General features: G+C 68.2%; 884 protein-coding genes, 13 tRNA genes, 1 other RNA gene and 2 pseudogenes (1 of these 900 cut by a window edge). 428 read left to right on the forward strand and 472 right to left on the reverse strand.

Annotated features, from left to right (window positions below):
• Together Q0833_RS05670 and Q0833_RS05675 are read right to left on the reverse strand one after the other, a co-directional pair.
• Positions 1-494, reverse strand: partial view of an MBL fold metallo-hydrolase gene (locus Q0833_RS05670; RefSeq protein ID WP_298431125.1) — the 5' portion only. The gene continues 367 nt to the left of window position 1, outside the view; only the first 494 of its 861 coding nucleotides appear in the window; the start codon lies at positions 492-494; its stop codon lies off the left edge, out of view.
• A 49-nt stretch (positions 495-543) separates the two neighbouring features.
• On the reverse strand, positions 544-1,899 hold the full coding sequence (locus tag Q0833_RS05675) for a TrkH family potassium uptake protein (protein WP_298431127.1): 1,356 nt from the start codon (positions 1,897-1,899) through the stop codon (positions 544-546).
• Positions 1,900-2,015: 116 nt separating this feature from the next.
• Here Q0833_RS05675 and Q0833_RS05680 point away from each other — a divergent pair, with 116 nt between their 5' ends.
• On the forward strand, positions 2,016-3,902 hold the full coding sequence (locus tag Q0833_RS05680) for an AMP-binding protein (RefSeq protein ID WP_298431129.1): 1,887 nt from the start codon (positions 2,016-2,018) through the stop codon (positions 3,900-3,902).
• The gene (locus tag Q0833_RS05685; RefSeq protein WP_298431131.1) at positions 3,899-5,371 is read left to right on the forward strand and encodes an ATP-binding protein; all 1,473 of its coding nucleotides are present in this window, start codon (positions 3,899-3,901) and stop codon (positions 5,369-5,371) included. The genes Q0833_RS05680 and Q0833_RS05685 overlap by 4 nt, the downstream gene beginning before the upstream one ends.
• A gap of 9 nt (positions 5,372-5,380) precedes the next feature.
• Here Q0833_RS05685 and Q0833_RS05690 read toward each other — a convergent pair whose 3' ends face one another.
• Positions 5,381-6,616: a bifunctional alpha/beta hydrolase/OsmC family protein gene (locus tag Q0833_RS05690; protein ID WP_298431134.1), complete on the reverse strand. Its 1,236-nt coding sequence runs from the start codon at positions 6,614-6,616 to the stop codon at positions 5,381-5,383.
• A 202-nt stretch (positions 6,617-6,818) separates the two neighbouring features.
• Positions 6,819-8,150: a glutamate--tRNA ligase gene (gene gltX / locus Q0833_RS05695; RefSeq protein WP_298431136.1), complete on the reverse strand. Its 1,332-nt coding sequence runs from the start codon at positions 8,148-8,150 to the stop codon at positions 6,819-6,821.
• Positions 8,151-8,267: 117 nt separating this feature from the next.
• Here gltX (Q0833_RS05695) and Q0833_RS05700 point away from each other — a divergent pair, with 117 nt between their 5' ends.
• Positions 8,268-9,191: an MBL fold metallo-hydrolase gene (locus Q0833_RS05700; protein ID WP_298431138.1), complete on the forward strand. Its 924-nt coding sequence runs from the start codon at positions 8,268-8,270 to the stop codon at positions 9,189-9,191.
• A 97-nt stretch (positions 9,192-9,288) separates the two neighbouring features.
• On the opposite strand, the gene Q0833_RS05705 is transcribed toward Q0833_RS05700, so the two are convergent.
• On the reverse strand, positions 9,289-9,711 hold the full coding sequence (locus Q0833_RS05705; protein ID WP_298431140.1) for a DUF1801 domain-containing protein: 423 nt from the start codon (positions 9,709-9,711) through the stop codon (positions 9,289-9,291).
• Positions 9,712-9,735: 24 nt separating this feature from the next.
• Positions 9,736-10,215, reverse strand: a complete 480-nt coding sequence (locus Q0833_RS05710; protein WP_298431142.1) for a YHS domain-containing (seleno)protein — start codon at positions 10,213-10,215, stop codon at positions 9,736-9,738.
• Between the two features lie 168 nt (positions 10,216-10,383).
• On the opposite strand from Q0833_RS05710, the gene Q0833_RS05715 reads away from it, so the two are divergent.
• From Q0833_RS05715 to Q0833_RS05740, 6 genes are all read left to right on the forward strand, one after another.
• Positions 10,384-10,773, forward strand: a complete 390-nt coding sequence (locus Q0833_RS05715; RefSeq protein WP_298431144.1) for a cytidine deaminase — start codon at positions 10,384-10,386, stop codon at positions 10,771-10,773.
• Positions 10,770-12,086 (forward strand): thymidine phosphorylase, encoded by a 1,317-nt coding sequence (locus tag Q0833_RS05720; protein ID WP_367274936.1) that lies wholly within the window; start codon positions 10,770-10,772, stop codon positions 12,084-12,086. The genes Q0833_RS05715 and Q0833_RS05720 overlap by 4 nt, the downstream gene beginning before the upstream one ends.
• A complete protein-coding gene (locus Q0833_RS05725) occupies positions 12,083-13,273 on the forward strand; it encodes a phosphopentomutase (protein WP_298431145.1) in 1,191 nt (396 codons plus the stop codon). The genes Q0833_RS05720 and Q0833_RS05725 overlap by 4 nt, the downstream gene beginning before the upstream one ends.
• The gene (locus Q0833_RS05730) at positions 13,270-14,235 is read left to right on the forward strand and encodes an adenosine deaminase (protein ID WP_298431147.1); all 966 of its coding nucleotides are present in this window, start codon (positions 13,270-13,272) and stop codon (positions 14,233-14,235) included. The genes Q0833_RS05725 and Q0833_RS05730 overlap by 4 nt, the downstream gene beginning before the upstream one ends.
• Positions 14,236-14,239: 4 nt before the next feature.
• A complete protein-coding gene (upp, locus tag Q0833_RS05735; RefSeq protein WP_298431149.1) occupies positions 14,240-14,869 on the forward strand; it encodes a uracil phosphoribosyltransferase in 630 nt (209 codons plus the stop codon).
• A gap of 82 nt (positions 14,870-14,951) precedes the next feature.
• The gene (locus Q0833_RS05740; protein WP_298431151.1) at positions 14,952-16,103 is read left to right on the forward strand and encodes a hypothetical protein; all 1,152 of its coding nucleotides are present in this window, start codon (positions 14,952-14,954) and stop codon (positions 16,101-16,103) included.
• A gap of 15 nt (positions 16,104-16,118) precedes the next feature.
• Here Q0833_RS05740 and Q0833_RS05745 read toward each other — a convergent pair whose 3' ends face one another.
• The 7 genes from Q0833_RS05745 to Q0833_RS05775 all read right to left on the reverse strand — a co-directional run bounded on the left by Q0833_RS05745 (position 16,119) and on the right by Q0833_RS05775 (position 25,521).
• On the reverse strand, positions 16,119-16,475 hold the full coding sequence (locus tag Q0833_RS05745; protein WP_298435005.1) for a TfoX/Sxy family DNA transformation protein: 357 nt from the start codon (positions 16,473-16,475) through the stop codon (positions 16,119-16,121).
• A 335-nt stretch (positions 16,476-16,810) separates the two neighbouring features.
• A complete protein-coding gene (locus Q0833_RS05750) occupies positions 16,811-17,656 on the reverse strand; it encodes an iron chelate uptake ABC transporter family permease subunit (RefSeq protein WP_298431153.1) in 846 nt (281 codons plus the stop codon).
• The gene (locus Q0833_RS05755) at positions 17,653-18,492 is read right to left on the reverse strand and encodes a metal ABC transporter permease (protein ID WP_298431155.1); all 840 of its coding nucleotides are present in this window, start codon (positions 18,490-18,492) and stop codon (positions 17,653-17,655) included. Before Q0833_RS05755 ends, Q0833_RS05750 begins: the two co-directional genes overlap by 4 nt.
• 111 nt (positions 18,493-18,603) lie before the next feature.
• The gene (locus Q0833_RS05760; protein ID WP_298431157.1) at positions 18,604-19,458 is read right to left on the reverse strand and encodes a manganese/iron ABC transporter ATP-binding protein; all 855 of its coding nucleotides are present in this window, start codon (positions 19,456-19,458) and stop codon (positions 18,604-18,606) included.
• Complete coding sequence (locus Q0833_RS05765; protein WP_298431159.1) at positions 19,455-20,330, reverse strand: metal ABC transporter substrate-binding protein; 876 nt, start codon at positions 20,328-20,330, stop codon at positions 19,455-19,457. Before Q0833_RS05765 ends, Q0833_RS05760 begins: the two co-directional genes overlap by 4 nt.
• A gap of 110 nt (positions 20,331-20,440) precedes the next feature.
• Complete coding sequence (locus Q0833_RS05770) at positions 20,441-24,202, reverse strand: efflux RND transporter permease subunit (protein ID WP_298431160.1); 3,762 nt, start codon at positions 24,200-24,202, stop codon at positions 20,441-20,443.
• Positions 24,199-25,521 (reverse strand): efflux RND transporter periplasmic adaptor subunit, encoded by a 1,323-nt coding sequence (locus Q0833_RS05775; RefSeq protein WP_298431162.1) that lies wholly within the window; start codon positions 25,519-25,521, stop codon positions 24,199-24,201. The genes Q0833_RS05770 and Q0833_RS05775 overlap by 4 nt, the downstream gene beginning before the upstream one ends.
• A gap of 205 nt (positions 25,522-25,726) precedes the next feature.
• On the opposite strand from Q0833_RS05775, the gene Q0833_RS05780 reads away from it, so the two are divergent.
• From Q0833_RS05780 to Q0833_RS05795, 4 genes are all read left to right on the forward strand, one after another.
• The gene (locus Q0833_RS05780; protein WP_298431164.1) at positions 25,727-26,377 is read left to right on the forward strand and encodes a hypothetical protein; all 651 of its coding nucleotides are present in this window, start codon (positions 25,727-25,729) and stop codon (positions 26,375-26,377) included.
• A 43-nt stretch (positions 26,378-26,420) separates the two neighbouring features.
• Positions 26,421-27,740 (forward strand): PQQ-binding-like beta-propeller repeat protein, encoded by a 1,320-nt coding sequence (locus tag Q0833_RS05785; protein WP_298431166.1) that lies wholly within the window; start codon positions 26,421-26,423, stop codon positions 27,738-27,740.
• A gap of 79 nt (positions 27,741-27,819) precedes the next feature.
• Positions 27,820-29,274 carry a ribosome biogenesis GTPase Der gene (gene der, locus Q0833_RS05790; protein ID WP_298431169.1) on the forward strand — a complete coding sequence of 485 codons (1,455 nt, stop codon included), beginning with the start codon at positions 27,820-27,822 and terminating at the stop codon, positions 29,272-29,274.
• A 97-nt stretch (positions 29,275-29,371) separates the two neighbouring features.
• Positions 29,372-29,575 carry a pilus assembly protein gene (locus Q0833_RS05795; protein ID WP_298431171.1) on the forward strand — a complete coding sequence of 68 codons (204 nt, stop codon included), beginning with the start codon at positions 29,372-29,374 and terminating at the stop codon, positions 29,573-29,575.
• Between the two features lie 49 nt (positions 29,576-29,624).
• On the opposite strand, the gene grxD is transcribed toward Q0833_RS05795, so the two are convergent.
• The 3 genes from grxD to Q0833_RS05810 are packed head-to-tail and all read right to left on the reverse strand — an operon-like array spanning position 29,625 to position 30,496.
• The gene (gene grxD, locus Q0833_RS05800; RefSeq protein WP_298431173.1) at positions 29,625-29,987 is read right to left on the reverse strand and encodes a Grx4 family monothiol glutaredoxin; all 363 of its coding nucleotides are present in this window, start codon (positions 29,985-29,987) and stop codon (positions 29,625-29,627) included.
• A 3-nt stretch (positions 29,988-29,990) separates the two neighbouring features.
• The gene (locus Q0833_RS05805) at positions 29,991-30,257 is read right to left on the reverse strand and encodes a hypothetical protein (RefSeq protein WP_298431175.1); all 267 of its coding nucleotides are present in this window, start codon (positions 30,255-30,257) and stop codon (positions 29,991-29,993) included.
• Positions 30,254-30,496 carry a BolA family transcriptional regulator gene (locus Q0833_RS05810; RefSeq protein ID WP_298431177.1) on the reverse strand — a complete coding sequence of 81 codons (243 nt, stop codon included), beginning with the start codon at positions 30,494-30,496 and terminating at the stop codon, positions 30,254-30,256. Before Q0833_RS05810 ends, Q0833_RS05805 begins: the two co-directional genes overlap by 4 nt.
• A gap of 126 nt (positions 30,497-30,622) precedes the next feature.
• On the opposite strand from Q0833_RS05810, the gene Q0833_RS05815 reads away from it, so the two are divergent.
• Genes Q0833_RS05815 through Q0833_RS05825 form a run of 3 tightly spaced genes read left to right on the forward strand, consistent with a single transcriptional unit; the run spans position 30,623 to position 33,702 of the window.
• Positions 30,623-31,432, forward strand: a complete 810-nt coding sequence (locus Q0833_RS05815; RefSeq protein WP_298431179.1) for a TIGR00282 family metallophosphoesterase — start codon at positions 30,623-30,625, stop codon at positions 31,430-31,432.
• 43 nt (positions 31,433-31,475) lie between these two features.
• Positions 31,476-33,254 (forward strand): SLC13 family permease, encoded by a 1,779-nt coding sequence (locus Q0833_RS05820; protein WP_298431181.1) that lies wholly within the window; start codon positions 31,476-31,478, stop codon positions 33,252-33,254.
• Between the two features lie 22 nt (positions 33,255-33,276).
• Positions 33,277-33,702: a hypothetical protein gene (locus Q0833_RS05825; RefSeq protein ID WP_298431183.1), complete on the forward strand. Its 426-nt coding sequence runs from the start codon at positions 33,277-33,279 to the stop codon at positions 33,700-33,702.
• 80 nt (positions 33,703-33,782) lie between these two features.
• Here the strand turns inward: Q0833_RS05825 and Q0833_RS05830 are convergent, their stop codons facing one another.
• Positions 33,783-34,784 carry a phosphoadenosine phosphosulfate reductase gene (locus Q0833_RS05830; RefSeq protein ID WP_298431185.1) on the reverse strand — a complete coding sequence of 334 codons (1,002 nt, stop codon included), beginning with the start codon at positions 34,782-34,784 and terminating at the stop codon, positions 33,783-33,785.
• A 170-nt stretch (positions 34,785-34,954) separates the two neighbouring features.
• Here Q0833_RS05830 and Q0833_RS05835 point away from each other — a divergent pair, with 170 nt between their 5' ends.
• Together Q0833_RS05835 and Q0833_RS05840 are read left to right on the forward strand one after the other, a co-directional pair.
• Complete coding sequence (locus tag Q0833_RS05835; protein WP_298431187.1) at positions 34,955-36,004, forward strand: glycosyltransferase family 2 protein; 1,050 nt, start codon at positions 34,955-34,957, stop codon at positions 36,002-36,004.
• Complete coding sequence (locus Q0833_RS05840; RefSeq protein WP_298431189.1) at positions 36,001-38,217, forward strand: glycosyltransferase family 2 protein; 2,217 nt, start codon at positions 36,001-36,003, stop codon at positions 38,215-38,217. The genes Q0833_RS05835 and Q0833_RS05840 overlap by 4 nt, the downstream gene beginning before the upstream one ends.
• Before the next feature lie 9 nt (positions 38,218-38,226).
• On the opposite strand, the gene Q0833_RS05845 is transcribed toward Q0833_RS05840, so the two are convergent.
• Both Q0833_RS05845 and Q0833_RS05850 read right to left on the reverse strand, forming a co-directional pair.
• Positions 38,227-39,216, reverse strand: a complete 990-nt coding sequence (locus Q0833_RS05845) for a hypothetical protein (protein ID WP_298431191.1) — start codon at positions 39,214-39,216, stop codon at positions 38,227-38,229.
• A complete protein-coding gene (locus Q0833_RS05850) occupies positions 39,213-40,850 on the reverse strand; it encodes an AMP-binding protein (RefSeq protein WP_298431193.1) in 1,638 nt (545 codons plus the stop codon). The genes Q0833_RS05845 and Q0833_RS05850 overlap by 4 nt, the downstream gene beginning before the upstream one ends.
• Positions 40,851-40,922: 72 nt before the next feature.
• Here Q0833_RS05850 and Q0833_RS05855 point away from each other — a divergent pair, with 72 nt between their 5' ends.
• Together Q0833_RS05855 and Q0833_RS05860 are read left to right on the forward strand one after the other, a co-directional pair.
• Positions 40,923-41,822 (forward strand): DMT family transporter, encoded by a 900-nt coding sequence (locus tag Q0833_RS05855; protein WP_298431196.1) that lies wholly within the window; start codon positions 40,923-40,925, stop codon positions 41,820-41,822.
• Complete coding sequence (locus tag Q0833_RS05860; protein ID WP_298431198.1) at positions 41,819-42,457, forward strand: Type II secretory pathway, pullulanase PulA; 639 nt, start codon at positions 41,819-41,821, stop codon at positions 42,455-42,457. The genes Q0833_RS05855 and Q0833_RS05860 overlap by 4 nt, the downstream gene beginning before the upstream one ends.
• 10 nt (positions 42,458-42,467) lie before the next feature.
• Here the strand turns inward: Q0833_RS05860 and Q0833_RS05865 are convergent, their stop codons facing one another.
• The 10 genes from Q0833_RS05865 to Q0833_RS05910 all read right to left on the reverse strand — a co-directional run bounded on the left by Q0833_RS05865 (position 42,468) and on the right by Q0833_RS05910 (position 51,265).
• Entirely contained in the window at positions 42,468-42,836 is a 369-nt protein-coding gene (locus Q0833_RS05865) for a hypothetical protein (protein WP_298431200.1), read from the reverse strand.
• Positions 42,837-43,078: 242 nt separating this feature from the next.
• Positions 43,079-45,268 carry a 3-hydroxyacyl-CoA dehydrogenase NAD-binding domain-containing protein gene (locus Q0833_RS05870; protein ID WP_298431201.1) on the reverse strand — a complete coding sequence of 730 codons (2,190 nt, stop codon included), beginning with the start codon at positions 45,266-45,268 and terminating at the stop codon, positions 43,079-43,081.
• Positions 45,269-45,288: 20 nt separating this feature from the next.
• On the reverse strand, positions 45,289-45,762 hold the full coding sequence (locus tag Q0833_RS05875) for a hypothetical protein (protein WP_298431203.1): 474 nt from the start codon (positions 45,760-45,762) through the stop codon (positions 45,289-45,291).
• A complete protein-coding gene (locus Q0833_RS05880; protein ID WP_298431205.1) occupies positions 45,752-46,207 on the reverse strand; it encodes a hypothetical protein in 456 nt (151 codons plus the stop codon). The genes Q0833_RS05875 and Q0833_RS05880 overlap by 11 nt, the downstream gene beginning before the upstream one ends.
• Positions 46,207-47,418 carry an acetyl-CoA C-acetyltransferase gene (locus Q0833_RS05885; RefSeq protein WP_298431207.1) on the reverse strand — a complete coding sequence of 404 codons (1,212 nt, stop codon included), beginning with the start codon at positions 47,416-47,418 and terminating at the stop codon, positions 46,207-46,209. The genes Q0833_RS05880 and Q0833_RS05885 overlap by 1 nt, the downstream gene beginning before the upstream one ends.
• Positions 47,415-48,062: a glutathione S-transferase family protein gene (locus Q0833_RS05890; RefSeq protein WP_298431209.1), complete on the reverse strand. Its 648-nt coding sequence runs from the start codon at positions 48,060-48,062 to the stop codon at positions 47,415-47,417. The genes Q0833_RS05885 and Q0833_RS05890 overlap by 4 nt, the downstream gene beginning before the upstream one ends.
• Positions 48,063-48,196: 134 nt before the next feature.
• The gene (locus Q0833_RS05895) at positions 48,197-48,424 is read right to left on the reverse strand and encodes a hypothetical protein (protein ID WP_298431211.1); all 228 of its coding nucleotides are present in this window, start codon (positions 48,422-48,424) and stop codon (positions 48,197-48,199) included.
• Between the two features lie 55 nt (positions 48,425-48,479).
• Positions 48,480-50,255 carry an acyl-CoA dehydrogenase C-terminal domain-containing protein gene (locus Q0833_RS05900; protein ID WP_298431213.1) on the reverse strand — a complete coding sequence of 592 codons (1,776 nt, stop codon included), beginning with the start codon at positions 50,253-50,255 and terminating at the stop codon, positions 48,480-48,482.
• A gap of 64 nt (positions 50,256-50,319) precedes the next feature.
• The gene (locus Q0833_RS05905; protein ID WP_298431216.1) at positions 50,320-50,715 is read right to left on the reverse strand and encodes a MerR family DNA-binding transcriptional regulator; all 396 of its coding nucleotides are present in this window, start codon (positions 50,713-50,715) and stop codon (positions 50,320-50,322) included.
• 175 nt (positions 50,716-50,890) lie between these two features.
• The gene (locus tag Q0833_RS05910; protein WP_298431218.1) at positions 50,891-51,265 is read right to left on the reverse strand and encodes a MerR family DNA-binding transcriptional regulator; all 375 of its coding nucleotides are present in this window, start codon (positions 51,263-51,265) and stop codon (positions 50,891-50,893) included.
• Positions 51,266-51,361: 96 nt separating this feature from the next.
• Here Q0833_RS05910 and Q0833_RS05915 point away from each other — a divergent pair, with 96 nt between their 5' ends.
• The 3 genes from Q0833_RS05915 to Q0833_RS05925 are packed head-to-tail and all read left to right on the forward strand — an operon-like array spanning position 51,362 to position 53,668.
• Entirely contained in the window at positions 51,362-51,820 is a 459-nt protein-coding gene (locus tag Q0833_RS05915; protein ID WP_298431220.1) for a PaaI family thioesterase, read from the forward strand.
• A complete protein-coding gene (locus Q0833_RS05920; protein ID WP_298431222.1) occupies positions 51,817-52,320 on the forward strand; it encodes a PaaI family thioesterase in 504 nt (167 codons plus the stop codon). Before Q0833_RS05915 ends, Q0833_RS05920 begins: the two co-directional genes overlap by 4 nt.
• Positions 52,313-53,668, forward strand: a complete 1,356-nt coding sequence (locus tag Q0833_RS05925; RefSeq protein WP_298431224.1) for an MATE family efflux transporter — start codon at positions 52,313-52,315, stop codon at positions 53,666-53,668. Before Q0833_RS05920 ends, Q0833_RS05925 begins: the two co-directional genes overlap by 8 nt.
• Positions 53,669-53,690: 22 nt before the next feature.
• Here Q0833_RS05925 and purL read toward each other — a convergent pair whose 3' ends face one another.
• Genes purL through Q0833_RS05945 form a run of 4 tightly spaced genes read right to left on the reverse strand, consistent with a single transcriptional unit; the run spans position 53,691 to position 57,135 of the window.
• Positions 53,691-55,850 carry a phosphoribosylformylglycinamidine synthase subunit PurL gene (gene purL / locus Q0833_RS05930; protein ID WP_298431226.1) on the reverse strand — a complete coding sequence of 720 codons (2,160 nt, stop codon included), beginning with the start codon at positions 55,848-55,850 and terminating at the stop codon, positions 53,691-53,693.
• 39 nt (positions 55,851-55,889) lie between these two features.
• The gene (locus tag Q0833_RS05935; protein WP_298431228.1) at positions 55,890-56,600 is read right to left on the reverse strand and encodes a DUF1638 domain-containing protein; all 711 of its coding nucleotides are present in this window, start codon (positions 56,598-56,600) and stop codon (positions 55,890-55,892) included.
• A complete protein-coding gene (locus tag Q0833_RS05940) occupies positions 56,597-56,920 on the reverse strand; it encodes a YbjQ family protein (protein WP_298431230.1) in 324 nt (107 codons plus the stop codon). The genes Q0833_RS05935 and Q0833_RS05940 overlap by 4 nt, the downstream gene beginning before the upstream one ends.
• Positions 56,921-56,922: 2 nt before the next feature.
• A complete protein-coding gene (locus Q0833_RS05945; protein ID WP_298431232.1) occupies positions 56,923-57,135 on the reverse strand; it encodes a hypothetical protein in 213 nt (70 codons plus the stop codon).
• Between the two features lie 139 nt (positions 57,136-57,274).
• Here Q0833_RS05945 and Q0833_RS05950 point away from each other — a divergent pair, with 139 nt between their 5' ends.
• Positions 57,275-57,775, forward strand: coding sequence for a gluconokinase (locus Q0833_RS05950; RefSeq protein WP_298431234.1), 501 nt, complete (start codon positions 57,275-57,277; stop codon positions 57,773-57,775).
• Positions 57,776-57,791: 16 nt separating this feature from the next.
• On the opposite strand, the gene Q0833_RS05955 is transcribed toward Q0833_RS05950, so the two are convergent.
• Positions 57,792-58,406: a glutathione S-transferase family protein gene (locus Q0833_RS05955; RefSeq protein ID WP_367274937.1), complete on the reverse strand. Its 615-nt coding sequence runs from the start codon at positions 58,404-58,406 to the stop codon at positions 57,792-57,794.
• Between the two features lie 253 nt (positions 58,407-58,659).
• Positions 58,660-59,361 carry a B12-binding domain-containing protein gene (locus tag Q0833_RS05960; protein ID WP_298431235.1) on the reverse strand — a complete coding sequence of 234 codons (702 nt, stop codon included), beginning with the start codon at positions 59,359-59,361 and terminating at the stop codon, positions 58,660-58,662.
• Positions 59,362-59,520: 159 nt separating this feature from the next.
• On the opposite strand from Q0833_RS05960, the gene Q0833_RS05965 reads away from it, so the two are divergent.
• Positions 59,521-60,585: a PA0069 family radical SAM protein gene (locus Q0833_RS05965; protein ID WP_298431237.1), complete on the forward strand. Its 1,065-nt coding sequence runs from the start codon at positions 59,521-59,523 to the stop codon at positions 60,583-60,585.
• 57 nt (positions 60,586-60,642) lie between these two features.
• On the opposite strand, the gene bmt is transcribed toward Q0833_RS05965, so the two are convergent.
• Positions 60,643-61,659, reverse strand: coding sequence for a betaine--homocysteine S-methyltransferase (bmt, locus tag Q0833_RS05970; RefSeq protein ID WP_298431239.1), 1,017 nt, complete (start codon positions 61,657-61,659; stop codon positions 60,643-60,645).
• A 189-nt stretch (positions 61,660-61,848) separates the two neighbouring features.
• On the opposite strand from bmt, the gene Q0833_RS05975 reads away from it, so the two are divergent.
• Together Q0833_RS05975 and Q0833_RS05980 are read left to right on the forward strand one after the other, a co-directional pair.
• Positions 61,849-62,319, forward strand: coding sequence for a tellurite resistance TerB family protein (locus tag Q0833_RS05975; protein ID WP_298431241.1), 471 nt, complete (start codon positions 61,849-61,851; stop codon positions 62,317-62,319).
• The gene (locus Q0833_RS05980; RefSeq protein WP_298431243.1) at positions 62,319-63,332 is read left to right on the forward strand and encodes a hypothetical protein; all 1,014 of its coding nucleotides are present in this window, start codon (positions 62,319-62,321) and stop codon (positions 63,330-63,332) included. Before Q0833_RS05975 ends, Q0833_RS05980 begins: the two co-directional genes overlap by 1 nt.
• Positions 63,333-63,348: 16 nt before the next feature.
• Here the strand turns inward: Q0833_RS05980 and Q0833_RS05985 are convergent, their stop codons facing one another.
• A complete protein-coding gene (locus Q0833_RS05985) occupies positions 63,349-63,669 on the reverse strand; it encodes a DUF1476 domain-containing protein (protein ID WP_298431245.1) in 321 nt (106 codons plus the stop codon).
• Positions 63,670-63,806: 137 nt separating this feature from the next.
• On the opposite strand from Q0833_RS05985, the gene purC reads away from it, so the two are divergent.
• The 4 genes from purC to Q0833_RS06005 all read left to right on the forward strand — a co-directional run bounded on the left by purC (position 63,807) and on the right by Q0833_RS06005 (position 66,537).
• On the forward strand, positions 63,807-64,568 hold the full coding sequence (gene purC, locus Q0833_RS05990; RefSeq protein ID WP_298431247.1) for a phosphoribosylaminoimidazolesuccinocarboxamide synthase: 762 nt from the start codon (positions 63,807-63,809) through the stop codon (positions 64,566-64,568).
• An 11-nt stretch (positions 64,569-64,579) separates the two neighbouring features.
• Entirely contained in the window at positions 64,580-64,807 is a 228-nt protein-coding gene (gene purS / locus Q0833_RS05995; RefSeq protein ID WP_298431249.1) for a phosphoribosylformylglycinamidine synthase subunit PurS, read from the forward strand.
• Positions 64,808-64,920: 113 nt separating this feature from the next.
• Entirely contained in the window at positions 64,921-65,439 is a 519-nt protein-coding gene (locus Q0833_RS06000) for a hypothetical protein (protein WP_298431251.1), read from the forward strand.
• A 63-nt stretch (positions 65,440-65,502) separates the two neighbouring features.
• Positions 65,503-66,537, forward strand: coding sequence for an alcohol dehydrogenase catalytic domain-containing protein (locus Q0833_RS06005; protein ID WP_298431253.1), 1,035 nt, complete (start codon positions 65,503-65,505; stop codon positions 66,535-66,537).
• Here the strand turns inward: Q0833_RS06005 and Q0833_RS06010 are convergent.
• Positions 66,527-67,117, reverse strand: a complete 591-nt coding sequence (locus Q0833_RS06010; RefSeq protein WP_298431255.1) for a ferric reductase-like transmembrane domain-containing protein — start codon at positions 67,115-67,117, stop codon at positions 66,527-66,529. The genes Q0833_RS06005 and Q0833_RS06010 overlap by 11 nt on opposite strands.
• Before the next feature lie 13 nt (positions 67,118-67,130).
• The gene (locus Q0833_RS06015) at positions 67,131-67,622 is read right to left on the reverse strand and encodes a twin-arginine translocation pathway signal (RefSeq protein WP_298431257.1); all 492 of its coding nucleotides are present in this window, start codon (positions 67,620-67,622) and stop codon (positions 67,131-67,133) included.
• A gap of 188 nt (positions 67,623-67,810) precedes the next feature.
• Between Q0833_RS06015 and purQ the strand changes: the two genes are divergently transcribed.
• The 5 genes from purQ (at position 67,811) to Q0833_RS06040 (ending at position 75,939) form a co-directional block, all read left to right on the forward strand.
• On the forward strand, positions 67,811-68,479 hold the full coding sequence (gene purQ, locus Q0833_RS06020) for a phosphoribosylformylglycinamidine synthase subunit PurQ (protein WP_298431259.1): 669 nt from the start codon (positions 67,811-67,813) through the stop codon (positions 68,477-68,479).
• A 175-nt stretch (positions 68,480-68,654) separates the two neighbouring features.
• Positions 68,655-70,340, forward strand: coding sequence for an ATP-binding protein (locus Q0833_RS06025; RefSeq protein WP_298435013.1), 1,686 nt, complete (start codon positions 68,655-68,657; stop codon positions 70,338-70,340).
• 124 nt (positions 70,341-70,464) lie between these two features.
• Positions 70,465-71,799, forward strand: a complete 1,335-nt coding sequence (locus Q0833_RS06030; protein ID WP_298431262.1) for a sigma-54 dependent transcriptional regulator — start codon at positions 70,465-70,467, stop codon at positions 71,797-71,799.
• Between the two features lie 65 nt (positions 71,800-71,864).
• Complete coding sequence (locus Q0833_RS06035) at positions 71,865-72,578, forward strand: alpha/beta fold hydrolase (protein ID WP_298435016.1); 714 nt, start codon at positions 71,865-71,867, stop codon at positions 72,576-72,578.
• A gap of 406 nt (positions 72,579-72,984) precedes the next feature.
• Entirely contained in the window at positions 72,985-75,939 is a 2,955-nt protein-coding gene (locus Q0833_RS06040) for a ribonuclease E/G (protein WP_298431264.1), read from the forward strand.
• Positions 75,940-75,993: 54 nt separating this feature from the next.
• On the opposite strand, the gene Q0833_RS06045 is transcribed toward Q0833_RS06040, so the two are convergent.
• Positions 75,994-77,232, reverse strand: coding sequence for a M48 family metalloprotease (locus Q0833_RS06045; RefSeq protein WP_298431266.1), 1,239 nt, complete (start codon positions 77,230-77,232; stop codon positions 75,994-75,996).
• A gap of 79 nt (positions 77,233-77,311) precedes the next feature.
• Between Q0833_RS06045 and Q0833_RS06050 the strand changes: the two genes are divergently transcribed.
• Positions 77,312-78,463 carry an aminotransferase class I/II-fold pyridoxal phosphate-dependent enzyme gene (locus tag Q0833_RS06050; RefSeq protein WP_298431268.1) on the forward strand — a complete coding sequence of 384 codons (1,152 nt, stop codon included), beginning with the start codon at positions 77,312-77,314 and terminating at the stop codon, positions 78,461-78,463.
• Entirely contained in the window at positions 78,460-79,617 is a 1,158-nt protein-coding gene (locus Q0833_RS06055) for an N-acetylmuramoyl-L-alanine amidase (protein ID WP_298431270.1), read from the forward strand. The genes Q0833_RS06050 and Q0833_RS06055 overlap by 4 nt, the downstream gene beginning before the upstream one ends.
• Here Q0833_RS06055 and msrB read toward each other — a convergent pair.
• Complete coding sequence (gene msrB / locus Q0833_RS06060) at positions 79,614-80,018, reverse strand: peptide-methionine (R)-S-oxide reductase MsrB (RefSeq protein WP_298431272.1); 405 nt, start codon at positions 80,016-80,018, stop codon at positions 79,614-79,616. The two genes, Q0833_RS06055 and msrB, sit on opposite strands and share 4 nt — an antisense overlap.
• Positions 80,019-80,096: 78 nt before the next feature.
• Between msrB and Q0833_RS06065 the strand changes: the two genes are divergently transcribed.
• On the forward strand, positions 80,097-80,756 hold the full coding sequence (locus Q0833_RS06065; protein WP_298431274.1) for a GNAT family N-acyltransferase: 660 nt from the start codon (positions 80,097-80,099) through the stop codon (positions 80,754-80,756).
• 48 nt (positions 80,757-80,804) lie between these two features.
• The gene (locus Q0833_RS06070) at positions 80,805-82,631 is read left to right on the forward strand and encodes an ABC-F family ATP-binding cassette domain-containing protein (RefSeq protein WP_298431276.1); all 1,827 of its coding nucleotides are present in this window, start codon (positions 80,805-80,807) and stop codon (positions 82,629-82,631) included.
• A 9-nt stretch (positions 82,632-82,640) separates the two neighbouring features.
• Here the strand turns inward: Q0833_RS06070 and Q0833_RS06075 are convergent, their stop codons facing one another.
• On the reverse strand, positions 82,641-83,303 hold the full coding sequence (locus Q0833_RS06075) for a hypothetical protein (RefSeq protein WP_298431278.1): 663 nt from the start codon (positions 83,301-83,303) through the stop codon (positions 82,641-82,643).
• 95 nt (positions 83,304-83,398) lie between these two features.
• Here Q0833_RS06075 and Q0833_RS06080 point away from each other — a divergent pair, with 95 nt between their 5' ends.
• A complete protein-coding gene (locus Q0833_RS06080; protein WP_298431280.1) occupies positions 83,399-84,412 on the forward strand; it encodes an exov-like protein in 1,014 nt (337 codons plus the stop codon).
• A gap of 40 nt (positions 84,413-84,452) precedes the next feature.
• Here the strand turns inward: Q0833_RS06080 and Q0833_RS06085 are convergent, their stop codons facing one another.
• From Q0833_RS06085 to Q0833_RS06105, 5 genes are all read right to left on the reverse strand, one after another.
• Positions 84,453-85,001, reverse strand: coding sequence for a hypothetical protein (locus tag Q0833_RS06085; RefSeq protein WP_298431282.1), 549 nt, complete (start codon positions 84,999-85,001; stop codon positions 84,453-84,455).
• On the reverse strand, positions 84,998-86,959 hold the full coding sequence (parE, locus tag Q0833_RS06090) for a DNA topoisomerase IV subunit B (RefSeq protein ID WP_298431284.1): 1,962 nt from the start codon (positions 86,957-86,959) through the stop codon (positions 84,998-85,000). The genes Q0833_RS06085 and parE overlap by 4 nt, the downstream gene beginning before the upstream one ends.
• Before the next feature lie 77 nt (positions 86,960-87,036).
• Positions 87,037-87,822 (reverse strand): hypothetical protein, encoded by a 786-nt coding sequence (locus Q0833_RS06095; RefSeq protein ID WP_298431286.1) that lies wholly within the window; start codon positions 87,820-87,822, stop codon positions 87,037-87,039.
• On the reverse strand, positions 87,819-88,454 hold the full coding sequence (locus tag Q0833_RS06100) for a hypothetical protein (protein WP_298431287.1): 636 nt from the start codon (positions 88,452-88,454) through the stop codon (positions 87,819-87,821). Before Q0833_RS06100 ends, Q0833_RS06095 begins: the two co-directional genes overlap by 4 nt.
• A 214-nt stretch (positions 88,455-88,668) precedes the next feature.
• Positions 88,669-89,358, reverse strand: a complete 690-nt coding sequence (locus tag Q0833_RS06105) for a hypothetical protein (RefSeq protein ID WP_298431290.1) — start codon at positions 89,356-89,358, stop codon at positions 88,669-88,671.
• Between the two features lie 135 nt (positions 89,359-89,493).
• Between Q0833_RS06105 and galE the strand changes: the two genes are divergently transcribed.
• A complete protein-coding gene (gene galE / locus Q0833_RS06110; RefSeq protein ID WP_298431292.1) occupies positions 89,494-90,510 on the forward strand; it encodes a UDP-glucose 4-epimerase GalE in 1,017 nt (338 codons plus the stop codon).
• A 71-nt stretch (positions 90,511-90,581) separates the two neighbouring features.
• Here the strand turns inward: galE and Q0833_RS06115 are convergent, their stop codons facing one another.
• The 6 genes from Q0833_RS06115 to ccmA form a co-directional block, all read right to left on the reverse strand.
• The gene (locus Q0833_RS06115; RefSeq protein WP_298431294.1) at positions 90,582-91,118 is read right to left on the reverse strand and encodes a DsbE family thiol:disulfide interchange protein; all 537 of its coding nucleotides are present in this window, start codon (positions 91,116-91,118) and stop codon (positions 90,582-90,584) included.
• Positions 91,115-91,255 (reverse strand): heme exporter protein CcmD, encoded by a 141-nt coding sequence (gene ccmD, locus Q0833_RS06120; RefSeq protein WP_298431295.1) that lies wholly within the window; start codon positions 91,253-91,255, stop codon positions 91,115-91,117. Before ccmD ends, Q0833_RS06115 begins: the two co-directional genes overlap by 4 nt.
• Entirely contained in the window at positions 91,252-91,980 is a 729-nt protein-coding gene (gene ccmC, locus Q0833_RS06125) for a heme ABC transporter permease CcmC (RefSeq protein ID WP_298431297.1), read from the reverse strand. Before ccmC ends, ccmD begins: the two co-directional genes overlap by 4 nt.
• Before the next feature lie 97 nt (positions 91,981-92,077).
• Positions 92,078-92,719 (reverse strand): LysE family transporter, encoded by a 642-nt coding sequence (locus Q0833_RS06130; RefSeq protein WP_298431299.1) that lies wholly within the window; start codon positions 92,717-92,719, stop codon positions 92,078-92,080.
• A 78-nt stretch (positions 92,720-92,797) separates the two neighbouring features.
• Positions 92,798-93,454, reverse strand: coding sequence for a heme exporter protein CcmB (gene ccmB / locus Q0833_RS06135; protein ID WP_298431301.1), 657 nt, complete (start codon positions 93,452-93,454; stop codon positions 92,798-92,800).
• A gap of 58 nt (positions 93,455-93,512) precedes the next feature.
• Positions 93,513-94,148 (reverse strand): heme ABC exporter ATP-binding protein CcmA, encoded by a 636-nt coding sequence (ccmA, locus tag Q0833_RS06140; protein WP_298431303.1) that lies wholly within the window; start codon positions 94,146-94,148, stop codon positions 93,513-93,515.
• 157 nt (positions 94,149-94,305) lie between these two features.
• Here ccmA and acnA point away from each other — a divergent pair, with 157 nt between their 5' ends.
• The 6 genes from acnA to Q0833_RS06170 all read left to right on the forward strand — a co-directional run bounded on the left by acnA (position 94,306) and on the right by Q0833_RS06170 (position 101,977).
• A complete protein-coding gene (gene acnA, locus Q0833_RS06145; protein ID WP_298431305.1) occupies positions 94,306-97,098 on the forward strand; it encodes an aconitate hydratase AcnA in 2,793 nt (930 codons plus the stop codon).
• A gap of 139 nt (positions 97,099-97,237) precedes the next feature.
• Positions 97,238-97,924, forward strand: coding sequence for a thioredoxin family protein (locus Q0833_RS06150; RefSeq protein ID WP_298431307.1), 687 nt, complete (start codon positions 97,238-97,240; stop codon positions 97,922-97,924).
• A 41-nt stretch (positions 97,925-97,965) separates the two neighbouring features.
• A complete protein-coding gene (locus Q0833_RS06155; protein ID WP_298431309.1) occupies positions 97,966-98,655 on the forward strand; it encodes an HAD family hydrolase in 690 nt (229 codons plus the stop codon).
• An 89-nt stretch (positions 98,656-98,744) separates the two neighbouring features.
• Positions 98,745-100,310 (forward strand): trimethylamine methyltransferase family protein, encoded by a 1,566-nt coding sequence (locus Q0833_RS06160; protein WP_298431311.1) that lies wholly within the window; start codon positions 98,745-98,747, stop codon positions 100,308-100,310.
• Between the two features lie 69 nt (positions 100,311-100,379).
• Positions 100,380-100,976, forward strand: a complete 597-nt coding sequence (locus Q0833_RS06165; protein WP_298431313.1) for a heme NO-binding domain-containing protein — start codon at positions 100,380-100,382, stop codon at positions 100,974-100,976.
• Entirely contained in the window at positions 100,973-101,977 is a 1,005-nt protein-coding gene (locus tag Q0833_RS06170; protein WP_298431315.1) for a GGDEF domain-containing protein, read from the forward strand. The genes Q0833_RS06165 and Q0833_RS06170 overlap by 4 nt, the downstream gene beginning before the upstream one ends.
• Before the next feature lie 119 nt (positions 101,978-102,096).
• On the opposite strand, the gene Q0833_RS06175 is transcribed toward Q0833_RS06170, so the two are convergent.
• The 6 genes from Q0833_RS06175 to Q0833_RS06200 form a co-directional block, all read right to left on the reverse strand.
• Positions 102,097-102,171, reverse strand: a tRNA-Glu gene (locus Q0833_RS06175).
• A 72-nt stretch (positions 102,172-102,243) separates the two neighbouring features.
• Positions 102,244-104,004, reverse strand: coding sequence for a single-stranded-DNA-specific exonuclease RecJ (recJ, locus tag Q0833_RS06180; RefSeq protein WP_298431317.1), 1,761 nt, complete (start codon positions 104,002-104,004; stop codon positions 102,244-102,246).
• Positions 104,004-104,963, reverse strand: coding sequence for a class II fructose-bisphosphatase (gene glpX / locus Q0833_RS06185; protein WP_298431319.1), 960 nt, complete (start codon positions 104,961-104,963; stop codon positions 104,004-104,006). The genes recJ and glpX overlap by 1 nt, the downstream gene beginning before the upstream one ends.
• 66 nt (positions 104,964-105,029) lie before the next feature.
• Positions 105,030-106,088 carry an L-glyceraldehyde 3-phosphate reductase gene (mgrA, locus tag Q0833_RS06190; RefSeq protein WP_298431321.1) on the reverse strand — a complete coding sequence of 353 codons (1,059 nt, stop codon included), beginning with the start codon at positions 106,086-106,088 and terminating at the stop codon, positions 105,030-105,032.
• A 14-nt stretch (positions 106,089-106,102) separates the two neighbouring features.
• Positions 106,103-107,389 carry a homoserine dehydrogenase gene (locus tag Q0833_RS06195; protein ID WP_298431323.1) on the reverse strand — a complete coding sequence of 429 codons (1,287 nt, stop codon included), beginning with the start codon at positions 107,387-107,389 and terminating at the stop codon, positions 106,103-106,105.
• Between the two features lie 72 nt (positions 107,390-107,461).
• A complete protein-coding gene (locus tag Q0833_RS06200) occupies positions 107,462-107,761 on the reverse strand; it encodes a hypothetical protein (protein WP_298431325.1) in 300 nt (99 codons plus the stop codon).
• Positions 107,762-107,838: 77 nt separating this feature from the next.
• On the opposite strand from Q0833_RS06200, the gene Q0833_RS06205 reads away from it, so the two are divergent.
• On the forward strand, positions 107,839-108,426 hold the full coding sequence (locus Q0833_RS06205) for a TetR/AcrR family transcriptional regulator (protein WP_298431328.1): 588 nt from the start codon (positions 107,839-107,841) through the stop codon (positions 108,424-108,426).
• Positions 108,427-108,433: 7 nt separating this feature from the next.
• On the opposite strand, the gene efp is transcribed toward Q0833_RS06205, so the two are convergent.
• Positions 108,434-108,997: an elongation factor P gene (gene efp / locus Q0833_RS06210; protein ID WP_298431330.1), complete on the reverse strand. Its 564-nt coding sequence runs from the start codon at positions 108,995-108,997 to the stop codon at positions 108,434-108,436.
• A gap of 283 nt (positions 108,998-109,280) precedes the next feature.
• On the opposite strand from efp, the gene Q0833_RS06215 reads away from it, so the two are divergent.
• Positions 109,281-109,610 carry a DUF6280 family protein gene (locus Q0833_RS06215; protein WP_298431332.1) on the forward strand — a complete coding sequence of 110 codons (330 nt, stop codon included), beginning with the start codon at positions 109,281-109,283 and terminating at the stop codon, positions 109,608-109,610.
• Between the two features lie 89 nt (positions 109,611-109,699).
• Here the strand turns inward: Q0833_RS06215 and Q0833_RS06220 are convergent, their stop codons facing one another.
• From Q0833_RS06220 to Q0833_RS06230, 3 genes are all read right to left on the reverse strand, one after another.
• On the reverse strand, positions 109,700-110,374 hold the full coding sequence (locus tag Q0833_RS06220) for a hypothetical protein (protein ID WP_298431335.1): 675 nt from the start codon (positions 110,372-110,374) through the stop codon (positions 109,700-109,702).
• Positions 110,375-110,469: 95 nt separating this feature from the next.
• Positions 110,470-111,852 carry a TolC family outer membrane protein gene (locus tag Q0833_RS06225; protein ID WP_298431337.1) on the reverse strand — a complete coding sequence of 461 codons (1,383 nt, stop codon included), beginning with the start codon at positions 111,850-111,852 and terminating at the stop codon, positions 110,470-110,472.
• On the reverse strand, positions 111,849-112,475 hold the full coding sequence (locus Q0833_RS06230) for a protein-L-isoaspartate O-methyltransferase (protein ID WP_298431339.1): 627 nt from the start codon (positions 112,473-112,475) through the stop codon (positions 111,849-111,851). Before Q0833_RS06230 ends, Q0833_RS06225 begins: the two co-directional genes overlap by 4 nt.
• Before the next feature lie 162 nt (positions 112,476-112,637).
• Here Q0833_RS06230 and Q0833_RS06235 point away from each other — a divergent pair.
• From Q0833_RS06235 to Q0833_RS06245, 3 genes are all read left to right on the forward strand, one after another.
• A tRNA-Cys gene (locus Q0833_RS06235) sits at positions 112,638-112,708 on the forward strand.
• A gap of 70 nt (positions 112,709-112,778) precedes the next feature.
• Positions 112,779-113,927, forward strand: coding sequence for an acyl-CoA dehydrogenase family protein (locus Q0833_RS06240; RefSeq protein WP_298431341.1), 1,149 nt, complete (start codon positions 112,779-112,781; stop codon positions 113,925-113,927).
• On the forward strand, positions 113,927-115,069 hold the full coding sequence (locus Q0833_RS06245) for a CaiB/BaiF CoA-transferase family protein (protein WP_298431343.1): 1,143 nt from the start codon (positions 113,927-113,929) through the stop codon (positions 115,067-115,069). The genes Q0833_RS06240 and Q0833_RS06245 overlap by 1 nt, the downstream gene beginning before the upstream one ends.
• On the opposite strand, the gene Q0833_RS06250 is transcribed toward Q0833_RS06245, so the two are convergent.
• The 10 genes from Q0833_RS06250 to Q0833_RS06295 all read right to left on the reverse strand — a co-directional run bounded on the left by Q0833_RS06250 (position 115,066) and on the right by Q0833_RS06295 (position 125,556).
• Positions 115,066-115,656, reverse strand: coding sequence for a LysE family translocator (locus Q0833_RS06250; protein WP_298431345.1), 591 nt, complete (start codon positions 115,654-115,656; stop codon positions 115,066-115,068). The two genes, Q0833_RS06245 and Q0833_RS06250, sit on opposite strands and share 4 nt — an antisense overlap.
• Positions 115,657-115,663: 7 nt before the next feature.
• Positions 115,664-116,596 (reverse strand): DMT family transporter, encoded by a 933-nt coding sequence (locus Q0833_RS06255; RefSeq protein WP_298431348.1) that lies wholly within the window; start codon positions 116,594-116,596, stop codon positions 115,664-115,666.
• Positions 116,597-116,602: 6 nt separating this feature from the next.
• Complete coding sequence (locus Q0833_RS06260) at positions 116,603-117,490, reverse strand: NAD(P)-dependent oxidoreductase (RefSeq protein WP_298431349.1); 888 nt, start codon at positions 117,488-117,490, stop codon at positions 116,603-116,605.
• Positions 117,491-117,509: 19 nt separating this feature from the next.
• On the reverse strand, positions 117,510-118,334 hold the full coding sequence (locus Q0833_RS06265) for a hypothetical protein (protein ID WP_298431351.1): 825 nt from the start codon (positions 118,332-118,334) through the stop codon (positions 117,510-117,512).
• Positions 118,331-119,833 carry a UxaA family hydrolase gene (locus Q0833_RS06270; RefSeq protein WP_298431353.1) on the reverse strand — a complete coding sequence of 501 codons (1,503 nt, stop codon included), beginning with the start codon at positions 119,831-119,833 and terminating at the stop codon, positions 118,331-118,333. The genes Q0833_RS06265 and Q0833_RS06270 overlap by 4 nt, the downstream gene beginning before the upstream one ends.
• Before the next feature lie 4 nt (positions 119,834-119,837).
• Complete coding sequence (locus Q0833_RS06275; protein WP_298431355.1) at positions 119,838-120,749, reverse strand: phytanoyl-CoA dioxygenase family protein; 912 nt, start codon at positions 120,747-120,749, stop codon at positions 119,838-119,840.
• 4 nt (positions 120,750-120,753) lie between these two features.
• Entirely contained in the window at positions 120,754-122,382 is a 1,629-nt protein-coding gene (locus Q0833_RS06280) for a TRAP transporter large permease subunit (RefSeq protein WP_298431357.1), read from the reverse strand.
• A 40-nt stretch (positions 122,383-122,422) separates the two neighbouring features.
• Positions 122,423-123,271: a TRAP transporter small permease subunit gene (locus Q0833_RS06285; RefSeq protein ID WP_298431359.1), complete on the reverse strand. Its 849-nt coding sequence runs from the start codon at positions 123,269-123,271 to the stop codon at positions 122,423-122,425.
• Between the two features lie 9 nt (positions 123,272-123,280).
• On the reverse strand, positions 123,281-124,450 hold the full coding sequence (locus Q0833_RS06290; protein ID WP_298431361.1) for a mandelate racemase/muconate lactonizing enzyme family protein: 1,170 nt from the start codon (positions 124,448-124,450) through the stop codon (positions 123,281-123,283).
• A gap of 92 nt (positions 124,451-124,542) precedes the next feature.
• Positions 124,543-125,556, reverse strand: a complete 1,014-nt coding sequence (locus Q0833_RS06295) for a TRAP transporter substrate-binding protein (RefSeq protein WP_298431363.1) — start codon at positions 125,554-125,556, stop codon at positions 124,543-124,545.
• Positions 125,557-125,727: 171 nt separating this feature from the next.
• On the opposite strand from Q0833_RS06295, the gene Q0833_RS06300 reads away from it, so the two are divergent.
• Positions 125,728-126,384 carry a GntR family transcriptional regulator gene (locus tag Q0833_RS06300; protein WP_298431365.1) on the forward strand — a complete coding sequence of 219 codons (657 nt, stop codon included), beginning with the start codon at positions 125,728-125,730 and terminating at the stop codon, positions 126,382-126,384.
• Positions 126,385-126,401: 17 nt separating this feature from the next.
• Here Q0833_RS06300 and Q0833_RS06305 read toward each other — a convergent pair whose 3' ends face one another.
• Complete coding sequence (locus tag Q0833_RS06305; RefSeq protein ID WP_298431367.1) at positions 126,402-127,262, reverse strand: NAD(P)-dependent oxidoreductase; 861 nt, start codon at positions 127,260-127,262, stop codon at positions 126,402-126,404.
• Positions 127,263-127,327: 65 nt separating this feature from the next.
• Between Q0833_RS06305 and Q0833_RS06310 the strand changes: the two genes are divergently transcribed.
• From Q0833_RS06310 to Q0833_RS06330, 5 genes are read left to right on the forward strand one after another with little or no spacing between them, the layout of a single operon-like run.
• On the forward strand, positions 127,328-128,068 hold the full coding sequence (locus Q0833_RS06310) for an SDR family oxidoreductase (RefSeq protein WP_298431369.1): 741 nt from the start codon (positions 127,328-127,330) through the stop codon (positions 128,066-128,068).
• Between the two features lie 48 nt (positions 128,069-128,116).
• Positions 128,117-129,892 (forward strand): IlvD/Edd family dehydratase, encoded by a 1,776-nt coding sequence (locus tag Q0833_RS06315; RefSeq protein WP_298431371.1) that lies wholly within the window; start codon positions 128,117-128,119, stop codon positions 129,890-129,892.
• A 31-nt stretch (positions 129,893-129,923) separates the two neighbouring features.
• Positions 129,924-130,772: a fumarylacetoacetate hydrolase family protein gene (locus Q0833_RS06320; protein WP_298431373.1), complete on the forward strand. Its 849-nt coding sequence runs from the start codon at positions 129,924-129,926 to the stop codon at positions 130,770-130,772.
• Positions 130,765-131,721 (forward strand): 2-hydroxyacid dehydrogenase, encoded by a 957-nt coding sequence (locus tag Q0833_RS06325; RefSeq protein ID WP_298431375.1) that lies wholly within the window; start codon positions 130,765-130,767, stop codon positions 131,719-131,721. The genes Q0833_RS06320 and Q0833_RS06325 overlap by 8 nt, the downstream gene beginning before the upstream one ends.
• 1 nt (position 131,722) lies before the next feature.
• A complete protein-coding gene (locus Q0833_RS06330; RefSeq protein WP_298431377.1) occupies positions 131,723-132,808 on the forward strand; it encodes a mandelate racemase/muconate lactonizing enzyme family protein in 1,086 nt (361 codons plus the stop codon).
• Between the two features lie 38 nt (positions 132,809-132,846).
• Here the strand turns inward: Q0833_RS06330 and Q0833_RS06335 are convergent, their stop codons facing one another.
• Together Q0833_RS06335 and Q0833_RS06340 are read right to left on the reverse strand one after the other, a co-directional pair.
• Positions 132,847-133,974: an acetoin utilization protein AcuC gene (locus Q0833_RS06335; RefSeq protein ID WP_298435019.1), complete on the reverse strand. Its 1,128-nt coding sequence runs from the start codon at positions 133,972-133,974 to the stop codon at positions 132,847-132,849.
• Positions 133,971-134,474, reverse strand: a complete 504-nt coding sequence (locus Q0833_RS06340) for a glutathione peroxidase (protein ID WP_298431379.1) — start codon at positions 134,472-134,474, stop codon at positions 133,971-133,973. Before Q0833_RS06340 ends, Q0833_RS06335 begins: the two co-directional genes overlap by 4 nt.
• Before the next feature lie 119 nt (positions 134,475-134,593).
• On the opposite strand from Q0833_RS06340, the gene Q0833_RS06345 reads away from it, so the two are divergent.
• The 5 genes from Q0833_RS06345 to modC are packed head-to-tail and all read left to right on the forward strand — an operon-like array spanning position 134,594 to position 138,092.
• Complete coding sequence (locus Q0833_RS06345; RefSeq protein WP_298431381.1) at positions 134,594-135,001, forward strand: DUF1178 family protein; 408 nt, start codon at positions 134,594-134,596, stop codon at positions 134,999-135,001.
• A complete protein-coding gene (locus Q0833_RS06350) occupies positions 135,001-135,633 on the forward strand; it encodes an SDR family NAD(P)-dependent oxidoreductase (protein ID WP_298431383.1) in 633 nt (210 codons plus the stop codon). Before Q0833_RS06345 ends, Q0833_RS06350 begins: the two co-directional genes overlap by 1 nt.
• Positions 135,608-136,372: a molybdate ABC transporter substrate-binding protein gene (modA, locus tag Q0833_RS06355; protein WP_298431385.1), complete on the forward strand. Its 765-nt coding sequence runs from the start codon at positions 135,608-135,610 to the stop codon at positions 136,370-136,372. Before Q0833_RS06350 ends, modA begins: the two co-directional genes overlap by 26 nt.
• Positions 136,369-137,061, forward strand: a complete 693-nt coding sequence (gene modB / locus Q0833_RS06360) for a molybdate ABC transporter permease subunit (protein ID WP_298431388.1) — start codon at positions 136,369-136,371, stop codon at positions 137,059-137,061. Before modA ends, modB begins: the two co-directional genes overlap by 4 nt.
• Complete coding sequence (modC, locus tag Q0833_RS06365) at positions 137,058-138,092, forward strand: molybdenum ABC transporter ATP-binding protein (protein WP_298431390.1); 1,035 nt, start codon at positions 137,058-137,060, stop codon at positions 138,090-138,092. The genes modB and modC overlap by 4 nt, the downstream gene beginning before the upstream one ends.
• Here modC and Q0833_RS06370 read toward each other — a convergent pair.
• The 4 genes from Q0833_RS06370 to lipB form a co-directional block, all read right to left on the reverse strand.
• A complete protein-coding gene (locus tag Q0833_RS06370) occupies positions 138,089-138,601 on the reverse strand; it encodes a DUF2244 domain-containing protein (RefSeq protein WP_298431392.1) in 513 nt (170 codons plus the stop codon). The two genes, modC and Q0833_RS06370, sit on opposite strands and share 4 nt — an antisense overlap.
• Entirely contained in the window at positions 138,601-140,274 is a 1,674-nt protein-coding gene (gene ctaD / locus Q0833_RS06375; RefSeq protein ID WP_298431394.1) for a cytochrome c oxidase subunit I, read from the reverse strand. The genes Q0833_RS06370 and ctaD overlap by 1 nt, the downstream gene beginning before the upstream one ends.
• 297 nt (positions 140,275-140,571) lie before the next feature.
• Positions 140,572-141,240, reverse strand: a complete 669-nt coding sequence (locus Q0833_RS06380) for a hypothetical protein (protein WP_298431396.1) — start codon at positions 141,238-141,240, stop codon at positions 140,572-140,574.
• 90 nt (positions 141,241-141,330) lie between these two features.
• Positions 141,331-142,002: a lipoyl(octanoyl) transferase LipB gene (lipB, locus tag Q0833_RS06385; RefSeq protein WP_298435022.1), complete on the reverse strand. Its 672-nt coding sequence runs from the start codon at positions 142,000-142,002 to the stop codon at positions 141,331-141,333.
• Between the two features lie 110 nt (positions 142,003-142,112).
• Between lipB and Q0833_RS06390 the strand changes: the two genes are divergently transcribed.
• A tRNA-Leu gene (locus Q0833_RS06390) sits at positions 142,113-142,199 on the forward strand.
• A 78-nt stretch (positions 142,200-142,277) separates the two neighbouring features.
• Here the strand turns inward: Q0833_RS06390 and Q0833_RS06395 are convergent.
• The 3 genes from Q0833_RS06395 to pepN all read right to left on the reverse strand — a co-directional run bounded on the left by Q0833_RS06395 (position 142,278) and on the right by pepN (position 146,598).
• Positions 142,278-143,150 carry a 1-acyl-sn-glycerol-3-phosphate acyltransferase gene (locus tag Q0833_RS06395; protein WP_298431398.1) on the reverse strand — a complete coding sequence of 291 codons (873 nt, stop codon included), beginning with the start codon at positions 143,148-143,150 and terminating at the stop codon, positions 142,278-142,280.
• 135 nt (positions 143,151-143,285) lie between these two features.
• Positions 143,286-144,017 carry an SDR family oxidoreductase gene (locus Q0833_RS06400; protein ID WP_298431400.1) on the reverse strand — a complete coding sequence of 244 codons (732 nt, stop codon included), beginning with the start codon at positions 144,015-144,017 and terminating at the stop codon, positions 143,286-143,288.
• Positions 144,018-144,048: 31 nt separating this feature from the next.
• Positions 144,049-146,598, reverse strand: a complete 2,550-nt coding sequence (pepN, locus tag Q0833_RS06405) for an aminopeptidase N (RefSeq protein WP_298431402.1) — start codon at positions 146,596-146,598, stop codon at positions 144,049-144,051.
• Positions 146,599-146,787: 189 nt separating this feature from the next.
• Here pepN and Q0833_RS06410 point away from each other — a divergent pair, with 189 nt between their 5' ends.
• From Q0833_RS06410 to Q0833_RS06435, 6 genes are all read left to right on the forward strand, one after another.
• On the forward strand, positions 146,788-146,940 hold the full coding sequence (locus Q0833_RS06410; protein WP_298431404.1) for a DUF2256 domain-containing protein: 153 nt from the start codon (positions 146,788-146,790) through the stop codon (positions 146,938-146,940).
• A gap of 131 nt (positions 146,941-147,071) precedes the next feature.
• A complete protein-coding gene (locus tag Q0833_RS06415; protein WP_298431406.1) occupies positions 147,072-149,219 on the forward strand; it encodes a malate synthase G in 2,148 nt (715 codons plus the stop codon).
• Positions 149,220-149,227: 8 nt separating this feature from the next.
• Entirely contained in the window at positions 149,228-149,617 is a 390-nt protein-coding gene (locus tag Q0833_RS06420; protein WP_298431408.1) for a VOC family protein, read from the forward strand.
• 10 nt (positions 149,618-149,627) lie between these two features.
• On the forward strand, positions 149,628-150,077 hold the full coding sequence (locus Q0833_RS06425; protein ID WP_298431410.1) for an isoprenylcysteine carboxylmethyltransferase family protein: 450 nt from the start codon (positions 149,628-149,630) through the stop codon (positions 150,075-150,077).
• Between the two features lie 22 nt (positions 150,078-150,099).
• A complete protein-coding gene (locus Q0833_RS06430; RefSeq protein WP_298431412.1) occupies positions 150,100-150,528 on the forward strand; it encodes a heme-binding protein in 429 nt (142 codons plus the stop codon).
• A 95-nt stretch (positions 150,529-150,623) separates the two neighbouring features.
• On the forward strand, positions 150,624-151,397 hold the full coding sequence (locus Q0833_RS06435; RefSeq protein ID WP_298431414.1) for a gamma-glutamyl-gamma-aminobutyrate hydrolase family protein: 774 nt from the start codon (positions 150,624-150,626) through the stop codon (positions 151,395-151,397).
• 7 nt (positions 151,398-151,404) lie between these two features.
• Here the strand turns inward: Q0833_RS06435 and Q0833_RS06440 are convergent, their stop codons facing one another.
• From Q0833_RS06440 to Q0833_RS06485, 10 genes are all read right to left on the reverse strand, one after another.
• On the reverse strand, positions 151,405-151,884 hold the full coding sequence (locus Q0833_RS06440; protein WP_298431416.1) for a GNAT family N-acetyltransferase: 480 nt from the start codon (positions 151,882-151,884) through the stop codon (positions 151,405-151,407).
• The gene (locus Q0833_RS06445) at positions 151,874-152,665 is read right to left on the reverse strand and encodes an amidohydrolase (RefSeq protein ID WP_298431418.1); all 792 of its coding nucleotides are present in this window, start codon (positions 152,663-152,665) and stop codon (positions 151,874-151,876) included. Before Q0833_RS06445 ends, Q0833_RS06440 begins: the two co-directional genes overlap by 11 nt.
• Positions 152,666-152,796: 131 nt before the next feature.
• Positions 152,797-152,982 (reverse strand): hypothetical protein, encoded by a 186-nt coding sequence (locus Q0833_RS06450; RefSeq protein WP_298431420.1) that lies wholly within the window; start codon positions 152,980-152,982, stop codon positions 152,797-152,799.
• A gap of 73 nt (positions 152,983-153,055) precedes the next feature.
• Positions 153,056-154,672, reverse strand: a complete 1,617-nt coding sequence (locus tag Q0833_RS06455) for an ATP-dependent DNA ligase (RefSeq protein WP_298431422.1) — start codon at positions 154,670-154,672, stop codon at positions 153,056-153,058.
• Positions 154,669-155,523: an alpha/beta hydrolase gene (locus Q0833_RS06460; RefSeq protein ID WP_298431424.1), complete on the reverse strand. Its 855-nt coding sequence runs from the start codon at positions 155,521-155,523 to the stop codon at positions 154,669-154,671. Before Q0833_RS06460 ends, Q0833_RS06455 begins: the two co-directional genes overlap by 4 nt.
• Complete coding sequence (locus tag Q0833_RS06465; RefSeq protein WP_298431426.1) at positions 155,520-156,524, reverse strand: ligase-associated DNA damage response exonuclease; 1,005 nt, start codon at positions 156,522-156,524, stop codon at positions 155,520-155,522. Before Q0833_RS06465 ends, Q0833_RS06460 begins: the two co-directional genes overlap by 4 nt.
• A gap of 541 nt (positions 156,525-157,065) precedes the next feature.
• Positions 157,066-158,106, reverse strand: a complete 1,041-nt coding sequence (locus tag Q0833_RS06470; protein ID WP_298431428.1) for a FliG C-terminal domain-containing protein — start codon at positions 158,104-158,106, stop codon at positions 157,066-157,068.
• Positions 158,107-158,185: 79 nt separating this feature from the next.
• Positions 158,186-158,710, reverse strand: a complete 525-nt coding sequence (locus Q0833_RS06475; RefSeq protein WP_298431430.1) for a tetratricopeptide repeat protein — start codon at positions 158,708-158,710, stop codon at positions 158,186-158,188.
• Positions 158,711-158,768: 58 nt separating this feature from the next.
• Positions 158,769-159,686: an N-acetyl-gamma-glutamyl-phosphate reductase gene (argC, locus tag Q0833_RS06480; RefSeq protein ID WP_298431432.1), complete on the reverse strand. Its 918-nt coding sequence runs from the start codon at positions 159,684-159,686 to the stop codon at positions 158,769-158,771.
• A 70-nt stretch (positions 159,687-159,756) separates the two neighbouring features.
• On the reverse strand, positions 159,757-160,881 hold the full coding sequence (locus tag Q0833_RS06485) for an aminotransferase class I/II-fold pyridoxal phosphate-dependent enzyme (RefSeq protein WP_298431434.1): 1,125 nt from the start codon (positions 160,879-160,881) through the stop codon (positions 159,757-159,759).
• 385 nt (positions 160,882-161,266) lie between these two features.
• Between Q0833_RS06485 and Q0833_RS06490 the strand changes: the two genes are divergently transcribed.
• Both Q0833_RS06490 and Q0833_RS06495 read left to right on the forward strand, forming a co-directional pair.
• The gene (locus Q0833_RS06490) at positions 161,267-163,843 is read left to right on the forward strand and encodes an HWE histidine kinase domain-containing protein (protein ID WP_298431435.1); all 2,577 of its coding nucleotides are present in this window, start codon (positions 161,267-161,269) and stop codon (positions 163,841-163,843) included.
• 23 nt (positions 163,844-163,866) lie between these two features.
• On the forward strand, positions 163,867-164,475 hold the full coding sequence (locus tag Q0833_RS06495; protein WP_298431436.1) for a biliverdin-producing heme oxygenase: 609 nt from the start codon (positions 163,867-163,869) through the stop codon (positions 164,473-164,475).
• On the opposite strand, the gene Q0833_RS06500 is transcribed toward Q0833_RS06495, so the two are convergent.
• On the reverse strand, positions 164,472-165,440 hold the full coding sequence (locus Q0833_RS06500; protein WP_298431438.1) for an ester cyclase: 969 nt from the start codon (positions 165,438-165,440) through the stop codon (positions 164,472-164,474). The genes Q0833_RS06495 and Q0833_RS06500 overlap by 4 nt on opposite strands.
• Positions 165,441-165,644: 204 nt before the next feature.
• Between Q0833_RS06500 and Q0833_RS06505 the strand changes: the two genes are divergently transcribed.
• Positions 165,645-166,865, forward strand: coding sequence for an ABC transporter substrate-binding protein (locus Q0833_RS06505; protein ID WP_298431440.1), 1,221 nt, complete (start codon positions 165,645-165,647; stop codon positions 166,863-166,865).
• 101 nt (positions 166,866-166,966) lie between these two features.
• Here Q0833_RS06505 and Q0833_RS06510 read toward each other — a convergent pair whose 3' ends face one another.
• Positions 166,967-167,590: a methyltransferase gene (locus tag Q0833_RS06510; RefSeq protein ID WP_298431442.1), complete on the reverse strand. Its 624-nt coding sequence runs from the start codon at positions 167,588-167,590 to the stop codon at positions 166,967-166,969.
• Between the two features lie 237 nt (positions 167,591-167,827).
• Here Q0833_RS06510 and Q0833_RS06515 point away from each other — a divergent pair, with 237 nt between their 5' ends.
• Both Q0833_RS06515 and Q0833_RS06520 read left to right on the forward strand, forming a co-directional pair.
• Positions 167,828-168,847, forward strand: coding sequence for a carbohydrate ABC transporter permease (locus Q0833_RS06515; RefSeq protein WP_298431444.1), 1,020 nt, complete (start codon positions 167,828-167,830; stop codon positions 168,845-168,847).
• A 33-nt stretch (positions 168,848-168,880) separates the two neighbouring features.
• Positions 168,881-170,044 carry a carbohydrate ABC transporter permease gene (locus Q0833_RS06520; protein WP_298431446.1) on the forward strand — a complete coding sequence of 388 codons (1,164 nt, stop codon included), beginning with the start codon at positions 168,881-168,883 and terminating at the stop codon, positions 170,042-170,044.
• On the opposite strand, the gene Q0833_RS06525 is transcribed toward Q0833_RS06520, so the two are convergent.
• Both Q0833_RS06525 and Q0833_RS06530 read right to left on the reverse strand, forming a co-directional pair.
• Positions 170,041-171,087, reverse strand: a complete 1,047-nt coding sequence (locus Q0833_RS06525; protein ID WP_298431448.1) for a quinone-dependent dihydroorotate dehydrogenase — start codon at positions 171,085-171,087, stop codon at positions 170,041-170,043. The two genes, Q0833_RS06520 and Q0833_RS06525, sit on opposite strands and share 4 nt — an antisense overlap.
• The gene (locus tag Q0833_RS06530) at positions 171,084-171,419 is read right to left on the reverse strand and encodes a DUF952 domain-containing protein (protein WP_298431450.1); all 336 of its coding nucleotides are present in this window, start codon (positions 171,417-171,419) and stop codon (positions 171,084-171,086) included. Before Q0833_RS06530 ends, Q0833_RS06525 begins: the two co-directional genes overlap by 4 nt.
• 119 nt (positions 171,420-171,538) lie before the next feature.
• On the opposite strand from Q0833_RS06530, the gene Q0833_RS06535 reads away from it, so the two are divergent.
• From Q0833_RS06535 to Q0833_RS06545, 3 genes are all read left to right on the forward strand, one after another.
• A complete protein-coding gene (locus tag Q0833_RS06535) occupies positions 171,539-173,116 on the forward strand; it encodes a bifunctional UDP-sugar hydrolase/5'-nucleotidase (protein WP_298431452.1) in 1,578 nt (525 codons plus the stop codon).
• A 162-nt stretch (positions 173,117-173,278) separates the two neighbouring features.
• Positions 173,279-174,382, forward strand: a complete 1,104-nt coding sequence (locus tag Q0833_RS06540) for a histidine kinase dimerization/phosphoacceptor domain -containing protein (protein WP_298431454.1) — start codon at positions 173,279-173,281, stop codon at positions 174,380-174,382.
• Positions 174,383-174,386: 4 nt separating this feature from the next.
• Positions 174,387-175,040, forward strand: coding sequence for an SOS response-associated peptidase (locus Q0833_RS06545; RefSeq protein ID WP_298431456.1), 654 nt, complete (start codon positions 174,387-174,389; stop codon positions 175,038-175,040).
• On the opposite strand, the gene Q0833_RS06550 is transcribed toward Q0833_RS06545, so the two are convergent.
• Both Q0833_RS06550 and thrS read right to left on the reverse strand, forming a co-directional pair.
• Positions 175,037-175,651, reverse strand: coding sequence for a heme-binding protein (locus Q0833_RS06550; protein WP_298431458.1), 615 nt, complete (start codon positions 175,649-175,651; stop codon positions 175,037-175,039). The genes Q0833_RS06545 and Q0833_RS06550 overlap by 4 nt on opposite strands.
• Positions 175,652-175,956: 305 nt before the next feature.
• A complete protein-coding gene (thrS, locus tag Q0833_RS06555; protein ID WP_298431460.1) occupies positions 175,957-177,903 on the reverse strand; it encodes a threonine--tRNA ligase in 1,947 nt (648 codons plus the stop codon).
• A gap of 150 nt (positions 177,904-178,053) precedes the next feature.
• Between thrS and Q0833_RS06560 the strand changes: the two genes are divergently transcribed.
• The 4 genes from Q0833_RS06560 to Q0833_RS06575 all read left to right on the forward strand — a co-directional run bounded on the left by Q0833_RS06560 (position 178,054) and on the right by Q0833_RS06575 (position 184,521).
• The gene (locus tag Q0833_RS06560; protein ID WP_298431463.1) at positions 178,054-178,887 is read left to right on the forward strand and encodes a universal stress protein; all 834 of its coding nucleotides are present in this window, start codon (positions 178,054-178,056) and stop codon (positions 178,885-178,887) included.
• Between the two features lie 81 nt (positions 178,888-178,968).
• Positions 178,969-180,417 carry an IMP dehydrogenase gene (gene guaB, locus Q0833_RS06565; protein ID WP_298431465.1) on the forward strand — a complete coding sequence of 483 codons (1,449 nt, stop codon included), beginning with the start codon at positions 178,969-178,971 and terminating at the stop codon, positions 180,415-180,417.
• A 3-nt stretch (positions 180,418-180,420) separates the two neighbouring features.
• Positions 180,421-181,590 carry an RsmB/NOP family class I SAM-dependent RNA methyltransferase gene (locus Q0833_RS06570; protein WP_298431467.1) on the forward strand — a complete coding sequence of 390 codons (1,170 nt, stop codon included), beginning with the start codon at positions 180,421-180,423 and terminating at the stop codon, positions 181,588-181,590.
• 177 nt (positions 181,591-181,767) lie between these two features.
• Positions 181,768-184,521, forward strand: a complete 2,754-nt coding sequence (locus Q0833_RS06575) for an ATP-binding protein (RefSeq protein ID WP_298431470.1) — start codon at positions 181,768-181,770, stop codon at positions 184,519-184,521.
• Positions 184,522-184,603: 82 nt separating this feature from the next.
• Here the strand turns inward: Q0833_RS06575 and Q0833_RS06580 are convergent, their stop codons facing one another.
• Positions 184,604-185,215 carry a gamma-glutamyl kinase gene (locus Q0833_RS06580; protein WP_367274938.1) on the reverse strand — a complete coding sequence of 204 codons (612 nt, stop codon included), beginning with the start codon at positions 185,213-185,215 and terminating at the stop codon, positions 184,604-184,606.
• Between the two features lie 153 nt (positions 185,216-185,368).
• On the opposite strand from Q0833_RS06580, the gene recA reads away from it, so the two are divergent.
• Together recA and alaS are read left to right on the forward strand one after the other, a co-directional pair.
• A complete protein-coding gene (recA, locus tag Q0833_RS06585) occupies positions 185,369-186,442 on the forward strand; it encodes a recombinase RecA (protein WP_298431472.1) in 1,074 nt (357 codons plus the stop codon).
• A gap of 150 nt (positions 186,443-186,592) precedes the next feature.
• A complete protein-coding gene (gene alaS, locus Q0833_RS06590; RefSeq protein ID WP_298431474.1) occupies positions 186,593-189,238 on the forward strand; it encodes an alanine--tRNA ligase in 2,646 nt (881 codons plus the stop codon).
• On the opposite strand, the gene Q0833_RS06595 is transcribed toward alaS, so the two are convergent.
• The 3 genes from Q0833_RS06595 to Q0833_RS06605 all read right to left on the reverse strand — a co-directional run bounded on the left by Q0833_RS06595 (position 189,235) and on the right by Q0833_RS06605 (position 191,579).
• On the reverse strand, positions 189,235-189,564 hold the full coding sequence (locus Q0833_RS06595) for a multidrug efflux SMR transporter (protein WP_298431476.1): 330 nt from the start codon (positions 189,562-189,564) through the stop codon (positions 189,235-189,237). The two genes, alaS and Q0833_RS06595, sit on opposite strands and share 4 nt — an antisense overlap.
• A gap of 4 nt (positions 189,565-189,568) precedes the next feature.
• Positions 189,569-190,210, reverse strand: a complete 642-nt coding sequence (locus tag Q0833_RS06600) for a YitT family protein (RefSeq protein ID WP_298431478.1) — start codon at positions 190,208-190,210, stop codon at positions 189,569-189,571.
• Positions 190,211-190,370: 160 nt separating this feature from the next.
• Positions 190,371-191,579 carry an NADP-dependent isocitrate dehydrogenase gene (locus tag Q0833_RS06605; RefSeq protein ID WP_298431480.1) on the reverse strand — a complete coding sequence of 403 codons (1,209 nt, stop codon included), beginning with the start codon at positions 191,577-191,579 and terminating at the stop codon, positions 190,371-190,373.
• A 164-nt stretch (positions 191,580-191,743) separates the two neighbouring features.
• On the opposite strand from Q0833_RS06605, the gene Q0833_RS06610 reads away from it, so the two are divergent.
• On the forward strand, positions 191,744-192,226 hold the full coding sequence (locus Q0833_RS06610; RefSeq protein ID WP_298431482.1) for a VOC family protein: 483 nt from the start codon (positions 191,744-191,746) through the stop codon (positions 192,224-192,226).
• Positions 192,227-192,232: 6 nt separating this feature from the next.
• Here Q0833_RS06610 and Q0833_RS06615 read toward each other — a convergent pair whose 3' ends face one another.
• From Q0833_RS06615 to Q0833_RS06625, 3 genes are read right to left on the reverse strand one after another with little or no spacing between them, the layout of a single operon-like run.
• Entirely contained in the window at positions 192,233-192,814 is a 582-nt protein-coding gene (locus Q0833_RS06615) for an HD family hydrolase (protein ID WP_298431484.1), read from the reverse strand.
• Positions 192,807-193,043: a hypothetical protein gene (locus tag Q0833_RS06620; RefSeq protein ID WP_298431488.1), complete on the reverse strand. Its 237-nt coding sequence runs from the start codon at positions 193,041-193,043 to the stop codon at positions 192,807-192,809. Before Q0833_RS06620 ends, Q0833_RS06615 begins: the two co-directional genes overlap by 8 nt.
• 22 nt (positions 193,044-193,065) lie before the next feature.
• Positions 193,066-193,719 (reverse strand): alpha/beta hydrolase, encoded by a 654-nt coding sequence (locus Q0833_RS06625; RefSeq protein ID WP_298431490.1) that lies wholly within the window; start codon positions 193,717-193,719, stop codon positions 193,066-193,068.
• Between the two features lie 121 nt (positions 193,720-193,840).
• Here Q0833_RS06625 and Q0833_RS06630 point away from each other — a divergent pair, with 121 nt between their 5' ends.
• From Q0833_RS06630 to Q0833_RS06670, 9 genes are all read left to right on the forward strand, one after another.
• Positions 193,841-194,299: an Rrf2 family transcriptional regulator gene (locus tag Q0833_RS06630; RefSeq protein ID WP_298431491.1), complete on the forward strand. Its 459-nt coding sequence runs from the start codon at positions 193,841-193,843 to the stop codon at positions 194,297-194,299.
• Between the two features lie 64 nt (positions 194,300-194,363).
• The gene (locus Q0833_RS06635) at positions 194,364-195,401 is read left to right on the forward strand and encodes an aminotransferase class V-fold PLP-dependent enzyme (protein ID WP_298431493.1); all 1,038 of its coding nucleotides are present in this window, start codon (positions 194,364-194,366) and stop codon (positions 195,399-195,401) included.
• The gene (gene sufB, locus Q0833_RS06640) at positions 195,398-196,909 is read left to right on the forward strand and encodes a Fe-S cluster assembly protein SufB (protein WP_298431495.1); all 1,512 of its coding nucleotides are present in this window, start codon (positions 195,398-195,400) and stop codon (positions 196,907-196,909) included. Before Q0833_RS06635 ends, sufB begins: the two co-directional genes overlap by 4 nt.
• 5 nt (positions 196,910-196,914) lie before the next feature.
• Positions 196,915-197,823, forward strand: a complete 909-nt coding sequence (locus tag Q0833_RS06645; RefSeq protein ID WP_298431497.1) for an FkbM family methyltransferase — start codon at positions 196,915-196,917, stop codon at positions 197,821-197,823.
• Between the two features lie 37 nt (positions 197,824-197,860).
• Entirely contained in the window at positions 197,861-198,616 is a 756-nt protein-coding gene (sufC, locus tag Q0833_RS06650) for a Fe-S cluster assembly ATPase SufC (protein ID WP_298431499.1), read from the forward strand.
• A complete protein-coding gene (locus tag Q0833_RS06655) occupies positions 198,616-199,860 on the forward strand; it encodes a SufD family Fe-S cluster assembly protein (RefSeq protein ID WP_298431500.1) in 1,245 nt (414 codons plus the stop codon). The genes sufC and Q0833_RS06655 overlap by 1 nt, the downstream gene beginning before the upstream one ends.
• Positions 199,860-200,342 carry a YIP1 family protein gene (locus Q0833_RS06660; RefSeq protein WP_298431502.1) on the forward strand — a complete coding sequence of 161 codons (483 nt, stop codon included), beginning with the start codon at positions 199,860-199,862 and terminating at the stop codon, positions 200,340-200,342. Before Q0833_RS06655 ends, Q0833_RS06660 begins: the two co-directional genes overlap by 1 nt.
• Entirely contained in the window at positions 200,339-200,941 is a 603-nt protein-coding gene (locus tag Q0833_RS06665) for a hypothetical protein (RefSeq protein ID WP_298431504.1), read from the forward strand. Before Q0833_RS06660 ends, Q0833_RS06665 begins: the two co-directional genes overlap by 4 nt.
• On the forward strand, positions 200,938-202,158 hold the full coding sequence (locus Q0833_RS06670) for a cysteine desulfurase (protein WP_298431506.1): 1,221 nt from the start codon (positions 200,938-200,940) through the stop codon (positions 202,156-202,158). The genes Q0833_RS06665 and Q0833_RS06670 overlap by 4 nt, the downstream gene beginning before the upstream one ends.
• On the opposite strand, the gene Q0833_RS06675 is transcribed toward Q0833_RS06670, so the two are convergent.
• The gene (locus Q0833_RS06675; RefSeq protein ID WP_298431508.1) at positions 202,147-202,620 is read right to left on the reverse strand and encodes a YbaK/EbsC family protein; all 474 of its coding nucleotides are present in this window, start codon (positions 202,618-202,620) and stop codon (positions 202,147-202,149) included. The genes Q0833_RS06670 and Q0833_RS06675 overlap by 12 nt on opposite strands.
• Before the next feature lie 52 nt (positions 202,621-202,672).
• Between Q0833_RS06675 and Q0833_RS06680 the strand changes: the two genes are divergently transcribed.
• Together Q0833_RS06680 and Q0833_RS06685 are read left to right on the forward strand one after the other, a co-directional pair.
• Entirely contained in the window at positions 202,673-205,399 is a 2,727-nt protein-coding gene (locus Q0833_RS06680) for a glutamine-synthetase adenylyltransferase (protein WP_298431510.1), read from the forward strand.
• A 29-nt stretch (positions 205,400-205,428) separates the two neighbouring features.
• Positions 205,429-205,689: a hypothetical protein gene (locus tag Q0833_RS06685; protein ID WP_298431513.1), complete on the forward strand. Its 261-nt coding sequence runs from the start codon at positions 205,429-205,431 to the stop codon at positions 205,687-205,689.
• Here Q0833_RS06685 and Q0833_RS06690 read toward each other — a convergent pair.
• Positions 205,686-206,717, reverse strand: coding sequence for a GlxA family transcriptional regulator (locus Q0833_RS06690; RefSeq protein WP_298431515.1), 1,032 nt, complete (start codon positions 206,715-206,717; stop codon positions 205,686-205,688). The two genes, Q0833_RS06685 and Q0833_RS06690, sit on opposite strands and share 4 nt — an antisense overlap.
• Before the next feature lie 163 nt (positions 206,718-206,880).
• Here Q0833_RS06690 and Q0833_RS06695 point away from each other — a divergent pair, with 163 nt between their 5' ends.
• On the forward strand, positions 206,881-208,242 hold the full coding sequence (locus Q0833_RS06695) for a class II 3-deoxy-7-phosphoheptulonate synthase (RefSeq protein WP_298431517.1): 1,362 nt from the start codon (positions 206,881-206,883) through the stop codon (positions 208,240-208,242).
• A gap of 19 nt (positions 208,243-208,261) precedes the next feature.
• On the opposite strand, the gene Q0833_RS06700 is transcribed toward Q0833_RS06695, so the two are convergent.
• Complete coding sequence (locus Q0833_RS06700; RefSeq protein ID WP_298431519.1) at positions 208,262-208,648, reverse strand: STAS/SEC14 domain-containing protein; 387 nt, start codon at positions 208,646-208,648, stop codon at positions 208,262-208,264.
• Positions 208,649-208,704: 56 nt separating this feature from the next.
• Positions 208,705-209,397, reverse strand: a complete 693-nt coding sequence (locus Q0833_RS06705) for a PAS domain-containing protein (RefSeq protein ID WP_298431521.1) — start codon at positions 209,395-209,397, stop codon at positions 208,705-208,707.
• A gap of 180 nt (positions 209,398-209,577) precedes the next feature.
• Between Q0833_RS06705 and Q0833_RS06710 the strand changes: the two genes are divergently transcribed.
• From Q0833_RS06710 to Q0833_RS06720, 3 genes are read left to right on the forward strand one after another with little or no spacing between them, the layout of a single operon-like run.
• The gene (locus tag Q0833_RS06710; RefSeq protein ID WP_367274939.1) at positions 209,578-210,423 is read left to right on the forward strand and encodes a YicC/YloC family endoribonuclease; all 846 of its coding nucleotides are present in this window, start codon (positions 209,578-209,580) and stop codon (positions 210,421-210,423) included.
• Positions 210,424-210,448: 25 nt separating this feature from the next.
• Complete coding sequence (gene gmk, locus Q0833_RS06715; protein WP_298435031.1) at positions 210,449-211,102, forward strand: guanylate kinase; 654 nt, start codon at positions 210,449-210,451, stop codon at positions 211,100-211,102.
• Positions 211,099-211,620, forward strand: coding sequence for a gamma carbonic anhydrase family protein (locus tag Q0833_RS06720; protein WP_298431523.1), 522 nt, complete (start codon positions 211,099-211,101; stop codon positions 211,618-211,620). The genes gmk and Q0833_RS06720 overlap by 4 nt, the downstream gene beginning before the upstream one ends.
• A gap of 3 nt (positions 211,621-211,623) precedes the next feature.
• Here the strand turns inward: Q0833_RS06720 and Q0833_RS06725 are convergent, their stop codons facing one another.
• Complete coding sequence (locus Q0833_RS06725; protein WP_298431525.1) at positions 211,624-212,256, reverse strand: histidine phosphotransferase family protein; 633 nt, start codon at positions 212,254-212,256, stop codon at positions 211,624-211,626.
• Positions 212,257-212,304: 48 nt separating this feature from the next.
• On the opposite strand from Q0833_RS06725, the gene Q0833_RS06730 reads away from it, so the two are divergent.
• The 3 genes from Q0833_RS06730 to Q0833_RS06740 all read left to right on the forward strand — a co-directional run bounded on the left by Q0833_RS06730 (position 212,305) and on the right by Q0833_RS06740 (position 214,070).
• Entirely contained in the window at positions 212,305-212,451 is a 147-nt protein-coding gene (locus tag Q0833_RS06730; RefSeq protein ID WP_298435034.1) for a DUF3553 domain-containing protein, read from the forward strand.
• A gap of 117 nt (positions 212,452-212,568) precedes the next feature.
• Complete coding sequence (locus tag Q0833_RS06735; protein ID WP_298431527.1) at positions 212,569-213,249, forward strand: GNAT family N-acetyltransferase; 681 nt, start codon at positions 212,569-212,571, stop codon at positions 213,247-213,249.
• Positions 213,246-214,070 (forward strand): 1-acyl-sn-glycerol-3-phosphate acyltransferase, encoded by an 825-nt coding sequence (locus tag Q0833_RS06740; protein WP_298431529.1) that lies wholly within the window; start codon positions 213,246-213,248, stop codon positions 214,068-214,070. The genes Q0833_RS06735 and Q0833_RS06740 overlap by 4 nt, the downstream gene beginning before the upstream one ends.
• Before the next feature lie 3 nt (positions 214,071-214,073).
• On the opposite strand, the gene Q0833_RS06745 is transcribed toward Q0833_RS06740, so the two are convergent.
• The gene (locus Q0833_RS06745) at positions 214,074-214,682 is read right to left on the reverse strand and encodes a thiamine phosphate synthase (RefSeq protein WP_298431531.1); all 609 of its coding nucleotides are present in this window, start codon (positions 214,680-214,682) and stop codon (positions 214,074-214,076) included.
• A 45-nt stretch (positions 214,683-214,727) separates the two neighbouring features.
• Positions 214,728-215,111 carry a DUF1761 domain-containing protein gene (locus tag Q0833_RS06750; protein ID WP_298431533.1) on the reverse strand — a complete coding sequence of 128 codons (384 nt, stop codon included), beginning with the start codon at positions 215,109-215,111 and terminating at the stop codon, positions 214,728-214,730.
• Between the two features lie 103 nt (positions 215,112-215,214).
• Between Q0833_RS06750 and Q0833_RS06755 the strand changes: the two genes are divergently transcribed.
• The 3 genes from Q0833_RS06755 to Q0833_RS06765 all read left to right on the forward strand — a co-directional run bounded on the left by Q0833_RS06755 (position 215,215) and on the right by Q0833_RS06765 (position 218,632).
• Positions 215,215-215,952 (forward strand): RNA methyltransferase, encoded by a 738-nt coding sequence (locus Q0833_RS06755; protein WP_298431535.1) that lies wholly within the window; start codon positions 215,215-215,217, stop codon positions 215,950-215,952.
• Between the two features lie 81 nt (positions 215,953-216,033).
• Positions 216,034-217,164 carry a heme A synthase gene (gene ctaA, locus Q0833_RS06760; protein ID WP_298431537.1) on the forward strand — a complete coding sequence of 377 codons (1,131 nt, stop codon included), beginning with the start codon at positions 216,034-216,036 and terminating at the stop codon, positions 217,162-217,164.
• Between the two features lies 1 nt (position 217,165).
• Positions 217,166-218,632 carry a carboxypeptidase M32 gene (locus tag Q0833_RS06765; protein WP_298431539.1) on the forward strand — a complete coding sequence of 489 codons (1,467 nt, stop codon included), beginning with the start codon at positions 217,166-217,168 and terminating at the stop codon, positions 218,630-218,632.
• Here the strand turns inward: Q0833_RS06765 and Q0833_RS06770 are convergent.
• From Q0833_RS06770 to Q0833_RS06805, 8 genes are all read right to left on the reverse strand, one after another.
• Positions 218,629-219,525, reverse strand: coding sequence for a DmsC/YnfH family molybdoenzyme membrane anchor subunit (locus Q0833_RS06770; protein WP_298431542.1), 897 nt, complete (start codon positions 219,523-219,525; stop codon positions 218,629-218,631). The two genes, Q0833_RS06765 and Q0833_RS06770, sit on opposite strands and share 4 nt — an antisense overlap.
• Positions 219,525-220,310 (reverse strand): 4Fe-4S dicluster domain-containing protein, encoded by a 786-nt coding sequence (locus Q0833_RS06775; protein ID WP_298431544.1) that lies wholly within the window; start codon positions 220,308-220,310, stop codon positions 219,525-219,527. The genes Q0833_RS06770 and Q0833_RS06775 overlap by 1 nt, the downstream gene beginning before the upstream one ends.
• A gap of 97 nt (positions 220,311-220,407) precedes the next feature.
• Positions 220,408-223,230, reverse strand: a complete 2,823-nt coding sequence (locus Q0833_RS06780) for a molybdopterin oxidoreductase family protein (protein WP_298431546.1) — start codon at positions 223,228-223,230, stop codon at positions 220,408-220,410.
• Positions 223,227-224,300, reverse strand: coding sequence for an acetate kinase (locus tag Q0833_RS06785; protein ID WP_298431548.1), 1,074 nt, complete (start codon positions 224,298-224,300; stop codon positions 223,227-223,229). The genes Q0833_RS06780 and Q0833_RS06785 overlap by 4 nt, the downstream gene beginning before the upstream one ends.
• Complete coding sequence (locus Q0833_RS06790) at positions 224,297-225,229, reverse strand: phosphate acyltransferase (protein ID WP_298431550.1); 933 nt, start codon at positions 225,227-225,229, stop codon at positions 224,297-224,299. The genes Q0833_RS06785 and Q0833_RS06790 overlap by 4 nt, the downstream gene beginning before the upstream one ends.
• Positions 225,230-225,308: 79 nt before the next feature.
• Positions 225,309-227,081, reverse strand: a complete 1,773-nt coding sequence (xsc, locus tag Q0833_RS06795; protein WP_298431552.1) for a sulfoacetaldehyde acetyltransferase — start codon at positions 227,079-227,081, stop codon at positions 225,309-225,311.
• Positions 227,082-227,189: 108 nt separating this feature from the next.
• A complete protein-coding gene (locus Q0833_RS06800) occupies positions 227,190-228,656 on the reverse strand; it encodes a PLP-dependent aminotransferase family protein (RefSeq protein ID WP_298431554.1) in 1,467 nt (488 codons plus the stop codon).
• A gap of 80 nt (positions 228,657-228,736) precedes the next feature.
• Entirely contained in the window at positions 228,737-230,131 is a 1,395-nt protein-coding gene (locus Q0833_RS06805; RefSeq protein WP_298431556.1) for an aminotransferase class III-fold pyridoxal phosphate-dependent enzyme, read from the reverse strand.
• A 260-nt stretch (positions 230,132-230,391) separates the two neighbouring features.
• On the opposite strand from Q0833_RS06805, the gene Q0833_RS06810 reads away from it, so the two are divergent.
• The 3 genes from Q0833_RS06810 to Q0833_RS06820 all read left to right on the forward strand — a co-directional run bounded on the left by Q0833_RS06810 (position 230,392) and on the right by Q0833_RS06820 (position 233,559).
• Positions 230,392-231,405: an ABC transporter substrate-binding protein gene (locus tag Q0833_RS06810; protein WP_298431558.1), complete on the forward strand. Its 1,014-nt coding sequence runs from the start codon at positions 230,392-230,394 to the stop codon at positions 231,403-231,405.
• A gap of 89 nt (positions 231,406-231,494) precedes the next feature.
• Entirely contained in the window at positions 231,495-232,298 is an 804-nt protein-coding gene (locus Q0833_RS06815) for a taurine ABC transporter ATP-binding protein (protein WP_298431562.1), read from the forward strand.
• A gap of 1 nt (position 232,299) precedes the next feature.
• Positions 232,300-233,559: an ABC transporter permease gene (locus Q0833_RS06820; protein ID WP_298431565.1), complete on the forward strand. Its 1,260-nt coding sequence runs from the start codon at positions 232,300-232,302 to the stop codon at positions 233,557-233,559.
• 7 nt (positions 233,560-233,566) lie between these two features.
• Here the strand turns inward: Q0833_RS06820 and Q0833_RS06825 are convergent, their stop codons facing one another.
• The 4 genes from Q0833_RS06825 to cobA are packed head-to-tail and all read right to left on the reverse strand — an operon-like array spanning position 233,567 to position 237,661.
• Positions 233,567-234,262, reverse strand: a complete 696-nt coding sequence (locus tag Q0833_RS06825; protein WP_298431568.1) for a hypothetical protein — start codon at positions 234,260-234,262, stop codon at positions 233,567-233,569.
• Between the two features lie 35 nt (positions 234,263-234,297).
• Entirely contained in the window at positions 234,298-235,512 is a 1,215-nt protein-coding gene (locus Q0833_RS06830; protein WP_298431571.1) for an MFS transporter, read from the reverse strand.
• 51 nt (positions 235,513-235,563) lie between these two features.
• The gene (locus tag Q0833_RS06835) at positions 235,564-236,808 is read right to left on the reverse strand and encodes a cobyrinate a,c-diamide synthase (RefSeq protein WP_298431574.1); all 1,245 of its coding nucleotides are present in this window, start codon (positions 236,806-236,808) and stop codon (positions 235,564-235,566) included.
• A gap of 7 nt (positions 236,809-236,815) precedes the next feature.
• Positions 236,816-237,661 carry a uroporphyrinogen-III C-methyltransferase gene (gene cobA / locus Q0833_RS06840; RefSeq protein ID WP_298431577.1) on the reverse strand — a complete coding sequence of 282 codons (846 nt, stop codon included), beginning with the start codon at positions 237,659-237,661 and terminating at the stop codon, positions 236,816-236,818.
• 86 nt (positions 237,662-237,747) lie between these two features.
• Between cobA and Q0833_RS06845 the strand changes: the two genes are divergently transcribed.
• The 5 genes from Q0833_RS06845 to Q0833_RS06865 all read left to right on the forward strand — a co-directional run bounded on the left by Q0833_RS06845 (position 237,748) and on the right by Q0833_RS06865 (position 241,486).
• The gene (locus Q0833_RS06845; RefSeq protein ID WP_298431580.1) at positions 237,748-238,773 is read left to right on the forward strand and encodes a cobalt-precorrin-5B (C(1))-methyltransferase; all 1,026 of its coding nucleotides are present in this window, start codon (positions 237,748-237,750) and stop codon (positions 238,771-238,773) included.
• On the forward strand, positions 238,763-239,482 hold the full coding sequence (locus Q0833_RS06850; RefSeq protein WP_298431583.1) for a precorrin-6A/cobalt-precorrin-6A reductase: 720 nt from the start codon (positions 238,763-238,765) through the stop codon (positions 239,480-239,482). Before Q0833_RS06845 ends, Q0833_RS06850 begins: the two co-directional genes overlap by 11 nt.
• Positions 239,457-240,080, forward strand: coding sequence for a DNA-3-methyladenine glycosylase 2 family protein (locus Q0833_RS06855; protein ID WP_298431585.1), 624 nt, complete (start codon positions 239,457-239,459; stop codon positions 240,078-240,080). Before Q0833_RS06850 ends, Q0833_RS06855 begins: the two co-directional genes overlap by 26 nt.
• Positions 240,077-240,739, forward strand: coding sequence for a prolyl oligopeptidase family serine peptidase (locus Q0833_RS06860; protein ID WP_298431590.1), 663 nt, complete (start codon positions 240,077-240,079; stop codon positions 240,737-240,739). The genes Q0833_RS06855 and Q0833_RS06860 overlap by 4 nt, the downstream gene beginning before the upstream one ends.
• A 162-nt stretch (positions 240,740-240,901) precedes the next feature.
• Positions 240,902-241,486 carry an HNH endonuclease gene (locus Q0833_RS06865; protein ID WP_298435037.1) on the forward strand — a complete coding sequence of 195 codons (585 nt, stop codon included), beginning with the start codon at positions 240,902-240,904 and terminating at the stop codon, positions 241,484-241,486.
• Positions 241,487-241,504: 18 nt separating this feature from the next.
• Here the strand turns inward: Q0833_RS06865 and Q0833_RS06870 are convergent, their stop codons facing one another.
• The 11 genes from Q0833_RS06870 to mazG all read right to left on the reverse strand — a co-directional run bounded on the left by Q0833_RS06870 (position 241,505) and on the right by mazG (position 251,821).
• Positions 241,505-241,915: a VOC family protein gene (locus Q0833_RS06870; RefSeq protein WP_298435040.1), complete on the reverse strand. Its 411-nt coding sequence runs from the start codon at positions 241,913-241,915 to the stop codon at positions 241,505-241,507.
• Positions 241,916-242,022: 107 nt separating this feature from the next.
• The gene (locus tag Q0833_RS06875; RefSeq protein ID WP_298431593.1) at positions 242,023-243,273 is read right to left on the reverse strand and encodes a sodium:proton antiporter; all 1,251 of its coding nucleotides are present in this window, start codon (positions 243,271-243,273) and stop codon (positions 242,023-242,025) included.
• Between the two features lie 3 nt (positions 243,274-243,276).
• Positions 243,277-243,711, reverse strand: coding sequence for a cupin domain-containing protein (locus Q0833_RS06880; RefSeq protein ID WP_298431596.1), 435 nt, complete (start codon positions 243,709-243,711; stop codon positions 243,277-243,279).
• The gene (locus Q0833_RS06885; RefSeq protein WP_298431599.1) at positions 243,708-244,601 is read right to left on the reverse strand and encodes a DMT family transporter; all 894 of its coding nucleotides are present in this window, start codon (positions 244,599-244,601) and stop codon (positions 243,708-243,710) included. The genes Q0833_RS06880 and Q0833_RS06885 overlap by 4 nt, the downstream gene beginning before the upstream one ends.
• A 53-nt stretch (positions 244,602-244,654) precedes the next feature.
• Positions 244,655-245,932, reverse strand: coding sequence for a phosphopyruvate hydratase (gene eno / locus Q0833_RS06890; RefSeq protein ID WP_298431602.1), 1,278 nt, complete (start codon positions 245,930-245,932; stop codon positions 244,655-244,657).
• 46 nt (positions 245,933-245,978) lie between these two features.
• The gene (locus Q0833_RS06895) at positions 245,979-246,860 is read right to left on the reverse strand and encodes a DMT family transporter (RefSeq protein WP_298431605.1); all 882 of its coding nucleotides are present in this window, start codon (positions 246,858-246,860) and stop codon (positions 245,979-245,981) included.
• Between the two features lie 190 nt (positions 246,861-247,050).
• Positions 247,051-247,461, reverse strand: a complete 411-nt coding sequence (locus tag Q0833_RS06900; RefSeq protein ID WP_298431609.1) for a Fur family transcriptional regulator — start codon at positions 247,459-247,461, stop codon at positions 247,051-247,053.
• A 33-nt stretch (positions 247,462-247,494) separates the two neighbouring features.
• Positions 247,495-248,883: a YdiU family protein gene (locus tag Q0833_RS06905; protein ID WP_298431612.1), complete on the reverse strand. Its 1,389-nt coding sequence runs from the start codon at positions 248,881-248,883 to the stop codon at positions 247,495-247,497.
• Positions 248,884-248,941: 58 nt separating this feature from the next.
• The gene (locus Q0833_RS06910) at positions 248,942-249,877 is read right to left on the reverse strand and encodes a nucleoside hydrolase (RefSeq protein WP_298431614.1); all 936 of its coding nucleotides are present in this window, start codon (positions 249,875-249,877) and stop codon (positions 248,942-248,944) included.
• 59 nt (positions 249,878-249,936) lie between these two features.
• Positions 249,937-250,944 carry an extracellular solute-binding protein gene (locus Q0833_RS06915; protein ID WP_298431617.1) on the reverse strand — a complete coding sequence of 336 codons (1,008 nt, stop codon included), beginning with the start codon at positions 250,942-250,944 and terminating at the stop codon, positions 249,937-249,939.
• 52 nt (positions 250,945-250,996) lie between these two features.
• On the reverse strand, positions 250,997-251,821 hold the full coding sequence (gene mazG, locus Q0833_RS06920; protein WP_298431620.1) for a nucleoside triphosphate pyrophosphohydrolase: 825 nt from the start codon (positions 251,819-251,821) through the stop codon (positions 250,997-250,999).
• Positions 251,822-251,878: 57 nt separating this feature from the next.
• Here mazG and Q0833_RS06925 point away from each other — a divergent pair, with 57 nt between their 5' ends.
• The gene (locus tag Q0833_RS06925; protein WP_298431623.1) at positions 251,879-253,042 is read left to right on the forward strand and encodes a M20 aminoacylase family protein; all 1,164 of its coding nucleotides are present in this window, start codon (positions 251,879-251,881) and stop codon (positions 253,040-253,042) included.
• A 65-nt stretch (positions 253,043-253,107) separates the two neighbouring features.
• Positions 253,108-253,437: an SH3 domain-containing protein gene (locus Q0833_RS06930; RefSeq protein WP_298431626.1), complete on the forward strand. Its 330-nt coding sequence runs from the start codon at positions 253,108-253,110 to the stop codon at positions 253,435-253,437.
• 4 nt (positions 253,438-253,441) lie between these two features.
• Here the strand turns inward: Q0833_RS06930 and gluQRS are convergent, their stop codons facing one another.
• The 5 genes from gluQRS to gyrA all read right to left on the reverse strand — a co-directional run bounded on the left by gluQRS (position 253,442) and on the right by gyrA (position 260,016).
• The gene (gene gluQRS / locus Q0833_RS06935; RefSeq protein WP_298431629.1) at positions 253,442-254,266 is read right to left on the reverse strand and encodes a tRNA glutamyl-Q(34) synthetase GluQRS; all 825 of its coding nucleotides are present in this window, start codon (positions 254,264-254,266) and stop codon (positions 253,442-253,444) included.
• Complete coding sequence (locus Q0833_RS06940) at positions 254,263-254,883, reverse strand: methyltransferase domain-containing protein (protein ID WP_298431632.1); 621 nt, start codon at positions 254,881-254,883, stop codon at positions 254,263-254,265. The genes gluQRS and Q0833_RS06940 overlap by 4 nt, the downstream gene beginning before the upstream one ends.
• Positions 254,884-254,932: 49 nt before the next feature.
• A complete protein-coding gene (trmFO, locus tag Q0833_RS06945) occupies positions 254,933-256,282 on the reverse strand; it encodes a methylenetetrahydrofolate--tRNA-(uracil(54)-C(5))-methyltransferase (FADH(2)-oxidizing) TrmFO (RefSeq protein WP_298431636.1) in 1,350 nt (449 codons plus the stop codon).
• A gap of 41 nt (positions 256,283-256,323) precedes the next feature.
• Positions 256,324-257,145 (reverse strand): LysR family transcriptional regulator, encoded by an 822-nt coding sequence (locus Q0833_RS06950; protein ID WP_298431638.1) that lies wholly within the window; start codon positions 257,143-257,145, stop codon positions 256,324-256,326.
• Between the two features lie 84 nt (positions 257,146-257,229).
• On the reverse strand, positions 257,230-260,016 hold the full coding sequence (gene gyrA, locus Q0833_RS06955; RefSeq protein ID WP_298431642.1) for a DNA gyrase subunit A: 2,787 nt from the start codon (positions 260,014-260,016) through the stop codon (positions 257,230-257,232).
• A 184-nt stretch (positions 260,017-260,200) separates the two neighbouring features.
• On the opposite strand from gyrA, the gene Q0833_RS06960 reads away from it, so the two are divergent.
• Complete coding sequence (locus Q0833_RS06960; RefSeq protein ID WP_298431645.1) at positions 260,201-260,491, forward strand: usg protein; 291 nt, start codon at positions 260,201-260,203, stop codon at positions 260,489-260,491.
• A 21-nt stretch (positions 260,492-260,512) separates the two neighbouring features.
• On the opposite strand, the gene Q0833_RS06965 is transcribed toward Q0833_RS06960, so the two are convergent.
• Entirely contained in the window at positions 260,513-260,977 is a 465-nt protein-coding gene (locus Q0833_RS06965) for a disulfide bond formation protein B (protein ID WP_298431648.1), read from the reverse strand.
• On the reverse strand, positions 260,974-261,552 hold the full coding sequence (locus Q0833_RS06970; RefSeq protein ID WP_298431651.1) for a YqaA family protein: 579 nt from the start codon (positions 261,550-261,552) through the stop codon (positions 260,974-260,976). Before Q0833_RS06970 ends, Q0833_RS06965 begins: the two co-directional genes overlap by 4 nt.
• 75 nt (positions 261,553-261,627) lie before the next feature.
• Between Q0833_RS06970 and Q0833_RS06975 the strand changes: the two genes are divergently transcribed.
• The 5 genes from Q0833_RS06975 (at position 261,628) to Q0833_RS06995 (ending at position 269,122) form a co-directional block, all read left to right on the forward strand.
• Entirely contained in the window at positions 261,628-262,497 is an 870-nt protein-coding gene (locus Q0833_RS06975; protein WP_298431655.1) for a neutral zinc metallopeptidase, read from the forward strand.
• A 39-nt stretch (positions 262,498-262,536) separates the two neighbouring features.
• A tRNA-Leu gene (locus Q0833_RS06980) sits at positions 262,537-262,621 on the forward strand.
• A 797-nt stretch (positions 262,622-263,418) separates the two neighbouring features.
• Entirely contained in the window at positions 263,419-267,420 is a 4,002-nt protein-coding gene (locus tag Q0833_RS06985) for a Hint domain-containing protein (RefSeq protein WP_298431658.1), read from the forward strand.
• A gap of 116 nt (positions 267,421-267,536) precedes the next feature.
• Entirely contained in the window at positions 267,537-267,983 is a 447-nt protein-coding gene (locus Q0833_RS06990; protein ID WP_298431661.1) for a hypothetical protein, read from the forward strand.
• Positions 267,984-268,045: 62 nt separating this feature from the next.
• On the forward strand, positions 268,046-269,122 hold the full coding sequence (locus Q0833_RS06995; RefSeq protein WP_298431664.1) for an ABC transporter ATP-binding protein: 1,077 nt from the start codon (positions 268,046-268,048) through the stop codon (positions 269,120-269,122).
• A gap of 72 nt (positions 269,123-269,194) precedes the next feature.
• On the opposite strand, the gene Q0833_RS07000 is transcribed toward Q0833_RS06995, so the two are convergent.
• Positions 269,195-269,770, reverse strand: a complete 576-nt coding sequence (locus tag Q0833_RS07000) for a DUF882 domain-containing protein (protein WP_298431667.1) — start codon at positions 269,768-269,770, stop codon at positions 269,195-269,197.
• 272 nt (positions 269,771-270,042) lie between these two features.
• On the opposite strand from Q0833_RS07000, the gene Q0833_RS07005 reads away from it, so the two are divergent.
• The 4 genes from Q0833_RS07005 to Q0833_RS07020 are packed head-to-tail and all read left to right on the forward strand — an operon-like array spanning position 270,043 to position 274,202.
• Positions 270,043-271,614 (forward strand): L,D-transpeptidase family protein, encoded by a 1,572-nt coding sequence (locus Q0833_RS07005; RefSeq protein WP_298431670.1) that lies wholly within the window; start codon positions 270,043-270,045, stop codon positions 271,612-271,614.
• A 35-nt stretch (positions 271,615-271,649) separates the two neighbouring features.
• A complete protein-coding gene (lpxD, locus tag Q0833_RS07010; RefSeq protein ID WP_298431673.1) occupies positions 271,650-272,747 on the forward strand; it encodes a UDP-3-O-(3-hydroxymyristoyl)glucosamine N-acyltransferase in 1,098 nt (365 codons plus the stop codon).
• The gene (locus Q0833_RS07015) at positions 272,740-273,003 is read left to right on the forward strand and encodes an acyl carrier protein (RefSeq protein ID WP_298431676.1); all 264 of its coding nucleotides are present in this window, start codon (positions 272,740-272,742) and stop codon (positions 273,001-273,003) included. The genes lpxD and Q0833_RS07015 overlap by 8 nt, the downstream gene beginning before the upstream one ends.
• Positions 273,000-274,202, forward strand: a complete 1,203-nt coding sequence (locus tag Q0833_RS07020; protein ID WP_298431679.1) for a beta-ketoacyl synthase — start codon at positions 273,000-273,002, stop codon at positions 274,200-274,202. The genes Q0833_RS07015 and Q0833_RS07020 overlap by 4 nt, the downstream gene beginning before the upstream one ends.
• Before the next feature lie 55 nt (positions 274,203-274,257).
• Here the strand turns inward: Q0833_RS07020 and Q0833_RS07025 are convergent, their stop codons facing one another.
• The gene (locus tag Q0833_RS07025) at positions 274,258-274,944 is read right to left on the reverse strand and encodes an invasion associated locus B family protein (RefSeq protein WP_298431682.1); all 687 of its coding nucleotides are present in this window, start codon (positions 274,942-274,944) and stop codon (positions 274,258-274,260) included.
• Between the two features lie 398 nt (positions 274,945-275,342).
• Here Q0833_RS07025 and Q0833_RS07030 point away from each other — a divergent pair, with 398 nt between their 5' ends.
• Positions 275,343-276,887 (forward strand): helicase HerA-like domain-containing protein, encoded by a 1,545-nt coding sequence (locus tag Q0833_RS07030; RefSeq protein WP_298431685.1) that lies wholly within the window; start codon positions 275,343-275,345, stop codon positions 276,885-276,887.
• 1 nt (position 276,888) lies between these two features.
• Complete coding sequence (locus Q0833_RS07035) at positions 276,889-277,386, forward strand: GNAT family N-acetyltransferase (RefSeq protein WP_298431688.1); 498 nt, start codon at positions 276,889-276,891, stop codon at positions 277,384-277,386.
• Positions 277,387-277,499: 113 nt separating this feature from the next.
• Here the strand turns inward: Q0833_RS07035 and guaA are convergent, their stop codons facing one another.
• The gene (gene guaA, locus Q0833_RS07040) at positions 277,500-279,074 is read right to left on the reverse strand and encodes a glutamine-hydrolyzing GMP synthase (protein ID WP_298431691.1); all 1,575 of its coding nucleotides are present in this window, start codon (positions 279,072-279,074) and stop codon (positions 277,500-277,502) included.
• Between the two features lie 144 nt (positions 279,075-279,218).
• Here guaA and Q0833_RS07045 point away from each other — a divergent pair, with 144 nt between their 5' ends.
• Positions 279,219-280,763, forward strand: a complete 1,545-nt coding sequence (locus Q0833_RS07045; RefSeq protein WP_298431694.1) for a trimethylamine methyltransferase family protein — start codon at positions 279,219-279,221, stop codon at positions 280,761-280,763.
• A gap of 4 nt (positions 280,764-280,767) precedes the next feature.
• Here the strand turns inward: Q0833_RS07045 and Q0833_RS07050 are convergent, their stop codons facing one another.
• Positions 280,768-281,055 carry a DUF6477 family protein gene (locus tag Q0833_RS07050; RefSeq protein WP_298431697.1) on the reverse strand — a complete coding sequence of 96 codons (288 nt, stop codon included), beginning with the start codon at positions 281,053-281,055 and terminating at the stop codon, positions 280,768-280,770.
• Positions 281,056-281,283: 228 nt separating this feature from the next.
• Here Q0833_RS07050 and Q0833_RS07055 point away from each other — a divergent pair, with 228 nt between their 5' ends.
• The gene (locus tag Q0833_RS07055) at positions 281,284-282,372 is read left to right on the forward strand and encodes a DUF6456 domain-containing protein (RefSeq protein ID WP_298431700.1); all 1,089 of its coding nucleotides are present in this window, start codon (positions 281,284-281,286) and stop codon (positions 282,370-282,372) included.
• A gap of 75 nt (positions 282,373-282,447) precedes the next feature.
• Here the strand turns inward: Q0833_RS07055 and gltA are convergent, their stop codons facing one another.
• Both gltA and gltX (Q0833_RS07065) read right to left on the reverse strand, forming a co-directional pair.
• Positions 282,448-283,743: a citrate synthase gene (gltA, locus tag Q0833_RS07060; protein ID WP_298431703.1), complete on the reverse strand. Its 1,296-nt coding sequence runs from the start codon at positions 283,741-283,743 to the stop codon at positions 282,448-282,450.
• An 84-nt stretch (positions 283,744-283,827) separates the two neighbouring features.
• Entirely contained in the window at positions 283,828-285,231 is a 1,404-nt protein-coding gene (gltX, locus tag Q0833_RS07065; protein WP_298431706.1) for a glutamate--tRNA ligase, read from the reverse strand.
• A 110-nt stretch (positions 285,232-285,341) separates the two neighbouring features.
• On the opposite strand from gltX (Q0833_RS07065), the gene Q0833_RS07070 reads away from it, so the two are divergent.
• Entirely contained in the window at positions 285,342-287,405 is a 2,064-nt protein-coding gene (locus tag Q0833_RS07070; RefSeq protein WP_298431709.1) for a ComEC/Rec2 family competence protein, read from the forward strand.
• 39 nt (positions 287,406-287,444) lie between these two features.
• On the opposite strand, the gene lexA is transcribed toward Q0833_RS07070, so the two are convergent.
• The 6 genes from lexA to Q0833_RS07100 form a co-directional block, all read right to left on the reverse strand.
• Positions 287,445-288,134 carry a transcriptional repressor LexA gene (lexA, locus tag Q0833_RS07075; protein ID WP_298431712.1) on the reverse strand — a complete coding sequence of 230 codons (690 nt, stop codon included), beginning with the start codon at positions 288,132-288,134 and terminating at the stop codon, positions 287,445-287,447.
• A 99-nt stretch (positions 288,135-288,233) separates the two neighbouring features.
• The gene (locus Q0833_RS07080; protein WP_298431715.1) at positions 288,234-289,409 is read right to left on the reverse strand and encodes a molybdopterin molybdotransferase MoeA; all 1,176 of its coding nucleotides are present in this window, start codon (positions 289,407-289,409) and stop codon (positions 288,234-288,236) included.
• Entirely contained in the window at positions 289,406-289,888 is a 483-nt protein-coding gene (gene moaC / locus Q0833_RS07085) for a cyclic pyranopterin monophosphate synthase MoaC (protein WP_298431718.1), read from the reverse strand. Before moaC ends, Q0833_RS07080 begins: the two co-directional genes overlap by 4 nt.
• Positions 289,885-290,697 carry an indole-3-glycerol phosphate synthase TrpC gene (gene trpC / locus Q0833_RS07090; protein WP_298431721.1) on the reverse strand — a complete coding sequence of 271 codons (813 nt, stop codon included), beginning with the start codon at positions 290,695-290,697 and terminating at the stop codon, positions 289,885-289,887. Before trpC ends, moaC begins: the two co-directional genes overlap by 4 nt.
• Complete coding sequence (gene trpD, locus Q0833_RS07095; RefSeq protein ID WP_298431725.1) at positions 290,694-291,713, reverse strand: anthranilate phosphoribosyltransferase; 1,020 nt, start codon at positions 291,711-291,713, stop codon at positions 290,694-290,696. Before trpD ends, trpC begins: the two co-directional genes overlap by 4 nt.
• A complete protein-coding gene (locus Q0833_RS07100) occupies positions 291,710-292,291 on the reverse strand; it encodes an aminodeoxychorismate/anthranilate synthase component II (RefSeq protein ID WP_298431728.1) in 582 nt (193 codons plus the stop codon). The genes trpD and Q0833_RS07100 overlap by 4 nt, the downstream gene beginning before the upstream one ends.
• Positions 292,292-292,414: 123 nt before the next feature.
• Here Q0833_RS07100 and Q0833_RS07105 point away from each other — a divergent pair, with 123 nt between their 5' ends.
• The gene (locus Q0833_RS07105; protein ID WP_298431733.1) at positions 292,415-293,914 is read left to right on the forward strand and encodes a divergent polysaccharide deacetylase family protein; all 1,500 of its coding nucleotides are present in this window, start codon (positions 292,415-292,417) and stop codon (positions 293,912-293,914) included.
• Positions 293,915-293,917: 3 nt separating this feature from the next.
• Here the strand turns inward: Q0833_RS07105 and Q0833_RS07110 are convergent, their stop codons facing one another.
• From Q0833_RS07110 to mnmA, 4 genes are all read right to left on the reverse strand, one after another.
• Positions 293,918-294,748, reverse strand: a complete 831-nt coding sequence (locus Q0833_RS07110; protein ID WP_298431738.1) for an arginyltransferase — start codon at positions 294,746-294,748, stop codon at positions 293,918-293,920.
• Between the two features lie 118 nt (positions 294,749-294,866).
• Entirely contained in the window at positions 294,867-295,316 is a 450-nt protein-coding gene (locus Q0833_RS07115; protein WP_298431740.1) for an RDD family protein, read from the reverse strand.
• 73 nt (positions 295,317-295,389) lie between these two features.
• Positions 295,390-295,818 (reverse strand): DUF2852 domain-containing protein, encoded by a 429-nt coding sequence (locus Q0833_RS07120; RefSeq protein WP_298431745.1) that lies wholly within the window; start codon positions 295,816-295,818, stop codon positions 295,390-295,392.
• A gap of 204 nt (positions 295,819-296,022) precedes the next feature.
• A complete protein-coding gene (gene mnmA, locus Q0833_RS07125; RefSeq protein ID WP_298431747.1) occupies positions 296,023-297,162 on the reverse strand; it encodes a tRNA 2-thiouridine(34) synthase MnmA in 1,140 nt (379 codons plus the stop codon).
• 126 nt (positions 297,163-297,288) lie between these two features.
• Here mnmA and Q0833_RS07130 point away from each other — a divergent pair, with 126 nt between their 5' ends.
• From Q0833_RS07130 to Q0833_RS07150, 5 genes are all read left to right on the forward strand, one after another.
• Positions 297,289-297,567, forward strand: a complete 279-nt coding sequence (locus tag Q0833_RS07130) for a DUF1153 domain-containing protein (RefSeq protein ID WP_298435043.1) — start codon at positions 297,289-297,291, stop codon at positions 297,565-297,567.
• A 94-nt stretch (positions 297,568-297,661) separates the two neighbouring features.
• Complete coding sequence (gene ctrA, locus Q0833_RS07135; RefSeq protein WP_298431750.1) at positions 297,662-298,369, forward strand: response regulator transcription factor CtrA; 708 nt, start codon at positions 297,662-297,664, stop codon at positions 298,367-298,369.
• 304 nt (positions 298,370-298,673) lie between these two features.
• Positions 298,674-300,887 (forward strand): NAD-dependent DNA ligase LigA, encoded by a 2,214-nt coding sequence (ligA, locus tag Q0833_RS07140; RefSeq protein ID WP_298435046.1) that lies wholly within the window; start codon positions 298,674-298,676, stop codon positions 300,885-300,887.
• Positions 300,884-302,968, forward strand: coding sequence for an ATP-dependent DNA helicase RecG (gene recG / locus Q0833_RS07145; RefSeq protein ID WP_298431753.1), 2,085 nt, complete (start codon positions 300,884-300,886; stop codon positions 302,966-302,968). The genes ligA and recG overlap by 4 nt, the downstream gene beginning before the upstream one ends.
• Positions 302,969-303,083: 115 nt before the next feature.
• Entirely contained in the window at positions 303,084-303,209 is a 126-nt protein-coding gene (locus Q0833_RS07150) for a hypothetical protein (protein WP_298431758.1), read from the forward strand.
• A gap of 217 nt (positions 303,210-303,426) precedes the next feature.
• Here Q0833_RS07150 and Q0833_RS07155 read toward each other — a convergent pair whose 3' ends face one another.
• Positions 303,427-303,882, reverse strand: a complete 456-nt coding sequence (locus Q0833_RS07155) for an iron-sulfur cluster assembly scaffold protein (protein ID WP_298431761.1) — start codon at positions 303,880-303,882, stop codon at positions 303,427-303,429.
• A gap of 65 nt (positions 303,883-303,947) precedes the next feature.
• On the opposite strand from Q0833_RS07155, the gene hisI reads away from it, so the two are divergent.
• The 3 genes from hisI to eda are packed head-to-tail and all read left to right on the forward strand — an operon-like array spanning position 303,948 to position 306,821.
• Positions 303,948-304,316 (forward strand): phosphoribosyl-AMP cyclohydrolase, encoded by a 369-nt coding sequence (hisI, locus tag Q0833_RS07160; protein ID WP_298431764.1) that lies wholly within the window; start codon positions 303,948-303,950, stop codon positions 304,314-304,316.
• Positions 304,317-304,363: 47 nt separating this feature from the next.
• The gene (edd, locus tag Q0833_RS07165) at positions 304,364-306,169 is read left to right on the forward strand and encodes a phosphogluconate dehydratase (protein WP_298431767.1); all 1,806 of its coding nucleotides are present in this window, start codon (positions 304,364-304,366) and stop codon (positions 306,167-306,169) included.
• Positions 306,170-306,188: 19 nt separating this feature from the next.
• Positions 306,189-306,821: a bifunctional 4-hydroxy-2-oxoglutarate aldolase/2-dehydro-3-deoxy-phosphogluconate aldolase gene (eda, locus tag Q0833_RS07170; protein WP_298431770.1), complete on the forward strand. Its 633-nt coding sequence runs from the start codon at positions 306,189-306,191 to the stop codon at positions 306,819-306,821.
• Here eda and Q0833_RS07175 read toward each other — a convergent pair.
• Positions 306,818-307,639, reverse strand: coding sequence for an oxaloacetate decarboxylase (locus Q0833_RS07175; RefSeq protein ID WP_298431772.1), 822 nt, complete (start codon positions 307,637-307,639; stop codon positions 306,818-306,820). The genes eda and Q0833_RS07175 overlap by 4 nt on opposite strands.
• Positions 307,640-307,847: 208 nt before the next feature.
• Between Q0833_RS07175 and cysS the strand changes: the two genes are divergently transcribed.
• From cysS to Q0833_RS07190, 3 genes are read left to right on the forward strand one after another with little or no spacing between them, the layout of a single operon-like run.
• Positions 307,848-309,197 (forward strand): cysteine--tRNA ligase, encoded by a 1,350-nt coding sequence (cysS, locus tag Q0833_RS07180; RefSeq protein WP_298431775.1) that lies wholly within the window; start codon positions 307,848-307,850, stop codon positions 309,195-309,197.
• Positions 309,194-310,789: a citramalate synthase gene (gene cimA / locus Q0833_RS07185; protein ID WP_298431778.1), complete on the forward strand. Its 1,596-nt coding sequence runs from the start codon at positions 309,194-309,196 to the stop codon at positions 310,787-310,789. The genes cysS and cimA overlap by 4 nt, the downstream gene beginning before the upstream one ends.
• On the forward strand, positions 310,786-311,535 hold the full coding sequence (locus Q0833_RS07190; RefSeq protein ID WP_298431783.1) for a squalene/phytoene synthase family protein: 750 nt from the start codon (positions 310,786-310,788) through the stop codon (positions 311,533-311,535). Before cimA ends, Q0833_RS07190 begins: the two co-directional genes overlap by 4 nt.
• Positions 311,536-311,541: 6 nt before the next feature.
• Here Q0833_RS07190 and Q0833_RS07195 read toward each other — a convergent pair whose 3' ends face one another.
• Entirely contained in the window at positions 311,542-312,042 is a 501-nt protein-coding gene (locus Q0833_RS07195; protein ID WP_298431786.1) for a flavin reductase family protein, read from the reverse strand.
• Between the two features lie 88 nt (positions 312,043-312,130).
• On the opposite strand from Q0833_RS07195, the gene speB reads away from it, so the two are divergent.
• Positions 312,131-313,090 carry an agmatinase gene (gene speB, locus Q0833_RS07200; protein ID WP_298431789.1) on the forward strand — a complete coding sequence of 320 codons (960 nt, stop codon included), beginning with the start codon at positions 312,131-312,133 and terminating at the stop codon, positions 313,088-313,090.
• Positions 313,091-313,097: 7 nt separating this feature from the next.
• On the opposite strand, the gene Q0833_RS07205 is transcribed toward speB, so the two are convergent.
• Positions 313,098-313,829 carry a VIT1/CCC1 transporter family protein gene (locus Q0833_RS07205; RefSeq protein WP_298431792.1) on the reverse strand — a complete coding sequence of 244 codons (732 nt, stop codon included), beginning with the start codon at positions 313,827-313,829 and terminating at the stop codon, positions 313,098-313,100.
• A 99-nt stretch (positions 313,830-313,928) separates the two neighbouring features.
• Between Q0833_RS07205 and lipA the strand changes: the two genes are divergently transcribed.
• Positions 313,929-314,885, forward strand: a complete 957-nt coding sequence (gene lipA / locus Q0833_RS07210; protein ID WP_298431795.1) for a lipoyl synthase — start codon at positions 313,929-313,931, stop codon at positions 314,883-314,885.
• Between the two features lie 52 nt (positions 314,886-314,937).
• Complete coding sequence (locus Q0833_RS07215) at positions 314,938-315,165, forward strand: hypothetical protein (protein ID WP_298431798.1); 228 nt, start codon at positions 314,938-314,940, stop codon at positions 315,163-315,165.
• 7 nt (positions 315,166-315,172) lie between these two features.
• Here Q0833_RS07215 and Q0833_RS07220 read toward each other — a convergent pair whose 3' ends face one another.
• The 8 genes from Q0833_RS07220 to Q0833_RS07255 form a co-directional block, all read right to left on the reverse strand.
• Positions 315,173-316,060 carry a cytochrome c gene (locus tag Q0833_RS07220; protein WP_298431801.1) on the reverse strand — a complete coding sequence of 296 codons (888 nt, stop codon included), beginning with the start codon at positions 316,058-316,060 and terminating at the stop codon, positions 315,173-315,175.
• 6 nt (positions 316,061-316,066) lie between these two features.
• Positions 316,067-316,522 (reverse strand): cytochrome c, encoded by a 456-nt coding sequence (locus tag Q0833_RS07225; RefSeq protein WP_298431804.1) that lies wholly within the window; start codon positions 316,520-316,522, stop codon positions 316,067-316,069.
• 85 nt (positions 316,523-316,607) lie between these two features.
• Complete coding sequence (locus Q0833_RS07230; RefSeq protein ID WP_298431807.1) at positions 316,608-317,783, reverse strand: ammonium transporter; 1,176 nt, start codon at positions 317,781-317,783, stop codon at positions 316,608-316,610.
• A 162-nt stretch (positions 317,784-317,945) separates the two neighbouring features.
• Complete coding sequence (locus Q0833_RS07235) at positions 317,946-318,524, reverse strand: nucleotidyltransferase family protein (RefSeq protein ID WP_298431810.1); 579 nt, start codon at positions 318,522-318,524, stop codon at positions 317,946-317,948.
• Between the two features lie 97 nt (positions 318,525-318,621).
• Positions 318,622-321,042 carry an FAD-dependent oxidoreductase gene (locus tag Q0833_RS07240; protein WP_298431813.1) on the reverse strand — a complete coding sequence of 807 codons (2,421 nt, stop codon included), beginning with the start codon at positions 321,040-321,042 and terminating at the stop codon, positions 318,622-318,624.
• A 363-nt stretch (positions 321,043-321,405) separates the two neighbouring features.
• Positions 321,406-322,401 (reverse strand): Ldh family oxidoreductase, encoded by a 996-nt coding sequence (locus Q0833_RS07245; protein WP_298431816.1) that lies wholly within the window; start codon positions 322,399-322,401, stop codon positions 321,406-321,408.
• Positions 322,402-322,501: 100 nt separating this feature from the next.
• Positions 322,502-323,683: a UxaA family hydrolase gene (locus Q0833_RS07250; protein WP_298431819.1), complete on the reverse strand. Its 1,182-nt coding sequence runs from the start codon at positions 323,681-323,683 to the stop codon at positions 322,502-322,504.
• A 1-nt stretch (position 323,684) separates the two neighbouring features.
• Complete coding sequence (locus tag Q0833_RS07255; RefSeq protein ID WP_298431822.1) at positions 323,685-323,972, reverse strand: UxaA family hydrolase; 288 nt, start codon at positions 323,970-323,972, stop codon at positions 323,685-323,687.
• 130 nt (positions 323,973-324,102) lie between these two features.
• Here Q0833_RS07255 and Q0833_RS07260 point away from each other — a divergent pair, with 130 nt between their 5' ends.
• On the forward strand, positions 324,103-324,780 hold the full coding sequence (locus Q0833_RS07260; protein ID WP_298431826.1) for a GntR family transcriptional regulator: 678 nt from the start codon (positions 324,103-324,105) through the stop codon (positions 324,778-324,780).
• A gap of 7 nt (positions 324,781-324,787) precedes the next feature.
• Here Q0833_RS07260 and Q0833_RS07265 read toward each other — a convergent pair whose 3' ends face one another.
• Genes Q0833_RS07265 through Q0833_RS07305 form a run of 9 tightly spaced genes read right to left on the reverse strand, consistent with a single transcriptional unit; the run spans position 324,788 to position 332,101 of the window.
• Complete coding sequence (locus Q0833_RS07265) at positions 324,788-325,375, reverse strand: hypothetical protein (protein ID WP_298431829.1); 588 nt, start codon at positions 325,373-325,375, stop codon at positions 324,788-324,790.
• Between the two features lie 11 nt (positions 325,376-325,386).
• Positions 325,387-325,752, reverse strand: a complete 366-nt coding sequence (locus Q0833_RS07270) for a hypothetical protein (RefSeq protein WP_298431832.1) — start codon at positions 325,750-325,752, stop codon at positions 325,387-325,389.
• Positions 325,749-326,219: a GspH/FimT family pseudopilin gene (locus Q0833_RS07275; protein WP_298431834.1), complete on the reverse strand. Its 471-nt coding sequence runs from the start codon at positions 326,217-326,219 to the stop codon at positions 325,749-325,751. The genes Q0833_RS07270 and Q0833_RS07275 overlap by 4 nt, the downstream gene beginning before the upstream one ends.
• On the reverse strand, positions 326,216-327,445 hold the full coding sequence (locus tag Q0833_RS07280) for a type II secretion system F family protein (RefSeq protein WP_298431837.1): 1,230 nt from the start codon (positions 327,443-327,445) through the stop codon (positions 326,216-326,218). The genes Q0833_RS07275 and Q0833_RS07280 overlap by 4 nt, the downstream gene beginning before the upstream one ends.
• Positions 327,432-329,084 carry a GspE/PulE family protein gene (locus Q0833_RS07285; RefSeq protein WP_298431841.1) on the reverse strand — a complete coding sequence of 551 codons (1,653 nt, stop codon included), beginning with the start codon at positions 329,082-329,084 and terminating at the stop codon, positions 327,432-327,434. The genes Q0833_RS07280 and Q0833_RS07285 overlap by 14 nt, the downstream gene beginning before the upstream one ends.
• Positions 329,081-329,977, reverse strand: a complete 897-nt coding sequence (locus Q0833_RS07290; protein WP_298431843.1) for a hypothetical protein — start codon at positions 329,975-329,977, stop codon at positions 329,081-329,083. Before Q0833_RS07290 ends, Q0833_RS07285 begins: the two co-directional genes overlap by 4 nt.
• Positions 329,978-330,502: a hypothetical protein gene (locus Q0833_RS07295; protein ID WP_298431846.1), complete on the reverse strand. Its 525-nt coding sequence runs from the start codon at positions 330,500-330,502 to the stop codon at positions 329,978-329,980.
• The gene (gene gspM, locus Q0833_RS07300; protein ID WP_298431849.1) at positions 330,499-331,080 is read right to left on the reverse strand and encodes a type II secretion system protein GspM; all 582 of its coding nucleotides are present in this window, start codon (positions 331,078-331,080) and stop codon (positions 330,499-330,501) included. The genes Q0833_RS07295 and gspM overlap by 4 nt, the downstream gene beginning before the upstream one ends.
• Positions 331,073-332,101 carry a PilN domain-containing protein gene (locus Q0833_RS07305; RefSeq protein ID WP_298431852.1) on the reverse strand — a complete coding sequence of 343 codons (1,029 nt, stop codon included), beginning with the start codon at positions 332,099-332,101 and terminating at the stop codon, positions 331,073-331,075. The genes gspM and Q0833_RS07305 overlap by 8 nt, the downstream gene beginning before the upstream one ends.
• A gap of 396 nt (positions 332,102-332,497) precedes the next feature.
• On the opposite strand from Q0833_RS07305, the gene Q0833_RS07310 reads away from it, so the two are divergent.
• The 6 genes from Q0833_RS07310 (at position 332,498) to Q0833_RS07335 (ending at position 340,019) form a co-directional block, all read left to right on the forward strand.
• Positions 332,498-334,573 carry a secretin N-terminal domain-containing protein gene (locus tag Q0833_RS07310; protein ID WP_298431855.1) on the forward strand — a complete coding sequence of 692 codons (2,076 nt, stop codon included), beginning with the start codon at positions 332,498-332,500 and terminating at the stop codon, positions 334,571-334,573.
• A 15-nt stretch (positions 334,574-334,588) separates the two neighbouring features.
• Entirely contained in the window at positions 334,589-335,083 is a 495-nt protein-coding gene (locus tag Q0833_RS07315; RefSeq protein WP_298431858.1) for an A24 family peptidase, read from the forward strand.
• 1 nt (position 335,084) lies between these two features.
• Positions 335,085-335,540: a type II secretion system major pseudopilin GspG gene (gene gspG / locus Q0833_RS07320; RefSeq protein ID WP_298431861.1), complete on the forward strand. Its 456-nt coding sequence runs from the start codon at positions 335,085-335,087 to the stop codon at positions 335,538-335,540.
• A 217-nt stretch (positions 335,541-335,757) separates the two neighbouring features.
• Positions 335,758-338,076 carry a multicopper oxidase family protein gene (locus tag Q0833_RS07325; protein WP_298431863.1) on the forward strand — a complete coding sequence of 773 codons (2,319 nt, stop codon included), beginning with the start codon at positions 335,758-335,760 and terminating at the stop codon, positions 338,074-338,076.
• On the forward strand, positions 338,073-339,173 hold the full coding sequence (locus Q0833_RS07330; RefSeq protein ID WP_298431866.1) for an SCO family protein: 1,101 nt from the start codon (positions 338,073-338,075) through the stop codon (positions 339,171-339,173). The genes Q0833_RS07325 and Q0833_RS07330 overlap by 4 nt, the downstream gene beginning before the upstream one ends.
• Before the next feature lie 297 nt (positions 339,174-339,470).
• Complete coding sequence (locus Q0833_RS07335) at positions 339,471-340,019, forward strand: response regulator transcription factor (protein WP_298431869.1); 549 nt, start codon at positions 339,471-339,473, stop codon at positions 340,017-340,019.
• Positions 340,020-340,300: 281 nt separating this feature from the next.
• Here Q0833_RS07335 and Q0833_RS07340 read toward each other — a convergent pair.
• Positions 340,301-340,390 (reverse strand) — tRNA-Ser (locus tag Q0833_RS07340).
• Between the two features lie 154 nt (positions 340,391-340,544).
• Between Q0833_RS07340 and Q0833_RS07345 the strand changes: the two genes are divergently transcribed.
• From Q0833_RS07345 to phoB, 15 genes are all read left to right on the forward strand, one after another.
• Positions 340,545-341,414: a hypothetical protein gene (locus Q0833_RS07345; RefSeq protein ID WP_298431872.1), complete on the forward strand. Its 870-nt coding sequence runs from the start codon at positions 340,545-340,547 to the stop codon at positions 341,412-341,414.
• Between the two features lie 186 nt (positions 341,415-341,600).
• The gene (locus Q0833_RS07350) at positions 341,601-342,380 is read left to right on the forward strand and encodes a 50S ribosomal protein L21 (protein ID WP_298431875.1); all 780 of its coding nucleotides are present in this window, start codon (positions 341,601-341,603) and stop codon (positions 342,378-342,380) included.
• Between the two features lie 6 nt (positions 342,381-342,386).
• The gene (gene rpmA, locus Q0833_RS07355; protein ID WP_298431878.1) at positions 342,387-342,656 is read left to right on the forward strand and encodes a 50S ribosomal protein L27; all 270 of its coding nucleotides are present in this window, start codon (positions 342,387-342,389) and stop codon (positions 342,654-342,656) included.
• Between the two features lie 200 nt (positions 342,657-342,856).
• On the forward strand, positions 342,857-343,459 hold the full coding sequence (locus tag Q0833_RS07360) for a LysE family translocator (protein ID WP_298431881.1): 603 nt from the start codon (positions 342,857-342,859) through the stop codon (positions 343,457-343,459).
• A complete protein-coding gene (locus tag Q0833_RS07365) occupies positions 343,456-344,022 on the forward strand; it encodes a GNAT family N-acetyltransferase (protein WP_298431886.1) in 567 nt (188 codons plus the stop codon). Before Q0833_RS07360 ends, Q0833_RS07365 begins: the two co-directional genes overlap by 4 nt.
• Positions 344,023-344,054: 32 nt before the next feature.
• Entirely contained in the window at positions 344,055-345,095 is a 1,041-nt protein-coding gene (gene obgE, locus Q0833_RS07370; protein WP_298431888.1) for a GTPase ObgE, read from the forward strand.
• An 11-nt stretch (positions 345,096-345,106) separates the two neighbouring features.
• Positions 345,107-346,201 carry a glutamate 5-kinase gene (proB, locus tag Q0833_RS07375; protein ID WP_298435049.1) on the forward strand — a complete coding sequence of 365 codons (1,095 nt, stop codon included), beginning with the start codon at positions 345,107-345,109 and terminating at the stop codon, positions 346,199-346,201.
• Between the two features lie 11 nt (positions 346,202-346,212).
• Positions 346,213-347,469 carry a glutamate-5-semialdehyde dehydrogenase gene (locus Q0833_RS07380; protein ID WP_298431893.1) on the forward strand — a complete coding sequence of 419 codons (1,257 nt, stop codon included), beginning with the start codon at positions 346,213-346,215 and terminating at the stop codon, positions 347,467-347,469.
• A gap of 28 nt (positions 347,470-347,497) precedes the next feature.
• Entirely contained in the window at positions 347,498-348,538 is a 1,041-nt protein-coding gene (locus Q0833_RS07385; RefSeq protein ID WP_298431896.1) for an ATP-binding protein, read from the forward strand.
• 103 nt (positions 348,539-348,641) lie between these two features.
• Positions 348,642-349,676 (forward strand): substrate-binding domain-containing protein, encoded by a 1,035-nt coding sequence (locus tag Q0833_RS07390; RefSeq protein WP_298431899.1) that lies wholly within the window; start codon positions 348,642-348,644, stop codon positions 349,674-349,676.
• 60 nt (positions 349,677-349,736) lie between these two features.
• On the forward strand, positions 349,737-351,185 hold the full coding sequence (gene pstC / locus Q0833_RS07395; protein WP_298431901.1) for a phosphate ABC transporter permease subunit PstC: 1,449 nt from the start codon (positions 349,737-349,739) through the stop codon (positions 351,183-351,185).
• A complete protein-coding gene (gene pstA, locus Q0833_RS07400; protein ID WP_298431904.1) occupies positions 351,182-352,525 on the forward strand; it encodes a phosphate ABC transporter permease PstA in 1,344 nt (447 codons plus the stop codon). The genes pstC and pstA overlap by 4 nt, the downstream gene beginning before the upstream one ends.
• 14 nt (positions 352,526-352,539) lie before the next feature.
• Positions 352,540-353,337, forward strand: a complete 798-nt coding sequence (gene pstB, locus Q0833_RS07405) for a phosphate ABC transporter ATP-binding protein PstB (RefSeq protein WP_298431907.1) — start codon at positions 352,540-352,542, stop codon at positions 353,335-353,337.
• Positions 353,338-353,347: 10 nt separating this feature from the next.
• The gene (gene phoU / locus Q0833_RS07410; RefSeq protein ID WP_298431910.1) at positions 353,348-354,067 is read left to right on the forward strand and encodes a phosphate signaling complex protein PhoU; all 720 of its coding nucleotides are present in this window, start codon (positions 353,348-353,350) and stop codon (positions 354,065-354,067) included.
• A complete protein-coding gene (gene phoB / locus Q0833_RS07415; RefSeq protein WP_298431913.1) occupies positions 354,067-354,756 on the forward strand; it encodes a phosphate regulon transcriptional regulator PhoB in 690 nt (229 codons plus the stop codon). The genes phoU and phoB overlap by 1 nt, the downstream gene beginning before the upstream one ends.
• Here the strand turns inward: phoB and choV are convergent.
• The 3 genes from choV to Q0833_RS07430 are packed head-to-tail and all read right to left on the reverse strand — an operon-like array spanning position 354,741 to position 357,534.
• Positions 354,741-355,775, reverse strand: a complete 1,035-nt coding sequence (gene choV / locus Q0833_RS07420; protein WP_298431916.1) for a choline ABC transporter ATP-binding protein — start codon at positions 355,773-355,775, stop codon at positions 354,741-354,743. The genes phoB and choV overlap by 16 nt on opposite strands.
• The gene (gene choW / locus Q0833_RS07425) at positions 355,772-356,608 is read right to left on the reverse strand and encodes a choline ABC transporter permease subunit (RefSeq protein WP_298431919.1); all 837 of its coding nucleotides are present in this window, start codon (positions 356,606-356,608) and stop codon (positions 355,772-355,774) included. Before choW ends, choV begins: the two co-directional genes overlap by 4 nt.
• Before the next feature lie 5 nt (positions 356,609-356,613).
• Positions 356,614-357,534: a choline ABC transporter substrate-binding protein gene (locus tag Q0833_RS07430; protein WP_298431922.1), complete on the reverse strand. Its 921-nt coding sequence runs from the start codon at positions 357,532-357,534 to the stop codon at positions 356,614-356,616.
• Positions 357,535-357,701: 167 nt separating this feature from the next.
• Between Q0833_RS07430 and Q0833_RS07435 the strand changes: the two genes are divergently transcribed.
• Both Q0833_RS07435 and Q0833_RS07440 read left to right on the forward strand, forming a co-directional pair.
• The gene (locus Q0833_RS07435; RefSeq protein WP_298431925.1) at positions 357,702-358,565 is read left to right on the forward strand and encodes an MBL fold metallo-hydrolase; all 864 of its coding nucleotides are present in this window, start codon (positions 357,702-357,704) and stop codon (positions 358,563-358,565) included.
• Positions 358,566-358,643: 78 nt separating this feature from the next.
• A complete protein-coding gene (locus tag Q0833_RS07440) occupies positions 358,644-359,411 on the forward strand; it encodes a LuxR family transcriptional regulator (protein WP_298431928.1) in 768 nt (255 codons plus the stop codon).
• A 260-nt stretch (positions 359,412-359,671) separates the two neighbouring features.
• On the opposite strand, the gene tsf is transcribed toward Q0833_RS07440, so the two are convergent.
• The 7 genes from tsf to trkA form a co-directional block, all read right to left on the reverse strand.
• On the reverse strand, positions 359,672-360,547 hold the full coding sequence (gene tsf / locus Q0833_RS07445) for a translation elongation factor Ts (protein WP_298431931.1): 876 nt from the start codon (positions 360,545-360,547) through the stop codon (positions 359,672-359,674).
• A gap of 78 nt (positions 360,548-360,625) precedes the next feature.
• Entirely contained in the window at positions 360,626-361,450 is an 825-nt protein-coding gene (gene rpsB / locus Q0833_RS07450; RefSeq protein ID WP_298431934.1) for a 30S ribosomal protein S2, read from the reverse strand.
• 223 nt (positions 361,451-361,673) lie between these two features.
• Entirely contained in the window at positions 361,674-362,231 is a 558-nt protein-coding gene (locus tag Q0833_RS07455; protein ID WP_298431937.1) for a YSC84-related protein, read from the reverse strand.
• Positions 362,232-362,332: 101 nt separating this feature from the next.
• Positions 362,333-363,649 (reverse strand): GTPase HflX, encoded by a 1,317-nt coding sequence (hflX, locus tag Q0833_RS07460; protein WP_298431941.1) that lies wholly within the window; start codon positions 363,647-363,649, stop codon positions 362,333-362,335.
• 64 nt (positions 363,650-363,713) lie between these two features.
• Complete coding sequence (gene hfq, locus Q0833_RS07465) at positions 363,714-363,962, reverse strand: RNA chaperone Hfq (protein ID WP_298431944.1); 249 nt, start codon at positions 363,960-363,962, stop codon at positions 363,714-363,716.
• 127 nt (positions 363,963-364,089) lie between these two features.
• Positions 364,090-365,601 carry a TrkH family potassium uptake protein gene (locus Q0833_RS07470; protein WP_298431947.1) on the reverse strand — a complete coding sequence of 504 codons (1,512 nt, stop codon included), beginning with the start codon at positions 365,599-365,601 and terminating at the stop codon, positions 364,090-364,092.
• Complete coding sequence (trkA, locus tag Q0833_RS07475) at positions 365,601-366,986, reverse strand: Trk system potassium transporter TrkA (protein WP_298431950.1); 1,386 nt, start codon at positions 366,984-366,986, stop codon at positions 365,601-365,603. Before trkA ends, Q0833_RS07470 begins: the two co-directional genes overlap by 1 nt.
• A gap of 110 nt (positions 366,987-367,096) precedes the next feature.
• On the opposite strand from trkA, the gene Q0833_RS07480 reads away from it, so the two are divergent.
• Positions 367,097-367,513 carry a hypothetical protein gene (locus tag Q0833_RS07480; protein ID WP_298431953.1) on the forward strand — a complete coding sequence of 139 codons (417 nt, stop codon included), beginning with the start codon at positions 367,097-367,099 and terminating at the stop codon, positions 367,511-367,513.
• On the opposite strand, the gene Q0833_RS07485 is transcribed toward Q0833_RS07480, so the two are convergent.
• From Q0833_RS07485 to dusB, 5 genes are all read right to left on the reverse strand, one after another.
• Positions 367,510-368,904, reverse strand: coding sequence for a sigma-54 dependent transcriptional regulator (locus tag Q0833_RS07485; protein WP_298431956.1), 1,395 nt, complete (start codon positions 368,902-368,904; stop codon positions 367,510-367,512). The genes Q0833_RS07480 and Q0833_RS07485 overlap by 4 nt on opposite strands.
• Before the next feature lie 2 nt (positions 368,905-368,906).
• Entirely contained in the window at positions 368,907-371,105 is a 2,199-nt protein-coding gene (locus tag Q0833_RS07490; protein WP_298431958.1) for a PAS domain-containing sensor histidine kinase, read from the reverse strand.
• 102 nt (positions 371,106-371,207) lie between these two features.
• Positions 371,208-372,569, reverse strand: coding sequence for a response regulator (locus Q0833_RS07495; protein ID WP_298431961.1), 1,362 nt, complete (start codon positions 372,567-372,569; stop codon positions 371,208-371,210).
• 3 nt (positions 372,570-372,572) lie between these two features.
• Positions 372,573-373,646: an ATP-binding protein gene (locus tag Q0833_RS07500; RefSeq protein ID WP_298431964.1), complete on the reverse strand. Its 1,074-nt coding sequence runs from the start codon at positions 373,644-373,646 to the stop codon at positions 372,573-372,575.
• Complete coding sequence (gene dusB, locus Q0833_RS07505) at positions 373,643-374,596, reverse strand: tRNA dihydrouridine synthase DusB (RefSeq protein ID WP_367274940.1); 954 nt, start codon at positions 374,594-374,596, stop codon at positions 373,643-373,645. Before dusB ends, Q0833_RS07500 begins: the two co-directional genes overlap by 4 nt.
• Positions 374,597-374,829: 233 nt before the next feature.
• Between dusB and Q0833_RS07510 the strand changes: the two genes are divergently transcribed.
• The 3 genes from Q0833_RS07510 to Q0833_RS07520 are packed head-to-tail and all read left to right on the forward strand — an operon-like array spanning position 374,830 to position 376,888.
• Positions 374,830-375,948: a bifunctional 2-C-methyl-D-erythritol 4-phosphate cytidylyltransferase/2-C-methyl-D-erythritol 2,4-cyclodiphosphate synthase gene (locus tag Q0833_RS07510; protein WP_298431971.1), complete on the forward strand. Its 1,119-nt coding sequence runs from the start codon at positions 374,830-374,832 to the stop codon at positions 375,946-375,948.
• A complete protein-coding gene (locus Q0833_RS07515; RefSeq protein ID WP_298431975.1) occupies positions 375,945-376,427 on the forward strand; it encodes a phosphatidylglycerophosphatase A in 483 nt (160 codons plus the stop codon). The genes Q0833_RS07510 and Q0833_RS07515 overlap by 4 nt, the downstream gene beginning before the upstream one ends.
• Positions 376,424-376,888 carry a CinA family protein gene (locus Q0833_RS07520; protein ID WP_298431978.1) on the forward strand — a complete coding sequence of 155 codons (465 nt, stop codon included), beginning with the start codon at positions 376,424-376,426 and terminating at the stop codon, positions 376,886-376,888. Before Q0833_RS07515 ends, Q0833_RS07520 begins: the two co-directional genes overlap by 4 nt.
• Before the next feature lie 32 nt (positions 376,889-376,920).
• On the opposite strand, the gene Q0833_RS07525 is transcribed toward Q0833_RS07520, so the two are convergent.
• Complete coding sequence (locus Q0833_RS07525) at positions 376,921-377,376, reverse strand: type II toxin-antitoxin system RatA family toxin (protein WP_298431980.1); 456 nt, start codon at positions 377,374-377,376, stop codon at positions 376,921-376,923.
• Positions 377,377-377,458: 82 nt separating this feature from the next.
• Here Q0833_RS07525 and hpt point away from each other — a divergent pair, with 82 nt between their 5' ends.
• Entirely contained in the window at positions 377,459-377,995 is a 537-nt protein-coding gene (gene hpt, locus Q0833_RS07530; RefSeq protein WP_298431983.1) for a hypoxanthine phosphoribosyltransferase, read from the forward strand.
• Here the strand turns inward: hpt and Q0833_RS07535 are convergent.
• From Q0833_RS07535 to Q0833_RS07560, 6 genes are all read right to left on the reverse strand, one after another.
• Positions 377,992-379,626: a hypothetical protein gene (locus Q0833_RS07535; protein ID WP_298431986.1), complete on the reverse strand. Its 1,635-nt coding sequence runs from the start codon at positions 379,624-379,626 to the stop codon at positions 377,992-377,994. The genes hpt and Q0833_RS07535 overlap by 4 nt on opposite strands.
• Before the next feature lie 64 nt (positions 379,627-379,690).
• Positions 379,691-380,809, reverse strand: coding sequence for an ABC transporter ATP-binding protein (locus Q0833_RS07540; protein ID WP_298431989.1), 1,119 nt, complete (start codon positions 380,807-380,809; stop codon positions 379,691-379,693).
• A gap of 86 nt (positions 380,810-380,895) precedes the next feature.
• Positions 380,896-382,542, reverse strand: a complete 1,647-nt coding sequence (locus Q0833_RS07545; RefSeq protein ID WP_298431991.1) for an alpha-amylase family glycosyl hydrolase — start codon at positions 382,540-382,542, stop codon at positions 380,896-380,898.
• Positions 382,543-382,552: 10 nt separating this feature from the next.
• Positions 382,553-383,698 carry a carbohydrate ABC transporter permease gene (locus Q0833_RS07550; protein WP_298431994.1) on the reverse strand — a complete coding sequence of 382 codons (1,146 nt, stop codon included), beginning with the start codon at positions 383,696-383,698 and terminating at the stop codon, positions 382,553-382,555.
• A 1-nt stretch (position 383,699) separates the two neighbouring features.
• Positions 383,700-384,677, reverse strand: a complete 978-nt coding sequence (locus Q0833_RS07555; protein ID WP_298431997.1) for a carbohydrate ABC transporter permease — start codon at positions 384,675-384,677, stop codon at positions 383,700-383,702.
• A 110-nt stretch (positions 384,678-384,787) separates the two neighbouring features.
• Positions 384,788-386,143: an ABC transporter substrate-binding protein gene (locus Q0833_RS07560; protein ID WP_298432000.1), complete on the reverse strand. Its 1,356-nt coding sequence runs from the start codon at positions 386,141-386,143 to the stop codon at positions 384,788-384,790.
• 215 nt (positions 386,144-386,358) lie between these two features.
• On the opposite strand from Q0833_RS07560, the gene Q0833_RS07565 reads away from it, so the two are divergent.
• From Q0833_RS07565 to Q0833_RS07575, 3 genes are all read left to right on the forward strand, one after another.
• Positions 386,359-387,381 (forward strand): substrate-binding domain-containing protein, encoded by a 1,023-nt coding sequence (locus Q0833_RS07565; RefSeq protein WP_298432003.1) that lies wholly within the window; start codon positions 386,359-386,361, stop codon positions 387,379-387,381.
• A 64-nt stretch (positions 387,382-387,445) separates the two neighbouring features.
• On the forward strand, positions 387,446-388,786 hold the full coding sequence (locus tag Q0833_RS07570) for a GH1 family beta-glucosidase (RefSeq protein WP_298432006.1): 1,341 nt from the start codon (positions 387,446-387,448) through the stop codon (positions 388,784-388,786).
• A gap of 12 nt (positions 388,787-388,798) precedes the next feature.
• Positions 388,799-389,752: a glucokinase gene (locus tag Q0833_RS07575; protein WP_298432009.1), complete on the forward strand. Its 954-nt coding sequence runs from the start codon at positions 388,799-388,801 to the stop codon at positions 389,750-389,752.
• A gap of 16 nt (positions 389,753-389,768) precedes the next feature.
• On the opposite strand, the gene Q0833_RS07580 is transcribed toward Q0833_RS07575, so the two are convergent.
• Complete coding sequence (locus Q0833_RS07580; protein WP_298432013.1) at positions 389,769-391,586, reverse strand: ABC transporter ATP-binding protein/permease; 1,818 nt, start codon at positions 391,584-391,586, stop codon at positions 389,769-389,771.
• 64 nt (positions 391,587-391,650) lie between these two features.
• On the reverse strand, positions 391,651-393,537 hold the full coding sequence (locus Q0833_RS07585; RefSeq protein WP_298432016.1) for a LysM peptidoglycan-binding domain-containing protein: 1,887 nt from the start codon (positions 393,535-393,537) through the stop codon (positions 391,651-391,653).
• Positions 393,538-393,604: 67 nt separating this feature from the next.
• Here Q0833_RS07585 and Q0833_RS07590 point away from each other — a divergent pair, with 67 nt between their 5' ends.
• Positions 393,605-394,141: a TIGR00730 family Rossman fold protein gene (locus Q0833_RS07590; RefSeq protein WP_298432019.1), complete on the forward strand. Its 537-nt coding sequence runs from the start codon at positions 393,605-393,607 to the stop codon at positions 394,139-394,141.
• 4 nt (positions 394,142-394,145) lie between these two features.
• Here Q0833_RS07590 and Q0833_RS07595 read toward each other — a convergent pair whose 3' ends face one another.
• The 8 genes from Q0833_RS07595 to Q0833_RS07630 all read right to left on the reverse strand — a co-directional run bounded on the left by Q0833_RS07595 (position 394,146) and on the right by Q0833_RS07630 (position 400,912).
• Entirely contained in the window at positions 394,146-394,613 is a 468-nt protein-coding gene (locus Q0833_RS07595; protein WP_298432022.1) for a host attachment family protein, read from the reverse strand.
• Positions 394,610-394,846 carry a hypothetical protein gene (locus Q0833_RS07600; RefSeq protein WP_298432025.1) on the reverse strand — a complete coding sequence of 79 codons (237 nt, stop codon included), beginning with the start codon at positions 394,844-394,846 and terminating at the stop codon, positions 394,610-394,612. The genes Q0833_RS07595 and Q0833_RS07600 overlap by 4 nt, the downstream gene beginning before the upstream one ends.
• A gap of 113 nt (positions 394,847-394,959) precedes the next feature.
• Complete coding sequence (locus tag Q0833_RS07605) at positions 394,960-395,559, reverse strand: superoxide dismutase (protein WP_298432028.1); 600 nt, start codon at positions 395,557-395,559, stop codon at positions 394,960-394,962.
• A 57-nt stretch (positions 395,560-395,616) separates the two neighbouring features.
• Positions 395,617-396,114, reverse strand: a complete 498-nt coding sequence (locus Q0833_RS07610; protein WP_298432031.1) for a sarcosine oxidase subunit gamma — start codon at positions 396,112-396,114, stop codon at positions 395,617-395,619.
• The gene (locus Q0833_RS07615) at positions 396,107-399,067 is read right to left on the reverse strand and encodes a sarcosine oxidase subunit alpha family protein (RefSeq protein WP_298432034.1); all 2,961 of its coding nucleotides are present in this window, start codon (positions 399,065-399,067) and stop codon (positions 396,107-396,109) included. The genes Q0833_RS07610 and Q0833_RS07615 overlap by 8 nt, the downstream gene beginning before the upstream one ends.
• A complete protein-coding gene (locus Q0833_RS07620) occupies positions 399,064-399,369 on the reverse strand; it encodes a sarcosine oxidase subunit delta (RefSeq protein ID WP_298432037.1) in 306 nt (101 codons plus the stop codon). Before Q0833_RS07620 ends, Q0833_RS07615 begins: the two co-directional genes overlap by 4 nt.
• Before the next feature lie 27 nt (positions 399,370-399,396).
• Positions 399,397-399,561, reverse strand: coding sequence for a hypothetical protein (locus Q0833_RS07625; protein ID WP_298432039.1), 165 nt, complete (start codon positions 399,559-399,561; stop codon positions 399,397-399,399).
• 106 nt (positions 399,562-399,667) lie between these two features.
• A complete protein-coding gene (locus Q0833_RS07630; RefSeq protein ID WP_298432042.1) occupies positions 399,668-400,912 on the reverse strand; it encodes a sarcosine oxidase subunit beta family protein in 1,245 nt (414 codons plus the stop codon).
• A gap of 210 nt (positions 400,913-401,122) precedes the next feature.
• Here Q0833_RS07630 and ccmI (Q0833_RS07635) point away from each other — a divergent pair, with 210 nt between their 5' ends.
• Genes ccmI (Q0833_RS07635) through Q0833_RS07645 form a run of 3 tightly spaced genes read left to right on the forward strand, consistent with a single transcriptional unit; the run spans position 401,123 to position 403,058 of the window.
• On the forward strand, positions 401,123-402,331 hold the full coding sequence (gene ccmI, locus Q0833_RS07635) for a c-type cytochrome biogenesis protein CcmI (RefSeq protein WP_298432045.1): 1,209 nt from the start codon (positions 401,123-401,125) through the stop codon (positions 402,329-402,331).
• Complete coding sequence (gene ruvX / locus Q0833_RS07640; protein ID WP_298432048.1) at positions 402,328-402,804, forward strand: Holliday junction resolvase RuvX; 477 nt, start codon at positions 402,328-402,330, stop codon at positions 402,802-402,804. The genes ccmI (Q0833_RS07635) and ruvX overlap by 4 nt, the downstream gene beginning before the upstream one ends.
• The gene (locus Q0833_RS07645; RefSeq protein ID WP_298432051.1) at positions 402,801-403,058 is read left to right on the forward strand and encodes a DUF1289 domain-containing protein; all 258 of its coding nucleotides are present in this window, start codon (positions 402,801-402,803) and stop codon (positions 403,056-403,058) included. The genes ruvX and Q0833_RS07645 overlap by 4 nt, the downstream gene beginning before the upstream one ends.
• A gap of 57 nt (positions 403,059-403,115) precedes the next feature.
• Here the strand turns inward: Q0833_RS07645 and Q0833_RS07650 are convergent, their stop codons facing one another.
• From Q0833_RS07650 to Q0833_RS07705, 12 genes are all read right to left on the reverse strand, one after another.
• Positions 403,116-403,934 (reverse strand): sulfite exporter TauE/SafE family protein, encoded by an 819-nt coding sequence (locus Q0833_RS07650; RefSeq protein ID WP_298432054.1) that lies wholly within the window; start codon positions 403,932-403,934, stop codon positions 403,116-403,118.
• A gap of 10 nt (positions 403,935-403,944) precedes the next feature.
• The gene (gene dusA, locus Q0833_RS07655; RefSeq protein ID WP_298432059.1) at positions 403,945-404,934 is read right to left on the reverse strand and encodes a tRNA dihydrouridine(20/20a) synthase DusA; all 990 of its coding nucleotides are present in this window, start codon (positions 404,932-404,934) and stop codon (positions 403,945-403,947) included.
• Between the two features lie 129 nt (positions 404,935-405,063).
• Entirely contained in the window at positions 405,064-405,540 is a 477-nt protein-coding gene (locus Q0833_RS07660; protein ID WP_298432062.1) for a nuclear transport factor 2 family protein, read from the reverse strand.
• Positions 405,541-405,549: 9 nt separating this feature from the next.
• Positions 405,550-406,041, reverse strand: coding sequence for a nuclear transport factor 2 family protein (locus Q0833_RS07665; RefSeq protein WP_298432065.1), 492 nt, complete (start codon positions 406,039-406,041; stop codon positions 405,550-405,552).
• Positions 406,038-407,075 carry a proline racemase family protein gene (locus Q0833_RS07670; RefSeq protein WP_298432068.1) on the reverse strand — a complete coding sequence of 346 codons (1,038 nt, stop codon included), beginning with the start codon at positions 407,073-407,075 and terminating at the stop codon, positions 406,038-406,040. The genes Q0833_RS07665 and Q0833_RS07670 overlap by 4 nt, the downstream gene beginning before the upstream one ends.
• 30 nt (positions 407,076-407,105) lie before the next feature.
• Complete coding sequence (locus Q0833_RS07675) at positions 407,106-407,861, reverse strand: SDR family NAD(P)-dependent oxidoreductase (protein ID WP_298432071.1); 756 nt, start codon at positions 407,859-407,861, stop codon at positions 407,106-407,108.
• Positions 407,858-408,550, reverse strand: a complete 693-nt coding sequence (locus Q0833_RS07680; protein ID WP_298432074.1) for a glutathione S-transferase N-terminal domain-containing protein — start codon at positions 408,548-408,550, stop codon at positions 407,858-407,860. The genes Q0833_RS07675 and Q0833_RS07680 overlap by 4 nt, the downstream gene beginning before the upstream one ends.
• The gene (locus Q0833_RS07685) at positions 408,550-409,287 is read right to left on the reverse strand and encodes an amino acid ABC transporter ATP-binding protein (protein WP_298432077.1); all 738 of its coding nucleotides are present in this window, start codon (positions 409,285-409,287) and stop codon (positions 408,550-408,552) included. Before Q0833_RS07685 ends, Q0833_RS07680 begins: the two co-directional genes overlap by 1 nt.
• A complete protein-coding gene (locus Q0833_RS07690) occupies positions 409,238-409,951 on the reverse strand; it encodes an amino acid ABC transporter permease (RefSeq protein ID WP_298432080.1) in 714 nt (237 codons plus the stop codon). The genes Q0833_RS07685 and Q0833_RS07690 overlap by 50 nt, the downstream gene beginning before the upstream one ends.
• On the reverse strand, positions 409,951-410,628 hold the full coding sequence (locus Q0833_RS07695; RefSeq protein ID WP_298432083.1) for an amino acid ABC transporter permease: 678 nt from the start codon (positions 410,626-410,628) through the stop codon (positions 409,951-409,953). The genes Q0833_RS07690 and Q0833_RS07695 overlap by 1 nt, the downstream gene beginning before the upstream one ends.
• A gap of 54 nt (positions 410,629-410,682) precedes the next feature.
• Positions 410,683-411,492: a transporter substrate-binding domain-containing protein gene (locus Q0833_RS07700; protein ID WP_298432087.1), complete on the reverse strand. Its 810-nt coding sequence runs from the start codon at positions 411,490-411,492 to the stop codon at positions 410,683-410,685.
• Between the two features lie 124 nt (positions 411,493-411,616).
• Positions 411,617-413,116, reverse strand: a complete 1,500-nt coding sequence (locus Q0833_RS07705; RefSeq protein WP_298432090.1) for an aldo/keto reductase — start codon at positions 413,114-413,116, stop codon at positions 411,617-411,619.
• 50 nt (positions 413,117-413,166) lie between these two features.
• Here Q0833_RS07705 and Q0833_RS07710 point away from each other — a divergent pair, with 50 nt between their 5' ends.
• From Q0833_RS07710 to gcvPB, 3 genes are all read left to right on the forward strand, one after another.
• The gene (locus Q0833_RS07710) at positions 413,167-414,279 is read left to right on the forward strand and encodes an NAD(+)/NADH kinase (protein ID WP_298432092.1); all 1,113 of its coding nucleotides are present in this window, start codon (positions 413,167-413,169) and stop codon (positions 414,277-414,279) included.
• Positions 414,280-414,354: 75 nt separating this feature from the next.
• Positions 414,355-415,761 carry an aminomethyl-transferring glycine dehydrogenase subunit GcvPA gene (gcvPA, locus tag Q0833_RS07715; RefSeq protein ID WP_298432094.1) on the forward strand — a complete coding sequence of 469 codons (1,407 nt, stop codon included), beginning with the start codon at positions 414,355-414,357 and terminating at the stop codon, positions 415,759-415,761.
• Positions 415,758-417,317, forward strand: coding sequence for an aminomethyl-transferring glycine dehydrogenase subunit GcvPB (gcvPB, locus tag Q0833_RS07720; protein WP_298432096.1), 1,560 nt, complete (start codon positions 415,758-415,760; stop codon positions 417,315-417,317). The genes gcvPA and gcvPB overlap by 4 nt, the downstream gene beginning before the upstream one ends.
• Positions 417,318-417,337: 20 nt before the next feature.
• Here gcvPB and Q0833_RS07725 read toward each other — a convergent pair whose 3' ends face one another.
• Complete coding sequence (locus Q0833_RS07725) at positions 417,338-418,477, reverse strand: FAD-binding oxidoreductase (protein ID WP_298432099.1); 1,140 nt, start codon at positions 418,475-418,477, stop codon at positions 417,338-417,340.
• A gap of 29 nt (positions 418,478-418,506) precedes the next feature.
• Here Q0833_RS07725 and Q0833_RS07730 point away from each other — a divergent pair, with 29 nt between their 5' ends.
• Entirely contained in the window at positions 418,507-419,463 is a 957-nt protein-coding gene (locus Q0833_RS07730) for a dihydrodipicolinate synthase family protein (RefSeq protein WP_298432102.1), read from the forward strand.
• Positions 419,464-419,465: 2 nt separating this feature from the next.
• Here Q0833_RS07730 and Q0833_RS07735 read toward each other — a convergent pair whose 3' ends face one another.
• Entirely contained in the window at positions 419,466-420,239 is a 774-nt protein-coding gene (locus Q0833_RS07735; protein WP_298432105.1) for an SDR family oxidoreductase, read from the reverse strand.
• Entirely contained in the window at positions 420,236-421,342 is a 1,107-nt protein-coding gene (locus Q0833_RS07740; RefSeq protein ID WP_298432107.1) for an NADH:flavin oxidoreductase/NADH oxidase, read from the reverse strand. The genes Q0833_RS07735 and Q0833_RS07740 overlap by 4 nt, the downstream gene beginning before the upstream one ends.
• A 119-nt stretch (positions 421,343-421,461) precedes the next feature.
• On the opposite strand from Q0833_RS07740, the gene Q0833_RS07745 reads away from it, so the two are divergent.
• Positions 421,462-422,307, forward strand: coding sequence for a sugar phosphate isomerase/epimerase (locus Q0833_RS07745; RefSeq protein ID WP_298432110.1), 846 nt, complete (start codon positions 421,462-421,464; stop codon positions 422,305-422,307).
• Here the strand turns inward: Q0833_RS07745 and Q0833_RS07750 are convergent.
• Positions 422,304-423,044, reverse strand: a complete 741-nt coding sequence (locus Q0833_RS07750) for an SDR family NAD(P)-dependent oxidoreductase (RefSeq protein WP_298432113.1) — start codon at positions 423,042-423,044, stop codon at positions 422,304-422,306. The genes Q0833_RS07745 and Q0833_RS07750 overlap by 4 nt on opposite strands.
• A 95-nt stretch (positions 423,045-423,139) precedes the next feature.
• Between Q0833_RS07750 and Q0833_RS07755 the strand changes: the two genes are divergently transcribed.
• From Q0833_RS07755 to Q0833_RS07765, 3 genes are read left to right on the forward strand one after another with little or no spacing between them, the layout of a single operon-like run.
• A complete protein-coding gene (locus Q0833_RS07755) occupies positions 423,140-424,084 on the forward strand; it encodes a 3-hydroxyacyl-CoA dehydrogenase NAD-binding domain-containing protein (RefSeq protein WP_298432116.1) in 945 nt (314 codons plus the stop codon).
• Positions 424,074-425,741: an FAD-dependent oxidoreductase gene (locus Q0833_RS07760; protein WP_298432119.1), complete on the forward strand. Its 1,668-nt coding sequence runs from the start codon at positions 424,074-424,076 to the stop codon at positions 425,739-425,741. Before Q0833_RS07755 ends, Q0833_RS07760 begins: the two co-directional genes overlap by 11 nt.
• Complete coding sequence (locus Q0833_RS07765; protein WP_298432122.1) at positions 425,728-426,852, forward strand: FAD-binding oxidoreductase; 1,125 nt, start codon at positions 425,728-425,730, stop codon at positions 426,850-426,852. The genes Q0833_RS07760 and Q0833_RS07765 overlap by 14 nt, the downstream gene beginning before the upstream one ends.
• Here the strand turns inward: Q0833_RS07765 and Q0833_RS07770 are convergent.
• Positions 426,849-427,727: an IclR family transcriptional regulator C-terminal domain-containing protein gene (locus Q0833_RS07770; RefSeq protein ID WP_298432125.1), complete on the reverse strand. Its 879-nt coding sequence runs from the start codon at positions 427,725-427,727 to the stop codon at positions 426,849-426,851. The two genes, Q0833_RS07765 and Q0833_RS07770, sit on opposite strands and share 4 nt — an antisense overlap.
• Positions 427,728-427,896: 169 nt before the next feature.
• Between Q0833_RS07770 and Q0833_RS07775 the strand changes: the two genes are divergently transcribed.
• The 9 genes from Q0833_RS07775 to Q0833_RS07815 are packed head-to-tail and all read left to right on the forward strand — an operon-like array spanning position 427,897 to position 436,825.
• Positions 427,897-429,216: an ABC transporter substrate-binding protein gene (locus Q0833_RS07775; RefSeq protein WP_298432129.1), complete on the forward strand. Its 1,320-nt coding sequence runs from the start codon at positions 427,897-427,899 to the stop codon at positions 429,214-429,216.
• Between the two features lie 59 nt (positions 429,217-429,275).
• Positions 429,276-430,175 carry a carbohydrate ABC transporter permease gene (locus tag Q0833_RS07780; protein ID WP_298432132.1) on the forward strand — a complete coding sequence of 300 codons (900 nt, stop codon included), beginning with the start codon at positions 429,276-429,278 and terminating at the stop codon, positions 430,173-430,175.
• Positions 430,172-430,993: a carbohydrate ABC transporter permease gene (locus tag Q0833_RS07785; RefSeq protein ID WP_298432135.1), complete on the forward strand. Its 822-nt coding sequence runs from the start codon at positions 430,172-430,174 to the stop codon at positions 430,991-430,993. Before Q0833_RS07780 ends, Q0833_RS07785 begins: the two co-directional genes overlap by 4 nt.
• Before the next feature lie 3 nt (positions 430,994-430,996).
• On the forward strand, positions 430,997-432,130 hold the full coding sequence (locus tag Q0833_RS07790; protein WP_298432138.1) for an ABC transporter ATP-binding protein: 1,134 nt from the start codon (positions 430,997-430,999) through the stop codon (positions 432,128-432,130).
• Positions 432,127-433,047 carry a dihydrodipicolinate synthase family protein gene (locus Q0833_RS07795; RefSeq protein ID WP_298432141.1) on the forward strand — a complete coding sequence of 307 codons (921 nt, stop codon included), beginning with the start codon at positions 432,127-432,129 and terminating at the stop codon, positions 433,045-433,047. The genes Q0833_RS07790 and Q0833_RS07795 overlap by 4 nt, the downstream gene beginning before the upstream one ends.
• Positions 433,048-433,072: 25 nt before the next feature.
• Entirely contained in the window at positions 433,073-433,855 is a 783-nt protein-coding gene (locus tag Q0833_RS07800; protein WP_298432144.1) for an SDR family NAD(P)-dependent oxidoreductase, read from the forward strand.
• The gene (locus Q0833_RS07805) at positions 433,855-434,556 is read left to right on the forward strand and encodes an SDR family NAD(P)-dependent oxidoreductase (protein ID WP_298432147.1); all 702 of its coding nucleotides are present in this window, start codon (positions 433,855-433,857) and stop codon (positions 434,554-434,556) included. The genes Q0833_RS07800 and Q0833_RS07805 overlap by 1 nt, the downstream gene beginning before the upstream one ends.
• Positions 434,553-435,932, forward strand: a complete 1,380-nt coding sequence (locus tag Q0833_RS07810; RefSeq protein WP_298432150.1) for an aminotransferase class III-fold pyridoxal phosphate-dependent enzyme — start codon at positions 434,553-434,555, stop codon at positions 435,930-435,932. Before Q0833_RS07805 ends, Q0833_RS07810 begins: the two co-directional genes overlap by 4 nt.
• Complete coding sequence (locus Q0833_RS07815; RefSeq protein ID WP_298432153.1) at positions 435,914-436,825, forward strand: polysaccharide deacetylase; 912 nt, start codon at positions 435,914-435,916, stop codon at positions 436,823-436,825. Before Q0833_RS07810 ends, Q0833_RS07815 begins: the two co-directional genes overlap by 19 nt.
• Here Q0833_RS07815 and Q0833_RS07820 read toward each other — a convergent pair.
• From Q0833_RS07820 to Q0833_RS07840, 5 genes are read right to left on the reverse strand one after another with little or no spacing between them, the layout of a single operon-like run.
• Positions 436,816-437,298: a GAF domain-containing protein gene (locus Q0833_RS07820; RefSeq protein WP_298432158.1), complete on the reverse strand. Its 483-nt coding sequence runs from the start codon at positions 437,296-437,298 to the stop codon at positions 436,816-436,818. The two genes, Q0833_RS07815 and Q0833_RS07820, sit on opposite strands and share 10 nt — an antisense overlap.
• On the reverse strand, positions 437,288-438,040 hold the full coding sequence (locus tag Q0833_RS07825) for an ABC transporter ATP-binding protein (protein ID WP_298432160.1): 753 nt from the start codon (positions 438,038-438,040) through the stop codon (positions 437,288-437,290). The genes Q0833_RS07820 and Q0833_RS07825 overlap by 11 nt, the downstream gene beginning before the upstream one ends.
• Positions 438,037-438,876 carry an ABC transporter ATP-binding protein gene (locus Q0833_RS07830; RefSeq protein WP_298432163.1) on the reverse strand — a complete coding sequence of 280 codons (840 nt, stop codon included), beginning with the start codon at positions 438,874-438,876 and terminating at the stop codon, positions 438,037-438,039. Before Q0833_RS07830 ends, Q0833_RS07825 begins: the two co-directional genes overlap by 4 nt.
• A complete protein-coding gene (locus tag Q0833_RS07835; RefSeq protein ID WP_298432166.1) occupies positions 438,873-439,781 on the reverse strand; it encodes an ABC transporter permease in 909 nt (302 codons plus the stop codon). The genes Q0833_RS07830 and Q0833_RS07835 overlap by 4 nt, the downstream gene beginning before the upstream one ends.
• 9 nt (positions 439,782-439,790) lie before the next feature.
• Positions 439,791-440,789, reverse strand: coding sequence for an ABC transporter permease (locus Q0833_RS07840; RefSeq protein WP_298435052.1), 999 nt, complete (start codon positions 440,787-440,789; stop codon positions 439,791-439,793).
• Positions 440,790-441,029: 240 nt separating this feature from the next.
• Between Q0833_RS07840 and Q0833_RS07845 the strand changes: the two genes are divergently transcribed.
• Entirely contained in the window at positions 441,030-442,616 is a 1,587-nt protein-coding gene (locus Q0833_RS07845; RefSeq protein WP_298432169.1) for an ABC transporter substrate-binding protein, read from the forward strand.
• A 248-nt stretch (positions 442,617-442,864) separates the two neighbouring features.
• Positions 442,865-444,157, forward strand: coding sequence for an MFS transporter (locus Q0833_RS07850; RefSeq protein ID WP_298432172.1), 1,293 nt, complete (start codon positions 442,865-442,867; stop codon positions 444,155-444,157).
• A gap of 96 nt (positions 444,158-444,253) precedes the next feature.
• Here Q0833_RS07850 and Q0833_RS07855 read toward each other — a convergent pair whose 3' ends face one another.
• The 15 genes from Q0833_RS07855 to Q0833_RS07925 all read right to left on the reverse strand — a co-directional run bounded on the left by Q0833_RS07855 (position 444,254) and on the right by Q0833_RS07925 (position 460,491).
• A complete protein-coding gene (locus tag Q0833_RS07855; RefSeq protein ID WP_298432176.1) occupies positions 444,254-445,402 on the reverse strand; it encodes a Xaa-Pro peptidase family protein in 1,149 nt (382 codons plus the stop codon).
• 1 nt (position 445,403) lies between these two features.
• A complete protein-coding gene (locus Q0833_RS07860) occupies positions 445,404-446,402 on the reverse strand; it encodes an ABC transporter ATP-binding protein (RefSeq protein ID WP_298432179.1) in 999 nt (332 codons plus the stop codon).
• Entirely contained in the window at positions 446,399-447,373 is a 975-nt protein-coding gene (locus Q0833_RS07865; protein WP_298432183.1) for an ABC transporter ATP-binding protein, read from the reverse strand. Before Q0833_RS07865 ends, Q0833_RS07860 begins: the two co-directional genes overlap by 4 nt.
• A complete protein-coding gene (locus Q0833_RS07870; RefSeq protein ID WP_298432186.1) occupies positions 447,374-448,267 on the reverse strand; it encodes an ABC transporter permease in 894 nt (297 codons plus the stop codon).
• On the reverse strand, positions 448,264-449,238 hold the full coding sequence (locus Q0833_RS07875; RefSeq protein ID WP_298432189.1) for an ABC transporter permease: 975 nt from the start codon (positions 449,236-449,238) through the stop codon (positions 448,264-448,266). The genes Q0833_RS07870 and Q0833_RS07875 overlap by 4 nt, the downstream gene beginning before the upstream one ends.
• A gap of 29 nt (positions 449,239-449,267) precedes the next feature.
• Positions 449,268-450,875, reverse strand: coding sequence for an ABC transporter substrate-binding protein (locus Q0833_RS07880; RefSeq protein WP_298432192.1), 1,608 nt, complete (start codon positions 450,873-450,875; stop codon positions 449,268-449,270).
• 241 nt (positions 450,876-451,116) lie between these two features.
• Positions 451,117-451,944: a 3-keto-5-aminohexanoate cleavage protein gene (locus tag Q0833_RS07885; protein WP_298432195.1), complete on the reverse strand. Its 828-nt coding sequence runs from the start codon at positions 451,942-451,944 to the stop codon at positions 451,117-451,119.
• Positions 451,941-452,822 carry an intradiol ring-cleavage dioxygenase gene (locus Q0833_RS07890; RefSeq protein WP_298432198.1) on the reverse strand — a complete coding sequence of 294 codons (882 nt, stop codon included), beginning with the start codon at positions 452,820-452,822 and terminating at the stop codon, positions 451,941-451,943. Before Q0833_RS07890 ends, Q0833_RS07885 begins: the two co-directional genes overlap by 4 nt.
• A 10-nt stretch (positions 452,823-452,832) precedes the next feature.
• Positions 452,833-454,587, reverse strand: a complete 1,755-nt coding sequence (locus Q0833_RS07895; RefSeq protein WP_298432201.1) for an FAD-dependent monooxygenase — start codon at positions 454,585-454,587, stop codon at positions 452,833-452,835.
• 74 nt (positions 454,588-454,661) lie between these two features.
• Complete coding sequence (locus tag Q0833_RS07900) at positions 454,662-455,726, reverse strand: branched-chain amino acid ABC transporter permease (RefSeq protein WP_298432204.1); 1,065 nt, start codon at positions 455,724-455,726, stop codon at positions 454,662-454,664.
• A complete protein-coding gene (locus tag Q0833_RS07905) occupies positions 455,726-456,589 on the reverse strand; it encodes a branched-chain amino acid ABC transporter permease (RefSeq protein ID WP_298432207.1) in 864 nt (287 codons plus the stop codon). Before Q0833_RS07905 ends, Q0833_RS07900 begins: the two co-directional genes overlap by 1 nt.
• Positions 456,586-457,308 carry an ABC transporter ATP-binding protein gene (locus Q0833_RS07910; RefSeq protein ID WP_298432210.1) on the reverse strand — a complete coding sequence of 241 codons (723 nt, stop codon included), beginning with the start codon at positions 457,306-457,308 and terminating at the stop codon, positions 456,586-456,588. Before Q0833_RS07910 ends, Q0833_RS07905 begins: the two co-directional genes overlap by 4 nt.
• Positions 457,308-458,027, reverse strand: coding sequence for an ABC transporter ATP-binding protein (locus tag Q0833_RS07915; protein ID WP_298432213.1), 720 nt, complete (start codon positions 458,025-458,027; stop codon positions 457,308-457,310). The genes Q0833_RS07910 and Q0833_RS07915 overlap by 1 nt, the downstream gene beginning before the upstream one ends.
• Positions 458,028-458,082: 55 nt before the next feature.
• Positions 458,083-459,357, reverse strand: a complete 1,275-nt coding sequence (locus tag Q0833_RS07920; RefSeq protein ID WP_298432216.1) for an ABC transporter substrate-binding protein — start codon at positions 459,355-459,357, stop codon at positions 458,083-458,085.
• Positions 459,358-459,387: 30 nt separating this feature from the next.
• Entirely contained in the window at positions 459,388-460,491 is a 1,104-nt protein-coding gene (locus tag Q0833_RS07925) for a maleylacetate reductase (RefSeq protein ID WP_298432219.1), read from the reverse strand.
• Positions 460,492-460,558: 67 nt separating this feature from the next.
• Between Q0833_RS07925 and Q0833_RS07930 the strand changes: the two genes are divergently transcribed.
• The 3 genes from Q0833_RS07930 (at position 460,559) to Q0833_RS07940 (ending at position 462,853) form a co-directional block, all read left to right on the forward strand.
• Positions 460,559-461,509, forward strand: a complete 951-nt coding sequence (locus Q0833_RS07930) for a LysR family transcriptional regulator (protein WP_298432222.1) — start codon at positions 460,559-460,561, stop codon at positions 461,507-461,509.
• 76 nt (positions 461,510-461,585) lie between these two features.
• Positions 461,586-462,041 (forward strand): rhodanese-like domain-containing protein, encoded by a 456-nt coding sequence (locus tag Q0833_RS07935; RefSeq protein WP_298432225.1) that lies wholly within the window; start codon positions 461,586-461,588, stop codon positions 462,039-462,041.
• On the forward strand, positions 462,038-462,853 hold the full coding sequence (locus Q0833_RS07940; RefSeq protein ID WP_298432227.1) for an alpha/beta fold hydrolase: 816 nt from the start codon (positions 462,038-462,040) through the stop codon (positions 462,851-462,853). Before Q0833_RS07935 ends, Q0833_RS07940 begins: the two co-directional genes overlap by 4 nt.
• Before the next feature lie 3 nt (positions 462,854-462,856).
• On the opposite strand, the gene mdoH is transcribed toward Q0833_RS07940, so the two are convergent.
• From mdoH to Q0833_RS07975, 7 genes are all read right to left on the reverse strand, one after another.
• Positions 462,857-464,695 (reverse strand): glucans biosynthesis glucosyltransferase MdoH, encoded by a 1,839-nt coding sequence (gene mdoH, locus Q0833_RS07945; protein ID WP_298432230.1) that lies wholly within the window; start codon positions 464,693-464,695, stop codon positions 462,857-462,859.
• Positions 464,692-466,242: a glucan biosynthesis protein gene (locus Q0833_RS07950; protein WP_298432235.1), complete on the reverse strand. Its 1,551-nt coding sequence runs from the start codon at positions 466,240-466,242 to the stop codon at positions 464,692-464,694. The genes mdoH and Q0833_RS07950 overlap by 4 nt, the downstream gene beginning before the upstream one ends.
• Positions 466,206-467,531 carry an OpgC family protein gene (locus Q0833_RS07955; RefSeq protein ID WP_298432238.1) on the reverse strand — a complete coding sequence of 442 codons (1,326 nt, stop codon included), beginning with the start codon at positions 467,529-467,531 and terminating at the stop codon, positions 466,206-466,208. The genes Q0833_RS07950 and Q0833_RS07955 overlap by 37 nt, the downstream gene beginning before the upstream one ends.
• Entirely contained in the window at positions 467,532-468,887 is a 1,356-nt protein-coding gene (locus Q0833_RS07960; RefSeq protein ID WP_298432241.1) for a tetratricopeptide repeat protein, read from the reverse strand. It abuts the gene before it with no gap.
• A 134-nt stretch (positions 468,888-469,021) separates the two neighbouring features.
• On the reverse strand, positions 469,022-470,212 hold the full coding sequence (locus Q0833_RS07965) for a CaiB/BaiF CoA-transferase family protein (protein ID WP_298432244.1): 1,191 nt from the start codon (positions 470,210-470,212) through the stop codon (positions 469,022-469,024).
• The gene (locus Q0833_RS07970) at positions 470,196-471,803 is read right to left on the reverse strand and encodes a thiamine pyrophosphate-binding protein (RefSeq protein ID WP_298432247.1); all 1,608 of its coding nucleotides are present in this window, start codon (positions 471,801-471,803) and stop codon (positions 470,196-470,198) included. Before Q0833_RS07970 ends, Q0833_RS07965 begins: the two co-directional genes overlap by 17 nt.
• A complete protein-coding gene (locus Q0833_RS07975) occupies positions 471,800-472,957 on the reverse strand; it encodes an acyl-CoA dehydrogenase family protein (RefSeq protein ID WP_298432250.1) in 1,158 nt (385 codons plus the stop codon). The genes Q0833_RS07970 and Q0833_RS07975 overlap by 4 nt, the downstream gene beginning before the upstream one ends.
• Before the next feature lie 87 nt (positions 472,958-473,044).
• On the opposite strand from Q0833_RS07975, the gene Q0833_RS07980 reads away from it, so the two are divergent.
• Positions 473,045-473,854 (forward strand): LysR family transcriptional regulator, encoded by an 810-nt coding sequence (locus Q0833_RS07980; protein ID WP_298432253.1) that lies wholly within the window; start codon positions 473,045-473,047, stop codon positions 473,852-473,854.
• A gap of 6 nt (positions 473,855-473,860) precedes the next feature.
• On the opposite strand, the gene Q0833_RS07985 is transcribed toward Q0833_RS07980, so the two are convergent.
• Positions 473,861-474,340, reverse strand: coding sequence for a DUF302 domain-containing protein (locus Q0833_RS07985; RefSeq protein WP_298432256.1), 480 nt, complete (start codon positions 474,338-474,340; stop codon positions 473,861-473,863).
• A gap of 130 nt (positions 474,341-474,470) precedes the next feature.
• On the opposite strand from Q0833_RS07985, the gene Q0833_RS07990 reads away from it, so the two are divergent.
• From Q0833_RS07990 to Q0833_RS08010, 6 genes are all read left to right on the forward strand, one after another.
• Positions 474,471-474,560: transfer RNA gene (locus tag Q0833_RS07990), tRNA-Ser, on the forward strand.
• Positions 474,561-474,710: 150 nt separating this feature from the next.
• Complete coding sequence (locus Q0833_RS07995; RefSeq protein WP_298432258.1) at positions 474,711-475,880, forward strand: site-specific integrase; 1,170 nt, start codon at positions 474,711-474,713, stop codon at positions 475,878-475,880.
• Between the two features lie 4 nt (positions 475,881-475,884).
• Positions 475,885-476,766: a hypothetical protein gene (locus Q0833_RS08000; RefSeq protein WP_298432260.1), complete on the forward strand. Its 882-nt coding sequence runs from the start codon at positions 475,885-475,887 to the stop codon at positions 476,764-476,766.
• Positions 476,767-476,881: 115 nt separating this feature from the next.
• Positions 476,882-478,120 (forward strand): tyrosine-type recombinase/integrase, encoded by a 1,239-nt coding sequence (locus tag Q0833_RS08005; protein WP_298432262.1) that lies wholly within the window; start codon positions 476,882-476,884, stop codon positions 478,118-478,120.
• Positions 478,121-478,624: 504 nt separating this feature from the next.
• Positions 478,625-478,801, forward strand: coding sequence for a transposase (locus Q0833_RS17870; protein WP_367274941.1), 177 nt, complete (start codon positions 478,625-478,627; stop codon positions 478,799-478,801).
• Positions 478,802-479,050: 249 nt separating this feature from the next.
• Positions 479,051-479,374, forward strand: coding sequence for a transposase (locus Q0833_RS08010; protein ID WP_298435055.1), 324 nt, complete (start codon positions 479,051-479,053; stop codon positions 479,372-479,374).
• A gap of 344 nt (positions 479,375-479,718) precedes the next feature.
• Here the strand turns inward: Q0833_RS08010 and Q0833_RS08015 are convergent, their stop codons facing one another.
• On the reverse strand, positions 479,719-480,249 hold the full coding sequence (locus Q0833_RS08015; RefSeq protein WP_298432264.1) for a Crp/Fnr family transcriptional regulator: 531 nt from the start codon (positions 480,247-480,249) through the stop codon (positions 479,719-479,721).
• Positions 480,250-480,303: 54 nt separating this feature from the next.
• Here Q0833_RS08015 and Q0833_RS08020 point away from each other — a divergent pair, with 54 nt between their 5' ends.
• From Q0833_RS08020 to Q0833_RS08050, 7 genes are all read left to right on the forward strand, one after another.
• The gene (locus tag Q0833_RS08020) at positions 480,304-480,882 is read left to right on the forward strand and encodes a hypothetical protein (protein ID WP_298432266.1); all 579 of its coding nucleotides are present in this window, start codon (positions 480,304-480,306) and stop codon (positions 480,880-480,882) included.
• Between the two features lie 48 nt (positions 480,883-480,930).
• Positions 480,931-481,254: a hypothetical protein gene (locus Q0833_RS08025; RefSeq protein ID WP_298432268.1), complete on the forward strand. Its 324-nt coding sequence runs from the start codon at positions 480,931-480,933 to the stop codon at positions 481,252-481,254.
• Between the two features lie 64 nt (positions 481,255-481,318).
• Positions 481,319-481,798 (forward strand): DUF411 domain-containing protein, encoded by a 480-nt coding sequence (locus tag Q0833_RS08030; RefSeq protein WP_298432269.1) that lies wholly within the window; start codon positions 481,319-481,321, stop codon positions 481,796-481,798.
• Positions 481,799-481,802: 4 nt separating this feature from the next.
• Positions 481,803-482,270, forward strand: coding sequence for a cytochrome c (locus Q0833_RS08035; protein ID WP_298432271.1), 468 nt, complete (start codon positions 481,803-481,805; stop codon positions 482,268-482,270).
• The gene (locus Q0833_RS08040) at positions 482,267-482,614 is read left to right on the forward strand and encodes a copper resistance protein CopC (protein WP_298432273.1); all 348 of its coding nucleotides are present in this window, start codon (positions 482,267-482,269) and stop codon (positions 482,612-482,614) included. The genes Q0833_RS08035 and Q0833_RS08040 overlap by 4 nt, the downstream gene beginning before the upstream one ends.
• Before the next feature lie 2 nt (positions 482,615-482,616).
• On the forward strand, positions 482,617-483,495 hold the full coding sequence (locus Q0833_RS08045; RefSeq protein ID WP_298432275.1) for a CopD family protein: 879 nt from the start codon (positions 482,617-482,619) through the stop codon (positions 483,493-483,495).
• Positions 483,492-483,932: a hypothetical protein gene (locus Q0833_RS08050; protein WP_298432277.1), complete on the forward strand. Its 441-nt coding sequence runs from the start codon at positions 483,492-483,494 to the stop codon at positions 483,930-483,932. Before Q0833_RS08045 ends, Q0833_RS08050 begins: the two co-directional genes overlap by 4 nt.
• Here Q0833_RS08050 and Q0833_RS08055 read toward each other — a convergent pair.
• The gene (locus Q0833_RS08055) at positions 483,892-484,164 is read right to left on the reverse strand and encodes a metal-sensitive transcriptional regulator (protein ID WP_298432279.1); all 273 of its coding nucleotides are present in this window, start codon (positions 484,162-484,164) and stop codon (positions 483,892-483,894) included. The genes Q0833_RS08050 and Q0833_RS08055 overlap by 41 nt on opposite strands.
• Before the next feature lie 116 nt (positions 484,165-484,280).
• Here Q0833_RS08055 and Q0833_RS08060 point away from each other — a divergent pair, with 116 nt between their 5' ends.
• The 10 genes and pseudogenes from Q0833_RS08060 to Q0833_RS08105 all read left to right on the forward strand — a co-directional run bounded on the left by Q0833_RS08060 (position 484,281) and on the right by Q0833_RS08105 (position 492,354).
• A complete protein-coding gene (locus Q0833_RS08060) occupies positions 484,281-484,793 on the forward strand; it encodes a DUF305 domain-containing protein (protein ID WP_298432281.1) in 513 nt (170 codons plus the stop codon).
• A 37-nt stretch (positions 484,794-484,830) separates the two neighbouring features.
• Positions 484,831-485,610: a glutaredoxin gene (locus Q0833_RS08065; RefSeq protein WP_298432283.1), complete on the forward strand. Its 780-nt coding sequence runs from the start codon at positions 484,831-484,833 to the stop codon at positions 485,608-485,610.
• 31 nt (positions 485,611-485,641) lie between these two features.
• Positions 485,642-486,412 (forward strand): DsbA family protein, encoded by a 771-nt coding sequence (locus Q0833_RS08070; RefSeq protein WP_298432285.1) that lies wholly within the window; start codon positions 485,642-485,644, stop codon positions 486,410-486,412.
• A 94-nt stretch (positions 486,413-486,506) separates the two neighbouring features.
• The gene (locus tag Q0833_RS08075; protein WP_298432287.1) at positions 486,507-486,881 is read left to right on the forward strand and encodes a hypothetical protein; all 375 of its coding nucleotides are present in this window, start codon (positions 486,507-486,509) and stop codon (positions 486,879-486,881) included.
• A 78-nt stretch (positions 486,882-486,959) separates the two neighbouring features.
• Positions 486,960-487,181 carry a hypothetical protein gene (locus Q0833_RS08080; protein WP_298432289.1) on the forward strand — a complete coding sequence of 74 codons (222 nt, stop codon included), beginning with the start codon at positions 486,960-486,962 and terminating at the stop codon, positions 487,179-487,181.
• The gene (locus Q0833_RS08085) at positions 487,181-488,641 is read left to right on the forward strand and encodes a TolC family protein (protein WP_298432291.1); all 1,461 of its coding nucleotides are present in this window, start codon (positions 487,181-487,183) and stop codon (positions 488,639-488,641) included. Before Q0833_RS08080 ends, Q0833_RS08085 begins: the two co-directional genes overlap by 1 nt.
• 31 nt (positions 488,642-488,672) lie before the next feature.
• Entirely contained in the window at positions 488,673-490,031 is a 1,359-nt protein-coding gene (locus tag Q0833_RS08090; RefSeq protein ID WP_298432293.1) for a copper oxidase, read from the forward strand.
• Between the two features lie 33 nt (positions 490,032-490,064).
• Positions 490,065-490,559, forward strand: a complete 495-nt coding sequence (locus tag Q0833_RS08095) for a cupredoxin family protein (protein ID WP_298432295.1) — start codon at positions 490,065-490,067, stop codon at positions 490,557-490,559.
• 37 nt (positions 490,560-490,596) lie between these two features.
• Positions 490,597-491,423: pseudogene (locus Q0833_RS08100) on the forward strand (copper-binding protein).
• Positions 491,424-491,562: 139 nt separating this feature from the next.
• Positions 491,563-492,354, forward strand: coding sequence for a hypothetical protein (locus Q0833_RS08105; protein ID WP_298432297.1), 792 nt, complete (start codon positions 491,563-491,565; stop codon positions 492,352-492,354).
• Positions 492,355-494,249: 1,895 nt separating this feature from the next.
• Here the strand turns inward: Q0833_RS08105 and Q0833_RS08110 are convergent.
• On the reverse strand, positions 494,250-496,394 hold the full coding sequence (locus tag Q0833_RS08110; RefSeq protein WP_298432299.1) for a calcium-binding protein: 2,145 nt from the start codon (positions 496,392-496,394) through the stop codon (positions 494,250-494,252).
• A 642-nt stretch (positions 496,395-497,036) separates the two neighbouring features.
• Here Q0833_RS08110 and Q0833_RS08115 point away from each other — a divergent pair.
• Positions 497,037-497,573: a hypothetical protein gene (locus Q0833_RS08115; RefSeq protein WP_298432302.1), complete on the forward strand. Its 537-nt coding sequence runs from the start codon at positions 497,037-497,039 to the stop codon at positions 497,571-497,573.
• 55 nt (positions 497,574-497,628) lie between these two features.
• Here Q0833_RS08115 and Q0833_RS08120 read toward each other — a convergent pair whose 3' ends face one another.
• From Q0833_RS08120 to Q0833_RS08145, 6 genes are read right to left on the reverse strand one after another with little or no spacing between them, the layout of a single operon-like run.
• Positions 497,629-498,975 (reverse strand): NAD(P)/FAD-dependent oxidoreductase, encoded by a 1,347-nt coding sequence (locus tag Q0833_RS08120; RefSeq protein ID WP_298432305.1) that lies wholly within the window; start codon positions 498,973-498,975, stop codon positions 497,629-497,631.
• Between the two features lie 48 nt (positions 498,976-499,023).
• A complete protein-coding gene (locus Q0833_RS08125; protein ID WP_298432308.1) occupies positions 499,024-499,386 on the reverse strand; it encodes a hypothetical protein in 363 nt (120 codons plus the stop codon).
• A 3-nt stretch (positions 499,387-499,389) separates the two neighbouring features.
• Positions 499,390-500,805 carry a mercury(II) reductase gene (gene merA / locus Q0833_RS08130; protein ID WP_298432311.1) on the reverse strand — a complete coding sequence of 472 codons (1,416 nt, stop codon included), beginning with the start codon at positions 500,803-500,805 and terminating at the stop codon, positions 499,390-499,392.
• A gap of 10 nt (positions 500,806-500,815) precedes the next feature.
• Positions 500,816-501,046 carry a mercury resistance system transport protein MerF gene (gene merF, locus Q0833_RS08135; protein ID WP_298432314.1) on the reverse strand — a complete coding sequence of 77 codons (231 nt, stop codon included), beginning with the start codon at positions 501,044-501,046 and terminating at the stop codon, positions 500,816-500,818.
• Entirely contained in the window at positions 501,043-501,339 is a 297-nt protein-coding gene (locus tag Q0833_RS08140; RefSeq protein WP_298432317.1) for a hypothetical protein, read from the reverse strand. The genes merF and Q0833_RS08140 overlap by 4 nt, the downstream gene beginning before the upstream one ends.
• A 13-nt stretch (positions 501,340-501,352) precedes the next feature.
• Entirely contained in the window at positions 501,353-501,748 is a 396-nt protein-coding gene (locus Q0833_RS08145) for a mercuric transporter MerT family protein (RefSeq protein ID WP_298432320.1), read from the reverse strand.
• A gap of 74 nt (positions 501,749-501,822) precedes the next feature.
• On the opposite strand from Q0833_RS08145, the gene Q0833_RS08150 reads away from it, so the two are divergent.
• A complete protein-coding gene (locus Q0833_RS08150) occupies positions 501,823-502,278 on the forward strand; it encodes a helix-turn-helix domain-containing protein (protein ID WP_298432323.1) in 456 nt (151 codons plus the stop codon).
• A 481-nt stretch (positions 502,279-502,759) separates the two neighbouring features.
• Here Q0833_RS08150 and Q0833_RS08155 read toward each other — a convergent pair whose 3' ends face one another.
• From Q0833_RS08155 to Q0833_RS08170, 4 genes are all read right to left on the reverse strand, one after another.
• A complete protein-coding gene (locus Q0833_RS08155; RefSeq protein WP_298432326.1) occupies positions 502,760-503,194 on the reverse strand; it encodes a universal stress protein in 435 nt (144 codons plus the stop codon).
• Complete coding sequence (locus Q0833_RS08160) at positions 503,191-505,794, reverse strand: TRAP transporter permease (protein ID WP_298432329.1); 2,604 nt, start codon at positions 505,792-505,794, stop codon at positions 503,191-503,193. The genes Q0833_RS08155 and Q0833_RS08160 overlap by 4 nt, the downstream gene beginning before the upstream one ends.
• 83 nt (positions 505,795-505,877) lie before the next feature.
• Positions 505,878-506,849, reverse strand: a complete 972-nt coding sequence (locus Q0833_RS08165) for a TAXI family TRAP transporter solute-binding subunit (RefSeq protein ID WP_298432334.1) — start codon at positions 506,847-506,849, stop codon at positions 505,878-505,880.
• A 106-nt stretch (positions 506,850-506,955) separates the two neighbouring features.
• Complete coding sequence (locus Q0833_RS08170) at positions 506,956-507,837, reverse strand: MurR/RpiR family transcriptional regulator (protein ID WP_298432337.1); 882 nt, start codon at positions 507,835-507,837, stop codon at positions 506,956-506,958.
• A 119-nt stretch (positions 507,838-507,956) separates the two neighbouring features.
• Between Q0833_RS08170 and Q0833_RS08175 the strand changes: the two genes are divergently transcribed.
• From Q0833_RS08175 to Q0833_RS08195, 5 genes are all read left to right on the forward strand, one after another.
• A complete protein-coding gene (locus Q0833_RS08175; protein ID WP_298432340.1) occupies positions 507,957-510,368 on the forward strand; it encodes an FAD-dependent oxidoreductase in 2,412 nt (803 codons plus the stop codon).
• A gap of 3 nt (positions 510,369-510,371) precedes the next feature.
• On the forward strand, positions 510,372-511,130 hold the full coding sequence (locus Q0833_RS08180; RefSeq protein ID WP_298432345.1) for a 3-keto-5-aminohexanoate cleavage protein: 759 nt from the start codon (positions 510,372-510,374) through the stop codon (positions 511,128-511,130).
• Complete coding sequence (locus Q0833_RS08185) at positions 511,127-511,552, forward strand: GNAT family N-acetyltransferase (protein ID WP_298432348.1); 426 nt, start codon at positions 511,127-511,129, stop codon at positions 511,550-511,552. Before Q0833_RS08180 ends, Q0833_RS08185 begins: the two co-directional genes overlap by 4 nt.
• A gap of 5 nt (positions 511,553-511,557) precedes the next feature.
• Positions 511,558-512,880 carry an aspartate aminotransferase family protein gene (locus Q0833_RS08190; RefSeq protein WP_298432350.1) on the forward strand — a complete coding sequence of 441 codons (1,323 nt, stop codon included), beginning with the start codon at positions 511,558-511,560 and terminating at the stop codon, positions 512,878-512,880.
• 346 nt (positions 512,881-513,226) lie between these two features.
• Positions 513,227-513,742: a DUF1697 domain-containing protein gene (locus Q0833_RS08195; RefSeq protein ID WP_298432353.1), complete on the forward strand. Its 516-nt coding sequence runs from the start codon at positions 513,227-513,229 to the stop codon at positions 513,740-513,742.
• A gap of 347 nt (positions 513,743-514,089) precedes the next feature.
• Here Q0833_RS08195 and Q0833_RS08200 read toward each other — a convergent pair whose 3' ends face one another.
• The 4 genes from Q0833_RS08200 to Q0833_RS08215 all read right to left on the reverse strand — a co-directional run bounded on the left by Q0833_RS08200 (position 514,090) and on the right by Q0833_RS08215 (position 517,350).
• The gene (locus tag Q0833_RS08200; RefSeq protein ID WP_298432356.1) at positions 514,090-514,284 is read right to left on the reverse strand and encodes a hypothetical protein; all 195 of its coding nucleotides are present in this window, start codon (positions 514,282-514,284) and stop codon (positions 514,090-514,092) included.
• A complete protein-coding gene (locus Q0833_RS08205; protein WP_298432359.1) occupies positions 514,281-515,366 on the reverse strand; it encodes an alanine racemase in 1,086 nt (361 codons plus the stop codon). The genes Q0833_RS08200 and Q0833_RS08205 overlap by 4 nt, the downstream gene beginning before the upstream one ends.
• Complete coding sequence (locus tag Q0833_RS08210; protein ID WP_298432364.1) at positions 515,363-516,487, reverse strand: DUF1611 domain-containing protein; 1,125 nt, start codon at positions 516,485-516,487, stop codon at positions 515,363-515,365. The genes Q0833_RS08205 and Q0833_RS08210 overlap by 4 nt, the downstream gene beginning before the upstream one ends.
• A 173-nt stretch (positions 516,488-516,660) precedes the next feature.
• Positions 516,661-517,350, reverse strand: coding sequence for a hypothetical protein (locus Q0833_RS08215; RefSeq protein WP_298432367.1), 690 nt, complete (start codon positions 517,348-517,350; stop codon positions 516,661-516,663).
• A gap of 668 nt (positions 517,351-518,018) precedes the next feature.
• Here Q0833_RS08215 and Q0833_RS08220 point away from each other — a divergent pair.
• Complete coding sequence (locus Q0833_RS08220) at positions 518,019-518,219, forward strand: hypothetical protein (protein WP_298432369.1); 201 nt, start codon at positions 518,019-518,021, stop codon at positions 518,217-518,219.
• A gap of 57 nt (positions 518,220-518,276) precedes the next feature.
• On the opposite strand, the gene Q0833_RS08225 is transcribed toward Q0833_RS08220, so the two are convergent.
• Positions 518,277-519,011 carry a Crp/Fnr family transcriptional regulator gene (locus Q0833_RS08225; RefSeq protein ID WP_298432372.1) on the reverse strand — a complete coding sequence of 245 codons (735 nt, stop codon included), beginning with the start codon at positions 519,009-519,011 and terminating at the stop codon, positions 518,277-518,279.
• 415 nt (positions 519,012-519,426) lie between these two features.
• Positions 519,427-520,344: a LysR substrate-binding domain-containing protein gene (locus Q0833_RS08230; protein WP_298432376.1), complete on the reverse strand. Its 918-nt coding sequence runs from the start codon at positions 520,342-520,344 to the stop codon at positions 519,427-519,429.
• A gap of 106 nt (positions 520,345-520,450) precedes the next feature.
• On the opposite strand from Q0833_RS08230, the gene Q0833_RS08235 reads away from it, so the two are divergent.
• The 4 genes from Q0833_RS08235 to Q0833_RS08250 all read left to right on the forward strand — a co-directional run bounded on the left by Q0833_RS08235 (position 520,451) and on the right by Q0833_RS08250 (position 523,876).
• Positions 520,451-521,581, forward strand: coding sequence for a TauD/TfdA family dioxygenase (locus tag Q0833_RS08235; RefSeq protein WP_298432379.1), 1,131 nt, complete (start codon positions 520,451-520,453; stop codon positions 521,579-521,581).
• A complete protein-coding gene (locus Q0833_RS08240) occupies positions 521,578-522,324 on the forward strand; it encodes a class II aldolase/adducin family protein (RefSeq protein ID WP_298432382.1) in 747 nt (248 codons plus the stop codon). The genes Q0833_RS08235 and Q0833_RS08240 overlap by 4 nt, the downstream gene beginning before the upstream one ends.
• A 63-nt stretch (positions 522,325-522,387) precedes the next feature.
• Entirely contained in the window at positions 522,388-523,353 is a 966-nt protein-coding gene (locus Q0833_RS08245) for an NAD(P)-dependent oxidoreductase (protein ID WP_298432385.1), read from the forward strand.
• 127 nt (positions 523,354-523,480) lie between these two features.
• Complete coding sequence (locus tag Q0833_RS08250; protein ID WP_298432388.1) at positions 523,481-523,876, forward strand: hypothetical protein; 396 nt, start codon at positions 523,481-523,483, stop codon at positions 523,874-523,876.
• A gap of 65 nt (positions 523,877-523,941) precedes the next feature.
• Here the strand turns inward: Q0833_RS08250 and Q0833_RS08255 are convergent, their stop codons facing one another.
• Genes Q0833_RS08255 through Q0833_RS08265 form a run of 3 tightly spaced genes read right to left on the reverse strand, consistent with a single transcriptional unit; the run spans position 523,942 to position 526,384 of the window.
• Positions 523,942-524,925 (reverse strand): succinylglutamate desuccinylase/aspartoacylase family protein, encoded by a 984-nt coding sequence (locus tag Q0833_RS08255; protein ID WP_298432390.1) that lies wholly within the window; start codon positions 524,923-524,925, stop codon positions 523,942-523,944.
• A 56-nt stretch (positions 524,926-524,981) separates the two neighbouring features.
• Positions 524,982-525,887, reverse strand: coding sequence for a 30S ribosomal protein S6--L-glutamate ligase (rimK, locus tag Q0833_RS08260; RefSeq protein WP_298432393.1), 906 nt, complete (start codon positions 525,885-525,887; stop codon positions 524,982-524,984).
• Positions 525,884-526,384, reverse strand: a complete 501-nt coding sequence (locus tag Q0833_RS08265) for a RimK/LysX family protein (RefSeq protein ID WP_298432396.1) — start codon at positions 526,382-526,384, stop codon at positions 525,884-525,886. Before Q0833_RS08265 ends, rimK begins: the two co-directional genes overlap by 4 nt.
• Before the next feature lie 379 nt (positions 526,385-526,763).
• Here Q0833_RS08265 and Q0833_RS08270 point away from each other — a divergent pair, with 379 nt between their 5' ends.
• The 3 genes from Q0833_RS08270 (at position 526,764) to Q0833_RS08280 (ending at position 529,686) form a co-directional block, all read left to right on the forward strand.
• A complete protein-coding gene (locus Q0833_RS08270; RefSeq protein ID WP_298432399.1) occupies positions 526,764-527,636 on the forward strand; it encodes a LysR substrate-binding domain-containing protein in 873 nt (290 codons plus the stop codon).
• 64 nt (positions 527,637-527,700) lie between these two features.
• Entirely contained in the window at positions 527,701-528,606 is a 906-nt protein-coding gene (locus tag Q0833_RS08275) for an alpha/beta hydrolase (RefSeq protein ID WP_298432402.1), read from the forward strand.
• On the forward strand, positions 528,607-529,686 hold the full coding sequence (locus Q0833_RS08280; RefSeq protein WP_298432405.1) for a tartrate dehydrogenase: 1,080 nt from the start codon (positions 528,607-528,609) through the stop codon (positions 529,684-529,686). It abuts the gene before it with no gap.
• A gap of 94 nt (positions 529,687-529,780) precedes the next feature.
• On the opposite strand, the gene Q0833_RS08285 is transcribed toward Q0833_RS08280, so the two are convergent.
• Both Q0833_RS08285 and adhP read right to left on the reverse strand, forming a co-directional pair.
• Positions 529,781-530,392, reverse strand: a complete 612-nt coding sequence (locus Q0833_RS08285; protein WP_298432408.1) for an exopolysaccharide biosynthesis protein — start codon at positions 530,390-530,392, stop codon at positions 529,781-529,783.
• Positions 530,393-530,448: 56 nt separating this feature from the next.
• Complete coding sequence (gene adhP, locus Q0833_RS08290) at positions 530,449-531,471, reverse strand: alcohol dehydrogenase AdhP (RefSeq protein WP_298432411.1); 1,023 nt, start codon at positions 531,469-531,471, stop codon at positions 530,449-530,451.
• Between the two features lie 125 nt (positions 531,472-531,596).
• On the opposite strand from adhP, the gene Q0833_RS08295 reads away from it, so the two are divergent.
• A complete protein-coding gene (locus tag Q0833_RS08295; RefSeq protein WP_298432414.1) occupies positions 531,597-534,125 on the forward strand; it encodes a cation-transporting P-type ATPase in 2,529 nt (842 codons plus the stop codon).
• On the opposite strand, the gene Q0833_RS08300 is transcribed toward Q0833_RS08295, so the two are convergent.
• The 3 genes from Q0833_RS08300 to Q0833_RS08310 are packed head-to-tail and all read right to left on the reverse strand — an operon-like array spanning position 534,086 to position 536,651.
• Positions 534,086-535,111 carry a hypothetical protein gene (locus Q0833_RS08300; protein ID WP_298432417.1) on the reverse strand — a complete coding sequence of 342 codons (1,026 nt, stop codon included), beginning with the start codon at positions 535,109-535,111 and terminating at the stop codon, positions 534,086-534,088. The two genes, Q0833_RS08295 and Q0833_RS08300, sit on opposite strands and share 40 nt — an antisense overlap.
• Positions 535,112-535,116: 5 nt before the next feature.
• The gene (locus tag Q0833_RS08305) at positions 535,117-535,473 is read right to left on the reverse strand and encodes a DUF3775 domain-containing protein (RefSeq protein ID WP_298432420.1); all 357 of its coding nucleotides are present in this window, start codon (positions 535,471-535,473) and stop codon (positions 535,117-535,119) included.
• On the reverse strand, positions 535,470-536,651 hold the full coding sequence (locus Q0833_RS08310) for a polymer-forming cytoskeletal protein (protein WP_298432423.1): 1,182 nt from the start codon (positions 536,649-536,651) through the stop codon (positions 535,470-535,472). Before Q0833_RS08310 ends, Q0833_RS08305 begins: the two co-directional genes overlap by 4 nt.
• A gap of 130 nt (positions 536,652-536,781) precedes the next feature.
• On the opposite strand from Q0833_RS08310, the gene Q0833_RS08315 reads away from it, so the two are divergent.
• Positions 536,782-537,618, forward strand: coding sequence for a universal stress protein (locus tag Q0833_RS08315; protein WP_298432426.1), 837 nt, complete (start codon positions 536,782-536,784; stop codon positions 537,616-537,618).
• Here Q0833_RS08315 and Q0833_RS08320 read toward each other — a convergent pair.
• On the reverse strand, positions 537,543-538,262 hold the full coding sequence (locus tag Q0833_RS08320) for an endonuclease/exonuclease/phosphatase family protein (protein WP_298432429.1): 720 nt from the start codon (positions 538,260-538,262) through the stop codon (positions 537,543-537,545). The genes Q0833_RS08315 and Q0833_RS08320 overlap by 76 nt on opposite strands.
• Here Q0833_RS08320 and Q0833_RS08325 point away from each other — a divergent pair.
• A complete protein-coding gene (locus Q0833_RS08325; RefSeq protein ID WP_298435119.1) occupies positions 538,152-538,994 on the forward strand; it encodes a hypothetical protein in 843 nt (280 codons plus the stop codon). The two genes, Q0833_RS08320 and Q0833_RS08325, sit on opposite strands and share 111 nt — an antisense overlap.
• On the opposite strand, the gene Q0833_RS08330 is transcribed toward Q0833_RS08325, so the two are convergent.
• Together Q0833_RS08330 and Q0833_RS08335 are read right to left on the reverse strand one after the other, a co-directional pair.
• Positions 538,940-539,815 carry a DUF6544 family protein gene (locus Q0833_RS08330; protein ID WP_298432432.1) on the reverse strand — a complete coding sequence of 292 codons (876 nt, stop codon included), beginning with the start codon at positions 539,813-539,815 and terminating at the stop codon, positions 538,940-538,942. The two genes, Q0833_RS08325 and Q0833_RS08330, sit on opposite strands and share 55 nt — an antisense overlap.
• Positions 539,812-540,273: an Hsp20/alpha crystallin family protein gene (locus Q0833_RS08335; RefSeq protein ID WP_298432435.1), complete on the reverse strand. Its 462-nt coding sequence runs from the start codon at positions 540,271-540,273 to the stop codon at positions 539,812-539,814. The genes Q0833_RS08330 and Q0833_RS08335 overlap by 4 nt, the downstream gene beginning before the upstream one ends.
• 146 nt (positions 540,274-540,419) lie before the next feature.
• On the opposite strand from Q0833_RS08335, the gene Q0833_RS08340 reads away from it, so the two are divergent.
• Complete coding sequence (locus Q0833_RS08340; RefSeq protein WP_298432438.1) at positions 540,420-540,869, forward strand: DUF2267 domain-containing protein; 450 nt, start codon at positions 540,420-540,422, stop codon at positions 540,867-540,869.
• A 12-nt stretch (positions 540,870-540,881) separates the two neighbouring features.
• Here Q0833_RS08340 and Q0833_RS08345 read toward each other — a convergent pair whose 3' ends face one another.
• The gene (locus Q0833_RS08345; RefSeq protein ID WP_298432443.1) at positions 540,882-541,532 is read right to left on the reverse strand and encodes a helix-turn-helix domain-containing protein; all 651 of its coding nucleotides are present in this window, start codon (positions 541,530-541,532) and stop codon (positions 540,882-540,884) included.
• Positions 541,533-541,721: 189 nt separating this feature from the next.
• Here Q0833_RS08345 and Q0833_RS08350 point away from each other — a divergent pair, with 189 nt between their 5' ends.
• Entirely contained in the window at positions 541,722-542,438 is a 717-nt protein-coding gene (locus Q0833_RS08350; protein WP_298432447.1) for a response regulator, read from the forward strand.
• On the opposite strand, the gene Q0833_RS08355 is transcribed toward Q0833_RS08350, so the two are convergent.
• Positions 542,435-543,973 carry an ATP-binding protein gene (locus tag Q0833_RS08355; protein WP_298432450.1) on the reverse strand — a complete coding sequence of 513 codons (1,539 nt, stop codon included), beginning with the start codon at positions 543,971-543,973 and terminating at the stop codon, positions 542,435-542,437. The genes Q0833_RS08350 and Q0833_RS08355 overlap by 4 nt on opposite strands.
• A gap of 294 nt (positions 543,974-544,267) precedes the next feature.
• Between Q0833_RS08355 and Q0833_RS08360 the strand changes: the two genes are divergently transcribed.
• The 15 genes from Q0833_RS08360 (at position 544,268) to Q0833_RS08430 (ending at position 559,614) form a co-directional block, all read left to right on the forward strand.
• Positions 544,268-544,633 (forward strand): hypothetical protein, encoded by a 366-nt coding sequence (locus Q0833_RS08360; protein ID WP_298432453.1) that lies wholly within the window; start codon positions 544,268-544,270, stop codon positions 544,631-544,633.
• Complete coding sequence (locus Q0833_RS08365) at positions 544,624-544,836, forward strand: DUF2892 domain-containing protein (RefSeq protein WP_298432457.1); 213 nt, start codon at positions 544,624-544,626, stop codon at positions 544,834-544,836. The genes Q0833_RS08360 and Q0833_RS08365 overlap by 10 nt, the downstream gene beginning before the upstream one ends.
• Before the next feature lie 260 nt (positions 544,837-545,096).
• Positions 545,097-546,176, forward strand: a complete 1,080-nt coding sequence (locus tag Q0833_RS08370) for an ABC transporter permease (RefSeq protein WP_298432459.1) — start codon at positions 545,097-545,099, stop codon at positions 546,174-546,176.
• Positions 546,173-546,940 (forward strand): ABC transporter ATP-binding protein, encoded by a 768-nt coding sequence (locus Q0833_RS08375; RefSeq protein WP_298432462.1) that lies wholly within the window; start codon positions 546,173-546,175, stop codon positions 546,938-546,940. The genes Q0833_RS08370 and Q0833_RS08375 overlap by 4 nt, the downstream gene beginning before the upstream one ends.
• Entirely contained in the window at positions 546,940-548,454 is a 1,515-nt protein-coding gene (locus Q0833_RS08380; RefSeq protein WP_298432465.1) for an MlaD family protein, read from the forward strand. The genes Q0833_RS08375 and Q0833_RS08380 overlap by 1 nt, the downstream gene beginning before the upstream one ends.
• Before the next feature lie 4 nt (positions 548,455-548,458).
• Positions 548,459-549,070, forward strand: coding sequence for an ABC-type transport auxiliary lipoprotein family protein (locus Q0833_RS08385; RefSeq protein ID WP_298432468.1), 612 nt, complete (start codon positions 548,459-548,461; stop codon positions 549,068-549,070).
• Positions 549,067-549,741 carry a Crp/Fnr family transcriptional regulator gene (locus tag Q0833_RS08390; protein WP_298432471.1) on the forward strand — a complete coding sequence of 225 codons (675 nt, stop codon included), beginning with the start codon at positions 549,067-549,069 and terminating at the stop codon, positions 549,739-549,741. The genes Q0833_RS08385 and Q0833_RS08390 overlap by 4 nt, the downstream gene beginning before the upstream one ends.
• Positions 549,742-549,827: 86 nt before the next feature.
• A complete protein-coding gene (locus Q0833_RS08395; protein ID WP_298432475.1) occupies positions 549,828-550,007 on the forward strand; it encodes a hypothetical protein in 180 nt (59 codons plus the stop codon).
• Between the two features lie 23 nt (positions 550,008-550,030).
• Entirely contained in the window at positions 550,031-550,441 is a 411-nt protein-coding gene (locus Q0833_RS08400) for a YeeE/YedE family protein (RefSeq protein ID WP_298432478.1), read from the forward strand.
• A gap of 3 nt (positions 550,442-550,444) precedes the next feature.
• Positions 550,445-550,879, forward strand: coding sequence for a DUF6691 family protein (locus tag Q0833_RS08405; RefSeq protein ID WP_298432481.1), 435 nt, complete (start codon positions 550,445-550,447; stop codon positions 550,877-550,879).
• A gap of 9 nt (positions 550,880-550,888) precedes the next feature.
• Positions 550,889-551,773: an MBL fold metallo-hydrolase gene (locus tag Q0833_RS08410; RefSeq protein WP_298432484.1), complete on the forward strand. Its 885-nt coding sequence runs from the start codon at positions 550,889-550,891 to the stop codon at positions 551,771-551,773.
• Positions 551,774-551,784: 11 nt separating this feature from the next.
• Positions 551,785-553,458 carry a bifunctional protein tyrosine phosphatase family protein/NAD(P)/FAD-dependent oxidoreductase gene (locus Q0833_RS08415; RefSeq protein ID WP_298432487.1) on the forward strand — a complete coding sequence of 558 codons (1,674 nt, stop codon included), beginning with the start codon at positions 551,785-551,787 and terminating at the stop codon, positions 553,456-553,458.
• A gap of 4 nt (positions 553,459-553,462) precedes the next feature.
• The gene (locus Q0833_RS08420) at positions 553,463-555,172 is read left to right on the forward strand and encodes a SulP family inorganic anion transporter (RefSeq protein WP_298432490.1); all 1,710 of its coding nucleotides are present in this window, start codon (positions 553,463-553,465) and stop codon (positions 555,170-555,172) included.
• A gap of 565 nt (positions 555,173-555,737) precedes the next feature.
• Positions 555,738-557,294, forward strand: a complete 1,557-nt coding sequence (locus Q0833_RS08425) for a hypothetical protein (protein ID WP_298432493.1) — start codon at positions 555,738-555,740, stop codon at positions 557,292-557,294.
• Between the two features lie 28 nt (positions 557,295-557,322).
• Positions 557,323-559,614, forward strand: coding sequence for a hypothetical protein (locus tag Q0833_RS08430; protein ID WP_298432496.1), 2,292 nt, complete (start codon positions 557,323-557,325; stop codon positions 559,612-559,614).
• A 7-nt stretch (positions 559,615-559,621) separates the two neighbouring features.
• On the opposite strand, the gene Q0833_RS08435 is transcribed toward Q0833_RS08430, so the two are convergent.
• The 6 genes from Q0833_RS08435 to Q0833_RS08460 are packed head-to-tail and all read right to left on the reverse strand — an operon-like array spanning position 559,622 to position 566,643.
• The gene (locus Q0833_RS08435; protein WP_298432499.1) at positions 559,622-561,100 is read right to left on the reverse strand and encodes an ankyrin repeat domain-containing protein; all 1,479 of its coding nucleotides are present in this window, start codon (positions 561,098-561,100) and stop codon (positions 559,622-559,624) included.
• The gene (locus tag Q0833_RS08440; RefSeq protein ID WP_298432503.1) at positions 561,087-562,358 is read right to left on the reverse strand and encodes an NAD(P)-binding domain-containing protein; all 1,272 of its coding nucleotides are present in this window, start codon (positions 562,356-562,358) and stop codon (positions 561,087-561,089) included. Before Q0833_RS08440 ends, Q0833_RS08435 begins: the two co-directional genes overlap by 14 nt.
• A gap of 46 nt (positions 562,359-562,404) precedes the next feature.
• The gene (gene ccmI / locus Q0833_RS08445) at positions 562,405-563,637 is read right to left on the reverse strand and encodes a c-type cytochrome biogenesis protein CcmI (RefSeq protein WP_298432507.1); all 1,233 of its coding nucleotides are present in this window, start codon (positions 563,635-563,637) and stop codon (positions 562,405-562,407) included.
• A complete protein-coding gene (locus Q0833_RS08450; RefSeq protein ID WP_298432510.1) occupies positions 563,634-564,125 on the reverse strand; it encodes a cytochrome c-type biogenesis protein in 492 nt (163 codons plus the stop codon). The genes ccmI (Q0833_RS08445) and Q0833_RS08450 overlap by 4 nt, the downstream gene beginning before the upstream one ends.
• Entirely contained in the window at positions 564,122-564,667 is a 546-nt protein-coding gene (locus Q0833_RS08455) for a DsbE family thiol:disulfide interchange protein (protein ID WP_298432513.1), read from the reverse strand. The genes Q0833_RS08450 and Q0833_RS08455 overlap by 4 nt, the downstream gene beginning before the upstream one ends.
• Positions 564,667-566,643, reverse strand: coding sequence for a heme lyase CcmF/NrfE family subunit (locus Q0833_RS08460; RefSeq protein ID WP_298432517.1), 1,977 nt, complete (start codon positions 566,641-566,643; stop codon positions 564,667-564,669). Before Q0833_RS08460 ends, Q0833_RS08455 begins: the two co-directional genes overlap by 1 nt.
• Before the next feature lie 312 nt (positions 566,644-566,955).
• On the opposite strand from Q0833_RS08460, the gene Q0833_RS08465 reads away from it, so the two are divergent.
• Positions 566,956-567,864 (forward strand): hypothetical protein, encoded by a 909-nt coding sequence (locus tag Q0833_RS08465; protein WP_298432520.1) that lies wholly within the window; start codon positions 566,956-566,958, stop codon positions 567,862-567,864.
• A complete protein-coding gene (locus Q0833_RS08470; RefSeq protein ID WP_298432523.1) occupies positions 567,865-569,241 on the forward strand; it encodes a cytochrome c3 family protein in 1,377 nt (458 codons plus the stop codon).
• A gap of 42 nt (positions 569,242-569,283) precedes the next feature.
• Here the strand turns inward: Q0833_RS08470 and Q0833_RS08475 are convergent, their stop codons facing one another.
• From Q0833_RS08475 to Q0833_RS17875, 3 genes and pseudogenes are all read right to left on the reverse strand, one after another.
• On the reverse strand, positions 569,284-569,922 hold the full coding sequence (locus tag Q0833_RS08475) for an alpha/beta fold hydrolase (RefSeq protein WP_298432527.1): 639 nt from the start codon (positions 569,920-569,922) through the stop codon (positions 569,284-569,286).
• Positions 569,923-570,114: 192 nt separating this feature from the next.
• Positions 570,115-570,348 (reverse strand): hypothetical protein, encoded by a 234-nt coding sequence (locus Q0833_RS08480; RefSeq protein WP_298432529.1) that lies wholly within the window; start codon positions 570,346-570,348, stop codon positions 570,115-570,117.
• Positions 570,349-570,547: 199 nt separating this feature from the next.
• A pseudogene (locus tag Q0833_RS17875) lies at positions 570,548-570,763 on the reverse strand (TetR/AcrR family transcriptional regulator); the annotation flags it as partial.
• 168 nt (positions 570,764-570,931) lie between these two features.
• On the opposite strand from Q0833_RS17875, the gene Q0833_RS08485 reads away from it, so the two are divergent.
• The 11 genes from Q0833_RS08485 (at position 570,932) to Q0833_RS08535 (ending at position 585,540) form a co-directional block, all read left to right on the forward strand.
• Complete coding sequence (locus Q0833_RS08485) at positions 570,932-571,873, forward strand: LysR substrate-binding domain-containing protein (protein ID WP_298432532.1); 942 nt, start codon at positions 570,932-570,934, stop codon at positions 571,871-571,873.
• A 148-nt stretch (positions 571,874-572,021) separates the two neighbouring features.
• Positions 572,022-572,570: a helix-turn-helix domain-containing protein gene (locus Q0833_RS08490; RefSeq protein ID WP_298432535.1), complete on the forward strand. Its 549-nt coding sequence runs from the start codon at positions 572,022-572,024 to the stop codon at positions 572,568-572,570.
• Positions 572,567-574,945, forward strand: coding sequence for an FAD-dependent oxidoreductase (locus tag Q0833_RS08495; protein ID WP_298432538.1), 2,379 nt, complete (start codon positions 572,567-572,569; stop codon positions 574,943-574,945). The genes Q0833_RS08490 and Q0833_RS08495 overlap by 4 nt, the downstream gene beginning before the upstream one ends.
• On the forward strand, positions 574,942-577,368 hold the full coding sequence (locus Q0833_RS08500) for an FAD-dependent oxidoreductase (RefSeq protein WP_298432541.1): 2,427 nt from the start codon (positions 574,942-574,944) through the stop codon (positions 577,366-577,368). Before Q0833_RS08495 ends, Q0833_RS08500 begins: the two co-directional genes overlap by 4 nt.
• A 100-nt stretch (positions 577,369-577,468) precedes the next feature.
• Positions 577,469-578,104, forward strand: coding sequence for a hypothetical protein (locus Q0833_RS08505; RefSeq protein ID WP_298432544.1), 636 nt, complete (start codon positions 577,469-577,471; stop codon positions 578,102-578,104).
• On the forward strand, positions 578,101-578,760 hold the full coding sequence (locus tag Q0833_RS08510; protein WP_298432547.1) for an ABC transporter ATP-binding protein: 660 nt from the start codon (positions 578,101-578,103) through the stop codon (positions 578,758-578,760). The genes Q0833_RS08505 and Q0833_RS08510 overlap by 4 nt, the downstream gene beginning before the upstream one ends.
• Entirely contained in the window at positions 578,757-579,914 is a 1,158-nt protein-coding gene (locus tag Q0833_RS08515) for an ABC transporter permease (protein WP_298432551.1), read from the forward strand. Before Q0833_RS08510 ends, Q0833_RS08515 begins: the two co-directional genes overlap by 4 nt.
• Before the next feature lie 10 nt (positions 579,915-579,924).
• Positions 579,925-580,683, forward strand: a complete 759-nt coding sequence (locus Q0833_RS08520; RefSeq protein ID WP_298432554.1) for a DUF4198 domain-containing protein — start codon at positions 579,925-579,927, stop codon at positions 580,681-580,683.
• Positions 580,680-581,021 (forward strand): hypothetical protein, encoded by a 342-nt coding sequence (locus tag Q0833_RS08525; RefSeq protein ID WP_298432557.1) that lies wholly within the window; start codon positions 580,680-580,682, stop codon positions 581,019-581,021. The genes Q0833_RS08520 and Q0833_RS08525 overlap by 4 nt, the downstream gene beginning before the upstream one ends.
• Positions 581,018-581,890, forward strand: coding sequence for a zinc ABC transporter substrate-binding protein (locus tag Q0833_RS08530; RefSeq protein WP_298432560.1), 873 nt, complete (start codon positions 581,018-581,020; stop codon positions 581,888-581,890). The genes Q0833_RS08525 and Q0833_RS08530 overlap by 4 nt, the downstream gene beginning before the upstream one ends.
• Before the next feature lie 188 nt (positions 581,891-582,078).
• Positions 582,079-585,540, forward strand: coding sequence for a chemotaxis protein CheB (locus Q0833_RS08535; RefSeq protein ID WP_298432563.1), 3,462 nt, complete (start codon positions 582,079-582,081; stop codon positions 585,538-585,540).
• A 46-nt stretch (positions 585,541-585,586) separates the two neighbouring features.
• Here Q0833_RS08535 and Q0833_RS08540 read toward each other — a convergent pair whose 3' ends face one another.
• The 5 genes from Q0833_RS08540 to Q0833_RS08560 form a co-directional block, all read right to left on the reverse strand.
• Positions 585,587-585,757 (reverse strand): DUF1772 domain-containing protein, encoded by a 171-nt coding sequence (locus Q0833_RS08540; RefSeq protein ID WP_298432567.1) that lies wholly within the window; start codon positions 585,755-585,757, stop codon positions 585,587-585,589.
• Complete coding sequence (locus Q0833_RS08545; RefSeq protein ID WP_298432569.1) at positions 585,748-586,065, reverse strand: hypothetical protein; 318 nt, start codon at positions 586,063-586,065, stop codon at positions 585,748-585,750. The genes Q0833_RS08540 and Q0833_RS08545 overlap by 10 nt, the downstream gene beginning before the upstream one ends.
• Positions 586,066-586,087: 22 nt before the next feature.
• The gene (locus Q0833_RS08550; RefSeq protein ID WP_298432572.1) at positions 586,088-586,483 is read right to left on the reverse strand and encodes a DUF4345 domain-containing protein; all 396 of its coding nucleotides are present in this window, start codon (positions 586,481-586,483) and stop codon (positions 586,088-586,090) included.
• 52 nt (positions 586,484-586,535) lie between these two features.
• Positions 586,536-587,369: an NmrA family transcriptional regulator gene (locus tag Q0833_RS08555; protein ID WP_298432575.1), complete on the reverse strand. Its 834-nt coding sequence runs from the start codon at positions 587,367-587,369 to the stop codon at positions 586,536-586,538.
• A 98-nt stretch (positions 587,370-587,467) separates the two neighbouring features.
• Positions 587,468-588,475 (reverse strand): AraC family transcriptional regulator, encoded by a 1,008-nt coding sequence (locus Q0833_RS08560; RefSeq protein ID WP_298432578.1) that lies wholly within the window; start codon positions 588,473-588,475, stop codon positions 587,468-587,470.
• Positions 588,476-588,605: 130 nt separating this feature from the next.
• Here Q0833_RS08560 and Q0833_RS08565 point away from each other — a divergent pair, with 130 nt between their 5' ends.
• On the forward strand, positions 588,606-589,106 hold the full coding sequence (locus Q0833_RS08565; protein WP_298432581.1) for an ATP-binding protein: 501 nt from the start codon (positions 588,606-588,608) through the stop codon (positions 589,104-589,106).
• Positions 589,107-589,268: 162 nt separating this feature from the next.
• Positions 589,269-590,333 (forward strand): alpha/beta fold hydrolase, encoded by a 1,065-nt coding sequence (locus tag Q0833_RS08570; protein ID WP_298432584.1) that lies wholly within the window; start codon positions 589,269-589,271, stop codon positions 590,331-590,333.
• A 54-nt stretch (positions 590,334-590,387) separates the two neighbouring features.
• Here Q0833_RS08570 and Q0833_RS08575 read toward each other — a convergent pair whose 3' ends face one another.
• Positions 590,388-591,143: a FadR/GntR family transcriptional regulator gene (locus tag Q0833_RS08575; protein ID WP_298432587.1), complete on the reverse strand. Its 756-nt coding sequence runs from the start codon at positions 591,141-591,143 to the stop codon at positions 590,388-590,390.
• Positions 591,144-591,348: 205 nt separating this feature from the next.
• On the opposite strand from Q0833_RS08575, the gene Q0833_RS08580 reads away from it, so the two are divergent.
• The 7 genes from Q0833_RS08580 to egtD all read left to right on the forward strand — a co-directional run bounded on the left by Q0833_RS08580 (position 591,349) and on the right by egtD (position 600,440).
• Positions 591,349-592,116: a FadR/GntR family transcriptional regulator gene (locus Q0833_RS08580; protein ID WP_298432590.1), complete on the forward strand. Its 768-nt coding sequence runs from the start codon at positions 591,349-591,351 to the stop codon at positions 592,114-592,116.
• Positions 592,113-593,096: a substrate-binding domain-containing protein gene (locus tag Q0833_RS08585; RefSeq protein WP_298432593.1), complete on the forward strand. Its 984-nt coding sequence runs from the start codon at positions 592,113-592,115 to the stop codon at positions 593,094-593,096. The genes Q0833_RS08580 and Q0833_RS08585 overlap by 4 nt, the downstream gene beginning before the upstream one ends.
• A 51-nt stretch (positions 593,097-593,147) precedes the next feature.
• A complete protein-coding gene (locus tag Q0833_RS08590) occupies positions 593,148-595,052 on the forward strand; it encodes a sugar ABC transporter ATP-binding protein (protein ID WP_298432596.1) in 1,905 nt (634 codons plus the stop codon).
• Complete coding sequence (locus tag Q0833_RS08595) at positions 595,049-596,038, forward strand: ABC transporter permease (RefSeq protein ID WP_298432599.1); 990 nt, start codon at positions 595,049-595,051, stop codon at positions 596,036-596,038. The genes Q0833_RS08590 and Q0833_RS08595 overlap by 4 nt, the downstream gene beginning before the upstream one ends.
• Positions 596,039-596,047: 9 nt before the next feature.
• Positions 596,048-597,991 carry a hypothetical protein gene (locus Q0833_RS08600; RefSeq protein ID WP_298432602.1) on the forward strand — a complete coding sequence of 648 codons (1,944 nt, stop codon included), beginning with the start codon at positions 596,048-596,050 and terminating at the stop codon, positions 597,989-597,991.
• Between the two features lie 218 nt (positions 597,992-598,209).
• Entirely contained in the window at positions 598,210-599,493 is a 1,284-nt protein-coding gene (egtB, locus tag Q0833_RS08605) for an ergothioneine biosynthesis protein EgtB (protein ID WP_298432605.1), read from the forward strand.
• Positions 599,490-600,440, forward strand: coding sequence for an L-histidine N(alpha)-methyltransferase (gene egtD, locus Q0833_RS08610; protein ID WP_298432608.1), 951 nt, complete (start codon positions 599,490-599,492; stop codon positions 600,438-600,440). The genes egtB and egtD overlap by 4 nt, the downstream gene beginning before the upstream one ends.
• A gap of 13 nt (positions 600,441-600,453) precedes the next feature.
• Here egtD and Q0833_RS08615 read toward each other — a convergent pair whose 3' ends face one another.
• The 17 genes from Q0833_RS08615 to frr form a co-directional block, all read right to left on the reverse strand.
• Positions 600,454-601,632: an ester cyclase gene (locus Q0833_RS08615; RefSeq protein WP_298432611.1), complete on the reverse strand. Its 1,179-nt coding sequence runs from the start codon at positions 601,630-601,632 to the stop codon at positions 600,454-600,456.
• Positions 601,633-601,831: 199 nt separating this feature from the next.
• Positions 601,832-602,035, reverse strand: a complete 204-nt coding sequence (locus tag Q0833_RS17880) for a hypothetical protein (protein WP_367274942.1) — start codon at positions 602,033-602,035, stop codon at positions 601,832-601,834.
• 422 nt (positions 602,036-602,457) lie between these two features.
• Positions 602,458-603,060: an Isoquinoline 1-oxidoreductase subunit gene (locus Q0833_RS08625; protein WP_298432614.1), complete on the reverse strand. Its 603-nt coding sequence runs from the start codon at positions 603,058-603,060 to the stop codon at positions 602,458-602,460.
• Positions 603,061-603,072: 12 nt separating this feature from the next.
• Positions 603,073-605,253 (reverse strand): xanthine dehydrogenase family protein molybdopterin-binding subunit, encoded by a 2,181-nt coding sequence (locus tag Q0833_RS08630; RefSeq protein WP_298432617.1) that lies wholly within the window; start codon positions 605,251-605,253, stop codon positions 603,073-603,075.
• A 3-nt stretch (positions 605,254-605,256) separates the two neighbouring features.
• Complete coding sequence (locus tag Q0833_RS08635; protein ID WP_298432620.1) at positions 605,257-605,718, reverse strand: (2Fe-2S)-binding protein; 462 nt, start codon at positions 605,716-605,718, stop codon at positions 605,257-605,259.
• Positions 605,719-606,177: 459 nt separating this feature from the next.
• A tRNA-Arg gene (locus Q0833_RS08640) sits at positions 606,178-606,254 on the reverse strand.
• A 39-nt stretch (positions 606,255-606,293) separates the two neighbouring features.
• Positions 606,294-607,433, reverse strand: coding sequence for a lipid-A-disaccharide synthase (lpxB, locus tag Q0833_RS08645; RefSeq protein ID WP_298432623.1), 1,140 nt, complete (start codon positions 607,431-607,433; stop codon positions 606,294-606,296).
• The gene (locus Q0833_RS08650) at positions 607,430-608,329 is read right to left on the reverse strand and encodes an LpxI family protein (protein ID WP_298432626.1); all 900 of its coding nucleotides are present in this window, start codon (positions 608,327-608,329) and stop codon (positions 607,430-607,432) included. Before Q0833_RS08650 ends, lpxB begins: the two co-directional genes overlap by 4 nt.
• On the reverse strand, positions 608,326-609,120 hold the full coding sequence (lpxA, locus tag Q0833_RS08655) for an acyl-ACP--UDP-N-acetylglucosamine O-acyltransferase (RefSeq protein ID WP_298432629.1): 795 nt from the start codon (positions 609,118-609,120) through the stop codon (positions 608,326-608,328). The genes Q0833_RS08650 and lpxA overlap by 4 nt, the downstream gene beginning before the upstream one ends.
• Positions 609,117-609,578: a 3-hydroxyacyl-ACP dehydratase FabZ gene (fabZ, locus tag Q0833_RS08660; RefSeq protein ID WP_298432632.1), complete on the reverse strand. Its 462-nt coding sequence runs from the start codon at positions 609,576-609,578 to the stop codon at positions 609,117-609,119. Before fabZ ends, lpxA begins: the two co-directional genes overlap by 4 nt.
• A gap of 64 nt (positions 609,579-609,642) precedes the next feature.
• On the reverse strand, positions 609,643-610,284 hold the full coding sequence (locus Q0833_RS08665; protein WP_298432635.1) for an OmpH family outer membrane protein: 642 nt from the start codon (positions 610,282-610,284) through the stop codon (positions 609,643-609,645).
• Complete coding sequence (bamA, locus tag Q0833_RS08670; RefSeq protein ID WP_298432639.1) at positions 610,284-612,647, reverse strand: outer membrane protein assembly factor BamA; 2,364 nt, start codon at positions 612,645-612,647, stop codon at positions 610,284-610,286. Before bamA ends, Q0833_RS08665 begins: the two co-directional genes overlap by 1 nt.
• Before the next feature lie 382 nt (positions 612,648-613,029).
• Positions 613,030-614,364, reverse strand: coding sequence for an RIP metalloprotease RseP (gene rseP, locus Q0833_RS08675; RefSeq protein ID WP_298432641.1), 1,335 nt, complete (start codon positions 614,362-614,364; stop codon positions 613,030-613,032).
• A gap of 18 nt (positions 614,365-614,382) precedes the next feature.
• On the reverse strand, positions 614,383-615,546 hold the full coding sequence (dxr, locus tag Q0833_RS08680; protein ID WP_298432644.1) for a 1-deoxy-D-xylulose-5-phosphate reductoisomerase: 1,164 nt from the start codon (positions 615,544-615,546) through the stop codon (positions 614,383-614,385).
• Positions 615,546-616,430 (reverse strand): phosphatidate cytidylyltransferase, encoded by an 885-nt coding sequence (locus tag Q0833_RS08685; RefSeq protein ID WP_298432647.1) that lies wholly within the window; start codon positions 616,428-616,430, stop codon positions 615,546-615,548. The genes dxr and Q0833_RS08685 overlap by 1 nt, the downstream gene beginning before the upstream one ends.
• Entirely contained in the window at positions 616,427-617,143 is a 717-nt protein-coding gene (uppS, locus tag Q0833_RS08690) for a polyprenyl diphosphate synthase (protein WP_298432650.1), read from the reverse strand. Before uppS ends, Q0833_RS08685 begins: the two co-directional genes overlap by 4 nt.
• A 96-nt stretch (positions 617,144-617,239) precedes the next feature.
• A complete protein-coding gene (gene frr, locus Q0833_RS08695) occupies positions 617,240-617,794 on the reverse strand; it encodes a ribosome recycling factor (protein ID WP_298432711.1) in 555 nt (184 codons plus the stop codon).
• Positions 617,795-617,920: 126 nt separating this feature from the next.
• On the opposite strand from frr, the gene Q0833_RS08700 reads away from it, so the two are divergent.
• Positions 617,921-618,940 carry a Hint domain-containing protein gene (locus Q0833_RS08700; RefSeq protein WP_298432713.1) on the forward strand — a complete coding sequence of 340 codons (1,020 nt, stop codon included), beginning with the start codon at positions 617,921-617,923 and terminating at the stop codon, positions 618,938-618,940.
• Positions 618,941-619,204: 264 nt separating this feature from the next.
• Here Q0833_RS08700 and pyrH read toward each other — a convergent pair whose 3' ends face one another.
• Entirely contained in the window at positions 619,205-619,948 is a 744-nt protein-coding gene (gene pyrH / locus Q0833_RS08705) for a UMP kinase (protein ID WP_298432718.1), read from the reverse strand.
• A 103-nt stretch (positions 619,949-620,051) separates the two neighbouring features.
• On the opposite strand from pyrH, the gene miaA reads away from it, so the two are divergent.
• The 7 genes from miaA to Q0833_RS08740 all read left to right on the forward strand — a co-directional run bounded on the left by miaA (position 620,052) and on the right by Q0833_RS08740 (position 629,358).
• Positions 620,052-620,927 carry a tRNA (adenosine(37)-N6)-dimethylallyltransferase MiaA gene (gene miaA / locus Q0833_RS08710; RefSeq protein WP_298432721.1) on the forward strand — a complete coding sequence of 292 codons (876 nt, stop codon included), beginning with the start codon at positions 620,052-620,054 and terminating at the stop codon, positions 620,925-620,927.
• Between the two features lie 33 nt (positions 620,928-620,960).
• Entirely contained in the window at positions 620,961-621,800 is an 840-nt protein-coding gene (locus Q0833_RS08715) for an AraC family transcriptional regulator (protein WP_298432724.1), read from the forward strand.
• A 209-nt stretch (positions 621,801-622,009) separates the two neighbouring features.
• The gene (locus Q0833_RS08720) at positions 622,010-623,680 is read left to right on the forward strand and encodes an ABC transporter substrate-binding protein (RefSeq protein ID WP_298432727.1); all 1,671 of its coding nucleotides are present in this window, start codon (positions 622,010-622,012) and stop codon (positions 623,678-623,680) included.
• A gap of 101 nt (positions 623,681-623,781) precedes the next feature.
• Positions 623,782-624,828 (forward strand): ABC transporter permease, encoded by a 1,047-nt coding sequence (locus Q0833_RS08725; RefSeq protein WP_298432730.1) that lies wholly within the window; start codon positions 623,782-623,784, stop codon positions 624,826-624,828.
• A gap of 10 nt (positions 624,829-624,838) precedes the next feature.
• A complete protein-coding gene (locus Q0833_RS08730) occupies positions 624,839-626,299 on the forward strand; it encodes an ABC transporter permease (protein WP_298432733.1) in 1,461 nt (486 codons plus the stop codon).
• Positions 626,300-626,375: 76 nt separating this feature from the next.
• The gene (locus Q0833_RS08735) at positions 626,376-628,463 is read left to right on the forward strand and encodes an ABC transporter ATP-binding protein (RefSeq protein ID WP_298432736.1); all 2,088 of its coding nucleotides are present in this window, start codon (positions 626,376-626,378) and stop codon (positions 628,461-628,463) included.
• A gap of 52 nt (positions 628,464-628,515) precedes the next feature.
• On the forward strand, positions 628,516-629,358 hold the full coding sequence (locus tag Q0833_RS08740) for a DUF1206 domain-containing protein (RefSeq protein ID WP_298432739.1): 843 nt from the start codon (positions 628,516-628,518) through the stop codon (positions 629,356-629,358).
• Between the two features lie 431 nt (positions 629,359-629,789).
• On the opposite strand, the gene Q0833_RS08745 is transcribed toward Q0833_RS08740, so the two are convergent.
• The 5 genes from Q0833_RS08745 to pdxH all read right to left on the reverse strand — a co-directional run bounded on the left by Q0833_RS08745 (position 629,790) and on the right by pdxH (position 636,028).
• On the reverse strand, positions 629,790-633,470 hold the full coding sequence (locus tag Q0833_RS08745) for a vitamin B12-dependent ribonucleotide reductase (protein WP_298432742.1): 3,681 nt from the start codon (positions 633,468-633,470) through the stop codon (positions 629,790-629,792).
• Between the two features lie 568 nt (positions 633,471-634,038).
• Positions 634,039-634,115 (reverse strand) — tRNA-Pro (locus Q0833_RS08750).
• 66 nt (positions 634,116-634,181) lie between these two features.
• Positions 634,182-634,658, reverse strand: a complete 477-nt coding sequence (locus tag Q0833_RS08755; protein ID WP_298432745.1) for a DUF192 domain-containing protein — start codon at positions 634,656-634,658, stop codon at positions 634,182-634,184.
• Positions 634,637-635,122 carry a cold-shock protein gene (locus Q0833_RS08760; RefSeq protein WP_298432748.1) on the reverse strand — a complete coding sequence of 162 codons (486 nt, stop codon included), beginning with the start codon at positions 635,120-635,122 and terminating at the stop codon, positions 634,637-634,639. The genes Q0833_RS08755 and Q0833_RS08760 overlap by 22 nt, the downstream gene beginning before the upstream one ends.
• Before the next feature lie 297 nt (positions 635,123-635,419).
• A complete protein-coding gene (gene pdxH / locus Q0833_RS08765) occupies positions 635,420-636,028 on the reverse strand; it encodes a pyridoxamine 5'-phosphate oxidase (protein ID WP_298432750.1) in 609 nt (202 codons plus the stop codon).
• 76 nt (positions 636,029-636,104) lie between these two features.
• Between pdxH and fabI the strand changes: the two genes are divergently transcribed.
• The 4 genes from fabI to gpt are packed head-to-tail and all read left to right on the forward strand — an operon-like array spanning position 636,105 to position 638,683.
• Positions 636,105-636,920: an enoyl-ACP reductase FabI gene (gene fabI / locus Q0833_RS08770; protein ID WP_298432753.1), complete on the forward strand. Its 816-nt coding sequence runs from the start codon at positions 636,105-636,107 to the stop codon at positions 636,918-636,920.
• Between the two features lie 4 nt (positions 636,921-636,924).
• Positions 636,925-637,539, forward strand: a complete 615-nt coding sequence (locus Q0833_RS08775; protein ID WP_298432756.1) for a LysE family transporter — start codon at positions 636,925-636,927, stop codon at positions 637,537-637,539.
• The gene (locus tag Q0833_RS08780; RefSeq protein ID WP_298432759.1) at positions 637,536-638,147 is read left to right on the forward strand and encodes a LysE family transporter; all 612 of its coding nucleotides are present in this window, start codon (positions 637,536-637,538) and stop codon (positions 638,145-638,147) included. The genes Q0833_RS08775 and Q0833_RS08780 overlap by 4 nt, the downstream gene beginning before the upstream one ends.
• A 32-nt stretch (positions 638,148-638,179) precedes the next feature.
• Positions 638,180-638,683 (forward strand): xanthine phosphoribosyltransferase, encoded by a 504-nt coding sequence (gene gpt / locus Q0833_RS08785; protein ID WP_298432762.1) that lies wholly within the window; start codon positions 638,180-638,182, stop codon positions 638,681-638,683.
• Here gpt and Q0833_RS08790 read toward each other — a convergent pair.
• Positions 638,665-640,026: a cytochrome P450 gene (locus Q0833_RS08790; RefSeq protein ID WP_298432765.1), complete on the reverse strand. Its 1,362-nt coding sequence runs from the start codon at positions 640,024-640,026 to the stop codon at positions 638,665-638,667. The two genes, gpt and Q0833_RS08790, sit on opposite strands and share 19 nt — an antisense overlap.
• Positions 640,023-641,243: a hypothetical protein gene (locus Q0833_RS08795; RefSeq protein ID WP_298432769.1), complete on the reverse strand. Its 1,221-nt coding sequence runs from the start codon at positions 641,241-641,243 to the stop codon at positions 640,023-640,025. Before Q0833_RS08795 ends, Q0833_RS08790 begins: the two co-directional genes overlap by 4 nt.
• A gap of 33 nt (positions 641,244-641,276) precedes the next feature.
• Here Q0833_RS08795 and Q0833_RS08800 point away from each other — a divergent pair, with 33 nt between their 5' ends.
• Positions 641,277-641,525: a sulfurtransferase TusA family protein gene (locus Q0833_RS08800; protein WP_298432772.1), complete on the forward strand. Its 249-nt coding sequence runs from the start codon at positions 641,277-641,279 to the stop codon at positions 641,523-641,525.
• 57 nt (positions 641,526-641,582) lie between these two features.
• On the opposite strand, the gene Q0833_RS08805 is transcribed toward Q0833_RS08800, so the two are convergent.
• On the reverse strand, positions 641,583-644,984 hold the full coding sequence (locus Q0833_RS08805; protein ID WP_298432775.1) for an indolepyruvate ferredoxin oxidoreductase family protein: 3,402 nt from the start codon (positions 644,982-644,984) through the stop codon (positions 641,583-641,585).
• 128 nt (positions 644,985-645,112) lie between these two features.
• Between Q0833_RS08805 and Q0833_RS08810 the strand changes: the two genes are divergently transcribed.
• On the forward strand, positions 645,113-646,018 hold the full coding sequence (locus Q0833_RS08810) for a LysR family transcriptional regulator (RefSeq protein ID WP_298432778.1): 906 nt from the start codon (positions 645,113-645,115) through the stop codon (positions 646,016-646,018).
• A 179-nt stretch (positions 646,019-646,197) separates the two neighbouring features.
• Here the strand turns inward: Q0833_RS08810 and Q0833_RS08815 are convergent, their stop codons facing one another.
• Positions 646,198-646,611: a SufE family protein gene (locus Q0833_RS08815; protein ID WP_298432781.1), complete on the reverse strand. Its 414-nt coding sequence runs from the start codon at positions 646,609-646,611 to the stop codon at positions 646,198-646,200.
• A 127-nt stretch (positions 646,612-646,738) separates the two neighbouring features.
• On the opposite strand from Q0833_RS08815, the gene Q0833_RS08820 reads away from it, so the two are divergent.
• The gene (locus Q0833_RS08820; RefSeq protein ID WP_298432784.1) at positions 646,739-647,188 is read left to right on the forward strand and encodes a hypothetical protein; all 450 of its coding nucleotides are present in this window, start codon (positions 646,739-646,741) and stop codon (positions 647,186-647,188) included.
• 7 nt (positions 647,189-647,195) lie between these two features.
• On the opposite strand, the gene Q0833_RS08825 is transcribed toward Q0833_RS08820, so the two are convergent.
• A complete protein-coding gene (locus Q0833_RS08825; RefSeq protein WP_298432786.1) occupies positions 647,196-648,326 on the reverse strand; it encodes a cobalamin-independent methionine synthase II family protein in 1,131 nt (376 codons plus the stop codon).
• A 162-nt stretch (positions 648,327-648,488) separates the two neighbouring features.
• Here Q0833_RS08825 and Q0833_RS08830 point away from each other — a divergent pair, with 162 nt between their 5' ends.
• Positions 648,489-649,952, forward strand: a complete 1,464-nt coding sequence (locus tag Q0833_RS08830) for a hypothetical protein (RefSeq protein ID WP_298432788.1) — start codon at positions 648,489-648,491, stop codon at positions 649,950-649,952.
• A gap of 66 nt (positions 649,953-650,018) precedes the next feature.
• Here Q0833_RS08830 and Q0833_RS08835 read toward each other — a convergent pair whose 3' ends face one another.
• From Q0833_RS08835 to Q0833_RS08855, 5 genes are read right to left on the reverse strand one after another with little or no spacing between them, the layout of a single operon-like run.
• The gene (locus Q0833_RS08835; RefSeq protein WP_298432791.1) at positions 650,019-650,999 is read right to left on the reverse strand and encodes a cupin domain-containing protein; all 981 of its coding nucleotides are present in this window, start codon (positions 650,997-650,999) and stop codon (positions 650,019-650,021) included.
• Positions 650,996-651,445: an SRPBCC domain-containing protein gene (locus tag Q0833_RS08840; RefSeq protein WP_298432794.1), complete on the reverse strand. Its 450-nt coding sequence runs from the start codon at positions 651,443-651,445 to the stop codon at positions 650,996-650,998. Before Q0833_RS08840 ends, Q0833_RS08835 begins: the two co-directional genes overlap by 4 nt.
• A 30-nt stretch (positions 651,446-651,475) precedes the next feature.
• The gene (locus Q0833_RS08845; RefSeq protein WP_298432799.1) at positions 651,476-652,444 is read right to left on the reverse strand and encodes a nuclear transport factor 2 family protein; all 969 of its coding nucleotides are present in this window, start codon (positions 652,442-652,444) and stop codon (positions 651,476-651,478) included.
• A complete protein-coding gene (locus Q0833_RS08850) occupies positions 652,441-653,487 on the reverse strand; it encodes a LacI family DNA-binding transcriptional regulator (protein WP_298435061.1) in 1,047 nt (348 codons plus the stop codon). The genes Q0833_RS08845 and Q0833_RS08850 overlap by 4 nt, the downstream gene beginning before the upstream one ends.
• A complete protein-coding gene (locus tag Q0833_RS08855) occupies positions 653,484-654,242 on the reverse strand; it encodes an SDR family oxidoreductase (protein WP_298432802.1) in 759 nt (252 codons plus the stop codon). The genes Q0833_RS08850 and Q0833_RS08855 overlap by 4 nt, the downstream gene beginning before the upstream one ends.
• A 128-nt stretch (positions 654,243-654,370) precedes the next feature.
• On the opposite strand from Q0833_RS08855, the gene Q0833_RS08860 reads away from it, so the two are divergent.
• A complete protein-coding gene (locus tag Q0833_RS08860; RefSeq protein ID WP_298432805.1) occupies positions 654,371-654,943 on the forward strand; it encodes an exopolysaccharide biosynthesis protein in 573 nt (190 codons plus the stop codon).
• On the opposite strand, the gene Q0833_RS08865 is transcribed toward Q0833_RS08860, so the two are convergent.
• The 4 genes from Q0833_RS08865 to Q0833_RS08880 all read right to left on the reverse strand — a co-directional run bounded on the left by Q0833_RS08865 (position 654,940) and on the right by Q0833_RS08880 (position 659,171).
• Positions 654,940-655,878, reverse strand: coding sequence for an ester cyclase (locus tag Q0833_RS08865; protein WP_298432808.1), 939 nt, complete (start codon positions 655,876-655,878; stop codon positions 654,940-654,942). The genes Q0833_RS08860 and Q0833_RS08865 overlap by 4 nt on opposite strands.
• A gap of 90 nt (positions 655,879-655,968) precedes the next feature.
• The gene (gene hisD / locus Q0833_RS08870) at positions 655,969-657,294 is read right to left on the reverse strand and encodes a histidinol dehydrogenase (RefSeq protein ID WP_298432811.1); all 1,326 of its coding nucleotides are present in this window, start codon (positions 657,292-657,294) and stop codon (positions 655,969-655,971) included.
• 88 nt (positions 657,295-657,382) lie between these two features.
• Positions 657,383-658,372: an alpha/beta hydrolase gene (locus Q0833_RS08875; RefSeq protein ID WP_298432814.1), complete on the reverse strand. Its 990-nt coding sequence runs from the start codon at positions 658,370-658,372 to the stop codon at positions 657,383-657,385.
• 46 nt (positions 658,373-658,418) lie between these two features.
• Positions 658,419-659,171 carry an alpha/beta fold hydrolase gene (locus Q0833_RS08880; RefSeq protein WP_298432817.1) on the reverse strand — a complete coding sequence of 251 codons (753 nt, stop codon included), beginning with the start codon at positions 659,169-659,171 and terminating at the stop codon, positions 658,419-658,421.
• Positions 659,172-659,284: 113 nt separating this feature from the next.
• Here Q0833_RS08880 and Q0833_RS08885 point away from each other — a divergent pair, with 113 nt between their 5' ends.
• The 4 genes from Q0833_RS08885 (at position 659,285) to Q0833_RS08900 (ending at position 661,171) form a co-directional block, all read left to right on the forward strand.
• Positions 659,285-659,965 carry a helix-turn-helix domain-containing protein gene (locus tag Q0833_RS08885; protein WP_298432820.1) on the forward strand — a complete coding sequence of 227 codons (681 nt, stop codon included), beginning with the start codon at positions 659,285-659,287 and terminating at the stop codon, positions 659,963-659,965.
• 86 nt (positions 659,966-660,051) lie between these two features.
• The gene (locus Q0833_RS08890; RefSeq protein ID WP_298432822.1) at positions 660,052-660,480 is read left to right on the forward strand and encodes an SRPBCC domain-containing protein; all 429 of its coding nucleotides are present in this window, start codon (positions 660,052-660,054) and stop codon (positions 660,478-660,480) included.
• Positions 660,477-660,893, forward strand: coding sequence for an MAPEG family protein (locus tag Q0833_RS08895; RefSeq protein WP_298432825.1), 417 nt, complete (start codon positions 660,477-660,479; stop codon positions 660,891-660,893). The genes Q0833_RS08890 and Q0833_RS08895 overlap by 4 nt, the downstream gene beginning before the upstream one ends.
• Before the next feature lie 50 nt (positions 660,894-660,943).
• A complete protein-coding gene (locus Q0833_RS08900) occupies positions 660,944-661,171 on the forward strand; it encodes a hypothetical protein (RefSeq protein ID WP_298432828.1) in 228 nt (75 codons plus the stop codon).
• 109 nt (positions 661,172-661,280) lie between these two features.
• On the opposite strand, the gene Q0833_RS08905 is transcribed toward Q0833_RS08900, so the two are convergent.
• Together Q0833_RS08905 and Q0833_RS08910 are read right to left on the reverse strand one after the other, a co-directional pair.
• Positions 661,281-662,000 carry an RlmE family RNA methyltransferase gene (locus Q0833_RS08905; RefSeq protein ID WP_298432831.1) on the reverse strand — a complete coding sequence of 240 codons (720 nt, stop codon included), beginning with the start codon at positions 661,998-662,000 and terminating at the stop codon, positions 661,281-661,283.
• A gap of 47 nt (positions 662,001-662,047) precedes the next feature.
• On the reverse strand, positions 662,048-663,217 hold the full coding sequence (locus Q0833_RS08910; protein ID WP_298432834.1) for a Ppx/GppA phosphatase family protein: 1,170 nt from the start codon (positions 663,215-663,217) through the stop codon (positions 662,048-662,050).
• A gap of 228 nt (positions 663,218-663,445) precedes the next feature.
• Between Q0833_RS08910 and Q0833_RS08915 the strand changes: the two genes are divergently transcribed.
• The 5 genes from Q0833_RS08915 (at position 663,446) to Q0833_RS08935 (ending at position 667,998) form a co-directional block, all read left to right on the forward strand.
• The gene (locus tag Q0833_RS08915) at positions 663,446-663,751 is read left to right on the forward strand and encodes a virulence factor (protein ID WP_298432836.1); all 306 of its coding nucleotides are present in this window, start codon (positions 663,446-663,448) and stop codon (positions 663,749-663,751) included.
• On the forward strand, positions 663,751-664,653 hold the full coding sequence (locus Q0833_RS08920) for a methylenetetrahydrofolate reductase (protein ID WP_298432839.1): 903 nt from the start codon (positions 663,751-663,753) through the stop codon (positions 664,651-664,653). The genes Q0833_RS08915 and Q0833_RS08920 overlap by 1 nt, the downstream gene beginning before the upstream one ends.
• Positions 664,650-665,636 carry a methyltetrahydrofolate cobalamin methyltransferase gene (locus tag Q0833_RS08925; protein WP_298432843.1) on the forward strand — a complete coding sequence of 329 codons (987 nt, stop codon included), beginning with the start codon at positions 664,650-664,652 and terminating at the stop codon, positions 665,634-665,636. The genes Q0833_RS08920 and Q0833_RS08925 overlap by 4 nt, the downstream gene beginning before the upstream one ends.
• A gap of 54 nt (positions 665,637-665,690) precedes the next feature.
• Complete coding sequence (locus Q0833_RS08930; RefSeq protein ID WP_298432846.1) at positions 665,691-665,942, forward strand: N-(5'-phosphoribosyl)anthranilate isomerase; 252 nt, start codon at positions 665,691-665,693, stop codon at positions 665,940-665,942.
• Positions 665,943-666,033: 91 nt separating this feature from the next.
• On the forward strand, positions 666,034-667,998 hold the full coding sequence (locus Q0833_RS08935; RefSeq protein WP_298435063.1) for an ASKHA domain-containing protein: 1,965 nt from the start codon (positions 666,034-666,036) through the stop codon (positions 667,996-667,998).
• 6 nt (positions 667,999-668,004) lie between these two features.
• On the opposite strand, the gene Q0833_RS08940 is transcribed toward Q0833_RS08935, so the two are convergent.
• Genes Q0833_RS08940 through Q0833_RS08965 form a run of 6 tightly spaced genes read right to left on the reverse strand, consistent with a single transcriptional unit; the run spans position 668,005 to position 674,361 of the window.
• Positions 668,005-668,637, reverse strand: a complete 633-nt coding sequence (locus Q0833_RS08940) for an ATP-binding cassette domain-containing protein (RefSeq protein ID WP_298432849.1) — start codon at positions 668,635-668,637, stop codon at positions 668,005-668,007.
• On the reverse strand, positions 668,630-670,291 hold the full coding sequence (locus Q0833_RS08945; RefSeq protein ID WP_298432852.1) for an ABC transporter permease: 1,662 nt from the start codon (positions 670,289-670,291) through the stop codon (positions 668,630-668,632). The genes Q0833_RS08940 and Q0833_RS08945 overlap by 8 nt, the downstream gene beginning before the upstream one ends.
• A 25-nt stretch (positions 670,292-670,316) precedes the next feature.
• Positions 670,317-671,507, reverse strand: a complete 1,191-nt coding sequence (locus Q0833_RS08950) for an ABC transporter substrate-binding protein (protein WP_298432855.1) — start codon at positions 671,505-671,507, stop codon at positions 670,317-670,319.
• 12 nt (positions 671,508-671,519) lie between these two features.
• A complete protein-coding gene (locus Q0833_RS08955; protein WP_298432858.1) occupies positions 671,520-672,125 on the reverse strand; it encodes a CDP-alcohol phosphatidyltransferase family protein in 606 nt (201 codons plus the stop codon).
• Positions 672,126-672,178: 53 nt separating this feature from the next.
• Positions 672,179-673,375, reverse strand: a complete 1,197-nt coding sequence (arsJ, locus tag Q0833_RS08960) for an organoarsenical effux MFS transporter ArsJ (protein WP_298432861.1) — start codon at positions 673,373-673,375, stop codon at positions 672,179-672,181.
• On the reverse strand, positions 673,372-674,361 hold the full coding sequence (locus tag Q0833_RS08965) for an ArsJ-associated glyceraldehyde-3-phosphate dehydrogenase (RefSeq protein WP_298432864.1): 990 nt from the start codon (positions 674,359-674,361) through the stop codon (positions 673,372-673,374). Before Q0833_RS08965 ends, arsJ begins: the two co-directional genes overlap by 4 nt.
• Positions 674,362-674,463: 102 nt before the next feature.
• Here Q0833_RS08965 and Q0833_RS08970 point away from each other — a divergent pair.
• Together Q0833_RS08970 and Q0833_RS08975 are read left to right on the forward strand one after the other, a co-directional pair.
• Positions 674,464-674,553, forward strand: a tRNA-Ser gene (locus tag Q0833_RS08970).
• A gap of 96 nt (positions 674,554-674,649) precedes the next feature.
• A complete protein-coding gene (locus Q0833_RS08975; RefSeq protein ID WP_298432866.1) occupies positions 674,650-675,759 on the forward strand; it encodes a DegT/DnrJ/EryC1/StrS aminotransferase family protein in 1,110 nt (369 codons plus the stop codon).
• On the opposite strand, the gene Q0833_RS08980 is transcribed toward Q0833_RS08975, so the two are convergent.
• The 24 genes from Q0833_RS08980 to Q0833_RS09095 all read right to left on the reverse strand — a co-directional run bounded on the left by Q0833_RS08980 (position 675,756) and on the right by Q0833_RS09095 (position 699,836).
• Positions 675,756-676,877, reverse strand: a complete 1,122-nt coding sequence (locus Q0833_RS08980; RefSeq protein ID WP_298432869.1) for a methyltransferase domain-containing protein — start codon at positions 676,875-676,877, stop codon at positions 675,756-675,758. The two genes, Q0833_RS08975 and Q0833_RS08980, sit on opposite strands and share 4 nt — an antisense overlap.
• On the reverse strand, positions 676,874-677,683 hold the full coding sequence (locus Q0833_RS08985) for a phytanoyl-CoA dioxygenase family protein (protein WP_298432872.1): 810 nt from the start codon (positions 677,681-677,683) through the stop codon (positions 676,874-676,876). Before Q0833_RS08985 ends, Q0833_RS08980 begins: the two co-directional genes overlap by 4 nt.
• Before the next feature lie 10 nt (positions 677,684-677,693).
• Entirely contained in the window at positions 677,694-678,410 is a 717-nt protein-coding gene (locus tag Q0833_RS08990; protein ID WP_298432875.1) for a WbqC family protein, read from the reverse strand.
• A complete protein-coding gene (locus Q0833_RS08995) occupies positions 678,407-679,087 on the reverse strand; it encodes a formyltransferase family protein (protein ID WP_298432878.1) in 681 nt (226 codons plus the stop codon). Before Q0833_RS08995 ends, Q0833_RS08990 begins: the two co-directional genes overlap by 4 nt.
• Positions 679,084-679,848 (reverse strand): cephalosporin hydroxylase family protein, encoded by a 765-nt coding sequence (locus tag Q0833_RS09000; protein WP_298432881.1) that lies wholly within the window; start codon positions 679,846-679,848, stop codon positions 679,084-679,086. Before Q0833_RS09000 ends, Q0833_RS08995 begins: the two co-directional genes overlap by 4 nt.
• Complete coding sequence (locus Q0833_RS09005) at positions 679,845-681,125, reverse strand: glycosyltransferase family 2 protein (protein WP_298432884.1); 1,281 nt, start codon at positions 681,123-681,125, stop codon at positions 679,845-679,847. Before Q0833_RS09005 ends, Q0833_RS09000 begins: the two co-directional genes overlap by 4 nt.
• Before the next feature lie 145 nt (positions 681,126-681,270).
• Complete coding sequence (locus tag Q0833_RS09010) at positions 681,271-682,491, reverse strand: class I SAM-dependent methyltransferase (RefSeq protein WP_298432887.1); 1,221 nt, start codon at positions 682,489-682,491, stop codon at positions 681,271-681,273.
• A complete protein-coding gene (locus tag Q0833_RS09015; RefSeq protein WP_298432890.1) occupies positions 682,488-683,030 on the reverse strand; it encodes a dTDP-4-dehydrorhamnose 3,5-epimerase family protein in 543 nt (180 codons plus the stop codon). Before Q0833_RS09015 ends, Q0833_RS09010 begins: the two co-directional genes overlap by 4 nt.
• Entirely contained in the window at positions 683,027-684,091 is a 1,065-nt protein-coding gene (gene rfbG / locus Q0833_RS09020) for a CDP-glucose 4,6-dehydratase (protein ID WP_298432893.1), read from the reverse strand. The genes Q0833_RS09015 and rfbG overlap by 4 nt, the downstream gene beginning before the upstream one ends.
• Positions 684,073-684,840 carry a glucose-1-phosphate cytidylyltransferase gene (rfbF, locus tag Q0833_RS09025; protein WP_298432896.1) on the reverse strand — a complete coding sequence of 256 codons (768 nt, stop codon included), beginning with the start codon at positions 684,838-684,840 and terminating at the stop codon, positions 684,073-684,075. The genes rfbG and rfbF overlap by 19 nt, the downstream gene beginning before the upstream one ends.
• A gap of 143 nt (positions 684,841-684,983) precedes the next feature.
• Complete coding sequence (locus Q0833_RS09030; RefSeq protein WP_298432899.1) at positions 684,984-685,703, reverse strand: alanyl-tRNA editing protein; 720 nt, start codon at positions 685,701-685,703, stop codon at positions 684,984-684,986.
• Positions 685,700-688,006: a DUF3772 domain-containing protein gene (locus Q0833_RS09035; protein WP_298432902.1), complete on the reverse strand. Its 2,307-nt coding sequence runs from the start codon at positions 688,004-688,006 to the stop codon at positions 685,700-685,702. Before Q0833_RS09035 ends, Q0833_RS09030 begins: the two co-directional genes overlap by 4 nt.
• Positions 688,003-689,031: a cysteine synthase A gene (locus tag Q0833_RS09040; RefSeq protein ID WP_298432905.1), complete on the reverse strand. Its 1,029-nt coding sequence runs from the start codon at positions 689,029-689,031 to the stop codon at positions 688,003-688,005. Before Q0833_RS09040 ends, Q0833_RS09035 begins: the two co-directional genes overlap by 4 nt.
• Before the next feature lie 52 nt (positions 689,032-689,083).
• A complete protein-coding gene (locus Q0833_RS09045) occupies positions 689,084-690,190 on the reverse strand; it encodes an NUDIX domain-containing protein (RefSeq protein ID WP_298432907.1) in 1,107 nt (368 codons plus the stop codon).
• Positions 690,187-690,648 carry a TrgA family protein gene (locus tag Q0833_RS09050; protein ID WP_298432909.1) on the reverse strand — a complete coding sequence of 154 codons (462 nt, stop codon included), beginning with the start codon at positions 690,646-690,648 and terminating at the stop codon, positions 690,187-690,189. Before Q0833_RS09050 ends, Q0833_RS09045 begins: the two co-directional genes overlap by 4 nt.
• A complete protein-coding gene (locus Q0833_RS09055) occupies positions 690,648-691,859 on the reverse strand; it encodes a cyclopropane-fatty-acyl-phospholipid synthase family protein (protein WP_298432912.1) in 1,212 nt (403 codons plus the stop codon). The genes Q0833_RS09050 and Q0833_RS09055 overlap by 1 nt, the downstream gene beginning before the upstream one ends.
• A gap of 97 nt (positions 691,860-691,956) precedes the next feature.
• Positions 691,957-693,357: a deoxyribodipyrimidine photo-lyase gene (locus Q0833_RS09060; RefSeq protein ID WP_298432915.1), complete on the reverse strand. Its 1,401-nt coding sequence runs from the start codon at positions 693,355-693,357 to the stop codon at positions 691,957-691,959.
• A gap of 83 nt (positions 693,358-693,440) precedes the next feature.
• Positions 693,441-695,201, reverse strand: a complete 1,761-nt coding sequence (locus Q0833_RS09065) for a BCCT family transporter (RefSeq protein ID WP_298432918.1) — start codon at positions 695,199-695,201, stop codon at positions 693,441-693,443.
• Between the two features lie 126 nt (positions 695,202-695,327).
• Positions 695,328-695,747 carry a universal stress protein gene (locus Q0833_RS09070; protein ID WP_298432921.1) on the reverse strand — a complete coding sequence of 140 codons (420 nt, stop codon included), beginning with the start codon at positions 695,745-695,747 and terminating at the stop codon, positions 695,328-695,330.
• Positions 695,748-695,858: 111 nt separating this feature from the next.
• On the reverse strand, positions 695,859-696,845 hold the full coding sequence (gene acuI / locus Q0833_RS09075; RefSeq protein WP_298432924.1) for an acryloyl-CoA reductase: 987 nt from the start codon (positions 696,843-696,845) through the stop codon (positions 695,859-695,861).
• 24 nt (positions 696,846-696,869) lie between these two features.
• Positions 696,870-697,949: a dimethylsulfoniopropionate demethylase gene (locus Q0833_RS09080; protein ID WP_298432927.1), complete on the reverse strand. Its 1,080-nt coding sequence runs from the start codon at positions 697,947-697,949 to the stop codon at positions 696,870-696,872.
• Positions 697,946-698,446, reverse strand: coding sequence for a DinB family protein (locus Q0833_RS09085; RefSeq protein WP_298432930.1), 501 nt, complete (start codon positions 698,444-698,446; stop codon positions 697,946-697,948). Before Q0833_RS09085 ends, Q0833_RS09080 begins: the two co-directional genes overlap by 4 nt.
• 10 nt (positions 698,447-698,456) lie before the next feature.
• Entirely contained in the window at positions 698,457-699,101 is a 645-nt protein-coding gene (locus tag Q0833_RS09090) for a DUF1326 domain-containing protein (protein ID WP_298435065.1), read from the reverse strand.
• Positions 699,102-699,149: 48 nt separating this feature from the next.
• Complete coding sequence (locus tag Q0833_RS09095) at positions 699,150-699,836, reverse strand: DUF2182 domain-containing protein (RefSeq protein WP_298432933.1); 687 nt, start codon at positions 699,834-699,836, stop codon at positions 699,150-699,152.
• Between the two features lie 102 nt (positions 699,837-699,938).
• Here Q0833_RS09095 and Q0833_RS09100 point away from each other — a divergent pair, with 102 nt between their 5' ends.
• Both Q0833_RS09100 and Q0833_RS09105 read left to right on the forward strand, forming a co-directional pair.
• The gene (locus tag Q0833_RS09100) at positions 699,939-700,655 is read left to right on the forward strand and encodes a GntR family transcriptional regulator (protein WP_298432936.1); all 717 of its coding nucleotides are present in this window, start codon (positions 699,939-699,941) and stop codon (positions 700,653-700,655) included.
• A gap of 75 nt (positions 700,656-700,730) precedes the next feature.
• Positions 700,731-701,762, forward strand: coding sequence for an ABC transporter substrate-binding protein (locus Q0833_RS09105; protein WP_298432939.1), 1,032 nt, complete (start codon positions 700,731-700,733; stop codon positions 701,760-701,762).
• Between the two features lie 88 nt (positions 701,763-701,850).
• Here the strand turns inward: Q0833_RS09105 and Q0833_RS09110 are convergent, their stop codons facing one another.
• Together Q0833_RS09110 and Q0833_RS09115 are read right to left on the reverse strand one after the other, a co-directional pair.
• Positions 701,851-703,260, reverse strand: a complete 1,410-nt coding sequence (locus tag Q0833_RS09110; protein ID WP_298432942.1) for a pilus assembly protein TadG-related protein — start codon at positions 703,258-703,260, stop codon at positions 701,851-701,853.
• A 3-nt stretch (positions 703,261-703,263) separates the two neighbouring features.
• Positions 703,264-703,599 (reverse strand): TadE/TadG family type IV pilus assembly protein, encoded by a 336-nt coding sequence (locus tag Q0833_RS09115; RefSeq protein WP_298432946.1) that lies wholly within the window; start codon positions 703,597-703,599, stop codon positions 703,264-703,266.
• A gap of 181 nt (positions 703,600-703,780) precedes the next feature.
• Between Q0833_RS09115 and Q0833_RS09120 the strand changes: the two genes are divergently transcribed.
• From Q0833_RS09120 to Q0833_RS09130, 3 genes are all read left to right on the forward strand, one after another.
• A complete protein-coding gene (locus Q0833_RS09120) occupies positions 703,781-704,134 on the forward strand; it encodes a DUF4345 family protein (RefSeq protein WP_298432949.1) in 354 nt (117 codons plus the stop codon).
• Positions 704,135-704,138: 4 nt separating this feature from the next.
• Positions 704,139-704,492, forward strand: a transfer-messenger RNA (tmRNA) gene (gene ssrA, locus Q0833_RS09125).
• A 164-nt stretch (positions 704,493-704,656) separates the two neighbouring features.
• Positions 704,657-705,148, forward strand: a complete 492-nt coding sequence (locus Q0833_RS09130; RefSeq protein WP_298432952.1) for an SspB family protein — start codon at positions 704,657-704,659, stop codon at positions 705,146-705,148.
• Here the strand turns inward: Q0833_RS09130 and Q0833_RS09135 are convergent.
• Complete coding sequence (locus tag Q0833_RS09135; RefSeq protein ID WP_298432955.1) at positions 705,138-705,719, reverse strand: VPLPA-CTERM sorting domain-containing protein; 582 nt, start codon at positions 705,717-705,719, stop codon at positions 705,138-705,140. The genes Q0833_RS09130 and Q0833_RS09135 overlap by 11 nt on opposite strands.
• Before the next feature lie 161 nt (positions 705,720-705,880).
• Between Q0833_RS09135 and fumC the strand changes: the two genes are divergently transcribed.
• The 4 genes from fumC to Q0833_RS09155 are packed head-to-tail and all read left to right on the forward strand — an operon-like array spanning position 705,881 to position 707,923.
• The gene (gene fumC / locus Q0833_RS09140) at positions 705,881-707,272 is read left to right on the forward strand and encodes a class II fumarate hydratase (protein ID WP_298432958.1); all 1,392 of its coding nucleotides are present in this window, start codon (positions 705,881-705,883) and stop codon (positions 707,270-707,272) included.
• A complete protein-coding gene (locus tag Q0833_RS09145) occupies positions 707,272-707,445 on the forward strand; it encodes a DUF4169 family protein (RefSeq protein ID WP_298432961.1) in 174 nt (57 codons plus the stop codon). Before fumC ends, Q0833_RS09145 begins: the two co-directional genes overlap by 1 nt.
• Positions 707,442-707,672, forward strand: a complete 231-nt coding sequence (locus tag Q0833_RS09150; RefSeq protein WP_298432964.1) for a ribbon-helix-helix domain-containing protein — start codon at positions 707,442-707,444, stop codon at positions 707,670-707,672. Before Q0833_RS09145 ends, Q0833_RS09150 begins: the two co-directional genes overlap by 4 nt.
• A gap of 23 nt (positions 707,673-707,695) precedes the next feature.
• Positions 707,696-707,923 carry a hypothetical protein gene (locus Q0833_RS09155; RefSeq protein ID WP_298432969.1) on the forward strand — a complete coding sequence of 76 codons (228 nt, stop codon included), beginning with the start codon at positions 707,696-707,698 and terminating at the stop codon, positions 707,921-707,923.
• A 72-nt stretch (positions 707,924-707,995) separates the two neighbouring features.
• Here the strand turns inward: Q0833_RS09155 and aroB are convergent, their stop codons facing one another.
• Together aroB and Q0833_RS09165 are read right to left on the reverse strand one after the other, a co-directional pair.
• Entirely contained in the window at positions 707,996-709,084 is a 1,089-nt protein-coding gene (gene aroB, locus Q0833_RS09160) for a 3-dehydroquinate synthase (RefSeq protein WP_298432972.1), read from the reverse strand.
• The gene (locus Q0833_RS09165; protein ID WP_298432974.1) at positions 709,081-709,641 is read right to left on the reverse strand and encodes a shikimate kinase; all 561 of its coding nucleotides are present in this window, start codon (positions 709,639-709,641) and stop codon (positions 709,081-709,083) included. The genes aroB and Q0833_RS09165 overlap by 4 nt, the downstream gene beginning before the upstream one ends.
• A 94-nt stretch (positions 709,642-709,735) precedes the next feature.
• Here Q0833_RS09165 and Q0833_RS09170 point away from each other — a divergent pair, with 94 nt between their 5' ends.
• The 6 genes from Q0833_RS09170 (at position 709,736) to Q0833_RS09195 (ending at position 715,015) form a co-directional block, all read left to right on the forward strand.
• Positions 709,736-709,864, forward strand: coding sequence for a hypothetical protein (locus Q0833_RS09170; RefSeq protein ID WP_298432976.1), 129 nt, complete (start codon positions 709,736-709,738; stop codon positions 709,862-709,864).
• Complete coding sequence (locus Q0833_RS09175) at positions 709,854-711,347, forward strand: hypothetical protein (RefSeq protein WP_298432979.1); 1,494 nt, start codon at positions 709,854-709,856, stop codon at positions 711,345-711,347. Before Q0833_RS09170 ends, Q0833_RS09175 begins: the two co-directional genes overlap by 11 nt.
• Entirely contained in the window at positions 711,344-712,267 is a 924-nt protein-coding gene (locus tag Q0833_RS09180; protein WP_298432983.1) for a site-specific tyrosine recombinase XerD, read from the forward strand. The genes Q0833_RS09175 and Q0833_RS09180 overlap by 4 nt, the downstream gene beginning before the upstream one ends.
• 57 nt (positions 712,268-712,324) lie before the next feature.
• Positions 712,325-713,638 carry an HlyC/CorC family transporter gene (locus Q0833_RS09185; RefSeq protein WP_298432988.1) on the forward strand — a complete coding sequence of 438 codons (1,314 nt, stop codon included), beginning with the start codon at positions 712,325-712,327 and terminating at the stop codon, positions 713,636-713,638.
• A gap of 110 nt (positions 713,639-713,748) precedes the next feature.
• Complete coding sequence (locus Q0833_RS09190; RefSeq protein ID WP_298432991.1) at positions 713,749-714,462, forward strand: hypothetical protein; 714 nt, start codon at positions 713,749-713,751, stop codon at positions 714,460-714,462.
• A complete protein-coding gene (locus tag Q0833_RS09195; RefSeq protein WP_298432995.1) occupies positions 714,455-715,015 on the forward strand; it encodes a hypothetical protein in 561 nt (186 codons plus the stop codon). The genes Q0833_RS09190 and Q0833_RS09195 overlap by 8 nt, the downstream gene beginning before the upstream one ends.
• On the opposite strand, the gene Q0833_RS09200 is transcribed toward Q0833_RS09195, so the two are convergent.
• A complete protein-coding gene (locus Q0833_RS09200; RefSeq protein WP_298432998.1) occupies positions 715,002-716,114 on the reverse strand; it encodes a DUF2235 domain-containing protein in 1,113 nt (370 codons plus the stop codon). The genes Q0833_RS09195 and Q0833_RS09200 overlap by 14 nt on opposite strands.
• Positions 716,101-718,398, reverse strand: coding sequence for a xanthine dehydrogenase family protein molybdopterin-binding subunit (locus Q0833_RS09205; RefSeq protein WP_298433001.1), 2,298 nt, complete (start codon positions 718,396-718,398; stop codon positions 716,101-716,103). The genes Q0833_RS09200 and Q0833_RS09205 overlap by 14 nt, the downstream gene beginning before the upstream one ends.
• Before the next feature lie 152 nt (positions 718,399-718,550).
• Here Q0833_RS09205 and Q0833_RS09210 point away from each other — a divergent pair, with 152 nt between their 5' ends.
• A complete protein-coding gene (locus Q0833_RS09210) occupies positions 718,551-721,781 on the forward strand; it encodes a valine--tRNA ligase (RefSeq protein WP_298433004.1) in 3,231 nt (1,076 codons plus the stop codon).
• Between the two features lie 9 nt (positions 721,782-721,790).
• Positions 721,791-722,792, forward strand: coding sequence for a hypothetical protein (locus tag Q0833_RS09215; RefSeq protein ID WP_298433006.1), 1,002 nt, complete (start codon positions 721,791-721,793; stop codon positions 722,790-722,792).
• Between the two features lie 55 nt (positions 722,793-722,847).
• Here Q0833_RS09215 and Q0833_RS09220 read toward each other — a convergent pair whose 3' ends face one another.
• The gene (locus Q0833_RS09220; protein ID WP_298433009.1) at positions 722,848-723,528 is read right to left on the reverse strand and encodes a metalloregulator ArsR/SmtB family transcription factor; all 681 of its coding nucleotides are present in this window, start codon (positions 723,526-723,528) and stop codon (positions 722,848-722,850) included.
• Between the two features lie 206 nt (positions 723,529-723,734).
• On the opposite strand from Q0833_RS09220, the gene Q0833_RS09225 reads away from it, so the two are divergent.
• The 9 genes from Q0833_RS09225 to Q0833_RS09265 all read left to right on the forward strand — a co-directional run bounded on the left by Q0833_RS09225 (position 723,735) and on the right by Q0833_RS09265 (position 733,304).
• Positions 723,735-724,373, forward strand: coding sequence for an ATP-dependent Clp protease proteolytic subunit (locus Q0833_RS09225; RefSeq protein ID WP_298433012.1), 639 nt, complete (start codon positions 723,735-723,737; stop codon positions 724,371-724,373).
• A gap of 202 nt (positions 724,374-724,575) precedes the next feature.
• Positions 724,576-725,847, forward strand: a complete 1,272-nt coding sequence (gene clpX, locus Q0833_RS09230) for an ATP-dependent Clp protease ATP-binding subunit ClpX (RefSeq protein ID WP_298433015.1) — start codon at positions 724,576-724,578, stop codon at positions 725,845-725,847.
• A gap of 268 nt (positions 725,848-726,115) precedes the next feature.
• Entirely contained in the window at positions 726,116-727,045 is a 930-nt protein-coding gene (locus Q0833_RS09235; protein ID WP_298433018.1) for a PAS domain-containing protein, read from the forward strand.
• A 45-nt stretch (positions 727,046-727,090) separates the two neighbouring features.
• Positions 727,091-728,287 (forward strand): FAD-binding domain-containing protein, encoded by a 1,197-nt coding sequence (locus Q0833_RS09240; protein WP_298433021.1) that lies wholly within the window; start codon positions 727,091-727,093, stop codon positions 728,285-728,287.
• A gap of 103 nt (positions 728,288-728,390) precedes the next feature.
• On the forward strand, positions 728,391-729,515 hold the full coding sequence (locus tag Q0833_RS09245; RefSeq protein WP_298433025.1) for an SPOR domain-containing protein: 1,125 nt from the start codon (positions 728,391-728,393) through the stop codon (positions 729,513-729,515).
• Positions 729,516-729,582: 67 nt separating this feature from the next.
• Positions 729,583-730,743, forward strand: coding sequence for a D-alanyl-D-alanine carboxypeptidase family protein (locus Q0833_RS09250; protein ID WP_298433028.1), 1,161 nt, complete (start codon positions 729,583-729,585; stop codon positions 730,741-730,743).
• Between the two features lie 63 nt (positions 730,744-730,806).
• Entirely contained in the window at positions 730,807-731,403 is a 597-nt protein-coding gene (gene tmk / locus Q0833_RS09255) for a dTMP kinase (protein ID WP_298433032.1), read from the forward strand.
• On the forward strand, positions 731,400-732,461 hold the full coding sequence (locus Q0833_RS09260; RefSeq protein ID WP_298433035.1) for a DNA polymerase III subunit delta': 1,062 nt from the start codon (positions 731,400-731,402) through the stop codon (positions 732,459-732,461). Before tmk ends, Q0833_RS09260 begins: the two co-directional genes overlap by 4 nt.
• Positions 732,462-732,503: 42 nt before the next feature.
• The gene (locus Q0833_RS09265; protein WP_298433038.1) at positions 732,504-733,304 is read left to right on the forward strand and encodes a TatD family hydrolase; all 801 of its coding nucleotides are present in this window, start codon (positions 732,504-732,506) and stop codon (positions 733,302-733,304) included.
• Here the strand turns inward: Q0833_RS09265 and Q0833_RS09270 are convergent.
• The 3 genes from Q0833_RS09270 to Q0833_RS09280 all read right to left on the reverse strand — a co-directional run bounded on the left by Q0833_RS09270 (position 733,286) and on the right by Q0833_RS09280 (position 734,328).
• Entirely contained in the window at positions 733,286-733,684 is a 399-nt protein-coding gene (locus Q0833_RS09270; protein WP_298433041.1) for a lysozyme inhibitor LprI family protein, read from the reverse strand. The two genes, Q0833_RS09265 and Q0833_RS09270, sit on opposite strands and share 19 nt — an antisense overlap.
• Positions 733,681-733,968 carry an antifreeze protein gene (locus Q0833_RS09275; protein ID WP_298433044.1) on the reverse strand — a complete coding sequence of 96 codons (288 nt, stop codon included), beginning with the start codon at positions 733,966-733,968 and terminating at the stop codon, positions 733,681-733,683. The genes Q0833_RS09270 and Q0833_RS09275 overlap by 4 nt, the downstream gene beginning before the upstream one ends.
• Before the next feature lie 81 nt (positions 733,969-734,049).
• Positions 734,050-734,328: a hypothetical protein gene (locus Q0833_RS09280; protein WP_298433047.1), complete on the reverse strand. Its 279-nt coding sequence runs from the start codon at positions 734,326-734,328 to the stop codon at positions 734,050-734,052.
• A 111-nt stretch (positions 734,329-734,439) separates the two neighbouring features.
• Between Q0833_RS09280 and pyrC the strand changes: the two genes are divergently transcribed.
• The 6 genes from pyrC (at position 734,440) to Q0833_RS09310 (ending at position 740,550) form a co-directional block, all read left to right on the forward strand.
• Positions 734,440-735,456: a dihydroorotase gene (pyrC, locus tag Q0833_RS09285; RefSeq protein ID WP_298433050.1), complete on the forward strand. Its 1,017-nt coding sequence runs from the start codon at positions 734,440-734,442 to the stop codon at positions 735,454-735,456.
• A gap of 48 nt (positions 735,457-735,504) precedes the next feature.
• On the forward strand, positions 735,505-736,191 hold the full coding sequence (locus Q0833_RS09290; RefSeq protein ID WP_298433053.1) for an orotate phosphoribosyltransferase: 687 nt from the start codon (positions 735,505-735,507) through the stop codon (positions 736,189-736,191).
• Positions 736,192-736,266: 75 nt separating this feature from the next.
• Positions 736,267-736,725, forward strand: coding sequence for a hypothetical protein (locus tag Q0833_RS09295; RefSeq protein ID WP_298433056.1), 459 nt, complete (start codon positions 736,267-736,269; stop codon positions 736,723-736,725).
• Positions 736,726-736,898: 173 nt separating this feature from the next.
• Positions 736,899-738,380: a replicative DNA helicase gene (locus Q0833_RS09300; RefSeq protein WP_298433059.1), complete on the forward strand. Its 1,482-nt coding sequence runs from the start codon at positions 736,899-736,901 to the stop codon at positions 738,378-738,380.
• A gap of 160 nt (positions 738,381-738,540) precedes the next feature.
• Positions 738,541-739,581, forward strand: coding sequence for an alanine racemase (alr, locus tag Q0833_RS09305; protein WP_298433062.1), 1,041 nt, complete (start codon positions 738,541-738,543; stop codon positions 739,579-739,581).
• Positions 739,582-739,752: 171 nt separating this feature from the next.
• Positions 739,753-740,550: a DNA repair protein gene (locus tag Q0833_RS09310; protein WP_298433065.1), complete on the forward strand. Its 798-nt coding sequence runs from the start codon at positions 739,753-739,755 to the stop codon at positions 740,548-740,550.
• A gap of 75 nt (positions 740,551-740,625) precedes the next feature.
• Here Q0833_RS09310 and Q0833_RS09315 read toward each other — a convergent pair whose 3' ends face one another.
• Positions 740,626-741,981, reverse strand: coding sequence for a hypothetical protein (locus Q0833_RS09315; RefSeq protein ID WP_298433068.1), 1,356 nt, complete (start codon positions 741,979-741,981; stop codon positions 740,626-740,628).
• A 182-nt stretch (positions 741,982-742,163) separates the two neighbouring features.
• Here Q0833_RS09315 and radA point away from each other — a divergent pair, with 182 nt between their 5' ends.
• The 4 genes from radA to Q0833_RS09335 all read left to right on the forward strand — a co-directional run bounded on the left by radA (position 742,164) and on the right by Q0833_RS09335 (position 746,926).
• Positions 742,164-743,531: a DNA repair protein RadA gene (gene radA / locus Q0833_RS09320; protein WP_298433071.1), complete on the forward strand. Its 1,368-nt coding sequence runs from the start codon at positions 742,164-742,166 to the stop codon at positions 743,529-743,531.
• 23 nt (positions 743,532-743,554) lie between these two features.
• The gene (locus tag Q0833_RS09325; protein ID WP_298433074.1) at positions 743,555-744,145 is read left to right on the forward strand and encodes a CvpA family protein; all 591 of its coding nucleotides are present in this window, start codon (positions 743,555-743,557) and stop codon (positions 744,143-744,145) included.
• A gap of 86 nt (positions 744,146-744,231) precedes the next feature.
• Entirely contained in the window at positions 744,232-745,716 is a 1,485-nt protein-coding gene (gene purF / locus Q0833_RS09330) for an amidophosphoribosyltransferase (RefSeq protein ID WP_298433077.1), read from the forward strand.
• 106 nt (positions 745,717-745,822) lie between these two features.
• The gene (locus Q0833_RS09335) at positions 745,823-746,926 is read left to right on the forward strand and encodes a hypothetical protein (protein WP_298433080.1); all 1,104 of its coding nucleotides are present in this window, start codon (positions 745,823-745,825) and stop codon (positions 746,924-746,926) included.
• Positions 746,927-746,995: 69 nt separating this feature from the next.
• Here the strand turns inward: Q0833_RS09335 and Q0833_RS09340 are convergent, their stop codons facing one another.
• Entirely contained in the window at positions 746,996-747,592 is a 597-nt protein-coding gene (locus tag Q0833_RS09340; protein ID WP_298433083.1) for a biotin transporter BioY, read from the reverse strand.
• A 105-nt stretch (positions 747,593-747,697) separates the two neighbouring features.
• Here Q0833_RS09340 and Q0833_RS09345 point away from each other — a divergent pair, with 105 nt between their 5' ends.
• A complete protein-coding gene (locus Q0833_RS09345) occupies positions 747,698-748,360 on the forward strand; it encodes an SDR family oxidoreductase (RefSeq protein WP_298433086.1) in 663 nt (220 codons plus the stop codon).
• A 6-nt stretch (positions 748,361-748,366) separates the two neighbouring features.
• Here Q0833_RS09345 and Q0833_RS09350 read toward each other — a convergent pair whose 3' ends face one another.
• Positions 748,367-748,777: a cell division protein ZapA gene (locus Q0833_RS09350; protein ID WP_298433089.1), complete on the reverse strand. Its 411-nt coding sequence runs from the start codon at positions 748,775-748,777 to the stop codon at positions 748,367-748,369.
• On the reverse strand, positions 748,770-749,189 hold the full coding sequence (locus Q0833_RS09355) for a hypothetical protein (RefSeq protein ID WP_298433092.1): 420 nt from the start codon (positions 749,187-749,189) through the stop codon (positions 748,770-748,772). The genes Q0833_RS09350 and Q0833_RS09355 overlap by 8 nt, the downstream gene beginning before the upstream one ends.
• Before the next feature lie 135 nt (positions 749,190-749,324).
• On the opposite strand from Q0833_RS09355, the gene tkt reads away from it, so the two are divergent.
• Positions 749,325-751,361, forward strand: coding sequence for a transketolase (tkt, locus tag Q0833_RS09360; RefSeq protein WP_298433095.1), 2,037 nt, complete (start codon positions 749,325-749,327; stop codon positions 751,359-751,361).
• Positions 751,362-751,410: 49 nt separating this feature from the next.
• Positions 751,411-752,046, forward strand: coding sequence for an NYN domain-containing protein (locus Q0833_RS09365; protein ID WP_298433097.1), 636 nt, complete (start codon positions 751,411-751,413; stop codon positions 752,044-752,046).
• On the opposite strand, the gene Q0833_RS09370 is transcribed toward Q0833_RS09365, so the two are convergent.
• Complete coding sequence (locus Q0833_RS09370; protein WP_298433101.1) at positions 752,043-752,999, reverse strand: DUF808 domain-containing protein; 957 nt, start codon at positions 752,997-752,999, stop codon at positions 752,043-752,045. The two genes, Q0833_RS09365 and Q0833_RS09370, sit on opposite strands and share 4 nt — an antisense overlap.
• Before the next feature lie 214 nt (positions 753,000-753,213).
• Here Q0833_RS09370 and gap (Q0833_RS09375) point away from each other — a divergent pair, with 214 nt between their 5' ends.
• The 9 genes from gap (Q0833_RS09375) (at position 753,214) to Q0833_RS09415 (ending at position 762,127) form a co-directional block, all read left to right on the forward strand.
• On the forward strand, positions 753,214-754,212 hold the full coding sequence (gene gap / locus Q0833_RS09375) for a type I glyceraldehyde-3-phosphate dehydrogenase (protein ID WP_298433104.1): 999 nt from the start codon (positions 753,214-753,216) through the stop codon (positions 754,210-754,212).
• A gap of 91 nt (positions 754,213-754,303) precedes the next feature.
• Positions 754,304-754,447, forward strand: coding sequence for a glyceraldehyde-3-phosphate dehydrogenase (locus Q0833_RS09380; protein ID WP_298433107.1), 144 nt, complete (start codon positions 754,304-754,306; stop codon positions 754,445-754,447).
• A 110-nt stretch (positions 754,448-754,557) separates the two neighbouring features.
• Positions 754,558-755,562 carry a type I glyceraldehyde-3-phosphate dehydrogenase gene (gene gap, locus Q0833_RS09385; RefSeq protein ID WP_298435069.1) on the forward strand — a complete coding sequence of 335 codons (1,005 nt, stop codon included), beginning with the start codon at positions 754,558-754,560 and terminating at the stop codon, positions 755,560-755,562.
• A 155-nt stretch (positions 755,563-755,717) separates the two neighbouring features.
• On the forward strand, positions 755,718-756,896 hold the full coding sequence (gene pgk, locus Q0833_RS09390; RefSeq protein ID WP_298433110.1) for a phosphoglycerate kinase: 1,179 nt from the start codon (positions 755,718-755,720) through the stop codon (positions 756,894-756,896).
• Positions 756,897-756,975: 79 nt separating this feature from the next.
• Positions 756,976-757,869, forward strand: coding sequence for a fructose bisphosphate aldolase (locus Q0833_RS09395; protein WP_298433113.1), 894 nt, complete (start codon positions 756,976-756,978; stop codon positions 757,867-757,869).
• Positions 757,870-757,983: 114 nt separating this feature from the next.
• The gene (locus tag Q0833_RS09400) at positions 757,984-758,283 is read left to right on the forward strand and encodes a septum formation initiator family protein (RefSeq protein ID WP_298433116.1); all 300 of its coding nucleotides are present in this window, start codon (positions 757,984-757,986) and stop codon (positions 758,281-758,283) included.
• A gap of 104 nt (positions 758,284-758,387) precedes the next feature.
• Positions 758,388-759,401, forward strand: coding sequence for a pyruvate dehydrogenase (acetyl-transferring) E1 component subunit alpha (gene pdhA, locus Q0833_RS09405; RefSeq protein WP_298433119.1), 1,014 nt, complete (start codon positions 758,388-758,390; stop codon positions 759,399-759,401).
• The gene (locus tag Q0833_RS09410; RefSeq protein WP_298433122.1) at positions 759,401-760,777 is read left to right on the forward strand and encodes a pyruvate dehydrogenase complex E1 component subunit beta; all 1,377 of its coding nucleotides are present in this window, start codon (positions 759,401-759,403) and stop codon (positions 760,775-760,777) included. The genes pdhA and Q0833_RS09410 overlap by 1 nt, the downstream gene beginning before the upstream one ends.
• A 12-nt stretch (positions 760,778-760,789) precedes the next feature.
• The gene (locus Q0833_RS09415; RefSeq protein ID WP_298433125.1) at positions 760,790-762,127 is read left to right on the forward strand and encodes a pyruvate dehydrogenase complex dihydrolipoamide acetyltransferase; all 1,338 of its coding nucleotides are present in this window, start codon (positions 760,790-760,792) and stop codon (positions 762,125-762,127) included.
• A 70-nt stretch (positions 762,128-762,197) separates the two neighbouring features.
• Here Q0833_RS09415 and cysE read toward each other — a convergent pair whose 3' ends face one another.
• From cysE to fabF, 20 genes are all read right to left on the reverse strand, one after another.
• Positions 762,198-763,019, reverse strand: a complete 822-nt coding sequence (gene cysE, locus Q0833_RS09420) for a serine O-acetyltransferase (protein ID WP_298433128.1) — start codon at positions 763,017-763,019, stop codon at positions 762,198-762,200.
• Positions 763,020-763,084: 65 nt separating this feature from the next.
• Entirely contained in the window at positions 763,085-766,984 is a 3,900-nt protein-coding gene (locus tag Q0833_RS09425) for a glycoside hydrolase/phage tail family protein (protein ID WP_298433130.1), read from the reverse strand.
• Positions 766,985-767,002: 18 nt separating this feature from the next.
• Entirely contained in the window at positions 767,003-767,437 is a 435-nt protein-coding gene (locus Q0833_RS09430; protein WP_298433133.1) for an NlpC/P60 family protein, read from the reverse strand.
• The gene (locus Q0833_RS09435) at positions 767,434-768,309 is read right to left on the reverse strand and encodes a DUF2163 domain-containing protein (protein ID WP_298433136.1); all 876 of its coding nucleotides are present in this window, start codon (positions 768,307-768,309) and stop codon (positions 767,434-767,436) included. The genes Q0833_RS09430 and Q0833_RS09435 overlap by 4 nt, the downstream gene beginning before the upstream one ends.
• Positions 768,306-768,938, reverse strand: coding sequence for a DUF2460 domain-containing protein (locus tag Q0833_RS09440; RefSeq protein ID WP_298433139.1), 633 nt, complete (start codon positions 768,936-768,938; stop codon positions 768,306-768,308). The genes Q0833_RS09435 and Q0833_RS09440 overlap by 4 nt, the downstream gene beginning before the upstream one ends.
• A 12-nt stretch (positions 768,939-768,950) precedes the next feature.
• A complete protein-coding gene (locus Q0833_RS09445) occupies positions 768,951-769,589 on the reverse strand; it encodes a phage tail tape measure protein (protein WP_298433142.1) in 639 nt (212 codons plus the stop codon).
• Positions 769,582-769,782 (reverse strand): rcc01693 family protein, encoded by a 201-nt coding sequence (locus Q0833_RS09450; RefSeq protein WP_298433144.1) that lies wholly within the window; start codon positions 769,780-769,782, stop codon positions 769,582-769,584. Before Q0833_RS09450 ends, Q0833_RS09445 begins: the two co-directional genes overlap by 8 nt.
• The gene (locus Q0833_RS09455; RefSeq protein ID WP_298433147.1) at positions 769,779-770,102 is read right to left on the reverse strand and encodes a gene transfer agent family protein; all 324 of its coding nucleotides are present in this window, start codon (positions 770,100-770,102) and stop codon (positions 769,779-769,781) included. Before Q0833_RS09455 ends, Q0833_RS09450 begins: the two co-directional genes overlap by 4 nt.
• Complete coding sequence (locus Q0833_RS09460; protein ID WP_298433152.1) at positions 770,102-770,515, reverse strand: phage major tail protein, TP901-1 family; 414 nt, start codon at positions 770,513-770,515, stop codon at positions 770,102-770,104. The genes Q0833_RS09455 and Q0833_RS09460 overlap by 1 nt, the downstream gene beginning before the upstream one ends.
• Before the next feature lie 28 nt (positions 770,516-770,543).
• The gene (locus Q0833_RS09465; RefSeq protein ID WP_298433155.1) at positions 770,544-770,957 is read right to left on the reverse strand and encodes a DUF3168 domain-containing protein; all 414 of its coding nucleotides are present in this window, start codon (positions 770,955-770,957) and stop codon (positions 770,544-770,546) included.
• The gene (locus tag Q0833_RS09470; protein ID WP_298433158.1) at positions 770,954-771,295 is read right to left on the reverse strand and encodes a head-tail adaptor protein; all 342 of its coding nucleotides are present in this window, start codon (positions 771,293-771,295) and stop codon (positions 770,954-770,956) included. Before Q0833_RS09470 ends, Q0833_RS09465 begins: the two co-directional genes overlap by 4 nt.
• Positions 771,292-771,846: a hypothetical protein gene (locus Q0833_RS09475; protein WP_298433161.1), complete on the reverse strand. Its 555-nt coding sequence runs from the start codon at positions 771,844-771,846 to the stop codon at positions 771,292-771,294. The genes Q0833_RS09470 and Q0833_RS09475 overlap by 4 nt, the downstream gene beginning before the upstream one ends.
• Positions 771,847-772,007: 161 nt before the next feature.
• On the reverse strand, positions 772,008-773,153 hold the full coding sequence (locus Q0833_RS09480; RefSeq protein ID WP_298433164.1) for a phage major capsid protein: 1,146 nt from the start codon (positions 773,151-773,153) through the stop codon (positions 772,008-772,010).
• A gap of 33 nt (positions 773,154-773,186) precedes the next feature.
• The gene (locus tag Q0833_RS09485; RefSeq protein WP_298433168.1) at positions 773,187-773,714 is read right to left on the reverse strand and encodes an HK97 family phage prohead protease; all 528 of its coding nucleotides are present in this window, start codon (positions 773,712-773,714) and stop codon (positions 773,187-773,189) included.
• 11 nt (positions 773,715-773,725) lie between these two features.
• Complete coding sequence (locus Q0833_RS09490; RefSeq protein ID WP_298433170.1) at positions 773,726-773,959, reverse strand: hypothetical protein; 234 nt, start codon at positions 773,957-773,959, stop codon at positions 773,726-773,728.
• Complete coding sequence (locus Q0833_RS09495) at positions 773,956-775,104, reverse strand: phage portal protein (protein WP_298433173.1); 1,149 nt, start codon at positions 775,102-775,104, stop codon at positions 773,956-773,958. The genes Q0833_RS09490 and Q0833_RS09495 overlap by 4 nt, the downstream gene beginning before the upstream one ends.
• 81 nt (positions 775,105-775,185) lie before the next feature.
• Positions 775,186-776,529, reverse strand: coding sequence for a terminase family protein (locus Q0833_RS09500; protein WP_298435072.1), 1,344 nt, complete (start codon positions 776,527-776,529; stop codon positions 775,186-775,188).
• Positions 776,459-776,818 carry a hypothetical protein gene (locus Q0833_RS09505; RefSeq protein WP_298433176.1) on the reverse strand — a complete coding sequence of 120 codons (360 nt, stop codon included), beginning with the start codon at positions 776,816-776,818 and terminating at the stop codon, positions 776,459-776,461. The genes Q0833_RS09500 and Q0833_RS09505 overlap by 71 nt, the downstream gene beginning before the upstream one ends.
• 221 nt (positions 776,819-777,039) lie before the next feature.
• Entirely contained in the window at positions 777,040-778,200 is a 1,161-nt protein-coding gene (gene mltG, locus Q0833_RS09510) for an endolytic transglycosylase MltG (RefSeq protein ID WP_298433179.1), read from the reverse strand.
• A gap of 20 nt (positions 778,201-778,220) precedes the next feature.
• Positions 778,221-779,477: a beta-ketoacyl-ACP synthase II gene (gene fabF, locus Q0833_RS09515; RefSeq protein ID WP_298435075.1), complete on the reverse strand. Its 1,257-nt coding sequence runs from the start codon at positions 779,475-779,477 to the stop codon at positions 778,221-778,223.
• Positions 779,478-779,621: 144 nt separating this feature from the next.
• Here fabF and Q0833_RS09520 point away from each other — a divergent pair, with 144 nt between their 5' ends.
• Positions 779,622-780,020 carry a hypothetical protein gene (locus tag Q0833_RS09520; protein WP_298433182.1) on the forward strand — a complete coding sequence of 133 codons (399 nt, stop codon included), beginning with the start codon at positions 779,622-779,624 and terminating at the stop codon, positions 780,018-780,020.
• A 6-nt stretch (positions 780,021-780,026) separates the two neighbouring features.
• On the opposite strand, the gene Q0833_RS09525 is transcribed toward Q0833_RS09520, so the two are convergent.
• The 7 genes from Q0833_RS09525 to Q0833_RS09555 all read right to left on the reverse strand — a co-directional run bounded on the left by Q0833_RS09525 (position 780,027) and on the right by Q0833_RS09555 (position 786,688).
• Entirely contained in the window at positions 780,027-780,803 is a 777-nt protein-coding gene (locus tag Q0833_RS09525) for an enoyl-CoA hydratase-related protein (RefSeq protein WP_298433185.1), read from the reverse strand.
• A 62-nt stretch (positions 780,804-780,865) separates the two neighbouring features.
• On the reverse strand, positions 780,866-781,375 hold the full coding sequence (locus Q0833_RS09530; protein WP_298433189.1) for a DUF2087 domain-containing protein: 510 nt from the start codon (positions 781,373-781,375) through the stop codon (positions 780,866-780,868).
• Between the two features lie 197 nt (positions 781,376-781,572).
• Positions 781,573-782,034 carry a cytochrome c-type biogenesis protein gene (locus Q0833_RS09535; RefSeq protein ID WP_298433191.1) on the reverse strand — a complete coding sequence of 154 codons (462 nt, stop codon included), beginning with the start codon at positions 782,032-782,034 and terminating at the stop codon, positions 781,573-781,575.
• Entirely contained in the window at positions 782,031-784,010 is a 1,980-nt protein-coding gene (locus Q0833_RS09540; protein WP_298433194.1) for a heme lyase CcmF/NrfE family subunit, read from the reverse strand. The genes Q0833_RS09535 and Q0833_RS09540 overlap by 4 nt, the downstream gene beginning before the upstream one ends.
• Before the next feature lie 234 nt (positions 784,011-784,244).
• On the reverse strand, positions 784,245-784,745 hold the full coding sequence (locus Q0833_RS09545) for a holin family protein (RefSeq protein ID WP_298433198.1): 501 nt from the start codon (positions 784,743-784,745) through the stop codon (positions 784,245-784,247).
• Complete coding sequence (locus Q0833_RS09550; protein WP_298433201.1) at positions 784,736-785,347, reverse strand: holin-associated N-acetylmuramidase; 612 nt, start codon at positions 785,345-785,347, stop codon at positions 784,736-784,738. The genes Q0833_RS09545 and Q0833_RS09550 overlap by 10 nt, the downstream gene beginning before the upstream one ends.
• Before the next feature lie 132 nt (positions 785,348-785,479).
• Positions 785,480-786,688, reverse strand: a complete 1,209-nt coding sequence (locus Q0833_RS09555; RefSeq protein ID WP_298433204.1) for a cytochrome b/b6 domain-containing protein — start codon at positions 786,686-786,688, stop codon at positions 785,480-785,482.
• Positions 786,689-786,830: 142 nt separating this feature from the next.
• Here Q0833_RS09555 and fabD point away from each other — a divergent pair, with 142 nt between their 5' ends.
• The 18 genes from fabD (at position 786,831) to Q0833_RS09645 (ending at position 805,328) form a co-directional block, all read left to right on the forward strand.
• Entirely contained in the window at positions 786,831-787,769 is a 939-nt protein-coding gene (gene fabD / locus Q0833_RS09560; protein ID WP_298433208.1) for an ACP S-malonyltransferase, read from the forward strand.
• A 13-nt stretch (positions 787,770-787,782) separates the two neighbouring features.
• The gene (gene fabG / locus Q0833_RS09565; RefSeq protein ID WP_298433211.1) at positions 787,783-788,520 is read left to right on the forward strand and encodes a 3-oxoacyl-[acyl-carrier-protein] reductase; all 738 of its coding nucleotides are present in this window, start codon (positions 787,783-787,785) and stop codon (positions 788,518-788,520) included.
• A 237-nt stretch (positions 788,521-788,757) separates the two neighbouring features.
• A complete protein-coding gene (locus Q0833_RS09570) occupies positions 788,758-788,994 on the forward strand; it encodes an acyl carrier protein (protein ID WP_298433214.1) in 237 nt (78 codons plus the stop codon).
• 165 nt (positions 788,995-789,159) lie between these two features.
• The gene (locus tag Q0833_RS09575; RefSeq protein WP_298433217.1) at positions 789,160-789,966 is read left to right on the forward strand and encodes a glutamate racemase; all 807 of its coding nucleotides are present in this window, start codon (positions 789,160-789,162) and stop codon (positions 789,964-789,966) included.
• Positions 789,966-790,409 (forward strand): cytochrome c maturation protein CcmE, encoded by a 444-nt coding sequence (gene ccmE, locus Q0833_RS09580; protein WP_298433219.1) that lies wholly within the window; start codon positions 789,966-789,968, stop codon positions 790,407-790,409. The genes Q0833_RS09575 and ccmE overlap by 1 nt, the downstream gene beginning before the upstream one ends.
• A gap of 1 nt (position 790,410) precedes the next feature.
• The gene (locus tag Q0833_RS09585; RefSeq protein WP_298433222.1) at positions 790,411-791,295 is read left to right on the forward strand and encodes a DMT family transporter; all 885 of its coding nucleotides are present in this window, start codon (positions 790,411-790,413) and stop codon (positions 791,293-791,295) included.
• 238 nt (positions 791,296-791,533) lie between these two features.
• Positions 791,534-792,568 (forward strand): outer membrane protein transport protein, encoded by a 1,035-nt coding sequence (locus Q0833_RS09590; protein ID WP_298433225.1) that lies wholly within the window; start codon positions 791,534-791,536, stop codon positions 792,566-792,568.
• A 115-nt stretch (positions 792,569-792,683) separates the two neighbouring features.
• Positions 792,684-793,601, forward strand: a complete 918-nt coding sequence (locus tag Q0833_RS09595) for a DMT family transporter (RefSeq protein ID WP_298433228.1) — start codon at positions 792,684-792,686, stop codon at positions 793,599-793,601.
• The gene (locus tag Q0833_RS09600) at positions 793,598-794,449 is read left to right on the forward strand and encodes an ATPase (protein ID WP_298433231.1); all 852 of its coding nucleotides are present in this window, start codon (positions 793,598-793,600) and stop codon (positions 794,447-794,449) included. Before Q0833_RS09595 ends, Q0833_RS09600 begins: the two co-directional genes overlap by 4 nt.
• A 30-nt stretch (positions 794,450-794,479) precedes the next feature.
• Positions 794,480-795,430 carry a homoserine O-succinyltransferase gene (gene metA, locus Q0833_RS09605; RefSeq protein WP_298433234.1) on the forward strand — a complete coding sequence of 317 codons (951 nt, stop codon included), beginning with the start codon at positions 794,480-794,482 and terminating at the stop codon, positions 795,428-795,430.
• A 46-nt stretch (positions 795,431-795,476) separates the two neighbouring features.
• Entirely contained in the window at positions 795,477-796,469 is a 993-nt protein-coding gene (locus Q0833_RS09610) for an alpha/beta hydrolase (RefSeq protein WP_298433237.1), read from the forward strand.
• A gap of 63 nt (positions 796,470-796,532) precedes the next feature.
• Complete coding sequence (gene ppk2 / locus Q0833_RS09615) at positions 796,533-797,405, forward strand: polyphosphate kinase 2 (protein WP_298433240.1); 873 nt, start codon at positions 796,533-796,535, stop codon at positions 797,403-797,405.
• Positions 797,398-798,015: a TetR/AcrR family transcriptional regulator gene (locus Q0833_RS09620; RefSeq protein WP_298433243.1), complete on the forward strand. Its 618-nt coding sequence runs from the start codon at positions 797,398-797,400 to the stop codon at positions 798,013-798,015. Before ppk2 ends, Q0833_RS09620 begins: the two co-directional genes overlap by 8 nt.
• Positions 798,016-798,333: 318 nt before the next feature.
• On the forward strand, positions 798,334-798,669 hold the full coding sequence (locus Q0833_RS09625; RefSeq protein WP_298433246.1) for a hypothetical protein: 336 nt from the start codon (positions 798,334-798,336) through the stop codon (positions 798,667-798,669).
• A gap of 249 nt (positions 798,670-798,918) precedes the next feature.
• The gene (gene hemA, locus Q0833_RS09630; protein WP_298433249.1) at positions 798,919-800,145 is read left to right on the forward strand and encodes a 5-aminolevulinate synthase; all 1,227 of its coding nucleotides are present in this window, start codon (positions 798,919-798,921) and stop codon (positions 800,143-800,145) included.
• 134 nt (positions 800,146-800,279) lie between these two features.
• A complete protein-coding gene (locus Q0833_RS09635; RefSeq protein ID WP_298433253.1) occupies positions 800,280-801,584 on the forward strand; it encodes a helix-turn-helix domain-containing protein in 1,305 nt (434 codons plus the stop codon).
• A gap of 74 nt (positions 801,585-801,658) precedes the next feature.
• Positions 801,659-802,792 (forward strand): flavodoxin-dependent (E)-4-hydroxy-3-methylbut-2-enyl-diphosphate synthase, encoded by a 1,134-nt coding sequence (ispG, locus tag Q0833_RS09640; protein ID WP_298433257.1) that lies wholly within the window; start codon positions 801,659-801,661, stop codon positions 802,790-802,792.
• A gap of 100 nt (positions 802,793-802,892) precedes the next feature.
• The gene (locus Q0833_RS09645; protein ID WP_298433260.1) at positions 802,893-805,328 is read left to right on the forward strand and encodes an FAD-dependent oxidoreductase; all 2,436 of its coding nucleotides are present in this window, start codon (positions 802,893-802,895) and stop codon (positions 805,326-805,328) included.
• On the opposite strand, the gene Q0833_RS09650 is transcribed toward Q0833_RS09645, so the two are convergent.
• The 14 genes from Q0833_RS09650 to Q0833_RS09715 form a co-directional block, all read right to left on the reverse strand.
• Positions 805,325-806,617, reverse strand: a complete 1,293-nt coding sequence (locus Q0833_RS09650; protein WP_298435079.1) for a branched-chain amino acid ABC transporter permease — start codon at positions 806,615-806,617, stop codon at positions 805,325-805,327. The genes Q0833_RS09645 and Q0833_RS09650 overlap by 4 nt on opposite strands.
• A gap of 8 nt (positions 806,618-806,625) precedes the next feature.
• On the reverse strand, positions 806,626-807,636 hold the full coding sequence (locus Q0833_RS09655; protein WP_298433263.1) for a branched-chain amino acid ABC transporter permease: 1,011 nt from the start codon (positions 807,634-807,636) through the stop codon (positions 806,626-806,628).
• Positions 807,636-808,064 carry a hypothetical protein gene (locus tag Q0833_RS09660; RefSeq protein ID WP_298433266.1) on the reverse strand — a complete coding sequence of 143 codons (429 nt, stop codon included), beginning with the start codon at positions 808,062-808,064 and terminating at the stop codon, positions 807,636-807,638. The genes Q0833_RS09655 and Q0833_RS09660 overlap by 1 nt, the downstream gene beginning before the upstream one ends.
• Before the next feature lie 2 nt (positions 808,065-808,066).
• Positions 808,067-808,888 carry an ABC transporter ATP-binding protein gene (locus Q0833_RS09665; protein WP_298433268.1) on the reverse strand — a complete coding sequence of 274 codons (822 nt, stop codon included), beginning with the start codon at positions 808,886-808,888 and terminating at the stop codon, positions 808,067-808,069.
• A complete protein-coding gene (locus tag Q0833_RS09670) occupies positions 808,885-809,676 on the reverse strand; it encodes an ABC transporter ATP-binding protein (protein WP_298433271.1) in 792 nt (263 codons plus the stop codon). The genes Q0833_RS09665 and Q0833_RS09670 overlap by 4 nt, the downstream gene beginning before the upstream one ends.
• Positions 809,677-809,760: 84 nt before the next feature.
• A complete protein-coding gene (locus Q0833_RS09675; protein WP_298433274.1) occupies positions 809,761-810,951 on the reverse strand; it encodes an ABC transporter substrate-binding protein in 1,191 nt (396 codons plus the stop codon).
• Between the two features lie 107 nt (positions 810,952-811,058).
• Positions 811,059-811,886, reverse strand: coding sequence for an ATP-binding protein (locus Q0833_RS09680; RefSeq protein WP_298433277.1), 828 nt, complete (start codon positions 811,884-811,886; stop codon positions 811,059-811,061).
• The gene (gene tatC / locus Q0833_RS09685) at positions 811,883-812,752 is read right to left on the reverse strand and encodes a twin-arginine translocase subunit TatC (RefSeq protein ID WP_298433280.1); all 870 of its coding nucleotides are present in this window, start codon (positions 812,750-812,752) and stop codon (positions 811,883-811,885) included. The genes Q0833_RS09680 and tatC overlap by 4 nt, the downstream gene beginning before the upstream one ends.
• The gene (tatB, locus tag Q0833_RS09690; RefSeq protein WP_298433283.1) at positions 812,749-813,435 is read right to left on the reverse strand and encodes a Sec-independent protein translocase protein TatB; all 687 of its coding nucleotides are present in this window, start codon (positions 813,433-813,435) and stop codon (positions 812,749-812,751) included. The genes tatC and tatB overlap by 4 nt, the downstream gene beginning before the upstream one ends.
• Before the next feature lie 32 nt (positions 813,436-813,467).
• Positions 813,468-813,704, reverse strand: coding sequence for a twin-arginine translocase TatA/TatE family subunit (locus Q0833_RS09695; RefSeq protein WP_298433286.1), 237 nt, complete (start codon positions 813,702-813,704; stop codon positions 813,468-813,470).
• Positions 813,705-813,836: 132 nt separating this feature from the next.
• Positions 813,837-814,988, reverse strand: a complete 1,152-nt coding sequence (locus Q0833_RS09700; RefSeq protein WP_298433289.1) for a peptidoglycan DD-metalloendopeptidase family protein — start codon at positions 814,986-814,988, stop codon at positions 813,837-813,839.
• Positions 814,989-815,052: 64 nt separating this feature from the next.
• Positions 815,053-815,688, reverse strand: coding sequence for a protein-L-isoaspartate(D-aspartate) O-methyltransferase (locus Q0833_RS09705; RefSeq protein ID WP_298433291.1), 636 nt, complete (start codon positions 815,686-815,688; stop codon positions 815,053-815,055).
• A gap of 6 nt (positions 815,689-815,694) precedes the next feature.
• Positions 815,695-816,489 carry a 5'/3'-nucleotidase SurE gene (gene surE / locus Q0833_RS09710; protein ID WP_298433294.1) on the reverse strand — a complete coding sequence of 265 codons (795 nt, stop codon included), beginning with the start codon at positions 816,487-816,489 and terminating at the stop codon, positions 815,695-815,697.
• A 43-nt stretch (positions 816,490-816,532) separates the two neighbouring features.
• Positions 816,533-817,318 (reverse strand): enoyl-CoA hydratase, encoded by a 786-nt coding sequence (locus Q0833_RS09715; protein WP_298433296.1) that lies wholly within the window; start codon positions 817,316-817,318, stop codon positions 816,533-816,535.
• Between the two features lie 55 nt (positions 817,319-817,373).
• Between Q0833_RS09715 and Q0833_RS09720 the strand changes: the two genes are divergently transcribed.
• Positions 817,374-817,796: a PaaI family thioesterase gene (locus tag Q0833_RS09720; protein ID WP_298433299.1), complete on the forward strand. Its 423-nt coding sequence runs from the start codon at positions 817,374-817,376 to the stop codon at positions 817,794-817,796.
• On the opposite strand, the gene Q0833_RS09725 is transcribed toward Q0833_RS09720, so the two are convergent.
• Both Q0833_RS09725 and Q0833_RS09730 read right to left on the reverse strand, forming a co-directional pair.
• Positions 817,793-818,065: a hypothetical protein gene (locus Q0833_RS09725; protein WP_298433302.1), complete on the reverse strand. Its 273-nt coding sequence runs from the start codon at positions 818,063-818,065 to the stop codon at positions 817,793-817,795. The genes Q0833_RS09720 and Q0833_RS09725 overlap by 4 nt on opposite strands.
• 125 nt (positions 818,066-818,190) lie before the next feature.
• Positions 818,191-818,409 (reverse strand): DUF1127 domain-containing protein, encoded by a 219-nt coding sequence (locus Q0833_RS09730; RefSeq protein WP_298433305.1) that lies wholly within the window; start codon positions 818,407-818,409, stop codon positions 818,191-818,193.
• Between the two features lie 113 nt (positions 818,410-818,522).
• On the opposite strand from Q0833_RS09730, the gene Q0833_RS09735 reads away from it, so the two are divergent.
• The 3 genes from Q0833_RS09735 (at position 818,523) to rpsI (ending at position 821,083) form a co-directional block, all read left to right on the forward strand.
• On the forward strand, positions 818,523-819,956 hold the full coding sequence (locus Q0833_RS09735; protein ID WP_298433308.1) for a PLP-dependent aminotransferase family protein: 1,434 nt from the start codon (positions 818,523-818,525) through the stop codon (positions 819,954-819,956).
• 153 nt (positions 819,957-820,109) lie between these two features.
• A complete protein-coding gene (rplM, locus tag Q0833_RS09740) occupies positions 820,110-820,571 on the forward strand; it encodes a 50S ribosomal protein L13 (protein WP_298433311.1) in 462 nt (153 codons plus the stop codon).
• 2 nt (positions 820,572-820,573) lie between these two features.
• Positions 820,574-821,083 (forward strand): 30S ribosomal protein S9, encoded by a 510-nt coding sequence (gene rpsI / locus Q0833_RS09745; protein ID WP_298433314.1) that lies wholly within the window; start codon positions 820,574-820,576, stop codon positions 821,081-821,083.
• 130 nt (positions 821,084-821,213) lie between these two features.
• Here the strand turns inward: rpsI and Q0833_RS09750 are convergent, their stop codons facing one another.
• Positions 821,214-823,067, reverse strand: coding sequence for an acyltransferase family protein (locus tag Q0833_RS09750; protein WP_298433317.1), 1,854 nt, complete (start codon positions 823,065-823,067; stop codon positions 821,214-821,216).
• 551 nt (positions 823,068-823,618) lie between these two features.
• On the opposite strand from Q0833_RS09750, the gene Q0833_RS09755 reads away from it, so the two are divergent.
• The 5 genes from Q0833_RS09755 to Q0833_RS09775 are packed head-to-tail and all read left to right on the forward strand — an operon-like array spanning position 823,619 to position 827,139.
• On the forward strand, positions 823,619-823,888 hold the full coding sequence (locus Q0833_RS09755; RefSeq protein ID WP_298433319.1) for a hypothetical protein: 270 nt from the start codon (positions 823,619-823,621) through the stop codon (positions 823,886-823,888).
• A gap of 57 nt (positions 823,889-823,945) precedes the next feature.
• A complete protein-coding gene (locus Q0833_RS09760) occupies positions 823,946-824,803 on the forward strand; it encodes an ABC transporter permease (RefSeq protein WP_298433322.1) in 858 nt (285 codons plus the stop codon).
• Positions 824,803-825,600: an ABC transporter permease gene (locus tag Q0833_RS09765; RefSeq protein ID WP_298433325.1), complete on the forward strand. Its 798-nt coding sequence runs from the start codon at positions 824,803-824,805 to the stop codon at positions 825,598-825,600. The genes Q0833_RS09760 and Q0833_RS09765 overlap by 1 nt, the downstream gene beginning before the upstream one ends.
• Complete coding sequence (locus Q0833_RS09770; protein ID WP_298433328.1) at positions 825,597-826,667, forward strand: ABC transporter ATP-binding protein; 1,071 nt, start codon at positions 825,597-825,599, stop codon at positions 826,665-826,667. The genes Q0833_RS09765 and Q0833_RS09770 overlap by 4 nt, the downstream gene beginning before the upstream one ends.
• A gap of 10 nt (positions 826,668-826,677) precedes the next feature.
• Positions 826,678-827,139, forward strand: a complete 462-nt coding sequence (locus Q0833_RS09775; RefSeq protein ID WP_298433331.1) for an SH3 domain-containing protein — start codon at positions 826,678-826,680, stop codon at positions 827,137-827,139.
• A 165-nt stretch (positions 827,140-827,304) separates the two neighbouring features.
• On the opposite strand, the gene rnd is transcribed toward Q0833_RS09775, so the two are convergent.
• From rnd to purM, 3 genes are read right to left on the reverse strand one after another with little or no spacing between them, the layout of a single operon-like run.
• Positions 827,305-828,465, reverse strand: a complete 1,161-nt coding sequence (gene rnd / locus Q0833_RS09780) for a ribonuclease D (protein WP_298435082.1) — start codon at positions 828,463-828,465, stop codon at positions 827,305-827,307.
• 45 nt (positions 828,466-828,510) lie between these two features.
• Positions 828,511-829,116 carry a phosphoribosylglycinamide formyltransferase gene (gene purN, locus Q0833_RS09785; RefSeq protein WP_298433334.1) on the reverse strand — a complete coding sequence of 202 codons (606 nt, stop codon included), beginning with the start codon at positions 829,114-829,116 and terminating at the stop codon, positions 828,511-828,513.
• Positions 829,113-830,162, reverse strand: coding sequence for a phosphoribosylformylglycinamidine cyclo-ligase (gene purM / locus Q0833_RS09790; RefSeq protein WP_298433337.1), 1,050 nt, complete (start codon positions 830,160-830,162; stop codon positions 829,113-829,115). The genes purN and purM overlap by 4 nt, the downstream gene beginning before the upstream one ends.
• Before the next feature lie 119 nt (positions 830,163-830,281).
• Here purM and Q0833_RS09795 point away from each other — a divergent pair, with 119 nt between their 5' ends.
• Positions 830,282-831,181, forward strand: coding sequence for a sterol desaturase family protein (locus Q0833_RS09795; RefSeq protein ID WP_298433340.1), 900 nt, complete (start codon positions 830,282-830,284; stop codon positions 831,179-831,181).
• Positions 831,182-831,185: 4 nt separating this feature from the next.
• Here the strand turns inward: Q0833_RS09795 and Q0833_RS09800 are convergent, their stop codons facing one another.
• Positions 831,186-831,383, reverse strand: coding sequence for a hypothetical protein (locus Q0833_RS09800; protein WP_298433343.1), 198 nt, complete (start codon positions 831,381-831,383; stop codon positions 831,186-831,188).
• Positions 831,384-831,503: 120 nt separating this feature from the next.
• On the opposite strand from Q0833_RS09800, the gene Q0833_RS09805 reads away from it, so the two are divergent.
• Both Q0833_RS09805 and Q0833_RS09810 read left to right on the forward strand, forming a co-directional pair.
• Positions 831,504-831,580, forward strand: a tRNA-Ile gene (locus tag Q0833_RS09805).
• A 51-nt stretch (positions 831,581-831,631) separates the two neighbouring features.
• Positions 831,632-832,012, forward strand: a complete 381-nt coding sequence (locus Q0833_RS09810; RefSeq protein WP_298433346.1) for a hypothetical protein — start codon at positions 831,632-831,634, stop codon at positions 832,010-832,012.
• A 7-nt stretch (positions 832,013-832,019) separates the two neighbouring features.
• Here the strand turns inward: Q0833_RS09810 and Q0833_RS09815 are convergent, their stop codons facing one another.
• Positions 832,020-833,282, reverse strand: coding sequence for an ATP-binding protein (locus Q0833_RS09815; RefSeq protein ID WP_298433349.1), 1,263 nt, complete (start codon positions 833,280-833,282; stop codon positions 832,020-832,022).
• Between Q0833_RS09815 and Q0833_RS09820 the strand changes: the two genes are divergently transcribed.
• The 3 genes from Q0833_RS09820 (at position 833,281) to Q0833_RS09830 (ending at position 835,708) form a co-directional block, all read left to right on the forward strand.
• Positions 833,281-834,165, forward strand: coding sequence for an MBL fold metallo-hydrolase (locus Q0833_RS09820; protein ID WP_298433354.1), 885 nt, complete (start codon positions 833,281-833,283; stop codon positions 834,163-834,165). The genes Q0833_RS09815 and Q0833_RS09820 overlap by 2 nt on opposite strands.
• Before the next feature lie 58 nt (positions 834,166-834,223).
• Positions 834,224-834,298, forward strand: a tRNA-Asn gene (locus Q0833_RS09825).
• A gap of 90 nt (positions 834,299-834,388) precedes the next feature.
• Positions 834,389-835,708 carry a tyrosine-type recombinase/integrase gene (locus Q0833_RS09830; protein ID WP_298433357.1) on the forward strand — a complete coding sequence of 440 codons (1,320 nt, stop codon included), beginning with the start codon at positions 834,389-834,391 and terminating at the stop codon, positions 835,706-835,708.
• 198 nt (positions 835,709-835,906) lie between these two features.
• Here Q0833_RS09830 and Q0833_RS09835 read toward each other — a convergent pair whose 3' ends face one another.
• Both Q0833_RS09835 and Q0833_RS09840 read right to left on the reverse strand, forming a co-directional pair.
• The gene (locus Q0833_RS09835) at positions 835,907-836,383 is read right to left on the reverse strand and encodes a hypothetical protein (RefSeq protein ID WP_298433360.1); all 477 of its coding nucleotides are present in this window, start codon (positions 836,381-836,383) and stop codon (positions 835,907-835,909) included.
• Positions 836,384-837,185: 802 nt separating this feature from the next.
• The gene (locus tag Q0833_RS09840; protein WP_298433363.1) at positions 837,186-837,821 is read right to left on the reverse strand and encodes a recombinase family protein; all 636 of its coding nucleotides are present in this window, start codon (positions 837,819-837,821) and stop codon (positions 837,186-837,188) included.
• 231 nt (positions 837,822-838,052) lie between these two features.
• On the opposite strand from Q0833_RS09840, the gene Q0833_RS09845 reads away from it, so the two are divergent.
• The 8 genes from Q0833_RS09845 (at position 838,053) to Q0833_RS09880 (ending at position 846,793) form a co-directional block, all read left to right on the forward strand.
• The gene (locus tag Q0833_RS09845) at positions 838,053-838,376 is read left to right on the forward strand and encodes a hypothetical protein (protein WP_298433366.1); all 324 of its coding nucleotides are present in this window, start codon (positions 838,053-838,055) and stop codon (positions 838,374-838,376) included.
• Positions 838,377-838,582: 206 nt separating this feature from the next.
• Positions 838,583-840,148 carry a class I SAM-dependent DNA methyltransferase gene (locus Q0833_RS09850; protein WP_298433369.1) on the forward strand — a complete coding sequence of 522 codons (1,566 nt, stop codon included), beginning with the start codon at positions 838,583-838,585 and terminating at the stop codon, positions 840,146-840,148.
• On the forward strand, positions 840,145-841,392 hold the full coding sequence (locus Q0833_RS09855) for a restriction endonuclease subunit S (RefSeq protein ID WP_298433373.1): 1,248 nt from the start codon (positions 840,145-840,147) through the stop codon (positions 841,390-841,392). The genes Q0833_RS09850 and Q0833_RS09855 overlap by 4 nt, the downstream gene beginning before the upstream one ends.
• Positions 841,389-841,964: a hypothetical protein gene (locus Q0833_RS09860; RefSeq protein WP_298433376.1), complete on the forward strand. Its 576-nt coding sequence runs from the start codon at positions 841,389-841,391 to the stop codon at positions 841,962-841,964. The genes Q0833_RS09855 and Q0833_RS09860 overlap by 4 nt, the downstream gene beginning before the upstream one ends.
• On the forward strand, positions 841,961-845,125 hold the full coding sequence (locus tag Q0833_RS09865) for a type I restriction endonuclease subunit R (RefSeq protein WP_298433379.1): 3,165 nt from the start codon (positions 841,961-841,963) through the stop codon (positions 845,123-845,125). The genes Q0833_RS09860 and Q0833_RS09865 overlap by 4 nt, the downstream gene beginning before the upstream one ends.
• Positions 845,126-845,239: 114 nt before the next feature.
• Positions 845,240-845,911: a DUF4145 domain-containing protein gene (locus Q0833_RS09870; RefSeq protein ID WP_298433382.1), complete on the forward strand. Its 672-nt coding sequence runs from the start codon at positions 845,240-845,242 to the stop codon at positions 845,909-845,911.
• Between the two features lie 278 nt (positions 845,912-846,189).
• Positions 846,190-846,263 (forward strand) — tRNA-Gly (locus Q0833_RS09875).
• A gap of 47 nt (positions 846,264-846,310) precedes the next feature.
• A complete protein-coding gene (locus Q0833_RS09880) occupies positions 846,311-846,793 on the forward strand; it encodes a thioesterase family protein (RefSeq protein WP_298433385.1) in 483 nt (160 codons plus the stop codon).
• Position 846,794: 1 nt separating this feature from the next.
• Here Q0833_RS09880 and pgi read toward each other — a convergent pair whose 3' ends face one another.
• The 4 genes from pgi to Q0833_RS09900 are packed head-to-tail and all read right to left on the reverse strand — an operon-like array spanning position 846,795 to position 851,715.
• Positions 846,795-848,384 carry a glucose-6-phosphate isomerase gene (gene pgi, locus Q0833_RS09885; RefSeq protein ID WP_298433388.1) on the reverse strand — a complete coding sequence of 530 codons (1,590 nt, stop codon included), beginning with the start codon at positions 848,382-848,384 and terminating at the stop codon, positions 846,795-846,797.
• Positions 848,385-848,396: 12 nt separating this feature from the next.
• Positions 848,397-849,068 (reverse strand): 6-phosphogluconolactonase, encoded by a 672-nt coding sequence (gene pgl, locus Q0833_RS09890; RefSeq protein WP_298433393.1) that lies wholly within the window; start codon positions 849,066-849,068, stop codon positions 848,397-848,399.
• A complete protein-coding gene (zwf, locus tag Q0833_RS09895) occupies positions 849,065-850,522 on the reverse strand; it encodes a glucose-6-phosphate dehydrogenase (protein ID WP_298433396.1) in 1,458 nt (485 codons plus the stop codon). The genes pgl and zwf overlap by 4 nt, the downstream gene beginning before the upstream one ends.
• 41 nt (positions 850,523-850,563) lie before the next feature.
• Entirely contained in the window at positions 850,564-851,715 is a 1,152-nt protein-coding gene (locus Q0833_RS09900; protein WP_298433401.1) for an anhydro-N-acetylmuramic acid kinase, read from the reverse strand.
• Positions 851,716-851,778: 63 nt separating this feature from the next.
• On the opposite strand from Q0833_RS09900, the gene tyrS reads away from it, so the two are divergent.
• The gene (gene tyrS, locus Q0833_RS09905) at positions 851,779-853,029 is read left to right on the forward strand and encodes a tyrosine--tRNA ligase (protein WP_298433404.1); all 1,251 of its coding nucleotides are present in this window, start codon (positions 851,779-851,781) and stop codon (positions 853,027-853,029) included.
• A 93-nt stretch (positions 853,030-853,122) separates the two neighbouring features.
• Positions 853,123-853,311 (forward strand): hypothetical protein, encoded by a 189-nt coding sequence (locus Q0833_RS09910; RefSeq protein ID WP_298433407.1) that lies wholly within the window; start codon positions 853,123-853,125, stop codon positions 853,309-853,311.
• A 71-nt stretch (positions 853,312-853,382) separates the two neighbouring features.
• On the opposite strand, the gene Q0833_RS09915 is transcribed toward Q0833_RS09910, so the two are convergent.
• The 9 genes from Q0833_RS09915 to Q0833_RS09955 all read right to left on the reverse strand — a co-directional run bounded on the left by Q0833_RS09915 (position 853,383) and on the right by Q0833_RS09955 (position 862,770).
• Complete coding sequence (locus Q0833_RS09915; RefSeq protein WP_298433410.1) at positions 853,383-853,934, reverse strand: peptidylprolyl isomerase; 552 nt, start codon at positions 853,932-853,934, stop codon at positions 853,383-853,385.
• Positions 853,927-854,427 (reverse strand): peptidylprolyl isomerase, encoded by a 501-nt coding sequence (locus Q0833_RS09920; protein ID WP_298433413.1) that lies wholly within the window; start codon positions 854,425-854,427, stop codon positions 853,927-853,929. The genes Q0833_RS09915 and Q0833_RS09920 overlap by 8 nt, the downstream gene beginning before the upstream one ends.
• A gap of 112 nt (positions 854,428-854,539) precedes the next feature.
• Positions 854,540-854,896, reverse strand: a complete 357-nt coding sequence (locus Q0833_RS09925; protein WP_298433416.1) for a hypothetical protein — start codon at positions 854,894-854,896, stop codon at positions 854,540-854,542.
• Positions 854,897-855,031: 135 nt separating this feature from the next.
• On the reverse strand, positions 855,032-855,706 hold the full coding sequence (locus Q0833_RS09930) for a DUF533 domain-containing protein (RefSeq protein ID WP_298433419.1): 675 nt from the start codon (positions 855,704-855,706) through the stop codon (positions 855,032-855,034).
• Positions 855,707-855,779: 73 nt separating this feature from the next.
• The gene (locus Q0833_RS09935; protein ID WP_298433422.1) at positions 855,780-856,898 is read right to left on the reverse strand and encodes a PAS domain-containing protein; all 1,119 of its coding nucleotides are present in this window, start codon (positions 856,896-856,898) and stop codon (positions 855,780-855,782) included.
• Positions 856,899-856,952: 54 nt separating this feature from the next.
• Positions 856,953-859,310 carry a TRAP transporter large permease subunit gene (locus Q0833_RS09940; RefSeq protein ID WP_298433425.1) on the reverse strand — a complete coding sequence of 786 codons (2,358 nt, stop codon included), beginning with the start codon at positions 859,308-859,310 and terminating at the stop codon, positions 856,953-856,955.
• A 99-nt stretch (positions 859,311-859,409) separates the two neighbouring features.
• A complete protein-coding gene (locus tag Q0833_RS09945) occupies positions 859,410-860,306 on the reverse strand; it encodes a TRAP transporter small permease subunit (protein ID WP_298433428.1) in 897 nt (298 codons plus the stop codon).
• Positions 860,307-860,436: 130 nt separating this feature from the next.
• A complete protein-coding gene (locus tag Q0833_RS09950) occupies positions 860,437-861,522 on the reverse strand; it encodes a TRAP transporter substrate-binding protein (protein ID WP_298433431.1) in 1,086 nt (361 codons plus the stop codon).
• Between the two features lie 174 nt (positions 861,523-861,696).
• Positions 861,697-862,770: a TRAP transporter substrate-binding protein gene (locus tag Q0833_RS09955; protein ID WP_298433434.1), complete on the reverse strand. Its 1,074-nt coding sequence runs from the start codon at positions 862,768-862,770 to the stop codon at positions 861,697-861,699.
• A gap of 184 nt (positions 862,771-862,954) precedes the next feature.
• On the opposite strand from Q0833_RS09955, the gene Q0833_RS09960 reads away from it, so the two are divergent.
• Positions 862,955-864,358 carry a cache domain-containing protein gene (locus tag Q0833_RS09960; RefSeq protein ID WP_298433437.1) on the forward strand — a complete coding sequence of 468 codons (1,404 nt, stop codon included), beginning with the start codon at positions 862,955-862,957 and terminating at the stop codon, positions 864,356-864,358.
• A gap of 46 nt (positions 864,359-864,404) precedes the next feature.
• The gene (locus Q0833_RS09965; RefSeq protein ID WP_298433440.1) at positions 864,405-865,049 is read left to right on the forward strand and encodes a response regulator transcription factor; all 645 of its coding nucleotides are present in this window, start codon (positions 864,405-864,407) and stop codon (positions 865,047-865,049) included.
• On the opposite strand, the gene Q0833_RS09970 is transcribed toward Q0833_RS09965, so the two are convergent.
• Positions 865,046-865,648 carry a lytic transglycosylase domain-containing protein gene (locus tag Q0833_RS09970; protein ID WP_298433443.1) on the reverse strand — a complete coding sequence of 201 codons (603 nt, stop codon included), beginning with the start codon at positions 865,646-865,648 and terminating at the stop codon, positions 865,046-865,048. The two genes, Q0833_RS09965 and Q0833_RS09970, sit on opposite strands and share 4 nt — an antisense overlap.
• Positions 865,649-865,826: 178 nt before the next feature.
• On the opposite strand from Q0833_RS09970, the gene ssb reads away from it, so the two are divergent.
• From ssb to trpE, 4 genes are all read left to right on the forward strand, one after another.
• A complete protein-coding gene (gene ssb / locus Q0833_RS09975; RefSeq protein ID WP_298433446.1) occupies positions 865,827-866,315 on the forward strand; it encodes a single-stranded DNA-binding protein in 489 nt (162 codons plus the stop codon).
• A gap of 102 nt (positions 866,316-866,417) precedes the next feature.
• Complete coding sequence (locus Q0833_RS09980; RefSeq protein ID WP_298433450.1) at positions 866,418-867,605, forward strand: aminotransferase; 1,188 nt, start codon at positions 866,418-866,420, stop codon at positions 867,603-867,605.
• Positions 867,606-867,698: 93 nt separating this feature from the next.
• The gene (locus Q0833_RS09985) at positions 867,699-869,546 is read left to right on the forward strand and encodes a peptidylprolyl isomerase (RefSeq protein ID WP_298433453.1); all 1,848 of its coding nucleotides are present in this window, start codon (positions 867,699-867,701) and stop codon (positions 869,544-869,546) included.
• A gap of 16 nt (positions 869,547-869,562) precedes the next feature.
• The gene (trpE, locus tag Q0833_RS09990; RefSeq protein WP_298433456.1) at positions 869,563-871,062 is read left to right on the forward strand and encodes an anthranilate synthase component I; all 1,500 of its coding nucleotides are present in this window, start codon (positions 869,563-869,565) and stop codon (positions 871,060-871,062) included.
• A gap of 119 nt (positions 871,063-871,181) precedes the next feature.
• Here trpE and Q0833_RS09995 read toward each other — a convergent pair whose 3' ends face one another.
• From Q0833_RS09995 to Q0833_RS10005, 3 genes are read right to left on the reverse strand one after another with little or no spacing between them, the layout of a single operon-like run.
• Positions 871,182-871,634, reverse strand: coding sequence for a DUF188 domain-containing protein (locus Q0833_RS09995; RefSeq protein WP_298433459.1), 453 nt, complete (start codon positions 871,632-871,634; stop codon positions 871,182-871,184).
• Positions 871,631-872,596: a hypothetical protein gene (locus Q0833_RS10000; protein WP_298433462.1), complete on the reverse strand. Its 966-nt coding sequence runs from the start codon at positions 872,594-872,596 to the stop codon at positions 871,631-871,633. Before Q0833_RS10000 ends, Q0833_RS09995 begins: the two co-directional genes overlap by 4 nt.
• Positions 872,593-873,306, reverse strand: a complete 714-nt coding sequence (locus Q0833_RS10005; RefSeq protein WP_298433465.1) for an aldolase/citrate lyase family protein — start codon at positions 873,304-873,306, stop codon at positions 872,593-872,595. The genes Q0833_RS10000 and Q0833_RS10005 overlap by 4 nt, the downstream gene beginning before the upstream one ends.
• A gap of 118 nt (positions 873,307-873,424) precedes the next feature.
• Between Q0833_RS10005 and Q0833_RS10010 the strand changes: the two genes are divergently transcribed.
• From Q0833_RS10010 to Q0833_RS10030, 5 genes are all read left to right on the forward strand, one after another.
• Positions 873,425-874,432 (forward strand): C4-dicarboxylate TRAP transporter substrate-binding protein, encoded by a 1,008-nt coding sequence (locus Q0833_RS10010; protein ID WP_298433468.1) that lies wholly within the window; start codon positions 873,425-873,427, stop codon positions 874,430-874,432.
• Between the two features lie 111 nt (positions 874,433-874,543).
• A complete protein-coding gene (locus Q0833_RS10015; RefSeq protein WP_298433471.1) occupies positions 874,544-875,209 on the forward strand; it encodes a TRAP transporter small permease subunit in 666 nt (221 codons plus the stop codon).
• Positions 875,202-876,620 carry a TRAP transporter large permease gene (locus Q0833_RS10020; protein ID WP_298433474.1) on the forward strand — a complete coding sequence of 473 codons (1,419 nt, stop codon included), beginning with the start codon at positions 875,202-875,204 and terminating at the stop codon, positions 876,618-876,620. Before Q0833_RS10015 ends, Q0833_RS10020 begins: the two co-directional genes overlap by 8 nt.
• A gap of 316 nt (positions 876,621-876,936) precedes the next feature.
• Entirely contained in the window at positions 876,937-877,167 is a 231-nt protein-coding gene (locus tag Q0833_RS10025; RefSeq protein WP_298433477.1) for an EF-hand domain-containing protein, read from the forward strand.
• Between the two features lie 290 nt (positions 877,168-877,457).
• A complete protein-coding gene (locus Q0833_RS10030; protein ID WP_298433480.1) occupies positions 877,458-879,227 on the forward strand; it encodes an acetolactate synthase 3 large subunit in 1,770 nt (589 codons plus the stop codon).
• Positions 879,228-879,284: 57 nt separating this feature from the next.
• On the opposite strand, the gene Q0833_RS10035 is transcribed toward Q0833_RS10030, so the two are convergent.
• The 5 genes from Q0833_RS10035 to Q0833_RS10055 form a co-directional block, all read right to left on the reverse strand.
• Positions 879,285-879,629: a hypothetical protein gene (locus tag Q0833_RS10035; protein ID WP_298433483.1), complete on the reverse strand. Its 345-nt coding sequence runs from the start codon at positions 879,627-879,629 to the stop codon at positions 879,285-879,287.
• 4 nt (positions 879,630-879,633) lie between these two features.
• Positions 879,634-879,963, reverse strand: a complete 330-nt coding sequence (locus Q0833_RS10040) for a hypothetical protein (protein WP_298433487.1) — start codon at positions 879,961-879,963, stop codon at positions 879,634-879,636.
• Positions 879,964-880,000: 37 nt separating this feature from the next.
• The gene (locus Q0833_RS10045) at positions 880,001-880,378 is read right to left on the reverse strand and encodes a hypothetical protein (RefSeq protein WP_298433490.1); all 378 of its coding nucleotides are present in this window, start codon (positions 880,376-880,378) and stop codon (positions 880,001-880,003) included.
• 228 nt (positions 880,379-880,606) lie between these two features.
• The gene (locus Q0833_RS10050) at positions 880,607-881,029 is read right to left on the reverse strand and encodes a hypothetical protein (RefSeq protein WP_298433493.1); all 423 of its coding nucleotides are present in this window, start codon (positions 881,027-881,029) and stop codon (positions 880,607-880,609) included.
• Between the two features lie 128 nt (positions 881,030-881,157).
• Positions 881,158-881,583 (reverse strand): hypothetical protein, encoded by a 426-nt coding sequence (locus Q0833_RS10055; RefSeq protein ID WP_298433496.1) that lies wholly within the window; start codon positions 881,581-881,583, stop codon positions 881,158-881,160.
• Positions 881,584-881,747: 164 nt separating this feature from the next.
• Between Q0833_RS10055 and ilvN the strand changes: the two genes are divergently transcribed.
• The 3 genes from ilvN to Q0833_RS10070 all read left to right on the forward strand — a co-directional run bounded on the left by ilvN (position 881,748) and on the right by Q0833_RS10070 (position 883,739).
• On the forward strand, positions 881,748-882,308 hold the full coding sequence (ilvN, locus tag Q0833_RS10060) for an acetolactate synthase small subunit (protein WP_298433499.1): 561 nt from the start codon (positions 881,748-881,750) through the stop codon (positions 882,306-882,308).
• Positions 882,309-882,403: 95 nt separating this feature from the next.
• Positions 882,404-883,534 (forward strand): aromatic ring-hydroxylating dioxygenase subunit alpha, encoded by a 1,131-nt coding sequence (locus Q0833_RS10065; RefSeq protein ID WP_298433502.1) that lies wholly within the window; start codon positions 882,404-882,406, stop codon positions 883,532-883,534.
• On the forward strand, positions 883,527-883,739 hold the full coding sequence (locus Q0833_RS10070; protein WP_298433505.1) for a hypothetical protein: 213 nt from the start codon (positions 883,527-883,529) through the stop codon (positions 883,737-883,739). The genes Q0833_RS10065 and Q0833_RS10070 overlap by 8 nt, the downstream gene beginning before the upstream one ends.
• 21 nt (positions 883,740-883,760) lie before the next feature.
• On the opposite strand, the gene coaD is transcribed toward Q0833_RS10070, so the two are convergent.
• The 4 genes from coaD to Q0833_RS10090 are packed head-to-tail and all read right to left on the reverse strand — an operon-like array spanning position 883,761 to position 886,085.
• The gene (coaD, locus tag Q0833_RS10075; RefSeq protein ID WP_298433508.1) at positions 883,761-884,273 is read right to left on the reverse strand and encodes a pantetheine-phosphate adenylyltransferase; all 513 of its coding nucleotides are present in this window, start codon (positions 884,271-884,273) and stop codon (positions 883,761-883,763) included.
• 53 nt (positions 884,274-884,326) lie between these two features.
• Entirely contained in the window at positions 884,327-884,638 is a 312-nt protein-coding gene (locus Q0833_RS10080; RefSeq protein ID WP_298433511.1) for a hypothetical protein, read from the reverse strand.
• Between the two features lie 45 nt (positions 884,639-884,683).
• Positions 884,684-885,121: a CBS domain-containing protein gene (locus Q0833_RS10085; RefSeq protein WP_298433514.1), complete on the reverse strand. Its 438-nt coding sequence runs from the start codon at positions 885,119-885,121 to the stop codon at positions 884,684-884,686.
• A gap of 55 nt (positions 885,122-885,176) precedes the next feature.
• Positions 885,177-886,085, reverse strand: a complete 909-nt coding sequence (locus tag Q0833_RS10090) for a LysR family transcriptional regulator (RefSeq protein ID WP_298433517.1) — start codon at positions 886,083-886,085, stop codon at positions 885,177-885,179.
• A gap of 102 nt (positions 886,086-886,187) precedes the next feature.
• Between Q0833_RS10090 and Q0833_RS10095 the strand changes: the two genes are divergently transcribed.
• From Q0833_RS10095 to mmsB, 6 genes are all read left to right on the forward strand, one after another.
• A complete protein-coding gene (locus tag Q0833_RS10095; RefSeq protein WP_298433521.1) occupies positions 886,188-887,684 on the forward strand; it encodes a CoA-acylating methylmalonate-semialdehyde dehydrogenase in 1,497 nt (498 codons plus the stop codon).
• A 169-nt stretch (positions 887,685-887,853) separates the two neighbouring features.
• Positions 887,854-888,435 (forward strand): L,D-transpeptidase, encoded by a 582-nt coding sequence (locus Q0833_RS10100; protein ID WP_298433524.1) that lies wholly within the window; start codon positions 887,854-887,856, stop codon positions 888,433-888,435.
• Between the two features lie 103 nt (positions 888,436-888,538).
• Entirely contained in the window at positions 888,539-889,666 is a 1,128-nt protein-coding gene (locus tag Q0833_RS10105; protein WP_298435085.1) for a carboxylate-amine ligase, read from the forward strand.
• A 55-nt stretch (positions 889,667-889,721) separates the two neighbouring features.
• Positions 889,722-890,861 carry an acyl-CoA dehydrogenase family protein gene (locus tag Q0833_RS10110; protein ID WP_298433527.1) on the forward strand — a complete coding sequence of 380 codons (1,140 nt, stop codon included), beginning with the start codon at positions 889,722-889,724 and terminating at the stop codon, positions 890,859-890,861.
• Between the two features lie 130 nt (positions 890,862-890,991).
• Entirely contained in the window at positions 890,992-892,032 is a 1,041-nt protein-coding gene (locus tag Q0833_RS10115) for an enoyl-CoA hydratase/isomerase family protein (RefSeq protein WP_298433530.1), read from the forward strand.
• Positions 892,029-892,901: a 3-hydroxyisobutyrate dehydrogenase gene (gene mmsB / locus Q0833_RS10120; RefSeq protein WP_298433533.1), complete on the forward strand. Its 873-nt coding sequence runs from the start codon at positions 892,029-892,031 to the stop codon at positions 892,899-892,901. Before Q0833_RS10115 ends, mmsB begins: the two co-directional genes overlap by 4 nt.
• A 64-nt stretch (positions 892,902-892,965) precedes the next feature.
• On the opposite strand, the gene Q0833_RS10125 is transcribed toward mmsB, so the two are convergent.
• Both Q0833_RS10125 and Q0833_RS10130 read right to left on the reverse strand, forming a co-directional pair.
• A tRNA-Asp gene (locus Q0833_RS10125) sits at positions 892,966-893,042 on the reverse strand.
• A gap of 56 nt (positions 893,043-893,098) precedes the next feature.
• On the reverse strand, positions 893,099-894,016 hold the full coding sequence (locus Q0833_RS10130) for a LysR family transcriptional regulator (protein WP_298433536.1): 918 nt from the start codon (positions 894,014-894,016) through the stop codon (positions 893,099-893,101).
• Positions 894,017-894,101: 85 nt separating this feature from the next.
• On the opposite strand from Q0833_RS10130, the gene Q0833_RS10135 reads away from it, so the two are divergent.
• Positions 894,102-894,731, forward strand: coding sequence for a bifunctional 2-polyprenyl-6-hydroxyphenol methylase/3-demethylubiquinol 3-O-methyltransferase UbiG (locus tag Q0833_RS10135; RefSeq protein ID WP_298433539.1), 630 nt, complete (start codon positions 894,102-894,104; stop codon positions 894,729-894,731).
• Between the two features lies 1 nt (position 894,732).
• Here the strand turns inward: Q0833_RS10135 and Q0833_RS10140 are convergent, their stop codons facing one another.
• Positions 894,733-895,671, reverse strand: coding sequence for a pirin family protein (locus Q0833_RS10140; RefSeq protein ID WP_298433545.1), 939 nt, complete (start codon positions 895,669-895,671; stop codon positions 894,733-894,735).
• Between the two features lie 129 nt (positions 895,672-895,800).
• Between Q0833_RS10140 and Q0833_RS10145 the strand changes: the two genes are divergently transcribed.
• Positions 895,801-896,544, forward strand: coding sequence for an SDR family NAD(P)-dependent oxidoreductase (locus tag Q0833_RS10145; protein ID WP_298433548.1), 744 nt, complete (start codon positions 895,801-895,803; stop codon positions 896,542-896,544).
• A 138-nt stretch (positions 896,545-896,682) separates the two neighbouring features.
• On the opposite strand, the gene Q0833_RS10150 is transcribed toward Q0833_RS10145, so the two are convergent.
• Positions 896,683-896,925: a hypothetical protein gene (locus Q0833_RS10150; RefSeq protein ID WP_298433550.1), complete on the reverse strand. Its 243-nt coding sequence runs from the start codon at positions 896,923-896,925 to the stop codon at positions 896,683-896,685.
• Between the two features lie 55 nt (positions 896,926-896,980).
• The gene (locus Q0833_RS10155) at positions 896,981-897,739 is read right to left on the reverse strand and encodes a LuxR family transcriptional regulator (RefSeq protein WP_298433555.1); all 759 of its coding nucleotides are present in this window, start codon (positions 897,737-897,739) and stop codon (positions 896,981-896,983) included.
• Positions 897,740-898,022: the final 283 nt, after the last annotated feature.

Below are 898,022 nucleotides of genomic sequence, written 5' to 3' on the forward strand. Positions count from 1 at the left end.
GTGTCGCCGACGAAGGCCGACGCGGCATCCTCGGGCCCGACCACATAGGTAAGGCAGGCGGGCGTGTGGCCCGGCGTGTGCAGCACGCGGACGGGCAGGGTGCCGATCTCGAAGCGGTCGCCCTCGCGGAAGAGCGCGTCGAACTGGCTGCCGTCGCGTTGGAACCGCGTGCCCTCATTGAAGATCTTGCCGAAGGTGTCCTGAACGGTAACGATCTCGGCGCCGATGCCGATCTTCCCGCCCAGTTTCTCCTGGATGTAGGGCGCGGCCGAAAGGTGGTCGGCATGGACATGGGTTTCCAGCAGCCACTCCAGCGTCAAGCCCCGGTCGCGGATCGCGGCGATCAGGCGGTCGGCGCTGGTGGTGGAGGTCCGGCCCGCAGCCATGTCGAAATCGAGCACCGGGTCGATGACGGCGCAGGTCGTGCCGTCATCCACCAGATAGCTGACGGTGTTGGTTCCGGGGTCGAAGAACCCCTCGACATTGGCGGTCATGGCGTGTCCTCCCGCACGTACTGTCAGGGTGAGGGGGCGGGGGGTCAAGTCAGACGACCAGCTCGTTGTCGGCTTCCTCGTCGCGGCTTTCATCGTGGCTGGCCAGCGCCATGCCGAAGGTCAGGATGCCGACGCGCCCTGCGGTCATCAGGATGATGATGATGAGCTTGCCCAGCCCCGTCAGATCGCCCGTGATCCCCATCGAGAGGCCGACCGTCCCCATGGCCGAGATCGCCTCGAACATCACCGCGTCGAAGGGCAGGCCGGGATCGGCGAGTAGCAGGCAGAAGGTCGCGGCGAAGAGCAGGCCCGCGTAGTAGGTCAGCGACGCGGTGGCCGTCTGAAGCCGTTCGAGCGGGATCTCGCGCTTGGCGTAGCGGATGCGGTCGCGGCCCTTCAGGGTCGAGCGGACGAGGCCCACCAAGGCCGCGAAGGACGTCGTCTTGAGCCCGCCACCCGTGCCCGCCGGCGAGGCTCCGACGATCATCAAAAAGAACATCACCACGATGATCGCGGGCGCCAGCGCGCCGATGGGCGTAGTGTTGAAGCCGACCGTGGTCGATGCGGTCATGACCTGGAAGAAGCTCGCCAGCAGGCGATCTTCGGGCGCCATGGCCTGATAGGTCGGCTCGGCCACGAAGAGGATCGCGGTCCCGACCACCAGGAAGCCTAGCGTCATGCGCCAAATGACCTTGGAGGTGAACCCGAGGTAGCGCGCGCGCCCCGTCAGCGTCCGGAAGAAGTCGACGAAGATCAAAAAGCCCATGGCGCCCAAGAGCGACAGTGCCGAGATGGTCAGAACGACGCCGGAATGGTCGTAGAACCCCTCGAACGAGTTCGAGTTGAGCGAGAAGCCGGCGGTCGCGAAGGCCGAGACCGAGTGGAAGATCGCCGACCAGACCGCGTCCTCGACCCCGGAGGCGTCGAACACCACCCAGAGGGCCACCGCGCCGATCGCCTCGCAGGCCAGCGCGAAGAAGACCACGGCCTTGACGAAGCCGCGCGGATCCACATCCTCGGGGAGGTTGAAGGCTGTCCGCGTGGCATGCGCGCGCAGCCGGTCGAAGCGGTCGGCCAGGTGCAGGGCCACGAACGATCCGATGGTCATGTAGCCGAGGCCGCCCATCTGGATCAGCGCGAGGATCACGATTTCGCCGAAGAAGGTGAAGGTCGAGCCCGGATCGACGGTGACGAGCCCTGTCGTCGAGACCGCCGAGGTCGCGATGAAGAGCGTATCGAGCGCGCCGGTCGGCACCTCCTGCGCCACGGGGAGCGACAGGAGCGCCCATCCGAGCACCATATAGCTCAGATAGCCCATAAGCAGAAGTTTGGGGGGCGAGGTATGAGCGAGGATGGAGCGCCAGCGGGCCCATCCCTTGAGAAGCGTCATTTGCACGCTGGACATGAATGTCGTCCGCCGGTTGTACGGTCGCAAACGCCGGGTCGGGCCCGTTGTTCCGGTGATCCTTGCATCGGGCGGGTCGAAATCTCTAGATGCGTTCGACGGATCGGGAGGGATGTATGGGCTGGAAGGCGGAGTGGGAGCGGGCCAGGACCGACCCCGAAGGGTTCTGGATGGAGCAGGCCCGCGCGATCGACTGGGAGCGGATGCCCTCTCGGGCGCTGCACGACCAGGGCGGCCCGGTGCCCGAATGGTTCGCGGACGGGATGGTCAACACCTGCCACAACGCCGTCGACCGGCATGTCGCGGCCGGGCATGGCGACCGCCTGGCGCTGATCCATGACAGCCCCGTCACCGGACGCGTCACCCGCATCACCTATACCGAGCTTCAGGACCGTTGCGCGCGCCTCGCCGGGGCGCTGGGCGAACGGGGCGTGGGCGCGGGCGACCGGGTCGTGATCTACATGCCGATGGTGCCCGAGGCGATCGTCGCGATGCTCGCCTGTACGCGCATCGGGGCGATCCATTCGGTCGTGTTCGGCGGCTTCGCGGCCTCCGAGCTGGCGGTGCGGATCGACGACGCCAAGCCCCGTGCGATCATCGCGGGCTCCTGCGGGATCGAGCCCGGACGGATCGTCGCCTACAAGCCGCTTCTGGACGAGGCGCTGCGCCTTGCCGACCATGCGCCCAACTTCACCATCCTGCTGCAACGCCCCGAGGGGCCGGGCGAGATGGGGGCGTCGGATGTCGACTGGGCCGACGCGATGGAGGCCGAGCCGGTGCCCTGCGTGCCCGTGCGCGGCGACCACCCGGCCTATATCCTCTATACCTCGGGCACGACCGGCGCGCCGAAAGGCGTCGTGCGCGCGACCGGCGGGCATCTCGTGGCGCTCGACTGGACGATGGAGAACATCTACGACACCCGGCCGGGCGAAGTCTTCTGGGCCGCGTCCGACGTGGGCTGGGTCGTGGGACACAGCTACATCTGCTACGCGCCGCTGATCCACGGCTGCACCAGCGTCGTCTTCGAGGGCAAGCCCGTGGGAACGCCTGACGCCTCGACCTTCTGGCGGGTGATGGCGGATCACGGCGTGGTCAACTTCTTCACGGCGCCCACGGCCTTCCGCGCCGTCAAACGCGACGATCCGACCGGGGCGCTGATGGCGGGGCACGACCTCTCGAAGCTGCGGCACATCTACCTTGCGGGCGAGCGGGCAGATCCCGACACGATCGACTGGATCGCGGCGCGCACCGGCCTGCCGGTGATCGACCATTGGTGGCAGACCGAAACGGGCTGGGCCATCGCGGCGAACCCCGTGGGTCTCGAGGCGCTGCCGGTCAAGATCGGCTCGCCTTCGGTGCCCATGCCCGGCTACGACGTGACCGTGCTGGACGATGCGGGGCAGGCGGTCGAACCCGGCACGCTGGGCGCCATTGCCGTGCGCCTGCCGCTGCCGCCGGGGACGCTGCCGACGCTTTGGCACGCGGAGGACAGGTTCCGGTCGAGCTATCTCTCGACCTTCCCGGGCTTCTACGAGACCGGTGACGCGGGAATGATCGACGAGGACGGATACCTCTGGATCATGGCGCGCACCGACGACGTCATCAACGTGGCCGGCCATCGCCTGTCGACGGGGGCGATGGAGGAGGTGCTGGCCGCCCATCCCGACGTCGCAGAATGCGCCGTGATCGGCGTGGCCGACCCGCTCAAGGGCCAGCTGCCGCTGGGTTTCCTCTGCCTGACCTCGGGCGTCACGCGTGACCACGGCGACGTGGCGCGCGAATGCGTGGCCCTCGTGCGCGAGAAGATCGGGCCCGTCGCGGCCTTCAAGCTGGCCGTGGTGGTGGACCGGCTGCCGAAGACGCGGTCGGGCAAGATCCTGCGCGCGACGATGGCGCGGATCGCGGACGGGCAAGAGTTCAAGATGCCCGCGACCATCGACGACCCGGCGATACTCGACGAGATCGGCACGGCCCTGAAGCCGCTGGGGTATCCGGCCTCGTGACCGCAGCGCCCGGCGACCGCGACGGCGCCGCGGCGCCCGATCCGCTCGACCTTCTGGGGCATGATATCCGCGCCGCCGTGTCGGATGTCATCGGCGGGCTGCGCCTGATCGACGGCGACCCGCTGCCGGAAGATGTGCGCGGGCAGCTGGCCCGCATCCAGGCGTCCTCCGAACTCCTCGCGCGGCTGGTCGAGGAGCTCTTGTCGGGCGGCGGCAACGAGGGCGAGGACGAGGTCGGAAATCTCAACCTGCCGCGCTTTCTCGACGAGGAGTTGCGCCGCTGGCACGGCGCGGCCATGCCGCTGGCCACTCGCGTCAGCCTCGACCGATCCGCCGACCTGCCCGAAGTCGTCCGCCTCTCGCGCCTGTCGCTCCGCCGCGTCGTGGCGAACCTGATGGGGAACGCGCTGCGTCACGCACCGGGCGGCACGATCACCCTGAGCGCGGACGTGCTGGCCGATGGCACGCTCTCGATCGGGGTCGGCGATCAGGGGCCGGGCTTCCCGGACGCGATGCTGGAGGGTGCGGTCGGCACCACCCGCGGCACCGGGCCGACCGCGGGGTCGGGCATGGGCCTTCAGATCGCGAGGGCGCGGGCCGAAGCTCTGGGCGGCACGCTGGTGATGCGCAACCGGCCCGGCGGCGGGGCCGAGGTGACCGTCCGCCTGCCATCCGGGATCTGGCAGCGCGAAGAGGTCTCCGAGACCGGCCTGCCGGACCTGACCGGACACCGCATTCTCGTGGCCGAGGACAGCGTCACGAGCCAGACGCTCGTCCGCGCGATGCTGACGCGGATGGGCGCGGAGTGCGAAGTGGCGGCCGATGGGATCGAGGCGCTGAACTGGCTTTCGCGCGAACGGTTCGATCTGGCACTTATCGATATCGAGATGCCCGCGCTGGGCGGCATCGACGTGATCCGGTCGGAACGGCTGCGCCAGGCGCGCGGCATCGCGCCGCCGACCGCCATGGTCGCGATGACGGCATACGATCTTCGGGACAACCGCGACGCCATCCTGGAGGCGGGCGCGGATGGCGTCCTTCCCAAGCCCTTGCCCGAGATCGCGCCCTTCGGCCGCAGCGTCGCGCATTACCTGCGGTCCACGCCCGCGGCGGCGGATTGGCGCCCCGAGGCCGCGCCTGCGCTGTCGGTGGCGACATTGGCCGAGTTGATGATGGCGGCGGGACCGGAGTTTCAGACCGACCTTCTCGACGGGCTGCGCGCCGATCTCGCGGATGTCGAGGCGGGTCTGGCCGGGGCCATTGCGGCGGGCAACATGGCCGAGATCCGGATCCGGACGCATATCCTGCTGTCGCTGGCCGGGGCCGTCGGGGCGCTCCCGACGCAGCAGGCCGCCCGTCGGCTCAACGATCTTGCGCGCGAGGGGGATGCCGAGGCCGTCGCGATCGCAGGCCGGCTCTGCCTCGGGCGGCTGGCCGACCTGCGGGAGGAACTGGCTGGCGCGGTCTGAGCGGGGGGCTCAGGCCGGCTCGCGCGCCGCCTCGGCGCGCAGCACGGTTTCGACTTGCGCGCCCGCCTCGATGGTGCGGTGCACGGGGCACTTGTCGGCGATCTCCAGAAGGCGCGCGCGCTGATCGTCGTCGAGCGGTCCCTTCAATTCGATTTCGCGGCGGAACCGGTCGATCCGCTCCGACCCGTTCGACGGCGCGTCCTGCGCGTGCATCCGGTCATGGGTGACGTCGACGGCGACATGCTCCAGCGGCCACTTCTTGCGCCGCGCATACATCCGGATCGTCATCGAGGTACAGGCCCCGAGCCCGGCGGCCAGAAGCTGGTAGGGCGTCAGACCGCGATCGGTGCCGCCATAGCTGGTCGGCTCGTCGGCCATGATATGGTGGCGTCCGCCGGCATAGACGTCCTGCGCGAACCCGCCCGCATCGGCCTCGGATACGCGGGTCACCCCCTCGGGCGCGCCGATCGGCGGCGCGGGGCGCTTCAACTCGACATAGCGCGAGGCCCAGGCCCCGATGACGTCGGCGGCATATTCGGCGTCGCTGGCGCGGGTCACGAGGTGGTCGGCCTCGTCCAGCGTCACGAAGCTCTTGGGGTGGCGGGCGGCGGTGAAGATGCGGGTGGCATTCTCGATCCCGACGATCTCGTCCTTCGGGGCGTGCATCACCAGAAGCGCGGGTTTCAACGCGCCGATGGCAGGCGCCAGATTGGCGCCGGCGACGTCCGTGACGAAGCCCTGTCCGATCCGCAGCTTGCGCCCGCCCAGCGTGACCTCGCCCGCGCCGTCGCGCTCGATCGCGTCCAGCGCGCCCGCGAAGTTGTGCGTGACATGCCCCGGATCGAAGGGCGCGCCGATGGTGGCAACCGCGCGTGTGGTGGGAATGTCGGAGGCCGCACGAAGCACCGCTGCGCCGCCGAGCGAATGACCGATCAGCAAGGACGGCGCCATGTCACGGGCCGCGAGCGCCTGGGCCGCCGCGGCGAGGTCGGCGGCGTTCGACGTGAAGGACGTGTTCTCGAACTCGCCGCCGGAATGGCCAAGGCCGGTGAAGTCGAAGCGCAGGACGGCCATGCCCATGCCGGCCAGCCGGGCGGCGATCCGGCGTGCGGCGGGGATGTCCTTGCCGCAGGTAAAGCAATGGGCAAAGAGCGCGGTCGCAAGGACGGGGCCGTCCGGCAGGTCGAGCCGCGCAGCAAGGTCGTGGCCATCATGGCCGGGGAAGGTGAAGCGTTCGGTGGGCATGGGGGAATCCTCTGGTTGCCCATAGGATGGGCGCGCGGACCCCGCTGGGGCAAGCGCCGCGCGCCCTGCGTCACGCAAGGGTGAAGCGACGGGAGGATTGCGTCGCCGCCCCGTGAAGTGCCTTTCGGCGGCCGTTCCGACGGCGTCGGGCGCGCAGCGGACAGTCCGATGACACCGTCCGGCCCCCGGCCAAGCGGCAGTGTCAGATCCGGGGCTTGGCCCGCATCAGCGGCATGAGGTCGCCCATATCAGGGCCATTCGCCCGCCCCGTCACGGCATGCCGGAGCGGCTTGAAGAGCGTCTTGCCCTTCCGCCCCGTTCTGTCCTTCACGGCCGCAGTCCAGTCGGACCAGGTCGACGCGGTCCAGGGGGCCTCGGGCAGCATCGCCAGCGCCTCGGCGACGAAGCCGCGGTCTTCCTCGGGGATGTCGGGCGTCGCACCTTCGGTCATCAACTGCCACCAGCCCGCGATATCCGAGCGGCGGTCGACATTCTCGTGGATCACGGCCCAGACGGCGTCGCGCGCGTCCTCGGGGACACCGGCGGCCTCGAATTCCGCATCGACGGCGGACCGGGGGAGGGCGGCCAGCCGCGCGGCGGTCAGCGGGCGAAGGTCGGCCACGTCGAACTTGGTGGGTGCCACGCCAAATTGCGACAGGTCGAAATGTTCGGCCAGCTCGGCGGGACTGTCCCGCAGCGTGATCGGCTGGTTGGACCCGAGACGCGCCATCAGCGACAGGAGTGCCATCGGCTCGATCCCGTCCTCGCGCAGGTCGCGCAGCGCCAGCGTGCCGAGGCGCTTCGACAGCGCCTCGCCTTGCGGGCCGGTCAGCAGCGAGTGATGCGCGAAGGCGGGGTGGTCGTGGCCGAGGGCCGCCATGATCTGGATCTGCGTCGCGGTGTTGGTGACGTGGTCGGAGCCGCGCACGACATGGGTGACGCCCATGTCGGTGTCGTCGACGACCGAGGCGATGGTGTAGAGCACCTGCCCGTCGCCGCGGATCAGGACCGGGTCCGACACGCTCGCCGCGTCGATGCTGAGATCGCCGAGAATGCCGTCGGTCCATTCGATGCGGCTCTGGTCGAGCTTGAAACGCCAGTGGCCACCCCGCTCGGCGCGCAGGCGGTCGCGGTCTTCGTCCGAGAGCGCAAGCGCGGCGCGGTCGTAGACCGGCGGCTTGCCCATGTTGAGCTGCTTCTTGCGCTTGAGGTCGAGCTCGGTCGGCGTCTCGAAGGCCTCGTAGAGCCGACCCGCGGCGCGCATCTCGTCGGCCGCGGCGGCGTATCGGTCGAGCCGCGCGGATTGCGTCTCCTCGCGGTCCCAGTCGAGGCCCAGCCATTCGAGATCGCGTCGGATCGCGTCCGCATACTCGGTCTTCGACCGCTCGGGATCGGTATCGTCGAGCCGCAGGATGAATGTGCCCCCCGCCTTCCGCGCGATCATCCAATTCAGAAGCGCCGTCCGCAGGTTGCCGACATGCAGAAGCCCCGTGGGCGAGGGCGCGAAGCGGGTGACGGTCCGGGTGTCGGGCATGGGCGGGGCTCCTTCGCGCCCGCATCTGTCACCCGCTCCGCGCCTTGTCCAGTCTGGCCCGACCCCTGCGCCGCGCTATCTGGACCGGTGATATCAACCCGATCCGGAGATCACGCCATGACCCTGCTGACCCGTCGCGCCGCGTTGGCCGCCGCCGCCGCGCTGCCTGCCGCTACGCTCATCCCGGCCACCGTCGCCCGCGCCGACGCCCATGCGTCGGGGCCGGCCCAGCCGAAGGCCCGCGGTGCCGCGCTGGGCGACATGACGGTGACCGCGCTCCTGGCCGGGACCGCCACCCGCGAGGGCAACATGCAGGAGACGTTCGGCATGAACGTCGATGCCGAGACCTTCGCCGCCGCCAGCCGAGATGCGTTCATCCCGACGGACGCGGCCCAGTTCTTCTTCACGCCCACGGTCGTCCAGTCGGGCGAGAACGTGATCCTCTTCGACACGGGCCTCAACGCCGCGGGCATCACCGGCGCGCTGGAGCAGGCGGGGATCGCGGCCGGCGATGTCACCCACGTGGTGCTGACCCACATGCACGGAGACCATATCGGCGGGTTGATGAACGAGGGCGCGCCGACCTTCGCCAACGCCGCTTACATCACCGGTCAGGCCGAGTTCGATCATTGGTCGGGCACCGACAACGAAGGCTTCGCCAACAACGTGGCCCCGCTGGCCGAGAACATGACCTTCCTCGGCGACGGCGACGAGGTGGCGCCGGGCATCACCGCGATGGCCATGTTCGGCCATACGCCGGGGCACATGGGCTATATGCTGTCGTCCGGCGACGAGAGCCTTCAGATCACGGCGGACATGACCAACCACTACGTCTGGTCGCTGGCGCATCCCGACTGGGAGGTGCGGTTCGACATGGACAAGGAGGCCGCCGCCGCGACGCGCCGGAGCGTTCTGAGCATGGTCGCGTCCGACCGCATCCCGATGCTGGGCTATCACATGCCCTTCCCGGCCATGGGCTATGTCGAGGCCGCGGGCGACGGCTTCCGCTGGGTGCCCGAGAGCTACCAGCTGATGCTCTGAAAGGCGGGGGGGGGGCGGCTGCCCCCCGCACCCCCCCCCGCCAGGGGGTCGCTGGCCCCCTTGGCGATCCCCCGAGGTAGTTCCGGCCAGCGGAGGATCAGGCGTGGACGGGCCAGCGGGCCGCGAGATCGTCGAGACCGGCGCGAACGAGTTCTTCCAGAACGTCAAGATCGATGCGCGCCAGCCGCGTCACGTAGAGGCACGATTTCCCCATGCGGTGCGGTCCGAGTCGGTCCAGGATAAACCCGAATTCAGCATACCCGGGCATGATGTAGATGCTGAGCGCGGCTTTTCGCGGGCTGAACCCGGTCGCGAAATACGTGCCCGACCGGCCCGACGCATAGGTGTAGTCGTAGCGCCCGTATCCCACGAGGTTGCCGCGCCAGAGCTCGGGCGCAAAGCCCGACACCCGTCGAAACATCGCGTCCAGCACGAGGCATTCCGCGTCGCGGGGCGGGGGCTGGGCCGCGAAGAACGCGGCGGGATCGGCATCCGTCGGCTGGGTCAGGTTCTCGGCCATGCGCCGATCCTACCACATCGCGGGTCAGGCGTCGGAGGTGATCTCGGGCCAGCGGCGGTCGCCCTCGGCGATGAAGCCCGGGCGATCGGTGTTCCACGTCTCCTGAACGTCGTCGTTGAAGTTGAGATAGAGCTTGCCGTCCACCACGGCCCAGTTCTCGGGCCGGGTCGAGAAGAGCTGGCCCTTCGCGGCGACCGCCCAGGCGCAGAAGCCGCCATATTGCGGCGCGTAGGCCCTAGGGTCCGCCGCGAAAGTATCGCGGTTCGCCGCACTGGCAAAGCGCCAGGTCGCCCCCGCCCAGTCATGGGTGATCTCCGGGTCGCCGGGCACGGGGGCCGCGTCGGTGAAATAGGCGACCGCATCGGTGCCGTCGATGGCGATGCCGTCCTCGGCATAGACGCGGGCGTAGGGCAGGGTACGCGGCAGGAGCGCATAAGCCCCGGCGGCGCCCGCGGCCAGAAGGGCGGCTCCGGAGGCGAGGAGGGTGCGGCGGGAGATCGGCATCTGACATGCTCCTTCGGCGGCGACGCGGGACGTGACGCGGCCTCATCTACCGCCAACCCGCGGGCCCGTCCAATGACGCCGGTTCACACGCGCGCGAGGGGTTTGCCTTGCATCCCCCCGCGGGCCGGGACTAGCACGGGCCGACCCCATCTGGCCGGAGACGAACCGATGTCCGATCTGCGCGACGCCGCCCTCGCCGTGCGCGAGAACGCCCATGCGCCCTATAGCGGCTTCAAGGTCGGCGCGGCGATCCGTGCGGAATCGGGCGTCGTCTATCGCGGCTGCAACGTCGAGAACGTCGCCTATCCCGAGGGCACCTGCGCCGAGGCGGGGGCCATCGCCGCGATGGTCGCCGCGGGCGAGACGCGCCTGACCGAAGCCTATGTCGTCGCCGGATCGCCCGCGCCCGTGCCGCCTTGCGGCGGCTGCCGTCAGAAGCTCGCCGAGTTCGGTGCGGGCGAGGTGACGGTGACGCTCGCGACCGTGGACGGGACCGAGCGGGCCACGACCATCGCCGATCTTCTGCCGGGTGCATTCGACGCGGGCTTCATGGCGTGACCGGTCCACGCGACACCCTTTCGCGCCTGCGCCGCGACGTGGCCCCCGGCCCCGAGGCGCTGGTCGCCTTCGCCGCCGGGCTCGCCGATGGCAGCGTGTCGGACGCGCAGGCCGGGGCCTTCGCCATGGGGATCTGCCGCACGCCGCTGACGCCCGAGGGTCGCGCGGCCCTGACCCGTGCCATGCGCGACGGGGGCGAGACGCTGCAGTGGGATCTCGACGGGCCGGTGGTCGACAAACACTCGACCGGGGGGGTGGGCGACTGCGTGTCGCTGATCCTGGCCCCCGCGCTCGCGGCCTGCGGGGCCTACGTGCCGATGATCTCGGGGCGGGGGCTCGGACATACGGGCGGCACGCTCGACAAGCTCGCCTCGATTCCCGGCTTCCGGATCGAGATGCAGACCGACGAGCTGCAATCCATCGTGGCTCGCGTCGGCTGTGCCATCGTCGGCGCGACGGGCGAGATCGCGCCCGCCGACCGCAGGCTCTATGCCGTCCGCGATGTCACCGGCACGGTCGAAAGCCTCGACCTGATCGTGGCGTCGATCCTGTCGAAGAAGCTGGCCGAGGGGCCCGAGGCGCTGGTCCTCGACGTCAAGACCGGCGACGGCGCGATCGTCGCGGATGCGGATGCGGCTCGTGCATTGGCGCGCGCCTTGGTCGAGACGGGGCAGGCCGCGGGCGTGATGACGAGCGCGATCCTGACCGACATGAGCCAGCCCGCGGCGACCAGCGCGGGCAATGCGCTTGAGGTGATTGCCGCGATGGAGGCGCTGACCGAACCGGGCGGACGCGGCTCGGAGCGGCTGGTGACGCTGACCCGCGCGCTGGGCGGCGAGCTTCTGGCGCTGGGCGGGCTGGCCCGCGATGCCGAGGACGGCGCGGCGCGGATCGGCGCGGCGCTGACCTCGGGCGCGGCCGCCGAAATCTTCGGCCGGATGGTCGCAGCCCAGGGCGGGCCCACAGACTTTCCTGAACGCTGGCGCGACCGTCTGCCGGCAGCCCCCGTGGTGGCCGAGCTTCATGCCGACCGACCCGGCGTGATCGGTGGCATCGACACCCGTGCGCTGGGCGAGATCGTGGTCGGCCTCGGCGGCGGGCGACGGCGCGAGGATGACCGCATCGATCCGGCGGTGGGCATCAGCCATATCGCGCAGATCGGCGCCATCGTGACCCAGGGCCAGCCGCTGGCGCGGGTCCACGCCGCCGATGGCGATGCCGCCGAGGCCGCGGCGATCCGGGTGGCCGAGGCGATCACCTTCTCGGACAACGCGGTCACGCCGCCGCAACTGGTTCAGGAGACGATCCGATGAGCGTGCCTGCCAATCGCGCCTTCCTCGTCGTGCTCGATTCCGTTGGCTGCGGCGGCGCGCCGGATGCCGCCGAGTTCGGCGATGCGGGTGCCAATACCCTGGCCCATATCGCGCAGTTTTGTGCCGACCGACGGCCCGAGGGGCCGCTCCGCCTGCCGGTGCTCGACCGGCTGGGTCTCGGGGCGGCGATCGCGCTGGCTTCGGGCGATGCGGCCCTCGGCCTCGGGGCCGAGCCACAGGCGCTCTGGGGTGCGGCGACCGAAATCAGCCCCGGCAAGGACACGCCCTCGGGCCATTGGGAGCTGGCGGGCCTGCCGGTGCCGTGGGACTGGACCTATTTCCCTGACACCCAGCCCTGTTTTCCGCCGACCCTGGTCGATGCGGTCTGCGCGGCGGCGGGCACCGGGGGCATCCTCGGGAATCGCCACGCCAGCGGCACGCTCATCATCGAGGAGGAGGCGGAGGCCCATCTGCGGACCGGCTGGCCGATCTGCTACACCTCGGTCGACAGCGTCTTCCAGATCGCCGCCCACGAAGAGGCATTCGGCCTCGACCGGCTGCTGGACCTTTGCGCGGCCGTCGCGCCGATCCTGCACGACATGCGCGTCGGACGGGTTATCGCGCGGCCCTTCGTGGGCGCGGACGGGGTATGGACGCGCACCGCGAACCGCCGCGATTTCGCGATCCTGCCGCCCGCGCCGACGCTCTGCGATGCGGTGCAGGGGGCGGGCCGAGCGGTCCACGCCATCGGCAAGATCGGCGACATCTTCTCGATGCGGGGGATCGACACCGTCGCCAAGGGCCCCGACGCGGCCCTGATGCGGCACCTGGCCGATGCCGTGCACGACATGCCGGACGGAAGCCTGACTTTCGCCAATTTCGTCGAGTTCGATAGCAATTTCGGTCATCGCCGCGATCCGGAGGGCTATGCGGGCCATCTGGAGTGGTTCGACGGCGAGATCGGTCCGATCCTCGACGCGCTGCGACCCGGAGACCGGATGATCTTCACCGCCGATCACGGCAACGACCCGACCTGGCGCGGCAACGACCACACGCGCGAACGGGTGCCCGTGCTGGTGGCCGGGGCCGAGGGCGCGGCCGGCCAGATCGCCTTCGCCGATGTCGCGGCCTCGATCTGTGCCCATCTCGGCGTTCCCCCCATCGGCCCCGGACGGAGCTTCATGTGACCTTTTCGCCCAAGATCGAACTGCACCTGCATCTCGAAGGCGCCGCCCCGCCGGCCTTCATCCGGGGACTGGCCCGCGAGAAGGATATCGATCTCTCGGGCATCTTCCGGACCGACGGCAGCTATGACACCGGCGATTTCAAGCGCTTCCTCGACGTCTACGAGGCGGCGGCCTCGGTCCTGACTACCCCCGAGGATTATGCCCGGCTTACGGTCGCCGTGCTGGAGGACCTGTCGGCGCGGGGCGTGATCTATGCCGAGGTCTTCACCGCGCCGCAGATCGCCGCGAAAAACGACCTGCCGCTCTGGCGCGACCACGTGGCCGCCATGACGGAGGCGGCGGACACCGTGCCCGGGATCGAGTTGCGCCAGATCGCCACCTGCGTGCGTCATTTCGGCCCCGAGGGCGCGCGCGGCGCGGCCCGCTGTGCGGCCGAGACGACGGGCGGGCAGGTCACCGGCTTCGGGATGGGCGGAGATGAGCGTGTGCTGAGCCCCGAAGATTTTACCTGGGCCTTTGACTGCGCGCGCGAGGCGGGGTTGGGCCTGACCTCGCATGCTGGCGAGTTCGGCGGGCCGGAGAGCGTCCGTGACACGCTCGACCACCTGAAGGTCGCCCGGATCGGACACGGCGTCCGCGCGATCGAGGATCTCGCGCTGGTGGACCGGCTGGCCGAGGACGGTATCGTGCTCGAGGTCAATCCCGGCTCCAACGTCGCCTTGGGCGTCTACGCGAAGATTGACGCGCATCCCATTGAGAGGCTGAGAAATCGAGGCGTGAAGGTCACCGTCTCGACCGACGATCCGCCGTTCTTTCACACCGACATGGATGCGGAATACGAGGCGCTGCACCGCGCCTTCGGTTGGGATGACGACATATTTCGCCAGATCAACCGCACCGCGGCCGAGGCCGCGTTCTGCGACGCCGACACCCGCACAACCCTCCTCAAGGCACTGGAGTGACCCCATGGACCATCTGACCGTCGTCACGCACCCGCTGGTGCAGCACAAGCTGACCCTGATGCGCGAGACCACGACCTCCACGGCCGTGTTCCGGCAGCTCCTGCGCGAGATCAGCCAGCTTCTCGCCTACGAGGTCACGCGCGAGCTGCCGATGACCACCAAGCGGATCGAGACGCCGATCCAGGCGATGGATGCGCCGGTCCTGGACGGCCGCAAGATGGCGCTGGTGTCGATCCTGCGGGCCGGCAACGGCCTGTTGGACGGCATCCTGGAACTGGTGCCCTCGGCGCGGGTGGGCTTCGTCGGGCTCTACCGCGACGAGGAAACGCTCCAACCCGTGCAGTATTATTTCAAGGCCCCCGACCATCTCGACGAACGTCTCGTGATCGCGGTCGACCCGATGCTGGCGACGGGCAATTCCTCGGCCGCGGCGATCGACCTTCTGAAGGCGCAGGGGGCCAAGGATATCCGCTTCCTCTGCCTGCTCGCGGCACCCGAGGGGATCGCCCGCATGAAGGACGCGCATCCCGACGTGCCGATCGTGACGGCGGCACTGGACGAAAAGCTCAACGAACAGGGCTATATCGTGCCCGGTCTGGGCGATGCCGGGGACCGGATGTTCGGCACCAAATAGGGCTGCGCGGGCCCGCCTTGCGCTGGACTCGGGCGCGCGGCGGGGGCAGGCTCGGGCCGGATAACCGATGGGAGACGGTGACATGCGGCTGCTGCGCGTTCTGACGATGGGCCTTTCGGGGACGCTCTGCGCCGCGCTTCTGCTGGGGGCGGGTGCCGCCGATGCGCAGACGCGCATGCTGCGCAACACCCAGGCCCCCGCCGAAGTGCCGCCTGCCAGCTTCGATGCCCCGCAATATGTCGACAGCCGGGGCTGCGTCTTCATCCGCGTGGGTGTCGGCGGCGCGACCCGCTGGGTGCCGCGCGTCAATCGCGACCGATCGGTGGTCTGCGGACAGGCGCCGTCGGCGCGGCCCTCCGAGGTCGCTACGGCCCCCGTGGCCGAGCCTGCCCCGGCACCCGTCGCAACAGCAGCCGAGCCCGTACCGACGCCGACGGTGACCGCCGCCGAGCCCGTCATTCCCCGTACCCCCGCCGTCGCCGCCCCACGTGAGATCGCGGCGCCCGCGCCCGCCCGCACCGCCCCGGCGCCCGCTCCGGCGCGGGTCGCGGCCCCCGTCCGGCCCCGCACCGCGCCCCGCCCGGCTCCGCCGGCGGTCGTCGCACCCCGCGCGACGGCGCTGGCCATACCGCCGGGCTGCGGCGCGACCGAGCTGTCGGCCCGCTACCTGCGCAACACGCCGGCCTGTGCGGCGGCACTTGCCGGACGCGCCGGATCGGCTCCGGCCGCGCGCGCCGTCGCCGCACCGACGGTCGCGACCCAACCCGCGCAGCCGCGGCGCACCGTCCGACGCGCGGGCGCGCCCGTCCCGGTGGTCTTGACGCCGCCCGCCTCGGCCGTTCGCGTGAATCCCGCCGCCCCGAGCCCGCGCCGCGCGCGTGGGCAAGTCGTCGTGCCCGCTACCGCTGGCTGCACCGGCGCGACGGAGCTCTCGACCCGCTATCTGAGGGGCGCCACGCGGTGCGGCAGCGGTGCCCGCGACAGCTCGTCGCGCGTGGTCGCACCCGGCGTGACCACGGCGTCGACGCGCGGCCAGCGGGTCGTGATCGTGCCCGCCGCGCGCACCACCTTCGACGTGTCGCATCCGCCCGCGGGCTACCGCGCCGCCTTCGATGACGGGCGGCTGAACCCCGCGCGCGGGCCCCGCACGCTCGAAGGGGACTACCAGTCGCAGGCCATCTGGACGAACGAGACGCCGCGCCGTCTCCGGGGCGTGATCTACGTCACACGCTGAGCCGGGCCGCTTGGCTCAGGTGTCGGGATCGATGATCCCGAGCGCGTCCATCGCCGCCTCGAACGCATCGCGATCGGTGTCGCGGGATGCGGGTCGCCGCGACACGATGGCGTCGAACCGAGCACGCAGTGCGACCTTTTCGTCGCCTTGAGCATCGTTCCAAGGGCGGCCCTGAAGGCCCATCTCGAGCGCATAGAACCCGATGAAGTGGGGTGGGGTGCCCGCCGCGATCAGCGCGGCATAGGCGGCGTCGGCACCCATCGCGCGCAACTGGCCGACGGTCGTGATGCCGGCGCGGGCGAAGGTCGCCTCGGATTTCGGTCCGAGATTGCGAAGCGCCGAGACCGGCGCATCGTCATTCGCGTCGTTCAGATCGAGGCCCAGTCCGTGAAGCGGATCGGGACGGGACGCGGATTGCGCGGCGCGGGCGCGGGGCGCGCGGGCGTTGTGGGAGTGGGAATCGACTGCATCATTACGGTCACCATGGGGTTGGATGACTGTAGCCTGAAGCGAAACATTGATCGGAGAATGTCTGGATTGGGGCGAAACTGCGACCCCGCTCGGGAGGGAGGATTGAGCGGGGCCGCGGCTTCCGTGCGATACACCGACCCAGGGAGGAGGAGGAGGGCGGCGCGTCGATGTCTTCAAGATTACGCTGCAATGCGGCGAGGTCAACTTCGCGGGCGCAGAAAAATTCGTGATGCCCGCTATTCGTGCAGCCTGCCCGACAGGCGAGCGTTGCGTTGACGCACGCTGCGAATGCCAAGCGCGATCAGGAACATAAGGGTCAGGACGACCACGATGGACGCTCCGGGTGCCGTGTCGAGCGCGATCGAGATGTAGATGCCCGCGACGGCGGCGGCGCAGGCGATCGCGCCCGACGCCAGAAGCATCCGCCCGAAGCTGCGCACCAGGAGGAAGGCCGTGGCGCCCGGCGTGACGAGAAGTGCGACGACGAGGATGATGCCGACCGCGCCCAGGGCCGCGACGACGGCGGCGGAGATCATCGCCAGAAGGCCCATCTGCATCGCGCGCACCGGAAGGCCCGCCGCCATGGCCTGCGTCGCGTCGAAGGCGTGCAACAGGTAGTCGCGCCAACGAAACGCCATGACCGCGCAGACGATCGCGGCGACGACGGCCGCCGTCCAGAGCTCGGCCCGATCGACGCCGAGCAGGTTGCCGAAAAGGATATGATCGAGATGCACGCCCGCCTCGACCCAGGTGATGAGCACGAGCCCGACCGCGAACATGCCCGCGAAGACGACGCCCATCAGGGTGTCGCGCTTGATCCGGGAGCGGGTGTCGAGCCATCCGGTCAGGAGTGCGGCGCCCATGCCGGCGACGAAGGCCCCGACGATCAGGGGAAGCCCGAGGATGTAGGCGATCACGACGCCGGGCAGGACCGCGTGGCTGATGGCGTCGCCGATCAGGCTCCAGCCCTTGAGGACGAGGAAGGCCGAGAGGAGGCCGCAGGGCAGCGCCACCAAGAGGGCGGCCAGCATGGCGTCGCGCAAAAACGGCAGCTGGAACGGGAGGGCAATGGTCTCGATCATGCGCGCATCCGACGGCGGGCGGCGAGCTGTCCGTGGACCGGCGCGAAGACGAAGGCGGCGGCGAAGACGAGCGTCTGGAGCACGACGATCACGCCCCCGGTCGCGCCGTCGATGAAATAGCTCAGATAGGCCCCCAGCGCGCAGGAGAGCGTTCCGAGCGCCACCGCGATCACCAGCAGGAGGCCGAACCGGTCGGTCAGCAGGTAGGCCGTCGCCCCCGGCGTGACGACCATGGCGATCACGAGGAAGGCGCCCACGGTCTGCATCGCCGCGACCGCGCAGGCCGAGAGCAGCGTGAACAGCACGGCCTTCCAGAACCGTGGGTTGAGGCCGATGGCGCGGGCGTGGGCCTCGTCGAAGAAGACGACCAGCAGATCGCGCCATTTCAGCAGGAGCACCGCGAGCGTCACCAGAGAGATGAGAACGACCTGCAGCCGGTCGCCCGGCGTGATGGCGAGGATGTTGCCCAGCACGATCGTCTGGAGGTCCACGGATGCAGGCGAGAGCGACGCCATGAAGAGGCCGATCCCGAAGAACCCGGTGAAGATCACGCCGATCACGGTGTCGGTCTTGAGGCCCGACCGTTCCGTCAGCAAGAGCATCGCCGCCGCTGCCAGCCCCCCCGAAAGGAAGGCGCCCAGCGCGAAGGGCAGGCCCAGCATGTAGGCCCCCGCGACGCCCGGCACGACCGAATGCGACAGCGCGTCGCCGATGAGGCTCCAGCCCTTGAGCATCAGGAAGCACGACAGGAACGCACAGGTCGCGCCGACCAGGGCGCTGACCCAGATCGCGTTCACCATGTAGTCGTAGGCGAAGGGTTCGAGCAGTGCGCTCATGGGCGCGGGTCCACATGTGCCGGGCCGGGGGGGCAGCCCCCCGGACCCCCTGGCATATTTGCGGAACATCGACGGGCGCCGCCTGCGTGCCGTGCAGGCGTGGCGGAGCGGTCAGTCATGCTGGTCGCCATAGATGACGAACGGTCGCTCGTCATCGGTCAGAACGGTGACCTTGCGCGCGTCGTCGTCGTCATGGAGCTCGTCCCCGCCGAGATCGTAGCGGCGCAGAACGCCGCCGAAGGCGCGCTGGAGGTTGGCCTGCGTGAAGATCTCGTCCGTCGGCCCATAGGCCAGGACGGTGCCCTTCACGAAGACGGTGCGGTCGCAGAATTGCGGCACCGAGCCGAGATTGTGGGTCGAAACCAGCATGACACGGCCCTCGTCGCGCATTTCGCGCAGAAGGGCGACGATGGCGTCCTCGGTCTGGACATCCACTCCGGTGAAGGGCTCGTCGAGGAGGATCACCCGCCCGTCCTGCGCGAGCGCGCGGGCGAGGAAGACGCGCTTCTTCTGGCCGCCCGACAGCGCGCCGATCTGGCGGTCGGCGTAGTCGGACATCGCAACGCGGTAGAGGGCAGAGGCCACGGCCGCGTGGTCGGCGGCGGAGGGGCGGCGCAGGAAGCCCATATGGCCAAAGCGCCCCATCATGACGACATCGCGGACGAGGACGGGAAAGGTCCAGTCGACCTCCTCGGCCTGCGGAACGTAGGCCACGAGGTTCTCGCGCAGCGCCTGCGCGACGGGGCGACCGAGCAGCGTGACCGATCCCGACCGGACCGGCAGAAAGCCCATCAGCGCCTTGAAGAGCGTCGACTTGCCCGCCCCGTTGACGCCCACGAGCCCCGCGATGGTGCCCGTCGGAAGCTCGAAGCTCGCATCGCGGAGCGCGACGACACCGCCGGGATAGCTGACGGTCAGACCGCGGGCCGCGATCCCCCCGGCGGCGGCGGTGGACGTGTCCTTCATCGCGAGAGACCCTGAAGGATCGTCTCGGAGGTCACGCGCAGCAGGTCGAGATAGGTCGGCACGGGGCCGTCCGCATCGGACAGGCTATCGACATAGAGGACGCCGCCATAGTCGATGCCCGTCTCGCGCGCGACCTGTTGGGCCGGGTCGGGGGAGACGGTGGATTCCGAGAAGATCGCAGGCACGCCCTCGGCGCGGACGGTGTCGATGACGTTTCGGACCTGCTGGGGCGTGCCCTGCGCGTCGGCATTGATGGGCCAGAGGAACAACTCCCGCAGGCCGTAATCGCGCGCCAGATAGCTGAACGCGCCCTCGGAGGTGGCCAGCCAGCGGTCGGTCTCGGGCAGGGCGCGGATCGCCTCGCGCAGCGGCGCGATGGTCGCGGTGATCTCGGCCTTGTAGGCTTCGGCGTTGGCCGCGTAGGTCGCGGCATTCGCGGGATCGGCCTCGGACAGGGCGGCGGCGATGTTGTCGACATAGAGCAGCGCCGGCTCAAGCCCCATCCAGCCATGGGGGTTCGGCTTGCCGTCATATTCGCCGCCTCGGATCGAGAGCGGTTCCAAACCCTCGGAGACGACGGCCTGCGGGATGTCACCCATGTTGCGGAAAAACTGCTCGAACCAGAGTTCGAGATTGAGGCCGTTCCAGAGGATGAGGTCGGCGTCGCGCGCGCCGATGATGTCGCCCGGTGTGGGTTGGTAGCCATGGATCTCGGCGCCGGGCTTGGTGATCGAGACCACCTCGGCGGCGTCGCCCGCGACGTTGCGGGCCATGTCGGCGATGATCGTGAAGGTCGTGGCGACCTTGATCTTCTCGTCGGCCCACGCGGGAAGCGCGAGGACGGTGGCCAGGATGCAGAAAAGCGCGCGCATGACATCTTCCAGACGAAGCAAAGATTGGAATGAGAATTATTCGCAACTGGCGCGAGGTCAAGGTGGCGTCCCGAAAAAAGGCCCCCGTCTCCGGGGGCCTTCGTGGCAAATCACTCTGCAGCGCGGAGGGGCGGGTGGGGGCCCTTGGACACCTCGGGATCGTCCCCGTCGGCTTCCACCTCGGCGACCACCACCGCGGTCGGCTCCTCGGTCGGCGGCTCAAGGTCGGCCGGGGCCGTCTCTGGGCCGACGTCATCATCCTCGGCCCAGAGCAGCTCGGGCTGGCGCACCCGCTTGGCGTCGCGGCGAAGCGCCCAGTCTTCGGCGGCTCGGGTGCCGCTGCTGAAGCCGATGCGGCCGAGGATACGGCCGATCCCGCGGGCATAGGTCCCAACCCAGACACGGCCTGCCAGCATCGACGGCGTGAAGAGCAGGGTCAGGATCGTCGCGACGCCCAGGCCCCAGACCACCGCCGTCGCCAGCTGGATCCACCAGAGTGCCGTGGGCGAGCCGATGGAATAGCCCCCGCCGATGAAGTTCAGTGACAGGCCGAACATCATGGGCGCCAGACCCGCCATCGTCGTCAGCGTGGTCAACAGGACGGGGCGGATGCGGTCTTCGGCGGTGCGGACGATCGCCTCGAGCCGCGGCATGTAGCGCGAGTAGTCCTGATAGGTGTCGATCAGGACAATGTTGTTGTTCACCACGATCCCCGCCAACGCGACAATTCCCGTACCGGTCATGATAATCGAGAAGGGTTGGTCCATGACGAGCATCCCGATCAGCACGCCCGTGGTCGACAGGACGACCGCCAGCAGGACGAGCACGGAGTTGTAGATCGAGTTGAACTGCGCCAGCAGGATCACGAACATCAGGCCCAGCGCGCCGATGAAGGCCTGACCGAGGAACGCCTGGCTCTCAGCCTGCTCCTCCTGGTCGCCGGTCCATTCCCACGACACGCTCTCGGGCAGGATCTCGCCCGCCTCGAACATCTCGGTCAGCAGGCCGATCCGTTCGGTCGCGGTCACGGGAATGGCGGCCAGGTTGCTGCCCTCGGCCTCGGCCGCGGTCACGATATCGACGGTCTCGCCGCTGCCATCGACCAGTTTCACGAGGCCGGGAGCCACGTCCGCCTTGACGTCGAAGGCGCGCTCGCCGTCGAAGCGGTCGATCTTGGCGAGCTGCGGGACTGGCGTGCGGGTGATGAAATTCGCCAGCGGGACGAGGCCGTCCTGCGTGCGAACCTTGAGGCTGTCGAGGGTCGAAAGGACGCGGTCTTCCTCGGGGAGGCGGACGCGAATGTCGATTTCCTCGTCCGAGGACGGCACGCGCATCGTGTCGAGGAGGATGCCGCGGGTCACAAGCTGGACCATCGCGCCCACGGTGGCCACGTTGGCGCCGAAGCGGCCCGCCTTTTCGACATCGACGTCGATCTCCCAGTCGATGCCGGGCAGGGGAAGCGTGTCCTCGACATCGATCAGGCCCGGCGTTCCCGAAAAGAGCGCGACGGTGTCACGGGTCGCGGCCTGAAGCTCGTCCCAGTTCTCGCCCTTGAGGCGCAGATGCACGGGCTTGCCCTGTGCGGGCCCGCGATCCTGCGCCGAGAGGTCGACCTTGACCCCCGGCAGCTCGCGCAGCTCGGCCAGCAGCTCGTCGGCGATCCGGTCGCCGTCGAAAGCCGGGTCGACGACCTGGGTGTTCACGGTGAAGCCGAAGATATCGAACCACGGCTCGGGCACGGTGGGACGGTCTTCCCAGGGGACCATCTCGATCTGGATCTGGCCGATGGTGTCGGACGCGCCGCCCGCGGCACCCGGCCCGCCGGAGCTGAGCCCGCCATCGCCCGCGAACGAGAAGGCTGACTGGATGCCGGGCGTGGCCAGCACGATGGCTTCGGCACGGCGCAGCAGTTCGTCCTTTTCGTCGAGCGACAGGTTGCCGCGTGCGCGGACGTAGACGTTCGCGTTCTCCAGCTCGCTTTCGACGAAGAACTCGACGCCGTTATTGTTGGCGCCGAAATAGATGAAGGTGTTCACGACCGCGAAGCCGACAGCGACGACGGCGAGGATCGGCCCTAGCGGATTGCCGACGATCAGGTTCACGAAATGCCCGAAGGGCGTGCGCCGGTAGCCCGCGCGGACGCGGCGGGTCTTCCGGTGCCACGTGACGGAGCCGAGCGTGGTCGACAGAAGCATCGCCGAGACGATGAACATCAGCGCACCGGGCAGCATCGCCATGAGACCGGCGGGCGCATCGGGCAGGAGGTAGGCGGGGTTCAGCGTCTGGAGGATGGCGACGACCATCAGCCAGGCCGAACCCGCGGCAAGAACCGCGCGCACCACCCACGGCAGGCGGCGGCGCAGCCAGTCGGACCCGCGCTCGAAGGTGCGGGACATGCGGCCCGCGACCCCGCCGAGGACCGGCAGGTACACGAGCGCCACGATCAGAGATGCCGAGAGCACGAAGATCAGCGTCACAGGCAGCATGCCCATGAACTCGCCCGGCACGCCCGGCCAGAACAGCATCGGCAGGAAGGCGCAGAGCGTCGTCGCCGTCGAGGACACGACCGGCCAGAACATGCGCTTTGCGGCTTCGGTATAGGCCTGCATCGGGCCGGTGCCCTCGGTGATGCGCTTGTCGGCGTATTCGACCACCACGATCGCGCCATCGACCAGCATCCCCACGGCGAGGATCAGGCCGAACATGACGATGTTCGAAATGGTGATGCCGAGGACGGCCATCAGCGCGAAGGACAGAAGGAACGAGGTCGGGATGGCGAAGCCCACGAGAAGGGCCGAGCGTGTCCCCAGCGCGGCCAGCACAACGATCATCACCAGCGCGATAGCGGTCAGGACCGAGCCCTCGAGCTGCTGGACCATCGAACGGACGGTGCGCGACTGGTCCATGGTGATGCGGACCTCGACGGCCTGCTGCAGCTCCTCGGGCCAGGACGCGACCTCGGCCTCGACCTCGGTGCGGACTTCGGCCGCGGTGTCGATGATGTTGAAGCCCTTCCGCTTGACGACCTGAAGGGCGACCGTCGTGTCGCCGTTGTAGCGCGCCGTGCCCTGCCGATCCTGGAAGGTGAGGTTGATGGTCGCGAGGTCGCCCAGCGTGATGATGCGGTCGCCATCGGTTTTCACGGGCAGGTCATAGACGTCCTGCGGGCTCTCGAAGCTGCCGGGGATCTTGACGGGGAAGGCGCCGGACGCGGTCTCGACCGACCCGGTGGCGACCAGCAGGTTGTTCTGGCTGACCACGTCGATCAATTCGCCCGCGGTGACGTTGTAGGCCTCGAGCGCCAAGGGATCGATCAGCACCTCGAGCATCTCGTCGCGATGACCGGCGAGACCGGCCTCGAGGATGGCGGGCATCCCTTCGAGACGGCTTTGCAGGTCGTTGGCGAGCCGGAGGAGTGTCCGCTCCGGCGCATCACCCGAGAGCGAGACGATCTGGATCGGGAATTCCGAGAAGTTGATCTCCTCGATGACGTATTGCTCGGCACCGGCGGGGAAGTCGGCCTCGGCATTGTTCATGCTGTCGCGCACGTCGGCGATCGTCGCGGACTTGTCCCAGCCGAACTCGAATTCGAGGAAGATGCCCGCGAAACCCTCGTTGGCCGAGGCGGACATGGATTTCAGGCCGTCGAGCTCCTTGAGCTCGGTCTCCATCGGCTTGACCAGGAGCTTCTCGGCGTCCGACGCGCTGATGCCAGGGAAGGGGACCGAGACGAAGACGCCGGGGATGTCGATGTCGGGCTCGCCTTCCTTGGGAAGCGAGACATAGGCGACCGTGCCCGCGACGACGGACAGGATCACGAAGGTGATGACCATCCGCGCGCGGTTGGCGGCCCAGTCGATCAGGCCCGTCATTGGGTGACCTCCGCCATTTCGTCGACATAGGTGACGCGAACGGGCACGCCGTCGGTGACGTATTCCTGGCCCACCGTGATCACGTCGAGCGTGTCGGGCATGTCGGTCAGGAGAACACCGTCCACCGTGTCACGCACCAGCGTGACGTCCTGGAACGACACGATCCCGTCCTCGACGACGCGCAGGCCCAGCGTGCCTTCGTCGTTCAATGTCATGGCCGAGGCGGGCACGAGATGGGCGCGGGTCGTCGGCGTCTCGATCAGGATTTCGGCGGTCTGGCCGTCGCGGATGCGCAGGTCGTCATTGGGCACGGTGACCTCCACGCGGAAGGTGCGCGTCAGGTCATCGGCCGAACGGCTGAGGAAGGTGACCTCGCCCGCGACCTCGCCGCCCGAGGCCAGGCGCGCACCGGCGCGGGCGCCCACGGCCACGCGATCGACCTGCGCTTCGGGAAGGAAGCCGACAAGCTTCATCGGGTTGAGCTGGACGATCGTGGCACAGGGCGCGCCGCCGGGCTGCAGGAACAGGCCCAGCTCGGCGGTGTCGGTCTCCAGCAGGCCGGCAAACGGTGCCTCGACGGTGAGGTTGGCGATCTCGAGCTCGGCACGCTGGACGCCGGCTTCGGCAGACTGGATCGCGGCGCGCGCCGACTCGATCCCGGCCTGCGTGGTCTCGAGACCCGTCTTGGCGGTGATGACGCCCGCCTCGGCCGACCGCAGGCCCGCATCGGCATTGGCGACCCGCGTGTCGGAGGCGAAGCCGCCCTGCGACAGCCGGTCGGCGGCGTTCTGGTTGATCCGGGCTTCCTCCAACCGGGCTTCCGCCTCGATCAGGCGCGCTTCGGCCTCGGGGACGCGCGCTTCGGCTTCGGGCAGGCGGGCGGCGGCCTCGGCCACGCGGGCCTGCGCCTCGGAGAGGGTGGCGACGCGCGTGCCGGGATCCAGCTCGCACAGAAGCTGGCCCGCCTCGACGAACTCGCCCTTGCGGATCGGCTCAGAGATCACGGTGCCCGCGGTCTCGGCCTGCACGATGACTTCGCGCGCAGCCTCGGACTGCCCGCGCACCAGCACGGCGTCGGCCACGTCCTCGGCCTCGGAGCGCAGAACGACGACATGCACGTCGTCGCGCGCGTTTGTCGCCTCGTCTGTGGCGATGGCGACGGGCACTTCGGCCTCGGCGGGGGCGGCGACCTCGGACGGCGCGGCATCATCGCCGCCGGTCAGCCCGCGCGCGAAGGACAGCAGTTGCTCGCGCTGGAGCACCACGAAAAAGAGCGCCGCGCAAACAAGGACGGCCGTGACAATCGGGAAGAAACGCATGCTGTGCCTTTCGGGCGGCGGAACGACTGAACGATTTGGTTCAGTTCTAGGGTTTGCGCGGGTGTGCGACAAGGGTGGGGCGTTCGTAAAGACCAATCTGCGACCTCAATGTGAAGATTCGCACATTTTCGCGCCGACACCATATGCCCTTGGCCCCTGAACGGTGCTGCGCTAGGAGAGCGCTCGACACGCGAGGGGGACGTCCATGTCCAATCCGGAGAGCTTCATCGACGAGGTCACCGAGGAGGTGCGCCGCGATCGGCTATACGCGATTCTCAAGCGTTGGGGCTGGGTTGCGGTGCTGGCGATCCTCGTGCTGGTCGGCGGTGCGGCCTGGAACGAATGGCGCAATGCCCAAGCTCGCAGCAGTGCCGAGGCATTCGGCACGGAAATCCTGTCGGCGCTGGGATCCGAGAGCGAGGCCGCGCGGGTCGAGGCCCTGGGCGCGATCACGCCGGCCACTCCCGAACAAACGGCGATCCTCGGGATGCTCGAAGCTGTCGCCACTGCCGAAACGGACGATGCCGCCGCACGGACGCGCCTCCTGAATCTCGCCGACGCGCCCGAGATGCCGGCCACGTACCGTCACCTCGCGCTGACGAAGGCGATGCTCGCGGGGGGCTCCGGCGACGTGGCGCGCGACGCGCTGATCCTCGAGGAGCTGGCCGCTCCCGGCGCCCCGTTCCGGCCCCTCGCGCTGGAGCTTCAGGCCGTGGCCGCGCTCAACGCGGGCGACGAGGCGACGGCAATTACGCTACTACGTCTGCTTTCCGAAGACGCCGAGGCGACGGAAGCCTTGCGTCGTCGCGCCCTGCAGTTGATTGTCGCGCTGGGCGCCTCGCCCGAACCGGCGTGACCGGCGGTTGTCGGGGCATACGGGTGAATTGGGAGCTCCACGCATGAAATCCTTGGCCGGGCTGCTCGTGATCGGAGCCTTCGTCCTGTCCGCTTGCGGCGAGAGGGAAATCATCCTGCCCGGCGAACGTCTGCCGGTGCGCGAGGACGGCGGCATCGGTGTGATCGCAGCCGCTTCCGATGCGCCCGCGCCCGAAGCACTCGCAATTTCGATTCCCGGACCGCAGCGTCTCGCCGCCTGGCCGATGCGCGTCGGCAATGTCCTGAACGACCCCGCCCATGCGACGCTCTCGGCGGCGCCGCAGCTCTTCTGGTCGGCCAATATCGGGGCGGGCGACAGCCGTCGGCAACGCATCAGCGCCGATCCCGTCTCGGACGGCACCCGCATCTTCACGCTCGACGCCAAGGCCCGGATCACCGCGACGGCCGCCAATGGCGGCGCCGTCTGGGCCCGCAGCCTCGTGCCCGGCTTCGAGCGGGACAGCGACGCGTCCGGCGGCGGCATCGCCGTCGCGGGCGGCATCGTCTACGTCTCGACCGGCTTCGGCGAATTGCATGCGCTCGACGCCGCCACGGGCGCCGAGCGCTGGGTCCAGCGTCTCGACGCGCCGATCACGACGCCGAAGGTCGCGGGCGGGATGGTCTATCTGGTCAGTCGCGACAGCCGCGCCTGGGCGCTCGACGCGGAGAACGGCCGCATCCGCTGGGAGTTGCCCGCCGCCCCGTCGCTGCAGGTCATGGCCACCGCGCCGGCGCCCGCGGTCACGGACCGCGCGGTCATCTTCCCGTTCGGCTCGGGCGAGATCCTCGCGGCGTTGCGGCAGTCGGGCCTGCGCGTCTGGGGCTCCAGCGTCTCGGGCGAGCGGCGTGGCGTCGCCTATAACGATGTCGGCGACATCACCGGCGACCCGGTCGTCTCGGGCGGCCGGATCTACGCGGGCACCTCGGCGGGCCGGATGGTCGCGCTGTCCTCGTCCTCGGGTGAGCGGCTCTGGACGGCGAGCGAGGGGACCGTGTCCCCGGTGGCCGTCGCGGGCGGGTCGGTCTTCGCCATCTCGGATCGCGCGCAGCTGTTGCGGATGGATGCGGAGACCGGACAGGTGCTCTGGCGGCAGGACCTGCCGTTCTATCGCAACGCCCGGCTGTCGCGGCGGCAGGGGATCTATGCGCATTTCGGCCCCGTTCTCGCGGGCGGCCGTCTTTGGGTCGCATCCTCGGACGGTATCCTGCGTGGCTTCGATCCGGCCTCAGGCGCGCTCGCCGCGCAGGCCCCGGTTCCCGGCGGCGCCGCATCGCGCCCGATTGCATTCGGAGACGCCCTCTTCGTCGTGGGCCGCAAGGGGCAGCTCCACGCCTTCCGCTGAGACGCGCGCGACGGCGGCACTGGCCCCCCGGACAGGATTGCGCTAACCCCCGCGCCTGATCCGAAGGACCTGCGCGCCCATGTTCACCCTCGCCATCGTCGGACGCCCCAATGTGGGCAAGTCCACCCTGTTCAACCGGCTGGTCGGCAAGCGGCTGGCGCTGGTCGACGACCAGCCCGGCGTCACGCGCGACCTGCGCGAGGGGGCCGCGCGGCTGGGTGACCTGAAATTCACCGTCATCGACACGGCCGGACTGGAAGAAGCGACGGACGACTCGCTCCAAGGCCGGATGCGGCGTCTGACCGAGCGTGCGGTCGACATGGCCGACGCGGCGCTCTTCGTGGTCGATGCGCGGGTCGGCGTCACCCCTGCCGACGAGGTCTTCGCCGACATCCTGCGCCGAAAGGGTCATCCCGTCCTCCTGGCCGCCAACAAGGCCGAGGGTCGGCTGGGCGAGGCCGGTATGTTCGAGGCTTACGGCCTGGGCCTCGGCGAGCCGATCGGCCTGAGCGCCGAGCATGGCGAGGGCATGGCCGATCTCGCCGCCGCGCTGCGTCCCTATATCGAAGCCAAGGCGGAGGCTCCGTCCGAGGAGGCCGAGGCGGAGATCGAGATCGACGAGGACGACGTCGGCGATGAGGCCGATTGGGCCCCGACGGCCAAGCGTCCATTGAAGATCGCCGTGGTCGGACGTCCGAACGCGGGCAAGTCCACCCTCATCAACCGCATCATCGGCGAAGAGCGCCTGCTGACCGGCCCCGAGGCCGGGATCACGCGCGACAGCATCGCGCTGGGTTTCGATTGGGACGGGGTGCCGACCCGGCTGTTTGATACGGCGGGGATGCGCAAGAAGGCCAAGGTGCAGGAGAAGCTCGAGAAGCTGTCGGTCTCCGACGGCCTGCGCGCGGTCAAGTTCGCCGAAGTTGTCGTCGTACTTCTGGACGCGGAGATTCCCTTCGAACAGCAGGACCTGCGCATCGCCGACCTCGCTTCGCGCGAGGGGCGCGCGGTGGTCGTCGCGGTCAACAAGTGGGACCTCGAGGAGAACAGGCAGGAGAAGCTGGCCGAGCTGAAGGAGTCGTTCGAGCGCCTTCTGCCGCAGCTTCGCGGTGCGCCGCTGGTCACGGTCTCGGCCAAGACGGGACGCGGGCTCGACCGGCTGCATGGCGCGATCCTGAAGGCCCACGCGGTCTGGAACCGGCGCGTGCCCACCGCGGCTCTGAACCGCTGGCTCACCGGCATGCTGGAGCAGCATCCGCCCCCCGCGCCGCAAGGCCGCCGCATCAAGATGCGCTACGCCACGCAGGTGAAGACCCGGCCGCCGGGCTTCGTCGTGATGTGCTCGCATCCCGAGGCCATCCCCGACAGCTACACGCGCTATCTCATCAATGGTCTGCGCGAGGATTTCGACATGCCGGGCACGCCGATCCGCCTGCACATGCGCGGACAAGGCGATGCGAACCCCTACAAGGGCAAGAAGCGGGTGCAGGCCTCGCGGCTCCGCAAGCATGTCGAGGGTCGCCGAAAGGATTGAATTCGAACGGTTCGCCCAACTTCCGACACCGCGCGGCCGGGTTGGAACCGCGCACCGGATCGAGACGGGTCCTTGTCAACTCACAAGGATATTCCCGATGACCTGCAACGCGATCCCTTCGTCCCTATCAACCTTCGCCCGCGCCGAGGAGGGCGCCGTCACCGTCGACTGGGTGGTGCTCACCGCCGCGCTGGTCGGCCTCGGGCTCGCCGTGCTGGGCGTGGTGTCGAGCGGGGTGCAGGACATCTCGAGCGATCTAGACACGCAGCTTCAAGCGACGTCGGTCGAACCCGCCTTCTGACGCCCGGGACGGGACGCGGGGCCGGTCGGTCCCGCGTCCCGGATCCCGATCAGGCGTTGGCTTCGCGGATCTTGTCGGCGGCGTCCTTGTCGAACGCGATGCCCTTGTCGGCCAGCATCGTGTCCAGTTCGCCGGAAAGCGTCATCTCGGTGATGATGTCGCAGCCGCCGACGAACTCGCCCTTCACGTAGAGCTGCGGGATCGTCGGCCAGTCGGAATAGTCCTTGATGCCCTGCCGGATGCCGTCATCGGCCAGCACGTTCACGTCGGCGTATTCCACGCCCATGTAATTCAGCACGCCCGCCACCTTGGACGAGAACCCGCATTGCGGCATCGCCTTGGTGCCCTTCATGAACAGCACGACATCGTTGGCCTTCACGGTCTCGTCGATCTGGGTCTTCGCATCCGACATGGATCAGCTCCTGTGTGTTCCGTTGCGGCGCGGCACGAAGGCGCGCGCGTATTCCTGGGGGTCCTGCGGCACCCGCGTCACGAGGCGGTTTCCGCCGCCGCCGGCCCCCGAGCAGTATTCGCTGACGATCTCGGTATAGCCGTCGCCGGGCGGGATGCCGCGCGGGCGTCCGCCATCGTCCTGCCGCGCCTCGGCGCGCATGATCCAGAGCGCCCGCAGCGCCAGCACGAGGATGATCCCGCCCCCGATGATTGCCGACAGAAGGCTCATTCCGGCACCCGCGTCGTCAGGGCGAGGGCGTGCAGCTCGCCATGCGCGCCGTCCATCTTGCCCTTGAGCGCCGCATAGACCGCGCGCTGCTGGGCGACGCGGGACTGGCCGCGAAAGCTCTCGTCGACGACCTCGGCGGCATAGTGATTGCCGTCCCCCGCGAGGTCCGTGATCGTGATCCGCGCATCCGGAAAGCCTTCGCGGATGAGATCCTCGATTTCGCGTGCCTGCATCGCCATGGCCGTCTCCGTTGCCGTCCCCTCCTAGCTAGGCAAGGGGCGCGGCGGGGGCAAGGTCATGCGGCGCGTCGCCGGGACGGCGGGTCAGCCGTTGCAAGGCGCGGGGCGCGCGCGTAACCCGATGGAATGCGTATTCTCTTCCTCGGCGACGTCATGGGTCGCGCCGGGCGCCAAGCCGTCACCGATCGTCTGCCCGGACTGCGCACCGACTGGCAGCTGGATGCGGTCGTCGTCAACGGCGAGAACGCGTCCTCGGGGCGGGGCCTGAACGCGGCACAGGCGGCGGGTCTCTTCGACGCGGGCGCCGATGTCGTGACGCTGGGCGACCATGCCTTCGACCAGAAGGACATGGCCCGCGCCATCGAGGACGACCCGCGCATCCTGCGGCCCGTGAACTACGCCAAATCCGCGCCCGGCCGCGGCGCGCGCATCTACGAGATCGGGGGCCGCAAGCTCCTGGTGGCGCAGGTCTTGGGCCGGGTCTTCATGTCGCGGCAATACGACGATCCCTTCGCGCCGGTCGATACGATCCTCAAGGCCCAGACGCTGGGCCGCACGGTCGATGCGATCCTGATCGACATGCATTGCGAGGCCACGTCCGAGAAGATGGCGATGGGGCACTTCTGCGACGGGCGCGCCAGCATCGTCGTCGGCACGCATACCCATGTGCCCACGGCCGATGCCTGCATCCTGCCCGGCGGAACGGCGTATCAGACCGATGCGGGCATGTGCGGCGACTACGACAGCGTGATCGGCATGCAGAAGGCCGAACCGCTGCGCCGCTTCGTCGTCGGAATGCCCAAGGACCGGTTCGAGCCCGCGACCGGCGAGGCGACGCTCTGCGGCCTCTTCGTGGAAACGGACGATACGACGGGGCTGGCGTCACGCGTCGCGCAGGTCCGGGTCGGCGGACGGCTGGGGCAGGCGGCGCCATGACGCGCCGGTCGGCGGGGCGGCCCAGGCGGCACGGGGCGCGCGCGTGACCTGGCTCGACCTGCCGCAACCGGCCGAGGCGTGGGTGACGCTGGGCGTGCTGGTGGCGATGCTGGCGCTCTTCATGCGCGAGACCTATCCGACCGAGGTGGTCGCCATGGGCGGCGCGGTCCTGCTGCTCGCGCTCGGCATCCTGCCCTACGAGGCGGGGGTGGCCGCGCTGTCGAACCCGGCGCCTTGGACGATCGCGGCGATGTTCCTCCTGATGGGGGCGCTGGTCCGGACCGGCGCGCTCGACTGGTTCACCCGCTTCGCCGAGGGGCAGGTAGGCGCGCGCCCCCGGCTGGGCATCGCGGTGCTTCTGGCCTTCGTTCTGGTGGCCTCCGCCTTCGTGGCCAACACGCCCGTCGTCGTCGTGATGATCCCGGTCTTCGTGCAACTGGCGCGCTCGATGGGGCTGGCGCCCTCGAAGCTCCTGATCCCGCTCAGCTACGCGTCGATCCTCGGGGGCACGATCACGCTGATCGGCACCTCGACGAACCTCCTGGTCGACGGCGTGGCGCGCGCGCGGGGGCTCGAGCCGTTCTCGATCTTCGAAGTCTCGCCGCTTGCCATCCCGCTGGCACTGATCGGGATGGCCTATCTCTACCTCGTCGGCCGCCACCTTCTGCCCGAGCGCACGTCGATGGCCGCGATGCTGGGCCCCCGGAAGGCGGCCAAGTTCTTCGCCGAAGCGGTCATCCCGCCCGAATCGAACCTGATCGGGCGCGAGGTGCTGGATGTGAAGCTCTTCCAGCGCGAGGGCGTGCGCCTGATCGACGTGGTCCGGGGCGACGCGTCGCTCAGGCGCGCTTTGAAGGATGTGACGCTGCGCGTCGGCGATCGCGTGATCCTGCGCACCGAGATCGCGGAGCTTCTGACGCTGCAGCGCAATCCCGATCTCAAGCGCATCGACCAGGTCGGCGCGGTCGAGACGGCGACGGTCGAGATCCTGATCACGCCGGATGCCAAGATGGTCGGGCGGCGGCTGGGGGCGTTGCGCCTCCGGCGGCGCTACGGCGTCTACGTGCTCGCGCTCCATCGCCGCGACCGGAACGTACAGGGTCAGCTCGACGACGTGACCGTGCGCGTGGGCGACACGCTTCTCCTCGAAGGCGCGGCCGAGGATATCCACCGCATGGCGGCCGACCTGAACCTGGTCGAGGTGAACGCCCCGTCGGACCGTGCCTTCAGGCGCGAGCGGGCTTGGATCCCCGTCGCGGCCGTGACGGGGATCGTCATTCTCTCGGCCTTCGATCTGGCCCCGATCTTCGCGCTGGCGGTCATGGGGGCCGTCATCGTGCTGATGACCCGCTCGGTCGATGCCGACGAGGCGTTCGGTTTCGTCGATGGGCGTCTCTTGGCGATGATCTTCGCGATGCTGGCCGTGGGCGCGGCGCTCGAGGCGTCGGGCGCGGTCGAGATGATCGTGAACGCGGTCGCGCCGTGGCTTCGGGGCCTGCCGGACCCGCTTCTGGTGCTGGCGGTGTTCACGCTGACGACGGTGCTGACGGAAACGGTGTCCAACAATGCCGTCGCGGTGGTCGTCACCCCCATCGCGATCGCGCTGGCTTCGGCGCTCGGGGTCGATCCGCGCCCGCTGGTCGTCGCGGTGATGGTGGGGGCGAGTTGTGCCTTTTCCACACCCATCGGGTACCAGACGAACATGCTGGTCTATGGCCCCGGCGGGTATCGGTTTACGGACTTCCTCAAAGTCGGTATCGGCATGAACGTCATCGTCGCGCTGGTCTCGGCCGTCCTGATCCCGGTCATCTGGCCGCTCTGAGAATACGCTTGCGGAGGTTTCCATGCGCCCTGTCCTGTTCGTCCTGCCGCTGGCGCTCTGCGCCTGTGTGCCGATCACAACGACCGGCGACGGGGCCGAAGCGGTCGCGGGGCCGCCGCGCGTGGCCGGAGCGGTGGCGACCGGAAGCCGGGTCAACATCCGGATGACCGACGGCGCGCGTTGCGTCGGCATCCGCCCCGAAGGACAGCAGTCGGGCTGGTCCGGCGTGACCGGCGACTGCGCCTACCAGTTGCCCTACACGGTCAGCTACAAGCAGGGCGGCAGCACCGCGCGCTTCACCATCGAGGACCCGCAGGGGATCGACGTCTCGGGTGGCCAACTGGGCGCGCGCGCCGAGATCTTCGTGACGGATGTGGACGGCACGCGCCGCCTCTTCGTGTCGCCGCTGGGCTCGAACGTCCGCCTCAGCACCGCGCCCGCGAGCTGAACGACGGGCGGGCCTGAGGCGGTACGGTCCGAGATTTCAGGAAGGTCCCGATCGGCGTGTCCTGCGTCGGCCCGAGCCGTCTATTCGCCTGCGAGCAGCATCGCGGTGCCGCCATCCGGTCGCGTGGGCGACAGACCCGGCGGCGCATCGCGTCCGCGTTCGGCCAGGCGCGCCAACGCGTCGTTCAGGCGGCGGCGTGCCGCGGGGTTGTCGCCTTGGTGGTGCAGGATATGCCCGGCCAACAGGGCCTGGAGCCACGGCCGATCGGTTCGGTCGAGCTTGCGCATCAGCCCCGCGAGATAGTCGGCATCGTTGCGCCGCCGCCGCCAGAGTTCCGCGAAGCCATTGGTGTCGAGCGCATCGTTCCCCGCCATCGCCACCAGACGGTCGAGAATGCCGATCCGGGCCAGTGCCCCCCAGATGTCGCCGCCCGCATGGGCCGCGGGCAGACGGATAACGTGATCGCCGCGAAAGAGGCTGGCATGCATGGCATCGGTCGCACGGGTCGGGTCGGTCACGACGAAGACCTTGGCCGCCGCGTCGATCAGGTCGGCGGCGTTGCCATAGCGCGGCCCGAAGGACATCGCGCGGCTGGACCGGAAGCGATGTTCCCAAGGGGTGACGTCGCGGTCGAGCGTGGCATAGGGCTGCGCGAGGAAGACCAACGCGCCGGGCGACGCGACGCTGAAGGCCCCGGCGGCATAGGCGCCGATCCCGCCCCCGGCGAAGACCACCGTATCGAATTCGTCGAAGAAGCCGTCATCCGTCAACTCGTCGAAGAAATCGAAGAGCTTGCGGTCGCGGAACCACGTCCGGCCGTCGGCCATGATCGTCAGGGTCGAGTAGTTGCGCTTCCGGGCGGGTCCCGCACTCCAGGGAAGGCCGCCGGGCGAGGACCGCACGGCGTCGAGATCCTCGAACGAGACCAGAAGGTTCGGCCCGCTGCGCCGCATCAGCGCCAGATGCGATTCGCCCACGTCCCGCAGGAAACCGCCCGCACCCGCCGAGGCGTCGAGCGCCTGGCGGTGCGCCGCCCGAGAGAGGGTCTCGGGCGCGTCGACTGGATCGTCGGCATCGGCCATCGGGCGATTCCCTCCGGAACAGTTCGGAACGCGTTCGATGCTCAGGCTAGCGCGAAAAACCTTAACGTTCAGGCACAAAAACGCCCGGTTTGCTTGATATTCCCGGCGCATTGTCCCCGTATCGCGATCAGTGACCGTCTTTTGACCCTGCCGTCCGGGAATTCACCCCAATGACCGACCCCGCCCGTCCCCGCATCACGGTGGTGACCTGTCTGCGCGATGAAGGCCCCTTCGTGGTCGAATGGCTGGCCCATCTGCGCGCGCTCGGGGTGGACCGCGTGCTGGCTTATTCGAACGATTGCCGCGACGGGACCGAGGCGCTGCTAGACGCGCTCGCACCCGCGGGCGTCGTTCATGTGTCTCAGGGCGATATTCGCGACACGCCGGGGCCGGCGCCGCAGTGGCGCGCATTGTCCGAGGCCTGGGACCACGAAACCTGCGCCGGTGCTGACTGGCTGCTGCATCTCGATCCCGACGAATGGATCGCGCTTGACGGGCCAGGCGACCTCGTGTCGCTGATCGCCGAGGCGGGTTCGGTCGACGCTATCGTGATGCCGTGGCGGCTTTTCGGGTCGGCTGGGCGGCTAACCCCCGGCACCGGCCTGACGCCCGAGCGGTTTCGGCGGGCGGCCCCGGTCGGGCTGGCCTATCCGGCGCTGGCGAGCTTCGTGAAGACGCTGTTCCGTCGCGACGGCCCGTTCGAGGGCTTCGGCATCCACCGGCCCCGGCAGGGGGGCGTGCCGCGCCTCGTGGACGACACGCTGGCCCCGCTCGACGAATTCGCCGCCGCGCCGTCGCGCATCCTGCTCTGGCGTGGAGGCGCCGCGCCCGCGGGCCGCCGCGTCCAGCTCAACCACTATTCCGTCCGCTCGATCCACGAGTTCCTCGTCAAGCGCGGGCGCGGGCTGCCGAACCACGTGGGCAAGCCCATCGACCTCACCTACTGGGTGGAGCGCAACTTCAACCAGGACGAATGCACCATGATCGATCCGCAGCTCGACGCGGTGCGGGCCGAATGCGCCGCGCTGCGGGCGCGGCCCGGCGTGTCCGAGGCCGAAGCGGCCTGCCGCGACGCCCATCGTGCGGCGCTGGAGGCCGTGCTCGCCACCGAAGAGGGCGCGGTCCTCTGCGGCCGCCTCGCGCTTGCCGGTGGATCGGTCGCGCCCGATGCACGGCTGGGGCGCGCTCTGGTGGGGCTGCGTCAGAGGGCGTCGCGATGATCGAGACCCGCCGGCTGCACGGCCGCGTCGTCGACGGCATCCGCGTGCTCGATGCGCTGGATGCAGGGGACGGGGCGATCCGGGTCTTCCTTGGCGCGGGCACGGACCCGAAGGCTGTCCGCGCGGTCGAGGGCTTCGCGCCGAGCGGCGTTCTCGTTCACGGCGGTGCGCTGATGGTGCGCGGCACGGGCGCGGCGCATCTGCCGATGGGCGAGGGGGCGGCGCTGCCGTCGGCCCCCGCCGAGCCGGAGCTGTTCGACGGCCTGCGCGTCATCATGGGCGCGCGCAATGGCGAGACCCCGGCGCTGGTCGCCCAATGGCTGCGCCATCACGCGGCCCTGGGGGTCGAAGCGGCGCTGATCCTCGACCGCACCCGACCGCATGAGACGCCGCTGGCCGAGGGGCTGGCGGAGTTCGAGGGCGACCTTCCCGACATGGCGCGCGTGGTGGTCGTCACCTCCCCCCTGCCACTGGGCGAAGGGCCGTCCGAGCGCCATCCGGTCAGCGCGCCGGACGCGCCCGGCAAGGATCGCATGGACGTCCCCGCCGACGATCCCTGGACCGCCGTGATGCGCGAGAACGTCATCTGGGAGGCATTTCGCTGGCGGTTCCTGACCCGGGCCCGCGCGGTGGCATTTCTCGACGTCTCCGACCTCTTGCTGCCGGACGGACCCAGCCCGTTCGACAGGCTCGAGGCGTCCGAGCTCGGGGTGATCCCGCTTCTGGGTCGGCGCATTTATCCGTGGCGCATCCGGCCCGGTCGCGCGCCGACCTTCGGGGACCATGTCTGCACGCTTTTCGACAGCACCGGGGGCAACCGCCGCTGGATGGCCGATCCGCGCCGCATCCCCGAGGATCAACCGTTCCGACTGGTGCGCGTCGGCGGCCTGAAGCCCGACCCCGAGACCGCCGCTTCGTTCCAGAGGGCGATGGGCGCGCGGACGTCCGAGGATGCCGGCCTGCCGCTCGCCCCGAAAAGCGGGCTGATCCTCGACGAGGACCTGCTCGCGCGGGCCCGCGGCCAGTTCGGCGCCGACCCGATCCTGCCGCCGGTCTCGCGCGATGCGGGCGGGACGGACCTGCCCGCGGACTTGCCGGGTCGCACCGCGATCGTGACGTGCATGAAGAACGAAGGGCCGTTCATCCTTGAATGGCTGGCCTATCATCGGGCCATCGGCGTCGACGATGTGCTGGTCTATACCAATGACTGCACGGACGGGACCGACAGGCTCCTCGACCTGCTTCAAGGCCACGGGATCGTCCAGCATCGCGACAACCCGTTCCGCGACACCGACATGAAGCCGCAGCACGCCGCACTGGCCGCCGCCGAGGAGGAGCCGGTCATGGCGCGCGCCGGCTGGGCGGTCTGCATGGATGTGGACGAGTTCATCTGCGTCCACGCCGGCGACGGCCATTTGCGCGACCTCTACGCGGCCGTGGGCAACGCCAACATGATCTCGATGACGTGGCGGCTCTTCGGGAACGCGGACCTGACGGCATTCGAGGACGCGAGTACCTTGGAGCGCTTCACCCGCTGCGCGCCCGAGCTGATCCGCAAGCCGCACCAGGCCTGGGGGTTCAAGACCCTGTTTCGCAACGTGAACGTCTACAAGAAGATGGGCGTGCACCGGCCCAAGGGCCTCAAGCCCGACCTGCGTGAACAGATCACTTGGGTGAACGGCTCCGGCGACCCGATGCCCGATACGATGCTGCGCACGGGCTGGCGGTCGAAGATCGACACCTATGGCTACGACCTGGTGACCCTGAACCACTACGCCGTGCGCGACGCCGAGAGCTTCCTCGTCAAGCGCGACCGGGGTCGTGTGAACCATGTCGAGCGCGATCAGGGGCTGGGCTACTGGTTTCGGATGAACAACAACGCCGAGGAGGACCAGTCGATCCAGCGGATGCTGCCCGCGATGCGCGCCGAGATGGACCGTCTGATGGCGCTGCCGGGTGTGGCCGAGCAGCACGCCGCCTGCGTGGCGGCCCACCGCGCGCGGATCGCCGAGCTGAAGGGCGGCGATGCCTTCGCGGAGTTCTACGCCGAGATCACGGGCGGGCGGATGCAGCGGCTCAGCCGGATGCACGCGCATTTCGGGGCGAATGTCTTCCTGGCGGGCCCTGACGTCGTACCCGACGACGTGGTCGCCGGTGACCACCCGCCCGACTTCTTTTTCACCGTCGACGGTGTGGCCGAGACCCAGCATTAGCGGGCCGTTCTAGCCGTCGCAGATCTCGCGCAGGCTCTGCCATGTCGTGTCGTCGATGATGGGCGGAAGCTCGGTCAGCGGGGCCTCGCCGCGTTCCAGACCGGCATGGTCGGCAAAGGCGGGCCAGGGGAGGCGGGCGGCGGCGAAGCCCGCGCGGAGCGTCTCGGTCGTGGCAAGCGGGGCCTCGGAGAGGAGGAGCGACTCGACATGCGCATCGACCGCGTCGTCGGGTACCGTGCCCGACCCCAGGAGCCGCGTCAGGTCGATCGGCCCGAGATCCGCGAGGAAGCGCTGGATCGGCGGAGCGAAGCGTGCGGTCACGATCGCCGCAAGAAGGTGCCCGGCCGCGACCGCGGGGTCGTCCTGGGTCACCAGCACCGTGTCCGACAGCGCGATCAGCCCGCCCGGCAGCGCAAGCGCGGGCTGCGGCAGGTCGCGCAGTACAGCGACGCGGACATTCGCGGTCGGCGACAGCCGGGTGGCGAGATTGGCCAGCGCCTCGTCCCCGAGGATGGTGCCGCAGGGCGGGCCGGTCAGCTGCGTCAGCCCTGCCAGCATTTGCTCACCGATCTTCGCCCGCTGCGGGGCGGGCATGACGTTGGCCGCATGGTCGCGCAGCGCGCCGGGCAGCCACATCAGGAGTGTTCCGACCACCAGCCCCGCCACGAGGCCCACGGTCACGCGCCGCAGCGCACCGGGCCGCCGCCGCCCCATCTCGACCGCGTCGGACACGCGATCCAACGCGGCGATCATCTCGGGCTCGGCGATCTCCAGCTCCTCCTCGGCGCCGGGTGCGGGCCGGTAGCGGGCCGGCACCTCGCCGGGATTGATGCGGTCGAGCGCGGGCAGCGACCAATGGCTGAGTGCCACCCCGGCGCGGTCCTGGACCACCAGTTCGGCCTCGCCGATGGCGACATAGACCTCGCGGCGCTGGGCGCCGGCGGTCTCGCGCCAGAGCGCGGTCGTCTCGAACCGGTCGAGGCCGTCGAGCGCGGTCACGCGGCGCCGGCCTCGGCACGTACGCGGTCGCGGAGGACGAATTTCTGGATCTTGCCGGTCGAGGTCTTCGGCAGAGTCCCGAAGGTCACCGATTTGGGCGTCTTGAACCCGGCGAGGCGGGCGCGGACGAAGGCGATCAACTCGTCCTCGGTGGCCTCGGCGCCGTCCTTCAGCTCGACGAAGGCCGCGGGCACCTCGCCCCACTTCTTGTCCGGTCGCGCGACCACTGCGCAGAGCGACACCGCGTCGTGATGCATCAACGCGCCCTCGACCTCGACCGACGAGACGTTCTCGCCGCCCGAGATGATGATGTCCTTGGCGCGGTCCGCGATCTGGATATAGCCGTCTGGATGCTTGACCGCGATGTCGCCCGAGCGGAACCAGCCGCCCGCGAAGGCCTCGGCGGTGGCCTCGGGATTGCGGTAGTACCCTTTCATCACCGCATTGCCGCGCATCGCGATCTCGCCTTGCGTCTTGGCGTCGGCAGGGACGGGGGTTCCGTCTTCGGCAAAAACGTCCACGCCCTCCATCATCGGATATGCGACGCCCTGCCGGGCGCGGAGCGCGGCCTTCTCGGCCTCGGGGGCCGATGACCAGCGCTCGGGCTGCCAGACGTTCTCGACGACATGGCCGTAGGTTTCGGTCAGGCCGTAGACATGGGTCACCTCGAACCCCGCCTCGGCCATACGCGCCAGCGTCGCGGCGGGGGGCGGCGCGCCCGCGGTATAGACCTGCACGGTGTGGTCGAAGTCGCGTCGGTCGGCGGCGGGCGCGTTGACCAGGGCGTTGAGGACAATGGGCGCACCGCCGAAATGCGTGACGTCGCGCTCGGCGATCTCGGTGTAGATCGCGGCGGCCGTCACGTCGCGCAGGCAGACGACGGTGCCGCCGAGCACGGGCATCATCCAAGTGTGACACCAGCCGTTGCAGTGAAACAGCGGCACGACCACGAGGACGCGCGGATGCAGGACCATCCGCCACGAGATCACGGTGCCCATCGTCATCAGGTAGGCGCCGCGATGGTGGTAGACGACGCCCTTCGGCCGTCCCGTCGTCCCCGACGTGTAGTTGAGCGCAAGACTCTCCCATTCGTCCTCGGGCATGATCCAGGGCATGTTCGGGTCGGCCTTGGCCAGAAGATCCTCGTAGACCGGGTGGCGCCCGCTGGCCGGATGCCCGGCCGCGTCATCGGGCACTTCGATCAGGGTCGGTGCGGCTTCGAGCGTGGCGCAGGCGTCTTCCACCAGATCGAGGAACTGCGTGTCGGCCAGCACCACCTTCGCGCCGCCATGCCCGAGGATATAGGCCACCGTATCGACATCAAGCCGGGTGTTGATCGTGTTCAGGATCGCGCCGCAGGCGGGCACCCCGAAGCTCGCCTCCACCTGTGCGGGCACGTTGGGCAGCACCGTCGCCACGACGTCGCCGGGCCGGACCCCGAGCCCCGCCAGCATCGCGGCCTGCCGGGTCACGCGCTCGCGGTACTCGGCATAGGTCCAGGAGCGGTCGCCATAGACCATCGCCTCGCGCTCGGGCCAGATTGCCGCCGCGCGGTTGAGATGCGACAGCGGCGTCAGCGCCACGTGGTTGGCGGGTCCGCGCTCCAGCCCGGTCTCGTCCTCCATCCAGCCCATGCCGTTCCCCCGTTGCGCGACGCCTGCCCGGCAGGGATAGTGGCGCGACCGAGGGGGCGGAGACAAGGGCACATGCAGGACAGACCGCTGGCCGCTGCCGGCTCGATCCTTCTCGCTATGGTGATCATCGGCTTCATCGACCAGTTCGTCTCCGTCATCGCCGAGACGTCGAGCGTCTGGACGTTCCATTTCTTGCGTTCGCTGATGATGCTGGCGCTGGCGGGCGGATGGCTCACGCTGCGCGGCGACTGGCCGGTCGTGCGCGCGTGGCGCGGCGTCGCGGCGCGCGCGGCCTTCGTCGCCACCGCGATGATCATCTATTTCGGCTCGCTCGGGTTCCTTCCCGTGGCCCAGGCGGCGGCGGGTCTCTTCACCGCGCCGATCTGGATCCTGATCTTCTCGGTCGCGGTCTTCGGGCTGCGGATCGGACCGGCGCGGATCGCGGCCATATTCCTCGGCTTCGCGGGCGTGATGGCGGTCCTGTCGCCCGATCTGTCGGACCTGACGCTCGGGACCTTCGTGCCAGTTGTCGCGGGCGCCTGCTACGCCATGGCGGCGATCGCCACGCGCGAATGGTGCGCGGGCGAGGCGACGGTGACGCTCGCCATGGCGGTGTTCGCCATGCTGGGGCTCTACGGCCTCGTGGGGATCGGGATTGTGGCCGTCATCGGGGCAGGGGACGACTTCGTCACACGGGGCTGGGTCACGCCGGATGCGGCGACGCTCGGGATACTTCTCCTTCAGGCCGTGTGCAGCCTTGTCTCGGTCCTTCTCCTGACGCGGGGCTACCAATTGACCGAGGCGTCGAAGGCGTCGGTCTTCGAATACAGCGTGCTCGCGACCTCGGCATTCTTCGGCTGGCTGGTCTGGGGGGACGTGCTGACGCCGACGGGGTATCTCGGCCTCGTGGCCATCGCGGTGGCGGGTGCGATCATCGCGTATCGCGGGCGAACGCGCGAGGTCGCGGCATGATCCTGTCGCCCGGGCGCGGCTATGCCTTCGTCCACGTCCCGAAGACGGGTGGCACGGCCATGGCGCTGGCGCTGGAGGCGCGGGCGCAGGCGGATGACATCCTGATCGGTGACACGCCCAAGGCCGTGCGGCGGCGCGGGCGATTGAAGGGCGCGAAGACGGCCGGGCGGCTTTGGAAGCACTCGACGCTGCGGGATGTGCGGGGCCTCCTGCCGGACGCGGTGCTGGACGGGCTGGTGCCGGTCACGCTGGTGCGCAACCCGTGGGATCGGATGGTCAGCTACTACCACTGGCTCCGGGCGCAGGATTTCGATCATGCCAGCGTCGATCTGGCCAAGGCGAAGCCGTTCGATGCGTTTCTCGCCGATCCGCTGACGGAGGTGCAGATGCGGACGCAGCCCTACGGGTCCTACGTCGCGGGCGGGCGCGATCCGATCTTCATCCGGCTGGAACATCTCAAAACCGACCTGCCGCCCTTCGAGGCGCTGCTCGGCTTCGCGATCGACATGCCCCGCGCCAACCGCTCGACCCGCGAGGCGGATTGGCGCGGCTATTACGATGCAGAGGGCCGGGCGCGGGTCGCGGCGGCCTGCGCCGAGGACATCGCGCGCTTCGGCTACGCCTTCGAAGACTGAGAGGCTCGCGTCAGCGGAGGGTCCAGCTTTCCTCGGTCGAGTGGCCGCGCTTGGCCTGCATCACGATCAGCGTCTCGCGGATATAGAGGTGCTTGCAGTCCTGCTCGACCTCGATCCCGTCGATCCGCGTCCGGTGACACAGCGCGCCGCGGTTCCAGACCCAGCCGCCCGACACCGTCGAGCGATCTTTGCGCCCGCCGATCCCACCATTGCCGGCAAAGATCAGCGTGCCGCCGAATTCGTCGACCAGCGTGCGGTCGGCGACCAGCATGCGGAACGCCCGTTCGGAGTTGATGCGGGTGAAGTCCAGCGCTTGCGCCGTGGTGGCGCAGGCGAGGGTGGCAAGGATCGTGGCCGTGATCAGCGTCTTAAGGTTCATGTCCCGTCTCCCGTTCTGTGGGGGCTTCGGGAGCATGTCTGACCGTGGATTGGGGCTGCGTCGTGAAACGGATCAGGCGCGTTCTGGAAACAATGTGGGCAGGGCCGCGCGTGCGCGGATGCGATCCGGGGACCGCTCCGAGCCGTCATCGGTTGAAGCCTCGCCATGGACGGCAGAGGGGGGATGCGCGGCTCTGGGACCGGTCCGGGGCGTGACGTCCCCCGGACCGGAGCCATCCGTCGTCAGGCCGCCTTGGCCGCCTGCGCGCCGTAGAATGTCGCGCCGTCCTCGGCCATCCGACGCAGGAGCGCGGGCGTCTCGAACCGGGCGCCATGCGATGCGGTCAGGGCCTCGGTCGTCTCGACCGCCCAGTCGGCGCCGACGATGTCGAGCCACGAGAAGGGGCCACCCGACCAAGGCGCGAAGCCCCAACCGAGGATCGCGCCGACATCGCCTTCGCGGATGTCGAGGAGCACGTCCTCTTCCAGCGCCCGCACGGCCTCCAGCACCTGCGCGAAGAGCAGACGGTTCTGGACCTCGTGGAGATCGGGCTGCGCATCCGCGACCGGGAACTTCTCCGACAGTCCGTCCCAGAGGCCTTGGCGCTTACCCTTCTCGTCATAGGCATAGAAGCCCGCGTTGGACTTGCGGCCCAGACGGCCCTCGGCCTCCATGAAGAACAGCACCTCGTCGGTGGTGTCGTCGTAATCCGCACCCATCGCGGCCTTCGTGGCCTTGGCGATCTTCACGCCCAGATCGACGCTCGTCTCGTCCGTCAGCTGAAGCGGGCCCAGCGGCATCCCCAGAAGCTTCGCGGCGTTCTCGATCAGGGCGGGCTCGACGCCCTCCTTCACCATCCGGATGCCCTCGTTGATGTAGGGAATGATGCAGCGGTTGGCGTAGAAGAACCGCGCGTCGTTGACCACGATCGGCGTCTTGCGGATCTGGCGCACGAAATCGAGCGCCTTGGCCACGGCGACGTCGCCCGTCTCCTTGCCCCTGATGATCTCGACCAGCAGCATCTTGTCGACGGGCGAGAAGAAGTGGATGCCGATGAATTGCTCGGGGTGCGCGCTGGCCTTTGCCAACTCTGTGATGGGCAGGGTCGAGGTGTTGGTGGCGAAGATCGCGTCCTCGCCGATCACGGCCTCGACCTTCTTGGTCATTTCGGCCTTCACGCCGACGTCTTCGAACACGGCCTCGACGATGAGGTCGCAGCCCTTCAGCGCGTCCAGATCGGTCGTCGCGGTGATGCGCCCGAGAACCGTGTCCTTCTTCTCCTGCGTGACGCGTTTGCGGGCCATCCCCTTGTCGAGAATGCCCTCGGAGTAGGACTTGCCCTTGTCGGCGGCGGCCTGCTCGCGGTCGATCAGCACGACCTCGATTCCGGCCTGCGCGCTGACATAGGCGATGCCCGCGCCCATCATGCCCGCACCAAGGATGCCGACCTTGGAGACCCGCTGATCGGGGACGGAGGGTCGGTTCGCGCCCTTTTCCAGCGCTTCCTTGTTGATGAAGAGCGATCGGATCATCGCCTCCGAGGACGGGTTCATCAGGACATGCGTGAACCAGCGCGCCTCGATCTTCAGCGCCGTGTCGAAGGGCACGAGCGCACCTTCATAGACCGCCGAGAGCAGCGCCTTGGCCGCCGGATAGACGCCTTGCGTCTTGCCGTTCACCATCGCGCTGGCGCCGACGAAGGTCATGAAGCCCGCGGGGTGGTAGGGCGCGCCGCCGGGCATCTTGTAGCCCTTCGCGTCCCACGGCTTGACGATATCGGCATCGGTCGCCGACAGGACCCATTCGCGCGCGGCGGCCAGCGGGTCGGCCACGACCTCGTCGATCAGGCCGGCGGATTTCGCCTTCTGCGGGTCGCTGAGCTTGCCTTCGAGGAGGAACGGCGAGGCCGCCATGGCGCCCATCTTGCGCGCCAGCCGCGTCGTGCCGCCCATGCCGGGGAAGATGCCGACGAGGATCTCGGGCAGGCCGATCTTGGCCTTGGGGTTGTCGGCGCAGAAGATGCGGTGACAGGCGAGCGGGATCTCGAGGCCGATGCCCAGCGCGGTGCCGGGCAGGGCGCAGGCGACGGGCTTGCCGCCCTTGAGGGTCTTCGGGTCCATGCCCGCGCGCTCGATCCGGCGCAGGATGCCGTGGCTCTTCATCAGGCCGTCGAACAGGCCCTTGGCCGGGTCGTCGCCCGCGCTTTCCTTCATCTTGGCAATGACGTTGAGGTCCATGCCGCCGGCGAAGCTGTCCTTCTTGCCCGACGTGATGACGATGCCCTTCACGGCATCGTCGGCCAGCGCTTGCGTGACGCAGGCGTCCAGATCGTCCCAGCCCTGAAGGCTGAGGACGTTCATGGACTTGTCCTTCACGTCCCAGGTGATCACGGCGACGCCGTCGGCATCGGTCTGCAGGGTGAAATCGGTCATGGGAATCTCCCGGTTCGGGTTCAAAGGTCGCTCCCGTCGCCCTCGGGGGCGCGGGGCAGGAGGATGGGCCAGCGGGTGTCGGCGACGACCTCGGAGGTGGAGGCCACCTGCCAGATGTCGCCCGCGGCCTTGAGGGTCAGGCGGTTGAGATAGGGCGGAACGAGGCGGACCCCGTTGCGCAGGATGTGGCTTTCATGGGTGCCCTCGATCGTCGTGCCTTCGGCATCGAGGAACACCGCGTCCTTGGCGATGCGGATGTAGTCGGTGGCGCCGTTGCCGCGCAGCGACGCGCACATGCCCTCGACGGTCGAGACCATCTCGTCTTCGGTCTCGATGCGGATCGTGCCGCTCATGGTGCGCACGAGGTGCGGCAGCGGAATATGGGTCAGTACCGTCGTCGCGTCCCCCGCAAGGATGGCGGGGGACAGGATGTCGAGAACAGCCTGGTAGATCTCCCGCGCCGCGCCGGGATCGGGGTTCGCATCAGCTGGCATATCGATCTCCGTAACGTACATCCGAGGGGCGGAAGGACCGCAGCGTCGTGGTCGCGCAGAACGGCACGACGATGCGCCCCGACAGCCACTGTCCGTCGATGCGCCGCAGCGCCATCCGGCATTCGAACGGCGGTGCCACATAGTTCCCGCCGCGCAGCACGTAAGTGACGTGCCGTCCCTCGATCAGGTCGTCGTCGTCCGGGGCAAACTCGGCCAGAAGGCAGACACGATGATAGGCCGAGGCCCCGATTTCGCCCAGGCTGCGCCGGAACGCCTCCGTCGTCGCAAGGAGGGCCTCCCGGTCCAGGCTTTCGACTTGGCCGGTCTCGATCTCGATGACGTGCGGGTACACCTTCAGGTCCGCGACCGCTGCGAAGTCGCCGTTCCACAGCGCCTCGCTCACCCGGTCGAGATGCGCCTGATAGATGTCCCGCGCGTCGCGCATCAGATGCGCTCGATGATCGTCGCAGCACCCATGCCCGACGCGACGCAGAGCGTGGCAAGGCCGGTGCCCTGACCGGTCCGTTCGAGCTCGTCTAGGAGCGTCCCGATGATGATCGCGCCGGACGCGCCGAGCGGGTGGCCCATGGCGATGGCGCCACCGTTCACGTTCAGCTTGGAATGATCGACGTTGAAGGCCTGCATGAAGCGCAGCACGACCGACGAGAACGCCTCGTTCACTTCGAAGAGGTCGATGTCGGAGATCGACATGCCGCTATCGGCAAGGATCTTCTCGGTCACGGGCACGGGGCCGGTCAGCATGATCGTCGGATCGGTGCCGATCTTGGCGGTGGCCTTGATGCGGGCCCGGGGCGTCAGACCCCATTTTTCGCCGAAGGCCTTGTTGCCGATCAGGACGCCCGCGGCGCCGTCGACGATGCCGGACGAGTTCCCGGCGGTGTGGATGTGGTTGATCGCCTCGAGATGCGGGTACTTCATCAGCGCGATCTTGTCGAAGCCGGGCATCACCTCGCCCATCGCCTGGAAGGCGGGGTTCAGGCTGCCGAGCGACTGCATGTCGGTGCCGGGGCGGATGTACTCGTCATGGTCGAGGATCGTCAGGCCGTTGACGTCGCGGACGGGCACGACCGAGCCGTCGAAGCGCTTGGCCTCCCAGGCGGCGACGGCCCGATTCTGGCTCTCGACGGCGAGCGCGTCGGCATCGTCGCGGCTGAAGCCGTACTCGGTGGCGATGATATCGGCCGAGATGCCCTGGGGCACGAAATAGCTGTCCATTGCGATGGACGGATCGACCGCGATGGCCGCGCCGTCCGAACCCATGGCGACCCGGCTCATGCATTCGACGCCGCCCGCGATGTAGCCGTCGCCGGCGCCGCCCGCGACCTGGTTCGCGGCAAGGTTCACGGCTTCCATGCCCGAGGCACAGAAGCGGTTGATCGAAAGGCCGGGAATGCGCTCGTCGAGACCCGAGGCCAGCACGGCGGTCCGGGCGAGGCAGCCGCCCTGTTCGGCCACCTGGGTGGCGTTGCCCCAGATCACGTCCTCGACGGCGTGACCCTCGAAGCCGTTGCGCTGGGCGAGGTTGTCGAGCACCTGCGCCGAGAGGCGCGCGGCGGTCACCTCGTGCAGGCTGCCGTCCTTGCGGCCCTTGCCGCGCGGCGTGCGGATGGCGTCGTAGATATAGGCTTCGGTCATGTCGGGACTCCGTCTTGGCGATCCGAGGGATTGCCGGGCATCAGATCATAAGGGTGTTTCCAGCCCGGCCGCGCCGCGATGCGGTCGAGCCAGGCGTCGATTGCGGGCCATTCGGCGCGGTCGAAGCCGAAGGGTTCGGGATAGTAGAGGTAGCCGCAGCAGGAGATGTCGGCATTGGTGATGCCGTCGCCCACGATCCAGTCGCGGCCCGTCAGATGCGCGTCGAGCGTGCCGTAGGCGGCGCGCAGGCGGCCGAGGTTGAAGTCGATCACGGGCTGCGGGCGCTTGGCCTCGGGCAGGAAGTTCATCAGAAAGCGGGTCATGCCGGCGACCGAGCTGAGCTTGTGATTGTCCCACAGGACCCAGCGCAGCACCTCGTATTTCTCGTCACCATGCCCGCCATGAAGACCGCTGCGGTCGCTGACCCATTGCTGGATCGCGCCCGACTGGCTGAGTCGGACATCGCCATGCACCAAAAGCGGTGCCTCGCCCATCGGGGCCCCGTCGCGCCATTCGGCGGTCCGGGTCTGGCCGCCGAAGAAATCGACGAAGACCGGCGCCCACTCCAGCCCCGCGAGTTGCAGGGCGAGTGCGGCCTTGTAGCTGTTTCCACTCTCGCCGAAGCAGTGGAGCTGGATCGTCATGTCGGCGCGTCCTCCCTGGGCGGCGTCACTCTAAGGCCCTCGTCGCCGGGGGCCAGCCCCCGGACCCCCGGCATATTTCGGGAACATCGAGGGCGGTCTTCGGGCGGCCGCACATGGCGCGGCCACCCCTGCGGTCAGTCGGCGCCCCCCCGCGCCGCGCGTTTCTCCAGCATCGCTTTGTGCAGACCCAGCCGATGGGGCAGGTTTTCGCGGTGGGCGATGCTGTCGAGGTTCTCGAAGACGAAGCTCAGCGCCTCGCCTTCGCCCAGACCCGTCTCCTCGGCAAAGGCCCGGAGGCGGCGGTAGCCGGCCTCGGACATCTGCACGGGAAAGCGGCGGGTCAGGCGTTGGGCGCGTGGCATGGCATCTCCGGTTAGCGATCGGCCCGCGCAGGGTGCGCGGGCCGATCGGTGGTCATCAGAACGCGGTGGCTTCGAGGCCCATGATCGTGTCCGGGCCGGTCTGGATCCGCGCGAGATGCATCGACGTCGCCGGAAGCTGGCGCGCCATGTAATAGCGCCCCGTTGCGATCTTGGCTTCGAGGAAGTCGCGATCGGCGCCCGGCTCGTCGAGCTTGAGCTGCGCGGCCTTGGCCATCCGGGCCCACATCAGGCCGAGGCAGACATGACCCATCATGTGCATGAAGTCATACGATCCGGCCAGCGCGGCATTGGGGTTCTTCATGCCCTGCTGCATGAAGTACATGCCCGCCTCCTGCAGGTCCTTCGAGGCGGCCTTGAGCGGATCGATGAAGCCCTTCATGGCCTCGTCATCCTTGTGCTCGGCGCAGAACGACTTGACCATCTCGAAGAAGGCCATGACGTGCTTGCCGCCGTCCTGCGCGAGCTTGCGGCCCACGAGGTCCAGCGCCTGCACGCCGTTGGCGCCTTCGTAGATCATGGCGATCCGGGCGTCGCGCGCGAACTGGGACATGCCCCATTCCTCGATATAGCCGTGGCCGCCATAGACCTGCTGCGCGGCAGTGGCGTATTCGAAGCCCTTGTCGGTCAAAAAGCCCTTGATGACCGGGGTCAGCAGCGAGATCAGGCCGTCGGCATCCGCGTCCTCGTTCCGATGCGCGCGGTCGATCATCGTCGCACCCCAGAAGGTGAAGGCGCGGGCACCCTCGACGAAGGACTTCTGGTCCATGAGGTTCCGGCGAATGTCCGGGTGGACGATCAGCGGATCGGCCGGGCCGTCGGGGTTCTTGGTGCCGGTCACGTCACGGCCCTGCAGCCGGTCGAGCGCATAGGCCAGCGCGTTCTGATAGGCGATCTCGGCCTGGGCATAGCCCTGAAGACCGACGCCCAGCCGGGCCTCGTTCATCATGGTGAACATGGCGCGCATGCCCTTGTGCTCGGTCCCGAGCAGGTAGCCGGTCGCCTCGTCGTAATTCATGACGCAGGTCGAGTTGCCGTGGATGCCCATCTTCTCCTCGATCTTGCCGACCGAGACGCCGTTGCGGGCACCGATATTGCCGTCGTCATCGACGAGGAACTTCGGCACGATGAAGAGCGACACGCCCTTGATGCCCTCGGGGCCGTCCTTGATCTTGGCCAGCACGAGGTGGACGATATTGTCGGCCATGTCGTGGTCGCCGGCCGAGATGAAGATCTTCTGGCCGGTGATCTTGTACGAGCCGTCGGCCTGCGGATCGGCCTTGGTGCGCATCATGCCCAGATCCGTACCCGCGTGGGGCTCGGTCAGGTTCATGGTACCGGTCCACTCGCAGGAGACCATCTTCGGCAGCCACTTGGCCTTCTGGTCCTCGGTCCCGTGCACGTAGATCGCCGAATAGGCGCCGTGGGTCAGGCCCTGGTACATGTTGAAGGCCATATTGGCCGCCGACATGATTTCGCCGACTGCCGTATGCGCGACGTAGGGCAGGCCCTGGCCGCCATAGGCTTCGTCGGCGTCGAGCGCGGTCCAGCCGCCGTCGCGCACCTGGTCGAACGCGTCCTTGAAGCCCGTGGGCGTGCGTACGATGCCGTTCTCCAGCGTACAGCCCTCGGTGTCGCCCACCGCGTTCAGGGGATGCAGCACCTCGGTCGCGAGCTGGCCCGCCGCATCAAGGATCGCACCGGTGAAGTCGCGGTCGAGATCCTCGTAGCCGGGCACGTCCTGCTCGGAGATCCGGAGCGTGTCGTGCAGAACGAACTGCATGTCCTTGGTGGGGGCGGTGTAGCTGGGCATCGTCGTGTCTCCCTGGGTCGTTTGGTCGTCGGGGCGGCACCGGGTCGCCCGAGGTTCGTTTCGGTCAGCCCGCCTTGCGAGGCTGCATATCGGCCATCATGCGCTGGCCCCAGCGCAGCTGCTCTTCCAGCTCGGCGATGGCGGCATTCAGCTCGTCGCGCTGCACGATCATGCTGTCGAGACGCTCGCGCCCTATTTCGTAGCTGCGGCTGAGCTGGGTGAACTGGCCGTCGCCCAGATCGTAGAGATCCAGAAGCTGGCGAATCTCCTCGAGCGAGAAGCCGAAGCGCTTGCCGCGGAGGATCAGCTTGAGGCGGGCGCGGTCGCGACGGGTGAACCAGCGACGCTGGCCTTCGCGCTGCGGAAACAGCAGTTCCTTGGCCTCGTAGAAGCGCAGCGTGCGCGGCGTGACGTCGAACGCGTCGCACATCTGTCTGATGGTCATCAGGTCGTCTGACATACCGGGTCCTCGTTATCCGTTCGTTCGCCGTGCGACATGCGAATTTCGGCCCGGTTCTACAAGCATGGCTGACGTTGACGTAACCCATACGTCACGTCACTTTCAGCTTTACGTCAGAATTGCCAACGTCAACCGCGCATCGGAGCAATAATGCTGCGTTTCGGAGGGCGGGCCCTCAGGCGTCGGGCATATTGGCGGCCACGTGCTCGCGCAGGCCGCGCAGCTCGGCGATGGCCTCGTCGAGATGACGCCGACGCTCCGCCAGCTCGTCGAGCTGTCCGTCGGCGAGCGTGATCCAGGCCTTCATCTGGGTGCGCCCCTCGGGGTCGGCATCGTAGAGCTCCAGCCATTGCCGGATCTCCTCGAGCGAAAAGCCGAACTTCCGACCCCGGAGGATCAGCGTCATCCGCGCGATGTCACGCGCACCGTAGAACCGGGCGCGGCCTTCGCGATCGGGCGATAGCAGTTCGATGTATTCGTAGTGGCGCAGAGTCCGGGGCGTCACGTCGAAACGCGCGCACATCTGCTTGAAGTCCAGTCTTTCGGACATCGGCCATCCTCCACTGCGTCATTCTGGCACGGTTGGGACGGTGCTGTCCATCGGAGGGCCTTGCCCGTCCGGCCCCCGCACGGCAAGGCTGGGCCCATGACCGACAATGCCGAGACCGCCCAAGCGAACCGCAACCGTGCGGCACAGCAGTTCATCGCGGCCCTGCCGCATTCGCGCGCGCTTTCGATGGAGGTCGAGGCCGTCGCGGCGGGGCAGGCCACCGTTTCGATGCCCTGGTCCGAGCACTTGGTCGGCGATCCCGCGACCGGCGTGATCCATGGCGGCGCCGTCTCGGCGCTGATGGACACCTGCGGGGGTGCCGCCGTGCTGAGCCATCCGTCCCAGCCGACGACCACCGCGACGCTGGATCTGCGTATCGACTACATGCGGGGCGCACGTCCCGGTCAGCGCATCGTCGCGCGGGCGGTCTGCCACCACGTCACGCGGTCGGTCGCCTTCGTGCGCGCCGAGGCGTTCGACGAGGAGGACGGCGCGGGCCCGGTCGCCGTGGCCAACGGCGCCTTCAGCGTCTCGCTGCCGGAGGAGGGCGCGTGAATCGCCCCGAACCCATACAAGTCGTCAAGCAGCGCCGCGATGCGGCCCTTCGCGCGCTGGTCGGCGGCGTGCCCTATATCCGCTTCCTCGGCATCACCTTCGACCGCCGCGGCGACGAGCTGACGGGTGTTCTGCCCTTCGACGAGAAGCTGATCGGCAATCCGGGCCTGCCCGCGCTACATGGTGGCGTGACGGCGGCCTTTCTCGAGGTGACGGCCATCGTCACGCTGTCCTGGGCGATGCTCTGGGACGATCTGGAGAACGGACGACTGGACGCCGACGCCCTTACCCCCGAGACGCTGCCGCGCCTGCCGAAAACGATCGACTTCACGATCGACTACCTGCGCTCGGGTCTGCCGCGTGATGCCTATGCGCGCGCGCGCCTCAACCGCTCCGGGCGCCGCTATGCCAGCGTCCATGTCGAGGGCTGGCAGGACAACCGCGACCGTCTCTTCGCGCAAGGGACCGGCCATTTCCTGATGCCGCGCCGGGATGGCTGACGGCGGCGCGCTGTCGCATCGCCGCGTCCTGAAGATCGCCCTGCCGGTGGTGCTGTCGAACGCGACGGTGCCGATCCTCGGCGCGGTCGACACCGGCGTCGTGGGCCAGATGGGCGAGGCGGCCCCAATCGGCGCGGTGGGAATCGGCGCGGTGATCCTCTCGGCGTTCTACTGGCTCTTCGGGTTCCTGCGGATGGGCACGACCGGACTTGCGGCGCAGGCGGTGGGCGCCGAGGACGAGGCCGAACTGGCGGCGATCCTGTCGCGCGCCCTGCTGATCGCGGGGGCGGCTGGATTGGCGCTGATCGCGTTGCAGGCGGGGCTGTTCGCGGCAGCCTTCCGCGTCTCGCCCGCCGAGTCCGCGGTCGAGGATATGGCCCGCGACTACATGGCGATCCGCATCTGGTCGGCGCCTGCGGCCATCGCAGTCTACGGCATCACCGGCTGGCTCATCGCGCAGGAGCGGACGGGCGCGGTGCTGGCGGTGCAACTGGCGATGAACGGCGCCAACATCCTGCTGGACCTGTGGTTCGTACTGGGGCTCGGATGGGGCGTGCCCGGCGTGGCCTGGGCCACGTTCATCGCCGAATGGTCCGGCGCCGCCCTCGGCCTCTGGCTCTGCCGGAGGGCCTTCGCGGGCGCGGCGTGGCGAAGCGTCGAGCGGGTCTTCGACGGCGCGCGCGTTCGCCGCATGGCCAGCGTCAGCGGCGACATCCTGATCCGCTCGATCCTGTTGCAGGCGACCTTCGTGTCCTTCCTGTTCTTCGGCGCGGACCTGGGAACCGTGACGCTGGCGGCCAACCAGGTGCTGCTCCAGTTCCTCTCGATCACGGCCTTCGCGCTCGACGGCTTCGCCTTCGCAGCCGAAGCGCTGGTGGGTCGGTTCTTCGGGGCGGGGGACCGGGCCCGATTGCGTCGCGCGGTGGTGCTGAGCGGCGTCTGGGGCCTCGGGATGGCTGCGGCACTGGCATTGGCGTTCGGGCTGGGCGGAGCGTCGCTGGTGGCGCTGATGACCACCTCCCCGGAGGTCCGGGGCGCGGCGGCGGATTACCTGCCCTGGACGGCGCTGGCCCCGCTCCTCGGGGTCTGGCCCTTCATGCTCGACGGGGTGTTCATCGGGGCGACGCGCTCGCGCGACATGCGCAACATGATGATCGTCAGTTTCGCGATCTATCTGGGCGCCGTGGCGGTGCTTCTCCCGGCCTTCGCCAATCACGGGCTCTGGGCGGCGCTGATGGTCAGCTTCGTCGCGCGCGGGATCACGCTGGGCGCGCGCTACCCAGCGCTGGAGCGGGCGGCGGAGGGCGAGGCCGGGGGACGCCCCCCGGACCCCCGACACGCAGCGTGATCGCGACGCGGCCGGGTCGGCCTCAGGCGAAGAGGGTCTCGAACCGGCCACGATAGAGGTCCGAAAGTGCCTCGAGCGGGGCTTCCGCGGCGCCGAAGCGCACCATGCCGCCGCCAAACTGCCCGACCATCGTCAGGGGCACGTCGGCCTGTCCGGCGGCCACCATCAGGGCCTCGGCGCTGTCGAAGGTGCAGGCGAGGAGGTAGCGGCCCTGATCCTCGCCGAAGAGCTCGGCCGTATCGGCGGGGTCGAGGGTCACCCCGAGCCCGTTCGCCTCGGCCAGCGTGAACGCCGCGAGGGCCAGTCCGCCATCCGAGAGATCGGTGCAGGCAGTAATCCAGCCCGCATTGGCGAGGATGAATTCGCCATGGGCGCGCTCGGCCGCGAGATCGATCTCGGGCGCGTCGCCGTCCTCGCGATCCAGATGCTCGGCCAGCAGCGCCGATCGTCCGAGATGCGTACCCGCCCCGCCGAGGAGAAGCGCGATCATCCCGTTCGTCACCCGGCCCTGGATGCGGCGGCCGAGGTTCTCGATCAGGCCGACGGCCCCGATGGTCGGCGTGGGGTCGATGCCCGCGCCGTCGGTTTCGTTGTAGAGCGACACGTTGCCAGACACGATCGGCATGTCGAGTGCGGTGCAGGCCGCGCCGATGCCCCGGATCGCACCGACGAACTGGCCCATGATCTCGGGCTTCTCGGGGTTGCCGAAGTTGAGGTTGTCGGTCGTCGCCAGCGGCCGCGCGCCCTTGGCGACGAGGTTGCGATAGGCTTCGGCCACCGCCTGCGCGCCGCCGCGTTCGGGATTGGCGCGGACATAGCGGGGGGTGACGTCCGAGGTGAAAGCAAGCCCCTTGTCGGTGCCGTGAACGCGGATCACGCCTGCATCGAGGCCCGGCGTGATGACCGTGTCGGCCATGACCTGCGTGTCGTATTGCGCGACGACCCAGTCGCGGGCGCAATAATTGGCGCTGCCGATCAGCGCGCGCAGGCCTTCCATCGGCTCGACGGGGGGAACATGGGCGAGGGGGGGCGCCTCGGGTGTCGGGACCCAGGGCCTGTCGTATTCCGGTGCCGAGGAGGCGAGGGTCGAGAGCGGCAGGTCGGCCTTCGTCTCGCCGCCATGGACGATCAGGAAGCGGTCCTCGGCGATGGTCTCGCCCACGATGGCGAAATCGAGGTCCCATTTCTCGAACACGGCGCGGGCCTCGGCTTCCTTGGCGGGGTCGAGCACCATGAGCATCCGCTCCTGGCTTTCGGACAGCATCATCTCGTAGGCGGTCATCGCGGTTTCGCGGACCGGCACGGCATCGAGGTCGAGCCGGATGCCGAGGCCGCCCTTGTCGCCCATCTCGACCGCCGAACAGGTCAGGCCCGCGGCCCCCATATCCTGGATCGAGACGACCGCGCCGGTGGCCATCAGCTCGAGCGTGGCTTCCATCAGCCGCTTTTCCGTGAAGGGGTCGCCGACCTGCACGGTCGGGCGCTTCTCCTCGATGGTGTCGTCGAACTCGGCGCTGGCCATGGTGGCCCCGCCGACGCCGTCGCGGCCCGTCTTGGCGCCGAGATAGACCACCGGCCGCCCGACGCCCGAGGCCGCCGAGTAGAAGATCGCGTCCGCATCCGCGATGCCCGCCGCGAAGGCGTTGACGAGGCAGTTGCCGTTGTAGCTAGCATGGAAGCGGACCTCGCCGCCAACCGTCGGCACGCCGAAGCAGTTGCCGTAGCCGCCGACGCCCTCGACGACGCCGTGGACCAGTTGCCGCGTCTTGGGATGCGACGGCTCGCCGAAGCTGAGCGCGTTCATCGCCGCCACGGGCCGCGCGCCCATGGTGAACACGTCCCGGAGGATGCCGCCCACACCGGTCGCCGCACCCTGGTACGGTTCGATGTACGAAGGGTGGTTGTGGCTCTCCATCTTGAAGACCACGGCCTGTCCGTCGCCGATATCCACGACGCCCGCGTTCTCGCCCGGTCCGCAGATAACCTGCGGTCCGGTGGTCGGCAGGGTCTTCAGATGGATCTTCGAAGACTTGTAGGAGCAGTGCTCGTTCCACATCGCCGAGAAGATGCCGAGTTCGGTAAAGCTCGGCTCGCGCCCCATGATCTCGAGGATGCGGTCGTATTCGGCGGGCGACAGGCCGTGGGCCGCGATCAGGTCGGGGGTGATGGCGGGGTCGGACATGCGCGGCGGAACTCGGGCTGGGGCAGGATCGCGCCCCTCTTACGGCAGGTCCACGGGGGGGTCTAGCGGGCGGGGGATCGCGCCGAGCACCGGGGTCAGGTCGCCATAGCCCGTGTGCCGCCGCTCAAAGGACAGCCCGAGCGACACGGCCGCCGCGCGCGCCCGCGCATCGAGGGCGGGATCGTCGGTCTGGGCGAGGTAGACGAGGCGTCGGTAGTGCCCGAAATACATGTCCCGCAGCTCGGGGTGACGGTCGAGGCCAAGAGGTCGGGTCACGAAGGCGTCGAAGGACCGCGCGAGGAAATCCGTCAGGTAGAAGGCGTCGATCTCGCCCCGCGCGGCGAAGGCCTCGACGCCCTCGTAGAACGCGTAGCAATGCGCGCCGGGCAGCATCGCGATGCCGCGCGCATCGGCCAGCCGGGCCAGCGCGCCGCCGGTGCCGCAATCGGCATAGGCGAGGAAGGTCGCGCCGTAGCCGGTGGCCGCGTCGAGCGCGGCGGTCACGGCACCGGGAATGCGGTCGGGATGGTTGTGGAGGATCGCCGGCAGGCAATGGAGGTCGACATGGTCGAGCCCGGCCTGTCGGGTGATGGCCGTGATTTCGTGGGCGAGCGCGCCGCAGGCGAGGACGAGGACGCGGGCCGCGCGGTCGGCGGGGGCGCGGGGTGTCAGACCCTCGCGGATCAGCGGATCGTCGGCAGGCGGGACGGCCCCGAGGCGCGCCGCGCGGCCGCCGCGTCGCGCGGTCATGGCGCGAGCTTGACCGCCGTGCCGTAGGCCACGACCTCGGAGGCGGCCTGCGTGATGGTCGAGGTTTCCAGCCGCATCCCCACGACCGCGTCGGCCCCCAGGAGCCGCGCCTCCGCCAGCATCCGGTCAATCGCCTGTTCGCGCGCGCCGGTCAGCAGGGCCGCGTATTCCTTGACCTCGCCGCCCACGAGGTTGCGCAGGCCCGCGACGATGTCCGACCCGATATGCTTGGCGCGCACGGTCGAGCCCTTCACGAGCCCGAGGCAATGCGTGACCTCGCGCCCGGGCACGCCGTCGACGGTGGTGATGATCGGGTCCATGGTCACTCCATCCGGTCGTAATGGTCGTCCTCGGCATTGCCCAGCCGGTCGCCGACGATGCGGACGGCGATATAGGCGACGAGTGCTGCGGGAATGGCCAGAAGCCAGCCGCCGGGCCACGCAAAGGCCGAGGCGACGACGGCCCCGAGCCAGAGCGTCGCGCCGCCGGCGGCGATCACGATGACGATGAGCAGGACAAGACGGTCGAGGGGCATGGGCGGGCCTCCGCAGGTCGGGTTCCATATCTAGATACGCATGGCCTGCGACGAATCCAATCCGCGCGGGGCTCGCTGCCCGTCGGCATTGACACGGGCGGGGCGGCTGTCAGCTTGGCCGCCGGGCAGGGAGGCGCGCATGGCGGAGGATCTCAAGGTCGTGGTGATGGGCGTCACCTCGACGGGCAAGACGGAGACCGGGCAGCGGCTGGCCGCGGCCCTGGACGGGGCCTTCGTCGATGGCGACGACCTGCACCCGGCGGCCAATGTCGAGAAGATGGCGCAGGGCACGCCGCTGGAAGATGCGGATCGCTGGCCCTGGCTGGACCGGATCGGCGACGTGCTCGCCGCCGCGGACGGCACCATCGTCGTGGCCTGCTCGGCCCTGAAGCGCAGCTATCGCGAGCGTATCCGCGCGCGGGGCGGCGACGTGCGCTTCGTGCATCTGACCGGGCCGCGGGACCTGATCGCCGCGCGCATGGCCGAGCGGACGGGGCATTTCATGCCGGTCTCGCTGCTCGACAGCCAGTTGGCCACGCTTGAGGTTCCGGGCGCGGAGGAAGGGGTGGTGACCGCCGACATCACGCGCCCCCTCGACGTCGTTGCGGCCGAGGCGGCCGGGGCGCTGCGCCGGGGCTGACGGGGGCGTGGCCGTCCTAGCGGGCGTGCTGGGGCAGGATGCGGGCCACGGCGGGCCGCGCCTCGATCCGTGCCTTCAGGGCCGAAAGCTTCGGGAATTCCGCCAGCGGTACGCCATCGCCGTCCAGCCAGCGCAGGACCACGAAGAGATGCAGGTCGGCGACCGAGAACTCGCCCGCCAGCCAATCGCCGTCGAGCCCCGCCTCCAGATAGTTTGCGCAGTCCCGCATCGTGCGCGGCACTTCGGCGGTCATCGCGGCCTGGGCTGCGGCATCCCCGGTCCAGCGATGGCCGCGCATCTTGTGGGCATGATTCACATGCACGGTCGAGGCGAGGTAGGACATCGCCTCGCGCACCTTCGCGGCTTGCCACGGATCGGACGGCATCAGCGCCGCATCCGGGTGGGTCGCCGCGATCCATTCGAGCGTTGCGGGCGTCTCGGTCAGCACGCCCTGCGGCGTGACAAGTGCGGGCACGCGCGCCTTCGGGTTCACCGCGAGGAAGGCCGGTGCGGTCTGTTCGCCGGCCTTGAAGTCCAGCCATGCGACCTCGTAATCGGCGCCCGCTTCCTCGAGCGCGGCATGGACGGCGAGCGCGACCGTACCCGGCGCGGCGTGAAGGGTCAGGGTCATCTCGATCTCCGGGCTCTGCGACGCCGCAGTCTGGACGTGCGGGCGGGGGAGTTCAACGCGTTCGGTGCCGGGTCGTCTTGCCGCAACCCCAGAGGGCGCATGGCCCGGTATCGCCCAGGATCGTGGCGGTCGCGCCGAGCGTGTACGGCTTACGGAGCGCCGGTGACGGCGACCCGTTTCAAATCATGGATATCGGGCGGGGAACGGCTCGTGCCAGCGCCAGAAGATCCGCCACGCGCCTCGCGAGCCCCGACTAGCTGGCGGCCATCTGGTTGTGCTTGCGGGCCATGAAATCCTTGGCCGTCTCGACCGCCACGGCCGCGTCACGGCAATAGGCGTCGGCCCCGATGGCGCGCCCGAACTCCTCGTTGAGCGGCGCACCGCCCACGAGGACCGTGTAGTCGTCGCGGATGCCCTTCTCGACCAGCGTGTCGATCACGACCTTCATGTAAGGCATCGTCGTCGTCAGCAGGGCCGACATCCCGAGGATATCCGGCCCCTCGCTTTCGAGCGCCGCGAGATAGGCGTCGACCGAGTTGTTGATGCCCAGATCTACGACCTCGAATCCGGCGCCCTCCATCATCATCGAGACGAGGTTCTTGCCGATGTCGTGGATGTCGCCCTTCACCGTTCCGATCACCATCTTGCCGACGCGCGGCGCGCCCGTCTCGGCCAGAAGCGGCTTCAGGATGGCCATGCCGCCCTTCATCGCGTTCGCCGCCAACAGAACCTCGGGCACGAAGAGGATGCCGTCGCGGAAATCGTGGCCGACGATCGTCATGCCGCCGACCAGCGCCTTGGTCAGGATGTCATAGGGCTGCCAGCCGCGTTCCAGCAGAATGCCGACGGCTTCCTCGATCTCTTCGCGGAGGCCGTCATACAGGTCGTCGAACATCTGCTGGACGAGTTCATCGTCGTCCAACTCGCTCAGGACGATGTCGTCTTCGTCGGACATGGGCACGGCCTCCGGGCTGATCTTGTTCCCATGTGGAGCGCCGGGCGCCGTTTGACCAAGCGAAATACGACAACAGGATGTTGCGGCGCGACTCATGTTGTCGTCGGGGTGCCAATGTTCTACATATGTTCTTCTCGCTGCCGCGCCGGAGGACCCGTCATGGATCACGAAATGCCACGCCTGATGGATGGATCGACCCCCGTTGCCGCGCGGGGCGCCTTGTCGAACCGGGCGGGACGCTATGAAGGCCACGCGCGGGACACCGTGTTCGAGGGCGCGGTGCCGACCACGGTGCGCGACGAGACGGTACGGAAGGTGATCTCGACCAATCGTTCGCCGGATCTCGGGTTCGACCGGTCGGTGAACCCCTATCGCGGCTGCGAGCATGGATGCATCTATTGCTACGCCCGCCCGACCCATGCGTGGCTGGGCCTGTCGCCGGGCCTCGATTTCGAAACCAAGCTCATCGCACGCCCCAACGCCCCCGAGGCGCTAGCCGCCGAACTGGGGGCGCGGGGCTATGTGCCGAAGACGATGGCGCTCGGCACGAACACCGATCCCTACCAACCGATCGAGGCGAAGCGGCGCATCATGCGAGGCCTGCTCGAGGTTCTTCGCGATCACGCCCACCCGACCGCGATCACGACGAAGGGCACGCTGGTCGAACGCGACATCGACATCCTGTCGGAGATGGGCCCCGAGCTGTGCCGCGTCGGGCTTTCGGTGACCACGCTGGACGATGCCCTGGCCCGCAAGCTGGAGCCTCGGGTGCCGGTGCCGTCGCGCCGGTTGAAGGCGATCGAACGGCTCGCTTCGGCGGGCGTGACGGTGCGGGTGATGGTATCGCCGACCATTCCCGGCCTGACCGATCACGAGGTCGAGGCGATCCTTCACGCGGCGCGCGACGCCGGCGCCCAGGCCGCCAGCATGATCCCCCTGCGCCTGCCGCTCGAGGTGGCGCCGCTCTTCGAGGAGTGGCTCGCGACCCATGTGCCCGACCGGGCGCGGAAAGTGCTGAACCGCGTGCGGGAGTTCCACGGCGGCAAGCTCTACGATGGCGGGTTCGGGCATCGGATGCGGGGCAGGGGCGTCCATGCCGACCTGCTGCAGCGCCGGTTCGACCGGGCTTGCGCGTCGCTGGGGCTGGCCTACCGCCTGCCGCTGCTGCGCTGCGATCTCTTCCACGTGCCGGCGCGGGCGGGCGATCAGCTGGCGCTTCTATAGCGCGCCGCTTGTAACCGTTTCTGCGGGATGCTCGCGTGCCGACCCTTCCTGTCCCGGTCAGGCCCGTGCGCGACGCCGCCGGTTGCCCGACCGGTCACGGGTCGGGGCATTGCCGTCCGTGCCGTCGCTGTCCGACGAGAACCCGCCCAGCGTCTCGGCGATGACCGACAGCTCGGGCGTGTCGCCGCGCGGCCGGGTCTCCAGCGCAGTCCGCATCGCCCGAAGGTGGTCCGGCGTCGTGCCGCAGCAGCCGCCGATGATGGTGGCGCCCGCGTCGCGCGCCAGCACGGCATAGTCGGCCATCAACTCGGGCGTGCCGTCGTAGTGGATGTGGCCGTCGTGATACTTGGGGATGCCCGCGTTGCCCTTGGCGATCAGCGGACGGTCGGTCGCGCCGAAGCCCATCACGGTGCGCAAGAGATCCGACGCGCCGACCCCGCAATTCGCACCGTACGCGACCGGCTTGTGCGCCAGCTTGCCAATCAGCCGCGTCATCGCGTCCGAGGTCGTGCCCATCATCGTGCGCCCGGCGGTGTCGAAGCTCATCGTGACGCACCACGGCATGTCGGCGAGTGCCGCGGCCTCGGCGGCGGCACGCAGCTCCTCGGGGGCGCTGATCGTCTCGACCCAGAGCACGTCCGCCCCGCCCGCCTTCAGGCCCTCGGCCTGCTCGTGGAAGATCTCGACGGCGGTGGCGTGGGTCAGGGGGCCCATCGGCTCCATGATCTCGCCCGTCGGCCCCATCGAGCCCGCGACGATGACGGGCCGCCCGGCCGCATCCGCGATCTCGCGCCCGATCTCTGCGCCCTTGCAAGACAGCTCGTGCGCCCGCGCCTGGCCGTCATGCAATTTAAGTCGCGCGGCGTTCGACCCGAACGTGTTGGTCAGGAACAGGTCCGATCCCGCATCGACGGCACCCGAATAGAGCCGCTTCACGTCCGCCACGCGCGTGTCGTTCCAGAACTCCGGCGCGTCGCCGGATTCGAGGCCCATGTTGAACAGGTTCGTCCCCGTGGCCCCGTCGGCCAGAAGCCAATCGCGATCACGCAGGAGGGTGGTCAGGGCATCGGGCATGGGGCGGCCTCCGGCACAGGGGATTCGGTCGGGCCTTTTCGCGCGCGCGCGGTGCGGACGCAAATTCATACTCCGCATGTTAGACATGAGCGCGGCGCCGCTGACATGACTTCGCCCCATACGGCCCACTGTTTCGCCACGCGCACACCCGAGGCTGGCCCCGACAGGCAGCAGCGCGGGACGAGGCGGATGGCGGATTTCACGGATCTTCGGGCAGAGGCCCGGCACGGTGCGGCATATGGCCGGGCGAAGGCCCTCCTGAGCATCGCGATGATCGCCGCGGATGGGGATGGCGAACTCGACCCGGCAGAGATGCAGGCCATTTCCGGCGCCGCGGCCACGCTGCCGGGCATGAAGGACCTCGGGGGGCGCGTGCTGCGCGCCGCCGCGACCGCCATCCTGACGCGTATCCGGAGCGACGGCGTCGAGGCGGTATTCGAAGACGCCGTGGAGACCATGGGCGAGGCCGACCGGGTTGCCGCGATGCTGTTGGCGCTCCGGGTGGCGATGGCCGATGGCCGGGTCTGCGACGACGAATGGGCCATCCTGAAGCCGATGGCGACGCGTTTCGGGATGAACGAGGCGCGGCTGACGGCGATCCGGATCATGGCCGAGCGGCAGGACAACGCCGACGCGACCGGCAAGGGAAGGCTCCACTGATGTTCGGACGCAAGCGACAGGCCCCGACCCCTGGCACCGCGGGCGCCGACCGCGCTGAGGCGCCGTTCTCCATCTACGTCCTCCTGTCCGAGAGGCTAAGCTACGCGTCCCACGACGTGGAGGCCGCGCTGGCGGAGGACTTCCCCGATCTCGACTGGGAATCCGGCGTGCTGCCGGACTTGCCGTTCGACACCGCCACCTCGCCCTTCTCGATGCTGTCCTGCGGCGCGAAGCTCAGCGTGGCGTCGATCACCGGTGGCGGGCCCTTGCCCTTCGCTTGGGACGACCTGCTGCCCCGCAACCAGCTCGACCCGGCGGTGCCCGAGGTGCAGGCGATCATGGCGAGCGAGGCGCATCTCGTCATCAACGTCACGGCGACCGGCGCGGATATCGTCGACCGGGTCGCAGCCGCGCGCCATGCCACGGCCATCGCCGCCACCTTCGCCGCGCTGCCCATCGCGACCGGTGTCGTCACCGGGTGGTCGAACCGCGTGATCCCGGCCGCGCGGCTCGCCCGGACGGCCCAGACCATCCGCGACGGGGGCATCCCGCTCCTCGACTGGATCTTGCCGATTTGGTTCACCGATCCGGACGCGCCCGAAGGCCACGTCTCGGGCGCGACGATTGGTCTTGCCGCCTTCACAGGCCACGAGGTCGAGGTGCGTCAGTCGCCCCTGCCGCTGGTCGAATCGCTGACCCCGCTGCTCATGGCATCGACCCAGATCCTCGAGCGGGGCCACGTCTATGCCGACGGCGACACGCTGGGCCATGACGGGCCCGACGCGGTCGCCTGGCGGATCCGGCACATGAAGGCGGGCAAGCTCGGGAACGATACCGACCGCTGGGTGCTGCTACATCCCGACAGCCCGTTCCCGGATCGCAAGCTCCTGGGCCGGCCCGGGGGCCGTCGGACGCCCCCGGGCCTGATCAAGCGGCAGTCGAGCGGCGAGACGGGCTGGCTGCGCCGCCGCCTCGTCGCGTTCGCGCGCGCGGGTGCGGCGCCGCTCCAGTAGGCGGGCGCCGTCCGGATCACTGCGTCTCGGACATCACCTGTTCCTTGGCGGTCACCATAAGCGCGTCCATCTTGGCGCGGATCTCGGCGGCGGGGACCTTCTCGCCCAGGTCGCCCTCGACCTTGCGGAAGACGTCGTCGTCGCCGGCTTCCTCGAAATCCGACTTCACGACCTCCTTGGCGTAGGCGGCCAGCTCGTCGCCTTCCTTGCCGAGGATGCCGCCGGCCCACTCGCCCAGCAGGCGGTTGCGGCGGGCGTCGACCTTGAACTGGAGCTCGGCATCATGGGCGAACTTCGATTCGAAGCTCTTCTTGCGGTCGTCGAATGAGTTGGACATCGCGGGGTCTCCGGCAGGTGTGGCGGTCCCTACCCATATGCGGCCCGCGGTCCCGCCCCGCAACCCGGCGCCTCGCTTGCGGGACCTTCTATACTCGCCTATGTGCAGCCCAACCGCACCCCACCCCCGAGGACATCATGGCCAGGCGCACCAAGGTCTACGAAGGCAAGGCCAAGATACTCTATGAAGGCCCCGAACCGGGCACGTTCGTGCAGTATTTCAAGGACGACGCGACCGCGTTCAACGCCGAGAAGAAGGCGGTGATCGACGGCAAGGGCGTGCTGAACAACCGCCTGTCGGAGTTCTTCATGACCGGGCTGGGGAATGTCGGCGTGCCGACGCATTTCATCAAGCGGCTGAACATGCGCGAGCAGTTGATCCGCGCCTGCGAGATCATCCCGCTGGAAGTCGTGGTCCGCAACGTCGCCGCCGGCTCGCTGTCGAAGCGCCTCGGGATCGAGGAGGGCACGCCGCTGCCGCGTCCGATCATCGAGTTCTGCTACAAGGACGACAAGCTGGGCGACCCGCTGGTGGCCGAGGAGCATATCCTCGCCTTCGGCTGGGCCACGCAGCAGGATCTCGACGACATCATCAGCCTCGCGCTGCGGGTGAACGACTTCCTGTCGGGCTGCATGATGGCCGTCGGTATCAAGCTGGTGGACTTCAAGATCGAGGTCGGGCGCGTCTGGGACGGTGATTTCCAGCGCCTGATCCTGGCCGACGAGATCAGCCCGGATTCCTGCCGGCTCTGGGATATCGAGACGGGCAAGAAGCTCGACAAGGACGTGTTCCGCCGCGATCTGGGCTCGCTCGCCGACGCCTATACCGAGGTCGCCCGTCGTCTCGGCGTGCTGCCGACGAATTCGGCGCCCCTGACCAAGCCCACGCTGATCAACTGAAGGCCCCCGCGATGAAGGTAAACGTGACCGTGATGCTGAAAGACGGCGTGCTCGACCCCCAGGGCGAGGCCGTCCGCCACGCGCTGGGGGCGCTGGGCTTCGACGGGGTCGAGGGCGTGCGGCAAGGCAAGCTGATCGAGCTGGACGTGGCCGAGGGCACCGACCGCGCGACGGTCGAGGCGATGTGCCAGAAGCTGCTGGCGAACACGGTGATCGAGAGCTACCGCATCGAGATGTGAGGTGGCCGGGTCACGGTCCGGCACCGCTTTGACGCGACTGCGCCGATCGGCGCTTCGCAGCCGGCGTGCGCCTGCGCTAACCCTGACCCCGAACGCAGACGAGGGGCGGTTGCATGTCCGACCGTGAGACCGACTATTTCGGCGAGGAGATCGAGGTCGCCCCGGCTCCCCGAACCGTGCCGTCTGAACCGGACGCCCCGCCGTCCCGCGTGGTCCGCGCCGCTCCCGCTACGCCCGCCCCCGACCCGGCACCCGCACCGCTCCGGCCGGCGGCCCCGATGCGCAGGTGGTCGCCCAACGCAATCGCCATCGCCGCAAGCCTTCTGCTGGCCATCGGCTTCGGCCTATATGCCGGGCTCTTCGTGCGGGCCTTCGGCGACCCGGAGGTCCACGGGATCTGGGTCTCCATCGGATCGGTGCTCTTCACGCTCTGGGTCATCGCGGTCACGATCTGGGCGGTGCTACGCGTCTCGGCCTGGGCCAGCGCAATCCTGCTGCGCACGACGGCGCGCGTCTCGATCGTGGCCTACCGCATCCTCAAGACGCCGATCCGCATCGCCAGCATCCTCGCCTTCTTCGGGCTCGCCATCTACGGCGCGGTCGTCCTGCTGTCGCGGCTTTCGGCGGGCTGACGGGGGTTCCAAGCGCGGGGCGCGCCTGCCACGCTGGCCGTGCCGAATCCCGAAAGGTCCCCCATGCGCGCCGCCGTCCTTCGCGAATACAACGCCCCCCTGTCCATTGAAGACGTGCCGGACCCCGGTTGTCCTGCCGACGGCGTCGTCCTCAAGACCATCGCCTGCGGGGTGTGCCGGTCCGACTGGCACGGCTGGGTGGGCGAACATCCCCGCGTGAAGCCGGGCCAGATCGGCGGCCATGAATATTGCGGCGAGGTGGTCGCGGCGGGGCCGGACGCCCAGTTCGCCGTGGGCGACCGGCTGGTCGCGCCGTTCATCCTGTCCTGCGGGACCTGCCCGCAATGCCGCTCGGGCGCGTCGAATACCTGTCTCGATCAGCGCCTGCCGGGCTTCATCGAGCCGGGGGCCTTCGCGGAATACGTGGCGGTCCCGCGCGACTTCAATCTCGCACGCCTGCCCGAAGAGATCAGCCCCACGGTCGCCGCGGGCCTCGGCTGCCGGGTGACGACCGCGTGGCACGCGCTGACGGGGCGGGCGGCGCTCGAGGCGGGCGAATGGCTGGCGGTGCATGGGACCGGGGGCATCGGGCTCTCGGCGGCGCTTCTGGGGCGGGCGATGGGGGCGCATGTGGTCGTCGTCGATATCGTGCAGGAGAAGCTCGACCACGCGCTATCGCTGGGGATGGACGCCGCCGTGATGGCCGGAGAGGACACCCCCGAGCGCATCCGCGAGATCACCGGCGGCGGTGCCCATGTCTCGGTCGAGGCGCTGGGCATCCCGGCGACGGTCAACAACTCGATCCGCTGTCTGCGCCCGCTCGGGCGGCATGTGCAGGTCGGGATGCCGGTGGGTCACACGGCCCGGATGGATGTCGACATGTCCGCCGTTTACCAGGGGAACCTCGCGCTTTACGGCACCCGGGGGATGCCCGGCTGGCGGTATCCGTCGCTCCTGGGGCTGATTGTCTCGGGCCAGGTGGACATGGCGCCGCTGATCGCGCGCGAGGTCGCTCTGTCGGACGTGTCGGACGAACTGGCCGCCTTCAACGGCCCGACGCCACCCGGCGTCGCCGTGGTCACGGATTTCAGCCGCTAGGCCGCCCGAACGCCCGAAGGCGGACGAGCGCGCGCATAAGCGCCGCGACCACCAGCGTGCAGAGCGCAGTCTTCGTGGCGACCCCCATCGTCCCCTCGATCAAGAGGGCGTGCAGTACGGTTCCCGCGACGATCACGACGGCCAGGCCGCTATGCGCCTTTCGCCAGGTGCGCAGCGCCATCCCGCGTCGAAGCACCGCGAGGATTGCCGCGCCGAACACCGCCCACATCGCGATCACGCCCCAGGCAGAGAAGGGCGTGGGAGAGGTGAAGGTCAGCGCGTCGATGACGTCGGGCGGCGAGGTGATCCAGAGCCCCGCGACATGCAGCACGACCGCGGCGACCAGCGCCGCGCCGATGACCCGGTGCAGCCGACGCCCGGCCCGAAGCGACAGGCCCGGGAGCGCGCCGCTCGCCAGAAGCGGTTGCACGAGCATCAGCGCAAGGCCGACGACGCCCGCGAACCCGGCAGCGATGTAGATCGGCTCGCGCCACGCCAGAAGCGGGCTCTGCGCGGCGACGATCAGCGGCAGGGCGATCGCGAGGCCGAGGGCGCACCAGATCAGGATCGTGCGCGCCACGTGCCGGGGCGGATCAGGCGGGCTGCAGCACGAAATGCGCCGCGAGCGTGGTGTCGCCAGCGCTGGACATGATGGGACGCAGGAACACCGTCTCGAACGCGCCGTCGCCTTCATCGGCATCGTAGGCGAGGTGGCCATGCGGCTGGCCGAAGGCGGGCACGATCTGCGGCATTTCCAGCCGGAACTCGCCGGCGGCATTAGTGAGGGTCGCGCCGTGGCTCCGCGCGTCGCGCTCGTGCCCTTCGGTCGTATGGGCCCAGATCTGGATGCGCTGACCGGGCAGGGGGGCGCCGTCGCCCGCGCGCCGGACGGTGCCGGTCATCCAGAAGCCGCCCCCGCCGATCCGCTCGACGATCGGCGCGCCGGGGCGGTAGTTGTTCGCGCCGCCGCGCATGGTCGGCGTAGGGGCAAGCCCCTGGGCGCGGGCCGGGACGACGAGGCCCGTGGCAAGGGCGGCGCCGGTCGCGGCGATCAGGGCACGGCGGTTCGGTCGGGCGAGGGTCATGGCCGATCTCTCCGGTCGAAGAATGGGGCGGATACGGCTCAAGATAGCCCCCGTCGCCGGGACACAGAACGCCGTGCACGGTTTCGTGATCGCCGGGGCGCACGATCCCGCCGAGCCATCGCGGGCTGGAACATCGCCGCGATCTGTGAAATCCGGCCCAGGCAACTGCATGCTGCGTGAGGGCCGCCATGAAAGCCGCAATCCTCGTTTTCCCGGGCTCCAATTGCGACCGCGATCTTGCCGTCGCGTTCCGCGCCGCGGGCTTCGACACCACGATGGTCTGGCACAAGGAAACGGCGCTGCCGGACGGCATCGATGTCATCGGCGTGCCGGGCGGGTTTTCGTATGGCGACTACCTGCGATGCGGCGCCATCGCCGCGCGCTCGCCGATCGCGGCCGCACTGAAGGCCCATGCGGATCGCGGCGGCTACGTCTTTGCGCCCTGCAACGGCTTCCAGATCCTGACCGAGGCGGGGATGCTGCCGGGTGCGCTTTTGCGGAATGCCGGGCTGAAATACCTCTGCAAGACCGTTGGTCTCCGGGTGGAGGAGACCGAGAGCGCCTTCACCTCGGCCTATACGCCCGGAGAGGTGATCGACATTCCCATCGCCCATCACGAAGGCAACTACACCGCCGATCCCGATACGATCGCGCGGCTCAGGGGCGAGGGGCTGGTTGCGTTCCGCTATGTCGATACCCCCAACGGCGCCACCGACGACATCGCGGGTATCCTCAGCCCGAACCGGCGCGTTCTCGGCATGATGCCTCACCCCGAGCGGGCCGCCGACCTGCTCCATGGCAATACCCAAGGCGCGAGCCTCTTCCGGGGCCTGGCCGACGCGCTTGTTTCCGCGTGACCGGTTCGCGGCAACCCGCCCATCGCGGGGGCCACGCTTGAGGCCGCGACCCCGCGCGGTGTAGGCAGGGCCAATGTTCTGGCGCAACGGACCTCAGGGGGCGGACCCGGCGGCGACAGGCCCGGATGCGGTGCGTCCGCGGCTGTCCTGGACGGTTCGGATCCTGATTGTGTTTATGATCGTCGCGGCGCTGGCCGCGATCGCCGTCGCCAACAGCCTCCTGACCCAGCGATTCGTCGAGACCACCAAGCAGCGCGCCGAGTTGCGCCAATCGCTCTATGCCGGTGCGATCCTGTCGGAGTTGCAGCGAAACTCGGTCGTGCCGCTCCTTTTGGCGCGCGACCCGACGCTGATCCAGGCGCTGAATGCCGAGGATTTCTCGACCTCATCGCAGAGGCTGATCTCCTACGTGGACGAAATCGGGGCCGCCTCGATCCGGCTTCTCGACATGGACGGGCGCACCGTGGCGGCCACCGACCGCGAGGAGTTGGGCTCGGTTCACGGCTCATCGCCGTTCTTCACCGAGGCAACGGACACCACGGACACGGTCTTCACCCTCGTCCCGAACGAAGCGGGGCTCTACGAGGCAAGCTTCAGCCGCGTGGTGCAGGACGGGCCGCGCCAACTGGGCGTTCTGCAGGTGCAGGTCGACCTCGCGCAGTTCGAAATTCGCTGGCGGGGCACGACGGCCGCCGTCGCCGTCACCGACGCGGCAGGCACCGTGATCCTCTCGACCGAGCCGCGCTGGCGCGGCAAGCCGCTGGCCGAGGCGCTGGCCGTCACCTCGGTGCCCTCGGCGCTCGATCGCGCACTGGCCTCGGCCACCAGCTTCGGCGGCCGCGACGACCCCGACGAGGTGTCCTCGGCCTCGCTGATGCAGATGGAGGCGCGGGTGCCGTTCCGCGGCTGGCGCCTCGTAAGCTTCACCAGCTACGAGAGCGTGCGCGAGCGGGTGAATGGGGTGCTGGCCCTCATCATCATGGGCTTCGCGCTGCTTTTGGCGCTGGGCTTCTACTTGCTCAACCGCCGTGCGCAGTTGCGCTCGCTGCTGTTCCAGCGGGAATCGGTTCAACTTCGCCGCCTAAACGACCGTCTGACAAAGGAAATTGCCGAACGAAAGCGCGTGCAGGAGGAGTTGAAGGAGACCGAGCAGTCGCTGGCGCAATCCTCGAAACTGGCCGCCCTGGGCGAGATGTCGGCTGCGGTCAGCCACGAGCTGAACCAGCCGCTGGCGGCGATGAAGACATATCTCGCAGGGGCGCGCCTCCTGCTGCAGCGGCGGCGCTCCGACGAGGCGCTCTCGAGCTTCCAACGGATCGACGACCTGATCGAGCGGATGGGCGCCATCACCCGGCAGCTCAAGTCCTATGCCCGCAAGGGCGGAGAGGCGTTCGAGCAGGTCGATGTCCGCCAGGCCGTGTCCTCGGCGCTGACGCTGATGGAGCCGCAGCTTCGCCAGCAGACCGTCAAGCTGAGCCAGCACCTGCCCGAAGGGCCGGCCTGGGTGATGGCCGATCGGCTGCGGCTGGAACAGGTGATCATCAACCTCGTGCGCAACGCGCTCGATGCGATGCAGGGCGCCGATGAGCGGGAGCTCGATATTTTGCTGACCGTCGGCGACGAGGTCGTTCTGGCCGTCCGCGACAGCGGCGCCGGGATCGAAGCGCCCGATCAGCTCTTCGAGCCGTTCTACACCACCAAGAAGCCGGGCGAGGGGGTGGGGCTCGGCCTCGCCATCTCCTCGGGGATCGTCGGCGATCTGGGTGGGCGGCTGACCGCGCGCAATGGCTCGTCGGGGGGCGCGGTGTTCGAGGTCCGCCTGCCCGCCGTGGGCCAGGCTGCGCTGGACGCCGCCGAATGAACGGGAGATCGGCGTGGCTCCGCCCGTGACCGCGAGCCGCGACGACATGGTTTGAACTGCGACAATCCGACATAGATAGGATTCACGGACGGGCGAAAGCCCTGACTGACCAACAGGAGCCGCAATGGCCGAGCAGACCAAGATCGCCATCGTCGACGACGAACAGGACATGCGTCAATCCATCAGCCAGTGGCTGGCCCTGTCGGGGTTCGCGACCGAGACCTACGCCTCGGCCGAGGAGGCGTTGAAGTCCATCGGGGCCGACTTTCCCGGCGTCGTCATCAGCGATATCCGGATGCCCGGCATGGACGGGATGGCCTTCCTCAAGCGGTTGATGAGCACCGACAGCTCGCTTCCCGTCATCATGATCACCGGCCATGGCGACGTACCCATGGCGGTCGAGGCGATGCAGCTCGGGGCGTACGACTTCATGGAGAAGCCGTTCAATCCCGATCGGCTGACCGATCTGGCGCGGCGGGCCTGCCAGGCGCGCAAGCTGACGCTCGACAACCGGGCTCTGCGGCGGGAGCTTTCGGACGGCACGGTCCTGATGCGCAAGCTGATCGGCACGTCGCCCGCGATGGAGCGGCTGCGCGAGGATATCCTCGATCTCGGGCAGGCCGACACCCACGTCCTGATCGACGGCGAGACGGGGACGGGCAAGACGCTGGTGGCGCATGCGCTGCATGCCGTGGGCCCGCGGCAAGGCAAGACGTTCGCCCTGACCTCCTGCGCCGCACTGGGCGAGGAGGAGCTTGGCTCGAAGCTCTTCGGCCCGGTGACCGAGGGCGGCCTGCCGCTGGTCGAGGAAGCGCGGGGCGGCACGCTCGTGCTGGAAGACATCGAGGCGCTGCCGCTGGCGCTGCAGGCTCGGCTTCTGACCTTCATCAACGATCAGGGCACGCCCGCCGAGACGCGGATTGTGGCCATCCACAACGGCTCGGACCCCGAGAAGACACTCGAGGATTCGCTGCGGCCCGACCTGTTCTTCCGGCTGGCCGCGATGAAGCTGGTTCTGCCCCCGCTGCGCAACCGCGGCGAGGACGTGCTGACGCTCTTCACCCATTTCGCCGAGTCCTTCGGCGAGGAATACGGCGCCACGCCGCCCCAGCTCAGCGCGCAGGAGGCCGCGCAACTCCTGCAGGCGCCGTGGCCGGGCAATGTCCGCCAGCTTATCAATCTCGGAGAACGGGCCGTGCTGCAGCAGCGTCGCGGCACGGGTTCGATCTCCTCTCTCCTGATGTCCGACACGCAGGAGCAGGGCGAGACGGTGCAGGTCACGACCGAGGGCAAGCCCTTGAAGGAATATGTCGAGGCGTTCGAGCGGATGCTGATCGACAACACCATGCGCCGGCATCGCGGCTCGATCGCGGGCGTGATGGAGGAGCTGTCGCTGCCCCGCCGGACGCTGAACGAGAAGATGGCGAAATACGGCCTGAGCCGCTCGAACTACCTCTGACGGGCGGTCGCATAGGTCTGCATCTACGCAAGATCGGTGCGCCCGACGGGCGCCGCGTCCTGTTCCTGCATCCCGGTAATGCGACCGGTGCGGCCTGGGCCGACGTGGTCGCCGACCTGCCAGGCGTGCGCGCGCTCTGCCCGGATCTGCCGGGCTTCGGTGAGAGCGCCGCCATCCCGCTCGAGGATTTCGCGCGAAGCGCCGATCACGTCGCGGCGCTCCTGCGCGCGCAGCCTGATGCCGCGCCGTTGCCGGTCGTGGGCTATTCGCTTGGCGGCTATACCGGGTTGATGCTGGCCGCGCGGCATCCCGATCTCGTGTCGCGCGCGCTTTTGACGGGGTTCCAGATCATGCCGGTGACGGGTCGTTGGTGGCTCGGGCCGCTCAGTGTGGCCATCTCCCCCCTGATGACGCGACCGTTCTTTCGTAGGCGCGCCTTTGCTGCACTCGGCCTGTCGGGTGAGACGTCGTGGTCGCCGGGGCCTTGGTCGCCTTGCGACGCGCGAACGCTCCGGCGGATCGCCGATCTCGCACTCTCCTTCGAAGCACGGGACGAGGTCGAACGGATAGCGGTGCCGCTGACCGTTCTCGCCGGACGAAAGGAGATGCGCGACATCCGTGAAACGGTGAAGCTGATCGCCGAAGGGTCCAAGTTGGCCAACGGCGGATACGCGCCCGGCGGTCACGGCTGGCCCGCGGTGTCGCATGACCTCTTCGTGGCGACGGTGCGCGCGTGGCTCGACGACGCGTCTCTGCCCGCGGGGATCGAACCCGTCTGAGCCGGACGGCGTGCGCGCGCGCGGGTGGAACCACTCACGCATTGCCAATGCGGCGCTTTTGGCACAGATAGGGACTACGGCTGTGCCGCGGAATGGACCGCGGTTGGAGCCGGTGAGATTCTTTCCCGTTCGCGTCGGGCCCCGGATCGAGGGCCGTGCCTCGGGGGAAGTTTGCGAGGGCGCTGGCCGCCTTCGGAGAGACGCCCGCCCCACACCGGCGGGTCATGCATGACCCCGCCACCGTGCGCGGGTCGAGGTAGAAGCGCGATGACGCAGGACTTGAAAGCGACGGACGGATTGCGGCTTCGCCGCGCCGCGCCCCTTTCGCCTGCGTTCGCCCCATCAAGACGATTCTCCACGCTCGCGCCCCCCGGGATGCGAAGGCGTGCGGGTCGCGGAAAGACACATGGCGAAGAAAATGCTGATCGACGCCACCCACCCGGAGGAAATCCGGGTCGTGGTGGCAGACGGAAACAAGGTCGAAGAATTTGATTTCGAGAACCTGAACAAGCGTCAGCTTGCGGGGAACATCTATCTGGCCAAAGTGACGCGCGTCGAGCCGTCGCTGCAGGCGGCGTTCATCGACTACGGCGGGAACCGGCACGGCTTCCTGGCCTTCTCGGAAATCCACCCCGACTATTACCAGATCCCCAAGGCCGACCGCGAAGCGATCCTGGCCGAGGAGCGGGAGGCCGCGCGCGCCCAGGCAGAGGCCGACGAGGCCGCCGATGCCCGGCACGCCGCGAAGGTCGAGGCCGAATCCGACGACGCCCCCGAGGCCGAGGATGGCGAGGAGAAGCCGAAGAAGTCGCGCTCGCGCAGCCGGTCGCGCTCGCGGTCGCGCAAGAAATCCGACGCGCCCGAGGGCGAGATGGCCGACGCGACGGACGCGGATGCGGATGCCACCGATGCGGATGCGCCTGCGCCCGAAATCGTCGCCGTGGACGAGGCGACGGATGAGCCAACCGTTGTCAGCGGCGAGGGCGCCGACCTGGCGGAAGCCGCCGATGCGACGGACAGCTCTGACGATGACACCGTGACCTCCATCGCCGAGGATTCGGGCCTTGAGGACGAGAGCGTCAGTGAAGGCGCGGCGCCCGAGCCCGCCGAGGGTGCGTCTGCCGTCGAAGCCACGCCGGATGCCGACCCCGCCGCCGAGACGCCCGAGGCCGGCGCCAGCGCAGCCGCGGCCCAGCCCGACGCGGATGACGCCGAGGCCGCGCAGGCCGAGGGCGATGCGGAGACCCAGCCCGAAGAGAAGCCCAAGCGCTCCCGCTCGCGCTCGCGGTCGCGCAAGAAGGCGGTGGATGCCGATGCGGATGCCCCGGAGGGCGACGCCATCGAGACCGTCGCGGACGAAGAGCTCGCCGAGATCCGCCCCCAGCGGAAGGCGCGCGCCCGCAAGTACAAGATCCAGGAGGTCGTGAAGGTCCGCCAGATCATGCTGGTGCAGGTCGTCAAGGAGGAGCGCGGCAACAAGGGCGCGGCCCTGACGACCTATCTCAGCCTTGCGGGTCGCTACTGCGTCCTGATGCCGAACACGGCCCGGGGCGGCGGCATCAGTCGCAAGATCACCAATGCCGCCGACCGCAAGAAGCTCAAGGAGATCGCCTCCGAGATCGACGTGCCCCAGGGCGCCGGCCTGATCGTGCGGACGGCCGGGGCCAAGCGCACCAAGACCGAGATCAAGCGCGACTACGAATACCTCCAGCGCCAGTGGGAGCAGGTGCGAGAGCTGACGCTCAAGTCCATCGCGCCCGCGCCGATCTACGAGGAGGGCAACCTCATCCACCGCTCGATCCGCGACTATTACAGCCGCGATATCGACGAGGTGATCGTCGATGGCGAAGGCGGCTATCGCGAAGCCAAGGACTACATGAAGCTCATCATGCCGTCCCACGCCAAGAACGTGAAACTGCATGACGGGGGCGGCTTGCCGCTCTTCGCCCGGCACGGGGTCGAGACGTATCTCGCGGGCATGTTCAACCCGACCGTGCAGCTCAAGTCGGGCGGCTACATCGTGATCGGCATCACCGAGGCGCTGGTCGCGGTCGACGTCAACTCGGGCAAGTCGACCAAGGAGGGGTCCATCGAGGACACCGCCGTCAAGACGAACCTCGAAGCCGCCGAGGAGGTCGCGCGTCAGGCCAAGCTGCGCGATCTGGCCGGTCTGATCGTCATCGACTTCATCGACATGGACGAGCGCAAGAACAACCTCGCCGTCGAGAAGCGTTTGAAAGATGCGTTGAAACACGACCGGGCCCGCATCCAGGTCGGGCGCATCTCGGGCTTCGGCCTTCTGGAGATGTCGCGCCAGCGTCTGCGTCCCGGCATGCTCGAGGCGACGACCCAGGCATGCCCGCATTGCCAAGGCACGGGCCTGATCCGGTCGGACGATTCGGTCGCGCTGGGCGTGTTGCGCGCACTGGAGGAGGAGGGGACGCGGAAGCGCTCGCGCGAGGTGCTGCTGAAGCTGCCCGTCGACGTCTGCAACTACCTCATGAACGAGAAGCGCGAGCATCTCGCCTCCATCGAAACGCGCTACGGCATGGCCGTGCGGGTGACGGCGGACCCGAGCCTCGTGGCGCCGGACTTCCACATGGAGAAGTTCAAGACCGCGACGCGTGTCGTCCCGAAGCCTGTCGCCAACGTGGTCGGCATGGACACCTCCTGGGTGTCCGAGGAGGACGAGGTGATCGAGGCGGAGGCCGAGGAGGTCGATGCCGCCGAGGCCACGTCAGCCGAAGATCGCGCGCCGCGCCCCGCCCGCGACGAGGATGGCGAGGAGCAGCCGAAGAAGAAGCGCCGTCGCCGGTCGCGCCGCAAGAAGGGCGGTGACGGGGACGGGTCGGGCGAGGACACCCGCGCCGGCGACGCTGAGACCGAGGGCGACGACGCGCCAGCCGGGGCGTCCCAGCCGGACGTGCCGCCGCAGGAGGGTGCGCCCGAGACCACGACCGAGGCGGATGCCCCGGCACCCGAGGAGGCCGAGGCGGCGCCGAAGAGCCGCTCGCGCTCGCGCAGCCGGTCGCGCAAGAAGGCCGATGCGCCTGCCGCGGAGGCCGGGGGCGATGAGCCCGCCGCGGAGGCTGCGGCCGATTCGCCTGAGGCCCCTGCGCCCGAGGCGGCGCCCGAGGCCGAAGCGCCGCCTGCGAAGCCTGCAGCCAAGCGCCGCACACGCGCCAAGGCGCCCGCGCCCATGGCCAAGCCCTCCGAGGAGGTGGCCGAGGTCGCGGAGATCGTCGAGGCCGCCGAGGCCGATGCGCCCGAGGCAGAGCCGGTTGTGGAGACCAAGTCCGCCGACGCGCCCGAGCCTGCTGCCAAGCCGAAGAAGCGCGGCTGGTGGAATTTCGGCGGCTGATCCGGCCCACACAATTGCTAGAAGGGCGTCCCTCGGGGCGCCCTTTTTTCTTGGCTAGTGGGGCTGCGTGATGGCGCGGACGTCCCGCGCACGTCGCCACCCTTCCGTGTTGCGCTGGAGCAGGCCCTCGGCCCGGCGCGCATCGCGATCGGCCTCGCCGAACCGGCCCAATAGGGCGGCGCGCTCGGCCAAGGCCACGAGCGCCAAGGCCGGTTCGCCATTCTGCGCCAGCGCGGTCGCGAGGTCCTGCAGGAGGCCGGGGTCGTAGGGATCGGCCGCCCGCGCCGCCTCCAGAAGGACGAGCGCGTCGCGCGGACGTCCGGTCGCGAGGATCGCGCGCCCGAGCCGCGCACGGATCAACGGATCGCCGGGCGCGAGGCGTTCGGCCCGACGATAGCTCTCGACGGCAGATGCGGCGCGCCCGCTTTCCAGCAGGAACCGTCCCTTGAGCGCATGGAGATAAGCATCGGACGGATTCTGGGCGAGGAGGCGTCCGATCCCGGCCAGCGCGCGGCTGGGGTCCATCTGCCGATGCCGCGCGATGGCCGCGCGGAGGGTCGAGAGGGCGTCCCTCCGCCCGCCCACGTCCCGCAAGGTCTCGCGCGGCGCATCAGTCAGGGCCGAGGCCGTGGCCCGCGCGCGGGCGAGCCAATCGGCACCGTCGCCGTCGTCGGGCTTTCCGGTCTGCGGCGTGGTCTCGCGCGCCGGCAGGCCGCCCGGATCGGGATGGAGGCTGGCGTAGAGGTCGCCTTGGCCCGTCCGGAACAGGTCGCGGCTGATCCCGGCCATGATGCGGCGCGCCGAGAGCGCGGGTGCGCCGATCGCCGCTATGTCGCGCAAGGCGCGCGCATCGGCGCTGCGTTCGGCGTCGCGGTCATGGGCGAGGATCTTCGCCCGGACGCGGTCCGACGACGCGGTGGCCGCACCAAGCACCACTCCGAACCCGGCCGGCGTGGCGGCATGGCCCGAGACCCCGACGCGGATCGGCGCGTGACCCTCCGCGATATGGGCGATCTCGTGGGCGATCACGGCCCGTGCCTGATCCACCGTTTGCAGCCGCCGCAGGAGGCCCGCGTGGAGCACGATCACGCGGTCATTGGCGGCGAAGATATTCGGGCGCGCGTCGTCGATCACCAGGATGCGGACCGGGTCCTGCAGGCCCGCCACAGCGAGCAGCGGGCGGGCCAGTTCGGATAGCGCATGTTCGAGCCCCGCATCGCGCAGCACGGTCTGGGCCGATATAGGCGGAGCCGTCAGGCCGAGGAGCAGGAGGACGGCGAGGATGCGGTGCATGGACGGGCCTCGACTGGCGGGGCGTTGACCCACCCTCCGGGCCGGGTCATCAGGGGCGCGGGCAGTATCGGAGGCGGGCATGGGACGCGCAAGCGGGGTGTCGCGACGCAGCGACGTCGATCCCTTCATCGTGATGGACGTGATGGAGCGCGCGCGCGCCGCCGAGGCCGCGGGCCGTTCGATCATCCATATGGAGGTCGGCCAACCGGGCACGCCCGCGCCGCAGGCCGCGCGCGACGGGCTGACCCGCGCCATGGCCGAGGGGCCGCTGGGCTACACCGTGGCTCTGGGCCTGCCGGAGCTGCGCGCCCGGATCGCGCGGCTCTACGCGGAGTGGTACGGCGTGGACCTGAACCCCGAGCGCGTCGTCGTCACCGCCGGGTCGTCGGCCGCGTTCCTTCTGGCCTTCACGGCGCTCTTCGATGCGGGCGACCGCGTGGGGCTTGGGCTGCCGGGCTATCCGTCCTACCGCCAGATCCTCAAGGCGCTGTCGCTCGAGGCCGTCGGGTTCGAGACCACGCCCGAGAACCGCTTCCAGCCCGTCGCGGGCGACTTGCCGCCGGACCTCGCGGGTCTCATCGTCGCCTCGCCGTCGAACCCGACGGGCACGATGCTGGACCGGGATGCGATGGCCGACCTGATCGGCGCCTGCCACGCGCGCGGATGCGCATTCGTCAGCGACGAGATCTACCACGGCGTGCAATACGGCGCGCGAGCCGTCAGTGCGCTCGAAATTTCGGACGACGTCTACGTCATCAATTCCTTCAGCAAGTATTTCAGCATGACGGGCTGGCGGATCGGCTGGATGGTCGTCCCCGAGGCGCATATCCGCACGCTCGAGCGGCTGGCCCAAAACATGTTCATCTGCGCCCCGCATGCCAGCCAGATCGCAGCCCTTCACGCCATGGATGCCGAGGACGAGCTGCGTGCCAATCTGGACGTCTACGCCGCCAATCGCCGCCTGATGCTCGACCGGCTGCCAGGTGCGGGGTTCGATCGGATCGCGCCGCCGGACGGGGCGTTCTACGTCTATGCCGACATCTCAGGGCTGACCGATGACAGCCTCGCCTTCGCGGGGGAGGTGCTGGACGGCGCGGGCGTGGCAGTGACGCCGGGGCTGGATTTCGATCCGGGCCGGGGCGGGGGGACGTTGCGGTTCAGCTATGCGCGGGCGACGGCCGATATCGCCGAGGGGCTCGACCGCCTGACCGATTGGATGGGGCGGCGGTGATCCGGCTGGCGCTCCTCCTGCTGGCGCTCGCCTGGCCGGTCGCGGCGCAGGAATTCACCGCGCGCGCCACCGTGACCGGCGCCGAGGTTGAGACCGGTCGAAGCGGCGCGGAGCTGTCCTTCGACATCAGCCAGCCGGTGCCGTGGCGCGTCTTCGTCCGCGCCGACCCGTGGCGCCTGATCCTCGACACATCCGAGGTTGACTGGAGCACGTTCGACCTGCCGGGCGAGCCCCTGACGGGCCGCGTCGCGCCGGGATGGTCGCGCCTCGTGCTGCCGCTGGAGGAACCCGCCTCGATCGCGCGGGCCTGGATGGACACGGGCGAGAGCGGCGCGCGCATCCGCATCGTGACCGAAGCGGGCGAAGGCGCCGTCGGGCCCCTCGTGTCGCAGGGCTGGGACGCGGTGCCGGACGCGGTCGGCATGACCGCCCGCCCGCGCCAGACGGGGGATCGGCCGCTGGTCGTGGCGCTCGACCCCGGCCATGGCGGCGTCGATCCGGGGGCCGAACGCGCGGGCACGAACGAAGCCGCGCTGATGCTGTCCTTCGCGCGCGAATTGGCGGGCGTCCTCCGGCGCGAGGGGCACGAGGTCGTGCTGACGCGCGAGACGGACGAGTTTCTCGGGCTCAGGGGGCGGGCCGCCGTGGCGCGGGCCGCGGGTGCGGACCTGATGATCTCGCTTCACGCGGATGCGCTGGACGGGGGCGGGGCCGCCGGGGCGACCGTCTACACGCTCGATCCCGGCGAACGCGATGGGATCACCGAAGAACTGGCCGCGCGGCAGGGATACGGCGAGCTGCTGCTCGGGGTCGAGATCGAGGCGCGCGAGGACGAGATCGCCGAGATCCTCATCGACCTCGCCCGCGCCGAAACGGCGCCGCGCGCGGATGCGTTGGCCGACGCGCTGATCGCGGGGATCGGTGATGCGGGCCTGAAGCTGCACAAGCGACCGCGGCTGGGCGCGGAATTCACCGTCCTGAAGGCGCCCGACATCCCGTCCGTCCTTCTGGAGTTGGGGTTCATGTCAGACGCTGACGATCTCGAGAACCTGCTCTCCGCCGATTGGCGGTCACGGATGGCGACGGCGATCGCGCGCGGCCTCGAGGCCTGGGCGGTCGAGGATGCCGCCGAGGCGCTGCGCCTGCGCCGCTAGCCCGCCTCGGGTTCAAATTCCAACGCCACGCCGTTGATGCAGTAGCGCAGGCCGGTCGGCTGCGGCCCGTCGGGGAAGACATGGCCCAGATGCCCGTCGCAGCGGGCGCAATGGACCTCGGTGCGTTTCATGAACCACGAATTGTCGACGCTCTCGTCGACGCGTGTTCCGTCGACGCCGTCGACCGGCTGGTAGAAGCTGGGCCAGCCCGTCCCGCTGTCGAACTTCGCGCCCTGATCGAAGAGCGGCGCGCCGCACCCCTTGCACATGTAGGTGCCTGGCGCCTTGGGGAAGTCTTCGTGGGTGCCCGCGCGCTCGGTGCCGTGCTTGCGCAGGACCTTGTAGGCCTCGGGGCCGAGCTGGGCCTTCCACTCGTCATCGGACTTGACGATCTTCTCCATCGGGCGTTCCTCTCGCAGCGGGTCTTGGCGTCATGCAGATAGGCCGGGCGGCCGGGTCCGCCAAGGGCGAGGTGCGGGATGGATCGGCAGGCGGGACGCTGGCGCGTGCGGCTCGGGGAGGATGCGGAGGCGGCGCTGACGCTCCGCTCGGTGGCATTCCGGGCCGGTGGTTGCGATCGCGACCGCTTCGACGACGCGGCCCGGCACCTGACCATCGCGGGGCCCGACGGCGTCGCCGCCTGCGCCCGCTTGACGGTGCAGAGCGATGCGACCGAGGGCTACAGCGCGCAATTCTACGATCTGGGCGCGTTCGCCGCGGCCTTCCCCCGCGCGCTGGAGGTGGGACGCGTGGCCCTGGCCGCGACGGTGACAGACCCGGACGTGCCTCGGCTCCTCCTCGCGGCGATGGCGCAGGTCGTGATCGCCGAGCGGATCGGGGCACTCTATGGCTGCTCGTCCTTTCCGCCGGATGGCGCGGGCATGGCGCGGCTCCGCGGTCGGAAGGCCCCGGCCGCGTGGCGACCGCGCCCGACCGCGCTCGAGACCGTGGCGCTTCCCGACCGGCCCGGGCCCGTGCCGCCGCTCCTCAGGGGCTGGCTGGCACTCGGGGCCGGGGTGTCGGATCGGGCCGTGATCGACCGCGATCTCGATACGCTGCACGTCTTCACCGCGCTGCCCGTCGCGTCGATTCCGCCCGCGCGGGCCGCGGCGCTGACCGGCCTTCTCGACGCGGCCTGATCGGGCATCCGATTGACGCCACGCCGGGGCGGGGCTAGCTCCGCCGCAATGGCGCGCGCACCCCTCCTGCAACTGACCGACATCTCGCTGACCTTCGGCGGCGCCCCGGTGTTTTCCGAGCTGGGCCTCGTTGTCCAGCCGGGCGACCGCGTGGCGCTGGTGGGGCGGAACGGGTCGGGGAAATCGACGCTGATGAAGGTGATGGCCGGGTTGGTCGAGGCCGATACCGGTGCCCGCACGCTCAGCCCCGGCACATCGGTCGGCTACATGGAGCAGGACCCGGACCTGTCGGGCTTCACGACCTTGGGCGATTATGCCGTGTCGGGCCTCGATCCGTCCGAGGCCTGGCGCGTCGAGGCCGCCGCCGAGGGCCTGAAGCTGCGGCTCGATGCCAGCCCGGATGCGGCGTCGGGCGGCGAGCGGCGGCGCGCAGCGCTGGCGAAGCTTCTGGGCGAGGCGCCCGAACTGATGCTCCTCGACGAGCCGACGAACCATCTCGACATCGAGGCCATCGCATGGCTGGAGGCCGAGCTTCTGGCGACCCGCGCGGCCTATGTCCTGATCTCTCACGACCGCGCCTTCCTGCGTGCGTTGACCCGCGCCACGCTCTGGATCGATCGCGGGGCCGTTCGGCGGCAGGAGAAGGGCTTCGACGCCTTCGAGGCCTGGCGGGATACCGTCTGGGCGGAGGAAGACCAGAAGCGGCACAAGCTCGATCGCAAGATCAAGGCGGAGGCGCGCTGGGCTGTCGAAGGAATCTCGGCCCGCCGCAAGCGCAACCAGGGCCGCGTTCGCGCGCTGGCCGATCTCAGGGCTGAGCGCTCCGCGCAAGTGCGCCGCGCCGGGACCGCCGCGCTGGACCTCGATTCGGGACAGGCGAGCGGCAAGCGGGTGATCGAGGCGACGGGCCTGACCAAGGCCTACGGGGACACGCCGATCGTGCGGGATCTCGACCTGCGCGTGCTGCGCGGTGACCGCATTGCCTTTGTCGGGCCGAACGGCGTCGGCAAGACGACCCTTCTGAAGATCCTTTTGGGCGAGGTCGCGCCCGATTCGGGCACCGTCAAGCACGGCACCAATCTCGAGATCGCCGTCTTCGACCAGGCGCGCGCCAAGCTCGACCCGAAGGCCACGCTCTGGGATTCGCTGACGCTCGATCCGCTGCTCGGCGTCTCGGGCGCGTCCGACCAGGTGATGGTGCGCGGCACGCCGCGGCACGTCGCGGGCTACCTCAAGGATTTCCTCTTCGACGACCGGCAGTTGAAGGCCCCCGTCCGCTCGCTCTCGGGGGGCGAGAAGGCCCGGCTTCTGCTGGCGCGGATCATGGCGCTGCCGAGCAACCTTCTCGTGCTGGACGAACCGACGAACGATCTCGACGTCGAGACGCTGGATCTCCTGCAGGACGTGTTGGGCGATTATGACGGGACCATCCTCTTGGTCAGTCACGACCGCGACTTCCTCGACCGGATCGCCACCCAGACCGTTGCGATGGAAGGCGGTGGCGCGGTGCAGGTCTATCCCGGCGGCTGGAGCGACTATATCGACCAGCGCGGCGCGCGGGCGACCGTGTTCGCGGGTGAAACGAAAAGCAGATCAAGGGGTTCGGACACGGGCCTCACCTACGCACCGGCGCGTCCGGCGCCCGCCGGGCTCAGCTACACCGAACGGCACCGGCTCGACGCGCTTCCCGGCGAGATCGCGCGGCTCGAGGCCGAGATCGCCAAGCTCGAGACGTTCCTCTCGGACCCGACGCTTTTTACCACCGCACCCGCCAAGTTCGCGAAGGCGACGGACGGTCTCGTGGAGCGGCAGGCGAAGCTCGCGGCCGCCGAGGCGGAGTGGCTGTCACTCGAGGAACGTGCCGAGGAGGCGTAGCGCCGCGCCTCAGGAACAGATGCCGTCGAGATCTTCGGCCCAGGGCACTGTGACCCGGCGGGGGAAGGTCGCGGGATCGGCCACCGGCATCACGTCGCGCAGGAGCGCGTGAAGCCGCGCGGTGCGCCCGCCGGCGGGATCGAGCGTCGCGCAGCACAGATACTCCTCCACGAGGCTGGCCTGCTGCTCGTAGCCATGGGCGAGGAATCCCCGCGTCGGATCGGGATCGAGGAGGTAGGGATCGTCGATCGTCACTTGCTCGGTGAACGCCTTGATCGGGTGGTAGCCCGTCCGCGCGCGGTTCTGCCATTGCCAGACATGGGTCATCTCGTGGGCAAGGAACATCGCCAGCGACAGGTCCAGCGGTGCGCCTGCGAAGTCGCTCCGGGCCAGGTCGGGTCGGAGCAGCAGCGTCTCGAAGAGGACGAGGCCGCCGGTCCGCGCGGTGATGCGGGCGCGGGCCGGGGGCGGGCCGATCCGCTCGCGGCAGGTGGTGCGGGGCCGCGCGTCGTAGGTGATCGGGAACGCGCCGAGACCGGGCGCCCGCACGATCCGCACCGCACCGGTATCGAGCGTCGCGCCGTGGAGCGGTTGCAGGAGCGCCACTTCGGCCGGCGTCAGGCCGCGCCCGCAGGCGGCCAGGAGGAGCGTCAGGAGAAGCGCGCGCAGCATGGTGCGAGAGTGCCACGACCGGGGCCGGGGATACCAGTGCGACTGGCCCGACGCGCGATCACGGGCTAGCGAAGGGCACGCCTCCGGAGCAACCCATGCGCCTGTTCTACAACGCCACCTCGACCAATTTCGGCGATCACATCAATTCGTGGCTCTGGCCGCGGCTGATCCCCGAATTGCTCGCGCGCGAGGATGATGAGGTGCTGGTGGGCGTGGGCTCGCTACTTAAGTCCGATCTCGACCGGGTGCCGGGCGAAAAACACATCTTCGGCACGGGCTCCGGCTACGGCCCGCCGCCGCCGCCCGAGACGGCGCGCGGCTGGAATGTCCACTGCGTGCGCGGGCCCCTGACGGCGCGGCATTACGGGCTGGAGCCGCAGGCCGCGGTGACCGATGGCGCGTGGCTGATTGGGCAGCTGCCGGAATGGCAGGGCACGTTCGACACCGGCGGCGAGGTGCTGTTCATCCCGCACTGGACCTCGGCCGCCTATGGCAACTGGGCGCCGGTCTGCGCGATGGCGGGCCTCACTTACGTGGATCCGCTGGATGACGGCCCATCGATCCTGCGCCGTATCGCCGCCGCGCGCCTTGTCGTGACCGAGAGCCTGCACGGCGCGATCTTCGCCGACTACTTCCGCACGCCCTGGGCGCCGGTCGCCTCGGCGAACCGGGTGCTGCACTTTAAATGGGTCGACTGGTGCATGTCGATCGGCGTCCCTTACGAGACCCGCGCCCTGCCGCCGTCGGACCTCGTGGACGCCCTGATCCAGAGGGTTCGACCCAGCCGCGAAATGCCGTCTCCCGACCCGCGCGCCTACACCGCCGACGACTTCCCCTACGCCCCCGCCGCCGCCGTCAGCGACGCAGGCGCGGCGTATCGGTTGAAGACGCGCGCCAAGGGGGTGGCGCGGGGCGTCCGGGGCAGGGTGCTCGACGGGTTGCGCGCAAGGCGCGACGGGCTGGGGATGGGCGCGTGGAACCGGGGGTATCGCGAGGAGGTCGCCGGGTATCTCGGGACACTGGCGGGGTGCGACGGGATGTTGAGCGAGGACGCGGTGTGGGACCGGCTGGTAGGGGAGTTGGGGGAAAGATTGAAGGGGATGATTTAGCTACGAAGAAGCTGCCGTCGTTCGTAATGCGCCTTGTCGATCAGAAGAGTAGATATCCGAACGCCCACTGCATCGTACCAGTTAAGAGAAGAATGACCTCTGCAAGGGTCATTCTGACCCTTTTCGAACTCTCAGATCTTAGGGCAATCGAATACTGTTGAAAGCGATGAATCGTCTCTGATGTCTCCCGAAAGGCCTCGTTAATCTTCTCAAATTCATTTGCCAATCTATCGCGCGGCCCAGATATCCTTGGTATCGTCTGAAGGCTATTCGGATAGAATGCTTTCTGTACCGCGTGATTTGCGACAATGTCGATGCCGTATGCAAACTCCATCACTGTGGCAGTAAATGCTCGCAGGCCATCGATATTGGCCTGAAGCGAACTGGAATGCTTTCCCAAGAGATCTTGAACCTTAATCGTTTCGATCTCGCGCCAAAGAACGAATGCAATGATTGCCGTGCAAATCGGGTAGGCGCCGGCTGCTTGGAAAAGTGCGCCATCCCCCGCACGGAATGCAGAGAACGAGAACCCAAGCCAAAATCCGCTACCGATCCAGATACTCCACGACGGATGCGCCCATCGGGTCAAACATCCAACTCCCCCGCAAACCGCGCGTTCTCGCTGATGTACTGGAACCGCATCTCCGGTTTCTTCCCCATCAGGCGCTCCACGAGGTCGCCGGTCTCGCCCGGGGCATCTTCGTCCACGTTCACGCGGATGAGCTTGCGGGAGGCGGGGTCCATGGTGGTGTCCTTGAGGTCCTTGGCGTCCATCTCGCCCAGACCCTTGAAGCGCGAGACGTCGATCTTGCCCTTGCCGCCGAGGCCCTTCTCCAGCCAGGCGTCGCGTTCGGCCTCGTCGATGCAATAGACGCGCTTGGCCCCTTGGGTCAGGCGGAAGAGGGGCGGGCAGGCGAGGTAGAGATGGCCCGCGTCGATCATGGGCCGCATCTGGGTGAAGAAGAACGTCATCAGGAGCGCCGCGATATGCGCCCCGTCCACGTCGGCGTCGGTCATGATGACGACCTTGTCGTAGCGCAGGTCGTCGAGGACGAATTTCGTGCCGAGGCCGACGCCGAGCGCCTGCGTCAGATCGCTGATCTCGGTGTTCGACCCGAGCTTGGAGGAGGCCGCGCCCAGCACGTTCAGGATCTTGCCCCGGAGCGGCAGGAGGGCCTGGGTCTTGCGGTCGCGGGCCATCTTGGCGGAGCCGCCGGCCGAATCCCCCTCGACGATGAAGAGCTCGGTGCCGTCGCGCGTCGAGGCGGAGCAATCGACCAGCTTGCCGGGCAGGCGCAGCCGCTTGGTCGCGGATTTGCGTGCGGTTTCCTTCTCCTGCCGGCGCTTCAGCCGCTCCTCGGCGCGCAGCACGAGGAAGTCGAGGATCGCGCCCGCCGATTTCGTGTCGCCCGCCAGCCAGTTGTCGAAGCGGTCGCGCACGGCGCCCTCGGTCATCTTGGCGGCGGCCTCGGTGGAAAGGCGGTCCTTGGTCTGGCCCACGAAGGCCGGCTCGGCGATGAAGCACGACACCAGCGCGCAGCCGCCCGAGATCAGGTCCTCGCGCGTGATCTGCGCCGCCTTCTTGTTGTTCGCAAGCTCGCCATAGGCCTTGATCCCCTTGAGGATCGCGGCCCAGAAACCCACGACATGGGTGCCACCCTCGGGCGTGGGGACCGTGTTGCAGTAGGACTGGATGAAGCCGTCGCGCGCGGGCGTCCAGTTGATCGCCCATTCGACCTTGCCCGGCTCGCCGAACTTCTCCTGGAAGTCGACCGTGCCCGCGAAGGCCGCGTCCGCATACGTCGTGGCCCCGCCCAGCGTCTCGGAGAGGTAATCGGACAGGCCGCCGGGGAAGTGGAAGCTGGCCTCGGTCGGGGTCTCGCCGTCGTCGCTCTCGGAGGTCCAGCGGATCTCGACCCCCGAGAAGAGATAGGCTTTCGAGCGGATCGACTTGAAAAGGCGGGCGGGCTTGAGGCGGTGATGGCCGAAGATCTGCTCGTCGGCATGGAAGGTGACGGTGGTGCCGCGCCGGTTGGGGGCCGCGCCGATCTTCTCGACCGGACCGAGCGGCAGGCCGCGCGAGAAACGCTGTTCGTGGAGTTCGCGGTCGCGGGCCACCTGCACGACCATGCTGTCCGACAGCGCGTTGACCACCGACGCGCCGACGCCGTGCAGCCCGCCCGAGGTCTGGTAGGCCTTGCCCGAGAACTTGCCGCCCGCGTGCAGCGTGCAGAGGATGACCTCGAGCGCGGACTTGTCGGGAAACTTAGGATGGGGATCGACCGGAATGCCGCGCCCGTTGTCGCGCACCGTGACGGAATTGTCGGCGTGGAGCGTCACCTCGATGCGGTTGGCGTGGCCCGCGACGGCCTCGTCCATCGAGTTGTCGAGCACCTCGGCGACCATGTGGTGCAGCGCCCGCTCGTCGGTGCCGCCGATATACATGCCGGGCCGTTTGCGCACCGGCTCCAGCCCTTCGAGCACCTCGATGGACGAGGCGTCGTAGGTCTCGGTCGGGGCGGCGCCCTTGAGGAGGTCGTCGGGCATGTCGGCTGCTCTATCTTGTGTGATTGGGCCCAAGATAGGCGATATGGTGGGGTGGGGGAAGGGTGGAGCAGTGCCTTCTAGTTGCCCGTATGGAAGACCGGAACGGCGAGCGTCGGCAGGCCTCCTGCCTGTCCGAAAGGGACGTATTCCATGGCCTGCAGCGGAGCCGCCTCGGCGTCCGCTTCACAGCCACCGGGTGCGACTGTGGCCACCCATTTACCTTCCTCGACACCCAGGCGTACCGCCTCGGTCGGTAGACGGACGTCGACCGCGGTCGGCGCTCCATCGATTCCGAACATGGAGCGGGCCTCGGTGCCGAGCACAACGGCATAGCCCCTTAATGCTTCGGGCCCATCCGGGATCGTGCCGTCTATGTACCCGCCGACCAAGGTGCCTGTCATGCGATCCGTATCCGCAGCGTTGTGAAGAACGGTCGCCCAGCCGTCTACGAAACAGTCTTCGGCAACCGATCCGGCGGCGAAAGTTACGACGAGGTCTTGCACCTCGGTCCAGTTATAGAGAATTGCCTCTTCGGCCTGCGCGAAGGTGCCGACGGCAGCGGATGTTACGCAGCGCGATGACTGGAGATCCTCTTTATAGTGCGCGGCCGGCAAGTTGCGCACGCGGAGGGACGGCTCGCATTCTACAAAGTTGTAGACTCGGCCATCCGCCGTTTCGTCGCGGGCTACGAACCGACCGCGGACGTATGAAAGCTCGGCTGCGATGTAGACTTGGTAGATTGTGTCAGCATCTTTTGCTTTTGTGGGATCGACCATATCGGATCGGTTGGCCATACCTTGAGTCATCGCAATTCCAGGCGCGGCGCAAAGCGCAGCGATGAAGGTAAAGCCGTTCAGTTTCATTGGTCGAATCCCCTCACTCGTGTCAGCATGGCCGGACCCGTCACCGCTGAAATCCTGAGAACCTGCCGTGCTCCACCCGACGATGACCGTCCCATTAAGAAGACTGTCTGGCCGTCCGCGAAGATAAGGCGCCACGTTCCGGGCATCTCGAATAGCCGCTGAGCCATGCCGTCAATTGTATCGATTCCGGCATCCTTCGCTCCCCTGTAGTTTAGATCGTACAACGTGACGACCGGCATTCCTTCTGCCCCGCTCAAGAACGTTTCCGCTTTCGCCCGTCCTTCCCGGAGCCCGACTAGCGAGACCAAACAGATTAGTACCAGCAAGCCAAAGAAAACGACGGCGCTGCCCCAGCGGCGGAGCCGCGATCCCGGTGGATTTGCGGCCCGCAGAACAATTCCGCCGAAACCGTATGCAAGGATGAGTATGAGTAGGAACATCCCCCACGGAACCGCGCCCGACAGCGCCGGCGATCGCGCAATGTTCACCGCTTCCAGAAAGAAATCGCCTTGCGAGAGATCCACTTCGGAGAATGCGATTCCGAACGTAGAGAAATAGCCTGCGAAGAATGAGAAGCCGGTACTGTAAGGGGCCGCGACGAGTATCGCAAATAGGCCGGCGATGTCCGCCATACTCAACGCGTGGGCTGGCAATCCGGCGTGGGAGGCAACGGATCTCGGGAGTTCACTGCACATAACAAGCCTGAACCATACGAACTCTAGCGGATCATATAACGAGATATCGTGTCATAGCGCGGCCCAGCCGCGCAACCCCGGTGGCACAGATGATGGCGCTCATCTTGAGCGCGGACTGGATTGCCCGGCCTCGCCGTCCCTGACACCGAGGTCAGCGGGTGTTCGAGCCGCTGACCGTGACGTTGTCGACGCCGAAGAACTCGTCCTGGTAGCCCGAGTTCAGGGTCGTGCTGGCGCCGAGGGTGAGATCGCGGCCATCGTTGGCGGCGACGACCTGCACGCGGTAGGTGTAGTCCTGGCTGGAGCCACCGGTGCGGAACGTGCCCGAGCCCCGCGACGAGCGCGTCAGGGTCACGGTCGTGTCGTTCGCGCCCTCGATAACCTTCACGTCGGGCTCGCCCTCGCGCCAGGAATGGGTGCCGACGATCACCTCCTCGCCCGCGATCGAGATGGTGCCGGTCTCGTTGTCCCAGCTGTCCCCGAAGATCATGTCGAACTCGACCACCGCGTAGGCGTCGCTGTCGCGGACCTCGATGGGAAGCGTGGCCAGCGCGCCGCCGCGCGGGATGACGAGAATCTCACCGAAGCCCGCGATGTCCTGGATCTCCCCGGCGGTCCAGCCGCCCAGGTCTCCATCGGTGAAGTCGATCGTCTTGAGGACGCCCGAGAAGGCCGAGATGATGCTGACGCCGCGCAACGTCTCGTCGATATCGTTGCTGGTCGACTGCACCCCCGTGCTGATCACGCCTGCAACCGCGAGGCCGAGGCCGACGAGGCCTGCGGTCAGGACGGTCCAATCGACGGTAACGGCACCGGATTCGTCGGAAATGAAGTAGGGCATGAGACTATGGGTCCTCGGTAGCAGATGCCGATGACCTAGCCCGCCAATGCGGCGCATTTTGGCTAAGACTCGACCATTTTGGCATCCAGAATGGAAACGCTTGCAAAGATCGCGCCCGTTGCGCACGACCGGGGCATGGCACGCATCCTCCTGACCGGGGGGGCCGGGTATATCGGCTCCCATACCTATGTCGCGCTCTGCGAGGCGGGGCACGAGGTGACGATCCTCGATGATTTCTCCAACAGTGATCCGAGCGTGATCGACCGACTGACGCGGCTGACGGGGGGGGCGGTAGACCTCGTGCGCGGTTCGGTTCTGGACCGGGCGGCGCTGGATGGGGTCTTCGCGGGGCGCGGCATCGACGGCGTGGTGCATTTTGCGGCGCTGAAGGCGGTGGGCGAAAGCGTGGCGCGGCCCCTCGACTATTTCGAGACGAATATCGGCGGGCTGATGACGCTGATGCAGGCGATGAAGGCCGCGGGCGTCTGGCGGATCGTCTTCTCGTCGACGGCCACGGTTTACGGCGCGCCCGCGGTGTTTCCCATACCTGAGACGGCGCCGCTTTCGCACACGTCACCCTACGCCTTCACCAAGCTGACCTGCGAGCGCATCTTGGCGCAGGCCGAGGAGGCCGATCCCTGGGTCACCGGGGTTCTGCGCTATTTCAATCCGGTGGGCGCCCATGAGAGCGCGCTGATCGGCGAAGACCCGCGCGGCGTGCCCGACAACCTCATGCCCTACATGGCGAAGGTCGCGCTGGGCGAGCTGCCGGAGCTGCAGGTCTTCGGCGACGACTACGACACGCCCGACGGCACGGCCTGGCGGGATTACATCCACGTCATGGACCTCGCGCGGGCGCATGTGCAGTCGATGGGCGCGCTGATCGAGGGGCGGTCCCATATCCTCAATATCGGGACGGGCAGTCCGGTCTCCGTGCTGGAGATGCACGCTGCTTACGAGCGCGCCACTGGTCGCGCCCTGCCGCATCGCGTGGTCGGGCGGCGCGCGGGCGACGTGCCGAAGCTTTATGCCGATCCGACGCGGGCGCGCGACGAGCTGGGCTTCGAGGCGCGCTACGGTCTCGACGAGATGTGCGCCTCGAGCTGGGCCTGGGTGCAGGCACAGGCCAAGGGCTGGCGCTTCAATTCCTGATGCCTCGGAGCGGGGGTGCCAGGGGATCAGGATCTTCGCTGAAGATCCTGTCCAAAATCCTTGAAAGGATTTTACCCGCCCGACCGGGCGCGCGCCGCAGCGAGCGCGGGCGCGATCGTCTGGGTGATGACGTCGGACGTGACCGGCCCCGCGAAGCGGAGCATCACCGTGCCGTCGCCCGCGATCACGAAGGTTTCCGGCACGCCGTAGAGCCCCCAGTCGATGCCCGTGCGCGCCGTGCCGTCGACCCCGATCGCCGCGTAGGGATCACCCAACTCTTCGAGAAAGGCGAGCGCGTCCGCCGGCTGGTCCTTGTAGTTGATCCCGTAGACCGGAACCTCCTCGGCCAGCGCCTCGAGATGCGGGTGCTCGACGCGGCAGGGGACGCACCAGCTGGCCCAGAAATTGACGATCTTCACCGCGCCATCGCTCAGGATCGCGTCGGTCAGAGCGGCCTTCCCCGGCAACTCGGTCAGCGTCATGGCGGGGGCGGGCGCCCCGATCAGGGCCGACGGCAACGCATCCGGGTCGTCGCGGAACAGGCCCGAAAGAAAGAACCCCGCCAGCGCCGCGAAGATCGCGATCGGGACAAGGGCGATCCATCTCATTCGCCCCGCTCCTTCAGCGCCCGCTTGACGGCGCGGGATCGGGCGATGGACTGGATCACGAGGCCGAGGATCAGCGCGATCGAGAGGCCGTAAGCCAAGAGGATGTCGAAGGCGTATTTGCCCAACCACTCGGTCATGCCATCCGCTCCCGCGTGGCGAGGGCGTGAAGGCGGCGGCGGCGGATTTCGGTCCGCGTTCGCAGGAGCACCAGCGCCACGAAGAGCGCGACGAAGCCCGCCAGCGTCACCACCAGCGGCAACCAGAAGACGTCGGCCACATTCTCCTCGGCGTCGAGCGAGAGGGATGCGCCCTGATGCAGGCCCTGGTTCCAGAACTGCGCGGCGTAGCGCGACAGCACCGCGAAGACCGAGCCCACGAGGCAGAGGATCGCGGTCAGATCCGCGGCCTGGTCCTGGTCCTCGATCGCCGACCAGAGGGCGATGTAGCCGATGTAGAACAGCCCGAGGATCAGGAACGAGGTCAGGCGCGGATCCCATTCCCAATAGGTGCCCCACATGGGCTTGCCCCAGATGGCACCCGTCAGCAGGGCGACGACCGTCATGATGAGGCCGATGGGCGCCGCCGCGCGTGCGGCCAGCGCCGAGACGTGGTGGCGGCGGATCAGCCAGATCAGCGAGGTCACCAGCATCATGAACCACGCGTTGATCGCGAGAAACGCAGAGGGCACGTGGATGTAGATGATCTTGACCGAGTGCCCCATGCGGAAATCTTCCGGGGTGAAGAAGAACCCCCAGATCAGACCCGTCCCCGACAGCGCGATGGCAAGCGCCCAGGCCCAGGGCTGGACGGTCGCGGTCCAGGCCATGAAGCGGCGGGGGTTGGCGTATTCCCAGATCGACATGGCGCGGAACCTAGGGGCGCGGGCGGGCGGTCACAAGCGGCGTTCTGCGATGGAGCCGCGGATCAGCCGCGCTCTCGCCCGATCGTGATCCGGCGGGTCACGACCGGTCCGTCAGAAGGCGCAGGCCGGCGACGGCAAAGAAGGTGCCCAGCGTCGCCTGGATCACCCGACGCGCCCGGCCATAGGCGGCGACCATCAGGGGCGTCGAGAAGGCCACCGCATAGAGGAGGTGGACCACGATCGAGAGGGCAAAGGTGCCCAGAACGATCACGGCCCCGACCCAGAGCGGCGCACCGGGGGCGAGGCCCAGCGAGATGATCGCGATCCAGGCCAGCGCCGCCTTCGGGTTTGTCATCTGGATGATGTAGCCGCGCCGCGCGTAGCCCCAGAGCGTCCGCCGCCCGCCGGCGAGGGCCTTGGCGTCGACATCCTGATGCGCGGCCGCGGCGCGAAACGCCTTGTAGGCGAGCCAGAGCAGATAGAGTCCGCCGACGATCTTGATGGCCAGAAGGGCGGAGGCATAGGTCGCCAGCACCGCCGAGAGCCCGAGCGCGGTCAGCATCGCCCAGGTGAAGGAGCCGGTCGCCACGCCCAAGGCCAGCGCCATGCCCGACGGACGGCCCACCGCCATCGACGTGCCGATTACCGCGAGCACGTTCGGTCCGGGACTGGAGATCGCAAGGAAGAAGGCCGCGTAGGCCATCAGTATACCGGGCAGGTAAAGCGCGAGTTCGGACATCGGAGCCTCCGGGGCGGGACAAAGATGTTGCCACTATGTTCCATTTGCGCCAATCCGGCAAGGATCGCGTCGCGGCCGTCAGCGCAGGTTGACGCGCAGGGCGGCCGCTGTGGCGAAGGGCAGGAGGGCCATGCAGCCCAGCGTGATGCCCGCCAGCAGAGCCAGCGGCGTGGCGAGCGGCAAGCCCTCGACACCGCGTCGGGTGACTTCGGCCCCGAAGACCAGGGTCGGGATGTAGAGCGGCAGGACCAAGAGCGACAGGAGAAGCGAGCCGCGCTTGAGACCGACGGTCAGCGCGGCGGCGAAGGTGCCCAGCCACGACAATGCGGGCGTCCCGATCAGAAGCGAGAGGGACAGCCAGGCCAACCCCTCGGGTGGCAGGAACAGAAGGAGCGACAGGACCGGCGCCGCGACCGTGATGGGCAGGCCCGTGGTGAGCCAGTGCGCGGCGGATTTGACGGACGCGACACCTTCGAGGGGCAGGGGCGCGGTCGCGAGGAGGTCGAGCGAGCCGTCCTCGGCATCGAGCGCGAAGAGCCGGTCGAGCGACAGAAGACACGCGAGGAGTGCGCCGAGCCAGAGGATGCCGGGCGCGATCGGGGCGAGACGCTCCGACTGTGGCCCGACGGCGAGCGGCACGAGCGTGGCGAGGATCAGGAAGAACCCAAGCCCGAGGCCGAAGCCGCCGCCCGCCCTGAGCGACAGGCGCAGGTCGCGAAGGAGCAGCGCTAGCATCGGCGGGAACGCACGGGGTGGGCCCACGCGGGGGCGGGGCAGGGCGGCAGCATCGACGTCACTCCACCGCCTCCGCGAAGGGATCGGCGCCGACGGACCCGTCGCGCCCGTCGGCCGCGAACGACCTAAGGTCGAGATCGGCCGCGTCGCCCAGCCCGAGGTCGATATGGGTGGCGACGATGGCGCTCCCGCCCCCGGCCAGATGCGCGCGGACCGCCGCCCCGAAGAGCGCGACATTCGCCGCGTCGAGCGAGACGGTCGGCTCGTCCAGAAGCCAGATCGGACGACCCGTCAGGATCATCCGGGCAAGCCCCGCCCGCCGCTTCTGCCCGGCCGAGAGATCGGCCACCTTGCGGTCCCGGAGCGTGTCGAGGTCGAACGCCGCCACCGCCCGCGCGATTCCGTCGCGCCCGGTGCCGAAGATCGCCGCCCAGAGTGCCAGGTTCTCGGCCACGCTGAGCTGCGCCTTCAACCCGTCGGCATGGGCGCCGTAGGCAAGGTGGTCGGCATCCGCCGAGATCGTCCCCGCGACCGGTGGGGTCAGACCCGCGAGCGTGCGCAGGAGCGTCGTCTTCCCCGAGCCGTTCGGCCCCCGCAGGATCAGGGCGCGGCCCGCGGGCAGCGCGAAGGTCACGTCGCGCAGCACGATCGCCGCGCCCCGGCGGCAGGTCAGGTGTTCGACGCGCAAGTCCATCGCGCCCGTGATGGCCCATCGCGGCGAGCGAGGGAAGGCCCGGCGCGGGGCGATTTCTCGCATTGTATGCGACGGTATGCCGTTTTCGCTTGATGTGGGCGTCCGCATCGGGCATTGCACGGCCAAGCCCCAACACCCCCAAACCGGAGATGCCAGGATGACCGTCCAAGTCGGAACCGATACCGCCAAGACCCGCCGCGAGCTGACCGTCGGCGACCAGACCGTCAGCTACTATTCCATCGCCGCCGCGACCGAGGCGGGGCTGGGGGATTTCTCGAAGCTGCCCGCCGCGCTGAAGGTCGTGCTGGAGAACATGCTCCGCTTCGAGGATGGCGGGCGCACGGTCTCGGTGGACGACGTTAAGGCCTTCGCTGAGTGGGCGTCGAATGGCGGCCGCAACCCGCGCGAGATCGCGTATCGACCCGCGCGCGTGCTGATGCAGGACTTTACCGGCGTGCCCGCCGTGGTCGACCTGGCCGCGATGCGCGACGGCATCAAGGCGCTGGGTGGCGACGCGCAGAAGATCAACCCGCTCAACCCCGTCGACCTTGTGATTGACCACTCGGTCATGATCGATGAGTTCGGCAATCCGCGCGCGTTCCAGCACAACGTGGAGCGCGAATACGAGCGCAACATGGAGCGCTACCAGTTCCTCAAGTGGGGCCAGACCGCGTTCAACAACTTCCGCGTCGTCCCGCCGGGCACCGGCATCTGTCACCAGGTGAACCTCGAATACCTCGCGCAGACCGTCTGGACCGACGAGGACCAGACCGGCGCGACGGTCGCCTACCCCGACACGCTCGTCGGTACCGACAGCCACACGACGATGGTGAACGGTGCGTCCGTCCTCGGGTGGGGTGTCGGCGGCATCGAGGCCGAGGCCGCGATGCTGGGCCAGCCGATCTCGATGCTGATCCCCGAGGTTGTGGGCTTCGAACTGACCGGTGAGATGACCGAAGGGACGACGGGCACCGACCTCGTCCTCAAGGTCGTCGAGATGCTGCGCGAGAAGGGTGTCGTCGGCAAGTTCGTCGAGTTCTACGGCAAGGGGCTCGACACCCTGCCGCTGGCCGATCGCGCGACCATCGCCAACATGGCGCCTGAATACGGCGCGACCTGCGGCTTCTTCCCCATCGACGGCGAGACGCTGCGCTATCTCGAGAATACGGGCCGCGCCAAGGACCGCATCGCGCTGGTCGAGGCCTATGCCAAGGAGAACGGCTTCTGGCGGGATGCGGATTATGCGCCCGTCTACACCGACACGCTTTCGCTCGACATGGGCACGATCGTGCCGGCGATCTCGGGCCCGAAGCGGCCGCAGGACTTCATCGCGCTGACCGATGCCGCCAAGGCATTCGGCCAGTACGTCAAGGGCGTCCGGTCGGGCAAGGACGCATCCCCGCGGGCCGAGGTCCGCTGGGAGGGCGAGGGCGGCGCGCCCGAGCCGGTCGATATTCCCGGCGACGAGGGCCACCACGCGCGCGGCTACGTCCATGGCGGCGAGGCGGATCGCGCCGACCTGCATGACGGCTCCATCGTCATCGCGTCGATCACGTCCTGCACCAACACGTCGAACCCCTATGTCATGATCGGGGCGGGCCTCGTGGCGCGGAAGGCGCGCGCGCTGGGCCTGAACCGCAAGCCCTGGGTGAAGACGTCGCTTGCCCCCGGCAGCCAGGTGGTGTCGCATTACCTCGAGGCGGCCGGATTGCAAGAGGATCTGGACGCCATCGGCTTCAACCTCGTGGGTTACGGTTGCACGACCTGCATCGGCAACTCGGGCCCGCTCGCGCCCGAGATCTCCAAGACGATCAACGATCACGACCTGATCGCCACCTCGGTCCTCTCGGGGAACCGCAACTTTGAGGGTCGCATCTCGCCCGACGTGCGCGCCAATTATCTCGCGTCGCCGCCGCTGGTGGTGGCCTATGCGCTGGTCGGCGACATGAATGTCGATATCGCGACCCAGCCCCTGGGCCAGGACCGCGACGGCAACGACATCTACCTCAAGGACATCTGGCCGTCGCAGCAGGAGGTCGCCGAACTGGTCGAGGCCACCGTCACCCGCGCCGCGTTCCAGGAGAAATATGCCGACGTCTTCAAGGGCGACGAGAAGTGGCAGGCGGTCGAGGTCCCCCAGCAGGAGACCTATGACTGGCCGCCGACCAGCACCTACGTCCAGAATCCGCCCTACTTCCAGAACATGGACCCCAACCCCGGTGCCATCGAGGATGTTGTCGGCGCGCGCGTGCTGGCCGTGCTCGGCGACATGATCACGACTGACCACATCTCGCCCGCCGGATCGTTCAAGGAAAGCTCACCCGCGGGCCAGTATCTCAAGGACCGTCAGGTCCCGGTGCGGGAGTTCAACTCCTACGGCTCGCGGCGCGGCAATCACGAGGTGATGATGCGCGGCACCTTCGCCAACATCCGCATCCGCAACGAGATGCTGGACGGGGTCGAGGGCGGCTACACCAAGGGCCCGGACGGCCAGCAGACCTCGATCTACGACGCCGCCATGGCGTGGCAGGCGCAGGGCGTGCCGCTGGTGGTCTTCGGCGGCGAGCAATATGGCGCCGGCTCCAGCCGCGACTGGGCGGCCAAGGGCACGGCGCTGCTGGGCGTGAAGGCGGTCATCGCTGAGAGCTTCGAGCGCATCCACCGCTCGAACCTCGTGGGCATGGGCGTGATCCCGTTCGAGTTCACCGGCGGTGACAGCCGCGACAGCCTGGGGCTGACCGGCGAGGAGGAGGTGACGATCCTCGGCCTCGCGGACGTCAAGCCGCTGCAGGAGGTCGAGGCCACGATCAAGATGGCAGACGGCACCGAGAAGACGGTGACGCTCAAGTGCCGGATCGATACCGAGGTCGAGATCGATTACATCAAGAATGGCGGCGTGCTACACTACGTGCTCCGCAATCTCGCGCAGGCGCCCGTCGCCGCCGAGTGACGCGCACTCCGTCGACAAGCTAGCAGGCGGGCCCTTCGGGGCCCGTCACGCGTTTCGGGGACGCCGTCACCAAGCGGTGATTTGTAAGCGAGGCGTGGTGTCGCTAGATCGGACGGGAACGATCCCGGACCCTGACATCATGCGCCTTGCTCCCCTTGCCTTCGCCGCCCTTGCCGCGCTGCCCGCCGCGGCCGACCCGGTGGTGATCGAGCTCTATACCTCGCAGGGCTGCTCCTCCTGCCCACCGGCCGACGAGATGCTGGGCCAACTGGCCGAGAACGACGAGGTCATCGCGCTGTCGTTCCATGTCGACTACTGGGACTGGATCGGCTGGAAGGACACCTTCGCCGATCCCGCCCACACCGCGCGCCAGCGGGCCTATGCCGCGGCAGAGGGCGCGAACACGGTCTATACGCCGCAATTCATCGTCGGCGGCACCGACGGCATCGCGGGGGCCGACGGCATGACGCTTGCGGGCACGATCCGCGCGCATGAGGGGTCGACGGGCGACGTGTTGCGGATGGCCTCGACCGGCGAGGGCCGCAAGGTGATGGCCGCGGAGACGGCGCTGACCGGGCCCGCGCGTCTCGTCCTGCTGACCGTCCTTCCCGAAGCCGAGGTCCGCATCCTCCACGGCGAGAACGCGGGCAAGGACGTGACCTATCACAGCATCGTCCGCGCCATCGACGACCTCGGGACATGGGATGGCGCCGAGACCTCGGTCCCCATTCCCGACGCGCCCGACGGCATGCGCCAGGTCGTCGTCGCGCAGGCGCTGGACGGCGCGTATCCGGGGGCCATCATCGGCGCGGTCCGCGCCGACTGACCCCGCTGGACGCTCGGAGGCGGACGCGGCACCGTCCGGCGATGATCCGGGCGATTCTCTTCGACAAGGACGGCACCTTCACCGACTTCCGCGCGACGTGGGAGGGTTGGGTGCCGGACGCGGTGCGTCGCCTGGCCCGCGACACCGATGTGTCCCCCGCGGCCGTGGCTGACATCTTCGGCGTCGATCTCTCGGCGGACCGAATCCTGCCCCAGGGCCGCTTTGTCACCGCCTCTCATGACCAGACTGTCGCGCTGCTGGAGCCGCTGACGGGATGGTCCGCCCATCGGCTGGCTGACTGGTGGGACGCCGAGGTGGAGACCGTGCAGCAGGTGACGGTGACTGACCTGCCGCCCTATCTGGGAGCGCTGCGGCGCAGGGGCCTGACATTGGGAGTCGTCACCAATGCCCACCGCGCCGAGGCGCTGCATCACCTGACAGATATGGGTGCGATGCCGCATCTCGCCCGCATCGTCGCCGCCGATGACGGCTTCGGGCCGAAGCCCGCGCCCGACGGGGCCCGCGACTTCGCGCGCGCGCTGGGGCTCGACGCCGCCGAGGTGGCGCTGGTGGGCGATGGCCTGACGGACATGCACGCGGCGCGCGGGGCGGGGATGATCGGGGTCGGCGTGACGACCGGCACGCTGGATGCCGCGATGCTGGCGCCCCATGCGGATCACGTCCTGCCGGACATCACGGCGCTGCCGGGATGGCTCGACGGGCGGACCTGATCGCCGAAAGCGACATTCCCGGTCGCAACGCGCCATCCCATAACTAGGTCCGCCGCCCATCCTGATCGCGACGGACGAAAGGACTGGGCATGGACGACCAGATCGCAGAAGCCCCGAAGCGCAAACGTTCCGGTGGACGGCGCGGCCATCAGGACCGCGCGGGCACCGCGATCATCGAACAGATGCCCTTTCGCCAACCGCGCAATCCCGACCGCCCGACCGAGCCGCTGGACGAGGACGGCATCGCCGCGATCCATGCGGGCGTGCTTCGCATCCTCTCGGAGATCGGGATCGAGTTCCTCAATCCCGAGGCGGTCGCCCACCTGAAGCGGGCGGGCTGCAAGGTCGAGGGCACGAACGTCAGGATGGACGCGGATTTCGTGACCGAGATGGTCGCCCGCGCCCCGTCGGAATTCACGATCACGCCGCGCAATCCCGACCGCATGTTGCGCATCGGCGGCAACTGGATGGCGTTCGGCAATGTCTCGAGCCCGCCGAACTACTGGGATCTGACGACCGGCAAGGTGTCGGGCACGATGGACCGCTATGTCGAGCTCATCAAGCTGACGCAGTATTTCAACTGCATCCATTTCGCCGGCGGCTACCCGGTCGAGGCGATCGACGTTCATGCGAGCGTGCGCCATCTCGACTGCCTCTATGAAAAGCTCGTGCTGACCGACAAGGTCGTCCACGCCTATTCGCTGGGCCGCGAGCGGGTCGAGGACGTGATGGAGATGACCAGGATCGCGGGCGGTCTCACCCACGAGGAGTTCGAGGCGACCCCGCGGATGTACACCAACATCAACTCGGTCAGCCCGCTGAAGCACGATTTTCCGATGCTCGAAGGCGCGATGATGCACGCGATGCGCGGCCAACCGGTCATCGTCACACCCTTCACGTTGGCCGGTGCGATGGCCCCGGTGACCATGTCGGGTGCGGTTGCGCTCAGTCTCGCCGAGGGGCTCGCCGCCATCGCGCTCCTCCAGTTCATCGCCCCCGGCGCGCCCGTCGCGATCGGCACGTTTACCTCGAATGTCGACATGAAGAGCGGGGCGCCCGCCTTCGGCACGCCCGAATACATCCGCGCCACCCAGATGACGGGCCAGATGGCGCGGTTCTACGATCTTCCGATGCGGGCGTCAGGCTCCTGCGCGGCCAACGTGCCCGACGGTCAGGCCATGTGGGAGACGACCGCCGCGCTCTGGTCCGCGGTCCAGTCGGGGACGAACATCATCTACCACGCCGCGGGCTGGCTTGAGGGCGGCCTGATCGCCAGCCCCGAGAAATTCGTCATGGATTGCGAGGTTCTCCAGCAGATCCAGCGGTACTTCGACCCGGCCATCACCGCGACCACGCCCGAGGATATCGGTGTCGATGCGATCCGCGAGGTCGGGCCGGACGGGCATTTCTTCGGCTGCCAGCACACCCAGGACCGCTACCAGACGGCCTTCTACCAGCCGTTTCTGTCGGACTGGCGCAACTACGAGGCATGGGACGCCGCGGGGGCGGTCTGGACGCCGCAACGCGCTTACGACCTGTCGCGCCGCATCATTGACGAGTTCGAGGCCCCGGCCATGGACGCGGCCATCCGCGAGGAATTGCAGGACTTCGTTGCCCGCCGGAAGGCCGAGGGCGGCGCACCGACGGATTTCTGATCGCCCGTTGAACCCGTCTTAACGGATGGCGTGGCAGGCATCTGCCATGATCTCTCGGGACGACCCCTGATGCATGGCCTGATGTTCAAGGCGGCCGAAGGCTACGTGACGGCCAATCACGGGGCCGAGCTGTGGACGCGGGTCACGCAGGCGGTGGGGATACCGTTCGACCGGTTTCATTCCATGCGATCCTACGACCCTGATCTGATGGTCGCGCTGATGGACGCGATCTCGCACGAACTGGGCCGTAGCCCGCCCGCCGTGATGGAGGATATCGGCCATTGGATCTGCGTCCATCCGCCGCTCGACGGGGTGCGCCGCCTGATCCGGTTCGGCGGTCCCAGCTTTGAGGATCTGATCCTGTCGCTCGACGACATGCGCGGCCGGGTCCGCATGGCCCTTCCCGATCTGGAGCTGCCGACGCACCGCGTGCGCGAGCTGGGAAATGGCGAATACGAGATCGACTCCGAGTACTGGATGCTGGGCGTGTCCGCCGTCACGACGGGTATGCTCCGGGCGATGGCCGACGATTACGGCACGCTCGCCGTGATCCGGGTCAAGAACTATGGCTGTATCGACGGCGTCTGGCACGAAACGGTGTCGGTCAGCGTCGTCGATCCGGATTTCCAGGCGCCGCGCGACTTCCGGCTGAGCGGGGCCGCATGACCGAGATGCAGATCTCCGTGGATGCGCTGGACGCCTTGTTGCCCCTTGCCATCGCCTTCGATGCGGAAGGTCGTGTCGACCATGTCGGGCCAACGATCGAGAAGATGGCGCCGGGCGGGCTGGGCCGACCGCTGGCCGAAATCATCCGCCTCAGGCGCCCGGACCGTCCGGTCACGGTGCCGTGCCTTCTGGCCGATACGCGGCGCCGCCATGTTCTCGAACTCCGACTTGAACGGAGCGGCGCGCCGGATCTGGCGCCGACGCGGCTGCGCGGGCTGGTGGTCGGGCGCGGGGACGGCGGCGGCGTGATCCGCCTCGGACTCGGGACGACGGTGGCCGAGACGGTCGCGCGCCATGACCTGACGGTGCACGACTTCGCCACGACCGACCCCACGATCGAGTTGCTCTTCGTGATGGAAGCGCAGCGCGCGATCCTGACCGAGTTCCGCAGGCTCGACCGCCGGATCGAGGAGGCGCGCCAACGCGCCGCCCGCCAGGCCGAGACCGATCGCCTGACGGGGCTACGCAATCGCCGCGCCATGGACAGCCATCTCGAACGACTGATCCAGAATCCGGGGGCGGGCTTCGGGCTGATGCAGCTCGACCTCGATCACTTCAAGGCCGTGAACGACACGCTCGGACATGCGGCGGGCGACCGCGTCCTCGAGGAGGTGGCGCGCATTTTGGGCGAGGAGACCCGGAAGGCCGACATGGTCGCGCGGATCGGCGGCGACGAGTTCATCCTGCTGATCGCCGATTGTGCAGACCCGGACCTGCTGCGCACCATCGCCGAACGGATCATCGCCCGGCTGGGCGAACCGATCGATTGGCACGGAACGCTCTGCCACATTTCGGGCAGCATCGGCGTCACGCTGTCGCGCGACTATGACGCCCCGGCGCCCGCGCGCATGATGGCCGATGCAGATGCCGCACTCTATGCCTCGAAAAACGCCGGTCGCGCCCGCGTGTCCTTCGCCGCCCCGTCGGCCACACCGAACTGACCGGCGGCAGGCGGAGAGGGCGAGGGCGCGGCCTGCGACCACTCGTCGAGGATCAAGCGACGTACCGATCCAGCCGGTCTGCCGGGCGAAAACGAGTCTAAACCTTGGGGAATAACCAGTGGCAGCCCGTAGGGGAATCGAACCCCTCTTTCCAGGTTGAAAACCTGGCGTCCTAACCGATAGACGAACGGGCCACGCTGGCGTGAGCGGTTCTTAGGCGACGGTCCCAAACGCTGCAAGCGGTTTTTCCGTCGCCGTCGCGTGGCTCATCCGCCCTCGGTTTCCGAGGCCAGCGCGACGTCTTCGACCTTCAATTGCGCGGTTTCGCGGCCCTGCCAGCGATTGAGTTCGACGCGCCCCGCGACATGGATCGGAGCACCCGCGGCCCGGTCGATCGCGGCGGCGATCCCGCTTGTGCCGGCGCGAAACGCGATCGCGTCGAGACGGGTCGGGCCGCCATCGCCGAGGGTGAGCTTGAGGTGGTCCTCGCCCACGGGATGTGCATGGGCGACGCGCAGGTCCGGGAACGCGAAGCGCGGCGCCGATGCCGCCTGTCCGAAGGGCCCGGCGGCGTTGAGCGCGCGCACCAGCTCGGGCGTCACCGCCCCCGGCATCAGCGTCCCGTCGATCCGCAGATCGCCGGGCCGCCCCAGCGCCGCGTCCTGCCGCGCGATCAATTCGCCCAGGCGCGCCATGGCGCCGTCGATGCGCGCCGCCTCGACGGTCAGGCCTGCGGCCATCCGGTGCCCGCCGCCCTTTACGAGCCACCCCTCGGCGGCGAGCCGCTGGATCGCCGCACCCAGATCGACGCCCGAGACGGAACGCGCGGAACCCTGGCCCAGGCCATCCTCGCGCAGGCCGATCACCACGGCCGGCCGGTGGGTGGCCTCCTTCAGGCGCGCGGCGGCGATGCCGACGACGCCCGGGTGCCAGCCCTCGCCTGCCGCCCATGCGACCGTGCCGTCGCGGGTGGCGGCCTGCGCCTTGGCGGCTTCGGTCACGCGGGCCTCGATGGCGCGGCGCTCGCCATTGAGCGCATCGAGCCGTTCGGCCAGGGCGGCGGCCTCGGACGGGTCGCGCGTCGACAGCAGCCGCGCGCCCAGATCGGCCGCCCCGATCCGTCCGCCCGCATTGATGCGGGGCCCGAGCAGGAAGCCCAGATGATAGCTCGACGGCGGCCCGTCCAGCCGCGCCAGGTCGCCCAACGCCACGAGACCGGGCCGCGCACGCCGCGCCAGCACCGTCAGACCCTGCTGCACCAGCGCGCGGTTCACGCCCACGAGCGGTGCGACATCGGCCACGGTTGCAAGCGCCACGAGGTCCAGCATCGCCATCAGATCCGGGCCTGACCGGCCGTCCGCGCGCAACCGGCGATTGGCTTCGACGAGCACGAGGAACACGACCGCCGCCGCGCAAAGATGGGCAAGGGTGCCGTCCTCGTCCTGCCGGTTCGGGTTCACCACGGCCAGCACGTCGGGCAGCGTTTCCGCGCCGAGATGGTGGTCGAGGACCATCACGTCGGTCGGCCCCGCGGCGGCCAGCGCCTCGTGCGAGAGCGTGCCGCAATCCACGCAGATGATCAGGTCGTGATCCGCCGCCAGGGCTGCGATGGCGGGCGCGTTGGGGCCATAACCCTCGTCGATGCGGTCGGGGACATAGAGCGTCGCGGTCCTGTCGAGCGCGCGGAGCCACCAGACGAGAAGGGCGGCCGAAGACGCCCCGTCGACGTCGTAATCCGCGAAGATCGCGATCCGCTGGCGCCCGGCAACCGCCGCCAGCAGCCGATCGGTCGCGACGCCCATGTCGCGCAGGGTCATCGGATCCGGGAGCAGGTCGCGCAGCTTCGGCGCAAGAAAGCCCGGCACCTCGTCGGGGAGAACGCCGCGCCGCGCGAGGTGCCGGGCGAGCGCGTGGGGCTGCCCGGTCTGTGCGATCGCTTGCGCCAACCGGTCCTGCTCGGGATCGAGCCCGGTCCAGCGGCGACCGGTGGCCGAGGCGGCGACGCCCAGCCAGGGCGCGTCGCCCATCAGACCGGGTTGCGGTAGGTCATGCGTCGGACCGACCCGGTCTTCGAGCGCATCAGGATCGTCTCGGCCGTTAGGTAGCCGACCTCGCGCCGTATACCCGCCAGGATCGAGCCGTCGGTGACACCGGTCGCGGCGAAGATCACGTCTTCGGTCACCATGTCGTCGCGGGTATAGACCCGGTCGAAATTGGTGATCCCGGCCTTCTTCGCGCGCCCCCGCTCGTCGTCGTTGCGGAAGGTCAGGCGTCCGAACATCTGGCCCCCCATGCATTTCAGCGCAGCGGCCGCGAGCACGCCCTCGGGCGCGCCGCCCGAGCCCATATACATGTCGATGCCGGTCTTCTGCGCCTCGGCGGTGTGGATGATGCCCGCGACATCGCCATCGGTGATCAGGCGGATCGCAGCGTCGGTGCTGCGGATCTCCTCGATCAGGTGCTGGTGGCGCGGCCGCTCGAGGACGCAGACGGTGATATCTTCGGTCGAACAGCCCTTGGCCGCGGCCAGCGCGTTCACCCGCTCGGACGGGGTCATGTCCATGGTGACGACTCCGGTGCGATAACCGGGCCCGACGGCCAGCTTGTCCATGTAGACGTCGGGCGCGTGCAGCATCGATCCGCGCGGCCCCATCGCGATGACGGTCAGGGCGTTCGGCATGTCCTTGGCGGTCAGCGTGGTCCCTTCCAGCGGGTCCAGCGCGATATCGACCTGGGGGCCGTTGCCGGTGCCGACCTCCTCGCCGATGAAGAGCATCGGGGCCTCGTCCCGCTCGCCTTCGCCGATGACGACGGTGCCCGCGATGTCGAGCAGGTTGAGCTGGTCGCGCATGGCGTTGACCGCGGCCTGGTCGGCGGCCTTCTCGTCGCCGCGCCCGATCAGGCGGGCGGAGGCGAGGGCTGCGGCCTCGGACACGCGGGCCAGGCCCAGGGACAGCATCCGGTCGTTGAAATCGGGTTTGGTCATGTCGTGTCGCGTCCTTCGGTCGGGCTCGGCTCGGGGTTACGGGTGCGGCGGCGAGGGGGCAAGCGGTCAGACATCCTCGGAGGAGGCGGCCCAGAGATTGAGGCCCTTTTCGCCGGCGAGCGCGTCGATCCGGGCCAATTCGTCTTCCGAGAATTCGAGATTGCCGACGGCGCCGGCGCAATCCATGACCTGTTCGGGGCGCGAGGCGCCGATCAGCGCGGTCGTCACGCGGCCGCCCCGCAGCACCCAGGCCAGCGCCATCTGTGCGAGCGTCTGGCCGCGCGCGGCGGCGATTTCGTTCAGCCCGGTCAGCGCTTCGATCATCTCGGGCGTGACCGTGTCGGGGTCGAGCGACTTGCCCTGAGAGGCACGGCTGCCCTCGGGGATGCCGCCGAGATATTTCTTCGTAAGAAGGCCCTGCGCCAGCGGCGTGAAGGCGATCGACCCGATGCCTTCATCCTCCAGCGTGTCGAGGAGGCCGTCGCGTTCGACCCAGCGGTTGAGCATGTTGTAGCTCGGCTGGTGGATCACGCAGGGCGTCCCCAAATCGCGCAGGATCGCTGCCGCTTCGCGCGTGCGCTCGGAGTTGTAGGACGAAATCCCCACGTAAAGCGCGCGCCCCGACCGGACGATATGGTCGAGCGCGCCCATCGTTTCGTCCAGCGGCGTGTCGGGGTCGAAGCGATGGCTGTAGAAAATGTCGACATAGTCGAGGCCGAGGCGCTTGAGCGACTGGTCGCAGGAGGCGACCAGATACTTCCGGCTGCCCCATTCACCATAGGGGCCGGGCCACATGTCGTAGCCTGCCTTGGACGACACGATGAGTTGGTCGCGCAATCCGTGGAACTCTTCGCGCAGGATCTGCCCGAAGGCGGTCTCGGCCGAACCCGGTTCGGGGCCGTAATTGTTGGCGAGGTCGAAATGCGTGATGCCATGGTCGAAGGCCGTCGTGCAGATCTCGCGCTTGAGCGCGTGGGGCGTGTCGTCCCCGAAATTGTGCCAGAGTCCCAGCGAGATCGCGGGCAGGCGGAGACCCGACCGACCCGACCTGCGATAGACCATCCGGTCGTAGCGGTCCGCGGCAGGGCGGTAGGCGGGCCTGAAGACTTTGGGTTTGCGGGCCATGGTGCCTCCGGTTGTCAGGTGTTCTGGATCTGGAGTGCGACGGGCTCGCCCGACACGACGCCGGTGTCCATGACGCCGCCCAATGCGCCGGCGAGATCCGAGGGCGGGCAGGGATGGGTCACGATCAGGACGGGCGCGTCGCCTGCCGCATGGTCGTATTGGCGCATCCGGTCGATCGAGACGCCGTGCTGTCCGAGGACGGTCGCAACGCGCGCCAGCGCGCCGGGCTCGTCCTTCAGTGTCAGGCGCAGGTAATGGGCGCAGGCCGTGGCCGCGTTGGCGCGGACCGCGCGGGCCAGCGTCGCGGCGGGCCGTCCGAAGGGCAGGGGGACCAGCCCCCGCGCGATGTCGGCCACATCGGCCATCACGGCGCTGGCGGTCGGGCCTTCGCCCGCGCCTGGGCCCTGCAGAACGATCTGGCCCACCGCGTCGCCTTCGATCACCACCATGTTGGCGCCGCCCTCGAGCTGGCCCAGCGGACTGTTCTCGGGAACGAGGGTGGGGCGCATGGATTGCTCGATACCGCTTTCGGTGCGCGCGGCCACGCCCAGGAGCTTGATGCGGTAGCCCATGTCGCGGGCACGGCGGATGTCGTCGATCGAGACGCGCTCGATCCCCTGAAGCTGGACGCCGTCGAAATCGACCTGCGTCCCGAAGGCGATGGCCGAGAGGATCGCCAGCTTGTGACCCGCGTCGATACCGCCCACGTCGAGCGTCGGATCGGCTTCGAGATAGCCGAGTCCGTTCGCCTCCTCGAAAATGTCCGCATAGGGCAGACCCGACGATTCCATCCGCGTCAGGATATAGTTGCAGGTGCCGTTCATCACGCCCATCACGCGGGTGACCTCGTTGCCGGCAAGCCCTTCGGTCAGCGCCTTGACGCAGGGGATGCCGCCCGCGACCGCCGCCTCGAAGCGGAGCGCCGCGCCGCTGGCCTCGGCCCTCTCGGCGAGGTCCTGGCCATGCAGGGCCAGCATCGCCTTGTTCGCCGTCACGACAGGTTTGCCTGCGTCCAGTGCCGCCTCGACCGCCGCCTTGGCCGGTCCGTCCGACCCGCCGACCAGCTCGACGAAGAGGTCCACGTCGTCGCGGCGGGCCAGCGCGACTGGATCGTCCTCCCACGCGTAGTCCGACAGGTCGACGCCGCGATCCTTGTTGCGGGTCCGGGCCGAGACGGCGGCGATCTCGATCCGGCGCCCGGTGCGCGCGGCCAGAAGGTCGCCGTGGCCCTGGACGATCTTGACGACGCCCGCACCGACGGTGCCGAGACCCGCAATCCCGAGGCGAAGGGGGGTGGTCATGGCATGGGCTCCGTCGTGAATTGTCTTTGGCCGACGGGGTATCGGGTCGCGCGCCGGGGCGCAACGCGACGCTCAGACCTCGGCGGCGCGCAGTTCCGCGGCGCGGGCGCGCAAACGGCGACCCCGTTCGGCCAGATCGCCCGTGGCGGGTCCGATGATGCGCCGTCCCGACAGGCGCGCCCCCCGCGCCAGCAGCGCGTCCTGCGCGACCGCGGCGCGCGACGGACGGGCCGCCTCGGCCAGAAGCGGCGTCAGCGGCACCAGCTCGGGGAAGGCGCTGACCTGTGCTGCGGCCGAGATCGTGCCGTCCGCCGGTGGCAGGTCCGGGGCGCAGGCAGCGAGGCACGGGATCAGAAGAAGGACGCGGATCATCGCGCCGACGTTAGGCGGCGCCTCGAAGGGCGACAAGGGCGCTGGAATTGAACGCTCGTTCGGTTTATCCCCGAGGGATGGCCCGACCCAGCGGATCCGATGCCGGCGTGACCGGCCCGCGCGTGCGGCAGGCGGCGGAACGGCTCTTTGCGCGGTATGGCTATGCCGCCGTCTCGATGCGGCAGATCGCGGCCGAAGTCGGGATCGGGGCCGGGGCGCTCTACCATTACACGCCCGACAAGCAGGCGCTTCTGGCCGACATGATGCGCGCCCATCTCGAAGGCCTGCTCGACGCCTGGCACGCGGCCGATCCGGGCGGCGACCCCATCCGGCGGCTGGACGCCTTCGCGCGGTTCCACATCCGGTTCAACCTCGACCGGTCCGACGCCGTCTTCGTGGCCAACATGGAGCTTCGCGCGCTGGAGCCGGGGAATTTCGAGGAGATCGAGACCCTGCGCCGCCGATACGAGTCCGTGCCCGAAGAAATCGTGAGTGCGGGCGCCGCCGCCGGCGTGATGTCCGCGCCCGACGTCAAACTGGCCGGGATGGCGCTGATCGCGATGCTGACTGGCGTGAACACGTGGTTCCGCGATGGCGGGCGACTGGATCGCGCCGCCGTCGAGGCGATCTATGCCGACATGGCGCGCGGCATGGTGGGCGCGTGACCGGCGATCAGGCGCGTTCGGAATATTCCATCGTCTCGGTGTTGACGACGATATCCTCGTCCTGACCGACGAAGGGGGGCACCATCACGCGCACGCCGTTGTCGAGAAGCGCAGGCTTGAAGCTGTTGGCCGCCGTCTGACCCTTCACGACTGGCTCGGTCTCGACGATCTTGCAGGTGACCTTCTGCGGTAGCGTCGCGTTCAGGGCCTCTTCGTCGTAATATTCGACCACGACCATCATCCCGTCCTGCAGGAAGGGCCGTCGCTCGCCTAGGATGTCGGCATCGAGCTCGACCTGATCGTAGGTCGTCGTATCCATGAACACGAGCTTGCCGTCGCTTTCATAAAGGAACTGCTGGTCCTTCTGCTCCAGCCGGACGCGTTCGACCTTGTCGGCCGAGCGGAAGCGTTCATTGAGCTTCGAGCCATTGCGCAGGTTCTTCATCTCGACCTGCGCGAAGGCGCCGCCCTTGCCGGGCTTGACGTGATCGACCTTCACGGCCGACCACAGATGGCCGTCATGCTCGAGGACGTTACCGGGACGGATTTCGTTGCCGTTGATCTTGGGCATGGGCTCGCTCGCAAATCTGTGTCGCGGGCTTCTATCGCTCCGCGTCCGCGCGAACAAGCGAGGTCGAACCTTGTCAAAAATATGACGAAAACTTGAAAGATTTTCGGGCGGTCCCATATCTAGTCCCAGAACCGGGGCGTTGAGGCCCTCATTTGGTATGCCAACCGGATCGGCATTCCGCTGCTGCAAGTGAGGTATTCCGAAAACGCATAGCCCGAATCGTGGCGAAGCGTGTTAGGACGGCGCACCGGGGAAGATGCAAGAGCAAATGGAGAGTGCGCGAATGACCGATTTCGTCGATGCCACGGCGTTCAATTTCGAACAGGGGCAGCGTGCGCGCAAGCTCTTCGCTGCCGTCGTTCTTGCCGCGCTGGACGACGCGATCTCCGATGACAAGAAATACGGCAATGGCCCCGAGCAGATCGCCCGCTGGGCGCGCTCGCGCGATGGCCGCGAAGTTCTGTCCTGCGCAGGCATCGACCCGAACGAGCGGGTCGTCTCAGGCCTGATGGAATTCGTCAGCCGCGGTGTCCGGACCTCGGTCGCCCTCTCCCGCGAGGAGAGCGAGCGCCGCCAGGCCGCCGAGATGGCCGAGGCCGCCGAAGCCGCCTGATCGCGCGCGACATACCTCTTCGCTGAAAGCGCCGCGTCCGAGATCGGATGCGGCGCTTTTTTCGTCAGGCCATCGGCGTCAGCGCGGCGTCAGTCGAACTCGTCGGAGTTGAGCAGCTGGCGCAATTCGCGCCGAACCAGCTTTCGCACGTTGCGTGTGATCCGCTCGCCCAACTCGCCCGCAAGTTCCTGCCGCACGATTTCGGCGATGAGGTCGCGCAGGGCGTCGTCCCCCGGAATTGCGTCGACCACGTCGGAAAGGTCGGTCGCATCCTCCTCCGCCGCAGTTTTCTCTGCCTCGCGGACCTTGCTGGCGCCGGCCATCTCGGGCTGCATCACCTCTTCGATAGGCGCGATCTCGGGGCCCATGGCCTCCGCTTCACCTTGGTAGTCGGTATCTTCGGCATAGTCCTCGGGCACGGGCGAGGCGGCGGCTTCGGCGACGTCGCTGGCCAGTTCGGCATCGTCCCAGTTGGCCATCGGTTCGGCCTCGAGATCGGTCGAGATGGCCGAGATCTCGTCGGGCACGGCATCCGTGAAGCTGCCCGCGTCGCGGCCATCCCGCTCTTCCTGGGCGAGGGCGCGGATCATCTGGAACGGGTCTTCAGGTTCGGTGACGCGCTGCTTCGGATCGAGCACCAGCGCGGTCTCGGACGTCCCGGTCGTCGCATCATCGGTCGGCGCAATCGCCTCCTTGGCCGCATCGGTGGCCACGAGCCTGCGAATGGAGGAGAGGACGTCTTCGATGTCCTGTGGCTGGGCCATGCTCTGTCTCCAAATCGTCCGCACGTCTGTCGCCACGGTAGCCAGATCGAACCGGGCGCGTCCACCGCCCGCAGGCGGCCTTCGCCCGGAACCGTTCAGTTGCGACCGAAACGCCGCAGCACGCTGTCGAGGCGACCGCCCTGCTCAGAAGGCGAGATCGCCGGGGCGTTCGACACGAGGTTGTAATAGGCCTCGGGGGCGTAGCGCTCGACCGACAGGCCGAGGTGATCGGTCGTCATCAATCCCATCGCCGTCAAGACGCGGTAGACCGCGACCTGCGCATCGCTTTCGGCCTGCAGAAGCGCCGTGCGGGCATCGAGCAGTTCCTGCTCGGCGTCGAGCACGTCCAGCGTCGTACGCGCCCCGAGCGATGCTTCCTCGCGGAAGCCTTCGAAGGCCAGCTGGGCGGATGTCACGCCTTGGCGCGTGGCGGTGATCTGGGCCTGCGCGATCTGCAACCCGGCCCAGGCCCGGCCGACATTCTCGGTCACGGCGCGTCCCGTCTGGGCGAGTTCGGACCGCGTGGCCTGCGCCCGCGCGATGGCCTGCCGGTTCAGCGCGGACAGGCGTCCGCCCGAATAGATCGGGACGTTCCCCGTGACCGTGGCCCCGAGCGACGTCGTATCGGGGCGGGCATAGGTCAGATTGCTGCGCAGCGAGATGGAGGGCAGTCGGTCGGCCTCGGCGGCTTCGGCCAGAAGGCGCCCGGCGGTCACTTCGTGCTGACCGGCGAGGATCAGCGGATGGACCTGCAGGGCCAGCGTCTGCGCGCGCTCGACATTCGCGGGCAGGGCGGGCGGCGGCGGCGGGGCGGCAAGGGTGCCGGTCGGAAGCTCGCCCACGGCCAGGCGATAGACCTCGCGCGCGATGTCGACCTGTCCGCGCGCGGCAGCGAGCTGCGACTGCGACGTGGCGAGGCGCGACTGCGCGATGGCGACGTCGGTCCGCGTGACCTCGCCTACCTCGAACCGGTCGCGCGCGGCGGCGAGCTGCTGGTTGATGACGCGGACGTTGTTGGCGCGCACGTCCACCGTGCGCACCGCGAGGCGCAGATCGAGATAGGCTTCGGCCGCGGCCAGCAGCACCGACTGTTCCTGCTGGACGAGACCGTAGCGCGCGGCGAGCACCGCTTCCTTGGCCGCGCCGATGCGCAGGTGGCGCTGTCCGCCGTCGAGGATCGTGTAGTTCAGCACCAGCCCGAGCGATGCCCCGGTGGTGGTCGCGGCACCGAACCCGGTGTCGCGGTAGGTCTTGGAATATTGCGACTGGAAATCGACAGAAGGCCGCAACGCTGAAACGGCCACCGCTACGTCCTCGTCGGTGGCGCGCAACAGGTAGCGCTGCTGCTCGAGCTGGGGCGAGGAGCGGTAGGCGCGGATCAGCGTGTCGGTCAGCGTCTCGGCGGCGGCGGGCAGGGCGAACACCGCGATGGCGCAGGCCCCGGCCAACCGGCGCATGATGCGAAGGGAGGCCGTCATAGCACGAAACTCTTGATGCGGCCGAAGCCGGTTAGCACGGGCGCGCCCGCGTTGAAGGCATATCGCCAGGACAGGCGGCCGTCGATCCTGTGGCCGACCCGGACCGCGCCCAGCGTTCCTTCCGCGAAGATCGCCGCCATGCGGCCGCCTTCGCCCAACTGGTCGGTCAGCGCCTCGGGGATGTCCTCGACACCGCCCTCGATCAGGATCACGTCGAACGGACCGGCCTTCTGGGCGCCCTCGGCCAGCGGCGCGTCGATCACGGCGGCATTCATCACGCCCTGCGCGGCCAGCGCCGCTTCGGCATCCGCGACGCGCTGCGCGTCATCCTCGACCATCACGACTGAATCCGCCATCCGCGCCAGCACGGCCGTCGAGTAGCCGAGGCCCCCGCCCACGATCAGCACCTGATCCGTGGCATCGATATCCAGCGCGTCGAGAATCTTGGCGAAGACCCGCGCGTCGGGCATCTCGCGGCCATCGGCGAAGGGCACCGGCGCGTCCATATACGCGACGGGCTGGGCCGCTGCGGGCACGAAGGCTTCACGCGGGACGTCGAGCATCGCCGCGATGATCGGGAACTTCGTGACATCCGACGGGCGCACCTGCGTGTCGACCATCATCGTTCGGAGGGGCTGCGTAGACGGCATCTCTTTGTCTAAACCTGACGGTTCAATTTCACTCCCTACTCTGAAAGCATGTCTCCCTTATCCACGCAACGCGAAAGGCCGTGCGCGTGGCTTGCGGGCGACGGTGCGAGGTTGTAATGCACCGCCACCACCTGGGGCGAGTTGGCGGAGTGGTTACGCAGCGGATTGCAAATCCGTGCACACCGGTTCGATTCCGGTACTCGCCTCGGTCGGAATCCCCTTGTTTTGCGGACGCATCCCCTTGCGGCCACCGGCTTGCGGCGGCACCGTCGCGCGATGGAAACCCATTCCGACATCCGCGATGCCGTCCGCGCGCTCTGTGCCCAATTTTCGCCCGAATATCACCGCCGCATCGACCGCGAGCGGGGCTATCCCGAGGCCTTCGTCGACGCATTGACGCAGGCCGGCTGGCTGGCCGCGATGATTCCCGAACGCTACGGCGGCTCGGGCCTCGGTCTGTCGCAGGCCTGCGCGATCATGGAAGAGATCAATCGCTCGGGCGCGAATGCGGGCGCGTGCCATGGCCAGATGTACAATATGGGGACCCTGCTCCGGCATGGCTCGGAGGCACAGAAGGCCCGCTGGCTGCCGCAGATCGCGGACGGGTCGCTCCGGCTTCAGTCGATGGCCGTGACCGAGCCGGGGGCAGGCACCGACACCACCCGGATCCGCACCACCGCGCGGCGCGAGGGCGACCGCTGGATCGTCGACGGCCAGAAGGTCTGGACCAGCCGAGTTCAGCATTCGGACCTGATGATCCTGCTGGCCCGGACCGCGCCGCGCGACGCGGGTCCGAAACCCTCGGCGGGAATGACGGTCTTCCTCGTGGACCTTCGCGATGCAATCGGGCGCGGTCTGACGGTCAAACCGATCGAGAACATGGTCAATCACGAGACGAACGAGCTGTTCTTCGACGGGCTTGAGGTGCCGCATGAGAACCTGATCGGCACCGAGGGGCAGGGGTTTCGCCACATCCTCGACGGATTGAACGCCGAACGCACGCTGATCGCCGCCGAATGCATCGGCGACGGGCGCTGGTTCGTCGATCGGGCCACGGAATACGCGACGGATCGCGAGGTGTTCGGTCGCCCGATCGGTCAGAACCAGGGTGTCGCGTTCCCGCTGGCCGAAGCACATATCGAGGTCGAGGTTGCGGACCTGATGACACGCCGCGCGGCCGCCCTGTTCGACGCCGGAGATCCCTGCGGCCCCGAAGCCAATATGGCCAAGTACCTCGCCGCGAAAGCCTCTTGGGAGGCGGCGAATGCCTGCGTCCAGACCTTCGGCGGCTACGGCTTCGCCACCGACTACGATGTCGAGCGGAAGTTCCGCGAAACAAGGCTCTACCAAGTGGCGCCGATCTCTACGAACCTGATCCTCTCCTACATGGCCGAGCACGTGCTCGGCTTGCCCCGGTCGTTCTGATGCGCCCCCTCGAAGGCATCACCGTCGTCGCGTTCGAACACGCCATCGCGGCGCCCTTCGCCACGCGCCAGATGGCCGATATGGGCGCACGGGTCATCAAGATCGAGCGGCCCGGCGCGGGCGATTTCGCGCGCGGCTACGACACGCGGGCCCGCGGTCTCAGCAGTCATTTCGTCTGGACCAACCGCTCGAAGGAAAGCCTTGCGCTCGATCTGAAGCACCCCGAGGCCGCAGCGGTCCTCGACGCGCTGGTGGAGCGGGCCGATGTCGTGGTCCAGAACCTCGCGCCGGGTGCCGCGGCGCGGCTGGGCCTCGGCTGGGACGCGGTCAATGCGCGCAACGGATCGGCCATCCTCTGCGATATCTCGGGCTACGGGCCGGGGTCGTCGCGCAAGGCTTACGACCTGCTGATCCAGGCGGAAGCGGGACTCCTGTCGGTGACCGGCACGCCCGAGGTGCCGTCCAAGGCGGGGATTTCGGCCGCGGACATTGCCGCCGGGATGTACGCGCTGACCGGCGTGCTGGGCGCGCTCATCCAGCGGGGGCGAACGGGGCAGGGCACCCATGTCGAGATTTCGATGATGGGCGCGTTGGCCGAATGGATGGGCTACCCGATGTACTACGCGATGGACGGCGCCACCGCGCCGCCGCGCGCGGGTGCCGCGCATCCGACGATCTATCCCTACGGGCCGTTTCGCGCCTCCGACGGGCACGTGATCCTCGGGCTTCAGAACCCGCGCGAATGGCGGGCGTTCTGCGAGGGTGTGCTCGGCGAGGCCGCGCTGGCTGATGACCCCGATTTCGCCACCAACAGCGCCCGCGCCACGCGATCGGACGAGCTGCGCGCGCGGATCGAGACGTGTTTCGCGGATGTCACCTGCGCCGAGGTGATGGCGCGGCTGGACGCGGTCGGCATCGGCAACGCCCGGCTGCGCGACGTGGGCGATCTCTGGTCGCATCCTGCCCTTGCGGAGCATTGGCACCAGGTCGACACGCCAGCGGGCCCGATGCCCGCGCTCGCACCGCCGGGCCAGAGCGATCCGCGCATGGATCCGGTGCCGGAGGTCGGGGCGCATAGCCGCGCGATCCTGGAGGAGTTGGGCTTCGACGCGGACAGTCTCGCGGCGTCCGGCGCGATCTAGCGCATCCCGACGAGGGCCAGGCCGACAACGATCAGCATCGACGCCGCCATGGCGATGTTGATCGCACGCTGCGTTCCGGGCGCGAGGTCCAGCCGCCGGAGTGCGACCCCGGCCCAGAGCCAGCCGAGATGGATCGGTATCCAGATGGCGTTGAGAATGACGATCTTGATGAGCGCCTCGGCCAGCGGCGCGTCCGTCATGAAGGGAAACCCCGAAAAGAGCGCCGTGTTCACCGCGTAGGCCTTCGGGTTGATCGCCTGCAGCGCCAGCCCGTCGCGTAGGCCGGGGGGCCGCGCGGCTTCGATGAAGGCCAGCTTCGAGCCCGCCGTCGCGATGCGCAGCGCGAGATAGAGCAGGTAGCCCGTCGAGGCGAGCATCAGGACCGTGCGGATCGCGGGCTCGGCCAGAACCAGCGCCGCGAGGCCGGTCACCACCGCGAGGCCCACGGCGAAGTTTCCGAGGAACAATCCGGTGACGTAGCGCAGGCCCGCCGGGGCACCGAACGCGCTGCCGACCCCTGCCGTCGACAGGACGCCGGGGCCGGGCGTCACGATCAGGAAGAACACCGCGGCGGCGAAGGTCAGCATAAGCGAGTCATTTCGTATCAGAGGGTTGTGGCGCGACCTTGATGTCGGGACGCTCGCGCCACCAGATCACGAGGCCCGCGGCCGCGATCACGCAGGCCCCGATCACGGTCTGCGCGTCGGGGACCGTGCCGAAGACCAGAAACCCCGCCACCGCGAGGTAGATGATGAAGGAATAGCTGAACGGCATCAGCACGCTCGACGGTGCGTAGCCATGGGCGATGCCGAAGAAATGGTGCCCGAGCCACGCGAAGGCCCCCAATCCGATCATCAGCCCCCAGTCGAGCGTCGTCGCGGGCGGTGTCCAGAGCCACCATGCCGCGGGCAGGAGCGCCACCGCGCCCACCAGACCGGCGTAGAGCTGCATCGTGCGCGGTGCCGCGACCCCGGAAAGCTTGCGCGTGACGATCGAGTAGAGCGCGAATGACGTGGCCGCCGTCAGGATCGACAGCGCCGCCCAGTGGAAGTCGCCGGACCAGGGACGCACCACGATCAGCACGCCCGCGAACCCCATCAGGATCGCGGACCAGCGCCAGCGCCCGACCCGTTCGCCCAGAAGCGGCACCGACAGCGCGCAGACGATGATCGGCGAAGAGAACATGATCGCCGCCGTGACCGTCAGGTCGAGATAGGCGAGGCCGATGAAGTTGCAGACCGTCGAGATCGCCAGCAGTGCCCCGCGGCCCAGCATCGCCAGCGCCAGCGGCATCGGCGCGGTGAAGCCCGAATGATCGCGCCCCATCATCGGCCCGGTCGAAAGCGCGAGATGCGTCGCGTAGCGCATGAAGGCCAGTTGCAGCGCCGGAAGGCCGGCGAGGGAGAGCCATTTCACCGACGTATCCGTCAGCGAGAACAGCAGATACGCGAGGAGCATGAGGGCGATCCCCCGCCGTGCATCATCGATCCGCGGGCGGGCCAGATGCGAGACGGGGGCGTTTGCCATGGCGCGTCAGGCCTTGAAGCGGTCGGCGTAGAAATCGACCATCTGCGAGACCATGCCCTCGCCGCGACCGTCCTCGATCGCGGCCGACATCGCGCGATGCGCGCCGTCGGACATGATCGTCTCGGCGCCCAGTCCGGCGGCCATTTCGCGGTAGTAGCCGACATCCTTGTGGCCGTTGCGGATCGAGAAGGCGAGCTTCGTCGCATCGCCCTCGACGGCGTAGGCCTTCACGAACTCCATCATCCCCGACCGGAGCGGTCCGGCGGCCATCACGTCGAACAGCGCCTGCCGGTCGACGCCGGCGCGGTCCGCCATCGCAAACGCCTCGGCCATGGCGTTGGCGACGGTCATGCCGAAGAAGTTGTTGATGAGCTTGATCGTGTGCCCGGACCCGACCTCGCCCAGGTGGAAGACGTTCTCGCCCAGATCGTCCAGGATTGGGCGCACGGACGCGAAGGCGGCCTCGCTGCCGGCGCACATGATGTTGAGCTGCCCCTCGCGCCCGTGGCTCGGCGTCCGGCCCAGCGGCGCATCGAGATAGGTGCCGCCCGCCTTGGCGACTTCCGAGGCGAGGCTCCGGGTCGAGCCGGGCAGGGAGGTGCCGAAATCGATCACGGTCGCCCCGTCCCGCAGGCCCGCGATCACGCCATCGGGTCCGTGCATCCGCGCCTCGACCTGTTCGGAGGTGCCCATGCAGAGCATCACGATGTCGGACGCCTCGGCGACGTCGCGGGCGGTGTCGGCCTCCGTCGCGCCGCGCCCCAGAGCGGCCTCGACGCCGGTGCGGTCGCGATTGCCGAGCACGGTGAGCGTATGGCCCTTGTCGAGCAGACGCTGGACCATGGCCGAGCCCATGAGGCCGAGGCCGATGAATCCGATCTTGGGTTGGGTCATGATCTGTCTCCTGCAGGGGTCAATCGGGGCGCAGCGCGTCGAGCGCGGCCAGCGTGGGCGCGGGGTCGGGGCGGTGGCCGGTATAGGCGGTGAAGCTGTCCATCGCCATGTGACGGAAGAGGTCGAAGCCGGTCATCACCGAAAGCCCCGCACGCCGCGCGTCGGTCAGGAACGGCGTGTTCGTTGGCGTATAGACCGCGTCGAACGCCCAGGCTTGCCGGCCGAAGAGGGCGGCGGGAATCGCCGTGCCCGGATGGCCGTGCATTCCCAGCGGTGTTGCGTTCACGAGCCCCTCGGCCGCGCGGACGGCATCGGCGGCCGCCGCGGCGGGGATTGCGCTTGCGCCCGTCAGGACCGCCAGCGCCGATGCGGCCGCGGCGTTGTGGTCCCAGATCGTGACAGGCCCAGCACCGAGCGCGATCAGCGCGGGCACGACGGCGCGCGCGACACCCCCCGCGCCGGCCACGGCGACCGACCCCGGCGGTCGGTCCATGACGGCGCGCCACGCGGCCAGAAAGCCCGTGAAATCGGTGTTGTGCCCCCGGATCGGCGAGAATGTCAGCGTGTTCGCCGCGCCCAGCGTCTCCGTCCCCGAGACCATCCGGTCCCCCGCCCAATCGGCGGCATGCGGTTTCCAGGGATGGGTCACCGTGACGCCGTCCCAGCCGTCGAGGCGCAGCATCTCGACCGTATCGTCGAAGTCGAACTCCGGGTCGGCATCGCTGTCGATGGCGGTGAACGCGAGCGTCATTCCGTGGGCCACGCACATGATCTCGAGCGCCGCCGAAAGACGCGACGCACCGATGCCCGCCCCGATCAATCCGCAGCGGAGGGTTCGGCTCACATCACGGCCCCGATCTGCCAGGGGACGAACTCGTAGTCTCCGAGGCCCTGCGCCTCGGATTTCGACATCTCGCCGGAGGCGACGCGCAGGAACATCTCGTAGATCTCGCGCCCCTTCGCCTCGACCGTGGAACCACCCGTCAGGATGTCGCCGGCGTTGACGTCCATGTCCTCGGGCATCCGGTCGAACAGGGCCTGGTTGGTCGCCACCTTGATCGTCGGCGCGGGCTTCGAGCCGAAGGCCGAGCCGCGGCCCGTGGTGAAGCACACGAGATTGCAGCCGCCCGCGATCTGGCCGGTGACGCTGGCGGGGTCGTAGCCGGGGCTGTCCATGAAGGTGAAGCCCTTCGCGCGCACGGGCTCGGCGTATTTGTAGACGCCGGTCAGCGGCGTCGTGCCGCCCTTGGCCGCGGCGCCGAGCGATTTCTCGAGGATCGTCGTCAGGCCGCCCTTCTTGTTGCCGGGGCTGGGATTGTTGTCCATCGAGCCGCGATTGCGGGAGGTGTAATCCTCCCACCAGTGGATCAGGCCGACGAGCCGATCTCCAACCTCCCGGCTGGCGGCACGGCGGGTCAGCAGATGCTCGGCGCCGTAGATCTCGGGCGTCTCGGCCAGCACGCCGGTCCCGCCCTGCGCCACCAGGAGGTCGCAGGCATGGCCCAGCGCCGGGTTGGCGGTGATGCCCGACCAGGCGTCCGAGCCGCCGCATTGCAACGCGACCGTGAGGGCGGAGGCGGGGCAGCGTTCGCGCACTGCCTTGTTGGCGATGGGCAGCATCGCGCGGACCTTCTCGATCCCGACCTCGATGGTGCGGCGCAGGCCCGCGACGTTCTGGATGTTCATGGTCTGGAAGGTCGGTCCCTGCTTCAGGCCATATGCCTCGAGCAGCCAGTCGATCTGGTTCATCTCGCAGCCGAGCCCGACCATCAGGACGGCGGCGTGGTTGGGATGCTTGGCATATCCCCACATGACGCGCTGCAACGCCTCGAACCCGTCGCCGTCGCCCGCCATGCCGCAGCCGGTGCCGTGGACGAAGGCGACCACGCCGTCGACATTCGGATAGGCCGCCAGCTCCTCGGGGCCGAAGGCGTCCGCGATCCGACGCGCGGCCGTGGCCGAGCAGTTCACGCTCGTGACGACGGCCACGTAATTGCGCGTGCCGACGGCGCCGCCGTCGCGCCGATAGCCCATGAAGGTGTCGCCGGTCGCCGGGGGAACGGGGCGCAGATCGGTCCCGAATTCGTAGGCATGATCGGTCGCTGCGAAGGCGCAATTCTGCGTGTGGACATGCGCGCCCGGCGCGATCTCCTCGCTCGCGTAGCCGATGATCTGACCGTACTTTCGGATCGCGTCCCCGGTCGCAATCGCCGCCGTCGCGACCTTGTGGCCCGAGGGGATCAGGGCGGCGGCGGTCGTGGTCTCGACCGTCGTGCCGACCTCCAGCGCGCGGGTGGCGGTGACGACATTGTCGTCGGGCGAGAGGCGGATCACATCGGCCATGACATCAGGCGCAATGCGGGCTGGTCGAATCCCAGCGGTGGAGCGGAATATGGGCGCGCGCGGCGGCATCCGCGCGGGCCGCGCGCCAGGCGTCACGCTGCGTCTTCCAGTCGGGCGCGGGCGCGCCGCGCACGGGGAAGGCCGGAAAGTGGGCGCGTCCGGTCGGCTGTCCGGTCCGCTGGTAGCGCAGATCGAAGCTCCAGCGAAAGCCGTCGGTGACGTTGTCGCGGGCGGCATGCGGGATCATCGGGTCGAGGAGGACGATGCCCCCCGCGCGCACCGGCAGGGGCAGGGCGCGCGCCTCGTCCAGAAGCTCCGGCGGGATCGAGGTCTGCTCGAGCGGGCAATGCGGCAGCATGTCCTGATCGGGGTCGAGCGGCAAGGCGACCATGCAGCCGTTCTCGGGCGTTGCATCGGTCATCGCGACCCAGATCGTGACCATCTTCGTGTCGTCCGCATCCGCACGGGCCACCGCGCGATCCTGATGCCAGAGCGTGTGGGTGATGTGGGCCGGGGCGCCCTCGGCCACGGTGACGGCCGGGGGTTTTATGCGCAGGTGCTGGATCGGGTTCGATGTGACCTCGGGGCCGACGATCTGCGCCGCGATCTCGACCAGTGCGGGCGCGGTCAGGAGCGCGTGGACTGCCGGGCCGTAATGGAACGGCGTGTCGGCCGCGATCCGGTCGCCCGGCAGGGTGATGTCGAGATGCTGGAACCAGTCGACGCCTGCCTCGTGAACCGCGCGCAACGTCGGAAGGAATCCCCCCCGCCACGCGATCCCTTGGGCCTGCGCGAACTTGCGCAGGACGGTCGCGTATTCGTCCTCGACCGCATCGCGGAGGTCCTGCGGCACGACATCCTCGACCGCGAGGCATCCGCGGCGTCGGAAGGTGGCGATCTGGGACTTGGTCAGCATCGGGTCACTCCAGCAGAAGCGTGACGATCGGCGGCCAGAGCAGCAGCACCGTGAGCGCCAAAAGTTGCAGGCAGATGAACGGCAGGAACCCCTTGAAGATATCGGTCAGCGATATGTGCGGCGGGGCCACGGACTTGAGGTAGAACGCGGCCGGGCCGAAGGGCGGCGACAGGAAACTCACCTGCATGTTCATACAGAAGAGCACCCCGAACCACACGGCCAGATAGCGCGGCTCGACATGGCCGAGAAAGCCGATCTCCTCGATCGGGAGGCGCTGCACGATGGGTAGGAAGACCGGGATGATCAGGAGCACGATCCCGACCCAGTCCATGAACGCGCCCATGATCAGCAGGATCAACATCATTACGAGGATGATGCCCATCGTCGGAAGGTCGGCGGCAAGGATCAGGTTCGCCACGTAGGTCGGACCGCCCGCGATGGTGTACGCACCCGCGAGCGTCGCCGCGCCGATCGTCACCCAGATGATCGTGCCCGTCGATTTCAGCGTTCGCAGCAGGCTGTCCCAGACCAGCTCCACGCTCGCCTCACCCCGAAAGACCGAGATCACGAAGACCGCAACGACGCCCATTCCGGCCGCCTCGGTGATCCCCGAGATGCCGCCGTAGATCGAGCCCATGACGACGCCGATGACCACGACCGGCGCCACGAGGCCCTTGCCCATCTGCCAGCTTGTCTTTGCGCGGGCGGTGCCGAAGACGAGGAAGATCAGCGCCAGCGCGGCGGCGACGATGACGCCGAGCCAGATGACATGATGCGGCTGGCCCAGCGCGATCGGGTCGACGCCCTCGAGGACGGCGTTCTGGCCGGTGACGGTGAAGAACGCGGCGCGCAGGAACAGCGCCGTGCCGAAGCCCGCCACGAGGATCGTCAGGAACGACAGGAACAGGAGGCGCTTCTCGCCCTTGGGCGGATCGTTGGGGTCCTCGGGCGGCAGGGGCGCCAGCTCGGGGTTCATCCGGGTGCGGACGAAGATGTAGATCATGATGAACGCGGCCAACATGAAGCCCGGAACGAAGGCCGCCGTGAAGAGCGCCTTGATCGAGGTCTCGGTGATCAGCCCGAAGATGATGAGCACGATCGAGGGCGGGATCATCGTCCCGAGGCACCCGCTGGCGCAGATCGTGCCGATGGCGAGGTTCTGGTCATAGCCCAGCCGCAGCATCTGGGGCAGCGCGATCAGGCCCAGCAGGACGACCTCGCCGCCGATGATGCCCGACATCGCGGCCATGACGACCGCCATGATCGAGGTGACGATGGCGATGCCGCCCCGCGTCCGACTGAGCCAGACGTTGAGCGACGAGTACATGTCCTTGGCGATGCCCGAGCGCTCCAGAAGCGCGGCCATCAGGATGAAGAGCGGGATCGAGATCAGGACGTAATCGGTCAGCAGGCCGTATATTCGCTGGGCCAGAATATTGAGCGGCCCGGACCCGAATCGGCCGGTCAGCATGCCCTCGCCGAACTCCCATGGTGCGGTCAGCAGCGCAGGCTCGAACCGCATCACGAGGACGAGCACGGCCAGCACGGCCGAAGCCAGCCCCAGCGGCATCCCGATCGCCAGAAGCAGCATCAGCGCTACCAGCAAGACCAGGGAAATCGTTCCGACGTCCATTCCGTTTCTCCCTCAAGGATGCCCCGTTCGGGGTCTGTCGTTATTCGCCGCCGACCTGACGGCGCAGCCGCTCGATCTCGTCCGGGTCGATGTCGTCCGCCGCGGTGTGGATCACCGGTTCCTTGTTCCAGTCGCGGATCAGGTTCGCGATGGCCTGCAGCGCCACGAAGGTGACAACCAGCAGGATCATCGGCTTGAGCGTCGCGGGGATCGGCGGGTCGAAGGCGGTGCCGAACGTCTCCCAGCGGGCGAATTTCTGCGTCGCCTCGCCGTAGCCGCCCCAGAACAGGAAGAAGGCGAAGACCACGATCAGAATCGTCGAGATCACGTCGCAGGTCCGCTGGAGCCAGCGCGGCAGGATGTCGTAGAGCAGGAAGATCCGGATATGGGACCGCTGTTGCATCGCGTAGAGGCCCGACAGGATGAACACGAACCCCGCCATCCAGAGCGTCATCTCGTTGGCCCAGAGCGTCGGCTTCTCGAAGACGTAGCGAAGCACGACCTCGTAGACCATGACGCAGACCATCGCGGCGATGATGATCATGGTGATGCGACCGACGAAGACCGACAGGCGGTCCGCGATGCCCCATTCCTCGTATTCGTTATGCGCCCGTCGCACGGTCATGACGCCCAGCACGAAGAAGGCGGCGGCCGCGACGGCGGCCAGCCAATCGATCGCCGAGGCCGCATCATAGCGACGCGCCAACGCGTCCACGGTCGGGCCGGGATCGGAGAAGATCATCAGGAAGGCCGGCATCCGCCACATCGCCCAACCTGCCGCGAGGCAGAAGAGGATCGGCATGAGCACCTGCAGCGGCCCCGGCACGACCTGCGGCGCGGCGCCCCCGGTCTCGTAGAATGTCGCGTCCTGTGCGGCGTCCTTGGTCATCGGGGCCTCCTAGCGGTCGATGCGGTGGCGGTTGAGGAAATCGGGGTCGGGCACCACGCCCAGCCCCGGTCGATCCGGGAGCGCGACCGTCCCGTTATTGGCGGCGACCTGGCCCTGGATGTCCAGCGCTTCGGTCAGCATCTCGTCGCGAAACCAGTTCTCGGTCGTGTCGAATTCCAGCCACGGCTCTCGCGGGTGCAGGCCGCCGGGCAGGGGTGGCATCGCGGCCAGAAGCTGCATGTTGGTCGCGACGGCGATGGCGCTGCCCCAGACATGGTTCACGACGGGCACGTGATGCGCGTGGCAGAGCGCCAAGACGCGAAGGTATTCGCTGATCCCGCCCAGCGCGCAGACCTCGGGTTGCGCGATCGAGAGCCCGCCCGAGGCCAGTAGGTCGCGCCAGCCCCAGCGCGTGTATTCCGCCTCGCCCCCGGCGATCCGCGTCCGCAGCGTCCGGCGGAGCGTGGCATAGCCTTCGCGGTCCTCGGGGGCGACCGGCTCCTCGAACCAGTAGGCGCCGAGGTCGTCCAGCGCCCGCCCGACTTCCAGCGCGTCGTTCACGTCGTAGGCGTGGTTGGCGTCGACCATGACGTCGAACCCGTCGCCCACGCCGCGGCGCACGGCCTCGGCCAGCCGGATGTCGTCTCGGACGCCGAGCCCCACCTTCATCTTGGTCGCACGGAAGCCCGTGTCCCGGATCGCCGCCGCCTCGTCCGCGAAGCGCTCGGCCAGCTCCCCGACGGGCTCGGGGCGCAGCATCATGCCGTAGCCGTAGACGCCCACGCGGTCGCGGTGCCGTCCACCGATCAGCCGTGAGATCGACAGCCCCGCCGCCTGTCCGGTGATGTCCCAGAGCGCGATATCGACGCCGGACAGGGCCTGGATCGGCATCCCCTTCTGCCCGTGGTCGCGCAGGAGGTTGTAGACCCTATGCCAGCACACGTCCCGGTCGCGCGGGTCCATGCCCATGATCATCGGCGCGATGACGCCCTCGACGATGCCTGCGTTGGCTGTCGCGACCGCGCCCGGCCCGAAGCACTCGCCCCAGCCAGTCAGGCCCTCGTCGGTCGAGACCTCGACCAGATGGGCCGTGCGTTTGGAATAATACTGCTGCGAATAGCCCAGCGTCTCGGGCATGTCGCAGGACAGGACGTGGGACCGGACGCCGGTGATCTTCATGATCCGCGCGCCCCCCGTCGCCCTTGGATCGTCTGGAGTGGCGCGGCCCCGGATGGCCGGGACCGCGCCGATGTTCTAAGCTGTGCGGCGGATCACTCCTGCACGAGACCCAGCTGGCGCAGGTAGCCCATGTGGCTCTCGACCAGCGCCTCGGCCTCGGGGGTCGTGGCGTATTCGGGCCAGGTTTCCTGCGCGGCCTTGCGGAACGCGGTCAGGTCCTCGTCCGACCAGGTGTGCAGCGTGATGCCGTTGGCCTCCAGCTCGGCGGCGGCCTCGGCATTGGCGCGCTCGAACTTCATCGCGGTGCGCAGGCTCAGCGCTTCCATGGCCGTGTTCATGATCGCCTTGTGATGCTCGGGCATCGCGTCATAGACGGCCTTGTTGCACGCCAGGTGGTCCGACGGCATCGAGTGGAAGCCGGGGAAGGTCGCGTGGCTTGCGATGTCGTAGAGGCCCAGTCCGACGTTGTTGGCCAGCGCCGATGCGTCGGCCCCGTCGATGATCCCGGTTTCGAGCGCGGTGAAGATCTCGGTGAAGTCCATCACGATGGGCGAGGCGCCGAGCTTGGCGAAGATGTCCGTCTCCATCCCCGGAGGCGAGCGGAACTTCCAGTCCTGCAGGTCGGCGAGACCGGCGAGTGGCTTCGTCGAGCTGAGCGATTCCTGGCCGGGAACCCACCAGCCGATCAGCTGCATGTCGTAGCTGTTGTAGAGGTTCTGCGCGGCTTCCATGCCGCCGCCCTCATAAAGCCAGGTCAGCTGCTGGATGGGCGTGTCGTAGCCGCCCATGATGTCACCGACGAACTGGAACGCGGGGTTCTTGCCGGTCTGGTAGCCGCCGCCCGTCATGTCGCAATCGAGGATGCCCGTCGCCGCCGCGTCGAAGGTCTCGACCGACTTGACGACCGACGAGCTGTAGAACGGCTCGACCACGATCTCGCCGTTGGACATGGCCTGGATCGTCTCGAAATAGCCGGTCGCCAGCTCGCCCATCGGCGTCTCGGGGGCGTGGTGCGTCTGGATGCGCAGCGTCGTGGTCTGGGCCATTGCCGCGCCGGTCAGCGCCGTGGTGGCGGCCGCGAGCGCGGCCAGCGTAAGGGTTTTCATCGTGATCCTCCCATTGATCGGTCGCCCCTGCCGGCCCCTTCGGGGCTCCCTTCGGAGGGGTGCGGGTCCGACCCTAACAAGCCCGCCCGTCAGCGCAAACAAAAAATGAAAATCCGTGGACAAGCGAGATTTTGGAGAATATCAAAATTATGGAAGGGGGATGTCAGGCCGATGCCCGACACGAAATCACGAACCGATACGCCCGCGATCTATGCGGAATTGCAGCATCGCCTGCTGACGGGTGGATTCGTCCCCGGCGACAAGATCATGTCCGGTCCGCTGGCGCAGGAGTTCGGCTGTTCGGCCAACACCGTGCGCGACGTGCTCCTGCAACTCTCCAAGGTCGGGCTCGTGGATTTCGCGATCCAGCGCGGGTTCCGCGCCCGCCAGGTCAGCCGCGAGCGGCGCTCCGACATCGCGCGCTTCCGCGTCCTGCTGGAGCAGGAGGGGGCCGTCCGTTCGATGCGCAACGGCGGCCTGACCTGGGAGGCGAGCCTGACCGCGGCCCATCACAGCCTCGTCCACATCGAGAACCAGATCGCACGCGCGGGTGACGGTGCGCCCATCGTCGGCATCTGGTCGGATGCCGAGCTGACCTTCCACCGCACGCTGATCTCGGAATGCGCGCTGCCACCGCTGATCGAGACCTTCGAGAGCGTCTACATGCAGTTCCGCCAGCAGATGGTGGGGCTCGAGAACAATTGCGTGCCCGACTACTTCCACCAGATCATCGCGCATCATCAGCTTATCATGGACGCGGCACTCTCGGGAGACGAGGCGCGTCTGCGCCGCGAGATCGAGCATCACCAGGCGCGGCATTTCCTGTGACTGCCGCGCGGCCCGGCTCAGATCCCGTTGCGACGCCGAAGCTCGAGGTAAAGCGCCGAGTGATCCATGTCGGCGCCGTCCATCTCGTCGCGCAGCACCTTGAACCGGTCGTTGACCGCGGTCACCGCTGGCAATTCAAGGCCGAGCGTCCCGGCCTCGCCCAGCACGTTGTTGAGGTCCTTGATCTGGAACTTGGTCAGCCCGCCGGGGACGAAATTGCCCTCGGTCATGCGCGCGCCATGCTGTTGCAGGATGACGCTGTCGGCGAATCCGCCCTTGAGGGCCTGACGCACGGCCGCCGGGTCGGCGCCACCGCGCTCCAGCAGAAGCATCGCCTCGGCCACCGCGCCGATGGTGCAGGCGACGATGGCCTGATTGGCGAGCTTGGCCAGCTGCCCCGCGCCCACGGGCCCGACATGAACCGGCGTTCCGAGATCGGCCAGCACCGCCTTCACCGCGTCGAAATGCGCCGCGTCGCCGCCCGCCATGATCGCCAGCGTCGCGCCCTCGGCGCCCTTGGTGCCGCCGGAGACCGGCGCGTCAACATAGCCCATGCCTCGCTCGGCGAAGCGCGCGCCGTGATCCCGTGCTTCCTCGGGCTTGATCGACCCCATTTCGACCCAGATTGCACCCACGGCGAAGGCGTCCATCGCATCCGACTGTACCCGGTCCGAGGTCGCGCCGTCCGACAGCATCGAGATCACGATCGCCTTCCCCGCCACGGCCACGGCCGGGCTTTCGGCGACGGTCGCACCTTCGATTGCGCGGGCCTTTTCGGGCGAGCGGTTCCAGACGGTGACGTCATGGCCCGCGGCGATAAGGTTGCGGGCCATCGGAGCGCCCATCAGGCCGGTTCCGAGCAATGCGAGCGGGATCATGGGTCTCTCCGTGTTTGCGCTCACGGTAGAAACGAAATAGCCCCAGATACAACCGGGAGAGTGACATGACGGACCGCCTGAAGGGGAAACGCGCCCTGATCACCGCCGCCGGGCAGGGGATCGGGCGCGCCACCGCAGAGATGTGGGTTGCCGAAGGGGCCGAGGTCTTCGCAACCGACCGCGACGCGGCACTTCTGGACGGGCTCGACTGCGAGACCTTCGCCCTTGATGTGCGCGATCCGGCCTCGATCCGGGACGGCGTCGCGAAGGCGCGCCCGACGGTCCTCTTCAATTGCGCGGGGTTCGTGCATCACGGCGACGTGCAGGCCGCGACCGAGGACGAGTGGGAAATGGGGTTCGACCTGAACGTCCGCTCGATGTTCCGAACGATCCAGGCGTCGCTGCCCCACATGCTCGAGGCCGGCACGGGGTCCATCGTCAACATGTCGTCCGCCGCATCATCCGTCCTCGGCGCGCCGAACCGCTTCATCTACGGCGCCACCAAGGCCGCCGTGATCGGGCTGACGAAATCGGTCGCGGTCGACTACATCAAGCGCGGAATCCGCTGCAACGCGATCTGCCCCGGCACCGTGGAAAGCCCGTCCTGGCATGAGCGGGTGAAGGCGCTGGGCGAGGAGATGGGCAGCTACGACGCCGCCCTCGAAGCCTTCGTCTCGCGGCAGCCGATGGGTCGCGTGGCCCAGGCGACCGAGATCGCCGCGCTCGCCACGTATCTCGCCTCGGACGAGAGCGCGTTCACCACCGGCCATCCGCATGTGATCGACGGTGGCTGGTCGGGTCAGTGATCCAACTTGAACGACATGCCGTAACGAACTGATACCGAACGGAATCCCATGACCAAGCTTCGCTCCCGCCTTTGGTTCGACAACCCCGACAACCGAGAGATGACGGCGCTCTATCTCGAACGCTATCTGAACTACGGTCTGACCCGCGAGGAGTTGCAGGGCTCGAAGCCTATCATCGCCATTGCCCAGACGGGCAGCGATCTGAGCCCCTGCAACCGGCATCACCTGGAACTGGAAAAGCGGGTCCACGACGGCATCATCGCCGCCGGTGGCGTACCCCTCCAGGTGCCGGTCCATCCGATCCAGGAGACGGGCAAGCGCCCGACCGCCTCGCTCGACCGCAACCTCGCCTATCTCAGCCTCAGCGAGACGCTGAATGGCTATCCCCTGGACGGCGTTGTCCTGATGATCGGGTGCGACAAGACCACGCCGGCCCTGCTCATGGCGGCCGCGACGGTCAACATTCCCGCCATCGCGCTGAGTGTCGGGCCGATGCTCAACGGCTGGTTCAAGGGCGAGCGGACGGGGTCGGGTACAATCGTCTGGAAGGCGCGCGAGATGCATGCCGCCGGCGAGATCGACGACGCGGGCTTCATGGAGATCGTGGCCTCCAGCACGCCGTCGGTCGGTTATTGCAACACGATGGGCACGGCCACGACGATGAACTCGCTGGCCGAGGCGCTGGGAATGCAGCTTCCGGGTGCGGCTGCGATCCCCGCGCCCTATCGGCAGCGGGGGCATATCAGCTACCAGACCGGTCAGCGCATCGTCGAGATGGTGCACGAGGATCTGAAACCCTCGGACATCATGACGCGCGCAGCGTTCGAGAACGCCATCGTCACCAACTCCGCCATCGGGGGGAGCACGAACGCGCCCATCCATCTGAACGCTGTCGCGCGCCATCTGGGCGTCCCGCTCGACAACGACGACTGGCAGGCGCTGGGCCATCACATCCCGCTGGTGGTGAACCTTCAGCCCGCCGGCGCATATCTGGGCGAGGATTACTACCACGCGGGCGGCGTGCCTGCGGTGATGGGGCAGTTGATGGCCGCCGACCTTCTGCCGCATCCGGGCGCGATGACGGTCAACGGACGCACGATGGGCGAGAACGTCGAGGGCCTTGCCACCCAACTGCCGGATGTCATCAAGCCGATCGACGCGCCGATGAAGGACGCGGCGGGATTCCTCAACCTCAAGGGCAACCTCTTCGACTCGGCGATCATGAAGACCAGCGTGATCTCCGAGGCGTTTCGATCCCGTTACCTCTCGAATGCGGACGATCCCGAAGCCTTCGAGGGACGCGCCATCGTCTTCGACGGCCCCGAGGACTTCCACGCGAAGATCGACGACGAAGCGCTTGGAATCACGGAGGATTGCATCCTCATCATGCGTGGCGCGGGGCCCATCGGCTATCCCGGCGCGGCCGAGGTCGTGAACATGCGGCCTCCGGCTTACCTCATCAAGCGCGGCATCCACGAACTGCCCTGCATCGGCGACGGGCGGCAGTCCGGCACCTCTGGCAGCCCCTCGATCCTGAACGCCTCGCCCGAGGCGGCGGCAGGCGGCGGGCTCGCCCTCGTGGCAACAGGCGACCGGGTGCGGATCGACCTCGGCCGCGGCACGGCGAACATGCTCGTCCCCGACGACGAGCTGACCGCTCGCCGACAAGCCTTGCCGCCGCAGCCCTTCACCCCGCCCAGCGAGACGCCGTGGCAGGAGATCTTCCGCGAGCGGGTCGGACCGCTCTCGGAGGGGATGATCCTGCGTGGCGCGGATGCCTATCGTGGGACCGCCCAGAAGGGCGTCGCGCGCGACAACCACTGACACGAAGACAAAGAATACAGGGAGATACCAGATGAAGCTGTGCCGTTTCGGGGCGCCGGGCGCCGAGAAGCCCGGACTGATCGATCACAATGGCGACCTGCGCGACCTGAGCGCCGAAGTGGCCGATATCGCCGCCGAAACCCTGTCGGACAAAAGCCTCGAGATCCTCTCGAAGCTCGATCCGATGGCGCTGCCGAAGGTGGACGGGCCGGTGCGCTACGGCCCCTGCGTCGCGGGCATCGGCAAGTTCATGTGCATCGGCCTGAACTACTCCGACCACGCCGCCGAGACGGGCGCCGACATCCCCGAGCATCCGATCCTCTTCATGAAGGCCACCAGCGCCGTGGTCGGTCCCGACGACGATGTGGTGATGCCGCGCGGCTCGACCCATACCGACTGGGAGGTCGAGCTGGGCGTCGTGATCGGATCGGAGTGCAAATACGTCTCCGAGGAAGACGCGCTGAACCATGTCGCCGGCTACTGCGTCATCAACGACGTGTCCGAGCGGCATTTCCAGACCAAGCTCACCGGCCAGTGGACCAAGGGAAAGTCCTGCGACACATTCGGCCCCACCGGCCCGTGGCTCGTGACCCGCGACGAAGTCGGCGACGTCCAGAACCTCGCCATGCATTGCGACGTGAACGGCAAGCGCATGCAGACCGGAAACACCAACACGATGATCTTCACCGTGGCCCAGTGCATCAGCCATCTGAGCCAGATGTTCACCCTGCATCCCGGCGACGTCATCTCGACCGGCACGCCGCCCGGCGTCGGCATGGGGATCAAGCCCGAGCCGGTCTACCTGAAGGCGGGCGACGTCATGGAGCTGTCGATCGAGAAGCTCGGCTCCCAGCGCCAGACGGTGCGCGCCGATGACTAAGGTCAAGCTGCTCCAGATCGGAGAGATTACCGACCGGATGCGCGACGCGCTGTCGCCCCATTTCGAGATCGACATCCTGTTCGACCAGGATGACCGCGCGGGCTTCCTGCGCGACCATGGCGCGGACTACCTGGCGATCCTGACGAATGGCCATTGGGGCGTCCCCGAGGATGTCGCCGCAGCCACGCCGAACCTCAAGGTCGTCTCGTCCTACGGCGTGGGCTACGACGCGATCGATGCCGATGACTACGCCGCGCGCGGCATCCTCGTGGCCCATACGCCCGACGTCCTGAACGACGAGGTGGCGAACACCTTCGTGATGCTCTGGCTCGCCGTCTCGCGGGAGCTCATTCCGTCGGACCGCCACGCCCGGTCGGGTGAATGGGAGACGGGGGGCAACTATCCCCTGACGCGCTCGGTGATGCACCGGAGGGTCGGCATCCTCGGGCTGGGCCGGATCGGTCAGACCATCGCCGATCGCTGTGCGGCCTTCGACGCCGAGATCCACTACCATTCCCGCTCGCCCAAGGACGTGCCCTACACCTATCACGACAGCGCGGAGGCCTGCGCCGCCGCCGTCGAGGTCCTCGTCGCGATCACGCCGGGCGGCCCGTCGACGCAGCACATGGTCAATGCTGATGTGCTGCGCGCCCTCGGCCCCGACGGGCTGTTCTTCAACGTCGCGCGCGGCTCGGTCGTCGACGAAGACGCCCTCGTGGCGGCCTTGCGGGACGGCACGATCGCGGGCGCGGGGCTCGACGTGTTCGAGGCCGAGCCGAAGATTCCCGACGCGCTCAAGGACATGGATAACGTCGTGCTGACGCCCCATGTTGCCTCGGGCACGCACGAGACGCGGCAGGCGATGGGGGACCTCGTGGTCGAGAACCTGACCCAGTGGCTCGCGGACGGCACCGTGAGCACGCCGGTCCCGGAATGCCGCGACCTGTGACATGACGGCCGTGATCGACCGGGTCACGGCCCGTCTGTTCGACGTGCCGCTGGACGAGGTGCTGGTGGATGCCAAGCATGGCGATCATACGCATTTCCAGCTGGTGACCTGCACCATCGGCACCTCGGACGGGGCCGAGGGGACGGGCTACACCTACACGGGCGGCAAGGGCGGCACGGCCATCCTCGCCATGATCCGCGACGACCTCGCGCCCTTCCTGATGGGCCGCGCGCCTGCGCCCGAGGCACTGCACGACGCGATGCAGTGGCACATGCATTACGTCGCGCGGGGCGGCGTCGCGAGCTTCGCGATCTCGGCGGTGGATATCGCGCTCTGGGACATCCGCGGCCTCGGGACGGGAAGCAGTCTCGTCGAGATGGCGGGGGGCCATTCCGACCGGTGCGGTGCCTATTGCGGCGGGATCGATCTCGGCTTCGATCTGCCGAAGCTGCTCGCCTCGGTCGAGGGCTACCTGGAGCAGGGCGTCGACGGGGTGAAGATCAAGGTCGGTCGCTCCGACGACCAGCAGCGCGCCGAAGCCGTCCGCAGCCTGATCGGGCCGGACCGGGCCCTGATGGTGGACGCGAATTACGCGCTCGACCGTGCCACCGCGATCGAGGCGGCGCGCGGCTTCATGGATCTCGAGATCCGTTGGTTCGAGGAGCCGATCGAGCCCGATGACTATGCGGGCTATGCCGCCATCGCCGACGCGACGGGCTGCCCGCTTGCGATGGGGGAGAACCTCCATACGCTGCACGAGTTCGGCTATGCCGTGGCGCAGGCGAAGCTCTCGTACCTGCAACCCGACGCCAGCAATTGCGGCGGCATTACGGGCTGGCTCCGGGTCGCGGCGCTGGCCGCCGAAGCCGGTCTTCCGATCTCGAGCCACGGGATGCAGGAGCTGCACGTCTCGCTCGTGTCGGCCCAGCCCCATGCCGACCGGATCGAGATCCACAGCTTCCCCATCGACCGCTACACGACCCGTCCGCTCGTGCTGGACGGCGCCCAGGCCGTGGCCCCGTCGCAACCGGGGATCGGGGTCACCTTCGACTGGGGCCGGCTGGCCCCTCACGAGCGACACGGATAGGGACCGGCGCGCACCGAACGCCACGGGCGCGAAGAATCTTAGGCTAAGATTTTTGGCACCCGGGCGATCCGGGCGCGCAGGGTGGCGACCCGATCGGCGACGTCGGATCGGACCGGCCCGCCGCGCGGCGGATCGACCAGTGTCGTGTACCAGTGTGTCGGCGGCGCCTTGCCGCGCCGGTTTCCGCGCCATTCCAGTCCGCGCAGCACCGCCTCCGCCGCCGCGGGCAGGCGGTCCGGCAGGTCGCGGCCCGAGAGCGTGCCCCAGGCGGCCGTCCAGAGGCGCCCCACCGACCAAGGATTGTAGCCGCCACCGCCCAGAAGGAGTAAGCGCGGGGCCAGCGGCATCAGGCCGCGCAGCACTGCGAGATGCGCGCGGTTCGAGAGGGCGAGTCGCGAGAGCGGGTCCTCCTCGACCGCGTCCGCGCCGCATTGCATCACGATGGCTTCCGGACGGAAGGCCTCGACCGCGGGCAGGATGAGGCGGTCTCGGGCCAGCGCCATCTCGTCGTCGTTGGTCCCGCGCGGCAGCGGCAGATTGAAGACTTGACCCAGCCCCGCATCATCCAGCGCGCCGGTCCAGGGCCAGCGCCGTTCCTCGTGCGTCGAGATCAGGAGGATGTCGGGATCGTCCGCGAAGGCGGCCTCGACCCCGTCCATGTGATGCGCGTCGATGTCGATATAGGCGATCCGCCGGATGCCGCTCGCGCGCAGCGACAGGATGCCGAAGACGCAATCGTTGAGATAGCAGAACCCGTTCGCGCGGTCGGGCATTCCGTGATGCGTGCCGCCGCCGGGCACGTGGACGCGCCCGCCCTGCGCCAGGAGTTCGCCCGCGAGGATCACGCCGCCGACGCCTGTGGCCGGGCGGCGGAACATCTCGGGGAAGACCGGGTTCGACACCGTCCCGAGCCCGTGGCGCGCCGTGGTCGCCTCGTCGACCCGTCCCTCGGTCTCGGCGCGCATCAGCGCCTCGACATAGGCGGCGCTGTGCCAGACGCGGAGTGCTGCGGGACGCGCGCGAGGCGAGGTGCGGAAGTGGCCCGGCGGCAGCCAGCCCAGCGCGCGCGAAAGGTCCATGACCGTCGAGACACGCGGCACCCGGAGGGGATGCCAGTCGCCATAGCTCGACCCGCGATAGATCTCGTGCCCGAGCAGCAGCGTCAGGGCAGGGCGCTTTCGACGAGGTCGATCATGCGGGGCGAGAGCGGCTTGGTCGAGGACGGCTCGAAGGCCAGAAGGTCCCCGCCGGGTGCCAGAAGCGCCTTGTAGAAGTTCCACCGCGGCGCTGCACCGTGGGTTTCGGCCAGCCAGCGGTAGAACGGGTGCGCATCGGCGCCGGTGACATCGGTGATTGTCGTCATAGGTAGGGTCAGGCCGTAATTCACCTCGCAGAATTCGGCGACGGACTCCGCATCGGCCAGTTCCTGCCGGAACGCGTCCGACGGCACCGCGAGGACGGTCAGGCCCTGCTCGCCGTATCGCTCGTGCAAGGCCTGGAGCCCCGCATACTGGTCGGTGAAGCCGCAGAGCGACGCGGTATTCACCACCAGCACCGGCCCGTCCGAAAGCGCGGCGAGGTCGATCGTCCCACCCTCCAGCGCCTCGAATTCGAAGGCGCGCGCGGGCAGCGCGGCGAGGAGGAGAAGGGCGAGGATGAGGCGCATATCCCCGAGGTAGCCGGGCGCGCCGTCAGTTCAACCGGCGGCATCTCCGCGGGCCTTGGCATTGCGCAGGGACGGGAAACCCCTAGATTGCAAAGCCAGACGAAGGACACGCACCGCCCATGATCCGCTACGCCCTCCGCTGTGCCGCCGGCCACGATTTCGAGAGCTGGTTCGCCTCCGCCGACGCCTATGACGCGCTGGCGGCGAAGGGTCTGGTGAGCTGTGGCTGCGGCTCGACCGATGTGACAAAGGCGTTGATGGCGCCCAAGGTCGCGGCGAAGGGTAACCGTTTGTCGACGCCGACCACGCCGATCGAGACCAGGATCGCCGAGCTGCGCGCCAAGGTCGAGGCGGAGGCGAGCTATGTCGGCCCGCGTTTCGCCGAAGAGGCCCGGCGCATTCACGCCTCCGAGACGCCCGAGACCCCGATCTACGGCGAGGCCAATCTCGCCGAGGCGAAGGCCCTGATCGATGACGGGATTGCGGTCGCGCCGCTCCCGTTCCGCCCAAGGGCGAAGGCCAACTGATGCGCGCCCTCGTGACCGGTGCGAATCGCGGCATCGGCGCTGCGCTGATGACGGAAGGCGCCGCGCGCGGTCATGCGATGGTCGGCACCTCGCGGGCGGGTGCGGACGGGCTGATGCGGCTCGATGTGACCGATACCTGTCTCCAGACCGCCTGCGCCTCGGCCACGGGACCTCTCGACGCGGTGATCTGCAACGCGGGCGTCTATCTCGACAAGAACCGCGATCTGATGTCTCTCAACGCCGCCACCCTGAATGCGACTTTCCAGGCCAACGTGACGGGCGTGTTCCTGACCGTGCAGGCGCAACTGGCCAACCTGTCCGAAGGGGGGCGGATCGCCATCATTGCCTCCCAGATGGGGTCGAGCGCGCGGGCCGGGGGCAACGCCTTCGCATATCGCGCCTCGAAGGCGGCGGCTCTCAATCTCGGCCGCAGCCTCGCGGTGGCGCTGGCCCCGAAGGGCATCGCCGTGGGCATTTACCACCCCGGCTGGGTCCGCACCGAGATGGGGGGCGACAACGCGGATATCGATGTCGCGACCTCCGCGCGGGGCCTCTGGGACCGCATCGAAGCCCTGACCCTCGACGACAGCGGAGCGTTCCTCTCCTATGACGGCACCGCGCTTGCGTTCTAGGCCCACGCGCCGCGCGCTGCTCGGGGCGGCGGGGGCCGTTCTGGCCGCGCCCCGGCTCGCGCGGGCGGGCGCGGATCTCGTGACCCTTGCCGCCGCCAGCCTGAAGCCGGCGCTCGACGCGGTGCTCGACCGCTGGGACGGGTCGGTGCGGGTCAGCTATCTCGGCTCAGGCGCGGCCGCGCGGCAGGTGGCGGCCGGCGCGCCGGTGGACCTCGTGATCCTCGCGGCCGTCGATTGGATGGACTGGCTGGCGGGGCAGGGCGTGCTGGCCGGACCGCCGGTACCGGTCGCGGGCAACCGCCTGATCCTCGTTGGGCCGCCGGGATCGCCGCCGCTCGCATTGGACCGGGCCGCCGTGCTCGACCGTCTGGGCGACGGGCGCTTCGCGATCGGCGACCCGATGTCGGTGCCCGCCGGGCGCTATGGCCAGCAGGCGCTCGAGACGCTGGGCCTCTGGGACGCGATCCGCCCGCGCGCCGTGCTGACCGAGAATGTGCGTGCTGCACTCGCCCATGTCGTGCGGGGCGATCTGGCGATGGGTGTGGTCTATGGATCGGATGCAGAGGGCAGCGCGGTCGCGACGCTCGCGACCTTTCCGCCCGCGTCGCATGCGCCGATCACCTATCCGGCGGCGATCCCGGTCGGCGCAGGGCCGGACGCGGCGGCGCTCCGCACGCATATCGTCGGAGCCTCGGACATCTTCGCGGCCAAGGGCTTCGCGCCCGCGCCCATCGCGTGATCGATCTGCCGCCCGAGGCATGGGAGGCACTGGCGCTTTCGCTCCGCGTGTCGATGGTGGCGACGCTGGCCGCGCTGCCGCCCGCGATCTGGGTCGCGCATCTGCTGGCGCGGGGACGCTTCGGGGGCCGAGGGCTGCTGGATGCGGTGGTTCACCTGCCGCTGGTCCTGCCGCCGGTCGTCACGGGCTATGCGCTTCTTCTCCTCTTCTCCCGCGCCGGGCCCATCGGCGGCCTGCTCGAGCCGCTGGGCCTCGGGATCGCTTTTCGCTGGACGGGGGCCGCGCTGGCCGCCGGGATCATGGCCTTCCCGCTCATCGTCCGCGCCATCCGGCTGGCGATCGAGGCGGTCGATCCCGCGTTGGAGGAGGCGGCGGCGACGCTTGGGGCCTCGCGCTGGCGCATCTGGTGGACGATCACCCTGCCGCTCGCCGCGCCGGGCCTTCTCGCGGGGGCCACGCTCGGGTTCGCCAAGGCGTTCGGCGAGTTCGGTGCGACCATCACCTTCGTCGCCTCCATCCCCGGCGAGACGCGGACGCTCCCGGCGGCGATCTACGCGTTCCTGCAGGTGCCTGACGGCGATGCGGGGTTGCGCGGACTGGTCCTGATCGCGGTGGGCGTTTCGGTCGCGGCGGTCCTCGTGTCGAACTGGCTGGCCCCGCGCGTCGCGGCCCGGATTGCCGGTCGATGACGCTCTCGGTCGACATTCGCCACCGGATCGAGGGCTTCACGCTCGACGCGGCCTTCGACGCGCCAGGCGGCGTGACGGCGCTGTTCGGCCCGTCAGGCGCGGGCAAGACGACGCTCGCCCGCGCGGTGGCGGGTCTGTTGCCGATCGACGCGGCGCGGATCGCGGTGGGGGACAGGGTACTGTCCGATGCACGGACCACTCTGCCGCCGCAGGCGCGACGCATCGGCTACGTCTTTCAGGAGCCGCGTCTCTTTCCCCATCTGAGCGTGCGCGCCAACCTGCTCTATGGCGCGCCTGCCGGGGCCGATCCGGCCGCCATGGCCGCGATGCTGGATATCGCGAACCTGCTCGACCGGCGTCCCGGCGGCCTTTCGGGGGGCGAGGCGGCGCGGGTCGCCATCGGTCGGGCGCTGCTCCGCGACCCGGACCTCCTGATCCTTGACGAGCCGCTCGCCGCGCTCGATGCCACCCGGCGCGCGGCGATCCTGCCCTATCTCGAGCGCATGCGCGGTCGGGGCACGCCCATCCTCTATATCAGCCACGCGATGGACGAGGTCGTGCGGCTGGCCGACACGCTTGTCCTGCTCGACGGTGGGCGCGTCGTGCGCGCCGGGCCGGTGGCCGAGGTGCTGGCCGATCCGGGCGCGACCGCGGCGCTGGGTCCGGGCCAGGTGGGAACGCTGCTCGACGGGCGCGTCACCGCGCGGGGCGGGGGGCTGGCGACGGTCGAGACTGCCATCGGCGCGTTGCGCATCGCGGCCGATCTGCCGGGCGACCGCCTGCGCTTCCGCATCCGGGCCGAGGACGTGACGGTCGCGATCACCGAGCCCACGGGCCTGTCCGCGCGGAACGTCATGGCCGGGCGCGTGGCGTCGGTGGAGCCGCTGGGCGAGGCGATCCTCCTCGGGCTGTCCGTCGGGCAGGGTCGGCTCTTGGCGCAGGTGACGCCGGAGGCGGTGGCCGTTCTGGACCTGGCACCCGGTCGCGAGATCTGGGCGATCGTGAAGGCCAGCGGCGTCGGCTCGGCCTAGCCCTTCACGCGACCCAGAGCGCGCAGGATGCGCCGTTCCAAGCCCCGACGCTCCGCCGGGGTCAGGAAGGCGCCGATCTCGACCGCACGGGGTCCGCCTTCGAGCGTGAGGTAATCCTCGACCGTGCCGACCTTCTCGTGCCGCTCGACGCGGATCCAGTAGGGATTGGCCTGCCAGTCGCGGGTGCTGCCGTCGGGGTCGCGCCGCTCCAGCCGCGCGGCTTCGGGCGTCAGGACGAGATGTTCGAGGATGTCGCGGTCGCGCCATGACCGTGTGAGCCCCAGCCAGAGCAGGCCCAGCGCCGCGAGGCAGAAGGGGAGCACACCCCAGAGCACGGCCGTCCCGATCAGCCCGACCATCGGAATGCAGAGCATCGCGAAGGTCGCTCCGATCATCCAGACGAAGCCAGTGCCCGTCATCGACTGGTGCGGCCAGAGCTCCAGCTCAAGCACGGAGGCCCCGGAGTGATCCGGGGCCTCGGCGCTGTCATGGATGACGTGGATGGGCATCAGTGATGCGGCTGGCGATCCCACATCTCGCGCGTCGGAAGCTCCTCGAAGGTGTGCTCCGGCGGCGGATTGGGCAGCGTCCATTCCAGCGTGTCCGCATGCTCGCCCCAATAGGCGTTCTCGGTCACCTTCCGTCCGGCCATGATCGTGTAGAACACGACGCCGATGAAGAAGAGGAACGAGGCGAAGGACAGGAACGCCCCCCAGCTCGACACCGCGTTCCAGAGCGCGAAGGCGTCCGGGTAGTCGATATAGCGGCGCGGCATGCCCTGACGGCCAAGGAAGTGCTGCGGGAAGAACGTCAGGTTCGCGCCGATGAAGAACGTCCAGAAGTGCAGCCTGCCCGCCCATTCCGGGTATTGCCGGCCCGACATCTTGCCGATCCAGTAATAGATTCCCGCGAAGATGCCGAACACGGCCCCGAGGCTCATCACGTAGTGGAAGTGCGCCACGACGTAATAGGTGTCGTGATAGGCCCGGTCGATGCCCGCCTGGGACAGGACGATGCCGGTCACGCCGCCCACGGTGAAGAGGAAGATGAACCCGATCGCAAAGAGCATCGGCGTCTTGAAGCTGATCGAGCCGCCCCACATCGTCGCGATCCACGAGAAGATCTTCACGCCCGTGGGCACCGCGATGATCATCGTGGCCACCATGAAGTAGGCCTGCTGCGTCAGCGACATGCCCACGGTGTACATGTGGTGCGCCCAGACGACGAAGCCCAGGCCGCCGATGGCGATCATGGCGTAAACCATCGGCAGGTAGCCGAAGATCGGCTTCTTCGAGAAGGTGCTGACGATGTGGCTGACGATGCCGAAGGCCGGCAGGACCACGATGTAGACCTCGGGGTGACCGAAGAACCACAGGATGTGCTGGTAGAGCACGGGGTCGCCGCCACCCGCCGGGTCGAAGAACGTCGTCCCGAAGTTTCGGTCCGTCAGCAGCATGGTGATGGCACCGGCGAGGACCGGCAGCGCCAGAAGGATCAGCCACGCGGTCACGAAGATCGACCAGGCGAAGAGCGGCACCTTGTGCAGCGTCATGCCCGGTGCGCGCATGTTGAGGAACGTGGTGATGATGTTGATCGCCCCGAGGATGGACGATGCGCCCGAGACGTGGACCGCGAAGATCGCGATGTCCGTGGACATGCCGGCCTCGGTCGTCGACAGCGGCGGGTAGAGCACCCAGCCGATGCCAGAACCCGACTGGCCGTTGCCGCCCGGCACCAGGACCGACAGCACGGCCAGCGACGTGCCCGCCACGAAGAGCCAGAAGCTGAGGTTGTTAAGCCGCGGGAACGCCATGTCCGGCGCGCCGATATGCAGCGGCATGAAGTAGTTGCCGAAGCCCCCGAAGAGCGCGGGGATCACCACGAAGAACATCATCAGGATGCCGTGGCCGGTGATCAGGACGTTCCAGAGATGTCCGTTCGGGGTGCAGTCCCCGGCAGCGGCGGCCGTCAGGCGCGCGCCTTCCATGCACATGTACTGCACGCCCGGATCCATGAGCTCCATGCGCATGTAGACCGTGAAGGCGACCGAGATGAACCCGGCGAGGCCCGACACGAAGAGATACAGGATCCCGATGTCCTTGTGGTTCGTGGACATGAACCAGCGCGTGAAGAAGCCGGGCTTCTCGTGATTGTCCTGGCCCGAGATGGCGGCGTCAGCCATGCGGATGCTCCTGTGGTCTGGTCTGTCGAATCCCCGAATGGCGTCCAGCGCCGGTCGTTCGGGTTGCGTTCTAGAGGGCCTGCCCCGGCAGGGCAACGACACATTGGGTCGCGGGGGGCGGCGTCCTGTCGCTGGGGCCGGCACGCACCGCGTGGCGGCGGGCAAGGCCGCCGCTAGGCAGTGCGCGTGTCGCTCAGGGCCCGCCGGTAACCGGGATCGCGGTTCCGGACAAAAGAACTCCGCCGACCGTGGGGGGAGCGGTCGGCGGAGCGGGGTCGTCTCGGAATTTCGGTGCGGTCAGCGGGTCTTATAGAAACCCACGGAGTCGATATAGGTGCCGACATTGTCGACGGCCCCGGTCTCGCGCAGCTCGAGCGTATTGGTGCCGTCGCCGGTGCCGCCGGTGACGTCGAATTCATAGGTCTGCCAGACGTTCTCGCCCGGTGCGGCCACGCCGACGAACTCGCCGCCCCAATAGACCTCGACGGCGTTGTTGCCGATTATGTCGGTGGCGGCGAAGGCGATGCGGTAGGGCTCGTCGGCCTCTGCGTTGTCGAACGTCTGTGTGATCTGGAGGTTGCCGGGCGACTCGCCCATGTCGAGGAACCAGCTTCCGTCATGGACATCGGCGCCGCGGTAGCCGTCCCACTTGATCTCGAAGTTGAGGCCGTTCGCTTCGGTCCAGCCTTCGATCGACTCGGCATCGAAGCCCCAGCTCGCGGTTGGCAGGCCGAGCACGGTCTCGAAGGAGCCGTTGTTGATGTCGACGGTCAGATAATCCTCGTCGCTTTCGCCGGTTACGGCTTCGGAGACGGTCGAGGCGAAGACCTGCGTGCCGCCGTTGACGAGGCCGCTGGACGCGATGGCGAGGGCTGCGCCGAGCGCGGTCAGAAGCACCCACTCGACGGTGACGGTGCCGTCTTCGCGGCGCAGGAAGCGGCGGATGGCAAGAGGCGTGGCAGACATAAGGATCGTCCGATTCGGGTCAGGTGGCAGGGCGTTAACCGTCTCTTTGCCAGCCGACCGGGGCGAAGCTTCGCAGGAATCGTGACGTTCCTAAGGCAAGGCGTCGCCACCCATCCGCGCCAGCGCGACCGGCATGCTCCGCCGCAACGCGTCGTCGAGGTCGCCCATCGTCACCGGCAGGCCCAGATCGACCAGCGACGTCACACCGTGCCCGCTGATGCCGCAGGGGACGATTCCGTCGAAATGGCCGAGATCGGGCTCCACGTTGATCGAGAGCCCATGAAAGCTGACCCATTTGCGCAGCCGGATACCGATGGCCGCGATCTTGTCCTCGCGCGGGGTGCCATCGGGCAGGGGCGGCTTGTCGGGCCGCGGGACCCAGACGCCGACCCGGCCCGCGCGAATCTCCCCCCGGATGCCAAATTCGGCCAGCGTGTCGATCACCCAGGCTTCCAGCGCGGCCACGAAGGCCCGCACGTCATGCCCGCGCGCGCCCACGTCGAGCATCGTGTAGACGACGCGCTGGCCCGGCCCGTGATAGGTGTACTGCCCGCCGCGCCGCGCCTCGTGGACGGGAAAGCGGTCGGGATCGACGAGATCCTCGATCCGCGCGCTGGTCCCGGCGGTGTAGAGCGGCGGATGCTCCAGAAGCCACAGCGCCTCGGCCGCCGTCCCGGCACGGATACCCGCGACGCGCGTCTCCATCTCGGCCAGCGCGGTCTCGTAGGGCACGGGGGCCGGGGAGGTGATCCATTCGGGCAGCATCGGGTGCGGTCTAGGCGGCGCGGGCCGTCGGGGGAAGGGGGGCGAGATTTCCACTTTCCTTCCTCCTGCGGCTTCGCTAATCCCCCGCCACGGCCCAAGGGCGTCACGCGGTCGTGGCGGAATTGGTAGACGCGCAGCGTTGAGGTCGCTGTGGGGTAACACCCGTGGAAGTTCGAGTCTTCTCGACCGCACCACCGCCCTCGAGGTCCATGACACGCCGCCCCATCGGGGCGGCGTTCGTCGTTCTGGGGGACGGTCGGGGACGAATCCGATCAGGCCGTGCGCGGCTTGAAGAGGCGGAACGCCGGTCGCGTCTCGGTCAGCTTGATCTCGCCATGACGCTGGTTGCCCAGGGCGAGCGTCGCCTCGCGCAGGACCTCGATGCCGTCATGGGCGTCCTTCGGGAGCGCGGCACCGTCGATCGGGCGTCCGACGGTGACGTGGTAGGGTTGCACGTCCTTGTTGAGCGTCTCGTGGAAGAGCGTGATGTCCCGCAGCGTCGGGTGGATCGCGTCGAAGCCGTAGAACATCGCCGAATTGCGCGCACGGATGTGGACGGGGATCACCGGCAGCTCGAACTTGCGGGCGATCATCGCCGCACTCGCCATCCATTCGCGCTCGTGCAGGCGCAGGCCGCGGCGCTTTGCCAGGCGGCCGGCGGGGAAGATCACACCCAGACGCCCGGCCTCGAGCGCGCGACGGGTCGCGGCCATCGTCTCGCGGGTCTTCGAGACGCTCCGCTTCTCCTCGCGCCACTCGACCGGGACGATGATGTCCTCGAATTGCGGCAGCACGCGCAGAATGTCGCTGTTGGCGTAGTAGAACGCGTCCGCGCGACGCCGCATCAGAAGGTCTTGAAGGATGATGCCGTCGGCGATGCCGGTCGGATGGTTCGCCACGATCAGCGCGGGGCCGGACCGCGGCACGTGATCCAGCCCGTCCGAGGTCACCCGGCGGGCGATGCGGCGGGCGAGGTCCGCCATGATCGCATCGACCGGCAGGTCGAGGTAATGCGTCCCGATCTCGACCGACCGCTCATACGCCAGAAGACGCCCCAGCACGGTCCACGCGGCCCGCGACGTCAGGCTGCGATCGAACAGCCAGGGCGCGCGTTCGGCGATCAGCGGGTCGAGTCGGTCCTTCATGGTGCACCTTGGATCGGGCAGACGTGACGGGATCGTGACGCTTCGTCCTTCATGTGCTGAAATAGGGGGCAGGTCCCCCCGTTTCTACCGCAAATTGAGTCGCTCGCACCCGCAGGCCGCCCATTGCCGACGGGTTCACCGTCCGCCCGAGACGTCTAGCACGGTGTCCGTGACGTAGCCGGCATGATCCGAGAGAAGCCAGAGAATGGCGCGCGCGACCTCCTCGGCGGTGCCCGCGCGGCCCATCGGTACGGTGGGGCCCAGCCGGTCGACGCGATCCGCCTGACCGCCCTTGCCGTGGATCGGGGTCGCGATGATGCCGGGGCGGACGGCCGTCACGCGGATACCCTCGGGCGCGAGTTCCTGCGCAAGGCCCTTGGAGAACACCTCGAGCCCGCCCTTGGTGGCCGCGTAATCTGCGTACTGCCCGGGCGATCCGAACCGTACGGCGGCCGACGAGACGTTTACGATGGCCGCCCCAGACTTCATGCGCCGGACCGCGCCCCCCGCCACGAGGATCGGCGAGGTCAGGTTGATCGCCACCATCCGGGCCACGCGGGCTGGGGTGAACTCCGTGGCGCGGGCGGCTGCATCCACGATGCCCGCGTTGTTCACGAGGCCGTCCAGGCGGTCGAATTCCGCATCGAATGCCTCGAAGAGCGGTGCGACGTTCTCGGGATCGCCCAGATCGGCTTGCAGGATTGCGACGCGCGCACCGGCCGCGCGGCAGGCTTCGGTCGTGTCCTTCACCCCCTGGACGTTGGCATTGTAGTGCAGCGCAAGGTCGTGATCCGTCGCGGCCAGGCGCGCTGTCGCGGCCCCGATGCCCGAGGATGCGCCGGTGATGAGCAGGGTCTTCCGGGTCATGTCGTCTCCGTTTCCATCCGGGCCGTGCGCGTCAGTCGCCCAGCATCCGCGTCGTCATCTCGATCAGGTCGCGGCTGGTCGCATCATCGCGCATCCGCTCGAGCGCGGCACGCATCAGGTCCTGGCGGTCCGCGTCCCAGCGGCGCCATGTCTCGAAGGCCGTGGACATGCGCGCGGCCGTCTGCGGGTTGGCGCGATCGAGCTCGATCAAGCGGTCGGCGACGAAGGCGTAGCCCCGCCCGTCGGGCGTGTGGAACCCGGCGGGATTACCGGCCGAGAGGCCGCCGACCACGGCGCGGAAGCGGTTGGGATTGCCCGCGTCGTAGTCGGGATGGGTCGTCAGCCGCTCGGCGGTGCCGACCGCATCGCGGGGTGCCGCATGTGCGATCTGCGCCATGAACCACTTGTCCATCACCAGGCGGTCGTCCTTCCAATCGGCCTCGAACCGGCCCGCGACGGCCTCGTCCCCGGCTTCGAGCAGGCAGGTGAACGCGGCCATCCGGTCGGTCATGTTGTCCGCCGCGTCATAGGCAGCCCGCGCAGCGGTCCCGCCGTCGGTCATTGTCCGGAGGCGGAGGAGCGTCGCGGCGAAGGCGCGTTTGCCGGCATCCTCGGCCTTGGGGTCGTAGGCGCCGGGCACGCGCATCGCGTCGCGCAGGGCGTCCAGATCCGGGCCCAACCGTTCGGCGATGGCAAGCTGTGCGCGCCGCCGGATGGCGTAGATCGAGTCGGGATCGGGCACCACGCCCACCGCGTGGAGCGATCCCGCGAGATCGTCTTCGGACGGGAGCGCCAGCGCCAGCGCGCGGAACGCTGGATCGGCCGCAATGTCGGTCGCGAGAGCGGCGATCGCGTCGAGCCAGGCCGCGTCGAACGCCCGGTCGTCGGACACGGCGCGCATCAGGCGATCCTTGGCGAGCGCGCGCCCCGCCTCCCACCGCGCGAAGGGATCGGTGTCATGTGCCAGGAGCACCAGACGATCGGTGTCGGACTGGTCGTGCTCGAGGATCACGGGCGCCGAGAACCCGCGCAGCATCGACAGGACCGGCCGCGCGTCCATCTCGAATTCCAGCACTTCGGTCGGCATCTCGAGGACATGGACGCGCGTCTCAAGCACCTCGGCCCCCTCGGCATCCAGCGCCCCGAAGGCCAGCGGGATCGCCATCGGCGCCTTGTCGGGCTGACCGGGTGTGGGCGGCACGTCCTGTGTCAGTTCCAGCCGCCAGACGCCATCAGCGTAGCGTTCGGACACACCGATCCGCGGCGTGCCCGCCTGCGCGTACCAGAGTTTGAACTGCGCGAGGTCGACCTTGCACGCCTCCTCGAAACAGGCGAGCCAGTCCTCGATCGTCGCCGCGTCCCCGTCATGCCGCTCGAAATAAAGCGCGCAGCCCTTGGCATAGCCTTCGTTCCCCACGATCCGGCGCAGCATCCCGATCACCTCGGCGCCCTTTTCGTAGATCGTCGAGGTGTAGAAATTGTTGATCTCGACAAAGCTTGTCGGTCGCACCGGATGGGCCAGCGGACCCGCATCCTCGCGGAACTGTCGCGCGCGGAGCGTCAGCACGTCGCCGATCCGCTGGACGGCGGCCGAACGGGCGTCCGCCATGAACTGCTGGTCGCGGAAGACGGTCAGCCCTTCCTTCAGGCAGAGCTGGAACCAGTCGCGGCAGGTGATGCGGTTGCCGGTCCAGTTGTGGAAGTATTCATGCGCCACGATCCGCTCGATATTGGCGTAATCGGCATCGGTCGCCGTCTCGGGCGAGGCGAGAACGTAGCGCGAGTTGAAGATGTTGAGGCCCTTGTTCTCCATCGCGCCCATGTTGAAGTCGTCGACGGCCACGATGTTGAACACCGAGAGGTCATAGGCCCGGCCATAGACCTTCTCGTCCCAGGCCATGCTGCGCTCCAGCGCGTCGAGCGCGTAAGCCGTGCGCCCCTCGTCGCCGGGGCGCACCCAGACGTTCAGCTCGACCTCGCGGTCCTCCATGGTGGTGAACCGGTGCGTCGTCGGCACAAGATGGCCCGCGACCAGCGCGAAGAGATAGGTCGGCTTGGGCCAGGGATCGTGCCAGACGGCGTGGCCTTCGGTGATCTCTCCCACGGGATCGCCGTTCGACAGGAGCACCGGCAGGTCCGCGTCGATCTCCACGTCGTAGGTCGCCATCACGTCGGGGCGGTCCAGCATCCAGGTGATGCGCCGGAAGCCCTCGGCCTCGCATTGGGTGCAATACATCCCGTTCGACATGTAGAGGCCCGAGAGCGCGAGGTTCCGCTCGGGCGCGATCTCGACCTCGGTCTCGAGGAGGAACGCGTCTGGGGCATCGGAGATCGTCATGCGGTCACCGTCGATCACGGGGCTGATCTCGGCCCCGTCGAGCGTAACGCGAAGCGTCTTCAGGCCCTCGCCGTCGAGCACCATGTCGCCCGGTCCCCGCCGTTCGCAGGTCAGGCGAGCGTGAACCCGCGTCGCCAGCGGATCGAGCCGGAACGACAGGTCGACATGGGTCACCGTGACCGGGACGGGCGCGTAGTCGCCAAGATGGATCGTCTGCGGGGCGGGGGTGTCGGTGTCGCGCATTCGGAGCTCCGGGGCCTAGGGGTTCGCCAGAGGTAGGCGGTGGCGCGCGTGCTGCCAATGCGAAAGGCTTCTGGGCCAACGGCGCATCGCGAACTATCTGACGAGCATGCGCGCCCTGCGTATCCTGACCACCGGAGGTCCGATGTCCGTCCTCTCCGCATCTTTCGCCGCCCCTCGGCGGTTCGCCTGATGGCGCGGATGCTGCGCAAGGGCGACCTGCCGCAGAAGACCTGCGCGACCTGCGGCAAGCCCTTCGCGTGGCGCAAGAAATGGGCCAAGGTCTGGGACGAGGTGCGCTATTGCTCGCAGCGGTGCCGACAGGCGCGATCCATCCAGGAATGACGCATGTCCAAGGGGGTGAGACGCCCGCGTCATGGGCCGATCCGCTGGGCGGTCAAAGAACCTGACCAATTTCGGTTGCCGCCGGAAAACCGACGCTCTAGCTAAGCCGCATCGCAGCCGAGGAGGGACGCATGCGCACGGAGAAGTACGGCCTGGATGTTGCCACGGAGCTCGTCCGCTTCATCGAGGACGAGGCTCTGGCCGGCACCGGCGTCGCGGCTGACGATTTCTGGTCCGGGCTGGCCACGCTGGCCATCGATCTTGCGCCGAAGAATGCCGCCTTCCTCGCCGAGCGGGCCGAACTCCAGCGCAAGATCGACGACTGGCACATCGCGCGGCGGGGCCAGCCGCATGACGCGGCGGCCTACACCGAATTCCTCTCCGAGATCGGCTACCTCGTGCCCGAAGGCGTGCCCTTCACGATCGAGACCTCCAATGTCGATCCCGAGATCGCGTCGACGCCCGGCCCGCAACTCGTGGTGCCGATCACCAATGCCCGGTATGCCCTGAACGCCGCGAACGCGCGGTGGGGGAACCTCTTCGATGCGCTCTACGGCACAGATGCGCTGGGCGACCTGCCCGACGGTCCGGGCTACGACCCCGCGCGCGGGGCCCGCGTGATCGCCCGCGCCAAGGCGTTTCTAGACGAAGCCGTCCCGCTGGACGGGGCGTCCTGGGCGGACGTGACCCTGCTCGACGAGGTGGACGGCGCGCTGGTCCTGAAGGCCGGCGACCGCGACCTGACGCTGGCGCGGCCGGACGCCTACGAAGGCTGGGTGCGCGACGGCGCCACGCTGCGCATCCTTCTGCGCAACAACGGGCTGGGCATCGTGCCCGTCATCACCCGGAGCGGCGATATCGGGCGCGACGACGCCATGGGCCTCGACGCGCTGCATCTGGAATCCGCCGTCTCGGCGATCATGGATTGCGAGGATTCCGTCGCCTGCGTCGATGCCGAGGACAAGGTCGTCGCCTATCGCAACTGGCTCGGGCTGATGCGCGGCGACCTGACCGAGGAGGTGGCCAAGGGCGGTACGACCTTCACGCGCGTCCTGAACCCCGACATGGAGTTCAACACGCCGGACGGCGGGCGGCTGACCGTAAAGGGCCGCGCCCTGATGCTGATCCGGAATGTCGGGCACCTGATGACGAACCCGGCGATCCGCCTGCCGGATGGCAGCGAGATCCCCGAGGGTCTGATGGATGCGGCGGTCACCACGCTGATCGCGATGCACGATCTGGCCAAGCAAAACGGTCCGCGCAACTCGGTCGAAGCCTCCGTCTATGTCGTGAAGCCCAAGATGCACGGACCCGCCGAAGTCGCCTTCGCCAACGAGATCTTCACGCGGGTCGAGGCGCTGCTGGGCCTGCCGATCCATACCGTGAAGCTGGGAATCATGGACGAGGAACGCCGCACCTCGGCCAATCTCGCGGAATGCATCCGGGCCGCGCGCAACCGCGTCGCCTTCATCAATACGGGCTTCCTCGACCGCACGGGCGACGAGATCCACACCTCGATGGAAGCGGGGCCGATGCTGCCCAAGGGCGAGATGAAGTCCACGCCGTGGATCGCCGCCTACGAGGATCGCAACGTCGATATCGGGCTGGCCTGTGGCCTCAAGGGGCGGGCGCAGATCGGCAAGGGCATGTGGGCGATGCCCGACCGGATGGCCGAGATGCTGGAGCAGAAGATCGGCCATCTGGAGGCCGGGGCCACCTGTGCCTGGGTGCCGTCGCCCACCGCCGCGACGCTTCATGCGACGCATTATCACCGCATCGACGTGCTGGCCCGACAGGACGAGATCGCGGCGGGCGGGCCGCGCGGAACGCTGGCGGATCTGCTGACGATCCCGGTCATGGAAGGGCGCAACCTGTCCGAAGGCGAGGTCACCGCCGAAATCGAGAACAATGCGCAAGGCATCCTCGGCTACGTCGTGCGCTGGGTCGATGCGGGCATCGGATGCTCGAAGGTGCCGGATATCAACGATGTCGGGCTGATGGAGGATCGCGCGACCTGCCGCATCTCCAGCCAGGCGCTGGCGAACTGGCTGCATCACGGCGTCGTCTCCGAGGACCAGGTCGAGACCGGGATGCGCAAGATGGCCGCCAAGGTCGACGCCCAGAATGCGGAAGACCCGACCTATACGCCCATGGCGCCGGGCTTCGACGGAATCGCGTGGAAGGCGGCAAACGACCTCGTGTTTCAGGGCCGCGACCAACCGTCGGGCTATACCGAGCCGGTGCTGCATCGTCGTCGGCTCGAATTGAAGGCGGGCTGAGCGCAGTGGTGGACCGGCTGATGGTGAACCGGCTCTGTGCCGATGTGGCCGGGGCCGCCGCCTTCTACGAACGCCTTCTCGGGCTCGAGCGGCGGTTCACTTCGGACTGGTTCGTCCTTCTGGGATGCGAGCGGGTCGCAGGGATGGAGCTGGGTCTACTGGACCGCGATCACGACACGGTGCCCGACGGCACGCGCGGTGCGGCTGCGGGCACCGTGCTCACCTTCGTCGTCGCCGATTGCGACGCGATCCACGCCCGCGCCCGCGACATGGGCGCCGAGATCGTGCAGCCGCCCGCGGATACCGCGTACGGCCAGCGCCGGATGCTGCTCCGCGACCCGGACGGGGCCATCATCGACGTCAGCGCGCCGACCGCGCCCGCACCGCGGGGGGCCTGAGCGCGTGTCCGTGCGCCGCGATTTCCCCGATATTCCGCCGGTCTGGTGGGCCGCGACGGCGCTTCTGCAACTGGGCGCATCGCTGCTGTGGCCGAGCGCGATCCTGTCCGGACCTGCGGTGGCGACCGTTGGCATCCTCATCGGCGTTGCAGGGTTGGCACTCATCGGGTGGGCGGCGCTCTGGTTCCTGCGCCGACGCACCACGATCGAGCCGCGCGACACGCCGACGACACTGATCGTCGAGGGGCCGTTCCGGCTCAACCGCAACCCGATCTATACCGGCCTTGCCGCGATGCTGATCGGTTGGGGGCTTTGGCTCGGGAGCCTGCCTGCGCTGGCCCTCGCGCTCATCTTCCCCCTCGTCATCACCCGCCGCTTCATCCGCGAGGAAGAGGCCACGCTCCGGCGCATCTTCGGTGCCGAAGCCGACCACTACATCGCCACGACCCGGCGGTGGTAATCCCGACCCGCAAGGACCTGACATGCCAGAACTTTCGCTCGCCCGTGCCCGCAAGATCATCAAGGCGACCCTCACCCGAGGCCATGAAATGGGGCTGAAGCCCCTCTCGGTCGTCGTCCTCGACAGCGGCGGGCACGTGACGGCCTTCGAGCGCGAGGACGGGGCCGCTCCCGGTCGTTTCCCCATCGCCCACGGCAAGGCGTACGGCTCGATCATGCTGGGCATGGCGGGCCGGGCGCAGATGGCGCGGGCCGAAGCGCAGGCCTATTTCATGGCCGCCGTGAACGGCGCCTATGGCGGTCAGGTCGTGCCCGTTCCGGGCGGCATCCTCGTGCGCGACAAGAAGGGGACGGTGATCGGCGCGATCGGCGTCACGGGCGACACGTCGGATAACGACGCCGAGGCGGGGCTCGCAGGGATCGAGGCCGCGAACCTCGTGGGCGAAGCCTGAACGGACTGTGCGAACGGGCCGAGACGTCCCTGCGTCAGCGGGACTAGGCCCACGCCGCCGCTCGGGCTAGAACCGTTCCAATTCCGGAGGACCGCATGCGCCCGATCGTCGGCATTATCTCGAACGCCTTTCTCATCAACGACCAGTATCCCGCCCATGCCAACGGGTCGATGAACACGGATGCCATCGCCCACGTCTCGGACGCGATCGCGCTGACCTTTCCGGCCGATCCCGCCGTGTCGCGGACCGAGGAGCTGCTGGAGCTGTTCGACGGATTTCTTTTTACCGGGGGGCGACCCAACGTGCACCCCGAGGAGTATGGCCACGCCGAAACCGAGGCCCATGGCGCCTTCGACCGCGACCGCGACCGGGTGGCCTTGCCGCTGATCCGGGCGGCGGTCGAGCGGGGGCAGCCGGTGCTTGGCATCTGTCGCGGCTTTCAGGAGGTGGCGGTCGCCTTCGGCTCGACGCTCCATCCCGAGATCCGCGAATTGCCGGGCCGTGACAATCACCGGATGCCACCCGACGGCACGCTCGAGGAGAAGTTCGAGCTGCGCCACGACGTGAGTTTCACGCCGGGCGGGCCCTATGCGCGGCTGATGGGGGCGGACACGGTGCGGACGAACACGCTGCACGGGCAGGGGATCGACCAGCCGGGTTCGCGCGTGGTGATCGACGGGCGGGCGCCCGACGGCACGCCCGAGGCGATCCTGATCGACGGCGCGCCGGGCTTCTGCCTCGCCGTACAGTGGCACCCGGAATACAAGGCCGCGGAGGACCCCGCGTCCCGCCCGCTCTTCGAAGCGTTCGGCGATGCGTGCCGGGCTTGGCGCGCCGGTCGCGCGGCGCCTCTGCGCGCGGTGGGCTAGCCGCGCCTCAGGACCAGAGCGCGGGATCGCGCCACGGCGCCGGCACCGTCAGGACGCCCGCCACCGGGCGGCCCGTCCCCTGCCATGCCGCGCGCCACGCGGCGGGAAGCGGGTAGGGCGGCGCAACCGCGCGATCTTCCGAGAACCCGAACTTTGTGTAGAACGCCGGATCGCCCAGCACCATGACGCGGGCGCCATTCGCCTCGGCGATGGCCGCCTCGATCAACGCGCGGCCATGGCCTTGGCCCTGCGCGTCTGGTGCGACGGCCACAGGTCCCAGCAGATAGCCGGTGTCGTCCCCGATCTCGCAGCGCGTGAGCGCGGCATGAGCCACGATCGGCGTGCCGCGTGTGAGGTGGATGGTTGCAGGCTCGGACGCGAGAGCGGTGACGAGCGGGGCGAGATCCTCGTCGGGAAAGGCAGCATGGTAGAGCCCTTGCAACGCACTGGGATCGACGGGACCGATCCGGGGTCGATCAGAAGCCAAAGAGCCGCTCCGGGTTCGCGACCAGAACGCGGTGGCGGACCCCGTCGTCCGGGCAGACGCGGTCGAAGGCGTCGAGGGCCACGCCCGCCGGGGCCACCTTCGCCCCGCCCAGCATGATATGCGGCCAGTCTGAACCCCAGAGGCACTGATCGGAGTTCGCCGCCAGAAGGGCCGCGACATGCGCGTCGGCGGCATCATAGGGCGGCGCGCAATGGCGGTAGAGCGCCGAGAGCTTCACCCAGACCGCACCGTCGGCCACGAGGTCGCGCAGCACCCGGAAGCCGGGCGCGTCGATCCCGGCGGCGAGATCGGGCCAGGCGATATGGTCGAGCACGATGGGCACTGGCATCGCGCGGATGCGGGGCGCGAGATCGACGAGATGATCTTCGGCCCGGAGCAGCATCTGGACCTGAAGGTTTCGATCCGCGAGGCGGGGGGCCATCGCCTCGACGCCCTCCCAGCTCAGCACGCCGCCATGAACGTAGTTCAGCCGCACGCCCACGATCCCGGCGGGACGCAGCGCGTCCAGCTCGGCATCCGTCGCGGTATCCGTCACGAGGGCTATTCCGCGCGTCCGTTCAGACCCGAGTGCCGCGATGCCCCGCGCCATCAGGCTGTTGTCGGTGCCGTATAGGATCGACTGGACGATCACGGTCCGCGCGATCCCCAGCGTGTCCATCTGCGCGCGGTAGGCGGCGAGATAGGCGTCGAAATCCCACCCCTCGGCCGGATCCTCGACGCGCCCGTCCCAAAGCGGCGCGTCCTTCGGGCCGCCGAGCATGTGAATATGCGCGTCGCAGGCGCCTTCGGGCGCCCGGCGGGCCGGCGAAACGGGAGGTGGCGGCGGGTCGGATGGTTTAAGGCTCATTGCCCCCGGTGTGCCCCGAGCGGCAGCGCCCGTCCAGCCTCGCCTCAGCTTTCGTTCGGGCCGCGCCGCATCCGGATGACGCGGCGGATCATCTCCCAGCCGCGCGCGGCCTCGCGGTCGCCCGCATCGCGCTCGGATCGGGCCCGCTCGGCCGCGTGGGCCTCGGACCGGTCGCCCATCAGGTCGTAAAGACGGTGGGCCTGACGCACGGCTTCGCTTTGTTGCAGCATGATGTCCTCCCTCCATGGTTGACGCCGTCAGCATAGCACATTCCAGGCCCGTGGGGCAGGGCGGCCGGTCCGGTCAGCCGTATTGCGCCAGCATCTCCAGAAGGTCGTCATGGGTATTCGCCTCCTGCACGGGCTTGTCGGTGCGCCAGCGCAGCATTCTGGGAAAGCGCAGCGCCACGCCGGACTTGTGGCGCGTGCTCTCCTGAATGCCCTCGAAGCCGATCTCAAAGACCTGCTCGGCGGGAACCTGACGCACGGGACCGAACCGGGCCAGCGTGTTGCGCCGCACCCAGTGGGTGATCTTGCGGAACTCGGCATCCGTCAGGCCGGAATAGGCCTTGGTGAAGGGCACCAAATCGTTGCCCTTCCAGACGGCGAAGGTGAAATCGGTATAGAGGTTCGCGCGCCGTCCGTGCCCGGCCTGCGCATAGACCATCACCGCGTCGATGGTCAGCGGATCGAGCTTCCATTTCCACCAGTCGCCCTTCTTGCGGCCAACATGGTAGGGCGCGCTCCGCCGTTTCAGCATCATGCCCTCGGACTGGCGGTCGCGCGCCTCGGCGCGGGTCGCGGCGAGATCGTCCCACGTCTCGAACGGGGCGATGGGCGACAGCTTGACCGGCGCGTCGGGCGGCAGGTCCGCGCAGAGCGCTTCGAGCCGGGCGCGACGCGCGGCGAAGGGGGTCGTGCGAATGTCGCGGCCCCCGTCCTCGAGGAGATCGTAGGCATAGAGCATCGCGGGCGCCTCGGTCAGGAGCGATTTCGGCACCGTCTTGCGCCCGATCCGCTTCTGGAGGGCGGCGAAGGACATCGGCTGATCCGCCGCGCCATCCCAGGCGAGGATTTCGCCGTCGAGAACGGTCCCGTCGGGCAGGAAGTCGCCCGCGCGCGCGAATTCCGGGAAGCGGTGGGTGATCAACTCCTCGCCCCGGCTCCAGAGGTGATGCGTCCCGCCCCTGAGGATCAGCTGGCCGCGAATTCCGTCCCATTTCCATTCGGCCAGCCAGTCGACGGGATCGCCCAGAACCTCCGGCCCGTCGCCACTCCCCGCCGCATCGGCCACACCGTGGGCAAGGCAGAACGGGTAGGGGCGCGACAGGTCCGCCTCGGGGTCGGGCGCGACGATCAGTGCCGCGTAGCTGGTGGTTTCGGGCGTCCAGTTGCCCATGATCCGATGGGCCAGCTCGGCTTCTTCGATGCCCGTCGCCTGCGCCAGTGCACGGGTCATCAGCTTCTGGCTGACGCCGACGCGGAAGCCCCCGGTGATGAGCTTGTTGAAGACGAAGCGTTCGGCCCCGGCCAGCCCGTCCCACGCCGCCTCGATCATCGCCCGCTTCTCGGACTCCTCGGCCTTCGACAGCGCCCGGATATCGGCGATCCAGTCCGACAGGCTGCGGTCGGCAGTGTGTTTCGGATCCGGCAGCACGAGGTGGATCGTCTCGGCCAGGTCGCCCACGACGTCGTAGCTGGACCGAAAGAGCCACATCGGCAGGCCCGCGATCTCCGCCGCCCATTCCGCGAGACGGGTCGCTGTCACGGTCCGCTTCGGCCGCCGCCCCGACAGGAGCGCGATGGTCCAGAGACGGTCGGCATCGGGTGCGTCGCGGAAGTAGTCGGCCAGGGCCGCGGTCTTGACGCTGGTCTTCGTCGTCTGGTCCAGCGCGGTGAAGAGGCGGGCGAAGCGCTTCATTGCCGGATATGTCCCGCGATCCGGACCAGCGCGCGGTCAGCGGCGGCCGAGCGGCCCGCGAAGATGTGGTAGTCATGGGGCACGCCGGGCTGGGCGTGCAGCGCGACCGCGACGCCGTCCGCCCGCATCCCCTGCGCGAGGCGGCGGGCGTCGGATTCGAGGAATTCGCCCTTGGCGATCTCGATCAGGGTGCGGGGCGCGCCCCGATAGGACCCGAAGACCGGCGATACGGTGGGATCGGTTGCATCGGCCCCGGCGACATAGGCGCGCTGGAAGCGGCGAAGCGTGTCTTCGCTGAAAAGCAGTTCGCGATGCGGCGCGGGTTCGCGGTCGGGGCGCAGATCGGTGCCGGGCGAGATCAGCGTGACGGATTGTGGCGCCGTCCCCCGCGCCAGCATGTCCTGCAGCACCACGAGCGCCAGCGTCCCGCCTGCGCTGTCCCCGGCCAAGTGGAACGGGCCGGGCATCGCGCGGGCGGCGCGGCGGGTGTCGTCGGGGGCGGCGGGCCAGGGATGCTCGGGCGCCAGCCGGTAGCGGGGCACCCAGACCTCCATCCCCGTCGCGCGCGCAAGGTGACCGGCAAAGCCCGCATAGCCTTCGGGCGAGCCCATCACGAAGCCGCCGCCATGGAGATACAGCATCCGCCCCGACGCCGCCTCGGGCAGTGTCACGCGGGCCGGGATGCCGTCCAGATCGCGCCATTGTGCACGCAGCCCCAGCCGCTCCGTGATGATCGGCAGCGTCAGGGCGAAGGCCCGGCGCTGGACCGTCCATGGCACCGGCAGCGCCAGCAGCGGGCGCTCGATCCAGGGTGCGGTGACCCGGCGAAGGGCGTCGAAGGCCGCGCTCATGCCTCGGCGCCTTCCGCTTCGAGCAGCTCGTCACCGAACTCGGTCTGCACGATCTCGGCATCGAAGCCCTGCTCCTCCAGCCATCGCCGGAAGACCGTGGTGTAGCCATGCGTCGCGAAGATGCGGGTCGCGCCGGTCTCGGCGATGGCGGCATTCAGGCCCTTCCAGTCGGCATGGTCGCTGATGACGAAGCCCCGGTCGGCGGCTCGCCTGCGCCGCACGCCGCGAAGCGCCATCCAGCCAGAAGCGATCCCCTGGCTCTGGGCGCCGAAGCGCCGGGCCCAAGGCTGCGCCAGCGCGCCCGGCGGCGCGATGACCAGCGCGCCGGGATGGGCCTTGAGGTCGGTCTCGGGAGTCACGCGGATCGTATCGGGCAGGGACACCCCTTGGCCGCGGAGCACCGCGTTGGTATTCTCGACCGCGCCATGGGTCAGGATCGGACCGATCTCCGTGTCGGCCATCGTCATGACGCGCTGCGCCTTGCCCAGCGAATAGGCCCCGATCAGGCTGGTCCGCCCGGCCTCGCGATTGGCGCGCCACCAACCGTTCAACTGATTGGTCAGGACGTCCTCCGGTTCCCAGTCGAAGACCGGCAGGCCGAAGGTGCATTCGGTGATGAACGCGTCGCAGCGCACCGGCTCCCACGGCTCGGACAGTGCGTCGGGCGCGGTCTTGTAGTCGCCGGAGACGCACCAGACCTCGCCCTTGTGCTCGATCCGGATCTGCGCGCTGCCGGGAACGTGACCGGCCGGATGGAAGCTGACCGTGACCCCGTGAATGTCGCGCCGTTCGCCATAGGCGATGCCCTCGGCGGTGATGTCGCCCAGCCGATGCCGGATCACGGGCAGCGCCGCGTGGGTCGCGAGGTAGCGGCCGTGGCCGGGATAGGAATGGTCGGCATGGCCATGCGTGATCAGCGCCCGATCGACCGGATGCCACGGGTCGATATGGAAGCGCCCGGCGGGGCAGTAGATTCCGCTTTCGGTGAATTCGAGGACCATGCCGGACTAGCTAGGGCGCGACCGGGCCTACGACAGGGCGGGATCGGCATGACGGTTGCGGCGGTGCCTTGAAGGCAGCCGACCGAGCACGCGGTGCGAAAGGCGGACGATAGATACAGCGGTGGGGCGGCGAGGTGCGGTCGGGCCGGATTGGCCCAGCGTCCATTGCTGAGTGTTGGCGTGCGCGCCACATTTGCCTCAGGCGTGCCTCGTCAGCGATCGGTTGGTGCGTTGAGGGCCCGGGAGCAGTGACCGAGTGCCGCGTCGAGACATTTTCACGGGTGCCCGACCGCTGTGCTGCGACCGATGCGTCAACCGACTCGCACGATCCGATCGCCTGCGGTCATCTTCCTGAAGAACCACTCTGCGTCCGCCGGATTTCCATCAAGCTGGCTCGCACACTGCCCCTTCACGCACCTCTTGCGCTCTGTCATGGCATCCCGGAGCGGCATTCCCTCGCGCCCTGACAGCTGCCCGACCCGACATCGCGGCCCCGCGCATCATACCTGTCTCGGCCGAAGACACCCCGATCCCCGCGCCATTACCCATCGGCCGGCTTCAGCTCCAGATCGCCCGCGGCCTCCGCCTCGCGGATCGCGGCGACGATTGCGAGCATTCCGGCTTCCGCCTCTTCGGGCTGGACGTCGTCCCTGTCGGCGGCGTCTTCGCGGATCTGGGAGGCCAGGCGCGTCGAGATGTTCGACAGAAGGAAGTCGACGACCTGCGCCTGGCTTTCGGGCGCACCGGCGACCACGGCCGCCAGCTTGTCGGGCGCCACGGCGCGGAGCGCGCGCGGCACGTCGCGGGGATCGAGCCGCTGGGGCACATTCTCGAACGAAAAAACGCTGGCGCGGACCTGTCCTGCGAAGGTCGCGTCGCTTTCGTCGAGGGCGTCGAGCAGCCCCCGGCGCAGGTCGGAGCGAGCGGCGTTCAGGATCTCACCGATCCGCGCCTCGGGCGTCGTGGTGAAGGCCCGCGCGGGTGCGGCGCAGGTCTGGCGTCCAAGCGCGAGGCCGATCCGGGCGAGGGCTGCGGGCCCGATCTCGCGGGTGCGCGAGAAGGCGGCGGTGACGCCATTGGCGCGCGTCTCGTCCATCTGGCCCAGCAGCCGGGCGGCGCGCTCGGGGACGAGCTTCGACAGGATGATGGCGCAGATCTCGTCGCTTTCCTCGGTCATCATCTCGGAGATGTCGGCGTCGGGCTGTGCGGCAAGCTTCGCCCAGGTCGCGTCGCCCACCACGAGATTGTCGCCCAGCTCGGCCGTCATCGCCTCGACCACCTCGAGGGAGAGCGCGCCGTCGAACCCGGCGATGATCCGGGCGGGATCGCGCGGGAAGTGGAGGCCGATCGAGTCAAGCTCGCCCGCGAATTCGCGCACCACCGCGGCCAGCGTCCGGCGGTCCACGAAGCGCAGATCCGCGAGATCGGAGACGAGGCGACGCTGCTGATGCGCGGGCAATTCGCGGATTCCGGGGTCGACGCCGCCCGAGACGAGTAGGTGGATGACCACGGCCGCCTTCTGGCGCGGCGACAGCCGCCGGATGGGCGCGTCGGCGCCAAGGGTCGGGGTCAGGTCGGACATCGGCGCAGGCAGCCTTCGGGTCGCGGGGGGGTGCCCGGATCTCTAGCGGCCGCGCCTTAACGTTCCGTTGCCGCCGTCCTCAATATCCAACGGTTTCGCCCGCGATGGCGGCGGCGAGTGCGATCTCGGGCCAGGTGCCCCGCGCCCCGTGCGCGCGCAGATGCGCCAGTTGCAGACGCGCCTCATCCATGCGGCCCGCTTCGGCGAGGCCCTGACCCATATAGCTTCGCGCGAGGACGTGGCCCGGATCGAGCGCCAGCGCAGCCTCGTAGAGCACCATCGCGCCGGCGAAATCGCCGCTCTTGCGGGTTGCGAAGCCGCGAACGGTCAGCGCATCCGCCGCCTCGGGGTGGTCGAGCGTGGCAAGGACGGCCAACGCGTCATCGGCGCGCCCGAAGGCGGCCAGCTCGCGTGCACCATCGAGGCGGGTGGCATCGTCGAGGCGGCTGTCGCGCGCATCGACGCAGGTCTTGGTCCTAGCGTCGAAGACCTGCGCGCCGGTGCAGCTCTCGGAGGTCTGGGTCGGCGTGGAGGGCTCACCGCCGGCCGCAAAAGCGAGGCCGGGCAGGGCGGTCAGGATGGCGGCGAGGGCGAGGGGGCGCATGGCATTCTCCGGGTGCGGGTTCGCCACGAAGCCTAGCACGTCCCCCTGCCAAGTCGCATCACATCGTGGCGAGCCCGGCATCCTCGGGCGCGCCGACCATCAGGTTGAGGTTCTGCACCGCCGTCCCGGAGGCCCCCTTGCCGAGATTGTCGAGCACCGCGATCACGGTCACGCGGCCCGCACCATCCCCCTGCACCGTCAGGACCATGCGGTTGGTGCCGTTGAGCGACTGCGGGTCGATGCGCTCGCCCGGAAGCTCGACGGACACGAAGGGATCGCCCGCGTAGAAATCACGCAGCGCGGCCTCGATCCGGGCATGCCCCGCGATTTCGCCCGGCAGGTGGTCGGCATGGAGATGGAGCTGAACGGCCATGCCCTGCGCGAACGCGCCGACCGAGGGCTGGAAGAGCGGCATGCGGTCGAGCCCGCCATAGGCGACGATCTCGGGCAGGTGCTTGTGGGATTGACCGATCGCGTAGAGGAAATAGTCCGGCAGCGTACCGCCGTCGTATTCCTCAATCAGCGCCTTGCCGCCCCCGGTATAGCCCGAGATGCCCGTCAGGGTGACGGGATGGTCGGCGGGCAGGATGCCGGCTCCCGTCAGGGGGCGGATCATCGCGATCGACCCCGTGGCGTAGCATCCGACATTCGCGACCCGCGCGGCCGACCGGATGCGGTCCCGCTGGCCAGGGAGTTCGGGCATACCGTAGACCCAGCCCGCGGCGGTCCGATGGGCCGTCGAGGCGTCGATGATCCGGGTGTCGCCCGCAAGGTCGATCGCCGCCCGCGCGGCGGCGTCGGGCAGGCAGAGGATCGCCACGTCGGCGGCGGCGAAGGCGTCACGGCGGGCGGCGTCATCCTTGCGGCGCGCGGGCTCGACCTGGACGAGGCGGACATCGTCGCGCCCCTCCAGCCGCTCGCGGATCTGAAGGCCGGTGGTTCCGGCCTCGCCGTCGATGAACACCGATGTGGTCATGGCTCGCCTCCAAATTGTGCCGCGGGGATACGCCGCGCCGCGCGCCGTCGCAATGGGCGCGGGCCAGGCCCTATTGCGCGGCCCGTCGCCGTAGGAAGGCCGACAGCTTCGGCAGTGCCGCCCGGAGCGTCTCTGCGGGGTTGCCGAAGCCGATCCGCAGGTAGCCTTCGGCTCCCATGACGGCGCCGGGGGTCAGGAGCACGCCTTGCTCGTCGAGGAGGTCGAGGCAGAGCCGCTCGGAGGGCAGGTCGAGGTCGTAGCGCAGAAGGCCGACGGTCCCGGCGCGGGGCCGCACCCAATCGACCAGCGGCTCGGTCGCCAGCCAGTCGTCCACGATGGCGAGGTTGTCGCGGGTGATGGCGCGCGACCGCGCGAGGATCCGGTCCGCCTGTTCGAGCGCGATGGTCGCCAGATGGTCGTCGATCCGCCCGACCGAGATGGTGGTGTAGTCGCGGTGATGCGAGACGGCCTCGAGGACGTCGGGCGGGCCGACGACCCAGCCGAGCCGCAGTCCCGCCATCGAGAACGCCTTCGACATTCCGCCCGTCGCGATGCCACGCTCGTAGAGATCGACGACCGAAGGTGTCGCGCCGGGTCCCGTCTGCGCCGTGCCGCGATAGACCTCGTCCACGAGCAGATCGGCACCCGCCGCCCGCGCGATTCGGACGATCTCGGCCAGAAGGTCGCCGTCGATCAGGCTTCCTGTCGGGTTGTTGGGGTTCGTCAGCGCGATCATCTTCGTGCCCGGCCGTGCCGCCGCCTGCAGCGCATCGAGATCGGGCAGCCAGTCCTCGGGGCGGAGCGGAACCTCGACCACCTCCGCGCCGAGCGCCTTCGGGATCGAAACGTGCTGCTGATAGGTCGGCACGAGTGTTACGACCCGGTCGCCCGCACCCACCATGGCCTGCCAGACGAGTGCGTTGGCCCCGGCGGTCCCGTGGCAAATCATGACATCCGCAGCCGCCCGATCGGCATAGAGCGCGGCGATGGCCCCCCGGAGGGCGTCCGAGCCGGGGATGGCGCCATACGTCATCTTCATCGCCAGGAGTGCCGACAGATCGTCGTCGTTTCGCCCTGCCAGCCGCAGCAGTTCGCCAACCGTCAGGCTGTCGACGCAGGTCTCGGCGATGTTATGGCGGCATCGCGTCTCATGGGCGTTCATCCACATCTCAACGCCGAATGGATCGATCTGCATCGCGGTCTCCCTGTTCCGCCTTCGGACGGCTCGCGATGGGTTTGGTCGAGGCGGCAGCGATGGGCAAGCGGCGGGGCGTGCCCCAACGTCAGGTGGCCCGATCCCTCGTGGCGTGTCTGCGGACTGGCGCGGTCGATCTTTTGGCAAGCGATCTCGCCGCGTCCGACCGCGCGCGACGTCAATTCACACAGGCTGCGGCGCTTCATATACGCGTGGTGCGCCCCGGTATTCGGCGCGACCGCGCCCTCCGGCGGGCGGCGTTCAAAAGGGTTCGAGATCGACAAATGTTGCGCTAGATGGGAAGAAAATCACCCGGTTAGCCCTTCCGTTGCATACCGCGGAAGGGCTATGAAGCCGCACCCAACCGGTTGCATGAGGCAGGCCCGTGAACGAATGGATCGACCCGAGCGACCTCGCGCTCGACAATTGCGACCGCGAGCCGATCCACCGGCCGGGCCGCATCCAGCCCTTCGGCGCGATGCTGATCGGGCCGCTCGATCTGTCGCGGATCGACTTCGCCAGTACCAATCTCGCCGAGGTGCTCGACCACGACGCCAAGTCCGTTCTGGGTCAGTCCTTCCACACCGTGCTTGACCCGAAGGTCCTGCACGACATCCGCAACATGCTGACCCTCCCGACCGCCAAGACCCAGCGCGAGCGCGTCGGCGTGGCCGAGGTCGCGGGGCGTCGCATCGAGGTTTTCGCCCATCGCAGCCCGGACGACCGCGCCGTCGTCGAGCTCGAACCGGTGCAAGCCCCAAGCGTTGGCGATCGGGAACACCCGATCGACCGGATGCGCCTGTTCCTGGCGCACGCGTCGCGGCAGGACACGCTGAACCGCTTCCTGCAGTCCTGTGTCCACGGCCTGCGCGATCTCCTGGGCTACGACCGGGTCCTCGCCTACCGCTACTCCGCGAACGGCGATGGCGAGGTTGTGGCCGAGGCGCGCATGCATGACATCGAGAGCCTGCTTGGCCTGCGCTACCCGGCCTGGGATGTGCCGACGCAGGCGCGGACGATGCAGATCAAAGCCCCGCTCCGGATGTTGAGCGATGTCCACCAGACGCCGGTCGGCCTGCTGGGGCACACCGAAGATCCCGAATCCGTCGACATCTCGCTGGCGCATCTCCGCGGCGTGTCGCCGATCCATGTCGAATACCTCGCGAATATGGGTGTCCACGCGACGCTGACGATCGGCTTGATCGTCGAGGGACGGCTCTGGGGCATGTTTGCGTGCCATCACCGGCAGCCACGCACCACGCGTTCGGATGTCCGCATCGCGGCCGAACTCTTCGGCCAGATGGTGTCACTACTTATCCAGCAGCGGACCGAGGTCGAGATGCTGGACGCGCGCAACAAGGCCGAAGCGGCGCGGCGCCGGATCCTCGCCGAGACCGATGCCGCGACGGACCTGCTGCACTCGTTCCCCGAAATGGAGAAGATCCTCGCGAAGGTGATCGCCTGCGACGGACTTGCGATCATCCGCGACGACAAGCTCCAGACCTCGGGCTCCGTGCCATCGGCCGAGGCGATCCGGGCCATCGGCAACCGGCGCCCCAGCAGCTTCGACCTCGTCGAAGGGACCACCACGCTGGCCGCCGAGGGCTGGGCGGGGTCGCATGACCTCGGCGCAAGTGCCGGGTGCCTGATTATCCGCTGCGCGGCCGTGGCCCCGCTGCAATTGCTGTTCTTCCGGGACGAGAAGCTTCTGCAGGTCACATGGGCCGGCAAGCCGCAGAAGGACGTGTCGATCGGGCCGCACGGCGCACGGCTCAGCCCGCGGGGCTCGTTCGAGGCCTATTCGGAGGAGCAGAAGGGCCGGTCGGTGGACTGGACGGGGTTCGATCTGGAAGCCGCGAGCGAGTTGCAGCGCCTTCTGACCCAGATCACCGCGCGCGGCGAGCGGGCCGAGATGAACCGGCACAAGGACCTGATGAACTATCAGCGTCAGCAGGACCTTATGATCGCCGAGCTGAACCACCGGGTGAAGAACATCCTCGCGCTCATCCGGTCGCTGTCACGGCAGGCCAAGGCGTCGTCGGCGTCGCTGGAAAGTTACGCGCAGGCACTGGAGCAACGGATCGCGGCGCTGGCCGCGGCGCATGACCTCGCGGTATCCAACAGCATGAGCGGTGTGTCGCTGCGCGGCATCCTCGAGACCGAACTGGCGCCCTTCCTCTCCGAGGACAGTGCCCAGGTCCTGATGAGCGGACCCCTCATCGGGCTCAGGCCCGACGTCGCCCCGATGATCGCGCTCGTCTTCCACGAGGTGGTCACCAATGCCACGAAATACGGCGCACTCAGCACGTCCGAGGGTCTCGTCCGCACGAAGTGGACGATCGAGGGCGGCGAGCTGCAATTCTCATGGAAGGAACTCGGCGGACCCGAGGTCAAAGAGCCCGAACGGCACGGCTTCGGCCGCACCCTGATCGAGAAGGCGATCCCCTACGAATTCGACGGCACGGTCGAGATGGATTACGCACCAAGCGGCGTCACCATGTCGTTCCGTCTGCCGGCCGATACGCTGATCCAGATGACGGAAGAGACGCCGTCCAAGGTGGTGGGCAAGATCACCGAGATCCGGCAGGTCGCGTCGGGGGCGCGCATCCTTCTGGTCGAGGACAATATCGTCCTTTCGATGGATATGGTCGAAAGCCTGACCCGGCGCGGGGCCGACGTGGTCGAGACGGCCGCCACCGTCGAGGAGGCGCTGCGCCTGATCCGCAAGGAGAAATTCGACGCGGCTATTCTCGACATGAACCTGCGCGGTGTCGTCAGCTTCGCGGTCGGCGACGAACTGATGGCCAAGGGCGTGCCCTTCATGTTCGTGACGGGCTACGGCTCGACGGTTGACGTGCCGCCATCGTTCAAGGACGTGCCCATCCTCACCAAGCCGGTGGATGACGGAACGCTCGCCGCGAGTCTGGCCGAGCTTTTGCCATCCGACCTGTCCCAGCCTTGACCGCGGCCGCCGATGGCGGGCGCATGCCGCCGGATGGGCCTGCGGGTGCGACGGTCGCGGCGGGCGCCCATTCGGCGCTGCGCGCGGCGACGGATGCGGCCCATGTCGAACTCGACACGAGCATGTCCGCCTTCGATCTGGCCACGCGCGAAGGCTACCGCCGATTTCTCGGCGTCCATGCGGCGGCACTTCCGCCACTGGAGGCGGCCCTGACGGCGGGCGGCTTTGCGGCCATCTGTCCCGGCTGGGCGCCACGCATGGCCCCACTGACCCAAGCGCTCGACCGCATGGCCATCCCGATGCCGCAGGCGCCTTCGCCCGAGCCGTTGGGGGCGGCGATGCTGTGGGGCGTGGCCTACGTACTCGAAGGTTCGCGACTGGGCGGCCGGATGCTGGCGCAGACGGTTCGGGGCGGCGAGGTGGGAGAGGACGCCGATGCGACGGCGTTCCTGACCGATCGCCCGCACCTCTCGTGGCCCGCGTTCAAAACGGCGCTCGGCGCGGCCCTGCCGGATCGGGCCGAGGTCGACGCGGCCATAGACGGGGCGCGGCTTGCGTTCGACCAGTATCTCGATGCCGTCCGTGTCGAGACCGCCGCCGGGTCCGTCACCGCCGCGGGGCCGCACCGCTAGCGCAGGATGTCGCGGCCCATCTGGCGGAAGAGGTCGACGTAATCCAGAAGCACCCAGTTCTCGGCGATCCGCGCATCAGCGACCCTATAGATATCCATGACCCGCAGCGTCAGTTTCGCATCCTGGGCCAGCACCCCGAGATAGGGCGCGCGCATCGTCATGGTCATCGACGGCCAGCCCGAGACGGCGGCGTAATCTCCGTCTCCGATCCGGCAGTAGTGGTTGCCGCCCTTGCGGTCGGGGAAGGCCGTCAGGAACGCGTCGCGATGATCCTTTACGAAGCCGTCCCAGCGAAAGTTCGACCCGATGCCGCAGGGCCCGTACCAGAGCATGTCGTCGGCCCAAGTGCCGCCCTCTCCGGTCTGGCCGGCGGAGCCCTTGGTCTCGGGGTCGTAGACATGCAGCGCGCCCAGCATCCGTTCGACCACGTCGAGGCTGGCCGTCCCTCCGGCACGGGGCGGGCAGAGGCCGTCCTGCGTGGCGGGGGCGGGGAAGGCGATCTCGGTCCCGAGGCCATGGCCGTCCCAGGGATCGCGCCCGGCCTGCCGCATGAGGTCGGGCAGATCGAGGATGATGCGGCTCTCGACGATGTGGCGGCCGTCATCGGACAGCCGGTGGAACTCGCCCGCGCGCAGGAAGGCGAGCTTGCCGGATGGCGCGACACCCCAGAGGGCGCCGTCATGCGTGCCGACGTAATGCGAGACGCAGACCAGCCACTCGCCCCCGGTGTCCCGCCGGTTCGGGCCGCCGATCACGATCAGGTCGCGACGGTGCAGACCCGTCAGCGCCGCGCGCAGCGGGGCCACCACATCGGCCATGATCGCGTCGCGCCCCGCTACGTGGTCGACCGGCGCCATCATGTCCCACGCCGCCTCGGGCGCGAGGATCGACGGGTCGCCGTCGCGGAACAGGCGGGCGAGGCCTTCGGCAAGGGCAGGGCGGGGGTCGGTGGCGGTCATCGTCATGTCGGGTCCCGTGATTTGCGCTTGCCACGGCGGGGAAGGCGCGGCTAGCGTCCTTGCAAACGTATGCACGGGAGGGTGTGGCACGTTCGGATCGGCGTTTGAAGCGTCGATGCGTTGAAACCCGGACCACGCCCCGGCAGGGTGCCCGGGACGATAACCCGGCCCGAACCGGGAGCATGTAATGACATCGACAGGGAGACTACGATGCTGATGAGAAAACTGGCCCTTGCGGGCGCGTTCGCCCTGATGGGCTCCACCGCGATGGCGGCTTGTGCTTTCGAAAACGATGTCGAGGTCAAGTCGCTCTCGGCCGGGTTCGAGGCTTGGAAGGCCGTCACCGATGCGATGGCCGAATGCGGCAATGTCGAAGCCGAGCTCGACCAGGAGTTCCGCACCAAGCAGCCCGCGGCCTTCGCCGCCGATCCGTCGCTCTATGCGCTGGGCGGCGTGTCCAACGGCACGATCACGCCCCTTCTGAACGAGGGCACGATCCGCCCGCTCGACGATCTGGTCGAGCAGTACGGCGCCAATCTCGCGGACAACCAGCTGATCCGCGTCAACGGCGAGATCATGGCCATCGCCATGATGGTGAACACCCAGCACCTGATGTATCGCAAGGACATCTTCGAGGATCTGGGGCTCGAGGTTCCGACCACCTATGACGAGGTTCTCGAGGTGGCGGCCGCCATCCGCGAGGCCGGTGTCGTGGAATACCCGCTGGGTGCCACGATGATGTCGGGCTGGAACCTGGCGCAGGACTTCAACAATATGTTCGTCGGCTACGGCGGCACCTTCTACAACGACGACTCGACCCCGGCGGTGAATTCCGAGGCGGGCGTGCAGGCGCTGGAAATGATGAAGGCCCTGACCGAGTATATGGACCCCGAGTACCTCGTGTCCGACTCGACCTACGTCCAGCAGCAGTTCCAGCAGGGCAAGATCGCCATGGCGAACCTCTGGGCCTCGCGCGGCGGGGCGATGGACGACGAAGCCGAAAGCGACGTCGTGGGCCTTGTCGGGTCCGCCGCCGCACCGATTGCGGTCGAGGGCGGCGTGCCCGCGACGACGCTCTGGTGGGACGGCCTCGTGGTCGCGCGCAACATCGACGACGCCACGGCGGAAGCCGCGTTCCGCGTCGCGATGGAAGGTCTCGACGAGACGATGGTGACGGCCAACAACGACGACGCCATCTGGCTCGTCGGTGGTTACCAGCCTTCGGAAATGGCCTCGGGCGCCATCGCCACGGCCACCGCGCAGCCGGCCCCGCCGAGCTATCCCTCGACCAGCCAGATGGGCCTGATGCACACCGCGTTGGGCAACGAGCTGCCCTCCTTCTTCACGGGCGAACGCTCGGCCGAAGAGGCGCTGGCCGCCGTCGAGGAGGCCTATACCTCGGCCGCGCAGGAAGCCGGTCTTCTGGAGTAGGACCTTCCGCAGATCGCGGGGCGGGCGCGAACCCGCCCCGGCTGGACGCCCGGCCCTCGCGAAGGGGCCGGGCGTTCTTCATTCGGGCCCGAGCGGTGGCGTCAGTCCACGCGGCGGGCGACGATGCCCCGGCTCGTCCGCGAGGGCGGCCCCGAGGGGAAGGCGTAGGTCCGCAGGACCTCGAACCCGGCTTCGCTCAAGAGCCCCAGAATCTCGTCGCGACCGAAGGTGCGATGGCGCCACTGGAGCCAGATGATCGCGTTGCACCAATGGGGCTTGGACACCACGAGATGCAGCCGCCCGCCGGGCCGGAGGATGTCGCGCATCTGCCGCAGCGCCTCGAGCGGGTCGGGGCAATGCTCGATGACGTGGGCGGCCAGCGCCTCGTCTGCCGGTGCGACGGCCGCTTCGCCGAGCAATCCATGGACGAGGCGCGGCGTCACGCCCCGAGCGCGAAGCGCGGCCTCGCCCCGTTCCAGCATCGCCGCACTCGGGTCGAGCAGGGTCAGAGCGCCGGGGGCACCGTTGATCGCGACCCAGGCATCCGCGAGCGCCGCCGTCCCCGCCCCGATATCGACCACATGCGCGGCGGGGGACGCTTCAGCCTGCGGCGTCGACAGGAACCCGAGATAGGCGTCGTAATATCCCAGCGCCCGCATCTTGTCGCCCCAGCGGGGCGCGGCGCTGTCATAACCATGGGTGAGGGAGGGGGCGGTCTGCGTCATCGTGCGACCCTGCCCGACCGGGCGCGAGAGTTCCAGTTCCGGCGCGCGATCCGAGACTGCGGGGGGGGTTGGTCGACGCACGGCCTGGCCATGCTCGACAAGGCTTCGGACCTATCCGATCGCGGCTTGCTATCCGAGACGGGCCCGCCGCGATCCCGGCACCGCGCGAAAAGCCGTGACAGGATTGACTACGTATGCAACGCTTCCCTCGAGGGACAGCGGCCGGGGGGCGGTGCCATGAAGTTCAAGACCTTCGCGATGTTCGTCGGACCGTCCGTCGTGCTGATGCTGCTCTTCATCGCGTTCCCGCTGGTCTCGGTCTTCATCAACTCGTTCCAGGTGACCAATCCGGTATTCCAGACGCAGGAGGTCGAGACCTGCACGCCCGGCTTCCTGACGCAGACCTGTACGACCGAGGTCAAGACGATCCCCGTTCTCGACGAGGACGGCGACCCGATCCGCGTGACGGAATGGGTCGGGTTCGGAAGCTATGCCAACGTGCTGGGCGGCCAGCGGGCGATCGATGCGATCACGTCCTTCGATTTCGGCGCATTGCTGCGGATCGATTTCTGGAAGGCCCTCCGCTTCACGCTGACCTTCACGCTGATCACCCTGCCGCTCGTGCTGGGCCTCGGCCTCGCGATCGCTGTCGTGGTCAACAACGCGACGCGGACCGTGAAAGGCCCGGTCATCTTCGTCTCGCTCCTGCCGTTCATCATCACGCCCGTGATCGGCGCGCTGTCGATCCGCTGGCTGTTCTACGGCGACGGGATCGTGACGATCTGGCTGGAAGCGCTCTTCAACACCAATCTCAGCGTCGCGGCCAATGGCTGGGCGATCGAGTTCCTGATGATGTTCTACCGCGTCTGGCACGTGGCACCCTTCGCCTTCGTGATCTTCTACGCGGGCCTTCAGACCGTGAACCAGGACACGCTGGAAAGCGCGATCATCGACGGCGCCTCGCGTTGGGAGCGGCTGCGCTACGTGGTCATCCCGCACCTGATGCCGCTGATCGTGTTCATCACGCTGATCCACCTGATGGACGCCTATCGCGCCTTCGAAGAGGTGATCGGCTTCTCGTCCGAAAGCTACCGCATCACGCTGCAATACCTGACCTACGATTACCTGACGCCGGACGATGCGGGGAACCGCGCGGTGTCCTCGGCCAGCGCTTCGGCCATGCTGACGATGATCGGGGTGGTCGTGCTGCTCGCCGCGCCGCTGCGGCGCACGTGGCGCGATCACAAGGGCGGATGATGTCGACACCCACCAGAGAGAAAGTCTGAGCCCATGTCGGACGCAAGCATCCCCCGCGCCATGCGGCAGCCGTTCTCGCTCAAGCTGGCGTCGAACCTGTTCCTTCTGTTCTGGCTCTTCCTCGCGGCCTTCCCGCTGGTCTGGGTGCTGGCGATGTCGTTCAAATCGCCGGTCGATGCATTCTCCTCCTCGGCGTGGAACGTCATTCAGGGGCCGCGCACGATGTCGGATGGCAACGGCCTGTCGATCGTGGACATCGTGCTGGGGATCGGGGTCGCGTGGCTGGCGATCAAGGCCGCGACCAAGTGGCTGATGCCGATGGCGGCGGGCGAGGGGACGCTGCAGAAGATCTTCAGCTGGGCGGTCATCGCCCTGGGCTTCGCGGTCCTCTTCATCCTCGGGTTCTTCGTGGTGATGCCGTGGATCGCCGAACCGATCGAAAGCCTGCTCGGCCCGATCGGCCAGCCGATCCTCGGGCTGACGACCGAGCATTACCAAGCCGTCTGGGTCGAGAACGCCTTCTACGAGAACTTCCGCAACTCGATGATCGTCACGCTGGGTGTCGTCACCGTCTCGCTGACCGTGGGCACGCTCGCGGGTTACGGCCTCGCCCGGTCGGGCAGCACCTTCGCCTTCTGGATCCTGATCATCGCCCTGATCTTCCGCGCGCTGCCCCACTCGGTGCTGGTTGCGGGCTATCTGCCGGTCTTCATCAACTCGGCCGAGATCCTGTCACCGATCCTGGGCGAGAACGCGCCCACCCTCTACGGCCAGCCGCTGGCGGTGATCGCCGTGCTCGTCTCAATCAACCAGCCCTTCACGATCTGGATGCTGCGCAGCTTCTTTCAAAACATTCCCGTCGATCTGGACGAAAGCGCCCGCGTCGACGGCTGCACCCATTTCCAGGCATTCCGCTGGGTCATCATGCCGGTGATGTGGCCGGGGGTCATCACGACCGGGCTCTTCAGCTTCCTTCTGGCGTATAACGACTTCCTCGTGACCTCGCTTCTGCTCGACGCGTCGAACCAGACCATGGTTCCGGCCATCGCGGGGTATTTCAACCGCGAGACGACGACCACCGATCAGGTCGAGGCGATCGCGGCGGCGGTGTCGATCACCGCACCGCTCTTCCTCTTGGTAATGATCTTCCAGCGGCAGATCGTGTCGGGCCTGACGGCGGGCGCGGTAAAAGGCTAGGTCCAGTCACCGCGGCCCGTGCCGACGGCCGCGGCGACGTTGTCGAAGCCGTCCCGCGCGAGCAGGCGATCGAGCCCCGTCGCGATCTCTGCGGCGAGGCGCGGGCCTTCGTAAACCAACGCCGTATAAAGCTGCACCGCCGAGGCCCCGGCGCGGATCTTGTCGTAGGCCTGCCGCGCCGATCCGACCCCGCCGACCCCGATCAGCGGCATCTCCGGCAGGAGGGTCGAGAGCTGCGCCAGCACCCGCGTCGAGCGCTCGAAGAGCGGCTGACCCGAGAGACCGCCCGCCTCGGTCGCATGGCCCGCGGACAGACCCGACCGGTCCAGCGTGGTGTTCGTGGCGATGACGGCATCAACGCCCGCGCAGGCCTCCGCCAGCTCGGCCAGCTCCGCCTGCGACAGATCGGGCGAGATCTTGAGAAAGAGCGGCACCCGCCGCGGCAGCGCATCGCGCGCGGCCCTCACCCCGTCCAGCAGCGCGCGCAACGCCGCAGCACCCTGCAGGTCGCGCAACCGCTCGGTGTTGGGGCTCGAGACGTTGACGGTCGCGAAATCGACATGCGCGCCGCAGGTCGCGAGGACGCGGGCGAAGTCCTCGGCGCGGTCCGCGCTGTCCTTGTTGGCCCCGAGGTTGAGACCGATCACCGCGTCGCGCGGCCGTTCGGCCAGGCGGACGGCGATGGCGTCCATGCCGTCATTGTTGAACCCGAAGCGGTTGATCGCTGCGCGGTCCTCCGTCAGCCGGAAGAGGCGGGGGCGGGGATTGCCCGGCTGCGGGCGCGGCGTGGCGGCGCCGACTTCGATGAACCCGAACGCGGACCCGGCCAGACCCGCCAGCGCGGTGGCGTTCTTGTCGAACCCCGCCGCAAGGCCGATCGGGTTCGGCAGCTCCAACCCGGCCACGGTCGTGCGCAACCGCTCGGAGGTGAGCGGACCGCCGCGCGGCCCCAGCCCGGCGCGGAGCGCGGCGAGCGCCAGCCCGTGCGCCCGCTCGGGGTCGAGCCGGTGCAGAAGGGCGAGGGCGACGCGCTCCGGCGTCATTCCATCCCGGCGGGAAAGTCGTGGGTGCCGTCCACCAGGGGCAGGGGCTGGGCCCACGCGACCTGGTCGCGGCGGAGCGGCGCATAGAGATGCGGGAAGTCCTCGCCGCCCCGCGACGGCTCCCAGCGCAGGTTCGGGCCAAGCGCGGTCTCGTCGACGGCGACGAGCCAGAGCCCCTCGACCCCGGCGAAGTGCTTCGCGGCCGTCTCGGCGACCTGCGCGGCGGTCGAGAAGTGGATATAGCCGTCGGCCAGGTCCACGGGCGCCCCGAGCGTCGTCTCGTCGGCCTTGAGCGCCTCCCATTCGGGCGTGCGAAAGAGCTTGTAGATCATGGATCGGGCAGATGCCCGCGCGTCGACGCGGCGTCAAGCGCGGGCTGCCGCATATCGCTTTGACAGACCCCCGCCTTGCGCGCACCATCGCGCCATCCAACCTGAGGGGGTTTCTTTCGATGAACCGTTATCTGACCGCCGTTGCCACCCTGGCCATCACCGCGGGCACCGCCGCCGCCGACGGGCATGCGGCCTACACGCTGAACATCCTGCATATCAACGATCTGCACAGCCGGATCGAGCCGATCAACCGCTTCGACAGCACCTGTTCGGCCGAGGACGACGCGGCGGGTGAATGCTTCGGCGGCGTGGCCCGGATCAAGACCTTCATGGACGGCAAGCGCGCCGAGCTGGAGGGCGAGAACGTCATCGTGCTTGATGCGGGCGACCAATTCCAGGGTTCGTTGATGTACACGACCTACAAGGGTGACGTGGAAGCCGAGATGATGAACGCCATCGGATTCGATGCGATGGCCGTGGGCAATCACGAGTTCGACGACGGCCCCGAGCAGCTGGCCGAGTTTGCCGGCGAAGTGGATGTGCCGATCATCTCGGGCAACCTCGATCTCAGCCAGTCGAACGTGCTGGGCGAAGATCAGGTCGCTGACCACATCGTCCTCGAGGTCGGCGGCGAGCGGATCGGGATCATCTCGGCGCTGGCGACCGACACGGTGGAGACCTCGAGCCCCGGGCCGAGCGTCATCTTCCAGGATGAGATCGAGGCGTTGCAGGCCGATGTCGACGCGCTGACCGCCGATGGCGTCACCAAGATCATCGCGCTGACCCATGTCGGCCTGCCGATGGATCGCCGGATCGCCGAGAACGTCACCGGCCTCGACGCGATCGTCGGCGGCCACAGCCACACGCTCTTCTCGAACACCGAGGAGGGGGCCGAGGCCTATCCCACGATGGTCAACGACGTGCCCATCGTGCAGGCCTATGCCTATTCCAAGTATGTCGGCCACCTCGTGCTGGCGTTCGATGCCGAAGGCAATGTGATCTCGGCGGAAGGCGACACCAACCTGATCGACGCATCGGTCGAGGCGGACGAGGCCATCGCGGCCCGGATCGCCGAACTCGCCGGTCCCATCGAGGAGCTGAAGTCGCGCGTCATCGGTGAGGCGACGGATGTGATCGAAGGCTCGCGCGAGGTCTGCCGGGCGATGGAATGCGCCATGGGCAACCTCGTGGCCGACGCCATGCTCGACCGCGTGGCCGATCAGGGCATCGTCGTGGCGATCGCCAATGGTGGCGGTCTGCGCGCATCCATCGACGCGGGCGAGATCACCATGGGCGAAGTCCTGACGGTGCTGCCGTTCCAGAACACGCTGGCCACCTTTACCGCGACCGGCGAGACGATCCTCGCCGCGCTCGAGAACGGGGTCAGCGAAGTCGCTGACGGTGCCGGCCGCTTCCCGCAGGTCGCGGGCATGTCATATGCCTTCGACGCGGCCGCCGAACCCGGCAGCCGGATCAGCGACGTGATGATCGGCGGCGAGCCCCTCGATCCGGCGGCGACCTACGGCGTGGCGACGAACAACTACGTTCGCAACGGTGGCGACGGCTACGGGATGTTCTCGGATGCCGAGGATGCCTATGATTTCGGGCCGGGCCTCGAGGTCGTGGTTGCCGACTACATCGCGGCACAGGGCGGAAGCTACACGCCGGCCACCGATGGGCGCATCGTGGCCAAGTGACCGCAATGCCCTGATTTAAAGGGTATTTGAAGAACCGCATGCCGGGCCATTGGTCCGGCATGCGGCTTTCCAGCTTGCTGATTGGAGTTGACCCTGTTACGTCTGCAAAGGCGGCGTTGCGTAACTGGCAGGGTCGCGGCGCATTACGATCAGGATCGTGACATGCTGGCTGCCACCCCATTCAATCAGATCGAGCGGCTGGCCGCGATCCGGCGCTATGACCTGGGGACCCAGCATCATTCCGGCGTGTTCGACGGGATGGTCGAACTGGCCGCCCAGATTTGCGATTGCCCCATCGCACTCGTCTCCATCGTGCACGAGGCCGATCAGCGGTTCGAGGCGCGCTGCGGCGTCGATCTCGACAGCACGGCGCTCGACAGTTCGATCTGCAGCCACGCGATCCTCCAGGAAGACCTTCTGGAAATCCCCGACACCCGGCTCGACCCGCGCACACGCGACAACCCCTTGGTGACGAACCCCGACGATCCGCTTCGCTTTTACGCGGGGGCCCAGATCGTGACGAATACGGGCATCGTGCTGGGTACGCTCTGCGTTCTCGACCGCGTGCCGCGCACGCTGTCGAAGCGGCAACGGCGGGGGCTCGAAGTTCTGGCCGGCCAGATCATGCGGCGGCTCGAACTGCACGAGGCGATGCGCCAGCAGGACGTCCTCCGGCGCGAGGTCGATCACCGCGTCAAGAACAGCCTCGCCAACGTCACCGTGCTGACACGCATGGCCGCCCGCCAGGCCGTCAGCGAGGAGACGCGGACCGCGCTGGCCTCGGTCGAGCGGCGTATCCAGGTGATGGTCGAGCTGCATGCCGATCTCTACCAGACCGACGAGCCCGAAAAGCCGATCGCTCTGGACGGCTATCTCGGCCGCATCACGCGGCACCTACAGGCCGCCGCGCCGTCGCAGGTCGAGCTGATCGCCGAATTCGAGCCGCTTTCGCTGGTCTCCCGCCAGGCCTCCGCTCTGGGCGTGCTGGTCAACGAACTGGCGAGCAATTCGTGCAAGCACGCCTTTCCCGACGGACGCGCGGGACAGGTCCATCTGCGCGGCGCGATCGAGGGTGGCAACCGCTACATCATTATCTGCGAGGATGACGGCATCGGCCAGGCCGCCCAGCCACCCTTGGGCGAGCGGTCGGGCCTCGGGCTTCGGATCATGCAGGCCTCGGCCACCCAGCTTGGCGGCGAGTTGAAGCTGAGCGCCGGGCCGACCGGCTATCGCGGCGTGCTGGAGTTTCCGCTCTCCGGGCTGTGACGCGATGTGCGGCCGCTACGCCCTGACCTTGCCCCATGACGCGATGGCGCAGGCCTTCGCGGCGAAACCGGCGAACGATCTGCCGGACATCCCCAACTACAACGTCTGCCCGACCGTGCAGGTGCCGGTCGTCGTCGCGGGCCGCCGCCTCGTCTCGATGCGCTGGGGGTTCCTGCCGCATTGGTACGACACGCCCACCGACGGGCCACTCATCATAAACGCGCGGGCCGAGACGATCGCCGAGAAGCCGGCCTTCCGCGCGGCGGTGCGCGAGCGGCGATGCCTCGTGCCCGCGACGGGGTTCTACGAATGGACCAAGGGACCGGACGGCGCGCGGCTGCCGTGGTATTTCCACCCGGTCGAGGCGGAGATGATGGTCTTCGCGGGCATCTGGCAGGACTGGGGCGCGGATCGCATGCCGACCTGCGCCATCGTGAGCTGCGCCGCCGGGCCGACCATGGCCGAGATCCATCACCGCGAGCCGGTCACGCTGGACCCGGCCGACTGGGGCCTCTGGCTGGGCGAGCAAGGGACGGGCGCCGCGCCCCTGATGCGGGCCGCGCCCGAGGGTCGGATCGCACGCTACCGCGTGGCGCCGACGGTCAACTCGAACCGCGCGACGGGCCCCGAGCTGATCGACCCGCTGATCGAGGATTAGTCCGCCACCGCGATCCGAACCTCGTGCAGCTTGAAGGGCGCGGGCGTCACCGGCGGATCGTAGGAGGCGAACTCCACCGCGCCGTCGGCGGTCCAACCCTGCGCGGCCACATGCGCGCGCAGCGCCGCGGCCTTGCTTCGCAGCACCTCGTCGGTCGCGGCCCCCTTGAATGACAGCACTGCGACAGTGCGGGCCGGCACCTCGCGGATCGAGACGCGGGGGTCACGGGGGCGGGGCAGGGTGTCGATCGTCCACTCGGCCGGCATGACGAAGCGCATCGTGTAGGCCTCCGCGCCCGTTGGATCGTCCGTGACCGAAAGGCCCTCGGGTGCCAGCTGGACGGGCGTGGTCATGTCGATCTCGGGGCCATCGCGCTCGGAGGCGAAGATATACGCGGCCAGCCGCGGGAAGAGGTCGTCGTCGACCTCGGACTTGGTGCCGGTCGCGGTCGTCTCGGCGACGATCTGGGCCGCGTAGCGCCGCAACTCGACCTCGCCCTCGGAGGACAGCACCTCGTAGGCCGGGCTTTCGGTTCGGTCCCGCGCGGTGGCGGGCGCCACGATATGCAGGCCGAGATCGAGCATCTGCTCGAGCGCCGTGGAGATCTTCATGCCGTGGTCCTCGCGCGGGTCAGGGGTCTCGAGCACAAGCCGCGGGCCCCCGGCGCGGTTCCAACCGATAGCACTAGCCGGATGTGGAGCGACCCGCGCGTGACGCGCGGGCCGACCAGTCTTCAGGGAGAGAGGGTTCGGTTCAGCCGGGGGACCGTCAAAGGGGGAGGATGCTGATCAACCCCGGCCCGAACCGTTGCCTTGGTTAATAAACTGCTACTGCAATGTGGCGCGATTGCGGCGCATGTGGGGTCAATCCGCGACAATGCGCCGTTCTCTGCGCATTGTCCCGATAAGCGCAACATTCAGGCGAGGTCCGGCGGCGTCGCCTCGCGGCCCAGCATCGCCACCACCTCGTCCAGCCCCAGAACCTCGGTCCGCTTCTCGCCCAAGCGACGCAGGGTGACGGTCCGGTCCTCGACCTCCTGCCGCCCGATGGCGAGGATCGCGGGGACCTTGCCCAACGAGTGCTCGCGCACCTTGTAGTTGATCTTCTCGTTGCGGATGTCCGCTTCGGCCCGCACGCCCGCCTTCGTCAGCGCGGCGACCACCTCGGCCACGTAATCGTCTGCCTCCGACACGATCGACGCCACCACGACCTGCCGTGGGGCCAGCCAGAACGGCAGACGGCCCGAGGAGTTCTCGATCAGGATGCCGATGAACCGCTCGAACGAGCCGAGGCACGCGCGGTGCAGCATATAGGGCCGGTGCTTGTCGCCATCCTCGCCCACATAGGTGGCGCCCAGCCGCTCGGGCAGGTTGGGATCGACCTGGAAGGTGCCGCATTGCCAGACGCGGCCGATGGCGTCGGTCAGGTAGAAATCGAGCTTCGGGCCATAGAACGCGCCATCGCCCTCCTCGACGCGGTAAGGCGCGCCGACCGACTTGATCGCCGATTCAAGTGCGCCCTCGACATGGTCCCAGGCCTCGTCCGTGCCGACACGCTTCTCGGGCCGGGTCGCGAAGGCGATGTCGAACGTCTCGAAGCCCAGATCCTTGTAGACCGACGCGAGGAACGTGATGAACTTGGCGCATTCCGCCTCGATCTGGTCCTCGGTGCAGAAGATATGCGCGTCATCCTGCGTAAAGCCGCGGACGCGCATGATGCCGTGCAGCGCACCCGACGGCTCGTAGCGCGAACAGGACCCGAACTCGGCCATTCGGAGCGGCAGGTCGCGATAGGATTTCAGGCCCTGGTTGTAGACCTGCACGTGGCACGGGCAGTTCATGGGCTTGAGCGCATTGATCGCCTTTTCGCGCGCGTGCTCCTCGTCCACCTCGACGATGAACATGTGGTCCTGGTACTTGTCCCAGTGGCCCGACGCCTCCCAGAGCTTGCGGTCCACAACCTGCGGCGTGTTCACTTCGACATAGCCATCAGCACGCTGCTTGCGGCGCATGTAGTCCTGCAGCGTCGTGTAGATCGTCCAGCCGTTCGGGTGCCAGAAGACCTGGCCCGGCGCCTCCTCCTGCATGTGGTAGAGGTCCATCTCACGGCCCAGGCGGCGGTGATCGCGCGCCTCGGCCTCCTCGAGAAACTTCTGATGCGCCTTGAGGTCGTCGCGGTTGCGGAACGCGATGCCGTAGATGCGCTGAAGCTGCGGCCGGTCGCTGTCGCCCAGCCAATAGGCCGAGGATACGCGGGTCAGCTTGAAGGCGTCCGACGGGATCTGGCCCGTGTGCTGCAGATGCGGCCCGCGGCAGAGATCCTGCCAGTCGCCGTGCCAATACATCCGGATCGGCTCGTCGCCCGGAATGCGGTCCAGAAGCTCGACCTTGAAGGGCTCGTTCGCCGCCTCGTAATGGGCGCGGGCGCGGTCGCGCGGCCAGACCTCGGTGCGGACGGGGTCGCGGGCGGCGATGATGCGCCTCATTTCGGCCTCGATCTGGCCGAGATCCTCGGGCGTGAAGGGTTCGGCGCGGTCGAAATCGTAGAACCAGCCGAAGTCGCGGACCGGGCCGATCGTGACCTTCACGTCGGGCCAGATCGCCTGCACGGCGCGCGCCATGACATGTGCCAGGTCGTGGCGGATCAGCTCGAGCGCCGGGGCCTCGTCCTGCATCGTGTTGATGGCGATCTTCGCATCCGTCTCGATGGGCCAGGCCAGGTCCCAATGCAAGCCGTTCACCTGCGCAGAGATGGCCTTCTTCGACAGGGATTTCGAGATGTCGGCTGCCACTTCGCCGGGCGTGATGCCGGCGGGCACATCGCGCGAATTGCCATCGGGAAAGGTGAGGGTGATCTGGGACATGTCTGTCCTCCTCGTCGGTTCGGCGCCCACGGAACGCCCGGTTGCGGGTATGTCGTGGGGGCGTTCTGGCGGCGAGGTTGATCCGCGTCAAGGCGGGTGGGCGCGGGCGCGTGGCAGATGTGGCGCCCCGACCCGAGAAGGAGCCCTGCCATGGGACCGATCATCGCCGCCACGGACCTCAGCGCCAGGTCCGACCTCGCGCTTCGGCGCGCCGCCGTCCTCGCCGAACGGCTGGGGGCCGCGCTCCATATCGTGCACGTAATCGATGACGACCTGCCCGCCGCCATCCTGCAGCGCCGCTCCGAGGAGGCCGAGGCAGAGCTGCGCGCGCGGGTGCAGGGCGACGCGATCCTGAAGGCCGAGGCGCCGCGGATCGACGTCGAGGCGGGCCAGGTTGCCAAGCTTCTGGGCCGGATCGCCGCCGATCGTGGCGCGTCGCTGGTGGTGGTCGGCTCGCATCGCGACCGGGGCCTTGCCGAGCTGGTCGGCTCGCCCGCGCTGTCGCGTCTGATGCGCGCGGTCGCGGTCCCGATCCTCGTGGCGGTGGAGCCGGCGACGCGGCTCTATACCCGCGCCGTGGCGGGCTGGGATTTCTCGCCCGCGAGCACGAGCGCCATGAAGCTGGCAAAGGCGCTGGCTCCGCTCGAACATGTCACGCTGCTCCATGCCTGGGCCGACATGGTGACAGGCGCGCCCTATGCGGTCGACCTTGCCAGCCCCGGCCAGCAACAGCGGCTGGAGGAGGCGCTGGATCAGGCGGTGGCCGGGCTCAAGGCCGACGCACCGGATCTCGAAGTCGCGCGCGAGGCGCTGATCGCGGCCCCCGCGCAGGCGCTGATCGAGGCGGCCGCGTCGAGCGGCGCCGACCTCATCGTCGTGGGCCGCCATGCACGCGCGGGGCTGGCGCGTTTTCTTCTGGGCGAGACGGCCGAACGGGTGGCGCTCCATGCGCCCTGCGATGTGCTGATCGCGCCACCGGACTGACGTCGCACGCGCGGGGTTTCCATCGCGGGCGGGGGGTGAAATAGGAAGGTGCCAACCGATCCCCTCCCACGGAGTTCTGCCATGGAGATTCGCGAGGCCCTCACCTTCGACGACGTGCTGCTCGTGCCCGGTCCGAGCCAGGTCCTGCCCGGCACCGCCGACACCCGCACGCGCGTCACGAAATCAATCGCGCTCAACATCCCGGTTCTGTCCTCGGCGATGGACACCGTGACCGAAGCGCGAATGGCAATCGCCATGGCCCAGGCCGGTGGGATGGGGGTGATCCATCGCAATCTCGACCTCGACGCGCAGCAAAAGGAAGTGCGCCGCGTCAAACGCTTCGAGAGCGGGATCGTCTACAATCCGGTCACGCTGCGCCCCGATCAGACGCTTGCCGACGCCAAGGCCCTGCAGGAGCGATACCGCGTCACGGGCTTTCCCGTGACCGACGATGCGGGCCGCGTCCTGGGGATCGTCACAAACCGCGACATGCGCTTCGCCAGTGACGACGCGACGCCCGTGGCCACCATGATGACCAGCGACAACCTCGCCATCCTGCGCGAACCCGTCGACCTCGCCGAGGCGAAGTCGGTGATGCATGCGCGCCGGATCGAAAAGCTGCTGGTCCTCAACGACAAGGGCCACCTGACGGGCCTCCTGACGATCAAGGATATCGAGCAGGCGGTGCTGAACCCCCATGCCTGCAAGGACGAGCTGGGCCGCCTGCGCGTCGCGGCCGCCACGACCGTCGGCGATGCGGGCTTCGAGCGCTCCGAGGCGCTGATCGACGCGGGCTGCGACCTGATCGTGGTCGACACGGCCCATGGCCATTCCGAGGGCGTGGGCCAGGCGGTTGACCGCATCAAGCGGCTGTCGAACACGGTGCAGGTCGTCGCGGGCAACGTCGCCACGGGCGAGGGCACGCGCGCCCTGATCGACGCGGGTGCGGACGCGGTGAAGGTCGGCATCGGCCCCGGATCCATCTGCACCACTCGCATCGTCGCGGGCGTCGGCGTGCCGCAGCTGACCGCGATCATGGACGCGGCGGGGGCCGCGGGCGACGTGCCGGTCATCGCCGATGGCGGCATCAAGTTCTCGGGCGATTTTGCGAAGGCCATCGCCGCGGGCGCGTCCTGCGCCATGGTCGGCAGCATGATCGCGGGCACCGACGAAAGCCCGGGCGAGGTGATCCTCTACCAGGGCCGGTCATTCAAATCCTATCGCGGCATGGGCTCGCTTGGTGCTATGGCGCGGGGTTCGGCGGACCGGTATTTCCAGAAGGACGCCGCCTCCGACAAGCTCGTCCCCGAGGGGATCGAGGGGCAGGTGCCCTACAAGGGCTCGGCGGGCGCGGTGGTCCACCAGCTCGTCGGCGGCCTGCGGGCCGCGATGGGCTATACCGGCTGCGCGACGGTCGATGAGATGCGGACGGGGTGCCGTTTCGTGAAGATCACGGGCGCGGGGCTGACCGAAAGCCATGTCCACGACGTTCAGATCACGCGCGAAAGCCCGAACTATCGGGGCGCCTGACCCATGCGTCCGGGGGCCCGCGTTCAGGCGGCGATCGAGGTGCTGGATGCCGTCTTCGCCGGTGCGGCCGCCGAACGCGCGCTGACCGGCTGGGCCCGCGGCGCGCGCTATGCCGGGTCGAAGGACCGCGCGGCGGTGCGCGACCACGTCTTCGACGCGCTGCGACGCCTGCGGTCGTCGGCCTGGGCCGGTGGGCTCGGAGATGTCGCGCCCGAGGCGATGAACGGCAGGCAGGTCATGGCGGGCCTTCTCGCGGGGCAGGGGGCCGATCTCGCGACTCTGTTCGACGGCAGCGGACATGCGCCCGCGCCGCTGGATCGGATGCCAGACCCCGGCCCGGCACCCGAGGCGGTGGCCCTCGATCTGCCCGACTGGCTGCTCGACCGGCTGCGCGCCACGCTGGGGGCCGATGCCGATCCCGTCGCGGCCGCCCTGCGCGACCGCGCCCCCGTAATCCTTCGCGTCAACACCGGCAAGACGACGCGCCCGGTGCTGATCGATCGGTTGGTCGCGGTCGGTCACGCCGCCGATGCGCACTCCCTCTCGCCGACCGCGGTCACGGTCGAGGGCGCGCCCCGTGGCCTGACTGCGCTGCCGGAATTCGAGATGGGCCATTTCGAGCTGCAGGATGCCGGCAGCCAGGCCGTGATCGACCGTCTGCCGGAGGCTGCGCGGGTCCTCGACCTCTGCGCAGGGGGCGGCGGCAAGGCGCTGGCCTACGCGGCCCGCACTGGCGCCGAGATCATCGCGCACGACGCCGATCCCGCCCGGATGCGCGATCTGCCGGTCCGGGCCGCCCGCGCCGGGGCCGGCATCGAGACCACGACCACGCCCGAGGCGCTGGCGCCCTTCGATGGCATCATCGCCGACGTCCCCTGTAGCGGATCGGGAAGCTGGCGTCGCGCGCCCGAGGCCAAGTGGCGCCTGACGCCGGAGCGGCTTTCCGAGCTGACATCCCTGCAGGACACGATCATTGACCGCGCGGTCACGATGCTGGCGCCGGGCGGGTGGCTCGCCTACGTGACCTGCTCGCTCCTGCGCGAGGAGAATGACGCCCGCATCGAGGCCGCGCAGGACCGCCATCCGGGCCTCGTGCGCGGGTTGCGGTGGGAAACGACGCCGCTCGACGGCGCCGACGGCTTCCATCTGAGCCTTCTGGGGCGCCCCGCCTGACCTCAGCGGCCGGATCGCGCCGCTGCCGGATTCACGGACGTTAATGCGACTTTAACGATTTTCGGCCCTATATTATGGAGCGATTCTTTCTTGGAGGGGTGGGCCGACGGCCATCCTGCGGGCACGCCATTGGGCGAGACGGCCATCTTATTGCGACGGTTGCAGGCCGGATCCGCAGTGTTTCTCGTGGTTGCGCTGGGGGCGCTCGGTGTATCGCTGGCCACGGCCTCCGACGCGTCCCGTGACCTGTTGATCGCCGCCGCCGCAGCACTCGGCGCGATCTTCGTGACGCTCCACCTGATCTCCTGGGGCATGGCGCGCGCATCGCATCGGCGCCTCGACATCGTGATGGAGTTTCTCGAACACGACGCGGCGCCGGGTTTCTGCACCGACGAACAAGGCGCCATCTTCGCCCAGAACCGCGCGGCACTCGACCGGTTCGGGGGCCATGACGGCTCGACCATGACCCGCGCGCTCGAACCCCTTTTCGCCAATCCGGACGCCGTCATCCACCGCCTGCGCCTCGCCGCCGCCGATACCACCTCTGCGCGCGAGGATGTGGTGACCCGGCGCGGCCAGGTCAGGGTCGCCGTGCATCGCATTCCCGGCGGCTATCTCTGGCGGCTCGAGGATCTCGTGGACCGGCCCGTCCGCGCCGCCGACGGCATCGGCCTTCCGATCCTGACCTTCGGGCCATCCGGCACGATCCTCTACATGAACGAGATCCTGCGCTCCGTCGTCGGTCGCCGTGCCAAGCGTGTGCGTGATCTGTTCGACGATGTGCCGCTCCAGAACGGCGGTTTGAACACCTTGCGCACCAAGGACGGGCCCGAACAGGTGCGGGTCGTACTCTCGGATCCGGTGAATGGACGGCAGGAGGTGTTCGTCCTGCCCGGCGGCGAGGATGCGGACGGTCGTATCCCGCTGGATGCGCTGCCGGTCGCACTCCTGAAACTGGACGCCGGGGGCTCCGTGACCTCCGCAAACCGCGCCGCGCGCGACCTGCTGCCTCCCTCGGGCGAAGGGGCCGAACGGCGCCTGGCCGCGATGGTCGAAGGGCTTGGGCGCTCGGTGCGCGAATGGGTCAGCGAGGCGGCGGCGGGCCGTGGTCTCAACCATGCCGAGATCGTGCGCGTCACCGGGGCGTCGCCCGAGCGGTTCCTCCAGATCACGCTCGGACGACCCGTCGGCGGTGGCGGCGAGGGGCTGATCGCGGTTCTCAACGACGCGACGGCGCTGAAGACGATGGAAGCACAGTTCGTGCAGAGCCAGAAGATGCAAGCCATCGGCCAGCTCGCGGGTGGGATCGCACATGATTTCAACAACCTGCTGACCGCGATTTCGGGGCATTGCGACCTCTTGATGCTGCGTCATGGCGAAGGGGACGAGGATTATGCCGACCTCGCGCAGATCACGCAGAACGCCAATCGGGCGGCGGCGCTGGTGGGACAGCTGCTGGCCTTCTCGCGCAAGCAGACGCTCGAGATGGCCGATATCGATCTGCGCGACACGCTGGGCGACCTGACGCATCTGCTCAACCGGCTGGTGGGCGAGCGGGTCGCGCTGACGCTGTCGCATGATCCCGCACTCGTCCCGATCCGCGGCGACCGGCGCCAGCTCGAACAGGTGTTGATGAACCTCGTCGTGAACGCGCGCGACGCCATGCCCGACGGCGGCGAGATCGTGCTCGAGACGCAGTGCCGCTATCTCGACCGTCCGATGGCCCGCGACCAGGTCACCGTGCCGGCGGGCCAGTATGTCGTCATCACGGTCAGCGACCAGGGTTCGGGCATCCCGCCCGATGCGGTCGGCCGCATCTTCGAGCCGTTCTTTACCACCAAGCGTCCGGGCGAGGGGACCGGGCTCGGGCTTTCGATGGCCTATGGGATCGTCAAGCAATGCGGCGGCTACATCTTCGTCGACAGCACACCGGGTGTCGGCACGCAGTTCAGCCTCTATTTTCCAGGTGAGCGGGCCCGGGCGGAGGACGCTCCTGCGGCGATCTCTGCCCCGGTCTTCCAACCGATCGAAGCCGACCAAAGGCCAGCGTCGGACGCGCCCATCGCGGCGCGGCAGGCGGACGAGCCGGGATCGATCGCGGTGGCCTCGGAAGGCGACAAAGCTGACCCGGCCGTCAGTGTGTCCGATGGGGCAGACGATACGCAGATCGCGGACTTTGAGATGTCGGCTGGCGTAGCTTTCGAGGCGCTCGCTTCGGATATCCCGCCGGCATCGGATGCGGTTGCGCGCGTAGAGAACGAGACTGACGTCAGTGCAAGCCATGCCGATGAGGAGGCCGACGATCACTCTGGTGCAACACCTCATGACGACCCTTCCGACGATGATGTCGCAGACGCAGTGGTGCAGGCCGTCGAGGCCGCCAGCGATGACGACGAGGGGGCCGTGAAACGGGCGGCCGTATTGGAGCAATCGGACGGCGGGCCGGAGATCGACCCAATCGATCTGGATGCGACGTCCGTCGAGGAGGCGGACCAGCCCGAGGTCGCGGTCGCGCAGGATATCAAGGCCGCTCTGGGCGACATGCCGCGCAGCGCTCCAGAAGATCGTCAGCCGATCGTTCTTCTGGTGGAGGACGAGGCACCGGTTCGCGCATTCGCGTCGCGCGCCCTAAGGCTGCGCGGCTATCACGTGCTCGAGGCGGCTTGCGCCGAGGATGCGCTGCAGACGCTGGAGGATCGTTCGATCGAAGTGGATCTTTTCGTCACCGACGTCATGATGCCCGGCCTCGACGGGCCGACATGGGTGCGCGAGGCGCTGCTCCGCCGCCCCGATGTGCGAACGATCTTCATTTCCGGCTACACCCAGGACGCCATGACCGAAACCAGCGCGCCCGTTCCGAACGCGGTCTTCCTGCCCAAGCCCTTTTCCCTCAATGATCTGACGCGGACGGTCGAGCGGGCATTGGTCTAGCGCGCGGCTGATCGGCGGGGTAGTGCGCACCGAACGCGGCGCGGTGGCCGGTCCGGCCCCCGCGCGCCGATACGTGTCGGGCCTACCCGCGCCCGGCCGTGTCCCAGACCTCGAACTCCTCGGGCCGCTCGCGGCGAAGGCGGGCTTCGGTCTCGGGCGAGAGGTCGAGCGCGCCCGCGGGTGAGACGTTCATCCGAGGCACGTCAATTTCAAGTTCGAGCCGCTCGGCCAGGAACGGAACCAGCCCACCGTCATCATGGCGAAACAGGTGATCGACGCCCCCCCCGAGGAACTGGGCCTGCGCGCCGACGCGGGCGAAATCGGGTTGCGGATCGGCGAGATAGGCCTTCACGAAGCCGTCGAAATCCACATGCGCCGTCGAGTTCGGCTGCCCGTCCAGCGCAGGCCGCCGCCGATATCGGTACCAGCTGCCCAGCCAGTCGACGGGCTCGCGCACCGTCGCGACCAGCTCCATCGGCCGCCGTCCCTTCTGCTCGAAGAAGTCCGCCAGCTCCCGGCGATACTTGCGGACGGTACAGTGCTTGAGCCCCGGAGGATTGACGATCGCGGCATCGGCATGGGGCGCCAGCGTCGCCTCGAGCGCGGTCGTGCCGGTTTTCGGCACCGCCAGCAGAACGAGCCGCGCCTTCCAGAACACCAGCATCGCGAGCCTCCGCGCCGCCTTCGCGGCCATTAAGCGCATCTTAAGCAAAGACGCGGATCATCGAACCACCACGGCGGGGCTTGATTGTGTTCCGCATCTGTTCCATATCAAGCGCAAGGAACAGGACGTGAACGGAAACCGAGATTGCCGCCTCTGCGGCAGCGTGCAACAAGGGCCGATACCATGGCAACGGCGAACCTACTCGACATGACCGACAAACGCGGCGGCGACAAGCAGAAGGCGCTGGATTCGGCGCTGGCACAGATCGAACGGCAGTTCGGCAAGGGCTCCATCATGAAGCTCGGCGGCGACAACGTGCTGCATGACATCGAGGCGACCTCGACCGGATCGCTGGGCCTCGACATCGCGCTCGGGATCGGCGGCCTGCCGAAGGGCCGCGTGATCGAGATCTACGGCCCTGAAAGCTCGGGCAAGACGACCCTGACGCTCCACGCGATCGCCGAGGAGCAAAAGAAAGGCGGTGTCTGCGCCTTCGTCGACGCCGAGCACGCGCTCGACCCGCAATACGCGCGCAAGCTGGGCGTCGATCTGGACGAGCTTCTGATCTCGCAGCCCGACACGGGCGAGCAGGCGCTGGAAATCGTCGATACGCTGGTGCGCTCGGGCGCGGTCAGCATGGTGGTGGTCGACTCGGTCGCGGCCCTGACGCCGAAATCCGAGCTCGAAGGCGACATGGGCGACAGCTCGGTCGGCGTGCATGCCCGCCTGATGAGCCAGGCGATGCGCAAGCTGACCGGCTCCATCAACCGCTCGGGTTGCATGGTGATCTTCATCAACCAGATCCGGATGAAGATCGGCGTCATGTTCGGCTCGCCCGAGACGACGACCGGCGGCAACGCGCTGAAGTTCTACTCCTCCGTCCGCCTCGACATCCGCCGCATCGGGTCCATCAAGGATCGCGACGAGGTGGTCGGCAACCAGACCAAGGTGAAGATCGTCAAGAACAAGGTCGCGCCGCCCTTCAAGGTGGTCGAGTTCGACATCATGTTCGGCGAGGGCATCTCGAAGACGGGCGAATTGCTGGATCTCGGGGTCAAGGCCGGTGTCGTCGACAAGTCGGGCGCATGGTTCAGCTACGGCGACGAGCGGATCGGCCAAGGGCGCGAGAACTCCAAGCAGTTCCTCAAGGATAATCCGGCCGTGGCCGAGGAGATCGAGGACAAGATCCGCGCGGCGCACGGGTTGGATTTCCAGATGGCCAAGTCGGACCATGACGAGGTGCTCGACGACGACTGATCGCGGGCCGGACGAGCTGCGCGCCGGCATCAGGCAAGAGACAGGAACGGGGTCGCCGAAGGGCGGCCCCGTTTCGCCTTCCGGGCCCCGGACACTGGACGGCATCGGAGGCCCCGGCTAGGACGGGCGCGCACCGATACGGGGACCGACATGGCCAGCCTGAACGACATCCGCTCGACCTTCCTCGACTATTTCGCGCGTCAGGATCATGCCGTGGTCGACAGCTCGCCGCTGGTGCCGCGCAACGACCCGACGCTGATGTTCGTCAATTCCGGCATGGTGCAGTTCAAGAATGTCTTCACCGGCGTCGAGCATCGCGACTACAGCCGCGCGACGACCGCGCAGAAATGCGTGCGGGCCGGTGGCAAGCACAACGATCTCGACAATGTCGGCTATACGGCGCGGCACCATACCTTTTTCGAGATGCTGGGAAATTTCAGCTTCGGGGATTACTTCAAATCCGACGCGATCCCCTTCGCATGGGAGTTGATCACCAAGGATTTCGGGATCGATGCCTCGCGGCTCCTGACGACTGTTTATCACACCGACGACGAGGCGTTCGAGATCTGGCGCAAGGTCGGCGTGCCCGAGGACCGGATCATCCGGATCGCCACGGATGACAACTTCTGGCGCATGGGACCGACCGGACCCTGCGGGCCCTGCACAGAGATCTTCTACGATCATGGCGACCATATCCCCGGCGGACCCCCCGGCAGCCCGGACGAGGATGGCGACCGGTTCATCGAGATCTGGAACGTCGTCTTCATGCAGAATGAGCAGTTCGAGGACGGGACGTTGCGCCCGCTCGAAATGCAGTCGATCGACACGGGCATGGGTCTGGAACGGATCGGCGCGCTGCTGCAGGGCCATCACGACAATTACGATACCGACCTGATGCGCGCGCTGATCGAGGCGTCGGCGCATGCCACCTCGACCGATGCGGACGGACCGGAGAACATCCACCACCGGGTGATCGCCGACCACCTGCGGTCGACCTCGTTCCTGATTGCCGACGGCGTGATGCCGTCGAACGAGGGGCGCGGCTATGTCTTGCGCCGGATCATGCGCCGAGCGATGCGGCATGCGCATCAGGCGGGCGCGAAAGATCCGGTGATGCACCGGCTGGTGCCAGAGCTCGTGCGCCAGATGGGCGATCACTACCCCGAGCTGGTGCGCGGCAAATCGGTCATCGAGGAGACGCTGCGCGGCGAGGAGGAGCGGTTCCGCTCGACGCTCGACCGCGGGCTGCGGCTTCTCGAGGACGAGGTGGGGCGGCTGCCCGAGGGCGGCACGCTGGGCGGAGCTGCGGCCTTCAAGCTCTACGACACCTACGGGTTCCCGCTCGACCTGACTCAAGACGCGCTCCGCGAGAAGGGGATGGCTGTCGATGTCGCGGGCTTCGATGCCGAGATGGCCGAGCAGAAGGCAAGGGCGCGCGCGGCCTGGTCCGGCTCGGGCGAGCAGGCCGATGCGGCGATCTGGTTCGATCTGGCCGAAGAGCATGGGTCGACGGAGTTCCTCGGCTACGACACCGAGACGGCCGAGGGGCAGGTGCTGGCCCTCGTGCGCGACGGCGATGCGATCGACGCTGTCGAGGCGGGCGAGACCGCGGCGATGGTCCTTAACCAGACGCCCTTCTACGGCGAAAGCGGGGGCCAGGTCGGCGACACCGGCACGGTGCGAACCGAGGGTGGTCGCGGGACGATCACCGACACCAAGCGGATCGGCGGGGTCTTCCTGCATATGGTCAAGGTCGAGGAGGGTCGGATCGCGCCGGGTCAAACGGCGGAGCTGGTCGTAGATCACGCGCGTCGTTCGGCGATCCGCGCGAACCATTCGGCGACACATCTTCTGCATGAGGCGCTGCGCGCGGCCTTGGGCGATCACGTCGCGCAGCGCGGCTCGCTCAACGCGCCCGACCGGCTGCGCTTCGATTTCAGCCATGGGCAAGCGGTGACGCGCGAGCAGCTGACCGGGATCGAGGCCGAGGTGAACGCCTTCATCCGCCAGAACTCCGCCGTCGCGACCCGGATCATGGCGCCCGACGACGCACGCGCGCTCGGGGCGCAGGCGCTGTTCGGCGAAAAATACGGCGACGAGGTTCGCGTGGTGTCGATGGGGCGAAGCGACGGTTCTGGCAAGGGCGGCGACGGTGCGACCTACTCGATCGAGCTGTGTGGCGGCACCCATGTCGGCCGCACCGGCGAGATCGGGGCCTTCGTGACGTTGGGCGACCAGGCGAGCAGCGCGGGCGTGCGCCGGATCGAGGCGCTGACCGGACAGGCGGCGATGGACCATCTCCGGGCGCAGGACGCGCGGGTGTCCGAACTGGCCAACCTCTTCAAGGCCCAGGCCGACGAGGTTCCCGACCGGGTGCGCGCGTTGATGGACGAGCGGAAGGCCCTGCAATCGGAAATCGCGCAGCTTCGTCGTGACGCGGCGATGGGCGCCGGGGCGGAGGCTAGCGAGATCAACGGGATGCAGGCCGTTCTTCAGGTTGTTTCGGGCGTCTCTGGCAAGGACCTCGGCGCGATGATCGACGCGCAGAAGCAGGCGCTCGGCTCGGGTATCGTGGTGCTGATCGCCGATACCGGCGCCAAGCCTGCCGTGGCGGCGGGCGTGACCAAGGATTTGGCCGAGCGGGTCTCGGCGGTCGATCTCGTCAAGGCCGCGGTCGAGGCGCTTGGTGGGCGTGGCGGCGGCGGTCGGCCCGAGATGGCGCAGGGCGGCGGCGCCGATATCGCGCAGGCCGACACGGCGCTGGCGGCGGTTCGCGGAGTGATCGAGGGGGCCTAGTGCCCCGTCGTGTTCGAGAAGAGCTGCATCACGACGATCCCGGCCACGATCAGCGCCATGCCAATCAGGGCGGGCGCATCGAGGCGTTGGCCGAAGGCGACCCAGCCGATCGCGGCGATCAGGACGATGCCCAGACCCGACCAGATCGCATAGGCGATCCCGACCGGGATGGTCTTGAGAACGATCGCGAGGAACCAGAAGGATAGCGCATAGGCCGCCACCGTCAGGAGCGAGGGCCAGAGCCGGCTGAAGCCGTCCGACGCCTTCAGGGCCGTGGTGCCGATGGTTTCGGTCGCGATGGCAAGGACGAGGTAGAGCCAGGGCATGGGGTCACCGTCCGATATAGCGGTCGCGGCGGTGGTTCACCGCGACGATGAGGTTCACGATGACCGCGCCCAGGAGCGACGCGGTGACGAGCCAGGGGTCGAGGACGGCGAAGGCCGCCGCGAAGAGCAGTGCGTCGAAGCCGAGCTGGACAAGGCCCGCGCGCAGGCCAAACCGCTCCTGCAGCCAGAGCGCGAGGATGCCGATGCCGCCGAGCGACGCGCCGTGGCGGAAGATCACCATCAGTCCCATTCCGATCACAGCGCCGGACAGGGCCGACGCCGTCCACGGATCGAGGCGATCGAAGCTGAGGACCTCGGGGAGGCCGCGGCTGAAGAGCGAGACGAGGGTGACGGCGATCACCGTCTTGGCCACGAAGCGGGGACCGAGACGGATCCAGCCCAGCACGTAGAAGGGCAGGTTGAGAAGGAAGAACCAGAGCCCGAAGGACCAGCCGGTGACGTAGGACAGCAGAACGCCCAGACCCGCAGTCTGGCCGGTGACAAGGCCGGCGGCGGTCAGGAACTGGACGCCAAGGGCGCAGAGCGCCGTCCCGAGGAGAAGCGCCTGCGCGTCCTCGAGGAGGCTGTGCGACAGGGCGGGGCGATGCGGCTCCTGCGCATCGTCGGGGGTCTGGGTGCGGGCCATGCTCCCGGCCTATCGCGGCTTTCCGGTCGGGGGAAGCGACCGTGAGGGCCTCCGTGGCGCGCGCCATGTTGCGCGGGTCCGAACGGCAAGCGATGCGCAGGAAAAAGGCACCCCGCCGGGGGTGCCTTCATTGGTTCGTCCGTACGGGGCGGCGAGTGACCTAAAGCGCCGCCTGCAGGTTCTCGTCGATCTTTTCGAGGAAACCCATCGTGGTCAGCCACTTCTGGTCGGGTCCGACCAGCAGGGCGAGGTCCTTGGTCATGTGGCCCGATTCCACAGTGTCGACGATCACCTTCTCGAGCGTCTCGGCAAATTTCATGAGCTGGTCGTTGCCGTCGAGCTTGGCACGGTGCTTGAGGCCGCCGGTCCAAGCGAAGATTGACGCGATGGAGTTGGTCGAGGTCTCCTTGCCGGCCTGGTGCTGGCGGTAGTGGCGCGTGACGGTGCCGTGGGCGGCCTCGGCCTCGACGATCTTGCCGTCGGGGGTCATGAGCTGCGAGGTCATCAGGCCCAGAGAGCCGAAGCCCTGCGCTACCGTGTCCGATTGCACGTCGCCGTCGTAGTTCTTGCAGGCCCAGACATACCCGCCGGACCACTTCATCGCCGAGGCCACCATGTCGTCGATCAGGCGGTGCTCGTAGGTGATGCCAGCGTCCTTGAACTTGTCGGCATACTCGGCGTCGAAGATGCGCTGGAAGATCAGCATGAACTGGCCGTCATACTGCTTCAGGATCGTGTTCTTGGTCGACAGATAGACCGGGTAGTTGCGCTTGAGGCCATACTCGAAGCTGGCGCGGGCGAAATCCTCGATCGACTTGTCGAGGTTGTACATCGACATGAACACGCCCGACGACGGCGCGTCGAAGACCTCGTGTTCCTCGACCGTGCCGTCCTCGCCGACGAACTTCATCGACAGCTTGCCCGGGCCGGGGAACTTCATGTCGGTGGCGCGGTACTGGTCGCCGAAGGCGTGGCGGCCGATGACGATGGGCTGGGTCCATCCGGGCACGAGGCGCGGCACGTTCTGGCAGATGATCGGCTCGCGGAAGACGACGCCGCCCAGGATGTTGCGGATCGTGCCATTGGGCGAGCGCCACATCTTCTTGAGGCCGAACTCCTCCACACGCGCTTCGTCGGGGGTGATCGTGGCGCATTTCACGCCGACGCCGACTTCCTTGATCTTCTCGGCGGCGTCGATGGTGATCTGGTCGTCGGTCTCGTCGCGGCTCTCCATCCCGAGGTCGTAGTAGAGCAGGTCGATGTCCAGATAGGGCAGGATCAGCTTGTCCTTGATGAACTGCCAGATGATGCGGGTCATCTCGTCGCCGTCGAGTTCGACGACGGGGTTCTCTACCTTGATCTTGGACATGGGTGCCTCGCGGTGATTGGTGTTCGCCCGTCCGATAGCGCATCTCGAGACCGCTGGCCAGATGGTATGCAATCGCATACCGGAACGCGCACGATGGGCGTGCGGCGATGAGGAATAGCTCGTCGCCAAGGCGTGGCGCAGAGTGCCGGGCAAAGGAGAGCGGCATGGCGGAACGCAAGGGCCCACAGGTCGGACATATCCACCTCCGGGTGGCGGATCTGGAACGTGCAGTCGCGTTCTACGCGCTGCTCGGATTCGAGGTGCAGGCCCGGATCGGGAAGACGGCGGCGTTTCTGGGGGCCGACGGATATCATCACCACATCGGGCTGAACGTCTGGGGCTCGCGCGGCGGGACGCCGCCGCCGCCTGGGCATACGGGGCTGTTTCATGGCGCGTATCTCTATCCCGATCGCGCAGCACTCGGACGGGTCGTGCGGCGCGTCACGGAGGCCGGCTTCGCGCTGACCGGCGCCTCGGATCACGGTGTGTCCGAGGCGGTCTATCTCGATGATCCCGACGGCAATGGGGTGGAGCTCTACCGCGACCGGCCCGCGGAAGACTGGCCTCGCGGGTTGGATGGTGCGCTCGTGATGACGAACGGGCCACTGGATGTTGCGGGGCTGATCGCGGCGGGCGACGCCGCCTGACGGCCGTCAGGACCGGGCGAAGAAGCGCGCGATCAGTGGCGACAGCCACATCCAGAGGGCGGGCGCACCCCGTTCGACCTGGATGCCAACGCGGCTCCGGACCTGGTCTTCGGTCACGTCGTATTCGGCCCAGGAGCCGCCGCCGTTCTCGAGGTTCAGAAGCGGCGTCTGCATCCGGTCGAGCGCTTTGGCGAAGCGGGCATCGACTGTCTCGACCGCCTCGAACTCCTCCCAGAGCGCGCGGAAGTCGCGGCCCTGATCGGGCGGCAGTAGGCCGAAGAGGCGGTCGGCCGCGGCCGCCTCTTCGGCGGCCTGAGCGGCGGTATCGACGGTGCCGAAAATCGGGTGGTCGCCCGCGTCGATCTCCACGAGGTCGTGCAGGATCAGCATCCGGATCACGCGGTCGATGGACACGCCAGCGGGCGCGTGCGGTGCCATCACCAGCGCGAAGAGCGTCAGGTGCCACGAATGCTCTGCCGAGTTCTCATAGCGGCTGTCATCGGCGAGGCGGGTCGCGCGGATCACGGATTTGAGGCGATCCGCCTCCATCAGGAAGGCTGCGCGGGCGTCGAGATCCGGGTCAGTCATCGACCTTGGCGGATGCGTGCTCGGCGATGCGGCGGCGGAGGAGTTCCTGCGCCCGGATCGCGGCGCGCTGGACCCGCACGGAGGTGATGAACGCCTCCTGCAGGGTCTGGGACGAGTCGCCGAGCGCGGTGCCCATGATCTTGATCATGTCCTCGTCGCCGGTCGCCTCGACATGCGCGATCACGTCGGCCGCCAGCTTGTCGGCCAGCTTTTCGGCGAGCGCGCTCACCGGGTCGCTCCGGCGATGTGTCTCACCGCGTGGTCTCGGTCAGGCGGCGCGAGACATAGGATTTCACGCTGTCGATCATCGGGTCCATATGCGGATCCTCGAAGAAGTGACCGGCGCCCTCCATCTCCTCGTGGGTGATGGTGATGCCCTTCTGCTCATGAAGCTTGTTGACCAGCGTCACAGTGTCGGTCGGCGGCGCGACGCGGTCGGCGCCTCCGTTGATGATCAGGCCCGAGGAGGGGCAGGGCGCGAGGAAGCTGAAATCGTAGCGATCTGCGGGCGGCGAGACCGAGATGAAGCCCGTGATCTCGGGGCGGCGCATCAGAAGCTGCATCCCGATCCACGCGCCGAACGAGAAGCCCGCGACCCAGCAATGCTTGGAATTGGGGTTCATCGACTGGAGGTAGTCGAGCGCGGAGGCGGCATCCGACAGCTCGCCGATGCCCTGGTCGTACTCGCCCTGGCTCCGCCCGACACCGCGGAAGTTGAACCGCAGCACCGTGAAGCCCAGCGAATGGAACGCGTAATGCAGGTTGTAGACGACCTTGTTGTTCATCGTACCGCCGAATTGCGGATGCGGATGCAGGACGATCGCAATGGGCGCGTCCTTGACCTTCTGGGGATGGTAGCGGCCCTCGAGGCGGCCCTCGGGGCCGGGGAAGATCACTTCGGGCATGAAAGCTCCTGCATTGACGGCGCGGGTGGCGGGTCGATATGTCGCTCGCTCACCGGTGGGCACAGGTAAGCCGCGTCCGCGCCGGGGTCAACGCACAGGGTCTTCGCCACGGGAGGGCGCCATGAAGCTGAGCACCAAGGGTCGTTACGCGATGGTCGCCCTCACGGATCTGGCGATGCAGCCCGAAGACGCGCTGACATCGCTGGGCGACATCTCGCGGCGGCAGGATATCTCGCTGCCCTATCTCGAACAGCTATTCGTCAAGCTTCGGCGCGCAGGTCTGGTCTCGTCGGTGCGCGGGCCGGGCGGTGGTTACCGGCTGGCGCGCGCGCCGGACGCGATCCGGGTGTCGGATATCCTCGGGGCCGTTGACGAGACGGTCTCCGCGATGGAGACGGGGGCCGGGGCCAAGGGCGGCTCGTCGGGCAGCCGGGCGCAGTCGATGACGAACCGTCTCTGGGAATCGCTCTCGGCCAATGTCTACGTGTTCCTGCACCAGACGCGGCTGTCGGACGTGGTGCAGAACGAATTGACCCCCTGTCCCGCGGTGCCCTCGCTCTTCGAAGTGGTGGACGAGTGACCGCGCCGGGGGGCCAGCCCCCCGGACCCCCCGAGGTATTTGAGGCCAGAGGAAGGAACCCCCGGTGACCGAGCGGGTCTATCTCGACTGGAATGCCACCGCGCCGCTACGGCCCGAGGCACGGGCAGCGATGGTCGCGGCGATGGATGTCGCGGGCAATCCGTCGAGCGTCCATGGCGAGGGGCGCGCGGCCAAGGCCGTGGTCGAGCGGGCGCGCGCGGAGCTGGCCGAGGCGTTCGGCGCGCAGGCGGCGGACATCGTCTTCGTGTCGGGCGCGACCGAGGCGGCGGCGCTGGCGATGGCGGGGCGCGAGCTGGCCACCGCGCCCATCGAGCACGAGGCGGTCGCGGCCTGGGGCGACGGCGCGCTTGCCGTCGATGCGCGGGGGCAAGTCGCAGTCGTGGACCCGGCCCGGAGCGCGGTGCAACTGGCCAACAGCGAGACCGGCGTGATGCAGGACCTGGCCGCCGGGCTGGCCGTCAGCGACATGACGCAAGCCTTTGGTAAGGTCCCGGTTGCCTTCGATTGGTCGGGCGTCGAGATGGCGCTGATCTCGGCCCACAAGCTGGGCGGCCCGAAGGGAATCGGCGCGTTGGTCTTGCGGCGCGGGCTGGACGTGACCTCGCAGATCCGGGGCGGCGGGCAGGAGATGGGGCGCCGGTCGGGCACCGAGAACATCGTCGGGATCGCGGGTTTCGGGGCCGCGGCCACGGCGGCGGCCTGCGATCTGGCAGACGGGACCTGGGACCGGGTTGCGGAACTTAGAACTTTTCTAGAAACAAGTCTTGAGGGTGGCGCCAATCCGACTATTTTAGTCGGGAAGGAGTCGCGGCGCCTGCCGAACACCTCTAATCTCATCACGCCGGGATGGCGCGGCGAGACGCAGGTGATGGCGCTCGATCTTGCGGGGTTCGCCGTGTCGGCGGGCTCGGCTTGCTCGTCGGGGAAGGTGCGCTCCAGCGCGGTCCTCGGGGCGATGGGCTACGGGCCGGGCGAAGCCGATTGCGCGATCCGCGTGTCGCTCGGGCCCGACGTGACGATGGAACAGGTGGAACGCTTCGTCGCGACCTTCCGCCGCTTGAGGGACAGGAGACGGATATGACGGCTCTCGACGATGTGCAGGTCAAGGACGGCGTCGACGCCGAAACCGTCGAGGCGGTGAAGTCGCTCTCGGGCACCTACAAGCACGGCTGGAACACCGAGATCGAGATGGAGTATGCGCCCAAGGGCCTCTCCGAGGACATCGTGCGCCTGATCTCCGAGAAGAACGAAGAGCCCGAGTGGATGCTGGAATGGCGCCTTCAGGCTTATCGCCGCTGGGTGCAGATGACCGAGCCGAAATGGGCGATGGTCCAGTATCCGGAGATCGATTTCCAGGACCAGTACTACTATGCGCGCCCGGCGAGCATGACCGAGAAGCCCAAGTCGCTGGATGACGTGGATCCGAAGCTGCTGGAGACCTACAAGAAGCTGGGCATCCCCCTGAAGGAACAGGCGCTTCTGGCCGGCGTCGAGCCCGCGCCCGAGGATCGCCGCGTCGCCGTGGATGCCGTGTTCGACAGTGTATCGGTCGGCACGACCTTCAAGGACGAGCTGGCCAAGGCGGGCGTGATCTTCTGCTCCATCTCCGAGGCCATCAAGGATCACCCTGAACTGGTGAAGAAGTATCTCGGCTCGGTCGTGCCGCAGTCGGACAACTACTACGCGACGCTGAATTCGGCGGTCTTCTCGGACGGGTCCTTCGTCTACATCCCCAAGGGCACGCGCTGCCCGATGGAGCTGTCGACCTACTTCCGCATCAATGCCGAGAATACCGGCCAGTTCGAGCGCACGCTCATCATCGCCGACGAGGGGTCCTACGTGTCCTATCTCGAGGGCTGCACGGCGCCGCAGCGCGACGTGGCGCAGCTTCATGCCGCCGTGGTCGAGCTGGTTCTGCTGGACGACGCGGAGATCAAGTATTCGACCGTCCAGAACTGGTTCCCCGGCGACGAGAACGGCAAGGGCGGCATCTACAACTTCGTCACCAAGCGTGCCGATTGCCGCGGCGCGCGCTCCAAGGTGATGTGGACGCAGGTCGAGACCGGCTCGGCGGTGACGTGGAAGTACCCGTCCTGCATCCTGCGGGGCGACGACAGCCAGGGCGAGTTTTATTCCATCGCCATCGCCAACAACTTCCAGCAGGCCGACACGGGCACCAAGATGGTGCATCTGGGCAAGAACACCAAAAGCCGGATCGTCTCGAAGGGGATCTCGGCGGGGAAGGCCCAGAACACCTATCGGGGCCTCGTCTCGATGCATCCGAAGGCGAAGAACTCGCGCAATTACACGCAATGCGACTCGCTCTTGATCGGGTCGGAATGCGGTGCGCACACGGTCCCGTATATCGAGGTGAAGAACAACTCGAGCCGGGTGGAGCACGAGGCGACGACCTCGAAGGTCGACGACGACCAGCTCTTCTATTGCCGCTCGCGCGGGATGGACGAGGAGGAGGCCGTGGCACTCGTGGTCAATGGGTTCTGCAAGGAGGTGCTGCAGGCCCTGCCGATGGAATTCGCCATGGAAGCGCAGCAGCTCGTCGCGATCTCGCTCGAAGGCTCGGTGGGGTGAACGCCGTGGCCGAGGCGACCCCGCGCGTTCGGCGGCGCGACCGCGTGCTGTTGCGCGAGGTGGCCGAGGGCGTGGCGCTCGGGCGGCGCGTGCGCGTCACCGATATCGGCGCCCGGCAGACCAAGGAGGCGCCGCCCTACGGCGCGCTCCTCGCGGCCGGCATGGCGCATGTGACCGCCTTCGAGCCCGAGCCCGAGGCTTACGCGGCGCTCGTGGCCGACGCGCGCGAGGACATGACTGTCCACCGACTCGCCATCGGCGCGCCGGGGCCTGCCACGCTCTATGCGCACAAGATCGCCTCGCTGACCTCGATCTTCCCGTTCAGCGCGCCCGCCGCGCGCTTTCTCGGCAAGGGGTTCTGGGTCAACCGGCCGGTAACCGAGATTCCCGTCGAGCTCGTGGCGCTGGACGATGTGCCGGGGCTCGCCGACGGGATCGACATCCTCAAGATGGATATCCAGGGGGCCGAGCGCGACGTGATCGAGGGCGGGCGCCGCGCCCTGTCCGAATGCATGGTCGTGATCCCCGAAGTCCGGTTCTACCGGATGTATGACGGCGAGCCGATGCTGGCCGAACTGGACCAGAGCCTGCGCGCGCAGGGTTTCGTGCTGCACAAGTTCCTGCACCAGAAGTCGGTGATTTCACCCAGCCCGCAGGCCAAGCGGCTGGAGAAGGCGGGCGTGCGCAACCAGCTTCTGGACGGCGACGCGGTGTATATCCGGTTGATCGAGGATCCGGACGCGGTCACGACCGATCAGCTCAAGGTGCTGGCACTCGCGGCGGCGTCGGTCTTCGACAGCCCGGATCTCTGCTGCCACTGCCTGCACCTGCTGACCCTGCGCGGCGCCGTCGCGCCCGACCTTGCCGAAACCTTTGCCCGCCGGGCCGTGCCCGCGATGGACGAACTGACCTGAAGACTGCCCCGACGGGCGGCGTTGAGAGGATGCCGAGATGCTGAAGATCGAGAACCTGCACGTGAAGCTGGAGGACGAGGACAAGCGGATCCTCAAGGGCGTCGACCTGGAGGTCGAGGCCGGCAAGGTGCACGCCATCATGGGCCCGAACGGGTCGGGCAAGTCGACGCTGTCCTACGTCCTGTCGGGTCGCGGCGGCTACGAGGTGACCGAGGGGACCGCGACGCTGAACGACGCGGATATTCTCGAGATGGAGCCGGAGGAGCGCGCGGCGGCGGGCCTCTTCCTTGCGTTCCAGTACCCCGTCGAGATCCCCGGCGTCGGCAACATGACCTTCCTGCGGACGGCGGTGAACGCCCAGCGCAAGGCGCGCGGCGAAGACGAGCTGTCGGCGGGCGAGTTCCTCAAGGTGATCCGCGCCAAGGCCAAGACCCTCAAGATCGACGCTGATATGCTGAAGCGCCCCGTGAATGTCGGCTTCTCGGGCGGCGAGAAGAAGCGCAACGAGATCCTGCAGATGGCGATGCTCGAGCCGAAGATGTGCATTCTCGACGAAACCGACAGCGGCCTCGACGTGGACGCGATGAAGCTGGTCGCCGAGGGCGTGAACGCTCTGCGCGACGCCGGCCGCGGGTTCCTCGTCATCACGCATTACCAGCGGCTGCTCGATCACATCAAACCGGACGTGGTCCACATCATGGCCGAAGGTCGTATCGTGAAGACCGGCGGCCCGGAGCTGGCGCTGGAGGTCGAGACCAACGGCTATGGCGATATCCTGGGCGAGGTGGCCTGATGGCGGAGCGAGCGACCTCCGACACGCTGGACCGGCGCCTGAACCTGCCTGCGGGTGGCGGCTGGCTGGGCCGGGCGCGACGCGACGCGGCCGACCGGCTGCGCGCGGTGGGCCTGCCCGGTCGGCGCGACGAATACTGGCGCTACACCGATCCCGCGCCGCTGACCGACCCCGCCCCGCAGATCGAAGCCAGCGCCGATGGGGGCGACCCGTTCGCCGGGTTCGAGACATACACGATCACGATTGATGCGGATGGCGTCACGCTGCCGGGTGACCTGCCCGACGGGGTCGAGGTCGCGACGCTCGCGCAGGCCGGCGAGGCTGATATCCATTGGGCGCGCGACCTCTACGGCACGCTCGAGGCGGCGGGCTCGCGGCCTGTGTCGCGGCCGCTCGCCATGCTGAACACGGCGATGGCGACCGACGGGTTGGTGATCCGTGCGACCGGCATAGTCACCCGTCCGATCCACATCCGCACGACCGGCAACGGCGATGCGATGCATCACCATGTCGTCCGCGTCGAAAGCGGGGCGGAGCTGACGCTCCTGAAATCCGGCACGGGTGGCGCACGCGTCAATACCGTGACCGAGGTGGATGTGGCCGATGGCGGCACCTGCCACCACCTGCGCATCCAGGGCCCCGATGCGGACCGCCACGTCAACACCCACCTGTTCGCGCGGCTGGGCGCGGGGTCGATCCTCAAGTCCTTCACCCTCAGCGCGAATGGCCGGCTGACCCGCAATGAGGCGGTGATCGACATGGCCGGCGATGACGGCGGGGCGACCATTGCAGGCGCGACCTTCGGGCGGGGTGACTTCCATCACGACGATACGGTCTGGGTCACCCATGGCGCGCTGAACGGCGAAAGCCGGCAGGTCTTCAAGAAGGTCCTGCGCGACGGGGCCGTGGGCGTGTTCCAGGGCAAGATTCTCGTCAAGGACGGCGCGCAGAAGACCGATGGCTACCAGATCAGCCAGTCGCTCCTGCTGGACGATGACAGCCAGTTCCTCGCCAAGCCCGAGCTCGAGATCTACGCCGACGACGTGGCCTGCTCGCACGGGTCAACGACTGGCGCGATCGACGAGACGGCGCTCTTCTACCTGCGCTCGCGCGGGGTGCCCGAGCGGGTGGCGACCGACCTTCTGGTTCTGTCGTTCCTCGCCGAGGCGACCGAAGAGATCGAGGATCCGGCCCTGCGCGAGCATGTGATGGACCGCATGGCGGATTGGCTCGCCCGCGACTGATGTCGGTCACGCGCGACATCCCGAGGGCCTGGATCCGGCCGCGTCAGGTCATGGCCGAGCACATGGCGCGCGGCACGGGCGACAGCGCGGCGTTCATCTTCCTGATGGCCGGGTGCTTCCTTCTGTTCGTCTCACGCCTGCCGGTCCTGTCGCGGCAATCCTTCCTGACGGGCGAGGATTTCATGGTCCAGATGGGCGGCACGCTGATGGCGCTGGTCTTCGTGCTGCCCTTGATCATCATCGCGCTGGCCTTTGTGGCGCATCTTCTGGCCAAACTCGCGGGCGCACTGGGCACCGCCGAGGGCGCGCGGGTCGCGACGGCCTGGTCGCTCCTGGCGGCGTCGCCCGCGATGCTGCTCAACGGCTTGACCGAAGGGTTCCTCGGGGCGGGCCCGGCCCTGCAACTCGTCGGCCTCGTGGCATTGGGCGGGTTCATCTGGATCTGGGTCAACTCGCTCTACGCGGCGGAGTGGGCCCGGTGATCGCCATCCTCCAATCCGGCCTGCGGCGCTTCCTGCGTAACCCTATGGGCGCGCTCGAAGACATGCGGGATATCGCCCCGGCCGCATCCGTCGCGGTGATGGCGCTGGTTGCCGCGGGCCTGGTCCACGTGGTGCTGGACCATCTGCTCGGGGCCTGGGCCTTTCCCTACTCCTTCGAGCCGGGAGGCAAGCGCGCGGGAGGGCCGTTCGTCGGCACGTTCGTGGTGCTGGCGCGCCTCTTCGGCACGGCAGCAGGCCTGTGGCTGGTCGCGCGCGTGCTCGGGCAGCCTCTCAGCTGGGCGCTGGCGATGTGGATGATCGTTCCCTTCGCATTAGCCGAGATCGGGCTCGATTTGCTGGAGCTGTCGACGGCGGCGATCCACGAATTGACGATGCTCGACCTGTATGGCCGCCTGTTCCTGATCGGGTTCACCGGCACGCTGCTGGTCCTGATCGCGTCGGTGAAGGCCGCGCTGCCGGGGCGTGACTGGCTCGGCGCACTTGGCGCCAGTGTGGTCATCTGGGGCGGCGGCACCTACATCCCCTACCTTGTCCTGCCGATTGCGGGCATCCTCCATCTGACGGAACGCGCGAAATGATCGACGTCGAGGCCATCCGCGCGCAATTCCCGATCCTGTCCCGGCAGGTGAACGGCAAGCCGCTGACCTATCTCGACAACGGCGCGTCCGCGCAGAAACCGCAGGTCGTGCTCGACACGATCCAGCGCGCCTATGCCGAGGAATATTCCAACGTCCACCGCGGCTTGCACACGCTCTCGACCATCTCGACCGAGAATTACGAGGGCGTGCGCGGCACGGTCGCGCGCTTCATCGGCGCCCCGTCCGAGGATCACGTCGTCTTCACCTCCGGCACGACAGAAGGCATCAACCTCGTCGCCTATGGCTGGGCCATGCCCCGGATGGAGGCGGGCGACGAGATCGTCCTGTCGATCATGGAGCACCACGCCAACATCGTGCCGTGGCATTTCCTGCGCGAGCGGATGGGCGTCAAGATCGTCTGGGTCGACGTGGACGTGAACGGCGACCTCGACCCGCAAGCGGTGCTCGATGCCGTGACCGACCGCACGAAGCTGATTGCGGTCACGCATATGTCGAACGTCCTGGGCACCGTGGTCGACGTCGCCGCGATCTGCGAGGGCGCGCGGGCGCGGGGCGTGCCGGTGCTGGTCGATGGCAGTCAGGCGGCCGTGCATATGCCGGTCGACGTGGCCGCGCTCGGCTGCGACTTCTATGCGATCACCGGACATAAGCTATACGGACCAAGCGGTTCCGGGGCGATCTTCATCCATCCTGACCGCATGTCCGAGATGCGCCCCTTCATGGGCGGCGGCGACATGATCCGCGACGTCCATCGCGACGAGGTCGTCTATAACGACCCACCGATGAAGTTCGAGGCGGGCACGCCCGGGATCGTTCAGACCATCGGGATGGGCGCCGCGCTCGAATGGATGATGGGCGTCGGGATGTCCGAGATCGCCGACCACGAGCGGACCTTGCGCGACTACGCGCGCGAGCGGCTCGACGGGCTGAACTGGTTGAACGTGCAGGGGCGCTCGGCGGGCAAGGGCGCGATCTTCTCGTTCACGCTCGATGGTGCGGCCCATGCGCATGACATCTCCACCGTGCTCGACAAGAAGGGTGTCGCGGTGCGCGCGGGCCAGCACTGCGCCCAGCCGCTGATGGAGCATATGGGCCTGACCGCGACCTGCCGGGCGAGCTTCGGGATCTACAACACGCGCGCCGAGGTCGACGTTCTCGTCGACGCGCTCGAGCTCTGCCACGACCTATTCGCCTGAGGTCGTGAACTCCGCGACTTGGGCGCCGGTGATCCGCTGAAGCTCCGCCGGGGCGACCGGGAAGACGTGGCGCGGGGTGCCCGCAGCGGCCCAGACCGTCCCGAAGGCCAGAAGGCGCGCGTCCATCCAGATCGGCACATCCGAGATCAGCCCGACCGGCGACACGCCCCCGATCGCAAAGCCGGTGACCCGGCGCACCGTCGCCGCATCCGCCCGAGTCAGCGGTCCGCCGGCAAGGGACGCGGCGCGGTCCGGGTCGACCTGATTGCCGCCCGCGGTCAGGAACAGTGCGCAGCCGTCGCCCTGACCGAACAGGATCGATTTCGCGATCTGGTCCAGCTCACAGCTGACGGCGGCCGCGGCTTCGGCGGCGGTGCGGGTCTGATCGGACATCTCGACGGGGCGGGCATCGAGGCCCGCGGCATCGAGCGCGGCGGTCACGCGGCGAAGGCTCTTGCTCATGGGGCTGGTTCTGCCCGTTGACGCCGGAGGCCGCAACGGGCCTGATCGGGCGATGTTCCGCTCCCGCATCACGCAGGCTCCGATCCCCTTCGATCCCGCGGCGGGCGCCGATGCGGTCGGGGCCCTCGCGCCGCCCTCGGACGTGGCCCCGCTGATCGCAGGCGCCGCCGGGTGCAGCCCGTTCCTCGCCATGGGCATGGCCCGGGAACGGGACTGGCTCTCCGGTCTCTGGGACGCGGCGCCCAAGGACATTCTCGATGGTCTACTGGCCGAAACGGCACGGATCGACGGTGACCGGAAGCCGGCCTTGCGCGTTCTCAAGCGCCGGATCGGCCTGCTGGTCTCGCTTTGCGACCTCGGCGGTGTCTGGCCGGTGATGGAGGCGACGGCGGCGCTCACACGATTTGCCGACGCTGCCACCAATGCCGCGTTGGCTCACGCGCTCGGGCGCCACGCCAAGGGGCCGGTCGAGGGAGATGGCGGCCTCGTTGCCATCGCGATGGGCAAGATGGGCGCGTTCGAACTCAATTATTCCAGCGATATCGACCTCGTCCTGCTGTTCGACGAAAGCCGCTACGATCCGGCCGATTACGGGACGGCGCGCGCGATCCTGCTGAAGGCCGCGCGGACGGCGATGGCCACGCTCTCGGATGTCACGGCGGACGGCTACGTCTTCCGCACCGACCTGCGCCTGCGCCCCGACCCCGGCTCCACCCCGATCGTTCTCTCGATGGAGGCGGCGGAGCGCTACTATGAGGCCATGGGCCGCGCGTGGGAGCGGGCGGCCTGGATCAAGGCGCGGGCCTGCGCGGGGGCCGTCGAGGCGGGGGCAGGGTTCGTCGAGCGGCTCGCGCCCTTCGTCTGGCGGCGGCACCTCGATTTCGCCGCCGTGCAGGACGCGCATGACATGCGGCTCCGGATTCGCGACCACAAGGGGCTGGGCGGACCGCTGGACCTCGCCGGGCATCACATCAAGCTGGGGCGCGGCGGCATCCGCGAGATCGAGTTCTACGCCCAGACCCAGCAGATCATCGCGGGCGGGCGTGATCGCTCGCTCCGGGTCCGCCCGACGCTCGAGGCGCTGGACCGTCTGGTCGAGGCCCGGTGGGTCGGAGCCGAGACCCGCGACGTGCTGGCCCCGAGCTACGTCCACCTGCGCCGGGTCGAGCACGCGCTCCAGATGGTGCAGGATGCGCAGACCCATGTCATGCCGCGCGATGCGGACGGGATGCGCCGGATCGCCAACCTGATGGGCGTGAGCGACACCGACGCGTTCCTCGCCGACCTGCGCGACCGGATCGGCGCCGTCGAGCGGATCGTGGACCCGAGCTTCCGGCCCGACGCGCCCGCGTCGGATGCGCCCGACGCGATCGAGGGCGCGGCGGCGGTGACCGACCGCTGGCCGACATATCCTGCGCTCCGCTCCGAGCGCGCGCGGACGATCTTCGCGCGGCTCCGGCCGCGGCTCCTGCGTGAACTGGGCGGCGCGGCGCGCCCGGCCGAGGCGCTGTCGGCCTTCGACGACTTCTTGCGCGGGCTTCCGGCGGGGGTGCAGATCTTCTCGCTCTTCGAGGCCAAGGACGAGCTCGTCTCGCTCATCGCTGATATCTGTGCGACCGCCCCCGATCTCGCGCGCTACCTGTCGCGCAACGCGGACGTGCTCGATGCGGTGATCGACGGGCGCTTCTTTGCGGACCTGCCCGAGCGGTGGGAGCCGCCCGCGCCCGCCGAAGATTACGAGGCGACGCTGATCGCGCTCCGTCGCTGGCACCGGGAACGGCATTTCCGCATCGGCGTCCACCTGCTGCGCCGTCTCGCCCCGCCCGAGATCGCGTCCCGGCGCTATGCCGCGCTGGCCGACGCGACGCTGGCCGGGGCCTGGGCCGCCGCCGAAGCCGAGACCGCGCGGCGCTACGGGCGCGTGCCGGGTCAGGCGCTCGCGGGGATCGGGATGGGATCGCTCGGCGCCGGGCGGCTGAACGCGCGCTCGGACCTCGATCTCGTGGTGCTGCACGATGGCGGCGAGGGGGTGTCCGATGGCGCCCGCGCGTTGCCGCCGGCCCAATGGGCCGCGCGGTTCACCCAGACGCTGATCACCGCGCTTTCGGCGCCGATGGGGGACGGACGGCTCTACGAGGTGGATATGCGCCTGCGCCCCTCGGGGCGGCAGGGGCCTGTGGCGACGGCGCTGTCGGGCTTCCGCACCTACCAGGCGAGCGAGGCTTGGGTCTGGGAGCACATGGCCCTGACGCAGGCACGGCCGGTGGCGGGCTCGCCCGAGGTCGGCACGGCGGCGATGGCGGCGCGGGCCGAGGTGCTGGCGTCCTCGCGTTTCGCACCCGACGAGATCCTACGCGGCCTCGCCGAGATGCGCGCGCGGGTCCGCGCGGCGGAACGGGTCGGAGGCGGACTTTCGGTCAAGGTCGGGCCGGGCCGGTTGCAGGACATCGCGCTAGTGGCGCAGGCCCACACGCTGATCGCGGCCGCGACCGGCGGCGAGATCGCCCGCACGGTCGACGCGCAGCTCGCCGCGGACGGGTGGCTGCCGCCGGAGGCCCGCGCGACGCTGGCCGAGACCCATGCCCGCCTGTCGGACGTCCAGCAGACGCTGCGCCTGATTACAGCCGACGATCCGCCCGGCGATCTGGGGACGGGGGGGTTGGCCCTCCTCGCTGCGATCACCGGCAGCGATGATGTCGCAACGTCCTGCGATGTCGCCGCTGGGCGCGCCGAGGCCGCGATCGACGCGGCGCTGGACCGGGCCGGTCTGGCAGGATAGCGCGGGCGGCAGCATCGGGAGTGCACGACATGGTGGCAAAGGACGGGCAGGGGCCGGACGACCCGAAAGGGCTGATCCACGAGGCGTATCGCATCGACGGCATCACGGGATCGGAATGCCGGACGATCTTCCTCGATTGGGCGCTGACGATCGAGGATGCGGCAGCGGCGATCCCGCGCCTGCTGGACGGGCGGCCCGACGAACATCCCATGAGCCAGGTCCTGCGCGACGGCCTTGGCGCGTCGCCCCAGGGACGGCGCGGCGGTCGCGCCGCACGGGTGCGCGACTAGCCCCGGACCGGTGTCCCGTGGGTGCCCCGCTCGCGGTAGGGGGTGGTGCCGTAATGCGCGCGGTAGCATTTCGAGAAATGCGAGGGCGAGGTGAAGCCGCAGGCCAGTGCCACGTTGATGATCGACATATCCGTCTGCATCAGCAGGTTGCGCGCCTTCCCCAGCCGCAGCTCCATGTAGTATTTCTTGGGGCTTCGGCTCAGGTAACGACGAAAGAGCCGCTCCAGTTGCCGCGTCGACATCCCAACATCGGCGGCGAGGATCGACGGGCTGATCGGCTCCTCGATGTTCTGCTCCATTTCGCGGATGACCTGGCTCAGGCGCGGGTGGCGGACGCCGATCCGTGTGGGGATCGACAGCCGTTGCGTGTCCTGATCGGTGCGAATGGACGAATAGATCAGCTGGTCCGCGACAAGCGCCGCCAGCCCTTCGCCATGGTCCTGCGCGATGATGTGCAGCATCAGGTCGACCGAGGCCGTGCCGCCGGCGGTCGTGATGCGCTTGCCGTCGGCGGTGAAGATCGACTTGGTCAGCTCGATCTCGGGAAATTCCTCGGCGAAGCTGTCCTGGTTCTCCCAGTGGATGGTCGCGCGCTTGCCGTCGAGCAGGCCCGCGACGGCCATCGTCCAGGATGCCGTGCAGAGGCCGCCGATCGTGACACCGCGACGCGCCTCGCGGCGAAGCCAGCTGACGAGGCGCTTGGTCGTGGCCGAGGCCACGTCGATGCCGCCGACAAGAAGCAGCGAGTCGTCGCGCGAGATCTCCTCGAGGTCGCGGTCCAGCATGAAGCTCGTGCCGGCCGAGCAGGTGATCGTGCCGCCGCCTTCGCCCAGCAGCTCCCATGTATAGAGTTCGGCCCCTGCCATCCGGTTGGCGATGCGAAGCGCATCCACGGCACTGGCGAAGCACATCAGCGTGAACCGGTCGAGCAAAACGAAGATGAATTTTCGAGGCTTCGCCGGAGCCGTGATTTCGATCGCGGCGGGGCGGGCCGGGGCCACTTCGACGGGGTAAGTGCTGTCACCCATGGCGGGCGTCCTCGTTCACGGAAACAGACGCGTCACACGCGATCCTGTGACCGCAAAAGCCCAAACCGGCGTCGGGATCAAGCGAATTGGCGCATCGGGTTCTGGTGGCCGACCGTGGTTTGCGGTAGGGCCGGGCTCCAGACAGACAGACGAGGTGCCGAGCATGGCCTGGACCAAGAGCGACTGGAGAGCGAAACCGCGGGTTCAGATGCCCGATTACCTCGATGCGGGCGCGCTGGGCGCTGTCGAGGCACGGCTGGGTCAGTACCCGCCGCTGGTCTTCGCGGGCGAGGCGCGGACGCTGAAATCCGAGCTTGCGGCCGCCGGCCGGGGCGAGGCGTTCCTCCTGCAGGGCGGCGACTGCGCCGAGAGCTTCGCCGAGTTCTCCGCCGACACGATCCGCGACACGTTCAAGGTCATGCTGCAGATGGCGATGGTCCTGACCTTCGGGGCCAAGGTGCCCGTTGTGAAGGTCGGCCGCATGGCCGGTCAGTTCGCCAAGCCCCGATCGGCCCCGACCGAGGTGAAGGACGGCGTGGAGCTGCCCAGCTACCGCGGCGACATCATCAACGAGCTGGACTTCACCGAGGCCGCGCGCATCCCGAACCCGGCCAAGATGCTCGAGGCCTACACGCAGGCGGCGGCGACGCTGAACCTGCTGCGCGCCTTCTCGAAGGGCGGGTTCGCCGATGCGCACAAGGTGCATCAATGGACGCTTGGCTTCGTCGAGGGCGAGCGAGCCGCGCAGTATCGCGACATGGCGGGCCGCATCCAGGACACGCTGGATTTCATGACCGCCGCCGGTGTGACGGGCAATAATGACGAGCTGACGACGGTCGACTTCTACACCTCGCACGAAGCGCTTCTGCTCGAATACGAAGAGGCACTCTGCCGCCAGGACAGCCTGACGGGCAACTGGCTGGCCGGGTCGGGGCACATGATCTGGATCGGCGACCGCACGCGACAGCCCGATGGGGCCCATGTCGAGTTCTGCCGTGGCGTGTTGAACCCGATCGGTCTGAAATGCGGGCCGACGACCACCGAGGAGGACCTCAAGGTCCTGATCGACACGCTGAACCCCGAGAACGAAATGGGGCGCCTGACCCTGATCGCGCGCTTCGGGGCCGGCAAGGTCGGCGACCACCTGCCGCGTCTTATCAAGACCGTGAAGGAGATGGGCGCGAACGTCGTATGGACCTGCGACGCGATGCACGGGAACACGATCAAGTCGTCCACCGGCTACAAGACGCGCCCCTTCGAAAGCGTGCTGCGCGAGGTGCAGGAGTTCTTTGCGATCCACCGCGCCGAGGGCACCGTGCCAGGCGGCGTGCATTTCGAGATGACGGGCCAGGACGTGACCGAATGCACCGGCGGCGTGCGCGCCGTCACCGACGAGGACCTGTCGGATCGCTACCACACCGCCTGCGACCCGCGCCTCAACGCGTCGCAATCGCTGGAGCTGGCCTTCCTCGTGGCCGACGAGCTTTCGGGGTTGCGGGCCGAGCGGCAGCGCGCCGCGTCCTGATCCTGTCCCTGTGCGCGCCTCAGGGCGCGGGCTGGGCCTTCAGCCATGTCAGCGCCGCGTCTTCGGTTTCGAAGGCGCGCGCTTCGACCGGAATCACCTTGCCCATCGCCTCGACCAGACCGCCCGCCGCGCCGGGGGCGTTCGAGACGACGTAGTTCCGGACCTTAGCCAGCGACGCCACCCTGGCCTTGAGACTGTCGAGCGACAGGCCCGCGCCGGCCTCCGCGGTCGCGTTGGTGTCGAACTGCAGAAGCATGTCGACCTTCGTCGGGGCGGCATCGAACACCTCGAGCATATGCTCGGACATGGCGGTCATATCGTCGCGCGTGACCTCGGCGACGATCCGGAACGCATGAAGGTGGGGCAGGTCGGTCGGGATTTCCCGAATGGTGGGCGTGGCGAACATCTGGGCCTCCAGGACCGTTGAATGCCACCTGAACGCGCCCCCGCGGTCGCCGTTCCTTACTTCACGACCCGAAGCCACGGGACGGCGGATGGCCCCGGTGCATAGGGCGTCGCAGCCTCGGCCAATTCTATCGGCAACGGCGCCGCGCGATCCGTCGCGCGCCGCATCGGATGGTGTTCGGACCGGGCAGTCGCGCGCAGGCGGTGGCCGGTCACGGCGAAGCGGCGGGGGGCGTCCCCGGCGACCACGCGGTCGGTCACCACGACGACCTGTGCCTTGGTGACCGCGAAGGCCGCGTCGAGCAGCGGCAGGATCAGCATCTTCGCGCCCACCGTGCCGTCGGGCCCTTCGCAGGCCAGGTCCAGCTCGGCGGCGAGCCCCGTCTCGAACACCTCTTCGACCAGAGCCGCGGCGCGATCGCGGTCGGGGAGCGCGAAGAACGCCTTGATCGGCAACCCGCGCACGTCCATGCCCATCAGATCGCGCATCATGCGACCGCCCAGACGCACCCGCACCGTGCCCGCGCGCACGCGATCGATGATCATCGAATGCCCGACCGTGACGCGCATCGCGTTCGGATCCAGCGCATCGCGACGCGGCAGCGCGGTGCCCGTGCGCAGCGACGACCAGTAGCGCCACGCCTCGTCGAGGATCGGCGACGACCGCATCGTGGCGAACCCCCGCGCCGCGTCGCCCGTCGAAATGCGCGTGATCACCACGTCCCGCGTCGTGTCGTCATAGCCCGTCATCTATCGTCCCTCGTGTGCCGCGCCCCGATCCCGCCATCCATGTGGCGCAAACGGGGCGTATGCCCGCCACCCGGCGGCATAATTATGGCAAGCCGTCACGAAATGCTCGCATTTCCTTCACCAACGGTTAACGGCTTGGGCCGCTGGACGGGCGCGCGGGCAGCCGCTAGGCCGGGGCCCATGAAGTCGATGACGGGATACGCGGCGCTGGATCGCGACGGGCGCCGCTGGGAGATCCGATCCGTCAATGCGCGCGGGCTGGACCTGCGGCTGCGCCTGCCTGACGTGGCAGGGCTCGAGCCGCCGGTCCGCGCGGCGGTGGCGGGCGTCGCGGTACGCGGCAACATCACGCTGGCCTTGCGCCTGTCGGATAGCGGCGCGGGGGCGGCCCGACTGGATCCGGCGGGGCTGGACCGCGCGCTGGCCGCCCTGGCCGAGGTCGAGGCGCGGGCCGACCTGCCGCTCGCCCCGGTGACGGCGGCCGACATCTTGTCCCTTCGCGGCGTCTGGGAGGCGGGCGAGACCGCGCCGCCCGCGCTCGCGGTCCTGACCGCCGACCTTGCCGATCTGGTCGCGGCCTTCGCCGCCGACCGTGCCCGCGAAGGGGCCGCCCTTCACGCGCTGCTGGCGGCCCGCGTGGACGAGATCGAGTCCTTGACGGATGCCGCAGCGGGCCTCGCACCTGCCCGTGCCGCCCATCAGGCCGAGGCCCTGCACGCGGCTCTGGGGCGCCTGACCGGCGCGGCGATGGACGATGCGCGCATCGCCTCCGAGATCGCGGCACTGGCGATCAAATCCGACATCACCGAGGAGGTCGAGCGCCTGCGCACCCATGTCGCCGCGGCCCGCGCGCTGCTGGGCGAGGACGCGCCCGTGGGGCGTCGGCTGGACTTCCTGACGCAGGAGTTCAATCGCGAGGCCAACACGCTCTGCTCGAAGTCCGGCATGCCGGAGCTGACCACCATCGGCCTAGATCTCAAGGCCGCCATCGACCGCCTGCGCGAGCAGGTCCAGAACGTGGAATGACGATATGAGCCTGCGCCGCGCCGACATGATCCAGGGCATCCGCCGCGGCCTCGCGGTCATCCTGTCCAGCCCGTCGGGGGCGGGGAAATCGACGCTCGCGCGGCGGCTGATGGTTTGGGACGAGAGCCTGAGCTTCTCGGTCTCGGCCACGACCCGTCCCCCGCGCGAGGGCGAGGCCGAGGGCGTCGACTACTATTTCCGGTCGCGCGAGGCATTCGGGAAGATGATCCTCGACGGCGAGATGCTGGAGCACGCCGAGGTCTTCGGAAACCACTACGGCAGCCCCCGCGCGCCGGTCGAGGCGGCGCTGTCGGCAGGGCGCGACGTGATTTTCGACATCGATTGGCAGGGCGGGCAGCAGATCCGCAACTCCTCGCTCGGTCGGGACGTCGTCTCGATCTTCATCCTGCCGCCTTCCATCGCCGAACTGGAGCGGCGTCTCCGCGAGCGGGGCCAGGACAGCGACGACGTGATCGCGGGCCGGATGGCCAAGTCCGAGGCCGAGATCAGCCATTGGGCCGAGTATGACTACGTGCTGGTCAATGACGACGTGGATGCCTGCGAGGCGCGGCTGCGCACGATCCTGACGGCCGAGCGCTTGCGCCGCGATCGCCAGCCCTGGCTCACCGATTTCACCCGCGCGCTCGGCACGGAATTCCGCGAAAGGGAACGGCGATGATCTATGCGCTGGACGACATCCGCCCCGAGATCGGCGCGGAGGCCTGGGTCGCCCCCGATGCCAACGTCATCGGACGCGTCATCCTGCGGGACCGCGCGAATATCTGGTTCGGCGCGACGCTTCGGGGTGACAACGAGCCCATCGTCGTGGGCGAGGGGTCGAACGTGCAGGAGGCCTGCGTCCTCCATACCGATCCCGGCTGCCCGCTGACAATCGGCGCCGACTGTACCATCGGCCACAAGGCGATCCTGCATGGCTGTACCATCGGGGACGGCTCGCTCGTGGGGATGGGGGCGACGGTGCTGAACGGTGCCGTCATCGGGAAGGGCTGCCTGATCGGTGCGGGGGCGCTGGTGACCGAGGGCAAGGTGATCCCCGACGGATCCCTCGTCGTCGGCGCGCCCGGAAAACCGGTGCGGGAGCTGGACGAGGACGCGCGCGCGGGGCTGATCGCCTCGGCGCGGCACTACGTGGCGAACGCCGCGCGCTTCCGGGCCGGATTGCGCCCGCTGGGCTGAGGATCAGACGATCAGGCTCAGGTGCCGGGCGTCGGCGCTGACCGATACGGGACGGCGGAGCGCACGCGAGAGCTTCGATAGGATGCCGAACTGCACCTCCGAGCCCTTGAGATCCGACGGCACGCCCGCCTTGCCCAGCGACTGCCAGAGCGGCTCGTCGATCTTGAGGCGCTCGGCATCGACATGCAGCACCCAGGCGGCCTCGTTGCGGATCACCTCGACCTTGGCGCCCCAGGGAGTCGCCACCTCGATGCAATTGAGCGCGAGACAGGCGAGCCGCATCTCGTCGCGCGACCGCTCGGCTTCGTCGCGCCAGAGGACGGTCGTGCGCGTCTCGGCATACATGGCACCCACGATCTCGCGCATCTCGCGGGCGGAGATGGGCTTGGCGCCGGGTGCTGCGGCCCCGAAGGCCAGGCGGAAGAACCGGATGCGCGCGACCGCGGCGTCAAGGGCGGACCGGATCAAACCGATCTCGTCGCCGCCCGCGGCGCCCGACATCTCGAGCAGTTCGAGCCCGTTGCCGATCGCGCCGATCGGGCTGACGAGGTCGTGGCAGAGCCGCGACCCCAGGAGCGCGACGAGATCGGGTTCGTCGGCCGCGTCGCTCGCGCTAGGCTCCTTGGTGTCCTTCATCGGAGAGCCTCCTTGAGCCACGACGCCAATTCGATTTTCGAGCCGGGCATGCTGGTCCGGCATCCCGACCGGCCGGATTGGGGGCTGGGGCAGGTGCAGTCGGCCATCGACGATCGCATCACCGTCAATTTCGAGCACGCCGGCAAGCAGCTGATCGACGGTCGTCGCATCGGTCTCGTCCCCGTCTTCGCATGACAGAGCCTTGCCATGGCGATGGTTAACGGAACCTTAAGGATGAGATGGACCGGCGCAATCCCGCAGGGCGGCAGCCCGACATTGCGCCGCATCCCGCCGGGCGGTAACCCCGCCCGCGTGTCGTCCCAACTTTCCCTTGTCACGACGCGCGACCCCGACGCGGTCGCGGACGCGCTGGCGCTGCGGCGCGCGGTCTTCGTCGATGCCGGCGGCGCGGTCTCGGATGCGGATGCGTTCGACGACGGCGCCGAACACCTGATCCTGCGCGACCCCGCCCGCCCCGAGATCGGCGTGGTGGGCACGCTGCGGATCGGAACCGGCTGCGCCTATACCGCGCGCGAGTTCGACCTGTCGCGCCTCGTGGCCTCGGGCCGGGCGATGGTCGAGATCGGGCGGACCTGCCTCCATCCCGACTATCGTGGCGGGCTGGCCGGGCTGACGCTGCTGCAGGGCGCGCTCGATGCCGCGACCGCGCGTGGGGCCGAGTTGCTGGTCGGCACGGCCTCGTTCCCCGGAAGCGATCCGACCGCGCATCTCGACGCGCTGCGACGTCTCGCCATCGACGCGCTGGCCCCCGAGGCCATCCGGCCCACGGCCCATGGCCCCGGCGCCATCACCATATCCGGCGCCGCGCCGCGCGCGGCGATGCGCACGGTGCCCCCGCTCATCAAGACCTATCTGCGGGCAGGCGCGCAGGTCGGATCGGGGGCCTATTGCGACGCGGCCTTCGGGACGACCGATATCTGCATGGTGCTCGACCTCGCCGATCTGCGCCTGCCGCGCGGGCTGCGCGGATGATCTGGGACGACGCGCCGCAACCGGCGCCCGCGCGACTGGCCGTCGCCGACTGGCTGCGTGTCGCCATTCGGGGGCCGATCCTCGCCGCGGTGGTGTTCGGACCGCTTCTGGTGCTGCTGGCGCTGCGCCTGGTCGAGCGTCCGATCCACGGGGTGCAGCGGCCCTGGACACCGTGGATCACGCAGGGCGTCTGCAAGACCGCGTTCCGCGTCCTCGGGATGCGGCGCGTGGTGCGGGGCGCGCCGATGCGGGGGACCGGCGCGGTCGTGGCGAACCATTCGTCCTGGCTCGATATCTTCGCGCTCAACGCGTCGAAACGGGTGTATTTCGTCTCCAAGTCCGAAGTGGCGGGCTGGCCCGGCATCGGCTGGCTGGCGCGGGCGACGGGGACGGTCTTCATTCGCCGCGACCGGCGCGATGCCCGCGCCCAGCAGGCCCTGTTCGAGGACCGGCTTCGCGCGGGCCATCGGCTGCTGTTCTTCCCCGAGGGCACCTCGACCGACGGACGTCGGGTGCTGGCCTTCAAGCCGACGCTCTTCGAGGCGTTCTTCTCGGCCGGGCTGCCGGGGATGCAGGTCCAGCCGGTCACGGTCGCCTATCACGCGCCGCCGGGTGCCGATGCGGCGTTCTATGGCTGGTGGGGCGATATGGGCTTCGCCGAACACATGCTGCGCATGCTGGCCGCGCCGCGTCATGGCCGGGTCGAGATCGTCTATCACCCCCCGATGCCGGTGGCGGACACAGACGGGCGGAAGGCACTGGCGCGCGCGGTCGAGACCACGATAAGGGCCGAACTGGAGGCGCAGGGCATCGCGCCCTGAAGCTCAGCCCATCGCGTCGATGAGGCGGGCCAGCGCGGCGGCGGGTTCGTCGGTGGCCCAGATCTCCTCGCCCAGCGCGATGAAATCCGCGACCGGGGCCAGCGCCGCGATCGTCGCGGGGTCGAGTGCGCCCTCGGCCACGACCGGCAGCTCGATCATCTGCGACCACCAGGCAAAGAGCTCGGCATCGGCCCGCTCGCCATGACCCAGCGTCGTGGCCCCGGCCGGACCGAAGGCCACGTAATCCGCGCCCGCCTCGCCAGCGCCCATGCCGTCGTGCCGCGAGGCGCCGCAGAAGGCGCCGATGATCGGGTCGCCGCCCCAATCGGTGCGCAGTTTTCGAAGGCCGCGCGGGTCGGTCAGGTGGACGCCGTCGAGGCCGAGCCGTTCGACCAGCCCCGCGTGATCGGTCACCACGAGGGGCACGTCGCGGGCATGGGCCACCTCGCGCAGCGCATCGGCGGCGCGGATCACACGGTCTTCGTCGCGGGTGGCGAGGTCCAGGCGCAGGCAGGCAATGTCGTGGGTGTCGAGGATCGCGGCGAGGGTGTCGGCGAACCCCGCATCGATCTCGGGCGGGGTCACGAGGTAGATCTGCGGCTGGTCGGTCATATGCGGTCCCCGTCTCTGCTGCCGGGGCCTAGCGGGCCGCTCGCGTCAGAACAAGCCCAGCACGAGTCCCATCAGCGCCATGCCGACCGTGGGATAGACACCATCCATCCAGATCAGGCCGCGCGGGCGCTGCGAGAAGAGGACGTTGGTGGCCACCCAGGGCGCGACCGCGAAGAGTCCCAGCCCGAGCCCGAGCATCAGGCCGCCCGAGGGATCGGCGATCCCGGTCAGGCCGAGCACATAGGCCAGCGTCGCGGCGACGACCACGGTGCAGAGGAAGCTGCCGACATAGGGGACGGGGTCCTTGCGGTTGACCGTCTCCTCGGTCAGGCCCGACGCGGCCATCCACCCTTTGCCGATGATGCCGTACCAGACGGCCCCGAAGACCCAGGCCGCGACGGCGGCGGCGATGATGGAGAGAATGGTCACGGCATGTTCCCTTCGGTTCGCTTCGGGTTCGATCCTGCACCCTTCCTTCAAATCCGCCAAGCGTCGCGTTGCGCGGCCCGCGCGCGCGGGGTAGGGCGCGGCCATGACTGACCATCAGCCCGCCTTCGTGCTCGTGCGCCCCCAGATGGGCGAGAATATCGGCGCCAGCGCGCGCTCCATGCTCAATTTCGGGCTGGAGCGGATGCGCGTCGTCGCCCCGCGCGACGGCTGGCCGAACGAGCGGGCGGTCGCGCTGGCCAGCGGGGCGGGACGGCTGCTGGACGCGGCGACGCTGCATGACGACACCGCGGGCGCGGTGGCCGATTGCAGCTTCGTCTTCGCGACGACCGCGCGCGACCGCGACCTCACCAAGCCCGTCTTCACGCCCGAGGCCGCCATGGCTGAGGCGCGCAGCCGCCTGAAGGACGGCCAGCGCATCGCGATACTGTTCGGCCCCGAACGCACGGGGCTCGAGAACGACGACATTGCGCGGGCCAATGCCATCGTCTCGGTGCCCACGAACCCGGTCTTCCCGTCGCTCAACCTCGCGCAATGCGTCCTCCTGATGGGCTACGAATGGGTGCGGGGCGCGCATGACGGCCCCGCGACCCGGACGGACATGGCGGGCACGGACTGGGCCAACCAGGCCGAACTGGACGCGCTGGCCGCGCATTACGAAGACCGTCTCGATGCCGCGGGGTTCTTCTTTCCCGAGGGCAAGGCGCCCGCGATGAAGCGCCATCTTCGCAACCTCTGGTCGCGAATGCCGCTGACGCGGGCGGACGTGCAGACCTTCCACGGCATGATGCGCCAGATGGTCCGCTGGAAGGAGCGCGGCTGACATCCGCGCCGCGCGGTCCCATGGGGGTCGCGCTCGGTCGCCGGACGCCTTAGATCGGGGCCGACAGGGGTCGGAGGCGATATGGCGAAGCGCGCGATTTTCGAGGATGTGGACACGGCCGCGCGGCCCGAGACGACGGGCGGCGTGATCGACGCGGCGCGCCGCGGCAACCGCGCGCTGGTGCGGATCTGGCTCTGGATGCTCTTCGCGCTGCTAGTGGTGATGATCGCGGTGGGCGGACTGACGCGGCTGACCGATTCGGGCCTCTCGATCACGGAATGGGCGCCGCTCTCGGGGGCGATTCCGCCGCTGTCCGACGCGGATTGGCAGGCGGAGTTCGACGCCTATCGCGCGATCCCGGAATACGAGCTTCAGAACAAGGGCATGACCCTGTCGGAGTTCCAGTTCATCTACTGGTGGGAATGGGGCCATCGCCAGCTCGGCCGCGTCATCGGCCTCGTCTGGGCGATCGGTTTCTTCGGTCTGCTCTTCACCCGCAGCATCCCGACCGGATGGACCGGACGGCTGGCGACCCTCGGTGTCCTTGGCGGGTTACAGGGCGCCATCGGCTGGTGGATGGTGTCGAGCGGCCTGACCGGCACGATGCTCGACGTCGCTTCCTACAGGCTGGCGACGCATCTGGGGCTGGCCTTCGTGATCCTGTCTCTGATCGCGTGGTACATCCTGTCGATGTCGCGCCCCGAGGCGGCGCTGCTGCAGGCGCGGCGCGCGGGCGACGCACGGCTGACACGGTGGGGCACGGTGCTGGTGGCCGGCATCTTCCTCCAGGTCGTCATCGGCGCGCTGGTCGCCGGGATCGACGCGGGGCGCGGCTATACCGACTGGCCGCTGATGGCGGGCGGGTTGACGCCGCCGGACATGTGGCGGCTCGAGCCATGGTGGCGCAACCTCTTCGAGAATGACGGCACGGTGCAGTTCCTCCACCGCGTCACGGGCTATGTCCTCTTCGCCGTGATCGTCGCCGCCTGGCTGGTTGCGCGAAAGGGCGCGAACCGGGCGACGGGCGTGGCCTTCATGGGCGTGATGCACATGGCCGTCCTCCAGATGATCCTCGGGATCGTGACGGTGACGTATTCCGCGCCCTGGCACCTCGCGATCCTGCACCAGTTCGGGGCCGTCCTCCTGATCTGCCTCGCGGTGCGCGCTCGGCACCGCGCCAAGTATCCGCTCCCCCAATCCGTGAGGACCTGAGATGCCCGCATATGACGATCTGATGGCCTTCCAGCGCGTGACCGAGGCCTTGGGACAGGTCGCGGGCCGCACGGGCTGGGATCAGGAGACGCTGATGCCGCGCGGCGCCGCGCCCCAGCGCGCCGAGGAGATGGCCGCGCTGGAGGAGGTGCTGCACGCGCGCCGCACCGATCCGCGCCTGGGCGACTGGCTGGACGAAGCGCATGCCAGGGACGACGTGGCCGACGCCAACCTGCGCGAGATGCGCCGTGCCTACGACCGCAACCGCAAGGTGCCCGCCAAGCTCGCCGCCGAGATCGCGCGCGTCACCTCGCTGGCGCAGGGCCAATGGGCCGAAGCGCGGGCGGCGGACGATGCGGCGGCCTTTGTGCCGGTGCTGGCCGAGGTCGTGAGCCTGCGCCGCGAGGAGGGCGCAGCACTGGCCGAGGGCGGCGACGTCTACGACGCGCTGATGCAGGATTACGAGCCGGGTGCCGTCGCCGCCGACATGGCCGCGATGTTCGACACGATGCGGCCCCGGCTGGTCGCGTTGCGCGAACGGGCCTTGGCGGGCGAGGCCGCGCCGACGCTCTCGGGGCACTTCCCCGAAGGCACGCAGCTTCTGCTGGCGCACGAGATCGCGACCGCCTTTGGCTACGACTTCGCCCATGGCCGCATCGACCGGGCGGTCCATCCGTTCTCGTCGGGCTCGGGGCTGGACGTGCGGATCACCACGCGCATCGACGAGGCCGATCCGTTCAACTGCCTCTACTCCACGATCCACGAGGTCGGGCATGCTTGCTACGAGCAGAATATCGACGGCGACCACCTCCTGACGCCACTTGGCCGGGGCGTGTCGATGGGCGTCCACGAAAGCCAATCGCGCAGCTACGAGAACCAGATGGGTCGGTCGGAGGCCTATTGCGGCTGGCTCTACGGACGGATGCGGGACCTCTTCGGAGAGATCGGGGTCACCTCGGAGCGCGACTTCTACCGGGCCGTCAATTCCGTCGGCACAGGCTTCATCCGCACCGAGGCGGACGAGTTGAACTACAACCTCCACGTCATGCTGCGCTTCGACATCGAGCGCGCGATGCTGGGCGGCGATCTGCCCCCCGCGGATGTCGAGGCGGCGTGGAACGACCGCTTCCGGGCGGATTTCGGGGTCGCGGTCGACAAGCCCTCGAACGGATTCCTGCAGGACGTGCACTGGTCCGTGGGCCTGATGGGGTATTTCCCGACCTATTCGCTGGGCAACCTCTATGCAGGGTGCCTGATGGCGAAGGCGCGCGCGGACCTGCCGGGCATCGACGGCGCGCTCGCGGCCGGCGACCCGTCCCCCGCGACCGGCTGGATGGCCGCGAACCTGCAACGGTGCGGCGGGCTGCGGACGCCGGTGGACACGATCCGCCACGCGACCGGAACAGAGCCCTCGGCCGAGCCGCTCCTGACCTATCTCGAAGCGAAGTTCGGCGACCTTTACCCCTAGGCGGCCGCGGGCGCCGTCCGGTCGGCATGGGCGCCGTAATAGAGGCCCACGACATGCTCGGCCTCGGCGAAGAAGAGCCATCGCGAGGTCAGCACGCCCGCGAGGTGCACGACGACCGCGATCACCGCGTTCCAGTGGTGCATCGCGAAGATCAGGACCATCGCCGCGGGGATCAGCGACATCGCCAGCAGCGCGATGACCCGCAGCTTGACGGCGTGCTTCCGGGCCACCTGATAGACCATCTCGCGGGTCAGGTAGTTGTCGCCGGTATGTGGCTTTTCCCAGAGCGTGACGGTGCCATCCAGCCGCGTCGCGGTCCGCGCGGTACTGCCCGCCTCGGCGAAGCGGCGGTCGCCCTTCCACCAGTGCCAGACCTGCAGCGCACCGGCGAGGAGAAGGAGGACGCCCGCGACCTCGGTGTTGGCTGAAAGGAGCGCGCCGCCTGCCAGCGACACGGTGAGAAACAGCGCGGGCGTGGCCCACTGGTTCCAGCGCGGCACGGTGCGAAGCTGGGTGTAGATCATCGAGGTCGTGAAGACCGTCGCCATCCCGAGGATCGCGCCGATCCAGCCGAGCGGCGCCCAATGCGCATCGAGGAACACGAGGCCAGCCGCGTAGATCGCGAGGATCACGAGCGCCGACACCGCCGCCCACGCCTCGCGCGAGAGCCAGGAGGAGCGCCATTCGCGGTAGCTGCGCCAGGCGTTCTTGCGGTTCTTGAGGTGAAAGGTCGCTGCCAGCAGCCCCCCCACGGCGAGCGCATAGGCGATTGCGAAGAACACGAAGGCGACCGAGCCGGTGGGCGCCGGAAAGCCGAATCCGAGAAAGAACAGAAGGCCGAAGCCCGCGCCAGAGAGCGACGAGAAGATGATGACGGACGGTGCGGGATGCATCAGACCTTCTCCAGCGCGCGGTCGACCCAGGCGAGAAAGCCCGTCGGCTCCTCGGCGACGGGGGCGAGGAACGGGGCGAGGATGTCCTCGTCGCCGCCCATCACCGGCGGCTGGATCGTGTCCTTGGGACGCGGCGGCAGATACTTGTTGACCGGCGCGGTGCCCTGTTCCGGCATCAGGTCGACGCCGCCCCGCGCGGCCACCAGCTTCGAGACGGCACTGTCGGGGTCCGAGAGATCGCCGAAGTGTCGCGCGCCCGCCGGGCAGGTTCGCACGCAGGCCGGCTGGCGATCCACTTCGGGCAGGGTCTCGTTGTAGATCCGGTCGACGCAGAGTGTGCATTTCTTCATGACGCCCGCGGCCTCGTCGGCCTCGCGGGCGCCGTAGGGGCAAGCCCAGGCGCAGAGGCCGCAGCCCATGCAGGCGTCTTCGTTGACCAGCACGATCCCGTCCTCGGCCCGCTTGTAGCTGGCGCCGGTGGGGCAGACCGTGACGCAGGGCGCGTCGTCGCAGTGCAGGCAGGATTTCGGGAAATGCACCGTCTGCGCCAGCCGGGGCGGCACGTGGTCCGCCAGCATCGGGTCGGGCGCCACCTGGAAGGCGTGAATGCGATTGAGGAAGGTTCCCGACGCGTCACCGTAGGGATCCTGATCGCTGAGCGGCGCGCCGTAGTTCTGGGTGTTCCAGCCCTTGCAGGCCGTGACGCAGGCGTGACAGCCGACACAGGTGTCGAGGTCGATCACGAGGCCCAGCTTCTTCTGGACCGTATCGGGCAAGGTGGTCATCGGGTCGATCCTCGGGTCGGATTGGCGGCGGCGGCGGGGCGAGGGGCCGGCCCTTCGCGCGCCTCGCCATCTCTGCGGGACATCGACGGGCGCGGCATCAGACCGTCCACCGCAGCTCGTCCGGGCCCTTGCCCACCGGACTGGCCTGACGCCCGGTATCGGGCTTCGAACGGAGGTCGGCGGGCGGCGGGACCTTCTCGATCGCGACCTTGAGGTCGAACCACGCGGCCTGCCCGGTGATGGGGTCGGAATTGCTCCACCGCATCCCGTCCTTCTTCGGCGGAAGCAGTTCGTGGATCAGGTGATTCAGCAGGAACCCCTTGTTGGCCTCCGGCGCGTCGTCGTGGAGCGCCCATGCACCCTTGCGCTTGCCGATGGCGTTCCAGGTCCAGACCGTGTTCTCGTTCAGCGCCGGCATATGCGCCACAGGCACCGTGATCTCGCCATGGGGCGAGGTGACACGCGCCCAGTCGTCCTCCGCGAAGCCATGCGCCTCCCAGAGCTTCGTCGGCAGGTAGAGAGGGTTGCGGCCGTGGATCTGGCGGAGCCAGGCGTTCTGTGTGCCCCAGGAGTGGTACATCGCCATCGGCCGCTGGGTCAGGGCCGTGATGGTATACTTGCCGTCTCCGCCGTGGTCGGCGGTCGGATCCCACCAGATCGGCAGCGGATCCATCGTCGCCTTGATCCGCGTGCGGAGGTGGTCGGGCGGCTGGCGATCGCCATGCCCTTCGGCGGCGAGCTGGAAGCGGCGCAGGGGTTCGCACCAGAGGGTGAACAGATAGGGCGACGCCTTGTCGTAGAGGCCGATCTCGACCGCCCAATCCTGGTAGGCGCGGTTCCACGGCTTGTAGAATTGCGCCTCCTCGGGGATGTGCGCGACGCAGAAGCCGCCGTTCTCGATATAGGCGTCGAGCTGGGCGGGGTTCGGCGCGCCGCGCCCGGTCTCGTCGCCATTGCCGCGCCAGCCCATCAGGGGGCCGACGCCCGGACGCCGCTCGTGACGGACGATGTAGTCGGCGTAATCGGCGAATTTCTGGCCGCCGTCATCGGTCACGAAACCCGGCAGGCCCAGCTTTGCCCCAAGGTCGATCAGCGCCGACTGGAAGCCCTTCACATCGCGATCCGGCTCGACCACGGGCCAGCGGATTGCATCGGCCGCGGCCTCGGCCTCGCAGATGGGCCGGTCGAGCAGCGAAATGCAGTCGTGGCGTTCGAGATAGGTCGTGTCGGGCAGGATCAGATCGGCATAGGCCACCATCTCGGAGGAATAGGCGTCCGAGTAGATGATATGCGGGATGACGTAGGACCCGTCCTCGCGCGTGTCCGAGAGCATCGCCATCGTGCCCGACGTGTTCATGGACGAGTTCCACGCCATGTTCGCCATGTAGAGGAACAGCGTGTCGATCTCGTAGGGGTCGCCCGCATGGGCGTTCGAGATGACCATGTGCATCATCCCGTGCGCCGACATGGGGTTCTCCCACGTGAACGCCTTGTCGATGCGAGCGGGGGTGCCGTCGCCCTTCAGCGCCAGGTCCTGCGGTCCGTGGACGAAGCCCAGATGCGGGCCGTCGAGCGGCGCGCCGGGCGTGACCTTGCAATGGGGCTTCGGGTGGGCCGTCGCGGGCTTGGGGTAGGGTGGCTTGAAGCGGAAACCGCCTGGCGTCTCGACCGAGCCGATCAGGATCTGGAGGAGGTGCAACGCGCGGCAGGTCTGGAAGCCGTTGGCATGGGCCGAGATGCCGCGCATGGCGTGAAAGCTGACCGGGCGGCCCGTCATGGTCTTGTGCGTCCGGCCCCGGAAATCGGTCCATTCGCGATCCAGCTCGATCGCCTCGTCGAAGGCCACCCGCGCGATCTCGGAGGCCAGCGCGCGGATGCGGGGGGCGGGAATGCCGGTGCGCTCGGCCACGGCCTCGGGCGCGTAGTCGTCGGTGAGGTACTTGTGCGCGAGATGGTGGAAGACGGTGCGATGGGTGACGCCGTCCACCTCCCACGCGCCGGTCAGGTCGGGCTCGACCCCGTCCGCATCGTAGCAACGGGGGCGGTTCTCGCGGCGGCACCAGACCAGCGCGTGGCCGTCATCGTCCTTCAGCGGCAGGCCCTCGCCCGCGCCCTCGGCCGCGTCGATCAGGACCGGCGCGTCGGTGAACTGTGCGAGGTAGTCGAGGTCGATCTTGCCCGCCTTCAGGAGACAATGCACGAGGCTGAGGATCAGGAGGCCATCGGTGCCCGGCGTGACCCCGAACCAGTCGTCGGCCACGGCGTTGTAGCCCGAGCGAACGGGGTTCACGCCGACGACGCGCCCGCCATGGCCCTTCATGCGTCCGATGCCCATCTTGATGGGGTTCGAGTCGTGATCCTCCGCCACGCCGAAGAGGATGAAAAGCTTCGTACGCTCCCAATCGGGCTGCCCGAACTCCCAGAAGGCGCCGCCCATCGTGTAGATGCCGCCCGCCGCCATGTTGACCGAGCAGAAGCCGCCATGGGCCGCGTAATTGGGCGTGCCGAAGGCCTGCGCCCACCAGCTCGTGAAGCTCTGGGACTGGTCGCGGCCGGTGAAGAAGGCGAGCTTTGACGGATCGGTCTCGCGAATGGGTTTCAGCCAGCCGGCGGCGATGTCGTAGGCCTCGTCCCAGGAAATCTCCTCGAACTCGCCCGAGCCGCGCGGCCCGGTCCGTTTCATCGGCGCGCGCAGCCGCGAGGGCGCGTTGTGCTGCATGATGCCCGCCGAGCCCTTGGCGCAGAGCACACCGCGATTGACCGGGTGGTCGCGGTTGCCCTCGATATAGGCGACCTTCTCGCCCTGATCGGTGTGCTTGATATGCACGTCGATACCGCAGCGACAGGCGCACATGTAGCAGGTCGTCTTGCGGATTTCGTCGCCCACCTTCGGATGCAGGTCGATCTTCGGCGTGTTCATCTCGGCTCCCCGTCCAGCAGCCGCTGCGCATCCCGCGCAAGCGTCCGCTCTTCCTCCGCGACCACGACGTGAACCGGCACCTCGCCCGCCCAGGCGAGTCGCGCCGCGATCTCGTCCCGGACCCCTACGTCATTCTGGCCGATCCCGCCGGTGAAGGCGAGGGCGTCGAGCCCGCCCATCGCCGCAATGGCCGAGCCCGCGTGGCGGACGGCCCAGTAGATGAAATGGGCACGGGCGAAGCGCGCGGCCTCGGATCCGTCGGCCAGCAGCGCGCGCATGTCGCTGTGGCCGCCCAGCCCCAGAAGCCCCGACGCGCGGTTGAGCCGGTCGGCGGCACCGTCGATGCCGTGCCGCCGCGCCATGTCGAGCACGGCCATCGGGTCGATATCGCCGGACCGCGTGCCCATCGTCAGGCCCGCCGTGGGCGAGTAGCCCATCGACGTCGCCACCGACCGGCCGTCGCGGATCGCGCAGAGCGACGCGCCGTTCCCGAGATGCAGCGCCAGGAGGCGCGGGGGCAGGTCGCCGCTTTCGCGCAAGGTCTCCGTCAGGCCCGCATAGCTGATCCCGTGAAATCCGTATCGGCGGAGGCCCTGCGCGCGGTCGTCTTCGGGGAGCGCATAGGCCCGCGCGACCTCCGGAACGGTCGCGTGGAAGGCGGTGTCGAACCCGGCCACCTGCACGAGGTCTGGTGCGCGGGCCGCCAGAGCGCGGATGGGCGCGAGGTTGTGGGGATTGTGGAGCGGGGCGAGGGGCGTCTGCACCTCGATCCCGGCGATGACCTCCGGCGTGATGCGCACGGTCCCGTCGAAGGCCGAGCCGCCATGAACGACCCGGTGGACCGCCGCGTCGAGACAATCCACCGGATGGCCGCGGTCGCGCAGCGCATCGAGCATGAGGTCCGTCGCGGCGTCATGGTCCGCGATCGCGCGCGTCTGCGCCACGCCGCCGAGCTCGATCCGGGCATCGCCGCCGATCTCGGACACGACGCCGTCGAAGATCTCGGTCAATGCCGCATCGAACAGCGCGAATTTCAACGACGAGCTGCCTGCGTTGACGACGAGCATCATGGCCGCGCCGCCGCGACGATCATCCCGAGCGCGGCGCTGGCCAGCCGTGCCGGCGTCTTCTGAGCCCGCGAGGTCAACAGGATCGGGACCCGCGCGCCCATCACCACGCCGCCCGCACATGCGCCGAGCGCGAAGACCAGCGTCTTGAAAAGCACGTTGCCCGTCGTGATCGCGGGCGCGACCATGATGTCGGCGGCCCCGGCCACCGGGTCATCGTAGCCCTTGATCGCCGCCGCCTCGGATGACAGCGCGAGGTCCATCGCGATGGGTCCCGCCACGTCCGCCTCGGGGATGGCATGGCGGGCCCATGCCGCGATCTCCTGCGATTCCAGCGTGTTGGGGATCGACGCGATGGGGTCCTCGGTCGCGGCCAGCAGGGCGGCGCGGGGCCGCTCGATCCCGAGGATGCGGGCCAAGGCCACGGCGTGGCCGAGGCAGGCCTTCCGCGTCTCGACATCAGGCGCCACGTTCAGCGCCGCGTCCGTCAGCAGGAGCGGTCGGTCGTCGCCGGGCCGGGTGATGTGAAAGACATGGCCGCAACGCACCCCATCGTCGCGAAGGCCCGCCGCGCGGGGCAGCAGACCGCGCAGGAAGGTCGACGTGTGGACCTGACCCTTCATGATCGCGTCCGCATCTCCGGTCCGCGCCAGTGCCGCGGCGGCGGGCGAGGCCGCGGCGGCCGGCGCGTCGACCAGGCGCAGACCCGAGATGTCCCATTCGATCCCGTCCGCGGCGGCGGCGATCTTGGCCGGATCGCCCACGAGGATCGGCTCCGCCAGCCCGTTCTCCGCCATCTCGCGCAATCCCGCCAGCGCGGTCACGGAGCCCGCATTCACCAGTGCGACACGAGGCACGGGCAGGCCGCGTGCGCGGGTCAGGAGACCCTCGGGTGCGACGGGTTCGGTGGGCGACAGGAAGGTATGCGTCATGCAGGTGGTCCTTGGGCTATGGTGCGGCGTCGCCGAACCATAGCCCACCCGGTGCGTCGCGGGCGTGACCGTGTGGCGATCACTCCGCCGCCATGTCCGATGCGTCGATCCCGGCCACGCGCACCGGCTTCTTCATCGCGTCGCGACGGAAGGGTTCGCCCAGTTCCTGGTTGAGCATGACCTCGATCAGCGTGGTCGTGCTGGCCTTCATCTGCTCGTCGATCGCTGTCCGCAGGGCGTCCGTCAGCTCGTCCATCGAGCGGACCGCGACGCCCTTGAGGCCGCAGGCCTGCGCGATTCCGGCATAGCTGACCTGCGTGTCGAGTTCCGTGCCCACGAAGTTGTCGTCGAACCAGAGCGTCGAGTTCCGCTTCTCTGCGCCCCACTGGTAGTTGCGGAAGACGATCTGGGTGATCGCGGGCCATTCGCCGCGCCCGATAGCCGTCAATTCGTTGACCGCGATCCCGAAGGCGCCGTCGCCCGCGAAGCCCACCACGGGCACGTCCGGGCGGCCGATCTTGGCGCCCACGATGGAGGGCAGGCCGTAGCCGCAGGGCCCGAAGAGCCCGGGGGCGAGGTATTTCCGCCCTTCGTCGAAATCGGGATAGGCGTTGCCGATGGCGCAGTTGTTGCCGATATCGCTCGAGATGATCGCCTCGCGCGGCAGGGCGGACTGGATCGCGCGCCATGCCATGCGGGGGCTCATCCAGTCGGGCTTGTCGGCGCGGGCACGCTCGTTCCACGTCGTGCCGGGATCGTCCTCCTCGTGATCCATCGAGGAGAGCTGCTGCTTCCAGGCCGATTTCGTCTGCGCGATCCGGTCGCGGCGGGCCTGACGATCATGGTCGCCCGCGCTGTCGGAGAGGTTCGCGAGGATCCCGCGCGCGACCTTGGCCGCGTCTCCGACGATGCCGACGGTCACCTTCTTCGTCAGGCCGATGCGGTCGGGGTTGATGTCGACCTGGATGATCTTGGCGTCCGTGGGCCAGTAGTCCATGCCGTAGCCGGGCAGGGTCGAGAACGGGTTGAGCCGCGTGCCCAGCGCCAGCACGACATCTGCGTCGCGGATCAGCTCCATCGCCGCCTTCGAGCCGTTGTAGCCCAGCGGCCCGGCAAAGAGCGGATGCGTGCCGGGGAAGGCGTCGTTGTGCTGGTAGCCGACGCAGACCGGCGCATCGAGCCGCTCGGCCAGCGCCATAGAGGCCGCGATCCCGCCCTCGGACAGGACCACGCCGGCGCCGTTCAGGATCACGGGGTTCTTCGCTCCATCAAGGAGTTGCGCGGCGTTCTTCACACTGTTCTCGCCGCCGGGCGACACCTCGAACTCGACCGGCTCGGGGATCTCGATATCGACGACCTGCGTCCAGAAATCGCGCGGAATGTTGATCTGTGCGGGTCCCGACAGACGCTTGGCCTTCGAGATCACGCGGGCCAGAACCTCGGCGATGCGGGACGGGTCGCGCACCTCCTCCTGGTAGGCAACCATGTCCTCGAAGAGCTTCATCTGCTCGACTTCCTGGAAGCCGCCCTGGCCGATGGTCTTGTTCGCGGCTTGCGGCGTCACCAGCAGCAGCGGCGTGTGGTTCCAGTAAGCGGTTTTGACGGCCGTGACGAAGTTGGTGATGCCCGGCCCGTTCTGCGCGATCATCATCGACATCTCGCCGGTGGCGCGGGTGTAGCCGTCAGCCATGAAACCCGCGGACCCTTCGTGCGCAGCGTCCCAGAAGGTGATCCCGGCGCTGGGGAAAATATCCGAAATCGGCATCATGGCCGAGCCAATGATCCCGAAGGCGTGGCGGATGCCATGGGCCTGCAGGGTTTTGACGAAAGCCTCTTCGGTGGTCATCTTCATGGCGTCTCTCCCCGTTCTGCCGTCCCGGCGGTTGTGGCAGGGCTACGGCGGCGGTCAAGGCCCGCGTAGGGCCAGTCGACGCCTCACCTTATGTCCAGATGCCGCGCCTCAGCGGATCGAGGCCCCGACTGCGGCGAGCCGGCGGATGCCTTCGGGGATATCCTCGGACGAGATCGACGAATAGGCGAGTCGGTAATGGGTGCCGGGGTCGCGTTCGGGGCCGAAGAACGCACCCGCGGGCTCGATCAGGACCTGCTGTGCGCGGGCGGCATGGGCGAGGTCGTCGGAGCGCACGCCGTCCGGCGCGCGCATCCAGAAGGACGACCCGCCGAAGGTGCTGGCCCCGGCCAGCAACAGCCCGTGCTCGGCGATCGCGGCTTCGGCCACGCTGCGTCGGTCGCGATAGGCGCGCGCCATCTTCTGAACCTGCGCGTCGTAATGGCCTTGGGCGAGGTAGTAGGCCGCCGCCCGCTGGGTGTGGCCTGGAACGTGGCGCAAGATCAGCGACCGCAGCGTCCGCGCCTCGCGGATCAGCGGTTCGGGCGCGACCATGTAGCCGAGGCGCAGGCCGGGAAAGAGCGACTTGGCGAAGCTGCCGATATAGACGACGCGGCCCGACGCATCGAGCGATTTGAGGGCGGGCGCGGGGGCCGAGGCGAAGGCCAGCTCGAACTCGTAATCGTCCTCGACCACGACGAAATCGCAGGCTTCGGCGCGCTCGAGCAGCGCGCGGCGCCGGGGCAGGGGCATGGTCGCCGAGGTCGGGCAATGGTGCGACGGCGTCACGAACAGCACGTCCGCCTCGGGGGGCACGTCGGCGGGCAGCAGGCCGTCGCCGTCGACAGGCACTTCGACCGTGTTGCAGCGCGAGAGGTTCAGGATCTCGCGCAGCGCGGGATAGCAGGGATGCTCCATCACCGCCGTGCGCCGCTGGGTCAGCAGGATCTGCGCCACGATCCAGAGCGCGTTTTGCGCGCCCAAGGTGACCAGAACCTCCTCGGGGCGGGCGGTGATGCCGCGCCGGGGCAGGATCTGGCGCACGATCTGTTCGATGAGCTGAGGATCGTCGCGACCGTAGCTGTCGGCGGTCAGCACCTCGAAATCGCGGGCGCCAAGGGCTTGGAGCGCGCAGCGGCGCCAGGAGGCATGGTCGAAGAGGCGCGGATCGGTCTGGCCGTAGATGAACGGGTAGCGATAGCGGCGCCAGTCCTCGGGACGGCTGAGGACGGGGGCCGCGGGGAAGCGCTGGCCGATAGCGCGCGACCAGTCGACGCGGCTGTCGCTCGGGGCGGGAGGTTCGGGAAAGCGGGGCGGCTGGGGTGCTGTGTCGGACACGAAATAGCCCGAGCGTCCCTTGGCCGTCAGGTAATCGCCCGCGACGAGTTCGGTATAGGCGAGCGTCACGGTGATGCGGCTGATCCCGAGATGACGGGCCAGCCCGCGCGAGGACGGCATTCGGTCTCCGGGGCGAAAGCGGCCGGCGAGGATGCCGCCGGTCACCATCTCCTGCAACTGCCGCTGGAGGGTGCCGGGGTGGTCGCGGCGCAGCTGGAAGATCTCGACAGGAACGGCCATGTCTGGACAGATAGCCGATCCGATCTGGACTTAGAAGCCGCGGGCCGGGACGGGGGCGGGCGTGCCGCCCCCGGCGGGCGTCAGCCGAAGACGCGCCCCATGGCCTCGTCGACCGAGGCGGTGATTGCGTCGATATCGTCTGCGGTCGCGATCAGCGCGGGGCTGAACAGAAGGCAGTTGTTGCGACCCGGCACGGACCGGTTCGACGCACCGATGACGATGCCCTGCGCCATGCAGTCGGCGGCGACAGCCTTGACCTGCGCCTCGGGCACGGGTTCGCGGCTGTGGCGGTCGGTGACCAGCTCGACGCCGCAGAAGAGCCCCTTGCCGCGCACCTCGCCGATCACGCCGTGCCGCTCGGCCAACTCGTGGAGGTTGCCCATCAGGCGCTCGCCCATCTTCCGGGTGTTCTCGATCAGGCCCTCGCGCTCGATGATGGCCATGTTCTCGAGCGCGGCGACCGGACCCGCCGCACAACCGCCGAAGGTCGACACCGCGCGGAACCAGTTCATCGGATCGTCGGGCTTCGACTTGAACGTGTCGAACACGTCCTCGGTCGTCACGACGCAGGAGATGGCCGCGTAGCCCGAGGCGACGCCCTTCGCCATGGTGACGATGTCGGGGCGGATGCCGTAATGCTGATATCCGAACCATTCGCCGGTGCGCCCGACACCGCAGACGACCTCGTCGATATGGAGGATGAGGTCGTATTTATCGACGATCTCCTGCACCCGCTCCCAGTAACCGGGCGGGGGCACGATGACGCCACCGCCCGCGGTGATCGGTTCGAGGCAGATCGCACCCACCGTGTCCGGGCCTTCGGCGATGATGACCTCCTCGATGGCGTTGGCCGCGACACGGCCGTAATCCTCACCCGAAAGATCGCCCCAGCCCTGCTCGGCGGCGCGGTATTCGAGGCAATGCGGCACGCGGACGAAGCCCGGCGCGAAGGGACCGTACTGCTCGTTGCGCTCGTCCTGGCCGCCCGCGGACATGCAGCCGATCGTGGTGCCGTGGTAATCGCGGTCGCGGTAGAGGATCTTCCACTTCTTGCCGCCGTGCCGGGTATGGGCGATTTGGCGGATCATCTTGAACGCCTGCTCGTTCGCCTCGGACCCCGAATTGGTGTAGAAGACGCGGGACATGCCGGGCATCTTCGCGATCAGCCGCTCGGCAAAGCGCGAGCCGGGGATCGAGCCCAGCGTCTGCGCGAAATAGTTCATCTTCACGAGTTGGTCGCGGACCGCATCGGCGATCTCGGCCCGGCCGTAGCCCACGTTCACCGTCCAGACGCCGCCGGAGACGGCGTCGAGATGCTCCTTGCCGTGCTGGTCCCAGACCCGCATTCCGCGGCCTTTGACGATGATGCGCGGATCGGTCGTCTCAAGCGCCTTGTGGGGCATCAGGTGATGCCAGATATGCGCGCGGTCCGCCTCGACGACGGCGGAGAGATCGTTGGGGTTGATGTGGTCCATGACGAACTCCTGAAAGGGGGTAGGGGCGAGGATCGCGCGCCGCTGACATGATAATCGATACGCGCGACAAGCGCATCTAAATATCGCGCGCGATAGGGCCAGAGCCACCGTTATCCTAGGTCCAGATAGCCCCCGCCGTTGCCACATGGCCGGGGCCGTGCCTAGGCTTCGGCAAGCGTCGGGGCCCGTGCGGGTCCTGCGCCGAAACGAGGGGGCCGCGAAGATGCCCCCCGCACGCACACCAACCGGGAGACCGAGACATGAGCCTGAAATCGAACCTGCTCGGCGCGACTGCCGCGCTGACTGCCCTGACCGGCGCGCAGGCCGCGCTGGCCGACGCGCATCTGAGCGAGATCACCGTCGCCTACTTCCTCGAATGGCCGATGCCGTTCCAGGCCGCCAAGGTCGCCGGCACCTACGAAGAGGCGCTCGGCCTCGACATCAACTGGGTGGCCTTCGACACCGGCACCGCGATGTCGGCCGCCATGGCCTCGGGCGACGTGCAGATCTCCGTAAGCCAGGGCGTGCCGCCCTTCGTCGTCGCCGCCTCGGCCGGGCAGGACATCAAGATCGTCGACGTGGCGGTCAGCTATTCGGACAATGACAACTGCGTCGTCTCCACCGCGCTCGAGATCGACGCCGACACGGCGGGTGACCTGAACGGCAAGCGCGTGGCCGTGCCGATCGGCACCGCGGCGCATTACGGCTTCCTCAGCCAGATGGGTCATTTCGGCGTCGACGTCGAAAGCATGGAAGTGGTCGACATGGCCCCGGCGGAAGGTGCAGCTGCGCTGGCGCAGGGCGATATCGACATGGCCTGCGGCTGGGGCGGTGCGCTGCGCCGCATGAAAGAGCACGGCAACGTGCTGCTGACCGGCGCCGAGAAGGAAGAGCTGGGCATCCTGGTGTTCGACGTGACCTCGGCGCCCGCCGACTTCGTCGCCGAGGAGCCCGAAATCCTGGCCAAGTTCCTGAAGGTGACCGCCGACGCGAACGCCACCTGGAATGCCGGTGGCGCCGATGCCGAGGCCATGATCCCCGTGATCGCGCAGGATGCCGGCATGGACGAGGACGCGACCCGCGAGACGATGGCGACCTTCGTGTTCCCGTCGGTCGATGACCAGCTGGGCGACCGCTGGCTCGGCGGCGGCGCGCAGTCGTTCATGGATGGCGTCGCGGGCGTCTTCAAGGACGCAGGCTCCATCCCCGAGGCGCTCGATACTTATGCCGACGCCGTGGACACCGGTCCGCTGGAGGCCGCGCAGGGCATGTGAGCCCCTACGCATGAATTCGACCGGGGGCGCCGCCGCGCGCCCCTTGTCACCCGAGGGACGACGGTCAACGACATAGAAGGGCCCGCGACATGACGGGACTGACGATCGAGAACATCTCGATGCGCTTCGATCTTCCGAATGGCAGCTTCGTGCAGGCGCTTCAGGACGTATCGCTGAACATCAAGGCCGGCGAATTGATGAGCGTTCTGGGCCCGTCGGGCTGCGGGAAGACGACGCTTCTGAACATCGTGGCGGGGTTCCTCGCGCCGACCGAGGGGCGCATCGTCCTCAACGGTCACGAGGTTCACGGGCCCGATGCCGAGCGTGGTATGGTCTTCCAGCAAGGCGCGCTCTTCGAATGGATGAGCGTGCGCGACAACGTCGAATTCGGGCCGCGCATGAAGGGCATGGCCGTGGCGGAGCGGCGCGAGAAGGCCGATCACCTGCTCGAGGTGACGGGCCTGCGCGATTTCAAGGACAAGGCGATCTACGAACTTTCGGGTGGCATGCAGCAGCGCGTGGCGTTGGCCCGCTGTCTCGCCAACGACCCGGACGTGATCCTGATGGACGAGCCTTTGGGCGCGCTCGACGCGCTGACCCGCGAGAAGATGCAGGGCCTCGTGCTGCAACTCTGGAAGGAGACCGGCAAGACGGTCATCCTCATCACCCATTCGGTCGAGGAGGCGCTCCTTCTGGGCGAGCGGCTTCTGGTCATGGCGCCGCGTCCCGGTCGCATCCACCGCGAGTACCGGCTGCCTTTCGCGGAGGCCGGGGTGAATGCGGACCTGCGCGAGGTCAAGAAAGACCCCAAATTCGGCGAGACCCGAGACGAGATCCTGTCGATGATCTGGGAAATGGAAGAAGAGATTATGGGCCGGACGGAGAGCGCATGACATGACCGGCCTTGTTCTCCTCATCCTCTATGTGGCGCTGTTCGTCGGCTCCATGGTCGCCGTCGCCTTCTTTACCCGCAATCGGACGCGGAAGGACTTCACCGCGCTCAAGACCGTGACCTTCGGCGACGAGAGCGCCGTGCGTCCGAACCGTGCGGCCAGCATCATCTCGGTTCTGGTGATCTTCCTGCTCTGGGGCGCGTTCACCGGCTCGAAATGGGCGCCGTTTCACGTGCCGGGACCGTTCGTCGGCGAAAGCGGCTTCACCTATACCGCGCAGGATGCCGCCGGACAGACCGACGACGCGCAGGTCTCCTTCATCGTTCATCCCGTCGGCGAGGATGTCGCCGCCCCCGAGCCGGGCGCGGCGGACGGCTTCGCCGAGGACGATACCGGCACCATCGGCGCCTACCGGACCGAGCTGTTCCGCGTCACCAGCAACGATGGCGAGGGCGCGACCGTCATCGCCGTCGACGGGCAGGAGATCGCGCCGGGCCAGACGGTCGACATCGCCAACGGCACCGTCACGATGACGCCCCGCGGCTCGCTGAATGTGCGGCCCGATACCGGCTTCCAGATGGAATCAATCTGGCTGCCCGCCCCCGAGGAGGTCGTCGGCGCCTTCGTCGACATCTGGCAGAACGGCTACCAGAACTTCACCCTGATCGAGCATCTGGGCTGGTCGCTGATCCGCGTCCTCGTGGGCTTCGTCCTCGGCGCGCTGGTCGGCATCCCGCTGGGCTACGCGATGGGTCTCTCGGGCTGGTTCCGCGGCTGGTTCGATCCGATCGTCGAATTCATGCGGCCCGTCCCGCCTCTGGCGCTCATCCCGCTGGTCATCATCTGGTTCGGCATCTGGGAGACGGGGAAGATCGTGCTCCTGTTCCTCGCGGCACTCTGGATCATGGCCATCGCGGCGCGCGCAGGCGTCTCTGGCGTGAACATCACCAAGGTCCACGCGGCCTATTCGCTGGGTGCGTCCAAGTGGCAGATCCTGCGCCACGTCATCATCCCCAACTCGCTGCCCGAGATCTTCACCGGCGCGCGGGTCGCGATGGGGGTGTGCTGGGGCACGGTCGTCGCGGCCGAACTTGTCGCCGCCCAGAAGGGTGCGGGCATGATGATCATTGCGGCGTCGAAGTTCCAGCAGACCTATATCGTCCTGATGGGCATCATCCTGATCGGCCTGATCGGCTACGGGATCGACATCCTGATGCGCAAGGCCGAGGACATTCTGGTGCCGTGGAAGGGTCGCTCCTGACGCGGCTCTAGCCGTCCAGCCAGACGAGGACCGCGAAGACGATGACGCCCGCGACCAGCGCGGCGAAGCGGCTCTCGCGTTCCTCGGGCAGCTCTTCCTTCAGGACGTTCAGGATCACCCCGCCGCCGAGCACCGCGAGGACGTACATGATCCAGGTTTCGGGCACTTCGATGGCCGTGCCCACGGCCCAGCCGACGAGCAGGGCCACGGACAGAAGCCAGCGCGCGATGCGCATGTAGCCCGCGCGGAACGCCTCGAGCAGGCCGAAATCCGTGACCAGCAGATGCAGCGCCATCGCCGCCACGAAGAGCCAGAGCTCGGCGCGGTCGGCCAGAAGGTAGCCGGTCACCAGGTTGTAGACCACGAAGCTGGCGAGGTGGACGCCGAAGGTCCCCGGCTCCTCCTCGTGCCCGGCGGTGCGGCGGCGCAGGGCGTCCGACTGGACCATCCGCTCGATCCCGTAGAAGCCGACCAATGCGGCCAGCGCCACGCCCCAGATGCCGAAACCCAGCGCCGTGTCCTCGCCGACCAGTTCCGCGCCATGGGCCAGCTCGGGCAGCAGGTGCAGGAAGACGTAGCCGATCGACGCGCCGCCCGCGAAGGACAACCAGCGCGAGCGGGGCGTGTTCGACAGGAAGGTCAGGCGCGGCGTCAGCCAATGGACGGCGACGAGGAGGAGCGCGGCGGCGAGGGAAGCGATCATGCCCGGTCAACGGATCGCGGACGGGGCGGTTCCCCTCAGGCGTCCCGCGGGCGCAGCCGCAGCCAGACCAGCGCGACCGCGGCCAGCGTCAGGAACGGCACCATCGCATAGTTCACCTTGGCCCAGCCCGCGACGGCGTCCACCGCCGACCCCATCAGGCCGCCCGACGAGAGCGAGGCCAGCGTCACCATCCCGAAGACCAGAAGGTCGTTCAGACCCTGTACCGTGCCCCGCTCATGCGCGGCGTGGTTCGCGGTCAGCATCGCGGTCGCCCCGATGAAGCCGAAGTTCCAACCGATGCCCAGAAGGATAAGTGCTCCGAAGAAGTTGAAGAGCGTGACCCCTGCCAATGCCATGATCCCGGCCGCGGCGAGGCAGGCGAGCCCGGCCGAGATGATCCGCGTCGTCCCGAACCGTGCGATGAGGTGGCCGGTGAAGAAGCTGGGCGCATACATCGCGATGACATGGGCCGAGACGATATCGGCCGCGTTCCCGGTCGAGAAGCCGCAGCCCACGACCGCCAGCGGTGTCGAGGTCATCACGAGGTTCATGAGCGCGTAGGTGACCATCCCGCAGACCACGGCGACGACGATCGCGGGCTCGCGCAGAAGCTGGCCGCGGCTGCGCCCGCGCGGCGCGTCGGCGGCGGGCTTGGCGGGGGTGGGGATGTCGAGAAGGAAGAAGAGCCACAACCCGACGAGGTTCAGGACGATGACCGCGCCGTAGGTATAGAGGAACGGGATCACCGTCGCGTCCGACGTCAGCTTGACCAGTTGCGGCCCGATCAGCGCCGAGATCAGGCCCCCCGCCATGACGTAGCTGATGGCCTTGGGGCGGAAGGCCTCGGACGCGGTGTCGGTGGCGGCGAAGCGGTAGAAGCCCAGCGTCGACATGAAGATGCCGGTCAGGTACGCGCCCGCGAGGAAGATCGCGAAACTGGACGTGATCAGTCCCGTCAGCGACAGCGCCGCCCCGCAGGCCCCGGCGACGGCCCCTAGGACGAAGCCGAAGCGTCGGCCCTTCGCCTGCATCAGCGGGCTGATCCACGGCGCGGTCGTCATCGAGCCGAAGACGATGAGGCTGATGGGCAGCGTCGCCAGAAGCGGCGTCGGCGCGAGGCTCATCCCCGCCAGCCCGCCGACCACGAAATTCATCGGAAGCTGCGCCCCGAGGATCGCCTGCGCCGCCACGAGGACGAGGACGTTGCGCCGTGCGCGGGAATCGTCGGGGATATCGGTGATGGCCGTCATGGCCGAAGACTACGCCGCGCCACCAAGGGCCACCAGCGCGTCATTGTATCGCTACGCGCGGGGCGCGATCAGATGTGCGAAGGACCCGCTGGCCGCCCCGTGCCGCAGGCCCATGGGGGCAAGCGTTGTGCCCTCGGCATCGCTGGCCGCGAACACCGGCTCCCCCTCTGCGCGCAGGGTCGTGGCATAGTGGAACTCGTGCCCCGCCCAGCGCCCCGCGAATGGCCCATGGCCCGCCTCGAGCTCGCGGTAGCCGAGATGCAGCCGGCGCGTCTCGAAGCTCGTTTCCAGCCGCAGAAGGCCCGCCATGGCGTGTTGAGTGCCGTCCGCGTCCACCAGCCCGTCGCCCATCACCATGTAGCCGCCGCATTCGCCGAAGACCTGCCGGTCGGCCAGCGATCCGAGGAAGCGCCCGGCGGCGGCGAGTCGCCCGGCGTGGAGTTCGGGATAGCCGCCCGGCAGGTAGACGAGATCGGCAGGCGGCGCGGCCTCGTCGGCCAGCGGCGAGAAGATCCGCAGTTCCGCGCCCGCCGCCCGCCAGCCGTCGAGGAGGTGCGGGTATGCGAAGGCAAAGGCCGCGTCCTGCGCGACCGCGATCCGTTGGGCCGGAGGTGGCACGGCAACGAGCGGTGTGTCGGGCAGGGGGGCGGCGCATGCGACGAGGGCGTCGAGATCGACATGGGCCGCGACGATCTGAGCGGCGCGGGCAAGAAAGGCGTCGAGGTCGGGATGCTCCTCGGCCTGGACGAGGCCGAGATGCCGGGCGGGCAGGGCGAGCGTCGCGTCGCGCGGAATCACGCCCAGCACCGGGATCGGACAGGCATGTCGCAGCATGGTCCCGTGTCGGTCCGATCCGACCCGATTCAGGATCACGCCCGCAACCCGTACGGCCGGATCATGCGCGGCGAAGCCCGAGACCAGCGGGGCCACCGACTGCGCCATGCGCGCCGCATCGACCACCAGCACGACGGGCAGCGCCATCTGCCGCGCGAGATCGGCCACGGCGCCGCGCCCGTCCGGCGGGGCCCCGTCGAAGAGGCCCATCGCGCCCTCGATCAGAAGAAGGCCCGGTCCTGCGGCGAGGCCCGCGATCATCGCGGGGGCCATCGCCCAGGCATCGAGATTGGGGCAGGGCGCGCCGGTCGCCGCGGCATGGAAGCGCGGGTCGATATAGTCGGGGCCGGATTTCGCCCCGCGCACCGCGTGGCCTGCCTGCCGCAGCGCGCCCAGCAGGCCCAGCGTCACGGTCGTCTTGCCCGCGCCCGAAGACGGCGCGGCGAGGATCAGGCCGGGCATGGGAGCGTCACGCGCTTTCGGCGGGCCGTCGCCGGTCGAGCGGGTCGAGATCGCGTGGCGCCTCGCCCGCCGCCTGCGCCTGCCAGTCGAGCGCCTGGCGCAGCGCCACGGCCATGCCGATGCAGATGATGGCCGGTGGCTCGAGCCCGGCGGCGGCGATATCGGCCTCGCAGTTGGCGAGCGTCGTCTCGATCGTGCGCTGGCCGTCCAGCGTGGCGGTGGTCGTGACGGCCACCGGCTCGGACGGGCGGCGACCGGCGGCGATGAGCTGGGCCGCGATCTGGCCGATATGCTTCATCCCCATGTAAAGCACGATCACCTGGCTGCCGCGCGCGATCCCGGCCCAGTCGACCGCCGTAGGGGCGGCCCCGCTGGCGTCGTGGCCGGTGACGAAGGTGACCGATTGGTTCACGTCGCGGTGGGTGACCGGGATGCCGGCATAGGCCAGCCCCGCGATCCCCGCCGTGATGCCCGGCACGATGCGGATGGGCACGCCGTGCTGGACCAGCGTCTGCGCCTCCTCTCCGCCGCGTCCGAAGACGAAAGGATCGCCGCCCTTGAGCCGCAGCACGCGTTTGCCCGCGCGGGCCAGTTCGACCAGCCGCAGCGATATGTCGCGCTGCTTGGCCGAGGGTTTACCGCCGCGCTTGCCGGCATAGATGCGCTCGGCCTGCGGGGCCCAGTCGAGGATCGCCTCGCCCACGAGCGCGTCGTAGACGATCACGTCGGCTTGCCGCAGAGCGTTCAACCCGTGCAGCGTCAGAAGGCCGGGGTCGCCCGGACCGGCACCACACAGCCAGACCCAGCCGCGTTGCAGCTCGGGCCAGTCGTTCGGAGGGAGTTCGGGCGTCATGATTCCTTCCTGCCGTGGCCCGCGCGATTTGGAAAGACGGCGCGCGACCATTGGCGGCCCGCGGGCGGCGTGGCATGGGTTGGCGCATGAACGACGCGCCGAAGCTGCGCCGGGGCTGGACCACCGGTGCCTGTGCCACCGCCGCGGCCAAGGCCGCGCTAGCAGGGCTGTGGGGCGGGGCCGTGCCGCGCGAGGTCGAGATCGTGCTGCCGCGCGGGGAACGTCCGGTCTTCGCGGTCGCAGAGGGTCGGATCGGCGACGGCTGGGCCGAGGCGGCGGTGATCAAGGATGCGGGCGATGACCCCGACGTCACCCATGGCGCGACCATTGTGGTGCGCGTTGCTGCCTCGGACGGCGGGGTCGTGTTCCGCGCGGGCGAGGGCGTCGGCACCGTGACCAAGCCCGGCCTGCCCATCGCGGTGGGTGAGCCCGCGATCAACCCGGTCCCCCGCGCGATGCTGGACGAAGTCGTGGCCGAGGCGGCGGCGCAGTACGGGCAACGGCCCGATATCGAGATCACCGTGTCGGTGCCCGGCGGTGCGGTATTGGCGGCGAAGACATGGAATCCGCGCCTTGGGATCGAGGGCGGGCTTTCGATCCTCGGCACCACGGGGATCGTGCGGCCCTTCAGTTGCGCGGCCTGGATCGCGTCCATCCATCGCGGGATCGACGTGGCTGCGGCGTCCGGCCTGACCCATGTGGCGGGCTGCACCGGGGCCACGTCCGAGCGGGTGGTGCAGGCGCTGCACGGTCTGCCAGATCACGCGATGCTCGACATGGGCGATTTCGCGGGCGGGATGCTGAAATATCTCCGCCGTCATCCGATCGCACGGGTCACGATCGGCGGCGGCGTCGGAAAACTCGCGAAGTTGGGGCAGGGGGCAATGGACCTTCATTCCGGGCGCTCGCAGGCGGATTTCGCGAGGCTGAGCGACTGGGCGGGCACCGATCTGACCGATTGCAACACGGTGCTCGAGGCGGTGACGCGGGTGCCCGCGCTTGCGGAGAAGGTCGGGACCGAGGCCCGGCGCGCGGCCCTGGGCATAATCGACGCCGAGGTCGACGTGGTCGTCATCGATCGCGCGGGCGACGTGATGGCCCATGCGCGGTGACGTTCTGGTGCTGGCGGGCACGGCCGAGGCGCGGGCCCTGCTTGCGCGCTGCGGCGGGTTGCGCGTGACGGCTTCGCTGGCCGGGGCGACGGACTCGCCCCGCGATCTCGGGGTGCCGACGCGCCGCGGCGGCTTCGGCGGCGCGGAGGGCTTTCGCGCGGCGCTCGCGTTGCATTCCGCGGTCCTCGATGCCACGCATCCCTTCGCGTCCACCATCAGCACCCGCACCGCGACGATCTGCGCCGCGCGCGCCGTCCCCTATCTGCGTCTCACCCGCGCGCCTTGGCCGACCGAGCCGGGCTGGATCCGCCACGCGGACGCCACCGCCTGCGCCGAGGCGTTGCCTGCGGGCGCGCGCGTTCTTCTGACCGCCGGGCCGGGAGCGCTCGACCCGTTTCTCGGGCGAGGTCTGGATCTGACCTGCCGCCGCGTCGATCCCGCCCCGGCCCGCGCAGGGGTCGATTGGGTCATCGGGACGCCGCCCTTTACCGAACGCGACGAAGCGGCCTTGATGCGGGACCGCGCGATCACCCATCTGGTCACCAAGAACAGCGGCGGGTCGCGGGCCAAGCTCGATGCGGCGCGCCGCTTGGGCGTGTCCGTCCACGTCATTGACCGACCGCCCCCACCGCCCGGAGACGAGACCCATGACATCGACCGCGCCTATGCCTTCATCCTCGCCCATGCGGATCATCGCAGGGCCGGATGACGTCGCCGAGGGAGTCGCATGGCTTCGTTCGGAATGCCCGAAGATGGCCGCGGCCCTCGACCGGGTCGGACCCCTGCCGCTGCGGCGCCGCGACGACGGGTTCGGGGCGCTTCTCTCGGCGATCGTGGGACAGCAGGTCAGCATCGCTTCGGCGGCCGCGATCAACGCGCGGCTCGCCGAGGCCGGGCTGGTGACCGAGGCCGCGATCCGCGCTTCTGCCGAGACGGATCTGAAGGCCTGCGGTCTTTCGCGGCAGAAGATGCGCTACGCCCGCGCGCTGGCCGAGGCCGGCATCGACTGGACCGCCCTGCGTGCGATGCCCACCGACGAGGTCGTGGCCACCCTGACCGCCGTGCCGGGCATCGGGGCCTGGACGGCGGAAATCTACGCGATGTTCAGCCTCGGCCACGCCGACGTCTTCGCGCCGGGCGACCTGGCGCTGCAGGAGGGCGCGCGTATGGTCTACGGCCTTGACGATCGCCCGAAGGAACGGGCCCTGCGCGACTGGTCGGCGGATTGGTCACCATGGCGATCGGTTGCGGCACGGCTCTTCTGGGCCTACTACGCGCGGGAGAAGCGTCGGGAGGGCATCGCGTGACACTCAGGCATGAGCGCCGGGGGCCGGAAGCGCCCGACCGGCTGGTGATCTTCCTGCATGGCTACGGCGCGAATGCCGCCGACCTGATCGGGCTGGCCGATCCGCTGGGCCCACATCTGCCCGGCACCGCCTTCCTCGCCCCCGACGCGCCGGAAGAACTGCCGGGCATGCCCGGCGGCTTTCAGTGGTTTCCGATCCCGTGGCTTGACGGGTCCAGCGAAGAGGCCGCGCAGGCCGGGATGGCGCGCGCCATCGAGGACCTGAACGCATGGCTTGACGAGGTGATCGCGGCCGAGGGCGTGCCGATCTCGAATGTCGCGCTTTTCGGGTTCAGCCAGGGCACCATGATGGCGCTGCATGTCGGCCCCCGTCGCGACCCCGGATTGGCCGGTATCGTGGGATTCTCGGGGCGGCTTTTGTCGCCCGAGACGCTGGCCGACGAGGTGGCGACCCGGCCCCCGGTCCTGCTGGTCCATGGCGATGCCGACGAGGTCGTACCGGTCCAGTCGCTTCCGCAGGCCGCCGAAGCGCTGGAAGGGGCGGGGTTCGACCGCGTTTACGCCCATATCATGAAGGGCACCGGCCACGGGATCGCGCCTGACGGGCTGTCGGTCGCGCTGGCCTTCCTGCGGGACATCTGGAGCATCGAGAGCGACTGAACGGACACGTCGGAAAACCGTCATCCAACCCCGCTATCTGGGCCCTTGTCAGTCCTCGGCACCCATATATAGTCCGAGCTGACGGGGGCCACGCGCCCGACGACCGGGCGCGCCGCCCCCACGCCAGGGGATGCGAGCGCAATGGTTCCTGCGACCGACACGATCGACCCGGATTTCCGAACCGCATTCACCCGCGATCCTGCCGGCCTGCGTCATTTCCCGGCACTTGTGCTGAACGCCGATTATCGCCCGCTGAGCTATTATCCCCTCTCGCTCTGGCCGTGGCAGGATGCGGTCAAGGCCGCCTTCCTCGACCGCGTCACCATCGTCAGCGAATACGAGGAGGTGGTCCGTTCGCCGACCACCGTGATCCGCATCCCGTCTGTCGTGGTCCTCAAGGACTACGTCAAGCCGCAGCGGCAGGTCGCCTTCACGCGCTTCAACCTGTTCCTGCGCGACGAATTCTGCTGCCAGTATTGCGGCGCGCGCGGTGACCTGACCTTCGATCACGTGGTGCCCCGGGCGCGGGGCGGAATCACCTCGTGGGAAAACGTGGTCGCGGCCTGCGGGCGGTGCAACCTGCGCAAGGGCTCTCGCTCGCTCAAGCAGGTCGGGTTCACGCTGCGCAAGCCGCCCCGGCAACCGGCCTCGGGCGAGCTGATGAATCTCGGGCGCAAGTTCCCACCGAACCACCTGCACGACAGCTGGATGGACTTCCTCTACTGGGATGCCGAACTGGAAGCCTGAGGCCGCCGGCGACGCCGCCTAGCCGTCACGTCCCGGCTCGCCAGGATCGTTCGAGTAGAGGGCGATCTTGTTGCCCTGGGGGTCGCGAAGATAGCCGACATAGAACGCCGCCCCGTAGTCCGCGCGGAACCCGGGCGCCCCCTCGTCCCGGCCCCCGGCCGCGATCGCCGCGGCATGAAGGGCGCGGACGTCCCGTTGGCTCCGGGCCTCGAAGGCGATCATCGACCCGTTTCCGGTCGAGGCCGGGCCGCCGTCGAAGGGCGGTTTGACGTAGAACTCCGTCAGACTGGCCGGGTGGTCCGGCCCCAAGGCGTAGCTCAGGCCCTCGGGCCCTTCCGTCACGCCGTAGCCAAGCGCGGGCAGGATCGCCGCGTAAAACCGCTTGGCGCGCGGAATGTCGTCGGCCCCGACGGTGACGTAGCCGATCATTGTGCGGGGCCGCATGGGTTGCGGCATGGTTCGGGCGGGCAGGACATCATCCGCCATCCATAGGCCGGAACGTGCCGCGCCTCCAGCGCCCGGCTGCCGTCCCGCTCTCAGACCAGCCCCGGCGCGCCCCCGAGCCGCTTGGCCAAGGGCGCGACCGTCAGCCCCTGCACGATGATCGAGAAGAGCACCACGATATAGGTCGCCGTGAGCATCACGGGCGTCCATTCGCCGTCGGGCAAAGACAGGACCAGTGCGACCGAGATGCCGCCCTTCAATCCGCCCCAGGTCATGATGCGCGTGAGCCCCGTCTCCATGCTCTCGGCAAAGGGGCGGAGCAGCGTGACCGGCACCACGACGGCGGCAAACCGCGCCACGAGGTGCAGGACGATCGCGGCCAGCCCGGCGAGGAGGTAGGACGCCTCGAAAGCGACCGCGAAGACCTCGACCCCGATCAGAAGGAACAGGACCGCGTTCAGGATTTCGTCGATCAGGGTCCAGAACGTGTCGACATGGGCGCGCGTCTCGTCCGACATCCCGTATTTCGAGCCGACATCGCCGATCAGAAGCCCGGCGACCACCGCCATGATCGGAGCCGAGACATGGAGGAGGAGGCTGAGCTGGTAGCCGCCGAATGCGAGCGCCAGCGTGATGAGGACCTCGAGCGGCGGATCGTCGATGCGGCGCATGACGCGGAAGGCCAGGTACCCGAGGGCCGCACCGAGGGCCGCGCCGCCGAACGCCTCCTGCACGAAGAGGATCGCCGCCGCCTCGAGGCCCGAGCCATGCGCGTCGCCCGCCGGATAGGCGAGCCCGACGAGGACGAGGAAGACGACATAGCCGACGCCGTCATTGAAAAGGCTTTCGCCCGCGATCTTTGTTTCCAGCGATTTGGGCAGGTCGGCGGCGCGCAGAACGCCCAGCACCGCGACCGGATCGGTGGGCGAGATCAGCGCGCCGAAGACCAGCGCGATCAGGAGCGGTGCTCCGGTGATCCAACTGAACCCGATCCCGGCGATGGCGGTCGAGAGGCCGACGCCGATGGTGGCCATCAGAAGCACGAGGACCCATTCGCGCTTGAGGTCGGCGACCTTGACGTGCAGCGCGCCGGCAAAGAGCAGAAGGCCCAGCATTCCTTCAAGCAGCGCGTCCGAGAATTCGATGTCGAGGACGACGGTCCGGATCTCGGCCGCCAGGCCCCAGGACGGCACGGCGAGGTCCACCATCATCAGCGTCAGCGATGCGGCCAGTGCCACGATCAGGATGCCGATCGCCGAAGGCAGCTTGAGGAACAGGTGGTTCACGGCCCCGAACGCCCCTGCCATGACGAGGAGGAGCGAGGCGATCTGGAGAAGGTCCATGGATCAGGATCCGATCGTGCGGGGGATGTCGAACGTGGGCGGCGCGAGGGTGAAACCCTCGAAGCGAAAGCCGGGCGAGACGGTACAGCTGACGAGTGTCCAGTCGCCGGTGGTGCGCGCGGCCTGCCAGTGTTCCTTCGGCACGCAGCCCTGCATCGACTGGCGCAGGATGTCGGGGCCGAGCACCGTGTCGGTCGCGGGACCGGCATCGTCCGGCGAAATGCTCAGCACGAGCGGCTCGCCCGCGTGCCAGAACCAGAGCTCGTCGGCATCGACGCGGTGCCAGTGACTGCCGCCGCCGTCGCGGAGCAGGAACAGGATCGCAGTACCCGCGGGCCGCACGCCCGGCCCAGCCTCGGACACGAAGGTCTGGCGGTAGAATCCGCCCTCTGGATGGGGTGCGAGGTCGAGCGCCGCGATGATCTCGTCGGCCGTCATGCGAGGCGCCCCCGCCAGAGCGTATAGAGCCCCGCCGCCACGATCACCGCGATCCCGGCCAGGGCCAGACCGTCGGGCCAGTCGCCGAAGATCGCCAACCCGATCACGGCCGCGACGGGGATCTCGAGATATTGCATCGGTGCGAGCGTGGCCGAGGGCGCATGGCGCAGGGACCACGTCATCAGGAGGTGCCCGAAGGTACCGAGCAGACCCATCGCCAGAAGGACCGGCAGGTGCCCCGTGATCGGCAGGAGTGCCACGGGTCCGACATTCGGCAGCGCGAGGTAGAGCGCACCGAGGCCGACCACCGCCATCACCCCCGATGCGGCCTGCATCGGGATCGGGTCTGCTTCGGACGCGACGCGCCGGGTGACCAGCATGAAGGCCGCGAAGACGAAGGCGACCCCGAGGGGGTAGAGCACGGCCCAGCCGACCTCGACGAAGCTCGGCTGCATCACCATGAGGGTGCCCGCGAAGCCGACCGCGCAGGCGGCGAGGCGGCGCGGCCCGACCTCCTCGCCCAGGATCATGTGCCCCATCAGCAGGAGGATGAACGGCATGACGAAGGCGATGGCCAGCGCGTCGGCCAACGGCAGGTAGGTCAGTCCCTTGGTCATCAGCCAGATGCCCGTCACCTGCAGCACCGTGCGCAGTCCCGTCAGCCGCCAGCCCAGCGGCGAAATGCGCCAGCTCTGCCCCGAAAGCCGGACGAGCGGGATCAGGATCACGGCCTGCACCACGAAACGGATGAAGACGAGCTGCAGGACCGGGAAGGTGCCCGCCGCGATCTTGGCCATCGCGTCCGACAGCGGGGCGGTGACGCAAAAGCCCAGCATCAGCGCCATGCCCAGCGCGGGGCGGTCGATCCGGGGGGCGGCGGCGGCATCCATGGGCGCGACGCTAGGCCCGGGCGGTCGGGGCGGCAAGCGCCCCGGCCCTTGGATCAGCCGCGCAGGATGCTGCGCCCGGCGTAGCGCGCCGTCTCGCCCAGCATCTCCTCGATGCGGATCAGCTGATTGTACTTGGCCAGCCGGTCCGATCGGGCGAGGCTGCCGGTCTTGATCTGCCCGCAATTCGTGGCGACCGCGAGGTCGGCGATGGTCGCGTCCTCGGTCTCGCCCGATCGGTGCGACATGACGCAGGTCATGCGGTTGCGATGCGCGATCTCGACCGCCTCCAGCGTCTCCGAAAGAGTGCCGATCTGGTTGACCTTCACGAGAAGCGAATTCGCGGCACCCTTCTCGATGCCATCGGCGAGACGCGCGGGATTGGTCACGAAAAGGTCGTCGCCAACGAGTTGGACCTTGTCGCCCAGCGCCTCGGTCAAGGCGACCCAGCCGTCCCAATCGTCCTCACCCATTCCGTCCTCGATGGACAGGATCGGGTAGTCACGCACCAGCGCCGCGAGGTAGTCGACATTCTCGTCGGACGAGAGGACTTTGTCTTCCCCGGCAAGGTGATACGCGCCGTCCTTGAAGTATTCCGTAGCCGCGCAATCCAGCGCCAGCCAGATGTCGTCGCCGGGGCGGTAGCCCGCCTTTTCCACCGCCTTCAGCACGAAATCGAGCGCATCGCGGGTGGAGCTGAGGTCCGGCGCGAAGCCGCCCTCGTCGCCGATCCCGGTCGAGAGGCCTGCGGCCGAGAGCTCGCCCTTGAGCGTGTGGAAGATCTCCGAGCCCATGCGCACCGCGTCGGCGATGCTTTCGGCTGCGACCGGCATGATCATGAATTCCTGGATATCGATCGGGTTGTCGGCATGCTCGCCACCATTGACGATGTTCATCATCGGCACGGGCAGCATCCGCGCGGAGGTGCCGCCGACATAGCGGTAGAGCGGCATGCCCGAGGCTTCGGCGGCGGCCTTGGCGACGGCCATGGACACGCCGAGGATCGCGTTGGCACCCAGCCGCGACTTGTTCGGCGTGCCGTCGAGCTCGATCATGATGGCGTCGATGGCTTCCTGCTCGGTGGCGTCGAAGCCCGTGATCGCGTCCATGATCTCGCCATTGACGGCCTCGATCGCTCCGAGCACGCCCTTGCCCTTGTAGCGGCCCTTGTCGCCGTCGCGCTTCTCGACCGCCTCGTAGGCGCCGGTCGACGCACCCGAGGGCACTGCGGCCCGGCCCAGGGCACCGTCTTCGAGGATGACGTCGACCTCGACCGTGGGGTTGCCCCGGCTGTCCAGGATCTCGCGCGCGTGGATGTCGGTGATGGTGAACATGGGGGTGTGCCTCCGGCTTCGCTCGGCGTCCCCTTAGCGCGGGGGCTCAGGTTTGGGAAGCCAGCCGCGCAAGCCGCGCCTCCCGCAGGAGGGTGTAGAGCCCCGACAGAATGATGATGGCGACCCCCAGAAGCGTCGCCGCGTCAGGCCGTTCGGAGAAGGCCACCATGCCGATGATCAGTGCGAAGACCATCCGGCTGTAGCGCAGCGACGAGACGACGGCGATGTCGCCCAGCCGGGTCGCAGCCACGATCGCGACGTAGGCCGCGACGCCGATGATGACGCAGAGCGCGAGGATCGTCGCCTGGCCCTGTTCCGGCAGGACGACGGGCTGGCCCTGCACGGCCTGAAGCAGCAGCCCCGCGGGGACCAGCGCCGCGAAGGCGTGGAGCGACAGACGCGGGCCGCTGATCTCGGGCGGCATGGTGCGCGTGGCGAGGTCGCGCGCCGAGAGCGCGATGGTCGCCCCGACCGCGAGGAGGACGGCCGGATCGAAGCTGTCTGCGCCGGGGCGCAGGATGACCAGAACGCCCGCGAAGCCGACACCGATCGCGGCCCAGCGCCGCCATCCGACCCGCGCCCCGAGCACGAGTGCCGCCCCCATCGCCACGACGAGCGGTGTCGCCTGGATCACCGCCGACGCGGTGGCCAGCGGGATGGTGGTGATGGCCGAGACGAAGAAGAGCGTGCCGATCACCTCGAACCCGGAGCGGACGAGGACGCGCCGGTCGAGATAGAGCGGCGACCGCACCCCGCCGCCGCGCAGCCCGAGCCAGAATGCGAAGACGAGGGCCCCGCCGAGGCCCAGCATCCAGATGATCTGGCCCGGCGGGATGTGGTTGGCAAGGGCCTTGATGAGCCCGTCCTCGACCGCGAAACAGGCCATGGCCGCGACCATCAGCGCGCAGCCCTTCAGCGTATCGCTCACCGTGTCGCGGCCTGTCGCCCGGTCGGCGGCCCGAGTCGGCGCAGGCAAACGCCGTCTGTTCGGACGGGCTCGTGATCTCTTTCGAGGCCCGGCGCAAATGAACGTCGGGTCTGGGGCGTCCGACCGTGGTGGATCATATCGAGACGTGGCCCGACCCTTGGCGCGCTGGTTGGCAAAGCCGAATGTATCCTCACCGACGCCGGGTCCCGAACAGCTCCAGCCGATGCCCCTTCAGGTCGTAGCCCAGCCGGTCCGCGATCCGCTCCTGCAGGGCCTCGATCTCGGGGTCGACGAACTCGATCACCTCGCCGGTCTGCATGTCGATCAGGTGGTCGTGATGGTCGCGCTCGGCATCCTCCCAGCGGGCCCGGCCGTCGCCGAATTCGCGCCGCTCGACGATGCCCGCCTCCTCGAAGAGCGCGACCGTCCGGTAGACGGTCGCCACCGAGATGCTCGGGTCGACGGCCGCGGCACGGGCGTGGATCGTTTCGACATCAGGGTGGTCGTCGGCGGCCTCGAGCACGCGGGCGATGACGCGGCGCGGCCCGGTCAGCCGCAGGTTGGCCGCCTCGCAGCGCTGGATGATCGTCGGCGTCGTCATGGGGGCCTCCCTAGTGCGCGGCCGGGCGGGGGTCTAGGTGCCGCAGAAGGTGCGGGTCACGCGTTCGTCCGCGCTGGCGGGGTGGCGGTAGGGGGCGTTGGCCTCGGTCTCGACCCAAGGATCGGCGAGGACGGCATGGAGCGCGTGGAACGGCGCGTCGTCGCCCCGTTGCGCCGCGCGGATCGCCGCTTCCACCTGGTGGTTGCGCGGGATGATCGCGGGGTTGGCGCGCGCCATGGCGGCGGAATCGGGGTCCGTCGCCTGCCAGCGGACGAACCAGTCGTCGAAGGCGTCCCGGTCGGTGAACTGATCGCGGGCGGTCTCCGGCGCCACGGCCAGCGCGCGGAAGGTGTTCGTGAAATCGGCCTGACCCGTGGCCATGATCGCCAGCAGTTCCATCGCGAGGCTCATGTCCGGGGTGCCGACCTTCGCCGTCATCACCTGCGTCCATGCGTCGGCATAGAGGTCATGAAACCCCTCCAGCGCCGAGGTCGCCTCGGCCACCGCCGCCGTCCGCTCGCCCATCAGGGGCAGGAGCGCGGTCGCCAGCTGCGCGAGGTTCCACAGCGCGATGTCGGGCTGCTTCGACCAGGCATATCGGCCGAACTGGTCGATGCTGCTGAAGACGGTATCGGGGTGATAGGCTTCCATGAACGCGCAGGGGCCGTAGTCGATGGTCTCGCCAGAGATCGTCATGTTGTCCGTATTCATGACGCCATGCACGAAGCCGAGGCCCATCCATTGCGCGATGAGTTTGGCCTGGACGTCCATCACGTGCCGCAGAAGGCCCATCGGGCCGTCGGCATCCGGGGCATGGCGCGCAATCGCATAGTCCAGCAGGCGCTTGAGGGCATCGGTGTCGTCGCGCGCCGCGAAGACCTGGAAGGTGCCGACGCGAATATGGCTCGCCGCGACGCGGGTCAGGACGGCGCCGGGCAGCGGGCCTTCCTGGCGCAGGACCGTCTCGCCGGTCCGGACGGCGGCCAACGCGCGGGTCGTCGGCACGCCCAGCGCATGCATCGCCTCGGACAGGAGGTATTCACGGATCACCGGGCCGATCGCCGCGCGGCCATCCCCCATGCGGCTATAGGGCGTGGGCCCGCTGCCCTTGAGCTGGATATCGACCCGCCGCCCGTCCGCGACATGCTCGCCCAGAAGGATCGCGCGCCCGTCACCCAGCTGCGGCGACCAGCCGCCGAACTGGTGTCCGGCATAGAGCTGGGCCAGCGGATCGGCGCCCTCGGGGACACGGTTGCCGGCAAAGATCTCGGGGGCCGCACGCAGGGCCGAGACGTCGAGCCCCAGCTCGCCCGCCAGTCCCTCGTTCAGCGCGATCCAGGACGGGGCCGCGACCGGCGTCGGCGCCATCTTTGTGTGGAACCGGTCGGGGAGGCGGGCGTAGCTGTTGTCGAACGCGAACATCTCTTCATCCTCTGGCCACAAATACCTCGGGGGGTGCGGGGGGCTGGCCCCCCGCCGCTCAGAGCCGGGCGAGCCGGGTGGTCAACAAATCGTAGAACCCGTCCGCGTCGATGCCGCCGATGAAAGTCGCATTCGGCGCGCGGTCGGTGACCCGCCACCAGTCGGCCACCGTCATGCCGCGCGTCAGCGGGCTGTCGACCTCGATCTCGACATTGATCTCGCGCCCCGAGAAGAGGTCGGGCCGCAAAAGCCACGCGATCACACAAGGATCGTGGAGCGGCGCGCCCTCCGAGCCGTATTTCTCCTTGTCGAACCGCTCGAAGAAATCGGTCCAGGCGGCGACCATGTCGCCCACCCTGGTGCCCAGATCGCGGAACGCCTGCACCCGCGCCGCCGTGGTCAGCGCCTTGTGCGTCACGTCGAGCGGCAGGACCGTGATCGGGATGCCCGATGCGAACACGTCGCGGGCGGCCTCGGGGTCGACATAGATGTTGAACTCGGCGGCGGGCGTGATGTTGCCCACCTCGAAATAGGCCCCGCCCATCAGGACGATCCGCGCGATCCGGTCGGCGATATCGGGCGCGCGGGCGAGGGCGGTGGCGATATTCGTCAGCGGCCCGAGGGGGCAGAGCGTGACGCTGCCCGCGGGCTCGGCGCGGAGCGTCTCGATGATGAAGCCGACCCCGTCCTCGGACGTCAGCGGCATCTCGGGCTCGGGCAGATGCGGGCCGTCGAGGCCAGTCTTGCCGTGGACATGCTCGGCGGTCACGAGGTCGCGCGCCAGCGGTCGGTCGCATCCGGCATGGACGGGAATATCGCGGCGCCCGGCCAACTCGCAGACGATCCGCGCGTTCTTGGCGGTCAGCGCCAGCGGCACGTTGCCCGCGACGGCGGTGATTCCGAGCACGTGGAGTTCGGGCGAGGCGAGGGCCAGCAGGATGGCGACGGCGTCGTCCTGTCCGGGATCGGTGTCGATGATGATCTTCTGGGTCATGGCCTCAGGTAGAGGACGGCGCGCGCCGGTTGTCCAGCGCGCGCCGCCCGCCTGTCCGATCAGCCGTCGAAATCGACCTCCTCGACCAGGCGCAGGGCTTCGGCCCGGTGGCTGGCAATCGCGGTCAGATCGGTCGTGTCGGCCTCGAGCGCGCCCCAGCCCGCGACGAGGTCCGAGGGCGACGCGTCGGGCGATGCGGGGTATTCATGGACCACGTTGGCATAGATCTCCTGCGCTTCGGGCGACGAGAGATATTCCATGAAGGCCAGCGCCTCGGCCTCGTTGGCGGCTCCGTTGACCATGGCCACGCCCGAGATGTTCACATGCGATCCCTGACCGTCGGCGAAAGACGGAAAGTCGATGCGCACGGCATTCGCCCATTCTGACTGTTCCTCGTCCGCCAGCATCGCACCCATGTAGTAGGTGTTGCCCAGCGAGATGTCGCATTCGCCGGCCCAGATCGACTTGACCTGCGCGCGGTCGTTGCCTTCGGGCGATTTCGCGAGGTTCGCTTTCAGCCCTTCAAGCCAGGTCTTCGTGGCCTCGGCGCCGTTATGCTCGATCATCGCCGAGACGAGGCCGATCGTGTAGACATGCGTCCCCGAGCGGGTGCAGATGCGGCCCGACCAGATCGGATCGGCGAGCTGTTCGTAGGTCGTGATCTCGCCCGGTGCGACGCGGTCCTTCGAGGCATAGACGATCCGCGCCCGCGTGGTCAGGCCGAACCAGTGGCCCTCGTCGTCGCGCAGCGCATCGGGGATGTTGGCCTCGAGCACGTCCGAGGACACGGCCTGGGTGACGCCCGCCTCCTTGGCCTCGGCCAGCCGCGAGATGTCGACCGTGAAGAGAAGGTCCGCCGGCGAGCGCGGGCCCTCGGCCACCAGTCGCTCGGTGATGCCCTTATCGATGAAGACCACGTTGGCGGTGTGCCCCGTCGCCGCCTCGAAGCCGTCGACCAGCGGCTGGATCAGCTCGGGCTGACGATAGGAATAGACGTTGACCTCCCCCGCGAAGACCGGCGCGGCGACGGTCAGGGCAGTGGTGGCGAGAATGGCGTGGCGCAGCATCGCGGCCTCCTTGGTTGCATGGCCGCGACTATTTCCGACTAAATCTGTCGGGTCAATCCCGACTCTTCTTGTCGGATACTTTTTCCCGCGCTTTCGCCGCATCCCAAAGCGCGTCCATTTCGGCCAGATCGGACTGGGCCGGACTGCGCCCGTCGGCGGCCAACGCATCCTCGAGCGCCTCGAAACGCCGGATGAATTTGGCGTTCGCGGCGCGGAGGGCAGATTCGGGATCAACCTCAAGGTGGCGCGCGAGGTTCGCAACAACGAAGAGGAGGTCGCCCATCTCCTCCTCGATCTCGGCCGCCGTCGCCGTCTCGCGGGCCTCGACCAATTCCGCCGCCTCCTCGCGCAGCTTGTCGAGAACGGCGACCGTCTCGGGCCAGTCGAATCCGACCCGCGCCGCGCGGTTCTGTAGCTTCACCGCCCGCATCAGCGCGGGCAGGCCCATCGCCACGCCGTCCAGCGTGCGGCCCGACCGCTCGGCGGCCTTCGACGCCTCCCAATCCGCGACCTGCTGGGCGGCGGACTTGTCACGTTCGCCGTCGCCCCAGATATGCGGGTGCCGGTCGACCATCTTCTGCGCCACCCGCTCGGCGATGGAATGGAAGTCGAACCGGCCCGCCTCGGACCCCATCTCGGCGTGGTAGACGACCTGCAAGAGCAGATCGCCCAGCTCGCCCTCCAGCTCGTCCCACGCGCCCCGCTCGATCGCGTCCGCGACCTCGTAGGCTTCCTCGATGGTGTAGGACGCGATGGACGCGAAATCCTGCTCGATGTCCCACGGGCAACCGGTTTCGGGATCGCGCAGTCGAGTCATGATCGCCAGCAGGCGCGGCAGACCCCCGCCGGGCGTCGTGCAAAGGGTGTCGTCGGCCATTGGCATTCTCCGCTGTCGGGTGTTTCCTGCCCCGAGCCCCAGTCGGAGGACAAGCCCATGCCCGTCATCAACTCCATCGCCGCCCTGCAGCCCGAAATGCAGGAATGGCGCCGCTGGCTGCACCGCAATCCCGAGCTGCAGTTCGATCTCGAGAAGACGAGCGGGTTCGTGGCCGAGAAGTTGCGCGCCTTCGGCATCACCGAGATCCACGAGGGCATTGCGCAGACCGGCATCGTCGCGATCATCGAAGGTCAGGGGCCGGGGCCGACCATCGGGCTGCGCGCCGACATGGACGCGCTGCCGATCCCCGAGGCGACGGGCGTCGACCACGCCTCCGAGACGCCGGGCAAGATGCACGCCTGTGGCCATGACGGCCACACGACGATGCTGTTGGGCGCGGCGAAGTACCTCGCCGAGACGCGCAACTTCGCGGGGCGCGTCGCGCTGATCTTCCAGCCCGCAGAAGAAGGCGGCGGCGGCGGCGAGGTGATGGTGCAGGAGGGGATCATGGACCGCTTCGAGATCGAGCAGGTCTACGGCATCCACAACGCGCCGAACTTCGCCGAGGGCCAGTTCTTCACCACGCCGGGGCCGATCATGGCCGCTGTGGACACCTTCCATATCGACATCACCGGCAAGGGCGGTCACGGCGCCATGCCGCACGAGACGAAGGATCCGATCGTCGCGGCCCTCGGGATCGGCAACGCCATCCAGACCATCGTGTCGCGCAACCATTACGCGCTGGACGAGCTGGTCGTCTCGATCACCCAGATCCACACGGGCACGGCGGACAACATCGTGCCGGGCACCGCGTTCCTCGGTGGGACGGTGCGGACCTTCGATCCGGTCGTTCAGGACATGGTCGAGCGGCGGCTAGGCCAGATCGTGGCAGGACATGCCGAGGCCTATGACGTAGAGGCGACGCTCCGCTACGAGCGCGGCTATCCGGCGACCGTCAACGATGCCGAGCGCGCGGCCTTCGCCGCGAAGGTCGCCGCCGATGTCGTGGGCGAGGATGCCGTCACCGCGGACAATCCGCGCGAGATGGGGGCCGAGGATTTCAGCTACATGCTTGAGGCGCGGCCCGGCGCATACCTGTTCCTCGGGGCGGGCGACGGGCCGGTGCTCCACCACCCGGAATACGACTTCAACGACGAGATTTCGCCCATCGGCGCCAGCTTCTTCGCCCGCATGGTCGAGATCGCCCAGCCGGTCGGCTGACCGCGGCGCGCAGATCTGTTAACCTTCGGGGGGGGGGAGACCGCGATCCCCGGAGGAGTATCCGTATGCGTTTCCTAGCCATGTTCATGTTCTCGCTGGCCGTCGGATCGGCGGCGCAGGCCCAGCAACTCGACGTGCCGATCGTCCCCTATTGCGATCAGGCGACGAGCGAGGCGGCCTGTTCGGGCGTCTGCACGGTTCTCGGGCTCGATCCCAACGGCGACGGGTTTCTCGCGGTGCGCACCGGGCCGGGCACCCATTACCGGATGATCGACAAGCTGGTGAACAACCAGCGCGTCACGACGATCAACGGTCAGAACGGCTGGATCGGGATCGAGTATCCGGGCGGGCGCGGCTGGGCGCACGGCAACTGGCTGCGCAACTGCATCCCCTGATCCATCAATCGGGTGCGATCCGGCTCTCGCGCAGGCGGGCTTTCAGGCGGTCTGCGCTCCAGCCCGCGGCACGGTAGCTGGCCAGCGCGCGCGCGTCGTCGCGCTTGGCGAGGCGCCGGCCCTCCGCATCGCGCACGAGGTCGTGGTGGAGGTAGGCGGGCGTCGGCAGCCCGAGCAAGCCCTGGAGCGCGACGTGGATCGGCGTCGCCTCTTCGAGATCGGCACCGCGGGTGACGAGGTCGATGCCCTGTGCCGCGTCGTCCACGACAACGGCGAGGTGATAGCTCGTCCCGAAGTCGCGCCGCGCGAGGACGACGTCGCCGATGCCCGTGCGAAACGCGTCTGCCTCCACGGTCCGAAGCGCGCCCCGCTCGGTCCAGCAGAGGTCGCCCACCACCGCCGCGTCGAGCCTGAGCGCTACCCCTTGGGGGCGCGGTCCCGTCCGCGAGGCCCCCCGGCAGGTGCCCGGATAGACGATGCCGTCGGGCCCGGTCAGCGGCGCGCCCTCCTGCGGGGCGCTGGCCGCCGCCTGGATGTCGCGCCGATTGCAGGTGCAGGGATAAAGCAGGCCTCGCGACCAGAGAACGTCCAGCGCGGCCCCGTACGCCGCCATCCGGTCGGATTGCCGCATCACGGGCTCGGGCCAGTCGAGGCCCAGCCAGCGCAGGTCGTCGTAGATCGCCGCCTCCCATTCGGGGCGGGACCGCTGGCGGTCGATATCCTCGATGCGAAGCAGCATGTCGCCCGTATCGTCGGCCACCATCGCGGCCCAGGCATGGCCCAGATGCAGCGGTCCGGTGGGCGAAGGGGCGAAGCGGGTGCGTGTCACCCCAGCCTGCGCAGCAAATGCACGGTCGAGCCCTCGACGCCCGCCTGTCCGGGCAGATGCGGCCCGTGTTCCGCCGCGATCAGGCGGGCGCGTCCCTCGGCCTGCACATCGGCCAGGGCGTCGAGATAGGGCCGGGCCTGTAGCGTGGCGTCGTTATACGAGAACGCGAGGAGGGTGCCGGTGGTCATCGCCGCGACCAGCGCGCCCAGCGTCTCGGGCGGCGCGGCCCCGAGCGAGATGACGCCGGCCGCCCCGATCGCGGCATAGTCCGACAGGTCCGGGATCTCGCCCGGCGTGGCGGGGAAGAGGCGGCGATATATCCGCTTGGACTCGGCCTGCGCGCGCATTTCGGGCGTGATGTCGGTGCCGTCAATCGCGGCGAAGCCCTCGGCGGCCAGCGCCTCGCCCGAAAGACCCGTGCCGCAGCCGAAATCGAGGATCGGGGCGTCCCGCGCGGGCAGATGCGCCGCCAGCATCGCGGCCAGCCTGCGGGGCGTGGCATAGCCCGCTTCGGTCAGGTCCGCGTCATACCTGTCGGCCCATTGGGCATAGAGCGCGCGCGCTTCGTCGGGCGGGCGCGCGGTCCAAAGGCCGTGTCGGAGCTTGGCGTCGGTCATCCGCTCGAGCCTAGTGGCAGGACGATGCGCTGTCACCGCCGCCGTCGGTTCATTCCGCCGCTTCGCGCAGCCCCAGCCAAGCCGTCCAATTCGCCTTGGCGCGGTCGGTATAGAGCTTGTAGCGCGTGGCGCGGTTGCGCCGTCCGCCCCGCGCGTCCACCGGCGGGAAGAGCCCGAAATTGACGTTCATCGGCTGGAACGTCTTGGCATCCGCCCCGCCCGTGATGTGCCGGACCAGTGCGCCCATGGCGGTCGTGCCGGGCGCGGGGGGCAGCGTCTCGCCGCGCATCTCGGCCGCCGCCATCCGACCGGCCAGAAGGCCCATCGCGGCGCTCTCGACATAGCCCTCGACGCCGGTGATCTGGCCCGCGAAGCGAATATGCGGCTTCGAGCGGAGCCGCATCTCGGAATCGAGCAAGGTCGGCGAGTTGATGAACGTGTTGCGATGAATGCCGCCCAACCGCGCAAAGCTCGCATCCTGCAAGCCTGGAATCATAGCGAAAACAGACTTCTGCGCGCCGTACTTCATCTTGGTCTGAAATCCGACGATATTGTAGAGCGTGCCCAGCGCGTTGTCGCGACGCAGCTGGACGACGGCGTAGGCCTTGGTCTGCGGATCGTGCGGATTGGTCAGGCCGACGGGCTTCATCGGGCCGAAGCGCAGCGTCTCGCGGCCGCGCTCGGCCATCACCTCGATGGGAAGGCAGCCATCGAAATATCCGGCCGTCTCGCCCGGCTTGAACTCGGTCTTCTCTGCGGCGAGCAGCGCGTCGATGAACGCCTCGTAGGTGTCGCGGTCCATCGGACAGTTGATATAGGCCGTCCGCTCATCCTCGGTCTCGCCCTTGTCGTAGCGCGACTGGCGCCAGGCTTGTCCCATGTCGATCGTGTCGGCATGGACGATGGGCGCGATGGCATCGAAGAAGGCGAGGCTCTCCTGTCCGGCCTCGTCGGCGATGGACTGCGCCAGCGCGCTGCCGGTCAGGGGGCCGGTGGCGATGATCCAGTGGCCCGACGCGGGCAGGGCGGTCATCTCCTCGTCCACGATCTCGATCAGCGGGTGGGCCCTGAGGCGCGCGGTCACGGCCTCGGCGAACGGGTCGCGGTCGACGGCTAGCGCGCCACCGGCGGGCAGGCGGTGGGCGTCCGCCATCTCCATGATCAGGCCGCCCGCCGCCCGCATTTCCCAATGAAGAAGGCCCACGGCGTTCTGCTCGTCATCGTCCGAGCGGAACGAGTTCGAGCAAACCATCTCGGCCAGCGAACCGGTGCGATGTGCGAAGGTGCCGACCGTCGGCCGCATCTCGTGGATGGTGACGGGCACGCCCGCGGTCGCGGCCTGCCAAGCGGCCTCGGATCCGGCCATCCCGCCGCCGACGATGTGCAATCTGTCTGTCATGGCGCCCCGGATAGACCCTTCGGCCCGCGGGTGGAAGGCCGTCAGGCGCCGCAGAACCATTCGACCACGGACCGCAAGGTGGCGTCGCCGTGCCGCGTCTCGTGATAGGCGATCCAGAGTTCGCCGGAGATGGCGTTGTCCGGAAGGTCGGCCAGCACGATCTCGTCCGTTTCCTCGGCCATGAAATCGGGCAAGACGCCCGGCAGGCCCGTCGCCTGAATCATGTCGAGCATCATCGGCATCTCGTCGACCCGGTAGGTCGGCGAGGTGTTCGCATCCTTGTAGATCTCGCGCACCAGATCGGCGTCCGGATACCGCTGCGACAGGCCGATCCACTGACCGTCGAGCACGTGGTCGCGCCCGTGATAGACGGATAGGTTGTAGTCGCGGAACTTGCGCGCTTTCAGCCGTCCGCCCTCGGGCCGTCCGATGCGGACCTGGATGTCGGCTTCGCCCAGTCCTTGCGAATAGACCTTGTCGGTCAGCGTGAGGCGCACGTTCGGCAGGTCATGGGCCATCGTCCTGGTGCGGGGCAGGACGTAATGGTGATGCACCGCGGGGGGTGCCGCGATCTCGATCCCGACCGGTGTGTTGCCGTCGCCCGCCTTCATCTTCGCCATCGCGCCGCGCAGCTTCTGCTCGATCTCCTCGCCGATCTCGGCCAGCCGCTTGGCGGATTCAGTCGCGACGAAGGCCTGACCCCGCTTCTCGAAAAGCGGCACGCCCAACTCCTGGCTAACCCGTTCGATCCGGCGCGACACGGTGGCGACGTTGGTGTCGAGAAAGCGAGCCGCGGCAGACATGGTCCCGTGCCGCGTCATGGAGAGAACGAATTTGAGATCGTCCCAGTTGTCCAAGCTCATGCCGATCTCCCGCTAGTGCTGAATTCTAGCGGGTCAAGGAAACGCTTTCCATTGCAATTGCGGCGTTGCGCGCCCGATGCGGCGTCAGGCCGCACCGCCGTCGCCATCCTCCACGACGGGGCCGTCGACCACGTCGACCTCGGGCGCATCCTCGTCACCCTGGTCGGCGATCCGCGCGACCGAGACGACCTTCTCGCCCTTGCGGGTGTCGAAGACCTTCACGCCGCCCGCGCTGCGCGAGCGGAAGCTGATGCCGTCGATCGGGGTGCGGATGGATTGCCCGGTCGAGGTCGCGAGCATGAGCTGGTCGTCCATCTCGACGGGGAAGGCCGCGACGATGGGGCCGCCGCGCGCCGCCTTGTCCTGCGCGCTGACGCCCATGCCGCCGCGCCCGCGCACGGGGTAGTCGTGGCTGGACGACAGCTTGCCCGCGCCGCCTTCGGTGATCGTCACGATCAGGTCCTCGGCCGCCGACATCTCGGCGTAGCGCTCGGTGGAGAAGTTGGGATCGGCCGGGGCCTCCTCCTCCTCGGCATCGGCATCGTCGCCGAGGCCCGCCATCGCGCGGCGCATCTTGAGGTATGCCGTCCGTTCCTCGGAGGTCGCGTCGAAATGCCGGATGACGGCCATCGAGACGACCGCGTCATCCTCGCCCAGACGGATGCCGCGCACGCCGGTCGAGGCGCGCGAATTGAAGACCCGCACATCCGTCGACGAGAAGCGGATCGCGCGGCCCGAGCGGGTCACGAGCATCACGTCGTCATCGGCGGACGCGATGCGCGCGTTGATCATGCGCCAGCCCTCGGTTTCGCCCTCGAACTTCATGGCGATTTTGCCGTTGCGCATGACGTTGGCGAAATCCGAAAGGCGGTTGCGCCGCACGGTGCCCCGGTCGGTGGCAAAGACGACCTGCAACTCGTCCCAGTGGTCCTCGTCGCGGTCGATGGGCAGGATCGCGGCGATGCCGGTTCCCGTCTCGATGGGCAACAGGTTCACGAGCGCCTTGCCCTTGGCCGTGCGACCGCCCTGCGGCAGGCGCCAGGTCTTGAGCTTGTAGACCATCCCGTCGGTCGTGAAGAACAGAAGCGGCGTGTGCGTGTTGGCCACGAAGAGCGTCGTGACGACGTCGTCTTCCTTGGTGGCCATCCCGCCCAGACCCTTGCCGCCGCGTCGTTGGGCGCGGAAATCGGCCAGCGGGGTGCGCTTGGCGTATCCGCTCGCGGTGATGGTGACGACCATGTCCTCGCGCTCGATGAGGTCCTCGTCCTCCATGTCGCCGGACCAGTCGGTGATCTCGGTGCGGCGATCGACGGCGAACTGCGTGCGAACCTCGCGCAATTCGTCCGAGATGATCGTCAGGATGCGGGCCCGGCTGCCGAGGATGTCGAGGTAATCCTTGATCTTCTCGGCCAGCGCCTCGAGCTCGTCGGTGACTTCCTTGACGCCAAGTTGGGTGAGGCGTTGCAGCCGCAATTCGAGGATCGCGCGGGCCTGACGTTCGGACAGGTTATAGGTGCCGTCGTCGTTCGCCTTGTGGGTCGGGTCGTCGATCAGCTCGATATAGGGCAGGATGTCGCCCGCGGGCCACCGGCGCTCCATCAGCTTCTGGCGCGCATCGGCCGCATCGGCCGACGCCCGGATGGTCGCGACCACCTCGTCCACGTTGCTGACCGCCACGGCGAGACCGCAAAGCACGTGCGACCGGTCCCGCGCCTCGTTCAGAAGATAGGCCGTGCGGCGGGCGATCACCTCTTCGCGGAAGTCGAGGAACGAGGTCAGGAACCGGCGCAGGGTGAGCTGTTCGGGGCGGCCGCCGTTCAGCGCCAGCATGTTGCAGGCAAAGGACGTCTGCATCGGTGTGAAGCGGAAAAGCTGGTTCAGTACGACCTCGGCCGTCGCGTCGCGCTTCAGCTCGACCACCACGCGGACGCCGACCCGGTCACTTTCGTCCTGCACATGGGCGATGCCCTCGATCCGCTTGTCCTTGGCGGCCTCGGCGATCTTCTCGATCATCGTGGCCTTGTTCACCTGGTACGGAATCTCGTCGAGAACGATGGCGTAGCGGTCCTTGCGGATCTCCTCGACCCGCGTCTTGGCGCGGACGATGACGCTGCCGCGCCCTTCGAGATAGGCCTTCCGGATGCCCGTGCGCCCGAGGATGATGCCACCGGTGGGGAAGTCCGGCCCCGGCACGATCTCCATCAACGCTTCATCCGAGGCGTCCGGCGTTTCGATCAGATGCAGACAGGCGTCGATCACCTCGCCCAGGTTGTGGGGCGGGATGTTGGTCGCCATGCCGACCGCGATGCCGCCCGCGCCGTTGACCAGCATGTTCGGGAAGCGCGCCGGCAGGACCGACGGCTCCATGTCCTTGCCGTCGTAGTTCGGGACGAAATCGACCGTGTCCTTGTCGATATCGGCCAGCAGCGCGGCTGCCGGTTTGTCCATACGGACCTCGGTATAGCGCATGGCGGCCGCGTTATCGCCGTCCATCGAGCCGAAATTTCCCTGTCCATCGAGCAGCGGCAGCGACATCGAGAAGTCCTGCGCCATCCGCACCAGCGCCTCGTAGATCGCGCTATCGCCATGCGGGTGGTACTTGCCCATGACATCGCCCACCGGGCGCGCGGACTTGCGGTAGGACTTGTCGTGCGTGTTCCCTGTCTCGTGCATCGCGTAGAGGATGCGGCGGTGCACCGGCTTCAGACCGTCGCGCAAATCGGGGATCGCGCGGCTGACGATGACCGACATCGCGTAGTCGAGGAACGAGGTCCGCATCTCGTCGATGATCGACACCTGCGGGCCGTCATGATGCATCGGCACGCGGGGGGTCTCGTCTTCGCCGTTGGGCGGGGTCGTCTCGTCGCTCATGCAGGTCTCCGACGGGGCGCGCCCCGGTCAATATCTAGTCTGCGATCTCTGTATCACCCCCTCGATATGGGCTCAACGACCTGTTGCGCCAAGTCCTTGCAGCCGTCCGTTGCGAGTGCCAACGCCCCGTTTTCATTGATCGTCAGCCTTTGCGTGGCAGGCTCGGTCGCAGGAGGTGACGCCCATGGCCGCCAGACCCGCGCCCGAGACCCGTTCCGAGACCGAACTGATGCTTGCCGGCTACGGCCTCACAACGGCCGAGATGTATTACCACATGCCCGACCATCCGCATGTGCTGAACACCTTCATCTGGCAGGACTACGACCTCGCGCCGGATCATCCCCGCCTTTTCCGGTTCATCGAATTCTGGGGGCAGGAGATCGAGGGCCCGCTCCATTCGGTCCGCTTCGCGCATCGCAAGATGATCGCGCCGGGCGAATGGCGGAACGTGACCGGGGAATTCACGCTTCACTGACCCCGACGGCGCGGTTGACGCTCAGCGCAGGGAGCGCGCCCGCGCGGCCATCAGCCAGACCACCACGAGGCCCGCCGACAGGACGAAATTCCAGCCCGCCATCGTCAGCCCCAGTTGCCAGACGATATCGTCGCACATCACCAACGTCTCGGGGATGTCGGTGCTCAGGAGGTCGCCGCCGCTGAGCCCGCCCAGCGCATCGCCGCCGCCGGTGCAGGAGGACGGACCCTCCCACCAGCCCTGCTCGACGCCCGCGTGATAGGCCCCGATCCCCGAGGTGACCGCCGCTGCCGCCGCCCCGACGAGGGCCATCGCGCGGGGCATCACCCCCGCGAGCGCCACGAGGCCGATCAGGATCGCCGCCGCGTGGGGCCAGCGTTGCCACAGGCACATCGCGCAGGGCGCGTAGCCCAGCGCCTGAAACACGAAGGCCCCGCCGAGGAGCCCGACATGACCCAGCATGGCATAGGCGATGAGACGTCTCACAGAACCCTCAGCAGCAGGAAGCCCCCGAGGAGGAGGGCGATGGCAAGTGTGAACATAAGGCCGAGGCGGCGCTCGATGAAGTCCCGCACCGGCGGCCCGAACTTCCACAGAAGGCCGGCGACGATGAAGAACCGCAGGCCCCGCGCCACGATGGACGAGACGATGAAGACCGGGATCGACAGGCCCGTCGCGCCCGAAAGGATCGTGATGACCTTGAACGGAAAGGGCGTGATACCCGCGATCAGAACGGCCCATGCGCCCCAGTCGTTGTAGCGCGCGGTGAAGCCGTCGAAGCTGTCGGCCTTGCCCAGCGCGGTCAGCACCGGCTCGCCGATCGTCTCGAAGGCCAGCGCCCCGATCGCGTAACCCAGAAGCGCGCCCAGGACGCTGGCGATGGTGCAGACGGCGGCGATGCGGAAGGCGCGATGGGGGGCCGCGATCACCATCGGAATCAGCAGCACGTCGGGCGGGATCGGGAAGACCGAGCTTTCGATGAAGCTGACCGCCGCGAGCACCCAGAGCGCGTGGCGATGGGCGGCCCAGTGCAGGGTCCAGTCATAGAGGGCGCGCAGCATGTCGGGGCGGTCCCATGGAACCCCGGCGGGGTCAAGTTAGATTGTCTTCTGCACAACCGACACGGGAGTCCGATCATGCGGTGGAGAGGCCGGCGCGGAAGCGCCAATATCGAGGACCGTCGGGGACGGCGTGGGGGCGGCCGGGCCGCGGTCGGTGGCATCGGCGGATTCGGACTGATCGCCGTCCTCCTGATCGGCTGGTTCTTCGGCATCGACGTCACGCCGTTCCTGTCGGGCGGGGGCGGCGGCTTCCAGACCTCGGCCCCCGCGGGCGAAAGCCGTCCGCTGACCGAAGCCGAGCAGCAGGAGGGGCAGTTCGTGTCCGTCGTGCTGGCCGATACCGAGGAGGTCTGGGCCGAGATTTTCCGCGATCAGGTCGGCCAACCCTACGATCCCGCGACGCTGGTGCTCTTCAGCCAGGTGACGCAATCGCCCTGCGGCGGTGCGTCGGGCGCGACCGGCCCGTTCTATTGCCCGGCGGACGAGAAGGCATATCTCGACACAGCCTTCTTCACCACGCTGGAGCGGCAACTCGGGGCGCGGGGCGACTTCGCCGCCGCTTATGTCGTCGCCCATGAGATCGCGCATCACGTCCAGAACGAGCTGGGGATCCTGAGCCAGGCCAATGCGATCCGGGCGCAGTCCTCGACCGAGCAATCGAACGCCATCTCGGTCCGGATCGAGCTTCAGGCCGATTGCTACAGCGGGATCTGGGCGCGCTATGCGCAGGCCCGCTTCGGCGCGATCGAGCCGGGTGACCTCGAGGAGGCGGTGAACGCCGCGCGCGAGATCGGGGACGACACGCTCCAACGCGAGGCGGGCCGCGTGCCGCGGCCCCACACCTTCACCCACGGCACCTCCGAGCAGCGCGCGCGCTGGTTCATGACCGGCTACCAGACCGGGGACATGACGGCCTGCGATACGTTCTCGGCCGACCGGCTGTGATTGACGGCGCCGGGCCGCAGGCGTAAGCGCGGCCCGGCTGCCCGTGTGGCGGAATTGGTAGACGCAGGGGATTCAAAATCCCCCGCCGCGAGGCTTGTCGGTTCGAGTCCGACCACGGGTACCAAAGGCAGCAGCGCGACAGGCGCAGTGAACGATTCGTCCAAACATGGTTAATCGTCGCCGTTCCGGAGACAGCGTTCATGACGTTGCGTCGCGCATTCCGAAACAGAGCAGTTCCGGGGCGCCATTATTTTGACACATTCCGTCACAAATCGGGAAACGAGGCGCTTACCGAGCCTCGCGGTGGAAGATCGCCAACCGGGGCGCTCCGACCCTTGACAGGAGGCGTTCGAGCCTTGTGGCGCAGGGTCGGCCGACCCCGCGGCGCAAATGTTAACGTTTCCGCTCGGGCAACTCGATCGCGGCACAATCAGGGCCCCTCCGACATTTTCGTTTCGTGATAAAGGTTAACGCCAACGGGCTTGCCCGGATTGTGCCCTATTGCCTTGGAGTGCGGCGAACGATCCGTTAAGACAAAGGAACGCCCGACTGGGGGGCGATGTCTGCTGACCGTTGGGGCGGTCACACGAGCTGAGGGTCCGGGGTACGGATTCGGCACGAATGCGCGGATGTGTGCCGATCGGTGCACATCGCAGGTCCGATCGGGCCCGCGCTCTGTGCCGCCGTGTCGCTCTCGACACCCGCTCGTGTGCCGTCGCCGCCGTTTCCGTCAGCGCATCGTTCCTCCGAGGGCCGGTAACGTAACCGACCACGGAGATGCCGTCGTGACATTCGATCTGCCCGTCGCCCGCCATCGCGGCCTCAGTCGCCCGCGCTCCGTGTCCGTCCGCCATCCGTTTATTGTTTGCCGAAATGCCGCGCGGCGTCCGCGCCACGGCGCGGCATAGGGGAGTCAATGCCATGACCACGACAATCGATTTCAATTCCTTCTCGGCCGGCACGATCATCAACGATCAGCTCGATGGCGTCACCGTCACCTCGGGCAACGGGCACAACCCGCCGATGATCTTCGACACGGCCCACCCGACCGGCGGCGATTACGACCTGGCGACCAGCAACCTGGGCAAGGTCCTGATCCTGTCCGAGGACGGCGACAGCCACGATCCCGACGACGAGGCCCATGGCGGCATGCTGACCTTCGACTTCGACGGCGAGGTCGACATGCATTCGATCACCGTGCTCGACGCCGACGAGCCGATTTGGATCAAGCTCTACGACGAACATGGCAACTTCATCCGCCAATATGACGTGACCACCGCCAATGGCGGCCAGAAGGTCGTGCATCTCGACACCGCGGGCGTCGGCAAGATGGTCGTCAAGTTCGACGGCTCGGGCGCGGTGGACAATATCGTCTATGACGCCGGGCAGGGCGATGGCGTGGTCAACGGCACCGCGGCGGGCGAACTGATCGACACGACATATGTGGATGCGCAGGGCGACCGCGTCGACGCCAACGACGCGATCGGCGTGGCCGGCACGACCGGAAACGAGGACCTGATCCTGGCGGGCGGCGGACACGACACCGTCTACGCGGGCGAGGCGGACGACATCGTCTTCGGCGGGACCGGCAACGACAAGATTTTCGGCGAGGCCGGGGATGACACGCTGAACGGCGAAGACGGCTGCGACACGATCGAAGGCGGTGCGGGCGACGACCTGATCGACGGCGGTGCACATGGTGATGCGCTCCATGGCGGCGATGGTGCGGACACGATCCTCGGCGGGTCGGGCAACGACCAGCTGAGCGGTGGCGCGGGCCATAACGTGCTCGACGGCGGGTCCGGCCGGGACACGATCTTCGGCGGCGACGATGCCGATACCATCGACGGCGGCACCGGCGACGACAAGATCGAGGGCCGCGGCGGCGCCGACAGCATCGAGGGCGGCGCGGGCGACGACCTGATCACGGGCTACGACGCCACGTCGATCAAGACCGGCGACACCTCGGTTGCCAGCGACGACGGCGCGGCCGACACGATCGACGGCGGTGCCGGAAACGACACCATCCTCGGCGGCAAGGGCGACGATGTCCTGTCGGGCGGCGCGGGCGATGACGTCATCGACGGCGGCAAGGATGACGACCTGATCTTCGGCGATACCGGCGGCACCAAGGGCGCGCCGATCTGCGGTGCGCGCGAAAGCTTCAACTGGTCCCACGCGCATGGCTACGGCGACGAGGTGGCGCGCGACAGCCTCACCCAGGACACGGGCGAGGTCACCGTCTCGTTCACGACCACCAAGGAGGTCGGAACGGTCCGCAACCAGTTCGAGACCGACGACCAGAACGTCGCCGGCATCGACAGCGGCAGCGAGACGATCAACGACAATTCGTCCTTCGGGTCGATCATCCGGGACGACGAGTTCGCGGCGCAATACGCCTTCGACTATTCCGGTCCCGTCTGCGATGTATCTTTCAACATCAATGACATCGATGGTGACGGCAAGGTCACGGTCGTGGCCTACGACGCCGACGGCAAGCCCGTGCCCGTCACCCTGACGGGCGGCTCGAACCTGACCGTCGCGGGCGGCATGGCCAGCTCGAACGGCGGCTACCAGCCCGACAGCTCGGACGACTACTCGGTCACGGTCGACATCGCGGGCCCGGTCAGCCGGATCGAGATCCTGCACGAGATGACCGGTGACGCCGATTCCGGCATCAACATCACCGACGTGTTCCACGCACCCGTCATCGGCTTCGAGGACCCGACCGGCATCGCGGGCGACGACCTTCTGACGGGCGGCGACGGCGCCGACACGATCTTCGGCGAGGCCGGGGACGACACCATCATCGGCGGCGCGGGGCAGGACGAGCTCTTCGGCGGCGACGACCGCGACACGTTCATCTCGGTGACCCCCGGCGACGTCATCGACGGCAACGAGGGCGGCGACGACTTCGACACGCTGGACCTGACCGGCGTGGACGCGATCGTCGAGTTCGACCCCGACAATGCCGAGAATGGCACGATCTTCTTCACGGGCCCCGACGGCAAGCCGACCGGCGAGACCGCCAGCTTCGTCAATATCGAGAACGTCATAGGCGGCGTCGTCCGCGACGGTATCGTCGAGGGCACCGAGGATGGCGACCTGATCGACGTCGATTACACCGGCGACCCCGATGGCGATCTCGTCGACAATGACGATGCGCTGCTTCCGGGCGAGGTCGGCGATGACGACATCATCCTGGCCGGCGGTGGCAACGACACCATCCTCGCCGGAGACGGCGATGACGAAATCGACGCGGGCGACGGCGACGACAGCGTCGAGGCCGGGATCGGCGACGACCTGATCGAAGGCGGCGCGGGCAACGACACGATCCTGGGCGAAGAGGGCGACGACACGCTGCTCGGCGGTCTCGGCGATGACAGCCTTTCGGGCGGTGACGGCAACGACTCGATCCGCGGCCTGAGCGGCGAGGACACGCTGGACGGCGGCGACGGCGACGACACGCTGCGCTCCGGCGCGGACGGCGACTCGGTCATCGGCGGGCTCGGCAACGATCTCATCACCGGCAATGGCGGCGCGGACACGATCGACGCGGGCGTCATCGGCTCGCCCGATCTGGGCTATCCCGGCCTCTTCCCGTCGGATGACGACCCGAACGACGATCGCGACAACGTCGAAGGGCGTGGCGGCGACGACTGGATCTCGACCGGCGACGATGACGACACGATCAATGGCGGCTCGGGCCGCGACACGATCGACGGTGGCTTCGACCGCGACCTGATCGACGGCGACGACGGCAATGACTTCATCATCGGCGGCGAGGGGTCGGATACGATCCTCGGCGGGTCTGGCAATGACACGATCTACGCGGGCTTCGGACCCGGCGCGCCGGACGCGCTGAACATCCCCGATGACCGGGATCTGGTGCAGGACAACGGTCGCGACGTGGTCGATGGCGGGATCGGGGACGACCTGATCTTCGGCGCCGACGACGATGACAGCCTGTCGGGCGGCGAGGGCAACGATACGCTCTTCGGCGAGATCGACGAGGACACGCTCGACGGCGGTGCCGGCGATGACAGCCTCGACGGCGGTGACGGGGACGACTCGATCATCGGCGGCACCGGCAACGACACGATCGTCGGCGGCGACGGGCTCGACTCGCTCTCGGGCGGGGATGATCGCGACGTGTTCCTCGGCGGCAATGGCGGCGACACGGTCGATGGCGGCGCCGGTGGCGACGACTTCGACACGCTGGACCTGACCGGCGCGGGGGTCGACCGGGTGGAATACACCTCGGCCGACCGCGAGGACGGCACCGTCTTCTTCGACGACGGCACCACGCTCGGCTTCACCGAGATCGAGAACGTCGTGCCCTGCTTCACGCCCGGCACCCTGATCGCCACGCCGCGGGGCGAGGTTCCGGTCGAATCGCTGAGCGTCGGCGACCGGATCATCACCCGCGACAACGGCATTCAGGTCGTGCGCTGGATCGGGTCGCGCACCATGGAGGCGGCCGAGCTGAAGACCGATGGCACGCTGCGCCCGGTCCTGATCCGTGCGGGGGCCTTGGGTCACGGTCTGCCCGAGCGGGACATGAAGGTCTCGCCGCAGCACCGGATGCTGATCGCGAATGACGAGACGATGCTCTATTTCGACGAGCGCGAAGTCCTGATCGCGGCCAAGCACCTGGTCGGCCGACCCGGCATCGAGCGCGCCGAACCCGAGGACACGACCTACATCCACGTGATGTTCGACAATCACGAGGTCATCCTTTCCGACGGCGCCTGGACCGAGAGCTTCCAGCCCGGCGACCAGACGCTCAAGGGCCTGGGCGAACCGCAGCGCGAGGAGATCTTCGCGATCTTCCCGGAATTGCGCGGCCACGAGGGCCGGGTCGCCTATGTGGCGGCCCGTCGGATGCTCAAGCGCAAGGAAGCGGAGCTTCTGGTCCGCTGATTCACGATCGTATCGACCGGGGCCACGGCCCGCGGATCGAGGCCAAGGGGCGCGGGTGACTGCGCCCCTTCGCGTTTGTATCGCCCGGCATCCGTGATATCCGCTGCTGGATCACAATGATGGGGGCCCGGATGCGGCGCTGGCATTTCTACGTCATGGGGGCGATCGCCCTCGTCTACGGCCTCCTCGCGATGGCGGAATACGTCTTCGTGGCCTACGGGATGCGCATGGGCTGGATGGCGCTCTACTCGGACGCGCAGATCGCGTGGCTCAGCTCGATTCCCGGCTGGGTCCACGGGGTGTGGGGCGCGCATGTCACGCTGGCACTCGTGGGCGCGCTCTGCCTGCTCGCGCATCTGCGCCCGGCGGTCTGGATGCTGGCCTTCGCCTTCCTCACGCTGGTCGTGCTCTATGTCTGGATGCTGGTCATGGCCGAGCCGTCGGTCATCGCGATGGCGGGCGGCGGCACGACGGCTTGGCTGGCACTCGGCGGCGTCCTGCTCCTGTCCTTCCTGATCTACCTCTATGCGCGGCAGGAAAAGCAGGTCGGCGAAGTCCTCTGATCGGGTGGACCGCCACCGGCCCGGCTGCTAGTCCAACCCGACTGTAACGCTCGGGTATTTGGGTGACGACGCAACTCCGCCTTGAGGCCAAGGGCCTGACCCGCACCCTTGGGGGTCGGAACGTCGTCGACGGGATCGATCTGTCGGTCGCGGCCGGGCGCGTCACATGTCTGCTGGGACCGTCGGGCTGCGGCAAGTCGACGACGCTGCGTATCATCGCGGGCGTCGATCGACAGGATGCGGGCACCGTCACGCTGAACGGACGCCTGGTGGCCGACGATCACGTCCATGTCCCGCCCGAGCGGCGCGGCGTCGGCCTGATGTTCCAGGATTTCGCGCTCTTCCCGCATCTCAACGTCACCGACAACATCGCCTTCGGCCTGCCGCGCGGCGCCGCCACCGGCCAGCGTGTGACCGAGCTTCTGCGGCGCATCGATCTTGCGGGCTATGGCGATCTGCATCCGCACCAGCTTTCGGGCGGCGAGCAACAGCGCGTCGCGCTGGCCCGTGCTCTGGCGCCCCGGCCCGACATCATGCTGATGGACGAGCCGTTCTCGGGGCTCGACAACCGGTTGCGCGACGAGATCCGCGATGCGACCCTCGCGATGCTCAAGGAGGAGGGGACGGCCGTCCTCTTGGTGACGCATGAGCCGGACGAGGCCATGCGCATGGCCGATGAGATCGCGTTGATGCGCCATGGGCGCATCGTGCAGCGCGCCGCGCCGTACAACCTCTACAACACGCCCGCCGACCGGGATGCGGCAGCGTTCTTCAGCGATATCAACATCCTGCACGGCGAAGTGAACGGGGCACTGACGCAGACGCCCTTCGGTCAGTTCCTGGCACCCGGCCTGCCGGATGGCACGGCGGTCGAGATCGTCTTCCGCCCGCAGCATGTCCGGCTGGATTTCGACCGGGGCGGTCGCGGACCCGCGCCTACGTCGACCGAAGGCGTGCCCGCGCGCGGCCTCGTGCAGCGGGCGCGGTTCATGGGCAAGGAAAGCCTGATCGAATTCCTGATGGATGACGGCAGCACGGTGGTGACCGCGACGGTACCGGCGGTGTTCCTGCCAAAGCCGGGGACCGTGCTCTGGCTATCCATCCGCCGGGATCGGTGTTTCGTCTTCCCGGAGACCTGAGGTCCCGACGCGCGAAAGCCGCCCCCGGGGCGGGGGGCGGCGCGGATCGCGAGAGGCAGAGGGGAGTGGCGGTCAGCCGCCCCAGGTGCGGACAACGCCGCAATCGACATGGGTGAAATTTGAGCCCGAATACTTGCCGACGCCTCCGGCACCGCAGCTCGCCGCCGCGCGGGCGACCTGGCGCACGGAGCGCGAGGACAGGCGAAGATCGGCGGCCTGGCCCTGCAGGTGCAGCGAGTTCCGCGCCACGCCACGCGACCGCGCGCGCAGGGCCCGGTTCGTCGCCGGCGAGCGATAGCCCGACAAAAGAAGGAACGGCTCGGACGCGTCCACGAGGTTGTGGGTTGCCGCGATGATGTCGAGGGTGCGGTTGTCGATCTGCTTCACTTCGTTCCGACGCCAGTCGCGGAAGAAGAAGTTGATCTCGTTCATGGCGTCGCGGACGTAATTGCCCTCGATCCAGTAGATCGTGTCCATGCTCTCGCCCGTCCGGGCGTTGTGCATCTTGATGCGTCGGATATCGCCGCCGCCGCGCAGGAAGCCTGCGGCATTCGAGTAGGTGGGTGCTGCGGTGATCGCCGTTGCGGCGAAAGCCCCGAGCAGCCCACGACGAGAAATCGTGGAAGTCCGGCCCGATAGATCGGTCATGTGTGTCTTGCCCCGTTCACTGTTCGCGATCGACGTTGCGATCACTTCTGCCTCATCCCCATGTGACGAGACGGATGTGGCATAAGTTTGGCGATTCCCCGAATCGCGCACCGCGGCCGGAGACAATTGCGCGGAAATCCGCCAATTCGCGAACGTGATGGAACTCGTCCGCATCTGTTGCACCCGAGCCTACACGCCAAGAATTGGCAAAACGTGAATGGACTCGCAATTCCTTGACGTTAGGGTCGTCGGGACTGCCGAAGGACCGCATCATGATACCGAAAATCTCCGCCCTGGCCGCGGCGCTGATCCTCGCGGCGTCGCCCGTCGTCGCGAAGCCGCTGGTGACGCCGCTGCAGCAGGCGGTGGCGCAGGCCGCGTCCGAGGACGACGCCATCGCGGCCTTTTACCGGTCGCGGAACTTCACGCCGATCTGGATGGGCGAAGGGGCCGAGACGCGTCGCGCCGCCTTCCTCTGGGCATTGGACGCCGCGGGCGATCACGGTCTGCCGACCGGTCGCTACGATGCGGCCACGATCCGCAGCGATTTCGCCGCCGCCCGCACCGGGGCCGATCGCGGCGCGCTCGAGGTCGAGATGACGCGCCGCTTCCTGCGCTACGCCCAGGATGTCAGCTCGGGGATCCTCGATCCCCGCCAGGTCGACCGCTCGATCGTGGTCGAGGTGCCCAAGCGCGACTGGCTCGAACAGATCACCGCCTTCACCGAGGGCGATCCCTTCGCCTTCGTCCAGAGCCTCTGGCCGACCTCGCCCGCCTATACGCGCCTCCTCCGCGAGAAGCTGCGTCTGGAAGAGGCGCGTCGCGCGGGCGGATGGGGCGCCACTGTGCCGGGCGGCACGCTGGCGCTCGGCGCGCAGGGGCCCGCCGTCGTGGCGCTCCGCAACCGCCTGATCCGCATGGGCTACCTGCGGCGCTCGGCCGTGTCCGGTTTCGACGAGGCCATGGCCTCCGCCATCCGCGCCTTCCAGGTCGATCATGGCCTGACCCCGGACGGCGAAGCGGGGGGCGCGACGCTGGCGGCGATCAACGTGCCGCTCGAAGACCGGATGGCGCAGATCGTCGTCGGGCTGGAGCGGCAGCGCTGGATGAACAAGCCGCTGGAGCAGCGCCACATCCTCGTGAACCTCGCTGAACAGCATGCCTACGTTGTCGATGACGGCAAGGTCACCTTCGACACGGTCGTCGTCGTGGGTGCCGACACGCCCGACCGCCGCACCCCCGAATTCAGCCATACGATGACTCATATGGTCATCAATCCGTACTGGCATGTCCCGCGTTCGATCACGGTGAACGAGTACCTGCCGGCCCTGCGCCGGGGCGGAGCCCGTCACCTGGAGGTCTATTCGCGCAACGGCCGCGTCAATCGGAACGCGATCAACTTCAGCCGCTACACCGCACAGAACTTCCCCTACAGCCTCAAGCAGCCGCCGGGGCCGCGCAACGCGCTCGGGCGGGTGAAGTTCATGTTCCCCAACAAGTACAACATCTACCTGCACGACACTCCGTCGCGCAGCCTCTTCGCCCGCGACGTGCGGACCTTCAGCCATGGCTGCGTCCGCGTCGGTCGCCCGCTCGAGCTGGCCTACCACCTGCTCACCCCGCAGGAGGCGGATCCCCGCGGCCATTTCAACGGCATCCTCGCCAGCGGGCGCGAACGGAGGGTCAACCTCGAGGAGCCGATCGGCGTCCACCTCGTCTACTGGTCCGCCTGGGTCACGCCGACCGGGCGCGCCAACTATCGCGGCGATCCCTACGGACGTGACGTAGGGGTGCTGCGCGCGCTGCGCGAGGCCGGGGTGGAACTGAGCGCCGGGCGGAGTTAAGTCCCCGCCGGGGCACGCCGCTCCGAGGGCCGAAGATGTTCACCCTGCAAGAGATCGCGGACACGCTGGGCCGCCCCGTCCTCGGTGACGGGACGCTCCGTCTGCGGCGCGCGTCCGAACCCTCGGCGGCCGGGCCGGACGATCTCGCGCTGGCGATGTCGCCCGCCTATGTGGACGCGCTGACCGCCGGGGCCGCCCGCGCCGCCATCCTCTGGGACGGGGCGGACTGGGTCGCGATGGGCCTCGACGGCGCAGTGACCGTCCCGCGCGCGCGGCTGGCGATGGCCGGCATCACCGCCGCGCTCGACCCCGGACCGCAGATGACCGAAGGAATCCATCCCTCGGCCGTCATCGACCCCGCGGCGGAGATCGGGGCCGATGCCGCCATCGGCCCCTTCGTCGCGATCGGGCCGGGCGTCCGCATCGGCGCGCGGGCCAGCCTCGGGGCCGGCACCGTGATCGGCGCGGAGGCCACTATCGGCGATGATGCCCTGATCCATCCGCGCGTGGTCGTGGGATCCCGCGTGACCATAGGCCAGCGCATCGTGATCCAGCCCGGCGCGGTAATCGGCGGCGACGGCTTCAGCTTCGTGACCGAGCACGAGAACGGCGTCGAGCGCGCGCGTCGCAGCCTGGGCGACCAGGGCGAGATCGTGCCGCAGCCGTGGATCCGCATCCATTCGCTGGGTGCCGTGACCATCGGTGACGACGTCGAAATCGGGTCGAACGCCACCATCGACAAAGGTACCGTGGCCGACACGACCATCGGGTCCGGCACCAAGATCGATAATCTCGTGCATATCGGGCACAACAACCTCATCGGGCGCGACTGCCTGATCTGCGGGCAGGTCGGCATGGCCGGGGGCAGCACCGTGGGCGACCGCGTCGTGCTCGCCGGGCAGGTCGGCGTGAACGACAACATCGAGATCGGCGACGACGTGGTCGCCGGCGGGGCCACCAAGATCTTCACGCGGGTCAAGGCCGGCAACGTGATCCTCGGCTATCCGGGCACCGCGATGGAGACGAACATGGCGATGTACAAGGCGCTGCGTCGTCTGCCGAGGCTCGGCGAACAGGTGGCCGAGCTTCGCAAGACCGTCACCGCACTTGTCCAGAAGGGTCGCGATGACTGACCTACGGTCCCGCATCCACGCCATCCTCGCCGAACAGGCGATGATTGATGTCGCCGACGTCTCCGACGACCAGTCGCTTGCCGATCTCGGGATCGACTCCATGGGTGTGGTCGAGGCGATCTTCGCTATCGAGGAGGCGTTCGACATCCAAGTGCCGTTCAATGCCAACGCGCCAGAGGCGAGCGCATTCGACGTCTCGTCCGTCGGGGCCGTCGTCGCGGCGGTCGCCCGGCTGGTGGAAACGCAACACGCATGAGGCGCGTCGTCATCACCGGCGCGGGCACGGTGAATGCGCTCGGCTCGGATGTGGATGCGACGCTGGCGGCGATGCGGGACGGGCGCTCGGCCATCGGTCCGCTCGACATCCGAGACGTCGCGCGCCTGTCGGTGACCGTCGGCGCGCAGGTCCGCGACCACGACGAGACGGCGCTCTTCGATCGCAGCGAATTGGCACTCTATGACCGCTACACCCAGTTCGCGCTCCGCGCCGGAGCCGAGGCCGTGGCGCAGGCCGGGCTTCAGCTGACCGAAGCCGAGAGCTTGCGCGCGGGGGTCGTGCTCGGGACCTCGGGCGGCGGGCTGAACACGCAGGATGACAATTACCGCGCGGTCTACGAGGGCGGCAAGAACCGCGTCCATCCCTTCGTCGTGCCGCGCCTGATGAACAACGCCGCCGCCGCGCATCTTTCGATGCGGCACGGATTGCGCGGGCCGTCCTTCACGGTCTCGACCGCCTGCGCGTCGTCGAACCATGCCATCGGGCAGGCCGCCCAGATGATCCGGAGCGGCGGCGCGGACGTAATGCTCGCAGGCGGCGCCGAGGCGATGCTCTGCTTTGGTGGCATCAAGGCGTGGGAGGGCTTGCGCGTTCTCGCGCGCGACACCTGCCGCCCCTTCTGTGCCACGCGCACCGGTATGGTGCAGGGTGAGGGGGCAGGGGTCTTCGTCCTCGAGGAACGCGACAGGGCCATGGCGCGCGGCGCGTTGATCCTGGCCGAGATCGCGGGCTTCGCGATGACCTCGGACGCGGCCGACATCGTGCAACCCTCTCAGGACGGGGCCGAGCGGGCGATGCGCGGCGCGTTGGCGGATGCGCGGCTGGAACCTGATACCGTCGGCTATATCAATGCGCATGGCACCGGGACGGCAGCCAACGACCGCATCGAGAGTGCCGCGATCGGCGCGGTCTTCGCGGGCGCGCCGCCACCGATCTCCTCGACCAAGGCAATGCACGGCCACTGCATCGGCGCGACGGGGGCGATCGAATTGCTGGCCTGCATCATGGCGCTGCGCGACGGCGTGCTGGCACCCACGGCCAACTGGTCGACACGCGACCCGGATTGCCCCTGGGATTACATCCCCGGCGAGGCCCGGGACGCGCGCGTGACCGCCTGCCTCTCGAACGCGTTCGCCTTCGGCGGAATGAACGCCACACTGGCGCTGACGGCCCCCTGAACGAAACCGGGCGGCCCCTTGGGACCGCCCGGCTGTCTTCATCCTCGCGTGTGCGTCACTCGGCGTTCGGCACCTCGACGGCGGCATAGCCCGCGGTGAAGCCCGTCAGCGACATCGTCAGCTGCGCCGCCTGGTCAGGGGCCAGTGCCGGGACCACGACCAGCGTCGCGGCATTGCCCGCACGGAACGACGCGATGTCGGCGGCGCTGAATCCCATCCGGGCATAGCAACCGGAGGCGTCGCAAAAGCTGAACGGGTAGCGGCGCGGCTGGCCGCCATCGACCGTCAGCGTGACCTGCGCGGTGAGCAGCGTCTGGAGCGGCGTCAGGACGGTCGCGCCCGCGACGATCTCGCCCCCATCGGGCACGTCGAAGAAGTTCACATCGGCCGTCGGATTGCCGTTCTGATCGCTCATCCGCTGGTAGAGCTGGCAGGGATCGTCCTGCCCCTCGGGCGCGCGAAGGCACCGAACCTCCCAGTCGCCATGCTCCTCGCGGACATAGATCTCGGGGCCACCACCTGCCGCGGCGCCGACGGCGGTGCCCGTCGAAAGCGCACCACCCGGCGGCGGGGTCTGGGTCTCGCCTTCGGCGGGTGCGTCGGTCGCGGCCTCAGCGGGGGCTTCGGTCTCGGTCGTCGTCGCGGGGGCCTCGGCCTCCTGCGCGTGGAGCGGCGCGGCGAGGATCAGGCCCAGCGCGATCAGCGCGGCGGCCCGGCGCGAAGCGGTTCGGATGGGGGTCATGTACGGGTCTCCTGCAGGGTCGGTTTTGCCCGCCTTAGCATGGCCGTTCCGCGGGGTGCAGGGGGATTGTGGCGCGGCCCGATCCCCAAGGGTCAGGACGCCGATCCCCAGACGCAGAAAAGGGCCCGTGAGCAGGACCCTTTTCCGTCTTTTTTTCTCTCCCTGTCGGACTGGCCGACTAGATATGGAGCGGACCCTAGGCCGCGATTCCCCAGCCGTCAACGCGGTTTTTCGTGACGTGCAGGTCACGGGAAACGCACGTAAAAAAGGGCCGCACGACGAAGATGCCGCGCGGCCAGTCGACAGGGAGGGTGGGCACGGCGCATGGTGACGCCCCGCCCCCGTCTGGTATGGCAGGGCGGGATTAACATGCCGTGAACGGCACCGGGGGGAACGATATGGACGCATCGAACGGGATCTTCGTGGGTGGTGGCGGCGCGGACTACGCGACGCCCCAGCATCTGCGGCTGGACTACGCCAATCGGCACGGCCTGATCGCGGGGGCGACCGGCACGGGCAAGACCGTCACGCTCCAGATCCTCGCGCAGGGATTCTCGGACGCAGGCGTCCCGGTGATCCTGTCGGACGTGAAGGGCGACCTCTCGGGCCTCGCCATGGCGGGCAGCGCCGACCACAAGCTGCACGGGCCGTTCATGGAGCGGGCCGCGAAGATCGGCCTCGACCTCGGCTACGAGGCCACGCCGGTGACGTTCTGGGACCTCTACGGCGAACAGGGCCATCCCGTGCGCACGACCGTCTCCGAGATGGGGCCGCTTCTGCTGGCGCGGCTGATGGAGTTGACGGATGCGCAGGAAGGCGTGCTCAACATCGCGTTCCGGGTCGCCGACGAGGAGGGGCTTGCGCTTCTCGATCTCAAGGACCTGCAGGCGCTGCTGGTCTGGGTGGGCGAGCATCGCAAGGACCTGTCGCTGCGCTACGGCAACGTCTCGACGGCCAGCGTCGGTGCGATCCAGCGGCGGCTCCTGCAACTCGAAGGGCAGGGCGGCGCGAACCTCTTCGGCGAGCCCGCGCTGGAGCTGGACGACCTTATCCGCCTGGCGTCGGACGGGCGCGGAATGGTGAACATCCTGGCCGCCGACAAACTGATGGCCGCGCCGCGCCTCTACGCGACCTTCCTACTCTGGCTCCTCTCCGAGCTCTTCGAGCAACTCCCCGAGGTGGGCGATCCCGAGAAGCCGAAGCTCGTCTTCTTCTTCGATGAGGCGCATCTCCTGTTCGACGGGGCGCCCAAGGCTCTGGTCGACAAGGTCGAGCAGGTCGCGCGCCTCATCCGATCGAAGGGCGTGGGTGTGTTCTTCGTGACCCAGAACCCCGAGGACGTGCCCGAGGACATTCTGGGTCAGCTCGGCAACCGCGTGCAGCACGCGCTTCGCGCTTTCACCGCCAAGGACCGGCAGGCCCTGCGGCAGGCCGCGCAGAACTACCGCGAGAACCCGCGCTTCGACATCGAGGACGCCATCCGCGAGGTCGGGGTGGGCGAGGCCGTGACCTCGCTTCTTGAGCGAAAGGGCATCCCCGGAGTCGCCGAGCGGACGCTGATCCGCCCGCCCGCCTCGCAACTCGGCCCGATCACTTCGGCGGAACGGCGGCAGGTGATCTCGGGCACGGGCCTGATGGGCAAATACGAGGCGGAGGTCGACCGCGAGAGCGCGTTTGAAATTCTCGGGGCGCGAGCCGAAAAGGCCGCCGCCGACGCAGCCCGCGCCGAGGCCGAGGAGGAGGCCGCCGAGGCGCGCGAGCGCGAGTACAAGGCCGGCCGCCGCTATTCCGGCGAGCGCGTCAGCCGTTCGACCTCGCGTCCGCGCAGCCGCGGCGATTCCGTCGGCACGACCTTCGCGAAGTCGGTCGCGCGCCAGCTCGGGACGCGGGCGGGCAAGGCACTGGTGCGCGGCGTCCTCGGCGGGCTCTTCCGCGGACGCTGAAGTGATCCTGCGCCCGCCGCGCCCCGCCGACGCCGCCGAGATCATTGCGATCCACGCCGAAGGGCTGGCCACCGGCCACGCGTCGTTCCGGGACGATCCGACCGACTGGTCGGCGTTCCACGACGCCCATGCGCTCGCCCTGGTCGCCGAGCGGGACGGGATCGTCCTTGGCTGGACCGGACTTTCGGCAATGTCGTCGCGCTGCACCTATTCGGGGGTGGGCGAGGTCAGCACCTATATCGGTGCGGCCGCGGCGGGGCAGGGGATCGGACGCGCACTCCTCGGCCGCCTCGTTGCCGAGAGCGAGGCCGCGGGCTGGTGGACGCTCGTCGCGCAGATTTTCCCCGAGAACCGTGCCAGCATCGCGCTCCACGCGGCCTGCGGCTTCGCGGTGCTCGGCACGCGGACGCGGCTCGGGCGCATGACCTACGGGCCGATGGCGGGCACGTGGCGCGACGTGGTGTTGATGGAGCGGCGGAGCGACGTCGCGGGGGGATAGGCCCTACGCGTCAGCGCCTTCTTAGGGCCCGGGTGCTCGATTCTGGACTGTGCGGCTGTGACAGTCTGCGACTGTCACCTTGCCGCCGACCGCGTTCACCTTCGTGAACGCGGTCACTCCCATTCGATCGTGCCAGGGGGCTTCGACGTGACGTCGTAGGTCACGCGGTTGATGCCTGGCACCTCGTTGATGATACGGGTCGCGGTCTCGCCCAGGAACTCGTGGCTGAATGGATAGTAATCCGCCGTCATGCCGTCGACGCTGGTGACCGCGCGGAGCGCGCAGGCGAAATCGTAGGTCCGTCCGTCGCCCATGACGCCGACCGTGCGGACCGGCAGGATCGCGACGAAGGCTTGCCAGATGTCATCATAGAGCCCGTGGCGCCGGATCTGGTCGATATAGACCGCGTCCGCCTTCCGCAGGATCTCCAGCTTCTCGCGGGTGATCTCACCGGGGCAGCGGATGGCGAGGCCGGGGCCGGGGAAGGGGTGGCGAGCGATGAAGCTGGGTGGCAGGCCCAACTCCCGACCCAGCGCCCGGACCTCGTCCTTGAAAAGCTCGCGCAGCGGTTCGACCAGCTTCAGGCCCATCTTCTCGGGCAGGCCGCCGACATTGTGGTGGCTCTTGATCGTGACCGACGGCCCGCCCGAGAAGCTGACGCTTTCGATCACGTCCGGGTAGAGCGTCCCCTGCGCGAGGAAGGCCGCGCCCTCGATCTCGTCGGCATACTTCTGGAACACGTCGATAAAGAGGCCGCCGATGATCTTGCGCTTCGTCTCGGGGTCGCTGACGCCGTCGAGCTTGCCCAGGAACAGCTCCTGCTCGTCGGCATGGATCAGCGGCATGTTGTAGTGGTCGCGGAACATGGTCACGACCTCCTCGGCCTCGCCCTGCCGCAGCAGGCCGTGGTCGACGAAGACGCAGGTGAGCTGGTCGCCGATCGCCTCGTGGATCAGGACCGCGGCGACCGAACTGTCGACCCCGCCTGACAGTCCGCAGATCACCTTGGCATCGCCCACCCGCGCGCGGATCGCGGCGATCGCCTGCTCGCGGTAGCCGGCCATGGTCCAGTCGCCGTCGAACCCGGCGAGCCGCACGAAATTCTCGTAGAGCTGGGCGCCTTTGGGGGTGTGATGCACCTCGGGGTGAAACTGCACGGCGTAGAAGTGCCGCGCGGGATCGGCGGTGATCGCGTAGGGCGCATTGGGCGATGTGCCGAACACCTCGAAGCCCGGCGCCAACCGGCTGACATGGTCGCCATGGGACATCCAGACCTGCTCGCGGCCCGTGGCCTCCAGCCCGTCGAACCAGCCGTCCAGAAGGTCGAGCTTGCCCTCGGGCGACACGTAGGCGCGCCCGAACTCGGCCGTGCCCTCACCGCGCTTCACCTCGCCGCCGAGCATCTGCTGCATCACCTGCTGGCCGTAGCAAATCCCAAGGATCGGCACGCCCAGCTCGAAGATCTCGGACGGCGGGCGGGGCGAGCCTTCATCGGGCACCGAGGCCGGGCCGCCCGACAGGATCACCGCACGCGGCGCGAAGTCGGCCAGGAACGCAGGGGTCACCGATTGGAACGGATGGATCTCGCAATAGACGTTCAACTCGCGCAGGCGGCGGGCGATGAGTTGCGTCACCTGGCTGCCGAAATCGACGATGAGGAGGCGCTGGTGATCGGGCTGTTTGTCCATGGGCGCGGGCTTACGCCGCGGCCTCGGGGCTGGCAAGCCGCCACACGGAGTGTCGCCTTTCGCCCTTGCGGGCCGCAAATGCGCGGCGGCCGCGGCGGGACGCGCTGTATCTCCGGATCAGAGGCGCAGCGAAGGGGTCCGAACATGGTCGAGATGGCACGCAGGAAGCGCGGCGGCGGCGGGGCGGCTCGGCGGGCCGAGCGGACCAGCAGCAAGGTCGTGACCGCGCCGACGATCACCCGGAATATCCCCGACTATGAGCCGCTCACGGTCGAGGCGCTGGAGATCATCGAGCGCAACGCCGAGACCGTCCTCGAAGAGATTGGCGTCGCCTTTGTCGAGAACCCCGCCGCGCTCGAACGCTGGCGTGCCGCCGGGGCCGAGATTGACGGCGAGATCGTCCGCATCCCGCGCGGCCTGGCGCGAACGCTCTGTGGAACGGCGCCCTCGAGCTTCACCCAGATCGCGCGCAACCCCGAGAAGAACGTCGAGATCGGCGGCCGGAACCTCGTCCTCGCCCCCGTCTACGGACCGCCTTTCGTGCGCGACGAGTCCGGGCGGCGCTATGCGACGATGGCCGATTTCGAGAAATTCGTGAAGCTGGGGCACATGTCGCAATGGCTCCAGCATTCGGGCGGCACCGTCTGCGAGCCCACCGACATCGACGTCGACCGGCGGCATTTCGACATGCTGATGGCGCATATGACGCTGACCGACAAACCGTTCATGGGGTCGGTGACCGAGCCCAGCCGCGCGCGCGATTCCGTCGAGATGTGCGACATCCTCTTCGACGAGGGCGACGGCAAGGGCCTGAACGGGCGCACGGCGCTGGTCAGCCTGATCAACATCAACTCGCCCCTGACCTTCGACGGGATCATGATGGGCGCGCTCGAGGAATACGCCGCCGCCAACCAGGCTTGCATCATCTCGCCCTTCATCGTCGGCGGGGCCATGGCGCCCGTTTCGGTTGTCGGCACGCTGACGCAGGTGCTGGCCGAGGTGATGGCCGGCGTCGCCTACGGCCAATTGGTGCGGCCCGGCTCGCCCGCGATCTTCGGGGCATTCGTGACCTCGATCGACATGAACTCCGGCGCGCCGACCTTCGGCACCCCCGAAGCGGCGCAGATCACCTATGGCGCGGGTCAGCTCGCGCGGCGGATGGGGCTGCCATACCGGTCGGCCGGGTCCTTCTGCACCTCGAAGCTGCCCGATGCGCAGGCCGCCTACGAGACGGCGAACTCCCTCAACGCAGGTCTGCTCTCGGGTGTGAACTTCATGCTCCACGCCTGCGGCTGGCTGGAGGGCGGGCTGGTCGCCGATTTCGAGAAATTCGTGATGGATGCGGACCTTCTGGGCACGCTCCACAAGATGGCGCAGGGCATCGCCCATGACGAGGACGCGCAGGCGATGGATGCGATCCGCGAGGTCGGGCCCGGCGGGCACTACCTTGGATGCGCGCACACGCAGGCGCATTTCAAGACGGCGTTTTGGCGGTCGAATCTCTTCGACTACAAGCCGTTCGAGACCTGGGCCGAGGAGGGTGGGCGCGACACCCGCGCCTTGGCGACGGCTCGCATCGAAAAGCTTCTGGCGGATTACGAGACGCCCGCGCTCGACCCGGAGAAACGCGACGCGCTCCGGGCCTATGTCGCGCGGCGCCACGCAGAGCTCGACGCCGAGAGGGGCTGACCCCTCAGACGGGGGCGCGGCGGAAGACGCGCGCTTCGGCCAGCAGTGCCGACAGGATGTCGACATGGCGTGCGACGCTGTAATTCTTGTCCCGCGTCCGTCTGCGGCCTTCGAGCGCGGCTTCCAGCGGCAGCAGTTTTTCCAGCGCCGCGCGGGCATCGACCGGGATCGCCGCCCGCAGCATCCGCCGCAGATCGCGACGCCGCCGATAGCGGTTCGTTCCGTGCGCGGCCGCCTGAACGAGCAGTTCGGGGCGTCGGAGGTTATTGAGATCGTTGGTAATCTTGCACATGGGTTCGCCCTGTCCACCTGAGGTTCGGTAGCGATCACCATGACCCGGTGGCCGGCGCTGTTGCGTGGCCGAGGGGGGGTGCGAACGGTGCTTTCGCGCTGTTTACAGTTTGGAAACATTCGCGACAGGCGGTGTCGCGATTAACGCCTTGGTAACCAATCGGGGCCAGTCCTGACGCCGTTCTCCACAGACCTTCCGGACCCCGAAATGACCGCGCCCACCGCCCCGATGACTGCTTCGTCGCATCTGCCCGAATGGGTGCCCCCGGCCGTGCATGCCTATGTCGAGCATGCCTGCCAGGGGCGCCCGCTGCGCGATGTGGCGGCCGAGCGGGGCTGCGCGGCATCGACCATCCTCAGACAAGTGCGTCGAATCGAGATCCGCCGGGATGACCCTCTCGTGGATGACATCATGGACCGCCTCGCCGACCTGCGGCGGTCTTGTTCCGAGCAGACCAAAGACCCAACGAAGGACGCCCCCACCATGTCAGCCATGCCCGATCCCGCGACCCTGATCGACGACGTGACCCTTCAGCGCGAGGCGAAACGCGTCTTGCGCCGGCTGACCGAGGCGGACGCATTTCTCGTGGTCGGCCAGGGCATGCCGCAGGCCGTCGTCCTGCGCGAGACGGGCGATGTGCCGACCCGGACGGCGACGGTGCCGCGCGGCGTGGCGCAGGCCTTCGTGCTCAAGGACTGGATCGCCTGTTTCAAGGCGGGGCGCGTGACGCGCTACCGCATCACCGAGACCGGGCGCGCGGCGCTCAAGCGGATGCTGTCGGACGGGCTGGCGGCCCGTCAGGCCGCACGCGGCATGGCCGAGGCCCCGAGCCCGTTCCTCACCCAGCACATGGAAATGGGCGAACGCGTCATCTCCGACGGGGATGGCACGCAGCCGGTTCGCGTGAACCTTGCTGAATCGCCGCTGGGGTCGCTCGCGCGGAAACGCGACCGCGACGGCAAGCCGTTCCTCGGTCTCGATCTCGTCATCGCGGGCGAGCGGCTGCGCGCCGATTTCGAGCGCGCGCAGATGGGTCCGCGCGTCGGCCAGAACTGGGAGCGGTTCCTGACCGCTTGCGGGCGCGGCCAGTTGGGGGCCGGCGATCCCGCCTCGGGGCCCGAGGATGCACGCGCGCGGGTCTCGGAGGCGCTCCGCGCGCTCGGGCCGGGGCTGGCCGATGTCGTCCTGCGGGTCTGCTGCTTTCTGGAAGGCATGGAGGCCGCGGAGAAGCGCATGGGCTGGGCCGCGCGCTCGGGGAAGATCGTCCTGCGCATCGCGCTCCAGCGGCTGAAGTCGCATTACGACGGCCTTCGCTAGGGCCTTGCGCGACGCACCACAAACGAAAGGCGCCCCGGTTTGGACCGGGGCGCCTTGCATCGTCATCTCGGGGCGTCAGCGCTGTTCGACGTCGACATAGTCGCGCTGCGTCGGACCGGTATAGAGCTGGCGCGGACGCCCGATCTTCAGGGCCGGATCGCTCAGCTGTTCCTTCCACTGCGAGATCCAGCCGACCGTGCGCGACAGAGCGAAGATCGGCGTGAACATCGAGGTCGGGAACCCCATCGCCTCGAGGATGATCCCCGAGTAGAAGTCGACGTTCGGGAAAAGCTTCTTCTCGGCGAAATACGGGTCCGCCAGCGCCTGCTTCTCCAGCTCCTTGGCGACCTGCAGGGTCGGATTGTTGTCGATCCCCAGAAGCTCGAGCACCTCGTCGGCGCTCTCCTTCATCACGGTCGCCCGCGGGTCGAAGTTCTTGTAGACCCGGTGCCCGAAGCCCATCAGGCGGAACGGGTCGTCCCGATCCTTGGCACGCGCGATGTATTCGGGAATGCGGTCGACCGTCCCGATCTCGCGCAACATCTCGAGACAGGCCTGGTTGGCGCCGCCATGGGCCGGACCCCAGAGGCAGGCGATGCCGGCCGCGATGCAGGCGAACGGGTTCGCGCCCGACGAGGAGGCAAGGCGCACGGTCGAGGTCGAGGCGTTCTGCTCGTGATCGGCGTGGAGCGTGAAGATCCGGTCCATCGCGCGCGACAGGATCGGATCGACCTGGAAATCTTCCGCCGGCACGGAGAAGCACATGTTGAGGAAGTTCGACGCGTAATCGAGGTTGTTGCGCGGATACACGAAAGGCTGGCCGATCGAATACTTGTACGCCATCGCCGCGATCGTGGGCATCTTGGCGATCAGCCGGATCGACGCGACCTCGCGCTGCCAGCTGTCGGTGATGTCGGTGCTGTCGTGATAGAACGCGGACATCGCGCCGACGACGCCAACCATCGTGGCCATCGGATGCGCGTCGCGGCGGAACCCGCGGAAGAAGTTGTGCATCTGCTCGTGGATCATCGTGTGCTGCGTGACACGCGTCTCGAAATCCTCGAGCTGCGCGGCCGAGGGCAGATCCCCGTAGAGCAGAAGGTAGCAGACCTCGAGGTAATGGGACTTCTCGGCAAGCTGACCGATCGGATAGCCGCGGTGCAGCAAGACGCCTTCGTCGCCGTCGATGAAGGTAATCGCGCTTTCGCAAGCGGCGGTCGACGTGAAGCCCGGATCGTAGGTGAACACCCCCGACTGACCGTAGAGTTTGCCGATATCGACCACGTCGGGGCCGGTCGTCCCGCTGTGGATGGGCAGGTCGTAGCTCGTGCCATCGATGTCGAGCGTCGCGGTCTTGGAGGTGTCTGCCATGTCTGTCCTTCCGGGTCGGCCGCATGAACGATGCCATGCAACCTGTTGTTCAAGCGGCGCTTTCGGTGTCGCCGTGGCCTCGGTTCAGGATGGGTCGCTTTCGACCACGTCCGCCAGCCGTGCCAGCGTCTCGTCCCGTCCGAGGACGAGCATCATGTCGAAGACGCTGGGGGTGGCGGTGCGCCCGGCAAGGGCGGCGCGCAGCGGCGCGGCGATCTTCCCGAGACCGAGCCCGTGGGCCTGGGCCACGTCGCCCACGACACCCTCCAGCGCGTCGCGGGTCCAGCTAGCAGTTTGCAGGTGCGGCGTCAATTCCGACAGTATGCCACGGGATACCGTATCGAGCGCCTTCGTGGCCTTGTCCTCGATCTCGATGGGTCGCGCGACCAGTGCGAAATGCGCCTTCTCCAGAAGCTGGGGCAGGGTGCGCGCGCCGGTCTGGGCCACGGGCACCGCGCGCCGCAGCGCATCGCCATCGACTGGCGCGCCCCCCGTCCGCGCGAGCCAGTCCTCGGCCGCGACCGCCACCGCCTCGGGTTCCATCGCCGCGATATGCTGGCCGGACAGGTTCTCGAGCTTCTTGAGATCCAGTCGTGCGGGGGCCTTGCCGATTCCGCCCAGGTCGAACCAGTCGCGCGCCTGCCCATCGGTGAAGAACTCGTCATCCCCGTGGCTCCAGCCTAGCCGCGCGAGGTAGTTGCGCATCGCCGCGGCCGGGTAGCCCATCTCGGCGAACTCGGTCACGCCGGTTGCACCGTGCCGCTTCGACAGCTTCTTGCCATCCGCGCCGTGGATCAGGGGGATATGCGCCCAGACCGGCTCCTCCCAGCCCATCGCGTCGTAAATCTGGATCTGGCGCGCGGCGTTGTTCAGGTGATCGTCGCCCCGGATGACATGGGTAATGCCCATATCGTGGTCGTCCACGACGACGGCGAGCATGTAGGTCGGTGTTCCGTCCGAGCGCAGCAGCACCATGTCGTCGAGCTGGTCGTTGCGGATCGTAACGTCGCCCTGCACGGCGTCCGCGATCACCGTCGCCCCGTCGCGCGGCGCCTTCAGGCGGATCACCGATGGCGCGTCGGGGTGGTCGGCGGCGGGCACGTCGCGCCAAGGGCTCTGGAACAGGGTCGACCGACCCTCGGAGCGCGCCGCTTCGCGGAAGGCCTCGATCTCGTCTTGCGTCGAGAAGCAGCGATAGGCGCGCTCGGCCTCCAGCATCGCCTGCGCCACCTCGGCATGGCGTGCGGCCTGACCCGCCTGGCTGACGGCCTCGCCATCCCAGTCGAGCCCCAGCCAGGTCAGCCCGTCGAGGATCGCCTGTGTGGCCTCGGGCGTGGACCGCGCGGCATCGGTATCCTCGATCCGGAGGAGGAACCGCCCATCGCGCCCCCGCGCATAGAGCCAGTTGAAGAGCGCGGTCCGCGCCGTCCCGATATGCATCATGCCGGTGGGTGAGGGCGCGATGCGCGTGACGACGGGTCGATCCATGGGCGTGCCTCTGTTCGGAAAGGGTCGCGGGGCGCGGCGGTTAACGAATTGTAAACCCGGCGCGGGCGAGGGTTGGCACGTTCTAGGCAGCCCGTCGGAGGAGGGCAAGGATGCAGCCCTCGGGCACCATCGGTGGCGTCACGCGACCGGGTGCGGTCGATCGCGCCGTGCTGGCCCTGCACGACCTTCGGGGTCGCAGGCTGCCGTGGCTCGCGCTCGCGTTCGGGACGGGCATCGGCGCCTATTTCGCCTTGCCGGTCGAACCCGGTGCCGCGGCGGCCCTTGCCCTGAGCGCGGCCACCGCGATGCTCCTCGTCGTCGCGTACCTCACCCGCCACGGGATCGGGTTCCTCGCACTCTGGACCGCCGTGGCGCTCGGCGGGGTGCTGGCGGGCCAGGCGCGCACGGCCCTCGTCGCAGCACCGGTGCTGGACTTCCGCTACTACGGCGCGGTCGAGGGCCGGATCCGGATCGTCGACCGCTCGGCTTCGGGCGCCGTTCGCCTGACGCTCGACCGCGTGCGCCTCGACGGGGTGCCCCGGCACGAGACGCCCGCGCGGGTCCGCGTGTCCCTCCATGGCGAAGGCGGCGCTGTCCCCGCCCTCGGCACATGGGTGATGACGACGGCGCATCTGTCACCCCCGGCCGGGCCGACCGAACCCGGCGGCTTCGACTTCCAGCGGCACGCGTTCTTTCAAGGGCTCGGGGCGCTCGGCTACACGCGCCTTCCGCTCCTGCGGATCGCCCCGCCCGAGGGTGGGGCGGCCCTTGCCGTCTTGCGCGCGCGGATGGCCATCGGGACTGCCCTGCGCAATCGCCTGCCAGGCCAGCAGGGGGCCGTCGCGGCGGCGATCACCACCGGCGACCGCTCGCATCTATCCGACGAGGTGGTCGCGGACCTGCGCGCCTCGAACCTCGCGCATCTGCTCGCCATCTCGGGTTTGCATATGGGCCTCCTCGTCGGGTTCGTCTTCTGGGCCGTGCGCGGCGGGCTGGCGCTGATCCCCCGGATCGCCCTGACCCGACCGACCAAGCAATGGGCCGCGGCCACCGCCTTGCCGTTCGCGCTGGCCTATCTGTTCCTCTCGGGCGGCACGGTCGCGACTCAGCGCGCCTTCGTGATGGCCGCCGTCATGCTGGGCGCGGTCCTCGTGGGCCAGCGCGTCCTCTCGATCCGGAGCGTGGCCATCGCGGCGCTGCTGATCCTCGCCTGGCATCCCGAAAGCCTGATCGGCCCCGGCTTCCAGATGTCCTTCGCCGCGACCGGCGCGCTGGTCCTCGCCTTCCGCGCGCTGTCGGGCCCGGAGCGGTCGAAATGGATGACCGGCTGGCGCGGCGTCTTCGTTTCGCTGCTCCTCTCCTCCATCGTGGCGGGGGCCGCGACCGCGCCCTTCGCCGCCTATCACTTCAACCGCATCGGACAGTTCGGCGTGTTGGCCAACCTCCTCGCCGTGCCCGCGATGGGGTTCGCGGTAATGCCGATGCTCCTTCTCGCGCTCCTCCTCTGGCCCATCGGGCTAGAGGGGCCGCCGCTGGCCATCGCGGGGGCGGGCATCGGCTGGATTCTCGAGGTGGCGGCGCGGGTGGCGGACATGCCCGGCGCGGTGCGCACCATCGCGGCGCCCGACCCGTGGGTCCTTCCGCTTCTCGGGGTGGGCATGACGGTGATCGGATGCGCGATCGGCCGGACGCGCCTCGTGGGCGTCGCGGTCCTGATGGTCGCGGGCGCGCTCTGGCTGCAAGGGGGGCGGGCGGAGGTGCTGATCGCCGAAACCGGGCGCCTGGTGGGCATCACGGGGCCCGAGGGACGCTGGCTCGACCGCGAGAAGGGGGCCGGCTTCACCGCCGAGGCGTGGCTCGAGAATGACGGCGATCCGACGGGTCAGGCGGCGGCGGCGACGCGCGAGCGGCCCGATCTCGAACCGCTCCCGGCGATCCATATCGCGCGCGGCAAGCGGGACCTTCCGGCCGAGCTGGATGCCTGTCGGCGGAGCAATGGGTGGCTGGTAACGCCGCTTCCCTTCGAGGGCGCGGCCGAGACCTGCCGCGTGATCGACAGCCGCCTGTTGCGGCGCACGGGGTCGATTGCGTTGACCGTCAAGGACGGGGTCGTGGTCGAAACCCATGCACGGGCCGTCCAGGGGCGTCGCCCCTGGGTGCCCGGGACGCGATAGCGCCGCCGGGGCGAACCCCGACGGCGCATCGCCAAGTCCTCAGTAGCTGCGGATCAGGCCGACCAGCCGTCCCTGGATGCGCACCTGATCTTCGCGCAGAAGGCGCGTCTCGTAGGCCGGGTTCGCCGCTTCGAGCGCGATCATGCCCTTCTGGCGGCGGTAGCGCTTGAGCGTCGCCTCGTGGCCATCGACCAGCGCGACCACGATCTCGCCGTTGTCGGCCGAGGACTGCTCGCGGATCACGACGACGTCGCCGTCGTTGATGCCCGCGTCGATCATCGAGTCGCCCTTGACCTCCAGCGCGTAATGGTCCCCGCCCCGGTCGAGCATCTGGCCCGGCACGGCGACGTGGTGCGACACCTCGCTGATCGCCTCGATCGGGACACCGGCGGCGATCCGGCCCATCACCGGCACATCAGAGGCATCGACTTGCACGGGGCGGGCGGCGGGGGGCGTGGACTGCGGACGGTCGCCTTCGATCACACGGGGCACGAAGCCAGACGCCGCGGCCAGATCGTCCGGCAGGCGCGTGATCTCGATCGCACGGGCGCGGTGGGCGAGGCGGCGGATGAAGCCCCGCTCCTCGAGTGCGGTGATGAGGCGGTGAATCCCCGATTTCGATCGCAGGTCCAGCGCATCCTTCATCTCGTCGAAGGAGGGCGGTACGCCATCGCGCTGCACGCGCTTGTGGATGAAGGCCAGGAGGTCGCGCTGTTTCCGCGTGAGCATGGTTCGATCCTGTGTTGTGAACTCGGTCAATCCCCATTCGTTCTAGAAAGGTTCCGGTTTTGTGTCAACGCCGCGTTCCCGTTCCGTCCACAGGTGCGGTCAATGGGGGAAGGGGATCGCGGTCACGACATCGCCCGCAGCCCGTGCCGGGTCGCCGGGCGGGCGCAGCACGAGGATGTCGCTTCGGGCGAGGACGCCGAGGAGGGAGCTGTCTTGGCGCAGATCGACGGCGCATGTGCCGTCGCCGAGATCGCGCGCACGCATGTAGTGTTGGCGCGGACCGTTCTCCTGAATCGGGCCCGCGAGACGCCGCTCGATCGTTCGCATGGTCGGATCGAGGCCCAGCATCAGGCGGATCGTCGGGAGGATGAAGATCACGCCGCAAACCATTGCCGATACGGGATTTCCCGGCAGACCGATCAGGGTCGAATTGTTCAGGCGCCCGGCCAGGAGCGGCTTTCCCGGCCGCATCGCCACCTTGTGGAACGCGAGGTCGAGGCCGGCCGTCCCGGCGGTCTGCGCGATCAGGTCGTGATCGCCGACCGACGCGCCGCCGATGGTCACGATGAGGTCGGCCCCGCGCGCGAGGTCGAAGGCCGTCGCGAGGCTCTCGGGCGTGTCGCGGGCGAAGGGCAGGATGCGCGGGATTGCGCCGTGCGCGCCAAGCATCGCGGCCAATCCATATCCATTGCTGGCCACGATCTCGCCCGGCGCAAGGTCCCGACCCGGTGCGCTGAGTTCGTCGCCCGTCATGAGGATTGTCACGTCGGGCCGCTTGGCGCATGGCAGAACGCCGTGGCCCATCGATGCCGCAAGCGCGATATCCCGGCTTCCGAGGCGGCGCGGCTCGAGTATGAACCCGGCCTCGAAATCGCCGCCCGCCGGTCGGATATACCGACTGGGGTCCGGCGCATCGCCGAGCGTGATCCGGTCGCCGTCGCGGGTCACGTCTTCCTGGATGATGACGCGGGACGCGCCCTCGGGCACGACAGCGCCGGTGAAGATGCGCACCGCTTCGCCGGCGCGGACAGCCCCCGTGAAGGGTCGTCCCGCCGCGGCCTCGCCGATGACCCGGAAGCTGTCGCCGGGCGCGGAATCGGGTTGGGTCACGGCGTAGCCATCCATGGCGGAGGCGGCGAAGGGGGGCTGTGCGTGCCGGGCAGCGATCGGACGCGCCAGCACGCGGCCCATCGCATCGGCGAGGGCGACCTCCTCGACCGGCATCGGCGTTACGAGCGACAGCAGGCGCGCGGTCGCGTCCTCGACGCGGATCACGAAGCGGGGGCCGTCCAGGGCCCGGACTTGCCGCCGGTCTTCGACAACAGGCGAATGCCTCCGATGGTCATGTCCTTCTGGATCGCCTTGGCCATGTCGTAGATCGTGAGGCACGCCGTCGAGACCGCCGTCAGCGCCTCCATCTCGACGCCGGTGGGCCCGCGCGTCGCGACCGTGGCGGTCACCACGAGGCCGGGCAGCGCCTCGTCCGGTACGATCTCGATCGCCACCCGCGCGATGGACAGGGGATGGCAGAGCGGGATCAGATCCGACGTGCGCTTGGCTCCCATGATTCCGGCCAGCCGGGCGGTCCCGATCACGTCGCCCTTGTCGGCGGTGCCGGACAGGATCATCGCCAGCGTCGCGTCGGACATGGTGACCCGGCCCTCGGCCACGGCGACGCGATCGGTGTCGGCCTTGCCCGAGACGTCGACCATATGCGCGGCCCCCGACTCGTCGAAATGGGTGAGCCCGGTCATCGCTGCGCCGTCAGAGGGTTCGCCAATAACGTGGCCGTCGCCTGGGCGACATCCTCGTGACGCATCAGGCTTTCGCCGATCAGGAAGCATCGCGCGCCGTGACGGGCCATGTCCTCGAGATCCGAGGGATTGGACAGCCCGGATTCCGAAACGAGGAGGCAGTCCTCCGGAGCCCGCCGCGCGAGGTCGCGGGTCGTGGCGAGATCGGTCTCGAAGGTATTGAGATTGCGGTTGTTCACGCCCAGCAATCGCGAGGTCAGACGGTCCGCGCGCTCGAGCTCGGCGCGGTCATGCACCTCGATCAGCGCGTCCATGCCCCATTCGGTCGCGGCCGCTTCCAGCTCGGCCGCTTGCGCGTCCGAGACCGAGGCCATGATGATCAGGATGCAGTCGGCCCCGAGCGCGCGGCTTTCGGGCACCTGCCACGGGTCGTAGAGGAAATCCTTGCGCAGCACCGGAAGGTCCACCGCCTCGCGCGCGGCCACCAGATAGGCCTCGTCGCCCTGGAAAGACGGCGCATCGGTCAGCACCGAGAGGCAGGTCGCCCCGCCCGCGGCATAGGCCGCGGCCAGGGCCGGCGGATCGAAATCGGCGCGGATCAGGCCCTTGGACGGGCTGGCCTTCTTGATCTCGGCGATGAGACCGTAGCCCTGGATGGACGCCTGCTGCAGGGCCGCGGCGAAGGGTCGGACGGCCGGGGCGGCGCGAGCGGCGTCCTCGATGTCGGACTGGTCGCGCTCGGCCTTGCGGGCGGCGATCTCCTCGAGCTTGTAGGCCTTGATGCGGTCGAGGATCGTGGGCGTGCTCATCGCGCGGCCTCCGTGGTGAAGGCGGCCAGCGCGTCGATCTTCGCGCGCGCGGCCCCGCTGTCGATAGACGTCGCGGCGAGCGCCGCGCCCTCGGGCAGGTCGGCGGCACGTCCCGCGACGACGAGGGCCGCCGCGGCGTTCAGAAGGACCGCGTCGCGATAGGCCGAGGCGTCGCCATCCATCAGGCCGCGGAAGGCGCGCGCGTTCTCGGCCGGGTCGCCCCCCTCGATGGCCGAGAAGGGGTGCGTCGGCAGCCCCGCGTCATCGGGCGTGATCTCGTATTCGGTCACGGTTCCGTCTTTCAGCGCGGCGACGGATGTGGGCCCCGCGATGGAGATCTCGTCCGTGCCGTCAGAGCCGTGGACGAGCCACGCCGCCTCGGATCCGAGCGCGCCCAGCACCTCGGCCATCGGGCGGATAAGGTGGGGGGCGTAGGCGCCGGTCAGCTGGCGGCGCACCCCTGCGGGGTTCGTGAGCGGCCCGAGGATGTTGAACACGGTGCGGGTGCCCAGCTCACCGCGCACGGGCATGACGTGGCGCGTCGCGGGATGGTGCATCGGCGCCATCATGAAACAGATGCCGCAGGATTCCAGTGCCTTTTCAGCCACCTGCGCGCCGACGTTCACCTCGACCCCCATCTGGGTCAGAACGTCGGCGGCCCCGGATTTCGAGCTGAGGTTGCGGTTGCCGTGTTTGGCCACGGGCACGCCCGCGCCGGCGACGACGAAGGCCGTGGCGGTCGAGATGTTGAGCGTGCCCTTGCCGTCGCCGCCGGTGCCGACGATGTCCATCGCGCCCTCGGGGGCGGCGACACGGTTCATGCGGGCGCGCATGGCGGCGGCGGCGGCGGCAATCTCGTCCACGGTCTCGCCGCGGGTGCGCAGCGCCATGAGGAAGCCGCCGATCTGCGCCGGCGTGGCCGCGCCGTCGAAGAAGGTGGCGAAGGCGCGCTCGGCCTCCTCGCGGGTCAGGGCGCGATCGGGCGCCGCGTCGAGCAGGGGCTTCAGGTCGCTCATGCCGGGACCGGCAGCAGGTCGAGGAAATTCCGCAGGAGCGCGTGGCCGTGTTCGGAGGCGATGCTCTCGGGGTGGAACTGCACCCCGTGGATCGGCTGGTCGCGGTGGCGCAGGCCCATGATCGTGCCCGAGGTCAGCTCGGCATTGACGACGAGCGTGTCGGGCAGCGTGTCGCGATCGACCACCAGCGAATGGTAGCGCGTGGCGTCGAATGCGTCCGAGAGGCCCGCGAAGACCCCCGTGCCGTCGTTGTGCATCCGGCCCGTCTTCCCGTGCACGATCTCGGGGGCGCGGACGACGCGTCCGCCGAAGGCCTGCCCGATGGCCTGATGCCCGAGGCAGACGCCCATCAGCGGGGTGCGCGTCTCGGCGCAGGCGGAGACCATGGCGAGGCAGATGCCCGCCTGGTCGGGATCGCAGGGTCCGGGCGACAGGAGCACGCCCGCGGGGTTCAGCGCCATCGCGGCCTGGACGTCCATCGCGTCGTTGCGCACGACACGCACCTCGGTGCCCATCTCGGCGACGTAATGCACGAGGTTCCAGGTGAAACTGTCGTAATTGTCGATGAGCAGAAGCAAGCCGTTCCCCTATTCCCGGTCGCCCTTGGGGGGTGTAACGCCCGTGGCCCGGCGCTATACATGCCCAAGGCCCGGGGGCAGGGTCAAGGCGCGTTCCAGCGCCGATCGGGCAAAGGACAGGCAATGTTGAAGGGTGTGCTGCTGGGATCGGTATCGGCTCTCGTCCTCTGGGGCGCGGTGCTGGCCGGGGTCTCGCTTCTGGTGACCGGATCGCCGACGGGACTGGCGGGAACGCCGCCGCAGGCGCCGGTGCTGCGCGACCAGGCCGAGACGGTGCCGGTGACGCCCGAGCCGCTGCCCGAGCGCGCGCCGTCCGCCCCCGCCGTCGAGACGGCCGATGCGGTCACGGACCAGACGTCTACCGCCCGCGAGAGCGTGGCCGAGGATGTCGATCTGCCCGCCGGAAGCCAGTTCAACCGCCCGCGCGAGGATGGCGTCGTGGTGACGCCCGACGCGGCCCGGCCCGCGCGCCCCGATCCGGTGGCGGTCCAGCTGGGGCGGGGCGATGCCGCGACGGTCGCCCAGCCCCAGCTGGACACGGGCACCGCGGCCCAGCCCGAGACGTCGGGCATCGCGGCCATGACCGCGCCGCCGGTCGCAGGCGAGGCGCCGGTGCTGCCCGGCTCGCCCTCCGAGACGCCGCCCCGAACCTTCCGCGAGGTGCCGATCGAGACCTCCGAGGGCGACGCGCCCGCGACCAATGACAGCATCCTGATCGAGATCGAGCCGGCGGCGGCCGAACCCGCCCCCGCCGTGGTGGAAACCGCCCCCACGAACCCCATTACCGTCGTGCCCGAGGACGAGGTGGTCGACGCGCCCCGCGCCGAGACGCCCGAACCCGAGCCCGAGCCTGCCACCGACCCGATCGAGCCGCGCCGGATCGTGCTCGACAGCGAGCGCGCGGCGACCGAGCCCGTGGCCGAGCCCGAGGCGGAGGACGCCGCCCCGCGCCCCAACCTCGTCGTCCATGCCGCCGAGTTCGACAATCCCGAAGGCCTGCCGCTCTTCGGGGTGGTGATCGCGGTCGGACCGGACGATCCCGTGTCACAGGCCGACCTGATGGGCTTCGACTTCCCGGTGACCTTCGCGATCGACCCGGTGCGCCCCGACGCGGCCGACGTGGTTCGGCGGTTCCGGGCGCAGGGGTTCGAGGTGGTGATGCTGGCCGACGCGCTTCGACCCGGCGGCGCGGCGCAGGACATCGCGGTCGCGGTCGAGGGCGCGCTCGCCGTGATGCCCGAGGCAGTCGCGATCCTCGATCCGGCGACCGACGGGTTCGTGCGGGACCAGGCGGCGCTCTCGTCGATCCTGCCGGTTCTGGCCGAGGAGGGGATGGGGCTTCTGACCTATCCGGGCGGCCTGAATTCGGGCGTGGCTACCGCCGAGCGGGCCGGTGTGCCCGCGGCGATGTTCTACCGCGCGCTTGATGCCGAGGGGGAGCGGGCGACGGTCATCACCCGCTATCTCGACCGCGCGACCTTCGAGGCGACGCGCGACGGGGCGGCGATCGTCATCGGACGCGCGCAGCAGGAGACCATCACGGCGCTTTACTCCTGGCGATTGGGCAGCCGGTCCGACCAGGTGGCCATCGCGCCGGTCAGCGCGATCCTCAGCGCCGAGTAAGGCTCAGAGGTCGGCTTCGGGCAGGTCGATCCGCGCGACCTGCTGGGCGATGGGCTCGACCGACAGGGGATGCGTCTCGTGGATGTGGTCCGAAGGTGCGCCCAGCGCCTCCCAACGGCGGTTCTTGAAGATCTCGACCGCCGAGAAGCCGGCCTTGTAGCCCATCTTCGGCGATCCCGGCACCCAGTAGCCAAGATAGACGTAGGGCAACCCCGCCTCGCGGGCGACGTCGATATGGTCGAGGATGATCTGGGTGCCCAGGCTGTCGGCGGCGCAGGTCGGATCGTAGAAAGAATAGACCATCGACAGCCCGTCATCGAGCACATCGGTCAGGCAGACGGCGCGCAGTTCGGGCGAACCGCCCGTATCGACGGCGCGGTCGTCCCAGTATTCGATGACGCGCGTGCGGATCGGCGTCTCCTCGATCATGGCGGCGAACTCGAAGATATCCATGTCCGCCATGCCGCCATCGGCATGGCGCGCCTCGAGATAGGTGCGGAAGAGGGCGTATTGCGCCTCGGTCGCCCAGGGCGAGGTGATCTCGCGGCGCAGATGAGCGTTGCGGCCCAAGGTCTTGCGCTGCGACCGGGACGGCTTGAACCGCTCGATCGCGATCCGCGCCGAGAGGCAGGCGGTGCAATCGGCGCAGCTCGGACGGTAGAGCACGTTCTGGGAGCGCCGAAAGCCCTGCTTGGACAGCTTGTCGTTGAGGTCGGCCGCGTTCGAGCCCTGCAGGGCGGTGAACAGCTTCCGCTCGCGCCGCCCGTCGAGATAGGGGCACGCCTGAGGCGCCGTCACGTAGAACTGCGGCGTCAGCGGAAGGCTGTGGCGCATGGGTCGAAAATTAGCCGTCTGGTGAATGGGTCCGTCGCGAGCCTAGACGCACATGGGTGCAGGTCAACGGAAAAAAGGCCCCGCGGGCGGGGCCTTGCCGGTCAAATGCCGTGCCGGATCAGGACGGGCGATTGATCGCGGCGCTTCCGAGGACGAGATCGGTCAGGCCCTGGCGACGCCCGGTCACAAACATCGCCGCGATGCTGGCGAGGGCCGGTAGCACGAAGCTCATCGACGCGTAATAGCCCAGCACGTGGAGCATCGACTGCATTCCGTCGAACCGGTCGCCCGAGGGGCCGCGCAGCTCGATCCCCATGAGGCGCATGCCCCAGGTCGCCGATCCCGAGGCGAGCGTTCCGATCCGGTAGAGCGCGCCGATGGCGATGAAGGCGACGGGCCAGAGAAAGAACGCCAGCGTCAGCGTCAGGATGCCCGCCACGATCGTGAAGCCCGTGATGAGGGCGACGTCCACGATCCACGCGAGCGCCCGCTTCGCGAGCACGCCGTTGTAGAACTCGGGCTGATCGACGGGGTCGGGAAGGGCCGTTGTTGCGGTCAGATAGGTCATCGGTCGTCTCGGTCTCCGGTTGCGGGCGGGAAGGCGGGGCGCGCCGCCCCCGGGCGGGGGCGACGCGGTTGGTTCAGGCTTCGGTCGGCGCCGCGTCCGAGCTGTCGCGCTTGGAGCGCTCGTCCATGAACTGGTCGAACTCGGCCTTGTCCTTGGCCTCGCGCAGCCGCTGCAGAAACTCCTCGAAGGCGCTCTGCTCGTCTTCAAGGCGACGCAGCATGTCGGCCTTGTAGGTATCGAAGGCGGCGTTGCCGGTGGACCGGGTCGCCATCATGCCGCGGGCGGCGCGACGGGCGTTGCAGGTCATCGAATTGCGGCCGGAAAACATGCGCTTGCTCCAGATCATGTAGGCGAGGAAGGCGAGGCCCACGGGCCAGAAGAAGATGAAGCCGAGGATCATGGCGGCGATCCAGGCCCCCTTTCCACGGGCGTCGAGCCAACCTTCGGTGCGGGAAAGCCAGGAACCGGAAGCGGGGCCGGCATAGGCGGGGGCGGGGGTCATCAGCATCTCCTGTTCAAGTCATGTGAATGTGTTTCACATTACAGGATGTGGGGTGGGGGTCGCCGGGCTGCAAGAGTTCACGAGCAAAAAAGTTAAGCCGGTTTACATGGTTTTTGGAAAACGTAATGATTTTATAGGTTTGACTGGGCGATTACTCATTCGAGAACGGGAAAATCGGCGCAAATCCTCACCGGCGGACCAGCCTCAATAGCCGCGCCAGATCCACCCACCGCCGAAGATTCGGGGTCCATCGAGGTCGTAGAACACGCAGGCCTGTCCGGGCGATACCCCCTGTTCCGGCGCGAAGAGTTCGACTTCGGCCCGGTCTGGCCCCAGCGGCCGCAGCACCGCCTCGACCGGGGGTTTGGTCGAGCGCACCTTCACGCCGACATGCCACTCCGCCCGGCTCTCGAACGGCGCATCGCCCAACCAGTTGATCTCGCGCAGCGGCACGAGGCGGGTGGCCAGCGCGGATTTCGGGCCGACGACCACCTGACGCGTTTCGGGATCGAGGCGCACCACGTAGAGCGGCTCGGCCAACCCGCCGAGGCCCAGACCTTTCCGCTGACCGATGGTGTAGCGGATGACCCCGTCATGCCGCCCGAGCTCGGTGCCCGCCATGTCGACGATGGCGCCCGGCTCGGCACTGCCGGGCCGCAGCTTCTCGATCACTGCGGCGTAGTCGCCATCGGGCACGAAGCAGATATCCTGGCTGTCGGGCTTGTCGGCGACGGGCAGGCCGTACCGCTGCGCCAGCGCGCGGGTCGCCGCCTTGTCGGGCAGGTGGCCGAGCGGGAAGCGCAGGTAGTCGAGCTGCTCCTGCGTCGTCGAAAAGAGAAAATACGACTGATCGCGCACCGGATCGGCGGCGCGGTGCAATTCCGCGCCGTTGGGACCTGCGTGGCGTTGAATATAGTGACCCGTGGCCATGCAGTCGGCATCGAGATCCTTGGCTGTCTCGAGGAGGTCGCGGAATTTCACCCTCTCGTTGCAGCGGATGCACGGTACGGGGGTCGCGCCGCCGAGATAGGCGTCGGCGAACTCGTCGATCACGGCTTCACGGAACGTGTTCTCGTAATCGAGCACGTAGTGCGGAAACCCCATGGTTTCCGCGACGCGGCGCGCGTCATGGATGTCGCGCCCCGCACAGCAAGCCCCCTGTTTGGCCAGCGCCGCGCCATGGTCGTAGAGCTGCAGCGTCACGCCCACGACGTCGTAGCCTTCCTCGGCCAGTTGCGCGGCCACGACCGAGCTGTCGACGCCGCCGGACATGGCGACGACCACGCGGGTGTCGGCGGGTGCCTTGGCGATCCCGAGGGAATTGAGTGCGGCGTCGAGGGGCATGTCGAACCTCGCTGGGGCGGAGATACGCCGCCGATATAGGAAAATGCGAGATATTCACAACCCGGCGGTTCACATCCGCTTAAGGCCCGCACGGGCACTAACGAGGCGTTCACGATGGAGGACGCCATGTATTTAAGGAAAGGGCAGGGGCCACATGTGGTCACGCTGCCGAACGGGACGCAGATGTCGCGCGCCGACCTGCCGCCCGCGGGTACGACCCGATGGGTGGCCCGCCGGAAGGAGGCCGTGGTGCGCGGCGTGCAGGCGGGCCTGCTCACGCTCGACGAGGCGATCGGCCGCTACGAGCTGTCCGAGGAGGAGTTCGCGGGCTGGGAGGCGGCCATGTCGAACCACGGCACCGACGGGCTCAAGACCACTTTGACGCAACGGTACCGCCAGGGGTGATCGGAGCGTCTGTGGATTCTTGACGCGGGTAACGATAAGTTAACCCTTTGGACGCAGGCTTAAGGTCATATACTGCATCCTCCCGGAGAGAGCCATGCGAATCCTGCTCGTCGAAGACGACCCCACCACCTCGAAAAGCATCGAGATGATGCTCGGGTCCGCGAACCTGAACGTCTATTGCACGGACATGGGCGAGGAGGGAATCGATCTCGCCAAGCTTTACGATTACGACCTGATCCTGCTCGATCTGAACTTGCCCGACATCAACGGGCACGAGGTCCTCAAGCAGCTGCGGCTCAGCCGGATCGAGACGCCGATCCTGATCCTCTCCGGCTCCGACGACACTGAGAACAAGATCAAGGGCTTCGGCTTCGGCGCCGACGACTACATGACGAAGCCGTTCCACCGCGACGAGCTGGTCGCGCGCATCCACGCCATTGTCCGCCGCTCCAAGGGCCATTCGCAATCGGTCATCCGCACGGGCACCGTGGCGGTGAACCTCGATGCGAAATCGGTCGAGGTCGATGGCCGCTCCGTGCATCTCACCGGCAAGGAATACCAGATGCTCGAGCTTCTGAGCCTCCGGAAGGGCACGACCCTGACCAAGGAGATGTTTCTTAACCACCTCTATGGCGGCATGGACGAGCCGGAGCTGAAGATCATCGACGTGTTCATCTGCAAGCTGCGCAAGAAGCTGACCGAGGCGACCGGCGGCGAGAATCACATCGAGACGGTCTGGGGGCGGGGCTATGTTCTGCGCGACCCCGAAACCTCCGCCGAAAGCCAGCTCATCAGCGCCTGACCGGGCGCGGGGCGCCCGCTTCGGCGCCGATCCGCCGGGCATCGGCCCTGCGTCAGCGCCGCCTGTCGGTTGGGGGCCGGGGCCTCCGGCGCGGTCGCCTGCCGCAACTCACAACCATCCGGACGGACGGGCCGCCGCCACAGCGCGCGGCCCGATTCCATCGGGCGGCCGGCCCACGGGATAGCACCGCCCGGCCGGACCATATGCGCGAATCGCTGGCGAGCCGGCGGCTGGGGTTCTAGGTCTCGTAGCGTCGCAACGGGGGCTTCGGGTGGCGGGACGTCGGGATATCGAGATCGCGGACATGACGACGGCGGAGGCCGAGGCCGAACTTGCCCGCCTGGCCGAGATGCTCGGTCGCGCCAACGCGGCCTATCACGCCGAGGACGCGCCCGATATCGACGACGCGACCTATGACGAACTCAAGCGGCGGAACGCGGCGATCGAGGAGCGCTTTCCCGATCTCAAGCGTGCCGACAGCCCGACCGACCTGGTCGGAGCCGCCCCGTCGGACGGGTTCGGCAAGATCCGGCACAGCGTCCGGATGCTGTCGCTCTCGAATGCCTTCACGCCCGAGGATGTCGCCGAATTCGACGCTCGGATCCGGCGCTTCCTCGGGCTCGGTACCGAGGACAGGCTGGCTTACACCGCCGAGCCGAAGATCGACGGGCTAAGCCTTTCGATCCGCTACGAGGACGGCGCGCTGATCCACGCCGCGACCCGTGGCGACGGACAGATCGGCGAGGACGTGACCGCGAATGTACGGACTATCGGGGACATCCCCGCGCGGCTGGACGGTGCGCCCGCCATCCTCGAGGTGCGGGGCGAGGTCTATATGAGCCACGCCGATTTCGCCGCCCTCAATGCGCGGCAGGCCGAGGCCGGGGCCAAGTCTTTCGCCAACCCGAGGAATGCCGCGGCCGGCAGCCTTCGCCAGCTCGACGCCGAGATCACGCGCGCCCGACCGCTGCGGTTCTTCGCCTATGCCTGGGGCGAGGTGTCGGATCCGCTGGCCGACACGCAGACCGGCGCATTGGACCGGCTGGCCCGACTGGGCTTCTCGGTGAACCCCGAGACCGCGACCTGCGACGGGCCCGCCGCGTTGATGGCGGTCTATGACGGCATCGCCGCGCGCCGGGCCGAGCTCGGCTACGATATCGACGGGGTGGTCTACAAGGTCGACGACCTGGCGCTTCAGGCGCGGCTGGGGTTCCGTTCGACCACGCCACGCTGGGCGACGGCCCACAAGTTCCCCGCCGAGACGGCATGGACCCGGCTGGAAGGCATCGACATCCAGGTCGGGCGCACCGGCGCGCTCTCGCCCGTGGCGCGACTGACGCCGGTGACGGTGGGCGGCGTGGTCGTCTCGAACGCGACGCTCCACAACGAGGACTATATCGCCGGTCGCGACAATTCCGGAAACCCGATCCGGGGCGGCGCCGATCTGCGGGTGGGCGACCGTGTCGAGGTCTTCCGCGCAGGCGACGTCATTCCCAAGCTGCGCGACGTGGACATGTCCGCGCGTCCGGCGGACGCCGTGCCCTACACCTTCCCCGACACCTGTCCCGAATGCGGCAGCCCGGCCACGCGCGAACCCGGCGAGAGCGTGCGCCGCTGCACCGGCGGGCTGATCTGTCCCGCGCAGGTGGTCGCACGGCTCAAGCATATGGTCGGGCGCGCGGCGCTGGATATCGACGGGCTGGGCGACAAGGAGGTCGAGCGGTTCCACGACCTCGGCTGGATCCGGCGACCTGCGGATATCTATACTCTGCAGGGCCGCTACGGCTCCGGGATGAAGAGCGTGGCGGCGCTCGACGGCTGGGGCGAGACGTCGGCGGCCAAGCTATTCGCGGCGATCGAGGCGGCGCGGGTGCAACCGCTGGCGCGCGTCCTCTTCGGGCTGGGCATCCGCCATCTGGGCGAGGTCGCGGGGCGTGACTTGGCCCGGCATTACGGATCGTGGGATGCGTTCGCGGCGGGTGTCGACGCGGCCGAGCCTGCGGCCGAGGCGCATCGGCGGGCCGAGGCCGCCGTTGAGGCCGAGCGGGCCGAGGCCGCCGCCGAGGGGCGGCGCGCCAGGCCGACGGACATCCGCACGACTCTGTGGGTCGACGTCGAACCTGAAGCCCGCGCGGCCTGGGACGACATGGTCGGCATCGACGGGATCGGCGCGACGCTGGCGCTGGCGATCTCCGACGCGCTCCACGCCCCGGAGGAGCGGGCGGCGATCGACGCGCTTCTCGCCGAACTCGAGATCGAGGCGCCCGAGGCCGTAGCCGAGGCGAGCCCGGTCGCGGGGCTCACCGTCGTCTTCACGGGCACCTTGGAGAAGATGACGCGGGCCGAGGCCAAGGCGCGGGCAGAGGCGCTGGGCGCGAAGGTGTCGGGCTCGGTCTCGGCCAAGACGGATCTGCTGGTCGCGGGGCCGGGTGCGGGGTCAAAGGCCGAAAAGGCGGCAACCCTCGGGGTGCGGACGCTGGACGAGGACGGCTGGCTCGACCTGATCGGCGACGCATGAGCGGGCGGCCCGAGCGCCTGTTCCCGCTCTTTGCCGGGCTGGAGACCCTGCCGGGGATCGGCCCGAAGTCCGCCAAGGCGCTGGCGAACCTGCATGTCGCGACGCCGAAGGACCTCGTCCTGACCTTGCCGACGGGGGGCGTGGACCGCAGCCCGGTCGAGAGCATTCGCAACGCGGTGCTGCCCGGCGTGGTGACGGTTCAGGTGACGGTCGGGCGGCACATCCCGCCGGCCACGCGGGGACGCCCCTACCGCATCGAGGTCGAGGACGCGAAGACCAGCTTTCAGGTTGTTTTCTTCCGGGGTGCCGCGGAACTGCACGAGAGGCTTTTGCCGACGGGACAGGCGCGCGTGATCTCGGGCAAGGCGGAGCTTTATGACGGGGTCGCGCAGATGCCGCATCCCGATCACGTTCTGATGCCGGGCGAGGCGCTGCCCGCCTACGAGCCGGTCTATCCGCTGACCGCGGGCGTCACGGCGAAGGCGATGGCGAAGGCCGTTGCCGGGGCGCTGACCCGTGTGCCGGACCTGCCCGAATGGATCGATCCGGGGCAGGTCGCGCAAGCCGGGTGGCCCGGCTTCGCCGACGCGTTGCGAGCGGTTCACGCGCCCGAGGGAGCCGCTGACCTGTCGCCCGGAACGGTGGCGCGGCAACGGTTGGCCTATGACGAACTCTTCGCGCATCAGCTGACGCTGGCGCTCGCGCGGGCGACGGAGCGGGCGCGCAAGGGACGCGCGACCGAGGGAGACGGGCGGATGCGGCGCAAGGTACTGGCCTCGCTGCCGTTCCAGCCGACGGGCGCGCAGATGCGCGCCATCGATGAGATCGCAGGTGATCTGGCCGGGACGCGACGGATGAACCGGCTGCTGCAGGGCGATGTCGGTGCGGGCAAGACGCTGGTCGCACTGATGGCGCTGCTCGCAGCGGTCGAGGCGGGCGGGCAGGGGGTGCTGATGGCCCCGACCGAGATCCTGGCGCGGCAGCATTACAAGGGTCTGCAACCGTTGGCCGAGGCGGCGGGCGTCGTGCTCGAGGTGCTGACGGGCCGCGACAAGGGTCGGGAGCGGCAAGGCAAGCTCGACGCGCTGGCCCGCGGCGACATCCACATCCTCGTGGGCACCCATGCCGTGTTCCAGCGCGACGTGGCCTTCGCCGACCTGCGCCTCGCCGTGATTGACGAGCAGCACCGCTTCGGCGTCCGCCAGCGGATGCTTCTGGGCGAGAAGAATGTGGGCGTGGACGTGCTGGTGATGACCGCGACGCCGATCCCCCGCTCACTGGCGCTGACGCAATACGGCGACATGGACCTGAGCGTGCTGGACGAGAAGCCGCCGGGCCGCACGCCCGTGGCGACCGCGACGATGCCCGTCAGCCGGATGGACGACGTGGTGGCCAAGCTGCGCGCGGCAGTGGCCGAGGGGCGGCAGGCCTACTGGGTCTGTCCGCTGGTCGAGGAATCCGAAACGGTCGACACCACCTCGGCCGAGGAGCGGTTCCGCGCGCTCCGCGCGGCCTTCGGCGAGGGCGTGGTCGGCATGGTCCACGGCCAGATGCCGCCCGCCGAGAAGGACGCCGCCATGGCGCGCTTCGTCGCGGGCGAGACGAAGGTCCTCGTGGCGACGACGGTGATCGAGGTGGGCGTCGACGTGCCCAATGCCTCGATCATGGTCATCGAGCGGGCCGAAACCTTCGGGCTGTCGCAGCTGCACCAGCTGCGGGGCCGGGTGGGGCGCGGGGCGGCGGCCTCGACCTGCTTGCTGATGTACAAGGCGCCGCTGGGAGAGACGGCCGAAGCGCGGCTGCGCATCCTGCGCGAGAGCGAGGACGGCTTCCGCATCTCGGAGGAAGACCTGCGGCTGCGCGGGGCGGGCGACGTGATCGGGACGGCGCAATCCGGCCTGCCACGGTTCCGCATCGCCGACCTTGAACGGCAGGCGGGGTTGATGGAGATCGCGCAGTCGGATGCGCGCACACTCCTGAGCGCCGACCCCAAGCTCGAAGGCGAGCGCGGACGCGCCGCGCGCCTTCTTTTGTGGCTCATGGAGCAGGACAGGGCGCTGAAGCTGCTGTCCGTCGGCTAGGCTGTAGGGCGGAACAAACGCGGTTTGTTCACCTATGTTCTAAAAAAGTTCTTTACAGAACGTGAACAGATATGAGAACAAAGGGTCAACAAGAGCAGCCGAGGAGGTCCAGCAAATGGCCCGGAAGATCATCCGCACCGTCACCCGCATCGAACGCGAACCGGTGACCGACATCCTCGGCGGCATCTGGCTCGTGACCCTCGTGATGGGTCTGCTTCACCTGCCCAGCCTGCTCGCCTGATACCCGGTTTCTGCCCGCGTCCCGTTCATTTCCCGGTTCGTTCGATCCCCGTCGTCCGACCCTGGCCCGTCCGCCTGTCCCCGCGTGACGCCGCCGCCGATCCTCCGCCTTTCCCGTGCGGAACATGATCATTGCCCGATGAACGGGATGCCACTTCACCCGCCGCCTCCGCCCCACGGAGTGCGGCGGTTTTTTTTTGGCGGAGCGTATGGGCGGGTCAGGAGGCCGTGTGCCGCGCGTCGGAGAGCTGATCGAGGGCGGCTAGCGTGGAATCGAGCGCCAGGAGGATCGACGCGTGCCGATTGCGGTAGTCGCGGGCAGGCTCCAGCACCTCGTAGCCATCGAAGGGCGCATCGGGGACGGGGCCACCGGCGGTCAGCATGGCGTGCAGCCCGTCGCGCGCGGCCTGCACCTCGTCGCGCGTACGCCCGATCATCACGGCACCCGAGATCGCGGCAGAGGCTTGGCCCAACGCACAGGCCTTCACGTCCTGCGCGTAGCGGGTGATGCGGCCGTCCTCGGCGTCGAGCGACACCGTCACCGTCGAGCCGCAGAGCGGCGAGCGCGTCCGCGCGGTCGCCATCGCGCCGTCGAGCGTGCCCGCATGGGGCATGTCGGCGGCAAGTGCTAGGATGCGGCCCGAGTAGAGCTTGATCAGATCGGCGTCGGACATGCGGGTTCCTTTCGCGCAGCCTGCGCCTTAGGTAGCGTCGCGACCCGGCGATGCAAAGGTGCCCCATGAGCTTCGACCCTGCGACATTGCGCTACGACGACCGCGGCCTGATCCCGGCCATAGCGCAGGACCATGCCACGGGCGAGGTGCTGATGATGGCGTGGATGAACGCCGATGCCGTCGCGAAGACCATCGCGACCGGTCGCGTCACCTACTGGAGCCGGTCGCGCCAGGCGCTCTGGATCAAGGGCGAGACGTCGGGCCATGTCCAGACGCTCGTGGATCTGCGCGTCGATTGCGACCGCGACGCGCTCCTGCTTCGGGTCGAGCAGGTCGGCCCAGCCTGCCATACGAACCGCAGGTCCTGCTTCTATACGGCGGTCCGCGACGGGGAAGAGATCGAACTGATGGCGCCCGAGACCGCCGGGGGTTGAACCGTTAGCGGTAACAGTGCATTTCGAACGGAACAGGAGGGACGCTCATGCCGCTCGATTCCCGCATCGACGAGATCACCGACCGTATCCGCGAACGCTCCCGCGACCGCCGCGATGCCTATCTCAAACGCATGCGGAAGCAGGCCGAGCAGGGACCTCGGCGCGGTCACCTCGATTGCGGCAACCAGGCCCATGCCTACGCGGCGATGGGCGAGATGAAGGACGACCTCGTCGCCGACCGCGTTCCGAACATCGGGATCGTCACCGCCTATAACGACATGCTGAGCGCGCATCAGCCGTTCAAGGATTATCCCGACCGCATCAAGGCCGCCGCGCGCGCCGCGGGTGCTACCGCACAGGTCGCGGGCGGCGTGCCCGCCATGTGCGACGGCGTCACCCAAGGCCAGGCGGGAATGGAGCTTTCGCTTTTCAGCCGCGATGTAATCGCGCTCGCGACCGGCGTCGCGCTCAGCCACAACACCTTCGACAGCGCGCTCTATCTGGGGATCTGCGACAAGATCGTGCCGGGCCTCGTCATCGCGGCGGCGACCTATGGCTACCTTCCGGGGATCTTCGTGCCTGCCGGCCCGATGCCCAGCGGACTGCCCAACGAGGAGAAGGCTGCCACCCGTCGGGCCTTCGCCGAAGGCAAGGTGGGGCGCGCCGAATTGATGGCCGCCGAGATGGCGTCTTACCATGGCCCCGGCACCTGCACCTTCTATGGCACCGCGAATTCCAACCAGATGCTGATGGAGTTCATGGGCCTACACCTGCCGGGTGCGAGCTTCGTCAACCCCGGCACACCGCTGCGCGACGCGCTGACGGACGCCGCCGCGACCCGTGCGGCCGCGATCACGGGCCTCGGGAACGCCTACACGCCGGTCTGCGACGTGCTGGATGAGAAGGCGTGGGTGAACGGGCTGGTCGGGCTGATGGCGACGGGCGGGTCGACGAACCTCGTCCTCCACCTGATCGCGATGGCGCGGGCCGCCGGGGTCGAACTGACCTGTGCCGATTTCGACGCGATCTCGGGCGTCACACCCCTGATGGCGCGGGTCTATCCCAACGGCCTTGCGGACGTGAACCATTTCCACGCGGCGGGCGGGCTGCCCTATATGATCGGTCAGCTTCTCGACGCGGGTCTCCTACACGAAGACGTGCAGACTGCGGCGGGGCAGGGGCTTTCGGCCTATGCGAGCGAGCCGAAGCTCGGACCCGACGGCCTGCACTGGGCGCCCGGCCCCCGCGAAAGCCAGAACGACAAGATCCTGAAGCCGCCGCATGATGCCTTCGCCACCACCGGGGGCCTGCGGCAGATGCGCGGCAATCTGGGGCTGGGCGTCACCAAGATCAGCGCCGTCGCCGAGGATCATCAGGTGGTCGAAGCGCCCTGCGCCGTGTTCCACGACCAGGACGCGGTCAAGGCGGCGTTCAAGGCCGGCACGCTCGACCGCGACGTGATCGTGGTGCTGCGCTACCAGGGTCCGAAGGCCAATGGCATGCCGGAGCTGCACGCGCTGACCCCGTCGCTGTCGGTGCTTCTGCAACGCGGGTTCAAGGTCGCGCTGGTCACCGACGGGCGCATGTCGGGCGCGTCAGGCAAGGTGCCCTCGGCCATCCATGTGGCGCCCGAAGCGCTGGATGGCGGCCTGATCGCCAAGCTGCGGGACGGCGATATCCTGCGTTACGACGCCAAGGCGGGACGGCTCGAATGCCTCACGGAAGGCGTCGAGGGGCGAGAGATCGAGGTCCCCGACCTCAGCGCCAACGAGGAGGGGCTCGGCCGCGAGCTTTTCGCGCTTTTCCGTGCCAATGCCGGTCCCGCCGACCAGGGCGCCGGCATCGTCATCTGAACCACCCGGAGCCTTGCCCATGACCCCCGCCGACCAGTCCCGCGCCGCCCGTGATATCGCTGCCGCGGCCCCCGTGATCCCCGTGCTCGTGCTCGACGACGCCGCTCAGGCGCGCCCCTTGGCCGAGGCATTGGTGGCTGGCGGCCTGCCCGCGCTCGAAGTCACGCTGCGCACGCCCGCGGCCCTCGACTGCATCCGCGCGATGGCCGACGTGCCGGGAGGGATGGTCGGCGCGGGCACGCTTCTGACGCCTGCCGACGTGCGGGCGGCCAAGGCAGCGGGCGCGACCTTCGGGGTGTCGCCCGGTGCGACCGACACGCTCCTGCAGGCTTGCGTGGACGAGGATCTGCCGCTTCTGGCGGGGGCCGCGACCGCGACCGAAGCGATGGCCCTTCTGGAAAAGGGCTACGACATGCTGAAGTTCTTCCCGGCCGAAGCCTCCGGCGGGGCGCCCGCGCTCAAGGCCATCGGCGCGCCGATCCCGCAGATCGCGTGGTGCCCCACGGGCGGCGTCAGCCCGTCCAACAAGGGCGACTACCTGTCGCTGTCGAACGTGGTCTGTGTCGGCGGATCCTGGGTCGCCCCGAAGGACGCTATGGCGGCGGGCGACTGGGCCGCGATCGAGGCGCTGGCCCGTGCGGCGCGGGCCTAGGACAGACCGGCCGTCGAGCCCGCGCCGGTCTGGAGATAGCCGTCGACCTCGCCCGACCCGATTCCGCCGAGCTTGGTGAAGTCGCCGCCGATGAACATCGCCTGGCCCGCGTCGCGGATCACCTGATGCGTCGCGCGCGCGAGCGCCGAGCCGAGCGAGATGCGCGCGGCCCCGGCCTCGGCGAAGTCCGTCCGCGAGGATTGCGTCCACGGCCCGGCGGCCAGTGCGTTGACCGGCTTGGAGACGCTGGCGGTGATCCGTCTGAGGTCGTTCATTTCGCCTGGCATCGGGCAGTAGAGGACGTCCGCCCCCGCCGCTTCGAACGCCTGCAGCCGCCGGATCGCCTCGTCCAGATCGTAGGCGCCGGTCATCACGCCATCCGCCCGCGCGCAGAACACGAAGTCGCGGGTGGCCTGCCGCGCGGCCAGCGCCGCCGTCTCGATCCGCGCTACCGCCGCGGCAAACTCATAGGCCGTGCCGTCGGGCGCGATATCTTCGATGCAGCACCCGGCCAGCCCCGCCAGTGCCGATTGCTGCACCGTCTCGGCGCAGTCGATGGGATCGGGCCCGTAGCCATCCTCGAGATCGGCCGAAATGGGCACGTCCACATGTTTCGCGAGGTCGGCGGCATGGGCGATCGCCTCGTCGCGCCCGACGCGCCCGCCATCGGGCAGGCCGCGCGTGAAGGCGAACCCGGCCGAGGAGGTCGCGATCGCCTGCGCGCCGAGGGCCACGAGCATTCGCGCCGAGCCGACATCCCACGCATTCGCAAGGATGAAGGGGTCGCCGGGGACGTGCATCGCGCGGAAATCGGTCATGTCGGGCCTCCTGTTCGCGACGAAGGGGACACGCCGCGCGCGGGTGTGTCAAACGGTTGCGGCGCGGCGCGCCGCCATGTTACGCCACCGGCCATGGACCGCGCGCGCTGCATCATCTGCATCTGACGCGTCCGCCAGTGCAAACGGCGGGCGACGGGTGTCCGCGACCGCGCTCCGGCCCCATCCCCGCGAACACGGAAAGGCCGGCATGGACCGTCCCACCATTCGCCTGCGCGACAGCCTCCGCCGCGAGGTCGTGCCCTTCACGCCGCTCGAACCGGACCACGTGCGGATGTATCTCTGCGGGCCGACCGTTTACGACCGTGCGCATCTCGGCAACGCGCGGAACGTGATCCTGTTCGACGTACTGGCGCGGTTGATGCGGCACGACTACGCCCGCGTGACCTACGTGCGGAACGTCACGGACGTGGACGACAAGATCAACGCCCGCGCCGCCGAGACGGGGCGCGACATCCGCGACATCACCGAGGAAACGCTTGGCTGGTTTCATGACGACATGGCCGCGCTCGGAAACCTGGCCCCCGATGTCGAGCCCCGGGCGACCGAGTACATCCCGCAGATGATCGAGATGATCGAGGGGTTGATCGCGTCCGGCAACGCCTATGAAGCAGAGGGGCACGTCCTTTTTGCGGTGGGCAGCTATGACGGGTACGGCAAGCTTTCGGGCCGCTCGCTCGACGACATGATCGCGGGCGCGCGGGTCGAGGTCGCGCCCTACAAGCGCGACTCGATGGATTTTGTGCTGTGGAAGCCGTCGGATGACGGCACGCCCGGCTGGGACAGCCCGTGGGGCCGGGGGCGACCCGGCTGGCATATCGAGTGCTCGGCCATGTCGAAGGCGCTGTTGGGGACGTCGTTCGACATTCACGGCGGCGGCAACGACCTGCTGTTCCCGCATCACGAGAACGAGCGCGCGCAGAGTTGCTGCGCCGATCCCGGCGCGGGCTTCGCGCAGATCTGGCTGCACAACGAGATGCTGCTGGTCGAGGGCCGCAAGATGTCCAAGTCGCTGGGCAATTTCTTCACCGTCCGCGACCTGCTGGACCAGGGCGTGCCGGGCGAGGTGATCCGCTTCGTGTTCCTGTCCACGCATTATTCCAAGCCGATGGACTGGACCGAGGCGAAGGCGCGCGAGGCCGAGGGCATCCTGCGGAAATGGCGGGAACTTGCCACGGAGGGCGGCACGCCCGATTCTAGCGTTCTCAAGATGTTGCGCGACGACGTTAACACACCGGGTGTGATCGCGGAGCTGCACCGCATCGCCAAGACGGGCGACGGCGCGACGCTGGCGGCATCGGCGGGGCTGCTGGGGCTGTTGGTTCCCGAGATGGGCGCATGGGCCGAGGCGCAGCCCGGCGGGATCGTCGAGGCGGTGCTGGAAGCGCGAACGACTGCGCGAGCCGAGAAGGACTGGGCGCGGGCCGATGCCCTGCGCGATGCGCTGGTCGCGGCGGGGGTCGTGGTGACCGACGGCAAGGGCGCGGGCTGGGAGGCGGGGCCAGGCTTCGATCCGTCGAAGCTGGAGGGCGTGGTGTGACCGAACGCCTCTACCTCTACGACACCACGCTGCGCGACGGGCAGCAGACGCAGGGCGTGCAGTTCGCGGCCGCCGAGAAGCGCGAGATCGCGGGGATGCTCGATGCGCTCGGGATCGACCATATTGAGGGCGGCTGGCCGGGTGCGAACCCGACTGACAGCGAGTTCTTCGACGATGCGCCGAAGACGCGCGCGACGCTGACCGCTTTCGGTATGACCAAGCGCGTCGGGCGCTCGGCGGCGAATGACGACGTGCTGGCCGCGGTGTTGAACGCGCGCACGCCCGCCGTCTGCCTCGTCGGCAAGACGCATCCGTTCCATGTCCGCACGGCGCTCGGCTGCACCTTGGAGGAAAATCTCGACGCGATCCGCGATTCCGTGGCCCATCTTGTTGCGGAAGGGCGCGAAGCCCTGTTCGACGCCGAACACTTCTTCGACGGCCACGCCGAGGACGCGGAATATGCCATCGCCTGCGTCCGAACCGCGCTGGATGCCGGGGCGCGGTGGGTCGTGCTCTGCGACACCAATGGCGGCACGATGCCCGCGCGGATCGGCGCGGTCGTGGCCGAAGTCATCGCGGCGGGCATTCCCGGCGACCGGCTGGGCATCCACACCCATAACGACACCGAACAGGCCGTGGCCGGCACGCTGGCGGCGGTCGATGCGGGCGCGCGGCAGATCCAGGGCACGCTGAACGGTCTGGGCGAGCGCTGCGGCAACGCCAACCTGACCTCGCTCATTCCGACGCTGGTCCTGAAATCCGAATATGCCGACCGGTTCGAGACCGGCGTGACCGCCGAGGCGCTGCCCCGGCTGATGCGCGCCTCGCGGCGACTGGACGACATCCTCAACCGCGTACCCCGGCGCGAGGCCCCCTATGTCGGCGCCTCGGCCTTCGCGCATAAGGCGGGCCTGCACGCGAGCGCGATCCTCAAGGATCCGACGACCTACGAGCACGTGCCGCCGGAATCGGTGGGCAACCAGCGGATCGTGCCGATGTCGAACCAGGCGGGCCTGTCGAACCTGCGCCGCCGGCTGGCCGAGGCCGGGCTCGACGGAGACGAGGATCAGCTTCGCCGCATCCTGACCCGCGTGAAGGAGGCCGAGGATCGCGGCTATTCCTACGACGTGGCGCAGGCGAGCTTCGAGATTATGGCGCGCGAGGAGCTGGGGCTGATGCCCGAGCTGTTCGAGGTGAAGCGCTACCGCGTCACGGTCGAGCGGCGGAAGAACAAGTACGACCGGATGGTAACGCTCTCCGAGGCGGTGGTCGTGGTGAAGGTCGATGGCGAGAAGAAGCTGAGCGTGTCCGAAAGCCTCGACGAGAGTGGCAGCGACCGGGGTCCGGTCAACGCGCTCTCGAAGGCGCTGGCCAAGGATCTGGGGCGCTATCAGGACGGCATCGCGGATATGCGGCTGACCGATTTCCGCGTGCGCATCATGCAGGGCGGGACCGAGGCCGTCACCCGCGTCATCATCGACCACGAGGACGATGCCGGGCGCCGCTGGTCGACCGTGGGCGTTAGCCCGAACATCGTGGATGCATCCTTCGAAGCACTGCTCGACGCGGTGCGCTGGAAGCTGGTGCAGTGACCGTCGCCGCCTGCGCGGGTCTCGTGCAGCGGGGCGACCCGGCGCGGTTCCGGGCGGTGATGGCCGCACCGGTGGGGCTGCGGGCGATGCTCTTTCCGCTCTATGCCTTCAACCTCGAGGTGGCGCGCGCGCCCTGGGTCACGCAGGAGCCGCTGATCGCGCAGATGCGCCTTCAGTGGTGGCGCGACGCGCTGGACGAGATCGCGGGCGGCGGCCAGGTCCGACGGCACGAGGTGGTCACGCCGCTGGCCGAAGTGCTGGACGGCGAAGGCGCGCGGGCGCTGGACGACGCGGTCGCGGCGCGCATGTGGGACGTCGAGGGGACGCGCCCCGAGGATGCGGCCGCGCTCCTGCGCCATCTCGACCGGACATCGGGCACCCTCCTCTGGACGGCGGCGCGGCTTGCGGGGGCGGACGATGCGCCGGCGGCGCGGGATGCGGGGCTGGCGCACGGGATCGCGTCCTGGCTGACGGCGATGCCGAACCTCGAGGCGCGGGGCCGCGCGCCCTTGCCGCCCGGCGACCGGGCGGCGGAGGTGCGGGGCTTGGCCGAGGCCGGGCTCGCCGCGCTCGGACGGTTTCGCGACGCGACGATTCCCAAGGCGGCGCGGCCCGTCTTCTTCGTGCTGTCCGACGTGGCGGCGGTTCTGACTGCGTTCCGCGATGCGCCGGACGTCCAGCCTGAGCTGTCGGACGCGGGCAGCCGGTGGCGCCTCGTCCGTGCGTCGATCACGGGGCGGGTCTAGGAGGGCTCAGGCCCGCTCGGTCCGAAGGTAGCTGCGCATCCCGTAGAGCAGTGGCGCGCCATCCTCGTCCACCCGCACGGCGCGAACGCGGCCGATGATGACGTGATGCGTCCCGATCTTCTCGGCCGATTGCAGCTCGCAATCGAAGCCGGCCAGCGCGTCGAGCATGGGGGCGCCCGTGGTCTCGACCGACCAGTCGATGGTGGCGAACTTGTCGCCGCCCGGCGCGGGCGCGCGGCTGGCGAAGGTGTCGGCGATGTCCGACTGGTCGTCATGCATGACGTTGATCGCGAAGCACCCGTTGGCGAGGATCGGTTCGGCCGCAGAGGAGCCACCGTTGATGCAGACCAGCATCGAGGGCGCTTCGCCATCCGCCGACACGCTGGTCCAGGCCGAGACGGTGACGCCGGCGCGCCCGCCCGGCCCGTCGGTCGTGACGATGCTGACCGTGGCGGCGGCCCGGCTCATGGCGTGGACGAAATCGGCGCGTAGTTGGCTGTCGGGCATGGGCAGGCACCTAACGCATGGGGGGGCGGTGTCGAGAGGCTTTCCCTCGGGCGCCGGGCGTGATTGCGTCGGCGTCGGAGGTGACGGTATGGCATTGCAGGACGCACGGGATCAGGTCGACGGGGCATTCACGCGCGATCGTGACCGGGGGCTGAACTTCGAGAACGCGTTCGGGGGCGCGACGTCGATCTTCCGGCGGCGCTACACGAAGGACCTCGCGGGGTTCGACCTGGCGGTGACCGGCGTGCCCTTCGATCAGGCCGTCACGCATCGCCCCGGCACGCGCTTCGGCCCTCGCGCCATCCGCGAGGCGAGCGCGCTCCAGCCCTTCGATCCGCCTTATTACTGGGACTACTCGCCGCTCGATGAGTTCGCCATCGCGGATTACGGCGATGTCGGCTTCGATTACGCCAAGGTGGCCGATTTCCCGCAGGCGCTGCGCGATCACGTCGCGGGCATCCTTGGGCAGGGCGCATGCTGCATCGCGATGGGGGGCGACCATTATGTCAGCTTCCCGATCCTGCAGGCCCATGCCGAGGCGCATGGCCCCCTGAGCCTGATCCAGTTCGATGCCCATTCCGACACCTGGCCCGATGACGACATGAGTCGGATCGACCACGGGACGATGTTCTACAAGGCGGTGAAGACCGGCGTGATCGACCCCGCGACCAGCGTGCAGGTCGGCATCCGGACCGTGAACCCCGATACGCTGGGTGTGACGACCATTGATGCCCGCGCCGTCCACGAGGCGCCGCCGGGCGAAGTGGCCGAGCGGATCAAGGCCGTCGTCGGCGACCGCCCCTGCTACGTGACCTTCGACATCGACTGCCTCGATCCGGCCTTCGCGCCCGGAACGGGAACGCCGGTCTGGGGCGGGCTGTCGAGCGCGCAGGCAGCGGCGATCCTGCGGGATCTGGCGGGCATCAACATGGTTGGCGGCGACGTGGTCGAGGTCTCGCCGCCCTATGACACGACGGGCGCGACAGCCATCGCGGGGGCGCATGTCGTGATGGAGTTGATCTGCCTTTGGGGCTGGACGCGCCGCTGATACGGGGTCAGCGGAACGCCAGCCCGACGCCGAAGGCCACGACGGCGCAAGCGCCCCCGACCAACAGCGTCTCGCCGACCGAGCGCCAGATGGACTCGGTCGAAACGCGCCAGCGCAGAAAGCCCAGCACCATCAGCGCCACCACCGAGCCCACGCAGCTGAGCGTGAAGCTCGTCGTGCCCGACCCGCCGGCGATGTAGGGCAGGAGCGGGACGGCCCCGAAGACGACGAAGCTGCCGAAGGTCACCAGCCCGTTTAGCCAAGGCACATCGTCGGTCGGGTCGGCCAGCCCGATCTCGTATTGCATCATGAAATCGGCCATCATCTCGGGGTTTCTCGCCAGGATCGCGGCCATGTCGCGGGCATCGGCGGGTTCCACGCCCCGCTCTTCCAGAAGCTCGACCGTCTCGGCGATTTCGGCCTCGGGGTTCACGTCGATCTCGCGGCGTTCCTTGGCGCGGATCGCGTGGTAGACGTCCTGTTCCGAGCGCGACGACAGGAACTCGCCCAGACCCATCGAGGTCGCATCGGCAAAGAGGTTGGCCAACCCGAAGAGCAGAACCGCCACGACGCCCACCTCGGCCGTGCCGTCGGTCGCGAGCCCCGCGAAGCCCGCCACCACGGCGAAGGTCGTGACGATGCCGTCATTGCCGCCATAGACGATCTGCCGGATGAAATCCTGCAGCGGCGTGATGCGGTGTTCGTCGGCCTTGTGGCGGGCAAGCGCGCTGTCGGTCATCCGTTGAGCATCGGGACCTGTTCGGGTGCGGTCAAGGCGGTCTGGCAATGCGACCCCGTCCGGCTTAGATGAAACGGGAGACGGCCCTGAGGAGGCATCATGCCCCGCGACCTGAAGATCCCCGCCGAGCGGCATCCCGAGAAGCAGCGCGGCCCCGACAACCCGCAGCCGAAGAAGCCTGCGTGGATCCGGGTGAAGGCGCCCGTGGGCGAGGGTTACAAGCAGACCGCGAAGATCATGCGCGAGCACAAGCTGGTCACGGTCTGCGAGGAGGCTGGCTGCCCGAATGTGGGCGAGTGCTGGTCGCAGGGCCACGCGACCATGATGATCATGGGCGAGGTCTGCACCCGCGCCTGCACCTTCTGCAACATCGCGACTGGCAAGCCGCCCGAGGCGCTCGACGTGTTCGAGCCGGGACGCGTAGCGGACGCGGTGCAGAAGCTGGGTCTCAACCACGTGGTCGTTACCTCGGTCGATCGCGACGACGTCGAGGATGGCGGGGCCGAGCATTTCGCCCAGACGATCCGCGCGATCCGCAAGCGCGCGCCCGACACCACGATCGAGATCCTTACGCCCGACTTCATCAAATGCGCCCCCGAGGCGCTGGAGGTCGTGGTCGCGGCCCGGCCGGACGTGTTCAACCACAACCTCGAAACCGTGCCCGGCCTCTATCCCGAGGTGCGGCCCGGTGCGCGCTACTTCCACTCGCTGCGCTTGCTTCAGCGCGTGAAAGAGCTGGATCCGTCGATGTTCACCAAGTCCGGCATCATGGTCGGCTTGGGCGAAGACCGTCAGGCGGTCTTGCAGGTCATGGACGACATGCGCGCCGCCGACATCGATTTCCTGACGATCGGCCAATACCTCCAGCCAACGCCCAAGCATCACGCGGTCGACCGCTTCGTCACGCCCGAGGAGTTCGCGGGCTACGAAAAGGCCGCCTGGGGCAAGGGATTCGGAATGGTGTCGGCCACGCCGCTGACGCGGTCGAGCTATCATGCGGGCGACGATTTCGCGCGCCTTCGGGCAGAGCGCGAGAAGCGCCTCGGCCGGGGCTGATCCGCGCGGGCCCGATTTCGTCGCAATTTCCCGTTAGACCGGCGGCATGATGATGCGGAGACGCCCTCTCAACCCGCATGTCGCCGGCGCGCTGATCTTCTTTCTCGGGACGGCACTCGGGGCGCTGCTCTTGTTCAACACCGACGGTTGGGTCTGGTGGATCGCGGCCTTCGCGATCTGGATCGTCTTCGGCACTCTGGGTGAGCGCGTGTTCAGACGGCTCGCCACGCCCGAGGAAATCCGCGAGGACCTCGCGAACCGCGCCGACAGCATCGATTGAGGCCGAGCTATTCGCGGGGCGGTAGCGCCTTGAGATAGGCCGCGATGGCCGCCCGGTCGCCATCCGGCAGACGGGCGAGGTTCTCGACCACATGCCTCATATGTCCGGCAGCCACATCGAATTCCGGCGTGAACCCGTCGGTGAGGTAGGCCTCGATCTCGTCTTCGGACCACGTCAGTTCGGCAGGCGTGATGTTCGGAATGCGCCCCGGCCCCGACGGGTTCGGCGCGCCCGCCATCCAGCGCGACCGGTCGAGACCGCCCAGCGCGGTGCGCGGTGTGTGGCATTCGGCGCAGTGGGACAGCGCCTCGGCGAGATAGCGGCCCCGCTCGACATCCGCCTCGGGGCCCGGCCCCGTGAAGTCCGCCGAGCCGTAAAGCTGTTTCCAGACGCCGACGCCGCGCCGGATCGAGAAGGGGAAGGCGATGTCATGCGCGGGCCTCGCGCCTTCGGCCGCGGGGAGCGTCTGCCAGAACGCCCAGAGATCAACGATGTCCTGCGGGTTTGCGAGCCGGTAGGCCGCATAGGGAAAGACCGGGAAGTAATGCGCGCCCTCGGGCGAGACACCCCGCTGCACGGCGCTGGCGAACTCGTCCGCCGTCCATGCGCCGATGCCATCCTCGGGGTGCATCGAGACGTTTGGCGCGTAGAAGGTGCCGAAATCCGACGGAAAGGCCTGACCGCCGGTCAGGACGAGCTGCGCATCGCCCTCGGCTTCGGGGGCCATATGGCAGGACGCGCAGCCCCCGGCCCAGAAGACCGCCTCGCCGCGTGCCGCGTCCCCGGCGAGGTCGTCATAGATGCCCGCGGGCAGCGGGTCGGCGCGCGTGATCCAGAGACCCAGCGAGAGGCAGGCCGCGCCCAGAAGCGCGGCCCCGGCGATCAGGCGCCGCATCCCGGCTCAGTTCTTGACGCGGAAGTCGTCGTGGCAGCCGCCGCAGGACTTGCCGACATCGCCCATCGCGGCCTGCACGCCTTCCAGCCCGTCGCCGGCCACGGCCTGCAGCGCGGTCACGGCGGTGCCGTAAGCCTCCCAGTCCTCCTGGAAGCCCGCCCAATTCTCGGCGATGGCGGGCAGCGCCCGGGTGCCCTCGATGCCTAGCGTGTCGGCCGGGAACAGCGGCTCGAGATGCAACATCGACATCGCCACGAGGTTGTCGGCGGCGACCTGTGCCGTGGCTGCGTCATACTCGGCATCGCCGCGCGCCATGCCGCCTACGAGACCCAGATTGTAGCCCACGACCTGCATGGCGCCCTGGCGCGCCTTGATCTGCGGCGGCGCCTCGTGCGACGCGGCGAGGGCGATGGTTCCGACGGTGCACAGCCCGGCGACGAACGCGATGGTCGAACGATTCATGACGTAACTCCCATAAGACAACGGGCCGAGCTTGCGCCCGGCCCGATGCCAAATCAACCAATGATTTACCTAAGGTAAGCGCGGCTCACCCCGGATGGTACGCCTGCTCGCCGTGGATCGCGAGGTCGAGGCCCTCCTGTTCGATGTCCTTGGAAACGCGGATCGGAAAGACCAGCTTGACTGCGAACACGATCAGCAGGGTGACAACGATCGTGTAGATCCCGACCACCGCGATGCCGCCCAGTTGGGCCCCCCAGGTGCCCGCGCCGAAGACCGCGATCATGATCGTGCCGAACACACCGCCGACCCCGTGGACGGCGAAGACGTCGAGCGTGTCGTCGATCTTCAGGAGGTTGCGGATGACGTTCACGGCCTCCTGGCAGAGGACGCCCGCGACCGCGCCGATCACCAAGGCCTCGACCGGGCCGACGAAGCCCGAGGCGGGCGTGATCGAGGCGAGGCCCGCGATGGTGCCCGTCACGATGCCCACCAGCGAGGCCTTGCCGTACTTGATCCGCTCCCACATGGCCCAGCTCAGCGACGCGGTCGCCGCCGAGATATGGGTGACCGTCAGCGCCATGGCGGCACCGCCGTCGGCGGCCAGCTGCGAGCCGCCATTGAAGCCGAACCAGCCGACCCAGAGCATCGACGCGCCGATCATCACGTAGCCGGGATTGTGCGGCGGCTTGGTCTTGTCGCCGCGCGGCCCGAGGAAGACCGACACCACGATCGCCGCGAGCCCTGCCGTCTCGTGCACCACGAGGCCACCGGCGAAGTCGCGCACGCCGATCTCGCCGAAGATCCCGCCATCCGACAGCATCCCGCCGCCCCAGATCCAGTGGACCACGGGCGCGTAGCAGAGCAGCATCCACGCCCCCGAGAACGCGAGGACGAAGCCGAAGCCCACCCGCTCGACATAGGCGCCGACGATGAGGGCGGGGGTGATGATCGCGAAGGTCATCTGGAAGGCGAAGAACAGCACCTCCGGCAGCGTGCCTGCCAGGTCGTCGGCGGTCACGCCGAGAAGGAACGCCTTCTCCAGCCCACCCCAAAGCGCATTGCCCTCGCCGAAGGCGATCGAATAGCCCACGGCAAGCCACAGGACGCTCATCAGGCAGGCGATGGCGTAGCAGTGCATGAAGACGCTCAGCACGTTCCGCGCGCGGACGAGCCCGCCGTAGAACAGCGCAAGGCCCGGCAATGTCATGAACAGGACCAGCGCGGTTGCGACGATGATCCAGGCGGTGTCGGCTCCGACCATTTCGGTATTCTCCCCCTTCTGTGTCCCGGCCGTGTGGCGAGAGGCGGGTGCCGTTGAAAGAGGCAGGGCTGCGGCCGGGTGCTGAAAATTGTCGCGATGCGTGATGTGCGCGCCGTTTGTGCGCTCAGACGGCACGATGCCCGCGAATTGGGCGCCGGTGAATCAGCGCGCGCTGCGCCACGCGGCCCAGTCCTCGGGCGTGTCGAGATCGGTCAGCGCCGCGCGCCCTGGCAGGGCCACGGTCGAGACTCCGGCACCCGACAGCAGAGATCGTGCGCCGTGATCGCCGGTCAGGCGGGCCAGTGCGGCGAAGTGATCGCGGCCGAAGACGACCGGCTGACCCGGCGTCCCGTCCGCGGCGGTCGCCCGGAGGATCGAGCCTTCGCCTCGACGCCATGTGTCCACGACGGCCTGCAACGCGGCCGCATCGATCTCGGGCATGTCGGCGAGGTGGATCAGGAGCGCGTCGGCCGTCACCTCGGCCACGCCCGCCCGGATCGACGCGGACATGGCCCGGTCCGCCACATCCACCAGCCGCGCCGGCGTATCGCCCAGCCAGGCCCGTCGCCGGGTATCCCCGGCCGGCAGCGCGACGATCACCTCGGGAGAGACGGCGCAGGCAGCCCGCACGGCGCGCAGGATCAGCGGGGTGCCATCCACCTCCTCCAGAAGCTTGTCGGCGCCCTGCATCCGCGACGACGCGCCCGCGGCGAGGACGAGGATGGCGGGGATGGGGCGCATGGCGGTTTCCGAGGCTGCGGTCACGTCCCGTTAACCATCCCCGCCTCCTCTGGCCAGAAATACCTCGGGGGTCCGGGGGCAGCGCCCCCGGCGTCGCTCACCCGCGCTGGCGTTCGCCGTTCGCATCGAAGATCGGGGCATGCTGCAACCGCGCGGGCAGCCGCTTGCCCAGAACCTCGATCGACCACGGCCCCTCGGCATCCGCGTCGGTGCGGGGCACATATCCCAGCGCCATCGACGCCGCCGCGTTGTGCGCGAACCCGCCCGACGTGACCCAGCCGACGCAATCGTCGCCAAGATAGATCGGCTCGTCCCCGATCACGTCCGAATCCTCGGCCTCGACCACGAAGCTGCGCAGCCGCAACGCGCCGCCCGCGTCCCGTTCCGCCACCGCGCCCGCCTTGCCGATGAACTCCGCCTCCTTGCCGTAGGCCACGAAGCGGTCCAGCCCGGCCTCGAGCGGGCCGTAGAGCGGGCGATATTCGCTGCCCCAACCGCCGTAATTCTTCTCCAGCCGCATGGCGTTGAGCGCGCGCAGACCGAACGGCCTGATCCCCAGGGGCTCGCCTGCCTGCATCAGAAGCTCGAATACGCTGCGCTGGTATTCCGGCTTCATCCAGATCTCGTAGCCGAGATCGCCGGTGAAGCTGACGCGGCCCATGATGCAGGGCGCCATGCCGACATCCATGCGCCGAACGCGCATGAAACGCATGCCGTCGTTCGAGACATCCTCGCCCGTAACCGCCTGCATCAACTCGCGCGACTTCGGTCCCGCGATCGAGAGGCCGAGCAGTCCAAGACCGTGATTGACGATCTCGATCTCCTCGTCCCCGCGATGGGTCTCGAACCAGCGCATGTAGAACACCTCGGCCATGCCGGAGCCGGCGAGGAAGAATTCATCCTCGGCCAGGCACGAGATGGTCAGGTCCCCCTGCAACTTGCCGTCTTCCTTGAGAAGGGGCGCGAGGGCCATGCGGCCTGGCGCGGGGATCTTGCAGGCGAACAGGCGGTCGAGCCACGCACGCGCGCCCGTGCCCCGGACCGTGAACTTCGAGAAGCCCGAGATTTCCATGATCCCGACGCCCTCGCGGCAGGCGCGGACCTCAGCGGCGACATGGTCGAAATCGGTCGAGCGGCGCCACGAGAACACGTCACGCGTCTCGTCGGGCGAGAACCAGAGCGGCGCCTCGAGGCCCCAGCTGTCGCCCATCTGCGCGCCGAGCCCCAGAAGGCGGTCGTAGATCGGCGTCGTCTTGTGGGGGCGCGCGGCGGGCAGCTCCTCGTTGGGGAACTTGATCGAGAAGCGGCGGGCGTAATTCTCCTGCACCTTGGGGTTGGTGTAGCTGAGCGTGGCCCAGTCGCCGTAGCGGGCGACATCCATCGCCCAGACGTCGAAGCCCGGATCTCCGTCGGTCATCCAGTTGGCCAGCGCCAGCCCCACGCCGCCGCCCTGGCTGAACCCCGCCATAACGCCGCAGGCCGACCAGAAGCCCGGTAGGCCCCGCACGGGGCCGACCAGCGGGTTGCCATCGGGCGCGAAGGTGAAGGGGCCATTGATGATCTGCTTGATGCCCGCGGTCTGGAAGGCCGGGAAATGGTCGAAGCCCACCTCCAGCGACGGCGCGATGCGGTCGATGTCGGGCTGCAGCAGCTCGTGCCCGAACTCCCACGGGGTATCGCGGGGCGACCACGGTACGCAGGCCTTCTCGTAGGTGCCCATCAGCATCCCGCCCCGTTCCTGCCGGAGGTAGAGCTCACCGTCGAAATCGACCGCGTGGATCACTTCCTTGCCCGTCGTGGCATTGATCTCGGCCACTTCCGGCATGTCCTCGGTCAGAAGATACATGTGCTCCATGGCCAGCACCGGAAGCTCGATCCCCACCATGCGCCCGACCTCGCGCGCCCAGAGACCGCCGGCGTTCACGACATGCTCGGCGCGGACGTCGCCCTTGTCGGTATGCACCAGCCAGCCGTCGGCGGTCTGCGTCAGCGCGGTGACGCGGGTGTGCGTCTCGATGGTGGCGCCGAGCTTGCGGGCGGATTTCGCGTAGGCGTAGGTCGTGCCCGAGGGGTCGAGATGGCCATCGACCTGCGTGCGCGCCGCGCCGATGAACTTCGAGGGATCCATCAGCGGGAAAGCGGCATGGGCCTCCTCGGGGGTGATGATCTCGATCTCGATGCCTTGATACGCGGCGCGCGAGGCGGTGGATTTCAACCAGTCCATCCGGTCGGGCGTCGAGGCCAGCAGCACGCCGCCAGTCTGGTGCACGCCCGTGGCCTGTCCCGACAGATCTTCGATCTCCTTGTAGAGCTCGATCGTGTATTGTTGGAGCTTGGCCACGTTCGGGTCGCCGTTGATGGTGTGGAATCCGCCCGCCGCGTGCCATGTGCTGCCGGACGTCAGCTCCGAGCGCTCGAGGAGCAGCGCGTCCGTCCAGCCCGCGCGGGCCAAATGGTAGAGGACCGACGCGCCGACGACGCCGCCCCCGATGATGACTACGCGCGCGCTGTCCTGCATGTCCCGGTCCCCTTGCTCCCGTTTGCCCGAGGCTAGGGCAGGGGGCGGGCGCGCGGATAGGGATTATGCGACCTGCGAGGTCGGATTCGAGCGGAGCGGCGGGATCGCATGCGGCGTCGCAACGGCGCGGGTCCGATCCGTCACGTGACGCGACCGGCATCGGGACCCTGCCGCGGGCGCCGGGGTCGATCTGTCCGGGCGCACCGGGTGCAGTCGAGAATATTCTTACGAATATTCTCGACCGTTCCGCGTTGAAGCGACGTAAACGCTCGAATTCGCCGGATGGCGAGGGCTCGGTCGCATTCAGCGCGCGTCCTTTGGCCGGGCCCTCTCGCAGCGCGGAGAGCGGACAACACCGGTGCCCTACTCGCGCGCCAGCTCCCGCAGATCCGACAGCGCGGTGTCGCCGACTTCGATCTCGGTCCGCGCGCGGCGGGTCATCCGGGTGGAGCCGGGCAGGCGGGCGTCGCCATCCGCTTCGATCGCCGTCGCCAGCCGCTCGAGCGTCGCCGCGAATGCCCCGCCCGAGGCCGCGCCGGGGTCGATGGCAATGATCGTCTGGCCGAGGCCCGGCGGGTCGCCTTTGTCGTCAAAGAGGCTCGACGCCTCGCCCGCGAGTTTCGCACCCGAGAGCGCGGCGGCCATCACCTCGACCATCAGGGCCAGCGCCGCACCCTTCGCGCCGCCCGCGGGGACCATCGTTCCGGCCAGCGCGGCCTCGGCATCGGTCGTCGGGTGGCCGTCGCGGTCGAGCGCGATGCCTTCGGGGATCGCGGCACCCGTGCGGCGGGCTGCCAGCACCTTGCCACGGGCCACCGTCGAGAGGCTGAGGTCGATCACCAGCGGGATCGCATCCGCGCGCGGTGCGCCGAATGCGATGGGGTTGGTGCCCAGGAGCCCGGTCTTGCCGCCCCAGGGCGCCATCGCGGCGGGCGTGTTCACCATCATCAGCGCGACGAGACCGGCATCGGCCAGCCGTTCGACATGCGGGCCGAGCTGGCCCGCGTGGTGCGAGCGGTGGATGGTGGCACAGGCGATGCCTTGGGCGGGTGCCGTCTCGATCAGCGCGGCGAGTGCCGCATCGACCGCCGGGAAAGCGAAGCCATTCCGCGCATCGACGCGGATCAGTCCGGGCGCGGGGCGCGCGACCTGTGGCGTGGCCATGCCGTCGACCTTGCCCGCGCGGACCTGGCCCACATAGCTGGGCATCCGGCTGAGCCCGTGGCCGGCCTGACCGTCGCGCTCGGCGAAGACGAGCGCGCCGCCGACGCGGGCGGCGGTGTCGGGCGCGGTCCCGGCGCGGACGAAGGCCGCGGTGGCGAGCCGTTCGAGTTCGGTGACGGCGACGGTCTCGGGCATGGGGGCGCTCCGCGTAATCTGCATGCATGAATCGGGCCGCCCCGGTGGGGACGGCCCGTGTCGTGTATCGCGCCGCCCCGTGCGGGGCGACCCGGCGGAATCAGGCCGAGCGGTAGAGCTTGGTCATCGAGAACTCGACATGGCCCAGCGCCTCGGCGGCGGTCATGCGACCGTTCGCGGTCCGCTCGATCATCTCGATCAGCGCGTCGCCGGCCTGGTCGATGGTCTGTTCGCGGGTCAGCACGCCGGTCACGTCCACGTCGATATGTTCGGACATGGTGCGCAGGGTGCGCGGGTTGCCCGAGATCTTGATGACGGGGACGATCGGGTTGCCGACCACGTTGCCCTGGCCCGTCGGGAAGGTGTGGATCACGTATCCCGCGGCGGCCATCAGGGTCACGCATTCGGCCGCGGCCGAGGAGGTGTCCATGAAGTAGAGGCCGGGGCCCTTGGTCGGTGCCACGGCCGGGCCCATCGCGTCGAGATAGGTGCACTCGCGCCCGATCTTCTCGAGATTGCCCAAGGCCTTCTCCTCGATCGTCGTCAGACCGCCCAGGATGTTGCCCTTGGTGGGCTGGCTGTCCGACAGGTCGTCGGTCTGGTGCGCGAAGATCACGTCGTCGGCGTAGGCCTTGAAGATCCGCATGAAGTTCTCGGCGGCCTCGGGCGAGGCGGCGCGCTTTTCGCAGATATGTTCGGCTCCGGTGATCTCGGAGGTTTCGCCGAAGCAGCCGTAGAGACCGTGCGGGATCAGCTTGTCGTACATGTTGCCGACGGTCGGGCAGGACGACAGACCGGTGGTCGTGTCGCTCTCGCCGCACTTGGTCGAAACCCAGAGCTCGGTCAGCGGGCAGGGCTCCTTCTGGAGCTCCGAGGCCCAGTGGACGAACTCCTTGGCCTTCCACGACGCGGCGCGGATCGTCTCGAAATCGCCGTTCTGCTCGATCGAGAACTCGGCGACGGGCTTGCCGGTCTCGCGGATGCCGTCGGCGATGATCTTGGTCCAGCCGGGCTCGATCCCGATGACCACGACGGCGGCGACGTTCGGGTTGGACCCGGTGCCGATCATCGTGCGGAAGTGCAGCTCGAGATCTTCGCCGAACTGGAGACGGCCATAGGCGTGCGGGATCGCCATGGTGCCCTTGACGTTATTCGCCACCGCCTCGCAGGCGGCGTTCGAGATGTCGTCGACGGGCAGGATGACGACGTGGTTGCGGACGCCTACGCGGCCATTCTCACGGCGCCAGGCATTGACCATGCGGTTTGTTGCGTCGAACGGCATCTTACCACCTCTTCGTTTTGCAGTTGTGGGTATGGACGTGGCCGCCCGTCTCGGCGGGTCCGACCATCTTGCCGATGTCTTCGCCGTATTTGATGACCGTGTCGCCTTCGGACAGGTCCTTCAGCGCGACCTTGTGACCGATGGGGATGTCGGCCTTGGCCGTCAGGCGGAAGTCGGAATTGTCGTGGGTGACGACGCAGAGCATGTCGGTGCCCGCGGTCAGACCCTCGACCACGACGACGCCGACATTGTCGGCCTGATCGTGGACCAGAAGCTGGGGTTTGCTCATCTCATCCTCCCTGGGTGCTGTGAGTCGTGGCTCGACCTACGCCCATCCGAAGTCTTATACAAGACCAATGATACAGGACTTGAGTGAGCGGCGGAGTCGCGATAGGGCAGGGGTCATGCAGGCCGAACCTTTGTATCAACGAATTCTGAGCGATCTGACGGGACGTATCGCGCGCGGCGACCTTTCGCCGGGCCAGATGCTGCCGTCCGAAACGGTAATCGGCGCGGAATACGGTGCCAGCCAAGGCACGGCGCGCAAGGCGCTGTCGCTTCTCGAGGCGCGGGGCATCCTCGAGCGCCGGCAGGGGCGTGGGACCTTCGTCGCGGTTTCGACCGACGAAAGCGCGCTCTTTCACTTCTTCCGGCTGCGGGATGCGCAGGGCGATCTGGTCACCCCGATCCTCGAACGGCAATCGGTGACACGCCGCGCGGCCACGGCCGCGGAGGCGGCCCTCGAGGCGGGCGAGGTCTACGAGATCGACCGGCTCCGCCGGATCGGCGGCCGCCTCGCCGCGCGCGAGATCGTCACGGTGGCCGCACCGCGCTTTCCGGGCTTGGGCGAACGCGAGACGCCGGCCAACGCGCTCTACCCGTTCTACCAGCGGGCCTACGGTGTCGCGATCCTGACGGCGTCGGAGACGCTGGCGCCAGCCGTGTCGACGGCGGGGCAGGCGGGGCTCGACGTTGCGGCCGGCGATCCGCTTCTGGTCATCCGGCGAACGGCAGCGGACGTGGCGGGCGTCGTGACCGAGCTGCGTCACTGCACCTATGCGATGGACGGGCTGAGCTACGCCGTCGATCTGCGCTGAGCCGGGCTTAGTCGAACCCGGCGAAGCCCGTGACCTCGACCGGCCGTGCCGGTGTCCCGCCCGAAAGGGCAATGCGCACGCCCAACGGCAGGTCCGTGCCGGACCACGTCTCGACGGGCGTGCCATCGGAGTCGAGATAGACGAAGCGCCCCGCCGTCAGCCCGTCGATTACCGTGACGTCGGCCACCTGCGACCCGGTCGTCGCTCGCAGCGTCTGGACCAGGGCGAGCCCGTCCCCGCCACGTCGCAGCGCAAGCGTCACTTCGCTCAGGCCCAACGTCCCGAAGCCGCGCCGTGTCACCGCGACGAAGCGGAGCGCGTCCTCGGTGCCGAGCAAGACGGGCGCGTTGGACGCCGCCGCGGCCTCGCCTGCAACGCGCAGGGGGATGGGGCGGGCGCCTGTGACGGTCCGCGCCACGTGATCGACCGCTGCCGCCATCTGGCCCCGCGTCGCCACCGCGTCGCCCATGCCCGCGACCGTCCGCATCTGCCCGAGGATGCCGGCCATCATCGCCGACATGATCGCCACGATCGACAGCGCGGCGAGCAGTTCGACCAACACGATCCCGCTGTCGCGCGGAGCCGCGCCCGACATGCCCTTTGGCCTCATGGGGCGGCCCCGAGCGCGAAACTCTCGAACCGGTAGGCACGGCTGGCGCCCGCGGGGCGGATCTCGATCGTGACGGCCAGAAGCGGGATCGCGCCGCCATCGGGCAATTCGCGCGCCACCAGACGCCACGCGCCCCGGTCCTCGAATTCGCCCGTCGTCGCACCCAACCCGGTCAGCGCCTGCATCTCGACCGTCGCCACCTCGCGGGCGAGGTCGGCGGCGCGGCTTGCCTCGCTCGCGCCCCGAACGGCGAGCGTCGCCTGCGAGACCGCGCCGATCGCCGCCGTCAGCCCGACCGCCAGCACGAGGAACGCCACCAGCGTCTCGAGAAGGACGAAGCCCTCGTCGCGCGCATTCGTCACGGCGCGTCACCGCTCAGAAGGCGCGGCAGGCCGGTCAGCCAATCGACCTCGAGCCGCGCCACGGATCCATCCGCAACGAAGGCCAGCTCGGCCCCAGAGGAACTGCCGTCCGGGCGAAAGACCAGTGCTGCGGTGCCGCCCTCGACGAAGGGCCGTGCGAGCACGCCGTCGAGCCGCATCCCCGGCGGCAGGCCGATGGGGTCTGCATCTGGCGGATAGGCGAAGCGGCGCTCCGACAGGTCGATCGCGACCAGCGTGTCCCGGCCGGTCCGCATGGCATCGGCGCGTGCATCGAGGACCACCGTCTGCAGCCGTTCGGCCATCTGAACGGGCGAGGGGGCCGGGTCACGCCGTGCCAGTGCCCCCGCGCCCAGGCCCGCGAGGATGCCGAGGATGGCCAGCGCCACAAGCATCTCGACCAGCGTGAACCCCGCATTGCGGTCGAGACTTGGCGCGGGGGCGGTCATCGGATCGCGATCTCGTTGATGCTCAGGAGGGCGGACATCACCGATACGACCAGCCCGCCGACCAGCGCGCCCAGCGCGAGCGTGATCGCCGGGGTGAGGAAGGTCAGGAGGCGCGTCATCCGGCGTTGCAGGAGGCCGTCGATGGTCGAACCCGCGCGGCCCATCATCGCGGCCAGCATGTTCGATTCCTCGCCTAGCCGGAGGAGGGCCGTGACGGGGCCGGGGAACTGGCCCGTGGCGTCGACGGCCCGCCAGAATGGGGCGCCTTCGGACACCTCCGTCCGGGCGGCCAGAAGGCCCGCGCGCTGCGCCGTCGTGACCGCCGTGGCCGCCGCCAGGCGCATCGCTTCGAGCATCGGCACGCCGTTCCCGAGAAGGAGCGACATCGTCGTGAGATAGCGCGCGTTGACGCCCGCGCGGATCGCCGCCGCGATGCCGGGGACGCGGGCGAGTGCGGCCATCGCGGCATCGCGCCCGCGCGGCGTCCGCATCCACAGCAGGAGCGGCACCGTCAGGGCGAGCGCGCCGACGAGGATCAGCAGCCCCGGCCCGGCAACGAAGGCGCCGAAGCCCAGAAGGACGCGGATCACGAGGGGCGATGCGATCCCTGCATTCGCAAAAACAGGCTGGAGCGCGGGCGCGAGATAGAGGGACAGGAGAAGGAACGCGAAGACCATCACGAGCAGGAGGAAGGCCGGGTAGAGCAGCGCCTCGGTCACCTCACGGCGGCGTGCGGCACGTCGCGTGTAGCTGTCGGCCAACGTCCGCGTCACGACATCGAGGCGGCCGCTCGTCTCGCCGCTGGCCAGAAGGGCGACGACATCGTCGGTGATCTCGGGCACCACAGAGAATGCCTCGGCGACCGACTGGCCTTCGGTCAGCCGGGCGTGGACCCCGGCGGCGCGGGCGCGGGGCAGACGTTCGGTTTCGGCATCGGCGATGGCGCGGATGGCGACGTCGATCGTGAAGCCCGCGTCGAGCATGACCGAGAGCTCCGCGAAGAACCGCGCGAGATCGAGTCGGCCGCCGAGCCCGCCGCCCGCGCGCTCGGGTCGGACCGGCCCGGCGGCGGCGGCGCCCGACACGCGGCGCAGCTCGAATGGGGTGCGTCCCGTCAGGCGAAGCTGGCGCGTCGCGTCGGCCTCGTCGACGGCGTCGAGCGTGCCCGTCTCGACCTCGCCATCCGGGCGGTAGGCCTTGAAGTGGATGCGCTCAATCGCCGACATCGCCACCGCTCCGCGCGCGGTCGAGGACGCGGCGTACCTCTTCGAGGGCCGTCACGCCGCGCCGCGCGAGCCCTTCGGCATGTGCCGCCATCGGCGTGACACCCCGTGCGGCGGCCAACGCCTCGAGATCGGCTTCGGTGGCGCCCGTCCCGATCCGGGCGGCGATCTCGCGCGTGACCTCCATCACCTCGTAGGTGACCGTCCGTCCGGCGAACCCGGTGTCGTGGCAGCGCGCGCAGCCGTCGCCGCCGCACGCGTCGCAGGTCTTCCGAAGCAGGCGCTGGGCCACGACCGCCCGGATCGTCGCGCCGATCAGGTAGTCGTCGATGCCCATATCGACCAGCCGGGTCAGCGCACCCGCCGCGCTGTTGGTGTGCAGCGTCGAGAACACCAGGTGCCCCGTCAGCGCCGCCTGGATCGCGATCTGCGCGGTGTCCCGGTCCCGGATCTCGCCCACGAGGATGATGTCGGGGTCATGGCGCAGCACCGAGCGGAGCGCGCGCGCGAAGGTCAGGTCGATCGCGGGCTCGACCTGAAGCTGGGTGATGCCATCGAGGCGGTATTCGACGGGATCCTCGACAGTGAAGATCTTCACGTCGTCCGACTGCCGCTCGCGCAGGACCGAGTAGAGCGTTGTCGTCTTGCCGCTGCCGGTCGGGCCGGTCACGAGGATGATCCCGTTGGGCACGCGCGCCAACTGGCGCAGGTGCGCGGCGGCCTCGGGCGCGTAGCCCAGCGCATCGAGGGTCAGCGCCACGCCGGACCGGTCGAGTATGCGGAGAACGAAGGACTCCCCATGCACCGACGGCAGGATCGAAACACGCAGGTCGATCTCCTGCCCGCGCACGGTGGCGCGCATCCGGCCGTCCTGCGGCATCCGGCGCTCGGCGATGTTCAATCGCGCGAGGATCTTGATGCGGGTGGCAATGCCCGGAAGCATCGCGCGGGGCACGGTCTCGACCACGTCGAGCATCCCGTCGCAGCGCATCCGGATGCAGACGTGATCCGCGCGCGGCTCGATATGGAGGTCGGTCGCGCCCCGGTCGACGGCCGTCTGGATGACCTGCGTGACGAAGCGGATCACGGGCGCCTCGCGGGCGATGTCCTGCAGGCGTTCGAGGTCCTCGCCGTCGCCGTCCTCGGGAGTGGCGGCGCGCGGGGTCGGCGGAGGTGCGGTGTCCTGACCCGAGAGCATGCGGAGGGCATCGAGAATGCGGCTCCGGGGACAGACGCGCAGCTCGACCGGCCGGTCGAAGCTGTAGCCGAGGATCTCGGCGCCGTCGGTCGCGAACGGATCCGCGACGGCGACGACGAGCGCGTCGTCGGTCATCTCCAGCGGAAGGATCTGGTGGGTGTCGAGGAAGGACAGCCCCGCGCGATCGATCAGCGCGGGGTCGAGTGCGCCCGTGTCGATCCGCGCCTCGGCAAGGCCGAGAAACGCCGCCATGTGCCGCGCAAGGTCGCTCTCGCGGGCCAGCCCCAGTTCGATCAGCACCGTGTCGGCCGGATGGTCGGTCGAAGCGCGGCCGTTGCGGGCACGCTGGCTCGCCTCGGGCCGCAGGACACCCTGGCCTTCCAGATGGGTGAGGAAGCGTTCGAACCCGTCGCGCGGGGTGTCCGTGCCGGGTCGGATATTCATGCCGTCCCCTCCCTGAGATGGACCGTGACGCCCGGACCGAACAGCGCCGCACATCCGGGGATCACGGCGTCAGGCGGGGCTGCGATCGCGCGTCCGGGGGCGACGCTTCGCTCCAGCGTGATCGCCGCGCCCCGACGCTCCTCGACGATGCGGCCCGAGTAGCCCAGCGTGTCGTCGCCCGCCCGTACGAAGATGTCGATGCGGACAGGCGTGCCGGAGGATGGCTCGTCCTCCAGAAGGTTGCTGCGGCCCAGCACGGCGGCCAACGGGGCCGGCAGGCGCGCGGCGGTCGCGCGCGGCTGGTCGGAATGGACGGTGAAGGTGCCCGTCAGGCGGTCGATGGGAAGCTCGGCCAGGACGGGAAAGGCGTGCAACTCCTCGACCGCCGCGAAGGGGGCCTGCTTGAGGCCGTCGCGCAGTTGATGGTCGGCGAGGGGCGGCGCGTCGTCGTCCGGCGGCGTGCGGTAGGCGAGGATCGCGTCCGCTTGCTCGGCCGCCGCCGCCGCCGACAGCCCGAGCGACCGGAGCGCCAGCACCAGAAGCTCGCGCCCGGCGGCGTTGAGATCGACGAGACCCTGCTGGTCCTGCACCCGGAGGAGGATCGTCAGGTCGCCTTCGCGGCATGCGGCGGGGTTGGCATTGAGCGCAAAGGGCGGGGCGGTCTCGGTGGCTTCTGCGATGAAGACCGCCCGCGCCGCCACGCGCCCCAGCCCCTCGGCCAAGAGGTCGAGCCGGGCTTCGGCGACGCCGTCGCGCGCCTGATCGAGCCCCGCGCGTGCGGCGAGGACGAAGCCCGTCATCATGGTCGTGACCACCAGAAGGAACACGACGACCGCCAAGAGGGCGAAGCCGTCCTCGGCGGGCCGGGATGCGGGGGGCGCGACCGGCGCCATCTAGGGCCGCGCCCCGTCGCCATGAAGGCCGAGCGGCACGACATGATCGTCCTGACGCACGGTGACGGAGCCCGCGTCGATCTCGCTGACCGTCCAGTTCCACGCGACCTCGCCCTCGCGGAGCCAGATGGTCTCGAACCCCTCGGGCGCGCCCAGCAGGACGCGCGACTGCCCGTCCGACCGTGCCACACCGATGAGGCGGGGTGCGATCGGATCGGGTTCGGGCGGCGGGGGCGGTGGGGGCGCCGGCGCGGCGACCACCGGCGGCGGAGGCGGCGGCGGTGCGGGCGGCGGCTGCCACGGACGGCGCGTCTCGGTGAAGAGCGGGCGGGACAGGACCTGGTTGCGGTCGAGGGCCGCCACGTCCAGCGGACCCGCATCCTGCGGCGCGGTCTCGGGGCCCGCGTCGGGTCGGGCAGGCGCGTATGGCGAGACGTCGAGGGGCGTCATCGCCACCTCGTGGACCTTCGCCCCGATGGCCAGCGCGGCGGCAAGCGCCAGGAGGATGAGGACCACCATCCTCATTGCGCGACCTCGAGATCGGGCGGCAGCGCGCCCTCGATCAGAAGCTCCATCGACAGAATCGTCGGATCGGCCGCGTCGGGGTCGCCCGGCGCGGTCGCAGCGTCGATGCGGGCGGTGCGGATCGTCTGGTAGGGCACCGCGCTCTCGATGGCGAAGACGGTCTCGACGATCTCGGCATTGGTGCCGCTCATGCGGGCCCGGAGGCCCGCGAACCGGGTTCCGTCGCGTTCCGTGACAGGCGCGTTGCCGACGGCCAGAAGGTCGACGCCGCTGGCGGCCGCGATCTCGCCCAGCCGGCCCTGGAACGCGGCTTGGATCAGCGCGGGGCTGGCGCCCGGCAGGAATTCGGGGGCGTCAGCCGGGCGCGGCGCCGTCGCGCCGGGTGTCGCGGCGATGAGGCGCTGGAGGTTGCCGAGATTGGCCCGTTCCGCCGCGATGCGGTCGGCGGTCGCGTCGAGCCGGTCGCGCGCCAGCCCCACGGCCCCGGCGACCAGCGCGATCGCCAACACCGGGGCCATGGCGGCCACGGCCAGTCGCAGGGCGCGAGGGGCGTTGAGAAGGGAGGTGCGGCTATCCATCGGCGCTCGCCGTCTCGAGGGTGATGGTAAAGCGCTCGTCGAGGCTGCCCGCATCGCGGAGCACGGGCTGGGTAAAGGTCGGCGCGCGAAAGAGGTCCGAGTCCTCGAGAAGGGGGATCAGCCGCGCCGCGCCCGAGGTCTGGCCCGTCAGCGTGACGGTGCCATCATCGACGTCGATCCGGGTCAGCCAGGTGCCGTCGGGCAGGGCGAGGGCCAGTTCCTCGAGGATGCGGACGAGCGGGACGGCCTGGCTCTTGGCCTCGCGCACCGAGGCGATGCGGCCGATCTCTTCGGTGCGGGCGCGCATATCGGCGCGAACCTTCGACGCCTCGGCCTCGGCCGCGGCGATCTCGACACCGAGCGCGTCCAGCGCCCTGTTCTGCTGCCACGCTGTGACGCCGCCGAGCGCGATCAGCCCGAAAATTGAGGCGGCGACGGCGCCCCAGAAGAGGCGATGCGCCATGCGGCGCATTCGGGCGGGGCGGCGCAACGCGGCGAGGCTTGGGGCGTCGGCCACGAATACGCCATCGGGCGTCGCCATGGCGAGCCGTCCGATCTCGATACGCGCGGCGGCAAGACTTGCGCGGATCGGCTCGAACTGGTCGCGCCGCAACAGGAAATAGACGCTGGCTGCGTGGTCCCGACGGTACTCGGGCAGTACGAGGATGCAGTCTTCCTCGCGCAGCGGCGTCGCGCCCGCGCAATCGATGCGCGCCATCGCGCGCATCCGGCTGCGGGGCAGGCGCAGGGGCGAGAGCTTGCGTTGCAGGTGGCGGTCCGGCTCGACCACGACATCGACGACGGGCGAGCGCAGCCGCCGCGGCAGCCGCCGGAGCGCGGCACCGATCTCAGCTGGCTTAACCACTTCGGGCGGGCGGCGCTGTGTCTCGATGGACACACCGGCGCGCGAGACGCGGAGCAGGGGGCGCGCCCCCGCCGCGGCAACCGATCGACGGCGCGACACGAGGGAGGACAGCTCCCACGACCACCAGCGGCCGATGTCCGCCACATAGTCGATCACACCTGTAACCATTACCCTTTTCGCCCTCTCGGCAGCAGTTCCGTCCCCACGGTGGAGGCCGAGTATAGCCGATTTTCCCGCGACGGGCAGGCCGTCCGTTCGGCGGGGTTCGGACGGAACACATTCGGGCCCGGATGCATCACTCCGGGGCCCGTTCCGCGCGAAATGTGCAAAAAACGTGACAGACCGGATGCATCTGTTAACCTCGCTCGCAAAACAACCGGCGAAAATGTCGGAAAGGCGAGGGCGACGTACGGCCAGAGAATCGGCGCGCCCAAGAGGTTGGCAGCACGTTCAGGCGAGTACAGGCATGTATCACGATGCACCGTTCGGAGGTGGCGACCCGCGGGTTGCCGATATGACCGCTATGGAACCGGCCCGATACGGGCCGCGACCATGAGCGCCCGAACCTGGAAGCGCACCCTCATTGTTGCCACGCTGGCGACGGTTCTGGCCAGTTGTGCGGGCGACGAGGCCGGCGTCAGCCGTCTCGATACGCTGCTGGGCGGCTTGGGCGCAGGCGATGGCGCCACGCGCACCGCCAACGCCGCGGGCGGCTGGAGCGGCGTGCCGGGGGCCACGTCGGGCACGGGCCGCACCGGCTCGGGCGTCTTTCTGGGCGCCGGCAATCCACCGATCCGGCGCGAGCCGACCTTCGGCGGCGACGAGGGGTTCCAGCTCAACCTCGTGGACGCGCCGATCCCGGCGGCGGCGCAGTTCATCCTCGGCGATACGCTCGACCTAAACTATGTCGTGGACCCGGACCTGCCGGGCACGATTACCCTCCAGACCAGCTCGCCCGTCAGTCGCGAGGCCCTGATCGACATCTTCGAGATCACCCTCGCCGCCAACGGCTACGCCATCGTCGAAAACGCCGACATCTACCGCATCGTGCAGTCGAACGCGGCCATCGCGAACACCCCGCCCGTCAGCGTGCCCGCGCTTCAGGCCAGCGCGCCGGGCATGCGCGTCCTCGCCGTGCCGCTGGCCTATATCGCGGCCGAGGAGATGCGCGACATCCTCACCCCGATCAGCCAGCCGGGTTCGATCCTGCGCTTCGACAGCGTGCGCAACTACCTTCTCCTCGCCGGATCGCAGGCGGAACTGTCGTCGATGCTCGATGCCATCTCGGTCTTCGATGTCGACTGGATGCGCGGCAAGTCCGTGGCGCTCCATCCGCTAAAGGACGCAGCACCCCAGGCGGTCGCCTCGCAGCTTGAGGAGATCTTCCGCAGCTCCGACGGGGCCACGGCTGACGTGATCCGCTTCGTGCCCAACGAGCAGTTGGGTTCGATCCTCGTCGTGACCTCGCAGCCGCATTACCTGCCGCGTGCGAGCGAATGGATCCGGAAGCTCGACACGATCGGCGGCGCGGGGTCGGACCGGCTCTTCGTCTATCCGGTGCAGAACCGCCCGGCCGAGGAGTTGGCCCGCGTGCTGCAATCGGTACTGGGCGGCGGGTCGGACGGCGCGGTCTCGCCCGGTCTGGGCGAGGTCGAGGTGGCCAGCGCCGACGGCGTTGACCCGACCTTCGTGGGCCTGACGGCCGATCCCGATCTGGGTGCAAGCGTGTCCTCCAGTGTGGTCGCCGATACCGAGAACAACTCCCTTCTCATCAGCGCCACCGCCGAGGAATACCGGCGGCTGGAGCCCGTCCTGCGGCGGCTCGACACGGTGGCCACGCAGGTCATGCTCGAGGCCGTCATCGTCGAGGTCTCGCTCAACGACACGCTGCGCTTCGGCGTTCGCTGGTTCCTCGAGAACGGGTCCGCCACACGCGGATTCGACAGCGCGCTCGAGCCGAACTTCCCCGGCTTCTCATGGAACAGCGCGCTGGGCGATTTCCGCTCCACCATCAATGCGTTGTCGAGCGTGACGGATGTGAACGTGATCTCGACGCCGACGCTGATGGCGCTGAACAATCAAGAGGCGATCCTCCAGATCGGCGATCAGGTGCCCGTCGTCACGCGCACCGCCGAGAGCGCCGACGATCCCGACGCGCGTATCGTCAGTGCGGTCGAGCTGCGTGACACGGGCATCATCCTGAACGTCGTGCCGCGCGTGAACGCCCATGGCGGCGTGCTTCTCGACATCGACCAAGAGGCGAGCCGCGTCGTCGCGACGACGTCGTCCGGGATCGATTCCCCCACGATCCAGCAGCGACGCCTGCGGACGCGAGTGTCGGTCATGGACGGGGAATCGGTCGTCCTCGGCGGTCTGATCCAGGAGGGGACGCAGCGCACCAAGAACGGCGTGCCGGTCCTCAGCGACGTGCCGGTGGTCGGCAATCTCTTCCGCGACCGCCGCGACCGTCGCGAGCGGACGGAGCTTCTGATCTTCGTGCGGCCCCAGATCATCCGCGACGCCCATGCCGCACGGCGGGTCAGCGACGAGTTCCGCCAGCGGCTCGACTTCGGCCGCAGCGAGACGCCGCAGCAGCGCCGTCAGCGCGATCTTCGCCGCCTGCGCTGACGGGCGCGCGGGCGGATGACGGTCGGGATTGTCGTCGCCGGCGGGGCGCTTCTGGCGATCCTCGGCGCGATCGCGGTCATCGACCTGCGGACCCGGCGCATTCCCGACCCGCTGAACGTGGCGCTCGCGCTTTCGGGGCTGGCGGCGGCACTGGTGCTCGACGGGCAGGTGCCGTGGCCGTCGCTGCTTGCGGCGACGGTGGTGGGCGCGGCACTCTGGATCATCGCCGAGATCTTCCGCCGCCGCCGTGGACTGACGGGCCTCGGGCTGGGCGACATCAAGATGATCGCCGCTGCCGCACTCTGGGTCAGCCCGTGGAACCTGCCGCTCGTGCTCGTGGTCGCGACCGTCGGCGCGCTTGTCGCCGTTGGGGTCGGAGCGGTCGCGGGGCGCCGGACGGACCGGTTGACGCGCATCCCGTTTGGGCCGTTCATCGGGCTGGGCCTGATGCTGACATGGATCCTCGAACGGTCGGGGCTGCCAATGCTGGCGCCCGCGGGGGTATGGTAAGATGGATCGCAAGCTATCGAAGACGCGACGGTGTCGGGACGCGGACGCGGAGCGCGATGCGGGCTTCACGCTGATCGAGCTGCTGGTCGTCCTGTCGATCATCGTCCTCCTTGGCGGCATCGTCGCGCCGCAGGTGCTGCGCTATCTCGGCTCGGCGCGCAGCGAGGCCGCCCAGACCCAGATCCGCAATATCGAGAGCGCGCTTGAATTGTTCCTGATCGACAACTTCCGCTACCCGACCACCGAGGAGGGGCTCGATGTCCTCGCCGAACCGACGCCCGCGCTGGCGGCGCGGTGGAAGGGTCCGTATCTCCAGAATGCCGACGCGCTGGTCGATCCATGGGGAGCCGCGTATATCTACGAAAGCGACGATGGCGCGGTCCGAATCACCTCGTTCGGTCGCGACGGCAGCCCCGGTGGAGAGGGCGAAGATCGCGACATTTCGAACAGCAGATAGGCATTCGGGACCTTAGTCCCGCCCGTCTCTTGGACCTTCGTCGTGTGGCGTTCGAGACCTTCGACCTCCCCGCAAGTGATTAATCCACCTGTAGGATTGAGACACTCCCGCTGTCAGGTAGGATTGACGTAGCGTTCGGGGGAACGCCGCGATCCGGCCCTGCCAACCGCCTCGAGACGGTTCGTTCCCTGCGTCCGCGAGTAGTGGGGTATTGGGTATGTATCTTCCGAAAGACGCGTCACGCACGCAGATCCGCGAAGCCGAAAACGCACGTCGCAATCGCGCAGAAATCGTTCAGGCCCTGTCCATCGGGGACGTCACCCGGCGCGAGCTCTTCAAGTGGGGCACGTTCACGGGGCTGGGCCTCCTGGCCGAGGTCAACGGCCTGAGCCCCTTCGCCCGCAGCGCCAGCGCGCAGAACATCCCGACCGGGACGCCGCTCAGCCCGCTCTTCGGGGCGCAGCCCTACACGCAGGAGATGCCGCGGCTGAGCCTTCAGACTCCGCACGACATGACGCCGATCAAGCGCGAGAACGAGGTCGATGTCTACGCGCGGGGCCGGTGGTGGCCGCCCGCACGGCGCCTGTCATATCATACTGAGTTCACGGATAGCGGCGGCACCGAGAACGTGAATCCCTATTACCATTACGGCCCGCAGGAGGGCCGCCCGCCGGGTGAGTATTTCGCCCATCAGCGGTGGGAGGAGTACCTTCCGCAGAAGGGCTTCATGCTCACGCTGGGCCGCGCCGCCTCGGGTGTGCGCTTCCATCCAAGCATGCCAGACCAGGAGCCGGACAAGGTCTGGACCTTCGGCAGCAATCGCAACACGCGCTCGCGCCTTCCGCCGCCGCTCATGAAGCTGCGCTACGGCGAGCCTGTGGTGCTTCGGAACTACAACCGGCTCCTGCCGAACCCGACCCGCAACGGTGGCTTCGGCAGCAACAGCCAGTCGACCCACAATCACAATGCCCACAATGCGTCGGGCAGCGATGGCGCGTCGAACGCGCATTTCTATCCGGGTCAGTTCTACGACTACCACTGGTCGACCACGCTTGCGCGGGCCGACATGATCAACACCGACGCGTCCGATCGCCGGGCCTCGGGTCCCGATGGCGCCGGCGGGCTGACCCTTGTTCCGGGCGACTACCGCGAGCTTCAGGGCTCGCTCTGGTTCCACGATCACCGGTTCTTCTACACGGCCGAGAACGTCTACAAGGGCCATCTCGGGATGCTGAACTACTACAGCGGACCCGACCGGGGCCACGAGGGAATGGACGACGGCGTCAACCTGCGCCTGCCTTCGGGCACGACGCTGGACTGGGGGAATATCGACTTCGACGTGAACCTGATCGTGTCGGACGCCGCCACCGACCAGGAAGGCCAGTACTTCTTCGACATCTTCAACACCGATGGCTTCTGCGGTGACATGATGATGGTGAATTTCGCCTACAAGCCGTATTTCGACGTGCTGCCGCGGAAGTACCGGTTCCGTATCCTCTCGGCGGGCATGTCGCGCTTCGTCGAGCTGGGGCTCGTCAACGAGCAGGGCAATCCGGTTCCGATGAAGGTGATCTCGACCGACGGAAACTTCCTCGTGAACCCCGTGACGGTCAATCGCCTCGACCCGCAAGGGCCGGGCGAGCGCTTCGACGTCGTGGTCGACTTCTCGGTCTTCCAGCCAGGCAACCGGATCTACATGCTCAACTCGATGGAGCATGACGACGGACGCGGGCCGAAGGGATCGCTCCGCCTGCGCGATGTCATGCGGATGAAGACGGACGATCCGGCCGTCGGCGGGATCATGGAATTCCGCGTCGTCGACGAGGTTGAAAGCGCCGATGCGCCGGGGACGGTCATACGGGCGGCCAACCACACCGATTACAGCCACGTGCCGGGTCGCCTGACCGATCCGATCCCGATCGTGGCCCCGGTCCGGACCCGGCACATCGAATGGAAGGGTGCCGACGGTCGCGATGACGAGCTGGAAGGACCGTGCTTCCCCGATTGCGGGGACAAGGAATCCTTCGGCTGGACGATCAAGATCAACGGCGAGGCGAACCACTTCTTCAACGCCAACCGGTCGTCGCTCATCATCCCTGAGCCGGGCGAGGTCGAGCATTGGATCCTCGAGAATGGCGGCGGCGGCTGGGATCATCCCGCGCATCTCCACCTTGAGGAGGGCGTCACGCTGGATCGCGGCGGCCGGCCGCTCAGCCCGATCGAGCGGCAGAATCCGCGCAAGGACGTCTGGCGTCTGGGCGAGAAAGGGACTGTCAACATCCAGGTGCGGTTCGGCGAGTTCGGCGGGGCCTACGTCACGCATTGCCACAACACCGTCCACGAGGACTGGGCGATGCTCTTCCGCTACGACGTGATGACGGACCCGGATAATCCGGACAACTCGCAGACCCATGTCGAGATGATCCCGACGCCGAAGCCATCGCCCTACGGCGTCACCTATGTCACGCCGGAGGTGCTGCCCGAGGGAAATCCCTTCGACGAGGATTTCGACCCGTTCCCGTCGGGGGACGCATGACGGGCCTGCAGCGCGTGGCGCGCTGGCTGGGGGTCGCGGCGCTCTGCGCCGTGGCCACCGCGATCCCGAGCGGAGAGGCTGAGGCCGATCTCTGGGACCGCGACTACTTCACCAACGCCCCGCTGGTCACGCAGGACGGCGAGACGGTGCGGTTCTATGACGATCTGATCGCCGACAAGATCGTCGTCGTCAGCTTCATCTATACCGACTGCCCCGATATCTGCGGGCTCTCGACGGCGCGGCTGGCGCAGATCGTCGACTGGCTGGGCGCGCGGGTTGGGCAGGACATCTTCGTCTACTCGATCAGCATCGACCCCGAGACCGACACGCCCGAGCGGCTGAAGTCCTATGCGGCCGCGTTCGGCGCGGAGAACCGCGAGGGATGGACGTTCCTGACCGGCACGCGTGCCGATATCGACGTCGTGCGTCACAAGCTGGGCGAGCGCAGCCGCTTCCTTGGTGAGCATCGCAGCGACATGGTGATCGGCAACGGATCGACCGGCCAGTGGCGTCGGACGTCCCTGATGGGCAGCCTCGTGGTCGCGACGACCGAGATCCTCGAACTCGACCCCACCTACATCCCGCCGAAGCCCGTGCTCGCGTCTCTGTCAGACGCGCCCGAAGAGCCGCTGGTCATTCGCAACACGCGGGGGGAGGGGATGTTCATCACCGCCTGCGCCGCCTGCCATACGATCGGCGACGGCGTGCGCGTCGGACCCGATCTTGCAGGGGTGACACTCCGACGCGACCGCGACTGGCTCAAGCGCTACCTTCAGGATCCCGACCAGATGCTGGCAACCCACGATCCCGTGGCCATGGCTCTCGACGCCGAATTCCCGGACGTGATCATGCCCGATCTCGGCCTCGAAGCGGCAGACGCCTCCGACCTGATCCACTACCTCGAGGCGAGGACCGTGGCACTCGGCGCGCCGATGACCGAAATGCCGTCGCATGACGACCATGACCACGACCATGATCACGGCGCGGCCCATGACGATCATGCGGATCACGGCGATCACGCGGCCTTGGACGACCACGCCGCGCATGCCGACCACGCGGATCATTCCGAACACGATACGCACGCCGACCATCACTGAGGTCAGCCGGTCGAGCTTTCGCCGGTTCCGAAGCCACACGGCGCTTCGGGGCTGGTCTTTCGTGCATTCCGTATGACGCCGCCATGGTGACCCGCGTAGAAGGTTCCAGTGGGGGCTTCCGACGCCGATCATCGGCGTGCTTGACCCGGATCAAGGTGCGGCTGGCTTTGCATATGGTATCGTTGCGGCAGACGGCCCGTTCTGCGGTGCCAATGGGCTGCCCGAACGTCGCTGATGGACACGGGTCTGCCCGCGTCGGCGCGGGCGGCGAAGAAAATCGATTCGGGGGACGATGACTTGACGCGTGCGGATCGCACAAGGGCGACCCAGGAGGTCTCGCGCATCCTCGAGACGCTGCTCCACCGCGAGCGGTCGTCGCCCCCGCCCGACGCGGCGGGGCCGCGGCCCACCTCGGACCTCGTGCGCCTCGTGATCGCCGACCTTCCGGATCCCCGGATCTCACCCGAAGATGTCATTGCCGAGATCCGGGCCCGGTTCCCCAGCGCGCAGGTCCTGTTCGTCGCGCCGCAGGACGGCGCACCCGTCGCCGACGCGGTCCCTGTCCATCCGGTGCCGTCCGACACCACCCGAAATCCGCGTCCCGCCCGGACTGCCGCCAAGGCCGACACCTTCCCGCGCCAGTTCTCGGCCCGCCAGACGCAGGTGCTGCGGGGACTGGTGCGCGGTCTTTCAAACAAGGCGATCGCGCGCGACCTCGATCTGGCCGAGTCGACGGTGAAGGTGCACGTCACGACCATCTACCGCGCCCTCGGGGTGAACAGCCGCGCCGCGGCGATCGCACTGGTGATGACGTCCGACGCGCTTCGGGCCGAGCTCGACATCTGACCGCTGTGTCATTTCACCAAGCTGCGCCCCTTATCCCGTTCTGCGACTGCACATTTTTCGACCGCCTCGCCTCGTGGGTGGAAGGGGGCCGTGGCATCGAAGTCACAGGGGAGACGGGATGTCGCAGGCTATCCGCCGCCTGTCGTCTGCCCGTCACGAACCTGCCGCAGCGCAGCACGAACGCGTCTTGGACGCCACGGATCGGGCCCGGACCGGAGCCGCGGCAACGGCGCGCGCCGACAGCCGGTTGACCAGCGATTCATCCAGAGAAGTGAGGGGGTTGGCGGAGAGACAGGGATTCGAACCCTGGGTAGACGTTAATCCACAACGGTTTTCGAAACCGTCCCGTTCGACCACTCCGGCACCTCTCCGCGACCTGGTGGTGGCGCGTCCTTAGTCGGGCCGCGCGGGCCGCGCAAGGGGGTCGATTCCCCGTGACGGGCCGCAAAAATCGAACCGCGCCCCGCTTCCCTCGCGCGGTTGCGGCGTGTTCACTCGATGGCAGGGGACTGAGGGAGCAGAGCGATGAAAACATCGACCCGTATTCTTGCGACACTTGCCTGCGGCATGGGCCTTATGGTGGCCGCCGCGCGCGCCGACACTCCACCGACGGAACCACAGCTCGAGGCCTTCGAGGCGGACGCATTCGCGCAGCTGATGGTCGCGGCGCAAGCCGAACCGCTGATGCAGATCGTGGCCACCGAAGGCGCGCGGCACGGGCTGGGCCTCGAAGCCTCGCTCTTTCCGGGGCGTGGTGGTGCGGCATGGCGACAGGTCGTGTCGACCATCCAGGCGCCGGACCGCCTCGTGCCGCTTCTGGCCAAGGCGCTCCGCAGCGAATTGGCACCCGAGGATGCCGCCGCCGCCGCTCGCTTCCTCAATGACGGGGCGGGTGCCCGCGTGGTCGAGCGCGAGATCGTCGCGCGTCGCCAGATGCTCGACAGCGATGTCGAGGCCGAGGCGCGACAGGCCTCCGCCGCCGCATTCGAGAACGGGACGGCCCGTGCCGAGCTGATCGGCGAGATGATCCAGGCGCTCGACCTGGTGACGGTCAACGTCTCGGGCGGGCTCAACGCCAACTATGCCTTCTACCGGGGGCTCGGCGACGGCGGAGCGCTCAAATCGCGCCTGACCGAGAGCGAGATGATCGCGATGGTCTGGGCGCAGGAAACCCAGGTCCGTCGCTCGATCCGCGGCTGGTTGCAGGGCTATCTCTCGTTGGCCTACGCGCCGCTGAGCGATGACGAGTTGCGCGACTATCTCGCCTTCACCAAGACCGCGCCCGGTCGCCGCTACATGTCGGCGATGTTCCAGGGCTTCGGCTCTGTCTTCGAGACGACGTCCTACGAGCTGGGTCTCGCGGCGGCGAAGTTCATCGCGCAACAGGACGCCTGACCGTCGGTTGACAGGCCCGCGGGGCCATGGAATAGGCACGACCGGGGCTGTGGATCGATTCCGCGGCCCCGTTTCATTCGACTTGTCCCTGACGGGGCACGCTGTCCGAGGTGGACCCGCCGCAGGTGGGGCCGCAAAGACCCGCAAGGGCACCACAGGGCGCGAGAGATACATAGGAGAGAGCGGATGTTTGCCGTTCTGAAGACCGGTGGCAAGCAGTACCGGGTCGCCTCGGGCGACGTGCTGCGTGTCGAACGCCTGGCCGCCGAGGCGGGCGAGACCATCCAGTTCAACGATGTCCTGATGCTCGGGGGCGACACCGTGACCGTCGGTGCGCCAACGATCGAGGGCGCGGCCGTGCAGGCCGATGTGATCGACCAGATCAAGGGCGAGAAGCTGATCCACTTCGTCAAGCGTCGCCGGAAGCACTCGTCCAAGCGCACCAAGGGCCACCGTCAGAAGCTGACGCTGATCCGCGTGACGGACATCCTGTCGTCGGGTGGCGACAAGACCGGCGTGAAGGCCGCGATCGGGACCGGTTCGGTCTCCGCCGCCGCGCTGGCCGCCATGGCGCCCGCGTCGAACAAGCCCAAGCGCGCCGAGGCCGCCAAGCCCGCCGCGAAGGCCAAGGCCGCCACGAAGCCGAAGGCCGCCGCCAAGCCCAAGTCGACCGAGACCGCGACGGATGCCGAGAAGATCGTCGAGGCCGCGGCTTCGGGCACGAAGCCCTCGAACCTCCTCAAAGAGGCGCGTGGCGGCAAGGCGGACGATCTCAAGAAGATCTCCGGCGTCGGCCCCAAGCTTGAGGGCCTGCTGCACGAGAACGGCGTGTTCCACTTCGACCAGATCGCCGCTTGGGGATCGGACGAGATCGCCTATATGGATGACCGACTGTCGTTCAAGGGTCGCATCGAGCGCGACAACTGGATCGACCAGGCGACCACGTTCGCCGCAGAACAGGAGTAAGGACAGATGGCACACAAGAAAGCCGGTGGCTCCTCCCGCAACGGCCGCGACTCCGCGGGCCGTCGCCTTGGCGTCAAGCTCTTCGGGGGCCAGGCCGCCATTCCGGGCAACATCATCGTCCGCCAGCGCGGCACCAAGTGGTGGCCGGGCGCGGGCGTCGGCATGGGTCGTGACCACACGATCTTCGCCACCGAGGAAGGCGCCGTGACGTTCCGCAAGGGCTTCAAGGGCCGCACCTATATTTCGGTTCTCCCCGTGGCGGAGGCCGCCGAGTAAGCCGAACCTCACATACGTGATGACAGGGGGATCGGCGCCAGCCGGTCCCCTTTTTCTTTCCAGGGGGTCTCCATGACCCAGATTTGTCTTGTCCTGACCGCGGCCAAGGTCGCGATCCGCCCGTTTCGGCCGGCGGGGACGACGGTGCGCCGCGATGGGCGGGCCCGGTGCGTCCGGCAATCGACGTCGTACGGGCGGACGTGAGCGTCGCGGTCGCAAGCTTCGCGGTCTTCGCCGCCAGCCAGGTCGGCACGCCCGGTCCGGCCAACATGGCGCTGATGGCCACCGGCGCGCGCTACGGCCTGCGCCGGGCGCTGCCCTTCGTGGCGGGCGTCGTCCTCGGAAAGCAGCTCATCATTTGGCCCATCGGCTTCGGTCTCATGCAGTTGGCCGAAACCGCACCTTGGGCGTTCGAGGCGCTGAAATGGGCCTCGGCTGCCTATATCGTTTGGCTCGCCTGGAAGGTCGCGAACCTGCGACTGGGCGAGGGGGGCGATGCCGCGGCACCCGGCTTAGCGGCCGGCCTGATCGTGCATCCGCTGAACCCCAAGGCCTGGGCGATGATCACCGGTGGGTTCACCGCCTTCGTCGCCCCCGGCACGCCCGCGCTCGAGGCGACGGCCTGGATCGCGCTCGTCCTGCTCGGCTGCCAACTTGCGCTTCACCCGCTCTGGACGCTCGGGGGCAGCCTGATCGCGGCGCGCCTGCGGGGCCGTCCCGCCGAGCGGTACCTGATGTGGACCCTTGCGGCGCTGACCGTCGCCAGCGTCCTGTTCGTCCTGTTCTCCGGAGGACCGGCATGACCCCCCAACGCTCCCCCGTCCGCATCGACCGGATCGCGACCCAGGATCAGCCCGTGATCTCGACCGCGCGGCTGTCGCTGCGCCCGCTGCGTCGCGCCGACATGGGGCTGATCGAGCTCTATGCGGGCGACGAGCGGGTCGCGCGCAACACCTCCTCCATCCCGCATCCGCTGCCGCCGGGCGCGGTCGATGCCTTCGTCACGCGCATCATGGCGGGCGAAGGGGACGACACCGTCTGGGCGATGGACGCGACCGAGGCCGGCATGGACGAGCTGGTGGGCGTTGTCAGCCTCAGGGCGATGGACCGCGACCAGGCCGAGATCGGCTATTGGGTCGCGCCGGGTGTGTGGAACACCGGCCTCGCCTCCGAGGCCGTCGGCGCGCTTATGGCGGCGAACCCCGATCGCAGCGCGCAGGTCTTCGGCACCATCATGCAGGACAACCCGGCCTCGGCCCGTGTGCTGACCAATGCGGGCTTCGACTACATTGGCGACGCCGAGACGTTCTGCGTGGCGCGCGGCGCCGTGGTCCCGACCTGGACCTACATCCGCCAGATGGCTTGAGGCCGCCCGATGGCGCGCATAAGGACTGAGACATGAAGTTTCTCGACCTCGCCCGCGTCTATATTCGGTCCGGTGGAGGCGGCAACGGTGCCGTCTCGTTCCGGCGCGAGAAGTATATCGAATACGGCGGCCCCGATGGCGGCAATGGCGGACGCGGTGGCGATGTCATCGTCGAGACGGTCGACGGGCTGAACACGCTGATCGATTTTCGCTACCAGCAGCATTTCTTCGCCAAGTCGGGGCAGGGCGGCATGGGCCGCCAGCGCACCGGCAAGGACGGTGACGACATCGTCCTTCGCGTGCCTGTCGGCACAGAGATCCTCGACGAGGATCAGGAGACGGTGATCGCGGACCTGACCGAGCTGGGCCAGCGGGTCGTGCTGGCCAAGGGCGGCAATGGCGGCTTCGGCAATCAGCATTTCAAATCCGCCACCAACCAGGCGCCGCGCCGCGCCAATCCCGGCCAGCCGGGGGTCGAGCGGACGATCTGGCTGCGCCTGAAGCTGATCGCGGATGTGGGCCTTCTGGGTCTGCCCAATGCCGGCAAGTCGACCTTCCTGTCGGTGACGTCGAATGCGCGGCCCAAGATCGCGGACTACCCCTTCACCACGCTGGTGCCCAATCTTGGCGTCGTCGGCGTGGACGGTGTCGAATTCGTCGTGGCCGACATCCCCGGCCTGATCGAGGGTGCCCATGAGGGCCGGGGCATCGGCGACCGTTTCCTGGGACATGTCGAACGCTCGGGCGCGCTGCTGCATCTGGTCGACGGGACCAGTGCGGACGTGGCCGAGGATTACCGCATCATCGTCGGCGAGCTTGAGGAATATGGTGGCGGCCTCGTCGAGAAGCCGCGCCTGACCGTGCTTAACAAGGTGGATGCGCTGGACGAGGACGAACTGGCCGAGCGGCGAGCTGCGCTTGAAGCCGCGTCCGGCGGCGAGGTCATGACGATGTCCGGCGTGGCGGGCACCGGCGTAACGGAGGTGCTGCGCGCGCTTCGCGTCCTCATCAACCGCGAGGCGGCGGCGTCCGAGCCCGATGCCGCCGATGACGAGCCGTGGACGCCGGTCTGAGCGCGCGGCGCCTGGCGGGCGCCAGGCGGATCGTCGTCAAGGTCGGATCGGCCCTGCTGGTCGATCGCGACACGGGACGGCTGCGCGCCGACTGGCTGGCCGGTCTGGCCGCAGACGTGGCCGCGCTCCGGGCACAGGGTCAGGACGTCATCCTCGTCTCTTCGGGGTCGATCGCCCTCGGGCGGCGCGTGCTCGGGCTTGCCGCTCCGCTCAGCCTCGAACAGTCGCAGGCCGCAGCCGCCGTGGGCCAGATCCGTCTGGCCGGGGCCTATGCCGATGCGCTCGGCCCGCTGGGCGTCACCTCGGCGCAGATCCTCCTGACCCTCGACGACAGCGAGGACCGGCGGCGATACCTGAACATGCGCTCGACCTTCGAGACGCTTCTGGCGCTCGGCGTCGTGCCCATCGTCAACGAGAACGACACCGTCGCCACCGACGAGATCCGCTTCGGCGACAACGACCGACTGGCCGCACAGGTTGCCGCAATGGCGGGCGCGGATGTCTGCATCCTGCTGTCGGACGTGGACGGGCTCTATACCGCGAACCCCAATCTCGACCCGGACGCGACCCACCTGGCCGACGTGCCCGAGATCACGCCCGAGATCGTCGCCATGGCGGGCGAGGGGGTGTCGGGCGTGTCGAAGGGAGGGATGATTACCAAGGTCATCGCAGCGCGGACGGCGACAGATGCGGGCTGCGCGCTGGTGATCGCTGCGGGGGGTGCCCTGCATCCGCTCCGCGCGCTGTCGGACGGCGCGCGCGCGACGTGGTTTGCCGCCCGTGACGATCCGCGCACGGCACGCAAGCGCTGGATCGCGTCGATGAAGCCGCGCGGCACCATCGCGGTCGATGCGGGCGCGGCCCGCGCGTTGGCCGAGGGGCGCAGCCTGTTGCCGGCGGGTGTAACCTTCGTCGGCGGGCCGTTCGGACGCGGCGATCCGGTGACCATCGAGGGGCCCGACGGTCGCGCGATGGGGCAGGGGCTCGTGCGCTATACCGGCGACGAGGCGCGGCGTATCAAGGGCCTCCGCTCGGGTGACATCGCGGATGTGCTGGGCTATCCCGGCCGCGCGGCACTGGTCCACCGCGACGACATGGCGATCTGAGGAGACGCGACATGAAGGACATCGCCGACGACATTCCCGCCCTGCTCCACCAGATGGGCGAGGCCGCGCGGAAAGCGGCCGTGACCCTCGCGCAGGCCAGCGCCGGGCAGAAGACCGCCGCGCTCGAGGCCGCCGCCGATACGCTCTGGTCCCGCCGCGCCGAAATCGTCGAGGCCAACGCCCGCGACATGGAATTCGGACGCGAGAAGGGGCTGACCGACGCCATGCTCGACCGGCTTTCGCTGGATGAGGACCGGATCGCCGGCATCGTGGCCAGCCTGCGCGCCATCGCGGCGCAGGACGATCCCGTCGGGCGCGTGCTGGCCGAATGGGACCGGCCGAATGGCCTCAACATCCGTCGCGTCGCCACGCCGCTGGGCGTCGTCGGTGTCATCTATGAAAGCCGCCCGAACGTCACGGCCGATGCCGGCGCGCTCTGTCTCAAGGCCGGGAACGCGGTCATCCTGCGCGGCGGATCCGAAAGCTTTCATTCCTCCGGCGCGATCCACGCCGCCATGGTCGAAGGCCTGCGCGCGGCGGGCCTGCCCGAGGACGCGATCCAGCTCGTGCCGACCCGCGATCGCGCCGCCGTGCAGGCGATGCTGACCGCGGTCGAGCATATCGACGTGATCGTCCCGCGGGGCGGCAAGGGCCTCGTCAGCCTCGTCCAGCGCGAGGCGCGGGTGCCGGTCTTCGCCCATCTCGAAGGCATCGTGCACATCTATGTCGATGCGTCGGCCGATCCCGAGATGGCGAAGACGGTCGTCCTGAACGCCAAGACCCGCCGCACCGGTATCTGCGGATCGGCTGAGTGTCTGCTGGTGCATCGCGACATCGCGGACACGCTGGGGCAGGACCTCTGCGACATGCTCATGGACGCCGGGGTCGAGGTCCGCGCCCAAGGGATGCGGGGCACCGTCGCCGCCACCGAGGAGGATTGGGGCACCGAATTCCTCGACATGAAGATCGCCGCGAAACCCGTTGATAACGTTGCAGATGCCATCACGCATATCCGGCGCTACGGGTCGAACCATACCGATTGCATCCTCGCCGACGATCCCGCGCCGGTCCAGGCGTTCTTCGACGGGCTCGACAGCGCCATCCTGATGCACAACGCCTCGACCCAGTTCGCCGACGGGGGCGAATTCGGGATGGGGGCCGAGATCGGAATCGCCACGGGCAAGATGCACGCGCGCGGCCCCGTCGGCGCCGAGCAGCTCTGCAGCTTCAAGTATCTCGTGACGGCCGACGGCGCGACGCGGGCCTGAGGCGGCGGGCATGGCCGGGCCGCCCGACATGACCCTGCTCCGCCGGATGCTCGAGGCCCTGCCGGAGCCCGCGATCCTGCTGGACGGCAACGGGCGCATCGCCATCGCCAACGACGCTGCCTGCGACCGTCTCGGCGTATGGGTCCTGGGCAAGTCCTATGTCAGCGCGCTGCGCCAACCGGGGCTGCTGGGACCGGTCGAGGACGCGCTGTCGGACGGTCAGGCGGGGCGCGCGCGCTTCACCCATTCGTCGGGCGCGGTCGAGTCGCTCTTCGACGTCCACGTGACACCCCTTGGGGACGGGCCGCGCGGCATGGTGATGCTGGTCTTCCGCGACCTGTCCGAGGCCCGCGCGGGCGAATCCATGCGCCGCGATTTCGTCGCCAATGTCAGCCACGAGCTGAAGACGCCGCTGACCGCCGTGATGGGCTTCATCGAAACACTGCAAGGACCGGCGCGCAGCGATCCCGCCGCGCAGCAGCGATTCCTCGCCCTGATGGAGCAGGAAACGGCGCGGATGAACCGGCTGGTGTCCGACCTTCTGTCGCTCAGCCGTCTCGAGGGGCAGGCGCGGCGACGTCCCACGGACGAAATCGACCTGTCGCGCCTCGTGGGAGAGGTGATCGAGATGTTGCGGCCCGGCGCGGGGGGCGTGACATTCGTCTCCGACGGGCCGGACTCAGCACCGGCACCGGGGGATCGCGACCAGTTGATTCAGGTGATGTCGAACCTAGTCGAGAACGCCGTAAAGTACGGCGCCGATGCGGGCACGGTGCGCGTCGCGCTCGCGCCCATCGCACGCGAGCCGGTGCTGAAAGGCCCCGCGTGGCGCATCACCGTTGTCGATGACGGCCCCGGCATCGCGCCCGAACACCTCCCGCGCCTGACCGAACGGTTCTACCGCGTTGACACGGGCCGCAGCCGCCAGCAGGGGGGCACGGGGCTCGGGCTGGCGATCGTCAAGCATATCGTGAACCGCCATCGCGGACGGCTCAGGATCGACAGCCGCGAGGGGCGCGGCACCACGGTCGAGGTGGTTCTTCCGGCTCTTTCTCCGGGGCCGTCATAAAACTGTTACCCAACCTTCACAAAAGCCCCAAGTGGGAGGCCTAGGTCGCGCCCAACGGATGCCAGGGGGGTGTCCGTCAGATAGATCCACACAGGAGACATCCATGTCCGTCACCAAGACCGCGATCTCGGCCCTGGCCATCGCCGCCGTGTCCGCCACCGCCGCCGTAGCCCGCGACCAGGTGCAGGTCGCAGGCTCGTCCACCGTCCTGCCGTACGCGTCCATCGTGGCCGAGGCCTTCGGCGAGAATTTCGACTTCCCGACGCCCGTCGTTGAATCGGGCGGCTCGTCTGCCGGTCTGAAGCGCTTCTGCGAAGGGGTCGGCGAGAACACGATCGACATCGCCAACGCCTCCCGCGCCATCCGCGACGGCGAGCGCGAGGCCTGCGCCGCCGCCGGCGTGACGGACATCATCGAGGTCCGGATCGGCTATGACGGCATCGTCTTCGCCAGCCAGCAGTCGGGCCCCGCCTTCGACGCCTTCACGCCCTCGCAGTGGTACCTCGCGATGGCCAAGGAGATCCCCGGCGAGGATGGCGCGCTCGCCGCGAACCCGAACACCACCTGGTCCGAGATCGATCCGGCCCTTCCCGACGCCGAGATCCTCGCCTTCATTCCCGGCACCAAGCACGGCACGCGTGAGGTCTTCGAGGAGAAGGTCGTCCTGCAGGGCTGCGAGGATACCGGCGCGATGCAGCGCATGATGGACGGCGGCATGGACGAGGACGGTGCCGAAGGGGCCTGCATGTCGATCCGTGACGATGGCCGCGCGATCGATATCGACGGCGACTACACCGAGACGCTGGCCCGCATTGAGAGCGACCCGAACGGCGTCGGCGTGTTCGGTCTCTCGTTTTACGAGAACAACACCGACAAGCTGAAGGTCGCGACGATGGGCGGTGTGGTGCCTTCGACCGAGACCATCTCGACCGGCGAATACCCGGTGTCGCGCCCGCTCTACTTCTACATCAAGAAGGCGCATATCGGCGCGATCCCCGGCCTGAAGGAATTCGCCGAGTTCTTCGTCTCGAACGACATCGCCGGTCCCTACGGTCCGCTGGCCGAATACGGCCTCGTCTCCGATCCGGAACTGGGCGCGGTGCAGGCGACCGTGACCGACGAAACGGTCATGAACTGATGCGATCGGACCGGGGCGGCGACGCCCCGGTCCACCACGTAAGGCCTGGGGGCAGCTGACATGTCGCTGACGACGATCCTACTGATCCTCGCCATTCTCGGGGCCGCGTCCTTCGTCCTGGCCCGCAGCCGCGCGCTCGGCTCGGTCGACGGCGACGCCCGGCGGCTCCACTCCCTCCCGACCTATTACGGCATGAACGGCCTCCTGACCGCGGTGCTGCCCGCACTCGGTCTGCTCGTGCTCTGGCTGATCGTGCAGCCCCTCGTGCTGGAGCGGTCTATTGCCGCCGATTTCCCGACCGCCGCCATCCCCGAAGGCAGCACCATCGGGCTCGTGATGTCCGACATACGTCGCGTGGCCGACGGGCTCGACGCGGTGCCCGATCAGGGCGCGCTCGCGGGCCAGGATCTCGACGCGCTTGCGGCCACGATCCAGGACGGCGGCACAGCGCTCGGTGCGACACTGACGCCCGAAATCGTGGCGGCGGCCGAGGATTACCGCGGCGCCCGCGCCTGGCTCCGCGGCATCATGATCGTCGCGGTCCTCGCCGTCGCGCTGATCGGCGCGGCCATCGCGTGGCGGATGTCGAACGGGGCGTTCCGCGCGCGCAACGTGGTCGAACGTGGCGTGCTGGTCCTGCTGATCGCCGCCGCCTCCATCGCCGTCCTGACGACCGTGGCGATCGTACTTTCGATGCTCTTCGAGACGATGAACTTCTTCCGGCAGTATCCGGCGTTGGAGTTCTTCTTCTCGACCAACTGGGCGCCCAGCTTCTCGGGCCGGGGCGGCGCGTCCGAGCTGGGCATCCTGCCGCTTCTCTGGGGCACACTCTACATCAGCTTCATCGCGCTCGTCGTCGCAGTGCCCATCGGGCTCTTCGCCGCGATCTACCTGTCGGAATACGCAGGCAAGCGGTTCCGCAGCATCGCCAAGCCCCTGATCGAGATCCTCGCGGGCATCCCGACCATCGTCTACGGCCTCTTCGCGCTGATTACGGTCGGCCCGCTCCTGCGCGACGCCATCGCGTCGCCGCTGGGTCTGGGCAACTCGGCGTCCTCGGTGATGACGGCGGGGCTCGTGATGGGGATCATGTTGATCCCCTTCGTCTCCTCGCTCTCGGACGACATCATCAACGCGGTGCCGCAGACGATGCGAGACGGCTCGCTGGGTCTCGGGGCCACCCCGTCCGAGACGATCCGTCAGGTCATCGTGCCCGCCGCCTTGCCCGGCATCGTCGGCGCGGTGCTTCTGGCCGCATCGCGCGCCATCGGTGAGACGATGATAGTGGTCCTCGGGGCAGGGGCCGCGGCCCGGCTCGATCTCAACCCGTTCGAGGCAATGACAACCGTCACCGTCAAGATCGTCAGCCAGTTGACGGGCGACACCGATTTCGCCTCGCCCGAGACGCTCGTGGCGTTTGCGCTCGGGCTGACGCTCTTCGTCATTACGCTGGGGCTGAACGTCCTCGCGCTCTTCATCGTGCGCCGCTACCGGGAGCAATACGAATGACCGACGCGACCGCGCCCGCCTCCCGCGCCGGGGAGGGCAGCCTCTTGGGGCAGGACAAGCGCACGGCGAAGCGCAACGCCGCCGAGAAGCGGTTCCGGGCCTACGGGCTGACGGCGGTCTGTATCGGCGTGCTGATGCTCATCATGCTGCTGACATCGATCCTGTCGAACGGGCTTTCGGCCTTCCGCCAGACCACGATCGAAATCATGGTCCCGCTGGTGGCCGAACGCCTCGACCCGACCGGCAATCGCGACCCCGAGGAGATGGCCAAGGTCACGACCTTCGGCTATGCGCCGCTGCTGCGCGACGGCTTCGAGTCGACCCTCGCCGCCGCGGGGATCGAGACCGAGCTTGACGCCGGTGAGGCTGCCGACCTCATCTCGGACGAGAGCGTGGCCCAACTTCGCAACTACGTCCTCGCCAATCCCGATCTACTGGGCGAGACGATCCCGGTCGAAGTGCTGGCCAACGGGCGGATCGACGGCTTCTTCAAGGGCCGCGTGACCTATGCGACGGCCGAGCTGGACCAGAACGTGAGCCCCGCGCAGTTGCAACTGGCCGAAGACCTGGTTGCCGCGGACCTGATGGAGACGGGCTTCAACTGGCGCTTCCTGACCGCCCCCGACGCCTCCGTTACGCGCCCCGAAGCCGCGGGCCTCGGCGTCGCAATCATCGGCTCGCTCTACATGATGCTGATCGTCCTCGTACTGGCGCTGCCCATCGGCGTCGCGGCGTCGATCTATCTCGAGGAATTTGCGCCGCAGAACCGCTTCACCGACCTGATCGAAGTGAACATCTCGAACCTTGCCGCCGTGCCGTCGATCGTCTTCGGCATCCTCGGCCTCGCGATCTTCATCAACTTCGCGGGCCTGCCGCAATCGGCGCCCATCGTCGGTGGCCTCGTCCTGACGTTGATGACGCTGCCGACGATCATCATCGCCACGCGCGCGTCGCTGAAATCGGTGCCGCCCTCGATCCGCGACGCCGCCCTGGGGATCGGCGCGTCGAAGATGCAGTCGGTGTTCCACCACGTCCTGCCGCTCGCGATGCCAGGCATCCTGACCGGTACGATCATCGGGTTGGCGCAGGCGTTGGGCGAGACGGCGCCGCTTCTCCTGATCGGGATGGTGGCCTTCGTGCGCGAATACCCGGCCGGCCCGCCCGAGGGCCTGTTCGATCCGGCGACCGCATTGCCGGTCCAGATCTTCAACTTCACCCAGCGGTCGGACCCCGCCTTCGTGGAGCGCGCAAGCGGCGCGATCATCGTGCTGCTCGCATTCCTGCTTCTGATGAACCTGACGGCCATCTTCCTGCGCCGCAAGTTCGAGCGGCGGTGGTAGACGGGAGCGGTATGATGAACGACATGCGACTGACGGAGAGAGCCGTGGACCAGGGCGAAAACAAGATCACGGCGCGCGGCGTGCAGGTGTTCTACGGCGACACGCACGCGATCAAGGATGTCGATGTCGACATTGCGGACAAAACCGTGACGGCGTTCATCGGCCCCTCGGGCTGCGGCAAGTCGACCTTCCTGCGCTGCATCAACCGGATGAACGACACGATCCCCATCGCACGGGTCCAGGGCGACATCCGCATCGATGGCGAGGACATCTACGACAGGCGCGTCGACCCGGTTCAACTGCGCGCCAAGGTCGGCATGGTGTTCCAGAAGCCGAACCCGTTCCCGAAATCGATCTACGACAACGTGGCCTACGGCCCGCGCATCCACGGTCTGTCGTCGAACAAGTCCGACCTCGACGACATCGTCGAGCGTTCGCTCCGCCGCGCGGCCCTCTGGGACGAGGCGAAGGATCGCCTGCAACAGCCCGGCACCGGGCTTTCGGGCGGGCAGCAGCAGCGTCTCTGCATCGCGCGCGCTGTCGCCACCAATCCAGAGATCCTGCTGATGGACGAGCCCTGTTCGGCTCTCGATCCCATCGCCACCGCGCAGGTCGAGGAGTTGATCGACGAGCTGCGCCAGAACTATTCGGTCGTCATCGTGACGCACTCGATGCAGCAGGCCGCGCGGGTCAGCCAGAAGACCGCCTTCTTCCATCTCGGCAGCCTCGTCGAATACGGCGAGACAGGCCAGATCTTCACCTCGCCTGAAGATCCCCGCACCGAGAGCTATATTTCCGGCCGGATCGGCTGAGGAGCATCCCATGATCCAATCGAACCACATCGCCACGGCCTTCGACCGCGACCTCGAAGCCATCCAGGCACTCATCATGAAGATGGGCGGCCAGGTCGAGGACGCCATCGCCAAGGCGACCGATGCGCTGGCCGACGGGGACGCCGAACTGGCCGACCGCGTTCGGCGCGGCGACAAGGCCATCGACGCCATGGAGCAGCATGTCAGCGAGGAGGCCGCGCGCGTCATCGCGCTGCGCCAGCCCATCGCGACCGATCTGCGCACCGTGCTGACCGTGTTCCGCATCTCGGCTGCGCTGGAGCGGATCGGTGACTACGCCAAGAACATGGCCAAACGCACCGAGATCATCATGGAGCTGCACACCGTCGATGGCAGCGAGGCGTCCCTCAAGCGGATGTCCAAGGCCGTGCAGATGATGCTGAAGGACGTGCTGGACGCCTATATCCAGCGCGATGCCGATCTCGCCGCCGACGTGCGCGCCCGCGACGAGGAGGTGGACCAGATGTATAACGGCCTCTTCCGCGAATACCTGACGCACATGATGGAAGATCCGCGCAACATCACGGCCTGCATGCACCTGCATTTCATGGCCAAGAACATCGAGCGGATGGGCGACCTCGTGACCGGCATCGCCGAGCAGGTCATCTACCTCGTGACCGGCGACATGCCCGACGAGGATCGCACCAAGGCCGACATCACGAGCCGTCCCGCGGGCGGCACCGCGGGCTGATGTCGGCCCGCCCCGCCGTCCTGGTGGTCGAGGACGAGGCCCCGCAGCGCGAGGTGCTCGTCTACAACCTCGAGGCCGAGGGCTACGAGGTGCGTCAGGCGACGTCGGGCGATGCGGCCATGGATCTTGCGCGCGAGGACGCGCCGGACCTGATCCTGCTTGACTGGATGCTGCCCGAAGTGTCGGGGATCGAGGTCTGTCGCCGCCTGAAATCCGCCGCCGATACGCGGTCGATTCCCGTCATCATGATCTCGGCCCGCTCCGAGGAGGTGGACCGCGTGCGCGGCCTCGAGACGGGGGCCGACGACTACGTGGTGAAGCCCTATTCCGTGGTTGAGCTGATGGCCCGCATCCGCACCCAGCTTCGCCGCGTCCGCCCCGCTAGCGTGGGCGAGCGGCTGGAGCATGGCGACGTCGCCATCGACACGGTCGAGCATCGCGTCTTCCGGGGCGGCGAGGAGCTGCATCTGGGCCCGACGGAATTCCGGCTGCTGACGACCTTCCTCGAACGGCCCGGCCGCGTCTGGTCCCGCGACCAGCTTCTCGATCGGGTCTGGGGCCGCGACGTCTATGTCGACAGCCGCACCGTCGATGTCCATGTCGGGCGGCTGCGCAAGGCGCTGCGCGTCGCCGAGGGGCAGGCCGATCCGATCCGCACGGTGCGGGGCGCGGGCTACGCGCTCGGCTGAGCCCGTTCGGTCAGGGCGCGCAGCACGTCGTCCGCTGTCACGCGCCCCACGGACGCACCGTCGCGCGTGACCGTGACCGGACCCGTGCGTACGGCGGCCATCACCGCGTCGAGCGAGGTGTCGTGGGGCAGGGCGGTCGTGCCGTCGATGGAGCCGGCAGTGCTCATCACGTCTTCGGCCGTCAGAACCCCGAGCGGGTTCATATGTGCCACGAAATCCGCGACATAGGCGTTGGCGGGGGCGGCGATGATCTCCTGCGGGGTGCCGCACTGGATGATGCGCCCGCCTTCCATGATCGCGATGCGGTTGCCCAGCTTGAACGCCTCGTCGAGGTCGTGGCTGACAAAGAGGATCGTGCGTTGCAGCCGGCTCTGCAGCTCCAACAGTTCGTCCTGCAGTCGCGACCGGATCAAGGGGTCCAGGGCGCTAAAGGGCTCGTCCATCAGGAGGATCGGCGCGTCGGTCACGAAGGCACGGGCCAGCCCGACCCGCTGTTGCATGCCGCCGGAAAGTTCGGCCACCTTGCGGTCGCCCCAGTCGCCGAGGCTCACAAGCTCCAGTTGCCGGTCCACCCGTTTGGTGATCTCCGCCTTGGACATGCCCGCAAGCTCCAGCCCGAGGCCGACATTGTCGCGCACCGTGCGCCACGGAAGAAGGCCGAATTGCTGGAACACCATCGACACGCATTCGCGCCGCACCTGGCGCAGATCGGCGGCGTCGGCCTCGGGCAGGGTGCAGGACCAGTCGCCGTCGCGCACCACGACCCGGCCGCGCACGACGGGGTTCAGCCCGTTCACCGCGCGCAGCAGCGTCGACTTTCCCGACCCCGAGAGGCCCATCAGGACCACGATCTCGCCCGGCGCGATGTCGAGGCTGCAATCATGCACCCCGAGGATCTGGCCGGTGCGCGACTGGATCTCGCTCCGGTCGAGGCCCTCGTCCATCAGGGGGAGCGCCGCCTCGGGCTTGTCCCCGAAGACGATCGACACGTTGTCCAGTCGGACAGCGGGTTCGGTCATTTCGCGGCCCCCCGGTTCAGCATCCGGTCGAGCATGATCGCGACGACGACGATGACGATCCCGCTTTCGAAGCCGAGCGAGGTGTTCACCTGGTTGAGCGCGCGGACCACCGGCACCCCGAGGCCGTCCGCGCCCACCAGTGCCGCGATGACCACCATCGACAGCGAGAGCATGATCGTCTGGGTCAGCCCGGCCATGATCTGCGGCGCGGCATAGGGCAGCTCGACCTTCCAGAGGACCTGCTGCGCCGTCGCCCCGAAGGCGCGCGCGGCTTCAAGCAGGGGCAGGGGGGTGGAGCTGACGCCGAGATAGGTCAGGCGGATCGGCGCGGGCAGGACGAAGATCACCGTGGCGATCAGGCCCGGCACCATGCCGATGCCGAAAAAGACGATGGCCGGGATGAGGTAGACGAAGGTCGGCAGCGTCTGCATCAGATCGAGCACGGGCCGCATCGCCGCATAGAGGCGCGGGCGATGGGCGGCCGCGATACCGATGGGCACGCCCACGGCCATGCAGACGACGCAGGCCGAGAGGACGAGCGTCAGGCTCTCGGTCGTTTCCTCCCAGTAGCCCTGGTTGAGGATGAAGAGGAACCCGAGTGCCACCAGCAGGCACGGCTTCCACGACCGGCGCAGGCCCCAGGTGATCGCCACGAAGACCGCCACCACCAGAAGCGGCGGCGGCGTCTGGAGCACCCAGAGGATCGCGTCGATCATCGCCTCCATGGCGATGGCGAGGCCGTCGAAGAACCAGGCGCCGTTCTCCTGAAGCCAGTCGAAGATCGCGGCGGCGGTCCGGCCGACCGGGATCTTGGTCTCGGTCAGCCAGTCCATGCCGATCAGTTCAGCGCGGCCGTCACGGCCTCGGTCGCATCGCCGCCATCGAGCGTCGTCACCCCGTCGAGCCAGCCCCCGAGCACGTCCATGTTGGCCGAGATCCAGGCGGACGCGGCCTCCTCGGGATCGGCGCCGTCATCGAGGATGGCGCCCATGATCTCGTTCTCCATCGCGAGCGTGAACTCCATGTTCTGGAGGAGCGCGCCGACATTCGGGCATTCCTCGACATACCCGGCGCGGGTGTTGGTATAGACCGTCGCGCCGCCGAGATCAGGGCCGAAGAACTCGTCGCCGCCTTCGAGATAGGTGAGGTCGAAATTCGCGTTCATCGGATGCGGCTCCCACCCGAGGAAGACGATCGGCTCGTCGCGCTTGGTCAGGCGGTCGACCTGCGCCAGCATGCCCTGCTCGGAGCTTTCGACCACCTCGAAGCCGGACAGGCCGAACGCGTCGCCGTCGATCATCGACTGGATCAGGCGATTGCCGTCATTGCCGGGCTCGATCCCGTAGATCTTGCCGTCGAGCGCGTCGGTCTGCGCGGCGATATCGGCAAATGTATTGATACCAAGAGCTTGCGCGGCGGAGTTCACAGCCAGCGTGTACTTGGCGCCCTCGAGGTTGGCGCGCACCGTGTCGACCGTCCCGGCCTCGCGGTAGGGGGCGATGTCGCCTTCCATCGTGGGCATCCAGTTGCCGAGGAACACGTCGATATCGCCTTCGGCCATCGAGGTGTAGGTCACCGGCACCGACAGGACCTTGACGTCGGTCTCATAGCCGAGCGCGTCGAGCACGACAGTCGCGGCGGCGGTCGTGGCCGTGATATCCGTCCAACCGACATCGGAGAAGCGAACCGTGGAGCATTCGGCGGCCGCGCTTGCGGCGGTCAGGGCCAGCGCCGAGGCGCCGAGGGTCAGACGAAGCATGTGAGTTCTCCCGTTGATGCGTTTTGCGGCGACTAGACGCCATCGGGGGGCGGGACGCAACACGGGGCCCTTCGTGCGTGTATAAGTCCGTTAACCGGAATTATGTAAAATACAGATACACCGGTGGAACCGCTTGCCGGGCTGCGGCGCCCTGCTATCCATACGCGATGACCGACGCCAGCGCATCAGATCGTCTCGTGATCCTCGGCTCCAAGGGCGGCCCCGCGATCCGGCGTGGCGGTCCGAACCCGACCGCGTCACTCCTTCAGATCGACGGGCGCGCTTGCGTGGTCGATTGCGGGCTCGGCGCGACGCGCGGACTGGTCGAAGCCGGCCTCGATCTCAAGCGGCTCGACCTGATCTTCATCACCCATCTTCACAGCGACCATGTTCTCGAACTCGGCCCGCTGCTCCACACCGCCTGGACCAGCGGCTGGTCGACACCTGTGGCGATCTACGGGCCGCCGGGCCTCGACGCGCTCTGGCACGGGTTCCTCGCGTCGCTGGCCTACGATATCGACCTGCGCATCGCCGACGAAGGCCGCCCCGACATGCGCGACCTCGTCACGATCCACGAGATCGCCGAAGGCCCGCTCGACGTGCCGGGCCTCGAGGTCGCAGCGCTCCGTGTTCACCATCCGCCCGTCACCGACTGCTTCGCGCTCCGCTTCGACGGCGCGACAAGGCGTGTCGTCTTCAGCGCGGATACCGCGCCATTCCCGCCGCTGGAGGATTTCGCACGCGACGCCGACATCCTGATCCACGAGGCGATGCTGGAGCGCGGGATCGACCGGCTGGTGGCCAAGACCGGCAACGGCAAGCGGTTGAAGGCGCATATCATGGCCAGCCATACCGAGGCCGCCGATGTCGCACGGCTCGCGACCCGCGCGCGCGTGCGCCATCTGGTCCTGCATCACCTGGTGCCGGCGGATGACCCGGAGATCGGACGGGATGATTTCGAGGCCGCCGTCACGCCGCATTACGACGGACGGCTGACGGTCGCCTCGGACGGGCTGTCGATCCCGCTCTGACCACCCTCCCCCGGTTGCGCCTCGACTCCGATGCGGCGTGTTCGTAACTTGGCGCGGCCTGAGCCGTGCGGAGCCCGAATGGACGATCTCGACCGTTATCTTCTGTCGTTGACCCGGCTGACGGAGCTGGAAGAGGTCTGGAACGCCCACGCCGCGCGCATGGCGACCTACGGGTTCGATCGCTGTCTCTACGCCGCGACGCGCTTCCGCACCGATAACGGCATGGGCGACCTGCGCGACGCGCTGATCCTGACCAACCATCCGCGCGAATTCACCCAAGGGTATCTCGAGTCCGATCTCTTCCGCGATGCGCCGCTTGTCCGCTGGGCGATGCAGAACGTCGGCGTGATGAGCTGGTCCGAGATCCTGACCGATGCCAAGGCGGGCAAGCTCTCGCCTGCAGAGCTTCGCGTGATGGAGTTCAATCGTCGCCACGGCGTCAACGCGGGCTACGGGATCAGCTTTCCGCGGGTGTCGCCGCGCACCGGGCACGGGATCGGACTGGCCTCGACGACCATGACCCAAGAGGCGGTCGATGCCCTCTGGCAGGACAAGGGCGACGAGATTGAGCTTCTCAACAACGTCGCGCATCTGGTGATCCTGTCCCTGCCCTATGGCGAGCATGGCCACGCGCTGACCCTGCGCCAGCGCGAGGTGCTGGAGCTGGTGGCTGACGGCAAGACGGCGCAGGACGTGGCACAGGTGCTGGGTCTGACGGCGGCGACGGTCGAGAAACACATGCGTCTCGCGCGCGAAGCCCTCGACGTCGAGACCACGGCGCAGGCCATCCGCAAGGCCACGATCCAGAATCAGGTCTTCCGCTACGAGAATGCCGACGCGGGGTAAGGAATCCCTGACTTGGGCCATCGCTTCCCTAGCGTCATGCTGAACCCGTCCGGTGAGATCGGGGCCGTTCGCCCCGAAGGACACCCCGGCGGGTCGGCGCGCATCGTTACGCGTGGCCACCGTTCGGTCTGACGCGGCGGCGGGCATGGTTTCGTCCGTCGTCGACTGCGGCCCCGCCTCTCCCTCCCCAAGGGGCCAGACGTACGGGCGGCGCCGAGTGTGACCCCGGCGCCGCCAAATCCTCCAACGATATCAGTGGGTCAGGCTCGGCCGACCTTGGCGACCTCGGCGGCGAAATCTTCCTTCACGACCTCGATGCCCTCGCCCACTTCCAGCCGGACGAAGCCGGTGATCGAGACACCGGCCTCGGCCGCGGCCTGTGCGACGGTCAGGTCGGGGTTCACGACGAACTGCTGGTTCAGCAGCGTGACCTCGGACATGTACTTCTTCATCCGGCCCTCGATCATCTTCTCGATGACCTGCTCGGGCTTGCCGCTCTCGCGGGCGATGTCGATCTGGACCTGACGCTCCTTCTCGACGATCGCGGCGTCGAGATCGTCTTCCGACAGCGAGGCCGGGTTCACGGCCGCAACATGCATCGCGACCTGCTTGCCGAAGGCGTCATTGGCCCCCGACAGCGCGACCAGAACGCCGATCTTGCCCATGCCGGGGGCGGCCGCGTTGTGCACATAGGAGGTCACGGCGTCGCCCGAGAGCTTGGCCATGCGGCGCACGGTCATGTTCTCGCCGATGGTCGCGATCTTGTCGGTCACGATGGCCTCGATCGACTTGCCGCCGATCTCGAACGCCGTCAGCGCGCCCAGATCCGGAACGGCCAGCGCGGTCTGCGTGATCTCGGAGACCATCTTCTGGAAATCGGCGTTCTTGGCGACGAAATCGGTTTCGGAATTGACCTCGACCGCGACGCCCGTGCCGTCCTTGACGGCGACGGCCACGAGGCCCTCGGCGGCGGTGCGGCCCGACTTCTTCGCGGCCTTGGCCAGGCCCTTGGTCCGCAGCCAGTCGATGGCCGCTTCCATGTCGCCATCGGTTTCGGTCAGCGCCTTCTTGGCGTCCATCATGCCTGCGCCGGTCGTGTCGCGCAGCTCTTTCACCATGCTCGCGGTGATCGCCATGATTTCGTCTCCTGTGAATGTGGTCATCGGGACGCGGTTACGTGAACCGCGCCCCGCAAGTGTTTGACGTCGAAGCGATCAGGCTTCGGCGGCAGCCTCTTCGGCCGGGGCCGCGTCCGCGGGGGCCTCGGCGGCCTCCTCGGCGGGGGCGGCCTCGACGGCCTCCTCGGTGGCGCCCTCTTCCATGGCACCGATATCGACGCCGGCGGCGCCGAGCTGCGCGCTCATGCCGTCGAGCGCCGCACGGGCCACGAGGTCGCAATAGAGCGCGATGGCGCGCGCCGCGTCATCGTTGCCGGGGATGATGTAGTCCACGCCATCGGGCGAGCAGTTGGTGTCGACGACCGCGACGACCGGGATGCCCAGCTTCTTGGCTTCGGCGATGGCGAGGTCTTCCTTGTTGACGTCGACCACGAAGATCAGGTCAGGCAGACCGCCCATCTCGCGGATGCCGCCGAGGGACGCCTGCAGCTTGCCCTGGTCGCGCTCCATGCCGAGACGCTCTTTCTTGGTCAGCCCCTCGAAGCCCTGCTCCATCGCTTCATCGATGGACTTCAGGCGGTTGATCGAGTTCGAGACCGTCTTCCAGTTGGTGAGCGTGCCGCCCAGCCAACGGTGGTTCATGTAGTACTGCGCGCAGCGCTCGGCAGCGTCGGCGATCGGCTTCTGCGCCTGGCGCTTGGTGCCGACGAAGAGGATGCGGCCGCCGCGGGCCACGGTGTCACGAACGACCGTAAGGGCTTGATCCAGAAGCGGAACCGTCTGGGTCAGGTCCAGGATGTGGATACCGTTCTTGGCGCCGTAGATATACGGGCCCATCCGGGGATTCCAACGCTGGGTCTGGTGGCCGAAGTGCACGCCGGCCTCGAGGAGCTGACGCAGGGAAAATTCAGGCAAAGCCATGTTTCTCGTAACCTTTCCGGTTTGTGCCTCGGCGGGGGTTTCGACCATATGGCCAACCGGTGGACCTGTCGGGGATGTCTCCCCCGGAGGCCCGCCCCCGCCTGTGAAGTGCCGCTCGCTTACGGGATGATTCCGCCCGCCGCAAGGGGATCGGGCGCAAAGGATGCGCCCGGATTCCGTCTCGACCGTATTTCGGCGGGCCGGGGGCGGCCCGCCCATCGGGTCAGGGGATGATGCGGTTGTACTTGGCGCCTTCGAGCGACGCCCCGGCCAGCAGGCCCGCCTGCCCGAATACGACGGCGACGACCGGCGTCAGGAGCGCCGTGGTGTCCGTCGTCAGCGCGCCCGCGCTGTTGGGCGTGACGTATTCGAGGTCGCCGCCCGCGGTCCAGCCGGTCGAGGTGCGGAAGTTCGACAGCGCCGGCTGCGTCATGAAGAAGAGCGCGTGGCTGTACTGCTGTCCGCCGATCTGCAGGCCGACCGACGCCGCCGTGGTCGAGTAATAGTCGACCGTGACGCCGTCGATGCGCAGCGCGCCGCGCCCGTAGGCCCCGCCGAGGAAGAACCCGCCCTCGGTGACGACGGGCATCATCAGGATGCCCGCGGCCTTGCCCGCGAGAACCTGGGTGTCCGGCAGCGTGTCGTACATGAAATTGAAAGCGGCATCGACGCGCTGGTCGATGCGGGTGGCGCCGTTCGAGCCGACGCCGTTGCCGCACGCGGCGAGGGCCACGGGTGCGGAGGCGGCCGCGAGAAAGCGGCGACGCGTGAGTGCGGTCATGGGATCTGTCCTGTCCAAAGTCTGCTCTGCCGAGGTCTTGCTGCCCCGGTCGTGCGCGAAGGATAGCAAAGCCTCACCCTTCTGTCACCACCGATGCGCCCTCAGGGCGTCCAACCGCCGGGGGTCGCTTCGGGGGCGTCCGTCTCGGTGTCCGTCTCGGTTTCCGGCGCGGCGTCCGACAGCGCGGGAAAGCCCGCGGTGAAGCGCGCCGCCTGACGGGCCGTCCAGCGCACGGAGATGTCGGCGCCGGTCTCGTCGCGGGCGACTTCGGATTGCACGACGCCTTCCTCGTGGAGCCAGGCCCGCGCGCGCCCATCGGCATAGGGCACGGACAGCACGTCCTCGGTCAGCGTTTCGGTCAGGTCGGTCTCGACGCGGTCGAGGATTGCGTCCAGCCCCTGCCCCGTTAGCGCCGACGCGAGATAAACGTCGTCCCGTCGCGCCGCGAGGTTCGTGGCGGCCTGCAGGTCGGCGGGATCGAGCTGATCGGCCTTGTTCCAGATCTCGATACGCGGGATCTCGTCGTCGGTCCCGAGCGCCTCGAGGATTGCCTCGACGTCGCGGGCCTGCGCTTCGGATTCGGGATGCGAGATGTCGCGGACATGGACGATGAGGTCGGCGTCGAGCACCTCCTCGAGCGTGGCGCGGAACGCGGCGACGAGCTGCGTCGGCAGGTCCGAGATGAATCCCACCGTGTCCGAGAGGATCACGTCGAGACCGCCCTCCAGCTCGATCGCACGCATCGTCGGGTCGAGCGTCGCGAACAGCATGTCCTTGGCCAGCACGTCCGCCCCGGTCAGCCGGTTGAAGAGCGTGGATTTGCCCGCGTTGGTGTAACCGACCAGCGCCACGACCGGATACGGCACCTTGGCGCGGGCGGCGCGGTGCAGCTCGCGCGTCTTGACGACCTTCTCGAGCTGGCGGCGCAGCTTGACCATCTGTTCGTCGATCGCGCGACGGTCCGCCTCGATCTGTGTCTCGCCGGGGCCGCCGACAAAGCCGAGCCCGCCGCGCTGCCGCTCGAGGTGCGTCCAGGCCCGAACGAGGCGCGTGCGCTGATAGCTGAGCGCGGCGAGTTCGACCTGAAGCACGCCCTCGCGCGTGGCGGCCCGATCGGCGAAGATTTCCAGGATGAGCGACGTGCGGTCCAGCAATTTGACCCGCCATGCCTTTTCCAGATTGCGCTGCTGCACGGGACTGACCGTGCCGTCGATCAGCACGAGCTCGATCTCGTCGGCTTCGATCCGCGCGCGCAACTCCTCGACCTTGCCCGTCCCGAAGAGAAGCCCCGGATGGGGCTTCGGCAGGCGCACCGTCATTGCGTCCACGACGTCGAGCCCAGGCAGCGCATGTGCCAAGGAGACCGCCTCTTCGAGCGCGAGGGCCGGCGCGCGGCCGGATCGGTCGCCGCCGCGCATGTCGGGATGCAGGATCAGCGCGCGGGTCGGGACCGCCTCGGTCGAGAAGCCCGCGCCGCCTTGCTCAGGAGGATTCGCCAGAATCGTCCTCGCCGGAATAAAGGTTGATGGGCTGGGCCGGCATCACGGTCGAGATCGCGTGCTTGTAGACGAGCTGCGACTGGCCGTCGCGGCGCAGAAGCACGCAGAAATTGTCGAACCACGTGATGACGCCCTGCAGCTTGACGCCGTTGATCAGGAAGATCGTGACAGGCACCTTCGTCTTGCGGACGTGATTGAGAAACGCGTCCTGGAGATTCTGTTTGTCGGCCATGAGTTCCTGTCCTCCGTGCCCTTCTCGGGCAACTCTTGATTGGGTCTGGAGGGAGTTATGGGACGGGTTCGGGTAATATTCTACCCCTTCCGGTGGTATTTTGACGTGGACCCCCACCCGTCGGCGGTCAACCGCGCCAGAAATCCGGATTGAAGAGCGCGATGAGCGCCAGTGTCTCAAGACGTCCCACCACCATTGCTGCGGCCCAGACGGCCTTGGTCGCGTCGGGCAGCGCGTTCAGGCCCTGTGGGTCGATCCCGGCGACCTGCGCCAGCGGTCCGGTCGTGGCCAGCCCGGCGGTCGCCATGATGACGGCCGTTCCGAAGTCGAGCCCGGTGAAAGCCAGTGCCAGGGTGACGGCCGCCAGCGTCAGCGCGAAGAGCATGAAGAAGATCCATGCGGCCTCGATCCCGGCGAATGGCAGGTGCCGCTGCGCCCCCCGCCCGCCCGCGATCGAATGGGGATGCACGAGAAGGTTCATCTCGCGGCGGCCGTGGGCATAGAGCGCGTAGATCCGCAGAAGCTTCACGCCGCCCGCCGTGGTGGCGACCCCGCCGCCGAACATCGCGAGCCCGGCCAGAAGGACCGCCGGCGTCTCGAGGCCCGACCACGACTTGGCCGAGTTCCAATCCGCGCTCTCGAACCCCGTCGTCGTCAGGAACGACAGGACCGTGAAGGCCGACCCCCAGAGTGCGCGGAGCGCGGCACCCGTGTCCGAGACGGCATCGACCTCGAAGGCCCCGATCCAGTGGCGCAGGAACAGAAGCGTCGTGATGACCGCGACCACGGCAAGCGCGATGCGCACCTCGCGGTCCTGCGTCAGGCGGACGACCTGGTCGCGGTGAAGGTCGGCGGTAAAGGTCTGGCGCGTGACGGCGAAGGCGAAGAACGCGAAGACCGCCAGTTCCCCCCAACGGCCCGCCGGGCTTTCGGCGACGCCGCCGCCCGCCGTGATCCCCGAGGTCGACAGCGTCGACATCGCGTGGATGACGGCGCGGGTGGGCGCCTCGCCCGCCAGCACGAGCACGGTCCAGAGGACCAGCGTCAGCCCGCCGTAGATCGGGCCCAGCACCGCCAGCGAGCGCGACAGGCGGCGCGACGGCTCGACCGAGGCGACGCGGATGTCGGCCGCCCGCCCACTTGCGGTCTGGGCGCGCGTGACCTCGAACCCGCCGAGACCCAGCGGCGCGAGGATCGCGGCCGCCGACACCCAGATCAGCAGGCCGCCTTGCCACGCCACCATCGCCCGCCAGAGATGCACGCTCTCGGACAGGCGGTCGGGTGCGAAGAGCGTGCCGCCGGTCGTCGTCACCGCGGCGACCATCTCGACATAGACGTTCACGAAGCGGGTATCGCCGACGATCTCGGAGACGGGGAACGCCGCCAGCACCGGCAGCACGGTGTAGGCCGACAGGAGCGCCACGAGCTGGCTGCGCGTCACGTTGCGCGACTGCTCGCGGGCCGTGGCGACGGCGAGACCGATCAGCAGCGCCAGAAGCAGCGTGGCCCAGTAGAAGAAGGCGCGCGATTCCGCGTGGGCGTCTCGGATAACGGCGTGGATCGCCAGCAGGTACATCGACGCCGCAAGGATCATCGCAAGCACCACCAGCGGCGGGACGCGCGCCAGCAGGCGACCCATCAGAAGAAGTCCACCTGCACCTGCAACAGTCGCTCGACCTCGGGGACGTCCGCCGAGAGCGCGAAGATCACGACCACGTCGCCCTCGTCGATCCGGCTGCCGCCTTCGGGGCGCACGACGCGGCCGTCGGCCTTGCGGATCGCGCCGACAAGCGCGCCTTCGGGAAAACCGATGTCGCGGATCTGGCGGCCCGCCATGGGCGAGGTGGACATGACCTGCGCCTCGATCACCTCGGCCTCGCTATCGCCCACGGAATAGACGTTGCGCACGCGCCCGTGCCGGACATGCCGCAGGATCGAGGATACGGTGGTCTGGCGGGGATTCACGTAGGCGTCGATCTGGAGCGGGCCTAGCAGCGGCACCAGCGTCGGATCGTTGACCAGCGCGATCGTCTTGGCGCAGCCCGCGGCGCGCGCGCGGACGGCGGCCAGCATGTTGGTCTTGTCGTCGTCGGTGACGGTCAGGACGGCGTCGGCCCGGTCGATATTGGCCTCGCGCAGAAGCTCGATATCGAGCCCGTCGCCCGAGAGCACGATCGTCCGCTCCAGCGCCTCGGCCGCGCGTTCGGCGCATTTGCGGTTCTTCTCGATCATCTTGGCGCGGATGCGCTCGGGTGCGGCCTCCAGCGCCTCGGCCACGGCGAGGCCGACATTGCCGCCGCCGATGATGACGACGCGCTCCTGCTTGCGGACGGTCTTGCCGAAGATCTCCTGCGTGCGGGTCAGGTCGTCGGTGTGGCACTGGATGTAGACTTGGTCGCCGGCCTGAAGCTGGTCGCCGGGCTCGGGCGCAAACAGGCGGCCGCCCTTGGCGCGCCGGACCCCCACCACCACCGCGCGCAGCGTCGAGAACAGCTCCGAGAGCTGGCGGAGCGGCGTGTCGAGCACCGGGCAGTCGGCGTCGAGATGGAGGCCGATGAACTGGCTCTTGCCGTCCATGAACTCCTCGACGTCGAAGGCTTCGGGCGCGCGCAGGCGACGGAGCGCGGCCTCGGCCACCTCGCGTTCGGGCGAGATGACGACGTCGATCGGCAGGTGGTCGCGCCGGTAGAGATCGGCGCGCATCGCGGTCAGGTAGGATTGCGCCCGGAGCCGCGCGATCTTGCGCGGCACGGTGAAGATCGAATGGGCCACCTGGCAGGTGACCATGTTGACCTCGTCGGAATGGGTCGCCGCGATCAGCATGTCCGCGTCCTCGGCGCCCGCGCGCTCCAGCACGTCGGGATAGGAGGCATGGCCCGTGATCCCTTGTACGTCCAGCGTATCGGTGGCGCGGTGGACGAGGTCGGGGTTGTTGTCGACGACCGTGACGTCGTTGCGCTCGCCCGCGAGATGTCGTGCGATCTGCCAGCCGACCTGGCCCGCGCCGCAGATGATGACCTTCATGGATGCCCTCGGGCGCGGTTTCCTGAGGCTCCGGGTTACGCCTGCCCCGCGGTTCGGTCAATGCGGGCGGGCCTGTTGCCTAAGCGGCAGGCACCGCTAGCTTATCGCGCATGATACGCTTCCTGCTCCCGCTCGCACTGCTCGCCGCCTGTGCCGCCGCCGATCGCCCCGTCTGGCTGAAGCCGGGCGTCGAGGCGGCGACGGCCGAACAGGAGTTCCTGTCCTGCGCCGCCACGGCGCAGGCGCAGTTCCCGGCGGCAACCGGCATCGCGACAGCGCCGCGTATTACGCTGGGCGGCCGCGTCTGCGAGGGCAGCGTCTGTATCGGCGCGGCCGGGCCGGACGTGTTCGACTACGACCGGAACGACAATCTGCGCGACCGCTCGATCGCGGCCTGCATGGGGGCCAAGGGATACGACCTGGCCACGCTGCCCGCCTGCAGCGGCGCGGTGACGCCGCTGACGAGCCATCCGTTCGACGCGCGGGGCGTCTGCGTCACCGGAGACGGGATGCTGGCCGCGCGCTAGTCGTCGACACGCGCGACCCGGGCCCCGCCGCGCGCGCTGGTCACCACGCCCAGCGATTTCAGCTTCCGGTGCAGCGCCGAGCGCTCCATCCCGACGAAATTCGCTGTCCGGCTGATATTGCCGCCGAAGCGGTTGATCTGGGTCATCAGGTATTGCCGCTCGAAGAGCTCGCGCGCCTCCCGCAGCGGCAGCGACGCGAGGCTCCCGGTCAGCGTCATCTCGCCGTCGTCGCCCCCGCCCTCGCCCGGCGTCGGAAGCTCCGACGGCTCGATCGGACCGCTGCCGTCGCCGAGGATCAGCACCCGCTCGATCACGTTGCGCAACTGGCGGACATTGCCCGGCCAGCGCATCGTCTGAAGAAGCGCCTTCGTCTCCTCGGAGATCTCGCGCAGCGGCAGGCCCTGCGACTTGTTGAGCGCCGAGATGAAGTGATCCGCCAGGACGGGGATGTCGTCGCGCCGATCTTCGAGCGCCGGCACGGGCACGGGCACCACGTTCAGGCGGTGGTACAGCTCCTCGCGGAAGCGCCCGGCCCGGATTTCTGCCTCGAGGTCGCGGGTGGTCGAGGAGACGACGCGCAGGTCCACGCGCACCTTCTCGGTGCCGCCGACGCGCTGGAACGCCTGCTCGACCATGACGCGCAGGATCTTCGACTGGGTGCCCAGAGGCATGTCGGCGATCTCGTCGAAATAGATGACGCCCTCGTGGGCCTGTTCCAGCAGCCCCGGCTCGATCCCCTTCTCGGGCGTCTCGCGCCCGAAGAGGACGGTTTCCATCCGCTCGGGCTCGATCGAGGCCGACGAGACGGTCACGAAGGGCGCGTTGGCGCGGTTGGAGTTGGCGTGGATGTAGCGGGCCGCGACCTCCTTGCCCGATCCCGCAGGGCCCGAGAGCATGACGCGCCCGTTCGAATTCATCACCTTCTTGAGCTGCGATTGCAGCGATTTGAACGCGGTCGACTGGCCGATCATCTCGGCCGAGGTGGAATCGCGCCGGCGCAGCTCGGAATTCTCGTGGCGCAGCTTCGAGGCTTCCATCGCGCGGCTGACGACGACCATGAGCTGGTCGATGTTGAACGGCTTCTCGATGTAGTCGTAGGCCCCCTGCTTGATGGCCGCGACCGCGATCTCGATATTCCCGTGGCCCGAGATGATGATGATCGGCACGTCCGGATGGCTGCGGCGCACGGACTTCAGGATGTCGATCCCGTCCATGTCCGAGTCCTTGAGCCAGATGTCGAGGATCATCAGGCTCGGGGCATCCTCCTCTATGGCGGACATGCAGTCCTCGGCGGTTCCGGCCATCCGGCAGGCATAGCCTTCGTCCTCCAGGATGTCCTTGATGAGGCTCCGGATATCGGCCTCGTCGTCGGTGATCAGGATATCGCCCATGTCTACTGTCCCTCTTCGATACGGGGGAGCCTTATGACGGCCTCCGCCCCCTGATGTCCGGTGTCGTCCGGCGGCGCGTCGCGCAACTCCAGCGTGCCGCCATGCTCCTCGATGATCTTCTTGACGATGGGCAGCCCGAGGCCGGTGCCCTTGTCGCGCGTCGTCACATAGGGCTCGAACAGGCGCGTGCGGTCCTGCGGCAGCCCTATCCCCGTGTCGCCGATCACGATGTCGATGCCCGTCTCGCTCTCGTGCAGGGCGACGCGAACCTGCGCGGCGAACGGGGCGTCGCCGCGCTCGATGCGGCTCTCGACCGCCTCGCCCGCGTTCTTGATGAGATTGGTGAAGGCCTGCCCCATCATGGTGGGGTCGAACTCGGCGCGGACGCGGCCTTCGGGAATGTCGGACACCAGCGCCGTCGGCTCAAGCGCGGCCTTCTGCAACGTCACCGTCTCGCGCAGCAGCGCGGCGATGTCGCCCCGCTGGCGCTGGGGTTCGGGCATGCGCGCGAACTGGCTGAACTCGTCGACGATGCGGCGCAGGTCGCCCGCCTGCCGCACGATCACATCGGTCAGCTCGGCCAGCTTTTCCGCGCTCTCGGGGGGCAGCTCCTTGCCGAAGCGCCGCTTGACCCGCTCGGCCGAGAGCTGGATCGGGGTCAGCGGGTTCTTGATCTCGTGGGCGATGCGGCGCGCGACGTCGCCCCATGCGGCCATGCGCTGCGCCGATACGAGCTCGGTCACGTCGTCGAAGGCCACGACATATCCCTCGGGCGCGCCGTCCGCGCCGGGCCGGAGCGCGATGCGCACCAGCAGGCTCTCGAGCTTGCCGCCCCGCGCGATCCGCAGCTCCTCCTCGACGGTGTCGCCGCTCGTGGCCCTGGACCGCTCGAAGAGTTTGGCGAATTCCGGCACGACCTCGTCCAGCGCCTCGCCGTAGCGTGCGCCGTCCAGCCCCAGAAGGCGCTGGCCCGACCGATTCATGAAGTCGATCCGCCCGCTGTCGTCGAGGCCGACGACCCCCGCCGTGACCGATCCCAGCACGCTGTCGAACAGGCGGCGGCGGCGCTCGGTCTGCATGTTCGTTTCCACGAGCGCGTCGCGCTGGCCCTTCAACTGTCGTGTCATCTGGTTGAAGAGACGCCCCAGCACCGCGATCTCGTCATCGCCCGCATCCTCGCGGACCCGGACGTCCAGATCGCCCTGCCCCACGCGCTGCGCTGCGCCCGCAAGCCGGCCCACGGGGCGCGACAGCCGCTCGGCGAACCACAGGCCCGCCCAGGTCGCGGCCAGGATCAGGATCAGCGCGAAGCCCACATAAAGAAGGCCGAATTCGAACAAGAGCCGTCCGCGTTCCCGTTCCAGCTGCTGGTAGAGCTGGGCCGTCGCTTCGGTCTCGTCGAGAAGCTCGAGGATGTCGCCATCGACCTCGCGCGTGACGTAGAGGTAGCGGTCCGGGTACGCCGTCAGCCGCAGCAGCGCGCGGAATTCGTCGAATTCCTCGTCCTCGATCAGGACGACCGACCCGGCCTCGGCCAGCGCGAGTTGCTCGGCGCTCACCGGCTCGAAATCGAAGAGGTAGCTCGCCTCGCCGCGCGCCCGGATCTCTCCGGTGCCGTCGATGACAAACGCCTCCTCCAACCCCCGCTGCACAAGGTCCTGCCCTTGCCCCAGAAGCTGGCGCAGATCGCCGTCGGTCATGAAGAAACTGGCCCGCTTGGCCACGTTGAGATAGCCCGCCAGCCCGCGCGCATCCTCGGTCAGGTCGTCGCGATGCTCCTGCGCATAGGCCTGCGCCGCCTCGACCGAATTGCCCAGCGCACTGCGCACCCGGTCCGAGAACCATCCCTCCAGCCCCATGTTGATCGTGATCGTCGCAAAGACCGCTGTCAGGATCGTCGGGACCAGCGCGATGCCGGTGAAGACGCCCGTCAGCCGCAGGTGCAACTGCGATCCGGCCGACCGCGCGCGCCGGGCCGCGACCATCCGCGTCACCCGCCGGATCACGAGGGCCGCGATCATGATGATATAGACCAGATCGGCGAGCAGAACCGCCCGCAGCCAAGACTGGTCGCCCGTCGGCCCGCGCAGGGTCAGCGTCATGAATGTCAGGAACACGAGGACCGGCCCCAGCACCACCAGGGCCAGGGTCATGATCGTCTGAACCTGCCGACGCCCACTCCAGAGGAATGTGCGCGACATGGCCTCGCCGGTGACAGGAACCCGCAAGATCGCCTCGAAACAATGTCTTACCGCGCGTCGCTCATGCCGGATTGTTCCCGATCTGCAACGCCTGTGGCCAATCTACATCAATTTGCGGCGCCGTGTCACCTGAATATCGAGGTCGGTGATCTTCTTGCGGAGCGTATTGCGGTTGATGCCGAGCAAATCGGCACAGCGGGCCTGGTTGCCTGCGGTCGCATCCAGCGCGATCTCGATCAGCGGAAGCTCCACCTCGCGCAATACGCGCTGATAGAGGCCGGGCGCGGGCAACTCGCCGCCTTGCAGGTCAAAGTACCGCTGCAGATGGGCGCCCACGGCATCCGAAAGGCGATCCGTCGCGGCGACCGCGCGGGGCCCGGCGACCGCGGGACCCAGCACGGCCTCGACCTCGGAGCGGACGATCTCCTCGGCCGGTGACGTGGCCACGAGGCGGCGGACGACGTTCTCCAGCTGGCGGACGTTCCCGGGCCAGGCATGGGCGCGGATGGCGGTGACGGCATCGTCGGAGAACCGCCGGACGGCCCCGCCCTCACGCTCGGCCCGCGCCAGGAAATGGGCGGCCAGGAGCGGGATGTCGTCGACCCGTTCGCGCAGCGCAGGCACGTCGAGCTGCGCGCCGGCCAAGCGGTAATAGAGATCCGAGCGAAAGCCGTCCTCCTCTGCGTCGAGCCGTGGCGTAAGATCCCGCTGCGCCGTGGCGAGAATACGTGGCCCGCCATCCCCCTGCCCGTCCAGCATGCGCACGACTCGCGACTGCGCGGCTGCATCGAGATCGCCCACCTCGTCGAACAGGAGCGTACCGCCCTTGGCCCGCGCCATCAGGTCGCCGGGGCCGTCGAAGCCTTCCAGCTCGGCCGCACCCGCGATGACGAAGGGCGAGGAGCGGCGATCCGAGAAGTCGTGAATGGCCCGCGCGATCAGGGACTTGCCGGTCCCGCTTTCGCCCGCGATGAGCACCGGCAGATCGGTGTTCATCACGCGCGCCACGAGGCGATAGAGCTCCTGCATCCGTGGCGTCCGACCGACCAGCGGCAGGTCGTCCGGCGGCGCGTCGGTCGGGGTCGCGGTGGTCGGTGCGGGCCGCCGGTCGAGCGCCCGCGCCGCCCGCTTCATCAGGTCCGGGAGGTCGAACGGCTTCGGCAGGTAGTCGTAAGCCTCGGCCTCGGCGGCCTGAATGGCCGTCATGATCGTGTTCTGCGCCGATATCACGATGACGGGCAGGTCCGGGCGCTCGGCGGTGATCTTCGGCAACGTCTCGAGCCCGTTGCCGTCCGGCATGACCACGTCCGAGATCACGAGATCGCCCTTCCCCTCCTCGACCCATCGCATCAGCGTCACGAGCGAGGCGGTGGCATGGACCTTGCACCCGGCGCGGGTCAGCGCCTGGGTCAGGACGGTGCGGATCGTACGGTCGTCGTCAGCGACGAGGATGGTGCCGTCCATGTCTTACCTTTCAATATCTTGCAGGTCGTTCTTCATGTCGTTCGGCGCGCGCGGGAGCGAGATGCGGAACACCGTCCGCCCCGGCGCGCTGTCGACACTGATCCAGCCTTCGTGTTCGTCGAGGATCTTGGCCACGAGAGGCAGACCCAGCCCGGTGCCGTTCTCGCGCCCGGACACGAAGGGCTCGAAGAGGTTGGATGCGACGTGGGGCGGGATACCCGGCCCGTCATCGACGATCTCGACCTGAAGCGGCAGGTCGCCATGGGTCCCGTCGGGACGGCGCACCCGGAGGGCCGCCTCGTAGAATGTCCGGATCGTGATCTTTCCATCCTGCGGGGCCACTTGTGCGGCATTCTTCAGGAGGTTCAGGAAGACCTGCTGAAGCTGGTCCGGATCGCCCAGCGTCGGCGGCAGCGACGGGTCGTACTTCTCCTCGATGCTGGTATGGGCTGCGAACCCCACCAACGCCGAACGCCGGGCCCGGTCGAGCACGTCGTGAATGTTGACCGCGCGCCGTCGGGGCGGTTGCAGGTTCCCGAACTGCTCGACCTGTTCGAGGAGTTTCACGATCCGCCGCGTTTCGGCGACGATCAGATCGGTCATTTGGAGGTCTTCGCCCGAGAGGTTCATCCCCAAAAGCTGGGCCGCGCCGGTGATCCCGGCCAGCGGGTTCTTGATCTCGTGCGCCAGCATCTCGGCCATGCCGATGGCCGAGCGGGCCGCGCTCCGTGATGTGCTGGCGCGATCCAGCCGGGCCGCGATATCCTGCGGCGAGATCAGGATCAGCGTCCCCTCGCCCAGCGGCGCGATATGCAACTCGCAGCGCAGCGCGGGGGCCCGCCCGATCCGAAGCGCGGTGTCGTGCAGCGTCAGCGGCGCGCCGTTGCGGCGCACGCGGGAGGTGGCGTTGGCCAAGCCTCCCTCGACGTCGATCAGGTCGGGCAGGTTCCGCTCCGCAAGGACACGGGCGGAACGGTTCAGGAAGCCTTCGCCCGGTCCGTTGATGGCGAGGATGCGATCGTCGGGGTCCAGGGTCAGCGCCGGGATCGGCAGGGCGTGCCAGACTGCATCCGTCATGCGGCCTCGGCCCGGTCGCGTCCGAGCGCGTCCGGCAAAAGGTCCGGCACCGCCTCGGGCGGCGCGGTCAGGACGGCGCGGCGCAGCGCGGCCGGCGTGCCCGCGCGGTCCATGTACCAGCCCAGGTGCTTGCGAGCCACGCGCCCCCCCAGCACGGGTCCGTAGAAGTCGCAGATCGCCGCGAAATGGCGCCCGACCATGTCGATCAACGCCTCTCCGGTCGGAATGTCGGGCCGCCCGCCCTGGCCAAGATCGGCCGCGATCTCGGCCAGCCGCCAGGGGGCGCCCTGCGCGCCGCGTCCGACCATGACCCCCGCCGCACCCGACGCGGCGAGGGCCGCGCGGGCGCTCGCGCTGTCGAGGATGTCGCCATTGGCGATCACGGGGATGGACACGGCCTCGACGATGGGTCGGATCGCGGCCCAGTCGGCGGCGCCCTTGTAAAACTGGCACCGGGTGCGGCCGTGGATGGTCAGCATCCGGATGCCCGCAGCCTCCGCGCGGATGGCCAGCGACGCGGTGTCGCGGCTTTCGTCGTCCCAGCCCAGCCGGGTCTTCAGCGTCACGGGGATCGGCACCGCGTCGACCACCGCTTCGATCAGGCGCAGCGCGTGGTCGTGATCCCGTAGGAGCGCGGAACCCGAGAGGCCGCCCGTCACCTTCTTGGCGGGGCAGCCCATGTTGATGTCGATGATGCGCGCGCCGCGCCAGTAGAGGAGCTTCGCCGCCTCGGCCATCCATGTGGCATCGCGGCCGGCGATCTGGACCGAGGTGCCGTCGCGATCCATGCCCAGTTCGGCCCGGTCGCGGACGGAGGGCTTGGCTTCGACCATCTCGCGCGAGGCGACCATCTCGGAGACCACGAGCCCGGCGCCGAAAGACGCCACGAGGCTCCGGAACGGCAGGTCGGTGATCCCCGCCATGGGGGCCAGCATCACGGGCGACGTCACTCCGAGAGCTGACAGGCGAGGATCGAGATGGGCATGGGGCACGGGGCTGAGTCCTCGGGCGGGTTGCGGTGGATATAGGCGGCGGACGAACCGGGGGGCACCGGCACCGGCCCGGAGCCGCGTGCCGATACGGCATATGCACAAATTTTAGGCGCTGAGCCACCCCCATGCCCGTCCGGTTGTCACCCCCTGCCCCGACGGCTAGGACCGAAGCGACCGTGCTCGAGGCTGCCATGACCCGTCCCACCGCCACAGCGCTGATCGTCGCCGCCGGACGGGGGACGCGCGCGGGGGGCGAGATTCCGAAGCAGTGGCAGATGCTCGACGGCCAGCCCGTCGCGGCGCGCGCCGTCGCCGCGTTCGACGGGCGGGTCGATGCGGTGATCGTGGTGATCCACCGGGATGATCGCGCGCGGGCGGAAGCGGCCCTGCCCGGCGTGACGCTGGTGGACGGCGGCGCGACGCGTGCTGCGTCCGTGGCTGCGGGGCTGGCGCGGGTCGAGACCGAGCGCGTGCTGATCCACGATGCCGCCCGCCCCGGCGTGTCCCACGCGGTCATCGACGCGGTATTGACAGCGCTCGATACCCATGACGGCGCTGCGCCTGCGCTGGCGGTGACCGATGCGCTCTGGCGCGGGGGCGCGACCGTCGAAGGGCTGGCCGATCGCGCGGGGCTTCACCGGGCGCAGACGCCGCAGGGGTTCCGGACGGAGGCCATCCGATCGGCCCACGCCGCGTCGGACGGGCTGGCGGCGGATGACGTCGAGGTGGCGTTGCAAGCGGGCCTGACCGTCGCCATCGTGCCGGGCGACGAGGCCAATATGAAGATCACGGGACCGGACGATCTGGCCCGTGCGGCGAAGGGAACGGGCATGGATATCAGGGTCGGCAACGGGTTCGACGTCCACCGCTTCGGGCCGGGCGACCACGTCATGCTCTGCGGCGTGGCCGTGCCGCACGGTCGCGGATTGCAGGGGCATTCGGATGCCGATGTGGGCCTTCATACGGTGACCGACGCGATCTATGGCGCGCTGGCCGAGGGCGACATCGGCCGCCATTTCCCACCCAGCGATCCGCAATGGAAGGGTGCCGAGAGCCATGTCTTCCTGCGCCACGCGATCGGTCTGGCGGCCGGGCGCGGCTACGCGGTCGGCAATGTCGATGCGACGCTGATCTGCGAGGCGCCGAAGATCGGGCCTCAGGCCGACGCGATGCGGGTGCGGATGGCGGAAATCATGGGCGTCGAGGTCGACCGCGTCTCGGTGAAGGCGACGACGACCGAACGGCTGGGCTTCGCGGGGCGCGGTGAAGGCATCGCCTGCCTCGCCACCGTAACGCTGGTGCGGGCATGATCGCCAAGCTTGTCGCCACGGTCCTTTACTCGGGCCTTCTGAAGCCTGCGCCGGGGACATGGGGCACGTTGGCCGCCCTGCCGCTGGCGTGGTTGGCCGCACAGGGCGGCCCGCTCGTCTTCACCGCGCTGACCGCGTTGATGGTACCGCTGGGCTACTGGGCAACGGTCGAGGTCACGAAAGGTGCCGCGGATCACGATCCGGGCGAAGTGGTGATCGACGAGCTTCTGGGCGTCTGGATCGCGCTTTTGCCGGTGGTCTGGGGCGCCGCACGCGCGGGCGTCGAGGTCGAGCGGCTCTGGCCGGGCTGGATCGCGGCCTTCGTGCTCTTCCGCCTGTTCGACATCTGGAAGCCGGGGCCCGTCGGCTGGATGGACCGCCGCTCGGACGCGTGGGGCGTGATGCTCGACGACGCCGTCGCGGGTGTCATGGCGGCGGTTGGGGTGATCCTGCTGGCCGGTCTGGCGCACGCGCTGTGACCGGCGCGGAGGTTCTGGCGGCGTGTCGTGCGGCAGGCCTGACCGTGGCGACAGCCGAAAGTTGCACGGGCGGACTGGTCGCGGCCGCGCTGACCGATCCGGCGGGCGCATCCGACGTGATGCTCTGGGGTGTCGTGACCTACTCCAACGCGGCGAAGGTCGATCTTCTGGGTGTCTCGGAGGCGACGCTGGACACGAAGGGTGCCGTCTCGGAGGAGGTCGCCCGCGAGATGGCCGAGGGCGCGCGGGCGCGCGCGGGTGCGGATCTCGCCGTGTCGGTGACCGGGATCGCGGGACCGGGCGCGTCGGAATTCAAGCCCGAGGGTCGCGTCTGCTTCGGGCTGGCCACGAGCGACGCGACGCGGGTCGAGACGGTGGAGTTCGGCGCGCTCGGGCGCGACCGGGTCCGGCAGGCGGCGCGGGATCATGCGCTGGCTCTGCTCGGGGCGGCGGCGTCGTGACGGCGCGGAGACCCACGCACCCGACCTGAGGGTCAGGCCGCCGCGGAACCATAGAGCGCGCGGGCGCGGTTCTCGAAGGCGCGCACGACCCGCTGCATCGCTTCGTTGAACACGACACCCACAACGCGGCCGATCAGGGCGTTCTTGAACTCGAAATCGACCCAGAAATGGATGCGGCACCCGCCCTCGATCTCCTCGAAGCGCCACTCGGATTGCAGGTGTTTGAACGGCCCGTCGAGATACTCCGTCTCGATCACGCGGGTCTCGGGATGCAAGACGACACGACTGCCGAACCGTTCGCGGAAGACCTTGAAGCTGATCACGAGGTCCGCGAGCATCACCTCGCCGTCGGGCGTGTCCTCGCGCGAGCGGATGCGTGCGGCGGCGGTCCATGGCAGGAAGTCCGGGTAGCGTTCGACATCCGCCACGAGGTCATACATCTGTTGCGCCGTGTACGGCAGGTCGCGGGTCTCGGAATGGCGGGGCATGGGCGTCCTTCGGTCGGGCCTTGGGTCCGGTGCGGTCGGCGTGTTAACGCCCTTGATGCCGATTGGGTTCGCGGAGGGCAATATGGGCCAGGACTACAGCATCGACCAGATGATCTCGGCCAAGTCGATCGCCGCGCGGATCGAGGCCCTCGCCCGCGAGATCGAGGGCCGCTTCGGGGGGACCGACAAGCTGGTGGTGGTCGGCCTTCTGCGCGGGTCCTTCGTGTTCATCGCCGATCTGGTGCGCGAGCTGGACCTGCCGGTGGAGGTCGATTTCCTCGAGGCGTCGAGCTACGGCGACGCGATGGAATCCTCGCGCGAGGTGCGCATCCTCAAGGATTTGCGGGGCGAGATCGCCGGGCGCGACGTGCTTGTGGTCGAGGATATCGTCGACACCGGCCATACGCTGAGCGCCGTGGTCAAGCTCCTCTCCTCGCGCGAGCCGGCGCGGCTCGAGACGATCGCGCTGCTCGACAAGCCCAGCCGCCGGGAGGTCGATATCCGCGCCACATGGACGGGGTTCGAGATTCCGGATGCCTTCGTCGTGGGTTACGGCATCGACTACGCCCAGCGGAACCGGAACCTGCCCTATATCGGCGAGGTCCGCCTGCCCGACTAGGAGAGCTGGTGCGACTGAAGCGCCATCCGCGCGATGCGCATCTCTCGCATCTCGGCGGCCGACATCTCGATCTTGGGATTGCCCATGCCGTCCACCTTGGGCAGGCCGCCCAGCTGGCGGAAGAACGAGATCAGGAGCGCCGAGGTCACCGCAATGCCGGCCACGGCCTTGAAGACATTAGGCACGGTGAGGTGCAGCGTGGCGTGGTAGATGTCGGGCGTGAAGAGATCGATCGCCAGATGCAGCGCCGGCAGCAGCAGGAAGGCCGAGACGACCAGCAGCACCGCCTTGGCGAGGCCGCCCGCCACGTTGTTCGGCCGCGACAGGAAACCGGGCAACAGGAAGGGCAGCGCCAGAAGCGTGCCGAGGCCGGCATAGGCATAGAGCGCGTGCATTGGCTCCTGCCCGTAGGAAAGCTGGGCCGCGCGGGAGGTGCGCTCGGCCTCGATCATCAGCCAGAGCATGTAGGCCGTCCCGAGAAGGCCCAGCCCGACGAGGCGCAGTACGAGCCAGTCGGCCACGAGGTAGAGCTTCATCGCCGCCCCGATGGCGGGCAGCTGGGCGCGCTTGGCGACGCGTTTCGGGATGGGGGGGAGTTCCTTGGCGACGGCGGGGATGTCGGATGTGCGCTCGGTCGTGGCGGCAACGGGCCGGGCGGACGGTTTTTGGAACAGGAGGCCGATCATGGTGAACCACGCGAGGGTCATGGGGATCGAGATCGCGACGTAGGCCAGGACGCCGGGGCTGGCCATCAACGAGGTCATAACAAGCTCGCCGATCTCGGCTTGGTTGCGCTCGATTCCAGCCGCCGCATCCTCCATGGCCTGGGCGAAGATCGGGCCATATGCGCCCGCGACAAAGGGCATGAGTGCCAGACAGAAGAGAAGCGATTCGAGCAGGTTCCAGCCGAAGAAGTGATACCAGCGCGACGGCCGCGCGAGGACGCGCGGCGTCCAGCGAGGCGACAGGTGCATGACCGCCGCCACGAGGCCGAGTGCGGCAGCGACGATGCCCCAGATCATCGGGTTCGGCTGGGTCGCGGCGCCGTAGGCAACCGATCCGAACATCGCGAGGCCGGTCAGGCGCAGGAAGAAAATGTGCGTGGATTCGAGCTTCGTTGACCGGACCGGCGCCTGTCGCAGGGCGGGCGCAAGATCATCGACCGGAATGCTCTGGACGCCCGAGCCCCCGAGGGGCCCGCGTCGCACGAGGCGGATCGACGTCACGATGGCGGCGATGACCGAGACGATACCGATAACGGCCAGGAACGAGGGATCATAGCGATTGATGACCTCCGTCGGAATTCCCGCTGCGAGGGCGCGAAGGTAGAGGGGATAGGCGCCGATCGCGCTCAGGACCAGAAGCGCGATGATCACGAACGGGACGTGATACCACCGTGACGGCTCGCTGATCGCCTTGGGAAGAAGGCGCGGGACCGCCAGCAGCAACGGCAGCGGCAGCGTCGCGGCCATGGCAAGGAGCGTCGTCAGATGCGCGGCGGGATCGGCCAGCAGCCCGAGGGCTTGCGCGACGGAATAGAAGGTGATCGCCGCCGATAACGCATAGCTCACGCCGACGGCGGTCAGGGCACCTTGGTGCCATTCATTGAGGGAGTAGGTCTTCTTCGCCATGGGTCCGGTCCCGTCCAAAACTGTCGGACAAGGAACCGGACTCTTGCGGCCAAAACGTGACCGATCAGCGGTAAAGCAGCGACACTCCGTTCCGGAACACGTGTACCTTTGCCGGATCGGCGGCCAGTTTGATGGTCTGGCCGCGCAGGTTCGGGTGGATGCCCTGAAGCTTGGCGATGACCGGATCGGCCTCGGGGGTGGCGCGCTCGAAATAGAGAAGCGTCACCTCCCCCAGCCGTTCCTCGACCTCGACGCGGCCCGCGAAGGCGTGGTCCTCGGCGTCGGTCGCAATCGCGTCCTCGGGACGGATGCCGAAGCGCACATGGGCGCCCATGTCCGACGGCTCGGTCGGCACGTTCGACGTGATCGTGCCGCCGCCCTGCATTGGCTTGATGGTGGTGACGGGGCCGGTGCCCACGATCTCGCCCTCCAGAAGGTTCATGGCGGGCGAGCCGATGAAGCGGGCGACGAATTCGCTGTTGGGCGTCTCGTAGAGCTCCAGCGGCGAGCCGACCTGCGCGATCGAGTACTTGTGCCCGTTGTCCTTGAGCGCATCGAGCACCACGATGCGGCTGGCCAGCGTCATCGCCTCGACCTGGTCGTGGGTGACGTAGATCATGGTGGAGTCGGGCATCTGCTCCTTGAGCTGCGCGATCTCGATCCGTGTGGCGACGCGGAGCGCCGCGTCGAGGTTCGAGAGCGGCTCGTCGAAGAGATAGACCTTCGGGTCGCGTACGATGGAGCGGCCGATGGCGACACGCTGGCGCTGACCGCCGGACAGGGCCTTGGGCAGCCGGTCGAGATATTCGGTCAGTTGCAGCTTGGTCGCGGCGGATTCGACGGCCTTGTCGATCTCGGCCTGCGGCATCTTGGCGATCTTGAGGGCGAACTGCATGTTCTCGCGCACGGTCATGTGCGGGTAGAGCGCGTAGGACTGGAACACCATCGCGATGCCCCGCTCGGAGGGGGGGACATCATTGACCACCTGCCCGTCGATCTCGAGCGTGCCGCCCGAGATCTTCTCCAGTCCCGCGATCATCCGCAGAAGCGTGGACTTGCCGCAACCGGACGGTCCCACGAAGACGATCAGCTCGCCGGTCGTGATGTCGAGATCGATATCCTTCAGGACCTCGACCTCGCCGCCATAGACCTTCGATACATCGGTCAACTTCAGGTTTGCCATCGTCTTCTCCTCCCTCGTCGGACCCCCTCCCCCGGCGGTCCTTGTCGTTGTGGTGCGGCGTCCCGATCGGGGCGCCGCGTTGATCGTCAGGCCTCCTCGAGCAGCGTGTACTGCCAGGGGCCAAGATGGATGCCGCCATTGCCGACCTGCGGGTCCTTGCCGCCGATCCCGTCGATGAAGCGCCATTCGCCGTCAGGCGTATGGGTCGTGCAGGGCTCGCCCCCGAGGTTGAACGCGCAGAAGATGCGCCGTCCCTCGTGGACGCGGCAGAAGGTCAGCATGTCGCCATGGGCCTCGGTGCTGCGCTGGATGCCCTTGCGCAGGATGTCCGAGCGGCCGCGCAGGCCGATGATCGCGCGGTAATGGTGTAAAAGCGCGTCAGGACGCCCCTCCTGGCTGCCGACTGAATTGCCCAGATGCTCGTGTGCGACGGGCAGCCACGGCTTCGCGTCGGAGAAGCCGCCATTCTGGTTCGACGGCTCCCAGACCATCGGCGTGCGGCAGCCGTCGCGACCGACGAACTCGGGCCAGAACTCGATGCCGTAGGGGTCCTGCAGGTCCTCGTAGGCGACGCGCGCCTCGGTCAGGCCCAGCTCCTCGCCCTGGTAGAGACAGACCGAGCCGCGCAGCGCGTGGATCAGCGTCGCGTAGCAGCGCGCGCCCTGGTCATCGAGGTTCCAGCGGGTCACATGGCGCGTCACGTCATGGTTCGAGAAGGCCCAGCAGGCCCAGCCGTCGGGCGCCTTCTCCTCGAGGTTGTCGAACACCTCGACGATGCGTGCGGCGGTCAGCGGCTCCCAGGCGAGGAAGTCGAAGGCGTAGCACATGTGCACGCCCTGCCCGTCCTTGGTGTACTGCCCGATCAGCTCCATTCCGAACTGCGCGTCCCCGACCTCGCCCACGGCGGCGGTGCCGGGATACTCGTCCAGAAGCTCGCGGAACCGCTTGAGGAAGCCGAGATTTTCGGGGCGGTTCTTGGAATAGAGATGTTCCTGGTGATTGTAGGGGTTCACCGAGGGCGCGATCTTGGCATTCCGCCGCTCGGGCGGGAGGGCCGGATTGTCGCGCAGATCCTTGTCGGCGAAGTAGAAGTTGATCGTGTCGAGGCGGAAGCCGTCGACGCCCCGGTCAAGCCAGAACCGCGTCACGTCCAGAAGCGCGTCCTGCACCTCGGGATTGTGGAAGTTGAGGTCCGGCTGGCTCTCGAGGAAGCAGTGGTAGAAATACTGCTGCCGCCGCACGTCCCATTGCCAGCCGCCGCCGCCGAAGATCGACAGCCAGTTGTTCGGCGGCGTGCCGTCGGGCTTGGGGTCGGCCCAGACATACCAGTCGGATTTCGGGTTGTCGCGCGAGGCGCGGCTTTCCTGGAACCACGGATGCTCGTCCGAGGAATGGCTGAGCACGAGGTCGATCATCACCCGCACCCCCAGGCGGTGCGCCGTGTCCACCAGCCGGTCGAAATCGGCCAGCGTGCCGAACATCGGGTCGACGTCGCGATAATCGCTGACGTCGTAGCCGAAATCCTTCATCGGCGAGGTGAAGAAGGGCGAGATCCAGATCGCGTCCACCCCGAGCGACGCCACGTAGGGCAGTCGCGCCGTGATGCCGTTCAGATCGCCCACGCCGTCACCGGTCGTGTCCTGATAGGAGCGCGGGTAGATCTGATAGATCACCCCGCCGCGCCACCAGTCGGTATCGGTGGCGGGCGAGATCTGTTCGGCGGTCGCGATCATGCGAGGACCCTTACTTGACGGAGCCGGCCAAGAGGCCGCGCACCAGGTAGCGTTGCATCGTGAAGAACACGATCAGCGGGACGGCGATCGACACGAAGGCCGCAGCCGCGAGGATGCCCCAGTCGCCCCCGCGCGATCCCAGGAGATCGTCGGCGATCTTGACCGTCATCACCCAGCTTTCCGAGTTCGACGGCAGGAATACTTTCGCCACCAGCAGGTCGTTCCAAGTCCACAGGAACTGGAAGATGGCGAAACTCGCGAGTGCCGGGAAACTGAGCGGCAGGACGATCTTGGTGAACACCTGGAAGTCGGTCGCACCATCGACCTTCGCGCTCTCGATGATGTCGCGCGGCAGGCCGACCATGTAGTTCCTGAGCAGGTAGATCGCGAGTGGTAGGCCGAACCCCGTATGGGCGAACCATATCCCGTAGAAGGACTGCCCGATCCCGATCTGATTGTGGAAGGTCAGCATCGGCACGAGGGCGAGCTGAAGTGGAACGACGAGCAGACCGACGATGATCGCGATGATTGTCCCTCGGAACGGGAAGTCCATCCACGCCAGCGCGTAGGCCGCGAAGGCCGCGATGAGGATGGGAATGATCGTCGCCGGGATGGTGACCGTCAGCGTGTTGATGAAGGCCACGTCCATCCCGTTCGAAAAGAGGATCGTGTCGTAGTTTTCGGTCGAGAAGTTCGGTGGCACCTCGGACGCGAAATAGAGCGTCGGGTTTCGCCTTGGCGCCTCCTCGCCGGGGTCGAGATAGACGTAGTCGCCATTGGCCTCGACCGTCAGGGTGCGGCCGCGGACCAGCTCCCCGGTCTCGCCGGGCGCGAAGGCGTTGGGTTCGGCGCGGCGGCCACCGAAGGCCGTGACCTCGCCCGAGCCGTCTTCGCCGAAGACGTTGCCCTCGAGCATCCAGCCCTCGGGCGTCTGCGTGAACTCGCCCTCGGCTCCGACGGCGAAGTTCTGGGCCACCGGGAAGGGTGACTTCCACCACCCCGATCCGGTGATCGCGTCCCGGTCGCGGAAGGACGACACAAGGAGGCCGATCGTCGGGATCAGCCAGAGCACCACGAGGAAGATCACCGATAGATTGGTGACCAGCGAGAGACCGGACTTGGCGCCGGCGATTCCGTCGTCGGTTGCGGCGGCCATGTCAGCGCACCTCCTTGCGGGCTTGGGCGATGTTCCAGATCATCACCGGCAGGACGATAATCATGATGACGAAGGCGACCGCGGTCGCGCGCCCGTCGTCCCGGAACATGTATTCCATCATGTAGCTGGGCAGGATCTGGGTGCCGAAATTGCCCCCGGTCATCGTGTAGACGATGTCGAAGACCTTCAGCACGAGGATCGTGATGGTCGTCCAGACGACGACGATGGTTCCCATGATCTGCGGGATCTTGATCTTGAAGAAGATCTGGGTCGGCGACGCGCCGTCGATGATGGCCGCCTCGATCGTCTCCTCGGGGATGCCGCGCAGCGCGGCCGAGAGGATCACCATCGCGAAGCCGGTCTGGATCCAGACGAGGATGACCATCAGGAAGAAGTTGTTCCAGAACCCGACCTGCAGCGGGTCGAGCGGCGCAAAACCCATCGAGTCGCGGATCGCGTTGATGATCCCGATCTCGGGATCGACGGCGTAGACGAACTTCCAGATCAGCGACGCGCCCACGAACGAGATCGCCATCGGCATGAAGATCAGGGATTTCGCGATGTTCCCCCATGACAGCCGGTCGGTCAGCTGTGCAACCAGCAGCCCAAGGAACGTGGCTGCCGCGGGCACCACGAGAACCCAGAGGAAGTTGTTGAAGAGCGCCGTTCGGAATTCGCCGTCACCGAACATCAGGACGTAGTTGCCCAGGCCGATGAATTCGTCGCCCGAGCGATTGAAGAGCGAGCGCCAGAAGCTGCCGAAAACGGGATAGACGAGGTAGAGCCCGAGCGCCGCCAGCGCCGGCAGCAGGAAGAGCCAGGGACGGACGGCGTTGGCGCGGTTGATGTTGCGCCCCGCGTCGTCGCCCCTGGGCGGGAAGATGTAGCGGTCGAGGACGAAGTTGGACGCCCAGAAATATCCGATGCAGCCGCCGACGCCGATAATGATCGTCAGGATGCCCTGAATGAGCGGTGACATGTGACCGGTTCCCCCCTGCCCTTGGAATGTCGGACCGCGCCTCCCCGCGCGCCCCGTCGTGGTACCCGCCCCCGCTCAGGGGGACGGGCTGTTGTCATCGAGAGCGGGCCTCAGTTGAGGTCGTTCCAGCGGGACTGGATGCCCGCGGCCACGTCTTCGGCGGATGCGCCGGTGACGTAATCGACCATGCCGGTCCAGAAGGCGCCCGCGCCGATCTCGCCCGGCATCAGGTCGGATGCGTCGAAGCGGAAGGTCGTCGCGTCACGCAGGATCTGGCCCTGGGCGCGCAGCGCATCGCTCTCGTAGGCGTCGAGGTTGACGCCACCATGGGCCGTCAGGAAGCCGCCCTGCGCCATCCAGAGCTCATGGGCGATCGGAAGCTTCATGAACTCGACCAGCGCGTTGGCGCCATCCGACGGGTTGGTGATCGAGAAGAGCGTGCCTGCGCCCAGAACCGGCGAGCCGAGATCCTTCTCCGCGTAGGCCGGGAAGTAGAAGAAATCCACGTCCTCGCCCTGCTCGGTGCCTTCGGGGAAGAAGGCCGGGATGAACGAGGCCTGACGGTGCATGTAGCAGGACGGCGGGATCTCGAAGAGACCGGCGGGGCTGTCCCGGAAGTCGGTCGAGGCCACGGCCTGCGCGCCGCCGCTGACATACTCGTCGTTCTTGGCGAAGGCCCCGAACTCCTCGATGGCGGCGATCACCTCGGGGGCGTCGAACGGCATCTCGTTGGAGACCCAGGCGTCGTAGACCTCGGGCGGCTGGGTGCGGAGCATCATCTCCTCGACCCAGTCGGTCGCCGGCCAGCCGGTCGCCGCACCCGAACCGAGGCCAATGCACCAGGGCGTGCCGCCATCCTCGACGATCTGGTCGGTGAGCGCCTTGAGGTCTTCCATCGTCTCGGGGATGTCGTAGCCGGCCTCGTCGAAGGCGGCGGGCGAGTACCAGACGAGCGACTTCAGGTCGACGCGGTAGAACATGCCGAAGAGCTCGTCCTCACCATTCTCGTTGGCATAGGTGCCCAGATCGACCCAGGACTGGCCGGCGGCGAAGTTCTCGGCGACCCAGTCGGCGGTGCCCTCGGGCAGCGGCGTCAGCAGGCCCTGGCTGGCCATGTCGGCCGCGAGACCCGGCTGCGGGAAGACGGCGAGGTTCGGCGCCGAACCCGCGCGCGCCGAGATCACGATGTCCTGCTCGAAGCTGTCCGAGCCGGAATAGTTGACCGATGCACCCGTCGCGTCAGCGAAGAACGCCATGATGATGTCGAACTTGGCCTTCTCGTCGCCGGTCCAGGGGCCCGTCACGGTGACGGTCTCGCCGCTCAGGTCATTGGCTTCGGCAAACGCGTTGTAGCCGTCCCAGTCGAACGGACCCTCGCCCGGCGCGAAGGCGGCGGTGTGGCCGTCGGCCATGGCGGCCCCGGTGGTCAGCAGCGCGATGGCCGTGCCGGTCAAAAACTTGTTCATTTATCCTCCCTATGCGGGGCGTCCCCGCATGTCGTTAATGCACCCATCTCCCGGTGCGGTCTGCGCGCGGCCTGTTGTCCAAACCGCTTTGACATGCAAACCTCGACACCACGTTCGGGACAAAGTCAACGCCGCAGCGCCGCAATTCGACGGCAAAAGCGGACCCGGACGGAGGCGTGCGGGGATGCGGGCCAAACCGGTTTGGGGGGAATGCCGTGAATCTCCGGCAGTTATCCGATCTGCTCGGGCTTTCGCCCACGACGGTCAGCCGTGCGCTCGGCGGCTATCCCGAGGTGAGCGAGGCGACGCGGCGCCGGGTCCGCGCCGCGGCCGACGCCCATGGCTACCGTCCGAACCGCCGCGCCGCATCGCTCGCGACGGGTCGTGCGATGGCCGTGGGCCACGTCATCGCCACCTCGCATTCCCATGAAATGGTGAACCCCGTCTTCTCCGATTTCGTCGCCGGCGCGGGCGAGGTCTATGCCGCGCGGGGCTACGACATGGTGATGTCGGTCGTGGCCGACGGGCAGGAGGTCGCGGCCTATCGCAACATGGCCGAGACCGGCAGCGTCGACGGAATCATCGTCCACGGCCCGCGCCGTGGCGACGTCCGAATCGACGTGCTGCGTGACCTCGGCCTGCCCTTCGTCGTGCATGGCCGCGCCCCGCTCGATCATTCCGATTACAGCTTCGTAGATATCGAGAACGCGCGCGCCTTTCGCCGCGCGACCGATCTCCTGCTCGATCTCGGGCACCGGCGGATCGCGCTCATCAACGGGCGGGCCGAGATGGACTTCGCCCGCCGCCGCCGATCCGGCTGGGCCGAAGCCCTCGCGGCGCGCGGCCTCCCGGTCACGACCGACATGGAGGTCAATGCCGAGATGTCCGAACAGGCCGGACATGCCGCGGCGGTCGCCCTTCTGGCCCGCGCCGACGCGCCGACCGCGTTCCTCGTCTCCTCGATCATCATGGCCATCGGCGTCCGGCGCGCCATCCACGAGGCGGGCCTCGAGATGCCGAAAGACGTCTCCGTCGCGATCCATGACGACATGCTTGGCTATCTCGGCAATGGCGGCGAGACGCCCGTCTTCACAGCGACCCGCTCATCGGTGCGGGCGGCGGGGCGGCGCTGCGCCGAACTCCTGATCGAGCGCATCGCCGATCCGGCGCTGGCCCCGGCACAGGAAGTGTGGGACTGCGAGCTGGTGACAGGCGGCTCGACCGCGCCGCCGCCATGACCGCCCTGCCCCGCAAGACGCGATCCGTGGGCGTCGTGTCGCAAGACATCCGGAGATGCCCGCGATGACCGATTCCCGTCCGGACGCCGCCGCGTTCACGACTGCCCGTAGCGATTTTCCCGAGGGCTTCACCTTCTCGACCGCCACCAGCGCCTATCAGATCGAGGGCCACGCCTTCGGAGGCGCCGGTCGCACCCATTGGGACGTCTTCGCCGAGATCCCGGGCAAGGTCGACCGGGGCGAGACTGGGGCCGTGGCTTGCGACCACTACCACCGCTGGGCCGAGGATCTGGACCTGATCGCCGCCGCCGGTCTCGACGCCTACCGCTTCTCGACCTCCTGGGCGCGGGTCATGCCGGATGGTGTGAACGTCAACCCGGAAGGCTTTGATTTCTATGACAGGCTGGTCGACGGGATGCTCGCGCGCGGCATCAAGCCGATGGCGACACTCTATCACTGGGAACTGCCCGAACCCCTCTCGCAGCGGGGCGGCTGGACCGTCCGCGACACCCCCGAGGCCTTCGCCCGCTTCGCCGAAGTGGTCGCGGACCGCATCGGCGACCGGCTCCATTCGGTGGCGCCCGTGAACGAGCCATGGTGCGTTGCGTGGCTGTCGCATTTCGAGGGGTACCACGCGCCGGGCCTCGCCTCGCTCGATGCCGCGGCCAAGGCGATGCATCATGTCGCCCTCGCCCACGGCCTCGCCGTCGAGGTGCTGCGGGACCGGGGCGTCCGCGGCGTCGGCGCGGCCTGCAACCTCGAATACGCCCTGCCCGCCAGCGAGACCGAGGCCGACCGCACCGCCGCCCGGCTCTATGACGGGATCTACAATCGCTGGTTCCTCGGCGGCATGATGCACGGCGCCTATCCCGACGACATCCTCGACGGATTCGCGCCCCACATGCCCGAGCGCTGGCAGGACGACATGGCACTGATCTCGCAGCCGCTCGACTGGTTCGGGATCAACTACTACACCTGCCGCCGCCTGACGCGAGGTAGCGGCCCGTGGCCCTCCATCGCCACCGTCGAAGGGCCGCTGCCCAAGACGGACATGGGGTGGGAGATCTGCCCCGAGGGGCTGGAGCACCTGCTCAAATGGGTGGCCGAGACCTATACCGGGGACCTGCCTCTCTTCATCACCGAGAACGGGCTGGCGAATGCCGACACGCCCGACCGCCCCGACCGCGAGCGCGTCGCCTATCTCGAGGCGCATTTCCAGGCCGCGCTTCGCGCCATCGCGGCGGGTGTGCCGCTCGAGGGCTTCACCGTCTGGTCGCTGCTCGACAATTACGAATGGACGCTCGGCTATGCCAAGCGCTTCGGCCTCGTCCATATCGACTTCGACACCCAGGCGCGCACGCCCAAGGCCAGCTATCACGCGCTTGCCCGGATGCTGTCGCGTTGATAGTCGCCCGGCATGTCTGATCCCCTGTTCCTCGTGGCCGATGTCGGCGGAACCAACACGCGCGTCGCGATGGCGCACGGCCGCACGGTCCTGCCCGAGACGATCCGCAAATATCGCAACACCGAGTTCGCAAATCTCGCCCCCGTCCTTCGCCGCTACCGCGAAGATCAGGGCGGTCCGGCCCCGGTCGGGGCGTGCGTCGCGGTCGCGGGACCCGTGGCCGACGGCGTGGCCGAGCTGACCAATCTCGACTGGTCGATCGACACGACCCGGCTGATCCAATGCACCGGCGCGCAGGGCGCGGCCATCCTGAACGACCTGCAGGCGCAGGGCCACGCGTTGGGCCACATGGCGCCCGACGCGCAGGAGGCGGTAATCGACCTGCCCGGCCTCGACGGCGCTGCGCGGCTGGTGATCGGGGTCGGCACCGGGTTCAACGCGGCCCCGGTCCACGTCACTCCGACCGGACGGCTGGTGCCCCCCTGCGAGGCCGGCCACGCGAACCTGCCGATCCGCACCGAGGCCGAGCTGCGGCTCTGCACCTTCGTGTCCACCGCGCATGGGTTCCCTGCGGTCGAGGACGTGCTCTCGGGTCGCGGACTGGAGCAGGTCTATCGCTGGCTCGCCACCGAAGCGGGGTCGGACGAGGAATATCTCGCCGCCGAGATCATGGCGCGGATCGATAGCGATCCGCGCGCCGAGGCCGCGGTGCGCCAGTTCATCCGCATCCTCGGGACCGTCGCGGGGAATCTCGCGCTCATTCACCTGCCGCTGGGCGGCGTCTACCTCGTCGGCGGGGTCAGCCGCGCGATGGGGCCGCACCTGGCGCGGATGGGCTTTGCCGAGGCGTTCCGCGACAAGGGTCGCTTCGCGGGTTTCATGGGCAACTTCCCCGTGACGCTTGTGACCGACGACTTCGCGGCGCTCACGGGCTGCGCCGCGCATCTGACCGAACGCGCCACCTGAACCCCAACGACGTGGCTCAGGCCGCGTCCGCCTCCTCGGCCTGCTGGCGGTGCCACATGCGAGCATAGCGTCCGTCGCGGGCCAGAAGCTCGTCGTGGGTGCCCTCCTCGGTGATGGTCCCGGCCTCCAGCACCACGATGCGGTCGGCATCCACCACCGTCGACAACCGATGCGCGATCATGATGACCGAGCGGCCTTCGGACATGGCGCGCAGCTCGTGCTGGATGTCGCGCTCCGTCTCGGTGTCGAGGGCACTCGTCGCCTCGTCGAGCAGCAGGATCGGCGGGTTCTTGAGAAGCGTCCGGGCGATGCCAACCCGCTGCTTCTCGCCGCCCGAAAGCTTCAGGCCCCGCTCGCCCACGGTCGTCTCGTAGCCATCCGGAAGTGCTGCGATGAACGTGTCGATGGAGGCGGCGCGCGCGGCCTCCTCGATTTCGGAATGGCTCGCCTCGGGGCGCCCATAGGCCACGTTGTAGCGCAGGTCGTCGTTGAAGAGGACGGTGTCCTGCGGCACCACCCCGATCTGCGCGTGCAGGCTGTCCTGCGTGACGGACCGGACATCCTGGCCGTCGATGACGACCGCGCCATCGGTCACGTCGTAGAACCGGAAGAGCAGCCGTCCGATGGTCGACTTCCCCGATCCCGAGGGGCCGACCACGGCGACGGTCTCGCCCGCGCCGACGGTCAGCGTCACGCCCTGCAGGATGGGCCGCTCGGCATCGTAGCCGAACCAGACGTCGCGGAATTCGATGCGCCCGCCTTCGATCTTCAGAGGCGCGGCATCCGGCGCGTCGCGCACCTCGGGCGGCTGCTCCAGCAGGCCGAACATCTCGCCCATGTCGACCAGCGCCTGCCGGATCTCGCGGTAGACCGTCCCGAGGAAGTTCAGCGGCATGGTGATCTGGATCATGTAGGCGTTCACCATCACGAAATCGCCCACGGTCAGGTCGCCGCGCTGGACCCCCATCGCCGCCAGCACCATGACGCCGACGAGGCCCGCGGTGATCAGGAGCGACTGGCCGAAATTCAGGAAAGCCAGCGAATAGGAAGTCTTGAGCGCGGCCTTTTCGTAAAGCTGCATCGCGCCGTCGTAGCGATCCGCCTCGCGCGTCTCGGCGCCGAAATACTTGACCGTCTCGAAGTTCAGAAGGCTGTCGATCGCCTTCTGGTTCGCGTCCGTGTCCTGGTCGTTCATCTCCTTGCGGATCTTCACGCGCCACTCGGTCACGGCGAAGGTGAACCAGATATAGAGGCCGATCGTCACGACCACGATGGCGAGGTACCAGACGTCGAAGACGAAGAAGAGGATGGCCGAGATCAGGAGGAGTTCGAGGACCAGCGGCCCGATGGAGAAGAGCAGGAACCGCAGCAGGAAATCGACGCCCTTCACGCCCCGCTCGATGATCCGGCTGAGGCCGCCGGTCTTGCGGGTGATGTGATACCGCATCGAGAGACGATGCATGTGGGTGAAGGTCTCGGACGCGAGCTGCCGCAACGCGCGCTGACCCACCCGCGCGAAGATGGCGTCGCGCAACTGCTGGAAGCCCACGTTCATCAGCCGCGCGAGGCCGTAGATCACCGTGAGGCCGACCGCCCCCGCCCCAAGCGCCCAGGCGGGCGTGATCGTCTCGGGGGCCAGCGCGTCGACGGCGGCCTTGTAGAAAAACGGCGTCGTAACCGCGACGATCTTGGCTACGACCAGCATCGCCAGCGCGATCACCACGCGCCGTTTGACCCAGCCCTGCCCGTCCGGCCAGAGATAGGGGGCGACCCGGCGAACGATGCCCATGGAATCCGCGGGGGCCTCGGTCGTCGTCAGGGTCGTGCGGCGCATGGGGGGATCCGGTCAAATCGCATTCGGATGAACCTAGGGGTGCGCCCCCCGGAAGGCCACCCGCCTACTGCGTGTCCGGCAAGATGAAGATCTGGCCGGGATAGATCAGGTCGGGGTCGCGGATCAGGTCGCGGTTCGCCTCGAAGATCTGCACGTACTGGATGCCGTCCCCGAAATACCCTTCCGAGATGGCCCAGAGGGTGAAGCCCGGCTGCACGGTCACCGCGGTCGTGCCCTCGCCGCGGTTCGCGGCAGCGGCGGCGATGTCGGGGGCGATCCGCTCGAACGGGGTCTCGATGCGGCTCGCGACCGCGCCCGCCGCGTCCAGAGCGTCGATTCGGAGCGTGTAGATGCCCTCGTCGACATCCGGAAGCGGCGAGGCCCAGCTTCCGGGATCGCCAATCGGCACGGTGCGGACGGGCCGGTTGTCGAGATAGATGCGAAGCTCGCCCGAAGGCGCGCCCGTGCCGGCCAACTGCACGTCGCCCAACGCGTCGTAGCGGATGACGTCGATCCCGAGCGATGTGGTCGCATCCGGCGCCTCGGCCGCAGGCAGCACGGCGACGCCATCCGGGCTGACCCGGAAAAGTCGCGGTGCGGCCGGGTCGGCGGTGTCACCGGTCGCGATCTCGGTGGTGGCGGTGTCGGACGGGATGACGGCTCCCGCATCGGGTGCTTCGGCGAACTCGGGGGCCCGCGCGGCGGTCTCGACGTTTACGGCCTCGCCCTCCGGCGTGGCGGGTTCGGCTGCGGCGATCGGCGGCACCTGCGCGTCTGACGCGTCCACCGAGGCGACTTCGGCGCTGTCCCGTGCGGCCACGTCGCTCGCAGCAGCCTCCGCCTGATCGCTCGCCACCTCGACGGCCTCGAGCCGCGCGGTGTCGCGCGCGACGGGCGCGCCGTCGCGCATCATGCGGCCATCGGCGGCAACCACCGTGCCAGCCGGGAACGCCGGGACGCCATCGATCTCGATAGCGCCGTCCGGGCCGATGCGGGTGGTCAGCGGCAGGACGATCTCGCCTGCGACCTCGATTCCGTCAGCCGTAATCCGTGTGCCCGCCGGGAAGGTCGGCACGCCCGCGACCGTGACCGCGCCGTCCGCGCCGAACACGGTGCCCGCCGGAAAACGCGGAACGCCGTCGATGCGGATCGCGCCGTCGGCATCGACCGCCGTGCCCTCCGGGAAGAGCGGGACGCCGTCCACGGTGATCCGCCCCGCGCCGTCGATCTCGGTGCCCGGCGGGAAGCGCGTCGCGCCGACCGACACGGCGCCGTCGTCGGACCGGATGGCGGTGCGCGGCCAGGAGGGCACGCGGGTCACGTCGGGCGTCGTGGCCACCGCAGGCGCGGACGGCACCGTGGGGGCCACGATGATCGAGGTCTGACCGCCGACGCGCTGGCCCGTGACACCCTCGGTCTCGAGCGACAGGACGCGCGGGACGTCCGACGGGGGCAGTTCGAGGAAGGTGACGAAATTCCCTTCGGCATCCGTGCGTGCAGTCGCGACACCGGCCCCGTCGATGTTCAGCACGACATCGCTGTCCGCCTCGCCCCGCCCGGCCACGAGCGCGGAGCCGTCGGGCTCGATCCGCACCACATCGACGCTGGCCACGCCTTCCGTGGAAGACGCAGCGGGGCCCACGGCATCCGCCACGGTCTCGAGCGCAGCGCCGGTCGTGGCGTCGGCGGCGGATTTAGCGGCGACCGTCACGTCGGGCTCGGAGGTTGTCGCAACTTCTGCGGCCGGGTCTTCGACGGGTGCCGCCGTCTCCGAGGCGGCGCGCGCGGTCTCCGTCGCGGCATCCACCCCATTCCCGGCCGTCGGCGCGGGTGTTTCGACCGACGGCACGCGGCCTTGCCAGAGGACAAACCCGCCTATCAGACCGCCCACGATGGCGACCACGGCGATCCCGCCCTTGACCGAATTGCTCACCGCCATCGCCTCATCCATACCCCCGGCTTTGCGGGACGGTATCAACGCGGATAGGCAGGGGCAAATCACGCGGGAGTGTCATGTCATGGCGAAATCCATCTGTGTCTATTGCGGCGCACGGGACGGCGATGCGCCCGCCTTCGCCACCGCGGCCGAAGCCCTGGGCGCGGGCATCGCCGCACGGGGCTGGCGGCTGGTCTATGGGGCGGGCGATGTGGGGCTGATGGGCCGCGTCGCGCGCGCCGTGCAGGACGCAGGCGGCGAGACCTTCGGTGTCATCCCGACGCACCTGATGGAACTCGAGGTCGGCAAGCGCGACCTGACCCGCTTCGTCGTCACCGAGACGATGCACGAGCGCAAGAAGGTGATGTTCATGAATGCCGACGCCGTGGTCGTCCTGCCGGGCGGTGCGGGCACGATGGACGAGTTTTTCGAGGCCCTGACCTGGGCGCAGCTGGGACTGCACGCGAAACCGCTGATCCTCGTCAATGTCGACGGCTATTGGGACGGGCTTCTGGCGATGCTGGAGGGGATCGTCGCACGGGGCTTCGCGGATGCGAGCTTGCTCGACCTGTTGCGCGCGGCCCCGGATGCCGGGACCGCGCTGGAATATCTCGAATGACGGATCAGGCCGCGTCCGACATGCCCGCAAGCTCATCCGAGACAATCTTCTCGATCTCGTTGAGCGGGTGGTTGGTCAGCGTCTTGTCGATCTCGGCCACGATCTTCGACGTCACGGCCTGGTGCATCTCGTCGCGCATCACGCCGAGGACCATGGGCGATGCCACGAGCACCAGCCGCTCGAACTTGCCCGCATGGGCCATCTTGTAGAGCTTGTCGGCGAGGTCGGCCGCGAAGCGTTCCTTCTGAAGCTCGTGGAAATCCGTCTCGTCGTAGGCCGACACGCCCGAGCCATGGCTTTCCTGCACGCGGCCGCGCCGGTTGGCCGTCTGCTCGCGGTCAGGCGGATTGTCCTCCTCTTCCTTCCGGACGATCTCGAGGTTGGGGTTCTCGTCATCGGTGCGGTTGATCATGAACAGCGCCTTCTCGCTGTCGGTCACCACCACCAGCGTGCCGTTGGTCAGCTTGGTCATCGCTTCGGTCCCCCGGCGTCGTTGACGTCGCGGATGTCCTCGTCGTGCTTCTTGGTCACGCGGGTCGTGCCGCGCGCGCCCTGGGTCGTCGCGCGCAGGAGCGCGTCTTCCGTGCCGACGTCGCGGGCGATGTCGCCACCCGACCGGCCCTGGTGGCTCGGGGTCGGGGGCATGTCTTCGATGAACTGGTCCGTCTCGCGGGTGCCGTCGCTGGAGCGGTGTCGCTCGGCCATGATGTCCTCCGTTGGCAGGTTCGCTCCCTCAACGCGAAGCGCAGGCGCGGGTTCCTGAAACGCAACGGGGCGCCCCGATGGGACGCCCCGCAGAGGTTCGGATCGGACGCGGCTCACATGCGCGAGGCGACGTTCTCCCAATCGACGAGATTCTCCATGAAGTTCTGGAGATAGGCGGGCCGCTTGTTGCGGAAATCGATGTAGTAGGAATGCTCCCACACGTCGCAGCCCAAAAGCGCCGTCTGCCCGAAGCAGAGCGGGTTCACGCCGTTCTCGGTCTTGGTGACCTTGAGCGAGCCGTCCTTGTCCTTGACAAGCCAGCACCAGCCCGAACCGAACTGGCCCGCGCCGGCGGCCTTGAACTCGTCGGTGAACTTGGCGATCGAGCCGAAGCTCTCATTCAGGGCATCCGACAGCTCGGAGGGCATGTCGCGGCCTTTGGGGCCCATCATTTCCCAGAACTGGTTGTGGTTCCAGAGCTGGCTGATGTTGTTGAAGATCCCCGACTGGGCGACGGCGTTCGCGTCGTAGGTGCCGGTGATGATCTCTTCGAGGGACTTGCCCTCCCATTCGGTGCCTTCGATCAGCTTGTTGCCGTTATCGACATAGGCCTTGTGGTGGAGGTCGTGGTGATACTCCAGCGTCTCCTTTGACATGCCGCCATCGGCCAGCGCGTCATGGGCATAGGGCAGATCGGGAAGCTCGAAGGCCATGGGGTCTCTCCTCGGGGTTGATGCGTCACAGGACATGTCGGCCGGTATGGCGCCGGGTCAAGCCCCGATCGGCACCGCGTTCCGCAGAAGTCCCTCCGCATAGCCGGCCACGGAGCGGAAGCACACGACCCGCCAGCATTCGCCCTCGCGCCAGAGGGCGGCGGGGATCTGGGCCATGCGGGTGCGGCGCACCTCCGTCGGCGCCATGCGGTCGAAATCGACGGGCATCAGGCGGGCCAGCACGGCCTCGGCCCCCTGCCCCGTCATCGCGAAGACCGCGCGCGCATCGCTGACGACGGCGACGGTCGCGAAGGCGTCGCCGAGTGCGTCGGTCAGACGCGCCGCTATCTCAGGCGCCGCGTCGTATCCGCACGTCACCAGAAGCTCGTCCGGCGACATCCAGAGACAGCCGTGGTCACCCGCCTCCGTCCGCAACCGCTGATCCGGGCGGTCGCAGCCGGTCACATCCGCCACGGCGGCCCCGAGCGTATCGAGATCGCCGCGCAGGGTGATCATGCCCACGGGCGGCAGCGCTTCGACGGTAACGTCAGACATTCTGCTTCTCCCCCTCGCGGTCGAAGAAGACCGGGTCGACGATGCGGGCGGCGACCGGCTCCTGCCCGATGCGCGTGAAGTGCAGGACCTCGCCCATCCGGTCTGGCCCATACGCGACGAGGCCCATTGCGATGCCGTGGCCCAGCGTCGGCGAATGGTAGGTCGAAGTTACGCGGCCTTCGGTGTTGCGCTGGCCATTGGCGTTCTCGCCCTCGGCGATGGCATAGGCGCCGTCCTCCAGCACGCTGCCGTCTTCGGTCCGAAGGCCCACAAGCTTCCAGCGGTCGGGCTTCTGGAACTCCGACCGCGCCTGACCGCGCTTGCCCAAATAGTCGTCCTTCTTCTTGGAGATGGCCCAGTCGAGGCCGAGGTCCTGGGGGATCACCGTCCCGTCGGTCTCGTCCCCGATCATGATGAACCCCTTTTCGGCCCGCATGACATGGAGCGCCTCGGTCCCGTAGGGCGTCGCACCGAACTCCGCGCCCGCCTTGTGCAACGCCTCCCAGAGCGCCAGTCCTTGCGTCGCGGGCACCGCGATCTCGTAGCTGAGCTCGCCCGAGAAGCTGATCCGGTAGGCGCGCACGTCGAACCCGCCCAGCGTGCCGTCGGCCCAGCCCATGAAGGGCAGCGCCTCGGCCGAGACATCCATGCCGCCTAGCGTTTCCAGCACCGCGCGCGCCTTCGGCCCGACCACGGCGATCTGTGCGAACTGCTCGGTCAGGTTGACCGTGTGGACCGCCCAGTCCCACCATTCGCATTGCAGCCAGTCCTCCATCCAGCCGTGGATGCGGTCGGCCCCGCCGGTGGTCGTGTGGCAGAGGAAGGTCTGGTCATCGATCCGCGCCACCACGCCGTCGTCGATCAGGAAGCCGTTCTCGTCGCACATCAGCCCGTAGCGGCAGCGGCCCGGCTTCAGGCTGCTCATCATGTTGGTGTAGAGCATGTCGAGGAAGCGGCCCGCATCCGGCCCGCGCACCAGGATCTTGCCCAGCGTGGACGCGTCCAGCAGCCCGAGCCCCTCGCGCGTGGCGCGCACCTCGCGGTGGACGGCCTCGGCATGACTCTCGCGGCCCTTCGGGTAGCAATACGGCCGCCGCCACTGGCCCACCGGCTCCCAGTAGGCGCCGTGCGCCTCGTGCCACTCATGGAGCGGCGTGCGGCGCAGCGGCTGGAACAGATCACCCCGCGCCTCGCCCGCCAGCGCGCCCAGCGTCACGGGCGTATAGGGCGGGCGGAAGGTCGTGGTGCCGACCTGAGGGATCGCCTCGTCCAGCCGGTCGGCGAGGACCGCCAGACCGTTGATGTTGCTCAGCTTCCCCTGATCCGTTGCCATCCCGAGCGTCGTGTAGCGCTTGGCGTGCTCGACGCTCTCGAACCCCTCCTGCGCGGCGAGGCGGACATCCGAGACTTTCACGTCGTTCTGGTAGTCGAGCCACATCTTTTCGCGAAGCTTCGGGCCGGCGCCCTGTGGCATCATCCAGATCGCCTCGATCGGGGCCTCCGTCTGCGGCAGCGCCTCGGGCGGGTCGAGGTCGAACGCGTCTGCCGCGTCGGACAGCACCTCCGCCGTGGTCAGCGCGCCCGAGGCGGCCCCCACGCAGGACACGAAGCCCCGCCCATCCTGATCGGTGGGCGGGCGGTCGGGATCGGGCCGGAACATCGCCCGCGCGTCGTCCCACCAGAGCTTGCCGCCGCAATGCGAGAAGAGATGCACGACCGGCGACCAGCCACCGGACATCGCGACCGCGTCGCACGCGATCTCCTGGAGCACGGCGCCTTCGCCAGCCTGAAGGCAGACCGCGACGCCGGTGACCCGGTCGTTGCCCATGACCTTCGCAATCCCGCGTCCGACATGAACATTGACGCCCAAGCCCTTGATCTCGCGGATGATCGGGCTGTCGGGTGCCGCGCGCGCGTCGATGATTGCGGGCACCTGAAGCCCCGCGGCCAGCAGAACCTTCGCCGTGCGGTAGGCGTCATCGTTATTGGTGACGATGACCGTCCGATCCCCGAGGCTGACGCCGTGGTTCACCACGTAATCGCGCAGCGCCCCGGCGAGGATCACGCCCGGCACGTCGTTGCCCGCGAAGCTCAGCGGGCGTTCGATCGCGCCGGTGGCGGCGACGACCTGCCCGGTGCGGACACGCCAGACCCGCTCGCGCGGACCGGGGCCGTCCAGGTGCTCGTTCAGGAGGACGTAGCCGTGATCGTAGACCCCGGACGCCTCCGTCCGCAGCTGCAACGTCACGTTCTCCATGCCGTCCAGCCGGGCGACCGTCTCCGCGATCCAATCGGCGGCGTCCATGCCGTCGATCTCATCCCCGTCGACCGGAGCCCGACCGCCCCAGTGGCGGCCGCGCTCGACCAGCATGACACGATGGCCCGCAGCCGCGGCCCCGAGCGCCGCCGTCAGGCCCGCGATCCCCCCACCGGCGATCAGCACGTCGCAAAAGGCATAGCGATGCTCGTAGCGGTCGGCGTCGCCTTCGGTCGGCGCGGCCCCGAGGCCCGCGGCCTTCCGGATCACCGGCTCGAAGATGTGCTTCCAGAAGGGCCGCGGATGGATGAACGTCTTGTAGTAGAAGCCCGCAGGCAGGAACTTTGACGCCCAGTCGTTGACCCGGCCGATATCGAAGGCAAGCGATGGAAAGGCGTTCTGGCTTCGCGCGACCAGACCCTCGACCAGCGGCTGTTCGGTGGCCCGCTGGTTCGGCTCGAACCGGGCCCCCTCTCCGACACCCATCAGGGCATTCGGCTCCTCGGGGCCCGAGGCCACGACCGAGCGGGGGCGGTGGTACTTGAAGCTGCGGCCCTGGACGAGCTGCCCGTTCGCCAGCAACGCCGAGGCCAGCGTGTCGCCCGCATAGCCACGCAGACTTCGCCCGTCGAAGGTGAAGGTGACGGGCCGGTTGCGGTCGATCAGGCGCCCGCCGGACTTCAGACGCGCGCTCATGTCCGGGCCTTTTCGATGGCGGCCAGGATCTCGGGCGGCGGGGCCTTGGTCTGGGCGGAATAGGTCCCGAACACCTCGAGCGTCGCGGTGTCGCGCGCGGCGAGGAACCACTTGCCGCAGCCATAGGCGTGGCGCCAGCGCTCGAAGTGAACGCCCTTCGTGTTCTCGCGCATGAAGAGATATTCCTCGAACGCGTCGTCCGAGGCCTCGGGCCCGCGGCGCACGAGATGTGCGTCGCCACCGGGCGCAAGTTCGGTTTCCTCGACCGAAAGGCCGCAATTCGGACAGGTCAGGAGGAGCATACGAGGCCCTCCCGTCCCGCGGTCAGGTCATCGAGACCCGATCTTCGCGGTGTCGATCCGAACGTCCGGCGCACCCAATCCCACGTCGAGCGATCCGCCCGCGGCGAGGAAAGCCGTGAACGCTGCTGCGACGAGGGTACCGCCGAGGATGAAGTTGATGCCGCGCGTGCGGCGTTTGGCACTAAAGGCCATGGCAGTTGACCAATTAAGTTACGCTTCCCCTCCGTAACCGATAGCACATCGTGACGGTTCCCGTCTTGCGCGAAGACAGACCGTTGCAGGAAAGTGATCGTTTCCATTAATGCGCCACTCCCGCGGCCACGCTCTCGTCGATGAACCGACCTTCGCGAAACCGTTCCATTCCAAAGGCTTCCGTCAGGGGCGAATGCCCCGTGGCGATCAGCTCGGCCATGCCCCACCCAGATCCGGGGATCGCCTTGAACCCGCCCGTGCCCCAGCCGCAATTCATGAACATGCCCTCGACCGGGGTTTTCGACAGGATCGGCGAGCGGTCGCCCGTAACGTCGACGATCCCGCCCCACTGGCGCAGCATCTTGAGCCGCGACAGCATCGGGAAGGTCTCGACCAGCGCGCGCACCGTCTCCTCGATATGGTGGAAGCTGCCCCGCTGGGTGTAGTTGTTGAACCCGTCGGTGCCGCCGCCGATCACCATCTCGCCCTTGTCGGACTGGCTGAGATAGCCGTGGACGGTGTTGGCCATGACGACCACGTCCATGCAGGGCTTGATCGGCTCGGAGACCAGCGCCTGGAGCGCCACCGACTCGAGCGGGAGGCGGAAGCCCGCCATCCCCGCCAGCACGCCCGAATGCCCCGCGACCACGCCGCCGAGCTTGCCGCAGGCGATCTGACCCTGGGTCGTGTCCACGCCGGTCACGCGTCCGCCCTCGGTTCGAACGCCGGTGACCTCGCATTTCTGGATGATGTCCATGCCCATGTCGGTGCAGGCGCGCGCATAGCCCCAGGCGACCGCATCGTGTCGCGCCGTGCCGCCCCGCGACTGCCAGAGCGCGCCCAGAACAGGATAGCGCGGGCCGTCGATATTCATGATCGGGCAGAGGTCCTTGACCTCGGCCGGCTCGATCCACCGCGTGCTGACGCCCTGCAGCGAATTGGCATGGGCCGTGCGCTTATAGCCGCGCACTTCGTGATGGGTCTGGGCCAGCATCATCACGCCGCGCGGGCTGAACATGACGTTGTAATTGAGGTCCTGGCTCAGCGTCTCGTAGAGGCTTCGGGCCTTCTCGTAGATCGCGGCCGACGGGTCCTGCAGGTAGTTCGAGCGGATGATCGTGGTGTTCCGGCCGGTATTGCCGCCACCGAGCCAGCCTTTCTCGAGGATCGCGACATTGGTGATGCCGTGGTTCTTGCCGAGGTAATACGCCGTCGCCAGCCCGTGCCCGCCCGCGCCGACGATCACCACGTCGTATCGTGCGCGCGGCGGTCGCTTGGCCCAGGTTCGGCCCCAGCCCTCGTGGTCGCGCAGGGCTTCGCGGGCGATCGCGAAAGCGGAATGGCGTCTCATGGTCGTCCCCCCTCCGGGCCCCGTCGCAGGCCGTGTCGTTTCGCCCTGCATGCCCCGACCCCCGGCCGATCCACGGCCTTCGGGCGGCGTGTGGGCATCCGTTTGCGACAGGCGCGCGGACCGGCCCCGATTAGACCCGGCCATCACATCCCCGCAAGGGGGCGCGATCGGGGCCTTTTGTCTCGGGTTGGGGGCGGCTAGGTGAGGGCCATGATCCTCTTCGCACTCGCCGCAACCATCCTGACCATCGCCTGCGTGGGCATCATCCTCGCGGCGCTGCGCGTGCGCGCCGCGGCCGACGCGGATGCGCCCGACGTGGCGGTCTATCGCGACCAGCTGGCCGAGCTCGACCGCGACGCCGCACGCGGCACGCTGCCGCTCGAGGAGGTCGAGGCCGCCCGGACCGAGGTCGCGCGCCGCCTCTTGGCCGCCGACCGCACCGCTGCCGCCGGTCACGTCCGTCGGTGTGGCAACACCACGCTGGGCGCCATGCTGGTGGCCGTGCCCGTCATCGCAATCGCGGGGCTGACCTACTGGCTGATCGGTGCGCCGGGCTATCCCGACCTGCCGCTGGCCGACCGCGTCGCGGCCGTGGAAGCCGGGCGCGCCGCCCGCCCCGATCAGGCCTTGGCCGAGGCCGAGGTGCCCAACCGGATCGATGATAGCCGCCCCGAGATCACCCGGATGGCCGAACAGCTTCGCGAGGTGCTCGCCGACCGGCCCGATGACCTGCGTGGCTGGACGCTGGCGGTGCAGACCTACGGCGGCTTGGGCGACCTCGAGGCCGCGTGGCGCGCGCAGGAGCGGGTCATCGCCATCCTCGGCGACCGGGCCGAGGCCACGGACCACACCGCCCTCGCCGACCTCATGATCCAGGCGGCGGGCGGCTACGTCTCGCCCGAGGCCGAGTCCGCGCTGGCCGAGGCGTTGCGGCTCGATCCCGAGAACGGGGCCGCGCGCTACTATGTCGGGTCGATGTACGCCCAAGGCGGGCGTCCCGACCGCGCCTGGCCGATCTGGCGCCGCCTCGTGGCCGATAGCGAGCCGGGCGATCCCTGGCTCGACCCGATCTACCTGCGCATCGAGGAGATCTCGGCACTGGCCGGTGACCCCACCCCGCTCGACCAGTTGCCGCGCCCCCGTGGCCCGAGCGCGGGCGACATCGAGGCGGCGGGCGAGATGACCCTCGACGAGCGGATGGAGATGATCCGCGGCATGGTCGAGGGCCTCGCGATCCGTCTGTCCGAAGACGGCGGCCCGCCCGAGGATTGGGCGCGATTGATCTCGGCCTACGGCGTGCTGGGCCGGACCGATGCCGCCGCCGCGGTCTATGGCGAGGCGAGGCTGGTCTTCGCCGCCGACGATCCTGCCCTCGACACGCTGGCCCGCGCCGCCGAACGGGCGGGCCTGACCCCGTGATCCACGACAGCATCGACGCGTTCGCCGCCGCCCTGCCGCCCCTGGGTGCGCTGGTCGGGCTCGACCTCGGCACCAAAACCATCGGCGTCGCGGCCTCGGACACGATGCGGTCGGTCGCGAGTCCCATCACCACGATCCGCCGCGCCAAGTTCACCGCCGACGCCATCGCGCTCGAAGCGCTGCTGACCGAACGGGCCATCGTCGGCCTCGTCCTCGGCCTGCCGCTCAACATGGATGGCAGCGAAGGCCCCCGCATCCAGTCGACCCGCGCCTTCGCCCGCAATCTCGACCGTCGCATCGACCTGCCCATCGCCTTCTGGGACGAACGACTGTCGACCGTGGCCGCCGAGCGCGCGTTGCTCGAGGCGGATACGACACGCAAACGTCGCGCCGAGGTCATCGATCACGTCGCGGCGGGCTATATCCTGCAAGGGGCGCTCGACCGCCTGCGCCATCTCGGACCGACGCCATGACCGACGACCCGACCTCCGACCGCATCTGGGCGCGCGCCGAGATCGAGAGCCCGTGCATCCGCGTCTGCGTCGTCCACCCCGAGACGCGGCTCTGCGTCGGCTGCGCGCGCTCCATCGACGAAATAGGCGCATGGTCGCGCCTGACGCCGGACGCCCGCGCCGCTATCATGGCCGAGTTGCCCTCCCGCGAGGCCGCGCCGACCCGTCGCCGGGGTGGACGCGCCGCGCGCCGCGGGACGGGCACGCAGGACTGAGCCACCGGGACACCGCGGCGCGTCAGGGCGCGACATCCGCGCCCTACTCGGTCGCCGTCAGAACAGCGCCTTGCGCAGCATGTTCAGCGCCACGAGGAACAGGAACACCGCAAAGGCCCGCTTGAGCGGGGCCGGGTCCATTGCATGCGCCAGCTTCGCGCCCAGCGGCGCGGTCAGCACGGTCATGGCGACGATCACCACGAAGGCCGGCAGGTTCACCAGCCCCACCGTGTAGGGCGGCAGGAGGCCATCCGCCGGCAGGATCAGGAACAGGATCACCGCCGGCACCGCGATCAGCATGCCGAACCCCGCCGCCGTCGCGACGGCGCGGTGGATCGGGACGCCGTGGAGCGTCATCAGAGGGACGCCGAAGCTGCCTCCGCCGATCCCCATCAGGACCGACGCGAAGCCGACGGCGGGCGAATAGGCATAGCGCCGGCCGCCGCGCGGCATTTCGGGCGCGATCCGCCAATGCGGCTTGGAGAGCGCCATGTAGGTCGCCACGATCAGCGCCAGCACCGCGAAGATCGCGGTCAGTGTTTCCGAGCGCAGACGGGTCGCGACGACGACGCCCACGGCTGCGCCGATGGCGATCCCCGGCCCCCAGCCGCGCAGCACGTCCCAGTCGACGGCGCCCTTGGCGGCATGCGCCTTCACCGAGCGCCACGAGGTCACCACGATCGTCGCCAGCGAGGTGGCGACGCAAACCTGCATGATGTTGGCGCCGTCATATCCGAGCACCTGGAAAACGTAGTAGAAGGCCGGGACGAGCACGATGCCGCCGCCCACGCCCAGAAGCCCCGCCAGAACGCCCGCGAAGGCGCCGACGGCCAGAAGAAAGCCGATCAACGGCGCGAGGGTCGCGAGGTCGGGCATCGGTGCTCCTTCAGGCGGCCTGCGCCGTGACGTGGGCCAGCGCTTCGGTCAGGATCTCGGCACCCGCGCCGGGCCGGGCCGCCCCTTCCGAAAGCGTGCGCCGCCATGCCCGCGCGCCCGGCAGGCCCGCGAAGAGGCCGAGCATGTGCCGCGTGACGTGGCCGGGCTTGCCGCCGCCGTCGATATGCCGCTCGAGATGGGGCAGCATCCGCAGCGCCGCCGTGGCCCGGTCGGGACAGGGGTCGGCTGTGCCGAAGATGCGGCTGTCGGCCTCGAGCAGGATCGCGGCGGGGTCGTGATAGGCCGCGCGACCCACCATGACGCCATCCATCGGCTCGAGCTGCGCGCCCACGTCGTCCAGCGACGCGATCCCGCCATTGATCGACAGGTGCATGTCGTCGAAGCGCTCCGCCATGGCGTGGACCAGCGCGTAGTCGAGCGGCGGCACTTCGCGGTTCTCCTTGGGGCTGAGCCCCTGCAGCCACGCCTTGCGGGCATGGATCGTGGCGCGCGAGACACCCGCATCGCGGATGCGCGACAGGAAGTCGGGCAGGACCGTCGCTGGGTCCTGATCGTCCACGCCGATGCGGCACTTCACCGTGACCGGCACGTCGCCCGCCGCCGCGATCATCGCGGCGACGCAGTCGGCCACGAGGCCGGGCCGTTCCATCAGGATCGCCCCGAAGCAGCCCGATTGCACCCGGTCGGACGGACAGCCCACGTTGAGGTTCACCTCGGCATAGCCGCGCGCGACGGCCATCGCGGTCGCCTCGGCCAGCTCCGCCGGGTCGCTGCCGCCCAGCTGCAGCGCGACCGGATGCTCGGCCGCATCGAACTCCAGCAGTTCCACCGCCCCGCCCCGCACCAGCGCGGCCGACGTCACCATCTCGGTGTAGAGCAGCACCTGCCGCGAAAGCACGCGGTGAAACGCCCGGCAATGCCGGTCGGTCCAGTCCATCATCGGCGCGACGGACAATCTGGCGTGGTCGGTGACGGGCATGGATCCTTCGGCGAGCTTGTTCGGGCGGTCGGTCTGGGCGCCCCGATACCACCGGAACGGGCGGGCCGCGATGGCTCATCGCACACGGAGCGGCGTCCGACAACGCGCCCCGCGTCGGGCGCGCGGCCGCTAGGCGTCGTCCCCGACGCGTCCGATCGGGTGCATGGCGTCCCGGTGGAAGTCCTTGGAGCCCGCCGCCCGCAACGTCAGGCGCGCGATCTTCCAGCCCGCATCCGTGCGTCGGAATTCATGATGATACTGCCCCCAGAGTTCGCTGTTGGGTCGCATGTCGCGATACCGGTGCCACGCATAGAGATACGCGACGCTCGTGGCCGCGTTCGGCCCGTCAAAGTCGATCACGATGTTCGAGACGTGGTGGCTGGTGGCGGCGAAGAACGTGGCCAGTCCCCGTCGAACCACCGCGTCGATCTCGGCGGTGCCGGTCATCGTCGGCACGTCGGGGCCGTAATCGACCACGGCGTCCCCGGTGAAGAGCGTCAGCACCGCATCCGCCTCGGCCCGGTCGAAATGGTAGCAATAGGCGTGGATGACATCCGTGATCGCCGCCTTGTCGATCAGGGTCCTCAGGTCGTCGCTCGCATCCATCTCGTCCTCCTATCCATCCAGCCCGTCGGGAGCGCGCCAGCCCTCTGGCGGCGGGGCGCGCTCCACCGGGGGGATCGGCACGTGAAATGCACCCCCTGCCCCGTTCATCTCCATCGCGCGATGGGACAGCCGCCAGCCCTCATCCGTGCGGCGCAAACGGTCGTGGTAAAGGCCGTGCAGAACGGCCGGACGCCCGTTCGACGCCTCGTGCCACGCCAGGACATAGCTCTCAGCCCGCGCATAATCCGGTCCGTCGAACCAGACGCGCACCTGGCCCAGGTGATGCGCCGTCCGCCGCCAGCGCCACATCCGGGCCATCGAACGTTCGAGATCGTCGCGCCCCCGTGCCGTCAGCCGTGGGTCCGGGCCGAACGCCACCTCGCAATCCGAAGTGAAGAGCGCGGCCAGCGCGGCAAGGTCCATCCGGTCCAGCGCGCGACAATAGTCTGCCAGCACGTCGGCGATCGCGGCCCGGTCGGCCAGCGCCCGCAAATCGCTCATGTCCCGCCCCGCACGGGCCAGGTGTCGCCCAGCCGGTAGCCGCGCGGGAACGGGTCGTCCGGATCGAGCAGAAGCTGGCGCGTGTCGGTGATCCATGCGCGCCCCTGGATGGTCGGGCGAATGGCCGGGATGCCGTCGAGGTCGCACTCGGCCGCGATGCCGCAGTCGAACCGCGTCCCGAGGATCGACACGCCCTCGAACCGGTCCCCCACGCGGAGCATCCCCTGGGCGTGGAGGAGTGCCATCCGAGCCGAACACCCTGTCCCGGTCGGCGACCGGTCCAGTTTGCCGGGGTCTATGACGACCGTGTTCCGTCCGGTGACCGTGCCGCGCTCGCGCCGAACGGGATCGGTGAACTGGCAGAACGAGATATGGGACCAGTCCGGCAGGGTCGGATGGCGGAACCCCAGCTGTTCGGTCGCCGCGCGCGCGATCGCGATGCCGTGCGCCACGAGTTCGGCGGCGGCTTCGGGCACCAGCTTCAAGCCCAGATCCCCCGCCTCGACCAGCACGAAGCTGTCGCCGCCCCAAGCCGTATCGACCCGCAGGGACCCGAGGCCGGGCATGTCGAGCTTCGCGTCCCGCCGGCCCACGAAGCTCGGGACATTGGTGATGCGGATTGCCTCGGCGCGGCCGTCCCGGCAGGTGGCCACGACCTCGACCAGACCGCCGGGCGCCTCGATCGCGAAGGTCGTTTCGGGCTCGGTCATCTGCACGAGGCCCGTCTCCAGAAGGACGGTCGCCACGCAGATCGCGTTCGAGCCGGACATCGGCGGCGTATGCGACGGCTCCATGATGATGAACCCGGCCACAGCGTCGGGGTGCTTCGGCGGCACCAGCAGGTTCACATGCCGGAAGACGCCGCCCCGCGGCTCGTTCAGGACAAAATCCCGCAGCGCGCCGTCCGCGGCGATCCAGCGCGACTGGTCCCAGAGCGTGTCGCCCTTCGGAGGCGCCACGCCGCCGACAATGACGTCGCCCACCTCTCCCTCGGCATGGCAGCCGACGATCTGGATCGACCGGCTACTGCGCATGGGCGGCGCGCGGGTTCGGGACGTCGGGCATCATCGCGTCTCCAAGAGGCCGCCATCGACGGGGATCACCTGCCCCGTGATCCAGCCCGCGCGGTCCGAGGCGAGAAAGGCGATCGTCTCGGCGATCTCCCGCGTCGTGCCCCATCGCGACAGGGGATAGCGCGCGATCACGCCATCGAGCAGTTCGTCAAAATGCGCGTCGTCGCGGGCGCGGGCGCGGAACTGATCTTCGGAGAGCGGCGTGCGGACGGCGCCGGGGGCGACCTCGTTGACCCGCACGCGACGGTCCGCGAAATCCGCCGCCAACTGCCGCGTCAGCGCGACGACGGCGCCCTTCGAGGCGGAATAGGCCGCGACGCCCTTCATCCCCGACAGGCCCACCGTCGACGCCGTGAAGACCAGCGCGCCCTCGGTCTCGATCAGATGGGGCAGCGTCGCGCGCGCGGTCAGGAACGCGCCCGTCGCGTTGACCGCCATCACGCGATGCCAGTCTTCGATGGAGACCGACAGCACGTCGCCTTCGACCATGATCCCCGCATTGGCCGCGGCCACGTCGATCCGGCCGGTCCAGCCCATCGCGGCGTCCACCATCGCCGCACAGGACGCCTCGTCCGCGACGTCGACGCGGGCCGCGCGCGCCTCGACCCCCTGCCGGTGCAGCGCCTCCATCGTGGCCTCGCACCCCTCGATATCCGCGCAAAGCACCGCGCAGCCCTCGGCACCGAAGCGCTCTGCCGTCGCGCGCCCGATCCCGGAGGCGGCACCGGTGACGATCGCGGTTCTCACGCCGGGTCGGGCGCGAAGATCTGCGGATAGAGATTGCGCATCGCGGCCTCGTCCATCTCGGTCGCGAAGGCATGCGAGGCCGACAGCGCATGGGCGCGGGCGGCGGCCGGTCGCGCATCGATCTCGTCCATCAGGCGGCGGATATTGGCGAAACGCTCGAACGCATCCGGCTCCTCCAGGACGAAGGGAATGCGCGGGGCCCAGCCCCAGACGGCCATGTCCACGATGGTATAGGTGTCGCCCAGCATGAAGCGCCGCCCCTCCAGCCGATCATCGATGATCTGCCAGTGCCGGTTCGCCTCGTAATGGTAGCGCTTGATCGCATAGGGCAGACGATCGGGCGCCATGTTCCGAAAATGGAAGGCCTGCCCCGAGTAGGGCCCGACGCCGGTGGCGATGAACATCAGCCAGGATAGCATCTCGCCCCGCAGCGCGGGCGTATCCGCGGGCAGGAATTGCCCCGTCTTCTCCGCAAGGTAGAGCAGGATCGCGTTGCTGTCGAAAACGGTGACGTCGCCGTCCCGGATTGCGGGCACCTTGGCGTTCGGATTGATCGCGAGATAGCCGTCGGTGTGCTGGTCTCCGCGCTTGGTGTCGATGGGCACGGCCCGGTATTCGACCCCGCTTTCCTCGAGAAACAGGCTGACCTTCAGGGGGTTCGGCGCGGCGTTGAAGAAGAACTCGATCATCAGTGCCTCAGGATCTTGGAGAAGAAATCGCGGGCGCGCTCGGTCTTGGGCGTGTCGAACAGCTCGGCCGGGGTGCCCGCCTCGATTATCTGGCCCGCATCCATGAAGACGACCTTGTCGGCCACCTCTCGGACGAACGCCATCTCGTGGCTGACGATGATCATGGTCATCCCCTCGTCGGCGAGCTTGCGGATCGCGTCGAGCACCTCGTTGACCAGTTCGGGATCGAGCGCCGAGGTCACCTCGTCGAGAAGCAGGATCTGAGGTTTGAGCGCGAGGCCCCGCGCCAGCGCGACCCGCTGCTGTTGGCCGCCCGAAAGCTGGTCCGAATAGGCATCCGCCTTGTCCGACAGACCCACCAGCCCCAGAAGCCGCCGCGCCTCGGCCTCCACCTCGCGCTTGTCCCATTTCTTGATCTTGAGCGGGGCGAGCGTGAGGTTCTGCATCACGGTCATGTTCTGGAACAGGTTGTAGGCCTGGAAGACGATGGCCATGCGGTCGCGCGCGGCCCGGACCTCGCGGGCCGACGAATAGTTCATCCGCTCGCCCGTGATCTCGACCTCGCCCCCGGTGATCGGGGTCAGCCCCATCAGCGCGCGCAGGACCGTCGACTTGCCCGACCCCGAGGGGCCGACAAGTGCCGCGATCTCGCCCTTCTCGATCGAGAAGCTGATCCCTTTCAGGACCTCAAGGGCGCCGTATTTTGCGCGAACGTCGCTGACCGCGAGGTGTGGCAAGGCGTTTCTCCAGGTATTGGCCCAGAAGGCTCAGGGGAAAGGATAGAAGGAAATAGCACAGCGCGATGGTGCCGAAGACGAGGATACCGGAATAGCCCTGGTTGTTCAGCTCCTTGCCCCGGAAGGTCAGCTCGAATACGCCGACCTGGCTGACCAGCGCCGTGTCCTTGATGAAGGCGACGGCGAAGGCGATGGCGGGCGGCACGATCACCGGCCAGGCCTGCGGCAGCACGATCCGAAGGTTGGTCTGGAGCCGCGAGAGGTTCATCGCCTCGGCCGCCTCGACCTGCGTCCTCGGGACGCTTTCGAGACCGCCGCGGATGATGTCGGCGGTGTAGGCGATGGCATAGAGGCAGATCGCGATCACCGCGATCGTGAAGAGCGAGGCGTCGGGCGTCACCGCCTGGATGAAGAACAGCACAAGGTAGATGACGACGATGAACGGGATGCGGCGGAACACCTCGACATAGGCGATGCAGATCACGCGCAGCGGCAACGCCCAGAGGCCCGGCGTCTGGCGCAGGAATACCAGCACGAAGGCGAAGCCGAACCCGATCAGGCAACCGGCGACTGTCATGCCGAGGGTCAGCATCGCCGACTCCAGCAGGAGCGCCATGTTGGGCCCCGAGAAGAAGCGCGGGATCTGTTCGATGATCCGGTCCATCAGAAGATCCGCGCCTTGACGCGGAACGCCCACCGCCCCAGCAGCGCCAGCCCGATCGAGGCGATGAAGGTCAGCACGACATACATGCCGGCGACGACCGTGAAGTATTCCAGCCAGCGGTAGTTGACGGTCGAGAGGTTGATCGCCTGCCCCGTCAACTCGTCGACGCCGATCAGCGCCCCGACCGAGGTCCCCATCACCAGGACGACGATGAAGAAGTTGGCCAGCGCCGGGTAGATCGACTTGGCGATATGCGGGACGATAATGTAGCGGACCTGCTGGATCAGCGACATGCCGAGCGTCTGGCCCGCCTCGATCTCGGGGAGGCGGACCGACAGGAAGCCCGCGCGCAGGATCAGCGTCAGGTAGGCGCCCGCGTTCATGGTCAGACCGATCAGCAGGCAGGCCTCGTTCGACCAGCGAACGCCGACCTCGGGCAGGCCGAAGTAGAGGAAATAGATCTGGATCAGGGCGGGCGTGTTGGTGATGAAGACCACGTAGCCATCGACCAGCATCCGCAGCGGCCACGGCCCGTAGGTCTTGATCGCGGCCCCCAGAAGTCCGATCACCGCGCCGCCCGCGAAGGCGAAGACGCCCAGCTGGAAGGTGAGCCACGCCCCTTCCAGAAGCTGGGGCATGTTCTCCCAGACGACGCCGAACTGAAACCGGTAATTCATGGGGTCAGGGCCGCGCGCCCCGGCCGCGATGGGCCGGGGCGCGCGCGTCTCAAATCAGAAGAACGGGACGGGTTCGACCGCGCGGAGCATCGGCGCGCCGTAGTACTTCTCCCAGGTCTCGTTGATCATGCCGCCCGAATGCATGTTGTAGAGCGCGATGTTCAGGACCTCGGTGAGGTTGTCGTTGCCCTGCGCCACGCCGATCGCACAGTAGGCCACGAAGATCGGGTTCTCGACCACGCGCCAGTTCACGTCCGGGTAGTTCTCGGTGAAGGCCATGAAGAAGTCGATGTTCTCGACGATGGCGTCGGCCCGTCCCTGCCCCACGAGGCGCACGGTATCGGCCAGCGTGTCGACCAGCTCAAGCTCGACATTCGGCATGTTCTCACCGATCCAGTCGACGGTCCAGTTGCCGCGCATGTTGGCGAGCGTGACGCCCTCGGTGTTGAAATCCTCCCAGCTGTCACCCTCGATCTGGTCGGTGGCGAGGACGGCCAGCACCTCGGTATGGAGCGGAACGGTGTAGTCGATCAGCTTGGCGCGCTCGGTGTTGCGCGTCAGCGCGCCCAGCGAGATGTCGATGCGGTCGGACACGAGGAACGGGACGCGCTGCGGCGTCTCGGTCGGCACCCATTCGACCTCGACGCCGATCGCGTCGGCCAGCGCCTGGCCCACGTCGATGTCGAAGCCTTCCCATTCGCCCGCATCGTTGCGCGTGCTCATGTTCGGGAAGTTCGGATTGATGCCGATGCGGATCACACCGTCGGACAGGATGTCATCGAGGCTCTTGGCGTGAACCCCGGTCACCGCCGTCGCAGCCAGCGCTAGGCCGGTCAGCGCGGAAAGGAACGTTCTCTTCATCATGCTTCAAGATCTCCCATGTCGATCGGCCCATCCCCCGAGCCGTGGGGAACCGGGTGTTCTCCCCGATTTGTGCGCAAAACGAACGTTTGTGCGAGTGAAAGCGTCGGCCAGATGCGGGCGTCTGTCAATGATCTCGTGCGGGGGCGTGGATCGCTTCGACCTCGATCTCCACGTCATAGGGTCCGATCAGATCGATCCCGCCCAGAAGCGTGTTGGCGGGCCGGACATGCCCCAGATAACGCGCATGGACCGCCGAGACGGCCTCCCAATCGTCTGCGTGGCGCAGGTAGACGCGGGTCCGTACGATGTCGTCGACCGTGCCGCCCAGCGCCTCGATGGCCGCGATGATCTTGTCGAACACGTACGTCGCCTGCCCCGCCGCATCGCCCTTGCAGACGGCGTCGCCACCCGGTGCGGTCGCGGTCGTTCCGCTGACGAGGATGCGGTTGCCGTCGCGCACGGCCCGCGCGAAGCCCGCCGCCTCCTCCCAGATCGAGCCGCTATCGGCCAGCCGGCGACCGGGACGCACTTCGCGCGCGGCGAAGACCGGCGGCAGCGCGTCGAGATGGTGGCTGAGATCGCCGGAGGCCGTCAGGAAGGGCGGCTTGCGGTATTCGTCGCCGCAATCGCCGGGAATATCGTCGAGCCCGGCCAGCGCACCCGCCAGAAGCACCCGGTCGGCATCGTCGAAGCGCAACGCCTCGGCATTGAGATTGTCGGCACGGTGCTCGTTCTCGCCGAGGCGCGCGCCGATGATGGTGGCCCCGACCGCCGCGTGCGACAGCACCCAGGCCGTCGCCACGTTCGAGATCGACACGCCGTGTTTCTCGGCGACCGTGCCCGCCGCGTCGAGCAGGCGCTGGTACGGGCCCCAGCCCCCGGCCGCATCGATGAAGCGGCGGTATTTCATGCGGCTCCAATCGGCGATGTCCTCGGGCTCGGGCGCGCCGCGCCAGCGATTCGACAGGAACCCGCCCCCCAGCGTCCCGAAGGCCAGAAGCGTCACGTCGTTCGCGCGGGCGACCCGCGACAGCTCGCCCGCCGCGCGCCGGTCGAGCATGGAGAAGCAGACCTGATTGGACGCCACCTCGATCCCATGCGTGAGCAGGAGGTGCAGGTGCGCGGCGTCGAAATTCGTCAGCCCAATCTCGCGGATCAGCCCCTCCTCGCGTAGGCGCATCAGGCCCTCCATCGCGTCGAGATATTCCGGCATCTCGTAGCGCCACCAATGGAACTGCATGACGTCGACCGCCTCCAGCCCCAGCCGGTCCAGCGCCGTCTCGACGCCCCGCCGCACGACCCCGAGATCCATCGGCCCCGGTGCGGGACACCACTTGGTCAGGATCGTCGGCGGCGTCTCGCCCGCGTCGCGCATCGCCCGCGCGGCCATCCCCGCCACGATCTCGGCGCTACCGTAATGGTCGGCCATGTCGAACGTGTCGAACCCGGCGCGGGCGTAGTCCACAAGCGCCTCGGCGGCCCGGTCGAGATCCAGCGTCTTCCCGTCCCGCTCCTGGTCTGCCATCTGCCAGAGCCCGGTGATCAGCCGCCGAATGGGGACGTCGCGGCCCAGTGTCGTCCGTTCCGGCTCGCGCATCGCGACCTCCTTTGCAGTTGCGAACATCTGTGCGCAATATGGCCTTGGTCTCAACCGCGAAGTTCTGGAGAGGCGCCTTGCGTATCGGTCTGGTGGTCAATCCCGTGGCGGGGCTGGGCGGGGCCGTGGGCCTCAAGGGCACGGACGGGCCGGGCATCGTTGCCGAGGCCCGCGCGCGCGGCGCCGAGGACCGGGCAGGCCCGCGGACGCGCACGGCGCTGGCGCGGCTGGCCGATCGCGCGCCCGGAACGCGGCTGGTCGCGGGGCCCGGTCCGCTCGGGGCCGACTGGGCCGAAGGGCTCGACCTCGAAATCGAAGCGGTCATGATCCCCGACGCGACCGGCACCGCGCGCGACACCAAGGCCGTGATCCGCGCCATCGGGCCCTGCGACCAGATGGTCTTTGCGGGCGGCGACGGCACCGCGCGCGATGTCGCGGCGACGTTGGCGGAGGGCACGCCGATGCTGGGGATCCCGTCGGGCGTGAAGATGCATTCGGGCGTCTTCGCGGTCTCGCCCGGCGCTGCGGGGGCGCTTCTGGCGGACCTCGTGACCGATCCGGCGCGCGTGACCTGGCGCGGCGAGGTAGAGATCATGGATATCGACGAGGTCGCGCTCCGCGCGGGCGTCCTCGCCCCCCGGCTCTACGGGCTGGCCACGACGCCCGGTGCGCGCAGCCTGATGCAGGCCGCGAAGGGCGGCCCGCCCGGGGACGGCGAAGGCGCCGTGCGCGCCGCCGCCGCCGCGATCGCCGCGACGATGGCGCCCGGCATCCTTTATGTCGTGGGGCCCGGCACCAGCGCCGGGGCCGTGACGCGCGCCGCGGGGTTCGAGCCGACCGTGCTGGGCGTCGACGCCCTCCTCGACGGCAAGCGCGTCGCGCGCGACGCCACCGGGGCCGAGCTTTCCGCCCTCGCCCGCGACCGCCCCGTGCGGATCGTCCTGGGCGTGACGGGACAGCAGGGCTTCCTTCTCGGGCGCGGCAACCAGCAGATCGGGACGGACCTGATCCACAAGGCCGGGCGCGAGGGGATGATCGTGATCGCATCGCCCGAAAAGCTCGCGACGCTCGCCGCGCCGCGCCTTCTGGTGGATACCGGCGACGCGGCGCTCGACGACGCGCTTTCGGGATTTCACCGTGTGAGGACCGGTGCGGGACGTGCGACGATGATGCGGATCGGGACGGCCTGAATTCCGTTGTGCGATATGCGAACTCTTGTTTAAGTTGATGCGACTGCCCCCGCGCCCTGATCCGAGGAGTGACCCATGAGCCAAGACACCCAGTCCCATCCGTGGATGGCGAACTCCGCTCCGGGCGCATTGCAGGCGATGCTGGACGAGATCGGAGCCCGCGACGCGCGCGAGGTATTCGCGCAGATCCCCGAGGATCATTTTCGCACGACCCCGCTCGACCTGCCGCCCGCGCTGACGTCCGAGCTGGCGCTCAAGCGCGACCTCGTGGGCAAGCTGAAGAAGAATGCCGATTGCGAGGCCAATCTCAGCTTTCTGGGTGCCGGCGTCTGGCAGCACCATGTCCCCGCCGTCGTCGACGAAATCGTCGGCCGGACCGAGTTCGCGACCAATGTCTGGGGCAGCTACCAGTCCGATCACGGCCGCAACCAGGCGTGGTTCGAATTCTCGTCGCAGCTCGGTGCGCTTTTGAACCTCGATGTGGTGCAGCTCCCGGTCTATTCCTGGGGCTGTGCGACGGGGCACGCGATCCGGATGGCCGCGCGCATCAATGGACGCACGAAGGTCCTGATGCCGCGCCTGAGCGACCCCGAGCGCCTGTCGGTGATCGGCACCTATTGCAAGCCGACCCAGATGGATGGCCATATCGAGATCGTGCTGGTCGATGCCGATCCGACCAGCGGACGGCTGGACCTCGGCGACCTCAAGTCCAAGCTCGGGCCCGACGTGGCCGCCGTCTATTTCGAGAACCCCGCCTATTTGGGCACGATCGAGACCGAGGCGGCCGAGATCGCGCGACTGACCCGTGCTGCGGGCGCCGAGACCATCGTCGGCGTCGATCCCATCAGCCTCGGAGTGATGACCGCGCCGGGGGATTACGGCGCCGACCTCGTGACCGGGCCGGTGCAGCCACTGGGCGTTCACATGCAATGCGGCGGCGGCGCGGGCGGCTTCATCGCCTCGCGCGATGAGGAGACATACGTCCTCGAATACAACGGCTTCCTCGTCTCCATCGCCGAGACGGTCGAGCCGGGGCAGCATGCCTTCGGCCTCGCCTGCCCGCACCAGAACTCCTACGGCTCGCGCGAGCACGGCAAGGACTGGACCGGCAACTCGACCTATCTCTGGGCCATCGCGGGCGCGGTCTACATGAGCCTGCTGGGGCCGCAGGGCTTCCGCGAGGTGGGCACCCTGATCGTGTCGAACGCGCGGTATGCGGCCAAGATGCTGGACCGCGTGCCGGGTGTCCGGGTCGTCTGGCCCGACACGACCTTCAAGGAATTCGTCGTCAATTTCGACGACACCGGCAAGACGGTGGCCGAGATCAACGACGCGCTGCGCGCACGGGGCATCTTCGGCGGCAAGGATGTCTCGGGCGAGGACGGCGCGCTGGGGCAGTCGGCGCTCTACTGCGTGACCGAGGTGCACACGGCGGGCGACATTCACCACTTGGCCGATACCCTCACGGAGGTGCTCGCATGACCCGCATTCCCGACTTTCACGCCGCCAAATGGGACGAGCCCGTCATCTACGAGATCGGCCGCCCCGGTGCGCGCGGACAGATCTTCGACGCGCCCGACGCGCGGGTGACCGAGGCCGTCGGAACCGACCTGATCCCCGCGGCGATGGCCCGCAGCGACGCACCCGCCCTGCCCGAGATCACCGAGTTCGAGGCGCAGCGCCATTTCCTCCATCTCAGCCAGATGACGCTGGGCATGATGGGGATCAGCCTCTTCGGCACCTGCACGATGAAGTACAACTCCAAGGCGGCCGAATACGCCACGCTCCGGCCCGAGCTGGCCGAGGTGCATCCCTTCCAGCATCCCGACACGCTGCAAGGCGTGCTCGAGATCATCCACGATTTCGACGGTATCCTGCAGAGCCTGTCGGGCATGGACCAGTTCATCTTCCAGGCCGGCGGCGGGGCCGATGCGGCCTACACGATGGCGACGGTCGCGCGCGCCTACTGGGCTGACAAGGGGATGCTGGGACAGCGGACCGAGATGGTGACCAGCGTCCAGGCCCATCCCTGCAACCCGGCGACGGCGGCGGCAGCGGGGTTCGACGTCGTGAACCTGCCGCTCGAGGAGAACGGCTATCCTTCGCTCGACGCGCTGAAGGCCGCGATCAGCGAGAAGACCGCGCTCATCATGATCAACAACCCCGACGACATGGGCATCTACAATCCCGAGATAAAGGAATGGACGCGGGTCGCGCGCGAGGCGGGCGCGCTCTGCTTCTACGACCACGCGAATTTCAACGGGGTGATGGGCAAGCTCTCGGCGCGCGAGCTGGGCTTCGACGCCTGCATGTTCATGCTCCACAAGACCTTCGGCGCGCCCAAGGCCGGCGGCGGCCCCGCTGTGGGCGCCTTCGGATGCACCGACGACCTCGCGCCCTACGTCCCCGGCCCCGTCGTCGTGAAGGAGGGCGACCGCTACCGCCTCGACGAGGACCGCCCGAAATCCACGGGCAAGGTCCGCGAATACTGGGGGAACGTCCCGCAGGTGGTGAAGGCCTATGCCTGGAGCCGCGCGATGGGGGCCGAAGGCATCGACCTCGCCTCGGACATCTCGGTCGTCGCGAACAATTACATGGACAAGAAGCTGGGTGAGATCCCGGGACTGGCGATCTCCAATCCGGACATCGACGCGTGGCGGATGGAGATGACGCGCTGGTCGCTAGGGCCGCTGACCGAGGAGACGGGTGTCACGACGGTCGATTTCGCCAACCGGATGGCCGATTACGGGATCGACCCCTACTGGATGAGCCACGAGCCGTGGATCGTGGCCGAGCCCTTCACACCGGAGGCGGGCGAGCTCTGGTCCAAGGAGGATATCGACACCTGGATCGCGGTCATCGCGAAGATCGCCGAGGAGGCGCGGAGCGAGCCCGAACTGGTCAAGACCGCGCCCCACAAGCAGCCGGTCGCGCAGGTCCGCGGCGACGTGTTCGAGGATCCGGCAAAATGGGCGATGACGTGGCGCGCCTACAAGCGCAAGATCGCGGGCGACGATGCCGCGCGCGGCGTCGCCTGACGGCCGTGGCGCATGCGCGCTCAGTCGTAAAGGACCGAGATCCCGTCGAGGGGGACAGTCGGTGCGCGCCCCAGCACGAGATCGGCCACCACGCGCCCCGTCATCGGGGCCGCGCTGAACCCGACCCAAGGAAAGATCGCGAGGAAGAAGCCGGGCACGCCCGGCGCTTCGCCGATGATGGGGCGCCAGTCCGGCGTGCCGTTGACCCAAGCCGTCCAGCTCCGCAGCGCGCGGGCCTGCCCGAGGACGGGCACCACGTCGGCCGCGATGCCCATGTTCGCCGCGAAATTCGCCGGATCGGTGGCGAGGCCGCCATCGCCGTGCACTCGCGCCGCCCAGCCGCCCCCGATCACGCAGCCGCCGTTCGGGGCCTGCTTCAGCGACAGCTTTCCGGCCGCGGAATAGACGAGATGCGGGATCAGGGGTGCCACCGGCTCGGTCACCGTGACCTGCAAGGGGAAGCCGCCCAGATCGATCGGGACCCCGACCATGGCCGCGCAGTCCGCCGCCCGCGCCCCGGCGGCATCGACGACGCGCGCCGCACGGACCGCGCCGCCCGGCGTGGCCAGCGCGAAGCCCTGTGCGTCCCGTGCGATCCCCGTGACCGTGGTGCGGGTGCGAATGTCGACACCCGCCGCCACGGCCGCGCGGGCCAGCGCCGGGGTCGCGCGCAGCGGATCGGCCTTGCCCTCGCCCGCGCAGAAGCCGCCGCCGATGGCCGCATCCGACAGGTATGGTGCGACCGCGCGCAGCTCGTCGCGGCCCAGCACTTCGGTCACGATGCCGACGGACGCCTCGATCCGCGCCTTGGCCGCGATGGCGCGCATCTGCGCGTCCGTGCGCGCGACCACGACCCCGCCCTTGACGCGGACGTTCAGGTCTTCGCCCACGGCCTCCGACATCTCCTGCCAGAGGTCGATCGACGCCGCGAGGAATCGCAGCGTCGGCGCATAGGCCCGCGCCCAGGCCTCGCCGTACTTCACGAATTCCGGGTACTGGATTTGAAGGTGCAGAGACCCGGCATTGGCCCCCGATGCCTCGGCCCCCAGATCGCCCGCCTCGAGCAGGACGACCGACGCGCCGTCCCGCGCCAGATGCCAGGCCGCCGTCAGCCCGACGAGGCCGCCGCCCACCACCGCCACATCATACGCGGCCGTCACGCCGCCATCACTCCCAGAAGGACCGTGCCATGAGACCCCAATATTCCGGCAGCCATACCGTCACCGTCACGCCCTTCACACCCGGCGGGGCCGAGATCGACTACGAGGCGTGGGAAGGATTCCTCGAGTGGCAGGTCGAATGCGGCGTGCCGGGGGTCATCATCCTCGGGACGACGGGTGAGTTCCTGACGATCAGCGACGCCGAGCGCACCGCCTTCGTGCGCCACACGGTGAACTACGTGAACGGGCGCATGGTGGTCTGGGTCGGCACCATGGACGCCTACACCCCCAACGCCGTACGCTATTCCAGGGAGGCGGAGGATCTCGGAGCCGACGGCCTGATGATCATCCCGCCCTATTACATCACGCCGACCGACGACGAAATCTTCGGGTACTACCGCGCCATCTGTGAGGCGCAGGACCTCCAGATCATGCTCTACAACAACCCGTTCACCTCGAACGTGGACATGTCGGCCAAGCTGGTCGGACGCCTGGCCAAGAACTTCGAGCAGATCCGTTACATCAAGGAAGCCAGCCAACGCATTGAACGCATTTACGATATCATCGTCGAGAGCGAGGGCCACATGCACCCCTGGGCCGGTCAGCGCGTGCTCGAAAGCTACAAGATGGGGGCCGAGGGCTACGTGAACCCTTATGGCAACTACATCCCACGCGCGTCCGTGAAGTTCGTCGAATGGGCCGAACAAGGCCGCTGGGACGATGTGCAGCGCGTGCAGGACGTCATCTCGCAATTCGACACGATCATCGTCGAGGGGCACCCGCTCTATGGGCACCAATGCTACTCCAAGGCGCTGGCGGCGGCGGCAGGGCATTCCGTGGGCGACGTGCGCGCACCGCTGACCACCTACGAGAGCCTCGGGGACGAGGGACGCGCGCGGGTCGCGAAGATGGTGCCGCTGATGGCCGAGCTCGACCGCATCGTGGACGAGATCGAGGCCCGTCCGGCGGCGGCCGCGGCCGAGTAGGCTCATCGGATATAGGCCGCGCCGTTGAGGTCGATCGTCGCGCCCGTCAGGTGGCGCGCGCGACCACCGGCAAGGAACACGGCCAGCTCGGCGATATCCGAGGGCGGCACCCATTCCCCCATCGGCAGGCCCGCCGTCACCGCGGCCGCCCCGCCGGTCTTATCGGCGCTCGCGACCGACATCTGCGTGTCGACCACGCCGGGCGCGATGACATAGGCGAGGATGCCGCGACCCGCATAGTTGCGCGCGACGGTCTTGGTGGCGGCCGCGATCGCCGCCTTCGACGCGGCATAGGCGATGGCGCCGGGGTTCGACGTGCCCCGCGTCGTGACCCAGCTTCCGATGGCGATCACGGCCCCCGTCCGCTCCGCCGCCAGCCAGTCGCGCACCGCCAGCCGCATCAGCATCGCGGGCGCCTCGACATTGATCGCCATCGAACGCGACCACGCCGTGTCCCAAGCCGCCGCGTCGTCCTCGATCCCGCCCGCCTGCGCCATGATACCGGCGTTGTTGACCAGCACGTCAACCGGCCCGCCGGCGGCCTCGCACGCCTCCTGCCAGAGCCGTGCCACGGCGTCGCGGTCCGACAGGTCCGCCTGCACGAGCACCGCCTGCCCCTCCGCCGCATCCGCGACGGCCGCCTCGGCCCCGGCGCGGTCGCCACCATAATGCGCCACGACCCGCGCGCCCGCGGCGACCATCGCCGTCGCGATGGCCGCGCCGATCCCCTTCGACGCGCCGGTCACGAGGACCGATCTGCCGGCCAGATGGCTCATCGCGCGTCCCGCTTCACGAAGGGTGTCGATGCGAGCTTGGGGTTGCAGCGCGCATAAGGCGCCGGCATCGCAATTTCGGCGCCCAGCGTCTCGGCCGCCTTCCAGGTCCAGTTCGGGTCCCAGAGCATGCCCCGCGCCAGCGCTACCATATCCGCCTGCCCGGTCCGCACGATCGTCTCGGCCTGAACCGGGTCGGTGATCTGGCCCACTGCCATGGTGGGGATGTCCGCCTCGGCCCGGATCTGGGCCGAGAAGTCGAGCTGGTAGCCGGGGCCGGTCTCGATCTTCTGCGACTGGTCGATGCCGCCCGAGGTCACGTCGATCATGTCGCAGCCGCGCGCCTTCAGCTCCCGGCAGAAGGCCACGGACCCGTCGATGTCCCAGCCGCCCTCGATCCAGTCCGAGGCCGAAAGGCGCACCATCACGGGCTTGTCGTCGGGAAAGGCGTCGCGCACCGCGTCGAACACCTCGAGCGGAAAGCGCATCCGGTTCTCCAGCGCGCCGCCATAGGCGTCGTCCCGGCGGTTGGTCACGGGCGAGAGGAACTGGTGCAGCAGGTATCCGTGGGCGGCGTGAAGCTGCACGGTATCGAAGCCCGCGCGATCCGCCCGCCGCGCGGCGTCGGCGAAGGCGTTCCGCACGCGGTCCAGATCGTCCGGGCCCATCGCTTCGGGCTCCGGCCAGCCGGGCAGGTACGCGACCGCCGAGGCCGATTGCGGCTGCCATGCGCCCTCGCCCTCCAGAAGGCCGCCGCCCTCCCACGGGGGCACCGTATTCCCCTTCCGGCCCGAATGCCCGAGCTGCATGCCCACCCGGCTGTCGCCCACCGACTTGATGAAGCCGACGATCCGGGCCCAGGCCGCCTCGGTCGTGTCGTCATACATGCCCGTGCAACCCGGCGTGATGCGCCCGTCGGGCTCGACCCCCGTGGCCTCGGTGAAGATGAGACCCGGTCCCGCCGTGGCGAAGCGACCGAGATTGACGAGATGCCAGTCCTCGGGGACGCCATCCGTCGCGGAATACTGGCACATCGGGGCGACCGCGATCCGGTTGGGAACGGTCAGGGCGCGCAGCTGGATCGGCGCGAAGAGGTGTGGGGGCAAGGATGACCTCCGATGGATACGATTGACGTTGCCCGGCGGCACCCGTGCGGTATAGTAACTTTTGTGCGTAAAATGAACACGCATGCTAGATTTGGACAAGCGGAAAAGGAAGACCCTCCATGACCAAGCTCGACGTCGCGGCCAGCACCTTTCCCTTCTTGTATTCCCATGACGGCCTCGATGCACTGAAGCATCTGCACGGCCTCGGCTACGACATCTTCGAGCTGATGATCTTTCCGCCGCATTGCTGGCCGGGCGAGTTGAGCGCCGAGCAGCGCCGCGCCTACAAGACCTGGCTCGACGGTGAGGGCGTGCGGCTGTCGTCCTTCTGCTACCCGCTGCTCGACAACAATCCGAACTCCACCGACAAGCTGATGCGGGACTACACGCTCGACCGCTACAAGGAGGCCGTGGATTTCGCGGCCGAGCTGTCCTGCCCCTATGTCATCTCGATCCCCGGCCCGGTCGGCACGCTGATCAACCCGCCGAAGGAGTGGATGCTGAACTGGTATGTCGAGGCCATGCAGGAGCTGTTGGGCCATATGAAGGGCACGGGTGTCGAACTTCTGCTGGAGAACGTGCCGTTTACCTACCTGCCCTCGGCGCAGGACATGGTCGACACCGCCAAGCTGATCGGCCCCGAGGTCGGCATCAACTACGACGTCTGCAACGGGGCCTTCATCAACGAGGACCCCGCCGCCGCCATCCGCATGATGGGCGACATGGTCAAGAACGTGCACATTTCCGACAGCGGCCCGACCGAGTTCAAGCACGACCGGCTGGGCACCGGCATCGTCGAGCCCGGCCCCGCGGCCGAGGCGCTCCGCGATATCGGCTATACCGGTGTGACCGTGATGGAGATCATCACCGACGCGAACCAGCCCGGCGCCGATCCCGACGGCGACATCAAGGCGTCCCACGCGATCCTGGCCGAGGCCGGGTGGGAGCCGCTGGCCGCGCGCTAGACCAGCCCCGCCTCGACCGGCAGGACGCAGCCTGTCATCCCGACCGAGGCGTCCGATGCGAGGAAATGCGCCACCCGCGCGACGTCCCCTTCGGTCGCCATCCGCCCGAGCGCGGTCTCGGCATCGAGCGCGGCCAGCGCCTCGTCCAAGGTCGGGCCGCCCGTCTCGTGGCGCGCGGCGATCCGGGCGATCAGCGCGTCGGTGGCGATCGGTCCGGGTGCGACGGCATTCACCCGGATGCCCGATGGCCCGAGGTCGAGCGCGGCGGACCGGACGATGCCGATGACCGCGTGCTTCGACGCCGTATAAAGCGTCTGCGCGGGGTGCGCGCGGTAGCCGTTGATCGAGGCCATGGCGACAACGGACGCATGCTCCGAGCGGGCCAGCGCGTCGGCGCATCCCCCGATCGCAGCCGCGACGCCCCAGGTGTTCACGGCCATGACATGCCGCCATTCCGCGCCATCGATCTCGCGCAGGCCGCGCCAGGGCGGAACGACGCCCGCATTCGCCACGAGGATGTCGAGCCCGCCCAGCCCGTCGGCGATCCGGGCCATCCCGATGCGCGCATCCTCGCCCGAGAGGTCGAGCGCATGGCCCGGATACCGCCCGTCCGCCCGCTCCAGCGCCTCGGCCAGATCGACGATCGTGACCTTGGCCCCTGCCGCAGCCAGCCGGTCCGCGATGGCCCGCCCGAGGCCCGCCGCCCCGCCGGTCACGATGGCCCGGCGTCCGTCCATGTCTTGTGCTACGTCCAAACTGGGGCGATCCTTCTTGCGCTCGGAATTCTTTCGTACTTTTGTGCGACATGCGAACCATTGCAAGGAAAACAGCCGTGGCCCCGACGATCACCACGCTTATCCTCGGGGCCGGCGGCATCGGCACGTCGTTTGCCGCGGTGTTCCGGGACGCGGGCGCGACGGTCCACCTGGTGGACCCCGATGCAGGCGCGCGGGATGTGGCCCTGGGCCGGATCGCCGCCCACGCCGAGGCGATCTCGCTGTCGGGGCAGTCGAGAGGCGGCGCAGGTGCCGTGCATCTTCAGTCCGACATGGCGGAGGGGTTGGCCGCCGCCGATCTGGTCCTCGAATGCGGGCCCGAAGACCTTGCGTTCAAGCAAGTGGTCTTTCGCAAGATGCTGGACGGGGCGCGCGCGGATGCCGTGCTCGCGACCGCCTCCTCGGCGATCCCGATGTCGCGGATCGTGCCCGACACGGCCGATCAGCGCCGGTGCCTCGTGGCGCATCCGGTCAATCCGCCCGCCGTACTCCGGGTGGTCGAACTCTGCCCCGCGCCCGGCACCGATCCCGCCACGATGACCCGCGCGACCGACCTGCTGACGGCTGTCCGGTTCGTGCCGGTCGCGATGCAACGCGAGGTCGAGGGCTTCCTCCTCAACCGCCTGCAAAGCGCCGTGCTCCGCGAGGCCTATCGGCTGGTGGACGAAGGCGTGGCGGATGTGGACGCGCTCGACACCGTGATGCGGCTGGGGCTGGGGCCCCGCTGGGCGCTGTCGGGACCGTTCGAGACCGCCGAGCTGAACACGCCCGGCGGGATCGCCGCCCATGCCGCGCGGATGGGTCCGGCCTATGCGCGGATCGGGGCCGCGCGGGGCGAGACGGTGGACTGGCACCCTGACCTCGTGGCGCGCGTCGCGGCCGAGCGCACCGCCCTCCGCGCTGGACAGTCGCGGGGCGCGCGTCGCGCCTGGCGCACCCGCGCCGTCGCACGGTTGGTCGCGGCCCGCGACGCGCTGATGGACGATCCCGATGGAGGGTGAGTTCGTCTTCGAGGGCCGATCCGTGCCCTTCCGCCCCGGCCAGACGCTGGCCGCCGCGCTCACGGCGGCGGGCGCGCGGGCATTCCGCGAGACGGCGAGCGGCGGCACACGGGGCGTCTTCTGCGGAATGGGCGTCTGCCAGGATTGCCTGCTGAGCGTCGACGGCGCGCCGAACCATCGGGCCTGCATGACGCCGGCGACGGCGGGGGCCGTGGTCGCGCGCCAACCCGCCCATCCCGCGCTGGACCCGAAGGCGGAGGTTGCGACCCCGCCCGATGCGCTCATCCTCGCGCCCGACGTGGCGATCCTCGGTGGCGGGGCGGCGGGCCTCTCGGCCGCGATCGCCGCCGCCGAAGCCGGGGCGGACGTGGTCCTTCTGGACGAGCGGAAGGTCGGCGGCGGGCAGTATTACAAGCAACCCGCCGAGCAGCCGATGCTTGATGCCCAGCAGGCCGAGGGCGCGGCCCTTCTGCGTGCGGCGTCGCAATCGGGTGCGCGTATCCTCACCGGTGTCGAGACCTGGGGCGCCTTCGATGGCCCCGTTCTGATGGCGCAGGCGGACGGGCGCGCCGTGATCCTCCGCCCGAAGGCCGTGATCATGGCGACCGGCGCCTATGAACGGCCGATCATGGTGCCGGGCTGGACGCATCCGGGCGTGATGACGACGGGCGCCGCACAGACGCTCTGGCGCAGCTACCGCGCCCTGCCCGGCGCCCGCGTGCTGGTCTGCGGCTCGGGGCCGCTCAACGTGCAGGTGGCGGTCGAACTGGCCGAGGGGGGCGCCGATATCGCGGCCGTGGCCGAGACGGCGCCCGCGCCCTGGGCGCGCCCCGGCGCGGCGCTGGCCATGATGCGTGCGGACCCGGCACTGGCGCGCAAGGGGCTGGGCCTGATGGCCCGGCTGCGGAAGGCTGGCGCAGCGGTGCGATACGGCACGCGGCTGACGCGGGTCGACGCGGTGGATGGCGGGCTGCGCGCCACGCTGGCCGAGAAAGGCGGCGGGACGCATCAGGTCGAGGTCGACGCCATCTGCATGAATGACGGCTTCCTGCCGCAAAACGAAGTCCTGCGCCTTCTCGGGGCCGAGATGCGCTTCGATGCGGCGTACGGACATCTGCGCTGCGCGCGCGGGCCGGACATGGCCACCAGCGTGGCGGGCATCTTCGCTGCCGGGGATTGCGCCGGTCTGGGCGGTGCCCCCGCCGCGCGGGTCGAGGGCCGGATCGCGGGACGGGCGGCCGCGCGCTTCGCGGGACATGGCGGGGCAGACACCACGGGCGCGTCCGAGACCGCCGAACTGGCGAAGCACCGCCGCTTTCAGGACGCGCTCTGGCGGCTCTACGATCCGGGGCCGCAGGCGCTGGACGACATGCCCGGCGAGACGATCATCTGCCGCTGCGAGGAGATCACGCTCGACCGGGCACGCGCCTCGATCGGGACGGATGCGGGCCACGCCGGCACCCTGAAGCGCGCGACGCGGATCGGGATGGGCCGCTGCCAGGGGCGGTATTGCGGCCCCGTGGCCGCCCGCCTGGTGGCCGAGGCGAACGGCACCCCGCTGGACGACCGCAGCTTCTATGCACCGCGCGTGCCGGTGAAGCCGGTGGCCATCTCGGCCATCCTCGCGGCCCAAGAGGCGCTGGATGGAGACGCCTGACGTCATCGTCATCGGCGGCGGTATCGTGGGCCAGGTCGCGGCGATCGAGATCGCGGCCACGGGGGCGTCCGTCACGCTGATCGACGCCGGGACGAACGCGGGCTCGACCGCCAATGCCGGGAGCCTGCACGTCCAGATGCAGAGCCGGATCATGCGGCTCAACCCCGAACAGGTGCCCGCGATCGAGGCGTCGTTGCCGCTCTACCGCGCGGCGGTCGCCGAATGGGAGCGGTTGGACCGCGCGCACGGGCCCTTCGGGTTGGTGCGCAAGGGCGGGCTGATGGTGGCCGAGAGCGCGGAGCAACTGGCGTTTCTCGAAGGCAAGGCGGAGCGCGAGGCGCGGCAGGGTCTCGACGTCGACATCCTCGATCGGGACGCGCTCGACCGGATTGCGCCGTGGCTGGGGCCGCATGTGGTGGGTGCCGAGCTGTGTCGCGACGAGGGCAAGCTCGACCCGCTGGCCGCCAACCTCGCGCTCCGGGCCGAGGCGCGTCGGCTGGGGGTTCGCATCGTGGCCGACGATATCGCGGCGCTCGAGCCGGGGCCGCGGGTCACCGTCCGGGGGGGCCGCGAGACCTATGCCGCCGACCGCGTGGTCGTCGCCGCGAGCTGGGGCAGCGGGCCGCTTCTGGCGTCGCTGGGGCTTGCGATGCCGACCGTGGCCGAGCCTTTGCACATGAACATCACCGAGCCCTGCGCCGTCGCGGTCGCCCATCTCGTGCAGCATGCCGAGCGGATGATCACCCTCAAGCAAATGGCGTCGGGCCAGATCGTCATCGGGGGCGGCTGGCCCGCGCGGGGCCGCGGGCGTGCCGATCCCCCGCAGGTCGATCCCGCGTCGATGCTGGCCAACGTGGCATTGGCCGGCCGGCTGGTCCCTGCCATCGGGCACATGCGGATCCTGCGGACCTGGGCGGGCATGAACACGACGATCGACGGGATCTCGACGGCAGGCCCGGTGCCCGGTCACCCGCGCGTCGTCGTCGCGGTACCGGGGGATGCGGGCTATACGCTGGGGCCGTTGGTGGCGCGCATGGCGGCAAGCTTCGTCACCGGGGCCGCGCCGCCGGTCGATCCCGGGCCCTACACGCCGGCGCGCTTCGCGGCCTAGTGGCCGGTCTTGAGCGCGTCGCTGATGTTCTGCGTCGTCGCGAAGAGCTTCGGCAGGATCGTCTCGATCATCTGCTCGACCGGCATCCGCATGCTGGGGACGCCGACATTGATCGCACCGACGAGTTCGCCCGAGCTCATCCGGACGGGCACCGAGATCGAGATGAGGCCGAGCTCCAGTTCCTGGTCGACGAGCGACCAACCCTTCTGGCGCACTTCTTTGAGGACGCGGCGGAACCTGGATTTCTGGGTGATCGTATGCTCGGTCATCTTCTTGAGCTCGATCTCCTCGATCATCGCGTCCCAGTGCTCCGGCGCCGTGTTGGCCAGCAGCACGCGGCCGTTCGCCGTGCAATGCGCCGGGAAGCGCGCACCGACCGAGATGCCGACGGAGATGATGCGGTGATACTGGGTGCCGCCGACATAGACGACGTCGAACTTGTCGAGGATCGCGGCCGAGACGCTTTCCTGGATGTCGTCGGAGAGGTGGGCGATGAAGGGGCGCGCGATATCCCAGACGCCCTTCGACGACAGGATCGAATAGCCCAGCTCCAGCACCTGCGGCGTCAGGTCGAAGAGCTTGCCGTCGGTGACGGCATAGCCCTCGTGGACCAGCGTCAGAAGGATGCGGCGCGCGCCTGCGCGGGTGTTGCCGGTCTCGGTTGCGACCTGGCTCAGCGTCATCTTGCGGCCGGTCCGGTTGAACGCGCGCAGCACCTCGAGCCCACGGGCCAGCGAGTTGACGTAGTCGCGCGGATTGACCGACGGGTCGTCCTCGGTCGCGTCGCTGCGCCCGCCGGACATCAGCCCCGCGGAGGGGAACGTCTTCTCGCCAACGTCCTGCGCGACATCGTCCTTCCCGAATTCCTGTCCCATAAAATTCTTCCCGTCCCGAAGATTTAGCGGTCTCATAGCGATGCGTGGGCGTCCCTACCAGATCGGAGCCGGGTTCGCCGCCCGAAAATCCTCCTTGCCAGACGCCGCTCTGCAGGTGTTATATCGAACATCGGTGCGCTATGTGAACTTTGATCCAGGGAGCAAACGAATGAAGAACATGATGATCGGTCGCCGTACGGCGCTGAAGGGACTGGCGGCAACGACCGCGATGACGGCCTTGCCGCGTGCGGCGATGGCGCAGGACACCACGCTGCGGTGGTGGTCGCCGCAATCGGCACCCGCGCAGGTCGCGGCCTACGAATCCCAGATCGCGGCCTTCGAGGCGGCCAATCCGGGTGTGAAGGTGCTGTTCGAGACGACTTCGGACGAAGGCTACGCGCCGCAGCTCGCCGCCGCCTTCTCGTCGGGCGAGGTGCCGGACATCGTCACGCACCTGCCGTCCTTCGCGGTGCAGTCCTACTACTCCAACGGCCTCGTCGCGCCCTTCAACGACGTGATCGAGATGATCGGACCCGACGACTATTACGACGGTGCCAACGAGGTCTTCAAAGCCGCCGACGGCAACTATGTCGGCACGGGCATCGGCAATTCGGCGGCCAACATGCTGTGGCTGCGCACCGACCTGATGGAAGAGGCGGGTGTCGACGGCGCGCCCGAGACCTGGGACGAGCTGCGCGCAGCCTGCCAGGCGATGCAGAAGAACGGCATCTACGGCGCCCCCCTGCCCTACGGCGCGAATTCGATGACGACGCTGATCTTCTCGGGCGTCATCCACCAGGCGGGCGGCCAGATCTTCGACACCGACCTCAACGTCGCCATCGACAGCCAGGCCACGCGCGACGCGCTGGAATGGTACGCCTCCATGCGCGAACTCTGCCCGCCGGGTGCGACGAACTATTCCTGGGGCGAGGCGATCACCGCCTTCGTGTCGGGCGCCACGGCGACGGGCATCTATACCGGCCGCGTCCTCGGCAACGTCAACGCGCAGAACCCGCCGATCGCGGATCACATCACCTGCGTGCGCTACCCGACCAAGTCGGCCGATATCGCGCCCTGGACGTTCAACGACTTCCCGTCGGTCTTCATCCCGGCGCAGTCGGCCAATATCGACCTCGCCAAGCAGTTCGCGGCGTCGCTGTTCAATCCCGACGGCTATATCCAGCAGCTTCACGCCGCGCCGGGCCACGTCCTGCCGGTCCTGAAGTCCATCAACGAGAACCCGCAATATCAGGCCAACGAGATCATTCAGAAGTACCCCGAAGAGGTCGATCTGATGTCGCAGGCCGCCGCGGGCGGGTTCAACCTGGGTTACGAATCGCCCGCACATCCGTCGAACGACAAGGCCGGCGAAGTGGTCGGCTCGGGCGTCATCGCGCAGATGGTCCAGCGGGTCGTGCTCAACGACGAGAACGCCGATCAGGTCATCGGCGAGACGGCGCAAGCCATCGAAGCCATCATGAACGGCTGATACGCTCACGTCGGGGCCGCCCAATCGCGGGCGGCCCCGCAAGCCCGCGCTGGAATTCCATGGCACGCACCCAACAGACCCTGCTCGAGCGGCGCTACGCGCTTCTCGGTCTCGCGCTCATCGCGCCGACGGTGCTCGTGTTCTGCGCGGTCATCGTCTACCCGCTGATCTCGGCAGTCTATCTGTCGCTCTTCTCGATCTTTACGCCGACGCTCGAAGGGGCGTGGGTCGGGCTGGACAACTACCGCGCGCTTCTGGCGGGCGGTGAGTTCTGGTCCGCACTGCGGGTCAACCTGATCTGGACGGTCGGCACGCTGACGCTCCAGATCGTAGCGGGCGTGGGCATGGCCCTGATCCTGCATCAGAACATCTGGTTCCGCAGCCTCGCGCGGTCGCTGATCCTCTTTCCCTATTTCATCTCGACGGTCGTCGCCGTGCTCGTGTGGAAATGGCTCTTCAACGACCTCTACGGCATTCTCAACCACCTGATGATGACCGCGGGGCTGATCGACTTTCCGATCGACTACCTCGGCACGATGCCCAATGCGCTGGTCTCGGTGATCCTGGTCGGCGCGTGGAAATACTTCCCCTTCGTCGTGATCGCCGTGCTCGCCCGGCTCCAGAGCATTCCCGACGCGCTCTATGAAGCGGCGCGGATTGACGGCGCGGGGCCGATCGCGCGGTTCTTCGACGTCACGCTGCCGCAGCTGCGCGAGGTGCTGGTCGTCATCGTGATGCTGCGTGCGATCTGGGACTTCAAGGAATTCGACCTGATCTTCCTGCTGACCGGCGGCGGTCCCGTCACCTCGACCGAGACGCTGCCGCTCCTCGTCTACAAGGAGGCGTTTGCGCTCAACCAGATGGGTATGGCCTCGGCCTACGCGGTCGTCATGATGATGATCATGCTGGTCTTCATGATCGTCTACATCCGGCGCACCCGGTCGGAGGACGCGGCATGATCCGCCGGGTCGCCTTCAACCTCTTCGCATGGTCGATCGTGCTGGCCGTGGCCTTCCCGCTCTTCTGGATGCTGGTCACGTCGGTGAAGCCCCAGTTCGAGCTCTTCCGTCGTCCGCCGACGATCCTGCCCGAGACATGGACCTTCGAGCATTACGTCAACCTACTGACCGAGACGCGCTTCCTGAACTACTTCTGGAATTCGGTGATCCTGTCGACGATGACGACCTTTGTCGTCGTGGCCATCGCGACCGTCGGCGCCTACAGCCTCGTGCGGTTCCGCTACCGGGGACGCGAGACGCTCGCGTTCCTCGTGCTCTTCACCTACCTGTTGCCGTCGGTCGTGCTGATCCTGCCGCTCTACCTGATGCTCGTGAAGCTGGGGCTGTCGAACACGATCACGTCCCTCGTGATCGCCTATACGACCTTCGCCCTGCCCTACGCGCTCTGGCTCTTGCGGTCCTTCATGGCGGGCATCCCCGAGGACCTGGAATCCGCCGCCCTCGTCGACGGCGCGACCCGTATGGGCGCTTTCCGGGACGTGATCCTGCCGCAGCTCCTGCCGGGGATCATCTCGACCGCGCTCTTCACCTTCATCCTGTCGTGGAACGAGTATCTCTACGCGCTGGTGCTGGTGAACTCCGACGAGGCGCGGCCGCTCACGACCGGCGTGATGAACATGCTCATCTCGTCCTTCAACATCGAATGGTCGCTGCTCATGGCGGCATCCGTGATGATGAGCGTGCCGCTCATCATCGTCTTCGCCTTCCTCCAGAGTTACCTGACCCGCGGCTTCGGCGCGGGCGGGGTCAAGGGATAAGCCATGGCCGACGTCACCTTCACGAAGGTCCAGAAGAAATTCGGAACCTTCACCGCCGTCCCCGGCCTCGACCTCGACATCCGGCAGGGCGAGTTCGTCTCGCTGCTGGGGCCGTCGGGCTGCGGCAAGACGACGACGTTGAGGATGCTGGCGGGGCTCGAGTTTCCGACCTCGGGCGAGATCCGGATCGGGGACCGCGTCGTCAATGACGTGGCACCCGGCCAGCGCGACATCGCGATGGTCTTCCAGTCCTACGCGCTTTATCCCCACATGACCGTGGCCGAGAACATCGCCTACCCCCTGAAGAAGCGCGGCGTGGCCAAGGCCGAGCGCCGCGAGATGGTCGCGCGCACCGCCGAGATGCTGCAGATTACGCCGCTGCTGGGGCGCAAGCCCAAGGAGCTGTCGGGTGGCCAGCAGCAGCGCGTGGCGCTCGGCCGGGCACTGGTGCGCGACCCGAAGGTGTTCCTTCTCGACGAACCCCTGTCGAACCTCGACGCGAAGCTGCGCGGCTACATGCGTGGCGAGCTGATCGAGCTGCACCAGCGGCTCGGGCGGACCATGGTCTACGTCACCCACGACCAACTGGAAGCGATGACAATGTCCGACCGGATCGCGGTGATGGAGGGCGGCAAGCTCCAGCAATTCGCGCCGCCGCAGGATGTCTACCGCGAGCCGGCGAACCGCTTCGTCGCGGGCTTCATCGGGACGCCGGGCATGACGCTGATCGACGGCGAGCTGTCCCGCAGCGGCGCCGACTGGCGCTTCGATGCGCCTGGTATCTCGGTGCCCGCACTCGGGCTGGGCGACCTGGCCGAACCCGGTCCCGCCGCGATGGGCCTGCGCCCCGAGGCGCTGACCATCGGGACGGGCGACATCGCCGCCGAGATCCAGCTGGTCGAGCAGACCGGCCACGAGAACATCGTGATCGTCCGCGTGGGCGAGATCCGACTGACAGGACGCACCCAGCCGCATAAGGTCTGGTCCCCCGGCGACCGAGTCGGCATGGCCATCGATCCCGGCATGACCCATTTCTTCGCCGCCGGTCCGACCGGCGCCCGCCTTAATGCCCCCCTTCCGCCGCGCGTCGACCCGGCGGCGGCCTTCGCCCCCATGCTGAAAGAGATGACATCGTGAACCGCGACTCCATCGACTGGGCCGGCCCGATGCCGGCCGTCACGACGCCCTTCAAGGCCGATCTGAGCATCGATGAGGCCGGTTTCATCGCCAATATCGAACGGCTTTACGACGCGGGCGCCACCGGCATGGTCGTCGCGGGCTGTACCGGCGAGTTCTGGGCGCTGAGCTTCGAGGAGCGCGCGCATCTGGCCAAGCTGGCTGTCGCCGCCAGCGCCGGGCGGGGGCCCGTCATTCTCGGGACGGGCGCGGTGCGCGAAGACGAGGTGATCGACCAGATCCACGCCGCCAAGGCCGTCGGCGCGGACGGCGTCCTCGTGCTGCCGCCCTATTTCGCGATGGTCACCGATGACGAGATCGTCGCCCATTTCGCCGCCGTCGACGCGCAATCCGTGCTGCCGATCGTGCTCTACAACATCCCGGCCTGCGCCGTGAACGCGATCACGCCCGAGGTGGCGGACCGCGCCGCCGACCTCGACAACGTGGTGGCGATCAAGGAGTCGAGCGGCGACTGGAACAATTTCCACGCCACGCTGACCCGTGTGCGCGACCGCATCCGTGTGTTCTGCGGCCCGTCCTCGGTCTTCGGTGTGCCCGCGACGCTGGCCGGGGCGGACGGGCTGATCGACTGCTTCCCGAACGTCTGGGCGCCGGGATGCCTCGATCTCTGGCACGCCACCAAAGCCGGGCGGCTGGACGAGGCCTGGGCATTGCAACGCCATGGCGAGCGGATGACGGATGTCTTCACCTCCGAAGGGCTGACGCTCTACCCGGCGACGAAGGCGATCATGAACCATATGGGCGTCCCCGGCGGCGGCCATATGCGACCACCCTACCGCGATCTTTCGGGTGCGCTGCTCGATCGGCTGATCGACGATGTCACGACGCTGTCGTTGCCGCGCGCCAAGAGCGCCTGAACCACCGCACGAGGAGAGGACCGAGATGGATCTGGGATTGAAGGGCAAGCGCGCCGTCGTGACCGCCGCGAGCCGGGGGCTGGGCCTGGCCACGGCCCGCTCGCTCGCCGCCGAGGGCGTCGACGTCGTGATGAACGCGCGCGGCGAGGAGGCGCTGACCGAGGCCGCCGCCGAGATCCGCGATACCTTCGGGACCGACGCGATCCCGGTCGCCGCTGATTTCAACACCGACGAGGGCCGCGCGGCCCTGTTGGACGCGGCAGGCGAGGTCGACATCCTCGTGAACAACCCCGGTGTTCGCCAGGTCCCCACCCCGTGGGAGGAAATCACGCCCGACGACTGGCGCTACTGGCTGGAAGTCCACTTCCTGTCGTCGATGCAGATGATCCAGGCCGTGGCGCCCGGCATGAAGGCTCGCAAGTTCGGGCGGATCGTCAACATGTCGGTCAGCTTCATCAAGTTCCCGCAGGTCGGCTTCGCCCACAGCCACGCGGCGCGGCTGGCGCTGTCGGGTGCGACGGCGGCGATGACGCGCGACCTGATCGGGCACAACGTCACGATCAACACCGTCTGCCCCGGTCTCTTCGACACCGACGCGCTGCACACCAACCTGCATGGCCATGCCAAACGGGGCAACACGACCTACGAGGCGATCGTGCAGGACCGCAAGGACACCTGCCCCGCCGGCCGCTTCGCCGATCCGTCCGAATGCGGCGACCTGATCGCCTATCTCTGCTCGGCGCAGGCGGGCTTCATGTCGGGCCAGAACATCGTCAACGACGGCGGCGTCTACCAGGGCCTTTTCTGATGGCGAAGGTCGCGCTCGTGTCGGGGGGCGGGCGCGGACTCGGGGCGGCGATTACGCGCGCCCTGCTCGACGCGGGCTGGTCGCTGTCGCTAGGCCTGCGGGACGAAGGACAGGCCGCGCAGTTCGGCGCGGACCCCCACCGCCTCCACGTCGCGCGCTTCGATGCCACGGATACCACGAGCGTTGCCCCCTGGGTCGATGACGCCCATGCGCGGTTCGGCCGGATCGACGCGTTGGTCAACAATGTCGGCATCATGCGGATGGTCGATTTCGAGACCGGCTCCGAAGACGATCTCGACGCCATGTGGGACGTCAACGCCAAGGCCCCCTTCCGCCTGATCCGCGCCGCCCTGCCCCATTTGCGGGCCTCGGGCGAAGGCCGCGTGATCAACATCGCCTCGACCGACGCCAAGCGCTACCGCGGCGGCACCTCGGTCGGATACGCGATGACCAAGCACGCGCTGCTCGCGATGACGCAGGCCGTGCGTCATGCCGGCTGGGACGACGGCGTACGCGCGACCGCGATCTGCCCCGGTGCCATCGACACCGAGATGGTTGCCGACCTGCCCGGCACCACGCCGAAGCCCGACCGCTTGCAGCCCGAGACGGTGGCGTCGATGGTGGCGTTCATCCTGTCGCTGCCCAATCAGGCGAGCGTGCCGGAGTTCATTTCCAACACCCGACTGGAGACCGTCATATGACCGACGATCCGCGCATCAACGACGAGCTGGCCGCTTGGGATCGCGACAACCTGCTGCACCCGGCGACCCACACCGCGATGCATGCGCGCGGCGAGAGCCCGACGCGGATCGTCACGCGCGGCGAAGGGTCCTGGATCGAGGATCGCGACGGCAACCGGATGCTGGACGCCTTCGCAGGTCTCTACTGCGTCAATGTCGGCTATGGGCGTACGAAGATCGCCGACGCCATCGCCAAGCAGGCCCACGAGATGGCCTATTACCACGCCTATGCCGGCACCGCGTCCGAGCCCGCGATCCGGCTGGCGAAGATGGTGATGGACCGCGCGCCCGACCACATGGCCCGGGTCTATTTCGGCCTGTCTGGGTCGGATGCGAACGAGACGAACATCAAGCTCGCCTGGCATTACCAGATCCTGCGCGGCAAGCCCGAGAAGACCAAGATCATCAGCCGCTGGCGGGGCTATCACGGCTCGGGTCTGGTCTCGGGCTCGCTGACGGGGCTGAAGGGCTATCACGAGCGGTTCAACCTGCCGCTCCAAGGATTCCTGCACACCGAGACGCCGCATTACCTGCGCCGTCCCGATGCGGACATGAACGCGGCGGATCACGTCGACTGGCTGATCGGCGAGCTGGAGGCGCTGATCGCGCGCGAGGGGCCCGACACCATCGCGGCCTTCGTCGGTGAGCCGATCATGGGCACGGGCGGGATCATTCCGCCGCCCGAGGGCTACTGGGCGCGCGTGCAGGAGGTGCTGGCGCGCCACGACATTCTGCTGATCGCCGACGAGGTGGTCACGGGCTTCGGTCGCATGGGAACGATGTTCGGCTCGGACCACTACGGCCTGAAGCCCGATTTCATGACGATCGCCAAGGGCCTGACCTCCGCCTATGCGCCGCTTTCGGGATCGATCATCGGGGATCGCGTCTTCAAGGTGCTGATGGATGGCAGCGACGAATTCGGGCCGCTCTATCATGGCTGGACCTATTCGGCGCACCCGGTCTCGGCGGCGGCGGGCATCGCCACGCTGGAGCTGGTGGACGAGATGGACCTCGTGGCCAACGCGGGACGGATGGGCCCTTACCTCCTGGAGCGGCTGACCGAGGCCGCGGCGGACCATCCGAACGTGGCCGAAGTGCGCGGCGACGGCCTGCTGGTCGCGGTCGAGTTGATGGAGGACGTGGGCGCGCGGACTTGGTTCCCGACCGCCAGCGTGGCCCCGAAGGTCTCGGCGGCGATGCTGTCGCGCGGTGTGATCGGGCGGGCGATGCCGCAATCGGACATTCTTGGCTTCTCACCACCCCTCTCGGTCACGCGCGAGGAGATCGACATCATCGCGGACACGCTGCGGGCGGCCTTGTGGGAGGTGCTGCCCTGAACCCCGACGCGCCCTGGACCACGCCCGAAGCCGAGTGGCGCCGCGATGTCGAGCGCGTCCGCGCGGGTCGGCGGTTGGCCCCGGATCGCTGGCCCGACGGCGCGCGCTGCGCCTTTGCGCTGTCCTTCGATTGCGATCACGAGACGTTCGAGCTGGGCGCCGGGCGCGCGGCCATCGGGCGACTGGCCTGGGGCGAGTTCGGGCGACGGGCGGGCCTGCCTCGTGTGCTGGCCACTCTTACCCGCCACGACGTGCGCGCGACGATGTTCCTGCCCGCCGTCGCCGGCCTGATCGACCCGGGCGCCGTCGCCGCGCTGACCGGTCCCGGCCACGAGGTCGGCGTCCACGGCTGGATCCACGAGAACAATTCGAAGCTCGATCGCGACACCGAACGCGAGCTGATGATCCGCGCCCGCGATGCCCTGCGCGAGATGACGGGGACGGAGCCGGTCGGCCACCGCGCCGCGAATTGGGACCTGAGCGCGAACACGGTGGAGTTGGTGGCGGAGCTGGGATTTGCCTATGACAGCTCGCTCATGGCCGACGACACCTGCTACGAGCTGCTGTCCGACGGCACGCCCACCGGCGTGGTTGAGATCCCCGTCGACTGGGTGCGCGACGATGCAGTTTACCTTCTGTTCAACCGCGACCCGCCGACCCGGCCCTGGACGCCGCCCGAGGCCGTCTTCGACATCTTCCGCCGCGAATTCGACGCGGCCTTCGACGAGGGCGGGCTCTGCCAGCTTGTCATGCATCCCTTCGTGATCGGCTACCGCTCGAGGATCTGGATCCTCGACGAGTTGATTGCCCACGCGAAATCGCGCGGCGCGGTCTGGTTCCCGACCCATGCGGAGCTGGCCGCCTGGGTCACGTCGGACGCCGCCTACGCCTGAAGCGCCGCGATCCGGTCGAGGGCACGCGCGGCGAAGGAGATCAGGGCCTCGGCCTCGGCCACGACCTCCGGCGGGTAGCTGCCCTCGGCATCGAGGATGTTCACCGTCGCTCCGACCGTCCCGCCCCGGACGACCGGCAGGTTGACCACCGCGCCGCAGCCCAGCGACCCGATCAGCGCGTGGTCGGGAAAGACTTGCGCGATCTCCGCCAATGTCTGCGCCACGAAGACTTCGCCATCGGTCACGACGCGGGCGAACCAGTCATTCATCTCAATCGGCTTGGTCCCCGAGGTCGGATAGGCCTCCGGATGGCTGGTGAAGGCGCGTCGCGCCTCCATCGCATCGAGGTCCACCGTCATGATCGTGAAGAGCCGGGCCGGCACGCGGGCGCGGGTCAAGGCCATCAGCGCGGCATAGGCGTCGTCGGGCGTGGTCGCCTTGGACAAGGCGGTGTCGAAGGCGTCAGGCTGCATCGAACCCCTCCGCTCCGCCGGACGCGGAATAGAGCTCACGGGCATAGGGATCGGTGAAGGCGCCGTCGTGCAGGGCCGATGACAGCGCCACCTCGACCACGCGGCCATGGCGCATCACGGCCAGCCGGTCGCACATGAACCCCACCACGTGCAGGTTATGCGTCACCATCAGGTAGGTCAGGTTACGTTCGCGCCGCAACCGCTTCAGAAGGTTCAGGATTTCCGCCTGGACTGAGACGTCCAGCGCCGAGGTCGGCTCGTCCAGCAGCAGCACCTTCGGCTCCAGCATCAGGGCGCGGGCGATGGCCACGCGCTGGCGCTGCCCGCCCGAAAGCTGGTGCGGGAAGCGGAACCGAAAGCGCGCGTCGAGGCCGACGGATTCCAGCACCTCCACCACCCGCGCGCCGCCCCCCGGGGCGCCGTGGATCACCAAGGGTTCGGCCAGCGTCGCGTCGATGGTCTTGCGCGGGTGGAGCGAGGCATAGGGATCCTGGAACACCATCTGACAGACACGCGAAAACGCCCGGTCCGGGCCATGGCTGCGGGGTTTGCCCAGCACGTCGATGCCGCCCTCCCATTCGGGCGCGATGCCCGCAATGGCCTTCAGGATGGTCGACTTTCCCGACCCGGACTCGCCAACCAGCGCGAAGCTTTCCCCCTCGGGGATGGTGAGCGACACGTCGTGCACAACGGGCACGCCGCCATAGCCGATGGTCAGGTCGCGGAGTTCGATCGCGGTCATGTTCCCTCCCACGCGCTGCGGTCGAGCACGGGCAGGAACTCGCGCGTCTCGTTCATCCGGGGTGCGGCGGCGAGCAGACCCTTGGTGTAGGGATGCTGCGCCGCGGCCATGTTGACCGCATCGAAGCTCTCGACCACCTCGCCCGCGTTCATCACCAGCACGTGGTCGCAATAACGCGCCACGAGGTCGAGGTCGTGGCTGATGAGGATAAGGCCCATCCCGTTCTGCACGATCAGGTCGTTGATAAGGTCCATCACCTGCGCTTCGACCGAGACATCGAGCGCCGAGGTCGGCTCGTCCGCGATCAGCAGGTCCGGCTCGGGGATCAGCATCATCGCGATCATCACGCGCTGGCCCATGCCGCCCGACACCTCGTGGGGATACATCTGCATCACCCGCTCGGGGTCATTGATGCGCACCTTCTCGAGCATCTCGAGGACGCGGGCGCGCAGCTGCGCGCGGCTCATGCGCGCGCCGTGGACGGTCAGCGCCTCGGCGATCTGGTCGCCCATGGTCATCACGGGGTTGAGCGAGAACTTCGGGTCCTGCATCACCATCGAGATGCGCGCGCCCCGGATCGCGCGCATCTTTCGGCCCGAAAGACCGGTCAGTTCCGTCCCGTCGAAGGCGATGCGATCCGCCGTCACGCGGCCCGGCGGCCGGATCAGGCGCAGGATCGCGCGCCCGGTCAGGGACTTGCCCGACCCGCTTTCGCCCACGATCCCGAGGCGTTCGCGACCCATGGCGAAGGACACGCCCTTGACGACCTCGGCCGGGCCGTCGGGCGACGGAAAGGACACACGGAGGTTGTCGACCTTGAGGAGCGGGCCGGTCATCGGTCGGTGCTGTGCTTGGGGTCGAGCACGTCGCGCAGCCCGTCGCCGAGAAAGCAGAAGCCCAGCGAGACGATGATGATCGCGAAGCCAGGCATGGTCGCGACCCACCACTGGTCGAGGATGTAGCTGCGCCCGCGCGAGATCATCGCCCCCCATTCCGGCAGCGGCGGCTGCGCCCCGAGCCCCAGGAAGCCGAGCCCCGCCGCGATCAGGATGATGCCCGCCATGTCGAGCGTGACGCGGATGATCATCGACGAATAGCAGAGCGGCAGGACGTGGTTGAAGATTACCCGCGCCGAGGACGCGCCCTGAATCTGGACGGCCGAGATGAACTCGGCCCCCCGGAAGGTCAGGACCTCGGATCGGGCGATGCGGGCATAGGGCGGCCAGGCGGTGATGGCGATGGCGATGACGGCGTTTTCGATCCCCGGCCCGAGTGCCGCGACGAAGGCGAGTGCCAGGATCAGCTTCGGCATCGACAGGAACATGTCGGTGATCCCCATCAGCACCCGGTCGATCCAGCCGCCGAAATAACCCGAGACGGCGCCGATGATCAGGCCCAGCGGCGCGGTGATGACCGCCACGAGGACCACGATCAGGAGCGTGATGCGCGCGCCGTAGACGACGCGGCTGTAGATGTCGCGCCCGAGTTCGTCCGTGCCCATCCAGTGCGCGCCCGAGGGCGGCAGGAGGCGGTCGCCCAGCTCCTGCGCGTTGGGCGGGTAATGCGCGACCCACGGCGCGAAGAGCGCCGTCAGGACGAGCGCGATGATGATGAAGAGGCCAAGGGCCGCCAAAGGGTTGCGGAGCAGCGCCCGCGTCAGCGCATAGGCGCGCCCGGCATTCGCCTGCAGCCGCGAGGCGGGCGTCGTGTCGGTCAGCCATCGGGCAGCGGAGAAGGCCATGACGCGTCCCTAGCGGCTTCGGGCGTCGAGCACGCGGTAGAGCATGTCCGACCCCTTGTTGATGACGATGAACACGGTCCCGATCACCAGCGTCGCGCCGAGGACGGCGGCCATGTCGGCATTGAGGAGCGCGTTCGTCAGGTAGTTGCCGATGCCCGGCCAGGAAAACACGATCTCGATCAGGACCGAGCCTTCGAGCAGCGACGCGTAGCTGAGCCCTACGACCGTGATGATCGGGATGCGGATCGGGCGGAAGGCGTGAACCCAGATGACGCGCCACTCGCTCATGCCCTTGACGCGGGCGGTGGTCAGGTACTCTTGCCCCAGCTGGTCCAGCATCAGCGACCGCGTCATCCGCGAGATGTAGGCAAGGCTGTAGAAGCCGAGGATCAGCGCGGGCAGCACCATGTGATGCGCCGCGTTGCGGAACACGTCCCACTGGCCGTCGAAGGCTGCGTCGATCAGCATCACGCCCGTCACCGTCGGCACGAGCCCCTCGAAGAAGATCGAGAGCCGCCCCGGCGGCGCCGCCCAGCCGAGCCCTGCGTAGAACACCGCAAGCGCCACCAGCCCCAGCCAGAACGCCGGAACCGCGTAGCCCACGAGGCCGAGGACGCGGATCACCTGATCGACCCACGAGCCCTGCCGGTAGGCCGCCAGCACCCCCATCGGCAGCCCGAGCGCCACGCCCACGATCAGGCCGATCGTCGCCAGCTCGAAGGTCGCCGGCACGACACGGCCCAGATCCTCGATCACCGGGCGGCCCGTGGTGATCGACATGCCCAGGTCGCCGCGCAACACGTCGCCCACATAGGTCGCGAACTGCACCAGCAGCGGATCGTCGAGCCCCATCTCGGCCCGGACCTGGTTGTAGGTCTCGATCGTCGCACGCTCGCCCACCACGGCCAGCACCGGGTCGATCGGCATGACGCGCCCGATGAAGAACGTGATCGCCATCAGCCCGAGGAAGGTCAACACGATCACCAGCGTCATCGCCCCCGCCCGCATCGCACGGTCGGCGCCGCGGGATCGCGACGTGCCCATCCGCGCGGATGGCGAGCTCGTGACGGCGGTCTCGGCGCTCATGACGGTCCTCTTGTTCGCTATAAGAACGAAAGTTCAGATAATTCTTGGATTGCGCAAGCGCTTTTGGTTTAGTCGGACGAATTAAGTCGGACCGGATACGCGAGGGGCGGATCGCCCGCCCGGCCGCGTCTCCGGCATCCCCCTGACAGGAGAGAGAACCCCATGCGTTTCATCCGATCAACCATTCTGGCCAGTGCGCTGGTCTTGCCGATGGGTACGCCGGCCCTGCTGGCCGAGACGCCGGACAACATGCTGGTGGTCGCGCAGAACATTGACGACATCGTCGCGCTCGACCCCGCGCAGGCCTATGAGTTCACCGCGGGCGAGCTTCTGACCAACATCTATGACCGCCTCGTGCAGTACGATGCCGAAGACCCGACGGTCCTCGCCGCCGGTCTGGCCGAAAGCTGGGAGACGGATCCCGAGAACAAGACGATCACGTTCCAACTGCGCGACGCGACCTTCCATTCCGGCAACCCGGTGCGCGGCGAGGACGTGGTGTTCTCGTTCAAGCGCGTGGTCGACCTGAACCTGAACCCGGCCTTCATCCTGACCCAGCTCGGCTGGACGCCCGAGAATGTCGAGGAGATGGTCGCCGCCGACGGCAACACGGTGACCGTGCAATATGCCGGGGACTATTCACCCGCCTTCGTCCTGAACGTGCTGGCCGCCCGCCCCGCCTCCATCGTCGACAAGGCCCTCGTGATGGCCAACGAGGTGGACGGCGATCAGGGGAACGCCTGGCTGAACCAGAACTCCGCCGGGACCGGGCCGTTCATGCTGGCCGGGTATCGGCCGTCCGAACTGGTTCGGATGACGGCCTATGACAACTACTTCAAGGAAGGCCCCAAGATCGAGCAGGTGGTGATCCGCCACACGGTCGAGCCCGCGACCCAGCAACTCCTGCTGGAGCAGGGTGACGTGGACATGGCCCGCAACCTGACGCCCGACCAGGTGAATTCCATGAGCGGCGACGGCGCACGGGTCGAGGTCTTCCCGCAGGCCGCGATCCACTTCCTCGTCTTCAACCAGAATGTCCCGGAACTGACGAGCGAGGCGCTCTGGGAGGCGTCGCGCTACCTGATCGACTACGAGGGCATGACCGACACTTTCCTCAAGGGCCAGATGGAGATCCACCAGTCCTGGTGGCCCAAGGGCTTTCCGGGTGCGGTGACCGACACGCCCTACAGCTACGACCCCGAGAAGGCGCGTCAGATACTCGAGGACGGCGGCGTCGAGCTGCCGATCAACGTGACGCTGGACACCATCGCGGCGCAGCCCTTCACGGACATGGCGCAGGCGATCCAGAACACCTTCGCCGAGGTCGGGATCAACTTCGAGATCACCAGTGCGACGACCGCGCAGATGATCACCAAGTACCGCGAGCGCAAGCACCAGGCGGCGATGCTCTACTGGGGTCCGGACTTCATGGACCCGCATTCCAACGCCAAGGCGTTCTCGTACAACTCCAACAACGATCAGGACGCCTATGCCGCGACGACCACGTGGCGGAACTCCTGGGCCGTGCCCGAGGAGCTCAACGAGATGACGCGCGCCGCGCTGGAGGAGAGTGACCCCGCCAAGCGCGAGGCGATGTACACCGACCTGCAGCTCCGCATCCAGGAGACATCACCGATCATGATCATGTTCCAGGCGTCCTACCAGGTCGGCATGGCCGAGAACGTGTCGGGCTACGTCAATGGTGCCACCTCGGACTTCGTGTTCTACCGGCTGGTCGAGAAGAACTGATCTCCTCGACATGAAACTGCGAAGGGCGGCCCCGGTGGCCGCCCTTTCCTATGTCCGGCCGTGGTCTCGTGGGCGTGCCGACGTATCCGGCCGTAAACGACTTCGGCCACCACAGGGCGCGGACGCCGGATCTGAGGGACTGACCGGAGCTTCGCACCGCGTCCGCGAGCATTCGCGATGCAGCGCACCCGCGGGTCCAGCCCGCTAAACCTGTTGTGCAAGTCGGCGCCAACGGCGATGCAGCATAGATGGCCACCGAGATCGAGTTTTCTTCCGCGGCACTGAACGCGACGGCGCGACGGCACATTCGCGTGTTTCAGCTCCACCAGTTCCTAGACCGTCTGGCGATGGGACTGACCGTCGCCGTCGTCGCCCTGGCCTTGACCGACCGGGGCATGGACCTTTTTCAGATCTCACTTCTCTTCGGTATCTACTCGCTCACCACGATGGCGATGGAACTGCCGTTCGGCGGCCTTGCCGACAGCATCGGGCGCAAGCCGGTCTTCCTGACGGCGGTCGTCGCCAGCCTGATCTCGCTCGCCCTGTTCCTCTCTACGAGCGACTTCCATGTTCTCGCGCTGTCGTTCGCTTTCATCGGGTTCGGACGGGCGCTCAGGTCGGGGACGCTGGATGCCTGGTTCGTCGAGACCTTCAAGGCCGACGCGCCCGATGTGGACGTCCAGCCCGCACTGGCCAAGGCGCAATGGGCCAATGCCATAGGTTTGGCCATCGGTGCCGTCCTGGGCGGGCTCCTGCCCGACATTCTGGGCGAGGTCGCGACAGACCTTGGGTTCAGCATCTACGATGTGTCCTACGTGGCGAGCTTCTGCGTCATGCTCGGCGTGTTCGTCTTCACGATGTGGGCCATCGTCGAAGCCCCGAGTCCGATGAACGCCACGGCTCTGGTGCGCGGCTTCGCCAATGTCCCGACGGTGATACGCGACGCGAGCCTCCTTGCGCTGAAGCACCCCGCCCTGTCGCTGCTTCTGGCGGCGTTGGCCTTCTTCCTGATGGCGACCAACCCGGTCGAGGTGATCTGGCCGACCCATGCAAAGCCGATGCTGGACGGGGGGCTTGCCAACACCGTCATCGGCGTCGTGACCGCGACCTATTTCTTCTCGATCGCGTTCGGCGCGTTTCTGTCTCCGCATATCAGCCGGATCTTCAGACGGCGGCACGCCGTGACGCTGGCCGCGACCTTTGCGTGCCTGGCGGCGGCTCAGATCGCCTTGGCGCTGCAAGGCGGTATCGTCGGATTTGTGGCGGTCTTCGTCCTATACTCCGTGATCCTTGGTGTCAGCGAGACGCCCGCCAGCAGCATTCTGCACCGCTGCGTGGAAGACCGTCAGCGATCAACCATGCTATCCCTGCGATCGCTGATACAGCAGTTGGGGGCCGCGCTCGGCCTGCTTCTGGCCGGAGCCGTCGCCGAGATCTACTCGACGCCCATCGCGTGGATGGTCGGTGCGGCGTTCCTGATCGTTGCGGTGATGCTGATCCTCGTGCTGGCCAGCCGGCTGGCCACGGATGCGGATAGCTGAGGGCGACATCGCTCGGATCGGGCCGGACTGGGCACCGCACCACGACGCCCAGGGAGCGGCCACCGCGACCGCCCCTCGCTGTTCAATCGCCGCGCGTCACTCCACGACGGTCAGGTCCTGCCAGCCGCTCGTCAGCGCCTCGCCGCCGCCGGGACGAGCCACGATGCAATCCTCGACGCGGGCCGAGAAGTTACCCTCCTGGAAGATCGAGGGCTCGATGGTGAAGATCATGCCCTCTTCGACCGGAGTCTCGTCGCCCGCCGTCAGGAAGGGCGGCTCGTGGACGTCCCAGCCGATCGCGTGGCCCAGGCGGTGGCGGAACCTGTCGCCGTAGCCCGCATCCGCGATCACGTCGCGGGCGACCTTGTCGACCGCCTCGCAGGTGGTGGCCCCCGCCTTCAATGCGGCGATGCCCGCGTGCTGGCTCTCCATGATGAGCTTGTGGACCTTGATCTGCTCGGCATTGGGCGCGCCGAAGGACACCGTGCGCCCGAAATCGTAGCACATCCCGTCATGGATCGCGCCGAAGTCGAAGAGAACCGATACCGGCGCCGTCAGCACGCGCGGCCAGCTTTGCAGCTTGCGCCCGAAGAGGATCGGATGGTTCGGCCCGGTGTTGTAGAGCGACGTCGTGAAGGACGGCCCGAGCGAGCCCTGCTTTTTGAGCTGGTAATCCACCTCGGAGGACACATCGAGCTCGGTCATTCCGATCTTGAGGTTCTTGACCACCTCGGCGAAGGCCGCCTCGGTCATGGCGCCGGCCTGGCGCATCTTCTCGATCTCGTCGGCATCCTTGATGACGCGGAGCTTGCGGAGCATGTCGGTCGCCGACACGAAGCGCGCGCCGGGCACCAGCTTCTGCAGCTCCATCAGGCTCTCGGCCTCGGCATCGTCGGAGGTCGCGATGGTCGCGTCGTCCTTGATCCCAAGCTCCTTGAGGATGCCGCGCACCATGTCGACCGGGTCGTCCCAGTCGCCGAGGACGCGAACGTCATGGCCCTCGATGCCGCACGCCGAACCGAACTCGACCGTCATGCGCGGCAGAGTCAAAATGGGGTCGTGATCGGGCGACAGCCACGCGCCTTCCAACCACATGCCGGGATGCAGGTTGCGGCCGTAATTCGGGATGTCGCGGTGAAGCCCGGTCAGATAGTCGAGATCGGTGCCGATCGGCACGAAGACGAGATCCGCCTTGCCCGCAATGATCTCGCGGTATTTCGCCATGCGTTCCTGATAGCTCGCCATGTCAGGCCTCCTTCAAAAGCTGAGTGGGTTCGTCGTTGAGGTGGCAGGCCGACCGTCGGTCGCCCTCCAGATCGCGCAGCGCGGGCGCCTCGACCCGGCAGCGGTCCATCGCGAAGGGACAGCGCGGGTGGAAATGGCAACCCGACGGCGGGTCCATGGGCGACGGGATGTCGCCCTCGATCGGGGCGTAGGTCATGCGGCGGCGGTCGAGCCGGGGCACGCCCTCGATCAGCGCGCGGGTATAGGGATGGTTCGGCGCGTCGAACAGCGCCTCGGCCGGGCCGCTTTCGACGATGCGGCCCAGATACATGACGATGACGCGGTCCGAGACATATCGCACGACCCCGAGATCGTGGCTGATGAACAGATAAGTCAGATCAAGTTCGTCGCGCAGGTCCATGAAAAGGTTGACGATCTGTGCCTGGATCGAGACGTCGAGCGCGGAGACCGCCTCGTCGCAGACGATGAGATCGGGCTTGACGGCCAACGCGCGGGCGATGCCGACGCGCTGGCGCTGACCGCCCGAGAACTGGTGCGCGAAGCGTTCACGGAACGCGGGGTCGACGCCGCAGCGCTCCATCAGGGCCTCGACATAGGAGGTCAGCTCATCGGGGCCGACGACGCGGTGGACGCGGGGCGCTTCCGCGATCAGCTCGCCCAGCCGCTTGCGGGGGTTGAGCGACGAGAACGGGTCCTGGAAGATCATCTGCCGGTCGAGCCCGGCGCCGCGATCCGGGTGGCCGTCGTGGATGATCTCGCCGGTCGTGGGCTGGATGAGCCCGGCCACCATGCGCCCCAGCGTGGACTTGCCGCATCCGCTCTCCCCGACGACGCCGACAACCTCGCCCCGGCGCATGGCAAAGGTTACGCCGTCCACGGCGCGCACCCCGGCCCGGCGCCTGGCCAGCCCCAACCGCGCAAGCACGCGACCGATCAGGCCCGTGCCGCCGTCGAAGACCTTGGTCAGATCGCGAACCTCGAGAATGGGCGCGTCGGTCACGTCGTGCCCTCCGTCAGCGGATGGACGCAGCGCACCATCCGGCCTGGCGCGATCTCGACGGCCGGGGGTGGCGCGGCACAGGCGGCGGTGGCGCGGGCACAGCGGGGCGCAAAGGCGCAGCCCTCGGGAAGTTCGGTCAGCGACGGCATTCGGCCGGGGATCTGCGGCAGGCGCACGCCCTTGGGATGCGAGGCCGGCACGCTATCGATCAGGCCGCGCGTGTAGGGATGGGCGGGCGCGTCGATCAGGTCGTCGACCGGCCCGCTCTCGACGATGCGGCCCGCATACATCACGGCGATCCGGTCGGCGATGCCCGCGATGACGGCGAGGTCGTGGGTGATCCAGATCAGCGCCGTGCCGCGATCGGTGCAAAGCTTCTGGACGACCGACAGGATCTGGCCCTGGATCGTGACGTCGAGCGCGGTGGTCGGCTCATCCGCGATGATGACCTCGGGGTCGTGGAGGAGTGCCGTCGCGATGGCCACGCGCTGCCGCATCCCGCCCGAAAGCTGGTGGGGATAGGCGCGCAGCCGGGCCTCGGGCGCGGCGATCCCGACCTCCTGCAACGCGGCGAGGCAGCGGGCGCGGGCCGCGCGGCGACCGATGGTCTCGTGGGCGCGGAGCGCGTCGATCATCTGCGTCTCGATCCGAAGAACCGGGTTGAGCGTCATCATCGGGTCCTGGAAAATCATCGCGATCCGCTTGCCCCGCATCGCGCGCAGCCCCTCGGGCGAGAGCGCGGTGAGATCGGTGCCGGTCAGGTCCACACTCCCGCCGACGACGCGACCGGGCGGCGAGAGGAGCCCCGTGATCGAGAAGCCGGTGATGGACTTGCCGGAACCGCTTTCGCCGACCAGCGCGAGGATCTCGCCGCGCGCGACGGCGAGGTCGATCTCGCGGAGCGCGCGCACCTCCTCACCCCCGAAGAAGAACGAGGTCGAGAGGCCGCGGACATCGAGGACGGTCTCCATTCAGCGGTCCAGATGTGGGTTGAGGACGTCGCGCATCCGGTCGCCGAGGACATTGACGCTGACGATGAGGACGAGGAGCACAAGGCCCGGCAGGACGCTGATCCACCAGCGGCCCGATTGCAGATAGTCGAAGCCGTTGGCGATCAGCAGGCCGAGCGAGGGCCGCGTCGGCGGCAGGCCGAGCCCGAGAAAGGAGAGCGTCGCCTCGAGCGAGATCGCCTGCGCCATCTGGATCGTGGCGACCACGAGGATCGTCGGCAGGCAGTTGGGCAGAACGTGGAGGAACAGAATGCGCCACGGTCCAAGCCGCAGGCCGCGCGCCGCCTCGACATAGTCGCGGGCGTTCTCGACCAGTGCGACACCCCGCACCGTTCGGGCGAAATAGGCCCATTGGACCACGACGAGGGCGAAGATGATCTTGTCGACCCCGCGCCCGAGGATGACGAGCAGGACGAGTGCCACGAGGATGGTCGGAAAGCTGAGCTGCAGGTCCACAATCCGCATCAGGAGCGCGTCGACCCAGCCGCCCCGGAACGCCGCGACGAGGCCCACCAATGTGCCGACGGTCAGCGCGATCAGCCCCGAGGCGAGACCCACCAACAGCGAGATGCGCAGCCCGTAGAGCATCGCCGAGAGCATGTCGCGCCCCTGCCCGTCCGTCCCGAGCCAGTGCGTCATGCCCGAGAAGGCCTGCTCGCCCGGTCGAAGAAGGTTGTCGAGGATCGAGACCGACGCGAGGTCGTACGGGTCTTGCGGGGCGATCCACGGCGCCAGAAGTGCCAGCCCCGCCATGAGAACGAACACGAAGAGCGCGATTGCGGCCGAGGGAACGGCGAGGAATGCGCTGGTGAAGAGGCGCAGGCGGGAGGGGCGCTCGACGGCCGTGGCGGTCACGCGTCACCGCCGACGCGCACGCGCGGATCGAGGATCGAATAGACGATATCCACGAGGAGGTTCAGGCCGACGAACATCACGACGACGAAGATGAGGTAGGCCACGATCAGCGGACGGTCGAGCACCGCGATCGCGTCGATCAGCATCTTGCCGACGCCGGGCCAGGAGAAGATCGTCTCTGTCACGACGGCGAAGGCGATGACGCCGCCGAACTCCATCCCGAGGACGGTCACGATCGGGATGAGGATGTTCTTGAGGACGTGGACCCCGATGATGCGACGCTCGGCGATGCCATTGGCGCGGGCGAAGCGGATGTAGTCGGCATGCAGCACCTCGCGCATGCCCGCGCGGGTCAGGCGGATGACCATCGCCGTCATCACGAGCGACAGCGTGAAGGCGGGCATCAGGAGGTGGCGGAGGCCGTCGAGTGTCAGGAAGCTGACCTCGACGCCGAAGACGTCGGTGAGCTCGCCGCGGCCGATCGAGGGCAGCCAGCCGAGGCAGACCGAGAAGACGAGGATGAGGATGAGGCCGATCCAGAAAACCGGGACCGAGAAGCTGACCATCGAAAAGCCCATGATGGTCTTCGAGATCCAGCTGTCGGGCTTCAGGCCGGCATACATGCCCATCGGCAGCCCGAGGACGACGGCCATGACGAGGGCCACGACGGCCAGTTCCAGCGTGGCGGGAAAGCGTCCCCAGATGAGGGTCATGGCCGGTATGCCGTGGGTGAAGGAGCGGCCGAGATCGCCTTGCAGAAGGTTCGTCAGGAACAGCCAGTACTGCTCCCAGATCGGCTTATCGAGGCCGAGATTGGCGATGATGTCGTTGAGGCAGGCTTGCGTGCATTCCGACGAGGCGAAGATGTAGACGGGGTTGCCGACCACGTTGACGCCGAAGAACACCAGCATCGTCATCACGATCAGGACCAGAAGGGCCTGAAGGATGCGCTTGATGATGAACTCCAGCATCGTCTCTTCGCCTCGCGGGTTGGTTCAGGTCACTCGACGCGCTTGATCTCGGTCGCGAGTGTCCGCTCGTTGGTGCGCGGCGTGTGCTCGAGACCCGAGCGCATGGCCCACTTGTTGACCTGGAAGTGCAGCGGGATCAGCGCGTAGTCGGCCATCGCGATCCGCGTGGCGTCCTGCAGAAGCTCCAGCCGCGCCTCGCGGTCGATGGTCTGCTTGGCGAGGATCGACTTGGCGTCGATATCCGTGTTCGAATACCGGCCGAAATTGCCGTTCCCACCGCCCGTGGCCGCATTGTAGGTCTCGAGGATGCCCGAGACGGTGTAGGTCGCCTCGCCCGCCACGGTGCCCCAACCGGTCAGCGACATCGAGAATTTCGGGCTATCGAAGCCGGGGAAGCTGTCCTCGCCGCCCCGGATCAGGTCCGAGAAGAAGATGTTGCGCGGCATGGTGTCCACGGCCGTCTCGATACCGATGCGGGACCAGAACTGCGCGACCGCCTCGATGACGCGGGCGTCATTGATGTAGCGATCGTTCGGCCCGTGGATCGTCATCTTGAAGCCGTCGCCATAACCCGCCTCGGCCAGCAGCCGCTGTGCCTCCTCGGGGTCGTAGGCATCGGGCTCGAGCTCGTCGACATGGCCGAAGAAACCCGGCGGCACGATGTTCGCGGCCGGGAGCGACGCGCCGCCCATGATGCGGTCGCGGATCGCCTCGCGGTCGATGGCGAGGCTGAGCGCCTTGCGCACGCGCATGTCGCGCAGCGGGTTGGGCGTCAGCGGGTTGCCGTCCATGTCGGTGACGTAATCCTCGACGTGGCGATAGGCGGGCATCATGTAGATCAGCCGGTCCGACGAGACGGTCGAGACGGTGAAGTCCGGGTTCGCCTCGAGCTGCGGCAGATCGACGGTCGGCGGATAATCGATGATGTCCACGTCGCCGTTCAGGAGCGCCGCGAGCCGCGAGCTGTCTTCGCCCACGGGACGGAACACGACCTGGTCCCAGCCGGGATCGCCGCCCCACCAGTTCGGGTTCTTGACCACGCTGATGCGGTTGCCGGGGCTGTATTCCTCGAACATGAACGGGCCGGTGCCGGTGGCCGCCTCGCCCGAGTTGAAATCGACCGACGCGGTGGCTCCGGACGCCGCATGCTCGGCCACGATCGGCAGCATGGCGAGGTCCTCGGCCATCGTCGGATAGGGCCCCTGCGTCGAGATATGGACGGTGTAGTCGTCGATCTTCTCCCACGACTTGCCACCCTTATCGAGCTGGAAGGCGGGGGATGCGGGCGCGCCGTCGATGCCGGCCTTCAGGCGGTCGAAGGTAAAGATCACGTCGTCGGCGTTGAACGTCTCGCCGTCATGCCACTGCACGCCCTCGCGCAGCTTGAACTCCCACTTCTCCTCTTCGATCGGCTCCCACGAGACGGCGAGGCCGGGCACGGGCTGCGACGCGCTGTCGAGATCGACGAGATGCTCGAACATGTGCTCCTGCACCTGGAGGTCGGCCGAGAGCTGCGTCCAGTGGGGATCGAGCGAGCTCGCCTCGGATCGCGCGCCGATGGTCAGCACATCCTGTGCGTAGACCGGCATCGCCAGCGTCACGGCGAAGGCCGTGATCGTCAGATTTATCTTCGACATAGACGAATTCTCCTCTCTGCAATCGAGCCGACACGCGGGCTCACGTCGTGGCTTAATGCGAGGAAGTTCGCACCGCGCACAGTTGTTCTTGAATGCACTGTGCGGGGTTCCCGCCGACCTGTCCACATTTTTTGCGCGGTATCCGACGATTGGCCGCGCCGCCGGCGGGACCGGGCGCGGACATGGTCGGTCTGGAATGGGTCGAGGGTCTGCCGGGCCGGGGCCGACGCCCCCTGCCCGCTCAGCCGAGGCCGAGGATGCGCTTGGCTTCGGCCGGGGTCGCGACGGGGCGGTCGTGTTCGGCGCAGATCGCCGCCGTCCGCGCGACCAGCGCGGCATTCGACGGGGCGAGCACCTCGCGCGAGAGGCGCAGGTTGTCTTCGAGCCCCGTCCGCGCGTGCCCGCCCGCCGCGATGCTCCAGCGGTTAAGCACGTCCTGCTGCGCGCCGATTCCCGCGGCGCACCACGGCGCGTCGTCGCCAAAAAGACGTTTCACCGTGCGGACGTAGAAGTCGAACACCTCGCGGTCGGCGGGCATCGCGTTTTTCACGCCCATCACGAACTGGACGTAGGGCGTGTCCGCGATCTGGCCCGCCGCGTGCATCTCGGCGGCCCGCAGGATGTGGCTGAGGTCGAAGGCCTCGATCTCGGGCTTCACGCCATGTTCGATCATCTGGGCGGCCAGCCAGTCGACGAGATCGGGCGGGTTCTCGTAGACGAGCGTGGGGAAGTTGTTCGACCCGACCGAGAGCGACGCCATATGCGGCCGCAGCGGCAGCATCCCGCCACGCGCCTGCCCCGCCCCCGAACGCCCGCCGGTCGAGAACTGAATGATGATGTCGGGGCAGTGTGTCTCCAACCCCTCCTTCAGCGCGGCGAAGCGATCGGGATCGCTGGACGGGGTCTCGTCGTCGTTGCGGACATGGGCGTGGACGATGGCGGCCCCGGCCTCGTGCGCGGCATGGGTGCTCTCGACCTGCTCGGACACGCTGATCGGCACGGCGGGGTTATGGGCCTTCCGCGGCAGGCTCCCGGTGATCGCGACACAGATGATGCAAGGCGTCGTCATGCGCTCGGCGCCAGCACGAAATCGTGGATGACCTCGTGGAACGGCCCCGCGGCGCCTTCGGCGGCGATGCGGACGGGATCGTCGATCAACTCGAACTTGGCGAGCAGGCTCTGCTTCACGCCGAACACCGCGTCCGAGTTGATGTATGTGTCATCGGGATCGAAGATGTGGGTAATCAGCGTCTCGAAGCCCGGCGCTTCAAGGATGTAGTGCAGATGCGCCGGGCGGTAGGGATGCCGGCCGAGCTGCGCCAGGAGCTTTCCCACCGGCCCGTCATCAGGGATCGGGTAGAAGCGCGGTCGCGCGCCCCAGAAATGATAGCGCCCATCCGCGCCCGTGCGGAACACGCCGCGCAGATTGAAGTCGGGTTGGATGCCCTTCTGCTGGACGTCGTAGAAGCCGTCATCGTTCGTCTGCCAGACGTCGAGCGTCGCGCCCTCGATCGGCCGGCCGCCGGTGTCGAGGATGCGCCCCTTGATCAGCATCGGCTCGCCCTTGCCGTCGAGGCAGATGTTTGCCCCCATCGGCAGCTCGGGCGCGTCCGGCACGTGAAACGGCCCCAGCACGGTGCTTTCGGAGGCCCCGCTGGGCTTTCGGTTGTTGATCGCGTCGACCAGCATCGACACGCCCAGCACGTCGCTCAGCAGGATGAACTCCTGCCGCCAGTCGTCGGACATGTGCCCCGTCTCGGTCAGGAACTTGATCGCCTCGAGCCATTCGGCCTGCGTCGGCTCCATTTCCTTGATGGCCTCGTGCAGATGCCGGATGATCGTCGCCATCAGCGCGGCCAGCCTTGGATTGGCCGTGTCGGCCATCCGCGCGATCACCACGTCGGCCGAGGTCTCTTCGGTGAAGTAGCCGAGATTGTCTTCTCGCATCGTCACTCTCCTATCGGGCCAGCACCGTGCCGAGCACCCGGCCGAGTTCGGCCTCGGGGTCGGCCGCCAGCGTGTCATGCCGCCAGCAGACATGCTGGTCGGGTCGCGTCAGGATGCAGCCGGTGTCGCCGACCTCGCGGGCGCGGGCCCAGTCGCCGGTATGATCGACATAAGGCTGGCGCGGTCCGATCACGTGGGTGTGGATCGTCACCCCCAGGTCTCGGGCAACCGCCTCGGCCGCCGCGACCCAAGGCTCGCCGCCGAGCCCGGTGAACAGCGTGAATGCCCCGCCCCCCGCCAGGTCGAGAGTCGAGACCTTGGCCCCGTCGCCGTCGAAGAGCCATGCATGCGGGATGCGCGCGCCGGGCCACGTGGTCGGCTGGTAATGAAGGTCCGCGTCGAGCGCGAAGTCGGGCTCCATCTGGCCGTCGGTGACGATGGCATCCGAGCTGTAGCGCTGGTTCATCTCGACCCCGTGGGCGTCGAATTCGTATTTCTTGAACGCGATCGCCTCGCGGAGCGCCGCCCGCTGGGCCTGCGCCGCCTCGGTCGTGTCGCAGCGGGCATCCATGTTGGCCTGCATCGTCTCGGGATCGTTGCTCTCGGTCAGGCCGAGCGCCTCGAAGATGGGACCGAACTCGCCGATGGACTGGTTGGCGCGGGTCACGATCTGCTTGGCCACGGGCGCGCGTTCGACCGAGTAGGTCACCAAGAGTGCCTCACCCGCCTGCCCCTTCAGGACCGCCGCGATCTTCCAGGCGAGGTTGAACGCGTCTTGGATCGAGGTGTTCGACCCCAGCCCGTTCGACGGCGGATGCCGGTGGATCGCGTCACCCATGCAGAACACCCGGTCCTTCTGGAGATGGGTGGCGTAGTAGTTGTTGACGGTCCAGGTTGACCAGCTCGTGATGTCCACCTCGAGCTGGGGATCGCCGACGAGGTCGCGGACGACCTTGGTGGCGAAGGCGTCATCGACATCCGGCGGCGGCTGGTTGATGTCGTAGCCCCAGACGATCAGCCACTCGTTCCACGGCCGCACCATCCGCACGAGGCCCATGCCGATGCCGCCCACATCCGCGCCCGGCTGGACGACCCAGTAGAGGACCGACGGCCGGTGGGCGACGTATCTGGACAGGTCCGCCTTGAAGAGGATGTTCATCGAGCCGCCGACGCCCATCCTGCCCTCGAAGGGCAGATCGATCTGGTCGGCCACCAGCGAATTTCCCCCGTCGGCGCCGATCAGGTATTTCGACCGGATCGTCACCTCCTTGCCGGTCAGCCGGTCGAGGCAGGTCGTGGTCACGCCCTCCGCGTCCTGGTCGTGGCGGAGGTATTCCGTGCTCATTCGGGCCTGCGTGCCGCGCTTGCAGGCGGTCTTGAAAAGAAGCGGCTCCATGAAGGTCTGCGGCAGGTCGTTCATGAAGGTGGGCGAGCTGAGCAGATGCTCGGCCTTCGACATCGGGTGGGTGCCCCAGCTCTTCATGCGGCCGATCTCCTCGCCCACGAGGCTTTCGCAGAAGACGTTCTCGCCCATCAGCTCCTGGTCGGCGGCGAACATGTAGGCCTCGTCCTCGACGTCGCGCCCCAGATCGCGAAGCACCTCCATCGTGCGCTGGTTGGTGATGTGCGCGCGGGGCGTGTTGGCCAGCCAGCGATAGCGGTTGATGGCCATGTTCTCGATCCCGTAGGTCGAGAGCAGCGCCGCCGAGGCCGACCCGGCGGGGCCCGTTCCGATGATGAGAACGTCCGTGGTGATATCTGCCATGCTGGCCTCCCTCTTGGCGGTGGATCAGGCGCCGGTGGCGCGGATCGCGTCGATGTGGTGTCGGGGCGCGCGGGTCATCTGACGGGGTCGCGCGACGTGGGGATGTTCGGGCCGGAGAGCCGGCGCTGGATCGGGAAGAGTTGCAGGCCCGTCCGTTCGCTCAGCAGTCCCCAGAGGCCGCGGGGTGCCACGAGCATCACGGCAATCGCGAGGACGCCCAGCGTCATCAGGTACCAGCTTCCGAAATCCGCGAGCAGTGATTGGAGTGCGAAGAAGATCAGCACGCCGAGGATCGGGCCCTCGATCGTGCCGATCCCGCCGATGACGACAATGAAGATCACGTAGGCCGTCCAGTCGGTGAGGCTGAAGGCCGCGTCGGGACTGATGCGCGCCTTCTGCATGTAGATGAGCCCGCCCGCGAGGCCGGTTCCCAGCGCCGAGGTCAGGAACACGATCCACTTCATGCGGCCGGCGTCGACGCCCACCGATTGGGCGGCCTGCGTGTTGTCTCGCACCGCGGCCAGCGCCAGCCCGCGCCGCGTCCGCAAGAGCCAGTAGATGCCGCCGATGGTCACGAGTGCCAGTGCCAGCGCCAGCCAGTAGGCGAGGATGTCGCGTGCCGCCGGGGCGCGGATGTCGAGAAGCGTCTGAATGCCCTCGACGAACCACATGTCGCGCGTCGCGTCGCGCGGCAGCGACGTGCCCGTCCCGCCGCCCAGCGCCTTCCACTGGGCGACCAGCAGGCGCACGACCTCGGCCAGCACCCAGGTGCCGATGGCGAAATATGCGCCGTTGAGGCGGAAGGCGAAGAAGGCGAAGGGCACGGCCAGAACGAGGCCTGCCAGCCCGGCCGCGAGGATCGCCGGGACCGGGTCCATCCCGGCCAGGATCACGGCCGCGAACATCGCGTAGGCGCCGATCCCGACGAAAGCCTGCTGGCCCACGCTGACGAGGCCGCCATAGCCCGCGAGCAGATTCCAGAACTGCGCCAGAACCAGCATCGTCAGGATGAAGAACATGTCCTGTATCGTACCCCGCCCGGCAAAGAGCGGCAGGGCCACGAGCACGGCGACGAGGACGATGGCCAGTGCGCCCGTGACACGGGAGGCGGGCGTGCGGGTGGTGACGGAATAGGCCATCAGTCGTTCGCCCTCGGGAAGAGGCCGCGCGGCCGCACGAGAAGGACGGCGAGGAAGGCGACATGCCCCGCGAGGATCTGCCATTCGGGGTTGATCGCGGCGCCCACGGTTTGCGCGACGCCGATGATGACGCCCCCCGCGAGCGTCCCCCAGAGCGAGCCGAGCCCGCCGATGATGACGGCCTCGAAGGCGTAGATCAGGCGCGCGGGGCCGATGCTCGGGTCGAAATTCGCGCGCAGCCCGAGATAGAGCGCGGCGATGGTGACGATGATCAGCGCGATGCCGGTGGCGGTCGCGAAGATGCGCGCGGGCTTGATCCCCATGAGGCCCGCGGTGGTCGCATCGTCCGAGGTGGCCCGGAAGGCGCGGCCAAGTTCGGTCCGGTAGAAAAGCTGGTTCAAACCGACGATCACGAGGATGGCGGAGGCGAAGGTCAGAAGCGGCATGACGCCCAGCGCGATGGGCCCCACGTCGATCGACGCCGTGGTCAGCGCGTTGGTCGGCAGGCGCTGGCTGTCGGCCGAGAAGGTCTCGAGCAGGACGTTCTGGAGCGCGATGGAGAGACCGAAGGTCACGAGGAGCGGCGGCAGGATGTCGTCGCCCAACGTGCGGTTCAGGAGGAATTTCTGAAGCCCGTATCCCAGCGCGAACATCAACGGCATCGCGATCAGCACGGCGACGAAGGGCGACAGCCCCAGCAGCGTGACCAGCAGCAGGATCAGGTACGCCCCCATCACGATCAGGTCGCCATGGGCGAGATTCACCAGCCGCATGATCCCGAAAACGAGGCTGAGCCCGGCGGCAAAGAGCGTATAGAGCCCGCCGAGCAGGATGCCCTGAAGGATGGTGTCGACCCAGATCATGCGGCGGCTCCGAAATAGGCGGCGTGGATATCGTCGCGGCTGATGGTGTCGGGGGTCCCGGTCAGGGTGATCCGACCCTCCATCATGCAGTAGATGCGGTCGGCCACCGCGAGGGCCTGGCCGATATCCTGCTCGACCACGACGAGCGACGCGCCGGCCGCCTTGATCGCCGGGACGGCCCTGTAGATGTCCTTGATGACCACCGGCGCCAGCCCGAGGCTGATCTCGTCGCAAAGGAGGACGCGCGGATTGCTCATCAGGGCGCGTCCGATCGCGACCATCTGCTGCTGTCCGCCCGAAAGCGCGGTGGCGGGCGATTGCCGCCGCTCGCGCAGGATCGGGAAGAGGTCGTAGACCGTTTCGAGGCTCCAGTGCCCGTCCACCTTGCGCCCGTAGCGCCCGATCAGCAGGTTTTCCTCGACGCTGAGCGACGGAAAGAGCTTGCGGCCCTCGGGCACCATCGCAACGCCCCGTGCCATGATCTCGTCGGCGGGCATGGCGCCGATCGGGTCGCCATCGAAGGCGATGGCGTCGGGCGCGCCGCGCAGCACGCCAGCGATGGCCCGCATCAGCGTCGTCTTGCCCGCGCCATTCGCGCCGATGATCGCGACGGTCTCATTGGGGGCGAGGTCGATATCGACGCCGAACAACGCCTGGAAATCCCCGTAATGCGCCGTCAGGCCACGGGTCTGGAGCAGGGGTGCGCGTGCGTCGGCCATCAGACGTCGATCCCGAGATAGATTTCGCGAACCTCGCGGCTGGCCATGATCTCGGCCGGGTCGCCGATGCCGATGACACGCCCGAAATCGAGCACGAGCAGCCGTTCGACCACAGAGGTCAGCGCATGGAGGACATGCTCGATCCAGATGATCGTCGTGCCCTGCGCATGGATGTCGCGGATGGTGCCGATCAGCGCCTGGCATTCCGCGTCGGTCAGGCCGCCCGCGATCTCGTCGAGAAGCAGAAGCTTCGGCCGGGTCGCCATCGCGCGCGCCAGCTCCAGCCGCTTGCGGCCCAGAAGCGAGAGCTGCCCCGCCGGCGTATTGGCCCGCGCGATCAGCTCGGTCCGCTCGAGGATGTCGGCGCAGTCGTCGCGCACCGCCGCCTCGGACAGGTCGCGCCCGTAGGTCGCCGCGACCACCAGGTTCTCGAAGACGGTGAGGTTCTGGAAGGGCTGCGGGATCTGGAACGACCGCCCGATGCCCGACAGGCACCGGTCCATTGCCGAGACGCGCGTCACGTCGCGCCCCTCGAACCGGATCGTGCCCGCATCGGGCGCGAGGTTCCCGGTGATCAGGTTGAACAGCGTCGACTTCCCCGCCCCGTTGGGTCCGATGATGCCGAGCGCCTGCCCCTCGGGCACGTCGAAGCTGGCATCGTCGGTCACGGTCAGCGCGCCGAAGCTCTTGGACACGGCATCAAGGGCGAGGATGGTCATCGAAGGCTCCTGTGCGGACCCGCGCGGCACGGCGCGGGTCCGGGGGTCGCTGGGGTCAGGACATGGGTTCCATCGTGCCGCCCGTCGGGATGTCCGGGTGGTCCGAATTGTCGACGATCACGAGGTCGTAGCCGCCCCCGCCCTTCAGCCGCCACTGTCCGCCGACCAGCGGCGTCTTGGCGACGTTCTGCGCCGCAAAGGGCGGCAGGCCCGCGCCGTCGAACGCGATCCGCCCGACGATCGAGGACAGCTCGGTCGCGGCGATCGTCTCGGCCACGGCATCCGGGTCGCCGGCATCCGCGGTCCGGCCCATCACGTCGGCGGCCATCTCGAAAAGCGCGTGGGCGAAGCCGATCGGCTGCGTCCACTGGCGGCCCGTCGCCTCGGAGTAGGCGGCAGCCAATTCGCCCGAGGATTGCCCCGTCAGGGTCGAGCTGAAGGGGTGCGACGGCGACCACCAGACCTCGGAGGAGAGGTTGTGCCCTTCATCGCCCAACGCCTCGACAGCCTGCGGGAAGAGGATCGCCTTGCCGATGCTCGCGGCCTTGGGATTGAACCCCTGCTGCTTGGCCTGCGTCCAGAAGGTCGTGAAATCCGGCGGGATCGGAACGCCTGTCACGATCTCGCAATTGGCGGACTTGAAGGCGTTGATCTGGGCGCTGAAATCGTCGGTCAGGTTCTGATAGCGCCCCGTGTCGGTCAGGCTGTAGCCCTGCGCGTCGAGGACGGGCGGGAAGCCCACGGTCTCGTCGCCCCAGGCGTTGCCGTCGCCGTCGTTCGGGAAGAGCGCGCCGACCGACTTGTTGGTGTCGAGCTGGTTCCACATCGCGGTGAAGACGCTGATGACGTCCTCGAGCCCCCAGAAGAAGTGAAAGCTGTAATCGAAGGGCCGCCAGGATCCCGGATCGCCGGGATTGCCCTGCTGGCCGATGAAATAGGGCTGCCACGGGGCCACGGTCGAGATGACGGGTATGCCCTCGGCCTCGCAGGTCGTGGCGACGGGGTTCGTGGTCTCGGGCGTGGACGCCACCAGCATCAGGTCGATCTCGTCATCGACGATCAGCTCGTTGGCGACCTCGGCGGCCCGGTTCGGATTGGACTGGCTGTCCTTGACGATGACCTCGAAATTGGCCCCCGCCTCGGACCCGAGGAAGCCGTCGATGATGAATTGGTCCGCCTCCGAGAACGCCGCGAGCGGCCCCGATTGCGGGCTGACATAGCCCAGCCGGATGCGCGCGCCCTGCGCGATCGCGGGTGCGGCGAGCCCGCCCGCTGCGAGGGTCAGCCCCGTGGCGGCACTGGTCTTCATAAGGGTCCGGCGTGTGATCATGGTGTCCTCCCTGACGTCATGTCTCGTGCGTTATCGTATCGGTTCGTCCCCGGCCCAGGCGGCCTGAAGCAAGGCGCGGATGTCGCCCCGCGTGACCGGATGTGGGTTCGGATAGGGCTTCGTGGTGGCCAGATCGGCCGCGCGGTCGAGATCGGCCTCCGCCAGTCCCAGATCGCGCAGCGCCAAGGGCGCGCCGAGCCCGGCGGCGAAGCGGTGCAGTGCCGGGCCCGCCGCCTCGCCGCCCAAGAGCCTGCTGATCGGCCGGAGTTCGGCCTCGGCGCTGCGGGCGTTGTAGGCGATGGCATGGGGCAGGATGACCGCATGCGTTTCGGCATGGGGCAGACCGAAGGCGCCGCCGAGCGTGTGGCAAATCTTGTGATGCAGCGCCATGCCGACCCGTCCCAGCACCGTGCCGCAGGCCCAAGCGCCGCGCTGCGTGGCGGCACGCGCGGTGACGTCGCCGGGCGCGGCGACAACCGCGGGGAGCCCGTTCACGAAGGCCTGCAGGCCCTCCACCGCCAGCCGGTCGCTCGCGTCGGTGCGATCGGGTGAATAGAGCGCCTCGGCGGCATGGGCCATCGCGTTCAGCCCCGACGTGACCGTCATCGCCACGGGCAAGGTCAGCACCAGCTCCGGATCGTAGAGGATGGTTTCCGGCAGCACCTTGGGGTCGCTCAGCGTGGTCTTCACCCCGTCTTCGGTCTGGCCGAGGATCGGGGTCGCCTCGCTGCCGGCATAGGTCGTGGGGATCACGATCTGCGGCAGGTCGGTGCGGTAGGCCAGCGCCTTGCCGAGACCCGTGGTCGATCCGCCCCCGATCGCGACGAGGCAATCCGCCCGGAGCGTGCGCAGGAGGTCCAGCGCGGTCTCAGTCACTTCGACCGGGGTATGCATCGCGGCCCCGGTGAAAAGCCCTGCGGCCCGCCCGCCGAGCCGATCCGCGATGTCGCGGCCCTCGGCCTCTTGCTGAGGGGTGGTGAGGATCAACGCCCGCGTCGCGCCAAGGCGCCGCATCTCGGCATCGACGGTCCCACGGACGCCGGGTCCGAACACCACGCGCACCGGACCGTCGGCCGCGACGTGGAAACCATCGGCTTCGACGGGGTTCGTGGTATCGCTCTGTCCTGCATCCATGGACCGAGGATATCATCCGCTATCGTTGGCTTGATCGAAAACGAGTGGCGCAATATCACTTCGCGTTATGCAACTTGATCCAAGCCATCTCCGTATGCTGGCCGCCATCGTCGATGCGGGCGGTCTGGTCGAGGGCGCGCAGAAACTGGGAAAGTCGCAGCCCAGCGTGTCGCGCACGCTCTCGATGCTCGAGGCGCGGCTGGGCTCGCGGCTCTTCGAGAAGGGCAAGCGTCCGCTCCGGCCCACGGAACTGGGCCTCAGCCTCGCCGTCCAGGGCCGTCTGATCGCCGAGGCCGCCGAGGCCGCCGCCCGAGCCGTCGCGCTCTATTCCGGCGGCAAGTCCGGCACGGCGCGGATCGCGGGTACGCCGGTCTTCATGGACGGGGTCGTCTCGAACATGATCGCCGCCTTCCAGACCGCGTTCCCGGACGTCACGATCAACCAGAGCTACGGCTATCTCGCGGATCTGACCGAACAGCTGGCCGTCGGCACCATCGACCTCGCGATCTGCCCGGTGCATCCCGACCGCGTGCCCGACGGGCTTTCGTTCAAGTCGATCCTGCCGGGACGGAATGTCATCGCCTGCGCGCCGTCGCACCCCCTCGCCCGTCGTGCGACGCCGCGGCTCGCCGATATTGCGGCCTATCCATGGATCGCGCCCCCGGTCGACAGCCCGCTTTACGAGGACCTGCGCCTGGCGCTGTCGGGGATCGGCGTGACCGAGTTCAATGTCAGCTTCACGGGCGGCTCGCTCGCGTCGATCCTCAACGTGCTGGCCGGATCGGACGCGTTAACGGTGATGCCTTATTCGGTCGTGTTCATGCAGCAGCACCTCAAGGCGGTCACCGCGCTGCCGATCCGCATCGACCATCCCGAGCGCAAGCTGGGCCTGCTCTGGCGCGCCGACCGGCAGATGCGTCCGGCTGTCCACCGCTTCATGGGCTTCGTCGAGCTGGAATTCCGCGAGATGGCCCGGCGCATCGTCGAGAAGGAGAAGGCCGCGCTTTGGCGGCGCTGAGGCGGCGCAAGGCGCACGCAATCGTGTGTTCGCGCGACGCCTTCGCTAGGCTAGGTCCGACCGAGGAGACCGCGCCATGCTCGACAGACCGACCCGACCCAGCCGCCGCACCCTGATCCTCGGGGGTGGCGCCCTCGTCCTCGGGGGCGCGACAGTCGCCGCCTGGGCGACCCGCGACCGCTTCGAGGGCGATGCGATGACGCCCGGCGACGCACTGGCCGCCGCGCGGTCGGGCGACGTGCTTCTGGTCGATATCCGGCGCCCCGACGAGTGGAATGCGACCGGCATCCCCGAAGGCGCGGCCCCGCTCGACATGCGACGCGATGATTTCGCGGCGGCGCTGACCGAACTTGCGGGCGCGTCGGACCGGCCCATCGCCCTGATCTGCGCGCGGGGCGTGCGGTCCGACCGGCTGTCCGCCCGGCTGACCGAGGCCGGCTTCACCCGGATCATCGACGTTCCCGAGGGGATGCTGGGCTCGAGCGCGGGACCCGGATGGCTCGCCCGCGAGCTGCCGGTGGTGCGCCCGTGATCCGCGCCGCGGCCCTCGCCCTCGCGCTGACCCTGCCCGCCGCCGCGCAGGCCTGCGGCCCCGAGAGCCCCTGCGACATCGCGAATGGCGTCTATCGCATCGCCCTGCCCGACGCGCCGGACGGCCCTGTCCCCGCCGTCATTTTCCTGCACGGCTTCGGCGGCTCGGGCGAAGGGACGATGCGCCAGCGGGGCACCATCGCGGCCTTCACCGCGCGCGGCTACGCCTTTATCGCGCCCGACGGCCAGCCTCGCGAGGGGCGTGGGGGGCTGCGCTGGAACTTCCGCGACGACGGGCGGGCCCAGACCCGCGATGAGGATGATTTCCTGATGGCCGTCGCCGACGATGCCGCCGTCCGCCACGGCGTCGATCGCGACCGGATCGTGCTGGCCGGGTTCTCGAACGGCGCGTTTCAGGTCACCTATCTCGCCTGCCGGCACCCCGAGGCCTTTGCGGCCTATGCGCCGGTCTCGGGCGGGTTCTGGCGCCCGCATCCCGAGGGTTGCGCCGGACCGGTGCGCCTTCTCCAGACCCATGGCTGGTCGGATTCAACCGTGCCGCTGGAGGGCCGCCCGCTGCGCAACGGGGCCTTCGTGCAGGGCGACATCTTCGCGGGACTGGGCCTCTGGCGACGGGCGAACGGCTGCGCGTGGGATGACCCGGACGGATACACCGAAACGGGGCAGTTTCAGCGGCGCTTCTGGGAATGCGACGAGGGCTCGGCGCTGGAGATGGCGCTGTTTCCCGGCGGGCATGGCGTGCCGCAGGGCTGGGCGGACATGGCCGCCGACTGGTTCGAAGCCCTACCCTGAGGGCTATTCGGCGGGCGTCGGCGCCAGCGCGGCGCGCAGCTCGGATCGCCAGTGCCGCGCACGGGTCGCGACCAGCGGGGCGCGCACCTCCTGAGGGGTAGCGAGCCAGCCCGCGAAGGGGCGCCCCGACAGATGCGAGAGCGGCACGGCGAGGACGAGGCTCGCCATGATCGGCAGGAGCCAGAGCGATACGTAGCCCGTCGCCATGCCCGCGAGCAGGAGCGCGCCCAGCACCGTTTCGACCGCGTGGAACCGCGCCAGCGTGCCCCAGCCGTGTCGTCCACCGGATCGGTCCTGCGGTGTCCAGTCGATGCGCCGCCCAGTCAGGGCCGCGACCACGGCCATGGTCTGCTGCACCATCAGGATCGGCGCGTATGCGACCGAGATCGCGATCTCGACCAGAAGCGAGCCACCGAAGCGCCCGGCGCCGCCGACCTGCGCCAAGGGCGTCCCCGCCGCCAGCAGTGCCACCGCGCCTACGAGCTTGGGCGCGAGCAACAGGCCGTAGAGCGCGGCCATCAGCCAGACATGGTTGACGGGCGACATCTCGGGCCAGCTCGGCATGGTCGGGTTGGCGGGGGAGAAGTAGTTGATGACGGACCGCTCGGCGCTGACCCCGATCATCGCCCAGAGCGTCAGCAGCAGGAACCAAAGCGGCGACAGAAGGTAGCCGATCGCCCCGTGGAAGAGATGGAACCGCGACAGCGCATGGAGGCCGCGTGTGCCCAGAAGACCGAGATGCTGGAGATTGCCCTTGCACCAGCGCCGGTCCCGCAGGACGTGGTCGATCAGCGTCGGCGGCGTTTCCTCGTAGGAGCCACGCAGCCGCGGCAGGAAGCGCACCGACCAGCCCGCGCGCCGCAAGAGCCCCGCCTCGACGAAATCATGGCTGAGGATGAGCTGGTCGCGACCCCGCAGGCCGCGCATATGCGGCAGACCCGCGCTGGCCGCGAAGGCCTGCACGCGCAGGATGGCGTTGTGGCCCCAGTAATTGCCCTCGCGTCCCGTCCAGCGGGCCAGCCCCTCGGCGAGGGCCGCGCCGTAGACGGCGTTGGCGAATTGCTGGCTGCGCGCGAAAACCGTGTCGGCACCGATCAATTGCGGGAAGGACTGGATCAGGCCGGCGGACGGATCGCGCCCGAGCGCGTCGGCCAGCGCGCCGATGGCCGACGCGCTCATCAGGCTGTCGGCATCGAGGATCAGCATCGCATCATGCGCCCCGCCCCACCGGGTCAGCCATTCGGCGAGGTTGCCGACCTTGCGATCCGTGTTCCGTTCGCGGCGACGGTAGTAGAGCGGCGCGTCGGGCATACGGGTGCGCAGGGCCGCGAAGGCATGGGCTTCCTGCGCGGCCCGGCCCGGATCGCGGGTGTCCGACAGGATGTAGAGCGCGAAGCGGTGCGCCCCCGGCTTCCGCGCCAGCCGCTCGAGCATGGCAGCGGCGTTGCCGAAGACGTCCCACGGCGCCTCTTCATGGACGGGCACCAGAAGCGCCACGTCGAGCGCCGTGACCGGCCCCGTCTCGGGGGCCGCGCGGCGCTGCATGGCGGCGGCCCCGGCAAGCACGGTCACGAAGGTCAGCGCGATCCAGAAGAACCCGACCGCGATCAGCGTGGCCAGAAGCCCCTCGGCCCAAGTCGTCCCGTCGGTCGCAAACCAAGCGAGAAACGCCCAGAGCAGGCCGCCCGTCGCGATGGCCGCCGGCAGGAACGTTCCCATCCGCCAGCGCGCGGCGACGGGGTCGGGCGTGGCACCGGGGGCGAGGTCATCGCGGAACGCGCGGCCGAGATCCTGTCTCGGATGGGCCAACGGCGCCTCGGGGGGCATGCCGGCGCGCGTCATGCGGCCGTCCAACGATAGAGCCAGACTTCCGAGGCGGCCTGTCCGCCCCGCATGAGCTGCGCGCGGAGTTCCGCTGCCTCGCGTTCGCCCGGATCGAAGGTGAAGGCGAGGCGCGCGCCGCCGGTCTCGGGATTGCGCTGCAGGATGCCGCCCGAGGTGTCCGCCTGGTTCGAGGAGACATGCAGCGTGACGTCCGACAGGTCGCCCGAGAGCGCGGGGTGGTCGGCGAAGTCGATCGCGGCCAGCCACCGGTCGCCCTCAAAATTGCGCCCCATATGGGTGTCGCGAACAGGGGCCACGTCGGGGCGGCCGGGCGCATCGGCATTGCCATGCCACGACATCCGGTAGGCGAAGCGATGCTCCTCGCCGGCGGCCAGCGGCACGCGCGGGCGCCAATAGGCGACGATATTGTCGTAGATTTCGCGGTCCGACGGGATCTCGACCAGCCGGACGACGCCCGCGCCCCAATCGCCCATGGGCTCGATCCAGAGGCTCGGCCGCTCGTGGTAATGCGCCTCCAGATCGGCGAAATCCGAGAGCTTGTCGGCGCGCTGGCGCAGCCCGAAGCCACGCGGGTTCTCATCGACGAAGCTCGACACCTGAAGCTCCACCGGGTTGGCCAGTTGCCGCCACAGCATCTCGCCCGCGCCGTTCCAGATCGAGAGGCCGTCGCTGTCATGGATCGCGGGGCGGAAATCGTCGAAGCGGGGGCGGTTCGTCTGGTCGTAGAGGAACATCGAGGTCAGCGGCGCGATACCCGCATGGTCCAGATCGACGCGCGGGTAGAGCGTCGCCTCGACCTCCATCACGCAGGCGGGGCCGGGCTGGACGACGAAGCGGTAGGCGCCCGCGACCGACGGGCTGTCGAGCAGCGCGTGCAGGACGACGCGGTCATCGCCGGGCACAGGCGTCTCGACCCACATGCGGGTGAAATCGGGAAACTCTTCACCCTGCGGATCGCCCGTCCGGAGCGCCAGACCCCGCGCGGACAGCCCGTATTGCTGCGCCGCCCCGATGGCGCGGAAATAGCTGGCGCCCTGGAAGACGGCGAACTCGCGGGCATTCGTCTCGCCCGGAAACACGTGGCGCAGGCGCAGACCCGAAAACCCCATCGTCGCATCCACCGGCAGCTCGGGCGCGCGATCCGTCCAGTCGAACAGGTCCATGTCGAAGGCGAGCCTGTGCGCGGTTGCGTTCTCGACCACCGCGACCTCGACGGCGCGCGGGAAGTAGAGGCCGGGATGGAAGAGATCCATCTCGAAGCCCCGCGCCTCGCCCGCCCAGACGGCGCGGCGCGTGTCGAACCAGAACTTGCGGTACTGGTCGTAGGTCAGGTCGCGCCACGGCGCGGGGATCAGCGGGCGCGGCGCGAAGGGACGCGACGCGAGATCGCGGGCCATCGCGCGCACGGTCTCCGCGTCGAACGGCATGGCCGAGACATATTGCGGCATCGCGGCCAGCGGCCGGGCCAGGGCCAGCGCCGAGACGCCCGCGAGGAAGACGCGCCGCTTCATCGTCGGGCCCGCCACGGCTGCGACTTGAACCATCCGGCGGTGTACGCGCAGAGGATCAGAAGCGCGAAGCCGGTCAGGTTCACGAAGGCCCAGGTCGCCGCGTTGCGCCCGATCACGTCGAGGACGAAGCCGCTGAGCCGCGCGAGGACCATCGAGAAGACGAAGACCGCGAGGCTCTGTTGCCCGACCTTGGTCACGAGGCGGATGAGACCGTTCCAGAGCCGTGCGCCCGCGCCCTGCCCGGCCGCCACGAGCCGCTGACCGCCCGTGCCCGCCGCCGCCCAGAAGAGATAGGCGAGGCTGAGGAAGTGGATGTAGTGCAGCGGTCCGAAATCGGACTTGTCGAACCACGCGCCGTTCGCCTGCCGCCAGTCGAAGATCGGATTGCAGGACCCGAAGCCCGTCTCGGTGCAAGCGGTGAGCGCAGTCCATGCGTCCTTGACCGGCTCGGTCTGGAAAAAGCGAAAGCCGATCGACGAGAGCAGCATCGACACCAACACGACCGCGAGTGCGAGGCCCAGCAGCCACGCCTTGACCGGCGGCGCGGGGATCCAGCCACGCATGAAGGCGAAGCCGGTGAAAAAGATGAGTTGCCACCCGAAGGGGTTGAAGAACCAGTTGCGGTCCGACCACGGCTCGGCCGGAAGGGCCAGATGCAGGTGCCCAAGGCCGAGCCATTCGAGAAACGCGCCCTGCGCGAAGACCCAGACCGTCAGCGAGACCGCCGCCAGGAGCGGCAGCGACACGCGGGCCAGGGCCACCACGGCCGGCATCATCACCAGGACGACCATGTACATGGGCAGGATGTCGAAATAGTTCGGCACGTAGGTCAGCGTCAGCAGGCCGATCATCTGTGGTGCCGGCTCGGCGAAGAACTTCCACAGGTTAAGCGTGCCGATATATTCCTTCTCGAACGCGCCCGAGGCATCGATCGTCGCGAGGATCGTCGCGATGGCCACGAACATCGCGATATGCGCCCAGTAGATCTGCCAGACGCGGTAGCCGACGCGCGCGGTCCCCATGAGCCAGCCCAGCCGGTCGAAGGTGCGCCCGAAGGCGATGGCCGAGGCCATGCCAGAGCAGAAGACGAAGATCTCGGTCGCGTCCGAAAAGCCGAACCGCGCGGGGATCCAGAGCGTCCAGGCGTTTCCGGGCGTGTGGGCCAAGAGGATGATGAACATCGCCAGCCCGCGAAACACGTCGAGGCGCGGGTCGCGGATCGCCGCGCCCGCCGTCGCGGTCGTGGCGCCCGGCGTGGCGGCGAAGCCGGTCGCGGGTGCGGTCGTCGTCATGTCGGACAGGCCCTTGGCATCCCTCGGCATCTAGCCCGTCGCCGCACCGCGGAAAACGTGTTTCTGCGCCGCCGCGATCTTTTGGCGGCGGCTTGCCGCGTAGTTGTCCTCGGTCCCGCCGCGCCGGGCCGTGCGGTCGGCGATCAGCGCTTCGGTCTCGCCCAACCGTCCGGCGCGCAGCCCCGCGTCGATGCACAGCCGCTCGAAGACGTCGCGCTGCGCGTGGCTGCCGCCCGCGTCGGGCATGTAAGGGCGGGCGCGCGACAGGGCGGCGAAGGCGGTGTCGTAATCGCCCTCGCCGAAGGCCGCGACACCGCGCGCGGCGTCCATCCCCGGCGCGGCCATCCGTGCGGCGACCCCATCCTGCCGACCCGCATCCGACGCGATCCGCGCGGCCAGCCGATCGGCGGCATCGGGGCGGTGATCGCCCGCGAGCGCCAGCATGTAGTGCAGGTCGGCAAAGATCAGGCAGCCATCCTCGGTCCGCCGTTCGGACAGATCGGCCAGCTCGACCCAGCGTTCGCCGACATCGACGCCCTCCAGCTCCAGCCGGGACAGAAGGGACGTCGCATTGGCGATGTCGCGGTAGTCGTCGGTCTGTTCGGCCCGGACCTGCGCGTCATAAGTGGCCAGAGCTTCGTCGAGGCGCCCGAGATCGAGCAGCATCAGCGCGCGGTGCCACCAGACGTGGAAGCGGAAGTTGTTGCAATGCGCCCAGACCGCCTCGCGCCCGTCGAGCCACCCGAGGCCCCCTGCCGCGTCGCCGGTCATGTCGTGGACATGGGCGACCGCGTGCAAGCCCCAGGCATCGTCGGGGGCGATCTCCAGCGCCCGGTGCCCGGCGCGCGTCGCTGCACCGTGCTCGCCCGTCTCCTCCAGCGCGAAGGCGTGGCACCCGAGAAGATATCCACGCCCCGCATGGTCCTCGCCATGGGCGGGCAGACATCGCTCGACCGAAGCGCGCATCCCCACCGCATCGCCGATCACGAAGCGGATCGCATGGCAGAGCTTCATCAGGAGCGTATCGCCCGGCGCCTCGGCCAGCACGGCCTCGAGCGCGCCGATGGCCCCGTCGTAATCCCCTGCCAACAGCCGTTCGAGCGATGCGGTCAGCGCCCGCTCCCGGCCGTTGCCCTCGCCCCGCTTGGCGGCGGCCAGCGCCTCCTCGGCGACGGCCATCCCCTCGCGCCGCCCGAGAAGCGCCATGAAGAGCCCCTTGAGTGCATGGCCCGAGGCGTGGTCGGGCGCCGCGTCCAGAAGGCGTCCCAGATGCACGGGCGTCGCCGCGCCATGCGAGAGGAAGGCGCGCGCCGTGTCGTTCCAATGACCGAGGGCCGCCGCGGGCAGCGTCACCGGCTGGTCGAAGATGTCGTGCAGGACGGGCATGGGGCGGCTCCGGGGCAAGTGTCCCCACGGGCTTAGCCGGGGTGCCCGCGTCATCCTATAGCCGCAGGTCCCGTGTCACGGACACGTTACGAAACGCGAGCGGGGCGGCGCCCCGCCGCCGAAGGGAGGCGGCCTTATTCCGCGAAGGGATCGTCGCGCTCCAACCGGTCGGTGTGGGCCCCGAAGCGCGGCGGCGGGCGGCGATAGGTGACGGGCGTGCGCGATAGCTTCAGCGGGTTGCCGACCAGCGGCAGGGTCGCGTCTCCCGGCCCCTCCATGTCCAGCGCCATGCCGCGTGCCGCGACCTGCTCGGTCTCGAACACTTCGGGCAATGTTTTGACAGGCCCCACCGGCACGCCCGCAGCCTCGAGCCCGGCGGTCAGGTCGGCCGACCGCATCGCCGCCATCGCGGGCTCCAGGATGGCCGCCAGCGCGGCGCGGTTCGCGATCCGGGCGGGGTTGGTCGCGAACCGCCCGTCCGTCGCGAGGTCTCCCAGCCCCAGCACGCCGCAGAACCGCCGGAACTGCCCATCATTGCCGACCGCGACGATGACGTGGCCGTCCGATGTCGCATAGACGCCGTAAGGCACGATGTTCGGGTGGTCGTTGCCGCGCCGTTTGGGTGCCTCGCCGGTCAATCGCGTGTTGACCGCCTCGTTGATCGTCCAGGCGATCTGGCTGTCGACGAGGGCGACGTCCACATGCTGGCCCTCGCCCGTCGCCTCGGCATGGCGCAGCGCGGCCAGAAGGCCCACGCATGCATACATGCCGCACATCACGTCCGCGATGCCGACCCCGACCTTCATCGGTTGGCCCTCCGGGTCGCCCGTCAGGGACATGATGCCGCCGTAGCCCTGCGCCATCAGGTCGTAGCCCGGCTTCGACGCATTTGGCCCCGTCTGACCGAAGCCGGAGATCGAGCCGTAGACGAGCCGTGGGTTGACCGCCGACAGCGCCGCATAGTCGAGCCCGTATTTCGCCAGCCCGCCCGGCTTGAAGTTCTCGATCACGATATCGGCCATCGCGGCGAGGCGCTTGATCTCGGCCTGTCCGGCCTCGGAGGCGATATCGATCCCGACCGACAGCTTGTTGCGGTTGGCGCACATGAAATAGGCCGACAAATCCGTGTCTTCCGCGCCGTCCTTCACGTAAGGAGGACCCCATTGGCGCGTGTCGTCGCCGCCCGATGCGGGATTCTCGACCTTGAGAACCGTGGCCCCCAGATCGCCCAGAAGCTGCGTGCAGGTCGGCCCGGCCAGGATGCGGCTGAGATCGAGGACGCGGACACCCGCGAGCGGGCCCGCCGGTTCAGATGCGTCCGTCATAGGCTCTCCGATCGATATGGGCCGCGATCAGCGTGAAGCTGTCGGCCACCAGCGCAGTGTCCATCGCGGCGCGCAGGGCCTCGCGGTCATGGACATCGACGCCGTGGCCGCCGAAGCCCCGCGCGACGGCGGCGTGGTCGGTGCCGTCGAAATCGACGCCTGCATTCCGCATCTGGCGCTGGCGCTGTTTCAGTTCGATCAGGGCGAGCGAGCGATCGACGAAAACCACGATCACCACCGGGAGACCCAGCGAGGCGGCCGAGGCCAACTCGCCCGCCACCATCAGGAAGCCCGCGTCGCCCGTGAAGGCCACGACGGGTCGCTCGGGCGCCGCGCGCTTGGCCCCAAGCGCCAGCGGCAAGGCGCAGCCCATGGTGCAGAGGCCCGAGGATTGCAGGAGCATGCGCGGCGCCGGGCAGTCCCACATCTGGCTCAGAAGGATACGATGCGCGCCACTATCGACCGTCGCGATGGTATCGGGCGGACAGACGGCGCGGCAGGTCTCGATCACGGCGCCCGGACCCCAGTCTTCGGCGGCGAAGGCGTCCTTCAGGGCTGCGTGGGTCGAGGACACGTCCCAGACCGACCCGGCTTCGATCTCATCGCCGAGATAGTCCAGCGTCTCGCCCACCGGGGCCACGGCCTCCAGCGTCGCGCCGTGCATGCCGTGGGTGTTGGCCGCGTGGCAGATATCGAGGACGTTCTGCGTCTCGGGATCCCAGACCTCGCGCCAGCCGGTCCGCATCTCGATCGGGTCATAACCCGCGAGGATCACGAGATCCGCCTCGCGGAAAAGCGGCAAGAGATGGGTGTCGGCCTTCGGCGACAGGCCCGCGCCGCCGAGGCAAAGAGGGTGGTCCTCGGGCATCAGGCCCTTGCCCTTGTAGGTCGTGACCAGCGGCACGCCATGCGCCTCGCAAAAGCGAAGGATCGCGTCGCCCGCGTCGTCGCGGACGGCGTCGAGCCCGGCCAGCATGATCGGACGCTTCGCCTCGGCCAGCCAGTCTCGCGCCGTCTCCAGCGCGTCGACCCCGATGCTGCCCGGCGCGGTGGCGGGCCGCCGTACGGGCGCATCGGCCACCGCCTGATCTGCGACCGAGATCGGCACGTCGATCAGCACGGGACCGCACCGACCGCCCGCCCCGCCGGTAGCGATCCGCACCGCCTTGTCGGCCTGCACCGCGGCCGCCTCGGGAGTGAGCGTGAAGGTCGCGCGCGTGATCGGGGCCAGCACCGCGCGGTGGTCGAGCACCTGGTGGGTGTAGGTCTCGGCCTCCGCCGCATCGACGCATCCCGTCAGCACGATCATCGGCACCCGATCCTGATCGGCATTGGCGATCACGTTGATGCCGTTCATCAGGCCCGGCCCCACCGTCGCCACGAGGATCGCGGGCGCGCCGTCGACATGATGCCCGCCCTCGGCCATGAACCCGGCCGCGTTCTCGTGGTGGCAGAGATGGAACGCAATGCCCGCCGCTTCCAGCGCGTCGACGAGGGTCAGGACCTCGCCGCCGGGCATCCCGAAGGCGTGCCGGCAGCCGGCATCGTGAAGTCGTCGGGCGAGGGCGTCAGCGGCGCGGATCGTGCTCATTCCGCCGCGATATCACTCCGGTCCGGGGCGTCAAACCCGTCACGCGTCTGCGGCAGCCTCCTCCCGAGAACGTGACCGGCGATCTGGTTGCGCAGCACCTGCGCCGTGCCGCCGCCGATGGTGAACATCCGCACGTCGCGGTACATCCGCTCAAGCGGTGTCTCGTCGCCATAGCCCTTGGCGCCGAACATCTGGAGCGCGCGGTCCACGACCCGCACCGCCATCTCGGAGGTCATCAGCTTGGCGCGCGCGGCCTTCACCCGGTCGGGAAAGCGATCGGTCGTCGCGGCGTCCTGGATCATCAGCCGGGCGGCGTGGATCTCGGTGTCCATGTCGGCCAGCATCCATTGCAGGCCCTGGAATTCGGCCAGCGGACGCCCGAACTGCTCGCGCTCCTGAAGGTACTCCGCCGCAAGGCGCGCCGCGTCCGCCGCCACCCCGAGCGCGATGGTCGCCGCCCCGACCCGCTGGGTGTTGTAGGCGTCCATCAACGCGCCGAAGCCCGCATCCGGGATGACCATGTCGTCGGCCACGAAGAGGTTCTCGATGTGCAGCTCGGCCTCGGGCATCCCGCAGAGACCCATCGTGCGCTCCAGCCGCGCCACCCGCAGCCCCTCGCCCGCTTCTGCCAGGAAGCCACGGATGCCGTGGGGCGTCCGGGCGAAAATCAGGTGCAGCTTCGAGACGCCGCCACCGGTGATCCAGTGCTTGACCCCGTCGAGCCGCCAGCCGCCGGGCACCCGCACGGCACGCGTCGTCATCGAGGTCGCGTCGGACCCGGCCCCCGGCTCCGTGATGCAGATGGCGGGTTTGTCCCCGGCCAGCACCAATCGGGCCGCCCGATGCTTCTGCGCCTCGGTGCCGTAAGCCATCACCGCGCTGAGCGCGCCCATGTTGCCCTCGACCAGCACGCGCCCGGTCAGGGTACATGCCCCCGAAACCGCCTCGACGATGCGCACCACCTCGGTCAGGGGAAGGCCGGGCCCGCCATAGGCCTCGGGAATGGTCATCCCCATCAGCCCCGCGCGGGCAAGGTCCGCGACGTTCTCATGGCAGTAGCGCCGCTCGCGGTCCCAGGTCGCCGCGCGGTCCCGGAAGCCCGGCAGCAGCGCCTCGGCGCGCACAAGGTGATCGGGGGGTGCGGTGTCGAGCATGGCGGGTCTCCTTGCGGGATAATATCGACGCTGGACGTGTTCAAAACCATCGAATTAGATTGGCATCTGCATTCAAGGAACCTGAAGATGCGAAATCGAGATCTCGCCACCCTTCGCATGATCGCCCGTGTCGGATCGTTCCGCGAAGCGGCGGAGCGCCTGAACATGACGATCTCGGCGGTTTCGATGCAGATGAAGGCGCTGGAGGCCGATCTGGGCGGCGCGCTCTTCGACCGGAGCTTGCGGCCGCCCCGCCTGACGGCGCTCGGCCGTTCGGTCGCGGAGACGGCGGGAGATGTGCTGGACGCGGAGACGCGGCTGCGCGCCCTCGCCCGCCCCGATGCGCCGCTGGCCGGACGCTTTCGGCTGGGCCTCGTGGCCAGCGCCGGGCCACGGCTCCTGCCCGGCTTCGTGACCCGCGCGCGCGCCGTGCCCGAGGCCTATTGGACCTTCCATACTGGCTTATCTGAAACGCTCGAGGCCGAGGTCGCGACGGGCGCGCTGGACGCGGCGGTGGTGACGGCCACGGGCGTGCCCCAGGGCGGGATGCGCCACCGCCTTCTGGCGCGCGAGCCCTTGGCGACCGCCCTGCCCGACCGCGCCGCGCCCGACCTGCCCTTCCTCCAGTTCGCGCCCGGCACGGGGATCGGGCGCATCATCGCCGACGAGCGACCGCGTCATCCCGGCCTCGCCGCCCGGCCCGTCCTCGTCCTCGACCATGTCGCGACGATCCTCGCGCTGCTCGATGCGGGCCACGGGGCGACCATGCTGCCGGCCCCCGATTTCGGACGGCGGGCGCACACGCCGCTCGACCGGACGCGCGACCTGGTGCTGGTGACCCGCGCCGGAACCATGCTCGACGCCGAGGTCGAGCGGCTGGCCGCCCTTCTGGTCTGAGGCGCCCTAGCGCGCCGCGTCGGCCACCGCGGCGAAGGCGGCATCGAGTTCGGCGGCGATCGCGGCCAGGCCTGGCGCCTCGTCCATATAGGGCGCGAAGACGACCGAGGGTGGCACGTAGCTGAAGCTGGCCGTGCCGTCGGCGTTCTCGGTGACGTAGATCCGGATCGGAGCCTCGATCATCGCCGCCGTCGAGAGGCGCAGCACCCGCACGGCGAAGTCGTTGTTGTAAAGGCCGATCACCCGATTGCCGGGGATCTCGATGCCCCGTGCGGCGGCGGCCCCGGTCGGACCCGCCATGGTCACCACGGCAAGGCCCGCGGGCTTTGCCGCTGCCCGCAGGTCGTCCACCAGCGTATCGAACGTCTTCGCCGTCCGCTCGACCACCCAGCCGTCGCGCGGCGCGATGTCGGCGACCTCCTGGGCCAGGGTCGGGACCGCGAGGCACAGGGCCATGCAAGGGGCGAGCATCAGGGCGCGGAGCATCTGCGGATCCTTCTTGGGTAGGTCGACGCGATCCTGCCCCCTGCGCCCTCCGCCGCCCAGCCCCGCGCGATCACGTCTGCGCCAGTTCCGCCCTTGCGGATCGCCTCCGGCCTGTTCTAGACCCGCCGGCGGAGCGGTGGCCGAGTGGTCGAAGGCGCACGCCTGGAAAGTGTGTAGGCGGGAAACCGTCTCGAGGGTTCGAATCCCTTCCGCTCCGCCACGCCACCATCTCGATGACTTTAGTTGGGCCTCTTTGGGCGGCCTTTTTTCTTACAGATCAGCGGCATGGCACGTCAGCTAAGCTGCACTGGATTTCGTTGGTTTTACCCTATATTCGTCTGTTGCGTGGTACGGATAGTGGTATGATCGGATGGCGCTGGACGGCAAGTTAACCAAGAAGCTCGTGTCGAATCTTGGCCCCGGCCGGCATGGCGATGGCAACGGTCTCCACCTAGTCGTCGATCCTTCCGGCGCGCGGCGCTGGATCGTGCGGGTGACGGTCAAGGGACAGCGCAATGCCATGGGCAAACCCCTGCGGACGGATTTCGGCCTCGGCAGCGCCGAACTTGTGACGCTGCCTCAGGCACGGGATCGGGCGCTCGAGTACCGCAGGATGGCGCGGGCCGGGCTCAACCCCCGCTTCAACGCGACGCGCGAGGTGCCGTCTTTCGAGGAGATCGCGGGACAGGTACATATCGAGCGTCTGCCGACCTTCAAGAACGCCAAGCATGGCCAGCAGTGGATCAACACGCTGCGGGACTACGCCTTCCCGAAAATCGGCCGCATGCCGGTCGACAGTATCGGCCAGCCGGAGGTCCTGATGTGCCTGTCGCCGATCTGGACCGAGAAGCACGAGACGGCCCGGCGCCTGGCTCAACGGATCAAGATCGTGCTCGATGTGGCCCGCTCGAAGGGGTTCCGCGATGGGGAGAACCCGGTCACGACGATCAAGGACGCGGCCATTCTGCCGAGAGTTCGCGCGAAGCCGCAGCATCACGGCGCAATGCGCTGGCAGGACTTGCCGACCTTTTACGTCGCCTTGCGCGAGCGCAAAGCGATGGCGGCGCACGCGCTGATGTTCACCTGCTTGACCGCGTCGCGCACTAACGAGGTTCTCGGCATGCGCTGGGAGGAAGTCGATCAAGCCGAGCGGCTCTGGACCTGCCCTGCCGAGCGCATGAAGACCGGCGAGGCCCATCGCGTGCCGCTGACGCCGGAGATGCTTCAGATCCTCGACGAGCAGCGAGCCCTCGGGTCGGATGTCGTCTTCGAAGGTCAGAAGCGAAACCGTCCGATGTCGAACATGTCGATGTTGATGCTGCTTCGCCGGATGGGGGTGAAAGACGTGACGGTCCATGGGTTTCGCTCGGCCTTCCGCGACTGGGCGGCGGAGGCGGCGGGCGCGCCCCGCGAGGTCGCGGAGATGTGCCTCGCGCACCGGGTCGGCACAGCCGTGGAACGGGCCTACGCCCGGTCGGATCTGCTGGAGAAGCGGCGGGTACTGCTTGCGCGCTGGGCCAATCACGTATGTGGGGGCTAAGCGGATGTTCGCGCCTTTCGGGTATACATCACTCCATACGCTCTGGAAAGAATTCGTGGCTCGGCACGCCGAGCCTCTTTGTGAAGTCGCTCGAACGAAATATGCCGCGTCTGAGTCGATAGGGGACTTCATTCCGATTTCGGGTTTTGGACAGTTCGGCTCGCCAGCGGATTTCGTCGAACAGGCATTTATCGAAACGTTCGACGGCCAAGCGATTTCATTCGTCACGACGCGCGAGGCGATCGGACGTTTTGCAGCAAGCGATGATAGCGGGCCATTCCGCCTGCTGGATCGCCTGACGGCCTTTGAGGCAACCACCTATATCCTCGAACACGATCCCGAAGTGATGCAATCGTCGGTGCTCCGTTCGGTTGGGTCCGACGAGTTCGATCCATGGCCGCATACGTCAGAAGGCCTCAATGTTTGGCGTGAGTATTACGTCGCAGGACAGCAGGCCAACGCGCCCTTCCGTCAGCTTCGCTTCCATACCCTGCCCTACACCTTCGAGCGCAACCGCTTCATCGTGCCTCGAGAACCGCCTCCCTGGGGGGACGATCTGATCGACGAGCTGTTCGCCCCACGCCTCAGGGAGCATGGAGGCCAATCCTTCGCCCTGACCGACGACGAGGCGCGCGACTGGCGGCGGCGTGTTCTGTCGCCTCGGTATATCGAGGCCCAGCGTGGCGGTTCCGATGGCACCTCTACTCCAGGGCGGCCGTCGCGCCGCGAAGAAATCCGCTTGGCTTATCGGAACGTCTTTCCAACCGGAGATCAGTTGTCCTGGAAGCGGGCGCAAAAGGCTGTCCAGGATGCAGGGGCTCCGACCGTGAGCTTGGACACCTTCAAGCGCGCCGTTCGTGATCTGAGAAATAAGAGGCAACACTAGGGCAAAACCCCTTGGCAAAAGGCCCATACGGGTTTTGCATCTTTTGCCTCGGTTCCGACATCCATCGAATGCAGGCCAACGAACTCCTCGCAATCCCAGCGAGGAGGATCGAGCGATGCCCAGCCTGTTCGACGACAACCGAACCTACGTCCTCGGGGACCCCGAACTCGAGCTGATCGGCGACCGCAACAAGCTCGCGCAGTGGCGGCACGAAGGGAATCCTATGGTCCCAGTTCGTGTTGTGAAATTCCCGTCCCCCTCCGGTCCGAAGATCCATCTCCGCAATGACCGCATCATCCATCGATGGCAGGGCTATGCGGGCCGCTACGATCCAAAGACCCAGGACCGGCATCTGGCGGCCATCCGATTCATGGAAGAGCTGACGGACGGAAAAGCGTTCGCCTGCCTCGCGTGCGATAACGTCAACGGTGTCCGCGAAGCCTTGCGCTGCTCGCTCGGGGCAGCGGGTGATGCGCGCCGGTCTCGCTCGACGGTTTCGCATATGCTCTCCCATCTGCGCGCCTTCCTCGAATGGCTCCTCAAGCAATCCGAGTTCGAGCGTCTCCCGCGCGACCTGCCAGGCTATCTCGAACTCTCCCGCAAGGAGTATGCCGCCGCCCTGCCCCGGCCTTCCCGCGCCTATCCGGAGATTGCGGAGGCGGAGGGAATGCTGCGAGCGATGCCAAAGGGCACGCGCAAGGAACGCCGCGACCGCGCGCTCTTCGCGCTCGCCTTTCTCGGCGCGCTACGAGCCGATACGGTCGTCTCGCTGCGCAAGAAACACGTTCTTCGCGACCAGCGGAAGATCGTTCAGGATGCCTCCGTCGTCCGCGCCAAGAACGGCAAAAGTCAAACCATCATCTGGTTCCCGATTCCGGACCTGTTCGGCACGGTGGTCACAGCATGGATCGTCGAGCTCACCGAGCTGGGCGCGATCGCCGAGGATGCATTGTTCCCGAGTGACAGCTGGTTAAACGAGCCGAGGCGCATGGCCGCGCCGGATCGCGCCCCGATCGAACCGATGGCGACGAAGCACGCCGTCACCGGGGCCTTCCGCATTGCATGCCGGTCGGCGGGCACGAACTACACGCCACATGCCGCGAAGCATACGATCGCCGCGCTGCGCGACGAACGGCATCTTACCCACGAACAACGCAAAGCTTGGTCGGAGAACATGGGCCACGAGAGCGAAGCGATCACCGAACGGCACTACGGCAAGATGTCAGACGATCGGCGGGCAGCGCTCTTCGAGGAGATAGGAAAAGAGGGTCAGGCAGATTCGACCTTTGATCAGGATCAGAGGCGACGCGTGAGTGAACTGCTCGATGAGCTTAACAAGATAGTCCGGGGCTAGGTACCAGTAATAGGTCGCCTGTGAACGCAGCTAGTGATTTACTACGGTACGGAATGAGTAAATAATCGCGAAAATTTCGGAGCCATGAGGAGAGGCACGGTGCCACGTCCGTATTACGGCTCAATTTTACAACCGAAGCAGACCCGCTTTTTACCCCGCGAATGAATGTCATATTTTCGAGAATGCTGCGTAATGTAGTTCCAGCTAAGGCTTGCGTCGGGGCCTTACTGAATGGCTATGCACCCGAGATATAGAGCAGCCCTGGCGCTGTTGCATGAAGCGTTTGAAGGACGGGTTTATCCTTCCCAGCTATCCACCAAACAAAGCGGCACCTAATCCAAACTCCTGACGCGGCTGGGCCCGCGTGGTGCCGGCAGGATTCGCGCAGCTTCCTCGGCCGGCTTTGCCTCTCGCCGAACCGACCATTCTTCCCGGTTCCCCCAACAACCGGGGAGGTGCGTCGTGACCGACGAGCTCCGTTCCCTTCTGAACGTGTGACACAAGATGCCGCGGGAGCATCACGCCCGCGTCTACCTTGAGGGCCTGATCTGGTCGGCGGACCGCGTCTGCCCGCACTGTGGCTTAGTGCGGTCCATCCGGCTGCGTCGCATGAGCGTCCGACTAAGCCTTTACCAGTGCCGGAAGGCCGAGTGCCGCGGCACAACTCACCGTCACCATTAAGACCCCGCTGCAAGGCATTAAGCTCGACCTGCGAATCTGGATCCGCACAAAGATGCTCGTGCTGATCTCGTCGAAGGGGATCTCGTCGGTCGTCATGGTCCGCCTGCTCGGTGTGAACGAGAAAATGGGACGGAAGATGGGCCACGCGATCCGCGAGTTGATGGACGACCGCCATGGCGAGTATCCGCGCCTCGAAGGCGCGGTCGTTGTGGACAAGGGCTACCGCGGCGGCGCGCCGCGCCGAAGTCGCTGTCGGGCGCTGCGGCCGCACGCGGGCTCAGCACGACCCGGCCGATGGTCTTCGTCGCAGCCGACCGCGAAGGCCGCGCGCGCGCCGCGGTGGTGCCGGACGGCACAGGGGCGACGCTCGGGACGAAGGTTGCCGGGTGGAGCGACCCCGACACGCCTTGGCTGATGACCAACTGCAATTCCGCATACGCCGCGGTGAGCCGGCAGATGCAGGGGCATTCGGCGGTCATCCACCGCCGAGGACAGCATACCGACCCGATTACGGGCGCCCACGCGAACACGCCCGAGGCGTTGATCTCGTCCCTGCGGCGGGCGCTGGTATAGGTCTCCCACCTCCTGCCGCCGCCCCACCACCAGAACTACATCGACGCGGTTTTCTGGCGCTGGAACCTCCGCGAGCCGGCGAGCGAGAAGACCGTTTAGCGGGTTGGTGGCTATGGACGGGTGCGCACCAAGACCACCAAGATCTCGAAGCTCCTGCCGGTGGTCAAGCAGATGCGCGCTGCTACAGGGTGCGTTCGTGCGGCAGGTCCGGCGGCCGCCGTGCTACTGGCTCCGATGGCCGTGATAGAAGAAGGATGCAAGCGGTCGAGGTAGAAGGGGCGAGGGGGCGTTCCGGTGGGGCATGCCCAAACAGTACGTTCTCTAGGAATGATCGTTTCTCTGTTCTAACTGCGTCGCCGCGCGAGTTCCCGGTAGAGCGCTGCGGGCGTAACGCCGATGCCGTCGGCGACCGCTTTCCAGCCGCCTCGCTCCGGCGGGCCGTGAAGTTCGAGCCAGCCGTCGAGGCGGTCCGAGAGACGCTTCAAGCGCATCAGTTCGACGCGGCCCCGTAGCGCCTGAATCTCGAGCGCAGCGCGTTGCAGCATCCTGGCCGTGGTAGTCGGGTCGGCCATCAGCCGGTCCATGAGGACGCCGCGCTCCAACGATAGCACGGTCCCCGCAATGCGCATGACGGCGTCGCAGTGATAGCGCGGCGCGAAGAGCGACGCCTCGGCCAGCAGCGTGCCGGCCGACGCGACATGGAGGGTGAGATGGCCCCCGTCCGCCAAGGGACGCTCCAGCGCCACCGCACCATCCCGCACGAGATGGACCGTCGTCACAGGGTCGTCGCGGCGGAACAGGATCTGCCCGGCAGCCACATCGGACCGCCGGGCGTCCGCGAAGAGATCGATGAGTTCGGACATGATCCGGATCATACGTTCCTGTCCCGCCTCCAGGATAGGGTGCGACGCCATCCAATGGAGGTTCGCATGCGCACCCGTCTGCTTCTCGCCATCCTCGCCGCACCCACCGTCCTCGTGGTCACGTCCCCGCCGGCATCGGCGCAGTCGGCTCATTCCCACACCGCCGGCATGGCGCACGGGGCGGCGAGCGCCGCGGCCTTGACCGAGCCGGGCCAGGGGGCGTTCGCCGCGCTGTCAGAGGTCGTGCGGGTGCTAGAGGCCGATCCGGACACCGACTGGTCGCGGGTCGATCTCGACGGACTGCGCGCGCATCTAGTGGACATGGACCTTCTCGCGACAGGCGCGGTGGTCGAGACGACGGGCCTGCCCGATGGCCTACGCGCTCGGGCTACCGGTCCCGCGGCGGTCCTCGGCGCCCTCCGCCGGATGGTGCCCGCTCATGCGATACAGCTCCGGGCCGATCAATCCTGGACGGTCGAGGCGGTGGTGGGACCCAAAGCCGTCACGCTGAGGGTCACCGCGACCGATCCCGCGACCGTCGCCCGCATACAGGGGCTGGGCTTCTTCGGCCTGATGGCAAGCCAGGACCATCACCGCGCGCATCACCTCGCGATCGCGCGGGGCGACACGCCGCACGGGCACTAGGCGTAGCGGGCTTGCGCCGGCGCGATACCCCCAATAGGTATTGGATCGATGCGAGCCGTCCTTTGCTTTCTTCTAACCTGTGCCGTGCTCATGATGGCGAGCCTGTCGGCGTCGCACGTCTCCGCGCATGTCGGTCATGGTGGAGGGGACGACATTATGCGGATGGACCATTCGGACGATGCGTCCGCCTTGGCGGAATGCTGCGACGCGACGTCGGGGCGGACCGCGCCGGGCTGCGGGTTCGACGCTTCCCTCGAACGTGCTGCATTCGAGGTGGCGCAGACGGCAATGATCCTTGGGCACCGTATCGTGCAGGCGCGCGCGCCGGACGGTCTCGCCCCGGAGACGCCGCTCGATCCTCCGAAAATCTGAAGGCTCGCACGAGACCCTTCCAGGCGCATCGCCGCGCCCGACCTTCGATTGAGGATACGATCCCATGACCACACGCCGCAACCTGCTCGCCCTCCTGGGCGGAACGGCTTTCGCCGCCGCCTTGCCCCTCGCTGTCGGCGCCGAGATGCGCGCACCCCTCCACGTCCTCGCCGCCCCCGGCTGCGGGTGCTGCCATGCATGGGCCGACCTCGCCAGCGCGCGGGGCCACGCCGTCACGGTCGAGGAGATGACCGACCCCGACGCGCAGAAGGCTGCGCTCGGCGTGCCGATAAATCTGGCCTCCTGCCATACGGTCCGGGCTGGGGATTACGTGTTCGAGGGGCACGTGCCCTTCGCCGCGCTCGACGCGGTGCTGCGGGACCGGCCGAACATCGCGGGTCTCGCCGTGCCGGGAATGCCGATGGGCTCGCCGGGCATGGGGGACGATCCGTCCGCGCGCTTCGACGTCATCGCCTTCGGCGGTGCGGCAGGCGCGGGCCGCGTGTTCTACCGCGCCGGGACGCCGGACCCCTTCGCGGGCTGACGGCATGCGCCGGTCCATCGCCATCGGCGGTCTCGCGCTCGCAAGCGCGGCCGCCCTCTCGCTTTTCGTCCTCTCTACTTGGACGGCACGGGCGGAGATCGTGCGCCTGCGGGCGGACGACCCGTCCACCGTCGCCATCGGGGCACAGGTCTACGCCGCCGAATGCGCCGCGTGCCACGGCACCGACCTGGAAGGTCAGCCCGACTGGCGCGTGCGGGGCGCCGACGGCCTGCTGCCCGCCCCGCCCCACGACGAGACGGGACATACGTGGCACCATAGCGGCGACGATCTGTTCCGGATCGTGAAGCTGGGCCTGCCGACGCTGATCGGCGACCCGGACTACGCCACGGCCATGCCGGCCTATGGCGGCGTGCTGACGGACGACGAGATCGTCGCCGTCCTCTCATACATCAAATCCACATGGCCCGCGGAGATCCGCGCGGCCCACGACGCGAAGGTTCCCACCCGATGACCCGATCCCTCCTGCTCGCGGCGATCCTGTCCGCTGCCGCCGCGACCGGCGCGACCGCCCATGAGAAGACCGCCGCCACGACTCCGCAAGTCGGCGCGACCGTGGCCGAAGTGCCGATGCTGCACGTCGTGTTCGGAGGTCCCATGCGCGTGACCTTCGCGGAACTGACTCGCGCGGACGTGCCGGTCGCCATCACCCGTAAGGCGGGCATGGAGCCGGTCACCGAACTTCATGCAACGCCGGACGCCGCGCTGGCGCCAGGCGCCTACCGCTTCGAATGGCGCGGGTTGGCCGAAGACGGGCATCCGATGCAGGGCGAACTGCTCTTCACCGTGGCCGAGTAACGATGACGGGCCTCGCCCCCATGGACGCCTTCGCGGTCGCGAGCGCGCTGCTCAAGGCGGCGGGCTATGCCGCGGCGCTGCTCGCCATGGGGGGCGTGCTCTTCGCCGTGGCCTTCGACGACCGGGCGGAGGCGGACGTCCTGCGCCTCGCCCGCCGCCTTGCCGTCGGCGCGGCGCTGCTCGGCCTCGCGGTCCTCGCGGCGCGGTTCGGCCTGCGCGCGGCGCGCATCTCCGGGATGGGCTGGGATGGCGCAACGGATCCCACGATGCTGGGCTTCGTCTGGCAGAGCCCGCTCGGCACCGCGGCAGCCTGGCGCGGGCTGGGCGAGGCGGCGATCCTCGCGGTCCTGCTGCCGGGCATCGGGCGGTTCGCCGCAATCGGTGGTGCGGTGGCGGTGGCCTATTCCTACACGCAGGTCGGGCACACGCTGGCCGAGCCGCGTTGGATCCTGGCCGTGCTCTTGACCCTGCACCTCCTGGCTGCGGCGTTCTGGATCGGCGCGCTCGCGCCCCTCCATCGCGCCGCCCGAACATCCGACGGCGCGCCGCTGCTCCACGCCTTCGGGGTGGCGGCAGGCGTCGCGGTCGCGTTACTGGCTATGGCCGGGACGGTCCTCGCCTGGCTTCTGGTCGGCTCGCTCGAAGGGTTGTTCGGTACGGCCTATGGCTGGGGCCTGCTCGCCAAGGTCGCGGTCGTCTGCGCGCTGCTCGGCCTCGCCGCCCTGAACAAGTGGCAACTCGTCCCTGCCCTGCGCGAGGACACTCCCGGCGCGGCTGCGACTCTGCGCCGGTCCATCGCCGTCGAAGGCGCGACGGTCGCGCTGATCCTCGTTCTGACGGCGGCGATCACCACTGCGACCACGCCGCCGATCAACCTATGACAGGGGGCGTCGTCATACCGCTTGCCGCCGGCACCGCCTTTGCCGCCGCGACCATCGCTCTGCTGCGCTGGACGGGGATGGACCGGGATCGCGCGACGGGACCGCTGATGCTCGTCGCGATCGCCCTGTTCTATCCGGTCTTCGCCGTGGAGAACGGATCGCGCGCAGAGGTCGCGATCCATGCGGGCATCGCCCTGGCGTTTCTCGGAGCCGCCATCATCGGGCATCGCCGGGGCCTCGCCCTGGTCGGCATCGCCATGATGGCCCACGGCGCGTTCGACCTTGCTGCCCACGTCCTGACCGATGGGCCCGCGCCGCGCTGGTGGGGACCGTTCTGTCTCGGCGTCGATGTCGTCCTCGGCGCGTGGCTCCTGATCGCCCGGCCATGGGCGACGATCAGTCGCGAGCGCGATCGAGAAGCTGGATCAGCTCCATGAACTTCGCCCTCTGGTCCGTCCGGTCGCCCGAGGCGAGCGCATCCTCGATGCAGTGCGACGCATGATCCTCGATCACCAGCTTCTCCACGCCCTTGAGGGCGGCGCGCACGGCCGCGATCTGCGTGAGGATGTCGACGCAGTAGCGGTCCTCCTCGACCATCCGCGCCACACCGCGAACCTGGCCCTCCAGGCGCTTGAGACGTTTCAATGCGGCTTCGCGGTTCTCATGCATGGGCCAGATAAAGGCTTTGCGCCCGTCCATGTCGAGAGCGCGCGTGCCCGGCGGACCGACGGAACCGTTTCCCATAACCATCGTTCAAATACCCATAAGGGGTATAAGGAGGCCCTATGACCCATCACGACAACTCACAATCTGGCGGCTCCGGCTATGGCCGGTTCGCCGCGATGATCGCGGCCTCGACGGTCATCATGTACGGCCTGATGTATCTCAACACCTACGCGCTGGACCACGTGTTCTTCAGCCAGACGCGGATGTGGATGGCGCTCTACATGGGTGCGATGATGGCGATCGTCATGCTTGCCTTCATGCTCGGCATGTACGCGAACCGTACCATCAATATAGCGATCTTCGCAGGTGCCGCCGTGGCATTTGCGGCCTTTCTCTATCTTGTTCGCAGCCAGGATACCGTGGGGGACGTCGCATGGATGAAGGCGATGATCCCGCACCATTCCATCGCCATCATGACGTCCGAGCGGGCCGACATCTCCGACCCTCGCGTCCGCGAACTGGCCGATGCCATCATCGAGGCGCAGCGCGCCGAGATCGCGGAGATGAAGCGATACATCGCTGACATCGAGGCGAACGGCGATGCCGCGCCCGGCACGCCGCGCGCCGAGTGACCCCGCCACCCTGCAACCCGACAGCCCGGAGGCTATCATGCCCAAGGACACCCTGACCGACCCCGCAGCCACAGCGACCGGCAAGAAAGCCGTTCTTTACCGGATGGTAATGGACAAGCACACCTGTCCCTACGGGATCAAATCCAAGTACCTGCTGGAGAAGGAGGGCTTCACGGTCGACGACCGCTGGCTGGAGACCCGCGAGGAGACCGACGCCTTCAAGGCTGAGCATGGCGTGAAGACCACGCCGCAAACGTGGATCGAGGGCGAGCGCGTCGGCGGATACGACGACCTCCAGGTCCGCCTTGGCAAGAAGAATCCGAACGAGAGCGACACCTCCTACGTCCCCGTGATCGCGATCTTCGCCACGGGTCTGGGTCTGGCTCTGGCCTTCGCCACCTTCGCGGGCGTGCCGTGGTTGTCCTGGCAGGTGCTGGGCTGGTTCATCTCGATCAACATGGTCCTGCTGGGGCTTCAGAAGCTTAAGGACCTGGAATCCTTCTCGACCATGTTCCTGAACTACGACCTTCTGGCGAAGCGCTGGCCGCCCTACGGCTATATCTATCCCTTCGTGGAGACGGGTGCCGGCCTCCTGATGACGGCGATGGTCTGGACCTGGCTGTCCGCCCCTGCCGCCTTGATCGTGGCGACCATAGGTGCGGTCAGCGTGTTCAAAGCGGTCTATGTCGACAAGCGCGAACTCAAATGCGCCTGCGTCGGCGGCAACTCCAACGTGCCCCTGGGCTTCGTCAGCCTTACGGAGAACCTCGCCATGATCGGCATGTCGGTCGTCATGCTCGGGCTCCTGGTCCTGTGACCGGCATGCCTTCGACGCACGGGGTCACGGCGTGACGGCGACCCCAAGGCGCAACCTGCTGGTCGGGCTCCTCGCCCTCGGCGGCGGCTACGCCGTCCTGCGGACCGGTACGGCGGCCTATGGGCGACTGACCGGCATGGACCTCGCTTACGAGCCGATGGAATGGCCCGAGGGCTTCCGCAAGCTCGTCGCAGGGTCCACCAGTTCCGGCGGCTTCGACCCCTTCGTGGGGTTGGACGCACCGGCGACGCCAGACCGCGCGGTCGATACCGTCGCCGTGGAGGCCGATCCCTGCGGCGCCCTCTTCGGCGGGCCACTCGATTCCGGCATCGTCCCGATCGCATCGTTCTCCGACTACAATTGCCCCTTCTGCCGCGTCCTCACCCAGCGGCTCGCGGCCTATGAGGCGGCGGAGGACGGGGTGCGGGTCGTCTGGCACGAGCTGCCGATCTTGGGGGACGGCTCGCGCGCCGCCGCGCGCGCCGCGCTCGCGGCCAAGCGGCAGGGCGCCTATGTCGCGTTCCACGAGCGATTGATGCGCTCCCCCTTCGAGCCGACGGACGAATACCTCCGCGTGCTCGCGGCCGATTTGGGCATCGACGCGGACCGGCTCGCCGCGGACATGGCGAGCGATGCGGTCGCGGACGAGATCGCGACGAGCTTGGCACTCGCACGCGGCCTCGCCACGGTCGGCACCCCCGTCCTCGTGATCGGACGGACGGTGATCGAGGGCGCGCCCGACATGGATACGATCAAGCGGATCGTTGCCGAAGAGCGCGAGCAACCACCGATATGCGCATGACGAGTCATCTCACCGGGCGCCGAACGGCCGACGAGGCCACATACCCCTGTGAGGTATGTTGACACGATCCCCTATGTTCTCTAGCGAATGTGTCATGCGTGCTCTCATAGCCATTCTCGTGACGATTCGGACGACGGCCATCTTGGCCGTCATTGCCGTTCTCGCGTTTGGCTCCCTATCGGCATCCGTGTCGGCGGGGACGTATGATCATCATGCATTCGTTTCGATCGACGATCATTCGCTTCAGGGTGAGCGTCAGGCCGCGTCCTGCCCGTCCGGCGACGTTTCGGGCGAACACGGCATGGATGATGGCAACTGCTGCATCGGCACGTGCACCACGATCCTGACCGTCGCCGCACCGGTCGACGTCCCCGAACGGTTGCTTGTCCTGAGCGGTCCAGCATTCCGTCCGTTGTCCGCACGCTCGAGTTTTGTCGAGTTCGTTCGTCCGCCGTCTCTGAGCATCTGATCGCGGCCCGCGCGCGGGCCTGACTTCAGATGACGGTCCCACAGCGCCGGGATCCGCTCGAGACGAGCTGGACAAGACATGACAATCAAGATTTTCGCGGTCGGGGCCTTGCCTCTGATCCTAGCCGCGTGCGGCACCTCGACGCCGTTGCCGGACGTGGTCGGCATCACGGCCCCCGCCAGCCCGACGGTCGCGGCGCGGCGCACCGGCTACGCGAACCCAATTCGTAACTACACGATACGCCCCGTGGTCGATCCGGCCGACTGGCGCGAATCCAATCGTTCGCAGGAGGGCAAGTGATGCGCCTTCTGAAGATGAGCGCGATCGTCCTGCCGTTCGCCTTGGGGGCCTGCGCCACGACATTGCCGGCGGGGATCACTGCCAGTGGAGCAGGGTTCGGCCTCGTCGCAAGCAAGACGCAAGGTGCCACCGGCAAGCGAACCGTCTGGGTGCAGAACGCGGCGCAAGCCCGCGAGGTCGCCGAAAGCGTCCATGCGATGACGCATCGCCGCACGATCTCCGCCGACACGGCCGTTCAGGTCGCCCTCCTCAACAACCGGGGTCTCCAGGCAGCCTATGCCGATATCGGGATTTCCGCAGCCGAGGTTTGGCAGCAGGCGACCCCGGAGAACCCGATCGTGTCCGTCGGACTTCTGGGCATCGGCGCGCCGGAACTCGGCCTCTTCCGAGCCCTCGAATCCGTCGTTGCGGTGAACCTGCTCGATGCCCCGACCCGCAGACGCCGGGTGGCGGTCGCGCAGGCGGATTATCAGCGCGCCCAAATGCAGGCCGTAGTCGATACCCTGACCCTGGCGGCGCAGACCCGCACCGCATGGATCGATGCCGTCGCCGCGTTCGAAACGGTGGCACTCCTGAACCAGGCCGCTTCCGCGGCGGACGCCTCTTCGGAACTGGCGGCACAGCTCGGACGAACCGGGGCGCTGAACCGCGCCGGTCAGGCGCGCGAACAAGTCTTCGACGCCGAACTCGCCGCGCAAGCGGCCGAGGCGCGTCTGGCGGCAGCGGCGGCCAAGGAGCGGTTGACCCGATTGATGGGACTTTGGGGGACGGAGGTCGACTACTTCGTTCCGGATGCACTGCCCGCCCTGCCGGGCGGCCTCAAATCGACCGCGGGGATCGAGGCGCGCGCGCTTCAGAACCGCGTCGATCTTGAAGTGGCCCGCCTGAGCTTGGCGGCCACAGCCGCTGCCTATGGCCTGACCGACGCGACGCGTGTCCTGACCGATCTCGAAGTCATCGCCGGGGCCGAGCTGGAGCGTGAGCGTGAGGACGGTGACATCGAAGAGGAGGTTACGCCGCAGGTCGAGCTGGAGTTCCAAATCCCGATATACGACAGCGGCCGCGCCCGGTTGCGCAAGGCGGAACTCTCCTACCTCCAGGGCGCGAACCTCCTGGCCGAGACGGCCGTCGCGGTCCGCTCCGAAGCGCGCGACGCGGAGACGCAGTACCGCGGCAGCTATGCCGTGGCGCGCCAATACCGCGACGTGATCCTGCCGCTCCGCCGAACGATCAACGAGGAATCGCTGCTGGCGAACAACGGGATGATCACCAGCACGTTCGAGCTTCTCGCCGACGTGCGCGAGGGGCTTGGCAGCCAGCTCGATGCGGCCGAAGCCAAACATCAGTTTTGGCTCGCAGCAGCCAATCTCGATGCCGCGATCTACGGCGGTGGCGGTGCGGGTGGCGGCGGCGGCGAGGGCGGCGGTGTCGATCTCGGCGGCGGCGGCGCGCCTCACTGAATCCCTGAACCCGACAAGAAGGAACGGATAGATGCTCAATCGACGTCAACTCCTGGGAACCGGCGCAGCAGGCGCCGCCCTCGTCTCCACCCAAGCGTGGTCTCAGACCTCGAACCGCAGCTTGCCCGAAGCTGTCCTAACAAACGCCTCGGGAACGCAGGCCCCGATAGTTCCCACCACCGGGCCCGACTACAATCCCGTCGTCACGCTAAACGGTTGGACCTTGCCGTTTCGCATGAAGGACGGCGTGAAGGAGTTCCATCTCGTCGCCGAACCGGTCGAGCGTGAGCTGGCCGAAGGCACGACGGCCTACCTTTGGGGCTACAACGGCACCTCGACGGGGCCGACGATCGAGGCGGTTGAGGGCGATCGCGTCCGCATCTTCGTGACCAACCGCCTGCCGGAGCCGACGAGCGTCCATTGGCACGGACAGATCCTGCCATCGGGCATGGATGGCGTGCATGGGCTGAGCGGGCCCGGCATTCCGACCGGCAAGACCTATGCCTACGAATTCGACCTCAAGAAGTCAGGCACGTTCATGTACCATCCGCACGCCGACGAAATGGTTCAGATGGCCATGGGGATGATGGGCATGTTCGTCGTCCATCCGAAGGACCCGAGCTTTCGCCGCGTCGATCGGGACTTCCTCATCATGTTGAACGCCTTCGATCTCGATCCGGGCACCTACGTGCCGCGGATCATGGAGATGACGGACTTCAACCTGTGGACGTGGAACAGCCGGATCTTTCCGGGCATCGATCCGCTGGTCGTAGGCCGGGGCGACGACGTGCGCGTGCGGGTCGGCAACCTGACGATGACGAACCACCCGATCCACATGCACGGCTACGACTTCAAGGTGTCGTGCACCGATGGCGGTTGGGTCCCGCCGGAGGTCGCCTGGCCAGAGGTCTCCATCGACATCCCCGTCGGCGCGATGCGCGCCTTCGATTTCAAGGCCGACCATCTGGGGGACTGGGCGATCCACTGCCACAAGTCGCACCACACGATGAACGCCATGGGCCACGACATCCCGACCTTCATCGGTGCGAACAAGACCGACGTGACCGAGCGCATCCGTCGGCTGCAGCCCGAATACATGCCGATGGGCACCGCCGGCATGGCCGATATGGGCAAGATGGAGATGCCGATCCCCCGCAACACCGTTCCGATGATGAACGGATGGGGCAAGTACGGCCCGATCGAGATGGGCGGCATGTTCTCCGTCGTGAAAGTCCGGGAGGGCATCGCGTCGGGCGATTACTCCGATCCCGGTTGGTACGACAGCCCACCGCACGAGACCGTGGCCGAATGGACCGGCGACGTGCCTGCCCCCGTCGAGGTGACCGACCCGGCGACCCGCTACACCGATCTGTCCAAGATCAGCGGCTGAACCCCAATCGAGCAGCATTCCAGGAGTCTTACGATGAAGAAGACACTGATGCCGATCGCGGTGTTCGGAGCGCTCGCCGCTCCGGCCCTTGCGGACGGCTACCACCGCGGACCGCATGACGGACCGGTCCTCCATGCCGACGCGATGGCGATCGGCCACCCGGGCAGTCCGGACCTGGTCGACCGGACGATCGACGTGTCCATGCTGGATGCCTCCGATGAGGCGATGGCCTTCGACGTCGAGGCGCTAGAGATCGAGCGCGGCGAGACGATCCGATTCGTCCTGACGAACCGGGGCGGCGAGCCGCACGACTTCGTCATGGCGACGCCCGAGGAGATCGCGGCGCACCGCGCCGAGATGTCCGGCATGCCGGATATGAACCACGAGGCGGTCTATGCCGCGCGCGTGGAACCCGGCGAGACCGCGACCCTCGTCTGGACCTTCGCCAACGAAGGCGCCTTCGCCTTCGCCTGTCTGATTCCAGGCCACTACGAGGCCGGAATGCGCGGTCGCCTGACCGTGAGCTGACCACCCCAAAACCCAACGGAAACCACGAGGAAGACCTATGAGCAGACTATTGATCCTTTCGGCAGCGATGCTGTCGTTCGCCGCGCCTACCTTCGCCGCAGGCACCCACAAGGATGGCCATGGCGATGGTCATGCCGATGAGCACCATGCCGAGATGGCGGTCGGGATGCCCGGCGATGCGCATCACGCCACGCGGACGGTCGAGATCTCCATGCTGGAGACGGATGACGGCGAGATGCTGTTCGAGCCGCGCGACCTGACCTTCGCAGAAGGGGAAACCGTCCGCTTCGTCATCACCAACGACGGTGAGCAGGAGCACGAGTTCGTCCTCGATACGCCAGAAGCCAATCAGGAGCACAAGGACCTGATGGCGCGGTTCCCCGAGATGGAGCACGACGATCCGAACGCGATCCGCCTCCAGCCGGGCGAGGGCGGCGAGATCGTCTGGACCTTCGCCAACGAGGGCGAGTTCGAGTTCGCCTGCCTCATCCTCGGCCACTACGAATCCGGCATGCACGGACCCGTCGTCGTTCGGTGAACCGCCGTCCCTTCCCCATCATCAAGGAACACACGATGAAAACGCTTATCCGATCGATCACCATGGCGATCGCTCTCGCCACCGCGCCGACCGCCATGGTGGCGCAGGAAACGACCTATACCAAGGGCAGCGTCAAAGCGATCGACGCCGAGGCCGGCAAGGTCACCATCATCCACGAGGAACTGCTAAACCTCGACATGCCTGCGATGACGATGGTGTTCCGCGCCGACGAGGAGACGTTGGCCGAACTGACCGAAGGCGAAGAGATCGAGTTCGTCGCCGAGCGCGTCGAAGGCAAGCTGACGGTCGTCGACCTAAAGGAATAATTTCGCCGCATTGCAGCCTATCGTCACGGGGTCGCCGGCATGCCCGGCGGCCCCGATCTCCGGAACGGGGCGTATCTCCTGCCTCCGGACCGATCCCGCCTATCCATGAAAGGTCATCCCTGTGACGGACATTCTCCCGATGCGCGGCGCGCTCGGACTGGTCGTACTGTGCCTGATCGGCGCCGCTTCGTATGCCGACCCCGTCTTCTCCTCGACCGACGTCGGCGATCGGCCGACGGGTCGCATCACCCAGCTTACGGACACGATGGGCGAGATGACGGTCGACTTGCCGGCCTCGACGGCCGAACGCTTGCCAGCTCGGATCGAAGAGGATGGTCCGCAGGAACGCGCGGCCTTGCGCTTCGAGCCATACCAGATGCTGGACGAACTCTTCCGTCCCGACATCGTCTTTCTGATGCGGCACGGTCCGACGGACTGGTCGCAGCGTGACATCAAGGACGTGGCGCCGACCGATTGCGCCAACCAGCGTCTGCTGACCCGAGACGGGACCGATGACATGATCGATCTCGGCCTGCTGCTCGCAGCGAACGACATCCGACCGTCACGGATCGTGACGAGCGAATGGTGCCGCAACCAAGCTACTCGGGACGCTCTTCTCGAAGGCATGTCGGTGATCGATCCTGTCTATGTGGAAGGCATCGATCTGATCACCGACCCGTCACTCAACCTTCTCCTGTCGCTTCGAGGTGCGCCCGACGTGGATGAGCTGCGCGAGCTGATTTCCGCATGGGATGGCGGTGACGGCACCGGTCCGCTTCTCGTGATCTCTCACTTCACCAACATCGAGGAGCTGACGAACTTCACCGTCTTCGAGGGAGAAATGCTGATGATCGATCCCAAGCGAAACAACCGTGTCCTGGGCTATTTGCGATTGAGATCGGCAGGCCCCGATGTGGGGCATTTCGAGTAACGTCAAAAGATGGATGCTCGGTAGGGTGCATCCGTGTACGACGCTGATATGCGACGGTTGCAATGTCGCAAAAGGGTTTGCCTCAGCATTTGGAACACCAGCCGACGAGGGTCTAGATCCAAATGGGACGCTGCGTGGCAACCGTAGCACGGCTCGTCAATGCCCCGGTCGTGGATGACGCAGCGTCCGGCTAATTGAGGTCACAAGCGTTCGTGGAGACGGTCTCAATGAATTTGCCGGTCGGGTCCGGTCCTTACGGATAGGGACCGACCCAATACTGCCATTTGCGCCAGGAAGCTGTGCTGTGGTGCGGAATCCTTAACCCGACCGCTGAGCTCACAATAGCGAGAGCAGAAGCCTAGCCGTTAAGTCCTTTGGATTGGACATCTTTAATGCCTAAACCCAAACCGCTGCAACTGATAAATCCAAAGTCATCCGAGGATTGTGAAGGGCCCCAGCTGAACAAGCCAGTGGGGCCCCATTCTGCAATTCGATAGTAGTGGCTTGATAGGTTTAGTGGACGCCTGCTCACGTCGACGTCTTCACTGACACATCAAGGTTTATAACTAATGAATGATCACCGACTGGAGTCCTCCATAGACTATTTGGTAATGAGAATTCCTATCGCCGTACTTGGATCGAGAGCTTGCCTTCTCTCGCAGATCGAAGGGCTGAGTACTTGCTCTTCCGCCAGGATCAGGCCTGACGTCTCAGACGGCGAAGCTGGGTCCGCTTAGGACTCAGATCCACGAGCCTTCGACGAGTATCATGAACGACAAGCCGGCGCAGCTAAGCTGCCTTGTCCGAGCGACACATTGCACGCTACTGCCGCGCTCTGGCGGCTTTACAGGATGTGGTCCGCATTTTTCGGCCAGCTCGGACGCATGCTGCGGTGGCGACTTCGTTGAGTGACAGTCGAAGGCTCTCGCCCGCACCGTTGACGAAAGATGCGTTCTGGACGCGTTTCTGCCTTAGTTGTGTCGCAATTCCCATGTCGGCAACAATATGCCGAAAGAGAACCGATTCGTTGCCAGCATCCTGAAGACGCCCAACTTCGGCTCTTTTCATCAAACCGATCAAAATAGACCGGCCTACCAATTATGGGCATTTTCTCATTTCGTGCACCAGATCATGTGTGAAATTTGGTATTTGTGCGGGGGCAGTGCACGCTCAAAACACGGTTAACGATCTATTAGGTTATGAGCGAAATATTGCCGGTAACATTTATTTGCCCCAACACGAGCGTCCGCGATGTGTCTCACCTGCTTCTCCATCGGCCTCGTAGACGAAGTCATCGGCTTACCTATCAGATACGCCAGAACGATCTTATGTCCCGAAAACTGCCAGGAGGCTGCGGTCAATCGTAAGTATCTGTCGACCGAGGATAGCGAGTGGCGGGACGTCTGCCCGTGTGACCCAGTGCACGCTCGTGTCGTGGAAGGGTTAAGATATATTCCGCTTACGGCTGTGATAAATCCTGCGCGTCAGGCAAGGACCCGTGGTGCAGGCGTGGTTCGAGCGCCGGCATCTGACGCGTTCAATGTGCAGATACTCGTTCATCCTATTCGGAGCAGAGCTCGGACGAAGCGTTAACGTCTGTGCTTTGGCCGCCGTCTTTACTCCGCTGAACAAAACCTGACGTATATCGAGAACATGTATGGGCTCAGGCCACAAGGCGCCAAATTAGCCAGCACAATTCGCTAGCGACATTCAGGTGCAGTGTCCGGTTCAGCCGCATGTCACCCCTAGATGAAGTGTGATGGCGACCGCCTCTATTGATGCGCCATGTCGGATATTCTGGAGAGCATTGCCAACCTGTTCAAAGAAATATCCAAACAGGAGCGCGCCTCGGCAATTCGCCATCTCTAAAAAGTTGGCAGAAGATACAAGCCGAATTACGCAAAGCAGAAATCAGATGCATCAAGCTGCGATCCATCCGCAATGCCATCCAATACGATGCCACCACTCGCCCAGTCTATTTCGCCCGCGTCGCCCACAAACCGGATCAACGTCGAGGCGCCGTTCTCATAGGAGATGAGGCGTAGATCCTCAAGCCCAGTTACGCCAGGCGAAGAGAAGCAGAGTAGATCGACCCCGAATTCGAAATCTGTAACCCGATCAAACCCAGCGTCGAATTCCGAGAAGACGAACCGGTCTGCACCCCTGCCTCCGGTCAGGCTGTCCGTGCCGGCCCCTCCAGTGAGGATGTCGTCGCCGTCCCCACCTTCAAGCCAATCCGCGCCGCTAGAGCCATTCAGCTCGTCCTGCCCGCTGCCTCCGAATAGGCTGTCATGCCCCAACCCGCCAGACAACGCGTCTGAACCCGCACCCCCTTCGATACGATCATGGCCTGGCCCACCAGAGAGAATGTCGGCCTGATCTCCGCCAAGCAGTATATCGTCCCCGAATCCCCCCATGAGCGTATCGTTTCCCTGCTCGCCGTGAAGGATGTCATCACCAACATTACCCTCCAGCCAGTCTGACCATGTGCCGCCATGAATGACATCATCTCCTGCTCCGCCCTGCAGGGTATCAGCGCCGGTGCCACCGATAAGAAGGTCCGCTCCGTCTCCGCCGCCAAGAAGATCTCCCGCGTCGCCTCCCCAGAGGGTATCGTCCCCTAGACCTCCCGAAAGGGTGTCTGACCAGGTCCCGCCAAAAAGAATGTCGGAACCCTCGCGCCCGACCAGAAGGTCTGCACCGGCTCCGCCCTCGATCCGGTCCGGACCCTCTCCTCCATAGATCGTATCAGCGCCGTCGGATCCGTTCTGCATCACGTAGTCCGGGATCTCCGGAGTCTCGAGCGGCTCCTCGAACCTGAGCTGAACGACTTCGTAAGCGTCGAGCGTGAGTGAGCCGACCCCATCGGCCAGTTCGGTCAGGTCGATTTCGCTTACGATGGCGTTGCGCTGGTCTCCGCCCGAATCCTCGTAGCCCACGCGGATTCCCGACACAGCAAGCCAACCGTCCGTGAATAGCGTAAGATCTATGGTTGTCTCGATCGCGACGTCTGTTCGGGACGACAGGTACACCACACGTTCGCCGGGCGTGGTTTCGTCCAGATCGTCCCGAGACTCCCAAGCCGTCACTTCAATACTGTAGGGCGTCTCGGGGCCTGTCCATTCGATATCAATAAGCTCGTGGTCTGCGACGGTTTGCCGAATGAGGTCGAACATCGCAGCACGGGTCGTGTTTGTGGCTATGGAAAGCCCGTCCAGCTCCAATACCTCTAGCGGCTCATCCTTGTGAAGAAGGGCATTCCGCGTATTGTGCAGCATCGGCCAGACGAACGCTGTATCGACATCCGCTTCGACGAGATTGGTGTAGTGCTCCAAGAACATCGAGGCACCATGCACGCCAAGATCAATGCCATCCTCGCCGAGGGAGAGGTTCAGATTGATGTTGTACTCACCCACCATCCGGTCGATTTCGCGTCCGAGCCACTCATCCCAACCTCCTATGCCGGAACCCGCCAAATTCTCCGAAAGCGCGCGGTCTTCCCTAAATGCGCCGGTATCGTTGTCGAACCCTCCTTCTGCAGGGTCCTTCCAGTAGAAGTTTCGTATAACGCCGTCGAGTTCGTCAACCGCGCCATTCAGCGAGGCAAAAGCGTCTTGAATTGCTACATTGGCAAGCCGCGGGTCATTGTCGTAAGCGCCGCGAAGATTTCCGGAAGCTTGAAGAAAAATATCGGCGTCCGTGCCGGCGAGATCCAAACCCGCTGAGATCGCCTTCGTCGCTTTCGCTGCAGCTTGCCCATAGGCTGCCTCCAGGCTGGCATCGCCGATCGTCCGTCCACCCCAGTATTCATTTCCGAGTTCCCAAGACCGGATCGTGTCAGGGAACTGGTTCGAGGCGGCTGATACGAAATCCTTGAGATCGCTGAGGAACTGCTCCTCTGACTGCCCGGGTGGAGGATCAACCGGTATGACGAAGCTCACCGTGATGCCGAGTGATGTAGCCTGCCCGAGAAAAGTCGCCACGCCCTGGGGAAGTTCTCCCCCGATCAACATGCCGTCTTCGAAGACCTTGTCGGGCATACCGCCCGGATATCGGACATGGCCTACCCCGAAGTGATCCAGCGCGGATTCCGCCGCATCGGTCAGGACTCCATCGGGCCTGTCTGTGGGCGCAGAAAACGTGGGAGAACCCGTGTGGGCCTTCGGAAGAAGATTGCTCCCAAAGTGGTCTACCGAAGAGAAATTACCCGTCGAAGTCGAACTTTGAATCCGCAACATTTTCGCCTCTGGTCCTGTGTTCTCTACGGACAGAAGCCACTCCGGTCCGGTCGACATCCGGACGGCATTGTGTCGAGAGCAAGGCGAAAGATGCAGGTTTTCGGAGACTCAGACTGGACGGGACGTTTATTGTTGCAAGGACCATGCCAAACTAGCGACTACCATTTTCGTGTGTAGGCGCGACGGCGCAGTCATCATGTACCTTTGGAATGCTGGCAATCGGCCCAAAGCTGCCACTGATCAGCTCTGCCCATGCCGCACTGCAGCTTACCCAAAGCCGACATCTATGTCGTGATTTAGATGCGGTTGTTTGGCGAATAGACTTGTAGCCAAGAGAAACAACCTTGCTCCAATCTCGCGATCATGCATGCATACAAGAAAGTAATTGATAGAATTGGATGAGTCTCTTTGGCTGGAAAGATACCAAAGACTGTAGTGTCGTTAGTGGAACCGGCAGTTTGGTCTCTCGCGGCACAGTTACTTATTTTGACGACCGATCGGCCGGGTTCGAAGAAGCATCAGCCAACTGTCAACACATTCTATGAGACCGGTATCGTCACCGCAGTGTACCAGGCGCTACTTATGAGTCCCGTGCTGGCTCATTTAGAAATCAGACATGAAATGCCCTTTCCCACTCCTGGGAAGGGTGCGCCAAAGCGCGTGGATCTGTGGTTGAGACCTTACAATGGCGGCATTCCACAGATGATCGAAGCTGGCGATTTTGGCGTCAAAAAGGTCCATGATGATTTGGAAAAGCTAAGAACCTTGAACCCGAAGGGCATCAATTGGTTCTTGGCCTTTTTTCGTTCAGGGGGACCAGCCTTGAACCCACTGCTAGAACTGAAAAAGAGCTTTGAACGGGCAAACGGCCTGAACGACAAAAAGGTCAAATTGGAGCCGGGTTTGGTGAAGTCGTTCAGCGTCTACCGGCCAAACAAGGAACCTGAACCGTTTGGGATTGCCCTGCTGAAGGCCCAATAGCTCGCGGCCCTTAGCTCCCGTTAAATGATCGCGCAGCGAAAGGTTGCTGCTCGTTTCAGAACATCGAGCCGATGTCGGAGGCCCCCGTCGGGTAGGCCGCGGGCATCGACTTCACCTGCGCCGCCGTCAGCCCCAGCTTGATCGCCAGTGAGAAGACATTGATCAGCTCGGCGTAGTCTGGGCCGAACATGTGCGCGCCGAGAACCTTGCCGTCCATGCCGGTAATGACCTTCGCCCCCGCGTAACTTTCGCCAAGCCGCTTCTGCGAGAACCAGCCAGAGGTGTCGGTGAAGCTAACATCGAATTCGCCCCCTTCTCGCGCCTCCTCCTCGAGGAGACCAACCCGGGCCAACTCGGGGATGGTAAACACGACACTCGGCACGCCGGTGTAGTCAGGCTCGGTGCGCTTCTCCTTCAGCATATTCGAGGCTGCGATCTTGCCCTCGAAGACCGCTACCGGGGTCAGCGGTTTGCCGGGGGATGCGGCGGAGTCGCCTGCTGCGAAGATGCGCGGGTTCGACGATGATTGGAGCCAGGGTGTGACCTCCACGCCGCCATGCTCGGTTTCGATGCCCGCGGCGGCGAGGTCGAGATGGTCGACGGCGGGCACCCTTCCGGCACCGTGGACGACGAGGTCGGCCTCGATGGCATGGTTCTCGCCCCCCTTCCGGTAGACCACGCGGTGGACTCCCTCCGCCTCCTCGATCCGCTCGATCGCGGCTTCGGGGATGATCTCGATCCCGGCCGCGCGGCTGCGCTCGATCAGCATGTCGACGAGATCGGGGTCGAACATCTTCAGCTGCCGCGCGCCTCGGTCGAGGATCGTCACCTCCGCCCCCGCCCGCGCCGCGATATGGGCGAATTCGAATGAGATGTAGCCGCCGCCGACGAAGACGATACGGCGGGGCAGCTCTGCGAGGTTGAGGAAGTCGGTGCTGTCGATCAGCTTTTTGGCGCCGGGGAAGTCCAGCGGCCGCGGCTTTGCTCCTGTAGCGATCAGCGCGTGGCGGAAGCCGATCTCGCCATGAGCTTCGATCCCGATCCGGTCCTCGGCCGTGAAGCGAGCACGACCGTGCAGCGTGCGCACCCCGGCTTCCTTCAGGCCGCTTTCCATGCTCTCCGGCACCGGGTCGGTGAAGCTCTCCTTGTGGTTCATCAGCGCCGGCCAGTCGATACGGGTCTCGCCCGTGATGCCTTTGCCGGTCAGCCGCTGCGCGGCCTCGACCGCCTCGGCCCCGGCGCGGAGCATCTTTTTCGGGTCGCAGCCCCTGAGCGCGCAGGTGCCGCCGTAGGGAAGCTCGTCGACAATGGCGACCGACCAGCCGGCCTTGCTGCATTTCTTCGCGGCGTTGATCCCGGCCATGCCGGCGCCGATGACGATCAGGTCGAGTGTTTCGGTCATACATGCTCCTCGTTTCTCAAGTGTTGGGCTGGGGGTGCTCTGGGCTTTTCAGCGGTATCTGCCCATGAAGCGCTCGCTTCGCCCACAGATCGCCGCGGTGCCCCCGCCGACCGCGAGGCCGAGCCATTGCCATCCCCCGCCGCCCAACGGCACCAGCCCGGTGCCGTGGCCCAGCACTGGACACGTCATTGCCAGCAGATAGGGCCCGGTGTAGCGGCAATGGACACGCCCGCAGCGCCGGGCGTTGAGCAAGCAGGCCCCGCCCATCCAGACCAGCGCCAAAAGCCAGATCACCGTCTTGGGGCAATTGGGCAGCGGGATCGCCAGGAGCATGGCACCGAGGGGCAGCCACCACGCGATGAAAGAGCCGCTGGCCGAGCCAAGGAGATCGCGCGAAGACTTGTCACTCATGGGTCACCCTGCGCAGCAACTAAGCGCGGCCACGTCCTTCTCGAAAGTTTGAGCGGCGAGCTTCAGGCCTTCGACCGTCGTGAGATAGGGCATGATCGTATCGCCCAACTCCTCGTAGGTGAGCCCCGCCTTCAGCGCCATCGCCGCCGTCTGGATGCTGTCTGCGCCCTCCGGGGCGAGGATCTGCGCGCCCAAGAGCCGTTTGCTGCCTGCTTCTGCCACCAGCTTGATCAGCCCGCGCTTGTCACGGGCGGCGAGCGCGCGCGGCACAGCGTCGAGCGGCAGAACCGAGGTCACGACCTCGTGCCCGACAGCCCGTGCCCGCGCTTCGCTCAGCCCCACACCCGCCACCTGCGGGTCGGAGAAGACCACCCAGGGCATCGTGGCGTTGTCGTAGCTACGCGCCTCGTCCGCCACTGCATTCCGCGCGGCGAGTTTTGCGCCATAGGCCGCCATGTAGACGAATTGGTCTCGCCCGGTGACGTCGCCCGCGGCCCAGACCTTTGGGTTGTCGGTGCGCATATGCGCGTCGACGACGATCCCACCCCGCAAGTCGGTCTCGATCCCAGCAGCGCCGAGGTTCAGCCCGTCGCTGTTCGGCAGTCGTCCGGTGGCGAGCAGCAACCGCTCGGCGTCGAAGGTGTCTCCGACCGTGGTGGTCAGACGCACGGTATCGCCGTCGCGGGTCACGCTCTCGTAGCCCGTGACCCGCGCCAGGCGGATGCCTTCCTTGGACAGATAGCCCTCCAGCGCTTGTGATATCTCTGGCTCCGCTTCCGGCAGCACGCCCCGGCGACTGATCAGCGTCACTTCGACACCCGCACGGGCGAAGAGCTGCACCAGTTCCACCCCGATATAGCCCGCACCGAGAACCAGCATCGAGGCTGGCAGTTCGGTCAGCTCCAGTGCCGAGGTGCTGTCGAGGACGTCGACCTCCTCGATGCCCGGGATTGTTGGCGCATGCGGGCGGGAGCCGGTCGCGATGACAATCTTCGTTGCTGAAAAGACCGCGCCGTCCACCATCAGGTGGCCGTCGTCGTCGAACCGGACGGCGCCCTCAATGTAGTCGATGTTCTCGTGCTGCGGCAAAACGTTGGCATACTTCGCCGCTCGTAACTCCTCCACCAGCGCTTGCTTCTGCGCCACCGTCGCGGCCCAATCGGTGACGCGGCCCTCGGCCTCGATGCCGTCGAAGCGGCTCGCGCGGCGGGCATGATGCAAGCTTTCCACGGCGCGGATCAGGGCCTTCGAAGGCACACAGCCCACGTTGACGCATGTGCCGCCGATGGTCCCATTGCCGATCAGGGCCACCCGCGCCCCGGCTTCGGCGGCGGTGATCGCGGCCGAAAATCCCGCCGAGCCGGCGCCGATCACAGCAAGGTCATAGGCGCCGCTTTTGGGCGTGCAGCAATCTTTCATGTCAGCCTCTTCAGTTGATGCGTTGGCGCCGCCAGAGCGCGTAGAGGGTGATGCCGATGAACACCGCGAGCGCTGGCAAAAGCACGAGGTCGAGCCAGCCCAGCACGGCCGACAGCCCGACCGCGCCCAGCAGGATCACGAGAACCGGGGTGAAGCAGCACAACGCCACGACGACAGTGCCGATCAGCCCGTATTTCAGAAGGCGGTCGTTCTTGCCCGAGGGTGTCTCGGGTTGGGTCACGATCCGCCCCCGGCAACGAGTGACGCCCCGTAGCCGACGCCGGTCACGGCAGCGACCAGAGCTTCGGGATCGGTTACGGCGTCGTCATATCGCAGCAGGTAAGTGCCATCTTCGTCCTCGCCCTCGGTAAACTCGGCGATCTGCACGGTTTCCACTTTCTTCAGAGCGGCGGCGACGATGTAACTGCATGAGGGGCAGGTCAGCCCGGTAACATGCAGCCGGGTCTCGGCCTCGTCCGCCAGCGACATCGCAGGGGCCAGCATCAGAGCTGTGGCAAGAAGGGTTTGTTTCATCGGGGTCTCCGTATCAGAAGGTCAGGATGCGCGGGGCGACATAGGGAAAGACCAAGGCCAGCAGCACGACGGCCAGTGCGCTCCAAAGAAGCGCCCGCATCACGCCCCGATCCACTGGACGGGCGCAGGCGCCGGTGCCGCAGTTATCTGCGGGCACCGGGCGATAGGCTTTCCAGAAGCCATAGCCCAGAGCCACTGCCGCAAGGGAGAAGGTAACCCATTTATAGGCGTAAAGTGCCGTGAGCTGGCCGATGAAAACGCCGGTCACGCCGAGGCTGACAAGCACCAGCGGGAGGATGCAACAGGAGGTCATCGCCAGCGCGCCGAGCACCCCGGCACCGGTGGCGGCCCATCCCGACCTGTCCGGATGGTTTTGTGCCTGTCGCTCGGTCTCAGTCATCTCGCTCATCGCTTCGCCGTGGTTGTCGCTTGATGACAGGCAAGATAGGGTCTGTAGCAACTACAGGATCAAGGGGTTTTCTTATGTCCGACGATCACGCTATCGCGAGCGACCTGAAGCGCGCCGACCTCGCGCGCCTGACGGGCTGCAATCTCGAGACGATCCGCTACTACGAGAACGTCGGCCTGATGCCCGATCCGCCGCGCACGGCATCGGGCCATCGCCGCTACGGCACAGCGCATGTGGAGCGGCTGAGTTTCGTGATGCGGGCCCGGGATCTTGGCTTCACCATGGAAGAGATCCGCGGCCTGCTGTCCCTCGTTGATCGCGGAAGCCATACCTGCGCCGAGGTCGAACGGATGGGCCGCCACCATCTCGACGTCGTCCGAACCAAGATCCGCGACCTCCAGATGATTGAAGCCGTTCTCGCCGGAACGATCGCACGCTGCACCGGCACCGACACCCCTGACTGCCCGTTGCTCGATGTTCTCAACGAGGGGCAAGCCAATTCAGAACGGGTAGTAAGGGCGTCCGAATAGCTGCCGTTCATGCGAGGTGCAGCGAAAGGCCGGTATCCGCCCTTGGCGTCTACAGGATCTTCTACGGCATTTCTGCGTCTCGAAACCTTGCCCGCACCGGCCGGTCGCCTAGGAACGGCATCTGCCTCGGCGTGGTAGAGTATGTGGTATGAGGAGTCTATTCGAAAGTGTTTCTTATCTTGTTACAGTATGTTATCAGTATTTTTACGCGGACTTCCGCTCCGCCACCACCCTCATTTCCGACTTAATTGTCGCGCGCCCTCGGCGGCGACCCCTTCTTTCCACGAGATCGCTGGACAGGTGCATCTCGAACGGCCGGCGCCCTTCAAAAACGCCAAGCACGGGCAGCAGACCGTATACGGCTCTTGGAACGGGATCTGGAGATGTATCGCGCCGTGGAAAGCCGCGTCCCTGCGGCACGTCGAGTTATGAGCGGAGGCCGCGACTACGTGGGCCGCTCGCGCGAACGTCGCTGGCGGAGTCAGTGGCGGAGGACGAGCACCGAGCAGGTCGAATGGCGCACCACGCGCGCGGCGTTGGGGCCGAGGAGGTAGTCCTGGAAGTTCGGCCGATGCGCGCCCATCACGATGAGGCGGGCGTCGAGCGACGCGGCGGTCGCAAGGATCTCCTCGTAGGCCACCCCGTGCCGCACGACATGCTTGATCCCGGCCTCCGCGGCCTCGCCGAGGACCGCGGCCACGGAGCGGTGCAACGCCTCGGCCGCATCCGCCAGCGCCTTTTGCTCCGCGCCCTCCTCGAAATACGCGCCGACGATGCTCATCCCGAAGTCGGGGATCGCGGTGACGACGGCCAGGTGGCCGTCATCCTGCTCGGCCCTGCGCCGCGCCTCCGTCAGGATCATCGCGTGGTTTTCGGGATGGGCCAGATCTATGGCGGCGAGGATGGTGCCGATCATGCCGCCACCTCCTCGGGGCGCCGATCCGCCCGGCGCTGCTGCAGGAACGCGACCAGGGCCAGCAGAAGGAATGCCGGCAGGTAGAAGATCTCCTTGGGCATGCGGTCGGCCTCGACCTCGATGCCGGTGACGACCCAGTCGAAGTCGACACCCATCTGCTCGGCCGGTCCGCCGAAGGCGAGAAGGTCCACGATGACTGACCCATCCCGTTCCACGAGGTCGAGCCCGGCGCTCTGCGACAACCGGTCGAAGCCCGAGGGGCCGGCCTCGCCCAGCGGCAGGAGGAACGTGGACGACACGAAGGTTCCGTCGATCGTCTCGCCCTCCAGCCCGATGCGGACTTCGCTGTCCGGCGGCGCCTCCTCGGCCAGGGCGAAGATCTCGGCGGGCGGCATCTGGACGAAGGGATCCTGCACCTGGTCCAGCCAGAAGCCCGGCCTGAACAGCGTCAGAGCCACCAGCACAAGGGCGACCGATTCCCAGATGCGCGAGCGGGTCAGGAACCAGCCCATGGTTCCGGCGGCGAAGACCAGCATCGCGATGAGCGCCACGATGAAGACGAACACCGCCTGCACCGGCCCGACATCTATCAACAGAAGGTCGGTGTTGAAGATGAACAGGAACGGCAGGAGCGCCGTTCGGATCGAGTAGAAGAACGCCTGGAAGCCGGTCTTGATCGTATCCCCGCCCGAGATCGCGGCGGCCGCAAAGCTGGCCAGTCCCACGGGTGGCGTCACGTCGGCCATGATCCCGAAGTAGAAGACGAACATGTGTACCGCGATCAGCGGCACGATCAGCCCGTTCTGCGCGCCCAGTTCGACCACGACGCCCGCCATCAGCGAAGACACGACGATGTAGTTGGCGGTTGTCGGCAGACCCATCCCGAGGATGATCGAGATGATTGCCACGAAAAGCAGCATGAGCATCAGGTTGCCAGCCGACAGAAATTCCACGAACTCGGCCATGACCTGGCCCACGCCGGTCAGCGTGACCGAGCCCACGATGATGCCCGCCACGGCCATGGCGCAGGCCAGGCCGATCATGTTGCGGGCGCCGATGATGAGGCCTTCGACCGCTTCCGCGGCGCCGTCCTTCAGGCGGGCGAAGGCCTGCCCCTCGCCTCGGAAGATCGCCTTGAGCGGCTTCTGCGTCAGCAGCGTCAGCAGCATGAAGCTGGCCGACCAGAAGGCCGCGAAGCCGGGCGACTTCCGCTCGACCATCAGCAGGTACATCAGCAGGAAGATCGGCAGCAGGTAGTAGATGCCCGAACGGAAGATGTCGCGGGTCGGAGGCAGGTTCTGCATCGACTCGACCGACAGCTCCAGGTCCGGCTCGCGCGCGGCATAGGCGACGGCGCCCACATATGCGCCGAGGAAGACCGCCACGAGCACGTAGGTCGCCGCGTCGCCCAGGGCTCCGAAGACCAGCCCGACCAGCAGGCCCGCGACATAGAGCGTGCCGCCGGCCACGATGATGCCGATGCAGATCGCGAGGACCGCGCGCAGGATGAAGATGATGGGGTTCATGCGGCTGGTGCCGGTCATGCCCATCTTCAGCGCCTCGAGATGGACGATATAGACCAGCGCCACGTAGGAGATGGCCGCGGGCACGATGGCCGTCTTGACGACCTCCACGTAGGAGACGCCGACATATTCCGTCATCAGGAAGGCGACCGCACCCATCACCGGCGGCGTCAGCACCCCGTTGATCGAGGACGACACCTCGATGGCGCCGGCCTTGGCGGGCGAGAAGCCAACCTTCTTCATCAGCGGGATAGTGAAGGTGCCGGTGGTGACGACATTGGCGATCGACGAGCCGGAGATAAGCCCCGTTGCGGCCGACGCGATGACCGCAGCCTTGGCCGGACCGCCGCGCAGGTGGCCCAGCGTGGCGAAAGCGAGGCTGAGGAAGTAATTGCCCGCCCCCGCCTGGTTGAGCAGCGCGCCGAAGAGCACGAAGAGGAACACGAAGCCCGAGGACACGCCGAGTGCCACGCCGAATACGCCCTCGGTCGTCAGCCACATGTGACTCATCGCGCGTTCGATGGAGGCGCCGCGCCATCGGATCACGTCCGGCAGGATCTCGGACGAGCCGAAGAAGACATAGGCCAGCATGACCGCGGCCACGATCATCAGCGGCAGGCCCAGCGAGCGGCGCGCGGCCTCCATCAACAGGACGACGCCGATGCAGGCGAAGACAAGATCGGTGGTGGACGGCGCGCCGGACCGCGCGGCCAGCCCGTCCCAGAAAAGGAAGAGGTAGCCCGCCGAGAAGGCCGCCAGCAGCGCCAGGATCCAATCCTGGACGGGGATCGTGTGGCGGGGGCTGGATTTCAGCGTCGGGAAGGCGGTGAAGGCGAGGAAGACCGCGAACGCCAGGTGGATCGAGCGGGCTTGCGCGTTGTTCACGACGCCGAAGCCTATCTCGTAGGGGATCGGCGAGGCGATCCAGAGCTGGAACAGCGACCAGATCAGCGGCACGCCCCAGAGCACGCCGCGCGAGAAGCCCCCGGTGGGCGCGCGCGCCCCAGTATCGGCTTCGGCGATGAAATCGTCGACGTCCGGGCGGTTCGGAGCCTCGATGGGGGCCTTGTCGGTCATGTCGCGTCTCCGCCGCTGGCTCGTCCGAGGCCGTCCGCGCGGCATGCGCGGACGGCCGTCTCGTTGGGCTCAGCCCCGGCGGATCACTTCCACCCGCGCTCCTGGTAGTACTTGAGCGCGCCGGGATGCAGCTCGGCGGTCAGGCCCGAGGAGATCATCTCCTCCTCCGACAGGCGCTCGAAGGCGGGGTGCAGGCGCTTGAAGTCGTCGAAGTTCTCGAAGACGGCGCTGACCACGGTGTAGACCATCTCGTCGGAGGTGTCGGCCGCGGTCACGAAGGTCGCGCGCGGGCCCCAGGACGGAATGTCCGCGTCGTTGCCCGAATACATGCCGCCGGGGATCGTCGCGGCGGCATAGGCCGGATTGTCGGCCAGCAGGCTGTCGATCTCGGCGCCTTCCAGCGGCACGATGGAGACATCGCAGGTCGACGTCGCCTCCTGGGCGGAGCCATTGGGCAGGCCCGCGGCCCAGATCGTGGCGTCGATATTGCCATCGCAGAGCGCGGAGGCCTGCTCGGCCGAGCTCAGCTCGGCGGCAAACGACAGGTCGTCGGCCGACAAGCCGTAATACTCCATCAGCGTCTCGGCCAGCACCCGCGTGCCCGATCCGGGATTGGCGATGTTGACCTTCTTGCCGGCGAAGTCGGCCGGCGTGGCGATGCCAGCACCGGCATTGGCCATCACGTGCAGCGGCTCGGGATGGATCGAGAAGAGCGAGCGCAGCTCGGGATAGGCGCCGTCCTCGGCGAACGACCCGGTGCCTTCGATGGCGGCCGCCTGCACGTCCGACTGCACGACACCGAAATCGAGCTCGCCCTGGCGGATCGTGCGCGTGTTGTAGACCGAACCACCGGTCGATTCGACCGAGCAGCGCAGCCCGTGATCGGCCCGGCCCGCGTTGACCAGCCGGCAGATCGCGCCGCCGGTCGGGTAGTAGACGCCGGTCACGCCGCCGGTCCCGATGGTGAAGAACTGCTGGTCCTGCGCCATGGCGCCCGACGCAGCGGCGATGGCGATCGCGCTCGCGACGCCGAAAAGGGCTCTGTCTGAGATCATGGTAATTCTCCCTGTACGTCCTGTCGGACACCGATCGGGGCATCTCGTTGGCGGAGGCCCCCTGGCGGCGAGGTTTGGGGATTGCCTTGCCCGTGTCACCAGAAAACTACCGTTTTTTTATCTCGGGCCAGTACGCTTTATGTTTCCGGCGGAGGGAATCGTAGCTTCTCACCCGCTCTCGGACGGTCGCGCCTCCAGCATCCACCAGCATCGCCAACAGGATTTCCAGCACGGCCATCGCGCCAGAGGTGCAGGCGATGTGATGCGTCGTGTCGGTTGAGACCAGGATCGTATGATCGGCCCGAAGGCCGGGCGCGACGATCTCACTGTCGGAGATGAGGATCAGCTTCACGCCGCGCGCGATCGCGAAGGCGGCGGCCTCGATCGTCTCTTGGCTATAGGGCGTGAACGTGATCGCAACCAGCACATCCTCGGGACCGGCATCGTTCAGGTCGTCGAGGGCGGACGACATGTGACGCGGCACGATCTCCATGGATTTCAGAGCCATGCGGCCAACGTAGGTGAAGTGATGGGCCAGCCCGAAGCTCGACCGCATCGCCGTGACGTACACTTTGCGGGCAGCGATCATCGTGTCCACGACGGCGCGCAACCGGTCCGGCGACTGACGTTCGATCGAACGCGAGACCACGGCCAACGAGTTGGATGCGGCGCGGACATCCGCCTCCGCCCCATCCGCCCGCCAACGGTCGAGCCAATCGCCGGCTCCTGCGCGCGGACCAATGGAGACGAGGGCATGACGGAACGGCTCCCGCAGGTCGTCGAAGCCACCAAACCCCAAGAGGCGTGAGAGCCGCACAAGGGTATAGGTGCTGACGCCCGATTTACGGGCCGTCTCGCGGATCGGGTCGAGCCCGAAGTCGGCCTCGTTGTCCAAGATGTGTTTCGCCGCGGCGCGGAGCTGGGGCGACAGATCGCCGGCGCGCGCGCGAAGCTCTGAAATCACTCGGGTTTTCAGGGTCGGGTCCAATCGCTCAGGCCTTACCCAATCGGTCTAGTAAAAAACATTTGGTATTTTTTCGCATCGTTGACGCATCTTGCAATTTTAACCAAGGGTCAAGCACGGTTCTCTCAACGGGACGCGGCACCATGGAATCCTCACTCCCCTCTCACGCATCCGTCGTCGTGATCGGCGGCGGCATCATGGGTGCTTCGACGCTCTACCATCTCGCGCAGCTCGGCGTGTCGGACGCCGTCCTGCTGGAGCGGAACAAGCTCACGTCGGGCACGACATGGCATTCGGCCGCGCAGGTTCGGGCGCTCCGCCATTCGCGCAACCTCACCCGGATGATCCGCTACTCGGTCGATCTCTATGCCCGGCTGGAGGCGGAGACCGGTCAGTCTGTCGGCTGGATCCAGAAAGGCTCGCTCTCCATCGCGACCACACCGGATCGGCTGACGCATGTGCGGCGGCAGGCGTCGCTCGCCCATGCCTTCGGGATCGCGGCGACGGAGGTCTCGGCCGCCGAGGCCAAGGATCGCTGGCCGCTGATGAACGCGGACGACGTCCTCGGCGCCGTCTGGTCCCCCGACGACGGCCGCGTCAGCCCCTCGGATGTCTGCGCGGCGCTGGTCAAGGGCGCGCGCGCCCGCGGTGCCAAGCTCTTCGAAGGGACGGGCGTCACCGGCATCCTGACCGAGGGCGGCCGCGTCCGGGGCGTCGAGACGGACCGCGGCACGATCCGCTGCGACGCCGTCGCGCTCTGCGCCGGGCTCTGGTCGCGGGACGTGGGGGCGTTGGCCGGCGCGCGCGTCCCGCTCTGGCCTTGTGAGCATTTCTACCTGCTGACCAAGCCCGTCGACGGAATCGCGGGCAACATGCCCACGCTGAGCGACCATGACGGGCATCTCTACATCCGCGACGATTCCGGCGGCCTGCTGGTCGGCTGCTTCGAGCCCATGGGCAAGGCCATCGCGCCCGGCATCCTGGACGAAAGCTTCGAGTTCGGCCTGCTGCCGGAAGACTGGGACCACTTCGAGCCGATGATGCTGAACGCGCTCCACCGCTTGCCCGCGCTGGAGACCGCGGAGGTCAAGATGCTGCTCAACGGCCCCGAGAGCTTCACGCCCGACGGGAGCTTCATGCTCGGCGAGACGGCGGAGACCCGGGGCCTGTTCCTTGGAACGGGCATGAACTCGGTCGGGATCGCATCGGGTGGCGGCGCGGGCATGAACCTCGCCCATGCCATCGTTCATGGTCACACCGCCTACGACCTGTCGGAGGCGGACGCCAAGCGCTTCGCCCCGGTCTTCGACTCGGTCGACCATCTTATGGCCCGCGTCCCCGAGGTGTTGGGGACGCATTACGAGATCGCCTATCCCGGACGTCAGCCCGCGACGGCGCGCGACCTGCGCCGCCTGCCGGTGGACGCCGCGCATCGGTCGGCGGGCGCGCATATGGGCCAGGTCTACGGCTGGGAGCGCCCGCTCTATTTCGGCAAGACCGCCGAGCCGCGCATGACCTTCGCCACGCCCGACTGGCACGAGAACGTCGCCGCCGAGGTCCGTGCCGCGCATGAGGGCGCGGCGATCTTCGACCTGTCGCCCTTCGGCAAGATCGAGGTCGAGGGCCCGGACGCCGAGCCATTCCTCGCGCATGTCTGCGCGGGCCATGTCCGGCGCGCACCCGGGTCCGTGATCTACACCGCCATGCTCAACCCGCGCGGCACCTTCGAGTCGGACCTGACCGCGCAGCGCCTCTCGCCGGACCGCTACCGCCTCTTCACCGGCACCGCCGCCATCGCCCGCGATCTGGCCTGGCTGCGCGCCCATGCCGACGGCTTCGACGTCGCGCTGACGGACGTCACCGAGCGCTTTGCCACCGTTGGCCTGATGGGCCCCGGGGCGGCGCGGATTGCGGCGGAGTGTGGCGCTTCCGGCCTGTCGGGGATCGGCTTCTTCAAGCACGCCGTGGCCCGGCTCGCGGGCGTCGCGGTGCGCGCCGCACGTCTGTCCTATGTCGGCGAAGCGGGGTGGGAGATCACCTGCAACACCGCCGACGCCCCTGCCCTCTACGCCGCGTTGACCGGTGCCGGGGCGCGGCCCGCCGGCCTCTTCGCGCAAACATCGATGCGGATCGAGAAGGGGTTCTGCGCCATGGGGCACGAGCTCGACGGCGACGTCACCCCGATCGCCGCCGGCCTCGACTTCGCCGTCCGCAAGACCGGTGGCTTCATCGGAGCCGAGGCGCTGGCCGAGGCGCGCGCGGCAGGGGCCGCGTCCCGTGTTGTCACCGTGGTGCTGACCGACACGGCCGCCGTGCCGCTGGGGCACGAGCCGGTGTTCCTGGGCGACGAAATCGTCGGAGAGACCAGCTCCGCCGCCTTCGGCCACCGGCTCGGACGCCCGCTCGCGCTCGCCCATACGCGCCGCGCGCTGGCGGACGGCACGCACGTTGCGGTCGACATCGCGGGCCGCCGCTTCGACGGGCGGATCGTGCGGGGCCCCGCCTTCGACCCCGAGGGCTTGCGGATGCGCGACGCCCACCTGGTCGAGGGCTAGGCCATGGCCCGCCCCCTTGTCATGGTCGCGCCGACCGGTGCGCGGCTGACGCGCTCCGACCACCCTGCCCTTCCCGTCAGCGTGCCCGAGATCGTCGAGACCACGCGGCGCTGCACCACAGTCGGGGCGGACGCGCTGCACCTGCATGTGCGTGACGCCGACGGCGCCCACTCCCTCGACCCGGGCCTCTACCGCGAGGCGCTGGCCGAGTTGGCCCGGGCGCTGCCCGCTCTGCCCGTCCAAGTCACCACCGAGGCCGCCGGTCGCTATGATGTGACCGACCAGCTCGCCTGCCTCGCCGAGCTGCACCCGGCCTGGGCGAGCGTCGCGATCCGCGAAATGGTTCGCGATCCGGACGTGGCGGCCCGCTTCTATGCCACCGCCGAGGCGACAGGGACGCGCCTTCAGCACATCCTCTACGATGCAGCGGACGCGGTGCGGCTGGCCAAGTGGCAGGCGGACGGGCGGGTGCGCCCCGACCAGACGGAGGCGATCCTCGTCCTCGGCCGCTACGGGGACGGCACCCCAAGCGACCCCACCGCCATCGCCGCATTCGTCGCGGCCCTGCCGGGCGGCACGCCCTGGATGCTCTGCGCCTTCGGCCCGTCGGAACACGCCTGCCTGCGGGAAGCCGCGCGCCTGGGGGGCGACGTGCGGGTCGGGTTCGAGAACAGCCGCACCGCCCCGGACGGCACGGCCTGGACCGACAACGCCGCATCGGTGGCGGCGCTGTGCTCGAGCCTCGCGGAGACGGTCGCATGAGTGTCACCGTCCGACCCGCGCGCGACCTCGATCGCGCCGCCGCCGTGTTGCGCACGCTGCGCCATAGCCTGCCGCAGGAGGTGTTCGACCGCCGCCTCGCCGCCGCGCGCGACGACGGCTACGTCGTGCTGGAGGCGCATGACGGCGACCTCATCCTTGGCGTGCTGGGCTACCGGATCGTCGTCGACGTCTGCTGGGGCCGAACGCTATTCGTGGATGACCTCGTCGTCGCCCAGATCGCGCGTGGGCAAGGCATCGGCGGTGCCCTTCTCGGCGAGGCCAAGGCTCGGGCGCAGGCGCTTCGCTGCGACCATCTGCGCCTGTGTTCGGGCCTGGACCGGCGGGACGCCCACCGCTTCTACGAGGCCCACGGCCTCTCCAGGTCCAGTTTCCAATTCGTCCTCGCCCTATCGAAGGTCTGACACCCATGTCCCATATCTTCCCGCGCCACTGCCACGCCGACATCCCCCGCGCGGTCGCCGGCGACGGCTGCTACCTGATCGACGCGGACGGCAAACGATACTTCGACGGCTCCGGCGGGGCCGCAGTATCCTGCCTGGGCCATTCCAACGCGCGCGTCACCCAGGCGATCAAGGACCAGGCCGACGCGCTCGCCTTCGCGCATACCGGCTTCTTCACGACCGATCCGGCCGAGGAGCTGGCCGACATGCTGATCGCCCAAGCGCCCGGCGATCTCGACCGGGTCTATTTCGTCTCCGGCGGATCGGAAGCCGTCGAGGCGGCGATCAAGCTGGCGCGACAGTTCCACATCGAGAACGGCGCGCCCGAGCGGCGGCACCTCATCGCGCGGCGGCAGAGCTATCACGGCAACACGCTGGGCGCGCTGGCCGTGGGCGGCAACGCCTGGCGCCGCCAGCAATTCGCCCCGCTCCTGATCGACGTGAGCCACATCGCGCCCTGTTACGAGTACGCGGAGCGCGCCGAGGACGAGACCTCGGAGGCCTATGCCGCCCGCGCCGCGCAGGAGCTGGAGGACGAGATCCTGCGGCTCGGCCCCGACACCGTCATGGCCTTCCTCGCCGAGTCGGTCGTGGGCGCAACCCTCGGCGCCGTCCCGCCCGTGGCCGACTACTTCACCCGCATCCGCGAGATCTGCGATCGCTACGGCGTTCTTCTGATCCTGGACGAGGTGATGTGCGGCATGGGTCGGACAGGCCATCTCTTCGCGTGCGAGGCCGACGGCATCGCCCCCGATATCCTGTGCATCGCCAAGGGCTTGGGCGCGGGCTATCAGCCCATCGGAGCGATGCTCTGCACCGATGCAATCTACGACCGCATCGCCGCGGGCACCGGGTTCTTCCAGCACGGCCACACCTATCTCGGCCATCCCATCGCGACGGCGGCGGGCCGCGCCGTCCTGCAGGAACTGGCCGAAGAGGACCTCATCCCCCGCGTCCGCGAGATCGGCGACCGGTTCGAGGCCGCCCTGCGCGATCGCTTCGCGCAGAAGCCCCATGTGGGCGACATCCGCGGACGCGGCTTGTTCTGGGGGATCGAGTTCGTCGCCGACCGCGGCGCACGGACGCCATTCGATCCCACCAGGGGGCTTGCCGGAAAGCTCAAGAAGGCGGCCTTCGCCGAAGGTCTGATCTGTTATCCGATGCCGGGCACGCGCGATGGACGCCACGGGGACCACGTCCTGCTCGCCCCACCCTTCATCATGACCGACGATCAGATCGGCGAGGTTGTCGACAAGCTGGATCGGGCGATGACAGCTGTTTTCGATTGAGAGCCGAACGGTTCGGGCCTGCCTTGATCCTCGGAGCGTCCGCGCCGGGGGACGCGGGTTTGATCCAAGCGGAAGACCGGACGAGTGACGAAGACGCCGAGCGTCCTCGCCAGGTCGATAACCCCGACAGGCGGATCAGCTCGAGCAGACCTTCGATAGACGACAGCGTCGATTTTCGGAAACGAAGGGTGACGAAGAGAGGTGCATCGTAGCTCGGAAAGCTCGCCCCAGCCCTGCAGGCCTCACAAAGCTTGGACCGTCACCGTGGCTCGGAGGCATTTCGCAGCCGCCGGGGTCTACCCCGCGTGGCGTTCCTTCCACCAAGGAGGGCGTGTAGGCTCTCGCGATGCACACGCTCATCGCCCTTCTGCGCGCCGTGAACGTCGGAGGCACCAGCAAACTGCCGATGGCCGAGCTGCGCGCGATGGCCGAGGCAGAAGGCTTCGGTGCCGTGCGGACCTACATCCGGTCCGGCAACCTCGTATTCGAGACCGATCGCGGACAGGATCACGTGAAGACGGCGCTGGAGACCCGGCTCGAAGCCTATGCGGGCAGGCCCGTCGGGGTGATCCTGCGAACGGCCGAGGAGATGAGCGCAATCCTCGCCGCCAACCCCTTCCCCGATGCGGAGCGAAGCAAGGTCGGCGTTCTGTTCCTCGATGCCGCCCCGCCGCCCGATACGTGCGACGCCGCCAAGTGGCACGCGGACGAAGAGATTGCCCTCGGCACCCGCGAGGTCTTCGTTCACTATCCCTCGGGCATGGGCCGAACGAAGCTGCGGCTTCCCGCCATGGCTGACGGCACGATGCGCAACGTCAACACGGTCGCCAAGCTCGCGGACATGGTTGGTAGACGCGAATGATGCGCTCAACTCTCGTAGCAGGGTGAAGATGTGCCGATTGCATGCGCGCGCCGGTAACACCGGGCCGGAACGCCATCGTCATCTCGTTCGGGTCAGCTTCGGCCACGGAAGCGCTTCTTCAGGCGTTTCCAGACCCCACCGGAACGGCCCAAGCTGCCAACCCAAATCTGCCATTCATTCTCGACAGGCCTTCTGAGCGGCAGGGTCCGCCACTCGTCCAGGCCAGCCTTGTCTGGCGTTTTGCCGGACAGGCGGTGATCCAATCGGCGTCGCAAGGCTCACTTGCAGCGCAAGGTCGTGCCCAGAAGCGCCGCAAGCGAATTTCTTCGAAACACCTTGTCGAAGGCTCAGTCGGCGGTGGTCGCGACGCCGTTGCGCCAGGCTGCGCTCGCCTTGCATTGGCGGCAGATGCGATCGGTGAAGCCGCTGCTGTCGTGATCGCCCTGGCATCGCAGGCATTTGCGGATCTTGGGGATGTCGCCTCTGGCCGGGTTCTCTGGTCCGATCCCGCGCTCAGGGGCGACCGCAATTTTGCCGTTCACGCGGCGGTCCAGGTCGAGGAGTCACATCGGTGGGGTTGAACGGTCGGCGGGCGTTGAAGACCCTCGCCGGCCACGACGGTCATGTCCGGTGCGGTCATGGCGCGCGCCAGGGCGGCGTAACTCGGTCGGAACCCGATCTCGTCGCCGACGGCGAGCGCCGGCCCCCGTGCCGTGACGACGAGGTGATCGCTCGTCGCGCCGATGCGCGTCAGGCGGTCCGGCATCACCAGGCCGTTGATGTCGACGTCCAGATGTCCGAGCGCGAGAATCGCCTCGCGGCCGCAATCTGGTCGGGGCGTCGCAAGGGGTCCCGGCGCAGCGACTGTCTCGATCACCTCTGCCACGATCGCAAACGCGTCGGTCGCGAGCCCGTCGATCCCCGCGCCTGATACCGGGTCGAGGCCCAGCAGGATCGCCTCGCCCAGTCGAAGGTCGTCGATACGGGAGGGCCCGCGCGATCCGAGCGCCCAGGGCAGGCTGGACGAGCCGCCACCGGAGATCGTCGCCAGCGGGAGGCCGAGCTCGGCCTCCACCGCCATCGCCAGCGACGAGAGCATGGCCATGGCCGCCCGGTCGGGTGGGCGGCCGGACAGGCAGGCGAAATTGGCGCCGAGGCCGTGCAGCACGACGCCATCGGTCGCCGCGACCTTGCGGGCGGCGACCCGGATGGCGGCGGGGCGGATGCCCTCGCGCCCGTCGCCCAACTCCACCATCAGGACGATCCCATGTCGGCGGCCCGTGCGCCGGGCCGCGCGGGCGAGCGCATCGATCACATCGGCCTCGGTATTCAGGCTGACGTCGCAAACCCGGACGACACGGTCCACCTGACTGAGCATCGGCGTGCGGATCAGGGCCATCGGCACGTCGATCCCGGCCGCGCGCATCCGCTCGAGGCCCGACACGCGCGCATCGGCCAGCCGGGTCACGCCGCCCGCCAGCATCGCGCGGGCGATTGCGGGATGGCTGCCGACGCCCTTGGTGACGCCGGTGACGCCGATCCCGCGCGCGGCCAGGCGGGCGACGAGACTGCGTGCATTGCCCGTGACTTTCGCCAGATCGACCTCGACGCGCGGCGTTGTCACGCCATGACCGCGGGAACGGGCTGGCCGAGGCTCGGGAAGGCGGACAGGACCATGTCGACGAGTTCGGCCGCGGGCCGGGTCAACGCATCGGTCGCCGGAAGCGCCAGCGCGCCGGACAGGCGCTCGAGCGCACCGGCGATCTCGGTCGGGGCCAAGCCCTCGTGGTTCAGGGTCAGACCGATGACGCGCGTGGCCCCGAAGGCTTCGATCAGCGCGATCTCGTCCGCCGGATCGGGCATCGGCATCTGCGGGAAGTCGCAGCGATGTGGGCGCGCGGGCGCGTCCTGCAGGATGACGCCGTCGGGCTGGCTGCCGCGCAGGATGAAGGCCGAGGTGCAGAATGCCGGATGGCTCAACGCGCCCTGGCCCTCGATCACGATGACCCGCGGAGCCTCAGCCTCCCAAGCCGCCAGAACCGCGCCCTCGAGTTCGCCCGCGCAGAACTGCGGCGGCACCGCGTCCATGGCCACGCCCCAGCGCGCGCCTTGCATCAGGCCGGTCTGCCCGGTTCCGACCAGTTCGGTCGCGATGCCCGCCGCGCGCAGCGCTTCCGTCAGGATCGTCGCCGTGGTGCGCTTGCCGATGGCGCAGTCGGTCCCCAGCACCGCGATGCGGATCGCGCCGATGCGGCCCACGCTGCCATCGAAGAGCCGCATCTCGCGCGCGGGCTTGGGCCGCCGCATGTCGCGGATCCAGACCTGGCTGGCCTCGGCGGCGGCGGACATCTCGGGATCGTCCCCTAGATATTCATGCAAGCCGCTGACGATGTTTATGCCCTGCCCGATGGCATCGAGGATCACGGCGCGGTCGATGCGCGACAGCCGCCCTGTCGATGGCGCCTTCCCGTAGATCAGAACGTCCGGCGTGACCGCCTCGCAATGGATTGCGGCATCGAGGTCGGCGAGGACGGGAATGTCGTTCGCCACCCCGTCCAGAACCTCGCCGCTGTCCCTACCCGCCTTGGTGCCGTCGATGACGGAGAGGATCCGGTATGCGTCGCAATGGCGGACGAGTCCGTTGGCGGTCTTGCCGTCGATCTGTCCGAACTTGCCCTCGCAATAGACGATGGCGTTGGGCGGCTGACGGCCGGATCCGTGCAGATCGGCCTGCAGCGGCGACATAACGGCGGGAAGCGGCCTTCGACGCGGCAGGGCGCGGCCCGCCGACGTGGCGTGGCGACTCGGCATTTGGCCGTTCTGATTTTTAGACATGCAATGGTTCCTCCGACGGGGAAAGCGCCGCCTCGCTGTAGGAATGTTCGCCGCGGTCATGGGCGCGTCGCCGGACGGGCGCGCTATTCCATGCGGCGGCAGGCGCTCCGGACCCATTGGAAGCCGCGATGGCATTCCCATCCGTTGCCGGACCGGTCGAGATGCGCGTGGGCCGGCAAGTCGATCCGGGCGCAGCGGTCCCTGATCCTCTCGAAGCCGCGCTTGCACGCCCATCTCGGCGCGTAGCTTCGTTCGACGAAGAACGCATGGTCGGGGATCGGGACCAGCTCACAGCCGTCGCCGCGCGCCACGAATGTCCGCGCGCAGGTCCAGGGCTCTCCGAAGCGCGATCCGGTGAGGAAGGCGTTTTCGGGAATGGCGATCTCGGCGCAGCCGTCGCCTGCGACCTCGTAGCCCCGGTCGCACCGCCAGCCGGATATGCCCGTCCCGTCCGCCAGATAGGCGTTCGGCGGAAGGACGACCTCGAGGCAGATATCATCGACTTTTACGTAGCCACGATCACAGCTCCACCGCCGTCCCGAAGGGTCGAGATGGCCGCCTTCCGGAACCGTGATCGCAGCGCAGCCGGTGCGCTCGACCTGTCGGAACCCATGCGCGCATTCCCAACCGGTGCCGTAGGTCCGGTCGGTCGCGTAGGCGTTTGCCGGAACGATCACCGCCTCGCAGTCGGTCCCGACGCGGCGATAGCCGCGGTCGCATTCCCAGCCACCGCCGAAGCTCCGCGCCACCGCGTTCTCGGGGATCGGAGCCATACCCTCCTGCGCCCATCCTGCCGACCCCCAGATGGCGAGGACCATCGCCGCGAGGATTGGACGTAGGCAGGCCCTGAGGATGGCATGACATAGAGCCCTAAGAGACATCGAGGTCCGCCGCGATCAACGAGCGTTGCAAGCCGGGTTTCGGCCAACCGGATATCGTCATGCTGTCTCCTTCAGCGGGGGAAAGCGCCGCTTCGCTCTGGCGCAACGGACATCCAAATCGTCGCCTGACCTGCATCTGCAGCGCGGGGTCGGCGCCGCGGCTCGCGGGTCGTGCCGCAATGATGAAAGTGGCGCCGAGCTCTGGTCCGGCGCGACGTGATCGCCATCCGTCCATTCGCGCCAAGACCTGTCGACCCGAAGCGCCGCACCGCGCCCTGCCGGGTCCAGACCCCTCCATAGGAAGCGTCGAGAACGGCCGCACTGATCCAGGTTAGCACCGTGGAAACCGGGCCCTCCCCCCTGCCGCTCGGAACGTGCGATGCGGGCTAACCTGCGTCAGTGCGGCGGAGACGAAAGACGCGCAGGAGCCATGCGATCGGCCATCCGTTCGGCCGATGTTCCCGTGACGAGTATGGGGGGCGCATGACGCGTCGGCCCGTGAGGGTCCTTCCGTCAGGCGCCCTCGCTTTCCCATGACCCACAAGAGGAAGGACATTCAGATGAGCGACGAGAACCAGAGCCAGGAGAGCCAGGCCGAGAAGCACATGGCCTCGGTCAAGGCCTCTTGGGACAAGGCCCCCGAAGGATCGAAGAAGGATGCGGCGTTGAAGCATTATGAGGCGGCGCAGAAGGCGCAGGAAGCCGATGACGAGGACACGGTCCACCGGGAACTCAAGGAGGCGAGCCGCGTCCTGATGTAGGGCACGCACGGCTGATGCGACGATGGGACCGGCCGCCACGACACGCCGGACGGTCCCTCAGCGCAAGAGCGGGCCCCCATGGTCGAGATAGGCCGGATCGAAGCCCGCGAGTTCGACCAGCCCTGGATAGTCGTGCAAGGTGACGCGCCCGTCCCGGAATGTCGCAAGCCCCCGCTCGCGGAGCTGTCGCAGGACGCGGTTAACGTGGACCGCGCTGAGACCCAGCGCGTCCGCGAGGTGATATTGGGTCAACGGACAGTCGTATCCCTCCCGCGTTCCCAGTCCCACGAGCGTCAGCCGCGAGGCGAGCTCCAGCAGGAAATGGGCCATGCGCGCGTCCGCTCCTCTCCGGCCGATCCCGACCAGGTGCTCGACGACCATCGCCTCGTCACGAGACACGGCCCAGAGAATGGCCGTCGCGAGGCGTGGCGTCCGTGCGAAGGCCTCCAGCAGGTCCTCTGCCAGCACCTCGGCCGCCTCGATGTCGCCAATCGGCTCGAAGCTGTGATCCGACGTGCGCAGCAGCACGCTGCGAACCCCAAGGAAGTCGCCGGGGACCTGGAAATCAACGATTTGCCGCGTTCCGTCGGGCTGGAGCTTGTAGGAACACACCCAGCCCGCCGACAGGATATATGCGGCCTGTCTGGCCTCTCCCTGATAGACCATGTCCCGTCCCGCGACGAAGGACCGGCGACGCCGGTGAAGCTGCTTGAGCACATCAAGCTCGACCTGCGACAGCGCGACGAAGGCGGAGAGCTTCCGGGTAAGCGGGCTCGTCTCGATGAACGCCATGAGCCTCCGAACTGCCCCGGACCCCCGGTGGGGTCCTTCGGGTCCGGACTATGCGGCTTGGGAGAGCATGTCGATCTGCCCGCACCGTTTTGTGGTCGATGGTCTGGCGAAGGTCGCGTGCTGATGCATCCCAAGGCCACCGAACCCGTGCGCGGCCGCATATCCGCGCTCGCCGAGCGAGCGTGGGCCATCCTCGGTGACTGACGCGGGGCACGGGCTGACGCGGCCATTCACCGACCTGCCGGGTTGCTGCGGCGCGGTCCGCCATCCCTGAGACGGTGAACCGTATTGGACGACACCGGGTCGGCTTCTCATCGAGCGTGTCCCCATTTCCCAGGGTCCGCGATTCCGGATGGCTCCCACATGACGCGGGCTGCGGCCGGGGATAATAGCGCCGCAATCGTGCCGCTGCGGCTCAGTCGGAGCCGCCACGTCGCGGACCGTACTCCGCGCGCGCGCTCGAACGCAGCCAGCTGGCGAACCGCTCGGTCGCCTCTCCACCTTTCTTGCGGCGGCGCGCGAGGTAGAAGCCCTGTCCCGGCGACATGACGGGCAGTCCCGCCGAAACCAGCGCCCCCGAGGCGACCAGCGCCCCGGTAATCGACCGCCAGCCCAACAGCATCCCACGCCCCTCGAGCGCGGCCTGTGTGGCCTGGACGTAGTTGGTGAAGGACTGCCCCCCGCCTCTCACCGGAGCCTGGCCGGTCGCCTTGAGATACTCCGCCCATGTGAGCCAGGAGGTCTCGCTGGTCCTGACATGGACGAGCGACACCCCACTCGGCGGAACCGTATCGCCGAAACCGTCGCGCAGGGACGGGGCGCAGACCGGGTCCACCACCTCGTCGAAAAGATGTTGCACGTCGCCGTCGCTCCACCGCCCATGCCCGTAGCGGATCGCCACGTCGTTCCCGTCGGCGAGGGCCGGTACGCCGGATTGCGTGGTGACGACGTTGACCAGGAGGTCGGGATGCGCGCGGTAGAAGAGCGACAGGCGCGGCATCAGCCAGTAGGTCGCGACCCCCACGGAACATGCGACGGTCACGGACCTGTCCTGCTCGGAGCCTGTCTGCCGCAGCTTGTCGAGAAGGTCCGCGATCTTCGACAATCCCTCGGTCGTTGTCGCTGCGACGGCGTAGCCCGCCTCGGTGGGCCGTGCAGGTCGGCTGCCGCGATCCAGCAGCGGCAGGCCGATGTAGTCCTCCAGCTTTTTCACGGCCTGACTGATCGCGGGTTGGGTCACGTTCAACTCCGCCGCGGCCGCCTGGATGGAGCCCGCCCGGATGACCGCCGCGAAGGCGGTCAGCAATCTCAGCGGTGGGAGATCGTGTTCCATAGCATAAGCATTCGCTAATACTTCATTTAGCGCAATCGCCGTTTTCCGCCGCAAGGCCACCGCATAGCCTCGTCCCGAAATCGACCTGACGGGAAGGGGCGGAGCGATGGACGGCGCGCGTATCGAAGCGGTGGTTCTGGAAGACAATGGGCTCACGGTGAACCTGCCAGAGACGGGACCGGCCTATTTCAATGCATGGTGGCTGCGCGACAATTGCCCGACCTCCTTCGATCCCGAGACGCGGGAGCGGAGCTTCGACGTTTTCCACCACGAGGCGACGCCCCGCCCCGCCGAGGCGGGGATCGACGCCGGCGCGCTCGTGATCCGCTGGGCGGGCGAGGATCATGTCTCCCGCTATCCGCTGGACCTTCTGAGGCCATACGCCGCCGGGACACGTCGAGCCGATCCGGCCGACCTTCCGCGGAGGCCGTGGTATGCCGATCACTACGCCGACATCACCCGCGTCTCGCACCCCGCTCTTCTCGAGAATTCGGACGAACGGCAACGCTGGATGGAGGCTCTGCTGGTGGAGGGCGTCGCCATCGTGACGGACATGCCCGACACGGACGAGGGACTGACCCGGACGGCCTCGTTGCTGGGCGCCATCCGGCCGAGTTTCTTCGGGGCCTATTTCGACGTTCGGACTCATATCAAGCCGACGAACCTCGCCTACACGTCCAAGGCGCTGGAGCTGCACACGGATGTCCCGGCGGAGGAACTCTCGCCCGGCATCCAGTACCTGCATTGCCGGCGCAACAGCGTCGAAGGCGGGCGGAACCTGTTCCTCGACGGCACCGCCGTGGCCAACGATCTGCGCGAAAGCGACCCCGAGGCGTTCCGGCTTCTGTCCGAGACCGAGGTGCCGTTCTACAAAGAGCACGACGGCATCGACATGCGCGCGCGCCAGAGGGTCATCGAACTCGACCACAATGGCGAAGTGGCGGGCGTGACGATCAGCCAGCACATGGCCGACATCTTCGACCTGCCTCAGAGGCTGCTCGACAGCTACTATCCCGCGTTCGTCAAGTTCGGGCGACTGCTTCAAAGCGACAAATACGTCATGCGCTTCACGCTCGCCGCCGGGGAATGCATCTCGTTCGACAACCACCGGATCGTACATGGCCGCGCCGCCTATTCCGCCACGAGCGGCGAACGCCATCTGCGCGGGACGTACACGGACCGGGGCGAGTTGCGCGGGCTTTACCGGGCGATGGTCTCAGAAGGCCGGTTCGCGTGAAGGACACCGCACCCGAGGACCAGATCCACTCGCTGCGGGTCGATCTGGCCGCCGCCTTCCGGCTGGCCGTGCGCTTCGACTGGCACGAGTCCGTCGGCAACCATTTCAGCGTCGCCGTCTCGGACGACGGACGCCGGTTCCTGATGAACCCGAAATGGCGACACTTCTCCGCAATCCGCGCAAGCGACCTGCTGCTGCTCGACGCTGACGACCCGTCCGTGATGGATGACCCGGGCGCGCCCGACGCATCCGCCTGGACGATCCACGGAACGCTGCACCGCGCGCGGCCCGATATCCGGGTCGTCCTCCATTGCCACCCCCCCTACGCCACGGCGCTGGCCGCGCTCGCAGACCCGGCCTTGCCGCCGGTCGACATGAACACGGCGCGCTTCTTCGGAGATCTCGCCATTGATCCCGATTGCGGCGGGATTGCCGATGACGCCGCGGAGGGCGAGCGGATCGTCTCGGCCCTCGGGGACAGTTCGGTGCTGCTCATGGCAAACCACGGCCTGACCTGTACGGGGACGACCGTCGCGCAGGCCTTCGAGCAGCTCTATTTCTTCGAGAAGGCCGCCCGGACGATCCTTCTCGCCCACGGATCGGGCGAGCCGCTCGGCGTCATGTCCGATGACGTGGCACGCCGCACGGCGGAGGGCTGGCGGGCCTATGCCGGAATGGCGGATGCGCATTTCGATCACCTCAAATCGGTGCTCGACCGCGAAGAACCGAACTATCGCGACTGAGTATGATCCGGCATTGATCGGGACATGGGAAAAGTGCGCGACGCCGCGGCGAGGGAGAGCATCATGACCACGGGGTTCATCGGATTGGGCAATGTCGGCGGCAAGCTGGCGGGGAGCCTGCTGCGCAACGGCCATTCCTTGCAGGTGCACGATCTCGACGCGACTCTTGTGGCGGACTTCGTCGCGCGGGGCGGGGCCCCCGGCGGCTCTCCCGCCGAAATGGTGCGAACCTGCGACGTGATCATCACGTGCCTGCCCTCGCCTGCCGCCTCGGCTGCCGTCGTGGCCGAGATGCTCCCCGAGATGGGGCCGGGAAAGACCTGGATCGAGATGTCCACGACCGATGCCGACGAGATCCTGCGGCTCGGCGCCGCGGTGCAAGCGACCGGCGCCACGGCGGTGGAATGTCCCGTCTCCGGCGGCTGTCACCGGGCAGATACCGGCAACATCTCGATCTTCGCCGGCGGGCCGCGCCGTGCTGTCGAGGCGGTCATGCCGCTCCTGAAGCATCTCGGGCGGCGCATTCTCCATACCGGCGAGCTCGGCACCGCCTCGAAGCTCAAGGTCATGACGAATTACCTCGCCACCGTGCATCTCGTGGCCTTGTGCGAGGCGCTGACGACGATGAAGGCCGCGGGGCTGGACCTGGCCACGACCTATGAGGCGATCCGGATCAGCTCGGGCACGTCCTTCGTCCACGAGACCGAGAGCCAGCTCATCCTCTCGGGATCACGGGACGTGAACTTCACGATGGACCTGATCATGAAGGATATCGGTCTGTTCCAGAAGCTTGCCGAAGAGGGCGACGTGCCCTTGGAGATCTCGCCGCTGCTGATCGACATCATGGCCGATGGCCAGCGGCGCTACGGCAACCGCGCGCAATCGGACCGGATCATCGAACGGCTCGAAGACGCCACGGGACTGAAGATCCTCGCCGACGGCTTTCCGCAGGCTCTTATCGACGACGAGCCGGAGGAAGAAGGCTATGAAATCCAGCGCCGGCAGGCTGTGGCGGCGGCTCAGGTATGAGGCCCGACAAGCGGAACCTGTAACTCTCAGGCCGCTGGGCCGATGCGTCGGACCGCGACCCCAAGCCGAGCAGCGATCCGTCTGGGAGTGGCGCATTCGCGACCGCGCTCCGGCCCCAGAGGCGAACTTGGCCGATCTGCTGGCTTGGGCATGGCTGCGCCCCGGCGCACGGCGGCGGGGTGCGGCGGCGCTGCGGCCGTGTCGTCAGGTGGACCGCTCGGGCCGCGGCAGCCATGCCGCGCGCTGCAACCTCGCCCCCGCCCGCGTGCATCCGGAGCGGGCGCGCGAGGCCGCCGCGCAAGAGGGGCTTGCCGCGTTGGAGTTGAGCGCGGCGCAGGCGATCGATGACCTGGACCGCAAGGACATGAGGGTCGGTTCCCAGCCCAGTAACGATGCGGCCGCGTGGCGTCATGTTGTTAACCACAAGAGACGCTGCTTCGGCAGAACCTCTCCGCAGCAGAGCGAGGAACGGCGCATGCTCCCTTGGGGTCGATGGCCTCTTAAGCCGAGACATACGATCTGACGCATGGCTCCGGCCGGGCCACGTCACGCTGCGCTCCGTCCGGCGCGCCACATACGACGGCGCGCCTAGATGATCTCGTCCTCGTCGAACATCGGATCGTCCGCGATCTGCGAAGAATGGTCGTCGATTGCCTGCTCGGCTTGAGAAACGGAGCCGATCCGGCCGAGGTGAAACACCGAATCCCCTTCGTTGACGACCGGCATGACCGCGCGTCCGACGATGATGCCGTCGAAGGGTGCAACGATGTCGAGTTCACGTTCGCCGAACGGGTCGGCGACCGAACCCAGCACGTCCCCCGCGGCGACCGAGGCGCCATCCGAGCGGAAGGCGCGGAACAATCCGCCGGAGGGCGCGCGCAGCCACTTGCTCGAACGGCAGAACTGCGACGGCGCGCGCACGGAGGCCACGCCGCGGGCGGGGATCATGTCGAGCGCGTGCAGCACGCGCAGGATGCCCACGAGACCGGAGCGCACCGAGAACTCGTCGAAGCGCAGCCCCTCGCCCGCTTCGTAGAGCAGCACATCGATCCCGAGATCGCGAGCGGCCCCCCGCAGCGAGCCCTCGCGGATGGCGGATTCCATGACGATCGGCGCCCCGAACGTCTCCGCCAGGCGGAGCGCGGCAGGCGCGCCGGGAGAGACCCGCGTCTGGGGGTAATTGGTCCGGTGGATCGCGGCGGAATGGAGGTCGATCCCGAGATCGCTCCGCGCGACCACCTCGGTGAGGAAGATATTCGCGAGGCGGGCCGCCAGCGAACCGCCGCCGGAGCCGGGGAAGGACCGGTTCAGGTCGCGGCGGTCCGGAAGATAGCGCGAGCGGTTGGTGAAGCCGAAGGCATTCACGATCGGCACGGCGACCAGCGTGCCCCGCAGACGTCTGAGACCCGGCGCGCGCAGAAGGCGGCGGATGATCTCGATCCCGATCACCTCGTCGCCGTGGATGCCGCCGCTAACGAAGACGCGCGGGCCATCGGCACGGCCGTGGACGACATGGGCGGCCATCGTGACGGGCGTATGATCGGACAGGATGCTGACCGGCAACTCGACCATTCTACGGGTGCCGGGCGCGACGTGCTCCCCGCCGATCTCGAACGCCTCTCGCGGCACTAGCCCTTCCCGCGGGTCTTCGTGGCGCCGGGTTTGGCGTTCTTCTCGATATGTTCGATCATCTTGCCGGCCACGTCGAGGCCCGTTGCCTTCTCGATCCCTTCGAGACCTGGCGACGAATTGACCTCCATCACGACGGGTCCGTGATTGGCGCGCAGCATGTCGACGCCGCAGGCATTGAGACCCATCGCCTTGGCGGCCCGAACCGCCGTAGACCGCTCCTCCGGCGAGAGTTTGATCACATCGGCCGATCCACCGCGATGGAGGTTCGACCGGAACTCGCCCTCGGCGCCCGTCCGCTTCATGGCAGCCACGACCTTTCCGCCGATGACGAGCGCACGGATATCGGTGCCGCCCGCCTCCTTGATGAACTCCTGCACGAGGATGTTGGTGTTGGTCGCGCGGAAGGCTTCGATTACCGATTTCGCCGACCGGTCGGTGTCCGCCAGCACTACGCCGAGGCCCTGCGTCCCTTCCAGAAGCTTGATGACCACCGGCGTGCCGCCCGCCAACTCCACCACCTCCTCGGCGACCTTCGGGTCGTGGGCGAAGGTCGTGACTGGCAGCCCGATCCCGTCCCGCGCGAGCAGCTGCATCGAGCGCAGCTTGTCGCGGCTCCGGCCGATCCCCACGCTCTCGTTGAGCGGGTAGACCCCCATCATCTCGAACTGGCGCAACACGGCCAGCCCGTAGAACGTCACCGAGGCGCCGATCCGCGGAATGACCGCGTCGAAGCCTTCGAGCCGTTCGCCGTTGTAGTAGATCTCGGGCCGCCGGGAGGCGATATTCATGTAGCAGCGCAGCGTGTTGACGACATGGATCTCGTGGCCACGCGCCTCGGCGGCCTCGACGATGCGCCTGTGGGAGTAGAGGTTCGCGTTGCGGCAGAGCAGTGCTATTTTCATGGGGACGTCCTCTCGTGATGTCCCCGTTCCGCGAGGTCGGTCTTGGGCAGTTCCGTCAGGTTCCGACCGCCGGGATCGACGAGCACCGAGCGGTTTCGCAGCGCCGTGCGGCCCACGATCATCCGGAACGTCATATCCGTCCGTTCTGTCAGGCTGAGGTCGATCCTCCAGGCCCGTCGCGCGATCGCGAAGCGGGTCCTGATGATGTAGCGCATTTCGGGCACGCCGGAGGTGTTCTTGATGTTGCGCTGATCGTGGATGGGACACTCGACGTCGATGTCCCTCGTGTCGTCGTCGAAGCGGCTGTGGAACCGGACCCATGGGATGCCGTCCCGGTCGAAAGGCACGATATCGGTCGCGTGCAGCGCGGATGTCCGAGCCCCGGTGTCGATCTTCGCCTTCAGCCCGGTCAGGCCGAGAAGGGGAAGAGAGACGCGCTCCTCCCAGCCGATTGTCAGCATGTGGATCTTCCGTTCCGGCAGATGGAAGGTATTCATGCCCAAGGGCATCGAGGAACGCCAGCGTGTTTCAGGGCGACGCATTCGAGGCGCTCGGGGAGGTTCCGGCATCATACACGGATCGCAGCCCGTCGCGTCGCGCAATATGGCCTCCGTTCAAGATGGGGTCGAGTTTGCGGAGTGCCCGTCTGTCGCGACCCTGATCCGTTCGGGATGCCGTTGCGCGGTATCCTCGTCCACCGCGAACCTTTGTTTTCGGCCGCTTCATACCCACTTGCCGCCAAGCTAGTCGGACGGATTTCAAGAGTAATGGTCCGAACGGCGGCTGCCGGCGATCTCCTGAACATCCGGCCTGCGACCCCATCGACCGAACCCAAGGACCCTAGCGCCGCCTATCCGTTTCCGAGACGATGCGACCATGGATCTCAAGCAGCTTCGCATCGTCGTCGTTCTTGCCGAAGAGCTGCACTTCGGTCGTGCCGCCGACCGGCTTCACCTGGCGCAGCCTGCCCTGTCGGCACGGCTTCGCGCGTTGGAGGAGGATCTTGGCGTCGATCTCTTCGCGCGCAACTCACGCACGGTCGCGTTGACGCGCGCGGGCGAGGCCATTCTTCCTGAGGCCCTGGCCGCCCTCGCCCACGCGGATGCCGCGGTCCACGCCGCTCGGGATGCATCGAATACGGGCACGCTTCTCAAGATCGCGGGCATCGATTCCGCGACGGCGGGTCTTCTGCCCCAGATCGTCCGGCGGTTCCGCAAGACGCATGATGTCGAGGTCCGCATCGAGGAAATGCTCTCCGCCTCCGCCCTCTACGCGCTCGAGCATCGCGCCGCCGATCTGGCGTTCTCGCGCAACCCCGGCGACGAGGCGGCCTTCATTGCGCGCCTCGTCCTGCGCGAACCGCTGGTCTGCATCCTGCCCACGGACGACCCGCTCGCGGGCCAGGACAGCGTCCGCCTGGAGGAGATCGCGCCGCGCCGCCTCGTGCTGCCCACCCGGGCGCATCGGCCCCTTCTCGCGGCGACGCTCGAGGCGTGGTTCGCCGCGGGCGGGCACACCCTGCGCCTCGCGCAAGCGGCCAACGAGCGGCACATGATCATGGCGATGGTCGCCGCGGGTCTCGGGCTTTCGATCGCGCCGGCCTGGATCGCGAATTTCGGGGGCGCGGACACCGTCGTGCGACCGATCGAGGGCGCGCCTCGCGTGGACACCTACGCGGTCTGGCGTCGCGGGGAGCGGTTCGATCCGCTCGACGCGTTCCTCGCGCATCTGCCGGACGCGGTCGACTGATCGCAATTCCTTCTCGGTTTTCGCGATTGGACGCCAAGCCGTTGCCGCGATAGCCCGTCGAGGCATGTTTTCCGGCTTCCAACCCTTCGCGATCGAGACCGATACCCCCATGGGCGGGGCGACGATCCGCGGGCGTCGCGGCGGCTCGGGGCCCCCGCTCCTTCTGTTGCATGGCTATCCCCAGACCGGGGCGATGTGGCACCTCACCGCCCCGGAACTGGCCGAGAGATACAGCGTGGTGGTTCCGGACCTGCGTGGCTACGGCAGATCCTCCAAACCGCCGACGACGGCGGACCACGCACCCTATTCCAAGCGCGAGATGGCGCTCGACATGGTGCAGGTGATGGCGTCCCTCGGCCACGACCGGTTCCACGTCGGCGCACACGACCGCGGGGCGCGGGTCGCGCACCGGATGGCCGTGGATCACCCCGACGTGGTGCGTTCGCTCGCCCTCCTCGACATCGCGCCCACGCGCGAGATGTATCGCGGGACGACGGAAGGCTTCGCGCGCGCCTATTGGCACTGGTTCTTCCTCACGCTGCCCGCGCCCTATCCCGAGACGATGATCGGGGCCGATCCGAAGAAATTCTGGACGCTGAAATGCGGCTCCGGCTGGGCCAACGGATCGCCGGGGCTGGATCTCTTCGACCCGATGGCCCTCGCCGAATATCTCGACTGCTGGACGCCCGAGACGATCCACGCCTCCTGCGAGGACTACCGCGCGGCGGCAACCATCGACATCGCGCATGACGACGCGGACGCAGGCCGACGGGTCGAGGCGCCGACGCGGGTGCTCTGGGGCGAGAATGGCGCGGTCGGGCGCTTCTTCGATCCGCTCGCCCTCTGGCGGCGCCGTGCCGCACGCGTCGATGGACGCGCCCTGCCCGGCGGCCACTACCTCGCCGAAGAACTGCCGGGCCCCGTGGCGGCGGCCCTGCACGACCACTTTTCCAACTGTGAGGACCTCTGAATGGCCAATTATCGCATCGCGTCCCTACCCGGAGACGGCATTGGCACCGAGGTCATTCCCGAAGGCCGCCGCGCCGCCGACGCCGCGATGGCGCAGGTCGGACGCTCCATCGAATGGGTCGATTACGACTGGTCGTGCGAGACCTATGCCGCCACGGGTTCGATGATGCCGGAGGACGGCGTCGACCGGATGCGCGACCACGACGCGATCTTCCTCGGGGCCGTCGGTTGGCCCGGCGTGCCCGACCACGTCTCGCTCTGGGGGATGCTGATCCCGTTGCGCCGGGAACTCGACCTCTTCGCGAATGTCCGGCCCGTGCGGCTGATGCCGGGTGTGCCGTCGCCGCTTGCGGGGCGGACGCCGGAGGAGGTGGATTTCGTCGTCGTACGCGAGAACGTCGAGGGGGAGTATTCCTCGATCGGCGGCCGGATCTATGACGGCACCGAGCATGAAGCGGCCTATCAGCAGGCCGTGTTCACCCGACGGGGCTGCGACCGGATCATGGAATACGCGTTCGAGGTGGCCGCCAAGCGCAAGGCGATGGGGAAAGGCGGCAAGGTGACGAGCGCCACGAAGTCCAACGGCATCGTCCACACGATGCCGTTCTGGGACGAGCGGTTCGAGGCGGCCAAGGCGCGGCATCCGGGTGTCGATACGGACCAGTTCCACATCGACATCCTCTGCGCGCGCTTCGTGACCAATCCCGACTGGTTCGACGTGGTCGTCGGCTCGAACCTCTTCGGCGACATCCTGAGCGACCTGGGGCCGGCGGTCGCAGGCTCCATCGGCATCGCGCCGGCAGCGAACCTCGATCCCTCCGGTCGGAGCCCTTCGATGTTCGAGCCGGTGCACGGGTCGGCCCCGGACATCGCCGGCAAAGGCATCGCCAACCCGATCGCCGCCGTCTGGACGGCCGCGATGATGCTCGAGCATCTCGGCGAGAGCGAGGCTGCGGGCCTGATCGAGAGCGCGATGGAATCCACGCTGACCGATGACGCGGCCCGCACGCCCGATCTCGGAGGCACGGCCTCCACGCGGGCGGCCGGAGACGCCGTCGTGAAGGCGATCGAAGGATCCTGACGGCGTTTCGCGGTGCTGGACTTGGGTGCTCTCCCCCGAAGCAGGGCTGTCCCCGCGCGAAGCGCTCGTGTCGGCGACGGTCGCGAAGCGCCGCTCACCGGAGATCCACAGCTCCCGCGAGAAGACCGAGCAACGCATCGCCCAGAACCACGCCGGTGACCACGAGGGCCGCGGCCCCGGCCACGCCCGCGATCACGAAAGCCCCATCCCGCTGGACGAGACCCCAGGCGAGCGTCAGCAGAAGCAGCGCGGGCAATGCGTTCATGAACGGGATCGGGAGAAACAGCAGCAGCGACAGCAGAAGGCAAAGCACGCCGACCGGACGTTCGCGACCGGCGATCGCGGCGAGCCGCGGACGGGTAAGGGCTTCGGCACGGCGCAGGACGGGAGCGCCGACACGCGCGGTCGCGTCCAGCAACCTGCCCGGCACCGCCATGCGCAAGAGCCGGTCGGGCAGGCGCCCGTGCTCGCCATAGACCGCGAGGTGACCGGTCACGATGACCAACGGCACGCCGAGGATGGCACCGGCGCTCGGGATAGGAAGCGGCAGCGCCTCCGGCAGGGCAAGCAGCAGGATCGCGATCCCGTGCGCGCGACTGCCCGCAAGGGACAGCACCTCGCCCAGACGAACGTCTTCGCCCGCGCCATTGCGGGCCGCCAGCGCGGCGAGCACGCCGTGCAGGGGAAGCGGATCCGACTGTTCCATGTCCGCGCAGGATAGACGGCGCAGATCCGGCCACAAGGCGACGCGACCGCCGCGGCCTAGATCCGGAGCACGGTCCTGCCCTCGATCTCGCCGCGCCGCATGCGGTCGAAGATCATGTTGATGTCGTCGAGCGCGCCCCAGTCGAACCGGGTCTCGACCTTGCCCTCGCCAGCCAGCGCAAGCGCCTCGGCCAGATCGACGCGCGTGCCCACAATGGAGCCCCGGATGGTCAGCCGCTTGAGGACGACCTCGAAGATCGGCAGCGGAAACGAGCCCGGCGGAATTCCGACGAGCGCCAGCGTCCCGCGCTTGCGCAACATGCCGACGGCCTGCGCGAACGCGGGCTCGGACGGCGCCGTCACGAGCGCCCCGTGCACCCCGCCGAGATGGGTCGCGATTTCGGCGACCGGGTCGACGCGGCTGGCGTCGATGGTCTCGTCCGCCCCGAGATCGCGGGCGAGCGCGAGCTTGTCTTCCGCGATGTCGACCGCGACGACATGCATCCCCATGGCCTTGGCATACTGCACCGCCATGTGCCCCAGCCCGCCGATCCCGCTGATGGCGACCCACTGGCCGGGGCGGACCTCGGTCTCCTTGAGACCCTTGTAGACCGTCACCCCGGCGCAAAGGACGGGTGAGGCCGGCCCCCAGTCCAGTGCCCCCGGGATGATGCCGACATAATCCGCGTCCGCCGCCACGTAGTCGGCATAGGCGCCGTCCACCGTATACCCCGTCATGGTCTGGCTGTCGCAAAGCGTCTCCCAACCGCCGGCGCAATGCTCGCACCGGCCGCAGGCGGTATGGAGCCACGGCACGCCGACCCGGTCGCCTTCCTTGAGATGGGTGACGCCCGGCCCGATGCGGGCGACTTCGCCCACGCCCTCGTGGCCCGGGATGAACGGTACGCCCGGCTTGACCGGCCAGTCCCCCTCGGCCGCGTGCAGGTCCGTATGGCAGACGCCCGACGCACGGACGCGCACGAGCACCTCGCCGGGCCCGATCTCTGGGACGGGCACCTCGCGAATGTCGAGCGGCTGGCCCAGTTCCGTCACAACGGCGGCCTTCATCGTCTTTTCCATCATGTCGCTCCGTCAGAAAGGTTCGACGGCACACTGAACCGCGCGATCGCCCGTCGCCTTGACGGGGGTCAAGGCTCGCCCGCGACGAACGGGTGACACCGGGGCGAAGCTGCGCGGGAACCGAGATGACGACCGACCCCACGTCCCGAACCGGGCTGACCTGCGCCGCCGCCCGCGCGCGCCTCGACGAACATGGTCCGAACGCGCTGCCCCGTGCGTCCGGGCCGCGCCCGTGGACCGTGATGGCTCGCCAGTTTCGCGACCCGCTGGTCGCCCTGCTGCTGGCCGCCATCGCCATCGCGCTTCTTCTGGGTCAGCCGCTGGATGCGGGCGCGATCGCCGTGGTCGTGGTTCTGAACGCGGCGCTGGGCTTCGTGCAGGAGTGGCGGGCAGAGCGGACGCTCGACGCCTTGCGCGATCTTCTGGTGGCCGAGGCGACCGTAGTCCGCGACGGACAGCGCCTCCGCGTGCCCGCGCAGGACATCGTCCCCGGCGATGTCGTCGTGTTGACGGCCGGCGACCGGGTGCCCGCGGATCTGACGGTCCTCGACGCCCGCAGCCTGGCCGTCGACGAAAGCGTCCTCACGGGCGAGAGCCTGCCCGTCGCCAAGGCGGTCGACGCGCCCCTCATGGCCTCCACGACCGTCGTGGCGGGGCGGGCCGAGGGTGTGGTGACACGAACGGGGATCGACACCGAGTTCGGCCAGATCTCGCGTCTGACGGCCAGCGTCGACCGAAGCCAGACGAGCCTTCAGCGAAGCCTCGCCGCCTTGGCGCGCGGGATCGGGATCGCCGCCGTCGCGGTGGCGCTCGCGGTGATGGGGCTCGGCCTCTGGCTCGGTCGGGCGCTCGGAGAGATGGTCATGGTCGCCCTCTCGCTTGCGGTGTCGATCGTGCCGGAGGGGTTGCCGGCGGTGGTGACCGTCACGCTGGCCCTCGGGGCGGGCGCGATGGCGCGGCGCCGGACACTGGTGCGGCGGCTGCAGGCGGTAGAGACCCTGGGCGCCGCCTCGGTGATCTGTACCGACAAGACCGGGACGCTGACCGAGAACGTGATGACGGCGGTGGAGCTCTGGACCCCGCGCGGCACGCATCCCGTTGCCGGGACGGGCTATGCGCCAGAAGGCCGCATCGGCGGGCTCGATGGCGCGCCTGCACTCCTGCGCGTCGCGGGCGGCTGCAACGACGCAGAGCTTCGGCAGACCGCGGACGGCTGGGCCTTGATCGGCGAGCCGACCGAAGGCGCCCTCATGGCGCTTGCGCGCAAAGCCCCCGCGCCCGAAGACTTCCGGCTGGCCGAGCGTCCTTTCGACAGCGACCGCAAGATGATGGCGGTGTTGGTCGACGGGCCCGGCGGCCGTGCGCTTCTGGTGAAGGGCGCGCCCGAGACCGTTCTGGACGCCTGCACCGAAACCGACGGCGGCGCGTCCCTCGCAGAAGCCGCGGCGGCGGCAGAGGCTATGGCCGCGCGCGGATTGCGCGTGCTCGCCTTGGCCTCCCGGCCCGAACCCGGCGAGGATCTGAGCGAGACGGGTCTGACCCTGCACGGCTTTGCCGGTCTGATCGACCCGCCCCGTCCCGAGGTTCGGGGCGCCGTGGCCAAAGCGCTCGCCGCTGGCGTCACGCCGATCATGATCACCGGCGACGGCCCCGTCACGGCCCAGGCGATCGGCGCGCAACTGGGCATCGGCGGCACGGTCGTGACCGGCCCCGCGCTCGACGCGATGGACGAGGCCGCATTGTTCGACGCGCTGCGAATCGGCGCGCTCTTCGCCCGCACGACTCCGTCGCACAAGATGCGCATCATCGGCGCGTTGCAGGCCCAGGGCCGGATCGTGGCGATGACCGGGGACGGGGTGAACGATGCCCCTGCCCTGCGGCAGGCCGATATCGGCGTCGCAATGGGCCAGCGCGGCACAGACGTGGCGCGCGAGGCGGCGGATGTCGTCCTGCTCGATGACAACTTCGCCACCATCGTGGCGGCCATCGAGGAAGGCCGTCGCCAGTTCGCCAACACGACCAAGTTCGTCCGCTACCTTCTGTCGTCGAACGCGGGCGAGGTGATCGCGCTGACCGGCGCGCTGGCGCTCGGTGGCGCGCTGATCTTCCTTCCGATCCAGATCCTCTGGATGAACCTAGTGACGGATGGCGTCACGGCGATGGCACTGGGGCTCGAAAAGGTGGAACCCGACCAGATGCGCCGTGCCCCCCGGCGCCCGGACGCGCCCGTTCTCGATCGTCGCGGGGTTGGTCTCATCGCCGCGTTCGGCCTCTATACCGGGACCGCCGCGCTCGCCATTTTCCTGATCCTCCGGCCGGAGGGAGAGGTGCTCGCCCGGTCCGCGACCTTCACGGCAATGGTCGTCTTCGAGAAGGTGTCCGTCTTCGCCTTTCGCTCGGCGCGAAATCCGAACCGCATCCTAGGCTGGGCATCGAACCGCTGGCTCTGGGCGGCCCTCGCCGTGACGCTCGGCGCGCAGGTCGCCGCGCTGCATGTCCCGCTCTTGCAGGAGGTGCTGCGGACGGTGCCGCTCGGATGGCCGGAATGGGGGCTGATCGGCCTCCTCGCCCTGCCGTTGATCGTGGTGCCGGAGGCGATCAAGGAGGTCCGCCGCTACCGCGCGACCCAGTACACCGCCAGGCTGAGCGCGTAGCATCCGAGCACGGCAAGCGAGTCGATGCCGATCCGTCCCACGCGCGGGCTCGAACGGGTCGTCAGCCCGATGAGGTAGATCGCCGTCACGAGGATGCCGAACCCCACCGACAGGGTCGGCACGACGCCCGCGTCTCGAAGGATCGGGCCGGGTCGGTAGAGCAGGTCCGCCGGAAGCAGAAGCCCGAGCATGATCAGGTTCGAGCCGAAGACGTTCGAGATCGCCAGGCCGTAGGCCCTGAGCCGGACCGCCGCGATGGTCGTCGTCAGCTCGGGAAGCGAGGTCGCGCCCGCCAGAAGCGTCACGCCCAGAAGACCCGTGCCCAGACCGGATCGGTCCGCGAGGGGTCGGGCGACCGCGATCAGGACAAGCCCGAGCACGAGGATGGCCGCCGAGCACAGCGCGATCCGGAAGGCCAGAACGGGCAGTTCGGGCCGGTCGCGGGACAAAAGCGGTTCCGCCTCGCCGGGGTCGGGAATATCCACCGGCACCCAGGCCCGCGCGACATCCGACCGGCGCAGAAGCACGACCGCGCCGACATAGGCCAGCCCGGCCCCGATGGCCCCTGCCCCGACATGCCCCGCCGCCAACGGCTCACCCGATGCGATCGCGACGAGCCCGACGGCGAGCATGCCGATCAGGACCGACGCCTCCAGGACGTGATCCGCCTGCCTGGGATATCCGCTGATGGCGCCCCGCGCCCACACGTCCGCAACGGCAAGGATCGCGGTCTGGAGGGTGACGCCACCGAAGAGGTTGCCGACCACCATCTCCGCCTCGCCCTGTATCGCCCCGCTGAGCGTCGTCGCGATCTCGGGAAGCGATGTCGCGACCGAGAGAAGCAGGAGGCCGACCAGGGCCTGCGTGATCCCCAGCCGCTCCGCCAGATCGTCCGCGGCCTGCGCCAGCGCGGTGCCGCCGATCCAGATCCCCGTCCCTGCGCCCGCAAAGGCGAGCCAGAGCCTGGCATCAGGCCAGTTGGTCATATTCCCTAGTACGAACCGTCGAGCAGAACGTGATCGTGGCCGATCTCCTCCAGCCCCGCGGCGATCTCGTCGCCCGCAAGCGGATGCGCCATCAGGTAGTCGAAGGTCGGGCCGACATGCCGCTCCTCGGCCAGGGCGACGGCCTCGGCCCAGTTATCTTCCCCATAGTCGCCGCGCCCCAGCCAGAGAAGCGCGACAAGCTCATGCTGCTGGTCACGGTCGAGCGCCTCGATCTCCGCGCGAAGCTCCGCCCGGCGCAGGTCGAGATCGCCGTCTTCGGTCATGGCGGTGCTGGAGACGAGCGCGCGCAGCTGCTCGATCAGGGTCCGCATCGCGGCGGGTGGGATCGTCATCTCTTTCATGTGTCTGCCTCCGATCGCAGCATCTCGTCATTCTCGGCCGGACCGACGCCCGGCATGGCCCAGCGCAGCAGGCCCTCGGTGATCGCGCCCAGCCCGAAGAAGACCAGCGCGACGTTCAGGACCCATCCGAGCAGCGGCACGAAATTCAGGAGCGCCGCGACGGCGATGGCCGCCGCAAGCACGCCGAGCCTGACCCAGAGCGACGGCATATCCCCGAGCCCAAGGGCGCGCGCGATTCCCATTGCGAGGACGTAGGCGCCCAAGAGATAGCCAAGAATCCACGCGAGGATCACCGCCAGAAGCGCCATCGGCAAAAGCGGAAGGGCGACGATGCTGAGCGCGGAGACCGGCACCAGCCCGATCAGCGTCGAGAAGCCCAGCCCCCCGACCAGAACCGTGATGCCCGGCCGGTTCAGCGCCATCCGCCGCATCGTCGCGACGCCGTTCGGCGCGAGCGCCAGGAAGGTCCCGCCGACGACGAGCAGGAAGGCGAGCGTCACGAAGAACCCGATGCCGATGGCCGCGGCGGACGGCGCTTCCGGCATGCCCTCCCAAGCCAGCTCGTCGAATTCGCGCCAGCCGCCGGGCTCAAGATACTCGTAGGTTATGCGCGCGGCAGGAGCGACATGCGCGGGGATCGCGACCTCCCTCGGGGCGCTGATGGTGAGTTGCCCGGCCACGGAGGCGTCGGGCCCGAACGTGATCTCATCCCCCACGAGGCGCAGATCGCCCGCAACCACGCCGTCGATCCGGATTTCGGACGCGGATACGATGGCGGCACCGGAAACGGTCCCGCGCAGCGTGGCCGTGCCCGCGAAGAGACGCGCATTGCCCGCGACCTCCGCGCCGCGATCGAGCGTGACGATGAACCCCGACAGCATGGCATCGCCGCCGACCTCGCCGTCGATGCGGACCCGCGCGCCCGCCGCGGTGACGTCACCGCCCGATGCGCCCTCGACATCGACGGAGAACCCGGCGGCGAAGAGGTCGTCGCCGACGTCGCCGCGGGTGACGACCTGCGCACCCGATACGAGCAGGTCGCGCGTCGAGGGCGAGGCGTCGTCGAGGCGGCCGCCCGCGACCAGCCGGTCGCCGCCGACGCGTGTCTCATAGGGTTCGGCCGCGGCCGGAAGGGCCGCCGCGCAAAAGGTCAGGAGGAGGAACGCACGCAAGATCATCTGCAATCTCCGAATGACGGGAACTGCCGGACTTCTGCGCCCCGCGACGGCGCTGCGCCTTGATGGACGTCAAGGGCAGCCGAGCCCCGAGGCGCTAGGCCGGAGGGACAGCAACGAAGGGGAAGCCGCCATGACGATCCGAACCATCCTGACCTGCCTCCTGAACGAAAGCTCGGCGGACCTCTTGTCCGAGGCGTCCACGGCATTGGCCGCCCGCTTCGACGCGCACCTGGTCGGTCAGCACACGGTCGAGGCGATCGTCGTCTATCCGGGGATTGCGATGCATATCTCCGGGCCGACCTTCGACGGCTTCAACGCGGCGCAGGCCAAGCAGTCGAAGGCGATCGAGGCGGTGTTTCGCGCGGCCGTCGACCGGGCCGGCGTGAAGGGCGAATGGCGCAACGTTGATACCGGCTCGGCCATCGCGGCGGATCGCATGATCGAAAGCGCCCGGAGCGCGGATCTCGTGGTCATGACGCGGCCCGACCGGGACTATGATCGACCCGATCAGCGGTTCGCGCTGGACCAGGTGATCCGCGATGGCGGGCGACCTGTCCTTCTGGTGCCCGACACAGGTCTGGGCGACGGCGTCGGACAACGCGCGATCCTCGCCCATGCCGGAACCCGCGAATCCGCCCGGGCGGCATTCGACCTCATCCCCCTGCTGGAGGATGGCGCGGCCATCCACGTCGTGCATGTCGGCAACGAACGCGACGAGATGCGCGACTTCGCCATGACCGAACTCAGCGCCGCGCTCGCCCGCCACGGCTTCGATGTGACGATGACGCATCGGGTGCCCCATGACCGCAGTATCGCAAAGGTGCTTCTGGACGAGGCACGCGAAGTGGGCGCGGATGTCATCGCCGCGGGCGCCTATGGCCATTCTCGGACCTATGCGTTCTTCCTCGGCGACACGACGGGCGATCTGATCCGCGACACGAATGTCCCCGTCCTCTTCTCGTCATGAGGTGGCAGCGCGACGTCCGCCCAGATGGGCAGATGGTCGGAGGCGCGGCGCGCGTCGGGCGTCTCCACCACGCCGCCGCCATGCACCGGCGTTCCACGCGGCACGGCGATACGGTCCAGCCCGGCGACGGGCCGCGCGGCGTGGAAGCTGCGGCCCGGCGCGTGGATGTCGAACCGGGGGTGCAGCGCCTCGAGCCCGCGGGCGTCCGACCACTCGTTGAAATCGCCCGCCAGAACGACCGGTTCGCGATACCCGCGCAGCCGATCGGCCAGATGGGCCAGTTGGGCGCGGCGATGACGGCGGAGGAGGCCTAGATGCACGGCGGCGAGGACCATCCGTCTGCCGCGCAGTTCCACACCGGCCAGAAGCGCGCCGCGCGGCTCGAAGCCGGGCAGGTCGATCCCCTCGGACCAGAGCAATCGGGCGTCGGGCCCCAGGAGAATGGCGTTTCCATGCCACCCGAGATTGGCGCCGGGCCCGACGGGGACGGGTCGCCACCGCGAGGTGTCGAGGAGTTTGGCGGGCAACGCGGAGTGCCGCAGGCCGAGCCGCTTGTCGGCCTCCTGCACGGCGAGGATGTCGGCCCGCGTGTCGTCAGCGACGCGAAGGATGCGGCCGGGATCGCGTCGCCAGTCGAGGCCCACGGCCTTTCGGATGTTGTAACTGGCCAGCCGGACCAGCCCGGCGCCCTCAGGCCGCGACTGCGCCGCCGCGTCATCGCGGGGGTCTGGACCGTGTTCGCCGGGCTGGCGCTGGCCGCCGCCGCCCTGGGCCAGCCGACGCTCAGCGCCGTCGCCATGCTGTCGCTGCTGCTCTCGATCGCGCCGGTCCTTCTCGCTCGCCGATTCCGCATCATCCTGCCCCTGCCCTTCGTGCTGGCGCTTGCCGGGTTTCTCGCAGCCTCGCTCCTGCTGGGAGAGGCGTTCGACATGTACGAGCGGGTCTGGTGGTGGGACATCGCCCTGCATGGGGCGGCCGCGGTCGGATTGGGCATGGCGGGCTTTCTTTTCGTGCTCATGCTTTTCGAAGGCGATCGGTTCGCCGCGCCGGTCTGGGCCCTGACCGCGATCGCGGCCTGCATTGCGGTGACGCTCGGCGTCCTGTGGGAGCTCTTCGAGTTCGGCATGGACCGGACCTTCGGCCTCTCGATGCAGAAGTCCGGTCTGCGCGACACGATGGGCGACCTCGTCGCCGACCTTGTCGGGTCTCTTATCGGCGCGCTCACCGGGGCGCTCTATTTGACGGGACGAAAGCTCGGGATGGCCACCGCGCTCATGGGGCAGTTCGTGCGGATCAACCGGCGTCACTTCCGAGGGCGGCCTCACCGGTCGGGCCAGTGGATCGACGTCACCGATACATCGAAGAACGGAAAGTAATCCGGCGTCCCGAACCCGTTTCCCGCCTCGACCCGCATCGGGACCCGGAAGCCGTCGACCTCCCGGTGATCCGATAGACGGCCGCCGAAGGGCTGCAGGCGGTAGGTGCCGTCGACATTGGCATCCGACCAGCGCTCGAAGGAGACGCGGATCGGGCGGCCCGTCGCGTCGATCGTGACGTCCACGGCCTGAGATTGATCGCCATGGGTCATCGTCACACGCGCAACGTCGGCATCCACCGCGTCCCACGCGACGCCCGGGCCAGGAAGGACAGCTGCGGGCGTCCAGAACACGGCCTCGGCGACATAGCGTCCGAAGGCCGAGCGGCGATGATCCGCGTCGCCACCCCTGCGGGCCACGGGCAGCAGCCCGCCCAGCCAGAACCGGGTCCAGGCGCCGCTGTCCGATCCGGACAGGGTCACATGTCCGTGGCGCGCTTTCATCGCCCAGAGGAACCCGCCCGGCGCGGCGAGCACCTGCGTCGCCACCATCGTGTAATCCGTCGCGCCGTCGAAGCCGCCCAGCGAGAAGCGACCCGCCATTTCGATCTGTGCGACGGGTCGGAGCGGCGTACCGGGGAGTATGGCGTATTCGAAGAACCGGCGCGCGGGCTCGGGCAGGTCAGCCACCATGGCGGGCTCGAAGACGGGCGGGTCCGATGGCTGCAACGCCGTCAGTCGCGCCATCTCGGCCCGGTCCGCCGCACCATCGGCACCGCGCCAGACGACCATGGCACCGACTCCGGCGGCCGCCAGCAGGGCGGCGGCCACCATGGGGCGGCGAAGCCCGATACCCGCGCGGGGTTCGACCGCGTCGGTCACGCCGCGTCGATGGCGATCTTGTGCGCGGTCTCCTTGACCTCCGACGGTTTCGCGATCCGGAGGCGCAACACACCGTTCGAAAGTTTTGCCGTCATGCCGTCCGGCGCGGGCACGAAGCCCAGCGGGATCACGCGCCGGAACGCGCCCGACCGACGCTCGATTGTGTGCCAGTCCTTCCCGGACTCCTCCTTCTCCTCCTCGCGCCCACCCTTCAGCACGAGGCGATCCTGCACGATGGACGCATCGATCTGGTCGGCTGTCAGTCCGGGGACCTCGGCCACGATCTCGACGGCTTCATCGGTCTCGGACATGTCGATCGCGGGGACGAGGCGAGGACCGATCTCGGCGCGCAGCCCGTCGAAGCGATCCATCAGATCGGCGACTTCCGATTGCAGCGAAGGGAGGAAGGGCCAGCTGCTGAACTGGAGTGCTGGCCGGTGTTCAAGGGTCTTGGGCATCTCGAATCTCCTCGGGTCTGGAACATGCCGCTGTCGGCGACGCGATCATCCAATGGCCGAGGCCGCTGCACATTGATGCCCGTCAAGGCGGGTACGGCCTCGGGCGGACAGGATCGACGGCATGTAGGGACGGAAAGGAAACCGCCATGTGTGCGCAACGGCTCGAGGTCCTCGATCACACCATCCAGCTCACCCACGAGTGGATCGACGAGTTGCGGGACCGGCTGGACTGGTCCAGCAGCCGCGACGCGCTGCGCCTGATGCGAACGGTCCTGACCGCCATTCGCGACCGCATTCCGCATGCGGAGGTCGCGCAGCTCTCCGCCCAGATGCCGCTGCTCATCCGGGGCATGTTCTTCGAGGGGTGGACGCCCGCGCGCACGCCAATCAAGGATCGCGATGCCGCAACCTTTCGGAACGCCATCGAGGCGAAACTGGGCGATGTCCAAGGCTACCGCGGCGAGGCGGATATCGCCGCCGTCTTCGCGACGCTGGCGAACCGCGTCTCCGAAGGGGAGCTACGGCAGGTGCGCCATGCCCTGCCCCGCGCAATCCGGGGGTTCTGGCCCCCCGACCTCGTGTGGACGGACGATTGAGCGGCGACGGATTCAATCCGACCCGGCAATCTGCGCAAGACGGTCTCGATCCAGCAGCACCACCCGCTGGATGCCGTCGAGGCGGATCGCGCCCGATCGGCGGAGCTGGGTCAGCGCGCGGCTGACCGTCTCGACGGTCGTGCAGAGGTAATCGGCGATATCCGCGCGCGGCATCGGCAGATCGATGGTCATGTAGCCGTCCCGAAGCGTGCCCTGATTCTCCATCAAATGCAGGAGGAACGAGGCCAGTTTTCCGCGCGCGCCGATCCGCGCCAGGAGCATGAGGTGATCCTGCAGGGCCACGATCTCGGCCAACGCGGCCTCGCGAAGTTCGTCGTGCAGACCGGGATCGGCGCCGGGCCCATCGAGCGCGGCCCGGCGATGCGCCGCCACGGTGGCCGGCGTCAGCGCCTCGCAATCGCTGTGATGCAGCCTGCCCGCGGGAAACCCCACGATGTCACCGGGATAGGCGAAGGCGACGACCTGACGGCGCCCCGTCTCGAGGAACCGCGTCAGCCGCAGGACCCCCGAGCGCAGCTCGAAAAGATGGGTCATCGCATCGGCCTCGCGAAAGAGCGTCTCGCCGGCGTCGAGTGTTCGCAGGGCCGTCGGACGCCCGGCGCGGAGCGTCCCATGTGGCCGGATCGCGTGCATCGCAGTCATGACGTGCCCCCTCTGGCAGTGGATCGGGGGAGCCTGCGCCGCGTACGTCGCTCGATTGCGGTCGCGAACGTATCGGATTGTAACGAGACGTCGTCCGCCCCAACCGGCAGACGGACGCCAAGGACGTGCGCGCGCCTTCCTCCACCCCGGTTCGTATCCATATAAGAGGACGAACCGTCGGGGGCCGCGATGACGCGCAAGACGATACTCATTGTCGATGATGACGAGAAGGTGCGCCGGCTGATCGCCCGGACGCTCGAGGCCGATGGCTTCAACGTCGCGGAAGCTGGTGATATCGCGTCCGCGCGGGCCTCGCTCGCCGCGGCACGGCCCAGCCTGGTGACGCTGGATCTCGATCTCGGCGGCGAGGACGGCCTCGACCTCGCGCGCGACATCCGGAGTGCGGGCAATATCCCCATCGTGATGGTCACCGGAAAGGGTGAGGTCATCGACCGCGTCGTCGGACTGGAGCTGGGCGCCGATGACTACATCGCCAAGCCGTTCCATGTCCGAGAGCTTCTCGCACGCGTCAGGTCCGTCCTGCGGCGATCCGCTTCGAGCGCTCCGACGCCGCCCGCGGATAACGAAATGCTCGACCTCGACGGACTTCGCCTGGATCTCGACCGAATGGAAGTTCTCTGCCGCGACGGGCGGTCATGCGAGATGACGACCGCCGACATTAAACTCATGCGGGCCTTTGTGGCGCACCCTATGCGGGTGCTGTCACGCGATCGCCTGATGGACCTGACGAATGGGGCGGAATGGTCCCCGCTCGACCGGACGATCGACAATCAGGTGGCCCGCCTGCGCCGCAAGATCGAGCGCGACCCGGCGCATCCGGACCTGATCCGTACCGTCCGTGGCGTCGGATACATGTTGTCCCAACGCCCCCGGACCAGCGCCTAGCGCGTCGCCATAAGTTCGGCGAAGGCCGCGGCGAGATCGGCCTGCCGATAGGGTTTTCGCAGCAGACGGGGATGCCCGGCGATCCCTTCCAGATTGGCCATGCCGCCCGAGAAGCCGGATGTCAGAAGGACGCCGATCTCGGGCCGCTCCGCCGCAAGCTTGGCCGCGAGCCCTTCGCCGGTCATGGGACCCGGCATCACGAGGTCGCTGAACACGATGGCGATATCCGATCGCGCATCGAGGACGTCCAAGGCCTCCTGCGCGTCGCTCGCGCCGATCACCTCGAAGCCGAGTGCGGCCACACGGCCCTCCGACAAGCGCCTGACGGCGGGGTCGTCCTCGACCACCAGCACGACGCGCCCGTCTCCGACCGTGCTCACCGGCACGGACTCGTCGGCGGTCGTGATCCCAGAGCCATCCGCCTTCGGGAAATAGAGCGCGACGGTCGTTCCCCGGTCCACCTCGCTGTAGATCATCACCGAGCCGCCGGACTGCCGCACGAAACCATAAACCATCGACAGCCCAAGCCCCGTGCCCTTGCCCGGAGCCTTCGTCGTGTAGAACGGCTCCAGCGCCCGCCGCTGCTGTTCGCGCGTCATGCCGCAGCCGGTATCGGTCACCGACAGCCGAACATACCGACCGGGTGCAATGTCGAAATCGTGCACCGCGAAATCGTCCTCAATCATGACATTCGCCACGTCGAGCCTCAGACGGCCGCCCTTGGGCATCGCGTCCTGGGCGTTGAGCGCCAAGTTGATGATCGCGGTCTGGAGCTGAACGGGATCCGCGTGGACGGGCCACGCGGCCGGGTCGGCGTTCATCTCGACCCGGAGCTGCGCGCTCAGCGTTCGGCGCAACAGGCGCATCGTCTCCTCCACCGCGTCGGCGAGATGGATCTCGACCGGCTTCAACTCGCCCTTGCGCGCAAAGAGAAGCAGCCGCGATGTCAGGTCGGCGCCCGCTTCTGCGGCCGACAGGGCATCGGCCAGCATGTCCCGCCCCCCGGCGTCGGATATCTTGCTTTCGAGCAGCTCCAGATTGCCGACGATCACCGTCAGCAGGTTGTTGAAGTCATGGGCGACGCCGCCCGTCATCTGACCGATCGCGTCCATCCGCTGGGACCGCGTCGCGGCCTCCTCCGCGGCGCGGCGGGCCGTCTGATCGTGCATGATCGCCACGAAGATCGGCCCCGTCGGCGCGTCGGTCCGACCGATCGACAGGTGCAGCGGGAAGGTCGTGCCGTCGCCGCGAAGGCCGGTCACCTCGCGTCCGATATCGATGATGCGCGACTCGCCCGTCTCGAGGTGATGGCTCATGTAGCCGCCATGCCGCGACGCGACATCGTCGGGCATCAGCATGGCGACGTCGCGACCGACCATTCGGTCCGCGCGTTGCCGGAACAGCCGCGAGGCCGCGCCGTTCACCCGAATGATGCGCCCGGACGCATCCGCAACCACGATCGCGTCCATGGACGTATCGAGAAGCGCATTCAGCAGCGCGCCGTCATCGACGTCGGTCCTCACGGTGTGTTCCATGCGCCGACGGCTAGCAGCAAATATGCGGGACGACCAAACCGCGTTGACGGAGAGACGGGTGGCCGGACGCATCGCGCGTCTGACCGCGCCGGGGCCGCGGCGCGCCGGAGCGCGCTCACGTGTCGGCGGCCCCGTGTGACACTGCGGTCGCGTCCTGGCATGGCGAACGATCCTTCTTCTCAACGCCTGAACTGACACGGGCGCGATCCGGGCGACTTGACCGGCGTCAATGCGCGCAGGCGGCCGATACGCGACGGTCGCGATGGAACGAAGGCCGCAATCGGGAGGATCACGATGCCACGCGCTTCAACGTCGGACAAAGCTCCACAGGTGACGGCCCCCGCGGTGCCGGAAGGACTGGCCATGGCGATGGCGCCATGGTTCGTCGCGACGCATGCGACGGCGGCCTGGATCGAAGGGCTCACGCAGATGAACGGCGAATGGGCGCGCTTCATGGGCGAGCGTCTTGGCCGGGATGCCGAGACGCAGCACGCGATCTTCGGGTGCAGCTCGCCCCTCGAAGCACAACAGGTGGCGACGGCGTTCATGCGCAAGACCATGGAAGACTACATGACCGAAGCGGTCCGGTTCTCCGCGATGGGCGCGCGGGTCGTCGATGCGGCGACCATGCGCACGAAGGAGACCACGTCATGCAAGTGAATGTCGGACAAGCGGACCGGATCATCAGGATCGTGCTGGGCTTCGCCCTGATCCTCGCGCCGCTTCTGAACCTGCCAGCGATCTGGTCGAGTGGCGTCTGGAGCTATGCCTCCATCATCATCGGAAGCGTCCTCGTCGTCACGGCCCTCGTCCGCATGTGCCCCCTCTATAGCCTCGCCGGAATTAACACCTGCAAGGCCTGACGGATCATCGACGGGGCCCCGTCAAGCGTGGAGCGACATATGGAAGACGGAACAGCGGGCAATCCGCGCGCGCCCCTCAACGGGACGTGCGGTGCCGCGGGCGCGCGCGGATCGCTGCTCGGTGGTCTGGCGAAAGCTACCGTCGCTCCCAATATCATGTGGCAAACAAAGATCGGGCGTCGTCGCGCTGTCCCGCCCCCGCGTCGCCCTCCGACCACGTTCCGCGAGCCGCATAGCCCATGCGCGCCGGGGCAGTCCGAATGACGCCGCTGCGCCTCGATTGGAGCGGCAACACGCTCCGCATCGCGGGCGGCCTGTCGATCACGAACATTGATGCGATTTCGCTGCCCGCCGACATGCAAACCGACCGCATCACGCTGTCTAACCTGACGCGCCTCGACACGGCGGGGGCCTGGCGTCTCCTCGACCTCGCTGAAACTCTGGGCGTCCCTCTCGAGGGCGCCGCGCCGCACCATGCCGCATTGATCGAAACGGTGCGCCGGAACCTCCCTCCACCCAAGGACCCGCCGGCGCGCCGCGACATGCGGACCGTCCTGGTCGGGATCGGGCGATCGGTCTGGACCCATCTGCGCGATCTGGCCGAGCTGACGGCGTTTCTCGGGGCATTCGTGGTCGAGGTTCTGCGTCTCCTGCGTCGCCCGGCGCGTTTGCGGACGACATCGCTCACCCATCACATGCAGGCCGCGGGGCTCGACGCGGTGCCGATCGTCACGTTGATGGCGTTCCTCATCGGAATCGTCATCGCGTTTCAGGGCGCGTCGCAGCTGCAACGTTTCGGTGCGGAAATCTTCGTGGTGGACCTCATCGCGATCTCGGTTCTCCGCGAGCTCGGGATCCTGCTGACCGCCATCATCGTGGCAGGTCGATCCGCGTCAGCGTTTACAGCGTCCATCGGTTCGATGAAGATGCGCGAGGAGATCGACGCGCTGCGCGCGCTGGGCCTCGACCCCATGACGATCCTTGTGGCGCCGCGCATCCTGGCGCTTGTCCTTACCCTTCCGATCCTTGCAATCCTGGCCGATGCCGCGGGACTGGCCGGGGGTGCGATCATGGCCTGGTTCGACCTCGGCATCCCGCCCGGGGCCTTCGCGGCGCGGGTCGCCGGCGGGATCGGTCCGTGGCACCTTGCCGTCGGGCTGATCAAGGCACCGGTCTTCGCGCTCATCATCGGCGTCGTCGGCTGCCGCAACGGGCTCGATGTCGGCGGCGATGCGGAAAGCCTGGGGCGACTAACCTCCGCCTCGGTCGTCGCAGCGATATTTCTGGTGATCGTCGCCGATGCCGTCTTTTCGGTCTTCTTCGCGGTGATGGGCATATGATGACAGACCCGATCATCCGCGTTCGCGGTCTGACGACCCGCTTCGGCGATCACGTCGTACACGAGGGGCTCGATCTCGACGTCCGGCCCGGAGAGATCCTCGGGGTCGTCGGCGGGTCGGGCACCGGAAAATCCGTTCTCTTGCGTCAGATCATCGGATTGCTGACGCCGGCCGAGGGGCAGATCGAGGTTCTGGGCCAATCGGTCACGGACACGGACCCCGACACGGTCCGCGCCTTGCGGCGACGATGGGGCGTGATGTTCCAGGGCGGCGCGCTCTTCTCCGCCCTGTCGGTGCGCGAGAATGTCGAGGCCCCCATGCGCGAACAGCTCGACCTGCCGGACGACATCCGGGAGACGCTCGCCGGGATCAAGGTTCGCATGGTCGGCCTGCCCGAAGACGCGATGTCGAAGCCCCCGTCGGCCCTGTCGGGCGGCATGCGCAAGCGCGCGGGCTTTGCGCGGGCCATCGCGCTCGACCCTGAGATCGTCTTTCTCGACGAGCCGACGGCCGGGCTCGACCCGATCGGTGCGGCGGCGCTCGACACGCTGATCGCACAACTCAGGGACGCGCTCGGCCTGACGGTGTTCCTGGTGACCCACGATCTCGATACGTTGCACGCCATCTGCGATCGCGTTGCGGTCCTCGCCGACCGTCGCGTCCTTGCGGTGGCGCCGCTGGAGGAGCTCCGGACGCATGAAAACCCTTGGATGCGCGACTACTTCGGCGGCCCGCGCGGCCGTGCCGCGCTTGGAGCCACCTGATGGAAATCAAGGCGAACTTCCTGCTCATCGGTCTCTTCACCCTTGCCGGGATCGGCGCGGTCCTCGCCGCGTTCCTCTGGCTCGGGGCAGTCCGGATCGACCGCGACGTCGCGCGCTACGGCATCCTGTTTCGTGATGTCTCGGGGCTCTCGGCGGCGGGCGAGGTGGTGTTCAACGGATTGCCGGTCGGCCGGGTCGCGTCGCTCGGCCTGCACGGCCCCGATCCCTCGCTGATCTATGTCGAGGTCGAGGTCGACGCCGCCACACCCATCCGCACGGATACGGTTGCGCAACTCACGACCGCAGGGGTCACCGGCGTGTCCTACATCGCGCTGATCGGCGGGACGACGGAGGCGCCCCTGCTCGCGCCCGGAAGCGAGGGGCCACCACTCATCCCGTCGCGGCGCGCGGGCCTCCAATCCCTGATGGCCGACGTACCGGGCCTGGTCGAGGAAGCGGCCTCCCTCGTCGGTGATCTCAGGGCCATGACAGGGCCGGAAACGCAGGCAGGCGTGGCGCGCATCGTCGCCAATCTCGACGGGGCTTCGGAGAAACTCGACGCGACGCTCGACGGCATGGCGGGCCTGACGGAAGGATTGGGTGCGGCGGCAACGCAGATCGCGGGCCTCGGGGACACCATCGCGGCGCTGGAGGGCGATGTGCGCGGCACGTTGGCGCGCGCGGACACCGCGCTCATCGCCGCGACCGAAGGGTTCGACGCGCTGACGCCGGCGGTCGCCGATGCGCGCGATGTCATGGACGGCGCAGAGACGCTACTGGCCGAGGATCTCCCCGCCACGCTCCGCGTCTGGCGAGACAGCGGAGACCGCCTCGAGCTTGTGCTGGCCGAAGCGGAGGCGGGTGTCTCGTCCGTCAGGCGCATGTCGGACGCGGTCGGGGAACTCGCCACCGGGGACGGCGCAGCGCTTCTGGCATCGGCGCGCACGGCGCTCGACACGGCCGGTCCCGCGCTGGGCGAGGAGCTTCCCGCGGCACTCGCCGATCTGCGTGCCGCCGCCGGCGATGCGCGGACGGCGATCGAGCGCGTCTCCGGGGACGTTGCCGCCGCGACGGCGCAACTCGACCCGCTTGCCAGCGAGGCCCGCGCAGCACTGTCGGAGGCGACGTCGCTGATCGCGCGCGCCGAGCCGAGCCTCGACGCCCTCGACGCAGCGCTCGCCTCCGCCGACGGTGCCTTCACCGCCGCCAGCATCGTGATCGAGACCGATATCGGGCCGGCCATGGCCGATCTGCGCGGAGCGGCCACCGCCATCGCCCGCGATCTCCCCGAGGTTACCGCGCGCGCTGACGCGGTGTTGCGAAGCATCGGCGGCGCGGTCGATACGCTGGCCCCGGCGCTGCGAACCTTCGGGACGGCGACCTTGCCCGAGTACGGACAATTGGCGCGCGATGGACGCGCGCTTGTCCGGACCATTTCGGACGAGGTTCGACGACTTTCGCGCGATCCCGCGCGCTTCATCCAGGGTGGACAGGTGCCCGAGTACCGGAGGTGACGACATGACTGCCCTGCCCCGCCGCGCATTCATGGCCGGTCTGGTCGCGACCCTGCCCGGTTGCGCGACCCTCGGTGCGCTGGATGCCGCATCACGCCCGCGTCCGACCTTTGAACTGACGCCAGTTCCGGGCCGGAGTGGGGCCCGGCGCGCGCTGACGCTCGCCGTGGTGCTGCCCGACGCGCCCGCCGCCATCGACACCGACCGCATCCTCGTCAAGCCGGACCCCCTGTCGGTCGCCTACCTGCCCGATGCGCATTGGACCGAGCCGGTGCCCGCGCTGGTCCAATCGCTCGTCATACGGTCCGTCGCCGCGACGGGGCGAGTGGGCCATATCGGAGCGGCCGAGGGCGGTCCCGTGCCCGATGTGGCGTTGATCCTTCGGATCGACGCATTCCAGGCCGAACCGACGGACGGGATCGCCGAGATCGCGGTGCGGATCGCCCTCTCGGCGACACTCATCCGGGACCGGGACCAGCGATTGATCGCGTCGCGCGAGTTCAGCGGCACCGCCGTGGCGCCTTCCGAGGCCCCTGTCGATCTGATTCCGGCGTTCCAACGGGCCATCGACGGCATCCTGCCAGCACTGGCAGACTGGACGGTGGCTGCGATATGACCCGCGCCATGATCGAAGACTGGACCGCCCGCTTTCCGGGTCTCGCGCAACTCGAACGGCCGATCCGGGACCTCCTGCTGGCACGGGGCCGTGTCGTCACCTTGGACGAGGGCACGCTCGTGTTCGGGCCTGGCAAGTCGCCGGAGAACATGCTGTTCCTGCTCGATGGCAGCGTGCGGGTGCAGCAGGTTTCCGAAACCGGCCGCGAGATCGTTCTCTACCGGATCCACGCGGGCGAAAGTTGCGTGCTCACGACCGCCTGCCTCCTCGCCTATGACGACTACTCCGCCGAGGGCGTTGCCGAGACGCCCGTTCGCGCCGCCGCCATCCCGCGGACCCTGTTCGACGAACTGGTCGCGACATCGCCCGCCTTCCGCAGCTTTGTCTTCGCCGCCTTTTCCAAGCGCATCACGGACCTGTTCCTCGTAATCGACGAGGTCGCCTTTCAGCGCATGGACGTCCGCCTGGCCGCGACGCTGATCGAGCTGTCCGAGGGGGCCGAGACGCTGGACACGACGCATCAGAAGCTGTCGGTCGAACTGGGCACGGCGCGCGAAGTCGTCTCGCGGCAGCTTACGGAGTTCCAGCGTCGCGGCTGGGTGCGACAGAGCCGCGGTACGATCCACCTGCTCGACCGCCCGGCGCTGCACCGGCTGGCCGACGAGGGGTGAACGAACCCCGCGCCTTACGGTGACAAAGTCACCGACGCGCAAGGCATGACGACGCAGAATGCGGGAAACGACGAGAGGTTTCCCCGATGGCCCTGCAACTCATCCCCGACACGGTCCTTCAGGTCCTTCCCGGATTGGCCCAAGCCGCCATATCCGCGGACCCCGCCGTCCCCCGCGCCGCCGCCACGCAGGCCGTGGCGCTCGCTCAGGAGGCGTTCGCCTTGATGGCCGTCAACGCGGCCCCGCTCGCGCTGTCTACGGTTTGAGCATGGAGACCGCCTTCACCCCCATGCAATCGCTTCTGGGCGGCGCGTTGATCGGGCTTTCAGCCGTGATGCTCATGGGGCTCATGGGCCGGATCATGGGTGCGACCGGCATCCTGTCGGGGCTCGTGGCGCCGATCGACGGACGTGAATTCGCCTGGCGCGCGGCGATCCTCGCGGGGATGGTCACAGGCCCCGCGATCGTTCTTCTGGCGACCGGCGCGATGCCCGTCATCCAGGTGCCGGTCTCGGCGCCGACGCTGGTCGTGGGCGGCCTGATCGTAGGGATCGGCGCGACCTACGGGTCCGGCTGCACCTCGGGGCACGGCGTCTGCGGAATGGCGCGGCTGTCGCCGCGATCCGTCGCGGCAACGCTCACCTTCATGGCGACCACCGCGGCCACGGTCTTCGTGATCCGCCACGTGATGGGAGGCTGAACGATGCGCCTGATCGCAAGCTATATCGTAGGCCTCGTCTTCGGGGTCGGCATCTCGATTTCGGGGATGGCGAACCCCGCGAAGGTGCTCAACTTCTTCGATATCGCCGGAAGCTGGGACCCCAGCCTTGCCTTCGTCATGGGCGGCGCGCTGTTGGTGACCTTCGTCGGCTACAGATGGGTTCTACGCGCGGACGGACCGCTTCTGGACACGCGGTTCCTGATCCCGACCCGCTCGGATCTCGACCCGCGCCTGATCGGCGGCGCAGCCCTCTTCGGCGTCGGATGGGGCATCGCGGGCTTCTGTCCCGGCGGCGCGCTGCCAGCGCTCGGCACCGGGACGACGGACGTGTTCATCTTCGTCGCCGCCGTCATCGCGGGCATCTGGATCGCCCGTAATCTGGACCGCCTGACCCGAACACCCACACCCCATACCTGAGGAGAGGATATGATGACCTATCCCATCGACATGACGACCCGCCCCAAGGTCGACGGCTTCTTCGACGAGGCCACCAACACGATCAGCTACATTATTCAGGACCCGGCCAGCGACCACTGCGCCATCATCGATAGCGTGATGGACATCGACTACGCCGCCGGGCGCATCACCTACGACCACGCCGACAAGCTGATCGAGGAGGTGCGCCGCCGCGGCCTGACGCTGGACTGGATCATTGAGACCCATGTCCATGCCGACCACCTGTCGGCCGCGCCCTACATCCAGGAGAAACTGGGCGGGAAGATCGGCATCGGCGCTGAGATCGTCACCGTTCAGGACACGTTCGGAAAGGTGTTCAACGAGGGCACCGAGTTCCAGCGCGACGGCTCGCAATTCGACGCCCTGTTCTCCGACGGTGACATCTATGAAATCGGCAGCATGACCGCATTCGCGATCCACACGCCGGGCCATACGCCCGCCTGCATGACCCATGTGATCGGTGACGCCGCCTTTGTGGGCGATACGCTCTTCATGCCCGACGGCGGCTCCGCCCGTGCCGACTTTCCGGGCGGTGATGCGGGCGTGCTCTATGACAGCATCCAGAAGGTGCTGGCCCTGCCGGACGCGATGCGCCTCTTCATGTGCCACGACTATGGACCGAATGGGCGCGACATCGCTTGGGAGACCACGGTCGCGGAGGAAAAGGCGCATAACATCCATGTCGGCGGCGGCACGACCCGCGCCGCCTTCGTCAAGATGCGGGAGGAGCGCGACGCGACGCTTGCCGTTCCGAAGCTCATCCTGCCGTCCCTGCAGGTGAACATGCGGGCGGGCGAAGTGCCCACCGACGCAGAGGGCAATCCGGTGCTGAAGGTGCCGGTCAACGGGATCTGAGGGGCGGGATCATGGATATTCGCACACTCACGCCCCGACTATCTGTCGGACCGCAGATCGACCCCGGCGATCTGAAGACCCTTGCCGCGATGGGCTACCGTGCCGTCATCTGCAATCGGCCCGATGGCGAGGCCGCGGACCAGCCGACCTTCGAGGAGATCGCCGCCGCCGCGCGTGCGGAGGGGCTCGAGGCGCGGCACGTGCCGATCGTCGCCGGTCGGGTCGAAGATGCCGACGTGGTGGCGTTCGAAGCCGCCCTGACGGAGCTTCCGGGACCGGTGCTCGCATATTGCCGCACGGGCACCCGGTCGACCACGCTCTGGTCGCTCAGCCGGGCGGGTGTACTCAAGCTGCCCGACATCCTCGCGATCACGAAGGCGGCCGGATACGACATGGGGGGCGTGGTGCGCCGGATCGCGAATGGCGGGCAGACCCCGACCGACCGGTCCGATGCGCGGTTCGACATCGCGATCGTCGGTGGCGGGGCTGCGGGCATCGCGGTGGCCGCCAGCCTTCGGAAACGCCAGCCCGATCTCGACGTCGCCATCATCGACCCGGCCGACACGCATTACTACCAGCCCGGTTGGACGATGGTCGGCGGCGGCATCTTCGAAGCGGCCGAGACCGTTCGAACGATGGGCTCCATCATTCCCAAGGGCGTGCACTGGATCAAGGCGGCCGTGGCCGCCTTCGAGCCGGAGGCGGATGCCGTCATTCTCGATGGCTGCCGGGTCCTGCGCTACAAGCATCTCATCGTCTGCCCCGGCCTCAAGCTCGACTGGCATGCCGTGGACGGTCTGGTCGAGACGCTCGGGCGGAACGGCGTCACCTCGAACTATCGCTACGACCTGGCCCCTTACACGTGGGACCTTGTGCAGGGCCTCAAATCGGGCCGCGCGATCTTCACGCAGCCGCCCATGCCGATCAAATGCGCGGGCGCGCCGCAAAAGGCGATGTACCTCTCGGCCGATGCCTGGCGCCGGCGTGGGGTTCTGGGGGACATCGAAATCCACTTCGCCAATGCCGGCGGCGTTCTCTTCGGGATCGCGGATTACGTGCCCGCCTTGATGGAATATGTCGAACGCTACGGTGTGGCGCTGGATTTCCACCACAACCTCGTCGCCGTCGACGGACCGAACCGGATCGCCACCTTCGACGTGACACCCCCCGTTGCCGAGACGAGGCGCGTCAAGATGGCGTTCGATATGCTTCACGTATGCCCGCCCCAGGCCGCGCCCGATTTCATCCGCGTCTCGCCCCTTGCCGATGCGGCCGGATGGGTCGATGTCGATCAGGCGAGCCTCAGGCACCGGAGTTGGGACAACATCTGGTCCCTTGGCGACGTGATGAATGCCCCCAACGCCAAGACCGCCGCCGCCGCACGGATGCAGGCGCCGATCGTCGCCGCCAATATCGACGCCGCCATGCGCGGTCGTGGTCCGGTGGCGCGGTACAACGGCTACGGTTCCTGCCCTCTGACCGTGGAGCGAGGGAAGATCGTGCTGGCCGAGTTCGGATATGGCGGCACTCTCCTGCCCAGTTTCCCCGAGGCTCTGATCGACGGCACCCGGCCCAGCCGTGCGGCGTGGCTCCTGAAGGAGAAGATCCTTCCGCCGGTCTACTGGCGCGGCATGCTGAAGGGGCGCGAATGGCTCGTGCGGCCCGAGCCTGTCACGGTCGACTGATCACATGGGCTTTGCGCGATACCTTCCGGTCCTCGACTGGGGTCGGCGTTACGATCGTCGCGATCTGGGCGGAGACGCGCTCGCAGCCGTGATCGTCACGATCATGCTGATCCCCCAATCGCTGGCCTACGCGCTGCTGGCCGGTCTGCCGCCCGAGGCAGGCCTCTACGCCTCGATCGTGCCGATCCTGCTCTACGCCATGTTCGGCACATCCCGCGCCTTGGCCGTCGGCCCCGTCGCGGTCGTATCGCTTATGACGGCGGCCGCGCTGGGCGATGTGGTGGCGCAAGGGACCGCAGGTTACGCGACGGCCGCGCTGACGTTGGCCGGGCTCTCGGGCGTGATGCTGCTGGCCTTCGGCCTGCTCCGGCTGGGTGCGATCGCCAACTACCTGTCGCACCCGGTCATCTCGGGCTTCATCACGGCGAGCGGGCTCCTGATCGCGGCCAGCCAGTTGCGGCATGTGATGGGCATCGAGGCCCATGGCCACACGCTCCCGGTGCTGCTCGGCTCGCTGGCCGAGAATGTCCGTGACACGAACGCCGCCACGTTCGCGCTCGGGCTCGGGACGACGGCGTTCCTGTTCTGGGTCCGCTCGGGTCTCGCGCCGCTGCTGCGCCGGCTCGGCCTGACCTCCGGGGCCGCCGGCACCCTCGCCAAGATCGGGCCCGTCGCCGCCATCGCCGCCACCACTTGGGTCGTCTGGCAGTTCGACCTGCAGGCGATGGGCGTGGCCGTCGTCGGAGAGGTGCCCCGCGCCCTGCCACCCCTCACCCGGCCCGACCTTTCGCTCGACCTCGTCCGGCAGCTTGCCCTGCCCGCCGCGCTCATCTCAATCATCGGGTTCGTCGAGTCGATCTCGGTCGCCCAGACGCTCGCCGCCAAGCGCCGCCAGCGCATCGACCCGGACCAGGAACTGATCGGTCTCGGGGCGGCCAATATCGGCGCGTCGCTGACCGGGGGCTTTCCGGTGACGGGTGGCTTTTCGCGGTCGGTCGTCAATTTCGACGCCGGCGCCCGCACCCCCGCCGCCGGGGCCCTCACCGCGGCCGGACTGGCGCTCGCGGCGGTGACGCTGACGCCGCTCATCCATTACCTGCCGAAGGCGACGCTCGCGGCGACGATCATCGTCGCCGTCCTCAGCCTCGTGGATCTGGATCTCCTTCGCCGTGCCTGGATCTATGCAAAGGCCGATTTCGCCGCCGTCGCCACGACCGTCACGCTCACCCTTCTGCTGGGTGTGGAAGTGGGCGTATCGGCGGGTGTCGCCCTCTCGATCCTGCTGCACCTCCACCGCGCCGCGCGACCCCATATCGCCGAAGTCGGGCGCGTCCCGGGCACCGAGCACTTCCGCAACATCCTCCGCCATGAGGTCCTGACCGACCCACGGATCGTGAGCTTGCGCGTGGATGAAAGCCTCTGGTTCGCGAATGCGCGCTACCTCGAGGACCATATCCAGGCCCGCATCGCCGACGACCCGACGATCCGGCATGTCGTCCTGCAATGCGCGGCGATCAACGAGATCGACCTCAGCGCTCTGGAATCCCTCGAAGCGATCAACGCTCGATTGGACGAGATGGGGGTGGCGCTGCATCTCTCCGAAGTGAAAGGCCCGGTCATGGACCGTCTGCGCCGCGGCGATTTCCTGTCGCATCTGTCGGGACGCATCTTCCTGTCGCAGCACGATGCGGCATCGGAACTGGCGACGGGCTGATCGGTCGCAGAACAAGAATGTCCCGGTGCAATAGACGGGGCTGACGATCCGGGATCGGCCGGGCATCGGATCGACCAAACTTGCGCCCGCCACCGACGCGAATCGAGAGGCTCTCGTAAACCGTTGGCCAAGCCGACATAACGGCACACCCTGCCTGCCAAGCGAAGAACCGCCGTAGCGGATCCGGGGCGGCCCAACCTGTCGGCGCGGGGGTCGGGACGGGCCGGAGCGCCTTTTTTTCCAGACGTCTAGGCCACGACCGGCGCAGCCACGGTCCGGTCAGATCCGCGAGGGCTGGACCCTTCGCGTGCCGCGACTCCGCCGATGGCACGGGGCCGTTCGGGGCCGACATTGCCTGCCTTCGGGGCCGGCGATAGGCTCAAACGATCGAAATGACCGCGTTGTCTGGTGCCTTGTCGCTTCGAATCCGCGCCACCCGTTCAGGACCGCGCGTGCCAGGGCAACCCGGTCCCCGAAGTAGTGTTACGATTATCGCCATGGGGTCCAAATCAACGCAGCTTCAGGTGGCGCCCGAACGAAGCCGGCAAAGCAGCGACGCCTGACCGTGTTCGAATGGCTCCTCCGCTGCGTTCTCGTCACGTTTCTGGTCGTGACCGGCACAGCCGTCCTCGGCCAGGATGCCGCCGAAGCCCCAACGGATTTCTCTGATTTCGATCACAGTGCCACCGGGTTCGACCTGACCGGGGCCCATCGCGGCGCGACCTGCGAAAGCTGCCATATCGACGGCAATCTCGTCGATACGCCGCAAACCTGCGTCGGCTGCCACAACAACCAGATGGTGGCCGGAAAGCCCGCCGCGCACCCGCCCGCATCCGACAGTTGCGCCCAATGCCATACGGCGGAGAACTGGCGACCTTTCGCCTTCGATCACAGCCTCGCGGATCGGGACTGCGTCGCGTGCCACAACGGCGCGAATGCCAGCGGCAAGTCCGCCGATCACCTCGAGACCGCCGATACCTGCGACAGCTGTCACATCACGACCACCTGGACGGATGTGCGCTTCGATCACGCCGCCGTCTCGGGCGCTTGCGCCAGTTGCCACGATGGCGGCGCCGCCATCGGCAAGCCGGGCAACCACATCCCCAGCAGCAATACCTGCGACGACTGCCACGTCACGACCACATGGACCGACGTGCGGTTCGACCATGCCGCCGTCTCGGGGGCCTGTGTCACCTGCCACAACGGCAACACCGCCACGGGTAAGCCAGGCAACCATGTCCCGAGCAGCAATAGCTGCGACGATTGCCACGTAACCACCACATGGACGGATGTCCGCTTCGACCACGCGGCGGTCACCGGGGCCTGTGTCGCCTGCCACAACGGCGGCACGGCCACCGGCAAGCCCGGTAACCATATCCCCAGCAGCAACTCTTGCGACGACTGTCACATCACGACGAACTGGACCGACGTGCGGTTCGACCACGCCTCCGTCACCGGGGCCTGCGTCAGTTGCCACAACGGCAGTACCGCGACCGGCAAACCCGGCAATCACATCCCCAGCAGCAATAGCTGCGACGATTGCCACGTCACGACCACCTGGACCGATGTGCGCTTCGATCATGCCTCGGTCACCGGGGCTTGCGTCACATGCCACAACGGCAGCACCGCGACCGGCAAGCCGGGCAACCATATCCCGAGCAGCAACTCCTGCGACGACTGCCACAGCACGACGACCTGGACCGATGTGCGCTTCGATCACGCCTCTGTCACCGGCGCCTGCGTCACCTGTCACAACGGCAGCACCGCGACGGGCAAGCCGGGCAACCATATCCCCAGCAGCAATACCTGCGACGACTGCCATGTCCCAAGCACCTGGACCGACGTGCGCTTCGACCATGCCGCCGTCACCGGGGCCTGCGTGACCTGTCACAACGGCAGCACGGCCACCGGCAAACCCGGCAACCATATCCCGAGCAGCAACACCTGCGACGATTGCCACCGGCCCACGTCCTGGACCTCGGTCTCGGTCGATCACAGCTCGGTGGTCGGGGCGTGCGTCACCTGTCACAATGGCGGCTTCGCCGAAGGCAAGCCCAGCGATCATCCCCGGTCCTCGAACGCGTGCGACGACTGCCACAACACGTCGGACTGGGATGATTGACGTCACCCCAAATCGGACCGCGGGACGGATGCGTAGGACTGGCGCGCTGGCCGCCCTCTGTGCTGCGTTGGCCTTAACGCCGGCGGCCAAAGCACAGTCCCTGCTGGTCGATGCCGAGGCGAGCTTCGATGCCGCCCGCGTGTGCCCGACCCTCGTCGTGCGCTTCGCTTCGCCGCTGGACCTGCTCGTGCAATCCGGCGGCCAAGGCGCGTCCCGGATCGATCTGATCCTGCGCCCCGACGGGGATGATGCCACCGAGATCCTCGAATTCGACGCACCGGTCACCCTGCCTGCACCGTCGTCGCCCGCATTGGGGGCCACGCGCATCGCGCTGGAGCAATCCGGGGCCGATCTCGTCCTCAACATCACCTTCGCGCGGCCGGTCGTCACCGAGGCGACGATGGCGCCCGATGGTCGGACGGTCTCGGTCGCGGTCGCCGAGGCCGGGGGTGCCAGCGCCTGCCTGAACTCCCTGACCGGGGGCGGGCCGCAGGTGACGTCCGACCCGCCTGCCCCGGACGCCCCGATCAATGACACCGACGACGACCTGGCCGGGATCGAGGCCGATTTCGTCGAGGCCCGCGCGGCCATCACCGCGCAGAACTACAATCGCGCGATCCAGTTGCTGACCCGCATCCTGTCCGCGCCGGAGAATGAGCGCAGCGCCGAGGCGCAGGAGCTGTTGGGCGTCGTCCGGGAGCGCAACGACCAGTTCGCGCAGGCCCGGGCCGAATACGAGATCTACCTGGAGCGCTATCCCGACGGCGACGGCGCGACCCGCGTCCGCCAGCGCCTGACGGCCCTGCTGACCGCGCAGGGCGCGCCGCCCGCACCCCTGCGCACCGCGACGGACGGCACCCCGGCGCGGCCCAACGAAGAGGTGGATTCCACGGACGCCCCCCCTGCCCTCGATCAGGCGGCGGCGCGGCCGCGTCCGCTCACACCGGCCCGCGACACCCGCCGCCCCATCGCCGATCCCGACGAGGCGGAAGAGGAGAGCCTTCCGAAGCTCGAATATTCTGGCAGCTTCACCAGCCGGTACTTCTTCCGGCAGGAGACGGCACGCATCTCGGATTTCGATACGGCCCGCCGGTCGGTGGACGACTTCGTGCTTCAGAACTCGCTCGTGAATGGTGTGAACTTCCGCGGCGTCTACGAGACCGCGGACTACATCCTGTCATGGCGCGTGGACGGCGCGCTCGAGTTCGCGTTCGACGACGAGGAGGAGAATGTCCGCTTCTCGCGCCTCTACGTGGACTACGATCCGAAGCACTCCGATCTTTCCTATCGGTTCGGGCGCCATCTCGTCCGGTCGGGCGGGGTGTTCGACCGATTCGACGGCCTGACCGCAAGCTGGCGCCGCGACGAGGCGTTCAGCGCCCATTTCCAGATCGGCTCGCCGGTAGACAGCGTCCGCGACCCCCTGTTCGAGTTCGACCGCCTGACCTACGGCATCAGCCTGGAGTTCGAGGAGGTCTTCTCGCACACCGACCTCAGCATCTACGCCTTCGAGCAGCGCGCCGGTTCGGTGGTGGATCGCCGCAATATCGGGTTCGAGCTGGAATACGAGGACGACGTCTTCTTCGCGAGCGCCGCCGTGGACTACGACATCTCCCTCGACAAGCTGAACTACGCGCGGATCTCCGCGACGCGCCGGTTCGAGGACCGCTCCACGCTGACCTTCAGTCTCGACTACGTCCAGTCGCCCACGCTCGCGCTGACCAATGCCGAACAGGGCCAGGCGGGCCAGACGCTGGACCAGTTGCTGGAGACCTTCACCCTGGCCGAGGTCCGGCAATTCGCGCTCGACCGCACGACCGCGTCGCGATCTGCCACGCTGTCGTATTTCCGACCCTGGAACGACACGTGGCTGTTCAACGCGGATGCCACGGTGTTCCAGACAGAAGGCAACCCCGCCTCGGGGGGCGTGCCCGCAATCGCCGCGCCGGGAACGGATGTCTACGCGTCGATTGGCGTCTTCGGGTCGGGTGTCTTCTCGGAATCCGACGTACTCAGCGCGTCCCTGCGCTATGCGGACACCTCGTCTGCCACGCTCGGGCTGATCGACGCGTCCTACCGCTTCAGGCCGACAGACCGGCTGCGCGTCCGGCCGCGCCTGCGGCTAGGCCACCGGGACCTGAAGGCGAGCGGCGGGACGGAGATCTTCGCGGTCCCGTCGGTGACGATCGACTACGAGGTCAGGGACAGCACCCAGTTGGAGCTGGAGGTCGGCGGACGCCTGTCCCGGACGCGGACGCCCACGACACTCGACAACCGCACCGAGACCTATGCCTTCTTGGGGATCCGGCAGGAGTTCTGAGGCGAGCCTAGTCCAGCAGCGCCACGACCACCGGATTTCCCGCCGCAAGGGCAAGATCGCGGGCGCGGTGACGGTCCTGGTTGCGCAGCCCCTTGTCGGCCCCCGCTTCGATCAGCAATCCGACGACCTCGCGCGCGTCGGCCTGCGCGGCCAGCATCAGCGCCGAGTTGCGCTTGGCATTGCGCAGGTCGATCTCTGCGCCCGCGCCGATCAGGCTCTGGACGGCATGGGAATTGCCTTGCCGGGCGGCGATCATCAGGGCCGTGTTGCCCGTCTCGGTGGCGGCGTTCACATCCGCCCCGGCCTTCAGAAGCAGGGACATCATCCCGGTCTGCCCGAAGCGCAGCGCTGCGTGCAGCGCCGTCTCGCCCTCGTGATCCGCATGGTCGATCGCCACGCCGGTTTCGATCAGGAACGATGCCGCGGGCCTGTTGCCCGCCGCCGCAGCGTGCCACAGCGCCCCGCGCCCGTCCGCGTCGATCAGATCGAGCGGCAATCCCCGTTGCAGCAGCATGTCCAGGATCTCCGGCCCGCCGTTCTGCGCCGCCGTCGTCAGGAGGTTCATCCGCAGTTGGGGATCTTCGGCCGGGAAGTCGTGCTTGAGCAGGAGAAGGGCGACCCGCGTCTGCCCGGCCCCGAGCGCATGGCCCAGCGGGCGCGTGCCGTCGGCATCGGCCAGATAGCTCCGCGCGCCGTGCTGCAGCAGGTGCCAGACCACCGTGTAGTGCCCCGCCTGCGATGCGAGGGCCAGGGCCGTCCGACCCTCCGCGTCCTGGAAATTGAGATCGGCACCGGCCTCGACCAGCGCCATGGTCGCCTTGATCTGACCCGTCTCGGCCGCGTGCATCAGCGCGGTGCGCCCCTGCTTGTCGGTGCCGTCGATCACTGCGCCGTCGTCCAGCAGCGCTTCGGTCACCTCGTCTTCGCCGCGCCGTGCCGCTTCGATCAGAAGGGTCCAGCCCAGATTATTCGCGATCTCGGATACCTCGCGTTCGGTCTCTTCGACGCTCTCCTCCACCGCCGCATGGTCGGCCTCCTTCTCGGCGACCAGCGCGCGGTCCAGCTTCGACAGCAACCGTGCGGCCAGCGCGTGACCCTCAGCGGCGGCGGTGGCGACCCACGTCCGACCCGCCAAGGCATCCTCCTCGGTGCCGCGTCCATCCAGCAAGAGGTTGCCGAGGCTGTATTGCGCATCGAGATGGCCCGCTTCAGCAGCTTGTTTCGTCAGGTCGAAGGCCATCCGCTCGTCTTGGCGCACGCCGCGCCCGTCGCGGTAGAGCGTGGCGAGAATGAACGAGGCTTCGGCGTGCCCCTCCGCCGACAGGTCCGCCAGGGTCTCGGCCGCCTCGGTATAGTTGCGTTGCCGGACCGCCGTCTCGGCCGCCTGCATCCGCAGCGCGTCGCCGGGACGCTGTTGCACGTTGGCGGCGGCAGGCGCGGCCAGCGCGACGAAGGCGAGGAGAATCGTTGTTCTATGCAGTGCCATGTTTTGTCTCGACCGTGATTCCGATGGATTTGAGAAACGCGGTCGGCAGGATGCCCCCCGCGCAGACGATGACGGCATCGTTGGGCAGACGCGTCATATCGCCCGCCTGTTCGATTTCGACATGCGCCGCGTCGATCTTCTTGACGTTGGAGCCGAGGATGACGTTGAGGCTGCCATCCGCCTCGGCCGCCTCGAGCTTCTTGCGGTTCTTCGGCTTCACGCGTGAGAACGCGGCACTTCGATAGGACAGCGTCACATCGCTCTGCGGTAGCTCGGCGATGCTGGTCGCGGCCTCGATGGCGCTGTCGCCGCCGCCCACCACCAGCACCGACTGCCCCTGATACTGTTCGGGGTCGGTCAAGCGATAGACGACCTTGCTCTGCTCCTCGCCCTCCACGCCGAGCTTCCGGGGCGTCCCGCGCCGACCGATCGTCAGAAGCACGGCACGCCCGCGATGTGTGCCTGCGGTCGTGGTGACCTCGAAGCCGTCGCCATCGGGTTCAATCGCCGTGACGCGCTCCTCGAAATTGATCTGAAGACCCGTGTCGGCGACCACCTTCTCCCAGAATTCCATCAGGGCTTCCTTGGTCGTCTCGCGGAAATTCGCCTTTCCGTAGATCGGCAGCGTGACGGGCGCCGTCATCACCAGCTTGCCGCGCGGGAAGTGCGAGACCGTTCCGCCAAGCGTCTCCTGCTCGACGATGACGTAACTCAGGCCCTTTTCCATGGCACCCAGACCGGCGGCGAACCCGGCCGGACCGGCACCCACGATGACGACGTCGACTGCACCCGGCGCGGCCGGGGCCTTGTGCTTCGCGATCTCGCCGAGCGCCTGCCGCCCCTGTTCGATCGCGTTGCGGATCAGCCCCATACCGCCGAGTTCTCCGGCGATGTAGATGCCCGGCACGTTGGTCTGGAAGTCCGGCCCAACATGCGGAATGTCCATGCCCCGCTCCGCCGTTCCGAACACCAGAGTGATGGCGTCCATCGGGCAGGCCTGCGCGCAGGCACCATGACCGATGCAGTTTGCCGGCTCGACCAGTTCGGCCTTGCCGTTCACGAGGCCGAGGATCCGGCCCTCGGGACAAGCCCGCACGCAGGCCCCGCAGCCGATGCAGGTGGTCGGATCGATCACCGGATGCAGCGAGGCGGGCTGCGTCAGACCGGCGGCGTGCGCCTCCGCCTTCTGGGTCTGCGCCGTGCGTTCGCCGCGTTGCCGCAGAACCACGAACACGACCCACACCAGCACGAGGGGCACGGCATAGATGAGAATTGTCGATACGGGCAGGTCGTCGGTCCTCTGCTCATTCCACCCCCAGCCCCAGCTCCCGGGCCTTGTCGTCGATCCGGGACCGGATCTCCGACGATGCCCCGAAATGCTGCACCGCGCCGAGGTAGGCCTCTTTCGCGGCCTCGGGGTCCCCCAGGACCATCCGCGACTGCATCAGCCTCATCCATCCATCCGGGTCATCCGGATCGCTATCCAGTCGAGCCTCCAGCTGATCGACCATGCCCAGGATCATCGCCTGACGATCCTCGGGCGCCATTCTCTCCGCCGCTTCGACCTCTTCCCGCGAGGGGGCGGGCATGGCCGAACGGGGCGGCAAAAGCGTTTCGGTATCGGGCAGCCGCGCGGCCACATCGATGCCGTTTCGGCTAGCCAGTTCCCGAATTCGCTGCAACACGCCCGGCGCCCAGTCGGCATCCGGCCGCGCATCGTTCAGGAGCGTGATCCAGATCTCGAGCGCGCCTTCGACGTCACCGGCCTGTTCGGCGGCCATTCCGGCAAAGAATCGCGCACGGGCGTCCGAGGGGTTCAACGCAAGCGCCGATGCGAAGGCCGCTTCGGCCGCCTCGGTGACCTGACCGCTCGCGGCGCGCGCCAGTGTCTCGCCATAGAGCGACCAGAGCTCGGGGTCGTCATCGACCAGTGCGACGGCCCGCCCGTAGGCCGCGGAAGCCTCGGAATAACGGCCCACGTTGAAGTAGGACCAGCCCAGCATCCGCCATCCATCGGCATCGTCGGGCGTGGTTTCCAGCCGGGCGGCCAGATTGGCGATGGCCGTGTCGACGGTCCCCACGGGGGGTTGGTTCGCGGTCGCAGCGTCGTCGCGCGCCACCGATTCGAGCCCCCCGGCGGCCGGCAGATTGCCGCCACCGGACGCGAGATGCGGCGCCGCGGGCAAATCGGGTCGGCCGATTACCGCGTAGAGCGCCGTAGCGCCGATCACCACCCATCCGCAGAGGATCGCGACCGCCGACAGGCGCACCTTGTCCGACGACAGACGCAAGGCGGCCTTGGGCGCGCGGGCCAGCGCCACGATTCGCCGCTCGATCTCGAGCCGGGCCGCCTGCCCTTCGCGCGGGTCCAGCACGCCGCGCGCGACATCCGCCTCGATCTCGTCGATCTGGCTGCGGGCCAGCGCGATGGACTGGTCCGTCTCGGCGGACGGGTCCGTCCCCCGGCGTAGAAATGGCATCGCCATGACGACAGCCGCCACGCCGATCATGGCCACAAGAACGATCCAGAGCGTCATGGCGCCCCCTCCCCGTCATAGACGCGGCGCAGCACCGCCCGCTCCTCGTCGGACAGCGCCTCGGGCTCGGTCGGACCAGTGGCCCTGCGCCGCCAGAGGACCGAGAACCCGGCGAATGCCGCGATGAGCATCGCCAGCGGAGCCAGCCAGAGCGCGATCGTATAGGGCTCGAACTGCGGGCGGAGCAGGATGAACGCGCCGTACCGGGCGACGAGGTAGTCGGTCACCTCCCGGTCGCTGTCACCGGCCACCAGCCGCTCGCGGATCAGGACGCGCAGGTCGCGGGCCAGCTCGGCGTTGGAATCGTCGATCGACTGGTTGCGGCAGACCGGACAGCGCATTTCCAGCCCGATCGCCCGCGCCCGCGCCTCGAGCACCGGGTCGGCGAGGATCTCGTCAGGTTGCACCGCATGGGCGGGCGCGGGCGAAAGCACGAATGCCACGGCCAGCAGCGCCACCGCCGCGACGATCTGGCGGAGGGCGTTCACGATTGCGCCTCCAGCTGCCGGACGAGCGGCCCGAGGATGTCGCGCCAGACCTCTTCGGTCAGGGCGCCGACATGGCGGTAGCGGATGCGCCCCTCGGCATCGATCACGTAGGTCTCGGGCACCCCCGTCACCCCGAGCGCCGCACCGGTCCGGCCATCCGTATCCACACCGGTCGCCCGGTAGGGGTCGCCGAGGTCGCCGAGGAACACACCGCCCGCCCCGGGCGCGTCCTTCCAGTTCAGCCCGAAGAGCGCGACCTCGCCCTCGGCTCCCAGCCGCGTCAGCATCGGGTGCTCGCTCCGGCAGATCGTGCACCAGGATGCGAAGACGTTGATCAGCGCCACCTCGCCGCGCAAGTCCTCCGACGTCAGCCCCGGCCCGGTGCCGGCCAGCGGCGGCTGCGCGAAGACCGGAAGCGGACGGTCGAGATAGCCCGCGCCGGCCTGCCTGTCCTCGCCCGTCGACCCGAACACCAGAAGGCCCCCGATCAGCAGGAACGCCGCCGGCGGGATCAGCATGGCCTTGCGGATGCGGCGGGCCATCACGCATCCACCGTCGGCGGGTGGCGGGCGCGCTGCGGCGCCCCGACGCGCATCCGGCGATCCGAGAGCGACACGAACCCGCCAAGTGCCATGGTCATCGGTCCGAGCCAGATCAGCAGCGCGAGCGGGTGATGGTAGAGGCGCGCGACCCATTCGCCGCGGTCGTTGGGCGCGCCGATCGCGACATAGAGGTTCGACAGGAAAACCGCCTTGATCCCCGCCTCGGTCGTGGTGGTGCGGCTGACGGTGTAGAACCGTCGCTCGGAGGTCATGGTGGCGACGGCTTGCCCGTCGCGGGTCACGGTGAACTGGCCTTCGTCCGAGATGAAGTTCTCGCCGCTGACCTGCGCCACGCCCGCAAGCGTGACCTCGTACCCGGCCAGCGCCACGCTGTCGCCCGGCACCATCGACACGATGTGCTCCTCTTGGAACGCCGTGACAGCCGTGATGCCCGCGACCGCGAGGCCCAGCCCGGCATGGGCCAGCACCATGCCATAGACCGAACGCGGGATGTTTCGGGCGAACCGCGCGCTCCGGCCAAGCGAGACGTCGAAGAGGCGCGTCCAGATCACCAGCGTCCAGAGCGATGCCGCCACCAGCCAGGCCGCAAGCCCGAGGCCCGCAGCCGCGAACGGATGCGCCCCGCCGCCCCAGACGAACACCCCGAGTGCCGTGACCAGCGCTATGGCAGCCGGGGGCTGAAGCTGCCCCAGCACGCGGCGCAGGCTGTCGCGTTTCCACCGCAGGATCGGCCCGGCGGCGACCGCGATCAGCAGCGGAATCATCAGCGGCACGAAGGTCTGGTTGAAGTAGGGCGGCCCGACGGACATCTTGTCCGGCCCCATCAGCTCGACGACCAGCGGATAGAAGGTGCCGACGAAGACCGTCCCGGCTGCTACCAGAAGGAAGATGTTGTTCAGGATCAATCCGCCTTCCCGGCTGACCGGCGCGAAGACGGCGGGCTTGTCGAACGTCCCGGCGCGCAGCGCGAACAGGGTCAACCCGCCCCCCGTCGCCGCGAACAGGATGGCCAGCACGCCGACGCCGCGTGACGGGTCGGTCGCGAAGGCATGCACGCTGGTCAGAAGGCCGGAGCGGACGAGGAACGTGCCCACGAGGCTGAGCGAGAAGGTCAGGATGGCCAGCAGGACTGTCCAGACGATCAGCGTCTGTCGCCGCTCGACCACCAGCGCGGAATGCAGCAGCGCGGTCCCGACGATCCACGGCATGAAGCTCGCGTTCTCGACCGGATCCCAGAACCACCAGCCGCCCCAGCCCAGTTCGTAATAGGCCCAGTAGCTGCCCAGTGTGATCCCGATGGTCAGAAAGCACCACGCGGCCAGAACCCAGGGCCGCACGAAGCGGGCCCAGCTCGAATCGATCCGGCCTTCGAGAAGGGCCGCGACGGCAAAGGCGAAGGTCACCGAGAATCCGACATAGCCGAGATAGAGAAACGGCGGGTGGATCGCCAAGCCGATGTCCTGCAGGAGCGGGTTCAACTCCTGACCGTCGGTCGGCGTAGGCGACATGCGTGCGAACGGGTTCGACGTGAAGATCATCAGCGCGAGGAACGCCGCCGAGATCATCCCCTGCACCGCCAGCACGCGCGCCTTCAGCGTCGCGGGCAGGTTGGCCCCGGTCAGCCCGAGTGCCGCGCCGAAGAGCGCGAGGATCAGCACCCAGAGGAGCAACGATCCCTCGTGGTTGCCCCAGACGCCGGTCAGCTTGAAAAGTGTCGGCATCGTCGAATTGGAATGCATGACGACGACCCGCAGCGACAGGTCGGTCACGGCAAAGGCCTGGACCAGCGCGGCGAAGGCCAGCACCACGAAGCCGCACAGCACCACCGATGCCGTGTTGGCGAATGTCATCAGGTGGGTCTCGCCGCGGCTGGCGCCGATCAGGGGCACGACCGCCTGCGCGACCGCGATCAGCAGCGCGATCACCAGCGCGAATTGTCCGATCTCCGCCACCATCGCCGCAACCCCCTGACGTTTTCGACAGCGCCCGGCGATAGACACGTCACCATGTGGCGGATCTTGCGAGCCGCCATAACACTCTGCCTCCGGGGGCGTTCCCCTGTCCCTCCGGCCGGCGCAGACGCCTGCATTGTTGGCACAAGACCCCACCCTGTCCAGCACCACCTTCGCCGCCCGCCTGCGGATTCCTGCCGGGCCCTCGCGTGAATCTGCCGGTTTGACGGATGCGGCGAGACCCGGAGTCGCCCGAGCGGTGCGGAGCGGCTAACGAATGGCGTTCGCCCGATGATACGCCGTCCGAGGTTCAGAATGACGATTGCCACGCCCGAGCAGAGCTTCGCGACATCGACCGCGGCCAAGCCCGCCCCGAAGCCCGCCCCCGACACGTCCCGCGGCCGCAAGTCCGGCGCGCCCGAACTGATCGTCATGCTGAGCCTGGCGGCGGCGGCAATCGGCTATGCCTGGACACGGCGTCTCGAAGGCGATCTCACCGCGGAAACCGGGTGGGGCTACGCGCTCGGGATCGTCGGGGCCCTCGCGATGCTGACCTTGCTGCTCTACCCGCTGCGCAAGCGGATCGTGAAGCTGCGGTTCATCGGCGACGTCCGAAGCTGGTTCCGGATCCACATGATGCTCGGCATCATCGGCCCGACCCTCATCATCCTGCATGCCAATTTCGCGCTCGGCTCGCTCAACAGCTCCGTCGCGCTGTTCGCCATGCTCGTCGTCGCGATCAGCGGCCTGATCGGGCGCCTGTTCTACGCCCGGATCCACCGCGGTCTCTACGGGCGACGCGCATTCGTGCGGGAATATCTCGACGACATGGAGACACTGAAGCACGAGTTCGACACCGACATGCCCGACGCGGAATGGCTGCTGGAGACGCTGCGCGACTACGAATCGCGCCGACTTGCGCCGACCCAGGATCTCTGGACCAATCTCGGACGGACGATGAGCGGTCCCGTCTCGCGGTTCCGCCTGCGCCGTGACGTGATGCGGCGCTACGCCCAGACCGTCGGACAGGCGGGCGGGCCGCGCCACGATCGAAGCCAATTGGTCCGCCGGCATCTCGACAGCTACCTCCACGCGGTCGCGCGGGCCCAGTCCTTCGCGCTCTACGAACGGCTGTTCTCGCTCTGGCACCTCTTTCATCTTCCGCTGTTCGTGATCCTGGTGATTGCTGCTATCGTGCACGTCGTGGGAGTTCACCTGTACTGAATGCACGTCACCGGCCGCACCCGTCTCCACGCCGCACGCCTTCTTCTGGCCGGGGCTCTTCTGCTGATCGCGGCGACCTTCGCACCCGCCCAGACCCTTCTCGAACGGCTGGTGATGCCCGGCGATCTCATCGAGGGTCATGCCGAGCTCGAGAGTGACTGCGCGAACTGCCACGTCTCCTTCTCGGAGGAAGGCGAGACGGCGCTCTGTCTCGATTGCCACACCGCCGTCGACCGCGACATCACCGACCGGCGGGGCTTTCATGGCCGCAGGCCCGAGGTGCTGGATCAGGACTGCCGGGTCTGTCACACCGACCACGAGGGGCGCGACGCCGATATCGTGCAGCTCGACACGGCCGCCTTCGACCACACCGACACCGATTTCGCCCTGGACGGCGCGCATGAAATCCTGCCCTGCGCGTCATGCCATGTCGAAGGCGCCCAGTTCCGCGACGCCCCCACGATGTGCGTCGATTGTCATATCGAGGATCAGCCGCACGAAGGCCGCCTCGGGCGCGACTGCGCCACGTGCCATGCGCCGGCCGATTGGACCGAATTGCGCCCCTTCGACCATGCCGCGACCGATTTCGCCCTGGTCGGCGCGCATCAGAGTATCGACTGCATGTCCTGCCATGTGGGTGAAATCTATGACGGCCTGCCGACGGACTGCATCGACTGCCACCGGATCCAGGACGTGCATGCGGGGGTGTTCGGAGAGGATTGCGCAACCTGCCACATCGTCGAAGCCTGGACCGAAGTGCGGTTCGACCACACGCGAGACACCACGTTCACCCTGGTCGGCGCGCATGACGAGAGCGGCTGCGAATCCTGCCATGCGACCAATGCCTACGAGACCGTCCTTGCGACCGACTGCTACGCCTGCCACGCGGAAGACGATGCCCATGCCGGTCAGTTGGGCGAGGCTTGCGACACCTGCCACAATCCCGACGCCTGGTCCGAAGACGTCGCGTTCGACCACGACATCACCCGGTTCCCGCTCCTCGGATTGCACACGCTCGTCCCCTGCGAGAGCTGTCACCTCGACGCGACGTTCCGGTCCGCCGACGTGGCATGCGCCAGTTGCCACAGCGACGACGACGTTCACGAGGACAGCCTCCCGGACCAGTGCGAGACCTGCCACAACCCGAACGGCTGGGAATTCTGGACCTTCGACCACGACACCCAGACGGATTTCGCGCTGACGGGCGCCCATCTCGGACTGACCTGCGAGGCCTGCCACAGCCCGAATGCGCCTCTTGAGGTGTCGCAGGACTGCGCATCCTGCCATGCCGACGACGACGTCCATGGCGGTCGGTTCGGCCGGACCTGCGACCAATGCCACGCGACGGACAGCTTCGAAGGGGCCCGGCTGCGCTGACCGCGGCGCGGGCCCGAACCGGACCCTACATTATCTCGACAATCATACGCGCCGCTTGGACGGCGCCGCCGGGTGCGATGGGTGCGGGGCGGCGGGGGGCGCGCCGACGGCCGAGCCGCCGACCGCGACGATGCAAACCGGTCGCCCGTCATCATAGCCCAGCTCGGCCCGCAGGTCGTCGCGTTGCCCGAATTCGGACGGATGCCGCCCGAGGATGTAATCGGCGAACTCGCCGTGATCCGGCACCCAGTCGCGCATTCGCGGCAGTCCGTCGCCAAGGCTCAGGTCGGCGATGGCATCCTCGCGCTGCTTGGTGGAATGCGGCTCGTTCTGGACGCGACCCAGGAAGAATTCCGCGAAGTCGCGATAGTCGCGGCGCCAATGCTTGGCGTTGTACTTGTCCCAGCCCCCGGGGGCGGGTCCGGGGTCGGCGTCGAACCCGGCGGCCCGATGATCGTAGGGCGGCACGATTTGGGTCCATGCGCCGGTCGAGACGACGGCCTCGACGCGCTCGGGAAAATGGGCGGCGACCGCAAAGGCGATGGCGCTCGAGAACGACAGGCCGACGAGGGTGGCGCGTTCGATCCCGAGTGCGCCATCACCGCGGGCACGTCCTCGATGATCCGGTCGACCGCGTAGCCCTCGGGAGTGCCGGGGCGGTCCGACTTGCCGTTGCCGCACGGATCGAAGGTGACGACGCGGTGGGTCTGGGCGAAATACGGCACCTGTCCCTTCCAGCAGCGCGAATGGATCAGCGCCCAGGTGGGCCCGAACAGGATGGTGCGCTGCCCCTCTCCGAACACTTCGTAGGCGAGCCGCGTGCCGGTGCGGTCGACCATGCCGGACGTGTGGGGTTCGAGTGCGCGCATGAGCCTAGTCCTTCTCGAAGCTCTCGATGAGGGTGCCGAAGCGGTGGAGGGCGCAGATCGCGGGGAAGCGGTCGGCCGGATAGCCCAGCAGGGTATGGGTTTCCGCGCCCATGAAAGCCGAGGCCACCAGCGCGGCGACATCGTCTGCCGCGAAGGGGCCAAGCGCGCCATGCTCGCGCTCGAACTGGCGGACCAGCTTGAGGATCAGCTCGTACCAGCGCCGGAGCGCCGGACGCACGACATCGCCGACCGCCTCGTCCGATCAGCCCGCGGCGATCAGCTCGTGGATGACGCGGACGAAGCCCGAGGCCAGGTCCGCTTCGAGATAATCGCAGGAGAGCGCCCATTTTTTGCGACGGCGGCAGGTCCGGGTTCTCGAAGGTCTCGGACTGACGCGCGATGAAGTCGTCATTCATGCGCTCGAACAGCGCGAGGATCAGCCCCTCCTTCGACCCGAAATGGGAGCGGATCTGGCTCATTTGCGTGCCCGCCTCTGCGGCCACGCTCCGGGTGGAAAGGCTCGCGTAGCCATGAGTCAGGAGCACGGCCTTGGCGGCATCGAGAAGCGCGCCCCGCGTATCGACCCGCCGCCCCGTCGTCGCAGTCATTCCGCCCACCGAGCGGTGCGTTGCGGGTACGGGGTTTGGAGGCATCTTGAAGCGAACGGGGCTTGAAAGCCGGAGTGCGTGCGTGGCCGCGAGTGGTAACGCGGCTCCTTACGAGATGCTTCGCACGGGCCCACAGATCTCCGACCCTCGGTGATAGACCGGCTGGCCGCACGTTCGGATCGGCCCCCGAAGCACGCGATCACGCGGAGTGCCGTGCCATCGCACGCCCTGCGCCTGCCCTCGCTCAACGCGCTCCGCGCCTTCGAGGCCGCCGCCCGCCATGGCGGCTTCGTCGATGCGGCAGAGGAGCTCCATGTCACCCGTGGCGCGGTCAGCCGCCACGTGAAGGGGCTCGAGGCCGATCTCGGCGTCGCCCTGTTCGTGCGGCAGGCGCAAGGCGTGCGATTGACGGCCACGGGTGCGCGCCTCCTGCCGGTGTTGACCGAAGCATTCGGCCGCGTCGGTCGGGAACTGGACCGCATCCGGGCGGAGGCGCAGGACCTGCGCATCCTCTGCCCGCCGGCCACGTCGGTCCGGTGGCTGATTCCACGGCTCGACGCGTTCCGTCGCATCCATCCCGACCTTTGCGTCCGCCTGACCACCGGGTTCCACAGGCCGGACGGGTTCGACGGAGCGGAATACGACGTCGCCTTCTCGGTCGAGAGTTGGCTGGCGCGATCCGATTCCATCGTCTCGCAAACGCTCTTTCCCGTCCGACTGACACCGGCCTGCGCACCGCAGCTCCTGGCCCGAACGGGTCCGCTCGGCATACCGGCGGATCTGGCGCGCTACGAAATCCTGCACGAAACGCCGCAACGGCACGACTGGACCGCCTGGGCGCAATCCTTCGACCCCGAGGGCGCGCTTGACCTGCGCGGGGGCCTCGACTTTCCCAACCTCGACACGGCGATGCGCGCGGCCGTGGCGGGGGCCGGAGTCGTGATGGCCGATCTGGTCCTTTGCCGGGAGGAGCTGGCCTCGGGCGCATTGGTGACCCCCTTCCCGCAGATGGTCTGCGCCGGACCGTTCGGCGGGGTCTCGCTGCTGGCCGCGCGGGACGCCTGGCACGACCCGAAGGTCGCGCGCTTCCGTGGATGGGCCGTTGCCGCCGCCGAAGACGAGGCGCCGTTCCAGCCACAATCGCCGGGCGGATAACGACCGCGCCACCCGGCGGTGTCCGAGCGGTCGATTATTGGCCGAAGACACTCGAACTTTCCCAGCATCCGTCCTGCCCCGCACGCGCGACTTGCGCGATCGAGGCATGTCGTGAAATATGGCGCGATAATTTCACGGAGCGGGTGTCATGTCAGCCTTGGGTGCCGATCTGCGGGCGTTGCGACAGTCTCGGGGCCTGACCCTCGCGGCACTGGCGGACCGGCTGGACCGGTCCGTCGGATGGATGAGCCAGGTCGAGCGCGATCTTTCGACGCCCGACGACGCCACCCTCGCGCGGATCGCCGAAACGCTGGATGCCCCGCTCTCGATGCTGACCGACCGCGCGGCCGGCGAGGTTGTCCGCGCCGACCGGCGCCGGCCGATCGGCGAGCGCGTGCCCGGCCTGACCGAAACGCTGCTGTCGCCGGACCTGACCGACGGGTTCGAGGTGATCCATTCCACCTTCCGGCCCGGCGCCCGAAGCGAGGGGCGCGTCTCCCGGCATACCACCGAAATCGCGCATCTCCTGTCGGGGCGACTGACGGTCTGGCTGGGATCGTCGCGCCACGATCTTGATGCCGGGGACACCATCCGTCTGCGCGGTCAGCCCTTCCGCTGGAGCAACCCGAATCCCGAGGCCGCCGTGGCGATCTGGATCATCAGCCCCGCCATCTACACCCAAGGAAGCACCGCATGACCGAGACCGCCCGCGTCGTCATCATCGGCGGAGGCGCGGTCGGCGTGTCCTGCCTCTACCATTTGGCGCTGGCGGGCTGGACCGACTGCACGCTTCTTGAGAAGAACGAGCTGACGGCCGGGTCCACCTGGCACGCGGCGGGCAATTGTCCGACCTTCTCGACCTCGCTTGGGATGACAAAGCTCCAGCGCTATTCGATGGCGCTCTATCGCGGGCTGGAGGCGGCGACCGGCACACCTTTCACCTACAACGTCACAGGCTCCGTGCGGCTGGCCCACAGCGCCGACCGGATGCGCGAATTCGAGCATGTCGCCGCCTGGGGCCGGAAGCTCGGGATGCCGACCGAGGTGATGTCCGTCGACGACATACGGGACGCCTATCCCTTCCTCGAGACCCACGACCTCGCCGGCGGGTTCTGGGACGCCCATGACGGCGATGCCGACCCCGCCTCGCTGACGCAGGCGCTCGCGGCGGGGGCACGCCAGCACGGTGCGACGATCCACCGGTTCCGCCCCGCGACGGGCGTCAGTCGCGACCGGGACGAATGGATCGTCCATACCGACAAGGGCGACATCCGCTGTGCCTATGTCGTCAACGCGGGCGGCTACTATGCGCAACGCATCGGTGAGTGGTTCGTACCCCATGGCGGGCGGCGCGTGCCGATGACCGTGCTCCAGCATCAATACCTGCTGACCGAGGAATTCCCCGAGATCGCCGACTGGACGCGAACACATGGCCGCAAGCTGCCGCTTTTGCGCGACCCGGACGTCTCGTACTACCTCAGGCAGGAAAAGACCGGGCTGAACCTCGGCCCCTACGAGCGCGGCGGCCAGCCCTACTGGACCGATGGCTCCATGCCCGAGGACTTCTCGTTCCAGCTCTTCCCCGACGATCTCGATCGGCTTGAGCCCTATATCGAAGACGCGATGGCGCGCGTGCCGCTTCTGGCGACGGCCGGCATCGGAAAGGTCATCAACGGCCCGATCCCCTACGCACCCGACGGGTTGCCACTGATCGGCCCCATGCCGGGCGTGCCGAACGCCTTCGAGGCCTGCGTCTTCACCTTCGGCATCGCGCAGGCGGGTGGTGCGGGCAAGCTTCTGACCGACTGGATCGTCGAGGGCGCGCCCGAATGGGATGCCTGGGCGATGGATCCGCGCCGCTTCACCGGCTGGGCCGATCAGGACGCGGCGGATGCGATGGGGTTGCAGGTGTATCGCCACGAATACGCGCTGCATCACCCGTTCCACGCCTGGCCCGAGGGGCGCGACAAACGCCTCTCGCCGGTCCATGACCGGATCATCGCGGCGGGCGGCCAGATGGGGGCGTTCGGCGGATGGGAGCGGGCGCTCTGGTATGCGCGACCGGGCGACGACACCAGCGAAGCGGCAACCGAGACCTTCGATCGCGAGGGGCCGTGGTGGGGTGCCGTGGCCGAGGAGGTCGCGGCCGTGCGGGACAGGGCGGGCGTGATCGACATCTGCGGCTTCACGCGTTTCGACCTTGAAGGCGATGGCGCCGCGGAGTGGTTGGCGGGCCGTATCGCCGGGCGACTGCCCAAGACGGGACGGATGGGTCTGGCCTATTTCGCCGATGCGCGCGGGCGTTGCCTGACCGAGATGTCGGTGATCCGCCGCGACGCGGACGCCTTCACCCTGATTACCGCCGCCGCGGCGCAGTGGCATGACCGGGACGTCCTTCGGGACGGCCTGCCCGATGGCCTGAACCTGACCGATCGGACCGAGGCAGTCTCGACCCTTCTCGTCACTGGCCCAGAAGCTCGTGCCGTCCTCACGGCCACCGGGACCGATGCCGATCTCGCCCTGCCCTGGCTCTCGCACCAGCGCGCCGAGGTCGCGGGGCGTCCCACCATGCTGGCGCGGGTGTCCTTCGCGGGCGAGCTCGGATGGGAGGTCCATGCCCGGCCCGAACACATGCCCGCCATCTGGGATGCCGTCACAGGCGCGGGCGCGCGGCCGTTCGGCATGATCGCCCTTGATTCGATGCGCATCGAGAAGGGCTGGCTGTCGTGGAAGGGCGACATCTCGACCGACTACACCCTCGAGGAGTTGGGGCTCGAACGGTTCATGACCGATCCGAGCACGCCCGCGCGCCGCCTCGTCCTTCTGGCGCATGAGGGCGAGCGCGAGCCGCTCTATATGACCAACGTCCTTTCGGGCGAGGAGATCCTAGGCGAGGTCACCTCGGCAGCCTTCGGTCACCGCGCGGGCATGCCCCTCGCGCTGGCGATGGTGCCGGTGGCGCAGGCCGTCCCCGGAACGGCGCTGTCGCTGGACATCTTTGGAGAGCGCGTGGCCGCGCGCGTGCTGGACGGCCCCGCCTGGGACGCCGATTTCGCGCGGATCCGGGCATGAACGCCCTGCCCGCCTCGGCCCGCGCGGTCGTCATCGGAGGTGGCGTCATCGGCTGTTCGGTGGCCTACCACCTGGCCAAGCTGGGCTGGAACCCGATCCTTCTGGAGCGCAAGCGCTTGACCTCGGGCACGACCTGGCACGCGGCGGGCCTGATCGCACAGCTCCGCGCGACACCCGCGATGACCCGGCTGTCGCGCTACAGCCAGGAGCTCTATGGCACGCTCGAAGCCGAGACCGGCCTTGCGACCGGCTTCCGCCGCTGCGGGTCGATCACCGTCGCACTGACCGATGACCGCCGCGAGGAGATCGCGCGGCAGGCCGGTATGGCGCGCGCCTTCGGCGTCGAGGTCGAGGATATCGGACCGGCCGAGATCGCCGCGGCCTATCCCCATCTTGCCATGGAGGGCATCCGTTCGGGCGTCCGGCTGCCAAAGGACGGGCAAGGCGATCCGACGGGCATCGCCTTGGCCCTCGCCAAGGGCGCGCGGCAGGGGGGAGCCATCATCGCCGAGCAGACGGAGGTCACGAGCGTCCGCCGCACGGGAGGCCGTGTCACGCATGTCGAATGGCGGCGCGGTGCCGAGACGGGCGTCATCGCCTGCGATCACGTCGTCAATTGCGCGGGCATGTGGGGCCGCGACGTGGGCGCGATGCTGGGCGCGCCGGTCCCGCTTCAGGCCTGCGAGCATTTCTACGTCGTGACCGAGGCGATCGAGGGTCTCGGCACCCTGCCCGTGCTGCGGGTGCCCGACGAATGCGCCTACTACAAGGAGGATGCGGGCAAGATGCTCGTGGGCGCCTTCGAGCCGGTGGCCAAGCCGTGGGGGCCGATCCCGCCCGCGTTCGAGTTCGACCAGCTCCCAGAGGATATCGACCATTTCGAGCCCATCCTCGAACGGGCCATCGCCCGTATGCCGATGCTGGCAGAGGCGGGCATCCACACCTTCTTCAACGGCCCCGAGAGTTTCACGCCCGACGATGCCTACCACCTCGGCCCCTGCCCCGGCACAGACAACGTCTGGGTCGCCGCGGGCTTCAACTCCATCGGCATCCAGTCGGCGGGCGGCGCGGGTCTGGCGCTGTCGCAATGGATGGAGGATGGCGACATGCCGTTCGACCTGATGGATGTCGACATCGCGCGGATGGAACCGTTCCAGTCGAACCGGCGGTATCTGCGGGCCCGCGCGTCCGAAAGCCTCGGGCTTCTCTATGCCGATCACTGGCCCGCGCGGCAGAAGGCCACGGCGCGAGGCGTCCGCCGCTCCCCGCTCCACCGCGAGCTTCTCGACCGAGGCGCGGTGATGGGCGAGCTTGCGGGGTGGGAGCGGGCCAACTGGTTCGGCCCCGAGGGCGCTTCGTATGAGTACGGCTGGGGGCGGCAGACATGGTGGCAGGCGCAGCGCGCCGAACATCTCGCGCTCCGCGCGGGCGTCGGGCTCTATGACATGTCGTCCTTCGGCAAGCTGCGGATCGAGGGGCGCGATGCCGCTCGCCTCATGGCGCAGGCCTGCGGGGCGGATCTCGACGTGCCGCCGGGGCGCGTCGTCTATACCCAGATGCTCAATACCCGCGGCGGGATCGAGGCGGACGTGACCGTGACCCGGCTGGCCGAGGACCGGTTCCTCATGGTCACCCCCGCCGCCACGCGCCTGCGCGACGAGTCGCGGCTGCGGCGCCTCTCGGCGGGAATGGAGGTGACGATCACCGACGTGACCGCGGGCGAGGCCGTGATGGCCGTCATGGGTCCGCGGGCGCGTGACCTTCTGGCCGCCGTGGTGGCCGAGGACATGGACGACGCGGCCCATCCCTTCGGCACCGCCCGCGAGGTCGAGCTCGGCTTCGGCCTCGCCCGGCTGCACCGCCTGTCCTATGTCGGCGAGCTTGGCTGGGAGGTTTATGTCTCGGCGGACATGGCCGTCCATGCCTTCGAAACGATCCTCGAAGCCGGGCGCGATCACGGGCTGACGCTTGCGGGGCTGCACGCGATGGACTCGCTCCGGCTGGAGAAGGGCTTCCGGCATATGGGGCACGACATCACGCCCGCCGATCACGTGATCGAGGCGGGGTTGGGCTTCGCCTGCCGCAAGACCGGGGGCTATGTCGGGGCCGACGCCGTGGACGCGATTCGCGGCACCGGTCCGTCGCGGCGCCTGCTGCAATTCCGTCTGGACGATCCCGAGCCGCTTCTGTTTCACGCCGAGCCGATCCTGCGGGACGGCGAGGTCGTGGGCCATACGACGTCGGGTGCCTACGGCCACAGCATCGACCGGGCGATCGGTCTCGGCTACGTTCCCTGCCCCGGCGAGACGGCGGCCGAGGTGTTGGCCTCGACCTACGAGATCGAGGTGGCGGGCCTCCGCGTCCCGGCCACCGCATCGCTGAAACCGATCTTCGATCCCGAGGGCGACCGGATGCGAGGCTGACGCGCGGATATGCTGCGCGGGCGGGCGGCCGACGCGGCACTTCGGCGCGCAGGCGCGTTGGCCGTTGTAGCCCCCCCAGAGGCTGCTAGAACGGGCCGCGATGTTGTCTGATGATGCCACCCCGGCGCGACGCTGGCTCCCGGTTGCGCTGGCCCTTGCGGTCTGCCTCGCGCTGGCGGCCGGGCTGGCCGCGTGGACGGGACGCTCGGCGGCGTCGGCGCCTCTGCCCGCGCCGGGCCTCGGGACGCCAGTGACGGCGGAGGGCCTGAGCGGGAACGGGTACTATGTGACGGTCGCCGTGCTGGAGGCCGTCTATGCCGCCTTCGCACAGACCGACGAGGCCGCGATCTACGACGGGCTGGCCGAGGTCGCGGCGGACGAGGCGCTGGAGGCGCTCTATCTCGAACGGGCCGGGGCGCTGGCGACCGGGGGGCTGCCTGACCAAGTGGTCCACGAGTTGAGCCTGACCGACGGCACCTGGCGCATCGCCGACGGGGCCATGACGGCCGATGTCCGCTGGGCCGTCCTGGGTGAGGTGGGCCATTCCGAACACACCCATATGCGCGGCAATGCCTATGGCGCCGAACTGACGATCGCTCCGGCGGGCGGCGCGTGGCGGCTGACCGAATTCCGCCTGACCGAGGTAGACCGCACCGGGGCCGGAACGCTCACGACCCTCTCGGAGGCGGGCCAGCCGGCATCCGACGATGCGCCCGCCGTGGCGCCGCCGGGATGATCTCGGTCCGCGACCTGCGGTTCGGCTATTCCGGGGGGTTCGCGCTCGACGTGCCCGAACTCGACGTCGCCGCGGGTGAGCGGGTCGCGATCGTCGGGCCGTCGGGCTCTGGGAAGACGACGCTTCTGAACCTCGTCTCGGGGATCGCCGTGCCGCGCGAGGGCCGGGTGACGCTAAACGGCCAAGAGGTTGGCCCCTTGTCGGATCGGGCCCGCCGGGCGCTGCGCGCCGCCTCCATCGGTTTCGTGTTCCAGGAATTCGCGCTGGTCGATTACCTGACTGCCGAGGGCAACGTCCTCTACCCCTACCGCGTCGGCGCCGGCTTGCGGCTGGATCGCGAGGTTCGCGAGCGCGCCCGCGCGCTGCTGCGTGATTTCGGCCTGGGCGAGAAGATCCGCCGCCGCCCCGCGCAGCTGAGCCAGGGCGAGCGGCAGCGCGTGGCCATCGCCCGGGCCCTCGTGACGCGTCCGAAGGTCATCCTGGCCGACGAGGCGACGGGCAACCTCGACCCCGCCAACAAGGCCGCGGCACTGGACCTTCTCTTCGCGCAGGCCGCCGAGACCGGCGCGGCCCTTCTTTGCGTGACCCATGACCACGAGCTTCTGCCCCGCTTCGACCGGGTGATCGACTTCGCGGATCTGAGGACGGCGGCATGAACGCGGTCTACCTCGCCGCCGCCAACCTGCGGTTCCATTGGGCGCGCACGCTGGTCCTGATCATGGCCGCGGCCCTGGTGCTGGCCGTGCCCGTGCTGACGCGCGCGCTGCTGGCACAGGGCGAGGCCGCGCTGACCGCCCGCGCCGAGGCGACGCCGCTGCTGCTGGGTACGCGCGGCAGCCGGTTGGACCTCGTGATGGCGGGGGCCTATTTCACCGACGACCTGCCGGAGCCGACGACGATGGCCACCGCCGAGGCGGTGTGGGACTCGGATCTCGGCATCCCCGTGCCCCTGCACACCGAATTCACGTCGGACGGGGCGCGCATCGTCGGCACGACGCTCGATTATTTCGACCTGCGCGCGCTCGATCTGGCCGAGGGCCGCCCCTTCGCCCTTCTGGGCGAGGCCGTGCTGGGCTCGGCCACGGCCGCGCGCCTCGGGACAGGCGTGGACGGCACGATCCTGTCGGATCCCGAGAACCTCTTCGATCTTGACGGGGCCTACCCGCTGGAGATGACGGTCGTGGGCGTCCTCGCGCCCACCGGCACGCCGGATGACGACGCGGTCTTCGTGGACATCAAGACGGCCTGGGTGATCGCCGGCATCGGGCACGGCCATGACGACATCATCGCCGAGGGCGAGGACGCCGCCGCGGCCGCCGCCCGCGTGGTGCAATACGCCCGCATCACCGAGGCCAATATCGACAGCTTCCACTTCCACGGAAATCCGGCGGACTATCCGGTCACCGGCGTCATGGTCGCGCCCCATGACGCGCGCGCGGCCACGATCCTCCGGGGCCGCTATCTCGACGCGGACGGCCCGGTGCAGGCGGTCGTGCCCTCGGACGTGATCGACGCGCTGGTCGCTCGACTGCTGCGCATCGCGTCGCTGGTGGACGCGGTCACGGTCGTCGTCGGGGCCGCCGCGGCACTGGCGCTGGGGCTGGCGCTGTTCCTGTCGTGGCGGCTGCGCGCCCCCGAGATGCGCACGGCCTTTGCCTTGGGCGCCGGGCGCGGCATGATCGCGCGGCTGGCGCTGGCCGAGGTGGGGCTGATCCTGCTGGGCGCCGTCTTGCTGGCGCTGCCACTTGTCATTGCACTGCAATCATTTGCGCCTACCATCGCCGCACGCCTCATCGCCCTTGGTTCCTGAAGGAGATCGCATGTTCCGCCTCGCCCTCGTCACCTGTCTCGCCGCCGCTCCCGCTGCCGCGCATTACGGCATGATCATCCCGTCCGATCCGATGCTGTCGCAGGAGGACGGGCGCGCGATCGACCTGACGCTCTCCTTCTCGCATCCGTTCGAGGAGGACGGCATGGTGCTGGAGCGGCCCGAGGCCTTCACCGTGACCCATGACGGCACGACGACCGACCTGCTGGGCGATCTCTCGGAGGCCACGGTCATGGACGAGCCGGGATATACCCTGACCCACGAGCTGGCGCGCCCGGGCACCCATGTCTTCGCCATGACGCCCGTCCCCTATTGGGAGCCCGCGGAGGACGCGTTCATCCAGCATTTCACCAAGACCTACGTCTCGGCCTATGGCGATGACGAAGGCTGGGATGCCGAACTCGGGCTGCGCACCGAGATCGTGCCGCTGACCAAGCCGTTCGGCCTCTGGGCGGGCAACGTTTTCCAGGGGATCGTCCATCTGGAAGGGTCGCCCGTGCCCTATGCCGAGGTCGAGGTCGAATTCTACAACGAGGGCCAGAGCGCCGGCGTCCCCTCGGACCTGATGATCACCCAGACCGTCAAGGCCGATGGCAACGGCGTTTTCACCTATGCCGCCCCGGCCAGCGGCTGGTGGGGCTTTGCCGCGCTCAACACCGCGCCCGAGACCATGGCCTTCGAAGGCGAGGACAAGGCGGTCGAACTGGGCGCCGTGATCTGGGTCCGCTTCGAGGAATGGATGTCCCGGTGATCCGCGGCGCTCTCACGTTCGTATTCCTGCTGGCCCTGGCGGGGCCGGCACTTGCCCACCGCGTGAACGTCTTCGCGTCTGTCGAAGAGGACACCGTGACGGTCGAGGCTCGGTTCTCGACCGGGCGCATTCCGGTCTCCGGGGAGGTGCGCATCGAGGATGCCGACGGCCAGACCGTCGCGACCTACCCACTGGGCGCGGACGGAACGATGCAGTTCCCGCTCGCCGGTCTGCCCTATGAGGACGGTCTCGCCATCAACGTGCGAACCGGCGACGATCACGAGGGGTACTGGCTGCTGACGCCCGCCGACATCACCTCGGGGGGCGAAGGGTCGTGATCCGGGCCCTCGCCGCGCTGGCCGTCCTGAGCGGGCCTGCATTCGCGCAGGATCGTCCCGTCATTGTCGCCGACAGCTATCCCGTGGCGTTCTTCGCCGGCGCGCTGGCAGGCGATGCGGCCGAGGTGCGGCTGGCCGTCCCCGAAGGGCGCGATCCGTCCTCCTGGCGGCCCGGTCTGTCCGAGATCGTGGCCATCCAGGCCGCCGACCTGATCGTTTTGAACGGCTCGGGCCTGTCGGACTGGACGACGCGCGCGGCGCTGCCCCGGTCCCGCACCGTCGACACCGGGCGCGGCGTGGCGGACGACCTGATTGCCACCGACACCATCACGCACAGCCACGGGCAGGAGGGCAGCCACAGCCACGAGGGCGTGGCGACCCATACCTGGCTCGACCTCGACCTCGCGGCGCGGCAGGCCGAGGCGCTGGCCGCCGCGATGGGGCGCGCCCTGCCCGATGCACCGGTCGCGGCCAATCTCGACGCCCTGCTGGCCGATCTGGATGCGCTCGACGCGACCGGCGACGCGCTTGTCGAGGGCGCGCCCGTGCCGGTGATCGCGAGCCATCCTCGCTACGAGTATCTCGGCCGCGCCTACGGCCTCGACATCGCGGCGCTCGACTGGACGGCAGGCGTCGCGCCGGACGCGGCGCAACTGGCCGCCCTGGAGGCCGCGCGGGCCGAGACCGGCGCGCGCATCTTCATCTGGGAGGCCGAACCGCCCGAAGCGGCCCGCGCGGCCGTCGCGGCCCTCGGCCTCGCGCAGGCGGTCATCCCGCCGCTCGCGACCCCTCCGGCCGAGGGCGATTTCCTCTCGGCATTCCGCGACGGGCTGGCCGAGCTGGCCGCCGCGTTGAATTCCCTCGGTTGAGCGATCGGGCGCTCTGGCGGCCCGGCCATCGGCGCGCTCCGTGCGAGGAACTGATCGTGGTCCGCCGACGCATGTTCAGCGTTTGAGCTACCGCACATTCCGACCCGTCGCACGATGTCCCGATCTTCGTCTGCCCCGAACGCGAACACCACTCGCCCCAATCGAAATTTCGTTGTAGCTCATGTGACATGACCATCGTCGAAGATCCCATCGAACTCGAACAGACCAACACGCATGAATGCCCGATCATCGGCATCGGCGCCTCGGCGGGCGGGCTGGAGGCGATCCGCGACATGTTCGCCTCGGTCGGCGCGGCCAGCGACCAGGCCTTCGTGATCGTCCAGCATCTCGACCCGACCCATGTCAGCATGATGGCCGAGTTGATGGACCGGCATACCGGGCTCGAGGTCCGGCAGATCGAGGGCGGCGAGCGGGTGCAGGCGGGCCGCGCCTACGTGATCCCGCCGGGGGCCTCGCTGACGATCGACGATGGCGTTCTGACGCTCAGCCCCTTCGACGAGCCGCGCGGCGTCCGACGTCCGATCGACGACTTCTTCCATTCGCTCGCCCGCGACCAGGGACCGAACGCGGCCTGCATCATCCTCTCGGGCACCGGCTCGGACGGATCGGCGGGCCTGCGCGCCATCAAGGAGCGGGGCGGGATCTGCGCCGTCCAGAAGCCCAGCACGGCGCGGTTCGACGGGATGCCCATGTCGGCCATCGGCACGGGGCTGGTGGATTTCATCCTGCCCGTCGAGGAGCTGTGCCCGCGCCTCGCCGCCTTCTTCGAGAACAAGGAGGAGACCGAGAAGGCCGCCGAGCTGTCCTCCTTCGTCAGCGACCACGTCCAGGAGATCTGCCGCGCCCTGCAAAAGACGGTCGGGCATGACTTCACGGGCTACAAGCCTTCGACGATCATGCGCCGGATCGAGCGGCGGATGCATGTCCTCGAGATCCAGGAGGCGTCGAACTACCTCAAGCGGATCGAGGCCGACGAGCAGGAATGCGAGGCGCTGTTCCGCGACCTTCTGATCAACGTCACCAACTTCTTTCGCGACCCGGACATCTTCGAGAAGGTCCGCGAGGTGGCGATCGCCGACACCGTGCGGCGCGCCGAGGCCTCGCGCACCATCCGCGTCTGGGTGCCCGGCTGCTCGAGCGGCGAGGAAGCCTATACGATCGCCATCCTCTTCGCCGAGGAGATCAAGGCGCAGGACAAGGTCTGCGACGTCCAGATCTTCGCCACCGATATCGACGAGCAGATGCTCGCCCAGGCCCGCGATGGGCGCTATTCGCTGAGCGGTCTCAAGCACATCCCGTCGAGCATCCGCGACGGCTACGTCTACGGCAGCGAGGGGCATTTCGAGATCACTTCCGCGATCCGCGACATGGTCCATTTCTCGACCCACAGCCTGATCAAGGACCCGCCCTTCTCGAAGCTCGACTTCGTGTCCTGCCGCAACCTGCTGATCTATCTCGGGGACGAGATCCAGAAGGCCGTGATCCCCCTCTTTCACTACGCCCTCAAGCCCGACGGCTACCTGCTCCTCGGCTCCTCCGAGAGCATCGGGTCCTTCGACGACCTCTTCGAGGCGGTCGATCAGAAGGCGCGCATCTACAGCCGTCGGCCGGGCAAGCGCGCCTATCCCCGAAACTTCCCCATCAGCACCGGCTATCCCGGCGACGGGACCTCTCAGCGCCGGGCCCGGCGCCCGAGCCACGCGCAGGAGCCGGTGGTCGCCAACGCGGCCAGCGAGAAGCTCCTGTCGGCCTACGCTCCGGCACATATCATCATCGACCGCCACGGGGATATCGTGACCAGCCGGGGCAAGCTGACCAAGTATCTCGACTTTCCGTCGGGCGAGCCCACGCGCCATCTTCTCACGCTCGCCCGCCGCGAGCTGCGCGACGCGCTCTCGCCGCTTCTGCGGCGCGCGACCGAGACCCAGAAACGGCAGGCGCGCCAAAGCGTCGAGATCCGCTCGGAATTCGGCGTCCAGACCGTCGACATCGTCGTCGATCCGATGCCCGACGGCACCGTCCTCGTCGTCCTCCCAGAAGCCGATGCCTTCCGTCAGGAGATCGCCGAGGACGTGGTCGACGCGCCCGAGCCGGTCGATGTCGTCCATGATCTAGAGGAGGAGCTGCGGCTGACGCGCTTCCGGCTGCGCGCGACGGTCGAGGATCTCGAGACTGCGAACGAGGAGCTCAAGAGCTCCAACGAAGAGATGATGTCGATGAACGAGGAGCTGCAATCTTCGAACGAGGAGCTCTCGACCGTCAACGAGGAGATCAAGTCGAAGGCCGACCAGCTCGCCATCCTGAATGCGGATATGCGGCATTTCCTCGAATCCACCGATTTCGCGCTCGTCGTGGTCGACGAGGCGCTGCAGGTCCGCAACTTCACCGCCAGCATCACCGAGATCTTCCCCCTCAACGCCGGCGACCGGGGCCGCAACCTGACCGAAGTCCGGCTCTTCGTGGATGACGACCGCATCTTCGAGGATTGCCGCGCGGTTATGGAGACGGGACGTCCCGTGCAACGTTTGGTGGTCCGAAACGACGGCACCAAGACCTATTCGATGAAGATCCGCCCCTACCGCACGACCACGGACGCGATCGAGGGCGCGACGCTGACCTTCTCGGACGTCTCGAACCTCGAAGAGACCAAGCAGGCGCTCGAGACCCAGTCCGAACGGCTCCGGGTCGCGATCTCGGCGGCCGGGATGGGCGTGTGGAATTTCGAAACCGAGAGCGGCAAGACGACTGTAGACGCCACCATCCGCGCGTTCTTTGACATGCCGCCGACGGGCGAGCCGGTGCTGTCGGATTTCATCGACGCCATCCACGAAGACGACCGCGACGAGGTGGCCCGAACCCTATCCGAGGCCAGCGAGAGCGGCGCGCCCTGGCGGAACTCGTTCCGCGTGCCCAAGCCCGATGGCAAGACCATCTGGCTTCAGGGCGCGGGCCGGGTCGTCGAGGCGACCGGCGTGCGCAAGATGTTCGGCGTCAATTTCGACATCACCGAGCCGAAAGAGGCCATCGAAGCGCACGAGCTCCTCCTGCGAGAGATGAACCACCGGGTGAAGAACCTCTTCGCCGTCATCTCGTCGATGGTCAGCCTCGCGCGTCGCGACACCGACGATCCCGACCGCATCGTCACGCGCGTTCGCGACCAGATCAGCGCGCTGGCCGCCGCGCATGACGTTACCCAACAGCGTCAGAATTCACGAACCATCGCGCTCGACAAGCTCGTGGAAGCAATCCTTTCGCCGTTTCGGAACTCCCATGCGATCCTGATTGAGGGGCCCATGGTCGATGTCTCGACACAGGTCGTCACGCCGCTCGGGCTGATCCTTTTCGAATGGGCGACGAACGCCTCGAAATACGGCGCCCTGTCGGCCCCGGGCGGCGGCGTCACGATCGAATGGTCCGTCCAGCCGCTTTCAGATGATCACAGCGAAATCGTGCTGAGCTGGAACGAAACCGGCGGTCCGACGGTGGAGAAGCCGGCCGAAGCCCGGAATGGCTTCGGCTCTAGACTGATCGAGGGCTCCGCGCGCCAGCTCGACGGCCGGCTGGTCGACACATGGAAGCCGAGTGGCGTGCAACGCACACTGTCCTTCCCGCTCACGGATCCCGACTGACCAGCGGCAAGATCCCGGCGCGCGCCGCGCGAGGTGCGGCGCCCCCTCACTGGCCGGTCTGGGCGAGCGCGCCGAGAAGAAGCCACGCGGCAGCGAGGCACGCGACCGTGCGGACGGTGTTGAGGCGGGTCCAGCGGGGCCCGTAGACGGTCGCCCACCAGTCCCGCGCGTCTGGCCCGGACATGTCCATCCCGGCCAGCCGTTCGTTCAGCGGCACGTTGCCCGCCACGGTGACCGCGAAACAGCCGCCGAAGATCCCGCCGCCGCCGCCATGAGGCGCAGCGGGTCCGCCGCCGCGACCCAGCCGCCGATGAGAAGGACGAGCGACAGAGGCGCCATCCCGAGAAACAGCGCCATGAAGGCGATGCGGAAGACCTCGCGGTTGATCGATTGCATCGCCTCCGCACCGCCCGAGGTTCGCGCGAGGGCGCGCATGATGAAATCCGAAAAGGCGAGGAACACGACGCCGAGCGCGGCATAGGCCAGGATCGCGAACTGCGTCAGGGTGAGAAGCCAGGGCTCCATGTCAAATCTCCTTGGATCGGGGTCAGGCCACGCGGCGCGTGCGGCGAGGCAGGAAGGCCAGGGCTAACCAGAGCGCGATGGCAATCTCGGCGGTCAGGGCGGCGAGGATCTCGGCCGGTGGCAGCCCGTCGATGGCGATGCCGACCAGCCGCCCGAGCGGATAGCCGACATAGACGATGGCGGCCGCGACAAGCGCGGTGGGCCGCATCGCGGCATCCCGCAGGCCCGAAAGCATCACGAGGCCCAGCACGGCGAGGCCCGCACCGGGCGCGCGAAGCTCGCTCAGGAGGGCGGGATCCGGGCCGACGACGATGCCGGAGCCCGCGAGAAAGGCCGCGGGCGCCATCGTCAGCGCCGCACCGATCGCAGTGGCGACGATGCCGGCGGTCCCGAGGGCGAGGGTCTGAAACAGGGTCATGTCATTTCTCCGTGGTTGCGTCGGCGCGGACCGGACGCCCGCGCCGTTGGGGTCAGGCGGCGACGGGCGACCAAGCGCCGGCGCGCGCGGCACGGGCCGCGTAATCGGCGAAGTCGGTGGCGGGTCGCCCCAGCGCGCGCTGCACGCCGTCGCTGACCTGCGCGTTGCGCCCGTCCAGCGTCTCGCGCGCGATGGCCGTGAACACGTCGGCCACGTAGGCGCCCGCGCCTTGGGCCAGCCCCTCGTGGAAGTCTTCGAAGGTGATGGGGACGTGGCGGATCGGCCGACCCGTGGCGCGCGTGAGCGTGTCGGCCATGTCCGCGAAGCTCATGCAGCGCGGGCCGGTCAGCTCGTAGAAGCGACTGTCGGTGCCATCATATCTCAGCGCTTTCGCGGCCACCTCGGCGATGTCCTCGACGTCGAGGATCGGCTCGACCACGTCTCCGCCGGGCATCGGCAGCACGCCCGAAAGGATCGGATCGCGCAGATACCCTTCGGAGAAGTTCTGCGCGAACCACGCACAGCGCAGGCGCGTCGTCGGCACGCCCGCCGCGAGCACGGCCTCTTCGCCCATCCGGGCATGATGCTCACCGCGCCCCGAGAGAAGGACGAGGCGCTCGACACCCGCCCCCCGCGCCGTTTCCGCCAGCGCGCCCACGGCCTCCACGGCGCCGGGAAAGGCGAGATCCGGGAAATAGCTGATATAGGCCGCGCGCGCGCCGTCGAGGGCCGGCGCCCAGGTCGCGCGATCCTCCCAGTCGAACGGGGTCTCGCTGCTGCGCGCGCCACGGCGCACGGACACGCCCGCGGTCTCGAGGCGTTCGGCGATACGACGGCCGGTCTTGCCGGTGGCGCCGATGATCAGGGTGGGTCGGGGATCGGTCATGGTAGTCTCCTGTCCAAGTCGGGGATCGACGGGGACGGGATGCCATGGGAAGCGGGCGCCGGGCTTGACCCGACACGCCCGCTCTTTGACGCGTGGCGTCAGCCTCCCCGCCGTGCCGCGCGAAAGGCCGCAGGGGGTTCACCGCGCCAGCGCCGGAAGGCGCGGGTCAGGGCGCTCTGCTCGGAAAACCCGGCAAGGAAGGCGATCTCGGCCAGCGCGTAGTCCGAATTGACCAGCAACCCCTCGGCCAGATCCTGGCGTACGTGGTCGACCAGCGCGCGGAACGACATGCCTTCGGCGGCCAGCGCACGCTGCAGCGCCCGTTCCGACCGGCCCATCGCGGCGGCGATGCGCGCCAGCTCGGGGACGCCATCGCTCAGCGACCGCTCGACGGCGCGCCGCACGGCAGAAGGAAGGTCGTCGCCCGCGCCGCGCACCCGGTCGAGCGCCGCGTCGAGCTGCGCGTCGAGATAGGCTGAGAGCCCCGCATCCCCCAGCCGGTTGGGTCGGTCGATCAACTCGCCCGAGAGCAGCAGCCCATCGCGATCGCTGTCCCACGTCACCGGGCCGCCGAACCAGCCTGCATGGGGCGCGGACGCCCTTGGCGCGGGATGGCGGAGATGCACCTCGAGCGGTTGCACCGCGCCGGGGGCCACCTCGCGCATGATCGTCAGCGCCGAGGCGAGCGTGGCCTCGTTCGAGAGCCGGAGCCCCAGTCGCCGTGCGCCCGCGCGGTGCAGCATGAACCAGGCGCCCGGACCTTCGGGGCGGACCTCGAACTCAGCGACCGAGGTCAGCACCCGCCAGTAGCGGGCCGCCCGGCGAAAGCTGTCGCGCAGGGTCGGCGCCGTCTTCCAGGCCAGCCCGAACGCACCGTAGTCGTCGCAGCGCATCGTCGCCCCGACGCGCAGCGCCATGTCGGTCGCATCCGGCAGGTCATGGGCGATCCGTTCAAGCAGGTCGTAATAGGCGGTGTCCGCGATCATCGTGGCGACGTCGGCCTGCGCATCGGGATCGAGCCCAACGGCGCGCAGGTAGGCGGGCCCGCCCGTTCCGCCCACGGCGGCGACGACCTTGCGCAGGTAGAGCGACGTCACGGAGCCCATGGATCGCACGCTAGCCGAGCCGGCCTGCACTGTCATCGCCGGGATGCGGCCCCGACCCCCGAGGGCCGTGCCGTCGAACCCATCACGCGCTATGACCTTCGCGTCCCCTCGCCCGCAAAGGAGCTTCGCGATGCCGTCCCCCACCCCGACCCTTCACATGCTCTGCGGCAAGATCGCTTCGGGCAAGTCCACCCTCGCCAACACGCTGGCCGCCCATCCGGATACGGTGCGCCTATCCGAGGACGACTGGCTCCACGCGCTCTATGGCGAGGAGATGCACACCCTCGCCGATTACGTCCGATGCGCGGCCAAGCTGCGCGCCGCGATCGGCCCGCATGTCGCGGACCTGCTTCGCGCGGGACTGTCAGTCGTGCTCGACTTTCAGGCGAACACGGTCGAGGCCCGCAGCTGGATGCGGTCGATCATCGACGCCAGCGGGTCGGCCCACGCGCTCCACGTGATGACCACATCCGACGCGACCTGCCTGGCCCGCCTGCGCGCGCGCAACGAAAGCGGCGACCATCCCTTTGCCGCGACCGAAGCGCAATTCCACCGCACGTCCGCGCGTTATGTTCCGCCCGCGCCGGAGGAAGGGTTCGACATCGTGTTGCACGAGGCCGACGAGGGCTGAGGCGCGGCCCGACAGCCGTGCGTCCCGGGGCACTGGCGGCCGATCGGACCGGCCGCCCCCCGCCCCTCCGATCCATCGACATTGACAAAGCACGGCTCTGCCGCGCCTACTGGTATTCTGGACGGACCAGTATATCAGTTGTCCGGATCAAGGGAGGATCACATGAAAGCCATCCGTTGCGCGGCCCTCGCCGCCAGCCTCGCCGTCTCGCCGGCCTTCGCGCAGGACGCGAGCTACCCCGAGCCCGAACGCGGGACCTACGTCATCGAGAATTTCGAGTTCGAGACCGGCGAGGTGCTGCCGGAGATGAATGTCAGCTATCTGACCATCGGCGACCCGGCGAACCCGCCGGTGCTGATCACCCATGGCACGACCGGTCAGGCCGAGAGCATGTTGGGCGATGCCTTCGCAGGCAATCTTTACGGGCCGGGCCAGCCGCTCGACGCGTCGAAATACTACCTGATCCTCGTCGATGCGATCGGCGCGGGGCAGTCGTCGAAGCCGTCCGACGGCCTGCGCGCGGATTTCCCAGAGCAGACGCTCATGGACATGGTCAACGCCCAGAAGATGCTGCTTGAAGATCACATGGGCATCGACCGGCTGCACGTGAAAATCGGCTTCTCGATGGGCGGCATGCTGACCTGGACCTGGCTGACGGAATACCCCGACTTCATGGATGGCGGCGTGCCCATCGCCTCGCTGCCGGGGCCGATGGCGGGCCGTAACTGGATGATGCGCCGGATGGTGATCGATGCCGTGCGCGACGACCCCGCCTGGATGGAGGGCAATTACGAGGAGCAGCCCCCCATGCTGCGCTACATGTCGGCCTGGTTCGGCATCGCGACCTCGAACGGCAACCTCCGCCTGCAGGAGATCGGGGCCACCCGCGTCGACGCCGATGCCTTCGTGGACGAGCGGAAGGCGCAGCAGAAGGTCGGCGACGCCAATGACGTGATGTACATGTGGAACGCGTCGCGGAACTTCGACCCGACCCCGAAGCTGGGCGAGATCACCGCAGATGTCCTCGTGCTCCTGTCGCAGGACGACGAGCGCAATCCCGTCGAGCTGCCGATGCTCGAGGAGAACATGGCCAAGATCCCCAATGCCGAGGTCTATATCGTGCCCGAGGATGCCGAGACGCGCGGCCACGGCACGACCTACAACGCGAGCTACTACGCGGATGTGCTGGCCGAGTTCATGGCTGGGCTGCCCAACGCGCCCGAGTGACGGCACGCGTGTAAGATCGAACGGGGCGTCGTCCGGCGCCCCGTCATCGCCGCGTCAGTTCGCCCGCGCGCCCCGACCGTCGAGAAAGGCGCGGGTCGTCTCGTAGATGCGGGTCGCGTGGGTCTCGACCGCCGCAACCGCCGCATCGGCATCCCCGGCCACGAGAGCGTCGAGGATCGCGCGGTGATCGGCGATGCTCTGGGCCACGGCTCCCGGGCGCGCAACGATGCGGCGCCGGTGGTCGAGCAGGTGGTTGTAGAGCGACATCGCCATGTCCGCGAAGACCTCATTCCCCGCCGCGCGATAGAGAATCGCGTGGAAATCCCGATCGCACAAAAGGAACCGCACGGGATCGCCGTCGCATTCCGTCTGCGCGTCGATCGAGGCGCGGAGCGCGGTCAGCGTTTCGGGCGCCATGCGCGCGGCGGACAAGGCAGCGATCCGGCGTTCGATCAGCACGCGCGCGGCGTGGACGCTTTCAAGATCGTAGGGCCCGCTCCAATCGATGGTCGACGCCCCGGCGAGGACGGCGGACACGTCGGATTTGGCGACACTGGTCCGCGCGCCATGAGCCACGCGCAGGATGCCATGCGCCGCGAGGATCGCGATGGCGCCGCGGATGGTTTCGCGACTGACCGAGAGCGACGTCGCAAGCTCGCGCTCGCCGGGAAGCTCGTCGCCGACGGCAAGTACGCCCGACGAGATCAACGCCGCCAGCTTTTCGGCAATGGCCTCCCGCACCGACTGGCGCGAGACCTGCCCCATCAGCGCCTTGGTGTTCTCCGGCGGCAAGCGTCGAACCTGACCCATGCGTCGCGTGTCCTTCTCGTGGTGTCGGGGGCCGATAGCAGACTTGGCGCGACGGCGACAGCGCGGCACGCCGGATCGCCGTCCGGGGCCGGTGTCCATGGTCCGGCCGCGACACGGCAGATTGACTCGCGCCCCCGATTGGCCCACTGTTCGGACCAGTAGTCCAAGGCCGCCCCGGCGGTCGTTGTCGGGAGGGAGGCCCCGCATGGATGCCCACCCCCTGCTGGCGGCGGACGGGACCGGTCTGGGCCATCTGCCCCGGCGGTCCATGAAGGATGCCATCGCTGAAAAGCTCGCGACGCTGATCGGGTCGGGCGCGCTTTCGGTGGGCGACCCGCTGCCCGCCGAGCGTGAACTGGCCGCTGCCATGGGCGTCAGCCGCGAGACGATCCGGGGCGCGTTCCTCATCCTGTCGACGCGCGGGATATTGTCGGTGGTTCAGGGCGCGCGCACCACCGTGGCTTCGGACGATGTGGGCGATCTGGGCCTCGCCGCCATGCCGCAGTCGCAGGTGACGGCCTACGGGCTCGACGACGTGCATGACGCCCGGCTCTTGGTCGAGGCGCGCGTCGCCCGGCTGGCGGTCGAGACGATGCAGGCGGACGACCTGGCACGACTGGACGCGCTGATCGACGCGCAGGACGGCGCGCGTGACGACCCGGTCCGCTACCTGATCCTCGACCGCGAGTTCCACACGATCATCTACCGCGCCTGCGGCAACGCCGTCCTCTCGGATATCGCCGCCACGCTCTATTCCTACCTGCTCGGCCATCGTCGCCGGGCCGTCGCCCGACCGGGCGCCATCGATCGCAGCATCGCCGATCATCGCACGATCCTGGACGCCCTCGGCGCCCGCGACGGCGATGCCCTGGCCCACGCATTCGGCGTCCACGAACGCCGGATCTACGAGACGACCCGCCAGCTTCTGGGCGAGACGGGTCGCAACGATCAACACGGAGGAGACACCACATGATCAACCGCAGAACCTTTGCGAGAACCGCATCCGCCGGCCTGACCGCAGCCGTCCTGGCGCTGGCCGCCCCGGCCAGCGCGCAGGACAACGGAGAGCTGGTCTACATGACGCCCGGCCTCGACCTCGCCTTCTGGCGCTACGTGTCCGAGGGCGTGAAATCCGTCGCCGAGGAGAACGGCTACGGCTTCTCGGCGCTCGACAGCACCAACGACCCGCAGACCCAGCTACAGAACGCGCAGGACGCGATCGCGCGCGGGGTCGCGGGCATCGTGCTCTCGCCCACCGACAGCTCGACCGCGCCGGCCGTGCTGCAACTGGCGCAGGACAACGACATCCCCGTCGTCATCGCCGATATCGGCACCGATAGCGGCGAATTCGTCTCGGTCATCGGGTCGAACAACTACGAGGGCGCAAATGGCGTCGGCGAAGCACTCGCCGCGGCCATGACGGAGGCCGGCAAGACCGACGCGACCGTCGGCATTGTCGGCATCAGCCAGGCCCGCCTCAACGGGCAGGCCCGCACGAAGGGCTTCAAGGACGCGCTGACGGCGGCGGGGATCGAGGGCGACGCAGGATTGCAGCAGATGCAAGCCTACACCGCTGACGAGACGTTCAAGTTCACCCAGGACATGATCACCTCCAATCCGGGCATGGGCGCGATGTTCGTCCAGACCGACGGGCCGACGCTGGGCGCGCTGCGCGCGATCAAGGCGGCGCGGATGGACGGCGACGTGCTGGTCGCGGCCTTCGACGGCATCCCGGAATTCGTCCCGCTTCTCCAGTCGGGCGAGCTCGTCGTGTCGGGCATGCAGCAGCCCTACCTGATGGGCGTCCGCTCGGCCGAAGCGATGGTCGAGCATCTGGGCGGCGGCACCCCCGAGAAGGAGATCACCGTGCCGATCCTGATCGTGACCTCGGAGAACATCGAAGAGATGCTTCCGACGATCAAGGAAACGGTCTTCGCCAACGAGATCGAGTGACGCTATCGTCCGGGGCGCGGCACTCTCGCCCCGGACAATCTCGGACCCGCGATGAAAGATGCTCAGACACAGCCGGACCCCGCGGTCCGTGCCGACGCCCTGCTGGTCGCGCGGGGTGTGTCGAAGAATTTCGGCAAGACGCAGGCGCTGACCGACTCCGCCCTGACGCTGCGCCCCGGCGAGGTTGTGGGCCTTCTGGGTGCCAATGGCGCGGGCAAGTCCACCCTATCCCGCATCGTGTCGGGACATATCCAGCCCTCGGGCGGCGAGATCACGTTTGACGGACGCCCCCTCGCGCTGTCGTCGACCCGCGACGCGCTGCGCCAGGGCATCGCTCTTGTGGCGCAGGAAACGTCGCTGGCACCCGATCTCTCGGTGCTCGAGAACATCTTCCTGCCCGATCTCGCGACGCCCGGTCGCCTGTCGTTCCGGGCGATGCGGCGGCGCGCCAACGAACTTCTCTCCGGTCTCGGGCACGAGCATGTCCTGCCGCTCGACGCCGAGGTCCGCACGCTTTCGGCGGCGCAGCGGCAACTGGTCGAGATCGCCAAGGCGCTGGCGCTCGACGCGCGGCTGGTCATCTTCGACGAGCCGACGGCCTCGCTCTCTGCCACGGAAGTCGATCGCCTCTTCGACATCATGGCGCGGCTGCGCGACGGCGGCCACGCGCTCGGCTTCGTGTCGCACCGGCTGGAAGAGGTCTTCGCAATCACCGACCGCGTCACTATCCTGCGCGAGGGCCAGGTCGTGGCCGAGGACGTGGCGACCGGCACGCTGAGCCAGGGCGACATCATCCAGCACATGGTCGGCCGCGACATCGGCGCGATCTACGCCGCGCGCCGGGCTCCGCCCAAGGGCGATGCCGACGCCGTCTTCGAGGTCCGCAACCTGCGCGCCGCCCCCTGGGTGCAGGACATGAGCTTCGCGGTCCGCAGGGGCGAGATCCTCGGCCTCGGCGGGCTGGTCGGCGCCGGGCGCTCCGAGGCGATGGAAGCGATCTGGGGCCTGCGCCCGCGCCAGGGCGGCGAGATCCTCGTCCGGGGCAAGCCCGCGCGCCTGAGAAAGCCCGCCGACGCCGTTCGCGCCGGGCTGGGTTTCGTGGCCGAGGACCGGCGCGCGCAGAACATTGTCCCCGACCTCAGCGTCCGCGAGAACCTGATGATCGCCCAGATGGGCCAGCATCGCGGCTTCGGGCGAGGCTATGGCAAGCGCGCGGACAAGGTCGCCTCGCTCATCACCGATCTCGGTCTGCCGCCCGACCGGCTGGACCAGAGCCTGCTCAACTTCTCCGGCGGGATGCAGCAGAAGATCATCATCGCCCGCTGGCTCCTGACCGAACCGGACATCCTGATTCTCGACGAGCCCACCAAGGGCGTCGATATCGGCACGCGCTCCTCGATCTACCGGCTGTTGCAGGATGCCGCCGACCGGGGCCTCGCCGTCATCGTCATCTCGTCGGATTTCGAGGAGCTGCTCGGCATCTCCGAACGTGTGGTGGTCGTGTCGGACGGCGTCACCATCGCCGACCTTCCCGTCGCGCGGCTGACCGAGGAGAAACTCACCCTGTTGGCCGCACCCCGCACCTCGACCGCGCGAAACCAGGCGCTGCTCCGGGCGCTCGTCGAGGCCCATGGCGGGGACGCCTTCTGGGCGCTGCTCGACGGCGAGGAGACGATCTGTCTCGCGCAGGCGGGCGACCGGCTCGCGGGGATGGTACCGGGCGAAGCCGCCTTGGCCGACGAGACGCGGATCCCCGATGCCATCCGGGCGCGCGGGCCGGATTTCACCGCAGACGGCGAACACCGCACGCTCCTGACCCAGATGACCGACAAGCGCGGCCACGATCTCGGCTGGATCGGCCTGACGCTGCCCAGCGCGTCCGCCTCGCCCGAGCCGGAAGCCATCCGGCGCCGCATCGCTACCCTGACCGACCCTGCCGAAGAGGTATCCACGTGACCGACGCGACCCCCGCCGACACGCAGCAGGGCGGCGGCCCGAGCCTGATCTCGACCATCCTGCGAAGCCTCGAATTCCGCATGCTCTGCCTCGCGCTTCTTCTGGCGGTGGTTCTGTCGCTCTCGTCGGAGTTCTTCCTGACGGAACGCAACATCTTCAACATCCTCGACCAATCGGTCGTCATCGGCATCGTCGCGGTGGGCATGACCTTCGTGATCCTGACCGGCGGCATCGACCTGTCGGTCGGCGCGGTGTTCGGGCTGACGGGCATCGTGTTGGCGCAGGCGTTGCAGGTCATGCCGATCCCGATCGCGATCCCGCTGGCCGTGCTGGCGGGCGCGGGGATCGGGCTCTTCTCGGGCGTGCTGGTCGCCGTCTTCGGCCTGGCGCCCTTCGTCGTGACGCTGGGCGTCATGGCCATCGGGCGCAGCCTCAGCTTCATCTTCTCGGGGCAACGCTCGATCTCGGGCCTGCCGCCCGATCTCGACGCCATCGTCTACAGCACCTTCCTCGGCATCCCGACGAACGTCCTGTTCCTCCTGGCGCTCTACGTGCTCGCCTGGGCCTACCTGACCTACACCAAGGGCGGGCGCACGATCTACGCGATCGGCTCGAATTTCGAGGCGGCGCGCGCGGCGGGCCTCTCGACGATGTTCTACTCGATCCTGCCCTACGTCGTCTCGGGCGCGCTTGCCGCCGTCGCCGTGACCTTCAGCCTGGCACAGGTCATGTCGGCCGACCCGCTCGCCGGCAACGGGCTGGAGCTCGACGCCATTGCTGCCGTCGTCATCGGCGGGGCCAGCCTCTATGGCGGGCGCGGCTCGATCATCGGGACGCTGCTCGGGGTCCTCATCATGGTGATGATCCGCAACGGCCTGAACCTGATGGGCGTGTCGCCCTTCTGGCAGGGCACCGCCATCGGCTCGATCATCATCATCGCCCTCCTGGCCGAGCGTCTCATCAACTGGCGCTCCGCCCGCAGCTAGGAACGTCCCATGTCCGACCCGTCCCGCGCCATCGCCCTCTACGGCACCGAGGAAACCGTCCCGCCGCCCCGTATCCTGCGCGCGGGCAAGCTGTCGGCCGAACTGGAGGCGGGGAACCTGCGCTATATCCGCTGGGACGGGCACGAGGTGCTGCGCGCGGTGTCCTTCATCGTGCGCGACAAGGATTGGGGCACCTACAACCCGGAGATCTCGGGGCTCGAGATTACCGAGGACGACGATGCCTTTACCGTCACGCTGCACGCTGTCGCGGGCGACGGGGACCAGAGCTTCGCCTATGACGCGCGGATCGAGGGACGGGCCGACGGCACGCTGACCTTCCACGGCACGGGCGGGACCGAGGACGGGTTCCTGACCAACCGCACGGGCTTCGTGATCCTGCACCCGATCGACGGCATCGCGGGCGCGCCCGTCACCATCGAACATACCGGCGGCGAGACCGCCGAGAGCCTGTTCCCCGAGATCATCGACCCGGTCCAGCCGATGATGGACCTGCGCGCGCTCAGCCACACCACGCCCGCGGGCCTGAAGGTCCGCGTGCTGATGGAGGGCGACACCTACGAGATGGAGGACCAGCGGAACTGGACCGACGCCTCCTACAAGACCTATGTGCGGCCCCTCGCGCGGCCCTGGCCCTACCGGATCGAGCCGGGCGAGGTCATCGACCAGACGATCACCGTGACCGTCACCGGCATGGCAGCGACCACCGAGACCGGCGGCGCGGTGAAGCTGCGACCGGGCGCGGAGGTCGGCCCCCTGCCGCCGCTCGGCCTCGGGCTCCGGCCCGAAGACGCAGCGACCGCCAAGGCGGCGGCCGAGACGCTCCGCGCTCTCGCGCCCGCCTACATGGTGCTGCACCACGATCCCCGCGCCGGGCATGACCGTGCGACGCTCGAGGCCATGCTCGACGTCAGCCGCACCGTCGGCGCCACGCCGTGGCTGGAAGCCGTGATCGAGGCGACCGACGATGCGGGGGCGGCATCCGAGATCGCGGCGCTGGGCGCTATGTCCAAGGCGCTCGGCCATCCGTTCCACACCGTGCTGGTCTCGCCCGCACCCGATCTCAAATGCACGCTCCCCGGCTCCGTCTGGCCGGACGCGCCCGATGCGGCCACGCTCTACGACGCGACGCGGGCCGCCTTCCCTGAGGCCCGGATCGGCGGCGGCATGTTCTCCTATTTCACCGAACTCAACCGCAAGCGTCCGCCCGTGGACCGGCTGGACCTTCTGTCCTTCACCACCTCGCCCATGGTCCATGCCGGGGACGACCGTTCGGTCATCGAAACCCGCGAAGCGCATCCTGCCATCGTCAAATCCGTCACAGAGATCGCCGGGACGACGCCCTGGGCCGTCGGCCCCTCGGCCATCGGCATCCGCGACAATCCCTACGGCGCGGCGGCCAAGGACAATCCGGGCAATATCCGGCAGGCGATGAACTGGAACGACCCGCGCCAGCGCGGTCTTTTCGGCGCGGCCTGGGCGCTGACCTATTTCGCGCATTTCGCCGAAGGCGGCGCATCGTCCATCGCGCTGGGGGCCGCGACGGGTCCGTTCGGCGCGATCGCGGCGCCGTCCGACTTCCCGAAGCCCTGGTTCGACGAGGCGGGCGGCGTCTATCCCGTGTTCCACGTCCTGCGCGGTCTCGCACGGCTGGAAGGGGCCACGATGCACGCGCTCGATCTTCCGGCGGCGGGGCCCGTGGCCGGGCTGGCGGCCCGGACGGACGGGGGTCTGGAGATCTGGGTCGCGAATGTCGGCCCCGATCCCGTCGAGGTGGCGTTGGCACACGACGCCGAGATGCGGGTCGCCCGCCTCGATGCAGGCGGCTTCGCCGCGGCCGCCGCCAATCCCGCGATCATGGACGACCTCTCGCCCGCGTCCGGCGCGCTCACCCTCGACGCCTTCGCGATCGCGCGGATCGTGACCGGGGCCTAGCGCACACGGCCACGACCCCGACGGCACGCCTCGACACCGGCGTCCGATCCCGGATCGCCGGCGTCTTCCTGCGGCCTTAACCAACCGCACGCGCTTGTTATTCGACCTTCATGTCGCCGTCGCACTAGCGTGGTCGGTGAGCTTTCACACCGTGTTGCCCGGCCCTGCCACAGGTCGACCGCCTGCCCCATCGACCGCGTCCAGATCGAGGATCGCCCATGACCCCCCTTCCCCATCCGTCGTCGCTTGCCCCCTCCGAGGCGCAGACGCTGCTCGAGCGGACCCGCGCGCGCACGACAGCCCTTGCCGCACCGCTGGCGCCCGAGGACACGATGTTGCAATCCATGGAGGACGCGTCGCCCGCGAAATGGCACCTCGCGCATACGACGTGGTTCTTCGAGGAATTCATCCTCAAGCCCCGTGTCGCGAATTACGTCTCGCCGGACGACCGGTTCGCGTTCCTCTTCAACTCCTACTACGTGCAGGCCGGTCCGCGTCATGCCCGCGACAAGCGGGGCCTGATCTCCCGTCCCGGATGCGAGGCGGTCACCGACTACCGTGCGCATGTCGAGGATGCGCTCGCGTCGCTTCTAGCCGCCGCGCGCGACGATGCCGACGAGATTGCCGCGCTGGTCGAGCTGGGCTGTCACCACGAGATGCAGCACCAGGAACTTCTGGTGACCGATCTTCTCCATGGGCTGAGCTTCAATCCCCTCCTGCCCGTCTACCGCGAGCCGAAACCGCTCCCCGTCACCTCCGAAACGCCGTTGACCTGGACCCGGCACGCGGGCGGCCTTTGCGAAATCGGGCATGACGGACGGGGCTTCGCCTATGATTGCGAGGGGCCGCGGCATCGGGTCTTCCTCGAGCCCTACGAGATCGCGGACCGGCCCGTGACGAACCGCGACTGGATCGCCTTCATGGAGGATGGCGGCTACGGCGGTGCCCGGCACTGGCTGATGGAGGGCCATGCCGTCCGCGAGCGCGAGGGTTGGGAGCATCCGCTCTACTGGTGGCGACAGGACGACGCGTGGTGGACCTACACCCTACGCGGCCCGCAGCCCGTCGCGCTCGACGCCCCGGTCGTCCATGTCAGCTACTACGAGGCCGATGCCTTCGCCCGCTGGGCGGGCGCGTCCATGGAACGGGGCGCGCGCCTGCCGACCGAGGCCGAGCACGAGACCGCCTTCGCCGACACCGCCATCGCGGGCAACTTCCTCGACGAGGGCGACGGTCTTGGCATGATGCGACCGATGCCGGGTCCGGGCGTCTGGGGCGGCGTCTGGGAATGGACCGCCTCGCCCTTCACGCCCTATCCCGGCTTTCGCGCCCCCGACGGCGCGCTGGGCGAATACAACGGCAAGTTCATGGTCAACCAGATGGTGCTGCGCGGCGGTTCCTGCGCGACGCCGCGGGACCAGATGCGGCCGAGCTACCGGACGTTCTTCTACCCGCACCAGCGCTGGCAGATGATGGGCCTCCGGCTGGCAAGGGATGCATGATGGACGGCGCACCGCTGCCGCCCCCGAACCCGGACCTGCTGCACGACGCGCTGGCAGGGCTGACGGCGCCGAAGAAGAGCCTGCCGCCGAAATGGCTTTACGATGCGCGGGGTTCGGCGCTCTTCGAGGCGATCACGGACCTGCCGGAATACGACCTGACGCGCACCGAAACCGCGATCCTGCGGGCCGAGGCCGGTCGGCTGGCCCGCCTCGTGCCGCCGGGCGGGGCGCTGGTCGAGTTCGGCTCGGGCGCCAGCACCAAGACGCGGACGCTGCTCGACGCGGGGCCGCATCTCGGGGCCTATGTCCCCGTTGATATCTCGGAGGCGTTCCTTGCCGAGACGGCGACCGCGCTCCGCCGCGACTACCCCCATCTGTCGATCCACCCCGTCGCCGCCGATTTCACCGCCCCCGTGGCGCTGCCCGCCGAACTGGCGGACCGTTCGAAGGTCGGCTTCTTCCCCGGCTCGACCATCGGCAATCTCGACCCCGCCATCGCGGTCCGCCTGCTGGCCCACGCGCGGGGCTGGCCGGACGTCCGGGCCTTCGTGCTCGGCATCGATCTGGTCAAGGACGAGGCCGCGATGGTGGCGGCCTATGACGATGCGGCGGGCGTGACGGCGGCGTTCATCGCCAACATCCTCGTCCGGCTGAATGCCGAGGCAGCGGGCGAGTTCGACCCCGCGACCTTTGCCTATCGCGCAACCTGGAACGTCGAAGCAGCGCGGATCGACATGGAGTTGGTGTCGCGCCGGGCGCAGACGATCCGGCTGGCGGATCACGAAATCCCCTTCGAAGCTGGCGAGCCGATCCACGTGAGCGCCTCGCGGAAATACACATCCGACAGCGTGGCCGCGCTCGTGTGCGATGCGGGCTGGCACCTGGACAAGATGCTCACGGACCCGATGGACCGCTTCGCCGTCGCCATCCTCGCCCCGGAGGTGTGACCGCCGCCGCGCCCTACCGGATCTGTTCGACCAGGGTCAGGCGATCCGGCATCTGCCAGCTTTCGACGATGACGCCATCCTCGATCCGGTGGACCGCGATCGCGCTGAACTCGACCGCGCGGCCGGTCGCCGGATAGCCCAACACCTCCCCCGAATGCGTGCCCCTGAGCGTGCCGATCACCGTGACCACGTCATCGGCGAAATGCAGGCTGTCGATCTCGAACGAGATGTCGGGGATGCCCGCGATGTAACTGTCGATCTCGTCGAGATAGCTGTCGACCGAGCGGTTCGGGCGGGATGGCGACTCGCCGTGAACGAACCAGGCATCCCCGAGCACGCGCTCGAACTGGGCGTCGTCGCGCGCGTTGAGCGCCGCGTAATACCGCTCGATCATGTTGAAGGCCCGCTCCTCGCCCAGAAGCGGCGAGGCCAGCGCATCGGCGAAATGCCCGACATCGGGCGCCGCGGAGCGCAGGCGAAGGTAACCCAGCACGAGGTTGTCGCGCTTGGGATCGATCACCAGAACCTCGCCTTCGAAGACCCGGAACTGCGTCAACTCCTCGATATTGGTGTAATGTGAGACGATCAGAAGCGGACCGGACCGCTCGGGATCGCCCTCCCAGTCCGAGATGCGATCGCGCAGGGGTGTCACGTCGGGCGATCCCTGAAGCGAAAGCAGCAGGTTCAGGTCAGGCGTCGTCTCGACCGGCATGGCCGCCGAAATGGCGGGATCGATCTCGGCCATGCCCTCCAGCAAGCTCTCGACCGTCTGCTGGTTGCGGCACCACTCGCTGACGACGATCCGGGCGGGCACGACACCGTTGGAGGCCAGAAGTGCGCCCATATCCACCATGTTCGCGCGCCCCTCGGCGGCCATCACCCGCTGGTTCGCGCAATCGGTCGGCGCGACATTCGGCTCGTCCAGCTTGGACCAGTCCGTCGGCCCGTGGCGCATCAGGAACACGAGATCGCCGCGCGTGAAGATGTCGACGAGCTGTTGGTACGGCTCGAACCGCAGCCGGTCCTCGACCTCGCGCGGGCCGGCGGCTTCGACGCTCATGGCCATTTCGCCCATATGGGTTGAGATCTGGGTGATGTTCGGACGCGCGGCCTCCTGCGCGGCGCCGAGCCCGGCAACCGTCAGGGCGGTGACCAGGGCCAGCGGCCCGAGCGGCTTCGTGATCCACATCATGTCGGTCAAATCCTTCGATGGTTTCACCAAGGACCGGCACCCCGTTAAGCGGGGCGACGGGGCCGGGGGACGGGGCGGCCCCGCCGCCATCCCGGCATCATGTCCGCAGAATGGCCGCCCGAGGCGCCGATGTCGCGCGCAAATTGCGGGCAGAGCGTCATGGGCCGTGGCTGGCGGCCCACCTCACCGGCGCCAGGGATCAGGCGTCCGGCGCCTCGGCCCCGTTCCACCCGGCCACGACGGCGGGCGCGCGGTCGCCCCGGACCTCGATCGCATCGAGCGCGGCGTTCAGCTCGCCCAGCTCCGCGTCGGTGAACGAGACCTGCGCGGCGGCGATGTTGTCGCAAAGATAGGTGATCTGCGTCGTGCCCGGAATGGAGACGATATCCGGCGCCCGTGTCATCAGCCACGCCAGCGCGATCTGTCCGGGCGCGGCCTCCGTTCGCGCGGCGAGCCAGAGGCGGTCTCCGTGCCCTCGGCCGGAGAGCGGGACGCAGTGGCTCCGCCCATGCGCGTGCGCACCCGGCCGGGGCGCATCGCGTTGACCCTCACGTCGCCCCGCGCGCAGCGAGGACCGTCGCAGTATCCGGTCGGTGGAAGAGGTCTTGGCATCGGTGCTCCCGCCCCGCGGTCATCGCGGGTCGAGCGCGCGCAGGTATTGCTGCGATCCGGCAAGACGCGGGCTCAGGTCGCGCGTGCGGTCGGCTATACGGCTGGACACGCCTTTCGGCGGGCGCTCACGCGGTTCGGCGGCTGACGCGAGGCGGCAGCATCCTACCGCTCCCGGCGCGACGCCCGTCTAGCTCAAATGAGGTCCGACGAGGATCAGGTCGGGCAATGCGCGCCCGCGTCAATCCATGCCTGCGTCAGTTGACCGAACAGCTCCTGCGTGCCCGGCGCCGGAGTGCGGCCGTCGCCCGGCTCCCATGCCCAGCCCACCAGCCCGTCCTCGGCATTGTGCTCGTGGATCTCGGCCAGCGTACGGTCGCCGTTGCGCGCGGGGTCCTTCAGCTGCACGCAGATTTCGGCCACCGACAGCCCCGTCCATCCCATCGACGCGGGCGCGATATGCCAGGGCTCGTGTCCCGGTATCGACCCCTCGCCACTGACATAGGTCAGATTCTCTGACCCGTGGCAGGTCGTGCATTCCATGCCGACCGCGCCGATATCCGCGACGCCGCGCACGACCGGGGGCTGGTGCGGCTCCATCAGGTCACCCTGCAGCGGGGACGCGCCGACCGGGTGACAGTTCATGCACCGGGGATGGGTGATGACCTTGGCCATCTCGCCGAACAACGCGGCTGCCCGCGCCTCGTCCCCCTCGATCCCGGCGAAGCTGTCGGGTCCGGCCAGTTCGGTCGCGAGGTCCTGCGCGAGGGCGGGCGCCCCCGCCAGAAGGAGCGCCGTAAGCCATGTCGTGATCTTCATGGGATCTTCTCCTCAGACGCTGTTGGCGCGGAACGGCAAGCGGGTCGGCATCGTGCCGATGAGCGCGCGCAAGGCATTCGCGACGGCGGGGGCGATGGGCGGCGTGCCCGGCTCGCCCACGCCGGTCGGCAGCTCCGGACTGTCGAGGATGGCGACCTCGATCTGCGGCATCTCGTTCAGCCGCAGAATGCGATAATCGTCGTAGTTCGACTGCTGCACGACACCCCCCTCGCCCAGCGTGATCTCGTCGAAGAGCATCGAGCCGAGACCGTAGCCGATCCCGCCCTCCATCTGCGCGCGCACGACGTCGGGCGTGACGGCGAGGCCGCAATCGATGGCGCACCAGACGCGCGTGACATTCGGGACGCCGGTGCCGCGATCCTCGACCTCGGCGATCTGGGCGACGTAGCTGCCGAAGCTGCGCACGACCGCGACGCCCATCCGGCGATCGCCGCTACCGGGACCGTCCCAGCCGGCCATCTCGGCCACCCGCTCCAGCACGGCGCGGTCACGCGGCCGGTCGCCCTTCATCAGGTCGAGCCGTCCCTGCACCGGGTCCTTGCCACCCGCGACCAGAAGCTGATCGAGGAACGTCTCGACGGCGTAGCCCGTATGCGTATGCCCGACAGACCGCCACCAGAGGACCGGCACGCCCGCCTCGACCTGCTTCCAGCCCATGCGGGTGGCGCCCAGATCGTAAGGCAGATGGTTCGACCCTTCGAAGGCCGTCGGGTCCAACCCGTCCTGCATCATCATCTCGAACGCGCTGCCCGCGATGATGGACTGGTTGGCGATGTTGTTCTCCCAGCCGACGATATTGCCGTCGGCATCGAGGCCGCCGCGCAAGCTGTGGATCGTCAGCGGGCGGTAGTAGCCGCCGCGCATGTCGTTTTCGCGCGTCCAGACCAGCTTGTAGGCACCGGGACCCGCGGCCTTGGCCACATTCGCCAGTTCCGCGGCGAAGTGGTTGTCGGGCGTGGCGCGGCGGCCGAAGCTGCCGCCGGTATACATCGTATTGATCGCCAGCGCCGACTGGTCGAGGCCGAGCACCGCGGCCATGGTCCCCTGGCTGGTCGTCGGGATCTGCATCCCCGACCAGATCTCGGCGCCTGTCTCGGTCAGCTCGATCACGCCGTCGAGCGGCTCCATCGCGGCATGTGCGAGGTAGGGAAAGACGTATTCCGCCTCGAGCACCTGCGCCGCGCCCTCCAGCGCGCCGTCGAGATCGCCCGATTCCTCGAAGGTCAGGGGATCGTCGCGCAGCGCGGCCGAGAAGTCCGCGATCATCTGCTCGGAGGAGCGGATTTCGGCGCCGCTCTCGTCCCATTCGATCACCAGCGCGTCGCGGCCCTTGAAGGCGGCGAAGGTGTTGTCCGCATAGACGGCCACGCCCGACGGCACGGGACGGACCGCGCTGACGCCCGCAACCGCCAGCGCGGACGCATCGTCGACCGACGCGACCGTGGCGCCGAATTTCGGAGGATGCGCCATCGCGACGACCTGCATGCCGTCGCGGAAGACGTCGATCGTGAACTGCGCCGTGCCCTTGGTCTTGGCCTCGGAATCGAGGCGCATGACGCCCTCACCGCCGACCAGAGTGAAGTCCGCGAGGTCCTTCAACGCGACATCGACCGGCACCGGCGCGCGGGCCGCGGCCTCGGCCAACTCGCCGAAGGTGGCGGACCGGCCGCTCCCGGCATGGGCGACGACCCCCTTCTCGACCGTGATGCCTGACGCGGCCACGCCCCAGTCGTCGGCGGCGGCCGAGACCAGCATCGCGCGCGCGGCCGCCCCGGCCTGGCGCATGGTCATGTAGCTGTTGGACAGACCCGTGGAGCCGCCCGTTCCCTGGATGCCGAAGGCGGTGTTGGCATAGATCACCGGGTCCGACGGCGCCTGTTCTGCCCGCATCTGCGACCAGTCGGCGTCCATCTCCTCGGCCACGAGGATCGGCAGGCCCGTATTCGCGCCCTGCCCGATCTCGATATGCTTCACGAGCACGGTGACGGTGTTGTCTGGGGACACCCGGATGAAGGCGTTGGGCGCGAACGAGCCGTCGGCCATCTGGACCGGCGCCGATTGCGCGCGGCCCCGTCCGGCGAGATGCAGGCCGAGGATCAGGCCGGCCGAACCGGTCAGGAAGCTGCGCCGCGAGGGCGTCGGTGCGAAGGCGAGTTTGGTCAGGGGATGCATGGTTCAGGCCTCCAGCGCATCGGAGGCCTGGCGGATCGCCTGGCGGATGCGGACATAGGTGGCGCAGCGGCAGAGATTGCCGGCCATCGCGTGGTCGATCTCCTCGTCGGTCGGCTTGGGGATCTGCTGCAACAGGGCCGTGGCGGTGACGACCTGCCCCGACTGGCAATAGCCGCATTGCGGCACGTTCACCTCCATCCACGCGGCCTGCACGGCCTCGGCCTCGGGGCCGTCAAGCGCCTCGATGGTCTGGACATAGGCGCCGTCCAGCGTGCCGATCGGGGTGACGCAGGCACGCCGCGTCTGGCCGTCCAGCATGACGGTGCAGGCTCCGCATTGCGCGATGCCGCAGCCGAATTTCGTCCCGGTCAGGCGCAGCTCGTCACGAAGCGCCCAGAGAAGCGGCGTGTCCGGATCGAGGTCCAGCGTCACGTCCTTGTCGTTCACGGTGAGGTTGATGCTCATGGAATGCCCTCCGAGGCTTATCGGGTGACGGTAGACCGCGCGGCGACTGCTTCAACCGCAGGCTGCACGTTCGGCACGGACCCGCTCCCCCGCGCGGGCTCCGGCCCGATCCGCCGACTTGCGGCAGGACCGCGTGGACCGCGGCCGGACGATCCTCGTAAAGGCCGGAACGCAAAACCGATCGGGTTCTGAGAGAGCTTTGCAACGGCGGCGTTCGCGCCTGTACCCATTATGCAATCAGGCCAATGCGATAGAAACCTGATCGAGCCGGACCCGAAGATCGGGGTCGGTTGTGCAAGAGACCGGCTCGACGCGGATTCGCTGAGATCGGCGCATGGGTGCGGTATCGACCGGCCCTCGCAACCTCTCCCCAAGACGTCAATGTCCGGCCTCACGGACGGTCGGACGAGGCATCACCACATGAATATCGCCGCGCAACGGTCTGATCTGAAAGGGAATTGGCGCACCCATCAGGATTCGAACCTGAGACCTCTGCCTTCGGAGGGCAGCGCTCTATCCAGCTGAGCTATGGGTGCCTCAGGCGCGAAGTAGCCGAGAGCCCCGTCCCCCGCAAGTCACTTCGCCAGCCGCGCCATCACCGAGCGGGCGGCGCGCAGGCCAGGGGCGTCGCCGCCACGCCCCAGCCGCTCCATGGTCAGGTCCAGCGCCTCGCGCTGCCGCTCGCGCTCGGACGGCAGGCGCATCAGCCGCTCGAGCGCGTCGCCCACCGGACCGGGCCGACAGGCATCGCCGAGGAATTCAGGCACCGCTCGCGTCTCGCTCACGAGATTGACCAGCGTCACCGTGTCGATCCGCAAGAGCCGCGACAGGATGCGGCGGCTGAACCAGTTCATGTCGTAGGCGATCACCATGGGCGTGTCGCTCGCCGCCAGCTCCAGGCTGACCGTCCCCGACGCGGCGAGTGCTGCGCGCGCCGCTCCGAAGGCCGCCCGCTTGGCCGTCGGATCGGAGGTGACGATCGGCGTGCCGCGCAAGCTTCGGGCCGCGTCGCGCAACCCCGCCTCGAGATGCGGCAAGGTCGGGACCACCACACGCGCGCCGTCCGGCAGCTTGGCCAGCGCCTCGCCGAAGACCGGGGCCAGCCGTGCGACCTCACCACGCCGCGACCCCGGCAGCACGAGCGCGACGGGTGCGTCACCCAGGTCATGCTCAGCCCGGAACGCGGCGATCTCGTCCGCCGTGGCCTGCCGTTCGGCCACGACAGGGTGCCCCACGAAGTCGCAGGTCATGCCCGCTGCCTCCATATAGGGCGGCTCGAACGGCAGGAGCGCGAGCACATGGTCCACGACGCGCGCCATCCGCTCGGCCCGCGCGGGGCGCCAAGCCCAGACCGAGGGCGCGACGTAGTGGATCACGGGCAGGTCGGGCCGTGCCGCCTTGGCGCGCGCGGCGACCCGCAGGCAGAAATCGGGGCTGTCGATGGTGATGAGCGCGTCGGGCGCGGCCGTGGCGATGGCGGCGACGGCGTGATCGCGGCGACGCAGCAGGTCCGGCAGGCGCGGCAGAACCTCGGCCAGCCCCATGACCGACAGCACCTCCATCGGAAACAGGCTCTCCAGCCCTTCGGCCGCCATCAGGGGCCCGCCGACCCCGCTGAACCGGATATCGCGGTCGAGCGTCTTGAGCCCGGCCATCAGCGCCGCGCCCAGCTTGTCGCCGGAGGGTTCGCCCGCGATCAGGAAGAGATGGGTCACGGGCTCCACGATGCGAGGAAGAGCCCCGTCGCGCGGAGCTGGGCCGCAACGTCATCACGCTCCAGCACGAGCACGCCACCGCCCTCGACCGCGATGCCGTTCAGCCCCGCCGCCGCCGCCGCGCGCACCGTCTGCGGCCCGATCGCGGGGAGGTCGATGCGGCGGTCCTGCCCGGGCTTCGGGGCCTTGAAGAACACACCACCCTCGGGCCGCGCGAACTCAGGCATTCCCTGCGCGGGGCCGCCGCCCGACAGCCAGTCCGCCGCCCCGCCAAAGAGATCGCCGCCGAAGATCCCGCCGCCGGAGGCCGGGCGCGGCGCGGTGGGACGTCGTGCGAGGCTCGCCAGCATCCAGTCCGTGCCCGGCGCAGCCTCGACGGCCAGCACCTGCCCGCCCGCAACGACGCAGCCCTGCCCGATATCCAACTCGGACAGCCCGCGATGCACCTCGGCCGCGCGTGCGATATCGGCGAGGTCGCGCTCGGACGGATCGCCCGACGTCGGCAGATCGAGCAGGTCGGGGCGCAGATCCTGCGCGCCGACGACCTCCAGCCCCGCCTCCTCGAAGAAGGCGATCACGGTCCGCAGCGCCGCGTCATCCCCCGCCTGCAACGCCTGCATCATGCGCGGCACCAGCGGCAGCGTCGCGGCATCGACCGCGCCCGGGTCCAGCGGCGGCCGCGCGATGCGGCCGGCAAAGCAAACACGCGTCACGCCATCGGCGCGCAGGTCGGCGATGAGGGACCCAAGCGTCTCGATCCTGAAGCCGCGCGACTGACCGACGCCCGTGGGCGCGAACCCGTCGAGATGGCAGGCGAACCAGTCCGTGCCCGCCAGCGCCGAGGCGAGGGTCCGGGGCAGCGCCCCCTGCCCCGCGATCAGCGCCGTCCGCGTCACTTCGGCACCAGGAACGACCGGTCGCTGGCGCCGGTGATGAATTCGACCATGTCCTGAACGTAGGAACTCTCGCTTTCGTCGCCGAGACGGCGTGCGCGTTCAAGAAACGTCCCCTCGCCCTGCTTCAGCGTCAGGAACGCGACCCGCAGCGCCTGGATATCCGCCCGTGCCACACCCCGCCGCTTGAGACCCACGAGGTTCAGCCCGTCGAGTTCGGCCCGCGGCCCGGTGACAAGGCCATGGGGCAGCACATCGTTCGTCACCATCGACAGCGCGCCGATGATGGCGCCGCGGCCGATCCGCACGAACTGATGGATGCCCGAAAGACCGCCGATGATGACATCGTCCTCGACGATGCAGTGTCCGGCCAGCGCCGTCTGGTTCACCACGATCACGCGGTCTCCGACGATCACGTCATGGGCGATGTGACAGCCCGCCATGAAGAGCCCGTCATCGCCCACCTTCGTGACGCCGCCGCCACCCGCCGTGCCGGTGTTCATCGTCACATGCTCGCGGATGCGATTGCGCGCGCCGATCACCAGCTTCGTCTTCTCGCCGCCGAACTTCTTGTCCTGCGGGATCTCACCGATGGACGCGAAGGGGAAGATGACGGTGCCCGCGCCGATCTCCGTGTCGCCTGTGACGACGACATGGGACTTGATCTCGACCCCTTCGGCCAGACGCACCTCCGCGCCAATGATCGAAAACGGGCCGACCATGCAATCCGGCCCGATCACGGCCCCCTCCTCCACGAGGGCGGAGGGATGAACGCGGGCGCTGGCGTCGATCACTTCGGCAGGTCCATCATGGCGGTGAAGTCGGCCTCGGCGGCCATCTCGCCCCCGACGCTGCCGACGCCCCGGAAGCGCCAGACCTTGGCGCCGGGCTTGCCGCGCGTGACCTCGATCTTGAGCTCCAGCACGTCGCCGGGGATAACCTTGCGGCGAAACTTGGCGCCGTCGATCCCCATGAAATAGACGAGGAAGTTCTTGTCGGCGAGATCGTTGGACACCCCCACCATCACCGCCGCCGTCTGCGCCATCGCCTCGATGATCGTGACGCCCGGCATGATCGGCGCGCCGGGAAAATGGCCCTGGAGATGCGGCTCGTTGAAGGTGACGTTCTTGATGCCGACGGCGCTGGTGTTGGCGACGATCTCCTGCACCCGGTCGACCAGCAGGAACGGATAGCGATGCGGAATGATCCGCTGGATCATGTGGATGTCGGCGTCCGTGGCGATCTCGGTCATGCGGGGCTCCCTTGGGTCGCGTCGGATTTACGTGCGGGCGTCGAGGCGCGCAAGCGATGGCGGCTCAGTCGTCGGGGGCCGGGGCGACATCGGGGGCCGGCGACTCCTCCGGCACGGCGGGCGCGTCGGGCACGGGACGCGGCTGCGGCGGCGCGGTCTCGACCTGCTCGCCTTCGCCCAGCACGGCATCGACCCGCTCGGCGGCCAGCGCCGTGATGTCGACCTGGTCGCTGCTGGCCAGCACGAAGCGGCGATCGAGGATCACCAGCGCGCCCGTCTCGCGCGCGAGATCCACCAGCACGGGGTTCGCCTGCTCGAAGAAGATCGCCTGCGCGCGCTCGTTCTGCTGGGTGATCGCGCGGGCCTTGGCGTCCTGCGTGGCACGGATCTCGTTGACGCGCGTGTCGAAGGCCGCGGCCAGCTGGCGAAACGCGTCCGGCGTCTCGTTGGCGCGGCGGGCGGTCAACGCCTGCTCCTCGGCCTCGAGCGCGGCTTCGATCGCGCGGTTCTCCTGCGACAGCTCGTCGGACGCGGCCTCGATGTCGCGGGCGACACGCTGGCCGAACCGGCTGTTCTGGTAGAGCGCGTCGCGATCGAGCACGACAACCGCCGATTGCGGGATGCCGACCTGCGGCTGCGGCATCGCCTGTTGCGCGCTCGCCCCGCTCCCGAGGCCGAGCGCCAGCGCGACCAGGAGGCCGCGCATCAGAACCGCGTCTGGATCGTCAGGTCGAAGGTCTGCTCGCGGTCGTAGGTGCGCTTGTTGATCGCCCGCGTGAAGTTGAAGCGGAGCGGGCCGATCTGCGTGTCCCAGAGGAGGCCGACGCCGACGGCGGAGTTGAGGAAGAAGCTGTCATCCACCGGGTTCGCGCCCGCGGGGCCGCCGTTGACGTTGTCGAGGCCCCAGACCGACGCCATGTCGACGAAGGCCGCGCCCGACAGGCCATATTCCTCGGGAATGAACCCGAGCGGGAACTGCGCCTCGAAGCGGGCGGCGACGAAGTAGTTGCCACCAAGCGCGCCGTTCGACGCGTTGAGGTCGCGCGGGCCGATGCCACCGGATTCGAAGCCCCGGATGATCGACTGGTTGTTGAAGAACCGGTTCCCCTGGGTCGAGTTCGTGCCGCCCCCCGAAACCAGAGCGCCGCCTTCGAGGGTGGCGGCCAGCACGATTTCCTCGTTGCGGACGGCCGCCTGCCCGGTCAGTTCGAAGGTGTTCTTGACGAATTCCGCGTCGCCGCCGAGCCCTGCGAATTCCTGCCCGAACTGGGCGCGGATGCCGCGGGACGGGTCGAGACCGCGCCCGATCGTGCTGTAGGAATAGTTGTAGAGCACCGAGGACGTGGTCGTGCTACCGAGATCCTGCACGAGGATGTCGGACAGGACCGTCGTGCCCGAGCGCGGGCTGAGCTTGTCGTCGGTATAGGTGTAGCCCACGAACAGCCGGCTGAACTCGCCGACCGGGAATTCCAGCCCCGTGCGGAAGCCGGCCGTGCGGGTGTTGAAGGTCAGGCTGGCGCTGTCGGTCTCGGTGTAGAAGATCGAAAAGGACAGCGCGAGATCGCGGTTCAGGAAGAACGGCTCGACGAAGGTCAGGTTGGACGAGGAGCTGGTGGACCCGGTGTCGAACGCGAAGGAGAAGACCTGCCCGCGCCCGAGGAAGTTGGTCTCGGAGAAGCTGAGCGATACGCCCGCGCCGCTCTGCTCGGAATAGTTGAGGCCGAAGCCCAGCGAACCGGTCGGCTGTTCCTCTACATCGACATCGACGATGACCTGCTCGGGACCGGTGCCCTCGCGCGCCGTCACGTCGGCCTGGCTGAAATACCCCAGCGCGCGGATGCGTTCGGCGGTGGCGCGGATTTCGCGCGGGTTGAAGGGGTCGCCTTCGACCGTGTCGAATTGACGGCGGATGACGCGGTCCAGCGTCGTCGCGTTGCCTTCGATGTCGATCCGCTCGACGAACAGGCGATCGCCGCGTTCCAGCACGAAGTCCACGTCCAGCGTCAGGTCGCGGTCGTTTCGGGTGATCTGCGGCACGGCGCGGATGAAGGTCAGGCCCTGCCGCGTCGCCAGAAGCTCGAGCCGTTCGATCGTGCGCTCGATCGCCTGCGGCGAGAAGATGTCGCCCCGGCCGACGCGGATCGCGTCCTGGTATTCGGGCACGTTGATCTGCGGCAGGTCCGAGACGGCGTTGACCTGACCGAACCGGAACTGCTGCCCCTCCTGGATGCGGAAGGTCAGGAAGTAGGCGTCGCGACCCGGTGCCAGCTCGGGCGTGGCCGAGAGAAGCTGGAAGTCGGCATAGCCGCGCGACAGGTAGAAGTCGCGCAGAAGCTGGCTATCGAAGGCGATCCGGTCGGCGACGAAGGTGTCCGACCCGATCAACGCCCGGAAAATACCGGCCTGCGTCGTCTCGAGGACGCGGCGCAGGCGGCGGTCGGAATAGGCGCGGTTGCCCACGAAGCTCAGGCGCTCGACCTCGGAGACGCGGCCTTCGGACACTTCGAAGACGAGATCGACGCGATTGTCGCTGCGGCGGATGATCTTGGGTTGCACCGTGGCCGACAGGCGCCCGGCCTGCGAATAGGCCTCGGTGATGCTCGCGGCGTCACGCTCCGCCACGGCGGGATTGTAGACGCGGCGCGGCTGGCTGGTGACCAGCGTGCGGAGGTCATCGTCGTCGATGCGACGGTTCCCCTCGATCGAGATGCGGTTGATGGTCGGGTATTCCTGCACGATGACCAGCAGGCTCCCGCCCTGCGGCACGATCTCGACCGTCTCGAACAGGCCCGAGGCCTGCAGGCGCTGGAACCCGTCGTTGAGCTGTCCCGCGCTGATGGCGGCCCCGCGCGCGACGCCGAGCTGCTGCAGGATCGTGGCATCCTCGATCCGCTGGTTGCCCTGGATGTCGACCGTGTTGAAGCGGAAGGTCTGCGCTTCGGCGGCAACCGCGCCCAAAAGGACGAGAGCCAGCCCGATCAGAGCGATACGAAGTGTCGAGAGCGTGTTCCGGATCGAAGCCATCTGCCCCCGACCGACCCCGTCGAGGACCTTGCCATCGTCAACCATATCCGTCCCCACCGTCCCAACTCGTCTTGCGTCGAGTCACTACCGAAGGGCCGGTAGGTTGTCAAAGCGCCAAAGGCCCCGCGGAGGGGCCTTTGACACGATGTGCGTTCTCGCGATGTCGGGCCGGGGGGAGCCCTGTCACGCCAGCCTCAGAAGGACTGAACCCAACCTGCCAGGACCATGGCGGCCGCGATCGCGAAGACCGACAGAAAGCGATCGATGTTCAGGCCCATGAAGACCGAGAGACCACGATATCCGTTCTGCATATGCCGCATGTGAATCACCCTTGAGGTTGGTCCTCACGGGATGGCGGCGAAACGGGGCGAGATTGGGGCGACCTTTGGGCCATTTTGTTGCCCGGCGACGTCCCGCCCGTGACCCGTCAGGGACAGGTCAGGTCATTCCACAGCGCGAACACCATCAGCGCGCCCATGATCGCGAGGCCGAGCGTCATCAGCACCTTGACCGCGCCGTCCGAGGGCGGCTTGCCGGTCACCGCCTCATAGGCGTGGAACACGAGGTGCCCGCCGTCGAGCACGGGAATCGGGAAGAGGTTCAGCATCCCCACCGCCGCCGACAGGACCGCGATGAACCAGATGAAGTTCGAGAAGCCCTGACTGGCCGCCGCGCCCGAGATCTCGGCGATCGAGACCGGTCCCGAGAGATTGCAGGTGCTGATCTGGCCGGTGATGATGTGGCTCAGCGCCGAGATCGACCCCGCGAGAATATCCCAGGTCTGCGACACGCCGTAGCTGACCGCCTCGAGCGGGCCGGCGCGTTCGGTCACCGGATCGAAGAACAGCGCGCCCGAGATGCCCATCAGGTAGCGCGTCTCGAACCCGCCCTCGGGCAGCGGCAGGTCCATGCTGCGCGGCGCGATGACGAAGTCCAGCATCTCGCCGTCGCGCCAGACCGACAGGGCCAGCGGCGCGCCCTCGCCCGCCGCGACCGCCGATTGCAGCTCGGCGAAGGAGTGGATTTCGGTGCCGTCCACGGCGCGGATCACGTCGCCGGGCCGCAGGCCGATGTCCCAGGCCGCCGATTTCGGCTGCACCACTTCGACGCGGGCCGGCATCGGCAGGGCGGCATCGACGGTGATGATCTCGCCGTCGCGGCGCACCTCGTAGGGCACGGTCGGCGCCGCCGGCAGGTCACGCGCGGCCTGCGTCAGCTCCGACATGCTGGATACGGGCTGACCCGCGATGGTGACGACTTCGTCGCCCTCCTGCAGGGTGACGACCTCGGTCGGGAGATCCTTCAGCTCGCCGACCACCGCATCTTCGACGGCCTGCCCGGCGAACAGAACGAAGCCCCCGAAGACGAGGATCGAGAGGATGAAGTTGAAGACCGGTCCCGCCGCCACGGTCGCCGCGCGTCGCCAGAGCGACGCACCGGTCATGGTGGTCGCCCGCTCGGCCTCGGACATTTCGGAGACGGTACCGTCCGCACCCACCGAGGCCGCGTTGGCGTCGCCCCGGAACTTGACGTAGCCGCCAAGCGGCAGCGCCGCGAGCTGCCACTTGGTGCCGTGCCGGTCCATCTTCGACCAGATCACCGGGCCGAAACCGATGGAGAACACGTCCGCCTTGATGCCGCACCAGCGCCCGACGATGTAGTGGCCGTACTCGTGGATCGCGACGATGATCGAGAGCGCGACGACGAAGGCCGCAAGCGTTCCGATGACACCACCGAACTGCGGTATGAGGCTGGCTTCCATGGAAATTCGTCTTCCTGCTCAGGTCTGGGCGATGGCGCGGGCGCGCGCCCGGGCATCGCGATCTGTTTGAAGCACCATATCGAGGTTCAATTCGGCAGCATCAAGGCAACCGGCCCGATCCATCGCCTCGAGCACCCGCTCGACGGTGGGCGCCATGTCGGTGAAGCGGATCGCGCGGTCGAGGAAGAGATCGAGCGCCGCCTCCTTGGCCGCGTTGAACGCCGCGCCCGACAGCCCGCCCCGCTTCATCACCCAGCGCGCCAGGTCGAGCGCGGGATAGCGCGCCGCCTCGGGGGCGTGGAAGTCAAGGCAGGCCACGCGCGCCAGGTCCAGACGGTCGACCGGCAGGTGCCGCCGTTCGGGCCAGTTGAGCGCATAGCCGATGGCGTGACGCATGTCGGGCGCGCCCAGATGCGCCATCAGCGCGCCGTCCGCGAATTGCACCAGCGCGTGGACGAGGCTCTGGGGGTGGATCACCGTGTCGATGCGCTCAGCGGGCAGCCCGAAGAACTCCTTCGTCTCGATCAGCTCCATCGCCTTGTTGAACATCGATGCTGAATCGATCGTGATCCGCTGGCCCATGTCCCAGTTCGGATGGGTCCCGGCCTCCTCGGGGGTGGCGTCGGACAGCCGCTCTAGCGGCCAGTCGCGCAGCCCGCCGCCCGATCCGGTGATGATGACCTGCTCGACCGCCGCCCGGTTCTCGCCGACCAGCGCCTGGAAGACGGCGGAATGCTCGCTGTCGACGGGCAGGATGGTCGCGCCGTGGCGCGCCGCCTCGGCCAGCAGAAGCGGCCCCGCGCAGACGAGGCTCTCCTTGTTGGCCAGTGCCAGCGTGGTGCCGTGGCGCAGCGCGCGCAGCCCCGGCACCAGACCGGCCGAACCGACGATGGCACTCATGATCCAGTCGGTGGGGCGGTCGGCGGCCTCGGCCAGCGCGTCCGCCCCGGCCGCCGCCTCGACACCGGAGCCCGCCAGCGCGGCCCGCAAATCGTCCAGACGGTCGGCATCCGCGGTCACCGCCACCTCGGCGCCCAGTCGGATCGCATCCTCCGCCAGACGCGCGATATTGCCCGCCCCCGTCAGCGCCACGACATCGTAAGCCTCCGGGTCGCGCGCGATCAGGTCGATGGTGTTTTGCCCGACGCTGCCCGTCGCGCCGAAGATCGAGATGCGTCGCATCAGACCCCCGGAATGGGCGGGAATTCGGACAGGCTTTCGATCACCAGCAGCATCAGGGCCGCGCCCAGCATCGCGTCGAACCGGTCGAACAGCCCGCCATGCCCCGGCAGGAGGTGCGAGCTGTCCTTGACGCCCATCTTCCGCTTCACCGCGCTTTCCGCGATGTCGCCCATCTGCGCCATCATGGCGAGGGCGACGGAGATGCCGATCGTCTCGGCGCCCGCGTCCTGCCAGATCATCCAGACGACGCCCACGAACCCCGCGCCGATCCATCCGGCGATGGTGCCCGACCAGGTCTTCTTGGGGCTGACGCGCGGCCAGAACTTGGGCCCGCCCAGCATCCGCCCCGCGAAGTACCCCGCCACGTCAGACATCACGACGACCGCGATCAGCCACAGCATCCAGGCCAACCCGAAATTCGTCAGATGCTCCATCAGGCTGAGCCCGGCCAGGACGATTGCCGCCGAGAAGCTGACGACGATGCGGCGATGCGCGCGGATGAAGGCGACGGCCACCATCGGGACCGCCATCAGAAGCGGCAGCGCAAAGCCGATCGGCATGAAATTCGACGCGAAGAGCGCCCCGCCCCCGACCAACGCCATCAGGCGCGCGCGCTTGGGGCCGGTGCGCACCATCGTCGCCAATTCCCAGAGCATGAGGCCGACGCAGATCGAGATCAGCGCCGCGAACCAGACGCCGCCCAGCCAAATCGCGACACCGCCCACCACCAGAAGGAGGACCGCCGTCGTCAGGCGCGGCGCGAGATCCTGGAACCGGCCCGCGACCTGCGGCTCGACCAGGGGCACGTCGCCGAAATCGAGCAGCGGCGGTTCGGCTTCCGGCCGGTCCGGCGGCACCTCGTGCAGGCGGTCCTCGTCGGTCACGCCCGGACACCCCCGAAGCGGCGGTCGCGCCCGCCGTAGCGCGCCAGCACCTCCTCGAAGCGCGCGCGCGTGAAGTCGGGCCAGAGCGTGTCGACGAACTCGTATTCCGCATAGGCCGACTGCCAGAGCAGGAAGTTCGAGATCCGCGCCTCGCCGCTGGTGCGGATCACGAGGTCCGGGTCCGGCAGGACATGGGTGTCGAGATAGCGCGGCAGCGTTTCGTCGCAGACGTCTTCGGGGTCGAGCCGCCCCGCCGCCACGTCGCGGGCCAGCCGCTTGGTCGCACGCGCGACCTCGTCGCGGCCGCCGTAGTTCAGCGCGATCGTCAAATTGACCTTCGCGTTATGCGCCGTCAGCGCCTCGATCCAATGCATTAGGTCGCGCAGCTTCTTGTCGAGCCGCACGCGGTCGCCGATGAAGCGCACGCGCACGCCTTCCTTCAGGAGGTTCTGCGCCTCGCCCTCGATATAGCGCCGGAAGAGCGTCATCAGACCCGAAACCTCGGCCTGCGTCCGCTTCCAGTTCTCCGTCGAGAAGGCGAAGATCGTGACGTACTCGACCCCGAAATCCGGACAGGCCTCGACGATCTCGCGGACCCGGCGGGCGCCGGCGCGGTGCCCCAGCAGACGCGGCCGTCCCCTTTGCTGCGCCCATCGGCCATTGCCGTCCATGATGATCGCGACGTGGCGCGGGCCAGTGGGAGCGTCGGTCATGGGTGGGTCCTCGGGTCGGCGGTCGGTCGGGGCGGCTTAGCATGAATGGCGCGACGGATGGTTAATCCCGTCGGTGAGACGCCGGTCGGCGGCGTCTCAGACCTGCATGATCTCGCCTTGCTTGGCCTCCAGCGCGTCGTCCACCGCCTTGATGTAGCGGTCGGTCATCTCCTGGACCTCCTGCTCCCACATCTTGCGGTCGTCCTCGGGCGGATCGCCCTTCTTGATCTGGTCCATCCCGTCGCGGCGCACGTTGCGCACCGCGACGCGCGCGCCTTCGGCGTACTGACCGGCGACCTTCGTCAGATCGCGTCGCCGCTCCTCGTTGAGCTCGGGGATCGGCAGCATGATGATCGTGCCGTTGAGCTGCGGGTTGATGCCCAGCCCGCTCTCGCGGATCGCCTTCTCGACCTTGCCCACGAGGCTCTTGTCCCAGACGTTCACCGTCACCATCCGCGGCTCGGGCACGTTGACCGTGCCGACCTGGTTGATCGGCGTGGGCGAGCCGTAGGCGTCCACCATCACCGGCTCGAGCATCGAGGCCGAGGCGCGTCCGGTCCGAAGACTTCCGAATTCCTGCCGAAGGTTGGCCATCGCGCCATCCATCCGGCGCTCCAGATCGGCGGTGTCGAGGTCGAAGTCGTCGGCCATTCTCGTGCGCTCCCGGTCGTTTCGGACGCTATAGCCCCCCGCGGCGCGGGTGGGAAGTCGGCAGGCACCGTTCACCGAATGTTCAGGAAGTGCTGCGATCCCTGCCCGACCGCAGCGGAGACCGCCATGACCGTCAACATGATCTTTCTCGGCACCTTCGCCGACGTGGATACCGACGAGTCGAACTTCGTGACGGAAAACGCGCGCTCGCTCGAAGGGCGGTACGACGACCTGACCCTCACGCAGGTGATCGAGAACGATCGCGACGGCGACGGCGCGATCCAGGACAACGAGGCGCAGGCGGGGGACTCCGACCCGGACTTCCTGACCTACGACGTGGGCTTCGGTCAGGAAAGCTACGAGCTCGACTCGACCTCCCGGTTCGAAGCTCTCGTCTTCCTGACCGACGGCACGTCGCGGCTGGTCGAGATCGCGGTCCTCCAGACGACCATCGGCGATGTCTTCGTGCGCGACGTCGACAACGCGCTCGATGGTCTCGACTTCCGGTCCATCGAACTCACCCGGTTTATCCGCTCGGACTTCTCCGGCTCGAGAACCGGCAACTCGATCGACAACACCACCGTCGCCTGTTTCGCCGCGGGCACCGCCATCGCCACACCGACCGGACCCGTCCCGGTCGAGAGATTGCGTCCGGGCGATCACGTTCTGACGCGCGACCACGGGGCGCAGACCCTCCGCTCGGTCTTTCGCCGCAAACTGGTGCGCGCGGGGCGGCACGCCCCTATCGAGTTCGCGCCCGGCAGCCTCGGGCAGGGTCGTCCCTCGGCCACCCTGCGCCTCTCGCCGCAGCACCGCGTGCTGCTCGACTCGCCCATCGTGTCTCGGATGTTCGGCCGGGCCGAGGTGCTGGTCGCGGCCAAGCGCCTCGTCGACGGCATCGCGATCCGGCAGGCCGACGGGGCCGCATCGGTCGCCTATTACCACCTGCTATGCGCGCAGCACGAACTGATCCTCGCCGAAGGCTGCTGGACCGAGACGCTGCTGACCGGGGATCAGGCGGTGGCCGCACTTGGCGCCCTCGCGGCCGCGGGCGACCCGGCCCGGACGATCCCGCCCACCCCCCGCGCGGACCGGCTGATCGCGCGCCACCGCAAGAACGGCCGCGCGCTTCAACCGCCGGCCTAGGCGCGGTGGCGGGGCGAAGGCGTCATCGGGTCCAAGCCCGGACGAAGCGGGTTTATCCGCGTCGGGTCCGGCCGAGCATCGAATGGCATACAATCCGCCGGGCCTTGTCTGTGATGGCGGCACAGGTGGCGAGCCGGCTCCGGAACCGGACGGACGGCGCCTGTCGACCGTGATCCAGGACCGGCGCGAGACCCCGCAATCGGCGACGGAGGGGCGATATGACGCGCGAGACAGAGGGGCGTCGAGCGGTACGCCCTGCCGGACCTAGCCCTCGACGCGCGTATAGGTCCCCTCGCCGGCGAGGATCGAGCGGAAGCCGCCCGGCGCGTCCAGCGAGAAGACGATGATCGGCAGCCCGTTCTCGCGCGCCAGCGCGATGGCCGAGGCATCCATGACCTTCAGATGCTTCGACAGCACCTCGTCATAGGAAATCCGGTCGTAGCGCTTGGCGTCGGGGTTCGTGACCGGGTCGCTGTCATAGACGCCGTCGACCTTGGTGCCCTTGAAGATCGCTTCGCAGGACATCTCGGACGCGCGCAGCGTCGCGGCCGTATCGGTCGTGAAATAGGGGTTGCCGGTGCCCGCCGCGAAGATCACGACGCGCTTCTTCTCGAGGTGCCGCACCGCGCGGCGACGGATATAGGGCTCGCAGACCTGGTCCATCGGGATGGCCGAGATGACCCGCGTGTGCAGGCCCAGCGCCTCGAGCGCGCCCTGCATCGCCAGCGCGTTCATCACCGTCGCCAGCATTCCCATGTAGTCGGCCGTCGTCCGCTCCATCCCCTGCGCCGAGCCCTGAAGCCCGCGGAAGATGTTGCCGCCGCCGATCACCATGCAGACCTCAACGCCCATCTCCTGGACGGACTGGACCTCGCGGGCAATGCGCTCGACGGTGGGGGGATGCAGGCCGAAGCCCTGGTCGCCCATCAGCGCCTCGCCCGAGATCTTGAGCATGACACGGCGCAGGACGGGCGTGGCGGCCTTCCCTTCGGTGACGACATCCGACATCTGAAGACCCCCGCGCAGTTGCGGCGCCACGTATGGCGGAATAGCCAAGGCGGGGCAACCGGCTTGGGGGGCCATCGGATTGACGTGAAGGTCGCCCGGCAAGATGCTGATACCATTCGATATACCCGACGACCGACCGGTGCTGATCGCAGGCCCCACCGGCAGCGGCAAGTCGTCGCTCGCGCTCGCCTTGGCCGAGGCGCGGGGCGGCACGGTCGTCAATGCCGACGCGATGCAGGTCTTCGCCGACTGGCGCGTCCTGTCGGCCCGGCCCGCGCCCGAGGAGACCGCGCGCGCGCCCCACGCGCTCTATGGCCATGTCGGCTGGACGACGGCCTACAACGCGGGCGACTGGCTGCGCGACGTGACCTCCCTGATCGGGCCGGGGTCGGTGATCGTGGGCGGCACGGGCCTCTATTTCCGGGCGCTGACCGAAGGTCTGGCCGACATCCCGGCGACACCGCCCGCGATCCGCGCCGAGGCCGAGGCGCGGTTGGAGGCGATCGGGCTGGAGGCGCTGGCGGCGGAGCTGGACCCCGAGACGCGGGCGGGGATCGACGCGGCCAACCCGAAACGCGTGACGCGCGCATGGGAGGTTGCGCGCGCCACGGGACGGTCGATCCGGGACTGGCAGGCCGACACGCCGCCGCCCCGCCTGCCGCTCGATGCCTGCACGCCGTTGGTGCTCGACGCACCGAAGGATTGGCTGACGCCCCGGCTGGAGCGACGCTTCGACGCGATGCTGGCGGGCGGCGCGCTGGACGAGGTGCGTGCCATCCTGCCCCGCTGGGACCCGACGCTCAACGCCGCGCAAGCCATCGGCGCGCCCGAGCTCGTGGCGTATCTGCAGGGTGAGATCACGCTCGCGGCGGCTCGCGACCGCGCCGTCATCGCCACCCGCCGCTACGCCAAGCGCCAGCGGACATGGTTCCGCGCCCGCATGGCCGGCTGGACCCGGATCGACGCGACCGGGCTTTGACAGACCGGCCCGCGGCGTGGTCCCCTGCCCGCGATGTCGCTCATACGCCTCTTCGAATCTCGCGACCTGACCGAGGCCGAACGCCTCGCGGGGCTGTCGCTCGAAACCGTGTCGCCGCTCGCCCGCCATGGCCGGTGGCGGCGCGAGACGCCTCATGCCGAGGCCCTGCCCGTCCTGATCTGGATCGCGCGGGGTCATGGCCGGATCACCATCGACGCCCGCGCCCACGGCCTCGTCGCCCACACCGCGATCGCGCTTCCGGCGGGCACGCCCTTCGCACTTCAGCCCGGCCAGACGACCGAGGGCGTGCTGATGCGCGTTCCCGAACTCTTCGAGGCGCCCATGCCCGCGAGCCCGCGCCTTCTGCGCCTCGTGGATGCGGGCACCCAGACCGAACTTACGGGCCTATTGGATCACCTTGCGCGGCCCGGCGATTTGGCCGTGCCGGCCGATGGACGCGCAGCCCTTGGGCGGCTCGTGCTCGTCTCGGCGCTGCTGGAGCGCGAGGCCACACGCCACGCCCCGCAGAAGACGAGCGCGGGCACCCGGCTCGCGGCCGCCTTCGCTCGCGCCGTCGAGCGGGATCTCGGGCAATCGAATGTCGAGGCGCTGGCCGCCTCGCTCGGTGTCACGCCCACCCATCTGACGCGCACCGTCAAGGCCGCCTGCGGCATGACCGCGGCGCAATACGCGGGCGAACGCGTGATGCACGAGGCGCGCCGGCGCCTCGTGGATACCGACGCGCCCGCCGCCAACATCGCCGCCGAGCTGGGGTTCGGGTCACCCGCCTACTTCAGCCGGGCCTTCCGGCGCGTCGCCGGCCAGACGCCATCGACCTTTCGTGCGGCGGCGCGGCGAACGCAGCGCGGCTGAGCGATGCCGCAATGCGGCAATCGCGAGAGCAGGAAAACGACGCCAACTGCCGTTCACAATGTCGCTTTTGAACCCTGTCAAGTCGATAAGCCCCGTTGACCGTGGGGGGCGAGTCGTCCCCTATGGGGTCCATCGCGCGGCCTGGACCGGGTTTGCGCAGCCGATCCGCGGAAGACGGATCGGACACGAATAACAGGGAGACGACACACATGACGAAGCACGACACCAAGATGGTGGACGGCATTCACCCCGGCGCCAAGATGTTCGCCGAGGAGCACAAGCGCGGCCTGATGGACCGTCGCGAATTCCTGACCCGCGCAACCGCGCTCGGCGTCTCGATCCCCGCGGCCTACGCCATGATCGGCGCCACGCCCGCCCGCGCCGAAGCCCACGCCCAGCAGGGCGGCACGCTGCGGATGCAGATGGAGGTCCGCGCGCTCAAGGATCCGCGCACCTTCGACTGGACGCAGATGACCTACGTCGCGGCCGGCTGGCTCGAGAGCCTCGTGGAGTACAACTCCGACGGCACGTTCCGCGGCATGCTCCTCGAGAGCTGGGAGACGAATGACGACGCCACGCAGTACACGCTCAAGGTTCGTCCCGGCGTGACCTGGAACAACGGCGACGCCTTCACGGCCGAGCACGTGGCCTTCAACTTCCGCCGCTGGGCCGAGGCCGATGCCGAGGGCAACTCGATGGCCGCCCGCGTCACCTCCATCGTCGATCCCGACACCAACATGGCCGCCGAGGGCGCCATCGAGGTCATCGACGATCTGACGCTGGTGCTGAACCTCAATGCGCCCGACATCACGCTGATTCCGGGCATCGCCGACTATCCGGCGCATGTCCTGCATCCCGATCAGGACGCGTCCGACCTGCTGGGCAACCAGCTCGGCACGGGCCCCTATCTCAACGAGACGCATGAAGTGGGCGTCCGTTCGGTTCTGGTCCGCAACGAGGATCACAACTGGTGGGGCTACGACGCCGGCTGGGGCGCGCATCTCGACCGGATCGAATATATCGACTACGGCACCGACCCCTCCGCGTGGCTTGCCGCCGCCGAATCCGAGGAGATCGACACGATCTACGAGAATGTCGGCGAGTACGTCGACATCTTCGACGGCATCGGCTGGGGCAAGTCCGAGGTCACGACCGGCTCGACCATCGTGATCCGTCCCAACCAGGACGCCGAGGTCAACGGCCAGAAGCCCTATGCCGACAAGCGCGTGCGCCAGGCCCTCGCGATGGCCTGCGACAACAACGTGCTGCTCGAACTGGGCTATGCCGGTCAGGGCACGCCCGCCGACAACTGCCACGTGGGCCCGGTGCACCCAGAATACGACCCGTCGGTCACGCGCATCCCGCATGATCCCGCAGGCGCTAAGGCCCTGATGGAAGAAGCGGGCTTCGGCGATTTCGAGCACGAGCTGTTCTCGATCGACGACGACTGGCGCCGCAACACCACCGACGCCGTCGCGGCCCAGCTGCGCGACGCCGGTATCCCGGTGAAGCGGACGATCCTGCCCGGCTCGACCTTCTGGAACGACTGGACGAAGTACTCCTTCTCCTCGACCAACTGGAACCACCGCCCGCTGGGCACGCAGGTTCTGGGTCTCGCCTACAAGTCGGGCGTCGCCTGGAACGAGTTCGCGTTCTCGAACGCTGAGTTCGACGCCCTGCTGGCCGAAGCCAACGCCATCGCGGATGCCGATGCGCGCCGCGAGGTGATGAGCAAGATCCAGGCCATCGTCATCGACGAGGGCGTCACGATCCAGCCCTACTGGCGCTCGCTCTACCGTCACACGACGGACGGGTTCGTGGGTCTCGATATGCACATCGCGTATCTGCCCCAGCTCTATAAGTGGGGCGTCGCCGCCTGATCACACGACCGGGGCCGCACCGATGGTGCGGCCCCGCTCTTTTGGACGAGGGGCCCACAGAAGGCTCCCGCGACGAATAATACGACCAACCGGGGGACCCTATGGGCCTGTTCATCCTGCGCCGCGTCGGAGTCATGCTCCTGACCGCGCTCTGCCTGACATTCGTGGTCTTCCTGCTGACCAATCTCGAGCCCAATCTCGAGAAGCTGGCCAAGAACCAGGCCAACAACCGCATGACGGACGAACAGGTCGAATCCTGGCTCGGCAATCGCGGCTATCTCGATGCCACCCCGATCAAATACGCACGCTGGCTGGGCCTCGCCCCCGCCTACACGCGCGAGGAAGGCGGCGAAGTCGTCTATTCCCGCTGCGCCCGGCCCGGCGTCGCCGCCGACGAGGCCCCGGCCTTCTGCGGCATCCTGCAAGGCAACTGGGGCTTCTCGACCGTCTTCAAGGCCGACGTGCTCGACATCCTCGCGGAACGCGGCGGCCAGACGGCCAAGCTGATGTTCTTTGTGATGCTAGTGATGGTGCCCGGCGCCCTGATCCTCGGGGTGCTGGCGGGCATGAAGGAAGGCTCGAAGCTCGACCGCTCGCTCTCGACCGTCTCCATCGCCACGACCGCCACGCCCGAATACGTCTCCGGGGTCATCTTCATCGCGGTCTTCGCATCGTCTGCCGTCGGGCTGAGGTGGTTCAAGGGCACCGCGACCTCGGCGATGGAGGACATCACCTTCGCCAACTTCACCCTGCCGGTGCTGACCATTGCGCTCTACGGGATGGGCTACATCGCACGCATGACGCGCGCCTCGATGACCGAGGTGATGACCGCGCAATACATCCGCACCGCGCGTCTGAAGGGGGTCGGCTTCGGCCAGATCGTCATGAAGCACGCGCTCCGCAACGCGCTGATCGCGCCCTTCACGGTCATCATGCTCCAGTTCCCGTGGCTTCTGAACGGCGTCGTCATCGTCGAGACCCTGTTCAACTTCAAGGGCTTCGGCTGGACGCTGGTGCAGGCCGCCGGCAACAACGACATCGACCTGCTTCTGGGCGTGTCGATCATTTCCGTCATCGTGGTTCTCGTCACGCAGCTGATCTCGGATATCGGCTACGTCTTCCTGAACCCCCGCATCCGCATCGCCTGAGGAGAGACGTATGGAACCCCTCACCTGGACAGGCAGCCTCGGCGACGTGCTCGACCCGATCCTCGCCATCTCCGTCATCGCGCTCCTGGTGACGAGTGTGCTCGCCATCGTCACGAGCTTCTTCGTCACCGCCGACCGTGTCGTCATCAACCCCGACGGCACCGCCGCCATGGCCGAGGGCTTTCCGGGCCTGATCGGGCGGGCGCAGACCTACGCGCTCTGGGCGACGCTCGCGACGGTGGTCGCCTATATCGTCGCCGGCGTAGTCGTCGGCCACGAGGGCGCGGGCATCTTCGGCGGCATGTCGCGGGCTTTCACGCCCGTCTGGATCTCGCTCGTCGTGCTCTTCACCGCGAGCTTCGCCTTCAAGCGCAAGCTCGGCCTCTACGGCAAGCTCTTCGACTCCACCATCGGCATGATCGGCTTCGCGCTGGTGATGTTCTGGGTCTTCACCGCCTTCTACGCGGGCGTCATGGACATGATCTTCACCCACGACCCGCTGAGCCAGGTCTCGGGCATGAAGAACGAAGTCCCCGGCACGCCCCTGAACGGGGCCGAGGCGGGCGATTATCCGTTCTACCTTCTGGGTGGCGACAACCTCGCGCGCGACGTCTTCAGCCGCATGGTCCTCGGCTCGACCATCGTGATGCAGATCGCCCCGCTAGCGACGCTCTTCGCCTTCATGGTCGGCATCACGCTGGGCCTGCCGGCCGGGTATTACGGCGGCAAGCTCGACACCGTGCTCAGCTTCCTGGCCAACCTGATCCTCGCCTTTCCGGTGATCCTGCTCTTCTACCTTCTGGTGACCCCCGAGATCGTGGCGACGGGTCTGCCCAACTACATGGCGGCGGTGCTCTTCCTCTTCCCGCTGGCCTTCGTGGCAGTGCTCCTCAACTCGCGCTACCGGACGCAGCCCGCCACGCGGAACCTCTATGTCGGCATTGCGGGCGTGGTGGGGCTGCTGCTCTACTTCTCGCTCATCTCGGACCAGAGCTCGCCCATAGGTCTCTTCCGCGCATGGCCCGGCTTCCTCGACCTCTTCGACATTCCGGGCCAAGTTCTGATCGTCTTCGTTTCGGTCGTCTTCGTGAACTCACCCACCGTATTCCGCATCGTCCGGGGCCTCACCCTCGACATCAAGACGCGCGACTACGTGGCCGCCGGCCAGACCCGCGGCGAGACGCCGTGGTACATCATGCTGTGGGAGATCCTGCCCAACGCGCGCGGCCCGCTGATCGTCGATTTCTGCCTCAGGATCGGCTACACCACGATCCTTCTGGGCACGCTTGGCTTCTTCGGCCTCGGCCTGCCGCCGGAATCGCCCGACTGGGGCTCGACCATCAACGAGGGCCGCAAGCTCCTGTCGGTCTATCCCCACGCCGCGATCGTTCCCGCCCTCGCCCTCCTGTCGCTCGTCCTCGGCCTGAACCTTCTGGCCGACGGTCTGCGCGAAGAGAGCCTGCGGGACTGATACCACCGGCCCAAACCTTTTTCGGGGGGCCGGGGGTATCGCACCCGGCGCGCTCAACCAGAGAGAACGCACAGACATGAAGCAGAGCCCCGACCACACCGGACCCATCCTCGAGATCGACAAGCTTTCGATCTCCTTCTTCACCCGCCTGCGCGAGATCCCGGCGGTGATGGACTTCTCCGTCGACGTGGCCCCCGGCGAGGCCGTGGGCCTTGTCGGCGAGTCCGGTTGCGGCAAGTCGACCGTGGCGCTGGGCGTGATGCAGGACCTCGGCAAGAACGGTCGCGTCGTCGGCGGGTCGATCAAGTTCAAGGGCCGCGATCTGGGCGAGATGTCCGAAGAAGAACTGCGCGACATTCGCGGCAACGAGATCGCGATGATCTACCAGGAGCCGATGGCCTCGCTGAACCCGGCGATGCGGATCGGAAAGCAGCTCATGGAGGTGCCGATCCTGCATGACGACGCCTCCGAGAAGGACGCCTATGACCTCGCGCTTCAGGTCGTCACCGACGTGAAATTGCCGGACCCGGCGCGCATCCTCGACAGCTATCCGCACCAGCTTTCCGGCGGCCAGCAGCAGCGGATCGTCATCGCCATGGCGCTGATGTCGAAGCCCGCCCTCCTCATCCTCGACGAGCCGACGACCGCGCTCGACGTGACGGTCGAGGCGGGCATCGTCCAGCTCGTGAAGGAGCTGGGCACCAAGTACGGCACCTCGATGCTGTTCATCTCGCACAATCTCGGGCTGGTCCTCGAGACCTGCGACCGCGTCTGCGTGATGTATTCCGGCGAGGCGGTCGAGGACGGGCGCATCGCCGAAGTCTTCGACAATATGCAGCACCCCTACACGCAGGCGTTGTTCCGCTCGATCCCACTGCCCGGTGCCAACAAGAACGCGCGCCCGCTGGTGGCCATTCCGGGCAACTTCCCCCTGCCCCACGAACGTCCGCCCGGCTGCAATTTCGGCCCGCGCTGCGACTATTTCGAAGCGGGCCGCTGCGATCAGGGCACGATCCCGATGCGCGACGCGGGCCCCGGCCACCACTCGCGCTGCGTCAAGTTCGAGGAGATCGACTGGAACGCGCCCATCGCGGCGGCCATCGAGACCAAGTCGCGCGAAATCGGCGCACCGGTCCTCAAGGTCGAGAACCTCAAGAAATACTACGAGGTCGCGGCAAACGCCCTCTTCGGCGGGGGCGAGGAGCGGGTGGTCAAGGCCAACGAGACCCTCGATTTCGAAGCGCGCGAATCCGAGACGCTCGCCATCGTCGGTGAATCCGGCTGCGGCAAGTCCACGCTGGCCAAGGTCCTGATGGGCCTCGAGACGGCGACCGACGGCACGATCACCATGGGCAATGCCGAGATCCAGTCGACCCCGATCGAGAACCGCTCAACCAAGCAGGTCGCGGACATCCAGATGGTGTTCCAGAACCCGTTTGACACGCTCAACCCGTCGATGACCGTCGGGCGCCAGATCATCCGGGCGCTCGAAGTGTTCGACTACGGCACGAACGATGCCGAGCGGCGCGAGCGGATGCTCAAGCTACTCGATCTGGTGAAGCTGCCGCGCGAGTTCGCGGACCGGATGCCCCGCCAGCTTTCGGGCGGCCAGAAGCAGCGGGTCGGCATCGCGCGCGCCTTCGCGGGCGACGCGCGGATCGTGGTCGCGGACGAGCCGGTCTCGGCGCTCGACGTGTCGGTGCAGGCCGCCGTGACGGACCTGCTGATGGAGATTCAGCGCGAGCACAAGACGACGCTCCTCTTCATCTCCCACGACCTCTCGATCGTCCGCTATCTCAGCGACCGCGTCATGGTCATGTATCTGGGCCACGTGGTCGAGCTGGGCACGACCGACCAGGTCTTCGCCCCGCCCTATCACCCCTATACCGAGGCGCTGCTCTCGGCCGTGCCCATCGCCGACACCAAGGTGAAGAAGAAGCACATCGTCCTCGAAGGCGATATCCCGTCTGCGATGAACCCGCCGCCCGGCTGTCCCTTCCAGACGCGCTGCCGCTGGAAGTCGGAGGTCCCCGGTGGCCTGTGCGAGAAAGAGGTGCCGCCGATGCGGACCCTCACCGGTGGGCATCAGGTCAAATGCCACCTCGCCGATGACAAGCTCGCCGCGATGGAGCCCGTGATCCAGGTCGACGCCGCCGCCGAATGAACCCTTGGCCCGCTCGGCGCGTTCGTTTCGCGAACCAACCGAAGAGGCGACGATGTCGGATTACAGCTGGGCCATCCCTGTCATGCGCGCGGGCTACGCGGGCCGCGGCGTCACCTACCTGGCCGTCGCGGGCCTGTCGCTCTGGGCGCTGTTCCAGGGCGGCCAGGCGCAGGGCACCGAGGCCGCGCTGGCCAATCTCTCCGACAGCGGATGGGGCGTCGCCGTGCTCTGGCTCATCGCGATCGGCCTCTTCGCCTACGCGATCTGGCGCGGCATCGACGCGGCCGAGGACCTCGAGGATTACGGCACCGACGGCGAAGGCATGATCGCGCGTGCGGGCATGGTCGTCACCGGCCTGATCCACGGTGCGCTGGGCGCGGTGGCCCTGTCGCTGGCGCTGGGGGGCGGCGGCGGATCGGGTGGCGAGGGCGGCGAAGGCGGCGTGTCGTCGATCACGGGCCGGGTGCTGGACTGGCCCGGCGGCCAGTGGATCGTCGGGTTCGCCGCGATCTGCACCATCGGCGCGGGCATTTACTATGTCGTGAAGGGATGGAAGGCCAAGTATCGCGACAAGCTGATGGCCAACCATTTCACCCGCAACTGGGACTGGGCGCTGCGCGCGGGCGTGATCGCGCAGGGCGCGCTGGTCGGGATCATCGGCGTGTTCCTCCTCGCCGCCGCATGGCGCGGCTCCGAGCAGGCGGCCGGCGGCGTCGGCGCGGCCTTCGACTGGGTCGCAGGCCTTCCGGGCGGCAGCATCTTGATCGTGATCCTCTGCCTCGGCCTCTTGGGCTTCGCGTTCTTCTGCTTCGTGAACGCCGCCTACCGGATCGTCCCCAAGGTCTCGGGCGGCGAGCTGACCTCGCTGAAGGACAAGCTGAAGTCGATGGCATAAAAAGTCGGGGCGCCTTAGTTGGCGCCCCGACCCCCAGGCAACTGGCGTCAAGTCGCAGGTTACTTTCTGTTGGGTCGTTGAGTGAGCGCCGAAGCAGCTGCCGTTTTGGCTGCCTTGGTGGACCTAGGGTTTCTAAGTACCTTTGCAGCAGCAGAAGCTGCCTTCGCGCTCGTCACTTCACTGTTCTTCTTTCGTGCCATAGTTATCACCTCCTTTCGAGGTTACTCACAGGTAAATGAAACTGTGAGCATTCGATCCCCACCCTGTGAAGGTCGGGAACATCGCCGGCACGCTATTGCTTGCTAACTCGAAGGTCGCCTAAGCGTCCTACATCGACCGCGAGGTCGCTAGCTTCTCCTGCGCGTGCCGTTAACACATGCAGGAAAGCGGGGACGCAGCGTTGGCGCGCGGCGTCCCCACTCCAAATCTCCTTAGCTACAACCCGACGTCCCCCCGCAGGTGTTGCACTTCATGCAGGTCCCGTTGCGGACCAGCGTGTAGTTGCCGCATTCGCCGCAGGCTTCGCCCTCGTAGCCCTGCATCTTCGCCTTGGTGCGGGCGTCCATGCCGGTGGCCAGCGCGACGGTCGCCGTCTCGGTGACGGCGGCTTCGAACACGGCCTGCCCGCCATCCGAGAAGCCAGTCGAGGCGATCTCGGCGGCGACGCGGTCGGCCCCTTCGCGCAAGGCGACGAGATCCGAGGGCAGACGCTTGCGCAGGTAGCCCGTCGAGGCGACCGACTTGAACATCTCGAGCGATTTCTGCGCCGCCGTCTCGCCCAGCTTGCCGAGGTTGCCGTCCTCGGACTGCGCGGCCTCCGCCTCGCCGATGCTGTCGAAGGTCTGGCCCTGCGGCTTGACGTGAGCGAGATCCTCGCGATCGAGATAGCTGACGGCCAACTCGCGGAAGATGTAGTCGAGCACGCTGGTCGCGTTCTTGATCGAGTCGTTGCCCTGGACCATGCCCGCAGGCTCGAACTTGGTGAACGTGAAGGCGTCCACGAACTCCTCGAGCGGCACGCCGTATTGCAGACCCACCGACACCGCGATGGCGAAGTTGTTCATCATCGCACGGAAGCCGGCCCCTTCCTTGTGCATATCGATGAAGATCTCGCCGAGATTGCCGTCCTTGTACTCGCCGGTCCGCAGATAGACCTTGTGACCGCCGACGACCGCCTTCTGGGTGTAGCCCTTGCGGCGCTCGGGGAGCTTTTCGCGCTGAGCCTTGAGGTACTCCTTGACGACGACCTTCTCGATCACCTTCTCGGCGAGCACCATCGCCTTGTCGTGCGGCGTGCCGCTCTCGAGGATCTCGGCGGCCTCGTCGTCATCCTCGACCAGCGACGCGGCCAGCGGCTGCGACAGCTTCGAGCCGTCGCGGTAGAGCGCGTTGGCCTTGACCCCGAGGGACCACGACAGCTCGTAGGCCTTCTGGCAATCCTCGATGGTCGCGTCGTTGGGCATGTTGATCGTCTTCGAGATCGCGCCCGAGATGAAAGACTGCGCGGCGGCCATCATGGTGATGTGGCTGTCGACGCTGAGGAAGCGCTTGCCCTTCTTGCCGCACGGGTTGGCGCAGTCGAAGACGGTCAGGTGCTCGTCCTTCAGGCCCGGCGCGCCTTCCAGCGTCATCGTCCCGCAGACATGGTCGTTCGCCACCTCGATCTCGGCCTTGGAGAAGCCCAGGTGCCGCAGGAGGTCGAAGGTCGGATCGTTGAGCTTGGCGGCCGGGATGCCGAGGGTCTGGGTGCAGAATTCCTCGCCCAGCGTGTAGTGGTTGAAGACGAAGCGGATGTCGAAGGCCGAGGGCAGCGCGGCCTCGATCTTCTTGATTTCGGCCTGGCCGAAGCCGTGCCCGATCAGCGAGGTGTGGTTGATCCCCGGGGCCTGCCCCAGCGATCCGTGGCCCACGGCATAGGCGGTGATCTCGGCGATCTGCGCCTCGCCGTAGCCGAGCTTGCGGAGCGCGCCCGGCACCGACTGGTTGATGATCTTGAAGTAGCCGCCGCCGGCCAGCTTCTTGAACTTCACCAGCGCGAAGTCCGGCTCGATCCCCGTCGTGTCGCAGTCCATCACGAGGCCGATCGTGCCCGTGGGCGCGATGACGGTCGACTGCGCGTTGCGGAAGCCGTGCTTCTCACCCAGCGAGACGACATCGTCCCAGACTGCCGAGGCGAGCTCGGTCAGGCGGGCGTCGGGGCAGCCGTCGATATCGAGGGCCACCGGCTTGACGGCCAGCTTCTCGTAACCGCTCGTCAGGCCCTTGGCGGCGATGGCGTGGTTGCGCATCACGCGAAGCATGTGGTCCGCATTCTTGCCGTAGCCCGGGAACGCGCCCAGCTCGCCCGCCATCTCGGCCGAGGTCGCGTAGGACACGCCGGTCATCACCGCCGTCAGCGCGCCGCAGAGCGCGCGGCCCTCGCGGCTGTCGTAGCCAAGCCCCATGTTCATCAGGAGGCCGCCGATATTGGCATAGCCGAGGCCCAGCGTGCGGAAGTCGTAGGACCGCTGCGCGATCTCCTTCGAGGGGAACTGCGCCATCGCGACGCTGATCTCGAGCGTAATCGTCCAGAGCCGCGAGGCGTGCATGTAGAGCTCGTGGTCGAAGCTGCCGTCCGCCTTGAGGAACTTTAGCAGGTTCATCGAGGCGAGGTTGCAGGCGGTATCGTCGAGGAACATGTACTCCGAGCATGGGTTCGAGCCGCGGATCGGGCCGTCCTCGGGGCAGGTGTGCCAGTCGTTGACCGTGTCGTGGAACTGGATGCCGGGATCGGCGCAGGCCCAGGCGGCGTGGCCGACCTTCTCCCAGAGCTCGCGGGCCTTGACGGTCTTCGCGACGCCGCCGGTCCGGTTCACCAGCTCCCAGTCGGCGTCCTTCTCGACGGCGTGGAGGAACGCGTTGGTGACGCGCACGGAGTTGTTGGAATTCTGGCCCGCGACGGTGTTGTAGGCCTCGCTGTCCCAGTCGGTGTCGTAGGTGGGGAACTCGATGCTGTCATAGCCCTGGCGCGCGTATTGCAGCACGCGCAGGATATACGCTTCGGGGATCATGTGCTTCTTGGCCGCGCGGATGACGCCCTTGAGGGTGTCGTTGACCGCCGGGTCGCAGGCATCGTCGAGGCTGCCGTCCCAGGCGCGCACGGCTTCCATGACCTTGGTGAGCTGGGCTTGGTGCGCCTTGGAGCCGGCGACGATGGCCGCGACCTTCTGCTCTTCGATCACCTTCCAGTCGATGAACGCCTCGATATCGGGGTGGTCCATGTCGACGATGACCATCTTGGCCGCGCGCCGGGTGGTACCGCCCGACTTGATGGCGCCCGCCGCGCGATCACCAATCTTCAGGAAGCCCATCAGGCCCGACGACTTGCCGCCGCCCGACAGGGGCTCACCCTCGCCGCGCAGGTGGCTGAAGTTCGTGCCCGTGCCCGAGCCGTACTTGAAGAGCCGCGCCTCGCGCACCCAGAGGTCCATGATGCCGCCGTCGTTCACGAGGTCGTCCGAGACCGACTGGATGAAGCAGGCATGGGGCTGCGGGTGCTCATAGGAGGACTTCGAGCGGGTCAGCTTGCCGGTCGCGGGATCGACATAATGGTGGCCCTGCGCGGGGCCGTCGATGCCATAGGCCCAGTGAAGGCCCGTGTTGAACCATTGCGGCGAGTTCGGCGCGCCCATCTGGCGGGCCAGCATCACGCGCATCTCGTCGAAATAGGTCCGCGCATCATCTTCGGTGGTGAAATAGCCGCCCTTCCAGCCCCAGTAGGCCCAGGCGCCTGCAAGCCGGTCGAACACCTGCTTCGAGGAGGTCTCGCCGCCGAAGCGCTCGTCCTCGGGCAGATCGGCCAGCGCCGCTTCGTCGGGGACCGAGCGCCAGAGGAATTCGGGCACGTCCTTCTCGCGCACGGTCTTCAGGCGCGCGGGCACGCCAGCCTTGCGGAAGTACTTCTGGGCGATGACGTCGGACGCGACCTGGCTCCAGCCCTCGGGGATCTCGACGGCATCGAGCTTGAAGACGGTCGTCCCATCGGGATTGCGAATCTCCGATGTGGTCGTCGTGAAGGCCAGTGCCGCGTAGGCATCCTGTCCCGCTTCCGTCAGTTTCCGCTCCAGCCGCATCTCGTGATCCCTTCCCAAAACTCGTTGTCTGCCTGACCGGATTGCAGCCCGGCCGATTCCCGTCATTCCTTGGGGTCCGTCCCGTCCGTCCGACCACACCGAGCGACCTGCGGGTCCATGCCCGCAAGGGCGTTCGGTCTGTCGGAGGCGGCTGCCCGGTCCCCTGCGCGGGGCCACTACATATGGTGGCACCTCTGCGCGTCCATACCAATACTCGCGTCTTTTCCGTCCGGTCAATTCGACAACAGGGGATAAATCCGAAAGAAATTTCTTGACCGGTCTCGGCCCCGCACGACTCAGTTTGCGCCGGCCGTCAGCCCCTCGGCGGACCCTTTTCGGACAGGGGTTTGGGAGGGGGATTTCACGTCATTCGGGGGCGCGCACGGGCCGTGGCACGGAGGACACGATGCGCTGCATACAGGTCTGTCCACAGGTTCTTCAGGAGGTGTTCCGGACGGTCGCCCGAGAATCGGGCGGCGGGCGAACGGAGCGGGTCGAGTGGTCCCGCGATGCGACGCGCACGTCACGACGAACGGCGCCCGGACCCTGCGCGGGATCCGTCTTCACGTGGTCGGGGCGAGAGGATTCGAACCTCCGACCCCCTGTACCCAAAACAGGTGCGCTACCAGGCTGCGCCACACCCCGCCCACGGGCCGCGCAGTAGCAGGGCGCGCGGATGGGCGAAAGCCCCGCTGCACGCAAGCGCGCGTGTCATTCCTCGCAGGGCCAGGCCGCGCCGTCCTGCGGCATCACGGGCGAGCGCAGCTCGTCGCCGGCAGCGATCCCCAGGGTGGCCGCCATGCCGGCATTCAGCTCCAGCACACCGCGCGTGGGCGCGCCCGAGCGGATCACCGTCTCGTCCAAGGGCACGGCGTCGGCATGGACCTTCACGACGCGGCCCGCCTCGTCGACGAAGATCATGTCGAGCGGGATAAGCGTGTTGCGCATCCAGAAGCCGACCTCGCGGGTCTGCGGATAGACGAAGAGCATCCCCGACATGCGGGCCATCTCCTCGCGGAACATCAGGCCGCGCGCCTGGTCCTCGGGCGTCAGCGCCAGTTCGACGGAGAAGCGCACGGTCCCGAATTCGCCGCGGATGTCGACGCGGTCCGGGCGGCACTCGGCCGCGGCGGTCCCGGCCCAGAGGCAGAGCGCCGCGGCAGCGATCAGGCGATGAAAAATTCCCAACGGCGCACCTCGACGGCCAGACGTCCCCGCGCGCCGTCCATGACGCGGATGCAGATTGCCTCGCCCATCTGGAGATCCGCAAGGCCGAAGCGACGCAGCACCTCGATATGGACAAAGACGTCGTCCTCCTGGCCGAAGACGTTCGCGAAGCCGAAGCCCTTGCCCTTGTCGAACCATTTCACGCGCGCCGGCTGATACGGCAGGTCGTCGGGGATCTCGCGCAGGTATTCGGGCGAGTCGGGTCCGGTCTCGGGCGCCGTCAGCGACAGGATCTCGGTGACCTGGAGGCCCCGATCGCCTGCCTGGTGCCGGAAGGTGATCAGGCTGCCATCGGCGACCGAGCTCTGGCCGAAGGCGCGCAGCACGTTGGCATGGAGCAGCACATCACGCTCGAGCTCCTCGGAGACCACGAAGCCGAATCCCCGCACGGGGTCGAACCATTTAACGGAACCTTGATGCGCCACGGCAGTCTCGTCACTCGGCGGCTTTATCTCGTCATGGGCTGTCACGGGGGTCCTGCGGTCACGCTGTACATATCGGTTTAGTGCAAAAAACTAGCTTTTGCCCGGAAACAAGCCGGTGGAAACACGTTGCGCGAGGATTGGCCAGATGACCGCGCGTCACCGGCGTCGGCCCGCGCATTACGCTAGGTCAACTTGCACAATTCGGAGCATGGCCCGAAAAACGCCACATTGTCAAAGCCCTGTCACGCGCCGCAATTCCGGACAGCGCCCGCGCGCCTCGAAATACGGCGATTTTCGTCAGGGATTCAGTCGAACCACGTTCCATTCAGCGGATTCGGAATTGGCTCGCGTCCAACGGAAGCGGTCATGCAGGCGGAACGCGCCATCCGCCCAGAACTCGATTTCGACAGGACGAATGCGAAAACCGCCCCAATGGGGCGGACGGGCGGGATTTGTCCCCTTCGTCGCGGTGACGCGGGCGACCTCGGCCATCAGTGCGCCCCGGCTCTCCAACGGGCGGGATTGCGCCGAGGCCCAGGCCCCGAGCCGCGATTTCAGGCTGCGCGAGGCGTAATAGGCATCGGCCTGGGCCTCCTCCACCCGCTCGACCGGTCCGCGCACACGGATCTGCCGATGGAGACTCTTGTGGTGCATCACAAAGGCGGCCTTGGGCGTAGCGGCCAGCTCCTGCCCCTTCACGCCGTCGAAATTGGTGTAGAAGACGAAGGCGTCGGCCTCGATTTCCTTGAGAAGCACCATCCGCACGTTGGGCAACCCGTTCGCGTCCACGGTGGCCAGCGCGACTGCGTTGGGGTCGTTCGGCTCGGAGACCTCGGCCTCGGCCAGCCAGCTGCGCGCCAGCGCAAAGGGGTCGTCGCCCGCGAAGATGCCGTCCCTGTCGCCCATGCCCGAGCCCTCCCGTGCGCTTGCCGCATATCGGGCAATCGCCTAAAGCCAATGCCAGCACAAGGCGGAGGGCAAGATGTCGGGGATCATGGCAGGCAAGCGGGGGCTCATCATGGGGCTCGCCAATGACAAGTCCATCGCCTGGGGCATCGCACAGGCTTGCGCCGCACAAGGGGCAGAGCTGGCCTTTTCCTACCAGGGCGAGGCGTTGAAGAAGCGGGTCGGTCCGTTGGCCGAAAAGGTCGGCTCTGACATCGTGATCCCCTGCGACGTGGCCGAGGGTGCGTCGATCGACGCCATGTTCGACGAGTTGAAGACCCATTGGGACCGGCTCGACTTCGTGGTCCACGCCATCGGGTTCTCCGACAAGAACGAGCTGCGCGGGCGCTATCTCGATACCTCGCTCGACAACTTCCTGATGACGATGAACATCTCGGTCTATTCCTTCACGGCCGTCATGCAGCGCGCCGAGACGATGATGACCGAAGGCGGCAGCGCCCTGACGCTGACCTATTACGGCGCCGAGAAGGTCATGCCGCATTACAACGTCATGGGCCTCGCCAAGGCCGCGCTGGAATCCTCGGTGCAATACCTCGCCGAAGACCTCGGCCGCGACGGCATCCGCGTGAACGCCATCTCGGCGGGCACGATCAAGACGCTGGCGGCCTCCGGCATCGGCGATTTCCGCTACATCCTGAAGTGGAACGAGAACAACGCGCCGCTGCGCCGCACGGTCACCATCGAGGAGGTGGGCGCCTCGGCGATGTACCTCCTGTCGGACCTGTCCTCGGCGGTCACGGGCACGATCCACCATGTCGACAGCGGCTACCATGTGGTCGGCATGAAGAACCCCGAGGCGCCCGACATGACGCTGGAGAAGAAGGACGGCTGAGGGCGTGGAGACCCTGACCCTCGCCCAGATCGGCGCATTCAACGCGGCCCTCCTGATCGCCGTGCTGGGACCCGGCCCCGCCTTTCTCGTGGCGGTGCAGGCCAGCCTCACGGGCGGGCGCGCGGCGGGGATCGTCACCGGCGCGGGGCTGGCGCTGATGGCCGCGCTCTGGACGTTGGCCGCCCTTCTGGGCCTCGAGGCGCTGTTCGAGCTTTTCCCCTACGCCTACACCGCGCTCCGTATCGGCGGCGCGCTTCTGGTGCTGGTCATCGCGGTACAGGTCTGGCGCGGGGCGCGGCGACCCATCGAGACGGCGACGCCGCCCTCGACGCGGCGGGCCTTCGCGCGGGGCTTCTTTCTGAACCTCGGGAACCCGAAGTCGATCATCTTCTCGGCGGGCGTTCTTCTGGTGATCTTCCCGCCGGACCTGCGCGCCGCCGAGATTGCCTTCATCACGCTCAACCATTTCGTCCTCGAACTCGTGGCCTATGCCGGTGTGGCCACGCTTCTGGCGCGCGATGGCGTCCGGGCGCGCTACCTCGCAGCGAAACCCCTCATCACGCGGGCGATGGCGCTGGTCCTCGGCGGGCTGGGTCTTCGGCTTCTGGTGACGACGTGACGCTCCTTGCCTTCGCCACGGTCGCCTTCGTGCACCTTCTGGCGGCGATCTCGCCGGGGCCCTCCTTCGTGCTGTCGATCAGGACGGCGGCCGCCGAAGGCTTCGCGCCGGCCTTTGGCCTTGCCGTGGGGTTCGGGATCGGGGCGGCGATCTGGGCGGCACTGGCACTTGTGGGGCTCTCGGTCCTCTTCGAACTGGTCCCCGTCCTCTTCACCGTGCTGCGGATCGGCGGCGCGCTGTTCCTCATCGCGCTGGCCGTATTGATGTGGCGGCACGCGGCCGATCCGATACCGCAGGCGGGCGAGATCGCGCCCCGGTCGATGCGCGCCGCAATCCGGCTGGGCGTTGTGACGATGTTCGCCAACCCCAAGCCCGCGATCTTCTTCGGCGCCGTCTTTCTCGGCTTCGTGCCTGCCGAGACCTCGTGGCTGGCCAAGGCGATCATCGTCTTCAACATCTTCTGGGTCGAGGCGGCGTGGTACATCCTCGTCGCGCGCGCCTTCTCGCTGCCGCGGGCCCGCGCCGCCTATATCCGCTTCAAGACCGTCCTCGACCGCAGCCTCGGCGCCGTGCTCGGCGCGCTCGGCATCCGCCTGATCGCGTCCTGACGACGCCCCACCGCCCGCTCTAGGAGATCCCGATGGCCGACACCCTGCCCCATGAAAAAGGCTTCCACATCAGCTGGGACCAGATCCACCGCGACAGCCGCGCGCTGGCCTGGCGCCTCGACGGCAAGGGCCCCGACGACGGCCATTGGCGCGCCATCGTCGCGATCACGCGCGGCGGCATGGCACCCGCGATGATCGTCGCCCGCGAGCTGGACATCCGCCTCGTCGACACGATCTCGATCAAGTCCTACGACCACCAGTCGCAGGGCGAGGCGCAGGTCCTCTCGAAGCCCGATGACGAGATGGTGGGCGACGGCACGGGCGTCCTCGTGGTCGACGACCTCGTGGATTCGGGCAAGACGCTGGAAGTGGTCCGCGCGCTCTATCCCAAGGCGCATTTCGCCACGGTCTATGCCAAGCCCAAGGGCGAGCCGATGGTCGATACCTTCATCACCGGCGTCAGCCAGGACACCTGGATCTTCTTCCCGTGGGACATGGCGCTGCAATACGTGCAGCCCTATCGCGGCACCGACTGAGGCGCTCGCCGCGTCAGACGCAAGCGGATGCCATCGCGCGATCGCACGGTCAGATGCGCGACCGGGACGGGCGGCGGGCCGACCGCCTCGAGCCGAAACGCCCCGGCCAGACGCGCCAGAAGCAGAACGCCCTCGGCCATCGCGAAGCCCGCGCCGGTGCAGACCCGCGGCCCCGCGCTGAACGGCATATAGGCCCGCCGCGACGCCTCGGTCGTCTCGTCGCGGCCCCATCGGTCGGGGTCGAAGGCGTCCGCGTTGGACCAGAGGCGGGTGTGACGATGCAGATGCCACGGCGACAGCACGACCTGCGCGCCCACGGGCGCACCGCGGCCCCGGAACGTCTCGGGGCGCGTCGTCTCGCGCACCATCATCGGGACCGGCGGGTAGAGGCGCAGCACCTCGCGGAAGACGTCCCGCGTGAAGGGAAGACGCGACAGGTCGGCGAGGTTGAACGCGGCCCAGTCGCGATCGGCCTCGACCGCGACCCTGGTCTGGGCGGAGGGATGCGTGGCCAGGAGGTAGAGACCCCAAGCCAGCGCCGAGGCGCTCGTCTCGTGGCCCGCCAGAAAGAAGATCGCGACCTGATCGACCATCTCCTCGGGCGAGAAGCGATGGCCCGTATCGGGGTCCGGACAGGTCATGATCTTCGTCGCGAGATCGTCCGGCGCGGTCCCGGCCGCGATCTCCGCCGCGCGCCGCGCGACCAGTGCCGCGATCGCGCCCCGGATCGACGCGGCCGCCCGGCGCGTGGCGCGCTTGTGCAGCCGCGGCACCCAACGCGGAAGCGGGACAAGCGCCGCGACGTTCAAGAGGGGCTGCGTGCGTTGGTAGGCCCGAAACTCGTGGAAGACCTGGGCGGCCAGGCGATCCTCGATCGGGACCGAGAACAGCGTGCGGAAGATCACGTCGGCCGCCGCGTAGGAGGCGAGCTCCTCCACCTCCACCTCGCCTTCGGGCGCGCGTGCGATCATCGCATCCGCCGCCGCCAGCATCGCCTGGAAGGCGTCCCGAAGGCGGCCGCGGCCGAAGGCCGGATCGATGATGCGCCGCTGTCGCTTCCACTCCTCGCCGTTCGTTACAAAGACCGACCGCCCCAGCAGCGGGGCCAGCCCCTCGCGCACACGGTCGGATTTGGGGAAATCGTCGGGCCGCTCTTTCAGAACGAGATCAATCAGTTCCGGGTCGTTCATCATGTAGCTTCTGAAGAACGGCGTGCGGAACTCGGCCATCCACGCGCCGTAGAGCCGGGCGGGCTGGGCGCTGAGGATGTCCTGACGAAAGGCCCGCGCGTAGCCCAGAAGGCCGATCCGTCCGGGACGTGACGCGGGCTTGGGCGGGATCACGCGGCCATCGCGGTGAAGCGGTTGACCGCCGCGGTCAGGCGCGAGGGGCTGGGCGCGCGCCCGGCAAAACGCGCATCCAACGTCATGGGGCCGGCCGTAATGCGGAAATAGTCGTAATCGCCCGGCCGATCGAAGGCGCAGAGATACTGGAAATGCAGCCGGAAATAGCGCCGCTTCAAGGCTTTCCAGCGCTCGGGGCTCAGCGTCTGGGTGAAGGCGGCAGAAATCACCATCGGCCAGCGCTGCACCGCCGGGGCGACGCCCGACACCGCCACGGGATCGCAGAGCGCGAACGCGCAGCCGTCGCCTGGCGCGGTCACGTCGACCCAAGGGATCAGGTCCTGCCCGCCCATCAGGTTCAGGTCGGCGCGCAGCCGGTGCGCGTCCGGCAGGAAGCTGACCATGGGCACGACCTGTCCGAGGCTGAGAAACGCAACCCGGTCCTTCGGCACGCGGCCCGCGCGGATCAGGTCGGCCAGGACCGAGACGGCCAGATGCGCGCCCGAGGAATGGCCGACCACGAGCACTTCGTCGACATCGCTCGCGGCGGCAGCGGCAATGGTCTCGCCGAAGGCGGCCATCCGCGCCTCCAGCTCGGGCGGGTTGGCGCCGCGCAAGCGGGCCGAAAACGCGTAGTCATGCATCAGGTAGTATGCGAAGACCTTTGCATCCCGCGCCTTGAACCATCGCAGGAGCGCGATGCCGACCCCGATGCCGACGAGCCCGGCGACGATCGCAACGGTCGTCGGAAACCCTGGCAGGACCGGCGCCAAGGCCGCCGTGAGCCCCCATGCGGCAAGCGCGCCCAGAAGCACGGCCGCGACCAGTTGCACCAAGAGAAATACCACCGGGTAGAGCGCCGCGATCACAGGCCCCTGCCGCAGCCGCATCAGCCGGAAGAGCGCGCCGGATCCGATATAGGTCCAGGCCGTTCGGGCCAGCTGGGCATAGGTGGCGGGAATGGAATTCGACATGCTGTCCGAGACGATATCCGACCAGACCAGCACCTCGATCCCAGTCTCGACCGTGACGCCGTCCATCCGGGCGGAGACGTCCCAGGAATAGGGCCCGTCGCCCTTCGCCTGCGACAGCTCGTAGCCCGAGATCGCGGCCTGCGCGGCCCCCTCCTTTCGGTAGAGCTCGCGGTAGCGGCGGGGGTGGAACGGGTCGAAGCCGGGAATATAGAGGACGCGGCGGCGTCGGACGGTCTGGGTCATGGCGGGCTCGGGCTTGCCGGGGTCGCGCGGAGCATGGCAGATGTCCGCGGCGAAAATAAGGAGCACGCGGTGCCCGACCTCGAGATCGACGCCCTCGGCCTGCTCTGTCCCCTGCCTGTCCTGCGGCTGCGCAAGCGGATGCAGCCGCTGGCGTCCGGCGCGGTGATCCTGCTCCACGCCGACGATCCGGCAGCGCATGTTGACGTGCCGCATTTCTGCGCCGAGGCCGGACACGCCTTCCTCGGGGTCGAAGGGCACGCGTTCACCATTCGTAAAGGTTAACGCGCGCCATCGATGTTCCCGAAATATGCCGGGGTCCGGGGCAGCGCCCCGGCGCCCTCATTCGGCGGCCTGCGCCAGGGTCGGCCCCCCCGCGCGGATGCTGGACAGAAGCTCTTCGCGCCGCTTGGCCGCGCGCTGCTCGGCGGCCGCCTTGACCGGGCCGAAGCCGCGGATCTGCAGGGGCAGTTCGGCCAGCGCCGTGATCGCGTCGCGTGTATTCGACCCGAGCAGCGGCAGCACCTCGTCCATGTCGCGCTCGTATTGCGCGATAAGCGCGCGCTCCATCCGGCGCTCGGCGGTGTAGCCGAAGACGTCGAGCGGCGTGCCGCGCAGCCGCTTCATGCGGGCCAGCCACGGATAGGCGGCCTCGATCCACGCCCCGAAGGCGCGCTTCTTCGGGCGGCCGTCCGGCCCCTCGCCCGTCAGCATCGGCGGCGCGAGGTGATAGGTCAGCTTCAGGTCGCCCTCGAAGGCCTCGGCCGCCTTCTCGCGGGTCGAGCGCAGAAGCCGCGCGACCTCGTATTCGTCCTTGTAGGTCAGGAGCTTGTGATAGCCCTTCGCCACCGCCTCGCGCAGCGCGGGATCGGCAACTGCGTCGAGGCGCTTGGTATAGCGCTTGGCGTAGCGGGCGGATTGATAGGCCTTCAGATGCTCCACGCGGGCGGCGATGCGCGCCTCGGGCGTCTCGGGCAATGCGATGACGTTCGGCGCAAGAAGATCCGCCGCCGCATCGGGGTTGAGGACGGCCCAGCGGCCCAGCTCGAACGCCTGCTGGTTCTTCTCGACGGCCGCCTTGTTCAGCTCGACGGCCTTCAGGATCGCCTCGCGCGTCAGGGGCACCATCCCCTGCTGCCACGCCGCGCCGAGGATCATCATGTTGGAAAAGATCGTATCGCCCAGCGTGGCGGCGGCCAGCGCACTGGCGTCGAACATCGTCAACCGGTCGCGCAGCCGCGCCTTGAGCGACAACGCAAGCTGATCGGCGGGCAGCTTGAAATCGGCATTGCCGGTGAAGTCGCCGGTGACGATCTCGTGGCTGTTGACGACCGCGCCCGTGCGCCCGGTGCTCGTGAGCGCCAGTGTCTTGGCGCCCGCGCTGACGACGAGGTCGCCACCGATCAGCGCATCGGCCTCGCCCAGCGCGACGCGGATCGCGCTGATGCCGTCGGGCGTCTCGGCCAGCCGGCAGTGGAGCGCGACCGCCCCGCCCTTCTGCGCCAGGCCCGCCATCTCCATCAGGCCCGCGCCCTTGCCGTCGAGATGCGCGGCCATCGCCATGACGGCGCCGATGGTCATGACACCCGTGCCGCCGACGCCGGTGATGACGGTGTTCCAGGTGCCGTCGATCGCGGGCAGCGCGGGTTCAGGCATGTCGCCGGTGTCGACCGCGACCGTCGCCGCCTTCCGCGGCGTCCCCCCCTCGACCGAGACGAAGCTGGGGCAGAAGCCTTTGACGCAGCTGTAATCCTTGTTGCAGGACGACTGGTCGATGGCGCGCTTGGTGCCGAACTCGGTCTCGACCGGCACGATCGAGACGCAGTTCGACTGGACGCCGCAATCGCCGCAGCCCTCGCAGACATCGGTGTTGATGAAGATGCGGCGGTCGGGATCGGGGAAGAGGCCGCGCTTGCGCCGGCGGCGCTTCTCGGCCGCGCAGGTCTGAATGTAGAGGATCGCCGAGACGCCCTCGACCTCCCTCATGCGGTTCTGGACGTTCATCATCTCGTCGCGCTCGTGCCAGTCGAGGCCCGAGGGGAACTTCGATTTGTCGACGTCCTCCTTCTCGTCATAGACGACCGCGATCTCCTTGACGCCCATGGCCTGAAGCTCGCGCGCGATCTGCTCGGGGGCGAGGTCGCCCTCGTTATGCTGGCCGCCGGTCATGGCGACCGCGTCGTTGTAGAGAATCTTGTAGGTGATGTTCGTCTTCGCGGCCAAGGCAGCGCGGATGGCCAGAATGCCCGAGTGGTTGTAGGTCCCCTCGCCCAGATTCTGGAACACGTGGCGGCGCTTGGAGAACTGGCTCTCGCCGACCCAGTTGACGCCCTCGGCGCCCATATGGGTGTAGCCCTCGGTCGAGCGGTCCATCCAGAGCGCCATGACGTGACAGCCGATGCCCGCGCCCGCGCGCGAGCCTTCGGGCACCTTGGTCGAGGTGTTGTGCGGGCAGCCTGAGCAGAACCACGGCGTGCGGCTTGCGATCTCGGGGGCGTTGTCGGCGCGCTTGGCCTCGGCGATGCGGTCGAGCCCGGCCTGCATCCTGTCGGTGCATCGATCCTCTTCCTTCAGGACGCGACCCAGGCGTTCTGCGATGTCGGTCGGGTCGAGCGCGAAGGCCTGCTTGAAGAGGCGGTTGCCCGCGCCGTCCTTATAGCCGTAGACCCGACGGCCCATCCGGTCGTCGAAGATCGCCTCCTTGACCTGGACCTCCAGGAGCTTGCGCTTCTCCTCGACGCAGACGATCAGGTCCAGCCCTTCGGCCCAGTCGTGCAGGCCCTTCATGTCCATCGGCCAGATCTGCCCGACCTTGTAGGTCGTGATCCCCAGACGCTCGCATTCGGCGCCGTCGAGACCCAGTAGGTTCATCGCGTGGACGAGGTCGAGCCAGTTCTTGCCGTGGCTGACGAAGCCGATCTTGGCGCCGGGCTTTCCGTGCATCCGCTTATCGATCTTGTTTGCGTGGCTGAACGCCTCGGCGGCCCAGCGCTTGTGGCCGAGCAGGCGCTCCTCCTGCGGGATCCAGTGGTCGTTGAGCCGGATATTCAGCCCGTCCTCGGGCAGCGGGTAATCCGGCGTCACGAAGGACATGCGGTCGGGGCGGCCATCGACGACGCTGGTCACCTCGACCGTGTCCTTGATGGTCTTCAGCCCAACCCAGACGCCGGCATAGCGGCTGAGCGCCCAGCCATAGGTGCCGTAGTCGAGGATCTCCTGCACGCCGGCGGGCGACATGACCGGCATGTGCACGTCAATCAGCGCCCAGTCGGACTGGTGGCAGGTGGTCGAGGATTCGCCCGTGTGGTCGTCGCCCATCGCCATGAGGACGCCGCCATGCTTCGACGTCCCGGCCATGTTGACGTGGCGCATCGCATCGCCCGAGCGGTCCACGCCCGGCCCCTTGCCGTACCAGAGGCCGAAGACGCCGTCGTATTTCCCCTCGCCCCGCAGCTCCGCCTGCTGCGAGCCCCAGAGCGCGGTGACGGCGAGGTCCTCGTTCATGCCCGGCTGAAAGGTGATGTCGTTCTCGGTGAGGACCTTCTGCGCCTTGGCCATGTTCAGGTCGACACCGCCCAGCGGCGAGCCGCGGTAGCCGGTGCAATATCCCGCGGTGTTCAATCCCGCGTCACGGTCCCGCTGCTTCTGCATCAACATCAGGCGAACCAGCGCCTGCGTGCCGTTCAACAGCACTTCGTCCTTGTCGAGATCGTAGCGATCGGAGAGCGAAACGTCGTGGCGCATGGAATGATCCTCCCGCCCCCTTTATAGGTCAAAGATGCTGACCCATAAAGGGGCATCTTCGTCACACCACCTTACCATTGGCGCGGTATCGTGCGAAGCACGCGTCACAGGACATACGAGGCACTCCGATGGACTGGGACAAGCTGCGAATCTTTCACGCCGTCGCCGATGCGGGGTCGCTGACCCATGCCGGCGAGGTGCTGCACCTGTCGCAATCGGCGGTGTCGCGTCAGATCCGCGCGCTGGAGGAATCGCTGACGACGACACTGTTCCACCGGCACGCGCGCGGCCTGATCCTGACCGAACAGGGCGAGCTTCTGTTCGATGCCACGCAGCACATGACCAAGCGGCTCGATGCCGCCGCCGCGCGCATCCGCGACAGCGAGGAGGAGGTGTTCGGGAACCTGCGCGTCACGACCACGATCGGCTTCGGCTCGATCTGGCTGGCGCCGCGCCTTCCCAAGCTCTACGCCAAGTATCCCGATCTGAACCTCGACCTGATGCTGGAAGAGCGGGTGCTCGACCTGCCCATGCGCGAGGCCGATGTCGCGATCCGCATGAAGGAGCCGAGCCAGGCCGATCTGGTGCGCAAGCGCCTGATGGACATCCGGATGCAGCTCTTCGCGACGCCCGCCTATATCGAGAGCTGCGGGATGCCCGACAGCCTGCACGACCTGAGCAAACACCGCCTGATCTGCCAGTCGACCGACGCCACGCAGGTCAGCGCCGGGGCCACGCTGGTGCGCGAGATCATGTCCTACGAGATCGGGCGCACGATGACGGTGAACAACTATTTCGGCGTCCTGCAGGGCGTGCTGAGCGACCTCGGCATCGGCGTGCTGCCCGACTACCTCAGCCAAGACTTCCCGCAACTCGTGCGCGTTCTGCCGACGGTCGAGTCGAACGAGGTTCCGGTGTTCCTCGCCTTCCCCGAGGAGCTTCGCGGTTCGCGGCGGATCGAGGCGTTTCGGGATTTCGTCGTCGACGAGGTGGTGGCCTACCGGAAGGCCCGCCAGAGCAGCGCCGCAAGCTAGCCATGCGCCCGGTGCATAGCCGGGTTGCACCGCTCGGTTCAGTTTCCGCCTTGCCCGAAAGCAGGACGCACCATATTTCGGCAGATGAAGAACGGCCCCGTGCCGACTTCACCTCCCTGTTGGACTTGGCCGGGCCTTTGGCTCGGCCTTTTTTTTATGCGGTGCGCCCGATCGCGCGGCTAACCGGCGGCGGCGGCCGCCGTCTCGCGGATGCGCTGGACCATCGCGCGCAACCCGTTGGAGCGCTGCGAGGACAGGTGCTCGTCCAGACCCAGCCGCGCCAGTTCCGCGGGCGCGTCGACCGACGTGATCTCGCCCACAGGTAGCCCGGCATAGAGGTCGTGAAGGACTGCGATCAGGCCGCGCACGATCATCGCATCGCTTTCGCCCGCGAAATCGAACCTGCCGTCCTCGATACGCGGATGCAGCCAGACCTGGCTCGCGCAGCCGTCCACCTTCGTCGCGGGCACCTTCAAGGCATCCGGCAGCGCAGGGAAGGCTTTCCCGAGGTCGATCACGTGCCGATAGCGGTCTTCCCAGTCGTCGAGGAACTCGAAGGTCTCGACCAGTTCCTCGAAGCGTTCCTGTGCCATGCCCGTCCCCTGCGTTCGCCGCCAGAGGTAGGCGCGCGCCCCGCGACAGTCCAGAGCGCGTGCCCACGCTTTCCATGACGATCCGTCTGGGCTAACCCTTGGCGCCAAGACGGGGACGGAGGGGCGCATGGGCCTGACGACACGGATCATCGCGGGCACTGCCCTTCTGGCGCTGGTGGGCTGCGGGGTGGGGCAATCGCGTCTCAATCCGCTGAACTGGTTCGGGCGCGACACCTCCGAGACGATCGAGGTCGCGCGCGCCACCACGAGCCAGCCGGTCGTCGACCAGGTTCTGTCACTCGAAGCCGCGCAGACGCCCGGCGGCGCCATCATCAGCACCGTGGGCCTGCCCCCGACCCAAGGCTTCTGGGAGGCCGAGCTGGTGCAGGTGCCCGCCGACGATCCGGGCGTGCTGCTTCTGGAATTCCGCATCCTGCCGCCGGTCACGCGTCAGCCCGTGGGCACCCAGCCATCGCGCGAGGTGCTGGCGGGCCGGGTCTTCACGACCCAGGACCTCGCGGGCGTGCGCACGATCACCGTGCGCGGTGCGCGCAACCAGCGCTCGATCCGCCGCTGACGCCGCCCTAGCGGCGCGCGCTGGCCAGCGCCGCACCTTCGGACAGGCTGCCGAGCTTCGCATAGGCGATATCCGGGTCGATCGTGCCGAAGCCCGCGAAGGTGCCGAAGCCGCAATCGCTCGACGCCTGCACCCGGTCCGCGCCGACGATATCCGCGAAGCGTCCCAGCCGCTCGGCCACGACCTCCGGGTGTTCGACGAAGTTTGACGTGGTATCGACGACGCCCGGCACGAGGATCTTGTCCTCGGGGATCTCGGACGCGCGGTCGCGAAACACCTGCCATTCATGGGCATGGCGCGGGTTCGACGTCTCGAACAGCAGATGCGAGGCGCGCACCTTCAGGAAGGTCGAGAAGACCGTGTCCATCGGGATGTCGCAGACATGGGGGCCTTCGTAGTTGCCCCAACAGATGTGGACGCGGACGCGGGACGGGTCGATCCCGTCAAGGGCGGCGTTCAGCGCCTCGACATGGGTTTCCGCGATCTTGAGGAATTCGGCATCCGACAGGTCCGCAAACAGCATGTGCCGCGACAGCGCGAGATCGGGGCAGTCGAGTTGCAGAAAGAGGCCGGCATCCACGATGGTGCGGTACTCGTCGCGCATCGCGTCCGACAGGGCCGCGAGGTACTCGTCGCGGCTGGGGTAATGGTCGTTCTGAAGAAAGAGCGAGATCACACCGGGGCTCGCCGCGTTCATGAACCCCTCCGCGGCCCCGTGCGCGGCCATAGCGGCTTTGAGGTTGGCGATGTCGGTCCCAAGCTCGCCCTGCCCCTTCGAGCGGACGTCGCCCGTGCACATCGGTCGCGCGTATTGCGGCGTGCCGCCCTCGTTCTTGAGCCGTTCGAGAAAGCCGGGAAACCGCTTGAGATCGGCGGGCGCGTTCCGGGGGCTGTCGCCGGAAAAGCCCGTGTACCGGTCCTTGACGTAGGTCGCGTAGCTGATCTTCGAGGTCTCGCCGTCCGAGACGATGTCGATCCCGGCGTCGACCTGGCGGCGCACGGTCTCGGCGCAGGCGGCCGTCATCTGGGCATCGAAGGCGGCTGCGTCATAGGGCTCGCCCCGCTCGCGCGCGAAGATGAAGTCGACCGTCTCCTGCGTCCGCGGGAGGCTGCCGACATGGGTGGTGCGAATGGTCATGGATGTCTCCCCCTGCGGTCGCGATCTGGCTCGCATGGGGGCGATGTGGGGGCAAGTATTCGAGATCATTCACAATCCGTCGAATGGGGGTGATTCTCTCCACCGTCGCGCCAATCGGAATGGATCAGCGACGGCCGACCGAGACCCCGCCACAACCTTACGTTGCGTAAGTCACTGATAGCGAATGCGGAATTCGGCGGGTCACATCGGCGGAATTCGGATCATCGCAGCAGGCTGGCCAGAAATTCAGATTTTGTTAAGATTTGGGCCCTGAGGGGGCGCTGGAGGGCGAAAGTTCGGCGATTCCTTGTCACGATTGCGCGCTCGGGCCTGATCCAGTCCGACGCGATTTATTCCGCCGGGATCACCAAGGGGAAATACTCCATGACCAATGCAAAATTCTACGCGACGACTGCCATCGCCGCGAGCTTCCTCGCCAGCGCGGCCTTCGCCGACGGCAACGAGGCGTTCCTCGTCCAGACCGACGACGGCAACATGGCGATGATCGACCAGACGGGTAGCGACAACGACGTCGGCACCGCGGCTCTCGTCGCCTCGCAGAGCGGCAACGGCGCCGGCACGGGCGGCAACGACCTCAAGATCCTGCAGTCCGGTAACGAGAATTCCATCGGTCTGGCCGGTGGTCTGAGCCAGACCAACAACGGCTCGCTGGCGACGCGGAACACCGCGTCGATCACCCAGTCCTCGAACAGCAACGAGATCGGGACCGTCAGCCAGCTGGCCAAGGGTCCGGGAGCCACGCCCGGAAACGAGCTGACCGTCGTGCAGCAGACGGGCGACGACAACGTCATCCAGACGATCAAGCAGGTTCGCGGCACGCCCGCCTCGAACACGATGAACATCACCATGTCCGGGTCCGACAGCAACATCACGCTGGCCCAGCAGGTGATCGGCAACAACAACATCCCCGCCATCACCAAGGCCAACCTGCTGACCATCGACATGACCGGCAGCGACAACGGCAACGGCGTGCTGACGGGTGCTGCCGCGATGACGAGCGCGTCGGCCGCCGAGTTCGTGCAGAACGGCATCGGCATGTTCGCTGACATCGACATCTCGGGAACCGGCAACAATGTTGGGACCTTCCAGGCCGGCTTCGACAACACGGTCGGGACGCTGGGCGTGGGCGGCACCAACAACCAGCTCGGCGCCTCCCAGATCGGCGAAGACAACGTGATCTTCGTGGCGGCCGTGACCGGCGACATGAACAATGTCGGCGTGGCGCAAGTCGGCGATGCCAACGACGCGAGCGTGACCGTCCTGGGCAATAGCAACGGCATCTATCTGGGTCAGATGGGCATGAGCAACGAAGGCACGATCAACGTCACCGGGTCCGACAATGGGATGACGACCGGGTTTACCGCGGCCTCGCTTGCCGGAATGTCCTCGGGTGTGTTCGAGCAGCTCGGCGATGACAACGACCTGATGGTCAACATCGTCGGCGATCTGAATGCCACGGGCACGATGCAGAACGGCAATGACAACGACATCATGGCCACTGTTATGGGCGACGCGAACCAGCTCGGAATCTCGCAGATCGGCGACAACAACGTCGCGTCGGCGGTTCAGAACGGCAACTTCAACGTGGCCGCGATCAACCAGTAATCCGGCCGTCCGGACCTGCGAAGGGCCGCCCCTCGGGGCGGCCCTTTTGCGTGGCGGCGACGGGGCTCAGGCGGACCAGAGCGCCGAGGGGCCCGCCGGGTCGTCCGTGCCGACGACATGGTAGAGCGCCGCCTCGCCTTCCATCGACGGATAGGCCGTGTGCGGCAGCCCCGCCGGGATCGAGGCGGTGTCTCCGGGTGCGAGGCTGGCCTCGCCCGGCGCATCCCCCGCCCATTCGACGCGCCAATGGCCGCGCACGGGCATCAGGACCGACGGGCGGTCGTGTGCGTGGTGGTCCGCGCTCGCGGAGGACCGGGTCACCATCGCCACCTCGAAGCCCGGACGGTCGCGGATGATGCCCGTCTCGCCGATGACGGTGATCGGCGCGTTCCTTGCCAGCGCCACCATGTCCCAGTAGCGCCGCACGCCCCAGCCGACGACCTGCATGGGCGACAGCTCGGGGTAATCCGCCATCTCGGCCTCGGTCAGGACCGGCATCGGGGCGACCCCGTCGGGCAGCGCCTGCCCCGCCTTGGTGTCGTAGAGCTTGCCCGTCTCGGCCAGAACCAGACCGTGATCGGCCGCGTCCTCGATCACCTGCGGCGCCCAGATGACGCCGCCCCCCGCGTCGTCGCCGCCGAGCACGGCCATGATCATCGCGTAATCGGTTCCGATATTCTCGAAGCCGCGGAAGATGCCGGTCGGGATGTTGATGATGTCGCCCGGCTCCAGCACGACCTCGCCCGCGTCGCCATGGCGACCCCAGAAGAAGCGCCAGCGGCCCGACAGCACGAAGAACACCTCGGCCGTGCGGTGCGAGTGGAGCGAGTTGCGGCATTTGGGCGGCTGGCCAGCCGCCCCGATATTGAAGCCGTGGGGCGTGGTGATGTGGACGTGCTGATCTGCGCTCTCGCTGACGCCGCCGCCGATGATCGTGAAGTTCTCCTTGAGGTTCGAGCCGGGCGTGTGGGCGTCGATGAAGGCCGTCTTGCAGGGCTTCAGCTCGCCATAACGGACGATCTCGGGGGTGGAGGCGGCACGGGTCATATCATCTTTCCGGTCGACGGCAGTTTGTTGAGATAGCTGGCGAAGGCATCGAGCATGGCCTCCCACCCGGCGGCGACCTCGCCCTCGGAGGGGTGCTGGCCCAGCACGGCCATCTGGCTGGTGCCGGTCAGGACGCAGCCCGTGCCCTTGGGCGTGATGGCGATGCTGTTCTGCGCGGTCATGGTGGTCGCGCCGTTGAACACGCCGCGCCCCTGGGCGACCATCACGTGGCCGGGGCGCAGGATGCGGATGGTGTCGAACATCCGCCCGATCTCGCGGCCGCCCGGCGCGATGAGGATCTCGCTCTCGACATTCGGATCGGCGTGGCAGGTGACATGCGACAGGCCCGATCCGGGCGGCGTCTCGAACGCGGCGCGCCCGGCCGGGTCGATCCAGGCCCGCATCGTGTAGTCGGCGTCGCGGTCGAAGGCGCGGCTGCGCGACACGGTAAAATGTCGAAGCACATTCGGCATCGGTCAGCTTCCCCCGAGATGGATCTGCTTCCAGATCGCAGTTTCGTCGTAGAGCGTATATTCGCGCCGCAGACCCCAGGGCCCGTATTCGGCGTGGGTGATGCCCAGAACATAGATCATCGCGCCGGTCGGCGCACCGAATCCGCCCCAACCCGAGTGCCGTCCCCAGAGCGACCAGCGCACGGCGGCGCGCGGCGGCATCATCGGGTCTTCGCGGCCGATGACATGCTCGACGCGGAATTCGGCCTTGGGGAAGGACGCACGGAGCTGCATCCAGAAGCGGTCCGCCTCGGCGGGGCCGTGGGTCGTCACGCCGCCGGGATAGTGGAGCGTGGCGGCCCGGTCGTAGGTCTGCGCAATGACGCGCATGTCGGCGCCCATGATGCGGGTCAGCATCTCGGCCAGCTGCGCGCCCCAGGGGTTGTCGTTGCCGCGTCCGGTATAGGGCCCGGCGCGATCGCGGTCGGGTGTCAGCGGCTGGACGCAGTCCTCCGGCCCCCCTTCCCGTGCGATCAGGTCGGCGGCGTAGTCGCGCGGCGTCTGCCCCAATTGGCGGGCGATGGCGCCCTGGTCGCGGATCAGCCACTCGTCATCAATCTGGATGCCGGTGACGTGGCAGTCAGCGAGGATGCGATAGAGCAGCCGCTTGCCCGTCGCGGCCCCATAGACGCCGTCGCCCGCATGGGTCGCCTGGCTCAGCAGGCGGTGCGACGACAGCACGCCGTCTTCGGAGGACTGGCTCCAGATGACGTCCTCGCCCAGAAGCGTGCGGTCGGGAAACTCGGCCAGCGTCGCCATGGTCGCACCGATGACGTCGGCATTGCCCACGACGATCGAGGCGGGCGTGCGCACGACGATATCCTCGGAATAGTAGTCGTGGAGCGTCGCGATGCCGCGATCCTCCCAGATCTCCTTGGTGATGCCGATGATGTAGTCGGGCACGTCCGCCCATCGGTCCATATATCCGGTCATGCGCGTCCTTCCGCCGGCGCCGTCGCGGGCCAGTCATCGGGTATGCGGGCCGAGCCGCGGACCACAAGGGGGCCGTCGATCTCGGTGCGCTGCGGGTGGCGATCGGGCGAGGCGATGAGGGCCAGGATCTCGGCCACGGTCGCCGCGACCATCCGGCGCGCGGGCTGGCGCAGGGTCGTCAGGTCGTAGGTCGGCCAGGCGGCGGGCGCGATGTCGTCATATCCGACGACCGAGACGTCGCCCGGAATCGAGAGACCCAGATCGTGGCGTAGCGTGTCCATCACGGCCAAGGCCATGTAATCGTTGCCGACGAAGATCGCGTCGGGCGGATCGCTGCGCGCCATGAGGTCGCGCGCGGCCTCGGCGGCGGTGTCGCGGCGATACATGCCGTCGGGCGCCGCCAGCAGGTCCTGCCCCGTCTCGGCGAGCCCCGCGCGGAACCCGTCGAGCCGGTCGCGCCCGGTCGACGAGCCCTGCCATCCCGAGATATGCGCGATGCGCGCATGACCGCCCTGGGCGAGAAACCGCGCCACCCGACCCGCGCCCGCACGGTTGTCCGAGGTGATCGCCGAAAGGCCGGAGCCCGCGATGCCCCGGTTGAAGAGGACGACCGGCAGGCCCGCGGCGGCGCAGCGCTCGACCAGCTCGCCCGAAAGGTTGATCGAGGCCGCGACCAGCGCGTCGACCTGGTAGTCCATCAACTCGCCCACGACCCGGTCCAGATCGGCGTCGGAATTGCCGACGGTGAACATCAGGAGGTGGTAGCCCTCGGCCTGAAGCGCGTGGGACAAGCGCTCGACCGCCTCGGCGAAGAACGGGTTGTCGAGATAGGCCACGACGACGCCCACGATCCGGGAGCGCCCCGTGATGAGGCTGCGGGCGAGGACGTTGGGCCGGTAGCCGAGCGCTTCAGCCGCCTTGCGCACGCGGGTCTCCATCGCGGGGCTGACCGACGCGCCTTCCGTGAAGACGCGGCTGACCGCCGACTGGCTGACCCCGGCCGCACGGGCGACGTCGAGCGATGTGACCTTGCGCGCCATCAGGCCGCCGTCCAGCCGCCATCGACCATCAGCGCGGTCCCGGTCACCATCGCGCCCGCATCCGAGGCCAGGTAGACGACCGCACCCATGATGTCCTCGACCCGCCCGACGCGGGCCAGCGCGATCTTCTCCTCGATCCAGGCACGGCGCACGGGGTCGGCGAAGGTCGCCTCGGTCAGCGGGGTGCGGATAAAGGTCGGACAGATCGTGTTGACCCGGATGTCGCGCGGCCCCCATTCCAGCGCCATCGCCTTGGTCATGCCCTCGACCGCGTGCTTGGTGGCGCAGTAGACCGCCCGGTCGGGGCCACCGACATGGCCCATCTGGCTGGAGATCTGGAGGATGACGCCTGGCCCGCTCATCCGGTTGGCGACGCCCTGCGCGAGGAAATACGCGGCCCGGACGTTGATCGCCATGACCGCATCGTAATCGGAGGGCGTCGTCTCGGCGGCGGGGCTATGGCGCGCGAGCCCGGCGGAGTTGCACAGGATGTCGAACGGCGCACGGGCGTCGAGCGCCGCCTCGACGGCATCCCGGTCCGTGACGTCCAGCACCAGCCCGTCCGCATCCCGGCCCGCATCGCGTAAATCCGCCACCGCGGCGTCGACCTGCGCCGCGCTGCGCGCCGCGATCGTCACGTGCGCCCCGGCCCCGGCCAGCGCCGACGCGCAGCCCAGCCCGATCCCGCGCGACCCGCCCGGCACCAGCGCACGCCGACCGTCAAGACGGAAGGACGGCGTGACGGGAAGATCGGACATCGGAGCCTCGGGATGGTGTGCATTCGTATGCAGACACCCTTCCCCGCGCCGGATCAAGGATATTCGGGAAACGGATGCCCTGCTCGCGCGTTCTCCGGCCGATGCCCCAACCCGAGAGCCTGCGCGCCATGAGCCAAGCCGAAGATATCGTCGACGATCTGGACGAGGCCGCCGAGGGCCAGGAGCGCGTCCGCGCGGGCGACATCGCGGATACGATCGGCCATCGCGGCATCGGTGCGCTCCTGATGCTGCCCGCCGCGCTGGAGCTGACGCCCGTGGGCGGCATTCCCGGCGTTCCGACGGTGTTGGCGCTGATCGTGGCAACCTTCGCGGTCCAGATCCTGCTGGGGCGCGACGACATGTGGCTGCCTGACTGGATCGAACGGCGGCGGATCGACAAGTCCAAGCTCGACGCGGCGGTCGACAAGATGCGCCCGGCGGCGGAATGGGCGGACCGGCATCTGGGTCGGCATGCGACGTGGCTCGTGGACGCGCCCGCGCCGCGCGTGGTGGCGGTGGCGATCCTCGCGCTCTGTGCCACGGTGCCGCCGCTCGAGGTCGTGCCCTTCGCCTCCAGCATCCCGATGGGGACAATCGTTCTCTTCGGGCTGGCGCTGACGATGCGCGACGGGCGGGTGATGGCGCTGGCCTGGGTCGCCTTCGCGGCGGCGCTCTGGGGCGTCTGGACGCTCTGGCCCTAGAGAAGCTGCCGCATCCGGGCCAGCACGTCGACGCCCAGCTGGTCCCAGACATGCAGAAGATCGACCGTCACCCAGTTCTCGCGGATGAGATCGCCCTCGATGCGCCAGAAATCGAGTGACCGCATCGTGATCCGCTGCCCCGCGGGCGCGATCCCCAGCCAGCCGTCGCCCGTTACGGTCATCGACATGCCCGGCCAGGCGGTGAAGGCGGCATAGTCGCCTTGGCCGAAGAAATGCCCTTGGTCGAGCTCGGCGCGGCGGTCCGGCATCGCATCGAGGAAGGGGATCTGGTGATGCGCGCGAAAGCCCGCGATACCGCGCAGGTTGCCGATACCGCCCGGTCCATACCAGGTGCAGCGCGGGTGCCAGGCGGCGGGCAGGTCCATCGCCGCCTCGCCCTCGGCGGACCGACCCAGCCGGTCGAGCATGTCGCCCACGACCCGGAGGGCCGCCGCGCCGTCGCCGGTCTGGCGTGTGCCATCCTGCGTCATCGGGCCCGGGACGCGGCCGCTGGCGCCCAGCGCGGGACCCATCGGCCAGACACCGGACGCGATCATCAGGTCGGGCAAGTCCCAGATGACCTGCGCCTCGACCGCGCGATCCGCTTCGATCCGGAAGAACTCGTGGAACCGCAGCGCGGCCAGCCGACCGGTGCCCGGAATGCCGAGGAAAGGACCGTCGAAGCGCCCCGCATATTGCCCCGCCTGCCCCAGCCAGTCCTGCCCATGCGCGTCGCGGCCCCGGATCGAGATATCGACGCGGCGCTCGGCATCCGGTATCGCGGCCCAGAGCGGCCCGAGCGCCGCCTCGACGAACCCCGCACCGCCGGTGACGTCGCCGAACGGATGACAGAGATGCACGACGGCCCCCTCGGCGAGGAACGCGCGCGTCGCGGCCCCCATCTCGGCGCGGTCGTGATCGGTCAGGTCGAGCATTCCGTCCTCTGGCCTCAAATACCTCGGAGAGCGCGAGAGGCGGCGCCTCTCGCCGGCCCCCGCGGGGCTCGATGCCCCGCGGGGGCCGGGCTACTCGGCGGCGTCGCGATAGGGTGCGCCTTCGCCGTAGGGCACGTTGATCCCACCATAGCGCCGCACCCGGACATTGCATTGCTCGGCATGGCCCACGAAGCCCTCGAGCATGCAGAGCCGCGAGCCGTATTCGCCCACCAGCGTCGCGGCCGCGTCGGTCGTGATCTTCTGATAGCTGTGCGTCTTGATGAACTTGCCGACCCACAGCCCGCCGGTATAGCGCCCCGCCTTCTTCGTCGGCAGGGTGTGGTTCGTGCCGATCACCTTGTCGCCGTTCGACACGTTCGTGCGCGGCCCGAGGAACAGCGCGCCGTAGCTGTGCATGTTCTGAAGATACCAGTCGTCGCGATCGGTCATGACCTGAACGTGTTCGGAGGCGATATCGTTGGCCAGCGCCAGCATCTCGTCATGGTCGGCGCAGACGATCATCTCGCCGTAATCGGCCCAGCTGACGCGCGCCGTGTCGGCGGTGGGCAGGATCCCGAGCAGACGGTCGATCTCCGCGAGCGTGGCCTCGGCCAGCATCTTCGAGGTGGTCAGCATCACCGCGGGCGAGTTGTAGCCATGCTCGGCCTGTCCCAGCAGATCCGTCGCGCAAAGCTCGGCATCGACGGTGTCGTCGGCGATCACCATCGTTTCGGTCGGTCCGGCGAAGAGGTCGATCCCCACCCGCCCGTAAAGCTGTCGCTTGGCCTCGGCCACATAGGCATTGCCGGGGCCGACGAGCATGTGGACGGGCTCGATCGTCTCGGTCCCGAGCGCCATGGCACCGACGGCCTGAATGCCGCCCATGACGTAGATCTCGTGCGCGCCGCCAAGATGCATCGCCGCGATCACGGCCGGGTTTGGGCGGCCCTTGAAGGGCGGCGTGCAGGCGATGATGCGGGGCACGCCCGCCACCGATGCCGTCGCGACGGACATATGGGCGGAGGCGACCATGGGAAACTTGCCGCCGGGGACGTAGCAGCCAACGGATTGCACGGGGATGTTGCGATGTCCGAGGATGACACCTGGCATGGTCTCGACCTCGACATCGAGCATCGAGTCGCGCTGGATTCGGGCGAAGTTGCGAACCTGCTCCTGGGCGAAGCGGATATCGGCCAGTTCGCGGTCGCTCAGCTCGGCCATCAGCGCTTCGATCTGGTCCTGAGACAGCCGGAAGTTCTCGGGCGTGTAGGCGTCGAACCTCTCCGAGAGCTCGCGCACGGCCGCGTCGCCCCGCGCCTCGATATCCCTCAGGATCGCCTCGACCGAAGCGCGCACCTTGGCGTCGTCCTCGGCGCGGTCGGCGTCGGATTTCGCGGTTTTCAGATGCTCGGCCATGTCGTGCCCTCCCGGTCCTCGGACCGAGGTTAGCCCTGCCTCCCGACTGGCGAAAGGTCTTTTTGCATACGCTTGCAAAAGCCGTTCGTCACAGCCCGCGCAACCACGCCTCCATTGCCGGAATGGCGGCCTGCGTGCCCTGCGGCGACAGGATGTCGCCCGCAATGACATGGGCGAAGGGGTCGTCGCCATCGGGCACGGTGACCCGCTCGATGGTCACCGGCCCGCCCCAGGCGGAGGCCACGGCTTCGGTCGCGGCGTGGTCGACCACCGCGTCGGCGGGCGCGAACCAGAAGAGCGCCGGCAGGTCGGCGGCCGCGTAGTCGAGCGCGGTGGCGTGGTCGATCGCGGCCTGCATCGGCAGGAGGGCGACGGTCGGATATTCGGTCGTCCAGTGGCGGCCATGGCGGTCGTTCTGCGGCGCGAAGCTGCGGATCTCGCCCGCCACCAGCGGCACCCAGGATCGCGCCGCGGGCCATGACAGCAGCGCGCCCGCCGGGTTCGAGACGCGGAAATTGGGCGAGACGAGGATCAGGCCCGCCAACCCCTCGCGCAGGGCCGCGAGGTCGGGATCGGCGGCCAACGCCGCGGCCAGCGTCGCGCCGGTCGAGGTCGCCATGACGACGACGCGGTCGCCCAGCGCCCGGCCCACGGCCATCGCCTCGGCCAGGTCTTCGAACCAGTCGCCCGCACTCGCTTCGGCCAATGCGGCGCCGTCCTGTCCGTGGCCGGTCAGGCGCGTGATGAAGACGTTCGCGTCCAGCGCCTCGCCCAGCCGGTCGGGCACGGGCCGAAGCTCCCACCCGGTGGCCGAGAAGCCGTGGACATAGACGATGGCGAGGTCGGTGCGCGCGCCCGGAACCCCTGACCAGAGGATGCGCTTGGTGTGCTCGGGGTCCACATCGCCCACCTGCCCTTCGCGGTCAGCGAGCCAGCCCTCGACATCGTCGGGCACAAGCGCCGCGTCGAATGCGATCTCGGTGTCCACCGGCTCGTAGGGGCCGAGGACGAACATCGCCGCGATGACCACCGCCAGCGCCGCCACCACGAGGCCGAGCCCCTTCAGGATCCGTCTCATCTGCCGTCCTCCCGCGCGGGATCAGGCCCCCGGCCGGGACCTTGCGTCAAGCCGCGACGTGGCGTCCGCGGGCCGTGACCTCCTCGACCGCCGCCTCGACCAGCCGCAAGAGATCGTCGGTCGAGAAGCGATGATCGGCCCCGTCGACGAGGGTCAGGCGCATGTCCGGCCCGTCGGCATGTTCCAGCAGTCGGATGGCCGTCGCCACCGACACATCCGCATCCGCCGTGCCCTGCAGGAAGCGGACCGGCATCGGGAGCGGCAGCGGATCGCGCAGCACGAGGCGCGAGCGCCCCTCCTCGATCAGGTGGCGCGTGATGATGTAGGGATCGCCATAGTCCGAGGGCACGGCAACGCGGCCCGCCTCGAACAGCTGGACGCGTTCGGTCTCGGTGAACCCGGCCCAGAAGCCGTCCTCGGTGAAATCGGGGGCCGCCGCGATCGTCACGAGGCCGGCCACGCGATCCGGGTCGTCGCGCGCGATCGTCAGCGCGATCCAGCCGCCCATGGACGACCCTACGAGGATCTGCGGCCCCGTGGTCGCATGCGCGATGACGGCGCGCGCATCCTCCAGCCAGTCGCCGATGGAACCCGCCTCGAAATGTCCGCCCGACTGGCCATGGCCGGAGTAGTCGAGCCGCAGGAACGCGCGGCCATTGGCACGGGCCCAGTTCTCCAGCGCGATGGCCTTTGTCCCGTTCATGTCCGATTTGAAGCCCCCGAGGAACACGAGGCCCGGCCCCCGCCCCTCGGTCGCGTGATAGGCCAGCCTGCGGCCATGTCGGGTGATCGTCTGCATCGGCGGCCCCTCCTGCTCCGCTTCGATATAGGCGGATGGGCCGCGCCGGTCCACAGGTGACCATTTGCTCACACGTCTTGACAGGTGACCTATGGGTCTCATATCAACATCCCATGGATTCGCTCTTCAAAGCCCTCGCCGACCCGTCCCGCCGCGATCTTCTCGACGCGCTTCGGGTCGAGGACGGGCAAACCCTGTCGCAGCTCGAAGCCGCCTCGCCGCTCTCGCGCTTCGGGGTGGCCAAGCATCTGGGCGTGTTGGAAGACGCAGGCCTCGTCACGCGCATCCGGCGCGGCCGGTTCACGCATCACTACCTCAACGCGATCCCCGTGGCCGAGGCGCTCACCCGCTGGATCGAGCCCTTCCGCGTGGCCCCCGCCGCGCGCGGCGTGCTCGACCTCAAGGCCCGGCTCGAGGCCGCGTCCCCCGCGCCCGATCTGACCTTCACCATCTATATCCGCTGCGCCCAGACCGACCTCTGGAGCGCGCTGACCGAACCCGCGCGGGTCGCGGCCTATGCGGCGCTCTCCCCCTCCGGGCGCGACGCGGGCCTGCCCGACACCGCCCGGCTCGAGCCGATGTCGCGGATCGAGGCCACGCTCGCCCCCGAGGGGCACGCCGCCTCTCGCTATGTCGCCCGGATCGCCCCCGAGGGCGCGATCTGCGCGCTGACCATCGAACATTGGGACCTCGCCCCGGCCGACCGCGCCCGCGTCGCCGATGGCTGGGCCCGCACGCTCTCCGGGTTGAAGACCTGGCTCGAAACCGGGGAGGCCCTGGCCTTCGAGCCCTGACTCCCCGTCCCCGCAACCTGCGCCCCGCCCGCCGATCCGATCCCCGGACCGGCGACCGATTCCGGCTGACTTGAAAGGAGATCGCCATGACCAAACCCGACTACGTGATGCGGACGTTCATCCGCACGACTCAGGACGCGCTCTGGTCCGCACTGACCGATGCGGACGCGGCCGCCGCCTACCATCCGTTCACGCCCGAGGCCGACCGGGACGGCGACGCCATCGTCTACAAGCTGCCCGACGGGTCCGACATGCTCGTCTGCCGCGAGACGGAACTGACGCCCAAGACCCGCATCGAGAGCACGTTCGAGCCCCGGTGGCAGCCCGGCATCCCGGTGTCGCGCTTCGTCTGGACTATCGACCCCGAGGGCGAGCACTGCCGCCTGACGCTCGAGCATTACGACATTCCCGAGGGCGGCGAGGGCTATGCCGACGGCTGGGAGCGTCTCGTCGCGGGCCTCAAGACCTGGCTCGAAACCGGCAAGGCCGCGCGCTTCGGGGGAGAAGGCCGATGACCCCTGAGCTCTGGTGGATGACCTGGACCGCGATCCTCGCCGGCTCGCTCTGGGTGCCCTACATCGTCGGCATCAACACGGCGCAACCGAACACCTGGCCCGAGGGGACGGACCCGTTCGTCACGCCGATGGACCCGAACCTGCAACGCCCCTGGGTCCGGCGCGCCTTCCGCGCCCATCTCAACCTGCTCGAGCAGTTCCTGCCGATGCTGGCGCTGGTCCTCATCGCCCATGCGGCGGGGGTGTCGAACACCGTCACGATCTGGGCGACCGGCCTCTTCTTCGGCCTGCGCGTGCTGCACGCCGTAGGGATGATCACGGGCGTGGCCCGGATGCCCGCCCGGCCGCTGATCTTCGTGGCGGGATGGCTCTGCATCCTCGCGGTGGCGGGGGCGATCCTGATGGGGGCGTGAACCCGGCGGGGGGCCAGGACGTTGGCCCCCCGACCACAGGAGATGCGACCATGACCGACCGTTCCGACAAGGCCCCGGGCCAGCAGCCGCTGCCGAAAGGCGACGACGCCCCCGGCCACGACAGGGCCAATCCCTTCGGCGAGAGCGCGGCCGAGCCGCAATCCGACGGCGGCCGGACGAAATACGACAAACCCGCGACGGGCGCCGATGATTTCGCCATCGACGAGCTTCGCCAGAAGCGCATTCGCGGCAACGAAAGCAGTCGCGACGCGGACTGACCCGCTTCGATGTTCCATAAACATGCAGGCGTCCGGGGTCCGCGTTCGAACCACCGCCCCGGTGCGTACCGCCGGTCGCCGGGGGTCCGGGGGGCGTCCCCCGGCCCTCTCAGTCCGGGCGGCCGCGGAACCCCTGCGCCACGACGAACTTCTCCGACGAATCCGACCGGGACGCGCCCGGTTTGACGTTCGCCACCTTCTCAAAGGCGACCTTGAGCCGCTTCTGAAGATCGCCCTCGGCCCCGCCCGCCAGCACCTTGGCCACGAAGGTTCCACCGGGGGCCAGCACGTCGAAGGCCAGCTCCGCCGCCGCTTCGCAGAGCGACATGATCCGCAGGTGATCGGTCTGCTTGTGCCCCGACGATGCTGCGGCCATGTCCGACATCACCACATCCGCATCGCCGCCCAGCCAGTCCTTCACCTTCGCATCGGCCCCGTCGGCCAGAAAGTCGAGCACGTGGATCTCGGCCCCCGGCACGGGGTCGACCTCCTGCAGGTCGAGGCCGATGATCCGGCCCTGCGGTTTCTTCGCCATCTCGCCCAGCGCGTTGATGCGCGGCACCGCGACCTGCAGCCATCCGCCCGGCGCGCAGCCGAGATCGACGACGCGGGCACCGGGGACGAGGAAGCCGTACTTGTCGTCCAGCTCCATGATCTTGAAGGCCGCGCGACCGCGATACCCCTCGGCCCGGGCCCGTGTGACATACGGATCGTTGAGCTGCCGCTCGAGCCAGAGCTTCGAGCTGAGCTTGCGGCCCCGCGCGGTCTTGACCTTTACGGTCAGGTCGCGCCGGCCACGACCGGAGGTGTTCTTGGGTGTCTGTGCCATGGGGGGCAATTAGGCCCTTCGGGCGGCCGTGGGAAGGCCCGCCCCGATCAGAATGGCCCGTCGTCGAGCACGCCGTCCTTCGACATCTGCGCATAGAGCAGCCCTTCGCGCAGGCCCCGGTCCGCGACCGAGAGGCGATCCGTGGGCCAGACGCGCAACAGCGCCTGCAGGATAGCGGCGCCCGACATGATCAAGGCGTGCCGGTCGCGGCCGATCCGGGGGTCGTTGCGCCGCCCGTCGGGGCCGAGCGCCAGATAGCTGCGGATCACGCGGTCGATCTGGTCGGTGGTCATGCGCAGACCGTCGACCTTGTTGCGGTCGTATCGGCGAAGATTCAGGTGCGTTGCGGCGACGGTCGTGACCGTCCCGCTTGTGCCGATGATCTGGAAGCCCGGATCGCTGTCGCCCGCGGCGTCGGCATAGGGCGAGAACTCGGCCAGGCATTCCTCGAAATGCCACGACATCAGAGCGAAGCGTGCGGCGTCATCTGTAACGTCGCGGAACTGGTCCTTCAACGTCGCCACGCCCAGCGGGATCGAGATCCAGTCCACCACCTTGGCGCGCGGGAACGGATCGTCGGCCGTGCCCTGGAACCCGGCATGGAGGCGCATGATCGCCCGCGCCCGGTCATGACGCGGCACGCGGGTCAGGTCGATCCAGACGAGTTCGGTGGACCCGCCGCCGATATCGACCACCAGAAGCTGTTCGGCCTTGGTCGACACCAGCGGCGCACAAGAAACGACGGCGAGGCGCGCTTCCTCCTCGGGCTCGATGATCTCGAGCGGCAGATCGGTCTCGCGCTCGACGAGGCGGATGAATTCCGAGGCGTTGGTCGCGCGGCGGCAGGCCTCGGTCGCGACGAGGCGCATCCGGGTGACGTCATGGGTCTCGAGCTTCCGGCGACAAATCTTGAGCGCCCCGATGGTGCGCGCCATCGAGGCGCGCGACAGGCGGCCCGATTGCTCGAGCCCGTTGCCGAGCTGGACCGATTTCGAGAAGCTGTCCACGACATGGAGCTGGTTGCCTTTGGGCTGCGCGATCAGCATCCGGCACGAATTCGTGCCGAGATCGAGCGCCGCGTAGAGCTCCGCCGAATCGGGGCGGGTCCTGTCTCTCGGTGGCGCGACGGGCGCGGGCCCCTTGCGCGACTGCGCCGCGGGGATGCGGGCGCCGTTCGACAGGGGACCGGGCCGGTCGGCCGGGTCGTCCGGTGGCATCGCCGCCTCCGCATGTCTGGTTGCCCCGACCATAGGGGGGCCGCGGGCCATCGCGCAAGCATCCTTCATGTCCGACATGAGGGATTCGATACCCCGCGCGGCTGGCCCGCGCGCGCCCGCGGGGTTAGGTCGAAGGCGCGTGTCGCCATCGGGCGCATGCAGGTCGAATTGGGGCCGCACGCCCCGCCCCCCGCCGTTATGAGTGGGCAAAACCCGAGGGAGGGCCCGATGCCGCAGATCACTGTCGTCTATTGGCGGGACATCCCCGCCCAGGTCATCGCCGGAAGCGGCCGCAGGGCGGCGAAGGTGCAGTTGAGCGAGCGGTTCGAGCAGGCCATCGACCGCGCCGCGATGCGCTCCGGCGCGTCCGAGACCGATGCGTATCTCGCTGATTGGCGAAAGGTCCCCGAGGGCGATGTCGACGGAGCCGATGCCGAGGTCGCCGCCGCGCGGGCCGCCGAGCTGGAGGCCGACTGGAGCCCCGAGCGTCTGAAGGCCGCGGCCTTGGCCGGTGGCACAGAGGCGGCGGCCTGATGGCGATCCTCGGCTTCCGCAAGCCTGCGCCCGCGCCTGCCACCGCCGATCCGGTGCTGGCCGAATTCCTTGGCGGCAGTTCCCTCGAGGTGATGCCCCGCACCGCCGAGAAGATCGATGATTTCGCCGCGATCCTGCCGCGCGGCACCCGCGTCTATATCGCCCATATCGATGGCACGCCGATCGCCGACATGGTCGCGACCGCCGCGCGCCTGCGCGCCGAAGGCATGGAACCGATGCCCCATTTCCCGGCCCGCATCATCGCCGATCGCGCGACGCTGGACGACTGGATCGCCCGGTATCGCGGCGAAGCGGATGTGCGGCAGGGGCTGATCCTCGCCGGTGGCGTGGCCGAGGCCGCGGGCGCGTATGAGACCTCGATGCAGCTTCTGGGCTCAGGCGCCTTCGACGGGTTCGAGCGGCTGCATGTCGCGGGTCACCCCGAGGGCAATCGCGACATCGACCCCGATGGCAGCGACGCGAACGTGTCCGAGGCGCTGCGGTGGAAAACCGCTTTCGCCGAGCGCACGGATGCGAAGATGGCGATTGCCACGCAGTTCTGCTTCGAGGCCGCGCCCGTGATCGCCTGGGCCGATGCAATCCGCGCCGCCGGGGTCGACCTGCCGGTGCATATCGGCGTCGCCGGGCCCGCGAAGCTTCAGACGCTGATCAAGTTCGCCATCGCCTGCGGCGTGGGTCCCAGCTTGCGGGTCCTGCAACGCCGCGCCGCGGATGTGACCAAGCTCCTCCTGCCTTTCGAGCCGACCGAGATCCTGACCGATCTGGCCCGGCACAAGGCCGCCCATCCCGACTTCAATATCGAAGCGGTCCACATCTTCCCGCTGGGCGGGATCAAGACCTCCGCCGCGTGGCTGCAGGTTCATGTAAAGGATGAAGAATGACCCGTACGGTTCTGGAATCGAAGACAAAAACGGTAACGATCGGCTTCGACGAGCCATTCTGCGTGATCGGCGAGCGGATCAACCCCACGGGCCGCAAGAAACTGGCGGCCGAGCTGGAGATGGACGATTTCTCGACCGTCGAGCGCGATGCGCTGGAACAGGTCGCCTGCGGCGCGATGGTCCTCGACGTCAATTCGGGCGCGGTCTTCACCAACAAGATGGCCGAGGATCCGCGCTACGCCGACAACAACTTCGTCGAGCCGACACTGATGAAGGCGCTGGTCGAGCGGGTGCAGGCGCTGGTCGACGTGCCGCTCTGCATCGACAGCTCGGTGCCCGGCGCGCTGGAGAACGGGCTGGCCGCCGCCGAGGGGCGCCCGCTCCTGAACTCGGTCACGGGCGAAGAGGAGCGGCTGGAGATCGTCCTGCCGCTGGTCAAGAAATACAACGTGCCCGTCGTGGCCATCTCGAACGATGACACGGGCATCTCGGAGGACCCCGATGTCCGCTTCGCCGTCGCCAAGAAGATCGTCGAGCGGGCCGCGGATTTCGGGATCCCCGCCCATGACATCGTGGTCGACCCGCTGGTGATGCCGATCGGCGCGATGGCCACCGCCGGGCACCAGGTCTTCACGCTCGTCCGCCGCCTGCGCGAGGAGCTGGGCGTGAACACCACCTGCGGTGCGTCCAATATCAGCTTCGGCCTGCCGAACCGGCACGGGATCAACGCGGCCTTCCTGCCGATGGCGATCGGGGCTGGCATGACGAGCGCCATCATGAACCCCGTCTGCGCGCAGGAGATGGAGGCCATCAACGCGGCCAACATGCTCATGAATCATGACCCGAACGGGGGCACGTGGATCGGCTTCACACGGGTGCTGGATGCGGTGCGCGAGGGCGCGAGCTTCCCCGAAGCGGCGCGGGCCGCGCAGTCGGCGGGCGCACGGACCGGCGGACGCCGGGGTGGTCGTCGGCGCGCCTGATGTTGGGCATTTACCCGATATTCACGTCCGGCGGGGCATCGTTCCGGCATGGACATGAGACCCGCGATTCCCCCGCCCCGCCCCGCCTTTCCCGCGACGACAGCCGCGCCGTGGCTGGCCAAGCTCTTCGGGTCCCGATCCGCGCAGTCGGGGGGCGTCGTGCGACGGTCGACGGCATGGGTCGAACGGGAAGTGGGACGCGCGGCCTTCGTCGCCGAGGTGCGTCGGCGCGGCTTTCACCTGCTGGAAACCGGCGGGCAGTTCGTGGTGATCTGTCATCGCGGCAGCCTCCGCGTCGTCTGCTGAAACGATTGTTCGTACGAACAATCGCGAAGATTGTTCGTACGAACAATCTCGGACACGGGGCAGCGGCGTGAAGCTCCACAGCGTCGTCTTCATGCCGTCGGGCAAGCGCGGCACCTTCGCCGCTGGAACGCCCGTCCTGACCGCCGCCCGCCAACTCGGGGTCGACCTCGACAGCGTCTGCGGCGGCCGCGGCATCTGCTCAAAATGCCAGGTCCAGCCCGGCACCGGCGCCTTCCCGAAGCTGGGCCTGACGGTCGCGCCGGATGCGCTCTCGGACTTCAACGCGGTCGAACGGCGCTACGACGAGAAACGCGGCCTGAAGCCTGGACGCCGTCTCGGCTGCCAGGCCAAGATCCAAGGCGACGTCGTGATCGACGTGCCCGCCGAAAGCCAGGTCCACCGACAGGTCGTCCGCAAGGCCGCGTCCGATCATCCGATCATCATGGACCCGGCCACGCGCCTCCATTTCGTGACCGTCGAGGAGCCGGACATGGACGCGCCTTCGGGCGATCTCGAGCGGTTGCGCACGGCGCTGCGAACGCAATGGGACCTCGACGATCTCGCTATCCCCCTTTCAGTCCTTCGCGGGCTCCAGACGGCGCTGCGCAAGGGCGAGTGGCAGGTCACCGTCGCCGTCGATCACGACAGCGCAAGCGTCACAGCGATCTGGCCGGGCCTTCGCACCGCCGCTCCGCTCGGGCTCGCGATCGACCTCGGTTCGACGACGATCGCGGCGCATCTCTGCGACCTCGGCGACGGACGGGTGCTGGCGTCGGGCGGCGTCATGAACCCGCAGATCCGCTTCGGCGAGGACCTGATGAGCCGGGTCAGCTATGCGATGATGAACGCCGGCGGCGATGTCGAGATGACGGGCGCCGTGCGGGCGGCGCTGGATGCGCTGGCGCTCGAGCTGGTCGCCGAGGCCGGCGTGGCGGCGGGCGACGTGCTGGAGACGGTGATCGTCTGCAATCCGGTCATGCACCACCTCCTGATCGGCGTCGATCCGGTCGAACTGGGGCAGGCCCCCTTCGCGCTCGCCACGTCCGACGCGCTGCGGCTGGCCGCGTCCGAGGTCGGGCTTGCGTCGATCGGAGCGGGCGCGCGGGCCTATATCCTGCCCTGCATCGCGGGTCATGTCGGTGCGGATGCGGCGGCGGTGGCGCTGGCGCAGGCGCCCGACGAGGCCGAGGCGATGACGCTGATCGTCGATGTCGGCACCAATGCCGAGCTGATCCTGGGCAATCGCGACCGTATCCTCGCCTGCTCCTCGCCCACGGGCCCCGCCTTCGAGGGCGCGCAGATCTCCGCCGGGCAGCGCGCGGCCCCGGGTGCCATCGAACGAGTCGAGATCGATCCCGCGACGAAGGAACCCCGGTTCCGCGTCATCGGGAGCGAGCTCTGGTCCGACGATCCGGCCTTCGAGGGCACCGAGATCACGGGCATCTGCGGCTCGGGCATCATCGAGGCAGTGGCCGAGATGCGAATGGCCGGGCTGGTCGATGCGAAGGGCCTGATCGGCTCGGCGGAACAGACCGGCACGGCCCGCGCCATCCCCGAGGGTCGGACGCATTCCTACCTGCTCTGGGAGGGCGAGGACCGGCGGATCGCGGTGACGCAGGGCGACATCCGCGCGATCCAGCTTGCGAAATCGGCGCTCTATGCGGGCGCGCGGCTTCTGATGGACGTGGCCGAAATCGACAGCGTCGAACGGGTGACGCTGGCGGGGGCGTTCGGCGCGCACATCTCGCCCAAGCACGCGATGGTGCTGGGGATGATCCCCGATGCGGCGCTGGACCACGTGACGAGCGCCGGCAACGCGGCCGGGCACGGGGCGCGCATGGCGCTCTGCAACCGGGGCGCGCGCGCGCATGTCGAGGATCTGGTCCGCCGGATCGAGAAGATCGAGACCGCCGTCGCACCGCGCTTTCAGGAGCATTTCGTCAATGCCAACGCGATCCCGCATGCGACCGATCCGTTCCCGAACCTGATGTCCGAGGTGACGCTGCCGCAGGTCAGCTTCAACGTCGCGACCGAGGGCCGACGCCGCCGCCGATGACCGGCCTCAGCCCAGCGTGACGACCGCGCCGCCCGCCGCTTCGGCATCGGCGGCATCATGGGTCACCATGAGGATGGGAACACCGGCGGCGCGCGCCCGGTCGAACACGAGCGCACGGGTGCGGGCCCTGAGATCGGCATCGAGCTTCCCGAAGGGCTCGTCGAGAAGGAGTGCTGCGGGCCGTGACAGAAGCACCCGCATCAAGGCCACGCGCGCCGCCTGTCCCCCGGAAAGCGTAGCGGGATCGCGGGGGCCGTAGCCCTCGAGTCCGATCTCGGCCAGCGCAGTCGCCACGGTCGCGCGCCGCGTGCTTCGCGTTCCGCCGCGCGGCAGGCCGAAGGCAAGGTTTGCGGCCACGTCGAGATGGGGAAAGAGCAGCGGATCCTGATAGAGAAGACCGACATGCCGACGCTCGGGCGGCAGATCGCCGAGATCGCGCCCGTCGAGGATGGCGCGCCCCGTCGCGGTGAATGGCGCACGCAGATCGCCCATCACGAAAGCGAGGAGCGTCGACTTGCCGACACCCGACGGCCCCATGACGGTCAGCACCTCGCCCGGCGGCACGGCGGCGTCGATGGCCAGAAGCGGGCGTCCGGCGCGGGCGATCCGGACGTCGTCGAGGATCAGGCCGTCAGGCATCGCGCATCCCCCGCCTGTTGCGGAAGACGAGCGCGGGCACCGCGAGCGCCAACGCGAAGGGGGCGAGTGCCGCGAGGCTCTGGCCCAGGCCCCAGACGCCGATGGCGCGGCGGTCGCCGCCCGCCGCGAGGGCCACGGCCTCGGTCGCGAGGGTCGAGACGCGGCCGCCGCCGAGGAGGAGCGTCGGCAGGTATTGCCCGACGCTGACCGCGACACCGACCGCGGCGGCGGTCAGGACGGGTGCCAGCAGCATCGGCATCCGGATGCGCCAGAGGACGCGGTCGCGCGAGGCGCCAAGCCCGCCTGCAACGCGCGCGAGCCGTGCGTCCCACGCGCGAAACGGGCCCGACAGGCTGAGGAAGACGTAAGGGATGACGAAGACGATATGGGCCGCGAGGACCGTCGCGATCGGCGGCTGGCCGAGCCGAGCCGAAAGGACCTGGAGGCCCGGCAGGAAGGCAACCTGCGGGATGAGGAGTGGCAGGTAGAGAAGCCAGATCGCGCGCTGATCCGGGGTCAGGCCGAAGCGATGCTCGGCCTCGAGACAGCCGATGACGAGGATCAGCGAGGCGGCGGTGGCGGCGAGCGCGATCCAGATCGTGGTGCCGGCCGTCGCGGCCATCTCCGGGCCGAAGCGCATCCAGCTCCGCGCTGTCAGGGCGTCCGGTGCGAGGTCGGGAAAGCGCCAGGCCGCAGCGACGGACCAGAGGGCGAGCGCCGCGAGGCCGCCGAGAACGGCAAGGGCCGAGACCGTGCCCAGCGCGAAGCCGGCGGCGCGGGCGGGCGCCTCGGGCAGGCCCCGCCCCGACCAGACCCAGCGCCGACCAAGGGCGGCGACCACCCGTTCCAGCCCCAGCCAGAGCGCGAGGGCCGCGAGCGTGGCCGCGAATTGCAACAGCGCGCCGGCGGCCGCCGTGGCACGGAGCGCCAGATCCGGATCCAGCATCCAGCGCGTGACCTGCACCGAGAGGGTTGGCGGCGTGTTCGGCCCGAGGATGACCGCCACGTCCACGTTGGTCATAGCATAGACCAGCACCACGAGGACCGGCAGGCGGACCTGCGCATAGAGGCCGGGGAAGACCGCCTTGAACCAGCCCGCGACGCGCCCCTGCCCCAGCGCCCGCGCGACCCGCAGGCGCGCGGCGGGGATCTGGGTCTGCGCGGCCAGCATCATCAGGAGGAGGAATGGAAGCTCCTTGGCCACCAGCCCCGCCGTCAGCGACAGGCCCCAGCGGTCCTGAAGGATCAGAAGATCCGGCGGCACCTCCCATCCAAGTGGCAGCGCCACGAGCCGCATCAGCCAGCCCGAGGGCGCCACGAGAAACGCGAGCCCGAGGGCCGCGGCGGCGTGCGGGACGGCCAGAAGCGGCGAGAGCAGACGTTCGAGCCACGCAAAGGCGGGCGTCCCGTGCCACCCCGCGAGGATCAGCGACGCGATGGCCAGCGCGCCGATGGTCGAGAGAAGCCCTGACGACGCGCTGACGGCCAGCGCGCGCGGCAGGCCCGGCCAGTCCAGCACCGCCATCAGCGGACCCGCCGAAAGCCCCTGCCCCGTCGGCCCGTAGCCCAGCGCGGGAAGGATGGTGCCCGCCATGCCCAGAAGGACCGGCCCTGCGAGCACGAGAACCGTCAGGAGGGGAAGCGGGCGCAGCATGGCGGCGCGGACCGGCGGGCGGCCGCTACTGGGCGACGCCGTAGCGGGCGACCCAATCGGCGCTCAGGCGGTCGGCCCAGCTCGGGTGCGGCTCGGGCTGGGCGGGGCCGAGATCGGCGGGCGAAAGCGTCGCGGGGCCGATATCCAGCGCGTCGAACGCCGCGCGGTCGGCCTCGGAGAGTTTGCCCATGTCGAGGACCGTGCCGTAGCCGAGAATGCTCGGATCCTGCGCGCGAAGCTGTGCGGCGGGCGACAGGATGATGTTCGCGACGACCATCGCGCCCTCCTTTGCCGAGGAGTTGTAGGGGATCGCGAGGAAGCTCGCATTGCCCAATGTCCCCTTCCGCAAGACCGCCGTCCGCGCCGTATCCGGCAGCTGGAAATTGGCGATCGCGGTGGACGCCTCGCCCGGCGAGAAGCTGATGGCGAGGTCGATCTCGCCATCGTTCATCAGCTGGAGCTGGCGTGGCCCGGTCTGCGGATAGGCGCGCCCTTCCCGCCAGAGGACCGGGGTCAGCGCATCCATGAAGGCCCAGAAGCTGGCCGTGACCGCCTCGTAATCCTCGCCCACCGGGGCTTGCAGCACCGCCGGATCCGCCACGAGGTCGATCAGCATCTGCTTGAGGAAGGTCGTCCCAAGGAAGTCGGGCGGCTGCGGGAAGGTGAAGCGGCCGGGATTCTGGGTCGCGAAGTTGAGGATCTCCTGCGCGCTGTCGGGCGCGTCGGGCAGGCGCGCGGTATCGTGGATGAAGACGACCTGCGCCATGGCCCAGGGGCTCTCGTAACCTTCGGTCGGGATGGTGAAATCGACGGTCACGGTCTTGCCCTCGACATCGACGAGCGACCAGTTGGGCAGGTCCTCGGCCCAGGGCCCGAAAAGGAGGTCCTGCTCCTTCATGGCGGCGAAGTTCGCGCCGTTGATCCAGATGAGATCGACCGAGCCACCCTCGTCCCGTCCCGCCTGCCGTTCGGTCAGGACCGCGCCGACCGCATCGCCCGTGTCGGCCAGCTTGACGTGTTCCAGCGTCACGCCCTGCTCGGCGGCCCGGTCCCCGATCCAGGAGATGAAGTCGTTCGTCGTCGTCGAGCCGCCCCATGCGTGCCAGTAGACCGTCTGACCGTCGGCCGCGGCGGTCACGGCATCCCAATCGGCGGGATCGGGGTCGGCAAAGGCCGGCAGGGCGGCGAGCGTCAGAGCGGCAGTGAGAAGGCGCATGGAGAGGGTCTTTCAGTCAGGCAGGAGATGGCGGGCATTGAGGACGCGCGCCGTGGCGGTGAAGAGGCACAGCACTCCGAAGGCCCAGGCCAGCGGCGCGAAGTGTTGAGGGAGAAGACAGAGAAGCACGAAGAAGACGATCGTCTCGGTCCCCTCGAGCAGTCCGGCCGAATAATAGAGCGACTTCTGGCCCTGCGCCTCGGTCGAGATGCCGCGCTTGGCGGCCATCGACGCGAGCCCGAGGAACGAGGTGCCGTTGACGTAGAAGGTCAGCAGCAGGAACGCCGCCGGGAGCGCGTTGGCCGGGTCCATCACGGCGAAGGCGAAGGGCACGGCGCCGTAGAAAACGAAGTCGGCCCAGATATCGAGATAGCCGCCGAAATCGGTCTTGCGCGTCGCCCGCGCGACCGCGCCATCCAGCCCGTCGGCGATGCGCGACGCCAGAAGCGGCAGCAGCGCCCAGCCGGGCGAACCGAGCGCGATGGTCAGCGCCGCCAGAAGCCCCAGCCCCAGCCCCGCGAGGGTGACGCCGTTCGCCGTGGCGCCCCGTGCCGCCAAGGCATGGCCAAGCCGGTTCAGCGGCGGGTCGATCAGGCGGCGGGCACGGGCGTCGAGCATGGGCATTGGTGCCGCGAAATTCAGCCCGCGTGCAAGGCACCTTGCCGTGAGGTTCAGGCCGACGCGGGGATGGTGCGCGTGGCCACCGCCGCGAGGATCAAGAGCCCGGCCGAGGCGGCCAGCGCCATCGGCAGGCCGCCCCATTGATAGGTCAACCCCGAAAGGAGCGTGCCCAGAAGCCGTCCGCCCGCATTGGCCATGTAGTAGAAGCCGACATCCATGGTCACGCGCTCGGCCCGCGCGAAGTCGAGGATGAGGAAGGAATGGAGCGACGAGTTGATCGCGAAGACCACGCCGAACACCAGAAGGCCCGCCATGACGATCCACGTGGCGTCGGAGGCTGCGGCGTTGGTCGCGGCCAGTACGGCGGGGATCACGGCGAGCGCGGCGACCCAGGTCAGCGCGTCCGATGGCGTCCCGCCGCGCACGATACGCGGGGCCAGCGCCTGCACGCCGCCATAGCCGATGATCCATATCGCCATGAAGCCGCCGGTCACGAAGAAGGCTGTGCGCGGATCGAGCGTCTGGGCCAGCGTCGCGGCCAGCCAGATCGGGAGGGCGACGACGAACCAGACGTCCCGCGCGGCGAAGAGAAAGAGCCGCGCCGCCGCGAGCCGGTTGATCCGGGGATCGCGGCTGAAGACCTGCGTGAACTTCGCCTTCGCATCCCGCGCCGACATGTCCCGCGGCAGGGCGAGGACCACCGCGACGAGGATCGCGGCGAGCCCCGTCGCCATCAGCCAGAGTGCGGGGCCGAAGCCGACCGTCGCCAGAAGGGCGGCACCGACGAAGAACCCGAGGCCCTTGATCGCGTTCTTCGAGCCGGTCAGCACCGCGACCCAGCGAAAGAGCCCGCCCTCGGGGGCCAGGAGCTTGACCGCCGACTTGCTGGCCGTCTTGGCAAGGTCCTTGGCCACCCCCGACGCCCCCTGCACCAGCATCACGAAGACGACCGATGCCGCGACGGTCCAGGCCGGGTCGAGCTGCGTCAATGCCGCCAGTGCCGCGATCTGGAGCGCCAAACCCGCGATCAGCGTGGCCCCCAGCCCGTAGCGCGCCGCGAGCCAGCCTGCGGTCAGGTTGGTGACCACGCCCGCGACCTCGTAGAGCAGGAAGAGCCACGCGAGTTGCAGCGGCGAGAAGCCGAGGCCATGGAAATGCAGCAGCACCAGCATCCGCAGCGCGCCATCGGTCAGCATGAACGCCCAATACGCCGCCGTGACGGCTGCATAGGCGCGCAGCGAGGTCACGCGGCGATCATCCGGGCGATATCGGCCATGCGGACGGCATAGCCGAATTCGTTGTCGTACCAGACATAGAGTTTCAGATGCGTTCCCTGCACGACGCGGGTCGACAGGGCGTCGACGATCGCCGATCGCCGATCATCGAGGAAGTCGGACGAGACGAGCGGCCGGTCCTCGACCCCGAGGATGCCCGCCATCGGCCCGGCCTCGGCGGCGCGGAATGCGGCGTGAACCGCGTCGACGGTGACCTCGCGCGCCATCTCGAATGCGCAATCGGTCAGCGACGCATTCAGGAGCGGGACACGCACCGCATGGCCCGTCAGCCGGCCTTCGAGATCGGGGAAGATCTGCATGATGGCCTTGGCCGACCCGGTGGTCGTCGGGATCAGGTTCATCAGGGCCGACCGGGCCCGGCGCGGGTCCTTGTGGGGCCGATCGACGATGGTCTGGGTATTGGTCACGTCGTGGATCGTCGTGAAGCTGCCATGGCGGAGGCCGAAGCTCTCGCGCAGGACTTGCACAACGGGAGCGAGGCAGTTGGTGGTGCAGGACGCCGCCGTCACGATGCGCTGGCTGCCGTCCCAACGGTCGTGATTGACGCCGTAGACGAGGTTCAGCGCGTCGCCGTCCTTGACGGGGGCCGAGACCACGACGTGGCGCACCCGGTCAAGATAGGGGGCGAGTGCGGCACCCGTCTTGAAGGCGCCCGTGCAGTCGAGGACCATGTCGATCCCGTCCAGGTCCAGCGCCTCGGGGCGGCGATGCGCCGTCAGCGGCAGCCTGCGGCCGCCCAGCACCAGCGCGCGGCCATCCGCGCGGACGGGTGTGGCCCAGCGGCCGTGGACGCTGTCGAATTCCATCAGGAGCGCGTGCTGCTCGGGGTCGTCCGACGCATCGTTCAGCGCCACCAGCTCGACCCCGTGCGGCCGGTCGATCAGCTCGCGCAGCACGAGCTTCCCGATCCGCCCCAACCCGTTCAGCATCACCCGCATCCGACATCCCCTGCTTTGCCCGCGCGCCCGCCGCTAGCGGGACCATATGACGATCTCATGACACTTTCCCCCGCGCGCCCTTGCGTGTAGCCCAAGCCCGTTGGAAGCGTGGCCGAGCGGTCGAAGGCACCGGTCTTGAAAACCGGCAGGCGTGAAAGCGTCTCGTGGGTTCGAATCCCACCGCTTCTGCCAGACATCCGGCGCTGTCGCGACGATGTGCCGACCGACCCGTGCAACGCGGGAAAGACGGCATACCGACCCTGCCGAACGAGACCGGAGACATGCCCCGTGCCGCCGTCAGCCATCGCCTACACCAAGCCGTCGATCACCGAGCTCGAGGTCGAGTTCGCAACCCACGCCACGCGAACCGGCTGGGGGGCGGACTGCTACGCCTATATCGGGCGGTTCGAGCGAGGGTTCGCAACGCATATCGGCGCCGCCCACGCGATCGCGACGTCCAGCTGCACCGGCGCGATGCAGATGGGGCTGGCGGCGCTCGGGATCGGGCCCGGCGACGAAGTCATCCTCGCGGACACGAACTGGATCGCGACGGCCGCCCCGATCGTCCATCTCGGGGCGACGCCGGTCTTCGTCGATATCCGACCGGACAGCTGGTGCATCGATCCCGCACGCGCTGCCGCCGCGGTCACGCCGCGCACACGCGCCATCGTGGCCACGCATCTCTATGGCAACCTCTGCGATATGGATGCCCTTCTGGAACTCGGAGATCGGCACAACATACCCATCATCGAGGATGCCGCCGAAGCGATCGGCGCGCGGTATCGCGGACGCGCGGCCGGGAGCATGGGCCGCTTTTCGACGTTCTCGTTTCACGGCACGAAGACGCTGACCACCGGCGAGGGCGGCATGTTTCTGACCTCGGACCCGGAGCTTTTCGCGCGCGTGGGCACGCTGGCGAACCACGGGCGCGATCCGGCGCAGACGCGGCAGTTCTGGGCGGATGTCGTCGGCTACAAGTTCAAGATGTCCAACGTTCAGGCCGCGATCGGCTGCGCGCAACTGGACCGCATCGACGAGCTGACGGGGCGGAAGCGTGAGATCCTCGCGGCCTACAAGGCTCGGCTGGACCGTCTTTCCGGTGTTGCGATGAACCCGGAGCCCGATCACGTCGTCAACGGTGCGTGGATGCCGACGGTCGTGTTCGCTCCCGAGACGGGCGTGACCCGCGAGCGGCTTCAAACGGCCTTCGCCGACGCCCGGATCGACGCGCGCGTGTTTTTCTGGCCGCTGTCCGAACAGCCGATGTTCACACCGGTTCCCGAGAACAGGGTCGCGCGGGACATCTGCGCGCGTGCGATCAACCTGCCCAGCTATCACGACATGACCACCGCCGAGATCGACCGCGTCTGTGCCGTGATCGAGGGGCTTCTAACCTAGCCGTCCAGCCAGATCAGTCGCGCGTCCGCGGGCCGCCAGGCGCTCGTATCGGCAAGGATTGTGCGGGCGCGGGCCGGGTTCAGGCCGACCACGATCGAGGCGATATCGGTCGGGCAATCCTCGGGGATCAGGACGGGTGCCCCCATGTGGTCGTGGCCTTGCAGATAGGGGTTCCGGTCCAGGAAGCAGCGCGGCCCGCCCGCAATCCGCGTGGCGATGAGCGTGCCGTAGAACCCGGCGCCGTAGATCGCCACCGGTTCGGTCGGCGCTTCGGTGCGCAACCGGTGCAGGATCGCGGTCCAGTCGGCGAGGACCGAGCGCAGCGCATCCGTCTCGCGCGCCGGCACCGTGCCAGGCGTCCCGCCGGTGGCCACGACGATGAACGCACCCGCGAAGCTCGTCTGGTCGAGGCTGTCGATCCGCAGGCCGGCCTCGGCGAAGGCTCGGGTCAGGCTCGCGGCAGTGAAGTGGTTCAGGTGATCGACCACCAGAAGGTCGCCCGTGTTCGAGCCGCAATCGGGGACCGAGAGGAACAGGCGTCCGCCGGGCGCGAGACAGCGAGACAGCTCGTGCAGGATCGCGACGGGATCCGGCACGTGCTCGAGGACGAAATGCGCCGTGATCAGATCGAAGCGGTCGGTCCAGCCGTCGGGCAAGGCATATGTCGCCTGCTGGTCTTCGGGCACCCAGCCGGCCCAGTGCTCGGTATAGTCGCGGCTCACATCGAAGACATGGGGCTGGATGTCCGGGCGGTTCTCGATCACGCGTTGCAGCGTCGTCGCCTTCCCAGCACCGAAATCGAGTACCTTCGCGCCGTTCGTGATTTCCAGTGCGGCGACCAGTTCCGCCTGATAGGCCGTGCGGAAGACCTGCTCGCCCGCGGCGTTCTCGTAGAGCTGGTCATGCCCGTCGATATCGAGGGAAATGCGGTACTGCGTGTCGTAGAAATCCGAGAGCTCCGGCAGGTCGGGGCTTTGGGCGTGGCCGCAGTTTTCGCAGAGCCACACGCGCGTCGGCAGATCCAGAACGGTCCGGATCGAGGTCAGCGACGGGCCCGGATCGTCGAAATCCGGCGCGTCGAGCTTAGCCGCGCAGACCCGGCAGGACGGCGCGCTCATGCCACCAGCTCCGGCAGGATCGCCTCGAAATCGACGCCTGCGGCAAAGGACCCGGCCCAAGCGATGCGGCGGCCGATGGGATCGTCGAAGTTGAACCAGCGAAATTGCATCGACCAGCGCGGATGCGACGCGCGGTTCACCCCCGATTGGTGCAAGGTCAGGAAATCCATGGCGATCAGGTCTCCGGGTTCGGTCAGAGGCGCGACCTTGTCATAGGCCGCGACGCGTTCGGCTTCGCCGGCAAGACGCAGCGAGTAGGCGCCCGTCTTGCCCACGCCGCCGTCGTCACGCTCGACCGGGATGATCCCTTCGGCATGCGAGCCGGGGCAGAGTTCGACCGGGCCCAGATCGGCGGTGACGGGCAGAAGCGGGCTCCAGTAGACGACGCCGTCGACACTGCGAAGCTGGGCGGGAAATTCCTGATGCCAGAAGGTCTTGAACTTGTCCTCGGAGGGGAAGTCGATCCGGATGCCGTAGCCGCCCGCCGCGATACCCGGGTTGGCGCCGGGGCGCAGATCGCGGAACAGGGCGTCGTTCCTTTCAAGCGCCACGAGCTGCATGAAGGCCGGGATCTGCTTGACTGCATCGTAGACCCGCCCCGCCAGTGCCCGATCCGCCCGCGCGATCGCCATGATACCGTCGGTCATAGCCGCTTCGGGTGTGGCGCAATCGGCATCGATCCCGTTCTGCGTGGCGATCAGCTCGACGATCCGGCGGATGCCCTGCCGGATCGGCTCGATCTCGGAGGCGACGTCGTAGAACCCGCGGCGGATGCAATAGCCGTCCGTCTGGAATTGATCGCTCATCAGGGCCTCCTCAGGATTCACCAAGAAACGTTTGCCAGTCTACGGTCCGGGGCGCCAGATGCGCGGCCCGCTCGACGGCGGGGACATGCGAGATCAGGTCAAGCGCAGTCACATAGGGCGTGAACGGCCCATGGTCCTGCGGCCAGGGCCGGACGGCGTAATCCATGTAGCGGACGGCGATTCCGGCTGCATCGAACGCCGCGTGATCGAGATACTCCCGCGCGCCGTGCCCGGTGATGTACTCGGTACCGCCCGCCGCCCGGACGAGCGCCAGCACGCGATCGGATCCGGTGCCGCCGATCTTCATCTCCGCGCTCCGGCGGGTGACCCGCGCCGGCAGCCCGATTTCGGTCGCAACCGCTTCGGCGCTCGCGATGAGGGTTTCGACCAGCGGGGCGTCCGGCTGCCACGCCCGCCCGAAGGTCTCCAGCGCATCGGCGCAATGGGGCGCGCGACGCCAGGTGTTCGCCACGAGCGCGCGGTGTGCGTGGCGGATCGACGGGTCGCTGGCCTCAAGATCGCGGATCGTCACGCCCGACCCTTTCCCGACCAGCGGGATCGTCATCCATGTCCGTCCCGTCGGCGTCTTGACTTGGATCCGGTTGGTGAAACTGCCCTTCGAGAAGGTTGCGTCATCGAGCCAGATCATCACGTCCGCCAAGGACATTTGCGCCACGAACCCGGCCCACGGGAAATACATCGGCTGGGAGATCACGACCCGCGTCACGCCGAGGGCCGGGGCAGTTCAGCCAGAAGGCTCGTGGCTGCGCGGGCGTGCGCCTCATGGCAAAAGCCCGGCGTGCATAGCGTGTCGCCTGCGGGTGCACGGTCGAGATCGAACGCCGCCCGTCCGATCCGCGCCGGATCGACGAGCCCCGCGTCACACCAGTCGAGAAGCGCGAGCGTCACGACGACCTTCTGGCGATAGGCCAGGGCCTCGCGCCACGCGGTGTCGGCGCGTCGGGGAACCGCCGCAGCCGTCTGCGCAAGGATCGGGCCGGTATCCATACCCGCATCGACGACGTGGAGCGTTGCCCCCTGGATCCGCGTGCCTGCCCGCGCCGCGTCGCCGACGCCGTCGAGGCCGGGAAAGGCCGGCAGGAGGGCGGGATGGACGTTGACGACCGGCATCCGCTCGAAGAGTTCGGAACCTATCAGCCGGGCGTAGTGTAGAATTGCGACGTCGCAGCCCTCCGCGCGGAACCGGTCTGCCGCCGCCGCAGAAAGCGCGGGGCGCGAGGCGCCGTCGATCCGTGCGCGCGCGATCCCCAGACTATCCGCCTTGTCCTCGGCGCCGCAGGCCCGATCGGTGAGCACGAAGAAGCGGGAGACCGGCCACCCGGACAGCTCTGCCGCACGCGCGAACGCCGCCCCGCCCGCCGAGAGCAGGAAGCCGACCTTCACGGGGCCTCCGGCCCCGCGATGCAGCGAAGATACCCGCCCGGCGAAGAGGACAGCACAAGCTTGCCGTTGAGTTCCGCGTCGGGCTCGAACCGGTCCGTCTCGGCGAGATAGTCGTTGAGCGCGGCCAGCGGTTCGTTCCCCTTGGACCAGTGCTTGGAGCGGTTCTCGGGAGCATCCTCGGCTTCGATATGTCCGACGAGCGTGTCGGCGACCACGAGGAAGCACCCTTCGGTGACCAGCGGCCCGTAGGCGCGGCACTCGGCCAGGACGTGATCGCGGCTGTGATCGCTGTCGAGGACGACCATCACGCGCGCGCCCTCGGGGATTTCGGCCCGAACCTTCTCCAGCACGTCGTCATCGGCCGAACCGCCCTCGATCAACGTCACGCGCTTGGCCATCGGATGCGCCTCGATCGACTGACGATTATGGGCGCGGATGTCGATATCGACGCCGATCACCTGCCCCTTGCCGAGCACTTCGAGGATCGAGGCCATGAACAGGACCGATCCGCCCCGCGCGACGCCGGTCTCGATGATGATGTCGGGCTTGGTCTGCCAGATCACCTCCTGCGTGGCGATGACGTCGGCGGGAAGCTGGATGATCGGCACGCCCATCCATGTCCAGAGGTACGAATAATCGTGCTTGTCGAGCGCGTAGACGAACTCGGTCGAGCGCCGGAACAGCGCCTCGTCCGCGCCGAGGGCGCGTGACTTCGTCGCCCGGTTGTCGAGGAACGCCTGCCTGTCGTCGGGATGTGTCATGTCTGGCCTTCCTGTTCTGTCTCGTCTGCGCCGGTCCGTATCGGCGCGTCGTTGCGTCGTCGCGTGTTCGTCCAAGCCGCGCCGCGCGCAAGGTCACCGGACAGGACCGCGCGATAATCCGCTCCCAGCGCCCGATCCAGAGCCGCGACCGCCGTCGCGATGGTGTTGACGCCGCCTGCCGCGCCGTCGACCCGGATGCTGGCGAGCTTGTCGGCATTCTTGTGCCAGAGTGCGCGGGCCTGCACGAGCCAGCTTCTCGGTCGCGCCCTGGCCGCGTCGAGTGCTGCATCGGTACCGGTCGCCTGCGCGTGGGCGGTCATGACGGCCATCACCTCGTTCGCCGTGTCGGCGTCCTTCTTGCGCAAATCGTTGATGACCGTGCGATACCAGTCGACATGCGCGATCCGGACATCCTCGTCGGGAAAATGGTGGCGCAGCGTTTCGAGCGTGCTGAGAAACCCTAAGGGGACCGAGCCAGCCAGCGGAATGACATCCTCGACCGGATCGGCCTGGCTTTCGGTCACGAAGGCCGCGTTGGCCGAAGCGTCGTGGCTGCCCTCCGCGCGGCCGCGTGCCCCGAAGCTGGTGCCCGTGCTGCGCGTTCCGAATCCGTTGAGAGAAAACGGGTGGCGACAATGGAGGAACCGCCCGCCATGCTGGATCGCCCGCATCGACACCCACGTGTCGGGGCTCCGGGCGAGGATCATCGTCCCGTCGGGGGCCGCGAGCGTGTCGCGCAGGAAGCGGCGTGACATGCAGGCATGATAGATGCCCGGCGCGGGATGGAAGCGGTGCAACTGGCCACGCGCGAGCATCGCCCGACGGTCCCGAAGGTCGAGAGGCTCGGGCGCGCCGAAGGTCCGTCCCCGTACCAGCCGAAAGCTGCCCGCCTTCGCGCCCCGCCCGGGTGCCGGCCAGCCATAGACCGGATAGTCCCAGCTCAGCCCGTCCGGGGCGTCCCGTTCGAGGATCGACAGAAGGTTCGAGAATTGCGCGGGCAGGATGCCGTCGTCGTCGCCGAAGACGATCACGTAGTCGCCGCGCGCTTCTTCGAGCGCGAACTCGAAATTCTGGCGCATCGAGACACGGCGCCCGGTCGCGATCGCGCGAAATCTCGGGTCGGTCTGCGCGGCGATGATATCTGGCGTGGCATCGGTCGACGCGTTGTCGCTGACGAGGATCTCGATCTCGCCGTCGGGAATGGCGAGCGCCGTGGCCAAGGAATGCGGCAGGTATTCCGCACGATCCCTGGTGGGGATGATGACTGAAACGCGCATACGCCCCCCTACAAGCCCGCACGACATAGGCGCCGGGCGGGTCCCGAACAACGGGTCGAGCGCGTCGCGTATACCGGCAGAAATGCGCATTGCGAAATGCGATCGAGCGCGGCCCTGACACAGCTCCCTGTCAACACCGCCCGCCTCACCCGAGCACCTGCAACGACGGGATCGCGGTCACGAAGCGGGTGCCGGACGCTTCGAGATCGGCGAGCTGCGCGCGGATTTCGGCCGTCAGGTTCCAGGGCAAGATCAGGACGTAGTCAGGCGGGGCCTCGCGGAGCGCCGAGGGGGCGCGGATGGGGATGTGGCTTCCGGGCAGGAGGCGTCCGATCTTGGATGGGGCGGCGTCGCAGACGAAGGGCAGAAGATCGGGGCGGATGCCCGCGTAGTTCAGAAGCGTGTTGCCCTTGGCCGCCGCGCCGTAGCCCGCGACTCGCGCGCCCTCGGCCCGCGCGTCCAGAAGAAAGCGCAGGACGCCGTCCTTGATCGCGTCGGCGCGGGACTGGAAGGCGGCGTAGAAGGCATCTGTGTCGATGCCCGCCTCGGCCTCTGTCTCGCGCATCTCGGCGACGGACGGCCTGTCGGCATGGGCCGCGCCCGCGTGGCAGGCATAGATGCGCAGGCTTCCGCCATGGGTGTCGAGCGTCTCGATGTCGAAGACCCGCAGACCTGCCGCGCCGAGGATGCGCTCGACCGCGAAGAGCGAGAGATAGGAGAAATGCTCGTGATAGATCGTGTCGAACTGCGCCTCGGCCACGAGGCGCAGGAGGTGCGGAAATTCCAGCGTGACCACGCCGTCTGGCTTCAACGCCGTGCGCAGACCGGCGGTGAAGTCGTTGATGTCGGGGACATGGGCGAAGACGTTGTTGCCCGCGATCAGGTCGGCGGGTTCGAGCGTCTTGGCCAGCGCTTCGCCGAAGAACGCCTGCTCAACGGGGATGCCGAGGACACGGGCGGCGTCGGCCGTCCCCTCGGTCGGCTCGACACCAAGGCACGGGATGCCCGCCGCGACGAAGTTGCGCAGCAGGTACCCGTCATTCGACGCCACCTCGATCACATGGCTGTCGGCCCCAAGCCCGAGACGCCGGGTGATCATCTCCGCGTAGCGCGCCGCATGGTTTAGCCAGCTTTGCGAAGTCGAGGAGAAATAGGCGTAGTCGTCCGCGAAGAGCGCGTCGGCCTCGGCGAAATCCTCGGTCTGCACGAGGCGGCACGTCCCGCAGGCCAGCACGCGCAGGGGATAGGTCACCTCGGGGCGCGAGAGGTCCGCGGGGTCGAGATAGGCGTTCGAGGGCGGCGCGAAGCCGAGGTCGACGAACGGGATTTCGAGCGGCGCGCCGCAATGGCGACAGGGTTGGGTCATAGCGGATCGACCTCGGCGAGCGGTGGCAGGTTACGGTCGCGGTCCGAGCGCATCGCGGGCGGGAGGGGCCAGTCGAGACCGAGCGCGGGGTCGAGCGCGTCGACGCCGCCCTCGTGATCCGGGGCGTAGCGCGCGGAATGGAGGTATTGCAGCTCCACATCCGGGGTGAGCGTCTGGAACCCGTGGGCCACCCCCGGCGGGACGTAGACGGCGTTGCGGTCTTCCGCATCGAGGGTGATCGCCGCATGGCGCCCGTAGGTCGCGGACCCGGCCCGCAGGTCGAGAATGACGTCATGCGCCCGCCCGCTGAGGCAGCGGACCAGCTTGGCCTCGGGGACGGGGCCGGCCTGAAAATGCAGGCCCCGGATGATGCCCTGCCCGATCGTCACCGAGATATTCATCTGGACCCAGTCCGTCACCAGACCCTCGGCCCGAAACTCGTCGTCGCAATAGACCCGCGCGAAGAGACCGCGCGCGTCGCGCCGGGGTTCCAGCCGGACCTCGAAGGCGCTGGCGATGGGAAGGGGATCGAAGATCATGCGGCCTCGAACGCGCTGATCTGCGCGCGGGTCTCGGCGGCGGGGTCCGCGCCCTCGTGGACGGCGCGATACCAGCCGATGGTGCGCGCGATGGTTTCCGCGAAGTCCCAGCGCGGCGCGACCCCGAGGAGGCGGTGCGCCTTCGCCGGATCGAGCGACAGGAGGCCCGCCTCGTGCGGGGCATCGGGATCCGGCGTCTCGGCCCAGTCGCCGGGCCAGTGCCGCAGCGCCTCGGTCACGACATCGCGGACGGGGCGGATCTCGGCGGGATCAGGCCCGAAGTTGAAGGCGCCCGCGATCTCGGGGGCGTCAGTCGTCCAGAGCGCTTCGGCCAATGCGAGATAGCCGGCCAGCGGCTCCAGCACGTGCTGCCACGGTCGCACGGCGGCGGCATTGCGCACCTCGACGGGACGCCCGGCGGCCAGCGCCCGTGCGATATCGGGTACGATCCGGTTGCGCGCCCAATCGCCGCCGCCGACCACGTTGCCCGCCCGCGCCGACGCGATGCGAAGACCGCCCTCGCCCGGAAAAGCCCGCCGCCAGCTTGCGACGGCGATCTCCATCGCGGCCTTGCTGGCACTGTAGGGATCGTGGCCCCCGAGCGGATCGTTCTCGTGGAAGGCGCGCCCGTCCTCGGGGTTCTCGTAGACCTTGTCGGTCGTGACCATCACGGCGGCGCAGCGGTCGTCCAGCCGCCGCAACGCCTCGAGGAGGTGGGCGGTGCCCATGACATTGGTCTGCCACGTCCGGAGCGGGTCGTCATAGCCGTCGAGGACGAGCGACTGCGCGGCAAGGTGGAACACGATCTCGGGGCGCGCGTCGCTGACATGGGCGGTCAGCGCGCCCGCGTCGCGGATGTCGCAGATGCGGTGGTCCACGAGGTCGGCCACGCCGAGCTGATCGAAGAGGTTCGGCGCACCCTCGGGCGGCAGCGCGAGCCCGGTGACGCGCGCGCCGCGCCGCGACAGCCAGAACGCGAGCCACGCGCCCTTGAAGCCCGTATGCCCCGTCACGAGGACGCGGCGATCCTGCCAGATCGGCGTCACGCCCAGGTCTTCCACGGGGCGTTGCCCCGCGCCCAGAGGTCTTCGAGGTGGTTGCGGTCGCGCAGCGTGTCCATGGCCTGCCAGAAGCCCCCGTGACGCCAGACCGAAAGCTCTCCATCCGCGGCGAGCCCCTCGAGCGGGCCCTTCTCGAAGACGCATTGGTCGCCGTCGAGACGCGCGAAAATCGATGGGTTGCAGACGAAGAAGCCTCCGCTGATCCAGCGCCCGTCGCCCTCGGGCTTTTCCTGGAACCGGGCGACGCGCATCCCGTCGAGGACCAGCGCGCCGAACCGGCCGGCGGGCTGCATCGCGGTGACCGTCGCCTCGCAGCCCTCGGCCCGGTGATGCGCGATGAGTGCTGCGATATCGACGTCGCCCACGCCGTCGCCATAGGTCAGGCAGAACGGCTCATCGACATATTCGCGGATCCGCGCGATGCGCCCGCCGGTCTGTGTCAGCTCGCCGGTGTCGACCAGCGTGACCTTCCAGTTCTCGGCCCGCTGGCGATGGACATGGCTCGTGTTCGCTCCCAGATCGAAGGTGACGTCGGACATATGCATGAAGTAATTGGCGAAATACTCCTTGATCGCATAACCCTTGTAGCCGCAGCAGATGACGAAATCATCGATCCCGTACTGGCTGTAGTGCTTCATGATGTGCCACAGGATCGGTCGCCCGCCGATCTCGATCATGGGCTTGGGCTTGAGGTGGGATTCCTCGCTGATCCGCGTGCCGAGACCGCCTGCGAGAATGACTGCCTTCATGTCGCGTGCCCCCTCCCGGGCGGGTTCAGTCGTGCCGCGTCGGCCACCCCGTCCGGCTTCGGGTCTATGCGCATCGACGCGCGGCGGAAAGGGCGGCTGCGGCATTCTGTCCGCCGCCGGCGCGGGTCGGCCGGTCTCTTTGCTCAGGCCTCCAGCGTGATCGAGATGCGCCGGTTGGACTTTCCCTTGTTCTCGATCTTGCCGACATGCACGGATCGGATCTCGCCGGTGCTGCGGACATGGGTGCCGCCGCAGGGCTGCAGATCGACGGGGTCGGCGCCCGTGCCGATGCGGACCAGCCGAATATGTCCCGCGCCGCGCGGTGGCTTGACCGAGAGGGTCTTGACCAGCCCCGGACTGGCGTCGAGCTCGGCCTCGGTGATCCATTCGTCGGTGACGGGGCTGTCGGCGGCGACGAGTTGACCGATACGGGCCTGGATAAATTCGCGGTCGTGGATGATCTCGGGCATGTCGAAGTCGAGGCGCGACTTCTCGGCCCCGATCTGACCGCCGGTCACCGGCAGAGGCACGACGACCGACAGAAGATGCAACGCCGTGTGCATCCGCATGAAGCGGTAGCGGCGGTCCCAGTCGATCCTGGTCTCTACCGTGGCGCCCACGGGCGGCAGCGGGGCCTCTTCGGCGGGGACGAGGACGAGCGTGCCGTCGGGCGCCTTGACCGCGCCCGCGATCTCGGTCCGGCCGCCCGACCAGCGCAGCGCGCCGCTGTCGCCCGGCTGCCCGCCGCCCTTGGGATAGAAGATCGACCGGTCGAGCACGATGCCGCCTTCGGGCGTGACGCCCGTGACCTCGGCCTGGGCGGTCTTGAGATAGGGATCGGTGCGAAAGAGCGGCTCGGTCATGGGGTCTCCGGTCGGGGGGCGTGCAGCGCCTCGGGGTTGCGCAGCCAGACGTCGCGCTGGGCGAAGGGGATCTCGATGCCTTCGGCGGCGAAGCGCTCGGCGATCTGGTGGTTCAACTCGGTGCGGGTGACGACGATCCAGAGGATGTCGCGCAGCACGACGCGCATCTGGAAATCGAGGCTGTCGGCCCCGAACCCCTCGAACGAGATCAGCGGAGGGGGGTTCAGGACGACCATCGGGTGCGCTTCGGCGATCTCGCGCAGGATGGCTTCGACCTTCCGCGTGTCGGTGCCGTAGGCGACGCCGACCGGGACGATGAGGCGGCCCGAGGAGTTGCCGAGCGTATAGTTGGTGACCACGCCCGAGATGAGGTCCGCGTTGGGGATGATGACGTCCTGGCGGTCGAAGGTCTCGATGCGGGTCGAGCGAACCGAGATCTGCCGCACGAAGCCGTTGGTGCCGTTGACGTCGATCCAGTCGCCCAGCTTGATGGGCCGCTCGATCAGCAGGATGATCCCCGAGACGAAGTTCTGCACGATCGTCTGGAGGCCGAAGCCCACCCCGACCGAGAGCGCGCCCGCGACGATGGCGAGCCCGCCGAGGTTGATCCCCGCGGCAGTGATCGCGAGCAGCGCGGCCAGCGTGATCCCGACATAGCCCGTCCCCGACAGGATCGCGTTGGTGCCGCCGGTGTCGAGGCGCGTCTTCGGCAGGACCGAGCGTCCGAGCACCGCCTTGACCGCGCGCGTCACGAGATAGCCGATGGTGAAGACCAGGGCGAAGGTCAGGAAGTTCGCGGGCGAGATCTGGGTGTCGCCCAGCGAGAAGCCCCGAAGGAAGGTCTGCCACCACTCGGTCAGCGTCGAGAAGCGCACGCCCCAGATCAGCGCGAGGATCGGCAGCGCGGCCACGGCGAGGGCGAAGCCCACGAGCGTCGGCAGAAGCGCCTCCTCGCCCGCGTCGGGGCGGCGGCGGACGGCGGCGTAGAGGTCGAAGATCGCGCGCTGCGCGGTGCCGAGCGCGGTCAGCAGGGCCAGAGACAGAACCGTCGACCAGAGGAGCGCGATGCCCAGCTCGACGAAGCCGAGCCCTGCAGCGACGGGCGCGACGACGGCGACGACCAGAAGTCCGCGCGCGAGGAACCGGAGGGGCTTGGCCCAGAAGCCCTCCTCGCTCTCGGTGTCGCTGCGCAGGACGCGCAACTCCGACAGGAGAAGTTGGCCCAGCCGCAGCAGAGTGAGGCCCGCGACGACCAGAAGGGCGAAATGCAGCACGCCCAGATGGTCGGTGAGCGACAGCGACGTCTCGACCGAGACCGACAGCGCGAAGAGGATGCCGAGGACCAAAACGTGAAGTCGCCCCTCGCTCCGGCGCGCGACGGGTATCGGCAGCAACGTGGGGCTCGTTTCGCGCGGGGGGAATGCCTGAAGACCCAGCCAATGCGAGCCGAAGATCACGAGCCCGACGACCGGCAAAAGGAACGAGAAGGTCGCCGCGCCCGGGCCCGCCACACCAAGCAGCATCAGGATGCGCGTGACGACGACAAGGCCGATCACCGGCAGCACGGTGCGCGCCAACGAGATGGCGATGAGGCCGAGGCGGGCGCCGGGGCTCGTGGCTTCGTGGCGGGCGATGCGGTCGCGCAGGTGGCCCAGCCAGACCCGCGAGCGCCAGAGGAGCATCACCGCGATGAAGACGAGGACCCCTAGCTGAACTCCGCGCCCCATCCAGACGGCGCGCTCGGTCGGGGTGACGAAAGGCGCGGCGAGTTCGTCACCGACGCTGCTGATCGCGGCCCCGAGCGCCGCGATGGCGGGCGGCCAACGGGCGGGGTTAATGGGCGGAGAGACTTGCGCCAACAGCTCCTTGGTGCGGCCCGCGTCGATCAGCGTATCGGTTTCGCGCACCAGCCCGTCGGCGCGTGAAAACGCGGCCTGCGCCTCGCGAACGGGGGCCAGAAGCGTGTCGAGACGTCCTTCGAGCTCCGCGCGCTGATCGGCGATTTCGGGCGCCTCGGTTTCGCCCTCGGCCGGCGGTTCGCCCAGCGCGGCGATCTGGGCGCGCAGCGTCTCGATTCGGGTTGCATTCGCGCCGGTGGCGGCGTCGAACCGCGCGCGCCAGTCGACCAGTTCCGCGCGCAGGACGGCCAGCGCCTCTGGGGCAGCGCGGCCCGCTTCGAGGACGGTCTCGGCCCGTTCGGCCAGTTCGATCCACTCGGCATCGAGCGCGATCGGCTCTTCCTGCGCGGCCGCTGCCGTCGAGATGAGAGCGGCCAGAAGGATTCCGGCGAGCGCGCGGATCATTCGAAGACCGTCGGCACCTCGCGCGACGGGCCGTCCAGCCAGTCGGGCACCGGAAGATCCTTGGACCGCAGGAATTCGGGGTTCCAGAGCTTCGACTGGTAGCGCGTGCCGTAGTCGCAGAGGATCGTCACGATCGTGTGCCCCGGCCCCATATCCCGCGCCATCTTGACCGCGCCGCCGATATTCACGCCGGTCGAGCCGCCCATGCAGAGGCCTTCGTCGCGCAGCAGATCGAACACGATGGGCAGCGCCTCCTCGTCCGTGACCTGGCAGACGAAATCGGGCGTGAAGCCCTCGAGATTGGCCGTGATGCGCCCCTGCCCGATCCCCTCGGAAATCGAGCCGCCCTCGGACTTCATCTCGCCATGCGCGTAGAAATTGTAGAGCGCGGCACCCATCGGGTCGGCGAGACCCACCTTCACGCCCTTCGGTTGCAGCACCTCGGCCACGCCCGCGACGGTTCCGCCCGATCCGGCGGCGCAGATGAAGCCGTCCACGCGACCGCCGGTCTGATCCCAGATTTCCGGCGCGGTCGTCTCGACATGGGCCTGCCGGTTGGCCGTGTTGTCGAACTGGTTGGCCCAGATGGCGCCATTGGGCTCGGATTTCGCCAGCGCCTCGGCCAAGCGACCCGAATAGCGGACGTAGTTGTTCGGGTCGCGGTAGGGCTTGGCGGGCACTTCCACCAGCGTCGCACCGGCGAGCCGCAGCATGTCCTTTTTTTCCTGGCTCTGGGTCTCGGGGATGACGATGACCGTCTTGAAGCCCATCGACGCGCCAACGAGGCTGAGGCCGATCCCGGTGTTGCCGGCGGTCCCTTCGACGATCGTGCCGCCGGGCTTCAGGTCGCCTCGCGCGATGGCGTCACGGATGATGAAGAGCGCCGCGCGATCCTTGACGGACTGGCCGGGATTCATGAACTCCGCCTTGCCGAGGATCTCGCAGCCGGTCGCCTCGGAGGCGGCGTTCAGGCGGATGAGCGGCGTGTTCCCGATCGCGTCGGCAAGGTTCTTGTGGATGGTCACGGGCGCGCCCCCTCTGGTTCTCCCAACGGTCTAGACCCGCCCCCCGCCGCCTTCAATGCGCATGCGCCCGCGCATGGGCGCGCCGGAGCGCGATCCACTGCGCCGAGATGACCAGCGGCGCGTTCGCCGCCTCGCCCGACGCCACCATCTCCAAGAGATCATCGACGCGGACGATATGGGTGCGGATATCTTCCTGCTCGGCCTCGAGCCCGTGCAACCCCGCCGCATCCTCCGGCAAGTCGCATCGCGCGACGTAGCTGTAGAGGATCTGCGCCAGACCGCCGGGGCTCGGGTAATAGCGCGACACGAGGTGCAGGTCCTCGGGTCGTGCGACCAGCCCCGCCTCCTCGGTCAGCTCGCGCAGGGCCGAGGCCTCGGGCGTCTCGCCGGCATCGACCAGTCCCGCGACCGGCTCAAGCAGCCAGGGATACGGGTCGCCCTTGGCTAGCGCGCCCATGCGGATCTGCTCGACCACGAGAACGCAGTCGCGCTCCGGGTCCCAAGGCAGAACGGTCGAGGCATCGGTGACGTTCGAGACGACGCGCCCGATCGGGCCGGACCGCCCGCCATCGAAGCGGGGATGGTCGATGGACCATTCCTCGACACGGTGGAAGCCTTCGTAGACGTAGTCGGTCGCCAGCACCTTCACGTCAGCCGCCCGACCCTGCTGTCCGACGGTGCGGGGGCGGCGATCGCGCGAAGCCAGGTCCATCGCATGGGCCCGGGCCTGAATGACGCCGCGCATGGCGGCGATCTCGGCCGGCGTCAGGCGGTCTAGGGCGCGCATGACCTCGGCGGCGGCACGGCGGGTGCGCCCGCCATGCGCCGCACGCCAGCCCTCGAGGTCCCATGCGATCCCGGACCCGGCATCGTCGGTGCGGTAGACACGGGCGTCGGCGCCGTCGATCTCGATCGTCTCGGGGCGGCAATCGAAGGCGGTCTCGTACCAGTCGAGCCGGGCCACCGTCGCGGGATCGAGCGGTTCGGTCAGAAGGGCGTCGGTGCCGTCGCCCAACACGAGGACGGGCCAGTCCCCGGCGGCCGCACGCTCGACCGCGAACCCGGGCAGCGTGACGGGCGTGCAGGCGACAGCGCGGCCCGCGACGACTTCCAGAAGAGACATCCAGCGCAACGTGCCGAACAGCACGTAGCGCTTCATCGGGCCATGCGACCCACGAGACCTGCGATCAGCCCGATCGCGGCCGATCCCGCGAAGGCCACGGCGAGCAGCAGCGGGTTCGCCGCGAGCTTGGCGTCGGCGACCGCGTATTCCATCCACGCTTCGGCGGCGAGACCGACCTCGGTGTATTTCGAGGACAGGCTTTCTTCGAGCGTGGCATAGGCCGAATGCAGCGCGAAGGTCAGAAGGAACATGATGACCGCGCCGCCGATCCCGGCGGTGATGCAGTAGGCGAGCCTGTTGCCACGCCCCATCGGCCCGGTCGCGGTGCGGCCGATATACTTCCACCCGACGACGAGGCCGCCCGCCGCGAGGATCTCGCGGAACCAGCCGATCCGCGCGCCCTCGGGCATCGACTCGGTCCACAGCAGATGCCCGCAATACCAGCAGAGACCGGCAAAGAGCAGAGCGGCGACCAGCTTGGCGGGGGTGGGCATCAGGCGGGCTTTCGGACGGTCATCTGGATCACGTCGCACATTCCGTATTCGAACGCGCCCGCGCAACCCGTCAGATAGAGGTTCCACATCCGGCGGAAGCGTTCATCGAAGCCCAAGGGCGCGACCTCGTCCCAGCGGGCATTGAAGCGGTCGAACCAGCGGCGGAGCGTGATCGAGTAGTCCTTGGCCAGCGTGATCGAGCTGCCTTCCTCGAGCCCGGCGCGCGCCACCTCCTGCGTGAGGCCTGCCGGCGACGGCAGCATGCCACCGGGGAAGATGTACTTCTGGATGAAGTCGACCTGCTTGGAATAGATCGGCCAGCGCCGGTCGGGTACGGTGATGATCTGGAGCGAGGCCTGGCGGCCGGGGTTGAGCCGTTCGCGCAGCGTGTCGAAATAGACGGGCCAATACTTCTGGCCCACGGCCTCGAACATCTCGATGGACGCGATGCCGTCGAAGGTGCCTGTCTCGTCGCGGTAGTCCTGAAGCTTCAGCTCGACCTTGTCGGACAGGCCCGCCCGCGCCATCCGATCGTTGGCATAGGCAAGCTGTTCCTTCGAAAGCGTCAGCCCCGTGACCCGCAGCCCCCGCTCGCGCGCAGCGTATTCGGCGAACCCGCCCCAGCCGCAGCCGATCTCGAGGACATGGTCGCCTGGCGAGACGTCCATCCGGTCCACGATGGAGGCGTATTTCGCGATCTGCGCGGCCTCCAGATCCTCCTGCCCCGTGGCGAAGATGCCCGACGAGTAGGTCATCGTGTCGTCGAGCCAGAGCCCGTAGAACGCGTTGCCCAGATCGTAATGCGCCGCGATGTTGCGCTTGGCCTGGATCTTGGTGTTTCGGCGCAGGAAGGCGCGCAGCTTCTCGAAGGCCTGCACGAGGGCGAGGCCCGGAAACTGCTGGATCAGCGCGTCACCTTCCTTATTGATAAAGTCGAACACGGCCTGCAGGTCGGGCGTGATCCACTGCCCGTCCATGAAGCTCTCCATGAAGCCGATATCGCCATCGCGCACGAGGCGGCCGAACACCTCGGGGTCGCGCACCTCGATCTCGGCCACCGGACCCGGCTCCACGCCCTGATGGCGGAAGCGGCGCCCGTCCGGCAGGATCACGTCGATGCGACCGGACCGTGCCCCCTTGGCCATCTCGAAGACGCGGCGGAAGTAGCGCGGCAGATCGGCCTGCCCCTCTGTCGAATTCAATGCGTCCATACGTCCCCCGGAACCTTGGCCCGATTGAAACCATCCCCGCCCCCCTGTTTACAAGGGAAAAGCCGCCCCCCGGTCGCCCCGGCCGCGTGACGCAGGGTCAGGCGGCGGTGTCGCGCATCTTGTAGGCGTCGAGCGCACGCTGCCGTCCCTCGCCCAGATCGACGATCGGCGCGCCGCGCCCATCCGACCCCGGCGCGAGGTTCCAGGCCCGCGGCACGGCGTCGAACCAGCCCGCGGCCCCCTCGCCCGACAGCCAGCGCGCGCGGTAGGCGCCCTTGGGGTCGAACTTCTCGGCCTGCGTGTCGGGATTGAAGATCCGGAAGAAGGGCGACGCGTCGGGCCCCGACCCGGCCACCCATTGCCATCCCATCGCGTTGGACGCGGGGTCCCAGTCGACGAGGCAGTCGGCGAACCAGTCGCAGCCGACCCGCCAATGGGTCATCAGGTGCTTGGTCAGCAGCGACGCGGTGAGCATCCGGGCGCGGTTATGCATGGTGCCGGTGACGTAAAGCTCACGCATGGCGGCGTCGACGATGTCGATGCCCGTGGCCGCACGCCGCCAGGCCTGCGCGTCGGCGTTGTCGTCGCGCCACGGGAAGGCGACCCAGTCGGGCTTCCAGTTCTCGGTCGTCAGACGGGGCGTGTGGTAGGCGAGGTGATGGGCGAAGTCGCGCCAGACGACCTCCTTGAGAAAGACCTCCGCGTCGCCCACCCCGTCCTGCAAGGCGCGCCAGCCGGCGAACCAACACTCCCGCGCGCTGATCTCGCCATAGGTGAGGTTCTCCGACAGGCCCGAGGTGCCCGCTTCGGCCAGCATGTCGCGGGCGCGGGCGTAGACGTCGAGCCGGGTCTCGATGAAGTCGACGAGGCGGTCGCGCGCGGCCAGTTCGCCCACATGCAGATGCGGGCGCACCACGTCGGCGCCACGCCGCATCGCGCGGGCCATGTCCCACCCCGCGAGGTCCTCGCCCGCGGGCCATGTCTTTGGGGCCGGCAGCGCCTCGACCGGGGCCAGCGGCGGGTCGAGATCGCGGTCGCGGACGTTCTTCCAGAACGGCGTATAGACGCGGTAGTAGCCGCCCGTCCCCGTCTCGACCGTCCACGGCTCGAAGAGGACGTGGCCCTGGAACGATTGGGCCTCCAGCCCGTCCCCGCGCAGCGCCTCCTTGACCTTGGTGTCCCGCGCCCGCTCATCGGCGACGTAGAGCCGGTTCCAGATCACCGTGTCGGCGCCGGTCTCTGCTACGAGCGCGCGCAGCACTTCCAGCGCGAGGCCGCGGCGCAGGATCAGGCGCGACCCGATCCCCTCCAGCCGCTCCGCGAAGCTCTCCAGTCCCAGACCGAGACGCCAGCGCGGCGCGGCGCCCCACGTCTCGACCACCTCGTCATGAATGAAGACCGGGATCACCGGGCGGTTCCGGGACGCGGCCCAGTCCATCGCGGGGTTGTCGGTCAGACGCAGGTCGCGGCGGTGCCACAGGAGGATCGGTTTCGTCATGCCGGTCGATCTGGATCACGGGGGGGCCGCGTCAAACGAAAACGGGGGCCCGAAGGCCCCCGCATCCGAAGATCGTCGCGTGCCTATTCGGCGGCGATGGCTTCCTTCTTCTTGACCATCTGGCGCTCCGAGCGGAGCCCCATGAAGATCGAGACGCACATCACGACCAGCACGGCGCAGAACAGAAGACCGGTCGAGATGACCATGGCCTGAAGGCTCTGCAATCCGGCCGTGCCCGCCGCACCCAGCAGAAGGACGGCCGCGACCGCGCCTTCGAAGATGCACCAGAACACGCGCTGGATTACGGGCGCGTCCACCTTGCCGCCTGCCGTGATCGTGTCGATCACGAGCGAGCCCGAGTCCGACGAGGTCACGAAGAACACGATCACCAGGATGACCGCGAGGGTCGAGGTGATCGCCGCCAGCGGCAGCTCGCCCAGCATCGCATAGAGCGCGATCTCGGGCTTGTAGGACCCGATGACGTTCTGGAACACGCCGCTCTCGGAGGCGCCCGAGACGACCTGGCTGATGGCCGTGCCGCCGAAGGTCGCCATCCAGAGGACGCAGACCAGCGACGGAATCAGCAGCACGCAGACGATGAACTCGCGCACTGTCCGGCCCCGCGAGACGCGGGCGATGAACATGCCGACGAAGGGGGACCAGCTGATCCACCAGGCCCAGTAGAAGGTCGTCCAGCCATGCAGGAAGCCCGTGTCCTCGCGCCCGATCGGGTTCGACAGCGGCACGATATTCGCCGCGTAGGCCGCCAGCCCGCCGAAGAAATCAGCCAGGATGTCGCCGGTCGGCCCGACGAAGAACACGAAGAACAGCAAAATGCCCGCCAGCACCATGTTGATCTCGGAGAGGACCTTCACGCCGCCGTCGAGGCCGCGCACGACCGAGATGAGGGCGAGAACCGTGATGCCCGCGATGATCAGTGCCAGAAGCACCGAGCTGTCATTCGCCGTCTCGACATTGCCCCAGAGGAAGCCCGCGAAGTTGCGCGTGCCATCCTCGGGAACGCCCGAGCCGAACACCTCGGTCAGGCCGGACGCGACCTGCGTGGCGCCGATCCCCAGCGACGTGGCGAGGCCGAACAGCGTCGCGAAGGCCGCGATGGTGTCGATGGCGTTGCCCCAGAAGCCCCAGATCCGCTCGCCCAGAAGCGGGTAGAAGGCCGAACGCAGCGTCAGCGGCAGGCCCTTGTTGTAGGCAAAGAGCGCCAGCGCCAGCGCGACCACGGCATAGATCGCCCAGGGGTGGAGACCCCAGTGGAAGATCGTCGCGGCCATCGCGAGCGAACGGGCGGCCTCGACTGTAGCCGCATCGCCGACCACGCCCTCGGTGATCCCGATCTGGCCGTTCAGCGGCGAGTCGCCCCAGGGCGTGCCGAAGTAATAGACCGGCTCGAGTACGCCGAAAAACATCAGGCCGATACCCATGCCCGCCGCGAAGAGCATCGCGAACCAAGCCGGGTAGCTGTAGTCCGGTGTCGCGTCGGTGCCGCCCAGCCGGACGGAGCCCCACGGCGTCACGATCAGCAGGAGCGCGAAGATCACGAAGAGGTTCGCCGCCGACAGGAAGAACCAGTCGAAAGTGGATTTCACGTAGTTCCGGATCGCGGTGAAGGTCTCGGCGGACCATTCCGGGGCGATCAGCGCCAGAAGCACGAAGCCGACCACCATGACGCCCGAGATCAGGAAGACGGGGTTGTGGATGTCGAGCGCGAAGGGCCCGATCTTCGTCTCGATATTGTCCTGTCCGATCTCGTAATCGGTGTCGATCGGCGCCGCGTGGCCTTCCGGATCCGGTATGCCCGGATCGTCAACCGTATCGGTCGTCATGTCTGTGTCTCCCTCTGGCCGTTTGGCGAGCCGCCCGAGGGTGGCCCGACTCCACCGTGGGGCCACTCTAGGCGAGAGGGGGGCGAATTGCGACGATTCCGTGACAGGGCGCGGCGTCCGGGTGGATTATTCGCCCCGCACCAGCAGGACGGACCGGTCCGAATGGGAGGCGAGCCGTCCGCCGTGGGACGGCCAGACATACTCGGCGATCCCCGGTGCGTGGGTGGCCATCACCACGAGATCTGCGTTCAGATCGGTCGCCGCGCGCGCCAGCAGGTCGTCGATCTCGGCGCGGGGGTCGTGGCTGGTGATCGGATGCGCGCCCGTCGCCATGTCGTGCGCCTTGGCCTGTCGGTCCGCGAAGTCCCGCAGCACCTCGGCGAAGGCTTCGGGGTTGGCGGCCACGTCCGTCGGCTGCGGCGCGGTCACCGAAACGAAGCTGACGGTCGCGCCGCTCGCCTTGGCCAGCGTCGCGGCGGCCGCGACCGCCTTCTCCATCGCCGCCGCGTGATGCAGGTCGACGGGCACCATGATACGTTCGAACATCCTCGGGCCTCCTCTCCGGGGGTGGTCCTGTCCGAAGGATTCGGACGGGCGCCACGGGATGAGGCTAGGCCACCGGACATCCAGCGGCCTTGACCGAAGACAAGTGGCCGATCAGGCGTTCACGTCCACCACGACGCGCCCGCGGACCTGCCCCTTGAGGATGTCGGCCCCGAGCTTCGGCAGATCCTCCAGCGTGGCCTCGACGACCATCGCGTCGAGCTTCTCCATCGGCAGGAGCTCGGCCAGCCGGGTCCAGGCGCGGACGCGGTTCTCGTAGGGCTGCATGACGCTGTCGATGCCCATAAGGTTCACGCCGCGCAGAAGGAACGGGATCACGGTCGCGGGCAGGTTCGCACCGCCGGCAAGGCCCACGGCGGCCACGCTGGCCCCGTATTCCATCTGGCCCAGCAGGCGCGCCAGCATGGCCCCGCCCACCGCGTCAACGCAGCCGCCCCAGCGCTCGCCTTCAAGGGGGCGCTTGACCGTCTCGGCCAGTTCCTCGCGGGCGATGATCTCGGTCGCGCCGAGGCCCTTGAGGTAATCGGCCTGCTCGGGACGCCCGGTGACGGCCGCGACCTGTCGGCCCATCGCCGCCAGGAGCGCCACCGCGACCGAGCCCACGCCGCCCGCGGCCCCCGTCACCAGCACGGGGCCGGCCTTCAGGCCCTGATCCTCCAGCGCCTGTACCGCGAGCATCGAGGTGAAGCCCGCCGTGCCAACCGCCATCGCCTGCCGCGTCGTCAGCCCGTCGGGCAGCGGCACCAGCCAGTCGGCCCGCACGCGCGCCTTCTGGCTATAGCCGCCCCAATGCGCCTCACCCACGCGCCAGCCGGTCAGAACGACCTTGTCGCCCGCCTTGTAGCGCTCGTCCGAGGACGTGTCGACCGTGCCCGCGAAATCGATGCCCGGCACATGCGGATAGTTGCGGACCAACCCGCCGCCCGGCCCGATGCAGAGCCCGTCCTTGTAGTTGACCGTGGAATACTCGACCGCGACCGTCACCTCGGTCTCGGGCAGGCGATCGAGGCCGATCTCCTGCACCGCGGCGGACGTCTTCCCGTCCTCGTCCTTCTCGACCACGAGTGCCTTGAACGTCATCTCACATCCTCCCGTTGGGGCGCGTCACGCCCAGAATTTCTCGCGCAACAGCGCGTCGCGCGGGCCGTCCTGCGTCTCGACGGTCACCTCCGCTCCCGCACCCCAGCGCCGGTCGACCATCCCGATGGCCACACCGCAGTCGTAGTCGTGCGACCACGCCGCCGACGTCACGACCCCGATGCGCCGCCCGTCCAGCATGATCGGCCAGCGCCGGTCGCAGGTCGGCACGGGGGACGAGATCTCGACCGCCATCAGGCGGCGGTCGGAGACATAGGATTTCAGCGCCGGGCCCCCGATGCAGTCGTAGACCTGAACGTATTTGTCGAGGCCCACGTCGAAGGGCGTGTCGAGGTCGGTGATGTCGTTGCCGTAGCTGAGCATCCCGCCCTCGATCCGCTCGACGAGGTTGGGGCAGCCCGCGCGCACGTCGAGATCGGCGCCCGCTTCGAACAGCGCGTCCCAGAGCGGCATCGCGTCCTCTTCGCGCTCGACATAGATCTCGAAGCCGCCCTGCTTGGAGTAACCCGTGCGGCTGACGATCATCTCGGTGCCGTTGAAGGGGAACCGGCCGTGTCGGAAGAACTTCAGGTCGCGCACCGCAGGGCCGAATACGCGCCCCGCCAGCTCGTTGGCGAGCGGGCCCTGCACGGCGAGCGGCTGGACGTCGGCCTCGAACACGCGGACGCCGTAGCCCCCCGCCTCGGCCATGCCCTCGATCCAGAGCCGGAGCTCGCCATCGGCGAGGCTGACCCACCAGGTATCGGGGCGGGGCTTCAACGCCACGGGGTCGTTCAGCATCCCGCCGTCGTGGTTGCAGATCGGGACATAGGCGCATTGGTTCGGCTGAAGCTGCGACAGGTCGCGGGGCGTCAGGCGCTGCATCAGGGTGTCGGCGTCGGGGCCGGTGATCTCGACCTGCCGCTCGACCGCGACGTCCCAGACCTGCACCGCGCGCTTGAGATGCGCCGCGTCGATATCGACCCCGTCGAAACAGGCCGGCAGCATCATGCGATTATACACCGTGTAGGCCGTGCACCCGGCAGCATCGACGGCATCGGTCCACCACGTCCGGCGAACCCGGTTCGAACGGGCGAGCGTCGTCATGTGACGTCCGGCATGAAGCCGAGATCCGTCGTCCCGGTCTCGGCCCCGGCGGCGGTCAGCATCGCGTGGATCTGGCCCCGGTGGTGGGTCTGGTGGTTGAAGAAATGGCTGAAGATCACGGTCTTCGGGCGCGAGACCTCGGCGTTGAATACGGCCGAGTACCAGGTCACTTCTCCCTCGAGATCGTGGAGGCCCATCGCCCAGTCGGAGATCGCGGCATCGACCACCGGGCGGCGCGCGGCCCAGTCGGACACGTCCGACGCCCATTCAAGGGAGTCGGGGATGGTTCCGCCGTCGCGTGGCGCGCCCGTGAAGCGCGAGAGCCAGATCTCGTCGCCCCAGAGGAGATGGGACGCCGTCTTGCGGATCGACCCGAAGAAGGCCCCGCGATCGGCTTCGACCTCGGCCTCGGGCAGCGACATGACGGCGGGGACAAGCCATTCGTTCTGCCACGCGTTGTAGCGGGCCATCATGCGGACCCAGTCGGGGGTGATCATGGCAACCTCCTCAGCGGGGTACGTCGGGGCCGGACCAGTCGATCTGGCAGATCTCGGCCGAGCGGCCGTCGAAATCCCAGACCCGGCCGAAGGCGCGGACGCGACCCTTGGTGGCGGTGGCGACGGTGATGTCGGCCCCCATCCAGTACTCGGTGTTGGTGGCGACGATGTCCTCGTCCTCGCGCTTGCCCTTCACCGGGATCACCTCGCCCTGGATCTTCTTGCCGACCATCAGGCGGCGGGTCTTGCCCTCGGTCTCGTAGGTGATCGTCGCGCGCTCGGCGCCGAGAAACTCGGACACGAGGAGCTTGAAGAGGCCCGTCGTCCCGCGTGCGCGGCCCGAGAAGATCTCGATGAGACCCAGATAGGCAGCCTGGTCGGCGCGGTCGTCGATGAAGGCGGCGGCCTTCCAGTTGCCCCGCGCCATGAGGCCCGGGATTTCCAGCAGGAGACCCACGTTCAGGCCCGACAGGTCGCTGTCGCCGTAATGGCCCTCGTCGATGCGGATGCCCGACCACGCCTGGCAGTAGCCTTCGGTCGGCGCGTGCTTGCCCAAGCTGACGACGCAGGGACAGAAGACGGTGCAGTTGCAGTTGAGGATCAGCTCGCCCTTGATGGCCCAGGGGGTCTGCGCGCCGCCGGTCTTGGGCGACATGCGGCTGGACACGACGGGGGCGGCGATGCGGTCGGGTGCGTTCATGGATCAGGCTCCGATCAGGAAGCCTGCCCCGGCGAGGCAGGCGATTGCGATGGCGACCGGGATCAGCGGACCCCGGCCGAGTTTTTCGAGTGTCATAAGGATCGTCGCCAGCGCCATGAAGGCCAGCGACATGGCACCCCCGATCAGGCCCAGCGCCATCAGCGCCCAGCAGCAACCGAGGCAGGTCGCCCCGAGGCGCAGGCCCATGCGGAACGGCCCCTCGGCCCAGTGCTGCATGAAAAACACGAGCGGGCGGCGGCATTTCGACAGGCAGGCCGCCTTCATCGGCGAGACCTGGTAGGCGGCGGCCGCGATCAGAAGCACGGCGGCGAAGGGCCCCGTGCGCGGCATGTCGACCGTGGCGAGCGCCGTCTGCACAAGCGCCGCGGCCACGGCGAACCCGGCCCAGACCAGCGCGTATCCCGCCACGAGGGCCGCGCCCCCGCCCGTGCCTTGCGTGTCGGCGATGTCGTCATGGGTGGCGAAGGCCGGGATCGCCGTCGGCAGCATCATCGCCGCCGACATCAGGAGCCACATGCCCGTCGTCGCGGCCAGACCCTGCGGCTCGGGCGTCGACAGGCAGAGATCGCGCAGGAGCGTGTCCCAGGAGGTCGGCGCCGACCACGCCCAGAGCGCGACCCACCCGCCGAGCAGCAGCCCGTAGAGCGCCAGCCAGTGCGGTGCGGTCATGCGACCCAGATGCCTCAACGCGCCCTCCCCCGGCTTGCGGCGATGCGCCGTCGCCCGTAGTGCTGACACAGGATCAAATGTCCGACAATTGGAAAAACGCCCATGACGTCCGCCCCCGCCCTGCCGACCCGGATCTCGGATCGGATCGCCGCCCGGATCGCGGCGGGCGACCTGATGGCGGGCGACCGGCTGCCGTCGGAAACCGAGCTTGCGGTGCAGTTCGACTGCTCCCGCGCGACCGTGCGCGAGGCGCTCAAGCGGCTGGCCGCGCGCAATCTGATCCGAACGCGGCGGGGCGCGACCGGCGGCGCCTTCGTGGCCGACCTGACCTATGACGCGGCCGTCGCCCAGCACGTCGCGACCTCGACCCTGCTCCTGTCGATGAATGCCGTCGATTTCGAGACGGCCGCCCGCGCCCGGTTCGCGCTGGAGCGCGCCTGCGCCGATCTGGTGGTCGAAGCGCGCGCGGCCCCCGACCTCGCCGCGATGGAGGATGCGGTCACGCGCCTTGCCGCGCCCTGCTCGGACGAGGATTTCTGCGCCGCCGACACCGCCTTCCACCGCGCCTATGTCGATGCCGCGCACAATCCCGTCCTGTCCTACCAACTGGCCGGCGCGGTCGAGGCGATGCTGCCGCTGATGAACATGGTCACCTATGCCGACCGCGACCGCGCCGCGATCCTCGATCTCTATGCGCGTCTGTCCGACGCGGTGCGTGACCGGGACGCCGAGCGCATCCGCACTGTGCTGAGCGCTCTCGAATCGACCATGCTCGATCTCTTCGCGCGGCGTGACGCGCGAACCCGCGCCGCCCGCTAGACGCCGCCCCGCCCCCGTCCTACCTTTCGGTCCGACGTCGAAAACGACGCGAACGCGATCCAACGGGAGTGATCCATGACACGATATGCCGCCCTTCTGACCGGCGCCGCCATCCTCGCGGCGCCGGCCGCCCAGGCCCAGATGACCGTCTTCGACTATGCGGGCTTCGAGGACCCGGCCTTCCACTCGGCCTATGTCGAGGCCCATGGCGCGTCGCCGGACTTCGCCTTCTTCGGCGACGAGGAGGAGGCGTTCCAGAAGCTGTCCTCCGGCTTCAAATCGGACGTCACCCATATCTGCGCGGGTTCGGTGCCCAAGTTCGTCGAATCCGGCCTCGTCGAGCCGTGGGACCTGTCGCGCATCCCCGAATGGGAGAATCTCGACCGCGATCTGACCGGCCAGGACATCGCGGGCGAAGGCGACGTCTATTTCCTGCCCATCGATTACGGCTCGACCGCGATCGCCTACAATGCCGACGAGGTCCCGGCCGAGGACGTGGCCTCGCTCGACGTGTTTCTGAACCCCAAATACCAAGGCCGCATGGCGATCCCGGACAACGTGGATGACGCCTACGCGCTGGCCTATCTCGCGACCGGCGTGACCGATTGGGCGAACGCCACCGACGCGCAGTTCGGGGCGGCCTCCGACTGGTTGCGTCAGGCCCATGCGAACCTGCGGACCTACTGGGTCGATCCGGGCGAGCTGTCGCAGCTTCTGGCCTCGGGCGAGGTACTGGTGAGCTGGGCGTGGAACGAGACGCTGCCGACGATGGTGGAAGAAGGCTTCCCCATCGGGTTCCAGCGCGAGGCGGCCGAGGGCTCGTCGCTCTGGCTCTGCGGCTACGTCAACATGGCCGAGTCCGACGGGTCCGAGGATCTGGCCTACGACTACGTCAACGCCATGCTCGACGCCTCCTCGACGCAGGCGCTGCTCGATTCCGGCTATGGCCAGTCGAACGCCGTGGCGATGGCCAGTCAGGGCGAGGAGGCGCTGGTCGCCTCGGGCCTGGGCCAGATCGACGCGCCGGTTCTGGCCCAACTTCCGATGGCGGGCGAGCTTCGCCAGAAGCAGGCCGAAGCCTTCGAGCGGATCAAGGCGGGCTTCTGAGCGCTCCCCGACTGCAAGTAAAATAGAAGGCCCCGCCGGAGCGATCCGGCGGGGCCTTTTCTTCGCGTCAGGTCTTCGCGATCGCGGCTCAGCGAATGAGGCGCGCCTTCGTCGTGCCGCTGGTGCCGGCGGTTTCCTCGTCCTCCGACACCGGCTCGGGCTGTGCCATGGGGAAGTCCGATGCCAACGGCGTCGCGCAGGCGGTCATCGTATTCGCACCCCGGATCTTCACGTCGTTGCTCGCCTCGAAATAGAGACCGCCCGTTACCGTCAGCGCGCCGGTCGTGTCCATGACGGGCGCGGCCGTCACGAGGCCGTTCACGGTCGTGCCGCCACGATACTTCACCGAGGTGGGCGAGAAGAGATAGGTGTCGAACTGACCCGTCGAGCAGTAGTTCGCAGCGCCGATCGTGCTGTTGCCGCGAACGTCGATGGCGTCCTGCGCGAAGAAGAAGTTCCGCTCGAGAATGGTGCCGCTGCCGCCGAAGGCCGCCGTGCCGCGCACGATGAAAACCATGTCCCGGATGGTGGCTCCGTTCTGGATCTTCATGCCGTGATTCACGAGGTAGATGCGGTCGGACTCGGGCCGTTTGTTGGCCTTCTTCGAGATCTGCCACCAGCCCTTGTCGACCTTGACGATCTGGAGCGGGCCGTCGGTCAGCGTGCGTGGCACCAGCGGGCCTTGATACATATGCCCGTCCGGTAGGGCCCAGAGCGTGTTCCAAGTGTCCACGAACAGATCCGACAGCGTCGGCAGGATGACCGGATCCATCACGACCTCGGCCTTGATGTCGTCGATGTCGTCGCTGCCCGCGCGCAGCGCGGTGATCTGCACGTCGTCGAGTTCCTCCGACGAGATGCGCGCGCCGTTGGCGACGAGGTTGTTGTTCTCGGCCGAGGCACCGACGGCGCCGTGCACACAGACCGCGCCGTCGAGCTCGGCATTGCCCACGAGATCGGCACGCGCTTCGGTCAGGACCGTGATGTTGCCGCAGGGATGGGCCGTTCCGGTCGCGGGCGGGGCCGCGACGACGATGGCTTCGGCGATGGTGAAGGTGTTCAGGTCGATGCTGTCCTGCGCCACGATGCCCAGAAGCGCCGTGCGGATCGGGTTGCCCCGCTCGAAGCTGCGCTGCCCATCGACCTTCACGGCGGTCGGATTGACCTCGTCGATCGAGAAGAAGCCGGTCGTGGAATCGAAATGCCCGAAGGACACGTCCTCGACGCCGACGGGTGTCCCGTGCATCCGGGTCTCGAGGTTCATGGCCGCGATCTGGACCGCGGCGGCCCGCGCGGCGGCCGGGTTGTCGAGCCGCTGGGCGGCGGCGAGGGCAGCCGCGTCGGTCGCGTTGCGCACCTGCGCCTTGACGCGCCACGAGTTGGCGCCGTCGACGGCGACGGCCCCGATCGTCATCATCGCCAGCAGCCAGTAGAGACCGTGGATCGTGCCGGCGCCGTCTTCGTCGCGCAGGAAGCTGTGGAGGAGGGATATGCTCATAGCTCAGGCCTCCTTAGCCATGATGACGCGACCTTCCAGCGTCCGCCCCGTCAGGAAGGCGTTGCCGAAGATGAGGACGTCGGCAAACTGGACGGTGACGCTCGCGGTCACGTAGGTGCCGTCATCCGTCACGGCGAGGTTGTAGTCGGAGGGGCTGGAGAAGCGGGCCAGAAGCGCGGGCGTCTCGGCCGTCGTCAGCGAGCCCGTGGCCACTGCCCGCGCCGCGTCGCGCGACACGTCATAGAGCTGGGCGTGCTTGTAGAGCAGCATCGAGGTGTCGGTCGACACCATCAGCATGATCGTCATGGCCACCATCCAGATGACGTATTCGACGGTCATGGCCCCGTCTTCGCGGCGGAGGAATCTGCTAAAGTGGCGACGCATTCTGCACCCGTTCGAGATAAGTTTGTTGCGCCTTGTCTGGATCGAAATTGCGACGCGTAGCGGGACGACTTCTGGGCTTTGTCGTGACGCGGGCTAGCTCCGCCCGGACACGAACACGCATTGCCGGAGACCCCGAATGGACCTCGTCACGATCCTCAACGTGCTGATCGCACTTCTTTCCATCGGGTTCGGCGCCGCCGGTTGGCTTGCGCCGGGCTACACGATGAAGACGGTCGATCTGAAGGACGGCGGCTCGACCATGGGCACCTCCGAGGTGCGGGCGGCGTCCGGCGCGCTGTTCGTGGTGGCGGGAATCGGGGCCCTGCTTCTCTGGACTCCCGCCGCCTTCGCGATGCTGGGCTTCATCTGGCTGGGCGGCGGCGTCGGTCGACTGACCTCGCTGGTCCTCGACGGGCGCACCTCGCTCAAGTGGAAATTCTTCGCCGCCGAACTGGTGATCGGCGTCCTCGGGATCTGGATCAACATCTGAGCTTTCGGTTGAAATCCGGGCGGGTCGCACCTAGGTTTCACCTCGTTCGGGCAACCGGACTATGGCGATAAACGCACCTGTAATAAGCGGCTCGGACCCGGGGGCGGTACCCGGCGACTCCACCATACACCCTTCGTTGGGGGATCATGGGGTCGAAATAGGATCGACGGACGTCTAAAGAGGCCAGCTTTCGCTCGGTGAGTTACCACCGTTATCGGTACACTTTGTACAGTTGCCAACGACAACCGTGCTCCGGTCGCGCTGGCTGCGTAAGCAGTCCGCAAGATCGAAACTTAAGCCCTTGCGCCTAGCAGCGTAAGGCGGGGTTCGCAGGCACCTGGCAACAGAAGCCTGCACTTCTCCCCCTCCCCGATGATGCACCATGCGCCCTGCACGGATGATGGGCGCTCCGGGCGCGTCTTCGGCACGGCTGCGCCATCGCGCGGATTTTGGCACAGCACCCGGTTGTCCCGCGCGAAACGCTCTGGTCTATCATTGCGCAGACACGGGCGGGGCCAGGGCATGAGCGACGACACCGACGCGATCGACTACGGCGGGATGATGCACGACGCGATGCGCGGGCTGATCCGTCGCCTTCTGCAACGCGTCTCCGCGCAGGGCCTTCCGGGCGACCACCATTTCTTCATCTCGTTCGACACGACGCATCCCGGCGTGGCGATCGCCGACTGGCTGCGCGAACGCTATCCCGACGACATGACCATCGTGCTCCAGCATTGGTATGACGGGCTGGAGGTGCGCGACGACGGCTTTGCTGTGACGCTGAACTTCGGCGACCAGCCCGAACCGCTGGACATTCCCTGGGCTGCGCTGCGGACCTTCGTCGATCCCTCGGTCGAGTTCGGCCTGCGGTTCGAGACCCGCGACGAGGAGGATGACGGCGGTGATGACGATCCCTCGGGCATCGAGGCGCCCTTCGCCGAGCTCGACAGCGAGCCCGATCCGGCGCCGCGCCCGCCCGCAGAGGTCGTCAGCCTCGATCGGTTCAGGAAGTAACGAGCGCGCCGCGACGCCGCCGCAGACGGCCGAGGCCGACAAGCGCGCCCAGCCCCGTGAGCATCAGCCAGACCCCCGCAGGAAGCGGCACCGGAATCAGCGGGTTGCCCGGCCGCGTCACGAGGCCGCCGATCGTGGCGCGCTGCCCGTTCTGGTCGAACACCAGTGCGCCGGTGCCCTGCCACAGCACCCAGATCGCCGAATTGAGGTTCCAGTTCCGGCGCGGCGTGCTGAACTCGACCGTGTAGGGCGTCAGGTCGGTGAACTCCGGGATCGCATTGTTGGTGACGTCGGCGATACCCGACCCGGCATAGATCCCGAGGATGGTCCCGCTGGAGGTGAAGCTGCTGAAGAGATCGCGGTCGATCTGATCGCCATCGTTGATCTGCCGCATGTCCACGAGGCCGAGCCGGTTGCCGCCGATATCGTAGACCTGGTTGTCACCCCGCTCCGTGGCATCGCGCAGTCGCCCGTCATAGGGCTGCAACAGCGCAGCCTCCGCCAGCCCGGTCCCGAGGGTCAGGACGAGGATCGCGAGAATCGTGGCAATGGGGCCGGACCGGCCGGTCATGATGTCGTCTCCTGCGGGGCCACCCCGCGTTTCACGCGATGTTAACGTCAAAACATGGCCAAACTTCGACCGATGCCCCGGTCCGGCGGATGGACCCGCAGGGGGCCGCGCGCTAGACCCGAACCCGACCGCATCGCGACGAGCCCCGAGGGACCACGACCATGACCGAGACCCGCACCGAAACCGATAGCTTCGGCCCGCTCGAGGTGCCCACCGACAAGTATTGGGGGGCCCAGACCCAGCGCTCGATCATCAACTTCCCCATCGGGTGGGAGCGGCAGCCGGTCGCCATCATCCGTGCGCTCGGTGTCATCAAGAAGGCGGCGGCGGCGGTGAATGCGGGCTTCGGCGACCTCGACGCCGAACGCGCGGCCGCCATCCAGCAGGCCGCGGGCGAGGTGATCGAGGGGAAGTTCGACGACAACTTCCCGCTCGTCGTCTGGCAGACCGGCTCGGGCACGCAGTCGAACATGAACGCCAACGAGGTCATCGCGAACCGTGCGATCGAGATCATGGGCGGCACGATCGGGTCGAAGGACCCGGTCCATCCGAACGACCATTGCAACATGGGCCAGTCGTCCAACGACACCTTCCCGACCGCGATGCATGTCGCGACCGGCATGATGGCGCGCGATACGCTCCTGCCGGGGTTGCGCAAGCTCCATGCCGCGCTCGCCGCCAAGTCCGACGAGTTCGCCGACATCATCAAGATCGGCCGCACCCACACGCAGGACGCCACGCCCCTGACCCTGGGCCAGGAGTTCGGCGGCTACGCCCACCAGGTCGCCAAGGGAATCGAGCGGATCGAGGCCTGCCTTCCCGACATTTACGAGCTTGCGCAGGGCGGAACGGCGGTCGGCACGGGGCTCAACACCCGCAAGGGCTTCGCCGAGAAGGTCGCCGCCGAGATCGCCGAGATCACCAATCTCCCCTTCGTCACCGCCCCCAACAAGTTCGAGGCGCTGGCCGCGCATGACGCCATGGTCATGTTCTCGGGCGCGCTGAAGACCGTCGCCGCCAGCCTTTTCAAGATCGCCAACGACATGCGCCTTCTGGGGTCGGGTCCCCGCTCGGGGCTGGGCGAGCTGATCCTGCCCGAGAACGAGCCCGGCTCCTCGATCATGCCCGGCAAGGTGAATCCCACCCAGGCCGAGGCGCTGACCATGGTCTGCGTGCATGTCATGGGCAACGACGCGGCCATCGGCATGGCCGGGAGCCAGGGCCACTTCGAGTTGAACGTCTACAACCCGATGATGTCCTATAATCTGCTCCAGTCGATGCAGCTCCTCGGCGACGCCGCATCGAGCTTCACGGACAACATGGTCGTCGGCACCCAGGCCAATGTCGACCGGATCGACAAGCTGATGAAGGAGAGCTTGATGCTGGTCACCGCGCTCGCCCCGACCATCGGCTACGACAACGCCACGAAGGTCGCCAAGACCGCGCACAAGAACGGCACGACGCTGCGCGAGGAGGCGATCGGCCTGGGCCTCGTGGATGCCGAGACCTTCGACCGGGTCGTGCGCCCCGAGGACATGATCGGCCCGAAGTGATGGCCAAGCTCGTCAACCTCAAGGCCGCGCGGAAGGCGCGCGACCGCGACGCGGCCCGGGCGGCGGGCGATGCGAATGCCGCCAAGCACGGCCGCACAAAGGCCGAGCGGGAGGCCGAGCGCGCCGCGGCGGCCAAGGCTGCGCGCGACCTCGACGGGCATCGCCGCGAGTGAGCGACGCACGACCCCGCAAACGCTCGCTGACGCTGCATGGGCATCGGACGAGCGTGTCGCTCGAGGACGCGTTCTGGGTCGCCTTCGTCGAGATGGCGCGCGCCGAGGGCGTGTCGGTCAACGCCCTCGCCGCCCGGATCGACCGGGACCGCGGCGTCACCGCCGGGCTCGCCTCCGCGATCCGGGTCGCGGTGCTGAAACACGTCCGGGCCTCCACCGAAAATTAACCTGTCCGGGCAATCCTGGTGCCATGACACCCGTTCTCTCCGACCGCGCGGCCGCGTGGCTCAACTCCGTCTTCTCGGCCAAGGCCGCACAGCGAGGCGGCATCGTCCGGCGCTCGGTCCGCGACGTCGAGGATCTGATCCATCGCGACGTCTTTCTCTCCGAAATCCGTCGGCGCGGGTTCACCGCGGTCGAGAATGGCGGCCAGTTCGTCATCTTCTGCAACGCCGAGCCGCTCTATCGCGTGGTCTAGACGACCGTTCGCGGAACGGTCGTCCGGGAGTTTTCGGCGAAAACTCCGGGAAGGGCCTTCAGCGAAGGCCCTTCACCCCGCCCGCAGCACGGCCAGCACGTCTTCGGCGGGCACCGCGTCCGTCACGAAGGCCGCGCCAATCCCCCGCGCCAGGACGAAGCGCAGCCGCCCGGCCAGAACCTTCTTGTCCTGTCCCATCAGGTCCAGCAGCGCCTCGGCCGAGGGCAGGTCGCCGGGGATCTCGGCGAGGTTGCGGACCATTCCCATGGCTTGGAGGTGAGCACGCACCCGGCTCGGATCCTCCTGAGCGCAGAGCCCCAGCCGTGCCGACAGCGCGAAGGCCAGCGCGCAGCCGACCGCCACACCCTCTCCGTGGAGTAGCCGGTCCGAATAGCCCGTCGCCGCCTCCAGCGCGTGACAGAACGTGTGCCCGAGGTTCAGAAGCGCGCGATCCCCCTGCTCGGTCTCGTCGCGCGCCACGATATCGGCCTTCATCTGCACCGAATGACGCACCGCCTCGACCCGGAGATCGGCGTCGCCGCGAAGCGCGGGCCCGTTCGCCTCCAGCCAGCCAAAGAAGGCCGCGTCGCCCAGAAGCCCGTATTTCACGACCTCGCCGTACCCCGAAAGGAAGTCGCGCGGCGGCATCGTGTCGAGCACGTCCACATCGGCCAGCACGAGGCTCGGCTGGTGGAACGCGCCCACGAGGTTCTTGCCGTGCCGCGTGTTGATCCCGGTCTTGCCGCCGACCGACGAATCCACCTGCGCCAGAAGCGAGGTCGGCACCTGCACGAAGCGGACGCCGCGGCGCAGGATCGCGGCCGCGAACCCGGCGAGATCGCCGATCACGCCCCCGCCGAATGCTACGACGACATCGCCCCGCTCGACCTTCTGGTCGAGCAGCCATTCGACCACGCGGATCACGCTGGCCCAATCCTTCGTGCCCTCGCCCGGCGGCAGCTCCAGCGCGGGCGCCTCGACCCCGAGCCCCGTCCGCAGCGCCGCGAGATGGAGCGCCGCGACACGGCTTTCGGTGACGACGAAGACGCGCGGGCGCGTCAGAAGTGGCCCGACCAGATCACCCGCCTGCGCCATGAGGCCGCGCCCGACATGGACGTCGTAGGCCCGTTCGCCCAGCGGCACATTCACCACCTCGCTCATGCCAGCACTCCCCCATCCGAAAGAACGCGCACCACGCGTTCGACCATCTCTGGGATCGGAACGGGCGGCGCGCTGTCGACCACGAGTTCGGCGGCGGCATAGGACGGCGTGCGCTCGGCTAGCAGCTCTGTCAGCGTGGCCTTCGGATCGTCGGTCAGAAGCAGCGGCCGCGTGGATTTGTGGCGCACCCGGCTCCAGAGCAGCTCCGCATCCGCCTTCAGCCAGACCGAAACACCGGCTTCCGCGATGGCGGCCCGGTTCTCGGGGCGCAGGAAGGCGCCGCCCCCGGTCGACAGAACACCCGGTCCCTCGGCCAGAAGGCGGGCCAGGACCTCGGTCTCGCGGGCGCGGAAGAACGCCTCGCCGTCGCGCGCGAAGATCTCGGGGATGGTCATGCGCGCGGCCTCGGCCATCGCGGCGTCCGTGTCGCGGAACGGCACGCCCAGCCGTTCGGCCAGCGCGGTGCCCACGGCGGTCTTGCCGCAGCCCATCATGCCCACGAGGACGACGGGCCGGTTGAGGCGCAGGGCCCCCTCGTCCGGCATCTTGTCGCCCATCGCTTCCACAACCTCCGTCCGCGCTGTTGCTCGTGCGATTGCCATCTATAGCTCGCCCGGCCAGAATGGAAACAACCACAACAGGCAGGCAGGCATGATCCGGTTTCTCAAATATCTCCTGATCCTCGCGGTGATCGCGTTGGTGGGCCTGTTCGGCTACTCGTTCCTTCTAGAACCCGAAAGCGCCCCCGTGACCGAGCGGATCGAGATCGATGCGGGCTAGCCTCCTCGTGCTGACGGTCCTCGCCGGACCGGCGCTGGCCGACGACGCCCCGCTCTCGGCCATTCCCTGGCTTTCGGACAGCCTATCGGCCCCCGCCCCCCGCACCGACGAGCCGGCGGCGACCCCCCTGACCGACACCGATGTCACCGTCATGGCGCTGGGCGAGACGCGGCGCGACGCGGTGGGCCTTCTGTCGGTGGGCCTGACGGGGCTGCCGCGGGACACATTCGCGGGCTCGGACCCCGCACGTCTCGCGCGACTCATCGCCGATCAGCCCGCCGATGCCCTGCCCGCGATGCAGGACCTGGTGACGATGCTCCTTCTGGCCGAGCTCGACCCGCCCCGCGCCGCGACCGACCCCGACACGCTCTTCTTCGCGCGGATCGACGCATTGCTGCGGCTGGGCGCGCTCGATCAGGCGCAGGCCCTGCTGGAGCGGGCGGGCGCGACCGACCGCGCCGCGTTCCGGCGCTGGTGGGACACGTCGCTGCTGTCGGGCAACGACGTGCGGGCCTGCGACGCGATGACCGCCAATCCGGGCGTCGCCCCCACCCTGCCCGCGCGGATCTTCTGCCTGACGCGGGGCGGCGACTGGGCCGCCGCGGCGCTGACGCTCGACACCGGCCGCGCCATCGGCCTCATCGACCCGCAGGAGGAGGAACTGCTGGGCCGGTTCCTGGACCCCGAACTCTACGAGGGCGAGCCGCCCCCCGTCCCGCCCCGTCCGCTGACGCCGCTGGCCTTCCGCCTGCTGGACGGGATCGGGGAGACGCCATCGACCCGCGACCTGCCGCTGGCCTTCGCAGCCGCCGATCTGCGCCCGACCACCGGCTGGAAGGCGCAGATCGAGGCGGCCGAACGCCTCGTCCGCGCCCGCAGCCTCGACCCCAACCGCCTGCTGGCACTCTATACCGAGAACCGGCCCGCCGCGTCGGGCGGGGTCTGGGACCGGGCCCGCGCGATCCAGCGACTGGACGCGGCCCTACTGGGCGGCGACCCCCAAGCCGTGGCCGACGCGCTTCCGGGGGCGTGGACGCGGATGCGCGACGCCGGTCTCGGCCCGGCCTTCGCGCAGCTCTACGGCGCCGCTTTGGCGCGGATGGACCTGCCGCCCGCCTCGGGCGCGCTGGCGCTTCGCATCGGCCTTCTGTCGCCCGATTACGACCGCGTCGCGCGCGACGCGGAACCGGCGCTGGCCCGCGACGCCTTCGCGGTGGCCATCGCGCGGGGAGACGACCTCCTGCCCCCGGCCGGCCCCCTGCCGCAGGCGATCGCCGACGGCATGTCCGCCGACGCGCCCGCCAACCTGACGCGGCTGGCGACGGATGGGCGGCTGGGCGAGGCGCTGCTCGAAGCCGCGCTCATGCTGACCGAGGGCGCCGAGGCCGATCCGCAGGACATCGTCGACGCACTGGCCTTCCTGCGTTCGGTGGGCATGATCGACGTCGCGCGGCGCACGGCCCTGCAACTCCTGCTGGCGTGAGCTGGATCGACCTCTTCCTCGAGGCCCAGGCCGCCGAACGGGGCGCGGCGCTGAACTCCCTGATGGCCTATCGCCGCGATCTCGAGGATTTCGCCGCCCATCGGGCGGCGCGGGGCGGCGCGCTGGCGGATGCGACGCGCGGCGACATCGAAGCCTACCTCGTCGCATGCGAGGCCGAGGGGCTGGCCGCCTCGACCCGCGCGCGTCGCCTCTCGGCGATCCGGGGTCTCTACCGCTTCGCCCATGAGGAAGGGCTGCGCCGCGACGACCCCGCCATCCGCATCACCGGACCGTCAAAGCCGAAGACGCTGCCGAAGACGTTGTCCGAGGCCGATGTCGACGCGCTGCTGGCCGCCGCCGGAACACTCGGGCGGACCGCCGACGAGCGGCTTCGCGACACGGCGCTGATGCAGCTTCTCTATGCGACGGGGATGCGCGTCACCGAGCTCGTGGGCCTGCCCGTGGCAGCCGCGCGGGGCGATCCCCGGATGCTTCTGGTCCGTGGCAAGGGCGGACGCGAGCGTCTGGTACCGCTCTCGCCCCCGGCGCGGGACGCGTTGGCCGCATGGCTCGCGCATCGCGACGCCGCCGACGACACCGCGCGGGTCGAGGCGGGCACCGCGCCGTCGCCGCATCTCTTTCCGTCGCGCGGCAAGGCGGGTCACCTGACGCGCGTCTGGTTTCACGGCCGCATCAAGACCCTCGCCGCCCATGCCGGATTCGATCCCGCGCGCGTCAGCCCGCATGTCCTGCGCCACGCCTTCGCCACCCACCTCCTGTCGGGCGGCGCGGATCTGCGCGCGATCCAGACGATGCTGGGCCATGCCGATATCTCGACCACCGAGATCTACACCCATGTCCTCGAAACCCGGCTGCGCGAGCTGGTCCTGACGCATCACCCGCTGGCCGGGGATCCTTAGGCCCCCGCACGGCGTCCCCCGCTTGAACGCGACGCGCGCCGGCCCCATAAGCCCGCCATGGAATCCACCGTCACCACCCTGGGTTGGGGCACGGCGCTCGGCATCGCCGCCGCGATCGTCTGCCTTCTGGCCATGTCCGCCTTCTTTTCGGGCTCCGAGACCGCGCTGACCGCCGCGTCGCGCGGCAAGCTGCGCAACCAGGCCGACAAGGGGAATGCCGGGGCCGCCCGCGCCCTCGTCGTCACCGAGGACAACGAACGCCTGATCGGCTCGGTCCTTCTGGGCAACAACATCGTCAACATCCTCGCCGCGTCGCTGGCGACGGCGCTCTTCACCGCGCTCTTCGGCGAGGGCGGCGTGGCCTTGGCGACGCTGGTGATGACGGCGCTCGTGCTCGTCTTCGCCGAAGTGCTGCCCAAGACCTACGCCATCTCGAACCCCGAGACGGCGGCCAGCCGCGTCGCCGCACCGATCGGCGTCGTCGTCCGCGTCTTCGCGCCCATCGTCAGCGTCGTCCGCGCGCTGGTGCGCGGCATCCTCAAGATCTTCGGTGTCGATATCGACCCCGATGCGGATATCATGTCCGCCCACGAAGAGATCGTAGGCGCCATCACGCTGGGCCATACCGAGGGCGGCGTCGAGAAGGAGGATCGCGACCGCCTGCTGGGCGCGCTCGACCTGGGCGAACGCGCTGTCGAGGAGATCATGCTCCATCGCTCGGGGATCGAGATGGTGGATGCCGACGCGCCCGCCACCGCCATCCTCGACCAAGCCCTGCACTCGCGGCACACCCGCCTGCCCGTCTATTGCGGCGAGCCCGAGAACATCATCGGGGTCCTGCATTCCAAGGACCTGCTTCGGGCCATCGACCGCCTCGTGCGGACCGAGGGCGGCGGGATCGAGGCGGTCGAGAAGCTCGACCTCTCGGACGTGATGATGGAGCCCTACTTCATCCCCGAGACGACGACGCTCGACGACCAGATGCGCCAGTTCCTGCGCCGCCACACCCATTTCGCGCTGGTGGTGGACGAGTACGGCGCATTGCAGGGCCTCATCACGCTCGAAGACATCCTCGAGGAGATCGTGGGCGAGATCACCGACGAGTACGACCAGCCCGAGGCGCCCGTGCTCGATGCGGCGGCCGACGGGACGGTGCTGATCGAAGGCGCGATGACGATCCGCGATCTCAACCGCGCGACCGAATGGAACCTGCCCGACGACGAGGCGAACACGGTGGCAGGCCTGGTCATCCACGAGGCGCAGACCATCCCGACCACGGGCCAGGTCTTCAGCTTCCACGGCTTCCGCTTCGAGGTGGCCGCGCGCGACGCGAACCGGATCACCCAGCTCCGCATCCGACCGCTGGGCTGAGGCGGGCGCGGCGCGCGACCGGGGTCGGGAATACCCGACTTCGGGATTCGCGACCCCCATGTTACCGTAGCGTCAACTTCGCCCTCCTCGTCTCGCCTCGGGAGATCGCCATGGCCACGCGTATCGCCGCGACCCTTCTCGCCGTGTTCCTGTCGCTGCCCGCCGCGGCCCAGCAGCCCAGCTTCGACTGCACCCGGGCGCGCCTACCCGCCGAACACGCCATCTGCCGGGATCCCGCGATCGCCGCGCTCGACCGGCGGATGGCGACGGCGTTCCGCACGACGCTCGACGGCGTCACAAGCGCCGAACGGGAACGCCGTCGCCTCGAACAGCGGACGTGGCTTGGCTGGCGCAACACCTGCGCGCGCGACGCCGCCTGCCTCGCCCGCCGCTACGGCGCGCGCATCGAGGAGTTGCTGGCCCATGGAACCCATACGCTGGTCGTCCCGCCGACCGGGATCGTGCCGCCTGCCGGGGTCACGGCCGCCACCTTCCGCCTGCGCGACGGGCGCTACGAGCGGGTCATGCCCGACGGCACCATCCACTGGGTCGCCGTGGGCGGCGGCAGCATGGGCACGGATTATGCCGATGGCCGGCCGTCCGAACTCTTCATGTTCCAGCAGGTCGGCAACGACGACTTCCCCACCCTGCCCGGCGGCGCCGGGCCTTGGAGCACGCAGTTGGAAGCGGCGCTGGACGGGCTGGTGAAACGCCTGATCGCGCCGCAGGATCATGCGCGCTACGACGAGAGCCATGCTGGCTTCTCGCCGTCGCGGCGGATCACGCACCACGTCGACGCGCTGACGTTCTTCCTCGATGATTAGGCGCGCCGCCGTGATCGCGGCCCTGCTCCTTGCGAGCGGGGTGGCCGAAGCCCAGGGGGACGCGCCCGGAGGCGGCGCGGGTGGGACCGTCTCGTCCGAACGCGTGGATCAGTTCCTCGGCGGCACAGGCTCCACGCCCGATACCGAGGGCGCGGCCGGCGCCACCGCCGACGCTCCGGACGGGCGTCCCGAGGCGCCGCGCCCCGACGTGACCGAGCCTGCGACCGCCGCGGCCTACAACGCCGCCATCCGCCGCCACTACGACTACCAGGGCACGCAGCTCGACCACCGTCTCGCGGTGCTCCGCTGGCAGCACCTGTCCTCGCAGATCATCTTCTTCGTGGTCATCTTCGTGGTGGTGCTGGGGCTCTACTTCTCGTGGATCCAGTTCCACCGCACCCCCGAGGACGCCGACCCGCAGATCACGACCATCGAGGCCTCGCATACCGGCTTCAAGATCAGCTCGCCGGTCCTCGGGGTCGTCATCCTCGCGCTGTCGCTGGGGTTCTTCTACCTCTACCTCGCGCATGTCTATCCGATCACCGAGATCTAGCCGCGCGCGCCGCCTCCTCGGACGGGCGCGCCCATGTCCGCAGCTTCCCCGCCGCCCGGTGGCCCAGCGCGGTCGGGTGCAGGCTCTCGGACGGGTCGAGCCCCACCTTCCGCCGCACCCGCGTCAGGAACAGGCCCCCGACACCGCGCCAGCTTCCGGCCGAGGGCGCCGTGCCATCGGTCTCGAACCGGTCGGCCCAGTCCGGCGGCAGGACCAGCCCCACCCGCTCGACCTGCTCCAGCATCCAGACCAGCGGCACGTTGGCGCGCGGCCGCGCCTTCTTCAGCCCCCGGAGCTGCCCGCCGAGATCGCCATGGGTGCCGCGAAACCAGACCTGCTCGATATGGTCGATTCGGTCGCCGTCAGTGCGCCAGCGGTCCAGCGCGTAGGCCCGCCGCGTCTCGTCGAGGGCCATGGCATGGAAGCCGTAATCGACCGACGCCCCCAGCCGGTGCGACCTAAAGGCGTGAACCTCGGGAAAGGCACGCCAGATCAGGGGCGCGCGGACGCCCACCGCCTGCACGGTGTCGAACACGCCGACCGCGCGGATGCGGACCTTCGGATGACAGTATTTCGCGGCGAAGCTGCGCGCCTCGGCGCGGGTGGGGTCGTTGCGGTAATGCTCGTAGGCGCGCAGGACATGCCCGATTGTGGCGTGTTCCGGCGTCAGAAGGCCGACCCGGTCGATCATCCCCGAGAGCGCGCGCACCGCGTAGGCGCCGCGCGAATATCCCAGCAGCCAGATCGTGTCGCCGGGGCGATAGACTTCGACCAGCCAGGCATAGGCCCGCCGGATCTGGCGGTTGATGCCGACGCCCGCCGCGACCTCGGGCGCATTGCGCCAGCCGCGCCATGCGATGCCCGGTTCGTAATGCAGGCCGTGGCGGTCCTGCGCCTCCAGAAGGCGGTAGATCAGCCCGATCGAGGTCTCGAACCCCGGCTCGAGCGAGGAGAGTGTGCCGTCGAGCAGAACGACATGGGCGCGGGGCTGGTCCGCCGGGCTATGGGCCGCGACCTCGCGCGCTCCACCCCGCCAGCCGCCGCGGAGGAAGGCCCCGAGGCGGCCTAGACGGCTCGGGGTTTCGTCATTCGGCGGCAATCGGTTGCTCGGCCTGTTGCAACAGCGCCCAGACGCGGCCCGGCGTGAACGGCATGTCCACCTCGCGCAGGCCCAGGTCCCAGAGCGCGTCGAGTGCCGCGTTCCCCACGGCCGCCATCGCGCCGACGGTGCCCGCCTCGCCGCAGCCCTTCATCCCGAGGACGTTGGCCGTCGACGGCACCGGCTCGGAATGGAAGTCGATCATCGGCAGCGACACCGCGCGGGGCATCCCGTAATCCATGAAGCTCGCCGTCAAAAGCTGGCCGTCCTCGTCGTAGACGACGTATTCCGACACGGCCTGTCCGATGCCCTGGGCCACGCCGCCATGCACCTGCCCCTCGGCCAGCATCGGGTTCATCAGGTTCCCGAAATCGTCGACCACGGTGTATTTCGCCACGTCGAGCTGGCCGGTCGCGCGGTCGATCTCGACCTCGCAGAGATGGCAGCCATTGGGATAGCTGCGCCCCGGAAGCGTCGTCCGCTCCTGCGTCTTCAGAAGCTGCGTCTGGCCCTTGTCACGCGCGGCCTCGGCGGCCTCCATCACCGTCATGACGGTGTTCGATCCGGTCGAGCGGAACTGGCCGTCCTCGAACGAAACCTCCTCGACCTCCAGAAGGGCCGCGACGAAAGGCGAGAACTTCTCGATCACCTTGTTCGCGGTCGCGCGGTTCGCGGTTCCCTGCGTGGTCACCGAACGCGAGCCGCCCGTGCCGCCACCCGTGGCGATCCGGTCGCTGTCGCCCTGCACGATGTCGATCAGCTCCGCGTCGATGCCTAGATCGGTGGCGAGGAACTGGCGATAGACGGTCTCGTGCCCCTGCCCGTTCGATTGCGTGCCGACATAGAGCGTGACGCGCCCATCCTCGGTGAACTCGATCTCGGCGGTCTCGGACGGATTCCCGAGGATCGACTCGATGTAGTAGCACGCACCGAGACCGCGCAGCTTGCCGCGCCCCTCGCTCTCCGCGCGGCGCGCGTCGAAGCCCGCGACATCGCCCTCGGCCAGGGCACGGTCCAGCACCCGGTCGAAATCGCCCACGTCATAGGTCTCGCCCATGGCCGTCAGGTAAGGGAAGGCGTCCACCTTGATGAAGGACTTGCGCCGCAGTTCGAACCGGTCGACGCCCAGCTCCTTGGCGGCATAGTCCATCGCGCGCTCCAGCACGAAGATCGCCTCGGGGCGGCCCGCGCCGCGATAGGCGTCGACTTGCGTGGTATTCGTGAAGACGCCGACCGAGCGCATGAAGCAGGCCTGCACGTCATAGACGCCGGGCATGACCTTCGAGAAGAGCTCCGACTGGATGTTCTGTGCGAAGCCCGAATTGTAGGCGCCCATATTGGCCACGTTTGTCGTCCGGTAGGCCACGAGCTTCAGGTCCGTGTCGAACCCCAGCTCCGCCGTCTGGATCAGATCGCGGCCCGCGTTGTCCGACAGCATCGCCTCGGAGCGGTCGCCCATCCAGCGGACCGGGCGGTCGAGCGTGCGCGCGGCATGGGCCACGAGGAACATCTCGGGATAGCTCATCGCCTTCATGCCGAAGCCGCCGCCGACATCAGGGTTCGTCACCCGGATCGCGTCCTTTTCCAGCCCCAGCACATCGGCGAGCGAGCCCTTCGGCCCCCAGACCCCCTGCCCGTTGACGCAGACATGCAGCCGGCCGTCCTCGACCTCGGCCCAGACGCCGCGCGGCTCGAGCGAGGCGCAGATGATGCGGTTGTCCTCGACCGTCAGCGTCACGACCCGGTCGGCGGCCTTCAGCGCGGCCTCGGTCGCGGCCTCGTCGCCCTTCTCGTAGCGGTAGGCCTCGTTCTCGGGCGCCTCGGGGTGGATCGCCGCGCCGCCCACGGCCACGTCCACTTTGACCGGCAGCTCGTCGATCTCGACCTCGATCAGCTCGGCCGCGTCGCGCGCCTGCTCCAGCGTGTCGGCCACGATCATCGCGATCCCCTCGCCGACGAAGCGCACCCGGCCCTTGGCTAGAAGCGGCCGGTTCGGGTCGGCGCCCTTGGTGCCGTCGGCATTGTCGGCCGGCGTCGTGTCGATGTGGTTGCGCAAGCCCGCCGCCTCGACCGCGTCGCTGGTCAGCACCAGATGCACCCCCGGCGCGGCCTCGGCCTCGGACACGTCCAGCGCCGTGACATCCCCATGCGCCACCGTCGAGCGGAGCATGTAGGCCCGCAGCGCCCCCTCGGGCGCGGTGTCGTCGACATAGCCGCCCTGCCCGGTCAGGAGGCGCGGATCCTCGGCGCGGCGGTTCGATTGGCTCAGGCCGAATTTTTCCATGGGTCTCTCCGGGCGACAGGGGGCGTCCGGCGGACATTAGCCGCGCCGCCCCCCATGTCCAGTGGCCGGACCGTCGCGGCGCGTGTGGCGCGCAGGGTTCCGTTCGCCCGCCCCACGCGCTACGTCGGCCCCAAGCGACGGAGAGCACCGATATGGCGATGGAAAAGACGTTCGACGCGGGCACGGCCGAGGCCCGCATCTCGCAGATGTGGCTGGACGCGAAGGCGTTCGCCGCCGGCGCCAACAGATCGCGCGACGAGACCTTCTCGATCGTGATCCCGCCGCCCAACGTCACCGGCTCGCTGCACATGGGCCACGCGTTCAACAACACGCTACAGGACATCCTCGTGCGCTGGCACCGGATGCGTGGCTTCGACACGCTCTGGCAGCCGGGCACGGATCACGCGGGCATCGCGACGCAGATGGTGACCGAGCGCGAGATGGCAAAGGAGACGAACGAGACCCGCGCCGAGATGGGCCGCGAGCGGTTCCTCGAACGCGTCTGGCAGCAGAAGACCCAGTCCCGTGGCACGATCATCGGCCAGCTCCAGCGCCTCGGCGCGTCCTGCGACTGGGACCGCGAGGCCTTCACCATGGGCGGCGCGCCCGGCGACCCGGACCCGACCCAGCAGAACTTCCACGACGCGGTCATCAAGGTCTTCGTCGAGATGTACGAGCAGGGCCTGATCTACCGCGGCAAGCGGCTGGTGAACTGGGACCCGCATTTCGAGACGGCGATCTCGGATCTCGAGGTCGAGAATGTCGAGACGCCGGGCCACATGTGGCATTTCAAATACCCGCTCGCGGGGGGCGCGACCTACGAATATGTCGAACGCGACGAGGACGGCGCGGTCCTGTTTACCGAAACACGCGACTACATCTCCATCGCCACGACCCGCCCCGAGACGATGCTGGGCGACGGCGCGGTCGCCGTCCATCCCGACGACGCGCGCTATGCCCCCATTGTCGGCCAACTTTGCGAGATCCCGGTCGGGCCGAAGGAGCATCGCCGCCTGATCCCCATCGTCACCGACGAGTATCCCGATGCCAGCTTCGGCTCGGGCGCGGTCAAGATCACCGGCGCCCATGATTTCAACGACTACGAGGTCGCCAAGCGTCAGGGCATCCCGCTCTACCGGCTGATGGATACCAAGGCCGCGATGCGCAACGATGGCGTGCCCTATGCGGAGGCCGCGGGGATCGCGATGGCCGTGGCCAAGGGTCAGCGCGAACTGACCATGGCCGAGGCCGACGCCATCAATCTCGTGCCCGACCACCTGCGCGGGCTCGACCGGTTCGAGGCGCGCGCCCGCGTCGTCAAGGAGATCACGGCCGAGGGCCTCGCCGTGATGGTCCCCGCCACCGATCCGCGCCTGGGCCGCGGTGCGGCCTCCGCCGGCAAGGCTGCGACGGGCGAGCCGCCGCTCAGCCCCGAAGAAGGCGGCGAGATGCGCACCGATGCCGAGGAACTCGTGCCGCTGGTCGAAGCCAAGCCCATCCAGCAGCCGTTCGGCGACCGCTCGAAGGTGGTGATCGAGCCGATGCTGACCGACCAGTGGTTCGTGGACACCGCCAAGATCGTCGGACCCGCCATCGAGGCGGTCGAGGACGGCACCGTGCGCATCCTGCCGGAGGCCGACAAGAAGGTCTATTTCCACTGGCTGCGGAACATCGAGCCCTGGTGCATCTCGCGCCAGGTCTGGTGGGGGCACCGGATCCCGGTGTGGTATGGGCCGTCGGTCGAAATGCTCACAGGTTCCGGGTCGAACGAGAATAAATCGTTCTGCGCACCGACGTTTGAAGCCGCCAGAGAGCAAGCGAAGGCCTTCTACAGCCCCCATCTTGACGAGGCGGTCGTGTTTGATGTGGACGAGCGTGACGCGATCCCCTTCGAGACTTTGGATGAACAGAAGGCGATGATCGAGATGCTCCGCCGCCATGGCCCGGGGGAATTCGATGAAGTCAACTCACATGATGAGCTGCAAGACTTCGACTGTGGCGGTGTATCCTTTAGATATGACCGAGTTCGAGGCGTGCGGAAACATACTGCACTTCTCGCCCGCGACCCCGACGTGCTCGACACCTGGTTCTCGTCGGGCCTCTGGCCACTGGGCACGCTCGGCTGGCCCGAGGAGACCGATGCGCTGGACCGCTACTTCCCCACCTCGGTCCTGATCACCGGCTTCGACATCCTGTTCTTCTGGGTCGCCCGGATGATGATGATGCAGCTCGCCGTCACCGATCAGGCGCGGCCCGTAGCAGAGCGCGTGCCCTTCCGCGACGTCTACGTCCACGCGCTCGTCCGCGACGAGCAGGGCAAGAAGATGTCGAAATCGCTCGGCAACGTGCTCGACCCGCTGGACCTGATCGACGAGTACGGCGCCGACGCCGTCCGCTTCACGCTGGCCTCGATGGCGGCGATGGGCCGCGATCTGAAGCTGTCGACCCAACGCATCGCGGGCTATCGCAACTTCGGCACCAAGCTCTGGAACGCGGTCCGCTTCGCCGAGATGAACGGTGTGAGCTTCGCCCCAGATGGCGTTGATCTTCCAAGGAAACTCGATCTCACGGTCAACCGCTGGATCGTGGGCGAGACGGCGCGCGCCCGCATGGACGTGGACGCCGCCCTCGCCGCCTACCGCTTCGACGATGCGGCCAGCGCGCTCTATCGCTTCGTCTGGAACGTCGTCTGCGACTGGTATGTCGAATTCTCGAAGCCCCTCCTTCAGGACGAGGGGTCCGCCGAGACGCAGGCCACCATGGCCTGGGTGCTCGAGCAATGCATGGTCATGCTCCACCCGTTCATGCCCTTCGTGACCGAGGAGCTCTGGTCGACCACCGGCCATGACGGGATGCTGGTCCATGGCGACTGGCCCGAGGCCCTGACCGACGCGGTTGTCGACCCCGCGTCCGAGGCCGAGATGCGCTGGGTGATCGGCTTCATCGAGGCCGTCCGGTCGGCCCGCGCCCAGATGAACGTGCCCGCAGGCGCCGTCATCCCTGTCGTCGCGGTCGAATGGGACGACGCGGCCCGCGCGGCGGCCGAAACGAACCTCAGCCTGATCCGGCGGCTCGCCCGGATCGAGGGCATTTCCGAAGGCGCCGCACCCAAGGGCGCGATCGCGGTCACAGCCGGCGGCGGGCGCTTCGCGCTGCCCTTGGGCGACGTGATCGACGTCGCCGCCGAACGCGCCCGGCTGGAAAAGCAAGCGCTCAAGCTCGGCAAGGAGATCAAGGGCATGGAGGGCCGGGTGAACAATCCCAACTTCGCCGCCTCTGCCCCGCCCGAGGTCGTCGAGGAGACCCGCGCCAACCTCGCGGCGCGGCGCGACGATGCCGACGCGATCCAGCGCGCGCTGGACAGTCTTGCGGAACTCGGGTGATTCCGGGGGGTGTCCTTCAACATCCTCATCATCGGCCAGCGCGGCCGACTGACCCATGAGGCGGCGCTCTTCGCCGCGACGCTGCGCCACAACGCGCCCGGCTGGTCGGGCCGCCTTCTCGTGGGCGAGCCGCAGCCGGGGCCGCGCTGGCCGGACGACCCGCGCATCCCCTCCGGCCCGCAGCGCGCGCTGCTGGAGGAGTTGGGCGCCGAGATCATGCCTTTCGAGACGCGTCACTTCGGGTCGTATTACCCGCATGGCAACAAGATCGAGGCGCTGGCCGCGATGCCGCCCGGCCCGTTCCTCTTCATGGATACCGACACCGTCATCACCGCCGATCTCTCGGAGCTGCAGATCGACTTCGCCCGCCCGGCCGCGAGCCTGAAGCGCGAGGGGACGTGGCCCACGCCTGAACTTTATGGACCCGGTTTCAACGAGATATGGGGCGATCTTCATGTGCGGCGCGGCGCACGGCTTGCCGACACGATCGACCCCGAGGAGCCGGACGAGCATTGGCGTCGCTATCTCTATTTCAACGCTGGCTGGTTCTTCGGCGACGACCCGCAGGCCTTCCACCGCGCCTTTCTCGACGCGGCGCTCATGATCCGGGACGACCCGCCCGAAAGCCTCGTCTGCCAGGAGCTCGACCCCTGGCTTGACCAGGCCGCGCTGCCGCTGGCGATCCACGAGTTGGGGGGCGGGCGACCGGGGTCGCGCCCGCAGGACAAGGGCGGCATCGCCGACGGCCTGCTCGATGGAAGCCACAGCTTCCACTATCGCTTCCTGCCGCTGATGTACGCGACCGCCCCCGATCACGTCATCGCCGCGACCGAGGCCGCGACCGCACCGAACCGGGTCAAGAAGGTCCTGAAGGAATACGAGCCGTTCCGGCGGTTCCTTTACCAGCCGAAGGGCGCGAAGGCGCGCGCGATGTTCGACCGCGGCGACCTCCCCCGCAAGGAACAGGCGATCCGGAACCGTCTGAAGCGCGAAGGGCTCTGGCTGCGCTGAAAGGTCTTCGGCGAAGACCTTCCCGAGGCTTTTCGCCGAGAAGCCTTGCCCCCGCTCAGAAGTTCGACAGGCTCGCCCGGGCCGCGGTGCCGTAGCGTTCGGCCACCAAGGCCTGCATGTCGCCCGAGACCTTGCCCGCCCCGCCCCAGTCCAGCGTCACGCGGCAGCCATCCGGATCCGAGGCGAAACCCGCGATCAATTCGGTGCGCCCGCCCAACCGCCAGTCGAGTGCGACGCGCGAGGCCGTCCGCGTCGTGATCCGCGCCCAGTCCGCGCCCGAGCCGTCATACATCACCTCGTGCAGCCGGTCGCCGCGCCAACCGATCGAGCGTGGCAATGCGCCCGCCCCCATGGCCGAGAACGACAGCTGCGCCACCGGCCACCAGAGGGCGACGTCATCGATGAAGAGGCGGCGGGCGTCGTCGGGCGAGAGACGCACGACGAGGCCGGGCAGATCGGGTCGACGCTCGGTCAGGTCGCCCAGCCAGACGACCAGCGGCTCGGCCCCGCCGGGCGTCAGGCCGTAGATGTTGCGTGTCCCCTGACGTCGCATCGACACCAGCCCCGCATCGAGCAGGACCTTCAGATGCTGGCTGACCGCGGGCCGGGTGACGGGCATCGGCTCGGCGATCCGCGCGACCGGCAGAGGGCCGTCACGCAGACGGTCCAGCACGGCGCGGCGGGTGGGATCGGCCAGCGCCGTCAGGATGGCGCCATGCGCTGTGTCGTCGTTCATGCGTCGAGGGTATTCACCCCGCGTCGGGGGTGGTCAACGGGCGCCGCCGCTGTGCTCACGCCACGGCACCGTTCCGCCCAGAGCACCGCGGAACGGGTCGTGAACCCCGATGGCCGCCCTGCCTTGAAGCCCATGGCGACGGCGCATAGGTTCGCGTCCAAGCACCGGCGCGACAGTCGCGACCGGTCGAGGCAAAGGGCAGCTCCATGCGCGATCCAGTCGACCACTTCCAGAACAACCTCGTGCCCATGGTGGTCGAGCAGACCAGCCGCGGCGAACGGGCCTACGACATCTTCTCGCGCCTCCTCAAGGAGCGGATCATCTTCGTGAACGGCCCCGTCCATGACGGCATGAGCCAGCTCATCGTGGCGCAACTGCTGCATCTCGAGGCGGAGAACCCGTCGAAGGAGATCAGCATGTACATCAACTCGCCCGGCGGCAGCGTCATCGCGGGGATGAGTATCTACGACACGATGCAGTATATTCGTCCGAAGGTCTCGACGCTGATTTGCGGCCTCGCGGCGTCCATGGGCTCGGTTATCGCGATCGGCGGCGAGAAGGGCATGCGCTTCGCGCTTCCGAATTCCGAGATCCTCGTGCACCAGCCCTCGGGCGGATCGCAAGGCACCGCAGCCGACATCCTGATCTCCGCCCGCCATATCGAACAGACGCGCGAGCGGTTCTACCAGCTCTATATGAAGCACACCGGCCAGGACTACGATACGGTCCAGAAGGCGCTAGATCGTGACTTGTGGATGACCCCGCAGGAGGCCAAGGACTGGGGCCATATCGACGAGATCGTCGAGACCCGCGCCGAGGCCGCCGACGCCGTCAAGGACAGCTGATACGAAGGGTGTCCGGCCCGCGCCGGGCACCCGCACCCCCTGATGCGCTTCCGCCACGGGAGACGTGCAGGCACGGGATTTCTGCATTGTGGCTCCGGGCGATCCTGCCTAGGCTTTCGGCAGAGAAGAGCTTTTTCATCCGCGGCACGGACCGCGCGGCCGATCGTCGGAGCAGGACGGTCAAGGCCAGGGAGGCACGACGATGGCCAATAACCAGGGGTCCGGCGACGGCAAGAACACCCTCTACTGCAGCTTCTGCGGCAAGTCCCAGCACGAGGTCCGCAAGCTGATCGCGGGTCCGACGGTGTTCATCTGCGACGAATGCGTCGAGCTCTGCATGGACATCATCCGCGAGGAGACGAAGGCCGCCGGCCTGAAATCCGCGGAAGGCACCCCCACCCCGCGCGAGATCTGCGGTGTGCTGGACGACTACGTGATCGGGCAGGAGCACGCCAAGCGCGTCCTCTCGGTGGCGGTCCATAACCACTACAAGCGGCTCGACCATTCCGACAAATCCGACATCGAACTGGCCAAGTCGAACATCCTGCTGATCGGCCCCACGGGCTGCGGCAAGACGCTGCTGGCCCAGACGCTGGCCCGCATCCTCGACGTGCCGTTCACGATGGCCGATGCGACGACCCTGACCGAAGCCGGCTATGTGGGCGAGGATGTCGAGAACATCATCCTCAAGCTCTTGCAGGCGTCGGAGTACAACGTCGAGCGGGCGCAGCGCGGCATCGTCTATATCGACGAGGTCGACAAGATCACCCGCAAGTCCGACAACCCGTCGATCACCCGCGACGTGTCGGGCGAAGGCGTGCAGCAAGCGCTTCTGAAGATCATGGAAGGCACTGTCGCCTCCGTGCCGCCGCAGGGCGGGCGCAAGCACCCCCAGCAGGAATTCCTGCAGGTCGACACGACGAACATCCTATTCGTCTGCGGCGGCGCCTTCGCGGGTCTCGACAAGATCATCGCGCAGCGCGGCAAAGGGTCCAGCATGGGCTTCGGTGCCGAGGTTCGCGCGCCCGACGAGAAATCCGTGGGCGAGTTCTTCAAGGAGCTGGAGCCCGAGGACCTGCTGAAGTTCGGCCTGATCCCGGAATTCGTCGGTCGCCTGCCCGTCATCGCGACGCTGACCGATCTCGACGAGGAAGCGCTCGTCATCATCCTGACGCAGCCGAAGAACGCGCTGGTCAAGCAGTACCAGCGCCTGTTCGATCTCGAGGGCGTGACGCTCAGCTTCACCGACGACGCGCTTCAGGCCATCGCCCAGCGCGCCATCGAGCGGAAGACGGGTGCCCGCGGCCTGCGGTCGATCATGGAGGACATCCTGCTCGACACGATGTTCGAATTGCCCGGCCTCGACACCGTGGACGAGGTGGTCGTGAACGAGGAAGCCGTGCGACGCGAGGTCAAGCCGCTGCTGATCCACTCGGAGGACAAGGCCGAGCCCGAGTCGGCCGAAGCCGGCTGACGGCACTCGAAATTGCGACTTTGATCGGCCCGCGCCCGTCGCGGGACGTTTAGTGTCAAAATACACTGGCGCATTTGCATAAACCGTGGCCCACCCGGATGCAGCCAACCCTGTATGCGGGTTTGGCCAGCCACAGCGCCGAATTGCGTCTAAACCTACCTGCGCATTTGCATGAATCGAGATTGAGCCCGATGGCCAAACCCCTATTTGTCAATTCAACTTGACAGATCGGACCCCGGCAGTGCTGGACACATTATCCCTCGAAACCATGGCTGCCGTATTCGACGACAGCACCGACTGCGTGAAGCTCATCGATACCGAGGGGCGCGTGCAGTGGATGAACCTGAACGGCCGCTGCAGCATGGAAATCGACGATTTCGACAAGGTGCGCGGAACCGAGTGGGCACTCTTCTGGCCGCTGGAATACACCACGCAGGTACAGTCGATCTACAGCCGCCCCGACCCGAAGACGACGAACTTCTCGGCCTTCTGCCCGACCGCCAAGGGTTCGCCGCGCTGGTGGGACGTGACCGTCTCGCCGGTCAACGCGTCGGACGGGGCACCGGCCGGGTTCCTCGCGATTTCGCGGGACGTGACCGAGCGCGAGAGGGCGGCCAAGCAGATGGAGCTGATGCTGGCCGAGATGCGGCATCGCCAGAAGAACACCGTCGCGCTGACCGCGACGCTGCTCAATCTGCACAAGCGAAAATATCCCGAGGCCGCGCGCTTCGCCCGCGACATGACCGCGCGCCTTCAGGCGCTTATGGCTGCGCAGGAGACGATCGGCGTGGCCGACCGCGACGGCGCCTATCTCGACAGCGTGCTGCCGCCGCTGTTCTACCCGTTGGCCGACCCCGCGAGCGTGGTGTCGATCCGTATCGAGAGCGGCATGTTCATCCCGCCGCGGCAGGTGGATCTCGTCAGCATCATCTTCGGCGAGTTGGCCATCAACGCCAGCAAGCACGGCGCCTTGAAGGCGGGCGGCACGCTGCGCGTGACCGGCATGCCGTGTGGCGACGGGATCGAACTGATCTGGACCGAGACCCTGCCCGAGGCACGGACCGGGGATATCGGCCTTGGCGACGGGCTCGACCTGATGAACCGGATCGCCGAGATGAACGGCGTGCGGTTCGAGATGGACTGGCTCGAATGCGGCCTGCGCGTGACGCTCGTTCTGCCCACGGGCACGCGGATCTGAACCGGCCCCCTGTCCGGGCCGCGCCGCCGGGCTAACTGGCGGCGCATGAAGGACAATCCCGACCCCCTCTTTCCGCCCACCCGCGACGCGGCGCTCGCACGGCTCGAGGCCTTCGCGCCCAAGGCCGGACGCGACTATGCCGCCGGTCGCAACCACGACCTGCCGGGCCATCCGCATGTCTCGACCCTCTCGCCCTGGATCCGCCACCGCGCGCTGACCGAGGCCGAGGTGGCCGCGGCCACGCTCGACCGCTTCGCCGCATCCACCGCGCAGAAGTTCCTGTCGGAGGTGCTGTGGCGCACCTATTTCAAGGGCTATCTCGAACGCCGCCCCGGTCTCTGGTCCGGCTACCTGCACGGCCTCGACGTGGCGCGGAACAGGCTGGCCACGGAATCGGGCCTCCGCGCCCGCTGGGAGGCGGCCTGCGGCGGCGAGACCGGCATCGATGCGTATGACCACTGGGCGGCCGAGCTGACCGGCACCGGATATCTGCACAATCACGCGCGGATGTGGTTCGCCTCCATCTGGATGCACACGCTCGAATTGCCGTGGGAGCTGGGGGCGGACTTCTTCCTGCGCCACCTGCTCGACGGCGACCCGGCGTCGAACACGCTGTCGTGGCGCTGGGTCGGCGGGCTGCACACGCGCGGCAAGACCTACCGGGCGCGCGCCTCGAATATCGGGAAATATACCGGCGGGCGGTTCGATACCGAGGCGCTGGGCCACCGGCTCGCCACCACGGCCGAGCCACAGGACGGACCGCCGCCGCCCGACCCGATCGACATGCCCGAGGATGCGAGCCTGCCCGGCGGCCGGGTCGGGCTTTTGCTGCACGAGGACGATCTGCATCCCGATTTCCTGATGGCGCGCGGACTCGACCCCGCCGGTGTCGCGGTGCTGATCGCGCCCGCCGGACGCTCGCCCCTGGCCGTCTCGCGCCAGGTCCACGACTTCACCCGCGCACTGGCCGAGGATGCCGCGGTACGCCTTGGCGCGACTGGCCCGGTGACCGAAGACGGCGCGGAAATCGCGCGCTGGGCCAAGGGGTTCGACCATGTCGTGAGCCCCTACGCCCCGGTCGGTCCCGCGCGGATGGCGCTCAACGCGCTGAACATCGCGACCATCCGACCGCTGCGCGCCTGGGACGCCGCAGCCTGGCCCCACGCGACCGCGGGCTTCTTCAAGGTGAAGGGCAAGATGGCCACGATCCTGGAGACAATCCCGCAGGATATGGGCGTCTGACACGCGACGGGTTCACAGGATTCCACTTATGCGCTACCGTCACGCCAAGGCAGGATCGATCAACGGTCCGCCAGAGGCAGTGGCAGAGCACGGGGCGCAGACAGTGCGACAGGCAACCAACGGGGCGTTCGCGCCCAATTCCACCATTCGTTTTCTCACCGGCGTCGCGCTGATCGCGCTGGTTGCGGGCTGTCAGGCCGCCAATACCGGCGGTGACGCGACCCGTGCCGCCCCGGCCTCGTCCAGCGTCCAGCTCATCGAACGGGACGTCGAGGCGCCCGAGGTTTTCCAGGCGAAGGACCGCGCGCTCTGGGACGGGCGTCCGTCGCTCGGCGGTGTCTGGGTCGCGGCCCCCGACGTGACCGACCCCGAGCGGGTCATCATCCGCAACGAGGCGAACGGCAAGTTCGTCATCGGCGCGCTCTTCAAGCGCGAGCGGGCCAATCCCGGCCCCGCGCTGCAGCTTTCGTCGGATGCCGCCGCCGCCCTCGGCGTGCTGGCCGGCGCGCCGACCTCGATCGACGTGGTGGCCCTGCGCCGCGAGGAGGTCTCCGAGCCGAGCCCCGCCCCCGCAGCATCGGCCCCCGTGGCCGTCGCCGAGGCCGAGCCCGCCGCACTCGAGGAAGAAATCGTCCAGACGGCCGAGGCCCCCACGGCCGAGGCCGAGATCGGGGCCGAGGCGCTCGACGCTATCGGGGCCGCCGCCGAGGCCGAGCGTGCCCTGGCCGCCGACGCCGCCGAGCGGACGCCCACAGCCCAGCCGGAGCGCCGCCTCAACTGGTTCCAGCGCATGGCCCGCAGCCGCCAGGATCGTCGCGCCGCCCGTGAGGCCGCCGCCGCCGAACTGACCGCCGAGGCCGTGCCGACCGAGATGAACGCCGGCATCCTCGAGCCGCCGGTCGCCACGGCGGCCGCCGCGCCCGTCACGACCAGCGCCATCGCCGCGACCACCGCGTCCGGCACGCCGACGCGCGCGCCCGCCCCCGTTGCCGGGATCGAGCGGGCCTATGTCCAGATCGGCATCTTCTCGGTCGAGGAAAACGCCCGCAACACCGCCACCGCGCTTTCGGGTGCGGGCGTCGTGCCGACGGTGCTTGAAGAAAGCAGCCGGGGCCGCACGTTCTGGCGGGTGATCGTGGGGCCGTCGACGACCTCCTCGGACCGGGCGGCGGTAATCCGCAAGGCCAAGGGTCTGGGCTTCACCGACGCTTTCGCCGTCCGCGGGTAGCGGCCATATCGGGGCGAAGAACCGTAACCCGCCGCCGACCGCGGCCGCACGACCGGAGAGCCCTGCCATGCTCCGCCCTTTTCTCGCCGCCCTTCTGATCTCCGCCCCCGCCTGGGCCCAGGAATTCGCCACCGAGGCGGGCTCCGCCTTCGTGGTCGATCACAACACGGGCCAGGTGCTTCTGTCGAAGAACGCGCAGGTGCCCCTGCCCCCGGCCTCGATGTCGAAGCTGATGACGCTCAACATGGTGTTCGAGGCGCTGGAAGACGGGCGCCTGACGCTCGACACCGAGCTTCCGGTTTCCGAAGAGGCGGCGGCCTATGGCGGCTCGACCATGTTCCTCGACACCCGCGACCGCGTCCGGGTCGAGGACCTGATCCGCGGCGTCGTCGTCCTGTCGGGCAATGACGCGACCGCCGTCCTCGCCGAGGCGATCTCGCCCGACGGCACCGAAGACGGCTTCGCGCAGATGATGACCGACCGCGCCCGCGAGCTGGGGATGATGAATTCGGTCTTCCGCAACTCCAACGGCTGGCCCGCGCCGGGCCATGTCATGTCGATGGAGGATCTCGCGATCCTGGCCGAGCGGCTGGTGACGGAATTCCCGCAATACTATCCCTATTTCGCCGAGCGGGAGTACGATTTCGACGGCCGCTCGCCCTCGAACCGCTTCAATCGCAACCCGCTCCTGCGGCTCGATATCGGGGCCGACGGCCTCAAGACCGGCCACACGCAGGAGGCGGGCTACGGCCTCGTCGGCAGCGCGGTGCAGGGCGACCGGCGCGTGACCTTCGTGATCTCGGGCCTCGAAACCGAGGCCGCCCGCGCCGCCGAGAGCGAGCGCATTGTGAACTGGGCCTTCCGGCAATTCGCCGAGGCGCGGCTGCTGGACGACACCTCGGACCCGGTCTTCGATGCCGAGGTCTTCATGGGCGAATCCCCCACCGTGGCCCTGGTCCCGACCGATGGCGTGACCCTTCTTCTGCCGGTCACGGGCCGCGAGGCCGTGCAGGGCGAGATCGTCTATGACGGCCCGCTCGAAGCGCCGATTGCCGCCGGGGATCAACTGGCCACGATGACCCTGACCCATCCCGGCGTCGCCGATCACGAGGTCGCGCTGGTCGCCGCCACGGATGTCGGCCGCGCGGGACCGCTGCGCCGCGTCCAGATCGCGGGGGGCCGGGTCATTGGCGAGGTGCTGGGCTCGGCGCTCGAACGCTTCGAATAGGGCGCGATCCGGGGGCCGATCGCCCCTCGCGCCCTGCCCGCGCCCCTGCTAACCCCTCCGCCTATGTTCATCTCGCTCGAAGGCATCGACGGGTCCGGCAAGTCGACCCAGGCCCATCTCCTCGCCGACCATCTCGAGGCGTCGGGCCACACGGTCCTGCGCACCCGCGAGCCCGGCGGCAGCAGCGGCGCCGAGGCGATCCGCGCGCTGCTGGTCGAGGGCGATCCCGGCCGCTGGTCGCCGGTCACGGAACTCCTGCTCTACAACGCCGCGCGGCGTGACAATCTCGAACGCCGCATCGAGCCCGCGCTCGCGGCGGGCCACTGGGTCGTCACCGACCGCTGGACCGACAGCACGCGGGTCTACCAGTCGACGCGCGGCGGCGACCGCGGGATGGTCGACGCGATGCAGGACCTGGTCATCGGGCGCGAGCCGGACCTGACCTTCGTGATCGACATGGACCCGGACACGGCGCTCCGGCGCGGCCTCGCCCGACCGGGCGCCGAGGATCGGTTCGAACAGCTCGGGGCGGACTTCCAACGCACGGTTCGCGACGGCTACGCCGCGCTTGCACGCGACTTCCCCGAGCGGGTCCGCATCGTCGACGGCGACGCCGATCCCGAGACGGTCGCGGCCCGCGTCCGCGCCCTTCTGCCATGAGCGACGACGCCCTCCCCGAGCCGGACCGGCTGGGTGCGTTTCCCCACCCGCGCGAGACCGCGCAGCTTTTCGGTCAAGACGCCGCCGAGGCCGTCTTTCTCGATGCCTGGAACACCGGGCGCCTGCATCACGGCTGGCTTCTGACCGGGCCGCGCGGGGTGGGCAAGGCCACACTCGCCTGGCGGATCGCGCGGTTTCTGCTGACCGATCCGCCGCGCCATGCCGACACGCTCGACGCGCCCGAGGGCCATCCCGCCCTGCCCCGCATCCGTGCGCTCTCCGAGCCGGGCCTGATGCTGCTGCGCCGCCCGTGGGACGAGAAAACCAAGAAATTGCGCGATGTCATCACCGTCGATGCCGCGCGGCGGCTGGGCGGCTTCTTCGCGATGTCGGCGGGCGGGCGGCGTGTCGTCATCGTGGACGCCGCAGACGACCTGAACCCCAACGCCGCGAACGCGATCCTGAAGCTTCTGGAGGAGTCACCCGCCGCGGCCACGCTTCTCCTGGTGGCGCATCAGCCCGCGCGCCTCCTGCCGACGATCCGGTCGCGCTGCCGCGTCCTCCGGCTGGGGCCACTTGCCCCGGATGCGCTGGACGCCGCGATCACGCAGGCCGGAGGCGATCCGGCTTCGGCCGCGCTGGCCGACGGATCGGTGGGTGCCGCGCTGATGCTGGCCGAAGGCGGGACCGAGACCTACGAGGCGCTACTGGATCTCATGTCGCAAAGCCCGATGGACCGGCCCACGGCGCGCAAACTCGCCGATGCCTGCGCGGGTCGCGCGGGCGCGGAGCGGCTGGCCCGCACGCTCGAAGCCATTGACCGGCTCCTGCACCGTGCGGCGCGCGCGGGCCTGCTGGGGCCGCCCGCGGATGCCCCCGAGGCCGAGGCGCGCGTTCTCGCACGCCTTGCACCCCATGACCGCGCCGCCCGCGACTGGGCCGCGCTGGCGCAGCAGGTGGGCGACCGCGCCGCCCACGCGCGCGCCGTGAACGTCGACCCCGCGGCGATCGTCTGGGACGCGCTGGCCGCGATCGATGCGCAGGCGCGCCGCGTCTGACGGGGTTGCGGCGGCGCGGCCCCTCGCCTAGCCCCCTCGCCCATGGAACCGAAGATCACCGACAGCCACTGCCACCTCGACTTCCCGCAATTCGAGGGCGAGTTGCCCGACCTTCTGGCGCGCGCCGCCGAGGCAGGCGTTCACCGCATGGTCACGATCTGCACCAAGCTGCGTCAGGCCGATCAGGTCCGCGCCCTGTCCGACGCGCACGCGCCGATTTTCTGGGCCGCCGGCACGCACCCGATGTCCGCCGCGGGCGAGCCCCTGGCCACGGTGGACGACCTTCTGGCACTGGCGGCGCATCCCAAGATGGTCGGGATCGGCGAGACGGGGCTCGACTACCACTACACCGCGGAGAGCATGGCCGTGCAGCAGGAGAGCCTGCGCATCCATATCGAGGCCGCACGCCGCACCGGCCTGCCGCTCATCATCCACAGCCGCGACGCGGATGACGACATGGCCCGGATCCTGACAGAGGAACATCGCGCCGCGCCCTATACATGCGTCATGCATTGCTTCAGCTCGGGGCCCGCGCTGGCCGAGGCGGCGCTCGACCTCGGGTTCTATCTCAGCATGTCGGGCATCGCGGCCTTCCCGAAATCGCAGCCACTGCGCGACATCTTCGCCGCCGCGCCGCTCGACCGCATCCTTGTCGAGACCGACAGCCCCTATCTCGCCCCCCCGCCCCATCGCGGACGGCGCAACGAGCCGGGATACGTCGCGCACACCGCCCGCGCCGGGGCCGAGGCGTTCGGGATGGATTACGCGGCGTTCGCCGCGGCGACCGAGACGAACTTCGAGCGGCTGTTCACCAAGGTGCGCGACTACTCGATCGCGCCGTAGACCGTCAGGTCCGCGATCCGGCGTTCGGTCAGCCGCGTCAGGCAGAGCGGCCCGGCCAGATCCTCGGCGCGCGTGCCCGCCACCAGAAGCGCCTCGGCCGCGCAGGCCGCATCGCGATAGGTCAGGAACACCTCCTGCGAGGCCCGCAGCGCGTCTTCGGCGGTGACGCCCTCTGGCGCGGCCGCCGCCTCGTCCAGCACTTGGGCCTGCACCAGCGCGAGGCGGTAGGTCTCGTCCATGACGGCATCGGCCTCGGCCCAGCCGTTCTGCGCGCAGACCACCATCTCGCCCGGCATCAGACCGTCCGCGGCGCAGTCGAGCACGTCCTGCGCGGCCACCGGCCCCGCCAGCACCAGCGACAGGAGCAGCGCCGCTCTCACCGCCGCGCCCGCGTCAGACGGCGCGAATTGGCCCGCGTCGTGCGCCCGATCGGCGCCAGCGCGGCCGAATAGACCGCAACCGGCGTCGCCCCGGCCATCATCGCCATGGTCGCGGCACGTCCGGCATCGACGAAGGCGGATTGCTTCTCGGTCACCATCCGCAGGTTCTCGCCCTTGGTCGCAGGCAGGACGCCCGCCATCCCGAGCATGCGCATCCCGATCACGGTCTGCGCCTCGGCCAGCATATGCGCCGTTCGCATCTGCAGTTTGATCAGGTCCCACATTCGAGGATTCGCCTTCGTTGCTCGGGGCCTCCCGACGGGGAAACGCACCATGACTTCAATTGGTTCGCGCAAGGCCGCCGGTCAAGGCTCGCCGCGCTGGATCCGGGCCCAGATGCGCTTGCCGAACAGCCCCAACAGCGCCCCCAGCGCCAGCAGGAAGGCCGAACTGTCGATCCCGAGGATCGCGCAGACCACGGCGGCCAGCATCAGGATCACCAGAAGCGCCGTGAGATCGAACTCGTGCGGCGTGATCGGCATGTCGCCCAGCCAGAGGCTTTCGGACCAGTCCTTGATCCATCGTTCCATGCGAGGCACCGCGAGGCCGGTCAGGATGCCGATGATGAGATTGAGCAGGATCATGGTACGCGCCTCCGGGCAGAACGGGTCGGACAGCCCCTACCATGCGCCAGGGCCCCCGCCTTCGCAACGCGGCGCTGGCCAAGGCGCGCACCGGACGCTAACCCGGCGGCCATGGAGAGCCTCACGATCCGCCGCCCCGACGACTGGCACCTGCACCTGCGCGACGGCGACATGCTGCGCGCCGTCGCCCCCGAAAGCCGCGACATGGGCCGGGCCATCGTGATGCCCAACCTCGTGCCGCCGGTGGTGACCCATGACGACGCGCGCGCCTATCGCGAGCGCATCGTCGCCGCGGGCTTCGCACGTCCCCTGATGACGCTCTACCTGACCGAAGGCACCGACCCGGACGATGTCGTTGCCGCCCACGCGGCCGGCACGATCACGGCGGTGAAGCTCTATCCCGCGGGGGCCACCACGAACTCCGCTTCGGGCGTGCGGTCGATCGAGGCGGTGCGCCCAGTGCTGGCGGCGATGGAAGGGGCGGGCGTGCCGCTCTGCCTGCATGGCGAAGTGACGGATCGCGAGATCGACATTTTCGACCGCGAGGCGCGGTTTCTCGACGACGTGCTGACCCCACTCCGCGCGGCGCATCCCGAGCTGAAGCTGACGCTGGAGCATGTCACCACCTCCGAGGCGGTCGACTGGGTCCGCGGTCATCCGGGCGTGGGTGCCACGATCACGGTCCAGCACCTGATGGCCAACCGCAACGACATGCTGGCCGGGGGCCTGCGCCCGCATTTCTATTGCCTGCCGATCCTCAAGCGGGGCCGCCATCAGGAGGCCCTCCGCGCGGCCGCCACCTCGGGCGACGCGGCGTTCTTCCTCGGGACCGACAGCGCGCCCCATCCGACCCACGCCAAGGAAGCGACCTGCTGTGCGGCGGGCTGCTTCACCGCGCCCATCGCGCTGGCCTGCTACGCCCATGTCTTCGAGGAGGAGGGCGCGCTCGACCAGCTGGAAGCCTTCGCCTCGCTCAACGGACCCGCCCATTACGGCCTGCCGCCCAACGCGGACACCGTGACCCTGACGCGCGGCGCGGCCCTCGATCTGCCACCGCGCATCGACGCCCACGGCCAGTCCGTCACGCTCTTCGATCCCGGCCATCCGCTCCACTGGCACATCCACTAGGCCCGATTATTCGTACAAATAATCGCCCCCCGCGCCCGAGGTATCCGCATGATCCCCACGACCTATCCCCCCGCCACCGAGATCGCCCGCCTGACCGCGCGCGCGCTGCTCGAAGTCGGAGCCGTGCATTTCAATGCCCGCGAGCCCTTCATCCTCGCCTCAGGCAAGCCCAGTCCGACCTATATCGATTGCCGCAAGCTCATCTCCTACCCGCGCATCCGCGCGACGCTGATGGACTTCCTCACCGTCACCGTGATGCGCGACGCGGGGCTCGAGGCATTCGACAACGTGGCCGGTGGCGAGACAGCGGGCATCCCCTTCGCGGCCCTCGTGGCCGAGCGGATGGCGCTGCCGATGACCTATGTGCGCAAGAAACCGAAGGGCTACGGCCGCAATGCCCGGATCGAAGGCGCGATGACCGAGGGCCAGCGCGTCCTGCTGATCGAGGACATGACGACCGATGGCGGCTCGAAGCTGAGCTTCGTCGACGCGATTCGCGAGACCGGTGCGACCTGCGCCCATACCGGCGTCATCTTCAGCTACGGCATCTTCCCCGAGATCGACCGCACGCTGGGCGATCACGGCGTGACGCTGCATGCCTGCGCGACGTGGTGGGACGTGCTGGCCGAAGCCAAGACCGAAGGCCGCTTCGACGCCGAGACGCTGGGCGGGGTCGAAGCATTCCTGAACGATCCCCGTGGGTGGCAGGCCGCCCATGCGACGGACGGGGCTTGACCGACGGCGCGTCGCGGTCTGCAAGTGACGGGCGGGCGGACACGGACCACCCGCGTCGCCGACCCGAGGCCGCCCATGCGCATCGCCATCCTTCTGTTACCGCTTCTCGCCGCTTGTGCGCTCGCCCGGCCCTCGCCCGAGGCAGCGCGGGACGCGGCGCGGCGGATCAACGGGATGTCCACCGCCGCGCTCTGGCAGATACAGGCGACGACGCCGGACATGGTCGAGCTGTCGCAGGTCGAAGCCGAGCTGGGCAGCCGGGACGTTGTCGCCGCAGGCAACACCTATCTCGGTCGTCGCAGCCTCGCGCGGGCGCGTCCGGGCCGCTACCGCCGACCCGCGCAGGACGACCCCTCGCTCGACGGGATCGACTGCTCCGATTTCATCACCGGCGCCGCCGCGCAGGCTGAACTCATGGGCTCCGGCGGGCCCTGGAACGACCGCCACCGCCTGGACGAGGACGGCGACGGCCTCGCCTGTGGCTGGAAAGCGGATCTCGAGCGCATCCGCGCGGACGTGACCCGGCGCGGATAGAACTTTCGCTCCGGGCCAAGGGCTTGCGCTCTTCTCCCCAGCAAAGATCGGCTTGCTCACAGCCTGCCCACAGGGCCCGGATTGCCGGGGCGCGGGCCGGTCTGATAGGTCGGGGCACGGCGACAGCAGTGGAAACAGCCGGGCGGTGAACGTCCGCGGGCGGGGGCAGTGTCATGAACGAGATCGCACGACTGGATCAGCAGGCTTCGGCAGCTCATGACGTCACGCTGCCGCACAATATCGAAGCCGAGCAGCAGCTTCTCGGCGCGCTCCTGACCAATAACGACCTCTACGACCGGGCGTCGTCGATCATCCGGGGCGAGCATTTCTATGACCCGGTCCACGAGCGCATCTACGAGATCTGCGCGGCCCGCATCCAGAAGAACGCGCTGGCCTCGCCGGTGACGCTGAAGCCCTTCCTCGAGGAGGACGAGGGGCTGCGCGCGCTGGGTGGGCCGTCCTACCTCGTGACGCTGGCAGCCTCGGCGGTGGCGGCCTACGCGGTGCGCGACTACGCGCAGATGATCTACGACCTGGCCATCCGGCGCGAGCTGATCGCACTCGGCCGGGACATCGCGGCGCAGGCCAACGACGTCACCGTCGAGACCGAGCCCGCCGACCAGATCGTGGATGCCGAGGCGAAGCTCTACGCGCTGGCCGAGCAGGGCAAATCCGAGAAGGGCTTCCAGTCCTTCCTGTGGGCGATCAAACAGGCGGTGGACGTGGCCAACGCCGCCTACCAGCGCGACGGCGGGCTGGCGGGCATCTCGACCGGCCTCGTAGACATGGACAAGAAGCTGGGCGGTCTGCACCGCTCGGACCTCCTGATCCTCGCCGGCCGGCCGTCGATGGGGAAGACGTCGCTGGCGACCAACATCGCGTTCAACGTCGCCAAGGCGCACCGCCTCGGCAAGACCCATGACGGGCGCGAGGGCGCGGTCTCGGGCGGCGTCGTGGGCTTCTACTCGCTCGAGATGTCGGCCGAACAGCTCGCCGCGCGCGTGCTCTCGGAGGCGTCCGAGGTGCCCTCGGAGCAGATCCGCCGCGGCGACATGACCGAGGCCGAGTTCCGCCGCTTCGTCGAGGCCGCGAAGGAGCTGGAGAACTGCCCGCTCTTCATCGACGACACGCCCGCGCTGCCGATCGCGCAGCTCGCCGCCCGCGCCCGCCGCCAGAAGCGGGTCCACGGGCTCGACCTGCTGATCGTCGACTATCTCCAGCTCGTGACCGCGCCCGGCAAGGGCGACAGCCGCGTCAACGAGGTCTCGGCCATCACGCAGGGCCTCAAGGCCATCGCGAAGGAACTGGATATCCCGGTCATCGCGCTCAGCCAGCTGAGCCGGCAGGTCGAGAACCGCGAGGACAAGCGCCCGCAGCTTTCGGACCTTCGGGAATCGGGCTCGATCGAGCAGGACGCGGATGTCGTGATGTTCGTGTACCGCGAGGAGTACTACAAGGAACGCGAGAAGCCGGGCGACCACCAGCTCGACAAGATGGCCGAATGGCAGGCCGCCATGGAGGCCGTGCATGGCCGCGCCGAGGTCATCATCGGCAAGCAGCGCCACGGCCCCATCGGCACGGTCGAGCTCTCCTTCGAGGGCCGCTTCACCCGCTTCGGAAACCTCGTGAAGCCTTGGCAGGACGGCCGCCGCTGAGCGCGGAATTCTCTTCCGGAAGAGAATTTGCCCCGCGGCATGCGCGGTGCCTGCCGCCGGGGTCGGACCGGCATATTTGAAGAGCAAAGACCCCGGCGGGCAGGCCATGCCGCGCGCGTCGGCGCTTGACCCGGCAGGCGCGGGACGCGACACCGCGCCGATGGGTACGGGTCACCTTCATATCGATCTCGAGGCCGTCGCGGCGAACTGGCGGGCGCTCGATGCGCTGTCGGGCCCCGGCTGCGAGACGGCCGCGACGGTCAAGGCGGATGCCTACGGCCTCGGTGTCACGCAGGTCGCACCCCGTCTCTTCCGCGAAGGCGTGCGCGCCTTCTTCGTGGCCACCGCCGACGAGGGTCTGGAGCTGCGCCGCGTGCTGGGCCCCGAGCCGCGCATCTATCTCTATTACGGCCACATGCCGGGCGACACCGCGACGATCGAGCGGGCCGACCTCGTGCCTCTCATCTGCTCGCTCGACCAGCTCGAGCGCCAGATCGCGCAACTCCCCCGGCGGCCCTTCGGGCTGCAGCTCGACACGGGCATGAGCCGGCTGGGTCTGACCTTCGAGGAATGGGCGGCCGTGGCCGAACTGGCCCTGCGGGCGGGCCCGGTCCTCGTGACCTCGCATCTCGCCGCCGCCGACGATCCGGGCAGCGACCAGAGCGCGCGCCAGCTCGCGCGGTTCCACGAGATGACCGACGGCATCACCGTGCCCCGCAGCTTGGCCGCGACCGGAGGCACGCTCCTCGGGTCGGCCTACCATTTCGACATGGTGCGCCCCGGCATCGGCCTCTATGGCGGCGCGCCCTTCGCACAGGCCGAACCCGTGGCCACCCTCGATCTGCCGGTCGTGGCCTGTTTCGACATCCCGGCGGGCACGCCCGTGGGCTACAACGCCACCTGGACCGCCCCGGCGGCCACCCGCATCGCGACGATCGCGGGCGGCTATGCCGACGGGCTTCACCGCGCGCTGGCCCCCGGGATCGAGGTGATGGCCGGGCCGATCCCCTGCCCCGTCGTCGGGCGCGTCTCGATGGACCTGCTGACGGTCGATATCGGGCATCTCGACCGCGACCCCGACAGCTTGCGAATCCTCGGGCCGCATCACGGCGTCGATGCGATGGCCGCCCACGCCGGTACCATCGGATACGAGGTTCTGACCTCGCTGGGACAGCGATACCGCCGCACCTATCGCGGGTGACGTAACGGCACTTCTAGCGTCAAGACGCAGCCTGGCACCGATATCTGGGCGATTCTTTCTAAGTCTTTCGGAACTCCTAAAGATTCCGTTGCGTTCAATAGGCGGATTTCTGCTATGACTTGATCGAGCAGCCAAGAAACCCGACCGCCGCTGCCACAAAAGGGTTTGGCTATGACTGACACGACACGATCCGTTGCGATCGCCACGAGCCTGTTGCAACAGGTCTGCACCATCCTTCTCGTGCTTCTCGCGCTGGGCGCCGTCGCGGTGACCGCGGGCGCGTTCCTGGGCCTACTGCCCTGGATCGAGCTTCCGGTCGCGCTGGGCGGGGCCGAGGTCGTGAATGCGGGCATGATTGCGCAGATCGGCCTGACGGTGCTTCTCCTGATGCTGGTCGGCTACCTGCCGTCCAACGCCCGCGTCCGCCGCCTCGAGGTGACGAATCGCGACTTCCACCTTTCGATGGCCGATGTCGCGCGGGCCTATGACTACGTCCACCGCGCCGACCGCGAGGGGACCTTCCAGCTCAGCCGCGAATTCGACGCGATGCGCGACCGGATCGAGTGGATGCGCAACCATCCCGACCTCGCCGACCTCGAACATGACGTGCTGCAGATCGCCGCGCAGATGAGTGTCGAGAGCCGCGAATTGGCCGAGGTTTACAACGACGAGAAGGTCGACCGCGCCCGCTCCTTCCTGCGGCAGCGCCAGCAGGAGGTCGAGGATTACCGCCAGCGCATTTCGATGGCGCAGGCCACCGTGCAGGAGATCAAGCGTTGGATGCAGGCCGTCTCGGTCGAGGAAGGGTTGGCCGAAAAGCAGCTCGAGCGCCTTCAGTCCGACCTGGCCGAGGTTACCGACGCGCTCAAGCTGACCGGCCACGACCGCGGCCAGAATGTCGTCGGCCTGGGCCAGCGTCCCCGCCGCGAGGCGAATGGCGGCGACGCGATCGCGACCCCCGCCGAATAGACCCGGCCCACTGATCCAACGAGAAGGGCCCGGAGCATCGCACCGGGCCCTTTCTTCATCCGCGCCCGCGCAGGTTCAGAAGCGGTAGACCAGCTTCAGGCCGCCCGCGATCTCGTCGGTGCCGGTGCCGATCCCGCCGAAATCGGCGTTCATCCGCAGCGACAGTCCGTCGGTCAGGTTCACGTCGGCGCCGAACTCGATCCGGGCGGACAGCTCACCGCCATCCTTGAAGCCCGCGACCAGCGCGGTATCGGCTTCGGCGTAATCGTAATCGGCATGCAGGCCGACGAAGCCCGTCCCCATCTCCATCTGGCTGGTATAGCGGGCCCCGACCGACAGTGTGCCGAAGGTGGTCTTCGAGGTCCCGGCGCCAGCCAGCGTCCCGCCCGTGCCCTCGACCTCTTCGCGGCCGATCGAGAGCGAGGCCATCGGCGACAGGATATCGCCGTCGCCCATCGCCATGTCGTATGCGCCCGAAAAGGTCAGGGCATACAGCTCGGTGTCGCCGGTCCCGACGCCGCCGGCAGTCACCTGGTCGAAGTCACCGCGGCCCCAGATCAGGCTCGCCTCGCCGCGGTAGGCGCCGGAGCGCATCGCGACGTAGGGCTGCACGAAGTGCAGGTCGCCCGAGATGTCGAAGCCCCCCTGCACCGAGGAGAGATCCGTCGTCCCGATCGAAAGGCCCGCGACAATGTTCGCTGCGATCTCGATATCCGCGCCAAGCTGGAAGCCCGTCGCGGATTGGTCGATATCGGAGCCGCGCGCCGCGAAGCCGGTGAACTCGATCCAGCTATGGACCGGCGTGCCGCCGACGCCGCGCGTGGAGGCGAAGGTCAGCGGGGTCGTCCGGTCGAGCCCGACGCCCGCGTTCGAGCGCGCCACGTCACCGGCTTGGACAACAAAGCGCCGCGCGAGCGTCGCGAAGGCTGCATCTGCGGCGGCGAGCTGAACCGGAACCGAGGGGCCCCAGCCTAGGACGGCGCCGGAGCCGGCGAGTGAGAACGTGCCCGTTGCGGCGGAACCCCAGCCAAAGACGACGACGCTGTAATTGCCGTCGGGGACATCGATCGTGAAGATCGACAGCCCTCCGAATCCCAGCCCGTCGTCATCATAGGCCAGCGGCGCCGTGGCGACCGCGGGATCGAACGCGCCAGGGACGAGGTAGATGACGGTATCCGAAGAGCCGAAGGGATTGCTGACGGTGTCAGCCGTCGTCGTCTGCACCGTCAGCGTGCCGGTCCCATCGACGCGGATCGGTACGGCATCGAACGCCCGCGAACCGGAGCCACCGACGCTGGCCGATCCGTTATGATTGGTAGTGTTGGCCGATGTCAGCGCGCCGTCATATGTGAACGTGCTCTGAGCCTGGGCATAACCTGCCGCCAGGATCGTCGTGGCGCCCAGCGCCAGCGTTGCGATCGTCCGTTGCATTCCTGCGGTCCTCGTTACGTGAAACATTAATATTTCGTTAACATTCGTGAGTCGGCGAAGATATGCCGACGCGCCCGCATCGGCCTGTCGCGTGGACCCCTGTATCGCTCGCACCACAGTCGGTCTCACCCGTGGCAACAATCGGGGTTGTGCGTGGGGATTAAACGGACCAAACCGGGAACATGGCCAAGCCTGTCACCCAGTTCGCCTGCACCGATTGCGGCGCCGTCCATAAGAAATGGACCGGTCGCTGCGATGGCTGCGGGGCGTGGAACACCATCCAGGAAGAGGTCCCGCTGAGCCAGGGGCCGTCGAAGAAGGCGCTGGGGACCGCGAAGGGCCGCAAGATGGCGCTGACCGACCTTCAGACCGAGGAGGCGCCACCGCCGCGCACGCTCTCGGGCCTGGACGAGCTCGACCGCGTGCTCGGCGGCGGCCTCGTGCCTGCCTCGGCGACGCTGGTGGGCGGCGATCCGGGGATCGGGAAGTCGACGCTGCTCCTTCAGGCGGCGGCGGCCTTTGCGCGCCGAGGCGAGAGCGTGGTCTACGTCTCCGGCGAGGAGGCGACGGCGCAGGTGCGGATGCGCGCGCAGCGGCTGGGCCTCGACGACAGCCCCGTCAAGCTCGCCGCCGAGACGAACCTGCGCGACGTTCTGACCACACTGGAGGCCGAGCGCCCGGCGCTTGCTATCATCGATTCGATCCAGACCATGTGGGTCGACACCGTCGACAGCGCGCCCGGCTCCGTCAGCCAGGTCCGCGCCTCGGCACAGGAGCTGACCAGCTTCGCCAAGCGCTTCGGGACGGCCGTGATCCTCGTCGGCCATGTCACCAAGGAGGGTCAGATCGCGGGCCCCCGCGTCGTCGAGCACATGGTCGACACGGTCCTCTATTTCGAGGGCGAGCGCGGCCACCAGTTCCGCATCCTGCGCGCGGTCAAGAACCGCTTCGGCCCCGCCGACGAGATCGGCGTGTTCGAGATGACGGGCGCGGGATTGGCCGAGGTCGCGAACCCCTCGGCGCTGTTCCTCGGCGAGCGGGACGCCCCTGCCCCGGGCTCGGTCGTCTTCGCGGGCATCGAAGGCACGCGCCCCCTGCTGGTCGAGATCCAGGCCCTCGTGGCCCCCTCGCAACTCAGCCAGCCGCGGCGCGCGGTGGTCGGATGGGACGGCTCGCGCCTGTCGATGATCCTCGCCGTGCTCGAAGCGCGGACGGGGATCAGCTTCGGAGGGCTCGACGTCTATCTCAACGTGGCCGGCGGTATCCGCATCTCGGAGCCGGCCGCCGACCTCGCCGTGGCCTGCGCGCTCCTCTCGGCCCGCGAGGACGCGGGCATCCCCCCCGAGACGGTCGTCTTCGGCGAGCTCTCGCTCTCGGGCGCGCTCCGCCCCGTGGCACAGGCCGAAAATCGCTTGAAGGAGGCCGCCAAACTTGGTTTTACCGCCGCAATGGCGCCCAAGGGGTGCAAGACGGGGGATGCGGGCGGTATGGCCCTCAGGCTTCTGCCGGACCTGACCACGCTGGTGGGCGAGGTGTTCGGCGCGGGCTGACCCACCCCCGAGCGAGGGACGGAATGGACGGTTTCACCTATGTGGACGGCGCGGTCGCGCTCGTCATCGTCGTCTCGGCCATCCTCGCCTATAGCCGCGGCCTCGTCCGCGAGACCATGGCGATCCTCGGCTGGGTCGCCGCCGCGATCCTCGCCTTCACCTTCGCGGGCGCGGCCGAACCACTGGTCCGCGAGATCCCTTATGTCGGCGACATCCTCGGCGATAGCTGCGAGCTGGCGGTGATCGCGGCCTTCGCCCTGGTCTTCGCGCTCGCGCTCGTCCTCGTGTCGTTCTTCACGCCGCTCCTGTCATCGGCGGTGCGCCATTCGGCGCTCGGGCCCTTCGATCAGGGCCTCGGCTTCGTCTTCGGCGTCCTGCGCGGCATCCTGCTGATCGCGGTCGGTTTCGTGGTCTACGACCGTGTGATCGTGAACGCGGGCATCCCGGCGGTCGAGGAAAGCCGCTCGATCAACATCTTCGGCCGCGCCAAGGGCAATATCGAGGAGAACATCCCCGAGGACGCGCCCGGCTGGATCCTGACCCGCTACGAGTCGCTGGTGGGCGAATGCTTCGAGCCCGCAGCCCCGGTCGAGCCCGTGACACCGACCGAATGACGCACCGCCCGACGGGTGCGTGACTTCGGCCGCGCCGGTCCGTATGTCGGGGCCAGACCGCCCCTAGATTCGCAGGACATGTCCCGATGACCGACTGGCGCAGCTCCCCCTTCGATCCCGTCCTCGACGGCGACAAGTTGAAGGAGGAATGCGGCATCTTCGGCGTCGTCGGCGTGACCGAGGCCGCGAACTTCACCGCGCTTGGCCTCCACGCGCTGCAACATCGCGGGCAGGAGGCGGGCGGCATCGTCGTCCACGACCCCGATCACGGCTTCAACTCGGTCCGCCGCTTCGGCTACGTCCGCGACAATTTCACCGACCGCGCGACCATGGACATGCTGCCCGGCAGCCTTGCGATCGGGCATGTCCGCTATTCCACCTCGGGCTCCAAGGGCGCCACCGCGATCCGCGACGTGCAGCCCTTCTTCGGCGAGTTCGCCATGGGCGGCGCGGCCATCGCGCATAACGGCAACATCACCAATGCCGACGCACTTCGGCGCGAGCTGATCGAGCGCGGCTCGATCTTCCAGTCCTCCTCGGACAGCGAATGCATCATCCACCTGATGGCGCGATCCCTGCAGCAGAACATCCCCGAGCGGATGAAGGACGCGCTCCGCCGGGTCGAAGGCGCGTTCAGCGTCATCGCGATGACGCGGACCAAGCTGATCGGCGTGCGCGACCCGCTGGGCGTGCGCCCGCTCGTGCTGGGCCGCGTCGGCGACGGCCCGGCGCCCGGTTGGGTGCTGGCCTCCGAGACCTGTGCGCTCGACATCATCGGGGCCGAGTTCATCCGCGAGGTCGAGCCGGGCGAGATGGTCGTCATCACGCCCGACAAGCTGACCTCGCATCGCCCGTTCGAGCCGAAACGCCCGCGCTTCTGCATCTTCGAGCATGTCTATTTCAGCCGCCCCGACAGCATCCTGGGCGGCCGCTCGGTCTATTCCACCCGCGAGGCGATCGGGCGTGAACTGGCCAAGGAAGCCCCGGTCGAGGCCGATCTCGTCTGCCCCGTCCCCGATTCCGGCACCCCCGCCGCCATCGGCTACAGCCTCGCCTCGGGCATCCCCTACGCAATGGGCATCATCCGCAACCAGTATATGGGCCGGACCTTCATCGAGCCGACGGAGAGCATCCGCAACATGGGCGTCCGCCTGAAGCTCAACGTCAACCGGGCGCTGGTGAAGGGCAAACGCATCGTGCTCGTGGACGACAGCGTCGTGCGCGGCACCACCTCGCGCAAGATCAAGGAGATGATCCTCGATGCAGGCGCGGCCGAGGTCCATTTCCGCATCGCGAGTCCGCCGACCGCGTGGCCCTGCTTTTACGGCGTCGACACGCCCGAGCGCGAGAAGCTGCTGGCGGCTACGATGACCGAAGACGAGATGTGCGCGCATCTGGGCGTCGACAGCCTCAAGTTCATCTCGCTCGACGGGCTCTACCGCGCGGTGGGCGAGGCGGGCGGGCGCGACCCGGACGCGCCGCAATATTGCGACGCCTGCTTCTCGGGCGAATACCCGGTCGAGCCGTCGGATCAGGTGTCGCGCGGGTTCCAGCTGAAGGCGGCCGAATAGGCCGACGCCCCAGGCATCCGCACGGCGATCGCTGGGACGGCGCGTCCCGCCTCGACAGGCTGCGCCCGCGCCCTACCTCTCGCCTCCCAGAGCGGAGGGCAACATCTTGAAAATCCTGCACATCGCCGGTGCCACCACGACGCGCTTCTACCGCGACCTGTCCCTGACCTATCAGCGCAATTGCGTGACACCCGAGGGCACGACCGCCGCCCTCCTGGTGGTCGAGCCGGATGGCGGGCTCGCGTGGGACGGGCGCCCCGTGACGCTGGCCCGCGCGTTGGATCTGGCGGCGGGATACGACGTGGTCGTCCCGCATCTCTTCTGTCCCGACGGCATGACGACGTGGCGCAGCCTGTTCGAGACGGCGCTGGGCATCCCCGTGGTCGGCCCGCCGCTGGCCGCGACCGTCACCTCGACGTCGAAGCTGGCGACCAAGGCGCTGGCCGAAGCGTCCGGGGTGCGCGTGCCGGCCTCGGTCCGCGTGACGGACGCGGCCGACCTGCCGGACGTCGCTTTGCCCGCCATCGTGAAGCCCGACCGCGAGGACAACTCGCTGGGGCTGACGCTCGTGCGGACCCGCGACGACCTCGCCCCGGCGGTCGAGGCGGCGCTCGAACATGACGCGACCGCGCTGATCGAAGCGTACATTCCCGGCCGCGAGGTGCGCGTCGGCGTGATCGAGGACCCCACGCCGCGCGTCCTGCCGATCCTCGAATACCACGTCACGCCCGACCACCCGATCCGCGAGCGGGCCGACAAGGTCGCGCTCGACGAGACCGGCACTGTGACCATGGGCGCATGGGAACATCCGACGCTGGACACGAGCTGTCCGGCCGCCTTGGCGGCAGACACACACGCCCAGCTTTGCGACGCGGCGCAGACGATGCACGCGGCGCTTGGCGGGCGGGACTACTCTCTCTTCGACTTTCGCATCCATGCCGATACCGGCGTGCCCTACCTGCTCGAAGCCTGCAGCTTCTGGACCTTCACGCCCGTCTCCGTGATCTCGCGGATGCTGGCCGCAGAAGGCTCCGATCTGACCGATGCGGCGCTGGCGATGTGGCGGCGCGCGGCGGCCCGCCGTGCGAGCGCCACCTGTGCCGGAACTCGAGGCATGGTGGACCCGCGGGGCGTTGATGGCCCGACACCGCCATCCCTTGCCGCGATGGCGGGCGCGGGTCCCGTCCACCAGATCCCGCCGATGGTCTGAGCGCGGTTAAAGAACGGAAAAGGGCCGCGCCAGCCCGGCGCGGCCCTCGATTTCGGCGATAGCGCCGGATCAGGCGTCGCGGCGCGCCGCCAGCGCCCGGCGACCGCCGGTCACGATCAACGCGGCCAGCACGGCCTTGACCGCATCACCCAGCAGGAACGGGGCCACCCAGCCCGACCAGAGAGCCGCGGCGGAGGTCGAGGCCCAGCCTGCTTCGATGCCCGCGGCGCTGGCGACGGCATATGGCCAGGCCACGCCCGGAAGGTAGATTGCGGCGGCCGCCAGCAGCGACGCGCCGATCATCACGACGAGCCCGCGCCCGGCGGCGAGCCCGGCAATGTAGGCCATCGCCACGAAGCCCAGGAGGAAGCCGCCCGTCGGCCCGGCCAGATAGGCGAGACCCGCGCCGCCATTGGCGAAGACCGGCAGGCCCATCGCTCCCTCGGCGAGGTAGGCCAGCACGGTGATTGCGCCCAGGCGCGCGCCCAGCGTCAGGCCGATGGTCAGGATCGCGAGACCCTGCAGCGTCAGGGGAACCGGGAAGAACGGGATGCTGACCTGCGCGGCCAGCGCGATGAGCACCGTCCCCGCCGCGACCAGAGCGACCTTGCGGCCCAGGGACCATTGGTTCGGCGTCGACGCGACAGCCTGCATGTTCTGGGTCATCACGGACCTCCTGTTGAATATCTCGCGCATCTTTTCCGCCGCGCGCCGCCCCGTGTCAACGCGCCCCCGCTTGATGCCGCGCCCCGCTCGTGGCACGGGGCGGGCATGACTGATCGTCCCGACCTCGCGCTTGTCACCGGCGCCTCGCGCGGCCTCGGCGCCGCCATCGCCGAACGGCTCGCCGCCGCCGGCACCCATGTCGTCGCCGTCGCCCGCACCCAGGGCGCGCTCGAGGAGCTGGACGATCGCATCCAGGCCGCAGGCGGTGCCGCGACGCTGGCTCCGATGGACATCACCGTCGCCGCCGCGATGCAGCAGCTCTGCCGGGGCATCCACGACCGCTGGGGCAAGCTGCCGCTCTGGGTGCACACGGCGGTCCATGCGACGCCCCTGACGCCCACGACGATGGTCGACGAGCGGGACATGGCGAAGGCGGTGAACGTGAACGTCACGGCGCTGTCGCGCTTGATCCCCTATGTCTCGCCGCTGCTGCAGGCGGCAGGCGGGGGGACGGCGGTGTTCTTCGACGACCCGATGCCCCTGCCCTTTTCGGCCGGCTACACCGCGACGAAGGCCGCCCAGCGCGCGATGATCGAGGCGTGGCAGGCCGAGGCGACGACGCAGACTGCGGCGACAGTCCATCTCCTTACGCCGAAGCCCATGGGCACGGCGGTCCGCGCCCGGTTCCATCCCGGCGAGGACCGCACCAAGCTCGCGACCCCGGCGGACGAGGCCGCGCGGCTTCTGGGTGAGATCGGGCTGGGCTGACGCGCCCTAGCCGGCGAGTTCGGCGGCGTCGGCCGCCATCGCCTCGGCCTGTTCGGCCAGCTTGTCGAGCCGGGCGAGGGCCTCGTCGGGGATCACCTCGGTCGGCACCTCCTTGATGACCTCGACCGTCTTCGGTTCGGGTGCGGGATGGGCCCGCATCTCGTCGAGAAGCTGGGTCTGCTGGGCCAGCCGCCGGTCGAGCGCACGCAATTCCTCGTCGGCCGAGATCGTCTTGTCGGCCAGCATCAGCCCCGCCATCAGCAACAGCCGGTCCTGGTTCAGCCGCGCGCCGCTTTGCGACAGGGCCTTGGCCTCGCGGTCGAGCAGTTCGGCGGCGGCGTTGAGATATCCCTCCTCGCCGTCCTGACAGGCAACGATGAAGGTGCGGTCGCCGATTTCGATGGTCATGTCAGGCATTGGCCGCCTCCAGCATGGGTTCCAGTTCCGCCAGAAGGGCCTGCATCTCGGCGAGGTCCATGGCGCGCGCGGCGCGGAGCGCGTCGTTCTCGGCCTTGAGCGAGGCGTCGATGGCACCGTCGGTCTGGGCGCGCAGGTCGGCGCTCGTGGCCGCCATCGCCTCCAGCGCGGCGCGCAGGCGCACGCCGTCGGCTTCACCCGGCGCATGCGCGGGGTCGGCGGCGGGCGCCCCGGCCTCCAGCTCTGCGATCCGCGCGCGGGCGGCGTCGAGCTCGGCCTGCAGCCCCTTTGCATCGCCATCGGTCGTCTGGGCGGAGGCGCGGTCCTGCGCGGCCTTCAACGCCCGCGCGGTTGCACCCAGCGCCGCCTGTATGCGCGCGATCCGCGCGTCGAGTTCCGCCTGCTCCGCCATCTCGTCCGTCCTCTGAATGGGTCGTGTGGGGCCAATCGACCCCAAACCGTCGCCGGTGTCAAAGCCCGCGCGCCCCTTGGCTTGCACGCCCGCGCGCCCCCGCCTAGGGAGAGGCAAAGCCCGAGGGAGCATCATATGACCGACGAGACCACCGGACCCGACCTCGACGCCCTGCGCGCCGCCAACCCCGGCCATTGGCGCCGCGCCGCCGCGATCCGCACGCTGACGCTCGATGCCGTCGCCGCCGCCAATTCGGGTCATTCGGGCATGCCGATGGGCATGGCCGACGTCGCCACCGTCCTCTTCGAAAAGCACCTCAAGTTCGACGCCGCGCGCCCCGACTGGCCCGATCGCGACCGGTTCATCCTTTCGGCGGGCCACGGATCGATGCTGCTCTACTCGCTGCTGCACCTGACGGGCTATCCCGAGATGACGCTCGACCAGCTCCGCAACTTCCGCCAGCTCGGCGCGATCACGGCCGGCCACCCTGAATACGGCCACGCGCCGGGCATCGAGGTCACGACCGGCCCGCTCGGCCAGGGCATCGCCACCTCGGTCGGCTTCGCCATCGCCGAGGAGATCCAGCGCGCCCGCTTCGGCCGCAAGATCGTCGACCACCACACCTGGGTCATCGCGGGTGACGGCTGCCTGATGGAGGGCGTCAGTCAGGAGGCCATCGCGCTGGCCGGGCACCTACAGCTGAGCCACCTGATCGTCCTCTGGGACGACAACGGCATCACCATCGACGGCAAGGTCTCGATCTCGGACAGCACCGACCAGCGGCAGCGCTTCAAGGCAAGCGGCTGGGACGTGATCGAGGTGGACGGGCACGACCCCGAGGCCATCGACGCCGCCCTGACCGACGCCAAGAAGGGCAAGAAGCCCACGATGGTCGCCTGCAAGACGCATATCGCCATCGGGTCGAGCGCGCAGGACACGTCCAAGGGGCACGGCGCGCTGACCGATCCCGACCTGATCGCGGCCACCAAACGCGCCTATGGCTGGGAGGCCGCGCCGTTCGAGATCGCGCCCGACCTCAAGGCCGAATGGGAGGAGATCGGCGCCCGCGGCTCCGAGGCCCGCGCCGAGTGGGAGGTCCGCTTCGCCGAGCTGGGCCGGGGCAAGCGCGACCAGTTCGAGCGCGCCCTGCGCGGCGAGGCGCCGAAGAAGCTCTCGGCGACCATCAAGGCGATGAAGCGCCAGCTCGTCGAGACGAAGCCCAAGGTCGCCACGCGCCGCTCGTCCGAAATGGTGCTGGAGATCGTGAACCCGATCATGCCCGAGACGATCGGCGGCTCGGCGGACCTCACCGGGTCGAACAACACGCTGACCGACGACATGGGCATCTTCACGGCCGACAACCGCGCCGGACGCTACATCTATTTCGGCATCCGCGAGCACGGTATGGCCGCCTGCATCAATGGCATGGCGCTGCATGGCGGGGCCAAGCCCTATGGCGGCACCTTCTTCGCCTTCACCGACTACGCCCGCCCCGCGATGCGGCTGGCGGCGCTGATGGGCATCCCGTCCACTTTTGTGATGACCCACGATTCCATCGGCCTGGGCGAGGACGGACCGACCCACCAGCCGGTCGAGCATCTCGCCATCTGCCGCGCGACCCCCAATACCAACACCTTCCGCCCCTGCGACACGACCGAGACCGCCGAGGCGTGGGAGCTGGCGCTGACCTCCACGCGCACGCCGTCCGTCCTCGTGCTGACGCGGCAGGGTCTGCCGGCCCAGCGCACAGAGTTCTCGAACAAGAACCTCGTCGCGCAGGGCGCCTACGTAATGGCCGAGGCCGAGGGGAAGCGCATGGCGATCCTCATGGCCACCGGCTCCGAGGTGCATGTCGCCATGGCCGCGCGCGACCTGCTGCAACAGGACGGGATCGGCACCCGGGTCGTCTCGATGCCCTGCTGGGAGCTCTTCGAGGCGCAGGACGAGAAATACCGCAAGAAGATCCTGCCCGCCGGTCCCGTCCGGGTGGCCGTCGAGGCGGCGATCCGCTTCGGCTGGGATCGCTGGCTCTATGGCGAGCGCGGCAAGCGGGAAAAGGGCGCATTCGTCGGAATGCACGACTTCGGGGCCTCGGCTCCGGCGGGCGAGCTGTTCGACCATTTCGGCATCACTGCGGAAGCCGTCGCCAAGGCGGCGCGCGAGCTGCTCTGACGGGTCCGCGACGCCGCGATTTCGCCACATGGCCGTGGCAGGTCGGGGCATGGACCTGTCATCCACCCCGCGCGGCGTCGCCCTTTTCATCGATGCGGACAACCTCTCCGCGAGGCACGCCGGCGCCCTCCGCGCGGTTGCCGGCCGGCTCGGGCCGCTGCGGATCGTCCGGGCCTACGGGAATGCAAGCCACAGCGCGTGGCGGGCGGAACCGGGCATCCGGTTCTGCGACGCCTGGTGCGGCAAGAACGCGGCCGACTTGCTCCTGGCCGTCGAGTCGATGCAGGTCGCGCTGACGACGGATCCGGGCGCCATCGTGATCGCCACGGCGGACGGCGACTTCCGGCATGTCGCTCTGGCGCTGCGCGAAGCGGGCCGCCGGATCATGGGCATCGGGGATGCCAAGGCGCCCGAGACGTTCCGCGCCGCCTGCACCGAGTTCCACGAATTGCCGTCCCCGACCGCAGCCCCGCCGACCATCGAGAGCCGCGTCGTGGACCTTCTGCGCGAGCGCGGCGGCTCGGTCCCGCTGCCCGAGCTGAACGCCCTCGTCCGCCGGTCCGATCCCACGTTCAGGATCACCGCGACGCCGGAGAAGAGCTGGCCCAAGTGGATCGACGCGCGGCCCGAGACGTTCCGTCGCGACAAGAAGGGCCCCGCGGCGCGCGTCACTCTCCCGGCCTAATGCGCCGCCGCGTCGTCCTTCTTGCCGAGCATCCCGAGGACCGCGCCCACCACGGGCATCAGCAGAAGGCCCAGAACGACCCCGATGATGCCGTCCAGCACGGCCGTGGCCAGCCAGTTGAGGAACCCGCCGTCGGACACGGCAGCGGCCAGCGACTTGACCGTGTCGTAGGGCAGATGCCAGCCGATCTCGTGCAAGGCATGGACGACGATGTTGCCGCCGACCCAGAGCATCGCGGCCGTGCCGACGACGGTCAGGCCGGTCATGAAGCCCGGCATCCCCTTGACGATGGCGACCCCGAGGCGGCGGCCGAAGGACGTCCGGCCCTCTTCGGCCAGGTGCAGGCCCACGTCGTCCGCCTTCACGATCAGCGCGACCGCGCCATAGACTGCGACCGTGATGACGACCGCGATGACGCCAAGAACCGCGGCCTTCGTCCAGAGCCCGGCCGTCGGATCGGTCGAGGCCAACGCGATGGTCATGATCTCGGCCGAGAGGATGAAATCCGTCTTGATCGCACCCTTGACGCGCTGCTCCTCGAGATGGGCGGCGTCGAGGGGCGTGTGCTCGGGGTCCTTGATCTTGGCCAGCGTGTCGTGCGGCACGAGCCAGTGCCACACCTTCTCGGCCCCCTCGTAACAGAGGTAGAGCCCGCCGAGGATCAGGAACCACGGGATCAGCCACGGCGCGAAGACCGACAGGATCAGGGCTGCCGGCAGCAGGATCACCAGCTTGTTGAACGCGCTGGCCCGGGCGATCTTCCAGACGATCGGCAATTCGCGGGCGGCGGCGAAGCCGTGGACGTATTTCGGGGTCACCGCGGCGTCGTCGATCACCGCGCCCGCCGCCTTGGTCCCGGCCTTGGCGGCCTGCCCGATGATATCGTCGATGCTGGCCGACGCGACCTTGGCGATGGCCGCCACGTCGTCGAGCAATGCGAGAAGTCCACTCATGGCGCGCGAATCCTTCCTGTCGTCTGACGGGTGATCTAGCGCCCATCCGTCCGCATCAAGGTTCCGCCGCCACGTGACCCGGCGAGGTTTAGCGTTAACCGTTACCGCCACCGGCCCGGTTTAACGCTAACGGGATGCCGCCGCATGCCGATTGTCCGTTGCCCGCCGCGCCGCGCGCCGCCTATCCCGGCCTCGGGGCACAGGGGGGCATGGCATGACCGTCACCATCGGGATCAACGGCTTCGGCCGCATCGGGCGCTGCACGCTGGCCCATATCGCGAGCGCCGGGCGCAATGACGTCAGCGTCGTGGCCCTCAACGCCACCGGCCCGATCGAGACCAACGCCCACCTCCTTCGCTATGACAGCGTCCACGGCCGCTACGGCGGCACGGTCCGGGTCGAGGGCGACGCGATCGACCTCGGGCACGGGCCGATCCGGGTGCAGTCGACCTACGACCCCGAGACGCTGGACTGGGAGGGGGTAGACGTCGTCCTCGAATGCACGGGCAAGTTCAACCGCCGCGACGCCGCCGCGATCCATCTCGCGCGCGGGGCCAAGCGGGTGCTGGTCTCGGCCCCCGCGACCGGCGCCGACCTGACCGTGGTCTACGGCGTGAACCATCGCAGCCTCACCACCGACCACCATGTCGCGTCGAACGCCTCCTGCACGACCAACTGCCTCGCCCCGCTGGCCAAGGTCCTCAACGACGCCATCGGCATCGAGAGCGGAATCATGACCACGATTCACAGCTATACCGGAGACCAGCCGACGCTCGACCGACGCCACGACGACCTCTACCGCGCGCGCGCCGCCGCCATGGCGATGATCCCGACCTCGACCGGCGCGGCGAAGGCCATCGGCGAAGTCGTGCCCGAGCTTGCGGGCAAGCTCGACGGGACGGCGCTCCGGGTGCCGACGCCCAATGTCTCGGCGGTGGACCTCACCTTCCAGGCGGGCCGCGACGTCACCGTGGCCGACGTCAATGCCATCGTCGCCGAGGCGGCGGCGGGCCATATGGGTGCGGTGCTGGCCTACGATCCCGAGCCCAAGGTCTCGATCGACTTCAACCATACGACCCAATCCTGCATCTTTGCGCCCGACCAGACCAAGGTCGTCGGCCGCAGCGTCCGGGTCCTCGCCTGGTACGACAACGAATGGGGGTTCTCGTGCCGCATGGCCGACGTCGCGGGACATATGGGCCGCCTGATCTGAGGCACCCGTCCGTGGCGCAGCGCGCACACCCCGCGCCCGCCCGGCCCCTGCCCTCTGTCCATCGATGCTGCGCCCTGCGAAGCTTCCCGCCATGACGAACCGTCCCGCCTTCGTGACCGGCCTCGCGCTTCTCGCCTGCGCGCTGGCCGACATCCTCCTGAACGACACGGGCGTGATCGTCTTCCTCGGGCGTCAACTGATCCGCCTGTCGGACTACATCTCCTTCTGGCGCTGAGCACCCGACGCATCCTCCGGTTGCACGAATGTCCCACGACATGCTAGCGCCGGAACCGTTAGCGGTAACGTCCGGTTGCCGCTCGAACGTATCGCCCATCCCCGGAGGACATCATGGTCAAGGTTGCAATCAACGGCTTCGGTCGGATCGGTCGGAACGTCCTGCGCGGCATCGTCGAATCGGGCCGGACCGACATCGAGGTGATCGCGATCAACGACCTCGGCCCAGTCGAGACGAACGCCCATCTTCTGCAATATGACAGCGTCCATGGCCGCTTCCCCGCCGAGGTGACGACCGGCGACGACTGGATCGACGTGGGCCGGGGCCAGATGCGCGTCACCGCGATCCGCAACCCCGCCGACCTGCCTTGGTCGGATGTCGACGTGGTGATGGAATGCACCGGGATCTTCACCTCCAAGGAGAAGTGTCAGGCCCATCTCGACAACGGCTCCAGCCGCGTCCTGATCTCCGCGCCTGGAACCGATGCCGACAAGACCATCGTCTACGGCGTCAATCACGACACCCTGACCGCCGACGACCTGATCGTGTCGAACGCGTCCTGCACCACCAACTGCCTGACGCCCGTGGCCCATGTCCTGCACAACGCCATCGGGATCGAGCGCGGCTTCATGACCACGATCCACAGCTATACCGGCGACCAGCCGACGCTGGACACGATGCACAAGGATCTCTACCGCGCCCGCGCCGCCGCGCTCTCGATGATCCCGACCTCCACCGGGGCCGCCAAGGCCGTCGGCCTCGTGATGCCGGAACTCAACGGCAAGCTCGACGGCGTGGCGATCCGGGTGCCGACACCCAACGTCTCGGTGGTCGATTTGACCTTCACCGCCGCCCGCGACACCTCCGTGGACGAGATCAACGACGCGATCCGCGCCGCCGCCGCGGGCGAACTGAAGGGCATCCTCGACGTGACCGACAAGAAGCTGGTCTCGTCGGATTTCAACCACGACCCGCATTCCTCGATCTTCGCCACCGACCAGACGAAGGTGATGGATAGCGGCAAGATGTGCCGCATCCTGACATGGTACGACAACGAGTGGGGCTTCTCGAACCGGATGGCCGACACGGCGGTCAAGATGGGATCCCTGATCTAGCACGGACCGGATCGGGGTCGGCGGCGAAGTGATCGCCCGCCCCGGACCGTCGCAAATGCACAGACCGGAACGATGCCCCCCGCCGCCCATCGATGTTCCGTAAATATGCCGGGGTCCGGGGCGGAGCACCGGCCTCCCTCCACAGGAGCTGCGTCATGCCCTTCAAGACCCTCGACGACATGGAGCTCGACGGGCGCGTCGTCATGACCCGCGTCGACATCAACGTCCCCGTCGAGGACGGCCGCGTCACCGACGCCACGCGCATCGAACGCATCGTGCCCACCGTGCGCGACATCCTCGCCCGTGGCGGAAAGCCGGTCCTCCTGGCGCATTTCGGCCGCCCCAAGGGGACGGTCGTGCCCGAGATGTCGCTTCGCCAGCTCGTGCCAACCCTGTCCAAGCATCTGGGCACCGAGGTGACCTTTGCGGATGGCGACTACGGCGCCGCCGTCGCGGCCATGGGTGCGGGCGATGTCCTCCTCTTCGAGAACGTGCGATTCCACCCCGGTGAGGAAAAGGACGACGAGGCCTTCGCCGCCCGCCTCGCCGCCGTGGGCGACGTCTATTGCAACGATGCCTTCAGCGCGGCGCATCGTGCCCACGCGACGACCCACGCCTTGGCCCGGAAGCTGCCCGCCTGTGCCGGGCGCCTGATGGAAGCGGAGTTGAAGGCGCTGGAACGGGCGCTCGGCGATCCGAAGCCGCCCGTGGCCGCGCTGGTCGGCGGGGCCAAGGTCTCGACCAAGCTGGACCTGCTGGGCAACCTCGTGACCCGAGTGCAGCACCTCATCATCGGCGGCGGCATGGCGAACACCTTTCTCGCCGCGCAAGGCGTCGACGTGAAGAAGAGCCTCTGCGAGCATGACCTCCTCGACACCGCCCGCGAGATCGCCGCCAAGGCCGAGGCCGCGGGCTGCGCAATCCTCCTGCCCCGCGACGTCGTCACCGCCGCCGAGTTCCGCGCCAATCCCCCGACCCGGACCGTTCGGGTCGAAGAGGTCCCCGACGGCCACATGATCCTCGATGCCGGGCCCGACAGCGTGGCCCATATCCGCACCGTCCTCGACGGGTGCGCGACGCTCATCTGGAATGGCCCGCTCGGCGCGTTCGAGATGACGCCCTTCGACAACGCCACCACCGTCGCCGCGCGCCACGCGGCGGATCTGACCCGCAAGGGCCAACTGGTCTCGGTCGCGGGCGGTGGGGACACGGTCGCGGCGCTCAACCACGCGGGCGTGGCCGACGATTTCACCTACATCTCGACCGCCGGGGGCGCGTTCCTCGAATGGATGGAAGGCAAGACCCTGCCGGGCGTCGCGGCCCTCGAAGACTGATAGCGCGAACAGGATGGACGGCGACCGGAGCGCGGCCTAGGTGCCGGAGCATCCCGTCCTGCCAGCCCGGAGCCGCCCCATGTCCCAGACCGATCAAGCCGCCAAGATCCGCGCCGGACAGGGGTTCGTCGCGGCACTCGACCAGTCGGGTGGCTCGACCCCCAAGGCGCTGCGACTCTACGGGATCGACGAGGACCGCTATGCCTCGGACGCGGAAATGTTCGACCTGATCCACGCCATGCGCGAGCGGATCGTGACGTCGCCCGCCTTCTCCGGCGACAAGGTGATCGCCGCGATCCTCTTCGAGCAGACGATGGATCGCGACTTCGACGGCCAGCCCGCCGCGACCTATCTTTGGGAGACGCGCGGCGTCGTCCCCTTCCTCAAGATCGACAAGGGGCTCGAGCCCGAAAACCACGGCGTCCAGCTGATGAAGCCGATCCCCGATCTCGACGCGACGCTGGAGCGCGCGAAGGCCAAGGGCATCTTCGGCACCAAGGAACGCTCGGTGATCGACGCCGCCGACCCTGATGGCATCGGCCGGATCGTCGACCAGCAGTTCGAGATCGGCGCGCAGGTGCTCGGCCACGGCCTCGTCCCGATGCTCGAGCCCGAGGTGACGATCTCCATCGCCGACAAGGCCGACGCGGAGACGATCCTGCGCGACCGGATCCTCCAGGGGCTCGACCATCTGCCCGACGGGGCCGAGGTGATGCTCAAGCTGACCCTGCCCGAAGTCGACAACCACTACGCCCCGCTGGTGGACCACCCGAAGGTACTCCGGGTCGTGGCGCTCTCGGGCGGTTATTCGCGGGCCGAGGCCAATGACCGTCTGGGGCGCAATCGCGGCGTCATCGCCAGCTTCAGCCGCGCCCTGACCGAGGGGCTGTCGGACGACCAGGACGAGGCCGCCTTCGACCGCCAGCTGGCCGAGACCATCGATTCGATCCACGCAGCCTCGATCGCCGGCTAGGCCGCCCGTGGCGCATCCGCCACGGCCCTGTCGCAGGGGGATTCACACGCGCCCCGCCCCATGTCATAACGCCCCCGAGGCGCCCGTCAGAGGCACCCGAGCGAGGCACGGCAGATGACGACCACAGGCAGACGCGCGGGCTACGGCCTGATCCTCCCGATCCTTCTGATCCTGTTCGCCAGCTATTTCGTCTTCGCCGCCGTCCAGGGCGAATACGGCGTGTTTCGCCGGGTCGAGCTGGAGGCCGAGCGCGATCTGCTGCGCGCCGAGCTGGCCAATCTGGACCAGCAGGCCGCGCGGATGCGCGACGCGACGCGGCGGCTCTCGGACGACTACCTCGATCTCGACCTTCTGGACGAACGCGCGCGTCTCGTCCTCGGCATGGCGCGGACGGACGAAATCCTCGTGGAATAACGGCGCGAACGCGTTTGCGGTAACAGGATCTGTCCCTAGCGGAACGGATCGTGTAGCAGATTGTTTAACGTTGAACGATCCTGCGACCGGAGGACTGCCGCCCCATGGCCACACGCAAGAGTTCCGCCAAGCCGAACGTCTCGAAGGACGAGCTGCTTCAATATTACCGCGATATGCTCCTCATTCGACGCTTCGAGGAAAAGGCGGGCCAACTCTACGGGATGGGTCTGATCGGCGGCTTCTGCCACCTCTATATCGGTCAGGAAGCTGTCGTCGTCGGCCTCGAGGCGACGGCCAAGGAAGGCGACAAGCGCATTACCTCCTACCGCGACCACGGCCACATGCTGGCCTGCGGCATGGACCCCAAGGGCGTCATGGCCGAGCTGACGGGCCGCGAGGGCGGCTATTCCAAGGGCAAGGGCGGGAGCATGCACATGTTCTCGAAGGAGAAGCATTTCTACGGTGGTCACGGCATCGTCGCGGCGCAAGTGCCGCTGGGCGCGGGGCTGGCCTTCTCGGACAAGTACAAGGGCAACGACAACGTCACCTTCACCTATTTCGGCGACGGCGCGGCCAACCAGGGCCAGGTCTACGAGGCCTACAACATGGCCGAGCTGTGGAACCTGCCCTGCATCTTCGTGATCGAGAACAACCAGTACGCCATGGGCACCTCGACCAAGCGGTCGACCCATTCGCCCAGCTACTGGGAGCGGGGCGCGGCCTACGGCATCAAGGGCGAGGAAGTGGATGGCATGGACGTCCTCGCGGTCAAGGCCGCGGGCGAGAAGGCCGTCGCCGTCTGCCGCGAGGGCAAGGGTCCGTATATCCTCGAGATCAAGACCTACCGCTACCGGGGCCACTCGATGTCCGACCCCGCGAAATACCGCACCCGCGACGAGGTGCAGGAGATGCGCGAGAAGCGCGACGCTATCGAGATGGTCCGCCAGATGCTGCTGACCGGCAAGCACGCGACCGAAGACGACCTCAAGGCCGTCGACAAGGAGATCAAGGACATCGTCAACGAGAGCGCCGAATTCGCCAAGGAAAGCCCCGAGCCCGCGCTCGAGGAGCTCTGGACCGACATCTACGCCGACGAAATTCCGCAGGAGGCCGTGTGATGGCGACCGAGATCCTCATGCCCGCCCTCTCCCCCACCATGGAGGAGGGTACGCTCGCCAAGTGGCTCGTGAAGGAGGGCGACACCGTCGCCTCCGGTGACATCCTGGCAGAGATCGAGACCGACAAGGCCACGATGGAGTTCGAGGCCGTCGACGAAGGCACGATCGGCAAGATCATCGTCGCCGAGGGCACCGAGGGGGTGAAGGTCAACTCGCCCATCGCCGTGCTCTTGGAAGAAGGTGAAAGCGCCGACGACGTCACCACGACGCCCGCCGCCGAGAGCCAGCCCGCAAAGGAGGAGGCCGCGACGCCCGCGCCCGCCGCCGCCCGCGTCGCCGACGAGACCCCTGCCCCGCAATCCAACGCCTCGCCCGACTGGCCCGAGGGCACCGAGATGGTCCAGCAGACCGTCCGCGAAGCCCTGCGCGACGCCATGTCCGAGGAGATGCGCCGCGACGACACCGTCTTCGTCATGGGCGAGGAGGTGGCCGAATATAACGGCGCCTACAAGATCACCCAGGGCATGCTGGACGAGTTCGGCGACAAGCGCGTCATCGACACGCCGATCACCGAACATGGCTTCACCGGCATCGGCGTCGGCGCGGCCTTCGGGGGTCTGAAGCCCATCGTCGAGTTCATGACCTTCAACTTCGCCATGCAGGCGATCGACCAGATCATCAACTCGGCGGCCAAGACGCTCTACATGTCCGGCGGCCAGATGGGCGCGCCCATGGTGTTCCGCGGCCCCAACGGCGCCGCCGCCCGCGTCGGCGCCCAGCACAGCCAGGACTACGCGGCATGGTATGCCAGCATCCCCGGCCTCAAGGTCGTGATGCCCTACTCCGCGGCCGACGCGAAGGGCCTGATGAAGACCGCGATCCGCGACCCGAACCCGGTCATCTTCCTCGAGAACGAGATCCTCTACGGCAAGTCCTTCGACGTGCCCAAGCTCGACGATTTCACCGTGCCCTTCGGCAAGGCGAAGATCTGGCGCGAGGGCTCCGACGTGACGCTCGTGAGCTGGGGGATCGGCATGACCTACGCGCTCGAGGCCGCCGAGAAGCTGGCCGCCGACGGGATCGAGGCCGAGGTCGTCGATCTCCGGACGCTCCGGCCAGTCGATTACGACACGGTCCTCGCCTCGGTGATGAAGACGAACCGCTGCGTGCTGGTCGAGGAAGGCTTCCCGGTCGCCAGTTTCAGCGACCACATGGCCTCCACGATCATGCAGCGCGCGTTCGACTATCTCGACGCGCCGGTCATCACCTGCACCGGCAAGGACGTGCCCATGCCCTATGCGGCGAACCTCGAAAAGCTGGCGCTCGTGACGACCGACGAAGTCGTCGAGGCCGTCAGCAAAGTGACCTACAAGTAAGGGGCCGCGATCATGGCAACCGAGATCCTGATGCCCGCACTTTCCCCCACGATGGAGGAAGGCACGCTCGCGAAATGGCTGGTCAAGGAGGGGGACACGGTTTCATCCGGCGACCTTCTGGCCGAGATCGAGACCGACAAGGCCACGATGGAGTTCGAGGCCGTCGACGAGGGCACGATCGGCAAGATCATCGTCGCCGAGGGCACCGAAGGCGTGAAGGTCAACTCGCCCATCGCCGTGCTGCTGGAAGAGGGTGAAAGCGCCGACGACGTCGCCTCCGCCTCGACCCCGAAAGCGCCAGAGGCGTCGTCCAACGCCGCGCCCGCCGACGCCACCCCCGCAACCGAGCCGCAGGCCGGCTACGGCCGTGAGGCCGGTGGTGCCGCCGATGCGACGCCCGCCGCGCCCAAGGGCGACCGCATCTTCGCGACCCCGGTCGCGCGCCGGATCGCCAAGGACAAGGGGATCGATCTGGCCCAGGTCAAGGGCTCCGGCCCGCGCGGCCGCATCGTGAAGGCCGATGTCGAGGCGTTCGACCCCGCCAAGGCCCCCGCGACCGCCGCTGCCGATACCGCGCCCGCCGCCAAGACCGAGGGCCAGAAGCCCGCGATGGCCGCTGGCATGGGGGCCGAGACGGTCCTCAAGATGTACGAGGGTCGCGAGTTCGAAGAGGTCAAGCTCGACGGGATGCGCAAGACGATCGCCGCACGCCTCACCGAGGCCAAGCAGACGATCCCGCATTTCTACCTGCGGCGCGACATCCGGCTCGACAACCTGATGAAGTTCCGCAGCCAGCTCAACAAGCAGCTCGAAGACCGGGGCGTGAAGCTTTCGGTCAACGACTTCATCATCAAGGCCAGCGCCCTCGCCCTTCAGGCCGTGCCGGACGCCAACGCCGTCTGGGCGGGCGACCGCATCATCAAGCTGAAGCCTTCGGATGTCGCCGTGGCCGTGGCCATCGAAGGCGGGCTCTTCACCCCCGTCCTCAAGGACGCACACATGAAGTCGCTCAGCGCGCTCAGCGCCGAGATGAAGGATCTCGCCACCCGCGCCCGCGACCGCAAGCTCGCCCCCCACGAGTACCAGGGCGGCAGCTTCGCGATCTCAAATCTGGGGATGTTCGGGATCGACAATTTCGACGCGGTCATCAACCCGCCCCACGGCTCGATCCTCGCGGTCGGCGCGGGCGTCAAGAAGCCGGTAATCGGCGCCGATGGCGAGATCACCGCCGCCATCGTCATGTCGGTCACGCTCAGCGTCGACCACCGGGTCATCGACGGCGCGCTCGGGGCCGAGTTCCTGAAGGCCTTTGCCGACAATCTCGAAAACCCGATGACCATGCTCGCCTGAGCGTCCGGTCGAACAAAAAAGGCGGCGCCGGGATACCCCCGGCGCCGCCTTTCGTTCATTTGCCTGGGGATCAGTCGTCGTCGCTGCCGCGCACGCCGATCAACTGGTCCATCATCACCGACGGCTGCGCACAGCCCGCCTCGCCCACGACCCGCGCCGGCACGCCAGCCACGGTCTTCTTGGGCGGAATGTCCTCCAGCACGACCGACCCGGCCGCGATCCGCGAGCAATGCCCGACCCGGATATTGCCCAGGACCTTCGCACCAGCCCCGATCAGGACCCCGTCCTCGATCTTAGGGTGCCGATCGTCGTCTTCCTTGCCCGTGCCGCCCAGCGTCACCGAGTGCAGCATCGAGACGTTGTTGCCGACCACCGCCGTCTCGCCGATGACGATGGAATGGGCGTGATCGATCATGATGCCGCGCCCGATCCGCGCGCCCGGATGGATGTCCACGCCGAACCGCTCGCTCACCCGCATCTGCACGTAATAGGCTAGGTCCTTGCGCCCCGTCCGCCACAGCCAATGACCGATGCGATAGGCGGTGACCGCCTGGAAGCCCTTGAAATACAACAGCGCCTGAATGAATCGGTGGCAGGCCGGGTCGCGCTCGAAGATGGCCACGACATCGCCGCGCGCCGCCATGGCGATCTCGGGATCGGCGGCCATCGCGCCATCGGCGATCTCGCGCAGCACCTGCTCGCTCATCTCGTTGGACGACAGCTTTTGGGCGAACCGGTAGGCCAGCGCGGCCTCCAGCGACGAATGGTGCAGGATCGACCCATGCACCAACCCGCCCAGCAGCGGCTCATCCCGCAGGAGCGCGCGCGCCTCCTCGACGGTCTGCTCCCAGACGAAATCGACCGAATGGACGGCGTTCGGATTGACGGACATGGCGCGTTCCTCCGCGGTAGGGTCCACTAGCTAACCACCCGCGGACCCCGGCGCAATGACGCGGGTCAGGCAAGGGTCAGCCGCGCGGGATGACCCGGTCCGAATTCCTCCGACACCTGCCGGACCTCCACCACCTGCGCGCTTCCCGGCACGACCGCGCCCATCGGCACCACCCAGCGGGGCGTGTGAACCGTGGCCGTGGCCACGTCTCCGCCGAGGCTGTCGAGAAGTCGGACATCATAGGTCTCGCGCCGCTCGGCCAGCGGCACCCCCGCTTCGCCCCAACCATCCACGAAACTGCGGCTGCGCCGGATCCACGAGACGACATCGGTGCCGTCCTCTTCACCCAGCTGCAGGTGTACCGGCGCGAAGGGACGCAATCCCTCGCCCACAACCGTCACCTGCCGATGGACATAGGATTCATGGTCGTAGGAGAACCGCGACGGCCCGATCCGGTAATGCCGCTCCAGCCCCAGCGCCTCCTGCGGCAGGTCCAGCTGTACCGGGCCGCCATCCAGCATCACCACGCGACTGCCGATCGGCCACGGCTCGCGCATCTGCCGTTCCGTGCCGCGCTGCCCCCGCAGCCGCCCGCTCAAGGCCCAGACCTGCGGGGCCACCAAACGTGCCTCGCGGAACTGGAACACCTCCCAGCCCCCCGCCGCGCCATCGCCGATCGCCGCGGCGTTCGCCCCGGCCAGCACCGCCGCCTCGGACGCCGAGGCCAGCGCCCCCACCGGCAAGCGCAGATGCAGCGCATCGCCCTCGTCCCAGAGCCCCGGTCGCGCAGGCGCCATCACCGTCTCGGTCGTCCCGATGATCGACGGCACGTCGATCATCTCGTCGAGTCGGTAGCCCGCGTCCTCGATCGACGAATGGATTGCCACGCTGCCGGGCCACGGCCGCGCCGCGATCGCGGCATGGGGCGCGTGCGGCGACCCCGCCGAGGTCAGTTGCGGCAAATCGAGGATCAGCGCCTCGACCGGCAACGGCGCCAGCGGACGCGCCCGCCCCGAACCGTCTTCGACCGCGTCGCTCGGCTCGTAGAGACCGCGCTCCGTCCGGATCGCCGTCACCGCGCGCGCCCCGCGATCCTCCAAGCGGTCCACCCGCCACAGATCGCCCGACCCGTCGAGCCGCAGCAGATCGCCTGCCGAGACCTCCCGCCGCGACGGCGGCAGGATCACCGAGAGCTCGTCGCGCGCCACACGACCTTCGGCCAGAAACCGCTCCGCCAGCGCGTGGCCCTCGCCCCGCGTCAGCATCAGCGGAAGCTCGGTCTCGGCCACGGGCACCGGCGCGTCGCCCGGCTGCGCGGCGTCGCCCACCCGCACCTCGAAGGATCCGCCCGCATCGACATGGGTCACCCGCACCCGGCCCGACACCTCGGTCTCGGGCGCACGGTTCAGCCCCACGACCGGCGCATCCGCCTCACGGACCAGAAGGTCCGTCACCACATCATGGACCGGCGCGCGCGCCCGCATGGTGAAGACCAGCCGTCCACCCGCCTCATGCGCCTCGATCCCATGCGCCAGCAGCAGCGGCTGCAGATCCGCGCGACCGGACTGAACCTGGTCGATCGCATAGCCACGCACGACGCCGTGCACCCCCGACACATCCACCGCGCGCACCCCCGCCCGCAGGCAGATCGCCTTGATCACCGTCGCAAGCGGCTGCGCCGCAGACCGGCCCGAAATCCAGTGCCCCCGCGCGTGGTTCGCTCCGTCGCTCCAATAGTCGCTCAGCTCCGGAAAGGCGGGCCAGGGCCGCGTGTCCCAGGCCCAGGCGAAGGAATGCCCGAGATCGACCATCGGCCTCCCGTCCACATCGGACAGGGCGTTCACCCCCGGCGCCGACCAATGCGACAGGAAGGCCCGCAGGTATTGCATCTGCATCGCGTCGTCGCGCCGCCCGTCCGAGTAGTGTGGCAGGCCTGACTCCGAGGACTTCGGATCGACGAAGCGGTTGGGCTGGTTCGCCCCCTTGTCGATCGCCGCACAGCCGTACTCCGTGAATCGGATCGGCTTCGATTGAGGGATCCAGGCCGTGGGCTCGTCCGACCGCAGGCCGTCCACCCGCTCGTGATGCGGCTTTCCCCACCACGATCTGATATCCTTGTAGCGCCAGACCCACGGCTCGCCAAACGCCCCGTCGGTGATCGGATCGCGCCGCTGCGCCGCCCGTGCCTCGGGCGAGCCGTAGTACCAGTCGAAGCCCTCGCCGCCCTCGATGTTCGACCGCAGGTAGCCGAGGTCATGCACCCCGCCCGCCTCCGCATCCGCGTGCCCATCCGACGCGCGCCAGTCCGACATCGGCATGTAGTTGTCGATGCCCACGAAATCGATCGCGTCACTCGCCCAGAGCGGATCGAGATGATAGCGCAGGTCCGCCGTCCCCGTCGGCTGGTAGCCGAAATATTCCGTCCAATCCGCAGCATAGCCGATCTGCGCGTCGGGCAGCAGGAGCCGAACCTCATGCGCAAGGGCGATCATCTGCTCGACCGCCGGAAACCGCCCATCGGCCCCGCGGATCTGCGTAAGTGCCCGCATTTCCGAGCCGATGCAGAATGCCTCGACCCCGCCGGCGGCGGCACAGAGTGCCGCGTAGTGCAGGATGAACCGGCGGTAGGAATTTTCGCTCGGCCCGTCGATCACTCGCTGCCCGCCCCAGAGCGTGCGCACCGAGAATTCCGCAGCCGTCGCCGTCCCGAAGAACGCCGCCACCTCCGCCTCGGCGGCCGCCGTGCCGTCGCTGGATCCGTCGACACCCGGCGCAAGATCCGTCGTGATCCGCCCCCGCCATGGCAGCGCGCCCTGCTCGGTGCCGCCCCAAGGGTCCGGCAATCCGTTCCCCGCCAACTGGTCCATCAGGATGAACGGATAGAAGGTCACGTCCAACCCCTGTGCCGCCGCCCCCTCGATCGCCTCGATCACGGCCGCGTCGGCAGGCGTGCCGCCATAGACGGGCCGCCCCTCCAACTCGGGCACGACCCCCGCCGCCGCCCGATCCAGCCCCGCCACGCGCCAGGTCATCGGCGTGCCCTCGGACAGGTTCTGCTCGGCGCGCGGCCGCACCTTGCACGACCCGCAACGCAGATCGTTCCCGAACCACGACACAACCAGCGAGGCCGACCGCACGCGCGGCAACTCCTCGACCAGGTCGGTCAGCGCGACGTTGAAATCCGCGACACCCTGTTCGGTGTTCACGTTGGCGGAATCCTTCGATCCCCCGCCATGGTCGTAATGTACCGCTGTCGTCGCCAGCGCGTATTCGCCCGTGCCCGGCACAAGGGCCACGCCCTCGATCAGTTCGGCGGGCGACGGGACCTCGCCTTCGGCCTCGACATGGCGCACCACCTCGAAGGACAGGTTCGGGACGCGGTTTCCAAACGGCGTCAGGTCCAGGTCCTCGAACACCACGTAGGCCGTGCCGCGATAGGCCGGGGCGGCGCCCGCGCCCTCGATCGCCTCGATCAGGCTGTCGGGTAATTGGTCTTCGGCGCCCCTGTGGACGCGCATCTGCACGCTGTCTCGCGCCAGCTCGGTGCCATCCGCCCAGATCCGTCCGACCCGCCGGATCTCGCCTTCGCAAAGTGCCATCGCCAGCGACACGGAATAGGTGAAGCTCGTCGATTGCGGGGCCTTCGGCGCACCCTTGCCGCCCCCGCCCCCGGAGGTCGTGCGATGCTCCTTGAACCGCGTCGCCCAGATGACGTGTCCACCGGTCCGCACCCGTCCGATGACCCGCGGGATCGCCGCGCCCTCGGACGCGCCCGTCAGGCGGAACCGGTCGACGCGGCCATGCTCGACCGCCTCCGAGCCCGCGCCCATGATCGACTGGTCGACCAGCCGGCCCACCGTCGCGCCGACCGCACGCCCGATCACGGCGGCGCTGACGCCGAAGACCGATCCGCCGAGGGATCCGCCGATGGCGGCGCCAACGGCGCCGAGTACCAAGGTCGCCATGAACGAACCCCCGTCAGTTCAGGAAATTGGGAAAAGAAAGCGCGCCACGACGCGGCGGCGCCACGGTTGCGACAGCGAGGATTCGACCACGCCGTGCCCCGAATAGGCGTGCACGAACGCCGCCGTCGCACCGACGCGGCTGAGGATGCCCAGATGCTTGGCGACAGACCGGTCCCGCATCCGGAAGAGAAGGACCTGCCCCGGCGCCCAGTCAGACCGGACCGACACCGCTCGCAGGTTCGCCATCCCCGCCGCCCACAACGCCTCGTCGCCCTGCGGCTCTGCCCAATCGGGCGTGTAGGGCGGCACATCCGCGGGCTCCCGGCCCACCACCTCGCGCCAAACGCCGCGGATCAGCCCGAGGCAATCCGCACCGGCCCCCTTCGCCGACGCCTGGTGAAGGTAGGGCGTGCCGATCCAGCCGCGCGCGGCTTCCACCACCGCGCCGGTCATCGACGACCCCCGTCGTTCTGGCCCGCCGCCGTCGGATAGGCCATCAGCCAGTCCTCGCCCGGCACGTCGGGAAAGCCCCGGAAATTCAGAACGTTGTCGAAGATATCGCGGCAGGTCTCGCGTCGCTTGTCGCAGCCCGCCTCGATTCGAACCCGGTCACTCGGCGCCACCGGCAACCGCAGCGACGACCAGAGCGTCAGGACGCGGGCCCCGTTTTCGATCCGGTCGGTCTTGATGCGCTCGGACTGTCCCTCGGCCCCGCCACTCAGCACGATCAAGCGGCCCCGCTCGAACCATTTCGGCGCAAAGTGGCGCAGCTCCGGCAGGCGCAACGCCGCTTCCTCCCGGTCCGCCGCCAGCACCTCCACCTCTTCGCAATAGAGCGGTCCCAGCACCACGCCGCAGCGCGCGTCACCCAGGGTCGCATCGCACCGTGTCTGGAAGACCCGGCCCTGAACCTCGCCCAAGGGCTCGGCCAGACCGCGCAGATCGGCGGTGAACGCGCCATCCGTCCCCCAGCCGATCTCGCCCAACGTGCCGCGAAACGTGATCTCGAACGCCGCCGGATCGCTCCAGTCCACCAGGTAGATCGTCACCTCGGCGGCATCCCACTTTCCCGCCCGAAGGTCGTCGGACCGGATCGCCTCGTGGTTCAGCGCGCCGGACGCCTCGGCGTTGTCCACCGCAAGCCCGGTCGAACGCTGGAGCGCGCCCGCGTTCATCCCCGACGCCGCCTGGCAGAGGACGCCGTTAACCTCGAGATCCCGGTCGTGATCCGTGAACCCGAGGATCAGGCCATCCGCCCGCCGCAGCACCCAGGCCCGGCAGACCGAACTCGCCCCGCCGGCCAGACTGTCGCGCAACCCGCTCATGCCCGCACCTCGATCACCGGCACGTCGGGCACCTCGCCCGCGCGGAACGTCTCGACGGAGGTCAGGATCAGGTCCGTATCGAACCGCACCGGCACGTCGAATTCGAACCCCGCCTGCACGTCCACGCCGATATCGGGCGCCGTTGCGAAGGTGACGATGCCTGTCGTGGTGTCGACCTCGTAATGCACCGTATCCACGAGCTCGTCATCGGCCACCCCGACCCGGACTGTGCCCGGCACCGGCTTGTCGATCGGCCGCCCGTAGGTCTCTTCGCCCGATCGATAGGTCTTCATCAGTGGGAACTGTGTCGTCTCGCCATCGCCGACCCCGATCACCTGGTCGTCATAGGCCACGTCGCCCGAGCACTGGCACGATTTGAAATCCGCCCAATCCTTCCAGCGAAAGCCGTGCAGCCGGCCGCGCCGCGCCTCGAAGAAGGCGATCACCTCGCCCACATCGTCGAGCGAGCGCAGCCCGACGCCCGCATCGTAGCGCCGCCGCGAATGCGCCCAGGGCGTGTTCCGCTCCTCGTGGCCGTTGGCGAGCGTCACCACCTCGGTCAATCGCTCAGGCCCGCCGACCGACCCGAAGGACAGCCGGGCGGGAAACCGGATCTCGTGAAAGGACATCGGGAGTGCTCCTCAGCGGTTGCGATTGCCGCGCGACAGGGCGCGGGACATCTCGGCGGCGATCTGGCCGCGCGAGCGTCGGAAGCCCGCCGCATCGGGCGTCGAGATATTCATGTTGACCGTCACGGCCCCCCCGCCGCCGCTGGCCTGCACGCCGAGCCGCCCGTCGGCGCCGCGGGCCAGCGGCATGATCGCCTCGGGGCCCGCCTCGCCCATCAGGCCCGTGCCACCTCGCATCGGGAAGGCCGTCGCCTGGCTGACCACGCCGCCCCGCGCGAACGGCATGACGCGGCCCTGCGCGAAGGACGCGCCATCCGCGAAGGGCAGCACCGCGTTCAGCCCGCTGGCCAACGCACCGCCCAGCGCCGTCTGGATCGGCTTCATCGCCGTATTGTACGTCGCGTTCAGCATCGACTGCGCCATCGAATTGAGCGCGTCCGACAGCTTCATGCCGTCGAACACCACCCCGTCGAACGCGCTCTTGAGGCTGCCTCCGAAGGACCGCGACAGCCCCTTCACCTCGCGCCCGGTATGGAGCATCTGCCCCTCCAGCGCGCCCAGCTCCGCCGTGAAGCGCGCCACCACCGGCGCCGTCCCCGCGATCTGCGCCTCCAGCGCATCCAGTGCCGCGCCCTGCTCTGCGTCATCCATCGCCGTTCTCCTTCACATCCGGAAAGCGGGCGGCCAACGCGTCCAGCCCCGCCCGGTCCATCGGCAACCGCCCATCCCCGTGGCCCAACAGGAACGCGAGCTCCGCCGGGGTCAGCGCCCAGAACGCCGCGGGGCTCAGGCCCAGGCCGCGCATCCCGGCCCGCATCAGCGCCGGCCAGTCGAACGCGCTCATGTCGTCGGAAGGGCAAAGGCCCGCCGGAGCAGCGCCGCGGCCACCCGCGTCGCCTCGGCGGGCCCGCCCTCGATCTCGGCGGCCAGCAGGGCGTCCGGTCCCGCCCGCCAGCCGCCTGCATGCAACCCCGCAAGCAACAGGCGGGCCACGTCGCGGGCCGTAAAGGCCCCCGTCTCGAAGCGTTCGACCAGGGACACCAGACTGTCGGCCGCCATCGCGTCCTCCAGCTCCGCCAGGGCCCCGAGGGTCAGCTTCAGCACGCGGCGCTCGCCATCGATCACCAGGGCGACCTCGCCCGCATAGGGGTTGCCGCATCCCATCAGATCGCCGTGAAAGTCAGCTCGCCCGCCGATGCCAGCGAGATCTCGTAGGTGGCCTCGCCGTCATGGCTGCCGCCATATTCCAGCGACGTGATCTGAAAGGCCCCCTCGACGATCCCGAAATCGGGGATGATCACCTGGAATTCCGGCACCTCGCCGTCGAAGAACAGCTGCCGCGCCCGCGCATCCGTATCCGCATCGCGGAAGATGCCCGACCCCGACACGGCCGCCGATTTCACGCCGCCGCCCCCCAGAAGCTCGCGCCAGCCGCCCGCGCTCTCGGTCGACGTCACGTCGATCGAACCCGCATTGAAGGTCAGCCGCGTCGCGCGCAGACCCGCCAGCGTGCTGAACACGCCGGTCCCGTCCAGATCGACCTTCAACAGAAGGTCCTTTCCGCTTTGAACGCTCATGTCTCGTCTCCTTGTTGGTTGGCCGCCATCAGGCCGCCGGATCGTCCAGGCGCGCCCGGAACCACAGATCGATGCGCCGCGTGACCTCGCCCTCGTCGCGCCGCGCCCGCGCCAGCCGGAACCGGAGCGAGATCACCCGCCCCCGCGGCAGCGCAAGGTCGGCATTCGACAGCAAATCCGACAGCCGCGCCGCCACCCGCTTGGCGGTCACGTAGCCGGCCGTGCGCGTCACCACGCTCACCTTGAGATCGTGCGTCGTCACCTGGCCCGACGCGTCGCCTGCCGCGCGGGCGTTCTCCTGACCCAGCGCCACGAACAGGTCCGGCGCCGCATCGGGCACCGCGTCATAGATCGACGCGCCCACCAGCGACCCCAGTTCGGCATCCGCCGTCAGGCGCGCATAGATCGCCGCCTGCAATCCCTCGCTCAGCGCGTAGCTCATGCCCCCGCCCCCTCGTGGATCTCGGCGGCCATCACGACCAGCGCATCGTCCGCGCCGTCATGCACCGCCTCCACCTCGTAAAGCCGGGTCCCGTCGCGCAGCCGGTGCCCCATCTCGGGCCGCGCAGGATGTCCCTGTGGCAAATGATGAGTGCGGATCTTCACGCCCAGTCGCGGCGCGCGGCCGAATTCCGTCGCCTTCAGGCCCCCAGACCGCATCTGGATGCGGCCCCAGATCACGCCCCGCGCGTCCCAGCTCCGCAGGATGCCGCCACCGCCATCGGGCACCCGCACCGGCACCAGATGCTCGAGCCGACGCGTATAGCCCCCGCCGCTCATGCGCGCCCCCCGCCCAGACGCCGCTCCCGCATCGGCGCGATCAGCGACGCGACGTGCGCCGCGACCCCCTCGGGCACATCACCATCCGACGCCGCCGCCACCAGGATGACGGCCTGCGCTACCCCCGCCGGCACCGCGTCCCAGTCGCCGTACCCCGCCCGCAGGCGCAGCCGGACGACCGCGCCCTCGGGCACGGGATCGGCCAGCGCGACCACCGACCAATGCGGCTCGGATGCGACCCCGCCGATCGCCACGGGGATCGGACCCTCCGGCCCGTCCCGCTCGGCCTCCAGCACGTCGAGGACCGGCGCCAGCGGCAGCGCGATCCGACCGCCCTCGGCCACACCCGCCACGCGTAACTCGCGCGCGATCAGGATCTTGCCCAGCCGTGCCTCGATCTCGGCGATGGCCGCCAACAGCGACAGCGCCAGCCGCCGCGTGGGATCGGTCTCGACCCCGTAGCCCTCCGGCAATCGCAGATGCGCCGCCAGTTGCGCGATCGGCAGCGCCCCGTCCGCGATGGCCTCGGTTTCCAGTATCGTCATCGCCATGGATGCCTCCGCGAATGTCTGCAATCAGGACGGAACCGCCACGCCGCGCGTGCGGACCAGACCGGTGACCTGACGGCCCCGCCCCCCCGTGCCGTCCTGTACGCGGCCCCGGGGATGTGTGGGCCGCCCCCCGCGCCGGGGGACGGCCCATGACGTCATGTTCAGGTGATCGAGAACTTCAGCAGCTTGATCGCCGCGAAATCGGTCACGTCGCCACCGACCCGCTTGGTGGCATAGAACAGGACGTGCGGCTTGGCGCTGAACGGGTCGCGCAGGACCCGCAGGTCGGGGCGTTCGGCCACGGTGTAGCCCGCGCCGAAATCGCCGAACGCGATCGCCGTGGCATCGACGCCGATATCGGGCATGTCCTCCGAGATCAGCACCGGGTAGCCCATCAGCTGCGCCGGCTGACCGGCAGCGAGGCTGTCGCTCCAGAGGAAGCGGCCATCGGCGTCCTTCATCTTGCGCACAGCACCGGCGGTCTTCGAGTTCATCACGAAGCTCGCATTGGCACGGTACTTCGCACCCAGCGCGTAGACGAGATCGACGATCGCATCCGCCGCGTCGATCGCGGCGAAATCGCCCGCCTCGCCGGTCGCGACATAGCCGAGACCGCCCCAGCTCCAGGACGCCGCATCGACCGCCGGGTAGGTCAGGAACCCCGTCGGCTTGTCGATGCCGTCGCCGCCGACGAAGGCCGCGGCCTCGGCGGTGGCGAACTTGTCGGCGATGCGCCCGGCCAGCCAGCCCTCGATATCGAAGGCGGCGTCATCCAGCAGGCGCTGCGACGCCTTCGGCAGCGCCGAAAGCTCGTGCAACGGGATCGAGATGCGATCGAACAGCGGGCTATCCGTCTCGCCGACGGGACCCGCCTCGCTCGCCCATCCGGCCCCCATCTCGGTGCGGTCGACCAGCACGTCGAAGGACGTTGCCTCGACATTCACGACCGTCGCGATCGAGCGGATCGAGGCCGACGAGGTCAGCACCGACTTCACCGTCTCTGCCGTCTGCGGATCGACGAGATAGCCGCCTTCCGCGCTGACGGCCGTGTTCATCGACTTGCCGTCGAGCACGAGGCCGCGCAGCCCGTCATCGTCGCCCGAGCGCAGATAGGCGTCCATCGCCTTCTGGTGGGGGGCGTCGCCGGCATCGGCGGTTGCAAGCTGGGGACGGTGGGACGTGTGGGACATGGCGTTGCGCTTTTCCTGTAGTTCGATCCGTTGGGTGATATCTTGGCGGAAGCCTTTGAAATCGCTGACCAGACCGGCCAGCGCCTCGGTGACTTCCCCGACGCCGTCATGGCTCATCGGGTGTTCCTTCCTCGGTGTGTCAGGCGGCCATCAGTCGCGCGCCAGTTCCGCGCGGGCGGCTTCGATCGCCCGCGCCACGTCACGCAGCGGATCCGACTTGGACCCGACCCGCGCACTGGGCAGCATCGGAAAGGTCACCAGCGACACCTCCCAAAGCTCCAGTTCCTTCAGGAGCCTGCGCCCCCCCTCGTCCTTGGCGGCGCGCTTGACCGTGTAGCCGATGCTCAGCCCGTCCAGCGCCCCCGCCTCGATCAGCTCGGCCGCCTCGCGCGCCTTCTCGACGCCCGGCAGAAGGCGGCCCTTCACGAACAGGCCCCGCCCGTCCTCGACCACCTCGTCCCAGACCCCGATCACGCAGGCCGGATCGTGCTGCCAGAGCATCTTGACCCGCCGCCCCTCGGCCGACATCCGCGCGAGGCTGTCGCAATAGGCGCCCGGCGCGACCACGTCGCGCCCCATGTCCTCGACGCCGAACCACGAGGCATAGCCCGTGATCCAGACACCGTCCTCCAGCCGCACGGAGCCGTCCCCGTGCGCGAATTTCCGTTCCAGCCCCATGGCGGGCCCTCCTACAATGAGATCAGATACTTGACGCCCTGCGCGAGGATGGTCGCGACCACCCCCATCGCCGCGAGCCACAGCCGCTTCTCCAGCCGCTCCAGCATCACCTCGATGCCCTTCAGCCGGAATTCGAGCCCGTCCCAGCGCTCGGCGAGGACGCGTTCGTTCGCGTCGATCCGCGCGTTCGCGGCGTCGAACGGGTCGTAAAGGAACCGAGACCCGCTGCCGCGCAGCCCGCTCATGTGGTCAGGGGCGCCAACCCCAGCATCCGGCGCTTCTCGTCCGCCGTCAGGAAGTCGGCCGCCGCGATGCGCTGCCATTCCGCATCCCGCTCGCCCTGAAGCGCCGGCACCCGATCGCGATCCGCGCCCAGCGTCACCGGTGTCTCCGCGTGCAGGCCCAGCCAATGCCCCAGCGCCTCGCAGACCTTGCCAACCAGCGGCAGTACCGTCAGGCGATAGAAGGCCCGGTTCGCCTCGACGTAGTTGGCGTAGGTCGCGTCACCGGGAATCCCCAGGATCATCGGCGGCACCCCGAAGGCCGTCGCGATCTCGCGCGCCGCGGCCTCCTTGGTCTTCTGGAACTCCATGTCCGCGGGGCTGAACCCCATCGGTTTCCAGTCCAGCCCGCCATCCAGCAGCATCGGACGCCCCGCGTTGCGCGCGCCCTGGTGATACGCCTCCATCTCGACCGCCAGCCGGTCGAACTGGTCCGGCGTCAGCCCCTCGCCGGTGTTGACGATTGCCCCCGACGGCCGCGCTGCGTTGTCCAGAAGACCCTTCGACCAGCGCGACGCCGCGTTGTGCACGTCCAGCGCGCTCGCCGCCGCCTGCATCGGGCTCAGACCGTAATGGTCGTCCTGCGGGTGGAAGGCCCGGACATGGCAGACCGGGCTGACTTCTCCGACGTGGAACCGATGTTTCCGTCCGCCCACCGTGTAGTCATACGCCACCGGCCAGCCATCAGCACCCGGCACGACCGACATCCGGTCGGATCGCAGCACGTGCAGTTCCAACGGCAGACCGCCGCTCCCCACCGCCTCGACATAAGCGTCGCCGGTCAGGAGAAGCTGCCCGAAGAGGCCCTCCAGCCATTCCGACCGCCCCTGCGCCCCGTTGGGCCGCGACAAGAGGTCCAGCACCGGATGCACGTCGCAACGCCCGTCCGCATCCGCACAGACGATCGGCACCGCCGCCGCGGCCTCCGCGATCAGCTTCACCGCCCGGAACCCCACGGGGTTTCCCGTGAACCCCGTCCGCGTCAGCGAACCGGTGTCCCGCGGCGACCAGACCGCGCGGCCCGCCGATCCCATCGCAGCCAGCCGCCCCGTGGCCGAGGCCTTCACCTGCCGCGCGTCGCCGCCGGCCTTCTTGCCAAATCCGAACATGCCGCCGGTCCTCCACCGTCATCCCAAAGAAAAAGGGGCCACCCGGGCCCCCGCTCATCCATCCGCCCCGCGCCGTCGCCGTCAGAGCGATCGCACCTTCGGGCGCGCCCGCGCCTTCGCCGGGTCCAGGATCGCCTCCCAGAGCGCCCAGACCAGCGCGTCCACCCGGTCCGGTGACCCGGCCCCCGCATGGCCCAGCCGCGACATCCGGCACATCTGGTCCTCCAGCCGCCCCAAGTCGCGCAGATGCTTCACGCGGTTCTGCTCATAGAGCGCCGCGACCGGCTCGGCCCGCGCGCCCTTGGCCTCGCGCGCCGTCACCTTGCGATACGCGATGGTCGGGGCCACCTGCCGCAGCACCGCCTCGATCATGTCTCCGCCCTGGTTGCCCTCGGCGACCACCCGGTCCGCACCCCACCGCTCGTAGGCCGCCGCCACCGCCTCGGCCCATTCCGTCGGCGACGCCGCGGCCACCGTCGCGTCTTCCAGGACCCAGGCCCGCCATTCCGCGGGCGGCCCCTGCGTGATCACCCCGACCACCACGATGCCCGTCTCGTCGGACGCCGCGCCCGAACTCACCGCCGGGTCCACGCCCACGACGATCCGGTCGAACGCCGGACATTCCTCGGTCCGGCACGCGTCCAGCGCCGCCGTCGTCCAGAACGCCCCCTCGACATCGTCCAGCAGCACACCGTCCAGCTCCTGCCGCCCGATCCGCGTGCCGCCGTAGCGCGCCCGCACCTCCTCCAGGAATCCGTTCGCCAGATGCGCCCGGTTCGCTTCGGTCGGCGCATGGGTCACGACCGTGCTGTCACGCCCCAGAAGCCGCTTGAGCACGTCCACGTTGCGCGGCGTCGTCGTCACCACCGCGCGCGGGTCGTCCCCCAGGCGCAAACCGAACTGCAGCATGTCCCACGTGGCCTCCGCACGGCCCCATTTCGCCAGCTCGTCCAGCCAGGCCGCATCGAATTGCGGCCCCCTGAGCGCCTCGTGGTCATAGGCCGAGAACGCCTGCGCCTCCGCCCCGTTGGGCCAGATCAGCTTGCGCTGCCCCGCCTTCCAGACGGGCCGCCGGTCGGGCGGCGAGCAGGCCAGAATGCCGCTTTCGCCCTCGACCATCACGTCGCGGACCTGCTCATAGGTTTCGCCGACCAGCGCCACGCGGCGCGCGACCCCGGCCTGCAACGGACGCGATCCCTCGACCTGCGCGCGCACCCATTCGGACCCGGCCCGTGTCTTGCCGGCGCCGCGCCCGCCCATGATCACCCAGGTGCGCCAGTCACCGCCGGGCGGAAGCTGGTGCTCCATCGCCCAGAAATCGAAAAGCCACGGCAGCGCCGCGGCCTCCCCATCCTCAAGGTCCGCAATCCACGCCGCGCGGTGCTCCGGCGCGAGCGATGCGATCAAGGCGGCCCCGTATCGCAGATCGTGCGGCGTCGAAGTCGATTCCGTCGCCGCCACTGCCAATGCGTCTGATCTCATAGGCCTTGCCTTCCTCTTCCAAAGCGACGCGATGCGATTTGGCCACCTCCTTGGCGGCCGCGATGGCCTCCCTCGGATCGCTCTCGGCCGCGGGCGCCGCCCGCAGCTCCGTCACCTTCGCGTCCAATACGTCGCGGAGCGCCTCCATGCTCCGCCACGCCTGTGTTGAACGTTGCTGCGCGCGGGACAGTGCGTCACGCGCGCCTTGGTCGTCCTCCTCGGTATCCGTCATATCGCCAGCCCCATGCAGGTATCGTCATGGTCCGCACGCTCGGAAACGAGAAAGGCGGGCCGGGTTTCCCCGGTCCGCCTTGCCCATTTCTTCCAGCTTGCCCTCAAAGTGTTTTTGAGCGCGCGGTGGGTCAACACCCTAAATCGCCGGACGCAGCGAATAACGACAACGCACTGAAATCGCGCCGAAATCCGAATGCGCGCGCCGCGCGCCCGACCGCTTCAGTTCCCGCTCGTCGCCTCGCGCGCCGCTTCGATGGCCCGCCATTCGGCCACGTTCGCGTTATGCTCGGCCAGCGTCTCGGCAAAGGCGTGCCCGCCCGTGCCGTCCGCCACGAAGAAGATGTAATCCGTCTCTTCGGGGTCCAGCGCCGCCCGGATCGCCTCCGGGCCCGGATTGGCGATCGGCGTCGGCGGCAACCCGTCGATCACGTAAGTGTTGTAGGGCGTCTCGGCGCGCAACTCGCTCGCCCGGATGCCGCGGCCCAGCGGTCCCTGCCCGCGCGTGATCCCGTAGATCACCGTCGGGTCCGTCTGCAGCCGCATCCCCTGCTCGATCCGGTTCGTGAAGACCGCCGCGACCGTGCGCCGTTCCTCGGGAACGCCTGTCTCCTTCTCGACGATCGACGCGAGGATCAGCGCCTCCTCCGGCGTCGTCACCGCCACATCGGGCGAGCGCGAGGCCCAGGCATCGGCGAGGATGCGCTCCTGCGCCACGCGCATCCGGCCCACCAGATCCGCAACATTCGATCCGCGCGCGACGTCATAGGTGTCGGGCGCGAGCGTCCCTTCCGGCGGCACCGGCACCTCGCCTTCGAGGAAGTCGGCGCCCTTCAGCCCCTCGATCACCTCCCACGAGGTGAGGCCGGGTGCCACCGACACGCGCCAGGTGATCGGCACGCCCCGCTCGACCAGCGCCGTGTAGTCCTCGGGCACCGCGTCACCCGGCGCGAAGGTCGCGATCTCGACCAGCGTCTCCTGACCCGGCACCCGCTCGCGCACCCGGACCTCGGGCCCCTGCGAGCGGAGCAGATACGTCACCGTGTAGGGAAAGACCGACGGCCCGCCCGCGGTCACGATGTCCAGCACCTCCGGCATCGAGGCCCCGGCCGGGATCTCGTAGGTGCCGAACTTCAGGTCGTCGCCCCGCTCGGTATAGCTTGCCCCGATCCGGAACAGCGTCGCCGACGACACGATCCCCGCCTCGGCCAGCCCCTCGCTCACACGGCGCAGCGACGCGCCCCGCGGCACCTCGAAGAACGCGGCCTCGGCCAGCGGCCCCGCATCGGACCAGCGCGCCTGCTGGATGCCGATGATCGCGGCGAGACAGGCGATCCCGACCACGCCCAACGTCAGGACATTGGCGGCAATATGCTTCCACATCAGTCGGTTCTACCCTGAAGTTAATCCAGCTTCGCCATCACGAGCGACGCGTTCGTACCGCCGAACCCGAACGAGTTCGACAGCGCGACCGAGATCGACCGCCGCTCGGCAGCTTTCGGCGCGAGCGACAGCTTCGGCTCGACCGCCGGCTCATCGAGGTTCAACGTCGGCGGCGCCACCTGGTCGCGCATCGCGAGGATGCAGAAGATCGCCTCGACCGCGCCCGCGGCCCCCAGCAGATGCCCGATGGCGGACTTGGTCGAGGACATCGTCGCCTTCGCCGCATGGTCGCCCATCATCCGCTCCACCGCGCCCAGCTCGATCGTGTCGGCCATGGTCGAGGTGCCGTGCGCGTTGATGTAATCCACGTCCCCCGGCTCCATGCCTGCGTTGCGCAGCGCCGCGCGCATCGAGCGTTCGGCCCCGTCGCCGTCCTCAGACGGCGCCGTGATGTGATAGGCATCGCCCGACATCCCGTAGCCCTTGATCTCGGCATAGATCTTCGCGCCCCGTGCCTTAGCGTGCTCGTATTCCTCCAGCACGACGACGCCCGCGCCCTCGCCCATGACGAAGCCGTCGCGATCTGCCGAATAGGGCCGCGACGCCTTGGTCGGATCATCGCCCCATTTCGTTGACAAAGCCTTGCAGGCGTTAAAGCCCGCGATACCGATCTCGCTGATCGGGCTCTCGGCGCCGCCCGCGACCATCACGTCCGCATCGCCCAGCATGATCAGCCGCGACGCGTCGCCGATGGCATGCGCGCCCGTCGAACAGGCCGTCACGACCGCATGGTTCGGCCCCTTGAAGCCGTACCGAATGCTGACCTGTCCGCTAACGAGGTTAATCAAAGCCGACGGAATGAAGAACGGCGACACCCGCCGCGGCCCCCGCTCCTTCAGCGTCACGGCCGTCTCGGCGATCGTCTGGAGCCCGCCGATCCCCGATCCGATCATCACCCCGGTCCGAAGCTTGCCCTCCTCGCCGGGCGTCCACCCGGAATCCTTCACCGCCTGCTCGGCCGCGGCCATCCCGTAGAGGATGAACTCGTCGACCTTGCGCTGCTCCTTCGGCTCCATCCAGTCGTCGGGGTTGAACGTCCCGTCCGACCCGTCGCCGCGCGGCACTTCGCAGGCATAGGTCGTCGCGAGGTGTCCCGCATCGAACCGCGTGATCGGACCCGCACCCGACCGCCCATCGATCAGGCGCCGCCACGTCTCCTCGACCCCGGACGCCAGCGGCGTCACCATTCCCAGTCCGGTCACCACCACACGGCGCATCTGCATGATCCGATCTCCCTGACGATCTGCCGGATCACCTACCCAAACGCGGCGGGCGGGCGCAAGCCGCCGCCGTTCCTCAGCACGGCTCCGAAACTATGCTACCCTCAGACGCACAACCGCTACATGTTCCGAGGATACCCCATGTTCCGATTTATCTTCGTCGCCTTGATCGCCGCCGCCGCACCCGCAACGGCCGAGATCATCGAATCCTACTATGCCGAGATCGGTCCCGAGGATCGCCGCAACTCGCGCGGCGCCGGCCTTTCCGATCCCGGCGCGATCCTCCAGCAGGACCGCGCGAACTACCATCGGTTCGGAATCCGCCATTCTGGAGACGAGGGCGACGTGTTCTTCGCCAACCGCGATCTGCGTGCACAGATTCCCGGCCTCTACGCGCGCGGTCGCCGCGACGCATGGTCGGACGGCGTGCTGACAGGCGATTTCAATGTCGGGATCGTCGTCTTCATCTGCGGCGGCCGCAGCCAGCCGACGCATCTCAACGTCGAGCCGGCGGATGGCGACGGTTATTTCGGCTGCTGAGCGCTCCTACCGCCCCTCGAACTTCGCCGGCCGCTTTTCGAGAAACGCCATCACGCCCTCCTGGAAGTCGCGGCTGTGCCCGGCCTCGCCCTGTAGCTTCGCTTCCAGCGCCAGCTGCTTGTCGAGCGTGTTGTCCATGCTTCCCCGGATGGCGCGCTTGACGTTCCGGTAGGCGACCGACGGCCCCGTCGCGAGGTGGCGCGCCCGCTCGGCCCAATGGGCGGCGAATTCGTCGTCCGGCACCGCCTCCCAGATCATGCCCCACACGCTCGCCTGGTTGGCCGAAACCGGCTCGGCAAACAGCGCGGCACCCATCGCCTTGGCCGTCCCCATCTGCCGCGGCAACCAGTAGGTGCCGCCCGCATCCGGGATCAGTCCGATCCGTGTGAAGGCCTGCAGGAACACCGCGCTCTCGGTCGCGATCACCACGTCCGCGGCCAGCGCGAGGTTCGCCCCCGCCCCCGCCGCCGGGCCGTTCACCGCCGCGATGGTCGGAATCGAACAATCGAAGATCGCGCGCAGCATCGGCTCGTACTCATCCCGCAGCGTCCGCTCGAGGTTGAGGTTCCCGACATTCGCCCGGTCGCCCAGATCCTGACCCGAACAGAACGCCTTGCCCTTGCCCGTCATCACCAGCACCCGCGCCGTCGTCTCGGCCGAGCCCACCGCGTGCAGGATCTCGGCCCGCATCTGGGTGTTCAGCGCGTTCATCTTGTCGGGCCGGTTCAGGGTCAGCACGGCGACCCCGTCGCGTTCGCTCAAGCGGATCGTCTCATAGTCCATGGCGCATCTCCTGTGTCGGCGGCGACCCTAGGCCGGGCCGCCGCCGCAGAAAAGCCGGAACGTCAGGGCAGAACCAGCCGGATCAGCGCCCGTGCGGTCGGGTCCGGCGCGCGGTTGACGCGCCGGTATTCCGACCCGTCCAGCGTCCGGGTCAGCATCCCTTCGCCCACCATCTCGCGCCGGATGCCGGCCGCATCGCGGAAGGTGCAGAGCGCGTGGATGTCGGCGCTGATCGCGCGCTCGTCCTTGACCGTGCCCGCATCCAGCCGCGCCCAGATCGGCCAGAGGCACAAGAGCCGCAGCGACCGCTTGACCGGCCACCCCGTGAAGCGCCCCTCGGCGTCGAACCGCGCGGCGGCCCGCTTGACGCGGTCCATGTCGGGCGGCGGCTCGGGCATGGTTTCGCCCCAGCCCTGCGCGGCCTTCAGGTGCTGGAAGTTGCGAAACCCGGCCGCCTTGGCCACGGCATTCAGCATCGACTGATGCGATGGCGGGTCGGGCAATTGCCCGCGCAGGGTTCGGGCGAAGCTGTTCACGTCCTCGAGGACGAGTGGAAGGGAATCCCTCGGCATGATCTCTCTCCTGCCGTCATCGCTGCCCCGTCGGGGTGGGGGGACCGCCCTTGCCCTCCGGATGCGGCGGAGGGGATCGTGTCGTGCGCGTATCGCGGGGTTCAGCATGACCTCTCGGCCGGCGGTGCCTCGGTTCCCACGGACCGTGCCGGGGCCATAGCGCAGCCGGGCCCGATGCGCCAGACCGCAGCCGCGCCTCAGCCGTCGCGACCGTCGTCCAGGAGAACCTTCAGCCGCGCCTCGTCCGCGTCCGACAGCCCGTCATCCACCACGGCGCGCTGGCGCGTGACATGCGCCGCGGCCAGCCCGCCGCCGAGCAGCAGCAGCGCCAGCGGCGCACCCCAGAGCAAAAGCGTCGACCCGCTCGCGGGCGGGTTCAAGAGGACGTATTCGCCGTAACGATCCACCAGGTAGGCGATGACCTCGGCATCGCTGTCGCCCGCCACCAGCCGTTCGCGCACCAGAAGGCGCAGGTCGCGCGCAAGCTCTGCGTTGCTCTCATCGATCGACTCGTTGCGGCAGACGAGGCAGCGGATGTTTTTCGACAGATCGCGCGCCCGCTCCTCCAGCGCCGTGTCCGCAAGCACCTCGTCGGGCTGCACGGCCAGCGCAGGGGTCGCGGCCAACAGCGCCGCCAGCAAGATCGCCCCGAGCTTCACTCCGCCGGCACTCCGCCGGACGGAACCGGGCGCTTGCGCCGTGCACCCGCCGCGACGCGATACCGCCGATCCGACAGCGACACGAGCCCGCCCAGCGCCATGATGATGGCACCGCCCCAGATCCAGTTGGCGAAGGGCTTGATATAGACCCGCACCGCGTAGCCGCCGCCCTGCTGCGGATCGCCGATCACGGCATAGACGTCGCGCGTGAACCCGTTGTCGATCCCGGCTTCGGTCGTCGGCATCTGCGCCACCGGATAGACCCGTTTCTCGGCCGGAAGGATGCCGATATCGCGGCCATCCTCGTAGACATGCATCTGGGCCAGGGTCGAGATGTAGTTCGGCCCCTGCACGCGCCGCACATCCTCGAGAACGATCTCGTAGCGCCCGAGGGTCATGCGGTCGCCCACATCCATGACCTCGATCTTCTCCTGTTGCCAGGCGGTCAGCGCGGCCACCCCGAAGATCGTGATCCCGAGACCGCCATGGGCCAGCGCCTTGCCCCAGTCCGCACGCGGCAGCCGCGTCAGGCGGCCCAGCCGCGACCCGACGGACCCGCGACCGGTCCGCGACCCGAGGTCCACGCCCGCCGCGACCACGAGCCAGACGCCCAGCGCCACTCCCAGCGGCCCGCCGAGCGAGCGCCCTGTCTGCAGCGCCCAGACCAGCCCGGCCAGTGCCAGCGCCAGCACCGCGACCGGCACCATCCGCCGCAACGTGGCCCCCCGTCCCCGCTTCCACGGCAGGATCGAGCCCAGCGGCAGGATCACGGCGAGCGCGATCACGAAGGGCGTGAAGGCCGCGTTGAAGAAGGGCGGGCCGACCGACAGCTTCCGGTCAAAGGCCATCTCGGCCACCAGCGGCCATATCGTTCCGATGAAGACCACGAAACACGCGACCGCCAGCAGGAGGTTGTTGGCCACAAGCGCCGATTCCCGCGACACGACGCCGAACACGCCCTTGGCCTGCATCGCCGGCGCGCGAATCGCGAAGAGGAGCAGCGCACCGCCGGTGAAGATGCCGAGGATGGCGAGGATGTAGACGCCCCGCTCGGGATCGTTGGCGAAGGCGTGGACGGAGGTCAGCACACCCGATCGCACGATGAACGTGCCGATCAGCGAGAAGCCGAAGGCCAGGATCGCCAGAAGGATCGTCCAGGCCTTCAGCGCCTCGCGCTTCTCGACCACGATGGCCGAGTGCAGCAGCGCCGCCGCGATCAGCCATGGCATGAAGGACGCATTCTCGACCGGGTCCCAGAACCAGAACCCACCCCAGCCCAGCTCGTAATAGGCCCACCAGCTACCCAGCGCGATGCCCACCGTCAGGAAGAGCCAGGCCGCCAGCGTCCAGGGCCGCACCCAGCGCCCCCAGGCGGCGTCGACACGCCCCTCGATCAGGGCCGCGACCGCGAAGCTGAACGCCATCGAAAGGCCGACATAGCCGAGATAGAGAAACGGCGGATGAAAGGCCAAGCCCGGATCCTGCAGCAGCGGGTTCAGGTCCTCGCCGTTGAAGGGCGGCGTCGCCAGCCGGATGAACGGGTTCGAGGTGAAGAGGATGAAGGCGTAGAAGGCCACGCCGACGCTCGCCTGCACGGCAAGGACGCGGGCCCGCAGGGTGTCGGGCAACTGCCCGCCGAACCAGGACGCCGCCGCCCCGAACAGCGCAAGGATCAGCACCCAGAGAAGGAGCGACCCCTCGTGGTTCCCCCAGACTCCCGTGACCTTGTAGAGCATCGGCTTGTCGGTATGCGAATTCAGCACCACCAGCTTCAGCGAGAAATCCGAGGTCACGAAGGCATAGGTCAGCGCCGCGAAGCTGAACCCCACCAGCAAGACCTGCACGGTCGCGGCGGGGTTTCCGACCGCCATCCACCCGGTCCAGCCCTTCCAGGCACCGATCAGGGGGACCGTCATCTGCACGATGGCGACGGCGAAGGCGAGGATGAGGGCGAAATGGCCGAGTTCGATGATCATGCGACCGGTATATGGGTCGGGACCGTCCGGGCCAATGGGGCGTCTGCGCGCATGGCCGGGACGTGATGGAACACGGCCCGCACGCCCTGTCGTCCTCTGGCCCGAAGTACCTCGGGGAGCGCGAGGGGCTGGCCCCTCGCACCCGCCGACGCGATCCGCGCGGCCCCCCGGAGCGACATGCCGCGCCCGCAGCCGGGGGTCCGGGGGGCGTCCCCCGGCCCCCGACGCCGGCGCTCAGCTCCGGCCCGAGCGCCACTCCGCCAGCGCGGGATTGTCGGCATCCTCCCCGGTCTCGGGCGCCGGTCCCGCCTCCCACGCGGAATGCACCGCCGCGGGACGTGGGCGCACAGAGGGGCGGCGAAGGTAGTGCATCTCGCGGGCGCCGAAATAGAACGATACGATCGCCCCCAGCAGCCACCAGAGCGGATCGGGCACATAGGCCAGCCCCTGCATCCGCGCCGCGAACCCGACCGGCGCCGACATCGCGTAGACAAAGAGGCCCAGCGTCCCCAGCGCCAGCAGCGGGCGCGGCAGGCGGTTCAGACCGTCCACGGCGTGGTCGAACCCGCCCCGTCCCGACCGTCCGAACTCTGCCTCGAGCTGGTCGAGCGCGGCGCGCTGCGCCTCGTGATCCAGCGCCTGCGCCGCCGTGCGGTTGGGCACGAAGACCTCGGTCAGCCCCTGCGCCAGGCGCCCGATCTCGGCCACCCCCTTGATGCTGCCCGTCAGGCCCATGTCTTCGTCCTCTCGCGATGCTGCGCGTCCGTCAGGTGGTGGCGCGCCGAGATGAAGTCCTCGGCGCGGCGGATCCAGCCGCCCTTCCCGCCATCCCGCCGCCGTGCGTATTTGCGCGAGGTCGGGCGCCGGTCGGCCAGCGCGTAGTAGTAGTTCCGCCGCGCGATCCCGTAGGCATCCGCCAGATGCGCGGGCGCTTGGCCCGCGACCGCGCGCGCCGCCGCCGCCGTCTGCGGCCCGATCCGCCCGTCGACTGCGACCGCATGGCCCATGCGACCCAATAGCCGTTGCAGGATGCGGACGGCGTTGGCGCCCGAATTGACATACATGTCGAAGACCGACGCATGCAGCGCCTCGGGCAGCGCATCGACGCGCACCCGGTGGAAGTAGTGATCCACGAAGATGTCCACCGCCCGCGTCCGCGACAACGCGCGCACATCGCCCGCATCGATATCCCCGTCGCCGTCGAGATCCAGCCCCAGCCGCCGCATCGTGTGGATCGTGACCCCGTACTTTGTCGCCCCGCCGGGATCGTCGGGATCATCGACGAACCCGCCCTCCCGCGCGACGATCGCCTCGGCGATCTGCCTGACTGTCTGCATGTCGGCCCCCTAGCCCGTTGTGCGGGGACAGGCGTCGGGCCGGGCGGTTGCCTATGGGTTAATGCCGGGCCCTGTGGCGACAGGGGTTAAGGAATGGTTGCGAGAGAGCGGGGTGCGAACGGTGTCCCCCGCCTATTCGGCGCGCCGGGCCGTCAGCGCCACGTCGATCGTGACGCCGAAGCCGACATTGGTCTCGTCAGGATAGGCGGTCCCCATGCCGAAATCGCGGCGGTCTAGCATCTCGGCCCCCGCCATCACCGCGCGGTCGCCCTCGATCTCAAGCGTGAAGGGCAGCATCAGCGGCACCTCTGTCCCGCGCAGCGTGAAGGTGCCGTCGGCGACATAGCCGTCGCCCTCGGCCCGGATCACCGCGTCGTAGCCGGCCGTCGGAAACCCGTTCGCATCGAGAAACTCGGCCCCCGTCGCCTGCGCCGTGACCGAGCCCAGCGTCAGCGAGCCGGTCGCGACCACGACCTCGACGGCGCCCAGCGTCCCGTCGGCGCGGGGCTCGGGATCGAAGTCGATCGCCGCCGACCAGTCCGCGAAGCTGCCCGTCACCGGCGCGCCGAGCTGGGTGACCGTGATCGACAGCGTGCCGTCCTCGACCGTCCAGTTCGACGCGGCGGTCGTGGTGGCGGCGACCTGCGGCCCCGCGGGCGCCTCCGCCGGGACGAGCGCCAGCCCGACGACCAGCGTCGCGGCCCAGACCCCGACGGCGGCCAATGCGGGCAGGACGTGGGGCCGCACGGTGGGCAATGGCCCCGGGTCCGTGCCGCGCAGCATCCGCCCCAGCGTCGCGTCGCGGTCGAGCACAGCATGCTTGATCGCGCCCAGCACGTGCAGGAGCACCGCCCCGATCAGCACCTTGACGAAGGTCGTGTGGAGCGTGGCCAGCGTCTTCGCGAGTTCGGGATCCTGCGGCACGAAGGGCAACCCCTGTCCGAAGGGCCACCAGATCGGCGCGAAGCCCGTCGTCGCCGCGTGTTCGGTCCAGCCCAGCAGCGGCACGATCACCAGCGAGCCGTAGAGCAGCCAATGCACGACCGAGGCCAGCATCGCCTCCCACCCGTCATGGAGGGGGCGCGGGCGCGGCTGCGACAGCGCCCATACGATCCGTGCCAGCGCCACGAAGAACACCGTGACGCCGACGGTCTTGTGAAACGAGAAGAGCCATGCCTTCTGCGCCAGCTCGGCATCCGTGGCGAAGGGCGCGTGATGCGCCTCGCGCCCGAGGATGACGGCGGTGACGATCAGAACCGCGATCGTCCAGTGAAAGGTCCGCGCGACCCAGCCATAGGTCTGCACGGTGTTGCCGGGGGCGGTGTGGCGGGCGGTGGACATGGGGGCGGGCCTCTCGTGGTGTCGCCCGGACCATAGCCGGATCGGCGCGGGGGACCACGCTGCGGGGCGCACAGGCGCCGTGCGCCGCTTGATGCAGGGGCGCGCGGCGGCTAGACCGGCCCGCAACCCAAGGGAGATCACCATGACCCGAGCCTTCGTCTTTCCCGGCCAGGGCGCCCAGACCATCGGCATGGGGGCCGAACTGGCCGAGACCTATCCCGCTGCACGCGCTGTCTTCGACGCCGTCGACACCGCACTGGGTGAGGATCTGTCGGGCCTGATCCGGTCGGGCGATATCGAGACCCTGACCCTGACCCGCAACGCCCAGCCCGCGTTGATGGCGACCTCTATCGCGGCCCTCCGCGCGCTGGAATCCGAAGGCGTATCTGTCGCCGAGCACGCCGCCTTCGTGGCCGGGCATTCGCTGGGCGAGTATTCCGCGCTGGTGGCGGCGGGCGCGCTCGATCTGGGCGACGCCGCGCGCCTCCTTCGGGTGCGCGGCGACGCGATGCAATCGGCGGTGCCCGTCGGCGAAGGCGCGATGGCGGCGCTGCTTGGCCTCGGGCTCGACGATGCGCGAGCGGTCGCCAAGGAGGCCGCGCAGGGTCGCGTCTGCGAGGCTGCCAACGACAACGACCCGAGCCAGGTCGTCATCTCCGGGCATCGCGAAGCCGTCGAGCGTGCGCTGGACATCGCCAAGTCCCACGGCGCCAAGCGTGCGATGCTGTTGCCGGTCTCGGCCCCGTTCCACTGCGCCTTGATGGGGCCGGCCGCGTCGGCCATGGCCGAGGCGCTGGACGATGTGGAGATCGCCGATCCGGTCGTCCCGCTGGTCGCCAACGTCACCGCCGCGCCGGTCCGCACCGGGACCCATGTCCGCGCGCTGCTCGTCGATCAGGTCACCGGTGCCGTCCGCTGGCGCGAGAGCGTGATGCGCATGGCCCAAGAGGGCGTCACCGAGATCTGGGAGATCGGGGCGGGCAAGGCCCTGTCGGGTATGATCCGGCGCATCGACAAGAGCCTCGAGACCCGCAATATCGGCCTGCCTGCCGACGTGGCCGACGCCGCGCAATCGCTTTAAGGACGACCCGCATATGTTTGACCTGACTGGTAAATCCGCCCTCGTCACCGGCGCCTCGGGCGGCATCGGCGCCGCGATCGCGCGCACGCTCCATGCCGCGGGGGCCACGGTCGGCCTTTCGGGCACGCGCGAGGATCCTCTGAACACGCTGGCCGCCGAGCTGGGCGAGCGGGCGCATGTTCTGCCCTGCAACCTTTCGGACGCCGATGCGGTCAACGCCCTGCCGAAGCAGGCGACCGAGGCGATGGGTTCGGTCGACATCCTCGTGAATAACGCCGGGATCACCCGCGACAACCTCTTCATGCGGATGTCCGAGGAGGAGTGGTCGGACGTGCTGAACGTCAACCTGACCTCGGCCTTCCGCCTGTCGAAGGGCGTGATGCGCGGCATGATGAAGGCCCGCTGGGGCCGCATCGTGAACATTTCGTCCATTGTCGGGACGACGGGCAATCCGGGGCAGGCGAACTATGCCGCGTCGAAGGCGGGCATGGTCGGGATGGCCAAGTCGCTGGCCTACGAGGTGGCGTCGCGCGGCATCACGGTGAACGCCGTCGCCCCCGGCTTCATCGCGACCGCCATGACCGACAAGCTGACCGACGACCAGAAGGCCAAGATCGACGCGCAGATCCCCGCGGGCCGCATGGGCACGCCCGAGGAGATCGCGGCCGCGACGCGCTATCTCGCGTCGCCCGAAGCGGCCTACGTCACCGGCACAGTGCTGCATGTGAATGGCGGGATGGCGATGCTCTGATCGGCGTGCAGGACGTGCCGCCATGCCTGATTCCATTCGCTGAATCGGCCCGGCGGAGGGCCGCATACGTCATCCGACAAAGGATTTGCCATCGCCCGCCCCCATGATATAGGCGGCGCACGAACGTCCGGGGGCCCTTGCGCCGCCCGGTATCCGGCACCAGATCCGGATGGCCCGGCATGGGGCACACACATGCGAGATTGCCCCCGCCTGGGGGAACGAAGACGAGGTAGAGACATGAGCGACAACGTCGAAGAGCGCGTCCGCAAGAAAGTCGTCGAGCATCTTGGCGTCGAAGAGGACAAGGTCACCGAGAATGCGTCGTTCATCGACGATCTCGGCGCCGACTCCCTCGATACCGTCGAGCTGGTCATGGCCTTCGAGGAAGAGTTCGGGATCGAGATCCCCGACGATGCCGCCGAGTCGATCCAGACCTTCGGCGACGCCGTGACCTTCATCAAGGCCAACACCTGATCGCACCCGATCGGTGAACGGTTTCGGAAGCGCCCCTCGGGGCGCTTCTTTGCGTTCGGGGGGCGCGCTCGGGGAGCGGCGTACGGCCCATGGGCGCGCACCCGCCCCATGGTCCTCGACGATCCGAGTTGTTACATCCTGCCCAAGCAATGAACGGAGCGCGCGATGAGCGTCGGCATCTTCGATTCGGGCCTCGGTGGTCTGACGGTCTGGGACGCGGTGACGCGCCGCCTGCCCGACCTCGCCGTCAGCTACTACGGCGACAACGCCAACGCGCCCTACGGCGTGCGCACGGCCGATGACGTCCACGACCTGACCCAGGCCGCCGTGACCCGCATGTGGGAGGAGAACGACCTCGTCGTCCTCGCCTGCAACACCGCCTCGGCCGCCGCACTCCGCCGGATGCAGGAAGCCGGTGTGCCCGAGGGCAAGCGCGTCCTCGGCGTGTTCGTCCCGCTGATCGAGGCCCTGACCGAGCGGGACTGGGGCGACAACTCGCCGCCGCGCGAGGTCGCGGTGAACCAGGTCGCGCTCTTCGCGACGCCCGCCACCGTCGCCAGCCGCGCCTTCCAGCGCGAGCTGAGCTTCCGCGCCGTGGGCGTGGACGTCGAAGCGCAGGCCTGCGGCGGCCTCGTCGATGCGATCGAGGATGGCGACATGATCCTGGCCGAGGCGCTGGTGCGGTCCCATGTCGACGCACTCCACCGCAAGATGCCGAAGCCGCAGGCCGCGATTCTCGGCTGCACGCACTATCCGCTGGTGCAGGAGGCGTTCCAGGCCGCGCTCGGGCCGGACGTCACGGTCTTCAGCCAAGCCGATATCGTCGCCGACAGCCTGTCGGACTACCTCTCGCGCCGCCCGGCCATGGCGGCGGGCGGCTCGGCGCGGATGCTGACCACCGGCGACCCCGCGCGGGTGTCGGACCGTGCCACGCAATTCCTCCGCCGCCCCCTGACCTTCGAGGCCGCCTGATGCGCTCGCTCAAGAAAACCCGCCGGATCCAGGTCCTCGTCCTCGCCGCCGTGGCCCTCGCCGGGTCGGCCGCCCTGATCGGCTACGGTTTTCGCGACGGCATCAATTTCTTCCGCTCGCCCAGCCAGGTCGCCGAGGCCCCGCCCCCGCCGTCGGAGGTGTTCCGCATCGGCGGGCTGGTCGAGGACGGCACGCTGGTGCGCGGCGCGGGCACCGAAGTCACCTTCAGCGTCACCGATGGAGGCGCGTCGGTGCCGGTGTCGTTCACCGGCGTCCTGCCGGACCTCTTCGGCGAGGGCGAGGGCATGGTGGGCACCGGCACCTATGACGGCACAACCTTCCGCGCGACCGAGATCCTCGCCCGCCACAACGAGACCTACATGCCCAAGGAAGTGATCGACGCGCTCAAGGAGCAGGGCGTCTATCAGGCCCCAGAAGGCTGAGATGACCGCATCCGCGCCGCCGCGCGGCCTGTCCGATACCGTCCGCGCCTGCCTCTGGATGCTGGGCGGGATCGCGTCCTTCACCACGATGGCCGTCGCGGGGCGCGAAGTCTCGGTCACGCTCGATACGTTCGAGATCATGCTCTACCGTTCGGTCGTGGGCGTGATCGTCGTGCTGGCGATCGGCACCGCGACCGGGTCGCTGCGGACGGTGACGACGCGCAACCTGCCGCTCCAGACGGTGCGCAACATCGCGCATTTCACCGGCCAGAACCTCTGGTTCCTCGCCATCACGCTGGCCCCCCTGGCGCAGGTCTTCGCGCTGGAATTCACCTCGCCGCTCTGGGTGCTACTGCTGGCGCCGCTCCTCCTGGGCGAGCGGGTGCGCGCGGCGCAATACGCCGTCGCCGCGATCGGCTTCGGTGGCGTGCTCCTGGTCGCGCAGCCCTTCTCGGGCAGCATCTCGCCCGGGCTGGTCTGGGCGGGGCTCGCGGCCATCGCCTTCGCGGTGACGAACCTGCTGACACGCCGCCTCACGCGGACCGAGACCGTGACCGGCATCCTCTTCTGGCTGACGGTGCTGCAACTGGTCTTCGGCCTCATCGCGGCAGGCTACGACGGCGATATCGCGCGGCCCGACGCCGCCGCCCTGCCCTTCGTCGTGCTGATCGGGTTCGCCGGGCTGACCGCGCATTTCTGCCTGACGAACGCGCTCCGGCTGGCCCCCGCGGCGACGATCATGCCGATCGATTTCGCGCGCCTGCCGCTGATCGCGGTGATCGGCGCGTTGTTCTATGCCGAACCGCTCGATCCGCTGGTCCTCTTCGGCGGCGCGGTCGTCTTCGGGGCGGCCTGGGCGAATCTCCGGTTGGCCGAACGGGCCTGAACGCGACGGGCGGACGGGCGCGGGCGGATGCGAAATTGTTGCCACTTCGCAACGATTTGCAGGGTGACCCTATGTAAAGAAGTTGTGACGTAGGGTCCGATTTGACCGAACCGGACTCTTTTGCGCATCCGTCCCCATCACATGCCGTAACCCCCGGAGGAGGGGGGCCAGGGCGCAGGGCACGGCGAACCGGATCTCACCTCCGCACAGCCGCCCCACCAGAGGGAACAGACACATCATGAATCGCTTCGCACTCGCCGCCGCCGCGACCATCGCCGCCACCGCCGCCGCTCAGGCCGGTGGCATCGACCGCTCCGGCCAGCCGATCGGCATCATCTTCGAGGAAGGCACGCATGCCGAGCTGTCCTTCGGCGCCATCTCACCCGACGTCACGTCGACCTTCGTGGGCGGAAACACCTCGGACGCGACCCGCAGCTACCTGCAGGTCGGCATGGGTTACAAGGAACAGCTCACCGACGCGCTGAGCTACGCGATCACCTACGATCAGCCCTACGGCGCGGATATCGGCTATGTCGACGGCCCGTTCGCCGGCGGCTTCGCCACGATCGACTCTCACGCGCTGACCGTGCTGGGCCGCTACCAGTTCGGCAACGGCTTCAGCGCCCATGGCGGCCTCCGTATCCAGAAGCTCGAGGGCGCGCTGGCCAGCATCGGCCAGCTCAACGCTGAAAGCGACTGGGCCGCGGGCTACGTCATCGGCGGCGCCTACGAGCGTCCCGACATCGCGCTCCGCGTCGCGCTGACCTACAGCTCGTCGATCACCAACGACTTCACCGGCACCGAGAGCTCCGGCGTCGTCGGCCTGAACGCGCCGACCGCCTTCTCGGTCGACCTGCCCGAGAGCGTGAACCTCGACTTCCAGACCGGCGTGGCCCCCAAGACGCTGGTCTTCGGCTCGATCCGCTGGGTCGGCTGGGAAGGCGTCAACCTGACGACCGCCACCGGCACCTACGTCAACTTCGACGAGGACACGATCACCTACAATATCGGCGTCGGCCGTCAGCTCACCGAAAACTTCGCGGCGTCCATCTCGGTCGGCTACGAAGGCGGCGACGGCACCGGCACCACGCTCGGACCGACCAGCGGCTTCCGCAGCGTCGCCCTCGGCGGCAGCTACACGATGGACAATGTCGAGATCTCGGGCGGCATCCGCTACATCGACATCGGCGACGCGACCGCCAGCGCGGCGAACGTCCCCTTCCAGGACAACGACGCCATCGCGGTCGGCATGAAGATCGCCTACAAGTTCTGATCGGTTCCACGATCCGACCTGCAAGCGCCCCGCCCTCACCGGCGGGGCGTTTCGCGTTTCGGGGGGCCGCATCTTCCGGGTCGCGCCGGGCCGCGCCGGCCGCTAAGCCGTGGCCATGACCTCCGCCGCCCCCACCTCCCGCGTCTGGGCCGAGATGGCGCTGCTCGGCCTGATCTGGGGCGGCAGCTTCCTCGCCATTCGCACCGCGCTCGACGAAATCCCCTTCGTCACAAGCGTCGCGTTCCGCGTCGGCCTCGCGGCGCTGGTGCTTTGGGTCTGGGTGCTGGTGCGGCGGCTGCCTCTGCCCCGCGATCCGCGGATCTGGGCGTCGCTCCTGGTCATGGGGCTTTTGAACAACGTGCTGCCCTTCCTCCTCATGGCTTGGGGTCAACTCCATATCGAGACCGGGCTGACCTCGATCCTGAATGCGGGCACGGCGATCTTCGGCGTGCTCGCCGCCGCGATCTTCCTTGCCGACGAGCGGCTGACGGCGCGGCGCGCGCTGGGTGTCTGCACCGGCTTTCTCGGGGTCGCGACGGCGATCGGGCTGCACAACCTCGCGGCCTTCGACCTCCGCTCGCTGGCGCAGCTCGCGGTCGTCGGCGGCACGGTCTGCTACGCGCTGGCCGGGGTCTGGGCGCGGCTGCGCCTCAAGGGCCTCGCGCCACAGGTGCAGGCGGCAGGAATGCTGACCGGATCGACGCTCCTGATGATCCCGGCGGCGCTCTGGATTGACGGCGTCGTGATCCCGTCGCAGGCCGATACCTGGCTCGCCATCCTCTACTACGCCGTGGTCGCCACGGCGCTGGCCTATCTCCTCTACTTCCGCATCCTCGCGGCCGCGGGCAGCGGCAACACGATGCTCGTGACCCTGCTCGTCGCGCCGGTCGCCATCGTCCTCGGCGCGCTCGTTCGGGACGAGGTTCTGGCCCCGTCGGTCTATCTCGGCTTCGCGCTGCTCGCGCTGGGGCTCGTGATCCTCGACGGGCGACTGTTGCGGCGACGGCGGCGGGCGTCTAACCCGTCGGCATGATCTACGAGACGCCACAGGACTGGACCGACGCGACCGATCGGCGGGTGACGTTCTTCGGGATGTCGGGCCTCGGCAAGACGCACCTGTCGCAGATCCTGCGCGCGGGCGGCGACTGGTTCCACTACTCGATCGATTACCGCATCGGCACCGCCTATATGGGCGAATACATCGCCGACGAGCTCAAGCGCCACGCGATGACCGTGCCCTATCTCGCGCGGCTTCTGCGATCGGACAGCATCTATATCGGCTCGAACATCACCTTCGAGAACCTCACGCCGCTCTCGACCTATCTCGGCAAGCCCGGCGATCCCGCGAAGGGCGGCCTGCCCATCGCCGAATACGCCCGCCGCCAGCAGCTTCACGAGCGGGCCGAGGTCAACGCCCTCCTCGACACGCCCGCCTTCATCGAACGGGCGCGCGCGCTCTATGGTTACGGCAACTTCGTCTGCGACACCGGCGGGTCCATCGTCGAGGTGGTCGATCCCGACGACCCCGCCGATCCGGTGATGGAGACGCTGGCGGCCCATACCCTGCCCGTCTGGATCGAGGGGCGGCCCGATCACGCACAGACCCTGATCGACCGTTTCACCCGCGACCCGAAGCCGATGTGCTACCGCCCCGAGTTCCTGGCCGAGCACTGGGACCGGATCGGCGGGGACGACGTCGACCCGGACACCTTCATGCGCGACACCTATGCCGCCGCGATCCACGCCCGCGAGCCGCGCTATGCCAAGATGGCGCGCTGGGGGGTCAAGGTGTCCTCGGCGGATGTCGAGAGGGTGCGCGATCCCGGCGACGTGATCGCGCTGGTCGCCGACGCCATTGGCAAACGCGCGCGCGACACCTAACTCCGAACGTCCAGCCCCGGAGACCCGCCGATGCCCATCACCCTGCCCCGCGACCTGCCCGCCTACCGCGTCCTGTCGGATGAGGGCGTGATGGTCATGGGCCAGGAGGCGGCGTTCCGGCAGGACATCCGCCCGCTCCGCATCGGCCTGCTCAACCTGATGCCGATGAAGATCGCGACCGAGACGCAGTTCGCCCGGCTGATCGGGGCCACCCCGCTCCAGATCGAACTGACGCTGATCCGCATGTCCGAGCACCGCTCCCGCCACACCGCGCCCGAGCATATGGAGGCGTTCTACCACACCTGGGAGGAGGTGCGGGAGCAGCGCTTCGACGGCTTTCTCATCACCGGCTCGCCCATCGAGCACCTGCCCTTCGAGGAGGTGACCTACTGGGACGAGCTGCGCCGGATCATGGACTGGACCCAGACCCATGTGCATTCGAGCTTTGGCGTGTGCTGGGGCGGAATGGCGATGGCGTGGCACTTCCACGGGGTCGAGAAGCACATGCTGGACCGGAAGGCGTTCGGTTGCTTCCGGGTGACGAACGAGGCGCCGTCCTCGCCCTACCTGCGCGGATTCTCGGACGAATGCGTCATCCCCGTCTCGCGCTGGACCGAGCTGCGGCGCGACGCGATCGAGGCCGCGGGGATGGATGTCCTTCTCGACAGTCCCGAGACCGGCCCCTGCCTGATCGAGGACCGGGCGCATCGCGCGATCCATATCTTCAACCATTTCGAATATGACAGCGACACGCTGAAGCGCGAATACGATCGCGACATCGCCGCCGGAACGCCGATCAACGTGCCCGGCCACTACTATCCGGGCGACGATCCCACAAAGCCGCCGCAGAACCGCTGGCGCAGCCACGCGCACCTGCTCTACGGCAACTGGATCAACGAGATCTACCAGACGACGCCCTTCGACGACGCGCTGATCGGCACCCATCGGCAAACCTTGGGCGAGGCGCCGGAACGGATGTGACGCCGGGTCGGGTCTTGTTGAAGCGTCCCGTTTCGCGCCTAAATCCATGGGCGACCATCCGCCACGGACCAAGCCGATGTACCTGCCCCCCTTCGCCACCGCCGGTGTCACTGCCCTCGGGCTGACCGCGGTGGCCGCGCGGGCCCGGGCGCGGGAGCGCGCGTTCGAGGCCCGCTTCCCCCCCGAAGGCGAGATCCACGATATCGACGGCGTGCCGGTCCATGCCGTCGTCCGCGGCACCGGCCCGGACCTCGTGATGATCCACGGCGCCAGCGGCAACAGCCGGGACTTCACCTTCTCGATGATGGGCGCGCTCTCGGACCGATATCGCTGCATCGCCATCGACCGGCCCGGCATGGGCTATACCGGGCGCACGGACCCGGCCTATGACGACGCCTTCTCGACCCGCGCCGAGAGCCCGGCCGAACAGGCGGCCCTGCTGAAGGCCACGGCGGCCCGGCTGGGGGCGCCCGATCCGTTGGTGCTGGGGCAGTCATTCGGCGGGGCCATCGCGCTCGCCTGGGCGTTGCAGGGCGGGCCGCGCGCGCTGGTGCTGGTCGCGGCCGTGGCGATGGAATGGCCCGGCGGTCTCGGCCCGCTCTACCCGTCGCTCGGGTCCGCGCCCGGCGGCGCGGCGCTCGTGCCTGCGCTGACGGCCGGTATCCCCGAGACCCATGTCGACCATGTGATCGAGCGCACCTTCCGGCCCCAATCCGCGCCGCCCGGCTATGCCGCGCATATCGGCGGGCAACTGACGCTCCGCCGCCGGTCGCTCCGTGCCAATTTCCGGCAACTCAACAAGCTCAAGCCGCAGGTGGCCGAGATGCAGCGCCGTTACCCCGCGCTCGACCTGCCGATCGAATGGGTTCACGGCACCGCCGACGAGACCGTGCCCGCGTCGATCCACGCCCATCCCTTCACCGCGCTGGTGCCCCAGACCAACCTCGTGATGCTCGACGGGATCGGCCACGCGCCGCATCACAGCGCCGAGCCCGAGGTGATCGCCGCCATCGATCGCGCCCGGGCGCGCGCCGCCTGAGCGACCCGCATTGGACGGCAGGCCCGGCATCGCCTAGATGCAGTGGGCCAGAGAGGACGCGCCATGCCCAAACCCTTCGACGCCGCCATCACCAAATTCTACGAGGACGAGGCGCCCGAAAAGGTGCGCGCGCTGATCGAGGATGCCGGGAAGAAGGACATCCTGGTCGACGGCTATCCCTACGACAAACGAATGTCGCGCGGCGACTACGACGACGCGATGGCCGCGCTCCAGATCGAGCTGGTGCGCTGCCAGTCCTGGATCCGTGACACCGGGGCGCGCGTGGTCGTCGTCTTCGAGGGCCGCGACGCCGCCGGCAAGGGCGGCACCATCAAGCGTGTGCGCGAGAACCTGAACCCGCGCGTCGTGCGCACCGTCGCGCTGTCGAAGCCCAGCGAGCGGGAGATGGGCGAGTGGTATTTCGAGCGCTACATCAAGCACCTGCCGACGACGGGCGAAATGGTTCTCTTTGACCGCTCCTGGTACAACCGCGCGGTGGTCGAGCATGTCTTCGGCTTCTGCACGCCCGAACAGCGCGAACGCTTCTTCGCCCAGACCCCCCGCCTGGAGGAGATGCTGGTCGAGGACGGCGTCACGCTGGTGAAGCTCTGGCTCAATGTCGGACAGGCCGAACAGCTGCGCCGCTTTCTAGCCCGCGAAGACGATCCCCTGAAGCAATGGAAGCTGAGCATGATCGACGTGAAGGGCCTGTCGCGCTGGGACGCCTATACGCAGGCGATCTCGGAGACCTTCGACCGGACCCATACGAAAATCGCACCCTGGACGATCGTGCGCTCGGACGACAAGCGGCGCGCGCGACTGAACGCGATCCGCTCGATCCTGACGCGCATCCCCTACGAGGGACGCGACGACGCCGCGGTGAAGATCGACAAGGGGATCGCGGGCGGCCCGGAGCTTTGGCTGAACGGTGCCTAAACGCGGCTACCACCATGGCAACCTGCGCCAGGCCCTGGTCGACGCGGCGCTGACGCTGATCGAGGAAAAGGGGCCGACCGGTTTCACGCTTTCCGAGGCGGCGAAGTCTGCGGGGGTCACCCCGGCAGCCGTGTACCGACATTTCGAGGGCCGTGAGGAACTGATCATCGAATGCGCCCTGCAGGGCCATGCGATCTTCGGCGACCTGATGGAATACGCCTACGAGACGGGCCAGCCTTCGGCCCTTTCGGCCTTCGAGGCGACGGGCCGGGCCTACCTGGCCTTCGCGCGCCGCTATCCGGGGCATTACATGGCGATGTTCGAAAGCGGGCTCAGCCGCAACGCCACGCCCGAACTGGCGCGCGCGGTGACCCGCTCACGCGGGGTGCTGGAAAAGGCCGCCGAGGCGCTGTCCGAACATATCCCCGCCGACCGCCGTCCGCCCGCGTCGATGTTCTCGTCCCATGTCTGGGCGATGTCGCACGGCGTGGTCGAACTCTTCGCGCGCGGCAATCCCGGCGGCAACGCCCCCTTCCCGCCCGAGGACCTGCTCGAAGCCGGGATCGGCATCTACCTCCGGGGTCTGGGGCTCGTCGCACCGGATTCGTGACGCCGGTTGGGGCCGTCCCGGCATCCGCGTCGAAAACCGGGGACCGGGCGATCTCGCTGCGAGCCAGGCCGGCTTTGTGTCGAAATCTCCGCATGTCGTCACGCCCGCGTCAGCGCCCGTCGCGGGCGCGTGAGGCCGGTGCGGCGGGGGTGCGGGTGCTGTGCGTGGACGCACTCAGTTCGCGCTGATCTCACGCGTCCGTGCATTGCGGCAGCGGCCCGGCACGCGCATCTTCATCCCATCAGCAGGGCACGCACCGCCCCGCCGCATCGCAACCGGGCCGAACACAACCACGGGCCCACACCAAGGACAGAACACATGAAAACCCTCATCGCCTCCGCCCTCGTCGCCGCCGCCGCCTTCGCCGCCCCCGCCACCGCGCAGGTCGGATCCGGCACCGCCGCCGCCATCGCCCATTTCAACCAGTCCCACGACACCCAGGACAACCGCATCGCGCTCCGCGGCGGCGTCTCGAACACCTTCGTCTCGACCCGCTCCGCCTCCAGCGACCGCGCCTACGCGATCTTCAACGCCCAGGCCGACAACGTGAACGCACTCCGCGGGCTCTACGGCCAGGCCGGCGTCTCCGGCACCCCGGCCTATGGCGCCGAGATCTTCGCCCGCATCCAGGCCGAAAGCCTCGAAGGCGAGTGACCCCCGACCGGGCCGCGCCCCAGACAGGTCTCTCCCCCGCCCCCGCGCGCGACCCGATCACGGCCCCCGGTGAATTCCGGGGGTCGTGTCGTCGTAAGGCTTTCGCCGGAGCCGACAGATCGGTCCGCACATGGTGACGCTGCGTCACTCGGCCCGATCCTGCGACAGAACGAACCGTTTCGCGTTCCACACTGGATTCAGGGGTTAAGCCGCGCTAGACCGGCCGGACGGCATGGGGATGTGTGTGTTATGGTTGATTACGGGGCCGGTCTGGACCGGGCGCTTGCAGCGCTGCATGACGAGGGACGTTACAGGACCTTCATCGATATCGAGCGTCGGCGCGGCCAGTTTCCGCGCGCCGTCTGGACGCGTCCGGACGGGTCCGAGCAGGACATCACCGTCTGGTGCGGCAACGATTATCTCGGGATGGGCCAGCACCCCGTCGTCCTCGAGGCGATGCACGAGGCGATCGACGCCACCGGCGCCGGGTCGGGCGGGACGCGCAACATCTCGGGCACCACGGTCTATCACAAGGCGCTGGAGGCCGAGCTGGCCGACTTGCATGGCAAGGAAGCGGCGCTCCTCTTCACGTCTGCCTATATCGCCAACGACGCCACGTTGAGCACGCTGCCGAAGCTGTTTCCCGGCCTCATCATCTATTCCGACGCGCTCAACCACGCCTCGATGATCGAAGGCGTCCGCCGCAACGGCAGCGCCAAGCGCGTCTTCCGGCACAACGATGTCGACCACCTGCGCGAGCTTCTGGAGGCGGATGATCGCGACGCCCCGAAGCTGATCGCCTTCGAGTCGATCTATTCGATGGATGGCGATTTCGGGCCGATCGAGGCGCTGTGCGACCTGGCCGAGGAATTCGGCGCGCTGACCTATATCGACGAGGTGCACGCCGTCGGCATGTACGGCCCCCGCGGCGCGGGCGTGGCCGAACGCGACCGGCTGATGCATCGCATCGACATCATCAACGGCACGATGGCCAAGGCCTATGGCGTGATGGGCGGCTATATCGCGGCCAGCGCGCGGATGTGCGACGCTGTCCGATCCTACGCGCCCGGCTTCATCTTCACGACCTCGCTGCCGCCCGCTGTTGCCGCTGCTGCCGCGGCCTCGGTCTCGCATCTCAAGCGCGACCAGGCCCGGCGCGACCTGCACCAGGAGCGGGCCGCGGTGCTCAAGCTGCGGCTGCGTGGCCTCGGGCTGCCGATCATCGATCATGGCAGCCATATCGTGCCCGTCCATGTCGGCGACCCCGTGAAGTGCAAGATGCTCTCGGATCGCCTGCTGTCGGACCACGGGATCTACGTGCAGCCGATCAACTTCCCGACCGTGCCGCGCGGCACCGAACGGCTGCGGTTCACCCCCTCGCCGGTTCATACGATGCCCATGATCGAGGCGCTGGTGCGCGGGATGGACGACCTGTGGTCCCATTGTGCGCTGAATCGCGCGCAAGCCTCCGCCTGACAAGACCCGTGCATTGCGGCCCGGATGCTGCTACGCTAGTGGCGGCAGTAGGGCGTCGGTCGGGAGTCGACGCCTCATAATTCGGGACGGAAACGCGCACGCAGAGGCGCGTCCACAGATCGCGGGGCAGGCCCATGTTCGGCCGGAAGTCGAAATTCCTTTCACGTGTCGAGAACCCCGCGCGGGGTTACGACAGCTTCGATCTCAAGCTCGGGGACGAGATGCGCGGCGAACGCGCAACGCTCGGCAAATCCCTGATGGACGTGCAGCGCGAGCTTCGGATCAAGGCCAGCTACATCGCCGCCATCGAGAACACGGACCTGTCGGCCTTCGACAGCCTGTCCTTCGTGGCCGGATATGTCCGCTCCTACGCCCGCTACCTCGAGATGGACCCGGAGATCGTCTTCGCGCGGTTCTGCGAGGAGTCGGGCTTCGGCGGTGCGACGACCCTCAAGCCGATGGAATCCGAGGTCTCGCGGCGCACCGCGCTCGGGCCCGACCTTGCCGCCCCCGGCCCCGGCTTCGCCATCAAGGCCAAGCGCAAGCCGCAGCGTCCCGTTGATCCGCTGATGGGTTCGGGCAATCCCTTCGCCAACAAGGCCACGCCGGTCTTCGCGGGCTTCGAGCCCGGCGCGCTGGGCAGCCTTGCCGTACTCGCGCTCCTGATCGGCGGCATCGGCTATGGCGGCTGGACGGTCGTGCAGGAAATCCAGCGCGTGCAGGTCGCACCCGTCGAACAGGCGCCCGAACTGGTGGCCGAGCTCGACCCGCTGGTCCCGTCCGCCCCGCAACTCGCCGCGCCCGACGGCGCCGGTATCGAGGCGCCCGCGCAGGACGCGCTGGCCCGCCTCTATCGCCCGCAGGCGCTCGACGCGCCGATCCTGACGGCGCGCGACGCACCCATTTCCACCATCACGCCCGGCACCGTCGGCGCGCTGGCCTCGGCCGAGCCTGCGGGCCTCGCCGGACCGGACGCCGCGCTGGCCGACGGCACGCAGATCGCTTCGGCCGTCGATGCCGTCCTCGAGGACGCGCTGGGCGACGATCTGCCTGCCACGCCGCGCGTGCTGGCCGATGCGCCCGACGCCGTGGTCCTCGTGGCCGCGCGCGAGGCTTGGGTCCGGGTCCGCTCGGCCGAGGGCGACACGCTCTTCGAGAAGGTGCTGGCCCCCGGCGAGACTTACGAGATCCCCGCCGGCGAGGCGCCCGCCTCGCTGCGCACGGGCAATTCCGGCGCCGTCTACCTGTCGGTCGCGGGCCAGACCTACGGCCCCCTCGCCCCCGGCCCGCAGGTCGTGACGCGCGAGGTTTCCGCGGCCCTCGTCTCGCAGGATTACGCCTTGGCCGACATGGAGCAGGATGGCGATCTGGCCCGCGTCGTGGCCGAGCTGGAAGCCGCGCCCGTCCTGCCTGGATCCGAGCCCGCGCCCACCGAATGACGCGCGGGGCGGTTGCGCCCCCGCCCGACCGGTCCTAGCTGTCGTCCAAGCACTACCGGACGAGGCCTGCTCCCATGTCGCTGCACTCCATCCGCCCCTGGCGCCAGATCGACCGCCGCCCCTCGCGGCAGATCATGGTGGGCAACGTACCCGTGGGCGGCGACGCCCCGATTACCGTCCAGACCATGACCAACACGCTGACGACCGACGTGGCCGCGACCGTGGCCCAGGTCCAGGCCGCCGCCGATGCGGGCGCCGACATTGTCCGCGTCTCCGTGCCCGACGAGGCGTCGTCGAAGGCTTTGCGCGAGATCGTGGCCGAAAGCCCCGTCCCGATCGTCGCGGATATCCATTTCCACTACCGGCGCGGCATCGAGGCTGCCGAGGCAGGGGCCGCCTGCCTTCGAATCAATCCGGGCAATATAGGCTCGCCCGAGCGGGTGGCCGAGGTGATCCGCGCCGCCAAGGATCACGGCTGCTCGATCCGGATCGGGGTCAACGCGGGCTCGCTCGAGAAGCACCTTCTCGACAAGTATGGCGAGCCCTGCCCCGACGCGATGATCGAGAGCGGGCTCGACCATATCCGCATCCTCGAGGACAATGATTTCCGCGAGTACAAGATCAGCTGCAAGGCGTCCGACGTGTTCATGGCCGCCGCCGCCTACCAAGGTCTGGCCGAACAGACCGACGCGCCGATCCATCTCGGGATCACCGAGGCTGGCGGATTGACCAGCGGGACGATCAAGTCGGCCATCGGCCTCGGCAATCTTCTCTGGATGGGGATCGGCGACACGATCCGCGTCTCGCTCTCGGCCGATCCCGTCGAGGAGGTTAAGGTCGGCTACGAGATCCTGAAGTCGCTGGGCCTGCGCCACCGGGGCGTCAATGTCATCTCCTGCCCGTCCTGCGCGCGGCAGGGCTTCGACGTCATCAAGACGGTCGAGACGCTGGAAAAGCGGCTGGAGCACATCAAGACACCGATGTCGCTCAGCATCATCGGCTGCGTCGTCAACGGCCCCGGCGAGGCGCTGATGACCGATGTGGGCTTCACCGGCGGCGGCAACGGTGCGGGCATGGTGTACCTGGCCGGCAAGCAGAGCCACAAGCTCTCGAACGAGCAGATGGTCGAGCACATCGTCGAGCAGGTCGAGAAGAAGGCCGCCGAGATCGAGGCCGCCGCGGCCGCGGAACAGACGGCCGCCGAGTAACTGGCCCTACGCCGCGACCGCCCTGGACCTATCCTTCGTCCTTGCCCGATCAGTCGAACCGGCGCCCTCTGAACCCCGGCACAGGTCGAGGGATCGGGACATGCGGGATCAGGCACGGGTCGTTGTCATCGGGGGCGGCATCGCGGGATGCGCCACGCTCTACCACCTGACGCGCGAGGGCTGGGGCGACGTCATGCTGATCGAGCGGGACGAGCTGACCTCGGGCACGACTTGGCATTCCGCCGCGCAGGTCACCAATTTCGGGATGACCCAGACGATGGTCGGGCTGAAGTCTCATTCCATCGCGCTCTACAAGGAGTTGCGGGACGATCCCGACTATCCGGTGGGCTACAATCACGGGGATGGCGGCATCCGGCTGGCGAACACGCAGGCGCAGATGGACGGCTATCGGCATTTCGCCTCGATGGCCGCCGGGATGGGTGTCGAATTCGAGGTGCTGGACGCCGAGGAATGCGCACGGCGCCATCCCCTGATCTCGACAGAGAACCTGCTGGGCGGGCTCTGGGACCCCACGGATGGGCATATCGACCCCGCGCAGCTCTGCCAGGCGCTGGCCCGGCGGGCGCGGCTGGCCGGGGCCGAGGTCAACCGCCACACGCCCGTGACCGGGCTCACACAGCATGGCGATGACGGCTGGACGGTGCACACCGAAAGGGGCGACGTGCGCTGCGAGATCGTCGTGAACGCGGGCGGCTACCGCTGCAACGAGATCGGCGCGATGATGGGCGTAACCCACCCTGTCGCCTCGATGGAGCATCAGTATTTCCTGACCGAGGACATCCCCGAGATCCTCGCCTCCGACCGCCGCATCCCCCTCCTGCGCTGTCCTATCAGCGACTTCTATTCCCGGCAGGAGAAGGGTGGGTTGCTGATCGGCTTCTACGAGCAGGACTGCCGGACCTGGGGGATGGACGGGATCGACCCGAACTTCACCAATGCGCTCTGCCCGGACGATCTGGACCGCGTGACGGACGTGCTGGAGGGCGCATTCGCCCGGATGCCGGCGCTGATGGAGACGGGCATCCGCGAGGTCGTGAATGGCCCCATCACCTACACGATCGACGGGGCGCCTCTGGTCGGTCCGATCCCCGGCACGCCCAACGCCTTCTGCATCATCGGCCTGCGCGCGGGCTTGGGCGAAGGCGGCGGGCACGGCCGGATGCTGGCCCAGATGATCGTTCATGGCGAAGCCGAATACGACACATGGGTCATCGACCCCCGCCGCTTCACGGGCCACGCGACGGTCGAGCTGACCGCCCTGAAGGCGGTCGAGGATTACCAGAACGAGTTCCGATTCCACTTTCCCCACGAGCATCGCCCCGCCGGGCGCCCGATGAAGACGACGCCCCTGACCGCCACGCTGGCCGCCGAGGGCGCGGCCTTTGCGACCGTGAACGGCTGGGAGCGGGTCGATTACATCAAGCCCGATCCCGGTTTTACCGAGACGCTGGGCTATGCGTTCAACGAGGTCCGCGACGTGGTCGCAACCGAAGTGCGGGCCGTGGCCGCGGGTGTGGGTCTGACCGAAGTGTCGGGCTTCAACCGGTTCGAACTGACGGGCGCGGGTGTTGGCCCGTTCCTCGACCGGATGGTCTGCGGGCGCGTGCCGACGCGGCCGGGCCGCGTGGGGCTGGGTTACCTTCTGAATGACCACGGGATGCTGAAGGCCGAGGCGACGCTGGCCAACCTGCCCGCCTCGGACCGCGGACCGGCGCGCGTTTGGTACGGCTCGGCGGCGGCTTCGGAATATCACGACATGGATTGGCTCCGCGGCCATCTGCGCCCCGGCGAGGACGTCGCGATCCGGTCATTGACCAACGCGCAGACGATCCTCGTGCTGGCGGGCCCGAAGGCGCGCGCGGTGCTGTCGGCGGCGGCGCGCGGCGACTGGTCGGCGGCGGCCTTTCCGTGGCTCTCGGCGCGCGAGGCGCATATCGGCATCGCGCCCGCTACGGTGCTCGCCGTCAGCTTCTCGGGCGAGCTCGCCTACGAGATCCACGTTCCGAACGAGAGCCTCGCCGCCGCCTATGCCGCCCTCCGAGTGGCCGGGCACGCGCATGACCTGAAGCTCTTCGGCGCGCGCGCCGTTGACTCGATGCGGATGGAGAAGGGCTTCCTGCACTGGAAGGCGGACATCCTGACGGAGTTCGATCCGTTCGAGACAGGCCTCGACCGGTTCGTACGCATGGACAAGGGGGCGTTCGTCGGACGCGACGCCCTGCGGGCGCGGATGGCGGAGGGGCCGCGCAAGCGCCTCGTGACGCTCGCAGTAGATTGCGACCACGCCCCGGCCCATCCCGGCGCGTCGGTGCGCGCCGCCGGGCGCATCATCGGCACCGTCACCTCGGGCGATTGGGGCCACCGGACGGGCCTGAATCTCGCCTATGCGTTCGTCGACCCGGACCGGGCCGAGATCGGCACGGCGCTGACCGTGGACGTGATCGGCGCGCCCGTGGCCGCCCGCGTGATCGCGCCGTCGCCTTACGATCCGGGTTTCGAGCGGGTCCGGGCCTAGCGCTCCGGCAGAAGGCCGCGCGGCGAGAAGCGCAGGACGAGCAGCAGGATCAGCCCCATCGTCAGCAGACGCATATGCGCCACCGCGTCGAGCAGGTGACCTTTCAGCCATGTGCCGTCCGCCATACCGGCCGTGATCCCCTGCATCAGGAGGGCGCCCAGCGGCTCGACTTGAACCCAGAGCCACCAGATCAGGAACCCGCCCAGGACCGCGCCCCAGTTGTTGCCCGACCCGCCGACGATCACCATTACCCAGATCAGGAACGTATAGCGCAGCGGCTGGTAGGTGCCGGGCGTGAGCTGGCCGTCGAGCGTCGTCATCATCGCCCCCGCCAGCCCGCAGACCGCCGAGCCGAGGATGAAGATCTGCAGATGCCGCGCGGTCACGTCCTTGCCCATCGCCTCGGCCGCCGTCTCGTTGTCGCGAATCGCCCGCATCATCCGGCCCCAGGGCGAGGCGAGCGCCGCCTGCGCGAGCCAGATCAGGATGCCCAGTACAACGATGAAAAGCCCCGCATAGGCCAGCTTCACGGCGATGGTGGAACCGGTCACCGGGTCGAGGCCCAGATCGGTGACGCGCTCGACGAAGGACGGGTCGTTCTGGAGGTCGATCTCGTAGGGGACGGGGCGCGGCAGGCCGATGACGTTCTTCACGCCCCGCGCCATCCAGTCCTCGTTCTTCATGATCGCGATGATGATCTCGGCGATGCCGAGCGTCGCGATCGCGAGGTAATCCGACCGCAGCCCCAGCGCCGTCTTGCCCACCAGCCATGCGGCCCCCGCCGCAAGCAGTCCGCCGACCGGCCAGGCCAGGATCACCGGCAGGCCGAGCCCCCCGATATTGCCCGCATTGGCCGGGTTCACCGCCTCGACCGCGGCCACGCCGGGGTCGAGCACCGCGCGGTAGACGAAGAAGCCCACCAGCAGGATCGCCGCGACGACCAGCCCGCGATACCGCCCCACCCGCTGCCACGCGAGGATCGCCGCAACGACCGTCGCCGCCCCCAGCAAAAGCGCCCCAATGACGCGAAAGCCGCCTGCGCCGAACGCTTCGGCATTGGGCGGCATCGACACCAGCACGGCGCCAAGGCCGCCCAGCGCCACGAAGCCCATGACGCCGACGTTGAAGAGGCCCGCATAGCCCCATTGCATGTTGACCCCGAGCGCCATGATCGCGCTGACCAGCCCCATGTTGAAGATCGTCAGGGCCACGTTCCACGACTGCACGAACCCCGTGCCCACGAAGAGCAGGAGCACCAGCGCGAAGAGCAGGAGCCTGCGCGTGTTCATCGAGCCGGTCATACCGCTTTCCCCGCGAAGAGGCCCGTCGGGCGGAACAGGAGGACGACGATCAGGATCACGAAGCTGACCGCGAACTTGTAGTCGGTCGAGAGGAGCTGGACGAGGCCGTCCGGCTCGAGGCTCTCGGGGAGCGCGTAGCCCAGCACCTTCTTGAGGGGATAGGTGATCGTGACCTCGGCGAAGGCGATCACGAACCCGCCCGCGATGGCCCCGAGGGGCGAGCCGAGGCCCCCGACGATGGCCGCCGCGAAGATCGGCAGCAGAAGCTGGAAGTAGGTGAACGGCTTGAACGACTTGTCGAGCCCGTAGAGCGTGCCCGCGATTGTCGCCAGTGCGGCCACCATCAGCCATGTGTACATCACCACCCGCTCGGGGTTGATGCCGGACAGAAGCGCCAGGTCCTCGTTGTCGGAATAGGCGCGCATCGACTTGCCGGTGCGGGTCTTGTTAAGAAACCAGAAGAGCACGAGCACGACGATCACCGCGACGACGACCGTGATCGCCTGCGTCGAGCGGATGGCCAGCCCCTCGTCGAGGCCCGTCGCCTCGCGGAAGCCGCGCGCGGTCACGAGGAACCGCTCGCCATCGGCGAAGCGCTGGTCGTCGGCGCCGATGATGAAGCGCACCAGCCCGTTCATGATGAACATCACGCCCAGCGAGGCGATCACGAATGTCACCGGCACCGCCTTCTTGGATCGGTAGAACTTGTAGACCGCCTTGTCCGTCCCGAGCAGCAGAAGCGCCGTGGCCGCGATCCCCACCGGCAAGGCGAGGAGTGCCGTGGGCAGCGGCCCGAACGAGATCCCCAGCGTCTGGAAGCCCCAGGTCGTCAGGATCACGATGGTCGTCCCGAAGGCCATCGTGTCGCCATGGGCGAAGTTCGAGAACCGCAGGATCCCGTAGATCAGCGTCACGCCAAGCGCCCCCAGCGCCAGCTGCGCGCCATAGGCGGTCGCGGGCACGAGGACGAAGTTGGCGAAGGTCACGAGGGCGTTGAGAGGTTCCATCAGCCGATCTCCTCGCAGGGGCCTTCGTAGTAAAGCGCGAGGCCCTCCTCGCGCATGTGGACGGAATAGCGCCCCAATCCGTCGGCGATCGTCAGGAGCCGCTGCGTGTCCTCGGTGTTGAAGGCGACGAAACCCTGCATCGGGGCACCGAAGACGCCGCCGGTGATCGGCGCGGCGAGGAAATCTCCGCTCACGTCCGAGACCTCGACCGTGAAGGGGTCGGGCGGCGTCATGGTCGGGTTCGCCTCTACGAAGGTCTTGCCCGATGGGTCGGGCATGTAGGTCATCGCCATCTCGTATTCCGTCTCGGTGCAGGCGTCGGTGTCGAGGCATTCGACCGTGAAGGTGCAGGCGATGCGCTGAAGCCCGTCGGCGGCCGCCGTCATGGGGGCCAGCGCGGCGGTCAGGGCTAGGGCGACAGGGCTCATCCTCAACCCCCCAGGAAGCTTCGGCGGACTTCGTCATCCGCCAGAAGCTCCTTGCCGGTGCCGGTATGCGCGTTGCGCCCTTGAACCAGCACATATCCGCGATCCGCGATCTCCAGCGCCTGCCGGGCGTTCTGTTCGACCATCAGGATCGGGATGCCGGTGCGCGAGACCTCGATGATGCGGTCGAAGAGTTCGTCCATCACGATGGGCGACACGCCGGCTGTCGGCTCGTCCAGCATCAGGACCTTCGGCTTCGTCATCAGCGCACGGCCGACGGCGACCTGTTGGCGTTGGCCACCCGACAGCTCGCCCGCGGGCTGGAGGCGCTTGTCCTTGAGGATCGGGAACAGGTCGTAGACCTGCGCCATCGTGTCCCGGAAATCGTCGCGCCGGATGAACGCGCCCATCTCGAGGTTCTCCTCGACGGTGAGCGAGGTGAAGATGTTCGACGTCTGCGGCACGAAGCCCATGCCCTTGGCGACCCGGTCCTGCGGGCTGAGCTCGGTGATGTCCTCGCCGTCCAGCCGCACGCTGCCCTGTCGCAGGTTCAGCATTCCGAAGACCGCCTTCATGCCCGTCGACTTGCCCGCGCCGTTGGGGCCGACGATGACCGCGATCTCGCCCGGATCGACCGCGATGGTGCAATCATGCAGGATGTCGGGCCCCTGCCCGTAGCCGCCGGTCATGCTGTCGCCGACGAGAAAGGCGTTGGTCGTCTCGGGTCGCGCGCCCTCGGCGGTGCCGGCGCTGAGCGTGCCGCCGGGGGGCCGTGTGATCGAGCGGTCCTTGTTGCCCCGCGCGTCGGCATAGGGATTGTCGGTCATGCCGGCGCCTCCGCCAGCTGGTCCTTATTCTTCAGGCCGGTGCCCAGATAGGCCTCGATCACCTGCTCGTTGGCCTTGATCTCGGCCAGCGAGCCTTCGGCCAGCACGTGACCCTCGGCCATGCAGATGACGTGGTCGCTGATCTTGCCGATGAAATCCATGTCGTGCTCGATGACGACGAAGGTATAGCCCCGTTCGGTGTTGAGCCGCAGGATCGCGTCGCCGATGGTGTTCAGAAGCGTCCGGTTCACACCCGCCCCGACCTCGTCGAGGAACACGATCTTGGCGCCAACCATCATGGTCCGGCCAAGCTCCAGCAGCTTCTTCTGCCCGCCCGAGACCTGGCCCGCGCGCTGCTCTGCCAGATGCTCGATCGTCAGGAATTCCAGCACCTCGTCGGCCTTCGCGGCCAGCGCCCGCTCCTCGTCGGCGATGCGACGGCGGCCGAACCAGGTGTTCCAGAGCGTCTCGCCCGACTGCCCGCCGGGCACCATCATCAGGTTCTCGCGGCAGGTCATGGAATGGAACTCGTGGGCGATTTGGAACGTCCGCAGAAGCCCCTTGTGGAACAGCTCATGCGGCGGCAGCCCGGTGATATCCTCGCCCGCCATCGTGACGCGCCCGCTGGTCGGCGGCAGGACACCCGCGATCACGTTGAAGAGCGTGGTCTTCCCCGCACCGTTCGGCCCGATCAGCCCGGTAATGGAAGTCGGCTCGATGGACAGCGACGCGCCGTCCACGGCCCGGAAGCCGCCAAAATGCCGATGGAGATCGTGGACTTCGATCATGAATACCCTCTCGACGGAACGGCCCCGCCCCCTAGCGGAACGGCCCCGGAAAACCGGGGCCGTCCATTGTCCGTCAGGTCGCGATCAGCGGTAGCCGACCACTTCCAGCGTGCCGTCGGTGAAGGTGATCTGACGGTAGTTGCCCGCCGATTCACCGGGGCCGATCAGCTCGACGGCGCTCGCACCGACATAGTCGACGTCACCGCCATCGGCGATGATCTGGAGCGCCTTGGCCAGCTCGCCGGGCAGGATCTGCTCGCCGGGGGCGTTGGCCACGTCCATGACGTGATCCTTGTAGGCCGCCGGATCGGTCGAGCCCGCCGCCTGCATGGCCAGCATGATCAGGGCTGCCGCGTCGTAGCTTTCGGCCGAGAAGGGCTGCGTGCCGTCGTAATCAGCGGCCGAGGCCATGTCCTGATAGAGCTGCGCGCCCGGCGAGTCGGTGCCGGGGTTCGCGCCGTAGGAGCCGTCGATCTCGGAGCCGAAATTGTCCTCGAGCGCCTGGCTGACCATGCCGTCGGGGAAGTAGAACTGGTCGAAGGCGCCGGAATCGAGCGCGGCGCGCACGATGCCCGAGCCGCCCTGGTCGACATAACCCGCGACGACCAGGAGCTCGCCACCGGCAGCCGAGAGCGCGCCGACTTCGGCTGAGTAGTCGGCCTTGCCGTCCTCATGCGCGGCCGAAATGGTCACGGTGCCGCCCGCGGCCTCGAAATTGGCCTGGATCGCGTCGGCGAGACCCTTGCCGTAATCGTTGTTCGTGTAGGTCAGCGCGATCTCGTTGACGCCGTTCTCCTGCAGGATCGCGGTTACGATCTCACCCTGGCGGGCGTCCGACGGCGCGGTGCGGAAGAAGAGGCCGTTGTCCTCGGCATCGGTGAGGCCCGGCGAGGTGGCCGAGGGCGAGATCATCACGACGCCGTTCGGCACCGCGACATTGGCCAGCATGGCGCCCGTGACGCCCGAGCAGTCGGCGCCCATGATGCCCGCGACGCCGTCGCCGGTGATCAGGCGCTCGGTCGCGGAGGTCGCGGCGGCGGCATCGATGCAGGTCGAGTCGGCGCGGACGGGCTCGACGGTGACGCCGTCGAGCAGCGCACCGCTTTCGCTGACCTCGGACATCGCCATTTCGGCCCCGGCGGCCATCGTCGGCGCCAGCGATTCCAGCGGTCCCGTGAAGCCGAGAACGACGCCGATCTTGACCGGCGAATGGGCGTCGGCGAACGCGGCCGTGGTGGCCATCGCCGCGACGGACGCGAGAAGCAGTTTCTTCATGGTAGTCTCCCTGTTGGTGGCCCCTTTTTCGGGGCTTTTCCGCCGCGCAGCCTATGCCGCGCGCATTTCCGTGAAAAGTGGATTCGATGCGCGCGCGTCCGATTGCGTCAGACGCGAACACCGTGGCGACCGGCCAGATCGGTGAAGAACTGCCATGCGACGCGCCCCGACCGGCTGCCGCGGGTGGCCTGCCACTCGATCGCCTCGGCACGGAGCGTCGCGTCAGCCACGTCGAGTCCGTAGGCATCGCAATAGCCCCGGATGATGGCGAGGTAGTTGTCTTGGTCGCAGGCGTGGAATCCCAGCCAGAGGCCGAACCGGTCGCTGAGCGAGACCTTCTCCTCGACCGCCTCGGAGGGGTTGATGGCCGAGCCGCGCTCGTTCTCGATCATGTCGCGCGGCATGAGGTGGCGCCGGTTCGAGGTGGCGTAGAAGATCACGTTCTCGGGCCGCCCCGCCACGCCCCCGTCGAGCACGGCCTTCAGGGATTTGTAGGCCGCGTCGTCATGCCCGAAGCTGAGGTCGTCGCAATAGAGGACGAAGCGGTGCGGCGCATCCCGGAGCAGGTCGAGCAGGCGCCCGACAGTGTGAATATCTTCGCGCTGGAGCTCCACAAGCTTGAGGCCGGTCGCCTCGAGTTCACCATGCACCGCCTTGACAAGGCTGGACTTTCCCATGCCCCGCGCGCCCCAGAGCAGCGCATTGTTGGCCGGGAGGCCGTCCGCGAAGCGCCGCGTGTTGTCGAGAAGCGTGTCCCGCGCCCGGTCGATCCCGAGGAGGAGGTCGAGGGGGATGCGGTTCACGCGCGCGATCGGGACGAGGCGGTCCGGTGCCGTGTCCCAGACATAGGCCGCGGCCGCGAAATCGGGCGCGGGCGCGGGCGCCGGGGCCAGCCGGTCGAGCGCGTCGGCGATCCGCGCGAGATCGTCGCTCAAGAGGTCTCGTCCTCGTCCAGGATGCCTTCGGCGCGGAGCCGCTTGTCGCGCCGCGCCTCGACCATCCGCACAAGCTGGATCGAGATCTCGTAGAGGCCGTAGACAACCACAAAGAGGATCACCTGCGTGATGACGTCGGGCGGGGTCACGAGCGCGGCGAGCACGAGGATGCCCACGACCGCGTATTTGCGCATGTTGCCCAGCCCCTCGGCCGAGACGAGCCCCGCCATCCCCATCAGCGTCAGCAGGACGGGAAGCTGGAAGCAGAGGCCGAAGGCGAAGATGAACTTGAGCGACAGGTCGAGGGATTCGCGCACCGAGCCGAGGAAGACGGTCCGCAACTCCTCGTTCTCGACGACCGCCCCGCCCTCGCCCGAGATGATGTTCACCAGCGCCGGGATCGCGTCCGAAAAGCCGATGAAGAAGTTCATCGCCAGCGGCGTGACCACGTAATGCGCGAAGGCCGCGCCCAGCGTGAAGAGGAGCGGCGAGGCGAAGATAAACGGCAGGAAGGCATTCTTCTCGGTCTTGTAGAGACCGGGTGCGACGAACCGCCAAAGCTGGTGCGCGATCACCGGGAACGCGAGGCCGATACCGAAGATCACCGAGATTCGGATCAGGACGAAGAACTTCTCCTGCGGGGCGGTGAAGATCAGCTGCGGGTTCTCGCCCCGGGCGCGCAGCACGTCCGCGATGGGCTGGGCAAGGAAGTTGAGGATCGGCTCGGCCACGATGAAGCAGGCAATCATCGCGACGAGGAAGGCGATCACCGACCGTATCAGGCGGGTGCGCAGCTCGGCCAGATGCTCGATCAGGGGGGCGGAGCTGTCCTCGATCTCGTCGGGGGTGTCGGTCGCGTCGGTCATGCGTCCGTCCCCGCGGCTGGCTTGGGCTTGGCGCGCGACTTCGGCGCGGCCTTCGGCTTCGCGGCCGTTTTCGGTTTGGCGGCCACGCGGGGCTTCGGCGCGGCTTTCGGCTTGGCGGCGGGCGTCGCGGCAGCCTTGGCCGCGGCGGGCGTCGCGGCGGCCTTTGGCTTCGGTGCGGCCTTGGCTCTTGCGGCGGCCTTCGGCTTCGGCGCCGCCTTGGCGCGCGCGGGCTTGGCGGGGGGCGCAGCGGCGGGGTCGGGCTTCAGCGCGTCGAGATCCGCCTGCGCCTCGGCCGCTTCGCGGGCCTTGCGCTGCTCGGCCATGCGGGACGCGTTCTCGGCGATCCGGGCCTTCGCGTCGGCGCGCTTCTCGGCGAGGTCGCGGGTATTCGGCCCCGTCTCCTCGTCCGGCGCCCAGGCCGTCAGGTCCGAGGTCGCCTCCTTGATCTTGTCGATCCCGTATTTCTTGGGATTGGCGATCTTGCGCAGGTCGCCCGCGATGTCGTTGACGCCGCTCTCGTCGGCGGCCTCGTTCATCGCGCTCTGGAACTCGCGCGCCATGCGCCGGGCCTTGCCCGTGAACTCTCCCAGCGTGCGGAACATCTTGGGCAGGTCCTTGGGACCGACCACGATCAGCGCCACGATGCCGATGACGAGAAGCTCGCTCCAGCCGATGTCGAACATGGATCAGGCCCCCCGGGGGCGCGGGCGGGTCGTCAGACCTTTTCGCGCTCGGTCTCGGCCTCAGGGGTGACGTCGCGGGCGGCGGTGCCGTCGGCCAGCGCGCCATCCTCGGTCTCGTCCTCCTTGGAGCCGTCGCCGACACCCTTCTTGAAGGCGGTGATGCCCTTGCCGACCTCGCCCATCAGGCTGGAGATCTTGCCGCGGCCGAACAGCACCAGCACCACGACCGCGATGAGCAGAAGGCCCGGAAGGCCGATATTGTTGAGCATTGTCTGTCTCCCGTGAGGGGCGGCGCATGGGCCGCCCGTCCAAATTCCCTGATCTCTACTTACGCATCACGACAGTGAGTTGAAAGCACCCTCGCGGCATTTTGCACGCCGTCCGCCCCTCTGACGTGCGCGTCACCGCAGGAGCGGGGCCGGGTCGACCGCGTCGAAGCCACGCCGGACCTCGAAATGCAGGAAGGATGGATCGCCGCCGCCGACGCTGGCGATGCGCTGGCCGGCGCGGACCTCGGAACCCTTCTGGACGCGGATGTCCTTGATATTGGCATAGACCGTCAGCAAGCCGTCGGCATGGCGCAGCACGAGGATCGGCACCTGGTCGGTGTCGCGCGTGATCGCGGCGACCGTCCCCGAGGCGGCGGCGCCCACGGCACTGCCTTCGGCGGCGCGGAAATCGATGCCCTCGTTGCGCGCCGAGAACGGGCGTAGCACCTCGCCGCCGACCGGGCGGCGCAGGCTCGACGGGGCCAGCTCGGCCTCGGCGGTGCGGGCCGGCTGGGCCGCGGGCGCAGGCTCGGGATCGGCGCTGGCCTCGGTGCGGAACTGGTCGAGATTGGGGCTCTCGGGCAGGACTTCGGCCTCGACCGTCTCGGGCAGGGCCGAGGCGGCCGACGGGGGCACGGGCGTCGCGGTGCCCTGCCCCGGCGCGGTCGCGACCTCGGACGACCCGTCGGCGCCGATCACCAGCGGGATCAGCAGGAACTGCCCCTCGCGCACCGCCAGATCACCGCCAAGGCCGTTCCATTCGGCCAGCGCATTGGGTGACACACCGTAAAGCCGCGCGATCGAGAACGCCGTCTCGCCGCGTGCGACGCGGTGCCGCACCGGCTCCTCGCCGCCCTGAACCACCATCGGCTGCGCGCCGCCGCCATCGGCCCGGTCGATCGCCGCACCGGCGATGGCGGTGATGTCGGTCCGGCCGCCGCCGCCCGCGCCGGGCACGACGCGGCGCGGCAGCGCGAGGATGGCATCGGCGTTCAGGCTGGTGCCGGGGGCGAGCCCGTTGAACTGCGCCAGCTCGGCGGCGGGAAAGCCGATCCGCTGGGCCACGCTCGACACGGTGTCGCCGCGCCGGGCGACCGCGACCTGGTAATTCGGATAGGTGATGAGGCCGTTGGCATCCGCGCGGGGCCGGTCGGCGGGCGCCTGCCGGATCGCCTCGGAGGTGTTGAGATTGCCGTCGCCGCCGCGCAGGTCGAAATCGAGCCCGCCGGATTCGAATTCCGAGCAGCCCGCCAGGAGCGCCGCACCGATGAAAAGGCCCGCCACGCGGGTCCGCCTGCCTGTCCCGGACATCCCAGTCCCTCCGTCCTGCCCTTGGGCGTCACGCGCTTCAGTCGTGTTCCACCCCTTCGACCAGCGGCACGAAGCGCACCGGCCCGAGTTCGTCGTAATCGTATCCGTGGTCCGATCGCGTCACCTTGATCAGCATCTGCATCGCGTCCGATACGCCCACGGGCACCACCATGCTACCCCCGATCCGCAATTGTGCCAACAGGGGGCCCGGCGGGTCCTCGGCGGCGGCGGTCACGAGGATTCGGTCGAAGGGCGCCTGTTCGGGCAAGCCGTGGCTGCCGTCGCCGGTGATCTGGGTGACATTGGTTAGCCCGAGCTTCGCATGCACCTCGCGCGCCAGCCGGGTCAGCGCACGGTGACGCTCGACGGTATAGACCCGCCGCGCCAGCTTCGAGAGGATCGCCGCCTGGTAGCCCGTGCCCGTCCCGACCTCGAGCACCTTGTCGCGCGGCTGGACGCCCAGCGCCTGCGTCATGCGGCCCACGATCGAGGGCTGGCTGACCGTCTGGCCCGACGCGATCGGCAGCGGCACGTCCTCATAGGCGCGGACCCGGAAGGTCTCGGACACGAAGGCCGCCCGGTCGGTCGTCTCCATCGCCTCGAGGACCCGGGCATCGGTCACCCCGCGCGAACGCAGGGTCACCAGAAGCTTCATGGTGTCCTCGGGCGTCATCGCCGCTCAGCCCTCGTAGTCGGGGAAGACGGCGCGCAGGTCGCCCAGCGCGCCCTGGTCCGTCAGGTCGCAGCGCATCGGCGTGACCGAGACCCAGCCGTCCATATTGGCCTTCACGTCGGTGCCGTCCGCCGTCGCCTCGCCCTGCGCGCTGCCGGAGATCCACAGGTAACGCCGGCCCGAGGGCGCGGTCTGCGGCGAGACGCCCATACGCCCGTCGCCGCGGTAGCCCTGGGCCACGGCGGCTATCCCCTCGACGCGGTCGCCGGGGACGGGCGGAAAGTTGACGTTGTAGAAGAGCTTGTAGGTCTCGCCGCCCCAGGGCGCCTCCTCGACCAGGCGCCGCACGACGTCGGCGCCATGGGCGGCCGCCGCCTCGAACGGGTCGTCCAGATCGACGTTGTCGGGGCCGTAGAATTGCGACAGGGCGATGCCGGGCACGCCCTGCAGCGCGGCCTCCATCGCGGCGCCGATGGTGCCGGAATAGACCGTGTTCTCGCCCGCGTTGTTGCCCCGGTTCACACCCGACAGCACCAAGTCGACAGGGCCGTCGACGATCTCGCCCAGACCGGCGAGGACGCAATCGGCGGGGCTGCCCTCCAGCGCGAAGCGGCGCTCGGCGATCTTCTGCATCATCGAGGGCTTCACGTAATTGATGCAATGCCCGACACCCGACTGCTCGAAGGCGGGTGCGACGGTCCAGACCTCGCCATCCTCGCCCGCGACCGCCTCGGCGATGGCCTGCAGCACCACGAGCCCCGGCGCGCCGATCCCGTCGTCATTGGTGATAAGTATCCGCATCTTCAGCCCCTTCAGCGTGTCCGACCCGCTTAGGGGACGCGACTCACTGCGTCCAGCGGGGCGCGCGCTTTTCGAGGAACGCCTGTATCCCTTCCGCCGTGTCCGGCTCGGCGAGATTGGCGACCATCGCATCCCGCGTCAGCGCGTAGGCCGCGTCGACCGGGCGTTCCAGCTGCGCGTAGAAGGCCCCCTTGCCGATCCGCACCGCCCGCCCGAGCTTCGAGGCCACCGTCTCGGCCAGCGCTTGCGTCTCGACCTCCAGCCGGTCGGCAGGGACGGCGCGGTTCACGAGCCCCGCATCCACAGCCTCGGCGGCCGAGAGGAAGCCGCCCGTCGTCAGCATCTCCATCGCCCGCTTGGCGCCCACGTTGCGCGACAGCGCCACCATCGGCGTCGAGCAGAAGAGGCCGATATCGACGCCGTTCACCCCGAAGCGCGCATCGTCCGAGGCGACCGCCATGTCGCAGGTCGCGACCAGCTGGCACCCGGCGGCGGTGGCCAGACCGTGGACCCGGGCGATCACCGGCTGCGGCAGGGTGCGGATCGCGGCCATCACGGCGGCGCAGCGATCGAAGAGATCCGCGAAGGCCGCCGCCCCGCCATCGGGCGCCTGCCGCATCGCCTGGATCTCGCGCAGGTGATGCCCCGCACAAAACGCTCGCCCCTCGGCCGCGAGGATGACGACCCGCGCGTCGGTCTCGGCGATCTCGGCCAAGGCCGCCCGCAACGCCGCCAGCATCGCATCCGACAACGCGTTGAGCGTCCCGGGATCGTTCAGCGTCAGCGTGGCCACGCCGTCCCTCACGTCGCGTAACAGGATGTCGGTCATTTGCGATCCCCCCTCCGGGCGCTAGCAAGGGTGCGGAGACGCGGAGAGGAATGCAATGTTGAAGATGGATGCCGCGGCGCTCGAGGCCTTTCTGCGCTCGGATTTCCCGCAGGTCTGCGACGAGTTCGGGATCGAACGGGTCGACGAGGACGGCCTGACCGTGCGCCTGCGCGTGGCCGATCGGCACCTGCGGCCCGGCGGCACGGTCTCGGGGCCGTCGATGTTCGGGCTGGCCGATGTCGCGGTGTATCTCGCGATCCTGTCGCGGATCGGGCCGGTCGGCCTCTCGGTGACGACGAATTGTTCCATCGACTTCATGCGCAAGCCCGCTGCGGGCGTGGACCTTCTCTGCGACGTGCGCCTTCTGAAGCTGGGGCGCGTGCTGGCCGTGGGCGACTGCCTGATCCGGTCGGACGGGAGCGACGCCCCGGTCGCCCGCGCGTCGCTGACCTATTCGATCCCGCCGGGCGCGGTCTAGCTCGTCCGGCAGCGCAGGGCCGCGACCGCGTTCGGGTCGATCTGCTGGAAGAGGACGATGCCGTCATCCAGCACGCCCGTCGCGTTGGCGATCGGCGTGCCCTCGGCATCGATGGCCATGCAGAACGTCGCCGCATCCACGGTCTCGACCGTGCAGGCCACGCCCGCGGCCGTCTCCTCGCAGGACAAGGGCGCGACGTCGCCGGAATGGGCGTCGGCGAACGCAAGGCTCGGCAGGAGCGCGAAGAGAACGGGAAGAATGCGGGTCATGGGACAGCTCCGGGGTTGTGGCACCCTCGAAACCTCGCCCGACCCGATCCGGTTCGGCGCGCGGAGCAAAAAAAGGGCCGGGTGCCTCGCGGCGACCCGGCCCAGGGGGGAAGAGGTCGTGGAGGTCAGGCGCGCCAGAACGGCTTCGCGGCCTCGTGACGGGCATCCGCGGCGGTCACCCCGATATCGGCCAGTTGCGCGCCCGTCAGGTCCTTGAGCACGGCCCGGCTCCGGGCGCGGATCTCCCAGGTCGCGACCACGGTCGCGGCGCCGAAGAGAAGCGTCGAGAGCGGCGCAGGCGTGCGCGTGTCGAGAATGGTATGATCGAGGACGAGGGCGGCCATGGAATGTTCCTTTCGGGGACGAGACCTTCTACGGTTGTATTGATACAATCGCACCGCTAAGGTGCCTCATATAGATACAATCGCGCCCGACCCCTTTCCAGAGATACATTGTCATGGGTACAATTTTGGATGGCAATATCATCGAGGTCGATTTCGGCGCGGATGACCGCCCGAAATATCTCGTCCTCGATTCCGCCGTGCGCGCCGCCATCGCGCGGGGCGACCTGCCCGCGGGCACCCGCCTGCCCCCGGTGCGCGATCTTGCGTGGCGCGTCGGTGTCACGCCCGGCACCGTCGCCCGCGTATACCGCGCGCTGACCGACGAGGGTGTACTCGAAGCGGCGGTCGGGCGCGGCACCTTCGTCGCGCCCCCGGCGGTATCGCCCCCGATCTACGGCGAGTTCCAGGCGCTGGCCGTCGACTCGACGCCGCATATGACCGGTGGCGACAGCTACGCCGTGAACCTGCTGTCGCCGCACCTGCCCTCGGCGGGCCAGGCCGACCTGATCCGTCGCCTGCTGACCGATGTGGCTGCCGATCCGCCCTCGGGGCTGATGCACTACCCTGTCCATGCCAGCGAGCGCCGCGCCCGCGAGGCCGCCTGCGCGTTCCTCGACAACCCGATGCTCGGCCCCCTCGCCCCGGACGACATCGCGCTGGCCAATGGCGGCCAGCATGCGATCTCGCTGGTGCTGCAATCGGTCCTGCGCGGGCGGCGCCCGACCGTCCTGCTGGAGGAGCTGTCCTATCCAGGCTTTCGCCGCGTGGCCGAGATGCTGCGGGCGGACGTCCTGACGGTGCCGATCGACGATCACGGCGTCATCCCCGAGGCGCTGGCCGAGATCGCGAAGAAGCCCGACGCCCAGGTCCTGTGCCTCTCTCCGGATGTCCAGAACCCGACCTGCGGGCGCATGCCCGAGGCGCGGCGCCGCGCCATCGTCGAAGTCGCGCGCGCCGCCGACATCCAGATCCTCGAGGATGACTGCTACATGATGGGCAAGACCGAACTGCCCACCTTCCGCCTGCTGGCGCCCGAGCGGACGTGGCACATCGCGTCCATCGCCAAGACCATCACCCCCGCCCTGCGACTGGGCTTCGCGCTGGCACCCACGGGCCGGCAGCTCGCCCTGCAACGCGCAGCGGAGTACAATTCCTTCGGTCTCTCGACCCCGATTGCCGATCTCGCGTCGCTCCTGCTGGTCCACCCCGAATTGCCCGCCCTGATGGACGAGACCCGCGAGATGGTGCGCCGCTATGTCGAGACGGCAGCCCGCATGCTCGATGGGCATGACCTGACCTGGCGGCCCGACGTGTCCTTCCTCTGGCTCAAGCTGCCGGTGGGTTGGCGCGCCTCGGCCTTCTGCCGTGCCGCCGAAGCCGAGGGCGTGAAGCTCCGCGCCGCCGAGGAATACGCCGCACGCGACGCCAACGCGCCCCACGCGGTGCGCTTCGCGGTCAATGCAGGCGTCTCGCTGGCCAGCTTCGAGGAGGCCATGGGCCGCATGCGTGGCCTGCTCGACCATCCGCCCGAAGGCCTCGGGGTGTAAATTTGTGGGGTAAAATATAACCCCATTCACAAAACACTGATTGCAAACGATTTCCCGAGGATCGTACGCATTGACACCGCCTGCGCGCCGTCTATACACCGCCCGATCCGGGGCGTCCCTGCCCCACCGTCATTCACACTCGATAGGGCAGCGATGAAAACCTTCACCATGACCCCCGACCAGATCGACAAGAAGTGGATCCTGATCGACGCCGAAGGCATCGTTCTGGGCCGCCTCGCCTCGATCGTCGCGACCCGCCTGCGCGGCAAGCACAAGGCCACGTTCACGCCCAGCATGGACATGGGCGACAACGTCATCGTGATCAACGCCGACAAGGTGCAGATCACCGGCAACAAGCGCGACAAGCCGAACTACTGGCACACCGGCCATCCCGGCGGCATCAAGTCGCGCACGACGCAGCAGATCCTCGACGGCAAGCACCCCGAGCGGGTCGTCATGCAGGCCGTCAAGCGCATGCTGCCCGGCAACAAGCTGTCGCGTCAGGTGATGACCAACCTGCGCGTCTATGCCTCCGCCGAGCACCCGCACGAGGCGCAGTCGCCCGAAGTGCTGGACGTCAAGGCGATGAACCCCAAGAACACCCGGAGCGCGTGAGCATGGCCGAGCAACTGAACTCCCTCGAAGACCTCAAGGGCGCCGTCGACACCTCCGGGGCCGAGGCCTCGGGTGGCGAGGTCCTGCTGGACACCTCCGCCCCGGTCGAGCCGACCCGCGACGAGCTGGGCCGCTCCTACGCCACCGGCAAGCGCAAGGACGCGGTCGCCCGCGTCTGGATCAAGCCCGGCTCGGGCAAGGTCATCGTCAACGGCAAGGACGTGAACACCTATTTCGCGCGTCCCGTGCTGCAGATGATCCTCAAGCAGCCGTTCGAGATCACCGATCGCGAAGGCCAGTTCGACGTCATGGCCACCGTCAAGGGCGGCGGTCTGACCGGCCAGGCCGGTGCCGTGAAGCACGGCGTCTCGAAGGCCCTGCAGCTCTACGAGCCCGGCTTGCGCGGCGCGCTCAAGGCTGCTGGCTTCCTGACCCGCGACAGTCGCGTCGTCGAGCGCAAGAAGTACGGCCGCGCCAAGGCCCGGAAGAGCTTCCAGTTCTCCAAGCGCTGACGCGAGACGTCTCGAACGACCTAGGACATTGGACGGCCGCAAGATCTTGCGGCCGTCTTTCTTCTGGCAGGCGGCGTTCGCCCGCGTGCGATGGTCCGGTCAGCGGCGACGGATCGTGGTCAGCCACCTGTCACTCGATGAAGCGGGCCAGATGCGCCGTTGCCAGCCGTGCGCCCTCGACCGACATGTGGTCGTCATCGAAATAGAGTGCGACCGCATCGCGAATGGCAAAGCACTCGTCAGGATCGCAAAAGGCATCCGCGAGATCCACGACCGTCACGTCCGGATGCAGGCCGCTGACCGCATCGTACATATCGCTGTTCACTGCCTCCCACGTCTCGCGCGATATGGAGACGACCTCGTCACCCGACACGAACCTGCTTTTCGCTATGAAGGATCGAATATCGCCGGGGAGTTTTGGGGCCTGAAGGATCAGGTAAACGTCCTTTCCTTCATCCGCGAGCATGTTCGACAGCGTCACGAGCGACCTCACGGATTCCGGGCCGGACCGATCCGTCCGATACGCCAGAACGACGCGCTGGATGCTTGACGTGTTCAATATGAAATCGAGGCGGGAGGCGTAGAAATCGTGGCAATGGGGTTCGGTTTCCATCAGGTAGGATGCCGAACACCCGCTCACGGTCATATGGTACAATCCCTCGCCGCGCGGACGAAGCACCTCGGCAAGGGCGTAGGACAGCTCGACACCGTGGCTGTTTCCATACACTGCCCAGGTGGGATTCTCCTGGAAATAAGTACATGACGATTGTGCGTCGAAGACGTCGCCGTCTTCGAAATGGCAATCGCTCCGCATGGGGCTCGACGATGCCGACTCGATCAGGGCGCGTTCGGCCGGGGAAAACCGGAGGGCATTCAGGTCCTCATCAAGGACAACAATGGAAAGACCTATTGCAGCAATGCATGTCGATGCGAACGACGCCGCGTAGATCACCTGCTGTCCCGAGACGCTGTGCCCTCGCCGGAAGGGGAACTCGACAAACCGCCACGTGCCGACGGCAGCGATCGGGGTGAGAATGAAAACCAAGGCGTAATAGGCGATGCCCTCCGGGATTGCCGCAAGCCGTGCGAATGCCAAGAGCGGTTGATGCCAGAGGTAGAGGCTGTACGAAATCAGCCCGATCCAGACGAACCCTTTCAGCGATAGCAGCGCGTTGACGAACGTTCCACGCGACGCGAACAGGATGATCAACACGGTCCCGACCGTCGGCGCCAGCGCGTACAGGCTGGGAAATGGCGTACCCTCGTCATAGATGAACACAGCCAGTCCGATTGCGATCAATCCCGATGCCGACAGCAGATTGCTGAGCCAAAGCGGCGTCGGAACGGCGGTCTTCCGCAGATAGAAGGCCGCGAAGGATCCGATCAAAAGCTCCCACGCCCGCGTCGGCAAAAGATAAAACGTCGCGGCCGGCTTGTTATAGGCGCCCCAATGCGAGACGCTCAAGCTAATCACGAACGCTGCGACAAGCGCCCAGATGATCATTCGTTTCCCGAAGCGCCAGGACGCCATAAGGAACAGCGGGAAGAGGATGTAGAACTGCTCTTCGACCGCCAGGCTCCACGTGTGGAGGAGCGGCTTGAGCTCGGCCGCCGTATCGAAATATCCGCTCTCCCTCCAGAACAGGATATTGGACGAGAATGTCGCGACCGCGATCAGGCTCTTTGCGAAATCCTCCATGTCGCTAATCAGCAGCAGGTACCAAGCCGCCGGAATGCACCACAAAACTACGAAAAAGAGCGCGGGCAGAATGCGACGGGCGCGACGCTCGTAGAACTTGAGCAGACTGAACCGGCCGTCCTCCATCTCTGCGATGATGATGGTGGTAATCAGGAAACCGCTGATGACGAAGAAGACGTCGACACCGACAAATCCGCCGCTGAAGAGCTCGAAGCCCGCGTGGAACAGTATGACCGGCACAACGGCAATCGCGCGGAGCCCATCAATCTCGCTACGATACTTCATCAGCCGGTCATATATTCTGCGGATCTGAGGAAAGGTTCGACCAACGTCACGGGTCTCCATTCGCCATTCTGCCGCGCCGCATTCGCATGGTCGGTTCCTGAGGGCATGGTTCGAAACTCGTCAGGGGGCGTATGATCGGTTGCGGGTCGTGGCCCGGTGTCGTCTCCACCGCGGGGACGATCCCGCTTGCGAGAAGTCGTCGCACGTGCCCCGCTACGGCAACAAGGCTGACGGGAGCGCGGGATCGGAACAGGAGGAATGGCGCTCGTCCTGCGCGGATTTTCGGGTCTGAACGCCCAGAAGATATGCAAGACGCGTTCGCGGCGATGCCAGTGCCGCCGCGGGCGGCCGCTCCATATGAACGGTCGAGCGCGGGGTCAGCCCGGACGCAGGCCGCAGACCCCAAACCGTCATCATCCGATGTATCTGAGCCGTTGGCATACCCGTGGCGCACAACAGCCCCCGACCCCACGGGCGCCCATTTCCGCCCAATCCCAACTCCGGGAACCCCGGCCCTTGCCCGGCACGGTTCATTCGCGCCCACTGCCCCCATGCACGCCCCTTTCTCGCGCCTTCTTCTCTTCATCGTCGCCACCGGCGGCTGGGCCATCGCCGGGTTCGGCGGCTGGATCGCCTGGCGGGGCGTGGTCCTCTATTCAAATGATCCGGTCCTGATGGGCACGGGCGGGGGTCTGGCACTCGGCGGGCTGCTGGTTGTCGCGATGAGCGTGGGCGCCTGGGCGCAGCTTTCGACGGCGCGGGACACGGCGGCGATGCGCGCGATGATGGAGGCCTCCGGCATGGCCGAGGACGCGCGATAACGCTTGCCCCCTGCCCCGCCGCCGCGCCATCGTGGCACGGACGAACCGGGGGCGCCGTTGCAACAGGACACCAAACGCGGACTGACGCTCATCGCGCCGCCGCTCGTCTATGCGCTGGCTTTGCTGGCCGGGCCGCTCGCCGCCATCGTCGTCTTCAGCTTCTGGACGCAGGACTACCTTACGATCGACCGGACGCTGACGCTGGCCAACTACCGCGAGGCGCTGACCGACCCGATCTACCGCACGATCATGGCCCGCTCGCTCTGGATCAGCGGGGCGGTCACGGTGATCACGGTCATCCTCGCCTTCCCGGTCGCCTATTACGTCAGCTTCCGCGTCCGGCCCGACCGCAAGTCGCTCTGGCTCTTCCTCATCACGATCCCGTTCTGGACCAGCTACCTGCTGCGCATTTTCCTCTGGAAGGTGATCCTCGGATATAACGGCGTGCTCAACTCGTCGCTGACGGGGCTCGGCATCATCGACGAGCCGCTGACCTTCATCCTCTACAACGCCAACGCCGTCATCATCACGCTCAGCCACGCCTTCGCGCCCTTCGCGATCCTGCCGATCTTCGTGGCACTGGAAAAGATCGACCGCTCGCTTCTCGAAGCGTCGCGCGACCTGGGCGAGACGGCGATCACCACCTTCTTTCGCGTCACCCTGCCGCTCGCCGCGCCGGGCGTGGTCGCGGCACTCCTGATCGTGTTCATCCCGACCGTCGGCGACTACGTCACCCCCGCACAGGTCGGCGGCCCCGGCGGGCTGATGATCGCCAACATGATCCAGACGCAGTTCCTCGGGCTCAACAACGCCCCGATGGGCGCGACGCTCGCTGTGATCGCGATGGCGCTCGTGACGGTCATCGCGCTGGCGACCGTGTGGCTCGCGCGCAGGCTGGCGGGGGGCCGCTCCTGATGCTGCGTCTCTATGTGCTCGCCTTCCTCGTGTTCCTCTACGCACCGATCCTGCTGCTGCCGCTCTTTGCCTTCAACGACGGCACGGTCATCGCCTTCCCGCTCGACGGGTTCACCACCCGCTGGTTTTCGGAGCTCTGGGTCAATTCCGAGCTGCACCGCGCGCTCTTCAATTCGCTCTGGGTCGCGGCCATCGCAGCCGTCCTCTCGGTCCTGCTAGGCCTCGCGGCGGCGCGCGCGAACGTCCGCTACCGCTTTCCCGGCAAGGCGGCGGCGATGGGCCTCATCATGCTGCCGCTGGTCCTGCCGGAGATCATTGTCGCGACATCCCTCCTCGTGGTGGCGGTGCGGCTTCTGGGCTGGGACCTCTCGCTCTGGACCGTGGTCGCGGCCCATGTCCTGATCTGCACGCCCTTCGCCATCGCGATCCTCAACGCCAGCTTCCAGGCCCTCGACCCCGCGCTCGAGGAGGCCGCGGTCGATCTCGGCTGCACCCGCCCCGAGACGTTCCGCCTCATTACCCTGCCCCTCGTGATGCCGGGGATCGTCGCGGCCCTGCTGATCTCCTTCACCATCTCGCTCGACGAGTTCATCATTGCCTTCTTCCTGACCGGCTCGGATCCCACGCTCCCGGTCTATATCTGGTCGCTCCTGCGCTTTCCCCGTCTCATCCCGGTGGTCATGGCGCTGGGCACGATCCTCGTCATCCTCTCGATCCTCATCCTCACCCTCGCCGAATGGAACCGCCGCCGCGGCCTCGCGCGCGCGGGCGTCAAAGACACCGGAGGCTTCCTGTGACGGAACCGCTGATCCGCCTGCGCGGCATCCAGAAGTACTACGGCGACTACCATGCGCTGCGCGGCGTCGATCTCGATATCGCGCCAGGCGAATTCTTCTCGCTTCTGGGGCCGTCGGGCTGCGGCAAGACCACCCTCCTGCGCGTGATCGCGGGGTTCGAGGGCGTGAGCGAGGGGACCGTGATGATCGGCGGGCAGGACATGACCAAGGTCTCGCCCAACAAGCGGCCGACCAACATGGTGTTCCAATCCTACGCGATCTTCCCCCATCTAAGCGTCGGGCAGAACGTGGCCTTCGGGCTGCGCCGGGCCGAGGGCAGCGCCACCGAGAAGGATGCGCGCGTGGCCGAGGCGCTCGATATGGTGGGGCTGGGCGGTTATGGCGACAGGGCCGCCCACGCGCTCTCGGGCGGGCAGCGGCAGCGCGTGGCACTGGCCCGCGCCCTCGTCCTCAGGCCGAAGGTCCTCCTGCTGGACGAGCCGCTGAGCGCGCTCGACAAAAAGATGCGCGAGCAGATGCAGGTCGAATTGATCCGTCTGCAACGCCAGGTCGGCATCACCTTCATCCTGGTCACCCACGACCAGGAAGAGGCGCTGGTCATGTCCGACCGCATCGCCGTCATGTTCGAGGGCGACGTGGCCCAGATCGCCGAGGCCGAGGCGCTCTATCGCCGCCCCGTCGACCGCCGCGTGGCCGAGTTCATCGGTGTGATGAATTTCCTGCCCGCCGCGATCTCGGGCGACCGGGTCGAGGTGGCGGGCCTGGGCGCCATGTCACTGAGCGAGCTGCAATCGACCGCCCGCACCGACGGCGACACGGTCGCGGGGTTCCGGCCCGAGACGGCGACGCTGCTCTTCGACGGGCAGACCGCGCCCGACCGCGAGGCCCATGGCACCGTCGCCGAAGTCGTCTATTACGGCGACATGACCTACTACGATGTCCATCTCGACGGCGCGGACCGCCCGGTCCGCATTTCCATGCGCAACGTCTTCGGGCGGCCCGTGCTCGACATCGGCGCGCCGGCCCGCCTCGCGTGGTCGCCGGGCGCCGTCACCCTGTTCCGCTGAAGGGATGCCCATGCGCCGCCTCCTCGCCGTCCTCGCCCTCGCCCTCCTCCCCGCCATCGCGGGGGCGCAGGGGCTCTACGTCAAGAATACCGAGGACGGCTATCTGAACCTCCGCTCCGGTCCCGGAACCCGCCACGAGATCCTGCGCCGCCTCAGCCCCGGCGCCCGCGTCGAGATCCGCGAGACGGTCGGCCGCTGGGCGCGTGTCGAGCTGCCGGACGGCACGTTCGGTTGGGTCTCGGCCACCTATCTCGAGCGCGAGCGCCCGGCGGGCGCGCAGATCCTCTTCGTCAAACAGACGAATGACGGATATCTCAACTTCCGGTCGGGACCCGGCACCGATCGTCCGATCCTGCGCCGCATCTATCCCGGCGACCGGCTGGAGGTGATCAGCCGCGCGGATCGCTGGGTTCAGGTCCGTCACCCGACGGGCGCGGTCGGCTGGGTCCACGGCGCCTACGTGGCGCCCTGACGGGTCCGTCGCACCTGCAGAGCGCGGCCAGCTTCACTCGAATAATGCGCCCCCCGACATCGCAAGCTTCGACGCGCCAGGATTATTCGTACGAATAATCTTGGCGCCCGCGCGCTCCGCATCTTGCGCTTTGGCCTGTGACGGCCAAACGCCGGATCGCGCGGCTCAATCCAGCGGGACGATCCGGACCTCGTGCCCCTTGCAGGCCAACGCGATCTCGCCCTCGCACAGCCGGAGCGCGTCGTCACCGAAGACCTCGCCGCGCCAGCCGCGCGCCCAGTCGCCATCGCGCGTGCCCGAGGCGATGTCGTCGAGATCGGAGGCCGTGGCGATCAGCTTCTGGGCCACGCCCGCCTGCTCGGCCTTGGCCTTCACCAGCACCCGCAGGAGATCGGCCAGCGCACCGTTGATCTGGTCCCGCGCCTTCTGGCGCGGCACCGGTGGCAGCTCCTCCTTCGGAACGGCCATCCCGGCCGCCACGGCGGCGAGGATGCCGTCGGCGATCGCGCCCTTCCGCGCCTCGCGCAACAGAAGCCGTGCCTTCGAAAGCTCGCCCATGTCCTTCGGCTTCATCGCTGCCAGCTCCAGCAGCGCGTCGTCCTTGTAGATCCGGGTCCGCGGGATGTTCGCGCTCTGGGCATGGCTCTCGCGGAAGGCGGCCAGTTCGCGCGCGACGGCGACATAGCGCGCGTTCGGGTTGCGCATCTTCAGGCGCTTCCACGCCTCGCGCGGCTCGACCCGGTAGGTCGCGGGATCGCGCAGGACGTCCATCTCCTCCTCGACCCAGCCGGTGCGCCCGGTCTTCTCCAGCTCGGCGGCGAGATATTCGTAGATCACACGCAGATGCGTCACGTCGGCCAGCGCGTAGGTCTTCTGCGCGTCCGAAAGCGGTCGGCGCGACCAGTCGGTGAAGCGCGAGGACTTGTCGATTTGCGCCTTCGCGACCTTGCGGGCCAGCGTCTCGTAGCCGACCTGTTCGCCGAAGCCGCAGACCATTGCCGCGACCTGGGTGTCAAAGAGCGGGGCCGGGATCGTGTCGCCTTCGATGGCGAAGATCTCGAGGTCCTGACGGGCGGCGTGGAACACCTTCACCACGCCCGCATCGCGAAAGAGATCGTAGAGCGGGGTGAGGTCGATGCCCTCGGCCAGCGGATCGACCAGCACGGCATCGGTCTCGCCATCGCCGGGATAGGCGAGCTGCACGAGGCACAGCTTGGAATAATAGGTCCGTTCGCGGAGGAATTCGGTGTCGACGGTCACGTAGGGCGCGGTGGCCGCCTGGTCGCAGAAGGTGCGAAGCGCGTCCGTGGTGGAAAGCGTCGTAATGGAAGAGTCGGAAATGGGAGCACCTATCGAATGGGTTCGCCCGGTCTAATCCATTCCCTCCGGAGGGGGAAGATCGATGCGGCCCGTCTCGCCCGCCGCAACGCGACGCAGGACGGCCGGGTAGAGCCGGTGTTCCTGCACCAAGACACGCGCGGCCAGCGTCTCGGGCGTGTCGCCGGGCCGGACCGGCACGCGCGCCTGTCCCAGCACCGGCCCGCCGTCGAGTTCGGCCGTCACCTCGTGCACCGAACACCCGGCCTCGGCATCGCCGGCAGCGATGGCGCGCGCATGGGTGTCGAGCCCCGGATAGAGCGGCAGGAGCGAGGGGTGAATATTCAATACCCGCCCCGCCCAGCGCGCCGTGAAGGCGGGCGTCAGGATGCGCATGAATCCGGCGAGGCAGATGATGTCGGGTGCGGCGGCCTCCAGCGTCTCAGTCAGGCGCATCTCGAAGCCCGCACGGTCAGCGAAGTCGCGGTGATCGACGACGGCCGTCTCGATCCCCAGCGCCGCCGCCTTGGCGAGCCCGCCTGCGCCTGAATCGTTGGCCAGCACGAGGACCGGGCGCGCGGGATGGTCGCCCCGCATGTCCTCGGCCAAGCGGACCATGTTCGACCCGCCGCCCGAGATCAGGATCGCGACGCGTTTCACCAGCCGGGCTGGCCCGAATAGGTCACCCCCGGCGTCGCCGTGACCGTGCCGATGGGCGACACCGTCTCGCCCGCCCCGGCCAGGAGGTCGGCCACGGCCTCGGCGCGGTCGGCGGCCACGACCACGACCATCCCGATGCCGCAGTTGAAGGTCTTGAGCATCTCGGCCTCGGCGATGCCGCCCGCGCGGGCGAGCCAGCCGAAGACCGGCGGCGCGGTCCATGCCGAGAGGTCGATCGCGGCCCCCAGCCCGTCCGCCAACACTCGGGGCAGGTTCTCGGTCAGCCCGCCGCCGGTGATATGAGCCAGCGCGTGGACACCGCCCGCCCGGATCGCGTCCAGCACCGGCCGCACGTAGAGCCGCGTCGGCACCAGCAGCGCCGCGCCCAAGGGCCCGTCCGCGAAGGGCGCGGGATCGTCCCATCCGAAGCCGGCCGCTTCGGCCACGCGGCGCACGAGGCTGAAGCCGTTGGAATGGACGCCGTCGGACGCGAGACCCAGCAGAACGTCGCCCTCGACCACGCCCGCGGGCAGGTCCGCGCCCCGCTCCATCGCGCCGACCGCGAAGCCCGCGAGGTCGAAATCGCCGCCCGCATACATCCCCGGCATCTCGGCCGTCTCGCCCCCGATCAGCGCGGCCCCGGACGCCGCACAGCCCCGCGCGATGCCCTCGATGATCCGCGCGGCGGCCTCGGTCTCGAGCTTGCCGGTCGCGAAATAATCCAGAAAGAACAATGGCTCCGCGCCTTGGCAGACCAGATCGTTGACGCACATCGCCACGAGGTCGACGCCCACCCCGTCCAGGTCCCCCGTGTCGATGGCCAGCCGCAGCTTGGTGCCGACGCCGTCGGTCGCCGCCACGAGGATCGGGTCGGAATAGCCCGCCGCCTTCAGGTCGAACAGCGCGCCGAACCCGCCCAGACCCGCCATAGTGCCGGGCCGTTCGGTGGCCTTCGCGGCGGGTTTGATCCGGTCCACCAGCGCGTTCCCCGCGTCGATATCGACCCCCGCATCCGCGTAAGTCAGTCCCGCCTTGCCATCGCCCATGAACGCCCCCTGTCCGGTCGCCCGCGACCTAGCAGGCACCCGGCGGCGCGGCAACGGGCGCACTTGACGGCGATGGCGGCGATGCGCACCCATGACGCCCAAGACGGTCGGAGCGCGCAATGGATTGGCAGTCGATCTACGGGGCGGTGTTCGGGATGGGCGAGGTGATCGCGCCGGAATACCTCCTGATCTGCCTCGTCGTGGGCTTCCTGCTTTGGCGGCGGCGCAAGCCCGGCATCGGGTTCTGGGCGTGGTTCACCCCGCGCCGCATCTGGACGCACCGTTCGCACCGCCTCGACCTCGCGCTCTTCGGGATGAGCCGTCTTCTGATGATGTCCGGCCTGCTCGCGCGTCTCACGGTGACGCCGGTCGTCGCACTCGCACTGGCCGACGCCATGGGCACGGGCGCGCGCGAGGATGTCGCTCCCTGGGTTCTGGCCGCGCTGGCCTTCGTGGCGATGGATTTCGCGAAATACTGGCTGCACCGCGTCTTGCACGGCTCGCGGCGGCTCTGGCCGATCCATGCGCTGCACCATTCCGCAGAGGTGATGACCCCGATCACCACCTACCGGCAGCACCCGCTCTGGATCATGGCCAGCACCATGATCCTGACCGCGCTTCTGGGCGTGGTGCTGGGCCTCGTGGTCGGCACGCTGGCGCCCGACGCCACCATGACCGAGGTCGCGGGCATCAACGCCTTCATCGTGCTGGCCAATGCCGGCCTCGCGACGTTCCACCACAGCCATGTCTGGATCGGCTTCGGCCCGGTGCTCGAGCGGATCGTGATCTCGCCCGCGATGCACCAGATCCACCATTCGACCCGCCCGGAGCATCACGATCGCAATTTCGGCGAAACGCTCGCGATCTGGGACTGGGCCTTCGGCACGCTCTACCTCACGCGGGGCGAGGAGGACGTGGCCTTCGGCCTCGAGGGACGGGACGGCCGCGATTACGCCGCCCACGGAATCGGGACCGCGCTGATCCTGCCGTTGCGGCGCCTGATGGCTCCGCGCGGCTAGGTCGTCACTGGCCTGCGGCCCCTGCGCCGGCCCCCGCGCCCGTCGCTGCGGCGATGCCCGCGATAATCAGCACGATGGCCGCGACGATGATGCCCGCATCGCTGCCGCCGCCGGACGGCGCCGGAGCTGCCACCACCCCGGCATTGGCCTGCGGCACCGAGAGACTGGCTGCGAGAAGCCCCGCGCAAACGATCTTTTTCATGATATTCCCCGAGAAGTTGCGTGACTGCAGGCTAACGCTCGATGCGGCCGTACAACAAGGAATACCTGCAGGCGCGCCGCGCTTGACCCCGTGGCCGCATCTGCTAGCCCGGTTTCCGGCGGGCCTGTAGCTCAATTGGTTAGAGCAGGGCGCTCATAACGCCTTGGTTGCGGGTTCAAGTCCTGCCGGGCCTACCAACCGCCCCGCCGGTTCATCGGATGGCAACCCTTTCGTGGTGTCCTCGACCGATGATCCGCCGCGTCCGCCCCCCGATCCTCGCGCTCGCCCTCGCCCTAGCGGCCTGCGGCGGGCCGGACGGCATTTCCGTCACGCCGGTCACGCTTTCGTCGCGCGACATCGGGGCCGCGACGGCCCATGTGACGGCCCGGATGCGCCGTCCCGAACAGGTCCAGTTCCGCGCGCCCCGGGGGTTTCGCACCCGCGCGGGCGACACGATCCTCTGCGGTGAATACGACGCGGCGATCGGACCCGACGACTGGGCCGGGTTCGCGCCGTACTACGTCCGCCTTCGCGCGGGCGTCGTGCCTGTTGCGCATCTGGGCGACGGGCTCGGCGGCCCCGCCTGCGCCGCCGCGCGGCGTGGGCGCGTCAGATTGGCGCCGGGCTGATCCTGCCTCAGCGCGGCAGGATGATCTCGGCCTTCAACCCACCCATCTCGGACGTGCCGAGCCGCAGCGATCCGCCATGGGCGCGCGCCACGTCGCGCACGATGCTCAGGCCCAGCCCGACATTCCCGCGCGTGTTCGTGCGCGCCGTGTCCAGCCGCGCGAACGGGCGCACGGCATCGGCGCGGCGGTCCTCAGGAATGCCGGGGCCATCATCCTCGACCGTGACGACGATCGTGCCGTCGGTGGCCGCAACCTCGACGCGCGCCCGCGTGCCGTAGGACATCGCGTTCCCGACCAGGTTCGCGACCGCCCGCCGCATGCCGTCGGGGAAAAGATCGGCCTCCACCGGATCGCCCGCGACGACGACCCCGCCGCTTGGGCTGGCCGCCTCGGTCGCCTCGCGGACCAGCGCCAGCACCTCGGTCGCCTGCCGGATGTCGCCCGCATCCTCGCGCGCGAAATCGAGGAACGTGTCGATGATCCGCTCCATCGCGGCCACGTCGCGCGACAGCGCGTCGGCTTCGTCGCCCTCCATCATCGACAGCTCCAGCTTCATCCGCGTCAACGGCGTCCGCAGGTCGTGGCTCACCCCCGACAGCAGCAGCGTCCGCTGCTCGATATGTCGCTCGATCCGCGCCCGCATCGCCAGGAACGCCGTGCCCGCCGCCCGCACCTCGGTCGACCCCGTAGGCCAATAGGCGATGTCCTGCCCCCGCCCGAACCCTTCGGCTGCGCGCGCCAGCCGCCGGATCGGCCGGATCTGGCCGCGCATGAACAGAAGGCTGATCGCGGTCATCATGATCGCCACCCCGAACATCAGCACCAGAAGCTGGTGCGGGTTCGAGGCCGACACGCTGCTCCGCGCGAATTCGAGGCCCGTCCCGTCGGCGAAGCGCAGCGCCACGCTGCGGCGGTCCGATACCGTGTCGATGGCCACAAGGTCCGGGAACATCTCGGCCATCCGCTCGCGCATCGCCCGACCCGACAGGTCCCAGGGCCGGATCTGCGTCACCTCCGGCCCGTCCACCGCCGCGATCCCGAGACTCTCGCCTAGCTCCGGCCGGGCCCGAACCAGTGCGATCTCGCGCGACATATTGGACGTCATCTGCACCGTGACGTCCTCGTAATGGCGTTGCAGGAACATCAGCGCCACGGCAAGCTGCAGCACGATGATCGGCACGATCAGGATCAGGAGCGCGCGCCAGTAGAAGCTGCGCGGCAGCCAGCGCCGGGACGCGGCGCGGTGGGCAAGATCGGGAGGCGCAGCCATGACCGAGGACTACCGCGCGACGCCCTCGGGCGAAAGCCGCCTGCGCCGCATCGTCGCGCCGAATCCCTCGCCGATGACGCAAGCCGGGACGAACAGTTACATCCTCGGCCATGACCGGCTGGCCGTGATCGACCCCGGCCCCGCGATCCCGGCCCATATCGAGGCCCTGTACGATGCCATCGGCGGCCGCCCGGTCGCCGCGATCCTCGTCACCCATTCCCATCTCGACCATTCCCCGGCGGCCCGCCCGCTGGCCGGCCGCGTGGATGCGCCCGTGCTCGCCTTCGGCCCCTCGGATGCCGGCCAGTCCGAGACGATGCGCCGCTTGCCGAATCTCGACGGCGGCGAAGGGGTCGACCACGACTTCGCGCCCGACGCGCGGCTCTCGGACGGCGACACGATCGCAGGCGACGGCTGGACGCTGCGCGCGATCCACACACCAGGCCACATGGCCAACCACCTGTCCTTCCACTGGGTGGAGGCCGCCGCGACCTTCACGGGCGACACCGTGATGGGCTGGGCCAGCACGATGATTTCGCCGCCGGACGGCGATCTCGGCCAGTTCATGCGAAGCCTCGACCGGCTCGAGGCCCTCGGCGCCGCACGCTTCCATCCCGGCCATGGCGACGCCGTCGACGCCCCCGGCCCCCGCTGCGCCGCGCTGCGCGCACATCGCCGCGACCGCGAGGCCGCGATCCTCGCAATCCTCGAGACAAGCAACACGGTCGAAGGCATCGTCGCCGCGGTCTACCATGACACGCCCCCGGCCCTGCACGCCGCCGCCGCGCGCAACGTCCTCGCCCACCTGATCCACCTCGCCGAACGCGGCGCCGTCGCCCCGGACGGTCCCATCGGCCCGGACGCACGTTGGCGCCGCCGGTGATTTTTCCCACGCCCCTCTTGCGCGCCGCGCCCGGCCTCGCTAATCCCGCCCTCGGTATTCCGGCGTAGCTCAGCGGTAGAGCAGTTGACTGTTAATCAATTGGTCGTAGGTTCGATCCCTACCGCCGGAGCCAATTATTCCTCTTAGACCCCTTTTTTCCTTGTGTTCAAGGGGGTTTGCTGTTGTTCACGACACACAGCAGAACACACAAGAGGACACACAGATGGCCCTGCAAACGAAGATCAAGCACATCGATAAGCGACCGAATGGGGTGCTTCGTTTTCGTCGCCGCTTCCCTAAGGATGTCGCTGAGGCGCTGGGCGAAGGGTTCCTGCAAGTGCATATCCGCAACACGGAGGGGCTGGCCTTTCATCGGGAGTATCAGGAGGTCATGGCCGAGTTCGACCGGATGGTCCGACAGACCCGTGAGGAGCTACAGCGCCACGGCAACGACCACCGGACCACCCAGCAGAAGTGGCATGATGCCCTGATAACTCGTGCAGGCCTCACCTCAAACGTCGTTGGGCTGGACCCGGATGACCCTGAGACGGGCCGGATGATCTTCGAGACCATGAGAACCAAGCCTGACCCGATGCTGACCAAGGCTCTCCTCGACCCTGAGGCCCCTGCACCCAAGGTCACCCTCATGGACGCCTTCAAGCTCTACCGGCAGGACAAGCGTATCGAGGAAGGCAGCAAGCAGGGCGTGGACCTGAGCCGTGTGTCTGCCCGTGTAGAGGCTGCTCTGGGTGACCCCGACAAGGTGGCCCTAGAGGACATGACCGTCGATCACAGACGCCGCTATCTCGACCACATGCTCAACGCCAAGAAGGCTGATGGCACCACCATCGCTCTGGGGTCTGCCAAGAGGGAGACGAACATCGTGGTGGCCGTCGTCAACCACGCCCTCAAGGAGATGGACATCGCGGCGATGAACCGGTTCGCTGACCTCCCATGGCCCAAGGAGCAGAAGCTGGCGGTGGACAAGAAGCTGCCCCTACCGGATGACCTTGTGTCGAGCATAGAGGCCCGCCTGAGTGAGAACCTGAGGCCCCTGTGGGTGCTGCTGAGAGGCACCGGGATGCGCCTTGGAGAGGCCGTGGGTCTCGTCACAGACGACATCGTCCTCGACGGAGAGACCCCTCATGTCCTCATCCGCCCCAACTCCATCCGCACCGTGAAGACAGCTTCAAGTGTCCGTTCTGTGCCCCTCGTCGGAGAGGCCCTGAGAGCCGTCAGGGAGGCCCTCGAAGGTGCCCCGTTGGGTTTCCCTATCTTCCCCCGCTATGGCCGTCCTCGTGGCGCTGACGCAGCCTCTGCAGCCCTGATGAAGGTGGTGAGGGATGTCACCCCCGACACCCGGTTCACCGTCCATGGTCTCCGTCACCGAGTGAGCGACAAGCTGCGTGATGCTGGGGCACCTGTAGAGGTCCGTTACGGCTTCCTCGGGCATGCCAATCAGGCCGTCGCTGAGACGACCTACGGGTCACCGAAGGCGAGGCTCAAGGAGTTCCAAAAGTGGGCTGTGAAGGCTGCCCTGTAGTAGCCACGAAGAGGCCTTCTGTTCGAGAGATTATTTTGCTCGTTGGGTGGCCGATATTCGCCCTTGCTCCGGATGACACGGACTGCATCGTGGTCAAATCGGATAAGATTGGTGAGCATTTTGACCGCCTTTCGGGCATAACAAAGCCTCCGCCGATGGACCGACAAGGGCGCGTTGAATTGCAGAGAAAGCTGCGCGTCATGAGGACAGCGGGATGCCTTCGGGCTCATTTCCGGACCGAACCGCCGCCATGTATCGCTTGATCGAGAGACCGTAGAACTTCTTGGTATATGCGTTCGCGGCCTTAGCGATGTTCATCCGACCATCAGCACGCGGCGGCTGCATGTGTATGTCAGGGTCTGTCAGGATGTTCCTAAGACCAGCATCATACGGGATAAACTCCAGGATGTGCTTCATTACCCCAAGGCGTTCCTGCGGGGGCGCTGAGTAGACCATCTCAGCTAACCGCTGGGCGCGCTCATAGTGCCGCCGCGAGCGTTCTCTGTTCTCGAAACTACGGTTGCCCCGTGAGGCGTTCTTCTGGCACGCCCGTGAGCAATAGCTTTGGTTGAGCCTCTGGGGCGTGAAAGCGGTGGTGCATCCGGGGCACTCGATGGTGCGGGCTTCATCCGCAGAAGGGATGAGCATGCCAATGGGATCGACAGCGTCGAACATAAAGGGTTCCTTTCGGTGGTGATGGGGAGATGCGAAGGTGGGAGGTCTTGACCGTCGAAGACGGACCTCCTTGCTGGAGGTGCATGTGAAGATGCGCCTGATAATCACCTGAGGAACTCAGGGGCGCTTCAGCATGCCTTTCATGGGCAGCGTTCACATGGCGACTTCGTCCTTGGAGACCCAAGGAGATGATGAAGTTCGAACATGCTCGCTAAGCTGGCTTAGGGGCTTTGGTCTTCGCCGCGATCAGCGGCAATGGGTCTTCACTTGATAGAGTGCAAGCTCAGGGCCATGCAGCGAAGCTGGAGCAAGCTGAGGGTTCACCATTAAGATTTGGCTTCGTTCGCGGAGGCGAAGCCGGAGCACCTAGAGGGACACATTACATGTACGGAGGCGGATTACCTACCGGTGCACCTGAAGGAGTATACACTACGTGTGCGGAGGCGGATTGTCGGACAAGCGTTGGGGCTGCGGGATGTATTGATCGCACCCCCTTGAAGAGGTGTGCCCAAAAAGAAAACCACCACGGAAGCCCAGCGACCGCGTTCGAGGGAAACGCTCGGGCTAGTCTTCTCTGCTAGGGGGCGGGTTAATCCTGGTATGTATCAGAATACCCGAACCGCCCGTGTCGAAGCTGCTGGGTCAGTGTCACGGCCTTCTGGGCAAGTATGGGGGTTAATCGCCCTAGTATGTGGGCGGGCGCGCGTCGAGACACTGCAGCGCAGGGGCACGGTTCTCTAGGGGCCATAGTGGGGGTGATTTACCTCTATGGTGCGGGTTATTTGTAACCCATTTATTTTGCTCACATCCCCCAACGGGCCAAAGCGGCCTCGGCTTCGGCCATATCGCCCCTGATGCGAAGGACCGTCTGGCGGCTCAATCCCGCCGCTCGGGCCACCTCTGAGGTGCCCGCTCCGGTGCCCGTCATGTCCCGCACGAGGTTCAACTGGTCGCGATCATAGCTGGGCTTGCGGCCTCGATAGGCCTCGGGCTTCTTGGTCTTGGCGTGCTCGATACCGGCGCGCTGGGCCTCCTTCGTTGCCTCAGCCTGAGCCTGAGCGGTGGCAGCCATGAAGGCGATGAGCGCGTCCCTCACAGCCTGCTGCGTCGGGTCGGTGGTCGCCCCGTCGAAGGTCATGGAGTTGATCACCGTGCGTATCGTCACGCCCTGTCGCATGAAGTGCCGAATGGTATCCGTCACGTCCTGATAGTTCCGCCCGAGGCGGTCCACCCAGCGCACCACAAGGGTGTCCCCCCGGCGGAGCTTGTCGAACAGACGGCGTCCCTCAGGTCTCTCTGACAAGTTGGTGGAGACACCGGACTGCCCGTGGTCTGCGATCACTTCGTCGATGGTGAAGCCTGCTTTGCGTGCCTGTGCGACCTGATGGTCGAGCGTCTGGTCGGCAGTAGAGACGCGGGCATAAAAGATAATGGTCATGGTGTTCCTCGGAGGGTGTTCGTTTGGGTGATGACCGTTGAGTATGCTGTCCGAAACACCAAGTAAACCCTAACGGACACTCCTGCGACCGCTCCTCGAGATGACCGCTGAGGTATACCCTAACGAGCACATGAGAAGTTGTGAGCCTTCCCACATCTCTAGATCGAAATCATCTACTATTACGATGAACGGGCAACTCTCGCTCAAATTCGCGACACAAAGGAAAGTTTTATGGCGAAAAGAACGACAAAGAAGCGGGCCAAACTGCTTGCAGAGCTTGAGCATCTCATTGGAAAGAACTGCTACAACGGCAACATCCAGAACTGGGGTCCCGGTGGCGTTTACGAAGGCGAAGGAAGGGGCTTTCGCTATCCCTTAACTATGATTGATGAGAACGGCGATAAACGCCGAAGAAAGTATCCCCCCGCTTCGGATGTGCCCCCTGAAATGCTCGCAACCGGATACTATGCCTTCGGTGCAAACAGGCTGCACATCATCGATGCTCTGGACGAAGTGCTGAGGCATCTTGAGACGGATTATGGCTTGAAGCTCTAGTAGTGTGCCCCCACGGGGGGAATACTGTGGCCTTTTTATTTATCTTGGCCTCTCAGATTTTTGTGATGAAACAAAAGCAGCCTCCATCACAGCAGTCAAGATCGGTTCGTCAAACATCTCCAGACCTTATTGGCTCAACCGCGAGGCTCGTGCTACGGTTGTTTTTGGGGACTAACACCCAGTTTAATTTAAGATGAGGGACGAGCATGGTCGATGGAGATGTGGAGAAAAGGCTTTGGTCTGCAGCGGACCAGCTATGGGCCAACACAGGCCTGAAGCCGAGCGAATTTTCGACCCCTGTCCTCGGCCTGATTTTCCTCCGCTATGCTGAAAAGCGGTTCGCCATCGCTGAGGATCGAATTGGTCCGGTTGGCTCGGGCAATCGCCGCAAGGTTAGCAAGGCAGACTATGACGCAGAGGGCGTGATCTTTCTCCGCCCCGAGGCTCGCTTCAGCCACCTTCAGTCATTGACCGAGAGCGACGACATCGGGAAAGTCATCAACGAGGCGATGCAGGGCATCGAGGAAGATAACCCCGACCTCGCCGGTGCCCTGCCCAAGACCTACACCGACCTCGGCAACAACGTGTTGGTCGAGCTGATACGCCTCCTTGCGCCCATCGACCTGACCGGTGACGCTTTCGGCAAGGTCTATGAATACTTCCTCGGCAACTTCGCCATGAAGGAAGGCCAGAAGGGCGGCGTCTTTTATACACCTGAAAGCATCGTAAAATTGATCGTTGAGATCATGGAGCCTTACCACGGGCGCATCCTCGACCCGGCCTGTGGCTCTGGCGGCATGTTCGTCATGTCAGCGAACTTCGTGGAGCGTCACGGAATGACGCCGTCCAGTGAGATCAGCATCTACGGGGTCGAGAAGGACCGCGTCACCGTCAACCTCAACAAGATGAACCTCGCCGTCCATGGCCTTTCAGGCGACGTGCGCGAGGCCAACACCTACGCCACCGACATCAAGCAGCTCTTCCCGAGGGTCTTTGACGAACGCGGCGGATTCGACTTCGTCATGGCCAATCCCCCGTTCAACGTCTCGGGTCTCCGCAAGGATGACCTGGAGGGCGACTGGCGGTTCCCCTTCGGCATCCCTAGGCCCGACAACGCGAACTACCTCTGGATACAGGTGTTCCACGCCGCGCTGAATGATCAGGGCCGCGCGGGCTTCGTCATGGCGAACTCGGCGGGCGATGCGCGGGGCAGCGAGCAACTGATCCGGCAAAGGCTGATCGAGGATGGCAGCACCGATGTCATCGTCTCAGTTGGGCCGAACATGTTCTACACGGTCACCTTGCCCTGCACGCTGTGGTTCTTCGATAAGGGCAAACGCGGGACGGAGCGCGAGGACACCGTTCTGTTCCTCGACGCCCGGTCCCTCTACCGCCAGATCGACCGCGCCCACCGGGACTTCCTGCCGGAGCAGATCGAGCTGCTGTCGAACATCGTGCGGCTCCACCGGGGCGAGGCGGTGGAGCTTGAGGCGGGCAGCGCGGAGCTGCTGGCCGAGCATGGGCTGGACGCGGGCTATGCGGACGTGCCTGGCCTGTGCAAACGCGCCACGCGGGCCGAGATCGAGGCGCAGGGCTGGAGCCTGAACCCCGGACGCTATGTCGGAGCCGCTGCTCGGGCGGAGGAGGATGTGGACTTCGTGGTGCGCTTCGAGGAACTGAACGAGGAACTGGTGCAGCTGAACGCCGAGGCGGCGGCGCTGGAGGAACAGATTGCAGAGAACGCGGCAGTGGTGCTGGAGGCCGCTAGATGAGGCCAAGCGCGGATGAGTGGGCCGAGATCGAACTGGGGCAACTCGGGTCGATAGTGACCGGCAGGACCCCTCCAAAAGCTGAACCTGAGCTGTTCGGGTCTGACTATCCGTTCTTCACTCCATCCGACATGAGCTATGGTGACCGTTCGCCGCCAACTAATCGTTTCATATCGAACGATGGGGCCCGACGATTCCGACGCATCCGGTTGCCGACTGGATCGACATGCTTTGTCTGCATTGGCGCAACCATCGGCAAGGCGTGTCTGACATCTCATCCGAGCTTCACCAACCAACAGCTCAACAGCATCATCCCTGACGATAAGCGGCACGATCCGCGTTTCGTCTACTACCTGCTGGTATCAGTTGCCGACGACATCAAAGCTCTCGCATCCGGTGCTGCGACGCCGATCATAAACAAATCCTCGTTCTCGGCGTTCAAAGTAAAGGTGCCATCCCTCCCCACCCAACAGCGCATCGCGGCGATCCTCTCGGCCTATGACGACCTGATCGAGACCAACACGCGCCGCATCGCGATCCTCGAAGAGATGGCCCGGCGGCTCTACGAAGAATGGTTCGTCCACTTCCGCTTTCCGGGGCACGACGAAACGGCGTTTGAGAAAAGGCCGGTCTCGGATTTGGCAGAGATAGTTCGTGGGCGTTCCTACAAGAGTTCAGAGTTGGTCGCGGAAGGCGGCAGGCCATTCGTGAACTTAAAGTGCGTCAATCGAGACGGTGGCTTTCGGCGCGACGGATTAAAGCGATATGAGGGCCGCTTCAAAGAACAGCAATTGGTGTCCAGTGGCGACATTGTTATGGGGGTGACTGACATGACCCAAGAGCGTCGAATTGTTGCGCGTGCGGCACTCGTTCCGGAGTTGGGGGATGTTGATGGACTGATCTCTATGGACCTTGTGAAGATAGTTCCCAAGCCGCCAACTACCAATGTATTCCTCTATGCGGCCTTGCGTTGGTCTGACTTCGCCGAGAACGTAAAGAACCATGCGACCGGCGCGAACGTGCTGCACCTCCATCCTGACCGCATCAGCGAATACCTCATGCCACTTCCCCCAGTGGAGTATCAGCAAAGGTTTGCGTCTGTGGCTGCGCCGATCATTGAAGAGATCGAGCTTCTCGAACAGAAAAGCGCCAACCTCCGCGCTCAACGCGAGCTGCTTCTGCCGAGGCTGGTCTCCGGCGAGATCGACGTGAGTGGGGCGGAAAACGCCATGGAGGCTGCAGAATGAGCGAAAGTGATCACTTTTCGGGCGGGGTCAAAAAACTAGCACAAAAAATCCGCCAGAGATCATCTGATCTTTCGCCATTTTTAAACGGGGTGGACGCATTCACGGCTGAATTGCAAGGAATACCAGACAGAACTTATCTGAACAAAGCCACGCTCCATAAAATCGCAAAAGAAAAAAGCCCACGCAAGGCCGATCTAGTATTTAACAATTCAGATGAAGCGATAGAGAGGATTACAGCTTTAGCATTTTCGCTGAATGAAGACGCCAAGTCTATGCAGTTGCTGTGCGTTTTGGATGGCGTAAATGTTCCGACAGCATCGGCAATACTGAGCTGGATGTTTCCTGAAAAATGGCCTGTCATCGACCAGAGGGCTTGGCGGGTTCTTTACAACGCCGAGATCGTCAATACTCGCGAAGACGGGATAGGACTGGGTGTGCCACAATGGAACGAATACATGAAAGCCGTTCGGGAATTGCATCGGGCCATTCCTGATCTTGCGAAAACACCGCAGCAAGTTGACCGCTTACTTTTCGGCCTCGATATTTTGACAGCAAATGAAGGCGATGCATGACCCCAACCGACCAAGCCCACGACTATGGAGAGGAAGCTGCGATCGAGCAGCCCGCCATCCAGTTGTTCGCGGACTTGGGTTGGGAAACGGTGAACCTTTACCACGAGTGGAACAGCGGTGGCTCGACGGAGGGACGCGAAAGCGAAGCTCAGGTCATTCTTGAAGACCGCCTTCGTGGTTCTCTTGAACGGCTCAACCCCGACCTGCCCCCAGCGGCCATCGCTCAGGTGATCGAAGAGGTGACCCGCGAACGGTCCCGCATGGTGCCTGTGAACGCCAATCAAGAACTGTGGCGGTTGATGCGCGAAGGGGTGAAGGTCAAGGTCTCCAACCCGCGCGGTGGACAGGAAACCAAGACCGCCAAGGTGATCGACTGGCGGAACCCCGAGGCGAACAGCTATCTCCTCGCCTCTCAGTTCTGGGTGAAGGGCGAAATGCACCGCCGACGGCCCGACCTTATCGGGTTTGTGAACGGCATCCCTTTGGTGCTCGTTGAGCTGAAAAAGCCGAGCGCCCCGGTGAAGTCGGCCTATGATGACAACCTGACCGACTATCGCGACACCATCCCGCATGTCTTCACGCCGAACGCCTTTGTCATCCTGTCCAATGGCATCGAGACAAAGGTCGGCAGCACCTTCGCCCCTTGGCAGTTTTTCAATGAGTGGAAGCGGATAAACGACGAAGGTGAAGAAGGCGTTGTTTCGCTGGAGACGGTTATCCGTGGTCTCTGTGCACCAGACAAGCTGCTCGATGTCGTCGAGAACTTCATCGTCTTCGAAGAGGAGAAGTCGGGTCTGGTCAAGAAGCTGGCCAAGAACCACCAATTCCTGGGGGTCAACCGTGCCATCGTCGAAGTCATCACCTCGAAGGAGCGGCCCAAGGGAGAAGCTGGACGGCTTGGTGTCTTCTGGCACACGCAGGGCAGCGGCAAGTCTCTATCCATGGTCTTCTTCTGTCAGAAGATACTGAGGACCGTTCCGGGCAATTGGACCTTCGTGATCGTTACTGACCGGAATGAATTGGACGAGCAGCTCTACAAGACGTTCTTGGCGGTTGGGGCCGTGACCAATACTGAGGTGCATGCTGAAAGTGGAGCACATCTGAAGCAGCTGCTGTCGGCAGACCACCGCTACGTCTTCACCTTGATCCAGAAGTTCGGGACCAAGGACGGAGCGGCCTACCCAAAGCTCTCGGACCGGCAAGACATCATCGTCATCACCGACGAGGCGCACCGCACGCAGTATGACACGCTGGCCCTCAACATGCGGAACGCGCTCCCTAACGCTGCCTTCCTCGGCTTCACCGGGACGCCCCTGATGGCTGGAGAGGAGCGCACGCGCGAGGTCTTTGGTGACTACATCTCGATCTACAACTTCGCCCAGTCCATCGCCGATGGCGCTACTGTTCCGCTCTACTACGAGAACCGCATACCTGAGTTGCAACTGACCAATGAGGCGCTGGGCGATGACTTGGAGCAGTTGCTGGAAGACGCTGACTTGGACGAAGAGCAGGCTCTCAAGGTCGAGCGTGAATTTGCCCGCGAATATCACCTGATCACGCGAGACGACCGCCTCGATGCCATCGCATCTGACCTCGTCAGGCATTTCGTTGGACGGGGCCTGAAGGCCAAGGCAATGATGGTTTGCATCGACAAAGCCACTGCCGTCAGAATGCACGACAAGGTTCGCGAGCAATGGGATATCTACCGAAAAGAGCTTGAAGCCCAGCTGGACAAAGCCCTAGAGGAAGAACGCCCTGCAATCGAAGCCATGATTGACTTGATGAAGACGACCGATATGGCCGTCGTCGTCTCTCAAAGCCAGAACGAGATCAAAGAGCTTGAAAACAAGGGCTTGGACATCCGTCCGCACCGTAAGCGTATCGTCGAAGAAGACCTCGATGAACGCTTCAAAGACGCCAACGACGACCTCCGCCTCGTCTTTGTCTGCGCGATGTGGATTACCGGGTTCGATGTGCCGTCCTGCTCCACTATCTACCTCGACAAGCCGATGAAGAACCACACGCTCATGCAGACTATCGCAAGAGCCAACCGGAACTTTCCGGGCAAGGAAGCAGGCGTCATCGTTGACTACGTCGGCGTCTTCCGGAACCTACAAAAAGCGTTGGCAATCTATGGCGGCGGCAACACCGGCTCTTCGGAACCCCCGATCAGAGACAAAAGCGATCTTGTCGAGTATCTCCGCCACATCATCGCGGCGACTTTGGGCTATATAAACGAACGCGGAGTAGACCCAACAGGCATAAAAACAGCTCAGGGTCTGGAAAAGGCCGCTCTCATCGGAGAAGCCGTTGAGAACCTAATCGAGACCGATGAGGCCAAACGCGAGTATCTGAGTAAAGCGCGGGCCGTCTCGCGGGTATATAAGGCCATCCTGCCCGACAGCGCCTCGACAGAATTCACTCCCGACGCTGTGTTGATCTCGGTTCTCGCGGAACGCATCCGGTCGCTAATGCCGAAACCGGACATCAGTGCAGTCATGCAGGACGTGGAAGACCTTCTCGACCGCTCGGTCGCCCCAATCCCATATGAGACGCCCGATGACGCCGAAGTGATCGACATCAGCCAAATCGACTTCGACAAGCTACGCGAAAAATTCGACACCGGAAAAAAGCGAACCGAGGCGGAAAGTCTTCGGGCGCTCTTGAGCCAGAAACTCAACGCCATGGTTGCAAGGAACCCGACGCGGGCCGATTTCTTGGAGCGATTTCAGAAGCTGATCGACGGCTACAACAACGACAGCCAAAATATCGAGGCATTCTTTCGAGCCCTGATCAAGCTGGCGGAAGACCTGACGGATGAAGAAAGAGAAACGGCCAGAGAGGGCCTTTCAGAAGAAGAGAAGGCGGTGTTCGACATTCTGACAAAACCGGAGCCCGAGCTTTCTGAGAAAGAAAAGGCCCAGGTCAAGACAGTCGCACGAAGCCTCTTGGAAAGGCTGAAGAAGGACAATCTCGTTTTGGACTGGCGAAACAAGCCGCAAACCAAAGGAGCCGTTAGGCAGTCGATTGAGATCGTTTTGGATGGGGGGCTGCCGGATGTATACGACGAGGACATCTTCAAAACCAAGTGCGATGCCCTCTACCGACATGTTTTCGAGGCCTATCACGGTGGCGGTCAAAGCATCTACGCCGCTGCGTAGTCTATCTTTTTTGAGTGGAACACTATGCCTTCACTAGCCGAAAAATTCGCAAAGTCCTTCGTTGGTGCACCAAAGCAAAAGTTCGTTTGCCCTACGTGCGGCCAGGGTCTCTTGGTGCCTGATGCTTCCACTTTCTTCGAGATCGAACCAGCATTCTCCAAACGGGCACATGGCCACGAGGCATGGGACCCCGACTGGATCACCAGAAGGTTCACCTTTCGGAGCATATGCAACGACGAGGAATGCGCCGAAATTGCAATCGTTTCTGGCCACGGCGGCGTAGAGCAAGGTTATGGGTATCATGGAGAGATGGAGTATTACGACTACAATCGCATCGAAACTTTCTTCCCAGCACCTCACCTAATCCCCATCCCCGAAAAGGCACCTTACGAAGTCGAAAAGCTTCTGAAGAAGTGCTTTGTTCTTTACTGGGTGGACACTTCGGCAGCTGCGAACGCGATGCGAGCTAGTCTAGAAGCGCTTATGGACGAGATGAAAGTGCCTACCTCCAAGAAAACAAAAGCGGGCAAAGTGGTCCCAATATATCTTCACGAGCGCATTCAGCTTTGGTCCGAAACCCATGAGGAATATGCGGACCTCTGCATTGCGCTGAAAGAAGTAGGAAACCTTGGCTCGCATGGGGAAACAGTTAGGGAAAAGCACTTCTTCGGGGCGCTTGAGATTTACTCGCATGTCGTGCAGCAGCTGTTCGAGAACAACGCCGCGAAGATGAAAGAACTGGCCGAGAATATCCGCTCCGAGATCAAGGGCAAGAAGAAGGTCTAGTAGCTTTGATGCTTCTTGCTGAACATGCCTTCTCCGATTTTTACGACACACAAAACGTGGCCATCACGACACACATGCCCTTCGCTACCACCAGTCAAAACATAAGTAAGCATCTGTTTCTATTGCATTACCGAGGGCGCGGCGAGACCTGATGCTTCCTACCGCCGGAGCCAACTTTCCCGACATCGCGATCCTCATGCGTCACGCGCGATCCACAGGCGCGCTTGCGATCTTTGCGCTTGCATCCACACCGGACGGGGTCTAGCACCACTCCCCGCGCGGGTATGGTGAAAAGGTATCACGCGAGCTTCCCAAGCTTAAGTTGCGGGTTCGATTCCCGCTACCCGCTCCACACGAAACCAACGGCTTAGAGGACGTTCTTCAGAAAATGGATGAACGATGACCCTGCCGTTCCTGACACCGTTGCCCGTCGATGCGCTGCGCCGCGCGGGCGTGCCGGAGCCCTTCGGGTTCGGCCATGCCGACAAGGTCCGCTTTCACGAGCTCGACGTGCTCGATCACGTCAACAACGCCCGCTATCTGAGCTGGTTCGAGACGCTGCGCATCGCCTATCTGCGCGCCTACGGCATTTCCGACTATACCGGACGGGAGGATCGCCCCGTGCTGGTCCTGAAGTCGGTTGCGGTCGACTACCACGCGCCGCTGCATCTCGAGGACGTCTACGTCGTCGCGGGCCGAACCCGCGCCTATCGCACCACGTCCTGGTTGATGGAATACGGCGTCTATGCGGGGGGTCGGTGCTGCGCGACGTCGCGGGCGGTGATCTGCCTGATGGAGGCCGACTTCACCACCAAACGCCCCCTGCCCGACGCCTACACCGCCGCATTCCGCGACCGCGACGGCGCGGCTTTCGAAGGCTGACTTAGCCGCGCCAGTCGCGCAACCGGTCCAGAAGCGCGCGCGTCGACGCGTCCTTGTCCGACGCATCGCCGCCCTCGACCAGCGGGCCGAGCGAGGTCGCGAGTTCCTTGCCCAGCTCCACGCCCCATTGGTCGAAGCTGTTGATCCCGAGGATCACGCCCTCGACGAAGACGCGGTGCTCGTAGAGCGCGAGGATCCCGCCCAGCACCGCTGGCGTGAGCTTGGGATAGATCAGCGTGGTCGAAGGGCGGTTGCCCTCGAAGACGCGATGCGCCGCCTGCCGGTCCAGTTCGGCGCCCTCGAACCGATCCCCGAGCAGGGCGCGCGCCTCCGCCAACGACCGCCCCTTCAGCAGCGCCTCGGACTGCGCGAGGCAGTTGGCGATCAGCAGGCGGTGATGGTGGTCCAGCTCGGGCTCGTGCCCTTCGGCGGCGACCATGAACTCGCAGGGCACCGGCACGCGGCCTTGGTGGATCAACTGGTAGAAGGCGTGCTGGCCATTGGTGCCCGGTTCGCCCCAGACGACGGGGCCCGCGGGTCCGTGCAGTGTCTCGCCGGCCATGGTCACGCCCTTGCCGTTCGATTCCATCTCGAGCTGTTGGAGATATGCGGGCAGTCGCGCCAGCCGGTTGTCATAGGGCAGGACGGCGCGGGTCGGATAGCCGCAGACCTGGTGGTTCCAGATCCCCACGAGCGCCAGCAGAACCGGCATGTTGCGCGCAAGCGGGGCCTCGCGGAAATGGTCGTCCATCTCACGCGCGCCGGCGAGGAACGCGTCGAAGGCATCGGACCCGATGGCGATCATCAGCGACAGGCCGATCGGCCCCCACACCGAGTAACGTCCGCCGACCCAATCCTCGAAGCCGAAGACGCGCGCGGGATCGATGCCGAAGGCGCCTGTCTTGTCCTCGGCCGTCGAAAGCGCGGCGAACTGCGCTGCCGGGTCCGTCACGGTCCGGCCCATCCAGGCCTTTGCGGTCTCGGCATTGGTCAGGGTCTCGATGGTCGTGAAGGTCTTCGACGCGACGATGACGAGCGTGGTCGCGGGGTCGAGATGCCTGGCCGTCTCGGCCCAGTCCGCGCCGTCGACATTCGACACGAAATGCGTGCGCGGCCCGTCATGATAGGGGGCGAGCGCCAGCGTCGCCATGGCCGGCCCGAGATCGGAGCCGCCGATGCCGATATTCACGACATCCGTGATCGCGCCGCCCGCCCCCGTGAAGCGTCCGCTGCGCACGTCTTCGGCGAAGTCACGCATCCGGGCCAGCGTGTCGCGCACGCCCTGCATCACGTCCGATCCGTCGACCGTGACGGGGCGCGTCCCCCGCAATGCGGTATGCAGAACGGCGCGGTCTTCGGTCTCGTTGATCTTGTCTCCACGGAACATCGCGTCCCGTCGTTCGGACACATCCTCGGCGAGGGACAACAGGCTGGACAGCGCGTCTGGCGTGATCGAGGACTTGGATGCATCGAACATAAAAGGGCCGATCGCGGCCGTCAGACCCGCATTTCGATTCTCATCCTTCAACAATTCCGTGATGGTGGCTCCGGTATGCCGCCGCAGGGATTCGATCTCGGTCCAGGCTTTCATCGCTTGTCCTTTTCAGGGCGCCCAGTGAACGATGGCATCGTCGAGGAACGCGGCCACGGGCATATCCATCTGGTCGGCCGAGCGGGCCGCGTCCAGCACGCGGCGCTTTTCGTCGCCCATGATGAGAAGATGTGTTTCCATCGCGGATTTCAGCACCGGCGCGGTCAGCGTCACGCGCGGCTCGGGCGCGCCGTCGGCCCGCATCGCCAGAAGCAGCGGCGCATCGGGTGCTAGCCCGTCCGCCAGCCGGTCGCCACCGGGAAAGAGGCTCGCCGTGTGTCCGTCCGTTCCCATTCCGAGAAGCAGAAGCGAAATCGGCAGCTCGCCCTCGAACCCGGCCTCCAGCACGGGGATTCCCTCCTCCGGCGTGGCGGCGTCATTCACCAGAGGCACGTGCACCGCGGCGGCGGCCTTCCCGGTCAGAAGACTTCGCTTCAGAAGCGAGGTGTTCGACCGTTCGTGACCCTCGGGCACCCAGCGCTCGTCGTTGAGGAAGACATGCACGCGGGACCAATCGAGCTCGGCCGCCGACAGCAGGTCGAACGTGTCGCCCGGCGATGTCCCCCCCGGCACGCAGAAGCTCGCGTGGTCGTGCACCAGCAGGCAGTTCTTCAGCGCCGAGGCCAGCGTGTCGGCCAGTCCCATCGCGAGCATCTCGCGGTCGGGATATTCGACGAGCTTCACGACCCGCCCTCCAGATCGCGCCAGCGCCGCCCGTCGCGATGCAGCAGCATCAGCGCCTCTTCGGGGCCGACGGAGCCCTGCGCGTAGGCGTGCGGCCGGTCGCGCCGCTCCTCCCAGGCGTCGATGATCGGATCGGTCCAGGCCCAGGCCGCCTCGACCTCGTCGCCGCGCATGAAGAGCGTCTGGTTGCCCCGGATCACGTCCATGATCAGCCGCTCGTAGGCATCGGGGATCTCGTCATCCGCGCCCAGCGCATCGGCGAACGTCATATCGAGCGGCACGTTGACCAGCCGCATCCCCCCCGGCCCCGGCTCCTTGATTGTGACCGACAGGTCCATGCCTTCGTCGGGCTGGAGCCGGATGGTCAGGGCGTTCGCCTTCGAGCCGCCGTCGCGCTCGAAGATGGAATGCGGCGTCTCCTTGAACTGGACGACGATCTCACTCAGGCGGCGCGTCATGCGCTTGCCGGTGCGGAGGTAGAAGGGCGTGTGCTTCCAGCGCCAGTTCGAGATGCCGACCTTCAGGGCGACGAAGCTCTCTGTCAGGCTGTCCTCGTTCTCGGCATCCTCGCGGTAGGACGGCTCCTTCCCGTCGGCCTTGTATTGGCCGCGCACGACATCCTCAGCCGGGACGGGATCGAGGGCCTTGATGACCTTCAGCTTCTCGTCGCGCAGCATGTCCGGGTCGAAGCGGGTCGGCGGCTCCATCGCGGTCAGGCAGAGGAGCTGCATGAGGTGGTTCTGCACCATGTCCCGCATGGCGCCCGAGGTGTCGTAATAGCTGCCGCGGCCGCCGACGCCGACCGTCTCGGCGACGGTGATCTGGACGTGGTCGATATAGCGCTCGTTCCAGAGGGGTTCGAACAGCACGTTCGCGAACCGAACCGCCATCAGGTTCTGGACCGTCTCCTTCCCCAGGAAGTGGTCGATCCGGTAGATCTGGTGCTCGTCAAAGCTGGCGGCGAGATCGGCGTTGAGCGTCTTTGCGGTCTCGAGATCGGTGCCGAAGGGCTTCTCGACCACGAGGCGGGAATTCTCGCAGGCGATGCCGTTCTCGCGGAGCTTGGCGGCCAGCGGGCCGAAGAGGCTGGGGGCGACCGAGAAGTAGAACGCCTTGATCGCCTCGTCGCGGACAACCGATTTCAACTCGGACCAGCCGCCGTCGCCCTTGGCGTCGATCGCGATGTAGGAGCACCGCTCGACGAAGGCGTCGATGGTCGGGCCGTCACGCTTGGCCTTCGAGACGAACTCGTCGATCGCGGCGCGGATGTCCTTGCGGAACGCGTCGTCGGTCAGGTCCGAGCGGGCCGCGCCGATGATGCGCGCGTCTTCGGGCACCTGCCCCGCGTGGAAGCGGCGATAGAGCGATGGCAGGATCTTTCGCCGCGCAAGGTCGCCGGTCGCGCCGAACAGCACGAGATCGAAGGTCTCCACGGGGATTGTGCGTGACACCATGGGAAGCTCCTGCGATTGGGCCTGGCGGCCGCCTGTTAACGCTAACGGGCCTTGGCTACCCGGCGCGTGGCCTTCTGTCTAGCGTTTGCGGATACCGTGTCCACCATGCCGGGCGGGTGGCTGACCTGTCCGCCGCCGACCGCCGCCTTGACCCCCGTCGTGCCGGGAAAGCTGGTCGGCAAGCCGCGCCGGACGCGGACGGCCATGTAGGCGAAGGCCTGTGCCTCGAGCATATCGCCGTCGAGGCCGACCGCCTCGACCGGATCGACCGTGCAGGGCACCGCCTCGGCCAGCGCATCCATGATCGCCGGATTGCGCCGCCCGCCCCCGGTCACCAGAAGGCGCGCGGGCCGCGTCGGGCATTGCTCCAACCCATGCGCGACCGAGGCGGCGATGACGGCGACCCAGGTCGCAGCAGCGTGGCTGGGCGGCAGCGCGTCGATGGCGGCGCCTGCCCGGTGGAACGCGTCGCGGTCGAGCGACTTCGGCGGCATCCGGAAGAAGAACGGGTGCCGCATGATATCGTCGACCAGAGCGGCGTGAACCTCCCCCTCCCGCGCCAGCGCCCCGTCCCGGTCGAAGGGCTGGCCCAGCCAGTCCATGCAGAGATCGTCGATGGGCGCGTTGGCGGGCCCCGTGTCGAAGGCCAGAAGCGCACCCTCGGCCTCGGGCGGGCGGGTCGGATCGAGCCATGTCAGGTTCCCTACCCCGCCGAGGTTGAGGAAGGCCATCGGCACCTCGGCACCGATATGCCGCGCGCAGGCATGGTGGAACACCGGCGCCAGCGGCGCGCCCTCGCCGCCCAGCGTCACGTCCGAGGTCCGGAAATCCCAGACGACCGTGCGGCCCAGAACCTCGGCCAGGACGGCCCCGTCGCCGCATTGATGGGTGCGCCGGTTCTCGGGGTCATGGGCGAGCGTCTGGCCGTGGAACCCCACCAACTCCGCATCCGCGAAGCGCGACAGGAGGCGGGCATGGGCCGTCTCGACCGCCTCGGCGGCGGCGGCCACGGGCACATCGTCCCGCCAGCATCCCAGCGCCGCCCGGATCACCGCGCGGTCGGCATCGGAATAGGCAAGGTAATCCGACGGCCCGAACCCCGTAATCGTCTCGCCGTCGGTCACCACGATGGCGGCATCGACCCCGTCCATGGAGGTGCCCGACATCGCACCCAGCGCGCGAACGACCGCCATATCCCTTCCCCTCGCGTGGTGCCCGCGCTAAGCGGACCTGGCGTCAGAGATACCGGAAGTGCCATGACCTACCACCCCAAATCAGACTTCATGCGCGTGATGATCGAGCGCGGCTTCCTCGCCGACTGCACCGATTATCAGAGGCTGGACGAGGCTTTGATGGCGGGGGTCGTGCCGGGCTATATCGGCTTCGACGCGACGGCGTCCTCGTTGCATGTGGGCAGCCTCATCCAGATCATGATGCTGCGCTGGCTGCAGAAGACGGGGCACAAGCCGATCGTCCTGATGGGCGGCGGCACGACCAAGGTCGGCGACCCGAGCTTCCGCGCCGAGGAGCGTCCGCTGCTGACGCCCGAGCAGATCGACGCCAATATCGCGGGCATCCGCGAGGTGTTCACCCATTACGTGAGCTTCGGCGACGGCGCGTCGGATGCGATCATGGCCAACAATGACGACTGGCTGGCCGGGTTGAACTACCTTGGGTTCCTGCGCGATGTCGGGCGGCATTTCAGCGTCAACCGGATGCTCAGCTTCGAGAGCGTGAAGTCCCGTCTGGACCGCGAGCAGAGCCTGAGCTTCCTCGAATTCAACTACATGATCCTGCAGGCCTACGACTTCCTCGAGCTGCATCGCCGCCATGGCTGCCTTTTGCAGATGGGCGGGTCGGATCAGTGGGGCAACATCGTCAACGGCATCGACCTGACGCGCCGTATCCTCGACGATCAGGTGTTCGGCCTGACCACGCCGCTTCTGACGACGAGCGACGGCAAGAAGATGGGGAAGTCACAGTCCGGCGCCATCTGGTTGAATGCCGACCTCTTGAGCCCCTACGAATTCTGGCAGTTCTGGCGCAACACGACCGACGCGGATGTCGGCCGGTTCCTCAAGCTCTACACCGAGCTGCCGGTCGAGGAATGCGACCGGCTGGGTGCGCTGGAAGGGTCCGAGATCAACGACGCCAAGATCATCCTGGCGGGTGAGGTTACCGCGCTCCTGCATGGCCGTGCCGCCGCCGATGCCGCCGAGGCCACCGCCCGCGAGGTGTTCGAGCGGGGCGGCGCGGGCGACGACCTGCCCACGGTCCTTCTGACCGACATGGAGGTCGCCGCCGGCATCTCGGTGGTGCAGTTGATCGTGCGGGCGGGCCTTGCGGGCTCGGGCAAGGCCGCCAAGCGCCTCATCGCCGAGGGCGGCGCGCGGATGAACGACGAGGCGCTGACCGATCCGGGGCTTGTGCTCGACGCGGGCGCACTGGCCGTGCCCCTGAAGCTCTCGGCGGGCAAGAAACGGCACGCGCTGGTCAAGCTGGAATAAGCGGGGCGGCGGCTGGCGCGGCGCGGAACCTTCGCCTCGGCCCGCGGGTTGGTCGCATGACCACACAACCACACCCACCGCAGGAGGATCGCCATGAGCGCCCCCAACACGAATCTCGAAAAGCAGGAAAAACGCCATGCCGGGCCGCTGATCGGGATCGGCGCGGGCGTCGTTCTGGCGCTCGTCCTGCTGATCGCGTTCATCTTCTTCATGGGTGACGCGCCCGGAGAGGGCGAGGCCGATGTCGTGGCCAGCCCCGATGTCGAGACTGTGACCGACTGATCCCCTCCCCCGAACACGCAACGGGCCGCCCCATTGGGCGGCCCGTTCTCGTTTCGGGATGGGTCCGCGCCTTATTCGGTGACGCGCACGTCCTCCATGACGTCAGGCGTGCCGTCGACCCGGCCGCTATTGGCGTCGCCGCGCTTGATGCCGTCGACCACCTCCATGCCGGACGTGACCTCGCCCACGATGGTGTATTGGCCATCGAGGAAGCGCGCGGGCGCGAAGGTGATGAAGAACTGGCTGTTGGCCGAATTGACGTTCTGCGACCGCGCCATGCCGACGATCCCGCGCTCGAACGCTCGATCCGAGAATTCGGCGTCGATATCGCCCATGTCGCTGCCGCCGGTCCCCGCAAGATCCATGTTGCCGCCAATGCGCCCGTGCTGGACGTCGCCGGTCTGTGCCATGAAGCCGTCGATCACGCGGTGGAAGACGACGCCGTCATAGGCGCCCGCCTCGGCCAGCGCGGTGATCTGCTCGACATGCTTCGGCGCGATGTCCTCGTAGAGATCGATCACGACGGTGCCGTTCGCCTCGCCCATGACGTCGATCTCGAGGCCGGTGGCGAGCGCTGGGCCTGCCAGGCCCAGCGCCGCGATGAGGGAGAGAGCGTTACGCATCGGCCGCCACCTTCACCGAGATCATCTGGTCGGGATCCGCGGGCGGCTCGCCGCGGGTGATCTTGTCGACATGCTCCATCCCCTCGATAACGCGGCCATAGACCGTGTACTGACGGTTGAGAAAATGGTTGTCGGCGAAGTTGATGAAGAACTGGCTGTTGGCGCTGTCGGGGCTCTGCGAGCGGGCGGCGCCCAGCGTGCCGCGATCATGCGGCAGGCCGGAGAATTCGGCCTTCAGGTCGGGCTTGGATGACCCGCCGGTGCCCGCGCGCGACGTGTTGCCGCCGGCCTTGCCATGTTCGACATCGCCGGTCTGCGCCATGAAACCGTCGATGACGCGGTGAAAGACCACGCCGTCATAGGCGCCTTCGCGGGCCAGCTCCTTCATGCGGTCGGCATGACCCGGTGCGACGTCGGGCAGAAGCTCGACGACGACGCGGCCGTCCTTCAGCTCGATGATGATGGTATTCTCGGGGTCTTTGATGTCGGCCATTCTGGGTCTCCCTGACGCTTCGCGGGATACCTAGTGCCGTTGTCGTCCGAGGGAAAGCACACGGGGCCCGGGCGGCGCGACCTCGCCCGCCGGATGGCCGGGTGCCGTGGCGTCAGTCCTGCCTGGGCTCGTCCGCGGCATCGCGGCGGAGCTTCATCGGAAGGAGAGCCAGCGCCGCCGCAAGTCCGATCGCCAGCATTCCCCAGCCCACGGGCGTGCCCATGGTCGAGGCGAGAACCGCGAGGCTCATCCCCAGAAGCAGCATCTGCTGCTCTCGCTTGCCCGAGAGGACGGCGAGCGTCGCATTGGCCATCCAGATCACCACAAGAACGAGGACAAGACCCGGTGCCTGAACGTCGTCGAAGAGCGCGGGCAATGTGAAGGACGGCAGGCTCGTCGCCGCATTGGCTGCGCCCGGAAGGACGAGAGCCGACAGCGCGAGGCCGAAGGGTGCGAACTGTTTCGTCATCGGGACTCTCCGATCCAACAGGATGCGTTCTATCTCCGAATTGGCGACGCAAACGTGGTCAAAGCAGGGCACGATTGCGCCGGAACCGGCACAATCGTCATTTATCTTCGATTTTTTCGCGAATGCGGGAGGCCGTTACATCGCCTTGCCCGCCGCCTCGTGCAGTTGCCGCAGTTCGGCATCGCGCAGGCGCAGCGCCTTCGCGAAGCGTCCGAGGTAGTCGCGCTCAGCCGGGTGATCGGGATCGATCGCGGTCAGGGCTGCGGCATAGACCTGCCCTTCCGAGCCATGTGGCACGTCGCGGGCCAGCGCCTCGGGGTCGACCGGCTCGGACAACGCGAAGTCCAACGCGGCGCGGTCCTCCTCGGTATCGGCCTCGCCCAGGATGTCCTGCAGGACCGCGCGCTCTTCGGCATCGATCTGGCCGTCGGCGCGCACCGCCTGTCCGATGGCGCGGACCATGGCGTGGGCCGTCTCCTCGTCGTCGGGGCCGTCGTCGATCATCCGGCTCTGCGCGGCCTGGGGCTGGCCCAGCGCCGCCGACCCGCCGGCCATCGCCGCCAGCCCGCCCAGAAGTCCGCCGAGGCCCGCACCGCCCATGCCCGTGCCGCCCGCACCACCGGTGCCGCCAGTCAGGCCACCCAACAGGCTCGACAATCCGCCGCCGCCCGCGCCGCCGGCACGTCCGCCGCCCGCCCCCGCCAGCATCGACTTCACGCCCTGCATGCCGCCGCGATTGCGGAATGCCTCGACGCCTTTGGCGGCCGCGAAAGCCAGCGCCATTTTCATGGCCATTCTCTTGAGGGACATCGGGGGCCTCCTTTGCGACGTTGTCCGTGACGCAAGGGAAGATAGCGCGGCACCGTGCCCGCGCAACCGTCGGTCAGTCGCCCAGCCGCTCGATCTCACCCGTCCTCTGGCCGTCTGCATCGCTGAGAATGCGGCGGCCATCCGCCTCGAGGCTCGTGTCGATGGGGTTGTCGAGCTGGACCGTGACGATCGTGCCCGAACCGGTCGACATGACCGTCATCTCGGCCCCGAGATCACCGACCAGACCGCGGGCGATACGCGCGCCGAGATTGCCGTTTTCCGGCCAGGTGCCCTCGTCCATGCCGATGCCGTCATCGCTGACGGTCAGCCGCAGGCGGTCGCCGCCGAGTTCCTTGAGCTGGACCGAGACAACGCCCTCGCTGCGGCCCTCGAAGGCGTGGTTGAAGGCGTTCGACAGAAGCTCGGAGGTCAGAAGGCCCAATTGCGCGGCCCGTTCGGTGCGCATGTAGACGGAGTCGGTATCGACCGTGACGCGCACGTTGCGGCGACCGTCCAAAGCCCCCACGATCGAGACGACCCGGCTGACATAGCCGCCCGCCGAGACGACGTCGTAGCGCATCTCGCCCCGGCGCGGCGCGATATGAAATTCGTCGTAGAGCGCAGCAAGCGCGTCGACGCGCCGCGCAAGGATGGGAAAGGCCGCGCGCGGATCGGTGTCCCTCGACTGCAGCCGGATCATCGACGCCACCATCTGCAGGTGGTTCTTCACCCGGTGCTGCATCTCCTGCAGGCGGTCGTCGAAGCTGACGATGTCAGAGCCATCGGGTTTCGTCGCCGCGTCCACATCCTCGACCTCGGCCTGGATGCCGATAAAGGCGTAGATCGAGCCGTCCTCGTCGAAAGCGGGCGCGATAATCAGGCGGTTGCGGAAGGACGATCCGTCAAGCCGGACGTTGTCGAGCGTGACCGTCACGCTTTCCCGCGCTTCGATGGCGCGTCGCAGCACCTCGACCTCGGGCTGGTCGCGGTCGTCGCCCTGCAGAAAGCGGCAGTTCCGCCCGACGACGGCGCTTGCGGCATAGCCGGTCAGCTGCTCGAAGGCGCGGTTGACGTAGATGATCGGATTGTCCGGCCGGTTCGGGTCGGTCAGCACCATCGACAACGGCAGATTGGCGAGCATGGACTGCCCGGCCGCGACGTAGATGCTCTCGATCTTGTTGTGGTCGTCCATGCCGTCCCCCCGGGATCACCGAACATGGACGATGCCCATGGCCGAGGCAATGCGTCAATTCGACGGCAGAAGGTTCGGCACGATGGTCACGATGGCGGGGAACATCCACAGGATCGCCAGCCCGACCACCTGGATCAGGACGAAGGGAATGACGCCGCGGTAGATATGTCCGGTCGTTACGGCCTTCGGGGCCACGCCGCGCAGGTAGAAGAGCGCGAAGCCGAATGGGGGCGTCAGGAACGAGGTCTGGAGGTTCACCGCGATCATGATCGTCACCCATTTCGGATCGAACGTGCCGCCATAGATGACCGGGCCGACGATCGGGATGACGATGTAGATGATCTCGAGGAAGTCGAGCACGAAGCCCAGGATGAAGAGCACGAGCATGACGATTAGGAAGACCTTGAACTCGTTGTCGAAGCTGCGGAGGAAATCCTGGATGTAGTGCTCGCCCCCGAAGGAGATGAGCACGAGGTTCAGGAGCTGCGAGCCGATCAGGATGGTGAAGACCATCGAGGTGACCTTGGCCGTCTCGCGCACCACGGGTCCGAGGACCCCCGTCCGGAGCAAGACCCAGCAAGCATAGAGCAGCCCGAGGAACGCCGCGTGATAGGCGATCTGGGCGATGACCGTCGCGATCACGTCGCCGGTGGTCGTCGTCTCGAGCCCGAGGCGGAGGTCGAAGTTGATCCCGAAGAGCATCATCACGACGAGCATCAGCGTCGCGAGCAGGATGATCGACGAGCGGCCGCCTTCTTCCTGCAGCTTGCGGTAGGCGGCGAGCATGATCGCGCCGCCCGCGCCCAGCGCCGCGGCGGGCGTCGGGTTGGTGATGCCGCCCAGGATCGAGCCGAGCACGGCCACGATCAGGATCAGGGGCGGGAATACGACGCGCAGAAGCTCGTTCTGGGAGAGACGTTTCAATGCGGGCATGACGCCCCAGAGCGTGATGGCCAGCGGGATCGCCATCAGCGCGAACGTCGCCCCGGCAGATGTGTTCGGTCGGATCACGAGCACGTCGATCACAAAGGCCAGCACGATCCCCGCCGCCCCGATCAGAAGCGGGCGCGAGTCGGCCAGCGGGTTCACCCCGCGCGCGGTCGTCAGCACGAGGGCGAGGCCGATGAAGAGAACGGCGATGCCGGTCCCGATGGGGGCCGCGTTGGTGATCGCGGCGGCGCGCGCCTCGACCAGCTCCTCCTCCGAGAGCTGACGTGCCAGCTGCACGCCGCCGCCTTCGTCGATGACGGCCTGCTCGGCCAGCGCCATGTTCCACGCGCCCTGCCCGTGCAGCTCGATCATGGCCTCGGCGCATTGCGGCGAGACATTGGTGCGCAGCGATGCGGTGGCCCCGGCCTCGGAATAGCTGGAGACGGTGGCGTTCTGCGTGCCGATCAGGCCCGCCTGCCCCAGCGCGATCGCGCCGAAGATCAGAAGGACCGGTGCGGCGAGGAACCAGGTCAGTGCGTCGTTGCGCGTGATGACCGAGCCCGCGCCGCCGTCGAGTTGCACCGCGGGCGCCTTCGACGGGTTCAGGAGCGCGTAGCCGAAGGCGTAGGCGCCGTAGAGGAAGGCGAGGAAGATGCCCGGCAGGAGCGCCGCCTGGAAGAGCGTGCCGACCGAAACCACCGCCGGTTCACCCAGATAGGTCAGCGCATCCGAACAGCCGACCGAGGAGGCACGGGCCTCCTGCGCGGTCGAGTAGATATCGCCCGCCAGCGTGCCCAGAAGGACGATCACGATCGACGGCGGGATGATCTGGCCCAGCGTGCCAGACGCGGCGATCACACCGGTCGCGAGTTCGGGCGAGTAGTTGTTGCGCAGCATCGTCGGCAGGGCCAGCAGGCCCATCGTCACGACCGTCGCGCCGACGATCCCGGTCGAGGCGGCGAGGAACGCGCCCACGATGACGATCGATACGGCGAGGCCGCCCGGCAGCGGGCCGAACACGCGCGCCATCGTCGTCAGAAGGTCGTTGGCGATCTTCGAGCGCTCGAGCGTGATGCCCATCATCACGAACATCAGGACGGCGAGCAGCGTCTCGATCGACGCGCCCGCGATGACACGCTCGTTCATGCGGTTGACGATGAAGCCGATATTGCGGTCGAGCGCCGTCTCCCAGCCTTGCGGGAAGAGGGCTTCCTCGGCGCGTGGCAATTCGGGATATCGGAATATGGATATCGTGTCGCGCGCCACGCCTTCGGCGATCAGCGCCGCGTATTCCGCGCTGCCCGTGTCGATGGCTTGGTGGATCAGGATGCCGGCGCTATCCAGCGCGGCGATGATCGCGAAGCTGATCGTACCGGCACCCGCGATGGCGAAGGCCACCGGGAAGCCCGACATGATCCCGCCGAAGAGGCAGAGGAACACGATGATCAAGCCGACCTCGACGCCGTCCAAACCGAAAATCATAGCGTTCCCCTCGTATCGGTCCCGCGCATTCTGATGGCGCGTGGACCGGAATTGGTCGTCACTCCGGGCGGACCCGGATGGATATGGCGGCGATCCGCATCAATGGATCTCGGCCGCCTTCTGTGCGTCCTCGTCGCCGAGGATGTCGCGGTCGAGATAGCGGCCCGCGTCGATCTCGCCGCCCCGAAGCTCCAGCCAGGAGCGCCAGAAGAACACGCAAGCCTGCGCGAAGGCGGTCGCCACGAAGAGCAGGATCAGTACCTTGAACAGGAAGTAGGCGTCGAACCCGTTGGGTGAGAAACCGATCGTCTCGACGTTCCAGCGCATCGCGCGGGCCTTCATCAGCATCCGGTCCAGCGGGTCCGAGGCCGAGGTCGCGGGCGTGATCATGCTGCGCCAGAAGAAGAACCACGAATAGAGCCACATCAGCAGAAGCGCGGGCATCATGAAAACCACCGCGCCGAACATGTCGATGATGCGCTTGGTGCGGTGGCCGACGGCGGAATAGACGAGGTCGACGCGCACATGGCCGCCCTGGATGAAGGTCCAGGCGACGCAGAGGCAGACGATCATCGCGTTGTAGAGCTTCAGCTCCTCGGAATACCACGACAGGTCTCGGGTGAACGCGCTGCCAAACGGGCCGATGGAGATTTCGGAGACGCGGAAGATGCGTTGCAGGAAGACGATCATGATCTGCTGCAGGACCATCAGGAGGCCCGCCCAGGCGGCGATGCGCCCGATCCAGTTCAGCACGAATTCCGAGCCGCGCACGACGGCCCAGCCGAAGTCGCGCGACAGGCCGATGGCAACCGTCACCGCGAGGAGAATGACGAGGAGGACGAAGAACAGTTCGACCGATGCGCCGTAATAGACGAAGCGCATGACCGCTTCGCTGTCGCTGAAATTCAGCCAGCTCGACGGATGCGTCAGCGCGTAGCCGAGATTGTAGACAGCCATGAAGAGGTTCGTGATGAACCAGCTGATCGCGTCGAGCATGGCGTCCCCCCGAATGTCGCGACGAAGCGGTCCCACGCCTCGTCCGTTAGGTCGGCCCGGCCCCGCCCCGCGGGATCGCGCCAGTCATCGAAAGGCCCGCCCCCCCTGTGGGGGACGGGCCGGTCCCGGCTCAGCCGAGGAAGCGGTCGCGCTGCTGGCGGTAGGTGCCCTCGGACGCGTTGATCCACTCCGACGACTTGCGCATCGAATCGAACACGCTGTCGTTGATGCGCTTGAAGAGGTCGTCGCCCATGTTCTCGTCGAGAACGGCCTGCGAGGCGGTGCCCATCGCGTCCCAAACGCTGTCGGGGAAGGTGCGCATGGTGACGCCGCCCGACTGCAGACGCTCGAGCGCCGAGCCGTTCTCGGACAGGAACTGCGCGAGGTTCCACTGGTGGCACTCGGCGGCCGCGATCTCGATGATCTTCTGATGCGCGGGGCTCAGGCTCTCGTAGACGTCGCGGTTGGTCGCGACCGACAGACCCGCACCCGGCTCGTGGAAGCCGGCGGTGTAGTAGGTCTTGGTGATCTCCTGGAAGCCGGCCTTCTCGTCGGCCCAGGGACCGATCCACTCGGTGCCGTCGATCGCGCCCGAGGCCAGCGCCTGGTACACTTCCGAGCCGGGCAGGTTCTGGACCGAGGCGCCCATCTTGCCCAGCGCCTGGCCACCGAGGCCGGGCATGCGGAACTTGAGGCCCTGGAAGTCCTCGGGACCGGTGATCTCGTTGCGGAACCAGCCACCGGCCTGCGCGCCGGTGTTGCCGCCGAGGAAGGACTTCAGACCGAAGATCTGGCCCAGCTCGTCATGCAGCTCCATGCCGCCCATGTGGTAGTACCAGTTGGCCAGCTCCTGCGCGGTCATGCCGAAGGGCACCGCGGTGAAGAAGGCGTAGCCGGGATGCTGACCCACGAAGTAGTAGTCGGCGCCGTGATACATGTCGGCCTGACCGGAGGTCACGGCGTCGAACACCTCGAACGCGCCCACAAGCTCGCCCGCGGCCTTGAGATCGACGGTCAGCGTACCGTCGGACATTGCGGTGATGCTGTCGGCGACGCGCTGGGCGCTGTCATGCACACCGGCGAGGCCACGGCCCCAGGTTGTGACCATGGTCAGCGTGCGGTTGCCCTGGGCGTAGGCGGGCGCGGCGAGTGCGGCGGCACCGGCGGCGGCACCGGCACCGATGGTGGAATTCTTGAGGAATGAACGGCGGTCCATAATTCCCTCCCTTGGAATGTTGGTGTCGTCCGGGCCCTCCCGGCACGGATAACGGCCCTCGTGAGCGGGGCGTGCGGCGACCCTAGGGATTGGGGGGGCGGAGTCAAATACCGGATAACCCGTAGAAGACGCCCCGAACGCCGCCGCGTCCGGGGCCCCGTCCGGTCCCGGCGGTCAGCCGATCACGCGGTCGCGTTGCGCGCGGTAGACCCCCTCGGATCGCGACAGCCACGCCGAGGATGCGACCATGCTCTCCATCGCGGATTCGTGGATGCGCGCGAAGAGGTCGTCGGACATGTTGTCGGCCGTCACCTCGGCCGCCGCCGCGCCCATCGCGTCCCAGACCGGGTCGGGGAAGGTGCGCAGCTCCACGCCCTCGCCCTGGAGCCGGGTCAGGGCCTTGCCGTTCTCGGTCAGGAACTGGGCGAGGTTCCACGCATGGGCATCGCCCGCGGCGGTCTCGATGATCGTCTGCTGCGCGGGGCTCAGGCTTTCGAAGACCTCGCGGTTGACGGCCAGCGAGTTGCCCGTCCCCGGCTCGTGGAAGCCGGCGGTGTAGTAGATCTTGGTGATCTCCTGAAAGCCCATCTTCTCGTCCGCCCAGGGCCCGATCCACTCGGTCCCCTCGATCGCGCCCGAAGACAGCGCCTGATAGACTTCCGGCCCCGGCAGGTTCTGGACCGACGCGCCCATCTTGCCCAGCGCCTGCCCCCCGAGACCGGGCATGCGGAACTTGAGGCCCTGGAAGTCCTCGGGCGTCTCGATCTCGCGGGCGAACCAGCCGCCGGCCTGGACGCCGGAATTGCCTGCGAGGAAGGATTTCAGCCCGAAGATCTGTCCCAGCTCGTCATGCAGCTCGGCCCCGCCCGCATGGTAGTACCAGTTCGCCTGTTCCTGCGCGGTCATCCCGAAGGGCGTCGAGGAAAAGTAGGCGTAGCCCGGATGCTGGCCGACGAAATAGTAATCCGCGCCGTGATACATGTCGGCCTGCCCCGCCGTCACCGCGTCGAATACCTCGAACGCGCCGACCAGCTCGCCCGCGGCCTTGAGGTCGATGCTCAGCGTGCCGTCGGACATTGCCGTGATGCGGTCGGCGCAGCGCTGGGCGACGTCGTGGACGCCCGCGTTGCCGCGCCCCCATGTCGTCACCAGCGTCAGCGTTCGGTTGCCCTGCGCATAGGCCGGGGCGGCCAGCGCCGTGGCCCCCGCGCCCAGGGTCGAGGCCTTCAGAAACGATCGGCGATCCATCACAACTCTCCTGTCGAACTGTTCAATTGCGGGTTGGTCACCGGCCCGGGACGGACCGCGACCCTTCGACAGGTCGCGCGGGGCCCGGCACATTCCAGCGCCACGCCGCCCGCGCGCATCCGAAAGAATGACGTATGGTCACCCGGCTGGCACTTCGCACCGATATGCCGTTGAAATGGGCGCCATGCGACTGCCCCGCCTCTCCTATGGCCAGCGCCTGCTGGTCCTCGCCGCTCTGCCGCTGATGGTCGCGGTCTCGGCGATCGCGGTGCTGGTCGCGATCCAGGCCGAGCGGACCGCCACCCGCGAGATCGCGGCACTCGAGACGGCGATGATCGACGCCAAGCGGCGCGAGCTTCGCAACTACCTGCAACTGGCGCGGACCTCTTTTATCACGATCTACGGCAACGCGGCACCCGACGATGACGCGGCGAAGCTGCGGGTGACGCAGATCCTCTCGGCGATGGTCTACGGACAGGACGGGTTCTTCTTCGTCTACGACTACGACGGCCGGAACCTCGTGGCCCCGCGCCAGACCTGGCTCATCGGGCGCGACTGGTCGGGGGCCGAGGATGCCGACGGCGTGCCCGTGACCGACCGGCTGATCGACCTCGCGCGGCAGGGCTCGGGCTATCACAGCTACGAATGGCGGCGGCCGTCGACCGGGCAGGAGGCGACGATCCTGACCTACGTGATCGGGTTGCAGGACTGGCAATGGGCCATCGGGACGGGCGTGTTCCTCGACGACATCCTGGCGCAGGCCGCCGTCGCCCGCGCCGAGCTGCAGGACCGGGTGCGCGAGCAGTTCCTCTGGATCGGGGGCATCACGCTGGCCGCGCTCATGGTGGTCTTCGCCAGCGGTCTGACGATCACCGTGCGCGAACGTCGGCTGGCCGATGCCAAGCTCAAGGCGCTGACCCAGCGCGTCCTCGACACCCAGGAGGAGGAGCGCCGCCGCGTCGCACGCGAGCTGCATGACGGGATCAGCCAGCTTCTGGTCGGCATCCGCTACAAGCTGGAGCTGGCGCGGCGCCTGACGGCCAAGGGCGACCCCAAGGCCGAAGGCGCGGTCGACGGCGCCATCGGCGGCCTGCAGGAGGCGCTGGGCGAAGTGCGCCGCATCAGCCACGACCTGCGGCCCGGCGTCCTCGACGACCTGGGCCTCGGGCCGGCACTCCGCACGCTCTGCGAGACCTTCGAGACGCGCACCGGCATCCCCGTCACCTTCCGCACCGTGGTCTTCCGCAACCGGCTCGACATCGAGGCGAAGACCGCCCTCTTCCGCATCGCGCAGGAGGCGCTGACCAACGTGGAGCGCCATGCCGATGCCAGCCGCGTCGACGTCCAGATCTTCGGGCACCGCAAGGGAGCGACGCTGCGGATCACGGATGACGGTCGCGGGCCGTCCCGGCGAGGCAGCGGGCCCGGCCTCGGGCTGCGCAACATGGCCGAACGGGTCGAACAGCTCGACGGGCACCTGAGCATCGAGCCCGCGCCCGGCGGCGGCACCGTGATCGAGGCGACGGTGCCCCTGACCCATCTTCTGGCCCCGGGCGACGGGACCGAGGTCGCCGCGGCCGCCGAATGACGCAAACGCTGGACAGCGGGTCACCCGGACCTTACCCAAGCGCCCCATGACCGAACCCGTCCGCGTCCTGATCGTCGACGACCACCCGATGGTGGCCGAGGGCATGCGTGCGCTGCTCGAGACCTATGACGACCTCGAGGTCGTCGGCACGCTCCATGACGGGCGCGAGGCGGTGGACCGGGTCGGCGCGCTGGCCCCCGACGTCATCCTGCTCGATCTCAACATGCCGCGCATGGACGGCCTGTCGGCGACCGAGATCCTGCGCGAGCGGCATCCCGGCATCGCGGTCCTGATCCTGTCGATGCACGATGCGCCCGAATACGTCGCGACCGCGCTGCGCCACGGGGCGGCCGGCTATTGTCTCAAGGACCAGTCGACCGACGAGATCCGCCGTGCCATCGACACGGTGCTGGCCGGCGAGCGCTATCTCTGCCCCGGTGCCGAGAGCGCGCTGGAGCCCGCGGCCGACGGGTCCGAGCCCCTGACCTCGCGCGAACAAACCATCCTTCTGCAACTGGCGCAGGGCAAGTCGAACAAAGCGGTGGCCCACGACCTCGATATCTCGATCCGAACGGTCGAGACGCATCGCAAGAACATCAAGCGCAAGCTGGGGATCAGTTCGACCGCCGGGCTGACCCGCTACGCGATGGAGCACGGCGTGCTTCAGGGCACGGGGTTCGTGCGGGGCTAGCCGCGCCCCATGATGACGCGGACATAGTTGCGCGTCTCGCGGTAGGGCGGGATGCCGCCATGCTTCTCGACCGCGCCGGGGCCCGCATTGTAGGCCGCGAGCGCCAGACGCCACGTCCCGAACTTGCGGTACTGCATCGCCAGGTAGCGCGCGCCGCCTTCGAGGTTCTGCTTGGGATCGTTGGGGTTCACGCCGAGGACGCGGGCGGTGCCCGGCATCAGCTGCGCCAGCCCCATCGCGCCCTTGACCGAGCGCGCGTTCGGGTTCCACCCGCTTTCCTGGCGCACGAGGCGCAGGAACAGGTCCTCGGGCACGCCGTGGCGGCGGGCGGCCGCGCGGGCATCGCCGATATAGGCCGAACGCTGCGAGCCGTTATAGCGTGGAATATCCTCGCGGCCGGGGACGGCCACGGCGGCGGGCGAGGTCGGAATCAGGCGCTTGGAATGGGCGTATTGCGACGACAGCCGCCGGTCCATCAGCGCCGTCTGCGAGCTGAAGAGATCGGTCCGGGACCGCGACGAATAGGTCTGAGCCTCGGCCATGGTGGCCAGGATCAACGTGGCGCCCGTCAGCGAGGCGGCCCAGCGCAACTTGCCCATGCAATCGTTCCCATCCGTCCCAAAACACGACGCGGCCCAGTCTGACGCGGGCCTCCGCCGCCGGGAAGTTAACGCAAGCCCCGCGCGTTTGGAACCCTTTCGCTCCGCGCGGTTAACCACTACGAAACCTTCGCGGTGTTCAGGTGCCGCGACGGATTCGACGATTAGTGGGGGCGACATGGCCGGCAGCGTGAACAAGGTGATCATCATCGGCAATCTCGGCCGCGACCCCGAGGTGCGCAGCTTCGCGAACGGGGGCAAGGTCTGTAACCTGCGGATCGCCACCTCCGAGAGCTGGCGCGACAAGAATTCCGGCGAGCGCAAGGAGCGGACCGAGTGGCACTCCGTCGCGATCTTCTCGGAGCCTTTGGTGCGCGTGGCCGAGCAGTATCTCAAGAAGGGCTCAAAGGTATATATCGAGGGCCAGCTGGAGACGCGCAAATGGCAGGACCAGTCCGGCCAGGACCGCTATTCCACCGAGGTCGTGCTGCGGCCCTACCGCTCCGAGCTGACCATGCTCGACGGGCGCAATGACGGCGGTGGAGGTGGCGGCGGCGGCTATGGCGGCGACGATCGCGGCGGCTCCTACGGGGGCGGCGGCGGCCCGTCGGGGGGCGGCGGCAACCAGGGCGGCCCCGCGGACATGGACGACGAGATCCCGTTCTGAGATCCGCGACCTGATGCGATCCGCGCCCGGCCCCGTGCCGGGCGCGTCGCGTTTCGGCCGACGCGCTTGCCCCGGCCCGCGACGCGCCCTACCCCTCTGGCCATGACCAGTCCCTACAATCCCGCGCTCCTCGCCACCGACCCGCCCCCCGTGATGGAGGCGCGCCGCTGGATCGAGGGCGCGACCTTCTCGCCCGAGCGCCCGCTTCTCAACCTCAGCCAGGCCGCCCCCGCCGACCCGCCCCCGCCCGAGATGCTGGCGGCGATGGCGCGGATCGTGACGGACGACCCGGACGCGCATCTTTACGGCCCGGTCCTCGGGCTGCCCGGCCTGCGGGCCCGCGTCGCATCGGACTGGTCGGCGGGATATGGCGGCACGGTGAAGGCCGCGCAGGTCGCCATCACCTCGGGCTGCAACCAGGCCTTCGCGGCCGCCATCGCGACGCTGGCCGCGCGGGGCGATGACGTGATCCTGCCCACCCCCTTCTACTTCAACCACAAGATGTGGCTCGACATGGAGGGGATCGGCGCGACCCTTCTCGAGACCGGCCCCGACCTCATCCCCGATGCCGGGGCCGCCGCGGCGCTGATCGGACCGCGCACCCGCGCCATCGTGCTCGTCTCGCCCAACAATCCCGGCGGCGTCGAATACCCCGCCGCCACGCTCGCCGCCTTCCGCGATCTCGCCCGCGCCCGCGACCTCGCGCTGATCGTGGACGAGACCTATCGCGATTTCGACGCCCGCGACGGCGCGCCCCACGACCTGTTCGCCGATCCCGACTGGGACGATGTCCTGATCCAGCTCTATTCTTTCTCGAAGGCCTATCGCCTGACCGGGCACCGGGTCGGCACCATCATCGCCTCCGAGGCCCGGCTGGCGCAGGTCGAGAAGTGGCTCGACACGGTGACGATCTGTCCCAACGGCATCGGCCAGCGCGCCGCGCTCTGGGGGATGGAGAACCTGGGCGACTGGCTCGCGGGCGAGCGCGCCGAGATCCTCGACCGGCGCGCGGCGATGACCGAGGGGTTCGCCGACCTGCCCGGCTGGGAGTTGATGGGCTGCGGCGCCTATTTCGGCTATGCCGCGCATCCGTTCGACGACCCGTCCGACGTGGTCTGCCGGATGCTGGTCGAGCGCGCGGCCCTTCTGACCCTGTCTGGCACGATGTTCGGCCCGCGCCGCGACGCGGGCGGATCGGGCCGCGCCGAGGCGACGCTGCGGATCGCCTTCGCCAATGCCGACCGCGCCGGACTGTCGGAGATGTTCGACCGGCTGCGCAGGCTGGATTGACGCGCGCGCGGGGCCTGCGCCCGGCCCCGCTTGCCCCGCCCCCATGGCCCGCGTAGGAAGCCCGGCGACAGACATGCCACGGGGAGACGCGACATGGCCGAAGACCGTCCGAAGAAGAAGACCAGCCCGGTCGTCTGGGTCGTCTTGGGCCTCCTGATGCTGTCGCTCGGCGGCTTCGGAATCGGCAGCTTCGGCGGCTCGCTTTCGTCGGTGGCCGAGGTCGGGGACCGCGATGTCACCGTCGAGGAATACGCCCGCGCCCTGCAATCCGAACAGGCCCGGCTCAGCCAGCAGACCGGCCAGCCCCTCACGCTCGCGCAGATGCAGGCCTTCGGGCTGGATCAGCAGATCATGGAGCAGCTTCTCGCCCGCGAGGCGCTGGCCTACGAGGCCGCGCGCATGGGCGTCTCGGTCGACGACGCCGAAGTGGCGCGCCGCATCCGCGCCACCCCGGCCTTCGGGGGCATCGCCGGCGGGTTCGACCGCGAGGGCTATGCCTTCGCGCTGCAATCGGCGGGCCTGAACGAGCGGCAATACGAAGCGCAGGTCCGCGACGAGGCGGCCGTCGAACTGCTCCAGACCGCCGTCGTCGGCGGGGTCGCGGCACCCGCGACGCGGGCCGACCGCCTGACCGAATGGCTGGCCGAGACGCGGGACGCGACGCTGGCGACGGTCACCGTGGCCGACCTGCCCGCCGGGCCCTCGGCCCCGAGCGCCGAGGAATTGCAGGTCTTCTATGACGGCAACCTCACGGCCTTCGAAACGCCCGAGCGCCGCGAGATCACGTACGCCTGGATCACACCCGATCTCCTCGTGGACGAAGTGGATGTCGACGAGGCCGCGATCCGCGCGCTTTATGACGAACGCATCGCCGAATTCAGCCAGCCCGCCCGTGTCCTCGCCGAACGGCTGGCCTTCGCCGACACGGCCGCCGCCGAGGCCGCCCGCGCCGCGATCGAGGCCGGGGAGACCGATTTCGAGACGCTGGTCGAAGAGCGGGGCCTGAGCCTCGACGATGTCGATCAGGGCGAGCTGTCCGAGGCCGATCTCGATGCCGAGATTGCCGCCGCGCTCTTCGCGCTGGACGAGCCGGGGGTCGTCGGGCCGCTGACCACCGATCTGGGCCCCGCGCTCTTCCGGGTGAACGCCCTGCTCGACGCGACCGAGACGCCCTATGACGACGTGCGCGACGACCTGGCGGCGGGCTTCGCCGAGGACGCGGCCCGCCGCCGCATCGATGCCGCGCGCGACGATATCGACGACCTTCTGGCCGGAGGCGCCACGCTCGAGGAGTTGGTCGCCGAGACGGATCTGCAACTTGGCTCGCTGTCCTGGGACGAAGGCGTGAGCGAGGGGATCGCGGGCTACGATGCCTTCCGCGCGACCGCCGCCGACGTCTCCGAGGGCGACTTCCCCGATCTCGAACCGCTGTCGGATGGCGGCCTCTTCGCGCTGCGCCTCGACGGGATCACCGCCGCCGCCACGCCGCCGCTGGACGAGATTCGCGCCGAGGTCGAGGCTGCGTGGCAGGCCGATACGCTGCGCCGTCGCCTGTTCGAGCGGGCCGAGGCCATCGCGGCCGAGGCACCCGAGACCCTGCCCGGCGCGCCCGAGACCCTGACCGACCTCGCCCGCGATGCGCCGCTCGAAGGTGTGCCGCCGACGCTGCTCGACCGTCTCTTTGCCGCAGAGGCCGGGGATGTCTTCGCCGTCGAGGGCAGCGACCGGCAGGCCTATGTGGTCCGGCTCGACGCGGTGAACGCCGCCGACCTCAGCACCGGCGAGCCCGCAGCCCTGCGCGAGGTTGTCGACCGCCAGCAGCGCCAGGAGGTCGCCTCCGACCTCTTCGAGATGTATGGCCGCGCCGTGCAGGCCGAGGCGGGCTTCAGCGTCGACGCCCAGGCCGTGCAGGCCGTCCAATCGAGCCTTCTGGGCCAGTGACGCCGGGGACCGCGTCGTGATCCAGCCCGACTTCAAGGACTTCGAGCCGATCCACGCGCGGGGCGAGAACCAAGTGCTCTGGACGCGCCTGCCCGCCGATCTCGACACGCCGGTCTCGCTGATGCTGAAGCTGGCCGAGGCGCAGCCCTTCTCCTTCGTGCTCGAATCCGTTACCGGCGGCGAGGTGCGCGGGCGCTATTCGATCGTCGGCATGAAGCCGGACCTGATCTGGGAGTGCCGGGGCGAGACGAGCCGCGTGAACCGTGCCGCCCGTTGGGACCCCGATGCCTGGACCGATGCGGGCGCGCCCCTCGATGCGATCCGCGCGCTTCTCGACGAAAGCCGGATCGACCTGCCCGAGGGCCTGCCCGCCGCCTGCGCAGGGCTCTTCGGCTATCTCGGCTACGACATGATCCGGCTGGTCGAGCACCTGCCACACGTGAACCCCGACCCGCTGGGCCTGCCCGACGCGATGCTGATGCGGCCGTCGGTCGTCGCGGTGCTCGACGGGGTCAAGGGCGAGGTCATCCTCGTGGCCCCCGTCTGGGCGTCCGACGCGACGCCGCGCGCGGCCTACGCGCAGGCCGCCGAGCGGTTGCAGGACGCTCTGGGCGCACTGGGCCGCGCGGTGGCCGAGACCCGCGACATGGCCGAGCCGTTCGATCTGCCCGAGCCGGTCTCCAACTTCACCAAGGACGGATACCTCGCCGCCGTCGAGACGGCCCGCGACTACATCGCGGCCGGCGACATCTTCCAGGTCGTGCCGTCCCAGCGCTGGACCTACGACTTCCCGCTGCCGCCCTTCGCGCTCTATCGCGCGCTGCGGCGCACGAACCCGTCGCCCTTCATGTTCCATTTCGACATGGGCGGCTTCCAGATCATCGGCGCGAGCCCCGAGATCCTCGTCCGCGTCTTCGGCGACGAGGTCACGATCCGGCCCATCGCGGGCACCCGTCCGCGCGGAGCGACCCCCGACGCCGATCGCGCGCTGGAAGCGGACCTGATGGCCGACGAGAAGGAGCTGGCCGAGCATCTGATGCTGCTCGATCTCGGGCGCAACGATGTCGGGCGGGTCGCCAGGATCGGCACCGTCCGCCCGACCGAGAAGTTCATCGTCGAGCGCTACAGCCACGTCATGCACATCGTGTCGAACGTGGTGGGCAAGCTGTCGGAGGAGCATGACGCCCTCTCCGCCCTGCTGGCGGGTCTGCCGGCGGGGACGGTCTCGGGCGCCCCCAAGGTGCGCGCGATGGAGATCATCGACGAGCTCGAGCCCGAGAAGCGCGGCGTCTATGGCGGCGGGGTCGGATATTTCTCGGCCAATGGCGATATGGACATGTGCATCGCGCTGCGGACCGGCGTGGTAAAGGACAGCAAGCTCTACGTGCAGGCCGGCGGCGGCGTCGTCTACGACAGCGACCCCGAGGCCGAATGGCAGGAGACGGTGAACAAGTCCCGCGCCCTGAAAATGGCCGCCGAGGAAGCCGGACGCTTCGTGCGCCGCGGCAACGCCTGACCCCGGCGCGCCTGCCACCCGGACCGCGCCCCACCCACCGTCCCTGTGACGTTGCCCAGATCCTCTGGCGAGAAATACCTCACGGGGGTCCAGGGGTGTGAAACCCCCGGCCCTCTCCGTCAGAGCACCCGTCGCAGCATGTTCTCCAAAGCCGACTTGAACGCCGCGCGATCCGTCTTGGCATAGGGGCGCGGCCCGCCCGCCGCGCCGCCGGTCATGCCCTCCATGCCGGGACGCAGCTCGGCCATCAGGTCGCGCGTGGCCACGGTGTCGCCGATGCTGGCGGTGGTGTATTCCCGTCCGCGCGGGTCCAGCGCGGCCCCTCCGGCCTTCAGCACCCGTTCGGCCAGGAGGATGTCCTGCGTTACCGTCACCGTGCCGGGGCGCGCGACCTCGGCGATGGCATCATCGGCGGCGTCGAACGCGTCGCCCGCGACGAAGAGCTTGATCCTTGGATGATCGGTCAGGCGCAGGAAGGTCGCGGCCACGAATATGGCGGTCACGTCGTGGCGGAGCGCGATCTCGGTGATCTCGGACTTCACGGGGCAGCTGTCGGCATCCACGAGGATCATGCGAAATGGCCTCCATCGAAGGGGATCGTGACGGGCGCGCCGCCGGTGTCGAAACTCGCGCGGTCGGGTTCGAGCGTGACGCCCGCGATCTCGTGGCGACCGGGAAGGCGGGCGATGGCGTGGACGATGACGTGGCGTCCGGGCGGGAGCGCTGTGGCCACGCCCTCGGCACCGACGCGGCTTTCGCCCAGTGCGGCGGCGAAACCCTCGTCCCCGGCGCAGATGGCGTCCTCGATCCCCAGAAGGCCGCGCGCGGCCCGCCACATGCCCGAGCGCGCCCCGTTCGACAGCCACAGGTTCGTCGCGGGCAACTGTTCGGCGCGCTTGAGCATGATGATCGTGTCGTCTTCGGCGGCGCGCGCGACGGCGGTCCAGGCGAGACCGGGCGCGTGGACCAGCGTCGCGAAGTCCTCGCTGGCGCCGGCCGGATAGTCCCGCAGCCCGTCGAGCCAGCCCTCGACCCGCGCACCCTGTTCGAGGACCGGGGCTTCGGCGGCGAAGGTTAGGCTCGCGCGCGGGTTGCCCGAGAGCCGCCCGCCCCCGGCCAGCGGCACGATTGGGTGATGCGCGAAGGTCGTGGGCGCGTCGAGCTCGAGGACATGGGTCTGGTAGAGCACCGGGTGTTCGTCGCGCAGCGCCAGCGTCGCGGTGATGTGGCCGCGCGCGAGGGCCCGGCCCGCCGTCAGGGACGCGGGCGCGGCGCGGTGCAGGTGCCAGGGCGCGTTGGCGCTGGCGCCGTGGGGCGGGCCGTGATCGACATCGTCCCGGCCGAAGGGCGCGCAGACGAAGGTGCCGCCGAGGCGACGGTCCACGCGCGGGATGGCGGCGTCGGACTGAACGTCCGGATCGTCGCGCCACGGCGCGGCCCAGAGGACCGGCGCGCCGCCGATCTCGAGCCGGGGGAGATGGCCGCATGACGGCTCCCACGCGGCGCGGATGCCGCGGGCGGCGAGCTGGATCACGCGAGTGCCCGCAGCGCCGCCATCAGAACCGTGCCGTCCGATCCCATCGAGACGACATTGGCCCCAACTGCGACCCAACGCTCGGGATCGGCGGCGAAGATGCCCGCGGCGACCCCGTGGCCCCGAATGCGGGCGATCGCGTCCTCCATCGCCGCGTGGACGTCCGGGTCGGCCGCGGTCGTCCCCATGTCACCGGCCAGATCGGCGGGGCCGAGGAAGACGCAGTCGACGCCATCGACGCCGCAGATCGCGTCGAGATCGGCCAGCGCGGCCCGGCTTTCGGCCTGGACCCAGACGCCGACCTCCGCATTGGCCCGCGAGACGTAATCCGCGTCCGAGCCGTACATCGCGGCGCGCGCGACATAGGCGCCGTTGCCCCGGATCCCCTCGGGCGGATAGCGGCAGGCCGCCACCGCACGGCGGGCGGCATCGGCATCGTCCACCATCGGCACGAGGATCGTCCGCGCCCCGAGGTCCAGCGCCTGCTTGATGAGCCACGGTTCGTTGGCGGGCACGCGCAGGACGGCATCGGGCGCGACCATCAGGCGGCGGCGGATGTCGCCCGGATCCCAAGGCCCGTGCTCGCCGTCGATCACCAGCCAGTCGAAGCCCGCATGTGCGGCGATTTCGGCGGCCTCGGGTCCGGGGAGGTTCTGCCAGAGGCCGCGCAACGTGGCGCCCGAGGCGAGGCGTGTCTTCAGATCGGTCATGCCCCGGCGTCGCATGGAGGCCGGGATCGAGCAAGCCCGCTTGCTCCCTCGCCGCCCCTGCCCTAGCGTTCGGCGCATAGAGGTGCGGAGGGAGCCGCGCCCATCAGGGAGTTATCGCATGAACTATCTTACCGGCACCTGTGCCGCCATTCTCGGCTTCACCCTCGTGGGCGAGGCCGCCGCGACCGAGTGGAACGTCTCCGTCTGGGGCACCCGCCGCGCCTTCACCGAGCATATCGAGAAGATGGCCGAACTGGTCTCCGAGAAATCGGGCGGCGAGTTCACCATGAATGTCAGCTATGGCGGCCTGTCGAACAACCGCGAGAACCTCGACGGCATCTCGATCGGCGCCTTCGAGATGGCGCAGTTCTGCGCGGGCTATCACCGCGACAAGAACCGCGCGATCACCGTGCTGGAACTGCCGTTCCTCGGGGTCCAGAACCTCGACCAGGAAGTCGCGGTCGCGCGTGAGATCTATGCCCACCCCGCCGTCGCCGAGGAGATGGCGCAGTGGAACGCGCGCCTCCTGATGACCTCGCCCATGCCGCAGTACAACATCGTCGGCACCGGCGAGCCGCGCGTCACCGTCGAAAGCTTCGACGGCATGCGCGTCCGGGCCACGGGTGGCATCGGGTCCGTCTTCGAGAGCGTCGGCGCCGTGCCGACCTCGGTGACGTCGTCGGAGGCGTATAACGCGATGGAATCCGGTGTCGTCGACTCGGTCGCCTTCGCCCAGCACGCACACCTCTCGTTCGGCACGATCGACATCGCCGACTGGTGGACCGAGAACCTCAACCCCGGCACCGTGAACTGCCCGGTCGTGGTGAATATCGACGCCTACGAGGCCCTGTCCGACGAGCATCGCGATATCCTCGACGCCGCGGTCGAGGAATCGATCGCCCATTACCTGACCAACTACGCCGAACTTCTCGAAGGCTGGGAGGCGACGCTGGCCGAGAAGGGCGTCGAGAAGGTCTCCGTCTCCGACGAGGAGATCGCCAAGCTGCGCGAGAACGCAGCCCCCATCCACCAAGCGTGGATCGAGGAGGCGACGGCGAACGGCCTGCCGGGTCAGGAGCTCTATGACCTGACGGTCGAGGCGGTCGCGGCGAACGCACCCGAGTAAGGCGCCCGGCCGGGGCGCCATCGCCCCGGCCCGGCACATATCCGCATCAGGCGCGGCCCGCGACCGGGCCGCGCCGCCCCGGCGCGCGGCGCCGATGCACCGCGAGGCCCCATGTCCACCACATCCTCCGTCCTGACCGACGACACCCTTCTCAGCCGCATCGACCGCGCCGTCCTCCGCGTCGAGGCCGCGCTCAACCTCGGCTCGGGCATCGTGATCTTCGCACTCGTGGTGCTGGCCATCGCCAATGTCCTGATGCGCAAGCTGCTGAACGCGCCGGTGCCCGGCTATATCGACTGGACCGAACAATTCATGGCCGTATTCGCATTCCTCGGGCTGGCCTACGTCCAGCGCGAGGGTGGGCATATCCGCATGGACCTGCTCGTCGGCAGCTTGCGGGGCCGGATCCTGTGGCTCTTCGAGTTCCTCTCGGTGATCTTCATGCTGCTCGTGACGACGGCGCTGATCTACGGGACGTGGTTCCACTTCCTGCGGTCCTTCAGCTTCGAGTCGCCCAACTGGTCGACCGACAGCTCGATCGACATCTCGCTGCCGCTCTGGCCCGCCAAGCTGGCCGTGCCGGTGGCGCTGGCGCTGCTCTGGGTGCGGCTGGCGATCCAGCTCTGGGCCTACGGCCGCGGCCTGCGCACCGGCGCCGACGACATCGTGGCCGTCCCCCTGCCCGAGGATCCCGCGACCCAGGCCACCAAGGAGGCCGCGACCGTGGGTGCCGTCGGCGCCGACGACGCCCCGGACGGAGGCCCGCGCCATGGATGAATTCATCGACATGAAGGCGCTGCTCGAGGGCGTCTCGATCTTCGAGGTCTCGCTCTGGCTGTCGGGGCTTCTGCTCGTCCTCGTGCTGATTGGCGTGCGGGTCGCCTTCGCGGCGGCCTTCATCGGGTTCTTCGGCCTCTGCCTCTTCTTCATGCAGAAGCAGGGCTTCGACCGGGGCCTGATCACGGCGGCCAAGCTGACGGGCCAGATCCCGCATTCGAAGTCGACGACCTATGCGCTGTCGCTGATCCCGACCTTCATCCTGATCGGATATCTTGCGTATTACGCCGGGCTGACCGGATACCTCTTCGAGGCGGCCAAGCGCTGGATCGGCTGGACGCCGGGCGGCCTCGGGGTGGCCACGGTCTTCGCGACCGCGGGCTTCGCCGCCGTGTCGGGCGCGTCGGTCGCGACCTCGGCGGTCTTTGCGCGGATCGCCATCCCCGAGATGCTCAAGAACGGCTACGACAAGGCTTTCGCAGCCGGTGTCGTTGCGGCAGGTGGCACGCTGGCCTCGCTGATCCCGCCCTCGGCGATCCTCGTGATCTACGCGATCATCGTCGAGCAGAGCGTCGGAAAGCTGCTGCTCGCCGGGTTCCTGCCGGGACTGGTCTCGGCGCTGATCTACGCGGGGCTGGTGATCGGGCTGGCGCGCCTCCGGCCCAGCCTCGGGCCGGCCGTGGGCGGCTATACCTGGGGGCAGCGGTTCTCGAGCCTGCCGGGCGCGCTCCCGATCCTGCTGGTGGTCTTCATCATCGTCTATTCGATCTATTTCGGCTGGGCGACGCCGACCGAGGCGGGCGCGCTGGGCGCGGGCGTCGTCCTCGCGATGGCGCTCTGGCAGGGGATGCGCTGGCGCCAGCTTCAGGGTGCGCTGATGGAGGCCGCGAAGCTGACGGTGATGATCTTCGCGATGATCTGGGGCGTGCTGATCTACGTCCGCTTCCTCGGCTTCGCCAAACTGCCCGAGGCCTTCGCCGACTTCATCACCGGGCTCGATATGGGACCGTACCAGATCCTGCTCCTGATCCTCCTGGCTTATGTCGTGCTCGGCATGTTCATGGACGCGATCGGGATGCTGATCCTGACGCTGCCGATCACCTTCCCGGCGGTCATGGCGCTGAACGGCGGCGTCGGCGACGCGCCGGGCGCGCTGGGGATGACGAACGAAGAGGCGGCGATCTGGTTCGGCATCATCGTGGTCAAGATGGCGGAGCTCTGTCTCATCACACCGCCCATCGGTCTGAACTGCTTCGTGGTCGCGGGCGTCGCGCAGGACGCCAAGATGGATATCTCGGTGCAGGACGTCTTCCGTGGCGCGTCGCCGTTCTTCGTCGCCGACGTGGCGACGGTCGCAGTTCTCATCGCGTTTCCGGGCATCGTGCTCTGGCTTCCGGGACTGATCGGGTGAGGATCGGAACCGGGGGCACACACGACCCGCGAACCCCCTGATCCGTAAGGGTTTGCTGCCCGTCAGCCGCGACCGACCGAGGGGCCTGACCGGCGGAGACGGGCCGGTTTGGCACCCTCCGGATCGGCGCTTTCCGCCCATCGGACACGGGTCCGTTTCGCCCTGCGGATCGTCGCGGACGCAGAGAGGTGAAACGGGCATTCCGCCGCGCGAAATCCGCCCGACCCACCGCCCCTCTCGGACCCGGCGCCGCGATCTGGTCTCTCGGCAGCGGGCGGACCCAAGCCGCCCTCAACCCAAGAGAGTGAGAGAAGATATGACACGTATTCTGACCACGACTGCCGCGGTGCTGGCCCTGACGGCCCCGGCCTTCGCGCAGGTTGCCATGGATACCGACGCGGACGGGAACGTCACCTACGAGGAGTACATCGCGGCCTATCCCGACAGCGATGCGGACACCTTCGCGAGCATGGATTCCGATGGCGACAGCGTGCTGAGCGCCGCCGAAGTCGAAGCCGCGGTTGAAGCAGGCCTCCTCCCCTCCTGACGACGCGGCCGACGGCGCCCGGTCCCCTCGTGGGGCCGGGCGTTCGCATGACGACCTGCGCAACAAACGCAAAGAATGCGCCGGACGGGTGCAATTTTCTCCTGCGCCCTGTTGACCCCTCGCCCGGCATCGGTATGGATAGCGCCATCAACGGAGACGGGCGATGAACACGCTTCTCGTAATTGTGGATCAAGGGTGCATGGGTCGCTGACGCGACGGACCATAACGGTAACCATGTGCCCCCGGAGCTGGCCCCTCCGGGGGTTTTTCGTGGACGGAGGAAGACGACGATGACCAAGCAGACGAATGCGAAGCAATTCACCGGAGCCCAGCAGCTCGTGAAGGTGCTTCGCGATCAGGGCGTGGACACCGTCTTCGGCTATCCCGGAGGCGCCGTCCTGCCGATCTATGACGAGATCTTCCAGCAGAACGACATCCGCCACTTCCTCGTCCGCCACGAACAGGCCGCCGTCCACGCGGCCGAGGGCTATGCCCGCTCGACCGGCAAGGTCGGCGTGGCACTCGTGACCTCGGGCCCCGGTGCGACCAACGCGGTCACGGGCCTGACCGACGCGCTGATGGATTCGATCCCGATCGTGGTTCTGACAGGTCAGGTCCCGACCTTCATGATCGGCTCGGACGCCTTCCAGGAGGCTGATACCGTCGGCATCACGCGGCCCTGCACCAAGCACAACTGGCTGGTGAAGGAGACCGAGAAGCTGGCCCCGGTCCTGCACGAGGCGTTCCACGTCGCGACCTCGGGCCGGCCCGGCCCGGTGCTGGTCGACATCCCGAAGGACATCCAGTTCGCATCCTCGGCCTATACCGGCCCGAAGGAGGTGAAGACCTCGCATTACCAGCCGCGCCTCAAAGGCGACGCAGATGCGATCGAGCAGATGGTCGAGCTGATCGAGACGGCCGAGCGGCCCGTCTTCTATACCGGCGGCGGCGTCATCAATTCGGGGCCTGCCGCGAGCCAGCTTCTGTGCGAGCTGGTCGAGGCGACGGGGTTCCCGATCACCTCCACGCTGATGGGGCTGGGCGCCTACCCCGCCTCGGGCGACAAGTGGCTCGGGATGCTCGGGATGCACGGCCTCTACGAGGCGAACATGGCGATGCATGGCTGCGACCTGATGCTGAACATCGGGGCGCGGTTCGACGACCGGATCACGGGGCGGCTCGACGCGTTCAGCCCCAAATCCCAGAAGGTCCATGTTGATATCGACCCCAGCAGCATCAACAAGGTCATCAAGGCCGACGTCCCCGTCCTCGGCGATGTCGGTCACGTGCTGGAGGACGTGCTGCGCGTCTGGAAGGCGCGGGGCCGCAAGGTGAACCGCGAGGGTCTCCAGAAGTGGTGGTCGCAGATCGAGCAGTGGCGCGCGGTCGACTGCCTCGCCTTCACGCAGGACGGCCCCATCATCCGGCCCCAGCATGCCGTCGCGCGGCTCGAGGCGCTGACCAAGGATCACGACCGCTACATCTGCACCGAGGTTGGCCAGCACCAGATGTGGGCCGCGCAATACATGGGCTTCGAGCAGCCGAACCGCTGGATGACTTCGGGCGGGCTGGGCACGATGGGCTACGGCCAGCCGGCCGCCATGGGCGTGCAGGTCGCGCATCCCGAAAGCCTCGTCATCAACGTCGCGGGCGAGGCGTCGTGGCTGATGAATATGCAGGAGATGGGCACGATGGTGCAGTACCGCCTGCCCGTGAAGCAGTTCATCCTCAACAACGAGCGGCTGGGCATGGTGCGCCAGTGGCAGGAGCTGCTGCATGGCGAGCGCTACAGCCAATCCTGGTCCGAGGCCCTCCCCGATTTCGTGAAGCTGGCCGAGGCCTTCGGGGCCAAGGGCATCCAGTGCAGCGATCCCGCCGATCTGGATGACGCGATCATGGAGATGATCAACCATGACGGTCCGGTGATCTTCGATTGCCTGGTGGAAAAGCACGAGAACTGCTTCCCGATGATCCCGTCGGGCAAGGCCCATAACGAGATGCTGATGGCCAATGCGCAGACGCAGGGCCAGATCACCGCGACCGGTGCCGTTCTCGTCTGACCCAAACGGCGAAGGCCCCGCGTTTGCGGGGCCCGTCAGTTCTTCGTCAGCGTCGGATCACTCTGGAAGCGGATAGACCCCTGCGGCGGCGAGGCCCGTCATCGCGTCCAGCTCGGCCGTGTCGAGATAGCCGTTGTCGTCGCGATCCCAGATCGCAAACAGCGCCTGGGTGATCTCGGGCAGGTCGAACGTCCCGTCGCCATCCGCATCAACCCCGAGCGGCATCACGGTGCCGCCGATCTCGGCCTGGGTGAAGCGGCCGTCATCGTCACGGTCGACCCCTTCCAGGGCGGGCAGCATGGCCCAGACGAGGGTGGCGTTGTCCCGGAGCGGTGCGGGCGCGTCCTGCGCGAGGGCGGGGGTCGCCAGCGCGACGGTCAGGACGAGTGCGGTGCGGATCATGGGCTCAGTCCACCGCGATAATCTTGGGGCCGGGATTGCTGGCCGCGAGGGTCGGATTTGCCCCGACCACCGCGTCTTCGAGCACTGCGGCGTTGTTGTCGGCGGCGATGATCAGCGCGATCGCCTCGTACTCGGCGGCGCTGACGAGGCCATCGCCATCCTGGTCGGCATCCGCGAAGGTGACTTCGCCGATGTCGTATTCATCGGCCTCGAGGAAGCCGTCCCCGTCAAGGTCGGACCAATGGTCGTGGGCGAAGGCGGGCGCCGCGGCGAAGGCGGCGATCAGGGCGAAGCGGAACATCTCGTGGTCTCCCGTGCAGGTCAGGTCGGACATGAAACGCCGCAACCCGCCCCGTGGGTTCCCCCGTGCGTCAGGGATCCAGCATCCCGCCGGGTGCGAGGTCGCCCTCGATCATGTCCATCTCGGGACCTGCCAACACGCCCGATCCGTCCCGGTCGTATCGGTTGAACAGAAGGGCGCGGTATTCGTAGGCATCGACGCCACCATCGCCGTTGAGATCCATGTTGACGTATTCGCCGACCTCGGACAGCGGCTGCCATTCTTCCTCGTCCAGCCGTCCCGAGCCGTCGCGGTCGAAGATGGCATGGGTCTGCATCGGTGCGAAGCCCGCGGCGAATTCGTCGGGGTTGAGGCCGCCGCTGCCATCGGTGTCCCAGTCGAGATGCCCCATGGCGACGGCACCCGTCGTGGCGGTGGCTGCAATCAAGGTCGACAGGCGAAGGATCATGGGTTGGGCTCGTTCTCCGGTGTGGGCGGCATGGCCCGAATGTCGGTGTGACAGTGCCCGAGGATCGTCGCCGCTGGCGACGGGTGGCGATCGCGGGCCGTCCTCCCGGCCCTCCCCCGCCGCTTTCGGCCGCTTGGGCCTGCAACGTTTCGCCGGTCTGGGCCTGGCCCGAGTCTGCTTGCAGATTTCCGCCCGCGCGCAGCCCGGTTCGCGCGATGATCCGCCGCCCTATTCAGCCCAGAAGAGCCCGCCCTCGGCGCGGTCGAGGTCGATCCCGGCGCGTTCCGCATCGTCGAGAAAGCCCGAACGGTCGCGGTCGTAGTCGGTGAACCAGCCGGCCCCGTATTCGGCATCGTCCACGACCCCGTCGAGATTGGTGTCGTAGTCGCGGAACGTGGCCATCGCGGCCCCGCGCCGGTTCCAGTAGGCGTCGTCGCGGTCGAAGGCGCCGAACTCGGCCTCGTCGATGGCGCCGTCGGCATTGCTGTCATAGCGGCTGAAGCTGTCGGTGGCGGACCAGCCGGCAAGGAATTCGGCGTCGCTCAGGAACGTATCGCCATCGCCGTCCCAGTCTCCGGCGATGGATTGGGCGGCGGCTGGCGCGGCCAAGGCGACGATCAGCACGGCGGCGGTCAGGATGGGGCGGGTCATGGCAGGTCTCCGGTTCGATGGGTCGGGTCTGCCCGTTCAACCCGCACCCCCGGGGGCCGTGTTCCCAGCGGGGCATCGAAAAAGGGCGACCCCGAGGCGCCGCCCTGTCGTCATTCCGTTGACGGGGATCAGCCCGAGAACGGGCCGTCGATGCCGAAATCGGCTTCGATCTGATCCAGCTCCGCACCTTCCAGCGCGCCGGATTCGTCGATGTCGTAGATCACGAGGAAGCTCTGGGTGAACTCGTCCTCGGCCACGAGGCCGTCGGCGGTCAGATCCCAGTCCTGGAACGTGCGCTCGGCATAGCCCAGCTTGCCCCAGTGCACTTCGGCATCGCCGAAGGCGGCGGTGTACTCGGCATCGCTCAGGTAGCCGTCGCCATCGGTGTCGTAGGTGGCGAAGGTGTTCACTTCGGCCATGGCGAGGTTCAGCTCGTCATTCGTCAGAATGCCGTTCTGATCCGCGTCGTAGCCGCGCAGCACCATCTGGGCCGAGGCCGGAACGGCGAGCGTCAGGGCGAGGACCGAAGCCGCGAGCGTGGTGAGAGTCTTCATGGAGGTATCTCCTTGTATTGCTTTACACATCCGGACGGGATCACCACCCGGTCGGGGCAATAATGCGCATCCCCCCGGATCCGGTTCCGCGGAAAATACGGTCCCTTCACACCACCGGCGAAAACCTGCACAAGCAGTCGGGACCGCCGCCAAGGAGACCGCGCATGTCACCGCTCAAGCTCAAGAAGGGCTCGACCAGCCATTCCGCCTACAACCTGCGTCCGAACTTCTCGGACGTGCAGGAACGGCACACGCTGGCCGTGCTCGTGGACAACGAAGCGGGCGTCCTGGCGCGGGTGATCGGCCTTTTTTCTGGGCGCGGCTACAATATCGAGAGCCTCACCGTCGCCGAGGTCGATCACGAGGGTCATACTTCGCGCATCACGGTCGTCACGACCGGCACGCCGCAGGTCATCGAACAGATCAAGGCGCAGCTCGGGCGCATCGTGCCCGTCCACGAGGTCCATGACCTCACCGTCGAGGGCAAGCCCGTCGAGCGCGAGCTGGCGCTCTTCAAGGTGCAGGGCTCGGGCGACCATCGGATCGAGGCGCTCAGGCTGGCCGAGATCTTCCGCGCCAACGTGGTCGACAGCACGCTCGACAGCTTCGTCTTCGAGATCACGGGCGATGTGGGCAAGATCGACGCCTTCGCCGAGCTGATGCGCCCCATCGGCCTTCTGGAGATGGCGCGGACAGGCGTCGCGGCCCTGTCGCGCGGCAGCTGAGGTTCGATTGCGGCGGCCATCCGGTCGCTGCGGGAACAGACGCGGCCCCGGACCGGCCTCCACCCTGACGGCATCAGCCGCAGGGAGGACGCATCATGAAGGATCTCGACGCGCTTGCCGCCGTCCGCCAGCCCATCGGGCGGGCCCACGGCCTGCCCAACGCGCATTACACCGACCCCGCGACCGTCGCGGCGGAAACGGCGGCCATCCTGCACGGGCAGTGGGCGGGCCTTGCCGTCGCGTCCCAAGTGCCCGAGCCGGGCGACGCCATCCCGTTGGATTTCGCGGGCGCGCCGCTCCTTCTGCTACGCGACCGCGAGGGCGCCGTGCGCGTGTTCCAGAACGTCTGTCGCCACCGCGGCATGATCCTCGTGGCCGAGCCGAAGCGGATCGAGGGCGCGATCCGCTGCCCCTACCATTCGTGGTGCTATTCGACGACCGGCAAGCTGGTGGCGACGCCCCATATCGGTGGGCCGGGGCGCAATTCCGACGCCCGGCTCGACCGCGACACGCTGGGTCTCGTGGAGGTGCCGAGCCATGTCTGGCGCGATGTTGTTTTCGTCAATCTCGACGGCAACGCCCCGCCTTTCGAGACAGCCAATGCCGCCGCCATCGCCCGCTGGGCCGAGTTCGACCAGCCGCTGCATCATGACGGACGGTCCTTCACCCTCGACGTCGCGTGCAACTGGAAGCTCGCGGTCGAGAACTACTGCGAAAGCTACCACCTGCCGTGGATCCATCCCGGCCTGAACGCCTATTCGCGTCTCGAGGATCATTACCACATCGAAGATGACGGCCCCGAGGCGAGCCATTCGGGCCAGGGCACGCTGGTGTATCGCCAGCTGAGAGATGGCGCGACGCATTTCCCGGATTTCGCGGGCCTGTCGCCCAAATGGGACGAGGCGGCGGAATACCTGTCGGTCTTCCCGAATGTCCTGATGGGGACACATCGCGACCATGCCTACGCGATCATCCTGCAGCCCGTGGCCCATGACCGCACCGCCGAGCATGTCCATATCTACTACGGCACGCCCGAATTCGACGCGGACCTCGCCGATCGCAACACCGCACTCTGGCGCGGCGTGTTCGAGGAGGACGTCTTCGTCGTCGAGGGGATGCAGCGGGGGCGCGGTGCGCCGGGCTTCGACGGCGGGCGGTTCAGCCCCGCGATGGACGGGCCGACGCACCGGTTCCACGCCTGGGTGGCGCGACATCTCGGTGCGTGATGCGGCCCTCCACGACGCGATCCTCGCGGCCCATGCGGCGGGGGACGGCGCGGCGCTGGTCGATCTCTACGGAGCGGCAGCAGCGCGCGTGCCACCCGACGCGGCACCGTTCTTTCTGACGCAGGCCTGGGTCCATGCACTCGAAGCCGCGCACCCGGCGGAAGGCGCCTTGGCCGACCGGCTACGGGCGATGGACCGCCTTTGAAAGCCGATCTAACATAAGGGGTTAGAGGTCGCCCGCCGCCCCTTTGCCGAACTTCTCCATGAGCCCCGCGCGCACCTTCGGCGTCACGAAGGCCGACACATCGCCACCCAACCGCGCGATCTCCTTGACCAGCTTCGATGCGATGGCCTGATGCTCGGCCTCAGCCATCAGGAACACTGTCTCGATCTGGTCGTCGAGGATGCGGTTCATCCCGACCATCTGGTACTCGTATTCGAAATCCGCGACCGCGCGCAGGCCGCGCACGATCATCTGGGCCCCGACCTCGCGGGCGCAGTCGATCAGCAGGTTCTCGAACGGGTGGGCCACGATCTCGCAGCCGGTCTGGCGCGACCAGTGCTCGGCCTCCTCCTCGACCATGGCGACCCGTTCCTCCAGCGAGAAGAGCGGCCCCTTGTCGCGGTTGATCGCGATCCCGATGACCAGCTTGTCGACCAACGTGCAGGCCCGCCGGATGATATCGCTATGGCCCTTGGTGATCGGGTCGAAGGTGCCGGGATAGAGAGCCGTGCGCATGGGGGTGCCCCGCAAGATTGTTGCGCCATGGGTGGCATGGCCGCCCCTGCGGATCAAGCGCGGGCGCGCGCGCGTCCGCTCTTGCCGCGCCAGGCGAGGCTCTGGCGGTTGAGGGCATGGAGGTCGGCCCGACCGGCGAGCACGTCCTCGCCCAGCGCCACCGCGCGGGTCAGGACCGCGTCGGACGCATGGGCATAGGCCGGACGCTTGGGGATGGCGTCGTACCAGACGCCGCCCGTCGCGTGGTCCAGCAGGATGCGCTGGAAGCAGTGGTCCAGATGGACGGGCCAGCCGGGCCCCGCCGCGCGCGGCAGGTCCCTGCGCGTCAAATCCTTCCAGCGGCGTTCGAGCGCATCACGGTCCATGACGCCCGAGCTAGGGCACGGGCCCCGTCCGGCGAGGGCGTCGCGTCAGCCGTGGCCCGCGATCATCGCCTGAAGCGCGTCCTTTTCCATCGAGACCTCGCTCAGCCGGGCTTTCACCACGTCGCCCAGCGAGATCATCCCGACCAGCAGGCCGTCCTCCTCGACGGGCATGTGGCGGAAGCGGCCTTCGGTCATCCGCGCGAGGATCGCCTGCGCGTCGTCGCCCGGCGAGCAGACCTGCACATCGGTGGTCATCAGGTCCCCGACGGTCCGGTCCAGCACGGTCTGCCCTGCGCGGCCCAGCTCGCGCACGACGTCGCGCTCGGACAGGATGCCCGCCGTGCGCCGCCCGTCGGTCGAGACCACGAGCGCGCCGATCTTGCGCGCGCCGAGTTCGGCCACGGCATCGGCCACGGATGCGTTGGGGTCGATCGTCAGCACACCGGTCGTCGCCTTGGACTTGAGGATCTGGGTCACGAACATGGGAGGCCCTCCTGCGGCTCTGGATGTCCAGCGAACGCCCGACCCCGCCCACCTGTCAAGCCTGCGCGTCGCGGTCGCGGGCGGCGGCAATGGCCTCGAGACGGGAGATCTCGGCGCGAATGCCCTCGGCCAGAAGGTCGGCGACCGCCCCGAAGGGCGCGCCGTCGGCATCGGCATGGCGCACGAGGTGAAAGCTGCGGCTGAGGCGCGCAATGCCGGGCAGAACGGGCACCAGCTCGGGCGCCTCGGGGCGCATGAAGTCGTGGACGACCCCGACGCCCGCACCCGCGCGGATCAGCGCCCATTGCAGGTTCGCCGAGTTCGAAGCGATATCCGGCGCGCCCAGACCCAGCTCGGCCAGGTGGTCGAGTTCGGGGTCGAAGATCATGTCGGGGATGTAGCCCACGCGATCCGCCTCGCGCAGGCTCGCCCGGGTGACCGGGCCGTGGCGCGCCAGCCAGTCGCGATGGGCCGCGAGCCCGAGGCCGTAGTCGCAGATCCGGCGCACCACCAACCGCCCCGAGACCGGCGCCGAGATGGTGATCGCGAGATCCGCCTCGCGGCGCGACAGATCGAGAAGGCGCGGCAGCGCCACGATGTCGAAGCGCAACTCGGGATGGGCGGCGCGGAGCGCGGTGCAGACCCGTGGCAGGACATGGGTGCCGATCCCGTCGGGCGCGCCGATGCGCACCCGGCCCGCCAGCCGCTCGGTCCCGGTCAACGCGGCCGTCCCGGCGCGGGCCTGCGCCTCCATCCCCTCGGCATGGGGCAGAAGCCCCTGCCCCGCTCCGGTCAGCGCGTAGCCCTGGGGTGATTTCAGGAACAGGGCGGCCCCCGCCTCGCGCTCCAGCCGCTTGATGCGACGGCTCAGCGTGGCGGGGTCCAGCCGCAGCACGCGCGCCGCCTCGGTCAGCGACCCGGCGCGGGCAACGTTCAGGAAAATGCGCAGATCATCCCAGTCCATGGCCGCCATCGTACCGACAAATCTGCAAGACCGTCCAGCATGATCGGCCCTGTCGCCGGATCGGCCCGCGCCCTATCCTCCGCCGAACTCAGGGAGGATCACATGCAAGAGATCGGACATTGGATCGACGGCGCGGCCGTCGCGGGCTCGGGGCGGAGCGCGGACGTCTACAACCCCGCCACGGGCGAGGTGCAGGCCCGCGTCGCGCTGGCCTCGGGCGCCGAACTCGACCGCGCGGTGCAGGTCGCCGCCGCGGCACAGCCGGCCTGGGGCGCGACCAATCCGCAGCGCCGCGCCCGTGTCCTGATGAAGTTCGTCGACCTTCTGAACCGCGACATGGACAAGCTGGCCGAGGCCCTCTCGCGCGAGCATGGCAAGACCCTGCCCGACGCCGCGGGCGACGTGCAGCGCGGCCTCGAGGTGGTCGAGTTCTGCATCGGCGCACCGCACCACTTGAAGGGCGAGTTCACCGACAGCGCCGGTCCCGGTATCGACATGTATTCCATGCGCCAGCCGCTGGGGGTGACGGCGGGCATCACGCCCTTCAATTTCCCCGCCATGATCCCGATGTGGATGTTCGCGCCCGCCATCGCCTGTGGCAACGCCTTCATCCTCAAGCCCTCCGAGCGCGACCCCTCGGTGCCGATGATGCTGGTGGAGCTTCTGGAAGAAGCCGGGCTCCCGAAGGGCATCCTGCAGGTCGTCAACGGCGACAAGGAGGTCGTGGACGCGATCCTCGACCACGAGGTGATCCAGTCCGTGGGCTTTGTCGGCTCGACCCCGATCGCGGCCTATATCTACGAGCGCGCCTCGGCCTCGGGCAAACGCGCCCAATGCTTCGGCGGCGCCAAGAACCACATGATCATCATGCCCGATGCCGACATGGACCAGGCCGCCGACGCGCTGGTGGGCGCGGGCTACGGCGCCGCGGGCGAGCGTTGCATGGCGATCTCGGTCGCGGTGCCCGTGGGCGACGACACTGCCGACCGCCTGATCGAGAAGCTGGCGCCCCGCGTCGAGGCGCTGAAGGTCGGTCCCTATTCCAGCGGGACGGATGTCGATTTTGGCCCCGTGGTCACGGCTGCGGCAAAGGAAAACATCCTCGCCCTCATCCAGTCGGGCAAGGATGCGGGCGCAGAAGCGGTGGTCGACGGCTCGAAGATGAGCGTGCAGGGCTACGAGGACGGGTTCTTCGTCGGCCCGGTGCTTTTCGACCGGGTGACGCCGGACATGGATATCTACCGCAAGGAGATCTTCGGTCCGGTCCTCTCCACGGTCCGGGCCCAGACCTACGAGGAGGCGCTGGGCCTCGCCATGGACCACGAATACGGCAACGGCACCGCGATCTTCACCCGCGACGGCGACGCCGCGCGCGATTTCGCCAAGCGGGTGAATGTCGGAATGGTGGGCGTCAACGTGCCGATCCCGGTGCCGCTGGCCTACCACACGTTCGGCGGCTGGAAGAAGTCGATGTTCGGCGACCTGAACCAGCACGGCCCGGATGCCTTCCGATTCTACACGCGCACCAAGACGGTTACGGCGCGCTGGCCCTCGGGCATCAAGGAAGGCGGCGAATTCTCCATCCCCGTCATGGAATGACCCCGTGCGCGGCCCCGCATCCGGGGCCGCCCCCCCCGTGCGGGCATCGGTAGGAGCCATCGGCAAGCCGCCGCCGACCAATGCGCACCCGCGAAGAAGTGAACGCGCGGGCCTTTCCGCCGCGCATCGCCCGTAATAACTGAGGCGCAAGCCAGACGGAGCAGGATTGATGACCGAGCAGACCCGCCGCCTTTTCCTTGCCGGCACCGCCGCGACACTCGCCGCGCCGGCGCTTGCGCAGACCCGCACCGCCGAGGATTTCGGCGGCGTGACCGGCCCGACCGAGAGCCGCCGCAACACCTCGAGCTTCCAGATGATCGATTGGCGCGATCACTTCTCCGATCTCGGGCGCGCCACGATCATCTGCGACACGACCAGCCGCGCGCTGCACTATTGGGACAGCACCGGGAGCGACTACCGGCTTTATCCCACCAGCGTGCCGATGACCGACGAACTGACGCGGCGCGGCTATACGGAGATCGTGCGCAAGAAGGTCGGACCGACCTGGACGCCGACCGCGAATATGCGCGCCCGCGATCCGTCCCTGCCCGAGTTCATGGAGGCCGGCCCCGGCAACCCGCTGGGCACCCACGCGATGTACCTCGCCTGGCCCGCCTACCTGATCCACGGCACGCATGACACGCGCAAGATCGGGCGGCGGTCGTCGTCGGGCTGCATCGGTCTCTACAACGAGAAGATCGCCGAGCTCTTCGCGATCACGCCGGTCGGCGCGCAGGTCCGCGTCATCTGACGCCCCCCGGTCCGGGCCCCGCGCCCGGATCGCCCGCCCCCCCCATTTGCCGCTTGCGATGCGACGCCGCTCCGCCGACCCTGCGGGCCGGGGGGTGGCGCATATGGCCGAGCCGGAGTTCACCATCGGGATCGAGGAGGAATACCTTCTCGTGAACCGCGAGACCGGCGCGCTCGCCGAGGCGCCGGACGCCCTGATGCGGGCGGCGACGGACGTGTTGGGCGAACAGGTCAGCCCCGAATTCCTGCAATGCCAGATCGAGGTCGGCACCGGCATCTGCGCCACCGTCTCCGAGGCGCGCGACGACCTCGCCCATCTGCGCCGCACCGTGTCGCGGCTGGCGGCCGAACATGGGCTCGCCCCCATCGCGGCCTCCTGTCATCCGAGTTCGGACTGGAAGGACCAGAGCTTCACCGACCGCGCCCGCTACCGCGACCTCGAACGCGATCTGCGCGGCGTGGCACGCCGGATGCTGATCTGCGGCATGCATGTCCATGTCGGCCTGCCCGACGAGGCGACGCGCATCGACCTGATGGCGCAGTTCACCTATTTCCTGCCGCATCTCCTGGCGCTCTCGGCCTCGTCGCCCTTCTGGCAGGGCGAGGATACCGGCCTCGACAGCTACCGCCTTACGGTCTTCGACAACATGCCGCGCACCGGCCTGCCGCCGCGCCTTACGGGCTGGTCGGACTGGACGGGTGCGGTCGGCGCCCTGACCGAGCTCGGCGTGATCGAGGACGGCTCCAAGATCTGGTGGGACCTGCGGCCCTCGCACCGCTTCCCGACGCTGGAGACGCGCATCTGCGACGTGGCCCCGCGCCTCGAGGACACGCTGACGCTGGCGGCGCTGGTGCAGGCGACGCACCGGATGCTCTGGCGGCTGGGGCAGTCGAACCAGCGCTGGCGCATCTACGACCGCTTCCTCGTCGACGAGAATCGCTGGCGCGCCCAGCGCTACGGCGTGCGCGAGGGGCTGATCGACTACGGGCGGCGAGCCATCGTGCCGGTGCCCGACCTGGTGGAGGAATGGCTCGACCTGCTCGCACCCGATGCCGCGGCGCTGTGCTGCGAGCCCGAGATCGCACGCGCCCGCGACATCGCCGCCCATGGCAATGCCGCCGACCGCCAGCGCGCGGTCCATGCCGAGGCGCTGGACGCGGGGGCGGCGCCTGAAGACGCGCTCCGCGCGGTGACCGCGCATCTGATCGCCGCCTTCGACGAGGGCCTTTGACACCCGGCCACCGGGCGGGGTAATTGAACGAGCGTTCGATTAAAGGGGAACGGCCATGGATTTCGCACTCTCCGAGGAAAGCACCGCCATCTTCGACATCGCCCGCGACGTCGGCCAGTCCGAGATCGCGCCCCATGCCCGCAACTGGGAGGCGGCGGGCGACATCCCCAAGGAGCTCTGGCCCAAGCTGGCTGAGCTGGGCTTCGGCGGGCTCTACGTCTCCGAGGATGCAGGCGGCTCCGGCCTGTCCCGGCTCGACGCGACGCTGGTCTTCGAGGCGCTGTCGATGGCTTGCCCGAGCGTCGCGGCGTTCCTGTCGATCCACAACATGTGCGCCAAGATGATCGATGGCTTCGGGTCCGACGATCTGAAGGCGCGCTACCTGCCCCGCGCGCTGACCTGCGAGACGGTCTTCAGCTACTGCCTGACCGAACCCGGCAGCGGGTCGGACGCGGCGGCTCTGAAGACGAAGGCCGTGAAGACCAACGTGGATTACCGCCTGACGGGGACGAAGGCGTTCATCTCGGGCGGGGGCTATTCGGATGCCTATGTCGTCATGGCGCGCACCGGCGAGGACGGGCCGCGCGGCATCAGCGCGCTGGTGGTCGAGGACGGGGCCGAGGGCCTCTCCTTTGGCGGGCTCGAGGACAAGATGGGCTGGCGCTCGCAACCGACGCGGGCCGTGCAGTTCGATGATTGCACGACCCCGCTGGGCAACCTTCTGGGCGAGGAAGGGCGCGGCTTTCGCTATGCCATGGCCGGGCTCGATGGCGGGCGGCTGAACATCGCGGCCTGCTCGCTCGGGGCGGCGCAGCAGGCGCTGGACCAGACCGTCGCATACATGCGCGAGCGAACGGCCTTCGGCGCGCGCCTGACCGAGTTCCAGGCCCTCCAGTTCCGTCTCGCCGACATGGAGATCGAGTTGCAGGCGGCGCGCATCTTCCTGCGGCAGGCGGCGTGGAAGTTGGATACGGGCGCGCCCGATGCCACGAAATACTGCGCCATGGCCAAGAAGATGGTCACCGAAGCCGGCAGCCGGATCGTCGACCAGTGCCTGCAACTCCACGGCGGCTACGGATATCTCGCCGATTACGGGATCGAGAAGCTCGTGCGCGACCTGCGGGTGCACCAGATCCTCGAAGGCACCAACGAGATCATGCGGATGATCGTCGCGCGCGACATGCTGGCGGCGTGACGGACCGGGTTCGAATCGCCTGCGTCGATCCGACCGGCTGGGGGCTCCGCCCCCAGACCCCCGAGGTATTTCAGGCCAGAGGAGGACCGGTGTCGTTCACTGTGACTGCGAGACGGGCGGAGGCAACCCGATGAGCGACATCCATATCCGCATTGAGGGCCGGGCCGGTCGGATCACGCTCGACCGACCCGACGTGCTCAACGCGCTGTCCTGGGACATGTGCCTCGCGATCGAGGCGGCGCTGGACGAGTGGCGGGCGCGGGACGATGTGGCGCTGGTGGTGATCGACGCGGCGCCGGGGCGGGCCTTCTGCGCGGGCGGCGACATCCTCGAGATGCACCGCGCGGGCACCGAGGGGCGCTACGAATACGGGCAGCGGTTCTGGGCGGACGAATACCGCATGAATGCCAAGCTCTTCCACTTCCCGAAGCCGGTCGTGACCTTCCTTCACGGCTTCACCATGGGCGGCGGTGTGGGCGTCGGGTGCCATGCGTCGCACCGGGTCGTCGATGCGACCTCGCGGATCGCGATGCCCGAATGCGGGATCGGGCTGGTGCCGGATGTCGGCGGGTCGCTGCTGCTCGCGCGGGCGCCGGGGCGGCTGGGGGAATATCTCGGTGCGACCGGCGCGCGGATGGGACCGGGTGATGCGATCCATGCGGGGTTCGCGGATTATTTAGTGGCGGAGGGCTGGGATGCCCTGAAGGCCGCGCTGTGTGAGACGGGCGATCCCGGCGCGGTGGACGCGGCGGCGGGCGAGGTGCCGGACGCGCCGCTGGCCGACGCCCAGCCCGAGATCGACAGGTTGTTCGCGGGCGAGACGCTGGCCGATATCTGGCGCGGACTTCAGGGCGTCGACACGCCGCTGGCCGAGGACGCCCGTGCGGCCCTCAGGCGCAACGCGCCGCTCTCGATGGCCTGCGCGGTCGAGATGCTGCACCGGCTGGGCGACGATCCCACGATCGAGGCGGCGCTGGGCATGGAGTACCGCTTTACCTTCCGCGCGCTGGAGCATTCGGATTTCGTCGAGGGCATCCGGGCGCAGATCGTCGACAAGGACCGCGCGCCGCGCTGGTCCCACCCCGGCCCCGACGCGGTGCCGACGCTCGCGGTGTCGCGGATGCTGCAACCCCTCGGGGCCGACGCCCTGACGCTGGAGGAGACGACATGAAGATCGCGTTCATCGGATTGGGCAACATGGGCGCGCCCATGGCCCGCAACCTTGCCGCCGCCGGGCACGAGGTCACCGGCTTCGACACCGCCGCCGCCCCGCCCGAAGGCGTCGCGATGGCCGCAAGCGCCGCGGAGGCCGCAGCGCACGCCGCGGTCGTGATCACCATGCTGCCCAATGGCGAGATCCTGCGCGCGGTGGCGGGAGACGTAATCCCGGCGATGGCCGCGGGCGCGGTGCTGCTCGATTGCTCGACCGTCGATGTCGCCTCGGCCCGCGCGGTGGCCGAGATGGCCGAAGCGCGCGGGCTCGGGTCGCTCGACGCGCCGGTTTCCGGCGGGATCGGCGGCGCGGATGCCGGGACGCTGACCTTCATGGTGGGGGGCTCGGACGCGGCGCTGGCGACGGCGGCGCCGCTGCTCGATATCATGGGCGGGCGCACCGTCCATTGTGGCCCTGCGGGCAACGGGCAGGCGGCGAAGATCTGCAACAACATGATCCTCGGCGCCACGATGGTCGCGACCTGCGAGGCCTTCGCGCTGGCCGACAAGCTGGGGCTCGACCGGCAGGCGATGTTCGACGTCGTTTCGACCTCGTCGGGCCAGAGCTGGTCGATGAACACCTACTGCCCCGCGCCGGGCGTGGGCCCGACCTCGCCCGCCGACAACGACTACCGCCCCGGATTCGCCGCCGACCTGATGCTGAAGGACCTGCGCCTGAGCCAGGAGGCCGCCGAAGCCGTGGATGCGGCGACGCCCATGGGACAGGCAGCGACGGCCGAATACGAAGCCTTCGTCGAGGCGGAGGACGGCCGCGGTCAGGACTTCAGCGCGATGCTGCCGCGATTCTCGGGGAAGGCGCGGGGCTGAGCCACCTCAGGCCGGACCGGAAACCAAAAAGCCGGCCCCGAGGGGCCGGCTTTCGGACAAGCGGTGGCGCGGTTGACGGGGCTCGAACCCGCGACCCCCGGCGTGACAGGCCGGTACTCTAACCAACTGAGCTACAACCGCCCGCTTGCACACCGTTTCCGGCGTGCTGCGGGGTCTATTGCGGCCCCGACATGCCGTCAAGCCGGTCCGACGGAATTCTTCACGAGCGGTGGGATCGCCTCGGCCAGAAGGTCGAACACGGCCCGGATGCGTGCGCTGGTCCGAAGCTCGCGGGCGGCACAGAGCCAGATCGGGAACGGAAAGAGCGGCGGATCGGGCAGGATCGGCACGAGCCGCGGATCGGCCGCACCCGCGGTGATCGGCCCGAACCCGATGCCGAGCCCCGCGCAAACGAAATGCCAGTGCACGAGATGGCTCGACCCGGTCGAGAGCATGAAGTTGCGGTCGCCGACCGTGAAGCCCGTGCTCGCCAGCGCGCCCAGAAGGGGTCCGTTCTCGGAGAGGCCGAGAAACTGTGCCGCGCCGAAATCGGCGGGACCGTTCACGGGGCCGAGCGTCTCGAGATAGGCGGGCGTGGCCCAGAGGGTCGCCGTATCGTTGCAGAGCTTGCGCGCGATCAGGTCGGGATCGCTCGGCTCGGCGTTGCGGATGGCGATATCGGCCTCGCGGCGGCGCAGGTCCGCCAGATCGTTCGTGACCACGACGTCGACGCGCAGTTCGGGGTGGCGGGCCCGGAGAAGGCTGATGACGCGCGGCATCACGAGCGCGGCGTAGAGCTCCGAGACGGTGATGCGGATCAGCCCCTCGATCGCCTGGGATTGACCGGATGCGGTCAGCGAGACGCGCGCGGCGGCCTCGCCCATGGCGCGGACCTGTTCGGCCAGAGCCACGCCGGACGGCGTCAGGATCAACTGCTTGCCGACCCGATCGAAGAGCCGCACGCCCAGTTCCGTCTCGAGCGCGGTGACCTGTCGCCCGATCGTGGGTTGGGTCTGACGCAACGCGCGCGCCGCAGCCGAAAGCGACCCGCGCTCGACCGTCGCGAGAAAGGCGCGCACGTGGTTCCAGTCGAAGGCGACGGCATCCCAGTTCATGCATCCGCGTATGACGGAAGCACGAATAAGCGCAATACCCATGCAAATCACAGCAGGTCATACGGGCGCTGAAAGGAGATCACCCATGACCGATGCCACCTTCTGGACCCGCGGCGCCCGCCGCTACTCCGAACGTCCCGTCCCCGACGAGGACGCCTATGCCGAGACGCTGTCGCGCACCGCGCATCACCTCCACCGCGAGGACCGGATGCTGGAGCTCGGCTGCGGCACGGGGATGACCGCGCTGAGGCTGGCGCCCCATGTCGCGCACCTGACGGCGATCGACTACGCGCAGGGCATGATCGACATCGCCCGCGAGAAAGCGTGGGAGGCGAGCGTCCGCAACGTCGCCTTCGAGGTGGCCGAGCCGGGCGCGGACGCCCTTCTGGGGCAGCGCTTCGACGTGGTCGCGGCGTTCAACCTCCTCCACCTGATGCCCGATCCGCGGGCCGCGCTGGCACATGTCGCGCGCTACCTGGAGCCGGGCGGGCTCTTCATCTCGAAGACGCCCTGCCTTGCGGGGCTGGGGCTGCGCAGCGGCTTCTACCGTGCGATCGTCATGTCGATGCGTGCGGTCGGGTTCGCCCCGGCCGTGACGTTCTTCTCGGTGCGGGACTGGCACGCGATGATCGACGCCGCCGGGTTCGAGATCATCGAGCGGGGGACTTACCCCTCCGGTGGCACGAGCCGCTTCGTGGTGGCCCGCCTGCGCTGATCTAGCGATCGGGGAGCGGGATATGCTCCCCGTCGTCGCCGGGCGGAAGCTGGAACCGGCCATGGGCCCAGTCGCCCGCGCGCCACGCTTCCTTGGCGGCGTCGATCCTGTCTTTCGACGAGGCCACGAAGTTCCACCAGATGTGACGCGGGCCGTCCATCGTGTCGCCGCCCAGCAGCAGGAGCCGTGCACCGGTCGGCCCCGCCTTGAGCGAGAGCCGGTCGCCGGGCCGGAAGACCAGCATCTGACCCCGCTCCCATGTCTCGCCGGCAAGCTCGATGCTTCCGTCCATCACGTAGACGCCCCGGTCCTCGTGATCGTCGGGCAGCGGGATGGCCGCGCCCGCCTCGAGCAGCGCGTCGGCGTAGAACATCCGGCTGGGCGTGTCGGCGGGCGCGCGTTCGCCGTAGGCATCCCCGAGGACGATGCGCACCTGCTTGCCTTCGCCCTCGAGGATGGGCAACTCGGCCTTCGTGACGTGCTTGAAGGCGGCAGCGTCGTCCTCGTGGTCCTGCGGCAGCGCCATCCACGTCTGGATCCCCGAGAGCCGCACGGTCTCATCGCGGTAAGGGCCGTCCATCCGCTCGGAATGGGTGATTCCGAGGCCCGCCGTCATGAGGTTCACCGCGCCCGGCTCGATCCACTGGTCGGTCCCGAGGCTGTCGCGGTGATGGATCTTGCCCTCGAAGAGATAGGTCACCGTGCTCAGCCCGATATGCGGATGCGGGCGCACGTCGATACCCTCGCCGGTCAGGAACTCGGCGGGCCCCATCTCGTCGAAGAAGATGAAAGGGCCGACCATCTGGCGTTTGGGCGCAGGCAACGCGCGGCGCACCTCGAAGCCGCCGAGGTCGCGGGCGCGGGGAACGATGACGGTCTCGATGGCGTCGACCTCGTCGCCGATGGGGCAATGGGGGTCGAGGGCGGGGTTCCAGCTCATGGCGCGTCTCCTTGATTGCCGTACAATCTGGTCGCTTGACGGGCTCGGGCCAACCCCGCGAGCGCGCACGGAGATTGCGCATGTCGGCACGCACGCTAGGGTCGCCCAGCCAAATCGGGGAGACGGATGATGGGTGAGACGGCGATCGTGACGGGGGCCGCGCGGGGCATCGGGCTGGCGACGACGAAGCTGTTCCTCGCCGAAGGGCGCCGCGTGGTCATGGTCGACAACGATGCCGAGGAGCTTGCACGCGCCGCCACGGGTCTGGAGGGCGCGACCGCCCTGCCCTGCGACGTGTCCGACCCGGACGCCGTCGCGGGATTGGCCGAGGGGCTCTCCGGCACCAGGATCGATGCGCTGGTGAACAATGCGGGCCTCGCGGATTTCGGTCCCATCGAGGAGACGGACTTCACCCGCTGGCGCGCGGTGATGGCGACCAATCTCGACGGTGTGTTCCTGATGAGCCAGGCGTTCACGCCCGCCCTGAAGGCCACGCGCGGCGCCATCGTGAACATCGCCAGCATCTCGGCGCTGCGGGCGTCGACGCTGCGGGTGGCTTACGGGACGTCCAAGGCCGGGGTCGCGCATCTGACGCAGCAGCAGGCCGTGGAGTTGGGTGAATACGGGATTCGGGTGAACTGTGTTTGCCCCGGCCCGGTGCGCACCAAGCTGGCCATGGCCGTCCACACGCAGGACATCATCGACGCCTATCACGACGCGATCCCGCTGAACCGCTATGGGCGCGAGACAGAGATCGCCGAGGCCATCGCGTGGCTTTGCTCGGAGAAGGCGAGCTTCGTGACGGGCCAGCGGCTGGCCGTCGATGGCGGGTTCGAGGCGACGGGGATCGGCCTACCGGCGCTGCGCGGCTAGGCCAAGGTCGCCGCGACGCCGGAGGATCGCCCCGCCCCGGCAGGGTCTGGGAGCGGGCCCTGGCCCACCGGCACCGAGTTCTGCGGGCCTATGTCATTCAACGCCTTCCGGCGGATCGTCCCTGATCCGCCCCCGGTGTCAGGCCGCGGAATCGTCGGCCGTGGCCCCCTCGGCCAGCCGCAGCAGGCGATCCGCCATCAGGATGAGACCGGGCGCCTGCCGGTGCTCGCCCGAGCGCGCCACCTCGTAGGCCGCCATCTCGACCGCGCGGGCGGCGACCGTCAGCGATCCTTCCGCGCGCTGCTCCAGCGGCAGGCGGTCGATCGCCAGCGCCACCCATTCGGCGATGTCGCCGGCGGTATCGGGTGCGAACTTGTCCATGTGGGCCTCCGGGCGCGATCACTCGTAACCCGCCGCAGATGGATGCGCGCTGCCCTCAGGTCACGTCCCGCGATTGCGTGACGGGCATGCGGCGGTCGAGCACGATCAGCCCCGCGCCCAGCCCGCGCAGCACGGCGGTGGTGCGGTCGCCGACCTCGAGCTTCTGGAAGATGCGCCGGACCAGCGTATCGACCGTATGCCGCGAGACCCCGAGGATCTCGGCCATGACCGAATTCGATTTGCCACGCGCGATCCAGGACAGGATCTCGGTCTCGCGGGGCGACAGCTCGCGATGCGTCAGCGGCCGGGTCTCGTCGAGTTCGCAATAGCGCAGATGCGCCAGCTGCACCGCCGATTTCAACTCGAAGATCTGCGCCTCGCTGAGTTCGGGCCGAGGCCCGCCGAAGCCGAGGCCGACATAGGCCGACCGCATCCGGGGGCCATAGACCTGCATCGCCAGCCCGTCGCCCAGATGCGCGGTCTCCAGCTCGCGGACGAAGGCGCGTTCCTCGGGGGTCAGTTTGACGAGGGTTTCGAGCTCGCTCCAGAAGAAGGGCTTGGTGCGACGCGCGGCCAGCGCCGGGATGGGGTCGATATCCGCGAGATCGTTCTTGACGTAGTGCGCGACCCAATCCTCGGGAAACCCCTCGGCCCGAACGAGCGGTGCCCGCCCGCCCGTGGGGTCGAGGAAATGGTAGCTCATCCGCACGATGCCGCGTGCGCGCAAGAACTTGCGAGCCATCCGCCAGAGCGTCAGGCCATCGGGCGCATCGGTCACATCGTTCGAGTAGGTCGTCAGGTTGTCGTCGGGCATGATCGGACCCCGGCGGGCCGAAGCGACCCTGCGATGATGGTGACAGCCAAACCGGGGCGGGGCAAATGCTATAGTGACGTAGCGTCACGGGGCGCGAGCGCCGGGGCGTGCCGACTGGCGTAGTCTACGGATGACGCCCCGATGGGCGCGGGTATCTGGCACGGGCGCTCAGGGGTAGCGTGCCGTGGTCGCCCGGAGCTGCGTGGATAGGGACGTGGCGGGCATCGGCCCCATGCCCGTCACGGTACGGCCGGGCCATGAAGAACGACGGCATATCAGGGGG

The organism is uncultured Jannaschia sp., assembly GCF_947503795.1.
Classification (GTDB): domain Bacteria; phylum Pseudomonadota; class Alphaproteobacteria; order Rhodobacterales; family Rhodobacteraceae; genus Jannaschia.

Excerpts from the sequence above, each read along its gene's own strand:
- Q0833_RS05675 (WP_298431127.1), bottom strand. The coding sequence starts at position 1,899 with ATGTCCAGCGTGCAAATGACGCTTCTCAAGGGATGGGCCCGCTGGCGC.
- Q0833_RS05680 (WP_298431129.1), top strand. The coding sequence starts at position 2,016 with ATGGGCTGGAAGGCGGAGTGGGAGCGGGCCAGGACCGACCCCGAAGGG.
- Q0833_RS05690 (WP_298431134.1), bottom strand. The coding sequence starts at position 6,616 with ATGCCCACCGAACGCTTCACCTTCCCCGGCCATGATGGCCACGACCTT.
- gltX (WP_298431136.1), bottom strand. The coding sequence starts at position 8,150 with ATGCCCGACACCCGGACCGTCACCCGCTTCGCGCCCTCGCCCACGGGG.
- Q0833_RS05700 (WP_298431138.1), top strand. The coding sequence starts at position 8,268 with ATGACCCTGCTGACCCGTCGCGCCGCGTTGGCCGCCGCCGCCGCGCTG.
- Q0833_RS05705 (WP_298431140.1), bottom strand. The coding sequence starts at position 9,711 with ATGGCCGAGAACCTGACCCAGCCGACGGATGCCGATCCCGCCGCGTTC.
- Q0833_RS05710 (WP_298431142.1), bottom strand. The coding sequence starts at position 10,215 with ATGCCGATCTCCCGCCGCACCCTCCTCGCCTCCGGAGCCGCCCTTCTG.
- Q0833_RS05715 (WP_298431144.1), top strand. The coding sequence starts at position 10,384 with ATGTCCGATCTGCGCGACGCCGCCCTCGCCGTGCGCGAGAACGCCCAT.
- Q0833_RS05725 (WP_298431145.1), top strand. The coding sequence starts at position 12,083 with ATGAGCGTGCCTGCCAATCGCGCCTTCCTCGTCGTGCTCGATTCCGTT.
- upp (WP_298431149.1), top strand. The coding sequence starts at position 14,240 with ATGGACCATCTGACCGTCGTCACGCACCCGCTGGTGCAGCACAAGCTG.
- Q0833_RS05740 (WP_298431151.1), top strand. The coding sequence starts at position 14,952 with ATGCGGCTGCTGCGCGTTCTGACGATGGGCCTTTCGGGGACGCTCTGC.
- Q0833_RS05750 (WP_298431153.1), bottom strand. The coding sequence starts at position 17,656 with ATGATCGAGACCATTGCCCTCCCGTTCCAGCTGCCGTTTTTGCGCGAC.
- Q0833_RS05755 (WP_298431155.1), bottom strand. The coding sequence starts at position 18,492 with ATGAGCGCACTGCTCGAACCCTTCGCCTACGACTACATGGTGAACGCG.
- Q0833_RS05760 (WP_298431157.1), bottom strand. The coding sequence starts at position 19,458 with ATGAAGGACACGTCCACCGCCGCCGCCGGGGGGATCGCGGCCCGCGGT.
- Q0833_RS05765 (WP_298431159.1), bottom strand. The coding sequence starts at position 20,330 with ATGCGCGCGCTTTTCTGCATCCTGGCCACCGTCCTCGCGCTTCCCGCG.
- Q0833_RS05770 (WP_298431160.1), bottom strand. The coding sequence starts at position 24,202 with ATGACGGGCCTGATCGACTGGGCCGCCAACCGCGCGCGGATGGTCATC.
- Q0833_RS05775 (WP_298431162.1), bottom strand. The coding sequence starts at position 25,521 with ATGCGTTTCTTCCCGATTGTCACGGCCGTCCTTGTTTGCGCGGCGCTC.
- Q0833_RS05780 (WP_298431164.1), top strand. The coding sequence starts at position 25,727 with ATGTCCAATCCGGAGAGCTTCATCGACGAGGTCACCGAGGAGGTGCGC.
- Q0833_RS05785 (WP_298431166.1), top strand. The coding sequence starts at position 26,421 with ATGAAATCCTTGGCCGGGCTGCTCGTGATCGGAGCCTTCGTCCTGTCC.
- der (WP_298431169.1), top strand. The coding sequence starts at position 27,820 with ATGTTCACCCTCGCCATCGTCGGACGCCCCAATGTGGGCAAGTCCACC.
- Q0833_RS05795 (WP_298431171.1), top strand. The coding sequence starts at position 29,372 with ATGACCTGCAACGCGATCCCTTCGTCCCTATCAACCTTCGCCCGCGCC.
- grxD (WP_298431173.1), bottom strand. The coding sequence starts at position 29,987 with ATGTCGGATGCGAAGACCCAGATCGACGAGACCGTGAAGGCCAACGAT.
- Q0833_RS05805 (WP_298431175.1), bottom strand. The coding sequence starts at position 30,257 with ATGAGCCTTCTGTCGGCAATCATCGGGGGCGGGATCATCCTCGTGCTG.
- Q0833_RS05810 (WP_298431177.1), bottom strand. The coding sequence starts at position 30,496 with ATGGCGATGCAGGCACGCGAAATCGAGGATCTCATCCGCGAAGGCTTT.
- Q0833_RS05815 (WP_298431179.1), top strand. The coding sequence starts at position 30,623 with ATGCGTATTCTCTTCCTCGGCGACGTCATGGGTCGCGCCGGGCGCCAA.
- Q0833_RS05825 (WP_298431183.1), top strand. The coding sequence starts at position 33,277 with ATGCGCCCTGTCCTGTTCGTCCTGCCGCTGGCGCTCTGCGCCTGTGTG.
- Q0833_RS05830 (WP_298431185.1), bottom strand. The coding sequence starts at position 34,784 with ATGGCCGATGCCGACGATCCAGTCGACGCGCCCGAGACCCTCTCTCGG.
- Q0833_RS05835 (WP_298431187.1), top strand. The coding sequence starts at position 34,955 with ATGACCGACCCCGCCCGTCCCCGCATCACGGTGGTGACCTGTCTGCGC.
- Q0833_RS05840 (WP_298431189.1), top strand. The coding sequence starts at position 36,001 with ATGATCGAGACCCGCCGGCTGCACGGCCGCGTCGTCGACGGCATCCGC.
- Q0833_RS05850 (WP_298431193.1), bottom strand. The coding sequence starts at position 40,850 with ATGGGCTGGATGGAGGACGAGACCGGGCTGGAGCGCGGACCCGCCAAC.
- Q0833_RS05855 (WP_298431196.1), top strand. The coding sequence starts at position 40,923 with ATGCAGGACAGACCGCTGGCCGCTGCCGGCTCGATCCTTCTCGCTATG.
- Q0833_RS05860 (WP_298431198.1), top strand. The coding sequence starts at position 41,819 with ATGATCCTGTCGCCCGGGCGCGGCTATGCCTTCGTCCACGTCCCGAAG.
- Q0833_RS05865 (WP_298431200.1), bottom strand. The coding sequence starts at position 42,836 with ATGAACCTTAAGACGCTGATCACGGCCACGATCCTTGCCACCCTCGCC.
- Q0833_RS05870 (WP_298431201.1), bottom strand. The coding sequence starts at position 45,268 with ATGACCGATTTCACCCTGCAGACCGATGCCGACGGCGTCGCCGTGATC.
- Q0833_RS05875 (WP_298431203.1), bottom strand. The coding sequence starts at position 45,762 with ATGCCAGCTGATGCGAACCCCGATCCCGGCGCGGCGCGGGAGATCTAC.
- Q0833_RS05880 (WP_298431205.1), bottom strand. The coding sequence starts at position 46,207 with ATGCGCGACGCGCGGGACATCTATCAGGCGCATCTCGACCGGGTGAGC.
- Q0833_RS05885 (WP_298431207.1), bottom strand. The coding sequence starts at position 47,418 with ATGACCGAAGCCTATATCTACGACGCCATCCGCACGCCGCGCGGCAAG.
- Q0833_RS05890 (WP_298431209.1), bottom strand. The coding sequence starts at position 48,062 with ATGACGATCCAGCTCCACTGCTTCGGCGAGAGTGGAAACAGCTACAAG.
- Q0833_RS05895 (WP_298431211.1), bottom strand. The coding sequence starts at position 48,424 with ATGCCACGCGCCCAACGCCTGACCCGCCGCTTTCCCGTGCAGATGTCC.
- Q0833_RS05900 (WP_298431213.1), bottom strand. The coding sequence starts at position 50,255 with ATGCCCAGCTACACCGCCCCCACCAAGGACATGCAGTTCGTTCTGCAC.
- Q0833_RS05905 (WP_298431216.1), bottom strand. The coding sequence starts at position 50,715 with ATGTCAGACGACCTGATGACCATCAGACAGATGTGCGACGCGTTCGAC.
- Q0833_RS05910 (WP_298431218.1), bottom strand. The coding sequence starts at position 51,265 with ATGTCCGAAAGACTGGACTTCAAGCAGATGTGCGCGCGTTTCGACGTG.
- Q0833_RS05915 (WP_298431220.1), top strand. The coding sequence starts at position 51,362 with ATGACCGACAATGCCGAGACCGCCCAAGCGAACCGCAACCGTGCGGCA.
- Q0833_RS05925 (WP_298431224.1), top strand. The coding sequence starts at position 52,313 with ATGGCTGACGGCGGCGCGCTGTCGCATCGCCGCGTCCTGAAGATCGCC.
- purL (WP_298431226.1), bottom strand. The coding sequence starts at position 55,850 with ATGTCCGACCCCGCCATCACCCCCGACCTGATCGCGGCCCACGGCCTG.
- Q0833_RS05935 (WP_298431228.1), bottom strand. The coding sequence starts at position 56,600 with ATGACCGCGCGACGCGGCGGCCGCGCGGCGCGCCTCGGGGCCGTCCCG.
- Q0833_RS05940 (WP_298431230.1), bottom strand. The coding sequence starts at position 56,920 with ATGGACCCGATCATCACCACCGTCGACGGCGTGCCCGGGCGCGAGGTC.
- Q0833_RS05945 (WP_298431232.1), bottom strand. The coding sequence starts at position 57,135 with ATGCCCCTCGACCGTCTTGTCCTGCTCATCGTCATCGTGATCGCCGCC.
- Q0833_RS05950 (WP_298431234.1), top strand. The coding sequence starts at position 57,275 with ATGGCGGAGGATCTCAAGGTCGTGGTGATGGGCGTCACCTCGACGGGC.
- Q0833_RS05955 (WP_367274937.1), bottom strand. The coding sequence starts at position 58,406 with ATGACCCTGACCCTTCACGCCGCGCCGGGTACGGTCGCGCTCGCCGTC.
- Q0833_RS05960 (WP_298431235.1), bottom strand. The coding sequence starts at position 59,361 with ATGTCCGACGAAGACGACATCGTCCTGAGCGAGTTGGACGACGATGAA.
- Q0833_RS05965 (WP_298431237.1), top strand. The coding sequence starts at position 59,521 with ATGGATCACGAAATGCCACGCCTGATGGATGGATCGACCCCCGTTGCC.
- bmt (WP_298431239.1), bottom strand. The coding sequence starts at position 61,659 with ATGCCCGATGCCCTGACCACCCTCCTGCGTGATCGCGATTGGCTTCTG.
- Q0833_RS05975 (WP_298431241.1), top strand. The coding sequence starts at position 61,849 with ATGGCGGATTTCACGGATCTTCGGGCAGAGGCCCGGCACGGTGCGGCA.
- Q0833_RS05980 (WP_298431243.1), top strand. The coding sequence starts at position 62,319 with ATGTTCGGACGCAAGCGACAGGCCCCGACCCCTGGCACCGCGGGCGCC.
- Q0833_RS05985 (WP_298431245.1), bottom strand. The coding sequence starts at position 63,669 with ATGTCCAACTCATTCGACGACCGCAAGAAGAGCTTCGAATCGAAGTTC.
- purC (WP_298431247.1), top strand. The coding sequence starts at position 63,807 with ATGGCCAGGCGCACCAAGGTCTACGAAGGCAAGGCCAAGATACTCTAT.
- purS (WP_298431249.1), top strand. The coding sequence starts at position 64,580 with ATGAAGGTAAACGTGACCGTGATGCTGAAAGACGGCGTGCTCGACCCC.
- Q0833_RS06000 (WP_298431251.1), top strand. The coding sequence starts at position 64,921 with ATGTCCGACCGTGAGACCGACTATTTCGGCGAGGAGATCGAGGTCGCC.
- Q0833_RS06005 (WP_298431253.1), top strand. The coding sequence starts at position 65,503 with ATGCGCGCCGCCGTCCTTCGCGAATACAACGCCCCCCTGTCCATTGAA.
- Q0833_RS06015 (WP_298431257.1), bottom strand. The coding sequence starts at position 67,622 with ATGACCCTCGCCCGACCGAACCGCCGTGCCCTGATCGCCGCGACCGGC.
- purQ (WP_298431259.1), top strand. The coding sequence starts at position 67,811 with ATGAAAGCCGCAATCCTCGTTTTCCCGGGCTCCAATTGCGACCGCGAT.
- Q0833_RS06025 (WP_298435013.1), top strand. The coding sequence starts at position 68,655 with ATGATCGTCGCGGCGCTGGCCGCGATCGCCGTCGCCAACAGCCTCCTG.
- Q0833_RS06030 (WP_298431262.1), top strand. The coding sequence starts at position 70,465 with ATGGCCGAGCAGACCAAGATCGCCATCGTCGACGACGAACAGGACATG.
- Q0833_RS06040 (WP_298431264.1), top strand. The coding sequence starts at position 72,985 with ATGGCGAAGAAAATGCTGATCGACGCCACCCACCCGGAGGAAATCCGG.
- Q0833_RS06045 (WP_298431266.1), bottom strand. The coding sequence starts at position 77,232 with ATGCACCGCATCCTCGCCGTCCTCCTGCTCCTCGGCCTGACGGCTCCG.
- Q0833_RS06050 (WP_298431268.1), top strand. The coding sequence starts at position 77,312 with ATGGGACGCGCAAGCGGGGTGTCGCGACGCAGCGACGTCGATCCCTTC.
- msrB (WP_298431272.1), bottom strand. The coding sequence starts at position 80,018 with ATGGAGAAGATCGTCAAGTCCGATGACGAGTGGAAGGCCCAGCTCGGC.
- Q0833_RS06065 (WP_298431274.1), top strand. The coding sequence starts at position 80,097 with ATGGATCGGCAGGCGGGACGCTGGCGCGTGCGGCTCGGGGAGGATGCG.
- Q0833_RS06070 (WP_298431276.1), top strand. The coding sequence starts at position 80,805 with ATGGCGCGCGCACCCCTCCTGCAACTGACCGACATCTCGCTGACCTTC.
- Q0833_RS06075 (WP_298431278.1), bottom strand. The coding sequence starts at position 83,303 with ATGCTGCGCGCGCTTCTCCTGACGCTCCTCCTGGCCGCCTGCGGGCGC.
- Q0833_RS06080 (WP_298431280.1), top strand. The coding sequence starts at position 83,399 with ATGCGCCTGTTCTACAACGCCACCTCGACCAATTTCGGCGATCACATC.
- parE (WP_298431284.1), bottom strand. The coding sequence starts at position 86,959 with ATGCCCGACGACCTCCTCAAGGGCGCCGCCCCGACCGAGACCTACGAC.
- Q0833_RS06095 (WP_298431286.1), bottom strand. The coding sequence starts at position 87,822 with ATGAAACTGAACGGCTTTACCTTCATCGCTGCGCTTTGCGCCGCGCCT.
- Q0833_RS06100 (WP_298431287.1), bottom strand. The coding sequence starts at position 88,454 with ATGGCGGACATCGCCGGCCTATTTGCGATACTCGTCGCGGCCCCTTAC.
- Q0833_RS06105 (WP_298431290.1), bottom strand. The coding sequence starts at position 89,358 with ATGCCCTACTTCATTTCCGACGAATCCGGTGCCGTTACCGTCGATTGG.
- galE (WP_298431292.1), top strand. The coding sequence starts at position 89,494 with ATGGCACGCATCCTCCTGACCGGGGGGGCCGGGTATATCGGCTCCCAT.
- Q0833_RS06115 (WP_298431294.1), bottom strand. The coding sequence starts at position 91,118 with ATGAGATGGATCGCCCTTGTCCCGATCGCGATCTTCGCGGCGCTGGCG.
- ccmD (WP_298431295.1), bottom strand. The coding sequence starts at position 91,255 with ATGACCGAGTGGTTGGGCAAATACGCCTTCGACATCCTCTTGGCTTAC.
- ccmC (WP_298431297.1), bottom strand. The coding sequence starts at position 91,980 with ATGTCGATCTGGGAATACGCCAACCCCCGCCGCTTCATGGCCTGGACC.
- Q0833_RS06130 (WP_298431299.1), bottom strand. The coding sequence starts at position 92,719 with ATGTCCGAACTCGCGCTTTACCTGCCCGGTATACTGATGGCCTACGCG.
- ccmB (WP_298431301.1), bottom strand. The coding sequence starts at position 93,454 with ATGCTAGCGCTGCTCCTTCGCGACCTGCGCCTGTCGCTCAGGGCGGGC.
- ccmA (WP_298431303.1), bottom strand. The coding sequence starts at position 94,148 with ATGGACTTGCGCGTCGAACACCTGACCTGCCGCCGGGGCGCGGCGATC.
- acnA (WP_298431305.1), top strand. The coding sequence starts at position 94,306 with ATGACCGTCCAAGTCGGAACCGATACCGCCAAGACCCGCCGCGAGCTG.
- Q0833_RS06150 (WP_298431307.1), top strand. The coding sequence starts at position 97,238 with ATGCGCCTTGCTCCCCTTGCCTTCGCCGCCCTTGCCGCGCTGCCCGCC.
- Q0833_RS06155 (WP_298431309.1), top strand. The coding sequence starts at position 97,966 with ATGATCCGGGCGATTCTCTTCGACAAGGACGGCACCTTCACCGACTTC.
- Q0833_RS06160 (WP_298431311.1), top strand. The coding sequence starts at position 98,745 with ATGGACGACCAGATCGCAGAAGCCCCGAAGCGCAAACGTTCCGGTGGA.
- Q0833_RS06165 (WP_298431313.1), top strand. The coding sequence starts at position 100,380 with ATGCATGGCCTGATGTTCAAGGCGGCCGAAGGCTACGTGACGGCCAAT.
- Q0833_RS06170 (WP_298431315.1), top strand. The coding sequence starts at position 100,973 with ATGACCGAGATGCAGATCTCCGTGGATGCGCTGGACGCCTTGTTGCCC.
- recJ (WP_298431317.1), bottom strand. The coding sequence starts at position 104,004 with ATGGGCGACGCGCCCTGGCTGGGCGTCGCCGCCTCGGCCACCGGTCGC.
- glpX (WP_298431319.1), bottom strand. The coding sequence starts at position 104,963 with ATGACCAAACCCGATTTCAACGACCGGATGCTGTCCCTGGGCCTGGCC.
- mgrA (WP_298431321.1), bottom strand. The coding sequence starts at position 106,088 with ATGGCCCGCAAACCCAAAGTCTTCAGGCCCGCCTACCGCCCTGCCGCG.
- Q0833_RS06195 (WP_298431323.1), bottom strand. The coding sequence starts at position 107,389 with ATGACCACCCCCCTTCGCCTCGGGATTGCGGGTCTCGGCACCGTCGGT.
- Q0833_RS06200 (WP_298431325.1), bottom strand. The coding sequence starts at position 107,761 with ATGATCCGCGTCCTTCTTCTGATCCCGTGCCTCGCTGCCTGCGCCCCG.
- Q0833_RS06205 (WP_298431328.1), top strand. The coding sequence starts at position 107,839 with ATGGCCCGACCCAGCGGATCCGATGCCGGCGTGACCGGCCCGCGCGTG.
- efp (WP_298431330.1), bottom strand. The coding sequence starts at position 108,997 with ATGCCCAAGATCAACGGCAACGAAATCCGTCCCGGTAACGTCCTCGAG.
- Q0833_RS06215 (WP_298431332.1), top strand. The coding sequence starts at position 109,281 with ATGACCGATTTCGTCGATGCCACGGCGTTCAATTTCGAACAGGGGCAG.
- Q0833_RS06220 (WP_298431335.1), bottom strand. The coding sequence starts at position 110,374 with ATGGCCCAGCCACAGGACATCGAAGACGTCCTCTCCTCCATTCGCAGG.
- Q0833_RS06225 (WP_298431337.1), bottom strand. The coding sequence starts at position 111,852 with ATGACGGCCTCCCTTCGCATCATGCGCCGGTTGGCCGGGGCCTGCGCC.
- Q0833_RS06230 (WP_298431339.1), bottom strand. The coding sequence starts at position 112,475 with ATGATGGTCGACACGCAGGTGCGCCCGTCGGATGTCACGAAGTTCCCG.
- Q0833_RS06240 (WP_298431341.1), top strand. The coding sequence starts at position 112,779 with ATGGAAACCCATTCCGACATCCGCGATGCCGTCCGCGCGCTCTGTGCC.
- Q0833_RS06245 (WP_298431343.1), top strand. The coding sequence starts at position 113,927 with ATGCGCCCCCTCGAAGGCATCACCGTCGTCGCGTTCGAACACGCCATC.
- Q0833_RS06250 (WP_298431345.1), bottom strand. The coding sequence starts at position 115,656 with ATGCTGACCTTCGCCGCCGCGGTGTTCTTCCTGATCGTGACGCCCGGC.
- Q0833_RS06255 (WP_298431348.1), bottom strand. The coding sequence starts at position 116,596 with ATGGCAAACGCCCCCGTCTCGCATCTGGCCCGCCCGCGGATCGATGAT.
- Q0833_RS06260 (WP_298431349.1), bottom strand. The coding sequence starts at position 117,490 with ATGACCCAACCCAAGATCGGATTCATCGGCCTCGGCCTCATGGGCTCG.
- Q0833_RS06270 (WP_298431353.1), bottom strand. The coding sequence starts at position 119,833 with ATGGCCGATGTGATCCGCCTCTCGCCCGACGACAATGTCGTCACCGCC.
- Q0833_RS06275 (WP_298431355.1), bottom strand. The coding sequence starts at position 120,749 with ATGCTGACCAAGTCCCAGATCGCCACCTTCCGACGCCGCGGATGCCTC.
- Q0833_RS06280 (WP_298431357.1), bottom strand. The coding sequence starts at position 122,382 with ATGGACGTCGGAACGATTTCCCTGGTCTTGCTGGTAGCGCTGATGCTG.
- Q0833_RS06285 (WP_298431359.1), bottom strand. The coding sequence starts at position 123,271 with ATGACCAAGGACGCCGCACAGGACGCGACATTCTACGAGACCGGGGGC.
- Q0833_RS06290 (WP_298431361.1), bottom strand. The coding sequence starts at position 124,450 with ATGAAGATCACCGGCGTCCGGTCCCACGTCCTGTCCTGCGACATGCCC.
- Q0833_RS06295 (WP_298431363.1), bottom strand. The coding sequence starts at position 125,556 with ATGAAAACCCTTACGCTGGCCGCGCTCGCGGCCGCCACCACGGCGCTG.
- Q0833_RS06300 (WP_298431365.1), top strand. The coding sequence starts at position 125,728 with ATGCCCGACACGAAATCACGAACCGATACGCCCGCGATCTATGCGGAA.
- Q0833_RS06305 (WP_298431367.1), bottom strand. The coding sequence starts at position 127,262 with ATGATCCCGCTCGCATTGCTCGGAACCGGCCTGATGGGCGCTCCGATG.
- Q0833_RS06310 (WP_298431369.1), top strand. The coding sequence starts at position 127,328 with ATGACGGACCGCCTGAAGGGGAAACGCGCCCTGATCACCGCCGCCGGG.
- Q0833_RS06315 (WP_298431371.1), top strand. The coding sequence starts at position 128,117 with ATGACCAAGCTTCGCTCCCGCCTTTGGTTCGACAACCCCGACAACCGA.
- Q0833_RS06320 (WP_298431373.1), top strand. The coding sequence starts at position 129,924 with ATGAAGCTGTGCCGTTTCGGGGCGCCGGGCGCCGAGAAGCCCGGACTG.
- Q0833_RS06325 (WP_298431375.1), top strand. The coding sequence starts at position 130,765 with ATGACTAAGGTCAAGCTGCTCCAGATCGGAGAGATTACCGACCGGATG.
- Q0833_RS06330 (WP_298431377.1), top strand. The coding sequence starts at position 131,723 with ATGACGGCCGTGATCGACCGGGTCACGGCCCGTCTGTTCGACGTGCCG.
- Q0833_RS06340 (WP_298431379.1), bottom strand. The coding sequence starts at position 134,474 with ATGCGCCTCATCCTCGCCCTTCTCCTCCTCGCCGCGCTGCCCGCGCGC.
- Q0833_RS06345 (WP_298431381.1), top strand. The coding sequence starts at position 134,594 with ATGATCCGCTACGCCCTCCGCTGTGCCGCCGGCCACGATTTCGAGAGC.
- Q0833_RS06350 (WP_298431383.1), top strand. The coding sequence starts at position 135,001 with ATGCGCGCCCTCGTGACCGGTGCGAATCGCGGCATCGGCGCTGCGCTG.
- modA (WP_298431385.1), top strand. The coding sequence starts at position 135,608 with ATGACGGCACCGCGCTTGCGTTCTAGGCCCACGCGCCGCGCGCTGCTC.
- modC (WP_298431390.1), top strand. The coding sequence starts at position 137,058 with ATGACGCTCTCGGTCGACATTCGCCACCGGATCGAGGGCTTCACGCTC.
- Q0833_RS06370 (WP_298431392.1), bottom strand. The coding sequence starts at position 138,601 with ATGCCCATCCACGTCATCCATGACAGCGCCGAGGCCCCGGATCACTCC.
- ctaD (WP_298431394.1), bottom strand. The coding sequence starts at position 140,274 with ATGGCTGACGCCGCCATCTCGGGCCAGGACAATCACGAGAAGCCCGGC.
- Q0833_RS06380 (WP_298431396.1), bottom strand. The coding sequence starts at position 141,240 with ATGTCTGCCACGCCTCTTGCCATCCGCCGCTTCCTGCGCCGCGAAGAC.
- Q0833_RS06395 (WP_298431398.1), bottom strand. The coding sequence starts at position 143,150 with ATGAAGGACCGACTCGACCCGCTGATCGCCGAACGCGCGCCCTGGCTG.
- Q0833_RS06400 (WP_298431400.1), bottom strand. The coding sequence starts at position 144,017 with ATGACCCGGAAGACCCTGCTCATCACCGGCGCATCCTCGGGCATCGGG.
- pepN (WP_298431402.1), bottom strand. The coding sequence starts at position 146,598 with ATGCGCGACACCGACACCCCCGCCCCGCAGACGATCCATCTTGGCGAC.
- Q0833_RS06410 (WP_298431404.1), top strand. The coding sequence starts at position 146,788 with ATGGCGCGGATGCTGCGCAAGGGCGACCTGCCGCAGAAGACCTGCGCG.
- Q0833_RS06415 (WP_298431406.1), top strand. The coding sequence starts at position 147,072 with ATGCGCACGGAGAAGTACGGCCTGGATGTTGCCACGGAGCTCGTCCGC.
- Q0833_RS06430 (WP_298431412.1), top strand. The coding sequence starts at position 150,100 with ATGCCAGAACTTTCGCTCGCCCGTGCCCGCAAGATCATCAAGGCGACC.
- Q0833_RS06435 (WP_298431414.1), top strand. The coding sequence starts at position 150,624 with ATGCGCCCGATCGTCGGCATTATCTCGAACGCCTTTCTCATCAACGAC.
- Q0833_RS06445 (WP_298431418.1), bottom strand. The coding sequence starts at position 152,665 with ATGCTCGGCGGCCCGAAGGACGCGCCGCTTTGGGACGGGCGCGTCGAG.
- Q0833_RS06450 (WP_298431420.1), bottom strand. The coding sequence starts at position 152,982 with ATGCTGCAACAAAGCGAAGCCGTGCGTCAGGCCCACCGTCTTTACGAC.
- Q0833_RS06455 (WP_298431422.1), bottom strand. The coding sequence starts at position 154,672 with ATGAAGCGCTTCGCCCGCCTCTTCACCGCGCTGGACCAGACGACGAAG.
- Q0833_RS06460 (WP_298431424.1), bottom strand. The coding sequence starts at position 155,523 with ATGAGCGCGGCCTTCGACGCCCTTCGCCGGGTCACCGCACCCTGGATC.
- Q0833_RS06465 (WP_298431426.1), bottom strand. The coding sequence starts at position 156,524 with ATGGTCCTCGAATTCACCGAAAGCGGAATCTACTGCCCCGCCGGGCGC.
- Q0833_RS06470 (WP_298431428.1), bottom strand. The coding sequence starts at position 158,106 with ATGTCCGACCTGACCCCGACCCTTGGCGCCGACGCGCCCATCCGGCGG.
- Q0833_RS06475 (WP_298431430.1), bottom strand. The coding sequence starts at position 158,710 with ATGCGCCCCCTCGCCCTCGCCGCCATCCTGACCGCCCTGCCCGGCCTC.
- argC (WP_298431432.1), bottom strand. The coding sequence starts at position 159,686 with ATGACCACATCGGTGTTCATCGACGGCGAGGCCGGAACCACCGGCCTT.
- Q0833_RS06485 (WP_298431434.1), bottom strand. The coding sequence starts at position 160,881 with ATGCAGATCGATCCATTCGGCGTTGAGATGTGGATGAACGCCCATGAG.
- Q0833_RS06495 (WP_298431436.1), top strand. The coding sequence starts at position 163,867 with ATGCCGCCGGATGGGCCTGCGGGTGCGACGGTCGCGGCGGGCGCCCAT.
- Q0833_RS06500 (WP_298431438.1), bottom strand. The coding sequence starts at position 165,440 with ATGACGATGACCGCCACCGACCCCCGCCCTGCCCTTGCCGAAGGCCTC.
- Q0833_RS06505 (WP_298431440.1), top strand. The coding sequence starts at position 165,645 with ATGCTGATGAGAAAACTGGCCCTTGCGGGCGCGTTCGCCCTGATGGGC.
- Q0833_RS06510 (WP_298431442.1), bottom strand. The coding sequence starts at position 167,590 with ATGACGCAGACCGCCCCCTCCCTCACCCATGGTTATGACAGCGCCGCG.
- Q0833_RS06515 (WP_298431444.1), top strand. The coding sequence starts at position 167,828 with ATGAAGTTCAAGACCTTCGCGATGTTCGTCGGACCGTCCGTCGTGCTG.
- Q0833_RS06520 (WP_298431446.1), top strand. The coding sequence starts at position 168,881 with ATGTCGGACGCAAGCATCCCCCGCGCCATGCGGCAGCCGTTCTCGCTC.
- Q0833_RS06525 (WP_298431448.1), bottom strand. The coding sequence starts at position 171,087 with ATGACGCCGGAGCGCGTCGCCCTCGCCCTTCTGCACCGGCTCGACCCC.
- Q0833_RS06530 (WP_298431450.1), bottom strand. The coding sequence starts at position 171,419 with ATGATCTACAAGCTCTTTCGCACGCCCGAATGGGAGGCGCTCAAGGCC.
- Q0833_RS06535 (WP_298431452.1), top strand. The coding sequence starts at position 171,539 with ATGAACCGTTATCTGACCGCCGTTGCCACCCTGGCCATCACCGCGGGC.
- Q0833_RS06540 (WP_298431454.1), top strand. The coding sequence starts at position 173,279 with ATGCTGGCTGCCACCCCATTCAATCAGATCGAGCGGCTGGCCGCGATC.
- Q0833_RS06545 (WP_298431456.1), top strand. The coding sequence starts at position 174,387 with ATGTGCGGCCGCTACGCCCTGACCTTGCCCCATGACGCGATGGCGCAG.
- Q0833_RS06550 (WP_298431458.1), bottom strand. The coding sequence starts at position 175,651 with ATGAAGATCTCCACGGCGCTCGAGCAGATGCTCGATCTCGGCCTGCAT.
- thrS (WP_298431460.1), bottom strand. The coding sequence starts at position 177,903 with ATGTCCCAGATCACCCTCACCTTTCCCGATGGCAATTCGCGCGATGTG.
- Q0833_RS06560 (WP_298431463.1), top strand. The coding sequence starts at position 178,054 with ATGGGACCGATCATCGCCGCCACGGACCTCAGCGCCAGGTCCGACCTC.
- guaB (WP_298431465.1), top strand. The coding sequence starts at position 178,969 with ATGGAGATTCGCGAGGCCCTCACCTTCGACGACGTGCTGCTCGTGCCC.
- Q0833_RS06570 (WP_298431467.1), top strand. The coding sequence starts at position 180,421 with ATGCGTCCGGGGGCCCGCGTTCAGGCGGCGATCGAGGTGCTGGATGCC.
- Q0833_RS06580 (WP_367274938.1), bottom strand. The coding sequence starts at position 185,215 with ATGGCCGCGAAGGCGGCGCGGAGGCTCGCGATGCTGGTGTTCTGGAAG.
- recA (WP_298431472.1), top strand. The coding sequence starts at position 185,369 with ATGGCAACGGCGAACCTACTCGACATGACCGACAAACGCGGCGGCGAC.
- alaS (WP_298431474.1), top strand. The coding sequence starts at position 186,593 with ATGGCCAGCCTGAACGACATCCGCTCGACCTTCCTCGACTATTTCGCG.
- Q0833_RS06595 (WP_298431476.1), bottom strand. The coding sequence starts at position 189,564 with ATGCCCTGGCTCTACCTCGTCCTTGCCATCGCGACCGAAACCATCGGC.
- Q0833_RS06600 (WP_298431478.1), bottom strand. The coding sequence starts at position 190,210 with ATGGCCCGCACCCAGACCCCCGACGATGCGCAGGAGCCGCATCGCCCC.
- Q0833_RS06605 (WP_298431480.1), bottom strand. The coding sequence starts at position 191,579 with ATGTCCAAGATCAAGGTAGAGAACCCCGTCGTCGAACTCGACGGCGAC.
- Q0833_RS06610 (WP_298431482.1), top strand. The coding sequence starts at position 191,744 with ATGGCGGAACGCAAGGGCCCACAGGTCGGACATATCCACCTCCGGGTG.
- Q0833_RS06615 (WP_298431484.1), bottom strand. The coding sequence starts at position 192,814 with ATGACTGACCCGGATCTCGACGCCCGCGCAGCCTTCCTGATGGAGGCG.
- Q0833_RS06625 (WP_298431490.1), bottom strand. The coding sequence starts at position 193,719 with ATGCCCGAAGTGATCTTCCCCGGCCCCGAGGGCCGCCTCGAGGGCCGC.
- Q0833_RS06630 (WP_298431491.1), top strand. The coding sequence starts at position 193,841 with ATGAAGCTGAGCACCAAGGGTCGTTACGCGATGGTCGCCCTCACGGAT.
- sufB (WP_298431495.1), top strand. The coding sequence starts at position 195,398 with ATGACGGCTCTCGACGATGTGCAGGTCAAGGACGGCGTCGACGCCGAA.
- sufC (WP_298431499.1), top strand. The coding sequence starts at position 197,861 with ATGCTGAAGATCGAGAACCTGCACGTGAAGCTGGAGGACGAGGACAAG.
- Q0833_RS06655 (WP_298431500.1), top strand. The coding sequence starts at position 198,616 with ATGGCGGAGCGAGCGACCTCCGACACGCTGGACCGGCGCCTGAACCTG.
- Q0833_RS06660 (WP_298431502.1), top strand. The coding sequence starts at position 199,860 with ATGTCGGTCACGCGCGACATCCCGAGGGCCTGGATCCGGCCGCGTCAG.
- Q0833_RS06670 (WP_298431506.1), top strand. The coding sequence starts at position 200,938 with ATGATCGACGTCGAGGCCATCCGCGCGCAATTCCCGATCCTGTCCCGG.
- Q0833_RS06675 (WP_298431508.1), bottom strand. The coding sequence starts at position 202,620 with ATGAGCAAGAGCCTTCGCCGCGTGACCGCCGCGCTCGATGCCGCGGGC.
- Q0833_RS06680 (WP_298431510.1), top strand. The coding sequence starts at position 202,673 with ATGTTCCGCTCCCGCATCACGCAGGCTCCGATCCCCTTCGATCCCGCG.
- Q0833_RS06685 (WP_298431513.1), top strand. The coding sequence starts at position 205,429 with ATGGTGGCAAAGGACGGGCAGGGGCCGGACGACCCGAAAGGGCTGATC.
- Q0833_RS06690 (WP_298431515.1), bottom strand. The coding sequence starts at position 206,717 with ATGGGTGACAGCACTTACCCCGTCGAAGTGGCCCCGGCCCGCCCCGCC.
- Q0833_RS06695 (WP_298431517.1), top strand. The coding sequence starts at position 206,881 with ATGGCCTGGACCAAGAGCGACTGGAGAGCGAAACCGCGGGTTCAGATG.
- Q0833_RS06700 (WP_298431519.1), bottom strand. The coding sequence starts at position 208,648 with ATGTTCGCCACGCCCACCATTCGGGAAATCCCGACCGACCTGCCCCAC.
- Q0833_RS06705 (WP_298431521.1), bottom strand. The coding sequence starts at position 209,397 with ATGACGGGCTATGACGACACGACGCGGGACGTGGTGATCACGCGCATT.
- Q0833_RS06710 (WP_367274939.1), top strand. The coding sequence starts at position 209,578 with ATGAAGTCGATGACGGGATACGCGGCGCTGGATCGCGACGGGCGCCGC.
- gmk (WP_298435031.1), top strand. The coding sequence starts at position 210,449 with ATGATCCAGGGCATCCGCCGCGGCCTCGCGGTCATCCTGTCCAGCCCG.
- Q0833_RS06720 (WP_298431523.1), top strand. The coding sequence starts at position 211,099 with ATGATCTATGCGCTGGACGACATCCGCCCCGAGATCGGCGCGGAGGCC.
- Q0833_RS06725 (WP_298431525.1), bottom strand. The coding sequence starts at position 212,256 with ATGAAGGACACCAAGGAGCCTAGCGCGAGCGACGCGGCCGACGAACCC.
- Q0833_RS06730 (WP_298435034.1), top strand. The coding sequence starts at position 212,305 with ATGCTGGTCCGGCATCCCGACCGGCCGGATTGGGGGCTGGGGCAGGTG.
- Q0833_RS06740 (WP_298431529.1), top strand. The coding sequence starts at position 213,246 with ATGATCTGGGACGACGCGCCGCAACCGGCGCCCGCGCGACTGGCCGTC.
- Q0833_RS06745 (WP_298431531.1), bottom strand. The coding sequence starts at position 214,682 with ATGACCGACCAGCCGCAGATCTACCTCGTGACCCCGCCCGAGATCGAT.
- Q0833_RS06755 (WP_298431535.1), top strand. The coding sequence starts at position 215,215 with ATGACTGACCATCAGCCCGCCTTCGTGCTCGTGCGCCCCCAGATGGGC.
- ctaA (WP_298431537.1), top strand. The coding sequence starts at position 216,034 with ATGGCGAAGCGCGCGATTTTCGAGGATGTGGACACGGCCGCGCGGCCC.
- Q0833_RS06765 (WP_298431539.1), top strand. The coding sequence starts at position 217,166 with ATGCCCGCATATGACGATCTGATGGCCTTCCAGCGCGTGACCGAGGCC.
- Q0833_RS06770 (WP_298431542.1), bottom strand. The coding sequence starts at position 219,525 with ATGCATCCCGCACCGTCCGTCATCATCTTCTCGTCGCTCTCTGGCGCG.
- Q0833_RS06775 (WP_298431544.1), bottom strand. The coding sequence starts at position 220,310 with ATGACCACCTTGCCCGATACGGTCCAGAAGAAGCTGGGCCTCGTGATC.
- Q0833_RS06780 (WP_298431546.1), bottom strand. The coding sequence starts at position 223,230 with ATGAACACGCCGAAGATCGACCTGCATCCGAAGGTGGGCGACGAAATC.
- Q0833_RS06785 (WP_298431548.1), bottom strand. The coding sequence starts at position 224,300 with ATGATGCTCGTCGTCAACGCAGGCAGCTCGTCGTTGAAATTCGCGCTG.
- Q0833_RS06790 (WP_298431550.1), bottom strand. The coding sequence starts at position 225,229 with ATGACGCATACCTTCCTGTCGCCCACCGAACCCGTCGCACCCGAGGGT.
- xsc (WP_298431552.1), bottom strand. The coding sequence starts at position 227,081 with ATGAAGATGACCACCGAAGAGGCTTTCGTCAAAACCCTGCAGGCCCAT.
- Q0833_RS06800 (WP_298431554.1), bottom strand. The coding sequence starts at position 228,656 with ATGGCCGTTCCTGTCGAGATCTTCCAGCTGCGCCGCGACCACCCCGGC.
- Q0833_RS06805 (WP_298431556.1), bottom strand. The coding sequence starts at position 230,131 with ATGGACCACATCAACCCCAACGATCTCTCCGCCGTCGTCGAGGCGGAC.
- Q0833_RS06810 (WP_298431558.1), top strand. The coding sequence starts at position 230,392 with ATGAGCCTGAAATCGAACCTGCTCGGCGCGACTGCCGCGCTGACTGCC.
- Q0833_RS06815 (WP_298431562.1), top strand. The coding sequence starts at position 231,495 with ATGACGGGACTGACGATCGAGAACATCTCGATGCGCTTCGATCTTCCG.
- Q0833_RS06820 (WP_298431565.1), top strand. The coding sequence starts at position 232,300 with ATGACCGGCCTTGTTCTCCTCATCCTCTATGTGGCGCTGTTCGTCGGC.
- Q0833_RS06825 (WP_298431568.1), bottom strand. The coding sequence starts at position 234,262 with ATGATCGCTTCCCTCGCCGCCGCGCTCCTCCTCGTCGCCGTCCATTGG.
- Q0833_RS06830 (WP_298431571.1), bottom strand. The coding sequence starts at position 235,512 with ATGACGGCCATCACCGATATCCCCGACGATTCCCGCGCACGGCGCAAC.
- Q0833_RS06835 (WP_298431574.1), bottom strand. The coding sequence starts at position 236,808 with ATGCCCGGCCTGATCCTCGCCGCGCCGTCTTCGGGCGCGGGCAAGACG.
- cobA (WP_298431577.1), bottom strand. The coding sequence starts at position 237,661 with ATGACGCCCGAACTCCCTCCGAACGACTGGCCCGAGCTGCAACGCGGC.
- Q0833_RS06845 (WP_298431580.1), top strand. The coding sequence starts at position 237,748 with ATGAACGACGCGCCGAAGCTGCGCCGGGGCTGGACCACCGGTGCCTGT.
- Q0833_RS06850 (WP_298431583.1), top strand. The coding sequence starts at position 238,763 with ATGCGCGGTGACGTTCTGGTGCTGGCGGGCACGGCCGAGGCGCGGGCC.
- Q0833_RS06855 (WP_298431585.1), top strand. The coding sequence starts at position 239,457 with ATGCGGATCATCGCAGGGCCGGATGACGTCGCCGAGGGAGTCGCATGG.
- Q0833_RS06870 (WP_298435040.1), bottom strand. The coding sequence starts at position 241,915 with ATGATCGGCTACGTCACCGTCGGGGCCGACGACATTCCGCGCGCCAAG.
- Q0833_RS06875 (WP_298431593.1), bottom strand. The coding sequence starts at position 243,273 with ATGGACCTTCTCCAGATCGCCTCGCTCCTCCTCGTCATGGCAGGGGCG.
- Q0833_RS06880 (WP_298431596.1), bottom strand. The coding sequence starts at position 243,711 with ATGACGGCCGACGAGATCATCGCGGCGCTCGACCTCGCACCCCATCCA.
- Q0833_RS06885 (WP_298431599.1), bottom strand. The coding sequence starts at position 244,601 with ATGGATGCCGCCGCCGCCCCCCGGATCGACCGCCCCGCGCTGGGCATG.
- eno (WP_298431602.1), bottom strand. The coding sequence starts at position 245,932 with ATGTTCACCATCACCGACATCCACGCGCGCGAGATCCTGGACAGCCGG.
- Q0833_RS06900 (WP_298431609.1), bottom strand. The coding sequence starts at position 247,461 with ATGACGACGCCGACGATCATCCAGCGCTGCGAGGCGGCCAACCTGCGG.
- Q0833_RS06905 (WP_298431612.1), bottom strand. The coding sequence starts at position 248,883 with ATGTTCGCGTTCGACAACAGCTACGCCCGCCTCCCCGACCGGTTCCAC.
- Q0833_RS06910 (WP_298431614.1), bottom strand. The coding sequence starts at position 249,877 with ATGACCCAGAAGATCATCATCGACACCGATCCCGGACAGGACGACGCC.
- Q0833_RS06915 (WP_298431617.1), bottom strand. The coding sequence starts at position 250,944 with ATGCTGCGCCACGCCATTCTCGCCACCACTGCCCTGACCGTCGCCGCG.
- mazG (WP_298431620.1), bottom strand. The coding sequence starts at position 251,821 with ATGGCCGACGACACCCTTTGCACGACGCCCGGCGGGGGTCTGCCGCGC.
- Q0833_RS06925 (WP_298431623.1), top strand. The coding sequence starts at position 251,879 with ATGCCCGTCATCAACTCCATCGCCGCCCTGCAGCCCGAAATGCAGGAA.
- Q0833_RS06930 (WP_298431626.1), top strand. The coding sequence starts at position 253,108 with ATGCGTTTCCTAGCCATGTTCATGTTCTCGCTGGCCGTCGGATCGGCG.
- Q0833_RS06940 (WP_298431632.1), bottom strand. The coding sequence starts at position 254,883 with ATGACCGACGCCAAGCTCCGACACGGCCTTTGGACCGCGCGCCCGCCC.
- trmFO (WP_298431636.1), bottom strand. The coding sequence starts at position 256,282 with ATGACAGACAGATTGCACATCGTCGGCGGCGGGATGGCCGGATCCGAG.
- Q0833_RS06950 (WP_298431638.1), bottom strand. The coding sequence starts at position 257,145 with ATGAGCTTGGACAACTGGGACGATCTCAAATTCGTTCTCTCCATGACG.
- gyrA (WP_298431642.1), bottom strand. The coding sequence starts at position 260,016 with ATGAGCGACGAGACGACCCCGCCCAACGGCGAAGACGAGACCCCCCGC.
- Q0833_RS06960 (WP_298431645.1), top strand. The coding sequence starts at position 260,201 with ATGGCCGCCAGACCCGCGCCCGAGACCCGTTCCGAGACCGAACTGATG.
- Q0833_RS06970 (WP_298431651.1), bottom strand. The coding sequence starts at position 261,552 with ATGCTGCGCGCCCTCTATGACTGGACCCTGCACTGGGCCGCCCATCGC.
- Q0833_RS06975 (WP_298431655.1), top strand. The coding sequence starts at position 261,628 with ATGCGGTGGAGAGGCCGGCGCGGAAGCGCCAATATCGAGGACCGTCGG.
- Q0833_RS06985 (WP_298431658.1), top strand. The coding sequence starts at position 263,419 with ATGACCACGACAATCGATTTCAATTCCTTCTCGGCCGGCACGATCATC.
- Q0833_RS06990 (WP_298431661.1), top strand. The coding sequence starts at position 267,537 with ATGATGGGGGCCCGGATGCGGCGCTGGCATTTCTACGTCATGGGGGCG.
- Q0833_RS07000 (WP_298431667.1), bottom strand. The coding sequence starts at position 269,770 with ATGACCGATCTATCGGGCCGGACTTCCACGATTTCTCGTCGTGGGCTG.
- Q0833_RS07005 (WP_298431670.1), top strand. The coding sequence starts at position 270,043 with ATGATACCGAAAATCTCCGCCCTGGCCGCGGCGCTGATCCTCGCGGCG.
- lpxD (WP_298431673.1), top strand. The coding sequence starts at position 271,650 with ATGTTCACCCTGCAAGAGATCGCGGACACGCTGGGCCGCCCCGTCCTC.
- Q0833_RS07015 (WP_298431676.1), top strand. The coding sequence starts at position 272,740 with ATGACTGACCTACGGTCCCGCATCCACGCCATCCTCGCCGAACAGGCG.
- Q0833_RS07020 (WP_298431679.1), top strand. The coding sequence starts at position 273,000 with ATGAGGCGCGTCGTCATCACCGGCGCGGGCACGGTGAATGCGCTCGGC.
- Q0833_RS07025 (WP_298431682.1), bottom strand. The coding sequence starts at position 274,944 with ATGACCCCCATCCGAACCGCTTCGCGCCGGGCCGCCGCGCTGATCGCG.
- Q0833_RS07030 (WP_298431685.1), top strand. The coding sequence starts at position 275,343 with ATGGACGCATCGAACGGGATCTTCGTGGGTGGTGGCGGCGCGGACTAC.
- guaA (WP_298431691.1), bottom strand. The coding sequence starts at position 279,074 with ATGGACAAACAGCCCGATCACCAGCGCCTCCTCATCGTCGATTTCGGC.
- Q0833_RS07045 (WP_298431694.1), top strand. The coding sequence starts at position 279,219 with ATGGTCGAGATGGCACGCAGGAAGCGCGGCGGCGGCGGGGCGGCTCGG.
- Q0833_RS07050 (WP_298431697.1), bottom strand. The coding sequence starts at position 281,055 with ATGTGCAAGATTACCAACGATCTCAATAACCTCCGACGCCCCGAACTG.
- Q0833_RS07055 (WP_298431700.1), top strand. The coding sequence starts at position 281,284 with ATGACTGCTTCGTCGCATCTGCCCGAATGGGTGCCCCCGGCCGTGCAT.
- gltA (WP_298431703.1), bottom strand. The coding sequence starts at position 283,743 with ATGGCAGACACCTCCAAGACCGCGACGCTCGACATCGATGGCACGAGC.
- gltX (WP_298431706.1), bottom strand. The coding sequence starts at position 285,231 with ATGGATCGACCCGTCGTCACGCGCATCGCGCCCTCACCCACCGGCATG.
- Q0833_RS07070 (WP_298431709.1), top strand. The coding sequence starts at position 285,342 with ATGCAGCCCTCGGGCACCATCGGTGGCGTCACGCGACCGGGTGCGGTC.
- lexA (WP_298431712.1), bottom strand. The coding sequence starts at position 288,134 with ATGCTCACGCGGAAACAGCGCGACCTCCTGGCCTTCATCCACAAGCGC.
- moaC (WP_298431718.1), bottom strand. The coding sequence starts at position 289,888 with ATGACCGGGCTCACCCATTTCGACGAGTCGGGGGCCGCGCATATGGTC.
- trpC (WP_298431721.1), bottom strand. The coding sequence starts at position 290,697 with ATGAGCACGCCCACGATCCTCGACCGCATCAAGGCCTACAAGCTCGAG.
- trpD (WP_298431725.1), bottom strand. The coding sequence starts at position 291,713 with ATGAGCGACCTGAAGCCCCTGCTCGACGCGGCGCCCGATCGCGCCCTG.
- Q0833_RS07105 (WP_298431733.1), top strand. The coding sequence starts at position 292,415 with ATGTTGAAGGGTGTGCTGCTGGGATCGGTATCGGCTCTCGTCCTCTGG.
- Q0833_RS07110 (WP_298431738.1), bottom strand. The coding sequence starts at position 294,748 with ATGCGCCACAGCCTTCCGCTGACGCCGCAGTTCTACGTGACGGCGCCT.
- Q0833_RS07115 (WP_298431740.1), bottom strand. The coding sequence starts at position 295,316 with ATGACCTATCTGACCGCAACAACGGCCCTTCCCGACCCCGTCGATCAG.
- Q0833_RS07120 (WP_298431745.1), bottom strand. The coding sequence starts at position 295,818 with ATGACCCCCGCCCCCGCCTATGCCGGCCCCGCTTCCGGTTCCTGGCTT.
- mnmA (WP_298431747.1), bottom strand. The coding sequence starts at position 297,162 with ATGCCCCTCGACGCCGCACTCAATTCCCTCGGGATCGCCAAGGCACCC.
- Q0833_RS07130 (WP_298435043.1), top strand. The coding sequence starts at position 297,289 with ATGTATTTAAGGAAAGGGCAGGGGCCACATGTGGTCACGCTGCCGAAC.
- ctrA (WP_298431750.1), top strand. The coding sequence starts at position 297,662 with ATGCGAATCCTGCTCGTCGAAGACGACCCCACCACCTCGAAAAGCATC.
- ligA (WP_298435046.1), top strand. The coding sequence starts at position 298,674 with ATGACGACGGCGGAGGCCGAGGCCGAACTTGCCCGCCTGGCCGAGATG.
- recG (WP_298431753.1), top strand. The coding sequence starts at position 300,884 with ATGAGCGGGCGGCCCGAGCGCCTGTTCCCGCTCTTTGCCGGGCTGGAG.
- Q0833_RS07150 (WP_298431758.1), top strand. The coding sequence starts at position 303,084 with ATGGCCCGGAAGATCATCCGCACCGTCACCCGCATCGAACGCGAACCG.
- Q0833_RS07155 (WP_298431761.1), bottom strand. The coding sequence starts at position 303,882 with ATGTCCGACGCCGATCTGATCAAGCTCTACTCGGGCCGCATCCTAGCA.
- hisI (WP_298431764.1), top strand. The coding sequence starts at position 303,948 with ATGAGCTTCGACCCTGCGACATTGCGCTACGACGACCGCGGCCTGATC.
- edd (WP_298431767.1), top strand. The coding sequence starts at position 304,364 with ATGCCGCTCGATTCCCGCATCGACGAGATCACCGACCGTATCCGCGAA.
- eda (WP_298431770.1), top strand. The coding sequence starts at position 306,189 with ATGACCCCCGCCGACCAGTCCCGCGCCGCCCGTGATATCGCTGCCGCG.
- Q0833_RS07175 (WP_298431772.1), bottom strand. The coding sequence starts at position 307,639 with ATGACCGATTTCCGCGCGATGCACGTCCCCGGCGACCCCTTCATCCTT.
- cysS (WP_298431775.1), top strand. The coding sequence starts at position 307,848 with ATGGACCGTCCCACCATTCGCCTGCGCGACAGCCTCCGCCGCGAGGTC.
- Q0833_RS07195 (WP_298431786.1), bottom strand. The coding sequence starts at position 312,042 with ATGCCCGACAGCCAACTACGCGCCGATTTCGTCCACGCCATGAGCCGG.
- speB (WP_298431789.1), top strand. The coding sequence starts at position 312,131 with ATGGCATTGCAGGACGCACGGGATCAGGTCGACGGGGCATTCACGCGC.
- Q0833_RS07205 (WP_298431792.1), bottom strand. The coding sequence starts at position 313,829 with ATGACCGACAGCGCGCTTGCCCGCCACAAGGCCGACGAACACCGCATC.
- lipA (WP_298431795.1), top strand. The coding sequence starts at position 313,929 with ATGCCCCGCGACCTGAAGATCCCCGCCGAGCGGCATCCCGAGAAGCAG.
- Q0833_RS07215 (WP_298431798.1), top strand. The coding sequence starts at position 314,938 with ATGCGGAGACGCCCTCTCAACCCGCATGTCGCCGGCGCGCTGATCTTC.
- Q0833_RS07220 (WP_298431801.1), bottom strand. The coding sequence starts at position 316,060 with ATGCGGCGCCTGATCGCCGGGGCCGCGCTTCTGGGCGCGGCCTGCCTC.
- Q0833_RS07225 (WP_298431804.1), bottom strand. The coding sequence starts at position 316,522 with ATGAATCGTTCGACCATCGCGTTCGTCGCCGGGCTGTGCACCGTCGGA.
- Q0833_RS07230 (WP_298431807.1), bottom strand. The coding sequence starts at position 317,783 with ATGGTCGGAGCCGACACCGCCTGGATCATCGTCGCAACCGCGCTGGTC.
- Q0833_RS07235 (WP_298431810.1), bottom strand. The coding sequence starts at position 318,524 with ATGCGCCCCATCCCCGCCATCCTCGTCCTCGCCGCGGGCGCGTCGTCG.
- Q0833_RS07240 (WP_298431813.1), bottom strand. The coding sequence starts at position 321,042 with ATGCAGGACAGCGCGCGCGTAGTCATCATCGGGGGCGGCGTCGTCGGC.
- Q0833_RS07245 (WP_298431816.1), bottom strand. The coding sequence starts at position 322,401 with ATGCCCGAGACCGTCGCCGTCACCGAACTCGAACGGCTCGCCACCGCG.
- Q0833_RS07250 (WP_298431819.1), bottom strand. The coding sequence starts at position 323,683 with ATGCCGTTCGACGCAACAAACCGCATGGTCAATGCCTGGCGCCGTGAG.
- Q0833_RS07255 (WP_298431822.1), bottom strand. The coding sequence starts at position 323,972 with ATGAGCAAACCCCAGCTTCTGGTCCACGATCAGGCCGACAATGTCGGC.
- Q0833_RS07265 (WP_298431829.1), bottom strand. The coding sequence starts at position 325,375 with ATGTCGGGCGCGGCTCCGCGCGACAGCGGGATCGTGTTGGTCGAACTG.
- Q0833_RS07275 (WP_298431834.1), bottom strand. The coding sequence starts at position 326,219 with ATGACCGCCCCCGCGCCAAGTCTCGACCGCAATGCGGGGTTCACGCTG.
- Q0833_RS07280 (WP_298431837.1), bottom strand. The coding sequence starts at position 327,445 with ATGTCGGCGATTGAGCGCATCCACTTCAAGGCCTACCGCCCGGATGGC.
- Q0833_RS07285 (WP_298431841.1), bottom strand. The coding sequence starts at position 329,084 with ATGAATATCCGACCCGGCACGGACACCCCGCGCGACGGGTTCGAACGC.
- Q0833_RS07290 (WP_298431843.1), bottom strand. The coding sequence starts at position 329,977 with ATGGCGCCGGTCGCGCCCCCCGCATCCCGGCCCGCCGAGGACGGCTTC.
- Q0833_RS07295 (WP_298431846.1), bottom strand. The coding sequence starts at position 330,502 with ATGAGGATGGTGGTCCTCATCCTCCTGGCGCTTGCCGCCGCGCTGGCC.
- gspM (WP_298431849.1), bottom strand. The coding sequence starts at position 331,080 with ATGGATAGCCGCACCTCCCTTCTCAACGCCCCTCGCGCCCTGCGACTG.
- Q0833_RS07310 (WP_298431855.1), top strand. The coding sequence starts at position 332,498 with ATGAGCGCCCGAACCTGGAAGCGCACCCTCATTGTTGCCACGCTGGCG.
- Q0833_RS07315 (WP_298431858.1), top strand. The coding sequence starts at position 334,589 with ATGACGGTCGGGATTGTCGTCGCCGGCGGGGCGCTTCTGGCGATCCTC.
- gspG (WP_298431861.1), top strand. The coding sequence starts at position 335,085 with ATGGATCGCAAGCTATCGAAGACGCGACGGTGTCGGGACGCGGACGCG.
- Q0833_RS07325 (WP_298431863.1), top strand. The coding sequence starts at position 335,758 with ATGTATCTTCCGAAAGACGCGTCACGCACGCAGATCCGCGAAGCCGAA.
- Q0833_RS07330 (WP_298431866.1), top strand. The coding sequence starts at position 338,073 with ATGACGGGCCTGCAGCGCGTGGCGCGCTGGCTGGGGGTCGCGGCGCTC.
- Q0833_RS07345 (WP_298431872.1), top strand. The coding sequence starts at position 340,545 with ATGAAAACATCGACCCGTATTCTTGCGACACTTGCCTGCGGCATGGGC.
- Q0833_RS07350 (WP_298431875.1), top strand. The coding sequence starts at position 341,601 with ATGTTTGCCGTTCTGAAGACCGGTGGCAAGCAGTACCGGGTCGCCTCG.
- rpmA (WP_298431878.1), top strand. The coding sequence starts at position 342,387 with ATGGCACACAAGAAAGCCGGTGGCTCCTCCCGCAACGGCCGCGACTCC.
- Q0833_RS07365 (WP_298431886.1), top strand. The coding sequence starts at position 343,456 with ATGACCCCCCAACGCTCCCCCGTCCGCATCGACCGGATCGCGACCCAG.
- obgE (WP_298431888.1), top strand. The coding sequence starts at position 344,055 with ATGAAGTTTCTCGACCTCGCCCGCGTCTATATTCGGTCCGGTGGAGGC.
- Q0833_RS07380 (WP_298431893.1), top strand. The coding sequence starts at position 346,213 with ATGAAGGACATCGCCGACGACATTCCCGCCCTGCTCCACCAGATGGGC.
- Q0833_RS07385 (WP_298431896.1), top strand. The coding sequence starts at position 347,498 with ATGACCCTGCTCCGCCGGATGCTCGAGGCCCTGCCGGAGCCCGCGATC.
- Q0833_RS07390 (WP_298431899.1), top strand. The coding sequence starts at position 348,642 with ATGTCCGTCACCAAGACCGCGATCTCGGCCCTGGCCATCGCCGCCGTG.
- pstC (WP_298431901.1), top strand. The coding sequence starts at position 349,737 with ATGTCGCTGACGACGATCCTACTGATCCTCGCCATTCTCGGGGCCGCG.
- pstA (WP_298431904.1), top strand. The coding sequence starts at position 351,182 with ATGACCGACGCGACCGCGCCCGCCTCCCGCGCCGGGGAGGGCAGCCTC.
- pstB (WP_298431907.1), top strand. The coding sequence starts at position 352,540 with ATGAACGACATGCGACTGACGGAGAGAGCCGTGGACCAGGGCGAAAAC.
- phoU (WP_298431910.1), top strand. The coding sequence starts at position 353,348 with ATGATCCAATCGAACCACATCGCCACGGCCTTCGACCGCGACCTCGAA.
- phoB (WP_298431913.1), top strand. The coding sequence starts at position 354,067 with ATGTCGGCCCGCCCCGCCGTCCTGGTGGTCGAGGACGAGGCCCCGCAG.
- choV (WP_298431916.1), bottom strand. The coding sequence starts at position 355,775 with ATGACCGAACCCGCTGTCCGACTGGACAACGTGTCGATCGTCTTCGGG.
- choW (WP_298431919.1), bottom strand. The coding sequence starts at position 356,608 with ATGGACTGGCTGACCGAGACCAAGATCCCGGTCGGCCGGACCGCCGCC.
- Q0833_RS07430 (WP_298431922.1), bottom strand. The coding sequence starts at position 357,534 with ATGCTTCGTCTGACCCTCGGCGCCTCGGCGCTGGCCCTGACCGCCGCA.
- Q0833_RS07435 (WP_298431925.1), top strand. The coding sequence starts at position 357,702 with ATGACCGACGCCAGCGCATCAGATCGTCTCGTGATCCTCGGCTCCAAG.
- Q0833_RS07440 (WP_298431928.1), top strand. The coding sequence starts at position 358,644 with ATGGACGATCTCGACCGTTATCTTCTGTCGTTGACCCGGCTGACGGAG.
- tsf (WP_298431931.1), bottom strand. The coding sequence starts at position 360,547 with ATGGCGATCACCGCGAGCATGGTGAAAGAGCTGCGCGACACGACCGGC.
- rpsB (WP_298431934.1), bottom strand. The coding sequence starts at position 361,450 with ATGGCTTTGCCTGAATTTTCCCTGCGTCAGCTCCTCGAGGCCGGCGTG.
- Q0833_RS07455 (WP_298431937.1), bottom strand. The coding sequence starts at position 362,231 with ATGACCGCACTCACGCGTCGCCGCTTTCTCGCGGCCGCCTCCGCACCC.
- hflX (WP_298431941.1), bottom strand. The coding sequence starts at position 363,649 with ATGCGCGGCGGCGACCGATCCGGCCGCGCGCCGGCCCTCGCGCTCGAA.
- hfq (WP_298431944.1), bottom strand. The coding sequence starts at position 363,962 with ATGGCCGACAAACAGAATCTCCAGGACGCGTTTCTCAATCACGTCCGC.
- Q0833_RS07470 (WP_298431947.1), bottom strand. The coding sequence starts at position 365,601 with ATGGGTCGCCTGCTGGCGCGCGTCCCGCCGCTGGTGGTGCTTGCGATG.
- trkA (WP_298431950.1), bottom strand. The coding sequence starts at position 366,986 with ATGAAGGTCATCATCTGCGGCGCGGGCCAGGTCGGCTGGCAGATCGCA.
- Q0833_RS07480 (WP_298431953.1), top strand. The coding sequence starts at position 367,097 with ATGATACGCTTCCTGCTCCCGCTCGCACTGCTCGCCGCCTGTGCCGCC.
- Q0833_RS07485 (WP_298431956.1), bottom strand. The coding sequence starts at position 368,904 with ATGGGCGATATCCTGATCACCGACGACGAGGCCGATATCCGGAGCCTC.
- Q0833_RS07490 (WP_298431958.1), bottom strand. The coding sequence starts at position 371,105 with ATGTCGCGCACATTCCTCTGGAGTGGGCGTCGGCAGGTTCAGACGATC.
- Q0833_RS07495 (WP_298431961.1), bottom strand. The coding sequence starts at position 372,569 with ATGGACGGCACCATCCTCGTCGCTGACGACGACCGTACGATCCGCACC.
- Q0833_RS07500 (WP_298431964.1), bottom strand. The coding sequence starts at position 373,646 with ATGACGGATGCAGTCTGGCACGCCCTGCCGATCCCGGCGCTGACCCTG.
- Q0833_RS07510 (WP_298431971.1), top strand. The coding sequence starts at position 374,830 with ATGACCCGTCCCACCGCCACAGCGCTGATCGTCGCCGCCGGACGGGGG.
- Q0833_RS07515 (WP_298431975.1), top strand. The coding sequence starts at position 375,945 with ATGATCGCCAAGCTTGTCGCCACGGTCCTTTACTCGGGCCTTCTGAAG.
- Q0833_RS07525 (WP_298431980.1), bottom strand. The coding sequence starts at position 377,376 with ATGCCCCGCCATTCCGAGACCCGCGACCTGCCGTACACGGCGCAACAG.
- hpt (WP_298431983.1), top strand. The coding sequence starts at position 377,459 with ATGGGCCAGGACTACAGCATCGACCAGATGATCTCGGCCAAGTCGATC.
- Q0833_RS07535 (WP_298431986.1), bottom strand. The coding sequence starts at position 379,626 with ATGGCGAAGAAGACCTACTCCCTCAATGAATGGCACCAAGGTGCCCTG.
- Q0833_RS07540 (WP_298431989.1), bottom strand. The coding sequence starts at position 380,809 with ATGGCAAACCTGAAGTTGACCGATGTATCGAAGGTCTATGGCGGCGAG.
- Q0833_RS07545 (WP_298431991.1), bottom strand. The coding sequence starts at position 382,542 with ATGATCGCGACCGCCGAACAGATCTCGCCCGCCACCGATACCGACTGG.
- Q0833_RS07550 (WP_298431994.1), bottom strand. The coding sequence starts at position 383,698 with ATGGCCGCCGCAACCGACGACGGAATCGCCGGCGCCAAGTCCGGTCTC.
- Q0833_RS07555 (WP_298431997.1), bottom strand. The coding sequence starts at position 384,677 with ATGTCACCGCTCATTCAGGGCATCCTGACGATCATTATCGGCGTCGGC.
- Q0833_RS07560 (WP_298432000.1), bottom strand. The coding sequence starts at position 386,143 with ATGAACAAGTTTTTGACCGGCACGGCCATCGCGCTGCTGACCACCGGG.
- Q0833_RS07570 (WP_298432006.1), top strand. The coding sequence starts at position 387,446 with ATGACCGATTCCCGTCCGGACGCCGCCGCGTTCACGACTGCCCGTAGC.
- Q0833_RS07575 (WP_298432009.1), top strand. The coding sequence starts at position 388,799 with ATGTCTGATCCCCTGTTCCTCGTGGCCGATGTCGGCGGAACCAACACG.
- Q0833_RS07580 (WP_298432013.1), bottom strand. The coding sequence starts at position 391,586 with ATGCGCCGCACGACCCTGACGACGACCGAGGCCCCCGCGGATTCCATG.
- Q0833_RS07585 (WP_298432016.1), bottom strand. The coding sequence starts at position 393,537 with ATGGATGAGGCGATGGCGGTGAGCAATTCGGTCAAGGGCGGGATCGCC.
- Q0833_RS07590 (WP_298432019.1), top strand. The coding sequence starts at position 393,605 with ATGGCGAAATCCATCTGTGTCTATTGCGGCGCACGGGACGGCGATGCG.
- Q0833_RS07595 (WP_298432022.1), bottom strand. The coding sequence starts at position 394,613 with ATGACCAAGCTGACCAACGGCACGCTGGTGGTGGTGACCGACAGCGAG.
- Q0833_RS07600 (WP_298432025.1), bottom strand. The coding sequence starts at position 394,846 with ATGGCCGAGCGACACCGCTCCAGCGACGGCACCCGCGAGACGGACCAG.
- Q0833_RS07605 (WP_298432028.1), bottom strand. The coding sequence starts at position 395,559 with ATGGCCTTCGAGCTTCCCGATCTGCCCTATGCCCATGACGCGCTGGCC.
- Q0833_RS07610 (WP_298432031.1), bottom strand. The coding sequence starts at position 396,114 with ATGTCTGACGTTACCGTCGAAGCGCTGCCGCCCGTGGGCATGATCACC.
- Q0833_RS07615 (WP_298432034.1), bottom strand. The coding sequence starts at position 399,067 with ATGAGCGCGCGTCTGAAGTCCGGCGGGCGCCTGATCGACCGCAACCGG.
- Q0833_RS07620 (WP_298432037.1), bottom strand. The coding sequence starts at position 399,369 with ATGCTCCTCCTGACCTGTCCGAATTGCGGCCTTTCGGTCGAGGAAACC.
- Q0833_RS07625 (WP_298432039.1), bottom strand. The coding sequence starts at position 399,561 with ATGGCCTTTAGTGCCAAACGCCGCACGCGCGGCATCAACTTCATCCTC.
- Q0833_RS07630 (WP_298432042.1), bottom strand. The coding sequence starts at position 400,912 with ATGAGACGCCATTCCGCTTTCGCGATCGCCCGCGAAGCCCTGCGCGAC.
- ccmI (WP_298432045.1), top strand. The coding sequence starts at position 401,123 with ATGATCCTCTTCGCACTCGCCGCAACCATCCTGACCATCGCCTGCGTG.
- Q0833_RS07645 (WP_298432051.1), top strand. The coding sequence starts at position 402,801 with ATGACCGACGACCCGACCTCCGACCGCATCTGGGCGCGCGCCGAGATC.
- Q0833_RS07650 (WP_298432054.1), bottom strand. The coding sequence starts at position 403,934 with ATGCCCGACCTCGCGACCCTCGCGCCGTTGATCGGCTTTCTTCTGGCC.
- dusA (WP_298432059.1), bottom strand. The coding sequence starts at position 404,934 with ATGCCCGTCACCGACCACGCCAGATTGTCCGTCGCGCCGATGATGGAC.
- Q0833_RS07660 (WP_298432062.1), bottom strand. The coding sequence starts at position 405,540 with ATGGATGCGAGCGACGACCTGAGGACCCTGATCGACAAGGCGGCGATC.
- Q0833_RS07665 (WP_298432065.1), bottom strand. The coding sequence starts at position 406,041 with ATGAGCGATTTGCGGGCGCTGGCCGACCGGGCCGCGATCGCCGACGTG.
- Q0833_RS07670 (WP_298432068.1), bottom strand. The coding sequence starts at position 407,075 with ATGCGCAGTAGCCGGTCGATCCAGATCGTCGGCTGCCATGCCGAGGGA.
- Q0833_RS07680 (WP_298432074.1), bottom strand. The coding sequence starts at position 408,550 with ATGATCGAGTTCTTCTTCAACGCCGCGCCGAACCCCCTGAAGGTCAGC.
- Q0833_RS07690 (WP_298432080.1), bottom strand. The coding sequence starts at position 409,951 with ATGGACCGGATCATCGAACAGATCCCGCGCTTCTTCTCGGGGCCCAAC.
- Q0833_RS07695 (WP_298432083.1), bottom strand. The coding sequence starts at position 410,628 with ATGAATTACCGGTTTCAGTTCGGCGTCGTCTGGGAGAACATGCCCCAG.
- Q0833_RS07700 (WP_298432087.1), bottom strand. The coding sequence starts at position 411,492 with ATGATGAAGAGAACGTTCCTTTCCGCGCTGACCGGCCTAGCGCTGGCT.
- Q0833_RS07705 (WP_298432090.1), bottom strand. The coding sequence starts at position 413,116 with ATGTTCGCAACTGCAAAGGAGGTCGCGATGCGCGAGCCGGAACGGACG.
- gcvPA (WP_298432094.1), top strand. The coding sequence starts at position 414,355 with ATGAGCCAAGACACCCAGTCCCATCCGTGGATGGCGAACTCCGCTCCG.
- gcvPB (WP_298432096.1), top strand. The coding sequence starts at position 415,758 with ATGACCCGCATTCCCGACTTTCACGCCGCCAAATGGGACGAGCCCGTC.
- Q0833_RS07730 (WP_298432102.1), top strand. The coding sequence starts at position 418,507 with ATGAGACCCCAATATTCCGGCAGCCATACCGTCACCGTCACGCCCTTC.
- Q0833_RS07735 (WP_298432105.1), bottom strand. The coding sequence starts at position 420,239 with ATGAGCCATCTGGCCGGCAGATCGGTCCTCGTGACCGGCGCGTCGAAG.
- Q0833_RS07745 (WP_298432110.1), top strand. The coding sequence starts at position 421,462 with ATGACCAAGCTCGACGTCGCGGCCAGCACCTTTCCCTTCTTGTATTCC.
- Q0833_RS07750 (WP_298432113.1), bottom strand. The coding sequence starts at position 423,044 with ATGGACGGACGCCGGGCCATCGTGACCGGCGGGGCGGCGGGCCTCGGG.
- Q0833_RS07760 (WP_298432119.1), top strand. The coding sequence starts at position 424,074 with ATGGAGGGTGAGTTCGTCTTCGAGGGCCGATCCGTGCCCTTCCGCCCC.
- Q0833_RS07765 (WP_298432122.1), top strand. The coding sequence starts at position 425,728 with ATGGAGACGCCTGACGTCATCGTCATCGGCGGCGGTATCGTGGGCCAG.
- Q0833_RS07770 (WP_298432125.1), bottom strand. The coding sequence starts at position 427,727 with ATGGGACAGGAATTCGGGAAGGACGATGTCGCGCAGGACGTTGGCGAG.
- Q0833_RS07775 (WP_298432129.1), top strand. The coding sequence starts at position 427,897 with ATGAAGAACATGATGATCGGTCGCCGTACGGCGCTGAAGGGACTGGCG.
- Q0833_RS07780 (WP_298432132.1), top strand. The coding sequence starts at position 429,276 with ATGGCACGCACCCAACAGACCCTGCTCGAGCGGCGCTACGCGCTTCTC.
- Q0833_RS07785 (WP_298432135.1), top strand. The coding sequence starts at position 430,172 with ATGATCCGCCGGGTCGCCTTCAACCTCTTCGCATGGTCGATCGTGCTG.
- Q0833_RS07790 (WP_298432138.1), top strand. The coding sequence starts at position 430,997 with ATGGCCGACGTCACCTTCACGAAGGTCCAGAAGAAATTCGGAACCTTC.
- Q0833_RS07800 (WP_298432144.1), top strand. The coding sequence starts at position 433,073 with ATGGATCTGGGATTGAAGGGCAAGCGCGCCGTCGTGACCGCCGCGAGC.
- Q0833_RS07805 (WP_298432147.1), top strand. The coding sequence starts at position 433,855 with ATGGCGAAGGTCGCGCTCGTGTCGGGGGGCGGGCGCGGACTCGGGGCG.
- Q0833_RS07810 (WP_298432150.1), top strand. The coding sequence starts at position 434,553 with ATGACCGACGATCCGCGCATCAACGACGAGCTGGCCGCTTGGGATCGC.
- Q0833_RS07820 (WP_298432158.1), bottom strand. The coding sequence starts at position 437,298 with ATGCAGCCTGACGCCTTCGACACCGCCTTGTCCAAGGCGACCACGCCC.
- Q0833_RS07825 (WP_298432160.1), bottom strand. The coding sequence starts at position 438,040 with ATGACCGCGATCGAACTCCGCGACCTGACCATCGGCTATGGCGGCGTG.
- Q0833_RS07830 (WP_298432163.1), bottom strand. The coding sequence starts at position 438,876 with ATGACCGGCCCGCTCCTCAAGGTCGACAACCTCCGTGTGTCCTTTCCG.
- Q0833_RS07835 (WP_298432166.1), bottom strand. The coding sequence starts at position 439,781 with ATGGCCTTCTCCGCTGCCCGATGGCTGACCGACACGACGCCCGCCTCG.
- Q0833_RS07840 (WP_298435052.1), bottom strand. The coding sequence starts at position 440,789 with ATGCGGGCGGGGGCGATGACGCTGGTGATCGTGTTGACCTTCCTCGGG.
- Q0833_RS07845 (WP_298432169.1), top strand. The coding sequence starts at position 441,030 with ATGCGTTTCATCCGATCAACCATTCTGGCCAGTGCGCTGGTCTTGCCG.
- Q0833_RS07850 (WP_298432172.1), top strand. The coding sequence starts at position 442,865 with ATGGCCACCGAGATCGAGTTTTCTTCCGCGGCACTGAACGCGACGGCG.
- Q0833_RS07855 (WP_298432176.1), bottom strand. The coding sequence starts at position 445,402 with ATGGCGAGCTATCAGGAACGCATGGCGAAATACCGCGAGATCATTGCG.
- Q0833_RS07865 (WP_298432183.1), bottom strand. The coding sequence starts at position 447,373 with ATGGAGACCGTCCTCGATGTCCGCGGCCTCTCGACCTCGTTCTTCTTC.
- Q0833_RS07875 (WP_298432189.1), bottom strand. The coding sequence starts at position 449,238 with ATGCTGGAGTTCATCATCAAGCGCATCCTTCAGGCCCTTCTGGTCCTG.
- Q0833_RS07880 (WP_298432192.1), bottom strand. The coding sequence starts at position 450,875 with ATGTCGAAGATAAATCTGACGATCACGGCCTTCGCCGTGACGCTGGCG.
- Q0833_RS07885 (WP_298432195.1), bottom strand. The coding sequence starts at position 451,944 with ATGACGACGCCTTGCATCATCTGTGTCGCGATCACCGGGAGCCTGCCG.
- Q0833_RS07890 (WP_298432198.1), bottom strand. The coding sequence starts at position 452,822 with ATGCGAGAAGACAATCTCGGCTACTTCACCGAAGAGACCTCGGCCGAC.
- Q0833_RS07895 (WP_298432201.1), bottom strand. The coding sequence starts at position 454,587 with ATGGCAGATATCACCACGGACGTTCTCATCATCGGAACGGGCCCCGCC.
- Q0833_RS07900 (WP_298432204.1), bottom strand. The coding sequence starts at position 455,726 with ATGGCCTATTCCGTCACCACCCGCACGCCCGCCTCCCGTGTCACGGGC.
- Q0833_RS07905 (WP_298432207.1), bottom strand. The coding sequence starts at position 456,589 with ATGATCTGGGTCGACACCATCCTTCAGGGCATCCTGCTCGGCGGGCTC.
- Q0833_RS07910 (WP_298432210.1), bottom strand. The coding sequence starts at position 457,308 with ATGGCCGACGCACGCGCACCCCTGCTCCAGACCCGTGGCCTGACGGCG.
- Q0833_RS07915 (WP_298432213.1), bottom strand. The coding sequence starts at position 458,027 with ATGACCATCCTCGCCCTTGATGCCGTGTCCAAGAGCTTCGGCGCGCTG.
- Q0833_RS07920 (WP_298432216.1), bottom strand. The coding sequence starts at position 459,357 with ATGATCACACGCCGGACCCTTATGAAGACCAGTGCCGCCACGGGGCTG.
- Q0833_RS07925 (WP_298432219.1), bottom strand. The coding sequence starts at position 460,491 with ATGGATGCAGGACAGAGCGATACCACGAACCCCGTCGAAGCCGATGGT.
- Q0833_RS07930 (WP_298432222.1), top strand. The coding sequence starts at position 460,559 with ATGCAACTTGATCCAAGCCATCTCCGTATGCTGGCCGCCATCGTCGAT.
- Q0833_RS07935 (WP_298432225.1), top strand. The coding sequence starts at position 461,586 with ATGCTCGACAGACCGACCCGACCCAGCCGCCGCACCCTGATCCTCGGG.
- mdoH (WP_298432230.1), bottom strand. The coding sequence starts at position 464,695 with ATGACGCGCGCCGGCATGCCCCCCGAGGCGCCGTTGGCCCATCCGAGA.
- Q0833_RS07950 (WP_298432235.1), bottom strand. The coding sequence starts at position 466,242 with ATGGTTCAAGTCGCAGCCGTGGCGGGCCCGACGATGAAGCGGCGCGTC.
- Q0833_RS07955 (WP_298432238.1), bottom strand. The coding sequence starts at position 467,531 with ATGCCGAGGGATGCCAAGGGCCTGTCCGACATGACGACGACCGCACCC.
- Q0833_RS07960 (WP_298432241.1), bottom strand. The coding sequence starts at position 468,887 with ATGCCCGTCCTGCACGACATCTTCGACCAGCCGGTGACGCTGCCCGCG.
- Q0833_RS07965 (WP_298432244.1), bottom strand. The coding sequence starts at position 470,212 with ATGACGGACGCATCTGAACCGGCGGGCCCGCTCGCGGGTGTCCGCGTC.
- Q0833_RS07970 (WP_298432247.1), bottom strand. The coding sequence starts at position 471,803 with ATGAGCACGATCCGCGCCGCTGACGCCCTCGCCCGACGACTTCACGAT.
- Q0833_RS07975 (WP_298432250.1), bottom strand. The coding sequence starts at position 472,957 with ATGCTCGACACCGCACCCCCCGATCACCTTGTGCGCGCCGAGGCGCTG.
- Q0833_RS07980 (WP_298432253.1), top strand. The coding sequence starts at position 473,045 with ATGCGAAATCGAGATCTCGCCACCCTTCGCATGATCGCCCGTGTCGGA.
- Q0833_RS07985 (WP_298432256.1), bottom strand. The coding sequence starts at position 474,340 with ATGCTCCGCGCCCTGATGCTCGCCCCTTGCATGGCCCTGTGCCTCGCG.
- Q0833_RS07995 (WP_298432258.1), top strand. The coding sequence starts at position 474,711 with ATGGCGCTGGACGGCAAGTTAACCAAGAAGCTCGTGTCGAATCTTGGC.
- Q0833_RS08000 (WP_298432260.1), top strand. The coding sequence starts at position 475,885 with ATGTTCGCGCCTTTCGGGTATACATCACTCCATACGCTCTGGAAAGAA.
- Q0833_RS08005 (WP_298432262.1), top strand. The coding sequence starts at position 476,882 with ATGCCCAGCCTGTTCGACGACAACCGAACCTACGTCCTCGGGGACCCC.
- Q0833_RS17870 (WP_367274941.1), top strand. The coding sequence starts at position 478,625 with ATGCCGCGGGAGCATCACGCCCGCGTCTACCTTGAGGGCCTGATCTGG.
- Q0833_RS08015 (WP_298432264.1), bottom strand. The coding sequence starts at position 480,249 with ATGATCCGGATCATGTCCGAACTCATCGATCTCTTCGCGGACGCCCGG.
- Q0833_RS08020 (WP_298432266.1), top strand. The coding sequence starts at position 480,304 with ATGCGCACCCGTCTGCTTCTCGCCATCCTCGCCGCACCCACCGTCCTC.
- Q0833_RS08025 (WP_298432268.1), top strand. The coding sequence starts at position 480,931 with ATGCGAGCCGTCCTTTGCTTTCTTCTAACCTGTGCCGTGCTCATGATG.
- Q0833_RS08030 (WP_298432269.1), top strand. The coding sequence starts at position 481,319 with ATGACCACACGCCGCAACCTGCTCGCCCTCCTGGGCGGAACGGCTTTC.
- Q0833_RS08035 (WP_298432271.1), top strand. The coding sequence starts at position 481,803 with ATGCGCCGGTCCATCGCCATCGGCGGTCTCGCGCTCGCAAGCGCGGCC.
- Q0833_RS08040 (WP_298432273.1), top strand. The coding sequence starts at position 482,267 with ATGACCCGATCCCTCCTGCTCGCGGCGATCCTGTCCGCTGCCGCCGCG.
- Q0833_RS08045 (WP_298432275.1), top strand. The coding sequence starts at position 482,617 with ATGACGGGCCTCGCCCCCATGGACGCCTTCGCGGTCGCGAGCGCGCTG.
- Q0833_RS08050 (WP_298432277.1), top strand. The coding sequence starts at position 483,492 with ATGACAGGGGGCGTCGTCATACCGCTTGCCGCCGGCACCGCCTTTGCC.
- Q0833_RS08055 (WP_298432279.1), bottom strand. The coding sequence starts at position 484,164 with ATGCATGAGAACCGCGAAGCCGCATTGAAACGTCTCAAGCGCCTGGAG.
- Q0833_RS08060 (WP_298432281.1), top strand. The coding sequence starts at position 484,281 with ATGACCCATCACGACAACTCACAATCTGGCGGCTCCGGCTATGGCCGG.
- Q0833_RS08065 (WP_298432283.1), top strand. The coding sequence starts at position 484,831 with ATGCCCAAGGACACCCTGACCGACCCCGCAGCCACAGCGACCGGCAAG.
- Q0833_RS08075 (WP_298432287.1), top strand. The coding sequence starts at position 486,507 with ATGCGTGCTCTCATAGCCATTCTCGTGACGATTCGGACGACGGCCATC.
- Q0833_RS08080 (WP_298432289.1), top strand. The coding sequence starts at position 486,960 with ATGACAATCAAGATTTTCGCGGTCGGGGCCTTGCCTCTGATCCTAGCC.
- Q0833_RS08085 (WP_298432291.1), top strand. The coding sequence starts at position 487,181 with ATGCGCCTTCTGAAGATGAGCGCGATCGTCCTGCCGTTCGCCTTGGGG.
- Q0833_RS08090 (WP_298432293.1), top strand. The coding sequence starts at position 488,673 with ATGCTCAATCGACGTCAACTCCTGGGAACCGGCGCAGCAGGCGCCGCC.
- Q0833_RS08095 (WP_298432295.1), top strand. The coding sequence starts at position 490,065 with ATGAAGAAGACACTGATGCCGATCGCGGTGTTCGGAGCGCTCGCCGCT.
- Q0833_RS08105 (WP_298432297.1), top strand. The coding sequence starts at position 491,563 with ATGCGCGGCGCGCTCGGACTGGTCGTACTGTGCCTGATCGGCGCCGCT.
- Q0833_RS08110 (WP_298432299.1), bottom strand. The coding sequence starts at position 496,394 with ATGCCCGACAAGGTCTTCGAAGACGGCATGTTGATCGGGGGAGAACTT.
- Q0833_RS08120 (WP_298432305.1), bottom strand. The coding sequence starts at position 498,975 with ATGACCGAAACACTCGACCTGATCGTCATCGGCGCCGGCATGGCCGGG.
- Q0833_RS08125 (WP_298432308.1), bottom strand. The coding sequence starts at position 499,386 with ATGAGTGACAAGTCTTCGCGCGATCTCCTTGGCTCGGCCAGCGGCTCT.
- merA (WP_298432311.1), bottom strand. The coding sequence starts at position 500,805 with ATGAAAGATTGCTGCACGCCCAAAAGCGGCGCCTATGACCTTGCTGTG.
- Q0833_RS08140 (WP_298432317.1), bottom strand. The coding sequence starts at position 501,339 with ATGAAACAAACCCTTCTTGCCACAGCTCTGATGCTGGCCCCTGCGATG.
- Q0833_RS08145 (WP_298432320.1), bottom strand. The coding sequence starts at position 501,748 with ATGAGCGAGATGACTGAGACCGAGCGACAGGCACAAAACCATCCGGAC.
- Q0833_RS08150 (WP_298432323.1), top strand. The coding sequence starts at position 501,823 with ATGTCCGACGATCACGCTATCGCGAGCGACCTGAAGCGCGCCGACCTC.
- Q0833_RS08155 (WP_298432326.1), bottom strand. The coding sequence starts at position 503,194 with ATGATCGGCACCATCCTCGCCGCCATAGATCTGGCCCATCCCGAAAAC.
- Q0833_RS08160 (WP_298432329.1), bottom strand. The coding sequence starts at position 505,794 with ATGACCGACAAGGCCCCCATCGAGGCTCCGAACCGCCCGGACGTCGAC.
- Q0833_RS08165 (WP_298432334.1), bottom strand. The coding sequence starts at position 506,849 with ATGATCTCAGACAGAGCCCTTTTCGGCGTCGCGAGCGCGATCGCCATC.
- Q0833_RS08175 (WP_298432340.1), top strand. The coding sequence starts at position 507,957 with ATGGAATCCTCACTCCCCTCTCACGCATCCGTCGTCGTGATCGGCGGC.
- Q0833_RS08180 (WP_298432345.1), top strand. The coding sequence starts at position 510,372 with ATGGCCCGCCCCCTTGTCATGGTCGCGCCGACCGGTGCGCGGCTGACG.
- Q0833_RS08185 (WP_298432348.1), top strand. The coding sequence starts at position 511,127 with ATGAGTGTCACCGTCCGACCCGCGCGCGACCTCGATCGCGCCGCCGCC.
- Q0833_RS08190 (WP_298432350.1), top strand. The coding sequence starts at position 511,558 with ATGTCCCATATCTTCCCGCGCCACTGCCACGCCGACATCCCCCGCGCG.
- Q0833_RS08195 (WP_298432353.1), top strand. The coding sequence starts at position 513,227 with ATGCACACGCTCATCGCCCTTCTGCGCGCCGTGAACGTCGGAGGCACC.
- Q0833_RS08210 (WP_298432364.1), bottom strand. The coding sequence starts at position 516,487 with ATGTCGCCGCTGCAGGCCGATCTGCACGGATCCGGCCGTCAGCCGCCC.
- Q0833_RS08215 (WP_298432367.1), bottom strand. The coding sequence starts at position 517,350 with ATGGCTCCGATCCCCGAGAACGCGGTGGCGCGGAGCTTCGGCGGTGGC.
- Q0833_RS08220 (WP_298432369.1), top strand. The coding sequence starts at position 518,019 with ATGAGCGACGAGAACCAGAGCCAGGAGAGCCAGGCCGAGAAGCACATG.
- Q0833_RS08225 (WP_298432372.1), bottom strand. The coding sequence starts at position 519,011 with ATGGCGTTCATCGAGACGAGCCCGCTTACCCGGAAGCTCTCCGCCTTC.
- Q0833_RS08230 (WP_298432376.1), bottom strand. The coding sequence starts at position 520,344 with ATGGAACACGATCTCCCACCGCTGAGATTGCTGACCGCCTTCGCGGCG.
- Q0833_RS08235 (WP_298432379.1), top strand. The coding sequence starts at position 520,451 with ATGGACGGCGCGCGTATCGAAGCGGTGGTTCTGGAAGACAATGGGCTC.
- Q0833_RS08245 (WP_298432385.1), top strand. The coding sequence starts at position 522,388 with ATGACCACGGGGTTCATCGGATTGGGCAATGTCGGCGGCAAGCTGGCG.
- Q0833_RS08255 (WP_298432390.1), bottom strand. The coding sequence starts at position 524,925 with ATGGTCGAGTTGCCGGTCAGCATCCTGTCCGATCATACGCCCGTCACG.
- rimK (WP_298432393.1), bottom strand. The coding sequence starts at position 525,887 with ATGAAAATAGCACTGCTCTGCCGCAACGCGAACCTCTACTCCCACAGG.
- Q0833_RS08265 (WP_298432396.1), bottom strand. The coding sequence starts at position 526,384 with ATGAATACCTTCCATCTGCCGGAACGGAAGATCCACATGCTGACAATC.
- Q0833_RS08270 (WP_298432399.1), top strand. The coding sequence starts at position 526,764 with ATGGATCTCAAGCAGCTTCGCATCGTCGTCGTTCTTGCCGAAGAGCTG.
- Q0833_RS08275 (WP_298432402.1), top strand. The coding sequence starts at position 527,701 with ATGTTTTCCGGCTTCCAACCCTTCGCGATCGAGACCGATACCCCCATG.
- Q0833_RS08280 (WP_298432405.1), top strand. The coding sequence starts at position 528,607 with ATGGCCAATTATCGCATCGCGTCCCTACCCGGAGACGGCATTGGCACC.
- Q0833_RS08285 (WP_298432408.1), bottom strand. The coding sequence starts at position 530,392 with ATGGAACAGTCGGATCCGCTTCCCCTGCACGGCGTGCTCGCCGCGCTG.
- adhP (WP_298432411.1), bottom strand. The coding sequence starts at position 531,471 with ATGGAAAAGACGATGAAGGCCGCCGTTGTGACGGAACTGGGCCAGCCG.
- Q0833_RS08295 (WP_298432414.1), top strand. The coding sequence starts at position 531,597 with ATGACGACCGACCCCACGTCCCGAACCGGGCTGACCTGCGCCGCCGCC.
- Q0833_RS08300 (WP_298432417.1), bottom strand. The coding sequence starts at position 535,111 with ATGACCAACTGGCCTGATGCCAGGCTCTGGCTCGCCTTTGCGGGCGCA.
- Q0833_RS08305 (WP_298432420.1), bottom strand. The coding sequence starts at position 535,473 with ATGAAAGAGATGACGATCCCACCCGCCGCGATGCGGACCCTGATCGAG.
- Q0833_RS08310 (WP_298432423.1), bottom strand. The coding sequence starts at position 536,651 with ATGATCTTGCGTGCGTTCCTCCTCCTGACCTTTTGCGCGGCGGCCCTT.
- Q0833_RS08315 (WP_298432426.1), top strand. The coding sequence starts at position 536,782 with ATGACGATCCGAACCATCCTGACCTGCCTCCTGAACGAAAGCTCGGCG.
- Q0833_RS08335 (WP_298432435.1), bottom strand. The coding sequence starts at position 540,273 with ATGCCCAAGACCCTTGAACACCGGCCAGCACTCCAGTTCAGCAGCTGG.
- Q0833_RS08340 (WP_298432438.1), top strand. The coding sequence starts at position 540,420 with ATGTGTGCGCAACGGCTCGAGGTCCTCGATCACACCATCCAGCTCACC.
- Q0833_RS08345 (WP_298432443.1), bottom strand. The coding sequence starts at position 541,532 with ATGACTGCGATGCACGCGATCCGGCCACATGGGACGCTCCGCGCCGGG.
- Q0833_RS08350 (WP_298432447.1), top strand. The coding sequence starts at position 541,722 with ATGACGCGCAAGACGATACTCATTGTCGATGATGACGAGAAGGTGCGC.
- Q0833_RS08355 (WP_298432450.1), bottom strand. The coding sequence starts at position 543,973 with ATGGAACACACCGTGAGGACCGACGTCGATGACGGCGCGCTGCTGAAT.
- Q0833_RS08360 (WP_298432453.1), top strand. The coding sequence starts at position 544,268 with ATGCCACGCGCTTCAACGTCGGACAAAGCTCCACAGGTGACGGCCCCC.
- Q0833_RS08365 (WP_298432457.1), top strand. The coding sequence starts at position 544,624 with ATGCAAGTGAATGTCGGACAAGCGGACCGGATCATCAGGATCGTGCTG.
- Q0833_RS08370 (WP_298432459.1), top strand. The coding sequence starts at position 545,097 with ATGACGCCGCTGCGCCTCGATTGGAGCGGCAACACGCTCCGCATCGCG.
- Q0833_RS08375 (WP_298432462.1), top strand. The coding sequence starts at position 546,173 with ATGATGACAGACCCGATCATCCGCGTTCGCGGTCTGACGACCCGCTTC.
- Q0833_RS08380 (WP_298432465.1), top strand. The coding sequence starts at position 546,940 with ATGGAAATCAAGGCGAACTTCCTGCTCATCGGTCTCTTCACCCTTGCC.
- Q0833_RS08385 (WP_298432468.1), top strand. The coding sequence starts at position 548,459 with ATGACTGCCCTGCCCCGCCGCGCATTCATGGCCGGTCTGGTCGCGACC.
- Q0833_RS08390 (WP_298432471.1), top strand. The coding sequence starts at position 549,067 with ATGACCCGCGCCATGATCGAAGACTGGACCGCCCGCTTTCCGGGTCTC.
- Q0833_RS08395 (WP_298432475.1), top strand. The coding sequence starts at position 549,828 with ATGGCCCTGCAACTCATCCCCGACACGGTCCTTCAGGTCCTTCCCGGA.
- Q0833_RS08400 (WP_298432478.1), top strand. The coding sequence starts at position 550,031 with ATGCAATCGCTTCTGGGCGGCGCGTTGATCGGGCTTTCAGCCGTGATG.
- Q0833_RS08405 (WP_298432481.1), top strand. The coding sequence starts at position 550,445 with ATGCGCCTGATCGCAAGCTATATCGTAGGCCTCGTCTTCGGGGTCGGC.
- Q0833_RS08410 (WP_298432484.1), top strand. The coding sequence starts at position 550,889 with ATGATGACCTATCCCATCGACATGACGACCCGCCCCAAGGTCGACGGC.
- Q0833_RS08415 (WP_298432487.1), top strand. The coding sequence starts at position 551,785 with ATGGATATTCGCACACTCACGCCCCGACTATCTGTCGGACCGCAGATC.
- Q0833_RS08420 (WP_298432490.1), top strand. The coding sequence starts at position 553,463 with ATGGGCTTTGCGCGATACCTTCCGGTCCTCGACTGGGGTCGGCGTTAC.
- Q0833_RS08430 (WP_298432496.1), top strand. The coding sequence starts at position 557,323 with ATGCGTAGGACTGGCGCGCTGGCCGCCCTCTGTGCTGCGTTGGCCTTA.
- Q0833_RS08435 (WP_298432499.1), bottom strand. The coding sequence starts at position 561,100 with ATGGCACTGCATAGAACAACGATTCTCCTCGCCTTCGTCGCGCTGGCC.
- ccmI (WP_298432507.1), bottom strand. The coding sequence starts at position 563,637 with ATGACGCTCTGGATCGTTCTTGTGGCCATGATCGGCGTGGCGGCTGTC.
- Q0833_RS08455 (WP_298432513.1), bottom strand. The coding sequence starts at position 564,667 with ATGGCCCGCCGCATCCGCAAGGCCATGCTGATCCCGCCGGCGGCGTTC.
- Q0833_RS08460 (WP_298432517.1), bottom strand. The coding sequence starts at position 566,643 with ATGGTGGCGGAGATCGGACAATTCGCGCTGGTGATCGCGCTGCTGATC.
- Q0833_RS08465 (WP_298432520.1), top strand. The coding sequence starts at position 566,956 with ATGACGATTGCCACGCCCGAGCAGAGCTTCGCGACATCGACCGCGGCC.
- Q0833_RS08470 (WP_298432523.1), top strand. The coding sequence starts at position 567,865 with ATGCACGTCACCGGCCGCACCCGTCTCCACGCCGCACGCCTTCTTCTG.
- Q0833_RS08490 (WP_298432535.1), top strand. The coding sequence starts at position 572,022 with ATGTCAGCCTTGGGTGCCGATCTGCGGGCGTTGCGACAGTCTCGGGGC.
- Q0833_RS08495 (WP_298432538.1), top strand. The coding sequence starts at position 572,567 with ATGACCGAGACCGCCCGCGTCGTCATCATCGGCGGAGGCGCGGTCGGC.
- Q0833_RS08500 (WP_298432541.1), top strand. The coding sequence starts at position 574,942 with ATGAACGCCCTGCCCGCCTCGGCCCGCGCGGTCGTCATCGGAGGTGGC.
- Q0833_RS08505 (WP_298432544.1), top strand. The coding sequence starts at position 577,469 with ATGTTGTCTGATGATGCCACCCCGGCGCGACGCTGGCTCCCGGTTGCG.
- Q0833_RS08510 (WP_298432547.1), top strand. The coding sequence starts at position 578,101 with ATGATCTCGGTCCGCGACCTGCGGTTCGGCTATTCCGGGGGGTTCGCG.
- Q0833_RS08515 (WP_298432551.1), top strand. The coding sequence starts at position 578,757 with ATGAACGCGGTCTACCTCGCCGCCGCCAACCTGCGGTTCCATTGGGCG.
- Q0833_RS08520 (WP_298432554.1), top strand. The coding sequence starts at position 579,925 with ATGTTCCGCCTCGCCCTCGTCACCTGTCTCGCCGCCGCTCCCGCTGCC.
- Q0833_RS08535 (WP_298432563.1), top strand. The coding sequence starts at position 582,079 with ATGACCATCGTCGAAGATCCCATCGAACTCGAACAGACCAACACGCAT.
- Q0833_RS08545 (WP_298432569.1), bottom strand. The coding sequence starts at position 586,065 with ATGGAGCCCTGGCTTCTCACCCTGACGCAGTTCGCGATCCTGGCCTAT.
- Q0833_RS08550 (WP_298432572.1), bottom strand. The coding sequence starts at position 586,483 with ATGACCCTGTTTCAGACCCTCGCCCTCGGGACCGCCGGCATCGTCGCC.
- Q0833_RS08555 (WP_298432575.1), bottom strand. The coding sequence starts at position 587,369 with ATGACCGATCCCCGACCCACCCTGATCATCGGCGCCACCGGCAAGACC.
- Q0833_RS08560 (WP_298432578.1), bottom strand. The coding sequence starts at position 588,475 with ATGGGCTCCGTGACGTCGCTCTACCTGCGCAAGGTCGTCGCCGCCGTG.
- Q0833_RS08565 (WP_298432581.1), top strand. The coding sequence starts at position 588,606 with ATGCCGTCCCCCACCCCGACCCTTCACATGCTCTGCGGCAAGATCGCT.
- Q0833_RS08570 (WP_298432584.1), top strand. The coding sequence starts at position 589,269 with ATGAAAGCCATCCGTTGCGCGGCCCTCGCCGCCAGCCTCGCCGTCTCG.
- Q0833_RS08575 (WP_298432587.1), bottom strand. The coding sequence starts at position 591,143 with ATGGGTCAGGTTCGACGCTTGCCGCCGGAGAACACCAAGGCGCTGATG.
- Q0833_RS08580 (WP_298432590.1), top strand. The coding sequence starts at position 591,349 with ATGGATGCCCACCCCCTGCTGGCGGCGGACGGGACCGGTCTGGGCCAT.
- Q0833_RS08585 (WP_298432593.1), top strand. The coding sequence starts at position 592,113 with ATGATCAACCGCAGAACCTTTGCGAGAACCGCATCCGCCGGCCTGACC.
- Q0833_RS08590 (WP_298432596.1), top strand. The coding sequence starts at position 593,148 with ATGAAAGATGCTCAGACACAGCCGGACCCCGCGGTCCGTGCCGACGCC.
- Q0833_RS08600 (WP_298432602.1), top strand. The coding sequence starts at position 596,048 with ATGTCCGACCCGTCCCGCGCCATCGCCCTCTACGGCACCGAGGAAACC.
- egtB (WP_298432605.1), top strand. The coding sequence starts at position 598,210 with ATGACCCCCCTTCCCCATCCGTCGTCGCTTGCCCCCTCCGAGGCGCAG.
- egtD (WP_298432608.1), top strand. The coding sequence starts at position 599,490 with ATGATGGACGGCGCACCGCTGCCGCCCCCGAACCCGGACCTGCTGCAC.
- Q0833_RS08615 (WP_298432611.1), bottom strand. The coding sequence starts at position 601,632 with ATGATGTGGATCACGAAGCCGCTCGGGCCGCTGGCCCTGGTCACCGCC.
- Q0833_RS17880 (WP_367274942.1), bottom strand. The coding sequence starts at position 602,035 with ATGACACGGGCGCCGGATATCGTCTCCATTCCGGGCACGACGCAGATC.
- Q0833_RS08625 (WP_298432614.1), bottom strand. The coding sequence starts at position 603,060 with ATGAAGATCACGACATGGCTTACGGCGCTCCTTCTGGCGGGGGCGCCC.
- Q0833_RS08630 (WP_298432617.1), bottom strand. The coding sequence starts at position 605,253 with ATGCATCCCCTGACCAAACTCGCCTTCGCACCGACGCCCTCGCGGCGC.
- Q0833_RS08635 (WP_298432620.1), bottom strand. The coding sequence starts at position 605,718 with ATGAGCATCAACCTCACCGTGAACGACAAGGACGTGACGCTGGACCTC.
- fabZ (WP_298432632.1), bottom strand. The coding sequence starts at position 609,578 with ATGACCGAGATCGCCACGGACGCCGACATCCACATGATCCAGCGGATC.
- Q0833_RS08665 (WP_298432635.1), bottom strand. The coding sequence starts at position 610,284 with ATGCGCGGCCTCCTGGTCGCGCTGGCGCTCGGCCTCGGGAGCGGGGCG.
- bamA (WP_298432639.1), bottom strand. The coding sequence starts at position 612,647 with ATGGTTGACGATGGCAAGGTCCTCGACGGGGTCGGTCGGGGGCAGATG.
- rseP (WP_298432641.1), bottom strand. The coding sequence starts at position 614,364 with ATGGAAGCCAGCCTCATACCGCAGTTCGGTGGTGTCATCGGAACGCTT.
- dxr (WP_298432644.1), bottom strand. The coding sequence starts at position 615,546 with ATGCGACGCATCTCGATCTTCGGCGCGACGGGCAGCGTCGGGCAAAAC.
- uppS (WP_298432650.1), bottom strand. The coding sequence starts at position 617,143 with ATGACCGACGCTCCCACTGGCCCGCGCCACGTCGCGATCATCATGGAC.
- frr (WP_298432711.1), bottom strand. The coding sequence starts at position 617,794 with ATGGCCGACGACTTCGACCTCGACACCGCCGATCTGGAGCGCCGGATG.
- Q0833_RS08700 (WP_298432713.1), top strand. The coding sequence starts at position 617,921 with ATGACCGTCAACATGATCTTTCTCGGCACCTTCGCCGACGTGGATACC.
- pyrH (WP_298432718.1), bottom strand. The coding sequence starts at position 619,948 with ATGTCGGATGTCGTCACCGAAGGGAAGGCCGCCACGCCCGTCCTGCGC.
- miaA (WP_298432721.1), top strand. The coding sequence starts at position 620,052 with ATGCTGATACCATTCGATATACCCGACGACCGACCGGTGCTGATCGCA.
- Q0833_RS08715 (WP_298432724.1), top strand. The coding sequence starts at position 620,961 with ATGTCGCTCATACGCCTCTTCGAATCTCGCGACCTGACCGAGGCCGAA.
- Q0833_RS08720 (WP_298432727.1), top strand. The coding sequence starts at position 622,010 with ATGACGAAGCACGACACCAAGATGGTGGACGGCATTCACCCCGGCGCC.
- Q0833_RS08725 (WP_298432730.1), top strand. The coding sequence starts at position 623,782 with ATGGGCCTGTTCATCCTGCGCCGCGTCGGAGTCATGCTCCTGACCGCG.
- Q0833_RS08730 (WP_298432733.1), top strand. The coding sequence starts at position 624,839 with ATGGAACCCCTCACCTGGACAGGCAGCCTCGGCGACGTGCTCGACCCG.
- Q0833_RS08735 (WP_298432736.1), top strand. The coding sequence starts at position 626,376 with ATGAAGCAGAGCCCCGACCACACCGGACCCATCCTCGAGATCGACAAG.
- Q0833_RS08740 (WP_298432739.1), top strand. The coding sequence starts at position 628,516 with ATGTCGGATTACAGCTGGGCCATCCCTGTCATGCGCGCGGGCTACGCG.
- Q0833_RS08745 (WP_298432742.1), bottom strand. The coding sequence starts at position 633,470 with ATGCGGCTGGAGCGGAAACTGACGGAAGCGGGACAGGATGCCTACGCG.
- pdxH (WP_298432750.1), bottom strand. The coding sequence starts at position 636,028 with ATGGGCGACAGGGACGGCATCTTCGCGGGCGACGACCCCTTTGCGCTG.
- fabI (WP_298432753.1), top strand. The coding sequence starts at position 636,105 with ATGTCGGGGATCATGGCAGGCAAGCGGGGGCTCATCATGGGGCTCGCC.
- gpt (WP_298432762.1), top strand. The coding sequence starts at position 638,180 with ATGGCCGACACCCTGCCCCATGAAAAAGGCTTCCACATCAGCTGGGAC.
- Q0833_RS08795 (WP_298432769.1), bottom strand. The coding sequence starts at position 641,243 with ATGACCCAGACCGTCCGACGCCGCCGCGTCCTCTATATTCCCGGCTTC.
- Q0833_RS08800 (WP_298432772.1), top strand. The coding sequence starts at position 641,277 with ATGGCAGATGTCCGCGGCGAAAATAAGGAGCACGCGGTGCCCGACCTC.
- Q0833_RS08805 (WP_298432775.1), bottom strand. The coding sequence starts at position 644,984 with ATGCGCCACGACGTTTCGCTCTCCGATCGCTACGATCTCGACAAGGAC.
- Q0833_RS08810 (WP_298432778.1), top strand. The coding sequence starts at position 645,113 with ATGGACTGGGACAAGCTGCGAATCTTTCACGCCGTCGCCGATGCGGGG.
- Q0833_RS08815 (WP_298432781.1), bottom strand. The coding sequence starts at position 646,611 with ATGGCACAGGAACGCTTCGAGGAACTGGTCGAGACCTTCGAGTTCCTC.
- Q0833_RS08820 (WP_298432784.1), top strand. The coding sequence starts at position 646,739 with ATGGGCCTGACGACACGGATCATCGCGGGCACTGCCCTTCTGGCGCTG.
- Q0833_RS08825 (WP_298432786.1), bottom strand. The coding sequence starts at position 648,326 with ATGACCATTCGCACCACCCATGTCGGCAGCCTCCCGCGGACGCAGGAG.
- Q0833_RS08835 (WP_298432791.1), bottom strand. The coding sequence starts at position 650,999 with ATGACCCGTGCCGCCTCCACCCCCGAGATCGTCCGTTATGGCGAGCTG.
- Q0833_RS08845 (WP_298432799.1), bottom strand. The coding sequence starts at position 652,444 with ATGACCGGATATATGGACCGATGGGCGGACGTGCCCGACTACATCATC.
- Q0833_RS08855 (WP_298432802.1), bottom strand. The coding sequence starts at position 654,242 with ATGTCCGATCTTCCCGTCACGCCGTCCTTCCGTCTTGACGGTCGGCGT.
- Q0833_RS08860 (WP_298432805.1), top strand. The coding sequence starts at position 654,371 with ATGAGCCAAGCCGAAGATATCGTCGACGATCTGGACGAGGCCGCCGAG.
- Q0833_RS08865 (WP_298432808.1), bottom strand. The coding sequence starts at position 655,878 with ATGCTCGACCTGACCGATCACGACCGCGCCGAGATGGGGGCCGCGACG.
- hisD (WP_298432811.1), bottom strand. The coding sequence starts at position 657,294 with ATGGCCGAGCATCTGAAAACCGCGAAATCCGACGCCGACCGCGCCGAG.
- Q0833_RS08875 (WP_298432814.1), bottom strand. The coding sequence starts at position 658,372 with ATGAGACGGATCCTGAAGGGGCTCGGCCTCGTGGTGGCGGCGCTGGCG.
- Q0833_RS08880 (WP_298432817.1), bottom strand. The coding sequence starts at position 659,171 with ATGCAGACGATCACCCGACATGGCCGCAGGCTGGCCTATCACGCGACC.
- Q0833_RS08885 (WP_298432820.1), top strand. The coding sequence starts at position 659,285 with ATGGATTCGCTCTTCAAAGCCCTCGCCGACCCGTCCCGCCGCGATCTT.
- Q0833_RS08890 (WP_298432822.1), top strand. The coding sequence starts at position 660,052 with ATGACCAAACCCGACTACGTGATGCGGACGTTCATCCGCACGACTCAG.
- Q0833_RS08895 (WP_298432825.1), top strand. The coding sequence starts at position 660,477 with ATGACCCCTGAGCTCTGGTGGATGACCTGGACCGCGATCCTCGCCGGC.
- Q0833_RS08900 (WP_298432828.1), top strand. The coding sequence starts at position 660,944 with ATGACCGACCGTTCCGACAAGGCCCCGGGCCAGCAGCCGCTGCCGAAA.
- Q0833_RS08905 (WP_298432831.1), bottom strand. The coding sequence starts at position 662,000 with ATGGCACAGACACCCAAGAACACCTCCGGTCGTGGCCGGCGCGACCTG.
- Q0833_RS08910 (WP_298432834.1), bottom strand. The coding sequence starts at position 663,217 with ATGCCACCGGACGACCCGGCCGACCGGCCCGGTCCCCTGTCGAACGGC.
- Q0833_RS08915 (WP_298432836.1), top strand. The coding sequence starts at position 663,446 with ATGCCGCAGATCACTGTCGTCTATTGGCGGGACATCCCCGCCCAGGTC.
- Q0833_RS08920 (WP_298432839.1), top strand. The coding sequence starts at position 663,751 with ATGGCGATCCTCGGCTTCCGCAAGCCTGCGCCCGCGCCTGCCACCGCC.
- Q0833_RS08925 (WP_298432843.1), top strand. The coding sequence starts at position 664,650 with ATGACCCGTACGGTTCTGGAATCGAAGACAAAAACGGTAACGATCGGC.
- Q0833_RS08930 (WP_298432846.1), top strand. The coding sequence starts at position 665,691 with ATGAGACCCGCGATTCCCCCGCCCCGCCCCGCCTTTCCCGCGACGACA.
- Q0833_RS08935 (WP_298435063.1), top strand. The coding sequence starts at position 666,034 with ATGCCGTCGGGCAAGCGCGGCACCTTCGCCGCTGGAACGCCCGTCCTG.
- Q0833_RS08940 (WP_298432849.1), bottom strand. The coding sequence starts at position 668,637 with ATGCCTGACGGCCTGATCCTCGACGACGTCCGGATCGCCCGCGCCGGA.
- Q0833_RS08945 (WP_298432852.1), bottom strand. The coding sequence starts at position 670,291 with ATGCTGCGCCCGCTTCCCCTCCTGACGGTTCTCGTGCTCGCAGGGCCG.
- Q0833_RS08950 (WP_298432855.1), bottom strand. The coding sequence starts at position 671,507 with ATGCGCCTTCTCACTGCCGCTCTGACGCTCGCCGCCCTGCCGGCCTTT.
- Q0833_RS08955 (WP_298432858.1), bottom strand. The coding sequence starts at position 672,125 with ATGCTCGACGCCCGTGCCCGCCGCCTGATCGACCCGCCGCTGAACCGG.
- Q0833_RS08965 (WP_298432864.1), bottom strand. The coding sequence starts at position 674,361 with ATGCGGGTGATGCTGAACGGGTTGGGGCGGATCGGGAAGCTCGTGCTG.
- Q0833_RS08980 (WP_298432869.1), bottom strand. The coding sequence starts at position 676,877 with ATGAGCGCGCCGTCCTGCCGGGTCTGCGCGGCTAAGCTCGACGCGCCG.
- Q0833_RS08985 (WP_298432872.1), bottom strand. The coding sequence starts at position 677,683 with ATGAGCGATCAATTCCAGACGGACGGCTATTGCATCCGCCGCGGGTTC.
- Q0833_RS09000 (WP_298432881.1), bottom strand. The coding sequence starts at position 679,848 with ATGACACATCCCGACGACAGGCAGGCGTTCCTCGACAACCGGGCGACG.
- Q0833_RS09005 (WP_298432884.1), bottom strand. The coding sequence starts at position 681,125 with ATGCGCGTTTCAGTCATCATCCCCACCAGGGATCGTGCGGAATACCTG.
- Q0833_RS09010 (WP_298432887.1), bottom strand. The coding sequence starts at position 682,491 with ATGACCCAACCCTGTCGCCATTGCGGCGCGCCGCTCGAAATCCCGTTC.
- Q0833_RS09015 (WP_298432890.1), bottom strand. The coding sequence starts at position 683,030 with ATGATCTTCGATCCCCTTCCCATCGCCAGCGCCTTCGAGGTCCGGCTG.
- rfbF (WP_298432896.1), bottom strand. The coding sequence starts at position 684,840 with ATGAAGGCAGTCATTCTCGCAGGCGGTCTCGGCACGCGGATCAGCGAG.
- Q0833_RS09030 (WP_298432899.1), bottom strand. The coding sequence starts at position 685,703 with ATGACCGAGCCGCTCTTTCGCACCGATCCCTATCTCAAGACCGCCCAG.
- Q0833_RS09035 (WP_298432902.1), bottom strand. The coding sequence starts at position 688,006 with ATGATCCGCGCGCTCGCCGGAATCCTTCTGGCCGCTCTCATCTCGACG.
- Q0833_RS09045 (WP_298432907.1), bottom strand. The coding sequence starts at position 690,190 with ATGAAGCGCTACGTGCTGTTCGGCACGTTGCGCTGGATGTCTCTTCTG.
- Q0833_RS09050 (WP_298432909.1), bottom strand. The coding sequence starts at position 690,648 with ATGCCCACCCCCGCCAAGCTGGTCGCCGCTCTGCTCTTTGCCGGTCTC.
- Q0833_RS09055 (WP_298432912.1), bottom strand. The coding sequence starts at position 691,859 with ATGGACGCATTGAATTCGACAGAGGGGCAGGCCGATCTGCCGCGCTAC.
- Q0833_RS09060 (WP_298432915.1), bottom strand. The coding sequence starts at position 693,357 with ATGACGAAACCGATCCTCCTGTGGCACCGCCGCGACCTGCGTCTGACC.
- Q0833_RS09065 (WP_298432918.1), bottom strand. The coding sequence starts at position 695,201 with ATGACGACCGATACGGTTGACGATCCGGGCATACCGGATCCGGAAGGC.
- Q0833_RS09070 (WP_298432921.1), bottom strand. The coding sequence starts at position 695,747 with ATGTTCGAACGTATCATGGTGCCCGTCGACCTGCATCACGCGGCGGCG.
- acuI (WP_298432924.1), bottom strand. The coding sequence starts at position 696,845 with ATGACGTTCAAGGCACTCGTGGTCGAGAAGGACGAGGACGGGAAGACG.
- Q0833_RS09080 (WP_298432927.1), bottom strand. The coding sequence starts at position 697,949 with ATGACGACGCTCGCCCGTTCGAACCGGGTTCGCCGGACGTGGTGGACC.
- Q0833_RS09085 (WP_298432930.1), bottom strand. The coding sequence starts at position 698,446 with ATGATCACCCCCGACTGGGTCCGCATGATGGCCCGCTACAACGCGTGG.
- Q0833_RS09090 (WP_298435065.1), bottom strand. The coding sequence starts at position 699,101 with ATGTCGCCCAAGACCGGCGGCGCGCAGACCCCCTGGGCCATCAAGGGC.
- Q0833_RS09095 (WP_298432933.1), bottom strand. The coding sequence starts at position 699,836 with ATGACCGCACCGCACTGGCTGGCGCTCTACGGGCTGCTGCTCGGCGGG.
- Q0833_RS09100 (WP_298432936.1), top strand. The coding sequence starts at position 699,939 with ATGACGTCCGCCCCCGCCCTGCCGACCCGGATCTCGGATCGGATCGCC.
- Q0833_RS09105 (WP_298432939.1), top strand. The coding sequence starts at position 700,731 with ATGACACGATATGCCGCCCTTCTGACCGGCGCCGCCATCCTCGCGGCG.
- Q0833_RS09110 (WP_298432942.1), bottom strand. The coding sequence starts at position 703,260 with ATGAGCATATCCCTCCTCCACAGCTTCCTGCGCGACGAAGACGGCGCC.
- Q0833_RS09115 (WP_298432946.1), bottom strand. The coding sequence starts at position 703,599 with ATGACCGTCGAATACGTCATCTGGATGGTGGCCATGACGATCATGCTG.
- Q0833_RS09120 (WP_298432949.1), top strand. The coding sequence starts at position 703,781 with ATGGACCTCGTCACGATCCTCAACGTGCTGATCGCACTTCTTTCCATC.
- Q0833_RS09130 (WP_298432952.1), top strand. The coding sequence starts at position 704,657 with ATGAGCGACGACACCGACGCGATCGACTACGGCGGGATGATGCACGAC.
- Q0833_RS09135 (WP_298432955.1), bottom strand. The coding sequence starts at position 705,719 with ATGACCGGCCGGTCCGGCCCCATTGCCACGATTCTCGCGATCCTCGTC.
- fumC (WP_298432958.1), top strand. The coding sequence starts at position 705,881 with ATGACCGAGACCCGCACCGAAACCGATAGCTTCGGCCCGCTCGAGGTG.
- Q0833_RS09145 (WP_298432961.1), top strand. The coding sequence starts at position 707,272 with ATGGCCAAGCTCGTCAACCTCAAGGCCGCGCGGAAGGCGCGCGACCGC.
- Q0833_RS09155 (WP_298432969.1), top strand. The coding sequence starts at position 707,696 with ATGACACCCGTTCTCTCCGACCGCGCGGCCGCGTGGCTCAACTCCGTC.
- aroB (WP_298432972.1), bottom strand. The coding sequence starts at position 709,084 with ATGAGCGAGGTGGTGAATGTGCCGCTGGGCGAACGGGCCTACGACGTC.
- Q0833_RS09165 (WP_298432974.1), bottom strand. The coding sequence starts at position 709,641 with ATGGGCGACAAGATGCCGGACGAGGGGGCCCTGCGCCTCAACCGGCCC.
- Q0833_RS09170 (WP_298432976.1), top strand. The coding sequence starts at position 709,736 with ATGATCCGGTTTCTCAAATATCTCCTGATCCTCGCGGTGATCGCGTTG.
- Q0833_RS09175 (WP_298432979.1), top strand. The coding sequence starts at position 709,854 with ATGCGGGCTAGCCTCCTCGTGCTGACGGTCCTCGCCGGACCGGCGCTG.
- Q0833_RS09185 (WP_298432988.1), top strand. The coding sequence starts at position 712,325 with ATGGAATCCACCGTCACCACCCTGGGTTGGGGCACGGCGCTCGGCATC.
- Q0833_RS09190 (WP_298432991.1), top strand. The coding sequence starts at position 713,749 with ATGGCCACGCGTATCGCCGCGACCCTTCTCGCCGTGTTCCTGTCGCTG.
- Q0833_RS09195 (WP_298432995.1), top strand. The coding sequence starts at position 714,455 with ATGATTAGGCGCGCCGCCGTGATCGCGGCCCTGCTCCTTGCGAGCGGG.
- Q0833_RS09205 (WP_298433001.1), bottom strand. The coding sequence starts at position 718,398 with ATGGAAAAATTCGGCCTGAGCCAATCGAACCGCCGCGCCGAGGATCCG.
- Q0833_RS09210 (WP_298433004.1), top strand. The coding sequence starts at position 718,551 with ATGGCGATGGAAAAGACGTTCGACGCGGGCACGGCCGAGGCCCGCATC.
- Q0833_RS09220 (WP_298433009.1), bottom strand. The coding sequence starts at position 723,528 with ATGAACGACGACACAGCGCATGGCGCCATCCTGACGGCGCTGGCCGAT.
- Q0833_RS09225 (WP_298433012.1), top strand. The coding sequence starts at position 723,735 with ATGCGCGATCCAGTCGACCACTTCCAGAACAACCTCGTGCCCATGGTG.
- clpX (WP_298433015.1), top strand. The coding sequence starts at position 724,576 with ATGGCCAATAACCAGGGGTCCGGCGACGGCAAGAACACCCTCTACTGC.
- Q0833_RS09235 (WP_298433018.1), top strand. The coding sequence starts at position 726,116 with ATGGCTGCCGTATTCGACGACAGCACCGACTGCGTGAAGCTCATCGAT.
- Q0833_RS09240 (WP_298433021.1), top strand. The coding sequence starts at position 727,091 with ATGAAGGACAATCCCGACCCCCTCTTTCCGCCCACCCGCGACGCGGCG.
- Q0833_RS09250 (WP_298433028.1), top strand. The coding sequence starts at position 729,583 with ATGCTCCGCCCTTTTCTCGCCGCCCTTCTGATCTCCGCCCCCGCCTGG.
- tmk (WP_298433032.1), top strand. The coding sequence starts at position 730,807 with ATGTTCATCTCGCTCGAAGGCATCGACGGGTCCGGCAAGTCGACCCAG.
- Q0833_RS09260 (WP_298433035.1), top strand. The coding sequence starts at position 731,400 with ATGAGCGACGACGCCCTCCCCGAGCCGGACCGGCTGGGTGCGTTTCCC.
- Q0833_RS09265 (WP_298433038.1), top strand. The coding sequence starts at position 732,504 with ATGGAACCGAAGATCACCGACAGCCACTGCCACCTCGACTTCCCGCAA.
- Q0833_RS09275 (WP_298433044.1), bottom strand. The coding sequence starts at position 733,968 with ATGTGGGACCTGATCAAACTGCAGATGCGAACGGCGCATATGCTGGCC.
- Q0833_RS09280 (WP_298433047.1), bottom strand. The coding sequence starts at position 734,328 with ATGATCCTGCTCAATCTCATCATCGGCATCCTGACCGGCCTCGCGGTG.
- pyrC (WP_298433050.1), top strand. The coding sequence starts at position 734,440 with ATGGAGAGCCTCACGATCCGCCGCCCCGACGACTGGCACCTGCACCTG.
- Q0833_RS09290 (WP_298433053.1), top strand. The coding sequence starts at position 735,505 with ATGATCCCCACGACCTATCCCCCCGCCACCGAGATCGCCCGCCTGACC.
- Q0833_RS09295 (WP_298433056.1), top strand. The coding sequence starts at position 736,267 with ATGCGCATCGCCATCCTTCTGTTACCGCTTCTCGCCGCTTGTGCGCTC.
- Q0833_RS09300 (WP_298433059.1), top strand. The coding sequence starts at position 736,899 with ATGAACGAGATCGCACGACTGGATCAGCAGGCTTCGGCAGCTCATGAC.
- alr (WP_298433062.1), top strand. The coding sequence starts at position 738,541 with ATGGGTACGGGTCACCTTCATATCGATCTCGAGGCCGTCGCGGCGAAC.
- Q0833_RS09310 (WP_298433065.1), top strand. The coding sequence starts at position 739,753 with ATGACTGACACGACACGATCCGTTGCGATCGCCACGAGCCTGTTGCAA.
- Q0833_RS09315 (WP_298433068.1), bottom strand. The coding sequence starts at position 741,981 with ATGCAACGGACGATCGCAACGCTGGCGCTGGGCGCCACGACGATCCTG.
- radA (WP_298433071.1), top strand. The coding sequence starts at position 742,164 with ATGGCCAAGCCTGTCACCCAGTTCGCCTGCACCGATTGCGGCGCCGTC.
- Q0833_RS09325 (WP_298433074.1), top strand. The coding sequence starts at position 743,555 with ATGGACGGTTTCACCTATGTGGACGGCGCGGTCGCGCTCGTCATCGTC.
- purF (WP_298433077.1), top strand. The coding sequence starts at position 744,232 with ATGACCGACTGGCGCAGCTCCCCCTTCGATCCCGTCCTCGACGGCGAC.
- Q0833_RS09340 (WP_298433083.1), bottom strand. The coding sequence starts at position 747,592 with ATGACCCAGAACATGCAGGCTGTCGCGTCGACGCCGAACCAATGGTCC.
- Q0833_RS09345 (WP_298433086.1), top strand. The coding sequence starts at position 747,698 with ATGACTGATCGTCCCGACCTCGCGCTTGTCACCGGCGCCTCGCGCGGC.
- Q0833_RS09350 (WP_298433089.1), bottom strand. The coding sequence starts at position 748,777 with ATGCCTGACATGACCATCGAAATCGGCGACCGCACCTTCATCGTTGCC.
- Q0833_RS09355 (WP_298433092.1), bottom strand. The coding sequence starts at position 749,189 with ATGGCGGAGCAGGCGGAACTCGACGCGCGGATCGCGCGCATACAGGCG.
- tkt (WP_298433095.1), top strand. The coding sequence starts at position 749,325 with ATGACCGACGAGACCACCGGACCCGACCTCGACGCCCTGCGCGCCGCC.
- Q0833_RS09365 (WP_298433097.1), top strand. The coding sequence starts at position 751,411 with ATGGACCTGTCATCCACCCCGCGCGGCGTCGCCCTTTTCATCGATGCG.
- Q0833_RS09370 (WP_298433101.1), bottom strand. The coding sequence starts at position 752,999 with ATGAGTGGACTTCTCGCATTGCTCGACGACGTGGCGGCCATCGCCAAG.
- gap (WP_298433104.1), top strand. The coding sequence starts at position 753,214 with ATGACCGTCACCATCGGGATCAACGGCTTCGGCCGCATCGGGCGCTGC.
- Q0833_RS09380 (WP_298433107.1), top strand. The coding sequence starts at position 754,304 with ATGACGAACCGTCCCGCCTTCGTGACCGGCCTCGCGCTTCTCGCCTGC.
- pgk (WP_298433110.1), top strand. The coding sequence starts at position 755,718 with ATGCCCTTCAAGACCCTCGACGACATGGAGCTCGACGGGCGCGTCGTC.
- Q0833_RS09395 (WP_298433113.1), top strand. The coding sequence starts at position 756,976 with ATGTCCCAGACCGATCAAGCCGCCAAGATCCGCGCCGGACAGGGGTTC.
- Q0833_RS09400 (WP_298433116.1), top strand. The coding sequence starts at position 757,984 with ATGACGACCACAGGCAGACGCGCGGGCTACGGCCTGATCCTCCCGATC.
- pdhA (WP_298433119.1), top strand. The coding sequence starts at position 758,388 with ATGGCCACACGCAAGAGTTCCGCCAAGCCGAACGTCTCGAAGGACGAG.
- Q0833_RS09410 (WP_298433122.1), top strand. The coding sequence starts at position 759,401 with ATGGCGACCGAGATCCTCATGCCCGCCCTCTCCCCCACCATGGAGGAG.
- Q0833_RS09415 (WP_298433125.1), top strand. The coding sequence starts at position 760,790 with ATGGCAACCGAGATCCTGATGCCCGCACTTTCCCCCACGATGGAGGAA.
- cysE (WP_298433128.1), bottom strand. The coding sequence starts at position 763,019 with ATGTCCGTCAATCCGAACGCCGTCCATTCGGTCGATTTCGTCTGGGAG.
- Q0833_RS09425 (WP_298433130.1), bottom strand. The coding sequence starts at position 766,984 with ATGGCGACCTTGGTACTCGGCGCCGTTGGCGCCGCCATCGGCGGATCC.
- Q0833_RS09430 (WP_298433133.1), bottom strand. The coding sequence starts at position 767,437 with ATGACCGGCGCGGTGGTGGAAGCCGCGCGCGGCTGGATCGGCACGCCC.
- Q0833_RS09435 (WP_298433136.1), bottom strand. The coding sequence starts at position 768,309 with ATGAGCGGGTTGCGCGACAGTCTGGCCGGCGGGGCGAGTTCGGTCTGC.
- Q0833_RS09440 (WP_298433139.1), bottom strand. The coding sequence starts at position 768,938 with ATGTCCTTTCACGAGATCCGGTTTCCCGCCCGGCTGTCCTTCGGGTCG.
- Q0833_RS09445 (WP_298433142.1), bottom strand. The coding sequence starts at position 769,589 with ATGGATGACGCAGAGCAGGGCGCGGCACTGGATGCGCTGGAGGCGCAG.
- Q0833_RS09450 (WP_298433144.1), bottom strand. The coding sequence starts at position 769,782 with ATGAGCGCGTTCGACTGGCCGGCGCTGATGCGGGCCGGGATGCGCGGC.
- Q0833_RS09455 (WP_298433147.1), bottom strand. The coding sequence starts at position 770,102 with ATGGGATGCGGCAACCCCTATGCGGGCGAGGTCGCCCTGGTGATCGAT.
- Q0833_RS09460 (WP_298433152.1), bottom strand. The coding sequence starts at position 770,515 with ATGAGCGTTCAAAGCGGAAAGGACCTTCTGTTGAAGGTCGATCTGGAC.
- Q0833_RS09465 (WP_298433155.1), bottom strand. The coding sequence starts at position 770,957 with ATGAGCTACGCGCTGAGCGAGGGATTGCAGGCGGCGATCTATGCGCGC.
- Q0833_RS09470 (WP_298433158.1), bottom strand. The coding sequence starts at position 771,295 with ATGAGCGGCGGGGGCTATACGCGTCGGCTCGAGCATCTGGTGCCGGTG.
- Q0833_RS09475 (WP_298433161.1), bottom strand. The coding sequence starts at position 771,846 with ATGGCGATGACGATACTGGAAACCGAGGCCATCGCGGACGGGGCGCTG.
- Q0833_RS09480 (WP_298433164.1), bottom strand. The coding sequence starts at position 773,153 with ATGAGCCATGACGGCGTCGGGGAAGTCACCGAGGCGCTGGCCGGTCTG.
- Q0833_RS09485 (WP_298433168.1), bottom strand. The coding sequence starts at position 773,714 with ATGGGGCTGGAACGGAAATTCGCGCACGGGGACGGCTCCGTGCGGCTG.
- Q0833_RS09490 (WP_298433170.1), bottom strand. The coding sequence starts at position 773,959 with ATGAGCGGGCTGCGCGGCAGCGGGTCTCGGTTCCTTTACGACCCGTTC.
- Q0833_RS09495 (WP_298433173.1), bottom strand. The coding sequence starts at position 775,104 with ATGTTCGGATTTGGCAAGAAGGCCGGCGGCGACGCGCGGCAGGTGAAG.
- Q0833_RS09505 (WP_298433176.1), bottom strand. The coding sequence starts at position 776,818 with ATGACGGATACCGAGGAGGACGACCAAGGCGCGCGTGACGCACTGTCC.
- mltG (WP_298433179.1), bottom strand. The coding sequence starts at position 778,200 with ATGTGGAAGCATATTGCCGCCAATGTCCTGACGTTGGGCGTGGTCGGG.
- fabF (WP_298435075.1), bottom strand. The coding sequence starts at position 779,477 with ATGCGCCGTGTGGTGGTGACCGGACTGGGAATGGTGACGCCGCTGGCG.
- Q0833_RS09520 (WP_298433182.1), top strand. The coding sequence starts at position 779,622 with ATGTTCCGATTTATCTTCGTCGCCTTGATCGCCGCCGCCGCACCCGCA.
- Q0833_RS09525 (WP_298433185.1), bottom strand. The coding sequence starts at position 780,803 with ATGGACTATGAGACGATCCGCTTGAGCGAACGCGACGGGGTCGCCGTG.
- Q0833_RS09530 (WP_298433189.1), bottom strand. The coding sequence starts at position 781,375 with ATGCCGAGGGATTCCCTTCCACTCGTCCTCGAGGACGTGAACAGCTTC.
- Q0833_RS09540 (WP_298433194.1), bottom strand. The coding sequence starts at position 784,010 with ATGATCATCGAACTCGGCCATTTCGCCCTCATCCTCGCCTTCGCCGTC.
- Q0833_RS09545 (WP_298433198.1), bottom strand. The coding sequence starts at position 784,745 with ATGGGCCTGACGGGCAGCATCAAGGGGGTGGCCGAGATCGGGCGCCTG.
- Q0833_RS09550 (WP_298433201.1), bottom strand. The coding sequence starts at position 785,347 with ATGCAGACAGTCAGGCAGATCGCCGAGGCGATCGTCGCGCGGGAGGGC.
- Q0833_RS09555 (WP_298433204.1), bottom strand. The coding sequence starts at position 786,688 with ATGTCCACCGCCCGCCACACCGCCCCCGGCAACACCGTGCAGACCTAT.
- fabD (WP_298433208.1), top strand. The coding sequence starts at position 786,831 with ATGACCCGAGCCTTCGTCTTTCCCGGCCAGGGCGCCCAGACCATCGGC.
- fabG (WP_298433211.1), top strand. The coding sequence starts at position 787,783 with ATGTTTGACCTGACTGGTAAATCCGCCCTCGTCACCGGCGCCTCGGGC.
- Q0833_RS09570 (WP_298433214.1), top strand. The coding sequence starts at position 788,758 with ATGAGCGACAACGTCGAAGAGCGCGTCCGCAAGAAAGTCGTCGAGCAT.
- Q0833_RS09575 (WP_298433217.1), top strand. The coding sequence starts at position 789,160 with ATGAGCGTCGGCATCTTCGATTCGGGCCTCGGTGGTCTGACGGTCTGG.
- ccmE (WP_298433219.1), top strand. The coding sequence starts at position 789,966 with ATGCGCTCGCTCAAGAAAACCCGCCGGATCCAGGTCCTCGTCCTCGCC.
- Q0833_RS09585 (WP_298433222.1), top strand. The coding sequence starts at position 790,411 with ATGACCGCATCCGCGCCGCCGCGCGGCCTGTCCGATACCGTCCGCGCC.
- Q0833_RS09590 (WP_298433225.1), top strand. The coding sequence starts at position 791,534 with ATGAATCGCTTCGCACTCGCCGCCGCCGCGACCATCGCCGCCACCGCC.
- Q0833_RS09595 (WP_298433228.1), top strand. The coding sequence starts at position 792,684 with ATGACCTCCGCCGCCCCCACCTCCCGCGTCTGGGCCGAGATGGCGCTG.
- Q0833_RS09600 (WP_298433231.1), top strand. The coding sequence starts at position 793,598 with ATGATCTACGAGACGCCACAGGACTGGACCGACGCGACCGATCGGCGG.
- metA (WP_298433234.1), top strand. The coding sequence starts at position 794,480 with ATGCCCATCACCCTGCCCCGCGACCTGCCCGCCTACCGCGTCCTGTCG.
- Q0833_RS09610 (WP_298433237.1), top strand. The coding sequence starts at position 795,477 with ATGGGCGACCATCCGCCACGGACCAAGCCGATGTACCTGCCCCCCTTC.
- ppk2 (WP_298433240.1), top strand. The coding sequence starts at position 796,533 with ATGCCCAAACCCTTCGACGCCGCCATCACCAAATTCTACGAGGACGAG.
- Q0833_RS09625 (WP_298433246.1), top strand. The coding sequence starts at position 798,334 with ATGAAAACCCTCATCGCCTCCGCCCTCGTCGCCGCCGCCGCCTTCGCC.
- hemA (WP_298433249.1), top strand. The coding sequence starts at position 798,919 with ATGGTTGATTACGGGGCCGGTCTGGACCGGGCGCTTGCAGCGCTGCAT.
- Q0833_RS09635 (WP_298433253.1), top strand. The coding sequence starts at position 800,280 with ATGTTCGGCCGGAAGTCGAAATTCCTTTCACGTGTCGAGAACCCCGCG.
- ispG (WP_298433257.1), top strand. The coding sequence starts at position 801,659 with ATGTCGCTGCACTCCATCCGCCCCTGGCGCCAGATCGACCGCCGCCCC.
- Q0833_RS09645 (WP_298433260.1), top strand. The coding sequence starts at position 802,893 with ATGCGGGATCAGGCACGGGTCGTTGTCATCGGGGGCGGCATCGCGGGA.
- Q0833_RS09650 (WP_298435079.1), bottom strand. The coding sequence starts at position 806,617 with ATGAACACGCGCAGGCTCCTGCTCTTCGCGCTGGTGCTCCTGCTCTTC.
- Q0833_RS09655 (WP_298433263.1), bottom strand. The coding sequence starts at position 807,636 with ATGGAACCTCTCAACGCCCTCGTGACCTTCGCCAACTTCGTCCTCGTG.
- Q0833_RS09660 (WP_298433266.1), bottom strand. The coding sequence starts at position 808,064 with ATGAGCCCTGTCGCCCTAGCCCTGACCGCCGCGCTGGCCCCCATGACG.
- Q0833_RS09665 (WP_298433268.1), bottom strand. The coding sequence starts at position 808,888 with ATGACCGACAATCCCTATGCCGACGCGCGGGGCAACAAGGACCGCTCG.
- Q0833_RS09670 (WP_298433271.1), bottom strand. The coding sequence starts at position 809,676 with ATGATCGAAGTCCACGATCTCCATCGGCATTTTGGCGGCTTCCGGGCC.
- Q0833_RS09675 (WP_298433274.1), bottom strand. The coding sequence starts at position 810,951 with ATGAAGAAACTGCTTCTCGCGTCCGTCGCGGCGATGGCCACCACGGCC.
- tatC (WP_298433280.1), bottom strand. The coding sequence starts at position 812,752 with ATGACCGACGCGACCGACACCCCCGACGAGATCGAGGACAGCTCCGCC.
- tatB (WP_298433283.1), bottom strand. The coding sequence starts at position 813,435 with ATGTTCGACATCGGCTGGAGCGAGCTTCTCGTCATCGGCATCGTGGCG.
- Q0833_RS09695 (WP_298433286.1), bottom strand. The coding sequence starts at position 813,704 with ATGCTCAACAATATCGGCCTTCCGGGCCTTCTGCTCATCGCGGTCGTG.
- Q0833_RS09705 (WP_298433291.1), bottom strand. The coding sequence starts at position 815,688 with ATGACGCCCGAGGACACCATGAAGCTTCTGGTGACCCTGCGTTCGCGC.
- surE (WP_298433294.1), bottom strand. The coding sequence starts at position 816,489 with ATGCGGATACTTATCACCAATGACGACGGGATCGGCGCGCCGGGGCTC.
- Q0833_RS09715 (WP_298433296.1), bottom strand. The coding sequence starts at position 817,318 with ATGACCGACATCCTGTTACGCGACGTGAGGGACGGCGTGGCCACGCTG.
- Q0833_RS09720 (WP_298433299.1), top strand. The coding sequence starts at position 817,374 with ATGTTGAAGATGGATGCCGCGGCGCTCGAGGCCTTTCTGCGCTCGGAT.
- Q0833_RS09725 (WP_298433302.1), bottom strand. The coding sequence starts at position 818,065 with ATGACCCGCATTCTTCCCGTTCTCTTCGCGCTCCTGCCGAGCCTTGCG.
- Q0833_RS09730 (WP_298433305.1), bottom strand. The coding sequence starts at position 818,409 with ATGGCCGCCCTCGTCCTCGATCATACCATTCTCGACACGCGCACGCCT.
- Q0833_RS09735 (WP_298433308.1), top strand. The coding sequence starts at position 818,523 with ATGGGTACAATTTTGGATGGCAATATCATCGAGGTCGATTTCGGCGCG.
- rplM (WP_298433311.1), top strand. The coding sequence starts at position 820,110 with ATGAAAACCTTCACCATGACCCCCGACCAGATCGACAAGAAGTGGATC.
- rpsI (WP_298433314.1), top strand. The coding sequence starts at position 820,574 with ATGGCCGAGCAACTGAACTCCCTCGAAGACCTCAAGGGCGCCGTCGAC.
- Q0833_RS09750 (WP_298433317.1), bottom strand. The coding sequence starts at position 823,067 with ATGAAGTATCGTAGCGAGATTGATGGGCTCCGCGCGATTGCCGTTGTG.
- Q0833_RS09755 (WP_298433319.1), top strand. The coding sequence starts at position 823,619 with ATGCACGCCCCTTTCTCGCGCCTTCTTCTCTTCATCGTCGCCACCGGC.
- Q0833_RS09765 (WP_298433325.1), top strand. The coding sequence starts at position 824,803 with ATGCTGCGTCTCTATGTGCTCGCCTTCCTCGTGTTCCTCTACGCACCG.
- Q0833_RS09775 (WP_298433331.1), top strand. The coding sequence starts at position 826,678 with ATGCGCCGCCTCCTCGCCGTCCTCGCCCTCGCCCTCCTCCCCGCCATC.
- purM (WP_298433337.1), bottom strand. The coding sequence starts at position 830,162 with ATGGGCGATGGCAAGGCGGGACTGACTTACGCGGATGCGGGGGTCGAT.
- Q0833_RS09795 (WP_298433340.1), top strand. The coding sequence starts at position 830,282 with ATGGATTGGCAGTCGATCTACGGGGCGGTGTTCGGGATGGGCGAGGTG.
- Q0833_RS09800 (WP_298433343.1), bottom strand. The coding sequence starts at position 831,383 with ATGAAAAAGATCGTTTGCGCGGGGCTTCTCGCAGCCAGTCTCTCGGTG.
- Q0833_RS09810 (WP_298433346.1), top strand. The coding sequence starts at position 831,632 with ATGATCCGCCGCGTCCGCCCCCCGATCCTCGCGCTCGCCCTCGCCCTA.
- Q0833_RS09820 (WP_298433354.1), top strand. The coding sequence starts at position 833,281 with ATGACCGAGGACTACCGCGCGACGCCCTCGGGCGAAAGCCGCCTGCGC.
- Q0833_RS09815 (WP_298433349.1), bottom strand. The coding sequence starts at position 833,282 with ATGGCTGCGCCTCCCGATCTTGCCCACCGCGCCGCGTCCCGGCGCTGG.
- Q0833_RS09830 (WP_298433357.1), top strand. The coding sequence starts at position 834,389 with ATGGCCCTGCAAACGAAGATCAAGCACATCGATAAGCGACCGAATGGG.
- Q0833_RS09835 (WP_298433360.1), bottom strand. The coding sequence starts at position 836,383 with ATGTTCGACGCTGTCGATCCCATTGGCATGCTCATCCCTTCTGCGGAT.
- Q0833_RS09840 (WP_298433363.1), bottom strand. The coding sequence starts at position 837,821 with ATGACCATTATCTTTTATGCCCGCGTCTCTACTGCCGACCAGACGCTC.
- Q0833_RS09845 (WP_298433366.1), top strand. The coding sequence starts at position 838,053 with ATGGCGAAAAGAACGACAAAGAAGCGGGCCAAACTGCTTGCAGAGCTT.
- Q0833_RS09850 (WP_298433369.1), top strand. The coding sequence starts at position 838,583 with ATGGTCGATGGAGATGTGGAGAAAAGGCTTTGGTCTGCAGCGGACCAG.
- Q0833_RS09855 (WP_298433373.1), top strand. The coding sequence starts at position 840,145 with ATGAGGCCAAGCGCGGATGAGTGGGCCGAGATCGAACTGGGGCAACTC.
- Q0833_RS09860 (WP_298433376.1), top strand. The coding sequence starts at position 841,389 with ATGAGCGAAAGTGATCACTTTTCGGGCGGGGTCAAAAAACTAGCACAA.
- Q0833_RS09865 (WP_298433379.1), top strand. The coding sequence starts at position 841,961 with ATGACCCCAACCGACCAAGCCCACGACTATGGAGAGGAAGCTGCGATC.
- Q0833_RS09880 (WP_298433385.1), top strand. The coding sequence starts at position 846,311 with ATGACCCTGCCGTTCCTGACACCGTTGCCCGTCGATGCGCTGCGCCGC.
- pgi (WP_298433388.1), bottom strand. The coding sequence starts at position 848,384 with ATGAAAGCCTGGACCGAGATCGAATCCCTGCGGCGGCATACCGGAGCC.
- zwf (WP_298433396.1), bottom strand. The coding sequence starts at position 850,522 with ATGGTGTCACGCACAATCCCCGTGGAGACCTTCGATCTCGTGCTGTTC.
- Q0833_RS09900 (WP_298433401.1), bottom strand. The coding sequence starts at position 851,715 with ATGGCGGTCGTTCGCGCGCTGGGTGCGATGTCGGGCACCTCCATGGAC.
- tyrS (WP_298433404.1), top strand. The coding sequence starts at position 851,779 with ATGACCTACCACCCCAAATCAGACTTCATGCGCGTGATGATCGAGCGC.
- Q0833_RS09910 (WP_298433407.1), top strand. The coding sequence starts at position 853,123 with ATGAGCGCCCCCAACACGAATCTCGAAAAGCAGGAAAAACGCCATGCC.
- Q0833_RS09915 (WP_298433410.1), bottom strand. The coding sequence starts at position 853,934 with ATGCGTAACGCTCTCTCCCTCATCGCGGCGCTGGGCCTGGCAGGCCCA.
- Q0833_RS09920 (WP_298433413.1), bottom strand. The coding sequence starts at position 854,427 with ATGGCCGACATCAAAGACCCCGAGAATACCATCATCATCGAGCTGAAG.
- Q0833_RS09925 (WP_298433416.1), bottom strand. The coding sequence starts at position 854,896 with ATGACGAAACAGTTCGCACCCTTCGGCCTCGCGCTGTCGGCTCTCGTC.
- Q0833_RS09930 (WP_298433419.1), bottom strand. The coding sequence starts at position 855,706 with ATGTCCCTCAAGAGAATGGCCATGAAAATGGCGCTGGCTTTCGCGGCC.
- Q0833_RS09935 (WP_298433422.1), bottom strand. The coding sequence starts at position 856,898 with ATGGACGACCACAACAAGATCGAGAGCATCTACGTCGCGGCCGGGCAG.
- Q0833_RS09940 (WP_298433425.1), bottom strand. The coding sequence starts at position 859,310 with ATGATTTTCGGTTTGGACGGCGTCGAGGTCGGCTTGATCATCGTGTTC.
- Q0833_RS09945 (WP_298433428.1), bottom strand. The coding sequence starts at position 860,306 with ATGCTCGACGCGATCAGCTGGTTCATCACGAACCTCTTCATGGCTGTC.
- Q0833_RS09950 (WP_298433431.1), bottom strand. The coding sequence starts at position 861,522 with ATGGACCGCCGTTCATTCCTCAAGAATTCCACCATCGGTGCCGGTGCC.
- Q0833_RS09955 (WP_298433434.1), bottom strand. The coding sequence starts at position 862,770 with ATGGATCGCCGATCGTTTCTGAAGGCCTCGACCCTGGGCGCGGGGGCC.
- Q0833_RS09960 (WP_298433437.1), top strand. The coding sequence starts at position 862,955 with ATGCGACTGCCCCGCCTCTCCTATGGCCAGCGCCTGCTGGTCCTCGCC.
- Q0833_RS09965 (WP_298433440.1), top strand. The coding sequence starts at position 864,405 with ATGACCGAACCCGTCCGCGTCCTGATCGTCGACGACCACCCGATGGTG.
- Q0833_RS09970 (WP_298433443.1), bottom strand. The coding sequence starts at position 865,648 with ATGGGCAAGTTGCGCTGGGCCGCCTCGCTGACGGGCGCCACGTTGATC.
- ssb (WP_298433446.1), top strand. The coding sequence starts at position 865,827 with ATGGCCGGCAGCGTGAACAAGGTGATCATCATCGGCAATCTCGGCCGC.
- Q0833_RS09980 (WP_298433450.1), top strand. The coding sequence starts at position 866,418 with ATGACCAGTCCCTACAATCCCGCGCTCCTCGCCACCGACCCGCCCCCC.
- Q0833_RS09985 (WP_298433453.1), top strand. The coding sequence starts at position 867,699 with ATGGCCGAAGACCGTCCGAAGAAGAAGACCAGCCCGGTCGTCTGGGTC.
- Q0833_RS09995 (WP_298433459.1), bottom strand. The coding sequence starts at position 871,634 with ATGATCCTCGTGGATGCCGACAGCTGCCCCGTGAAGTCCGAGATCACC.
- Q0833_RS10005 (WP_298433465.1), bottom strand. The coding sequence starts at position 873,306 with ATGACCGATCTGAAGACACGCCTCGCCTCGGGCGCCACGTTGCGCGGC.
- Q0833_RS10010 (WP_298433468.1), top strand. The coding sequence starts at position 873,425 with ATGAACTATCTTACCGGCACCTGTGCCGCCATTCTCGGCTTCACCCTC.
- Q0833_RS10015 (WP_298433471.1), top strand. The coding sequence starts at position 874,544 with ATGTCCACCACATCCTCCGTCCTGACCGACGACACCCTTCTCAGCCGC.
- Q0833_RS10020 (WP_298433474.1), top strand. The coding sequence starts at position 875,202 with ATGGATGAATTCATCGACATGAAGGCGCTGCTCGAGGGCGTCTCGATC.
- Q0833_RS10025 (WP_298433477.1), top strand. The coding sequence starts at position 876,937 with ATGACACGTATTCTGACCACGACTGCCGCGGTGCTGGCCCTGACGGCC.
- Q0833_RS10030 (WP_298433480.1), top strand. The coding sequence starts at position 877,458 with ATGACCAAGCAGACGAATGCGAAGCAATTCACCGGAGCCCAGCAGCTC.
- Q0833_RS10035 (WP_298433483.1), bottom strand. The coding sequence starts at position 879,629 with ATGATCCGCACCGCACTCGTCCTGACCGTCGCGCTGGCGACCCCCGCC.
- Q0833_RS10040 (WP_298433487.1), bottom strand. The coding sequence starts at position 879,963 with ATGTCCGACCTGACCTGCACGGGAGACCACGAGATGTTCCGCTTCGCC.
- Q0833_RS10045 (WP_298433490.1), bottom strand. The coding sequence starts at position 880,378 with ATGATCCTTCGCCTGTCGACCTTGATTGCAGCCACCGCCACGACGGGT.
- Q0833_RS10050 (WP_298433493.1), bottom strand. The coding sequence starts at position 881,029 with ATGACCCGCCCCATCCTGACCGCCGCCGTGCTGATCGTCGCCTTGGCC.
- Q0833_RS10055 (WP_298433496.1), bottom strand. The coding sequence starts at position 881,583 with ATGAAGACTCTCACCACGCTCGCGGCTTCGGTCCTCGCCCTGACGCTC.
- ilvN (WP_298433499.1), top strand. The coding sequence starts at position 881,748 with ATGTCACCGCTCAAGCTCAAGAAGGGCTCGACCAGCCATTCCGCCTAC.
- Q0833_RS10065 (WP_298433502.1), top strand. The coding sequence starts at position 882,404 with ATGAAGGATCTCGACGCGCTTGCCGCCGTCCGCCAGCCCATCGGGCGG.
- coaD (WP_298433508.1), bottom strand. The coding sequence starts at position 884,273 with ATGCGCACGGCTCTCTATCCCGGCACCTTCGACCCGATCACCAAGGGC.
- Q0833_RS10080 (WP_298433511.1), bottom strand. The coding sequence starts at position 884,638 with ATGGACCGTGATGCGCTCGAACGCCGCTGGAAGGATTTGACGCGCAGG.
- Q0833_RS10085 (WP_298433514.1), bottom strand. The coding sequence starts at position 885,121 with ATGTTCGTGACCCAGATCCTCAAGTCCAAGGCGACGACCGGTGTGCTG.
- Q0833_RS10090 (WP_298433517.1), bottom strand. The coding sequence starts at position 886,085 with ATGGACTGGGATGATCTGCGCATTTTCCTGAACGTTGCCCGCGCCGGG.
- Q0833_RS10095 (WP_298433521.1), top strand. The coding sequence starts at position 886,188 with ATGCAAGAGATCGGACATTGGATCGACGGCGCGGCCGTCGCGGGCTCG.
- Q0833_RS10100 (WP_298433524.1), top strand. The coding sequence starts at position 887,854 with ATGACCGAGCAGACCCGCCGCCTTTTCCTTGCCGGCACCGCCGCGACA.
- Q0833_RS10105 (WP_298435085.1), top strand. The coding sequence starts at position 888,539 with ATGGCCGAGCCGGAGTTCACCATCGGGATCGAGGAGGAATACCTTCTC.
- Q0833_RS10110 (WP_298433527.1), top strand. The coding sequence starts at position 889,722 with ATGGATTTCGCACTCTCCGAGGAAAGCACCGCCATCTTCGACATCGCC.
- Q0833_RS10115 (WP_298433530.1), top strand. The coding sequence starts at position 890,992 with ATGAGCGACATCCATATCCGCATTGAGGGCCGGGCCGGTCGGATCACG.
- mmsB (WP_298433533.1), top strand. The coding sequence starts at position 892,029 with ATGAAGATCGCGTTCATCGGATTGGGCAACATGGGCGCGCCCATGGCC.
- Q0833_RS10130 (WP_298433536.1), bottom strand. The coding sequence starts at position 894,016 with ATGAACTGGGATGCCGTCGCCTTCGACTGGAACCACGTGCGCGCCTTT.
- Q0833_RS10135 (WP_298433539.1), top strand. The coding sequence starts at position 894,102 with ATGACCGATGCCACCTTCTGGACCCGCGGCGCCCGCCGCTACTCCGAA.
- Q0833_RS10140 (WP_298433545.1), bottom strand. The coding sequence starts at position 895,671 with ATGAGCTGGAACCCCGCCCTCGACCCCCATTGCCCCATCGGCGACGAG.
- Q0833_RS10145 (WP_298433548.1), top strand. The coding sequence starts at position 895,801 with ATGGGTGAGACGGCGATCGTGACGGGGGCCGCGCGGGGCATCGGGCTG.
- Q0833_RS10150 (WP_298433550.1), bottom strand. The coding sequence starts at position 896,925 with ATGGACAAGTTCGCACCCGATACCGCCGGCGACATCGCCGAATGGGTG.
- Q0833_RS10155 (WP_298433555.1), bottom strand. The coding sequence starts at position 897,739 with ATGCCCGACGACAACCTGACGACCTACTCGAACGATGTGACCGATGCG.